686 protein-coding genes, 14 tRNA genes, 2 other RNA genes, 1 pseudogene, 2 riboswitches and 1 other annotated feature (1 of these 706 cut by a window edge) are annotated in these 745,037 nt (G+C 53.8%); of the genes and pseudogenes, 540 read left to right on the top strand and 163 right to left on the bottom strand.

All coding sequences use genetic code 11. From position 1 onward, the window contains the following. Window positions 1-221, bottom strand: a 221-nt coding sequence (locus tag H8693_RS05210) for a helix-turn-helix domain-containing protein (RefSeq protein WP_249280081.1), incomplete at its 3' end; no start/stop codon positions are given. 338 nt (window positions 222-559) lie between these two features. Between H8693_RS05210 and tcmP the strand changes: the two genes are divergently transcribed. The 3 genes from tcmP (at window position 560) to H8693_RS05195 (ending at window position 3,935) form a co-directional block, all read left to right on the top strand. Continuing rightward, window positions 560-1,762 (top strand): three-Cys-motif partner protein TcmP, encoded by a 1,203-nt coding sequence (tcmP, locus tag H8693_RS05205; protein ID WP_249280080.1) that lies wholly within the window; start codon window positions 560-562, stop codon window positions 1,760-1,762. Then, window positions 1,759-2,532, top strand: a complete 774-nt coding sequence (locus H8693_RS05200) for a radical SAM protein (protein WP_249280079.1) — start codon at window positions 1,759-1,761, stop codon at window positions 2,530-2,532. Before tcmP ends, H8693_RS05200 begins: the two co-directional genes overlap by 4 nt. Before the next feature lie 737 nt (window positions 2,533-3,269). After that, a complete protein-coding gene (locus tag H8693_RS05195; protein ID WP_249280078.1) occupies window positions 3,270-3,935 on the top strand; it encodes a hypothetical protein in 666 nt (221 codons plus the stop codon). A gap of 270 nt (window positions 3,936-4,205) precedes the next feature. On the opposite strand, the gene H8693_RS05190 is transcribed toward H8693_RS05195, so the two are convergent. After that, entirely contained in the window at window positions 4,206-4,643 is a 438-nt protein-coding gene (locus H8693_RS05190; protein ID WP_249280077.1) for a PaaI family thioesterase, read from the bottom strand. A 557-nt stretch (window positions 4,644-5,200) separates the two neighbouring features. Between H8693_RS05190 and H8693_RS05185 the strand changes: the two genes are divergently transcribed. The 6 genes from H8693_RS05185 to tagD all read left to right on the top strand — a co-directional run bounded on the left by H8693_RS05185 (window position 5,201) and on the right by tagD (window position 11,670). Next, window positions 5,201-6,703, top strand: a complete 1,503-nt coding sequence (locus tag H8693_RS05185) for a serine hydrolase domain-containing protein (protein ID WP_249280076.1) — start codon at window positions 5,201-5,203, stop codon at window positions 6,701-6,703. A 42-nt stretch (window positions 6,704-6,745) separates the two neighbouring features. Further along, window positions 6,746-7,651 carry a PfkB family carbohydrate kinase gene (locus H8693_RS05180; protein ID WP_178619160.1) on the top strand — a complete coding sequence of 302 codons (906 nt, stop codon included), beginning with the start codon at window positions 6,746-6,748 and terminating at the stop codon, window positions 7,649-7,651. 167 nt (window positions 7,652-7,818) lie between these two features. Next, window positions 7,819-8,958 carry a CDP-glycerol glycerophosphotransferase family protein gene (locus H8693_RS05175; protein ID WP_330605704.1) on the top strand — a complete coding sequence of 380 codons (1,140 nt, stop codon included), beginning with the start codon at window positions 7,819-7,821 and terminating at the stop codon, window positions 8,956-8,958. A gap of 2 nt (window positions 8,959-8,960) precedes the next feature. Continuing rightward, window positions 8,961-10,205: a CDP-glycerol glycerophosphotransferase family protein gene (locus H8693_RS05170; RefSeq protein ID WP_249280074.1), complete on the top strand. Its 1,245-nt coding sequence runs from the start codon at window positions 8,961-8,963 to the stop codon at window positions 10,203-10,205. Between the two features lie 112 nt (window positions 10,206-10,317). After that, complete coding sequence (locus H8693_RS05165; RefSeq protein WP_249280073.1) at window positions 10,318-11,145, top strand: DUF6612 family protein; 828 nt, start codon at window positions 10,318-10,320, stop codon at window positions 11,143-11,145. Between the two features lie 117 nt (window positions 11,146-11,262). After that, a complete protein-coding gene (tagD, locus tag H8693_RS05160; protein WP_178619148.1) occupies window positions 11,263-11,670 on the top strand; it encodes a glycerol-3-phosphate cytidylyltransferase in 408 nt (135 codons plus the stop codon). 54 nt (window positions 11,671-11,724) lie between these two features. On the opposite strand, the gene H8693_RS05155 is transcribed toward tagD, so the two are convergent. The 8 genes from H8693_RS05155 to H8693_RS05120 form a co-directional block, all read right to left on the bottom strand. Continuing rightward, a complete protein-coding gene (locus H8693_RS05155; RefSeq protein WP_178619145.1) occupies window positions 11,725-12,231 on the bottom strand; it encodes a flavodoxin domain-containing protein in 507 nt (168 codons plus the stop codon). Window positions 12,232-12,964: 733 nt separating this feature from the next. Continuing rightward, entirely contained in the window at window positions 12,965-14,275 is a 1,311-nt protein-coding gene (locus tag H8693_RS05150; RefSeq protein ID WP_249280072.1) for a peptidase C69 family protein, read from the bottom strand. A gap of 58 nt (window positions 14,276-14,333) precedes the next feature. After that, window positions 14,334-15,251 (bottom strand): transketolase family protein, encoded by a 918-nt coding sequence (locus H8693_RS05145; RefSeq protein WP_249280071.1) that lies wholly within the window; start codon window positions 15,249-15,251, stop codon window positions 14,334-14,336. Continuing rightward, a complete protein-coding gene (locus H8693_RS05140; protein ID WP_407926336.1) occupies window positions 15,248-16,084 on the bottom strand; it encodes a transketolase in 837 nt (278 codons plus the stop codon). Before H8693_RS05140 ends, H8693_RS05145 begins: the two co-directional genes overlap by 4 nt. Before the next feature lie 59 nt (window positions 16,085-16,143). Beyond that, window positions 16,144-16,947 carry a BtpA/SgcQ family protein gene (locus tag H8693_RS05135; protein ID WP_249280069.1) on the bottom strand — a complete coding sequence of 268 codons (804 nt, stop codon included), beginning with the start codon at window positions 16,945-16,947 and terminating at the stop codon, window positions 16,144-16,146. 39 nt (window positions 16,948-16,986) lie between these two features. Beyond that, complete coding sequence (locus tag H8693_RS05130; RefSeq protein WP_249280068.1) at window positions 16,987-18,090, bottom strand: M42 family metallopeptidase; 1,104 nt, start codon at window positions 18,088-18,090, stop codon at window positions 16,987-16,989. A 32-nt stretch (window positions 18,091-18,122) separates the two neighbouring features. After that, complete coding sequence (locus H8693_RS05125) at window positions 18,123-18,764, bottom strand: ribulose-phosphate 3-epimerase (RefSeq protein WP_249280067.1); 642 nt, start codon at window positions 18,762-18,764, stop codon at window positions 18,123-18,125. Between the two features lie 14 nt (window positions 18,765-18,778). After that, window positions 18,779-19,543: a DeoR/GlpR family DNA-binding transcription regulator gene (locus H8693_RS05120; protein ID WP_178619130.1), complete on the bottom strand. Its 765-nt coding sequence runs from the start codon at window positions 19,541-19,543 to the stop codon at window positions 18,779-18,781. Window positions 19,544-19,796: 253 nt separating this feature from the next. On the opposite strand from H8693_RS05120, the gene H8693_RS05115 reads away from it, so the two are divergent. Continuing rightward, the gene (locus tag H8693_RS05115) at window positions 19,797-21,206 is read left to right on the top strand and encodes an aldehyde dehydrogenase (protein ID WP_283243742.1); all 1,410 of its coding nucleotides are present in this window, start codon (window positions 19,797-19,799) and stop codon (window positions 21,204-21,206) included. 114 nt (window positions 21,207-21,320) lie between these two features. Here the strand turns inward: H8693_RS05115 and rbsK are convergent, their stop codons facing one another. Further along, window positions 21,321-22,238, bottom strand: a complete 918-nt coding sequence (gene rbsK, locus H8693_RS05110; protein ID WP_249280065.1) for a ribokinase — start codon at window positions 22,236-22,238, stop codon at window positions 21,321-21,323. 712 nt (window positions 22,239-22,950) lie between these two features. Here rbsK and H8693_RS05105 point away from each other — a divergent pair. From H8693_RS05105 to H8693_RS04920, 38 genes are all read left to right on the top strand, one after another. Beyond that, the gene (locus H8693_RS05105; protein WP_249280064.1) at window positions 22,951-24,063 is read left to right on the top strand and encodes a substrate-binding domain-containing protein; all 1,113 of its coding nucleotides are present in this window, start codon (window positions 22,951-22,953) and stop codon (window positions 24,061-24,063) included. Window positions 24,064-24,434: 371 nt separating this feature from the next. Continuing rightward, window positions 24,435-25,955, top strand: coding sequence for a sugar ABC transporter ATP-binding protein (locus H8693_RS05100; RefSeq protein WP_283243741.1), 1,521 nt, complete (start codon window positions 24,435-24,437; stop codon window positions 25,953-25,955). Between the two features lie 100 nt (window positions 25,956-26,055). Continuing rightward, window positions 26,056-27,045, top strand: a complete 990-nt coding sequence (locus tag H8693_RS05095; RefSeq protein ID WP_249280062.1) for an ABC transporter permease — start codon at window positions 26,056-26,058, stop codon at window positions 27,043-27,045. A gap of 82 nt (window positions 27,046-27,127) precedes the next feature. Further along, window positions 27,128-27,547, top strand: a complete 420-nt coding sequence (rbsD, locus tag H8693_RS05090; protein ID WP_249280061.1) for a D-ribose pyranase — start codon at window positions 27,128-27,130, stop codon at window positions 27,545-27,547. Window positions 27,548-27,636: 89 nt separating this feature from the next. Continuing rightward, entirely contained in the window at window positions 27,637-28,638 is a 1,002-nt protein-coding gene (locus H8693_RS05085) for an ABC transporter permease (RefSeq protein ID WP_249280060.1), read from the top strand. 1,063 nt (window positions 28,639-29,701) lie between these two features. Then, complete coding sequence (locus tag H8693_RS05080; RefSeq protein WP_249280059.1) at window positions 29,702-30,784, top strand: 6-phosphofructokinase; 1,083 nt, start codon at window positions 29,702-29,704, stop codon at window positions 30,782-30,784. A gap of 23 nt (window positions 30,785-30,807) precedes the next feature. Beyond that, window positions 30,808-31,680: a DUF2156 domain-containing protein gene (locus H8693_RS05075; protein WP_249280058.1), complete on the top strand. Its 873-nt coding sequence runs from the start codon at window positions 30,808-30,810 to the stop codon at window positions 31,678-31,680. 398 nt (window positions 31,681-32,078) lie between these two features. Further along, complete coding sequence (gene spoIIR / locus H8693_RS05070) at window positions 32,079-32,606, top strand: stage II sporulation protein R (RefSeq protein ID WP_249280057.1); 528 nt, start codon at window positions 32,079-32,081, stop codon at window positions 32,604-32,606. After that, window positions 32,548-33,288: a spore cortex-lytic enzyme gene (gene sleB, locus H8693_RS05065; RefSeq protein WP_249280056.1), complete on the top strand. Its 741-nt coding sequence runs from the start codon at window positions 32,548-32,550 to the stop codon at window positions 33,286-33,288. The genes spoIIR and sleB overlap by 59 nt, the downstream gene beginning before the upstream one ends. Window positions 33,289-33,299: 11 nt before the next feature. Next, on the top strand, window positions 33,300-34,625 hold the full coding sequence (locus tag H8693_RS05060; protein WP_249280055.1) for a PepSY1/2 domain-containing protein: 1,326 nt from the start codon (window positions 33,300-33,302) through the stop codon (window positions 34,623-34,625). Window positions 34,626-34,836: 211 nt separating this feature from the next. After that, window positions 34,837-35,244, top strand: coding sequence for a DUF1934 domain-containing protein (locus H8693_RS05055; protein WP_249280054.1), 408 nt, complete (start codon window positions 34,837-34,839; stop codon window positions 35,242-35,244). Between the two features lie 43 nt (window positions 35,245-35,287). Continuing rightward, window positions 35,288-35,947 (top strand): MBL fold metallo-hydrolase, encoded by a 660-nt coding sequence (locus H8693_RS05050; protein ID WP_249280053.1) that lies wholly within the window; start codon window positions 35,288-35,290, stop codon window positions 35,945-35,947. A gap of 55 nt (window positions 35,948-36,002) precedes the next feature. After that, the gene (locus H8693_RS05045) at window positions 36,003-37,616 is read left to right on the top strand and encodes a CTP synthase (RefSeq protein ID WP_249280052.1); all 1,614 of its coding nucleotides are present in this window, start codon (window positions 36,003-36,005) and stop codon (window positions 37,614-37,616) included. A 431-nt stretch (window positions 37,617-38,047) separates the two neighbouring features. Beyond that, window positions 38,048-39,625, top strand: a complete 1,578-nt coding sequence (gene rho / locus H8693_RS05040) for a transcription termination factor Rho (RefSeq protein WP_249280051.1) — start codon at window positions 38,048-38,050, stop codon at window positions 39,623-39,625. Window positions 39,626-39,709: 84 nt separating this feature from the next. Continuing rightward, window positions 39,710-39,910, top strand: a complete 201-nt coding sequence (gene rpmE, locus H8693_RS05035; RefSeq protein ID WP_249280050.1) for a 50S ribosomal protein L31 — start codon at window positions 39,710-39,712, stop codon at window positions 39,908-39,910. Window positions 39,911-39,976: 66 nt separating this feature from the next. After that, window positions 39,977-41,002, top strand: coding sequence for a DUF1385 domain-containing protein (locus tag H8693_RS05030; RefSeq protein WP_249280049.1), 1,026 nt, complete (start codon window positions 39,977-39,979; stop codon window positions 41,000-41,002). After that, complete coding sequence (gene prmC / locus H8693_RS05025) at window positions 40,999-41,838, top strand: peptide chain release factor N(5)-glutamine methyltransferase (protein WP_249280048.1); 840 nt, start codon at window positions 40,999-41,001, stop codon at window positions 41,836-41,838. Before H8693_RS05030 ends, prmC begins: the two co-directional genes overlap by 4 nt. A gap of 19 nt (window positions 41,839-41,857) precedes the next feature. Continuing rightward, window positions 41,858-42,928, top strand: a complete 1,071-nt coding sequence (gene prfA, locus H8693_RS05020) for a peptide chain release factor 1 (protein WP_249280047.1) — start codon at window positions 41,858-41,860, stop codon at window positions 42,926-42,928. Between the two features lie 14 nt (window positions 42,929-42,942). Further along, the gene (locus H8693_RS05015; protein ID WP_249280046.1) at window positions 42,943-43,998 is read left to right on the top strand and encodes an L-threonylcarbamoyladenylate synthase; all 1,056 of its coding nucleotides are present in this window, start codon (window positions 42,943-42,945) and stop codon (window positions 43,996-43,998) included. Between the two features lies 1 nt (window position 43,999). Continuing rightward, window positions 44,000-44,491, top strand: a complete 492-nt coding sequence (locus H8693_RS05010) for a low molecular weight protein arginine phosphatase (RefSeq protein WP_249280045.1) — start codon at window positions 44,000-44,002, stop codon at window positions 44,489-44,491. Between the two features lie 64 nt (window positions 44,492-44,555). Further along, a complete protein-coding gene (gene rpiB, locus H8693_RS05005) occupies window positions 44,556-45,008 on the top strand; it encodes a ribose 5-phosphate isomerase B (RefSeq protein ID WP_249280044.1) in 453 nt (150 codons plus the stop codon). A 15-nt stretch (window positions 45,009-45,023) separates the two neighbouring features. Further along, window positions 45,024-45,653: a uracil phosphoribosyltransferase gene (gene upp / locus H8693_RS05000; RefSeq protein ID WP_249280043.1), complete on the top strand. Its 630-nt coding sequence runs from the start codon at window positions 45,024-45,026 to the stop codon at window positions 45,651-45,653. 12 nt (window positions 45,654-45,665) lie between these two features. Next, window positions 45,666-45,977, top strand: coding sequence for a hypothetical protein (locus H8693_RS04995; RefSeq protein WP_249280042.1), 312 nt, complete (start codon window positions 45,666-45,668; stop codon window positions 45,975-45,977). A 52-nt stretch (window positions 45,978-46,029) separates the two neighbouring features. Then, window positions 46,030-47,967: a V-type ATP synthase subunit I gene (locus tag H8693_RS04990; protein WP_249280041.1), complete on the top strand. Its 1,938-nt coding sequence runs from the start codon at window positions 46,030-46,032 to the stop codon at window positions 47,965-47,967. A gap of 39 nt (window positions 47,968-48,006) precedes the next feature. Next, the gene (locus tag H8693_RS04985) at window positions 48,007-48,489 is read left to right on the top strand and encodes a V-type ATP synthase subunit K (RefSeq protein WP_249280040.1); all 483 of its coding nucleotides are present in this window, start codon (window positions 48,007-48,009) and stop codon (window positions 48,487-48,489) included. A gap of 16 nt (window positions 48,490-48,505) precedes the next feature. Beyond that, on the top strand, window positions 48,506-49,105 hold the full coding sequence (locus H8693_RS04980; protein ID WP_249280039.1) for a V-type ATP synthase subunit E: 600 nt from the start codon (window positions 48,506-48,508) through the stop codon (window positions 49,103-49,105). A 55-nt stretch (window positions 49,106-49,160) separates the two neighbouring features. Beyond that, on the top strand, window positions 49,161-50,159 hold the full coding sequence (locus tag H8693_RS04975) for a V-type ATPase subunit (RefSeq protein ID WP_249280038.1): 999 nt from the start codon (window positions 49,161-49,163) through the stop codon (window positions 50,157-50,159). Window positions 50,160-50,181: 22 nt separating this feature from the next. Next, the gene (locus tag H8693_RS04970; protein WP_249280037.1) at window positions 50,182-50,496 is read left to right on the top strand and encodes a V-type ATP synthase subunit F; all 315 of its coding nucleotides are present in this window, start codon (window positions 50,182-50,184) and stop codon (window positions 50,494-50,496) included. 44 nt (window positions 50,497-50,540) lie between these two features. Then, entirely contained in the window at window positions 50,541-52,295 is a 1,755-nt protein-coding gene (locus H8693_RS04965; RefSeq protein ID WP_249280036.1) for a V-type ATP synthase subunit A, read from the top strand. Window positions 52,296-52,307: 12 nt separating this feature from the next. Continuing rightward, window positions 52,308-53,699 (top strand): V-type ATP synthase subunit B, encoded by a 1,392-nt coding sequence (locus H8693_RS04960; RefSeq protein ID WP_249280035.1) that lies wholly within the window; start codon window positions 52,308-52,310, stop codon window positions 53,697-53,699. Window positions 53,700-53,702: 3 nt separating this feature from the next. Continuing rightward, window positions 53,703-54,341: a V-type ATP synthase subunit D gene (locus tag H8693_RS04955; RefSeq protein WP_249280034.1), complete on the top strand. Its 639-nt coding sequence runs from the start codon at window positions 53,703-53,705 to the stop codon at window positions 54,339-54,341. A 315-nt stretch (window positions 54,342-54,656) separates the two neighbouring features. Next, entirely contained in the window at window positions 54,657-55,784 is a 1,128-nt protein-coding gene (locus H8693_RS04950) for a YDG domain-containing protein (RefSeq protein ID WP_249280033.1), read from the top strand. Window positions 55,785-56,133: 349 nt separating this feature from the next. Then, window positions 56,134-57,417 (top strand): adenylosuccinate synthase, encoded by a 1,284-nt coding sequence (locus H8693_RS04945; protein WP_249280032.1) that lies wholly within the window; start codon window positions 56,134-56,136, stop codon window positions 57,415-57,417. 176 nt (window positions 57,418-57,593) lie between these two features. After that, an RNA gene (gene ffs / locus H8693_RS04940) (signal recognition particle sRNA large type) lies at window positions 57,594-57,859 on the top strand. Between the two features lie 50 nt (window positions 57,860-57,909). Then, complete coding sequence (locus H8693_RS04935; RefSeq protein ID WP_249280031.1) at window positions 57,910-58,995, top strand: lysylphosphatidylglycerol synthase transmembrane domain-containing protein; 1,086 nt, start codon at window positions 57,910-57,912, stop codon at window positions 58,993-58,995. A 334-nt stretch (window positions 58,996-59,329) separates the two neighbouring features. After that, window positions 59,330-60,247: a PepSY domain-containing protein gene (locus H8693_RS04930; RefSeq protein ID WP_249280030.1), complete on the top strand. Its 918-nt coding sequence runs from the start codon at window positions 59,330-59,332 to the stop codon at window positions 60,245-60,247. 121 nt (window positions 60,248-60,368) lie between these two features. After that, window positions 60,369-61,046, top strand: a complete 678-nt coding sequence (locus H8693_RS04925) for a response regulator transcription factor (protein WP_249280029.1) — start codon at window positions 60,369-60,371, stop codon at window positions 61,044-61,046. Next, window positions 61,043-62,395 carry a sensor histidine kinase gene (locus tag H8693_RS04920; RefSeq protein WP_249280028.1) on the top strand — a complete coding sequence of 451 codons (1,353 nt, stop codon included), beginning with the start codon at window positions 61,043-61,045 and terminating at the stop codon, window positions 62,393-62,395. Before H8693_RS04925 ends, H8693_RS04920 begins: the two co-directional genes overlap by 4 nt. Window positions 62,396-63,312: 917 nt before the next feature. Here the strand turns inward: H8693_RS04920 and H8693_RS04915 are convergent. Together H8693_RS04915 and H8693_RS04910 are read right to left on the bottom strand one after the other, a co-directional pair. Then, the gene (locus H8693_RS04915) at window positions 63,313-64,311 is read right to left on the bottom strand and encodes a GGGtGRT protein (protein ID WP_178618951.1); all 999 of its coding nucleotides are present in this window, start codon (window positions 64,309-64,311) and stop codon (window positions 63,313-63,315) included. Between the two features lie 14 nt (window positions 64,312-64,325). Further along, a complete protein-coding gene (locus tag H8693_RS04910; RefSeq protein ID WP_178618953.1) occupies window positions 64,326-65,018 on the bottom strand; it encodes an iron-sulfur cluster assembly scaffold protein in 693 nt (230 codons plus the stop codon). Window positions 65,019-65,361: 343 nt separating this feature from the next. Between H8693_RS04910 and H8693_RS04905 the strand changes: the two genes are divergently transcribed. From H8693_RS04905 to H8693_RS04875, 8 genes are all read left to right on the top strand, one after another. Next, entirely contained in the window at window positions 65,362-66,531 is a 1,170-nt protein-coding gene (locus H8693_RS04905) for an aminotransferase-like domain-containing protein (protein WP_249280027.1), read from the top strand. Window positions 66,532-66,578: 47 nt separating this feature from the next. Beyond that, window positions 66,579-67,802: a tyrosine--tRNA ligase gene (tyrS, locus tag H8693_RS04900; protein ID WP_249280026.1), complete on the top strand. Its 1,224-nt coding sequence runs from the start codon at window positions 66,579-66,581 to the stop codon at window positions 67,800-67,802. Between the two features lie 44 nt (window positions 67,803-67,846). Beyond that, on the top strand, window positions 67,847-68,434 hold the full coding sequence (locus H8693_RS04895; protein ID WP_249280025.1) for a YigZ family protein: 588 nt from the start codon (window positions 67,847-67,849) through the stop codon (window positions 68,432-68,434). 15 nt (window positions 68,435-68,449) lie between these two features. Further along, window positions 68,450-69,517, top strand: a complete 1,068-nt coding sequence (locus H8693_RS04890) for a branched-chain amino acid aminotransferase (protein ID WP_249280024.1) — start codon at window positions 68,450-68,452, stop codon at window positions 69,515-69,517. A gap of 180 nt (window positions 69,518-69,697) precedes the next feature. Next, window positions 69,698-71,458, top strand: a complete 1,761-nt coding sequence (locus H8693_RS04885) for a COG1361 S-layer family protein (RefSeq protein ID WP_249280023.1) — start codon at window positions 69,698-69,700, stop codon at window positions 71,456-71,458. 364 nt (window positions 71,459-71,822) lie between these two features. Beyond that, window positions 71,823-72,659 carry an amino acid kinase family protein gene (locus H8693_RS04880; protein ID WP_249280022.1) on the top strand — a complete coding sequence of 279 codons (837 nt, stop codon included), beginning with the start codon at window positions 71,823-71,825 and terminating at the stop codon, window positions 72,657-72,659. A 109-nt stretch (window positions 72,660-72,768) separates the two neighbouring features. Beyond that, complete coding sequence (locus H8693_RS10790) at window positions 72,769-72,987, top strand: PF20097 family protein (RefSeq protein ID WP_407926335.1); 219 nt, start codon at window positions 72,769-72,771, stop codon at window positions 72,985-72,987. A gap of 54 nt (window positions 72,988-73,041) precedes the next feature. Continuing rightward, entirely contained in the window at window positions 73,042-73,494 is a 453-nt protein-coding gene (locus H8693_RS04875) for an RbsD/FucU family protein (protein WP_249280021.1), read from the top strand. Window positions 73,495-73,533: 39 nt separating this feature from the next. Here the strand turns inward: H8693_RS04875 and H8693_RS04870 are convergent, their stop codons facing one another. The 3 genes from H8693_RS04870 to nifJ form a co-directional block, all read right to left on the bottom strand. Further along, window positions 73,534-74,046: a flavin reductase gene (locus H8693_RS04870; protein ID WP_249280020.1), complete on the bottom strand. Its 513-nt coding sequence runs from the start codon at window positions 74,044-74,046 to the stop codon at window positions 73,534-73,536. A gap of 29 nt (window positions 74,047-74,075) precedes the next feature. Beyond that, a complete protein-coding gene (locus H8693_RS04865) occupies window positions 74,076-74,915 on the bottom strand; it encodes a carbon-nitrogen hydrolase family protein (protein ID WP_249280019.1) in 840 nt (279 codons plus the stop codon). Between the two features lie 479 nt (window positions 74,916-75,394). After that, window positions 75,395-78,916: a pyruvate:ferredoxin (flavodoxin) oxidoreductase gene (gene nifJ / locus H8693_RS04860; protein WP_249280018.1), complete on the bottom strand. Its 3,522-nt coding sequence runs from the start codon at window positions 78,914-78,916 to the stop codon at window positions 75,395-75,397. Window positions 78,917-79,318: 402 nt separating this feature from the next. On the opposite strand from nifJ, the gene H8693_RS04855 reads away from it, so the two are divergent. From H8693_RS04855 to H8693_RS04815, 9 genes are all read left to right on the top strand, one after another. Then, complete coding sequence (locus tag H8693_RS04855; protein ID WP_249280017.1) at window positions 79,319-80,374, top strand: pyridoxal phosphate-dependent aminotransferase; 1,056 nt, start codon at window positions 79,319-79,321, stop codon at window positions 80,372-80,374. Between the two features lie 128 nt (window positions 80,375-80,502). Continuing rightward, a complete protein-coding gene (locus H8693_RS04850; protein WP_249280016.1) occupies window positions 80,503-81,120 on the top strand; it encodes a TetR/AcrR family transcriptional regulator in 618 nt (205 codons plus the stop codon). Window positions 81,121-81,236: 116 nt separating this feature from the next. Beyond that, window positions 81,237-83,006, top strand: coding sequence for an ABC transporter ATP-binding protein (locus H8693_RS04845; protein ID WP_249280015.1), 1,770 nt, complete (start codon window positions 81,237-81,239; stop codon window positions 83,004-83,006). A 2-nt stretch (window positions 83,007-83,008) separates the two neighbouring features. After that, a complete protein-coding gene (locus H8693_RS04840; RefSeq protein WP_249280014.1) occupies window positions 83,009-84,742 on the top strand; it encodes an ABC transporter ATP-binding protein in 1,734 nt (577 codons plus the stop codon). A gap of 302 nt (window positions 84,743-85,044) precedes the next feature. Continuing rightward, window positions 85,045-85,911 carry an amino acid ABC transporter substrate-binding protein gene (locus H8693_RS04835; RefSeq protein ID WP_249280013.1) on the top strand — a complete coding sequence of 289 codons (867 nt, stop codon included), beginning with the start codon at window positions 85,045-85,047 and terminating at the stop codon, window positions 85,909-85,911. A gap of 106 nt (window positions 85,912-86,017) precedes the next feature. After that, complete coding sequence (locus H8693_RS04830; RefSeq protein ID WP_178618186.1) at window positions 86,018-86,665, top strand: amino acid ABC transporter permease; 648 nt, start codon at window positions 86,018-86,020, stop codon at window positions 86,663-86,665. A gap of 9 nt (window positions 86,666-86,674) precedes the next feature. After that, window positions 86,675-87,436 carry an amino acid ABC transporter ATP-binding protein gene (locus H8693_RS04825; RefSeq protein WP_283243739.1) on the top strand — a complete coding sequence of 254 codons (762 nt, stop codon included), beginning with the start codon at window positions 86,675-86,677 and terminating at the stop codon, window positions 87,434-87,436. 71 nt (window positions 87,437-87,507) lie between these two features. Next, entirely contained in the window at window positions 87,508-88,428 is a 921-nt protein-coding gene (locus H8693_RS04820; protein WP_178618183.1) for an AEC family transporter, read from the top strand. Window positions 88,429-88,577: 149 nt separating this feature from the next. Beyond that, window positions 88,578-89,183: a cytidylate kinase-like family protein gene (locus H8693_RS04815; protein ID WP_178618180.1), complete on the top strand. Its 606-nt coding sequence runs from the start codon at window positions 88,578-88,580 to the stop codon at window positions 89,181-89,183. Between the two features lie 237 nt (window positions 89,184-89,420). Here the strand turns inward: H8693_RS04815 and H8693_RS04810 are convergent, their stop codons facing one another. The 3 genes from H8693_RS04810 to H8693_RS04800 are packed head-to-tail and all read right to left on the bottom strand — an operon-like array spanning window position 89,421 to window position 92,249. Then, the gene (locus tag H8693_RS04810; RefSeq protein WP_249280012.1) at window positions 89,421-90,179 is read right to left on the bottom strand and encodes a hypothetical protein; all 759 of its coding nucleotides are present in this window, start codon (window positions 90,177-90,179) and stop codon (window positions 89,421-89,423) included. Continuing rightward, window positions 90,166-91,593: a sensor histidine kinase gene (locus tag H8693_RS04805; protein WP_249280011.1), complete on the bottom strand. Its 1,428-nt coding sequence runs from the start codon at window positions 91,591-91,593 to the stop codon at window positions 90,166-90,168. Before H8693_RS04805 ends, H8693_RS04810 begins: the two co-directional genes overlap by 14 nt. Next, window positions 91,590-92,249 (bottom strand): response regulator transcription factor, encoded by a 660-nt coding sequence (locus tag H8693_RS04800; RefSeq protein ID WP_249280010.1) that lies wholly within the window; start codon window positions 92,247-92,249, stop codon window positions 91,590-91,592. Before H8693_RS04800 ends, H8693_RS04805 begins: the two co-directional genes overlap by 4 nt. 833 nt (window positions 92,250-93,082) lie before the next feature. Here H8693_RS04800 and thyA point away from each other — a divergent pair. Together thyA and H8693_RS04790 are read left to right on the top strand one after the other, a co-directional pair. Further along, window positions 93,083-93,913, top strand: coding sequence for a thymidylate synthase (thyA, locus tag H8693_RS04795; protein ID WP_249280009.1), 831 nt, complete (start codon window positions 93,083-93,085; stop codon window positions 93,911-93,913). 10 nt (window positions 93,914-93,923) lie between these two features. Beyond that, complete coding sequence (locus H8693_RS04790) at window positions 93,924-94,424, top strand: dihydrofolate reductase (RefSeq protein ID WP_249280008.1); 501 nt, start codon at window positions 93,924-93,926, stop codon at window positions 94,422-94,424. A 350-nt stretch (window positions 94,425-94,774) separates the two neighbouring features. Here H8693_RS04790 and H8693_RS04785 read toward each other — a convergent pair whose 3' ends face one another. The 3 genes from H8693_RS04785 to H8693_RS04775 form a co-directional block, all read right to left on the bottom strand. Further along, complete coding sequence (locus H8693_RS04785) at window positions 94,775-96,010, bottom strand: C40 family peptidase (RefSeq protein ID WP_249280007.1); 1,236 nt, start codon at window positions 96,008-96,010, stop codon at window positions 94,775-94,777. Window positions 96,011-96,744: 734 nt separating this feature from the next. Beyond that, the gene (locus H8693_RS04780) at window positions 96,745-97,239 is read right to left on the bottom strand and encodes a prolyl-tRNA synthetase associated domain-containing protein (protein WP_249280006.1); all 495 of its coding nucleotides are present in this window, start codon (window positions 97,237-97,239) and stop codon (window positions 96,745-96,747) included. A 15-nt stretch (window positions 97,240-97,254) separates the two neighbouring features. Then, complete coding sequence (locus H8693_RS04775; protein WP_178618649.1) at window positions 97,255-97,797, bottom strand: manganese efflux pump MntP; 543 nt, start codon at window positions 97,795-97,797, stop codon at window positions 97,255-97,257. A gap of 362 nt (window positions 97,798-98,159) precedes the next feature. On the opposite strand from H8693_RS04775, the gene H8693_RS04770 reads away from it, so the two are divergent. Continuing rightward, a complete protein-coding gene (locus tag H8693_RS04770; protein WP_249280005.1) occupies window positions 98,160-99,170 on the top strand; it encodes an oxidoreductase in 1,011 nt (336 codons plus the stop codon). Window positions 99,171-99,224: 54 nt separating this feature from the next. Here H8693_RS04770 and H8693_RS04765 read toward each other — a convergent pair whose 3' ends face one another. From H8693_RS04765 to H8693_RS04750, 4 genes are all read right to left on the bottom strand, one after another. After that, window positions 99,225-99,638, bottom strand: coding sequence for an SRPBCC family protein (locus tag H8693_RS04765; protein WP_249280004.1), 414 nt, complete (start codon window positions 99,636-99,638; stop codon window positions 99,225-99,227). A 57-nt stretch (window positions 99,639-99,695) separates the two neighbouring features. Further along, entirely contained in the window at window positions 99,696-100,211 is a 516-nt protein-coding gene (locus H8693_RS04760) for an ECF transporter S component (protein ID WP_178620102.1), read from the bottom strand. A gap of 22 nt (window positions 100,212-100,233) precedes the next feature. Beyond that, entirely contained in the window at window positions 100,234-101,289 is a 1,056-nt protein-coding gene (locus H8693_RS04755) for a uridine kinase family protein (protein ID WP_249280003.1), read from the bottom strand. A gap of 179 nt (window positions 101,290-101,468) precedes the next feature. Continuing rightward, entirely contained in the window at window positions 101,469-101,885 is a 417-nt protein-coding gene (locus H8693_RS04750) for a DUF3842 family protein (protein WP_249280002.1), read from the bottom strand. 170 nt (window positions 101,886-102,055) lie between these two features. On the opposite strand from H8693_RS04750, the gene H8693_RS04745 reads away from it, so the two are divergent. Continuing rightward, on the top strand, window positions 102,056-103,084 hold the full coding sequence (locus H8693_RS04745; protein WP_249280001.1) for a zinc-dependent alcohol dehydrogenase: 1,029 nt from the start codon (window positions 102,056-102,058) through the stop codon (window positions 103,082-103,084). A gap of 652 nt (window positions 103,085-103,736) precedes the next feature. Here the strand turns inward: H8693_RS04745 and H8693_RS04740 are convergent. Beyond that, the gene (locus H8693_RS04740; protein WP_178621398.1) at window positions 103,737-104,384 is read right to left on the bottom strand and encodes an HAD hydrolase-like protein; all 648 of its coding nucleotides are present in this window, start codon (window positions 104,382-104,384) and stop codon (window positions 103,737-103,739) included. After that, window positions 104,381-104,965: an NUDIX hydrolase gene (locus H8693_RS04735; protein WP_249280000.1), complete on the bottom strand. Its 585-nt coding sequence runs from the start codon at window positions 104,963-104,965 to the stop codon at window positions 104,381-104,383. The genes H8693_RS04740 and H8693_RS04735 overlap by 4 nt, the downstream gene beginning before the upstream one ends. A gap of 137 nt (window positions 104,966-105,102) precedes the next feature. On the opposite strand from H8693_RS04735, the gene H8693_RS04730 reads away from it, so the two are divergent. The 9 genes from H8693_RS04730 (at window position 105,103) to H8693_RS04690 (ending at window position 113,405) form a co-directional block, all read left to right on the top strand. Then, complete coding sequence (locus H8693_RS04730; RefSeq protein ID WP_178621402.1) at window positions 105,103-106,347, top strand: hypothetical protein; 1,245 nt, start codon at window positions 105,103-105,105, stop codon at window positions 106,345-106,347. Between the two features lie 374 nt (window positions 106,348-106,721). Continuing rightward, entirely contained in the window at window positions 106,722-107,696 is a 975-nt protein-coding gene (locus H8693_RS04725) for a biotin--[acetyl-CoA-carboxylase] ligase (protein ID WP_249279999.1), read from the top strand. Continuing rightward, window positions 107,683-108,270: a biotin transporter BioY gene (locus H8693_RS04720; RefSeq protein ID WP_249279998.1), complete on the top strand. Its 588-nt coding sequence runs from the start codon at window positions 107,683-107,685 to the stop codon at window positions 108,268-108,270. The genes H8693_RS04725 and H8693_RS04720 overlap by 14 nt, the downstream gene beginning before the upstream one ends. Then, window positions 108,267-109,229, top strand: coding sequence for a biotin synthase BioB (gene bioB, locus H8693_RS04715; RefSeq protein WP_249279997.1), 963 nt, complete (start codon window positions 108,267-108,269; stop codon window positions 109,227-109,229). Before H8693_RS04720 ends, bioB begins: the two co-directional genes overlap by 4 nt. Next, window positions 109,226-109,924, top strand: a complete 699-nt coding sequence (bioD, locus tag H8693_RS04710) for a dethiobiotin synthase (protein WP_249279996.1) — start codon at window positions 109,226-109,228, stop codon at window positions 109,922-109,924. The genes bioB and bioD overlap by 4 nt, the downstream gene beginning before the upstream one ends. Further along, on the top strand, window positions 109,917-111,278 hold the full coding sequence (bioA, locus tag H8693_RS04705) for an adenosylmethionine--8-amino-7-oxononanoate transaminase (protein WP_249279995.1): 1,362 nt from the start codon (window positions 109,917-109,919) through the stop codon (window positions 111,276-111,278). Before bioD ends, bioA begins: the two co-directional genes overlap by 8 nt. A gap of 428 nt (window positions 111,279-111,706) precedes the next feature. Then, window positions 111,707-111,934 carry an AbrB/MazE/SpoVT family DNA-binding domain-containing protein gene (locus H8693_RS04700; RefSeq protein WP_249279994.1) on the top strand — a complete coding sequence of 76 codons (228 nt, stop codon included), beginning with the start codon at window positions 111,707-111,709 and terminating at the stop codon, window positions 111,932-111,934. Further along, window positions 111,931-112,659, top strand: coding sequence for an ABC transporter ATP-binding protein (locus tag H8693_RS04695; protein WP_249279993.1), 729 nt, complete (start codon window positions 111,931-111,933; stop codon window positions 112,657-112,659). Before H8693_RS04700 ends, H8693_RS04695 begins: the two co-directional genes overlap by 4 nt. Continuing rightward, complete coding sequence (locus H8693_RS04690; protein WP_249279992.1) at window positions 112,659-113,405, top strand: ABC transporter permease; 747 nt, start codon at window positions 112,659-112,661, stop codon at window positions 113,403-113,405. Before H8693_RS04695 ends, H8693_RS04690 begins: the two co-directional genes overlap by 1 nt. A gap of 260 nt (window positions 113,406-113,665) precedes the next feature. Here the strand turns inward: H8693_RS04690 and H8693_RS04685 are convergent, their stop codons facing one another. From H8693_RS04685 to H8693_RS04675, 3 genes are read right to left on the bottom strand one after another with little or no spacing between them, the layout of a single operon-like run. After that, window positions 113,666-115,525, bottom strand: a complete 1,860-nt coding sequence (locus H8693_RS04685) for an ABC transporter ATP-binding protein (RefSeq protein ID WP_249279991.1) — start codon at window positions 115,523-115,525, stop codon at window positions 113,666-113,668. After that, a complete protein-coding gene (locus H8693_RS04680) occupies window positions 115,525-117,252 on the bottom strand; it encodes an ABC transporter ATP-binding protein (protein ID WP_249279990.1) in 1,728 nt (575 codons plus the stop codon). Before H8693_RS04680 ends, H8693_RS04685 begins: the two co-directional genes overlap by 1 nt. Before the next feature lie 23 nt (window positions 117,253-117,275). Then, window positions 117,276-117,704 (bottom strand): MarR family winged helix-turn-helix transcriptional regulator, encoded by a 429-nt coding sequence (locus tag H8693_RS04675; protein ID WP_249279989.1) that lies wholly within the window; start codon window positions 117,702-117,704, stop codon window positions 117,276-117,278. 253 nt (window positions 117,705-117,957) lie between these two features. On the opposite strand from H8693_RS04675, the gene H8693_RS04670 reads away from it, so the two are divergent. Together H8693_RS04670 and H8693_RS04665 are read left to right on the top strand one after the other, a co-directional pair. Continuing rightward, window positions 117,958-119,325, top strand: coding sequence for an MATE family efflux transporter (locus tag H8693_RS04670; RefSeq protein ID WP_249279988.1), 1,368 nt, complete (start codon window positions 117,958-117,960; stop codon window positions 119,323-119,325). Beyond that, window positions 119,318-119,539, top strand: coding sequence for a hypothetical protein (locus tag H8693_RS04665; protein WP_249279987.1), 222 nt, complete (start codon window positions 119,318-119,320; stop codon window positions 119,537-119,539). The genes H8693_RS04670 and H8693_RS04665 overlap by 8 nt, the downstream gene beginning before the upstream one ends. A 187-nt stretch (window positions 119,540-119,726) precedes the next feature. Here the strand turns inward: H8693_RS04665 and H8693_RS04660 are convergent, their stop codons facing one another. The 4 genes from H8693_RS04660 to H8693_RS04645 form a co-directional block, all read right to left on the bottom strand. Then, window positions 119,727-120,416, bottom strand: a complete 690-nt coding sequence (locus tag H8693_RS04660) for an anaerobic ribonucleoside-triphosphate reductase activating protein (RefSeq protein WP_249279986.1) — start codon at window positions 120,414-120,416, stop codon at window positions 119,727-119,729. Then, window positions 120,413-122,518: a ribonucleoside triphosphate reductase gene (locus H8693_RS04655; RefSeq protein WP_249279985.1), complete on the bottom strand. Its 2,106-nt coding sequence runs from the start codon at window positions 122,516-122,518 to the stop codon at window positions 120,413-120,415. Before H8693_RS04655 ends, H8693_RS04660 begins: the two co-directional genes overlap by 4 nt. Before the next feature lie 227 nt (window positions 122,519-122,745). After that, entirely contained in the window at window positions 122,746-124,638 is a 1,893-nt protein-coding gene (locus H8693_RS04650) for a proline-rich domain-containing protein (protein ID WP_249279984.1), read from the bottom strand. Window positions 124,639-124,808: 170 nt separating this feature from the next. Then, window positions 124,809-126,563, bottom strand: a complete 1,755-nt coding sequence (locus H8693_RS04645; RefSeq protein WP_249279983.1) for a PrpR N-terminal domain-containing protein — start codon at window positions 126,561-126,563, stop codon at window positions 124,809-124,811. Window positions 126,564-126,761: 198 nt separating this feature from the next. On the opposite strand from H8693_RS04645, the gene pdxA reads away from it, so the two are divergent. The 8 genes from pdxA to H8693_RS04605 are packed head-to-tail and all read left to right on the top strand — an operon-like array spanning window position 126,762 to window position 134,442. After that, a complete protein-coding gene (gene pdxA / locus H8693_RS04640; protein WP_249279982.1) occupies window positions 126,762-127,811 on the top strand; it encodes a 4-hydroxythreonine-4-phosphate dehydrogenase PdxA in 1,050 nt (349 codons plus the stop codon). Then, the gene (locus H8693_RS04635; RefSeq protein WP_249279981.1) at window positions 127,805-129,031 is read left to right on the top strand and encodes a four-carbon acid sugar kinase family protein; all 1,227 of its coding nucleotides are present in this window, start codon (window positions 127,805-127,807) and stop codon (window positions 129,029-129,031) included. The genes pdxA and H8693_RS04635 overlap by 7 nt, the downstream gene beginning before the upstream one ends. Beyond that, entirely contained in the window at window positions 129,028-130,071 is a 1,044-nt protein-coding gene (locus H8693_RS04630) for a zinc-binding dehydrogenase (RefSeq protein WP_249279980.1), read from the top strand. Before H8693_RS04635 ends, H8693_RS04630 begins: the two co-directional genes overlap by 4 nt. 10 nt (window positions 130,072-130,081) lie before the next feature. Beyond that, window positions 130,082-130,435, top strand: coding sequence for a cupin domain-containing protein (locus H8693_RS04625; protein ID WP_249279979.1), 354 nt, complete (start codon window positions 130,082-130,084; stop codon window positions 130,433-130,435). Between the two features lie 9 nt (window positions 130,436-130,444). Further along, complete coding sequence (locus H8693_RS04620; protein WP_249279978.1) at window positions 130,445-131,200, top strand: HpcH/HpaI aldolase family protein; 756 nt, start codon at window positions 130,445-130,447, stop codon at window positions 131,198-131,200. Window positions 131,201-131,235: 35 nt separating this feature from the next. Continuing rightward, complete coding sequence (locus tag H8693_RS04615) at window positions 131,236-132,228, top strand: aldo/keto reductase (protein WP_249279977.1); 993 nt, start codon at window positions 131,236-131,238, stop codon at window positions 132,226-132,228. A gap of 14 nt (window positions 132,229-132,242) precedes the next feature. After that, window positions 132,243-133,232: an NAD(P)-dependent oxidoreductase gene (locus tag H8693_RS04610; RefSeq protein WP_178622180.1), complete on the top strand. Its 990-nt coding sequence runs from the start codon at window positions 132,243-132,245 to the stop codon at window positions 133,230-133,232. Window positions 133,233-133,239: 7 nt separating this feature from the next. Continuing rightward, window positions 133,240-134,442 carry an amidohydrolase family protein gene (locus tag H8693_RS04605; protein ID WP_249279976.1) on the top strand — a complete coding sequence of 401 codons (1,203 nt, stop codon included), beginning with the start codon at window positions 133,240-133,242 and terminating at the stop codon, window positions 134,440-134,442. A gap of 160 nt (window positions 134,443-134,602) precedes the next feature. On the opposite strand, the gene H8693_RS04600 is transcribed toward H8693_RS04605, so the two are convergent. The 3 genes from H8693_RS04600 to H8693_RS04590 form a co-directional block, all read right to left on the bottom strand. Then, complete coding sequence (locus H8693_RS04600; protein WP_249279975.1) at window positions 134,603-135,346, bottom strand: DUF5714 domain-containing protein; 744 nt, start codon at window positions 135,344-135,346, stop codon at window positions 134,603-134,605. A 136-nt stretch (window positions 135,347-135,482) separates the two neighbouring features. Next, on the bottom strand, window positions 135,483-135,728 hold the full coding sequence (locus H8693_RS04595) for a hypothetical protein (protein ID WP_178622186.1): 246 nt from the start codon (window positions 135,726-135,728) through the stop codon (window positions 135,483-135,485). 14 nt (window positions 135,729-135,742) lie between these two features. Beyond that, window positions 135,743-136,972, bottom strand: coding sequence for a Y-family DNA polymerase (locus H8693_RS04590; RefSeq protein ID WP_249279974.1), 1,230 nt, complete (start codon window positions 136,970-136,972; stop codon window positions 135,743-135,745). A gap of 270 nt (window positions 136,973-137,242) precedes the next feature. Here H8693_RS04590 and H8693_RS04585 point away from each other — a divergent pair, with 270 nt between their 5' ends. The 3 genes from H8693_RS04585 to H8693_RS04575 all read left to right on the top strand — a co-directional run bounded on the left by H8693_RS04585 (window position 137,243) and on the right by H8693_RS04575 (window position 142,236). Further along, a complete protein-coding gene (locus H8693_RS04585) occupies window positions 137,243-138,088 on the top strand; it encodes a tyrosine-type recombinase/integrase (RefSeq protein WP_249279973.1) in 846 nt (281 codons plus the stop codon). 550 nt (window positions 138,089-138,638) lie between these two features. Continuing rightward, window positions 138,639-141,818 (top strand): PKD domain-containing protein, encoded by a 3,180-nt coding sequence (locus H8693_RS04580; RefSeq protein ID WP_249279972.1) that lies wholly within the window; start codon window positions 138,639-138,641, stop codon window positions 141,816-141,818. Between the two features lie 341 nt (window positions 141,819-142,159). After that, window positions 142,160-142,236: transfer RNA gene (locus H8693_RS04575), tRNA-Arg, on the top strand. Between the two features lie 835 nt (window positions 142,237-143,071). On the opposite strand, the gene H8693_RS04570 is transcribed toward H8693_RS04575, so the two are convergent. Together H8693_RS04570 and H8693_RS04565 are read right to left on the bottom strand one after the other, a co-directional pair. After that, a tRNA-Pro gene (locus tag H8693_RS04570) sits at window positions 143,072-143,148 on the bottom strand. An 87-nt stretch (window positions 143,149-143,235) separates the two neighbouring features. Beyond that, entirely contained in the window at window positions 143,236-144,234 is a 999-nt protein-coding gene (locus H8693_RS04565; RefSeq protein ID WP_249279971.1) for a helix-turn-helix transcriptional regulator, read from the bottom strand. A 166-nt stretch (window positions 144,235-144,400) separates the two neighbouring features. Here H8693_RS04565 and yfcE point away from each other — a divergent pair, with 166 nt between their 5' ends. From yfcE to H8693_RS04530, 7 genes are all read left to right on the top strand, one after another. Beyond that, window positions 144,401-144,946 (top strand): phosphodiesterase, encoded by a 546-nt coding sequence (yfcE, locus tag H8693_RS04560; protein WP_249279970.1) that lies wholly within the window; start codon window positions 144,401-144,403, stop codon window positions 144,944-144,946. A 401-nt stretch (window positions 144,947-145,347) separates the two neighbouring features. After that, window positions 145,348-145,692: an ArsR/SmtB family transcription factor gene (locus H8693_RS04555; RefSeq protein WP_330605707.1), complete on the top strand. Its 345-nt coding sequence runs from the start codon at window positions 145,348-145,350 to the stop codon at window positions 145,690-145,692. A 22-nt stretch (window positions 145,693-145,714) separates the two neighbouring features. After that, entirely contained in the window at window positions 145,715-145,933 is a 219-nt protein-coding gene (locus tag H8693_RS04550) for a cation transporter (protein ID WP_178621270.1), read from the top strand. Window positions 145,934-145,943: 10 nt separating this feature from the next. Continuing rightward, window positions 145,944-147,797, top strand: a complete 1,854-nt coding sequence (locus tag H8693_RS04545; RefSeq protein ID WP_249279968.1) for a heavy metal translocating P-type ATPase — start codon at window positions 145,944-145,946, stop codon at window positions 147,795-147,797. 80 nt (window positions 147,798-147,877) lie between these two features. Further along, a complete protein-coding gene (locus tag H8693_RS04540) occupies window positions 147,878-148,069 on the top strand; it encodes a hypothetical protein (RefSeq protein WP_249279967.1) in 192 nt (63 codons plus the stop codon). 96 nt (window positions 148,070-148,165) lie between these two features. Beyond that, the gene (locus H8693_RS04535) at window positions 148,166-148,717 is read left to right on the top strand and encodes a DUF3793 family protein (RefSeq protein ID WP_249279966.1); all 552 of its coding nucleotides are present in this window, start codon (window positions 148,166-148,168) and stop codon (window positions 148,715-148,717) included. 28 nt (window positions 148,718-148,745) lie between these two features. Then, entirely contained in the window at window positions 148,746-149,168 is a 423-nt protein-coding gene (locus tag H8693_RS04530) for a flavodoxin (RefSeq protein ID WP_178621264.1), read from the top strand. A 94-nt stretch (window positions 149,169-149,262) separates the two neighbouring features. Here the strand turns inward: H8693_RS04530 and H8693_RS04525 are convergent, their stop codons facing one another. After that, on the bottom strand, window positions 149,263-149,526 hold the full coding sequence (locus tag H8693_RS04525; RefSeq protein WP_249279965.1) for a metal-sensing transcriptional repressor: 264 nt from the start codon (window positions 149,524-149,526) through the stop codon (window positions 149,263-149,265). Between the two features lie 10 nt (window positions 149,527-149,536). Beyond that, window positions 149,537-152,143 carry a heavy metal translocating P-type ATPase gene (locus H8693_RS04520; protein WP_249279964.1) on the bottom strand — a complete coding sequence of 869 codons (2,607 nt, stop codon included), beginning with the start codon at window positions 152,141-152,143 and terminating at the stop codon, window positions 149,537-149,539. Between the two features lie 225 nt (window positions 152,144-152,368). On the opposite strand from H8693_RS04520, the gene H8693_RS04515 reads away from it, so the two are divergent. Both H8693_RS04515 and H8693_RS04510 read left to right on the top strand, forming a co-directional pair. Then, window positions 152,369-152,821: a MarR family winged helix-turn-helix transcriptional regulator gene (locus tag H8693_RS04515; protein WP_178621132.1), complete on the top strand. Its 453-nt coding sequence runs from the start codon at window positions 152,369-152,371 to the stop codon at window positions 152,819-152,821. Between the two features lie 55 nt (window positions 152,822-152,876). Further along, window positions 152,877-156,578, top strand: a complete 3,702-nt coding sequence (locus H8693_RS04510) for an efflux RND transporter permease subunit (protein WP_249279963.1) — start codon at window positions 152,877-152,879, stop codon at window positions 156,576-156,578. A gap of 295 nt (window positions 156,579-156,873) precedes the next feature. On the opposite strand, the gene H8693_RS04505 is transcribed toward H8693_RS04510, so the two are convergent. The 4 genes from H8693_RS04505 to H8693_RS04490 are packed head-to-tail and all read right to left on the bottom strand — an operon-like array spanning window position 156,874 to window position 159,778. Then, window positions 156,874-157,692, bottom strand: coding sequence for a metal ABC transporter permease (locus H8693_RS04505; RefSeq protein ID WP_249279962.1), 819 nt, complete (start codon window positions 157,690-157,692; stop codon window positions 156,874-156,876). Then, window positions 157,685-158,395 carry a metal ABC transporter ATP-binding protein gene (locus H8693_RS04500; RefSeq protein WP_249279961.1) on the bottom strand — a complete coding sequence of 237 codons (711 nt, stop codon included), beginning with the start codon at window positions 158,393-158,395 and terminating at the stop codon, window positions 157,685-157,687. The genes H8693_RS04505 and H8693_RS04500 overlap by 8 nt, the downstream gene beginning before the upstream one ends. 1 nt (window position 158,396) lies before the next feature. Continuing rightward, entirely contained in the window at window positions 158,397-159,362 is a 966-nt protein-coding gene (locus H8693_RS04495; RefSeq protein ID WP_249279960.1) for a metal ABC transporter solute-binding protein, Zn/Mn family, read from the bottom strand. Next, window positions 159,359-159,778, bottom strand: a complete 420-nt coding sequence (locus H8693_RS04490) for a Fur family transcriptional regulator (RefSeq protein WP_249279959.1) — start codon at window positions 159,776-159,778, stop codon at window positions 159,359-159,361. Before H8693_RS04490 ends, H8693_RS04495 begins: the two co-directional genes overlap by 4 nt. A 231-nt stretch (window positions 159,779-160,009) precedes the next feature. Here H8693_RS04490 and H8693_RS04485 point away from each other — a divergent pair, with 231 nt between their 5' ends. Both H8693_RS04485 and H8693_RS04480 read left to right on the top strand, forming a co-directional pair. Further along, window positions 160,010-160,969: a glycosyltransferase family 2 protein gene (locus H8693_RS04485; RefSeq protein ID WP_249279958.1), complete on the top strand. Its 960-nt coding sequence runs from the start codon at window positions 160,010-160,012 to the stop codon at window positions 160,967-160,969. Beyond that, window positions 160,962-162,185, top strand: a complete 1,224-nt coding sequence (locus H8693_RS04480; protein WP_249279957.1) for a diaminopropionate ammonia-lyase — start codon at window positions 160,962-160,964, stop codon at window positions 162,183-162,185. The genes H8693_RS04485 and H8693_RS04480 overlap by 8 nt, the downstream gene beginning before the upstream one ends. 100 nt (window positions 162,186-162,285) lie before the next feature. Here H8693_RS04480 and H8693_RS04475 read toward each other — a convergent pair whose 3' ends face one another. The 5 genes from H8693_RS04475 to ttdA form a co-directional block, all read right to left on the bottom strand. After that, the gene (locus H8693_RS04475; RefSeq protein ID WP_249279956.1) at window positions 162,286-162,933 is read right to left on the bottom strand and encodes an HAD family hydrolase; all 648 of its coding nucleotides are present in this window, start codon (window positions 162,931-162,933) and stop codon (window positions 162,286-162,288) included. Window positions 162,934-163,009: 76 nt separating this feature from the next. Continuing rightward, window positions 163,010-164,512, bottom strand: a complete 1,503-nt coding sequence (locus H8693_RS04470) for an IMP dehydrogenase (protein ID WP_249279955.1) — start codon at window positions 164,510-164,512, stop codon at window positions 163,010-163,012. 88 nt (window positions 164,513-164,600) lie between these two features. Beyond that, the gene (locus H8693_RS04465) at window positions 164,601-165,785 is read right to left on the bottom strand and encodes a CynX/NimT family MFS transporter (RefSeq protein ID WP_249279954.1); all 1,185 of its coding nucleotides are present in this window, start codon (window positions 165,783-165,785) and stop codon (window positions 164,601-164,603) included. A gap of 397 nt (window positions 165,786-166,182) precedes the next feature. Next, window positions 166,183-166,800, bottom strand: coding sequence for a L(+)-tartrate dehydratase subunit beta (gene ttdB, locus H8693_RS04460; RefSeq protein WP_249279953.1), 618 nt, complete (start codon window positions 166,798-166,800; stop codon window positions 166,183-166,185). Next, entirely contained in the window at window positions 166,800-167,699 is a 900-nt protein-coding gene (gene ttdA, locus H8693_RS04455; RefSeq protein WP_249279952.1) for a L(+)-tartrate dehydratase subunit alpha, read from the bottom strand. The genes ttdB and ttdA overlap by 1 nt, the downstream gene beginning before the upstream one ends. Before the next feature lie 171 nt (window positions 167,700-167,870). Between ttdA and H8693_RS04450 the strand changes: the two genes are divergently transcribed. Next, entirely contained in the window at window positions 167,871-168,578 is a 708-nt protein-coding gene (locus H8693_RS04450) for a LytR/AlgR family response regulator transcription factor (protein ID WP_249279951.1), read from the top strand. 22 nt (window positions 168,579-168,600) lie between these two features. On the opposite strand, the gene H8693_RS04445 is transcribed toward H8693_RS04450, so the two are convergent. The 5 genes from H8693_RS04445 to H8693_RS04425 form a co-directional block, all read right to left on the bottom strand. After that, window positions 168,601-170,418 (bottom strand): sensor histidine kinase, encoded by a 1,818-nt coding sequence (locus H8693_RS04445; protein ID WP_249279950.1) that lies wholly within the window; start codon window positions 170,416-170,418, stop codon window positions 168,601-168,603. Between the two features lie 282 nt (window positions 170,419-170,700). After that, a complete protein-coding gene (locus H8693_RS04440; protein WP_249279949.1) occupies window positions 170,701-171,510 on the bottom strand; it encodes a Cof-type HAD-IIB family hydrolase in 810 nt (269 codons plus the stop codon). A gap of 350 nt (window positions 171,511-171,860) precedes the next feature. Next, window positions 171,861-172,910: a type IV pilus twitching motility protein PilT gene (locus H8693_RS04435; RefSeq protein ID WP_249279948.1), complete on the bottom strand. Its 1,050-nt coding sequence runs from the start codon at window positions 172,908-172,910 to the stop codon at window positions 171,861-171,863. A gap of 286 nt (window positions 172,911-173,196) precedes the next feature. Then, the gene (locus H8693_RS04430; protein ID WP_249279947.1) at window positions 173,197-174,411 is read right to left on the bottom strand and encodes a [Fe-Fe] hydrogenase large subunit C-terminal domain-containing protein; all 1,215 of its coding nucleotides are present in this window, start codon (window positions 174,409-174,411) and stop codon (window positions 173,197-173,199) included. Between the two features lie 366 nt (window positions 174,412-174,777). Continuing rightward, complete coding sequence (locus tag H8693_RS04425) at window positions 174,778-175,947, bottom strand: iron-containing alcohol dehydrogenase (protein ID WP_249279946.1); 1,170 nt, start codon at window positions 175,945-175,947, stop codon at window positions 174,778-174,780. A gap of 320 nt (window positions 175,948-176,267) precedes the next feature. Here H8693_RS04425 and H8693_RS04420 point away from each other — a divergent pair, with 320 nt between their 5' ends. The 6 genes from H8693_RS04420 to H8693_RS04395 all read left to right on the top strand — a co-directional run bounded on the left by H8693_RS04420 (window position 176,268) and on the right by H8693_RS04395 (window position 182,249). After that, window positions 176,268-176,531 (top strand): (2Fe-2S) ferredoxin domain-containing protein, encoded by a 264-nt coding sequence (locus H8693_RS04420; RefSeq protein ID WP_178618021.1) that lies wholly within the window; start codon window positions 176,268-176,270, stop codon window positions 176,529-176,531. 91 nt (window positions 176,532-176,622) lie between these two features. Next, window positions 176,623-176,868, top strand: coding sequence for a (2Fe-2S) ferredoxin domain-containing protein (locus tag H8693_RS04415; RefSeq protein ID WP_178618018.1), 246 nt, complete (start codon window positions 176,623-176,625; stop codon window positions 176,866-176,868). A 13-nt stretch (window positions 176,869-176,881) separates the two neighbouring features. Then, window positions 176,882-178,573, top strand: a complete 1,692-nt coding sequence (locus tag H8693_RS04410; RefSeq protein WP_249279945.1) for a [Fe-Fe] hydrogenase large subunit C-terminal domain-containing protein — start codon at window positions 176,882-176,884, stop codon at window positions 178,571-178,573. Next, entirely contained in the window at window positions 178,570-179,739 is a 1,170-nt protein-coding gene (locus H8693_RS04405; RefSeq protein WP_249279944.1) for a SpoIIE family protein phosphatase, read from the top strand. The genes H8693_RS04410 and H8693_RS04405 overlap by 4 nt, the downstream gene beginning before the upstream one ends. Before the next feature lie 15 nt (window positions 179,740-179,754). Next, window positions 179,755-181,230, top strand: a complete 1,476-nt coding sequence (locus tag H8693_RS04400) for a transposase (protein ID WP_249279943.1) — start codon at window positions 179,755-179,757, stop codon at window positions 181,228-181,230. A gap of 632 nt (window positions 181,231-181,862) precedes the next feature. Then, on the top strand, window positions 181,863-182,249 hold the full coding sequence (locus tag H8693_RS04395) for an Hsp20/alpha crystallin family protein (protein WP_249279942.1): 387 nt from the start codon (window positions 181,863-181,865) through the stop codon (window positions 182,247-182,249). 78 nt (window positions 182,250-182,327) lie between these two features. Here H8693_RS04395 and H8693_RS04390 read toward each other — a convergent pair whose 3' ends face one another. From H8693_RS04390 to H8693_RS04360, 7 genes are all read right to left on the bottom strand, one after another. Further along, on the bottom strand, window positions 182,328-184,001 hold the full coding sequence (locus H8693_RS04390) for a sensor histidine kinase (protein ID WP_249279941.1): 1,674 nt from the start codon (window positions 183,999-184,001) through the stop codon (window positions 182,328-182,330). Beyond that, entirely contained in the window at window positions 183,998-184,678 is a 681-nt protein-coding gene (locus H8693_RS04385; protein ID WP_249279940.1) for a response regulator transcription factor, read from the bottom strand. The genes H8693_RS04390 and H8693_RS04385 overlap by 4 nt, the downstream gene beginning before the upstream one ends. A gap of 27 nt (window positions 184,679-184,705) precedes the next feature. Further along, entirely contained in the window at window positions 184,706-185,371 is a 666-nt protein-coding gene (gene phoU / locus H8693_RS04380) for a phosphate signaling complex protein PhoU (RefSeq protein ID WP_249279939.1), read from the bottom strand. After that, on the bottom strand, window positions 185,371-186,123 hold the full coding sequence (pstB, locus tag H8693_RS04375) for a phosphate ABC transporter ATP-binding protein PstB (RefSeq protein WP_178619503.1): 753 nt from the start codon (window positions 186,121-186,123) through the stop codon (window positions 185,371-185,373). Before pstB ends, phoU begins: the two co-directional genes overlap by 1 nt. After that, on the bottom strand, window positions 186,120-187,019 hold the full coding sequence (pstA, locus tag H8693_RS04370; protein ID WP_249279938.1) for a phosphate ABC transporter permease PstA: 900 nt from the start codon (window positions 187,017-187,019) through the stop codon (window positions 186,120-186,122). Before pstA ends, pstB begins: the two co-directional genes overlap by 4 nt. Beyond that, window positions 187,019-187,873, bottom strand: a complete 855-nt coding sequence (pstC, locus tag H8693_RS04365; protein WP_178619508.1) for a phosphate ABC transporter permease subunit PstC — start codon at window positions 187,871-187,873, stop codon at window positions 187,019-187,021. Before pstC ends, pstA begins: the two co-directional genes overlap by 1 nt. A 76-nt stretch (window positions 187,874-187,949) precedes the next feature. Beyond that, window positions 187,950-188,891, bottom strand: a complete 942-nt coding sequence (locus tag H8693_RS04360; RefSeq protein ID WP_249279937.1) for a substrate-binding domain-containing protein — start codon at window positions 188,889-188,891, stop codon at window positions 187,950-187,952. 232 nt (window positions 188,892-189,123) lie between these two features. On the opposite strand from H8693_RS04360, the gene H8693_RS04355 reads away from it, so the two are divergent. Genes H8693_RS04355 through H8693_RS04345 form a run of 3 tightly spaced genes read left to right on the top strand, consistent with a single transcriptional unit; the run spans window position 189,124 to window position 192,577 of the window. Beyond that, window positions 189,124-190,731: an efflux RND transporter periplasmic adaptor subunit gene (locus H8693_RS04355; protein ID WP_249279936.1), complete on the top strand. Its 1,608-nt coding sequence runs from the start codon at window positions 189,124-189,126 to the stop codon at window positions 190,729-190,731. Beyond that, window positions 190,732-191,454 (top strand): ABC transporter ATP-binding protein, encoded by a 723-nt coding sequence (locus H8693_RS04350; RefSeq protein ID WP_249279935.1) that lies wholly within the window; start codon window positions 190,732-190,734, stop codon window positions 191,452-191,454. Continuing rightward, window positions 191,405-192,577, top strand: a complete 1,173-nt coding sequence (locus tag H8693_RS04345) for an ABC transporter permease (RefSeq protein WP_249279934.1) — start codon at window positions 191,405-191,407, stop codon at window positions 192,575-192,577. The genes H8693_RS04350 and H8693_RS04345 overlap by 50 nt, the downstream gene beginning before the upstream one ends. Before the next feature lie 351 nt (window positions 192,578-192,928). Here the strand turns inward: H8693_RS04345 and H8693_RS04340 are convergent, their stop codons facing one another. Genes H8693_RS04340 through H8693_RS04330 form a run of 3 tightly spaced genes read right to left on the bottom strand, consistent with a single transcriptional unit; the run spans window position 192,929 to window position 197,511 of the window. Continuing rightward, window positions 192,929-194,797, bottom strand: coding sequence for an ABC transporter ATP-binding protein (locus tag H8693_RS04340; RefSeq protein ID WP_330605700.1), 1,869 nt, complete (start codon window positions 194,795-194,797; stop codon window positions 192,929-192,931). After that, window positions 194,794-197,007, bottom strand: a complete 2,214-nt coding sequence (locus H8693_RS04335) for an ABC transporter ATP-binding protein (RefSeq protein WP_249279933.1) — start codon at window positions 197,005-197,007, stop codon at window positions 194,794-194,796. Before H8693_RS04335 ends, H8693_RS04340 begins: the two co-directional genes overlap by 4 nt. A 15-nt stretch (window positions 197,008-197,022) precedes the next feature. Continuing rightward, window positions 197,023-197,511, bottom strand: coding sequence for a MarR family winged helix-turn-helix transcriptional regulator (locus H8693_RS04330; protein ID WP_249279932.1), 489 nt, complete (start codon window positions 197,509-197,511; stop codon window positions 197,023-197,025). Between the two features lie 600 nt (window positions 197,512-198,111). On the opposite strand from H8693_RS04330, the gene H8693_RS04325 reads away from it, so the two are divergent. Together H8693_RS04325 and H8693_RS04320 are read left to right on the top strand one after the other, a co-directional pair. Further along, entirely contained in the window at window positions 198,112-198,765 is a 654-nt protein-coding gene (locus tag H8693_RS04325) for an HAD family hydrolase (RefSeq protein WP_249279931.1), read from the top strand. Between the two features lie 311 nt (window positions 198,766-199,076). Next, the gene (locus H8693_RS04320; RefSeq protein ID WP_249279930.1) at window positions 199,077-199,919 is read left to right on the top strand and encodes a L,D-transpeptidase; all 843 of its coding nucleotides are present in this window, start codon (window positions 199,077-199,079) and stop codon (window positions 199,917-199,919) included. Between the two features lie 47 nt (window positions 199,920-199,966). Here H8693_RS04320 and H8693_RS04315 read toward each other — a convergent pair whose 3' ends face one another. Then, the gene (locus H8693_RS04315) at window positions 199,967-202,039 is read right to left on the bottom strand and encodes an N-acetylmuramoyl-L-alanine amidase (RefSeq protein ID WP_249279929.1); all 2,073 of its coding nucleotides are present in this window, start codon (window positions 202,037-202,039) and stop codon (window positions 199,967-199,969) included. Window positions 202,040-202,324: 285 nt separating this feature from the next. Between H8693_RS04315 and H8693_RS04310 the strand changes: the two genes are divergently transcribed. Both H8693_RS04310 and H8693_RS04305 read left to right on the top strand, forming a co-directional pair. Further along, a complete protein-coding gene (locus H8693_RS04310; protein WP_249279928.1) occupies window positions 202,325-202,567 on the top strand; it encodes a helix-turn-helix domain-containing protein in 243 nt (80 codons plus the stop codon). A 475-nt stretch (window positions 202,568-203,042) separates the two neighbouring features. Next, window positions 203,043-203,420 (top strand): lipocalin-like domain-containing protein, encoded by a 378-nt coding sequence (locus H8693_RS04305; protein WP_178619086.1) that lies wholly within the window; start codon window positions 203,043-203,045, stop codon window positions 203,418-203,420. Window positions 203,421-203,467: 47 nt separating this feature from the next. Here H8693_RS04305 and H8693_RS04300 read toward each other — a convergent pair whose 3' ends face one another. Beyond that, window positions 203,468-204,349: a cation diffusion facilitator family transporter gene (locus H8693_RS04300; RefSeq protein ID WP_249279927.1), complete on the bottom strand. Its 882-nt coding sequence runs from the start codon at window positions 204,347-204,349 to the stop codon at window positions 203,468-203,470. Between the two features lie 785 nt (window positions 204,350-205,134). Here H8693_RS04300 and H8693_RS04295 point away from each other — a divergent pair. The 8 genes from H8693_RS04295 to H8693_RS04260 all read left to right on the top strand — a co-directional run bounded on the left by H8693_RS04295 (window position 205,135) and on the right by H8693_RS04260 (window position 210,479). Beyond that, window positions 205,135-205,392 carry a TIGR03905 family TSCPD domain-containing protein gene (locus H8693_RS04295; protein WP_249279926.1) on the top strand — a complete coding sequence of 86 codons (258 nt, stop codon included), beginning with the start codon at window positions 205,135-205,137 and terminating at the stop codon, window positions 205,390-205,392. A 56-nt stretch (window positions 205,393-205,448) separates the two neighbouring features. Then, the gene (locus H8693_RS04290) at window positions 205,449-206,399 is read left to right on the top strand and encodes a D-2-hydroxyacid dehydrogenase (protein WP_249279925.1); all 951 of its coding nucleotides are present in this window, start codon (window positions 205,449-205,451) and stop codon (window positions 206,397-206,399) included. Window positions 206,400-206,628: 229 nt separating this feature from the next. After that, window positions 206,629-208,272 (top strand): VanW family protein, encoded by a 1,644-nt coding sequence (locus H8693_RS04285; RefSeq protein ID WP_249279924.1) that lies wholly within the window; start codon window positions 206,629-206,631, stop codon window positions 208,270-208,272. A gap of 361 nt (window positions 208,273-208,633) precedes the next feature. Next, complete coding sequence (locus tag H8693_RS04280) at window positions 208,634-209,830, top strand: S1C family serine protease (RefSeq protein ID WP_249279923.1); 1,197 nt, start codon at window positions 208,634-208,636, stop codon at window positions 209,828-209,830. Window positions 209,831-210,103: 273 nt separating this feature from the next. Continuing rightward, a tRNA-Leu gene (locus tag H8693_RS04275) sits at window positions 210,104-210,187 on the top strand. Between the two features lie 16 nt (window positions 210,188-210,203). Continuing rightward, window positions 210,204-210,278: transfer RNA gene (locus tag H8693_RS04270), tRNA-Gly, on the top strand. A 32-nt stretch (window positions 210,279-210,310) separates the two neighbouring features. Beyond that, window positions 210,311-210,384, top strand: a tRNA-Gly gene (locus H8693_RS04265). A 19-nt stretch (window positions 210,385-210,403) separates the two neighbouring features. Beyond that, window positions 210,404-210,479 (top strand) — tRNA-Lys (locus H8693_RS04260). 944 nt (window positions 210,480-211,423) lie between these two features. Here H8693_RS04260 and H8693_RS04255 read toward each other — a convergent pair. Continuing rightward, window positions 211,424-211,774 carry a helix-turn-helix transcriptional regulator gene (locus tag H8693_RS04255; protein WP_249279922.1) on the bottom strand — a complete coding sequence of 117 codons (351 nt, stop codon included), beginning with the start codon at window positions 211,772-211,774 and terminating at the stop codon, window positions 211,424-211,426. A gap of 127 nt (window positions 211,775-211,901) precedes the next feature. On the opposite strand from H8693_RS04255, the gene H8693_RS04250 reads away from it, so the two are divergent. Together H8693_RS04250 and H8693_RS04245 are read left to right on the top strand one after the other, a co-directional pair. After that, complete coding sequence (locus H8693_RS04250; protein WP_249279921.1) at window positions 211,902-212,153, top strand: helix-turn-helix domain-containing protein; 252 nt, start codon at window positions 211,902-211,904, stop codon at window positions 212,151-212,153. Between the two features lie 370 nt (window positions 212,154-212,523). Continuing rightward, on the top strand, window positions 212,524-212,664 hold the full coding sequence (locus H8693_RS04245; RefSeq protein ID WP_249279920.1) for an XkdX family protein: 141 nt from the start codon (window positions 212,524-212,526) through the stop codon (window positions 212,662-212,664). A 287-nt stretch (window positions 212,665-212,951) separates the two neighbouring features. Here the strand turns inward: H8693_RS04245 and H8693_RS04240 are convergent, their stop codons facing one another. Continuing rightward, window positions 212,952-213,365 carry a hypothetical protein gene (locus tag H8693_RS04240; RefSeq protein ID WP_249279919.1) on the bottom strand — a complete coding sequence of 138 codons (414 nt, stop codon included), beginning with the start codon at window positions 213,363-213,365 and terminating at the stop codon, window positions 212,952-212,954. A gap of 182 nt (window positions 213,366-213,547) precedes the next feature. Here H8693_RS04240 and H8693_RS04235 point away from each other — a divergent pair, with 182 nt between their 5' ends. Further along, window positions 213,548-213,898, top strand: a complete 351-nt coding sequence (locus tag H8693_RS04235; protein WP_249279918.1) for a hypothetical protein — start codon at window positions 213,548-213,550, stop codon at window positions 213,896-213,898. Between the two features lie 214 nt (window positions 213,899-214,112). Here H8693_RS04235 and H8693_RS04230 read toward each other — a convergent pair whose 3' ends face one another. The 3 genes from H8693_RS04230 to H8693_RS04220 form a co-directional block, all read right to left on the bottom strand. Continuing rightward, window positions 214,113-214,295, bottom strand: a complete 183-nt coding sequence (locus H8693_RS04230; protein WP_249279917.1) for a hypothetical protein — start codon at window positions 214,293-214,295, stop codon at window positions 214,113-214,115. 190 nt (window positions 214,296-214,485) lie between these two features. Then, window positions 214,486-214,728 carry a hypothetical protein gene (locus tag H8693_RS04225; RefSeq protein WP_249279916.1) on the bottom strand — a complete coding sequence of 81 codons (243 nt, stop codon included), beginning with the start codon at window positions 214,726-214,728 and terminating at the stop codon, window positions 214,486-214,488. A 69-nt stretch (window positions 214,729-214,797) separates the two neighbouring features. Then, complete coding sequence (locus tag H8693_RS04220) at window positions 214,798-215,223, bottom strand: hypothetical protein (RefSeq protein WP_249279915.1); 426 nt, start codon at window positions 215,221-215,223, stop codon at window positions 214,798-214,800. A gap of 172 nt (window positions 215,224-215,395) precedes the next feature. Here H8693_RS04220 and H8693_RS04215 point away from each other — a divergent pair, with 172 nt between their 5' ends. From H8693_RS04215 to H8693_RS04115, 21 genes are all read left to right on the top strand, one after another. Continuing rightward, window positions 215,396-215,551 (top strand): hypothetical protein, encoded by a 156-nt coding sequence (locus H8693_RS04215; protein ID WP_249279914.1) that lies wholly within the window; start codon window positions 215,396-215,398, stop codon window positions 215,549-215,551. After that, a complete protein-coding gene (locus H8693_RS04210) occupies window positions 215,535-215,765 on the top strand; it encodes a hypothetical protein (RefSeq protein ID WP_249279913.1) in 231 nt (76 codons plus the stop codon). The genes H8693_RS04215 and H8693_RS04210 overlap by 17 nt, the downstream gene beginning before the upstream one ends. A gap of 19 nt (window positions 215,766-215,784) precedes the next feature. After that, complete coding sequence (locus H8693_RS04205) at window positions 215,785-215,982, top strand: hypothetical protein (protein WP_178622004.1); 198 nt, start codon at window positions 215,785-215,787, stop codon at window positions 215,980-215,982. Next, the gene (locus H8693_RS04200) at window positions 215,979-216,350 is read left to right on the top strand and encodes a hypothetical protein (protein ID WP_249279912.1); all 372 of its coding nucleotides are present in this window, start codon (window positions 215,979-215,981) and stop codon (window positions 216,348-216,350) included. Before H8693_RS04205 ends, H8693_RS04200 begins: the two co-directional genes overlap by 4 nt. A gap of 596 nt (window positions 216,351-216,946) precedes the next feature. Next, the gene (locus tag H8693_RS04195; RefSeq protein WP_249279911.1) at window positions 216,947-217,336 is read left to right on the top strand and encodes a terminase small subunit; all 390 of its coding nucleotides are present in this window, start codon (window positions 216,947-216,949) and stop codon (window positions 217,334-217,336) included. Then, a complete protein-coding gene (locus H8693_RS04190) occupies window positions 217,320-218,762 on the top strand; it encodes a hypothetical protein (protein WP_249279910.1) in 1,443 nt (480 codons plus the stop codon). The genes H8693_RS04195 and H8693_RS04190 overlap by 17 nt, the downstream gene beginning before the upstream one ends. A 17-nt stretch (window positions 218,763-218,779) precedes the next feature. Then, entirely contained in the window at window positions 218,780-219,034 is a 255-nt protein-coding gene (locus tag H8693_RS04185) for a hypothetical protein (RefSeq protein WP_249279909.1), read from the top strand. After that, window positions 219,031-220,644 carry a portal protein gene (locus tag H8693_RS04180; RefSeq protein ID WP_249279908.1) on the top strand — a complete coding sequence of 538 codons (1,614 nt, stop codon included), beginning with the start codon at window positions 219,031-219,033 and terminating at the stop codon, window positions 220,642-220,644. Before H8693_RS04185 ends, H8693_RS04180 begins: the two co-directional genes overlap by 4 nt. Window positions 220,645-220,741: 97 nt before the next feature. Continuing rightward, window positions 220,742-221,494, top strand: a complete 753-nt coding sequence (locus H8693_RS04175) for a hypothetical protein (protein WP_249279907.1) — start codon at window positions 220,742-220,744, stop codon at window positions 221,492-221,494. A gap of 269 nt (window positions 221,495-221,763) precedes the next feature. Next, window positions 221,764-222,840, top strand: a complete 1,077-nt coding sequence (locus tag H8693_RS04170) for a hypothetical protein (RefSeq protein ID WP_249279906.1) — start codon at window positions 221,764-221,766, stop codon at window positions 222,838-222,840. Window positions 222,841-222,898: 58 nt separating this feature from the next. Further along, the gene (locus H8693_RS04165) at window positions 222,899-223,267 is read left to right on the top strand and encodes a hypothetical protein (protein ID WP_249279905.1); all 369 of its coding nucleotides are present in this window, start codon (window positions 222,899-222,901) and stop codon (window positions 223,265-223,267) included. Further along, window positions 223,260-225,056, top strand: a complete 1,797-nt coding sequence (locus tag H8693_RS04160; RefSeq protein ID WP_249279904.1) for a DUF2460 domain-containing protein — start codon at window positions 223,260-223,262, stop codon at window positions 225,054-225,056. Before H8693_RS04165 ends, H8693_RS04160 begins: the two co-directional genes overlap by 8 nt. Next, window positions 225,049-226,233, top strand: coding sequence for a hypothetical protein (locus tag H8693_RS04155; protein WP_249279903.1), 1,185 nt, complete (start codon window positions 225,049-225,051; stop codon window positions 226,231-226,233). The genes H8693_RS04160 and H8693_RS04155 overlap by 8 nt, the downstream gene beginning before the upstream one ends. A 1-nt stretch (window position 226,234) precedes the next feature. Then, window positions 226,235-226,561 carry a hypothetical protein gene (locus H8693_RS04150; protein ID WP_249279902.1) on the top strand — a complete coding sequence of 109 codons (327 nt, stop codon included), beginning with the start codon at window positions 226,235-226,237 and terminating at the stop codon, window positions 226,559-226,561. 5 nt (window positions 226,562-226,566) lie between these two features. Next, entirely contained in the window at window positions 226,567-226,710 is a 144-nt protein-coding gene (locus tag H8693_RS04145) for an XkdX family protein (protein WP_249279901.1), read from the top strand. A gap of 1 nt (window position 226,711) precedes the next feature. Beyond that, window positions 226,712-227,947 (top strand): peptidoglycan-binding protein, encoded by a 1,236-nt coding sequence (locus H8693_RS04140; protein ID WP_249279900.1) that lies wholly within the window; start codon window positions 226,712-226,714, stop codon window positions 227,945-227,947. Between the two features lie 15 nt (window positions 227,948-227,962). After that, entirely contained in the window at window positions 227,963-228,229 is a 267-nt protein-coding gene (locus tag H8693_RS04135; protein WP_249279899.1) for a phage holin family protein, read from the top strand. A 4-nt stretch (window positions 228,230-228,233) separates the two neighbouring features. After that, window positions 228,234-228,479 (top strand): hypothetical protein, encoded by a 246-nt coding sequence (locus H8693_RS04130; RefSeq protein ID WP_178619445.1) that lies wholly within the window; start codon window positions 228,234-228,236, stop codon window positions 228,477-228,479. Further along, window positions 228,448-229,131, top strand: a complete 684-nt coding sequence (locus H8693_RS04125) for a hypothetical protein (protein WP_178619449.1) — start codon at window positions 228,448-228,450, stop codon at window positions 229,129-229,131. The genes H8693_RS04130 and H8693_RS04125 overlap by 32 nt, the downstream gene beginning before the upstream one ends. Before the next feature lie 87 nt (window positions 229,132-229,218). Then, on the top strand, window positions 229,219-229,953 hold the full coding sequence (locus H8693_RS04120; protein WP_249279898.1) for a 5'-methylthioadenosine/S-adenosylhomocysteine nucleosidase: 735 nt from the start codon (window positions 229,219-229,221) through the stop codon (window positions 229,951-229,953). Continuing rightward, entirely contained in the window at window positions 229,950-230,267 is a 318-nt protein-coding gene (locus tag H8693_RS04115) for a hypothetical protein (RefSeq protein WP_249279897.1), read from the top strand. The genes H8693_RS04120 and H8693_RS04115 overlap by 4 nt, the downstream gene beginning before the upstream one ends. A gap of 113 nt (window positions 230,268-230,380) precedes the next feature. On the opposite strand, the gene H8693_RS04110 is transcribed toward H8693_RS04115, so the two are convergent. Beyond that, window positions 230,381-231,007, bottom strand: a complete 627-nt coding sequence (locus tag H8693_RS04110; protein WP_249279896.1) for a LexA family protein — start codon at window positions 231,005-231,007, stop codon at window positions 230,381-230,383. Window positions 231,008-231,289: 282 nt separating this feature from the next. On the opposite strand from H8693_RS04110, the gene H8693_RS04105 reads away from it, so the two are divergent. Beyond that, window positions 231,290-232,186 carry an NAD(P)-dependent oxidoreductase gene (locus H8693_RS04105; RefSeq protein ID WP_407926344.1) on the top strand — a complete coding sequence of 299 codons (897 nt, stop codon included), beginning with the start codon at window positions 231,290-231,292 and terminating at the stop codon, window positions 232,184-232,186. A 43-nt stretch (window positions 232,187-232,229) separates the two neighbouring features. On the opposite strand, the gene H8693_RS04100 is transcribed toward H8693_RS04105, so the two are convergent. Further along, complete coding sequence (locus H8693_RS04100) at window positions 232,230-232,700, bottom strand: pyridoxamine 5'-phosphate oxidase family protein (RefSeq protein ID WP_249279894.1); 471 nt, start codon at window positions 232,698-232,700, stop codon at window positions 232,230-232,232. Between the two features lie 812 nt (window positions 232,701-233,512). Here H8693_RS04100 and H8693_RS04095 point away from each other — a divergent pair. After that, a complete protein-coding gene (locus tag H8693_RS04095) occupies window positions 233,513-234,184 on the top strand; it encodes a trimeric intracellular cation channel family protein (RefSeq protein ID WP_249279893.1) in 672 nt (223 codons plus the stop codon). 324 nt (window positions 234,185-234,508) lie between these two features. Here H8693_RS04095 and thrB read toward each other — a convergent pair whose 3' ends face one another. Genes thrB through H8693_RS04080 form a run of 3 tightly spaced genes read right to left on the bottom strand, consistent with a single transcriptional unit; the run spans window position 234,509 to window position 236,732 of the window. After that, on the bottom strand, window positions 234,509-235,405 hold the full coding sequence (thrB, locus tag H8693_RS04090; protein WP_178618794.1) for a homoserine kinase: 897 nt from the start codon (window positions 235,403-235,405) through the stop codon (window positions 234,509-234,511). Between the two features lie 28 nt (window positions 235,406-235,433). Beyond that, the gene (locus H8693_RS04085) at window positions 235,434-236,351 is read right to left on the bottom strand and encodes a 1-phosphofructokinase family hexose kinase (RefSeq protein WP_249279892.1); all 918 of its coding nucleotides are present in this window, start codon (window positions 236,349-236,351) and stop codon (window positions 235,434-235,436) included. 51 nt (window positions 236,352-236,402) lie between these two features. Then, window positions 236,403-236,732: a hypothetical protein gene (locus H8693_RS04080; protein ID WP_249279891.1), complete on the bottom strand. Its 330-nt coding sequence runs from the start codon at window positions 236,730-236,732 to the stop codon at window positions 236,403-236,405. A gap of 358 nt (window positions 236,733-237,090) precedes the next feature. Here H8693_RS04080 and fusA point away from each other — a divergent pair, with 358 nt between their 5' ends. Together fusA and H8693_RS04070 are read left to right on the top strand one after the other, a co-directional pair. Next, complete coding sequence (fusA, locus tag H8693_RS04075; protein WP_249279890.1) at window positions 237,091-239,175, top strand: elongation factor G; 2,085 nt, start codon at window positions 237,091-237,093, stop codon at window positions 239,173-239,175. Window positions 239,176-239,335: 160 nt separating this feature from the next. Next, window positions 239,336-239,833, top strand: a complete 498-nt coding sequence (locus H8693_RS04070; RefSeq protein WP_249279889.1) for a GNAT family N-acetyltransferase — start codon at window positions 239,336-239,338, stop codon at window positions 239,831-239,833. A gap of 318 nt (window positions 239,834-240,151) precedes the next feature. Here H8693_RS04070 and H8693_RS04065 read toward each other — a convergent pair whose 3' ends face one another. The 3 genes from H8693_RS04065 to H8693_RS04055 are packed head-to-tail and all read right to left on the bottom strand — an operon-like array spanning window position 240,152 to window position 243,252. Beyond that, a complete protein-coding gene (locus tag H8693_RS04065; RefSeq protein ID WP_249279888.1) occupies window positions 240,152-241,468 on the bottom strand; it encodes an SPFH domain-containing protein in 1,317 nt (438 codons plus the stop codon). A 29-nt stretch (window positions 241,469-241,497) separates the two neighbouring features. Beyond that, window positions 241,498-242,214: a zinc ribbon domain-containing protein gene (locus H8693_RS04060; RefSeq protein WP_249279887.1), complete on the bottom strand. Its 717-nt coding sequence runs from the start codon at window positions 242,212-242,214 to the stop codon at window positions 241,498-241,500. A 15-nt stretch (window positions 242,215-242,229) separates the two neighbouring features. Continuing rightward, on the bottom strand, window positions 242,230-243,252 hold the full coding sequence (locus H8693_RS04055) for a Tim44 domain-containing protein (protein ID WP_249279886.1): 1,023 nt from the start codon (window positions 243,250-243,252) through the stop codon (window positions 242,230-242,232). Between the two features lie 250 nt (window positions 243,253-243,502). On the opposite strand from H8693_RS04055, the gene H8693_RS04050 reads away from it, so the two are divergent. The 5 genes from H8693_RS04050 to H8693_RS04030 are packed head-to-tail and all read left to right on the top strand — an operon-like array spanning window position 243,503 to window position 247,605. Beyond that, the gene (locus H8693_RS04050) at window positions 243,503-244,156 is read left to right on the top strand and encodes a GntR family transcriptional regulator (protein ID WP_249279885.1); all 654 of its coding nucleotides are present in this window, start codon (window positions 243,503-243,505) and stop codon (window positions 244,154-244,156) included. A gap of 12 nt (window positions 244,157-244,168) precedes the next feature. Then, the gene (locus H8693_RS04045) at window positions 244,169-245,155 is read left to right on the top strand and encodes a 2-dehydro-3-deoxygalactonokinase (protein ID WP_249279884.1); all 987 of its coding nucleotides are present in this window, start codon (window positions 244,169-244,171) and stop codon (window positions 245,153-245,155) included. A gap of 25 nt (window positions 245,156-245,180) precedes the next feature. After that, window positions 245,181-245,945, top strand: a complete 765-nt coding sequence (locus tag H8693_RS04040; protein ID WP_249279883.1) for an SDR family oxidoreductase — start codon at window positions 245,181-245,183, stop codon at window positions 245,943-245,945. Window positions 245,946-246,003: 58 nt separating this feature from the next. Further along, window positions 246,004-246,639, top strand: coding sequence for a bifunctional 4-hydroxy-2-oxoglutarate aldolase/2-dehydro-3-deoxy-phosphogluconate aldolase (locus tag H8693_RS04035; RefSeq protein ID WP_178618213.1), 636 nt, complete (start codon window positions 246,004-246,006; stop codon window positions 246,637-246,639). A gap of 15 nt (window positions 246,640-246,654) precedes the next feature. After that, complete coding sequence (locus H8693_RS04030; RefSeq protein WP_249279882.1) at window positions 246,655-247,605, top strand: phosphoglycerate dehydrogenase; 951 nt, start codon at window positions 246,655-246,657, stop codon at window positions 247,603-247,605. Between the two features lie 130 nt (window positions 247,606-247,735). Here the strand turns inward: H8693_RS04030 and H8693_RS04025 are convergent, their stop codons facing one another. Then, window positions 247,736-248,680 (bottom strand): hypothetical protein, encoded by a 945-nt coding sequence (locus tag H8693_RS04025; RefSeq protein ID WP_249279881.1) that lies wholly within the window; start codon window positions 248,678-248,680, stop codon window positions 247,736-247,738. Window positions 248,681-248,839: 159 nt separating this feature from the next. Beyond that, window positions 248,840-250,297 carry an NAD(P)H-hydrate dehydratase gene (locus tag H8693_RS04020; RefSeq protein ID WP_249279880.1) on the bottom strand — a complete coding sequence of 486 codons (1,458 nt, stop codon included), beginning with the start codon at window positions 250,295-250,297 and terminating at the stop codon, window positions 248,840-248,842. A gap of 367 nt (window positions 250,298-250,664) precedes the next feature. Between H8693_RS04020 and H8693_RS04015 the strand changes: the two genes are divergently transcribed. Then, window positions 250,665-251,282 carry a LexA family protein gene (locus H8693_RS04015; RefSeq protein ID WP_249279879.1) on the top strand — a complete coding sequence of 206 codons (618 nt, stop codon included), beginning with the start codon at window positions 250,665-250,667 and terminating at the stop codon, window positions 251,280-251,282. 234 nt (window positions 251,283-251,516) lie between these two features. Beyond that, window positions 251,517-252,851: an NADP-specific glutamate dehydrogenase gene (gene gdhA, locus H8693_RS04010; RefSeq protein WP_178621480.1), complete on the top strand. Its 1,335-nt coding sequence runs from the start codon at window positions 251,517-251,519 to the stop codon at window positions 252,849-252,851. Window positions 252,852-252,914: 63 nt separating this feature from the next. Here gdhA and H8693_RS04005 read toward each other — a convergent pair whose 3' ends face one another. Further along, on the bottom strand, window positions 252,915-254,249 hold the full coding sequence (locus tag H8693_RS04005; RefSeq protein WP_178621482.1) for an APC family permease: 1,335 nt from the start codon (window positions 254,247-254,249) through the stop codon (window positions 252,915-252,917). Window positions 254,250-254,886: 637 nt separating this feature from the next. Between H8693_RS04005 and deoC the strand changes: the two genes are divergently transcribed. Continuing rightward, entirely contained in the window at window positions 254,887-255,564 is a 678-nt protein-coding gene (gene deoC / locus H8693_RS04000; RefSeq protein ID WP_178621486.1) for a deoxyribose-phosphate aldolase, read from the top strand. Between the two features lie 473 nt (window positions 255,565-256,037). Here deoC and H8693_RS03995 read toward each other — a convergent pair whose 3' ends face one another. Together H8693_RS03995 and H8693_RS03990 are read right to left on the bottom strand one after the other, a co-directional pair. Then, complete coding sequence (locus H8693_RS03995) at window positions 256,038-256,364, bottom strand: hypothetical protein (RefSeq protein WP_249279878.1); 327 nt, start codon at window positions 256,362-256,364, stop codon at window positions 256,038-256,040. A gap of 12 nt (window positions 256,365-256,376) precedes the next feature. After that, window positions 256,377-256,901, bottom strand: coding sequence for a cob(I)yrinic acid a,c-diamide adenosyltransferase (locus H8693_RS03990; protein ID WP_249279877.1), 525 nt, complete (start codon window positions 256,899-256,901; stop codon window positions 256,377-256,379). 114 nt (window positions 256,902-257,015) lie between these two features. Between H8693_RS03990 and H8693_RS03985 the strand changes: the two genes are divergently transcribed. The 4 genes from H8693_RS03985 to H8693_RS03970 are packed head-to-tail and all read left to right on the top strand — an operon-like array spanning window position 257,016 to window position 260,055. Then, window positions 257,016-257,771 (top strand): peptidoglycan-binding domain-containing protein, encoded by a 756-nt coding sequence (locus tag H8693_RS03985; RefSeq protein WP_249279876.1) that lies wholly within the window; start codon window positions 257,016-257,018, stop codon window positions 257,769-257,771. Further along, window positions 257,768-258,388, top strand: a complete 621-nt coding sequence (locus tag H8693_RS03980) for a RecX family transcriptional regulator (RefSeq protein WP_249279875.1) — start codon at window positions 257,768-257,770, stop codon at window positions 258,386-258,388. Before H8693_RS03985 ends, H8693_RS03980 begins: the two co-directional genes overlap by 4 nt. Continuing rightward, entirely contained in the window at window positions 258,385-259,185 is an 801-nt protein-coding gene (locus tag H8693_RS03975) for a biotin--[acetyl-CoA-carboxylase] ligase (RefSeq protein ID WP_249279874.1), read from the top strand. The genes H8693_RS03980 and H8693_RS03975 overlap by 4 nt, the downstream gene beginning before the upstream one ends. A gap of 15 nt (window positions 259,186-259,200) precedes the next feature. Beyond that, on the top strand, window positions 259,201-260,055 hold the full coding sequence (locus H8693_RS03970) for a patatin-like phospholipase family protein (RefSeq protein WP_249279873.1): 855 nt from the start codon (window positions 259,201-259,203) through the stop codon (window positions 260,053-260,055). 445 nt (window positions 260,056-260,500) lie between these two features. On the opposite strand, the gene H8693_RS03965 is transcribed toward H8693_RS03970, so the two are convergent. Then, a complete protein-coding gene (locus H8693_RS03965; protein ID WP_249279872.1) occupies window positions 260,501-261,112 on the bottom strand; it encodes a GNAT family N-acetyltransferase in 612 nt (203 codons plus the stop codon). A 350-nt stretch (window positions 261,113-261,462) separates the two neighbouring features. Then, on the bottom strand, window positions 261,463-262,293 hold the full coding sequence (locus H8693_RS03960) for an SDR family NAD(P)-dependent oxidoreductase (protein WP_249279871.1): 831 nt from the start codon (window positions 262,291-262,293) through the stop codon (window positions 261,463-261,465). Between the two features lie 125 nt (window positions 262,294-262,418). Here H8693_RS03960 and H8693_RS03955 point away from each other — a divergent pair, with 125 nt between their 5' ends. Then, the gene (locus tag H8693_RS03955; RefSeq protein WP_178621502.1) at window positions 262,419-263,021 is read left to right on the top strand and encodes an HAD family hydrolase; all 603 of its coding nucleotides are present in this window, start codon (window positions 262,419-262,421) and stop codon (window positions 263,019-263,021) included. Further along, entirely contained in the window at window positions 263,018-263,644 is a 627-nt protein-coding gene (locus H8693_RS03950; protein ID WP_249279870.1) for an HAD-IA family hydrolase, read from the top strand. The genes H8693_RS03955 and H8693_RS03950 overlap by 4 nt, the downstream gene beginning before the upstream one ends. A gap of 441 nt (window positions 263,645-264,085) precedes the next feature. Here H8693_RS03950 and H8693_RS03945 read toward each other — a convergent pair whose 3' ends face one another. Beyond that, a complete protein-coding gene (locus tag H8693_RS03945) occupies window positions 264,086-264,382 on the bottom strand; it encodes a putative quinol monooxygenase (RefSeq protein WP_249279869.1) in 297 nt (98 codons plus the stop codon). Between the two features lie 412 nt (window positions 264,383-264,794). Here H8693_RS03945 and H8693_RS03940 point away from each other — a divergent pair, with 412 nt between their 5' ends. The 3 genes from H8693_RS03940 to H8693_RS03930 all read left to right on the top strand — a co-directional run bounded on the left by H8693_RS03940 (window position 264,795) and on the right by H8693_RS03930 (window position 269,499). Next, complete coding sequence (locus H8693_RS03940) at window positions 264,795-265,079, top strand: co-chaperone GroES (protein ID WP_249279868.1); 285 nt, start codon at window positions 264,795-264,797, stop codon at window positions 265,077-265,079. A 35-nt stretch (window positions 265,080-265,114) separates the two neighbouring features. Next, entirely contained in the window at window positions 265,115-266,740 is a 1,626-nt protein-coding gene (gene groL, locus H8693_RS03935; protein WP_249279867.1) for a chaperonin GroEL, read from the top strand. Window positions 266,741-267,573: 833 nt separating this feature from the next. Beyond that, window positions 267,574-269,499, top strand: a complete 1,926-nt coding sequence (locus H8693_RS03930) for a C40 family peptidase (RefSeq protein WP_249279866.1) — start codon at window positions 267,574-267,576, stop codon at window positions 269,497-269,499. A 565-nt stretch (window positions 269,500-270,064) separates the two neighbouring features. Here H8693_RS03930 and H8693_RS03925 read toward each other — a convergent pair. Together H8693_RS03925 and H8693_RS03920 are read right to left on the bottom strand one after the other, a co-directional pair. After that, on the bottom strand, window positions 270,065-270,478 hold the full coding sequence (locus H8693_RS03925; protein WP_249279865.1) for a DivIVA domain-containing protein: 414 nt from the start codon (window positions 270,476-270,478) through the stop codon (window positions 270,065-270,067). A 254-nt stretch (window positions 270,479-270,732) separates the two neighbouring features. Beyond that, complete coding sequence (locus H8693_RS03920) at window positions 270,733-271,677, bottom strand: carbohydrate kinase family protein (RefSeq protein ID WP_249279864.1); 945 nt, start codon at window positions 271,675-271,677, stop codon at window positions 270,733-270,735. A gap of 548 nt (window positions 271,678-272,225) precedes the next feature. Here H8693_RS03920 and mraZ point away from each other — a divergent pair. The 8 genes from mraZ (at window position 272,226) to H8693_RS03880 (ending at window position 281,599) form a co-directional block, all read left to right on the top strand. Then, complete coding sequence (mraZ, locus tag H8693_RS03915; protein WP_178619265.1) at window positions 272,226-272,657, top strand: division/cell wall cluster transcriptional repressor MraZ; 432 nt, start codon at window positions 272,226-272,228, stop codon at window positions 272,655-272,657. Further along, window positions 272,654-273,580 carry a 16S rRNA (cytosine(1402)-N(4))-methyltransferase RsmH gene (gene rsmH / locus H8693_RS03910; RefSeq protein ID WP_249279863.1) on the top strand — a complete coding sequence of 309 codons (927 nt, stop codon included), beginning with the start codon at window positions 272,654-272,656 and terminating at the stop codon, window positions 273,578-273,580. The genes mraZ and rsmH overlap by 4 nt, the downstream gene beginning before the upstream one ends. Before the next feature lie 24 nt (window positions 273,581-273,604). After that, window positions 273,605-274,123, top strand: coding sequence for an FtsB/FtsL family cell division protein (locus tag H8693_RS03905; RefSeq protein ID WP_178619271.1), 519 nt, complete (start codon window positions 273,605-273,607; stop codon window positions 274,121-274,123). A 58-nt stretch (window positions 274,124-274,181) separates the two neighbouring features. Beyond that, a complete protein-coding gene (locus H8693_RS03900) occupies window positions 274,182-276,269 on the top strand; it encodes a penicillin-binding transpeptidase domain-containing protein (RefSeq protein WP_249279862.1) in 2,088 nt (695 codons plus the stop codon). A 26-nt stretch (window positions 276,270-276,295) separates the two neighbouring features. Further along, a complete protein-coding gene (locus H8693_RS03895; protein WP_249279861.1) occupies window positions 276,296-277,738 on the top strand; it encodes a UDP-N-acetylmuramoyl-L-alanyl-D-glutamate--2,6-diaminopimelate ligase in 1,443 nt (480 codons plus the stop codon). A gap of 129 nt (window positions 277,739-277,867) precedes the next feature. Further along, window positions 277,868-278,842: a phospho-N-acetylmuramoyl-pentapeptide-transferase gene (gene mraY / locus H8693_RS03890; protein WP_178619278.1), complete on the top strand. Its 975-nt coding sequence runs from the start codon at window positions 277,868-277,870 to the stop codon at window positions 278,840-278,842. Window positions 278,843-278,858: 16 nt separating this feature from the next. Beyond that, a complete protein-coding gene (murD, locus tag H8693_RS03885) occupies window positions 278,859-280,205 on the top strand; it encodes a UDP-N-acetylmuramoyl-L-alanine--D-glutamate ligase (RefSeq protein ID WP_249279860.1) in 1,347 nt (448 codons plus the stop codon). Between the two features lie 11 nt (window positions 280,206-280,216). Beyond that, window positions 280,217-281,599, top strand: coding sequence for an FtsW/RodA/SpoVE family cell cycle protein (locus tag H8693_RS03880; RefSeq protein WP_249279859.1), 1,383 nt, complete (start codon window positions 280,217-280,219; stop codon window positions 281,597-281,599). A 490-nt stretch (window positions 281,600-282,089) separates the two neighbouring features. On the opposite strand, the gene H8693_RS03875 is transcribed toward H8693_RS03880, so the two are convergent. Both H8693_RS03875 and H8693_RS03870 read right to left on the bottom strand, forming a co-directional pair. Next, window positions 282,090-284,498: a DNA gyrase/topoisomerase IV subunit A gene (locus tag H8693_RS03875; protein WP_249279858.1), complete on the bottom strand. Its 2,409-nt coding sequence runs from the start codon at window positions 284,496-284,498 to the stop codon at window positions 282,090-282,092. Further along, a complete protein-coding gene (locus H8693_RS03870; RefSeq protein ID WP_249279857.1) occupies window positions 284,495-286,441 on the bottom strand; it encodes a DNA gyrase/topoisomerase IV subunit B in 1,947 nt (648 codons plus the stop codon). The genes H8693_RS03875 and H8693_RS03870 overlap by 4 nt, the downstream gene beginning before the upstream one ends. A 223-nt stretch (window positions 286,442-286,664) precedes the next feature. On the opposite strand from H8693_RS03870, the gene murA reads away from it, so the two are divergent. The 3 genes from murA to H8693_RS03855 all read left to right on the top strand — a co-directional run bounded on the left by murA (window position 286,665) and on the right by H8693_RS03855 (window position 290,025). Further along, complete coding sequence (gene murA / locus H8693_RS03865; RefSeq protein ID WP_249279856.1) at window positions 286,665-287,915, top strand: UDP-N-acetylglucosamine 1-carboxyvinyltransferase; 1,251 nt, start codon at window positions 286,665-286,667, stop codon at window positions 287,913-287,915. A 127-nt stretch (window positions 287,916-288,042) separates the two neighbouring features. After that, complete coding sequence (locus H8693_RS03860; protein ID WP_249279855.1) at window positions 288,043-288,705, top strand: DUF3592 domain-containing protein; 663 nt, start codon at window positions 288,043-288,045, stop codon at window positions 288,703-288,705. A gap of 39 nt (window positions 288,706-288,744) precedes the next feature. Then, window positions 288,745-290,025, top strand: a complete 1,281-nt coding sequence (locus H8693_RS03855; RefSeq protein ID WP_249279854.1) for a cell division protein FtsQ/DivIB — start codon at window positions 288,745-288,747, stop codon at window positions 290,023-290,025. A gap of 42 nt (window positions 290,026-290,067) precedes the next feature. Here the strand turns inward: H8693_RS03855 and H8693_RS03850 are convergent, their stop codons facing one another. The 5 genes from H8693_RS03850 to H8693_RS03830 form a co-directional block, all read right to left on the bottom strand. Beyond that, window positions 290,068-290,700 (bottom strand): Vat family streptogramin A O-acetyltransferase, encoded by a 633-nt coding sequence (locus H8693_RS03850; protein WP_249279853.1) that lies wholly within the window; start codon window positions 290,698-290,700, stop codon window positions 290,068-290,070. A gap of 93 nt (window positions 290,701-290,793) precedes the next feature. Further along, the gene (locus tag H8693_RS03845; RefSeq protein WP_249279852.1) at window positions 290,794-291,567 is read right to left on the bottom strand and encodes an ABC transporter ATP-binding protein; all 774 of its coding nucleotides are present in this window, start codon (window positions 291,565-291,567) and stop codon (window positions 290,794-290,796) included. Then, window positions 291,560-292,447 (bottom strand): ABC transporter permease, encoded by an 888-nt coding sequence (locus H8693_RS03840; protein WP_249279851.1) that lies wholly within the window; start codon window positions 292,445-292,447, stop codon window positions 291,560-291,562. Before H8693_RS03840 ends, H8693_RS03845 begins: the two co-directional genes overlap by 8 nt. Before the next feature lie 77 nt (window positions 292,448-292,524). Continuing rightward, on the bottom strand, window positions 292,525-293,559 hold the full coding sequence (locus H8693_RS03835; protein ID WP_249279850.1) for an ABC transporter substrate-binding protein: 1,035 nt from the start codon (window positions 293,557-293,559) through the stop codon (window positions 292,525-292,527). A gap of 72 nt (window positions 293,560-293,631) precedes the next feature. Continuing rightward, window positions 293,632-293,872 (bottom strand) — a binding site (T-box leader). A gap of 63 nt (window positions 293,873-293,935) precedes the next feature. Further along, a complete protein-coding gene (locus H8693_RS03830) occupies window positions 293,936-294,928 on the bottom strand; it encodes an alpha/beta hydrolase (RefSeq protein WP_249279849.1) in 993 nt (330 codons plus the stop codon). Window positions 294,929-294,950: 22 nt separating this feature from the next. Here H8693_RS03830 and H8693_RS03825 point away from each other — a divergent pair, with 22 nt between their 5' ends. From H8693_RS03825 to putP, 8 genes and pseudogenes are all read left to right on the top strand, one after another. Continuing rightward, window positions 294,951-295,829, top strand: a complete 879-nt coding sequence (locus tag H8693_RS03825; RefSeq protein WP_249279848.1) for an aldo/keto reductase — start codon at window positions 294,951-294,953, stop codon at window positions 295,827-295,829. Window positions 295,830-296,623: 794 nt separating this feature from the next. Continuing rightward, entirely contained in the window at window positions 296,624-297,547 is a 924-nt protein-coding gene (locus tag H8693_RS03820; protein ID WP_249279847.1) for a DMT family transporter, read from the top strand. After that, the gene (locus tag H8693_RS03815) at window positions 297,544-297,993 is read left to right on the top strand and encodes a GtrA family protein (RefSeq protein ID WP_249279846.1); all 450 of its coding nucleotides are present in this window, start codon (window positions 297,544-297,546) and stop codon (window positions 297,991-297,993) included. Before H8693_RS03820 ends, H8693_RS03815 begins: the two co-directional genes overlap by 4 nt. Window positions 297,994-298,398: 405 nt before the next feature. Continuing rightward, window positions 298,399-300,153, top strand: a pseudogene (gene aspS / locus H8693_RS03810) (aspartate--tRNA ligase); the annotation flags it as partial. Further along, entirely contained in the window at window positions 300,130-300,489 is a 360-nt protein-coding gene (gene gatC / locus H8693_RS10785; RefSeq protein WP_407926343.1) for an Asp-tRNA(Asn)/Glu-tRNA(Gln) amidotransferase subunit GatC, read from the top strand. The pseudogene aspS (H8693_RS03810) and the gene gatC, both read left to right, overlap by 24 nt. 14 nt (window positions 300,490-300,503) lie before the next feature. Continuing rightward, complete coding sequence (gene gatA, locus H8693_RS03805; RefSeq protein ID WP_249279844.1) at window positions 300,504-301,940, top strand: Asp-tRNA(Asn)/Glu-tRNA(Gln) amidotransferase subunit GatA; 1,437 nt, start codon at window positions 300,504-300,506, stop codon at window positions 301,938-301,940. Next, window positions 301,937-303,358, top strand: coding sequence for an Asp-tRNA(Asn)/Glu-tRNA(Gln) amidotransferase subunit GatB (gatB, locus tag H8693_RS03800; protein WP_249279843.1), 1,422 nt, complete (start codon window positions 301,937-301,939; stop codon window positions 303,356-303,358). Before gatA ends, gatB begins: the two co-directional genes overlap by 4 nt. A gap of 475 nt (window positions 303,359-303,833) precedes the next feature. Next, window positions 303,834-305,408, top strand: a complete 1,575-nt coding sequence (putP, locus tag H8693_RS03795) for a sodium/proline symporter PutP (RefSeq protein WP_178621970.1) — start codon at window positions 303,834-303,836, stop codon at window positions 305,406-305,408. A 381-nt stretch (window positions 305,409-305,789) separates the two neighbouring features. Here putP and H8693_RS03790 read toward each other — a convergent pair whose 3' ends face one another. The 3 genes from H8693_RS03790 to H8693_RS03780 all read right to left on the bottom strand — a co-directional run bounded on the left by H8693_RS03790 (window position 305,790) and on the right by H8693_RS03780 (window position 308,000). Continuing rightward, window positions 305,790-305,996, bottom strand: coding sequence for a hypothetical protein (locus H8693_RS03790; protein WP_249279842.1), 207 nt, complete (start codon window positions 305,994-305,996; stop codon window positions 305,790-305,792). Between the two features lie 238 nt (window positions 305,997-306,234). Continuing rightward, window positions 306,235-307,383, bottom strand: coding sequence for an acyltransferase (locus H8693_RS03785; RefSeq protein WP_249279841.1), 1,149 nt, complete (start codon window positions 307,381-307,383; stop codon window positions 306,235-306,237). Between the two features lie 47 nt (window positions 307,384-307,430). Beyond that, complete coding sequence (locus tag H8693_RS03780) at window positions 307,431-308,000, bottom strand: SLOG family protein (protein ID WP_249279840.1); 570 nt, start codon at window positions 307,998-308,000, stop codon at window positions 307,431-307,433. A 265-nt stretch (window positions 308,001-308,265) separates the two neighbouring features. Here H8693_RS03780 and H8693_RS03775 point away from each other — a divergent pair, with 265 nt between their 5' ends. The 21 genes from H8693_RS03775 (at window position 308,266) to H8693_RS03675 (ending at window position 330,386) form a co-directional block, all read left to right on the top strand. Next, complete coding sequence (locus tag H8693_RS03775) at window positions 308,266-309,096, top strand: polysaccharide deacetylase family protein (protein ID WP_249279839.1); 831 nt, start codon at window positions 308,266-308,268, stop codon at window positions 309,094-309,096. Between the two features lie 25 nt (window positions 309,097-309,121). Then, window positions 309,122-309,748, top strand: coding sequence for a single-stranded DNA-binding protein (locus H8693_RS03770; RefSeq protein WP_249279838.1), 627 nt, complete (start codon window positions 309,122-309,124; stop codon window positions 309,746-309,748). A gap of 217 nt (window positions 309,749-309,965) precedes the next feature. Beyond that, a complete protein-coding gene (locus H8693_RS03765; protein WP_178620738.1) occupies window positions 309,966-310,265 on the top strand; it encodes a YerC/YecD family TrpR-related protein in 300 nt (99 codons plus the stop codon). 26 nt (window positions 310,266-310,291) lie between these two features. Then, window positions 310,292-312,460 carry an ATP-dependent helicase gene (locus tag H8693_RS03760; protein WP_249279837.1) on the top strand — a complete coding sequence of 723 codons (2,169 nt, stop codon included), beginning with the start codon at window positions 310,292-310,294 and terminating at the stop codon, window positions 312,458-312,460. Between the two features lie 111 nt (window positions 312,461-312,571). Further along, entirely contained in the window at window positions 312,572-314,515 is a 1,944-nt protein-coding gene (gene ligA / locus H8693_RS03755) for an NAD-dependent DNA ligase LigA (RefSeq protein ID WP_249279836.1), read from the top strand. Window positions 314,516-315,187: 672 nt separating this feature from the next. After that, entirely contained in the window at window positions 315,188-316,054 is an 867-nt protein-coding gene (locus H8693_RS03750; protein ID WP_249280111.1) for a YicC/YloC family endoribonuclease, read from the top strand. A 14-nt stretch (window positions 316,055-316,068) separates the two neighbouring features. Further along, window positions 316,069-316,329 (top strand): extracellular matrix/biofilm regulator RemA, encoded by a 261-nt coding sequence (gene remA, locus H8693_RS03745; protein WP_178620746.1) that lies wholly within the window; start codon window positions 316,069-316,071, stop codon window positions 316,327-316,329. A gap of 21 nt (window positions 316,330-316,350) precedes the next feature. After that, entirely contained in the window at window positions 316,351-316,938 is a 588-nt protein-coding gene (gene gmk / locus H8693_RS03740) for a guanylate kinase (RefSeq protein WP_178620748.1), read from the top strand. Window positions 316,939-316,941: 3 nt separating this feature from the next. Next, window positions 316,942-317,154 carry a DNA-directed RNA polymerase subunit omega gene (gene rpoZ, locus H8693_RS03735; protein ID WP_249279835.1) on the top strand — a complete coding sequence of 71 codons (213 nt, stop codon included), beginning with the start codon at window positions 316,942-316,944 and terminating at the stop codon, window positions 317,152-317,154. After that, entirely contained in the window at window positions 317,147-318,355 is a 1,209-nt protein-coding gene (gene coaBC / locus H8693_RS03730) for a bifunctional phosphopantothenoylcysteine decarboxylase/phosphopantothenate--cysteine ligase CoaBC (protein ID WP_249279834.1), read from the top strand. The genes rpoZ and coaBC overlap by 8 nt, the downstream gene beginning before the upstream one ends. Before the next feature lie 434 nt (window positions 318,356-318,789). Continuing rightward, the gene (gene priA / locus H8693_RS03725) at window positions 318,790-321,021 is read left to right on the top strand and encodes a replication restart helicase PriA (protein ID WP_249279833.1); all 2,232 of its coding nucleotides are present in this window, start codon (window positions 318,790-318,792) and stop codon (window positions 321,019-321,021) included. 15 nt (window positions 321,022-321,036) lie between these two features. Continuing rightward, window positions 321,037-321,540 (top strand): peptide deformylase, encoded by a 504-nt coding sequence (def, locus tag H8693_RS03720; RefSeq protein ID WP_178620754.1) that lies wholly within the window; start codon window positions 321,037-321,039, stop codon window positions 321,538-321,540. Then, entirely contained in the window at window positions 321,527-322,486 is a 960-nt protein-coding gene (gene fmt / locus H8693_RS03715; RefSeq protein ID WP_249279832.1) for a methionyl-tRNA formyltransferase, read from the top strand. Before def ends, fmt begins: the two co-directional genes overlap by 14 nt. A gap of 133 nt (window positions 322,487-322,619) precedes the next feature. Continuing rightward, window positions 322,620-323,951, top strand: coding sequence for a 16S rRNA (cytosine(967)-C(5))-methyltransferase RsmB (gene rsmB, locus H8693_RS03710; protein WP_249279831.1), 1,332 nt, complete (start codon window positions 322,620-322,622; stop codon window positions 323,949-323,951). After that, on the top strand, window positions 323,948-324,976 hold the full coding sequence (gene rlmN, locus H8693_RS03705) for a 23S rRNA (adenine(2503)-C(2))-methyltransferase RlmN (protein WP_178620758.1): 1,029 nt from the start codon (window positions 323,948-323,950) through the stop codon (window positions 324,974-324,976). The genes rsmB and rlmN overlap by 4 nt, the downstream gene beginning before the upstream one ends. A 2-nt stretch (window positions 324,977-324,978) precedes the next feature. Then, window positions 324,979-325,710 carry a Stp1/IreP family PP2C-type Ser/Thr phosphatase gene (locus tag H8693_RS03700; RefSeq protein WP_178620760.1) on the top strand — a complete coding sequence of 244 codons (732 nt, stop codon included), beginning with the start codon at window positions 324,979-324,981 and terminating at the stop codon, window positions 325,708-325,710. Further along, a complete protein-coding gene (locus H8693_RS03695) occupies window positions 325,707-327,581 on the top strand; it encodes a protein kinase domain-containing protein (protein ID WP_249279830.1) in 1,875 nt (624 codons plus the stop codon). The genes H8693_RS03700 and H8693_RS03695 overlap by 4 nt, the downstream gene beginning before the upstream one ends. Window positions 327,582-327,588: 7 nt before the next feature. After that, window positions 327,589-328,488: a ribosome small subunit-dependent GTPase A gene (gene rsgA / locus H8693_RS03690; protein ID WP_249279829.1), complete on the top strand. Its 900-nt coding sequence runs from the start codon at window positions 327,589-327,591 to the stop codon at window positions 328,486-328,488. Beyond that, complete coding sequence (gene rpe / locus H8693_RS03685; protein WP_249279828.1) at window positions 328,481-329,125, top strand: ribulose-phosphate 3-epimerase; 645 nt, start codon at window positions 328,481-328,483, stop codon at window positions 329,123-329,125. The genes rsgA and rpe overlap by 8 nt, the downstream gene beginning before the upstream one ends. Beyond that, complete coding sequence (locus H8693_RS03680) at window positions 329,113-329,751, top strand: thiamine diphosphokinase (protein ID WP_249279827.1); 639 nt, start codon at window positions 329,113-329,115, stop codon at window positions 329,749-329,751. Before rpe ends, H8693_RS03680 begins: the two co-directional genes overlap by 13 nt. A 26-nt stretch (window positions 329,752-329,777) precedes the next feature. Next, on the top strand, window positions 329,778-330,386 hold the full coding sequence (locus H8693_RS03675) for a hypothetical protein (protein ID WP_249279826.1): 609 nt from the start codon (window positions 329,778-329,780) through the stop codon (window positions 330,384-330,386). Between the two features lie 80 nt (window positions 330,387-330,466). Here the strand turns inward: H8693_RS03675 and H8693_RS03670 are convergent, their stop codons facing one another. Both H8693_RS03670 and H8693_RS03665 read right to left on the bottom strand, forming a co-directional pair. Further along, window positions 330,467-330,847 carry a DUF4363 family protein gene (locus H8693_RS03670; RefSeq protein ID WP_249279825.1) on the bottom strand — a complete coding sequence of 127 codons (381 nt, stop codon included), beginning with the start codon at window positions 330,845-330,847 and terminating at the stop codon, window positions 330,467-330,469. Next, entirely contained in the window at window positions 330,848-331,558 is a 711-nt protein-coding gene (locus tag H8693_RS03665; RefSeq protein WP_178620773.1) for a DUF421 domain-containing protein, read from the bottom strand. Window positions 331,559-332,022: 464 nt separating this feature from the next. Between H8693_RS03665 and H8693_RS03660 the strand changes: the two genes are divergently transcribed. From H8693_RS03660 to H8693_RS03640, 5 genes are all read left to right on the top strand, one after another. After that, window positions 332,023-332,709: a response regulator transcription factor gene (locus tag H8693_RS03660; RefSeq protein ID WP_249279824.1), complete on the top strand. Its 687-nt coding sequence runs from the start codon at window positions 332,023-332,025 to the stop codon at window positions 332,707-332,709. After that, window positions 332,706-334,166 (top strand): sensor histidine kinase, encoded by a 1,461-nt coding sequence (locus H8693_RS03655; RefSeq protein WP_249279823.1) that lies wholly within the window; start codon window positions 332,706-332,708, stop codon window positions 334,164-334,166. The genes H8693_RS03660 and H8693_RS03655 overlap by 4 nt, the downstream gene beginning before the upstream one ends. Window position 334,167: 1 nt before the next feature. Next, on the top strand, window positions 334,168-335,253 hold the full coding sequence (locus tag H8693_RS03650) for a hypothetical protein (RefSeq protein WP_249279822.1): 1,086 nt from the start codon (window positions 334,168-334,170) through the stop codon (window positions 335,251-335,253). Between the two features lie 62 nt (window positions 335,254-335,315). Further along, window positions 335,316-336,275, top strand: coding sequence for a hypothetical protein (locus H8693_RS03645; protein ID WP_249279821.1), 960 nt, complete (start codon window positions 335,316-335,318; stop codon window positions 336,273-336,275). Window positions 336,276-336,283: 8 nt separating this feature from the next. Continuing rightward, entirely contained in the window at window positions 336,284-336,658 is a 375-nt protein-coding gene (locus H8693_RS03640) for a hypothetical protein (protein ID WP_249279820.1), read from the top strand. Here the strand turns inward: H8693_RS03640 and H8693_RS03635 are convergent. Then, window positions 336,644-336,853: a hypothetical protein gene (locus tag H8693_RS03635; RefSeq protein WP_249279819.1), complete on the bottom strand. Its 210-nt coding sequence runs from the start codon at window positions 336,851-336,853 to the stop codon at window positions 336,644-336,646. The genes H8693_RS03640 and H8693_RS03635 overlap by 15 nt on opposite strands. 518 nt (window positions 336,854-337,371) lie before the next feature. Between H8693_RS03635 and H8693_RS03630 the strand changes: the two genes are divergently transcribed. From H8693_RS03630 to H8693_RS03580, 11 genes are all read left to right on the top strand, one after another. After that, window positions 337,372-338,454: a SpoIIE family protein phosphatase gene (locus H8693_RS03630; RefSeq protein WP_249279818.1), complete on the top strand. Its 1,083-nt coding sequence runs from the start codon at window positions 337,372-337,374 to the stop codon at window positions 338,452-338,454. Between the two features lie 193 nt (window positions 338,455-338,647). Beyond that, the gene (cdaA, locus tag H8693_RS03625) at window positions 338,648-339,493 is read left to right on the top strand and encodes a diadenylate cyclase CdaA (RefSeq protein ID WP_249279817.1); all 846 of its coding nucleotides are present in this window, start codon (window positions 338,648-338,650) and stop codon (window positions 339,491-339,493) included. After that, the gene (locus H8693_RS03620; RefSeq protein ID WP_178618227.1) at window positions 339,490-340,746 is read left to right on the top strand and encodes a CdaR family protein; all 1,257 of its coding nucleotides are present in this window, start codon (window positions 339,490-339,492) and stop codon (window positions 340,744-340,746) included. Before cdaA ends, H8693_RS03620 begins: the two co-directional genes overlap by 4 nt. Window positions 340,747-340,833: 87 nt before the next feature. Next, window positions 340,834-342,429 carry an NAD(P)/FAD-dependent oxidoreductase gene (locus H8693_RS03615; RefSeq protein WP_249279816.1) on the top strand — a complete coding sequence of 532 codons (1,596 nt, stop codon included), beginning with the start codon at window positions 340,834-340,836 and terminating at the stop codon, window positions 342,427-342,429. Then, window positions 342,426-342,701 carry a 4Fe-4S binding protein gene (locus H8693_RS03610; RefSeq protein ID WP_249279815.1) on the top strand — a complete coding sequence of 92 codons (276 nt, stop codon included), beginning with the start codon at window positions 342,426-342,428 and terminating at the stop codon, window positions 342,699-342,701. The genes H8693_RS03615 and H8693_RS03610 overlap by 4 nt, the downstream gene beginning before the upstream one ends. Then, the gene (locus H8693_RS03605; RefSeq protein ID WP_178618232.1) at window positions 342,691-343,380 is read left to right on the top strand and encodes a nucleotide-binding protein; all 690 of its coding nucleotides are present in this window, start codon (window positions 342,691-342,693) and stop codon (window positions 343,378-343,380) included. The genes H8693_RS03610 and H8693_RS03605 overlap by 11 nt, the downstream gene beginning before the upstream one ends. A gap of 303 nt (window positions 343,381-343,683) precedes the next feature. After that, on the top strand, window positions 343,684-343,890 hold the full coding sequence (locus tag H8693_RS03600; protein ID WP_249279814.1) for a 4Fe-4S binding protein: 207 nt from the start codon (window positions 343,684-343,686) through the stop codon (window positions 343,888-343,890). 48 nt (window positions 343,891-343,938) lie between these two features. Then, window positions 343,939-344,997: a 3-methyl-2-oxobutanoate dehydrogenase subunit VorB gene (locus tag H8693_RS03595; protein WP_249279813.1), complete on the top strand. Its 1,059-nt coding sequence runs from the start codon at window positions 343,939-343,941 to the stop codon at window positions 344,995-344,997. 3 nt (window positions 344,998-345,000) lie between these two features. Next, window positions 345,001-345,738: a thiamine pyrophosphate-dependent enzyme gene (locus H8693_RS03590; RefSeq protein ID WP_249279812.1), complete on the top strand. Its 738-nt coding sequence runs from the start codon at window positions 345,001-345,003 to the stop codon at window positions 345,736-345,738. A 2-nt stretch (window positions 345,739-345,740) separates the two neighbouring features. Continuing rightward, window positions 345,741-346,277, top strand: a complete 537-nt coding sequence (locus tag H8693_RS03585; protein ID WP_249279811.1) for a 2-oxoacid:acceptor oxidoreductase family protein — start codon at window positions 345,741-345,743, stop codon at window positions 346,275-346,277. Window positions 346,278-346,456: 179 nt separating this feature from the next. Beyond that, complete coding sequence (locus tag H8693_RS03580) at window positions 346,457-346,609, top strand: hypothetical protein (RefSeq protein WP_178620247.1); 153 nt, start codon at window positions 346,457-346,459, stop codon at window positions 346,607-346,609. 162 nt (window positions 346,610-346,771) lie between these two features. Here the strand turns inward: H8693_RS03580 and rpmB are convergent, their stop codons facing one another. Beyond that, entirely contained in the window at window positions 346,772-346,963 is a 192-nt protein-coding gene (gene rpmB / locus H8693_RS03575) for a 50S ribosomal protein L28 (RefSeq protein ID WP_178620249.1), read from the bottom strand. Between the two features lie 201 nt (window positions 346,964-347,164). Between rpmB and H8693_RS03570 the strand changes: the two genes are divergently transcribed. Continuing rightward, window positions 347,165-347,842: a YjjG family noncanonical pyrimidine nucleotidase gene (locus H8693_RS03570; RefSeq protein WP_249279810.1), complete on the top strand. Its 678-nt coding sequence runs from the start codon at window positions 347,165-347,167 to the stop codon at window positions 347,840-347,842. A 423-nt stretch (window positions 347,843-348,265) separates the two neighbouring features. On the opposite strand, the gene H8693_RS03565 is transcribed toward H8693_RS03570, so the two are convergent. Further along, window positions 348,266-348,775: a helix-turn-helix domain-containing protein gene (locus tag H8693_RS03565; RefSeq protein WP_249279809.1), complete on the bottom strand. Its 510-nt coding sequence runs from the start codon at window positions 348,773-348,775 to the stop codon at window positions 348,266-348,268. 355 nt (window positions 348,776-349,130) lie between these two features. Between H8693_RS03565 and H8693_RS03560 the strand changes: the two genes are divergently transcribed. The 3 genes from H8693_RS03560 (at window position 349,131) to H8693_RS03550 (ending at window position 353,221) form a co-directional block, all read left to right on the top strand. Next, window positions 349,131-349,490 (top strand): Asp23/Gls24 family envelope stress response protein, encoded by a 360-nt coding sequence (locus H8693_RS03560; RefSeq protein WP_249279808.1) that lies wholly within the window; start codon window positions 349,131-349,133, stop codon window positions 349,488-349,490. A gap of 22 nt (window positions 349,491-349,512) precedes the next feature. Then, window positions 349,513-351,153 (top strand): DAK2 domain-containing protein, encoded by a 1,641-nt coding sequence (locus H8693_RS03555; protein ID WP_249279807.1) that lies wholly within the window; start codon window positions 349,513-349,515, stop codon window positions 351,151-351,153. Window positions 351,154-351,217: 64 nt separating this feature from the next. Further along, complete coding sequence (locus H8693_RS03550) at window positions 351,218-353,221, top strand: ATP-dependent DNA helicase RecG (RefSeq protein WP_249279806.1); 2,004 nt, start codon at window positions 351,218-351,220, stop codon at window positions 353,219-353,221. Window positions 353,222-353,795: 574 nt separating this feature from the next. Here the strand turns inward: H8693_RS03550 and H8693_RS03545 are convergent. Then, window positions 353,796-354,002 (bottom strand): (2Fe-2S)-binding protein, encoded by a 207-nt coding sequence (locus tag H8693_RS03545; RefSeq protein WP_249279805.1) that lies wholly within the window; start codon window positions 354,000-354,002, stop codon window positions 353,796-353,798. 163 nt (window positions 354,003-354,165) lie between these two features. Here H8693_RS03545 and H8693_RS03540 point away from each other — a divergent pair, with 163 nt between their 5' ends. The 4 genes from H8693_RS03540 to H8693_RS03525 all read left to right on the top strand — a co-directional run bounded on the left by H8693_RS03540 (window position 354,166) and on the right by H8693_RS03525 (window position 358,041). Next, window positions 354,166-355,005 (top strand): hypothetical protein, encoded by an 840-nt coding sequence (locus H8693_RS03540; protein WP_249279804.1) that lies wholly within the window; start codon window positions 354,166-354,168, stop codon window positions 355,003-355,005. A 13-nt stretch (window positions 355,006-355,018) separates the two neighbouring features. Next, window positions 355,019-356,392, top strand: a complete 1,374-nt coding sequence (locus tag H8693_RS03535; protein WP_249279803.1) for a peptidoglycan-binding protein — start codon at window positions 355,019-355,021, stop codon at window positions 356,390-356,392. Between the two features lie 155 nt (window positions 356,393-356,547). Further along, window positions 356,548-357,117 carry an HAD-IB family phosphatase gene (locus tag H8693_RS03530; RefSeq protein WP_249279802.1) on the top strand — a complete coding sequence of 190 codons (570 nt, stop codon included), beginning with the start codon at window positions 356,548-356,550 and terminating at the stop codon, window positions 357,115-357,117. A 606-nt stretch (window positions 357,118-357,723) separates the two neighbouring features. Continuing rightward, on the top strand, window positions 357,724-358,041 hold the full coding sequence (locus H8693_RS03525; RefSeq protein WP_249279801.1) for a hypothetical protein: 318 nt from the start codon (window positions 357,724-357,726) through the stop codon (window positions 358,039-358,041). Here H8693_RS03525 and H8693_RS03520 read toward each other — a convergent pair. The 8 genes from H8693_RS03520 to H8693_RS03485 form a co-directional block, all read right to left on the bottom strand. After that, window positions 358,020-358,106 (bottom strand) — tRNA-Leu (locus H8693_RS03520). The two genes, H8693_RS03525 and H8693_RS03520, sit on opposite strands and share 22 nt — an antisense overlap. A gap of 5 nt (window positions 358,107-358,111) precedes the next feature. Then, window positions 358,112-358,196, bottom strand: a tRNA-Tyr gene (locus H8693_RS03515). Between the two features lie 21 nt (window positions 358,197-358,217). Continuing rightward, window positions 358,218-358,293, bottom strand: a tRNA-Thr gene (locus tag H8693_RS03510). Window positions 358,294-358,296: 3 nt separating this feature from the next. Further along, window positions 358,297-358,372: transfer RNA gene (locus tag H8693_RS03505), tRNA-Phe, on the bottom strand. Between the two features lie 7 nt (window positions 358,373-358,379). Next, window positions 358,380-358,456, bottom strand: a tRNA-Asp gene (locus H8693_RS03500). A 17-nt stretch (window positions 358,457-358,473) separates the two neighbouring features. Next, a tRNA-Ile gene (locus tag H8693_RS03495) sits at window positions 358,474-358,550 on the bottom strand. Between the two features lie 29 nt (window positions 358,551-358,579). Beyond that, window positions 358,580-358,654, bottom strand: a tRNA-Glu gene (locus H8693_RS03490). A 23-nt stretch (window positions 358,655-358,677) separates the two neighbouring features. Beyond that, window positions 358,678-358,755 (bottom strand) — tRNA-Pro (locus H8693_RS03485). Between the two features lie 323 nt (window positions 358,756-359,078). Here H8693_RS03485 and miaB point away from each other — a divergent pair. The 13 genes from miaB to H8693_RS03420 all read left to right on the top strand — a co-directional run bounded on the left by miaB (window position 359,079) and on the right by H8693_RS03420 (window position 371,370). After that, complete coding sequence (gene miaB / locus H8693_RS03480) at window positions 359,079-360,452, top strand: tRNA (N6-isopentenyl adenosine(37)-C2)-methylthiotransferase MiaB (RefSeq protein ID WP_283243735.1); 1,374 nt, start codon at window positions 359,079-359,081, stop codon at window positions 360,450-360,452. Then, window positions 360,433-361,521, top strand: coding sequence for a GNAT family N-acetyltransferase (locus H8693_RS03475; RefSeq protein ID WP_249279800.1), 1,089 nt, complete (start codon window positions 360,433-360,435; stop codon window positions 361,519-361,521). The genes miaB and H8693_RS03475 overlap by 20 nt, the downstream gene beginning before the upstream one ends. A gap of 15 nt (window positions 361,522-361,536) precedes the next feature. Then, a complete protein-coding gene (locus tag H8693_RS03470; protein WP_249279799.1) occupies window positions 361,537-361,890 on the top strand; it encodes a hypothetical protein in 354 nt (117 codons plus the stop codon). An 855-nt stretch (window positions 361,891-362,745) separates the two neighbouring features. Next, window positions 362,746-363,318, top strand: coding sequence for a histidine phosphatase family protein (locus H8693_RS03465; protein WP_249279798.1), 573 nt, complete (start codon window positions 362,746-362,748; stop codon window positions 363,316-363,318). Between the two features lie 606 nt (window positions 363,319-363,924). Next, window positions 363,925-365,232, top strand: coding sequence for a phenylacetate--CoA ligase family protein (locus H8693_RS03460; protein WP_178619190.1), 1,308 nt, complete (start codon window positions 363,925-363,927; stop codon window positions 365,230-365,232). A 32-nt stretch (window positions 365,233-365,264) separates the two neighbouring features. Next, window positions 365,265-366,998: an indolepyruvate ferredoxin oxidoreductase subunit alpha gene (gene iorA, locus H8693_RS03455; RefSeq protein WP_249279797.1), complete on the top strand. Its 1,734-nt coding sequence runs from the start codon at window positions 365,265-365,267 to the stop codon at window positions 366,996-366,998. Next, window positions 366,999-367,577, top strand: a complete 579-nt coding sequence (locus H8693_RS03450) for an indolepyruvate oxidoreductase subunit beta (protein WP_249279796.1) — start codon at window positions 366,999-367,001, stop codon at window positions 367,575-367,577. Between the two features lie 36 nt (window positions 367,578-367,613). Next, window positions 367,614-368,045, top strand: a complete 432-nt coding sequence (locus tag H8693_RS03445) for an ACT domain-containing protein (protein ID WP_178619181.1) — start codon at window positions 367,614-367,616, stop codon at window positions 368,043-368,045. A gap of 19 nt (window positions 368,046-368,064) precedes the next feature. Beyond that, the gene (gene alr / locus H8693_RS03440) at window positions 368,065-369,183 is read left to right on the top strand and encodes an alanine racemase (protein WP_249279795.1); all 1,119 of its coding nucleotides are present in this window, start codon (window positions 368,065-368,067) and stop codon (window positions 369,181-369,183) included. Continuing rightward, complete coding sequence (locus tag H8693_RS03435; RefSeq protein ID WP_249279794.1) at window positions 369,173-369,727, top strand: 5-formyltetrahydrofolate cyclo-ligase; 555 nt, start codon at window positions 369,173-369,175, stop codon at window positions 369,725-369,727. Before alr ends, H8693_RS03435 begins: the two co-directional genes overlap by 11 nt. A gap of 89 nt (window positions 369,728-369,816) precedes the next feature. Then, complete coding sequence (gene rsmD / locus H8693_RS03430) at window positions 369,817-370,350, top strand: 16S rRNA (guanine(966)-N(2))-methyltransferase RsmD (RefSeq protein WP_249279793.1); 534 nt, start codon at window positions 369,817-369,819, stop codon at window positions 370,348-370,350. Window positions 370,351-370,356: 6 nt separating this feature from the next. Next, a complete protein-coding gene (coaD, locus tag H8693_RS03425) occupies window positions 370,357-370,839 on the top strand; it encodes a pantetheine-phosphate adenylyltransferase (protein WP_249279792.1) in 483 nt (160 codons plus the stop codon). 54 nt (window positions 370,840-370,893) lie between these two features. After that, complete coding sequence (locus tag H8693_RS03420) at window positions 370,894-371,370, top strand: hypothetical protein (RefSeq protein ID WP_178618880.1); 477 nt, start codon at window positions 370,894-370,896, stop codon at window positions 371,368-371,370. Between the two features lies 1 nt (window position 371,371). On the opposite strand, the gene H8693_RS03415 is transcribed toward H8693_RS03420, so the two are convergent. Further along, window positions 371,372-372,484 carry a nucleoside recognition domain-containing protein gene (locus H8693_RS03415; RefSeq protein WP_249279791.1) on the bottom strand — a complete coding sequence of 371 codons (1,113 nt, stop codon included), beginning with the start codon at window positions 372,482-372,484 and terminating at the stop codon, window positions 371,372-371,374. Between the two features lie 56 nt (window positions 372,485-372,540). Between H8693_RS03415 and H8693_RS03410 the strand changes: the two genes are divergently transcribed. The 6 genes from H8693_RS03410 to H8693_RS03385 all read left to right on the top strand — a co-directional run bounded on the left by H8693_RS03410 (window position 372,541) and on the right by H8693_RS03385 (window position 380,623). Continuing rightward, window positions 372,541-373,317 (top strand): patatin-like phospholipase family protein, encoded by a 777-nt coding sequence (locus H8693_RS03410; RefSeq protein WP_178619007.1) that lies wholly within the window; start codon window positions 372,541-372,543, stop codon window positions 373,315-373,317. Between the two features lie 33 nt (window positions 373,318-373,350). Beyond that, window positions 373,351-373,911, top strand: coding sequence for a TetR/AcrR family transcriptional regulator C-terminal domain-containing protein (locus H8693_RS03405; protein WP_249279790.1), 561 nt, complete (start codon window positions 373,351-373,353; stop codon window positions 373,909-373,911). 163 nt (window positions 373,912-374,074) lie between these two features. Next, a complete protein-coding gene (locus tag H8693_RS03400; RefSeq protein ID WP_249279789.1) occupies window positions 374,075-375,460 on the top strand; it encodes a radical SAM protein in 1,386 nt (461 codons plus the stop codon). Continuing rightward, a complete protein-coding gene (metK, locus tag H8693_RS03395) occupies window positions 375,457-376,608 on the top strand; it encodes a methionine adenosyltransferase (RefSeq protein WP_178618998.1) in 1,152 nt (383 codons plus the stop codon). The genes H8693_RS03400 and metK overlap by 4 nt, the downstream gene beginning before the upstream one ends. Window positions 376,609-376,653: 45 nt before the next feature. Then, complete coding sequence (locus H8693_RS03390; protein ID WP_249279788.1) at window positions 376,654-378,729, top strand: efflux RND transporter permease subunit; 2,076 nt, start codon at window positions 376,654-376,656, stop codon at window positions 378,727-378,729. 22 nt (window positions 378,730-378,751) lie between these two features. Continuing rightward, window positions 378,752-380,623, top strand: coding sequence for a YhgE/Pip domain-containing protein (locus H8693_RS03385; protein WP_249279787.1), 1,872 nt, complete (start codon window positions 378,752-378,754; stop codon window positions 380,621-380,623). Window positions 380,624-381,190: 567 nt separating this feature from the next. Here the strand turns inward: H8693_RS03385 and H8693_RS03380 are convergent. Beyond that, window positions 381,191-382,372 (bottom strand): tRNA(Met) cytidine acetate ligase, encoded by a 1,182-nt coding sequence (locus tag H8693_RS03380; RefSeq protein ID WP_249279786.1) that lies wholly within the window; start codon window positions 382,370-382,372, stop codon window positions 381,191-381,193. Between the two features lie 129 nt (window positions 382,373-382,501). On the opposite strand from H8693_RS03380, the gene pta reads away from it, so the two are divergent. From pta to lysS, 13 genes are all read left to right on the top strand, one after another. Continuing rightward, window positions 382,502-383,497 carry a phosphate acetyltransferase gene (gene pta / locus H8693_RS03375; protein ID WP_178621792.1) on the top strand — a complete coding sequence of 332 codons (996 nt, stop codon included), beginning with the start codon at window positions 382,502-382,504 and terminating at the stop codon, window positions 383,495-383,497. Between the two features lie 31 nt (window positions 383,498-383,528). Further along, entirely contained in the window at window positions 383,529-384,728 is a 1,200-nt protein-coding gene (locus tag H8693_RS03370; RefSeq protein ID WP_249279785.1) for an acetate/propionate family kinase, read from the top strand. Between the two features lie 84 nt (window positions 384,729-384,812). Beyond that, window positions 384,813-385,310 (top strand): YceD family protein, encoded by a 498-nt coding sequence (locus tag H8693_RS03365; protein WP_249279784.1) that lies wholly within the window; start codon window positions 384,813-384,815, stop codon window positions 385,308-385,310. 20 nt (window positions 385,311-385,330) lie between these two features. Next, on the top strand, window positions 385,331-385,516 hold the full coding sequence (rpmF, locus tag H8693_RS03360) for a 50S ribosomal protein L32 (protein WP_249279783.1): 186 nt from the start codon (window positions 385,331-385,333) through the stop codon (window positions 385,514-385,516). A 602-nt stretch (window positions 385,517-386,118) separates the two neighbouring features. Next, a complete protein-coding gene (locus tag H8693_RS03355; protein ID WP_178621784.1) occupies window positions 386,119-386,652 on the top strand; it encodes a cyclase family protein in 534 nt (177 codons plus the stop codon). A 4-nt stretch (window positions 386,653-386,656) separates the two neighbouring features. Further along, the gene (locus H8693_RS03350; RefSeq protein WP_249279782.1) at window positions 386,657-387,361 is read left to right on the top strand and encodes a TIGR01906 family membrane protein; all 705 of its coding nucleotides are present in this window, start codon (window positions 386,657-386,659) and stop codon (window positions 387,359-387,361) included. After that, window positions 387,351-388,400 (top strand): tRNA (adenosine(37)-N6)-threonylcarbamoyltransferase complex transferase subunit TsaD, encoded by a 1,050-nt coding sequence (tsaD, locus tag H8693_RS03345; RefSeq protein ID WP_249279781.1) that lies wholly within the window; start codon window positions 387,351-387,353, stop codon window positions 388,398-388,400. Before H8693_RS03350 ends, tsaD begins: the two co-directional genes overlap by 11 nt. Window positions 388,401-388,475: 75 nt before the next feature. Then, the gene (locus tag H8693_RS03340) at window positions 388,476-389,204 is read left to right on the top strand and encodes an N-acetylmuramoyl-L-alanine amidase (RefSeq protein ID WP_249279780.1); all 729 of its coding nucleotides are present in this window, start codon (window positions 388,476-388,478) and stop codon (window positions 389,202-389,204) included. Continuing rightward, window positions 389,201-389,638 carry a Mini-ribonuclease 3 gene (locus H8693_RS03335; protein ID WP_178621776.1) on the top strand — a complete coding sequence of 146 codons (438 nt, stop codon included), beginning with the start codon at window positions 389,201-389,203 and terminating at the stop codon, window positions 389,636-389,638. The genes H8693_RS03340 and H8693_RS03335 overlap by 4 nt, the downstream gene beginning before the upstream one ends. Before the next feature lie 3 nt (window positions 389,639-389,641). Next, window positions 389,642-390,409, top strand: coding sequence for a 23S rRNA (guanosine(2251)-2'-O)-methyltransferase RlmB (rlmB, locus tag H8693_RS03330; protein WP_178621774.1), 768 nt, complete (start codon window positions 389,642-389,644; stop codon window positions 390,407-390,409). Between the two features lie 51 nt (window positions 390,410-390,460). Next, on the top strand, window positions 390,461-391,144 hold the full coding sequence (gene sigH / locus H8693_RS03325; protein ID WP_249280109.1) for an RNA polymerase sporulation sigma factor SigH: 684 nt from the start codon (window positions 390,461-390,463) through the stop codon (window positions 391,142-391,144). 95 nt (window positions 391,145-391,239) lie between these two features. Then, window positions 391,240-391,728: a transcription elongation factor GreA gene (gene greA, locus H8693_RS03320; protein ID WP_178621772.1), complete on the top strand. Its 489-nt coding sequence runs from the start codon at window positions 391,240-391,242 to the stop codon at window positions 391,726-391,728. Between the two features lie 26 nt (window positions 391,729-391,754). Then, a complete protein-coding gene (gene lysS, locus H8693_RS03315) occupies window positions 391,755-393,254 on the top strand; it encodes a lysine--tRNA ligase (protein WP_249279779.1) in 1,500 nt (499 codons plus the stop codon). Window positions 393,255-393,700: 446 nt separating this feature from the next. Here lysS and H8693_RS03310 read toward each other — a convergent pair whose 3' ends face one another. Further along, complete coding sequence (locus H8693_RS03310) at window positions 393,701-395,005, bottom strand: FAD-dependent oxidoreductase (RefSeq protein WP_249279778.1); 1,305 nt, start codon at window positions 395,003-395,005, stop codon at window positions 393,701-393,703. Between the two features lie 344 nt (window positions 395,006-395,349). Between H8693_RS03310 and H8693_RS03305 the strand changes: the two genes are divergently transcribed. Beyond that, window positions 395,350-395,997, top strand: a complete 648-nt coding sequence (locus H8693_RS03305; protein WP_249279777.1) for a hypothetical protein — start codon at window positions 395,350-395,352, stop codon at window positions 395,995-395,997. A 58-nt stretch (window positions 395,998-396,055) separates the two neighbouring features. Beyond that, on the top strand, window positions 396,056-397,027 hold the full coding sequence (dusB, locus tag H8693_RS03300; RefSeq protein WP_249279776.1) for a tRNA dihydrouridine synthase DusB: 972 nt from the start codon (window positions 396,056-396,058) through the stop codon (window positions 397,025-397,027). A 250-nt stretch (window positions 397,028-397,277) separates the two neighbouring features. Here the strand turns inward: dusB and H8693_RS03295 are convergent, their stop codons facing one another. Together H8693_RS03295 and H8693_RS03290 are read right to left on the bottom strand one after the other, a co-directional pair. Then, window positions 397,278-397,523: a hypothetical protein gene (locus H8693_RS03295; protein WP_249279775.1), complete on the bottom strand. Its 246-nt coding sequence runs from the start codon at window positions 397,521-397,523 to the stop codon at window positions 397,278-397,280. A gap of 83 nt (window positions 397,524-397,606) precedes the next feature. Then, complete coding sequence (locus H8693_RS03290; RefSeq protein ID WP_249279774.1) at window positions 397,607-398,848, bottom strand: sn-glycerol-1-phosphate dehydrogenase; 1,242 nt, start codon at window positions 398,846-398,848, stop codon at window positions 397,607-397,609. 207 nt (window positions 398,849-399,055) lie between these two features. Here H8693_RS03290 and H8693_RS03285 point away from each other — a divergent pair, with 207 nt between their 5' ends. Continuing rightward, window positions 399,056-399,571 (top strand): YcxB family protein, encoded by a 516-nt coding sequence (locus H8693_RS03285; RefSeq protein ID WP_249279773.1) that lies wholly within the window; start codon window positions 399,056-399,058, stop codon window positions 399,569-399,571. Window positions 399,572-400,134: 563 nt separating this feature from the next. Beyond that, window positions 400,135-401,013 carry a DUF368 domain-containing protein gene (locus tag H8693_RS03280; protein ID WP_249279772.1) on the top strand — a complete coding sequence of 293 codons (879 nt, stop codon included), beginning with the start codon at window positions 400,135-400,137 and terminating at the stop codon, window positions 401,011-401,013. Between the two features lie 407 nt (window positions 401,014-401,420). Here H8693_RS03280 and H8693_RS03275 read toward each other — a convergent pair whose 3' ends face one another. From H8693_RS03275 to H8693_RS03265, 3 genes are read right to left on the bottom strand one after another with little or no spacing between them, the layout of a single operon-like run. Further along, on the bottom strand, window positions 401,421-401,804 hold the full coding sequence (locus tag H8693_RS03275) for a nuclear transport factor 2 family protein (RefSeq protein ID WP_249279771.1): 384 nt from the start codon (window positions 401,802-401,804) through the stop codon (window positions 401,421-401,423). Window positions 401,805-401,819: 15 nt separating this feature from the next. Next, window positions 401,820-402,866, bottom strand: a complete 1,047-nt coding sequence (locus H8693_RS03270; RefSeq protein WP_283243734.1) for a bifunctional glycosyltransferase family 2/GtrA family protein — start codon at window positions 402,864-402,866, stop codon at window positions 401,820-401,822. A 28-nt stretch (window positions 402,867-402,894) separates the two neighbouring features. Continuing rightward, complete coding sequence (locus H8693_RS03265; protein ID WP_249279769.1) at window positions 402,895-403,947, bottom strand: phosphodiester glycosidase family protein; 1,053 nt, start codon at window positions 403,945-403,947, stop codon at window positions 402,895-402,897. Window positions 403,948-404,109: 162 nt separating this feature from the next. Here H8693_RS03265 and prmA point away from each other — a divergent pair, with 162 nt between their 5' ends. From prmA to H8693_RS03135, 26 genes are all read left to right on the top strand, one after another. Beyond that, entirely contained in the window at window positions 404,110-405,051 is a 942-nt protein-coding gene (prmA, locus tag H8693_RS03260; RefSeq protein ID WP_249279768.1) for a 50S ribosomal protein L11 methyltransferase, read from the top strand. Beyond that, on the top strand, window positions 405,052-405,765 hold the full coding sequence (locus H8693_RS03255; RefSeq protein WP_178618590.1) for an RsmE family RNA methyltransferase: 714 nt from the start codon (window positions 405,052-405,054) through the stop codon (window positions 405,763-405,765). It begins immediately after the preceding gene. Next, the gene (mtaB, locus tag H8693_RS03250) at window positions 405,766-407,058 is read left to right on the top strand and encodes a tRNA (N(6)-L-threonylcarbamoyladenosine(37)-C(2))-methylthiotransferase MtaB (RefSeq protein WP_249279767.1); all 1,293 of its coding nucleotides are present in this window, start codon (window positions 405,766-405,768) and stop codon (window positions 407,056-407,058) included. It begins immediately after the preceding gene. Between the two features lie 414 nt (window positions 407,059-407,472). Next, on the top strand, window positions 407,473-407,817 hold the full coding sequence (locus tag H8693_RS03245) for a histidine triad nucleotide-binding protein (protein WP_178618585.1): 345 nt from the start codon (window positions 407,473-407,475) through the stop codon (window positions 407,815-407,817). A 27-nt stretch (window positions 407,818-407,844) separates the two neighbouring features. Continuing rightward, entirely contained in the window at window positions 407,845-409,050 is a 1,206-nt protein-coding gene (locus H8693_RS03240; protein ID WP_249279766.1) for a metal-dependent hydrolase family protein, read from the top strand. Between the two features lie 132 nt (window positions 409,051-409,182). Beyond that, complete coding sequence (gene rpsU / locus H8693_RS03235) at window positions 409,183-409,356, top strand: 30S ribosomal protein S21 (protein WP_046444557.1); 174 nt, start codon at window positions 409,183-409,185, stop codon at window positions 409,354-409,356. Window positions 409,357-409,587: 231 nt separating this feature from the next. After that, the gene (locus H8693_RS03230; protein ID WP_178618579.1) at window positions 409,588-409,878 is read left to right on the top strand and encodes a YabP/YqfC family sporulation protein; all 291 of its coding nucleotides are present in this window, start codon (window positions 409,588-409,590) and stop codon (window positions 409,876-409,878) included. Between the two features lie 29 nt (window positions 409,879-409,907). Further along, a complete protein-coding gene (locus tag H8693_RS03225) occupies window positions 409,908-411,107 on the top strand; it encodes a sporulation protein YqfD (RefSeq protein ID WP_249279765.1) in 1,200 nt (399 codons plus the stop codon). A 679-nt stretch (window positions 411,108-411,786) separates the two neighbouring features. Further along, entirely contained in the window at window positions 411,787-412,788 is a 1,002-nt protein-coding gene (locus H8693_RS03220; protein ID WP_178618573.1) for a PhoH family protein, read from the top strand. A 256-nt stretch (window positions 412,789-413,044) separates the two neighbouring features. Then, on the top strand, window positions 413,045-415,192 hold the full coding sequence (locus H8693_RS03215; RefSeq protein ID WP_249279764.1) for an HD family phosphohydrolase: 2,148 nt from the start codon (window positions 413,045-413,047) through the stop codon (window positions 415,190-415,192). Window positions 415,193-415,209: 17 nt separating this feature from the next. Next, complete coding sequence (ybeY, locus tag H8693_RS03210) at window positions 415,210-415,707, top strand: rRNA maturation RNase YbeY (protein WP_249279763.1); 498 nt, start codon at window positions 415,210-415,212, stop codon at window positions 415,705-415,707. Further along, the gene (locus H8693_RS03205; RefSeq protein ID WP_249279762.1) at window positions 415,704-416,411 is read left to right on the top strand and encodes a diacylglycerol kinase; all 708 of its coding nucleotides are present in this window, start codon (window positions 415,704-415,706) and stop codon (window positions 416,409-416,411) included. Before ybeY ends, H8693_RS03205 begins: the two co-directional genes overlap by 4 nt. A gap of 564 nt (window positions 416,412-416,975) precedes the next feature. Next, on the top strand, window positions 416,976-417,866 hold the full coding sequence (era, locus tag H8693_RS03200) for a GTPase Era (protein WP_283243733.1): 891 nt from the start codon (window positions 416,976-416,978) through the stop codon (window positions 417,864-417,866). 91 nt (window positions 417,867-417,957) lie between these two features. Then, on the top strand, window positions 417,958-418,050 hold the full coding sequence (locus H8693_RS03195; RefSeq protein ID WP_178621168.1) for a YqzL family protein: 93 nt from the start codon (window positions 417,958-417,960) through the stop codon (window positions 418,048-418,050). Window positions 418,051-418,067: 17 nt separating this feature from the next. Continuing rightward, complete coding sequence (gene recO / locus H8693_RS03190) at window positions 418,068-418,784, top strand: DNA repair protein RecO (protein WP_249279761.1); 717 nt, start codon at window positions 418,068-418,070, stop codon at window positions 418,782-418,784. Between the two features lie 135 nt (window positions 418,785-418,919). After that, on the top strand, window positions 418,920-421,553 hold the full coding sequence (ppdK, locus tag H8693_RS03185) for a pyruvate, phosphate dikinase (protein WP_249279760.1): 2,634 nt from the start codon (window positions 418,920-418,922) through the stop codon (window positions 421,551-421,553). 579 nt (window positions 421,554-422,132) lie between these two features. Next, the gene (locus tag H8693_RS03180; protein ID WP_249279759.1) at window positions 422,133-422,891 is read left to right on the top strand and encodes a 4Fe-4S binding protein; all 759 of its coding nucleotides are present in this window, start codon (window positions 422,133-422,135) and stop codon (window positions 422,889-422,891) included. Window positions 422,892-422,933: 42 nt separating this feature from the next. Further along, window positions 422,934-423,941 carry a LacI family DNA-binding transcriptional regulator gene (locus H8693_RS03175; protein WP_249279758.1) on the top strand — a complete coding sequence of 336 codons (1,008 nt, stop codon included), beginning with the start codon at window positions 422,934-422,936 and terminating at the stop codon, window positions 423,939-423,941. Between the two features lie 428 nt (window positions 423,942-424,369). Beyond that, window positions 424,370-425,194 carry a tyrosine-type recombinase/integrase gene (locus H8693_RS03170; protein ID WP_249279757.1) on the top strand — a complete coding sequence of 275 codons (825 nt, stop codon included), beginning with the start codon at window positions 424,370-424,372 and terminating at the stop codon, window positions 425,192-425,194. 520 nt (window positions 425,195-425,714) lie between these two features. Continuing rightward, entirely contained in the window at window positions 425,715-426,239 is a 525-nt protein-coding gene (locus H8693_RS03165; protein WP_249279756.1) for a hypothetical protein, read from the top strand. A 13-nt stretch (window positions 426,240-426,252) separates the two neighbouring features. After that, entirely contained in the window at window positions 426,253-426,837 is a 585-nt protein-coding gene (gene lepB / locus H8693_RS03160) for a signal peptidase I (protein WP_249279755.1), read from the top strand. Between the two features lie 22 nt (window positions 426,838-426,859). Continuing rightward, the gene (locus H8693_RS03155; RefSeq protein ID WP_249279754.1) at window positions 426,860-431,518 is read left to right on the top strand and encodes a Cna B-type domain-containing protein; all 4,659 of its coding nucleotides are present in this window, start codon (window positions 426,860-426,862) and stop codon (window positions 431,516-431,518) included. 48 nt (window positions 431,519-431,566) lie between these two features. Continuing rightward, window positions 431,567-433,108 carry an isopeptide-forming domain-containing fimbrial protein gene (locus tag H8693_RS03150; RefSeq protein ID WP_249279753.1) on the top strand — a complete coding sequence of 514 codons (1,542 nt, stop codon included), beginning with the start codon at window positions 431,567-431,569 and terminating at the stop codon, window positions 433,106-433,108. Between the two features lie 64 nt (window positions 433,109-433,172). Further along, window positions 433,173-434,012 carry a class C sortase gene (locus H8693_RS03145; protein WP_249279752.1) on the top strand — a complete coding sequence of 280 codons (840 nt, stop codon included), beginning with the start codon at window positions 433,173-433,175 and terminating at the stop codon, window positions 434,010-434,012. A 22-nt stretch (window positions 434,013-434,034) separates the two neighbouring features. Next, window positions 434,035-434,967 carry a Cna B-type domain-containing protein gene (locus H8693_RS03140; RefSeq protein WP_249279751.1) on the top strand — a complete coding sequence of 311 codons (933 nt, stop codon included), beginning with the start codon at window positions 434,035-434,037 and terminating at the stop codon, window positions 434,965-434,967. Window positions 434,968-434,992: 25 nt separating this feature from the next. Next, window positions 434,993-435,580: a sortase gene (locus H8693_RS03135; protein ID WP_249279750.1), complete on the top strand. Its 588-nt coding sequence runs from the start codon at window positions 434,993-434,995 to the stop codon at window positions 435,578-435,580. A 106-nt stretch (window positions 435,581-435,686) separates the two neighbouring features. Here the strand turns inward: H8693_RS03135 and H8693_RS03130 are convergent, their stop codons facing one another. From H8693_RS03130 to H8693_RS03120, 3 genes are all read right to left on the bottom strand, one after another. Beyond that, window positions 435,687-438,005: a pyruvate formate lyase family protein gene (locus H8693_RS03130; protein ID WP_249279749.1), complete on the bottom strand. Its 2,319-nt coding sequence runs from the start codon at window positions 438,003-438,005 to the stop codon at window positions 435,687-435,689. 14 nt (window positions 438,006-438,019) lie between these two features. Continuing rightward, window positions 438,020-438,892, bottom strand: coding sequence for a glycyl-radical enzyme activating protein (locus tag H8693_RS03125; protein ID WP_249279748.1), 873 nt, complete (start codon window positions 438,890-438,892; stop codon window positions 438,020-438,022). Between the two features lie 316 nt (window positions 438,893-439,208). After that, window positions 439,209-441,887, bottom strand: coding sequence for a calcium-translocating P-type ATPase, PMCA-type (locus tag H8693_RS03120; RefSeq protein WP_249279747.1), 2,679 nt, complete (start codon window positions 441,885-441,887; stop codon window positions 439,209-439,211). A gap of 193 nt (window positions 441,888-442,080) precedes the next feature. On the opposite strand from H8693_RS03120, the gene H8693_RS03115 reads away from it, so the two are divergent. The 6 genes from H8693_RS03115 (at window position 442,081) to H8693_RS03090 (ending at window position 447,447) form a co-directional block, all read left to right on the top strand. Next, a complete protein-coding gene (locus tag H8693_RS03115; RefSeq protein ID WP_249279746.1) occupies window positions 442,081-442,926 on the top strand; it encodes a mechanosensitive ion channel family protein in 846 nt (281 codons plus the stop codon). Window positions 442,927-443,156: 230 nt separating this feature from the next. Beyond that, on the top strand, window positions 443,157-443,993 hold the full coding sequence (locus tag H8693_RS03110; RefSeq protein ID WP_249279745.1) for a sugar phosphate isomerase/epimerase family protein: 837 nt from the start codon (window positions 443,157-443,159) through the stop codon (window positions 443,991-443,993). Then, a complete protein-coding gene (locus tag H8693_RS03105) occupies window positions 443,977-444,984 on the top strand; it encodes a LacI family DNA-binding transcriptional regulator (protein WP_249279744.1) in 1,008 nt (335 codons plus the stop codon). The genes H8693_RS03110 and H8693_RS03105 overlap by 17 nt, the downstream gene beginning before the upstream one ends. Window positions 444,985-445,059: 75 nt before the next feature. Continuing rightward, on the top strand, window positions 445,060-445,773 hold the full coding sequence (locus H8693_RS03100) for a haloacid dehalogenase type II (RefSeq protein WP_178618037.1): 714 nt from the start codon (window positions 445,060-445,062) through the stop codon (window positions 445,771-445,773). A 12-nt stretch (window positions 445,774-445,785) separates the two neighbouring features. Further along, on the top strand, window positions 445,786-446,670 hold the full coding sequence (locus H8693_RS03095) for a sugar phosphate isomerase/epimerase family protein (RefSeq protein WP_178618034.1): 885 nt from the start codon (window positions 445,786-445,788) through the stop codon (window positions 446,668-446,670). 15 nt (window positions 446,671-446,685) lie between these two features. Then, window positions 446,686-447,447 (top strand): metal-dependent hydrolase, encoded by a 762-nt coding sequence (locus tag H8693_RS03090; protein ID WP_249279743.1) that lies wholly within the window; start codon window positions 446,686-446,688, stop codon window positions 447,445-447,447. 313 nt (window positions 447,448-447,760) lie between these two features. On the opposite strand, the gene H8693_RS03085 is transcribed toward H8693_RS03090, so the two are convergent. Continuing rightward, a complete protein-coding gene (locus tag H8693_RS03085; RefSeq protein ID WP_249279742.1) occupies window positions 447,761-449,050 on the bottom strand; it encodes a LysM peptidoglycan-binding domain-containing protein in 1,290 nt (429 codons plus the stop codon). 163 nt (window positions 449,051-449,213) lie between these two features. Between H8693_RS03085 and H8693_RS03080 the strand changes: the two genes are divergently transcribed. The 7 genes from H8693_RS03080 to H8693_RS03050 all read left to right on the top strand — a co-directional run bounded on the left by H8693_RS03080 (window position 449,214) and on the right by H8693_RS03050 (window position 457,451). Further along, complete coding sequence (locus H8693_RS03080; RefSeq protein ID WP_178618027.1) at window positions 449,214-450,245, top strand: NAD(P)H-dependent amine dehydrogenase family protein; 1,032 nt, start codon at window positions 449,214-449,216, stop codon at window positions 450,243-450,245. Between the two features lie 200 nt (window positions 450,246-450,445). Beyond that, a complete protein-coding gene (locus H8693_RS03075; protein ID WP_249279741.1) occupies window positions 450,446-451,564 on the top strand; it encodes a hypothetical protein in 1,119 nt (372 codons plus the stop codon). After that, entirely contained in the window at window positions 451,551-452,360 is an 810-nt protein-coding gene (locus H8693_RS03070) for an aldo/keto reductase (RefSeq protein ID WP_249279740.1), read from the top strand. Before H8693_RS03075 ends, H8693_RS03070 begins: the two co-directional genes overlap by 14 nt. A 183-nt stretch (window positions 452,361-452,543) precedes the next feature. After that, entirely contained in the window at window positions 452,544-453,230 is a 687-nt protein-coding gene (locus tag H8693_RS03065; RefSeq protein ID WP_249279739.1) for a response regulator transcription factor, read from the top strand. A 502-nt stretch (window positions 453,231-453,732) separates the two neighbouring features. Continuing rightward, window positions 453,733-455,082 (top strand): sensor histidine kinase, encoded by a 1,350-nt coding sequence (locus H8693_RS03060; protein ID WP_249279738.1) that lies wholly within the window; start codon window positions 453,733-453,735, stop codon window positions 455,080-455,082. Then, window positions 455,079-456,038 carry a GerMN domain-containing protein gene (locus tag H8693_RS03055; RefSeq protein WP_249279737.1) on the top strand — a complete coding sequence of 320 codons (960 nt, stop codon included), beginning with the start codon at window positions 455,079-455,081 and terminating at the stop codon, window positions 456,036-456,038. Before H8693_RS03060 ends, H8693_RS03055 begins: the two co-directional genes overlap by 4 nt. Window positions 456,039-456,041: 3 nt before the next feature. Continuing rightward, the gene (locus H8693_RS03050; protein WP_249279736.1) at window positions 456,042-457,451 is read left to right on the top strand and encodes a GerMN domain-containing protein; all 1,410 of its coding nucleotides are present in this window, start codon (window positions 456,042-456,044) and stop codon (window positions 457,449-457,451) included. A gap of 48 nt (window positions 457,452-457,499) precedes the next feature. Here the strand turns inward: H8693_RS03050 and H8693_RS03045 are convergent, their stop codons facing one another. Next, window positions 457,500-459,314 (bottom strand): asparagine synthetase B family protein, encoded by a 1,815-nt coding sequence (locus tag H8693_RS03045; RefSeq protein ID WP_249279735.1) that lies wholly within the window; start codon window positions 459,312-459,314, stop codon window positions 457,500-457,502. Window positions 459,315-459,495: 181 nt separating this feature from the next. On the opposite strand from H8693_RS03045, the gene H8693_RS03040 reads away from it, so the two are divergent. From H8693_RS03040 to rnpB, 29 genes are all read left to right on the top strand, one after another. Beyond that, window positions 459,496-460,149 carry a site-2 protease family protein gene (locus H8693_RS03040; protein ID WP_249279734.1) on the top strand — a complete coding sequence of 218 codons (654 nt, stop codon included), beginning with the start codon at window positions 459,496-459,498 and terminating at the stop codon, window positions 460,147-460,149. An 11-nt stretch (window positions 460,150-460,160) separates the two neighbouring features. Beyond that, a complete protein-coding gene (locus H8693_RS03035) occupies window positions 460,161-460,895 on the top strand; it encodes a segregation and condensation protein A (RefSeq protein ID WP_249279733.1) in 735 nt (244 codons plus the stop codon). Next, window positions 460,892-461,407 (top strand): SMC-Scp complex subunit ScpB, encoded by a 516-nt coding sequence (gene scpB, locus H8693_RS03030; protein ID WP_178622077.1) that lies wholly within the window; start codon window positions 460,892-460,894, stop codon window positions 461,405-461,407. The genes H8693_RS03035 and scpB overlap by 4 nt, the downstream gene beginning before the upstream one ends. A gap of 65 nt (window positions 461,408-461,472) precedes the next feature. Next, window positions 461,473-462,081, top strand: a complete 609-nt coding sequence (locus H8693_RS03025; RefSeq protein ID WP_249279732.1) for a hypothetical protein — start codon at window positions 461,473-461,475, stop codon at window positions 462,079-462,081. Next, window positions 462,035-462,487 carry a GerW family sporulation protein gene (gene ytfJ, locus H8693_RS03020; RefSeq protein ID WP_178622083.1) on the top strand — a complete coding sequence of 151 codons (453 nt, stop codon included), beginning with the start codon at window positions 462,035-462,037 and terminating at the stop codon, window positions 462,485-462,487. Before H8693_RS03025 ends, ytfJ begins: the two co-directional genes overlap by 47 nt. Further along, a complete protein-coding gene (locus H8693_RS03015; RefSeq protein WP_249279731.1) occupies window positions 462,435-463,661 on the top strand; it encodes a D-alanyl-D-alanine carboxypeptidase family protein in 1,227 nt (408 codons plus the stop codon). Before ytfJ ends, H8693_RS03015 begins: the two co-directional genes overlap by 53 nt. Beyond that, entirely contained in the window at window positions 463,612-464,319 is a 708-nt protein-coding gene (locus tag H8693_RS03010) for a pseudouridine synthase (protein ID WP_330605693.1), read from the top strand. Before H8693_RS03015 ends, H8693_RS03010 begins: the two co-directional genes overlap by 50 nt. Beyond that, entirely contained in the window at window positions 464,319-464,876 is a 558-nt protein-coding gene (locus H8693_RS03005) for a class I SAM-dependent methyltransferase (RefSeq protein WP_249279730.1), read from the top strand. Before H8693_RS03010 ends, H8693_RS03005 begins: the two co-directional genes overlap by 1 nt. Window positions 464,877-465,050: 174 nt before the next feature. Beyond that, window positions 465,051-466,475 (top strand): acyl-CoA carboxylase subunit beta, encoded by a 1,425-nt coding sequence (locus H8693_RS03000; protein ID WP_249279729.1) that lies wholly within the window; start codon window positions 465,051-465,053, stop codon window positions 466,473-466,475. Window positions 466,476-466,490: 15 nt separating this feature from the next. Continuing rightward, a complete protein-coding gene (locus H8693_RS02995; RefSeq protein ID WP_249279728.1) occupies window positions 466,491-466,916 on the top strand; it encodes an OadG family transporter subunit in 426 nt (141 codons plus the stop codon). A 40-nt stretch (window positions 466,917-466,956) separates the two neighbouring features. Further along, window positions 466,957-467,352 carry a biotin/lipoyl-containing protein gene (locus H8693_RS02990; protein WP_249279727.1) on the top strand — a complete coding sequence of 132 codons (396 nt, stop codon included), beginning with the start codon at window positions 466,957-466,959 and terminating at the stop codon, window positions 467,350-467,352. Window positions 467,353-467,401: 49 nt separating this feature from the next. Further along, complete coding sequence (locus H8693_RS02985) at window positions 467,402-468,565, top strand: sodium ion-translocating decarboxylase subunit beta (protein ID WP_249279726.1); 1,164 nt, start codon at window positions 467,402-467,404, stop codon at window positions 468,563-468,565. 40 nt (window positions 468,566-468,605) lie between these two features. Further along, entirely contained in the window at window positions 468,606-470,003 is a 1,398-nt protein-coding gene (locus H8693_RS02980) for an oxaloacetate decarboxylase subunit alpha (protein WP_249279725.1), read from the top strand. Between the two features lie 65 nt (window positions 470,004-470,068). Then, window positions 470,069-470,839 carry a 5'/3'-nucleotidase SurE gene (gene surE / locus H8693_RS02975; RefSeq protein ID WP_249279724.1) on the top strand — a complete coding sequence of 257 codons (771 nt, stop codon included), beginning with the start codon at window positions 470,069-470,071 and terminating at the stop codon, window positions 470,837-470,839. 125 nt (window positions 470,840-470,964) lie between these two features. Then, on the top strand, window positions 470,965-471,858 hold the full coding sequence (locus H8693_RS02970) for a MurR/RpiR family transcriptional regulator (protein ID WP_178621373.1): 894 nt from the start codon (window positions 470,965-470,967) through the stop codon (window positions 471,856-471,858). A gap of 3 nt (window positions 471,859-471,861) precedes the next feature. After that, entirely contained in the window at window positions 471,862-473,103 is a 1,242-nt protein-coding gene (locus H8693_RS02965; protein WP_330605692.1) for a BaiN/RdsA family NAD(P)/FAD-dependent oxidoreductase, read from the top strand. A 300-nt stretch (window positions 473,104-473,403) separates the two neighbouring features. Next, complete coding sequence (gene rny, locus H8693_RS02960) at window positions 473,404-474,945, top strand: ribonuclease Y (protein WP_249279723.1); 1,542 nt, start codon at window positions 473,404-473,406, stop codon at window positions 474,943-474,945. Window positions 474,946-475,195: 250 nt separating this feature from the next. Beyond that, complete coding sequence (locus H8693_RS02955) at window positions 475,196-476,215, top strand: deoxyguanosinetriphosphate triphosphohydrolase (protein WP_330605691.1); 1,020 nt, start codon at window positions 475,196-475,198, stop codon at window positions 476,213-476,215. 10 nt (window positions 476,216-476,225) lie between these two features. Further along, window positions 476,226-476,684 (top strand): hypothetical protein, encoded by a 459-nt coding sequence (locus tag H8693_RS02950; protein ID WP_249279721.1) that lies wholly within the window; start codon window positions 476,226-476,228, stop codon window positions 476,682-476,684. Between the two features lie 36 nt (window positions 476,685-476,720). Next, entirely contained in the window at window positions 476,721-478,478 is a 1,758-nt protein-coding gene (gene dnaG / locus H8693_RS02945; RefSeq protein ID WP_249279720.1) for a DNA primase, read from the top strand. Window positions 478,479-478,484: 6 nt separating this feature from the next. Then, the gene (gene rpoD / locus H8693_RS02940; protein ID WP_283243732.1) at window positions 478,485-479,615 is read left to right on the top strand and encodes an RNA polymerase sigma factor RpoD; all 1,131 of its coding nucleotides are present in this window, start codon (window positions 478,485-478,487) and stop codon (window positions 479,613-479,615) included. A gap of 328 nt (window positions 479,616-479,943) precedes the next feature. After that, complete coding sequence (locus H8693_RS02935) at window positions 479,944-480,390, top strand: MarR family winged helix-turn-helix transcriptional regulator (protein ID WP_249279719.1); 447 nt, start codon at window positions 479,944-479,946, stop codon at window positions 480,388-480,390. Window positions 480,391-480,404: 14 nt separating this feature from the next. Beyond that, a complete protein-coding gene (locus H8693_RS02930) occupies window positions 480,405-482,138 on the top strand; it encodes an ABC transporter ATP-binding protein (RefSeq protein ID WP_249279718.1) in 1,734 nt (577 codons plus the stop codon). Beyond that, a complete protein-coding gene (locus H8693_RS02925; RefSeq protein WP_249279717.1) occupies window positions 482,131-484,017 on the top strand; it encodes an ABC transporter ATP-binding protein in 1,887 nt (628 codons plus the stop codon). Before H8693_RS02930 ends, H8693_RS02925 begins: the two co-directional genes overlap by 8 nt. Before the next feature lie 241 nt (window positions 484,018-484,258). After that, window positions 484,259-485,503, top strand: coding sequence for a mannosyltransferase family protein (locus H8693_RS02920; RefSeq protein ID WP_249279716.1), 1,245 nt, complete (start codon window positions 484,259-484,261; stop codon window positions 485,501-485,503). Window positions 485,504-485,607: 104 nt separating this feature from the next. Beyond that, window positions 485,608-486,297, top strand: coding sequence for a tRNA (adenine(22)-N(1))-methyltransferase (locus tag H8693_RS02915; RefSeq protein ID WP_249279715.1), 690 nt, complete (start codon window positions 485,608-485,610; stop codon window positions 486,295-486,297). Next, window positions 486,294-487,400, top strand: a complete 1,107-nt coding sequence (locus tag H8693_RS02910; protein WP_249279714.1) for a Nif3-like dinuclear metal center hexameric protein — start codon at window positions 486,294-486,296, stop codon at window positions 487,398-487,400. Before H8693_RS02915 ends, H8693_RS02910 begins: the two co-directional genes overlap by 4 nt. A gap of 67 nt (window positions 487,401-487,467) precedes the next feature. Continuing rightward, window positions 487,468-488,190, top strand: a complete 723-nt coding sequence (locus H8693_RS02905) for a zinc ribbon domain-containing protein (protein ID WP_178620476.1) — start codon at window positions 487,468-487,470, stop codon at window positions 488,188-488,190. Window positions 488,191-488,203: 13 nt separating this feature from the next. Further along, an RNA gene (rnpB, locus tag H8693_RS02900) (RNase P RNA component class A) lies at window positions 488,204-488,548 on the top strand. A gap of 149 nt (window positions 488,549-488,697) precedes the next feature. Here the strand turns inward: rnpB and H8693_RS02895 are convergent. Continuing rightward, window positions 488,698-489,435 carry a GntR family transcriptional regulator gene (locus tag H8693_RS02895; RefSeq protein WP_249279713.1) on the bottom strand — a complete coding sequence of 246 codons (738 nt, stop codon included), beginning with the start codon at window positions 489,433-489,435 and terminating at the stop codon, window positions 488,698-488,700. A 2,165-nt stretch (window positions 489,436-491,600) separates the two neighbouring features. Here H8693_RS02895 and H8693_RS02890 point away from each other — a divergent pair. The 10 genes from H8693_RS02890 to H8693_RS02845 all read left to right on the top strand — a co-directional run bounded on the left by H8693_RS02890 (window position 491,601) and on the right by H8693_RS02845 (window position 510,639). After that, window positions 491,601-497,801, top strand: coding sequence for a GH36-type glycosyl hydrolase domain-containing protein (locus H8693_RS02890; RefSeq protein ID WP_407926342.1), 6,201 nt, complete (start codon window positions 491,601-491,603; stop codon window positions 497,799-497,801). Window positions 497,802-497,863: 62 nt separating this feature from the next. After that, a complete protein-coding gene (locus tag H8693_RS02885) occupies window positions 497,864-499,627 on the top strand; it encodes a YgiQ family radical SAM protein (RefSeq protein ID WP_249279711.1) in 1,764 nt (587 codons plus the stop codon). A gap of 305 nt (window positions 499,628-499,932) precedes the next feature. After that, window positions 499,933-501,291 (top strand): trigger factor, encoded by a 1,359-nt coding sequence (gene tig, locus H8693_RS02880; RefSeq protein ID WP_249279710.1) that lies wholly within the window; start codon window positions 499,933-499,935, stop codon window positions 501,289-501,291. A gap of 39 nt (window positions 501,292-501,330) precedes the next feature. Then, entirely contained in the window at window positions 501,331-501,915 is a 585-nt protein-coding gene (gene clpP, locus H8693_RS02875; RefSeq protein WP_249279709.1) for an ATP-dependent Clp endopeptidase proteolytic subunit ClpP, read from the top strand. 16 nt (window positions 501,916-501,931) lie between these two features. Continuing rightward, on the top strand, window positions 501,932-503,197 hold the full coding sequence (clpX, locus tag H8693_RS02870) for an ATP-dependent Clp protease ATP-binding subunit ClpX (protein ID WP_249279708.1): 1,266 nt from the start codon (window positions 501,932-501,934) through the stop codon (window positions 503,195-503,197). Between the two features lie 312 nt (window positions 503,198-503,509). Next, window positions 503,510-505,126, top strand: a complete 1,617-nt coding sequence (lonB, locus tag H8693_RS02865) for an ATP-dependent protease LonB (RefSeq protein WP_283243731.1) — start codon at window positions 503,510-503,512, stop codon at window positions 505,124-505,126. A gap of 567 nt (window positions 505,127-505,693) precedes the next feature. Further along, window positions 505,694-508,006: an endopeptidase La gene (gene lon, locus H8693_RS02860; RefSeq protein ID WP_249279707.1), complete on the top strand. Its 2,313-nt coding sequence runs from the start codon at window positions 505,694-505,696 to the stop codon at window positions 508,004-508,006. Window positions 508,007-508,026: 20 nt separating this feature from the next. Then, window positions 508,027-508,623, top strand: coding sequence for a ribosome biogenesis GTP-binding protein YihA/YsxC (gene yihA, locus H8693_RS02855; RefSeq protein WP_249279706.1), 597 nt, complete (start codon window positions 508,027-508,029; stop codon window positions 508,621-508,623). After that, the gene (locus H8693_RS02850; RefSeq protein ID WP_249279705.1) at window positions 508,620-509,312 is read left to right on the top strand and encodes a metallophosphoesterase; all 693 of its coding nucleotides are present in this window, start codon (window positions 508,620-508,622) and stop codon (window positions 509,310-509,312) included. The genes yihA and H8693_RS02850 overlap by 4 nt, the downstream gene beginning before the upstream one ends. 76 nt (window positions 509,313-509,388) lie before the next feature. Further along, the gene (locus H8693_RS02845) at window positions 509,389-510,639 is read left to right on the top strand and encodes a zinc-binding dehydrogenase (RefSeq protein ID WP_249279704.1); all 1,251 of its coding nucleotides are present in this window, start codon (window positions 509,389-509,391) and stop codon (window positions 510,637-510,639) included. Between the two features lie 96 nt (window positions 510,640-510,735). Here H8693_RS02845 and H8693_RS02840 read toward each other — a convergent pair whose 3' ends face one another. Together H8693_RS02840 and H8693_RS02835 are read right to left on the bottom strand one after the other, a co-directional pair. Further along, window positions 510,736-511,410, bottom strand: coding sequence for an MT-A70 family methyltransferase (locus H8693_RS02840; RefSeq protein WP_249280103.1), 675 nt, complete (start codon window positions 511,408-511,410; stop codon window positions 510,736-510,738). Next, window positions 511,410-512,054, bottom strand: a complete 645-nt coding sequence (locus H8693_RS02835) for a BglII/BstYI family type II restriction endonuclease (protein ID WP_249279703.1) — start codon at window positions 512,052-512,054, stop codon at window positions 511,410-511,412. Before H8693_RS02835 ends, H8693_RS02840 begins: the two co-directional genes overlap by 1 nt. 299 nt (window positions 512,055-512,353) lie before the next feature. Here H8693_RS02835 and cysS point away from each other — a divergent pair, with 299 nt between their 5' ends. From cysS to H8693_RS10660, 6 genes are all read left to right on the top strand, one after another. Further along, window positions 512,354-513,736, top strand: a complete 1,383-nt coding sequence (gene cysS / locus H8693_RS02830; RefSeq protein ID WP_249279702.1) for a cysteine--tRNA ligase — start codon at window positions 512,354-512,356, stop codon at window positions 513,734-513,736. A gap of 19 nt (window positions 513,737-513,755) precedes the next feature. Further along, window positions 513,756-514,082 (top strand): hypothetical protein, encoded by a 327-nt coding sequence (locus H8693_RS02825; protein ID WP_249279701.1) that lies wholly within the window; start codon window positions 513,756-513,758, stop codon window positions 514,080-514,082. A 112-nt stretch (window positions 514,083-514,194) separates the two neighbouring features. Next, window positions 514,195-515,238, top strand: a complete 1,044-nt coding sequence (gene plsX, locus H8693_RS02820; protein ID WP_249280102.1) for a phosphate acyltransferase PlsX — start codon at window positions 514,195-514,197, stop codon at window positions 515,236-515,238. 39 nt (window positions 515,239-515,277) lie between these two features. Continuing rightward, window positions 515,278-517,464, top strand: coding sequence for a ComEC/Rec2 family competence protein (locus H8693_RS02815; protein ID WP_249279700.1), 2,187 nt, complete (start codon window positions 515,278-515,280; stop codon window positions 517,462-517,464). Then, on the top strand, window positions 517,451-518,443 hold the full coding sequence (gene holA / locus H8693_RS02810) for a DNA polymerase III subunit delta (RefSeq protein ID WP_249279699.1): 993 nt from the start codon (window positions 517,451-517,453) through the stop codon (window positions 518,441-518,443). The genes H8693_RS02815 and holA overlap by 14 nt, the downstream gene beginning before the upstream one ends. 179 nt (window positions 518,444-518,622) lie before the next feature. Then, the gene (locus tag H8693_RS10660) at window positions 518,623-518,754 is read left to right on the top strand and encodes a hypothetical protein (RefSeq protein ID WP_283243729.1); all 132 of its coding nucleotides are present in this window, start codon (window positions 518,623-518,625) and stop codon (window positions 518,752-518,754) included. 251 nt (window positions 518,755-519,005) lie between these two features. Here the strand turns inward: H8693_RS10660 and rpsT are convergent, their stop codons facing one another. After that, window positions 519,006-519,263 (bottom strand): 30S ribosomal protein S20, encoded by a 258-nt coding sequence (gene rpsT, locus H8693_RS02805; protein WP_249279698.1) that lies wholly within the window; start codon window positions 519,261-519,263, stop codon window positions 519,006-519,008. A 134-nt stretch (window positions 519,264-519,397) separates the two neighbouring features. On the opposite strand from rpsT, the gene gpr reads away from it, so the two are divergent. From gpr to H8693_RS02780, 5 genes are all read left to right on the top strand, one after another. Continuing rightward, a complete protein-coding gene (gene gpr / locus H8693_RS02800) occupies window positions 519,398-520,318 on the top strand; it encodes a GPR endopeptidase (RefSeq protein ID WP_178621098.1) in 921 nt (306 codons plus the stop codon). 47 nt (window positions 520,319-520,365) lie between these two features. Next, a complete protein-coding gene (gene spoIIP / locus H8693_RS02795; protein WP_249279697.1) occupies window positions 520,366-521,415 on the top strand; it encodes a stage II sporulation protein P in 1,050 nt (349 codons plus the stop codon). A gap of 121 nt (window positions 521,416-521,536) precedes the next feature. Beyond that, entirely contained in the window at window positions 521,537-522,334 is a 798-nt protein-coding gene (gene murI, locus H8693_RS02790; protein WP_249279696.1) for a glutamate racemase, read from the top strand. Between the two features lie 306 nt (window positions 522,335-522,640). After that, window positions 522,641-522,922 (top strand): zf-HC2 domain-containing protein, encoded by a 282-nt coding sequence (locus H8693_RS02785; RefSeq protein WP_249279695.1) that lies wholly within the window; start codon window positions 522,641-522,643, stop codon window positions 522,920-522,922. Between the two features lie 86 nt (window positions 522,923-523,008). Then, a complete protein-coding gene (locus H8693_RS02780; RefSeq protein WP_249280101.1) occupies window positions 523,009-523,656 on the top strand; it encodes a beta/alpha barrel domain-containing protein in 648 nt (215 codons plus the stop codon). Between the two features lie 117 nt (window positions 523,657-523,773). Here H8693_RS02780 and H8693_RS02775 read toward each other — a convergent pair whose 3' ends face one another. Beyond that, entirely contained in the window at window positions 523,774-525,135 is a 1,362-nt protein-coding gene (locus tag H8693_RS02775; protein ID WP_283243753.1) for an alanine/glycine:cation symporter family protein, read from the bottom strand. Between the two features lie 315 nt (window positions 525,136-525,450). On the opposite strand from H8693_RS02775, the gene H8693_RS02770 reads away from it, so the two are divergent. From H8693_RS02770 to H8693_RS02640, 27 genes are all read left to right on the top strand, one after another. Beyond that, complete coding sequence (locus H8693_RS02770; RefSeq protein ID WP_249279693.1) at window positions 525,451-525,822, top strand: type II toxin-antitoxin system PemK/MazF family toxin; 372 nt, start codon at window positions 525,451-525,453, stop codon at window positions 525,820-525,822. A gap of 307 nt (window positions 525,823-526,129) precedes the next feature. Next, a complete protein-coding gene (locus H8693_RS02765) occupies window positions 526,130-526,516 on the top strand; it encodes a hypothetical protein (protein ID WP_249279692.1) in 387 nt (128 codons plus the stop codon). Window positions 526,517-526,643: 127 nt separating this feature from the next. Then, window positions 526,644-527,537 (top strand): YitT family protein, encoded by an 894-nt coding sequence (locus tag H8693_RS02760; protein WP_249279691.1) that lies wholly within the window; start codon window positions 526,644-526,646, stop codon window positions 527,535-527,537. A 20-nt stretch (window positions 527,538-527,557) separates the two neighbouring features. Beyond that, on the top strand, window positions 527,558-528,697 hold the full coding sequence (locus H8693_RS02755) for an amidohydrolase (protein ID WP_249279690.1): 1,140 nt from the start codon (window positions 527,558-527,560) through the stop codon (window positions 528,695-528,697). A gap of 69 nt (window positions 528,698-528,766) precedes the next feature. Next, window positions 528,767-528,886, top strand: a riboswitch (FMN riboswitch). A 120-nt stretch (window positions 528,887-529,006) separates the two neighbouring features. Then, window positions 529,007-529,600 carry an ECF transporter S component gene (locus H8693_RS02750; RefSeq protein WP_178620865.1) on the top strand — a complete coding sequence of 198 codons (594 nt, stop codon included), beginning with the start codon at window positions 529,007-529,009 and terminating at the stop codon, window positions 529,598-529,600. A gap of 52 nt (window positions 529,601-529,652) precedes the next feature. Then, the gene (tsaE, locus tag H8693_RS02745; protein ID WP_249279689.1) at window positions 529,653-530,081 is read left to right on the top strand and encodes a tRNA (adenosine(37)-N6)-threonylcarbamoyltransferase complex ATPase subunit type 1 TsaE; all 429 of its coding nucleotides are present in this window, start codon (window positions 529,653-529,655) and stop codon (window positions 530,079-530,081) included. 3 nt (window positions 530,082-530,084) lie between these two features. Then, entirely contained in the window at window positions 530,085-530,762 is a 678-nt protein-coding gene (gene tsaB / locus H8693_RS02740) for a tRNA (adenosine(37)-N6)-threonylcarbamoyltransferase complex dimerization subunit type 1 TsaB (protein ID WP_249279688.1), read from the top strand. An 11-nt stretch (window positions 530,763-530,773) separates the two neighbouring features. Beyond that, window positions 530,774-531,247 carry a ribosomal protein S18-alanine N-acetyltransferase gene (gene rimI / locus H8693_RS02735; RefSeq protein ID WP_249280100.1) on the top strand — a complete coding sequence of 158 codons (474 nt, stop codon included), beginning with the start codon at window positions 530,774-530,776 and terminating at the stop codon, window positions 531,245-531,247. 5 nt (window positions 531,248-531,252) lie between these two features. Continuing rightward, complete coding sequence (locus H8693_RS02730) at window positions 531,253-532,035, top strand: alpha/beta fold hydrolase (RefSeq protein ID WP_249279687.1); 783 nt, start codon at window positions 531,253-531,255, stop codon at window positions 532,033-532,035. After that, on the top strand, window positions 532,029-533,618 hold the full coding sequence (locus H8693_RS02725; protein WP_249279686.1) for a UDP-N-acetylmuramoyl-tripeptide--D-alanyl-D-alanine ligase: 1,590 nt from the start codon (window positions 532,029-532,031) through the stop codon (window positions 533,616-533,618). Before H8693_RS02730 ends, H8693_RS02725 begins: the two co-directional genes overlap by 7 nt. 17 nt (window positions 533,619-533,635) lie before the next feature. Continuing rightward, window positions 533,636-534,802: a D-alanine--D-alanine ligase family protein gene (locus H8693_RS02720; protein ID WP_249279685.1), complete on the top strand. Its 1,167-nt coding sequence runs from the start codon at window positions 533,636-533,638 to the stop codon at window positions 534,800-534,802. 141 nt (window positions 534,803-534,943) lie between these two features. Beyond that, window positions 534,944-535,276 carry a hypothetical protein gene (locus H8693_RS02715; protein WP_249279684.1) on the top strand — a complete coding sequence of 111 codons (333 nt, stop codon included), beginning with the start codon at window positions 534,944-534,946 and terminating at the stop codon, window positions 535,274-535,276. Between the two features lie 68 nt (window positions 535,277-535,344). After that, complete coding sequence (locus H8693_RS02710; protein ID WP_249279683.1) at window positions 535,345-535,788, top strand: hypothetical protein; 444 nt, start codon at window positions 535,345-535,347, stop codon at window positions 535,786-535,788. A gap of 215 nt (window positions 535,789-536,003) precedes the next feature. Beyond that, the gene (locus H8693_RS02705; protein ID WP_249279682.1) at window positions 536,004-537,401 is read left to right on the top strand and encodes a glucose-6-phosphate isomerase; all 1,398 of its coding nucleotides are present in this window, start codon (window positions 536,004-536,006) and stop codon (window positions 537,399-537,401) included. A 41-nt stretch (window positions 537,402-537,442) separates the two neighbouring features. Next, window positions 537,443-539,389, top strand: coding sequence for a 1,4-alpha-glucan branching protein GlgB (glgB, locus tag H8693_RS02700; RefSeq protein WP_249279681.1), 1,947 nt, complete (start codon window positions 537,443-537,445; stop codon window positions 539,387-539,389). A gap of 30 nt (window positions 539,390-539,419) precedes the next feature. Then, on the top strand, window positions 539,420-540,601 hold the full coding sequence (locus H8693_RS02695) for a glucose-1-phosphate adenylyltransferase (RefSeq protein ID WP_407926341.1): 1,182 nt from the start codon (window positions 539,420-539,422) through the stop codon (window positions 540,599-540,601). A gap of 15 nt (window positions 540,602-540,616) precedes the next feature. Continuing rightward, on the top strand, window positions 540,617-541,747 hold the full coding sequence (gene glgD / locus H8693_RS02690; protein ID WP_178621448.1) for a glucose-1-phosphate adenylyltransferase subunit GlgD: 1,131 nt from the start codon (window positions 540,617-540,619) through the stop codon (window positions 541,745-541,747). Continuing rightward, entirely contained in the window at window positions 541,747-543,192 is a 1,446-nt protein-coding gene (glgA, locus tag H8693_RS02685) for a glycogen synthase GlgA (protein WP_178621447.1), read from the top strand. The genes glgD and glgA overlap by 1 nt, the downstream gene beginning before the upstream one ends. An 83-nt stretch (window positions 543,193-543,275) precedes the next feature. Further along, entirely contained in the window at window positions 543,276-545,723 is a 2,448-nt protein-coding gene (locus H8693_RS02680) for a glycogen/starch/alpha-glucan phosphorylase (RefSeq protein WP_249279680.1), read from the top strand. 37 nt (window positions 545,724-545,760) lie between these two features. Beyond that, window positions 545,761-547,761, top strand: a complete 2,001-nt coding sequence (locus H8693_RS02675) for a glycoside hydrolase family 13 protein (RefSeq protein ID WP_249279679.1) — start codon at window positions 545,761-545,763, stop codon at window positions 547,759-547,761. A 777-nt stretch (window positions 547,762-548,538) separates the two neighbouring features. After that, complete coding sequence (gene xylB, locus H8693_RS02670; RefSeq protein ID WP_330605687.1) at window positions 548,539-550,056, top strand: xylulokinase; 1,518 nt, start codon at window positions 548,539-548,541, stop codon at window positions 550,054-550,056. Window positions 550,057-550,516: 460 nt separating this feature from the next. Beyond that, window positions 550,517-550,747: a hypothetical protein gene (locus H8693_RS02665; RefSeq protein ID WP_249279677.1), complete on the top strand. Its 231-nt coding sequence runs from the start codon at window positions 550,517-550,519 to the stop codon at window positions 550,745-550,747. A 164-nt stretch (window positions 550,748-550,911) separates the two neighbouring features. Then, window positions 550,912-551,757: an aldo/keto reductase gene (locus H8693_RS02660; RefSeq protein ID WP_249279676.1), complete on the top strand. Its 846-nt coding sequence runs from the start codon at window positions 550,912-550,914 to the stop codon at window positions 551,755-551,757. Window positions 551,758-551,861: 104 nt separating this feature from the next. Continuing rightward, the gene (locus H8693_RS02655; RefSeq protein WP_249279675.1) at window positions 551,862-552,470 is read left to right on the top strand and encodes an N-acetylmuramoyl-L-alanine amidase family protein; all 609 of its coding nucleotides are present in this window, start codon (window positions 551,862-551,864) and stop codon (window positions 552,468-552,470) included. Between the two features lie 147 nt (window positions 552,471-552,617). Beyond that, the gene (locus H8693_RS02650; RefSeq protein WP_249279674.1) at window positions 552,618-553,100 is read left to right on the top strand and encodes an RNA polymerase sigma factor; all 483 of its coding nucleotides are present in this window, start codon (window positions 552,618-552,620) and stop codon (window positions 553,098-553,100) included. Then, a complete protein-coding gene (locus tag H8693_RS02645) occupies window positions 553,090-553,737 on the top strand; it encodes a hypothetical protein (RefSeq protein ID WP_249279673.1) in 648 nt (215 codons plus the stop codon). Before H8693_RS02650 ends, H8693_RS02645 begins: the two co-directional genes overlap by 11 nt. A 77-nt stretch (window positions 553,738-553,814) precedes the next feature. Then, window positions 553,815-554,456 carry a 4'-phosphopantetheinyl transferase family protein gene (locus tag H8693_RS02640; protein ID WP_249279672.1) on the top strand — a complete coding sequence of 214 codons (642 nt, stop codon included), beginning with the start codon at window positions 553,815-553,817 and terminating at the stop codon, window positions 554,454-554,456. Here the strand turns inward: H8693_RS02640 and H8693_RS02635 are convergent. From H8693_RS02635 to H8693_RS10780, 3 genes are read right to left on the bottom strand one after another with little or no spacing between them, the layout of a single operon-like run. Next, a complete protein-coding gene (locus H8693_RS02635) occupies window positions 554,442-554,645 on the bottom strand; it encodes a DUF3006 domain-containing protein (RefSeq protein ID WP_178618448.1) in 204 nt (67 codons plus the stop codon). The two genes, H8693_RS02640 and H8693_RS02635, sit on opposite strands and share 15 nt — an antisense overlap. Before the next feature lie 11 nt (window positions 554,646-554,656). Further along, window positions 554,657-555,739 (bottom strand): ComEC/Rec2 family competence protein, encoded by a 1,083-nt coding sequence (locus H8693_RS02630; protein ID WP_249279671.1) that lies wholly within the window; start codon window positions 555,737-555,739, stop codon window positions 554,657-554,659. A gap of 12 nt (window positions 555,740-555,751) precedes the next feature. Then, window positions 555,752-556,039, bottom strand: coding sequence for a DUF1294 domain-containing protein (locus H8693_RS10780; RefSeq protein WP_249279670.1), 288 nt, complete (start codon window positions 556,037-556,039; stop codon window positions 555,752-555,754). A 299-nt stretch (window positions 556,040-556,338) separates the two neighbouring features. Here H8693_RS10780 and H8693_RS02620 point away from each other — a divergent pair, with 299 nt between their 5' ends. From H8693_RS02620 to ftsZ, 4 genes are all read left to right on the top strand, one after another. Further along, complete coding sequence (locus H8693_RS02620) at window positions 556,339-556,896, top strand: helix-turn-helix domain-containing protein (RefSeq protein ID WP_178618455.1); 558 nt, start codon at window positions 556,339-556,341, stop codon at window positions 556,894-556,896. An 18-nt stretch (window positions 556,897-556,914) separates the two neighbouring features. Then, window positions 556,915-558,576, top strand: a complete 1,662-nt coding sequence (locus H8693_RS02615; protein ID WP_249279669.1) for an AMP-binding protein — start codon at window positions 556,915-556,917, stop codon at window positions 558,574-558,576. A gap of 154 nt (window positions 558,577-558,730) precedes the next feature. Next, a complete protein-coding gene (locus tag H8693_RS02610; RefSeq protein ID WP_249279668.1) occupies window positions 558,731-559,906 on the top strand; it encodes a cell division protein FtsA in 1,176 nt (391 codons plus the stop codon). Between the two features lie 54 nt (window positions 559,907-559,960). Then, window positions 559,961-561,097 (top strand): cell division protein FtsZ, encoded by a 1,137-nt coding sequence (gene ftsZ, locus H8693_RS02605; protein WP_178622024.1) that lies wholly within the window; start codon window positions 559,961-559,963, stop codon window positions 561,095-561,097. Window positions 561,098-561,486: 389 nt separating this feature from the next. On the opposite strand, the gene H8693_RS02600 is transcribed toward ftsZ, so the two are convergent. From H8693_RS02600 to H8693_RS02580, 5 genes are all read right to left on the bottom strand, one after another. Then, window positions 561,487-562,395, bottom strand: a complete 909-nt coding sequence (locus H8693_RS02600) for a magnesium transporter CorA family protein (RefSeq protein ID WP_249279667.1) — start codon at window positions 562,393-562,395, stop codon at window positions 561,487-561,489. Between the two features lie 85 nt (window positions 562,396-562,480). Next, a complete protein-coding gene (locus tag H8693_RS02595) occupies window positions 562,481-563,596 on the bottom strand; it encodes a 4-hydroxybutyrate dehydrogenase (RefSeq protein WP_249279666.1) in 1,116 nt (371 codons plus the stop codon). A gap of 175 nt (window positions 563,597-563,771) precedes the next feature. Next, on the bottom strand, window positions 563,772-565,325 hold the full coding sequence (locus H8693_RS02590) for an acyl CoA:acetate/3-ketoacid CoA transferase (RefSeq protein WP_178618050.1): 1,554 nt from the start codon (window positions 565,323-565,325) through the stop codon (window positions 563,772-563,774). A gap of 140 nt (window positions 565,326-565,465) precedes the next feature. After that, window positions 565,466-566,659: an AI-2E family transporter gene (locus H8693_RS02585; protein WP_249279665.1), complete on the bottom strand. Its 1,194-nt coding sequence runs from the start codon at window positions 566,657-566,659 to the stop codon at window positions 565,466-565,468. Window positions 566,660-566,761: 102 nt separating this feature from the next. Next, window positions 566,762-567,298 (bottom strand): folate family ECF transporter S component, encoded by a 537-nt coding sequence (locus H8693_RS02580; protein ID WP_249279664.1) that lies wholly within the window; start codon window positions 567,296-567,298, stop codon window positions 566,762-566,764. 97 nt (window positions 567,299-567,395) lie between these two features. After that, window positions 567,396-567,494: riboswitch (THF riboswitch) on the bottom strand. 99 nt (window positions 567,495-567,593) lie between these two features. On the opposite strand from H8693_RS02580, the gene H8693_RS02575 reads away from it, so the two are divergent. Both H8693_RS02575 and H8693_RS02570 read left to right on the top strand, forming a co-directional pair. Further along, window positions 567,594-568,106 carry a LysM peptidoglycan-binding domain-containing protein gene (locus tag H8693_RS02575; RefSeq protein WP_249279663.1) on the top strand — a complete coding sequence of 171 codons (513 nt, stop codon included), beginning with the start codon at window positions 567,594-567,596 and terminating at the stop codon, window positions 568,104-568,106. 6 nt (window positions 568,107-568,112) lie between these two features. Next, a complete protein-coding gene (locus H8693_RS02570; protein ID WP_249279662.1) occupies window positions 568,113-569,813 on the top strand; it encodes a B12-binding domain-containing radical SAM protein in 1,701 nt (566 codons plus the stop codon). A gap of 348 nt (window positions 569,814-570,161) precedes the next feature. Here H8693_RS02570 and H8693_RS02565 read toward each other — a convergent pair whose 3' ends face one another. Beyond that, window positions 570,162-570,809 carry a TMEM198/TM7SF3 family protein gene (locus H8693_RS02565; protein ID WP_249279661.1) on the bottom strand — a complete coding sequence of 216 codons (648 nt, stop codon included), beginning with the start codon at window positions 570,807-570,809 and terminating at the stop codon, window positions 570,162-570,164. A gap of 140 nt (window positions 570,810-570,949) precedes the next feature. On the opposite strand from H8693_RS02565, the gene H8693_RS02560 reads away from it, so the two are divergent. From H8693_RS02560 to H8693_RS02385, 36 genes are all read left to right on the top strand, one after another. Beyond that, on the top strand, window positions 570,950-571,318 hold the full coding sequence (locus H8693_RS02560; RefSeq protein WP_249279660.1) for a sulfite exporter TauE/SafE family protein: 369 nt from the start codon (window positions 570,950-570,952) through the stop codon (window positions 571,316-571,318). A 1-nt stretch (window position 571,319) separates the two neighbouring features. After that, a complete protein-coding gene (locus H8693_RS02555) occupies window positions 571,320-571,706 on the top strand; it encodes a sulfite exporter TauE/SafE family protein (RefSeq protein ID WP_249279659.1) in 387 nt (128 codons plus the stop codon). Between the two features lie 74 nt (window positions 571,707-571,780). Continuing rightward, window positions 571,781-571,948, top strand: coding sequence for a hypothetical protein (locus tag H8693_RS02550; protein ID WP_249279658.1), 168 nt, complete (start codon window positions 571,781-571,783; stop codon window positions 571,946-571,948). A 107-nt stretch (window positions 571,949-572,055) separates the two neighbouring features. Next, the gene (gene rsxC / locus H8693_RS02545) at window positions 572,056-573,390 is read left to right on the top strand and encodes an electron transport complex subunit RsxC (protein ID WP_249279657.1); all 1,335 of its coding nucleotides are present in this window, start codon (window positions 572,056-572,058) and stop codon (window positions 573,388-573,390) included. A gap of 11 nt (window positions 573,391-573,401) precedes the next feature. Continuing rightward, window positions 573,402-574,340, top strand: coding sequence for an RnfABCDGE type electron transport complex subunit D (locus tag H8693_RS02540; RefSeq protein WP_249279656.1), 939 nt, complete (start codon window positions 573,402-573,404; stop codon window positions 574,338-574,340). Next, window positions 574,337-574,915 carry an RnfABCDGE type electron transport complex subunit G gene (locus H8693_RS02535; RefSeq protein ID WP_249279655.1) on the top strand — a complete coding sequence of 193 codons (579 nt, stop codon included), beginning with the start codon at window positions 574,337-574,339 and terminating at the stop codon, window positions 574,913-574,915. The genes H8693_RS02540 and H8693_RS02535 overlap by 4 nt, the downstream gene beginning before the upstream one ends. Before the next feature lie 15 nt (window positions 574,916-574,930). Next, entirely contained in the window at window positions 574,931-575,554 is a 624-nt protein-coding gene (locus tag H8693_RS02530; RefSeq protein ID WP_330605685.1) for an electron transport complex subunit E, read from the top strand. Window positions 575,555-575,566: 12 nt separating this feature from the next. After that, window positions 575,567-576,148, top strand: coding sequence for an electron transport complex subunit RsxA (rsxA, locus tag H8693_RS02525; protein WP_178618116.1), 582 nt, complete (start codon window positions 575,567-575,569; stop codon window positions 576,146-576,148). Between the two features lie 15 nt (window positions 576,149-576,163). Next, on the top strand, window positions 576,164-576,985 hold the full coding sequence (locus tag H8693_RS02520; protein WP_249279654.1) for an RnfABCDGE type electron transport complex subunit B: 822 nt from the start codon (window positions 576,164-576,166) through the stop codon (window positions 576,983-576,985). Continuing rightward, a complete protein-coding gene (locus H8693_RS02515; protein ID WP_249279653.1) occupies window positions 576,982-577,551 on the top strand; it encodes a Maf family protein in 570 nt (189 codons plus the stop codon). The genes H8693_RS02520 and H8693_RS02515 overlap by 4 nt, the downstream gene beginning before the upstream one ends. A gap of 217 nt (window positions 577,552-577,768) precedes the next feature. Next, complete coding sequence (gene mreB, locus H8693_RS02510) at window positions 577,769-578,794, top strand: rod shape-determining protein (RefSeq protein ID WP_178618816.1); 1,026 nt, start codon at window positions 577,769-577,771, stop codon at window positions 578,792-578,794. Between the two features lie 129 nt (window positions 578,795-578,923). Further along, a complete protein-coding gene (gene mreC / locus H8693_RS02505; protein ID WP_249279652.1) occupies window positions 578,924-579,763 on the top strand; it encodes a rod shape-determining protein MreC in 840 nt (279 codons plus the stop codon). Next, window positions 579,763-580,293, top strand: coding sequence for a hypothetical protein (locus H8693_RS02500; protein ID WP_178618821.1), 531 nt, complete (start codon window positions 579,763-579,765; stop codon window positions 580,291-580,293). Before mreC ends, H8693_RS02500 begins: the two co-directional genes overlap by 1 nt. A gap of 22 nt (window positions 580,294-580,315) precedes the next feature. Beyond that, complete coding sequence (locus H8693_RS02495) at window positions 580,316-582,841, top strand: penicillin-binding transpeptidase domain-containing protein (protein WP_178618824.1); 2,526 nt, start codon at window positions 580,316-580,318, stop codon at window positions 582,839-582,841. A 188-nt stretch (window positions 582,842-583,029) separates the two neighbouring features. Continuing rightward, window positions 583,030-583,680 carry a septum site-determining protein MinC gene (minC, locus tag H8693_RS02490; RefSeq protein ID WP_249279651.1) on the top strand — a complete coding sequence of 217 codons (651 nt, stop codon included), beginning with the start codon at window positions 583,030-583,032 and terminating at the stop codon, window positions 583,678-583,680. A gap of 30 nt (window positions 583,681-583,710) precedes the next feature. Next, window positions 583,711-584,505 carry a septum site-determining protein MinD gene (gene minD / locus H8693_RS02485; RefSeq protein ID WP_178618772.1) on the top strand — a complete coding sequence of 265 codons (795 nt, stop codon included), beginning with the start codon at window positions 583,711-583,713 and terminating at the stop codon, window positions 584,503-584,505. A gap of 37 nt (window positions 584,506-584,542) precedes the next feature. Further along, window positions 584,543-584,833, top strand: a complete 291-nt coding sequence (gene minE / locus H8693_RS02480; protein ID WP_283243724.1) for a cell division topological specificity factor MinE — start codon at window positions 584,543-584,545, stop codon at window positions 584,831-584,833. A 319-nt stretch (window positions 584,834-585,152) separates the two neighbouring features. Continuing rightward, window positions 585,153-586,322, top strand: a complete 1,170-nt coding sequence (gene rodA, locus H8693_RS02475; protein WP_249279650.1) for a rod shape-determining protein RodA — start codon at window positions 585,153-585,155, stop codon at window positions 586,320-586,322. 138 nt (window positions 586,323-586,460) lie between these two features. Continuing rightward, entirely contained in the window at window positions 586,461-587,195 is a 735-nt protein-coding gene (locus H8693_RS02470; RefSeq protein ID WP_249279649.1) for a M23 family metallopeptidase, read from the top strand. Continuing rightward, window positions 587,192-588,064 (top strand): M50 family metallopeptidase, encoded by an 873-nt coding sequence (locus H8693_RS02465; protein ID WP_249279648.1) that lies wholly within the window; start codon window positions 587,192-587,194, stop codon window positions 588,062-588,064. The genes H8693_RS02470 and H8693_RS02465 overlap by 4 nt, the downstream gene beginning before the upstream one ends. A gap of 113 nt (window positions 588,065-588,177) precedes the next feature. After that, on the top strand, window positions 588,178-588,564 hold the full coding sequence (locus H8693_RS02460) for a VOC family protein (protein WP_249279647.1): 387 nt from the start codon (window positions 588,178-588,180) through the stop codon (window positions 588,562-588,564). A 159-nt stretch (window positions 588,565-588,723) separates the two neighbouring features. Further along, window positions 588,724-590,538 (top strand): TIGR03960 family B12-binding radical SAM protein, encoded by a 1,815-nt coding sequence (locus H8693_RS02455; RefSeq protein ID WP_249280099.1) that lies wholly within the window; start codon window positions 588,724-588,726, stop codon window positions 590,536-590,538. Continuing rightward, window positions 590,535-591,203 (top strand): TIGR03936 family radical SAM-associated protein, encoded by a 669-nt coding sequence (locus H8693_RS02450; RefSeq protein ID WP_249279646.1) that lies wholly within the window; start codon window positions 590,535-590,537, stop codon window positions 591,201-591,203. The genes H8693_RS02455 and H8693_RS02450 overlap by 4 nt, the downstream gene beginning before the upstream one ends. Window positions 591,204-591,240: 37 nt before the next feature. Beyond that, window positions 591,241-592,782 (top strand): Rne/Rng family ribonuclease, encoded by a 1,542-nt coding sequence (locus H8693_RS02445; RefSeq protein WP_178618758.1) that lies wholly within the window; start codon window positions 591,241-591,243, stop codon window positions 592,780-592,782. A gap of 160 nt (window positions 592,783-592,942) precedes the next feature. Further along, entirely contained in the window at window positions 592,943-593,407 is a 465-nt protein-coding gene (locus tag H8693_RS02440; RefSeq protein WP_178618756.1) for a ribosome maturation factor RimP, read from the top strand. Window positions 593,408-593,421: 14 nt separating this feature from the next. Beyond that, window positions 593,422-594,543 (top strand): transcription termination factor NusA, encoded by a 1,122-nt coding sequence (gene nusA / locus H8693_RS02435; protein ID WP_249279645.1) that lies wholly within the window; start codon window positions 593,422-593,424, stop codon window positions 594,541-594,543. Between the two features lie 27 nt (window positions 594,544-594,570). Then, window positions 594,571-594,849 (top strand): RNase P modulator RnpM, encoded by a 279-nt coding sequence (rnpM, locus tag H8693_RS02430; RefSeq protein WP_330605684.1) that lies wholly within the window; start codon window positions 594,571-594,573, stop codon window positions 594,847-594,849. 10 nt (window positions 594,850-594,859) lie between these two features. Continuing rightward, the gene (locus H8693_RS02425) at window positions 594,860-595,162 is read left to right on the top strand and encodes a L7Ae/L30e/S12e/Gadd45 family ribosomal protein (protein ID WP_249279644.1); all 303 of its coding nucleotides are present in this window, start codon (window positions 594,860-594,862) and stop codon (window positions 595,160-595,162) included. Between the two features lie 3 nt (window positions 595,163-595,165). Next, window positions 595,166-597,778 (top strand): translation initiation factor IF-2, encoded by a 2,613-nt coding sequence (infB, locus tag H8693_RS02420; RefSeq protein WP_283243722.1) that lies wholly within the window; start codon window positions 595,166-595,168, stop codon window positions 597,776-597,778. A 29-nt stretch (window positions 597,779-597,807) separates the two neighbouring features. Next, window positions 597,808-598,179 (top strand): 30S ribosome-binding factor RbfA, encoded by a 372-nt coding sequence (gene rbfA, locus H8693_RS02415; protein WP_249279643.1) that lies wholly within the window; start codon window positions 597,808-597,810, stop codon window positions 598,177-598,179. Then, complete coding sequence (locus H8693_RS02410) at window positions 598,163-599,113, top strand: DHH family phosphoesterase (RefSeq protein WP_249279642.1); 951 nt, start codon at window positions 598,163-598,165, stop codon at window positions 599,111-599,113. Before rbfA ends, H8693_RS02410 begins: the two co-directional genes overlap by 17 nt. A 12-nt stretch (window positions 599,114-599,125) precedes the next feature. Then, window positions 599,126-599,992, top strand: coding sequence for a tRNA pseudouridine(55) synthase TruB (gene truB, locus H8693_RS02405; protein WP_249279641.1), 867 nt, complete (start codon window positions 599,126-599,128; stop codon window positions 599,990-599,992). 11 nt (window positions 599,993-600,003) lie between these two features. Further along, window positions 600,004-600,933 carry a bifunctional riboflavin kinase/FAD synthetase gene (locus tag H8693_RS02400; protein ID WP_178618737.1) on the top strand — a complete coding sequence of 310 codons (930 nt, stop codon included), beginning with the start codon at window positions 600,004-600,006 and terminating at the stop codon, window positions 600,931-600,933. Between the two features lie 121 nt (window positions 600,934-601,054). After that, the gene (gene rpsO, locus H8693_RS02395) at window positions 601,055-601,318 is read left to right on the top strand and encodes a 30S ribosomal protein S15 (RefSeq protein ID WP_249279640.1); all 264 of its coding nucleotides are present in this window, start codon (window positions 601,055-601,057) and stop codon (window positions 601,316-601,318) included. A gap of 171 nt (window positions 601,319-601,489) precedes the next feature. Beyond that, window positions 601,490-603,601: a polyribonucleotide nucleotidyltransferase gene (locus H8693_RS02390; RefSeq protein ID WP_178617997.1), complete on the top strand. Its 2,112-nt coding sequence runs from the start codon at window positions 601,490-601,492 to the stop codon at window positions 603,599-603,601. 118 nt (window positions 603,602-603,719) lie between these two features. Then, window positions 603,720-604,982 (top strand): M16 family metallopeptidase, encoded by a 1,263-nt coding sequence (locus H8693_RS02385; protein WP_249279639.1) that lies wholly within the window; start codon window positions 603,720-603,722, stop codon window positions 604,980-604,982. A 90-nt stretch (window positions 604,983-605,072) separates the two neighbouring features. Here the strand turns inward: H8693_RS02385 and H8693_RS02380 are convergent, their stop codons facing one another. The 6 genes from H8693_RS02380 to H8693_RS02355 all read right to left on the bottom strand — a co-directional run bounded on the left by H8693_RS02380 (window position 605,073) and on the right by H8693_RS02355 (window position 609,714). Beyond that, window positions 605,073-605,810 carry a hypothetical protein gene (locus H8693_RS02380; RefSeq protein WP_249279638.1) on the bottom strand — a complete coding sequence of 246 codons (738 nt, stop codon included), beginning with the start codon at window positions 605,808-605,810 and terminating at the stop codon, window positions 605,073-605,075. A 16-nt stretch (window positions 605,811-605,826) separates the two neighbouring features. Beyond that, window positions 605,827-607,524: a DUF4153 domain-containing protein gene (locus H8693_RS02375; protein ID WP_249279637.1), complete on the bottom strand. Its 1,698-nt coding sequence runs from the start codon at window positions 607,522-607,524 to the stop codon at window positions 605,827-605,829. Continuing rightward, entirely contained in the window at window positions 607,521-607,730 is a 210-nt protein-coding gene (locus H8693_RS02370) for a helix-turn-helix domain-containing protein (protein WP_178617989.1), read from the bottom strand. The genes H8693_RS02375 and H8693_RS02370 overlap by 4 nt, the downstream gene beginning before the upstream one ends. A gap of 12 nt (window positions 607,731-607,742) precedes the next feature. Next, the gene (locus H8693_RS02365; protein ID WP_249279636.1) at window positions 607,743-608,195 is read right to left on the bottom strand and encodes a DUF2975 domain-containing protein; all 453 of its coding nucleotides are present in this window, start codon (window positions 608,193-608,195) and stop codon (window positions 607,743-607,745) included. A gap of 365 nt (window positions 608,196-608,560) precedes the next feature. Then, the gene (locus tag H8693_RS02360; RefSeq protein ID WP_178619639.1) at window positions 608,561-609,055 is read right to left on the bottom strand and encodes a GNAT family N-acetyltransferase; all 495 of its coding nucleotides are present in this window, start codon (window positions 609,053-609,055) and stop codon (window positions 608,561-608,563) included. A gap of 179 nt (window positions 609,056-609,234) precedes the next feature. Continuing rightward, window positions 609,235-609,714, bottom strand: coding sequence for a GNAT family N-acetyltransferase (locus H8693_RS02355; protein ID WP_178619642.1), 480 nt, complete (start codon window positions 609,712-609,714; stop codon window positions 609,235-609,237). Between the two features lie 128 nt (window positions 609,715-609,842). Between H8693_RS02355 and H8693_RS02350 the strand changes: the two genes are divergently transcribed. Further along, the gene (locus H8693_RS02350; protein WP_330605683.1) at window positions 609,843-610,565 is read left to right on the top strand and encodes a ClpP family protease; all 723 of its coding nucleotides are present in this window, start codon (window positions 609,843-609,845) and stop codon (window positions 610,563-610,565) included. Between the two features lie 301 nt (window positions 610,566-610,866). Here H8693_RS02350 and H8693_RS02345 read toward each other — a convergent pair whose 3' ends face one another. Together H8693_RS02345 and H8693_RS02340 are read right to left on the bottom strand one after the other, a co-directional pair. Continuing rightward, entirely contained in the window at window positions 610,867-612,582 is a 1,716-nt protein-coding gene (locus tag H8693_RS02345; RefSeq protein WP_249279635.1) for an ammonium transporter, read from the bottom strand. A 160-nt stretch (window positions 612,583-612,742) separates the two neighbouring features. Beyond that, a complete protein-coding gene (locus H8693_RS02340; RefSeq protein ID WP_249280096.1) occupies window positions 612,743-614,833 on the bottom strand; it encodes a glutamine synthetase III family protein in 2,091 nt (696 codons plus the stop codon). 356 nt (window positions 614,834-615,189) lie between these two features. On the opposite strand from H8693_RS02340, the gene H8693_RS02335 reads away from it, so the two are divergent. The 20 genes from H8693_RS02335 to H8693_RS02240 all read left to right on the top strand — a co-directional run bounded on the left by H8693_RS02335 (window position 615,190) and on the right by H8693_RS02240 (window position 640,417). Continuing rightward, window positions 615,190-616,281, top strand: coding sequence for a class II glutamine amidotransferase (locus H8693_RS02335; protein WP_249279634.1), 1,092 nt, complete (start codon window positions 615,190-615,192; stop codon window positions 616,279-616,281). Continuing rightward, window positions 616,281-617,786 (top strand): glutamate synthase-related protein, encoded by a 1,506-nt coding sequence (locus H8693_RS02330; RefSeq protein WP_249279633.1) that lies wholly within the window; start codon window positions 616,281-616,283, stop codon window positions 617,784-617,786. The genes H8693_RS02335 and H8693_RS02330 overlap by 1 nt, the downstream gene beginning before the upstream one ends. 5 nt (window positions 617,787-617,791) lie before the next feature. Continuing rightward, window positions 617,792-618,226: a 4Fe-4S dicluster domain-containing protein gene (locus tag H8693_RS02325; RefSeq protein ID WP_249279632.1), complete on the top strand. Its 435-nt coding sequence runs from the start codon at window positions 617,792-617,794 to the stop codon at window positions 618,224-618,226. Further along, the gene (locus H8693_RS02320; RefSeq protein ID WP_249279631.1) at window positions 618,223-619,458 is read left to right on the top strand and encodes an NAD(P)/FAD-dependent oxidoreductase; all 1,236 of its coding nucleotides are present in this window, start codon (window positions 618,223-618,225) and stop codon (window positions 619,456-619,458) included. The genes H8693_RS02325 and H8693_RS02320 overlap by 4 nt, the downstream gene beginning before the upstream one ends. Beyond that, window positions 619,455-620,180 carry a GltB/FmdC/FwdC-like GXGXG domain-containing protein gene (locus H8693_RS02315; protein WP_249279630.1) on the top strand — a complete coding sequence of 242 codons (726 nt, stop codon included), beginning with the start codon at window positions 619,455-619,457 and terminating at the stop codon, window positions 620,178-620,180. The genes H8693_RS02320 and H8693_RS02315 overlap by 4 nt, the downstream gene beginning before the upstream one ends. A gap of 197 nt (window positions 620,181-620,377) precedes the next feature. Continuing rightward, complete coding sequence (locus tag H8693_RS02310) at window positions 620,378-621,604, top strand: Nramp family divalent metal transporter (protein WP_249279629.1); 1,227 nt, start codon at window positions 620,378-620,380, stop codon at window positions 621,602-621,604. Between the two features lie 369 nt (window positions 621,605-621,973). After that, on the top strand, window positions 621,974-622,987 hold the full coding sequence (locus tag H8693_RS02305) for a DUF5050 domain-containing protein (protein WP_249279628.1): 1,014 nt from the start codon (window positions 621,974-621,976) through the stop codon (window positions 622,985-622,987). Between the two features lie 175 nt (window positions 622,988-623,162). Then, window positions 623,163-623,387 carry a hypothetical protein gene (locus tag H8693_RS02300; protein WP_249279627.1) on the top strand — a complete coding sequence of 75 codons (225 nt, stop codon included), beginning with the start codon at window positions 623,163-623,165 and terminating at the stop codon, window positions 623,385-623,387. A 277-nt stretch (window positions 623,388-623,664) separates the two neighbouring features. Continuing rightward, the gene (kdpA, locus tag H8693_RS02295) at window positions 623,665-625,479 is read left to right on the top strand and encodes a potassium-transporting ATPase subunit KdpA (protein ID WP_249279626.1); all 1,815 of its coding nucleotides are present in this window, start codon (window positions 623,665-623,667) and stop codon (window positions 625,477-625,479) included. 17 nt (window positions 625,480-625,496) lie between these two features. Further along, window positions 625,497-627,563 carry a potassium-transporting ATPase subunit KdpB gene (gene kdpB / locus H8693_RS02290; RefSeq protein ID WP_249279625.1) on the top strand — a complete coding sequence of 689 codons (2,067 nt, stop codon included), beginning with the start codon at window positions 625,497-625,499 and terminating at the stop codon, window positions 627,561-627,563. A 45-nt stretch (window positions 627,564-627,608) separates the two neighbouring features. Continuing rightward, on the top strand, window positions 627,609-628,214 hold the full coding sequence (gene kdpC / locus H8693_RS02285; RefSeq protein ID WP_249279624.1) for a potassium-transporting ATPase subunit KdpC: 606 nt from the start codon (window positions 627,609-627,611) through the stop codon (window positions 628,212-628,214). Between the two features lie 95 nt (window positions 628,215-628,309). Beyond that, window positions 628,310-631,000, top strand: a complete 2,691-nt coding sequence (locus tag H8693_RS02280) for a sensor histidine kinase (RefSeq protein WP_249279623.1) — start codon at window positions 628,310-628,312, stop codon at window positions 630,998-631,000. After that, window positions 630,993-631,688: a response regulator gene (locus H8693_RS02275; protein WP_249279622.1), complete on the top strand. Its 696-nt coding sequence runs from the start codon at window positions 630,993-630,995 to the stop codon at window positions 631,686-631,688. Before H8693_RS02280 ends, H8693_RS02275 begins: the two co-directional genes overlap by 8 nt. Window positions 631,689-631,911: 223 nt before the next feature. Continuing rightward, window positions 631,912-633,051, top strand: a complete 1,140-nt coding sequence (locus H8693_RS02270) for a metallophosphoesterase family protein (protein WP_330605681.1) — start codon at window positions 631,912-631,914, stop codon at window positions 633,049-633,051. A 10-nt stretch (window positions 633,052-633,061) separates the two neighbouring features. Then, on the top strand, window positions 633,062-636,091 hold the full coding sequence (locus H8693_RS02265) for an AAA family ATPase (protein WP_249279620.1): 3,030 nt from the start codon (window positions 633,062-633,064) through the stop codon (window positions 636,089-636,091). A gap of 122 nt (window positions 636,092-636,213) precedes the next feature. Beyond that, window positions 636,214-636,504, top strand: coding sequence for a hypothetical protein (locus H8693_RS02260; RefSeq protein WP_249279619.1), 291 nt, complete (start codon window positions 636,214-636,216; stop codon window positions 636,502-636,504). A gap of 139 nt (window positions 636,505-636,643) precedes the next feature. Then, window positions 636,644-637,891, top strand: coding sequence for a C40 family peptidase (locus H8693_RS02255; RefSeq protein WP_249279618.1), 1,248 nt, complete (start codon window positions 636,644-636,646; stop codon window positions 637,889-637,891). Window positions 637,892-638,086: 195 nt separating this feature from the next. Continuing rightward, window positions 638,087-638,863: an RNA polymerase sporulation sigma factor SigG gene (gene sigG / locus H8693_RS02250; RefSeq protein ID WP_249279617.1), complete on the top strand. Its 777-nt coding sequence runs from the start codon at window positions 638,087-638,089 to the stop codon at window positions 638,861-638,863. A 103-nt stretch (window positions 638,864-638,966) separates the two neighbouring features. Then, entirely contained in the window at window positions 638,967-639,410 is a 444-nt protein-coding gene (dut, locus tag H8693_RS02245; RefSeq protein WP_178621744.1) for a dUTP diphosphatase, read from the top strand. A 263-nt stretch (window positions 639,411-639,673) separates the two neighbouring features. Continuing rightward, window positions 639,674-640,417 carry a MerR family transcriptional regulator gene (locus H8693_RS02240; protein WP_249279616.1) on the top strand — a complete coding sequence of 248 codons (744 nt, stop codon included), beginning with the start codon at window positions 639,674-639,676 and terminating at the stop codon, window positions 640,415-640,417. Between the two features lie 94 nt (window positions 640,418-640,511). Here H8693_RS02240 and H8693_RS02235 read toward each other — a convergent pair whose 3' ends face one another. The 7 genes from H8693_RS02235 to H8693_RS02205 all read right to left on the bottom strand — a co-directional run bounded on the left by H8693_RS02235 (window position 640,512) and on the right by H8693_RS02205 (window position 646,182). Then, entirely contained in the window at window positions 640,512-640,913 is a 402-nt protein-coding gene (locus H8693_RS02235) for a DUF3221 domain-containing protein (protein ID WP_249279615.1), read from the bottom strand. 128 nt (window positions 640,914-641,041) lie between these two features. After that, on the bottom strand, window positions 641,042-641,728 hold the full coding sequence (gene sigE / locus H8693_RS02230) for an RNA polymerase sporulation sigma factor SigE (RefSeq protein ID WP_178621750.1): 687 nt from the start codon (window positions 641,726-641,728) through the stop codon (window positions 641,042-641,044). A gap of 33 nt (window positions 641,729-641,761) precedes the next feature. Continuing rightward, window positions 641,762-642,601: a sigma-E processing peptidase SpoIIGA gene (locus H8693_RS02225; RefSeq protein ID WP_249279614.1), complete on the bottom strand. Its 840-nt coding sequence runs from the start codon at window positions 642,599-642,601 to the stop codon at window positions 641,762-641,764. Between the two features lie 243 nt (window positions 642,602-642,844). Beyond that, window positions 642,845-643,873, bottom strand: a complete 1,029-nt coding sequence (locus H8693_RS02220; protein WP_249279613.1) for a 5-oxoprolinase subunit C family protein — start codon at window positions 643,871-643,873, stop codon at window positions 642,845-642,847. 12 nt (window positions 643,874-643,885) lie between these two features. Beyond that, window positions 643,886-644,605 (bottom strand): 5-oxoprolinase subunit PxpB, encoded by a 720-nt coding sequence (gene pxpB, locus H8693_RS02215; protein ID WP_249279612.1) that lies wholly within the window; start codon window positions 644,603-644,605, stop codon window positions 643,886-643,888. Between the two features lie 7 nt (window positions 644,606-644,612). Further along, window positions 644,613-645,380: a LamB/YcsF family protein gene (locus tag H8693_RS02210; RefSeq protein ID WP_178619748.1), complete on the bottom strand. Its 768-nt coding sequence runs from the start codon at window positions 645,378-645,380 to the stop codon at window positions 644,613-644,615. 13 nt (window positions 645,381-645,393) lie between these two features. Continuing rightward, window positions 645,394-646,182: a putative hydro-lyase gene (locus tag H8693_RS02205; RefSeq protein ID WP_249279611.1), complete on the bottom strand. Its 789-nt coding sequence runs from the start codon at window positions 646,180-646,182 to the stop codon at window positions 645,394-645,396. Window positions 646,183-646,373: 191 nt separating this feature from the next. Between H8693_RS02205 and pyk the strand changes: the two genes are divergently transcribed. The 20 genes from pyk (at window position 646,374) to H8693_RS02105 (ending at window position 659,915) form a co-directional block, all read left to right on the top strand. After that, window positions 646,374-648,128: a pyruvate kinase gene (gene pyk / locus H8693_RS02200; protein WP_249279610.1), complete on the top strand. Its 1,755-nt coding sequence runs from the start codon at window positions 646,374-646,376 to the stop codon at window positions 648,126-648,128. Window positions 648,129-648,199: 71 nt separating this feature from the next. Beyond that, complete coding sequence (locus H8693_RS02195; RefSeq protein WP_249279609.1) at window positions 648,200-648,448, top strand: YlmC/YmxH family sporulation protein; 249 nt, start codon at window positions 648,200-648,202, stop codon at window positions 648,446-648,448. 77 nt (window positions 648,449-648,525) lie between these two features. Next, window positions 648,526-648,984, top strand: a complete 459-nt coding sequence (gene nrdR, locus H8693_RS02190) for a transcriptional regulator NrdR (RefSeq protein ID WP_249279608.1) — start codon at window positions 648,526-648,528, stop codon at window positions 648,982-648,984. After that, complete coding sequence (gene pgeF, locus H8693_RS02185) at window positions 648,985-649,824, top strand: peptidoglycan editing factor PgeF (RefSeq protein WP_249279607.1); 840 nt, start codon at window positions 648,985-648,987, stop codon at window positions 649,822-649,824. It abuts the gene before it with no gap. A 142-nt stretch (window positions 649,825-649,966) separates the two neighbouring features. Next, complete coding sequence (gene nifS / locus H8693_RS02180) at window positions 649,967-651,103, top strand: cysteine desulfurase NifS (RefSeq protein WP_249279606.1); 1,137 nt, start codon at window positions 649,967-649,969, stop codon at window positions 651,101-651,103. 127 nt (window positions 651,104-651,230) lie between these two features. Then, the gene (locus H8693_RS02175) at window positions 651,231-651,386 is read left to right on the top strand and encodes a hypothetical protein (RefSeq protein ID WP_249279605.1); all 156 of its coding nucleotides are present in this window, start codon (window positions 651,231-651,233) and stop codon (window positions 651,384-651,386) included. Between the two features lie 217 nt (window positions 651,387-651,603). After that, entirely contained in the window at window positions 651,604-651,861 is a 258-nt protein-coding gene (locus H8693_RS02170; RefSeq protein ID WP_249279604.1) for an IreB family regulatory phosphoprotein, read from the top strand. Window positions 651,862-651,874: 13 nt separating this feature from the next. Continuing rightward, entirely contained in the window at window positions 651,875-652,294 is a 420-nt protein-coding gene (ruvX, locus tag H8693_RS02165) for a Holliday junction resolvase RuvX (protein WP_249280095.1), read from the top strand. 24 nt (window positions 652,295-652,318) lie between these two features. Beyond that, window positions 652,319-652,621, top strand: coding sequence for a DUF1292 domain-containing protein (locus H8693_RS02160; RefSeq protein WP_249279603.1), 303 nt, complete (start codon window positions 652,319-652,321; stop codon window positions 652,619-652,621). 209 nt (window positions 652,622-652,830) lie between these two features. Further along, window positions 652,831-653,196: a hypothetical protein gene (locus tag H8693_RS02155; RefSeq protein WP_283243720.1), complete on the top strand. Its 366-nt coding sequence runs from the start codon at window positions 652,831-652,833 to the stop codon at window positions 653,194-653,196. Window positions 653,197-653,311: 115 nt separating this feature from the next. Beyond that, window positions 653,312-653,533, top strand: coding sequence for a helix-turn-helix transcriptional regulator (locus H8693_RS02150; protein WP_087248191.1), 222 nt, complete (start codon window positions 653,312-653,314; stop codon window positions 653,531-653,533). Between the two features lie 3 nt (window positions 653,534-653,536). Beyond that, window positions 653,537-653,887 carry a hypothetical protein gene (locus H8693_RS02145; protein ID WP_249279602.1) on the top strand — a complete coding sequence of 117 codons (351 nt, stop codon included), beginning with the start codon at window positions 653,537-653,539 and terminating at the stop codon, window positions 653,885-653,887. Window positions 653,888-654,026: 139 nt separating this feature from the next. Then, window positions 654,027-654,632 carry a DUF3267 domain-containing protein gene (locus H8693_RS02140; protein ID WP_249279601.1) on the top strand — a complete coding sequence of 202 codons (606 nt, stop codon included), beginning with the start codon at window positions 654,027-654,029 and terminating at the stop codon, window positions 654,630-654,632. A 159-nt stretch (window positions 654,633-654,791) separates the two neighbouring features. After that, on the top strand, window positions 654,792-655,214 hold the full coding sequence (locus H8693_RS02135; protein WP_249279600.1) for a sigma-70 RNA polymerase sigma factor region 4 domain-containing protein: 423 nt from the start codon (window positions 654,792-654,794) through the stop codon (window positions 655,212-655,214). Next, entirely contained in the window at window positions 655,207-655,404 is a 198-nt protein-coding gene (locus tag H8693_RS02130; protein ID WP_249279599.1) for a helix-turn-helix domain-containing protein, read from the top strand. Before H8693_RS02135 ends, H8693_RS02130 begins: the two co-directional genes overlap by 8 nt. An 827-nt stretch (window positions 655,405-656,231) precedes the next feature. Next, window positions 656,232-656,630, top strand: coding sequence for a plasmid mobilization protein (locus H8693_RS02125; RefSeq protein WP_249279598.1), 399 nt, complete (start codon window positions 656,232-656,234; stop codon window positions 656,628-656,630). Continuing rightward, entirely contained in the window at window positions 656,602-657,996 is a 1,395-nt protein-coding gene (locus tag H8693_RS02120; protein ID WP_407926334.1) for a cysteine-rich VLP protein, read from the top strand. The genes H8693_RS02125 and H8693_RS02120 overlap by 29 nt, the downstream gene beginning before the upstream one ends. A gap of 112 nt (window positions 657,997-658,108) precedes the next feature. Beyond that, window positions 658,109-658,867 carry a phage replisome organizer N-terminal domain-containing protein gene (locus tag H8693_RS02115; protein ID WP_249279597.1) on the top strand — a complete coding sequence of 253 codons (759 nt, stop codon included), beginning with the start codon at window positions 658,109-658,111 and terminating at the stop codon, window positions 658,865-658,867. Next, window positions 658,864-659,706 (top strand): ATP-binding protein, encoded by an 843-nt coding sequence (locus tag H8693_RS02110; RefSeq protein ID WP_249279596.1) that lies wholly within the window; start codon window positions 658,864-658,866, stop codon window positions 659,704-659,706. The genes H8693_RS02115 and H8693_RS02110 overlap by 4 nt, the downstream gene beginning before the upstream one ends. Window positions 659,707-659,720: 14 nt before the next feature. Beyond that, window positions 659,721-659,915 carry a transposon-encoded TnpW family protein gene (locus tag H8693_RS02105; protein ID WP_079697851.1) on the top strand — a complete coding sequence of 65 codons (195 nt, stop codon included), beginning with the start codon at window positions 659,721-659,723 and terminating at the stop codon, window positions 659,913-659,915. A 525-nt stretch (window positions 659,916-660,440) separates the two neighbouring features. On the opposite strand, the gene H8693_RS02100 is transcribed toward H8693_RS02105, so the two are convergent. Next, window positions 660,441-660,857, bottom strand: a complete 417-nt coding sequence (locus H8693_RS02100) for a regulatory YrvL family protein (RefSeq protein ID WP_089701074.1) — start codon at window positions 660,855-660,857, stop codon at window positions 660,441-660,443. A gap of 225 nt (window positions 660,858-661,082) precedes the next feature. On the opposite strand from H8693_RS02100, the gene H8693_RS02095 reads away from it, so the two are divergent. Continuing rightward, on the top strand, window positions 661,083-662,699 hold the full coding sequence (locus H8693_RS02095; protein ID WP_249279595.1) for a recombinase family protein: 1,617 nt from the start codon (window positions 661,083-661,085) through the stop codon (window positions 662,697-662,699). A gap of 102 nt (window positions 662,700-662,801) precedes the next feature. Next, window positions 662,802-663,593, top strand: a complete 792-nt coding sequence (locus H8693_RS02090) for a universal stress protein (protein WP_249279594.1) — start codon at window positions 662,802-662,804, stop codon at window positions 663,591-663,593. 68 nt (window positions 663,594-663,661) lie between these two features. Here H8693_RS02090 and H8693_RS02085 read toward each other — a convergent pair whose 3' ends face one another. Both H8693_RS02085 and H8693_RS02080 read right to left on the bottom strand, forming a co-directional pair. Then, a complete protein-coding gene (locus tag H8693_RS02085; protein WP_249279593.1) occupies window positions 663,662-664,063 on the bottom strand; it encodes a hypothetical protein in 402 nt (133 codons plus the stop codon). Continuing rightward, window positions 664,060-664,629 (bottom strand): helix-turn-helix domain-containing protein, encoded by a 570-nt coding sequence (locus H8693_RS02080; RefSeq protein ID WP_249279592.1) that lies wholly within the window; start codon window positions 664,627-664,629, stop codon window positions 664,060-664,062. The genes H8693_RS02085 and H8693_RS02080 overlap by 4 nt, the downstream gene beginning before the upstream one ends. A 246-nt stretch (window positions 664,630-664,875) precedes the next feature. Between H8693_RS02080 and rpsB the strand changes: the two genes are divergently transcribed. The 55 genes from rpsB (at window position 664,876) to H8693_RS01805 (ending at window position 725,955) form a co-directional block, all read left to right on the top strand. Beyond that, window positions 664,876-665,676, top strand: coding sequence for a 30S ribosomal protein S2 (gene rpsB / locus H8693_RS02075; protein WP_249279591.1), 801 nt, complete (start codon window positions 664,876-664,878; stop codon window positions 665,674-665,676). Between the two features lie 61 nt (window positions 665,677-665,737). Next, the gene (gene tsf, locus H8693_RS02070; protein WP_249279590.1) at window positions 665,738-666,388 is read left to right on the top strand and encodes a translation elongation factor Ts; all 651 of its coding nucleotides are present in this window, start codon (window positions 665,738-665,740) and stop codon (window positions 666,386-666,388) included. Window positions 666,389-666,450: 62 nt separating this feature from the next. After that, a complete protein-coding gene (gene pyrH / locus H8693_RS02065) occupies window positions 666,451-667,152 on the top strand; it encodes a UMP kinase (RefSeq protein WP_249279589.1) in 702 nt (233 codons plus the stop codon). Window positions 667,153-667,292: 140 nt separating this feature from the next. Continuing rightward, window positions 667,293-667,856 carry a ribosome recycling factor gene (gene frr / locus H8693_RS02060; RefSeq protein ID WP_249279588.1) on the top strand — a complete coding sequence of 188 codons (564 nt, stop codon included), beginning with the start codon at window positions 667,293-667,295 and terminating at the stop codon, window positions 667,854-667,856. Window positions 667,857-667,860: 4 nt separating this feature from the next. Next, window positions 667,861-668,055, top strand: coding sequence for a hypothetical protein (locus H8693_RS02055; RefSeq protein WP_249279587.1), 195 nt, complete (start codon window positions 667,861-667,863; stop codon window positions 668,053-668,055). Between the two features lie 24 nt (window positions 668,056-668,079). Beyond that, entirely contained in the window at window positions 668,080-668,814 is a 735-nt protein-coding gene (locus H8693_RS02050; protein WP_249279586.1) for an isoprenyl transferase, read from the top strand. Window positions 668,815-668,847: 33 nt separating this feature from the next. Continuing rightward, window positions 668,848-669,651, top strand: a complete 804-nt coding sequence (locus H8693_RS02045; RefSeq protein WP_249279585.1) for a phosphatidate cytidylyltransferase — start codon at window positions 668,848-668,850, stop codon at window positions 669,649-669,651. A gap of 11 nt (window positions 669,652-669,662) precedes the next feature. Further along, complete coding sequence (gene dxr / locus H8693_RS02040) at window positions 669,663-670,817, top strand: 1-deoxy-D-xylulose-5-phosphate reductoisomerase (protein ID WP_249279584.1); 1,155 nt, start codon at window positions 669,663-669,665, stop codon at window positions 670,815-670,817. A 117-nt stretch (window positions 670,818-670,934) separates the two neighbouring features. After that, window positions 670,935-672,011, top strand: coding sequence for a M50 family metallopeptidase (locus tag H8693_RS02035; protein WP_178619700.1), 1,077 nt, complete (start codon window positions 670,935-670,937; stop codon window positions 672,009-672,011). A gap of 4 nt (window positions 672,012-672,015) precedes the next feature. After that, on the top strand, window positions 672,016-673,059 hold the full coding sequence (gene ispG / locus H8693_RS02030; RefSeq protein ID WP_249279583.1) for a flavodoxin-dependent (E)-4-hydroxy-3-methylbut-2-enyl-diphosphate synthase: 1,044 nt from the start codon (window positions 672,016-672,018) through the stop codon (window positions 673,057-673,059). A gap of 20 nt (window positions 673,060-673,079) precedes the next feature. Further along, window positions 673,080-677,456 (top strand): PolC-type DNA polymerase III, encoded by a 4,377-nt coding sequence (locus tag H8693_RS02025; RefSeq protein WP_249279582.1) that lies wholly within the window; start codon window positions 673,080-673,082, stop codon window positions 677,454-677,456. 196 nt (window positions 677,457-677,652) lie between these two features. Continuing rightward, entirely contained in the window at window positions 677,653-678,942 is a 1,290-nt protein-coding gene (gene secD / locus H8693_RS02020; RefSeq protein WP_249279581.1) for a protein translocase subunit SecD, read from the top strand. Further along, window positions 678,939-679,859, top strand: coding sequence for a protein translocase subunit SecF (secF, locus tag H8693_RS02015; protein WP_249279580.1), 921 nt, complete (start codon window positions 678,939-678,941; stop codon window positions 679,857-679,859). The genes secD and secF overlap by 4 nt, the downstream gene beginning before the upstream one ends. A gap of 72 nt (window positions 679,860-679,931) precedes the next feature. Continuing rightward, entirely contained in the window at window positions 679,932-682,364 is a 2,433-nt protein-coding gene (gene recJ, locus H8693_RS02010; RefSeq protein WP_249279579.1) for a single-stranded-DNA-specific exonuclease RecJ, read from the top strand. Beyond that, window positions 682,348-684,498, top strand: a complete 2,151-nt coding sequence (locus H8693_RS02005) for a RelA/SpoT family protein (RefSeq protein ID WP_249279578.1) — start codon at window positions 682,348-682,350, stop codon at window positions 684,496-684,498. The genes recJ and H8693_RS02005 overlap by 17 nt, the downstream gene beginning before the upstream one ends. 8 nt (window positions 684,499-684,506) lie before the next feature. After that, window positions 684,507-684,956, top strand: a complete 450-nt coding sequence (gene dtd / locus H8693_RS02000; RefSeq protein ID WP_249279577.1) for a D-aminoacyl-tRNA deacylase — start codon at window positions 684,507-684,509, stop codon at window positions 684,954-684,956. A gap of 9 nt (window positions 684,957-684,965) precedes the next feature. Next, entirely contained in the window at window positions 684,966-685,613 is a 648-nt protein-coding gene (locus tag H8693_RS01995; RefSeq protein ID WP_178621643.1) for an MBL fold metallo-hydrolase, read from the top strand. After that, on the top strand, window positions 685,601-687,058 hold the full coding sequence (gene hemZ, locus H8693_RS01990) for a coproporphyrinogen dehydrogenase HemZ (RefSeq protein WP_249279576.1): 1,458 nt from the start codon (window positions 685,601-685,603) through the stop codon (window positions 687,056-687,058). The genes H8693_RS01995 and hemZ overlap by 13 nt, the downstream gene beginning before the upstream one ends. A 124-nt stretch (window positions 687,059-687,182) precedes the next feature. Next, window positions 687,183-688,460: a histidine--tRNA ligase gene (gene hisS / locus H8693_RS01985; RefSeq protein WP_407926333.1), complete on the top strand. Its 1,278-nt coding sequence runs from the start codon at window positions 687,183-687,185 to the stop codon at window positions 688,458-688,460. Window positions 688,461-688,491: 31 nt separating this feature from the next. Then, on the top strand, window positions 688,492-690,273 hold the full coding sequence (gene aspS / locus H8693_RS01980; RefSeq protein WP_249279574.1) for an aspartate--tRNA ligase: 1,782 nt from the start codon (window positions 688,492-688,494) through the stop codon (window positions 690,271-690,273). Further along, entirely contained in the window at window positions 690,270-690,737 is a 468-nt protein-coding gene (locus tag H8693_RS01975; RefSeq protein WP_249279573.1) for a SoxR reducing system RseC family protein, read from the top strand. Before aspS (H8693_RS01980) ends, H8693_RS01975 begins: the two co-directional genes overlap by 4 nt. Further along, window positions 690,712-691,032, top strand: a complete 321-nt coding sequence (gene trxA, locus H8693_RS01970; protein WP_178621653.1) for a thioredoxin — start codon at window positions 690,712-690,714, stop codon at window positions 691,030-691,032. Before H8693_RS01975 ends, trxA begins: the two co-directional genes overlap by 26 nt. Before the next feature lie 136 nt (window positions 691,033-691,168). After that, a complete protein-coding gene (gene smc, locus H8693_RS01965; RefSeq protein ID WP_249279572.1) occupies window positions 691,169-694,717 on the top strand; it encodes a chromosome segregation protein SMC in 3,549 nt (1,182 codons plus the stop codon). A gap of 23 nt (window positions 694,718-694,740) precedes the next feature. Then, on the top strand, window positions 694,741-695,640 hold the full coding sequence (gene ftsY / locus H8693_RS01960; RefSeq protein ID WP_249279571.1) for a signal recognition particle-docking protein FtsY: 900 nt from the start codon (window positions 694,741-694,743) through the stop codon (window positions 695,638-695,640). Window positions 695,641-695,741: 101 nt separating this feature from the next. Then, window positions 695,742-696,080 (top strand): hypothetical protein, encoded by a 339-nt coding sequence (locus H8693_RS01955; RefSeq protein WP_249279570.1) that lies wholly within the window; start codon window positions 695,742-695,744, stop codon window positions 696,078-696,080. A 6-nt stretch (window positions 696,081-696,086) separates the two neighbouring features. Continuing rightward, the gene (gene ffh, locus H8693_RS01950; RefSeq protein ID WP_249279569.1) at window positions 696,087-697,406 is read left to right on the top strand and encodes a signal recognition particle protein; all 1,320 of its coding nucleotides are present in this window, start codon (window positions 696,087-696,089) and stop codon (window positions 697,404-697,406) included. A 61-nt stretch (window positions 697,407-697,467) separates the two neighbouring features. Continuing rightward, window positions 697,468-697,707: a 30S ribosomal protein S16 gene (gene rpsP, locus H8693_RS01945; RefSeq protein ID WP_178620387.1), complete on the top strand. Its 240-nt coding sequence runs from the start codon at window positions 697,468-697,470 to the stop codon at window positions 697,705-697,707. Window positions 697,708-697,782: 75 nt separating this feature from the next. Then, window positions 697,783-698,010 carry a KH domain-containing protein gene (locus H8693_RS01940; RefSeq protein WP_178620391.1) on the top strand — a complete coding sequence of 76 codons (228 nt, stop codon included), beginning with the start codon at window positions 697,783-697,785 and terminating at the stop codon, window positions 698,008-698,010. 2 nt (window positions 698,011-698,012) lie between these two features. After that, the gene (gene rimM / locus H8693_RS01935; RefSeq protein WP_249279568.1) at window positions 698,013-698,528 is read left to right on the top strand and encodes a ribosome maturation factor RimM; all 516 of its coding nucleotides are present in this window, start codon (window positions 698,013-698,015) and stop codon (window positions 698,526-698,528) included. Next, window positions 698,521-699,249 (top strand): tRNA (guanosine(37)-N1)-methyltransferase TrmD, encoded by a 729-nt coding sequence (gene trmD / locus H8693_RS01930; RefSeq protein WP_178620396.1) that lies wholly within the window; start codon window positions 698,521-698,523, stop codon window positions 699,247-699,249. Before rimM ends, trmD begins: the two co-directional genes overlap by 8 nt. Window positions 699,250-699,365: 116 nt before the next feature. After that, the gene (gene rplS, locus H8693_RS01925; RefSeq protein WP_249279567.1) at window positions 699,366-699,707 is read left to right on the top strand and encodes a 50S ribosomal protein L19; all 342 of its coding nucleotides are present in this window, start codon (window positions 699,366-699,368) and stop codon (window positions 699,705-699,707) included. Between the two features lie 83 nt (window positions 699,708-699,790). Beyond that, on the top strand, window positions 699,791-700,660 hold the full coding sequence (ylqF, locus tag H8693_RS01920; protein ID WP_249279566.1) for a ribosome biogenesis GTPase YlqF: 870 nt from the start codon (window positions 699,791-699,793) through the stop codon (window positions 700,658-700,660). Beyond that, window positions 700,657-701,259 carry a ribonuclease HII gene (locus tag H8693_RS01915; RefSeq protein ID WP_249279565.1) on the top strand — a complete coding sequence of 201 codons (603 nt, stop codon included), beginning with the start codon at window positions 700,657-700,659 and terminating at the stop codon, window positions 701,257-701,259. The genes ylqF and H8693_RS01915 overlap by 4 nt, the downstream gene beginning before the upstream one ends. Further along, window positions 701,256-701,624 (top strand): YraN family protein, encoded by a 369-nt coding sequence (locus H8693_RS01910; RefSeq protein ID WP_249279564.1) that lies wholly within the window; start codon window positions 701,256-701,258, stop codon window positions 701,622-701,624. The genes H8693_RS01915 and H8693_RS01910 overlap by 4 nt, the downstream gene beginning before the upstream one ends. 29 nt (window positions 701,625-701,653) lie before the next feature. Beyond that, window positions 701,654-705,487 (top strand): phospholipid carrier-dependent glycosyltransferase, encoded by a 3,834-nt coding sequence (locus H8693_RS01905; RefSeq protein WP_249279563.1) that lies wholly within the window; start codon window positions 701,654-701,656, stop codon window positions 705,485-705,487. 2 nt (window positions 705,488-705,489) lie between these two features. Further along, window positions 705,490-705,888 carry a GtrA family protein gene (locus H8693_RS01900; protein ID WP_249279562.1) on the top strand — a complete coding sequence of 133 codons (399 nt, stop codon included), beginning with the start codon at window positions 705,490-705,492 and terminating at the stop codon, window positions 705,886-705,888. 20 nt (window positions 705,889-705,908) lie between these two features. Next, a complete protein-coding gene (locus H8693_RS01895) occupies window positions 705,909-707,444 on the top strand; it encodes a YifB family Mg chelatase-like AAA ATPase (protein ID WP_249279561.1) in 1,536 nt (511 codons plus the stop codon). Then, window positions 707,441-708,526, top strand: a complete 1,086-nt coding sequence (gene dprA, locus H8693_RS01890) for a DNA-processing protein DprA (RefSeq protein ID WP_249279560.1) — start codon at window positions 707,441-707,443, stop codon at window positions 708,524-708,526. The genes H8693_RS01895 and dprA overlap by 4 nt, the downstream gene beginning before the upstream one ends. Before the next feature lie 60 nt (window positions 708,527-708,586). Further along, the gene (gene topA / locus H8693_RS01885) at window positions 708,587-710,719 is read left to right on the top strand and encodes a type I DNA topoisomerase (protein ID WP_249279559.1); all 2,133 of its coding nucleotides are present in this window, start codon (window positions 708,587-708,589) and stop codon (window positions 710,717-710,719) included. Further along, on the top strand, window positions 710,706-712,034 hold the full coding sequence (gene trmFO / locus H8693_RS01880; protein WP_249279558.1) for a methylenetetrahydrofolate--tRNA-(uracil(54)-C(5))-methyltransferase (FADH(2)-oxidizing) TrmFO: 1,329 nt from the start codon (window positions 710,706-710,708) through the stop codon (window positions 712,032-712,034). The genes topA and trmFO overlap by 14 nt, the downstream gene beginning before the upstream one ends. A gap of 20 nt (window positions 712,035-712,054) precedes the next feature. Then, a complete protein-coding gene (gene hslV, locus H8693_RS01875; RefSeq protein WP_178619837.1) occupies window positions 712,055-712,585 on the top strand; it encodes an ATP-dependent protease subunit HslV in 531 nt (176 codons plus the stop codon). Between the two features lie 3 nt (window positions 712,586-712,588). Further along, entirely contained in the window at window positions 712,589-713,977 is a 1,389-nt protein-coding gene (hslU, locus tag H8693_RS01870) for an ATP-dependent protease ATPase subunit HslU (RefSeq protein ID WP_249279557.1), read from the top strand. Between the two features lie 8 nt (window positions 713,978-713,985). Next, window positions 713,986-715,296, top strand: coding sequence for a DUF512 domain-containing protein (locus H8693_RS01865; RefSeq protein WP_249279556.1), 1,311 nt, complete (start codon window positions 713,986-713,988; stop codon window positions 715,294-715,296). Between the two features lie 15 nt (window positions 715,297-715,311). Then, window positions 715,312-716,640: a ribosome biogenesis GTPase Der gene (der, locus tag H8693_RS01860; RefSeq protein WP_249279555.1), complete on the top strand. Its 1,329-nt coding sequence runs from the start codon at window positions 715,312-715,314 to the stop codon at window positions 716,638-716,640. Between the two features lie 83 nt (window positions 716,641-716,723). After that, a complete protein-coding gene (gene plsY, locus H8693_RS01855) occupies window positions 716,724-717,323 on the top strand; it encodes a glycerol-3-phosphate 1-O-acyltransferase PlsY (RefSeq protein ID WP_249279554.1) in 600 nt (199 codons plus the stop codon). A 258-nt stretch (window positions 717,324-717,581) separates the two neighbouring features. Then, complete coding sequence (gene spoIVA, locus H8693_RS01850; protein ID WP_249279553.1) at window positions 717,582-719,060, top strand: stage IV sporulation protein A; 1,479 nt, start codon at window positions 717,582-717,584, stop codon at window positions 719,058-719,060. A 231-nt stretch (window positions 719,061-719,291) separates the two neighbouring features. Continuing rightward, window positions 719,292-720,137 (top strand): sugar phosphate isomerase/epimerase family protein, encoded by an 846-nt coding sequence (locus H8693_RS01845; RefSeq protein ID WP_249279552.1) that lies wholly within the window; start codon window positions 719,292-719,294, stop codon window positions 720,135-720,137. Between the two features lie 20 nt (window positions 720,138-720,157). Beyond that, on the top strand, window positions 720,158-721,006 hold the full coding sequence (locus tag H8693_RS01840) for a sugar phosphate isomerase/epimerase family protein (RefSeq protein ID WP_249279551.1): 849 nt from the start codon (window positions 720,158-720,160) through the stop codon (window positions 721,004-721,006). 38 nt (window positions 721,007-721,044) lie between these two features. Then, window positions 721,045-721,893, top strand: a complete 849-nt coding sequence (locus tag H8693_RS01835) for a sugar phosphate isomerase/epimerase family protein (protein ID WP_249279550.1) — start codon at window positions 721,045-721,047, stop codon at window positions 721,891-721,893. Window positions 721,894-722,079: 186 nt separating this feature from the next. Beyond that, a complete protein-coding gene (rplU, locus tag H8693_RS01830) occupies window positions 722,080-722,385 on the top strand; it encodes a 50S ribosomal protein L21 (RefSeq protein ID WP_249279549.1) in 306 nt (101 codons plus the stop codon). A 50-nt stretch (window positions 722,386-722,435) separates the two neighbouring features. Further along, window positions 722,436-722,690 (top strand): 50S ribosomal protein L27, encoded by a 255-nt coding sequence (rpmA, locus tag H8693_RS01825; RefSeq protein WP_178620329.1) that lies wholly within the window; start codon window positions 722,436-722,438, stop codon window positions 722,688-722,690. A gap of 146 nt (window positions 722,691-722,836) precedes the next feature. Then, complete coding sequence (locus H8693_RS01820; RefSeq protein WP_249279548.1) at window positions 722,837-723,706, top strand: DNA-3-methyladenine glycosylase family protein; 870 nt, start codon at window positions 722,837-722,839, stop codon at window positions 723,704-723,706. 127 nt (window positions 723,707-723,833) lie between these two features. After that, on the top strand, window positions 723,834-724,559 hold the full coding sequence (locus H8693_RS01815) for a phosphatase (protein ID WP_249279547.1): 726 nt from the start codon (window positions 723,834-723,836) through the stop codon (window positions 724,557-724,559). Window positions 724,560-724,606: 47 nt separating this feature from the next. After that, a complete protein-coding gene (locus tag H8693_RS01810) occupies window positions 724,607-725,488 on the top strand; it encodes a DegV family protein (RefSeq protein ID WP_249279546.1) in 882 nt (293 codons plus the stop codon). Between the two features lie 86 nt (window positions 725,489-725,574). Continuing rightward, the gene (locus tag H8693_RS01805) at window positions 725,575-725,955 is read left to right on the top strand and encodes a DUF2127 domain-containing protein (RefSeq protein WP_249279545.1); all 381 of its coding nucleotides are present in this window, start codon (window positions 725,575-725,577) and stop codon (window positions 725,953-725,955) included. Window positions 725,956-725,992: 37 nt separating this feature from the next. Here H8693_RS01805 and H8693_RS01800 read toward each other — a convergent pair whose 3' ends face one another. Continuing rightward, entirely contained in the window at window positions 725,993-726,826 is an 834-nt protein-coding gene (locus tag H8693_RS01800; protein WP_178620315.1) for a helix-turn-helix transcriptional regulator, read from the bottom strand. 197 nt (window positions 726,827-727,023) lie between these two features. Here H8693_RS01800 and H8693_RS01795 point away from each other — a divergent pair, with 197 nt between their 5' ends. The 10 genes from H8693_RS01795 (at window position 727,024) to H8693_RS01750 (ending at window position 736,153) form a co-directional block, all read left to right on the top strand. After that, window positions 727,024-728,775 carry an L-fucose isomerase gene (locus H8693_RS01795; RefSeq protein ID WP_178620313.1) on the top strand — a complete coding sequence of 584 codons (1,752 nt, stop codon included), beginning with the start codon at window positions 727,024-727,026 and terminating at the stop codon, window positions 728,773-728,775. Between the two features lie 20 nt (window positions 728,776-728,795). Continuing rightward, a complete protein-coding gene (locus H8693_RS01790) occupies window positions 728,796-730,454 on the top strand; it encodes a ribulokinase (protein WP_249279544.1) in 1,659 nt (552 codons plus the stop codon). A 119-nt stretch (window positions 730,455-730,573) separates the two neighbouring features. Next, window positions 730,574-732,106: a DNA polymerase III subunit gamma/tau gene (gene dnaX, locus H8693_RS01785; RefSeq protein WP_249279543.1), complete on the top strand. Its 1,533-nt coding sequence runs from the start codon at window positions 730,574-730,576 to the stop codon at window positions 732,104-732,106. A 23-nt stretch (window positions 732,107-732,129) separates the two neighbouring features. Continuing rightward, window positions 732,130-732,477, top strand: coding sequence for a YbaB/EbfC family nucleoid-associated protein (locus tag H8693_RS01780; RefSeq protein WP_178620215.1), 348 nt, complete (start codon window positions 732,130-732,132; stop codon window positions 732,475-732,477). A 3-nt stretch (window positions 732,478-732,480) separates the two neighbouring features. Beyond that, window positions 732,481-733,077 carry a recombination mediator RecR gene (gene recR, locus H8693_RS01775; protein ID WP_178620219.1) on the top strand — a complete coding sequence of 199 codons (597 nt, stop codon included), beginning with the start codon at window positions 732,481-732,483 and terminating at the stop codon, window positions 733,075-733,077. Window positions 733,078-733,153: 76 nt separating this feature from the next. Next, window positions 733,154-733,360, top strand: coding sequence for a DUF2508 family protein (locus tag H8693_RS01770; protein WP_178620222.1), 207 nt, complete (start codon window positions 733,154-733,156; stop codon window positions 733,358-733,360). Window positions 733,361-733,426: 66 nt separating this feature from the next. Next, the gene (locus H8693_RS01765) at window positions 733,427-733,702 is read left to right on the top strand and encodes a pro-sigmaK processing inhibitor BofA family protein (RefSeq protein WP_249279542.1); all 276 of its coding nucleotides are present in this window, start codon (window positions 733,427-733,429) and stop codon (window positions 733,700-733,702) included. Window positions 733,703-733,747: 45 nt separating this feature from the next. After that, complete coding sequence (locus tag H8693_RS01760; RefSeq protein WP_178620226.1) at window positions 733,748-734,365, top strand: uracil-DNA glycosylase; 618 nt, start codon at window positions 733,748-733,750, stop codon at window positions 734,363-734,365. Continuing rightward, a complete protein-coding gene (locus H8693_RS01755; RefSeq protein ID WP_249279541.1) occupies window positions 734,304-734,879 on the top strand; it encodes a uracil-DNA glycosylase in 576 nt (191 codons plus the stop codon). The genes H8693_RS01760 and H8693_RS01755 overlap by 62 nt, the downstream gene beginning before the upstream one ends. A 62-nt stretch (window positions 734,880-734,941) precedes the next feature. After that, complete coding sequence (locus H8693_RS01750; protein ID WP_249279540.1) at window positions 734,942-736,153, top strand: S41 family peptidase; 1,212 nt, start codon at window positions 734,942-734,944, stop codon at window positions 736,151-736,153. A gap of 246 nt (window positions 736,154-736,399) precedes the next feature. Here H8693_RS01750 and H8693_RS01745 read toward each other — a convergent pair whose 3' ends face one another. After that, window positions 736,400-739,387: a transglycosylase domain-containing protein gene (locus H8693_RS01745; RefSeq protein ID WP_249279539.1), complete on the bottom strand. Its 2,988-nt coding sequence runs from the start codon at window positions 739,385-739,387 to the stop codon at window positions 736,400-736,402. A gap of 150 nt (window positions 739,388-739,537) precedes the next feature. Here H8693_RS01745 and yunB point away from each other — a divergent pair, with 150 nt between their 5' ends. From yunB to H8693_RS01720, 5 genes are all read left to right on the top strand, one after another. Then, window positions 739,538-740,185 (top strand): sporulation protein YunB, encoded by a 648-nt coding sequence (gene yunB / locus H8693_RS01740; RefSeq protein ID WP_249279538.1) that lies wholly within the window; start codon window positions 739,538-739,540, stop codon window positions 740,183-740,185. Between the two features lie 56 nt (window positions 740,186-740,241). Continuing rightward, on the top strand, window positions 740,242-740,979 hold the full coding sequence (locus H8693_RS01735) for a YebC/PmpR family DNA-binding transcriptional regulator (RefSeq protein WP_249279537.1): 738 nt from the start codon (window positions 740,242-740,244) through the stop codon (window positions 740,977-740,979). Window positions 740,980-741,098: 119 nt separating this feature from the next. After that, entirely contained in the window at window positions 741,099-741,380 is a 282-nt protein-coding gene (locus tag H8693_RS01730) for a glutaredoxin family protein (protein WP_249279536.1), read from the top strand. Between the two features lie 50 nt (window positions 741,381-741,430). Continuing rightward, the gene (locus H8693_RS01725; RefSeq protein ID WP_249279535.1) at window positions 741,431-742,000 is read left to right on the top strand and encodes a hypothetical protein; all 570 of its coding nucleotides are present in this window, start codon (window positions 741,431-741,433) and stop codon (window positions 741,998-742,000) included. A 48-nt stretch (window positions 742,001-742,048) separates the two neighbouring features. Then, window positions 742,049-743,290, top strand: coding sequence for a glutamate-5-semialdehyde dehydrogenase (locus H8693_RS01720; protein ID WP_249279534.1), 1,242 nt, complete (start codon window positions 742,049-742,051; stop codon window positions 743,288-743,290). A 56-nt stretch (window positions 743,291-743,346) separates the two neighbouring features. Here H8693_RS01720 and ppk1 read toward each other — a convergent pair whose 3' ends face one another. Continuing rightward, window positions 743,347-745,037, bottom strand: partial view of a polyphosphate kinase 1 gene (ppk1, locus tag H8693_RS01715; RefSeq protein WP_249279533.1) — the 3' portion only. Its footprint extends 364 nt past the window's final position; 1,691 of the gene's 2,055 nt are visible here — the last part of the coding sequence; its start codon lies beyond the right edge, outside the window; its stop codon occupies window positions 743,347-743,349.

Raw genomic sequence — 745,037 nt, 5'->3', positions numbered from 1 at the left:
CCTTCTAAACGAGCAACCTTATTTTCAAGCAGATGAAAGTTGCGAATGTTAACAGGTTTTCGTTTGTTGTTTTCTTGCTCTTCTCGATATGTTTTTAGCCAACTATAAAAAGTACTTTTCGGGACGCCGGTACTAGCAATGATACTGGCCGCTGTATCGCCATCTGATATGTACCGCTCGATAATCTTTTGTCTTTCTTCGATGCTATATTTATAATTCATGCTATCAACTCCTTTGGCAATAAGGATAACATATGACTTGTATCTGTATGAAAATAGCCTTAAAGATATCATAATTCGGTGAGAAGCAAAAGAAGTCCTCATATCTCCTGCAAGGAGAAAACCCAATGGAATCGGGAAACTACTGGGTGGATATAGATTTTATACAATGGCAAATATATGGGTTTTATTTTACAGCAAAAAGGCATGAAATCAAACAATCGGACAGAAACAAGGAAAATGAAAAGGTCAGTATAGAGGGAAAGACAAAGCGTTGCGGAAGGAAGACGGTAGTGATAAAATATAGTAAACACTCTTTGATATAGGAAGAGGTGATAGGGGTGGCAAAGAAAAACGATGATTTCTTTTTAGAGAAAAAAGCTTGGTCAGTTGTAAAGGATGAACTTCTTGGTTGCTATTTCAAACCTTATGTCTCTAAGATTCTTCATACAAACAGGCCTTTGGTTTATGTTGACTGTTTTGCGGGAAAAGGCAAGTTTGAGGATGGCAACAATGGTTCCCCACTGATTGCATTGGAGATTATTGACCGGTGTTGTTCTAGCACAACCATGCAACGGACTCAGGTTGAAGCTACTTTTATTGACCTTAATTATGCAGACGATCTTCAGAAGAATCTTGCGGCATATCCGTGGGTCAAGATTGTATCTGGAAAATACGAAGATAATATAAAATCTATTTTACAGGATAAAGGGAATTGCAATGTATTCCTCTACATAGACCCTTACGGGATTAAAGCTCTACAGTGTTCTCTTTTTGATGATTTTGCTAAAGGCAAATTCAATTCTATTGAATTGCTTATCAACATGAACTCATTTGGTTTTATTCGAGAAGCTTGTCATGCTCTGGGAGCAGTCTTCGATGATAAAGCTCTATTTGCTGATCTAGTGGAGTATGATCCTACTAAGATGGATGCCTCGAAAAAATCTATGAATGAGCTTAACGAGATCGCTGGCGGAGACTATTGGAAACCGATTATAGAGGCATATAAAAAGAATGAGATCAATGGCTATGACGCTGAGGCTTTGTTTGCTGAAAAATATTGCGCACGGCTTAGAAGGAGTTACACTTATGTCTTAAATATGCCTTTACGGATCAAAAGAGGCCAACGGCCTAAATATAGACTGATTCATGCGACAAACCATCGCGATGGTTGCCTGCTCATGGTAGACAATATCTGCAACAGATGGGAGGCACTACAAGAAATCCAGTCAGGTGGGCAAATGCTTCTGTGGGAAGAAAATGTCGACAATCAGGCTGTGGCTGAGGATGCCATTGAAGAAAAAACAATTAAACATTTTTCTCAGTACAACAAATTAACATCGCTGCATGATGCCTTAGCCATGTTCTTTATGGAGTATGGGCCAATCTGCTCTACTGGAACCGTTAGGAAAATTCTCAAGAAACTAGAGGAAAATGGCCGGTTGTCAGTAGAGCGGAAACCGACACTGACAGGGCGCGGTAAAAAGGCCACCTTCATGATAGAAGGAAAAGGGAAAATGGTTTCTGTGCGGTGGTTAAAATGAGGAAGATTAAGAAATTTATTCGACGGAAGACTTTAATTTATAAAACCGAGGTTGAATACGGTGACTATACGATGAACCATGTTCTTGGCTGTTCCCACGGATGTTTATATCCCTGCTATGCATATTTACAAAAGAAACGCTTTGGGGACATAAAATCGTATGAAGACTGGTGTGAACCGGCGCTTGTAGAAAACACCCTGGATCTGTTGGACGCAGAACTTCCAAGATATAAAGACAAGATACAAATGCTACATCTCTGTTTCACGACCGATCCATTTATGTACCAATATGGCGAAATACACGATATGAGTCTCGCAGCCATCAAGAAGATAAACGCTGCTGGAGTTAAATGCTCTGTGTTAACGAAAGGGGTGCTCCCTATTGAATTAGCGCAGATGCCAAAGGACAATGAGTACGGCATCACTTTGATATCTCTAAACGAAGCATTTAGAAAACGAATGGAGCCAGGTTCCGCGCCGTGGAAAAAACGACTGGCTGCATTAAAAGCGCTCCATGATGCAGGGTGTAAAACATGGGTCAGTATTGAGCCTTATCCAACTCCCAATATAGTGAAACAGGACTTGACGCAATTGCTTGAGGAAGTCTGCTTTACAGATCGGATTATATTTGGGCGGATGAATTATAGCAAGGATGTCACTACCTATCCTAACAATAAAAGTTTTTTTAATGAATGCGCTGGACAAGTGATAAAATACTGTGAAACGCATGGAATTAGTTACCATATAAAGAATGGTACAATCACAAGATAGCGAATTGTTAAAAAACGAGTAAAGAGCAATTCTTGCTTTTAAGTGATGGTAGCATCATTTTTGTCAACGCTTCCTAGCAGACAGTGTCAATATCCTTATATTGCAATTCACTTCGGTGGGCTGCGATTTTTTGCCTGAAGGGAAATATCCATTCCGGTAACATCTGCCACGTCGCCGCAAGCGATATACAGCTTGCGGCGTTTTTTTATTAAAAAATCGCTGGCGCACTCATGCCACTGCGCCTCCTTTCCTGAAAAAAGTCATGCTGTGCCTGCGCTGCCTTGGCTTGCCGATCGAAAGGGTATATCCATTTCGGAAGCCTTCGCCAGCGGCAAGTTGTCGCATCCGATATCGCAATTCACTTTGGTGGGCTGCAGTATATTTGTACCCGCCAGTAAATACCCATATCGCATGACTCTGTCAACATCGCAACGGACTTCGCGGCAGTCATCGCTTCTTTTCCCCACAAAGGCACGTTCCCTTCGGTCACTAACGCCTTTGCGGAGCCCTATTTTCCAAGCCTCAAGATTTGTATCTAAAAGGTCAATGTTAGGCAAACATTTAGGTTGAGTTCGAATTTTGTATTTTTATCTCTGCCATAAATTACTGACAGACCTGATTGGGGAATGTCGATATTTATTGTATAATGCGTATAAAAAGCAGTTCAAAAATATGGTATCAAACGGATGCTCTATAGAAAGCGAAAAATTTATAATAAGTGAAGATGAGGGATAGTCATGAATAATAAAAAACCAACATCATTGGAAATTCATAAATTTGAAGAAGAACGTGCCAGAAGAATCTTAGCTTATTGCTTTCCTTCAAAATATAGGGAAGCAGAACTGTCTGAATCTCCGGATATTATCGTACCGAAGCTCTCCATAGGAGTCGAAGTAACAAAAAGTATGTTACCACATGTTATGCAAAATTTAGAAAGGGCAAGTTCTATAACAGGAAAGCGTAAGGAAGATTTATCAGAAGTCAATAAGAAGAATATTCAAAAAGGTTTAGTACAGGCACGCGAAATTCAAGACGGAAGATATCTGGCATCTTTTACAGAATGGGGGGCTACTCACTCCATAGAAAATATTTATAGTAGAAAAACTGAAAAACTAAACGCCCCACACTTTCAAAAGTTTGATACAAACAATTTATTTATTTGTGCTTGGTTAATTGATCAAGATGAATTGGAAGGAGGAATCGAATATATTTTGAGTAATCCATATCAGTATACAGGATTATTATGCAATGACATTGTCTATATTATTACTGAACAAAAGCTGTTTTATATACAGGATGATTCAATTCATTCCATTGATATTTCCAGTGAAACGTTAAATAAAATCGGACATGAGTCTTTTTTTGAGATAATGGGCATGACGCGAGAAGAATATTACTACTAGTATATAACCTTTGCAAGTAATGAATATTGGATTGGCATTTGGTTCTACATTATAGATTACAAGATAAACAATCACATATATCCATTCCGGCAGCTTTTGCCGCGTCACGCCGTTGATGAAGAATAAATATCCCCCGGCCAAACCGGAGGATATTTATTGACATTACTGCTGATTCTATTCCCCAGCTGCCAGCCGGCGGCACGGGCATAAGGGCGCAAAAGAGGGCGCAGATTCCCAAAAGGAAAGCAAAAAAAACCAAAAAAGTCCGCTTTATGTCGTGCTTTTCAGATATCCCTCCAGGGAGCCCGTGATATACATGGTAAACGTACCAGTGCAGAGAAGGGAACCGCTCTCGTCTTCCACGCTGACTTCCATAACGCCGATGCGGCTGCCGCTGTGCAGCTCCCGGGCAACGGCGCGAACCCTGCCGGAAAGGGCGGGTTTAATAAAGCTCAGCGTCGAATTCAGCGTCACGCAGGTGTGGCCATGGGCGATCATGGCCGTTCCGGCTGCCACGTCCGCCAGAGTAAACAGAGCGCCGCCATGGGCCGACCCCATAAAATTCGTGTGTTTATTCCTGACCTCCATTTCCACCACGGCATGGCCGGCTTCCAGATGCGTCAGCTGCATCCCGTTATTTTTGGAAAACTCGTCATGTTCGTTTAAAAAATCCATGAGCTTTTGCAGATTTACTTTTTGAACTTCCATAATTTGATCCTCACAGCTTTCTTTGATTCTTTTTCTTTTATTATAAATGACCCGAAACAAAAAGTACATGCAGCCTTGGCAAAATTTTAGAGAGCGGCTAGGCAGGAAAGGGCGGGCGTGATATAATAAATATTAATACAGAACAAAAGAAATTTTGCTCCCCGCCAGGCGGCGGGGTTATCCCATACGGCGCTCGAAGAGGGAAAAAGCGCGGGATCCGGAGAAAGGAACGCCGGATAGGGGCGACCCGCCGGACGACGAAGAAAAGGAAAGTCAATATGCCGCGGAAGAAATGTGAATTCCCAGCGCCTTTCTTGAAAACATTTTTTCAGGAAAACGAGCTTTGGCGAGCAGGATTGCGGACGAAGCAGACAGACATGCGGCGCCTTTGCCGGGTCTGGATGGAATTTGATGAACCTGGCTTGGAAAATCCCGATGGCCGGATAGCGAAAATATTCAGGGAATGCCCTTCAAAGGCCGCGAGATTTGCGGGCCCATGCAAGATCGGCCTGATTTGAAATCGATATAGAAAAAAAGAAGAAGCGAGGGGAAAGAGAATGAAGGATTCGTTTCCGAGAGTCCGCCCGTATGAGGTGGGGATAGACGCCGGGGCGCTTTGCCGCGCTCTGGAAAAAATCGATGTTCCCGAAAACGGGACGCATGCTTTTATGGTGCTGCGCCATGGAAAGGTTGCGGCGGAGGCGTATTGGGCGCCGTATGCGGCGGAGAAAAAGCACTGCCTGTTTTCCGTGAGCAAGAGCTTTACCTGCATGGCCGTGGGGTTTGCGGTGCAGGAGGGGCTGCTCAGCGTGGATGACAAGGTGATTTCCTTTTTCCCGGAACACTTTGTCGCGCTGCCCTGCGAAAACATGCAGAAGATCACCGTGAAGCACTGCCTCACCATGACGCCCGGATTTTCCGGGGATCCGCATAATTTCCCCTATCTGCGCAGGGACGATGTCATTAACGACTTCCCCTATTCCTACCATGGATTTACATACCGGGAGGAGCGGTTGGACTGGATCGATAACTTTCTGCATACCTATGTGCCCTATGAGCCGGGCAGCGAGTTCATCTACTGCACCCAGGGAACCTATCTTCTCGCGGCTATCGTCCAGAAGGTGACAGGGCAGACTGTGTTCGATTATCTGAAGCCCCGGCTGTTTGAGCCCCTGGGCATAGAAAATGCCACCTGGCAGACCGGGCCGCAAGGTGTGACCGTCGCCGGATGGGGGCTGGATATCTGCCTGGAAGATTTGGCAAAGTTTGCGCAGTTCCTGCTGCAAAAGGGGAAATGGAAGGGAAAGCAGCTATTGGATGCGGCCTGGATCGAGGATGCGACATCCTGCCAGATTCATATCAACAATCCGGATGCCTCATGGAACGAGGAGTTTGGCTATCAAATCTGGCTTTGTGAGCATCCGGGAGCTTATCGGGGCGACGGCGCCTTTGGGCAGAAGTATGTGGTGATCCCGGATAAGGATGCGGTCGTCGTGTTCTTCTCGGGAAGCCGGAATACCGACGCCGTGATGGACGCCATCTGGGAAGAGATTGTTCCGGCTATGGGAGAGGAGGCCGCTGCGGACCCGGAGGCAGAGGCCGCCCTGGAAAAGAAAATCGCGGGACTGCGGATCCAGCCGCCGGCGGGGGCCGAAAGCTCGCCTGTCGCGGCAAGGGTTTCCGGCCGGCGCTATGAGCTTTCCCCCAATTATACGGGTTTCACCAGCCTGCGGATGGATTTTGAAAACAGCCGGGTTACGCTGGGCTTTGGGGGAGAGGAATTCACCCTGGGCATTGGATATGACGGATGGGTGCAGGGAAAGACCTGTGTGAAAACCGAGGACACCGATACGGACGTGACCATCGTCTACGAATCCGTATCCTGCGCGGGCGCCTGGGTGGCGGAGGATACCTATCGCCTGGTGCTGTGCTTTGACGAAACATCCTATATCAACACAATGGATATCACTTTCCGGGAGCATGGCGTGGAGATTCATCACACAAGAAACGTATCCTTTATGCAGAGCACGACGCTGCGCATATTGGGATTTGAATTTTAATCGCAGACGTGCAGGCGGCTGCGGGCAAAGGAGTTTAGCATCATGATCAGAGTCATTGGAATCGGCGACAACGTTGTGGACAAATATGTACACCAGAGCACCTACTATCCCGGAGGCTGTTCGGTCAATTTTTCGGTATTTGCCCGCAAGCTGGGGTATGAATCGGCCTTTCTCGGCCTGTTGGGGCGGGATGAACAGGCCGCCGTCATCAAAGCGGGACTGAAAAAATACGGCGTGGATTACAGCCAGTGCGTCTATACCGATGGGGAAACCGGCATTTGCAGCACCCAGTTTATCGATAACGACCGGGTCATCATTGACGACAACGACTTGGGCGCCGTCAAGGCCACGCCGTTGCAGTTGACCGAGCAGCATCTGGAATACATCAAGACCTTTGATGTGGCGCATTCCAGCTGCTTTGGGTTTATGGAGGACCAGTTTTATAAGATCAAGGCCCTGGGCGTGCCGCTGGTATATGATTTTTCGGATTTCTGGACTATCGAGCAGCTGGATGCGATCTGCCCGAATATCTCGGTCGCCTTCCTCTCCGGCGGAGACCGCAGCGAAGAGGAGCTCAGGGAGGTTCTGCGCCATGCCTATTCCCATGGGTTGGAGCTGGCCATTACGACCATCGGCATGCGGGGAGCCATCGTCTATGACGGAGAAAATTTTTATACCAAAAAGCCCTTCCAGATCAACACGAAGGCTCTGGATACGATGGGCGCCGGGGATTCCTTCATGACCGGGTTCATCACCACCTATTTCAACGGCAAAAAGAACTATGACGCGCTGACCGCCGCCGATCCGGCGAAATTTGCCGACGGAACCGGACGGGAGGAATATATGCACGATCTCATCAATTGCGCCATGAGCACGGGCAATCTGGTGGCCATCACCACCTGCTTTACCCATGGTGCCTTTGGCAATGGGGTGAAATACGAGAAATAGGCGTCAAAAGGTACGGGCCGGCATTAAAACGGGAAGAAATTTCCATAAAACTCGATATATCAAAAAGCCCATATAACATATGGGCTTTTTCAGGTTAAATTCTTGTATAATCTAAGGAAATATGGTATGATGCAGAAAGGTGCGGGATTTCCCAATGCTATGCGCCCTTGGAGCGGGATTTGAAGGTATTTTGTGCGGCAATTGTCAAAGGAATATTGCGGGGCATTTATTTTTTTCTTAAGCTCTTTCCGACGCATCCAGGCAAGGTTACGTTTTTGAGCCGGCAATCGGATGAGCCCTCCCTGGATTTTCTTCTGCTGGAGGAGGAGATCCGGCGGCAGTGCCCCGACTGTGAAACCGTATTTTTATGCCGGCGGATGGGAGACGGAGCCCTGGCGCTGGTGCGGGATTTTTTTGTTATTGTGAAACAGATGAAGCATCTGGCCGAATCCCGGGTGTGTATTTTGGATTCCTATTCCATTCCTGTGAGCATATTGAAGCATAAAAAGGAATTATTTGTTTTGCAGATCTGGCACGCCATGGGGGCGATCAAAAAGTTTGGCTATCAGTCTCTGGGGCGGGAAGGAGGCCGGGATGCCCGGCTGGCCCGGGCCATGGAGATGCACAAGGGCTATGACGCCATCGTTTCGGGGTCGCAGGCCATGGTGCCCTTCTTTGCCGAGGCATTCGGCGCTCCGCGCAAGAAGTTTTTGCCCGTGGGGATGCCGCGGATCGACTATCTTTTGGAAAATGAGGAAAAGCTGCGCCATGTGGTGCGCTCCCAGCATCCCGAGTGGAAGGGGAAAACTGTGGTGCTCTATGCGCCCACCTTCCGGCGCAACCGGGAATATCAGACAGATGACCTTTTGCGGGCAATGGATTGGGACAAGTATGTTTTGATTGTGAAGGGGCATCCCCTAAAGGAGCTGGAAGTTTCGGACAGCCAGGCGGAAACCTGCGATTCCTATTCCGCCATGGAGCTGCTTCCGGCGGCGGATATCGTGATTACCGACTATTCCGCCATCTCCATCGAGGCGGCTGCGCTCTTGAAGCCCGTGTATTTTTATGTCTATGATTTGGAGGAATACGCCCGGGATACCGGGTTGAATATCGATCTCGAGGCCGAGATGCCGGGCTGTGTCTATCGGGATGCAGCGGCGCTGGCGGCGGGGATGGAAAGAGAATATCCCCGGGACAGTATCCGGCGGTTTCGGGATACCTATGTGGCCCAGGCGGCGCAGAAGCGCCTGGCGACCAAGGCCATTGCGGCCTGTGTCTTGCAGCGGATTAAGGAGGCCGGGCGGTAAATATGAGCCTGAAAGCAAAAGTAATTGCGGTTGCAAAAAAGAATCCATGGTTCCGGGAATTCTGCCGGGGAGCGGTTCATATCGCGGGTACGGCAGGATATTTCTTTTTGAAGATTTTTCATCCCGTGGATAAAAAGCTGGTGGTTTTTGCCTCCTTTCAGGGGCGCAGCTATGCCTGCAGCCCCCGGCGCATCTATGAGGTGCTCCGGGACGGCGAACAATATCGGGATTACCGCTTTATCTGGGCTTTTGATAAGCCGGAAAGGCATGCAGAGCTGGCCCGGGAGCCCCGGACGCAGGTGGTGCGCTATGGCTCTCTTAGCTATTACCGGGCCTATGCCCGGGCGGGTTACTGGGTATCCAATTCCCGACTGCCCGAACACATCTTTCCCAAAAAGAGCCAGGTCTATCTGCAAACCTGGCATGGAACCCCCTTGAAGCGCCTGGGATACGATATTGAGGCGGCGGGGGGCAACGCCATGAACAGCATTGCGGAGATCCGAAAAAAATATGACCAGGATTCCTGGCGCTATACCTATCTCCTTTCACCCTCCCGGTTCTGCTCAGAAAAGCTGACTTCGGCCTTTCATCTGAAAAAATTCGGCAAGGAAAACTGCATCGTGGAGAAGGGCTATCCCCGCAACGACTTCCTGTTCCGGTTCACGCCGGAGGATGTTGCCCGGATCCGGCGGGAGCTGGGACTGCCCGAGGGGAAAAAGGTAGTGCTCTATGCGCCCACCTTCCGGGATAACCGCCATACGGCGGGGCTGGGATATACCTATGACCTGGGGCTGGATTTTGACCGCCTGCGGGAGGAGCTGGGGGAAGAATGCGTGATTCTGTTCCGCGCACACTATCTGGTGGCCAATTCCTTTGATTTTTCCCGGTATGAAGGATTTGTTTTCGATGTTTCGGGCTATGACAATATCAACGACCTCTATGTGGTGAGCGATCTTCTGATGACGGATTATTCCAGCGTATTTTTCGACTATGCCAATCTGAAGCGCCCCATGGTTTTCTATATGTATGATCTGGCAGAATACCAGCATGAGATCCGGGATTTCTATCTGAATCTGGAGGAACTGCCCGGGGAAATCGTCACGGAGGAGAAAAGATTGGCGGGGGCCATCCGAGAGGCGCTTTCCGGTTCCTGCTATAATGAAAAATATCAGGCTTTTCACGACAAATTCAACTATCTGGATGGGCCGGACTGCGGAGAACGGGTGGCGGAATACTGCTTTAAATAAACAAAAAGAGCGCAAGGCTCTTTTTTTGTAGAAAAAAGTAGTAAAATCTCCGGGGATACGGTACAATGGAGATACATAGGGTATAAGTATTTTTCCAAAGGAGGACAATTTCATGAAGTGCTGGAAGAAAGTGACAGCGGCCCTTATGGCGGCGCTGGCGCTCGTGGGGATGACGGGCTGCGCCAAGCCGTCGCCCGGGCAGCTCATTACGGGCGCGCAGCAGCGTATGGCAAAGGTAAACAGCATGCGGATGTCCATGGATATCAAACTGGAGCTGGCGGAGGAACTGAGCGCCGTGGGCCTCAGCATGACCATGGATGCGGATATCATTCAAAAGCCTGAGGCAAAAACCAAAGCCAGCCTGCAGATAAATAGTTTCATGGACGCCACCGTCCTTGAGATGTATTCCTGGACGCAGGACGGAACGCAGTATGTTGGCATTTCCGCGGATGGGACCAACTGGCAAAAGACAAAAGCAGTGGGAAATCCTGGTGCATCTTCTGCCCAGGCGTTGGATCCCTCCCAAATGGGAGAGATGCTCAACGGATATCTGGATAGTCTAAAGAATTTTGTCATAGAAGGAGAAGAACAGATCGAAGGCAAAGACGCCTATAAGATTACGGGAAAAATTTCGGCAGAGGAGATAAAGAATATGATGTCTTCTGTCTCTCAGGGCATGGACATTCCTCTTTCGGGAGAAATTCCCCTCTCTATCTGGATCGGTAAAAAGGACGGCCTGCCCCTGCAATATTACATCGATCTGGCCAGCCTCATCAATCCCACGGCGCAGGAGGCCACGGGGGAGAGCGCCGAATTGGTGAAGGAATTTTCCATGACAATCACAATTCCCGAATATGGAATTGCAGATTTTGAGATTCCCGCCCAAGTGCAGAATGCAACCGAAACGGGAAGCGATGGAACGCAGCAGACGACACTATAAGAAAAGACGACCTGTAAAAACGCCCTGCGGGGCGTTTTTTTATGGAGAGGGATTCCCTTGTTTTTTATGGGAGATCATGCTACACTGAACAAAAGAAAACAGACCAAAGGAGAAAAAATGATTCGAGTTTTGACCTACGGAACGTTTGACATGCTGCATGAAGGGCATATTAACCTTCTGCGGCGGGCGAAGGCGCTGGGCGACTATTTAGTCGTTGCGGTATCCACGGATGAATTTAACGCCATTAAAGCGAAAAAGGCATATTTCCCCTATGAAGCGCGAAAGAAAATCGTGGAAGCCGTCCGGTATGTGGATCTGGTGATTCCTGAGGAGACCTGGGAACAAAAGATAGATGACATCAAAGAATATCATATTGATATTGTGGTCATGGGCGGCGATTGGGAAGGCAGCGATAAGTTTGAATACCTGCGGGAATATGCCCAGGTGGTCTATCTCCCGCGCACGGAAGGAATCTCCACTACCCAGATCAAGACAGATTTAAAAGACCCGGAAGAGAGGAAATAGCGGAAAAATAACTCCCCCGGCAAGTTAATGCCGGGGGATTGTTTTATAGAGAAATCAATGGGCGGGGGAGGATTCTGCTGCATCGGGATCATGGAGAACAGCCTGGGCCAGCCGGGCAATATTCTCCTCGAAAATATGGGGCGCAGGCCGGTCGCCCATGGCGCGGCGGCCCATTTTGGCGATCCATTTATCCATGCCCCGGAGCTGCTCCATATGGAGCTCTCCGCCAAAGGCCTCATGGGCGATGGAGAATTTCAGAAGATAGGAGGGAATATTGTTTTTGAACATTTCTTCCGCGTTGTCCGTAAAGCCGCTGCAAAGGAAAAAAGCCAGCCGCTTTTCCGAAAGGATGGCCGCGTTGGCCTCCATGAATTTGCGTACGGTTTTATGGAGCTGCCCCATGCGGATGCATCCCCCGATGATGATAGTGTCCGAATCCGTCAGATCTGGGGCGTCCTCTATGAGATCCACAACACGGCTGCCGGGAAGCTGCTCCTGCAGCAGGGCGGCGCATTTTTTCGTGGTTCCATTTTTTCCTGCAAAGACGATGAGTATCGACATGGAAAACCTCCTTACGCTTATTTTTCAGTATAGCAGAGAACGACGGCGGATTCAACTGCGAAGGTCGGAGGCAAGGTAAAGCTTTTGTAAAAAATGCGGCGCCGCCGGGAGAGACAAGACCGGGGGCCTTATCACACCAGAGAAATGTAGATTCCTCTCCCATGTCACTCCTACCATATAGATCGTTTATGATGCCGACGAGTAGGGCTCCCAATAGCGATACCGATGAGACTCAGCCACCAGCTTTGTTCGGCGATATCTGCCGATACCCCTATTTTTGAAGCCTACAGTCTTCAGAGTAGTTATTCTCCGATATCATCCGGTATGACTTATGCCATCCGATGTATAAAGAACTACCGTGCCGGGGATCAACATGCCGGCAAGGAACGTCAGCTTCATTCTTTTAGGTGAATAGGAGGTAGGGTAGTACCATTATTGGCATTATGGAACCAGGATGACGCTGCGATTGGGCAGACAGTGAAAATTACATGCCAGAACTGGGGAAAAGACTAGCGTATATTCGTATTATCCCGATATGGCAGGAAAGAACACGACTTACATTTTCGGATACAATAATAGCCATATCCATATATAAGAAATGTTAAAAAAGCGATTTATAATCAAATCTATATGCATAAAAATCAAACATGGTACTGTAATTTAGAAAGAAAAAACACCATAACCTTTATATGGGCTACGGTGTTTTCTAGTTAATAAAGCTCCATTACCGGTTTTAGTAGGCAATCGTACGGTTAGCCCCTAATGTATTATTAAGGCTATTCCATACTTTTTGGAGAGACTCGCCCCCCATAGGTTTCTCAGGCCTGGTTTCAGCCTTCTTAAGCCACCGGTCGAGAAACGCTGACGTCTGCCTTGCGATGGCATCACACACGGCCTGCCGTTGGTGGCGACTTGCTTGTTCCACCTCAGACGCCTGCTGGACAAACTGCTTCTCCAATACTTCTAATTCTGCACGATAGGAAAGAAGATCGATTTTTCCCTGTAGCGCAGCCCGATTTATTCTTTCGCGGCGCAACCAAGCATCCATAGCCGTCTCCTGTTGGTCATATGCGAACACCAATTCTTCCGCATAAGCGTCAAACCAGAAAGGCTGAAAAGGCGCTATGCATGGGGTAGACATACCTGTAGCCCAATACATGGTGTGAGAACCATTAAGAAAGGCGATGAGACTTGCCGTTGTCTGGCTATCCCCTATAAAAGAGGCATGCATACAGGGAGAACTGAAGTTTGCGCTGGTAAACGGAGAATGGCCATTGTGGGATCGCAAAGAGCGTTTTACGGTATTCAACCCGATGGCAGACGCAGAACGCAGTATCCGTTCTGTACAGCGCGCCCGGAGAGTTCCCCCCATATTTGCTGTATGCCTATGATCCATAAAGATATCGGCAAAATCGAAGGGATCCTCGCGGGAATACCATCCCTGTTCTATAGCATATTCCATGGCACCGGGATGTAGACATGTGGGTTTATGTACACTCATGACGTTAGAGATGGTTCGGATATCGGAGATCTTTTCCGCTGCCCAGAATTTTCCGGCGGTTTCCAACACCCACCCCTCAATCTGATCAGCGATTAGAAAAACGTTATGATAGAACATCTCTCCTGTAAAAGCACAATTTCCGCCTTGCCCATAGGTTTCCAAAAGATTGACGATCTGATCCATCGCCTCTGCCGCAGTCTTACCACGTTCCAGCCCCAGACGGAGCAGATCCATACCCAATAAGGCCGGTTCACCATAATCTAGGCGAGTCCAGACCGCCTCATTGCCGATGGTTACGCCAAACTCGTTGGTTCCGATTTCTCCACCCCAGATCCAGGAAGGTTTGCTCAGAATGACACTATATGTATGCGGAACCTGCTTCACATCGATATATGTACAGTGAACCCGGCTTTCTGCGGGATGATCCGTAGCGGGAATATGTAAGAGATATTGAGGCTCGTTCGGATCCCGGTCGCTGTTCTTCGCAAGAATATTCCTAGAAGAAGCCGTTTTATGCCAGGGAACAAATAAAGTATCACACATAGATGATCTCCTTGTATTGTACCAATCAATACGCTGGTTATTTTGATGTCAGACCGTATTATAACTGTTCCGCCGTCTTTACAATGTGATCCACAGTAAGTCCATAGAGCTCAAACAGATCCGAGGATTTGCCCGTCCGGCCATATTTATCCTCAATGCCTACCCGGAGGACTTTTGTGGGAGCCGCTTCTGCGCAGACCTCGCAGACTGCGCCGCCCAAGCCGCCATAGATGTTGTGATCTTCCACTGTGACAATGCCTTTGGTTTCCTTAGCTGCGCGGATGATGGCGTCCTTATCGATGGGCTTTATGCTATACATATCGATGACACGGGCGCTCACACCTTTGCCCTTCAGGATCTCCGCCGCCTGCATGGCGCGTTCCACCATGCGGCCGCAGGCGATGATGGCGATATCGTTGCCGCTCACGACCTCTTTGCTGCCGCCCAGGACAAATTTTTCGTCGTTGCTATAGAACTCCGGAACCGCATCCCGGCCGACGCGGATATATACCGGACCTTCGGTTTCCACGGCGATATCCGTCAGGGCCTTGGCCATGTTGGGGGTAGAGGGAACGACCAGATGCATATTGGGCAGAGCCCGCATGATGGCAATATCCTCAATGGCCTGGTGCGTGCCGCCGTCCTGGCCGGGCTCCAGGCCCGCGTGAGAACCGATGATCTTCACGTTAAAATTGTTATAGCAGATGGCGTTGCGCACCTGGTCGAGGGCGCGCATGCTGGCGAACACGGCGAAGCTGGCAATGAAGGGAATCATGCCGCAGGAGGCCATGCCGGCCGCGACACCCGTCATATCCTGTTCGGCGATGCCGCAGTCGAAATACCGCTCTGGGAACGCGTCCATAAAGGGCTGGAAATTGACGGAAACGGCGATATCCGAGCCGACGATAGCGATGCGCTTATCTTTTTTTGCGAGTTCAACAATCTCGTTTCCTACTGCCACTCTGTTCGCAATCATTCCTTTTCTCCTCCTAATTCTTTCATAGCCTGGGCATACTGCTCGTCGCTGGGAGCCTTGCCATGCCATGCGGCCGTCCCTTCCATGAAGGAAACGCCCTTGCCCTTGATGGTTTCCGCAACGATCATCGTGGGAGCGCCGACGGGATTATCGTCCACACTGTCCAGCGCGTCTACGATCTGCTGCATGTCGTGGCCGTCGATATGGATGACCCTCCATCCGAAGGACTCGTATTTTTTGCAGATGTCGCCAAGAGGCATGATCTCCTCATTGGTGCCGCACATCTGGATTTTGTTGTTGTCGAGAATGCAGATCAGGTTGCCCAACTGGTATTTGGCGCCTGTCATCAGGGCTTCCCAAACCTGGCCCTCCTGGGTCTCGCCGTCGCCCATGACGCAATAGGTCTTGTAGCTCTTGCCCTGCACCCGCGCTGCCAGCGCCATGCCGACCGCCACAGACAGGCCCTGCCCCAGAGGGCCGGAGGACATATCCACGCCCGGCATGCAGGTGGAAGGCGTGCTGGGATACTGGCTCTTCACGCTGCGGAAGTTTTTCAGGCAGTCGTCATCCACAAAGCCGCGCATGACAAGCGCCGGGAACAGCGCCGGGCAGGCATGGCCCTTGGAGAGGACAAAGCGGTCCCGGTCTTCCCACTTGGGGTTTTTGGGGTCCACGTTGAGCTTATAGAAGTAAAGCGCCGCCATGATATCCGCGCAGGAAAGGCTGCCGCCCGGATGGCCGGACTGGGCCTTATAGACCATGGTCACGATGTCCTTGCGGATATCGTTGGCGATTCCTTTCAGTTCTTCAATGCTTTTTTTCAAAATTGTCACCTCATTTTATGAAGAGGGGCGCCAAACGGCGCCCCTGGAGAGAGCGCAAGGCTCTTTTGTTATCTCATTTTGCGGACTTCATCCATGAATTCCTTCACGCGCTTTTCATCCACCAGGTTTTCAAATTTGCCGTCTACCTTGAAGGTCGTGGCGACAACTGCGCCGTCGGCTACGGAGAGCTGGCGCTGGATGTTGTCTTTGCGGGTTCCGGTGTTGCAGAACACAACCGTATCCGGAACCGTGTTCTTCACCTGGGTGAGAACCTGGGTGTCGGTCTCGGCGCCGGCGGTCAGGCCGGAAACGCAGAGGGCGTCGGGCTTGTTGTTGAATACCGTCGTCTTGGCGATCTGGCAGATATCCCGGTCGGCCAGATATTTGGCGGCTTCGGGAACGATGTTATAGAGCATTTTCACGTTCTGGGCGCCGATGGCAGCGCGATGGCGGGCTGTTTCGCCGGGGTTGGTGTTCCAGAGGCCAAAGTCGGAGGCATAGACGCCGGAGATGATCTCACGGATGAATTTGCCGTCCACGGCAACCGCCAGATCCAGGGAGGCAATCGGATCCCACAGGCAGTTTACGCCATAGGGAATGGTGATTTCGCTCTTTAATTCGCCGATGACGCGGGCCATGGCCGCGACTGTCTCCGGGCGAACCTTGGTGAGATAGGGAAGGCTGAACTCATTGGAGAACATCACGCCGTCTACGCCGCCGTTCTGCAGTGCCAGCAGGTCGTGCCGCGCGCACTCCACAACCTTCTCCATGCCGCCCTCCTGATCATAGTACGGGTCTCCCGGCATGGGCTGCAGGTGGCACATAGCGATGATAGGTTTCTTTACTCCAAACAATTCTTCCGTCCAAAACATGATTTTTTCTCCTCTCAATTTTAAAAAAGTATATGTTGATTAGTTATAGCGGTTTAAATTGAAATCCGCCTTGATGTTCAAAACCGTTGCGGCCACCAGCTTGCCCAGGCCTTCCACATCCTTGACGCAGCAGACCTCCACGGGCGTGTGGGTATAGCGGCAGGGGAAGCCCATATCCAGGCTGGCAATGCCCTGGTTTTCCATCTGCACATAGGCCAGGTCGGTCAGCATTCCCAGAGATGCGAACCGCTGGAAAGCCATCCCTTCATCCTTGGCGGTCTGAATCGCCAGTTTGGAAAGACCTTCATGGGCGATGGTGCCGTTCAGCGTGCCGCGGCCATGGAAGTTATAGAAGTTGACCGTCGGGCCCTCGCCCAGGCGCGTCTCATATTTCCCCGCCAGATCCGCCGTGTCGCCGGACATGACGACGTCCAGGCAAAGGGCGATGTCCGCCTTGACCTTGCGGGCCGCAAAGACGGCGCCGCGGATGTTGAATTCCTCCCAGACCGTGCCCACGAAATAGGTGGTGCAGACGGGCTTTTTGCCGCTTTCCTTGATGGCTGCCGCCGCCGTAACCAAAGCGGCTACGCCGCCGCGGTTATCCATGGCGGTTCCGCAGACCATGCCGTTTTTCTCGCTCAAAACCGTAAAGGAAGGCTCATAGATGACCGGGCAGCCGATCTCGATGCCCATTTCGTGAACTTCTTCTGCCGAGGAAGCGCCCACATCGATGAACAGGGAGGTGACCACGTCTACCTTATATTTCTCATCTGCCGAAGCCGTGTGATGGGACTTGTTTCCGAAAACACCCGAGACAAACCTGCCCTCGGTGGTGCGGATTTTCAGCTTCAGGCCGGGAAGAACCTTTTCCGGGATACCGCCCAGGCGGTCCACCTGGATGAAGCCGGTGGGTTCGATGCGGCGGACGATGAAGCCCAGGGTATCCAGATGGGCGAATACCATGACCTTGGGAGCCTCCGGATCCGTTCCCTCCACCTTGGCGATCACATTACCCATGCGGTCGTATTCGATGGAATCGACATAGGGCTTGATTTCATTTTCATACACATGCGCGCATTCCTTTTCATAGCCGGAAGGCGCCGGAGCCAAACAAAGCTTTTCCAGAGTTTTTGCAACATCCATTTTTGTTTACCCGCTTTCCTATAATATAATAGTTATTGTTGGATCAGGGCCTGAAGCTCTGATAACGTCTCAAAGGGTTGGTTTGCGCCGAAGGCCAGCCGCCCGAGGACTGCCGCCGCCGCGCCCGCCCGGGCCAGCCTCTGCAATGCGGCCTCGTTTAAGCCGCCGTCGGCAAAGATCTCGATTTCCCTTCCGCGCTCCTCTGCCAGGCGGACCGCCCGGTCAAGGGCCGGGGGATAGAGCTGGTCGCCCTGGCTGTCCGGCTCGGCCGTCATGAGAAGGGCGAAATCCATAGCCGGATAGAAGGGATCGAGATGGGAAACCGGCGTCGCCATATTGAGGGCCAATCCCGCCTTCATGCCCAGCTGCCGCGCCCGGTTCAAAAACTGCATGGGATAGGGCAGGGCTTCGATATGGGCGCAGATTTTTTGCACTCCCAGATCCGCCATGGGCTCCAGATAATCCATGGGGTTGGTCACCAGCAGATGCACATCCAGGATCTTTCCCTCAGCTGCCGATGCAATGGCCTTCACGGTTTTCATGCCGAAGGTGATGTTGGGCAGGAAGTTGCCGTCCTCGATATCGATATGGAGAAAAGGCCAGCTTTTCAGCCGCCGGATTTCCTCGCCCAATTCGATTTGGCTGGCAGATGCGATGGAAGGAAGCAGATCCATAGAAAACCTCCGTGTCATACCCGCAGCAGGTTGATGTCGGCCGCCAGGTATTCGTCATATAGGGAATCGGCAAGCTCCTTGCCGGTGATGATCTGGTCAATGTCCTCCGCCCGGCAGAAGCTCATGAAAGCGGTAGTGTTGAATTTGGTGTGGTCGGCCAGCAAAAGGCATTCTGCCGAAGCCGCCATAACCTGCTGCTTGAGGGCGATTTCATCCGAATTCAACAGCATGCACCCGCCCTTGATGCTCAGGGCATCGGAGCCGAAGAAAGCTGTATCAATCTGAACGCCTTTTAAATTAGAGAGGGCGAACAGGCCGACGAGGGTGAAATATCCCTTGCGGATCATGCCGCCGATGACATGGGCCTCCACGCCCGGCAGAACCGCCAGCTCCGCGCCGATCATGAGGTCGTTGGTGAGAACCTTGAGGTTCATGTCCGGCCGCAGGTATTTGGCCATTTCATAGACCGTCGTGCTGGAATCCATCCAGATTGTGGAATTGGGATGGATATTTTCCGCGGCTTCCCGGGCAATGCGCTTTTTTTCCTCCACATTGGAGCTGCGCTTCACATGATAAGGCAATTCAACACGCCGGTCATAGGGGGCTTTGGAGATTCCTCCCCGGACGAATTGCAGCTTGCCTTCCTTCTGCAGTGTTTTAATATCCCGGTATACCGTCGCCTTGGAGGCGTCCAGCAGCTTTTCCAGTTCGGGAATGCTGACGACTTCGCGTTCCTCTAAAATTACCTGAATTTTCTGAAGGCGTTCAATTGGCAGCATTTTCTTCCCTCCCTTGTTGAGAATATTATAGCATATTGAATCAAAATTTGCAACACTTTCTCAAAAATTTTTATATTTTTCTTGAATTTGAGAAAATATGATGCAAAAATAATGAATTTCACATTCCGCATTCCGCCGAAAATCCCATGAATACTGGGAAAAACTGAATTTTGAGAAAGTATGAAGAAAATTGAAATGAAAAAATAGAACAGAATTGGGGCAAAGGCAGAGGGAGGGGAGGAAATGACCCGGGATGAGAGAATATATAAAGGAAAGAAAACGGCAAGGCGGGAGAGAGAATATGAAAGAAACGATAGAGAAGCAGCGGGAGTTTTTTGCCTCCGGGAAAACGCTGGACCTGAAATTCCGGCTGGAGCAGCTGGAGAACTTTCGGCAAGGCGTCCTGCGATGGGAGGGGGAGATTCTGCGCGCTCTGGAAACAGATCTGGGCAAGCCCGCCTTTGAGGCATATGAAACTGAGGTGGGACTGGTACTCGAGGAAATTTCCTTTGCCAAGAAGCATCTGCGGGGATGGGCGCGGCCGAACCGGGTGCGGACGCCGCTCCTGCATTTCCCATCAAAAAGCAAAATCGTCAAGGAGCCGCTGGGTGTGGTTCTCATTATGTCGCCCTGGAACTATCCCTTCCAGCTCACTATGGCGCCGCTGGCGGCGGTTCTGGCGGCGGGCAACTGCGCGGTTCTCAAGCCCTCCCGCTATGCGGCGGCTACGGCGGAAGTGATGGAAAAACTCGTCCGGGATTGTTTTTCGCCCGAATATGTCTGCCTGTTTCAAGGCGGGCGGGATGTCAATGCGGCTTTGCTCCGGGAGCGGTTTGACCATATCTTTTTCACGGGCAGTGTGGGTGTGGGAAAAAGTGTCATGCGGGCGGCCGCCGAGCATTTGACCCCCGTCACGCTGGAGCTGGGCGGCAAGAGCCCGGTGCTCGTGGATCAAACCGCCGATATAGACCTGGCGGCCCGGCGCATCGTCTGGGGCAAGTGTCTGAACGCCGGGCAGACCTGCGTGGCGCCGGATTATGTGCTGGTGCAGGAGGAGGCCCGGGAGGAGCTGCTGCGGGCCATGGAAAAATATATCCGGATGTTTTATGGAGCAGAGCCCCTGAAAAACCCCGAATATCCCAAAATTATCAATACAAAGCATTTCGCCCGCCTGTCCTCTCTGCTCCCGGAAGGAAAAATCCGTTGCGGCGGCGGAACCGATCCGGAAAACCGGAAGATCGAACCCACCCTTTTGGAGGGTGTTTCGGCGGAAGACCCGGTGATGCAGGAGGAAATCTTCGGCCCGATCCTCCCGGTACTGTCCTTTCGGGAATGGGATGAGGCACTGGCGTTTGTGAAAAGCCGGGAAAAACCCTTGGCCCTGTATCTGTTTACGACAGACCGGGCGGCAAAGCGGCGGGTTCTTGGGGAGGTTTCCTTCGGCGGCGGCTGTATCAACGACACGGTGGTTCACCTGACGAACCCCCATATGCACTTTGGCGGCGTGGGGCAAAGCGGGATGGGGGCCTATCATGGCAAAAAGGGATTTTATACCTTTTCCCATGAAAAGTGTATTTTGGAAAAGTCCAACGCTCTGGATATCCGTTTTCGGTATCCGCCCTATGGCGGCAGGCTTTCCCTGCTGAAAAAGCTGATGAAATAAGGGGCGGTGCAGGAAAAGAATGCCATAGATGCGCTTATAATATATAATGTAGGAAATATAAAAAACGGATGCCGGAGCATCCGTTTTTTTGTCTGTTTTTTTGAGAAAGAAGGTTTAATGCGCGGCCAGGAAGGCTTCCACGTCCTCGATCCGGGGCATGGCGGGAGCCGTTCCGATCTTGGTGACCGAAAGCCCGGCGACGGCGCTGGCAAAGCGGGCGGCTTCTTTCAGGGACATTCCCGTGGCGATGGCATGGGCAAAACCGCCGTTGAAGGCGTCGCCGGCGCCCGTGGTATCCACGACGTTATCCAGCTTGAAGGAGGGGACAAATTCATATTTTTCCGGCCCCTCAAACAGCAGGCAGCCCCGCTTGCCCATGGTGATGATTACGGTCTTGACACCCATGGCCTGGATGGCGGCGGCGGCCTTCAGGGCCGAATCGTCGTCTACAACCGGAATCCCGGAGAGGTAACCCGCTTCGGTTTCGTTGGGGGTTACATAGGCGATGTCCTTCAGGATCTCCTTGGGGAATTCCTGATAGGGGGCGGTGTTCAGGATGACAGGAACGCCATGTTTCTTGGCGATCTCTACCGTGGTGACAACGGCTTCCACGCTGGTTTCCAGCTGGGTCAGGACGATATCCGATTTGCTGATGGCGTCTTCGGCTTTATAGATGTCCTCCCGGGAGAGCTTCCCGCAGGCGCCCAGGGCCACGACGATCATATTCTCACTGGACTGCTCCACGATGATGAGAGCAGCCCCCGTGGCTTCTTCGGGATCAATGGGCGTATAATCAATGTTGATGTTTTCTGCAAGGAAAGTGCGTTTGGCCATCTCGCCAAAATCATCCTTCCCCAGCTTGGTTACCATATTCACCGGGGATCCGCAGCGGGCAGCAGCCACGGCCTGGTTTCCGCCCTTGCCGCCCGGGCCCATGCGGAACGGACCACCCAGAACGGTTTCGCCGGCCACCGGCATATGCGGCGTGCGGCTCATCAGGTCAACGACAAAACTTCCGACAACTGTAATCATTCATTTCACATCCTATTCTTTAAGATTCATAGTGCCTGTATGCAAAAACAGGAAAATCTCCTGTTTGCGCCGGAATGAAAAAAAGAGAGCCTCATAGAGCTTGAAAAAAGGAAAGATAGTATTTATACTATAGTAGTATTTTAGCAGAGATTTGGCATATAGTAAACCAAAATCCGATACAATTTCTATAAAGAGATAATTTTTTATCCGCGGGCTGTTTTTCGGGAAAAATTGCATGGCAAAGGGGAAAATATACAGTTCGATGTGTAATTGTAAATTTTGTTGCACCAAATTATAAATAAAAAAAGAACACAAGGGGTTGACATTTAAAAGATTCGTGGTATTATAATATTATTCTAAAACGAATTCTTAACACCTGGTGAATGGTGTTACATATACAAGTTTATTTCAATCATATTCTTCGCCAAACATAACCCATGACCACAACGCTGAAAAAGAAAGGCGCGTTGCGTATGCTCCTTTGAGCCTGGTCTGGCGGCGAAATCAGGAATCAGACAACTGCATATCGAAATTGTTGCTAGTAAGCGGTTTTAGCACGGCCGCTTATGAGCGGTGAAGAAGTTGTTTCGATGTCTCCTTTTTCGTGCAAAAGTAAGATGCGTACAAGTATTGGCCTTTTGCAGGGAAGAGAGGGCGGAGAGGCGGCGGATTCCCGTGATAAAATAGTCAAAATAAAAATGGAGGTATTTTTATGAAAAAGACATTAGCACTTGTGCTGGCGCTGCTGCTGGTTGTAGTAGCGATCGTTGGTTGCACTGGCGCACCGGCGGAAGAATCTGCTTCTGCGTCCGCTTCGGCGAGTGAACCCGCTGGTTCCGACAACCAGGGTGGTTCTGACGCTGAACTGCCCCTCGATGTAGTGGTGCAGGTTAAGGCTACCGAGTCTGACTTCTGGCAGTACATGATCGTTGGTGCTGAGCAGTATGCGAAAGACTATCCGGACAGAGTAAAGGTCACCATCCAGGGCCCCACAAAGGAACTGGACTATGACAAGGCCGTTTCTCTGCTGGAACAGGTTGTTGCCAACAAGCCCGATGCCATCGTTCTGGCTTCTTCCAGCTCCGACGCTACGGTTCCCGCCGTTGAAGACGCTATGGATCAGGGTATCCCGGTAGTTCTGGCTGACAACATGCTGAACACTGAAAAGTACACTGCTTTCCTGGCTACCGACAACATCGCTGGCGGCGCTCTGGCTGCTGACGCTCTGGTTGAAGGTATGGAAGCGAAGGGCAAGACCTCTGGTAAGGTTCTGGTTGTTTCCTCTTCTGCTGGTTCTCTCGTAATGGAAGCCAGAATCAAGGGCTTCACCGAGCAGATGAAGAACAAGTATACGCAGTATGAAATGTATCCGGAAATCCTGTATTGTGAAAACGACGTAGCGAAGGCTCTGGACGTTTGCGCTCAGACTTTCTCCGCTAACAAAGACATCGTTGGCGTATTCGGCGGCAACAACATGTCCGGTAACGGCGCTTCCAGATACATCGCTCAGGAAAAGCTGGCTGACGAAGTAACCTGCGTTTGCTACGACTCTGACCCGGAAGAAATCAAGAACCTGCGCAATGGCGACCTGTATGCTATGATCATTCAGGACCCCGCTGGCTTCGGCTACAAGGGCGTTGACATGGCTTACAAAGTAGTTGCTGAGGGCTATGATGTAGAAGCGAACTTCCCCGACAAGTACATTGATACTGGCTGCACGAAGATCACTGCTGAGAACATCGATGCTCCTGAACTCCAGGCTCTGATCGATCCCACCCTGCTGAAAGACGGCAAAGCTACAAGAGAATGGCCTACCTACTTCTAAGCTTTAGATAGTAAATAGGATCAAATCTCCTGATACAAGCAGGAAAAAGTACCGGGAGCGCAAGCTCCCGGTATATTTTTAAAAAAAGGCAATTCTGAAAACATAGTTTTATTGCAATTGATGACAGAAAGCCAATCCAGGATTGGCAATGATTTTGTTCATGGGGGAGGGTTCTCCTCCAAAGTGGATTTTAAACTATCTGTTTATTAAGCAAAAAGTTGTATGCACAACGTTTTCGTTGTGATTTCGGTGGATTACGAATTTTATATTCTATGATTTACTGATAAATGGCTCTTTAGCGCGGCTAAAGAATATGCGGTATTGCTTTTCAATACGGCATAAAAATTGGTGTAGCGAAAGGAATTTATATAATGGGAATCGAATCTAATCCAATTATTAGACTGAATAACATCGTTAAAGAATTCCCTGGTGTCAGAGCGTTAAAAGGCGTTACGTTTGACGTACGGCCTGGAGAGATCCACGCTCTGGTGGGTGAAAACGGCGCTGGTAAATCTACACTGATCAAGTGCATGATGGGCGTTCATGAACCGACATCGGGCGAGATTTATTTAAACGGCGTTCAGCAGCGGGTAAAAGATCCGCAACAGGCGAGAGAATTGGGCCTTGGCGCTGTATATCAGGACGTTAACCTGGCGCAGTCTCTGACGGTTGGTGAAAACTTCTTCATCGGGAATCTGCCCAAGACCAAATGGGGAACTGTAAACTGGAAATATATTTACAAAGAAGCCCAGAAAACGCTGGATGAACTGAAAATCAATGTTGATGCAAAAGATACGGTAAGACATCTGACCATTGGCCAGCAGGAAATGGTTTGTATCGCAAGAACCGTACATGAAAAAGCGAAGGTTATCATCTTTGACGAACCTACGGCTCTTCTGGCCAACGAAGAAGTTGGCATCCTGTTTGATCTGATTCATCGGATCAAGGATATGGGCGTTGGTATCATTTATATTTCTCACCGCCTGGAAGAAATCTTCCAGATCTGCGACCGTGTTACGGTTCTGAAGGACGGTGCTTATGTAGAAACGCTGAATGTCAAAGATACGAACCAAGATGACCTGGTGAAGCTCATGGTTGGCCGTGACCTGACCAACATGTATGATATTGAGCATTTCCCCAAGGGCGAATGCGCGCTGAAGGTTGAAAATCTCACGAGCAAGGGTGTTTTTGAAAACATCAGCTTTGAGGCATATAAGGGCCAGATCCTCGGCATGTTCGGTCTGGTCGGCGCGGGCCGCACGGAAATCTGCAAGGCCATCTTTGGCGCAGATAAGTTTGATTCCGGTAAAGTATTCATCAACGGCAAAGAGGAACACATCAAGAATCCTCGTTCCGCTATGAAGAAGGGCGTTGCGCTTCTGCCGGAAGACAGAAAGAAAGAGGGTCTTTGCCTGGGATTGTCTGTTGACTTCAACACCAACATGGCTTCTTATGACCTGATTTCCAAGTGCTGCTGGATCAACCTGAAAAAAGAGCACGAGAGAACCCGTCACTATATCAAAGAGATGGAAACCAAAACTCCTTCTATCAAACAGCTTTGCAAAAACCTGTCCGGTGGTAACCAGCAGAAGGTCGTTATTGGTAAGTGGCTGTGCCGTGATGCGGACGTCATGATCTTTGACGAACCGACCGTCGGTGTTGACGTTGGTGCAAAAGCGGAAATTTATAAGCTGATTGAGCAGCTGACGCGGCAGGGCAAGTGCATTATCCTGATCTCGTCGTACCTGCCGGAAATCATGGGTTTGGCGGACGAAATGATGGTTATTTCCGAAGGCAAGCTGATGGGAACGCTGGATCGCAGCGAATTCATGAAGGATGGCAAGCTGGATGAGGAACGTGCTCTCCGGTTGGCATCCGGTATTTCCGAATAAGGCTCAACCATCGGTTATATGGCGAGCAGCCGTATAATTTGCAACTTTTAATTACTTGCCGAATGGAAGTTTTTTCGGCAAATACAGGAGGATATATTTCATGAGTGAAGAGAAATCCAAAACGACTGGCAAGTCGTTGACATCGAAACTCTTTTCCGGGGTCGGCCCCATTCTGTTGATTTTGATAGCACTGTTCGTAGTGTTCTCTGTGATCCGGGGCGATGTATTCCTGTCCGGTGATAATATTCAGGATTTGCTGCTGTCGACGGCAGTAAACGGCATCACCGCTCTGGGCATGACCTGCTGCATCATCTGCGGCGGCGTTGACCTGGCTGCCGGTTCCACCATTGGTATGGCGGCTATGGTAGTCTCCTATTTCACTTCCGGCCAGATCGCCGAGGGTGGATTGGTTCCCGTTTTCGTCGCTATGCTCATCGCGGTAGTTGTTGGCGCTTTGATCGGTTTCATCAACGGAATCTTGATCAATGACGGCGGACTTCCCCCGTTCATCGCGACCATCGGTATGCAGATCATCATTCGTCAGTCCATCAACCTGATCTTTGAGGCAAGAATTATTGCTCAGCTCCCCACGGAGTTCACGGATATTGCTCTGAATACTGTTTTCGGTATTCCGGTAATGGCTTTTGTATGGTTTGTCCTGGCTATTATCACATGGCTGATGATTAAATTCACTCCCTTCGGCAGAAACATTTTCGCCGTAGGCAGCAACGCAGAAACGGCCCGCCTGAGCGGTATCAGCCTGCGTGCGACAAGATGCGGCGCCTGGATGTATTCCGGCGTTATGTCCGCGATTGCTGGTATTCTTCTCTGCGCAAGACTTGGTAATGGTATTCCCTCCACTGGTTCTGAAAACTATGAGTTCATGGCAATCGCCTCCTCGGTTGTTGGCGGCGCCAGCATGAGCGGTGGTGAAGGATCGGTTATCGGAACATTTATCGGTGCCATCATTCTGCAGACGATCCGGAACGGCGGTATCATCATCGGAATGAACGCACATCTTCTGGAAATGATCGTTGGTGCCATCATTATCATTGCTGTTTTGTTTGATAAGAACAGCGGTAGCAACTAAGGCTGCTGCTTGCCATGAAGTGACACTATCTACAAGGATGGGAGGATTGCATGGGGTGAAAGTCCCCGTGTGAAAGCATATTATGTTAAAAGGCGGAATTTTGAACGGCCAGCTGCTGAGAGTACTCGGTGAAACCGGCCACAAGGATTTGCTTTTGGTCAGCGATGCGGGCATGCCGTTGCCCAAGGATGTGGAGCGTGTGGATCTTTCCCTGGTTCCGGGCATCCCGGCGTATACGGATGTTTTACAGGCCGTTGTCGATGATATCATGGTGGAAAAAGCATTTTTGGCGGAAGAAGTGAAAACTATCAGCCCCAAAATGCATGCAAAAATCCTGGAGATTTTGAAGCCTACGGGATGCGAGATCGAATATGTTCCCCATGTGGAGCTGAAGCAGATCATGCAGACGACAAGAGCTTGTATTCGTTCCGGCGAGTTTACAGGATATGCAAATGTAATTCTTCAGGCGGGCGTTTCTTACGGCGGAGATGCGGAGCGGTAATCCTCTCGCATGAGCGGCCGCAAAGAGCCATCTGTAGAATTACCCCAAGTAGATGGTCATTTTTGGATAACTATTAGGAGGAAAAATTCATGAGTGAAAATAAATCTCAGACCGGATTCGCGGTCAAAGCGAAGAGATTTTTCTCGGGTATCGGCCTTATTTTGCTGATACTGATCGCTTTATTCGTAATATTCTCTGTTACATCTGACAGCTTCATGACGTCTAGCGGCATGTATAACCTGGCCAGAGCGACAGCAATCAACGGTATCTGCGCTTTGGGTATGACCTGCGCTATCATCGTTGGCGGTATTGACCTTTCCATCGGCTCTGTAGCCGGTCTGAGCTCGGTTATCATTGCTTACATGACCAGCACCCAGTTCTGGGAAACCCCCATTCTCGCCAGCGAGATGTGGTGGATTGCAGCGTTGATCGCTATCGTGATGGGCGCGGCCAATGGTTTGCTGATTGGCTGGCTGGTGAACGACGGAAACCTTCCGCCCTTCATCGCATCGGTTGGTATGCAGATCGTTCTGCGTTCTGCTACGCAGCTGCTCTGCCGTGCTTCCAACCTGAGCCATATTTCCCAGGCTTATAAAGATTTCTTCTCCAAGGATAGCGATATCTTTGGGATCCCGCTGATGGCGATTGTCTGGGTTGTGATTATCGTTATCACCTATATCATTCTACGCCATACCCGCTTTGGCCGTAACATTTACGCCGTGGGCAGCAACGCTGAAACCGCTCGTCTGAATGGTATCAGCCTGCGCAGAACAAGATGCGGAACCTGGATGTATTCCGGTATCCTGGCTGCAATCGCCGGTATCCTGCTGGGCGCCAGAATTGGCAGCGGCAGCCCGACGGCTGGTAAAGGTTTTGAAACAGACGCTATTGCTGCTTCCGTTATCGGCGGCGCCAGCATGAGCGGTGGTGAAGGTAGTGTTCTCGGTACGGTAATCGGTTCGATTATCATCCAGACCATTCGGAATGGTGGTAACGCACTGGCCTGGAACAGCTTCCTTCTGGAAATCATCGTTGGTGTTCTGATTATTGCCTGCGTATTGTTGGATACGATCAATAAGAAGAATAGCTAAGAGATTGACCTAAGTATTAAAATAAAAAAGCCGTTTCCTATGGGAAAACGGCTTTTTTATTTGCTGAAATTTTCCTTGGACTAAGGACGTGTGCAGCGCAGAAAAATACAGGGACGCTATGAACGAAGGATAACGAGAAACATGGAGAAAGAAGAGCAGGTGAATAGTTAGAATTCAAGGCCGTTATGTGTATGTGGGAGAAAGCCTCTTGCTATATAATGGAGAAGCTGATGGAAGAAATAGCAAGGATATGCGATAAAACAGAAAAGGTATTTGCCATAATACAAAAAGAACATGTCCGTTAAAATTTGATTATAAAGTAAGCCGGAGAAAGAGGAAACGTCCCATTGGTATTTTTAAATGGATCATTGCGGGAAAGGCAGACTGTTTTTTTATGAAAAAGACGGATACCATCCGCAATGCCGCAGAAAGGCCGGGCAGATACTAAAGGAACAACATGGAATGGAAGCCTGTGAATAAGATTTCATGTGAGGAAAATTAAAAAGGAGGCAAATATTTTTGCCTCCTTTCGCTGCTTATTTTGTTTTTTTCTTGCTGCAACACAATTCTTTTATTCTATATTTTGCATTGCAACAATCGTCTATATAATTCTGCCGGGCATAAACCATTGGGGCAATCCCCCTATAATTCACTTTTATCCGGCCGAAGTAAACATCCATTCCCACCGCTGGACATTTTTTAAGGAAATCCTGCACTCTCCCGTGCCTTTCCGGATCTTCCTTATGGAAGGGGAATCCAAACTCGACTTTGCTCTGTTCATTGATTCGACTTCCGCGCCCCTGTTTACGGTAAATATCTATTTAATCTTCTTTTTTATCTCCCAAGAGCAAATACCGGATAGAAAAGCATTTCTGGATCTCTGGCTTACGCCCGTGAAAAAATGAGATTATACTGTCCACTGGTATCACTCCTTTTGGTTATTGTCTTATTATATATATTCGACGTGCGCAGGGAAAATCCTTTCTTGAAAGAAAAAAACTGCAAAAAACTTGGAAATAGTGGTATATTATATAATAGGAAGATATAGGGAGGAAAGGCATTTATGGCAAAAAAACGGATTGGAATTTTGACCAGCGGCGGGGATTGTCCCGGATTGAACGCGGCGATCCGCGGCGTGGCAAAAGCGGCATATGAGAAGATCCCGGATGTGGAAATCATCGGCATCGTAGATGGCTATTCCGGGCTGATCCACGGGGAATCCCGGGTGATGAAGCAGTCGGATTTTTCGGGCATTCTGACCTTGGGAGGGACGATTCTGGGGACCTCTCGGCAGCCCTTCAAGACCATCCGCGTCATCGGGGAGGATTCACTGGATAAAGTGGCCAACATGAAGGCAAATTATAAAAAAATGGGGCTGGACTGTCTGCTCACGCTGGGCGGCAACGGAACGCACAAGACGGCCAACCTGCTCTCGGAAGAGGGGTTGAATGTCATTGGTTTGCCCAAAACCATTGACAATGATCTATGGGGAACCGAGGTGACGTTTGGGTTCCATACGGCCGTGGAGATTGCCACGGATGTGATTGACCGCATCCACACGACGGCCGCCAGCCATGGACGGGTTATGGTAGTAGAGCTGATGGGGCACAAGGCAGGATGGCTGACGCTGTATGCGGGCATCGCCGGCGGCGCGGACATCATCATTTTGCCGGAGATCCCCTTTGATATGGAGGCAGTGGTCAATGCCGTCGCCAGACGGGCGAAAAATGGAAAGCTATTTTCCATTGTGGCCGTCGCGGAAGGAGCTTTGGATACTGAAGAGGCCAAGCTGAAGAAAAAGCAGCGGGCCGCCCAGCGCGCGGAGCGGGGCGAAAAAACGGCTTCTGAGCGCATTGCCCGGGCCATTGAGGCGGCAACGGGGATGGAAACCCGGACGGTTATTCCGGGACATGTGCAGCGGGGCGGGAGCCCGTGCGCCTATGACCGGGTGCTTTCCACCCAGTTTGGCGTATATGCCGCCAACCTGATTGCCAACGATGTCTATGGCGTTTCGGTGGCGATGGCAAACCATGAAGTGACCCATAACCCCTTGAGCGAAATCGCCGGAAAGACCAAATTCGTGACGCCGGACTGTCAGATGGTTCGTGTGGCGCAGAACATGGGCATCAGCTTTGGCAGCAAATAACAAAGGAGAAGAGAGCCGATATTATGCTAGCAATCAAAGAAATCACGCTGGATTTGCGGCCGCGTTATAGGGAGCTTACTCAGGGAAACGAGGTTTCCTATTATAGTTTCACAAATCTTTTCATGTCCCGGGAATGCACCTATTACCGCTATGTGGAGATAGAAGGTGGGATTTGTGTTCTCTGTCTGCCGCCGCATAAGGGGCCGATGTGTATGTTTCCCCTGGGGGTGGACAACCTGGGGAAAGCCTTTGAAGCTCTCCGGGCGGAGTTTCCCGGGCTGGAATGCATCCCCATGACCTGGGCGATGACCGAACGAGTGGAAAAAGAATGTCCCGGGTTGATGGAATTCAGCGAGGTGCGGGACAGCTTCGACTATGTCTATGAGACGGAGAAAATGATTCGTCTGCAAGGCAAGCCCTATCATTCCAAGCGCAATTTTATCAGCCGCTTTGTCTCCCGCTATGACTACGAGTATATCCCGTTGGATCAAAGCAACGTGGAGATCTGTCTGCCCATGATGGAGCAGTGGTTCGCCGAGCACCCGGGGTATATTTCCCCCATGTTCAACGAGCGGCAGGCCATGATGGAGCTGATCCATAATTTTGACCGGCTGGAGCTGAAGGGGGCGGCTATTCGGGTAGAAGGTGCCGTGCGGGCCTTTTCCTTTGGAGAGTATTTGCAGCCCAAGATGGCGCATATCCTTATCGAAAAGGCGGACACCACGTATCCAGGGCTATATCCCATGATCAACCGGGAGTTTTTGGAGCATGCCTGGGCGGATACAGAGTTTGTCAACCGGGAGGAGGATATGGGCCTGGAGGGCCTTCGAAAGGCAAAGCTTTCGTACCACCCGGATCATATGAACGAAATTTTTGTTGGGAAATTTATGAATTAGACAAGGGGCTGCCCTGTTTCTAAGAAGGGGGCGTTCTCCTGTATGCAGTGATGGATATGATTCACTGTTGCATGCAAACCGGCTTTTGCAGCGTGGAATGACGAGATTTTTATGAAAAGTAACACAGAAAAGGCACCCGAAGGGTGTCTTTTTTGTGGGAGCCTGCGGGCTCCGGGAAGAAGGCCAAAGTGCCATATCAATCGAAAGCGGAGGTTTCCGAATGGGCGAATGGCGGATGGAAAAGCAGAGACAGATTTGGGGGACGCCGGGGAGCGGCGTTTTTTTGATGGATAAAAGAGGGGATATGAAAACAAAATTTCCAGAAACAGGGGATAGAGGGATTAAAACCCCAAAAATATGAGCATACTAGTTGCAACAGAAAAAGGGCAGGTGAAACCATGAAAAAAGTTGCATTGACGATACTCATATTTCTTCTTTGCCTGGGGCAGTGCGGATGCGCCCCCTCGCCCTTCCGGCTGCATATTCTGGCCAACAGTGATTCGGCGGAGGATCAGGCCGTGAAGCTCAAGGTACGGGATGCAATTCTGGAGCTTACGGAGGAGGGCGTCCTTCAATGCCATAATAAGGAGGATGCAAAAGATTATATGCAGGCACATCTGGAGGAAATTGTTGCCCGGGCAGACGAGGTTTTGCAGGAGGAAAATTTCCCCTACCGGGCCACGGCGGAGATTGGACGCTTTGATTTTCCGGACAAGACCTATGGCGATGTGACCTATCCCGCGGGAGAATACGACGCTTTGCGCATCAAGCTGGGAGCGGCGGAAGGACAGAACTGGTGGTGTGTAATGTTTCCGCCCCTGTGCCTGGTGAATATGGAGGACACGGCAGATAGCCAGGAAGTGGAATATGATTCCGTCATTCTGGAATGGCTGCGCGGCCTGTTCGGCGGCGGAAACCAAGGATAAAAGCCTTTGGAAAGGAGTCACGATGGAACAAAGGAAAAAACGGACAAAATATTTGGTCATGGCGGCGATTCTGCTGCTGTGCAGCATTGCGGCCTCTGTCGCATTTGCCAAATATGGCCTCTCCACGGAGGAGATCAAGACCATTCAGCGCAAGCTGAAAAACTGGGGCTATTACTCGGGCGAGGTGGACGGTATTTATGGCTCGGCCACGACCAACGCAGTCAAATACTTCCAGCGCACCAACGGGCTGGATGTGGACGGCATTGTGGGCAGCAAAACGGCAGAAAAGCTGGGGATGCAGCTGGGCAAGGATAAAGACTCAGCCACATCCCAACCGGACGTATATCTGCTGGCGCGGGTTGTCTATGGCGAGGCGCGGGGAGAACCGTATCGCGGAAAGGTGGCCGTGGCGGCGGTGGTACTCAACCGGATGAAGAGCCCGGATTTCCCCAACACGATGGCGGGCGTGGTCTATCAGAAGGACGCGTTTTCGATTGTGGACGATGGGCAGATCAATCTGACCCCGGATGAAGAGGCGCTGCGGGCTGCTCGGGATGCGCTGAACGGCGTAGACCCCACGGGTGGCTGCACATTCTACTATAATCCGGACAAAACCAACAATAAATATATGCTTTCCAAACCCGTGGTTACGGTGATCGGCAACCACAGGTTCTGCAAGTGAGGCGATAGACAATGGAAAACCGATATCGAAAAATATGGATGATCGTGACTCTCTGTATCCTGAGCGTGGCGGTGGTCGGACTGATCCTCTATGCGGTCTTTGCAGATCGGCAGATCAACGACTATAAAAACGAAATTTTGGCAAAAGCCAACGGCGCTTTTGAAGAGATAGTGGATGAAGTGAGCGGACTAGGGACCAAGCTCCTAAAGGTTTCGGTGAGCAACGATGCCGAGAATACCCAGAAGCTGCTCATGGATCTTTGGCGGGAGGCTGGGACGGCCGAGGCCAGCCTCGCAGGACTTCCCCTCTCCGAGGAGACGCGGGCCAAGCTGACTGCTTATTTCAACACCACGGGGGATTATGCAAAACAGCTTTCAGAATCCCTTTTGGCGGGGAATCCCCTGGAGGAAAAGGACAAGGAACAGCTGGCAGCCATCAAGGAAACTTGCAGACAGATTGAAGAACAGCTGATGGACGCCTGGAACAAGGGCTATATGGCGGAGGTGAATCTGGATGCATTCATCCCCGAAGGAGCGGAGGCCCAGCTGGTGGATTTTGTGAGCCAGGAATATCCCCGCCTGATTTACGACGGCCCTTTCTCGGAGAGCACCATGAACAAAGAGCCGGTGGGCGTGCCGATTCATAAGATCACAGAGCAGGAAGGGCTCAAAGCCGCCCAGGCGTTTTCCGGCATGGAGGCTCTGGAGCCGGGCAGTCATTCGGATGGGCAGCTGCCTTTCTACCAATATGTTGGAAAAATAGAGGACCGAGATGTGGAAGTTTCGGTGACCAAGCAGGGCGGCCGGATTCTCTATTACTTTGTTTCCACCAATGCAGACGGCCTGACCATTCTCCCCACCCAAGCGCGGGAAAAGGAAGTGCGCGCCGCGGCGCAGGCGTTTTTGCAGGCCAAAGGGTATCCTGCCTGCCAGGAGAGCTATATTCAATATTATAACGGATGCGCTCTTATCAACATGGTTCCCCTTCAGGGAGAAACAAAACTCTATCCCGATCTCATCAAAGTCTGGGTGGACATGGAGACGACACAGGTGGTAGGTCTGGATACAAGGGGTTATCTCATGAACCATCAGGAGCGGGAGCTGGCGGAACCCAAGCTGACGTTAGAGGAAGCAAAAGCGAAAATCAACGCTGGCTTGACGGTTACCGGAACGGCCCAGGCCGTCATCCCCACCGAAACAGGCGGGGAGAAGTTCTGTTATGAATTTACCTGCAAGGCCGGCGGGGAGGACTGCATTGTCTATATCGACTGCGAGACAGGCAAAGAAGCGGATATTCTCTCTATTATTCACACGAACAACGGAACCCTGACGGAATAAAAAAACCAGGAAAAGAGCGGGAGAGGCCCGCTCTTTTTTTATGGAAAAATCCGGTTCGCGCAAGAAAGCGGTTGCCCGGACGCCGGGCCTGTGATAGAATAAAAAACATAGGGAAAAAGCGAGAAAGTTGCGGCCGAAAATGAGGAAAATGATTGGATTCGGTATTTTTTTGTGTTATAATAAACCAAGTATGGTTTGAAGGGCGGGAGCAATGAGCGAAGTGTTGTTGCATATTAAAGGAAGCCAGCTGCAGGGCGAGGACAGCGACTCTATCGAGCTGACCACCCAGGGCGAGCTGCAATATGGTGACAATGGCTGCACCCTCGCTTACGAGGAAACCGAAGGCGAGGGGGAGAGCATCCGGACAGAGATTTGCGTGGCGGATCGGGTGGTTACCATGCAAAAGAAGGGCGCAGTGGACGCCCAGTTTATCTTTGAGCTGGGAAAGACTTTCATCACCTCCTATAAGACACCCTTTGGCGATTTGGATGTTTCTCTGCTGCCCACACTGGTAGACGCCAAGGTGGAGCGGGATCAGGGGAAGATCGAGCTGGAATACGTTTTAAACATCGCCGGGGCCGAGATTGTCAACCGTCTGCATCTGAGCTATACATCCTGAGAGGATGTTTCAAATTTAAAAGAATAGAGAAAGGAAAAGGATTATGAAGATTCAATGGATTGCACATTCGTGCTTTAAAGTATATCTGGAGAGCGGAAAGACGCTTTTGTTCGACCCGTTTGACGACAGCATTGGCTATACCCGCGAGGATACGCAGGCAGATGTGGTGCTGGTGAGCCATGGGCACTATGACCACAGCTCTCTGGCCCATATCAAAGAGGGATATCAGCTCATCAACACGCCGGGAACCTTTGAAGTGGATTCCATTAAGATTGAGGGCCTGCCCTGCTATCATGACAAGGAAGAGGGCAAAAAGCGGGGAGAAAACATCATCTTCAAGGTGCAGGCCGAGGGCCTGACGCTGGTGCATCTGGGCGATCTGGGGCATATCCCCAGCGAAGAGCTCTATGAAAAAATTGGGCAGGTGGATATTCTGTTTATCCCCGTGGGCGGTTTTTATACCATTGACGCCCAGGAGGCGCTCACCATCTGCAAGCGCCTGGAGCCCAATATTATTATCCCCATGCACTATAAGACGCTGTTCCTGAACCTGGATATCGCGCCGGTGTATAACTTTACAGACGCGGCGGGGAGCTATTTCGACCGTTCGCGCCTGGGCAGCAATTCCTTTGAGATCACGGCGGCTAACAAAAAGAAACGCTCCCGTATCGTCGTGATGGAAAACAGCTTGGATAACGAGTAGCTGTTCGGTGTTGAATTTTTAAGATGTGCAAATAAATTTTGGAGGAAAATATCGTATGGCTACAAAGTTTATCTTTATCACGGGAGGCGTTGTCTCCTCACTGGGCAAGGGGATCACGGCCGGCTCCCTGGGGCGGCTTTTGAAAAACCGCGGCTATAAAGTCGCGCTGCAGAAATGCGATCCCTATATCAACGTGGACCCCGGGACCATGAGCCCGTTCCAGCATGGCGAGGTGTTCGTCACCGAGGACGGCGCGGAGACTGACCTGGATATCGGGCATTATGAGCGGTTTACAGATGAAAATTCCTCCCGGGACAGCAACGTGACCTCGGGAAAAATTTATAACAGCGTCATCAACAAGGAGCGCCGCGGCGATTATCTGGGCGGGACGGTGCAGGTGATTCCCCATATCACCAACGAGATTAAGGATAAAATTTTCAGCGTTGGAAAGAGCACCAACGCGGATGTAGTCATTACGGAAATCGGCGGCACTGTGGGCGATATTGAGTCCCAGCCGTTTTTGGAAGCCATCCGCCAGATGAAATGGCAGGTGGGGGAAAACAACTGTCTCTATATTCATGTCACCTTTGTGCCTTATCTGCGCAAGGTTGGCGAAATTAAGACAAAGCCCACCCAGCATAGCGTCAAGGAGCTGCGCTCCCTGGGAATTCAGCCGGATATCCTGGTATGCCGCTGCGAAAAATATCTGAGCAAAGATATCAAAGAAAAGCTGGCGCTGTTCTGCAATGTGAAGCAGGATTGCGTCATCAACAACCCGGACTGCAACAGCATTTATGAGGTGCCGTTGGTGCTTCATGACGAACGCTTTGATGAGATGGTCTGCAAAAAGCTGGGTCTTGAGGAGCGGGAATGCGACCTCTCTGCATGGCGCAGCCTGGTGGAACGGCAGATCGCCCTGAAGGACAAGCCCAAGGTCAAGATCGCCATTGTGGGAAAATATGTGGAGCTGCATGATGCCTATCTGAGCATTGTGGAGGCCCTGAACCATGCGGGGATTTATAACGGCCTGAATGTGGATATCAAATGGATCAGCGCAGTGGATCTGGAGGAAAAGGGCAAGGCAGAGGAGCTGTTGGCGGATGTGCAGGGGATCATCGTTCCCGGCGGCTTTGGCGAACGGGGCATTGAAGGAAAGATTATTGCTGCTCAATATGCCCGGGAGCATCGGATTCCGTATCTGGGCATCTGCCTGGGAATGCAGATTGCGGTGGTGGAGTTTGCCCGCAATGTGCTGGGCCTGAAGGACGCCAATTCCACCGAGCATGTTCCCAACACCAAAAATCCGGTGATCGATTTCATGCCGGATCAGAAGAACATTGAACGCATGGGCGGAACCATGCGCCTTGGGAAATACGACTGCGAGCTGAAGGAAGGGACAAAGGCTGCCGACGCCTATGGCCAGCTGCTGATTTCTGAACGGCACCGTCACCGCTATGAATTCAACAACGAATACATGGAGCGCCTGGAAGAGGCGGGCATGCGGATTGCCGGTGTGAACCCGGCCAGCGGTCTGGTGGAGATTGTGGAGCTGGCGGATCATCCCTGGTATGTGGGATGTCAGTTCCATCCGGAATTTAAGTCCCGGCCGGATCGGCCTCAGCCTCTATTCCGCGAATTTGTAGCGGCGGCTGGAAAGACCGAAGAATAAAAAAGAAAGATAAAGCGCGGGCGAAACAAGCCCGCGTTTTTTATTTGTGAAATATGAAGAAAATGCAAATATTTGCCCGGAAATGCGCTGGATTTCTGGTTTTTTCTTGACAAAAATTTTTTTCTGATAGATAATCATATTATATAGATAGTATATGTTTTCCTATCGCAAAAAAATAGTAAAAAATAGGATTCAATCTATAAATTTTCGTTTATAATACATATATCATCTGACAGGGCCTATTACGTTGCACTGAACGATATCTTTCTTTTTCGTGTAATTCTTATTTTGAAAGCTCTTTTGATTTATATACGGTTGTTTTGCACCGGCGCTCCGAGAGGGAATGCCGTTTCGTTGCGTATTTGCTCACTAAGAAGGAAAAAGAAGGGTTCTCATATTTTTTATGCTACATTCTGGAAGGGAGAAGCAGTATGGACATCGAATTGCTGAAAACCAAAAGCCTCAGCGACCTGCGGGAAATTGCGAAGCTGGCAGGGGTGAAATCGGTCACGACCTATAAAAAATCCGATTTGCTCCAAAAGCTCATCGACATGGCCAATGAGGCAGAGCGGCAGCAGGAGGAGCAGCAGACGGAGAAAGAGACTGCCGCAAAAGAACCGCAAAGCTCCCTGTCATTTCCCAAAGAGGAACCGGAGGAAGAGGAATTCGTCCCGGGCGAATTGTTTGAGGATCATGCCAGCAAGCCGGAAATATACTTCCCGGACGAGGCGATGCGGGATGAGGAGAATTTTGAAGAAGAGGAAAGCGAAGGCCGTTTAACCGGCCGCCGCCGGATCATCGAATATGTTCCCAACAACGACGCTGTCAACGAAATTTTAAATACCGGAGACTGTAAGGATGTGGAGGGCATTCTGGAGGTTCACCAGGATGGCTATGGCTTTTTGCGCCGGGAAAACTATCTGCCGGGGAATAAGGATGTCTATATCTCCATGGCGCAGATTCGCAAATTCAATTTAAAGACCGGCGACAAGGTCAAGGGCAAGACGCGCCCCGCCAAGGAAGGGGAGCGGCTGCTGGCCATGCTCTATATCGAGAGCGTCAACGACGGCCCGGTGGAAGAATGTATCAAGCGGCGCCCCTTTGAGGAACTGACGCCCATCTATCCCGACAAGCGGTTTAAACTGGAGAATATCCGGGCATCCCGGGATTTGTCCATTCGTCTGATCGATCTGATCTCTCCCATCGGCATGGGGCAGCGCGGGCTGATCGTCGCCCCGCCCAAGGCCGGGAAAACCATTATGCTGAAAAAGATCGCCAACAGCATCACCACCAACTATCCGGATGTGGAGCTGCTGGTGCTGCTCATCGATGAACGCCCGGAGGAAGTGACGGATATGCAGCGCTCCATCAAGGGCGAGGTCGTCTATTCCACCTTTGACGAAAAGCCGGATAACCACACCCGCGTGGCCGAAATGGTCATTGAGCGGGCCAAGCGGCTGGTGGAACACGGGCGGGATGTGGTGGTTCTGCTGGACAGCATCACCCGCCTGGCACGGGCCTATAACCTGACGGTTCCCCCCTCGGGGCGGACGCTTTCCGGCGGCCTGGACCCCAGTTCGCTCTATAAGCCCAAGCGGTTTTTCGGTGCGGCGCGGAACATTGAAAACGGCGGCAGCCTGACCATCATCGCTACGGCGCTGGTGGAGACGGGAAGTCGGATGGACGAGATCATCTATGAGGAATTCAAGGGCACGGGTAACATGGAACTGCATCTTGACCGCCGCCTCAGTGAAAAGCGGATTTTCCCGGCCATCGACCTGCCCAAATCCGGCACACGGCGGGAGGAGCTTCTGCTCTCCAATACCGAGCGGGAAGGCATCTGGTCTATCCGCAAGGTGCTTTCTTCGGGAAATACGGCGGAAGTCACCGAACAGCTCATCAGCATGCTGGTGCGCACCCAGAGCAACGAAGAATTCCTGATGCGGCTGAAAGAATGGCTGAATATCTGGGAAAAGGAAGGGTATAAGCTGACGCAAAACCGCTATTAGAAAAAAACACGCAAAAAAGCCTTGCAATTTGCGCGAATTATGATATACTATGAAATGCGACTTTATGGAGAAGGGGTGAATGGTATGAAACCTGATATACATCCAAAATACGGAAAGTGCATCGTGAAGTGTGCCTGCGGCGCAACCTTCGAAACGGGTTCGGTCAAGCCCGAGCTGCGAGTGGATATCTGCTCCAAATGCCATCCGTTTTTTACAGGGAAACAGAAGCTGGTTGATACTGGCGGACGTGTAGACCGTTTCAAGAAGAGATACGGTATTGATTGATTGCAAAAAATCAGACCACTATTGGTCTGTTTTTTTGCATATGGAGAATTATTTAGGAGATCTGATTTGAAAAAGAGTTCCATTGGAGGACAGGGCGTCTTAGACGGCGTGATGATGCGTTCCCCAAAGACGAGCGCCCTGGCCGTCCGGAAGGAATCCGGCGAAATCGTCACAAAAAAATGGGAAAATAAGGTTCGGGAGAAGGGCTTTCTCACCTGGCCGGTGGTTCGCGGCGTAGTCAATTTTGTGGAAATGATGGTAAACGGCATGTCGGTCATCATGGACGCGGCCAAGATGGCGGAAAACGGCGAGGAGGAATACGAGCCCAACAAATTTGAAAAGTATGTCGCCAAAAAAACCGGAAAAAGCGCCATGGATGTGATGATGGGGTTTGCGGTTGTGCTGGCCATTGTGCTGGCAGTGGGCCTGTTCTTTATTCTGCCCACGGTAATCACGAATTGGATCAAGGGCGGCGTGCAGAGTTCCATCCTCATCAACCTCATCGACGGCGGCGTGCGTCTTGCCATTTTTCTCACCTATATGATCCTGGTTTCCCGGATGAAGGATATCAAAACCGTGTTCCGCTATCACGGCGCTGAACATAAAACGGTATCCTGCTATGAACATGACGAAGAACTGACTGTGGAAAATGTCCGCAAATATAAGACGCTGCACCCCCGGTGCGGAACCAGCTACCTTCTGCTGGTGATGATCGTGACGATTCTGGTCTATTCCCTTTTGGGATGGAATGAAAATATCTGGCTGCGTTTCGGGACGCGGATCCTGCTGCTCCCGGTGATTGCCGGGCTGGCCTATGAGCTTTTGAAGTTTGCGGCCAAAGGGGATTCCCTGTTCTTCCGCATCATCCGCTGGCCGGGCATGCAGTTACAGCGCCTGACGACGGCCCAGCCCACAGATGAGCAGATGGAAGTGGCGATTCTGGCCTTTGAAATGGCTTTGGGCGAGAAAAGCGAGCAGGAGATTGAGGAAATGCGGGAACGCTTTGACCACTCGGCAAAAAAGGCTGCGGAGGAATCCGAGCTGCCCGAAGAGACGGCAGAGGAGTTTCCGGCGGCGACTGCGGCCAAATGACGCGGCTGGAATGGATGCGCCGGGCAGGCCGGGCGCTTTGTGATATGGGAATTGAGGATGGCATGCAGGAAGCGTTGCATGCCCTTTCCTGTTTTTTATCCTGCGGAATTTCCGCGCTGTATCTCCGGGGAGACAGCGAAGTTCCGGAGGAAATTGCCGGGCGGATGGAAGACATGATCCGCCGGCGCGGAACCGGAGAACCTCTGGCGTATATCCTGGGAGAACGGTATTTCATGGGCCTGCGTTTTTCCGTCGGCCCGGACGTGCTGATTCCCCGGCAGGAGACGGAGCTGCTGGCGGAAAAGGCCATTGCCTGGTGTAAAGCGCAGGGGCGGCCGGTCCGGGTTCTGGATATGTGCACGGGATCGGGCTGTCTGGCTGTGAGCATTGCGAAGCTGGCGGGGGCGCAGGTGACGGCCTGCGACATATCCCGGAGAGCTTTGGTGGCGGCGGAAAAAAATGCGGAGGAAAACGGCGCGGAGGTGGAGTTTATCGCCTCGGATCTGTTTGCAAAAGTAGAAGGGACGTTTGATCTCATCGTCAGCAACCCGCCCTATGTGAGCCGGGAGGAATACGCGGGACTCATGCGGGAGGTGCGGGAGCACGAGCCGGAAACGGCGCTGCTGGCAGAGGAAAACGGCCTGGCCTTTTACCGCCGTATTGCCCGGGAAGCGGGGGAGTATCTTCGCCGGGGCGGCGGATTGTTTTTGGAAATCGGCGCGCAGCAGGGCGCGGCTGTAAAGGAAATTTTGCGGGGGAACGGCTTTGGGGATATTGCCATTCTTCCGGATTACGCCGGGCGGGACCGGATGGCCCTTTGCCGGCGGGAAATATAAGACGGGTTAAGGTGGAAATATGTTCGATAAGTTAGATGCGATGAAACAGCGGTTTAACGAGCTGACGGAGGAGATTGGAAAGAGCGAGGTGATCGCCAACCAGGAGCTCTGGCAGAAGCTGGTGAAGGAGCATGCGGAATTGCAGGAGATCGTGGAAAAATACGACGCCTATCTGGAAAATGAGAAGCAGGTAGGGGAGCTGCATGAGATGCTTCACGATCCGGAAAACGCGGATATGGCGGAGATGATCGAGGAGGAGCTGGCGGAGCTGCAAAAAAAGCAGCCAAAGCTGGAAGAAGAGCTCAAGCTGCTTCTCATCCCCAAGGACCCCAACGACGATAAAAACGTCATGCTGGAGATCCGGGCCGGGACGGGCGGAGAGGAGGCATCCCTCTTCGGCATGGATCTTTTGCGGATGTATACCCGCTATGCCGAGCGTTCCCGGTATAAGACGGAAATACTGTCCTCCAATTATACCGAGCTGGGGGGCGTGAAGGAGGTCATTATCTCCATTGCGGGCAAGGGGGCCTATTCCAACCTGAAATATGAGAGCGGCGTACACCGGGTGCAGCGGGTTCCGGAGACCGAGTCCGGCGGGCGTATCCATACGTCGGCAGCGACGGTGGCTGTGCTCCCCGAGGCAGAGGATGTGGATATCCAGGTGAACCCGGCGGATCTGCGCATCGACGTATACCGGGCCAGCGGCAATGGCGGCCAGTGTGTCAACACCACGGATTCCGCCGTGCGTATTACCCATATCCCAACGGGCCTGGTGGTCACCTGCCAGGATGAAAAATCCCAGCTCAAGAACAAAGAAAAGTGCATGAAGGTCTTGAAGGCGCGGCTCTATGACATGAAGAAATCCGAGCAGGATAAGGAATATGCCGAGCGGCGCAAGAGCCAGGTAGGCAGCGGGGATCGCAGCGAGCGCATCCGGACATATAATTTCCCGCAGGGGCGGGTAACCGACCACCGGATCGGCCTGACCCTCTATAAGCTGGAGAGCTTTCTGGATGGGGATATGCAGGAGATGATCGACGCCCTGATCTTTGCGGAAAAGGAAAAGAGCCTGCTGGCAGTGGACGAATAAACGTTATATGCAAGATGGAAACCAAAATTTTTGATTTAGCAACGGAATATGAAGCAGGAATGCAGGAGGCTGCCCGGGAAATTTCCAGCGGCGGCCTTGTCGTGTTTCCAACGGAAACCGTCTATGGCATCGGAGCGGACGCCATGAACCCGGCGGCGGTGGCGGAGATTTTCGCCGTCAAGGGCAGGCCGTCGGATAATCCGCTCATCGTGCATATCTGTGAGCCTGGGCAGGCCGGAGAGCTGGCTCGGGAAATTTCCCCCATGGCCCGGCGGGTGATGGAGGCCTTCATGCCGGGGCCGTTTACGGCGGTTTTGAAATGCCGGGACTGCGTTCCGGCTTGTGTGACGGCGGGGTTGGATTCCGTGGGGATCCGCATGCCGGGAGCCGCCCATGCCCGGGAGCTGATCCGCCGCAGCGGAAAGTTTATCGCGGCGCCCAGCGCCAATCTTTCGGGAAAACCCAGCCCGACGCGTGTGCAGCACGTTATCGATGATTTTGCGGGCAAGGTTCCCGTCATATTAAACGGCGGCGAGGCGGCGGTGGGGCTGGAATCCACGGTCTGCGACCTGACGGGGGATATCCCTCTGGTGCTCCGGCCGGGCGGCGTGACGCCGGAGATGATCCGGGACGCGGCCGGGGACGTCCGGGTGGCCCGGGCGGTTTTGGAGGGCCTGCCCGAAGGGGCGAAGGCGGCCTCTCCCGGCATGAAATACAAGCACTATGCGCCCCGGGCCCGTGTGGTGGTCGTGGACGGCGAAAGTGCAAAAGCTATTGCAATTTGCGTAAATTCCATGTATGATAGAGAAGTGAACAAAGGAAAAAATTCCTTGATTTTTTGCACAGACGAGCATCGCCCCCTATATGGCGGGCGGCGGACATATTCCCTGGGCCGGGATCTGGGCGAGGAAGCACACCGGCTGTTTGACGCACTGCGCCAGGCGGATAAGGACCGGACAGACACCATTTTTTTTGAGGCTGTGGAGCCCCGGGGGATGGGGCTGGCAGTGATGAATCGTATTATTCGGGCGGCGGGATTCCAAATCGTGCACGCCGCCGAGGAGGGATAAATTGAAAAATATTTTGCTTGTTTGCACGGGAAACACATGCCGAAGCGCCATGGCGGAGGCGATTTTTGACGATGAGGTAGGGCGAAGTAGCGTCCTCCATGGATTCATCGAGGTGGATTCTGCGGGGACGTTTGCATGCGAGGATGCGGAGCCGACGCCCAACGCCGTGGAGGCGGTGGAGGAAATGGGCCTTTCCATTGAAAAGCACAAGGCGAAGCAGATCGATAAAGAGCTGGCGGACTGGGCAGACCTGATTCTGACCATGGAAGCCGCGCAGGTGGAGCAGATTGAGGCCATGTTCCCGGAGGCCGAGCCCAAGACGCACACACTCAAGGGCTATGCGGCGGGGGAACTGGGTTATCCGGGCCCGGGATACGACGTGAGCGATCCCTATGGCGAGGATTTGGATGTATACCGGGAATGCGCCCGGCAGATTCAACATTACATTCAGCAGATCATTGCAAAATTAGAAAAAGAATTCTCATTCCAATAAAAAAGAATCATTTTATTCCGCTGGCGGGAGCTTTCCCGCAGCGGAGAATCATAGAGGTGACAACATGAAAATTGCAATTGGCGCCGATCATGGCGGCGTGGAACTCAAGGCGGAAGTGGAAAAGTATCTGGAGAGCCAGGGACACGAATACCGCGATTTTGGCGCATTCAGCACCGCGGCGGTGGACTATCCGGATATCGCCGTCCAGGTGGCGGAAGCCGTGAAAAACGGCGAAGCGGACCGGGGGATTTTGATTTGCGGGACGGGTATCGGCATGTCTATCACGGCGAATAAGGTTCCGGGAATCCGCTGCGCGCTCCTGAGCGACGTTTACAGCGCCAAATGCACCCGGGACCACAATGACGCCAATGTGATGGCCATGGGCGCACGGGTGATTGGGCCGGGACTGGCTCTGGAGATAGTGGACGCGTATCTAAACAAGGATTTTTCCAACGGGGAGCGCCACGTCAATCGGCTGAAAAAAATCGCAGAAATTGAGAAAAAATATAATAAATAAGGCGGGGTACAAAAGATGAGCAAAGTCAAAGTAATCGATCACCCAATGGTGCAGCACAAACTTTCCCTGATGCGGGAAAAATCCACGGGGACCAAGGATTTCCGGGAGCTTCTGGATGAAATCGCCATGCTGATGGCTTATGAGGTCACTCGGGATCTGCCTTTAAAAGAAGTCGAGATTGAAACTCCGATCTGCAAGACAATGACCAAGGTCATCACGGGCAAGACGCTGGCGGTGGTTCCGATTCTCCGGGCAGGGCTGGGAATGGTAAACGGCATGCTTCGGCTGATCCCGGCGGCGAAAACCGGGCATATCGGCCTCTATCGGGATCCCGAGACGCTGCAGCCTGTGGAATATTACTGCAAGCTGCCGGCGGATGTGGAGCTTCGCGAGCTGATCGTTGTGGACCCCATGCTGGCGACCGGCGGAAGTGCGTCGGATGCGATCACTCTCATCAAGAAGCATGGCGGCCGCCATATCAAGCTCATGTGTTTAATCGCGGCGCCCGAGGGCATCGAGGCTGTGCAGAAGGCGCATCCGGATGTGGATATTTATGTGGCGGCAATCGATGAAAAGCTCAACGAGCATGGATATATCGTGCCCGGGCTCGGCGACGCCGGGGACCGGATTTTCGGCACGAAATAGGCAGGAGGATATATGGCCGCAGAATTTGTTGAAGAGATCAAAAAGGCCGAAGCCGAGGCGGATGCCATAATCAAAGAGAGCCAGGCCCAGGCCGGCGAAACCGTGAAAGCGGCGGAGGCGGAAAGGGAAACGCGCCTGGCCCAGGCGGTTTTGCAGGCCTGCAGGGCGGCAGAGGATCTGCTGGCTGCGGCAGCGGCAAAGGCGGATGCGGACGCAGCGGCACGGCTCGCTGAAAATGGAAAGGCATGCGCCGCAATGCAGGAAAAAGCTCTGGAGAAAAAATCCAGAGCTATTGCCTATATATGCGAAAATATCGTGAAATAACGGGAAATATGCCAAAATAAAGCCGCTTTTGGCGGCGAAACAGGATAAAGATATGGCAATAGTAGACGTAAAAAAAATAACGGCAATCGTCCTGAAGCGGGATACCCGGAAGGTGCTGCGCAAGATGCAGGGCATGGGAGTTTTGGAGATCAAAACGGCCCAGCCGGAGGAAGAGGGAGATTTTCGCCGCCAGGAGAACCAGACGGCCATCCTTCGCATCCAGAACGCCCTTAATGAAGTGCGGACGGCGCTCAGCGTGATCACGCGGTATGACCATTCCAAAAAATCCTTCCTGACGCCCAAGCCGGCAGTGACTGTGCGGGAGCTGAACGCCATGGGCGAAAAGCAGGAGGAGATCCAGGCTGCCATTGATGCGGCGACGGCCATCAGCGCGAAGATGAACGAAATTCGCCAGAGGTCTTCCCGGATCCATAATATTATGGCGCAGTTGGAGCCGTTTTCCAGCCTGGATATTCCCGTGGAGGAGATCCGGCCGACGGCTCATGCGCGGTTTTTCTGCGGATATATCCCCCAAGAATCCCTGGATGAGGCGCAGAAGCTCGCAGAGGCATATGAAGGCCTGTTCGTCATGCAGGAAATGGAGGGAGGAAGCGATTTTGTGCCCCTGTTTGCTGCGGCGCATGCGAGCGTGGCCGAGGATGTGCGCAGCCAGCTCAAGGAGCTTTCTTTCTCGGATATGAAGTTTGACGGGTTCCGGGGAACGGTGGCTGAACGCATCGGGACGCTCCGGAAGGAGCTGGAGGGCCTCCAAAGGGAGCGGCTGGAACAGGAAAAACTGGCCGAAAAGGCGGCAGGAAGCCGCGACCTGCTCCTGGCCTATGAGGATTATCTCAATAACCAGTTGGAAAGCGAGGAAGCTTATGCCCGGCTGGGGGCTACCGAGCGGGTCAACATCATCGAAGGGTATATCCGGCATTATGACGAGGAGGCTTTGAAAAAGGGTCTTTCCCAAGTGACCGAGGACTTTTATCTGAGGGTGGAAACGCCGGCGGAGGACGACGCAGATGCGCCGACGGTGATTGAGAATAAAAAGCTGCTGCGGCCCTTTGAGGCGGTTACCGACATGTATTCCACGCCGGCCCGGACGGGAATCGATCCGGTCTATGTGCTGGCGCCCTTCTATTTCATTTTCTTTGGCATGATGCTCTCGGATGCCGCTTATGGCATTCTGCTCTCTATTGGGGCGCTCATTGTGCTCAAGGTCAAAAAGCCCACGGGTATGTTCCGGCAGGTAACCGGCGTGCTCGCGATCTGCGGCGTATCGACCCTCATTTGGGGAGCGTTGTTTGGAAGCTGGTTTGGCCTGGAGGGGATTCAGCCCATTCTGTTCAGCCCATTAAGTGCGCCGCTGCCCATGCTGATTCTCTGCATTTCCATCGGATATCTGCATATTCTGACGGCGCTGGGAACGGGTTTTTATATGCTGGCCCGGGACGGCAAGATATGGGATGCGATCTTTGACAAAGGCTTTTGGATCATCACGTTGCTGGCAGTTCCGGCGCTTCTGCTCGACGGCACGGCGGGGCTTATATGCGCCTGCGTAGGGCTGGGAGGATTGATCCTCACCCAGGGCCGGGCGAAAAAGGGCATCGTCAAAAAGCTGATCGGCGGGCTGGCCAGTGTATATGATATCACCGGCTACCTCTCGGATCTGCTGTCCTACAGCCGTATTTTCGGCATGGCGCTGGCGACGGCTGTCATCGCCATGGTATTCAACCGCATCTGCGGCATGCTGGCGGGCAATGTGATCGGCTTTATCTTCGCCGCCGCCATTTTCGCCGTGGGGCATGTGTTCAATATCGGCATCAACTCTCTGGGGGCCTATGTGCATTCCAGCCGCCTGCAATATATTGAATCTTTCAACAAGTTCTTTGAAGGCGGCGGCCGGGCGTTTCGTCCCCTGGCATACCGGACAAAAAATTTCCGATTTGAAGAAAATGACAAAGCGATGTCATTGCAAGATAAATAAAAAAGCATTTCAGGCAAAAGTTTTAGGAGGACAATGGATATGGAATTCGGTTTAGGACATGTGTTGGCTCTGGCTGGCGCTGCATTGGCGGCCCTGTTGGCGGGTATTGGCTCGGCGAGAGGCGTGGGAATGGCCGGCGAGGCATCCGCGGGACTGGTGGCAGAGGATCCCAACAAATTCGGTTCGGCTCTGGTGCTTCAGCTGCTCCCCGGCACGCAGGGAATCTATGGCCTGCTGGTTGGGTTTGTTATCTTGCTGCAGATCGGCCTTTTGAGCGGCGGCGTCAAAGATGTCAGCGTATATCAGGGCCTTATGCTGCTGCTGGGCGCTCTGCCCACGGCGTTTGTCGGCTATTTCTCGGCAATCATGCAGGCGAAAACAGCCGTTGCGGGCATCGGCCTTCTGGCAAAGCGGCCGGAGGAAGCCGGTAAAGCAATCACGATGGCGATCATGGTGGAGACCTATGCCGTATTCGCGCTGCTGATCTCCATGCTGGTCATCCTGCTGCTCCCCATCGGCTGATAAAGGAGAAAAAACTGTGTCTGGAATTGAAAAGATAACAGAGAGAATCCTCGCGGACGCCCGGGAACAGGCGGAAGCCAACCGGGCGGAAGCCGCCGGGAAGGCGAAGGAGATCCTGGCCGCCGGAGACGCGCTGGCGGAGAAAAAGCGCCAGGCAATTTTGGACCAGGCTAAGGCAGAGGAAATCGAGCTTCATAAACGCCGGCAGGCGGTCTGCGATTTGGAGATGCGCAAGGATACGCTCCAGGCAAAGCGCGAGGTGATGGATGCGGTGTTCCGGGAGGCAGGGGAGGCCCTGGCGGAAATTTCCGGCCCGGAATATGAGACGCTGCTGGAAAAGCTGCTCATCGAATGCGCGGCTGTGGGCAGCGGGAAGGTTGCCATTGCCAAGAAGGACCAGACCTTTTTTAAACCCGCGTTTGTGAAAAAGGCGGAAAAGGCCCTGGAAGAACGCGGCATCAAGCGCAGGATCGAGATCGACCGGGCGGATGAGGCCATTGAAAACGGGTTTATCTACTATGCGGACGGCATGGAAATCAACTGTACCTTTGCCGCCGTTTTGGCCCAGGAGCGGGAACGCCTGGAAACGGGCGTATATTCCATCCTTTTTGCCTGAAACAAAGCGGAGGCGCCCCAAAAGCGGGCTTTAGAAGGACGGTAAGGGAGAAGTTATGCCACAGCCAAGTTATCCTTTTGCGAACATACGAATCAAGGTGCGGGAAAAATCCCTTTTATCAAGAGAAAAGATACTGCGCCTGGCGGGCGCGGCCACTGCGCAGGAGGCCATGGGCCTGCTGGCAGATTATGGCTATCCGGGAGCCGAGGACACCAAGCCCAGCTCCTTTGAAAAGTGCATTTCCGCCGAGCTGCGCAATGTCTATAGCTTTATCTGGGAGATCACCCCGGAGCCCGAGGTGACCAATCTGTTTTTTCTGCAGCTGGATTACCATAATCTGAAGGCTATTTTGAAGAGCGACGCGCTGGGCGTGGGCGCGGCGCAGAATATGCTTGTGAACAACGGCACCATCGACCCCACGGCCATGTTTGAGGCGGTCAAGGAAAAGCGGTATGACTTTTTCCCGCCCGAGATGGAGGCGGCGCTTACGGAGATCGACCGGCGCTTTGCCGTGAAAGTGGATGTTTCCCTCATCGGGCTTTTGCTGGACGGCGCCTATGCCCGGCAGATCGAGCGGGAGCTGAAGGATGTGAAGGAAGAATTCGTGCACCGCTATTTCCGCGCGCTGTTTGACTTTATCAATGTCAGCGCTCTGATCCGCTTAAAACGGCTGGATGCGGGAAGGGAGCTTATGGAGCGGACGCTTCTTCCCGGGGGGGATTTATCCTTTGATTATCTCAGGGAGGCTTATGAGCTTTCCATGGAGGAGATGCTCAACCTCCTGGAAAAAAGCGCCTATCAGAAGGAGATGACGCCGGGGCTGGAGCATTTCCGCCAAACGGGCAGCTTTGCGGTTCTGATTAAGGCGCGCAACGATTATCTGATCCGGCTCTGCCTCACATACCGCAAGGATATGTTCTCCATCGCCCCTGTGTTATGCTATCTGGTGGGCAAGATGCGGGAGACGCAGGCCGTGCGCATGGCCATGCTCGCCAAACTCAACAACATAAGCGGCCGGGAGATCGCGGAAATTCTTCCGGAGACCATCGAATAGGCCGGGCGAAAGGAAGAGCGATATGAAGATAGGTGTAATTGGAGACCGGCAGAGCGTGCAGGGGTTTGCGGCCCTGTCTATCGACGTGTATCCCGCGACATCCGAGCGGAATATCAAGCGGCTGATCAACACGCTGGCAAAAGACCGGTATGCCATTATTTTTATCACGGAGCAGGCGGCAAGCCTGGTTCCCGAGACCATTGAGAAATACAATACATCGCCGTTTCCAGCCATCATTCCCATTCCCGGCAACCAGGGGAGCATGGGCGTCGGGCAGGAAACCATCCGCAGGAATGTGGAAAAGGCGATTGGAACCAATATATTCTTTGACGAATGATGCGGTTTTACGAAATAGTTTAGTTGATGAAGGCAGGTATACACATGGAGGGAAAAATTGTTAAAGTTTCCGGTCCTTTGATCGTTGCGGAGGGCATGGGAGACGCAGAGATGTTCGACGTGGTCCGCGTTTCCGAACATAAACTCATCGGGGAAATCATCGAGCTTCGGGGGGATAAGGCGTCCATCCAGGTTTATGAAGAAACCTCGGGCATCGGCCCGGGCGGCCCGGTATATTCCACGGGCAGCCCGCTTTCCGTGGAGCTGGGGCCGGGGCTGATTGAGGCCATCTTTGATGGGATTCAGCGGCCGCTGGACAAGATCTATGCCCTGGGCACGTCCCGGATTGAGCGGGGTGTGGAGGTGGCGGCTCTCGACCGGGAGAAGGTCTGGGAATTTCTTCCCATCGCCAAGGCGGGCGACAAGGTGGCGGCCGGGGATTTCCTCGGATATGTCCAGGAGACTGCGCTGGTCAAACACTATATCATGGTTCCAAACAAGCTGGAAGGAACGGTGGAATGGGTATATGAAGGCCCTGCCAGGGTGACGGACGTGGTTGCCAAGGTGCGGGATGCGGCGGGCGAGATCCACGAGATCACCATGCTGCAAAAATGGCCGGTGCGCCGGGGACGCCCCTATAAGCAGAAGCTGGCGCCCACCGAACCCATGATTACCGGCCAGCGGATCATCGATACCTTCTTCCCCGTGGCCAAAGGCGGCGTGGCCGCCATTCCCGGGCCCTTTGGAAGCGGGAAAACCGTGGTGCAGCACCAGCTGGCAAAATGGGCGGACGCGGAAATTATCGTATATATCGGCTGCGGCGAGCGCGGCAACGAGATGACGGACGTTCTGATGGAATTCCCGGAGCTGAAGGACCCCCGTTCGGGTGAACCGCTGATGAAGCGGACGGTCCTCATCGCCAACACCTCGGATATGCCGGTGGCGGCGCGGGAAGCATCCATTTATACAGGCATTACCATTGCGGAGTATTTCCGCGATATGGGATACAGAGTCGCCATCATGGCGGATTCCACCTCCCGCTGGGCGGAGGCGCTGCGGGAAATGTCCGGGCGGCTGGAAGAGATGCCCGGCGAAGAAGGCTATCCGGCCTATCTGTCCTCCCGGCTGGCCGAGTTCTATGAACGGGCGGGCCTGGTGGTCTGCCATGGCGGCGAGGGACGGACGGGCTGCGTCACGGCCATCGGCGCGGTTTCTCCTCCGGGCGGCGATATCTCCGAGCCGGTTTCCCAGGCGACGCTGCGCATCGTCAAGGTGTTCTGGGGCCTCTCGGCGCCGCTGGCCTACCGCCGGCACTTCCCGGCCATCGATTGGCTGACCTCCTATTCCCTCTATGTGGATCAGCTGACCGACTGGTATAATAAGAATGTGGATCCCGATTGGAAGAATCTCCGGCAGGCGGCTATGCAGCTTTTGCAGGAGGAATCCGAGCTGGAAGAGGTCGTCCGGCTGGTGGGCATTGATGCCCTTTCCCTGAAAGACCGCCTGAAGATGGAGGCGGCCCGCTCCCTGCGGGAGGACTATTTGCAGCAAAACGCCTTCCATGAGACCGATACCTATGCTTCGGGCAAGAAGCAGGTGGGCATGCTCAAGCTGGTGCTGGAGTTCTATCGCAAGGCTTCGGCGGCGCTGGAGCAGGGCGCAGATTTTTCGGATATCGCCAAGCTGCCCGTTCGGGAGGCCATTGGCCGCGCGAAATACGTCGAGGAAAAGGATGTGGAGGCGCGGTATCAGGAAATTTCCCGGCAGCTGGATGCAGAGCTGGAAAAGCTGCTGGCGTAAGGAGGGGCGATCATGCTGAAAGAATACCGTACAATAAAAGAGGTTGTCGGCCCGCTGATGCTGGTGGAAGGCGTGAGCGGCGTAACATATAACGAGCTGGTGGAAATCGAGCAGGAGAACGGCGAGACACGCCGGGGCAAGGTGCTGGAGATCAACGGCGACAAGGCGCTGGTGCAGCTGTTTGAAGGCTCCCAGGGGCTCAAAATCAGCACCAGCAAGGCAAAATTCCTGGGCCATGGCATTGAGCTGGCGGTTTCCTATGACATGCTGGGCCGCGTGTTTGACGGCATGGGCAATCCCATCGACGATGGCCCGGCCATCATCCCGGAAAAACGGGTAGACATCAACGGTTCGCCGCTGAACCCGGCAGCCCGGGACTATCCGTCGGAATTCATTCAGACGGGCATTTCCGCCATTGATGGCCTGAACACGCTGGTTCGGGGGCAGAAGCTCCCGGTGTTCTCGGGCTCCGGCCTGCCCCACGCCCAGCTGGCGGCGCAGATCGCCCGCCAGGCCAAGGTGCTGGGGACGGATTCCAAATTCGCCGTGGTGTTTGCCGCCGTGGGCATCACCTTTGAAGAGGCGGACTACTTTATTTCGGATTTTAAGCGCACGGGCGCTATCGACCGCACCGTGCTGTTTATCAACCTGGCCAACGACCCGGCGGTTGAGCGTATTGCAACGCCCCGCATGGCGTTGTCGGCGGCGGAATATCTGGCCTATGAGAAGGGGCTGCATGTCCTTGTCATCATCACCGACCTGACCAACTATGCCGAGGCGCTGCGGGAGGTTTCCGCGGCCCGCAAGGAGGTTCCGGGCCGCCGGGGCTATCCGGGTTATCTGTATACCGACTTGGCTTCCATGTATGAAAGAGCCGGGCGGATTAAGGGAGCCGAAGGCTCCATCACCCAGATCCCGATTTTGACCATGCCCGAGGACGACAAGACGCATCCCATCCCGGACCTGACGGGATATATCACCGAGGGGCAGATCATCCTCTCCCGCGACCTGTATCGCAAGGGCGTGACGCCGCCCATCGATGTATTGCCCTCCCTGTCCCGTCTGAAAGATAAGGGCATCGGCAAGGGCAAGACCCGCGAGGATCACGCGGACACCATGAACCAGCTGTTTGCGGCCTATGCCCGGGGCAAGGAAGCAAAAGAACTTTCGCAGATTTTGGGCGACGCGGCGCTGTCGGATACGGATAAGCTCTATGCCAAATTTGCCGACGAGTTTGAGGATCGCTATGTGTCCCAGGGTTATACCACCAACCGCTCCATCGAGGAGACGCTCAACATCGGCTGGGAGCTGCTTTCCATTCTGCCCAAATCTGAACTGAAGCGCATCCGCGACGAATATCTGGAAAAATATCTGCCGGAAAAGCAGGAAGAAGCTGAGGAGTAAGCCATGGCTGTTTTACGGGTTAACCCGACCCGCATGGAGCTGACCCGCTTAAAAAAGCGGCTGGCGGTTGCGGTTCGGGGACACAAATTGTTGAAGGATAAGCGCGACGAGATGGTGCGGCGCTTTATGGAGCTGATTAAGGGGAACAAGCGGCTTCGGGAGAGCGTGGAAGCCGAACTGGGCGTGGCTCTGCGGAGTTTCCTGGGCGCCAGCCTTACCATGTCGCCGGAAGATATGGAGGTGGCGCTGCTCTATCCGTCCAAAAGGTTCAAGGTGCATGTGGCCAAGAACAACATCATGAGCGTGGATGTGCCGAAGATTGAATATGAGGAGCTGGAGAGCAACCACAGCACCTATCCCTATGGCATGATTAACACGACAGGGGAGATGGATGTGGCAGTAGACCGCCTGGCGGAGGCGTTGCCGGGGCTGATTCGTCTGGCAGAGCTGGAAAAGACCTGCAATATGCTGGCGGATGAAATTGAAAAGACGCGCCGGCGGGTGAATGCGCTGGAATATGTAATGATTCCGCAGCTGGAGGAAACCATCCGATATATTACCATGAAGCTGGATGAGAATGAGCGCGGAAACCTGACGCGGCTCATGAAGATGAAAGAGCTTATGAAGCAGGCGGAAGGCTGAATGGAAGCAATGCCCGGAGGAGCCGGGCATATGGAGTGAATGGATAGATGGCCGCCTATGGAGCGAAAAAGAACTTGACAAGCGAGCAGAAGCGGGCGACAATTAGGCAAGCAGGTAACCTCTGTCCATTTTTATGAAAAATCAATAGGCACGATAGCCTACGGTCCATGGGAAAATTCTGTCCCTTGGGCTGTAGGCTTTTTTTGATATCTTAGGATATCTTTAAAGAAACGACCAGAAAGGAGAAAGAAAATGAAAAAGGAAAAGTGGCTATGAGGCCTTTGCGCCTGTGTTATGGCGTGTGTGGCGCTCCCCATGGCGGCGTCAGCAGCGGATGAAATCGGCTATAATGAGGCGACCGCATCCGGAAGAACCTATAATGGAACGAATGTCGTCGCTATAACGGATTTCGTGTTTGCCGGGGTTTTTGTGGGAGACGAAGTATCCGCGGATGGAGATGGAATTCTTTCCTCCCCCAATGCAGGAACGTATACCCAGGTAGATGCGACGCATCTTATTTTGAAGGGAAAAGACAAAGACTGGTATTCGGCGGACTATGATATGGTAATAAAGAATGTGCCGCTGGCACAGCCGGTTGTCATCAGCGAAGCTGAACCGGCAATCGAGATAAAAGCCGATGACGTGGTCTATCGCGGCAGTGAATTTACGGTCACAGCTGAGATTACCAATAATTTTGATTATAACGATGGTCTGCCGCTGGCCGAAGAAATTTCCATGACAGTGGAAAATGCCCGGCTGAAAGAAGGGAGCTCTGTAATCAAAGAAGGCAATCAATACAGCGCCGTTTTTGTTGCCGCTGACGATATGACGGCAGAGACCATGACAGTTTCAGTGAATGTATTGGATGCGGCAGCAAATTACAGCCCGCTGGCGGCGCCTGTGCAGAAGACCATCGGTCTGAAAAGCGACGCCAACTATGCGATAGTGGATGCTGCGATTCAGAAGGCGAACGGACTCAACCGGGAAAATTACAAGGATTTTTCCAAGGTGGATGCGGCTATTGCCGCCGTTGTGCGTGACAAAGATTTTCCCCAGAAAAAGGTAGACGCAATGGCGCAGGCAATCGAGGACGCCATCGCCGCACTGGAATATAAGGATGCGGATTATACGGCAGTAGATGCCGCGATCCAGAAAGCGGAGGGATTGAAGAAGGAGGATTATAAGGACTTTTCCGGGGTAGACGCTGCGGTGAATGCGGTGGTGCGCGGAAAGAACATAACGCAGCAGACAGAAGTTGACGCGATGGCGCAGGCTATCGAGGATGCGATTGCTGCGCTGGAAACAAAGCCCGCGGATACGGAAACGGATGTACCAAAGACGGGAGAGGAAACGGGCATGCTGCCCTATATTCTTCTGGCAGGCATATCCGGAGCGGCTGTTGCCGTCCTGGCGCGTGGGAGAAAAAGCAAACCTTCTGTCTGAGAAAAAAGCAGAATGGAAAAATCCCCTGGGGATATTTTTCCCGGGGGATTTATTTGAAAAATGCCAGAACTATCGGGAATTCTGCCGTTGAAAAAATAGAGCGGGACGCCGCCGGATCCCGGAGCCATATTCGGTAGGAAAGGACGCCTGACAAAGCCGCGGGGAGCCCTGAGAAAAATGAGGCTGCAAAAAGGCTATACCTCATGCTTGTATCTCCAAAAACCGTTCTATTTGCAGGTTTCCGGCACGCATTTTGCAAAACGGATTGACGAATGGAGAGAAACTTGCTATGATAGGAAAGGTGTGTGGAAAATTCCGCAGCACGAAAAAATTGTAGGAGTGAAAGAGAATGCCAGGGTTAGTTGTTTTCGGTTCGCAATGGGGCGACGAAGGAAAAGGCAGATTTGTGGATTATCTTGCCGGCCAAGCGGATATGGTCATCCGGTATCAGGGGGGCAATAACGCAGGGCACACGGTATATGCAAATGGCCAGGAATTCAAGCTGCGCACGATTCCATCGGGAATTATTTCCGAGGGAAAGCCCTGCGTCATTGGAAATGGCGTGGTCATCGACCCGGCATCCCTTTTGAAGGAAATAGAATATGTGGAAGCCAAAGGCGTTTCGGCGGCGAACCTGCATATCAGCGACCGGGCGCATGTGATCATGCCCTATCACAAGGTGTTGGATGCGCTTTCTGAGGCGCGCCTGGGCGACGCGAAGATCGGAACCACGGGCAACGGCATCGGGCCATGTTATGCGGACAAAACCTCCCGCTGCGGTTTCCGGATGTGCGACCTGCTGGAAGAGGACCGCTTTTCCAAAAAGCTGAAGGTGGTTCTGGAAGGAAAGAATGAGCTGATTACCAAAATCTATGGCGGGAAGCCTCTTTCCTATGATGAAATTTTAAACGACTATTTGGAATATGGCCGGAAACTGAAGGATCGGATTGAGGATACCTCTCTGCTCATCTATGACTATGTGAAGCAGAACAAGAAAATTCTTTTTGAAGGAGCGCAGGGTATGCTCCTGGATCTGGACTATGGAACGTATCCGTTTGTCACATCTTCGCACCCGACGGCGGGCGGTGTCGCCTGCGGCGTGGGCGTGGGGCCACAGGTGGTCACGGATGTGCTGGGCGTCGTCAAGTCCTATACGACCCGTGTGGGAGAAGGCCCTTTTGTTACCGAGCTGTTTGATGAAACCGGCGATGCGATCCGCAACAAGGGCCATGAATTTGGAACGGTAACCGGGCGCCCGCGGCGGTGCGGCTGGCTGGATCTGGTAATCCTGCGGTTTGCCGTCCGGGTTTCGGGGATCACGGCCTTTGCCCTTTCCCGGATGGACACGCTGGGCGGATTTGACACGGTCAAGGTCTGCGTGGGATATGAATACGAAGGAAAAATGGTGGATAACTATCCGGCGTCTCTGGAAATGCTTTCCAAGATGAAGCCGGTCTATAAGGAAATGCAGGGATGGCGGGACGATATCTCTGAAATCCGCAACTTTGAGGATCTTCCCCAGGGGGCGCAGGAATACGTCAAGCTCATTGAGGAAGAGACGGGCGTTCCGGTGGCCATGATCGGCGTTGGACCGGGACGGGAACAGTGTGTGATGCGCAAAACTATGTTTTGAGCCAATAGAATTGCTGAAAAGGGCGGGGTTTCCCGCTCTTTTCCCTTCCATGAGGGAATGTATATAAAAAAATGATTTGCTTTCCGGAGGAAAAAATTAAGAGTTGCTAAAAAGGTGAAAATAGGATATAATAACCACGACTGAACGGAAGGATATTTGTATGGATTATAAGTTTGTCGTACTAGGCGGGGAGTTAGCGGTGCCCTGTACTCGCAATCCGCTATAGCGAGGCTGAATTCCCGCACGAGGTTTTGCATATATTTGTGTACGGTGTTTATATGCGGCGTTGAGGAATGGATCCTGTGCAATATAAAGCTATGAACCCTGTCAGGTCCTGACGGAAGCAGCAGTAAGTAGTCATTTATGTGTGCCGCAGGAAGGTCTGTTTTGAGCTGTAGATAGAAGTGCCTGTAAATATGGCGAATCGAATGCGGGTGTACGGCATTTTTTATTGGACCGCCAAGGGGCGGGGAAAGGTCTTATGGAGTCGGTATGAAAAAGACAAGGAAAAAAAGTCTGAAGCTGCTCTGGCAGCTGGTTTACATTGTTGGAACTTTTTTAATCATTTATTTCCTGGGTTTTTCCGATCCCAATTTTGTGAGCATTGGGCAGCATCTGAATGAATTTAATACGAACTGGTTGTTGCTTTGCGGCCTTTGCGTGCTGGGGTTCTGGCTGGTGCAGGGTGTGGTTCTGCAATATCTGACCCATACGATGCACTGCAAAGTGTCTTTCTGGAAGAATTTGAAGGTCACGCTGATCGGCGAATATTATAGTGCGATCACGCCGTTTTCTACAGGCGGACAGCCCATGCAGATGGGATATTATAAGCGCTATGGCGTGAATTTTGCGAAGTCTACCTGTATTCTGGCCGTCCGGTTTATCGGCTATGTGCTCTCCATGTGCATTTTCTATGTCGTAACCATGATCGTCCGGGGGCAGATGATCTATGAGAGCTATAACGCGCTGTTCTGGCTGACGACGCTGGGGTTTGTCATCAATTTTGCCACGGTGCTGTTCCTGCTTTTCATCTTGATCAACCGAAAGCTGGTGCTGCGGATTGGGATGTTTGTCATCCGTGTGCTTACGAAAATCTCCTTCTTTAAGAAAAAGAAGGATCGGATGACCGAGAAGTTCACAAAAGGGGTCGATGAATTCGCTACTGCCGGAGAATTTATCCGGAAGCAGCCCAGCCGATCGGTCATTGTATTGCTGCTTTCGGTGCTTTCGATTCTGAGCCTGTATTCCATCACCTATTGCATTTACCGGGGTGTGGGGCTGCAGGGCGCCGGCTATATCGATTTATTCACCATGCAGATTTTCCTCTATCTGGCGGTCGCATTTTTCCCGACGCCGGGGGCGATCGGCGCCAGCGAGGGCGGATTTTATCTGTTCTTTGCGCTGTATTTCCCCGAGAACCTGCTCTATTTTGCCATGATGATCTGGCGGCTGTTCACCTATTATTCCAATCTGATCGTGGGTGCGATTCTGATTATCTGGGACGAAGTGTATTATATGATCCGCGGCAAAAAAAGGGGAAAGGAAACACTACCCCCGGAGGCAGAGGGCCAGGGATAAGAAACAATTGCTTTAAAGGCGGTGCTTTTCGGCATCGTCTTTTTTATTTAAAACCGGCGGGGATATAAAAAGCCATATTGCGGATGGGAAAGATGGCTGCGGATTTCTGCGGCGCGGAATTAATCTCGAAAAGAAAAAGAGAGCGGATAAAAAACAGACGCCTGGAAATACACGAAAAATATGCAAATGCGGGGCCGGGCGCCATAGGGGATATTCTTATTTTAAAAATCAAAAAATAAATTTTATTTTAATCTTTCTTTAATTTGGGGTGGGTATACTTCAGATATAGCCGGAAACAAAAAGTATGATGGGCTATAGAAAGAAGGGAGCAGATATGAAACTTGATTTTCTGAAAAAATTAAATACCAAAGCAGTTGTGCTGATTGTAGTGGCCGCGGTTTTGGTGATCGGCGGTGGGACAGCGCTGGCACTTTCCTCCGGGCAAAAAAGCGGGGAAATCAGCGAACAGGAGGCGAAAACAGCCGCCTTCGCCCATGCAGGGGTTTCGGAAAGCGACATAGTTGCGCTGAAGGTGAGCAAAGGTACCGAGGACGGCTCTCCGGTTTATGAGATCGCGTTTAAGACGGCGGATAAGAGTTATGACTATGATGTGGCAAGAAACTCGGGAGAGATCCTGAATTCCTCCTTTGATGCAGTGACTTCGGGAATCGCTGGAACGGATCCGGCGAACACGAGCGACGATTTGGCGGAAAACACTCCCGCCCCGTCTCCCGAGACAACCCAGACGCCGGCAACGTCGCCGCAGGCCAGTCAATCCGCCAGCACTTCGGCCATTACCAAAGATAAGGCAAAAAGCATCGCATTGGAGGATGCCGGTGTGAAGGAAGCTGATACGGAATTCCTCTGGGTGAAAGAAGACTATGACGACGGACGCGCTATCTATGAAGTGGAATTTTATGCCAAGGGAAAAGAATACGACTATGATATTGAAAAATCCACGGGGAAAATTCTCAGTTCGGATTTTGACATCGAAAACTATACGCCCGGGAATGGAAACAGCGGGAATGCCAATGGCACAAGCGGGGAGATTCTTTCCCTGGATAAGGCGCGCAGCCTGGCGCTGGCAAGAGTGCCCGGAGCGACGGAACAGGATATCCGCATTCAGCTCGACCGCGACGACGGCCGCCAGGTTTATGAGGGAGAAATTTACTATAATCGGATGGAATATGAATTTGAAATGGATGCGGCCACCGGGAATTTTATCGAATGGAGCGCAGAGAACTGGGATTGATATAAATTCAAAGACTGCATAAAAGAAAATCCGCAGCGCAATCTGCTGCGGATTTTCCATATACAGAATGTGGAAACAGCTGCCTGGGATATGATATACTGATAAAAAGGCGGGAAAGCAAATGAGGATACTAATTGCAGAAGATGAAAGGGATCTAAACCGACTGATTAAAAAGCGGTTGAAAGAGAATGGATACAGCGTGGACGCCTGTTTTGACGGCGAAGAGGTGCTGGATTATTTGCAGTGTGCGGAATACGACGCGCTCATTTTAGACATTATGATGCCAAAAAAGGACGGCATTGCAGTCTTGCGGGAGCTTAGGGAGCGGGAAAATGCGATTCCGGTGCTTTTGCTGACAGCAAAGGACAGTATCGAGGACCGAGTGACCGGACTGGACGCCGGAGCAGACGATTATTTGGTCAAGCCCTTTGCCTTTGAAGAACTGCTGGCACGGCTCCGCGTCCTGCTCAGAAAGCCGGTTACGCAGAAGAGCAGCGTGTTGCGCGTGGCGGATCTGTCGCTCCATATGGATACGCGCCAGGTTTTCCGCGGCGACAAAGAAATCCGGCTTTCCTCCAAGGAATATGCCCTCCTGCACTATATGATGCAGAATGCCGGCGTTGTTTTAAGCCGGGATAAGCTGGAGCAGCACGTTTGGGACTATGATTTTTCCGGCGGCTCTAATGTGATCGATGTATATATCCGCTATCTGCGAAAAAAAGTGGACGAGGGATATGAGAACAAGCTCATCCACACCGTCCGGGGGCATGGCTATATATTGAGGGAAGATGCCAAATGAAAAAGCTATCGCTCAAGGCCCGGCTGGTTCTGCTGCATACGGGAGTGATGATTCTGGTCGTGTGCGTCGTGCTGGCGTTGCTGTTTTCCATCAGCTCCCATGAGATCCTGTCCAATGTAGAGAGCGCTTTGGAGGAGCGGACGGCGGACGCTTTTCATGATATTGACTATGAGGACGGGCGCCTGAAGTTTGATTCAGATCTGATGGATCTGGAGGACGGGGTCTATCTTTCCGTCTATGATAAGGACAGCCAGGAGCTGCTCTATGGGCGAATTCCCTATGGATTTGTCTATGACCTTCCCTTTAAGGAGGGAGATGTGCGGACGATTGCGGCCGGGGAAAAGGAATACTACGTCCTGGACATGGAGATTTTGATGCAAAACGATCAAACCGTCGTAGTCCGGGGGATTGTTTCTATCAGCGACGCCGAGCAGGATTTCCGGTTTACGCTGCATATCGCCCTGATTCTGTTTCCGCTGTTGATTTTTCTCACTGCGGTCTGCGGATATTTGATGAGCCGCCGGGCCCTTTATCCTGTGTCTAAAATCACAAAAACCGTGCAGAGGATTCAAAAGGAGAAGGATCTATCCAAACGGATTCAACTGGGCGAAGGGAGCGATGAGATCTATACGCTTGCCCAGACCTTTGATGATCTGTTAGAGGCTGTCGACACGGGAATGAAACGCGAGAAGCAGTTTACCAGCGACGTTGCGCATGAGCTGCGAACGCCCACCAGCGTGGTGCTCATGCAATGCGAGGAGCTGTTGCAGGGGAACCACCTGGATGAGGAGGGCCGCCGGGAAGTAGAAGTGATCCATCGAAAGATTTCCTCCATGTCGGATATGATTTCCCAGCTGCTGCTGCTCTCCCGGGCGGATCAGGGCCGGGAAAAGCTGGATCTGGAACGCCTGAATTTCAGTGAGCTCGGCGAAATGGCCGTGGAGGAATTTTCCGGCATCGCCGGGGAAAAGGATATCGCCGTGGAGGCGAAAATTCAGCCGGGCATATATGGGAAGGCGGATCAGACGCTGATGATACGGCTCTGGAGCAACCTGCTGCAAAACGCGATCCGTTATGGAAAGCCGGGCGGCCACATCTGGGTTTCGGTGGAAAAAGAGGAAAACCAGATCCGGATGAGCGTAAAGGACGACGGGATTGGGATCGCCCCCAAGGATCTGCCGCATATCTGGGATCGGTTTTATCAGGTAGATCCCTCGAGAAATTCCGAAAGCAGCGGGCTGGGACTATCGATGGCGAAATGGATTGTAGAGGCACACCATGGGCAGATATCCGCCATCAGCGAGCCCGGAAAGGGAACGACATTCACCTGTATCTTTCCTGCTGACTGATTCATGAGATTCCGGAGGAATGTTGTTGTAAAGCGCAGAAGAGAAGAAAGCGCCGCTTCCCGCTTTAGCGAGAGGGAATATATAGAAAGGGCGGACGGGATTCTATATTCCGGCCGCCCTTTTGCCTGCTAAAAACGCCAGTCTTACGGCATAGCAGGGCCATGGTCATACAGCGGATATAAATCTTGCTGTTGGGAATTGCTCCCATATTTTGCGGCTGAATCTTCGCATGCAGGCAAATATACTCCGGCTGCTCTGCCGTTTTCATTTGGCGCAGCAAAGCCTGCGATCTTTGTCTTTTGGATGAACTATATAACAACAACCGGGGTTGAGATCCATGAGTATACCCGGGGAGTGGATTATTTTAAGGAGAACGGGGAGAGAAAATTTATCCCCCTATTGTATATAAGTGTTTCAAAAGGCACGCCTCATCATTTTTTAGCTGTTTCTTTTCTGCAAAAGTCTCCATTGGCCTTTTTTTACCACTTTGCTGATTTTCATTTTGAAATGGGGAAATATATTTCTTTCTCATGAGAAGATGAAACGATATAATTGAATTCCAAGGAGAGTGTGAATACGCCTATCGTTTTCCGGCATTTTGGTGAGATGGGTTGCATAATCGATTAGGTCTTTTGTGTAAATTTATTGAGCGGCAGTTCTGGGGGGGGAAGGAATGACCTTGCAAAACTGCGTTGTATAGAATTGCTTATAATGTCCTATCGTCCCCTCTCTCAATGCAATCGTCATTACTTTCTTTCAGCATTTGGATTTCTTTATTTTAGATTACTCCCATCCTTCAGATGTGCCTAAGCAAAAAAATTAGACACATCATCGGCATTTTCCGCACGATGATGTGTCTAAGTCAATTTTTAAATGATGTTTCGTACGCGTTTGCGAAAAACCGCATTATGATGCGATTATTTGCTCGCCTGCTCTACCGCAACGGCAACCGCAACAGATGCGCCGACCATGGGGTTGTTGCCCATTCCGATGAGGCCCATCATCTCCACATGAGCCGGAACAGAGGAAGAGCCTGCGAACTGCGCGTCGCCGTGCATCCGGCCCATGGTATCCGTCATGCCATAGGAAGCGGGGCCTGCCGCCATGTTGTCGGGATGCAGCGTGCGGCCTGTGCCGCCGCCGGAAGCAACGGAGAAGTATTTCTTGCCGTTTTCGATGGCCCATTTCTTATAGGTGCCGGCAACCGGATGCTGGAAGCGGGTGGGGTTGGTGGAGTTTCCGGTAATGGAAACGTCAACGCCTTCCTTGCGCATGATGGCGACGCCTTCGGAAACGTCGTCCGCGCCATAGCATTTCACGCTGGCACGCTCGCCCTTGGAATAGGGTTTTTCCCAAACAACCTTGAGGTCGCCGGTCGCATAGTCATATTGGGTTTCCACATGGGTGAACCCGTTGATGCGGGAGATGATGGCCGCAGCATCCTTTCCCAGACCATTCAGGATGACGCGCAGGGGCTTTTTGCGGACCTTGTTGGCTGTTTTTGCGATGCCGATAGCGCCTTCCGCCGCCGCGAAGGATTCGTGGCCCGCCAGGAAGCAGAAGCAGTCGGTCTCCTCGCGGAGCAGCATAGCGGCCAGATTGCCATGGCCCAGGCCTACGCTTCTCTGATCGGCAACCGAACCGGGGATGCAGAATGCCTGCAGGCCGATGCCGATGGCTTCCGCTGCGTCAGCAGCCTTTTTGCAGCCCTTCTTGAGGGCGATAGCCGCGCCGAGGGTATAGGCCCAAACGGCGTTTTCAAACGCGATGGGCTGCACGTTGCGGACGATGGTGTCCACGGAAATGCCGAAGCTCTCGGTATATTCCTTCACTTCTTCCAAAGAGGAGAAGCCGTATTCCTTCATGCAAGCTTCGATCTTTGCGATTCTTCTTTCATAACCTTCAAATTGTACCATTTGCTTGCACCTCCTTATTTCTTTCTGGGGTCGATGTACTTGACAGCCTCATCATAGCGGCCATAGGTACCGATATTCTTCTGATAGGCTTCCCGGGGATCCATGCCGTTCCGAATGGCTTCCATCATTTTGCCCAGGTGCACGAATTTATAGCCGATGACCTGGTCTTCTTCGTCCAGAGCCATCTCCAGGCAGTAACCTTCTGCCATTTCCAGATAGCGGACGCCCTTTTCATTGGTGCCATACATGGTACCTACCTGGGAGCGCAGACCCTTGCCCAGGTCCTCCAGGCCAGCGCCGATGGGCAGGCCGTTTTCCGAGAAAGCCGTCTGGGTGCGGCCATAGGCGATCTGCAGGAACAGCTCGCGCATTGCCGTGTTGATGGCGTCGCAGACCAGGTCGGTGTTCAGAGCTTCCAGAAGGGTCTTGCCCGTGAGGATTTCCGCAGCCATGGCGGCGGAGTGGGTCATGCCCGAGCAGCCCAGCGTCTCGATAAGGGCTTCCTGGATGATGCCGTCCTTGACGTTCAGGGTCAGCTTGCAGGCGCCCTGCTGAGGAGCGCACCAGCCAACACCATGGGTCAGGCCGGAAATGTCTTTGATTTCCTTGGATTGCACCCATTTGCCTTCTTCAGGAATGGGGGCCGGGCCGTGATGCGGGCCCTTTTTTACACATACCATTTCTTCCACTTCTCTGGAAAATTGCATGAAGTTTTTCCTCCTTCAATTTAGTTTCGCTCGTTTCGCCAGGCCGGGAGGCCTGTGCCGAAAAATTATGAACCTACGCATAGATTCCATATATACATTATATCAGCAAGAATGGATATAGAAAAGGGAAATTTTTATTTTTTGCAGGGAATTTCGGGAAAACCGCCGGCGGCGGGCTTGGGGAAGGCAGGGGAAAAACGAGCTTTTGTCGGCTTTCCCCTTGCGATAGGCGGGCGAAGGGATTATAATAATAAAATATAGAAAGCAAGCGGCGCGTCCGCTCACAAAAGATGAAAAACAGATTTTTGTTTTCCTATAGTTTGATAAAATAAGGAGAAAAGCTATGAAGGTATCATTTGCAGAACGGTATGAAGGCGTGACGGGAAGCGCAATCCGCCAGATTTTTGCGCTGCTGGCGGATCCGGAGATCATCTCTTTTGCCGGAGGAAACCCGGCCCCGGTCACTTTTCCTTCCGAGGCGCTGTCTGAAATCGCGGCCAGGCTGATCCGTGAGGAAGGGGCCAGCATTCTGCAGTATGGCGGGACGGCCGGGGTGCCCGGATACCTTGCGCAGGTCAAGGGCCTTTTTGAGGCGGAGGGCCTGCATCCGGCGGATAATGAACTGATTTCCCTTACCGGCTCCTCCCAGGGCATCGATCTCATGACAAAGGCGGTTGTCAATCCGGGGGATGTGGTGCTGGTGGAATCGCCCACGTTCCTGGGCGCGCTGCAGACCTTTAAGCTCTATCAGGCAGAGCTACAGGGTGTGCAGATGGATGAACAGGGAATGGTAATGGAAGACCTGGAGGAAAAGCTCAAAACCTATCATCCCAAATTTGTCTATACAATCCCCACTTTCCAGAACCCCACCGGCCGGACACTCCCGGCGGACCGGAGACGGAAAATGGTGGAGCTGTGCAGCAAATATGGCTGCCTGATCCTGGAGGATGATCCCTATGCCTCCCTGCGCTACGCCGGGCAGGCCCAGCCTTCGATCAAATCCTTTGATACCGAGGGGATCGTCGTCAAGCTCCTGAGCTTCTCCAAGACCATATCCCCCGGCCTGCGGGTAGGCGCGGCCTATGCGACGCCCGAGATCATCCATAAATTCAACCTGGGCAAGCAGGGGCAGGATGTCCATACGGCGAACCTGAACCAGGCCATGGTGGCGGAATATATAAAGAGCGGGGCCTATCCCGAGGGAATTGCCCGAAACATTGCATATTATCGGGGAAAAATGGAAACCATGGTGGAAATGGCAAAGACCGTATTCCCGGCGGGAACGCAGGTGGTTGCGCCGGAGGGCGGCATGTTTCTCTGGGTGGAGCTGCCGGAGGGATGCGACGCCACGGCGGCCTTCGGGAAGGCCGTGGAAAACAAGGTGGCCTATGTCCCGGGAACGCATTTCTATTATGACGGCGGCCACAACAACACCATGCGGCTGAACTTCACCATGGTGGACGAGGAACGCATCAGGGCGGGAATGAAACGGCTGGGCAAGCTCTTTGGATGAGATGGCCGGGCCTTACGAAAGATAACATAGAGGCGGAGGAAGTACGGATGAAGAATGTATATGAAGTCCTCAAGGAGCGGGGCTTTATCAAGCAGGTGACCCACGAGGGCCTGGAGGAACTGCTGGGCAGGGAGAAGATCACCTTCTATATCGGGTTTGACCCCACGGCGGACAGCCTGCATGTGGGGCATTATGTGGCTCTCATGGCCATGGCGCATATGCAGCGGGCCGGACACCGCCCCATCGTCCTTTTGGGCGGCGGCACGGGTATGATCGGCGACCCCAGCGGCAAGACGGATATGCGCAAGATGATGACAACCGAAACTATCGACCATAACGTGGCCCAGTTCCGCAAGCAGATCGGCAAATTCCTGGATTTTTCCGAGGGAAAGGCCATCATGGTGGATAACGGCGACTGGCTGCGCAATTTGAATTATATCGAGTTTCTGCGGGAGGTGGGCGCCCACTTCTCGGTCAACCGCATGCTCACGGCGGAATGCTATAAGCGGCGGATGGAAAAGGGCCTGACGTTTTTGGAATTCAACTATATGCTGATGCAGGCCTATGACTTTTTGGAGCTCAACCGGCGCTATGGATGCAAGCTGGAAATGGGCGGCGACGACCAGTGGAGCAATATTCTGGCAGGCGCGGATCTCATCCGGCGCAAGGAGCAGAAGGAGGCCTATGGCCTCACCTGCACGCTTCTCTTAAAAAGCGACGGCAAGAAGATGGGCAAGACGGAAAACGGCGCCCTCTGGCTGGACCCGGAAAAGACATCGCCTTATGAATTTTATCAGTATTGGAGAAATGTGGCGGATGCGGACGTGGAGCGATGTCTGTCGCTGCTGACCTTCCTGCCCATGGAAGAGGTACACCGGCTGGGAAGCCTGAAGGATCAGGAGATCAACGAGGCCAAATGCGTGCTCGCCTATGAATTGACCAAGCAGATTCACGGCGAGGAGGCGGCCCGTGCGGCGGAAGCGGCCTCCCGGCAGCTCTTTGAAGGCGCGGGCGAGGGCGGCAATGTGCCCACGACGCAGGTTACAAAAGAACAGTTTGGCGAAAATGCCAAACTCATCGATATGATGATGCTCTGCGGATTGACCAAATCCCGGGGCGAAGGGCGGCGGCTGATTGCCGGCGGCGGTGTGCTGGTAAACGGGGAAAAGATTGCCGACGAGTTCTATACGCTTTCGGATGCGGATATCCAGGATGGGGCGGTTCTCATCAAAAAGGGCAAAAAGGTGTTCCACCGCGTCCAGATCGGATGATGCGGGAATATATTACAATCCGCGAGCCGGCGGAAACCGAAATTGTGATTAAAAAATCCCGGTTTATCGGACGGCTGCTCCGGGCAGAGACGCCGGAGGAGGGCATCGCGGCCCTGGAAGCCGTAAAAAAGCGGCATTGGGATGCGACGCACAACTGCAGCGCCATGATCATCGGGGAAAACAGGGAATTTATGCGGTGCAGCGACGACGGCGAGCCCCAGGGGACGGCGGGGGTGCCCATGCTGGAAGCTCTCAAAATGAGCGGGCTGACCAACGTTCTTGCCGTGGTGACACGGTATTTTGGCGGCACGCTGCTGGGTGCCGGAGGTCTTGTCCGGGCCTATAGTGCAAGCGTGGCCGAAACCTTGAAAACAGCTGAGAAGATCCGCCGCGCCCCTTATGCGGTCTATGCCATGGAGGTTCCCTTTAAGCTCTGGGGAAAGATAGAATCCCAGGTTTTGGGCGCGGGATGTCTGCCCAAAGGGATGGAATATTTAAGCTGCGTGGCCGCAGAGTTCTATGTGGGGATGGAAAAGGAAGAACGGTTTTGCGATTTGATCCGGGAGCTTTCCAGCGGGACGGTGGTCCCCCGGAAAACCGGCGAAGAATATGTTGAAAGTCCAACGGAATAAAGGAGAAACGGAAAAATGGAACTGAAATTTGTGAAACGCGATGTGTTGAAGGAAAAGCCGACCGACGAGACCAAGCTGGGCTTTGGCCGGATTTTCACGGATTATATGCTGATGATGAAGCGCGATGGGGAGCGGGGCTGGTATTCCGCCCAGATCGAGCCGTATGGCGATCTGCAGCTTTCCCCGGCGGCCCTGGTTCTTCACTATGCCCAGGAGGTTTTTGAGGGCATGAAGGCCTATAAGACGGATGACGGGCGCGTTCTGATGTTCCGTCCCTGGGATAATATCAAGCGGCTGGCGACCTCTGCCGAGCGCATCTGCATGGCGCCCTTTGACCAGGAATTCGTGCTGAATTCTTTATATGAGCTTATCAAGATGGAAAAAGACTGGATCCCGACTTCCCCGGGAACTTCTCTCTATATCCGCCCCACCTACATCGGCGTGGACCCGTTTGTGGGCGTACAGCCGGCAAAGGAATACCTGCTCTATGTCATTCTTTCTCCGGTGGGCGCCTATTATGCTTCCGGGCTGTCTCCCGTGCAGATCTATGTGGAGAGCAAATATGTCCGCGCGGTCAAAGGCGGCACGGGCCATCACAAGACCGGCGGCAACTATGCGGCCAGCCTGCTGGCGGGGGAAAAGGCCCATGAAAAGGGATATGACCAGGTTCTCTGGCTGGACGGCAAGGAAAACAAATATGTGGAAGAGGTTGGCTCCATGAACATCTTCTTCAAAATCAAGGGTGAGCTTGTGACCCCCATGCTGGCGGGCAGCATCCTGCCGGGCATTACGCGGGCATCCATCATCGAGTTGGCCAAGGATATGGGTATCCCGGTAACCGAGCGGCGCATTTCCATGGAGGAAATCTATGAGGCGTCTCTGGACGGTTCCCTGGAGGAAGTGTTCGGCTCGGGCACGGCCGCTGTGGTAAGCCCGGTGGGCGAGCTGATCTGGGAGGATAAGCATATCATCGTCAACGGCGGGAAAATGGGCGAGACGACCCAGAAGCTCTATGATACTCTGACCGGCATCCAATATGGCCGCATTCCGGACAAATTCGGCTGGACGGTGGAAGTAAAATAACTGTAAACTTGCCGGGATTTGTTTGACAAGAGGAAAAACATCGTTTAGAATGATACCGTATTATGTGGAGGACTCTGCTTCTTCGCAGAATACGGTATCCTGTATTTTCGGGACACAGGAAATATTGCCCGGAAAAATAGGCGCCCGGAGGGATTCCGGGACGATTTGGAGGTATAGAAAGTGAAAAAAATACTGTCTATGGCATTGGCTGTGCTGATGGTTTTCGGCCTGTTCGGGGCATTTCCCCTCACGGCTTCGGCAGCGGCTGATGTAGACATGAACGTGACCTTTTCGCCCACATCCTTAAGCACTGGCGGGAATATCGATTTGAATGTTGACGTGCGCAACAATGGCGATGCCATTCAAAACGCCGTGTTATCCGTTGACGGAAGAAACCTGAAGGAATTTGGCGATATTGGTTCCGGCGACGTCAAGACCTATGGCGGGGAATATGAGGTTGCAACATCCAAAATCGGGCAGGACATCAAAGTTGTTCTGACCTATGAATTTGAAGGCGCGGAAAAACAGGTTTCCCAGACCATCCGTGTGGCAAAGAAAGAAGCCAACGTCAAGGTGAGCGCCCAGGTGAAGGCCAGCAAGGAATCCGTGCCCCGGGGAACGAAAGTTACCTTCACATTTGCCATTGAAAACGAAGGCGACACGAAAATTGAGAATGCGACCATCAGCGCCTCTGCTCTGAACGGCGGGAAGGCAGTCTGCGACGCGTTTTCTCTGGCGGCCGGGAAATCCAAGGTTGTCACCTATGTGGGCGAGATCCAGAAATCCATTACAGTCAGCCCGAAATTAAAATATACGGCGGCGGGAAAGACATATACCGAAGATATGTCGCCCATTGACGTGAAGATGACGGAGGCGGAACTGGAAGTGACGGCAGTGGCTGAGTCTACCTCTGTGGAGGCGGGCGCGCAGGTTCCCATTGACGTCACCATCAAAAACACCGGGAGCATGGATCTCAAGAATCTCAAGCTCACGGGACCGGATGGAGAATCCATCTCGCTGAAGAACAAAAGCCTGGCGGCAGGCGAGAGCACGAGCGGGCAGTATACAGCGACGGTAACGGAGAGCACGAGCCTGGAATTCAAGGTGACGGCAGAGGATTCGGAGGGAGAAGAATATAGCTTTTCCGCCGATCCGGTAGAGCTGGAAGTAGCGGCGGCGCCCTCGCCTTCGGATTACAGTCAGGTGCTCACTCTCGAAGTAACCAAAGATGAATCCCAGCTTAAGGATACCGGAAAAGTGACCTTTAAGCTGACCCTGACAAACAATGGGACGGAGGTATTCACCAATGTGGTGATTTCCGAACCGACGCTGGGCAATATTGACAGCCTGGCCACCATGGCGGGCGGAACCCGGGAGATTGCCATTGAGCAGGAAGTGAAAGAGGATACGCAGTTCGCCTTCAAGGTGACGGCGACGGATCCGGCAGGCAATCCTCTCACCATTGAAGCGACACCCATTGATGTGGTAGTGAGCGGAGAGGCGGGAAGCGGCCTGGGAACGCTTATGTGGATCGTTATTGTGGTGATCGTGCTGATTATTGCCACCGGCGTCACGCTGTTGATTCTGGTTCGCAAGGATAAGAAGCAGAAGGAACTGGAGGCGGCGCGGGCCAGCAAAAAACGCCCGGGAATGCCGGGAAACGGCCGGACGGTTTCGAGAAACCCGGCGGCGCGCCAGGGGCAGAACGGCCAAGGGACAAAACGTCCGGCGGCACGGCCCGCTTCGGAAGAAGACGATATTCTGGATCTGGACGATGAGGACGAGGAAGAATACCGGCGCCCGGATCGGCGTCTGCGCTATGACCAAGAGGAAGAGTCTGCGCCGGAGCCGCAGCGGGAACGCCCGACAGTTCGGCGGCGGCCGCCTGCATCCGGAGCGCGGTCCAGAAAGAATGATTTTGATGACCGCAACAGCTTCTAAAAGATAAAAATAAAGCCTCTGAGATTTTCAGGGGCTTTTTCATTTGCGTAAAATATAGAAAAAGGCCCATCCTTCGATGGGCCCCATAAAAATGGAGGAAAATTAGAAAAACTGTAAAATACCTTATTTGCTTATATTATACACGGAAATTGATAAAATCAAACATAGATTTTATGAACAATTTGTAAAGAACACATTTTTTTCTTACATTCCGACAAAGTTTTCGTCATAAATGCCCGTGCTTCAAGACGGCAAGGAGGAGAATTGAATTTTTCTTGGAAGTGTATTATAATAGCGAGTGTTGGCAATGGAAGAAAAGTAGCTGCCGAAATTTTTTAGAAGCAAACAAGAGGTAAAAGAACAGATGTCACATTTTGACTTTGACGCGGTGATCAAAATCGGCTCGATGGCTTTGATTCGCCGAGGCGACAACGATTTGGATTATAATATTTTTTCCCGGCTGGCGCACGACCTGCGTCCGGGATATATTCTGGTCAGCTCAGGGGCCACGGAAATTGGTCGGATCGATTATATGAAGCGCAACGGCGGCAGCGAGCTGCGGGGTGATATTGAAGAAATCAAGACGGATTATTCCGCCCAGGGACAGGCGGTTCTGATGGAGCTATACCGGCAGTTTGTGGATCCCCGATACTCCATTCGGCAGGTTTTGGTGGAACACAGCCATTTTAACGACAAGGTGAAGGCTGAGCATATCCGGCGCATGTTTTACCGTGCAGCCAACCAAAACGCCATTCCTATTGTGAACTATAACGACCCGGTCTCCAACGAGGAAAACCGGAAAATGGAGATTGCCGCCCTGCGCCGGCAGGAGGCGGATGAGGTCGTGGAATGTATCGATAACGATGAAACGGCAGCCGTCGTCACGCAGCTGGTGGGGGCGGAAAAGCTGGTGATTCTGACCACGACGGAGGGCATTTATCGGGATGTCAACGACCCGTCTACCTTGATTGAAGAGGTGCGGGGCAGCAGTGTGGAAGAGATCAACGCAAAGATTGATGAAATGATGCAGTACTGCAACGGCGCTTCCCGGGTGGGTGCCGCCGGGGCAAAGGCCAAGCTGACGTTTGCCCGCAAACCGCTGGAATGCGGGTCTACGGTGATGATTGCTCACGCCAAACACCGGATCAGCGATATTCTGGCGGGAAAGGTGCGCTGCACCGTGCTGCGTCTGGAGAAATAGGAGGGCAAAGCCTCCTGTTACTTCGCGCTTGGGCGGGGAACCCGGCGGGCTTTTTCGGCAGGGTTATTTTCAGGCGGCGGGCTGAAAGAAAAATGGAGAGGCAGAGCAAATGAAGTGCCCAATTTGCGGAAATGAAACCAGACAGGGAATTGTGAAGGCAACGGGCAGCCATCCTTTTGCTGTACGCGTAGAGTTCTATCCAGAAGAGGAGCAAAAGAAAATATTCGGGAGACAGCTGCGAATTTTGAAAAGCAGGGCAGAGGGTTATTACTGCGAAAATTGCCGCAGTGTATTTGCCTGTTTTGAGGAAAAATCATTGGATTTTTAATCTCTGCTGCCAATATGCAGAGGGATACAGATAGAAAATAAGGAGGAAGATGGAATGCTGAAAAAAATCCCCACGGCGATATCGCCGGAGCTCATGAAGGTTTTGATGGAAATGGGGCACGGCGGGGAAATCATGATTTCTGATGGGAACTGCGGAGCTGAAAAATTCGGGACGGCGCGGCCCATCGTTGTCCGTATGGATGGGATGCGGGTTCCGGAAATTTTGGAGGCGGTTTTGCAGTTTATGCCTCTGGATGACTATGTATCCAAGCCGGTGACCTTGTGCCGGAACGACCCCTGGGTGGAGGAACCGAAGATTTGGAAGGAATATGAGCGGATCATCCGGGAAAGCGAAGAAGCCGATAAATTCAAGGAGGGTTTTGATATCCTCCCCAAATGGGAATTCTATGAGCGGATGAAGGGTCTGTTCTGCATCGTGCAGACCAGCGAGCCCTCGGTATACGCCAATATCATTCTGAAAAAGGGCGTTGTCCGGGATAAGCAGTAATATAAAAAACAGCCGGAAAACCGGCTGTTTTTTATTACTTTATTTATCCGCCTGAAGAATTTTGGTGATCTCTACGATATACATGGTGTGATAATCCTTTTCGGGATACCACCGCGCATCGATGCCATCCTCGATAAAGCAGGCAGGGTCATATTTTTGCGCATAGAGCTTTTTGCAGAGAAGGACGGTGTCGGCTTCCTCGAAATACGGGGTTTCGCCATCGTGGGTCAATGTCAGGCCCGCCTTTGCAATTTTATCCTCATCCCGGCCGGAGACTGCGCCCAGATAACTCAGCTGTTTGCGGAAGGATTCATCATAAAAGGAAAGGGAGAGCGTATCCGAACCATCGATAAATTCCTTTGTATAGCGCTGGGGACGAATCACGATAAAGGCGACATTTTTGCCCCACATAACTCCCAGGCCGCCCCAGGAAGCGGTCATTGTGTTGGCCTTTCCGTCTTTTTGGGCCGTCACCAGCATCCAATCCATTCCAATCATCTGAAAAGGGCTTTTTTCAAGCGCCTCAGGGGCGATTTCTTTCCATTGTTTCATAAAATAAAACCTCCTTGTTTTATATCGTATTATATCCCATGATATCCGCGTTTTTGCAGCTCTGCCGCCGTCAGATCGCCATTGGCGATGGAATCCATCAGGGGAATTTCAGCTACAAAGACAGTTTCCGCATCTTCGCCAAAGGGAAGAATTACAATCGGCCTGCCATCCGGGCCATAGGCCATGGAATTGCCGATAGAGCTCCATCCGGCGCGGCTTCCCATGGTGATGGGCCCGACATTGCTCACTCCCACAATCGCCATTTGATAGAGACGGGAGAGCTTTCCATAGGGCACGGTCCAATCGCTCCCATAGGGAGTCTTTTTATTATCATGATCCGGAGATACGGCCCAGGAAGTGGGAGATAGGATCATGCGGGCGCCCATCCGGGCCAGGGTATGGGCAATGGCGGTGTTGTTATCGAAATTGTCTGCGCAGATATCGACGCCGATCCGGCCGAAGGGTGTCTCCACGACTCCCAGGCGGTCGCCGATGGAATAGACATTTGTCACATCATAGCAGACGTTGATTTTTCGGTGCTTCCAGAGGATTTCTCCCTGGGGAGAGATGAAAAGCGCCGAGTTATAGACCCTGTCTCCGTCTTTTTCTGTAAGACCCGAGACGAGATAAATCCCATATTTTTTTGCAAAGGCGCAGAGAGTCTCGGAAATCCGGCCGGGAACCGGCGCAGCAAGCGCAGCAGCCTGCGGGTTGCCCCAACCAATATCAAAGCATTCGGGCAGAACGGCAAAATCCACCGGCTGTTGGCAAGCCTGAGCCAAAAGCTCGTCTGCATGGGCCAGATTTGTTTCCCAGTCGCTTTCCGCAACGCGCATCTGAAGCATGGCAACATGTGCAATATTTTTCATACAAGAATCCTCCTAGTCGTGAATTCATTAAACAATCTTATAATAGCACCCCGAAGCAGAATTGGCAAGTTAACCAAAGATGGGAGTTGCTGCAACATTAAAAAAATGATGGGGGGAGGACAGATACAGATGGGCGGGTAGATTTCGTAACAGAAAAACTGGACAGGGGATAGGGAATATACGGTTTCCTGTATCATATCTCCCAAAGCTGCCCATAGACTTGGGCCGCACAAAAGAAACGCGTGGATGGAACTGCGAGTCATTCCATAGAATAATACTATCTCATGAAATTATCCTTTCCCATCAGTTAGAAAGTTACGACTCTAGTTTTATCACGCCTTGCAAGCCCGGAATTTTGTTTCTCCGCATGAAACAATAGGGCGCGTGTTTTGGCAGGATCCGTGCAGCTGTTTTTTGCAATAAAAAAGCCCGGAGAATTTTCTCCGGGCTTTTTGTCTTACATTACAGGAAGAACTGGCTTATTTGCCGGCTCTTGCCTTATAGCCTTCCAGACGCTCCTTGGCTTCTTCTTCCGCCTGCTGGAACAGACGATCCGCATCCGCCGGGAACATCTTCTTCAGGGTCTTATACCGTGTCTCGCCCATGATGAAGTCCTGATAGCTGGCTGTCGGATCCTTGGAATCCAGCGTGAAGGGATTCTTGCCTTCGGCTGCCAGAGTCGGGTTATAGCGGTAAAGCTGCCAATAACCGGCTTCCACGGCCTTCTTCTCTTCTGCCTGCGACTTGCCCATGTTGATACCATGGTTGATGCAGGGAGCATAGCAGATGATGAGGGACGGGCCATGATAAGCTTCGGCTTCGTTCATGGCTTTGATGAGCTGTGCCTGGTTGGCGCCCATCGCGCACTGCGCGACATAGACATAACCATAGGTCATGGCGATTGCGCCCAGGTCCTTCTTTTTCACGCGCTTGCCGGAAGCAGCGAACTTGGCAACCGCACCTGTCGGGGAAGCCTTGGAGGCCTGGCCGCCGGTGTTGGAATATACTTCCGTGTCAACCACCAGGACATTGACGTCTTCGCCCATGGCGAGAACGTGATCCAGACCGCCGTAACCGATATCATAGGCCCAGCCGTCGCCGCCGATGATCCAGATGGATTTCTTGATGAACAGGTCGGCGTCTGCCTGGATCTCTTCCAGAAGAGCCTTGGCATCGCCGGAAGCCGCTGCGATGGCCGCGGGCAGCTCTGCCTTGATGACCTTGGCGCAAGCCTTGGTGATATCCGCTTCCTGCATGTTCTCCGTCCACTCAACCATGGAATCCTTGAGAGCGCCGGAAACGATGCCGTCGGCAACAGCCTTTTCTACCTTCTCCTTCAGGCCGTTTCTGCGCTGGGTCATGGAGAGGTTCATGCCATAGCCGAACTCCGCATTGTCTTCAAACAGGGAGTTTGCCCATGCGGGGCCATGGCCTTCTTCGTTCTTCGTATAGGGGCAGGTCGGAGCCGAACCACCATAGATGGAGGAGCATCCGGTTGCGTTGGCGATGATCATGCGGTCGCCGAAGAGCTGGGTTGCCAGCTTGATATACGGAGTCTCGCCGCAGCCTGCGCAGGCGCCGGAGAATTCAAACAGCGGCTGGAGATACTGGCTGCCGATAACCGTGTTCTTGTTGACGTTGATGTCCGGACGAGGAAGCTCGATGGCGAAATCCCAGTTGGCTTCTTCGGTCTTGGCGACTTCCGCCAAAGGCTGCATGACAAGAGCCTTCTCCTTGGCGGGGCAGACGTCGGCGCAGTTGCCGCAGCCCGTGCAATCCAAGGGGGAGAGCTGCATGCGGAACTTGTATCCGGCGACATCCTTGCCGCGGGCGTCCTTGGTCACATAAGCTTCCGGAGCGCCGGCCAGGTTCTCTTCCTTGGCCAGGAAAGGACGGATGCAGGCATGCGGACAAACAAGCGAGCACTGGTTGCACATGATGCAGTTTTCCGGGATCCACTTGGGAACGTTGACGGCGATACCGCGTTTTTCAAACTTGGTGGTGCCGGTGGGAACGAAGCCGCGGGGATCGAATTTGGAAACCGGAAGAGCGTCGCCCTTCAGGATGGAAACCGGATGGATGATTTCCTGGAAGTACTCATCCGAGGAAACCTTCGCCGGAGCCGCACCCTCGGTGGTGGTAGCCCAGGACTCGGGATATTTGATTTCTTCGACAGCGCCGATGGAAACATCGATGGCCTTCCAGTTCATGTTGACGATATCGTCGCCCTTCTTGCCATAGGTCTTTTTCACGGCGGCCTTCATATATTCGACAGCTTCCTTTTCAGGGAGCACGCCGGAGATCTTGAAGAACGCAGCCTGGAGGCACATGTTGATGCGGCCGCCCAGACCAACCTCACGGGCGATCTTCACGCCGTCGATGTTATAGAATTTCAGATGCTTCTGCGCAATCTCGTTTTTCATGGAAGCGGGGAGCTGCTCTTCCATCTCTTCGGCCGACCAGGGGCTGTTGAGCAGGAAGGTGCCGCCGTCCTTGATGCCTTCCAGAACGTCATAGCGGATGACATAGCTGGGGTTATGGCAGGCGACAAAATCGGCAACGTCGATCAGGTATTCAGACTGGATGGGCGTCTTGCCGAAACGCAGGTGAGAAACCGTGATGCCGCCGGACTTCTTGGAGTCATAGTGGAAGTAGCCCTGGGCATACATATCGGTGTGGTCGCCGATGATCTTGATGGAGTTCTTGTTGGCGCCGACCGTACCATCCGAACCCAGACCGAAGAACTTGCAGCGGAAGCAGCCTTCCGGAGAAGCGTCGATCTTTTCGGAGATATCGATGGAATTGAAGGTGACGTCGTCTTCGATACCAACGGCAAAGTGGTTTTTGGGCTCTGCGGCGTCCATATTCTTGAATACGCCGTTGATCATGGTGGGCGTGAATTCCTTGGAGCCTAAGCCATAGCGGCCGCCATAGACCTTGATGTCACGGCCGGACTCGAACAGCGCCGTAACGACATCCTCATAGAGAGGCTCGCCCAGGCAGCCGGGTTCCTTTGTGCGGTCGAGAACGGTGAGCTTTTTGCAGGAAGCGGGAATCGCATCCACAAAAGCCTTGGCGGAGAAGGGACGATAGAGGCGAACCTTCACGCAGCCCAGCTTCTGGCCCTTGGCGTTCAGATAGTTGATGGTCTCTTCCACGGCCTCTGCGCCGGAGCCCATGAGGACGATGACCTTATCCGCATCCGGAGCGCCGACATAATCGAACAGATGATAGGTACGGCCGAACTTCTTGGCGAATTCGTCCATGACGTTCTGGACGATTTCAGGCGTCGCCAGATAGTATTTGTTGGCGGCTTCACGATTCTGGAAGTAGATATCGCCGTTCTGCGCCGTGCCCTGCTGATGGGGATGTTCGGGGTTCATGGCCCGTTCCCGGAAAGCACGGATGTCATTCCAGTCTACCATAGCAGCAAGATCGTCGTAATCCAGAACTTCGATCTTGGAAACCTCATGAGAGGTGCGGAAACCATCGAAGAAGTTCACAAAGGGAACCTTGGCCTTCAGCGTGGAGAGGTGGGCAATCGCCGCCATATCCATAACTTCCTGCACGGAGTTGCCGCAGATCATGGCAAAGCCGGTCTGCCGCGCCGCCATAACGTCGGCATGGTCGCCGAAGATGTTCAGGGCATGCGCCGCCAGAGCACGGGCAGATACATGGAACACGCAGGGCAGCAACTCGCCGGAAATCTTATACATGTTGGGGATCATCAGGAGCAAGCCCTGAGAAGCCGTGAAAGTGCTGGTGAAAGCGCCGGCCGCCAGAGAGCCGTGAACCGCGCCTGCCGCGCCGCCTTCCGCCTGCATTTCGGAAATCTTCATGACCTGCCCGAAAATGTTCTTTCTTCCCTGGGAAGCCCATTCGTCACAAGCTTCCGCCATGGGAGAGGATGGCGTGATGGGATAGATAGCGCCGACGTCACTGAATGCATAGGCAACGTGTGCCGCGGCGGTATTTCCATCAATTGTTAATTTCTTTGCCATTGATAAAAAACCTCCTGTTTTTATTGATGAGTGAATGAGTGGGAGGAAAGGGGAAACGCAAAAAAGACGCGCAGAACCCTTCCTGCCGCAAATAGTTTCCATGGCTTTGCCGGCCATGGACCGGCTCCCAAACAACGGCCCGCACATACACCCGGGGAAATTCCCGCGGACTTTTTGATACAGGCGCAGCCAACGATTGGGGTCTGTGATAAACACCCTTATTATATAATAAAGGGGGATGAACCGTCAAGGAAAAACCCCTGGTTATTATAACAAATTCGCAAAATTCCAGAGATTTCTAGGGAAGCGGCGCGGGAAAAAGCAAAAAGGGGATGCGGCCCGGAAAAAAATGTGATAGGATAGAACGAGAAAGAAATACTTTAATTTGTGGGAGAACAAACCATGAAAACCTATTGGAGCGAGCGGGCTCGGAGGATCACTCCCTATACGGCGGGAGAGCAGCCGCGCGACGCCGACATGATCAAGCTGAATACCAACGAAAACCCCTATCCGCCCTCGCCGCTGGCCATCGCGGCCATCGAGGACTTTCATATGGATAAGCTGCGGCTCTATCCCAACGCCTCTTCCGAGGTTCTGCGCAGGGCGGCGGCCTATGTCCACGGCCTGTCTCCGGAGCAGGTGTTCTGCGGCAACGGATCGGATGAGGTGCTGGCCATCGCATTCCAGGCATTTTTTGACGACGCTCTTTCTTTCTGCGATATCTCCTATAGCTTTTATCCGGTCTGGGCGGAGATGTATGGCATTTCCTATGAGACGGTCCCCCTCCGGGAAGATTTCACGGTTCCGGCGGAGGCGTTCTATGGGAAAAAGAATATTGTGCTGGCCAATCCCAACGCCCCCACCTCCCTGGCCCAGAGCCGGGACGAAATCGAGGAGATCGTGCGGCGGGCTTCCGGAGTTGTGATTGTCGACGAAGCCTATGTGGCGTTTGGCGCGCAGACGGCGCTTCCTCTCATAAAAAAATACGACAACCTGCTGGTGGTGCGGACTTTTTCCAAATCCCACGGTTTGGCCGGCCTGCGGGTGGGCTATGCCATGGGCCATCCCGATCTTATTGCGGCAATGAACTGCATTAAGGACAGTTTTAATTCCTATCCTGTGGATGCGCTGGCCCAGCGGGCGGCGGCCGCGGCCCTCATGGACACATCCTATGCCGAGAATATCGCCAAGCTGATCATTCATGCCCGGGAATATACCGAAGGGGCGCTGAAGGCCCTGGGCTTCCAGGTACTTCCGGCCATGGCCAATTTTGTTTTTGCCAAGCCGCCGGCGGGCATTTCGGCGCAGGAGATGATGCAGAAGCTGAAAAAGCGGCATATCTATGTCCGGTGGTTTTCCGGAGCGCGGGTCCGCGAATATCTGCGGATCTCCATCGGAACCATGCGGCAGATGGAACAAATGGCGGCTGTCGTACGGGAAATTCTGGAGACAGTGTAGAAGAAAAATAAAAAACTCTATGCGGAGGTAACGGCATAGAGTTTTTTTATTTTCCCTATTGACAGGAAAAGAGGGCGGGGACTATAATATAACAGTGATATATAACGATGTTATATGGGGGCCCGCGCATGGAAAATCAATCGAATACGACACTGGAAAAGATCCACCGGGCCGCCAAAGCGGAGTTTTTGGAAAAGGGCTTCAAGACCGCTTCGCTGCGGAATATTGTGAAAACGGCGGGCATGACCACCGGCGCTTTCTATGGCTATTATAAAAGCAAGGAAGAGCTGTTTGAGGCATTGGTAGGCGAGCATTACCGCTATATCATGGATCGTTTTCGGGCAGCCCAGCAGGAATTTGCCCAGCTTCCTCCCCAGGAGCAGCCGGAAAATCTGAGCAATATTTCCGGCGTGAGCATGTTCGACATGCTCCGCTATGCCTATGATCATCTGGAAGAGTTCAAGCTGCTTCTCTGCTGCGCAGAGGGGACGCGTTTTGAGGGGATGATTGACGAAATGGTGGAGATTGAGACAAAAGGGACCCATGACTACCTGGCGGTGTTGAAAAAGCTGGGCCGGCCCGCGCCGCACATCGATGCCCGGCTGGAACATATCCTCATTACCGGGATGTTCAACGCTTTCTTTGAACTGATTATCCATGAAATGCCGCTCAGCGATGCGGAAACCTATTTGCAGGAGATGCGCGCGTTCTATACCGCGGGCTGGATGAAAATTATGGGGCAATAAGGCTCTATAATTTTTATCCATTAGTTAGTCTATTCTAACTATCGGATGCTGGATATCCAGGGGCGGGAAACGCTCCTCCATATCATATATTCCATGTTATAAAAGGAGGAATTCTTTTGAAAAAGCAATCCAATGTATCGCGCTTGCTTTCGTATGCGGGAGGGCATAAGTATTTGACCTATGCTTCCTGGGTGTTGTCTGCACTCAGCGCCCTTTTGGCGCTCATCCCTTATTACTACATATGGCTGGTCATGCGGGAAGTTTTGGAAGCGGCCCCTGATTTTGCAGCTGCGCAGAATCTGACGCATAACGGCTGGATGGCGGTTCTGTTTGCCGTAGTGGCCGTGCTCGTCTATATTGCAGGGCTGATGTGCTCGCATCTGGGAGCGTTCCGTGTCGCAACCAATATGCGCATACAGACCATGCGCCATATTGTCCGGCTGCCGCTGGGATTCGCAGAGAGCTTTGGCAGCGGGCGGCTTAGAAAAATCGTCAATGAATCCAGTGCGGCCACGGAAACCTATCTGGCCCACCAGCTCCCGGATAAGGCAGGGGCTATAGCCACGCCTGTCGGCCTGCTGGTCCTGCTGTTCGTCTTTGACTGGCGGCTGGGGCTGTTGAGCCTTGTCCCGGTAGTTCTTGGTTTTCTCATCATGATGAGCATGACCGGGGCGAAGATGGAACAAAAGATGAGGGAATATCAAAACGCATTGGAGGATATGTCGGGGGAGGCTGTGGAATATGTCCGGGGGATTCCCGTCGTCAAAACCTTTGGACAGACGATTTTTTCCTTTAAAAAATTCAAGGATTCCATTGACCGCTATAAGGTCTGGGTCATCGCCTATACCAAACAGCTGCGCGGCCCCATGATGTTCTACACGGCGGCGATCAACGGCGTGTTTGTGTTTTTGATTGCGGGCGGCCTGCTCTTTACGCAAAACGGCGTGACGACGGAATTTTTGCTCAACCTGATCTTTTATATCATCATCACGCCCATTATTTCGGTGACGCTGACAAAAATCATGTTCCAGAGCGAAAATGCCATGATCGTGGACGATGCTCTGCACCGCATCGACAGTGTTTTGGAAATGGCGCCTCTCGGGGAGGCAAAGCGTCCCCAATCCCCCCAGGATGGTTCAGTGGAGGTGGAGCATGTCCGCTTCAGCTATGATGGACAGAAGGACGCCCTGAAGGATATTTCCCTCTCCATCCCCTCCGGCCGGACGGTGGCCTTTGTCGGCCCGTCCGGCGGCGGCAAGACGACGCTGGCCAATGTGATCGCCCGGTTCTTTGATCCTCAGGAAGGCACTGTAAAAATCGGCGGCGCAGACGTGCGGGAAATTCCAAAAAAGGAGCTGATGAATACAGTTTCCTTTGTTTTCCAGAACAGCCGGCTGATTAAGGCTTCGATCCTGGAAAATGTGCGGATGGGAAAGCCCGGCGCTTCCCGGGAAGAGGTGATCAAGGCCCTGGAAAATGCCCAGTGCGGGGATATCATCGCCAAGCTGCCCAGGGGAGTGGATACAGTGATCGGGACGAAGGGCGTGTATCTCTCGGGCGGCGAACAGCAGCGCATCGCTATTGCGCGGGTGATGCTGAAAAATGCTCCGGTCCTCATTCTGGACGAAGCCACGGCCTTTGCCGACCCGGATAACGAGAGCCGGGTGCAGGCGGCCTTCAGCCGGCTGTCCCAGGGCAAGACGGTTATTATGATCGCACACCGGCTTTCCACCATCGCCCATGTGGACCAAATCTATGTCCTTAAAGACGGAGAAATTGTGGAGAGCGGCACCAGCGGCGAGCTGCTGGCCCGGGAAGGCGAGTTCCGGAAAATGTGGAAGAATTATCAGACTTCCGTGCAATGGAAAGTGGAAAAGGAGGCTTAAAGATGATAAAAAGGCTTCAAAAGAAATATGCCCTGTCCGAGCAGGGCGCCAGGGATCTGATTAAAGGCTGCCTTGCCTGCGTACTGCAGAACATATCCTTTATGTTTCCCGTGGGCCTGCTGTATGCGCTGGTCAGCGATCTTATGGGCGGCGGTGTGCCCCAGGCAAAGACGGCATTCTATATTGCAGGCTGCGTCCTGTGTGGGGGGCTGATCCTGCTCACTACCTGGTTCCAGTATAACGCGACCTATTTTGCCACCTATACGGAGAGCGGCGTGCGCCGCATTACCCTGGCGGAAAGGCTCAGAAAGCTCCCGTTATCCTTCTTTGGGAAAAAGGACCTGGCCGATCTGACCAGCACCATCATGGCAGACTGCACTTTCCTGGAGCAGAGCTTTTCGCATTTTATTCCCGAGCTGTTCGGCGCTATTATCTCCACGCTGCTCATCTCCATCAGCCTGTTTTTCTTTGATTGGCGGATGGCGCTGGCGGCCCTTTGGGTCATGCCGGTATCCTTTGCTATCGTGGGCTTTTCTGCAAAAGTGCAGGAGAGGATGAACCAGAAGGCGATGGACGCCAAGATGGCCTGCGCCGACGGAATCCAGGAGTGCATTGAAGCTGTGCAGGATCTGAAGGCCAATAACGCCGAAGACGGTTATCTGGCCGGCTTGGAAAAGAAGATCCGGGCTGTGGAAAAACGCTCGATCATCAATGAATTTGGGCTGGCGGCTTTTGTGGTGACGGCGTCGCTGATTTTGAAGCTGGGCATCGCCACCGTGGCGCTGGTGGGCTCTATCCTGCTCGGGCAGGGGACACTTTCTGTGCTCACCTTCTTTATGTTCCTGCTGGTGGTGGCCCGGCTATATGACCCGCTCCAGGGCGCTCTGCAAAACCTGGCCGCGGTCATCAGCACCCGCACCAATATCGGCCGCATGAATGAAATTCTCGATCATCCCATCCAGAGCGGTGAAAACAGGCTGACCAACAACGGATATGACATCACATTTTCCCATGTGGGATTTGCCTATAACACTGGGGAAACCGTGCTGAGAGACGTTTCCTTCACGGCGAAGCAGGGAGAGGTTACAGCGCTGATCGGCCCGTCCGGCGGCGGCAAGACGACGGTTTCCCGTTTGGCTTCCCGATTTTGGGACAGCAATACGGGAAAGATCACCGTGGGCGGTATGGATATATCCCAAATCGACCCGGAGACACTGCTTTCTCTCTATTCCATCGTGTTTCAGGATGTCACTTTGTTCGACAATACGATTCTCGAAAATATTCGGATCGGGAACAAAGACGCCACGGATGAAGAAGTGCTGGCCGCAGCGCGGCTGGCCAACTGCGATGAATTTGCGGAAAAGCTGCCGGATAAGTGGAACAGCTATATCGGCGAGAATGGTTGCGAGCTTTCCGGCGGCGAGCGGCAGCGCATTTCCATCGCCCGGGCATTTTTGAAGAATGCGCCCATCATTCTGCTGGACGAAGCGACGGCCTCCCTGGATGTGGAGAATGAGACGCTGATCCAAACCGCGCTCTCCCGGCTGATCCGGGATAAAACCGTGATGGTGATAGCCCATCGCATGCGGACAGTAGCAGGAGCGGATAAGATCGTCGTTCTGGAAAACGGAACTGTGGCGGAAGAGGGAACGCCGCAGGAGCTGATGGAAAAGAAAGGCGTTTATGCCCGCATGGTCAAGCTGCAAAACGAGAGCCAGAATTGGACCATAGGCTGACGGCATATAAGAAACAAGAAAAAGCCCGTACGGAGGTCATTGCTGCACGGGCTTTGATTTATGGCAGGGGTGAGAAAAGGCGGAATGGGGGGGAGCCAACGAGAGTGAAACACCGCCCGGAGCTCCCCGGGAATGCGGCGCCAGTCCCCCCCCATGGGTTCCCTGCCATTTGGCCCGGCGGCGGATAGGGAAGGGCTGAAAAAAATTAAAATTTTTGTAAAATAATGCTTTACTATTTTAGCACGATAAAGTATAATACCTCCTGTAGAAAAGTTTAGAAACCAATGTTTGGAGGAAGACACATGAAAAAGATTGTAGCAATGGCACTTTGCGCATTGTTGGTATTCGGTCTTGTAGCCTGCGGCGCTCCTGCGGAGCAGCCGGAGAATTCGGCGTCGGCCGGCGCTTCGGCATCCGCCCCTGCTGCGACGGATTCGGCTGCGGCAGACGATTCTCTGCAGAAGGTCAAGGACAAGGGCGTTTTTGTGCTGGGACTGGACGATTCCTTCCCGCCCTATGGCTATAAGGATACCGACGGCGTAGTAAAGGGCTTCGATATTGATCTGGCCACCGAGGTGTGCAAGCGTCTGGGCGTGGAGCTCAAGGTGCAGGCGATCAACTGGGATACCAAGGTCATGGAGCTGAACAACGGCAATATCGACTGCATCTGGAACGGCTTCACCATGTCGGAAGAGATGAAGACCCAGGTTCTGTTCACGGATCCCTATGTGAAAAACCGGCAGATCATCGTCGTCGGAGCGGATTCGGATATCAACACCAAGGCTGACCTGAAAGATAAGGTTGTGGGCGTACAGGCGGGTTCCTCGGCCAACGAGGCCATCGACAACGAGGCGGATGTGAAGGCTACCTTCAAGGAGCTGCTTCCCATCAAGGATAACGTTCTGGCGCTGACTGAGCTGAAGAACAAATCGGTGGATGCCGTTGTGCTGGACGAAGCCGTGGGCATGAGCTATGTCAACCAGGAGCCGGATGTATATAAGGTTCTCGAAGAGGACTTCGGCGGCGAGGAATATGGCATTGGCTTCCGCCTGGGCGATCAGGCGCTGATGGAGGCCGTGAATGACACGCTTCAGGAGATGCGCGAGGACGGCACTTTCGCGGAAATCGTCGCGAAGTGGCCGGATGTAGTGGGCGCGATCACGGAATAACAGGCGCGCACAAAAGGAAAATAGGCAGGATATGCAGAGGGCAGGGATGTCCTCTGCATTCGTGCGTTTATGACGGGGAAAAATCAAGGGAAATGGGAGAAACGGTATGGATCAATTTTTAGAAGTACTTCCGCCGCTTTGGAACGGACTGGGTGTGACGGCGCAGGTTTTTTGCTGGGCGCTGGTGTTTTCCATCCCTCTGGGGCTGATCATCTGCTCCATGCGCATGTCGAAAATTGCGCCGGTGCGCTGGTTTGCCCAGGGATATATCGTGCTGTTCCGAGGCACGCCGCTGATGCTGCAGCTCATTTTCTTTTTCTATGGCATGCCCATCATCACGGGGGTCAGCCTGGACAGGAATTTTGCGGCAATTTTGGCGTTCATTCTGAATTATGCGGCCTATTTCGGCGAAATTTTCCGGGGCGGCGTGCAGTCGATTCCCCGGGGACAATATGAGGCGGCGCAGGTGCTGGGCTTATCCCGGAGCCAATGCTTCTTTAAAATTGTCCTGCCCCAGGTGGTCAAGCGAGTGATCCCGCCGGTGGGCAATGAAGTGGTGACGCTGGTCAAGGATACCGCGCTGGTCTATGCCATCGCCCTTTCCGACCTGCTGCGGGAGGCGCAGATCATTATGATGAAGCAGAACAACTTAAACGCCTTTATTGCGGCGGGGCTGTTCTATCTGATTATGACTTCGCTTCTCACCTTTATCTTCCATAAGATTGAGAAGAAGCTCGACTATTATAAGATTTAGGAGGCGGCCATGGCGATTTTAGAGGCGAAAAATGTAAAGAAATCCTTTGATGGCTTCCGGGCCCTCAAGGGCATCGACTTTTCAGTGGAAAAGGGAGACCGGGTGGCCGTGATCGGGCCGTCGGGCAGCGGAAAGAGCACATTCCTGCGCTGCCTGAATTATCTGGAAAAGGTGGACGGCGGCGAAATCATCATTGATGGGACAAGGATTGTCTCCGAAGAAAAAGGAAAAGCCGTATATATCAAGGAAGAAGAGGTGCGCAGGGCGACCGCCAAGCTGGGCATGGTATTCCAGAATTTTAACCTGTTCCCGCACCTTTCGGTTCTGGAAAATATCACAATTGCGCCGCGGTGTGTCCTCAAGCGGGAAAAAGCCGAATGCGAGGAACAGGCGCGGGAACTGTTAAACAAGGTGGGGCTTTTAAGCAAGGCGGAAAGCTATCCCGGCGAGCTCTCGGGCGGCCAGCAGCAGCGTGTGGCCATTGCCCGGTCCCTTGCGATGAATCCGCAGATCCTCTGCTTTGATGAGCCTACTTCGGCACTGGATCCGGAGCTGACAGGGGAGGTTTTGAAGGTTATCAAATCCCTGGCGGAGGAGGACATGACCATGGTTATCGTCACTCATGAAATGGGCTTTGCCCGGGAAGTGGCGGGCAAGGTGGTCTTTATGGATGACGGAGAAGTGGTCGCTACGGGGACGCCGGAGGAGATCCTGCTGCATCCAAAAGAGGAGCGGATTCAGGCGTTCCTGAACAAGATGCTGAACATTTAACCAAAAGTGGGATAGAACAGCCGGGCCTGGCGGCTGTTCTATCTTTTTGAGGATGGAAATCAGAGGGAAATATGGGAGAGGTTTTAATCAAAGCGGGGGCATTGGTCCTCATCATCGTCCTGGGCTATGGGCTGAAGCGAGCCGGATTTTTCAAGGTTACGGACTTTACCTTCCTGTCTAAGGTGGTCATCAATCTGACGCTGCCGGGAGCCATTGTTACCAATTTCAGCAAGATCAGCTTTGAGGCCCAGCTTCTCTGGCTGGTGGTCATCGGCATTGCCTGCAATCTGGTTATGATTGGCGTGGGATATCTGACCGCTCTGCACGATACAAAGACAGAAAAGGCCTTTTGGCTCATCAACTATTCGGGATATAATATTGGCAGTTTCGCCATGCCCTATATTCAGGGCTTTTTGGGGCCTATGGGAGTGGTTTCCGCCTGCATGTTTGATGCGGGCAATGCCATACTCTGCACGGGAGGAACCTATTCCATCGCCGCCTCTGTGGCGGCCACGGGAGAGAAAGGCGGACTGGGCCCCTTTTTGAAAAAAATGTTTTCCTCTATTCCCCTGGATGTTTATATCGTCATGCTGGTGCTGGCGGGGCTTCAGATCCGCCTGCCCTCCCTGGTGCTCCGCTTTGCGGAGACGGTGGGCGGCGCCAACAGCTTTCTTGCCATGCTCATGCTGGGCATTGGCTTTGAGCTGCATATGGAGAAAGGCAAGCTGGGGAAGGTGATTCGGGCGCTGCTGCTGCGCTATGGAATCGCGGCGGGATTTGCCGCGGCGCTGTATTATCTCACTCCCTTTGCCCTGGAAACCCGGCAAGTGCTGGCAATCATCTGCTTTTCGCCCATTTCCTCCATCTGTCCCATCTTCACAAAGCGTTGCGGCGGGGATGTGGCGCTCTCCAGCACTGTGAGCTCAATTTCGATTATTGTGAGTATTGTAATTATGACAACGCTGATGATTGTGATGGGGATCGGCGGCTAAGTATGGGCTCTCTTCTTGGAATTTACAAAAGAACCGATTTTGAAAAGAGGATTTTTTCCTGGTTTTGGAGAATATATAATAACATATAATATTATTCCAAACCATACGCCATTGGAAAAAAGAAAAGATGCAATAGAGGAGGGCAGAACATGAGCGAACGGATTATCATTACATTGGGACGGCAATTTGGCAGCGGCGGCCGGGAAATTGGAAAACGGGTTGCCAAAGAGCTGGGAATTGCCTTTTATGACAAAGAATTGCTGACACGCGCCGCCAAAGAGAGCGGAATCAGCGAGGAGCTGTTTCAGAGCAACGATGAAAAGCCCACCAACAGCCTGCTCTATTCCCTGGCGATGAGCAATTTCAGCGGTGAAATGCCCCTGAATCACCGGATTTTCCTGGCACAGTTCGATGTCATCAAGAAGATCGCCAAGGAGGAATCCTGCGTGATCGTAGGGCGATGCGCGGATTATGCCCTTCGGGACTATCGAAACGTGGCCAATGTGTTCGTCCATGCGGATATGGAATACCGCCTGGATCGGGCTATCAATCTCTATGGTCTTCCGGAAAAGAGCGCCCGGGGAATCATTCTGCGGACGGATAAGCAGCGCGCGAATTACTATAACTTCTACACGAACAAAAAATGGGGCAGTGTAGACAGCTATGATTTCGCCATCGACAGCGGTTCGGTAGGTGTGGACAATACCGTGGCCCTGATCAAGGATTTTGCCCTCATTCGGGCGGGAAGAAAATAGCGGGAAAAGTGAGCAGAAACCAAAAACAGCAGGCATCCAGCCTGCTGTTTTTTTGTTTTGTTCGGTTTCTGTATCCGGAGAACCCGGCGTGGGTATCGAACGGCGCATGGAGCGGAAGATCAGGAATCTGCTCCCGGGCAAGGGAGGCCATGTCATACATAGACGGCGGCAATAGCCCATCCGTTCCCTGTGCGTGTTCGAAGCCACTCGGGCGGGAAAGATGCCTTCCCGGTATTTTCAGGCCAGGAGACGAATAGATAAACTGGTGATATCCCCATCCGAATATTTGGAGGCGGATACATGCAGGGAAACCGCTTTGCTGTCAAAGTAAATATATCCTTCCACATTCTCGCTAAATGCATCGGAAGAATAGGATGGCGTATAGGTGAAGGCATCCACGAGGTTCAGATCGTTCAGAAAACGCCTGGCATAGATGTCTATTTCCGAATAAGGGCTGTCCTGGGAAAAGATGATGACATCTAAAGCGATGACAGCACCTGTAGCGGCGTCGATGGTGAGCTGGTAGTAATTAAGGCCGCGCTCCCCAAAATATGGAGACGAATATTCGATCTGCCAAAGAGAGGCCGGGGTTTCAGCCGAAATGCTGTAGCAGGCCTGGAAAGCCGCGTTGATCTGCCATTCCCGCAGGGGGATGGTGGGCTGGGGAAGATATTTGTCGTCGATCCAGGATTGCAGATAATCCAGTCCGTCCAGCACGGCATTTTCCATGGAAAGCTCATTGGGCAGCGGGTCTCGGGTAGAGGACACGGTCGTGCCCTGGCAAGCCTCCAGGAGATTGCGAAAATAGGAAGCATCCCGGGAAGCCTCGGAAGGAAGAATATCCATGGCCTGCTGCTTTTGGGCATAGACATTTCCCAGCAGCAGTTTTTTCTGCGTGTCGAGGATAAAGGTGGGAAGGAAGATTCCCAAAAGCAGGATGGCCGCCGCCAATAGGATGGTAATCAAAGATGCAGATATATGGCTATACTTCTTCATTTTTCTCCTCCTTTGCGACAGGAACAAGGGACAGGAATACGCGCGTTCCTTCTCCCGGCGCGCTTTCAAAGCGAAGGACGGTTTGGTGCAGCTGGGCAATGCGCTCGCAGATGGCCAGCCCCAGCCCAGCGCCATGCTGCTTGCGGGAACGGGACTTGTCCACCATATAGAAGGCTTCGGTGATCCGCTGCAAATCCTCTTTGGGAATGCCGATGCCATGATCCTGAACGCAGATTTCATATTGCCCTTCCTTTTCCCCGCCAAAAATTTCAATCCGGCTTCCAGGCGGGGAGGCTTTGCGGGCATTGTCGATCAGGTTGATCATCAGCGTCTTGAAAAGATCCTTTTCCACAAGAATCAGCTGCGGCGCGATATGCAGCTCCAGCATGATTTTTGCTTGCGCAAGAGCGGGATAGACAGCCCCGGCGATCTCTTCAAAGAGAGGAATCGTGTAGGCCGGACTCATGGAAAAGGATTGGTTGTTCATCACGATCAAATCCAGCAGTTTGAGGGAGAGGGATTCCAGGCGTTTTCCCTCGCTGAAGATATAGGAGAGGGCCTGGAACCGGGTATCCTCGTCGCAGTCCCGGGAGCGGAGCAGATCGGCATAGCCGATAATGGAAGTGAGCGGGGTTTTCAGCTCATGGGCAAAGTTGGCGACAAAATCCTCTTTCTGCTGGGCGGCCAGCTCCAATGCCTGGATTTTCTCCTGCACGGCGTCGGCCATGCTGTTGAAATTCTCTGCCAGCTCGCCGATTTCATCCCGGGATTTGACGATGACACGGTCGCTGTAAGCGCCGTCCGCAATCTGCCGGCTGGCGATGGCCAGCTGGTGAATGGGACGGGTGAGCAGACGGGAAAGGATAAGGAGCAGTCCCGCGCAGCACAAAATCGCAAAGCATTCCGCAAAGGTGTAGGTGCGGATCTGCCGGTCTAAATCATCGAAGATTTCTGTGGAATTCTGCAGGCTTAGAAAATAATAGGTTTGGTCTTCCAATGCAAAGGCGCTGGAAATCCAGCAGTATTTTTCTTCTCCCTCCTGCAGAAAGGCGTGCTTGCGCTCGGTTGTGGAGCGGACAAATAGGGATGGAGGGATGGAGTGGGAGGAGGGGATATTGGAAAAAATAGGCACGGATTCGTCCTGCATGACGCTAAACAGGCGGCCGGAACTTTGCGAAACCTTTTCGCAGCCGGAGGTGAGGACCTCGGACGTAAGATTTTTGCCTTCCAGCTTTGAGGTGATGAGCTGGGACTGCAAAAGAAATTTGAGGGATTGATGTTCTGCGATCTCTCGATCCAGCTCCCGCTCCACGGTGGACTGAAAATGCTGCGAAATCAGAAGGGTTCCGCAGATGGAAAATGCCAGTGTGAAAAGAAACATCGAGGAGAGGAAGAGCTTTGCACTGAATCTCATTCTTTCACTTCCAGACGATAGCCAACTTTATAGACCGTTTTGATTTTCTCCTGCCAGCCCAGCTTCTTGCGGAGCCGCTGAATATGCAGATCCAGCGTCCGTGTTTCGCCGATATAGTCGGTTTTCCAAATGCGCGAAAAAATGGTTTCCCGGAAAAGAGCGGTATTTTTATTTTGGACAAGAAGAACCAGAAGTTCAAATTCCTTGAGGGTCAGATCCACGGGAACCCCTCCTTTGGTAACCGAATAAGATTCGGTATTGATCTCCACATCCTCCACCCGCAGGATGGCGTCGTTTTTATGATACCGCCGAAGCACCGCTTCCACCCGGGCAATCAGCTCGACGATTTCAAAGGGCTTAATAATATAGTCGTCGCCCCCCAGATGCAGCCCCTTGACCCGGTCGTTTACGGAATTTTTGGCCGTCAGAAAAATCACGGGGATCTTATAGGGGCGGATATATTCCATCAGCTCAAAACCATCGATTTCCGGCAGCATGATATCCAGCAGGATGAGATCATAGGATGTGCTTTCCAAATATTGCACGGCCGCCTTCCCATCAAATGCACAGTCGCAGGCATAACCCACGTTGCGCAGGCTGATCTGAATAAGACGGGAGATAGCCTGTTCGTCTTCAACAATGAGAATTCGTATCATGATAGGACCTTCTATGACTGTAGTGTAATTTTATTGTAACATAATTTTGGATACGCGGAAACCGGCGGATTCTGGAAAAATGTAAGAAATATATGAATAAATTCGGTGAATATGCGGCTGCGGGAACCGAGGGGGACTTTAGAATCCAGGCGGGTTATGGTATAATGAACGCACGGCATCACCGGAAGTGCAAGCCCTCCCGAAGCCTGGGCGTTCATTGACGGCTGCCATTGCCACACGATGCGCGGCAAAGACATGGTATAATGAACGCAGCCCTCGCCGGGCAGGCGTGATCATGGCAGTATGTGCAGGAAGGCAATCCTGCCGGCACAAGGAAACATGGATGGACAGGGAACTATCCCCCTCGCCGGATGTGCAAGACTGGTTTGGCGGGGACTGCGAATGCTGGCGTGTAAACGAGAGAAGGACGTATCCCCGAAACGAGAGCCGTTCCGATTGCCCTCGCCGGGCAGGCATGACCATGGCAATATGTGCGGAAAGGAAACTCTGCCGGCACAAGAAAACATGGACGGTTCGGGAACCATTCCCCCGCGCCGGGCAGGAACCATGGGGAAAGAACGACAGTTCCCGATGAAACGACAGGGGACAAGGCTTGCGGCTGGGTATGGCTATGGCATAGCGAAAACCAAAGCTTGCATTTCACGTGGCCTGCCGGAGAGAAGCGGCTGCAGCTGGCAGACGGCGAAGAGAAACAGGCACTGGCCGGCGGCAGGAGATATGAAACACAGGCAGGCTCTTATCGGGCAGGCACGGATAAAAAGAGACGGCCGCGGAAACACCGGATGTATTTCCCGGCGGAAGGAGAAGAAAAATTGAGCAAGGCGGATCAGATTTTTTTGCAGAACTGCAGGGATATACTGGAAAAGGGCGTTTGGGATACCGACCGGGAGGTGCGCCCGCGTTGGGAGGACGGGACGCCGGCCCATACGGTCAAGCTGTTCGGCGTAGTCAACCGCTATGACCTTCGGGAGGAATTCCCCATTCAGACCATCCGGAAGATCAATTACCGGGCGGCTTTTGACGAGCTTCTCTGGATCTGGCAAAAAAAATCCAACAATATCCATGACCTGGCCAGCCATATCTGGGATTCCTGGGCAGATGAGAATGGCTCCATTGGAAAGGCCTATGGCTATCAGCTGGGGGTTAAGCATGTATATCCCGAAGGGGAATTCGACCAGGTAGACCGGGTGCTCTATGATCTGCGCCATAACCCTGGCAGCCGGCGGATTCTCACGAATATCTATGTGCATCAGGATCTGCATGCCATGAATCTCTATCCCTGCGCCTATTCCATGACTTTCAACGTCAGCGGAAACACGCTGAACGCCATTTTGAACCAGCGTTCCCAGGATATGCTGACAGCCAACAGCTGGAATGTAGTGCAGTATGCGGCGCTGGTGCATCTGTTTGCCCGCTGCAGCGGGTTGGAGGCCGGCGAGCTTGTGCATGTCATCGCGGATGCCCATATCTATGACCGCCATGTGCCGCTGGTGGAGCAGCTGATGGAGCGGGAGAGCTATCCTGCGCCGGTCTTCCGGCTGGACCCTGCAGTTCGGGATTTCTATGACGTGACGGTGGACGGCATGGCTTTGGAGAATTACCAGTGTGCCCCGGGTATTGGAAAAATCCCGGTTGCCATTTGAGGAGAGCGATATGAAGGCGATTGTGGCTGTAGACCAGAACTGGGGAATCGGGAAAGAGGGAAAGCTCCTGGCCCATATTCCCGAAGACCTGAAATATTTTAAGGAAAAGACCTTGGGCCATGTGGTGGTCATGGGGCGCAGGACGCTCTGTTCCCTGCCCGGGGGAAAGCCCCTGCCTGGAAGGGACACTGTCGTTCTCTCCCGGGACGAAGGGTTTGCGCCGCAGGGCGTGACGGTCGTGCATAGCGCCCGGGAGCTTCGGGAGCTGCTGCGGGAGAAACATCCGGGCCGCGAGGTTTTTCTCTGCGGCGGCGGAGAAGTATACCGGGAGTTCCTGCCCGAATGCCGGGAGGTTTTGGTTACGAAAATCGGCAGGGAATTTGCGGCGGATACCTTTTTCCCCGATCTGGATGCTCAATCGGGTTGGGAGAGGGAAGAGGGAGAGTTGCGGTTTCACGGAGAAATCCCCTTTCGCTTCTGTGCATATCGGCGGACAGGGGACACGGAATAGAAGAATGACTTTGCGATGATGCTGTGCCGCAGCCTGCCCGGGGTTCATCGAAAGGGGTACGGAACGCCGGAATGAGAGAAGCGGCGGGCCGGTCGATTTTCTCCCCATAAAGCCTTTTGAAAATGGACCGGATGGCGGCGCTGGAATCGGGTGTATGCCGAGTTTTTTTCCAACTTGTCAGACGATAGAGCTGCCGGAAAGAAACGCTGCGCAGTGTGCTTACGGAACCATGGAAAACGGCCCTAGCTCACGCAAAGCTGCCACGAGAGCAAATGGCATAGAAAAAGAAAGAAGAGCGGGAAGCATCCCGCTCTCTTTCGATGGAAGATATTTTTCTTGCAGCCCCCGGATTAGAATACCCGGCGGCCAAAGACGAAGTTTTCGTTGAAATAGGAGCCCACGGAGCTGATGACTACCTTGCCCGCACTGGTGGAGGCATGGATATACTGGTTATTCCCCAGCCAGATGCCCGTATGCCCGATGCGGGAGGAACCCGGCGCCGTGAAGAAGACGAGGTCACCCGGCTGTAAATCGCCCTTGCTCTCAATCTTTTCCCAGGAGGAAACCTGGCTGAAGCCTGCCGCGCTGTAACGCCCCGTGCTTACGCCGCTGTTCTTCAGAACATAGTATACAAAGCCGGAGCAGTCAAAAGAGTTCGGGCCTTCCGCACTCCAAACATACTTTTTGCCTAGCTGCTCTTTGGCAAAGCGGATCATCTGGGAAACATCCGAACTGCTGGAGGCAGAGGAGGTTTCCTGCTCTTTAGAAGAGCCGGAAGAAGCAGAAGACTCCTTTTTTGCGGAAGAACCGCTGGAGGACTTGGCGGCCGGCGCCGCTTTGGCAGAAGGAGAATAGAGAAGCTCCTGGGTATTCTGGCCAAAAATGCCGTCTGCCGACAGGCCGTTTTGCTTCTGGAAAGAGACGACAGCCTTTTGGGTTGCGGTGCCATAGATGCCGTCTGCCGAACCCGAAAGATAGCCCAGCTCTTTCAGACGGTTCTGGATCTTGCGGACGTCCTCTCCCTCATCCTCCAAGCGGACGGTATAGGGAAGCGCATCTTCGCTGGCCAGAAGCGTCAGGGTTTCAGCGCCGGCAATCCCATCCTGTTTCAGCCCGTTGGTGCGCTGAAATAGGCGGATGGCCTCCTGGGTTACCGGGCCATAGTTTCCGGTGAACCCATCGTAGTCATAATATCCCAGCTCCATGAGACGCCGCTGCAGCGCCCCCACTTCCAGAGAGGAATCCCCCTCCTGAAAAAACGAGCCGGTGGCGATATAGCTGGCGGCCTGCAAGGCGCTTCCCAGAAGGGACTGCATAGTGGCGGGCCCGGCAATTCCGTCTACGGCCAGTTGGTTTTCTTTTTGATATGCCTCTACAGCGGCCTGCGTATCTGTCCCATAATAGCCTGTTGGGGAGACGGTTAAAAATCCGCTTTCATAGAGCTTTTGCTGCACGGAATAGACCACGCTGTCCTTATCCCCGTTTTTTAAGAGATCTTCCCGCGGCGATGGGGCGGCGAGGGCGCTCAGGGGAAGAGTGAGGCAGATAGCTGCTGCCGCTGCGGCAGCAATCGGTTTCTTTTTCATGCATTTCTCCTTTCGTACGGTCTGCAATAATTTGTAATAAACGTAATATTTATATAACAAATTATTGCTTACAACCCAAGTATAGGAGAAATATAAAATAATAGCAAAACGAAATAACCGCCAAAAATTCGGATTTTTACCGGTTATTTTAAATTATGACACAAATACGGCAATCTTTAAAATATTACGATAATGTAATATTTATATGATGCGAAATGAGGGCGATGCGATTGCCGGGCCTCGGCAGTTGGGCGGCCCAGCGCCTTTGCTGGATACTCAAGGCATAAAGCCCCAAAAACTGCCTCTTCCGAGGACATTCCCAAAGAACGAAACATTCCCGCATGACGGGAGGGAGCCCCCCAGCCCAAGAGAAACGGCTGTCAGCCATTGCATTTGGATAATCCAAGCCGGTTTGCTCCGAGGATGAGAGCGGGCGCGCCAAAGATAAAGCCATAATTTCCCTTTTTAGAATGGGAAACAGACGCCTCCTGCGGGAAGGGATGGGTTTTTCCGATCTCCAAACAGGCAAATTTTTTCTGAAAAACGGTTTAAATCCCGGCGAGGAGGGATTCTGAATCGCGGTAAAAAATGACCTGGCGATGATTTTCCCCGCCGGGGCGATATCTCTGCTTCTCTAAACGGGTGTGGTTTTTCAAAGCGGAACTGCTCAAATCCGGGGATCAACAGCGCCCGAGGCTGCTCTTCGGTTTTTTTCACGCCGGGCTGGATGCACTCTATCCTTCCAGAGCGATGAGGCAGGTGGGGTTGCCAACAGCCTCCACAAAAGCGCGCAGATCCGCAAAAGAGAGGAAAACCGTCGCCCGGTTATCGCAGGGATGGACGCCAATAGCATCTTCGCCAAGAAAATTCTGGTCAAAGGCAACGGTAACGTCGTGGTCGCTGTTGAATAAAACCCCAAGGGGCGTCACTGCGCCCTTTTCCAGATGCAGATGCTTTTCCAGCCGTTCCGGCGAGGCAAAGCTCAGGGGCGTCGTCCCCAGCTGCTGCCGCAGGGCCTTTAAATTGGCATGCTTGTCCTTTTTCATCACAATGAGAAAATGCTGCTTACCATTGGCGTTGCGCAGAAACAGATTTTTAGCGACGTTGTCTTTGCCCTCAAGATCCAGCGCATCCATTTCCTCGATGGTGAAAACAGCGGGATGGGTATAGAGTTGATAGGAAACGCCGTGTGCATCCAGGGCGCGCAGGGTTTGCTCCATTTGAGTCATAAAAAAACCTCCTTTTTAAAAGAGTGATTTGATGCCAATGAGGATCAGGATGACGCCGCCCAAAATCTGCGCCTTATCTCCCAGCCAGTTGCCAAACCGTTTGCCCACAAACACCGCGGTTAGTGAACATACGAAGGTGATTGCGCCGATGAGAAGAACGGTGGGGAGAATCTGGACGCGCATGGCGCTGAAGCCCACCCCAACGGCAAAGGCGTCGATGCTGGTGGCAACGGCCTGAAGGAAAATCGTGAGCCCGGTGAGCCGGCGACATACGCGTTCCTCCTCTTTGCGAAGGCCGTCATAGATCATTTTGCCGCCGATAACGCCTAAGATCAGCAATACCACGATTCCGGCATAGGCATCCAGAAATTCCGAAAAGAGGCTGCCGGCATAATAGCCAAGCAGCGGCATGAGGGCCTGGAAGATGCCGAAAGAAGCCGGGATCAGAAAGGTTTTGCCGCGGCTGAGCTCCCGGCCGCACATGCCGTCCGTCATGGAAACGGCCGCGGCGTCCATGCTCAGGCCCAATCCGATCAGAAGAATTTCGATGATTCCCATACTACCTCCTAAATGGGGCAAAAATGGCCGGGGAAGCCATATTTCCCCTTGTCATGTATATGCTTGCCCACATCCTCTCAAAAACCTTTTCCTAAAAAAACAGAGGAGTGGGCAAAAAAAAACTCAAATATAGCGACCAAGGCTATATATGAGTCTCATTCATTAAGGCAAACCAGGCAAAAACGCCAGTATGTTGACTTGCCACGCGAACGAACCGCGCAAATTACTCCCTCACAGGACCCTTTTTCTTATATACTTTGGGATTATAATATAGCGGCGGCCAAAAGTCAATATTTTCATGGCTTTTCCCAGAGAAGAGGAGTATAATGAAACAAATCCATTGAAAAAAGGAAGGGATTATTATGGCAGAATGGAATCAGCCGCTTCAGGTGAAGCAGGTGACCTTTGAAAACCGGATTGTGATGGCGCCGATGCTGCCCTTTGGGTGGCCGGAAAAGGACGGCGGCATGTCGGAAAAGACGCTGGCCCATTATTTGAAAAGAGCCGGAAAGGGCATGGGCTTGCTCATTTGCCAGGCGCTTCTCGTCTCCCCGGAAAACGATCTGTTGGACCGGGCCGGCGCGTATAAGCGGGAGCATCTCTGCTTTATCAAAAAAATTGCCGATGCCTGCCACGCGGGAGGAACCCGCTTCTTTGCCCAGCTTGCCTATGCTGGGTTTGACGCTTCTGGCGGCGGCGGGCGCAAGGTGACCGAGCTTTCCACAGAAAAAATGGCGGAAATCGGGCGGGATTTTGTGCATTCCGTGCGCCTCTTGAAGGAGGCGGGCTGCGACGGGGCCGAGCTGCACTGCGCCCATGGCTCGTTTCTGAACGCGGTGCATTCGCCCATCGAGAATACCCGGCAGGATCGCTACGGCGGGGATTTGGAGGGACGGCTGACGCTGCTGAAGGAAATCATAGAGGGATGCCGGGAATGTATAGACGATTCCTTTATTTTGTCCTGCCGCATGGGATGGACAGAAACGCTGGAAGGAGATATTGCGTTGGCGCAGGCTATGGAGAAGCTGGGCGTTGAGATGTTGCATGTTTCCGGCGGCATCCCGGCAGACCGTTCCCTGGATATCCCGGAAGATTTTCCCTATAATGCCTTTGTGTATACAGGGACGCGTGTCAAACAGCATGTGAATATCCCGGTCACGGTGGTCAATGATTTGCAGACACTGCGCCGGGGAAACGAACTGCTGCGGGAAGACGCCTGCGATCTGATTGCCTATGGCCGGCCGTTCCTGGCAGACCCGGATTTTGCGCTTCACGCGGCGGAGGATCCGGATTATATTGGCTGCCGGAAATGCAAGGCATGCCAGTTCCGCACAGACGGAGACCGCTGTCCCGGTCCGCCGGCGAGAAAATAGGGCGGATAGATTTATCAATATAAAAACCACGGCATGCCGTGGTTTTTTGCCTTGTTATATAATTGTTTCCAATTTCCTTTCCAGGTCGCGGATATATGCCTTCTGCTTTTTCTTCAGGGGAAGAAGAAAATAGGAGAGAATCTGCCAACAGATATTCCGCATTTGCAGGATTTCTGTGAAGATAATATGGGTTCCCCCCGTGGGGGTTCTGGAAAAGAGGCCCTCCCATTCGCCGGAAAAAATGTTGCTGCGCATGGAAAATGCATAGCGCTCATAAGGCGTCTTTTCCAAGATAGAGAAGCTGGTGGAATGGCCGTTTGTGGAAAATTCCGTAAAATGCCTGCCATCCAGAGATACTTCCACCCGGGAAAGATCGCTACGCCATTCGATATCCTGATGATTGGTCACCACGTCCCAAACGGTTTCGGGCGGGGCAGATAGTGTTGCAATGATTGTCGATTTCCGCATAGTAGCCTCCCTGCAACATATATATATTTTTAAGTATAACAGGGCAGCGGCGGAAAATCAATCGGCCAGCTTCGCCTTTTTGAGAGCGAAGAGGATGACGGGGATGAGGACAAGCTGGATGACAATGCCCGGAAGCGCCGTGACAAAGGCACTGGTGAGGAAGGTGGTGAAGCCATAGGCGGTTCCCGAAAGGCCGAAGATCACGGTATTGGCAATACCCAGAACGATGCGGCCGCCCAGCATGGCCAAAATCAGAGTGAGAAACACCTTCTTTTTCGTGACCTTATAGAACACTCCGGCCAGGGCGCCATAGGCGCACAGTTCCAACATCATGGAGATATTCATGGGGGCGGGAGGCATGCCCGTGATCAACGAGGACAGCAGAGGTACCAGAATACCCACGGCGCCGCCCCAGATCCATCCGCAGAGAAAGCCGCAGAGCAGAACCGGCAGGTGCATGGGACAGAATACAGACCCGGCGTTGGCCACCGAGAACATATGAAAGACCTGGGGGAGTAAAAGCCCGATGGCCAGACAGATGGCCGAATAGATGAGTTTTCGTGTGTTCGTCATAAAAAGATCTCCTTTTGTAGTTTCAAAATGTCAATGTAAAGCTGGACAGCTCGGCCAGCTTATATTTGGAAAAATATTCTTCCTCCAGGGGGATCCACCGGCCGGCAAAGGCGGAGAAGCCCTCCTTTCCCTCGCGGAGCAGAAGCCGCCGCCGCTGTTCATCGGAGGTAATCTGCAGCACCAGCGTATGGGTATAATAGGGCAGCAGAGAGGGATGCATGGAATAGGACCCTTCCACGATCACCAGCGGCTTGGGCTGGCAGCAGACTGGCGGCTGAAGCGCGCCGGTCCGGCAGGAAAAGGGCTGGTATACCACCTGCCGTCCCTGGGACAGGGGGAGCAGCACTTCGGATAAAAAACGCTCGTGATGGACGTTTTCCCCCGGCTGGGCGAGACGCTGGGGCGTGCGGAGCTGGGGAGGAAGGAAAAAGTCGTCCATATGAAAGACCGTGCAGGGCAGGCACGCAGAGGCCAGGCTGGCCAGCGTGGTTTTGCCGCTGCCGCAGCGCCCGTCAATGGCCACGACGGCGCGTTTCCCGCCCACAGAAAGCGCATGAAGAAAACGAAGGGCGGGCAGATATTCCGCCAGCTGGCGGCGGATGACCCGGTAATGGGGATGATAGGCGGCCCGATAGGCCTCGCTGTGGTGCAGGCTGGGGCAGCCCTGCGCCCGGTATTGCTTCAAAAAGGCAAGGGCCTCCCCGGAAGGCCCCCAAAGGCCGCCGGCCGCCTGGCTCTCCAAAAGGGAGAGGGCCGCCGGAAAGGCCAGGGACTGGGAAGGGGCTTCCGCCGCCGTCCGCACAAACAGGCCGGCCGCCAGGGCAGGATCCATCGGGCGGAAGTCCGGGGAATCCAGATACATCCGGCAGAGGCCGCCGCCGATATCCTCCAGCAGGGCGGAGGACGCAGGAGCAAGGCTTTGGCATTCCGCTTCTATGGCCTGCCGGGCCTTTGGCATTTCTGCCATGTGCCCCGGGCCAAAACACTGCTGATAAAACAGCTTGACGGCATCCTGCAGCGCCATTTTTGGATATCTTGCCCGGTGCCGGGCGAGGATATTTTCCATGTCTTTTTTCATTGCTTTCCCCCTGAAAACATAAAAAAGCCATGAAGCCATGGGTTTATGCAAAACCCGCTACATCTTCATGACCTAGCATTTTTAAAAACAAATTTCTTTTATTTTGCCATGCGGCTGCATCTTCCTGCCAGCGGTATATACACCCTATTTCAATAGGAGGCGGTTCCTTCCTGGAACGCCTAATTTTCGCCGTTTTGCAGCCGGAGGATTTGGGAAACCGCCTCTTCGATATGGGCGGAAAGGGATTGCTCGGCGATTCCCGTGATGTGGATATGGCAGCGGGACACCGGAATGGCGAATTTCTCCGCCCGGCATGCCGCCAATGCCTCCGCCATCCGGGGCGTCACTTCCCCCAGCATGGAATTGGCAAAATAGATACCCACCGGCCCGATGACCACATCGGCCTGGGAACAGTTAAAAACGACCGCGTTTTCTCCTGTTGCACCCCGGACGCCGCCGCCCCGCACCATCTGGGCGGTTGCCGTGGCATTGGTTCCAACGGCGATGATTTCCGCGCCGGGGAGGCGCTCCTTCAGGCGCTCCACGATGCTGCGGCCCATGCCGCCGCCCTGACCATCGATGACAACAATGCGCAAAGGCAGGCCCTCCTTTCCAAATCTTCTCGTCTATTATACGGGACGAGGGAGGAAAAGTAAAGAAAACCGGGAATTTTGCTTATAGGAATTTATGATATATGTTATACTGTTTTCATAACGAAAGGAACGGCAGACTCTTATGGAGAGCCGGAGCGAGAAGGGAGAACCGCATGCGGACAGCGATATATCGCGGAAAAAGGGATATTCTTTTGACAGAGCGTCCTCTGCCGGAGGCAGGGGAAGAGGATATCGTCGTAAAAAACCTATACGCCAGCATTTGCGGGACAGATGTGGCGGTTTATTTCCATGGGCCGGGAACGGGGCATAAAATCACGGTAGGCGAAGAATTCGGGCATGAGATGGTTTCGCAGGTCGTGCAGGTGGGGAGAGAGGTGAAGGGCATCCGCGTGGGGGACCGGGTCTATCCCTATCCGTTGCTGGCCAAGGGGGATCCCGGGCGCGCCGGGACGCTGGGCGGATTCTCGGAATACATGGTTCTTCCCCATGCCAGGCTATATGAAGGCGTTTATCCCGTGGGGGAGAAAATAAAAACGCGGACGGCCTGCCTCATCGAGCCATTTACAGTGGGGATGCGGGCGGCCCGCCGGGCGCTGCCCAAACCGGGGGAAAAGGCCATCGTATTTGGCGCCGGAACCATCGGTATCGCCGCCGCCCTGGCCCTGCGGTATTTTGGATGCGAAAAGGTGATGGTGTGCGACCTGTCGGACTTCCGGCTGGAAAAGGCACGGAATCTGGGGCTTCTGACCTGCAACAGCGCAAGAGAGGATCTGCGGGAAAAGGCAATGGAATGCCTGGGAACCGCGCGCTCGCTTTCCGGGCCGACGGCGGACGCGGATATCTTTATCGATGCGGCCGGGGCGCCTTCGATTTTGGAGACATTCCAGAGCATGGGGAAAATCGAATGCCGCATGGTCGTGGTGGCGGTGCAGGCGGGCAAGAGGCCGGTGGACGTCCTCTCCATGACCTTTTCCCAGCATGCCCTTATCGGCAGCGGGGGCTACCAGAGCGAGGATGTGCGGGATGTGATGGCGCTGATGGAGAGCGGACGGTGGGATATTGATTCCCTCATCACTCATGTGTTCGCCTGGGAACAGCTTCCCCAGGCCATTGAGACGGCGGCAGATGTGGATCATGCGCTGAATGTGGTCATCGATTATGCCAAGCAGCCGGAGAAATAGAAAGAATAAAGAAACAGCCGCAGAGTCTGTAAAAAAACTTCTGCGGCATTTTTATGCAGAAAAACCAGAAAGGGTAAAAGGAGACAACGCATGTTCCCTTTGAATGTTTCTTCGGGGATCGGGATTCCACGGATGAGCGAGAACAGAGTTCAGCGATTCCGCAAAAAATATTTGTTCTTTTTTTGTATAAAAGACGGACTTCCAGGAATTTATGAAAACAAAATTTCATAATAGCCGGTGGCTGACGGGCACGTTCTCCCGCTGCTTCCTTTCCCGCAAAACGATCCCGGAAAAAATGCCGTTTTTAAAAAACACCGGATCCAGAGCTGTGTGGCCCGTAGTTCTCTTTAAAAAACACGGGATATGTCGGCGATTCTTGGGTTATGCTGACAAAAAAATGCGCGGGAATAGAGCTTCCCGCGGCAAAATTTTAGTCGTTCTCTTTTTTAGCCAATGGATTGTGAGATTAACGGATAAAGATGGGAACCATTTGCAAATGTGTGCGGAGGGCATTCTGCGGCAAATTCCTGTCTGCTCTCCTATTTAAAGAAGCAGGCTTGCCATGCGGCTTTCTATTTTAAAATATAAAATATATAAATTAAGCATGGGGCCGCAAAATTTCCCTCTCTGGGTTTTCGTGGAAGCGGGCCGCTCAAGGAAGGAGGGCGAGGAGCGCCGCGAAATCTTCGGCAAACACATGGGCGCCGGCTTCCTCCAGTTCCCCGGGAGCGGCATAGCCATAGCGGACGGCGATGCAGTCCAGGCCGGTCTGGCGGGCACCGATCACATCCTGGCGGCGGTCGCCGATCATGACGCATTCGCCGCGGCGGTCCTGCAGGCCGCAGGTTTCCAAAACGTATTCGATCACCTCATTTTTGTGGGAACGGGTGTTGTCCATATTGCTGCCGCCTATCAGGGCGAAATAGCGGTCCAGGCCATAGTGCGCAAGGATCTGCCGGGCGAAAACCGTGGGCTTGGAGGTGGCCAGCAGCAGCGTCTTTCCCCGCGCCTGAAGCTGCGCCAGAAAATCCTCCACGCCGGGAAACAGGGAATTTTCCATGACGCCTTTGGAGGCAAACCGCTCCCGGTACAGGCGGACAAATTCCAACGCTTCGTCATGGGAACCATGGAACATCTTGATATAGGTATCATAGAGGGGCGGCCCGACAAAAGCATCCAGCTGATCCGGCGTAGCCTGAATGCCAAAGTGAGAGAGGGCATATTCCAGACAGCGCAGAATGCCGATTTTGGAATCGATGAGGGTGCCGTCCAGGTCAAAAAGTATATACTGCTTGTTCATGGTGTCTCCTTTGCTGCGCGCAGCTCTAAAAGCGTGCGGCAGATAATTTTATCATAGATCGGGAGCATCTCTGCTTCTGTCACCCGGGAATGCAGCTCCTTTAAAGGAACCCAGCCGACGCTGCTGTTTTCTTCCGGCCTTTCCCTAAGCGGCTGGTCCTGCGGAGCGCAGAAGGAATAGCAGAAGGAAAGATGCAGATGCGGGGGAACATAGCGCCCGCGTTTTTCATGGGCGGCAACCGGGAGGATATCCAGAGAAACCGGCAGGGGGGAGAGGGGATGCAGAATGCGGATCCCGGTTTCCTCCCGGGCCTCCCGCATGGCTGTCTGGAGGGGCCAGGTCTCTCCGTCGCAATGGCCGCCCGTCCAGGCCCAGGACTGATAGATATTGTGATAGGCCATGAGGACATGGGAGAAGGACTCGTCAAACACCATCGCCGAGGAGGTGAAATGAAACAGCGCGCATTCCCGGGTCAGGGAAACATCGCCCCATTGCCGGATAACATCTAAAAAAATCTGTCGTACCGCGGCATCCTCCCGTGTTTGGGGGACAAACTGCCGGGCCGCTTCCCGATAATCCATGGCCATTTCTCCTTTTTCTATGGGAAGTATAGCATATTTTCGGGAAAAGGGGGAGAGCGCCGGGCCGGAAAGTTTATAAAATGTTAATTTGCCTTCTTTTTGAAACCATGGTATGGTGATAAAAAGGAGGGAGTATCATGACACATGAAGGAGAAATTTCCGTCGGGATTGGATTTGCCACGGGCCGGCGGAGTTTTCAGAGCGTTCTGGGAACGTTTATTTATCACTTAGAGGAATCCGGCCTTCTCAACAACCGGAATATCCATCTGAATTTGCTGGTGGCCTATGATCTCACCTATTCCAATACCTGCCGGACGGACTATACCCGCATCGGAAAATCGGTGGCGGAGAAGCTGGATCACTGCTATTTCATCGGCGAGGAGGACATTCGGGCCGCGGAGGATGAGCTGGCGAAAAAAGGGGTAATCCCCGAGGATAAAAAGAACATCTGCTTTGGAACGGGCTATGCCCGGCAGCGCAACAGTGTGGTGTATACGGCGCTCAAAAACGGCATCGATTATCTTATTTTCCTGGATGACGACGAATACCCCATGGCCGTGACCGAATCCAAGGATTTCCTGCTCTGGAGCGGGCAGCATGTCCTGGAATCCCATGTGAAGAGCCTGCGGACGGCGGATATCACCAACGGATATCACTGCGGGTATATCACGCCCATTCCCTATATCGAATTTGACCATATCCTCTCCGAAGAGGATTTCAAAACCTTTATTGAGGCCATGAGCAACGACGTCCTCAACTGGGAAACCGCCAAGGAGACGATGCGCAGCGGCGGCATCACCTATGCGGACAAAACCATTCTGATTGAGCAGAAAACCAGCCTGGCGGAAGAGGTCAACGGCGCGAAGTTCATCACGGGCGGAAACCTGGGCATCAACCTGACTTCCCCCGAGCGGCTTTTCCCGTTCTATAACCCGCCCGGCGCCCGAGGAGAGGACACGTTTTTGAGCACCTGCCTCAAGGATGTCAACGTCAAGCATATCCCCAGCTATACCTTCCACGATGGCTTTGCCTATTACCGCCATCTGCTGAAGGGCGTTCTGCCCAATGTGCTCAAGCCCATCGATTTTGGCTCGGAGGAAGTTATCAACCGCTTCTATGGGGCCTGCCTGGGATGGACGCGGTATAAGCCGCTTTATATGTATATCACCCGCCGGAGCGAGTTTGATGCGATTCTGGATGAAATGCAGGAGAAGATGGAGCAGGTGCTGCCCAAGCTCTGCAGCTATTTTAACCGTCCGGAGTTTTTGGGCATTGCAGAGGAACTTCGCAAATACCGCGCCAACGCGCCGCGGCATTTTGAGGAATTTGAGGAGACAAAGCGCCTGTTTGAAAGGGTAAAGGAATATGCCCTTGGCGAATAGGAAAGGATATGCGGAGAAAGGCGGCGCGGCAGCGCCGCCTTTTTGCATCCGAAATTTTTGAGAAAAAAGCCGGCGATCGAGAGGAATCTGCATGCAGTCCGGCTGCTCATGCCGCAAGGAAAACAAAGACGGGAACCCAAAGGCGAACCGTTCCATAAAAAGACAGGATGAGAAAGGGATTCCCTTTCTTTTTTTATGGATACAGGACACATCTGGAGAATTTTTTTGTGGGCAAGTCAAATGGCAAGGGGGTCTCCCACTGAAGGAAAGGAAAAAATTTGCCGGATTGTAAACCCAAAATGCTATATTTGGTTGACAATCGTTTTTTCGCATTGCTATACTTCGCCTATAGAAGCGGGATGGAGGGAAATCGTGTGACCATAAAGGAAAAGGTGGCGGAGCTGCTGCTGCGGCACCGGGGCGAATATATTTCCGGCGAGGAGATGGCGCGGCATCTGGGCGTCAGCCGGGCGGCGGTATGGAAGGCCGTAAAGCAGCTGGAGAGCGAGGGCATGTGCATCCAGGCGGCGACCAACCGGGGCTATGCCCTTTCGGATGCGGCGGATATTCTGTCGCCCGCCTGTATCAGCGGATATCTGCGCCATCCAGAGGTATTTGCCATCCAGGTGGAAAAGACACTGGATTCCACCAACCGGCTGGCTCGGGATCTGGCCCAGCGAGGCGGCAGGGAAGGCACTGTGGTAGTTGCCGGGGAACAGACAGCCGGGCGCGGGCGGCTGGGGCGCAGCTTTTTTTCGCCCGGGGGAACTGGAGTATATTTCAGCCTGGTTCTGCGTCCGTCTCCGGAAACAGAAGCTTCCCTGCTGACGACGGCGGCCGCCGTCGCCGTAGCCCAGGCGGCGGAGGAGCTTGCCAAGCGGCCGGCAGAGATCAAATGGGTCAACGATATCTATATGGATGGAAAGAAAATCTGCGGAATCCTGACAGAAGGGACTTACAGCATCGAGGAAGGCCGCATGGAATCCGCCGTTTTGGGCATTGGCGTGAATGTTTCTCCGCCGGCAGAGGGCTTCCCGGAGGAATTGCGAAAAAAGACCGGGACCATTTTGGAAAAACCCGGGAATAACGCCCGGAGCCGTCTGATTGCCCGGATTCTGGAGATTTTTTGGGAATATTATGAAAATCTGGATGCCGGGACCTTTTATTCAGAATACCGCCGCCGCTCCCTGCTTCTGGGAAAGCGCGTGGAGATACTGGGAAAAGGACGGCGGGAACCGGCGGAAGTTTTGGATATCGGCCGGGACTTTTCCCTGATCCTGCAAAAGAAAAACGGAGAAATCGAGCGCCTGCGGGCCGGAGAGGTGGAGATCTGTTATGGAAAAAAATAGGGAGAAAATCCGGAAGCTTATCCTATGCGCCTTTTTTGCCGCCCTGACGGCGGTGGGTGCCTTCATCAAAATCCCTGTGCCCGTCGTGCCATTTACTTTACAATTTTTATGCACGACTCTGGCGGGCTGGCTGCTGGGCGGAAAATGGGGCGCCCTCAGCGTGGCACTCTATATCGCTCTGGGGCTTTTGGGAATCCCCATATTTGCCGAGGGCGGAGGCATTGGCTATGTCTTAAGGCCCAGCTTCGGCTATCTTCTGGGATTCTGTCTGGGAAGTTATCTGACCGGGATACTTGCCCGCCGGGGAGAGGCGACCTATGGGCGGCTGCTGGTTTCCGGATTTGTGGGGCTGGGGGCGGTATATCTGTTGGGGATGGCGTACTATTATCTCATCTGCAACTATGTCATTGCCACACCCATCGCCTTTGGCCCGCTCTTCTATTATTGCTTTTTGATGGCAGTTCCGGGCGATATCCTGCTCTGTTTTCTGGGAGCCGGGCTGGCCCGGCGGCTGCTGCCGGTTCTGGGGCGGAAAGAAATGCAAAAGAAGCGAATACAGGAGGAAACGACATGAAGCTGGAAGCGTATCAGCAAAAAATTTTGGAAGGCGGAGAGCTTTGCCGGGAGGAGGCGTTGGCACTGTGGGACGCTCCCGCAGAGGAGCTATGCTCCGGAGCCGATGCGATCCGGCGGCATTTCTGCCAAAACCGTTTTGATCTCTGTGCCATTATCAATGCCAAAAGCGGACGGTGCCCGGAAAACTGCAAATTCTGCGCCCAGTCCGCATTTTATGAGACGGGGGCGGGGGAATACCCCCTGCTTTCCGAGAAGGAAATTCTCCGGGAGGCCGAGGACCATGAGGAACAGGGCGTGCTGCGGTTTTCGCTGGTGACATCGGGAAAACGGCTGACCGCGCCGGAGGTGGAGGCCATTGCGCAGGTGGTGCGGAAGATGCGCCGGGAAACGGGGATTTCCCCCTGCGCTTCCCTGGGGCTGCTGAGCCGGGAGGAATTTACGCTGTTGAAGGAGGCTGGGCTGGAAAGGGTACACAATAACCTGGAAACCTCCCGCCGCTATTTCCCGGAGGTATGTTCCACGCATACCTATGACGACAAGCTCCAGGTCATACGGAATGCGCAGGCCGCCGGGCTGGAGGTATGCAGCGGCGGCATTTTGGGCATGGGAGAGACAGTGGAGGACCGGGTGGATATGGCGCTGGAGCTTCGGCGGCTGGGCATCCGCTCGGTTCCCCTCAACCTGCTGAACCCCATCCCGGGGACTCCCTTTGCCGGGCGGCGTCCTCTGCCGGCAGAGGAGATGCGGAAAAGTGTGGCCCTGTTCCGATGGATTTTGCCCCGAGCGGAAATCCGCCTGGCGGGAGGCCGGGGATTGCTGCCGGACAAGGGACGGGCCTGCTTTGCCTCTGGGGCCAACGCCGCCATAACCGGCGATATGCTCACCACGGCGGGCATTACGGTTGAGACGGATCGGAAGATGCTAAGAAAAATGGGATTCGAGGTGAAACGAGCATGAGCCGGGGACTTTTTATTACGGCGACGGGAACGGACGCAGGAAAGACCTATGTGACGGCCCGGATCGTCCGGCAGCTGTGCGCGGCGGGCTATGACGCGGGATATTATAAGGCGGCATTGAGCGGCGCGGACGAGACGGCGGGCCTGCCGGGAGATGCGGACTATGTGAAGCGGTTTGCCGGCCTCACGGATTCCTATTCCGAGATGGTGCCCTATATCTATTCGGCGGCGGTTTCGCCGCATCTGGCGGCACGCTGGGAGGGACGGCCGGTGGATCTGGAACATGTGAAGCGGGGCTATGACGCCATTTCAGGAAAACATGCGTATATCACCATGGAAGGAAGCGGCGGCATTCTCTGCCCCATCCGTTATGATGATTCCTGCCATCTGTTTTTGGAGGATATTATTCGGGCGCTGGAACTGCCCTCGCTGGTCGTGGCGGATGCCGGGCTGGGAACCATCAATGCCACGCTGCTCACCCTGGAATATATGCGGCGCAGAGAACTGCCCGTGCGGGGGATCATCCTTAACCGCTGGACAGGAAGCCCCATGGAGGAAGACAACCGGCGCATGATCGAGGAACTGGGCGGCGTTCCGGTGATCGCCTGCCTGGAGGCGGGCGCGGAGGAGCTTCCGGTTTCTGCGGAGACGCTTGCGGCGCTGTATGGCGCCGGGAACGGGGGAAACGATGTATAAGACAAAAATGCAGCAATGGCAGGAAAGGGATCTAAAGCATATCTGGCACCCCTGCTCCCAAATGAAGGACTATGAGGAGCTGCCGCCCATCGTCATTGACCATGGGCGGGGCGTGTACCTATACGATATGGAGGGGAAGGAGTATATTGATATTGTCAGCTCCTGGTGGTGCAACCTTCTGGGACACTGCAATCCCAAAATCAACGAGGCCATGAAACAGCAGATGGAGCTTTTGGAGCATGTGATCTTTGCCAATTTCACGCATCAGCCGGCGATCCGCCTCTGCGAAGAGCTGATCCGAATTCTGCCATCGGGGCTGACGCGGTTTAATTTTTCAGATAACGGCTCGGCGGCTGTGGAATGTGCCTTGAAAATGGCATTTCAATACCAATACCAAACGGGGCATCCCGAGCGCACCCGGTTTATGTGCCTCACGGAGGGATATCACGGCGAAACCATTGGGGCGCTTTCGGTGGGCAGCATGGATCTCTATGCGAAGATCTACCGGCCCATGCTCATGGATACTCTGCATATTCCCGCGCCGGATTGCTACCGCTGTCCCTATGGGAAATGCCGGGATAGCTGTCACTGTGAATGCTTTGCCGGGGCGGAGGAAATGTTTGCGGCCCATGGCGGGGAAACCTGCGCCGTCATTGTGGAGCCGCTTTTGCAGGGAAGCGCGGGCATGCGGATCTATCCGCCTCTCTATCTGAAAAAGCTGCGCCAGCTTTGCGATAGCTATGGAATCCTTCTCATTGCCGATGAAATCGCCACCGGCTTCGGGCGGACGGGAAAAATGTTCGCCTTTGACCATGCCGGCGTAAGCCCGGATATCATGTGTATTTCCAAGGGGCTGACGGGCGGCTATATCCCCATGGCCATTACCGTCACAACCGAAAATATCTATCAAGCCTTTTATGCGGATTATAACGAAGGAAAGGCGTTTATGCACAGCCATACCTACAGCGGAAATCCCCTGGGCTGTGCGGCGGCGCTGGCCGTGCAGAAGATCCTGCGGGAGGATCGGATTTTGGAAAAAGCGGAAGCGCGGGCGCCCTATCTCCACGGCAGGCTTATGGAGGCGCTGGGCAGTCACCCGCATGTGGGGGAGATTCGGCATTTGGGCCTGATCAACGCCATAGAGCTGGTAGAGGACAGGGAATCCAAACAGGGCTTTGCCGGAGAAAGGCGCATGGGATATCAGATCTATCAGAGAGCGCTGAAACGCGGCCTACTGCTGCGGCCGCTGGGAAATGTGCTGTATTTCAACCCGCCACTGGTTATCGAAGAAAATGAAATGGATGCGGCGGTGGAACGGTGTGCGGCGGCGGTAGGGGAGATTCTTCCGGAATAAGAGAAGAAGGAAAAGTTAAAAACGGCCTTGAAAAAGGCCGTTTTTTTTGCTGGTTTTTATGGCGGGGACTTCCCGCAAGGCCGAGGAAGGGGCCTGAGCACGGGAGCCGGGCGGGAAGCAGTGCGCAGGAACAAACGCTCTGCCGGTGTATGCAAGAAGGAACAGAGAGGGTATCCATAAAAAAGCAAAGTCGCCCGGATAGCAGGGGAAAAGCAATCCGGGATTGCAGGAAGAGAAGAGTATTTATAGCAGAGAAAAAGGGACGGAAACCCCGCCTGCAAAGGAGGATCGTAAATAGATAGGGAAAGGAATTACAGCTTTTTTGAGGAAACCGTTGCATAAAATGACGGCGAAGGTTGTTGACAAACGCAGGAACAAATGTATAATAAATTATATAAATCATACTTTTCATACTTTGGAGGAAAGCTATGGAGACAAATCCCGTTGGAAAATATGCGTGGACGGCAAAGGTGGGGGAAAAGGGACAGATTGTGATCCCCAAGGAGGCCCGGGAGGTGTTTGCAATCAAACCGGGGGATACCGTGCTCCTGCTGGGGGACACCGAAAGAGGCATCGCCATCGTGAAAAACGACGCGTTTATGAAATTTGCCGAAGCTATTTTGCAGGCACAGAAGCCGGAGGAAAAGAGAAAATGAATGCAATCGAGACCCGGGGGCTGACCCGGCGTTTTGGGGCGCGGACAGCGGTGGATCATTTGGATCTATCCATTGGGAAAGGCGAGTTTTTCGCCCTTCTCGGGGGAAATGGCGCGGGGAAATCCACAACAGTGCGCATGCTTTGCGGCCTTTTGCCCCCTTCGGAGGGCGACGCCTTTTTGCTGGGGGAAAGCATCGCGCAGAACAGCGGGAAGGTGAAAGCCAAGCTCAACAGCTCTCCCCAGGAGACGGCGGTGGCGCCCAAGCTGTCCGTGAGAGAAAATTTGGAGATGATGGCGCGGATCTATGGGGCCTCCCGGGAAGAGGCAAAGGAGAAGGCCCGGAACATGATGGCGGATTTTGGCCTGACAGAACGGGAAAAAGACCGGGCGGGAAAGCTCTCCGGCGGATTGCAGCGGCGGCTGAGCATCGCCATGGCGCTCATTTCCAAGCCCGAGATCCTCTTTCTCGATGAGCCCGGCCTGGGTGTGGATGTGCGCGCCCGGCGGGAGCTTTGGCGCATTCTGGAAAATCTCAAGGGGAAAATGGCCATTCTGCTGACGACGCACTATATGGATGAGGCCGAGGCGCTGGCCGACCGCGTCGGCATCCTGCACGAGGGGCGGCTCCGGGCCCTGGGAACGGCAGAGGAGCTCAAGCGGGAAACCGGGACGGCGACGCTGGAGGACGCATTTCTGGCACTGACAGACGGGGAGGTAGAGTAATGCGCACGAGAGTATTTGCCTGGCGCAATCTGCGGGAGATTCTGCGGGATCCCCTGAGCCTGGGCTTCAGCCTGGGATTTCCGGTGGTTTTGCTGCTCATGATGTCTCTGATGCGGCAAAGCATCCCGGACATGCCGGCAGACGTATTTGGGCTGGAAAGTTTTACGCCGGGGATGGCGGTTTTTGGTCTCTCCTTTCTGGGGATGTTTTTGGGAATGCTGATGACCGGCGACCGCAAGACGGCCTTTTTGCAGCGGCTGTTTATTTCCCCCATGCGGGGCGGGGAATTCATCCTGGGCTATGCGCTGCCGTTTCTGCCTCTGGCAGTTTTGGAAAGCGCGGTGACATTCCTGCTGGCAGGAATCCTGGGATTGCCCCTGGGCATGGGAATCCTTTGGGCCATACTGGTGATGCTTCCCGTTTCCCTTCTGTTCATCGCCCTGGGGCTGCTCATGGGGAGCTGCCTGGGCAACAGCCAGCAGGTCGGCGGGATCGGTTCTATCCTGATCAACGTGGCGGCGCTGCTCAGCGGGACATGGTTCAGCCTGGAGCTCATCGGCGGAACTTTTCAATCCGTCTGCAACCTGCTGCCCTTTGCCCATGCTGTGGATGCAGTAAAGGCGGCCCTCGCGGGGGATTTAGCGGCGGTTCTTCCGCATCTGCTCTGGGTATTGGGATATGCCCTTGTGTTGACGGCCCTTGCCGTTTGGATCTTCCATCGGAGGATGACCGGAAAAAAGGGATAAAGAGAATAAGAAAAGCACCTCCGTTTGCGAAGGTGCTTTTTGTATGGGAACAATGAATATTTGCCTGCTGGAATCTATTCTGCGGTCCCGGACAGATGAAAGAACTATGGCGGTTTTCCATATTTTCCGGAGGCAGCCGCACTTTTCAGGCTTTCATCCGCCATTCAGAGATATTTGCGCAATAACGAGAATACTTTCAGGCAGAATCGGCTGCGGCAGTACAGGGAAAACAGCGCCCGCCGGGAATTCGTCAAAAGAGGCTAATCGAGCTCGGTCTGCCCGGTATAAAGCTGGTAATACCGGCCTTTTTGAGCGATGAGCTCGTCGTGGCTCCCCCGCTCAATGATGTTGCCGTGCTCCAGCACCATAATGGCCTTGGCGTTGCGGACCGTAGAGAGGCGATGGGCGATGACAAACACTGTGCGGTCCTGCATCAGCCGATCCATCCCCAGCTCGATGAGCTTTTCCGTCCGGGTGTCCACCGAGCTGGTGGCTTCATCCAGCACCAGCACAGGAGGCGCGGAAATGGCAGCCCGGGCGATGTTCAGCAGCTGGCGCTGGCCTTGGCTCAAGTTCCCTCCGTCCGCTGTCAGAACGGTGTCATAGCCATCGGGGAGACGGCGGATGAAGGAATCCGCGTTGGCCAGTTTGGCGGCGTCGATTACTTCATCCATGGTGGCATCCAGGCGGCCATAGCGGATGTTGTCGGCAATCGTCCCCGTGAACAGGTGGGTATCCTGCAAGACGAAGGAGAGGGAATGGCGCAGATCCTCCTTGCGGATATCGCGGATATCGATGCCGTCATAGGTGATGGTACCGGAATCGATCTCATAGAAGCGGTTAATCAGGTTGGTGATGGTGGTCTTTCCGGCGCCTGTGGAACCCACAAAGGCGATCTTCTGCCCGGGCTTGGCATAGAGGTTGATTTTATCCAGGATGGGATGGCCGGGAACATAGCTGAATACGACGTCATGGAACCGGACGTCCCCCTTCAGGGGAATGAGCTGGAACCCTCCCTCGGGAAGCGGCTGCTTCCAGGCCCATTGCCCGGTGCGCTGGGCGCATTCTTCCCATGCACCGCTTTCCGTTTGACGGACGCGCACAAGGGTCACATGCCCGTTATCGACTTCGGGTTGCTCCTCCATAACCTGGAAGATGTGTTCCGCGCCGGCCAGACCGGCCATGATGCTGTTCATCTGCTGGGAAAACTGGTTCACGGGCATGGCCGCCTGGCGGACATATACCAGATAGGAAGCCAGTGTTCCCAAATCGACGAGCCCGCCGATGGCAAAGAAGGCGCCGATGCAGGCGGATAGGGCATAGTTGAAATACGTCAGGCTGACCACGACGGGAATGAGCAGGCCGGAATAGGTGAGGGCCTGGGTTCCGGCAACCCGGAGTTTTTCGTTGCGCCGGATGAACTCTTCCTGGTTTTTCTTTTCGTGATTGAATATTTTCACTACCTTCAGGCCCTCGGCCATTTCCTCAATGAACCCGTTGACCTCCGCCATGTGCTGTTGCTGCTGGGAAAAATAGGCGTGGCTCTTTTTGGTGCTGAACCGCAGAAACAGAAACATTCCCGCGAAACAGGCCAGCACGATGAGGGAGAGGGCCGGGCTCAGGATGATGAGCACGGTGAAGGTGCCCAAGATGACAATGGAATTTTGAATGACAGCCGTAAAGCCGTTGTTAAGCGCCTCGGCCAGCATATCGATGTCATTGGTGAAGCGGCTCATCACTTCGCCGTGGGTCCGGGCGTCAAAGAAGGAAAGGGGAAGGGACTGTACCTTGCTGAAAAGGTCGCTGCGGATCTCCCGGATGATCTGCTGGGCTACCTTCACCATGATCTGGGTGTAGCCATAGGTAGCCGCCGCGCCCAGAAGATACATGCCGCCCATAAACAGCAGGATGCGGATGAGCCCGGGGATGTCGCCGGGAAGGATATAGTCGTTGACCACGGGTTTTAAGAGATATGTTCCAAGAACGCTGGCCAGGGCACTCACGGCGATGAGCAGGACGATCAGCAGCAGAAGGGGCAGATGCTTTTTAAAATAGAAAGCCAGCCGCCCAAGGGTATATTTGAGATTTTTTGGTTTTTTGCCCGGCATATTCTTTGCCATCAGAGTTCCGCTCCTTTCTTCTGCGAGAGGACCATATCCTGATAAATACCGTTGCTCTCGAAAAGTTCTTCGTGGGTCCCCACGGCGTCCACCCGGCCGTTCTCCATGACGACAATTTCATCGGCATGCTCGATGGAGGAGACGCGCTGGGCAATGATGATTTTCGTGGCATCCGGGAGGCTTTCCTTCAAGCCCTCAAAAATCCGGGCCGCCGTCGCCGTGTCGACAGCACTGGTGGAATCGTCAAAGATGAGTACTTTTGGGCGTTTCAGCAGCGCACGGGCAATGCAGAGGCGCTGCTTCTGTCCGCCGGAGACGTTGACGCCGCCCTGGCCCAAATCCGTATCCAGGCCCCGGGGCAGGCGATTGATAAATTCGTCCGCGCAGGATATATGGCAGGCCCATGCCAGCTCCTCTTCGCTGGCATGCTCGTTGCCCCAGAGAAGGTTTTCCCGGACAGTTCCGGAAAACAGCGTGTTGTTTTGCAAAACCATGCCCACGGCGTCCCGCAGATGCGCCACCGGATATTCATTCACCGGATGCCCGTCAATGGTGAGGCTCCCCTCTGAGATATCATAGAGCCGGGGAATGAGCTGCACCAGCGAGCTTTTGGCCGCGCCGGTTCCACCCACAATCCCGATGACCTTTCCCGCGGGGAAGTGCAGCGAGATATCGGAAAGGACATACTCCTTTGCCGAAGGGGCATACTTGAAATAAACATGGGAAAAGACGATATCTCCCTTCTGCACCTCCAGCGTGCTGCCGGGAATATCGCAGATGTCCGGCGATTCGTCCATCACCTCCAAAATCCGCCCAGCGGAGGTCATGGAGCGGGTGAGCAGCATGAACACATTGGAGATCATCATGAGAGAATTGAGGATCTGCAGAACGTAGCTCAAAAAGCCGGTCAGCTTGCCCACCTGCATGCCGCCGATCATCACCATGTTGCCGCCGAACCAGAGAAGGGCGATAATCGTGGCATACATGACGAGCTGGAAACAGGGCATGTTGAGAACAGCCAGATGGAAGGCATGGCCGGAGGTCTTTTGGAATTCCTGATTGACCTTGGCAAACTTCTCTTTTTCATAGCCCTCCCGGACATAGGACTTGACCACGCGGATGGCGGTCAGGTTTTCCTGCACGACAGAATTGACGTGATCCAGCGCCCGCTGCATTTTGCCATAAGAGGGGCGCAGCCTGCGCAGGATGAGGAACAGGCAGATCCCCAGGGCGGGCAGGGCCACGAGAAACACAATGGCCAGAGAGGGATTCAAAATGACCGCCATGATAAGAGCGGTAACCATCATCACCGGGCCGCGGATCATGGGGCGGATGCCGTTGCCCAGGGCATTCTGCAAAACCGTGATATCGCTGGTCAGGCGTGTGACCAGGGAAGATGTGCTGAAATGATCCATGTTGGAAAAGGAAAAGCTCTGGAGCTTCTCAAATTCCGCTTTGCGCAGTTCAGCCCCGAAGCCCTGCCCGGCGAGGGCATTGCAGCGGGCATGGATAGCCCCCATAGCGAGGGCGATGAGAGCGCAGGCGATCATCTCCACACCTTTTACGATGATATAATGGCTGTCCCGCGTGGCCACGCCCACATCGATGATATCCGCCATCAAAAGCGGGATGATAAGCTCAAACATGCATTCCAGAACGACGCAGAGACAGCTGATGATGAGATATTTCTTATATTTTGAAAAATATGGCCAGAACCGTTTCAACATGGGATTTCCTCCTTTTGGTTCCTCTAATCGATGGTGTTGCCCGTCAGGTTATGATACATCCGGCAGAGATAGGAGGAAAAGGCCTCCTGCTCCTGCGGGGAAAAGCCGGCGAGAGCATCTTTTTCCACGGCATGGCAGAGCGTCTGCCATTGGGCATGGGCCTCGCGGCCCCGGGGCGTGATAGAGATGCTGATGGCCCGGCGGTGGCCCGGCGACGCCTGACGGTAGATCAGGCCCTTTTCCTCCATGTTGGAGAGAATATGGGAGATCGTGGCCGGGCGGATATCAAAAGCCTCCGCCAGCTCTTTTTGCAGACAGGATTCATGGCGCATCAGATAGGAGAGAACTTTGGGCTGGCCGGTGGAAAGCCCAAGGGTTCCCATTCCCGGGCGAATCCGGTTTTTCTGCGCATGAAAGGTTTTATATACCAACAGGTAAAACGGTGTTTTCAAAAGGAACCCCCTTTCGGTCTTAAAATTAGCATGCTAATATTAAGATAAAATATGAAAAAAGTCAAGGGAATGTGCGAAAAAAACAGCTTTTTTTGCAGGCTTGACACACCATCCGGGGCATAGTATAATAAGAAAAAATTGCTGCCACCGGGTAGTCGTGCGTAAGAGCACTTGCTCGCATCGTTAGGTCTTAGAAGATGCGCGCAGGCGCTCATTTTTTTTGCGAAAAGGAGGATTTCCGGCAGGCGGCAGAATGGGGGAGAATATGTTTTTGGAGAAAGACGGCATCTTGAAACGATTTGCCAAATATGCCTCGCTGAATGTGCTGGGAATGCTGGGGTTATCCTGTTATATCCTGGCAGACACGTTTTTTGTCTCCATGGGGCTTGGGGCAAATGGGCTGGCGGCGCTGAATCTCGCCATTCCCGTCTATAGCTTTCTGCACGGCAGCGGGCTTATGCTGGGGATGGGCGGCGGAACGCAGTTTGCGATCCAAAAAAGCCAGAATAAAAGAGAAGCGGCCAACCGCATCTTTACGCACACGATCCGCCTGGCGGCAATTTTTGCTGCGGTTTTTGTCCTGCTGGGATTATTTTTAACCGAAACGCTTGTTCATCTGCTGGGTGCGGATGAAGCGGTTTTTGCCATGACAAAGACGTATATGCAGGTGATTTTGCTGTTTGCTCCCGCCTTCCTGCTGAATAATGTACTTTTGTGCTTTGTCCGCAACGATGGGGCGCCGCAGCTGGCCATGGCGGCAATGATCGGGGGAAGCCTTTCCAATGTGATTTTGGATTATGTATTCATTTTTCCCCTGGGCATGGGGATATTCGGCGCAGTTTTGGCGACTGGCCTTGCTCCGATTTTCAGCATGCTCATCCTCTCTCCCCATTTTTTAAAGAAGAAAAATACCTTTCACCTGGTCAAATGCCGGATGGAAGGGAGGGAAAGCCTCGGGATTATTTCCAGCGGGATTCCCTCGCTGATTACCGAGGTTTCCTCGGGGATTGTGATGATCGTGTTCAACTCGATTCTTCTGCGGCTGCAGGGAAATATCGGAGTAGCGGCATACGGCGTGATCGCCAATCTGTCCCTGGTAGTTCTCGCCCTGTTTACCGGCATCGCCCAGGGGATCCAGCCCATTCTCAGCAGCAGCTTTGGAGCGGGAAGGGAACGGGAGATGCAGTCGATTCTGCGCTATGCCCTGCTGTCCATGCTGGTTTTATCCGGGCTGCTCTATATGGGGGTGTTCTTTGGCGCTTCCCAGATTGCCGCCATATTCAACAGTGCGGGTGACAAGATGCTGCAGCACCTGGCGGTGGAAGGCCTGCGGATTTACTTTCTCGCCTGCCCCTTCGCGGGATATAATATTATTTTATCCGTCTATTTTACCTCCACGGGAATTCCGCGCCCCGCCCATATCATTTCCATTCTGCGTGGCTTTGCCGTGATTCTCCCCATGGCCCTGCTTCTCTCCTCTCTGGCGGGCATCGCCGGGGTGTGGAGCGCCTTCCCTGTCACCGAGCTTCTGGTGGCGGGGATGGGAGTCGTGTTCTATGGAGTGTATAGGAAAAAGAAGGGGAAAGGCGGCGGGACCGAACAGAAGCAGGGGAATGAATGAAGAAAGGCCCGGCTTGATTTTCAAGTGTTGGGAGGGGTTGCTGATCCCCTATCGGCTGCTGAAGAAAGGTATGAAAAACGATGGAAGAGATACGCGGGCGATGGCAGTTTTTTTCGTATTCGGCAGCGCCCGGGAAAAGTTCCAGCAAAATATGAGCGGAGATGCGGGAACGGGAAAAGAACGGACTGTTGTTGGGTCGCATCATTCTATGTAAAATCCCAGGCAAACGGAAAAGAGATAAAAAAGCATAGGAGGAATGCGCCGTACGGTATGATATATGACGCCGGAGGAGATCCTGCATTTGACCTGTTTTTTTATTCCCGATGGGAAGAAAACGGAGAATTCTCTCGGGGAAACGAAAAAAGGAACCAGTCATCTGGTTCCTTTTTTGCACGCTTCCTTTACTGCCAGACAAGCCGGGGCTGCCATTGGGTAAGGCGCGGCAGGTTCTCCTGAACGGCAATGGAGGAAAGAGCCTTCAGCCGCAAACGGAGCTTATCCTGGGGCTGAAAGACCTCGGGCATATGATAATAATTCAGCCGCCAGAGGGGCATGGGGGGGAGGGCCTGCAAAAGCTGTTCCAGTTCCTCCATGGTCATGCCGGGATAGAGGGTTGTCCGCACCTCAAATTTGGCTTCCAGGGCGGAGAGCCGGGCGATCGTGTCTTTCACCTTTGCGAACCCATCTGCGCCGCAGACCGAAACATAGTCTCGGGGCAAGGCCTTGACGTCCATAGCCACATAATCGAGAAGGCCCTCCCGCCAGAGGGATTCCGTCAGCTCGGGCCGCTGGCCGTTGGTGTCCAGCTTAATGCGATAGGACATGGCGCGGAGCTTTTGAAGAAACCTGGCCAGATCCGGCTGGAGAGTCGGCTCGCCACCGCTCACGACCACGCCGTCCAAAAGGCCCCGGCGCTTTTCCAAAAAGGCGAGAATCTCCGTTTCCGAAAGGAATTCGCCGGCAGAGCCGGCGATGATTTCCCGATTATGGCAATAGAAGCAGTTCATATCGCATCCCCGGACGAAAACCACACAGGACAACACGCCCGGGAAGTCGATGGTGCTGGTTTTTTGAATGCCGCCGAAGATCACGCCTGCCCAGCCTCCAGCTCATTTTCCTTGATCTTATACTTTACGCGCTGGCGGTATTCCTCCCGCTTGCCCTTGTGATAGTTCTGCACAGGCCGCAGATAGCCGACGACGCGGCTCCAAACTTCCGTCTCCTTGCCGCATTCCGGGCAGGTGAACACCTCGCCCGTGATATAGCCATGCTCGGGGCAAACCGAGAAGGTGGGGGTGAGGGAGAGATAGGGCAGTTTATAGTTGGTGAAGGCCTTGCGGATCAGCTGCTTGGCAATCTCCACATCCTTGATCTGTTCGCCCAGATAGAGATGAAGCACTGTGCCGCCGGTGTATTTGCACTGCAACTCATCCTGCAGATCCAGCGTTTCAAAGATATCGTCGGTATAGCCCACAGGGAGCTGGGTGGAGTTGGTATAATACGGCGCTTCCTCCCCGGCCGTGATGATATCGGGATATTTCTTTTTGTCCAGCTGGGCCAGGCTGTAGCTGGTTCCCTCGGCGGGCGTCGCTTCCAGGTTATAGACATGGCCGGTCTCTTCCTGGAACCGGGTGATGGTATCCCGCATGAAATCCAGAATGCCGTTGGCAAACTTCTGGCCCTCGGGAGTGGTGAGATCCTTGCCCAAGAAGTTCAGGCAGGCTTCGTTCATGCCGATCAGGCCGATGGTATTGAAATGGTTGAACCAATAGCTGCCCGTGCGCTGTTTGACATTTTCCAGATAGTGGGCGGAATAGGGATACATGCCCCGGGCCGTCTGTTCCTCAATGGTTTTGCGCTTGATCTCCAGGCTCTCTTTGGCCGTCTCCATCAGATCGGCCAGCCGCAGGCGGAATTCCTCTTCGGTTTTGGAGAGATATCCCAGCCGGGGCAGGTTGATGGTGACAACGCCGATGGAGCCGGTCAGGGGATTGGAGCCAAAGAGGCCGCCGCCCCGCTTGCGCAGCTCGCCTGTGTTCAGCCGCAGGCGGCAGCACATGGAAAGGGCATCCTCCGGCGACAGATCCGAATTGATATAGTTGGAGAAATAGGGAATGCCATATTTGCAGGTGATCTCCATGAATTTGTTGATGACCGGGCTATCCCATTCAAAATCCGCCGTCACATTGATGGTGGGGATGGGGAACGTGAACACGCGGCCCTTTTTGTCGCCCTCCATCATGACCTCGCAGAAGGCCGTGTTGATCATGTCCATTTCCTTCTGGAATTCGCCATAAGTAGCGTCCTGCGGCACGCCGCCGATGATGACGGCCTGGTCCCGGAGGGTCCGGGGCGGCTTGATATCGAAAGTCAGGTTGGAGAAGGGGCACTGGAAGCCGACGCGGGTGGGGACGTTCAGGTTGAAAATGAACTCCTGCATGGCCTGCTTGACGGTTTTATAGTCCAGGTTGTCATAGCGGACAAAAGGCGCGCAATAGGTGTCAAAGCTGCTCCATGCCTGAGCGCCCGCCGTCTCGCCCTGGGTGGTAAACGTGGAATTGACGATCTGCCCTAAAAAGCTGCGCAGATGCTTGGCAGGGCTGGATTCCACCTTGCCGGGCACGCCGCCGAACCCTTCGGTGAGAAGCTGGCGCAGATCCCAGCCGGCGCAGTAAGGACCGAAAAAGCCCAGGTCATGAAGGTGCAGGTCGCCAGACTGATGGGCCTTGCGGATCTTTTCGGGATAGATCTCATGGAGCCAATACTGCTTCGTAAAGGTTTCGCGGATATAGTTGTTCATGCCGTTGATGGATTTCTGGGCATTGGCGTTTTCCTTTACACGCCAGTCGTTGTCCCCCATATAGTTGGAAAACATCTCAATGGTGGCGCCGATGAGGGCGTTGGCCTCCCGGGCGCTGCGGCGCTTTTCGCGATAGAGGATATAGGCCTTGGCGGTTTTGGCATGGCCGTTTTCGATCAAAACCTTTTCCACCAGATCCTGAATGGATTCCACATCCACTGTCCCATCGGGATACTGCTCTGTCGCCAGGGCGATAACCTGACTGGTGAGATCCTCTGCCATAGCCCAATCTTTGCCGCCGACCGCATTGGCGGCCTTGAAGATGGCACGGGTGATTTTTTCAGGCTGGAAGGCGACCACGTCGCCGTTGCGCTTGCGAATGGTAGAAAACATAAGAATATACCTCTTTATCCAAAATATTGTAGTCCGTATAATCAATTATATACTATATATAGATAGTGTCAAGAGAAATATAGGTAAAATCATAAAAAAATATACTATATATAGAAATATGGATAAAAATGGAACACAAAATGTTGCGGTATAGCTATCGGGCTCCGCAAAAAGAGGGCGCCCGCTGCCGGACGCCCTATAAGGGAGGTATTTTTTATACCATGGCACTAAGCGTTCATGGGAGCCAGACTTCCGCCGCCGGGAAGGGACAGGGTTGCTCCGTTCAGCCAAGCGTTGGCGCTGCTGCCGGCATCATAATACACGGTGTATCCGTTGGACTGGATGTTGGAGCAGTCTGCATCGGCATTGGTGAGCGCCGTGAGATAAGAGACCCCCGTTACATTCCAGGTACTCCCGGCATCCAAAGTGAGGGAAATGTTCTTGGCGCTGTTGCCGCCGTTGACAGCGGAGGAAAGCGTGCTGTTTGACAGTGTGAGGGAAACCGTGCTGATGGAATCGGCGGTAATATCGCCTTCTAAGGTCTGATCCTCCGCCGTCATGGTTACATTTCCGCCGTTGGAGCCTGTCGTACCCCATTCGCCGTCATTTCCGGCAGCATTCAGGAGAATGCCGCTGCCGAAGGACAATTTTGTGGATGTCAGATGGATTTCCGCGTCGGTATTTGTGACAAAGAACATGGGTGCAGAGGCATATTTATCCGAGGCGGGATCGATGGAAAGAGTACTGTTGGCGGCGGTGAAGGTTCCCGTGCCTTCCCCCGCATCGCCGGACATGCTCTGATAGATCATGACGCCGGCGTCGTCGATGCCGCCGCCCGCCCGGCCGATGCCATAACCGGTCAGATCACTATCTGTTACCGTGATGGAATTCTTTCCCTCCACAACGGCGATAGAGGAGCCGGTGGCCAGGCCGGTAGAGGAGCTTAGAGTGATGGCGCCGGTGGAATAGATGCAGGGAGAGCCTTCCCCGGCGGTTTGCAGGCTGCTGCCGGAAACTGTTACCGTCCCTTCCCCGCGGTCCGTGGCGAGTGCGGCGGAATGGGAACCCTGGGTCTGAATCGTGACCTGCTCCGCCGTGATGCTGCCGCCATAGGTTGCATCCAATCCGCGGGAGGAATTGGCGCTGGTGGAGATGGTAGAATTGCGGATCTGGATATCCGCGTTTTCCCCTGTGGCAAAGACGGCATTGGCACCTTCCGCATCCGTCGTAATGGTCAGGCCGTCGAGAATGGCGCTGCTGGCCTCTTTGACGAGAACGGCGGCGTTCAGGCCATAAAATTCGCTGTTTTCCGTGTTGGATGTATCTCCGCTCTTGGAAACGGCGGCGTCGGATAAGGCCAGGCTGCCCCCCTGGGAAACCTGGATGGAGCTGACATCGCTTTGGGTGCTGTCGTAAGTGCCGCCCGACTCGGCCTGCGTATCCGTAACCTCATAAACGCCGGTGGTTTGCACGGAGGAGGCCGAACTGCCGCCGCCGGGACCACCTCCTATACCGCCAGATTGGATGGAAAGGACAGTATTGCCGGAAAGCGTCACGGCGATCCAGTCATCGACTGCCAGATCCGAAAGAGAGCCGGCTTGGCCGCTGATAGTATAGCTGGTCTCTTCGTTTACGGTAATGGTCTGGGATTCGCCGGTAAGCTGCGAATCGCTGCCACCGGCGCCGTCCTCCGGCATTTCCGGAGGCTGCCCGCCGGAAGGAGCCTTCGCCTGACTATCGGAGGCTCCGTTTTGCGCATCATCCGCGGGAATCTCCGCCTGCGCAGACGAGGCAGGGGCCTGCGGCTGTTCACCGCCATCCGCCGGAGCCTCGGAAGGCATGTCGGGAGGCGCTGTCTCCCCATCGCCTGCGGGGGCGCCGGAAGGCGGCGAGCCCATGGCGTCTCCGGGTGTACCGCCGCCCTCTGGGCCGCCTTCCACCTGCTGGGCCAGGGCCAGAGTGATGGAATTTCCGTCTATGGCGGTAATTTTTCCAAAAAGAGTGGTTTGCCCCTGTTCGTCCGGCGCGGTATCGGTACTGCTGCAGGCTGTGCAGCTCAGAACAAACAGGAAAGCGAGAAAAAGAGAGAAAAATTTCGTGATTTTTATGTTATGCTTCATGATTCCAAACCTCCTGTCTCTTGGTTTCTGGAATTAGGATACCCGTTGTTTATGTCGGGAACGTGAAAAGGAGGGGGAAGGTTTATGAAATGGATGTGAGAGACGAAAAACAGTTTAAAAAAAGAAAAACCGGCGGGGGAAATGCCGGTTTTGTTAAGGACGATCTGTTTTCATGGCGAGAGCTTCCGCCAAAGGGTGCTCCGGCTGATCCCCAGCCGTTTGGCCGCCCGGCTCTGGTTCATATCCTCCTGGCGGAGCACAAGGGAGAGAATCTCCTTTTCCATCTCTTCCAGCGTTTTGCTGAGATCGATGCCGCCATCCGGACTGAAACGGGGCTGCTCCTGGAGAACGGAACGAACGGCCCCGGCGGAAATATAGCTGCCCTGCGCCGAGAGAACCAGGGAATGGACGGTCCGGCGAAGCTGCCGCAGATTGCCGGGCCAGGGGAAGGCTTCCAGAAGACGGAAGGCTTCGGGTTGAAAGCCGGTGACCTGCCGCCCCAACTCCCGGTTACATTCGTTGAGCAGAAGGCTGCAAATACTGCGGATGTCCTCCCGGCGCTCAGCAAGGGAGGGCAGGCAGAGGTCGAAACCACAGAACATTTCATATAGCTGGGGGGAAAAGGCGCCCTGGGCGAGCAGGCGCGGCAAATCTCCCCAGGAGGAGGACAGGACGCGGTGCCTGCGGCAGAGAAGTGTCTGCCGGGCATATTCTTCCAGCCGCTGCTGTGCGGGGAAGGAGAGGAGATGAAGGCCGCGGAAATAGAGCGTACAGCCGGCGGCATGCAGCGGGCTGTTGATATCGTCGATCAGGCCGGCCAGGCTCTTTTCCGTGAGCGAAGCGCAGTCCACCTGGAGAAAGGAGCTGGATGCTTGGGGGCCATGGGCATGGATATACTGGGCAAAATCGTCCTTTCCCGTGCCCATGGCGCCGGAAAGAAGAAGCGGAGCATGGGACGGAATCTGATCGGCCTGGGCAAGGAGAGGGCGGATTTTGGAACTGCCGGGCAGAAGGCCGGGCGGGGAAAAATCCGGGGGAACCTGGAGAACGCGCAGGGCTGCCGGGGCCTCCTTTTTGGGGAGGGGAGAGAGGCGGATATGCAGGGAATAGAAAGGGACGCCGGACTGAAAATGCCGGGCGGCGCACACGTCATACTGCATGAAATCCCGGCGCCGGATGAGGCGGAGGGAGGGGCCGGAGATCTCGGGAAGCATTTTTTCCGCCAGCGCCATGAGGCTTTTCTGCTGCTGCGGGGGAAGCTCCCGGTTTTGATAGAGACGGGTTCCGTCCTCCCGGAGCAGCAGGACGATATCCGGGTCATTTTCCAAAGCGGATTTATAGAGACTGGCGCTTCCCTGAAGCAGGGTAAAGTTGGAGAAAAGCGAAGCGCAGTCCCCAAGAGCTTTTTCCACACTTTCGGTTCCCGAGGTGATGAGAATGCTGGAAATGCCGAGAGATTTGGCAGTATTGCTGGTGATTACGTCTCCCACCACCAGTGTGCCGCTGGCCGGAAGGGATCTCAGCACGGTTTCCGCCTCGGCCTCGCTTTGGATCTGGTAAATGGGGATGGAATAGGCGAGAATATCGCAGACGGTTTTTGCCACCCGGGTGACGTTTTCAAAGCCGATGATGGCAAAAGGGCCGCCGTATTGCTCGGCCAGCTTGATGACCCGGAGCATGTCATAGACGGAAACTTCCACCTCAACGACGGGCAGGGAAGCCGTTTTTTTAAGAAGGGAGGCCGTACCGCCCCGGGAGATGATGGCGTCATAGGCAGAAAGGCCGGCCGCGGCGATATAATCGCCGGCCTCCTGCAGATTTAACACGCGAACATCCAGGGAAAAGCTCCCGGCATAGGATTCGGCGGCGCGGGAAAACTGCTCTCCCAGGCTTTCATAGGGCGCTAAAGCCAAAACTTTTCGCATAGATTCCTCCCGAACTGTTTTAATATAAAACGATTATAGCACGATACGAAAAGAATTTCCAATAGAATTGAGAATATCAACTTAAAATGTTTTATATTGAAACAAAATGGGCGGTTTTTTTGGTTGAGGATCCGGGACTTGGCCGGTATTCTTAACTTTAAAGAAGAATCCGATGCAAAAACAGGAGAACAAACAATAATGAAGCCAATTCTTGGGATTACAATGGGAGATATCTGCGGCATCGGGCCGGAAATCACGGTCAAGGCGCTGCTTCATAAAGAAACATATGCCATGTGCCGTCCAGTTGTGATCGGATCGGCAAAGGCCGTATGCCGGGCGCTTCAGGCCATTGGACGGGATGCGGATATCCATATGGTTGAGGATATTCAGGAAGCCGTGTTTGCCTGCGGTACCATTGACGTTTGGGATATCCCCGCGGGCGACCCGCTGCCGCCCTATGGGCAGGAAACGGCCCAGGGAGGAAAGGCCGCCTATGAGGCGATCGAGGCGGCCATTCGCCTGGCCATGGCGGGAAAAATCGACGCGGTGATTACCGGGCCGCTCAACAAGGCGGCGCTGCATCTGGCGGGATATCCTTATAGCGGGCATACGGAAATTTTTGCAGAGCAAACCGGAACAAAAAAATACGCCATGATGCTGGCGGATGGGAACCTGCGGGTGGTGCATGTTTCGACCCATGTTTCCCTGCGGGAGGCCTGCGACCGGGTGAAGAAAGACCGGGTGCTGGAAACCATCACATTGGCGCAAAACGCTTGCCGGAACCTGGGAATCGAGAGGCCGCGCATCGCCGTGGCCGGGCTCAACCCGCATTGCGGCGAGGGCGGGCTGTTTGGGCGGGAAGAGATTGAAGAAATCTCCCCGGCCATCGCAGCGGCCCGGGAAAAGGGTTGGGATGTGACCGGCCCGGTGCCGCCGGACACCGTGTTCAGCAAGGCCCGGGGCGGCATGTTCGATATCGTTGTAGCCATGTATCACGACCAGGGGCATATCCCCTTGAAATTGGCGGGATTCTCCTATAATGAAGAGAAAAAGAGCTTTACCAGCGTGAGCGGCGTGAATATTACCCTGGGGCTGCCCATCATTCGGGCGTCTGTGGATCACGGAACCGGATTTGATCTGGCGGGCAGGGGAACGGCTTCGGAAGAAAGCCTGCAAAATGCCATGGAATACGGTGTGCGGCTGGCGAATACCCGAAAACGCGCGGCGCAGGAGGACGGAGCATGCTGAAATTTGTGATTTTGGCCGACGACTGCACCGGCGCATTGGACGCAGCCGTGCCCTTTGTGAAGCAGAGCATTCCCGTGCAGGTATTTCTGACAGGCTTCCCGGAGGCCGAGGCGCTGGGGGAAAAATATGAAGTGGCATCCGTGGCGCTGGAAACCCGCCATCTGCCCCCGGAGGAGGCATATGGGATCGTCCGCCGTGCGGCGGAACAGGCCTGGGCGGCGGGTGCGCAGTATATCTATAAAAAGACGGATTCTGCCCTGCGGGGCAACATCGGCGCGGAGCTTAGGGCCGTGATGGACGGCACGGGGGAGGAGACGCTGGCGTTTATCCCGGCCTTTCCCCAGATGGGCCGGACGACCCGGGAAGGGATACAGTATATCGGGGAAACAAGGCTGGAGGATTCTGCCTATGGCCAGGACCCCTTTGAACCGGCGAGGGAATCCGATGTTTCCCGGATCCTCCGACGGCAGACGGACACGCCGGCCCAAAAGGCAGTCCCCGGCGAACCCTTCCCAGAAGGAAAGGGCATTCTCATCTGGGATGCCCGGACGACAGAGGATATGAAAAAAATTGCCGGGCAGATGAGAGAGACAGTCTGCCGGCTGTTTGCCGGCTGCGGAGGCTTTGCGGAATTTCTGCCGCAGGTTGAACCCTGCCGGAAGAAGGCCCTCCCTCTTCCGCCGCCGGCGAACCGGCTGCTCATCGTGGCGGGAAGCATTCATCCGGCGACCCGGCGGCAGCTGGCGGCGCTGGATCAGACGCGCTATGTATTCTTCACCCTATCCCAGGCCCAGATGCTTCAGGAGGATTTTGCGGATTCCCCGGAATACCGCGAACAGATCCGTTCCATCAAACGGGCGCTGCATCGTCGGGGCCGGGTAGTGCTCCGGTCAGCCGGCGGATTTGCAGGAGAAGAACTGCATAGCCGGCGGGATTTTGTCTGCGGGAGGATCGGAAAGGCCGTGGAGGATACGCTCCGGGGAGAATCCGGATGCGCCTTGGCGGTTTTCGGCGGGGATACCCTGCTGGAGAGCGCCGTCCGCCTGGTGGATGGAGCGGTCTATCCCGTGGGGGAAGTGGTGCCGGGCGTTGTCGCTGCCCGAGCGCGGAATAAAGCGGGCGAGGAAATCTGCATTGTCTCCAAATCCGGCGGGTTTGGGGAAGAAGACGTGGTAGAGAGGATTACAGACTATATATTCGGAGAGGAAAAGGCAATATGAACGGAACGATGAAGGGACTGGTAAAGGAAACGCCCGAAGCGGGAGCCGCCGTCCGCTATGACCTGGAAATCCCCCGGGTAAAGGACGACGAAGTTCTGGTGAAGGTGCGCTATGCGGCCATCTGCGGCACGGATCAGCATATCTATGACTGGACACCCTGGGCCCAGGAGCGGCTGCACCTTCCCATGGTGTTCGGACATGAATTCAGCGGCGATATTGTGGAAGTGGGAAGCGCCGTGCGGCGGTTCTCCATCGGCGACCGGGTGGCGGGGGAAACGCATATTCCCTGCAACAGCTGCGCGGAATGCCTGACGGGAAACGCCCATAACTGCGAGAAGATGAAGATTATCGGCGTGCATGTCCCCGGGGCTTTCTGCGATTATATCAGCGTCCCGCAGGACTGCGTATGGAAGCTGGAAGGGAATATGGACTATAAGACCGGCGCGCTTCTGGAGCCTATGGGAGTGGCGGTGCACGGCGTGTTTTCGGGAGAAATTTCCCGCAGGAATGTGGCGATCCTGGGCTGCGGCCCCATCGGCCTTATGGCCGTGGCGGCAGCGGCGGCGGGCGGCGCAGCTAAGGTGATGGCGGCGGATATCTTTCCCGCCAAGCTGGCGCTGGCGGCAGAAATGGGCGCGGCGCGGACTGTCCATACCCGGGAGGAGGATCTCGTTCAGGCGATTCTTCAGGAGACGGGCGGCCGGGGCGCGGACGTTATTATCGATTATACGGGCAACGCCCGGCTGATCTCCAGCGCCTTTGCCGCACTGAAAAAAGGCGGGCGGTTTACGCTGGTGGGTCTGCCCAATGAAAAGCTGACGCTGGATGCGACCAACGCTATTATCTATAAGGAAGCGGTGGTCAACGGAGTGACCGGGCGGCGGATGTATGCGACATGGATGCAGTGCAGCGAGCTGCTCACAAGCGGCGCGGTGTGCCTGGATAAGCTGATGGGCGGGGAATACGCTCTGGAGGATTTTGCGGCGGCATTTGCGGCGCTCAAAGACGGCGCGCCGGGAAAAATGCTGTTCCGGCTATAGGAGGAGAGAGATGATTCGAAAAGCAGGGGATTTTTCCAGCCAGCGCATGGAGAAATTCAAGGGCGGCGAAGGGTATTTCGCCATTGAAAATATCCTCGAGGGGGATGAGTTCTATGGCAAGGGAAGATTGTTTGCCAAAGGAAAGCTGGAGCCCGGCCATTCGGTGGGCTGGCATGTGCATGAGGGGGATATGGAGGCCTGCTATTTCCTCTCGGGCCATGGCGTAGTCTATGAGGAGGGCGGCCGCTGTCAGGAGGTGCAGGCGGGAGACGCCAACATCGTTCTGGATGGCCACGGCCATAAAATCGTCAACACGGCGGAGGAACCGCTTGTCTATATCGCTTTGGTGCTCTACACCAGATAGGAGGAAACAATGACCGAGACGTTTAAAGACCGCATCAACAGCGGCGAGGCGCTCTATGGAACCATGCTTTCCATGTTCGATACGCCCGAGATGGCGCGGATTCTGAAGGAGGCGGGGTTTGACTGGTTCTTTTTCGATACCGAGCACGGCTATCCCAATACCGACCGGCTCCAGGCCCTGTTCGCCTATGCGAAAATGAGCGGCATCACCGGCCTGATCCGCATTCCGGAGATCAACAAAACGGAGGTGTTCCGTGCGCTGGATATGGGGGCGGCGGGCATCGTCTGCCCCAATGTGGAAACCGAGGAACAGGCGCGGGAGCTGGTGCGGCTGGCCAAATACGCGCCCCTGGGGGAGCGGGGGGTGTCCATGACCCGGCCCCACACGGGATTTCGCAGGCTGGACGCCGCGGCCTATATGGAGGAGGCCAACCGGGAGACGGTGATCGTCTGCCAGATGGAATCGCCCCTGGGCGTGAAAAACCTGGATGCGATCCTATCCATAAAGGGCGTGGACGGCGTTTTGATCGGGCCCAACGATATGACCCAGTCCATGGGCATTTTAAACCAGCTGGATCATCCGGAATATCTGGCGCTGGTGGAGCAGGTGATGGAAACCTGCAGCCGCCACAACAAATTCTCGGGAATCAGCGGGAAAAACCTGCCCGCGCTGCGGGAATATGCAAAAAAGGGCATGCGCCTTCTGCAATGGGGAACGGATATCTCCCTGCTGATGGATGCCATCCGCAGCGGGCTTCAGAAATAAACGAAAAAACTTGAATCAAAGAAAGGAAAAATACCATGGAACAACGAATTTTGCCGGGAACTGGAATCACCGTATCGCGCGCCTGCGTGGGAACCATGATGTTTGGCGCACGCATGGACGAAAAGGACAGCATCGATACCGTCCAATATGCCTATGACGCGGGCATCAACTTTTTTGACACGGCCAACGTCTATGCCCAGGGCCGCAGCGAGGAAATCGTGGGCAAAGCCATCAAGCCCATCCGGGACAAGGTCATTCTTGCCACAAAGGTGGGATATGAGATCTTTCCCAATTCCCATCCCAACGAGAGCGGGCTTTCCCGCCGGCACATAATGAAGGCCGTGGAGGACAGCCTGCGCCGCCTGGACACGGATTATATCGACATCTATTATATGCACCGCCCGATTTTTGACACCCCCATTGAGGAGACGCTGGATACCTTCTCGACGCTGGTGCGCTCCGGAAAGGTGCGCTATATCGGCGTGAGCAACATGGCGGCCTGGCAGGTCTGCGAGAGCATCTGGTGCAGCCGCAAGCTGGGCGGCATCGCCCCGGTGGTTTCCCAAAACCTCTATAACATGCTGACCCGCAACCTGGAACCCGAGCTGAAGCCCTTCCTGGAGGAATATAAGGTCGGCCTGGTGATCTATAATCCCATCGGCGGCGGTTTGCTCTCCGGAAAGCACACCTTCGATAAGGCGCAGAAAAACACCCGGTTCGACGGCAACAAGCAGTATACCGACCGCTATTGGTATAAGGAAAACTTCGATGCCATCGAAAAATTCAAGAAGATTGCCGAAGAGAACGGCATGTCTCTGGTGGAGCTGGCGCTGCGGTGGTGCGCGTCCCAGAACCATGTGGATTCCGTGCTGCTGGGCATGAGCAGCTGCGAGCAGTTCAAGGGCAATCTGGCCATGTTCGAGAAGGGCGCGCTGGCTCCGGAAATCCTGGACGCCTGCAACGACGTTTGGATCTCCCTGGCAGGCAACCCGCTCATGGGCCGCTATAACCGGGCCAAAGAGGACTAAAGGAGAAAAAGCATATGTTTAAGCTGTTATTGCCCTATGAAGTGCCGGCGAGTGTTCTTGATAAATATAAGGATACTTTCGAGTTTGTCGGTGCAGTGGATGGAAAAGAGGAGATCTCCATGGACGAGGCCAAGGAGCTGATCCGGGACTGCGACGCCATTTTCAGCATGCGGGTGTTCCCCATTCCCGAGGAGCTGTTGGCCTGCGGGGAAAAGCTCAGAGTCGTGACCAACCATGGCGTGGGCTATGACCATATCGACGTGGCGGCCTGCTCCCGCCGGGGGATTCTCGCCATCAACACGCCCCAGGCCGTCTGCGAGCCGACGGCGGAGTTCACTATGGCCCTGCTTTTGGGGATCACCAAAGGCATCACCATGTTTGACCGGAACCTGCGCCGGGACCGGGTCTGCAATATCGGGGTATTTTTTGATCGGGATATCCTCCTTTATGGAAAGACCGTGGGAATCGTCGGCTTTGGCCGCATCGGCCAGGCGGTGGCCCGGCGGCTCCAGGGCTTCGGCGTAAAGATCGTGTATTATGACCCCATCCGCCAGCCTGCGGAGCGGGAGGCCGAACTGGGCGTGGAATACCGCTCCTTTGACGAGCTTATCGCCCAGGCGGATGTGATCACCTGCCATCTGCCCCTCACGGAACAGACCCGCCATCTCATCAGCTTCCCCGAATTTGCCAAAATGAAGCCGGAGGCCTATCTCATCAACGCAGCCCGGGGCCCCATTGTGGAAGAAGCGGCGCTGATGGACGCCCTCAAGACCAAAAAGATCCGCGGCGCGGCCACGGATGTGTTTGAATTTGAACCCAATATCTCCGAGGAGATGGCGGGAATCGAGAATCTCATTATCACGCCCCATGTGGGCGCCAGCGTGCTGGAAGCCAAGCTGAACATGGTGGATGAAGCCCTCACGGGAGCCTATGAGGCCCTCTCGGGAACGCGGCCGCATAACCTCATCAACGGCGAGATATGGGATTCCCGGAAAGGCAAGTAAAGAAGCTATGTGGATCATAAAAAATGCAAACGTTTTTGACGGCGTCGACGGGCAGCTGATGAAAAATGCAGCCATTGTGATGGAAGGAGAAAAGATTCTGGATATTCTCCCCGAATGCAAGGCTATGTTTGAAGACTGCGAAGTGCTGGACGCCCAGGGGCAATATGTGACGCCGGGCTTTATCGACTGCCATCTGCATATGCTGAGCGACGAGATCCCGGATAAGGAGCGGCAGCTCAACGACCATTCGGCGGGCGGCGTGATCTTCGATAATATCGATGCTTTCATTGCCTATCGCGGGGCGGATAAGGCGCGGCAGGTGCTCCATGCCGGGTTTACCACGGCGGTGGACGGCGGCGGCACGGACTTTATCGATGTGGCCCTGAAGGATGCCATCAAGATGGGATATATTGAAGGGCCGGATTACTATATCTGCGGCAAGCAGATTACGGCATGGCCCTCGCATTTTCGCGGCATGAGCGTGGAAGCCCATGGTCCTTGGGGCATGCGGCAGGCCGTGCGCCAGATGGTGTTCTGGGGTGTAGATCAGGTGAAAATCGAGATGTGCGCCCCCCTGCGCACTCTGGGCCGCAGCATGGGCAAAAGCGCCTTTACCCTGGAGGAAGTGCGGGCGGCGGTGGACGAGGCCCATTCGGCGCATCTGCTGGTGAGCGTGCATGCCAGAAGCCCCCAGTCTATCAAGGATTCCCTTTTGGGCGGGGTGGATCTCATCACCCACGGAACGGGAATGGACGACGAGTGCATCGATCTGATGCTGAAGACCGAGGCTTATCTCCTGCCCACGCTGGCCTCGCCGCCCCGAGAGCCCAGCCAGCTGTTGAAGGATAACAAGAGCCGGCGGGTTGTGGAACTGCTGGCAGAGCAGGGAAAGGTGCATTGGGAGGGCATCCGCCGGGCCTATCAGGCGGGCGTGAAAATGGTGCTTTCCACGGACGCCGGCGGCGTGGGCGTGCTTCACGGGGAGATTCCCCAGGAGTTCCTGCGCATGAAGGAAATCGGCATGAGCAATCTGGAATGCCTGCGGGCAGGGACCTCCGAGGCGGCCCGGGCTATGCGGCTGGAGGGCATTGGCCGGATCGCCAAGGGATACCGGGCCGACCTGTGTATCCTGGAGGAAAACCCTCTGGAAAAACTGGAAACCGTGCTGGATGTGAAGCATGTGGTCAAGGCGGGAAAACTGGTAAAATAAGAAGAAATATAAAAAGACAGGCGGCTGCGCCTGTCTTTTTATATGGGAATATGGATGAAAACCGCTGAAAAACGGCCGGGCGGAGTCGGCTCCCGATTTTTCATACAAGGGCAATGTTTGAACCGAGCGGCAGGAGATATTGCCATTCATATAGCGGATATTATTTTTGCTTGGGCTGCATGCAGGGAACAAGCGGCCGATCACTATCTATATAATACGGACATCCTTTTTTCAGGCACTGTCTGTTTTCCGATGAAAAACAGCATTGAATTCTTTTGGGCATTTCCATGTGAACCCCAAGATTCTTTTCGACGAATTCTGCTGCCGCCTGAATCGCAAGAAAAGAGTTCCTTTTGCAGCATCTGGGGCCGCCAACCTTGCCAATCTGCTCCAAAGCCTGCGCGGTCATCCGATTTGCCAAGCCCCATGATTTCCCGGAAAGAGGCGTAGCGCCGGTGACAATACTCAAAAACATTCCAGTGCTTACTGCGGCTCCGCAGCAGCCCCAAAAGCCGCAGGAGCCTCCCGGATATTTACTCCCCCGCACTTTCATTTCCTGAAGGGCCGTCCTCCTGTCTATTTTGCCGCCGGCATTATGGTATGCGGCAATTAAAGCGGCCCCCACCATGATATGATGCTCATTGCCGTGCATATGGATAAAGGGATGCTCCATCATTTCCTGCACCATTTTTATGAGGTCTTTTCCACTGCTTGTTTGGCAGTACTCCAAAATTATTTCCGCACCGCGCTCTGCATGGCAGACGTCGCAGATATAGTGGCTCTCTTCACAGCTGACATTGCTGCGAAAGGCTTTTCCGCAGCGGACGCAGGTCATCTCCCTTTCGGTTTCATAATACTGCAGGGGCTTCCCGCATATAAGACACCCGCTTTTTCTATCAGACATTATAGACTCCCTCCCCGAAACCACCGGATATGGCTTTTCTTAATTTTATCATATTTATTTATGGAAGAGGAGAATCTTCCTTGGATTTCCAGCGGAAATACATGGCTTTTTAGGGCGGGATGTGTAAAGAAAAACCTCATTCCAACCCTTTTCTGGGGACAAACCAGCGGGGATTTTCATAATACAGGTGTCGGCGCCGGCCCTGGATCAGACATACATAGCGGATGCCGTTTCCGCCGGCCTTGAGGCTGGCGGCCGGCCGCACATCCAGGATTTTATCGATTTCATAGACCCGGCCATCCTCCCATTCGATGCTGGATGGTATCATGCGGCCCTGAGCTGTGAAGTGCACGGTCACGGAAACGTAGGTCTTGTATTCCATTTTTTATACCTCCTTCAGCGGAAATAGGATACGGGATGGATGATATGCTCTGCCTGAATATCTGTTTTTGCCAGCGAATCATTGAGCAGGACGACGCCGCGCCTGACAGCCGGATTCCCAAAACGGCGGCGGATATCATCCAGCGAATTTTCCAGCCGCTCGGCTTTATGAGCGGAAGGATCGTCAAAAAACGTCAGCTGTTCGACTGCCGGGCAGGAGAGGTTTGCCGCCGCAATTCCCATGCTGCGGACGGGGGAATGCCAGTCATAATGCTTTTCAAACAGAGCCAGAGCAGCGGCTGCAAGATCCCGGGCAAGGCAGGAGGACTGGCGGAGCGTCGTCTGCCGGGAAAAGGAACAAAGCTCGTTGTCCCGGATCCAAAGGCGCACTGTGCGGCTTTTCATGCCGTATTCCCGCAGACGGGCGGCCACGCTTTCGGTCAGCAGATAGGTGAGGATGCGGATATCCTGCATGGTTTCCAGATCGTGGGGCGAGGTCAGACTGTTGCCCACGGATTTGACGGGAACGGTTTCCACACTTCGGCGAACCGGGGCCGCATCCCGCCCCGCAGCGAAATTTTGCAGTGTCCGACCAATTTTTCCAAGAAAGGACTGCAAAAAATTGGGGTCTGCCTGGGCCAGATCGCCGATGGTTCGGATACTGCGCAGAAGGAGCTTGCGGGAGGTGGCGCGCCCGACATAGAGCAGCGCCTCCGCTGGCAGCGGCCAGACAGTTTCCCGGAAGGTATCCCTGGAAATCACGGTGACGGCATCCGGCTTTCGCAGGTCGCTGCCCAGCTTTGCAAAAATTTTGTTGAAGGATACGCCGATGGAAACCGTGATGCCCACTTCGCTTTTCATCCGCCGGCGGATCTCCTGGGCCGTCCGGATGCCGTCTGCTCCCGGGCCGGAGAGATCCAGCCAGCACTCGTCCAGGCCGAAGGGCTCAACGCGGTCAGTGTAGTCCTCATAGATGGCCCGTGCCATCCGGGAGAACCGCAGATAACGGTCAAAATGGGCCGGGACGCAAACAAGCCCCGGGCATTTTTTCTGCGCCTGCCAGACGGCGTCGCCCGTAGCGACCTTATGGCGTTTTGCCAGCTCATTTTTTGCCAGGATGATCCCATGACGGTTTTCCACATCACCGCACACGGCAACAGGGAAGCAGCGGATGGCGGGATTCAAAAAGCATTCCACCGAGGCATAGAAGCTGTTGCAGTCAACATGCAGTATTGTCCGTTCCATAAGCCGTCCTCCAAAACACCTCCTGTGAAGTATAGTATAGCCCCAAAAGTTGCGTTTTCGCAACAGGTATTTTATGGCAAAATTATTCGGAAAAAGGCGGATTTTGCTGCCGATATGGCGCGAAAAAGGAGACGGCATAGAAACGGATTGGCAAGCTGGGATAGATTTCTAAACTACAGAGAAAAAACAGTCCGGCTGCCTGATTCCATTCCCTCATAAAGTGCGCCTGTCAAGGTAAAATAAGAATATTACTTTTGAGGAGGCTTAAAAATGGAAAAAAGTAAAGAACCAGCGGAACAGCTTCGGATATTTGCACAATATCTGCGCCGGGAAGAGCGAAGCAGAGGAACCGTGGAAAAATATTTACGGGATGCGTCCGCCTTTGTCCGATGGCTGAACGGCCGCCCTGTCACAAAAGAGGCCGTACTGCTTTGGAGAGATGATCTTTTGGCCCGGGGATATGCCCCGGTGACAGTGAATTCCATGCTGGCAGCGCTCCATGCCCTGTTTTGTTTTGCCGGATGGGAGGAATGCCGGGTGAAATATTTGAAGATCCAGCGGCGCCTGTTTCGAGACGAGGCCCGGAATTTGTCCCGCGGTGAATATGCCCGCCTGATTGCCACGGCCCAAAAACTGGGAAAGGAGCGCCTGGCTCTGCTTTTGGAGACCATGGGGGCTACCGGCATCCGGGTTTCGGAGGTGAAATATATCACTGTGGAAGCCGCCGCCGCTGGGCAGGCAGAAATTGCCCTCAAGGGAAAGCTGCGGACTATCCTCATCCCAGCAAAGCTGTGCAGAAAGCTGCAGCGGTATGCACGGAAACAAAAAAACGCTTCCGGCGAGATATTTCTCACCAGAAGCGGAAAAAGCCTTTCCCGAAAGCAGATTTGGTCGGAAATGAAGGGGTTATGCAAATATGCGGATGTAAACCCCTCTAAGGTGTTTCCCCATAACCTGCGCCATCTGTTTGCCACCGTGTTTTATCAGATCCATCGGGATATTGCCGGCCTGGCCGATGTGCTGGGGCATTCCAGCATTGAGACGACCCGCCTTTATCTTGCTGTTTCCAGCACGGAACAGGCCCGCCGTATTTCCCAACTCCGGCTGATAAGCTGAAAACAAAATCAATATTTTGTCTCAATATCAGAAAAAGGGAGTGTATAACGAAATCAATATTTTGTTTATCTCCTAAAGGTGGGCCGCAAGTTTTTCTGGGGAAAAATGGAACTTGAAATGGATATAACTTACAAATTAGTATAAAAATAGTAATATAAAAGAAAGCCGCAAAAAAAACATACTACGGCTTGGATTTTTGCGCCCAAAATATGGGAGCTATATTGTCTTTCATCGTCATTTATGTTAGTATAAATTTATATATCAAAATAAAGTCGGCTTGTTTTTCAGGTGCCTAGAGACAAAATATTGATTTTGTTGAAAGAGGGGAAGTGAGGGTGAAAGAACAGGCATTTCCGGCGAATAGGTTCATAACCGGCTGCTTTCTTATGGAGATATTTTCCATTAGCTGAGAAAACTATCGCATACTCGCTCTCCTCAAAAGGTTCCTGCTGGAACGACGGCGGACGGAAAGGGGTGAGACTGGCGCAGAAGAGAGGCCAGGTTGTACTAAAACAGAGAAATCCCTTTTTGGGAGGAAAGGAAAGACGGAATGAAAAATAAGGGAATAAAAAAGATCTTTGCCGCCCTGCTGGCTGCTGCTGTGGCGCTTTCGCTGAGCGTGCCGGCCTTTGCGCTGCCAAAAGAGAATGGAGCGCAGGTATACCTCAACGGTGTGAGCGGTCAGGACAGCAATGATGGAACGACAGCGCAGCAAGCGGTTCGGACGCTGCAAAAGGCGCTGGAACTGGCTGGCGACGGCGGAACAATTCTCGTGACCGGCTATGTGATGCTGGAGGACGCAGGGGAAATTACGCTGAACAACGTGACGATAAAAAGAGACGTTTCCTATGGCCAGTCGGGCAGCGGCTTATCGAGAATTCAAATGCTCTGGCTGCGGGGAGATACTACACTGACGCTGGGCGAAGGGGCCATCCTGGATGGCGGAAACACCGGAGAGGGAAGCCCGATCATCCAGATAGAGGCCAGCGGTTCGGGGAACACCATCTTGAACATTGGGCCGGGAGCCGTTTTGCAGAACAATAAGTATACGGCGGTTTCCGTGCGCGGGACATCCGATGCGGCAAAGGGAATTGTCAACATGACGGGCGGTGCCATCCAAAATAACGAAGGTGACGCAAGCGGCGATGCCGCGGCGGCTGTGAACATTGGAAATTATGGCGTTTTCTATCTGCGCGGCGGGGAAATCAAGGATAACTATACAGAGGGCTGGGGCCCGGGCGGCATGGAAATTGGCTCGGGCGGTTCGCTGTATATGTCCGGCGGAAGCATTAAAAACAATGAGACGCTGGAAGGCGGAGGCGGCCTGCTCAATTACTATGGATATGCGGAGCTGACCGGCGGCCGGATTGAAGGGAACACGGCCTATTATGGCGGCGGCATCGCCATGCTGGGGCCGGCAACGACTGTATTGGACGGTACTGTAATCGCCGGAAACCGCACCGACGGAAACGGGGCAGCGGTCTATCTGGAGGGCCTGAGCAGCGGAGAATGCCGGTTTATTATGAAGAGCGGCTCCATTACCGGCAACACGACGACGGATGGCGACGGCGCGGGCATCTATGGATGGGCCAACAGCCGCCCGACAGTAATTGAAATTCAGGGAGGAACCATTTCCGGAAATACGACGCAATGGAGCGGAGAAGCCGTCTATCTGGGCGGAAGAGAGGGATATACGGCGGCAGCGACGCTGGAATTGAGCGGTTCTCCGCAAATTGCGGGAGATGTGTTCTTAAACGACGATTTGTTTCCGGATGCAAAGGTGGATATCATAGGCGAATTTACCCCTGTCCAGCCCGTGGAGATTGACGACACTTCCTGGACAGATTACCGGACGGTCGCCGTTTATGCGGCGGGGCTTACGCCGAATATGCAGCACTTTACCACAGATCCGCAGCGAATAAATAATGGGCTGATATTGGATGGACAGGAAATAAAAAGTATTAACCTGAAAACGGTTATAATCCGGGAAAAGGATGGATCGGTGAATTATGGAAACCTGCAGGTTCTGCCGGATACGCGCATTGACCCGGCGAAACTGCCCAGCATCGCCAGGAAGGGCTATACGCTGAAGGGATTCCAGAAGAGCACCGGAGAGGAATGGAATCTGGAGACAGATATCGTCAGCGAATCCATGATTTTGTATCCCCTATGGAAGCTGGACCCGGCCACCTTCACCCTCACTGCTGATAAGGAGAGCGTGCACGTCACGCCGGTGGAAGGCGGAGAGGTGACGCTGACGGCCGCTGTTTCTCCCCATGCGGCCAGCAATATCACCTATACCTGGCAGTGGTATCGGGGAAGCGAGCTGATTGCGGAAGGCAAGAACAACGAGACGCTGACAGTTACCCAGGCAGGAACCTATAAAGTTGTGGTGACCGCAGACGACGGGCGGCAGTTCTCGGATCCTAAAGAGCTTTCCATTGTCATTTCTGAAGAAGGACATATATATCCGGATGAATGGGAATCCGACGAAACCCACCATTGGAAGGAATGCACAGTCTGCGGCCATGAAGACGCAAAAACCGTGCATGCCGGTGGCACGGCAACCTGCAAAGACCAGGCAGTCTGCACAGACTGCGGACGGGCATATGGCGCACTGGACAGCGCAAACCATGTGGGCGGAACGCAGGTGCGCAATGCTTCGGCGGCAAGCTGCACAGTGGACGGCTACACCGGCGACATCTATTGCCTGGGCTGCGGGGAGAAGATTGCCAGCGGGACGGCGATTCCGGCCCTGGATCACGACATGGGAGAATGGGAAACCGTCACTTCTCCGGACTGCACGAACAAGGGAAGCGAACAGCGCAAGTGCAGCCGCTGTGACTATATCGAAACGCGGGACGTGGACCCCATGGGGCACACCTGGGAAGCTGATTTCACAATAGACAAGGAGCCTACCTGCACGGAGGACGGAAGTAAGTCCATTCACTGCGAGAAGTGCGACGCCGTCAAGGACAGCACGGTGATCCCGGCCACCGGGCACAGCTTCACCAACTATGTCTCCAACGACGACGCCACCTGTACCCAGGACGGCACGGAGACGGCAAACTGCGATAATGGCTGCGGCGCAGCAGACACACGGACGCGGACGGATTCGGCCCTGGGCCACGATATGGGAGAATGGGAAACCGTCACTTCTCCGGACTGCACGAACAAGGGAAGCGAACAGCGCAAGTGCAGCCGTTGTGATTATACCGAAACACGGGATCTGGACCCCATAGGGCACACCTGGGAAGCTGATTTCACAGTAGATAAGGAACCGACCTGCACGGAGGACGGAAGCCAGTCCATTCACTGCGAGAAGTGTGACGCCGTCAAGGACAACACGGTGATCCCGGCCACTGGGCACAGCTTTGGAACTGCCTGGCAGATGGATGGGGAGAACCATTGGAATACCTGCACCATCTGCGGAGCGACGGGAAACCAGGCGGGGCACATCTTTACATGGGTGACGGACAAGGAAGCCACTGCGGAGGAAAATGGCTCGAAACATGAAGAGTGTACGGTCTGCGGCTATCAAAAGGCGGCGGTGGAAATCCCGGCTGCCGGCGGCGGAACGACCACCCCTGACGATCCGGATTCGGCCACAGAGAATCCCAAAACCGGAGAGGGTCGCCATTTTGTGCTCTGGGGCGCCCTTTTGCTGATCAGCGGGACGTTGGCAGGCATTCTGGCAATCGCTGTAAAGAGGAAACAGAAGCACAATTAAAATAGAAAATAACGGAAAGAACCGCTATCCAACAGGACAGCGGTTCTTTTTATATGGTCATGGGGCGCATAGATAGACTATCCATCCCTTGGAAAGAGTTCCGTCGGAGAAGGAAGCGTCGGCCGGAAACGGCTGCATAGCCTTTGGAGGGAAGGGTAGTGCCCGGGATTTATTTGTTTCTATCCCGGGCGTTTGCAGATTCCTGCCGGCACAAGGCCGGGATGGAGATTTCCGATATTTTTCCCCTGCCGCGCCTTGCATAAAGGGCGGGAGAATGATACAATAAATGCGGTTTATAAGATGCTTGCGATCAATAGGAAACAGGCAAAAACATATAGCAGGCACCTGTAGCTCAGCAGGATAGAGCGTCCGCCTCCTAAGCGGAAGGCCTTGGGTTCGAATCCCGACAGGTGCGCCACGGGCAACGGCCCGAGCGAATATCGCAATTCACTTTAGTGGGTTGCGATATTTTTGTTGACCGAAAGAAAATATCCATTTCGGCAATATCTGCCACGTCGCGGTGGATTCCGCGATTTATAACCCGCTCGGAAAACCGCGCGGGTTTTTAAATCGCTCCATCACCGCTCCTCTTCCAAAAAAAGTCACGGATGCGCTTCCAGAGAAAAAACATTCGCTCGTTCCTCCTTCGTTTTTTTCTCCTTAGCATACCTGCAAACTTTTTGCGGGTATGCGCTTTCGGCGCGTTTTGTTAAAAGCAAGCAGTTCAAATTTGGCAGGTTACTCCACGTCGCGATGGACTACGCGGCAGTTATCCCGCCCGATTCTCCGGGAGGGGATTTTTTCCTCGTTCATTTCTCCCCCTTGTTTCACAAAAGAGATTGCTCCCGTCGGCTAAGGGCCTGTAAACATACCCGATTAACGCCGATCCGGTTTTTATGGTACGCGCCTTTGGCGCGATTCATTGCAGGTGGAGAATCCAAATTCGGCAGGGTATTTTACGCCGCGAAAGTTCGTTTGCTCCGCCTATGCCTTTGCAAACGAGGGCATTTGGGTTCCGTCGCACAACCTTTTTTTGCGGGAACGATTTCCTTTACTGTTTGTTTCTATCTGCTTCGCTTGTTTTCTCTCCTGCCCGCTGCCTTTTAGCTAACTAGATATTTCAAAATCATTTTTAAGGTTCCGGCATTTTTCTTGTATTTACTTTCATGGTGGATTTCAATGAAAAGGAAATAAATGGATAACGCAGTATTTTGGAATAATAAAAAACACAGCCGCATATGACTGTGTTTTTATGGTCTGGGTGAGAGGATTTGAACCTCCGACCCCCTGAACCCCATTCAGGTACGCTACCAAACTGCGCTACACCCAGACAATAGGTTTTCAAGTATTGCAGAAAGCATCCCTGAAAACCTTTATCATAATAGCATTTTCCTGAGGGGATGTCAAGGGGCAACCATCAGTTTTCCCTATACTTTTCCATGATGGACTCCAGGTCCTCCCGGATGGTATTCCGAAGGGAGGCGGGCTCGAGAACTTCGCAGTGCCAGCCGAACTGCCATATGAAATAGCGAATCCCTTCGGGGGCGACGTTTAGAATCACCTTCATGTGTGTCTCATCCAAAGGCTGCATCTGCGCATTGGCACCGAAAACATCCACCACATCTCCCGCGCAGGAGATATCCATTTTCAGAACGACGCGCTCGGGCGCACCTCCATACATGAGAAAATGCTCCTGGGCATATTTGCCGATGTCGATAGCGTCCGGGCAATGGGGAAGCTCCCGGATCGGGCGGTTTTCCTCGGGAAGAATGGTGATTTCCGTGATCTGATCGACGCGGTAATGGGAAAGATTATCGTATTTGGCATAGTTTGCCACCAGATAATACTGGGTGTTGGCGGCGATCAGGGCATAGGGACTGACGATAAAATTGCGGCGGACGGGATGGAGCCTGCCATCCGTTCCATATTGGTTATAGGTGAAGGAGATTTTCTGGCCGAGGTCAATGGCCTCGTTGATGAGATCCAGGTTGAAAAAGAAGGCCTTGTTATGCTGATGGGGCCAGGAAGGCAGGGAATGGACATGGCGCACCTGATGGCGGAAATAGATGCTCCCCAGGGATTCGAGCTTATGGATGAGGCGTTTGGCATCGCTCTCAGGGATATATCGGGAGGTCATGACACTGTCGATCAGAATGCGCAGCTCAAGATTATCAAATTCCCGTTCCCGGAGAAAATAGCCCCTGTGATTTTCCTCATAGGTGCTGATATCCATGCCCATTTCCAAAAGCAGGGAGATATTGCGGGATACGGATTTTCTTTCGGCAGATATCCCATAGTTTTGATGGAGATAGTGGATGAGCTGATGCATGGAAAGCGGATGATCAATATCCGAATACCGGCGCAGAATTTCCAGGAGACATAGGATGGCGGCTTTTTTTCCTCCGATGGTTGGCATTTGCGTATCCTCCTTTATTAGGTTCTACTCCTATTGTACCGGCTTGGTTGTGACTTTTTTGGTACAACCAAGTATACATGATTTTTTCCGGCGTGTATAGGAGAATCTTGACGGGCCAGAGCGATTCCCTTACAATAAACGTAGAACGAAAGGGAGGAACAGGCCTATGAAACTCATGATTGCGTCCGATATTCACGGATCGAAATACTACTGTGGAAAGCTGATGGAACGCTGGAGTGCGGAGGCGGCTGGCCGTCTGATTCTGCTGGGGGATATCCTGTATCACGGCCCGCGCAACGACCTGCCCCGGGAATATGACCCCAAAAGTGTGCTGGCTGCTCTGAACGGAATCCGGGAGAGCATCTGCTGTGTCCGAGGAAACTGCGACAGCGAGGTGGACCAGATGGTTTTGGAATTTCCCATCATGGCAGACAGCCTGCTGCTGTTTTTGGAGGGGCGGACAGTGTTTGCCACCCATGGGCATATATATAACAACGAAACGCCGCCCAAAATCGGAAGGCAGGATATTTTGCTCCATGGGCATACGCATGTGCAGGCCATGGAGGATACGGGAAAATACATCTATATCAATCCCGGTTCGGTTTCCCTGCCCAAAGAGGGGAACGAGAACAGCTACATGGTCTATGAAGACGGGGTATTCACCATTAAAAATATGGAGGGAGAGGCAATCCGAGAGCTCTCCATCCGGTAATGCAAAAATGCTGAAGAAGGGGGCCTGCGGGTAGGCGCCGGATCGGCCGGGGCCGAATTTGCGGTTTCGGAGGCATGGAGATATAAGAAAAAAGAGACGCGGAAGCCTCTCTTTTTTATTGCTAAAAAGACCGGGGAGAAATGCGATGAAAAAAGATTGGGTTTCTAAATGGGGGGGGCAGGGAGAGATCCTGCCCGAGCCATATTTTTTGGTGGAAACAGTTTATGCTTTTATATAAATATAGGAAGAAAACAGCCTATCTGGAATGCGATGGAAACAGCACAAATATTTTTTAAAAAATTAGCAAAAAGGGTTTGACATTCCGCAAAAAGGAGATATAATAAACATATGAACAATAGTTCATATGAAAGGAGATGCGAAACTTGCGGCAGACAGAAGAAATTGAAAAATGCGAAATTGTGGAAACGCATCCGGAGATTGTGGAAGCGGTGAACGCACAGATGCCCCAGGAGGAAATTCTCTACGACTTGGCGGAGCTGTTCAAGGTGTTTGGAGATTCCACGCGGATTAAAATTCTCTATGTGCTGTTTGAAAGCGAAATGTGTGTTTGTGATATCGCGCAGATCCTTCAGATGTCGCAAAGCGCCATATCCCATCAGCTGCGGGTGCTTAAGCAAAACCATTTGGTAAAATTCCGCAGGGAAGGGAAGAGCGTATTATATTCCCTCTCGGACGACCATGTCCGACGGATCATCAATCAGGGTTTGGAACATGTTGAGGAATAAGGGAGAACAAGGAGGCAGAAACATGAAAAAGGTATATCAGCTGGAAGGATTGGACTGCGCCAACTGTGCGGCAAAGCTGGAACGGGCGATTGGAGAAATTGAGGGCGTATCGGCGGCCTCCATCAGCTTCATGACCCAGCGCATGACCATTGAAACCCAGGAGGATCAGCTGGCGGGCGTAATGAAGATGGTCAAAAAGACCATCCGCAAGGTGGAACCGGACTGCACGCTGGTAGAATAAGGAGGAAACCATGACCCGGAAACAGAAGCGAATGCTGGTGCGCATCGGCGCTGGTGCCGTAATTTTTGCGGCGGCCATGCTGCTCCCCTTAGAGGGGCTTTGGCGGCTGGGCATCTTCCTCGCGGCCTATGGCGTGACGGGCTGGGACGTTCTCTGGCGGGCTGTCCGCAACATTGCCCGGGGGAAAATCTTTGATGAAAACTTTCTCATGAGCATTGCCACCGTGGGGGCGTTTGTTCTGGGAGAGTACCCCGAAGGCGTGGCGGTGATGCTGTTCTACCAGGTGGGCGAGTGGTTCCAGGGATATGCCGTCCATCGTTCCCGCCGCTCGATTGCCGAGCTGATGGATATTCGGCCGGATTATGCCAACGTGGAGCGGGATGGGCAGACCCTGCGGGTCGACCCGGAAGAGGTGGCGATTGGCGAGACAATCCTCGTGAAGCCGGGCGAGAAGATCCCGCTGGACGGCGAGGTTATCCAGGGATCTTCGACGCTGGATACGGCGGCGCTCACCGGGGAGTCCCTGCCCCGGGAGGCCGAACCGGGAGCGGAGGTCCTGAGCGGCTGCATCAATGGCGGCGGCCTTCTGCGAATCCGGGTTACCAAGCATTTTGGTGAGTCCACGGTTTCCAAGATTCTCGAAATGGTGGAAAATGCCAGCAGCAAAAAGGCGCGGTCGGAGAATTTTATTACCCGGTTCGCCAAATACTACACGCCGGTTGTGGTAATCGCGGCGGCTCTGCTGGCGGTGGTTCCGCCTCTCGTTGTTCCCGGAGCGCAGTTTTCGGAGTGGGTGCACCGGGCGCTCATCTTCCTGGTTATTTCCTGCCCCTGCGCATTGGTGATTTCGGTTCCCATGAGCTTTTTTGGCGGCATCGGGGGCGCGTCGCGACAGGGGATTCTGGTGAAGGGGAGCAATTATCTGGAAATGCTGGCCCAGAGTGAGATCGTCGTGCTTGACAAGACGGGGACGCTCACCAAAGGAAATTTCCAGGTGACGGAGGTTCGCCCGGAAGACGGGACGGATAAGGAAGCGCTCCTGGAATGGGCGGCGTATGCGGAATGCTATTCCAGCCATCCCATCGCTCTTTCTCTCCGGCGAGCATATGGCCGGGAGCTGGAGCCCGGCCGGGTGGACGCGCCGGAGGAGGCGGCTGGCAGGGGCCTGACGGCGAAGGTGGATGGGCACCTGGTCGCCGCGGGAAACCGCAAAATGATGGAGGAAATGGGGCTTTCTCCGAAGGGGACGGATCCGGTGGGCACGGTGGTGCATGTCGCCGTGGATGGTACATACCGGGGCCGGATCGTCATTTCGGATGAGATCAAGGAGGACGCCCGGCAGGCCATGGAGGAGCTGAAGCGGGTAGGCGTACAGCGCACTGTGATGCTCACGGGCGACGCGCCGGCTGTGGCGGAGGATGTGGCCAAAAAACTCGCTATAGATGAGGTATATGCCGGCCTTTTGCCCCTGGGAAAAGTGGAAAAGGTGGAGGAGCTTTGGAGGCAGAAATCCAAAAACGGCAGGCTGGCCTTTGTGGGGGATGGAATCAACGATGCCCCCGTGCTTTCCCGGGCGGATATTGGGATCGCCATGGGCGGCCTGGGTTCAGATGCGGCCATCGAAGCGGCGGATATCGTGATTATGGACGATAAGCCCAGCCGTTTGGCGACGGCCATAAAGATCAGCAAAAAGACTGTTCGCATCGTCCGCGAGAATATCGTGTTTGCTCTGGGAGTAAAAGCGGTCATTCTGGCGCTGGGGGCGCTGGGAATCGCGGGCATGTGGCTTGCCGTGTTTGCAGACGTGGGTGTGGCGTTCCTGGCCATTCTGAACGCCATGCGGGCGCTGCGTCCGGTGAAATAACGAAGCAGGATACCAAAACGGCGGAGAGAATTCTCTCCGCCGTTTGTTTTTAGAATGCCGGCATAAAAAGGCTTCTGCTGATGGTTATTCACGATGAAGAACGGGCCGGCCATTTATGGATCGATAAAGCAAAACAGGTTTCAGAATATCTGGGGAATTTGCTGGCAAACGCTCCTTTGAAGACCGGATGCAATGGTTATAATTTTTTTAAAAAAGGCGAAGGGAACCCCTTGACAAACGAAAAGAGGGAAGTTACAATAGGCATGAGTTAGTTAGATATAACTAATGAAAAATATTTCATTGCTTCTCCGGGTATATGAACAGCACCAGCCGCGGAAAGGAAGAGAGAAAGGACGACGGGAACAGCTATGCTGGAGGAACGCTTTATATCCCATTCTGCCCCCACTCTGGCGGGACTGAAAACAGCAAATCTTTTCACCCTGCCCTTTTCATCCCGGCGGGAGGCCGTCCGCCAGCTGGAAGCCTGGAACCGGGAACTTTCCCGCAAGGATGTCTATGTCACGGCGCTGCGTATGAAGGAGAGGGAAGCCCTGGTATATGTATACCGAAAAGGAAAACTGGAGGAAACCCTGAAAAAAGAAGGGGTGATGGAATTTCTCCAAACCTATGGATATGAGGAAGCCGGGGCGGCGGGCGTTGTGGACTGTCTGAAGGCGAAATTTGCCCGGAGCGATGAATTTCCTCATGAAGTCGGTGTGTTTTTGGGATATCCCCTGGAGGATGTGAAGGGATTTATCGCAAACGGGGGGAAGAATTGCAAGTGTGTCGGCTGCTGGAAGGTATATTGCGACGAATGCGAAGCCAAAAAAAGGTTTGCCGCCTTTCAGAAATGCCGAAGAGTCTATGCGGCTCTGTTTCAACAGGGAAAGACCGTGAATCAGCTGACCGTGGCTGTGTAGCGGATGGATAGAAACAAGGAGGAACAAAATGAGCAAGGTTGCGGTTGTATATTGGAGCGGAACAGGGAACACGGAGATGATGGCGGCGCAAGTGGCGGAAGGCGCCAAGGCCGCGGGCGCGGAAACCGAGATGTTTACGGCCTCGGAATTCTCCGCGGAGCAGATGGATACATTTGACGCCATCGCCTTTGGCTGCCCTTCCATGGGAGCGGAACAGCTGGAGGAAAGCGAATTTGAACCCATGTTCACCGAATGCGAAGCCAAACTGCAGGGCAAAAAAATTGCGCTGTTCGGCTCCTATGGCTGGGGCGACGGCGAATGGATGCGCACTTGGGAGGATACCTGCCAGGAGGATGGAGCGATCCTCGCCTGCGAAAGCGTGATTTGCAATGAAGCCCCGGATGAAGAGGCAGACGCAAGCTGCCAGGCGCTGGGAAAAGCATTAGCATAAATACAAGTCAAATGCAGATAGCATAAAGTCCATACCCTCTAAATAGCAATCCCCCGCGGAATTTTCCGCGGGGGATTGTTTTCTTTTCCATGGTTCAGCGGGTGAGCTTATCCAGAACCGACATGACCTCATCGATTTTCTGATCGATATTGCCGTCCTGACATGCTTCTTTGACGCAGCTGTGCATATGCGCGCCGAGAACCTCCCGGTTGGCCCGGCGCAGAATCGCCTGCGTAGCCAGCAGCTGGTTGGAGATATCCATGCAGTAGCGATCCTCCTCCACCATTTTCAAAAGCCCATCCAGCTGGCCGCGCGCCGTCTTTAAAAGGCGCGTGACCGTTTCCTTATCCGCTTTCATAGGCCGTCCCTCAACCCAGAAGGCCTTTCTTTTCCTCAACCGAGATGGCTTGGAAGCCGGCTTCGTTGACCGCATCCAGCAGGGCACTGTCTGCCACATCCCTTTCAAGGGCGACTGTAGCGGTCTTTTTCTTGAGATCTACCTTGGCGGAAGCAACGCCTTCGACAGCCGAGAGAGCTTTTTCCACCGAGGCTTTGCAATGGTCGCAGTGCATTCCTTCTACATGTACGATTTTTTTCATGGTTTCATCTTCTCCTTCTTCGGAATTTTCTATGGATTCATTCTGCAAAACGGGGCAGGCCGCGGGGCAAGCCGCAGAGACTTGCGGGGCCGGAGCCGCGTTTTTTTGGAAACTGGGTTTAAAGAATTTGAGCCGCAGCGCGTTGCTCACCACGCAGACCGAGCTTAAGCTCATGGCCGCGGCGCCGAACATGGGGTTGAGCTTCCATCCCAGGAAGGGATAGAACACGCCCGCCGCCAGGGGGATGCCGATGCTGTTATAGAAGAACGCCCAGAACAGGTTTTCCTTGATGTTGCGGATGACGGCCTTGCTCAGCTCAATGGCTGTGACCACATCCAGCAGATCGCTCTTCATGAGGACGATATCCGCCGACTCGATGGCGATATCCGTGCCCGCGCCGATGGCGATGCCCACGTCCGCCCGGGCGAGAGCGGGCGCATCATTGATGCCGTCGCCCACCATGGCGACCTTTTTGCCGGATTCCTGCAGGAGCCGGACTTCCCGTTCCTTATCCTGGGGCAGAACCTCGGCGATGACCCGGTCAATTCCCAGCTGCCGCCGGATGGCTTCGGCTGTCTTTTTATTATCGCCCGTCAGCATGACGACGTCAATGCCCATCTCCTTGAGGCGGGCAATCGCCTGGGCGCTGGAGGGCTTCACCACATCTGCCACGGCCACAATGCCCAGCACTTTTCCGGATTCCGCCAGATAGAGGGGTGTCTTTCCGGCTTCTGCCAGCGCGTCACCCTGCTGTAGCCAGTCCCCGGCGGGAATGTTCTGTTCCTGGAGCCAGGCGGCGTTCCCGGCATAATAGACCGTGCCGTCCATGCTGCCCTGAATACCCCGGCCGGAGACGGCGGCAAAGTCTGCAACCTCCCGGAGGGCAAAGCCCTTTTCCTCGGCATACTGCAGGATCGCGCCCGCCAGCGGATGCTCGGAAGGCTTTTCCAGAGAGGCCATCCGGGTCAAAAGCTCATCCTCTGAAAGCCCCTCTGCCGGGAGGATATCCGTCACACGAGGCCGGCCCTCGGTGACCGTGCCGGTTTTGTCAAGAACGACGGTTTTGATGGTGTGCGCCGTTTCCAGAGCTTCGGCGGATTTGATCAAAATGCCGTATTCTGCACCTTTGCCCGTACCCACCATGATGGCGACGGGAGTCGCCAGCCCAAGGGCGCAGGGGCAGGAGATGACCAGAACGGCGATGCCGATGGACAGGGCAAATTCAAAGGGCTTGCCCACCAGCAGCCAGACGATGGCGGAGACCAGGGCGATGGTGATGACGACGGGGACGAAAATGCCGCTGATTTTATCCGCCAGCTTAGCGATCGGCGCCTTGGAATTGGCGGCATCTTCCACCAACTGGATGATCTGGGCCAGAGTCGTGTCGTCGCCCACCTTCTCCGCCCGGATTTTGATGAAGCCGGACTGGTTGATGGAGGCGGCGATGACATGGTCGCCCGCATTTTTCTCCACGGGAATGCTTTCGCCAGTGAGGGCGGATTGGTCCAGCGAAGTGCTGCCCTCCACAATGACGCCGTCTACCGGAACACTGGCGCCCGGACGGACATACACGATATCGCCCACAACGACATCCTCCACGGGAATTTCCACTTCACGCCCCTCCCGCTCTACCATGGCGGTTTTGGGCGCCAGATTCATGAGCTTTGTGATGGCCTCGCTGGTTTTCCCCTTGGAGCGCGTCTCCAGATATTTCCCCAGTGTGATGAGGGTGAGGATGGTGGCGGCGGACTCAAAATAAAGATCCATATGATATCGTTCCACCAGCTCCATATCCCCCACGCCCAGTCCATACCCCATGCGGTAGATGGCAAAAATGCCGTAGACCAGGGCGGCCGTGGAGCCAATGGCGATGAGGGAATCCATATTCGGGGAACCCTTGAAGAGGGTTTTAAAGCCCACATAATAGAATTTCCGGTTGACATAGATGACCGGAACCGCCAGCAGCAGCTGCGTCATGGCAAAAGCGATGGCGTTTTCCGTTCCGGTTAAAAAGCCGGGAAGGGGAAGCCCGATCATATGCCCCATGGATACATACATGAGGGGGATAAAGAATATAAACGAGATAATCAGCCGGTTGCGCATGGAGTGGATTTCATCTTCCACTGTGGGCGCAGCGGCGGCCGCCTTTTTATTCTTTGCGGTTGCCGTGGGCAGGGATGCGCCGTATCCTGCGGCAACAACGGCGTCGATGATGGCCTGATCGCCGGTTATGGATTCGTCATAATCCACGTTCATGTTTCCGCTCAGAAGATTGACCGCCACATTTTTGACGCCCTCCACTTTGGAAACTGCTTTTTCCACATGCGCGGAGCAGGCCGAACAGGTCATGCCCGTTACATTAAACTTTTTGCGCATATTGCACCTCCTTATACACCACCCAGGGGGGGTGTATGTTTATAATAGCTAACTTTTACTGCCCTGTCAAGAGGGATTTTTTATTTCCTGGTTAGTATATGGAATTTCTTTGAAACCTTTCTGAAAAATGAATATTTTGTAAAGCCCGGCGAGCCGGATTGACATGGAGGAAAAGAAGAGTTAATATACTTAATTGTTGATGGATTTACAGATGAGGAAAATGGAATGAAAGAGATCAGCAGGCAAAATGAAATGGTGTTTGAAGCGGTATCCGGGTTCCGCCGGGCTCTCATGGAGGGAAAGCGGTTTGCCGGGCTCTCCCTGGCGGGGCTGATGGCCCTTTGGACGCTGAAAAATGCTGGACCGGGGATGCGGCGGGAAGGGCCGGGAATCCCCATGAGCGATCTGGCGCGGGAGATGGATATGACAAAGCCCGCCACAACCCAAATGGTCAACGGATTGGAGAAAAAAGGGCTGGTGAGCCGCGCGGCGGATGCGAGAAACCGGCGTTTCGTTCTGGTTTCGCTGACGGACCGGGGCGAGGCGCTTTTGGAAGAGGCCATGGCGTATTACTGCCGCCTTTCCGAGCGGGTGCTGGCCCAGGCCGGCGAGCAGGACGTTGCGACGATGGTGCGCGTCATCCGGATGATGACGCAGGTATTGCGGGAAGAACAGTAAAAGGCCGGGGAGACAGACTTCCTTTCCTTTTTTGCAGCAAACTTGGAGGGACAAAATGTTATCAAAATGGAGCGTAAAGAAGCCGTATACTGTGGTAGTCGCGGTGGTGCTGGTGATTTTGCTGGGAGTCATTTCCTTTCTGAATATGACGACAGACCTGCTGCCCAGCATGAACCTGCCCTATGCAGTGGTCTATACCACCTTCCCCGGCGCGAGCCCGGAGAAAGTGGAAACCATGGTGACAAAGCCTGTGGAGCAGGCAATGGCCACCATGAGCAGCATCAAGGAGATTAACTCGATTTCCAGCGAGAACCTCTCCATGGTGATTTTGGAGTTCAGCAACAATGCAAATATGGATTCCGTCACCGTGGATATGCGGGAGAGCCTCGACCAGGTGGAGGCAGCATGGAAGGACAGCGGCGTCGGCAGCCCCATGATTATGAAGCTGAACCCCAATATGATGCCGGTTCTTCTGGCCGCGGTAGACGTGGAGGGAATGGATGTCCAGGAGGTTTCCCGGCTGGTCAATGAACAGATTCTGACAGAACTGGAGGGCACGGAGGGCGTCGCTTCGGTCACCCCCTCCGGCCTGATCGAGAGCCAGATGGAGGTGACCATCAGCCAGGAAAAGATCGACGCGCTGAATGAAAAAATCCTGGCCAGCATAGACAGCGATCTTTCAAAAGTGGAAGGGCAGCTCAAGGACGCCAAGGCTCAGCTTGCCAGCGGGAAAAAACAGCTTTCCGAGACGGAGAAGCAAAAGACGGCGGAGCTGGAGAGTGCGTATCAGAAATTGGAGTCCGGCAGGGAGCAGCTGGAAGCCGGGGAAAAAGAGCTGGAAAGCGGCATCGGCCAGCTGGAAGACGGGCGGACCGCCGCTCAGGAAGGGATTTCCAAGCTGGAGGAAAGCCTGGCCGCCCTGCAAAAGCAGCGCGGCGAAATGGCCGCCGCCGGAGCGACGGAGGAACAGCTGGCTCAGATGGACGCGAATATCGGCGCTCTGGAGGCCCAGAAAACAACCGCGCAGGCGCAGCTTTCCGAGCTGGAAAAACAGCTTGGCGAAGCCCAGGCGAAAAAAGGCGAGCTGGATACGCAAAAGGCACAGCTGGAGGAACAGATTGGCCAGCTGGACACCGCCAGGCAGACCATGAACAGCGAATTTTCCAAGGCCAAGCAGCAGATTTCCAGCGGGGAGAAGGAGCTGGCGGCGAAAACCGGGGAATTTGAGGCCGCCCGGGAAGAGGCGTTTAAGCAGGCGTCTCTGGACGGCGTTATCACGGCGGATATGGTTTCCGGCCTTCTGACGGCGCAGAACTTTTCCATGCCGGCGGGCTATGTGGCGGCGGATGGCGTGGATTATCTGGTGAAGGTGGGCGACCAGTTTGCCACGCCCGAGGAGATGCAGGGGCTGCTGCTGTTTACGCTGGATATAGAAGGCATGGAAAAGGTTACGCTGAACGATGTGGCGGATGTGGAGCTGGCGGACAACGCCGATGAGTTGTATGCCAAGGTGAACGGAAACGACGGCGTGATCCTCTCCTTCCAGAAGCAGGCGACCTATTCCACTGCGGATGTGACGGATGCCATTGAAAAAACGATGGATGAGCTTCAGGCCAAAAATCCGGATCTGCACTTTACTACCCTGATGAACCAGGGGGTATATATCCATATCATCATCGGAACTGTCATTGAAAATCTGCTCTATGGCGCGGTATTGGCGATTCTCGTGCTGCTGCTCTTCCTGCGGGATGCGCGGCCGACCATTATCATTGCCCTGTCGATCCCCATCAGCGTGATTTTTGCCGTGGCCATGATGTATTTCACAGGCGTTACGCTGAATATCATTTCCCTTTCGGGCCTGGCTCTGGGGGTGGGCATGCTGGTGGATAATTCCATTGTGGTAATCGAAAATATCTATCGCATGCGGAGCCTGGGCGTTCCCATCCGGGAAGCAGCCGTCAAAGGAGCAAAACAGGTGGCGGGAGCGATCGCCGCTTCGACGCTCACCACCATCTGCGTATTCCTGCCGCTGGTATTTACCGACGGCATCTCTAAAGAGCTGTTTACGGATATGGGCCTGACCATCGCCTATTCCCTCATCGCCAGCCTGATTGTGGCGCTGACACTGGTTCCGACGATGGCGTCCGGCATGCTGGTAAAAACCCGGGAGAAAAAGCATAAATGGTTTGACGGGTTCGCCAACGGCTATGTCAAAGCCCTTGGGTGGACGCTTTCCCATAAGGCGCCGGTTTTGTGCCTGGTGACGGCACTTCTGGTATTTTGCGGCGTAATGGTGGGGAGCATGGGGATGTCCTTTATCCCCGAGGCAGACAGCAGCCAGATGTCTGTCACCATGACCATGCCGGAGGACAGCACTTTTGCTGATACGAAAGAGATGGCGGGGCAGGTGATGGAGAAGATCCTGGAGATCCCGGATGTGGAGACTGTGGGGGCCATGATCGGGGGCCAGAGCATGCTGGGGAACAGCTCTAAGACCGAGGCGTCCTTCTATCTCCTTCTGGATGAAAATAAGGCCCAGACCAATGCCCAGCTGGAAACGGCAATTTTAGAAAAGACCCAGGGGATGAACTGCGAGCTTTCGGTTTCCACTTCCAATATGGATATGTCGGCCCTGGGCGGGACCGGGATCCAGGTGAATATCGAGGGCCGGGATCTGGATACGCTCCGCCGGATGGCCGGAGAAGTTGCCGCACTAATGGAGGAAACTGAGGGAACAACAGAGGTTTCCGACGGCATGGAAGAGAGCACGCCGGAAATCCGCATCACCGTGGATAAGGATAAAGCCATGGAACATGGGCTGACAGTGGCGCAGGTCTATGCTGAGATCAGCGGGGTGCTGGCTGAGGGAAAAACGGCGACGAATATTACCATTGAAAACCAGGATGTCCCTGTGGTGGTCATTGACGGGAAGAACCTCGATAAGACGCCGCAGGATATCCGGGAGATGGAGCTTACGCTGGAAGAAGAGGACGAAAACGGCGAGAAAAAGACAGTGAAGCTTCAGGATATCGCCTCTATCAGCAACGCCGAGGGTCTGTCGACCATTCAGCGGGTTAACCAGCAGCGCGTTGTGACCGCCGGCTGTGATGTGGACAGCGCGCACAACGTGAGCTTGGTGAGCCGGGAGCTGCAGAAAAAGCTCGATGCCTATGAAGTGCCAGAGGGCTATTCCATCGAGATTCAGGGCGAGAGCGAGATGATATCCTCCGCCATGCGGGATATGGTATTCCTGGTGCTGGTCGCGGTGGTGTTCATCTATCTCATCATGGTGGCCCAGTTCCAGTCGCTGCTGTCGCCCTTCATCGTGCTGTTTACCATCCCTCTGGCCTTTACAGGCGGCCTGCTGGCCCTGCTGCTGACGGGCATGGAGCTTTCGGTCATTGCGGCGCTGGGCTTCCTGATCCTGGCGGGAATTATCGTCAACAACGGCATCGTGCTGGTGGACTATGTCAACCAGCTGCGGGAAGAGGGCATGGAAAAGCGGGAAGCCATCTTGGATGCGGCCCGGACGCGTCTGCGCCCCATCCTCATGACGGCCATCACCACCATCCTTGGCCTGTTCACCATGGCGCTGGGCGTGGGAACGGGCGCGGGCATGATCCAGCCCATGGCAGTTGTGACCATCGGCGGGCTGGTTTATGGAACACTGCTCACGCTGTTTGTGGTTCCGGCCCTCTATGATATCTTTAATCGGGGAAAATACAAGAAAAAAGAACTGAAAGAGCCGGAAGAATAAGCGATGGGAAACGGGAGGCAGTATGCCTCCCGTTTTTGCTGGGAGAACTGCGGCACGCCAGGGGAAAAAGGAGCCATTCAGGAGAGGGCGACGGTCAGACGGGAGGGGAGTGAAGGATAGAATAAGGAGATAAGAGCCTGCTTTCTGCCAAATACCAGCTGACGGGAAAATTCCGGAATGTCCCTTCCGCGGGAATTATATTCCAGATAAAATTATTTTCCCGCGCAAAGATATCCTTGGCGCGGGAAACGTCCATATGGTTATGAGGCTGGAAAACCAAACGATCCGTGTTTTGTCAGGCCCGCCGGCATTTGCCGACAAGGGAGAACAGCAGGAAGGCGGCCAGATTGACGACGACCACGCTGGCGCCGGCCGGCGTAGAGAACACATAGGAGGCAAACATCCCCAGAAAGAAGCACAGGACGGAGATGACTGCCGAGCAGAGGATAACCCCGCGGAAGCTCCGGCAGACCCGCATGGAGGTGAGGGCGGGGAAAATCACCAGGCTGGAGATCAGCATGGCTCCCATGATCCGCATGCCCACGACAATGGTAATGGCCGTCAGAAGGGCCAGAAGCATGTTATAGACGCTGCAGCGTGTGCCGGTGGCCCGGGCGAAGGATTCGTCAAAGGTGACAGCGAACAGGCGGTGGTAGAACACGATAAACAGCAGCAGAACCAGAACTGAAAGGGAGATGCTCAACACAACATCGCTTTCCGACATGGCCAGGATGCTGCCAAACAGATAGTTATGGACATCGGCATTGAGGCCGGTGGTGAGGGATGTGACGATAACACCAATAGCCAGAGCGCTGCTGGAAATCAGAGCGATGGCAGCGTCGCCCTTGATGCGGCTGTCGCTGTTGATGCGGAGCAGCAAAAAGGCCGCGATGACCACCACGGGAATGGAAACCTGCAAAGGGGCGACATTCATGGCAACGGCCACCGAGAGCGCGCCAAACCCCACATGGGAAAGGCCGTCCCCGATCATGGAATATCGCTTGAGAACCAGGCTCACACCCAAAAGAGCCGAGCAGAGAGCCACCAACACGCCGACAATCATGGCCCGGCTCATGAAGGAATAGGAAAACAAATCGGCAAACAATTCAAGCATGGCTTTCTCCTCCCAAAAAACGGCGGCCGAGCTCGCTCCTGCGGTATTCCTCCGGCGTGCCGAAAAACAGCGGTTTTTCCTCCAGATGCAGCAGTTTCGTGGCGCTGGAAACGGCATAAGCGATATCGTGCGTCACCATAATGATGGAAAGCCCCTTTTCCTTCTTGAGAGAATCAATGAGTTGATAGAGCTCTGCCGTCACCAGAGGATCCAGCCCAGTGGCGGGTTCATCCAGCAGCAATAACTTTTCCGTGGCGCAAAGCGCCCGGGCCAGGAGAACCCGCTGCTGCTGTCCCCCGGACAAATCGCGATAGGAGCGTTTGGCCAGCGCATCAATACCAAGGCGCACCATATTTTTCTGGGCGGCCCGGCGGTCCTCCCGGGAAAAGAAGGGGCGGCGGCCCAGATGGTTGAGCCGCCCGGAGAGCACGACCTCCTGAACAGAGGCGGGGAAATCCTTTTGGATCTGCGTCTGCTGCGCCAGATAGCCGATCTGCCGGGGAGAGATGCCCTCCCCCCAGGAGATGCTGCCGGACTGCAGAGGGAGCAGGCCCAAAATGGCTTTGGCCAGCGTACTTTTGCCCGAGCCGTTGGGGCCGACAATGGCGAGGGTATCCCCCTCCTGCAGCGCAAAGGTCACGCCGGAGAGGACAGTATGGTGATCATAGGCGGCGCTCACGCCGCGCAGTGTGAGAATGGGCATATCAGGATAGTCCCTCCTTCAGATTTTCTGCGTTTTGCCGCATCAGGGATAGATAGGTGGCGCCGGCCTCCCATTCGTCTTTGGAGACGTTATGGCAGGAATGAAAGAGCAGCATTTTGGCGCCGGTTTCTTCCGCAATGGCCTGGGCCACCTTGGGATCGGAAAGTTCTTCATAATAGATGACGGGGATATCCTCTTCCCGAATCTCATCGATGATATGTTTGACGGCCCGGACGCTGGGTTCGGTTTCCGAGGCGCAGGAATCGTAGGCCGCCTCATAGGACAGGCCATATTCCCGAACGAAATAATAGAGGGCAAAATGGCCGCCGAACAGGATCTCCCTGCGCTTCCCCTGGGCGACGATCTGCCGAAATTCCTGATCCAGGGTGTCCAGCTCCCGGAGATAGGCCTGGGCGTTGGCATGATAATAGGAAGCACCCTCCGGGTCTTTTTCGCAAAAGGCTTTTTCTATATTCTCGACCATGGTTTTCGCCATAACCGGGCTGGTCCAGATATGGGGATCATATTCATGATGGTGTCCGAAGAGGGATTCCTCCTCGTGATCGTGGCCGTGTTCCTCCTCCTCGCTTATGAGCGTCAGCCCCTGGGAGACATCCACTACCTGCACTGTATCGCTTTCCAAGCCCGCGATCAGGTCGCCCGCCCAGCTCTCCATATACTCTCCGGTATAGAAAAAGAGATCGCTGCGGTTGATGGAGATCAGGTCGGCGGGAGAAGGTTCATAGGAATGGCTGTCCAGGCCCGGCGGGATCAGCAGGACGACATCGGCCCGGTCCCCGGCGATGGCCCTGGCAAAGTCATATTGGGGAAAGAGAGTGGCGGTGACCCGCAGCTTTCCGTCCTCCGGGGTATCCTTGGAAAAGGGAAGGGAACAGCCGCCAAGAAGAATCGCCATCCAGAGAAGAAACAGAAAAAGACAGAGGCAGCGCCTGCATCGCCGACTCATGGATGTGCCTCGTCTTTCCCGGCGCACTCCGGGCACTGTCCATAAAGAACGGTGCGGGTGGGATCGATTTTTAAATGGTGTTCCCGCAGAAGATGGGCCTCCATGTCCTGCAAAACTGCGCAGTCGATATGAAAAAGACGCCCGCAGCCAGTGCATTTGAAATGATGGTGCTGGGCACAGGCCGACGCCGCATCGATATATTGATAGCAGGCGCTGGCCCCTTCCATCACATATTTGCGCACCATTCCCTGTTCCACCAGGGCCTCCAGATAGCGGTATATGGTGGCTTTCCCAACAGGCGTCCCCTGCTCCTGCAAAAGGGCGGCCAGCCCATCGGCGGTGATATGGGAGCCATTGGTTTCCCGCAGGACACGAAGGATGTTTTCCCGCTGTTTTGTATTATAGGCGTGTTTCATCACAATCTGTCTCCTAAATATGAAACTGATTTTCAATTTCATATTATATTCCGTTCTGCAACATTGTCAAGGGCAGAATGTTGTCTGTTTTTGCAAAGATTCGCCGATATGTTCGGCGCGTTGAAATTGGCATGGATTTGTGATATAATCGAACCATTCAAAGCAACAGCCCATTTTTTTGATTCCGCAAAACGCCGGAATCCACGCAAAAAAGAGAAACCGAGAAGAAAAATGAAAGAAAAACTGTTTATTGTTGTTCCCTGTTATAATGAAGAGGAAGTCCTCCCCGAAACCACCCGGCGGCTGAAAGAAAAAATTCTTTCGCTCAAGGGGCAGGGAAAAATCGGAGAGGGGAGCCGGATCGTTTTGGTGGACGATGGCTCCAAGGACAAAACCTGGGCTATGATCCGTGAGCTTCATGAAAAAGACCCGCTGTTTTCCGGAGTCAAGCTCTCCCGCAACCGGGGGCACCAGAATGCTCTGCTGGCGGGATTGATGACCGTCAAGGGAGAAGCGGACGTGACGATTTCCATGGATGCGGATTTGCAGGACGATATCGATGCGGTGGACGAGATGCTGGACAAGTATCACGAGGGCTGCGAGATCGTCTATGGGGTTCGCAGCGCCCGCAAGACGGACACCTTTTTCAAAAAATCCACGGCGCAGGGCTTCTATAAGATTATGAGCCGGCTGGGAGTAGACGTAGTTTATAACCATGCAGATTACCGTCTCATGAGCCGGCGGGCGCTGGAAGAGCTGGAGGGATTCCGGGAAGTGAACCTGTTTCTCCGGGGCATTGTTCCCCTCATTGGATTCCAAACAGGGGTTGTCACCTATGAGCGCCATGAACGCTTTGCCGGGGAATCCAAATACCCGCTGAAAAAGATGCTGGCTTTTGCCACCGAGGGAATCACCTCCATGTCTATCCGGCCCATTCGGCTGATTTTTTCCGTGGGATGCCTCCTGTTCTTTCTGAGCCTGATCGCGCTTCTGGTGTTTGGCATCCGCTGCATCTGCGGCTATCCCGACGGACTTTTGACGATTGCCGCTTCCCTGTGGACCTTTGGCTCGCTGCAGCTCATCGCCATTGGCGTAGTGGGGGAATATGTGGGCAAGAACTATATGGAAACCAAGGCGCGGCCTAAATTTATCGTGGAAACCTATCTGCATGCGGAGGAAGACAATGACTGAGCTGAAAAGTTCCCTTGGGATCTCACTTTTGACGGGCAGGAAGCCAGGCGGCCCTCTGCCGGCCTATCTTTGCGAGGCGGAGGCGCAAAATGCTCTCCGGTTTCACCAGTCGGTTCCTGGCTATCGGGAGACGCCCCTGCGCCGCCTCAGGCACCTGGCGGAAAAGCTGGGAGTCCGGGAAATATTTGTGAAGGATGAGTCCTTCCGGTTCGGGCTCAATGCCTTCAAAAGCCTGGGATCTCTCTATGCCATGAGCCGTCTGGCCTGCCGGGAATTTGGATGGAATGGCGAAGCTGTCGTCTATGCCGATCTTCAAACGCCGCAGGCGCATAGAAAGCTCAGGGAAATGGTCTTTGCGACGGCCACCGACGGAAACCATGGCCGGGGCGTGGCCTGGTCGGCCAGCCGGCTGGGGTGCCGCTCCTTTGTATTTATGCCCAAGGGCACCGTGGAGAGCCGCGCCCATGCCATTGGGGCGATTCCCGGCGCAACGGTCACCGTCACCGACCTGACCTATGACGAGACAGTTGCCCTGGCGGCGCAGAAGGCAAAGGAGAACGGATGGATTCTCATGCAGGATACGGCCTGGGATGGCTATGAGGCGATTCCCGCCGATATCACGGCGGGCTATCAGACCCTTCCCCTGGAAATTCTCTCCCAGATGCGGGCTTATGGCGAAAAACTGCCCACCCATATCTTTCTTCAGGCAGGCGTCGGCTCTATGGCGGCGGGGGTGTTGGGATATTTTGCGGCTTGTTTTGGTGAAAATGCGCCGGCGGCAACAATTCTGGAGCCGGAAACTGTGGCCTGTATCTATGCTTCGGCGAAGGCCGCGGATGGCATGCCGCACAGCATCGCCGGGGAGACGCAGACCATCATGGCAGGGCTGAACTGCGGCACGCCCAGCAAAATTGCCTGGCCGGTGCTGCGGGATCACGCGGACTTTTATGCCAAATGCCCGGATTTTGTTTCGGCCCGGGGCATGCGCCTGGCGGCGGCGCCCCAGGGAGAGGATCCCCATTTCTTGTCGGGCGAATCGGCAGGGATCGGCTTGGGATTTGCATCCCTGGTGCTCTCCCGGAAGGAATGCGCTGCCCAGAGAGAGACATTGGGGTTCACGAAGGATTCCGTTCTGCTCATGATCAGCACAGAAGGAAACACTGATCCCGAGGGATATGAAAAGACGGTCTATGACGGGGCCTATCCGGTTCCGTGATGCAGAAACAAAAATAAAAGCAAGCATCCGGAGAGGACAAAAGCCCGGATGCTTTTTCACATAAAAACCCACTCGTTTGACGAGTGGGTTTTTAAATTCTTTAGCTTTGGGTGATTTGTCGGAGACAGGCGGGGAGATCGCCAAAGGCATCCACATAATAGGTATATTCTTCGGGCGTTAAATCGCCATAGCCATAGCGGGCATAGAGAAAGGGAATCCCGGCCTCCTCCGAGGCCCGCAGGTCGCCGCGGATGTCCCCCACATAAATGGGATGCGAAAGGTGGTTCCGGTCCGCCAGCAGGCGGATGTTTTTTCCTTTGGAAAGCCCGGTATTGCCCGAGCATTCCCGGTCGCGGAAATAGCCGCCCAGTCCATGGGAATGATAGAAAGCCTCGATATAGTTTTTTTGGCAGTTGCTCACCACGAACAGGGGATATTCCCGGGCGAGCTCCCGGAGGGTTTCTTCCAGCTTTGGATAGAGGATGGCGCCGTGGTCATACAGATATTCGGTTTCCGCCACATAACAGCGCTCCACAAGGGCCAGGCGTTCTTCCCGTTCCAGGCCAGGGAAAAGTTTGGCAGCCAGATCCTCGATGCCCAGCCCCATGACGCCCTGCATCTGTTTCTCGCTGATCCGCATGGAGAGGCCCTCCTTTTGGATGAGATCGTTCCAGGCGTCCAGAACGCCTGCGCTGGCGTCCCAAAGAGTTCCGTCCAGGTCAAAAATGATACTGTCAATTTTTGGCATAGATATTCTCCTAAAAATAGGGGCTATACATGCAGGATGCATAGCCCGGTGTCATAAAATTTCGTGGAAAAGCCGCTCAGCTCTGGGGTGTCTTATCCTTCAGCAGGACATCATGGGAACCACCCTCGACAATGCTGGTGGAGGAAACCAGGGTGATTTTCGCGTTCTTCTGCAGATCGGGAATGTTTAGAACGCCCACATTGCACATCGTGTGCCGCACTTTGCTTAAGGACATGGTGACGTTGTCTTTCAAGCTCCCGGCATAGGGGACATAGGAATCCACGCCTTCTTCAAAGGACAGCTTCTTATCCCCGCCCATATCATACCGCTGCCAGTTGCGGGCCCGGTTGGAGCCTTCGCCCCAATATTCCTTCATATAGCTGCCGTTGATGTTGACCTTGTTGGTGGGGGATTCGTCGAAACGGGAGAAATACCGCCCCAACATGAGGAAATCCGCCCCCATGGCCAGCGCCAGAGTCATATGATAGTCGTGGACAATGCCGCCGTCTGAACAGAGGGGAATATATACACCGGTCTTTTCAAAATATTCATCCCGGGCTTTGGCAACCTCAATGACCGCCGTGGCCTGGCCGCGGCCGATGCCCTTCTGTTCCCGGGTGATGCAGATGGAGCCGCCGCCGATGCCGATTTTCACGAAATCCGCTCCCGCTTCGGCCAGGAAGAGGAAGCCATCCTTATCCACCACGTTGCCCGCGCCCACTTTGACGGAATCGCCGTATTTTTTGCGGATAAACTCGATGGTCAGCTTCTGCCATTCCGAGAAGCCCTCGGAGGAATCGATGCAGAGGACGTCCGCTCCCGCTTCCACCAGCGCGGGAACGCGCTCTTCATAATCCCGGGTGTTGATGCCCGCGCCCACCATATAGCGTTTGTGGTCATCCAGCAGCTCCAGGGCGTTTTCTTTATGGGAGTCATAGTCCTTGCGGAACACCATATATTTGAGGCGCTGGTTTTCATCCACGAGAGGAAGAGCATTCAGCTTGTGATCCCAGATGATGTCGTTGGCTTCCTTCAGGGAGGTTTTGTCGCTGGCGCAGATCAGATCCTCAAACTTGGTCATAAATTCTTTAACCTTGCAGTCCAGCGACATGCGGCTTAGGCGGTAATCCCGGCTGGTCACCAGCCCTACCAGCCTGCCGTTTGCCGTTCCGTCGTCGGTAACGGCGACGGTGGAATGGCCGGTGCGCTCCTTCAAAGCGACGATATCCCGGAGCGTGCTCTCCGGCGTGATATTGGAATCGCTGGTGACAAAGCCGGCCTTATAGCTCTTCACACGAGCCACCATTTTGGCCTCATCCTCGATTGACTGCGAACCATATATAAAAGAAAGACCCCCTTCTTTTGCAAGCGCAATCGCCATTTTATCGTCGGAGACCGACTGCATGATGGCGGAAGTCAGGGGGATGTTTAAGTTGATGCTGGAAGTTTCGCCTTTTTTGAATTTGACCAGGGGCGTTTTCAGGGATACGTTTCCGGGAATGCATTCCGTGGAAGAATAACCGGGAACGAGCAGATATTCACCAAAGGTATGGGACGGTTCTTCAAAAAAATATGCCATATTTCGCTTCTCCTCCGTATATGATTACTAATCAGAATAGCACTCCGAGGGGGAAAAGTCAACGGGAAAACGCCCCGGAAAACGCTCTTTATTCGGGAAGTTTGATGTCCCTTCCGGCAAAGTGGCCGGACACCGCCATTGCCGCCGCCGCGGCTGCCAAAAGAAGCAGAGGGATTGTCCAGCTATGGGTGAGATCGAATAAAAATCCAAGGAGAATGGGGCCAATGGTGGCCAGAGAATAGCCAATAGCCTGAGACATGCCGGAAAGCTGGGCCGCCTGCGCAACACTGTTGCTCCGCAGGGCGATGAAGCTGACAGCCAGGGGAACCCCGGTTCCGCAGCCTAACCCCAGAATGGCGATGAAGAAATACAGCCAAAAGCCCCCGGGAATGAACAAAAGCCCCAGGAGTCCCACAAAATAACAGCTGTAGCAGAGGGCGCTGATGAGCCGCTGGCTATGCATTCGGGTGGCGATAATGGGCACGAGGAGAGAGGAAGGGAGACAGAGAAGCTGGAGAAAAGAGCCAATAAAGCCAGCACTTTCTGCATTCATTCCCTTGATGAGAAGCAGGGAGGGGAGCCATGCCGACAGGCTATACCAGATAAAGGAATGGAGGCCCATACAGAAGGCCACCTGCCATGCCAGAGGGGAGCGGAAGAGCACTTTCCATGGGGTCTGCCCTGGGGTATGAGCCTGTGTCAGGGCAGGCCGGGGCTCCCGGCGCAGAGCAAAAGCCCAGATGACAAGGGATACCGCCGCCGGAAGCAGCCAGATGAGCAGGGAAAACTGCCAGCTGGTGGCCTGGCTGATGGGCACGGAGGCCCCGGAGCTGATACCCGAAAAAATTGTCAGACAGCAGTTATACAGCCCGGTCATGAGGCCGATCTGCAAGGGGAAATTTTCCTTGATCAGGCTGGGGATCAAGACGTTAAATACCGTGATGCCGAGGCCGGTCAAAAACATGCCCAAAAAGAGTCCGATAGTGCCCAAAAGCGAGCGCATGAGCAGCCCGGCGATGAGGATCAGAAGCCCTAACACTACGCTGCGGGTATTTCCAATACGGTCAGAGAGAGAGGGGACAAGAAGGGAAAAGACCGCGAAGGAAAAGAGGGGAATGCTGGTGAGCAGCCCGGCAAGACTGCTGGAAATGGACAAGTCCTGCTGGATCTCTCCCACCAGAACGCCAATGGCAGTGATGGGTCCCCGCATGTTGCATGACAGGAGAAGAATTCCGGCGGCAAGAAACCATGAGCTGGATTTTTTCTGTTCCATTGTGTACCTCGAAAGGAAAAAATAAATATACCAAACGCCCTACATTGTAGCACGAAAAATCCAATTAGGATATATTGTTTCAGAAAATTTTCAGAAAAAAGGCATCGGGGAAAAGACGGGATGCGCGGAAGGGAACCAAAAGAAGAAAGCCGGATTTTTCTGAAGTCTGCTCGATTTCCAGTGCTTTGAAAATCCCCCTGCTGGCGTTTAACGGTTCGATATAGTATCAAGCAATTTTTTGCGGAAGATGGATTGCGGCGGAAGCAGACTTCTGCGAAATGTGGCTGGCCCACTTTTTTACAGGCCGTATCCAAATCCCCTCTCCCCCGCGGGCCCATTCAGGTTTATCCAATAAAAAACGCCCACTCCCAAAAAGGAAGAGGGCGCTTCGGTTGGTCTATTTGATGAAGCCCACATGCTTGCAGATTTCCGCCGTGGCTGCATCCTTTCTCTCATTGAAAATCACTTTGTTTTGCTCAAACAGGTTATTCCCATGGGTATCGATGGAGACGATCAGCGGGCCGAACTCCCGGATCCGGCAGTTCCATAGGGTTTCCGGCATGCCCAGATCACGCCAATGAGAGCTTTCAATAGCCTCCACACGCGTAGCCGCGACAACGGCGCAGCCTGCGGGGAAAACGCAGTGGATGGCCTTATATTCCCGGCAGCCTTCCATGGTTCCCTGGCCCATGCCGCCTTTGCCCACGATAACCCGCACCCCGGTTTCCCGGATGAAGTCCTTTTCAAACTTTTCCATCCGCATACTGGTGGTGGGGCCGACGGAAACCATTTCAAAGGCGTCCTGTTCTCCCTCGATGGGGCGGACAATTGGCCCGGCATGGAAGATGGCGCCGCCGCGGACATCGATGGGCAGCGCACGTCCCTCCTCAATGAGCCGCCGGTGCGCCACATCCCGGCAGGTGACGATATGGCCGGTGAGATAGATAATGTCGCCCACCCGGATGTCTTCCAGATCGGCTGCCGAAAGCGGCGTTGTCAATATCTTTTTTGCCATTATAACGTGACCTCCTTATGGGATGTGATGGTATAGTTGAGATCCTTGTCAAAGATGATATGGCCCCGGCGGTGCGACCAGCATCCAATGCTCACTGCAACACCGATGGCAGAGGGGTGGCGGGCGGTGTTTTCGATATGAACGCCCATGACCGACGCCTTGCCCGTCATGCCCTGCGGGCCAAGACCGATGCTGTTGATGCCGTCCTCCAGCAGCTTTTCCATGGAGGCTGCCCGGGGATTGGGATTATGCTGCCCCAGCGGGCGCATGAGGGCCTTTTTGGAGAGAAGAGCCGCCGTTTCCACCGATGTGGCTACGCCCACGCCCACCAGCAGCGGCGGACATGCGTTCAGGCCATAGCTGGTCATGATATCCATGACGAACTGCGTGACCCCCTCATAGCCTGCACCCGGCATCAGAACCATGGCCTTCCCCGGAAGGGTGCAGCCGCCGCCGGCCATATAGGTGTCGATTTCGCAGGAATCGCCGCCAGGGACGATTTCCCAGAATACAGTGGGAGTACCTTTGCCAACATTCTTGCCCGTGTTGTATTCGTCAAAGGTTTCCACACTGTTGTGACGCAGCGGCGCGCTGACGGTGGCTTCGATCACCGCCTGGCGCAGAAGCGCCTCCAGCTCCCCGATGAGAGGGAAATGGGTTCCGCATTTCACAAAAAACTGCAATACGCCGGTATCCTGACAGCAGGGCCGGTCCAGCTTTTTGGCGAGGGCCTGATTTTCAAACATGGTGTCATAGATGGCGGTGGCCAGCTCGCCGGTCTCCTCCCGGCGCAGCTCCTGCAATTTTTTGTATACGTCATCTGGGAGGACTTTTCCGGAATAGGCGATGAATTTCGCCATGATGTCGGTCATATGGCGAACCGCCTGTGCATTTTGCATGGTTTGTTTCCTCCAATCTTAGAGTTTCTATTTGTATTATAGCACATCCTGCCGCGGCGGCAAGGGATTTGCGGCAGAGGAATTGAACTTTTTGGGGCGGCTGTGGTATACTAATAAAAATCCGATTTTTTGTGATAAATATTTTGCCTTTGGGCGGAAATGGAGCGGCATATGAAAATCTGGATCTGCGATGACGCGCCAGGATTTCTGGAGGAATATAAAAAATTGGTTTTGCAACAGGCGGAAGAGCTGTGCCTGCATGCGGAGGTGCGGACGTTTGCTTCCGGAGAAGAGATCCTCTCCTATGCGCGGGCCGGGCACCAAGCGGATGTGATTTTTCTCGATATTCTCATGGGGGAGCTTAACGGCATCGACACAGCTATGGCCCTGCGGGAGATGGGGGTGGAAAACCATATTGTATTTATCACTTCCACGCCGGATTATGCCATCGAAGGATATAAGGCAAAAGCGTTCCGCTATATTTTAAAGCCCATCCGCATCGATACGGTCCGCACGCTTCTGGAGGAAATTTTGGAAGAGGGCCGGGAGGACAGCCTGGTGGTGCCCCATGGAAAATCCAGCCTGTCTGTTCAAAAGGAGGATATCGTATATATCGAGCGGATCAACCGCAAGACGATTATCCATACCCAGAACGACGAGGTGGAATCTGCAATCCGCCTGGACGAGCTGGAAAAGCAGCTGGATTCCCGGTTCATCCGCTGTCACAAGAGCTTCATCGTGAATTTCAAATACTGCGTCAAGCTGAAAGCCAGCGAAATGCTTTTGAAAAACGGCGTGAGCGTGAGCATCAGCCGGCCCAATGCCCAAAAGACAAAGGCCGCGTTTTTTGCCTATCATAAAAAGTCCATTGTCCATTAAAAAAGAGCCGCACGGCTCTTTTTTAATGTCTCTTATGGGAGAAGGGAACGGGCAGGGGAGAATCCAGGGGAAGGGAGATATAGATTTCAAAGGAAGTGTCGTCATATTCGATATGCATGGTTCCTTCATGCTTTTCTACCGTCGACTGGATGATGCTGATGCCATAGCCATGGATCATTTTGGAGGATTTGGTCGTCAGGAACCGGCCGTCCCGCTCGATGGTTTCTCCAACCTTGCTGTTTTTGCACATTATGAACAGCTGCTGGTCCTCATAGAAAATCGAAAGCTCCAGCGTGCCGTGCTCCTGAAGGGCCAGGGCGTCCAGGGCATTGTCCAGGACATTTACCAGAATGCTGCACAGATCCCGGTCTGAGAAGGGCAGGGACGGAGGCAGCTTCACCATCTGCTGGATGTCGGCATGGAGCGCCTGGGCGGCGGAGAGTTTATCGTTAATGATGGAATCCACCACGACGTTGCCGGTGTTGCAGAAGGGGAGCGTGCGAACATAATCGTTGCACAGGTTCTGGAGATAGGAGAGGGCTTCCTCCTGGCGGCCGCCGGCATAGAGATGATAGAGCATGCTGTAGTGGTTTTTCAGGTCATGGGAAATTTTGTGCATCTCGTTGATGCGCTGTTCCAGCATTTCATAGTTTTTGGATACGGCATCGGCCACATAGGTATTCAGCTCTTCTTTGAACAACCCCTTATATTTTTCCCGAGTGATGCGGGCAGTGGAACGGAAAATGATATAAGAACAGCAGACAGGAAGAAAGGCCTTTACAAGGCGAAAATCCTCTATGGGCTTGATCCAGATATAGGCATAGACATCAAAACAGGTCACCAAAAAGAGCAGGCAAAGGGCAGCCAGCGGGAGAAGAGGTTCGCGTCCGGCCCGCTTGAGAGAAATGACATGCCAGAAGGCGAACCCAAAATGGACGGCCAATACGACGAAAAAGAAATTCATCACTACCGCGATGGGGAAGATGTCTAAAAGCTCAACCAACAGAGAAAACACCAGGAGCAGGATCTCCAGGGCCAAAGGGATCACCATCCATCGGCGTAGCTTGGCGCTGGCGGCAATGTTCAGATAGATGAGCAGAGGCAGCGGAGCTAGAAAGAGAACAAAGGACTGAACCAGGGAGACATAGGCCGGAGCGACGATCTGGGGAATGGTGGGCGCATAGACGGCGGAAATCCCGGCGGAAAACAGGAAAAAGAGGCCCAGGAAAAAATAGCGGTTATATTCGGAAGGCCGCCGCAGAATGCGGATGGCATAGACGATAAAAAACAAAAAAGCCGTGATAAACGCGCCCAAAAATAGGTAGCGGAAGCCGGAATTGTTGTTGGAGATCTCATGAAGTTGGTTATAGTTTCCAAAGTAGACAGGGGAGACGATATCGTAATAATGCGGGGAATCCGAATGGATGGAGAGGGTCAGGATTTTTTCCTGATAGTTCACGGGAAGATAGACATAGTTATTTCGGATCTCCGCCGGATTGCTTTCGGAGACGACCTGGGTATAGATGACGCTGCCGTCCACCGAAACCACAACGTCCTGATGGTTGCTCTGAAAGAACAGGGCGGCCGAGGAATAATCCCTCCCCGAGGGGAGGCGGCGCTCCAAAGTATAAAATTCATCAAAGTCCGCGCCCTCTACACGGCCTCCGATAGAAACCTGCTGCGTCCCCTGGGAAGAGGTCAGGCTCCAACCTTGATCCATGACAATGACGTCTTTTGGGATATAGAGCTTGGTTAAAAACAGCATATAATAGAGAAGAACTGTGACGATGACCGAAACCAGAAGGAAAACGGCAGGCCAGGTATTTTTTGATCGGTTCATGGGTTTCCCCCAAATATATGGATTCTTTAGGATTAGTATATCATGTTTTTTTCACGAAAAATATAAATATGCAAAAAAGGCAGAAAAAATGGTTAGTTTGTAATTTCCCTTGAAAATTAAGGAAAAAGAAGGTATCCTAAAACCATTCCGAAAAGGGTTCTTTGGTATTTCTTACAACTTGCGTCAAAGGATCGATTCACCGATTGTTTATAAACAGGTAGGGATTTGGAACCGGGAGCACAAAAGAACGTGCTTCCGGTTCCTCGCTTTTTACCGTTATTTTCAGGCCAGGCAATAGGTTTCAATGGCTTTGGCAACGCCGTCCGCATCGTTTGCGGCGGTGACGGCGTCTGCCTGCTGCTGCACGGGAAGAGGCGCGTTGCCCATGGCGACGCCCAGTCCCGCAAAGGAGAGCATGGAGACATCGTTATAGTTATCGCCAATGGCCATCACTTCTTCCCGGGAAAAGCCATAAGCGTCCATCAAAAAGGATATGGCGCCGGTTTTGGAAACCCCTCCGGGCATAATTTCCAAATAAGTAGGCTTGGAAGGATAGATATTGGCCTGCGTTCCCCAGGCTTCCTGAAGCTCTTTTTGAAGCGCGTCGACCTTTTCCGGTTCGGCCAGGACCATCAGCTTGTTGGCGGATTGGCCGTTTTTTCCCCAGGCTTCAAAAAGAGAGGGCAATTCTGCCTGGCGGAAGGATGTGTGGGTGATCTCGGCTTCCTGCCGGGCCCAGGCATCCGCCCGGTTCACATACCAGTGGTTTTCCTGATAGATGCTGAGATGGACGTCATGGGCGCCGGCCTGTGCGCATAACCGGCGGACCAGAGAGAGGGGAAGGGCTGTGCTTTTCAACACATGATCCCTATGAGAGATCATGCCGCCGCTGAAGCTGATGATGGGGCCGGGCAGGCCCAGATCATCGGCCAGCGGCTGGATGCCTTTGGGCATCCGCGCAGAGACGAGAACCGGGAGAATCCCTGCCTTCTGCGCTCTTTGCAGAGCGGCGCGGGTAGCGGGGGTCACTTCATTTTTGGAATTGAGCAGCGTTCCATCGATATCCAGGCAAAGCAGTCGAATGTGTGCCATAGAAACCTCCTCCTGTTTTTTCGGGATTATACTACTCCACGGAGGGAAGAAAAGTCAAGGGCAAAGAAAACATTGGCAGAATATTGTCCAAACGGCGGTGTCGCTGTATGTAAAAAAATCCCGGCGGGATGGTTCAGGGAGCGGAATACGGGAAGCATCCAGGACAGAACCAACGCAAAAAGACATATGAATATGCTTGGGACGGTGCTGCCAGGGCGGCGCCGTTTTTGTTATGGATAAAAGTCCGGGGCCGGAATGCCCGGCGGAGAAAAGAAGGATAGAAAGACATTTTTTGTAAGAGAAAATGCAAGAAAAAAGCGGCGGAAAAGCCGCCGCCGGGTGACCGGGCATTATTTCAAATATTCCGCCAGCTCCTGGGGCTGAAGGGAAAAATATTGGGCCCATTCCTTTGTAACTGTCTGGCTGTTCACCAGCTCCGCCAGAGACTGTTCCATGGTGGACATCCCAAAGGAAGAATCCTCCCGCATGAGAGGGCGGATTTCATCCAGCCGGTCCAGAGCGATTCGGGAAGCTACTTCATCATTGACCCGCAAAATTTCAAAAGCGGGAACCAGGCTGTCGCCGCCGGCAACGGGCAGAAGGCATTGGGTCGTGACAGCCCGCAGGCAACGGGATAGCTGCCGCAGAACGACCGGACGATCCTGGGCGGGATATGCGCGAAGGATCCGGGAAAAAGCGGCCTGGGTACTGTCGGCCCGGAGCGAGGCAAAAACCAGGCATCCGGCCTGCGCCGCAGCGAGGGCGGCGTCGATGGAAGCGGCGTCCGTCAGTTCCCCCAGCGAAAGGATGTCCACATCCTCCTTCAGGGCGGCTTCCACCCCCTGGGTCAGGGATTCCACATCTGTCCCCACCGAACGGTGGCTGATGAGGGAACGCTTCCCTTCATGAATATATTCCACCGGGCTTTCCAAAATCAGGATATGGGAACCCTTTTTCTCGTTGATGAGATTCAAAAGCGCGGTGACCGTTGTGGTCCGGCCGCTGCCGGCTTCTCCGTTGATGAGAACCAGCCCGCTTCTGTATTTGGCCACCGACCGCAGAACCGCGGGGAGGTGAAAGGCCTCCATTGTGGGAACGGTGGGCTGGAGAAGCCGGACGGCAATGCTGCACCGCCCCTGGGAATGATAGATATTCACCCGCTGGCGGTTGCCCATGGGCGTAATATAGCAAAACTGGGAATCCCGGTCGGGATCCGGATCGCTCACGGAAACCCGCATCATATCCGAGGCGATGCAGCGGATTTCCTCGGGCGTATAGGGGTTCAGATCGCCGATGCGCGTAAGCTCGCCGCGGAGCCGGACGATGGGAGGCTCCCCACTCATAATATGGATATCGGAACAACCAAGATTGCGCGCATGTTCTAGTAGTCTGTTGATCATTTGTTGGTTCTCCTTTCTGATATTGTTGGCGTTTACGCGGCATTTTTTATGAAGCAAACCCGTTTCAAAAAAATGCGGGCAGTGACAACTTTGTTTTTTTCTCCACCAGAGAAAATATGATAGATTATAATAACACGCAACATCCGAAAGTGCAACAAAAAAAGAGAGAAAAACCAGAAAATTAACAGAAGCATAACAAATGTTAATAAAACGTGATATAAAAAGGAAAAACCGCAAAAAATGATTGCGGTTTTGTTGGGTTGGAACGATAAGTTAACAAACAATTTTATAGTTTTCTTGTGAATATTTCACTATTTTTGAGAAGTTCTTCCGGAGAATGAATGCCCAAATGTTCCAAAAGCTCAATGACATAGGGGTTATCGATGGGCGTCCGGCTGGAAGCGCCGGCGGCATAGGCCTCCACATTCCGCTTCCCTTCCTCCCGGGGAATGGTGATCTTGGGGCCGCCTACACAGCCGCCCTTGCAGCCCATCCCCTCGATAAAGTTGCCGGGGATTTCTCCCGCAAGGAGCCGCTCCAAAAGGGCGCGGCAGTCTTTGACGCCATCGGCATGGACCGTCTTGATGGGGATATCCCGGCGGGGATGAATGCGCTCCAGGCAGTTCTCCACCGCCTCGCTGACGCCGCCTGTCCGGGCATAGAGACGGCCGGCCGAAGAGGAGTGATCCCGGCTGTCCTCCGGGAATTGCTCGGGGTGAATATCCGCCTGGGAAAAGAACTCCTGGATTTCCTGAAAGGTAAGGACAAAGTCCACCGCATCTCCCACATCGGATTCCCGGGCTTCTGCCTTTTTGGCGAGACATGGCCCGATGAACACGGTTTTTGCCTCGGGATGCAGGCGTTTGATGACCCGGCCACAGGCGACCATGGGCGAAACCGAACCGGGGATATGCGGCTTGAGCTGGTGATAGATTTTGCGGATCATGGAGATCCAAACCGGGCAGCAGCAGCTGGTGAGCAAAAAGTCCTCGTGGCTGTGAACGGCGTTTTCAAATTCAAAGGCTTCTTTGAGGGTCAGGATATCGGCAAACAGCGCGACTTCCACCATCCCTGCAAAGCCCAGGGATTTGAAGGCGGCCCGCAGCTTGCCCGGAGTCACATTTTCACTGAACTGGCCGATAAAGGCTGGGGCGATCATCACATAGACGGGCTGGGGTTCCTTCAGGGCATAGAGCAGGGCGAGCGTATCGCGGCTTGGCTCCAGCTTATCGCAGACGTCAAGACAGGCGGCGCAGCCGCAGCATTTGTCTTTGTCGATGTGTATTTTTCCTGTTTCGTCTTTGGTCAGAGCTGAAAAAAGACAGCTTTTTATGCAGGGCGCGTCCTTGCCGCAGGTGCATGGCTCTCCGCCGGGAAGGACGGCGGCATATTTCTCCGGATGCAGCAGACAATCCAGCTGCCCCTCGTCGCTGGGAAGCGGGGCATCGCCATGAATTGCCGAGGCGAGCAGACGTGTATGAAGTTCCTTTAATGTTTCCATAAAAACCTCCTGTTTTTCCATAGGATTAGAATGCCGAACCCCGCGGGGATTTATTCCCGGTCGGGCATCTTGCCCGAGAAAGGAGCCTGTCCTTCATAGACTGTCTCGGGCTTCTTTCGACGAAGTAACTGCTACTTTCTGGCCCCTGATTCGCAAATACAACCGGCCGGGAAGAGGAATTTTTCTGTATCCTGCCTTTATGAGATCGGCCGTCTGTAATACATTTCCCGCTGGTTTTGGATGGCGGCATCTACGGCGCATTCGTTTACAGAGATAAAGCCCCATAAGGAGCAATGGCCCCGGAAAACCGGGGCCATTGCCGAAAAGTGACTATGCATCCCCCAGACTGGGGAAATCGAAAGCAATTTAGAATGTGACGTCCTCGCCATAGTATGCGCAGGTCAAAACTTTCTTCATGTTGGCAGCGTCGGTTTCCCGCGGATTGGCGCCTGTGCAGGGATCTTCCACGGCATGCTCGCTGATGAAGTCGGCGGTGGAGTTAAACAGTTCTTCAGAAACGCCGGCTTCCTTGAAGGAAGCGGGAATTTCCAGCCGCTTGTTCAGACGGCGGATTTCTTCCACCAGGGCATTGGTGAGCTGCTTGTCCGTAGCGCCCGGCAGACCCATGCAACGGGCGATATCAGCAAAACGTTCCATGCAGACCTTGGAATTATACTGGATGACATAGGGCAGCATGATGGCGTTGCAGCAGCCATGAGGCAGATCATACTGTGCGCCGGTCTTATGCGCCAGGGAGTGAACGATGCCCAGGAGCGCATTGGAGAAGGCCATACCGGCCAGGCACTGGGCAATATGCACCTTGCCGCGGGCAACCTTGTCGCCGTTATAGGAATCGATCAGATATTCGTCCAGCATGCTGATCGCCTTGAGCGCCAGCGGATCCGAGAAATCGCTGCGCAAGGCGGCGACATAGGCCTCGATGGCGTGGGTCATGGCGTCCATGCCCGTGTGAGCCGTCAGCTTTTTGGGCATGGTTTCTGCAATCGCGGGGTCCAGCACGGCGATATCCGGCGTAATCTCAAAATCCGCCAGAGGATATTTGATCTTGGTGGAATAGTCCGTGATGACGGAGAAGGCGGTTACTTCGCTGGCCGTTCCGGACGTGGAGGGGATGGCGACAAAGATGGCCTTGTTCCGCAGCTTGGGAATCGTGAAGGGGTCTTTAATGTCATCGAATTTGGTTTCCGGATGCTCATAGAACACCCACATGGCCTTTGCCGCGTCCATGGGGGAACCGCCGCCGATGGAAACGATGACATCCGGCTGGAAAGCCTCCATGGCTTTGGCGCCGCGCATAACGGTTTCCACGGAAGGATCGGGTTCCACACCCTCAAACAGCTGGGTTTCCAGGCCCGCTTCCTTCAGGATGCTTTCCAATTTATCCAGGAAGCCGCCCCGCTTCATGGAGCCGCCGCCGATTACAATAAATGCCCGCTTGTGGCCCTTGAGGGCTTTTAACTCTTCCATTGCGTTTTCGCCGAAATACAGATCCCGGGGTAATGTAAATCTTGCCATTGTTTTCTTCCTTTCACTTATAAAAATATTCAATGATTGATAATTTTTTATCAATCGCTGTTGCCATGTATTGTAAATTTATAATACCACTGGGTCAAGCAATTTAAACACAGGTTTTTTTCGAGGGATGGAGAATGGAATTTTTAATACGGAATCTATGGCATTCCCGTATTAAAAATGATAAAATAGAAGAAACAGCGGGGTTTTGACAATTTTTTATCATTGTCTGGCAGGGGAAAACATATTACAATAGAAGCATGTTAAAAAAATAACAATCTTCTAGAAACAGGCTGCCCTATGGCGGGAAAGGATGAAAAACAATGTTGAAATTGAATGTATGTATTGGAAGCGCATGTCATATCAAGGGATCCCAGCAGGTGATCCAGAGTTTTCAGCGCATGATCGAGGAAAAGGGATTGCAGGATGCCATCGAGCTCTGCGCCGCTTTCTGCAAGGGGCACTGTGTGGATGCGGTTTCCGTGACGCTGGGCGAGGACGAAGAAAAGGTCTACAGCGTCAGTGGGGACACGGCGGCTGAATTTTTTGAAACCCAGGTCATGCCGCGGCTGGAAGACCGCGCATAAAAGCGAAAAACCGTATTTCCTTCTCTGATGGGATGCGGTATAATACAGACAAGAGTATTTTCTTAATACGGGATAATTGGAGGAAAAGGGTATGGTAGAAGTAAGTGTTTGCATTGGAAGCGCATGTCATCTGAAGGGTTCGCATCCCATTGTGGAAAAGCTGAGCCGGAAAATCGCCGACGCCGGGCTTCAGGATCAGGTAGAGCTCAAGGGCAGCTTCTGCATGGGAGACTGCGTAAACGGCGTCTGCATGACGGTCAATGGCAAAAAGATCCGCAATATGACTGCCAAGGATGTGGATTCCTTCTTCGAGAGCGAGATCCTGCCTTTATTATAATGGGGGAAACCGCATGAGTATTATACAATTTAAAGAAGCGAACTGCAAAAGCTGCTATCAATGCATCCGCCACTGCGCCGTGAAGGCGATTTCGTTCCATGACGAGCAGGCCCGGATCATGGAGGATGCCTGTGTGCTCTGCGGAAAATGCACGCTGGTATGTCACCAGAATGCCAAGCAGATCGACAGCGACGTTCCCAAGATCAAGGAGTTCCTGCAAAGCGGAGCCAAGGTGTTCGTCAGCGTGGCCCCCTCCTATGTTTCCGCATATCCGGGAGCCAGCTTTTCTCAGCTTTCCGCCGCTCTCAAAAAGCTGGGCTTCGCCCATGTGGAAGAGACGGCCATTGGGGCGACTCGGGTTTCCGAGGAGTTTACCCGGCTGATCGAAGAACACAAAATGAAGAATATCATCACCACCTGCTGCCCGACCATCGTCATGCTGGTGGAGAAATACTATCCCGAGCTGATTCCCTGCCTGGCGCCGGTGGTTTCGCCGGCGGTGGCCCACGCCAAGATGATGCGCAAGCTCTATGGCAGCCGCATCAAGGTGGTGTTCCTGGGCCCCTGCATTTCCAAAAAGCAGGAGGCGGCGCAGTCCGGCAGCATCCAGGCGGTTCTCATGTTTGAAGAGCTCAAGCACTGGATGGAAGAAGAGGGAATTGCCTTTGACGAGGAAGACCCCGAACCCGAGGAAATGCATAAGACGCTGGCCCGGCTCTATCCGGTGCCCGGCGGCATCCTGAAGACCATTCCCAAGGAGGCCCGGCGGAATTACAAGACGATTTCGCTGGACGGCCTGACCCGCTGCATGGAAATTCTGGATTCCATCCGGGACAACAACATCGAGGGATATCTTCTGGAGATGAGTTCCTGCGAGGGCTCCTGCGTTGAGGGGCCGGGAATGCAGCATATCAAAACGCCGTTCCTGGTGGCCAAAGACAAGATCCTGGCCAATACCCGCAAAAAGACGATGACCAAGCCGGTCATGAGCGAGGACGTGACGGACGACCTGCGCGCCGTCTATAACCACACAAAGGTGCATGACAAGATCCCTGACGAGGCGACAATCAAGGAAATCCTGGCCAAGATCGGCAAGACGACGCCGGAATCCATGCTGAACTGCGGGACCTGCGGATATCCCACCTGCCGGGACAAGGCCATCGCCGTATACCAGGGCAAGGCGGATCTGAAGATGTGCCTGCCGTATCTGCGTGAAAAGGCGGAGAGCATGTCCAACGTGATTCTGGAAACCACGCCCAATGGGCTGATTATGCTGGATCAGGATTTCCTGATTTTGCAGTATAACCGGGCGGCCGGAGAAATTCTGGGGCTCACGCCCGAATGCGTCGGCATGCCCATCGAGATGTATCTGGATGGCGCTGATTTTGAAAAAGTGCGCCAGGGAAGCGGGGATATCATGGGTTCCCGTTCGGTTTCTGCCAACGGAAAAACCGTGGAAAATTCCATTGTGGCCGTTTCCAACGGGGACTATCTGGTGGTTTCCAAGGACATCACGGCGGAGGAGGAAAACCGCCGGGAGATGGAGGAATTCCGTCGGGAGACCATTGAGACGACCCAGCAGGTGATCGATAAGCAGATGCGGGTAGCCCAGGAGATCGCCAGCCTGCTCGGCGAGACGACCGGCGAGACCAAGGCGGCGCTTTTGAAGCTCAAGAAGTCCATCGCAGAGGATAAAAAGCTATGAGCCTGTATTTTGAATTGAGTTATGGAAGCCTGAATAAAAAGGGCGAAGAGCTTTGCGGGGACAAGGTGGAGATTGCCAAGCACGGCGACGACACTACCATGGTGCTGGCAGACGGCCTGGGCAGCGGCGTAAAGGCGAATATCCTGGCCTCTCTCACGAGCAAAATCGTCTCCTCCATGCTCAAGGAAGGGGCCGAGGTCAGCGATATTATCGATACCATGGCATCCACTCTGCCGGTCTGCAAGGTGCGGAAAGTGGCCTATTCCACTTTCACGTTTTTACAGACCGACCCGGCGGGCCATGCCTATATTGTGGAATCCGAAAACCCCGAGATCGTGTTTCTGCGGGGCGGCAAGAGCACGGATCTGCCTGTATATGAACATACCATCTCCGGAAAGGTGATCCGCGAGATCCGCACCCAGCTTCGGGAAAACGACTATATCGTCATGTTCAGCGACGGCGTGATCCATGCCGGTGTAGGACAGCTCATGAACCTGGGCTGGCAGTGGGAAAACGTGGTGGAATACCTGGAAGGCGCCTATGAAAAGAACATGACTGCCTATGAGCTGCAGCAAAAGCTGCTCTCTGCCTGCAACAGCCTCTATATGGAGCAGCCGGGCGACGATACCACCGTGGCGGTATGCCGGGTACGCAAGCCCAATGTGGCCTATGTCATGGTGGGGCCGCCGGTAGACCCGGGAGAGGATGAAAAGACTGTCCGGGAGCTTTTGAATTTCGACGGGACCAAGATCGTCTGCGGCGGAACGACCTCTCAGATCGTCTCCAAATACTCCGGCAAAGAGCTGACAACCTGCCTCAACTATTTGTCGCCGGACGTGCCGCCCATCGGAAAGATGGAGGGCATCGATCTGGTGACCGAAGGCGTGATTACTCTAGGCAAGACGCTGGATGTGATAAAACGCTATGAAAACGGCAGCGAGGGACGCAAAAACGCCCTCAATTATAAAAAGGACGGCGCCCATCTGTTGGCCCAGACGTTAATCACCCAATGCACGGGGGCAAAATTTGTGGTCGGCCGGGCCATGAACCCGGCGCACCAGAACCCGGACCTGCCGCTGAACCTGAGCCTCAAGCTCCGGCTTGTGCAGGATATTGCCGATGCTCTGCGGCGGCTGGGCAAAGAGGTGGAAGTGATCTATCATTAAAAGGAGCGGCGGTTTATGCCCTATAAGACCCTTTCTTTCCAATTTGAAACGCTGACGCGGGCCAAGCGGGAGATGCTGCATCAGGCCATGGAAGCCTATTCCGACGGGCTGGAAAGCGTGCTCCGGGGGCTTTTGGAAAGGGTGGAGGCAGAACCCGCCAAAACTAAAAACGGATACCTGAAAATGATGGACCGGAAGATTTTGGCTCCGCTCAACGAAAAGGGTCTGGAGCCCTTCAAAGACGCCATCAAGCTGGACGCCGCCATGATCCTCACCACCTATGCCGGCAGACGCAGACGGGGAAAGACTGTGCGCTATCCGTCGGTGCGGGTGTATGACGAGGAGCTGGATGCGCTGGTCCGACGGGAATCTTTTTCCAAAAAAGAATACGGCGCGGCTCTTGCAAAGCTGCGCCGTTTGCATCCGCTGTTTTTCTGCCGCTATGACCGGGGGAGGGATTATTCCCTTTTGCGGGATACGAAAAGCGGACGGATCTATGCAAAGCTCTATCTCTATAACCGCCAAAATGCCATCTTGGTGCATCCAGAGAGGGGCCGGGAGCTTTGCTATCTGCCTCAGGAAACCGAAACCCTCCAAAGCGGGAAAAAACAGCGCTATTTGTTGCTTCCTCTGCGGATCGGTCCCTGGCAGGAGCGGCATTTGGAGGATATCCGGCAGGGCAGGGCAATTCCAAAAAGTGCTGAACTCAGCGAGGAAAATGGGAGGTTCGCCCTGCATATCCGCTTATGGTATGAACCGGCGGTTCCGCTCGCCTGTCCCAATACCCTGGGCGTTTCCCGGGGGATTCGGGATATGCTGGCCTATGCGGTTTTGGATGCCCGGGGACAGACGATAGAGGAGGGCACTCTGCGGCGGGAGGACCCGCAGCGGCGTTCCCGTCTGCATGCCCTTTCTGGGGAGGTTCTTCGGCTGGCGGAGCGGTATAGGTGCCGCATTCTCATGGCCAACCTGGTCACCCGAAGCGATGCCCTTTCGGCGCTGGCGGCGCCGGGGATGCGGGTGGGGGAATATAACGCCCTCATCCAGATGATCGCGCAGAAGGCGCCGGCCTATGGCCTGGAAGCGCCGGTGATTGTCAGCGGCAACGGTATTTTCAGCCGCTGCCCGGCATGCCAGGAGATGCGCCGGGCCAGCGTATTCCAGGGAAACTTTATCTGCGTCAAATGCGGTTATTCCCATGCGCTGGAGACGCTGGGGGCGGTGAATCTGGCGGGCGCTCTAAAACGGTATGGAAAGAAAAAGATTCCCGTGACTGTGCGCCAGGAGCAGGGACGCATTGTGTTCTGCAACCCCCGATGGGGTATTGATTTTACCTGTGAAGAGACGGCAGAGGCGCTGGATCACTTTCTGCGCTATGCCGCGGAATATGTGAAGGCAATGGCGGGCGGCAGAAACGCCCGAGAAAAGAGTTTTATTAAACAGCTGGAGGGCCGGGAGCTTTCCCAGTGTTTTCAGTATATCGAAGTTTAGTCGGCGCAGCTGCCGCGCTGGCCCCTCGCCTCCGTGGATTTTGCCCCTTGGCGGGCGGCAGATTTGCAGTGCAAAGCGGCCCTCGGGCCGGAATAGGCAGCTATTAAATAGAAGGCATCCTTTGGGGTGCCTTTGTTTTTATGCTTTGGGCGGAAGCCTCTGCGCATGATTTTCCTGGGCCGGCGATAGCCGGCCCGGGGTTGGATATCGTGCTTGACGCGGCCTCTGCCTCTGTTCGCTTTGTGCCGCCAGTTGCCATCAATTCCGTTTAATAATCAATAAAGCCGGCCACGGCTCAATAAAACAGAAGGTCGCCTTTTGGCGCTCTGTTAGCCGCCTGAACGGATGATGAAACCAGAAGAGGGCGGGATAAAATTTGAACTTTAGCACTCGAGATATAAGAGTGCTAAAGTTCATAATTCGTTCATGTTTCATGCAATGATTTGTCAAAAATGCCGGGTATACATAAAACAGAAGCAAAAGGGAAGAAGAAAGAAGGCGAAGGAAATGCCGAAGATGATAAAAACGCAATAGCGAAACATAAAATGAAAAGGAATGCAGAAGATAAGAGTATAAAAGGAGGCAATATTATGTTAGATTTAACACCTTGGGGACGGAGCGAAAGAAGACTCATGAATAGTTTTCGGAACATGGAACGGGATTTCTTCCGGGACATGGATATGGATTCGATAGAGGGACGGACAGATATTCAGGATAAAGGCGACCATTATCTGCTGGAAACCGACCTGCCGGGCTTTGATAAGGAGGATATTCAGATCGATGCCCATGACGGCTATTTGACCATCACGGCAGAGCATAAGGAAGCCCGAGATGAAAAGGACAAGAAAGGCAATTATATCCGTCGGGAACGCGCTTATGGCAGCTATAGCCGCAGCTTTGATATCTCCGGCATCCGCGAAGATGGAATTAAGGCGGAATACAAGCGAGGCGTTTTGAAGTTGACTCTTCCCAAAGCGGAGCAGAAAACCCTTCCGGGGCGCCGTATCAGCATCGAATAAATGAATAGGAAATAAAGTGAAAGAAAAAGGGCGGCATCCACATTTGGATGCTGCCCTTTTTATGTTTAAAATGGAGGTTTAACAGGTCGAATCCCAGACGAGGGTAAATGTGCTGCCCTCGCCGGGCGTGCTTTCCACGAGAATCTGCGCCCCCAGATAGGCCGCGCCGTGCTTCACGATGGAAAGGCCAAGGCCTGTGCCGCCGATCTCTTTGGAATGGCTTTTATCCACGCGATAGAAGCGCTCAAAGATCCGCTGCTGCTGGGCGGGAGGGATTCCGATTCCTGTGTCCTGCACACGGATGCGGGTTTGCCTGCCGTCCTTTTCGACAGACACGGCAACCTTGCCGCCTTTTTTGTTATATTTGATAGCGTTGTCTACCAGATTATAGAGGATCTCCTCCAGAATGGGAGCCACCGTCTCCAGAGAAGCATTGCCTTCTCTGAGGGAAAGGGATATATCTGCCCGCTCTGCTGCCGGACGAAGCCGGTCCAGAACGCCGGAAATGAGCGACCGGAGATCCACATTTTCCGCCGTATAGGGGAGATGCCCCTCGTCGATCTGGGAAATTTTGATGATATCGCTCACCAGCGTGATCAACCGCTGAGCCTCATCAAAAATGCGCCCCGCAAATTTCTTGGTATCCTCGGGCTTAGCGATGCCATTCTGCAAAAGCTCGGCAAATCCGGAGATAGAAGTGAGGGGGGTCTTGAGTTCATGGGAGACATTGGCCGTGAATTCCCGGCGGATGGCTTCACGCTGCGTTTTTTCCGTCACATCCACCAGCAGGAGAACCGCCCCAGCCACCGTGCCGTCCGTCAAAACCGGATTGGCAATGATCTGGCAGGACAGATCGTTTAAGCTCAGGAGCGTTTCGCTATGGTGCCCCGCCAGGGAACTTTCTATGACTTCCCGGAAGGCCTCATTGCGGTTGAGCACCAGGATGTTTTTCCCCACATAAGAAGACTTTTCCTCCGAAACGCCCAGCAGCCGCAGAGCGCTCTCATTATAGGAGAGAAGATCCATGCGGGAATCCAGGACGAGGAGGCCCTCGCTCATATGCGAGGTAATGAGGGAGAATTCCTCCTGCCGATGTTTAGCCTCTGCCAGCTGTTGGCGAATGGTCTTTTGCTGCCGGTCGATTTTGGTTAGAAGCGGCGCGACCTCATCATAGATATCGTTCTTTTCCGGATTTTCCAGATCCAGGGAATTGAGCGGCGCAACAATCTTTTTGGATGCCCGGGAGGCAAATACTGCGGCCAGAATGATGAGCAGAAGAGCGACCCACAAAAGCGGCTGCAATACGCCCAACACCAGGGAAACCACGGAACGCTGAGCGCTGGAGATGCGCAGCACGTTTCCGTTGGATAGGCGCAGGGCATAATAAATATTCTGCTCATCCAGCGTATCCGACTGCCGCCAGGCCTTGCCGGAGCCATTTTCCATGGCGTCCCGGATTTCCTCACGATCCGCATGGTTTTCCATCTGGGCAGCGTCAGCCTGTGAATCATAAAGGACGGCGCCGTCGGAGGCGATCAGGGTAATGCGGGTAGAGGAGGAATGGGGAAGCTGTTCCAGCGCCGCGACGCCGTCCTTTTCCACAGAGAGGGAAAGATAGGAAGCTTCGTTTTCTAACTCCTTTTCCAGCTGACCGCCGAAATATGGGTACAAGATCCCGATGATAACGGCAATTCCCACCAAAAGCACGACAAAGGATGTGGCGAGAATCGTGCGAAAGATGCGTTTTGTCATTGTTCGCCGCCTCCCATTTTATAGCCGATTCCCCGGACTGTCTCGATATATTCGGCGGCGCTGCCCAATTTCTGCCGCAGAGTGCGGATATGGACGTCTACCGTCCGGCTTTCGCCATCGAATTCATAACCCCAGATCTTGTTCAAAAGCTGTGTCCGATTGAATACGGTTTCCGGATGGGAGATCAGCAGGCAGAGCAGTTCAAATTCCTTGAGAGTCAAAGAAATGTCCCGGCCGTTTACCCGTACAATGTGTTTAGAGGGGCAGACATAGAGATTTTGAAACCGATATTCCTGCACTTCGGACTCCTCTTGGGAAGTGCGCCGCAGAAGGGCGCGGATGCGGGAGAGCAGCTCCATCATCCGAAAAGGCTTTGGAATATAGTCGTCGGCGCCGCTGTCCAGCCCCAGGACCGTATCATATTCGCTGCCCTTTGCTGTCAGCATAATAATGGGGATGCGGGATGTGGCGGGCATGGAACGGAGCCGCTTCAGGATATGGACGCCGTCCTCCTCCGGAAGCATAATATCCAGAAGGATGAGGGAGGGAAGGGCAGTTTCCATGGCAGCCCAGAAATCGCGGGGATGGGAAAAGCCCTCGGCTTCCATCCCCTGGCTGCCCAGAGTATAGGTTATCAGCTCGCGGATACTGTCGTCGTCTTCCAGCAAATAGATCAAATGTTCCACCTCATTTCTCTCTTCATTCTAACATAAAGCCGGGTGATGTTCACTGCTTTTATGCACGCCGGTGAGAGAATATTCCACCCATTCCGCCACATTGACCGCATGGTCGCCGATGCGTTCAAAATATTTTGCCGCCATCAGAAGATCCAGGGCGGCCTGCGCATCCGTACCTTTCTCCTGCACAAGCTCGATCAGCTCGGTTTTGACCTGGTTGAACAGGGCGTCCACCGTGTCGTCCTGGTCGATAACCTTCTGTACCAGGTCTAAATCTTCTTTGACATAGGCATCGACACTGCCTGTGACCATAGAAACGGCCTCTTTTGCCATATCCTTGATATGCAGCTTATTTTGCAGCGCGCAGTCGGCGATATACGGAGTCAGCTCCGCAATATCCGCGGCCTGGTCGCCGATGCGTTCCATATCCGAGATGATTTTGAGCGCGGCGGAAACGCTGCGCAGGTCACGGGCCATGGGCTGCTGGCGGAGAAGAAGGCGCATGCAGTGCGATTCGATTTCCCATTCCAGCTGGTCGATTTCTGTCTCCAGAGAAAATACCTTTTGCGGGTCCGCGCCGGGTTCGCGCAGGAGCGCCTGCGCAGCCAGCGTAATGGCCTCTTCACATAGGCTTCCCATTTTTATGAGATCCACATGAAGTTGATTCAGTTGTTCATCAAATTTTGTTCGCATCAGCCGAACCTCCCTGTAATATAGTCTTCCGTGCGCTTATCCGTGGGCATGGAGAACATTTTTTCCGTATCGGTATATTCCACGGCTTCTCCCAAAAGGAAAAAGGCCGTTCTGTCTGAAATACGCGCCGCCTGCTGCATGTTGTGAGTGACGATAACGATGGTATACTCCTTTTTGAGCTGGGTGCAGAGCTCCTCAATTTTAGAGGTGGAGATAGGGTCAAGGGCGCTTGTCGGCTCATCCATCAAAAGCACCTCGGGATGCACAGCCAGGGCACGGGCAATGCAGAGACGCTGCTGCTGCCCGCCGGAGAGCCCCAGGGCGCTCTTGTTCAGACGATCTTTGACTTCATCCCAAATCGCCGCGTCGCGCAGGGATTTTTCCACGATTTCATCCAACATCACCCGGGAGCGGATGCCATGGGTCCGGGGGCCGAAGGCGATGTTGTCATAAACGCTCATGGGGAAGGGATTGGGCTTCTGGAACACCATGCCCACCTGCTTGCGCAGCAGGTTGACATCCATCTGGTTGATGCTTTTGTCGTCCAGAAGGATCTCTCCCGTGATTTTGCAGCCTTCCACCAGGTCGTTCATGCGGTTTAAGCATTTCAAAAGAGTGGATTTTCCGCAGCCCGAGGGACCGATGAAAGCGGTCACCTGGTTCTCCGGGATATCCATATTGATGGATTTCAAAGCCTGGAAGGTGCCATAAAATAAATCTACATTCTGAATGCTGATTTTATTTGAATTCATACTTGTTTTCCTTTCGATAGTTTTCTCGAAACCAGGGAGGACAGCCCGTTGATGAGAACCACCAGGATGAGCAGGACGACGGCCGTAGCATAGGCCTGGTTGGTGTTGAGACCCTCACTGGACAGGAGATACATATGGACGGCCAGCGTCCGCCCGGAGGAGAGCAACGTCGGAGGAACCTGGGCCACTGTGCCGGCAGTATAGATCAGGGCTGCTGTTTCCCCGACGATTCGGCCGATGGCCAGGATCACGCCGGCAAGGATACCGGGAATGGCGCTGGGAAGAACGACCCGGAACACCGTCCGCAGCCGACCGGCCCCTAGGCCGAAGGATGCCTCCCGATAGCTGGCCGGAACGGCGAGAAGCGCCTCCTCCGTCGTCCGCATAATGAGCGGAAGAATCATGATGGAGAGGGTCAGGCCGCCGGCTAACAGAGAATACTTCCATTTCAGATAGGTGACGAAAAACAGCATGCCGAACAGGCCATAGATAATGGAAGGGATGCCGGAAAGCGTCTCCGTGGTCAGCCGGATGAGTTTTACCAGCCGGTTGCCGCTTTTTGCATACTCCACCAGGTAGATGGCGGTGAAAATGCCCAGAGGCACGGCAATGACGAGAGAAAGAACCGTCATCTCAATGGTGGTGATGAGGGCGGGCATCAGGGAAACGTTCTCGGAATTATATTCCCAGGAGAACAGGGAAGGGGTGATATAGGGAATCCCTTTAGCCAGAATATAGCCCAAAATATAGAGAATGATGAAAAGCGTAAAGGCTGTTGCCAGCATCACCAGGATGGCCATGATAAGTGACCCCGGCTTTTTCTTATAGGAAATCAGCTTTTCCAAAAAAGACTGTTTTCCATAAATGGGTGTGGCGAGTTGTTTCTGTTTGCGCATCACTTTTGCCTCCTTTTAATAAGAGAGAAGGAGATGTTGATGATCAGGATAAAGACGAACAGCACCACGCCGGTGGCGATCAGCACTTCCCGGTGCAGATCGGCGGCATAGCCCATCTCCGTGACGATGTTGGTGGTCAGGGTGCGGATTCCTTTCAGCAGCCCGGCGGGCATGCGGGCCTGGTTGCCGGCCACCATGATGACCGCCATAGCTTCGCCGATGGCCCGGCCTACACCCAATACCACGGAGGCAAACACGCCGGATTTGGCCGCGGGGAGGACCACGCGGAATACTGCCCGCTCATGGGTTGCCCCCAGGGCCACGGCGTTTTCATAGTATTCCTGGGGAACTGCCCGGATGGCGCTTTCGCTGACGCTGACGATGGTGGGCAGGATCATAATGCCAAGAAGGATGGAAGCCGTCAGGATGCTGCTGCCGTCTCCGCCAAAGTTATCCCGGACAAAGGGCACCAGCACCACCAGGCCGAAGAAGCCATATACGACGGAGGGGATGCCCGCCAAAAGGTCGACGGCAGGCTTCAAAATCCGGTGCGCCCGCTGGGGGCAGTATTTGGCAAGAAAGACAGCCGTCAAAATCCCGATGGGGACGCCGATGATGAGAGCGCCGGCGGTGATGTAAACACTGCCCAAAATCATGGGCAAAATGCCAAAGGAGGGGGGGACGTCCTGCGGCGCCCAGTTTTCCCCTAAAATGAAGTCGAAAAAGCCTACTTTGGACATGGCCGGGATGCCGTTGGCAAACAGGAAGACGCAGATGAGGAGCACCGCGAGGATGGAGGTCAGTGCCGCGATAAAAAACACGAGCCTCATGGCCGATTCTCTGAATTGTTTCATTCTACTTTACTCCTATACATAAGCAAGGGATGTGCGGTTATGCGGCACATCCCACGCTTTTGTTGTTTTCCAGTTCTTATTTGATGATCTGATCCCAGGTGGTGGCTTCGCCTGTGTAGATGGATTTTACTGCCGCGTTATCCAATTCCTCCAGGGGATTGGCGTTGTTGACGATCACGGCGATTCCATCGATGGCGATCTGGGTGGGGGTCAGCTCTGCCAGCTCGCTGTCTTTCAGCTCGCGGCTCGCCATGCCGATATCGCAGGTGCCGTCCATGGCGGCGGTCATGCCGGCTGTGGAGTCGTTGGTCTGGATCTCGATCTCCGCGCCCGTGTTGATGGCCTTATAGGCTTCCACCAGTTTTTCCATGACCGGGCTTACCGAAGAAGAACCGGCGATGACGATTTTGCCCGTGGAGTTGTCGCTCTTGAAGGCTTCCGCGTTATCGTTGACGGCGATATAGTCGCCCGAGACGACCTCCTGGCCTTCCTTGCTCAGGATGAAGTTGATGAAATCCTTGGCAAGGCCGGTGGGCTCACCCTTGGTGGCGATATTGAAGGGGCGGGATACCTTATAGGTTCCGTTCTTCACGTTTTCTGCCGTGGCTTCAGCGCCGTCGATCTTCAGGGCTTTAACGGTTTCGTTGAGGGAACCCAGGGAGACATAGCCAATGGCATACTCATTGCCCGCAATGTTGGTGAGCATGACATCCGTCCGGTTGGCGATGGCTGCTTCCTTGGTGGTTTTATCCGTCTTGGTGCCGTCTTCGCCCTTTTCTTCGATGCCGAACAGCTCGATGAAAGCGCCCCGGGTTCCGGAGCCGTCTTCCCGGGAAACTACGCTGATTTCTCTTGTGGAATCGAAATCAGAGGCAGGAGCAGAGGCCGAGGCGCTGGGAGAAGAGGAACTTCCCGCCGAAGCGCTGGGGGAGGAAGAATCCTCCGCTGCGGGAGCACCGCAGGCGGCCAATGCAAAGACCATAACAACTGCTAATACACATGCTAAAATTCGCTTCATTTGTTTGCACTCCTTATAAACTTTGTATGTGTTTATCATAAATTTTAAATGTTAAATCCAAAATCACGGTTTTGTTAAATCCAGGTTAAATCGCTTTTTGTAAAATAACGCCGAAAAACGCCTTGACTTCGCATTTTTTCAGAAAGGGAACACAAAACCAACACAAAAAGCACATTTCTTCCGCACAAAGTTTTTTTATACTGCAAGGGAGAAATACGACGAGGAGGTTGCTATGAAAAAAGGTTGGAAGATTGGGATTGCCCTGGGAGTAGTCACAGTTTTGGGTGTGGGGGGGTTTTTTGTGCTGCGCAGCCAGGGGCAGGCCGGAAGCAAAACCACTTATACCACCGTGCAGGTGACTACCGGGGATCTGGAAAAGAGTGTCACGGGAACGGGAACCGTCGCCATGGCGGATTCTTTGGAGATTAAGGAGAATTTTGATATCACAATTACGGCATGGAAAACCAGCACGGGGCAGAGTGTAAATGAGGGAGACCTTTTGGCTTCTGTGGATATAAAAAGCCTCTCGAATACGATCACCTCTTTGGAAAGCCAGCTCTCTTCTCTGGATAGCCAGCTCACCAGCGCCGCAGACAGCTATAGCACCACAAAGACTGTGACCTCGACTGTGGAAGGACGAGTCAAGCAGATTTTTGCGGAAACCGGGGATCATGTGAGTGATGTGGAGGAAGAAAACGGAGCCCTTATCACTATCTCGCTGGATGGAAAGATGAAGGTAGAAATTGATGCGGGAGACCTGGCTGTGGGAGACAGCGTAAAGGTCGCAGATGGGGACGACACATATACGGGAACCGTGGCTTCGGTGGCTGACGGAAAAGCCGTCATCACATTCAGCGACGCTGCGACGGCAGTAGATGCGGAAGTCAGCGTGACGCAGGATGGGGAGACGCTGGGCAGCGGCAAGGCGGCTATTCACCAGCCGGTCTCCATCACGGCCCAGAGCGGGACGGTATCCAAGGTATATGTATCCCTCAACAAAAAGGTATATAAAGGAACATCCCTTCTCTATTTAAAAAATGTGAGCGAATCGGCAGAATACACGGCGCTGCTGGAAGAACGGGAGGAGACCTATGAAGCCCTGCAGGCGGCGAAAAAAATTCTCCAGAACGGCGGAATCACGGCGCCTCAGGCAGGCATTGTGAGCGAGATGAATGCGGCGGCAGGCCAGAGCGCTGCTGCAGGGACGGCCTTAGCCAGCCTGTATACGGGCAGCGAATTGGAGATGGTGGTACAGATCGATGAGCTGGATATCTCCAGCGTGGAGGTGGGGCAGGAGGCATCCATTGCTATGGATGCGCTGGAGGACAAAGCCTACACAGGAGAAGTGACACAGATTTCGCAGATTGGGAGCACCAACAGCGGCGTAACTACCTATAGCGTAACTCTCCGCCTGACGGCAGACGAGGAACTGAAGATCGGCATGAACGGTACAGCAACCATCGTTGTGGAAAAGGTGGAGGACGCGGTTTTGGTTCCACTGCAGGCCCTGCAGACCTCTAAGGGAGAACAGTATGTCTGGAAAAAGGACGACACGACGGACGAGGATGCGGGAAATCCGGGGACGAAAACTGTCGTTACCACCGGCCTTTCGGATGAGACATATGCCCAGGTGCTGAGCGGCCTTGCCGAGGGGGATGAGATCGTGATTGTCCGCACCGCCACCGAGAACACCGGCGAAAGTTTCCCTGGCGGTATGATAGATATGAGCGGCATGATGGACATGGGTGGACAGATGCCGGATATATCCCAATTTAGCGGAATGGGCGGAGAACGCCCGGATGGAGGTGGCAGCGTCCCCGGAAGACAAGGGGGAAACTAAATGATCCGGATGGAAAATGTGATTAAAAAATACACGATGGGGGAAGAGGAAGTTTATGCTCTGGCGGGCGTCTCCATGACCGTGAAGGAGGGAGAGTTTGTCGCCATTATCGGTCCTTCGGGCAGCGGGAAATCCACCCTCATGAACATCATCGGCTGTCTGGACGCGGCGGACAGCGGAATCTACAGCCTCAACGGCACGCCCATTGAGCACTACAGCGAACGGGAGCTGGCCCGGCTCCGCAGCCGGCAGATTGGCTTCATCTTTCAAGGCTTCAACCTGCTCCCCCGGCTGACGGCGTTGGAAAATGTGGAACTGCCCATGGTCTATCAGAATATCCGAACCGCCGAGCGGGAAAAGCGCGCAAAAGAGGCCCTCGAAAGAGTGGGGCTGGGCGGACGGATGAACCATAAGCCGGGCGAGCTGTCTGGCGGGCAGCAGCAGCGCGCAGCGATCGCCCGGGCGCTTGCCACCAAACCATCTCTGATCTTGGCGGATGAGCCCACGGGCAATCTGGACAGCCGCACCGGCCGGGAGATTCTCTCCCTCTTTGAAGAGATCCATGAGGCGGGCAACACCATCGTACTCATAACCCACGATGCTGGTGTAGCGGCGCGTGCCCAACGGCAGGTGAAAATTCAGGACGGAAGGATCGTCGGAGAGGAGGAGAGCCATGGGAATACAATCCTGGAAGATGGCATGGAAATCCATTGCGGGAAATAAGATGCGCTCGTTTCTCACTATTCTGGGCGTGGTGATCGGCGTGGTGGCCATCGTGGTGCTGGTGGCCATCGCTCAGGGCGCCAATGTCCAGGTGACAAGCAGCATTGAGAACCTGGGGACCAATCTCCTGACTGTGAATATTAATTCTCGACGCACTAACCCCCTTACCTCTGCCGGACTGGATGAACTGTCTCAAAACGATTCGATTGCTGCGGTAGCCCCCATCCTGACAACCTCGGGAACGGCAAAGGCGGGGATTGTGACATACGATGAGGGGAGCATTCAGGGGACCGTGCCCGGCTATGAGGAAATCCGCGGACTGAGCCTGGCAAGCGGGCGGTTTCTGACCCAGCCGGATATAGATAACCGGAGCATGGTGGCAGTTTTGGGCAGCGAAGCCGCCGAAGAGATGTTTGGAACGACGGACGCTGTGGGCGAGACTTTTACCATGAACGGCTATACCTTCAGCGTAGTCGGGGTATTGGAGGAGAAGGGGAGCACATCCTCCGGCTCCAGCGACAATCAAATCATCATTCCCTTCAGTCTGGCAGAACGGCTGTTCAATCAAAAGGGGATTTCCACTTTTTATGTCTCTGCATCCTCTGCCGATCAGGTTACGGCGGCAGAATATGCCGTGACCGACTATCTGGACGGTTTATTTGACGGAGACAGCGACCAATATTCGGTTTATAATCAGACGGATATGATCTCCACACTATCCGAGACAACAGAGACCCTAACCTTGATGCTGGGCGGGATTGCCGCCATCTCCCTGCTGGTGGGCGGCATCGGAATCATGAACATCATGCTGGTGTCCGTCAGCGAGCGGACGCGGGAAATTGGCATCCGCAAGGCCATCGGCGCCTCCCGGGGAAACATCCTCTCCCAATTCCTGATCGAGTCCCTGGCTGTGAGCTTTCTGGGCGGCCTGCTGGGCCTGGGCATTGCCCTGATCGCTGTTGCAGTTCTGGGGCCGGCGTTGGAGATGGAAATGGTGGTTTCCATTCCCGTGGCACTTTTAGCCATTGGATTCTCCGTGCTGATCGGCGTGATCTTTGGGCTTTATCCGGCAAATAAAGCCTCGAAGCTGCGGCCCATCGATGCACTCCGGTATGAGGGATAGAAGGATAATACGATTTGATAAAAAACGGTGCGGTATTTTGCCGCACCATTTTTGTAAATAGGGAGGGGGAGTGCTTATTTATCCGCGGCGTCCTGCATTGCGGTCCGGAGGAATGCCGCCGGGCTGGGCAGTTATAGAAATACGGTTGTCTTTTTCCGGAGAATTATAAAAAGTTCACAGACGGCAGATGAAAGGGCCGGCCGCAATCTGCGGTTCAGAATGGTTGCAGATGATGTGGGCAGAATGACAGATATTTTGCCCGGGCAGACTCTCGGGAATGGAACAGTATGGAATAACAAATAAAAAGCAGAACGCGGAATTCCGCACCCTGCTTTTTTTATGCCCTGGAATTTATCCGGCCTGCTCAAACTGGGAATTATAGAGGCTGGCATAGAAACCATTTTTGGCAAGAAGATCTTTGTGGCTGCCCTGTTCCACAATGTCGCCGTCCTTCATGACGAGAATCAGGTCGGCGTCGCGGATGGTAGAAAGGCGGTGGGCAATGATGAAACTGGTGCGCCCTTCCATGAGCGCGTCCATGGCCTTTTGAATCAAAACCTCCGTTCGGGTATCCACCGAGCTTGTGGCTTCGTCCAAAATGAGAATTTTGGGGTCGGCCAGAATCGCCCGGGCGATGGTAAGAAGCTGTTTCTGCCCCTGGGAGACGTTGTTGGCCTCCTCGTTTAACTCCATGGAATAGCCGCCGGGCTGGGTTTTGATGAAATGATGGATATGGGCGGCCTTGGCTGCGGCAATGACTTCCTCATCCGTGGCGTTCAAATTGCCATAGCGGATGTTTTCCATCAGAGAACCATGGAACAGCCAGGTATCCTGAAGCACCATGCCGAACATACTGCGCAGATCCTCCCGGTTGAAATCCCGGATATCGTGCCCATCCACACGGATGGCCCCACTGTTGACGTCATAGAACCGCATGAGCAGCTTGACCATGGTAGTCTTGCCGGCGCCCGTCGGGCCGACGATGGCAATTTTCTGCCCGGGCCGCACCTTGGCGCTGAAATCCTTGATAATGATTTTATCCGGATTATAGCCAAAACGGACGTGATCGAATTCCACGCTGCCATTCAGGCCTTCGGGAGAAACCGGGTTTGCCACGGTCTGTTCCTCTTCCTCTTCGTTGAGAAATTCGAATACCCGTTCCGCTGCCGCCGCTGTGGACTGGAGCATGTTGGCGATCTGCGCCACCTGCTGCACCGGCTGGGTAAAATTGCGGACATATTGGATAAAGGACTGGATATTGCCCACCGTGATGGTCCCGTTGATGGCCAGAGCACCGCCTAGAATGGCCACGGCGACATATCCCAGATTGCCCACAAAGGTCATGAGCGGCATCATCAGGCCGGAGAGGAATTGGGATTTCCATGCGGACTTATAGAGGATATTGTTATAGGTATCGAAGTTTTCGATGACGTTTTCCTCGTTGTTGAACGCTTTGACGATGTTCTGCCCGGCATAGACCTCTTCGACCTGCCCGTTGACATGGCCCAGATATTCCTGCTGCGCCTGGAAGTATTTCTGGGAATGCTTGACAATGATGGAAACCAGAAATGCCGAGATAGGCAGCATCACAATAGCGATGAGGGTCATGAGCGGGCTGATGGACAGCATCATGATGAGAACGCCGATGATGGTGGTGATGGAAGTAATCATCTGCGTCATCGACTGGTTCATGCTCTGGCCCAGCGTATCGATATCGTTGGTGGTCCGGGAGAGGATTTCTCCGTTGGTCCGGGTATCGAAATACTTCATGGGCAGGCGGTTGAGCTTTTCCGAGATATTCTTCCGGAGCTTGAAGCAGAGGCGCTGGGTCACGCCGCTCATGATATAGCCCTGGAGGAAGGAGAGCAGGGAGCTCAAAACATAAAGCCCGATGAGGGTTAGGAGAATGGTCCCGATTTTTGCAAAATCGATGCCCGCGCCGCCCGAAAGTTTGCCCATAAGGCCATTGAAAATCTCCGTAGTGGCATTGCCCAGCACTTTGGGGCCGATGATGGAGAAGGCGGCGCTGCCGATGGCAAAGAGGATCACGAGAAAGACCGCGATCTTATAGGCCCCCAGCTGGGAGAGCAGGGCTTTCATGGTTCCCTTGAAATTCTTTGCCTTTTCTCCCGTTCCCATGGGGGCGCCGGGACCATGGCCGCCAGGGCCGCGGCGGGGACGGAAGCTGCGGTTGGATGATGTATTTTTCTGTGTGCTCATGCTCCGAGTTCCTCCTCTGACATCTGCGAAAGGCCGATCTGCCGATAGACTTCGCAGGTTTTTAGAAGCTCCTGATGGGTGCCGATGCCGGCTACCTTGCCCTCGTCCAGGACGATGATCTGGTCGGCATGGGAAATGGTGCTGATCCGCTGGGCGACGATGATCACCGTGCTGCCGCCCGTCTTTTCCTTGAGGGCCGCTCGGAGAGCCCGGTCGGTCTGATAGTCGAGAGCGGAGAAGCTGTCGTCAAAAATATAGATTTCCGGGTTTCCCGCAATGGCCCGGGCGATGGAGAGCCGCTGGCGCTGGCCGCCGGAAACGTTGGTGCCGCCCTGGGAAATTTCGGATTGATAGCCGTCCTCTTTTTCGCTGATAAAGCCGGCTGCCTGGGCAATATCCGCGGCTCGCTCCATATCGGCGTCACTGATGTCCTTATCGCCGTATTTCAGGTTGGTTTCAATGGTGCCCGAGAAGAGGACGCCCTTTTGGGGAACATAGCCGATGCGGTCACGCAGTTCCCGCTGGGAAACGCTGCGGATATCCCGGCCGTCCACCAGGATCTCGCCCTCTGTCACATCAAAAAAGCGGGGGATCAGATTTACCAGCGTAGATTTGCCCGAGCCCGTGCTGCCGATGATGGCGGTGGTCTGGCCGGGAAGGGCTGTGAAATCGATGTCCGTCAGAATATTTTCCTCGCCGTCGGGATAGCGGAAGGAGACATGCCGGAATTCCACAACGCCCTTCTTGGACTCGTCAAAGGCTGCCGGCTGCTGGGGATCATGGATGGAAGGCTGCGTCTCCAAAACCTCGTGAATCCGGTGGGCTGAAACCGAGGCACGGGGCAGCATGATGGAAAACATGGTAATCATCAGGAAGGCCATGATGATCTGCATGGTGTACTGGATAAATGCCATCATGTCGCCCACCTGCATAGTGCCGGCATCGATCCCGTGCGCGCCGTTCCAGACGATGAGCACCGAGATCAGGTTCATCACCAGCATCATCACCGGCATCATGAGGGCCATGGTGCGGTTGACGAACAGGTTGGTCTTGGTGAGGGCGGTGTTGGCGTCGTCAAAACGCTCCTCCTCATGCTTATGCGTGCCAAAAGCGCGGATGACCGGCAGGCCGGTGAGGATCTCCCGGGTAACCAGGTTCAGCTTATCGATGAGCTTCTGCATCTTCTTAAACCGCGGCATCGCCACGCCAAAGAGGACGAGGACGATGGTAAGGATTGCGGCGAAGGCCACCGCAATGATCCAGGCCATGGAGGAATTGGTGCGGAATACCTTGAAGATGCCGCCGATGCCGATGATGGGGGCATAGAGCAGGATGCGCAGCAGCATAACCATCAGCAGCTGGATCTGCTGGATATCGTTGGTGGAACGGGTGATGAGCGAGGCCGTGGAGAAACGGTCCATCTCCGTGTTGGAGAAGGAGAGAACCTTGCGGAACACCCGGCCCCGCAGGTCCCGGCCGAAGGAAGCCGCCACCCGCGCCGCCAGGAGACAGGTCACGATGGTGGATGCCATGCTCAGAAGCGTCACCCCCAGCATTTTCGCGCCGGAGAGCAGGATATACTGGGTCTGCATGGCGTTGGTATCGATGCCGAGGGAGGCATATTCGTTTTTCACATATACCACCGCACTCTGGGTGATGAGGCTTTCCGGCGCGGCATCCAGGTTTTCATAGATGGTTTCCAACATGGCCTGCCGGGCGGAATCGTCCATCATAGCGAGAGCCTGGGATGGATTCATGCCCTCGGGAAGCTGCAAAGCCCCGGTCATCTGTTCCTGCAGGGCGGCGGTTTCCGCCGAACCCTCGCCAAACAGGGAGGAGAGCAGCATGGCCTTTCCCAGGATGGGTTCCACAGCTTCCCGATCAAAGTTTTGGGCGGGAATATAGACGGGAATCTGGAAAGCAGCCCCATGGATCTCTCCCAGCTCCTGGGGATTTTCATGGAGGACATAGTTCTGCTGCACGGTTTTGGCATCCTCCTCCCGCATAAACAGGAAGAGGGAATCCATGCTTGCCTTGCTGATAACGTCCGGCGCGGCATCCTGCACGCCTCCCTGCTGAATTCCCACATTGACGATATCCGATGTGTAGGAAGGCAGAGAGAGATCGCAGAAGGCCTGAACGACCAGCAAAACAAAGATGGCCAAAATCGCGCCAAGGGATTTTTTTAGATATTTTGCCAGTTTTAACATGATGCGTCCCTTTCTCTAAAATAGAATTTTTTCATCCGGCGCCTTTTCCTGCGATAGGCTCCGGTTTTTATCGTCGCTTTCCAGGAGGTTTTCCCGGACTTGCAGAAGGAAGCGTTTGAAGAGTATCTGCTCCTCCGGCGAAAAGTTTTTTGTGAACACGCCGCGCATCTGGTCCGTGATCTGGCTCAGCTGCCGGGCGGTCCGGCGGCCGCTTTCCGTCAGGTAAATTCGGAACTTGCGGTGATCCTCCGGGTCCTTGCGCCGGTCCACGAGGCCGGCACTCTCCAGCCGCCGCAGCGTGACGGCAACCGTTGGCGCGGAGACATAGAGATGATCCGAAAGCTCTTTCTGGGTTACACCTTCCCGCTCATCCAACAGGGTCAGCAGATGGATCTGCCCGGGATGGAGATTGATGGAGCGGCAGAGGGCAAAATTCCGGGTGAAGCAGAGCCGGATGATCTGAAAAAAGAGCCGGACAGAGGAATTCTCGTCATGGGTATCCACAAAGCGACCTCCTGCATAAAGATTAGCTATCTAAGCAATTACATGCAGCTTATAGTAGTACTTTTCCCAGCTCTTGTCAATTCTATTGGGAAAAAATCATAAAATATTCACAATTTCCCCAAAAAATAATTAAATAGCTAAATAATTTTAAAACCCGGCCCAGCGGTCTGTACAAGGGATTTTTCGCCTGCAAATGTTGAAAAAGTATTGGGAGAACAAGGAAATGCGAAGCGGAAAAAACCAGAACCTGTTCGGTTTCCCAGGATGCTGAATGGAGATAAAAATGGAGCGGCCCCGAAGGATACGAAAGGCCGGGTATCCATAATATGGAGAAAAAACAGACTATATTAGGACAGAAGGTGGGAGCGGGCTAGCAAAGCCCCGAAGAAAAGGGAGGAAAAGGCGCATGGATCAACGGGAGACAGAGGGGATGCGAAGGGAATATTTATGGATGCTGCATGCCGATAGATGAAAAATTGCTTGGAAATGGATATTTACACGGAAGATTTTCTTTGGGATTTTCCGAATAGACTTCATTTTTGCGCCGCAGGCGAAGATATGATACAATGAAGCCGAAAACAAGAAAGCGGCGGATGAACCATGAGAAAACAGGGATACACATATATATTATTGGATCTTGACGGGACGATCACGGATTCCAAGGAGGGGCTGCTGGAATCCTACCGCGCCGGATTGGCGGCGGTGCATTTTTCGGATTACACGGAAGAACAGCTCCTATCCTTTTTGGGGCCGCCGCTGCGGCAGTCTCTGAAATATTCCTTTGGCTTTGACGAGACGACGCTGGATGCAGCCATGCAGGGCTTCCGGGAGAGGCTGGCTGTGGCGGGCATTGAGAAGAATACACTGTATCCCGGCGTCCGGGAATTTTTGCAGTGGGCGCATGGGCAAGGGAAAAAGCTGATTGTGGCCACTTCCAAAACCTCCCGGATCGCCCGGGGCGCTCTCGAACGCTGCGGCATTCTGGGGGATTTTGATATGGTGGCCGGCAAGGACGAAGCCGGCGGGGCCGGAGAGAAGGCCGCCGTTATTGCCTATGTATTGGAGCATTTTCCCGGCATTCAAAAGGAAGAATGCGTCATGATCGGCGACCGGAAATACGATATCCTGGGCGCCCGGGAGATGGGCATGGACGCCATCGCCGTGCTTTATGGCTATGGTTCCCGGGAGGAACTGGAGAGCTGTTGCCCGGATGCCCTCTGCGAAAGCCTCCAGGATGTGAAGAAGCTCCTATAGATATGCAAAGGACAACAGGATTTGATGCAACGCGAAAGAAAAGCCAAGCTGCTTTTCTTTTTTTTAAATTTTGGCAGAAGAAAACGTTTATGACATAAATCGGAGCCAGATTCTTAATTTTTTGATGCGGCGGCATGGAGAGAAAAAGAATGAACTGCGGCAAAAGAGGCAAAATAACAAGGAGATGTTTCAAAAACGCGGCAAAAATTCTGATAATACTGCCGGAAAGAATCTGCTGCACTGTTTTTATGAAAGATTTTGCCTGTTTGGGGAAATACTAATATAAAAGATGAAATGTAAGGTGAAAAACCATGAAAGTAAATCGATATGCCGCAGGATTGCTCGCCGCCGGAATCTTGTTGACAGGGGTTGGCGGATGCGCGGGAGACGCGCCGGAGAATTCGCCCGCACCCCCGTCCGCATCGATATCCGGCGAGCCTGCACAAACGCCGGAGGAACCGACGGCCCCGCCGGAAAAAACGGAAGCTCCGGCCCCGTCTACGCAAGAAAAGACCTTTGCTGAGCTGGCTCCAACCACAACCATGGAGTTCGCTGAGCTGGTGGGAGACAATGGAATTTATGAGATTCCGGAGAAATTTCCGGAGAAGGGGACTTATAAAGTGGTGGTGGATATCTATCATCAGGTGGTTTTGGTATATTCCCGGGATGAAAGCGGGGAATACACCGTGCCTGAACGGTATATGATCTGCACAACGGGGTCGGAGGAAACGCCCACGCCTTTGGGTACCTTTTCCGCGGAGGATCACCGGGTCCGCTTCAAAAAGTTTGATATAGACGATGTCTATGCCCAGTATTGGACGCAGATCACCGGAGAAATTTATTTCCACTCCCTGCTGTATACGCAAAAGGACGCCTCAGCGTATACAGTTAAGTCCTATAAAAAGCTGGGAGAGAGGGACAGCCATGGCTGCATCCGCCTTTTGGTGCCGGATGCGCGCTGGCTCTTCTATCATATCGCCCCGGGGACGGATATTGAAATCCGCGAGGGGAGCGAGGAGGATCGGGAGACGGCGAAGATCAAAGAGCAGCTGACCCGGCCATCGCTGCCGGAAACACGGCCCACGCTGGAGCCGGGAAAAATTCCCGACACGGATACCTGGACAATTCAGGAATTAAAGGAAACATTGGGATGAAAAAAGGCCCCGCAGCACGCGGGGCCTTTTTTATAGCTTCCTATAAATTATACGCCGAAATAGTTATATATGGCGGCAAGCATGCCGTTGGCGACCCGCTTCTGATAATGGGCGTCGGTCAGCTTTGCCCGGTCGGAAGCGTTAGTGTGGAAGCCAATCTCCACCAGAGCGGAGGGCAGGTTGGTTTCCCGGTTCATGAAGAAGTCGTTGGCAATATTGCCGCGCTTATTGAATTTTCCGGCCGCAGAGACCTGATCCAGAAGGAGCTGGGCCAGGCGTTTATTGGCGGCTTCATCATAACCGCGGTAATAGGCGGTATTGGCTGTGCTGCTCATATAATAGGTGACTGTGCCGTTGGCTCCCGTTTCCCCGTCCCCTGTGGCGTTGGTATGGATAGAAATATAAATGATGTGATCCAGGGCCGGGTCCTTTTGATATTCAAAGATTTTTTTCAGGTCCGGATGGATGACGCGCCCATTATTGGAGGCATAAGGGGTATCATAATATGTTTCCGCCAGAGCATTGTTGGAAATGACGCTGGCCATGACCTTTTGGAGCCGCTGCAGCTCGGCAATGGTTTCTGAAAGTTCCCGGATTTCCTCCGCCAGAGACTGGGATTGCTTTTCCAGTTCGCGCAGCGTCTCCGCGGCGGATTCCTTTTGCCTGCGCGCCTCCTCCTGTTTTTGCGGGAGAGAGGCAATATCTTCTTCCAGAAGGGCCTTCTGCTCCAGAAGATCGGATTCCTCCTCTTTCAAAGCCTCCCAATCGCCGCTCAACTGGTTCAGCTCGTCCTGCAGAGCTTCCAGAAGATCGGTATCCGCCGGATCGGCAGCTTCCATTTCTTCCCGCTTCGCCAGCATAGCCTTGTGTTTTTCCTCAGCCTCCCGGGTTTTCGCCGCGATAGAGTCGTTGAGGGCGGAGAGCTCCTGGGAAGAATTCCCGGCCAGTGTTTCCAGGCGGGCAAGCTCCTGCTCGGAGGCCAAAAGGGCGTTCTGCTGGGCTGCAAGCGCCTGAGACAGGGAGGTTTCCTGCGTTTTAAGAGCCGCCAGATCGCGCTGACGCACGGATTCCAGGACTTCCATGGAATACTTGTTGGCCAGCGAAACACGGTTATAGTTGAATACATTGGCGCTGGAGGTGCGCGTCATGATAACAGTCGCGCCACTTCTCTCCAAATTCTGCTTAAGATAGTTAGCAAAGGACAGGACGTGCTCATGCTCCTTATAGGAACCATAACTGCCTCCGGCCCCCACGCCATGCCCGGGATCCAAAATGACGGCTTTTCCTTTCAGACGGGAATTTGCTGCGACGGGGAAGGCGTCATAGGAATCCCCGGGAACGGGAGAAGGATCGGGATCCGGCTTGGGGGTGCTGTTCAGGGTCACCTTGAGGTAATCGCCGTGAACCCAAACCAGTTTGTTCTGATAGGAGATCTGGTACCACTTTCCAGACTGCTGATAGACAGGCACATTCGCCTTTGCCGGAAGGGTTCCCGCTTTCTTGAACTGAGTTCCAGCGCCCGTGCGGATGTTGCACCAGCTTTTGGCGGTGCAGACACCAGAACCAATGGCTTGAGCCGGGGTTTCCGGCTGCGGATCCGGCTTGGGGGTGCTGTTCAGAGTTACCTTGAGGTAGTCGCCGTGAACCCAAACCAGTTTGTTCTGATAGGAGATCTGATACCACTTTCCAGACTGCTGATAGACGGGTACGTTTGCCTTTGCCGGAAGGGTTCCCGCTTTCTTGAACTGGGTTCCGGCGCCTGTGCGGATATTGCACCAGCTCTTGGCAGTGCAGATCCCCGTGCCTATGGCTGCTGATGGGGCTGGGACGGAAGAGCTTCCATTGGAAGTGAAACGCAGATAATCGCCATGAACCCAAACGAGCTTGTTCTGATAGGAAATCTGGTACCACTTTCCAGATTGCTGATAGACAGGCACATTCGCCTTTGCCGGAAGGGTTCCCGCTTTCTTGAACTGGATTCCAGCTCCCAGACGGATGCTGCACCGGCTTTTGGCGGTACAGATCCCCGTGCCAATGGCCGGCGCGGCGGAGGCATACACCGATACAACAAAAACCGACATGATGACCAATGCACATACTGCCAAAAATTTCTTTTTCATATTGTCACCTTTTCCTGGAATGGGGATTCCTTTTTCTCATTGAAACATGATGTGAAGAAAAAAGCAATAAAAAGCTGAAATTGTTGCAAAAAGCTTACAATTCAGCCGATATCCCAGCGAATCACAAAAAAATATCATGGATGAGGACAGCCGCTGCTGTGCTTCGTGATACCACAATATATAGTAAAAAGTCTATATATAGACCACATTTGTTCCCGTGTTTTTCTAAAATTTAGGATATGCAAATATCCAAAAATAAAAAACAGAGAAGGGAGCTATAAAATTATGGCAACGGTAGACTTGGTGATTCGGAGGATGGATGAGCTGCGCAGGGATCGGAACATGACGTGGAACGCATTGGCGACTTCGGCTGGAATTGCGCCGTCAACACTCAAGAACATTTACAACGGAAAAAGCAGGAATCCGGGAATCGTCACGATCAAAACGATTTGTGACGGCATGGGAGTGAGCCTATTTGAATTCTTCAGCGCCCCGGAATTCGACAATCTGGAACAGGAAATCAAATAACAGCAAAAAGAGAATCAGGCAGTTTAAAAAACTGCCTGATCCCATTCCATATATATACTAACAGACCTTAGAAAAATGCATAATTTTATTCTACAGACAAAAAATAACACTTAAAATATTGATTATCATTATAATACAAAAAAACTTAGAGTTCGTCAATATGATTTAAAAAAATATCCAAATTTATCATTATTTATCATTGGTTACATTTCATGACAAACACCGGCTTTCTGCAAACCCATATCCAGAGGGCAAAACTGCTTTTTTTGACGGCATATAAAGGTTCGAACGGGAATTCCATCTGACGGAGGAAAACCGGGAGGGCTTGCAGGATAAAAAAGAAATTCTAATCTGAGGCAGCAGAACATAGAATGAAAGGGAAAACGGAGGGGAGAATCCTGTTGCCTCCGGGAAAAAATGACGGTATAATAATAGTATTAAATTTGGGGCGCAAAAAGCGCCAGAAGGAGGACATATGAAAAAGGGGATCGCGCTGAGCCTTGTATTGCTCATGGTGGTGTTTGCCGTTGTGGGCTGCGGCGGCGCCGGAAACAACGAGGTAGTCGGCACATGGAAGATGAGTGAGGTAGAGGCCGCTGGACAAACGATTACAGTAGATCAGATGATCGAGCTGATGCCCAGCATGGAAAGCCTGCTGAACATGACGATTACCTTCGAGCAGGGCGACAAGGTAAAAGTGGAAGCGGCCGGCATTTCGGGCGAGGGGACGTATAAGGTTGACGGAAGCAAGGTTACCATTTCCGCCGAAGGCCAGTCCATGGATTTTACGCTGGAAAACGGCAAAATGGTGATTGAACAGGACGGCACAAAGTGCTATCTGAAAAAGCAGTAAATAACCCATAAAAAAACGGCTGTTTGGCCGTTTTTTTATTGCCATTTTTAATCGGGATTGACATGGACAATGCAGCTCTTGATATTATGGTATTTTTCATAGATGGCATTTTCCACATTATGGCTGATGGCGTGCCCTTCTTCCACAGTCATCTGCCCGGGAACCGAGATACGGATATCCAGGCAGAGCTGGTTGACATATACCCGGGTACGCAGGCTATCGACATGGGCAACTCCATCCACACTTTCCACGATCCGGCAGATCTCATCATGGGTCTGGGGATCGGCAGCCCGGTCGGTCAGCTGGCCTGTGGCCTCTCGGGAGATGGAGTAAGCGACCTTCAAAATAAACAGAGCGATGACGATGGAGGCGATGGGATCGAGAATGGGGAATCCCAGCATGGCGCCGCCGACGCCGATTAAGCTCCCGATGGAGGAAAAGGCATCCGAACGGTGGTGCCAGGCGTCTGCCATAAGGGCTGTGCTTTCCACGGCCTTTGCCGTCCGGCGGGTATAGTGATACATCCATTCCTTCACCACAATGGAGAGGACAGCCGCAGCCAAGGCCAGCGCACCGGGAATGGGAATGCTCTCTCCGGCGGCGACACGGCCGATGCTCTCAAAGCCGCTGATGCCAATGAGAACAGCGGTGGCGGCGAGAATGGCGGCCAGCAGGAGGGAGGCGATACTCTCCATCTTTTCATGGCCGAAATTATGGTCGGAATCCGCCTTCTTTTTCGATAGCTTGATGCCAATCATGACGATGAACGTGCTGAAAACATCCGAAAGGGAGTGTACGGCATCTGAAATCATGGCGGCACTGCTGGCGAAGATCCCGGCCAGAAGCTTGATGAGAGACAAGACGGCGTTGACAATGATGGTGACGATGGAAACTCGATTGATTTTTTTGCTGCGTTCTTCCGCATCCATGGACATGTTCTCCATTTTCTTTAAAATGATATCCTTATATATAATAGCATGAAACGACAAATATGCGACAGATTCTATGTTTTGCATTCCCAATAAGATAAAGGGATGTTTCCATTCCGGTGGAAAGCCAAGAAAAAAACATCACCTAAGACCCTGCGCGGGCAGGGACGAAAGAACCGCAGGAATTGGCAATAAAAGAAAAAGGCTTTCTTTCCGCCAATGCGGAGGAATATAGCGGCGCACATCCGCAAGAGATATCCACCCCGGCAGGAGAAAACGCAGAAGGGGCGGCTTCTGGGATAAGAAATTGCCAATATGCCGCTCCAACAGAAGGGAAAGAAATCAGACCCAGCGGAACTCTGAGGACACGTCATCCGCCAAAACGGCAATTGCGGTTCCGACAATTCCCCAGGGCGAAAATATAGAGAACCGATATCCGGAACCGAACCCTGCGAATCCACCTGCCTGGCGGGAAAACCAACAGCGGTTTTTGGGAAAAGCGCGGGCGGGAGCATAGAGGAGCGATGCCTGGAACAAGACCTTGCGAATCTGCCTCCCCGGCGAGTAAACCAACAGCGGTTTTGGGGAAAAGCGCGGGCGGGAGCATAGAGGAGCGATGCCCAGAACAGAACCTTGCGAATCTGCCTCCCCGGCGAGGGGTTCATTCGATTTTACACTGTTTGCCGGGGGATGTCAAGAAAATGAGGAAGGCGGAAGCGGCGGCAGAAATTGACGAAAAAAATGGGATTTGCTAGAATAATAAAAAATACATGCAGGAGGGAAATATGAAATATACATACCGGACAAAGGGGACATGTTCCACCCAGATCGATCTGGAGCTGGAGGGAAACGTTGTCCGCAATGTGCATTATACAGGCGGATGCGACGGAAACCTGAAATCTGTGGCAAAGCTGGTGGAAGGCATGAAAGCAGAGGATGTAATTGAGAAGCTGGAGGGGATCACCTGCGGATGGAAAGGAACGTCCTGCGGCGACCAGCTGGCAAGAGCGCTGCGGCAGGCGCTTTCAGAAGAAAAGAAATAAAAGGCCCGAACCGGAAACGGCGGAGGCACGACGGCAAGGCAGAAAGGAAGGGCAATATGAAAAAAATTGTTGTTTTGGATGGATATGCAGCCAATCCGGGGGATATATCCTGGGAGCCGCTGAAGGGACTGGGGGAAGTCGTCTATTATGACCGGACGCCCAGCGAACAAATTCCTTCGCGCATTGGGGATGCGGAGATTGTGCTTACCAATAAATGCGTCATTGGCCGGGACGTGATGGGAAAATGCCCCCAAATGAAATATATTGGCGTATTGGCGACGGGATATAATAACATCGATACGCAGGAGGCCGCGGCACGGGGAATCTGCGTGACGAATATTCCGGCGTATTCCACGGACTCTGTGGCCCAGATCGTGTTTGCACTGCTGCTGGAGGCATGCCATCATGTGGGCGCCCATTCCGAGAAAGTACACCGGGGCGGCTGGGCGGCCTGCGCAGATTTCTGCTTTTGGGACAGTCCGCTGATCGAGCTGAAGGGAAAGACCTTCGGCATCGTCGGGCTGGGAAGAATCGGCCGGAAGGTTGCCGAAGTGGCGCAAGTGTTTGGCATGCGGGTGCTGGCCGCCACACGGACGCCAAAAAATATCGAGGGGATTGCAGAGGTATCCATGGAACGGCTGTTTGAGGAAAGCGATGTCATCTCCTTCCATTGCCCTCTGACGCAGGAAACCGAGGGGATTCTCTGCCGGGAGAACCTGGCGAAGATGAAAGACGGCGTGATCCTCATCAATACCGGCCGCGGGGGGCTGGCCCAGGAGGAGGATGTGGCGGAAGCGTTGGACAGCGGCAAAGCGGCATGGTATCTGGCGGATGTTATGACCCAGGAGCCGCCCCAGGCCGGCAGCCGGCTGGCAGAGCATCCCCGCTCTATCATCACCCCTCATATTGGATGGGCGACCAGGGAGGCGCGGCTCCGTTTGCAGGAGATCATGACGGAAAACGTCCGGGGCTATCTGACGGGGAATATCAGGAACCAAGTGAATTGACGGACAAAAACGCCGTTTCCGTTGAAGGGAGCGGCGTTTTTTTGTCACAATTTTGATGCAGCAGGATACAAAAGTTTTACACTTCCGGACGGGGGAATATGATATGATAAGAAAAAGGAAATCTTGCGCCTGAAAACCGCCTTAATTCCTTGCAGAACCGGGGAAAACTGCGTATAATAAGGAAGGATTTGCGTAGTTAAGCAAAGAAACCGAAGGAGTCTAAATAGGGATGGAAGAAAACACCAACAAAGAGAACAAACTGCTCGCCTTATTAAAGAGCAAAAAAGGACTTATTCTTGCAGTTATCAGTGCTGTGGTGGTTGTAGCTGCTGCGGTGGCGGCGTATTTTATCATTGCCAACAATAAGGCAATGGCGGCCCAGCAGGCCAAAGAAGAGGAAGAACGCCTGGCAATCGTCAATTCGGGAGTATTCCACGAGGGAATCACGATTGGGGGAGTGGACGTAGGCGGGCTTACGAAAGAGGAAGCGCGTGTCAAGCTGGAGGAGAGTGAAAAAGAGATCACGCAGGGAATCCAGTTCCAGCTGAATTGCAATGGGCAGACTTCGCAGATCAGTTCTCTTGGCATGGGAATTGTGTTTGACTACGATGCGGCCTTGGATGCGGCTTTTCAGGAGGCGCGGGAGGGAGACTTGGAGACCCTGCGCGCGGCGGTTGCCAAACTGAAGGAGGAGGGAAAGGACTTCCCCCTGGATTTTCAGGTGGATGAGGCGGCGACCAGGGCCTTGATCGCCCAATATGCGGCGACCATTGACCAGGAGGCTGTGGATGCGACCGTGCAGCTGTCCGATGGGAAAATGCAGTATGTGGAAGACAAGCAGGGAATCAAGGTGGACCAGGAGGCCCTCTATAACCTGCTTCTGGAGCGCATCGGGCAAAAGGATTTCAGCACCATTGAGGTTCCGGCCGAAATCACGGAACCGGCCGTAACGCTGGAGCAGATCCAGGGCAAGATGGTAAAGCGTTCGGATGCCATGACGAAGCTGACCGGCAATTATGCCCGGGATACGCGGGTATACAATGTGAAAAAGGCGACCAACCTGGTGAATGGAACCGTGCTGCATCCGGGAGAGACCTTCTCCATGAACGATACACTGGGGCCGCGGACCTATGCCCGTGGATGGAAGCCGGCGCCGGCAATCATTGACGGCGGCGCCCGCAGCGAGGATCAGGCGGGCGGCGGTGTATGCCAGGTGTCCTCCACATTATATAACGCAGTTTTGAAGGCGGATTTGCAGATCGTATACCGCCGGGCCCACTCCAACAAGCTGGGCTATGTGGCAGGCGGCCTGGATGCGACCATTAATACGGGAACCATCGATTTTAAGTTTAAAAATAATACCAAAACGGACATTCTGATTGTTGGATATGTGAAGAACAATGAAGTGCATTTTGAGATTCATGGAGAGCCTTTCTCGGGCGATTTTGACGAGATCCGGCTATCCTCCAAATATATCGGCGCAGTAAAGCCCGAAGGAGAAATGAAAGTCATCGTGGATGAAACTAAAGCACCGGGGTATAAGAAGATTGATGTGGCCCGGAGAAACGGCGCCAAATGGCAGGCATATAAGCATTACTATAAAAACGGAAAGCTGCTGCGCACCGTGACCATCGACACGACGACATACCGCGCGCAGCGCGGCGAGATGATTGTGGGGCCGGATACGGCGGCGGATGCGACTCCCACACCCGTGGCAACGCCTAAACCCACGGCGACGCCAAAACCGACCGCGACCGCGACGCCTAAGCCGACGCCTACTCCCACGCCGAAACCGACGCCCACGCCTGCGCCGACTCCCAAGCCGACGGAGACTCCTGCCCCCACGGCGGCTCCCGGCGGAGAAGAAGCCTGACGAACCAATAGAAGAATGCAAAATCCCTCCGCCGGAGGGGTTTTCTTTTGTCCAAAAACTGCACGGGGAATAGCCTGTAAAGCAGACGGAAGAACGCCCGACAGAAAGGGACGGAAAAAGGCGCGGGCCAAGGAGGATATATACAAACAGGAATTGGCGGGAAGAGAAGAAGATGCGGAAAATGGAACGGCAAAAAACAGAACCGGAGGATATTTTGGAGCTTTCCTACCTTTGAAACCGATTTGAATGCCCTGGTAACAGTTTGTTCAAAAAATAGTCGCGGAACCTTCTTTTTTTTATCACGGATTGATCATAATTGGAGGATAGAATAAATACAACAAAAGGAAAGGAGGAAATACAGATGGATGACAAATATTATATGATGGAGCCCAGGCGCCCCTCCTATCCGGAGCGGCCGAACAGCCGCAAGCCCAAAAGAAACTGGAGAAAAGGGATTTGCATTTGCCTTTTTCTCGTAATGCTGGGATTCTCCGCATTTGGCATATATTCCGCGCTGGGCCTGGGCGCGGCTCAGACGACGGCGCAGCCGGCAGCTGACCAGCAGGCCGCGGGGGAAGAGCCGGCGCAGACGGCATCGGACACGGAGATTCAGAACGGTTCGATTTTACAGCTGGCGGATTCCTCGGGAGATAACCTGACGCCCGAACAGGTGGCGGAAAAGGTAATCCCGTCGGTGGTCTGCATTCAGAACCTGGGAGAGAACGCCCAGCTTTCAGCGGAGGGCTCAGGCATTATCATTTCGGAAGACGGCTATATTGCCACCAATGCCCACGTTATCGAAGGGGCAAAATATTTGAAGGTGATTCTCTCTAACGACGAGACGCTGGATGCCAAAGTGATTGGGAGCGACGAAGCGACGGACTTGGCTGTCATCAAAATTGAAAAGACCGGCCTGACACCGGCGGAATTTACGGATTCGGATACAATGGCAGTTGGGCAGTATGTGATGGCTATCGGCAATCCGGGAGGTTCGCAGTTTAAAAGCTCGGCCACTTTGGGAATTGTATCCGCCAACAACCGGCCCATTACGCTGACGGAGGGATATACCATGCAGTCCATTCAGACGGACGCAGCTATCAACCCGGGAAATTCCGGCGGCCCACTGGTGAACATGAAAGGGCAGGTCGTGGGGATCAATTCAGCGAAGTATGCCGTGAGCGGCTATGAGGGAATGGGATTTGCGATCACTTCCAATGATGCAACCCCCATTTTGAATGATCTGATCGAATACGGATATGTGAAGAGCCGGGCGATGCTGGGGATTACCAGCCTATATGTGGATGAAATACAGGCGCAATATTACGGCATGCCGGGCGGCATGTATGTGGATGAAGTAAACAATGAAAATGCGGGCGGCCTGCAGTCCGGCGACATGATTACAGCGATTGATGGGACGGAGATTACTTCCGACAGCATTGTAAGGAGTATCCTCAACAGTAAAAAGCCGGGAGAGACCGTAGAAATCGAGTATTACCGCAAGACAACCGGACAGAGCTATCAAGGCACGCTGACTCTTGTGGAATATCAGGGTGAATAACCGGGCAGAAACTGCCCAAATAACACTGCGTTCGAGAGAACGAAAAAGTCCTCTACTTATACCATGCTGGCATGCCGGCGCCAGAACCAAGCCGGCAAAACGCCTGGCTCATCCCCTTGCCAGGCGGGAGGCGGGTTTCCCGCCTCTTTTTTTGCACGCAGGGGGGGAAGAGGGGAAATTTTTTTAAAAACCACTTGACAAACGTCCTGTTCTAATATAATATAATAGCGTTGCTTGGCCGCTTGCTCTTCGGGGCAGCTTGGGCGAAAAGCTGCGGGCGTGGCGGAATTGGCAGACGCGCTAGACTTAGGATCTAGTGCCATAGGCGTGAAGGTTCAAGTCCTTTCGCCCGCACCAATTATAATATACGCATGCGGGAGTGGCTCAGTGGTAGAGCGTCGCCTTGCCAAGGCGAATGTCGCGAGTTCGAATCTCGTCTTCCGCTCCAATTTTTTCTTGGTGCGGCTGGCCGCACAAGATGCGGGTGTAGCTCAGTGGTAGAGCTCCAGCCTTCCAAGCTGGCTATGTGGGTTCGATTCCCATCACCCGCTCCAGCTTTTACAAATGAAGAATGCGCCTCTAGCTCAGCTGGTAGAGCACCTGACTCTTAATCAGGGTGTCCAGGGTTCGAGTCCCTGGAGGCGCACCAAAAGAACTGCTTGACAAAGGAATTTGTCAAGCAGTTCTTTTTTATGTTTGCCCGAAAAATCAATTTTGACTGATTTTGAAAAGCATGATCGAGCCGGGAGGCCAGTATTTTGCTGTCGGTTGTGATGTGGGTATATACCCATGGTCATGGCTATGGTGCTGGGACCCAACCGTTTTAGGCCGTCTTTAAATCCATCCGGGCTTTTGAAATGCTGGGGGCATAGGTGTGCCGCAAAAAAGGGAGTGAACGTCACAAGACTATATCCTACCTAACAATTTTTACTAAAAAGCATTTCGGACAGATCGGTACATAATCTCCCTGTCTTTTTTCGTAACTCACTGAGAGCTTGGGGGCAGACAGGTCATTGGGTAGGAGACACCGGAAAGGGAATAAAGGATCCGGCAGCTGTGCACGGATGAATCCGCACTGTATGGCCCCAATAAGGAGGCCGGCAGGATGGGTGGGCTATTTGGGCAGTCGTTGGAAAGATACGAAAAAGCCCTGAAGATCTTGTGATGCTGCTGGCAGGGCAGTGAAATACGAAATACCGCGAGGCGTAAGGTGGGATAAGAGGAAATATATGAGATACGCTTACTTAAAAAGGAATACGGGGAAACCGGGCTTTTAATGCGGCATATTGACGGCAGCAACGGATGGGCAAGAGAAAAAAGATATATTTTTCTCCATAGAAACACAAAATGTGATAAAATAATACAGGAAATGAGAAAAGAAAAATCTAAAATGGATTTGACATTGTCAAATATATAACGTATTTGCGCAAAATTATATAAATGGAAATAATATAAATTTAAATACAGAATTTTTTGGTGTAACAGGAGGAATATGGTAAGTAAATGTCGAATGGGTATAAAGCAAATATCTCTGGAAAACTAAACGGAGAGTGATATCATGAAGAAATAAGGGGATGAGATCTCTTGCAGGATTCACGGATGCGATGTGTTTGCCACGGATTTATTATGCAGCAGAAACTCAATAAATTTCAAAACTGTTTCCCGGTCAGAAGCGGAAAGCTGTTCAAATAAATACAAATATTTTGCGGTTTGCGGATTTTTTCCATGGCGGGATGTATTAGCATAACCAAAGGCTTCGTCTAAAGAACGGCCATAGACATCAAAGAGCAAAAAAAGTGTATTGGCATCGGGCTGTGATTGCGCAGTCTCCCAGGAAGCCAGAGTCTGCTGCTTTTTTCCCACGGCTTCCGCTGCCTGTTTTTGCGTCAGACCGGCTTGCAGACGGGAAATTTTTAGAATATTGGCAATTTCTTCTCTTGTCATAACGGTACTCTCCTTTTTATCTAGTATACCATATTTGCAAGAAGAAAGAAATGAAAATACTTGACAACTGAAAAATTCAGTAGTAGTATAAATATACCGAAAATATCAGTAAAAGGAGGTGAAGCTTGTGAGCGATATTCGTGATAATCTGCGGCAAATTTTTGAGGACAGGGGATTGGTGCAGGCAAAATTTGCCAAACGTGTGGAGATGACGCCTGTGCAGATTTCGGGAATTCTCAACAAAAAGAGGAGGCTGGAAGCCAACGAGCTGTTCTGTTTTTGCGACGCTTTGAACATGTCGCCCAAAGAAATTCAGGAATACCCGGGAGGAGCGAAAGGGCCGGCGATGGAGAACAGAAAAGAAACAGAGGACGAATGAATAAAGAGGACATGGAATCCCCGGAGAAATGCCTTGGTTTGCAATACGGCAGAAAGGCGCGGGGAGGGTGTTTCTTTTTCACATAAACAGGCCGCCGAAGCGGTGTAAGAAGGGCTGGAAAGCAGACGATGTATTTGCTTCTTTAAAGATTTCATTTCACTTCCATTCAGATAAACAAAGACAATATAAGCGTTCATTGGAATAAGGCCGGAAGATCATGGATGCGGACGATTCTTCCCCGGGGTGTTCTTTGTGTGCCTGATTTAGAAAAAAGACCTGAAAAAGCCGCGGTGTCGTGGTTCAGGAAGAATGCCCGGCGGAGGTATAAAAAAGAGGGGAGGAGGGAACAAAGACAGGGGAGGTGACCCATATGTTTGAGACACTGGCGCGGCTATATGACGGCGGAGCGATCCAAAACTGCCATTTGGAAAACGCTGTGGACAGGGGATGGATTACGCAAAGCGAAAAAGAGGAAATCATAACCGCAGCAGAAAAAAACACGCCCCGTTGACAGGGCGTGTTTTTTTCCAGGAAAAGCGGGCGCTGGCTGCACCCATTCAAATCGATCCCTTCATTCAGGAAGAACGGCCGGCAGAATTCATATTTTGGACAAATTTTTCCATTTCCTGCCTGTTTTGGAAAGACGCATCACTCTGCATGATGGTTTCCTGAAGAAAAGCGGGCAGGGTATTGAAATACTGCTGTGTTTCTGCATCAAATTTTTGCGTCATGGCAATCACCTCGCTGTTTTTTATTTAGTATGGCAGATTGCCGGGAAAACATACGGAGAGAATGCAGCTAAAAGCAGCGTTTGCAGCCCCGGGATTTTCCGGCAGCTTTTGCCTCCTCCACCGAACCGCTTTTGATGGTTTTGGAACGGGAGAGGGAATCGCAGGATTTTGTGGAATGATAAACCTTTCCATTGGGAACCCAAAAGACCGGATCCGAGGCCGCGACAGATTCCGACGGCATCGGCACCTGGGAGAGCGACGGCTGCGCGGAAAGAGAAGGAGAGGGAGACGGAGCCGGTTCCCCGAAAGCCGAAGGAGAAGGAAGGGAAGCGGAAGCCGCGGGAAGAGATTCCTCCGGCTCAAAGACATCCTCATAGAGACTGGAAGGCGAAACGGGGGAAGAGGAGACAGCGGCAGGGGAACAGGCGGAAAGAAGCAGGAACAAAAGGAATACACCGCAGAAAACAAAGTGTTTTTTCAAGGGAACCATCCTTTCTGGCAATGAAAAAATATTTTCGTTTTTATTCTACTAAAACCGACGGAATTTTACAAAAAAGATATCGATGAAAAAAAGATTGACAAACCAGGACAAACAGGATACCCTTGTAAGGAGACGCTATGGATACAGCCATAAATCTATAAAAAACGAGGAACACAAGCGCGATGAAAATAATTTGTCCGAAATGTAAAAACAGCATGCCGTTTCATGTGAGCACCACTTTCACCGACCGGCAGACCTGCGAAAAATGCGGATATGAAATCGATCTGCGGGACTGCAAGCTTTATTACTGGATGCGGCTTTTCCTGGCATTGCTGGGCGGCGTGGCGGTTGTCATTTACGGGAACGACATTTTGGCGCCGTATATCGCGGACTGGACGCTGCGGGTGTTTGTCCTGCTGCTGATCACGCTGGTGCTCCTGCTGATTGTCATGTATCTGGTGGCACCGGTATTTTACAACCGCACCTATGTGCGCAAACCCAGCATCGGGAAGAAGAAAAAGCTGGGCAGATAGGATTATTTCTCTATCTTTTCTGCTGCGCAAGCCGGCAGTAAAAAGACGGGCGCGGGCCCGTCTATACAAGGGACGCGGAGCATGCCCGGCGGGCGATGTTTTGAAGATTTGCCGCGACCTTGTCGATAGTAGGGTATGTGGAAAAAACGAATTTATGCGGTATAAAAATTCCCAGCGATTTTCGCTGGGAATTTTTTTGCAATGAGACGCATTGCTAGGAAACCGGCGGGGTCTCCACCGGGAGATTTCTTGCCAGAAGCTCTTGCTTCACGGAATCCAGATAGGCCTGGGTGAATATACCGGGATAATTTTCCATCAGAGAACCGGCATCGCCCACATAAAACAACAGACGGCTTGTGGATTCCATAACAGGATCATGAAAAGGATGGTTTGCCATGTTTCCACACCTCGCTTATTCCCATGTATTCTATCCCTATAATATATATATTCGCCGAAAATAAAAAAATTCCTGTTTTCTGCTGCGGACGGGAAATGGGAAATACTTGTCGAAAACAGCCGGAAATAAAAAGGGTTTTCCTGGGAAATAATGAAATATTTCCCGGGAAAATGACGAGGATTGGCGGAAATTATTTCCGTCCGCCGCGCCGGGGGAGTTTTTCCGCCTGCCGGGCAAAGGCATCCAGGTCCTTTTGCAGACGGGAAATATTTTCCTGAAGCCGTGATTCCACATAGGGGGCTTTGGAATCATGAAAGGCGATATGGAGATAGAGCTTTTTTGCCGACGCCAGCACCTTTGCAGCCGCCTCCAAAATTTCGGGGGGCTGGGCAAGAGCATGGTTATCCTGTCTCTTTGGGGATGTATCCTTCATAAGTTTCACCTCATATGCCCTTATTATACAAAGCGGCGGGAGGCGTGTCAAAAAAGCAAGGGGAGGAGTTTAATCGTCTTCTTCCAAGAAACCGGGAGCGATGCCCCTTGTGAGATCGATTGTAAGGAAGATTTGGGAGATGAGGAGCAGGGCGGAGGAAGCCACGCAGAAAAAGGCGAGGAGGGTGCGCAGAATAAAGCCGATGGAGGCAAGAAAGAGATAGAGGAAGGAAAAGACAAGAGTTCCCCACAGCCCCAAAACGAGGCAATGCTTCTGGCGCCGCAGAGCGGCCACCAGCCCGAGAGAGCGGCCGGAGGATGCGTAGATATGGAGAAATACGAAGACGGCAAGGGATAAAAGGGAATAGCCCCAAAGCAGGAAAAAGCCGAGAGGGGAAGGCAGCCAGGCCGTTCCCACCGACCAAAATGTATAAAAACAGGCGATTGCCAGAGAGAGGAACATGGCCAGCCAGAAATAAAGGCGATGGTGTTTCATGGGATTTCTCGCTTTCCGGGGATAAGATTTTATGGAAATATCCCCTATAAAATATAGTATGAGGGAAAAAGAAAAATGTGTGGCGGGAAATACAACAAGAAGTGATAAATTGTTGACATTGGCCACGAATTGTGATAATATAAAATCACAATATGTGATATAGGAGGACGATATGGACGAGAAACGGGAATTGGAACAAACGATCTGTAAGATCGCGGCTAAAAATTTGGAATTGGAGGAGAGGCTCAAAGAAGCGGAAGAGAGAACGGCTCTGTGGCGGCGGTTATGGCGGGCAGAGCGCATGGACAGGAATGCGGGACGCACCTGAGATTGAGCGCCGGGAACGATGGGGAACGGCGCGGCCCACGGAGATTTGGCAGAGCTGCGCGGGATGCGGCGAGGGGATTGCAGAAGGCGAAAGCTATTACACCATAAGCAGGCGGGAATACTGCTATGGGTGCGTAAGCGCCATGAATGGGCGGGAGGTTCTATCGCTTCTGCACATCCGGGAGCAGACCGCGGGACAGGAAGAGCAGAGATGAGACGAGAGCAGAGGGAAATATGGGAAAGAGAAGAGAGACGTTATGCTGGCAGTGTGAAAATGCCGTTCCCAACCACAAGGGGAGGGGATGCGAATGGAGCCGGAATTTTCAACCAGTGCCCGGGTGGACGGTGAAGGAACCGCAGGCGGAGGACGAGTGCGAGGGATATTTTGTGACGGCGTGCCCAAAATTCCGAAGGGAGGTGCGGCGGAAATGAGGAAACGGCCATTGCGGCTGGAGGAATACGGTATCAGCAAATATCGTTTTCGGGAGCTGGAGAGCTTTGTTCGCCAGCACGGGGAAAAGATAGCCGGACTGCAGAAAATACAGGAGAAATGGGCCTGGAGGAAGAACATGCGGCCAGAGAGGCGGGAGCTGTTGCGGGCGGCGCAGTACCGGCGGGATATTCGGATGGTGGAAGAAGCCGCCCGGCAGGCAGGCGGCGTGATGGCGGGAGAGCTTTTGCGCAACGTGATGGAAGAGGTGCCCTGGGAACGGCTGGATGTTCCCTGCGGACGGGAAACCTTCTATCGCATACGGCGGCAGTTTTACCGGATATTGGATGAGAAAAAGCGGGGAGCTTAGGGCCGGGAAAGAGAGAGCAGACGCACGGGAGGATGTGCGTCTGTTTTTTATGTTAAAAATGGCGGACGGATAGAGAATCCCAAGGGGCGGGAGGCTGGCAGGAGAAGAATCGGGAAGCGCATTTCTTTTCCAGGGAGATTGGAATAAGGAGAGCGGCCAGGAGAAAGCCCGCGGGGACAGGACGTTTTTGACAGCGGCCTGCAAGGCTCCGTAAAGCTGTTTCATGCTTCCATATTTTTATGGGAGGACAGAGAAAGGCGGCGGCTTTTCTTTTTTCAGGGACCTGAACGAAAATGATGCGAGAGAATAGTTAGGGCCGGAAACAAATGGGTGGGATAGCCACCTGTATCAAAGCCGGGGACAGCAAATGGACAGGATATAGATAGGATGTAATTTTTTACCGCGCAGGCAGCAAAGCCAAATATATTTTCGAGGGGCGGCGCTTTTTTGGCAAATAAAAAGAGGCAGGCCGGAAAGAGAGTTTTTATAGAGGGCAATGCTTTGGGAAGAAAATCAGCACCGGGGGGACATGGAAATTTTTTACAATATGAATGCGGACGGGAGATAAGACAGCCGCGGGAGGGCGGCGGGAACGGATGAAAAGACAAGGAGGAGATATGGAGGAGGCAAAACAGAACCGGGAAAAAGGCGAACCGAAGATCCGGCGCCGGATTTTTCGGGAATTGGAGGCCATTGCCTTTCAGGATCCCAAGGAATATGTGAAAACAGAGGAGATCGATGGAGAGCTGCGGCAGGTTCCCCGGGCGGTCAGCGAGATGAAGCCCCGGGCCCGGCGGGTGATCGAGACGGTGAATATCCAGAAGGACGGCGGGGTGAGCTATAAAATGTATTCCAAATTGAAGGCTTTGGAAATTTTAGGGAGGATGGAAGGACAGCCAATCCCCGGGGAAGAGGGCATTGGATTGAGCGAGGGGGACAGACGGCTGTTAGAAAAGGCGGCGGAACGGCATGCGGGAAATCCTTGAAAGACAGCGGGAGGAGGAATTGGAGTATATCCGGGAGCATCCGGATTATTTTGCCGAAAGATACTGCTGGATTGAGGACAAGGATACCGGGAGGGCGATTCCTTTCCGGCTATGGGAAAAGCAGCGGCAGGCGCTCCGGGAGATTCACGAACACAAGTTTAACGTCATTTTAAAGGCGCGGCAGATGGGGATCACATGGATGGTGCTGGCGTATGCGTTGTATACCATGATGACCGGGGAAGGGAGGACGGTGGCCGCCCTATCCCGCACGGAGGTAGAAGCAAAGGAGCTGGCACGGCGCATGGGAGTGCTCATCCGCCATATGCCGGAGTATTTTGGCCAGAGTGCCCAGGGAGAGCCTTTTTTTGAGAGCCGGCTTTGGACGATGGGGGCAAAAATCGGGAGGAAGGGGAGAGAGCCCAGCCGATTTCAGACGTTTACATCGGCGCCCGGATCTTCCCGCTCCTTTACGGCAAATCTCCTGATTTTTGACGAATGGGCCTATCAGCAGCATGCGGAGGAAATCTGGGTTTCGGGGCTGCCGGTGATCAACCGCCCGACGGGCGGGAAGGTGATCGGGCTTTCCACCATGGCGCCGGGGAGCTTCTTTGAAAAAATATGGAAAAGCAACCGGGAATTTCACCACATCTTTCTTCCCTGGGACAGCGATCCCCGGCGGGACGGGGCCTGGTATGAACGGACAAAGTGGCTGCTGGGGGAGCGGGTATATGGGGAATATCCGGCCTCGCCGGAGGAGGCTATGCAGGCGGCCCGGGGCGCATTTTTTGGGGAGTTTCGCCGGCACATCCATGTGATGAAGCCCTTTGTGATTCCCAAGGATTGGAGGCGGTATCACACCATCGACTATGGCCTGGACATGCTGGCCAGTTATTGGGTGGCCTTTGACAATGAGGACAACGCGTATGTATACCGTGAGGTTTATGAGGCGAACCTCACGATTCCCGAGGCGGCGGAGCGGATGAAAGAAGCGGAAGCGGGAGAAGAGATTTATACCCGCTATGCGCCGCCGGACATTTTCGGGCGGAGCCAGGAAAGCGGACGGGCACGGAGCGACATTTTTGCAGATTATGGCATGAGTTTTGAAAAATCCGACAACAACCGGACGGCAGGATGGGCGAATTTGCAGGACTGGCTGCGTATCCAGGAGGATGGGGAGGGAAGGAAAACCGCAAAGCTGCGGATTTTCTCCTGCTGCGAAAACCTGATCCGCACCCTGGCGGCGATTCCGCGGGATCCCAAAATTCCCGGGGACTGTGCCCGGGAGCCACATGAGCTGACGCATGCGCCGGACGCCCTGCGATACCTGTTTGTTCTCCGGCCCTGCGGGGGCGGAGGGATGCCCGATCCGGAGACAGAGGGATATTACGACCAGGTGGAGGATATGTTGGAATATGGATGCCGATAGGAAGGAGAGAAGAGAATATGGAAGGGATTTTATTAGCGATGGGGGCGGTGCTGCTGCTTTGTGCCGGAGTTTTGGGGGCGATGGCCTATCAGGCGGGCCGGACGGCCCGAGAGACGGAGGAGGTTCGCCGGGAGATTCGGGCGGCCCTGGAACAGACCCGGGAGGACAACGAGGCCTGGGAGGCTTTTATGCGGGAGGAACAGCGGCAGTTTCAGGAAATCGCCAATTATGGAAACACGGTGGCCAATAGCGATGAGGAGCAGGACGGATGAAAAAGACGGCGCAGGAGATTTGGCAGGAATATGAATATGCCCTGCAATACAATGACACCATCGGGCTGGAAAGCCGGGTGGAGAAAAACGAGAATTTCTTTTTGGGAAAGCAATGGGAGGGCGTGAATGCGCCGGACCTGGACAAGCCGGTTTTCAACATCCTGAAACGGGTAGTGAATTATTTTATCGCCATGCTGGTTTCCGACAATATAGGAGTAGGGCTTTCGCTTTTTAACCGGAAGAGCGACGGCGTGAACCGGGTGATACTGACGGCTGTGGAAGAGCAGGTGCGGCAGGTGATGGAATACAGCGGCTTTCATTCGGCCATGCGGGGCATTCTGCGGGATGCGGCGGTGGACGGAGACGGGGTTTTACATGTGTTTTTTAACGCCGATGCCAAAACTGGGAGAGCCGGGGAAAAGGGACTGATCGAAATTGAGAGTATAGACAACACGGATATTTTCTTTGGAAACCCGCAGTTGGCAGGCGTGCAGCGGCAGCCCTATATCCTCATCGAGAGCCGGCGGAGCGTCGAGGACGTGAAAGAGGAGATGCGGCGGAACAGGGCGCCGAAGGCGGAGATCGAGAAGATCCAGAGCGACTGCCCCAGAAACGACGCGCTTGCCAGCGAATACACCTATGGCGACAAGGTGAGCGTGCTGACAAAATACTGGCGGGAGGGGGACCACATCCGGTTCTGCAAAGTGACCCGCAACGCGGTTGTGCAGAAAGAGACGGACAGCGGGCTGGAGCGGTATCCCATCTGCTATATGAGCTGGGAAAGGGTGAAGAACTGCTACCACGGCATGGGCGTGATCGATGGGCTGATCCCCAACCAGATGGCCATCAACAAAATGGCGGCGCTGGCCCAGCGGTTTATCCGGCAGCAGGCGTTCCCACGGATTTTCTTCAACAAAAACAAACTGGACAAATGGGTGGAGGGAGTAAAGCCCCTGGCTGTGCAGGGGAATCCCAGCGACATTATCTATGCGGATACCCATGCTGTGAACATGAGCGGGCAGGTTGGGGAATACATCGACCGCTTTATCGGGAACACGAAGGAGCTCATGGGAGCATCCGACGCGGCGCTGGGGAATGTGAATCCGGAGAATACCTCGGCCATTATCGCCGTGCAGAAAGCGACGGCGATGCCCCTGGAGCTGGTGAAACAGGCGTATTACCAGTTTGTGGAAGATTTTGTGCGCATCTGTATTGACCAGATGCGGGCGTATTACGGGAAACGCACAGTGCTGACCACCAGCGAGGCGGGAGAGCAGGAGGAGATTCCCCTGGATTTCAGCATGCTGGGGGATATGGTGCTTTCCCTGAACGTGGACATCGGGGCTTCGGCCTATTGGAGCGAGATGTCCAACATTCAGACGCTGGACAACCTTTATGAGAAGGGATTGCTGGAGCCGGTGACATATCTGGAGAGCATTCCGGCGCACCTGGTTCCCAACAAGGCAAAAATTGAATCCGACGCACGGAGGCGCATGGAGATGCAGGAAGCCGCCGGAGGGGAGGAGGTGAAGGAAGATGCTATGCCCCAAATGCAGACAATGCGAAATGCGGGTGATGGGACGAAGGGTGCAGCGGACGGTGGACGGTAAGCTGCGGGAAAAGGCAATGCTTTTATGCCCCAAAAAGGAATGCAGCCACCGGGAGGAACGATGGATTTCCAAATCGGAACAGGAAGGATGAGGGAAAATGACGGACAAGAGACAGATGACGCAGGATATAGAGGCTATGAGGATAGGAAAGCCGGAAGAACAGGGGACTTTGACGATCAAATATAACGGCGAGCTTTTGGAGATTCCCATGGAAGAGGCGGTGATTTTGGCGCAGAAGGGCATGAATTATGACCGGATGCTGGAAAGGCTGGAGAGATTGGAAAAAGCGCCGGAGATGGAGCTGCTGAATACCTTTGCAAAAAAGATGGGGATGGAGCGGGAAGCGCTGGTACGCGCACTGATCCAGGAAAGCGCCATGGGGGGAGAACAGAAGGCAGAAAATGAAGAAATCCCAGCGCCAGACCCGGCGGAGGGTTTCATAGAAGAGCGGACGGAGGCGGGCCTGGAAAACCAGCAGGAGCCGCCGGCCCGGGAGATGCCGGAGGAACAGCCGGAACAGACGGAAAAAAGCGAGCTTGAGGACTTGCAGGAGCGGCTGGCAGCCTATTTGGAAAAAGAAAAGCGGCTGAAGCTCTGGGCCGAGTTTTTCCGGAAGCATCCGGAGATCAGCGGATTTGACGCCTTAGACCAAGAGGTGAAAGAAGCGGTGGCCGCAGGAGAGGCGCCGGAAGCGGCCTATGTGCTTTTTGAAAACCGCATGCTGAAAGAACAGCTTCGGGAGCTTTCCGGCAAAGGCGGGGCCAGAAATCCGGGACGTATGCAGAGTGATGCGAAAGGGGACGGCCTGGATACCTTCCAGAGAGCCATGATGGAGGCGCTCAGAGGATAGAGAAATCAGGCAGAAGCACACCCTGCGGCCCAAAAACCGAAAGGCGGCAGATACGGAATACTGCCTTTTGGGGAATGTAAGTCCCCCTGAAAGGGGGCAATGGACCGCAGAGAAATCCCCCTCGTGCGAATGCCCCATTACGGGGTACAGGCAGCACGAGCGGGGAAAGCGAAAAAAAGTGATGGAGCCAAGGCATTTTCCGGCCGGAGGAACGGGACGGAAAAGCGGATGCACACTCCATCCCAACGACAGAGAGGAGAAAAACAAAGATGGCAGTTAATTTAGCGACAAAATATGAAAAGCAATTTGCGGCGGCATTCAAGCCCACATCCTTTTTTGAAGGAAAGGTCAACGATAAATTTGACTTTTCCGGGGCGAAGTCTATCCGGATTTACAGCCCAGTGACGACACCGCTCACGGACTATACCCGCGCGGGCGCAAACCGATATGGAACGCCGGCGGAGATGAACAGCGTTGTGCAGGAACTGACGCTGACCCAGGACAAGGCGTTTACCCAGACCATCGACCGGGGAAATTTTGACGACACCATGATGAGCATTTCGGCGGCGAGCTGGATGAGCGAGGAGATCAAGGGGATTGTTATCCCCACACTGGAAAAATATGCCGCAGACAAATGGATCCGCGAGGCGGGGCGAGTGGAAGGAATTTCGGCAAAGCCCACAAAAACCACGGTGGTGGAGGCGTTTTTAAACGGCATGCAGGCCATGACGGACAAATACGTTCCCAATGAGGAGCGATATCTCTATATCACGGCAGAGATGCTCAAGGCGGTTATGCTGGCGGACGAATTCGTGAAAGCGGACAAACTGGCGGAAAAAGCCATGGGCAAGGGCGTGATCGGCGAACTGGCCGGGGCCAAGGTTGTGGTTCTGCCCACGGGCTATCTGCCGGCGGACGCCTATGGCTTCCTGGCCAGAAAGGACAGCGTCCTGCTGCCAAAAAAAATCAGCACCTTCAAAACCCACACCAACCCGCCGGGCATCGACGGATGGCTGGTGGAAGGCCGGGTATATTATGACGCGTTTGTGCTGGGCGCCAAGGCGGACGGAGTTTGGGCGCTGGTGCTGGGAAGCAAAAAGCAGGCGGCTCCCGAGATTTCCTTTGCAGAAGGGAGCCTGACCATCACTTCGGCAGGCGCGGAGCGCATTATCTACACCACTAACGGCGCAGATCCGCGATATGACGACAAGGCAAAGGCATATACCGGCGCTGTTTCCACGACGGAATGGGAAGCCGGGAAATACACCGTGAGAGCTGTGGCCTATGGCGGCACTGACACCCCCTTTACCTCGGATGTTGCAGAAAAGGAAATCACCGTAGCGTAAAAAAAGGGAGGGGCGGCCGCGAAAAAACGGCTGCCCTTTTTCAGAAAGGGGGAGACAAATGACGGCGGAACAGATTTTTTCACAGGTATTGGGCCTGATGTTTTCCGGAAAGACCGAGATGGAGGAGTTTTCCAACGGGTTTCTCTGCCAGCTCAATTTAAAGCTGGCGGATACTTTTCAGCAAAACAATGCCATCCGGGCGAAGCACGGACAGGGGGCGCTGGAGGAAATTCCCGTGATCTCACGGATGACGGAGGATGTGCCCTATGAAAAAGAGCTGACAGGGAGTCTGCTGGCCTATGGAATCGCAGGAGATTTATTTGTGGAGGACGACGAGACGGGAATTTCCAATGTGTACCGGGAGCGGTATCTTATGGGATTGGAGGAACTCGCCATGACGGAATGGGATGAGGTGCAGGATGGCTAAGACAGCGCCGGTTCGGCAAAAACGGATTACCATCGACCGGTTTCTGGGAGTGGATTTTGCCAACGCGGAAACCGAAGTAGATACCCGCCGGAGCCCATGGGCCCCAAATATGGTGGCGGACAAGGCGGGATATCCCGAAAAACGGCCGGGATATACCTGCCTGCAAAGTTATCCCGGGCCAGTGCACGGCATGGGCTTTTTTCAAGGAAACATGTTGGTGCATGCGGGAACAAAGCTCTATGGCCCGGAAAAAACGATTCTGTATTCGGATATGGCAGAGCGGCGGTCCGCCTTTTTTCACTGGGAGGACAAGCTCTATATTCTGGACGGGAGCCATTATCTGGTATACGACGGAGTTCAGGCAAAGGAAGTGGACGGATTTATCCCGACAACGGTAATCGGCCGGGAACCCTCGGGCGGAGGGACGCTCTTTGAGGCAGTGAACCTGCTCCAGCCGAAGCGGATCAACAGCTTTGTTTCCGATGGGACGGCTACGGAATTTCTGCTGGACAGCATGGGGATTGATACGGCGGAGGTGACCGTTTGGGTAGACGGAGAGGAAAAAAGCGAAGGAGAGGACTATACGGTGGACCGGGAAGCCGGGAAAGTGATTTTTACCCAGGCGCCGGCAGACAGCGAAGGGCTGGACAGCGTTACCATCCGCTTTTCCAAGACAGTGACGGGATATCGGGAGCGGATCTGTAAATGCACAATTGCCGGGAGCTTCGGCCTGGGCAGCGACAGCCGGGTATTCCTCACGGGGAATCCGGAATATCCCAACACGGACTGGCAGAGCGGGTTATATGACCCGACATACTTCCCGGACACGGGATATACGCGGCTGGGGAGTGAAAACACGGCTATCATGGGGTATTTAAAGCAGTATGACAGCATGATTGTGGTCAAGGAGCAGGCGGACGATGAAACAGGGCTGTTTATCCGAAACGCGGAGCTAACGGAAAACAGTGAGGCGATTTTCCCGGTAAAGGAAGGGATAGCCGGGATGGGAGCGGTTTCTCCCTATGCTTTTGGGACGCTGGCGGGAGATCCGGTTTTCCTGTCACCGGGCGGCGTCTATGGATTGGATACCAATGCCGTGACCCAGCAGAGAAGCGTGCAGCTGCGCAGCTTTTTTATCAACCCGCGGCTTACCCGGGAGAGTTCCCTGGGCGAAGCGGTGGGAGCGGTTTGGGGGCAGTTTTATGTGGCATGCGTCAACGGGCATGCGTATGTGGCCAACGGCAGCCAGACCAATGAAAACCCCATGGGCGGCAGGGGATATGAGTGGTATTACTGGACCGACATCCCGGCGCGGGTATTGCGCGAACACGATGGCAAGCTGTATTTTGGGACAGACGACGGGAAAGTGATGGTGTTTTCCGGAGAATATGCGGACGATGGACGAGCCATTGACGCCATTTGGACGACACCGCTTTTAGACGGCGGCAACTTTATGCAGGAGAAGAACATATCCCGGCGGGGAACGGGAATTTTGACCAAGCCTTATGCCCGAAGCTCGGGAGAAATTTTCTTTTCCACGGAAAAATCGCTGATGCAGGTGACCCGGAAGTATACCATGGATCTGATGGATTTTGACGATGTCGACTTCAATCGTTTCAGCTTTACCATGCAGGATAATCCCCGGGTGCAGATTTCACCTAAGAAATTCCGGAAGGTTTTGCAGTTCCAGATGGGTGTGCGCAACTGTGTGGCGGGAGAAGGCTTTGGCGTTTTGGCAATGATGGTGACTTTTTCCATGGGGAATATGACGAGGAGGAAAGATGGGTAGTTTATTGGAGCAAAAGATAGCGGCAGAGGATTTTGCCGATAAAGATGTTTCCAGCATCGAAGAAAATATGGTCGTTGGCCGAGCGGAATGGCTGAAGGCGCGATTTGACAGTGCGGCCAAAGAGGTGATCACGCCCAAGATGAACGGGCTGATCGACGCACTGCTGAGCGAGGAAGCGGCGGGACAGATCGGGGCCGCGCCGCTCATGGAGGGAAGCGAGGCGACGGTGGCCGGGCAGATGGCGTTTTTGAAGGAAGAGCTGAACGGCGTGAGCCTGGGGCAGATTCCCTCGGGATCGCTCACGGATGACAAGCTGTCGGACGCCCCCGGACAGCTGAAGGATACCGTGGCGGGCAAGCTGGATAAGACCCAGCTGGCGACGGCGGAGGGAAACGGCGTCATGAGCAGCGCTGACAAGAGAAAGCTGGATGCACTGGATGGAGCCAACCTCCTAATCAACGGGGGGTTCACGGTATGGCAGAGAGGGGAGAGCTTCACGGTGGGAACGAGCCGGATATATACGGCGGATCGATGGTACTGCGTGAAACTGGCAGGAGAAGCAGAAAGCGCGACGGTATCACGGACAGAGGACGGGATGCTGGTTTCGGGAGCCACCGTGTCGGCAGCATATATGCTGGAACCCCAGGACGCTGCTTTGCTGCAGGGGAAACAGCTGACGCTGTCAATAGGGGTTAAGAACAGTGACGGGAGTATGAAATATATCACACGTCCGGTGGAAGTGACGGGCGCCATGGTGAGCCTGGGAGGATTTACGGCCGGGCAGACGGTATGCTGGGCAAAACTGGAGATAGGGGAAGAGGCGACGCCGTTCGTGCCGCGCAGTTATGGAGAAGAATTGCTGGCGTGCATGCGGTATTACCAGAAAACGGGGACAGTGTTCTGCCCAGGATATATTACGGTGGGCGGAGCGAGCTTCACCTACATGCCGCCGGTACCCATGCGGATCGTGCCGACCATCGGCGGGAATGTGAACGACATAACGGTGCGGCCGGTGGACAGCGATGTGATCTATGAGCAGACGCTGGGGATATCGGCGTCGCAGTCGTCGGGCGATGCGCTGTATTTGACGACGACGGCGCCGGGGGTGACGGCCAACCGGCCGTGCGTGGTGCAAATTCCGGCAGGGATCACACTGGATGCGGAGGTGTATTTGTGATATGGAAGAGAAGAAAAGGAAAGTATATATCGAAGCAAACCCGGCGGGAGAGGTGACACGGATCTTTTCGGACGCCTTTGAGCAGCCGGGAGCGGGAGCCGTGCTGATCGACGAGGGAAACGGGGACAGATATGCCCATGCCCAAAGCCACTATCTGGCAAAGGATATCCGGGACGAATACGGGCGGGCGAACTACCGCTGGACGGGGGAGGCCCTGGAGGAGATTCCGGAGGCGGAGAAACCGGCGGCCCCGGCCCCGGGCAGGAGCGAGCTGGAGATATTGCGGGAGACGGTGGACATGCTGGTCATTTCCGCACTGGGAGGGTGAGAAAGATGTTTGAGACGCTGAACCGATTGTATCATGCGGGGTCTATCGAAGAAGCACAACTGGAAAATGCCGTAACTAAAGGATGGATCACATGGGAGGAAAAGACATATATTGAAAGTATACAGAAATGTATGCAGGAGGTATATTGAAATGACAAAACTAAATGAGTTTATCGAATATTTGAATAAGGAAACAGAAAACAAATCGTTATACGCATGGGGCGGCCAGGGAGAAGCGGCGACTCCGGAAGCTATTAAACGGCGGGAAAGCGAAAAAAACAACCGGGAACGGGTGATGCGGCTCTATGAGCAGCGGATATCCCAGGGATATGGGGAAATGAAACTGTTCGACTGTTCGGGGCTGGGGACGTATTTCCTCTACAACCAAAAGAAATGGATTCCGGGGGACACGACGGCCAACGGCTTGAAGAGCAAGTGCCAGGTATTGTCCCGGAGTGAACTAACAAAAGGCGACTGGGTGTTCCGGGTATACCAGACGGGCAAGGATAAGGGAAAAGCCTATCACATCGGATATATCGTGGATAATAGTCTGAACGTCATCGAAGCCAAGGGGCGGGATGACGGTGTGGTGAAGCGGAGCCTGAATGCCAGCGGGAGCGGCTATTGGAACGCCTATGGGCGGCCGGAGCTTTTCCGGGAGGAGATTGAAGGAGCTTCCCCGGAGGATGGCATGGTGGAGGTCCTGGGGGGTTCGGTGAACGTGCGGGCCGGGGACAACACGGCAGCGGCGATATTGGGCGTGGCCCACAAAGGGGACAGCTTTCTTTTGGAGGGCGTGAGCGCATCGGGCTGGTACAAGATCGACTATGACGGGAAGGACGGATATATCAGCAGCCGGAGCGACCTGACGAAGGTAACCGGCGGCATTTCTACCTCCTTCACCGTAGGGCGTTTGCTGAAAAAGACCAGTCCCCTCATGACGGGAGAGGACGTGAAAGATGTGCAGGCTGCGCTGATTGCGAAAGGTTATTCCTGCGGGAGTACCGGGGCAGACGGCGAGTTCGGAAGCAATACCCAAAAGGCCGTGGAGGCATTCCAGAAGGCCGCGGGACTGACGGCGGACGGGATTGTGGGGGAAAAGACAACCCAGGCCCTGGGTGGCGAATGGAAAGCCGCCGAGACAACATGGACAGTAAGCCGGATTCTCAAGAAAACCAGCCCTTTAATGAAGGGGGCGGATGTGAAAAACGTGCAGACTGCGCTGATCGCTAAGGGGTATTCCTGCGGCGGCACGGGAGCGGACGGCGAGTTTGGGAAGAACACCGAGAGCGCGGTTAAGAGCTTCCAGAAGGCGGCAGGGCTGGCCGTGGACGGCAAGGCCGGGAAGAATACCGTCACAAAACTGGGCGGCAAGTGGGAAGGGTAAAAGGAGGAAAGAGGAATGAATTTAAAAGTGCGAATGAAGAACTGGAGCTTTTGGGTATCCGTGCTTATCAGCATTGGGGCGCCCATTCTGGCATATTTTGGCTTAACAGCGGCGGATATCACGACCTGGGCTGCATTGGGGCGGGTATTGCTGGAGGCAGTATCCAATCCCTATGTGGTGGGATTGGTGCTGGTGAGCCTGTATAACGCGCTGATTGACCCGACTACGAAAGGAATCAAGGACAGTGCCCAGGCATTGACCTATGAAAAGCCGAAGGAGTAAGGGGATGAGCAACGAAGTATTCGCGGCGCTGCTGGCGCTGGTAGGGTCTATGATGGGATCGCTGGGCGGGATCCTGGCGTCCGCCCGATTGACCAATTTCCGCTTGCAGCAGCTGGAAAAAAAGGTGGAGAAGCACAACAACCTTGTGGAGCGGATGCAGGCGGTGGAGGATCGGGCCAAGAGCAATACCCACCGCATTGATACCTGGGAGGGAAACTATGGCGCAGATTCCAAAATATCAAGCATATGACAGCAGCAAGCTGTATAATGAAGCGATTCAAAATTATACAGCTGCGGAGGGAAAGATATATGAACAGGCCGTAAAGGCGGCGGAAGCAGAAAAGAAGAGGATCAAGCAGGATTACGATACTCTCCGGGCCAAGACAAACGCTTCTGCCCGCATAAGAGCGTTGGGAAAAAACGAAGAACTGGCGGCAAAGGGATTGGCAGGAAACGCCTATGACGATGCCCGAAGCGGCGTAAGCGAGACGGCAAGAATCCGGGGGGATATCGCGCTCCAGAATGATATCAACGCGGCATATCGAGACCAGGCCGCAGCGGAACAGGAGCAGGATGCCGGCGTTATGCAGGCAGATTTGCAGCGGCAGCAAAATATTGCCAACTATACGGCACAGGCTAAAGTGGAACAGGCCAAGGCGGAGGCTGAAGCGAAAAAAGACCAGGCGAATTATGAGCTGAATGCCTGGAAAGCCCAGCAGGCGGCGGAAGAGTTTGCCCAGAAGATGAACCAGACCCGGCAGCAGGATGCGTATAACAACGCTCTCAATGAATTGAAGCTGTTTGGCAAAGTGATGACACGGGCGGCAGCGCAGGCATTGGGTGTGAGCATAGGAACCACCAGCTTTGAATATAACAAGGCAAAAAAACAAAGGAAAGTATAAAAAAGGGAGGCTTGTGCCTCCTTTTTTTATGGGGACAGTTGCAAGCGGGGGCCGGACACGGTATGATGAAGGCGGAGGGTATTTGCAATGCGTGAAAAAACAGTTTTGTTGCAGGGCGCGATGGAAGAAGAATGCGCCTGCTTTCTGAAGCATATGAAAGAGCCGGAAGAAACCGTGATTGACGGCTGGCATTTCTGGTCGGGAGAGCTGTGCGGAAGGCCGGTAGTGGTGGCGAGGACGTTTATCGGGATGGTAAATGCTGCGGTGAGCACGGTTCTGGGCATCCGGCATTTTTCTCCCGGGGCAATCATCAATCAGGGAATTGCGGGAGCCCATGGCCTGGATCTGGAGATCGGCGATATTGTTTTGGGGACGCGGGTCATGAACGGGGCGTCCTTTCAATCCGAGAAGCTGGACCGGGGACAGGGGAGCCGATGGGAGGGCTGGAAGCCGCTTCCGCTGGAGATTCGGGGCGAGATGACCCGGGACAATACGTTTTTATCCGATCCGGGGTTGATTGCCGCGGCGCGAAAGGCGGCGGCAAGCGGAAGTTTCCGGGTGGTTGAGGGCTGCATCAGCAGCGCGGATATGTGGAACCGGGAATATGACCGAATTGCCTTTTCCCATGCGGCCTATGGCACGATGGCGGAGGAAATGGAAGGGGCGGCGGTCTGCCAGGTGGCGGCTGGGTATAAAATTCCCGTGCTGTCAGTGCGGGCAATATCCAACAACGAGCGCAAAGACGGCGCCTATGCACCGGAGACCGCCGATATATGTGCACGGTTTGTGATGGCGGTTCTTGCGGAGTATGGAAGAATATGAGATGGCTTTCCCTGGCCCTGTTTATGCTGATAGGGGCTGTTTTGGAATGGACGGGATGGCTGGTTTGGAAAAAACAAAAAATATCGGTCCTGCATGATTACCACCGCCGCCATGTATCTCCGGAGGATGTGCCGGCCTACAGCGCGGCTATAGGGAAAGCCTTGTGCCTTTTGGGAGGCGGGCTTCAGGCCGCGGGGCTGGCAAACTTCTTTACCCGGAGCGGATGGGGATGGATCTGCGGCGCGGGCTGTTTTATATGGAGCATAGGCTGGATGCGGAAAACGCAGAAAAAATACAACGGAAGCGTGCTCTGAAACCGGCAGTTTTTCAATTCCATATGGATATAAAGATGGGGCGGGAGAGAATCAACAAAAAAGCGGAAGGATGATTTCCTTCCGCCGTTTATTTTTTGGCAATGCAGACTGGCTTAAAAAGAACGTGTAATCCCCGCGATCTTTCCGTAAATCAAAAGGGTATCCAGCTGTTCCTTGGCAATGATGCGCGGCGGATAGGCGGGATTAAAGGAATTGAGCGAGATGCAGCCATTGGAAGGGTCCTTGATGACCTGCTTTAACATGGCTTCTTCTCCCGCAAGGATGACGATGGCCAGTTCGCCGCTTTCCACATCCGGCTGCAAATGAACAAGCGCCAGGTCTCCTTCGAGAATTTTGGGAGACATGGAATCCCCTTCCACCCGGACATAGCGGTATTCCTCCGGAACCTTCAGGCCAAAGGCCGGCTCCTTGCCCGAGAATTCTTCCTGCACGACGCCGCCAAAGCCCGCCCGAACCCGCGAGACAACGGGAATGCTGGAAACCGAAGGGGCCGGGGAAAAATGAATGTTGGAGGCGGCAGAAGCATCCGAATGACCATAGAGATAATCTGTAGACACCTGGAAAAAACGCGCGATACGCAGGAGCGTATCATGCTCTGGCAGGCGCTTGCCCGTCTCCCACATGCCGACGGCAGACTGGGAAACCGAGAGCTTTTTGGCAAACTCGGCCTGGGAAAGCCCGGCCTTTTCCCGCAATTCTTTTAAACGCAAATGAATCATAAAAAATGCTCTCCCCGATACTTGATTTGGAAAAGGAACCAAAGGAGTGCCGAACCGCTTGAACCGAATGGAAAGATGAGAAAAATGTATGAAGGCGACGTTTTCGATTCGACAAGTTTCTCCTTTCCTTATTTTACACGAAATTACCAATTTTGAAAAGTGGAAAATCATGGAAATTGAAAAATCGCCCACTTGACAAAAGGGACAGCGAGAACTATACTGAAAAAAGAAATGATTTGAAAGTGACCCGTGAGAAAAAAGAATAGCAGGGCTGTTTTTTTTATTTTTTCGGGTCGGAAAAGGAGAACGGTACAAATGAAAAAGATTGGATTTATTGGCGTGGGCGTCATGGGGCGTTCCATGGTACGCAACCTGATGAAAAATGGCTATCTGGTTTCCATCTACACGCGCAGAAAGGCAAAGGTGGAGGATATCATCGCCGAAGGAGCGGTTTGGTGCGATACGATTGGAAAATGCGCCAAGGATGCGGATGTGGTCATCACGATGGTGGGATATCCCAAGGATGTGGAAGAAGTATATTTCGGCGAGGGAGCGATTTTAGACAGCGTCAAGAGCGGCGCCTATGTCATTGATATGACGACCACCAGCCCCAAGCTTTCCAAGCGTATCTATGAAAAGGCAAAGGAAAAGGGCGTTTATGCCATTGATGCGCCGGTTTCCGGCGGAGATGTGGGCGCGCAGAAGGGCACGCTTTCCATTATGGTGGGCGGAGATAAAGAGGCTGTGGATGCCTGCATGGATGTTTTAAAGTGCATGGGAACCTCTATCGTTTATGAAGGCGGCGCGGGCGCCGGGCAGCATACCAAGATGGCCAACCAGATTGCCCTGGGCGGCGCGATTGCGGGCGTCTGCGAGGCGATTGCCTATGGAAAGGCCGTGGGGCTGGACGTGCAGACCATGCTGGACGCCATCGATAAAGGCGCGGCAGGAAGCTGGCAGATGTCCAATATGGCGCCCCGGATGCTCAAAGGCGACATGGATCCCGGGTTCTTTGTCAAGCATTATGTGAAGGATATGAAGATTGCCGATGAAGAGGCGCGGGACGCGGGTGTGAATATGGATGTGCAGAAAGTCGTGTTGGGTATGTATCAGGAATTGGAAAACGAGGGCATGGGAGATCTGGGAACCCAGGCGCTCATCAAGCACTATATAAAATAAGCAAGCAACAAAAAACCTCCCGCCGGGAGGTTTTTTTGTTTGCCTAGGGATGGACTTTGCAGCTCCAGTCCGTCACAGTGACACGAATGCAGGCCATATGGGAAAAGAGGGAATCCCGCCATTCCATAACGGGCGGCGCGGGAAAGCTTTTCATAAACAATTCCATAATTTCCCGGATCTGGCCGGCTTCCCGGAGAATTTCGGCCTCTCCTTCGCCCATCAGGCAGGAAAACCGCATGGAAGTATCGCAGGGGCGCTCTCCCTGGATGAGCTCATGCCCCATGGATATGGAAAAAAATACCCGGGGATTTTCTTCAAGGATATCCAGTTTTTTTCCGGCTTTGGCGGAATGAAACAGCAGGATAAGACGGCCGTCCTCCCAGATATAGCCGTAATTCAGGGGGACGACATAGGGGATATTGTTCCTGGCCATGGCCAGATGGCAGACGCTGCTCTCTTGCAATATTTTTTCCACGATGGCGGGATCCGTAACCTCCCGGTCTTTTCTGCGCATAAAAAACCTCCTGGGGATATTTTGGCTATAGCATAGCACAGCGGAGGAAAATGCGCCAGTTTTTTATTCCCGGGAATAAAAACGGCTGGCGCAGGATAGCAGGAGGGGCGGCCGCTGGCGGCACTTCGGACGGGCAGGCTTTTGCTGGGGGCAGTTTTTGAAGCTGGGGACAAGTATCGGGGTATTCCGGAGCTTGGCGCTGCCATTCTCAGCGAGCCGGGGAGTAAAGTCGTGGTCATAGCCCGGCAGGGGAGAAGGAGGGAAGCGGATACGGATGGATGCTTGATCGTATGCGGGGTGAATTTGTATTCAACGGAAAGCCTGAAGAGATCGCTAAGCGAATCGGAACCGGAGAGATTTGACGCGCCGGTTTCCACGGAAATCTCTTTATTTCCTTTGGGGATGCTGTCTAAGGCCGGCCAGCTCTTTTTGAAGGCCCTCCATTTTGTGTTTCAACAGATCGATGCGCCTTCGGTTTGGCTGATAAGCCGGATATCCCGCGCATGGAAAGGCGAAAAAGGGGGGAGGACAAAAGCGTAGGGAAATGGCAGACTAAAAGAAAACACACAAATCCGCCGCGCAGAATCCAGGTGAAAATCGCCGGAAAGAAAAAGAATTTGTGCAGGCCGGTTTTGCAGGAATTCATAGACTGCTTCCCGGATATGGGGATGAGGCAGAACCGCTATAGTATAAGCTGCCGGAGAAATAGGTTTTTCTCATTTTACCATAGAATGCCGGGAACCGGCCTTGGGGAATTGCAGGCCGCGGGGAAATGTGATACACTTTTTCCTAGCAAACCGAGGAGGCGGGAAATGGACACAACCCAGACGATTCTTTTTATTGCGGAGCTCATTGGAACGGTGGCGTTTGCCATTTCCGGCGTGCTGGTGGCGGCGGAAAAGCGCGTGGATATATTTGGCGCGCTGGTGCTTGGAACCATCACGGCGGTGGGCGGCGGAGCCATCCGGGATCTGCTCCTGGGGATTACCCCTCCCACGCTTTTTCAAAAGCCGGTGTACACCATTGTGGCGGTGGCGACGGCTGCCATCGTTTTCTTTATCGAATATGGCATGGGAGATAAAATTGAGAGATTCAGCGTCGGGTATATGAAGGTTATCAATGGATTTGATGCCGTCGGGCTGGCGGTGTTTGTGGTGGTGGGTGTGAATACGGCCATTGCCAGCGGGCAGGGCGATAACGGATTCCTCTCGATTTTCGTCGGGACGATCACGGGCATCGGCGGCGGCATGATGCGGGATATCCTGGCAGGGCAGATTCCCGTGGTGCTCCGAAAGCGGGTGTATGCCGTGGCGGCGATTCTGGGAGCGACGGTTTATTATTTCATGACCCGGGGCGGCTGCCCAGACTGGCTTTCTATCGGCACGGGAGCGGCTTGCGTTATGCTTCTGCGGTTTTTGGCGACTCACTATTGCTGGAATCTGCCCCGGATTCCCCGGACCCCTCGGGAGGATACGAGAGAATAGGAATATAAAAAGCAGCGGAATTGCCGCTGCTTTTTATGTGGCTTGCGGAGCCGATCCGGAAAAGGGAATTGAAAAAATCCTGCGGACCGATCCGCAAATAAACCGGGGCTGTCCGCTGAAAAGGAAGCCTCCGGTGCCTTTTTGGTATAGTTTATTACAGAAAAAATAGAGCCCGTTTCCCGTGATTTTGTCCCGCTCACTGCAAAACATATGTGCAGTGGGAAGAAAGCAGATGCCAGAAGCGGCTTGCCTCTGCTCGGATTCAGGCACAGGCCGAATGATAAAAAAATCCCCCGGCTTTGCCAGGGGAATCCTGTTTCCTTATTATAATGTTTCCACAAACGCGCCCCGACGGTCAAAATCCGTCAGAACCGCTTTCCATCCCCCGGGAATGGAGCGGAGCTTTTCCTGGAGCTGCCGCTCAAAATCCTGCTTTCCGGCAGGAAGGAAGATAAGAATGGTCGGGCCGGCGCCCGATAGGCAGGCGCCATAAGCGCCCAGGTCATAGGCTGCCTGAATGACGTCGTCAAATCCCTGGATGAGGGTTTTGCGGTATGGTTCATGAAGACGGTCGTGAAGGGCTGCTCCGAGGTGGGTATAATCCCGTTCATACAGGGAGGCTATCAGCAGCCCCATATTGGCGATGTTGGAAACCGCGTCCTTCATGGGCACACTCGCGGGGAGCACTTCCCGGGCCTTCCGCGTGGAAAGAGTGAAGCCGGGAATGGCGACGCAGACCGCCAGATCCTCTCCCACGGGAACCGGACGGACCAGATAGCCGTCCTCCGCCTTGGCGGAGATGCAGACGCCGCCGTAGATGGCCGGGGCCACATTATCTGGATGCCCCTCCATTTCTGAAGCCAGGGAAAGCACCTGTTCCCGGCTCCATCCGGCGCCCAGAAGCGTATCCGCCAGAAGGATTCCCCCCACGATGCAGGCGGCGGAGCTGCCCAGGCCGCGGGTATGGGGGATGCGGTTATACTGCTTGAGATAGAGGCCGGGAAGGCGCTTGCCCATGCGGTCTGCCGCCCGCCTGGCCGCCCGGACGATGAGATTGCGCCCGTCTGTGGGAATAAAAGGGGCGGGGGTGTCCATCTCGATCACCAGGCCGCTTTTCCGGGCCTCGAAATCGATGGAGTTATAAATTTGCAGCGCCAGGCCCGTGGAATCAAAGCCGACGCACATATTGCCGCTGCTGGCGGGAATATGAACTCGATACATGTTGGTTTCTCGTCTTTCTTTATCTTTTCTATTGAATCTGCTGGATCTGAATTTCCGGCAGGAGCCGGGCAATGCATTCCATATCGCCTGCGCCGGTTCCCGGCTGCAAAAGGCTGGCCGCCGCCGCGGCTGATCCCAGGCGAAGAGCTTCTCCCAGGTCCTTTCCTTCCAAAAGCCCCGCGCACAAACCCGCCATCATGGAATCGCCGGCCCCTACCGTCGAATCCGCCTCCAGCGTCAGCGGCAGAGCGCGATAGGCATGGGAGGCATCCAGGATGAGAGCGCCGCGGCTCCCCAGGGAAATGGCGCAGACCGAGACACCCCGTGCCAGAAGATCCCGCCCGGCGGACAAGAGCTCAGCCTCGGTTTCCAGGGGAAGTCCGGTGAGCATGGAAAGCTCATCCCGGTTGGGTTTGATGAGAAAGGGAGCTTTCTCCACCGCCTGGGCCAGCGTTTCGCCATCTGCGTCCACGGCTACCCGGCAGGGCAGCTTTTCGATCAGATGCGCATAATAATCCGCCGGACAGCCCGGCGGGAGCGAACCCGTCAAGACCACCATATCGTCCTTTTGAATCTGGGGAAGGAAGGTGGCTTCAAACTGCTTTAAAATATCTGCGGAAAGGGCAGGGCCGCTTTCGTTGATCTCGGTGACAACGCCGCTTTGCTGGTCGAAAATCTTGGTATTCACCCGGGCCTCTCCCGGAAATTCCCAAAGGGAAGTGGAAATACCGATGAGGGATTGGCGGATCAGGCGGGAATTTCCCTTGTAGAGAAACCCGCATACCGTGACAGGGACATCCATTTGATGGAGGGTTACGGCCAGATTGACGGCTTTGCCGCCCCCCTGGGACAAAACCTTCCCCACCCGGTTGGTCCCGCCGACCCGCAGGGAATCGATATACACCGTTTTATCAATGGTTGGATTCAAATACACCGCATAAACCATCTGGCAACCCCCTATCTTTTATTTTCTGGTATTGTGCTGCATTGCGCCTGTTTACGCTACCGTTTTGAAAAGGTCGCCTGTGATAGCGCCGTAAGCCGTCCATAAAACAAGCCCAACCCCCACGCCGATGGCCATGCCGACGTTAAAAGGACGCATGTTCCATCCGGTTTCCCGATGGAGCCGGCCGCGGGCCAAAAAGGCAAGGGCGAACACCAACAGGGCTAAAATGCCCAAAAAACCACCCTGCACACGATTCAAAATGATAAATGCAATCCATGCAATGAGGCCAAACAGGAAACCGGCGATCTGCATGAAACGCGTCGCTTTTTTCTCGTCATATCCTCTGAGCTTTTCAAAAACCGTATCCATCCAACTCTGCATAAAAATACTCCTAACATGAGACATAGTAAATTTATAACTCATTATCTCACACTTCTTTTGTAAAATCCATGACTTTTTTTTAAAAATGGGTTTATTTTTCCAAAGGCATCTGGTATGATAAATAAGTACATCAATTTACAAACCTATTAGCCGCCGTTGGCAGGAAGCCAAAAACCGGGCGATTCTCCTTCAAAAAAGCGGTTAATATCCATTTTTTGCTGATTTTTGCTTTTGAATTTTCTGCGCAGCTGCGCGTTAAAACCATTTTCCCTGCGGCAGGGTATTTTGCCGCGATATATCAAAATTGTGTGTTTCCGAGCGATCGGAATGGGATACATGCAAGTATAGGAGGAAAAAAATGAAGGTTTACGATGCTGCTCACATCAAAAACATCGCTGTTGTCGGACACGGAAGCGATGGGAAAACAACGCTTGTAGAAGCGATCCTTTCCAACGCCGGGGCTATCGAGCGCCGCGGCAAGGTGGAGGATGGAAATACAACCACGGACTATGATCCGGAGGAAATCCGCCGGCATATCTCCATCACGACGGCGGTGGCTCCCGTGGAGTGGAGCGACTGCAAATTAAATCTGATCGACGCTCCCGGATTCTTTGATTTCGTCGGAGAGACGACCCAGGCATATTATATGGCGGACTGCGCGCTTATCCTGGCCAACGGTTTTTCGGGCGTTGGCGTTGGAGCGGAAAAGGCGTTCAAATTCTGCAAAAAAGCCGGAAAGCCCATGGCCATCACTGTCAACCAGATGGATAAGGAGCATGCCGACTTCCTGAAAACTGTGGATCAGCTGAAGGAGCGCTTCGGCGCCAGCATCACGCCGCTGCAGCTGCCCATCATGGAAGGCATGGCCTTCAAGGGCTATGTGGATATCCTGGAAAACACGGCGTATACCTTTGACGCCAAGGGAAACAAAAAGACGGATATCCCCGCAGCGCTGGCGGGGGATGTGGAAACTCTGCGGGAGGCGCTGGTGGAAAATGCCGCTTCCAACGACGAAGAACTGATGGAAAAATTCTTTGAAGGAGAGGAGCTTTCCAAAGAAGATATTTTGAAGGGACTTCTTCTGGGCATTGAATCTTTGGATGTCGTTCCCGTGTTTGCCACTTCGGCTACGCAGAACCTGGGTGTAAAAGAGCTGGCGGATGCTCTGGCGGCCTATATGCCCGCAGCGGATAAGGCGAAGCCGGTCCATGCTGTGAACGAAAAGGGCGAGGATGTGGAAATCAAGTGCAGCGCTGAAGGCCATTTCGCGGCCCAGGTGCTGAAAACCATTGCCGACCCGTTTGTGGGCCGGATCAACCTGATCAAGGTATTCCGCGGCATTTTGAAGCCGGATACGGCGATTATCAATGTGCGCGCAGGCAAGGGAGAAAAATTCGGCAATATTTCCATCATGCGCGGCAAAAAGCTGGTCAACGTGGATGCGCTCCAGGCGGGGGATATCGGCGCCCTGGCAAAGCTGCAGTTTACGACGACGGGCGACAGCCTCTGCTCGGCCTCGGATAAGCTGACCTTTGATGCTCTGGAATTTGGCGAACCCTGCATCAGCCTGGCTGTCACGGCCAAGAAGCAGGGCGAAGAGGAAAAGGTTTTTGCGGGCCTGCACCGTTTGGAAGAAGAGGATCCCACCTTCCGCATCGAGAAGAATGCCGAAACCGGCGACACGCTCCTATGCGGCATGGGTGAAATGCATATCGAAGTCATCTGCCAGAAGCTGAAGAACAAGTTCGGCGTGGAGGCTGCGCTTTCCGATCCGAAGGTGGCCTATCGGGAAACCATCCGCAAGTCTGCCGAGGCCGAAGGCAAGCACAAAAAGCAGTCCGGCGGCGCGGGGCAGTTCGGCGTGGTGCAGATCCGGTTCGAGCCGATTATGGACGGTTCTTCCGATTTTGAATTTGTCAATGCCATCGTGGGCGGCGTGGTTCCCAAGGAATATATCCCGGCTGTGGAAAAGGGCCTGCGGGAGAGCATTAAGCATGGCGTTCTGGCGGGATACCCCATGGTGGGCATCAAGGCGACGCTGTTTGACGGAAAATACCATCCTGTCGATTCCAAGGAAGTTGCCTTCAAGTCGGCGGCCCGCCTGGCCTATAAGGCGGCCTGTGCGGCGGCCAATCCGGTTCTTCTGGAGCCCATTGGCAAGGCCGAGGTTTACATTCCGGATGAATACATGGGCGATATCATCGGCGACATGAACCGCCGGCGGGGCCGGATTCTGGGCATGAATCCCCAGGAAGACGGCATCCAGCAGGTTGTGGCCGAAGTTCCCATGAGCGAAATGGTTAAATATGCCACCGACCTGCGCTCCATGACCCAGGGCCGCGGCACCTTCCATATCGAGTTTGAGCGGTATGAAGAGGTTCCCGCCCAGATGGCTGCCAAGATCATTGAGCAGGCCAAGAAGGACATGGAAGAGGAGAAATAACAGACAAAAGCCGGGAGCGGAGCAAAAGCCCGCTCCCTTTTTGTTGCCCGCGAAAGGCGCCGCATAGTTTGGGAGCATTGGAACAAAAGGCTCCGGGTACGGGGAATATGGAAAAAAGCCGGGAACGGCTAAGCGGTTTGAAAAAGGAGGCAAAAAAAAGATGGACTATGCGATACGAGAGATGCGCGAGGAGGAATATCCGCTGCTGAAGGATTTTTTATATGAGGCGATCTTTGTTCCCCCGGGAACAGAGCCTCCGCCGCGTTCTATTTTGGAGAGAAGCGAATTGCAGGTGTACATTGCGGGTTTTGGCAGAGGAATCTGCGACCGAGCCTGGGCTGCGGAGGCAGACGGACGGGTGATAGGCGCGGTCTGGACGCGCATCATGGAAGACTATGGGCATATAGATGAACAGACACCCTCCCTTGCCATCGCTGTCTTTGCGCCATGGCGCGGCCGGGGCGTGGGCATGGCATTGATGCAGCGGATGTTTTCCGCGCTGGAAAAAAGCGGGTATGGGCGGGTGTCGCTGTCCGTGCAGAAGGCCAACGCGGCGCTTCATTTATATCGGAGATTAGGCTTTTTGGTGATCCGGGAAAGCGGAGAAGAGTATATCATGGAAAAGCGATTGGAAACCGAGACACATACGGTTCTGTAATTTGGCAAGGGCTGTCGGAGAATGAGATTTTAGGCGGGAATATGGTTCGTCGCGGATTGCCTATGGGCCGTTTGGACATGAACTTGCTGCGTTCATGGAGATTTGTTCTCCCAAACCATAATTCTCCGCGCATGTCTGGCGGGATCATAACTCTCATGGAGGCGGGAATGGCCGAAAGGCAAGCCGGCGGTTTTTCAGAATCATCATCGGTGAATCCGCAGCACCGGGTGGATACTTGAGAAAGCCCCATGTCCCAAAGACGGAGGAAAATAAAAAGGCCGGGTTATAAAAAACCGGCCTTTTGACTATGCAGATAGATTATTTGGAAGTGGCGTCATCCGCATTGAAGGGATCGCCGCATTCCGGGCAGAATTTCGGCGGATGCGCCGGGTCTTCCGGCTCCCAGCCGCATTTATCGCACTTATAGAGCAGCTCGCCCGTCGGCTTTTTCGCGCCGCATTCCGAGCAGAATTTGCCCTTGTTTACCGCGCCGCACTTTTCGCATTTCCAGCCCGCCTGCTCTGCCGGGCGGGGTGCGCCGCATTCCGAACAGAACTTGCCCGTGTTGGCGGCACCGCAGGCACATTTCCAGGTGTTCGCTGCCGGAGCGGCTCCGCCGCCGGAAGGAGCGCCGCCCGGGCCGCCCTGCTGCCCCATTTTATAAAGCTCGCCGGCATTCATGCCGCCTGCCTGCTGGGCAAAGCCCATGCCAAGGAAGCCAGTCATGGCGCCTGCGGAATTTTTGGAGGCATTTTCCATGGCTGTCGCCTGCGCGGTTCCCAGACGGGCGCCCATCATCTGGGCATTGGTATACACCCGGGATTCCTGGAATTCCGAGATCTTCTTGGCGCTCTCGGCATCCGGCGTAATGGAAGCCAGGGCGACGGAAACGACAGAGATTCCCCGAAGCTCCACCCATTCCTGCGTCAGCTCCTTATTCAGCTCGTCGGCGATTTCGTTGGTATAGAGGGGAAGCTGGTCGTAAGCGATGCCTTTGAGGGCGATCTTTCCCAGAGCCGGCTGCAGATTGTGCTGCACCTCGGTTTTCAGCTGCTCGTCAATCCGGTCACGGGTATAGGTATCGGTGACATTGCCGCAGACGTTGGTATAGAACATGATGGGGTCGGTGATGCGATAGGAATAGGTGCCATAGCCCTTGAGCATGATGGTGAAGCCGAATTCGCTGTCCCGGAAAGGCACGTCGCCCACACCCACCTTATTGTTGGGGATTTCCTTCAGATTTACATAATAGACCCGCTGATCGTTCTCGATCTGGCCGCCGAAGGTGAACCGCTTGCCGACCTTTTTAAAGCTCTCTTTGAGGCCCTTCCAGCCGCTGTCGAACAGGGAAGGCTCGGTGCCCGTCCGATAGATAAAGGCGCCCGGCTCGGCGGAAAAGTCCACGATTTTGCCGTTTTCCACGATGAGCATACACTGCCCTTCGTTGACGGCGATTTTTGAACCGTCGGTGATGATGTTGTCGTTGCGCTTGGTGTTGGAGCTGCCGGCAACGATGCGGACAGCGCCTTTTTCCACGAGGACGTTGGCGTCCATGGAATCACAGTAGATGTACTCTTTCCATTGATCGGCCAGTTCGCCGCGAATCGCGGAGAGGCCAGCTTTGATTAAACCCATGAGATTCTTCCTTTCTTTTTTCTATTCAGCTATTTGCAAGGCTGTATATTTGTGATCCGCCAGGTCTGGGAGAGGGGAGAAACAACCCCGTTCCCGCAATAGGGGCAGATCTTTTCGCCGATCTTGCTCACCGGAGCGCCGCAATGCGGGCAGCGCAGAGAAACCTGCGCCGCGGCGCCGCCGTCCTCCCTGAGCGTGTAGGTATAGTCCAGCTGGTATTTTTCCTGCTGTTTCCGGGCCGGGCCGCCGTTTTCGCTCCGGAAAACCTCAAAGGCGGACTGAAAGCGAATGGTGCGGTCGTATCCCATTGGCAGATACCGGCTGATGGCGGTGCGATGGAAGCAAAGGCCGCTAAAATGCACCTCGTTTCCCTCTGCCGCCAGGTCATCGATACGGTCCCGGACAAAGGAAAGAACCGCCGGGCCGTATAGAGGCTTTTCCGCCGCCTGCCCGGTCTCGATCCCTGAAAAGACGTCCCGCAGGCAGGTTTCTATCTGGGAAACCGCCAGTTCCCGGTTGAACTCCGGAAAATCCCGGAGAATCTGGGGGAGATAGAGAGCGTCGCCTCCGGAAACCGAGCGGGGGGTATCATTTGCCTCGCGCTCAGCCTGGGAGAGCCCTTCCTGAATATCCCGGGTTCCAAAGGCGCGCAGGGAAATCTGCTGCACCTTGGCCCGCAGGATGATATACAAGACGAACAGGAGAACCGCCCCGGCGAAAAGGAGGATGATGAGAACCGGACTCATGCGCACCGCCCCGCCTTAGGCATTGGGAGCGGAGTCATCGCCGCCCGGCTGCCCATCCTGAATGGTTACGCCGGAATTATCGATGGGAACCCCGGGCTTTACGGCCTGCATGTTGCAAAGCACCCAGTCAAATTCGCCAGTGGTGATGATATGGCCGCAGTATTCACATTTTCCAGCGCTGGTGATCTCCGTGGGCGCGCCGCAGTGCGGGCAGGCCACCGTGGATTTATTGCTGGTGGCGGGATCTGTTTTGACGCCGGTACCCCGCATGAAGGTCAGAAGATAGGCCATATGGCAATCCCGGTTGGGGTCGCCTTTTAAGACTTTTTTGGTCTTTTCATCGATGATATAATCCACCATCCGCGTCTTCATATAGACGGTCATATATTCATATTCCGGGAACCGTTCATATTTATGAAGATAGGCTTCATTGATGTTGATGCGCTCCATCACATTGATGCGGCCGGCCTTGATATATTCCTGAAGCTGCATCTCATGCTGGCGGAAAAGCTCTTCCTTTTCAAAGGGCCGGATTTTCGACCAGTCCCGGGCTGTCCAGGCATTTTGCAGCGTGATAAAGACTTCCTTGGCCCAGGCCAGGAATTTGTCCTTGCTGAACAGGGGATCGACGGGAAGGATAGCGTCCAGGATCCGCTGGGTGTTGTCTGCCACCATGGGAACGCCCCCCATATTGGCAGAGGGCCTGCCGCCGCCTTTTTTCTTGCCGAACACTGCGATTAAGATGATGGCGACGACAACCACGCCCAGGGGAAGAAAAAATCCGCCCCAGCCCGAGCTGTCATCCGTCCAGTCCCAATCGCTGCCGCTGCTGCTGCCCCAGTCGCTGCTGCTCCAATCGCTGCCGCCCCCCCAGTCGCTGCTGCCGCCGCTGTCGTAATCGTTGAAATTGCCGACGTCTACCGGGCGGACGCCTTCTCCGCTGCGGCCCGCAGCCGCAGCCGGGGTCAGCCCCAGGCCGAGAAGGAGGGTGAAAAGCAGGGCGAAAGCAATGTACCTAAGATGATTTCGTTTTTTCATGCACACTTTCTCCTATGCCATAATTTGTTCGGATTATATATATGCCGATGGGCATACCGGGAAAAACCTTAGTGGGGAAAAAGGTTTTTACATATTTTCATTATAATCGCTATTTTTCGCCGCGTCCACAGGGAAAATTGAGAAGAAGAGAGAAAAGAAAAAAAGCATTGACAGGCGGAGCCCATATGCTATAATGAATATACAATATATCGTATACGATATACCGAATAGCGAAAAGCGAGGTTTTCCCATGCGCGAGATGGTGCTCAAAACAGATATGCTCAATATGCAGGTATACAATCTTTTGAAAAAAGAGATTCTGCAGCACCGCATCCCTCAGGGGGAGCGTCTGGTGGACAGCCAGCTGGCAGATAGATTTGGCATTAGCCGCACGCCTGTGCGGGATGCTATTTTTATGCTTGTCCGCGAAGGGCTTGTGGAAAACAAAGGAAAACGGGGCTTTTATGTTTTGGAAGTGGGGGCCCGGGATATCGACGAGCTTTATGATATCCGCGTCATTCTGGAGACCCAGGGGGTTCGCCAGGTGGTGGAAAAATGCATGAAGGCCGATCCCGATGGCTGCCGGGAAAAGATCCTGGAGATTCGGAAAAACACCAACGAATATGTGGGGGAGGACTGCATCAAGGCCGACGAATATTTTCACGACAGCCTGATCCGCCTGCTGGGGAACCGGCGCATCGACCGGATTTTTGCGGATATCCGCAACCAGATGCGGGTGTTTTTGCAGATGACCAGCCAGATTGATGAGCGGGTGCAGAACGGCGTATGGTATCACAATCAGATTCTGGACGCGGTTTTGGCCATGGATGCGGACCGGGCCGAACAGCTCATGCGGGATCATATCGAAAAAGGGCGCCGGGAGGCGCATGAAGACGCTTTATAAGAGGAAAGAAAAATGGTGTATGTGTATATGGACTCGGGAACTTCCAACACCCGGGCCTATCTTCTCAGGGACGGCGCTCTGCTGGCGGAGGCCAAGGCGCCGGTAGGGACCAAGGATTCCGCCATCGCCGGAGACAATGCCGTGCTGGTGAGTAGGATGAAAAAGCTCTATGACGGTCTGCTGGAGGCCCAGGGCCTGACCGACGGCGACGTGGGGGAAATCTGGATGTCCGGCATGGTGACCAATGGGTTCGGCGTCCATGAAGCGCCCCATATGTCTCTGCCGGTGGACGCCAGGGCGTTGGCAGAGCAGGCGTGTGTCTATAAGGAAGAAAAATTCTTTGGCCGGGAGCTGCATCTTGTCCGCGGGGCAAAGACGACGGCGCCGGATGCGGCCATCGATTTTTCCAATCTTCCCGGCGTGGGCAATGTCCGGGGAGAGGAAATTGAGATCATCGGGCTGATGGGGAGCGGCGGCGCGCCGCAGACCGGGGCCTTTGCCGTGGTCGCGCCTGGGTCTCACACCCATGTATGCTATGTGCGGAATGGGAAATTCTGCGATATTCTCTCCTGTTTTACGGGTGAGCTGAATTTTGCCATCGGCAAGGATACCATTCTTTCCGGGGAGCTCTTTCACGGCGATGTTGCCATGGAGGAAGAAAACGTCCTGCGGGGCTATGGCTATTTGAAGGAATACGGCATGGTCCGGGCGCTGTATATCCTCCATGCCTCCAAGGTGTTTGAGGTGTGCCCGGATGCGGTTCGCAGCCAGATGCTGGCGGGAGTGATTTCCGGCGGCGTGGCGGAATTGGTGGGAAAGAAGCAGAAAGGGGAATGGAGCGATCTCGAGCGGGTTTATATTCTCGGGGATAAGCCGTATATCGCCTCCTATAAAATCCTCATGGAACGGGAGCTGGGCGTCCCGGCGGAGCTGAAAAAAAACGCAGGGGGCAGAAGCTTTGCCCTGGCTGGGTTTTTGGAATTGATAAGAAAACGTTAGAAAGGGAAAGGAAGGAAAAGGAAACATGTATAAGGACATATTTGATCTGACAGGCAAAAAGGCCATGGTGACCGGCGGCGCCGGCGACCTGGGGCAGGGCATGGTAGACGGGCTGGTGCAGTCCGGCGCGGAGGTAGTTATTCTTGACCTCTCGGACAAGGCGGAGGAGATTGCCGCCAATTACCGCGCCCAGGGTTTCCCAGTGTCGTCGGTCAAGGTGAACGTAGCTGACCGGGAGGACGTGAAGCGCGCCTTTGCCGAAGCCCTCCAAAAGCTGGGCGGCAAAATCGATATCATGGTCAACGCGGCGGGGATCCAGCGGCGGCATCCCTGCGAGGAATTCCCCATCGAGGACTGGGACGCTGTCATTGAAATCAACCTGACGGCCGTCTTCGAGTTCACTCAGCTGGCCGGCCGGGAAATGCTCAAAGTGGGATATGGCAAGATCATCAACATCGCGTCCATGCTGACCTTCTTCGGCGGCTATACGGTTCCGGCCTATGCGGCCTCCAAGGGCGGCGTGGCGCAGGTATCCAAGGCATTCTCCAACGAATGGGCGGGCAAGGGCATCAACGTCAACTGCATCGCTCCCGGATATATGGATACCCAGATGAACGTCAACCTGGTTAACGATCCGGTCCGCAACAATGAGATTCTGGCCCGCATTCCGGCCCACCGCTGGGGCACAGGCGATGACGTGAAGGGCGCGATTGTGTTCCTGGCCAGCCCGGCAAGCGATTATATCGACGGCGTTGTCATCCCGGTAGACGGCGGCTATCTGGCCCGGTAAATGAGAAAAACAGGGCGATATGCCCAGAAGTAAAAAATTTTAAAGGAGTAAACAAAGTATGAGCAGCATTCTCGAAACCATCAAGGAGAGCAAGATTATCGCCATCATCCGCGGCATCTCTTCCAAGGACATCATCAACACCGTGCAGGCGCTGAAGGACGGCGGCATCAAGTGCATGGAAGTCACTTTCAACCAGAAGGACGCTGAGGCGTCCAAGGATACGCTGAAGTGCATCCGCATGATTAAGGAGCATTTTGGCGATGAAGTAGCCGTGGGCGCGGGCACGGTGATGACCGTGCAGAACGTCATCGACGCGGCGGAGGCCGGCGCAGCCTATATGATTTCCCCCAACACCAATGTGGACGTCATCAAGAAGACCAAGGAGCTGGGACTGGTTTCCATCCCCGGCGCGGCGACTCCCTCCGAGGCGGTTACGGCCTATGAGGCGGGTGCGGATATCGTCAAGCTTTTCCCGGCGGGCGCTTTGGGAACCGGCTATGTCAAGGCACTGACCGCTCCCTTGAACCACATCCCCTTCACGGCGGTTGGCGGCGTCAACGAGAAGAACGTGGGCGATTTCCTTAAAGCGGGCGCTATCGGCGTTGGCGTCGGTGGCAACCTGGTGAACAAGAAGCTGATCGAAGAGGGCAATTTCGCAGAGATTACCCGCCTGGCCAGCGAATATAAGATCTGAGCGGAGGCAGGACACATGAAGAAAGTTCTTGTAACCTCCCGTTCCTTTGGAAAGGTCAGCGACGAACCCCTGAATATTCTGAAAGAAGCGGGGCTGGAAGTGACCCTCATGGGTGCGGATTTTGATGAGGAAAAATTTAAAGCGGCTGTTGTGGAATATGACGCCCTCATCATCGGCGCTCACAAGTTCTATCCCGAGGATATGGCGAAATGCGAAAAGCTCCAGATCATCTGCAAGCATGGCGCAGGGCTGGATAATATCTATCTGGATGAAGCCAAGGCCCAAGGCGTAAGAGTGACCAATGTTCCGGCCATGAACGCCAACGCCGTGGCGGATCTGGCCGTGGCCCACATGCTCAATGTCTGCCGCGGGGTATCCCTTTGCAGCGCCAATGTGAAATCCGGCCAATGGAAAACCTATATCGGCAAGGATATGTATCATAAGACGCTGGGCCTCATCGGGTTCGGTAACATTGCCAAAAATGTGGCCCGCCGGGCCCATGGGTTCTCTATGGACGTCATCGCTTATGATCCCTATGTCAAGGAGATTCCCGAGGAATTTAAGGAATATGTCCGCCTGGGAACGCTTGATGAAGTCATTGAAAACGGCGACTTTGTCTCCATCCATGTGCCGCTTACCGAGGAAACCCGGGATATGTTCAATAAAGAGAGCATGGGGCGCATGAAGGAAGGAGCCTATCTCATCAACACCGGCCGGGGCGGCATCGTCAACGAAGCCGATCTCTATGAAGCCGTCAAGAGCGGCCATCTGGGCGGCGCGGCGTTGGACGTGACGGCGAGCGAGCCCATCGAGGCGGATAACCCTCTGCTCACGCTGGATAACGTGGTCATCACGCCCCATATTGGAATGTATTCCTTTGAGGCGATTAACGCCGTAAGCGTGGTGTGTGCCAAGAATGTTGTAAAACAGCTGGCAGGAGAGACGCCGGATTTTATCGTAGTATAGGAATCCAACAGAACAGAGAAAAACTTTCCTGTGCTCTGCATAAGAAAGAGTATGTATGGAAATTTGACGAAAATAAAAAAACGCAGCAAACGCTGCGTTTTTTTAGAATAGACAGATATGCGTCTATGCGTCACGAAATCTCCATATAGCCGGCATAGGCATAAGGGACGGGAGAATAATCCATGGAATCCTCCGCCACACCATGGGACGGGGCCATATAGGATTCGATCATTTGACTGTAATGCAGGCCGTGTTCATCCTCCGCTTCAAAATAGAATTCCAGAAGAGCACCGGGGTTGACCTCCCATTCCTGATCCTTGAATGATATGCCTAAACAGGCATCCGAATGATCCCTGTCCTTTTGCACGGCCATGGGAAACCGATCTATTTCCTTTCCGTTGAGCCGGACAACCACATCGCTGCTTTTAAAGGAGGAGGGATATAGGAAATAATCCCTGCGGAAGTCCTGGAGAGTAATATCCCCGGTAAATCGGAAACAGCCATTTCCAATAGATACCGAGCGGAAATTCGCATAGGCCGCAAGGGAACCCGCCAGCTCCGAGAGAAGCGTACTGCTGGAAAATGGAATCATTTCGTTTGTCACCTGTCCATCCTGCTCCAAAGAGAGATAAAGGGAGATGGGCGAAGAAACCGGGAGATTTGCCTGGCAGGAATAGGTAATGCCGTCCTGGGTGGAAGCTTCGAGCTTTTGCGGCCTCATAGGTGTGCTGCCTGACCAGGTGAAATATAGATGGTCGTCCTGGCGGATGGATTTGGGCCGGATCTGCAAAAGGACGTTAGCATGGCCGTCTTTGGGCGGAGAAAGAATGGAGAGAAAGAAATCGGAATAGATCTGGGATTCCTCCTGGAAGCCTGATGGAGACAGAGAACTGCTGTAGGGATCCCGGAGGGAGGAAACGTTGGCATTCAGCGCGGATAACCCCTCCCGAAGCTGAAGAAATTCCTGGGAAATCTGGTCTCTGAGAGATGTATAGAAAAAAACAGACAGGCCAATAAAGAGGAGCAGAAAAACAGAAAGAAAAACGAGCGCGGCCTTATATAAGCTTTTGTGCATGAATAACCTCCTTTTGGATATATGAGCTTCCCCAGATCGTTTTTGTTATTTTCATTATACGAACCCTCGTGAGGAACACAAGGAAGTTTACAAGAATGTTATTTTTCCCAAAAAAAGAGGGTTGTCCCGTTTTTAGGACTACCCTCATGATAAAATAAATTATCGACCCAGAAAATAGACCGTATCCTCTGCGGTGGGGGCATAATCGCCCTTGCGGGCGGCGGCGGTTTCCCCGGCCTTTCCGCAGAGATAGGCGCCCCCATAGGCCGCCATAAAGGGAGAAAGGCCCTGGGCCAGAAGAGCTCCGATCACCCCGGTGAGCACATCGCCGCTGCCGCCCTTGGCCATGGAGGGGGCACCCGCCGTGACCAGGCAGGCCTTCGCTCCGTCCGAAACGATGGTGGTCGCCCCTTTTAAAAGAAGGACAACACCATGCTGTTTCGCAAAAGCGCCGGCCGTGTCCAGGGGAGAGGAAAGGATATCCTCCATGGAACATCCGCTGAGGCGCGAAAACTCTTTGGGATGCGGGGTCAGGACGGTATTTGCTCCAAAGGACAGAGAGCCGTCGGCAGCCAAAAGATTCAGGCCGTCGGCGTCCAGAACCTTGGGAAGGGAACTTTGGGCGATGCTGCGGAGAAGCGGCAGCGTTTCGGCATGCTGCCCAAGGCCGGGCCCTGCGGCATAAGCACGGGCCTGGCAATTTTCCAGAACCGATCCCTCCGCGGCGATATAAGCAGGATTGCCCCCAATGGCCTGGGCTGTCACGCTGGAAAGGGTATGCTGGAGCACATCCTGGACATATTCGCAGGTATAGACGGTGGTGAGGCCGGCGCCGGCGGCCAAGGCACCCCTGGCCGCCAGGGCGGCTGCACCCGCCATTCCCCGGGAACCGGCGAAAATGGCCAGGCGCCCATATGTTCCCTTGTTGGTGTCGGCGGCGCGAGGCGGCAGGGAGAAGGTATCCGCCCACTGCAGATGCAGCGGAGGACGCCCGGCCTCCGGGCCGATTTTGGCAACCACCAGCCGCCCGGTATGTGACCGGCCGGGGAACAGGAGATGCCCGGGCTTGGCATATTGAAAGGTGACGGTGATATCCGCCGTTACTGCCGTTTGGCCGGCTCCTGTTTCGCCGGAAATGCCCGAGGGGATGTCCACGGAAACCACTTTGGCCGGGTGCGCATTGATGCGGCGGATAATCTCTCCATAGAGGCCGCTGGCCGGGCGGGAAAGGCCAGTTCCCAAAAGGCCGTCCACAATGACGGCGGCATCTCTGGAAAAGAAGCTGTCCAATGTATCCGGAGTGAGCAGGGTAATGCGGCTGGTATGGGAAAAATAGCGCATGTTGGCGTCGGCATCCGGCGGGAGGGTCAGGCTGGCCGCCCCGATGGCGACATCGTATCCGTGAGTCAGGAGAATGCGGGCCGCGGCCCAGGCATCTCCGCCATTGTTGCCGCTGCCAGCGACCAGAAGCACACGGCAGGGCGGAAAGAGCGCGGCGATCTCATGAAAGATGGCCGTAGCCGCCTGTTCCATGAGCAGAAGGCCCGGAATCTCCAGCGTTTCTATCATATAGCGGTCAATCTGCGCGGCCTGCGCCGGCGTGGCAAGAAATTGCATAACAAGCCTCCTTTTGGAGTATAAATTTGATATTTTTATCATAACACGGTTTTCCCCAATGTTCCAGCAGGCGGGCAGGAATTTTCCGGGGCGTATACAAACGGATATTTTTTCCAGCCGCGGGATTTGTTGGTTTTCAACTATAAATTATAGTTTTATCGTATAAAATTAACAAAAAACGACAAAAACATTTCAAATATACACAAAGAGAGTTGTATAAATTGAAAATAAGGCTTTACAAAATCTTGCGGTTATGGTAAATTTATGGTAAGTATTTTCTGGTGAGAAAAAATGAATACAAAACAGACAAACCGGCAAAAGCGTAATGGCGCATGTGTTTATCGTTTATAGAGAAAGGAAGAGGCTAATGCTCAATTCGGATTTATTCAGCCGCAATTTATACATGTACCGCACCAAAGCGGGAATGACGCAGAAAGAAGTGGCGGAGAAAATCGGCATCCGGCAGCAGACTGTGGCGGCATGGGAAGCCAACCGCTCCACTCCCTGCCCGGATATCATCGGAATGCTGGCGAAAATGTTTGGGATCACCACCGACCAGCTGCTTCTGGAGCAGGATGGGCGGGGAAATGCCCTCATGGGAAAAATCAAAAAGGTCCCCATTGTGAGTCATGTGAAGGCGGGGTTCCAGGGGTATACCGAGGATGAACTTCTGGGATATGAATATATCGACGGCGACTATGATGCGGAATATGTTTTTGTGCATGTGGAGGGAGACAGCATGGCTCCGCAGATCATGGAAGGGGATCTGGCGCTTATCCATCTGCAGGAGGATGTGGAAAACGGGGAAGTGGCCGTGGTTATGATCGAAAACCAGCTGAGCTCCTTAAAGCGTGTACTCAAGCAGGCCGGCGGCATTTTGCTTCAGCCTTTCAACACCAGCTATCCCGCCCAGTTTTTCCCGACAGAAGCGCTCTATAAGATCCGGATCCTGGGCAAGCTTGTGAAAACCATGAGAAGGTGGTAAATTCGCGGCGATTTTGAAAGTTTGATAAATCAAAATATCATATTTGCAAAAATAATCTATATTTTTTGATGAAAAAAGCAAGAAATATAGATTTTTTTATAAAAACCTGCATTTTCCCTATTGCTAAACTTCATATTACTGCTATAATAAAAGTGTTGCAAAATTATGGCACTGCGCGTACATAACCGGGGCCATAGGGATATATGTATCCATATTAAAGGAGGAAAGCATTTCATGACGTATGTGGAAAGAGTATTTGAAACGGTAAAAAAGAGAAATCCCAACGAGCCGGAATTTCTGCAGGCCGTTAAAGAGGTTCTGGATTCCCTGGCTCCTGTGTTTGAAAAGAAGCCGGAATATGAAGAAGCCGCAATTCTCGAGCGCCTTGTGGAGCCGGAGCGGCAGATCATTTTCCGCGTTCCGTGGGTAGACGACAACGGCAAGGTGCAGGTCAACCGCGGCATGCGCGTGCAGTTCAACAGCGCCATCGGCCCCTATAAGGGCGGCCTTCGCCTGCATCCCTCGGTCAACCTGGGCATCATCAAATTCCTGGGCTTTGAACAGATCTTTAAAAACTCCCTGACCGGCCTGCCCATCGGCGGCGGCAAGGGCGGTTCGGACTTTGACCCCAAGGGCAAGAGCGATATGGAAGTAATGCGGTTCTGCCAGAGCTTTATGACCGAGCTGTTCCGCCATATCGATGCGGATACCGACGTTCCCGCCGGAGATATCGGCGTAGGCGCCCGGGAAATCGGCTATCTCTTTGGCCAGTATAAGCGCCTGAAAAACCAGTTCCATGGCATTCTCACCGGCAAGGGCCTCACCTATGGCGGTTCCCTGGCCCGCACGGAAGCCACGGGCTATGGCCTGATCTATTTCGTGAAAGAGATGATCGGGGCCAAGGGCAAATCCTTTGAAAACGCCACGGTTGTGGTTTCCGGCTCCGGAAACGTCGCCATCTATGCTGTCCAGAAGGCGCAGCAGAACGGCGCCAAGGTCGTTGCCATGTCGGACTCCAACGGTTATATCTATGATAAGAACGGCATTGATCTGGACACCGTCCGGGAAATCAAGGAAGGCCGCCGCGGCCGTATCAAGGAATATGTGGATGTCCATAAGGACGCCGTATATACCGAGGGCTGCAAGGGCATCTGGACGATTCCCTGCGATATCGCCCTTCCCTGCGCGACGCAGAACGAGCTGGATGAAGAGAGCGCCAAGATCCTGGTGAAAAACGGCGTATATGCGGTTGGTGAAGGCGCCAACATGCCCACCACCATGGAAGGAACCAAGGTGTTCCAGGAAAACGGCGTTCTGTTTGCCCCCGGAAAAGCGGCCAACGCTGGCGGCGTTGCCACCTCTGCCCTGGAAATGTCGCAGAACAGCATGCGCCTCTCCTGGACCTTCGAGGAAGTGGACGCCAAGCTGCATGACATTATGGTAAACATTTATAAGCAGTGCTCCGCGGCCTGCGAAGAATATGGCTACAAGGACAACTTCGTTGTGGGAGCCAACATCGCCGGGTTTGAAAAGGTTGCCAAGACCATGCTGGCCCAAGGTGTGGTGTAAGTTTCCCCTTTGGAATATGAAGAGAAAAGACGGCTGTACAAGCCGTCTTTTTTGTGGGAAATTTTATTCCCGGTGCCGTTTTTGATAGTAGAGAAAGGCCGCGAGAATCACCAGCAGGCAGAACCCCGCATAGAGGGGGAACAGGGCGTTTTGCAGGCTGCCCAAAAGGACGATGAGAGAGCCGAGAAAGGCGAAAAGGGGAACGATAATCCCTCTCCACCGGCTTTTGATAAGGCCCCGGCGGTACAGACGGAACACCTGGGCATAGAGGACAGTATATAGAAGATAGTTGAGGGCAATGGAGATCTCTGAGACATCTGAATTGGGCAAAAGATCAAAAGAGTGGGTGAAATAATGAGCCGCACTCCAAAACAGGCAGAGGCTGAAAGCCAGCAGGGAAGAGGCCAGCGGCATGTTCCATTTGGGATGGATGCGGGCCAGCCTTTTGGAACCGGGAAAGAGCTTCCCGTCCAGCGCCAGGGAATAGGGCTGGCGGATAAAGCCCAGAACAAGGCCGTTGACCGTGCCCACAACAGAAATGATGATAAAGATGAGAATGACGCGCGCCCCCATATCCCCCAGAAGATTCCGGGCGATGGCGGCCACATGGTCGTCTCCCAAAACGATGATCTCGTTGGCGGGAAGCAGACTGGCAACGCCAGTGAAATACAGAATATAGACCAGCATGACAAGAAGCGGCGCCAGAACCAGCGCCTTTGGCAGATTGCGCTTGGCGTCCCGGATTTCATGGGAAATGGATGTGGAGACAATCCATCCGTCATAGGAAAAGGCCACGGGGCCGATGGCGGAAAGCCAGCCGGCCGTTTGCAGCTGGGCAGGCGCAGTCTGGGAGATTCCCCGGAGGGGATCGCCAAAGGCCAGACCGAGCACGGCAATGACGACCAGGGGAACCAGTTTGAGAAGTGTGGTGATATTCTGCATGGCGCCGCCCGCTTTTGGCGCGAAAGTATTTAATAGGTAACTTGCCGCATAGAACCCGACCCCGATGGCAAGCTGCACGGGAAAGGAAGCCGGGATGGCAAAAAGGATGCAGAAATAGACCCCGATAACCCAGGAGACCACGGCGATGAGGGCGGGATAGTAGACGAGAGTCTGGAACCAGCCGATGCAGCAGGCGAACCGCCGGGAGACGAATTCCTCGCTATAGGCAATGATCCCGCCGGGCTTGTCCGTGCGGGAGGCAAGCTCGCTGACGGCCAGCCCGCCAAAGACAATGGAGATGGCGGCAATGGCAAACACCAATATGCCCAGCGGGACGCTTCCGCCGGTGGCGGCGAGGACATTGTCGCTCTTGAAAAAAATGCCGGAGCCGATGCAGATGCCGATGATCATGGTGATGGAAGTGATGAGGCCGTATTTTTCTCTTTTTGCTTGCATAAAATATCCTTTCAGCCGGGGAGCCCTCAGGTCAGCTTCCCGGAGTTTGTTATCAGTATACCCCATCCCCTGGAAAATTAGAAGATGCGGCTTGCATGAAAGAGCTGTTGGGAGATGAAAGGCGGATAGAGCGGAATACATCTGCCCCATTTGCTATACGCTGGATTTTGCGGCGGAAGGCCCCGGGATTACCCCGAAAGCGATGCTTTTTATATGGGGATAGACCGGAAGGGGAGAACAGCGCAGCCGCATAAGCATCGCTTATAGATTGAAATGCTGAACAAACCCGGACATCTATAGGTCTAGTCATGCAGATGTCAGACATGAAAAAAGGAGATGCAAAAAAACTCCGGGCTTGCTAAAATAGCATATAGAGGGAGGCGGCATGCCGGGAATACGGGACAACATGAAAGCGCCAAAAGCAAGTGGCGGTTTGATCCTGGCCGGTATCGGATATTCCATGATCCGCCGCTGCTATAAAAAGAAAATGAAGTGCTGCGAGAAAACGGCTGAAGACGGCTTGACAAAATGTTAATTTAGGACTATATTAAACACGAATAAGGATGAAAGCGGCGAAAATATAACAAAAGCCGTTTCCAACCATAGAAATTATGGAAATTAGAAGGAGAAATCAGCGATGAGTAAGAGAACGCCCAAAGAAATTGCGGATCATTTAGAGGTGGTTGCCATCAACCATCAGGCCAGCTTTGCCGACATGCCCAAAATGGTGGATGCTTGCAAAAAGTATGACTTCAAAATCTGCTATGGCCTGAAATGCTTCTATCCCTATCTGATCGAGCAGCTGAAGGGATATAAGACTATGGTAGGCGGCAGCATGGTTCTGTTTGGAACCGGCGTGGATCCGACGGAAGTAAAGATCTTTTCTGGAAAATACAACATGAACCTGGGTGTAGATGAAATCGACATGAACATGAACCTGGGATGGCTGCGCTCGGGAATGGACGATCTGGTTTTAAAAGAGCTGGAAGAGATCCGCAAGGTCATCACCGTGCCCCTGAAGGTCATCATCGAGTCCCCCACGCTGACCGAAGATGAACTCAAGCGTGCCTGCCAGCTGGTGGCGGCGGCCAAGATGGATTATGTCAAGACGGGCACCGGATTCTTTGGCCCGGCGACTATTCCCATGGTGGAGAACATGCTCAAATATGTGGAGGGCACCAACTGTAAGGTGAAGTGCTCGGGCGGCGTCAAGGGCGCGGCTATGGTGGAAGAACTCTTGGATATGGGCGTGGAGCGCATTGGCATGGGATACCAGAAGGCAATCGATGTCATGCACGAGCTGGGCTGCGACTAAGAACCGAAAACGACATCAGACAAAAAATGCCGCGGAATTTCCGTGGCGTTTTTTTCGTATTTAGAAAATCGCGCATTGGTTGATTCAGAAAAAGAGGGCGGAATGGTGGAAAAAATCATGCCAAACCAAACGAGAGAGGAGAGAGCAGATGGGATGGATTACGAAAGAAAATAAAAAAGACAATCCAAAGCAGAACACGGGACGGACTTTCATTAAAAAATGAGGGAATCTGCACGAATGAGAATTTTTCTGTACTTAGCCGAAAACAGAATACATGACGTATCCTGATATCATAAATTTTTTGAAAAGCAGCATCCGGGCGGGCAGGAAAGGAATATAGAGAAAACGCACAGGAGAGAAAAATATGACGGCTCTCATGTATTATTCCGGCGCGGCAACCTCCCTGGCGGCCGGCCTATGCTGTCTTTAAAATGGGAAATAGGAGACGGGCATATTTAAGCAGCAGACTCCTATCACCGCCGAAACAGCGGCCCCGTGCAGCTTCCCAGAAGGGCGAGGCCGAAATAGAGCAGGGCATAGAGCAACGCGGTTTCGTTATAGAACAGAAAGACGCTGGGGAGAAAGGACAGGCCCAGGAGCAGGGGAAGATAGAGAGAAAAACCGGCGGTCAAGGAGAAGATGATGCCGCTGGCCAGACAAAACAGCGGATTGATGAGCAGCAGCGTGACCAGCATAAAGGAGAGGCTGGCGCCGGCCGACGTGCCGATCCAGGGCAGAAGATAGAACAGGCAGAGGGCAATGCAGAAATAAATGAGCAGGTGCTTCCATAGTTTTTTCATATATAAGATTCCTCAATATTCGATGCCCCGCCGGGCGGAGAGGTGCTCATCCGCAAAGGGATGTTTTTCGCATTCCATCCGGGTGGCATAGTGGCTTTGGCGAAAAAGGGCGGGCGTGGGCCTGCGCCCTGTCAGAAGGATTTCGCAGCCGCCCCGTTCTTTCAGCAGAGCAAGCAGCGCTTCCTCAGAAAAAATGCCTTCCTGCAGGGCGTCCAGGCCCTCATCCAGAACGGCCATTCCATATTCCCCGGAAAGGATCCATTCCCGGGCACGGGAAAAGCAGTCTGCCTGGCGGCGGAAAAAATCCTGTTTTTCCCCGGGAGTCATGTTCCAGAGAAACTTGCCTGTGGGAGAAGAATGAAGCACGGGGATTCCAAGAGAGGCCAGCACGGAGATTTCCGAAGAATCGCCGGCCTTGAAAAACTGGCAGAGAAACACCTTCTTTCCGGCGCCGTGGGCCCGGAGCAGCGCCCCAAGGGCGGCTGTTGTCTTTCCTTTTCCATCGCCATAATACAGATGAATACAGCTTTTTTCCATTTCCGGTTCCTTTCTTTTGTCTTCTATTATAGCGGCCGGGACGCAGAGCCGTCAACTTGAACTCGGAACGGGGATGTGATACAATCGAAAAAAATGGCGGAAAGGAGACGGACAATGGAGAGAAAGAAACGGTGGGCCTGTCTGGCGGCATTGGCGGTTCTGGTACCCGGCATCGCATTAGCGGCCATGGCGGACAATTTCCCCATCACGAAGGGAGACGCGGGCGACGCTGTCTATATCATCCAGCAGCGGATGGTAGACCTGGGATATCTTCATTTCCGGCCCACCGCCAGCTATGGCGACATGACCTATCAGGGAATCCTGCGGTTCCAGGAGCGCAACAACATCGCAAAGGACGGCATGGTGGGGGAGGATACCTACTCCCATCTCTATGACGCGGGCATTGTGCGGGCGCCGCTGAATGAAACCATCCCCCGGACGGTGGGCGCGGGGTTGCTGGCCACCCCCAGCGAATATGGCGAGCTTTCCAGCTGGGCCGAGATTGATGTGATTTTCCCCGTGGGAGAAACGGTGACGGTCACGGATTTCAACACGCTGCGCACCTTCCGGGTAACCCGGACGGGCGGGACGAATCACGCCGATGTACAGACGGCGGACAAGGAATCCCAGGTGAACTTTATGAAGAGTTTTGGCGGCGGGTATTCCTGGGAAAAACGGCCGATGCTGGTTTCCATCAATGGAAAGAAATATGCCGCTTCCATGTTTGGCATGCCCAACGCCAATGATACGCTGAAAAACGGACAGATGTCCGGCTCGGTCTGCCTCTATTTTTCCGGGAGTACGTCGGATATCGGGAATATCGCGGATGTGGAGCATGCGGCCAATATTGCAAAGGCGGCGGGGCAATGAGCTGGGAAGTGACCGAGCTTCAGCCCCAGAAGCGGAAAAAGAATCGGTTCAATATCATCACCGACGAGGGCTATCTCCTTTCCCTTTCGGCGGAAACCATCGTGAAGCACCATATCCGGGCGGGGATGATTTTGGAGGAGGGGCTGCTGGAAAAGCTGCGGCAGGAGGATACCCGCAAATATGCCAAGGAGCTGGCGGCGGATTATCTGGGTTATGCGCCCCGGACGCGCTCGCAGGTGCGCAGCCATCTTCTGCGCAAGGGAATCGACGCAGAGAGCGCGGAGGCGGCTCTTGCCACCATGGAGGAATACGGCTATATCGACGACGCGGCCTATGCCCGGGAGTTCGCCCGGTGCTACAGCGCCAAGTTGGGAGCGGCGGCGATCCGGAGCAAGCTGATGGAAAAGGGGATTTCCCGGGAGGTTATCGACGCCTCCGTGGAGTTTTCCCGGGAGGCAGAGAGAGAAGCGGCGGCTGGCCTGGTGGCCAAGTTGCGGGAAAAATACGACAGCCTTCCCAAAGAAAAGCGGCGGCAGCGCATCTATCAGGCGCTTTTGCGCAAGGGTTTTTCCTATGGGGACGCTGCCGAGCTGCTGCGCAATGGAGAGGATGAATGATAATGGAACAGGCGGGATATTTTGCATCCCTGAAGGAGAAGATGCGGCGGGAGAGGGACACCGCCCTTTTTTGTCTGGAAGAAGTGGATTCCACCAACCGTTTTGCCAAGGAGAAAGCGCCGGAATGCGGAAAGCTCATGGCCTGCGCTCTCCGGCAGACAGCGGGGAGAGGACGCCTGGGGCGCCATTGGGTATCCCCTGAGGGGAACCTCTATGTCTCCTTTGCCTATGAAAATACCATGCCGCCCGAGCGGCTGGCCCCAGTGACGCTGGCAGTGGCTCTGGCAGTTTGCGACACTTTGGCGGACTTCGATGTTCCGGCCTCCATCAAGTGGCCCAACGATATCTATATAAAAGGGAAAAAAGTCTGCGGGATTTTGGTGGAAACCGTCTGCCGGGGAGAGAGGATTCCCTATATTGTGGCGGGCATCGGCATCAACGTCAACCAGAGAGAATTTCCGGCGGAGGTAGAGAACCGGGCGGTTTCCCTTTGGAACGTTACCGGGAAGGAAAGCGACCGGGCGGAGATCGCCTGGCGGCTGAAAAAGCAGATGGACCGGCGCATGGCGCAGTTTATGGAAAAAGGATTTGCCGCCATGCGGGAGGAATATATGCAGCATTCCCTGCTCACTGGGCGGGAGGTCACGGCATCCGTTCCGCATACGGTATGCGGGATATGCATCGGGGTTTCGGAAACCGGGGATCTGCTGCTGGAAGCGGGAGGAAAGCGCATCCCCGTGACCTTTGGCGAGGTGACGGGGCGGCTGCAGTTTGAGGGAATGCCTGGGGAAGAATAGAAAGAAGGATTGGATATGAAAACTGGATTGGTGTTGGAGGGCGGCGGCTTTCGCGGCCTCTATACCGTGGGGGTACTGGACGCGCTGGAAGAGGAAAATATTCGGTTCCCCTATGTGATCGGGGTTTCTGCGGGCGCCTGCAACGGCCTGTCCTATGTCTCCGGCCAGACCGGGCGGGGATACCGCATAAACACGGCCTATACCAGAGATAAGCGGTATTGCGGGCTGTATCCGCTTTTAAAAGAAAAATCCATGTTTGGGATGAATTATATTTTTGACACCATCCCCCATGAGCTCGACCCCTTTGATTACGATGCCTTTCAGGCGGCTGCGGCGGAATATGTGGTGGGGGTGACGGACGTAGAAACCGGGAAACCCGCCTATTTCGGCAAAGAGCACCTGGATCACGACTGCACGGTAGTGCGGGCGTCGTCCGCCATCCCCTGTTTCTCCCCTATGGTGGAATACTGCGGCCGGAAATATCTGGACGGAGGAACGTCGGACCCCATTCCCCTGCAAAAGGCTGCAGAGGACGGCTGCCAGCGGGCGGTCGTAGTGCTGACACGGCCCCGGGATTATGTGAAGCCGCCTGAGAAGCTGCGGTGGTATTATAAGCGGGCATTTCGCAGATATCCGGCCATGATCCGGCTTTTGGACCGCCGCCATGAGATCTATGCAGAGGAACAGGCGCTGGCGGCCCGATGGGAGAAAGAAGGGCGCGCGGTGGTCATTGCGCCCAAAACGGCCCTGGAGGTGCGCCGGTTTGAAAGGGATATGGGTAAGCTGGAAGCTGCCTATCGCCGGGGAAAGTGCGAGGCCCGGGAAAAAATCCCGGAGATCCGGCGGCTGCTGGGCGGAGACGGAGCATAAAGGCCAGCGCACCTGCTTTATAAAAATATGGCGGGTTATATGCGAAAAACAGGGAAAGCGAAAAGGCTTTCCCTGTTTTAGGCTTATGGGAAAAACGACGATGAGACAAACCCCATCCGGGAACCTGGTTCCACAAAAAGGCTCCTGGACGGAGTGACAATAGAAACTGGTGCGCAGCGTCTGCCAGCGAGACGGATGAAATGGAAAGGAGAATGCCGAAAGATCCGAGAAAGAGCAGGGAAGGGAAACAGCTTTTTTGCCTGCCGCGCATGGGAGGAAAACCGAACCTTACCGGCGGCAAAAACCTTTTTTTCTATGGGAAAGGAAGGGATGGGCGGTTTTGCTTCCGGCAGAGAGATGAGACACAAAAAAGCCCCGAAACCTTTTCGGGGCGGGAGGCTTTTCTGAACCGGGGATAGAACTTCTAAATTGCCGGGGACGGCGGCTATAGAACTTTGTCATAGAGGAAGCATCGCAGAGGGACGGTTTTTCTGCCCATATTCAGGACGATTTTGGTTTCCGCTGCCCGCCGGAATTCCCGGCGGTCATAGAAGGAATAGGTGCAGGCGTCGTCGGTAAACAAAAAGATCCTTTTGCCCTGTTCTCTCCGCGCAAGCTCCTTGAGCAGTGCGCTTCCAATCCCTTTGCCCTGGCTGCCCGGATCGGCGGCTAAAAAAATAATTTCTCCATCTGGAACCCATGTTTCTTTGTATTTGCAAAGCATGGAACGATTGGTTTGCTCATATAGGCCGGCGCCCTCCTTGGAAAAGAGCCGCAGCAGGGTATCAAACATTTTCACATACAACGACTTGCCAAAGGATGGATATGCCTTTTTCTCCCCGTATATTTCTGCCAGCAGCACGCCCACCAGCGTATCGCCCTCATAAGCGGCGAGAATCTGCGTGGCGCGGGTAATTTCCATATTCCAAAAATATTTTCCATATAGCTGCAGCAGCGGACGGCTGTCTACATACCAGTGAAAGTGCATCCCGGTGATGGCAAAGGCTGCGGCTTTTTTGTGATCCGCCTTCTTTAATTCTTTTATCTCTATTCGCAAAAGGCCCTCCTGCTGGACGGATAATCCAAACTTTTTTCTTATTATATAGAAATTATATAGAATTTTTGCGGGAAGTCTATCCATTCTGCCGGAAAAAATGGAAACATTTCATGAACAGGGTGCTTCAGGGGGGACGGAACCCTGTTTTGGCATATGACAAATGAAACAGCCGAAAAACCGAACGGCCCGCTTCATGCAAAATACCATGCCGGGGTTTATGGATAGAGATAAGGACTCTTGCATATTTTGAAAAGCTGCACCGCAAAAATCAGCCGCATGGTTCCTGAAAAAAGGCTGGCGGCAAAAAACAGGGAAGTTTTCTTCCCTGTTTTTTCTTTAAAGCGAAACGATTATTTCTTCGCATAGCGGTATCCGGCATCTTTTTTACTTTTTAAATAGAGCAGGCCCAGAACCCATTCCACAACGCGCACCGGGAGGAGGCGGGCGGCAAGGCAGAGCAGCTTATAGTCCATGCAGACGACACGACGGGCGGGCATCCGGCGTTTTCCGGCGAGACGGACGACGGCCCGGGCAACGGTTTCCGGCGATTTTCCGTGAATTTCATCGTGCATCATGGCGTTTAAGGCGTGTTCGCAGGGCGCCTGATAGCAGGAATGTTGTCCGGTTCCCGCAGCAAACTCCCGGGCAGCGGTGAAGCCGGTGGCTGTATCCCCCGGTTCCACGACGCAGAGAGAAACCCCCGTTCCTTTAAGTTCCAGACGTAGCGCCCCGGTCATGGAGGCCAGCGCCGCTTTGGAGGCGCTGTACATGCTTTGGAAGGGAATAGGGATGCGGGCGGCAACCGAACCAATGCTGATGATCTTTCCGGCATTCTGGGCGCGCATATATGGCAATACGGCGCAGATCATCCGGGCGGTACCAATAAAATTCAGCTGGCATTCCCTTTGCAGCTGGGCATCCGAATAATCTTCCAGCGGGCCGCCGATGCCCATGCCCGCGCTGTTGACGAGAATATCGATCCGGCCGTATTCCCGGGCGACCCAGCCGACGCATTCCCGGATGGATTCCTCGCTGGAAAGATCCAGAGCATGGGTGGGGAAGGGGACCTCTGCCGGGCGCCGGGACGCGCCGATCACGATGTCTCCCTTTGCGAGAAATGCCTGAGCGACGGCCAGGCCGATTCCCTTGGTTCCCCCGGTAATTAAAACAATGCGGTTCATGGGCTAACCCCTCCTCTTGCAGTCTATGCCGTGCTTATTCCCAATTATAGCACAAAATCTTTGACTTTTCGCCTTTCCTATGACACAATAGATCTGGTATATGTGAAATATAGAAAGGATATCATATGAAAGCGATTATTTTTGACATTGGTTCGGTTTTGGTTTCTTTCAACTATCCGGACTTTCTCAAACATTTGGGATACAGCGAGGCCGTGCAGAAGGAACTGGATGTAATCAAAGAAGGCGGCCCCTTCTGGCAGAAGATGGACCGGGGCCTTATGACCGAGGAAGAGGGGCTCAAGATCTATCTTGATATGATCCCCACCTATAAAAAAGAGGCGGAATATGCTTTCACCCATATGGCCTATTATATGGAGGAGATCACGCCCACATCCCGCTTTCTCCGGGCGGCAAAGGCAAAGGGATACCAGGTCTATTATCTCTCTAACTACTCCCACCGCAACTGGGAAATCATTTTTGAACGCTTTGACTTTTTCCGGCTGTTTGACGGCGGCGTGGTGTCCTATCAGGTGCATCAGGTCAAGCCGGATGCGGAGATTTATCAGACGCTGCTTGGGAAATATGGCCTGGCGCCGGAGAACACGCTGTTTATCGATGACCGGGAAAACAACATCCGCGCGGCGGAGAAACTGGGCATCCATACTCTCTGGCTGAAGCCGGATACCGATTTGTTTGCCGAGACGGCGGAGCTGGGCTTTGGCGTATGAAGACCGACACACTGATTTTTGACATTGGCTCTGTGCTGGTCTATCTGGATTTTCCCGAAGCGCTAAAACAGATGGGGCTGAGCGGCCGGGCGCGGAAAAAGATTTTGGAAGTGCCGCCCATTCCCGGCTTCTGGGAGGCTCTGGACCGGGGCGATATCAGCCGCGATGAGGGCGCCCGTTGGTTTGCATCCTATGTTCCGGGCGACGAGGAGGCCGCGGAATATGCCATCCGCCATATGACGGAATATGTAAATCCCATCGCCCGGAATGTGAGATTCCTGCGGCGGGCAAAGGCGGCGGGCTGCCGGGTGTTCTATCTCTCGAATTTTCAAAAGGAGAATTGGGAGATTCTCTGGGGGCAGCGGGCAGACTTTTTTTCGGAGTTTGACGGCGGCGTCGTATCCTGGGAGGCGCGGTGCATCAAGCCGGACCCGGCGATTTACCGGATGCTGATGGAACGGTATTCGATTGTGCCGCAGCACGCCCTGTTTTTCGACGACCGGGAGGCCAACACCCAGGCGGCCCGGGAGCTGGGTTTTCAGACGATCACTCTGCCGCCGGGGACGGATATTTTCGAGAAAGCGGCGGCGTTGGGACTGCGGCTGACGGATGCGGAGAAATAAAACGCTGCGAAATGCGGCAAACCAGCTCTTTACCATGAAAACTAAAACAAGGAAAAAAGCCATCGGTTGGATGGCTTTTTGTATAGAGCTGCGTTGTATAGGCTTCGTCCTAGCGGAGAGCCGGAATGTGTTTTGTGCCGCGGATAGGACAGGAGCGGCGGTCCCGCTGTTTTTCAGGAGACCTGCCCGGGATTTTGCCTTGGCAGGAGCGAGCCGGCATAACAATGCAAAGGGTATGGCTCCGGAGAAAGGGAGCCGCTTCCCGGAAGAGATCATCCACAGCCGCAGCTAAAAAGCGGCCGGCTGCACCAGATCGTGCGCAGAAATTTTCACGCATAGCGTTCCTATTTCGGATAGAGGGATGGGCCGCAATGCAAATAGGCCGCAGTATATTTTTGCGCGTTGCCTCGGCCCGCCCAGAGTTTCCCGAGGTTTATCTTCCTATTTGGGAGCATCGGTATACCGCTCCACCCGCAGGCGGAGCTTATATTTTTCCCGTAGAGCGGCGATCTGCCTCATCATTTCGGACTGATGATGAAGGTCAAGGGCATGGGAATCGCGCCAGCGGTCGATCAAGAGGACGGTTTCCGGATCCTCCATTGGAAAAAAATATTCATATCTTTCGTTTCCCGGTTCTGCACGGACAGCCTGGACAACTCCACTGGACATCATTTCTTCCGCAAAAAGCCGGGCGCTGCCGGCCTGTCCCGTATAATATAAATGAATGGTTATGCTCATAGGTACCCCCTTATTTTATTTTTGCGTGTGTTAAAAAGAATTATAGCATAACAAGAGTGGGAACGGTAGAGGGATGCAACAGGCTCCGGAGACGGGAAAAAGCATTTTTGAAGAATTCACGATTTCGTAACAAATGCGGGAAGCGGCAGCGGCCATTTTTTCCCATAAAACAGCCATTTTAAGAAAATGGTATATAAAAACACAAGCAAAATGAAGAAAACATTAGATATAAAAATATAATTTTAAATAAATGGAAAAAACGAAGAATTTTAGCTGTTGTATTATTCTCCGACTTTACTATAATAGAATTTGTTATTAGCACTCACTATTTGCGAGTGCTAATAAATCCAGAAAGAGGAAAACCGTGGAAGCACGGGATACGAAGGATTTTATTTTAAGGAGGGTTTTCATTATGAAGGTAAAACCGTTGGCAGACAGAGTCGTAATCAAATCTCTGGAAGTGGAGGAAACCACAAAGAGCGGCATCGTTCTTCCGGGAAGCGCAAAGGAAAAGCCGCAGATGGCGGAAGTTCTGGCAGTTGGCCCGGGCGGAAATGTAGACGGCAAGGACGTTGAAATGCATGTGAAGGTGGGAGATCATGTCATCTATTCCAAATATGCGGGTACAGAAGTCAAAATCGACGGCGAGGATCTGATCATCGTCAAACAGGCGGATATTCTGGCGGTTGTGGAATAAACCCTTAAAGCAAAGAAAGAGGAGGAAGATACATCATGGCAAAACAGTTAAAATTTGGTGAGGAAGCTCGCCGCGCCCTGGAAAGAGGCGTAAACCAGCTGGCAGATACAGTCAAAGTAACCCTGGGGCCCAAAGGGCGCAATGTGGTTCTGGATAAGAAATTTGGTTCTCCCCTGATCACCAACGACGGTGTTACCATCGCCAAGGAGATCGAGCTGGAAGATCCCTTTGAAAACATGGGTGCGCAGCTGGTGAAGGAAGTTGCCACCAAGACCAACGATGTGGCCGGCGACGGCACCACAACGGCAACCCTGATGGCGCAGGCCATCATCCGCGAGGGTCTCAAGAACGTGGCTGCGGGCGCAAACCCGATGGGCATCAAGAAGGGCATCATGAAGGCCTGCGATGCGGCTGTGGAAGGACTTTCCGAGATGGCGAAGCCCATCGAAGGCTCCTCCGCGATTGCCCAGGTCGCTTCGATTTCCGCCGGCGACGAGAGCATTGGTTCCCTGATCGCACAGGCGATGGAAAAAGTCGGCAACGAAGGCGTTATTACCGTGGAAGAATCCAAGACCATGAAGACCGACCTGAAGGTTGTGGAAGGCATGCAGTTCGACCGCGGCTATGCTTCGGCTTATATGGCGACGGACACGGATAAGATGGAAGCGGTTCTGGATGATCCGCTTATCCTGATTACGGATAAGAAGATTTCCAACATCCAGGAGATCCTGCCGGTTTTGGAGCAGGTTGTGCAGATGGGCAAAAAGCTGCTGATCATTGCGGAGGATGTGGAAGGCGAAGCTCTGGCGACTCTGGTTGTCAACAAGCTGCGGGGAACCTTCACCTGCGTTGCCGTCAAGGCGCCTGGATTCGGTGACCGCCGCAAGGCAATGCTCCAGGATATCGCGGTTCTGACCGGCGGCACGGTAATTTCCGAGGAAGTTGGTCTGGAGCTGAAGGAAACCAAGATCGAGCAGCTGGGCAGCGCCCGCCAGGTCAAGGTGGACAAGGAAAATACCATCATCGTGGAAGGCAAGGGCGATCCGAAGGAAATTCAGGCCCGGATCAACGGCATCAAGCAGCAGATCATCGACTGCACTTCGGATTATGATAAGGAAAAGCAGCAGGAGCGTCTGGCGAAGCTGTCCGGCGGTGTAGCGGTAATCCGCGTCGGCGCGGCAACCGAAACCGAGATGAAGGAAATGAAGCTGCGCATCGAGGATGCTCTGGCGGCGACACGTGCGGCTGTTGAGGAAGGCATCGTTCCCGGCGGCGGCACGGCAATGTTGAAGGCTGAAAAGCATGTGAAAGAGCTGCTGGCAACCGAAACCGGCGACATCCGGACGGGTATTGCCATCGTGCTGCGGGCTTTGGAAGAGCCGATCCGTCAGATCGCGGCCAACGCCGGCATCGAGGGCAGCATCATCGTGGAAAAGATCCGCGCCAACGATTCGGTTTCCTTCGGCTATGATGCGGCCAAGGGCGAATATGTGGATATGATCGAAGCGGGTATTCTGGATCCGAAGAAGGTCACCCGTTCTGCTCTGCAGAATGCGGCATCTGTTTCCGCCATGCTCCTGACAACCGAAAGCCTGGTGACGGATATCCCTGCTCCCGAGCCGCCGGCTCCCAACCCGGCTGGAATGCAGGGCATGTATTGATAAAGGGTTTTCCGCGAAAGGAAAAAACGATAAACCGGAAGAGTGCAAAAGCGCTCTTCCGGTTTTTTTGAAATTCGGGTTGTTTTTAAGGAATTACATGGCTATTGCCATAAGATTAAAAAAAGGAGGACGGCGGATATTCTGCGGGAAAACAGTATAAGCGGCCAGGGTTCAGGAAGGCGCCGCTATCCCGCAGTTTGAGAAATGTACGGCGCCTTATCCATATCTGAAAGGCCCGGGTTTCGCACATCCCGGTTTTGCCTGTAATACTTTATGGAGAAAATCGGGGAAAGGATTGCTTTTTTGTAATTCATTTGATATAATAAATTTGAATTGTTGTAAACGTCAAAGAATATTTTTTCCACTCCATGTTTTGCATTGCTGCAGGAAAAAGGATTCCCGAAAATTTTCCAGATAAGTGAGGGTATGTCCGGAGAAAATTCGTAAAAAATGAATTGTTTACGCTTTGTTCACAATTCGGAAACGCCTTTGCAATGGGAAAAAACAGGGGTTCCATCCAAGAAATTACGCGATTATTAAAAAAATGTAATAAAATACTGTGCAAAACGGAAAAATTATAGTATAATGGCAGTAACAAATAAAACAAACCAGAGAAATCTGGGGGAAGGAATGAGAAGGTGAAAAAGAGTACCAGCGGTTTTTTTGATCGTCTTTCTGACAAAACCGCAGACGCGATTGTTTCCATTCGGAAAACCTTTTCGAACAACGTAAGGAAAAAGAGACGCGACCGCGCCCTGAAAGGCAGCCATGTGACACGGCGGCAAAGCAGTGGGGCAAGAGAAGTGCCTGTATATACGATGGAGAAAAAATCCATGAAGGGCATTCGGTTTGCGGCCGCAAAAAAGGCGCCTAAGACGCTTCCCGTGGCCCAAGCCTCAGTGGAGGTTCGGGAAAAGCGGGTGAAGGCGAAAGCCGGACGGAATGTCTTTGCCCAGATGGGCAAAGGGATTGCCGCAGGATGGGCGGCCTGCAAGGACGGCTGCACCAGTATGGCAGCTTCCATGAAGCGCAAAATGGAAAACCGCAAGGTTGCGAAGCAAAATGCGCCCGCAGCGGTGGCCAGTACCCCGGCTGTTAAGGTAAAGAAGCGTAATAACATTGCCGCATGGTGGAAGAACTTCCGCGGCAAGAATGACCATGTATTCTCCTGGTTCACGAAAAAACGGACGGCGGCCATTGCGGCTGCTCTGGTAGTGTGCATTATGGCTCCTATCGTAGTCTCTTCTGCTGGCCAGCCGGCGGGGGGGGATAACGGTGAAGCGGAACCGGCGGCCGTGCTGGCAGTGGAAAAATCTGAGAAGGTTGCGGACAACGACGAGCCGACCCAGACCCCGGAAGAGACAGCGGTTTCCTCTGCTCCGACGGAGACATTGACTCCTGAGCCATCGCCTACCAGCGCCTATATTCTTCAAAAGGGCGATGAAAATGAGCAGGTGACGCAGCTGCAGACGCGGCTGATGGAGCTTGGTTATATGGATAATGACGAGCCGACCCAGCTCTTTGGGCCGACGACCAAGGCTTCCCTCCAGCTCTTTGAGCGCAAGCATAATTTGGAGATCGACGGCAACCTGACCCAGGAAGAATGGAATCTCCTGTTCTCGGATCAGGCTCAGAAATACAGTGTATCCGAAGGGATTTCTGGCCAGGATGTGCAGGAACTGCAGATCCGCCTGCGGGAGCTGGGATATCTGGATAAGGTGACCAGCTACTACGGCACCGATACGACCGCGGCGGTGAAGAAATTCCAAGAAGCCAACGGCCTCTCGGCAGACGGCACCATTGGAACCGAGACGCGTGAGATGCTCTATTCGGAAGAGGCGAAGGCCAATTCCATCAAATACGGCGAAAAGAGCGATAAGGTAACCCAGGTGCAGGAACGCCTGCGGAAGCTGGGATATCTCTCCTCGGAGGCGACCGGCTATTATGGCTCGGAAACTGTGCAGGCAGTGCGCCGCTTCCAGGAACGTAACGGTTTGATCGCCGACGGTGCCCTGGGCCCGCTCACGGAAGATGCGCTCTTCTCGAGTGAGGCGCAGATTAACGCTCTGCTCATTGGAACCAGTGGTTCGGATGTGGAAAAGGTGCAGCAGCGCTTGGTGGAACTGAATTATTTAAAGAATTCGACCGGCTATTATGGCTCGGATACCGAAAAGGCAGTACGCAAGTTCCAGCAGCGCAACGGCTTGACTGTAGACGGTAAAGTGGGACCGCAGACCAACCAGGTTCTCTTCTCGGATAACGCGAAGAAGGCGGCCAGTGGATCTTCCTCCTCTTCTTCTTCCGGCTCCAGTTCTACGAAGAAGCCGAGCAAACCTTCTTCGAGTTCGGGCTCTTCCAAGCCGTCAACAAGTGTGCCGTCTGCGGATGCGCAGGATGTGGAATCCCTGATCAAGGTGGCGAAATCCCGCCTGGGCTGCAAATATGTCCTGGGCGCGAAGGGCCCCGATAGGTTCGACTGCTCTGGTTTTGTATATTGGTGCCTGAAGCAGATTGGCGTGAAGCAGGGATATATGACATCGGCCGGCTGGGCCTCTACCACCAAATATCCGGTAGTTACCAGCATGAGCAAGCTCCAGAGAGGCGATATTGTCAGCTTCAAAGGGCATGTGGGAATCTATTTGGGCGGCGGACAGATGATCGATGCTTCCTCCAGCGATGGAAAGATTCGTATCTGCTCCAATATCCAGTCCAATAGCTATTGGAAGTCCCACTTCATTAAGGGTTTAAGAGTATTGTAATAAAATTATGGGAAGGGCCGTCCGCCAGGGCGGCTCTTTTCATTCTCTGCGAAATACCGGACACACGGGAAGGCGCCTGGTTATGGAGCGCATAAAGCACTTTGAGATAGAGGATGGACACATCCCCAAAAGGCAGCGAGGGGGGATTAAGCCCGTCATTTTCAATGCGACGCAGATGGAAGGATGGAGCCAGGCAGTCTTAGCATGTGGGGACTGACTGGATAGCAATGGCGAGAATCGGAAATTTGCGAATACATCTGTCGATCGAAAATGGAAGTGTCCGCCTGCAAGCAGCAGGGGGAAAGTAGGGAGTGGAATACGTTTCGGGATGCGGCGTCAAAAACAGCTTCTCCAAGGCGCTTTCCGGGCGTGGGTAGGATGGACATAAAATGATTCTGAAAAGCGCCTGCTGTGGCCTGGCTAGGCGGGAACAGGATCTTTGTCCCTGCCGGAGAGCGGGGCTTTAAACGGATGGGACAGGAAAAGAGGGATTTCCAGCGGAAACCCCTCTTTTCTTTGGCCAGGCAATTCTTATAGAAAATTGATGATACGATATTGCAAAAAATTATTTGGAGGAAACAAGCCCCAGGGAAAAGGAACGGGGCGCGGGCTGTAATTCCGCCTCGATACCTTTTAAGATGGTTTCGCAGCGATTGGAAAGATCCTGCAAGAGCAGCGTATTTTGCTGAACGCGTTCCTCGGACTTTCTTTTTTGCTCATTGGCCTCCCGGGTTACCCGCTCCGCCTGCTCCTTGGCGCGCTCGATAATGGCACGGCCGGCACGTTCCGCATCCAAAAGCGCCTGAGCAATGGCATGGCGGCTTTCCTCATAGCTTTGCAGACGTTTTTGCAGCTCCTGATTTTCTTCCCGGAGAGCCATGATGCGCTCCTTCTGTTCTTTTGTCACTTTCTCATAATCTATGGTCAGCTGACGAATTTTTTCACTGTCGTCCGGCTGTGTCTTACGCTTGATTCCCATGGTTTTCACCTCCGCAAGTTTTACCGCTGCTGCGGTATACCCCTATTATCCATAAGGCAGAGAGGAAAAGATGTCGGATGGCGGAAAAAAGCCGGCGGTTCCGGGGCTGTTTTGCGGTGTTTTTGTCATATGACGGGATTTGCGGCAAAGCGCCTTTTTTCGCAGGAATATTTATGATATATCCGCATAAAATATTCGGCTCAAAAAAACGGGCCCGGTGGATTCCGGACCCAGTTTTTGCTGTGGGGGCGTTTTTATTTTCGCGAAGCGAGAAAATCCTCCACCTGCTGCATGGTGGGCAGGGCAGGAATCGCGCCCACGGCGGATGCGCAAAGCGCGCCGACCGCAGAAGCATAGCGCACCATTTCCGAAACCTTCATTTCCGGATGGTGGCAGAAGAAATAGTGAATGGTGCCCATGAAGGCATCGCCGCAGCCGGTGGTATCAACAGCGTCTACCCGGAAACCCGGGAAGAAACCGTGCTCGTCCTGGGTGAGATAATAGGAGCCTTTGCCGCCCATGGTCACAAATACCGCTGTCTTTCCGGAATCAAGGATCTGCCGGGCGCCTGTTTCGTAGTCGTCGATGGAACATCCGGTGAGCATGGCCAGCTCTTCCTCAGAAACCTTGACGATATCGGCATATTGCAGGGCTTCCTTCATCATGCGAATGGCCTTGGGCTCGTCATTCCAGATCAGCTCCCGGTAGTTGGGGTCATAGGAGATGAGCTTGCCTGCCTTTTTGGCATAGTCCATGGCGTAGAGCTGGGAGCTGCGGCCAGGATCATCCGAAAGGGTGATGGAGCCGCAGTGCAGGATCTTGGAATCGTCAATGATGGAAAGATCGATATCTTCCTTTTCAATCATGAAATCGGCGCCCGGCTTGCGGACAAAGGCGAAATCCCGGTCTCCGGTATCGTCAATGGTGACAAAAGCCAGGGTAGTCGCCGCCTTTTTTGTTTTCACAACGCCCTTGGTGCAGATTCCCGTGTCATCCAGCACCTTGATTAAAAAGTTGCCAAACAGGTCGTCCCCCACCATGCCGATAAAGGCAGTGGAGCCGCCCAATTTGGTGTTGGCGGCAAGACAGTTTGCCGGCGCGCCGCCCGGATTCATTTCAAAGCTGGGATTTCCCATCTTTCCCTTGCCATTGGGGGAAAAATCGATCAACACCTCGCCGATAGAGACTACATCAAACATAGGAATTCTCCTTTCAAAAATATGCGTACTGCTTTTTGCCTGGGAAGCATCCAAAAGATGGATGCACTTTATTAGATTCATTATAACAAGGATTATGGGGAAAGGGAACAGGGTTCCGCCGGATAGAGGCAAGAAAAATAACGCATGGCAAAGGAAACCGAAAGAATCCCGCCCTATTTTGCTTTCCGCAGCCGAGAAAGAGATGCGGGACAGGGAACCCGGGAACAATCCGGCGGCAAAAATGAGAGGCTGTGAAAAACACATGTCCTGGAATGCTGCATGGGAATATGGGATATATCCGAAAAAACATTGGATCGGGGCGATTGAACGGCAGAGAAAAAGGGGAACAGCGCCAGATCTGTTCCCTGGACACTGAAAGCAGGGAAAAAAGGCCATGGACAATGGAAAAAGAAGGAAAGAAAAAAAGATATAAATTTTCCATGAGAAGGCAGGAATTCAAAAAAATATAGCGAATATATATCCAGAGTGGTGAGAAGTGTTTAAAAGTGGTGGAAAACTCACCAAAATTGTTGCTGGGGGACGCAAAGTTGCTGATAGGCGAGTATTCCCATAGCCTCGACCCCAAGGGACGGGTGTTCATGCCCGCCAAATTCCGGGAAGAGCTGGGAGAAAAGTTTATTGTGAGCAGAGGCATTGGAAAATGCCTATTTGTGTTTGAGCAAAATGTTTGGATGGAATTTGCTCAGAAACTCAAGACCATTCCCATCACGGATCAGAAGGCCCAGGTTTTTCTCCGCATGCTGTTTGCATCGGCCTGCGAATGTGAACCGGACAAGCAGGGCCGTATTCTTTTGCCGGCACGCCTTCGGGATTATGCGGGCTTCACAAAGGAAGTTGTCGCCATCGGCGTCATGAGCCGGGTGGAGCTTTGGGCAGCCGAGAGCTGGAAGGAATATAACGAACAGTCCAGCGAGGACTATGAAGCGACGCTGGAAAAGCTGGCGGAGCTTGGCATATGAGCGGGCACTACAGCGTTCTCTACCGCGAGTGTATGGAGGCGCTTCCGCTGGCAGACGGCCGCATTTTTGTGGACGGGACGCTGGGCGGCGGCGGTCATTCCGAGGGGATTCTTAAAAATTCCAAAGGACAGCTCATCGCCATTGACAAAGATCAGGCGGCCATCGAGCGGTGCCGGAAGCGGCTGGAACCCTATAGAGGGCGTTTTACTCTGGTGCATGACGACTTTCAAAACATCAAGGACATCCTGGCCCGCTTGGATGTGGGGGCCGTGGATGGGGCGCTGCTGGATCTGGGCGTCAGCTCTTTTCAGCTGGACGAAGGGGAGCGAGGGTTTTCCTATCAAAAGGAAGCGCCGCTGGATATGCGCATGGACAGGGACAACCCCTTGACGGCCCAAACCATCGTCAATACCTATGAAAAACGCGAGCTGATCCGCATCATCTCCACCTATGGCGAGGAAAAATTCGCGGCAAGGATTGCCGACCGAATTTTGAAAAACCGCCCGATAATGACGACGACCCAGCTGGCCGAGATTGTGCGGGAGGCGATTCCCGCAGCGGCACGCCGGACGGGCGGCCACCCGGCGAAGCGGACGTTTCAGGCGATCCGGATTGCGGTGAATGGGGAACTCGACCATTTATCCGGGACGACGCGGGATTTCATTGATATTCTGGCGCCGGGCGGCATTTTGGCCGTCATCACCTTTCATTCCCTGGAGGACAGGGCAGTGAAGCAGGCCATGCGGCAGGCGGAAAATCCCTGTACATGCCCGCCGGATTTTCCCCAGTGCATCTGCGGGAAAAAGCCCTTGGGAAAGATGATAACGCGAAAGCCCATTCTTCCTTCGCAGGAGGAGCTGGAGGAGAATAACCGGTCTCACAGCGCCAAACTGCGGATATTTCAAAAAGACACAGAAGCGTAAAAACCCTTGGAGGATAACAGATAGATGGCAGCCTTGAAGAAAGCAGCGAATGGATATGACTATATGGAGCCCATGCTGGAAAGCGAATGGGACGTTCTTCCCGAACCCAAACAGCGCCGCCGGCGCGCCGTAAAAGAGCGGGTAGAGATCGTTTATGAAGTGCATCCCGAACAGGTGGCAAAACGCCGCCGGGCGGTTTCCAACTGCCTGATGATTTTGATCTGTTTCGTCATGCTTTCCCTGGTCATTGCGGGAAATGCGGCGATTTCCAAAATAAACTTGGAAAATATTGAGATTCAGTCGAATATAGATAAGTTAGAGTCGCAGGCAGAACAGCTCTCTGTGGAGCTGGCGGTCAAGCGGGACATCACCAATGTGGCGCAGGCGGCGGAAAGCAGCCTGGATATGAGCTTCCCCAGCGCCTCCCAGATCCGCTATGTGGAATTTGTCCAACCGGAAAAGACGGAGACGCAGGAACCCAAGGCCGAGGAGAAGGGATTCTTTGAACGGGTCTGGGAAACGGTGAAGGGGCTTTTTTCATAGACAGATGCGCTGGGTGACCCGGAAATGAGCGGCAGAATAAAGAGGGAGTGGGCACTATTTGGCGAATCCTAATATTTCTAACAAAAAACGGCTGACAATTTTATTTTATGTGGCTTTGCTGCTGATGCTCGTGATTGCGGGCCGGCTGGCGCAGCTCATGTTTTTCAACGCGGAAGACCTTCAGGATAAGGCGGAGAACCAGTGGACAAGAGAGCTGGCTGTAGCGCCCAAACGAGGGTCCATTTTAGATAGGAACGGAGAAATTCTCGCCACAAGCGCGACGGCGGAGAGCGTTCTCCTCCATCCCAAGGATATTAAGGATGCGGGGGAAGTCGCCAGCCTGCTGGCTCCTATTTTGGAAATGGAGGAGCAGAAGATCTTCGACCTGGCCAACGACAAGACAAAGGTGGAAGTCTGGCTCAAGCGGCAGATCACCAGCGAGCAGGCGGAACAGATCCGGCAGCTGAATCTTTCGGGCGTGGATTTCTTCACGGATACAAAACGGTATTATCCTTCCGGGGAATTTATGTCCCAGGTGCTGGGCTATACCAGTTCGGACGGCGACGGACAGGAAGGCCTGGAAAAATACTATAACAAATATCTGGCTGGCTATGCCGGCTCGATTCTGGCCCAGGTGGACGCCAACGGGCGGACGATTGCCGGGAGCGAGCAGACCTATATCGATCCCCAGCCGGGGCTGAACCTGGTGCTCACGACAGACGCGTTTATCCAGAGCTTTCTGGAATCTGCTGCCCGGGAGGCCCTGGAAGTCAACCAGGCAAAGAGCGTCTGCGCCATTGTCATGAACCCGAAAAACGGCGATATTCTGGGCATGGTCAACTATCCCGAAGCAGACCTCAACAATCTGGACCGAAGCGATTTGCAGGCGCTTGCCGATCTTTCCCGCAACACCGCGATTGTGGACGCATATGAACCCGGTTCGACCTTCAAGATCATCACAACGGCAGCCGCGTTAGACAGCGGCGCGGCCACAACCGAGGATCATTTCAACTGCCCGGGATATAAGATTGTGGATGGAGAGAAGATCAAGTGCTGGCGATCCTATAATCCTCATGGCGACCAGACGCTGGCCCAGGCGGTGGAAAATTCCTGCAATCCGGCGTTTATGGAAATGGCGCTTCGGATGGGGACGGATAAGTTCTATGAATATATCTATAACTTCGGCTTTGGTTCCAACACGGGCGTGGATTACTCCGCCGACGGCGCGGGCATCATCCGGGCCGCAAAATATGTGAAAAACGTCGACCTGGCCCGCATCGGATTTGGCCAGAGCATCGCCGTGACCCCCCTGCAGCTGTCTGCTGCCATCTGTGCCACCATCAACGGCGGTTATCTCTATACGCCGCGGCTGGCGTCGCACCTGCAGGACGACGAGGGGAACATTGTAAAGACTTTTGAATCTCAGATGGTGCGCCAGGTAATCTCGGAAGAAACCTCCGCCAAAATGCGGACGATTCTGGAAGGCGTCGTCGCCAACGGCGGCGGTAAAAACGGCCAGATCGAAGGATACCGCGTGGGCGGCAAGACCGGGACGGCGCAGATGTATGAAAACGGCGTTATCGTCCAGGGAAAGAATATTTCCTCCTTTGTGGGCTTTGCTCCGGCGGACGATCCTCAATATATGGTGTTGTTTATCGTCCGGGAGCCGGGCGTTCCGGTGACCTTCGGCAGCGTCGTGGCGGCGCCTTTTGCCAAGGAAGTTTTGGAAAAATGCCTGAAATATGGCGGTGTGGAGCCTACCGAGCCGGTGGAAGATCTCGTAGAGACGCCGGATTTTGTCGGCAAGACGACGGAGGAAGCCGCGGCGGCCGCGCAGGAAGCTGGGCTCAGCCTGCAGACGAACGGAACCGGGAAAATCGCGGCCCAGTCACCTGCGGCCGGAACCAAGGTGAAAAAGGGCAGTGAGATCGACGTATATGGCGAAACCCAAAGTGATCCGGCATCGGATGAAAAGATGCCCAATCTGGTGGGGAAAACGCTGGCCCAGGCCTATGATATGCTGGAGGAAATCGGGCTGGAAATGGAAGTGGATGGCGATACTGGCAGCGGCGTCATCGCAAGCCAATCCCAGAAGGAAGGGACTTCCGTGATTTATGGGGAAAAAGTCGTAGTAACCTGTAAGTGACGGGGAAAGATAAAGAGGATGAAAATATGAAATTGCGCGAACTGGTGCGGGATATCCCGTGCCGAGTGACAGGAAATACGGACATCGAAATTCGGGGCATGCAGTATGACTCGAGAAAGGTGCAGCCGGGCGACCTGTTCTTCTGCATCAAGGGTTTTGCCACGGACGGCCATCAATATGCCAAAAAGGCTGTGGAGCAGGGCGCGGTATGTCTCATGGTGAGTGAGCCGCAGGAGATCGAGGGAGTAAGCCAGATCATTGTAGAGGACGGCCGGGAAGGTATGGCGCTGCTGTCTGCCGCCTTTTATGGCCATCCGGCGCGGCAGCTGCGCATGGTGGGCGTCACGGGCACCAACGGAAAGACCTCCACAACCTATATGCTCAAGAGCATTTTTGAGCAGGAGGGGAGCAAAGTCGGCCTGCTGGGAACCATCCAGAATATGATCGGGGACCGGGTTCTGCATACCGAGCGGACGACGCCGGAATCCATGGATCTGCATAAACTCCTCCGGGAGATGGCAGACGATGGAGTGGATACGGTAGTGATGGAGGTTTCCTCCCATTCTCTGGTTTTGAAACGGGTGTTCGGCATTGCGTTTGCCGGAGCGGTGTTTACCAATCTCACCCAGGATCATCTGGACTTCCACGGCAATTTTGAAAATTATCAGGCAGCCAAGGCTCTGCTGTTTGCCGCCAGCCAAAATTCCGCCATCAATATCGACGATCCTCATGGGGATTTTATGAGAAAGGCGGCGGCCGGGAAAGTCAATACCTATAGCGCCAAAGGCGAAGCGGATGTCATGGCCCGGGATATCCAGCTGGGAACTGACGGCTGTCGGTTTATCATGAAAACCAGCGGGGCGACCCTGCCCATTCTCATGAATATCCCCGGAATGTTCAGCGTCTATAACGCTCTTTCGGCAATCACCATCAGCTTTATGCTGGGGGTGGACATGATGCACATTAAGCTGGGGCTTCTGGCCGTGAAAAATGTTCCCGGCCGGTTTCAGCAGCTGGATACCCACGGGGGGGACTACAGCGTGATTCTGGATTACTGCCATACACCGGACAGCCTGGAAAGCACACTGAAAACCGTCCGCGGATTTGCCAGGGGGCGGATTGTATGTGTGTTCGGCTGCGGCGGCAACCGGGATAACCTGAAGCGGCCGATTATGGGCGAGATTGCCGAGCGATTGGCGGACCTTGCTATCGTCACGTCGGATAACCCGCGGTTTGAAGAACCCATGGAGATCATCGGCCAGATTCTCGCGGGCATGAAAAAGGATAACCATGTTGTGATCGAAAACCGCAGAGACGCCATCCGCTATGCACTGGAGCATGCCCAGAAGGATGATGTGATCGTTCTGGCGGGCAAGGGCCACGAGGATTATCAGGAGATCCGCGGGGTCAAGCATCCCTTTGACGAAAAGGTCATTGTCGAGGAGCTGCTTGCCGAGCTGGGGCGCTGAAGGATAAAAACGCCGGGGAAACGGCCGTGAAGGAGGGCAAAAGCAGTTTCTCCGGTTGATTAACAGCCTGTGTCATTGTATAATAAACCCTGGGTATAATATTTGACATAGGAAAAAGGAAGTTTTTGTATGCAGACACTCATTTTGGTCATATTGATCTCATTTGTCACCGCTCTGGGGGCCGGCCACTTTTTGATCCCCGTTCTTCGGAGGCTCAAGGCGGGCCAGCAGATCCGCGAGGATGGGCCGAAATCGCACCTTTCCAAAGCGGGAACCCCCACCATGGGCGGTATTTTTATTACGCTGGGAGTCCTGGCGGTGGCCATTATCTTCCTCCGGGAGGAAAGCCGCTATCTCTGGTTTGCCATGATCGGCGCCCTGGCTTATGGCCTGATCGGCCTGATTGACGACCTGATCATCGTCTTGAAGCACCGTTCCCTGGGCCTGCGGCCCTGGCAGAAGCTGGCGATGCAGTTCCTGTTCGCGGTTCTGATCGCGATTTTTGCGTATAAAGACCCGGCCATTGGCTCCAAGCTCTTTGTTCCCATCGCAAACGTGGAGTGGGATCTGGGCATCTGGTATATCCCCTTTACCGTGTTTGTCATCATGGCCCTCACCAACAGCGTCAACTTGACGGACGGGCTGGATGGTCTGGCCGGCGGGGTGACTCTCATCAATACGGCTACCTATTGCCTGATTTTCCTGGGGCTTTTGGCGGCGAATGTGTGGGCAAAGGATATGATGATCTTTGCCGGGGCTGTGACCGGCGGCATTTTGGGTTTTCTGCGCTATAACACCTATCCGGCCAAGGTCTTTATGGGGGATACCGGCGCTTTCTTCCTGGGCGGCGCGGTTGTGATGATGGCGATTATCTCCCGGCTGCAGATCCTCATTCCGGTGATGGGGCTGATGTACGTGGCCTCCAGTGTATCCTGCATTCTGCAGGTGGGGAGTTATAAGCTGCGCAACAAGAAGCGCATCTTCCTGATGGCGCCGCTGCACCATCACTTTGAGATGAAGGGCGTTCACGAGACGAAGATTGTCTCTGTCTATATGATTATCACGGCAGTCACCTGCTTGCTGACGCTGTGGATGCTGGTATAACAGCGAGGAAGAATCAATGGAATTTCAAGGGAAAAAAGTGTTGGTAGTGGGCATGGCGAAAAGCGGGATCTCCGCCGCCCATCTTCTGTTAAAACTGGGAGCGGAAGTGCTTCTCTATGACCGCAAGACGGCGGAGCATTTTCAGTTGGACAGCCTTTTTGACAAGGGGGCGCGGGATTTTCTCGGCAAAGACCCCATGGAGGCCGTGAAGGAGGCGGAAATTCTCATCATGAGCCCGGGGGTGCCCATAAAGCAGGAATTTATCGAAAAGGCGAAAGAGGCGGGAAAGCCGGTTCTCTCGGAAATCGAGCTGGGATATCTGACGGCAAAGGCCGAATTCGTCTGCATCAGCGGAACCAACGGAAAGACCACCACCACCGCCCTGACAGGCGAAATTTTCAAGAATGGCGGGCGGAATACCTATGTGCTGGGAAATATCGGCGTGCCCATCTGCGACGCGTCTATGGAGACAAAACCCGGCGATATCATCGTTGCCGAGGTGGCGGCCCTCCAGCTGGAAACCATTCGTGATTTCCGGCCCCGGGCGGCGGCGCTTCTGAACGTGACCGAGGACCACATGGACCGTTTTGGAACCATGGAGTATTATACAGCCTGCAAGATGCGGGAATTTGAAAACCAGACGGAGGGAGACTTCGCGGTTTTGAATTGGGATAATGAGATCACCCGGGCCCAGGCGGCGAATATCCATTCCCGTCTGCTCTGGTTCAGCCGGACGGCAGAGCCGGGGGAGGGTGCTTTTTTGCGGGATGGCCGCATAGTATTTACCATGGATGGAAAGAGCGAGGAGATCTGCCCGGCGGCGGATGTGAAAATTCCGGGCGCCCATAACCTGGAAAACGCTCTGGCGGCGGTGTGCCTGGCAAAAGCCATGGGGATCTCCGGCGAGGCCATCGCAAAAACGCTGCGAACCTTCCCGGGGGTGGAGCATCGCATTGAATTTGTCCGGGAAGTGAACGGCGTGCGCTATATCAATGATTCCAAAGGGACGAATCCGGATGCGACCATCAAGGCCATTGAGGCCATGACGGCGCCCACCGTGCTCATCTTGGGCGGATATGACAAGCACAGCGAATTTGACGAGATGTTTGCGGCCTTTACGCCGCAGATCACCGACGTTGTCCTCCTGGGAGCGACGCGGGATAAGCTGGAGGCAGCGGCGAAAAAGGCGGGATTTAGGCAAGTGATTCTGGCAGAGGACTTTGCGGATGCCGTGAAAAAGGCCAGTGCTGCGGCAAAATGCGGGGGAAACGTCCTGCTGTCGCCGGCATGCGCCAGCTGGGATATGTTTGATAATTTTGAGCAGCGGGGCGATGTGTTCAAGGAACTGGTCGCCGAGCTTTGAGGTGAGGAAATTTGAATAAGGTCGTATCGCTTCACGAAAGACGGAAAAATTCGTCCCGGCGGCAGCCCGTCCGGGTGCGCAAACAGGTACAATATAAAAACACCTTTGATTACGCCATGATCGTGACGTTGGTACTTCTTGTCTGTTTTGGCCTGGTGATGGTGTTTTCCGCCAGCTATTATATGGCGGAAACCAAAGAGCAGGGTGCGGAATACTATTTTGTCAAGCAGCTGATCTGCGTTGGAATCGGCGCAGTTTTGACGCTGTTTTTCATGTTTTTTGACTATAAAAACTATCTGCGCTTCCCCGTGGAGAAGCATCCCTGGATGAAGCCGCTGGAGAAAATACGGCCCTATTGGATCATTCTGGTCCTGGGGCTCATTTCCCTGGCCCTGGTGTATTCGCCCATTGGCGTGAACATCAACGGTTCGCGGCGGTGGATCAACGTGGGCATCAGTATTCAGCCTTCGGAAATCATGAAAATGGCCCTCATCATCTTTCTGGCCTGCTCCATCGGAAAGGATCCCCGGCGGGTCAAGCAGTTTAAAGGGCTGTTTCCCTATCTGATGCTGCTTTTGATGGTCTGCGCCATCATCTATTTCCAGCCGAATTTCAGCGCCATTATCTGCATTGTGGCTCTGGTTTTGAGCCTGCTGATGGTGGGGGGCGCCCGGCTGCCCCATTTGGGGATTATTGTTGCCGTGGGATTGGCGGCGGTGCTGCTGTTGGTGGCCAAAGAGTCCTATCGGGCCGACCGTCTGGAGGCCCTTGCCGATCCTTCCAGCAACTGGCAGCTCAAGCAGTCTCTCTATTCCATCGGTTCCGGGGGATTTTTTGGCCGCGGCCTGGGCAACAGCATGCAGAAGCTGCTGTATCTGCCCTATCGGGAATCGGATTTTATTTTCGCCATCATTGCAGAGGAGCTGGGCTTTGTCGGCTGCCTGGCGGTGCTGGCTCTGTTTGGCATCCTGATCTGGCGGGGCGTAGTCGTGGCGATGCGGGCGCCGGATCTGACGGGCATGCTGCTTGCCACGGGCGCGGTTGCCATGATCGCCATTCAGGTGATCGTGAATATCGGCGTAAATGTGGGCCTGATCCCGCCAACGGGCGTGGTCTTGCCCTTTATCAGCTATGGCGGTTCGGGTGTCATCATTTTTATGTCTATGGTGGGTATTATGCTGAACGTATCCCGGCACTGTGCGCCCGTTGTGCCCGTGAAGGAGACGGGCGAGGTGCGTGTGCGGCGCAGGGATGAATCCGCCGGGGAAGAACCCGAGGCGCCCCGCAGGAGAAAAAACAGAGAGGCGGGAACGGAAAAAGCCCCTATTGCCTTTGCGGAGGAAGCTGAACGCCGGCGCAAAGAGCGTCAGGAGCGGGAGCAAAGACGAACTTAGACGCGGGAGTATTTTGGAAATAAAGAGAATTGGCGGGGATGCCAATTCTCTTTTTGTATGGATAATAAAAAATACAGCCGATTGCGGAGGCAGTCGTTTTCCTCTGCAAAAACGAGGAGTTCTGATAAAACCCACAAGAACCGAAAAAACTGCAAAGTGCAAGAGAATCGCAGTTTTTTTGCTGTTGGAGAGGGGACTGGGCCGTTGCCGGGAAAGTATGGACAGCAAAGCCGGCTATCGCTGTGCTGGGCGGATTTTGGAATAGGAAAATGATACAAAATGTTAATTTCATTGTCAATTGGCGTGTACTCTCAACGATTGGGAAAAATGGAGAAGAAAGAACTCTGATAAACTTTTTTTGCCTTCTCTTTCTTATAGAAAAAATTCGGCAGAGATGGAAATTCTCTGCCGCAAAGGGTATTGATTAAAAACAGGGAAAAGGATAACCGCCTGTAAATGTTCTGCCTGCTTTCTTTTTAAAGAAAGCAGGTTAGAGGCATTCCACGGCTTCTACTGTATCTCCCAGCATAGCGGGAACCAGCTGCGATCCCTTGCCATAGCGGGCGTCTGCCGGAATATCCGCGGAAACCACGTCGTAAGTCTGGCCGGTTCTGGTGCGCAGACGGAAAGCCGCCGGAGGGTTGACATAGAATGCTGAGATCAGACGAGTCCCGTTGGCACCGCTCTTGGCCCAGAAGAAGGTCTTAAGCCCCTTGCCGTTGCGGCCCTGGATTTCGTATTCTCCAATATCCGTTTCCTTGCCAAAGCCCTGTTCGGTGAATACATACACCCGGCCTTCATCGCTCACCTGGCTGGCCAGAACGAGTTGATCCCCAGCGGCCAGCTTGATGCCGCCCACACCCTTGGCGTTTTTGCCCTGCAGGCTGATCTCCTCTTTGGAGAACCGAATGGACATGCCCTTTTCCGTGACGAGAAGCAGGCTGGGACGGTCCATATCCTCCGGCTCAATAAGGAGAAGCTCGTCGCCCTCTTTCAAACCACAGGCGAGAATTTTGCTCTTGCGGGTGTTGAATTCTTCCCGGTCGGTGAGCTTCACCAGGCCCGAACGGGTGACCGTGAGCAGTCGGCCCGGGCCGGGGGAGAGAACGGTCAGCACGGTTTCTCCCTTTTCCATACCTGCCAGCAGGGAATTGATGGTGTTGCCTGCATCCTTCCATTTGGCCTCTTTGATAGCGGCCACATCGATGGTATAGAGGTTGCCCCGGTTGGTGAAGAGCTGGAGCTTGGCGTCCGTGTTCGTTTCAATCACCTGCCGCGGCTGGTTTTTATATTCGATCTCCCCGGCGTCGGCCCCCTTGCCCAGGGATTTTTTGCTCATGCGCTTCAAATTCCCGCCCTTGGTATAGATGACCGAGCATTCTTCCACGACCTTGAAATGATCCTCGTCAATGACGATATCGGCGCTGTCTGCCGAGAGGGGCGTGCGGCGCTTGATGTTGAACTTGGAGCGGATCTCCTGCATTTCCCCGATGATTACACCGTCCAGCTTGCCGGGCGAGGCGAGAATTTCATTGAGCTCGGCCAGCAGGGCCACCACTTGGGCATATTCCTTTTGCAGGGTATCCACTTCCAGCTGGGTCAGCCGGGCCAGGCGCAGATCCAAAATCGCCTGGGCCTGAACGCCGGTGATGGACAGTTCCTCCATAAGCCGAGATTTGGCCTCTTTGGTGTTGGCCGATGAACGGATGATCTGGATGACCAGGTCGATGTTGGTGACGGCGATAATCAGGCCGGCCAGCTTGTGTTCCTTTTCCTGGGCCTGTTCAATATCGAAGTTGACCCGGTTGGTGACGACGCGGCGCTGATGGGCGATATAGTAATCCAGCAGGCTGAGCAGACCCAGGAGCTTGGGCTGCCCGTCGGCAATCGCCATCATATTGATGCCATAAGTGATCTGCATATCCGAATATTTGAAGAGGCAGTCCAGCACCTTTTCCGCGTCTACGCCGCTTTTCAGCTCGATAACCGCCCGGATTCCCGTCCGGTCGGTTTCGCTGCGGACATCGGTAATGCCGCCAAACATCTCCTTTTTGGTCATCCGCAGCACCTGAATCTTTTTCAGCATGGCGGATTCCCGGATCTCATAGGGAAGCTCGGTGATGACGATGCGGGTCTTTCCGTTCTTGAGATGTTCCAGCTCAGTTTTTGCCCGCAGGGTGATTTTGCCTTTGCCGGTCAAATACGCCTCTTTTAACCCATCCTTGCCGAGAATTACGCCGCCCGTGGGGAAATCCGGCCCTTTAATGTATTTCATGACCTCTTCCAGGGTGCAGTCCGGATGCTGCATCCGGTAGACCGTCCCTTCGATGCATTCGCCCAGGTTATGAGGCGGAATATTGGTGGCGATGCCCACGGCGATGCCCGTGGAGCCGTTGACCAGCAGATTGGGGAAGCGGGCGGGAAGGAGGACGGGTTCCTTTTGGGAATCATCAAAATTCAGCTGGAAGGGAACGGTATCCTTATCCAGATCCCGCAGCATTTCAAGGGCAATGGGGGCCAGCCGGGCTTCGGTATACCGCATGGCGGCCGGGCCGTCGCCGTCGATAGAGCCAAAATTGCCCTGCCCGTCGATGAGAGGCACATTCATGGAAAAGTCCTGCGCCATGCGGGCCAGCGCATCATAAATGCTGGTGTCGCCATGAGGGTGGTATTTTCCCATGGTGTCGCCCACAATGCGGGCGCATTTCTTATGGCTGCCCGTGGGGAGCACCTGCATCTCGTGCATGGAATAGAGAATATGCCGCTGCACTGGCTTCAGGCCATCCTCCACCCGGGGAATGGCCCGCTCCATGATGACATATTCCGCATAGGGCATGAAGCAGTCGTGCATCACATCCTCCAGCGGCGTGCGAATGATATTTTTCAGTTCCTCTCTCATTGAACGGCTCCCTTGAAGTTATCTTTTTTGTTGAAGTTGGCGTATTGGCCGATATACTGCTTGCGGGGCTCCACGGCGTCGCCCATGAGGGTGGAAACGATGCTTTCTTCTGCCGCGGCGTCCTCCAGCGTCACCTGCACCAATACCCGTGCAGCCGGGTCCAGCGTGGTTTCCCAAAGCTGTTCCTTGCTCATTTCCCCAAGGCCCTTATAGCGCTTGACCTCCGCGCCCCGGCCCAGCTCCTTTTTGGCCTGCTCCAGCTGCTTGTCCGTATGGGCCCAAAGGGTTTTCCTGCCCTTTTTGATGCTGTAGAGCGGCGGCTGGGCGATAAACACATGCCCGTTTTTCAAAAGATCCTTGAAATACCGGAAAAAGAAAGTCAGGAGGATGGTGCGGATATGGGCACCGTCCTGGTCCGCGTCAGACAGGATGATGACCTTGTGGTATTTCAGATTCTTCACGTCAAAGGATTTGTCGAACCCGGCGCCCAGAGCCGTGATAATGGAGCGGAACTCGTCGTTCTGCAATACCTGCTCGATGCGCTTTTTCTCCACATTCAGCGGCTTGCCCCGGAGGGGAAGGATCGCCTGGAACCGCCGGTCGCGCCCCATTTTGGCGTTGCCGCCGGCGCTGTCGCCCTCCACGATGAACAGCTCGTTGTCCTCTGCCTTGCGGCCCGTGCAGCTGGAGAGCTTGCCCACGAGAGGCGCGCTGTCAGCCTTGCTCTTTTCCCGCTCAATCTTCTTGGCCTTTTTGGCAGCGATGCGGGCCTTGGCCGCGGTCAGCGCCTTTTCCGCAATCCTCGTGCAGAGAGCGGCATTGTTGAGATCGGCGAAATATTGGGAAAGCTCCTCATAGACAACGCCGTCCACGGCTGTGCGCGCCTCGGTATTGCCCAGGCGGGTTTTGGTCTGCCCTTCAAACTGGACATTGGCCATCTTGAGGGAGAGGATGGCCGTCAGCCCTTCGCGGTAATCCTCTCCCTCAAAGGAGATCTTTTCCTTGGCCGCAAAGGCGGTGTTTTTGATATAGTCATTCATCACCCGGGTCAGGGCGGTTTTGAATCCGGTTTCGTGGGTGCCGCCCTCGGGCGTGGGGATGTTGTTGACATAGGAATAGATGTTTTCGCTCTCCCCTTCGACATACTGCATGGCGATCATAACCTGCACGCCGTTTTTCGAGCCCTCCAGGAGAATGGGCAGGGGATGCAGCGGCGTCTTTTCCTTGTTCATATCCACAAGAAAATCCGAAAGCCCGCCGGAATAGCTGAAGGTCACCTTTTTATCCTTGTCGCCCCGCTTGTCCGTCAGGTGAATGGTGAGCCCCTTGATTAAAAAGGCCAATTCCTTGAGACGCCGGGCCACCTTGTCGAAATGTACATCCAGCCCGTCGAACACATCCTCGTCGGGCAGATAGGTGACTTTGGTGCCCCGTTTCTGGGTTGTCCCGATCACGGCGAGGGGAGCCACCGGCTTGCCGGCATGCAGCTTGCCGTTTTCCTCTATGGAACGGTATTCCTGGAAATAGATCTGGCCATCCCGGTATACTTCCACCTTGAGCCATTTGGAAAGCGCGTTGACGACGCTGGCCCCCACGCCGTGCAGACCGCCGGAATAGGCATAGCTGGCATTGTTGAATTTGCCGCCGGCATGGAGCTGGGTATAGACCACCTCTACCCCCGAAACCTTCAGCTCGGGATGGATGCCCACGGGGATGCCGCGGCCGTTATCCTCCACCGAAACGCTCCCGTCGGGATACAATATGATATCAATGGTATCGGCAAAGCCGTTGGCGGCCTCGTCGATGGAATTGTCGATGATTTCCCAGAGCATGTGATGCAGGCCCCGGTAGCCCGTGGAGCCGATATACATTCCCGGGCGCTTGCGGACGGCGTCCAGACCTTCCAGAACCTGAATATCCTTGACAGTATAGCTTTCCGTCATCGGGTTGTTCCCTCCTGTCGCTTCTTAACCAAACTGCAACTATTATACTACGTTTTTTTGCCATTATACAAGGGAAAAGTTCATCCGGAAGGGGCAGAGGGGGACGGGCGGCGTAATTCGACGCAAATAACCAAAAAAGAGCACTTGCCGCCGGCCTGCCGCATAGAATAAAATATCCGTTCCCCTGGAAACGGGTGATTTTTGATATCGAGGTGTCGGCGCTATGGGTAGATTCATCATCAATGGCGGCATTCCGCTGCGCGGAGAAGTCGCGGTCAGCGGCGCAAAAAACTCGGCCCTCCCGCTTTTGGCAGCCTGCCTTTTGACGGAGGAAGAGGTTGTATTACATAATTGCCCCCGCATCGGGGATGTTTTCAGCATGCAGGGAATTCTGGAAAAGCTGGGGGCCCATGTCCGGTTTTCCGGAAATACCATCTGCGTGGCAGCCAAGGAGATTGAAACGGTGGCCATGCCGGAAAAACTCTCCAAAAAAATCCGCTCATCCATCTTCCTTTTGGGTTCCATGCTGGGCCGGATGCGCCGGGCGGTGTTCCAATATCCCGGCGGATGCGAGATCGGTGCGCGGCCCATCGACCAGCATTTGGACGCCCTGCGGAAGCTGGGCGTGGAGATCGAGGAGGAGATGGACACCATTCATTGCCGGACGGAGGTGCTGCGGGGCGCGCATATCCGCCTTTCCTATCCCAGCGTGGGGGCGACGGAAAACGCTATCCTGGCGGCCATGCTGGCAGAGGGGACGACGACGATTGAAAACGCCGCCCGGGAGCCCGAGATTGTCGACCTGCAAAACCTGCTTCTGGCCATGGGCGGAAAGATCCGGGGCGCGGGAAACAGCCGTATCGTCATCGAGGGCGTCTCTCGCCTTCATGGGGCCGAGCACACCTGCATTCCCGACCGGATCGAAGCGGGAACCTTTCTTGCGGCCGCTGCTGTGACCCGGGGAGAGCTGCGCCTTCTTTCGGTCAATCCCGGAGATGTCCGGGGAACCATCGACATCCTCCGGGGTGCGGGAGCGCGCATCCGCGAGGAGGAGGATAGCCTCTGGATCCGCGTAGGCGGGCGGCTGGAGCCCTTTCATCTCACGACGAATCCCTATCCGGATTTTCCGACGGATATGCAGGCCCAGATGTGTGTGGTGGCGGCGCTCTGCAATGGAGTCAGCCGGATCACGGAAACCGTGTTTGAGAACCGGATGCGCCATATAGACGAATTAAAAAAAGCAGGGGCGGAAGCGGAAGTCAAAGGCCACAGCGCCTATATCAGCGGCGTATATTCCCTGCATCCTGCGGATTTCACGGCAACCGATCTCCGGGGCGGGGCGGCGCTTGTGTTGGCGGCCTTGGCCGCCCAGGGGCAAAGTACGGTTTCCCGCATTGAATATATCGACCGGGGCTATGAGGCATTGGAATATAAGCTGAGCAGCCTGGGGGCGGATATCCGCCGGGAATGCTAACATGCTTCCGGAATATGGAAAAGGGAAGGCCCGAGGGGGACTTTCCCTTTTTTTTGTTATAGTGTATAATATAGAATTAAACCCGGAAGGGACGGAATAAGAGGGACATCCCCGGTGAGCGGCGCCTATGAAAACGAAAATTAGCATACTGCTGCTGTCTGTCAGCATTGTCTGCGGAATCATCCTGTTGTTTTTCGGAATACGGGATACCTCCCGCCAAAATGAGCTTCATCGGGATTTTGAAGAGACGCTGGGATTTCTTTCCGGCAGCCGCGTCTATTCCAGCGATGCAGAGAAAACTACCTATACTCTCATATATTCCTATCAAGTGGATGGCAGGGAATATACGGTTTCCACCGAATATGGAACGGGAACGGTACCAAAGCAGGGGAGCCAGAGAACGGTTTGGTATAATCCCTCCCGCCCGGAAGAAGCGGTGCTTGCCGGGGGAGGCACGGGAGAGCTTTTTCTCTTTATGGGCGGCCTGTTCCTGGGAGTTCCGTTGGTAATCCTGTTGGGGATACTCGTTGCATCCGGCCGCTTTGCGGAAAACGGCTTTCTGCACTGTGCCTTGGATATCGGAGTGGGCGTTGTGCTCATGGGCGCAGGAGCCGGAGCGCTGTATATCATCGGCGGGACGCTAGATCTGGGCAAAATATGGGAGACATTTGCGCCGCCGCGCGTGTTCCTGCTGCTGATCCCCGCTCTGATGATTCTGGCGGGAGCATTTCAGATGGTCAAAAGCATTTTTCTATGGGCGAAAAGAGTTCCGGGAAAACGGAATACATAAGCGGATGAACTGTATCGCGGGGGATTATAAGAGGAAGCTATGGCAAAAAAGAAAGGCACGAACAACTTTTTAGACGCGGAGCCGGTTCCCGCAAAAAAAGGAAAGAACGGTACCCGGCTGCCGGAAAAAGCGCGGCAGGGTGAGGTTCGTGCGCCTCGGAAGAAGGAAAAAACGGTTTCCGGGAAACCGGCGGAGCGGCCAAAGGCGGCTGCACGGCAGACGGCGGAACAAAACCTTTCCCAAAGCCGCCGCCCGCAGGAGCCGGGGCGTTCTCAGGCCTGGCCAAAAGCGGAGGGAGCAAGGAGACGCGCCGAAGCTCCCCGGGCCCGGGGCAGCCAGGTTTCCGCCGGAACAGGCCGGAGCCGTTTGGCGCAGGAGGATTCCTGGGCCAGCCGCCGGGTGGAGAGCAGCCCGGCCCGCCCCGCAAGGGAAAAACCGCTGCGCCGGATGGAAGAGGAGCCGGATCTGCCCATAAAAAAACGGCGGCGGATGAGCGGCCGCGGCGTGGTGATTCTGCTGCTGACCATCGTTCTTCTGGGCGGATTGGGATTTCTCGGCTACAAATATATCCGGGCGGAGCAGATCATCGTCCGGGGCAATCAGAAGCTGAGCAGCGAATATATCATCGGCCTTTCGGGAATCAAAACCGGGACGCATGTGTTCAACGTCAACAAGGATCTGGCAAAGGCCGGCGTTGAGGCGGACCCGTATCTCACTCTGGAAGGCATTGAATATACCTTTCCCAACACCATCACGCTGGTGGTCAGCGAGCGGCAGGGAACGGCCTGCTTCGAGTTCCGCGGCGCCTATGTGGTGACGGATTCCACGGGCTTTATTCTCGAAAGCTGCATGGAGAAGGATCGGCCGGATCTGCCCATCATTGAGGGCATTAACGTGACGGAATTTGCCCTGGGGGCCAAGATCCGCACGGACGATACCTATAAACAGGACATCATGACGACGCTTCTGGAAACCTTTGCCCAGTATAATATGACAGACAAAATCGCACGCATGGATCTGGAGGATGTCAACAGCATTACACTGGTGCTGAAAAACGGAATGAATGCCAATTTTGGGCAGGCGGATAAAATAGAAGAGAAGCTGGCCTGGCTCGCCAATATCCTTCCCGTGCTGGAAAGCGAGGGAAAAACGGGCGGCACCATCGATATTTCTTCGGTGGATATGCCCATCTATGTGCCGCCGGAGGGAACCGCCGAGCCGGCCGCGACCACAAATCCGACAGAACCCGCCGCAAGCCCGGCAGTCAGTCCCGTGCCCGACGATCCGGCCCCATCGGATTCTCCCCAGCCGGAAGAATAGAAAAAAAGAAAAAGCCCCTGGCATTGCCGGGGGTTTCTCATGTCAGTCTGCTATTTTTCGGATTTTCTGCAAATCTTTGCTGCAAAGCGCGTCCATATTTCGAAAAATCTTCTCCGCGTCCCAATCCCACCATTTCAGTTCGAGCAGATAGGAAATCAGTTCCTCGTCAAACCGCCTGCGAATTTCCCTGCATGGGTTTCCGCCGGCGACAGCATAGGGAGGAATATCCCTTGTGACGACGGAATTTGCCGCGATAACAGCGCCGTCCCCAATATGAACCCCGGGCATGACTGTCACGTTTTGCCCGATCCAGACATCGTTGCCGACGACTGTATCGCCCTTAAAGGGCAGATCCTCTATGCCGGGCGTGAATTTCTCCCATCCGCCGCCCATGAGGTTGAAGGGATAGGTCGTTACGCTGTTCATCCGGTGGTTCGCACCATTCATCACGAATTCAATGCCCTTTGCAATGGCGCAGAATTTCCCGATGATTAGTTTGTCGCCCAAAAATTCATAGTGATGCGTAACGTGCTCTTCAAACCGTTCGGCGCCGTTGCTATCGTCATAGTATGTATAGTCTCCCACAAGGATATTCGGCCGGGTGATGACATTTTTGATGTATACTACCTGCCGGACGTCTGCGTTTGGATATATGCTGTTGGGGTCTGGTCCCATCCTATTTATTCTCCTTTGCATCTATGGTTCGCTTCCGCTCGTGTTGGCGCTTATGGATCAAAAAACAATAGGATGCAGCGCCCTCGCCTGGCTTTAATTCCCGCATTCGATGCTGATCTCGTTGAAGAGGGAAAGCAGGGAATTCACGGTAAGGGCCTGTTTTTCCTCTCCGCTTTTATCCAGAATTACCTGTCCCTGGTGCATCATGAGCATACGGTTGCCGTATTCCACGGCATAGCGCAGGTTATGGGTCACCATGATGGTGGTCAGTCGTTTTTCTGCGACGATCTGCCCTGTCAGCTCCATGATCCGCTCGGCGGTCTTGGGGTCCAGGGCGGCGGTATGCTCATCGAGAATGAGGAATTCGATGGGAGTCATGGTAGCCATCAAAAGGGAGAGGGCCTGCCGCTGCCCGCCCGAAAGATTCCCCACGGGGACATTCAACTTATCTTCCAGTCCCAAGTTCAGGGAATGGAGCATTTCCTGATAGGCCTCTTTGCGCTTTTTGTTGATGCCGAAGCCCAGGTTATAGGGCTTTCCCTTGTTATCCGCCAGCGAGAGATTTTCCAGGATGGTCATGGAAGGGCAGGTTCCAAGAGAGGGGTCCTGAAAGACCCGGCCGATCCTGCGGTGCCGCTTATGGCTGGGAAGGCGGGTGATATCCGTGCCGCCGATGCGGATGGAGCCCTGTTCCACGCCGATGCTGCCGCAGATGATGTTCAGAAGCGAGGTTTTGCCCGAGCCGTTGCTCCCCACCACCGAGACAAAATCGCCGTCTGCGATGGTCAGGTTAAAATGACGGAAGAGACAAAGCTCGTTGACCGTGCCGGGGTGATAATATTTGGAAATATTGCTGAGTTCAATCATGGAGTTTCACCTTCTTTTTGCCGCCCAGACGTCCCAACACCAGAATGGCCAGGAAGAGGATCGCCGAGACCAGATTCATATCCGTCGGGTCCAGCCCGCAGGATATGGCGATGGCCACACAGGCCTTATAGAGGATCGAGCCGATGAGGACGGTGGTCGTCGCCTTCAGGAAAGACACGTTTTTGAAGAGGTTGGTGCCGATGATGACCGAGGCCAGCCCGATGACGATGGTTCCCGTGCCCATGGAAACCTGGAAAAAGTGCTGGTATTGGCACATGACGCCGCCGGCCAGGGCAACCAGGCCGTTGGCCAGCGCTAGGCCCAGAATTTTCACGCTGCCGCTGTCCTTGGCAAGGGTGGTCACCAGCATGTTGTTATCGCCCACGGCCCGGAGAAGAAACCCGGATTTGGTCTTCAGATAGAGATCCATCAGGATTTTGCAGAGGAGCACCAGAAGGAAGAGCAGGATGATAGGGACATAGGCGCTCATTTCCGCCGGGAAGATGGAATTCACAAGCGGGTTGGAGAAAACCGTGTTCATGTTGAAGATGGGGACATTGCTGGAGCCTGCGATATGCAGGTTCACGGAATACAAGGCCGTCATGGTGATAATGCCCGAAAGCAGATCGCGGACATGGCATTTCACATGGATCAGCCCGGTGATTGCCCCGGCCAGCAGGCCCGCCAGAAAGGAGAGAAGGAGGCAGAGAAAGGGATCCCAGCCGTTGGTAATCAAAAGGGCGGTGAGAGCCGCGCCCAGGGGAAAGCTGCCGTCTACGGTCAGATCCGGAAAGTCCAGAATCTTATAGGTGATATAGACGCCCAGCGCCATGATGGCATAGATCAATCCCTGCTCAAAAATTCCAAGGACAATGGTCATGATAACAACTCCTTATGGAAAAATACCACAAGGCGGGCGTTTCTGCCCGCCTCATGGGTGATTTTTGTGTGTCGTATTCAGGCGGCGGCTTCCTGCACCCTGTCTTTCAGGGACTCGGGAAGGGTCAGACCCAGCTTTGCCATCGCCTCGCTGTTGACATAAAGGCTGCTGCCCTCGATGACCTCATAAGCCATCTGGTCGGCGGTCGTTTCCCCTTTGAGGACCTTGGCCGCCATGGCGCCGGTCTGCTGGCCCAACTTGAAGTAATCCAGGCCCTCTGCGGCCACGCAGCCCAGCTTCACCTGCTCGATCTCACTGCCGAATACCGGGATGTTCTGGGCATTGGCCTTGTCGAGAATGAGGGCCAGCGAGCTTACTACCGTGTTGTCCGTCAGGTTGGAGAGGCAGTCTACTTTGGGCAACAGGGCGTCCACCGCCATGGGGATTTCCGTCGTGCTGTTGACGCCGCTGGTGACGATTTCAAAGCCATATTCCGGGGCCAGCGCCTGGTATTCCGCGATGCAGGATTCCGAGTTGACCTCGCTTGTGGTATAGAGAATGCCAATGGTCTTTGCTTCGGGAAGGATCGCGCGGATGGTCTTGAGCTGTTCCTCCACCGGGAGCTTATCGCTGGTGCCGGTGACGTTGCCCGTGGGCATTTTGTCCTCTCCTGCCAGCATGGCGGCAACCGGGTCGTTGACTGCCGTATAGATGACCGGAATGTTGGCCTTGCCCGCCGCATTATAGCAGGCCTGGGCCATGGGGGTGGCGATGGCGCAGATCAGATCCGGATTTGTCCCGGCCAGGGCCGATGCGATCTGATTATTGAGCCCGCCGTCTGCCTGGGCGTTTTTGTATTCAATGGTCAGATTTTTCCCTTCTTCAAAGCCCGCCTGTTTGAGCCCGTCGATGAAGCCTTCCCGGCAGTTATCCAGCGAACCGTGCTGGGCATACTGGGCGATGGCGACGGTATAGGAATCCTTGGCGGCGCTTTGGGATTCCTGCGCAGCCGAAGAGGAGGGGGAGGCGCTGTTCTCGGCGGGAGCGCCGCATCCGGCAAACAGGGCCAGGGCCATAAGGAGAACAAGGGTCAGTGCTGTTGCTTTTTTCATGATGTTTTCTTCCTTTCTCATCTAAACTCATCTCATCTTTTTATAAAAAAAACGTCTCATACCGATTCTTCGGTATGAGACGGATGAAACAGATTCATTCGCGGTGCCACTCAAATTGACTGAAAAGTCCGCTTTTCGCATACTATCATATGCGTTTTCCTGATAACGGGGTGGAACCCGTCGATCCCTACTCTTTTGTTCAGGACCGCCCTTGGAAGGCCATTCACCCAATTTCCCGCCGCCGCGTTTCCACCATCCGCCGCTCTCTCTGGGAAGGAATCAAAGGGCTACTTTTCTTCCGCATCGGTTTTTCTATGCTCCTACTATATGCGCCTTTTTAAAAAATGTCAACCATTTTTTTGCGGAATCCGAAAAATTACAGGCCAAGACTATCGAGAAACCGGGAAAGAGCATCGCGGCAGAGAGCTGGTGCATGGCTCCGGGCCGCGGCATGGCGGGCGCCGGGAACTAGGAGCAGCTCCTTTTTCCCGCTCGCGCAGGCGTGGAAGAGCTCCTCCGCCATAGCTGTGGGGACGAAATGGTCCTCCTGCCCATGGAGAAAGAAGATGGGAACCTCCGCCCGGGCCACGGCATCCAGAGGGGAAGCGTCCGTGAGGCTGTATCCCGCCAGCAGGCGGCAATAGAGATTCACGAGAGGCAAAAGCAAGCCTTTGGCCCAGGAATGGGAATACTCCTGCCCGGCGAGATAGGCGCACTGGGCATAGGCATTGGTATAGGCGCAGTCGCTGACAACAGCCCGGAGATTTTCCGGCGGATGCGCTCCCGCGGCCAGAAGCACTGTGGCTCCGCCCATGGAAACGCCGTCCAGCAGGATACGGCAGTCTTTCCCGGATCTTTCCCGGATCCAGCGCATCCATTCCAAAAGATCGTCCTTTTCCAGCGCACCCATGCCAATCCGGTGGCCACCGCTCTCTCCATGGGCGCGCTGGTCGATGAGCAGAAGATTGTAACCCCGGGCATAGTAGAAGGGGGCGTCGGAGAGGCGGGATTTCCATATGGAGTTATAGCCATGCGCCAGGAGTACCGTAGTTGGAGAATCCTGGGAGAAGAAATGGCCCCGGAGGGTGGTGCCCCCGCAGGAAAGACAGACATCCTCGCCCGGATGCGCTTTCAGCCAGAGAAGCCCCTGCTCATGGGCCTGGGCACGGACCGGGTCGTTTCCATGGCAGTCATAGGGTTTATTGCTCCGACGGCGGATAAAAAGCCGGCGGTAGACGGCGTAGCCTGCCGACAGATAGAGCGCCGCCGAGAAGATATAGAAAAACTTCCAAAGGGTTGCCCAGCTCCTTTTCGTGTTTTTTTCATTATAGCAGATATGCCTTTGCGGGGAAATATGGTATACTGGCAAAAAGGACAGGAGGGATGCGGATATGGAAAACAGCAAAGAAGCGTGTGCCGGGCTGGTTGTCCGGCTTCCGGATGGGGCGTTCATGCCCCGGCTGGGCCAGGGAACGTGGAAAATGGGGGAAAGGGCCGGGCTTTGGGAAACCGAAAAGCAGTCTATCCGCCGAGGGATTCAGGACGGCATGACGCTCATCGATACGGCGGAGATGTATGGTTCCGGGCGCTCGGAACAGCTCATCGGCGAGGCCATCCGCGGCATGGATCGGAACGGCCTGTTTCTCGTCTCCAAGGTATACCCCCACAATGCCGGGCGGCGGCATATGAGGGAAAGCTGTGAAGCATCCCTAAAGCGGCTGGGCACGGAATATCTTGATCTGTATCTGCTCCATTGGAGGGGCGGTATTCCTCTCCGGGAGACTGTGGAATGCATGGAGGAACTTCAGGCGGAGGGAAAAATCCGGCGCTGGGGCGTCTCCAACTTTGACCGGGAGGATATGGAGGAACTTTGGCGCGTCAGAGGCGGAGAAAAATGCGCGGTAAACCAGGTGCTCTATCATCTGGGTTCCCGGGGAATTGAATATGACCTGCTCCCCTGGATGCGGGAACGGGGCGTGATTCCCATGGCCTACTGCCCGGTGGCACAGGGCGGCAGCCTGCGGCGGGGGATGCTGCAAAATGCGGCCGTGCAGGAAATTGCCCGGGCACACCAGGCCGCGCCCATGCAGGTGCTTTTGGCGTTTTTGCTGAAACAGCCGGATATCGTGGCCATTCCCAAGGCCAGCCTTCCCGAACACACCGAGGAAAATGCCGCGGCGGCGCTTATAAGGCTTTCGGATGACGAATGGAAGGCCCTTTCCGATGCCTTTCCCGCGCCGGATCACAAGACAGCGCTGGACATGCTCTGAAAGTGGCTTCCGCCTTGTCTGGCGAAGATTCTGTGGTATAATGAACGCACGGCATAAACGGAAGGGCAAAGCCCTCCCGAAGCCTGGGCGTTCATTGACGGCTACCATAGCCGCACGATGCGCGGCAAAGACCTGGTATAATGAACGCAGCCCTCGCCGGGCGGGCGTGACTTGTTTGGCGGGGACTGCGAATGCTGGCGTGTAAAGGAAAGAAGGGTGTATTCCCGAAACGGGGAAGCCCTAGCCGGGCAGGCACGACCATGGCAGTATGTGCAGGAAGGAAGTCCCTCCGGCACAAAAAAGTCTGGAGGGTCACGGAACAATCCCCCCTTGCCGGGTGGGCATGACCATGACGGTATGTGCGGGCGGGCAATCCTGTCGGCACAAGATAATATAGACGGCCCGGGAACAATCTTCCTCATTGGGAGGAAAGAATTCTGGCAAAATAAGAGGAAGAATTCCCGGTGCAAGGGAAAGGGATTGGTTGCGTGAAAAAATTTCCCTATTAGAAAGGCAAGGCCCCAACAAAACAGCTTCCGCCGCAAAGGAAAGACAGCGAGCGGTGCAGAACGAGACTTTTGCTGGAGGGATGTGGCTTTGGGATAATGGAACTCCCGGCGTTTTGAGAAAAGACGATGCATGGGCAAATGGAAGGAATGCAGGGCCGAACAGCGGCAAAAAAATAAAAAATGCCTGCGTCCCCGAAAGAGAATGCGGAACTGTTTCCAAGCGAACAGAAAATAAAACCGAAACGGACGGGCAGGGAAACGACAGAATGAAAGAAGAGACAGAAGATGGAACAACAGGCAAAGCGGCGGGGATGGGCAACGGCGGCGCTCTTTTTGACGGCGGTCATTTGGGGCGGCGGCTTTTTGGTGGTGAAAACCTCCACGGATGTGTTCCCGCCGGCCTATCTTTTGGCCATTCGCTTCAGCCTGGGCTGCCTGGCTCTGGCGGCGGTATTTGCAAAGCGCCTGCGGAAAATCGATAAAGCACTGCTCTGGCGGGGCGCCCTTTTGGGAACTTTCCTGTTCCTGGGGTATTATATCCAGACCGTGGGCATCATGGATACCACGCCCGGAAAGAGTGCTTTTCTGACAGCGATCTACTGCATTCTTGTGCCCTTTCTCTATGGAATCGTGGATCAATCCCGCCCGGAGGGCAAGGCGGTGGCGGCGGCTGTGCTGGGCGTGGCGGGCATTGGGGTGATCTCGCTGGACAGCGGGCTTGCCATTGGCCGGGGCGACGCGCTTACACTGGTGAGCGGTGTATTTTTTGCAGTGCATGTGGTGAGTGTGGCCCGGCTGAGCCGGGGACAGGACGTGATTGTGCTGACCATTCTGCAATTTGCGGCAGCGGCAGCTCTTTCCTGGGTCACTGGGCTTTTGACAGAGAGATTCCCGGTGCAGATTCCGCCGTCCGCCTTAGGCGGTATGGCGTTTCTGGGGTTTGTGGCTACGGCATTGGGGCTGCTTTTGCAGAATGTTGGGCAGAAATACACCCATCCGGCGGCGGCTTCTCTGATTTTGAGCCTGGAAAGCGTGTTCGGCGCTCTGTTCTCGGTGGTGTTTTATGGAGAACAGGCGACACCGCAGCTTTTGCTGGGTTTTGGGCTGGTGTTTGCCGCCATACTTCTATCCCAGCTCCCCTTTCCCGGGCTGCATAGGCGGGGAACGGCGCTGGAAACCGGCAGAATGGCAGGGAGGAATGAGAGATGAGAGAACTTTTCCGGAAATACAGGGAAATTATATTATATGTGTTTTTCGGCGGATGCACCACATTGGTGAACATCGTCGTCTATTATGCCATGACGCGGTTTCTGGGTGTGGGGGAATATGCCAGCAATGTGACGGCCTGGATTCTCTCCGTGCTGTTTGCCTATGTCACCAACAAAATCTGGGTATTTGAATGCAGATCTCGGGAAGCGAAGGTGCTGCTGCGGGAGATGGGCTCCTTTTTCGGATGCCGCCTGCTGTCCCTGGGGCTGGATATGGGGGTGCTGTGGCTGGGCATTGAAATCCTCCGTATGAACGACATGCTGGTGAAGATCCTGTCTAACATTCTGGTTATCATTGTGAATTATATCGCGAGCAAATTTTTCATTTTCAAGAAGAGCCGGCAGAAACCGAAAATGGAGAAGAAATCCGGATATGATGCAGAATAAAATTGATAATACGCGATATACTAAAAGCGGAATAAAGAAAAATAAATAAATTTTTGCAGGAAATATATTGACAATCCTGCAAAATTGCATATAATAGTAAAAAAGCAAACAAAGGCGGGGAAGGGAAGAGTAGCCCAAAGAGCAAGCCCAAGAGAGCCGGCGGATGGTGAAAAGCCGGCGCGGATCTTTGGAGGAAGAACATCCCGGAGCTGCCGCGCCCAAAGGCAAAGCGAGTAGGCGCGGACGCAGGCGGAGCGTGAAAGCCGCGTCCCATGGGAAGCCGTGGGAAAAGAGAGGGCCGTTTTTCGGCCGGATGTGGGTGGCACCGCGGAGAGCGCAGCTTTTCGTCCCAGCGAGGGACGAAGGGCTTTTTTATTTCTATTTTTAAGAAAAGGAGGAAGGGCCATGCAGCGGACAAAATATTGCGGGCTGTTCGGTGAAGAGGATGTTGGCAAACAGGTCACGGCCATGGGCTGGGTACAGACCCGGCGGGACATGGGCGGCGTGATTTTCCTGGATCTCCGGGACAGGGAGGGGATTTTGCAGGTGGTCTGCAATGCGGCGGTCCTGCCGGAGGAGATGTTCGCCCAGGCGGAGCATCTGCGCAGCGAGAGCGTCGTTTCGGTCAGCGGAAAAATGTACATCCGGGAGGAAGAGACATATAACCCCAAGCTGCCCACGGGAACCGTAGAGCTGCGGGCGGAAAGGCTTGTGGTGCTGTCCGAAGCCGAAGCCCTGCCGTTTCCCGTGGAAAATGAACTGCCGGTCCGGGAGGAACTGCGGCTGAAATACCGTTTCCTGGATCTGCGCCGCCCAGTTATGCTGGAGAATCTGCGGTTCCGGCATAAAGTCCAGCGGGTGGTGGAGGAATATCTGGATGGGGAGGGGTTTATTTCGGTGGAGACCCCGATGCTCACCAAGAGCACGCCCGAAGGGGCCCGGGACTATCTCGTTCCCAGCCGGGTGCATCCCGGGAAGTTTTTCGCCCTGCCCCAGTCGCCCCAGATTTTCAAGCAGCTTCTGATGGTGGGCGGCGTCGATAAATACTACCAGGTGGCCCGGTGCTTCCGGGATGAGGATCTGCGGGCCGACCGCCAGCCGGAGTTTACCCAGGTGGATATGGAGCTTTCCTTTGTGGAGCAGGAGGATATCCTCGTCCATCTGGAAAAGCTGTTCCGCCATGTGTTCCGGGAGGTTCTGGGCCGGGAGTTTTCCGAACCCTTCCCGCGCCTCACCTGGCAGGAAGCCATGGATACCTATGGCTCGGATAAGCCGGACCTGCGCTTTGGGCTTCCCATCGTGGATGTGACAGAAATTGCGAAGGAGTGCGGCTTTTCCGTGTTCTCCAAGGTGGCGGAGGCCGGCGGCGCCGTGCGGGCCATCTGCGTGCCGGGCAAGGCGGATTTTACCCGGACGCAGATCGAAGAATTGACGAAAAAAGCCTTTTCCTATGGCGCCAAGGGCATGGCCTGGATCGCCATCCGCCCGGACGGGGAGCTGTATTCGGTTTTAACCAAATATTTTTCAAAAGAGGATATGGACGCTCTTTTGAAAAAGGCCGGGGCGGGGCCGGGGGACTTTCTTCTGTTCTGCGCGGATAAGCTCGCCGCTGTCCGGCGAACGCTGGGGGGCCTGCGGCTGGATCTGGCGGAAATGCTGAATCTGCGAAAGGAGGGCGATTATCGCTTCCTGTTCGTCACGGATTTCCCCCAATTTGAATATTCCGAAGAGGAGGGCCGCTATATCGCGACACACCATCCCTTCACCATGCCCTATCCCGAGGATCTCCCCTATCTGCAAAGCGATCCCGGCCGGGTGCGGGCCCAGGCATATGACGTGGTTTTAAACGGTATTGAGCTGGGCAGCGGCAGCATGCGGATCTATCAGAAGGATGTGCAGAAAAGGATGTTTGAAGCGCTGGGCATGAGCGAGGAGCGTATTCGGGAACGGTTTGGCTTCATGGTGGACGCTTTCTCCTTTGGAACGCCGCCTCACGGCGGGTTTGCCTTTGGCCTGGACCGCCTGGTAATGCAGATGGTGGGAGCGGCTTCTCTGCGGGATGTGACGGCTTTCCCCAAACTCAAGGACGCCTCCTGCCCCTTAACCGGCGCGCCGGACAGCGTCGATGCAGAGCAGCTGGAGCTTCTGCATATCTCGCTGGATGACGCGGCCGCTGCGGCCGGCGGAGCAACGCCCAAAGCGCAGAAAAAAACGGCGCAGATCGATGTAGAGCATGTGGCAAAGCTCTCCCGGCTGACGTTGGCTCCCGAGGAAAAGGAGCGGATGCGGGGCGAGCTGGAGGCAGTGATTGGCTTTTTTGATGAATTGGGCGGAGTGAACACCGAGGGCGTCCCGGAAACCGCCCATGTCGTCCCCCTGAAAAACGTGTTCCGGGAGGATGTGGTTCACCCATGCGCATACAGCCGGGAAGAGCTGCTGGAGAATGCGCCGGAGGCGCGGGAAGGATATATCTATGTCCCCCGGGTCGTGGAATAAAGGAGGAAAGCAGAATGAAAGAGATTTGCAAAATGACGGCGACCGCATTGAAAGCCGCCATGGAAGCGGGGGAGCTTTCCTCCCGGGAGGCCACGGAGGCCTATCTGACGGCGATTGAGGAAAGGGAAAAGGATATCCGAGCCTATCTCACAATAACCCCAAAAACGGCTCTGGCCCAGGCGGATGCGGCGGATAAACGCCGCGGAAGGGGAGAAGCCCTTTCCCCGCTGGATGGCATTCCCGGCGCCATCAAGGACAATATCTGTACTAAGAATGTGCGCACCACCTGCGCTTCCCGCATGCTGGAAAACTTCGTTCCGCCCTATGACGCCACGGTTATGGGGAAACTTTCGGGTATTGCCATGCTGGGAAAGCTGAATATGGACGAATTTGCCATGGGTTCCTCCACGGAGAATTCCTTTTATCAGATTACTCATAACCCCCGGGATCTTTCCCGGGTGCCCGGCGGAAGCTCGGGCGGCAGCGCGGCGGCGGTGGCGGCGGGGGAAGCCGCCTTTGCCCTGGGCTCGGATACCGGAGGCTCCATCCGCCAGCCGGCGGCTTTCTGCGGCGTGGTGGGTTTGAAACCCACCTATGGCGTGGTTTCCCGGTTCGGGCTGATCGCCTTTGCCTCTTCCCTTGACCAGATCGGGACGCTCACCCGGGACGTCCGGGATGGGGCGCTCCTATTAAATGCCATTGCCGGACACGATCCCAAAGACGCCACTTCGGTCAAACGGGAATACAGCGATTTTGGCGCGCAGATTGGGCGGGAGATCCGGGGCATGCGCGTCGCCCTTCCCAAAGAATATTTTGGCGAGGGGCTGCATCCGGAGGTGAAGGAAGCCGTGCTGGCGGCGGCGAAAAAGCTGGAGGGACAGGGGGCGGAGATCGTTGAAACCTCGATGCCCAGCCTGGAGCACGCCCTTGCCGCCTATTATGTCATCTCCTGCGCGGAGGCTTCCTCCAACCTGGCCCGGTTTGACGGTGTCAAATATGGCTTCCGGGCGGAGGGCTATGAAAATATAAACGAGCTGTATGATAAGAGCCGCAGCGAGGGCTTTGGAAGAGAAGTCAAGCGGCGCATTCTTCTGGGGTCCTTCGTATTGAGCGCGGGTTACTACGATGCCTATTATAAAAAGGCCATGCAGGTGCGGACACTGGTGAAGCGGGATTTTGACCGGATTCTTTCGGAAAACGACCTGATCCTGTCGCCCGTCGCCCCCACAGCGGCCTATAAAATCGGGGAGAAGATCGACGATCCGCTGACCATGTATATGGGCGACGCCTATACCGTTCCCGTCAACATTGCCGGGCTTCCGGCCGTCTCCCTGCCCTGCGGAACCGACGGGGCCGGGCTGCCCGTGGGTGCGCAGCTCATCGGAAAACCCTTCAGCGAGGCGGAAATTCTCCGCGCTGCATACGTTTTGGAAAAGGAGGCCGCAATATGAAACCGAATTATGAGATGGTGATTGGGCTGGAAGTCCATGCCGAGCTGAAAACAGAGACGAAAATATTCTGCAGCTGCTCCACGGCTTTCGGCGCCGCGCCCAACACCCAATGCTGCCCGGTCTGCATGGGCATGCCGGGGACGCTGCCCGTCCTGAACGAAAAAGTGGTGGAATATGCCGTGAAGGCCGGCCTGGCCACCCATTGCCGGATCGCCCCTTTTTCCAAGGAGGATCGGAAGAATTATTTTTATCCCGATCTGCCCAAGGCCTATCAGATTTCCCAATACGACCTGCCCCTTTGCTCGCAGGGCTATTTGGAAATCGAGTGCGGCGGGAAAAAGCGCATCGGCATCACCCGCATCCATATCGAGGAGGATGCGGGAAAGCTGGTGCATCAGCCGGATGGCGGAACGCTCTGCGACTATAACCGCTGCGGTGTGCCCCTGATCGAGATCGTCTCCGAGCCGGATCTCCGGAGCGCAGACGAGGTGGACGCCTATCTGAAAAAGCTCCGCTCGATTCTCGTGTATACCGGCGTTTCCGACGGCAAAATGCAGGAGGGGTCGCTGCGGTGCGACGTGAATCTGTCCGTGCGCAAAAAAGGCGCGGCGGAGTTCGGCACCCGGACGGAGATGAAGAACCTGAATTCCTTCCAGTTCATCGGCAAGGCCATTGCCTATGAATTCCGCCGCCAGGTGGAGGCGCTGGAGGCTGGGGAAAGCATCGTGCAGGAGACACGCCGGTTTGACGAAAAGACTGGGAAAACCTATTCCATGCGCTCCAAGGAGGACGCGGACGATTACCGCTATTTCCCCGATCCGGACCTGGTTCCCATCGAGCTTTCGGAAGAATATGTGGAACAGGTGAAAAAGACCATTCCCCGCCTGCCGGATGAGCGGAAAGCAGCGTATATGGAGCAATACGGGCTGAAAGCCGCGGATGCGGAAAACCTGGTGAGCGAGCGGGAAATTGCAGATGCCTTTGAGGCGGCGGCGAAACAGACGAAGGACGCCCGAACCCTGGCGCATCTCATCCTTTCGGAAGGCTTCCGTCTGCTGGGGGCGGGGGAAACGCAAATCCCCATCGCGCCGGAACACCTGGCAAAGCTGGCGGATCTTTTGGCGGAAGGGCGCATCAACAACGCCACCGGCAAGAAGCTGTTCGCCCAGCTCTGGGAGCGGGACGGCGATCCAGCGGCACTGGCAGAGGAACAAAACCTCTGGCAGATCAGTGACGAGAGTGTGCTCCGGCCGCTGGCGGAGAGCGTCCTGGCGAGAAACCCCAAAACCGTGGAGAGCTATCGCTCCGGAAAGGTGCAGGCGATGCAGGCCCTCATCGGACAGACCATGGGCGCGGCGGGCGGCCAGGGCAACCCGGCGGTTATCCGCAGAATCGTGGAAGAGCTTTTGAAGCAATAGGCGAAAGCCGCTGATAGAAAAACAGGCGTATGGAAAACCGGCGCCTGTTTTTCTATGCCGGGAATATTCTGCCGGACCCAAACGGAATATAGAAGATTGTCGCCCTGGGCTGTTGTTTCGCATTTCGCCAATGGCTTCGGCGGATATTCTGCCCGGCAGCAGATGAAAACAAACGGAAAATGATTTGGCAGCTCCCCATGGCATACGGGAAAGAATGATTGATAATGATATATGCCCGGCCTGCCGGAAATGGAAAGCGAAGCGGGAAAGGGGAGAACAGCAAAAACACGAAAATATGGTTTCGGGGAAGATTTACGGCAAAAATAGCTGTTTTTTCTCGAAATACCGGGGAAAAGTGTATTTTTTCCTTGCGCTGGCCGCCATATTTTACTATAATAAAAAAGATCATTCGAAATTATAAAAATGCAGATGGGCGGGGAAGGGATTCCTTTTGCTTTTTTCTGCGGGAGGAAACATGGACGGAAAAACGCTGCAAATCTTTATCGCCATGGTCGTCTATATTCTGGCGGTCATCGGCATCGGCCTGTATTATATGAAACGGGCTAACAAAAATTCCGAAAACTTCTTTATTGGCGGGCGCGGCCTGGGTCCCTGGGTGGCGGCCATGAGCGCCGAGGCATCGGATATGAGCGGCTGGCTTCTGATGGGCCTGCCGGGCGTGGCCTATTGGTGCGGCCTGGCGGATGCTCTCTGGACGGCGGCCGGTCTGGCGATTGGAACGTATATCAACTGGCTGATCGTGGCGCGGCGGCTGCGGCAGTATTCTGTGATAGCCGGGGATGCCATCACGATTCCGGATTTCTTCTCTAACCGCTTCCGGGAGAAGAAAAAGGTCATCATGATGATTGCGGCCATTTTCATTCTGGTATTCTTCACGGTCTATGCCGGGAGCTGTTTTGTCACCTGCGGCAAGCTCTTCAGCACCCTGTTTGGAATGCCCTATCAGGCCATGATGATTGCGGGCGCTCTCTTTGTTATCATTTATACCTTCCTCGGCGGGTTTCTGGCGGAGAGTGCTTCGGATTTCATGCAGGCCATTGTCATGATTCTTGCCCTGAGCGGAGTGCTCATTGTGGCGGTTTCTGCGGCGGGCGGCCTGGATGCGGTGATGAACAACATCAAAAGCATTCCCGGGTTCTTTGAATTCTTCGGCATCGCCAATCCGCAGACGACGGCGGAGGGCGTGCAGATCGTTCAGGCCGGGGCTCCGGTATTCGGTGCGGCGGGAGAATATGGCTTTTTGAAGGTGGTATCCACCCTCTCCTGGGGCCTTGGCTATTTCGGCGTTCCCCAGGTTCTGCTCCGGTTTATGGCTATCCGCAAATCCAGCGAATTGAAAAAGTCCCGCCGGATTGCGACGGTATGGTGTGTGATTTCCCTCGGAGTGGCGGTATTCCTGGGCCTGGTCGGCCGGGTGATCTATCCCACCGAGCTTCTGACCTCCAGCACGGCGGAAAATATTTTCATCGTAATTTCCACCAACCTTCTGCCGCCCCTCATCGCAGGCATCGCTATGGCGGGCATATTGGCGGCGACCATCAGCTCTTCGGATTCGTATTTGCTGATCGCGGCATCTGCCGTTTCCAAAAATATCTTCCAGGGGATCTTCAAGAAGGATGCCACGGATAAACAGGTCATGATCATTTCGCGCATCACGCTTCTGGTGGTTGCGGCCATCGGGATCATCATTGCGCTGGATGAAAACAGCGTGATCTTCACCATTGTATCCTTTGCCTGGGCCGGCTTCGGCGCGACCTTTGGGCCGTTGCTACTGTTCTCGCTCTTCTGGAAGCGGACGACGCGGGCGGGCGCCATCGCCGGAATGCTCTCGGGCGCGGCTACGGTGTTTATCTGGAACCTGCTGGTCCGGCCTCTGGGCGGCGCGTTTGATATCTATGAACTGTTGCCGGCATTCCTGGTTTCCTGCATCGTGATTGTGGTGGTTTCCCTGCTCACCAAGGAGCCGGAGGAAGAGATCCTCTCGGATTTCGCCAAGGTGAAGGAAGCTTTGAAGGCAAAGGCGGATTGACGGTTCCTTTGGGCGGACAAAAAGAAAAAACAGTAAAACAGTGCGGTTTTCGGCCGCGCTGTTTTTGATTTTATAGGAAAGGGAAGGGGCTCCAGGGTATGGGAGCGGCAGTGCGCCGATAGCAAGAAGCCGGCGAAGGGCAGGGGGAATGGCCGGCTTTCCGCAGAAGAAAACCAGGATGCCTTGCAGCGCAGCAGGAAAAGGCAACTTTACCCGCACTCCCAGCAGAACAAAAGGATGATAAAATAAAAATACTCATAGGTTGGACGGAAGAACAAAAACTAAAAGGGGATCTGCTCATCGGGTCCCCTTCGCCGCGCGTTTATTTATGGATATAAGGGCTATTGTCGGATATCCTGATGGTGAGTGCAAAAAAATTTTCTATCCGGGGTTTTTGGCGTTTTGGGAAGACGCAGCGATATCAGCCGGCTGGATCGGGCCGTTTTTATATTCGAAGCTGTCGATAACGCTGCGCATCATGACTTCAATTTCCTTGTTTTTTGACCGGCCGTGATATTGGGCGATATACCCGAATTTCTGCATGACCATGGAATCAATGCGAATCAAAAGGGCGTGCTTTTTGCTCATGGAACCCACATCCTTATACAAAATTTTATCTGTATTCTATCTATAAAATTACGAAAAAATACTTATAAGATATTGTAAAGATAACTATTTAATATCATAATTGGATGAATTTCCCAGATATAAGTGTTTGGAACCTGTAAAAGCGTCGCCAAGGCAGAAACATATTTTCTAAAAAAGAGGTTTCAGATAAAAAGGGGAAACAAAAACAGCCGGGATTCCAGCTGTTTTTTAGATGAGTTTATAGAGCGGATTCGCCCTTGATCTGCAGATGGGCTGTGACTTTTTTCCAGGGAATTCTGCGGAAGGGCCAGGCAATGGCTTTTTGTATCCAAAGGAGAAGCTGGGAAAACAGCGCGGAGCAGATAAATACCAGCGGGACGATCACCGGATAGTAATTCAGGCGCAGCGGCACGCTGGAAACTGCGGCAGCGAGGCGGGGATAGAAAATGTTGTCAAAGATAATGGAGACAAGATAGATCCCCAGGGACAGCTCGGATATTTTGGTGAATAAGAGCTGGAAAAAACGGGGGATGCGCGTGGTTTTTATCTGAAGAAGGAGATGGAACAGCAAAACGCTTTCGATCAGAATCGGAAAACCGCCCCAATCGGTTGCCAGCGTAACCTGGAATGGGCCGGGGGTGCTGCGATAGAATTGGAAAGCCCCAAAGGCGGCAATGCAGGCGGCAAGGGCCAAAGCCGTCTGCCAGGCGCGGAGCTTCAGCCCATATTCCTGAAGATAGGCGCCGATGAAATAATAGGTGAGCGGATAGAGAAGAAGCCACCAGGCGGGCACAATGCGCTGAAAGGAGGAAGCGCTGCTGGGAAGCTGCCAGAATCCGGGAGTATGCCAGTCATAGATATTGAAAAGGCTGGGCAGCGTAGTCAGGGCCAGGAGAGTGACTATCAAAAGCATTTTCTGCTTCTGCCCCTTAAGCCCCCGCCACATGGCGTTGAGAAAGGGGATCAGAAGAAATAACCCGATATACATTTCAATATACCAGCCATATCCGCCGAATCCCAAAATCTGAAGGAGATATTTTCGCAGGGAGACCGGTGCGCCGGAGAAAAGGGAGAGGGAAACCTGATAGGCCAGCGCGGCCAGGATATAGATTCCCAGGGTTTTCAAAATTCCCTTATAATATCCCTTTTTAAGCTGCTTCTGGTGCATGAGATAGCCGGTCAGCATCAGAAAGAGAGGTACGCAGACCATAAAAGCCGTGCGCATCAGCGTCATGAGGAACATCCGCCCGCCCTCCATGCTGGCTTCATAGTATTGGATGTGGGAGAGGAAATGAACGGAAATCACACTGAATGCGGCGATGCACCGGATGATATCCAGCCGGAGATCCCGTTTGCGCGTCATGGGTTTTTCTTTTTCTGGTTTCAAAATAATCATCCCCTTGTCATGTTTCAAAATGCGGATATGCGGACTTCCTATAAAGGAAATATATTAAGAATGGATGCGATGGACTCCTTGTGGGGCCAGGAATACAGCCGCCGGGTTTTCGGATCATATACCAGCCGCTTCCTCTGTTTCTGCACGGCATACGCATAGGTTTTCTGCGTTCCGCCCGGGCTTCCGTCGAAAATAGAAAGAAAATGGCCGCAGGCGTCCACCATTGCCCTGTTTCGCATATGGTAACTGGAGAGGGAGTATCCGGCAGAAAAATACCGCGGCGGTTCGGACTGCCGCAGAATGGCGTGATAGCGGGAATAATAGGCGGTTCCCGGTTTCCCCTCCTGCCCGGGGAAAGGCACCATGGGATAGAGGCGGATGCCCAGGGACGGCTGTTCCATGGCCAGCGCGAGAACTGTCTCGGCGAACCAGATATCCGCGCCCCGGGCCATGCCGCAGTAAAAATGCGTGCAGCCTTCCCGGAGCTTTGAGCACACCATTTCCCGGAGCAGGGCACGGAGCTGCTGCCCCTCCGGACTTTGCTCCGGGGGAAGCTTATCCGGCCGGTGGCCCGAAAAGCAGCAGGAATTCGATAGCTGTGGCTGCATGGCCTTCTCCCTTCTCGGATTTTTAACCGCGGCGAAACATAAACTGTGTAAAATATACCGCAGTGTTTCTTTTATGCCGGCGGCGCAGAAAACTTTATATCCGGGTATTGTTCATACGCAGTCTATTATATGCTCTTCATGGTATGGACACAAGAGAAAATTGCTTATTTGGCAACAGATATTTTTTTCGCCGGGCCTACGGACATAAACCGGGGATTTTTATCGTACATATAGCATAGATTCTTTGTATTGAGGCGGTGCGGCGATGCGTGTTTTTGTTTTGAAAAAGAAAGTGCTCGTTCGGGTGCTGGTGTTTGTGTTGTTGCTTACAGGCGCGGCGGTATATACCAAAGTGGCAATCGGCGGGGACACGCAAACCTTCAGTTCATCGGGAGAAGGAACGGCGGTCTGCAGTGTGGACACGGATAAAAAGGAAATCTGCCTGACCTTTGACACGGCCTTTGGCGAGGATCAGACCGAGGCAATTCTCCAGGTGCTCAAAGATAAAGGCGTGCGCGCCACCTTTGCCGTCATGGGCGCTTGGGGGCAGGAAAATGACGAGCTGCTCCGGGCCATCCGGGAGGAAGGGCATGATATCATCAGCCATTCCATGACCCATGAGAGATATAACGAGATGGAAGCAGACGCGATTGCCAGGGACGCTCAGGCTGCCCGGTCCTTCCTGAAGCTGGAAGCCGGGACGGACACTCCCTTTATCCGCCCACCCTATGGCGCATGCAGCGAGGAGGTCTATGCCGCCCTGCGCAAAGAGGGGCTGATTCCCGTCCGCTGGAGCATTGACTCCAAGGACTGGAAAGGAGAGGGGGCGGAGGCCATCACAAAACAGGTGGTTTCCAACTGCAAGCCCGGCGCCATCGTGCTGTTCCAGAATAATGTGAAAGATACGCCCGAGGCTCTGGCGGCAGTCATCGACCAGCTAAAAGAGCTGGGATACAGCTTTACGCCCCTCAGCGAGATGGCGATGCAGGAAAATTATATTGTGGATATCAACGGGATACAACGGGCCAGGGAGACGGAGGATTCCCTGCGCTCCCCGGATGCCAAAGACGCGCAGACCACAAAAGAAGGCGAATAGAAATTCCTGAGCTACGGAGGCCAATATGATAACAAATGAAACCAATCAGGCAGAATTATCCGGGAAGGTCCTGGAAGAGCCAAAACCAAGCCACAGCATCTATGGGGAATCCTTTTTTATCTTTCCCCTGGAGGTCCCGCGGCTGAGCGGGCATGTGGATGTGCTTCCCGTTATCCTTCCGGAAAGGCTGCTGGCGCAGGCCGGGCTGAGTAAAGGTGCGCGGATCGGGCTGCGGGGGCAGCTTCGCTCCTATAACCGGATCATTGAAGGAAGCAGCCGCCTGGAGCTCAAGATATTTGCCAAGGAAATCTATGGTTTTCCGGAGGGAGATTGCCTGAACCGGATGGAGATGACGGGATTTTTATGCAAGCCGCCCATTTACCGGACGACGCCCTTTGGCCGGGAAATCACGGATATGCTGGTGGCCGTGAACCGCTCCTATAACAAATCCGACTATATCCCCACCATTGCCTGGGGGCGCAACGCCCGGATGGCGAAAAATCTTCCGGTGGGGCAGAAGATCCGGGTGGAAGGGCGCATCCAGAGCCGGGAATATGAAAAGCTCCTGGAAAGCGGGGAGAGGATCCGCCGGGTTGCCTATGAGGTTTCGGCCTCTGCCCTGTCCCTGCAGGAACCGCCGGCAGGGGAATGATGATTTCTAAACGGAATGGATTTGGCGACAAATCCATTTTTTTTTGAGGGTATTCGCATTTTAACAGGATAAATTCTTTTGCCGGGAAGAATTGCGAAAGGCGTTTTCCTATGATAAAATGGAAATAGATTTTTTGTGTTTCCAAAAGAAAAGCGGCAAGGGGGTTTCCGTTTGCGCGGGAAGCGATCCTGCACTGTTTTAAAGAGGAGCGACATATATGGAAAAGGGAAATAAAAAGGACTATCAAAAGCTCTATCGCGCCATTCTTTCCTTGAAAAATGAAGAGGAATGCCAGGCGTTCTTTGAAGATCTATATACCATTTCCGAGCTGGATGCGGCGGCCCAGCGGCTGAAAGTCGCCGGTATGCTCCATAAAAAATATACCTGCGGCCATATTTCCGAGGTAACCGGGGCCTCCACGGCGACGGTCAGCCGGGTCAACAAATGCTTGAATTATGGCAGCGGCGGTTATAGAATGGTACTTGCGCGCTTGGAAGATGGGGAAGACAATAAGTAAACGCGTGAAGGAGTTAAAAAAGCAGCATGATGAATCTGGATTTTCTGAGTGATGTGCAAAGAAAAGCCGTAACCACGACAAAAGGGCCGGTGTTGGTGCTGGCGGGCGCCGGATCGGGGAAAACCAGCGTCCTCACCAACCGGGTGGCCTATCTCATAAAGGAAAAAGGAGTTTCCCCGGCCTCAATTCTGGCTATTACGTTTACCAACAAAGCCGCGCGGGAGATGCGAGAGCGGATTGAAAAGCTCACCGGCGCGGCCGCCGGAGACATCATGATCTCCACGTTCCATTCCATGTGCGCCCGGTTTCTGCGTTATGACGCGGATAAAATCGGCTATGACCGGAATTTCACCATCTATGACAGCGCCGACTGCAAAACAGTTTTAAAGCGGATTTTATCGGATAAACAGCTGGAAAGCAATATCCTCACGCCGGGGCGCTGCATGAGCGTCATCAGCGCGGCAAAGAACGCCTGCGCCAAGGAGGCACCGGAGAACTATATTGAGGATGTCTGCGAGGGATACAGCGAGGATATGAAGGCCGTATACCACGCCTATACCGAGCGGCTGCGGGCCGAAAATGCCATGGATTTTGACGATCTTCTCCTGAATATGCTCCGCGTTCTGGAAGAGGACCCCAAAACCCGCAGCTATTATACGAATAAATACGAATATGTTCTGGTGGACGAATACCAGGATACCAACAGTGTGCAGTATGCCCTGGTGAAAATTTTGAGCGAAAAGCACGGCAATATCTTTGTCGTGGGCGACGACGACCAGAGCATCTATGCCTGGCGGGGGGCGGATATCCGCAATATCCTGGACTTTGAAAAGGATTATCAGGATACAACCGTCATCAAGCTGGAGCAGAACTACCGCTCCCATGAACGGATTCTGGATGCGGCCAATGCCGTGATTTCCAAGGCGCGGGAGAGAAAGGGAAAGACGCTCTGGTCTGCCCGGAAGGAAGGGCCCAAGCCCCGGGTATATACCGCTCCCAACGAGTATGCCGAGGCGGAATTCGTTGCCAAGGAGATCGACAGGCTGGTTCGGGAAGGCAAGTCCTATGCGGATATTTCCGTGCTTTACCGGATGCATACCCAGTCCCGTGTGCTGGAAGAAAAGCTGCGCACCTATGGCATTCCCTATCAGGTCTATGGCGGGCAGAGTTTCTATGAGCGCAAGGAAATCAAGGATATGGTGGCCTATCTGACTGTTTTGGAAAACGAGCAGGCGGATACGGCCTTTCTGCGCATTGTCAACACCCCCAAACGGGGCATCGGGGAAATCTCCATCGAAAAGCTGCGCAATTATGCCCAGGAGCGGGGCATGTCTCTCATCGACGCCATGGAATATGCCGAGGAATTTATCGGCAGCGGCGCCTCCGGAAAATTCTCCGGGTGCATCCAGGTCTTTCGGGATATTCGGGAGATGTCGGAAGGAAAGAGCCTGGGCGAACAGATGGAGGTGGTGTTCAACGCTTCGGGATACCGGGAGATGCTGCTTTTGCAGGACAGCACCGAGGCAGAGACAAAGATTGAGAATATTGAAGAGCTGATCAATTCGGCCTATACCTTTGAAAAGCAAAATCCTGAGGCGACGCTGGCGGATTTTCTGGCCTCTATCTCCCTCATTTCGGATATGGACACTACGGCAGAGGAAGGCAGCGTCACGCTGATGACGCTGCACAGCGCCAAGGGACTGGAATTCGATACGGTATTCCTGGTGGGCATGGAGGAAAATGTGTTCCCCTCCCGCCGGTCCATTGCCGAGGATAAGGTGGATGAAGAGAGGCGGCTCTGCTATGTGGGCATCACCCGGGCAAAGCAGCTTCTCTATCTCACCAACTGCGCCAGCCGCAATCTGTATTCCGGCTCCAACGAGAACCATCCGTCCCGGTTTCTGGATGATATTCCCGAGGGGATGCTGGATATTCTGGCGGCGCCCGCGCCGGTGCGCCGGGCGAAGGAACCCAAGCAAACCGTGGTTTTCAAGCCGCAGATCGAGTTCAAGCCCCAGGTCAAGGCAGATTCGGCGTCCTTTGCCGTGGGTATGGAGGTGGAGCACACCAAGTTTGGCCGGGGGGCGATTCTTTCGATCTCTGGCGAGGGAACGCAGAGGGTGGCCTCTATCAAGTTCCCGGATGGGGAACGCAAGATGTTCCTCTCCTTTGCTCCGCTGAAAATTGTGGAGTGAGCAACGCAAATCCCCAGGAACACGCAAAACCGCGGCGCAGACCGCGGTTTGCCGCATAACTGGATAAAAAATGCAGAAACTAACGCAAAAAGCGAAAGGAAAGGTTTTCCCATGGAAGAGATGCGCGCGCTGGTGAACCAGCTCAACGAATATGCCTATCAATACTATGTGCTGGATAATCCCACAGTCAGCGACAAAGAATACGACGTTTTATACGACAGGCTGCTGGTGATGGAAAAGGAAACCGGCGTGGTTTTGGAAAATTCCCCCACCCAGCGGGTGGGCGGCGCGGTGCTGGAGGGCTTCACCAAGCATACGCATCTGGCCCCTCTCTACAGCTTGGATAAGGCTAAAACCAAAGAGGAGCTGCTGGAATGGGAAACGCGGCTGAAAAAGCTGGTGCGTCCCGGCCAGCTTTATACGCTGGAATACAAGTTCGACGGTCTGACCCTCAACCTGACCTATGAGGGCGGGCGGCTTGTGGGCGCCGCCACCCGGGGCGACGGAACTACGGGGGAGGAGATCCTGGAGCAGGTCAAGACCATCCGCTCTGTGCCTCTGACCATCCCCTTTTCGGGGCGCATGGAGGTGCAGGGAGAGGGGATTATGCATCTCTCCACGCTGGCAGAATACAACAAAACTGCCAAGGAACCGCTGAAAAATGCCCGCAACGCGGCTGCCGGTGCGCTGCGCAACCTGGATACAAAGGTGACGGAACAGCGCCACCTGGACGCCTATTTCTATAACGTGGGTTATATCGAGGGGCGGGATTTTGCGAATCACCGGGAGATGATCGCGTTTTTAAAGGAAAATAAGTTCAAGGTCAGCCCCTTTGAGCGGGTCTATCCCTCTATGGAGGCCCTGTTTGCCGATCTGGATCAGGTAGAGCGGGACCGGGACAAGCTGGATTTCCTGATCGACGGCATGGTCATCAAGATCGACGATTTTGCTTCCCGGGAAGAGGCGGGATATACGCAGAAGTTTCCCCGCTGGGCCGTGGCCTATAAGTTTGAGGCCGAAGAGGTGACGACGGTGGTGGAGGATGTGCTCTGGGATGTGGGCCGCACCGGCAAGCTGACGCCCACGGCGGTTCTCGAAGGCGTGGAGATCGGCGGCGCGACTGTGCGCCGGGCCACCCTCAACAACTATGAGGATATCCTGCGCAAAAAGGTGCGCCTGGGCTGCCGGGTGTTTGTGCGGCGCAGCAACGACGTGATCCCCGAGATCCTCGGCGCTGCGGAGGAGAGGGAGGATCTGCCCATGGTGCCCAAGCCGGAGGTATGTCCGGCCTGCGGCGCCCGATTGGAACCCATCGGGCCGAACCTGTTCTGCCCCAACACCCTTTCCTGCAAGCCCCAGCTGGTGGCGCGGCTGGTGCATTTTGTCTCCCGGGACGCCATGAATCTGGAATTTCTCTCGGAAAAGACGGCGGAGCTGCTGTTTCGGGAGCTTCACATTGCGGATGTGGGCGGGCTGTATGACCTGACGAAGGAGATGCTGCTCTCCCTGCCGGGATTCAAGGAGAAGAAGGCGGCGAATGTGCTGGCCGCCATTGAAAAAAGCAAGACCCCCCAGCTGGCCAACTTTATTTTTGCCCTGGGCATCAACAATGTGGGAAAAAAGACGGCCCATGACCTGGCGGAGACTTTTGGAACGTTTGAGGCGCTGAAAAAGGCGGATTTTGAGAGCCTGGTGGCCATCCGGGATGTGGGGGACGTGGTGGCTCAGTGCATTCTGGATTTCTTTGCCAGTCCGCAGGTGGAAGCCACGCTGGAAAAGCTCTCGGCGAGAGGCGTGAAGCCCCAGCCCTTCCATAAGCGGGAGGGTGTGTTCTCCGGGAAAAATGTGGTGATTACCGGGACGCTTGCGGGCATGGGGCGCAGCGAAGCCGCCGAGCTGGTGCGCCGCCATGGCGGCAATATCCAGTCGGGCGTGGGAAAAAGCACAGATATTCTCATCGCCGGGGAAAAGGCAGGTTCCAAGCTGGAAAAGGCCCGCGCTTTGGGAACGACAGTACTTTCCCAGGAGGAATTTCTGGCTATGCTGGAGGAATGAAGCCGCCGGAAAAGAGGAAGCCGCCCGGAGCAGGCCAAAAAGTTACAAAATTGGCTTTGCCATCGGGGTACTTTATGCTATAATAAAAAGAAGCCCTCGCCGGGCGGGCATGACTGTCTAGATGAAAATTGCCAAAACAGATGCACAGACGGCGGGGAAAAGTGTACAAGGGGAAAATGCGAATCTCCGATGGCCCTCGCCGGGCGGGCATAACTGGCTAGACGATAATTGTCAAAACAGATGCCCAGGCGGCGAGGAAAAGTGTACAAGGGGAGAATGAGAATCTCCAATGGCCCTCGCCGGGCGGGCATGACTGGTTAGGCAGAAACCGTCAAAACAGGTACACTGACGGCGAGGAAAAGTGTACAAGGGGAAAATGCGAATCTCCGATGGCCCTCGCCGGGCGGGCGCGACTGGCTATACGAAAATTGCCAAAACGGGTGCCAAGGCAGCGGGAAAAGTGCACAAACGGGAAATGGAAATTCCTTAAATTTTCGCCGGGCAGACAGTGCAAAATCGCCGGAACGTAGCACACGGGTTGAAAAAACAGATGCGAGTAGGGCGGAAAAGGATAATCGCAGAGGACCGCGCTTTATGGAGCGCGGAGAGGAAATATAAGCAGCCGGGTTCTGCCCGGATGCAGGAGGAAACGAGGAAGCTGTTTTGAAGAGTATGACAGGCTTCGGCCGCGCGGAGGCGGAGGAGCAAGGCTACAAGATCACCGTGGAGATGAAAAGCGTCAACCACCGCTTTTTGGATATGAACATCCGCATGCCGCGGTTTATGCTGTTTTTGGAGGATGACGCACGGGAGCGCATCAAAAAGAACCTGGCCCGGGGCCGGGTGGAAGTGTTTGTCAATTTCGCTTCCACAAAGGACAGCGACCGGAAGATCCGGGTGGATCTGGGGATGGTGCGGGGCTATCTGGAGGCGGCACGGACCATCCGCGAAAATGTGAAGGTAAAGGATGATCTCACCCTTTCCCGGCTGATGACGCTTTCGGATGTGCTCACCTTTGAGGAGCAGGCAAAGGACGAAGAACTGCTGAAATCCCTGCTGGGCAAAGCCATGCAGGAGGCGCTGGACCGCCTGAATGCGGCCCGGGAGGCCGAGGGAAAGCGCATCGGCGGCGATATTCTGGAGCGCGCCGAATTGCTCACGCAGATTGTGGATGAGATCGAGGCGCGGGAGCCTGTCGTGGCAGAGGAATATAAGGAAAAGCTCCGGGCGAAGCTGGAGGAATATCTGCAAAACACGGAGATCGATGAAAATCGGTTCCAGGCGGAGATCCTCTATTTTACCGACCGGGCCAGCATCACCGAGGAGATTGTCCGCCTGCGCAGTCATTTTGTGCAGCTGCGCCAGACACTGGCTTCCGACGAGGCCAGCGGACGCAGCCTGGATTTTCTTGTGCAGGAGCTGAACCGGGAATGCAATACCATCGGCTCCAAATCGTCGGATGTGACCATAACAAAAGCGGTTTTGCGGGCAAAGAGCGAGGTCGAGAAGATCCGCGAGCAGGTGCAGAACATCGAATAATTTGAGGTGACCAAATGAAAATGATCAACATTGGGTTTGGCAACATCGTTTCGGCCAGCCGGCTGATCGCCATTGTCAGCCCGGAATCCGCCCCCATCAAGCGGATTATCCAAGATGCGCGGACCAATGGGACGCTCATCGACGCAACCTATGGAAGAAGGACGCGGGCTGTTCTTGTAATGGACAGCGACCATGTGATTCTCTCGGCGGTGCAGCCGGAAACCGTGGCGCACCGGCTGGTAGGCAAGGAAAACGACGACGCCTCTTTGGAATAGGGCGGGAAACGGAGGAACGGCATGTTGGAACAGGGACTTTTAGTAGTTATTTCCGGACCATCCGGCGCAGGAAAGGGAACCGTCATCAAGGAAATTTTGGATCATAACGATGATATCTGTCTGAGCGTATCCTGCACGACGCGGCCGCCCCGGCCGGGAGAGACAGACGGTGTCCATTATTATTTCAAAACGCGGCAGGAATTCAAGTCCATGCTGCGCAACGGCGAATTTTTGGAATTTGCCACGGTATTTGACAATTACTATGGCACGCCGATTTTCGCCGTGGATGAAAAGCGCCGCCAGGGCAAAGATGTGGTGCTGGAGATCGATGTGCAGGGGGCGCTGGAGGTGCGCCGCAAGGTAGCGGACGCCCTTCTCATCTTTATCATGCCGCCCAGCATGGAGGAGCTGGAGCGCCGGCTCACCGGGCGCCAGACCGAGACCGAGGAGCAGATCAAAAAGCGGTTTACCACGGCCTATTACGAAATGAAGTTTAAAAATCAATACGACTATGTCGTCGTCAACGATACCGTAGAGCGGGCGGCGGCGGAGATCGTGGATATCATCAATAAGGAACACGAAATGCGCAGAAACAAGGAGGAACAGTAAGCCATGACAATGCTGGAACCGGAGCTGGATAAAATTCTGGAAAAGGTGGACTGCCGCTATACCCTGGTGGTGGAAGTGGCTAAGCGGGCGCGGCAGCTGGTAGACGGCGCTCAGGCGCTGGCGGAGGAACCCGACCCCAACCCCGTGACCGAGGCGGTCAAAGAGGTCTATGAGGAAAAGGTAACCTATATCCGCCCCACCGAGACCAATGATTAAGGATAAACATATTGCCGTCTGCGTGAGCGGCGGCATCGCGGCCTATAAGGCGGCGGGTCTGGTGAGCCTTCTGAAAAAGGCGGGAGCCGAGGTGCGCGTATGTATGACGGAAAACGCCTGCCGTTTTATTGCGCCGCTGACCTTTGAGACACTGTCAAAAAATCCGGTAATAACCGACACATTTTCCCGAGAGACTCCCTATGAAGTCTCTCATGTTGCATTGGGAAAATGGGCGGATCTGGCGGTGGTTGCCCCGGCGACGGCCAATATCCTCGCCAAGGCGGCGTGCGGCCTGGCCGACGACTATCTCTCCACATTTCTCCTGGCGGCAAAATGCCCGGTGCTTTTCGCGCCGGCGATGAATTCCGCCATGCTGCATCATCCGGCAACCCAGGCCAACCTGAAAACGCTGGAGGAGCGGGGGAACATCATGATCTTCGGCGGCGCGGGATTGCTGGCCTGCGGCGATGTCGGGGACGGGCGCATGGCGGAGCCGGAGGAGATTTTTGCGGCCATTGAGGCATATTTTTCAGAAAAGCGGGATTTCTCCGGCAAAAAGGTGCTGGTGACGGCGGGGGCGACCCGGGAGCGGATCGACGACGTCCGCTATCTCACCAACCGTTCCACGGGAAAAATGGGCTACGCCGTTGCGGCGGCCGCGGCCCGGCGGGGCGCGGAGGTGACGCTGGTGAGCGGTATCACAGGTCTCCCGGCGCCAAAAGGAGTGAACCGCATCACGGCGGAGAGCGCGGAGGACATGTTCCAGGAGGTGACCCGGCGCTTTGACGAAATGGATCTGGTAGTAAAGGCGGCGGCTGTTGCGGATTATACGCCCGCTTCCCCCATGGTGGGAAAGATGAAAAAGGGCGGGGACTTTGCCCTGGAGCTGGTTCGCACAAAGGATATCCTGGCCGAGCTGGGAGCGCGCAAGGAGCGCCAGGTGCTGGTGGGCTTTGCGGCGGAATCCGCGGAGCTGGAGCGGTATGCCCGGGATAAGCTGCGGCGGAAAAACCTCGATCTGATTGCCGCCAACGATATTTCCCGGCAGGATATCGGCTTTGCCAGCGACGAAAACTGCCTGCATCTATATTTTGCCGATGGGCGGAGCGTGCAGATTGAAAAGTGCGAGAAGGAGCAGGCGGCGGAACGCCTGCTGGATTATGCGGCGGAGCTGCTGGAACAAAAAGGCCGGCAAAGTTGATTTTTTTTCAGAAATAAAGGGCTCTCATAAACGATAGAGCGGCATTGAATTTTGTGCCCGGCCGGGAGGCTTGGGCGGAAGAATAGGACGGCAAAGAAAGACGGCTATTTTTTGGAGGATCAAAAGTTATATAGAAATGATGGAAACTATGCCGAAGGAGGGCTTGTCAGCCGGCATGGCAGGCGGGAGATTTCTTCTGCGGGTGCGGGGTGCCGCATTCCAGACAGACCGCGCCGGACGAAACGCCCATGAAGCTGCTGTCCATCGTCATCAGGCCTTTTCCCTTGGAATGGGCCGGCGGAGAAAGCGGAGGCGGGGGAGCCGCAGATATGGAATTCCGGGAGAGTGGGCGAACCAGCCCGCTCTTTTTGTATACGTCGGCAAAATCCATGTCTGCTCTTTTACAGAGGTGCGGCCTATGGTATACTAAACATATGAGAGAGCCAAAATACGCGGAAATCATCGTGGACATTGCCCACAGCAACGTGGATAAAATATTTGACTATGCCCTGCCCGAGGGGATGAAGGTTCTGCCAGGCTGCCGGGTGGAGGTTCCCTTTGGCAGCATGCGGGTGGAGGGTTTTGTGTTGTCTCTGAAAGAGGATACCGGATGGGACAGGGAAAAAATCCGCCCGGTTCTCCGCGTCGTCGACGGGGAACCCATTTTCACGGAGGAACAGCGGAAACTGGCCGCCTACATGGTGGCCCAATACCACACGACCCTGGCCTTTGCCCTGCGCCTGATGTTCCCGGCCAAAATGCGGGGAGAACGCATCCGGGAAAAGACCGTTCGGGTGATCTTTTTAAAAGATGTGGCCCGGGCGGAGAAGGAGATTGCCGCGTGCTATACAAAAGAAGGAAAAGTGCGGGCGAAAAACCGCCTGCATACGCTCCAGGAGCTGAAAAAAGGGGAGTGCCCCGCGGCCGTGCTGGATGGGCCGAGCGTCCGCTATCTTTTGAAGGAGGGCGTTGCCGGGGAAAAGCAGGCGGAGGCGCTGCGGCGGCCCTATGAGGATGTGAGGCCTGCGCCGCGGGAGGAGATTCAGCTTTCCGGCCAGCAGAGGGCGGCGGTGGAGTCCATCGTAGCCCGGGTGCGGGAAAAGAAGCGAAAAACCGTGCTGCTCCATGGGGTCACGGGGAGCGGCAAGACCGAGGTATATATCGAATGCGTCCGCCAGACGCTGGCCCTTTCGCGGACGGCGCTGATCCTGGTGCCGGAGATTTCCCTGGCGCCCCAGCTGTTTAGCGAATTCACCCGGCATTTCGGGGATCAGATCGCCGTGTTCCACAGCGGCCTTTCGGACGGCGAGAAATACGACGAGTGGCGGCGGGTGAAAAGCGGCCAGGCCAGGATCGTCATGGGGGCGCGCTCGGCAGTGTTCCTGCCCCTTGAAAACCTGGGGCTGATTATCATTGATGAGGAACACGAGACCAGCTATAAGGCGGAGAACCATCCCCCCTATCATGCGGCGGAGATCGCCCGGATGCGCAGCCATCTTTCCGGCGCGACTCTGGTGCTGGCCAGCGCCACCCCTCTTGTGGAAGACTATATGAAGGCCAAGCTGGGGATTTATGACCTGGTGCGCATGCCCGAGCGGGTGCGGGGCCTGCTCCTTCCCAGCATGCAGATTGTCGACATGAAAAAGGAGTTTCTCCGGGGCAACCGGAGCCTCCTGAGCGGCCCGCTCTATCGGGCTATGGAGGAGACGCTGGCGCGGGGAGAGCAGGCGCTGGTGTTTCTGAACCGCCGGGGCTATGCCTCCAGCGTCGTCTGCCCCACCTGCGGGCATGTGCGGATGTGCGCCCACTGCGACGTCCCCCTCAAATATCACAAGGCGGAAAACCGGCTGGTCTGCCACTACTGCGGCCGGAGCCTGCCCTTTTCCAAGACATGCCCGGAATGCGGCGAGCCTTTTTCCAAGCTGGCGGGAACGGGAACCGAACAGGCCGAGGAACAGATCCGCAAATTCTTTCCAGGGGCGCGGACACTGCGGATGGATTTTGACACGACGCGGAAAAAGGACGCCCATCAGCAGATCTATCATGCTTTTAAAAACCATGAGGCGGATATTTTGATCGGCACCCAGATGATCGCCCGGGGGTTGGATTTTGACGACGTTACCCTGGCGGCGGTCATCGCGGCAGACGGCCTTCTCACATCCGGCGACTACCGCGCAGAGGAGCGGACCTTTTCCATGATCGAGCAGGTGGGCGGCCGCGCCGGGCGAAAAAAGCCGGGGCGGGTCATCGTCCAGACCTATAACCCCGAGCACTATGCCATCCAATTCGCCGCCCGGCACGATTACGAGGGCTTCTATAACCAGGAAATCGTCTTTCGCAAGGCGGCCATGAAGCCGCCTTTCAGCAGAGTTTTCCGGCTGGTATTTACCGGAAAAAACGAGGAAAAGGTGGAAAAAGTCTGCCGGGAGACGGAAAATTGTTTGAAAGACATGCTAAATCCCTATAAATCTGCTATAATTTTATTTATAGCCAAAGAGGCCCCGGTGGCAAAGCTGGATGGGAATTTCCGCTGGCATATCCTTTTGAAGGTGAGCCACACCAAACAGACGGCGGAAATCCAGCAGGCGGTCTTTGCCGCATGGGAACGCATGCGAAATAAAGGGGTGACCATCGGCTTTGATGTGGACCCCTATGACGTGAATTAAAAAGGAGAGAGGATTATGGCACTTCGGAATATCATTCAGGAACCCAGCGAACAGCTGCGCAAAATTTCCCGGCCTGTGAAGGAGATCACGCCGCGGATTGAAATACTGTTGGACGATTTGGCGGAAACCATGAAGGCGGCGGATGGCGTGGGCCTGGCCGCGCCCCAGGTGGGCGTGCTGCGCCGGGCGGTGGTGATCGACATCGGCGACGAACATGGGCTGATTGAGCTCATCAACCCGGTGATCACCTTCCGGGAGGGAGAGCAGAAGGGCGAAGAGGGCTGCCTTTCCTGCGGAAGCCGGCGGGGCGTTGTAACCCGGCCCATGAAGGTCACGGTGGTAGCCAAAAACCGCAAGGGCATGGAAGTGACCTATGACGCGGAGGGCCTTCTGGCCCGGGCCATGTGCCATGAGATCGATCATCTGGACGGGCATCTGTTCATCGACGTTATGGAAGAAGAGCTTTTTGACGATGATGAAGAAGTGCTGGATGGAGAGATTGCGGATGACGAAGAATAAGGAAGAACTGCGGATCGTCTTTTTGGGGACGCCGGAATTTGCCCTGCCCAGCCTTTCCATGCTGCTGGACGAGGGATATCACATCGCGGCTGTCTGCACCCAGCCCGACCGTCCCAGGGGGCGGGGGCATAAGCTGGCTCCGCCGCCCGTGAAGGTGCTGGCAGAGGAGAAGGGAATTCCCGTCTATCAGTTTGAAAAGATCAGCCGGGAGGGCTTGGAGACGCTTGGAGAGCTGCGCCCCGACCTGTTGATTACCGTGGCCTTCGGGCAGATTCTCTCCCGGGATGTGCTGGCCCTGCCGCCCATGGGGTGCATCAATGTCCACGGCTCCCTGCTGCCCAAATACCGCGGCGCAGCGCCCATTGAATGGGCCATCGTCAACGGGGAAAAGCAAACCGGGGTAACCACGATGTATACCGCTTATGAACTGGACGCCGGGGATATGCTGGAAAAGGACAGCGTGGAGATCGGCGAAAACGAGACGGGCGGCGAGCTTCGGGAGCGGCTTTCCGTTTTGGGCGCCAAGACGCTGAAGCGCACTTTGGAAAAGCTGCTGGCGGGCACTCTTGTCCGCACGCCTCAAAAAGAGGAGGAGGCCTCCTATTATCCCATGTTTCAGCGGGATTTTGGCGCGGTAGATTTTTCGGATTTGGCGGAAAACCTGGCGAACAAAATCCGGGGCCTCAACCCTGCGCCCATGGCCTATCTCATGGCAGGCGGACAGAAGGTCAAACTGCTCATGGCCCGGGCACGGGAATCCATGGGGGCGCATGCGCCGGGAGAAATTCTGGCGGCAGACCCAAAGGCCGGGCTGGTGATCCAGGCTGGGGATCTTCCTCTGGAAATTATCACTCTGCAATATCCGGGTAAAAAACCCATGGCTGCCAGAGATTTTCTCCGGGGAAACAGCGGGGTATTCAAAGCGGGAGAAACAGTACTGCAATAAAAGGCAAGGCCCGCCCCCGGGAAGCGGCGGGGTCTGCTTATTTTTTAGAGCGGCGGTGGAGTCCGCCGCGGAACCAGGGAAAGACGGCGCCCGGCGCCGCAATATAGCGTGCGAGACGCGCAAAGGAGATTCTGTGCCGGTCAACACGAGACGCGCCGCCCTCCGCATTATAAGCGAGGTGGAGGAAGGCGGCTATTTCAACCTGATATTGAAGCGGGAGCTCAAGGGGATGGAGGAACAGGAAAAGCGGTTCACCTCCGCCCTTTGTTTCACAACCCTGGAAAACCTGCGGCGGATCGACTATGTGATCGACGCCTTTACAAAGGGCAAGCGGGTGCATGCCTTTGTGCGCAATGTGCTGCGCCTGGGCGTTTGCCAGCTGCTGTTTTTTGAAAGCGTCCCGGAAAGCGCGGCGGTGAACGAATCCGTAAAATTGATGGAAAAATCCCCCAAACGGCAGCTCAAGGGCTTTGTCAATGCCGTATTGCGTCAAATCGCCCTGCGGGCCGGGGATTTGCCCTATCCCTCCCGGGAGGAGGAGCCGGCCCTGTTTTTATCCGTGATGTACAGCTATCCTCTCTGGCTGGCGGAAAAATATATCCGGGAGTATGGCATGGATTTTGCCGAAGAAATGCTCTCCTATAAAAAAGAGGGGGCGGATACCTGCGTGCGGCGCAATGCCCGGAAGGTGACGGCGGAGCAATGGGAAAACAAGCTGACGGGCGCGGGGTTTGCCTTTTTCAAGGGGGAGTACAGCCCGGCGGCCTGGTATATCCGCAACATATCGGCGGTAGATCAGCTGGGGCTCTATAAAAAAGGAGTTCTCACCGTCCAAGGAGAGGCGTCCATGCTGGCGGTGGAGGCGGCGCATATCCGGGGGGGAGAGGCTGTTCTGGACGTCTGCGCAGCGCCCGGGGGCAAGGCGGCCTATGCCGCCGAATTTGGCCCGTCCCGGCTGGTGGCCCAGGATCTCCACCCGCATCGGGTGAAGCTCATGGAGGAGACATTTGCCCGCCTGGGAGTGCAGGCGGAAACCCGCGTGGCGGACGCCGCCGTGCCCATTCCGAAATACTATGGCGCCTTTGACTGCGTCCTGGTGGATGCGCCCTGTTCGGCGCTGGGGCTGTTATACCGGAAGCCGGATATCAAAGGGAACAAAAAGGAAGAAGAACTGGCGGCGCTTTCGGCTGTGCAGCGGGAAATTCTGGAGACTTGTTCGCGCTATGTAAAGCCGGGCGGGCGGCTGCTATATTCCACCTGCACGATCTCCCGGCAGGAAAACGGGGAGAATGTCGACTGGTTTCTGGAACGCCATCCGGAATTTGCCGAGGGACGGCTCGTGGACCATATCAGTGAAAAGCTCATAAACCGGGCAAAGGGAGGGCGTATCCAGCTCTTTCCCCATATCGACCATATCGACGGATTTTTTATCGCCCTTCTGGAAAGGGAGGGGGAGAAGCAGTGAAACCAAGCCTGTTGGATTTATCCTTTGACGAACTGAAAGAAGTTTTTGAGCAAATGGGGGAGAAACCCTTCCGGGCCGGGCAGGTTGCCCGGTGGCTCACGGCGCATGTGCCCTTTTCCGGGATGACCAACCTTTCCAAAGAGCTTCGGGAAAAACTGGCGGCCGCCTTCCGGGAGGGATATGCCCGGGTGGCGGAAAAACAGGTTTCAGCGGACGGCACCGAGAAATACCTTCTGGAGCTGGAGGACGGCAACCTGATCGAATCTGTGGTCATGACATATGAACACGGCAAAACTGCCTGCATATCCACCCAGGCCGGGTGCGCCATGGGATGCGCCTTCTGCGCCTCCACCAAGGGCGGGCTCATCCGCAACCTTTCGGCGGGGGAAATTTTGTCCGAGGTGCTGCTGCTGAATGCGCAGCTGGGCGAAGGGCGGCAGCTCACCAATCTGGTGCTCATGGGGACGGGCGAACCGTTGGAGAATACCGAAAATGTCCTCAAATTCCTGCGGCTGGTCAACAGTGAGCAGAGCCTTCACATCAGCTTTCGCAATATTTCCCTTTCCACCTGCGGCGTGGTTCCGGGAATCCGGCGGCTGACGGAGGAGAACATCCCGGTCACCCTCTGCCTGTCTCTTCACAGCGCCATTGAGGAAAAGCGGCGGGAGATCATGCCCATTGCCCGGCGGTATTCCCTTTCGGAAACTTTGGACGCTCTCCAGGCATATCATAAAAAGACAGGCCGGAGGCTGATTTTTGAATATATCCTGATCCGGGGCTGGAACGACGGGCCGGAGGATCTGGCGGCGCTGGAAGAGCGCCTGAAGCCCCTTTCCTGTCATATCAACCTGATCCCCTATAACGATGCGGGGCGGGGGAGCTTTCAAAGTCCCTCCAAAAAAGAGGTATACGGGTTTCTGGCGGCCCTGGAACGGCGGGGGCTGTCGGCGACGGTCCGGCGGACGCTGGGGCAGGATATCGACGGGGCCTGCGGCCAGCTGCGCGCCCGGCATATGGAGACATAACCATGGAAATTTATGCGGTCACACATAAGGGGAAAGTGCGAAAACAGAACGAGGATTCCATCTATATCGAGCGGGAGAAGATTCCCTATATCCTGATGGTGGCGGACGGCATGGGCGGCCATGAGGCGGGCCAGGTGGCCAGCGCTCAGGCGGTTGCCATGCTGCGCGCCCGGCTGGAACAGGCAGACCGTGCCGCCCTCACGCCCCGGATGCTTCAGGAAATGGTGGAGGAGACGAGCCATGCCCTTTGGAAGATGGCCGAGGCAGACCCGGCGCTTCACGATATGGGGACGACGCTCACCGTCGCCCTTTTGCATCCCCGACGGGTAGTCGCCGCCCATGTGGGGGATTCCCGGGCCTATTTGTTCCGGGATGGGAAGCTGACCCAGATGACCCGGGATCACAGCTATGTCCAGTTCCTGGTGGATAAGGGAATCCTTTCCCCGGAGGAAGCCGAGAGCCACCCTTATCGGAACATCATTACCCGGGCCGTCGGCATGGAAAGCGTGGAAGCGGACGCCTATTCCTCCACCATTGCGCCGGGGGACAGTCTGCTGCTCTGCTCAGACGGACTGACTACACATGTGAAGGACGAGGAAATTGCCGCCTGCCTGCAGGGATCCAAGAGCGCGGAAAAAAAGGGAAAGGAGCTGCTGAACCTGGCCCTGGAACGGGGCGGAAGGGACAACATCTCTATCATTCTCGCCTATCATGGGGGAGGTGACGGGGAATGAGCGTTGTTCTTGGAAACCGCTTTGAGCTGATGGAGGCCATCGATGAGGGCGGCATGAGCCGGGTTTATACGGCATGGTGCCGCAAGACCAAAAAGGTCGTGGCCATCAAGGTTCTCCGGAAAGAATTATCGGACAACCCCGTTTATATCAAGGCGTTCCGCAAGGAGGCCTATACCGTTATGCGGTTGCACCACCGCAACATCGTCCGAATTTTGGATATCGGCAATTCCCAGGGCTATAAATATATCGCCATGGAGTATATCGACGGGCCGACGCTGAAAAGGAAAATCGAGGAGGAAGGCCCGCTTCCCCTGGAGCTCTGCGTGGAGCTGGCGGAAAAACTCTGCGGTGCACTGGATTACGCCCATCATCGGGGCATCATCCATAAAGACCTGAAACCCGCCAATATCCTCCTCCGGGAGGACGGCGAACCGATTCTGACGGATTTCGGCATTGCAGAGGAGATGGATGAGGAGAAAAAGCGGGAAGAGGTCTTTGGCTCCGTGCGCTATTTCTCCCCGGAGCAGGCGAAGGGAGAGCCGGTGGATCACCGGACGGATATCTATTCCCTGGGCATCATTCTCTATGAGATGACCACGGGCCGGCTGCCCTTTGAAGGGGAGGATAACCTTTCCATTGCCCTGAAGCACCTGCACATGCAGCCCAGAGAGCCCAGGGAGCTGAATCCGGAGATTCCCGAAAGCCTGAACCGGATCATTCTGAAGGCCATGGCCAAAGACCGGGAAAACCGCTATAGCTCCATTGCGGCTATGCAGCGGGATCTGGCAATCTGCCTGGAAGAACCGGATGGGGAATATGTATCCCTGCCGGGAGAATATGAAAAGACGCCCGCCACCGAACGGCGGAGCCGCCGGATGCGCCGCCTGGGAATCGGGCTGGCTCTGGGAGGGCTTGTCGCCCTGGTAGCGGTGGTCTGCATTTCGCTGTTCGGCTCCATGGGCCAGCTCAACAGTGATAATAAGGAGATCTATATGCCTACTCTCACCGAGCATACCATGGAAGAGGCCAAGGGCATTATGGACAAGCTGGGCATCGCCCTGGAAATCACCTATGAGCCCAATGCCCAGATTTTGAGGGGCTATGTCGTCTCCCAAAAGCCTGAACCGGGGACTGTTCTCGAAAAGGGCGACCGTGTCAGCATCGTGGTGAGCAGTGGCATTGAAGTGACAAGCGGCATGCCGGGCATCCTGGGAATGAGCGAGGAAGAGGCCCGCGCGGCCATTGATAAAATAAAGGTGGAAGGGATCCGGGTAGTTGTGCTATATGAAGTGAGCGCTCAGGATAAGCCCGGAGCCGTAATCCAGCAGCAGCCCGCCGAGGGGGAGCCTCTGGAGCCGGGAAGCGTCGTCACCTTTGTGGTGAACAGCGAGGCGGATGCCGCGGCGGGGATCAGCGTGCCCAATCTGACGGGAGAGACGATGGAAGCCGCTGTGACCAGCGCCAAGCAGGCGGGGTTTACGAGCGTCTGGATCTATCCCGTGGCAGGGCAGTTCCAGGAATACCAGGTTCTTGAGCAGACGCCGGGCTATGACCATACCGGCGCTGTCGGCCAGCGCATGGAGCTTACCGTTCAGGAGGCCGCGTCGGGAAAGAACTTGACGGGGGCGCTGGAACTTCCGGCGGAAGCTGCCGAGGAATGCCAGATCACCCTTACGGTTTCTTATGCCGTGGGCGGCGTGGAATGTGAATTCGTCGCCTTCCAGGAGGCGTTCCCCTCCCGGGAAGCTCTGGAGGAAAAATATGGAGAGGAACTGCCCTATAGCGTCAAGGTGCGTCCGGCGGAAGAGAACGCGCCCAAAAAGCTGAATATCTATATCGACGGCGTTCTGCTCCGCCAGCAGGATCTCTGAGGAAAGGATGGATAAGGGATTGCATTCCATGGAGGGAAAAATTCTCAAGGGGATCGGCGGGTTTTACTATGTGCAGGATAGAGCGGGCGCTGTCTATGAATGCAAGGCCAAAGGGCGGTTCCGCCTGGAGGGCATTAAGCCCATGCCGGGGGATAACGTGCGCTTTTCTCCGCCTTCGGATACGGAGGGTGGCTCGATATTGGAGATTGCCCCGCGGAAAAATGCGCTGGTCCGGCCGATGGTGGCCAACATTGACCTGCTTTTGATCATTGTTTCCGCGGGAAAGCCAAAGCCGGATCTGGGGCTGGTGGATAAACTGCTGCTCTATGCCGCGCAGGGCGGAATTCCGGCGGCGATTGGGGTCAGCAAGCTGGATACCGACCGGGGAATGGCCGAGGAGATTCAGAGGGAATACCGGGGGAGCGGCGCTCCCGTCCATTGCTTTTCCGCCCGGGACGGGCGGGGGATTGCGGATGTGGCAGAGCTGCTGCGGGGCCGGTGCGTCTGCCTGGCGGGGCAGTCGGCCGTGGGAAAATCCTCCCTGCTGAATGCCCTGTCGCCGGGGCTTTGCCTGGAAACCGGCGGCCTCAGCAAAAAAACCGCCCGGGGACGGCACACGACGCGCTTCAGCGAACTGCTGCCCCTGCCTGGCCTTGGAGCTACTGTGATCGACACGCCGGGGTTCAGCATTCTGGAATGCCTGGAAACCCAGCCCGAGGAACTGAAGGAATACTATCCGGAGTTCGCCGGGAGCGTCTGCCGGTTTGACGGTTGCCTGCATTGGAAGGAGCCGGGATGCGGCGTCAAAGGCAGGATAGCGGCGGGAGAGATTGACGAAAACCGCTATACACGGTACACTATGTTGTTAGAGGAACTTTTGGAGAGGAGAAAACACCAGTATGATTAAGATTGCACCGTCGATTCTTTCGGCGGACTTTGCCAATATGGGAAGAGCGGTGGAACAGGTGGAAGAATGGGGCGCAGACTATATCCACTGCGATGTAATGGACGGCCGCTTTGTCCCCAACATCACCTTTGGGCCGCAGATGATCCGCGAGCTGCGCAAACACACCCGTCTGCCGCTGGACGTGCATCTGATGATTGTGGAGCCCGAGCGGTATATCGAGGAATTTGCCGGGGCCGGGGCGGATATCATCACCATCCATCAGGAAGCTGCCGTCCATCTGCATCGGACGCTCATGCAGATCCGCGATGCAGGCTGTAAATGCGGCGTGGTTTTGAACCCGGCGACGCCGGTCTGCATGATTGAGGACGTGCTGGACGATGTGGATATGGTGCTGCTTATGTCGGTAAATCCGGGCTTTGGCGGGCAGAAGTTTATCCCGCGGACGCTGGAAAAAGCCCGCAGCCTGCGGCAGATGCTGGCGGGGCGGCCGGTGGATATTGAAATTGACGGCGGCGTGGGTGAAGCAAACGCCAAAGCCGTGATCGATGCGGGCGTCAACGTCCTAGTGGCGGGAAGCGCCGTGTTTGGCAGTCCGGACCCCCGGGCGTGTATCGAGGCCCTTCGATGCTCGCGGTAATTGCCGCCGGCGGGGAGCCGCCGGAGCGGGAAGAATTCTTGTGGTTTGCAGAGAAGGCGGGGTTGGTCATTGCGGCAGACAGCGGCCTGGAATGGCTGCGGGCCTTTGGTTATACGCCGGAAGTGATGGTGGGCGATTTTGATTCCACGGGAAAGAGAACGGTGGATCTCTTTTTGGGAAAGCATGTAAAAACCGTGACCGTGCCGGTGGAAAAGGACGATACCGACACGATGCTGGCGGCGGAATATGCGGCGCAGCATGGGGCCAGTGAAGTCGTTCTGTTCGGCGGAACCGGCGGGGAGCGGCTGGATCACACACTGGCCAACTTCCATGTCCTGGCCTATCTGCAAAACCGGGGCATTCCTGCCCGCATGCTGGATGCGCATACGGAGATCTATCTGGCGCAGGGGGATGCGGAGATCTGCGGCAGTGTGGGGGAAACGGTCTCCATCATGCCTTTTATGGGGAACGCCGTTGTGACACTGAAGGACGGCGGCATGAAATATCCCCTGAACCATCTGGCTCTAACCGACACGTTCACGGGCGTGAGCAACCGCCTGGAGCGGGAAAGGGTCGGAATGTTTGTGGAGGGGCGCGTTTTGGTCCTTCGGAGCCGCAAGGCATAGCAAAGGAAGAAACGAGGGAAAATGGGATGAAACGAGGGATATGCCTGCTTTTGGCGGCGGTTCTGCTGGGAGGGCTGCTTTTCGGGTGTTCGGATACAAAATCCATTGCAGCGCCGGGAGAAAAGAGAGACCCGACATATACGCTTTCGGGCGACACCATTCGGATGGACTGCGGGAGCTTTACCCTGGAGTATCCGTCAACCCTTAGCGAGAATGTCAAAGAAGGGACCATCGTTTCCGACCAGGTATTTTTGGATATTGCCGTTCCGGTGAACGACAGCCTGGTCAGCTCCAGCCTGAGCGTTCTCCGCAGCGACGAAATGAAGGGAAGCCGCGTCTCGGATATCACAGAAGAGCAGGCCCAGGCATATGCCCAGGCGGCAGCGGAGAGTTTTGGGCAGCAGGAGGCCAAAAATGTTGCGCTGGAGCGGCAGAACATCGGCAGCCGGGAAATGGCAGTGGTGACCTATCAGGTGGATTTCACTAACGACGCCCAGGAGATCTATGCCATCTATTGCAGGCAGTTTATCCTCCCCATGGATGACTGCGGCTATGTGTTCCTGCTGGCCTATATTGACGAGACGGAAAATGAAATTCTGGACGGCGTCATGGACAGCCTGACTCTGTCGAAATGACCGTTTGTCCCCTCCCCGGCCCACCGGCCGGTTTTTTTATGCCGGCAAAGGGGCTCAGGGCTTGGGGGATGGGCGGCATGCTATAGAATATTTTCCAGACAGACCCGGTCGGTGTTGGGAATGTGCTCCAGATAGTATTGGAGCCGGGCGGACGTGACAAAAAAGTCGTCCCGGTCGTCTGTATCCACAAGGGCCGCCAGCCCCAGCATCTCCGCTTTGATGTTATCGATCTCTTCGTGCTGCAGAAGTGAAGAGAGGGCGGCCTGGGCCTGGTCCCAGCTGGCTGTCAGCTCCTCCATCCGTGAGCGGGCCGCGGAATGGTCGCCTGCCGTAAAAGCCTCTTCCACGGCGGCCACCTGGGAAGAGAGGGAGGCGAAAGTCTCCTCTAAATAGGCATTTTGGAGAAGAGCGCCGAGAATGAGCAGGATGAACATGGCAAAAATCATGATTTTTTTCAGCATTTAGATTCCTCCTGTGGGCAGCTTGAGGGATTTCACATTTTCGTCCCGATCCTGGATAAATACATCGCCGGTATCCGAGAGGGTGAAGATAAACACCCTGCGGTAATCATTAAACCCCATGGTATGCAAAAACTTGACGACCTTTTTTTCGTCGGCATGCAGCCGCTGCATGCCCTGCTCATGGAACTTTCCATCCAGGATCAGGGCCGAGCACATGGTTTCTTCGTGGATATCAAGGGCCATGTCGTTGGGAGTGACGGGACAGAAGGCGGCATAGGGCAGAACGCTCAGCTGCCCGTTGGTCTCCAGAATGGCATAATGGATGTTGGCGATATTCGTATTCCCCGAGATACGCAGCTGTTCGGTCAGATCGTTTAAGCTGTATCCGATTTTCCGGATCTCACGCACCAGCAGCTTGCCGTTATGAATCAGGATGTTGGGTTTGCCGCAGAGCAGCAGGCGGACATGTTTGCTTTTCAGGCAGAGAAAGGAAAAAAAATAATAGATCAGGAGCAGGGTGATGGCAGGGACCAGGCCATATAAAAGAGGCGTTCCCGGGCTGTCCATGGGCGTGGAGGCCACTTCGGCAATGATGAGCGTGATAACCAGTTCATAGGGCTGAAGCTGCCCCGCCTGCTTTTTGCCCATCAGCCGCATGGAAAAAACGATGAGAACATAGACGATAACTGTTTTAATAATGATGTTAAACAAACCCTTTTGCTCCTCACTTCCCGGATTTTGGATGCGATTCCACATTCCTATTCTGGCAGAAGCAGAAAAAAATATGCGGAAAATCAAAATCGATATATATTGATAGAAAAAATGATAAAAACAAAGAAATAGAGATTTAATTTAAAATAAAACAGAATTTAATAGAATAATGAATAATAATGACGGATTTTGCAAGAATCAATGGATTGCATTGCTCTATGGATTCGAGTACAATATCACCGTAGGTTGCGATAAGTAACCTGCAAAGTCAATCCCCACCCTTTTATTTTTTTGGCAGCCGCTTGAGCGATCAGGCGGCTGTTCCTTTTAAAAAAACAAGAACCGACGGATATAGCAACATATTTGTTACAACGCTCCCCGAGGAAATATGCTATAATTTCAAAAGAAAGGGCGCGTTTTCCCAAAGGGAAAAAAACGGCGGCCCGGTATGACGGAGAGGACTTATGGCTAATATACTGCTGATTGAAGATGAGCGCGCTATCGCGGAGCTCTTGAAATATGGATTGGAAAAAGAGGGTTTCACGGCGCAGATGGCGCTGACAGGCAAAGAAGGGCTTTCAAAGATCGAGGCGGCCCCGCCGGATGTGATCCTGCTGGACCTTATGCTTCCGGATATGGATGGGCTGGATATCTGCCGGTTTGTGACGGGCGAGAAGAATATTCCCATCATTATCCTTTCCGCCAGAAACGACCAGGTGGATAAGCTGATCGGCCTGGAATACGGCGCTGACGACTATGTCACCAAGCCCTTTGACATCCGGGAGGTCATCCTGCGGGTCAAATCCATCCTGCGGCGCATCGAGCGGACCCGGGGCGGGGAGAACGAGGGAGGAACGCTGCGGGTGGCGGATACCGTCATGGATCTGGGGAGGCATGAGGTCTATAAAGGAGAACGGAGGGTCGAACTGACGCCCAAGGAGTTTGCCCTGCTGGAAATTCTGATGCGCAGTCCCGGCCGCGTGTTCACAAGAAGCGAGCTTTTGGAAAAGGTCTGGGAATTTGAATATATGGGAGATACGCGGACGGTCGATATCCATATCCAGCGCCTCCGGAAAAAATTGCAGGACGACCGCTTTATCCGCACGGTTTTCGGCGTGGGATATAAAGTGGCAGAGGAAGAAGCCCAGTGAGAATTGGCCTTGTCAAAAAAATGCTGCTGTGGTATGCGGCAATCATCCTTCCGGCCTTCCTGCTGCTGCAATTCGTCGTGTCGGGGGTTATCGGTTCCAACAACGAAAAGAGCATTCGGCAGAACCTTCTGGAATACCGCAACAGCTGCGAAACCTATGTGGCACGGGCCCTTCTCAGTCAGAGTCGGTCGGCAAATGAGGAGAATTTCCGGATTTTTGCCCGGCAGAGTGCCGGGGATCTGCGGACGATTTTTGGCCGGGATCTGGAAATGTATTCGCCTGGCGGTGAGTTGATCTATAGCTCGGTTCACGGAAATGTGGATGCGTCTGCCCAGGATCTGCAATATGCTCTGGAAGGGAAAAACGCATTTTCGATTGTGAATGGCGAAAAGAAAATGGTGTATCTCTCTTTTCCCATTGAAATTTCTGAGAAGACCATCGGCATCATGCGCATTGTGGGCGACTATACCCCGCTCTTTGAAAACGGGGAATACATCAGCCGGATTGTGGCAGGAAGCTCGGCGGGCATTTTTCTGGTGGTACTCATTCTCTTTTTGGTGATCAATGCCAACATTATCGCTCCGATCCGCGGCCTTCGCCGCTCGATTGTCACCATGCAGGAGAACCCGGAAAGGCTGTCCCTGCTGCCTGTGACGCGCAAGGATGAAATCGGGGAATTGACGGAATCCTATAACGCCATGGCGGCCACCATCCGCGACCAGTTCGCCATTATCCAGCGGGAAAAGGCAAATCTGCGCCGGATGCTGGAATACAGAAAGGATTTTTATGACCGGGTCACCCATGAGCTGAAGACCCCGCTGACCATCATCCTGGGATATGCGGAGATGATGGAGCAGACTGGAATGGAGGACACGGAGTTTAACGCACGCGGACTGAAGGAGATCATTGGAGAGACGCGGCGGCTTAAGGATATGGTGGAAACATTGCTGGAAATCTCCCGGGAGACGGGAAAACCAGAGCAGCCGCTGGCGCCTGTGGACGTGAGCGGTCTGCTGATGCGCATTGCCCAGTCCATGAAGATCCGCGCCCGCCGCTATGGAGCGGAGATTCTTCTGGATCTGCCAAGGGAAGCTATGGTAATGGGAGAGGAAGAAAAACTCCGGCAGCTTTTTGTGAATTTGCTGGATAATGCCATGAAATACGGCGTGCCTCATGAACCTATTCATGTCCGGGTTCGTCTGGAGAAAAAGGCTGTAGTGGTGCGGATATGCAACGCCGTAGACGATTCGGTGAATATGGCGGAGATTCAAAAGTTCTTTCTGCCCTTTTACCGGCAGAAGGAGGCCCAGCGAGAGCGGGGCTCTGTGGGCCTGGGGCTGACCATCTGCCGCAACATCATGGACCTGCACCAGGGAGAGATGGAGGCTTTTTTGGAGGAAGGCCGCTTGTGCTTTCAAATGACCTTTTTGAATCATTCGAATGAGGAGGGCCAATAATATGAAAACCATAAAGGCTGCCCGGGTTTTCGCTGCCGGGCTGATGCTTCTAGCATTAACCGCCTGCAATTCGCCGCAGGTGCGGACGGTGGTTGTGGAAGAAACGATGGATGCTGGGCGGATGGAAGTAGAAAACGTTTACGATAATGAGGAAAAGGCGGATAAGGGATATCGGCGGTATCTGGGATTCAGCAACACCAATGCGCTGGTCGTGTTGGAAAAGAAGGAACAGAAAACCAGTCTCCAGCTCATGGATTACAAAACCGGAAAGATGCAGAGCGTTATGCCGGCGGGAGCTTTTGGGGAAATATCCGGGGCTTCTCTCCTCAATGCCGGGCGGGATGTACTGATCGAGGCCGTGCGCGGGGATTCCACGGATATTGGCGTCATGAATCTGGCAAGCCGCCGGGTGCGTTGGGTGGCGTCTTATAAAACCCAGGATATTTTAACCTATGGGAGTGCGGCTAAGGGGCAGGGAAAGCCTGCCTATGTCGTGCGGGAAGGGGATTCCCTGCTTCTTTGCGTTCTGGAACCGGAGGACTTGACTTTTGAGACGTTGGATCTACGCAGCGCGATTCCCGCCTATGTCCAGCCGTATCTGGAAAATGCCAGTGTCGAATCGGCCTTTCTCATGGGCGAGAGGCAACTGGTGGCGCTGGTGAGCGATGGAACTAGAGCCTATGTGTTGCTGAAAAACCTGGAGGAAGAGGTGGAGCCTGTGATTTTGGGAATTTCCGCCCGAAAGGTATCGGCCGGCAGCGAAAAGATATACTATATCAATGAAGAAGGCAGTCTGTGCTCCTTTGACCTGGCGACTAACACACAGAGCACAATTGCGGCGCATGTGGAGGATTTTTGCCTGAGCCAGAGCAGCGGAAGGCTGGCATATTCGGTTCGGGAGGGTACGGCCGTGCGGATTTTCATGCGGGATGTGTTCAAGGGAAGAGGCATCCTTGTGGATATCCGGGCGGATGTCCGCGGCTTTCTTCTGAATACCGAGGGAAATAAAATATGGATTCAGCATGCGGAGACGTCGAAAACCGGGAAACGGACGCAGATGACGACGGTGCTGGAATTCGCAGAATAGGAGTCGGATCTTTGAAGTACTGGAACGAACATGGACAAAAATGCAGGGGCATGAGGGGACGAATGCGGTCCCTCATGCTTTTTATCCTTTTTCTGCCGGCCCTGCTGGCGGGATGCGCCCGGGAAGAGACGGATCTCTATGCCGTCTCCGAAGAATTTATCGGCCTGCTCTGGAACGTGGACTACCGGGAATTCCGTGCAGACGAAACAACAGAATTTGCTAAAAAATACTATGAAAGCGCATATCTCGAGGATTATTTACAGGATGCGGAGGAAAACGCGGGCGTAAACGCGGCGAAAAGTGACGAACTTATTTCCCGGGCATTATGGTGTGAGGACGCGGGGACTCGGGAAGAATCCATCGATGGGCAGGCGTATACCATTCAGCAGGTACGGGCAAGGATCCAGATTCAGCATTTCCAGCCCGAGGACCCTTCGATGAGCTTCTTTGAAGAGGGCATGGAGACGACGCTTCTCTATAACGTTTATTTTATGGAGGATGAGGGCGTTCTGCGCATTGCGGGATATGACTTCTCGCCGGAGGGGGAGGAATTCCTCCCGGCAGGCGAAAAAGAGGAGCTTTCCCAGGAAGGGCGGACGGCAATTTCCAATATTGCCCGGCAATATTTGCTGATCCGGTATAATATCCCGGTCGATGCGTCATTTGTTGACACGCAGTGGGCTTTTTATAGCCAATATACGGCGCCGGATTTTCTCGAAAGAGACGGAATCAGCCGGGAATCTCTGGAAACCCTGCTGGAGGAGTGGCAGGACCATGGCGTTCGCGTTTCTTTGGAGGAGAGCACGATTGAGGTCGGCCGGCAGAAAAAATATGCGAGCGTCGGGGAAGAGCGGGGCTTCTATTATTGGGCAGAGCTCGACTATACCTATCGAATCGAGGCGGACGAAGCCTATTTTGCCGCCATGGATATCGGTGAACGGAATACAGTGAAGGAGATCTTATATTTTGAGGAGACAGAGTCCGGCGGATACCGGATTGTGGGCGCTGACTACTCAGACTAGGCTGCGATATGAAAACGATACGGAATATTGTAATCATTGTGGTTGTTTTGCTGATTTTTGTGTTTTTCTTTGCGGGAAAGGGAATTTTTGACGATATTCTTCCCATTTTGCAGATGAAAGGCGCCGTCCTTCTGGCGGTGGGAAACACGGAACAGGTAGACAACGGCGAATACGGTTTTATGGTAAAAAAAGGCGAAGAAAACCGCTTTATCGAGGCGATGCAGGCCAGAGGATACCAGCTGATGGATGAAAAGCTCGGCATCTATACCTTTCAAAAGGATGGCGGGAAAGCCGTCTATAAAGCGGAGGACTTTTTGGGCTGTTTAAATTTCAAGGAGATGCGGGAAGATGCACCGGATGCGCAGGCATCAGCCGCGCAGTAGGCCGATGAGATAATAGAGGCCTGCGACGAGGGCCATGAAGGCGATGGTGGAGAGAATAGCGGTTACAAGACCCTTGCGGTTGACGGGGGCCGCGTCTTCCGGATTCTCCTTTACTTCCTGGAGCACTGTTTTGCATTTGGCGCAGAATTCCGCTTCATCGGAATATTTTACCTTGCAGATGGGGCAAATCTTCATAAAATCGAAACCTTCTTTCCCTAAATCGATGGTTGTTATGGGCAAATAGTATCATATTTTACTGTGAAAAGCAAAAAAAAGTGAACATTTTCGCTTGGCTCTATATGAAAATACACAAATGATGATATAATACTATTAATAAAAAGATGGAATTTCGTAAAAATATAATATCTTTACAATTATATTGTATTTTATTGGTGAAATGCTGCGTTATTCCATATACCCTATCAATGTTGGCAGCAACGGAAAGGAGCATCTGTTTGATGGAAGGTATGAAAAAATATGAAGACCTGCACTCAACAATTATACAAGTAAGAAATGAACTGGAGATAGAGAGGGCTAAGCTGGAAAATTATGTGGAAGAGTGTATGAAAAGCAACAGGCATCTGGCCGACGATCCAAAGGTGCTCCAGCAGAATGAAGTGGTTGACCGGCTGGTGGTGCAGGAACACAAGCTGCGTGAAATGCTGGAAAACGAAAAATAGGCAGGATTCGACAAATTATGAGGACGACGCATCATGGAAACGACAGTTGAAAACAAAGAATATTTTTCCACGATTATAGACGCTATGACGGACCTGATCCGCGTCGTCGATGAAGAGGGAAGAATCCTCATGATTAACGCTGCCATGCAGGAGGTCGCGGGGAGCTGCCTGGGAAAGCAGTGCTTTGAGTGCCTGGGGGAATCCTCCCCCTGCCCGGACTGCGTCCGTGAAGGCGTGCTCCAAAGCGGCCGGATCGCCCGCGCAGAGAGAACCATCCGCGGGCGATGCTATTCCCTGACAGCGGCGCCCGTGAAAGACGGCGGCGGGAATACCCGCGCCGTAGTGGAGGTGTTCCGGGATATCTCAGATATGGCAAACCTGCGCAACCGCCTGGTCACGGCCAATGCGAAGATGGTGCAGGATCTTTCCATGGCCCGGACGCTGCAAAAATCCATGATGCGGCGCCGGCTGCCCGACCTTCCGGGATATCGTTTTTACCGCGGTTTCTATCCCTGTGAGGCCGTGGGGGGCGATGCTATCGACTGTTTGCGCATGCCGGACGGGCGCGTGCTGTTTTATGTTGCGGACGTCAGCGGCCATGGCGTGCATGCGGCGATGCTGACGGTGTTTGTCCAGCAGGAGGTTTCCTTTTTGAGCCGGGAACCGGGCATCACGCTGCCGGTTCTGGCGGAAAAGCTGACCCAATCCTTTTTAGAGCTGAATACCGATGAGAGCGCCTATATCACGGCGTTTTTTGTGATTTTAGACGGCGAAAAGGAAACCATTACCTATATGAATGCGGGGCACAGCGCGGTTCCCTATCTGTATCAAAAAGGCGAGATGACCGAGCTGTTCCTTCCGGGGACGCCCATCTGCCGCTGGGATGACAAACCGGGCGGGGAGCTTTCTCAGGCATCCTTTACGTCAGGGGACCGCCTGATTCTGTATTCCGACGGCATGATAGGGGTTCACCAGGCGGAGCAGCCGCTGCAGCGGCTGAAAACCGAGTTTTCCCGGGAGCCTTTCGATGGCAGGGAGGTCATTGCCGCCGCCAAACGGGACCGGGGCAGGAACCTTTCGGACGACCTCGCTATTTTTATCTGTGAACACCTGTAAACCGGCAATTTGCCGGTTTTTTTGATGTAAAAAAATGCGGCGGAGAAAAAACCCTGTTTGGTTTTTTAAAAAAGTGTAGTATAATATAACTAAGAGCAGGGGATTTGCCGCCCCGAAGGGCGGAGAAAGCCCGCTTTGGTCTTGAAAATGCGGGAACCGGCATGACGGCGCCTGTCTGGCGAGGAGTACGAACTTGCAGGAATTTTTTGAAGTCATTAAAAACAGCATACTCCAATTTACCTGGCTGGATATCCTGGATGTCCTGCTGGTGGCGACGCTGATCTATGGCCTTTTAAAAATCACCAGCCATACCCGCGCCATGCAGGTTTTGAAGGGGCTTGGCATTATCATCGTTCTGGCCCAGTTCTGTGAGCTGATCGGCCTGTCTGCCGTCACCTGGCTTTTGAATTATGTCATCAACGCCGGGGCCGTTTTCCTGGTGATTCTCTTTCAGCCTGAGCTGCGCCGGGGCCTGGAAAAGATCGGCCGGGGCAAAATATTTGATATCGCCCAGCTGGGCGGCAGCGAAAACGGCGACGAAGTCAAGCTCATTGAGGAAATTGAGCGGGCGGTTTTGAATATGTCCATCCGCAAAATCGGCGCGCTGATGGTATTTGAGAGAAAGACCGGGCTTCGGGATGTGATTGAAAGCGGGACCACGCTGGACGCGAAAATTTCCAGCGAACTGATTGAAAACGTCTTTTTTCCCAACTCCCCCATGCACGACGGCGCCATGATTCTGAAAAACGATAAGGTAGTTGCGGCGGGATGCTTTTTGCCGCTGAGCGACAATAAACAGATTTCTTCCGAGCTGGGAACCCGGCACCGTGCCGCCCTGGGTATTTCCGAGATATCCGACAGCATCGTCCTCATCGTTTCCGAGGAAACCGGGGTGATCTCCAAAGCCCATGAGGGCACGATCACCCGCTATATCGACCGGAAGGCCCTTCGGGAGATTTTGACGGATATCTTCCTGGGGAGCAAGGAGAAGTCCGTGTCCATCGGGACGCGCATCAAGAGGAAGGTGACGCGCAAATGAGACGATTCTTTTCTGCTATTGGAAATTCCTTCCGAAACAATTTGCTTTTGAAGATCATGTCCGTCATCTTTGCCTTCATTATCTGGAGCTATGTGATGGCGGCGGAAAACCCTGTGCGGGAGATCACCGTAAAAGATGTGAAGGTGACCTATATCGGCACGGAAGAACTGGTGGCGAAGGATCTCACTATCAGCAAGGACGATTTGATCGAATCGGTGGATGTGAGCATTATGGCGGGGCAGAACTCCCATAAAAACATCACCAACCAGACCGTTCGGGCGACGGTGGATTTTTCCGAAATCAGCGCCCGGGGGGAAGCAAAGCTAAAGGTAAACGTAACCGTTGGGATTGCGGATGCCACGGTGCGCTCGGTTTCCCAGGAGGAGGTCAGCGTCTATGTGGATGACCTGGTGCAACGGGAGGTGCCGGTGCGGTGTGTGCTGCAGGGAGAAGCTAAGGAGGGCTATTATGTGGCCGAGCCTGTGCTCTCGGCGGACAGCGTGATGATTACCGGCCCGCGGGAAAAGGTGGAAAGCGTGGCGGAGGCCGTCTGCTATATTCCCATCAGTGATTTGGAAGAAAGCGTGAAGTCAAGCTATATACTGACGCTCTTTGATGAGGCCGGGGCGCAGGTGAGCATCAACGAGCTGAATGCGTCGGTGCCTTCGGTGATTGCGGAAGTGGAAGTGCTCCATAAAAAGACCGTGCCCGTGGATACGGCCGGTGCCATTGCCTCCATCACCAACGTGAAGGAGGGCTATGTAGTCACGGATGTGGCCATTACGCCCAGCACTGTGGATATCGTAGGGAGCGAAGAAGCCTTAAGTCAGGTTTCCTCGGTTTCCATCAAGCCGCTGGACGCGCAGGGACTGGACCGCAGTTCCTTCCTGGAGGGAGAGCTGCAGGAGATCAAGGATGTGCAGATTCTTTCGGGCACAACCGTCTCGGTATACCCCCAGATCGAGGAAAAACAGGCCTCCAAGAGCTTTTCCAACGTTTCCATCAATCTGGATAACCTGGCAAGCGGCTATACTGCAACCCTTTCGGACAGCCGGACAGATGTGACGATCTCTGGGGGAGAATCCATTGTGAGCGGTATTACGAAACGGAATATCCGGGCTTATGTCGAGCTGGCGGATGCGGAGCCGGGGACGTATGTCCTGCCGGTGAAGCTGGATCCCATCACTAATATCAACACAAGCGATGTGGTGCTTTCCGTCCCGACGGTAACCGTGACTGTCCGGGAAAAATAACAGTAAAAAACAGGGGGCGCGGGGAGAAAAGGCCGTCATGCGGCAATTCTTTCCATACGCCCTCTTTTGGTTTTACAGGGGAATTATATGTTGACATTTATCTTGCGTGAACTCTCTTTGGCGCTGGATGAGCCGATGGAGCGCCTCCGAGAAAAAGCGGCGAAAAAACTGGGAATTTCCGCCGGGGAGCTGAGAGGCATGAAAATTCTGCGGGAATCCCTGGATGCCCGCCGGGGGCGGGAACCGCGGTTTCGTTATGCGGTGGAGGCGAGCGTGGGAGATATCCTGGGGGCGGCTTTGCTGCGCCGGGGCTGGGAGCCTGCGCCCCGGTCTGTGCGGGAACCGCTGAAACCAGGCAGCCGCCCGGTGCGGGGGCGTGTCGTCGTCATAGGGTTCGGGCCCTGCGGCATTTTTGCGGCTCTCACGCTGGCAAAGCAGGGATACCGGCCGCTGGTATTGGAGCGCGGCCCCTCCATGGCGGCGCGGGAGCGGGATTTTGCCCGCCTGCAGGAGGAAGGGATTCTGAATCCCGAGGGGAACGTCTGTTTTGGAGAGGGAGGCGCCGGCGCGTTTTCCGACGGCAAGCTCACCGCCCGCAGTAAGGACCCCCGGGTGTCGGATGTGATGGAAACCCTTGTCGCCCACGGAGCCGATCCTTTCATTCCCTATGCGGCGCGGCCGCATCTGGGGACGGAAAATGTCCGGAAAATCGTTTGCAGCATTCGGGAAGAGATAATCCGCCTGGGCGGAGAGATCCAATTTGACGCGAAATGCCGGGAAATTGCATTGGAAAACGGCGAGATCGCATCGGTAATATATGAGCAGAGGGGGACGCGCTGCCGCGTGGAGACCAACTGTGTCATTCTGGCGATCGGGCACAGCGCCCGGGATACCTATTCCATGCTGCTGGATCGGGGAATTGCCATGGAGCAGAAGCCCTTTGCCATGGGCGTGCGGGTGGAGCACCCCCGGGAGTTTATTGACGAGAGGCAGTTTGGCCGGTGGGCCGGGCATCCCCGGCTGGGAGCCGCCAGCTATCAGCTTGCCGCCGCATCCGGCGGGCGCGGAGTATATAGCTTTTGCATGTGTCCCGGGGGCGAGGTGGTCTGTTCGGCCACCGAGCCGGGACGGACGGCGGTCAACGGCATGAGCTATCATGCCCGGGATGCGAAGAATTCCAACAGCGCCATTGTGGCGGCCGTGGGGACCGGGGATATGGAAAGCGGCCCTCTGGGGGGCATTGCCCTGCAGCGGCGGCTGGAGGAAGCGGCCTATCAAATGGCAGGCGGATATGGCGCCCCGGTGCAGCGGTTTTCGGATTTTGCCGCCGGACGGGTCAGCCGGGGCCTGAAGGGAAGCGAAAGCAGCTACCGCCCCTATGTTGTGCCCGGCGATTTAAACGCCTGCCTGCCCGACACGCTTGCTCAGGCAATCCGGGAGGGATTCGGGGATTTTGACCGGAAAATTCCCGGTTTTGCAGAAAAAGGGCTGTTGGTGGGCGTGGAGACGCGGACGTCGTCGCCTGTGCGCATTCTCCGGGAGGCCGATGGGAGCGCCCCAGGGACGCAGGGCCTGTATCCGGCCGGGGAAGGCGCCGGCTATGCCGGGGGAATTGTGTCGGCGGCAGTGGATGGCATCCGGGCGGCGGAAGCGGTGATCCGGCGGTTTGGGAGGAAACCATGAAAACAAGACGGGTGCTCTTTTGGGATGCGGCAGTCTGCGAAAGGTGCGGCCGCTGCGCCAGGGTTTGTCCCTTTGGAGCATTGAAAATAGAGAAGGGGACGCTATATTGGAAAGGGACAGCCTGCCACACGGCCTGCAGCGCCTGCACGCTGGCCTGTCCCAAAGAGGCCCTCAATCTGGAAGAGGCGGCCTGCGGCGGATGCCGGGGCTGCAGCGGAAACTGCGGCGGATGCACGCAGCGGGAACATTGCGGAGGACAGCATGAAACTTAAAAAATTTATCATTATTGCGGGAAACTATGGCAGCGGAAAGACGGAAATATCCCTGAATCTGGCGCTGGCGGCGGCCCGGGAGGGCAAGCGGACGATGCTGCTCGATATGGATATCGTCAACCCCTATTTCCGTTCGTCGGTAAAAGAGGAGGAGCTGGAGGCCGAGGGTATCCGGGTGGTTAAGCCCTGTTTCGCCAACACGACGGTGGATGTGCCGTCTCTCCCGGCGGAGATTTATTCTCCCTTTGACCTGCCTCTGGACCGGGCGATTTTCGATGCCGGAGGCGATCCGGTGGGGGCGTCCGCCCTGGGGCAGCTGCATGAAAAATTTGCCGCTCACGAGAGCGAGACCGAGTTTCTCTATATTATCAATGCCATGCGGCCGATGCAGGGAAACAGCGACGAAATCATCGGGATGCTCCGGGAGATTGAAGAGGCCAGCAAGGTCCGGGTTACGGGGCTTGTCAACAACACGAATCTGGCGGCCCAGACGGCGGTGGAAACGGTGATAGAGGGGCAGAGAATATTGGAAGAGGTGTCGGCCAAAACCGGGATTCCCCAAAAGGGAGTGGCGGTGCGTGAGGATCTCGCGGTTCAGGCGGCTGGGCTGCTGCCGGGAAAAGAGATTTTTCCGGTGCGGATATTCCTGCGGCCGGATTGGCTGGATGAAACGGAATAACAGGGAAACAGTGGCACTGCATGAAAAAACTGTGAATAAACATAAAGAAAAGGTAAATATTTATACCATAAAAAATTTGACGCAACGTGGGGAACTGTGCTATTCTATAGGATAAAGGAAGTCGGGGAAAACAGGGCGTCAAATTTTTGTACGCCGCGTTTTGCCGGATTTCTTATATACCTGGGCAAAAAGTCGCCGGCCTGCATGGGGCGGGGCGGTTTTTGGGGAAGACAGTGCGAAAAAGAAATATATCCCTTTTCCAAGGGGAGGAATATATCAAATTTATCTAGAGGGGGAAACGGTATGGCAAAGCTGACCATCAACGAAGACGCCTGCAAGGGCTGCGGTCTTTGCGTCGGTGCATGTCCCAAGAAGATTCTGGAACTGCACAAGGAAAAGATTAACGTAAAAGGGTATCACCCCATCACAATTCTTGATGAAGCGGCGTGCATTGGCTGCGCGTCCTGCGCACGGATGTGCCCGGATCTGGTGTTCACAGTTGAAAAATAATGGCGGCCGGGCGGAGAGCGTTCCGGCGTGCAGAAGGGAATCAAGCATATGGCGAAAAAATTAATGAAAGGCAGCGAAGCGATTGCAGAGGCGGCCATCCAGGCCGGCTGCAGATATTTCTTTGGGTATCCCATCACACCGCAAAATGAGGTGCCTGAATACATGAGCAGACGCATGCCGCAGGTAGACGGTTGTTTTTTACAGGCAGAGAGTGAAGTGGCGGCCATCAATATGGTCTATGGCGCGGCGGGCGCCGGCGCCCGCGTGATGACGTCCTCTTCCAGCCCGGGCATCAGCCTGAAGCAGGAGGGAATCAGCTATATCGCGTGCGCGGAGCTTCCCTGCGTTGTTGTAAATATCGTCCGCACGGGCCCCGGGCTCGGCGGCATCCAGCCCTCCCAGGGCGACTATTTCCAGGCCACCAAGGGCGGCGGCCACGGGGATTACCATCTGGTAGTCCTGGCGCCTTCCTCCATTCAGGAGGCGGCGGATATGGTCATGGAGGCTTTTGACATTGCAGATATGTACCGGAACCCGGTGATGATTCTGGGCGACGGCATGATCGGCCAGATGATGGAGCCGGTGGAGTTCCATCAGCCCCCCAAGCGGGAGATCCCGGAAAAGACATGGGCGGCAACCGGCTGGGATGGAACGCGGGAGCGCGCCATCATCAACTCCCTCTATATCGAACCGGAGGTGATGCAGGTGGTGTCCGACCGGCTGCAAAAGCGCTATGAACTCATCAAGCAAAACGAGACGAGAGTGGAAGAATATAAGATGGAAGATGCGGAATACTGCATCGCGGCCTATGGCACGACGGCGCGGGTCGCCAAAAGTGCGGTGAATAAAGCCCGGGAAATGGGCATCAAGGCCGGCATCATCCGTCCCAAAACGGTTTGGCCGTTCCCGAGCGAGGCCTTTTGTAAGGCGGCGGATCAGGTGAAGGGTTTCCTGACCGTGGAGATGAGCGCAGGCCAGATGGTGGAAGATGTCCGTCTGGCAGTAAACGGCAAAAAGCCGGTGGAATTCTATGGCGTGATGGGCGGTTTCCTGCCCACGCCCAATGCGATTCTCGAAAAGCTCATCCAGCTGAAGGAGGGGAAATAAGCGATGGCAGTGGTATTTGAAAAGACAAAAATGCTGACGGACGTTCCGTTCCACTATTGCCCGGGCTGCACCCATGGCATCGCCCATCGGCTGGTGGCGGAATGTATTGAAGAGATGGGCCTGCAGGACAAGGCCATCGGCGTGGCGCCGGTGGGCTGCGCCGTGTTTGCCTATAACTATTTTAACTGCGACATGATGGAAGCGGCCCATGGCCGTGCGCCGGCTGTGGCGACGGGGGCTAAGCGCGTCCATAAGGATAAGCTGGTCTTTACCTATCAGGGCGACGGCGACCTGGCGTCCATCGGTGCGGCTGAGATCGTCCATGCGGCGGGCCGCGGCGAGAAGATCTCCACGATCTTCATCAACAACGCAATTTATGGCATGACCGGCGGCCAGATGGCCCCCACGACGCTGGTGGGACAGGTGACGACGACCTCGCCCTATGGCCGGCAGAAGGAGCACTGCGGCTCCCCCCTGCGGATGTCGGAGATGCTGGCGACCATTGACGGCGCCTATTACATTGAGCGGGTTTCGCTCCATGACGTTCCGCATATCATCCAGGCGAAAAAGGCCATCAAAAAGGCATTTACCTATCAGATGGAGGGAAAGGGTTTCTCCATGGTGGAAATTCTCTCCACCTGTCCCACCAACTGGGGCATGACGCCCACGGGCGCTATCGAATGGCTGAAGGAAAATATGATTCCCTATTATCCTCTGGGCGTGAAAAAGGAGGGTGAATAATTATGCTGCATCAAATGATTAGCGCCGGTTTCGGCGGACAAGGCGTATTGCTGCTGGGGCAGCTTCTGGCCTATTCCGGCATGAATGAGGGCAAAAACGTATCCTGGCTGCCTTCCTATGGCCCGGAGATGCGCGGTGGTACGGCTAACTGCACGGTGATCATTTCGGATGAAGAGATTGGGTCGCCGGTGGTTGTGGATGCGGACTGCGTCGTGGCCATGAACCGTCCCTCTTTGGACAAATACGAAAACAACGTCGCTCCCGGCGGAAAGCTGTTCATCAACAGTTCTCTCATCGACCAGAAGGCGAAGCGGACGGATATCGAGGTATACTATATCCCCTGCAATGAGATTGCGGATCAGCTGGGCAATTCCCGGGTGGCCAACATCGTCATGCTGGGCGCCTATTTGAAAAAGACGGGTGTGGTTAAGCCCGAGACGCTCATTAAATGCCTGGAAGAGAAGCTGGGCAAGAAAAAGGCGCATCTGATTCCTATGAACGAGGAGGCCCTCAAAAAGGGCGCGGAATGCGTAGACTAAAAGGCAAATTAAAAAACGGCGGAAACCCGCCGTTTTTTTAATTGAGCACATATAAAACAGCAGAGTATGAAAAGCGAAATCCCCGCCGGCGGGCGAGGACTTTTATTGTGTCAAAACGCATATATTTGGAGTACTATAGAATAAGATGAAACAGCCGGGGAAAGGAGGGAGGAGATTTTATGGGCAGATTTCAAATGCGGCGGTGTATGGGAGCCATTCTGGCGGGACTGGGCGTTCTGCTGGTTCTGTTGTTTTTGCCGTTTTGGGTTTGGTCTGTGCTCATAGGAGCCGCTCTTCTCATCGTTGGCCTTCTGCTGCTTAGAAATTGCTGAAAAAGAAAACGAGGTGAGTTGATTTGAAGGTATATTGCGTGAAACCACCAAAGCTGATTCGGGGAATTCTCAAGATGTTTTTTAAATGCTAGGCCGGCGGGGCAGAAAAACGCAAAAAAATATCCGGCGCGGAAAGCAGCCGGATTTTTTATCGGTTCTGTGTTAGATAGAGCGTTCAACCATGCCGGAACGCAGGCAGCGAGTGCAGACATATTTTCTCATAGGAGTGCCATTTTCAACAACTCTTACTCTTTGCACATTCGGAGCCCATTTCCGCTTGGATTTTCTATGGGAGTGCGAAACGTTATTCCCGGAAACAACACCCTTTTTGCAAATCTCACAATATTTAGCCATATTTACACCTCCTTATGAGTGATTCGTTATCGTTACAACGAGATATATTTTAGCATCCCGGAGGAATATTTGCAAGTAGTATTCGCAAAAAATCCGAAAAAATCGGTGACAACCCCCTGTTTTTACGAAAAAAGAGACGCTGATATTGGAAAAATGCCGCCTGTCGTGTAAAATAAGGAAAACAGCGGAGGAAGGACGGCTATGCCAGTTTATGACGCGATATTCTTTGATGTGGACGATACGCTGCTGAGCTTTTCAAAGAGCAGCCGCCAGGCCTTTGCGGAGACCTTTGCCGCATTGGAGATTCCTTTGGAAGAAAGCGCCTACGCCTGCTTTCTGGAGATTGACCGCCGCCTTTGGACGCGGCAGAAGCGGGGCGAAATCACGGTCCGGCAGGTATTGGACCGGCGCTTTGGGCAATTGGCGGAGAGATTGGGAATAGAGCTGGCAGGCGACATGCAGGCTATATTTCAGGAAAAGCTGGCGCAGACGCATCAAACCGAGCCGGGCGTCCGGGAGATTTTGGCATATGCCGGGAAAATTTACCCTTTATATGCCGCATCTAACGGCATTTATGACATGCAGGTGCAACGGCTGAAGCTGGCGGGGCTGGAACCGTATTTTCAGGATATTTTTGTTTCAGATGCCCTGGGGGCGGAAAAGCCGCAGAGGGAATTTTTTGAGCAATGCCTGAGAGAAAGCGGCAAAAGGCGGAAGAGTACTTTGTGGATCGGAGACAGCCTGGAGGCGGATATAGCTGGGGCGGCGGCCGTTGGCCTGGATACCTGCTGGTATAACCCCCAGGGGCTTCCCGCGCCGGATGCGCCCTTTCCCAAATATATTGTCCGGAAGCTGGACGAATGCCGAAAATTGATTTAGAAAACCATAGATCCATTCGGAAAACCAGGCGCTGTGGAAGCGCCAGAGAAGAAATGTGACGAGCCGGCTTTCTTTTTAAAGGCTTCCCGCTGCCGGACAAATCATTCCTCATGAACTGCATCTATACACACGGTTCTGGCGTGATAGAGGTGCGACTATCCGATCTGCTCCGCAGTTTCGTGCGGTATTGCATGCAGCGCCGGCTCGCTGCGCTACGGATCGTCCCTTCGAGGCAGCCCTCCAGAATCCCAGGCCTTTCATCCCAACCTAATTTTTGCTTTTATGGCATAATAAGGCTCCCTCCATGTTGGACAGGGTATTCCCTGTCTCTCATAGAGGGAGCATACAAGCCTTGCTGCCGCCCCTTGATTGGCTTTGCAGGCGGGATATTAAAATCGATCTTGCCTCAAAAGCCGGCGGGGGTTACTTTTTCTTCCGTGTTAAGAAAATTCCAATGATGGCGCCGATTAGGATGATCGGCGCTGCTCTGACAAACAGCCATTCAAATGAGTGAAATGCCGTTCCAAGAACAGCGGTTTCGGGATCACTGTAATTCCATCCGAGGTAAGGACTATTCAATGCCAATACGGCTGCAAAAATTATTGCTATGACTGCACATAATGAAATTAGCAGCCAATGAATCATTTTTCTTTGCGTGGCTTTTCTTTGCGCCAGCTGCAAGTTTATCACCTCCAATTTTTCGGAAATGGCTTTTACGCCATCCACCTGCGTTTCCACAATCGTTTCCCCCAACAGCGTGCTTACAGGTGTTTCAAGCGCTTCTGAAATGGCGAGCAGCATATCAGAATCGGGAACGGACAGCCCCTGTTCCCATTTCGAGACTGTCTGCCGCACGACGTTCAGCTTGACAGCAAGCTCCTGCTGCGAGAGCCCTTTTGATTTTCGGATTGCTTTTATATTCTCGTTGAGCATTGGGGAAAGCCTCCTTTTTTCTATCGATACCATTATTGTAGGCGGAATTGTCCATTGCCACAAGCAACGCATTTTAACATTTTTAGAAAAGAGCAGAGTTTCCCCATTATTTCCCTGTCAAATTTTTCTTTATAACGCGGAATAATGAGCTGGGCGGGGCATATAGGGAGAAAAACCGCGGCGCATGGGCCAACTGTCGCGAAAAAAACAGATTGCAGAGTTTTTTTATTTCCTGCGGCACAAAAAGCTGTAAAAACGGATATTTTTTAATTTATTGTGAAAACAGGTTTAACGCACCTTGAAAAGTTCATAAAATACTATATAATGAAATTAACATAAAAAGGAGGCCAATAGGATGAGTGCGATTTTACAAACCAAACGTGGGAATATCACATACTCAGACGATTATATTGGAGCAATTGCGGGAATGGCCACCACCGAATGCTATGGGGTTGTGGGAATGTCGTCCAAAAAGATGACGGATGGATTCGTTGAGCTTTTGGGACGGGAGAACCTGCGCCGCGGTGTCCGGATTTTCACCGATCAGTCCAATACGCTTCGCATCGATCTCTATATCGTGGTGCAATATGGAATTTCCATTGCCGCCACATCCAACAGCATCATCGAGACAGTGCGGTATCATGTGGAAAAAGCTACGGGCCTGAACGTGCGGGAAGTTAACATAATTGTCAGCGGAATCCGCGTCCACAAGTAGGTAGCTAAGGAGGAGTCAGATTTTGACAGAGTATAAGATAGGGGCGCAGCTGTTCCGCGATATGGTCGTTGCCGCTGCGAACTATTTGGAGCATAACAAAAAGATGCTCAACGATTTAAACGTTTTTCCGGTTCCCGACGGCGATACCGGGACAAACATGCTTTTGACCCTGGTTTCTGCGGCGCGGGAGGTGAACGCCTGCCCGCTCACGGGCGTGGGCAAAGTGGCGGCGGCCCTGGGGGATGGGGCTTTGAAGGGCGCCCGGGGGAATTCCGGCGTCATCCTTTCCCAGATTTTCCGCGGCTTTTCCCAGAGCATTTCCAAGGATAAGGAATATATCTTTGCGGAGGATTTTGCGGCGGCCATGGAAAAGGGCGTGGAGGCGGCCTATAAAGCCGTGATGAAGCCCAAAGAGGGCACGATCCTGACGGTTGCCAAGGGCATGGCCAAGGAAGCGCGCAAACAGGTAGACAGCGGGGCAAACCTGCTGGCCCTCATCGATGCGGTGATCGAGGCGGGCACCAAAACGCTTAAAAAGACGCCGGAGCTTCTGCCCGTCTTGAAAGAAGCGGGTGTGGTCGACGCCGGCGGCGCAGGGCTGATCGTGATCTATAAGGGCTTTAAAATGGCCATCGATGGAGAGGAGATCCCCGCCGAACTGGATCTGAGCGTCCCCAATCAGGAGATCACCGCGGCTTCGGCCAAGGATGATATCAGCACGGCCAATATTGAATTTGGCTACTGCACGGAATTCTTCATCAAGCATATGAACAAAAACGTCACCGAAGAGACCATCGACAAGCTGCGGGAAAAGCTCTTGAGCATTGGCGACAGTCTGGTTGTAGTGGGCGATCCGGAGCTTGTGAAGGTGCATGTGCACACCAACGTCCCCGGCAAGGCGTTGCAATATGCCCTGCGCCTGGGGCAGCTTTCCAACATCAAAATCGATAATATGCGCGAACAGCACCGCTCTCTTTCGGGCATCGCGCCTGAGGAAAAGCCCAAAAAGCCGGTCGCCATTGTGGCGGTTTCGGCGGGAGAGGGCCTGGGTGCCATTTTCAAGGATTTCAAGGTGGATGAGCTGGTAAATGGGGGACAATCCATGAATCCCAGCGCCGAGGATATCAAGGAAGCCGTGGAAGCGGCACCTTCGGATCATGTGATCGTTTTGCCCAACAACAAGAACATCATTCTGGCGGCGGAACAGGCGGCTAAGCTGACTAAAAAAGAAGTGATCGTCATCCCCACCAAGACCTTCCCCCAGGGGCTGAGCGCGGTTCTGGCGTTTCGCGAGGAAGCCGAGCTTTCGGATATTGAAAAGGAGATGCGCGAAGCCATTCACAGCGTGAAATCCGCGCAGATCACCCATGCCGTCCGGGATACTAAGCTGGCAGGCGAGGAGATCAAAAAGGACGAAATTCTGGGGATCTTCGAGGGGGACATCGTCGCGCACGGAACGGATATGCATGAGACTGTGCAGGCGCTTTTGGAAAAAATGGTGGATGATGAGGATGCCGTCATTTCCTTCTATTTTGGCGAGGATGTCAAAGAGGCAGACGCCAAAGCCTTGAGCGAAGAGATGGAAGATCTGTTCGACGAATACGATGTTGAGGTATATAACGGCGGCCAGCCGGTATACGACTATATTATTTCTGTGGAATAATGCGAATATTTGCAAATGGGGCGGGCAGCGTTGCCCGTCCCATTTTTTTGAAAAAGAGGAACGCATGGATTGGAACGCGCCTTTGACCGCTCTTCCCAAGATTGGAGAAAAGACGGCCAAGCTTTTTAAAAAACTGGATATTGTCTGCGCGGGAGATCTGCTCTGGCATCTGCCTGCCTATTACCGCGATCTGCGCACCCCGGTACCCCTGCGGGAGATCCGGGAGGGAGAGGAAGTGCTCGTCCGCGGAAGGCTGACCACGCCGCCGCGATGGGGCCGCCGCCAGGGAAAATTCAGCGTATTTTCCTTTGAAGTGGCGGATGGGACAGGCGTGCTGCTGATTCATATTTTTAATTTGCCCTTTTTGTTTTCCCGCTATAAAACGGGGCAGGAATACTTTTTTTATGGAAAGCCCAAGGTGTTCCGCGACCGGATGCAGATGGACAATCCCCTGGCCTATCCGCCGGGGGAGACGCCGGGAATCCTGCCGTTTTATCCGCTGACGGCCGGCATTAGCCAGATTATGATGCGCCGGACGGTTGCGGCGGCGCTGCGGGAAGTACGCCCGCCCGAGACGTTCTCTGGGGGGCTGTGTGCGGCGGCAGACATTTCCGGCGATGGAGAGAGCTTTCGCCTCGTGCATGCGCCTCAAACTCCGGAGGAATATGAGCGGGGGCGGCGGAGCATGGTATACCGGGAGCTTCTCGTTTTTTCCCGGATGCTTGCCCTCATGGATAAGGGGGAGATTTCCCGGGAAGCCCTCCGTTTCCCGGAGAATATTGTGGAGGAATATGAAGCGCTCCTCCCCTTTGCCTGCACGGGAGCGCAGCGGCGGGTGATGGAGGAGATTGCCGGGGATTTGCGGGGGAAAACGCCCATGAACCGGCTGGTGGAAGGTGATGTGGGATCGGGCAAGACGGCAGTGGCGCTGTTTGCGGCCTATGCGGCGATGCAGGCGGGAAGGCAGACGGTTTTGATGGCTCCCACCGAACTGCTGGCCGGGCAGCATTTTGCCTTTGCCGAAAAAATCTTTGGCCGTCGGGCGGCTCTTCTGCGGGGGAGCTGCACAAAAGCTGAGCGGGAGGAGATCTTTGCACGGATCGCCGGGGGAGAAGTGCAGGTCCTGGTGGGGACGCATGCCGTCCTCTATCACGAACTGCCCTTCCCGGCGCTGGATCTGGTGATTACGGATGAACAGCATCGCTTTGGCGTGGGCCAGCGCGCGGCCCTCTTGCGGGGAAATCCGGCGGCCCATACGCTGATTCTCACGGCTACGCCCATCCCCAGAACTCTGAGCCTGGTGCTCTATGGAAAGGCAAAAATATCCCTTCTGGATGAGCTGCCTCCCGGGCGCAAGCCAGTGGCAACGCATATTGTTGGGCAGCAGAAGCGCCGGGATATGTATACATGGCTCAGAGGAAAGCTGAAGGAGGGGGAACAGGCCTATGTGGTCTGCCCGCTGGTGGAGCCCAGCGAGGGATTTTCGGCTCTTTCGGTGGAAGAAGTGCAAAGAGACCTCTCCCGGTTCTTCAGGGGTTTCGGCGTGGAGATGCTCCACGGGCGCATGAGCGGCGAGGAAAAACGGGAGATCATGGAGAGATTCCGCAGCGGCGCGACGCAGGTTCTGGTTTCCACGACGGTCATCGAGGTGGGAGTGGATGTGCCAAACGCCTCGATTATGATTGTGGAAAATGCCGACCGCTTTGGCCTGGCCCAGCTGCACCAGCTCCGCGGCCGCGTGGGGCGGGGAGATAAGGAATCCTTCTGCTATCTGGTTTCGGATGGGAGCGGCCTGGAACGGCTGCGCATTCTCAAGAGCACCAACGACGGTTTTGCCATTGCGGAGAAGGATTTGGAGCTTCGCGGCGGCGGGGAGCTGACGGGCCAGCGGCAGCATGGAAAAGGTTCGCTTCAGGTTTCAAATCTGGTGCGGGATGTGGATGTTCTTTTGGAGACGCGGGAGATGCTGGAGCGGATGCCGGAAGAATTCCCGGAGGATTATGCAAAGGCAACGCAGCTTGCCCTGGAAAAGATCCGGGAGGGCGATGCGCAGGTAGTGCTCAACTGAACAAACCCTGATCGAGGGAAAGAAACGGAAACAGGGCGGACGAAAACCGGGAGCGGAAAAAGACGCATGGCTGATGCGAAGATGCGTCTTTTTGTTTTCTTTTCTGAAAGAACGGCGCGGCGGAACAAGCTCCCCGATGAACCATAGGAAAATTTAGGGAAGAAATAATGAGCCATCCATAGAAGCCGGAAATGCGTCCAAAAAGAGAGCCGGAAAAACATATTCCCACGGGCATGGAAAAGAGAGGGCCCATCCGCAGGTTTTGGATTTTCGGCCGGTGCAAAGCGATTTTCCGTGCTCAAAACAGGTTACCAGGCCAGCGGTTCGCAGCCAGACACATTTTTTGCGGCGGATAGCGAGGGATATTCCAAACTTGCAGCCCATACTGTCAAAATCGAGTTTTCCGCGCTGAGGGCGGGATAGGCAGGCGAGAGCTTGTCTCCCGCCGCCTGCCGCAGCCCATCTTCTGTCCAAAGAGTTCCCTGCGGAGCTGAGATCTTCCCCATAAGGACAACAAAAAACGGCACCGCCGTTTTTGGCAATGCCGCTTTTTTACCTTTTGTTTGGGCAGGAATTAAACCATGCCATACATGAACTGCGAGATAATGTCAAAAATTTTATCGTGACATTTGCCGCAGCCTGTGGAGCAGCCGGTTTGACGCTGGACATCGGCAAAAGCATCCTCTACATCCTCAATACGCTTCGCGTGATGCAGAACCTGCTCAATATCCGCCAGCGAGACTTGTTTACAGTTACAGATGATCTGGTTTTCTCTGGACATTTTTAACCCTCCTTATAAACAGGCGAAATTTTCGCTCAAATCAGCCTCTATTTTGTCTTCAATATAGCATAGAAATAGAGGAGAGTCAAGGGAGCCCCTCCCCGGGGAACCTTTTGGTTTCTTTTAAAATATACTGATAAAAAGTGTTTTTTGGAGGCGGAATATGCAAAAAAGTACATTTGAAGCGCGCATTGTCCCGATGGAGAGAAAGAAAAACCGGAGGACGAGCGCCCATCCAGAGACACAAAAGAGAGAAGCCGCTCCCTTTGTCTGGGAGATCCGCGGCGCAGCTCCGGTTCTGGGAAGCGCGCCGGAAAAGCCGGCTGCGCAGGAACCGGGGGAGATGGCGGAAGAAACGATTCTGACGACGGCGCAGAGAAAAGCACCGGAAGAAGCTCCCGCTGTTTTACAGGAGCAGGCAGGTGCGGCTGAAGCGGATGCAGAGAAAGAAGAACCAAAGGTTCCGGTTTTTTCCATAGAAAAAGAGGCGGAACCGGCATTAGAGACGGCGGCCCCTCTCGATATAGCGGGAGCGGCACCCTCTGCAGAAGACAATCCCGATGCGGCGGAAGACCCGGCTGCCTATGAAAACAATGGGGTAGAGCGGGTGGAAACGGATAACGAGGAATTTGACCGGACGATATCCATGACATATGAGGAATTTTTGGCGGCCAACCCCAAAAGCGGCATGCTGCGGGTGCAGGCATTCGCCGGGAACCGCTCCGTCCCGGTTGAAAACGTCCGGGTAGCGGTCTCCAAGCAGTTTACCGACGGCCTGCACGAGTTCTATGTGGTCTATACCAACCAAAGCGGCATTGCCGACGATATGATCCTGCCGGCGCCCGACCGGCAGCTTTCCCAGCAGCCGGGAGACTGCTGCCCCTATGCGGATTATCAGGTCACTACCAGCAAAAATGGATTCCAGACCATGGTCTATATGGATGTTCCGGTCTATGACGGGATCAAGTCCATCCAGCCCGCACGGATGATTCCAGAGATGTGAGGGGGGAAGGCATATGGCAGAACAACAGCAGATCATTCCTTTTGTCGTTCCGGAGTATATCACTGTACATTTGGGAGCGCCGCAGGAAAATGCGCGCAATGTGACCGTGCGTTTTGCGGATTACATTAAAAATGTGGCATCCAGCGAAATCTACCCCACATGGCCGGAAAGCGCCATCCGCGCCAATATCCTGGCGCAGATCAGCTATGCGCTCAACCGGATCTACACCGAATGGTATCCCAGCCAGGGTTATGATTTTGATATTACAAGTACCACACAATACGACCAGAAATTCATCGAGAACCGGGATATTTTTGAAAATATCGCCCAAATTGTCGATGATATCTTCAACAATTATGTAGTGCGCCAGGGAAGCGTCAACCCCTATTTCACCCAATACTGCAACGGGACGACATCCACCTGCGACGGCCTTTCCCAATGGGGAACCGTCACGCTTGCCGAACAGGGAATGGTGCCTTATGAGATTTTGCAGTATTATTATGGCGACGATATTAACATTGTGTTTGACGCGCCTGTGGGGCCGGGGGTGCCCTCCTATCCGGGAATTCCGCTGCGCCGGGGTGATTCGGGAGAGGATGTGCGCACCATACAGCGGCAGCTCAACCGTATCGGCCGCAACTATCCGGCAATCCCCCAAATTCCAGTGACAAATGGGATTTTTGATTTCAGCACTGAGGCTGCAGTCCGGGCCTTTCAGCAGATTTTTAACCTGGCAGTGGACGGCATCGTGGGGAAGGCAACCTGGTATAAAATCAAATATACATATAATGCGATAAAGGGACTTGGTGAGCTATACGGGGAAGGTGTCAGCCTGTCGGAAGTAGACCGGATTTTTGCCACCGAGCTGGATGAGGGAGACAGCGGCAACCAGGTACGGGTCGTGCAATATTATCTGGCGGTGGTTTCCTTCTTTGATCCGGAGATTCCCCAGGTATATATCGATGGTGAATTCGACCAGAATACCGTTCAGGGCGTCAAGGCGTTTCAGAGCAAATACGGCCTGGAACCCACGGGCGTTGTCGACCGGGAGACATGGAACCGGCTGACCCAGGTATACCAGGATACCATCAATTCACTGCCCGAGGAATTTGCCCCCAGGAGAAATGAGATCTATCCGGGCCGGATTTTGACCCGGGGAGAACGGGGGGATGATGTTTTGAACCTGCAGCGGTTCATTAACCGGGCCGCGGGCTTTGATCCCGCCATTCCCCGGCTGGAGGAGGACGGCATTTTCGGCCCGGCGACGGAGGCGGCTGTTCGGCTGATTCAGGAAATGGAGGGCATCGAAGTCAACGGTGCGGTGGGGCCGGTGACATGGTCGCGGATTATCGCCCTGTCCCGGGGCGACGACAGCAATATGGCATGACAAAAGGGCGGCTGGCTGACAGCCGCTTTTTTTGGCTGTAAAGGCGGAAAAATTGTAAAGGCGGCGGCCATGTGATAGAATAATAGCACCATTGGCAGATTTGCCGGGGAAAGGCTGGCAAACAGAAGGGCTGGGCGCAGGAGGATGACGGCGCAATGAATGTATACGATTTTGATAAGACCATTTATAAAAAGGACAGCTCCTGGGCTTTTTATTTCTATTGCCTGCGGCGGCAGCCTTTGCTTTTTCGCTATTGGCCCCGGCAGGGCTGGGCAGCCTTGCGCTATGCCCTGGGGCGCATCGACAAAACACGGATGAAACAGGAATTTTACCGCTATTTTAGAGGCGTTGCGGATATAGAAAAGAAGGCGGAGACCTTTTGGGAAACGAAAAGAGATGGGATTTTTCCCTGGTATCTGGCTCAAAAGGAGGAAGGAGATGTCGTAGTTTCCGCATCGCCGGAATTTCTTTTGCGGCCGATTTGCCGGGAGCTGGGCATTGGCTGCCTCATCGCCTCCCGGGTGGATGTAAAAACGGGAAAATATACGGGGAAAAACTGCCATGGCGCGGAAAAAGTGCGCCGGTTTCGGGAAAAGTTTCCCTGCGCTGAAATCGACCAGTTCTATTCGGATTCCCTTTCAGATGCGCCGCTGGCGGAGATGGCAAAGGAAAGCTTTCTGGTGCGGAAGGGGAGAGTGGAGCCTTGGAAAAGCGAAAAGATATAAAAAGCGAACATTCATCAGGATGCTCGTCTTTTATGGAAGAAATGGAAAAAGAAGCTGCTTCCCGCCGGAAAACAGAAAAATAGCGCCGGATCGGGAAAAATCGGATTCGGCGCCAGGTTGTCTTGATGATTCAAAAGGAGGGAACAAACCCTCCGTTTTTTTCTATGCCCGGAAATTGTATCCGCAATCATGGCAAAAATATATCTTCCTTCGATTGGAAAACCATCGCTTGGATTGCCAAACATGTCCTTTGCCTGCCGCTTTATGCACGATTGCCATCCACCAATCATAAAATATAAATACCATCATGCCAATCATCCATCGATACATAAGCCATATAAAATACCAAATCCCGAAAAGAAGCATGTAGAAGCATCCGTGCTTGCTTGATTCGTTTGATAACTGCACCTTTGTGCTGCCGCATTTTGGACACTTAACGTTGATTCCCATAATTGCAGGCCTCCCCCTATATTTGATAAAATCCAACAATACTATATAACATCTGTATTATAAAAATGTCAATATTTATATGGCAAATGCGGCAAAAAAACACGAGACGGTGATTTTGCCGTTTAAAATCTAAGGGGTATCAGAGAGAATAGGGATATGAAGACGATAAAATTGACTGCCGATCTAAAGGTTTCACAAAATATCAATTTGCAATCCGAAACAGGGGATATTGCCATGAAGAAAAAATTCAATAAAATGGGCGGAGATTGTCTGTTCGATAGAACGAATCATATAGATATGCAAAATGAAGCCGCATTATTGGGGGGGAGAGAGGCGCGGCGATTTTTTATTGCCGGCGCGCAAAAATCAACAATCGAAAGATGCTCGCTTGGTATACTCGAAGAAATGTTCCGCGTTATAGAAAAAGCCCCTGTTCTTTCGAACAAGGGCTTTGGTGCGGATAAGAGGACTTGAACCTCCATGAAGTTGCCTTCATACGGACCTGAACCGTACGCGTCTGCCAATTCCGCCATATCCGCATTATTGGTGGAAGGGGATGGATTCGAACCATCGAAGTCGTCGACGGCAGATTTACAGTCTGCTCCCTTTAGCCACTCGGGAACCCTTCCATATTGGGTGAAGCTCGCTTCTGGAGCTGGTGGGCGGACTTGAACCGTCAACCTGCTGATTACAAATCAGCTGCTCTGCCAATTGAGCTACACCAGCATGTGGTGCCTCAGAGTGGAATCGAACCACCGACACAGGGATTTTCAGTCCCTTGCTCTACCGACTGAGCTACCGAGGCAAAATGATGGCGACCTGGATGGGGCTCGAACCCACGACCTCTAGCGTGACAGGCTAGCGTTCTAACCAACTGAACTACCAGGCCATTTCTTATAGAATAGATGGTGGGCCCTCAGGGACTCGAACCCCGGACCAATCGGTTATGAGCCGACCGCTCTGACCAACTGAGCTAAGGGCCCATGACAACCATCCAGACGTTTTTCAAAAATGGTGACCCCTAGGAGATTCGAACTCCTGTAACCGCCGTGAGAGGGCGGTGTCTTAACCGCTTGACCAAGGGGCCACATTGCTGGCATAAAAGTAAATTGGTCGGGGTGAGAGGATTCGAACCTCCGACCCCATGCTCCCAAAGCACGTACGCTAGCCAGACTGCGCTACACCCCGAGATTCCTTCGCCATTTCTCATGGGTATGGCGATGGATACTAATATACATCAACCCGGGATAATTGTCAAGACAGAATCCAAAAAAAAGTAAATTTTTTTGACGGCAGGAGGCGGATGGGGAAAATCAGCGCTGTCTGCGCGCCGGGAGGGGACGGAACTGCGCAGGAGAATCGGGTTTCCCGGCAAAAAGGATTGAAGCGCCGGCATTTTTCAAGTATAATAGGGTTGTTGCCAGGCCGGGTTAATGGAGAATAGAAACCCGGGGAGGCAGATAAAATGACGTAAAATTACCATAGTATATGGATAGAGGCTGGAGAGAAATTTGGAAAAACGAAAGAGTCTCGCCGCATATGCGGCGGAAAATGGCTGCACATATTGGATCGAAACATATGGCTGCCAGATGAACGCCCATGATTCCGAACGGCTGGCAGGAATTCTGGCTTCTGTGGGATTTGCCCCGGCGGAGGAAATGGGACAGGCGGATCTGATCCTGTTCAACACCTGCTGTGTGCGGGATAACGCGGAAAAAAAGCTTTTTGGAAATGTGGGAAAGCTCAAGCAGAAAAAGCGGCAGAACAAAAAGCTGCTGGTGGGCGTCTGCGGCTGCATGATGCAGCAGGCGGACGTGGCGGAAAAGCTGGCGGATACCTTTCCCTTTGTCAATATAATTTTTGGGACACACAATATGGCGGCCTTGCCGGAAATGCTCTATGCGGCGATTTTCCTCGGGGAACGAACGCTGGCGGTGAGCGACCAGGAGGATCTGCCGGATGAGACTCCGGCGCTGCGGGCCAAGCCGCCCCTTTCGGCAGTGAATATCATGCAGGGCTGCGATAATTTCTGTTCCTATTGTATCGTGCCCTATGTCCGGGGCCGGGAACGCAGCCGGAGCAGCGAAGAAATCCTCCGGGAAGTGCGCGGATTGGCAAAAGCAGGCTATCAGGAGGTGATGCTCCTGGGGCAGAACGTCAATTCCTATGGCAAGGGATTGGCGGAGAACATCGATTTTGCCGGGCTTTTGGAGCGCGTGGCGGAGGAAACAGGGATGAAGCGCATCCGCTTCATGACCTCGCATCCCAAAGACGCATCCCAGCGCATGCTGGATGTGATGGCCAGGCATGAGAATATATGCCGGCAGCTGCATCTTCCCGTCCAGTCGGGCTCCAGTCGGATTCTGCGGCTGATGAACCGGCGCTATACCCGGGAGGACTATCTGGAATTGATCCGCCGGGTGCGGGAGACGCTGCCGGGCATGACGCTGTCCACGGATATCATCGTGGGTTTTCCGGGAGAAACGGAGGAGGATTACCAGGATACGCTTTCGCTGGTGCGGGAGGTGCGGTTTGACGCGGCCTATACCTTTGTCTATTCCATCCGCCGGGGCACCCGGGCGGCGGCGATGGAAGGGCAGATCGATGAAAAGGAGAAGCAGCGGCGGATTGTCGGGCTGGTGGACCTGCAGGGACAGATCACCTATGAAAGCAACCTGGCGCATGTAGGCCGGCGGGAGCTGGTGCTTGTGGAGGATGAGAGCCGGCGGGACGCCGGGCATGTCTGCGGCCGGACAGACGGCGGAAAAATGGTCAATTTCCCCGGAGAGCCCTCTCTCATTGGGCAGTTCATGCCCGTGGAGATTACGCAGGCCAAAAAGACCACATTATATGGGAGAAGAATCGATGGAGATACGCAGGCTTGAAGAGCAGGACCGGACCAAAGCCAAGGAGCTCTGGGAAGAAGTATTTGCGGAGGATAAAGGAAAATTTACAGATTGGTTTTTCGACGTTCGGTTCCGGCCGGAGCGCTGTTTTGGCGTATTTGCCGAGGATGGGCTGCTTTTGAGCATGGCGCATCTGGCCCAGGTTCCCATCTGCATCCGGGGGCGGCAGATGCCGTCCAACTTTTTCCAGGGCGTAGCCACGCGAAAATCCGAAGAAGGAAAGGGATATGCCTCGGCCCTGCAAAAGTTTATGCTGCAGACCCTCTATGAAGAGGGGGCAGAGGTGGCGGCGCTCAATACCTTTATCCATCCGTTTTATGAGCGGATGGGTTTTGCCACCTATGCTTTCAAAAGCGAGGAGCGCGTTTTGGCGTCTCATGTGGGGGATGTGGAGCAATATGAATATTCGGCGCTGGTTCCTCTGGAGACACTGGAGGCCATGACGGCGCTGTATCAGGAAAAGATGCGGGAATATAATGGGTGGATTGTCCGGGACGCGGCGTATTTCCGGACGTATCTCACGGACTGCCTTGATATTTCCGGCTGCACGCTGCTGATCAGCACGCTGGACGGAGAATTTTGCGGATATGCCATTGTGAAGGAAGAAGATGCCGTCCTGCGGGCGGTGGAGGCGGTATACCGCGCTCCCGAGGCGCTGGAGGACTTTGCCAGCGCGGCGGGGGACCGCGGCCTGGAGGCATTTTGCTATCCGTCTTTTGACACATCCCGGGGTACGCCGGGGGCGATGCTGCGGGTAGTGAACGTGAAAAAACTGGCGGATCAGCTTCCTCTGGAGGAGGGAGAGTGCGCTTTTGGCATTCAGGATCCGGTGATTAAGCAGAACAACGCCACCTGGCATTTCTTTTCGCAGAACGGGAAAGTGAAAGCGACGCCCACCCGGACGGACGCCAGCATTCAGCTGACCATTGGGGAGTTTGCCAAGCTGGCCATGGGGATGGATTTTGTCATGTCGGGGATCGACGCCTCCATCCATAAGGTAAAGCGCATGTTTTCCCGGTGTAAGCGGGGAATTTTTGAACAATATTGAAAGCGAGGATAAAAAATGAAGGAAGTTAAGGCGCTGGTTATTGATGATTTTGAATATTATATCTTCCCGGAGGAATACGACAGCATTGAGGAATTCACGGATGCCGTCAGTGCGGGGAATGCGGGATTTCTGCGGCTGGTGCGTCTGCCCGCCGAGGAGTGCGAGCCGCCCTATTTTATCGAAGAGGACTGCCGGGAGGTCTTTTTGAATTCCCGGGCCATCCGCAGCATTGCGGAAGAGATGGTCTATCTCCTGCCGGAGGAAGAGTTTGAACGCATGGCGGCGGAATGCGATTGCGGCTGCGGAGAAGAGGATTGCGGCTGCGGAGAAGAGGATTGCGGCTGCTGCGACCATTGCGGCGAAGAATAAAAAAGGGAAAGCAGCGGAGCTTTGAAAAAGGCTCCGCCTATTTTTTCCGGCTGCTGCTCCAGTTCCCATCGCTCTTTAGGCATGGTATAATGAATATACGGACGGCTCGGGAACAAGTTTCCGCGTTCTGGGCATTCATTGACGGCGGTCATCGGCGCCCAATGCCTGGCAGAGTCAGCCCTCGCCGGGCGGGCATGACTGGTTCGGAGAGGTCCCGCGGGATTTATGACCGGAAGGGAATGGCTGGCTCACGCGGAAAGACTGCTGAAATGATTTGCCCTCGCCGGGCGGGCGTGACTGGTTCGGAGAGGTTCCGCGGGATTTATGACCGGAAGGGAATGGCTGGCTCACGCGGAAAGACTGCTGAAATGATTTGCCCTCGCCGGGCGGGCATGACGGGTTTGGAAGGAACCCCGGGATTTGCACCCGGAAGAGAACAACCCAACCAAGCGGAAAAAGATCGGAGCGGCATTGTCCTCGCCGGATGAAATAAATATTGGGAATCTGTCTATGGGCTTGCGGATGGAGATGGCTTCCATCATAAGAAAATGAAGAAACCGTTGCTTTAGCTGGGCGAGCCTGACCTCGATAGAGATATAGAGGATATGATAAAAAACAGGCATTGCGGAAGCACAGGCAAGAGGCAGGACATGGAACTTAAAAAAGAGCAAGAGAACCTGGCCAAAGAATGTGGTGGATGGAAATAGAAAGAATGGGCAGAGAACTGGATTCTTCCGGGGAATCTGCAATGGGATAGAGCGGGAAAGCTGCTGAAAGGGAAAATTGAGACTGTTTCTGCAACAGGCCGGGCCGGGAAGTGCGCGGGTTCTTTTGCGGGGAGAAAGGAAAACAGATATGGGAAACGTGTATATGGTGCGGCATGGGCAGACGGATCTGACCCTGCAGCATGTGTTTTGCGGGTCGCTGAACCCGCCTCTCAACGAATTGGGGATGGATACGGCAAAAAAAGCGGCCGTGCGTCTGGCGGGTGTCGTTTTTGACCGGGCATTTTGCAGCCCGCTGCTGCGGTGCCAGATGACAATCCAGCAGTTTGGCGTGGAATATGAAATTGATGAGGCCCTCCGGGAGCTGAATTTCGGCACATATGAGGGCAAACCCTATGCGGGGCTATATGCGAAAACGCCCGGCGAGAATGACGAATACCGAAAATACTGGCCGAATTATACATTCCCGGGAGGCGACAATGTCCCGGCCTATTTCCGGGCGGCGGGAGAGACGCTTCGCAGGTATCTGCGGGACTATCCCCAGGGCAACACGCTGCTGGTGGCTCATGCGGGGTTTATGGGAGCGGCGCTGGGTGCGGCGACCCATGGCGATCCGGCGCGGCTGTTTGAATTGCGGATTTCCCCCTGCGACGGCATGCGGGTATGGCTGGAAGGGGAAACTGTCAGGTTTGAGCGGGTCTAGGGGATCGGCGGGGAAAAATGCCGGATTCTCTCCTTTATTTCTGTGAAAGAAGAGAGTATAATGGTGAATATCCGGATTTTCCGCGGTGGTGCGCGGGAAAAGTGCCTTAAATTTTGACACGTATTTGATCCGCTGTCCTGCTATAGGGACAGAGAGGCTCCCCATACACCATGCCGGAGGGGAGCCATCGTAATCAAACAAAGGGAAAGAAGGTTTTCCCAAAAAAGCAAAAAGGCAGAAACCAACAAAGAAAATGTCCCTGCCGGGAAAAGGGTTGCTGCAAAAGGAGCGGAAGAACGGGAACCCGGCCGGGAAAGAAAGCAGATATGCAGTGCTGTGCGCAAATAAAACCCGCCTTCGCCGGGCAGGCGCAGCAGACAAAATAGAAAACCGCCGGTTCGGACAGACAGAAATGGCCGGGCGGCGGGAGAAACTCTTGCCCTCAGGAGACAAGGGCGGCTGATGGGAAAAAAGCTGCGGACGCGTTGCCATGGAACAATATGCGGTCATTGCTCCGCTGCCCCATGCGGGGCGCAGGCGATACGGCATAAGGCGCGCCGCGGATAGAGTATGATAATGCAGTACGGAAGGAATCGGGAGGAAGGAATGGAACACAACATTTGGAACCCAAAGATGGAATGCGCGGATCGGGAAACCATCCGTCAAATGCAGCTGGAAGGCCTGAAAAAGACGGTAAAAACCTGCTATGAACGGGTGCCGCTCTATAAAAAGAAGTTTGACGCCATCGGGCTCCGGCCCGAACATATCAAGACCCTGAAGGATATCCGCCATATCCCTTTCACCACCAGCGACGACCTGAAAGAGAATTATCCCTTCGGCATGTTTGCGGTGGAAAAGGAAAAGGTGATCCGCCTGCATGGCTCATCGGGGACTACCGGCAAGCCCAAAATTGTGGGATATACCCGCAACGATATCGAAAACTGGTCGGAGATTGTGGCGCGGGTAATCTGCGCGGCGGGAGGAACAGCGGGGGATATTACCCAGATTTCCTTTGGCTATGGCCTGTTTACCGGCGGTTTTGGCCTGCATTACGGCATGGAAAAGGTGGGCGCAATGGTGGTTCCGGTTTCCAGCGGGAACACGGAACGCCAGCTGATGCTCATGCAGGATCTGGGGTCTACCATTCTCGTGAGCACGCCGGCCTACGCCCTCTATATGGCGGATGTGGCCGAGAAAATCGGCGTAGATATGGATAAAATCAAGCTGCGGCTGGCCATGTTCGGCGGCGAGGGGCACACGGAGGAGATGCGGCGGCAGATCGAAAAACGCTGGCACCTTCTGGCCACGGAAAACTATGGCTTAAGCGAGATCGGCGGGCCGGGCTATTCCGGCGAATGTTATAAGCAGGACGGCATGCACATTGCCGACGACATGTTTATCACCGAGATCGTCGATCCGGATACGCTGGAGCCGCTGCCTATGGGGGAAAAGGGAGAGCTTGTGATCACCCCCCTTGTCCGGGAGGCCATGCCGGTCCTGCGCTACCGCACCAAGGATATCTCCTGGCTCAACGACGAACCCTGTGCCTGCGGGCGAAAGTCCCTGCGCATGGCAAAGATTCAGGGCCGCACGGACGATATGCTCATCATCCGGGGCGTCAATGTGTTCCCCAGTCAGATCGAATCGGTTCTGATGGCCATGAGCGAAGTGGAACCCCATTACGAGATCGTGGTAACCCGGGAGAATTATATGGACCGCATCGAGGTCAAGGTGGAGGTTTCCAACCCGGCCCTTTTGGACAAATTCACCGAGCTGGAGCAGCTCCGGGGCAAGATCCGGCATAATCTGTATAAGACGCTGAATATTGACGCAAAGGTGACGCTGGTTTCCGGCGGAACGCTCAAGCGGTTTGAAGGGAAAGCCAAACGGGTCACCGACCTGCGCAATCTGTAAACAGAACAAATTCATAGAAATAGAGGTAGAAAATGGAAAAGACGATATTGCTAGGAAACGAGGCCCTGGCCAGGGGCGCTTATGAAGCCGGCGTGCATGTGGTAGCATCCTATCCGGGAACTCCCAGCACGGAGATCACCGAGACGGCGGCAAAATTTGAGGAAATGCATGTGGAATGGGCTCCCAACGAGAAGGTAGCTCTGGAGGTCGCCATTGGTGCGGGCGTGGCGGGGGCCCGGTCGCTCTCCTGCATGAAGCATGTGGGGCTGAATGTGGCGGCGGACCCGCTGTTTACGGCGGCCTATAACGGCGTCAACGGCGGTGTGGTCGTGGTGGTGGCCGATGATTTTGGCTGCCATTCCAGCCAAAACGAACAGGATTCCCGCTTCTATGCCAGAAGTGCCGGCGTTCCCATGCTGGAACCCTCCACCTCGCAGGAATGCAAGGATTTCATGAAGCTGGCCTATGAGCTGAGCGAAGCATATGACGAGCTGGTGATTGTGCGTACCAACACGCGGATCTCCCATTCCCGCGGTATTGTGGAACTGGAGGCCCGCAGCGAGGTGCTTCTTCGGGAATATAAAAAGGACATTCAAAAATACGTCTCAATGCCCGCGATGGCCAAAAAGCTGCATGTCGTTCAGGAAGGACGGCTCAAGCGGCTGGCAGAGGACGCCAACACCCTGCCCATCAACCGAGTGGAGATGAACTCCAAAAAGATGGGCGTGATTACCAGCGGCATCGGCTATCAATATGTCAAAGAGGCGTTGCCGGATGCCAGCGTTCTGAAGCTGGGGATGGCCTATCCGTTGCCGAAAAAGCTGATTGCGGAATTTGCGGAGCAGGTAGAGGAACTGTATGTCATTGAAGAGGGCGAGCCTTTCTTTGAGGATCAGATCAAAGCCATGGGCCTTGCGGTGAAAGGCAAGGAGCTGTTCACCATCCAGGGCGAATACTCCGCCAATATGATCAAAAAGGCGATTTTAGGGGTGGATACCCCGCATCTGGACGCTCCGGCGGCGCCCGGCCGGCCGCCGCTTCTCTGCGCGGGATGTCCCCACCGGGCGGTGTTCTATGTGCTTCACAAGCTGAAAAAGACGGTGAGCGGCGATATCGGCTGCTATACCCTGGGGGCGCTGGCGCCGCTTTCCGCCATGGATACGACGCTCTGTATGGGCGGTTCCATCACCATGGCCCACGGCATGGAAATGGCCCGGGGCAAGGATTTTGCGAAAAATGTGGTGGCGGTCATCGGGGATTCCACCTTCTTCCATTCGGGAATCACCGGCCTCATCAACATGAAATATAACGGCGCGACGGGAACGGTCATCATTCTGGATAACCGGATTACCGCCATGACCGGGCACCAGGATAACCCCTCCACCGGACGGAACGCCAAGGGAGAAACGGCGCCGGCCATCAATATCGAGGCTCTGGTCCGGGCCTGCGGCGTGGAGCATATCGACGTCTGCGATCCCTTTGACCTGAAGGAATTCACCCGCATTGTGAAAGAGGCCACCGAGAGAGAGGAACTTTCCGTCATCATCTCCCGCCGGCCCTGCGCGCTGATCGTCAAGCAGCCGGAGATCCCCTATGAAATCGGCGCAGACTGCAAAAACTGCGGCGCGTGCCTGCAGATCGGCTGCCCGGCCATCGAGCGGAGCGGCGGAAAAATGATCATCGCCCCGGAACGCTGCAACGGCTGTGGGTTGTGCACAAAAGTATGTGCCTTTGGAGCGATTCATGCCAGCAAGGAGGACAAATAAATGAAAGATACGAATATACTCATCGTCGGCGTCGGCGGGCAGGGAACGCTGCTGGCCAGCGTGCTTCTGGGGAAGCTGGCCATGGAGCAGGGTTATGATGTGAAGCTCTCGGAGGTGCACGGCATGGCACAGCGGGGCGGAAGCGTGGTGACCCATGTCCGCATGAGCGAGGGTACCGTAACCGCGCCGGTCATCAGCGAAGGGGACGCGGATATTATCGTCGCCTTTGAAATGCTGGAAGCCTATCGCTGGGTATCCTATCTGAAGCCGGAGGGGAAGATGTATGTCAACACCCAGCAGATCAATCCCATGCCCGTTATCATGGGCGCGGCGGAATATCCGGCGGATATCCGGGAATACCTGGAGAAAAACGTCGGAGAGGTGACCTTTATGGATGCCCTTGCCATCGCCGAAGAGCTGGGGAACGTCAAAGCGGTGAATACTGTGCTTCTGGGGGCGCTGGCAAAGGAACTGCCCTTCACAAAGGAAATGTGGCTGGACGCCATCGCTTCCACTGTGAAACCCCGGTTTGTCGAGCTGAATAAAGCGGCGTTTGAGAGGGGCTATACCTATCGGTAACAGCCGAAAAATAAAAATGGGGAGGATGGAACAAACATGCTGGTGAAACAGATTTCGGTTTTTGTGGAGAATACGCCGGGGCGGCTGGCAACGCTGACCCGGACGCTGGCGGATCACGGGATCAACATTGCGGCGAGCAGCATTGCCGACACCATGGATTTTGGAATTCTCCGCTGTATTGTGGATGATCCGGAAAAGGCGGCAGCCGTGCTCAAGGAGCATGGCTTTACGGCCAGCACCACCCGGGTTCTGGCTGTGGAGCTTAACGACGCCCCCGGCGGACTGGCGGACATCCTGGAATATCTGAGCGAGGGCGAGCTGGATGTGGAATATGTCTATTCCTCCGTCCGCTCCCGCCCCGGAAAGGCCCTGATCCTGGTAAAGGTGGACGATCCGGAGAAGGCCGTCGATATTTTGCAGAAAAAAGGGGCCAGCGTCCTTTGCTGGAACGACATCAAAAAGCTGTGAGCAGCTTTGGGAGAGACTTGTGCTGAGAAGAACCTATGCCCTTGTGGATTTGGAAAAAATTGCGGATAATATCCGTGAGCTGAAACGCTGCGCGGGAACCGGGGTCATGGCGGTGGTCAAAGCGGATGCCTATGGCCATGGCATGGTTCCGGTGGCGAAAAAGGCGCTGCAATGCGGCGTGACTTCCTTTGCCGTGGCGACGCCGGATGAGGCGGTCGGCTTGCGGAAAGCCGTCCCGGAAGGGATGATCCTGGTGTTGTCGCCGGTGGAGCGGGAAGCTTATCCGGTTTTGATTGAGAAGAACATTTCCCTTTGCGCCTTTGAGGCCTGGCATTTAGGGGAAATTGCGGAATCGGCGAAAGCGGTCGGGAAAAAAGCGCGGGTGCATATCAAGCTGGACACGGGCATGGGCCGTGTGGGGCTGCGCACGGATGGGGAAATGGCAGAGGTGCTGAAGGTTCTGCGGGAAAATCCGGAAACGCTGGAATTTGAGGGGCTTTTCACCCATTTTGCCACGGCGGATGCGGCGGATCTTTCTTTCGCGCGCATTCAGCTTTCCCGGTTCTGCCATTGGAGAGAAATGGTGCTGGCGGCGGGATTTTCGCCGGTTTGCCATGCTTCCAACAGTGCGGCAACCATGGCGCTGGGCGCGGCGCACTTTGACCTCTGCCGCATGGGAATTTCCATGTATGGCTATATGCCGTCGGGAGAGATGGAGCCGGGGCTGGCGAAGCTCTCTCCGGCGCTCTCGCTTTGGAGCTATGTCTCCCATGTAAAAACGATTGCGCCGGGAGAAACCGTCAGCTATGGACGGACGTTCATGGCCGGGCGGGAGACCCGGATTGCCACTGTGCCCATCGGCTATGCCGACGGTTACCGCCGGGCCCTTTCGGGCCGGGGAGAGGCGGTTCTTGCGGGGAAAAAAGTCCGGGTTGCCGGGCGGGTCTGCATGGATCAGATCATGCTGGACGTAACCGGGCTGGAGGTGAAGCCGGGGGACCCGGTTCTTCTGCTGGGGGAACAGAATGGCCTTTCGGTTACGGCGGACGACTGGGCGGAGAAATGCGGCACCATCAGCTATGAGATTTTGACGGGGCTGACGGCGCGGATTCCGCGGGTATATGTGCATGAGGAATAAAGAAGAACTGCGGCGGGAATTTTTGCGTCGCCGCGGCGAGATGACAAAAGAGCAGGTGGAAGCCGGCTCTTTTTGCATAGAACAGCGGGTTTTGGCGATGGAGGAGATCCGGAGGGCAGAGGATATTTTCTGCTATATTTCCTTTGGAAAGGAAGCTATGACAAAGGGGCTTCTGGAAAAGCTGCACGAAGGAGGCAAGCGGGTCTATGTCCCCTCTGTTTCAGGCAGGGAAATGCGGGCGGTTTTCTGGCATCCGGGAATGGCCATGAAGCGCGGCGCTTTTGGCATCTGGGAGCCGGCCGCGGCGGAACAGGCGGCCGAAAAAATCGATGTGGCGCTGGTGCCGGGGGCGGTGTTTGACAGGCAGGGGCGGCGGATCGGCTATGGCGGCGGCTATTATGACCGCTGGCTGGCGGAGCATCCCTGTTTTTCGGTGGCTCTGGCCTATGATTTCCAGGTTCTGGAGGAGATCCCGGCAGAGCCGCACGACCGGAGGATGGATGCCATTGCCTGCCCTGGAAAACAGTGGAACATACACACATAAATTGTGACAATTTTGGCATTTCGCTTTACTTTTGGACATTTTTCGATTAGTATTATAGATGGAGTACATATAGGTTTGGGGGAAATGGTTTGAGAGTCATTGCCGGCAGCGCGCGGGGCATTCCCTTGAAGGCGCCTGCGGGGATGGATACCCGTCCCACGGTGGACAAGGTGAAAGAGGCGGTTTTCGGGTCCCTTCAGTTTTTTCTTCCGGGAAGCCGGGTGCTGGATCTGTTTGCCGGGTCCGGGGCGCTGGGGATCGAGGCTCTGAGCCGCGGCGCGGCGGCGGCCGTGCTGGTGGAAAAGCAGGCGGCGGCCATGGCTGTCATCCGGCAGAATCTGCGGGCAGCCCGGTGCGAAGCGGGGGCGACCCTGCTGCAAATGGACTACCTTGCGGCGCTCTCCCGCCTGCGGGAGCCCTTTTCCTTCATCTTTCTCGACCCGCCCTATGCCGCGGGATTTTATTATCCGGCGATGCGGGCCATCCGGGAGCGGGAACTTCTGGCGCCCGGGGGCAGGATTGTTGCCGAGCATGACGGAAGCCTGGAGATTCCGGAAGGGTTTTCCGAGGCCCGGCGCAAAAAATATGGCAAAACCTATATTTCCTATCTGACAGAGGAGTAAGTGTCCATGGATATGGTTTTTCCGGGCAGCTTTGACCCGATCACCCTGGGGCATCTGGATATCATCGAACGCAGCGCGGCTTTGGCGGACACGCTCTATGTCGCCGTGCTCAACAATCCGGCGAAAAATTACTGTTTTTCGCTCAAAGACCGCATGTATATGATCTCGCTTGCGACCAGGCATGTAAAAAATGTGCGCATCGAGTATTTTGATGGGCTGCTGGCGGATTACTGCCATAAAAAGGGCGTCCGGGTGGTGGCCCGGGGCATCCGGAACAATCTGGATTATGAATATGAGCGGGATATGGCCCACGCCAACAAACAGCTGGGAGGGCTGGAAACCCTCTTTATGGTGACAAAAGTGGGGGCCAGCTATATCAGCTCGACAACTGTCCGCGAGCTGATCCATTTCGGCGGGGATACGACCGGGTTTCTGCCCGAGAGCGTCCGCGAATACATAGAGAAAACAAAGCCCGAAGCAAAAAAATGAGCGGGGTTTTGCAAATAGAAGAAAATGTCATTTTCATTGGGGGTATAGAGGTAAATGGAAAAAGTAGATATTTTTGCTTTGATTGACGAGCTGCAGGAAGAAATCGAGCTGAGCCCGACGCGGGGCCTCTCTAAAAATAAATCCGTGGACGCCAAGATCGTCATGGAGATCATCGAGGATATCAAGCAGGCTCTCCACGAGGAGCTGGATTTTTCCCGCCGCGTAGTGGGGGAAAAGGATCAGATTTTAAATGCTGCCCAGACGCAGGCGGATGAGATCATCAAGCGCGCCAAGCTGGAGGCGGAAGAGCTGGTGAAAGAGGATGCGGTATCCCGGTCAGCCTATGACAAAGCCTCCAAGCTTCTGGAGAACAGCAAGCAGAAGGCGGCGGAGATCCGGCAGAGCGCCAACACCTATGCCGAAGAGGTATTCGACGAGCTGGAGGACTATTATAAGGAATGTATCGGCCTGATTAAGGAGAACAAGGCCCGGCTATATGGCAAGGCCGGCGCACGGACCGAAGAAGAATAAGCTATTTCTGGGTTCTGCGGTGGGTATAGAATGCTTTTAAAGCGAGCACGGCAAAGAAGCCAAAGAGCAGAAAGGCGGCGCCGATATAGGCAGAGGTCACCCGGGAAGGCATCGTAGAAACCGAAATGTCCGGCTGGAAAGCCGAGAGCATGGCAAAGGTCAAAAGACTGGCCAGGGCTCCCTGGGCGCACTTATATGGAAAAAAGTGCCGCAGATGCAGGCCGTTTCCGGCGGCAATGGCATGGGTCTGGCTATGAATGGAAAGCCCGCCAAAGCCGATGATCCCGCTCAGCACAACGAGGCGAAGCGAGAGAGAAAGAGGCGTTGTGGAGAGGCAGCCCGTCGTCATTTCCAGCACGCCGGAAAAGAGCGAAGTCAAAAGCGGCGGATTGGGAGCATTTTCCCAGAGTGAAAAGAGGCCCGAGGAACGAAGAGAATTGATGAGAACACCATAGAGCAGCATAAATCCCCCCACGGTGAGCATGGAAGAGATGGCGCTGGTGACACTGTCCAGCAGCACGTTTCCAATATGCTTCTTTGCCAGGGAGTTTTTATGTAGAAAGGTTCCGAGAGCCTGGGAGGGCGTTTCTGCCGGGGAGAGATCCTTTTTCCGGCGGAAGGGCAAGCCTGCGGCAAAGGCGAGAAGCAGGGCCGAAAGATAATGGGGGATGAGAAGATAGGGCGCCAGCTCTGCCCGGCCGATCATCCCGATGCAGACGGCGCCGGAGAGAAAGAGCGGCCCGGACATGCTGGAGCAGTTGACGAGGGCCTGGGCTTCTTTTTCCCCGATTTTTCCCTGGGCATAGAGCCCGGAGGCGAGCTTTGCGCCCATGGGATAGCCGGAAATGGCCGAGGTCAGGAATACATAGGAAAAATATCCGGAAAATCCAAACAGGCGGCGGGTAACCGGCCCGGAGAGGCCGGCCAGCAGGCCCACAACGCCGCTTTCCACCAAAAGGGAAGCGGCAATGAAAAAGGGCATGAGCGAGGGCAGAACCACGGTTGCCCAGGAGGAGAGGGCCTTGGAAGCGCCCTCCATGCTGGCGGAAGGAAAGAATAAAATCAGAAAAAAGAAAACGGCGCAGCATATAATAAAGAGAAACTTGGTTTTCATGGGAATACCTCGGAGCCTATGGAGTTATCACAGTATATGAGAGGAGAAATGGAGTTATGAGCGGGAGGAAAAAGCTGGGGCTGGCCCTGGGCGCGGGTGCTTCCCGGGGATTTGCCCATATCGGCATCCTGCAGGTGCTGGAGGAAAATGGAATTCCGGTGGACGTAGTTACGGGATGCAGCATGGGCGCGCTCATCGGCGGCCTCTATGTTTCGGGAACGAATCTGCATATTCTGGAAAAATATGCGGCGAAATTTGATATGAAGAAATACTTTGATATTTCCATCAAAAACGGCGGTTTTTTAAAGGGCCGGAAAATTGAGGAGCTGCTGCGCCTGCTGACCAAAAACATCGGCATGGGGCAGACCCGGATCCCCTATGCCTGCGTTGCTGTGGATATCTGCACGGGCGAGGTTAAGACGTTCACCGAAGGGGTCTTATATAAGGCCATCCGCGCCAGCATTTCCATGCCCGGCATTTTCACGCCCTATGAGATCGACGGGCATATTTATATCGACGGCGGGGTTCTCGAGCGGATGCCCATGCAGGCGGCCCGGGAGCTGGGCGCGGATGTGGTGGTGGCGGTGGATGTATCCTATCGCGGGCAGCGGCAGACGCCCCCGCGCAATCTCATTGAGACTCTGCGCTGGACACTGAGCATTTCCGATTGGTATATCGCCCGGCACAAAGAGCATCAGGCGGATGTTCTGGTGACGCCGGATGTATATGAAATCGATCCGTTTTCCAGCAAGCAGGCGGCGCTCTGCATCCAGCGGGGCCGGGAGGCCATCCGGGAAAAGATTCCTGAGATTCAGCGGCTGCTGGCGGAATAGAGGAAAACCCCAAACGGGAGAATAGGAAAAGGAATGGCGCAATTTACGAAACAGGCAATCATCAACTCGTTTTTGAAACTTTTGGAGGAAACGCCGCTGGATAAGATCACGGTCAAGGACATCGTGGAGGACTGCGGCATAAACCGGAATACTTTCTATTACTATTACCATGACATCTATGCGCTTTTGGAAGAGCTTTTCAGCGATGAGATCCGGCGGGCGATGGAGGAGGAACACGAGGACTATGAAACCTGGCAGCAGGGCTTTCTGGAATCCCTCCGGTTTGTCAGGGAGAATAAAAAGATCATCGAGCATATCTACCATTCCATCAGCCGGGAACAGCTGGAACAGTACTTGTATGACGTGACGGACGATATCCTGGTCCAGTTTGTCAGAACCCAGACGGGAGAACTGGCAGTCAGGGAGGAAACCATTCGCTTTGTCGCGTCGATCTATAAGTTTGCCCTGGTGGGCATGATCCTGGAATGGATTCGGGACGGAATGAAATCCGAGCTTTTGGAGATCATAGACCGGGTGGGATATCTGTTTGAGGGCGTCACGCGGCAGATTCTGGAGAAGAGTTTGGACAAATGAGCGCGAGTGCCCAAAATTTGGGCACGGACAACAAAATATATCGATTTCAGGCAATTTTTTCGCGGTGTATCAATTTTGAACACCGCGATTTTTTTGCCCATAGCCGCACCGGATGCAGCGCGGTAGGATAGAGGCATAAAAAAAGAAAGGGGCTTTAACCAACATGAACGGGACGGAAAAACTCAAGCAAATGGGATTCAAAACAGTCTATAACTATCTGGACAGAGATCCGGAAAACAACATTCCAAAGATTCTGGATTGGCTCATCAGGCATGACGACGGCGGCACCATGACCAACCAGGTTCTGCTGGTCAAAGAGGCGCTTGCCGATCCGGACAATAACTGGTCGCGGCTGGCGAAAAGCCTCTGGACAGATCTGGACGACGGCGTGCGCAAAAAACTGTTTGAGACCGTGGTCATCAACGACAGCCTCATCGGAACGCCGCGGCAGATGAAAAACCAGGAGAAATACGGCTGCAACATCCCCTGGGCAATTCTGATGGACCCCACCTCTGCCTGCAATCTGCACTGCACAGGCTGCTGGGCCGCCGAATACGGCAATAAGCTGAACTTGACTCTGGAGGAGCTGGACAGCATTATCACCCAGGGCAAAAAGCTGGGGACTTACCTTTATATCTATTCCGGCGGCGAGCCGCTGGTCCGCAAAAAGGATATCATCCGCCTCTGCGAAATGCATCCGGACTGCGCGTTTATGGCGTTTACCAATGCTACGCTCATCGACGAGGAATTTGCCGATGAAATGCTCAGGGTGAAAAACTTTGTTCCCGCCATCAGCATCGAGGGCTTTGAGGAGGAGACGGATTTCCGGCGCGGAGATGGCACCTATCGGGCGGTAGTCCGGGCTATGGAAATATTGAAGCGCAAAAAGCTGCTGTTTGGCATCTCCTGCTGCTATACGGGCAAAAACGTGGAAGTGATCGGCAGCGAAGAATACTTTGACAGCATGATCGATCTGGGCGCGAAGTTTGCCTGGTTCTTCACCTATATGCCCATCGGCCAGGATGCCGTTCCCGAGCTGATGGCGTCGGCGGAGCAGCGGAAATTTATGTATGAGCAGATCCGCAAATTCCGCAGGACCAAGCCGCTGTTCACCATGGATTTCTGGAATGACGGGGAATATGTGGGCGGCTGCATCGCCGGGGGGCGCGCCTATCTGCATATCAATGCCAACGGCGATATCGAGCCTTGCGCCTTCATCCACTATTCGGATTCCAACATCCGGGAAAAGACGCTGCTGGAGGCATATCAATCGCCGCTCTTTATGGCCTATCGGAATAACCAGCCCTTCAACGAGAATCACCTGCGGCCCTGCCCGGTGCTGGATAATCCGGGGCGGCTGACGGATATGGTATGCGAATCCGGAGCGCATTCCACCGACCTCATGAAGCCGGAACGGGCCGAGGATTACTGCGCGAAATGCAGGGCGACGGCAGAAAAATGGGCGCCGGTGGCCGACGAGCTTTGGGAGAAGGAGCACTATGAATGCCACGGTGTCAAGACGGCCAGCAAGAAGGGGGAGGCAAAATGAAAAGGCAGTTTTCTTCGGAAGCCGTGACCTGCGGGCATCCGGATAAAGTCTGCGATCAGGTGGCGGATGCCATTCTGGATGCGATTCTGGCAAAAGACCCCGAGGCGCATGTCGCCTGCGAGGTGACGGCCAAGACGGACAGCCTCTGCATCTTTGGAGAGATCTCGACGACGGCGCAGGTGGATATGGAAAGAATCGCCCGGCAGGTGATCCGGGAGATCGGCTATACAGAGCCGGGCCATGGTTTTGACGCGGATACCTGCCGGATTCAGGTGGAAGTACACGAGCAGTCGCCGGATATCGCCCAGGGAATCCGGCATGCCGATGCGATGGATAACGGGGCGGGGGATCAGGGCATGATGTTTGGCTTTGCCTGCACGGAGACGCCCGACCGGATGCCGCTTCCCATCGAGCTGGCCAACCGGATGGCGCGGCGGCTGGAGGACGTCCGCCGCACCGGGCTTCTGCCCTATCTCCTGCCGGATGGGAAGACGCAGATCACCGTGGAATATGAGGACGGCGTTCCCCGGCGCATTGTGACGGCGGTGCTTTCTGCGCAGCACACCGAGGAAGTCCCCCTGGAACAGCTGCGGGAGGACATTCTCCATAAGGTGATGATTCCCTCGCTGCCCGCGGAGCTTCTGGATGAAAACACGGTGTTCTTTGCCAACCCGGCGGGACGGTTTGTGGTGGGCGGCCCGGCGGGGGATTCCGGCCTCACGGGGCGCAAGATCATTGCCGATACCTATGGCGGCTATGCCCGCCATGGAGGCGGCGCTTTTTCCGGCAAAGACCCATCCAAGGTGGACCGCAGCGGGGCGTATCTGGCGCGGTATATCGCGAAAAATGTGGTGGCGGCCGGCTGGGCGGAAAAATGCGAGGTGCAGCTGGGCTATGCCATCGGCCTGGCGGAGCCGGTGAACGTGTTTGTGGAAACCTTTGGGACCCAGCATATTGCGCCGGAACGGATTTGGGAGCGGATCCTGCGGGATATCGATATGCGCCCGGCGGCCATCGCCAAACGCCTGGGCCTGCAGGCGCCGATTTACCGCCGGACGGCCTGCTATGGGCACTTTGGGGAAAACACCCGGGATCTCCCGTGGGAAAAGACGGATCTGGCCCGGCAATGGGCGCAGGAAGAAGGATAAGCCGGATGGCTTTTGCGATATACGACAAATAAGGGGGCTTCCTATATGAAATTTGGAAAGGCAGTCGTGAAATACCGGGTGCCCATCCTGATCGTAAGCATTTTATTGCTGATTCCCGCCGTTTTGGGCGCGCTCGGCACAAGAATCAACTATGACGTTTTAAGCTATCTGCCCAAGGATATCGAAACCATGAAAGGACAGGATATCCTGCTGGATGAGTTCGGCAAGGGAGGATTCTCCATGGTCATGCTGGAGGGCATGGAGGAGAAGGACGTCGCGGCATTAAAGAAACAGATCGAGGGCGTAGACCACGTGGACAGCGTCATCTGGTATGATTCCCTCATGGATATTTCAGTTCCCATGGAGCTTCTGCCGGACGATCTCTATGAGGCGTTCAATAACGGCGATTCCACGATGATGGTGGTGTTCTTCGATGCGGCGACTTCCTCGGACGAGACAATGGAGGCCGTGGAGCAGATCCGTTCCTTGGCCGGAAAACAGTGCTTTGTCTCCGGGCTTTCCGCCGTCGTGACCGACCTCAAGACTCTCTGCCAGCAGGAGGAAGTGGCCTATGTCATCATTGCGGCCGTTTTGACGGGAATTGTGCTGGCGGTATTCATGGATTCCTATTTGCTGCCCGTCCTGTTTCTGGCGAGTATTGGCATGGCGATCCTCTATAATCTGGGAACCAACTACTTCCTGGGCGAGGTTTCCTATATCACAAAGGCGCTGGCTGTCGTATTGCAGCTGGGCGTGACTATGGATTATTCCATCTTTCTCTGGCACAGCTATCAGGAGCAGAAGCAGCTCTGCCATGACAGCCAGGAGGCTATGGCCCGGGCCATCCCCGGAACCCTGACTTCCATCGTTGGCAGTTCGATCACGACAGTCGCGGGGTTTTTGGCCCTCTGCTTCATGACCTTTGCCCTGGGCCGGGATTTGGGCATCGTCATGGCAAAGGGCGTGGTTTTCGGCGTGCTGGGCTGCGTGACGGTGCTTCCGGCGCTGATCCTGATTTTTGACAAAGGCATTGAGAAAACGAGGCACCGCCCGCTTCTGCCGAAGTTTGACCGCCTTTCGGATTTCATTGTCAAGCATAATAAGGTGTTTTTGATTGCGTTCGTGGTCCTGTTGATTCCGGCTCTCATCGGCTATGCCCAGACGCCGGTATACTATGACCTGTCTGGTGAATTGCCAAAAGACCTGGAATGCGTCATCGCCAACACAAAGCTCAAGGACGATTTTGATATCAGCTCGACGCATATGGTTCTGGCGGATGCGGGCATGTCCTCCAAAGACACGAAAGCCATGCTCAAAGAGATGGATGAGGTGGATGGCGTAAAATTTGCCCTGGGGCTGGATTCTCTGCTGGGCTCCTCGGTTCCGCAAGAGGTGCTGCCCGAATCCATCGAAAGCATATTAAAGGGAGATACCTATCAGCTCCTATTGGTGAATTCGGAGTATTCGGCCTCGTCGGATGAGGTGAACGCGCAGATTGGAGAGCTGAATCAGATTCTTAAGAAATATGACGCAAGCGGCATGCTCATCGGAGAAGCGGCCTGCATGAAGGATCTCATCGACATCACGGCCCATGACTTCAAGGTGGTGGACGTTATATCCATCGTTTCCATCTTCCTCATCATCCTGCTGGTGCTGAAATCCGTGTCTCTGCCAGTGGTGCTGGTGGCGGTCATTGAACTGGCTATCTTCATCAACCTGGGCATCCCCTATTACACGGGCATGCAGCTGCCGTTTATCGCGCCCATCTGCATCACAACCATACAGCTGGGGGCGACCGTGGACTATGCCATTCTGATGACCACCCGCTATATTCGGGAGCGGCAGAACGGGCACGATAAAAAAGAGGCTGTGGGCATTGCCCTGCGGGCGTCCATTCCCTCCATCACGGTCAGCGGCCTGGGATTTTTTGCCGCGACGTATGGCGTGGCGCTGTATTCCCGGGTGGACATGATCGGTTCGATGTGCCGCCTGATGGCGCGGGGCGCGCTGGTGAGCGTTTTGTGCGTCGTGTTCATCCTGCCATCGATGTTCCTGCTGCTGGATAAGCTGATCTGCCGGAGCACCTGGGGAATGCGGCGTCTGGGAAGGAAACAAGGATAGTGGGAAGGAGAGCTGAAATAAAATGAAACACAAAAAATATCGGTGGACGGCCCTGCTTTTGGCGGCGGCTATGACTTTGGGCTGCGTGGGAGTCGCCTATGCCGGGGCGGAAAATGGAACCGCAGCGGCTCAGGCGAATGTTTCCGGCATGGAAAAGGAGGAGACGGTCTATGTGCTCTCCAAAGCGGACGGCTCGGTGAACCAGATCATCGTCAGCGACCATCTGAAAAATCCGGAGGGCGCGGCTTCGATTCCGGATTCCAGCAGTCTTTCGGATATCGAAAATGTGAAGGGGGAAGAAACCTTTACAACCCAGGGCGGGGAGATGGTCTGGGCAGCCAATGGCGGCGACATCTACTATCAGGGAACCTCGGATAAAGAGCTGCCTTTGGATATGCATGTGAAATATACGCTGGACGGCCGGGAGATCGCGCCGGAGGAGCTGGCGGGAAAGAGCGGCAAGGTCACCATGCGCTTTGACTATGTCAACAAGCAGAAAGTGACGGTGGCAGTGGATGGGAAGCAGATGGAGGTTTCCGTGCCCTTTGTCGTGATGACCGGGCTGGTTCTGGAAGGCGATCATTTTAAGAATGTCACCGTGGAAAACGGCAAGGTTTTGGACGACGGCGACCGCTATATTGTCACGGGCATGGCATTGCCGGGATGGAAGGAGAGCCTGGAACTGACCGGGGAGGAGATAGAGATTCCCGAATATGTGGAGATCACGGCAGATGTTACCGATTTTTCCCTGACGGCCAGCGTGAGCGTGGCGCTCTCGAATATTCTGGATGAACTGGATCTGGCGGATATCGACGATATCGGGGACCTGACGGACTCTCTGAACGATCTTTCCCAGGCATCCACGGCGCTTGTGGAGGGAACCGAACAGCTCTATGACGGCGTGAGTGAGCTGGCGGAGAAATCCGGAACCCTGACCAGCGGCATTGACAAGCTGAATCAGGGTTCCCGGGAGCTGAAAGATGGTTCTAGGAGCCTGGCGGCGGGAACCGGCGAACTGGCCAGCGGCATGAAGGATCTTTCCTCGAATATGTCCGGCCTGACGGACGGGCTCAAGGATGCGGCGGCTGGCGGCAATGCGCTGCAGCAGGGATGCAGCCAGCTGACAGAGGGGGCCCGGGAGCTTTCCAATGGTGTTGCGGCGGCTCAGGCCGGGCTGCAGAGCCTCTCGGAAGGCATGGACACCGCCTATGGCAGCCTGACCCAGACGATTGCAGCTAACGAGAAGGTATTGGAAGGGCTGAAGGCTGTCTATGCCCAGATGCCCTCGGAGGATATTCAAACCATGATCGGCACTCTGGAGCAGACGATTGCCGGGCAGAAGCAGATCGCTGCATCCCTAAAACCCGGGAATCAGGGATTGAAGGACGGCGTACTGGCGCTGCAAAGCGGCGGCAGGGAGCTGGCGGATGGGGCCGCGGCCCTGCAGGAGGGCATCGGCCGGGTTTCGGTCGGCGTCGGTGATTTGCAGAACGGACTGAACCAGGCCTATGCGGGAAGCCAGGCGCTGAATGATGGGGCGCAGAAGCTTTATCAGGGCTCGGCGGAGGCCAGTCAGGGGGCGGCAGCCCTGCAGCAGGGGAGCAGCCAGCTGAACGCGGGCATTGGTGCGCTGAAAGACGGAAGCGGAGCCTTAATTGAAGGAATCGGCCAGCTCAAGGAAGGTGCATTGACCTTGCGGGACGGTATGGCTCAATTTGACGAGGAAGGTATCCGCAAGCTGGTGGACGCTTTTGATGGCGATTTGCAGGGCCTGGTGGAGCATTTCAAGGCCATGCAGAAAGCGGCGGAGGCGTATAACAACTATTCCGGCCTGCGGGACGGCATGGCGGGAAGCGTAAAATTCATCTATAAGACGGATGAAATCGGCGAATAAGAAAAACACAATAGAAACAGGCGGAAGGATTTCTTTCCGCCTGTTTTTTGGAAAAATGGAAATGTGCGGGCGGAAATGGACGGTGAGGTATGGGGCTTATGGCGTGCAGATGGAAAATGTTTGGAAGACAGGCCGCTGAAACAGGGCGAAATATGTATTTTCGCGGGACAGCAAGAATATCGCAACAATATAAATCCGGCAAGCCGTTTTTTCCGGGAAAGGAGCGGTGCAGAATTTGCCCCTGGTTCTTTCCGGTCATTTCCGGCAAAACGCATAGACTCTCCGGAAAGGCATGGAGAGGAGGAAAAGCGTGGGCAAAGGAAAACTTTTTGCGCAGGGAAATTACAGAGGAAACGAAAGGGGAATATCAAACGCATCTGGCAAAACCGGCAGTGGAGTATTATTCTTCAATACTTTGACAGGAAGGATTCAACATCTTTATTCGGCAGGATAAAGCGTCGTGCAAAAGAAAAGAAAAAGACCTTTTCCATTTGCATAGGAAATACAAAAGATAAGCCCAAAGAAGATATGGAGGGCAGGCCGCATTCCTGCCGCCCCGGGGCGTATTTAACGCGGCGGCTCGATGAGCAGGCCCTGGGTATAGTCCCGTCCGGCGGGCTGGATAGGACGGCAGAGCAGGCCATAGAGATCCGAAGCACGGATATCCAGGGCCAGGCCGGGGGAGAGCCGGTCCTCCCGAGGCTGGGTGATGACGGGAATGCGGGAATGCTGCGCCAGATGCGAGAGCAGGTCCCGGCGCTCCTGCCGGATGCCGAGAACCCGGGCATAGGGCGGTTGGGCGTCAATGGACTGTATTTGTCCTGTGGTAATCCCGAAAAAGCAGGCGAGAAGCAGGCGGGAAAGCCGCGTATAGGGATGGCGGCGGGATTTCATGGCGGTCAGCAGTTCTTCCCGGTTTCTGGCGGTTTTGCTCGCCGCGGCCAGCTTGTTTTCCAATCCCTCCGCCATGCCATAGATTTGGGAAAGCTCACCGGGCGCGGCAGAGCGCAGGGCATAGAGCAGGGGGAGGGAAAGGCTGTCCGGGAATACGGGCGGCGGATAAAACTCCGGCGGCTCGGTCAGGGCAGCTTCGGCCTCCCGGCCTTCCCGCAGGGCACGGCGAATGGCCAGGGCGCTGGAAAATTCACCGTCCAGCCCCTCCGCGAGATACTGCGAACCCCGCCGGGGAATGACGACGGGCCGGATGGCACTCCCGGTTTTTTTCAGGGCCTTCAAATATTCCAAGGCTAAAATGGCGTTGGGAGAGGCGAGAATATCCCGAACCTCCGGATGAGGGAATACGGCCTGCACGGCCCGGCTGCGGGCAGCCGGGAAGGACAGGCCCTGGGAGAGGGCGTCTGCAAGAGCCGCCTGATAGACCGGCGGCTCCTCTGCCAGCATGCCTGCCAGCTCCTGCAAAAGGGAGAGATCTGCCGCCTCGCTGCCAAAGCTCAATGCATCGATGCAGTGTAAACCATTGAGAATACGCACCGCTCCCATGGCGAACCGTTCGGCACTGGCGCAGGCATAGGAAACCGGCAGCTCGATGACCATATCCGCCCCGGTGCGGAGGGCCAGCCGGGCACGCATCCATTTATCGAATACGGCGGGTTCGCCCCGCTGGACGAAATTTCCGCTCATGAGAACGATGAGGGCGTCGCAGCCGGTTTGCCGCCGCGTCTTAGCCATATGATAGGCGTGGCCGCGGTGCAGCGGGTTGTATTCTGCGATGACGGCGGATATTTTCATAAAAAACTCCTTTTCAAATGGAAAAGTTTCCGTTATAATATCAATTATAAGTTATTATAACAGATTTTTTTAACCCCCAGACGAAATTTTTATCAAACGGGTAATCAATAGAAAAGAGGTAAATTTGTTATGGCATTGATGGATGCAATCAAGGCGAAGGCAAAGGCAGATGTGAAACACATCGTTTTGGCGGAGGGAACCGAGCCGCGTACAGTCGAGGCGGCGGGGATCATCGCGAAAGAGGGCCTTGCCAAGGTGACGCTGCTGGGCGATGTGGATGAGATCAAAAAGGTGGCCGCAGGGAAATCCCTCGAGGGCGTGAATCTCATTGATCCCGAGAAGCAGGCGAACTTTGACGAATATGTCAACGACTTCTATGAAATGCGCAAAAAGAAGGGCATGACCCCGGAAAAGGCCCGGGAGACCATGAAGAACACCCTGTATTATGCCACCATGATGATCAAAAAGGGCGCGGCAGACGGCATGGTTGCCGGAGCCATCAACTCCACGGGCAACACCATCCGCCCAGCTCTCCAGATCATCAAGACGGCGCCCGGAATCTCCATCGTCTCCAGCTGCTTCCTCATGGAAGTGCCGGATAAGTCCTATGGAGACAACGGCGTTCTGGTGTTCGGCGACTGCGCCATCTGCATCAACCCCAGTGCGGAAGAGCTGGCGGCCATCGCGGCAGCTTCGGCGGCAACGGGCAAAGCTCTTGCCGGCATCGATCCCCGGATCGCCATGCTGTCCTTCTCCACCAAGGGAAGCGCCAAGCATGAGTTGGTGGATAAGGTTGTGGAGGCGACGAATATCCTAAAGGAAGCGCATCCCGAGCTGAACGTAGATGGAGAACTGCAGGCGGATGCGGCGCTGGTGGAAAGCGTTGGGCAGTTAAAGAGCCCGGGCAGCAGCGTGGCAGGAAAGGCCAACGTTCTCATTTTTCCGGATATCCAGGCGGGAAATATCGGATATAAGCTGGTGCAGCGGCTGGCGGGCGCCGAGGCGATCGGGCCGATCTGCCAGGGACTGGCCAAGCCGGTCAACGACCTGTCCCGCGGATGCAGCGTCAGCGATATCGTGAGCGTTGTGGCCATGACGGCCGTGCAGGCGCAGCAGGCGGAATAACAGCAAAAACAGCGATTGGATGGAGGAAAACATGAAATATATCTTAGTAATCAACGCAGGCAGCTCTTCTTTGAAATACCAGCTCATCGACATGACGGATGAGAGCGTCAAGGCCAAGGGCATTGTGGAGCGTATCGGCGCCAAGGGCTCGGTTTTGAAGCACACCACCACCGGCAAGGACAAGGTGACCATTGAAAAGGAAATGAACGACCACGAAGCAGCGATGAACGAAGTTATCGCGGCCATGACCAACCCGGAATACGGTGCAGTGAAAACTATGGATGAGATCGATGCCATCGGGCACCGGGTGCTTCACGGCGGAGAGACCTTCAGCGCGCCTTCGCTCGTCAACGACGAGGTTTTGGACTGCGTCCGGGAATATATCGAGCTGGGGCCGCTGCACAACCCGGCCAATATCAAAGGCATCGAAACCTGCATGAAGGCTATGCCCGGCAAGCCCAATGTGGCTGTGTTTGATACGGCGTTCCATCAGACCATGCCGGATTATGCCTATCTTTATGCGCTGCCCTATGACGCCTATGAGAAGCACAAGATCCGCAAATACGGCTTCCACGGAACCTCTCATCGCTATATCGCGCAGCGGGTTCCCGAGGTTCTGGGCAAGGCTCCCAAGGATCTGAAGATTATCACCTGCCACCTGGGCAACGGCTCCAGCATCGCGGCAGTAGACGGCGGCAAATGCGTGGACACCTCCATGGGCCTCACGCCTCTCGAAGGCCTGGCCATGGGTACCCGCTCGGGCGATATCGATCCAGCGGCCATTCCCTATCTCATGAAGAAATACAACATGACGGCGGAGGAAACCGTAACCTTCCTGAACAAAAAGTGCGGCATGCTGGGCGTTTCCGGGGTGTCGAGCGATTTCCGCGACCTGCATGAAGCCCGTCTGGCGGGGAACAAGAAGGCGGATACTGCCCTCAAGATGTTCTGCTACCGGGTAAAGAAATATATCGGCTCTTATGCGGCGGCCATGGGCGGTGTGGACGTGATCGCCTTTGCCGGCGGCGTGGGCGAAAACGACTGGGACGTTCGGGAATGGTGCCTGGAAGGGCTGGAATTCATGGGCGTCAAGCTGGATAAGGAAAAGAACAACGGCCGCGGCGAGGAAAAGATCATCACCACGCCGGATTCCAAGGTTACGGCCATGGTGGTGCTCACCAACGAAGAGCTGATGATCGCCCGCGAAACGGCGCAGATCTGCGGCAAATAAGGCTCCGGGGCGGCAAAAAACTATTGACATTCGCCGGGATTCTTATTATAATTTCACTTGTTGGCTGTTGAGGCGAGGTGGAGCATGAAGCAATCCGTGGAACAAGCATTGGAGAATATGGGCCGGGTCTATACCCTGGAGGCCGCCGAAATGCCCGTGGATTGGGAAGATCCGCTGGATGTATCCTTTGCATCGCCCATCGCCGTCAAGGCGGAATATGTCTTTGACGGAAAAGCCGTCATCTTTCGGGGCACGATCCATGCGGACATCGAGGCCCAGTGCGGAAGCTGCCTCAAGGAATTCCTCTATTCCATGGATATCCCCTTTGCAGACGCGTTTTCAAGGGAGCCGGACGAAGAAGAGGGCGAATATGGATTTGACGGGGAGGAAGTCCTTCTCGACAAAATGATCCTCGACGAAATATCCCTTCATCTGCCCGTGCGGTTTTTATGCCGGGAGGACTGCAAGGGACTCTGCCCGATTTGCGGCAAGGACCGGAATGCAGGCCCCTGCGGATGCAAGCCAAACGGCGAGGTGAAAAAAGACAATCCGTTTGAAAAATTAAAAGGATTATTTGACTAGGACGAGGGAGGTGTAGATACATGGCAGTACCCAAGAGAAGAACATCCAAAGCGGTGACGCGCAGCAGAAAAGCAAACTGGAAGCTTTCCATGCCGGGCATGGCGGAATGCCCCCAGTGTCATGAAATGAAGCTTTCCCACAGAGTTTGCAAGAACTGTGGGTATTACAACGGCAAGGCTGTTGTAAACGTGGATGCGGCAAAATAAGGACAGAAGAAAAAACGCTGAAGAAATTCAGCGTTTTTTTATTGGCCTGCGGCATGGCGTTGGAAGGGAAGGAAAAGCCGGAAAGGGCAGAGATACGAGAAAAGAGAAATACTGCCTTTGTGGACCGCCGAAATTCGCGCCAAACGGAGAAGGGAGCCGCCGGAGAGTAGAAGCTGCGCATGAGGGCCGGTATGGAAGACAGCCCGCCAAGCCGGGAACAGGCAGCCTATGAAACCATAATGAATGTGCTTCCAGCCGTCGGAGCACAGGAGCAGAACGGAAATATAGAGGGATTTCCGAGATCATCCCAATTCCGGGCTTCGCTGGTGGAATAGGGACGGAGCCGCCCAGAATGGACGCATCCGCCTGGCCGGGGAGAAAAGCTGCGCCCTATTCTGCAATTTGGATGGGCCGAAGGCCGGGAAAGAGAGGGAGCAATGGCCGGAGCCAGATTTTTTGGAATATGCCGCCGGTTCGAAACGGAAAGAGCTTGCAGAATCTGGTTGTCGAATTTGCGGGTTTTAACGCCGCGGCGCACTTGAAAAAAGCAGGAGAAGCATTTATAATGGAAACCGTATGTTAGGAAGAAAGTAGGGGAAAGTATGCGAGTCATTGACATAACCCATAAATTGGACGAGAATGTGGCCATCTATGAAGGGGATCCGCGGTTTTCCATGGAAACATGGAGCACCGTGCAGGATAACGGCTATATGCTCTCCAAACTCCGGATGGGAACCCACACGGGGACCCATATGGATGCGCCCTGCCACTTTATCGAAGGGGGCAAGACGGCGGCAGAGCTGCCCATTAAACAGTTTGTCGGGAAATGCCTGGTGACGGATAACATAAAGATGGTGGAGCCGGGCTGCCACAGGGTCATTTTGAAAGGCAAGGGACGGCTGAACCTGGACGAAGCCCAGTGGCTCATCGATCATCGGGTGCATCTGGTGGGAACGGCGGCGCTCTCCATTGGAAACGACCAGGTACACAAGTTGCTTTTGGGCAATGAATGCGCCGTTTTGGAACTGCTGGATCTCAAAGATGTGGAGAAAGGCCGCTATATTCTCTGCGCGGCGCCCTTGAAGATCGATGCGGATGGAAGCCCGGTTCGGGCTTGCCTCATCGAGCCGGACTAAGGCGATGAAGAAGGCAGCTTTCATAAAGGGCGGCGCTGTCGCTGCCGGGCTTTTGGTGATTTTGGGAATTGTGATCCAGTGGATTGGGATTCTTTGCTTTGACAAGGGCTTTTATGCCCGGGAATATGCCAAGCTGGGCACGGCGGCTTCCATCGGCATGAGCCAGGAGGATCTGGATGCGGCAACGCAGGCGCTTTTGGATTATACCCGGGGCGCCCGGGAGGATCTGTCCGTCACGGCAGAGATCCGGGGCGAGCGCCGGGAAGTGTTCAACGAGCGGGAGACGCTGCACATGGCAGACGTGCGAAACCTGTATCTGGGGGCGATGACCTTTGGGTGGATTGCTCTTGCGGCCGGGCTTGTCTATTTTGTTTGGGCGATCTTCTTCTCCCGGGAGCGGCAGGCGGCCCTTATGGGGTATATCCACGCAAACTGGGCGTTCCTCTTGCTGTTTGGCCTGCTGGCTTTGTTTGCGGCGCTGGATTTTAATACCTTCTGGACGAATTTTCACCGTGTGTTTTTCACCAACGACCTATGGCTGCTGGATCCGCGCACGGATATTTTAATTCAAATGGTGCCCGGCCAGTTTTTCTTTGACCTGGTCATGCGCATCGCTTTTGCCTGCGTGGGGACGCTGGCGCTCCTGCTTTTGGGGGCATGGTTGGCCCGCCGGCACGAAAGACGAAAAGGAAAAGGAAATGCGGTATAAGGAACGCGCGGATCGGCAGATCCGGGAGCTGCGAAAAAAGGAAAATGTGCGCATTTTGGCCATCGAAACCTCCTGCGACGAGACGGCGGCGGCGGTGGTGGAAAACGGCCGGAGAGTGCTTTCCAACACGCTTTTTACCCAAATCGCCATCCATGCGGAATACGGCGGCGTGGTGCCCGAGATAGCTTCCCGCAACCACCTGGAAAAGCTGCCCTATATTGTGGATCAGGCTCTGCGCGAGGCGGGCTGCACTTTTGGAGAAATCGACGCGCTGGCCGTCACCCAGGGACCGGGGCTGGTGGGGGCGCTCCTGAATGGAGTTTCCTATGCCAAGGCGCTGGCTTTTTCGCTGGATAAGCCGCTGATCGCGGTCAATCATATGGAGGGGCATATTTCAGCCAACTATATCACCTATCCGGAGCTGGAGCCGCCCTTCCTCTGCCTGGTGGTGTCCGGCGGGCACACGAATATCGTGAAGGTAGAGGATTATGGCCGCTATGTTCCCCTGGGCGCGACCCGGGACGACGCGGCAGGCGAGGCGTTTGACAAGGTGGCGCGGATTTTGGGCCTGCCCTATCCCGGCGGGCCGCATCTGCAAAAGCTGGCGGAGCAGGGAGATCCGGATGCCTATCATTTCCCCAAGAGCTTCCGGGGGGAACATCATCTGGATTTTTCCTTCAGCGGCCTGAAAACCGCGGTAATCAACCTGGTTCACCGCATGGAGCAGCGCGGGGAAAGCTTTAACCCGGCGGATGTGGCGGCCAGCTTTCAGAAAACCGTGGTGAGAACTCTGATGGAAAATACCTTTGAAGCGGCCCGACGGGAGCATATCAAAAGAATCGCCCTGGCGGGGGGCGTCAGCGCCAATGCCGCCCTGCGAGAAGAGGCGGCCCGGGGCGGGTTTGCCCTCTATCTTCCAAAGCTCTGCTATTGCACGGATAACGCGGCGATGATCGGCTCCGCGGCCTATTACCGGATGCTGCAAAGCCCGGCGGCGCAGCTGTCCCTGAATGCGGATCCTTCGCTTCCCCTGCTTTAATATTGCGGGGAACCGGCGCATAGAATGAACCGCAGGACTTTTCCGGCGGAAAAGGGCAAAGAGGGAGGAGAGAATATGGGAAAACAGCGGACGAAAAAGCAAATGGATAAAAAAAGAGTGAAGCTGTTTGTCACCTTTGGGGTTTTATTGGCGGTTTTGGCCGGGTTGGTGCTCTATCTCACCTCTCTGGGAGAGACGGCGACCGTGGGTGCAACGGCTGAATTTATAGGGAAAAAATTTGTCATTGATCCGGGACACGGCGGTTTCGACGTGGGGACCTCGGGAACCAACACCAAGGTAGAAGAGGATCATCTCAATCTTGAAATTGCCAAAAAGCTCCGGGATGGCCTTATAAAGTCGGGAGCGGAAGTGGTGATGACCCGAAGCGACGGAGAAGCGATTGCGCCGACAAAAAAAGAGGATATGGCCAAGCGCCGGGAGATCATCGAGACGAGCGGGCAGGATCTGACCATCAGTATCCATCAGAATTTCTATGAAGACCCGGATGTGTGCGGGCCGCAGGTGTTTTATGCGCCGGGCTCCGTGGAAGGGGAGAAGCTGGCACGGTGCATCCAGGAACGGCTGAACAAAGATTTGGAAGTGAAGAAGCCCCTTTCTCATAAAGAAGGAAACTATTATATCGTCAAGTCAGGAGCGGCCCCGGCGGTCATTGTGGAATGCGGGTTTCTTTCCAATCCCGAGGAGGAAATCCTCCTGGGCAAAAAATTCTATCAGATCAAGATCGTCAAGGCGATTATGGAGGGCATGGAGGATTATCTGGCGGAGGCCAAAACAAACGCATGAGGGAAGCAATCGAGGAAAAGCAGATAACGGAGGGCCTTTTGAGTCCTATTTCCAAGCAGGAGGCCCGGATGAAAAATCCGCTGGTGCTGGCATATATCGGCGATACGGTATACGATCTGTTTGTGCGCACCAGCCGGGTCAAGGCCAGCGGCGAGCATGTGAACCTTTTAAACCGATGGGTCTGCGGCGTGGTGAATGCCCGTGCCCAGGCGGAAGCGGCGGACAAGCTCCTGCCCATGCTTTTGGAGGATGAGGCGGATATCTACCGCCGCGGGCGCAACGCCAAATCGGCGACCACGCCCAAAAATATGGATATCGGCGATTATCATAAGGCCACGGGCCTGGAAGCCGTGGTGGGGTATTTATTCCTCGTGGGGGAATATGGCCGGTTACACGAGATTTTTGAGGCGATTCTGCCGGAAAGTGAAGCGTAAGGTTTGGAAAAGGAAAACATACTCATTGGCCGGAACACAGTCCGGGAGGCCATCAAAAGCGGCCGCAGCATCGACGCGGTTTTTGTTGCGAAGGACAGCAGGGACGGCAGCCTGCGGGAAATTCTGGCATTGGCAAAAAAACAGGGGATTGTCGTAAAGGAAACTGTGAAAAGCAAGCTGGACGAGCTGTCCATGCCCTTTGGCTATCAGGGCCGCCCGGGGAATCACCAGGGAATTGTCGCCCAGGTTTCCTCTATTGTCTATGCAGAACTGGAGGATATTTTCAAGCGGGCTGAGGAAAAGGGAGAGCCGCCCTTTCTTGTCGCCCTCGATGGGATTACGGACCCCCAGAACCTGGGGGCGATTGTCCGCAGCGCAGAGGTGCTGGGCGCCCATGGCGTCGTGATTCTGAAGCGGCGCAGCGCATCCATGACGGCGGCTGCCTGCAAGACGGCCTGCGGCGCGGAGGAATACATCCCCATTGCCCGGGTAAACAACCTGGCGGCGGCTATCGACGAGGTGAAGGAACGGGGCGTTTGGGTAGCCGCGGCGGATATGGACGGGCAGGACGCTTTTGGCGCCGATCTGACCGGCGCGCTCATGCTGGTCATCGGGGCAGAGGGCGAGGGCGTTTCCCGTCTGGTGAAGGAACGCTGTGATTTCACGGTTCGTATTCCCGTCCGGGGCCATGTGGAATCGCTGAATGCCTCGGCTGCGGCAGCCGTACTGCTCTATGAAAAGGTGCGGCAGGACGCGGGAAAGAAAAAATAGAAAGGGAGTAGCTTTTTGGATTATCGGATCGACGAAGAACTGGAAGAGGAAATGCAGGCGCAGCTGGAGGAGGAAGAAATTCCCGAGGAGGAGCTGGAATTTGACGAGAAATATGCCCAGCTTTCGGATAATGAGCTGGCAGCCCTGGCCAACAGCGACGACAGCCATGCGCAGGACTATCTCTTGAATAAATATAAAAACTTTGTCCGGGCCAAGGCGCGTTCCTATTTCCTCATCGGCGCCGACCGGGAGGATCTGGTGCAGGAAGGGATGATCGGTCTCTATAAGGCCATCCGGGACTACAACAGCGAAAAGCAGTCCTCCTTTCGCGCCTTTGCCGAGCTTTGCATCACGCGGCAGATCATCACGGCCATCAAGACCGCGACCCGGCAGAAGCATAAGCCGCTCAATTCCTATGTGTCGCTGAACAAGCCCATCTATGACGAGGAATCCGACCGGACACTCATTGACGTTATCATCGGCAATAAGGTTTTGAATCCCGAAGAAATCATCATCGACCGGGAGGATCTGGCGCATATCGAGGCGAAGATTGGAGAGATGCTCTCGGATCTGGAATGGAAGGTGCTGAGTCTCTATTTGAAGGGCAAGTCCTATCAGGAGATCGCCCAGCAGCTGGGCCGGCGGGTAAAGTCCATCGATAATGCCCTGCAGCGGGTGAAAAGCAAGCTGGAAACATATTTGCAGGAAAACCGGAAGGAACGGGCCGGCGATTGACATTCGCGGGGCCATAAAATATAATAAATCTATTAGCCACATGCAGCCGGAAAGGCTGTTTTCGATAGGATGAGAATGGCGGAGGTAAGAGAAGAATGGCAAATGAATTTGTATTGACCAAAAAGGGCAAGGCGGCTCTGGAGGAGGAGCTGGAATATTTAAAAACCGTCAAGCGGGCGGAGATTTCCGAGCAGATTAAGGTGGCGCGTTCCTTTGGCGACCTGAGTGAAAACGCGGAATATACCGAGGCCCGCAATGAGCAGTCCCGCATCGAGGGAAAAATTCAGGGACTGGAAAAGACGCTGCGGACGGCGACGATTGTGGATGACGACGAGATCAACCTGGAAAAGGTAGGCATCGGCACAAAAGTCCGGATTCTGGATACCGAGACAAACGAAGAGGAGACATATCAGATTTTCGGCTCCATGGAAAGCGATGTGGCGAATAATATCATTTCCAACGAATCCCCGGTAGGGCAGGCGCTCCTGGGCAAGTCCGTGGGAGAAGAAGTCATTGTGGAAGCTCCCGGCGGAGAGATCAAGCTTGTCGTTTTGGAGATATCCAAGGCGGATGGGAACGACTGAGACCAGGGAAAGGAACAGGAAAGAGCATGGGACAGGAGATAAAGAATAACGGAGCGGCGCAGGAGGATGTTTCTCAGGTCGTTCGCGTCCGGCAGGAAAAGCTCAGGGCGTTGAAGGAGCAGGGGAAGAACCCCTTCGAGATCGTAAAGTTCGACCGCACGGCGGATTCCAAAGAAATTCTCGATCATTTTGAGGAGCTGGAGGGCAGCGAGGCGGCGATTGCCGGGCGGATCATTTCCAAGCGTGTTATGGGAAAGGCCAGCTTTTTCCATATTATGGACGGAGCGGGGAAAATTCAGTGCTATGCCCGCAGGGATGTGATGGGCGATGAGCCCTATGCCCAGTATAAAACCTATGATATCGGTGACATCGTGGGAGTCAAGGGGGAGGTTTTCCGGACCAACGCAGGGGAAATTTCGGTGAAATGCCATGAGGTTACGCTCCTTGCCAAATCCCTTCAGCCGCTGCCGGAGAAGTTCCATGGCCTCAAGGATACGGATCTGCGCTATCGCCAGCGGTATGTCGATCTGATCGTGAATCCGGAGGTCAAGGAGGCATTTGTCATCCGTTCCAAGGTCATCAAATATATCCGGGAATATCTGGATGAAAAGGGATTTATCGAGGTGGAAACGCCGATTCTTCATGCTACGGCCGGCGGCGCGGCAGCCCGCCCCTTTATCACCCATCACAATACCCTGGATATCGATATGTATTTGCGCATCGCCACCGAGCTGCATTTGAAGCGGCTGATTGTTGGCGGTTTTGAGCGGGTGTTTGAAATCGGGCGAATTTTCCGCAACGAGGGAATGGATACCAAGCATAATCCCGAGTTTACGACGATGGAGCTGTATCAGGCCTATACGGATTATCACGGCATGATGGAGCTTTGTGAAAATCTGTTTGCCTATTGCGCCAACAAGCTCTATGGCACCACCAAAATCACCTATCAGGGCGAGGAGATCGATCTGACGCCGCCCTGGAACCGCATGACCATGGCCCAGGCCGTCGAGCAGTATACCGGCGTCAACTTTGCGGCGGCGCAGTCGGACGAAGAGGCCCGGGAGCTGGCCAAGTCTCTGCATATGGAAGTGAGCGGCGATGAGACGCGGGGCACGCTTCTGAACGCGGCCTTTGAGGAATTTGTGGAAGAAAAGCTCACACAGCCCACTTTTATCATGGATTATCCCGTGGAAGTGTCGCCGCTTGCCAAACGCAAGGCAGACGAGCCTTGGCTGACCGAGCGGTTTGAGCTGTTTATCACACGCCGGGAGATCGCCAATGCCTTCAGCGAGCTGAACGACCCGGTGGATCAGAAAGAGCGTTTCCTTGCGCAGCTGAAAGAGCGGGAAAAGGGCGACGAAGAGGCGCATATGATGGATGAGGATTTTGTTAACGCTCTGGAATACGGCATGCCGCCCACGGGAGGGATCGGCATCGGCATCGACCGGATGGTCATGCTTTTGGCGGACGCTTATTCCATCCGCGATGTTCTCCTCTTTCCGACAATGAAACCGATTGGGAAATAAGGCGAGCAAAAACCCAGTAACCATGCGGGTTTGCGGGCATATAAAGGTTTGTGAAAAAAGGAAATTTACCCCTTTACCCCAAAGGACGCCTGTATTTTTGCAGGAATTGCCCGCCGCGCTGAGACAAGGTATGGCGGAATGCCAGGAACGGAAATATAGAGATGAACCAGGATGCTGTAAAAACCGAGAAGACAGCATCCTGGTTTTGTTTTGGGAATATATGGAATACACTTGGTTCGGCTGCGTCTTAATATTAGCTATATTTGCCGCTCCTGCCCATCTATACGCCAAATCTCCATAACCCCAAAAAAGCGGCGTCATAGGGTGCGCTTCTGAAAATGGGTCTGTTTTAGGAAAATTCGAGTGGTAAAACAAGCGTAAGCGCAGCTCTCAATCAATTTGCAGCAAAGCCGCCTTTGATGGAAAAAAGGACTGCGGGCTGCATTTTATTTTGTCTGCAAGCCATCCGTTGCCGGGTTGTCGATGAGCCGCCCTTGGGCATCAAAACGGGAGCCATGGCAGGGGCAGTCCCAGGTCTGCTCTGCACTGTTCCATTGCAGGGCACATCCCATATGCGGGCAGCGGGGCCGCTTTAGCCTGAGAAGGCTGGAAAGGGCTTCCCATGTGTTGACGAAAAGCTGGGGATGGAGAATGCTGCGGGAAGGAGAGAACACCGGAGCATAAGGATTTTCTTTTCCCTGCACCAGATCCACTAGGAGCAATGCCGCCGCCATGGAGGAGGTCATGCCCCATTTGTTAAAGCCGGTGGCTACAAAGAAATCCGGCGTATGCCTGGAATACGGCCCGATATAGGGCGCGCCATCCAGACTCATGCAGTCTTGCGCGGCCCAGCGGGCCTGGACCGCGGCTCCGGGAAATTCCTTTCTCGCAAAGGCCTCCAAGTCCCGCCAGCCGTCGCCAGACTTGCCGGTTCGATGCCCGCCGCCTCCCAGGAGCAGGAGGTTTCCGATATTGCGAAAGGAATATCCCTGCGGCGATTCATCGATATACATTCCCTCCATATCCGGGGCATTCTCCAGGGCAAGGACATAGGACCGATCCTGGTATAGTTTGAGAAAATAGCCCCCATGCTTGTTGTTCATGGGAAAATGCGTGGCGACAACGACTTTTTTTGCGGATATTCTTCCGCGGTTTGTTTGAATCAGATGTCCATCATTCAAAAATTCCAATGCCTTTGTATGGGTATAGATATGCAGCCCGGGAGCAATCCCGGCGGCGAATTTGAGGGGATGAAACTGCGCCTGTTTGGGAAAACACAGGGCATTTTGGATGGGCAGGGGGAGGGGCAGTTCGTGGACAATTTTGGCGGGAAAGCCCAGTTTTCGGAGGTTTTCTGCCTCCTGCCGTATTTTTTCCGGGGAGGAGAGGGTATAGACAAATGCGTCTTTTTCCTGAAAATCACAGGGAACCCGGCGGGCGATATTCCGAAATTCCTCCAAAGCCTCCTGGTTGGCCCGAAGATACAGGCCGGCGCCGTCTCCCAGCCGTTTTGCCAGCTTTGTATAGCAAAGCCCGTGCTGTGAGGTGATCTTAGCCGTGGTGTTTTTGGTGATGCCGCTGCAAATTTCCGATGCCTCCACAAGCATATATTCCACACCCGCCTTTTGCAGCTCATATGCCAGGAGAAGCCCAGCAATACCGCCGCCAATAATTAAAACATCTGTTTTCCTGTCTCCCGGCGGGACGGGAAATTCCGGCAGAGACGCCGTTTTAGACCAAAGTGATTCCATGGATATACTGTTGTTTCCTTTCAGTTTTTGTTTAGTATGGCCGTTTCTCCACTTTGCATGCAAAGACGGAGCGGGATGCTTGCCAAAACAAAAAAGGAAAAAATTTATGTAGAATCTGCGGCCGGGCAGACGCCCTTCCGGGATTTCCGGGAATGCCACTTGAAGGAAATGCCGCACTCTGGTACAATAAATAACAGAATGCCTCCCATGATGACAGGGCGGCGGATTCCGGCATATGTCGTTTGTGCCATGGGAAAAATACCTGCGCCGTGCTCCCGGCAAAGACGGGAGGATGTTTTGCAGGATTCCCAAGAGCAGAAAGAGACAGTTGAGGTGACACGATTTTGAAGAAAAAAATTGCTGTGGATTCCAAAAAATTCTTTTCCTATATTCTAGGAAAGCTACTGGTGGTTGCGGTTTCCATCGGCCTTGTGATATTTGCCATGTTCACGGCGCTCAACAGCATGGATGTGTTTGTTATGACCAAAGACGCGTTTGCAAAGCGCACGTCGGTGATATTGGAGCCGATGGACAACGACGATACGGAAATGCTGGACAAGCTCTTTACCGAAGATTTTTTGAAGGAAACGGGGCTGGATACGCAAAAGACCAATGCCAGCTATACCATTATGAACTATGACGAGCGTACGGATATCTCCTTTGCCGTGATCTTTCCCTGGCAGACTTCTGCGGAAATCCAGGTGACAAACATTGTGCAGGATATCAAATCCAAAGTGGATACTTCCAGCGTGCTTACCTTCAACCCGGTGACGGAATTTATCGAAAGCGGGGTCTATAAAGTGCAGGTAGTCAAAGGAGAGGATGGCTCCTGGAAGGTGAATTCCATGGAGCTGATCGAGAAGATCACGCCTGAGAGCGTGCTTCCCATCCCGACACCGCCGCCAAGCTCGGATGTATACGACGACGAAGAAATTCCGGAAACCACGGTTTCGCCGGAACCGGAGGACACCTCCGGCGGTGAGGAAGAATAGACGGTCTGCGGATGGCGCGAAACCATCCGCTTTTTTTGCCCAAAGGGAGGAAAAACCAATGGATCCATATCGATTTGCGACGAACCGCGTTCTGCTGGCACCCCTGGCCGGAGTTACGGATATGGCGTTTCGCGAGCTGGCCCGGGAACAGGGAGCGGGGATGACATTCACGGAAATGGTGAGCGCTAAAGGAATCCAGTATAAAAATGAAAAGACCTTTTCCCTTTTGCAGATCGGGGAAAAAGAGGGGAAGGCGGGCGTGCAGCTATTCGGGCGGGAACCGGAGATCCTGGCCCAAACGGCCGCTCGGCTGGAAGAAACGGCGGGAAAACAGATCGCCCTGTTTGACATCAACATGGGCTGCCCAGCGCCAAAAATTGTGAATAATGGGGAGGGTTCGGCCCTCATGCGGGAGCCGGAGCTGGCGGGACGCATCATCCGCGCTGTCAAGGCGGCTGTCGATCTCCCGGTGACGGTGAAGTTCCGGAAAGGATTTGATAAGGAGGAGGATACCTGCGTCGCCTTTGCCCAGATGGCGGAGCAGGCCGGGGCGGATGGAATCACTGTTCATGGCCGTACTCGAGCGCAGTTCTATGAAGGAAAGGCAGACTGGAAGGCCATTGCCCGGGTAAAAAAAGCGGTAAGCATTCCGGTGAACGCCAACGGGGATATTTTCAGCCCAGAGGACGCCAAGGAGATCTGGGAAGAAACCGGGGCGGACGGCATTATGGTGGCCCGGGGCGCCTTGGGGAACCCCTTCCTCTTTCGGCAGATCCATGAATTTCTCAAAACCGGGGCCTATACCCCCGTAACACTTCCCGAGCGGATGGAGTTGGCGGTGCGGCAGGCACAGGCTGCTTGCCGCTATAAAGGTGAACGGGTGGCTATGCGGGAGATGCGCAAGCATGGCGCCTGGTATTTGAAAGGCATCCGGGGAGCGGCCCGCTGGCGGGACAGAGTGGTGCGGGTCAACACACTGGAGGAGTTTTGCCAGCTGATGCGGGAGGTTGCCGGAGCGGAAAGGGAATAGAAAGACGATATGGGCGCGGCCGCATGCAAGCGGGCCGTGCCCTTGCTATATCAGAGGATTTCGAATCTGAGATGGACGGCGAAGGACAAAGACGGACGATGACCGTGTGACAATCACTGGGGTTCACTGTCTATGTATTTACGGGAAATACTTCGCAAACAGATAATATCCCGGGACGAAGAACGAGAGAAACAGCGGCAGTACCAGCTGGTTCGTCTGGCTGGACAGGACTTTGATTTTTTCAACGTTTTTAAAATTTCAGGCGGGCTGGGAAAACAACGGATTCAAAAAAGGGACAAAAAGGAAACATACATATTGGACATACGGGACTGCCGGCAAGCATGGAGAATGACGCCAGCCTTTTTCTGCTGACAGCGGCAGAGAAAAGGGGACGGCGGGGTTTGCCGGGAACAGAGCCCCTGCCTGCAACAAAATCAAGAAACAGCACTAAATAAAGAAGATTTTGGATTTTTTGTCGTTGACTTTTCGGTTTCAAAAGCGGCTCCTGTTGTTTTTGAAACCTCGTTCTGCTCCTATAAAAATATCCCTCGGTTTTCCGGGGGATATTTTTTTGCTGTTTTATCTTCTTCCCGCAATGCGCAGCAGGGTAATCTTATTGCGGACGTAGGGGGACCAGCGCAGCGTATGCTCATATTCGCTGCTGGGAAGCCCGATTTCCTCCATAGAGGAACGCATACCCATAGCCTGGTAAAAACTCTCCAGCGCATGGATCTCCGGGAGCTGCCCCAGAATTTCGGCGATTTGCGGCCATTTCTCCAAAAGGATTTCCCGGGTGAGGGAAGCAGTAGTATCCTGGGCGTTTTCCATCCGGATTTTGCCATAGAGCTTGCCGAAAATTTCCTGCTGCTCCTCTTCGCTGAGGAGGTTCCCGCGGTATTGGGAAAAATAGGAGGGCCCGGCTTCCAGGATTTCCCGGTATACCCGCAGGGCCATCAGCGTGCCGATGCCCACGCGTTCCCCATGGAGCCCGGTTGTGGGGATGCCCAGCACTTCCATTTCCCAGAAATGCGAGATATAGTGTTCTGCCCCGGCGGCTGGGCGGGAGCTTCCCGCCATCTGCATCGCCATGCCGGAAAGCAGAAGGCCATAGATGAGTTTTGCATAGGCATCGGCATCCTTTTCGGGAAGCTTGTCCGCCGTCTGCATCACATCCGAAACCGCCTGCTTCTGCATGCGGCCGATGGAGGGGCAATAGGCCTCGGCGCCATCGCCCAGAAGGCTGGCCAGCTGCCAGTCGCAAAGAGCGGTATACTTGCCGACCATATCCCCCAGGCCGGAGAGCGAGAGGCGCAGAGGCGCTTTTCGCAGAATATCCACATCTGCGCAGATCGCCATAGGCATGCGGGTAAACACCGTGGTTTTCAGCCCGTTGAGGGTCATGGAGCAACTATGGGAGGCAAAACCATCCACACTGCAAGCCGTTGGGACAGACAAAAATGGGATACCCATTTTAAAAGCCGTATACCGGGTCAGGTCATGGACGGTTCCCGCGCCGACCGCCACCATGAAGCTGCAGGAAGAGGTTTTCTCCCGCAAATGGGCGATTCCCTGCTCGTTGGCATGAAGGTTTTTGGCGTTCAGGATTACTTCTTTTTTCATTTGGGGATGCGTTTCACACGCATCAAATGTGTTGGTATCATAGACGGCGATGCCCTCGCTGGGCGTGAGCCCAAGGCTGACAGCCAGATCCTCTATTCCTGCGGTAGCCCCCGGCGCGATGACGACTTTTTTGACGTCTACCCGGTGTTCTGTTCCGCAGGAGCGGCAATCGAAGTTGAACGATGCACTGTCTAAATCCATTGGAATCCTCCTCAAAAGAATTGCTTTTCCCATTATAGAGCGGCTGGGGGAAAAAGAAAAGGGCAGGGTATAAATTTTTTGTAAAAATGCCGGAAAACAGGATAAAAAAGCCATAAAAAAACGAAAAACACCGGGAAAAAACAAGGCTGTTCAAAATGTGGGACGAATGCTATAATAAAAAGGAAAATACGGACGAGGTAAAAAAACATGGTATTGATTGAATCCAATTTCGATGCGCCTACCTATCGGGCGTTTTACCGTTATGATGCGTTTTTTAAGAGCAGCAAGGCGCTGGTCCTGGCGATTGGGGAGATTTTGCTGGCTGCTCTCCTTATCTACTGCATCACGGCAGGATACAGCCAGCTGGTTCTGGTGGCGGTAATTTTTATTGTCGCCCTGCCGGTGGTATACGTCGTGCAGGTGGAGAGCACCATGCGCAAATATATCGCGCTGGCCAAGCTGAAAACCGATCCCATTCCCGTCCGGTTCGAGATCAGCGATAAAAAAATCATTACGCTCAACAAGAGGACGGCCCAGCACAAGACCTATAAATGGAGCGAGATCGCCGCAGTGCGGGAAACCGGGAAATTCCTGTTTCTCTATGTAAATAAGACGCAGGCGGTGGTTTTGAATAAAGAGCATGTGAAGGAAGGGAAGCTGGAGGATTTGCAGAGGTGGTCCAAAACCCTGGTGCAAAAACACAGCGGGAAGAAACCAAGGTAAAATAGAAAGACAGGGGAGCTCTCTGAAATTTTCAGAGGGCTTTTTCTTTTGGCGGGAATGAAAATTTAATTTTGAGGGGATACACAATGAAAACAAACTATAAATTTTTTATGATGAGCATGAGCCTGCCGCCTGCGAAAAGCCAGAAAATAACAGGGGTTGCATCTGGCATACCCCTCTGAAACGTCTCTGCGCGGATGGCAGGAGAACCCCAAGCATTGCCAGGAGAAGGCCGATGGAAAGGGGCAGGGCTGCTTTTTGTCAAAACGCCCTGGCGGATGAGAAGCCGCGGAGGGCGGCATGGGGCGGGGGTCTGCGGCGTATATTGAAAATATGGATAAGTATGATATAATCATTATCGGGCATCCATACTGGTGGGGCCCGGCTTTTATGCCGGCTGTCCCTTTCCCCGGAGGATGCGTTTTTTCGGCCAGGGCGGTTGCTTTTATCTGTACACATAGATGCCTTGCCATTTTCAGTAAAGTACGCTTTGGGGCGCGGCGTTTGCAGTAAACGCTGCGGCAGGGCATGGGAATAGGAACAGACTATCAGGAGGTTTTATAATGGATGATCATTTACGAAATAAAGAGCCCGGGAATACAAAGGAAACCAAGAATTCCGGAAAGATGGTCGGGCTGCGGTTTTTGCAGGGGGCACTGATCGGCCTCGGGGCTGTCCTTCCGGGGATATCGGGCGGGGTCCTTTGCGTTGTTTTTGGCGTCTACAGGACCATTATGGAGCTGCTGTCTCATCCGATTACAACTCTAAAGAAACAATACCGCATGCTGATTCCCCTTGTGGTGGGCCTTTGTTTCGGATTTGTCATTATCGCAAAAATCCTGGGATTTTTGCTGGAAAAATACCCAAACCCTTCGGTATGCCTGTTTATAGGGCTGATCGGCGGGATGATCCCATCGCTCTTCCGGGAAGCCGGGGAGAAGGGGAGAAGCAAGGGTTCCTTCATCTCCCTCGCCATTTGTTTCTCGGTTACACTGGCGCTGCTGCTGGGGATCAACCTGATTCATGTCACCATTACTCCGAATTTTGGATGGTATCTGTTCTGCGGCTTCTGCATTGCTCTGAGCATGATCGCGCCGGGAATGAGCTTTTCCACGCTGCTGATGCCGCTGGGGCTGTATACGCCGCTTGTCACGGGAATTGGGGATTTTGATTTCGGGATCCTGGTTCCTGCGGGGATTGGCGCGATATTGACGGTGATCCTGCTGGCGAAGGCCGTAGACAGTCTGATGAAAAACCACTATAATCTCGCCTTCCATGGAATTATCGGCATTGTAGTGGCGGCCACTCTCGTGATTATTCCCTTTTCCAGCTTCGTCGAAAGCGTCACTTCCGGCGTTGTAAATGTGGTTTGCCTGGTGGTTGGGGTGGTTGCTGCGCTTCTTCTCGATAAGTTTAACAGAAAGGTTGAAGTGCCGGAATAAGAGGTTCAAACGGGCGGCCGCTGGCCCGCATATCGCGGTATTGCCGGCATCGGAAAAGCTGCCGCTTTGGACGCTGATCTTTTCGATACACCGGGCGGAGAACCGGCTGACTGGGAAGGGAGGAAATTCTGCGGGATGGGTTGGCCCCGGAGGCAGAGGGGTTCTCACGGCGATGGGCAAGCCGATTCATGAAATTCCCAGACGGGGCCAGAAACCGGATATTTCGGCGGGAAATAAGAGAGCGGCCTGGCAACAGGGCGGCGGAAGCTGCGCCGCAGAATTGATTCGAGCGGGCCTTGCTTTATGGGCCGGAAAAGTATAAGAAAGCAAAAAACGGCGGGTTAGACGCCGTTTTTTTGATGGGGTTATATATACTTGTATATCTCTTCTGCTCTGCGAGAGAAGTATTATTTATGTCCACGATAGGGATCGTAATGGGGAAGACGGCAGCCGTATTCCTTCAAAAAACAGATGGTGTTTTCATCTGTCCAACGGATGAGGGAAACGCCGTCGAAATTTTCGGAGGCGCCGTCTGCCATCTGATCCTCAAAATGCCAGGTGACGGCGGTCTGGCTGCCGCAGTGAAGAAAATCCTGAATATCCCAGCGGATCACTCTGCCCCGGGTATTCCATTCCTGGAACCAATGGGCAATTTCCCGGGAACCCACATACCGCGGCCCCCAGCTTTCGATATATTCGCAGTCCTCCGTGAAAAGCCCGCAGATTCCCGTGTCGGTTTGATGAAGCCACATGGAAAACCAGCGGCGGACCGCTTCCTCCCGTTCCCGCATTCTGCTGTATTCCTCCTATGCCGCTGCCCGTTTGTTTTTGAAGACAAAGGTGCGCTGGACGAGATAGTTGACCACGAAAAGCACCACCTCCACGAGAATCTTGGCCAGAGGAGCTGCCATTCCCAAAACATTGCACAAAAGCAGCATAAGGCCATAGTTGGCCGCCAGGATGACAACCACCAGCGTATAGTATTTCACCAACGTGGATGCCATGCCGTCCCGGCTCTTGAATACCACTTTCTTGTTGACCATATAGTTGACAAACGAGCTGACGGCTCGGGCTCCCACCGTGCTCACCAGCATTTGCAGAGCGGCATTGGACATGCCGCCCAGCAGGGCATAGAGCAGGTTGAAAAGCACATAGTCCACCAGGAACCCGATGAGGGATGACATGATAAACTTAAAAATTACGGCATAAATTTTGAGGGAATCCCGGATGACATGAAAATGCGAGGAACTGTTATCGTCGATATAGACGGTTTCAATGAAAACCTCGTGCATGGGAATACCCAGCTCGGCTGCCTGGAGCAGCATATTCATCTCGTATTCATAACGTTCCCCCTTCAGGTCGATAAACTCCCGCAGATATTGAATGGGAATAGCCCGCAGGCCGGTCTGGGTATCCATCAGTTTGACGCCGCTGGCCAGGGCGAAAACATGGCGGGTAAGGGAATTTCCAAAACGGCTGCGCAGGGGAACTTCCCCCGTGAACTTCCGGGAACCGATGATGATGCTGTCTGGATGCTCCAAAAAGCCCTGATAGACCCGGTTGATATCCTTTAGGAGATGCTGGCCGTCAGCGTCAACGATGATGACGCCCTGGCTGTCCGGCAGATTTTCCAGGATATACGAGAAGCCGGTTTTCATGGCGCGTCCCTTGCCCTGGTTGACCGCATGGGAAAGAAGCGTGACATAAGAGGGAAGGGCGGTAAAGACGGCATCGAATTCGCTGCCGCTGCCATCGTTGACGACAATCAAATTATATTCGGTTTCATCATGCAGACGATGCACCAGCTCCAGCAGGCGCTCATCCGGCTTATAGGCAGGAATCAGAATATTCAAACGCACAAGCCTCCTTTTATTCTATTGTTTACTGGGCGCTTTCCGCGAAATACAGGATATCCGAAAGGCTGCGGGGCGTATCCCGGCCGGCAATATCATTCTGGATCTTCCCATCATAAATCATGATGGAGGATTGGCCGCCGTCGAAGTTATAGGCCTCTGTGCAGCCCAGATCCTTGAAGATCTGCTCCAGCTGAATGAGGCGTACGCCGCGGTTTTCATCCGTCCGGCCATCCACGATCACCAGCTTAAAGTGCCCGGGCTCCACCATCCCAATGGCGGAACGGGGGTTGAAGGTCTGCACCTGGCTGTCCGAATAATCGCCCTTGGCAACGCCGTCGGTGATGAGGGCAGGGCCGAAGGAGAAAGTGTGGAGCAGGCCGTCGTTGGCGATCAGGGAGGCAATCTCATCCTTGCTCTTGATGGTATTTTCCTTGACGCACTTCATGGTTCCATCGCTGAAGATCATGCAGAGGTCACGGTCGGAGGGCTTGAAGCGATAGAGCGTTCCATTCCGCACGATGATGCCGTCGGTCAGATAGCCGGCGTTGTCGCAGTTGATGGAGAGCAGCGCGTTATACCGCTCAGAAATCGTCACCGGATCTTCATAGGAATTGCGGGGAATGCTGTCCCCGTCGCCGGAAAAAGCCGTTTTGAAAAGGCTCATATCCTTGCATACGATATCTGCCACATAATAATCCGTCTTTTTATCGCCATCCACATTTTCCAGCACCTTTTTCTCAATGGTGATCTGCAGATTTTCGCTTTGATAGCTGCTGTCGGTTTTTGTAATGGGCACCGGCGTTGCCGATGCGGAAGCCGACGCAGAGGGCGAAGGCGACGCGCTGGAATCCGGCGCGGCCGAAGGCACGGGAGAAACTGCGGGCAGGTCAATGGCGCCTTCCGAGGAGGGCAGGGCCCAGCGAACCACGGCAAAAATAGCCAACGCCACAAAAAACACGATGACGATCCACATAATAAAACGGTTGCGCGCCTTCATCACGCGGTGCTGCCGCGCCCGTTCCCGGCTTTCCGCTGAACGCTTCCGGTACGCATCCCGGTCAAATCGATTGCTTTGCAAAATTCATACCTCGCTTACTAAAAGTTAACAATTTTATTATAGACATTTTCCGAAAAAAAACAACAGGAAGCGTGCAAAGTTTATGTATATTTTAAATTTGCTTAGTTTTCCTTTTTGAGATAAAATAAAAATACACACATATTTAAGGAGGAAACGCGTCTGATGGAATGGGTCAGCATGAAAATATACCTTCCCTCCGAGGAGATCGATGCCTTGGTGGAAGAGCTTATGGGAGTGGGAATCCGGGGTTTTGCTATCGAGGATCCCTATGAATTTGAGGAATTTCTGGAAACCTCAGTCTATTATGACTATATTGAAGACGACGTGATGCGGCTGAAGGAGAGCCCGGCCAACGTGACCATCTATCTTCCGGCCAACGCCCAGGGGGCGGACATGCTGGAACAGGCAAAGGGCATTGCCCTGGCCCGGGATGCGGAATATGCGCTGGAAAACCTGCGGGAGGAGGACTGGGCGAACAACTGGAAACAGTATTTCAAGCCGGTGGCCATCGGGGAGAAAATCCTGGTGAAGCCCTCCTGGGAAGCGGTTCCCGAGGGAATGGACGCGGGCCGGCGCATCCTGGAAATTGATCCTTCCTCCAGCTTTGGAACCGGGACCCACGAGACTACCCGGCTCTGTATGGAGGAGCTGGAAAAAGCCGTGGAGCCCGGGGCGAAAGTCCTGGACATGGGCTGCGGAAGCGGGATTCTGGGCGTGAGCGCCATGCTTCTTGGGGCAGGAAGCGTCGTGGGTGTGGATATTGAGGAGGATTCCATCCGTGTCTCCCGGGAAAACGCCGAGCGCAACGGGATTCCTGCGGAACGGTTTACGCTCCGTCGCGGCAATGTGCTTCAGGATGCAGCCCTCCGGGAAACCATCCGGGACGGCTATGACGTCGTTGTGGCGAATATCGTGGCGGACGTGGTTATCGCCATGTGCCCGCTGTTTAGGGAATATTTGAAGGAGAGTGGAACGCTCATCACTTCGGGCATTATCACGGAACGATTGGAAGACGTAAAGGCGGCTGTTTTGGCGGCTGGCTTTGTCATCAAAAAAATCAGCGAAAAAGGAGAATGGGCGGCGATTACCGCGGCCTGGAAATAGATGCGGCGCTTTTTTGCAGAGAAAATAGAAAATAATACGGCAGTTTTGACAGGGAGCGAGGCCGAGCACCTTTCCCGGGTACTGCGGCTCAAGGCGGGAGATCCGATCCTGGTGGCCGGGGAAGGCGAGGAATATGTCTGCCGGCTTGTGCAGGTGGAAAAACAGCGGGCGGAGGCCGAGATTTTGCAGACCCGGCCCTGTCTGGCCGATCCCCGCAGGCGGATCACGCTGTATCTTGCCTATATGAAATCGGATAAGATGGAGATCGTGGCGCAGAAGGCCGTGGAACTGGGGGTGAGCGCCCTGCGGCCCTTTATCAGCAGCCGGTGCGTCAAGGTGCCGGAGGAAAAGGCGGCGGCGAAGGCCAGAGAGCGGATGAGCCGCATCGCCTTTGAGGCGTTGAAGCAGTGCGGGCGGACCCGGGCCATGGAGGTGGGAATGCCTCTTTCGTTTTCCGAATTCTTACAGGAGATTTCCGGGCATGCGCTCACGCTGTTTGCCTATGAGCAGTCCCAAAAACCGCTGAAGGAGGCCTTGTGCGGCGCGGAGGATATTGCCCTGGTGGTCGGCCCGGAAGGGGGCTTCAGCCCGGAGGAGGCGGCGGAAATTGAGGCGGCCGGCGCCCGGCAGGTGAGCCTGGGGCGGCGGATTCTCCGGGGAGAGACGGCGGCGATTGCCCTGGCGGCCATCGTGGCCTATGAGACGGAGTGTTAGATGAAAGCAGCGATTTACACCTTGGGATGCAAGGTGAACCAATACGACAGCGACGCCATGGCGGAGATCCTGGAAAAAGAAGGGTATACCCTGGTGGATTTTCACGAGAAGGCGGATGTATATATCATAAATACCTGCACGGTGACGGCGGTGGCGGACAAGAAATCCCGCCAGATGATTCACCGCGCCCATGAGAGGAATCCGCAGGCCATCCTCTGCGTCTGCGGCTGCCTTGCCCAGCGGGATGCCCAAACCATTCTGGAAATGGAGGGCGTCCGGGCGGCCATTGGAACAAAGAACCGGGCCCGCATCGGGGAAATCCTCCGCAGATTGCAGGAGGAGCCGGGGAAGATTGACGCCGTGGAGGAAATCCGGGCGGAACGTGCCTTTGAGCGGATGCACATTTCCCGAAGCGCGGAACGCACCCGGGCCAACATGAAAATCTGCGAGGGATGCAACAATTTTTGCAGCTACTGCATCATTCCCTATGCCCGCGGGCCGGTGCGGTCCCGCCCTCTGGAGGATATTCTGGAAGAGGCACGGGCCCTGGCGGAAAGCGGAGTAAAGGAAGTGGTGCTGACCGGGATCCATCTGGGTTCCTATGGCCGGGATTTGAAGGGAATCTCTCTCATCGACGTGATCGAAGCGGTTGGGCAGGTGGAGGGGATTTTCCGCATCCGGCTGGGTTCTTTGGAGCCGTCGCTTTTGACCGAGGAATTCTGCCGCCGGGCCAGCGGCGTAAAAAGCCTCTGCCCGCATTTCCATGTATCCTTGCAGAGCGGGTCGGCAGGGGTGCTCAGGCGAATGAACCGCCATTATACGCCGGAGGAATACGCCGGATATATCGCCAATCTGCGCCGGTATTTTGAAAACCCCGCCATCACCACCGATGTGATCGCCGGGTTTGCCGGGGAGACGGAGGAGGAGCATCAGGAGACGCTGCAATTTGTCCGCTCCATCGGCTTTGCCAAAATCCATGTGTTTCCCTATTCCGAGCGGGAGGGGACGGCGGCGGTGAAACTGCCGAATCCCGTGCCCAAAGCCCTGCGCCGCAGCCGGGGAGCGGAAATTTCCGCGGCATCCGAGGAAATGAGCCGGGCATATCTTCAAAGTTTTCTTGGAAAGACGGAAGAAGTGCTGGTCGAAGAAATTGACGGTGAGAACATCAGCGTCGGACATAACGAGCGGTATTGCCGCGTTTGCATGAAGGGTGCATGTCCCAACGAGATCGTGCGGGCAGAGATTGAAAAAGTGGAGGGGGACAGCCTTTTTGGGCATCTTATACCCGGCTGATTTACGGCTTTTCATCGGGGTTTGCCTACCATATTCAGGGACCTAAAGCACTGCGGGACTCGTGGCCGGGAAGATGAGAAACGCAGAAAATCTGAATGCGGCAGGGAGTGCGCGGACAGGGCAGGGAATCCTTCCTTGCGAAGGGCATTTCAAACGATGCTTTTCCCGCGGCGGCTATTCCTGCGCGCCGCAGCAGGAAGTAAAAGGGAATGTTTTTGTGTGAGCCAAGTGAGCTTCGTGAAAAGAATACGAATAAAAAGGCGAATGCTTTTTATCATCAACAACGCAGGTTAAACCAAAGGGGGCATTGTACCCAAGCATAAGAGCCGGGAAGAATCTGCGGAGTATGTTTGCGCAGCAGCGCAAGGAGCTATAGAATGGATGATTTCCATAACAGGAAAGGAGGATATAGAAATGCAGGATTGTATTTTCTGCAAGATCATTGCGGGAGAAATTCCCTCCCAGAAGGTATATGAGGATGAACAGGTGCTGGCCTTTCTGGATATCGACGCCAAAGCGCCTGTGCATGTGCTCATCATCCCCAAAAAGCATGTGGGCTCGGTTCTGGAGCTTGGAGAGGAGGACGGCGCGCTGACTGCACATATTTTTGCTGTGGTCAAAAAGCTGGCCGAAGAGCTGGGCGTTGCGAAGGACGGGTTCCGTCTGGTGACCAATACCGGGCTGGCGGCGGGGCAGACCGTGCCGCATCTGCATTTTCATCTGCTGGGCGGACGGGAACTGGGCTGGCCTCCCGGCTGAGGACGCAAAAGGGAAGGGGTGGACGAAATGAAAGAGAAATGCTTTGCAAACGGGCGGATCATCGACGTGGAAAAGGGATGCCTGCGCCCGGAAACGGAAATATGGGTGGAGGATGGCCGGATCACGCGGCTGAGCCGCGGCCAGGCACCGCAGGATGCTGTGGACCTGCGGGGAAGCGTCGTCCTGCCCGGATTGTTCAATGTCCATACGCACATCCAGTTTGACAGTACGCCGGCGGGCGCGGTAATCTATGCCAGCCAGCCCCGGTTTACACTGTCTGCCGTCAAAAACCTGCGGAAATATCTGGATTCCGGCGTCACCTATATCCGGGATATGGGCGGGGCGGACTATGTCGATCTGGAGCTTCGGAATATGGTGCGCGAAGGGCTGGTGCCCGGCCCGGAGATGGCGGCCAGCGGAAAAAACCTTTCGGCCACCGGCGGCCAGAGCTGGCAGAACGGCGTGGAGGTGGATGGAAAAGCCGCCTGCATCCGCGCAGTGCGGGAACAGTGCAAAAAAGACGCGGACTGGATCAAGCTCATGGCCTCCGGCGGCTCCAAAACGCCCCGCACGAGCCGTTATGCTCCCCAGTTTTCCCTGGAGGAGATGCAGACGGTGGTAGAAGAGGCAAACCGCCTGGAGCGGGGCGTGGCGGCCCACGCCATGGGCGGGGAGTCGGCCCGATTTGCCGCCATGGCCGGCGTGACCTCCATCGAACACGGCTATTTTCTGGAGGAGGAGACGTTGGACCTCATGGCGGAAAAGGGGATTTATTATGTCCCCACTCTGGCGATCAGCTATTTTCTCCGGAACAACCGGGGCAAGCCGGGCGTGACGGAAGAGATGGCGGACAAGGCGGAGCGGGATCTTGAGGTGCAGCGCCGGAGCCTGCTGGCGGCCCGGGAAAGAGGGGTTGTGCTCTGCGTCGGAACAGACGCCTGTTCGCCCTATAACGACCACGACGGAACCGGGCATGAGCTGGCTGCCATGTGTGAATGCGGCCTGACGGCGGCAGAGGCGCTGCGGGCAGCGACGGTGAACAGCGCGAAGCTCTGCGGCGTCTTTGCGGAGCGGGGCAGCATTGCGCCGGGCAAGCGGGCGGATTTTGCCCTGTTTGCCGAAAACCCATTGGAGGATATCGCAGCCATAACCCGCTGCGCGGCAGTGATCCAGAACGGGAAGTTTGCAAAAAACTTTGTCTCTGCGGGAGAGAACCCCCAGAAAAATGATTGACTTTGCCCCGGGGATGCTTTATAATAATAGGCGTTGGCGGAGCGGAGCTTCGCCGGCGCTTGGCAAAATACTCCCGATTTTTTAAACAGCGTGGTAATTTTGCGTAGTTAAATATGGGAGGGAGGGAAAAAGATGTCTGAAATCCGTGTTGGTGAAAACGAAACTCTGGAAAGCGCTCTGCGCCGTTTTAAGAGAAAATGCGCGCGTGCCGGCGTTTTGGCTGAGATTCGCAAACGCGAGCATTATGAAAAGCCCAGTGTAAAGAGAAAGAAAAAGGCTGAGGCTGCCAGAAAGCGCAAGCACTAAGCGAAACGAGAAAACAACGGTTCCTTCGGGAACCGTTATTTTTTTGCATTCCTTCCTGCCCGGCGGCCCCCTCGCCGAGGCGAAAAGAGGGTCGCGGGAACGCGGACCCGAAACGCCCCATGGCGACGCATTTGAAAATCCGGATGTTTCACCCGCCGGCAGCGCCATTCATTTCCCACCCGCAGGACGCATAAGAATAAGTATTGATTTGCGGGGCGGGATGGTGAAAGCATGAAAAAGGACGCAAAGAGCAAAAAGAAAAGAATCCAGGCGGCGGAGTTTTTTGAATTTCCACCGGATGTTGTGCTGCACGGGGTGAACCTGCATATATTTGAAAACGCCGGGTGTGTCATCGAGAGCTATACGGATATCCTCTCCTACACCCAGGAACGCATCCGTGTCCAGACCAAAATCGGCGGCATCTGTCTGGAAGGAGAGGGGTTTTCCCTGGAGGTTTTGACGGCGGATTCCATTTCGGTCACCGGACGGATCTCCAAGATTATTTACGAGGATTTCGCCTGAGGGCGGAAAAAAAGGCAGGAGGGGTTGGCATGTACGGCTTTTGGAATTTGCTGGCAGGCTATGTGATTGTCGAGGCCCGGGGGCTGGGGATGGAACGGCTGCTGAACCGGGCGACGGCTGCGGGCATCCGGATGGAGCAGGTGGAGCGCCGTTCCTATACTGTGCTGCGCATGCGCGTAAGCCTGCCCGGCTATCTGCGCCTGAAAAAGCTGGCGGAGGGGCTGTGCCCCCTGCAGGTATTGCGGGCCGGCGGCATGACCCGGGCCTTTCTCTTTATCCGGAAGCGATGGTGGCTGGCGGCGGGCTGTGCAGCCGTCATTCTGGCCATGGGAATATTGTCCTCCTTTTGCTGGAACATCCGCATTGAGGGGCTGGAAACCATCAACGAATACGACGTTTATCAGACAATTCTGGAAAACGGCGGCGGGGAATTTACCCCCAAAAGCACAATAGATCTGGAAAAGATCTCCCTGGCGCTGCGCATGAAATATCCAAAGCTATCCTATGCCCATGCCTCTTTTGACGGTGTGGAGCTGGTGGTGCGGGTGGCGGAAGGATCGCTCCCACCCCAGATCCGCTCCACCGAGCCGGCGACGGTCTATGCAAAAAAGGCGGGAGTGATTGAGAAAATCACCGTGCTGGAAGGGCAGGCGGCGGTGGAGGTGGGAGACAGGGTGAGCGAGGGAGACATTCTGATTCACGGCAGTTTTTATATGAACGAGGTCCCCTTCCTGGTGACGGCCCGGGGAATGGTGACCGCCCGGGTAGACTATCTGGCCACAAGCCGGGTAACCTATGAGGATGAAACGCTCCGGCCCACCGGGCGTACTGCAACAGAACGATGGATGCGGCTGGGCGGACGTCTGACCAAGATTGATGGGGAAAATCCCTTTTCCGTATATATAAAGGAAGAGCGGGTAGCGGAAAATTTGGGGGAAAATATGCCCGCCCACGCCGAGATTATTGAAATCACATATTATGAGGCGGAAAAGACGGCCTCTGAGGAAAACAAGGAAAAGGCCATAATTGAGGCCAAGGAAAACGCCTATAACCTGGCCCTCCGGGAAATCCCCGAAAATCTGCCGGTGGAAGGATTCCGCTTCCATGTGCTGGAGGAGGACGGCGCCGTGACGGTGACCGCGACGCTCACTGTTTTGGAAGAGATCGGGCAGACAGGGGAAATCGCCATACAGCAGGCGCCGGAGCCGGAAGCCGGGGCGCAGGAGTAAGACAGCGGAGGCGTTTGTCTCTCCCGCAATAACGACACCTGGCATACGGACAGAAAAGCCAAGATATATTTGTCATATGCGAGGACGGGGATGGGCGGCTTATCTGCTGCGCTTTTGAGCGAAGCCGGCAGTGGACAGACAGAAAGAAGCGCGAAAGGACGGGCATGGAGTGCCCCGATATTCGCTACCCATGGAAAAAGGCGGTTTTCCCATTCTGCGGAAAAAGGAGGACAGGCTCCGGCTGTCTTTGCCGAAAAAGGACGGCGGCTGGGAGAAAAATTTTTTGCGGGTCTCTCGGCAAAGAGAAAGCGGCGCGGGGTGCGCTTTTTTGAGGAATGGGCTCCGGAAGAGGCGTATGTGCCCGGTCTTTGGTGAAAATATGGATTGCAAAAAATATTCGTCAACGGTCAGGCAGACTTCTGCCTGTTCGCGGGCGCGCCGTTTGGGAGGCGCCGGGAACCGGAGCTATAAATTCTGCGGGTATGCGGACTGCCTGGCTCCATAATTTTGGAACAGCAGCAATGGGCGGTTTCTTCCTTCCCGATTTTGCGCCCCGAAGCATTGGCAAAACGCCGGAACCCTTCGGCGCCTCTTGAAAAAGGGAGGGGGAGTATATTATAATGAAAGCCGGCACGGGCTGCAAAAAGCAGATCCGGGAAAGAAAGAGAGGAAGGTTGCCATGAAAGTAGAGCAGCTTGAAGATATTACCATTGACCAGCAGCAGGCGGTTTTCGGGGCCTATGACACGCTCATTGCCATTGTGGAACGGGCGCTCATGGTCACTATCGGCCTGCACAATTCGGTGGTGGAGATCAAGGGGGAGTCCGATAAAAATGTGGAAATGGCGGCGGATGTCCTCCGCTCCATGCTCCGCCTCTATGAGACGGGGGACACCGTGGATGAAGAGGTGGTTCACCGCCTGATCGATGAGGCCTCCGAAGGGGGCCTGGAGGAGATCTTTAAGGCCATGGGGGATGTGATTACCCTGACCCACCGCAGCATCCCCATCAAATGCAAGACGCTGGGACAGAAGAACTATATAAAATCCCTGCGGGACAACGCCGTGACCATCTGCATTGGCCCCGCCGGAACGGGAAAGACCTATCTTGCCGTGGCCCAGGCGGCCCAGGAGCTGAAGCAGGGCGTGGTGGAGCGGATCATTATGAGCCGCCCGGCCATTGAAGCGGGGGAAGAACGGCTGGGCTTTCTGCCCGGAGATCTGGCGCAGAAGGTGGACCCATATCTGCGGCCGCTTTATGACGCGCTGTTTGAGATCTTTGGAGCGGAAAAGGCGGAGAAAATGCGGGAGCGGGGTGAGATCGAGATTGCGCCCCTGGCCTATATGCGCGGACGGACGCTGAGCCGGGCAAGAATCATCATTGACGAGAGCCAGAACGCCTCTCTGGCGACATTGAAGATGGCGCTGACACGCCTGGGCGAAGGCTCGAAAATGGTGCTTACAGGAGACGTCACCCAGATTGACCTGCCCAAAGTCACGGAATCCGGCCTGGAAAAATGCGCGTCCATTTTGAGTTCCATCGAAGGCATCGGGATCATGCGGCTGAACAACCGGGATGTGGTGCGAAACAAGCTGGTAAAGGATATCGTGAAGGCATTTGAGAAGGCGGAGGCGGATAAGGGCCCGGCGCCGGGGAAACAGCAGCGGCCCAGGAAAAAATAGCAAAGACATGGAGCGCCGGGGAAAGGCGCTCTTTTCTATTTCCCCGGAATCGAAGGCAGAGAAAACGGCAAAAGTTGATAAAAGAGAGAATTTATGAGAAAATAGAAAAAACAGCAAAAGTGTTTCCGGTTTTGCAGCGGGAACTTATGCTCGGGAATTTTTAGACAGACCCGCAAATAGCCATGGCCTCCGATGGGGAAATGATGTATAATGCGCATATCGGAGAAACTGCCGGGAGGCCGCAGGGGAGAACCAGATGGGAAAAACCAAGAGACGGCGCGCAACGCCGGAAAAGAAAAAATGGAATGGACGGACAGTGCCGATCCTGCTGTATATTGCACTGTTTATTTTCTGCACGCTGGCCGCGATGGTGAATTCCGTCCCGGAGCGGCATGAATTCGCCGCGGGAAAGCTCTGCGAAGAAACTGTGACGGCACCGCGCGACATTGTGGATGAGGCGGCGACCCAGCGGCTGCAGCAGGAGGCCATGCAGAAGGTGCAGCCGGTTTATGCCCGCAATGAGGATATCTGGGGCGAGGTGGAAACCGGGCTGGAGACGGCGTTTTCTCAGCTGGAAGCCGTCCGGACGGCAGCGAAAAACACCTATATACAGTATGCCTCCCTGGCTGGCGATGCGGATATCAATGCACAGAAGGTGAACTGGCAGACAGTTCTTACCGGCGTCAACATGACAAAACTTTTGGAGCTGGCGCCGTCGTATATCACCGAAGAAGAGATCTATACCATCGCCGCCCTGTCTCAGGACAAGATGATTTCCCTCCGGGAAGCGCTCATTGAGCGGGTGCGGACCCAGATGGAGCGGGGAATTACGGACGACGATGTGGAAGAGCTGGCGGAAACCGTCCGCTCGGGCCTCGTCAGCGGCGGGCTTTTCACGGCGGCGCAGGCGCAGCTGGCAGAGACGCTGGTGGTGAATATCGTCAAGGGAAACCTGGTGTATGATATCGAGGCGACGGAGGCTGCCAAACAGGCGGCGGCCGAAAATATCGTCCCGGTGGAATATAAAAAGGGACAAAATATCGTCCGGCAGGGGGAAATCATCTCGGAAGAGCAATATGCCCTCATCAAACAGCTGGGCTTAACCAGCGACCAGACCTCCATGCTGCCCCGGTGGACTGTGGGGATCCTGCTGATGGGGCTAACGTTTGGGGCGGCCTTCCTCTATGCAGGCGTGGCGGACCGCAGCCTCCTGGATTCGGCGAAAACCGCAACCAGCGTCTGCCTGCTGACGGCGGCGGGCGTGGTGTTGGCGCTGATCTGCAAGCGGATCGATATCCGCTTTAACCTGGTGTTCCTTCCGGCCATTCTGGGCGCAGTGTTCCTGCGGCGGCGCACGGCCCTGGCATTTGGAGTATTTAACTCGATTATCATTTCCTTTATCATGGCGCCGGTTTCGGAATTTGTCTTTGACGGGCAGGTTCTGCGGATGCTGCTTTCCAGCATCCTGGGAACGGCGGCGGGAATTCTCGTCCTGCGCAAGAAGCAGCACCGGGGCGAATATGTCCTGGCAGGCACCGTGGCAGGCTTTGCGAGCGCTGTGGTATATCTGTGCTATGCCATCATGGAGGCGGCCTCCGTTCAGAAATGCCTGATGGCCATGGGCTTTGGCATGGCGGGCGGCCTGGTTTCCGGGCTGTTATCCGTGGGCGTGCTCCCCATTCTGGAATCCGTATTTTCCCTGGCTACGCCATCCAAGCTATTGGAGCTTTCCAGCCCGGGCAATCCGCTTTTAAAGCGGCTGATGATCGAGGCGCCGGGAACCTATCACCACAGCATCATGACGGCCAACCTGGCGGAAGCGGCGGCGGACGCCGTGGGCGGCGATGCGCTTCTGGCACGGGTGGCGTCGTATTATCACGATATCGGCAAGCTGGCGAGCCCCGTGATGTTCAAGGAAAACCAAATGCATATCGGCAACCCCCATGATGAGCTGGATCCCAAGGAGAGCGCGGGAATCATCATCAGCCATGTGAAAAACGGCGTGGCCTTGGCGGACCGATATAAGCTGCCCCAGCGGATGCGGGACATCATCGCCCAGCACCATGGCGACAGCCTGGCGGGGTATTTCTATTATAAGGCTAAGCAGAACGGCGAAGCGGAGGAAGCGGATTTCCGCTATCCCGGCCCCAAGCCCCAGACCAAGGAGGCAGGGATCGTGATGCTGGCAGACGTGGTGGAAGCGGCGATCCGGGCCAATGGGACAAAGGGCCTGGAAAATGTCCGCGAACAGATCGACAAGCTGATTAAGGCGAAATTTGAAGACGGACAGCTGGACGACTGCCCGCTGAACCGGCGGGATCTGAAGCGGATTGCCGCGGCATTCCTCTATATTTTTGAGGGGGCCAACCATGAGCGCATTATCTATCCCGAGGATGAGGAATAAAAGGAGGGACTGCTGGTATGCAGGAGAAGTTGGGATTTTGTGTTGTGGAAAAGGCGCGGGACGATATTGCAGTGGACGAGGCCCTCTTTGCCCCGGTGCAGGCGGCGGCGGAAAATGCGGCCCGGCTGGAGGGAATTGAGGCTTATGAGGCGTATATTGTCCTGGCGGACGACGATTTTCTCCATGAGCTGAACCGGCAGTATCGGGATGTAGACCGCTCGACGGATGTGCTGTCCTTCCCGGAAAATGAGCTGGACGAGCCGCTCAAAAAGGCGCTGGATGAGGGGTATTGCCCGGAAATGGATGTGGAGGGCAAGCGCATTGCCCTGGGGGATATCTATATCTCCGTGGAGCAGGCCGCCCGGCAGGGCGCGGAATATGGAAACACGCTGGAGGAGGAATTATGCTTCCTGGCTGTGCATGGCATGCTGCACCTCATGGGATATGACCATATGCAGGAGGACGAAGAAGCCGTCATGCGGCGCAAACAAAGAGAGGCGCTGGGCAGAAAATGAGATTTATCAACAGCGTGAACCATGCCTTTGCGGGGATCGTGCATGCCTTTAAAAACGAAGGAAACATGAAAATCCATGTGGTGGTGGCGCTCCTGACCGTGCTGGCGGCGGTTCTCACCTACAGCACGCGCTATGAGATGATCGCCCTTTCCATCACCATAACCTTTGTGTTTTTGGCGGAGATGCTCAACACGGCGGTGGAGGCAGTGGTGGATCTGGTCACCGAGAAATACCACGAGCTGGCCAAGGTCGCCAAGAATGTGGCGGCGGGCGCCGTTCTCATTGCGGCCCTAAACGCCCTGGTGGTGGGCTATCTTGTGTTTTACCGCAAGATCAACAGCTTTTCCTTTGTTTCCTTGAGCTATATGGTGCACTTGCCGGCGCATCTGACCTTTGCCAGTCTGGTAGTGGTGGGGCTGATCGTAATAATCATCAAGGCTCGGAGCATCAAAAAGAGGGGGAGCTATATCCACGGCGGCATGCCCAGCGGGCATACGGCCCTGGCATTTTCCTTGTTTGCCGCCATGTCGCTGGTGGGGAAGGACCCGGTGGTGACATCCTTCAGCGCCATTATGGCGGTGATCGTGGCAGAGAGCCGGCTGGAAACCAATGTACACACCTTCACGGAGGTGGCCGTAGGGGCGCTGATCGGCGTACTGGTAACTGTAATTATTTTCCAAATTTCCAACATGCTCATCTTCTAGCACCTCGGCGGTGTGCCGTGACTCGGAGTGAACCCGGCGGAGGAAGCGGATACGGCACGCGAGTTGAAGAATTAGGGGAGAGCAGTATACTGCACCTCGGCGGTGTCCCATGACTCGGCGAGAATCCGGGGGAGGAAGCGGATACGGCACGCGAGTTGAAAAATTAGCGGAGAGCAGTATACTGCACCTCGGCGGTGTCCCATGACTCGGTGGAGAACTAGTGAAGGAAGCAACTGCTGGAGCAGCGGGAAAAGAAGTGTCTTTCGGGTGTAATTCAGGCTGTTCGTTTGAATTTGAATGCCATAGAACCGCGTAAAGCTGCGAGGACAGGACGTGCGGTGCAGATCGGGAAAAAATGCGCCGGGAAATAAAGCGGCAGGGAATCCATTTCAGCGGCTGGCGGGCAAAAACATGGGTATAAACCGACGGAAAGAAATAGAATAAAAATGGAATAAGACAGGAAAATAGGTCTGGCGGGGCGAAACTGTTCTGCCACCGGCCAGGCGAAGGGACAGCGGAAAGCAAATATGGGAATATCTGCCGCCGCGCAGAGGAGGAAAACGGTTGGAAAAGGAATATCGTTCGGGCTTTGTCGCCATCATGGGCAGCCCAAATGTGGGAAAATCGACGCTGATGAATGCCCTGATTGGGACAAAGGTGGCGATTGTTACAGAAAAGGCGCAGACAACGCGCAATAAAGTGGTGGGGATACTCACGACAGAGGAATATCAGATCGTCTTTCTGGATACGCCCGGCCTCCATACGCCAAAAACCAAGCTGGGAGAATTCATGGTAAAAACTGCCTATGACGCCCAGCGGGACGTGGATCTCACCATGATGGTGCTGGATGCGAAAATGGGAATTCGGGAGCGGGATGAGGAAATCATCCGGCGGCTGAACGGCCCGGAATTTCTGGCTGTCATCAACAAGGCGGATATCGCGCGCGGGGAGCGGATTCAGGAGCTGCAAGAAAGGCTCACAGCACTGGGCGTGCCGCAGAGCGCGGTTTATGTGATTTCGGCAAAGGAGAAAACCGGGCTAAGGGAGCTGCAGGAAGCCATTCTCCCCTTTTTGTTGCCGGGGCCGCAGTTTTATCCCGAGGATATGGTGACCGACCGCCCAGAGCGGTTTATTGCCGCCGAGCTGATCCGGGAGAAGGCGCTTCTCAATCTCCGCGATGAAATTCCCCATGGCGTGGGCGTTGAGATCGAGAGGGTGGAGGAGCTGGAAAATATCACAAACGTCGCCGCCGTGATATACTGCGAAAGGGATTCCCATAAGGGCATCATCATTGGCAAGCGGGGCGCGATGCTGAAAAAAATCGGTTCGGAGGCCCGGGCCGATCTGGAAATGCTGTTTGGAACCAAAGTGTTTTTGGAGCTTTGGGTGAAAGTCAAGGAGGATTGGCGCAATTCCCAGTTTATGCTGAAAGAACTGGGCTACCGCGAGGAATAGAACAGCGATTCCCAAAAACGGAACATTTTACAAGGCATGCCCCGCCCGACAGCGGTGCAGAATAACAGCAAAGAAAACGGGAGGGATGCCAATGGACGCGAAAGAAACAGTATATAAGCTCTTTGAAAAGACGGGAAATATCAACTATTTTCTGCTTTACCGGGAGCTTGAAAAAGATGATTAAACGTATAGCGGGGAAAAATGGACGAAAATTCACTTTGCATGGTGCTGCGGGCGACAAATTATCGGGAAAGCGACCGCATGCTCACGTTATTTTCCAGGGAACACGGCCGCATTGACGCGCTGGCCCGGGGCTGCCGCAAGCAGGGAAGCCCGCTGCTGGCGTCCTGCGATGTATTCTGCTGCGCGGATTTTGCCTTTCATGTGCATAAAGGGCGCTATTTTGTGACCCAGGCAGCCATCCGGGAAAATTTTTTTGCACTGCGGCAGAATATGCAGGCGCTCATGACGGCGGCGGTATTAAGCGAGGTTTGCGAGCGGGTGGTGATGCCCGCCGAGGGCAATCCCCGCTTGTTTGCGTTGCTGGCCGGGGCAAACTATGCCCTGAACGGCGGCAAGGATCCCCGGAGCGTCTTTTTCTTTTTTGTCGTCAAGCTGCTGGATATCCTGGGACTGCGCCCGGTGACGCGGCGCTGCGCGCTCTGCGGGGCGCCGGCGGCTTCCCGCCTGAATCTGGCGGCGGGCGGCGCGGTCTGCGCGAGCTGCCCGGGCGAGGATGTGCCGCCTGACACCATCCCGCTCATGGAGAAAATCCTGACGACGCCATCCAAGGCCATTGGGCAGACGGAAATCCCCATGGATGCAAATCGGGCCAGCCTGGCCATGCGCTGGCTTTCGGATGCATTGGAAAGCGAACCAAAAAGCCTGGCTCTTTTGAAAACTGTTATGAAAACGTGAAATTCTGCAAAAATATCCATTTTTGCCCTTGAGAATGTGGCAGGGATACGGTATAATTAAATATCGAGCCAAAAGGAATTATTTTTTTGGTGGTTTCAGTATGTCGATTATTAAAAAAATATAGGAGGATTTGCAATGAGCAAAAAATACGTGTACATGTTCAGCGAAGGCAACGCGAGCATGAGAAACCTGCTTGGCGGAAAAGGCGCCAATCTGGCGGAAATGACTAACATTGGCCTGCCGGTTCCCCAGGGCTTTACCATCACCACCGAAGCCTGCACGAAATACTATGAAGACGGAAAGACCATTTCCGATGACATCGTGGCGGAGATCTATGAGGCGATTGCCAAGACCGAAAAGATTGCCGGAAAGAAATTCGGCGATCCGGAAAATCCCTTCCTGGTATCCGTTCGTTCGGGTGCGCGGGCTTCCATGCCGGGCATGATGGACACCATCCTGAACCTGGGCATCAACGATGTCGCTGTGGAAGCGGTTGCGAAGCGGACCAACAACCCCCGCTTTGCCTATGACAGCTACCGCCGGTTCATCCAGATGTTCTCGGACGTTGTTATGTGCATTGAAAAATCCAAGTTCGAAGCGATCCTCGACGCCGCTAAGGAAGCCAAGGGCGTGCAGATGGACACCGAGCTGGACGCCGATGACCTGAAAAACGTCGTCGTCAAATATAAAGAGCTTTACAAGAAGGAAATGGGCGTAGACTTCCCGCAGGATGCCAAGGTGCAGCTGATGGAAGCCGTAAAGGCCGTGTTCCGTTCCTGGGACAACCCCCGCGCTATCGTATACCGCCGCTTGAACGACATCCCCAGCAGCTGGGGTACGGCTGTTAACGTGCAGTCCATGGTATTCGGAAACATGGGCGACGACTGCGGCACAGGCGTTGCGTTCACGAGAGACCCCGCAACCGGCGAAAAGCGCCTGTTCGGCGAATATCTGATGAATGCCCAGGGCGAGGACGTTGTTGCCGGTATCCGCACACCCCAGCCCATCTCTTCTCTGGAAAACACCATGCCGGAAGTTTATAAGCAGTTTGTCAACATCGCCAAGACGCTGGAAGACCATTATGCGGACATGCAGGATATGGAATTCACCATCGAAGGCGGCAAGCTCTATATGCTCCAGACCCGTAACGGCAAGCGGACGGCTCCGGCTGCCCTGCGCATCGCTGTGGATCTGGTAAAGGAAGGCAAGCTCACCAAAGAGCAGGCTATCATGAAGGTAGAACCCGGCCAGCTGGATTCTCTGCTGCATCCCCAGTTTGATGCGGCTTCCCTGAAGGCGGCCAAGCCGGTTGCCAAGGGCCTGCCTGCGTCTCCCGGAGCTGCGGCTGGTAAGCTGTATTTCACGGCGGAAGATGCCATCGCTGCCAGCGGCAGAGGCGAAAAGGTCATTCTGGCCCGCCAGGAAACGTCTCCGGAGGATATCGAAGGCATGCACGTTTCCGAAGGTATCCTGACCGCCCGCGGCGGCATGACCTCTCATGCGGCTGTTGTGGCCCGCGGAATGGGAACCTGCTGCGTAGCCGGCTGCGGTGAAGTCGTTATCGACGAAGAGAAAAAGACCATGACGCTTTCGGACGGCCGCGTTCTGACCGAGGGCCAGGAAATTTCCCTGGACGGCAGCACGGGCAATGTCTATGCGGAATATGTTAAGACTGTGGAAGCCCAGGTGACCGGCGATTTCGGCACGGTGATGGGCTGGGCGGATGAGATCCGCAAGCTGAAGGTATATACCAACGCCGATACTCCCAAGGATGCGGAGCAGGCGGTGAAATTCGGTGCCGAGGGCGTTGGCCTCTGCCGGACCGAGCATATGTTCTTCGCGGAAGACCGGATCGCGGCTATGCGTGAGATGATCGTTTCCAAGACGGTTGAGCAGAGAGAAAAGGCTCTGGCCAAGCTGCTGCCCATGCAGAGAGAAGACTTCAAGGGCATCTATAAGGCGATGGAAGGCAAGTCCGTAACCATCCGGTTCCTGGATCCGCCGCTCCATGAATTCCTGCCCACCGATCCCGAGGATATCAAGGCTCTGGCGAATGAAATGGTAATGCCTTATGAAGAACTGGTTGCCACCATTGAAGGTCTGCACGAATTCAACCCCATGATGGGCCATCGCGGCTGCCGTCTGGCGGTTACCTATCCGGAGATTGCTGCGATGCAGACCCGCGCGGTTATCGAAGCGGCTATCGAAGTGAAGCAGGAATGCGGTTATGACATCGTTCCCGAGATCATGATTCCTCTCGTTGGCGAAGTGAAAGAGCTGAAATATGTGAAGGATATCGTCGTTAAGACGGCGGAAGAGGTTATGAAGGAAAAGGGTGTCACCCTGAAATACATGGTGGGCACCATGATCGAAATCCCGCGCGCTGCCATCACCGCGGACGAAATCGCGCAGGAAGCCGAGTTCTTCTCCTTCGGCACCAACGACCTCACCCAGATGACCTTCGGTTTCTCCAGAGACGATGCTGGCAAATTCCTTGAGGATTACTACAGCAAGAAGATCTATGAGTCCGATCCCTTCCAGAGACTCGACCAGAAGGGTGTTGGCCAGCTGGTGAAGATGGCGGTCAAGCTGGGCAAACAGACTCGCCCCGATATCAAGCTGGGCATCTGCGGCGAGCACGGCGGCGATCCGTCTTCCGTGATCTTCTGCCACAATGCGGGACTCAACTATGTTTCCTGCTCGCCCTTCCGTGTACCGATTGCCCGTCTGGCTGCGGCTCATGCGGTAGTTCTGGAAAAGCAGCAGTAAGCTCTAACTTGTTTCGATGCACTGGCGAATATCCTGTTTGAGGGAAAATCCGCTATTCATCAGAAAGATAAAAAATCAGACCTCAGAGGTTTATCCTCTGGGGTCTATTTTTGCCTATAAAATTGCGATTTTATGAGAATAGCTTATCTGAGGAGAGCCTGTTTCAATAGAGAATAACAGACGAAAGCGAAGTCTGATAAAAGGGATCAAGTGTTAAACGGCAAACCCCAAGAGCTAAAAAAGTTTTCTCAAATAAAACCAAAGACCTTGTATTATGGGAAACCGAAGTATAAGGTCTTTTTTATTACCTGCGCAAAAATTCGCGGATATTGATAAATGGGAGAACGGAAAGGCACAATTATTAGGGGTAAGAATTTTAGCATAAATGAGTTTGCCCTGTGATATCAAGCAGCATGCACAATGGCGCCGCAGCTGCGTTGCCATAATGCCAAACAAAAAGGAACGATAGTACTTGTTCCTTTTTTGCTGCCGGGGAAGCTGGGGAAAGGCCGGCGATCTTGGAAAAAATGCTGGGATATGGTAGTATATTGCTATATAAAAGCGGATGGAGAAAAATAAATGAACCAGCTATACATGATTAGTTTTAGTCCAACAGGGACGAACAGGAGAGTTGCTGAGGGGATTGCCGAAGCATTCAGCAACGAAAAAACGGTTGTTGACTTGTGTGAAGAAACGGTGGGAGAAATGCAGATTGGGAAAGAGGATATCTGCATATTTTCTGCTCCCTGCTATGGAGGAAGAATTCCGCAGACAGCGGCCGAAAGGCTTTCTCATATTCATGGGGAGCAAACGCCGGCCATTGTCTTAATAACCTTTGGAAACCGGGCTTTTGAAGATGCCCTGCTGGAGCTGGCGGACAGCGTGGAAAAGAATGGATTCCGGGTAATTGCGGGATGCGCCGTGTCGGCGGAGCATAATATTATGCATATTTTCGGGCAGGGGCGGCCGGACAGCCTGGATTGGAAAGAGATCCGGCGCTTTTCCAACGCTGCTGCCGAAAAGATAAACGCGGGGGAGACAGAAAGACCGCTGCTTCCGGGCAGCCGTCCATATAAAGAACGGCATGGGGGAAAGCCCCCCATTTTGGTAAACGAAAAGACATGCGTGAAATGCGGGCTGTGCGCGCAGAAATGTCCCGTGAAGGCGATTTCTCCAGATGGGCGGCATCTGAAAGATGAGCTGTGTATTGCCTGCATGCGATGCAATCAGCTATGTCCCCAAAACAGCAGAAGCATACCAAAGACGTATGTGGAAGGGCTGATTCAAAGACTGGGCGACGCCTGCCGGGAGAGAAAGAGAAACGAATTTTATCTATAGGCAAGGGAACCTTGGAAAGCCAGAGAATGAGGAGATTTTTTTATGAATAAAAAACCTACCATCCGGGATATTGCGGAGATCTGCGGCTGTTCTGCCAACACGGTTTCCCGGGTTCTGCGGGGGAGCACCCGGATCTCCCTGGCCCTTCGGGAAAAGATTGCCCGGGTCGCAAAGGAGATTGGATATATTCCCAACAGTCTGGCGGAAAGCATGCGGACGGGCTCAACAAAAACCATTGCCGTGATTTTTCAGGATTTCCGCAATCCCTTTTTTGCAGTTCTTGCCCGGTTTATCGAGGAATATGCTCGGTCACTGGGATATTTTGTGCTGTTTGCCACTACCAGCGAATCGGCGGAACAGGAGGTGGCGGCCTGCCGGACGGTATTGGGAAGGAATGTGGACGGCATTCTCTTTTCCCCCATCCAGCGGGATACCAAGGCGGTCAAACTGCTTATGGGGCAAAAGACGCCTTTTGTCCTTTTGGGGCGGAGATTCCAGGGTGTGGATGCCTATAGCGTCATTGCCGACGACGAACAGGGCGCCTATTTGACGACCCGGCATCTTTTGGAGCGGGGCGCAAGGGAAATTCTGTTTTTGAACTCCTTTTCCTTTATCTGTACATCGCAATTCCGTGAACAGGGCTATCTGCGGGCGCTGAAGGAATATGGCGGCCAGCCGCATATTCTGGAGGTTTCCATGGAATATGGAAAGACCCGGGAAGCCTTAAAGCGATTGTATCAAAAGCCGCAGCCCTATGATGCCATTCTGACGTTCTGTGATATGATGGGGTTTGAGGCATATTATACGCTTCGCGAGATTGGCCGGCGGGTGCCGGGAGATATCCTGCTGGCAGGAATGGACGGCATGCAGCGGGATTTCATCTATCCCATATCTCTCACCAGCGCTGTGATCGACCGCAAGGTATTGGCAGAAAAGGCGATGGATATGCTGCTTATGCTCATTGAACATCAAAGGGACAGTGGAAAACCGCTGCCGGACAAAAAAGAAATCGTGATTCCGCAGACACTCTTCTTAGGCCAGACAACATAGCGGGTTGTTTTCAGAAAACTGCCTTTAGGCAGTTTTTTTCTTCGGCTGCCAAAGGGGATCTTTATGAAGGGGATACTAAAAATATTTGTAAAATGTATGCCGGTCATATTTCTTGCATCATAAGAACACAGCCCCTTATGAAATTTTCAACTTTAAAAAGACCGCCGCTCAATCATATAGTTTTCCTCTGAAAAAAAGAATATGCTGCCGAGTTAAAAAACGTTCGGTTGTTGATGATGCAAGGAAAACACTGCATCGGATGATCGACGGGCCATTTTTAAAAAAAGTCGCTTTATGTCGCGAATGCGATGTGGCGGGGAGGAAAAGAAAAATATTCCGGATTTGCCCGGGCAGCGAACCGGCCGCAGAGAATAATCGCATGGGAAAATACAAAAACTGTTCAATATATCAATTTAGGAGGATGGATTATGAGAGAGAAAATGAGAGAATATATACGATTTCTGGAATATGAAGAAAAGAGCCGGGCGACCAGGGAACAGTACAGGCGGGATATAGAAAAATTTCTATCCTTTCTTGGGGACAGGAGGTTGACGAAGGAGGTCGTCATTCAGTATAAGGAATTGCTGCAAAACAGATATCAGCCGGGCAGTGTGAATACAAAACTCGCTGCTATCAACGGCTTTTTTTCATTTTTAGGGAATTCCCAGCTGCGCGTAAAACTATTGAAAATTCAGAAAAAACCCTTCTGTTCTAATGAAAAAAGGCTGAGCAGGGCGGAATACCTGCGGTTGGTGGAAACCGCGAAACAAAAGGGAAATGAAAAGCTGGCACTGATTATTCAGACGATCTGCGGCACAGGCATCCGGGTATCCGAGCTGCAATTTATCACGACAGAGGCAGTTGCTTCCGGGGAGGCGGCTATTTGCCTCAAAGGAAAGAACCGGACGGTTCTGATTGCGGGGAGGCTGCGCAAAGCACTGAAAACCTATATATGCCGGGAAGGAATTGTCTCTGGACCTGTTTTTACTACCAGATCGGGCCGCCCTATGGACAGGTTCTGCATTTGGAAAATGATGAAAAGTCTATGCGAAAATGCGGGAGTACGGGCGGAGAAGGTATTTCCCCATAACCTGCGGCATTTATTTGCCAGATGCTTTTATTCCTTGGATAAGGATATTGTCCGGCTGGCGGATATACTGGGCCATTCAAGCATCAATACAACGCGCATTTATATTGCCGCCTTTGGGTATGAACACCGCAGGAGAATCGATGCCCTGGGATTGGTGATATAAAAATGAAAACCACATAATTTGTATTATGTGGCATACACAAAACAACAGAACTACTATTTCTTCCACAGTTTACATTAACCATATCAGAATTATCTAAACTTGTCAATGCGGACAGCCCGCACCTTTTCAGTTTTGGACATATGGAATAAACCTTCTCCAAAAAATCTGCGAGAAGGCCCAATTTTATATGTCCGATTTTCATATGTTGCTGAATTATGCCTGCTGCGGCCCTATTTCATGCTAAATTTATATTTTATCCGCCACATAATACAAATTATGTGGTAATGGCAGAAAAAAGCCTGAAATTACTCATGAACTATCCGCTTATTCTGCGTTGGAAAGCGGCAAATGGAAAAGATCGCTGAATAGTGATGAAATATATTCCCCGGAGCATAAACGCAATTAGCCCGGAATATCCATATGTGACAGGAACATAGAAGTTATTTAAAGGAATACTTCTACAGAATGGAGATCTCTGCCGGTGTATTGCCGGAAATACCAAAGGAGGCGCGGCAAAGAAATGACAGAACAGGAATTGCAGCGTTTAAACAGAAAAGACCTTTTGGAAATCATGGTAGAACAGGGCAGAGAACTGGAGGCCCTGAAAAAAGAGCTGAACGAGGCGAAGGAGGCTTTACAAAGCCGTGAGATCGCCCTTGATGAGGCGGGGTCCATCGCGGTAGCTGCTCTGCAAATCAACGGAATTTTTGAGGTTGCTCAGGCAGCCAGCCAGCAATATATTGAGAACATCAAGAAGTTAAACGAGAGACAGACGGCTATCTGTGCTCAAAGAGAGGCGGAAAGCAGGGAGAAAGCCGGCCGCATGCTGAAAGACGTTGCAGAAAAATGCCGGGAGATGGAAGCCGGAGTTCAACGAAGATGTGAACTGCAGGAGATGGAATGCCACAAGAAATGTGAACGGATGGAAGCGGAGGCAAAACAAAGTGCGGAGGCATATTGGCAAGAAGTATCCAAACGGTTGCAGTCATTTTATGAAACTCATCAGGAACTGAAGAAGCTGCTGCACTTCTCTGCGCAGATCTGATACGGAGTGCTGCATGAAACGAGAAACCAAGTTATCCCTGCCGACAGTGGAGCAGCTGGAAGCGGAATATAAACGGGAATCTTACCGGAGACAGTATAGAAAAATGCTGCGCAGCACGGTTGCGGCTCTGATTGTTGTAGCGGCGGTTGCAGTTCTCGTATCCAATCTATTTTTGCCGGTTTTGAAAATCTATGGTTCCTCTATGACACCGACGCTGAAAGACGGCAATATCGTAATCGCGCAAAAAAGCGGCTCTTTTGCACGCGGCGATATCATCGCATTTTATTATAACAACAAAATTTTAGTGAAACGGGTGATTGGGCTGCCGGGGGAGTGGATCGAAATTGGAGACGACGGCAGCGTGCATATCGACGGGCTACCTTTGGAGGAACCATATCTGGAGGAAAAAGCCCTGGGGGAATGCAGCATAGCCTTTCCCTATCAGGTGCCTGAGGGGCGGTATTTTGTCATGGGAGACCATCGCAGCGTTTCCAGCGATTCGAGAAATGTGGCTGTGGGGTGTGTTGCGGAAGAGCAGATTGTCGGGAAACTGGCTTTTCGGATCTGGCCTTTTGGAGAAATCGGAGCAATAGAGTGATTATCGGGAAAGGGGACCTTTCATGAGCTCAAAAAATGAGAAACCCCAGGGGTTAAAACATATACAGGAGCGTAAAATCCAGCGGCGGTGGCGGAAGCTGGCGCTCATACTGGGAGCGGCAGTGGCAGTGATTACAACCGCCCTGCTGGTTTTGCCTGCCTTGACTATGGAAAACGGGACGCCCATGCTGCAATGCCAATTAGAGCTCCATGAGCACACCGATGCCTGCTATGACAATCAAGGCAATATCATCTGCGGATATGCGGATTTTGTGGTGCATACACATGACGATTCCTGTTATAGCGAGGACGGCACTCTGATTTGTCCGTTGAAGGAAATCAAGACCCATTCTCATGACGCTTCCTGCTATCGCGAGATTCCGGTTCTTGTCTGCGGCCAGGAAGAGACCCAAGGGCATACGCATACAGATGCGTGTTATGAGCAGAAGAACAGCGGAAAGCTCATCTGTGGCCAGGAAGAAGCAGAGGGGCATAGCCATGGAGAAGCCTGTTACCGGGAGGTACCTACTTTGGCTTGCGGTCAGGAGGAAGCGGAGGACCATATACACACCGATGCCTGCTATAAAAACCAAAAGGAACTCATCTGCGGCCAGGAAGAACAGGAAGGACATACCCACGACGAATCATGTTATGAAAAGGAACCGGAGTTAACCTGCGGAAAGGAAGAGTCTCAAGGCCATGTGCATGGAGAGGCCTGTTATGAGCTTCGCAGGGAACTGGCCTGCGGGCAGGAGGAAATTCTTCTTCATACCCACGATTCCGGCTGTTTTGATGCTGACGGCAATATAATATGTGGAAAAACCGAGATCAGGGAACATGTGCATGACGATAGCTGTATTCCTCCCGAAAAGACGGAAGAGGAAGCATCCGGCGCATCAGCGCGGGAGGATGAGAGCTGGGCAACAGTCAGCAAACCCGGTTTTGTCATGCAAAAAGGGCGGTTTGCCGCTGCCCGGGCCAATGCAGGACGCAGCACGGATTTTGGCCAGTATATTACCCAAGTTTCCATAAAGAAAGAGGTTGACGGTTCCTGGGTAGAGGCCGGTCAGCTCACCAGCGGTGATTCCGTGCGGGTGACTATTTCCTATACGATTCCTGCGGGAATTGTAGGTGAGGATTCCCGGACAATACACTATCAGCTTCCCCAGGGGATTGGACTCCGTGAACGGGAAGAAGGGACTGTTATGAACGGATCGGACGCAGTCGGCACCTACAGTATTGATACAAATGGGATGATTACCATGACATTCGATCATGTTTTTGCCGATGACCAGCCGTTCACGGGAGATCTGACCTTCGGGGGGACGGTGACAGCCACTGGGGGAGAGGAGGATGATGAAATCATCTTTGGCGGCTCGGGCGGCAGTATCACTGTGACTCCAAAGGAGGAAGAAAGCGATATAAGCATTGCAAAGGCAGGATGGTATGAGGCGAGTGCTCAGGCGATTGGCTATACCATTAAAGTGTCTTCGGAAAAAGGGACGGACGGCCCGGTGAGCCTTACAGACGCCTTCCTGACAGGAAATATCTCCTATGACATGGACTTTTCCGGGTATTCTTTTAAAATTACCGGAGCAGACGGACAGGAGATCACCGGCTATCAGCTTTCTGTCAGCGATAGTTCGCCTGCATCTTTTACTCTTACGGGTCTGCCGGCACTGAAGGCGGGAGATTCCTATACGATTACTTATGCGGCTGTGCCGGATTTTGAGAGCATAGAGCCGGGCGACGGGTATTTGCAGTTTACGAACCGGGCCATGGCACGGGACAATAAAAACGAGGCCGAAGCGCAGATAAACACTGTGGTTTCCAAGGCAATGGCCTATAAAGAGGGAACTTATGACGCGGTGGCCCGAAAGGTAAGCTGGACGATTGCGCTGAATCAGAATATGCAGGATATCCGGGGGTATGTGCTGAAGGATACACTGGTTTGCCGGGATGCGTCAGGCAAGACCTATACTGTTGCATTGCCGGAGGAAGTGAGCATCACGCCTTATTTGGGCTCCAATCCCATTGGGGAAAGCTCTGTAATTCCTCTGCCCTATACTTTCCCGGAAAATCTTTCGGATGAATATGCCACATGCAGCTATCTTATCACCTATGAAACGGATCTTCCGGAGGGCGTGCCGGAAGGAACGGCGCTGACCTTTCAGAATAAAGTGATATTCGGACAGTATGAGGCGGAAGCGGAAGTGGCGGTTCCGATGCCCGGCGAACTGGAATACGACGTGCAGAAAGCATTCTGGGGAACGGCGGACAGCAGCAAAACGATGAATTGGGCTTCACTGATCACCTATCCGCAGGACAGTGCCGTAATTCCCGACAGCCTGACGTATGTGGACTGGATTCTGGACGTAATGAAGGAGGACGAAAGCTTTCTAAGCGGCACCCATTATACGACGGCAAATTTGCTGTCCGGCGCGTATCTTACGAGCGCAGATGAAAAAATATTGCTGACATACGGCGAGGATTATACTGTGCAGGTAGTCCCTCAGAGCGCCATGCCGGATGTGAGCGGGATAAAGGACGTCTATGCTTATCTGTACATGGACTATGCGGCCATCGACCGTATGGTTACCTGGTATGGGCTGGATGAAGTATATGCCTCGGGAAAACCGGATGAACCTTTGTCTATGCTGAAAATTACTTTTACCCGGGGCGCGCTGGAGAAATTGAACGGGCAGTCTATTTTAATCCACTATCAGACGACATTGGCAGAAGAAAAACTGCCGGAAGATATACAACTGACCGTGGGGAATTTGGCCAGAATTCCGGCTGACTTTTTCTATGCCTCTACATCCCATATGTTTCACGAGAGGCTAAACAAGCAGGTCAGCCCCACGGGAGTGGTGGAGGGAAGCACCGATACCGGCTCCTATACCGACAACCCGCTGACGCTGAATTCCGGGGATACTGGAGGGGTGCTTCATTATCGGATTTTGCTTTCGGGATATGACAACGGAAAGGAAATTGTCGTCAAAGATACCCTTCCCGCGGGGACAGAACTGGTGCAGGATTCCGTTGTGCTGCGCAATCATGCGGGCGGAGACGGCAGCTTTACGGACTCCACAAGCGATGCATGGTATCTTTCTGTTGAAACACAGAAAGAAGATGACGGGACGACAGAGGTAACATTTACCATCCGTCACCAGAGTGATTTTCAAAATGCTATGTTCGGCATCTATTATGACGTTTCCTTTGCGGATGACTCGGCATGGAAGAATGGAGAGGCTCGGATATATGAAAACAATGCGGTTTGGGATGGCGAAACGGACAGCACAACGACAACGGTCCGCAAAACCCTTCCGATATTGGAAAAAACCGGGGAACAAATATTTAACGAGAACGGAGAACCAACAGACGGAGTGCGCTACTATGTTGCGGTAAATCCGGATGGACGAGATCTGCATCCCGACAGCGCGGCCATTACTCTGACGGATCAGATGAAAGTCCCGGCGGGCAGCGCAGCCACACTGCGCCTGGAAACTGTAGCGGTCTACCGCTATGATCCCGATGCAGAGGAGGATCACTATTGCGGCAATCCCATAGACCCGGCGCAATACCGCGTCGAATTCGACAGCCAAAACGACAAAATCGTTTTTACTCTGCCAGACAGCACGCCCTGCATTGTGGTTTATGAATATACGATTGAGAGGGGCAGTGCGGCCGCCGTGGATATTGAGGTTTTCAATACGGCGACATTGAGCGGGCAGGCGGAAACGTCCTCCGGCTCCGGCATCATTATAGAGGAACAGACATCAGGAGCATCTGTCAATAAGGCCACACTGACGATTTATAAATATGATTCGGAAAACGCCGCTGACCTTTTGTCTGGCGCCCGCTTTAAACTGGAACGATATGAACATAAAGCGGATGGAAGCCATGACTGGGCTTTAACAGCCCTGACGGCGCAGGGCCCGGATGGAACCTTTGTTGTGAATGAGAATGGATATATCGTTTTGAGCTTTGTAGACTATGTAGAGGACGGCTCACTGTATAACACTCTTTACAGACTGACAGAGGTGGAAGCGCCGCCGGGCTATGAGACGGGCGGTGAGCCTTATTACTTTGTTTGGATGGAGAAAGGGGCGACACGAGAGGAGACGATTGCTCAGATGCAGGATACCTGGGCAGGGACCGGCATCCCCTCTGCTGGAGTCAAATTCATCGAGTATTCCACAAATGACAGCTTAAATATTCCAAATGACCCGGTTTCCCTTACTGTGGAAAAGGTATGGCAGGATGAAGACGGGGCTTTATTGGAAACGCCGGAGGTGGAAAAGGTCACCGCGACGCTCTATCAATGGAATGGTGAAGAGAAAAACAAATATGAAACGGTGGAACTGAACGGGGAGAACGGATGGTCGCACACATGGACAGAGCTTCCCAAAACCGCTGAAAACGGCGGCGAATACCGCTATACGGTGGAAGAAGAACATATCTCCGGTTATGAAACGACATATTCCCCCAATAATGCCGAGGGGGTTCAGACCGGGACGCTCACTATTATAAACAAAAAGGGAACAGAATATGTTCTTCCGGAAACCGGCGGATCCGGGCCGGCCCTTTACACGGCGGCAGGATTGATTCTGATCGGAGCATCATTTGCGGGCGGCCAATATCTGCGCCGCAAGCGCGGGAAAAAAGGAGAAACCTCCTGAAATAGAAAAAACAAAAGACACGGAGAAAGATGAGAGGAGAAATATTCGATGAAACGGACCCGAAAACCAGCTTTTATTCTTCTGGCGCTGTTGATGACCCTGCTGTTGGCAGTTCCCGTATTTGCGGCGGGAAATGAATATGCCATTGTCATTGACAACGGATCGGAAGGCCATATCTATGAGGCCTATCAAATCTTTGCCGGAGATCTTTCCGGCGAGGGCATTTTATCCAACGTCGTGTGGGGAGACAGTGTAAACGGCGGGGGTCTGCTGGCCGCGCTCCAGTCGGCAGACAACGAAAAATACGGCAGCTGCACAACCGCCGCTCAAGTGGCGGAAGCGCTGAGCGGCGGGGAGGGAATAGAAGCCACCGCTGCGGATGCCGAAGTCTTTGCCCAGGCGGCGGAGGGATTTCTCACATCCCCCAAGGGAAGCGCCGATGCACCATCCGGCGGGAAATATACGATTTCCGGACTGCCCGCGGGATATTATCTGGTGAAAGATAAGGACAGCAGCCTGGAAGGGAAACCGGAAACCTATACGAATTACATCATTAAGGTGATCAAAAATGTAGAAATGGCGCCGAAATCGGGCACAACTACATCGCAAAAAAAGGTAAAAGATATCAATGATTCCCAGAGCTCTGTCTATACGGATTGGCAGGATTCCGCAGATTATGATATCGGCGACCGCATTCCATTTCAGCTGAAGGCGACTCTGCCGGCGAATTATAATACCTATGGAGAATATGCACTGACGTTTCACGACACGGAAACCCGGGGGCTGTCTTTTCAGAGAGACTCTGTAAAAGCCTATATCGACGGCAAGCTGGTCGATGCGGGAGATTACAGCGTCGTCACCGAAGGACTGAGCGATGGATATACGTTTGAAGTCCGCTTTGATAATCTAAAGGGGATTACGGCTGCTGAAGGCGTGCAGGCTGGAAATAACAGCACCATAACTGTTGAATATGAGTCGGTGCTCAATGAAAACGCAGTCATTGGCGCAGCAGGAAATCCTAACACGATGCATATTACCTTTTCCAATAACCCCAACGGAGAGGGAAAGGGAAAAACTCCGGATGATACGGTAATTGTTTTCACATATAAAGTCATTGTCGATAAGGTAAATAACCGGCAGGAAGCCCTGCCCGGCGCGGAATTTACGCTGGAGAAGAAAATTAAAGGGGAACCGGAGGATACATGGCAGACAGTTGCAGTATTGGGAACCGGCGGGGATCTCACGACTTTTGCATTTGCCGGCCTGGATGACGGGGATTACCGGCTGACGGAATCCAAGACACCGCAGGGATACAACACCATTGCGCCTATAGAATTTACTGTGACAGCGGAACACGATGCAGCCCTTACGTCTCTGTCCGGCAATGTAGCGACGGGAGAGCTTACCTTTACAGCGCAACCTGCCGGGGGTTCGCTGGAAACAGTGGTGGTTAACAACCAGGGCGTGGAGCTGCCGGAAACCGGCGGCATTGGAACCACGATCTTCTATGCGCTGGGCGGAGTCATGGTGACGGGCGCAGGAATTTTGCTGGTTGTAAAAAGACGAATGAAATCCGGACATAAGGAATAAACAGGGTTTATATGCCGCTGAATAAATCCGGGGCTCTTCTTCCCCGCGATACGGAGAGCACCGCATGAAGAAGGAGAGCGCCAAGAAGAGCAGAAAAACAACCATATTCCTGGCAGCTATATTTCTCCTCGGAGTTTCTCTGCTGCTGTATCCGATTCTCAGCGAGTATTGGAATTCCCTTCATCAATCGCAGGCGATTGCTGCATATATGGATGCGGTGGAGGAAATGGATAGCAGTTCTTATGAGGCGATGCGCAATGCGGCGAAGGCATATAATGCCGCATTGCCCGAGGATGAGGCGCGGTTTCATCCCGGAAAGGATGGGGAAAAGGAATATGAGGACCTGCTTGATATAACGGGAACGGGAATAATGGGCTATGTGGAAATCCCCGGCATCAGCGTTTCCCTGCCCATCTATCACGGGACCGACGACGATATCCTGCAGATCGCTATTGGGCATATCGAGGGTTCCTCCCTCCCCGTGGGCGGGCCGGGCACCCACTGTGTTATTTCAGGGCACCGGGGCCTTCCCTCATCAAAGCTGTTTACAGATTTGGACCAGATGACAGAGGGAGATATATTTATGCTCCGGGTGTTGGACGAAACGCTCACCTATGAGGTGGATCAGATCCGCATTGTCGAGCCGGATGATCTCTCCTTGCTGGCCCTGGAAGAGGGGAAAGATTACTGTACCCTTGTTACCTGCACTCCCTATGGCGTCAATTCCCACCGCCTTTTGGTGCGGGGACACCGCATCGAGAACCAGACGGATGGTTCCCTTGCCCGGATTACGGCGGATGCGGTTCAAATGGATCCCAGACTGGTGGCGATGGCTTTGGCGGTGCCGATTCTGCTGCTCCTTCTGCTGGGATCGGCATTTCATTCATCCGGCAAAGGAAAATAGAGCGACGAAGAGGTGATGAATCATGAGAGCAAAAAAAAGCTGGCGTAGCATAACAGCGATTCTGTTTTTTCTGCTGGCATGCGTATCCTGCCTGACGGCTGCTTTTGCCTATGAAAATATCGATCCTGAAAAAAACGCATCCCTGCGCATCTATTTTGGAAAAGAGGGAAAGGGCTATGAAAATTCTATGTTTTGCATATACCGCGTTGCCGATGTGACGGAAACAGGCGGCTATCGTCTGACCGGGGATTTTAAAGAGTATCCTGTGGTCTTGGAAGGGCTGACCAGCTCGGAATGGCGGGCGCTGGCCCAGACACTGGATTCCTATGCCGCACGGGACGGTCTGACGCCTCTGCAAAACGTGAAAACCGACGAGGAAGGCTGGACGGAATTTTCCGGACTTATCCCCGGGTTATATCTGGTAAAAGGCGAACCACATGAGGAGGGAGGATATATCCATACGCCGGAACCGCTGCTCGCATGCCTTCCCGGCCTGACAGAAGATGCATGGGATTATGATGTGGAAGTTTCCTGTAAATTTGACAGCATCTCTCCGGGAACTGTCTCACGCCGTGTGCTGAAAATATGGAAAGACGACGGAAACGAGGCAAAGCGCCCGGAGGAAATCTCCGTGCAGCTTTTGGAGAACGGCAAGGTTGTGGATACCGTGGTCCTAAATAAGGAGAATCATTGGGAGCATACCTGGGAAAATCTGGACGGCAGCTCCCAATGGCAGGTTGCGGAATATAAAACGCCGGAGGGATATACCGTTTCCGTGGCCCGGGAGGGAACCACTTTTCTGATGACCAATACCTATCCGCCGGATACGCCGCCCAAAATTCCGCAGACGGGAATGCTGTGGTGGCCAGTGCCGCTGCTGGTCTGCGGCGGGTTATTGTTTGTGGTGCTGGGCTGCCGGATGCGGCGCAGAAACAGGGAAGAGAATGACAAATAGAAGAAAAAAAGGCGGGGCTTTTTTTATGGCAGGAGGGTTGCTGCTGCTCGCAGCGGCCCTCGTTTTGACCGGCATGAATCTTTTGGAGGATCAGCAGGCAGGCGCAAAGTCGGAGCGTGTTCGGAAGGAACTGGAGCGGCAGGTGCCCGAAACTCTGCTGCAAACTGCCGGGCCGGAAGTCCCCGACTATATGCTGTATCCGGAGCAGGAGATGCCCGTTTCTGAAATCGGGGGCCAGGATTATATCGGCATTTTGGAGATACCGTCCCTGCAAATCTCTCTGCCGGTCATGAGCCAATGGAGCTATAAAAATCTGAAAACTGCCCCTTGCCGTTATTATGGTTCGGCCTATAAGGAAAATATGGTGATTGCGGGGCACAATTACCGCGCCCATTTCGGAGGGCTGCGCAGTTTATCCCCGGGTGCACAGGTAAAATTTACGAATATGGAGGGGAATGGATTTGTTTATGAGGTGGCGGGAATAGAGATTCTTGAGCCAGTCGCCGTGGAGGCGCTGGTGGATGAGGCGTGGGACTTGACGCTTTTTACCTGCACTTATGGAGGGGAGAACCGCGTGGCAGTGCGATGCGTTGCGGCAGGCGAAGGGAAATAAACCAAGCGGTTTATCGTTTAAAAAGACCGGCACAAGTCATACTGTGCCGGTCTTTTTAAAAGGTCTTTCTTTTGGCGCGGTTCAGATGAAAAGCACGGGTTCCGCACTAAAAGGCGCCGTGTTCGGTGCGGCGGATCATCTCATCCTGCGCCTCCCTGCCCATATGGGTGAAATAGGCGTTATAGCCCGTGACGCGTACTGTGAGATTCTTGTATTTCTCGGGCTCGCGCTGCGCCTGGCGAAGGGTTTCGGAATCCACAACGGAAATTTGCAGCTGCATGCCACCATTTTCAAAATATGTACGAAACAGGGCCGAAAGCTTTTGAATCCCATCCGGGCCGTTGATGACGCTGGGATGGATACGCAGATTCAGCGGGCCGCCGGTGATATGATAGAAGGGGATAGAGGAAACCGAATTCAGCATGGCTGTAAGGCCCTCCATATCTGCGCCGGTGCAGGGAGATTGATTCTCGCTCAGAGGCTCCCCTGCTTTGCGCCCATTGGGTGTGGCACCCACATACCAGCCCTCGGTGGAAAAATCCCGCAGGGTGGAAATCTCGCCCATCAGGGTATAGAGATATTCCGGCCGGTTCTGCTCCTGGATTGCCTGGGTGAACAGATCCACGACAACTTTGGCATAGCGGTCGACCTCCGGGATATCGTTGCCGAATTTATTCATCTTATTTTGCAGGCGCCGCAGCAGCAGCTCCTGCCCGGAAAAGTCATTGCGCAGAATTTCTGCCAGCTGGGGGAGGGTCAGCTGCTTCTGAACAAAAACCAGCTGCTCGATGGCATAGAGAGAGTCCACCACCGTGGCCAGGCCGCCGCCGTTGACCATGAATTGGTGATATTTGGTGCCGCCGGTGACCCAATCGCAGGCATTTTCCACGGTTCCCTCCAGGAAGCAGTCCTCAATGCGCATGCGGCCCCGGTTGGCTTCGCGCTCAACAGCGCCGTCGGCCTGGAGCCCCTGCCGCAGCTGCGCCAAGAGGTAACGCAGCTGGGCGCTATAGGCCGCGAGGAAATCCTCCATGGAGCGCATATCCTCCAGGGCTCCGGTATCCACACCATAATAACCGCTCTCCATCATACCCATGAGCCGGTCGCCCAGGGCAAATTCACATGTCTTTTCCGGCCGCGGTTTCCCGGTTTCGGCAAAGGGAACGCCCCGGTTCAGGGCCAGTTCCAGCGGGATGGCAAGGTTGAACCAGATCTGCCGCAGAGAACCCATTTTTGTGGGAATGGTCGGGTTGTTGCAGGAAAACATGCAGTATTGCTCTGCGTCCTCGGGCGCGATGCCATAATAGATGAAGGCGGGAATCTGCGTCTCGTCGTTATAGACATAGAGGGAGGCGTTATCCGCCATGGCCTTGCAGACCTTTTGGAAAAAATCCTCCTCAATGCCGTTGAAAGTGCGGACGATAATAACCGGGGCCTTCAGCATATGAAGCTCGTCGATGGCCTCCACAAACAGATGGGACAGGGGATTGACGCAGGAAACGCCGTCCAGCGTGCGCCCGCCCACGATGAAATACGGAACATCCTCGCCGGAGACGTCCAGCCGAACCTCGGTTTCCAGGGAATCCGGAGACATATGGTCATAGAGAGCGGCGCCTTCCATATCCTTAAACAGAAATTCTTCAATCATGGAGAGGGCCTGCTCCCGGGTCAGGCGGCCGGCGGCGATATCCCGCTCATAGAAAGGGAGAAGGTATTGGTCGATGCGGCCCATGCAGGGAGCGTCATAGCTGATGGTGCGCTTGATGGAGAGCATGACCAGGAGGATGAGCTGGAGAGCCTCAAAGAGGGTTTCCGGGGGCTGGCAGGAAAGGCGCTGCAAAAGCTCCTGCCGGGCCGGATCGCCGTGTTCGCCGGCCACCTGGGCATAGCGCAGGATATAATTTTGTATCGCCTGTATGGAGAGGCAGATGCCTTCCAAATATTGCCGGGCCTCCGGGTCGTTTTCCCGGGCAAGGCGATCCTGCGCCCGTTTTTCAAAATAGGAGAGTCCGTTTTCCGCCAGCTCCTTCCATTGGAAGGAGAGGTGCCCCTGGGTGATGAGCCAGGGCGGGCGGGAGGCCAGCCATTCCCGGGAATTCTTTTTGAAGGAATAGCAGAAATATGCTGTCTTTTGGAATTCTTCCAGCGGCATATCCCACCAGCGGCTGTAAAGCGCGGAAGCAGCGCGGCGTTCCTCGTCTGTTGGGATAATTTGTTTGACCTTGCCCACAAACATTCCCTGGGTTTCATATTCTACTGTAATGTTTTCCAGAAGATAGGCAAAGGTTTTTGCATAGGCCAGGGCCGGGGGCAGATGGCGGAACATGGCCTCGGCCTCCCGGCAGAGGGTGATCCGCTCATAAAAGACGAGACGATAATCCTGATCCAGCCAGGCGTCGATCCGCTGTTTTAAACTGTTTTCCATAGGATACCTCCATTCTATATTTCCACGGGACATGCGAACAGCTTTGCAAGCTCCTGCAAATGCTCTTTTTCCGGGGTCTGGAATTTTCTTGTGTTGTTTTGCCCGACGATGAGATGTTTTTCCAATCCCAGCGTGTGATAGGGGAGCAGTTTCACTTTTTTCGGGGCATTGCCGAGCAATACCGCCGTTTTTTTCATATCCTCCGGGCTGTCGTTCACCCCGGCGAGAACCGGGATCCGGATTTCCACCGCCGCCCCCCGATCCAACAGCTGTTTCAAATTCTGCTGAATGCGCGCATTGCCGACTCCCGTATATTCCCGATGTTTTGCATCGTCATATATTTTCATATCGAAGAGAAACAGATCCGTGAGGGGAAGAAGGGCTTCATAGTGGGCGAATGGGACGTTTCCCGCCGTGTCCAGGGCGGTGGAGATGCCGTTCTGCCGGCAGGCCGCAAATAATTCCCGGATAAATTCCCATTGCAGCATAGGCTCGCCGCCCGAGGCCGTCACGCCGCCCCCGGAATTGTCAAAATACCGGCGGTCCCGCAAAAGGAGGGCCATCAGCTCGCCGACCGTCTTTTTTTCTCCAAAAAGCGAAAGGGCGTTTTCCGGGCAGGTTTGAACGCATATCCCGCAGCAGCGGCATTTCTCCGGCGAGAAAGACTGACGGTGGGGGCCGATGGCATTTTCCGGGCAAGCCTGGGAACAGAGGCCACAGCCCACACAGCGGTCTGGAAAAAAGCCCAAAGAGGGCTTGGGATCAATGGTTTCGGGATTATGGCACCAGGCGCAGCGCAGGTTGCAGCCTTTAAAGAAGATTGTGGTTCGGATGCCCGGCCCATCCTGGGTGCTGAATCGCTGGATTTGCACGATGTTGCCTGTCATGGCGTTCTCCTTATGGAATCTGTTTTTTTATATGTCACAAAGAAGCATTGAAGATAGCAGTATTTAGATTTTTGTCAGCGCAGTGCGGCTATTTTTAAATAGGATTAACGTTAATCCTATTATAAGAGAGGCAAGAGAATCTGTCAATATTTTTTAAAAATATTTTTGCGTTCATGGTGTTTCAAAAGGGAGAATGTACGAATAAAAGCGATATGAACTCCATAATTCCGGCGCATACCGCCGCGCCCGGCAATCCGGAAAACAGGCAAAACCCGGCTTCCTAAAAGGAGCCGGGTATGCGTGCGTTGAATTGCTTTCAGAAGCTGCGGGGCAGGTTGCGGGATTTCAGATAGGATTTCCGCAGAAAATCGACGGGGATTACGCTGAAGGCCAGCGCAAGAACCAGCAGCAGTTCCCGAAAAGGCAGGCCCGCCGTGCGGAACAGGCTGCCGCCAAAATAGACGATGCCCAGCTGCACGGTTGTGACCATGAGCATGATCCCGATAAAGGAGGGGTTTCCCCGCAGATGGGAAAACAGGTTCAGCCGGTTGGTGCGGGTGGAGAAGCTGTTGAAGATTCCGCAGAAGATGAACAGGGCGAAAAAGGCCGTGAGGAAGTAGATGGGATCGGCGGCAAAGCCGAACAGGTTCCGCGTCCAATCCAGCTTGAGGAACAGGGTACACAGCACGACGGTATAGGTTCCCATGACGGCCACCTGATTGATCATATAGCGGTTTAAGATGGGTTCATCCCGGCGCTTGGGCGGTTCGTTCATATATTCGGCAAGCGGCGCTTCGCCCGCAAAGGCCAGGCCGGCAAAGGTATCCATAATCATATTGAGCCAGAGCATCTGAATGACGGTGACGGGCGTATCGATGCCGATAAAGGGACCGATGATGGAAACGCCCACGGCGCAGAGGTTCATGGTCAGCTGATAGACGATGAATTTGCGGATGCTTTTGAAGATGGTTCGCCCATAGAGGATCGCCTTGCCGATGGAAGAGATGTTGTTGTTTAAAATGACGATGTCTCCGGCCTCTTTGGCAACCTCTGTGCCTGTGCCCATGGCAAAGCCCACATCCGCCTTTTTGAGGGCGGGAGCGTCGTTGATGCCGTCCCCCGTCATGCCCACCACAAGACCGGCATCCTGGGCGACACGGACCAGCCGGCTTTTATCCGAAGGCAGCGCCCGGGCCACCACATGGATGCCCGGCAGCTTTTCCCGAAGGGTCATATCCGTCATTTTTGCCATTTCCTGGCTGGTGATGACGCCTAGGGAATCTCCCTCCCGCAGCAGCCCGACTCTCCGGGCAATGGCGGCGGCGGTTTCCTTGTTGTCGCCCGTAACCATTACCACATGGACACCGGCCTGCCGGATCTGCCGGATGGCGTCCCGGGCATCCGGGCGGATCTCATCGCGGATACACACTAGCCCCACCAGACAGAGCGAGGGGAAGGGGCCGTCCTTGGAAATGGGCGAGGAGGCGGTAGCCAGGGCGATGACGCGCTCGGTATTCTGCGTCCGCTCCTTCCATAGCTCCTCCAGACGGCCGTGGCTGGCAAAGGACTGAACTTTTCCCTTCTCGTCATAATACGAGCGGCAATGGGGGAGGATGCGCTCGGGAGCGCCTTTCAGCAGGAAGATATCCGTTTCCCCGGCGATATGGCTGGCGGAGAACTTCCGGGAGCTGTCAAAGGGGATGGTTTCCCTTTTCTGATAGTTTCCCGGAAGCGAACCCGAAAGGGGAAGGATAAAATTCAAAAGCGCCCGGTCGGTAGCGTTGCCGCCGATGGCATGGCCGCCGGAGATGTTGCTGGCGCAGTTATAATAGCAGGATAGCTCCACCAGACGGTAAAGCCCGGGGAAATTGCTGATATTTTCGCCGGACAATGTGTTTCCGCCGCCGGTAATAAAATGGCTGACCTGGAGCTTCCCCTTGGTGAGGGTGCCGGTTTTGTCGGTAAAAAGGACGTTGATATTTCCGGAGGTTTCGATGCCCACCAGCTTGCGCACCAGGACATGGTCCTTGAGCATCCGCCGCATGTTGGAGGAAAGGACGACGGTAATCATCATGGGAAGCCCCTCCGGAACCGCCATGACGACGACGGTAATTCCCAGGGTGAGGGCATGGATCAGGTGCCCGAACAGTACGGGAAAATTGCTGACCATGGCCTGAATGGCGGGGAGCTGGAAGCCGTTGCTGATGACGATGGAGTTGAACAGATCGGCAACGATGACCAGCACCGCCGCGAAATATCCCAGACGGCTGATGGTGCGGGCCAGCCCCGCCAGCCGGAGCTTCAGGGGGCTTTCGCGGGTTTCCTCCTGCATCTGACGGGCCATATCGCCATAGAGCGTGGCGTCGCCCACGTTTACCACCCGCATGATCCCATCACCGGAGGCTACGGTGCAGCCATGAAACAGCTGGTTTTGGTGGGACAGATCCCATGTGGAGGGAGGATTAGCGGCAGGGTTTTTTGCGGCCTCCTTGCTTTCGCCGTTGAGGGGAGACTGGTCTACGCTCAGCTTGCCGGAGATGAGGATGCCGTCGGCCGGGATGCGCTCGCCAGCCTGCAAAAGCACCAGATCGCCCCGGACAAGCTCTCCCACGGGCAATTCAAAAATTCCTTTGGAACGTTTGACCCGGCAGAGAATGCTCTCCGCATCTTCCTGCAGCTTGAGAAAAGCGGATTCGCTCCCATATTCCGAGAGGGTTGAAATAAAGGTGGCCAGAAAGACGGCCATGGCGATGCCGGCCGTTTCAAACCAGTTAAAATTCCGGAACATGAAAACAATGTTGATGGCCAGCACGATGAGCAGGATCTTTATGACGGGATCGCCGAAGCTGGCGGCAAACTGGCGGAGAAACCCCTTGCGTTTCTGGCGGGTGATGCGGTTTTCTCCATATTCCTTGCGGGAACGGGCAACCTCATCCGGCGTAAGCCCCCGGGCTGTCATATCGATTTTGGGAATCGTTGGCGTTTGCATATCCATGGTAGGCTCCTTTGCAGAAGATTTCTGATACTATACTATGATATCCACATGCCCCGCATGCCGCTTTTTGGGAAAGCATATACTGGAACGAGTTATATGGAATCCAACAGGAATTTTTTAGGAGGCGGCCGTGTATCTTTTGACGATTTATGGTATACTATCCCTATATTATTTTTGGGGAAAGGGGCAGAAAATGCAGGCATTTTGGCAGGAAAACTGGGGAAAAATCGTGAATTACCTGCCCACCTTGGGGGTCGCCCTGGTGGTGCTGGTAGGGGGGCATTTTCTCATCAAGCTGATTAACCGCCTGGTAGGGAAGGCGCTGAGGAAAACGCGGATGGACGCTTCCATTCACCGTTTTATTCTCGTTGCCCTCCGGATTGCCCTGCGGGTTCTTCTCTTCATCGTGGTGCTGGACATTTTGAAGATCCCCACCGGCCCCTTTATCACGGCGCTGGGGGCGGCGGGCCTGGCGGTGTCCCTGGCCGTGAAGGACAACATATCGGCGCTGGCCGGCGGGGTGATTATCCTGTTTTCCAAGCCCTTTGCAGCGGGGGATTATATTGAAGTGGAAGACGAGGCCGGCGGTGTGGTGGATTATATCGATCTGCTCTATACCCGGCTGCATACCTATGACAATAAAATTATCCAAATTCCCAACAACACAATGTCGAATGCCCGGATCACGAATTTTTCCGCCATGGAGAAGCGGCGGCTGGACATTACCTTTTCCATTGGCTATGGAGAGGATTTCCGCCGGGCCGAGGCGCTGATTCTGGATGTGGTCAGGGGGCATAAAAAGGTGCTGCCGGACCCTGCGCCGGTGGTGCGGCTCAACGAACATGGCCCCAGCGCCCTTGGAATCATTACGCGGGTCTGGGTAAAAACCGAGGACTATTGGGATGTCCGCTTTGACCTTTTGGAGGGCGTGAAGGACGCCTTTGATGCGGCCCATATGGAAATTCCCTTTAACCAGCTGGACGTGCATATCCGAAAAGAGGAAAAGGAGATTCTGCCGGAAACGGATATTGAGAAATAAAAGTGGAAAAACAGGCATCTGCCTGTTTTTTTCATATGCACGAAATAAAAGCGGCAGGTTTTTGCATCCGGCCAAAGGAGCCAAAAGAGAAGATACGGCGGGGGATTTGTGCTTCTCCTGCAAAATTTCGGTATATGAAAAAAATACCGGATTCATATTGACACGAAAATCGCGGCATGCTATGATAAATTTATCAAATGTGTAAACGTCTGCATAAAAGGAGGAAATCCATGCGCATCGGTTGCTGCGGCAGCATGATCTGCCCGGAAAAAGACCCTGTTGGCATTGAAATCCTGGAGCCGCTCGCGGAACTGGGATATGATTATATCGAGCTGTCCCTTCGGGATCTGGCGGCGCTCCCGCCGGCAGATTTTGAAAACCTGCGGCGCCGGGTGGAGAGGGCGCCCATCGCCTGCGAATCCTGCAATAACCTGATTCCCCCGCCTCTGCGGGTGACGGGGCGGGACACGGATGTTCCCCGGGTGATGGAATATATCGAAGAGGCGTTTTCCCGGGCAGAGGCCCTGGGGGCGGAATCCATCGTGTTTGGCAGCCCGCTCTCCAAAAATGTGGAAAACGGATTCCCATGGGAGACAGCCTATCAGCAGCTGCTGGATTTTGTGCAGGTGCTGGGAGATGCAGCCGCGCGGCATGGTCTGTTCATTGCCATGGAACCCATCAACGCGGGGGAAAGCAATCTTCTGGTCTCCGCAAAGGAAACATGTGAATTTGTCAGGAAGGCCGATCATCCTCATATCCGCCTGCTAGTGGACTACTACCATCTGGGGTTGGATGGGGAAAACCCGGACGTTCTGCTGGAAGCCGGCCCATGGCTGCAGCATATTCACTTTTCGGGAATTACCCCCCGGGCATTCCCGAAGAGCGAGGAAGAGGATGCGGGCTATGCGCATTTTCTGGGGAATCTGATCCGGGCGGGCTATGAAAGCCGGATCAGCGTGGAGGCATATACCCGGGATTTTGGGGAGGACGCCAAAGAGGGGCTGGCATTTCTGCGCGGTCTCATCGGAAAGCTGGAAAGGGAGTACCGCAATGGCGACCATCAATGACATTGCGGAAAAGCTCCATATATCCAATGCCACGGTTTCCCGTGCGCTGCGCAGCTCTGGCTATGTGAAGGCCGAGCTCAAGGAGAAGATATTTAGGACAGCCGAAGAGCTGGGCTATGCGCCCAATCCCCTGGCAGTCGGGCTGCGTACCCGGCGGTCCCACGGGATCTCCATTGTGCTGCCCTCCATGAACAATCCGGTTTCAGTGGAGCTTTTGGAGAATCTGGAAAAGCTGGCGGACCGGAACGGATATCATGTGATGATCAGCACGACGGATGGGAATATAGAAACCGAGCGGAAATATGTCCAGCTGCTGGATGCCGGCCTGGTGGATGGAACGGTTCTGGTGCCCGGCCCCCGTCGGTCGCCGGAGGAGGAATACCTGCAGCATATCCGAAAGCGGAACATCGCCCTGTTTAACCGGGATCTGGCCGGACTTTCGCTGGATGTGGTAAAATCAGACGCCGTGCAGGCCGGGCGGCTGGCGATGGAGCATCTCGCGTGCCGGGGATATCGGCGCATCGGCATGATTTTGCCGCCGCTGGAAACGTCTCTGGCCCAGGAGAGGCTGGAGGGCTGCCAGGAGGGCGCGGATGCGGCGGGAATCCGTCTGGAGGAAAAATGGATGCTGCGGGCGCGGGGAACGACACCTGCCGCAGGAAAAGCTGCCGCAGATGAGCTTTTGTCCCGGCAGTCCCGGCCGGATGGCCTGCTGGTGCTGGACAACATTCTGACAGTGGGGGTATTGCAGGCGCTCCGGGAAAAGAATCTGTCGCTGCCGGAAGATCTGGGCCTTGTTTCCTTTGACGATATCGTCAACGGAGAGCTGGTGGGGGCGGGAATCACCTATGTGGGCCAGCCCATGCCGCAGATTGCGGAGGCGCTCTTCTCCCTGCTTTTGCTGCGCATGGAGGGGCAGCCGGGGATGGCGCGGCAGAGCATCTGTCTGCCCGTGCGGCTGATAGAGCGCGGCTCCACGAGACGGCTTTAAAATAAAAAGAACAAAAATGCAATAATATGCCGTTTATGAAAACGTCTGCATATTGAAATAGGGAGGAAAAAACAAGTGGATGTATCAAATGTTCGTATCGTCATCTTCGATACCTTTGGAACGGTGGTCAACTGGCATGAAAGCGTTGTGCAGGAAGGAGAGGCGCTGGGCCGGGCCAAGGGCGTTTCCATCGACTGGCACGAATTTGCCAATGTCTGGCGGGAAGAAGGCTATATCAAGGTGATGTATGAAGTGGCCCAGGGGCTGCGGCCCTGGGAGCCGGTGGACGTATTGCACCGGCGCAAGCTGGATGAGCTTCTGGATGTCTATGGCCTCAAGCTCACGGAGGAAGAAACCGATCATTTCAACCGCCTCTGGCACCGTCTTCTGCCCTGGCCGGACGTGCAGGAAGGCCTTCGCCGCCTCAAGACAAAATACAGCATCGGGCCTTTCTCCAATGGGGATTTCCGCCTGCTTCTCAACATGGCAAAGGGCTCGGGGCTGCCCTGGGACTTTATCCTGGCGGGGCAGCAGTTCCAGAAGTTCAAGCCGGACCCGACGATTTATGAGGATGCCGTGGAGCTTCTGGGCGGCCGCCCGGAAGAAGTTCTGATGGTGGCGGCGCATCCCTCGGATCTGGACGGCGCCCATGCCATCGGATGCCCGACTCTCTATGTGCCCCGTCCGCTGGAATATGGCGCGGTGAACAACCATGTGGAGCCGGAAGCGAAATACGACCACGAAACAGTGGCGGATTTCCGGGAGCTGGCGGCGCGCCTGGGCGTATAAGGAGGGAAAAGCATGGTAAAGATCAGCGCCTTTCCCAAGTGCTGGCTGGAGGATATCTGCGAAGGGCGCATGAGCCTTTGGGATTGGATGGAAACGGCAACGCAGCTTCACTGTGACGGGCTGGAGATGTACAGCGGCTTTTTGGAATCCCACGACCCCGCCTATCTGGATCGGGTGAGGGACTGGGCGCATGCGCGGGGAATGGAACTTCCCATGATGTGCTGTTCCCCGGATTTCACAGTTCCGGACGATGCCCTCCGGGCACGGGAGGTGGAAAAACAGAAAGAGATGATCCGCGTCACGGCCCGGCTGGGCGGGAAATTCTGCCGGGTACTTTCCGGCCAGCGGCGGCCGGAGGTAAGCCGGGAAGCGGGGGTCCGGATGGTAGTAGAGAGCATTCAGGCATGCCTGGGCGAAGCAGAGGCCCAGGGTGTGAGCCTGGTGATGGAAAACCATTATAAGGACGGATATTGGAAATTCCCGGAATTTGCCCAGAAAAGCGATGTGTTTTTGGAGATCATCGGCCAGATCGATTCGCCGTATTTCGGCGTGCAGTTTGACCCCTCCAATGCGCTGGTGGCGGGAGAGGACCCGCTGGAGCTGTTGAAAAAGGTCAAACACCGGGTCAAAACCATGCACGCCAGCGACCGCTATATCGCCGGGGATGTCTCGTGGGAAGAAGTCGTCGGCTATCAGGGCGAGCTGGGATACCATCCGGCCCTGCAGCATGGCGAGGTGGGAAAAGGACTCAACGACTATCCCGAGATCTGCCGCCAGTTGGCAGACGCGGGATTTGACGGCTGGATCTCCATTGAAGACGGCATGAACGGGCTGGATGAAATGGATCGCTCCATCCAGTTTTTGAAGAAAATGCGGGAACAGTATTTTGCAAAATAAGAGAGGAGAAGAAAGATGAAGAATAAATTTCAGTTTTTGACGTATTCCGGATTTCATATCACGACTTCCAAAGGAAAACATATCCTGATCGATCCGTTTTTGGACGATAACCCCCATGCGCCGTTCAAGTCGGATTCCCTGGAACAGGTGGATATGATCCTGGTTTCCCACGGGCCTTTTGACCATGTGGGGGATACGGCGAAAATTGCCATCCGCCATGGGAGCAAGGTCATCTGCCCCTATGACGTGAAGATGCTGATGCTGGACCGGGGGGTTCCCGCGGAGCAGATTGTGGAAATGATCTGGGGTGTAGTACACCAGGCGGGGGATATCCGCATCAAGTGCATTGAAAACCACCACCGCTCCAATGTGACCCTGAGCGACGGGCGGATTATTTCCTCCAACCCGGTCTGCTATATTATCACGCTGGAGGACGGCACCCGGGTATATAACAGCGGCGATACGGCAATTTTCAGCGATATGAAATTGCAGGGTGAGCTATATCGGCCCCATATCGGCCTGATGAACGTCACCGGCGACTTTGAGATGGACCCGCAGTATTGCGTGGCGGAGATGAGCCCGTATGAGGCCAGCCTGGCCTCCCGCTGGCTGGGGCTGAAGGTGGCGGTCGCCTGCCACTATACCCATCTGCCCAACGCCCAGGTAGACGAATTCCGCGGTTATCTGGCGCAGGTAAACCAGGATACCGGGGCGGCCGTGCAGACGGTGGCGCTGGAACCGGGCGGCGTTTTTGAATATTCGGCAGAACAGGAATAAAGAGAAAAAAGAGGAGGGCTGCCTCCTCTTTTTTGATTCCCAAAATACGAAAAAACACGCCGGGTTATCAAAGAATCGGGGACGATGGCGACAGGCGCAGACAGCCCCCTGTCTCTTGCCCCAGCGGCCCCGGGTTTCTCCAAAATTTCGGTTTTCCCCGGTGCGCCCAAAATCCATGGGCAGGATTATGAAAAATGCCTGTAAAAAGGCATCGGGAGTTGAAAAGGAGGATTCTCCAAGAGACGCTGCCGTGGATGCGGGCAAAGTGAATGCAAGCTTTGCCGGGAAAGTGTCTGCCGATATGGGGATTCTGTTATCCCAGTGTCTGCTGAATCTGATAGGTGGCGTCCAAGACCTGCCAATTCTGGGGGAAAGGACGGTCCAGATTCCAATAGCCAACGCCCACAAGGTCATATTCACGGACGAGCTTGAGCTTTGCCAAAATGCTCCGGGCGTCCTCGAACCAGACCTCATGATAGACCCCCTCGCTGTCCGTATAGGTGAAATAGGGCGTTTGGGCGGTTTCATCAAACAGAATGGGGACCTGTTCGCGCACGGCCAGCTCCATGGCGGCTTCGTTGGAAAGGGAGGGAGCCCGAGATTCCCCCTGGATAAAGGGCAGGGACCAGTTATAGCCATAGTTGGGAATGCCCATGAGGATTTTTGCCGGAGGGATCTGGGTGACAGCGAAATCCAAAACCTCCCGCACCCGGTTGATGGGAGCGACGGCCATGGGCAGGCTGGCGGTATAGCCCCATTCATAGGTCATGAGAAAAACCTGGTTGGCTGCCGCGCCCAACAGAGCATAGTTATGCCCTTCATAGGGCTTTCCCCGCTGGTCCGGGGAGGTTTTGGGAGCCAGGGCCACGATGACTTCATAGCCCTGCGGATTCAACAGAGCGGCGGCCTGGGTAATGAACTGGGCGTAGGGAACGGCGTCCTCGGGAGGCAGATATTCAAAATCGATATCCAGGCCGGTGTAGCCCTTTATGCGCATGTTCTCAAGGATATTTGCGAGAAGGCGTTTTTGCGCATCCGGGCTGTTCAGCAGGGCATGGCCCAGCTCACTGTTAAAACTGCCGTCCGCCGTCAGGGTGGAAAGATGTATGAGAGAAGCTACATCATAGGAAAAGGCGGTTTGAATGAGATCAGCATCCTGGGGCGGAATCAGATCCCCTTCCGGCGTGAAGCCATAGGTGAAGGGCGTGAGATGGGTGAGAAAAGGAAGCGTCTGCCGGAGCAGGGGGCGGCTGATGGTGGGGTAGGCATAGCCGTTTACCGTAATGGCCTGCTGGGGCATTTCCTCCGCATAGCGGATGACCAGACTCTGCCCGCTGTAGATCAGATTCTGCCCGCGCAGGGCAGGATTATTGCGAAAAAGCTGGTTGACGGGGATATCATAGGCCCGGGCGATGGAATAAACGGTTTCGCCATAGGCAACGGTATGTGTCTGGGCCGGAATGCGGATCACCAGCGTCTGGCCAACAGTCAGCCGTCCGGGAATGCGCAGGGAATTGATGGCGGCAATCCGCTGCGACGTCAGGCCGTATTCCGCTGCAATGGTGGAGAGGGTTTCTCCGGGCTGAACAACGTGGATGGTCATAGAATCTCCTTTCGGTTGGGGTTTTTCTTTGCTTTTTTTAATATATGGAAAAATATGGCGGATGATTCGCGGGGAAAAAGAATCCTTTCCAGGATTTGCGGGCTGTATAAAACGGGGGAAGATGCGGATACTATAGAAAAAAAGAAACGAGGTAAGATTTGGAATGCTGAAAGAAAAGATTCGCGTTGTGCAGTATGGCTGCGGAAAGATGAGCAAATATATTTTGCGCTATCTCTATGAAAAGGGTGCCGAGATCGTGGGCGCAATCGACGTAAATCCCGAGGTCGTGGGCATGGATGTGGGGGAATATGCCGGACTGGGCCGGACGCTGGGCGTGAAAATCCAAAGCGACGCCGACGAGGTTCTTGATTCCTGCGATGCGGACATTGCCGTGGTGACGCTGTTCAGCTTTGTCAAGGATATCTATCCCCATGTGGAGAAGCTGGTGCGGCGGGGAATCAACGTCATCACCACGTCGGAAGAGGCCATTTATCCCTGGACGACAGCTCCGGATCTGACCAACCGGCTGGATGCCCTGGCCAAGGAATATGGCTGCACGGTGGCGGGCACCGGGATGCAGGATATCTTCTGGATCAATCTGATCGCCTGCGTGGCGGGCGGCCATGCGGATATCCAGCGTATCGAAGGCGCCGTGAGCTATAATGTGGAGGATTATGGCCTGGCCCTGGCCAAAGCCCATGGCGCGGGCCTGACGCCCCAGCAGTTTGAGGAACAGATTGCCCATCCCGAGACGCTGGAGCCGGCCTATGTATGGAATTCCAATGAGGCCATCTGCTCCAAAATGGGATGGACGATCAAGAGCCAAAGCCAGAAATGCGTGCCCTATTTTTATGATAAAGATCTGTATTCCAACACGCTGGGCGAGACCATCCCGGAGGGCAACTGCATTGGAATGAGCGCCGTGGTGACCACCGAAACTTTCCAGGGGCCGGTGATTGAAACCCAGTGCATCGGAAAGGTCTATGGCCCGGATGACGGAGATATGTGCGATTGGAAGATCGTCGGCGAGCCGACAAGCGAATTTCATGTGGTCAAGCCCGCGACTGTCGAACACACCTGCGCGACGCTGGTCAACCGCATTCTGTCGGTTTTGATGGCACCGGCCGGCTACTATACCGTGGAAAAGCTGCCGGAAGCAGAGTATATGACCTATCCGATGCAGATGTATCTATGATGCAAAATTTTTCCAACGCTTCCCCTGAATCGGAAATTATGCCCGGTTTCAGGGGATTTTTCTGTTTCTCCGGGAAAAATGGAATGGTATAAGAACCACTGGATTTTGTGGGGAAAATATACTATAATAAAACCATATAGATTATAAATCGGATTGCGGGGGATTATTTCCCTGCGGACGGCATAAAGGATGATATGCAAATGGAAATCAATCTGAACGAAGAGCGGGCGGCGGATCTGGCGCCCAAAAGAAAGAGCAGCGCCCCCTATGTAGTGGGAAGTATATTTCTGATACTCCTTCTTCTGGTCTGCGGGGTGATGACCTGGGTGAGCGTTACGGGACGGGGAACCGGCGATATGCCGAATGTGTTTGGCTGGTCGGTCTATGCCTCCCGGGGAGAGCTCGCCTCCATTCCCGAGGATGCCGCGATTATCACGCGCCGGGGCGTCAGTGAATTTTCCGAAGGAGAGCCCATCGTCTATTATGATCCGGGCATTGAGGGGAAAAACAAAATTGCCGTGCGGTTTGCGGGTGCGAAAACCGAGGAAGGCGCCTATGAAGGATATGACGAAAACGGTGAACAGGGCGTTCTGATTCCCGCGCAGAATATCCGCGGCCGCGGGGAAACCTATGTGGGATTTTTGGGGAAGGTTCTGACCTTTGCCCATGGAAGCTACGGCATGTATGCCTTTGGCGGCGCATCTGTCGTGTTGCTGGTGCTGCTGATCCTGTTGCTGGTGAAGTGCAAAAACCGCAACCGCGGCGCATGGCAGACATATATGGAAGAGGCGGACAGCCTGCCTGCGGATTACCGAACAGAATCCAGGGAGCCGTTTATAGAAGATTATGCGGACGAGCCCGAAATGGAGGAGGAAGAAGTTCGGGAATTTGGGGAAGAGGCTGGGGAAGCCTATGCCGGGGAAGAGGCGGCGGAGCCGGTGGATTCGTTTGCGCCGGAAGCCGCGCCTAAAGCGCCCCCTGCGCCCGAGGAGGCTCCCTTTGGGCTGGCTATCGACGAGCGGTATAGCGAGCCGGAACCGGAGAAGCCCTCCCAGCTGCGTGCAGATCTGGCAGGAAAGACGACCCAGCTCACCATTACCGGCACGGACAGCGAGATTGAGCTGCTGGCCAAGCTGGTGGATACGGCAGTGAAAAAACGCGGGAGCGAAAAGGTGATTATGGATATCGCCTATGGCGAAAAGACCACGCTGACCCTGACATGCAGCTGGCAGGATGTGGGTATTGTTTCGGCTATCGTTGTGGAGCTGCAAAAGCGGATTGCAAAAAAGGAAAAGGAGAAGGCGGATGGATACAATTAAGCTGTTGAACGGAATGGAGGTTCCCAAAATCTTTTTTGGAACCTATCATGTGAAAGATCACGACGATATGGGCGAGGTTCTGCAATATGCCTATGACGCGGGATACCGCGCCCTGGATACCGCCTCGTTTTATGCCAATGAAGACATGATCGGCGCGGCGCTTGACAGGATGGGCGTAAAAGAGGAAATGATTGTCACCACCAAGGTGTGGAACGATGTGGAGGGCTATGACGCCACCATCCGCTCCTTTGAGGAGAGTGAAAAGAAACTGGGGAAGGTGGACATTCTGCTCATCCATTGGCCTGCCCGGGAATTTATTTCCCGCTGGAAGGCGTTTGAAACCCTCTATGAGGAAGGCCGGGTGAAGGCCATCGGCGTTTCCAATTTTTTGAAGCACCATATCGAGACGCTGATGGAACATGCGAAGATTCTGCCCATGCTGAACCAGATCGAAATGAACGCCTATTATATGGATTGGGAAACCATCAATTTCTGCCAGGATCTGGGCATCGTCATGGAGGCCTGGAAACCGCTGATGCGCGCGGGAAATATGCTGGAGGACAAAAGGCTGGCGGAAATCGCCGCAAAATATCATAAAACGCCGGCGCAGGTTGCCCTGCGTTTCCTGCTTCAAAATGATGTCGTCGTCCTTCCCAAATCCGTCCGCCCAGGCCGAATCCGGGAAAATATCGATATCTTTGATTTTGAGATTGACAGCGGGGACATGGCGGAGCTGGTTGCCATGAATACGGGAAAACGCCAGGGCGACGACCCGGATACCTTTATCCTTCCGTAACAGAAAAGGGACGATTGCTCCGCTTTTCGGGAGGAATATTACAAGACGGCAGTCTTTGCTTACATTTTTGTTTCTATTTTGGAAAAAATATGCTATACTTAGATAAGTAGAGCAAAAGGGGAGAGGGGCTCATTTTTTGGAACCCCCTTTCTTTTCAAGGCATTCTGGAGGTACATGGGGAGCATGGCAAAAACAATACTGATTGTGGATGACGAGCCCAGCGTTGTGAAAGGACTGCGCTTTAATCTGGAACAGCAGGAGGGATATAAGATCGACGTCGCATATGACGGCGAGGCGGCGCTCTCCATTTTTGATTCGGAGAAGCATGACCTGGTGCTGCTGGATCTGATGCTGCCCAAAATTGACGGGTTGGAAGTATGCCAGCGGATCCGCGCCATTTCCGATGTTCCCATTATCATGCTCACGGCCAAAGGGGACGATATCGACAAGATCATGGGCTTGGAGACCGGAGCGGACGACTATATGACAAAGCCTTTCAATATGCTGGAGCTGAAGGCGCGGATCAAGACCATCTTCCGCCGGACGGATTCCACACGCAGCAAGCAGAATGTCAGTGTGGTAAAGGTCAAGAATATGACGGTGGATTTTATCAGCCGCAGCGTTACCATTGGCGACCGGGAGGTATATCTGACGGCCAAGGAATTTGACCTTTTGCAGCTGTTCATCACCAACCGGGGCACGGTTTTTGGCCGGGAGAGCCTTTTGGATATCATTTGGAAGCAGAAGGGGGACCTGCGGACGGTTGACGTTCATATCCGCCGCCTGCGGGAAAAAATTGAGGAAAATCCTGCCCATCCCGAATTTATTTTGACCAAATGGGGCGTGGGGTATTTCTTCTCCAATAAGTAGCTTTAACAAGTAGCTTTGAAAAGGAAAAGGAAGCGATCCTGGAAAGGACGGGCTTCCTTTTTTTGATGCATAAGCCGGTGTTTTGCAAAGACTTTTACAGGAACAAGCGCCGCGGCCCCGGAAGGGAAGCGATGCTTTTTTCTATATTTTTGGGAATTTGAATCCGCCCCAGGGCAACGGGAAGGAATGCCCATAACCAGTATAGGGTCTATCCGCGCAGGAGATGCCCGGCAAGATACGGACGATTGAGTTTGGGGGCGGATTGTAGTATACTAAAATCAAATATGCTCTTTTCCGCCGCACTCCGGCGGGGAGAAGAGACAAAAAGGCCCGGCGGAATCTGCGGTTTTGCCGGAGCGCAGGGGAGTGGAACGCTATTATTCGAATCAGCAGGCTTCGGACCTCCATCCGGTGGCGGTTCATCATCATCTATATAGCCATCAGCCTTGTTGCCTTTTCTTTGGTGACCCTGTTTACCTCGCGTATTGTGGAGGACAGCCTTTTGAATCAGAGGGTCAACCAGCGCATGCAGGAGGTCAACGATTTTTCCGTGAACGTTTCGGGTCCGCTTTCCCGCACGGACGCAGAATCTCTCTATGAATCCGCCATTGCACAGGGACGGGATATTTCCGGCCGCGTTTTGATTGTCAATGAGAGCGGGATTGTGCAGATCGACAGTTTCTCGGTTTTAAACGGCGCGCAGATTACCAGCCGGGAGGTTGTAGAAGTGCTGAGCGGCGAAAAGGATGCTTCTTTTGGATACCACCGGATTCAAAGCGAAAGCGGAGAGGATTTCTGGGCGGCATATTACGCTTCGGCGGTCATTTTGGATTCCCAGACCATCGGTGCAGCTGTGTTTTCAGAAAATGTGCAGGATCTGGTGGATAAGGCGGGCCTGATCCGGAACCAGTTTCTGATGATTTTTGTCGGGGCGACGGTGGTAATTTTCGGGTTATCCTATATCTCGACCAACCATATTTCCCGCCCGCTGGCCCAGCTCCGGGAGAGCGCCATGGAGATCACCAAGGGGAATTTCGCAACGCGGGTGCATATCAAAGGGAAAAACGAGATCGCTGAGCTGGGGAAGGTATTCAATTCCATGTCGGCAAAGCTGGAGAACCTGGACCAGCAGCGCAGCGAATTCGTGTCCAATGCGTCCCATGAGCTGAAAACCCCGCTGGCGTCTATCAAAATCCTGACGGAGTCGCTGCTCTATCAGGACAATATCCCGGAAAACGTATATAAGGAATTTCTGGGGGATATCAACCAGGAGATCGACCGCCTGACCAACCTCATCAACGATCTTCTGCTCATGACAAAAATCGAAAACGACAAGGAAAAGATGGACCGCCAGCAGGTTTCCATTGATCTGTTGCTGAAAAAAGCGGTCGTCGCCCTCAAGCCTCTGGCGGATCAGAAGGATATTGAATTATCTTTCACCTGGAATCAGAATACTGTCATCACCTGCGATCCCATGCGGATCCGGCAGGCTGTCAATAACCTGATCGATAACGCCGTGAAATATACTCCTGCCGGCGGCCGGGTGGATGTCGGCCTGGAGGTACACGGAGAGGAAGTGGCCATCGTGGTGAAGGATACCGGCGAGGGCATCAGCAAGGAGGACCAGGCGCATATCTTCGACCGGTTTTACCGAGTAGACAAAGCGCGCTCCCGGGAAACTGGGGGCACGGGCCTGGGGCTCTATATTGTGCAGTGCATCGCTCTTCTCCATGAAGGGAGAGTGGAAGTCGAGAGTGAAAAGGGCCAGGGGAGCACCTTCCGGCTCTTCCTGCCCATTGCCGGGCCTTCGGCGGGGCAGGATATGGGGGCAAAGGAGGAGAAAAAAGCATGAAACGTTTGACTTGCGCCCTGTTGGCGGTTTGCATTTTGCTTCTGGGCGCGGCCGGATGCTCCGGCCGTGAATCCGGGGAACAGGAGGGAATTACCCAGATCAATCCCCAGGAAGGGGCGCTCAGCAAGAAGGACAAGCTGGCCGTCAATCTCTATTTCGCAGATCCCAGCTTTACAAAGCTGGTGAGCGAGAGCCGAGAGCTGGACATTCCGGTGAACGAAAATGAGGAATATGCCGTTTTGCAGGCCCTTTGCGAAGGGCCTGCCAGCCAGGGGGATGTGGCCGGAAACCGGCTGATCAACGAGAATACGGCCATTGTGAGCATTGCCAGCAGTGGGGACGTTTTGTTCATCACTTTAAGCCGGGATTTTTTGGACTGGAGTTTTTTCTCGGGCAATAATTTGGAAAATTCGTTGAACCAGCGCAAACAGCTGGCGGTATATTCCATTGTCAACACCATGGTCGAGGTGTCGGGATATTCCCGTGTGCAGCTTTTGGTGGAGTCCGAAGATGGCGGCACGGGACAGCGCATCCGTTTGGAGGACGTGGGTTTCCCGGGAAGCGGCGTGCTGGAGCCGCTGGCGCGGAACGGGGAAGTGGTTTTGAATCCCAAGAATACGCTGCGGCTGCTGTTTGAGGCCGTAGCGAACCAGAACTATGAGAATGTTTTTACCTATATTTCCTATGAAGGGGAAACAGGCGACGCCAAACCGGATGAAGAAGAGTTCCTGGCCATTGCCCGGGAGCGGAATCCAGTGATGGAGCAATATGTTATCGGGGATGTGATCATCGGAGCGGGCCGGGATACGGCAGTGATTATGGTGGATATTACATATAAGCTCAAAGGCGAGGAGCAGACGGAAAAGACGAATATTCCCGTGCGGCTCATCAAGGAAAGCGGAATGTGGAAAATGCAGTATGAGGAATTTGTCAAGCTGTTTTTTCAGGGGGAATGACGCATGAAGAAATTAGCGGCTGCGCTGCTGGCGCTGCTGTTTCTGTTTGCAGGATGCACATCGCTGCATGAAAATAATAATATAGCGGATCTGCCGTCTCTGGCTCCGCATGAGACGCAGCCCAGTGAGGAAAAGCGGACGGTTAACGCCGCTCTGTACTTTCCGGATGCCAAAACCAAAAAGCTGGTGGCGGAAATGCGGGAGCTGGAAATCGGCGCGGAGGAGGACGTAGGCGGTCAGCTCTTGCAGGCGCTGTTCCGCGGCCCGCGGGATTCCAGCCTGACGGTGCTGGGCTCCGGACTGGAGCTCGCTGATATTGAAATCACGGAAGAAATCGCCAATGTCTATGTGACCTCCCCCCAGCCGCAAACACTGGAACAGCAATTCATTCTCGTCCGGGCTGTGGCGGATACGGTGATCGATTATTTTGGCGTCAAATATGTCTGCGTCTATATAAACGGCCAGATTTTCACCATGGACGGCGTGCCCTGCGGCCCCATGACCAAATCCGACGGGGATGTTCCGTCGCTCTATCGGCAGTATGTTTCCAAATATTCGGATTCCTATGCCAAAGAAGAGGGAGGCGCCCGGGAAACCAACATCGTTTTGTATTTTATGGACCCAAGCGGCCGCTATATCCTTCCGGAGGTGCGCCGGGTGAGCTTTTCGGGGGAGAACTATGTGCAGGAAATTCTGGAGCAGCTGGCGATAGGGCCGACCTATAAGACATATCTGACGGGGTTTATGCAGGGTGAATTTATCCCATCTCAGCAGATGCGGGAAATCCCTTCGCAGACGGTGAACCGGCGTTATCTGTCCTTTGACGAAATGCCGTTTGCTTCGGGGAGCGGGGACAATATGGCGGCTCTTTCCTGCCTGTATTATACTCTGGCCGGGTTTTTATCCAATACCGAGCAGCTGACCTGCGAGATTGAGGGTTCTCCCAAGGTGATGACGCGGGACATTGCAAAGGAATATCTGGGAGAAACGGTCACCATCTACTATCCCAATGTGAATCTGACTTCGCTCAAGGCGGTTTCCCGGACAGTTCGGGAGAGCGCATCCGAATCCGTCAGGACCTATTTGGAGGAGCTGGTGCGGGGGCCGATAGAGGTGGATGCAGAGGATGTCTGGCCCGCATTTCCCGAGGGAATCACCATGGAAGATATTCTGGGGGCGGAAATCCATGGCTCCACGCTGACCATCAATTTTTCCGGGAATTTCCGGACGCAGATGGAAAAAATGTCGGATAAAAAGCTGCGGCTGCTGGTGTATTCCATCGTGAATACCGTTTCCCGGATGGACACCATTCGGGATGTCCAGTTTTTATTCGAGGGAGAGCGGGTCGAGAAGGTTGGCGGATATCTGAACCTGTATTCGCCGCTCATGCCCAATCCCGGGCTGCAGCAATAAAAATAAAAGCGGAACGCAAACGGAGTGCGTTCCGCTTTTTTGCGGGTATTAAAGGGGATTGCTGCCGGGGCGCAGGGAAACATGGTATTTTTCCAGCCAGATATTGACCTGCAATAGAAAGGCGAAAAACTGCGGGCCGCGCATGAGCTGGCCAAACCAGGGGGTATCCATGGCGGCGCCGGAATCCATCCATGCCAGAAGGGCGTCCCGGTCGACCAGCGGCCGAAGAGGAGCATTGGGGTCTAAAAGGACATCCCGCAGGCGTTCCCGGACGCATCCCGCATAGGCCGGATCAAAGGTTTTGGGATAGGGGTTCTTTTTCCGGAGGAAAATTTCCCGGGGCAGCAGATCGGAAAAGGCATAGCGGAGGATGCCTTTTTCCCGGCTGCCGGTTTCCAGAATTTCCGGCGGGATGGAATAGACATACTGGGCCAGAAAGGGGCTGGCAAAGGGGAGCTTTGCGGTGAGTCCGGCATAGGAGGTCATGGCGTCCTTACGCCGCAGGAGGCAGCCGCCGAACCACTGGAGATTGGTTTCATAAAGTCCGGGATGCTCCCGGCCCGCCACTCCGACAGGGGGCATATGGCGGGAAAGAGAGCCCTGATAAGCCGCCCGGGCCGTTTCTTCGATGGGAAGGACAGCCAGATCCGGGCTCAGGACCATGCGCCGCAGACGAAGAGAACCTGACCACGGGAATACGTCCCCGGCCAGGAGGTCCTCCCGGTGAAACCAGGGATAGCCGCAGAAAACCTCATCGGCGCATTCGCCGGAAAGCACCCAGTCCGCGGAAGCACCGACTTCCCGCGCGGCCAGGAGCAGAGAGGAATCGATATCCGCCATGCCCGGAAGATCCCGGGCAACGACGGCGTCTTCCAGAGCGTCGGCCAGCTCCCGGGGCTCCAGAAGGATGGTATGATGCTCTGCGTCCAGCTGCTTCAAAAGCAGGGCGATATAGCTGTCGTCCATATCCGGCTGATAGCTGTTTTGGGAAAAATATTTTTCATTATCCTTATAGGCGATGGAGAAGGTCTGGAGAGTTTTGCTGCGGTTGGAAACATATACCGAGGCCAGGCAGCAGAGGATGCTGGAATCCAATCCGCCGGAGAGAAAGGCGGCGGGCCGGCCCTCGCAGTCCACATAGTTATGCACAGACCGTTCTACCAGATGGCGCACTTTTTCGCCGGTTTCATAGAGACTGTCCCGATGCTCCTGATAGGACAGGGAAAAATAGGGCTCGATGTGGACGCTTTCATGCCGGGCCCGGAGGAAACAGCCTTCGGGGAGCGTTTGAATGCCGGAGAAAAGAGTATGATCGGGGGATGCGGCGGGAGAAAGGCTGAAAAGCTCAGTGATTCCCCGGGCATCCAGAACGGCAGGAACGGCCTGCAAAAGAGCCTTGATTTCCGAACTGAAATAAAAAACACCGTCCCGCTGGGCATAGAAAAGGGGACGGACGCCCATGGCATCCCGGGCAAGGAACAGCTCATCCGCCGTGTGGTTATAGATGGCCAGGGCAAAGCTGCCGTCTACCAGCTTTAAAAATCCGCTACCCAGGCGGTGATACGCCAGTAGGCATTCTTCGGGCGAAAGGGCATGGGAGGAGCAATCCAATGTTTCAGCCAGGCGAAAGGTGGGAAAGATTTCCCCGTCCAGCAGGAGGGAATAGGTGACGCCCTCAAAGGAAAAGGTGGTGGCAAGAAACTCTTTTTGCGCCGAACAGATGCCCATGGCCATGTGCCCGGCAGTAAACCGCTTTTGATGGGCTGCCCCGCGGTGGGAGAGAGTCAGAAGCATGTGGGAAACCTTGTCGTAATAGGCGGAGGGCTCTTTTTCATATTGATAAATTCCAGTGATTCCACTCATATGATCTTTCCTTTCTAAGAGGTATTTCCGGAAGGGGCGTTGCCTTTCGGCAGAATTTTCCATAAAGAAACACAATGACGTTTTTTCTAACTATATGTGCGAAGACGAAAAATTAGTATAGTTGAATGTTTGGAAAAATTCATGTATAATCGTGATATTACCTAGAGGGGAGACTATTGCTATGCGTCTGATCCAAATGTTTCAGGAAAGCCCTACCCAGGCACTGATTTATATACTTTCCATTTTTCTGGCCATGTGCATCGGTCTTTCCTTTCATGAATGCGCGCATGCCTGGACGGCCTATAAGCTGGGCGACCCGACAGCAAAAAATATGGGGCGGATGACGCTGGACCCGCTAAAACACATTGATCTCCTGGGCATGCTCTGTTTTGTGCTGTTTGGCATCGGCTGGGCGAAGCCCGTTATGATTGGGTCTCGCAATCTGAAGAATTTCCGCCGGGACGATGTTTTGATCTCGCTGGCCGGGCCAGTGACCAATCTGCTGCTGTCCTTTGTGTTTTACGGTATCTATTTCTTCTTGCAGCCGGCGCTCATGTTCCGTGCGCCTGTGGTGTTGTATATTCTGGCAACAATTTATTCTGTAAATATCAGTTTGGCTATATTCAATGTCCTGCCCATCCCGCCGCTGGACGGTTTCCATGTGGTCACGAGCCTGTTTGTGCGGAAAAGCTATAAAGTGGTAGAGTTTTTGCAGAGATATGGATATTGGATTCTGCTGATTCTGTTATTCACCGGAGTGCTGGGATATATTCTTACACCCGTGGTCAATTGGTTTACATCGTTGTATTATAGCTTTTTCTCTCTGTTTGTATAGGATGGGCGCGTATGGCATATGCATATAAGCTGGCCAATTTTGAAGGCCCGCTGGATCTGTTGCTGCATCTCATCAGCAAGGCAAAAATTGAGATTCAGGATATCTTTGTCTCCCAGATCACCGAGCAGTATCTTCAATATATGGAAGGCTGCGAGTTTTTGGATCTGGAGAGCGCCAGCGATTTTCTGCAAATGGCGGCGACCCTTGTCTATATCAAGTCCCGTGCCCTGCTCCCGGAAAAACGGCGGGGCGAAGAGGTGGACGAAAACGGCCTGACGCCCGAGGAGCAGCTGGTGGCCCGGCTCAACGAATATAAGCGGTTCAAAATGGTATCCGAAGAATTAAAGGAGCTGGAATCCCGTGCCAGAGGAAGCCGCTATAAGCTCCCCGAAGAGATTCTCGCCGGGGCCGAGCAGGAGACGGTTTTTACCAACAGCAGTGTAGACGCCCTGATGGCGGCCTATCTGAAGGTGTTGGCAAAGGTAAAGCGGCTGGAACAAAAGCCGGAAAGTGTCGTCATTTATCGGGACCATTTCAGCGTGAAAAAGCAAATGCGTGTGATATTGGCGCGGCTCACCATCAAAAGCCGGGTCTGCTTTGAGGAGCTGTTGTCGGAAGCACCTTCCCGGGAGGAGCTGGCAGTAACATTTTTGTCCCTTTTGGAGCTTCTGCATGCCGAAAAAGTGTCCATTGCGCAGAAGGCGGCCTTTGGGGAAATTCTAATTGAAAAGCGGGGAAGCAAATGAGAGACGCCGAACTGATGGGAAAAATTGAAAATATCCTGTTTGCGGCCGGGGATTCCATGGGGATCGGGGAACTGGCCGCCTTTTTGGGAAAGGACGAAGCCGAGCTCACCGCGCTTTTGGAGGAAGAAATCGTCCGCCGGGAGCGGGAGGACAGCGGCCTTGTCATCAAGCGGTTTGAAGACCGGGTGCAGCTGGCGACCCGGGAGGAATATGCGGAGATGCTCTTTTCGCTGTTTGGCGAGTCGTCGGAAGAAGAACTGACGCGGGCCATGCTGGAAACCCTCTCCATCATCGCCTATAAGCAGCCGGTGACCCGCGGGGAAATCGAAGAGCTGCGGGGAGTAAACACCAGCTATGTGCTGGGGGTGCTGCTGGAAAAGAACCTGATTCACGAGGCCGGCCGCAAGGAAGCCTTGGGCCGCCCCATTCTCTATGCCACAAGCGAAGGCTTTCTGCGGCATTTTGGCCTGTCCTCTTTGGAGGAACTGCCTCCGCTGCCCCAAGAGGCATAACAGCGGATAAAAAATACGGAATTGGATAAAATACCCATAGAAGCATGAAACCGGAGGAGACGGATATGTGGTGGGTATTTTTTTTGTTGCTGTTTTTGGCATTGGCAGCATTTCTGATTTTCGCCAGAATCCACCTGCATATAAAAAGCGTGGAAGGGCGGCGGAACTTTTTTATGCTGGAGCTGCGGATTTGGAGGATTCCATTATATAAAGCCTGCCTGTATCTGCGGCTGAAGCATTATGTGAATCCGGTAATCATACAGGCAAAAAAGGGGCGGAAGTTTAAAATTCTGTTCCGCTATGCGAAAAAGAAGAAGGAGAAGAAAAAGAAACCAAATCTCTGGATAAAGTCCCTGGGAAAAGCATGCAGGGTGAGCCGGCTGCATTTTTCTGCCGTGCTCAATGCCCAGGACGCGGCGGCGACGGCGCTGCTCTGCGGCGTTCTCAACAATTTTTTCCAGCTGCTCTGCCTGTTTTTCAAAAAAAAGATAGAAGAATCCCGCATTTTCATCCGCCCAGATTTTGGAAATGGGGAAAATTTCTTTTCTTTCTCTCTGGATGGTATAATTACCGTCCGGTTTGCAGACATTATCAGCGTATATTATAAAGAAAGAGACGGTGAAAAATATGCACCCAATAGAAACCATTTTGAACACGACCATGTCCGAGCTTAAAGAGATGGTGGACGTCAACACCATCGTCGGCGATCCCTTTGTCACGCCGGGCGGCTGCACTGTCATCCCGATTTCCAAAGTCAGCTTTGGCTTTGTTTCGGGCGGCGGCGAATATGGAGAGAGCATCAACGCAAAAGGCCAGGCATCTAATGCCCAGGGCAATGGCTTCCCCTTTGCGGGCGGAACGGCATCGGGCATTTCCATCACGCCGGTGGCTTTCATGACGGCGGACCAAAACTGCGTCAAACTTCTGACAACCTGCCAGCGCAGCGTGGTGGATAAGGTTTTGGAAACCGTGCCCCAAATGATGCAGGAAGTGAAGGACATGCTATGCAGTCAGGAGGGAAAGAAGAATGCAAAACAGCAGCAGGCCAAGGAAGCCTTCCAGATGCCGCAGAATAACTAAGCGCATCTGCTCGCTGGCCCTGGCGGCAGGGTGCCTTTTTGGGGGAGGGGCGCAGGCCGCCGCTCCCTCGACCTCTGCCAAGGCCCATGTTTTGATGGAGGCTTCCACCGGGCGGGTGCTGGCCTCGAAAAATGCGGAGGAAAAGCTGCCCATGGCCAGCACGACCAAGGTGATGACCGGGCTTCTGGCTGTGGAAAAGGGAAACCTTGATGAGATCATCACCGTGCAGAAAGAGGCTGTGGGGCAGGAAGGCTCGTCTATGTATCTGCGGGAGGGGGAGAGGCTTACCCTCCGGGAGCTGGTCTATGGCCTGATGCTGGCTTCGGGCAACGATGCGGCTGTGCAGATTGCCCTGCATATTGGCGGAAGTGTGGAAAATTTCGCCAAGATGATGAATGAACGGGCCAGGGAGATCGGGGCGATGAACACGAATTTTGTCACGCCCAACGGCCTGCCCAACGACGACCATTATACGACGGCCTATGACCTTGCTCTCATTTCTTCGGCGGCCATGCAGAACGCGACCTTCCGGGAAATCGTGGGCACGAAGTCCATGAACCTGGAAGCGGACGATGATTCCCCGGCCCGGTATCTGCGCAGCAAGAACAAGATCCTCTATCAATTTGAGGGCGGCAACGGCGTGAAAACCGGGTATACCAAGGCGGCGGGCAAATGCCTTTCCGCCGGCGCGGAACGCGGCGGCATGCAGCTCATTGCCGTGGTGCTGAACGACTATGGCATGTTCGACGACTGCCAGACCCTGCTTTCCTATGGCTTTGATCATTATAAAATGACGCAGATTGCGGCAAAAGGCGATGATTATGGCGAAATTCCCGTGAAAAACGGGATTTTGGAGAGTGTGGGGACAGAGCTGGGCACAAGTATTTCCTTGCCTTTGACGGAAGAAGAGGGTAAAATGATAGAAAAGAAAGTAAATTGCAAGGAAGAGCTTGTGGCTCCGGTGAAGGCGGGAACAGAGATCGGCACGGTGGAATTCTGGCTGGATGGGGAACTTTATGCAAAAGCGCCGATTCTGACGGCAGCAGACGTTCCGGAAAACTCCTACCTATATAACCTTTGGAGGGTATTGAACCGGTGGATGGGCGTTCCGGGATGGAGGACAAGTGCGGATAGCGAAGTTCATGGCGACGGCGGGAGTGGCGTCGCGGCGTAAGTCGGAAGAGCTGATTTTGCAGGGAAAGGTGAAGGTCAACGGAAAGACCGTGAGTGAGCTGGGGCTTCAGGTTGACCCGGAGCAGGACCAGGTGACTTATTTGGGCCGGGTTCTTCAGATTTCCCAGGAGAGAATCTATATTATGTTAAACAAGCCCGTCGGGTGCGTATCCACCTGCTCGGACGACAAGGGAAGGGCAACCGTCCTGGATTATATCCGGGATATTGACTGCCGCATCTATCCCGTCGGCCGGCTGGATTTCACAACCGAGGGGCTTTTGCTGTTGACAAACGACGGCGAGCTGGCCAACAAGCTCACGCATCCCAGCCATGAAGTCGGCAAGCGATATTATGTTGTCGTGGACAGCTATGTTTCCCCGGATGAGATCGATAAACTGCAAAAGGGCGTGTTTCTCGAGGAGGGCAAGACGGCTCCCGCCCGGATCAAAGTCATGAAAGCGGAGCCCAGCCGGACAGAGCTCACCATGGTCATTCACGAGGGGCGCAACCGGCAGGTGCGGCGAATGTTTGAAACCCTGGGGAAGAACGTGGTATTCCTGAAGCGCATCAGTGTGGGCGAGTTGAATCTGGGCAGTTTGAAACGGGGGGAATATCGGTTTCTCACCCCGGAAGAAGTGGATTATCTGCGGAGGATATGATGTTTCGCAACGCTGTGGAATTATCGCATTTTTATGCCGCCCAGGCGGCGGGAACGGGCAGCGTCTGCATCGACGCGACGGCGGGAAACGGCAATGACACGGCTTTTTTGGCCGGGCTTGTAGGCCCGGAGGGGAAGGTATATGCCTTTGATGTGCAGCAAAAGGCCATTGCCAGCACGAAAAAAAGGCTGGAGGATCGGGGCCTGCGGGAGCGGGTACGCCTGATTCATGATTCCCACGCCCGCATGGGGCTGTATGTCCGTGAGCCGGTGGACGCCATTTTGTTCAATCTGGGGCGGCTGCCGGGCAGCGACCGCACGGTATATACCAAAAGCTGTGCCACCATTGCCGCCATTGAGGCGGGGCTTGGGCTGCTCCGCCGGGATGGTCTTTTGTGTATTGCGGCCTATTGGGGAGATCCCATCTGCAATGAGGAATACCGGGAGGTCTATGACTATCTCAAAGGGATACCGCCCAGGCAGGCGGAGGTTCTGTTTCATGAATATATCAACGAACCCCATTGCCCGCCCACCTTTTTTGCCGTGCATAAAGTATAGGCGGAAAAAGCGGGGGCGTGTTAATTTTTAGTAAGAGAAATGGGAAAAAAGTCAAAAAATAATATGTGAAAAAGAAGGAAATAGGTACCAAACGTAGAATTACGAATATAGGGTAGAATTGTTTTATTCAAATATTTTCAAATACTCAATTCATAAATTATGGAGGACTAGCTTATGAGCGAATTCAGCAAGAAGCAGGCAGAAGAGCAGCACAAGCTCGGCAAGCTGACGGCGGAAGAACGAATCGGGAAAATTGTCGACACGGGCAGTTTTGTTGAGATCGACAAGTATCTTGAGCGTTCCAATGCAGTGTTGGGCTATCCGGATGTATGTGCGCCGGGAGAGGGCGTTGTCGCCGGATGGGCGACCATTGAAGGCCGCCCGGTGTATCTTTTTGCCCAGGATTACACCGTATTAAAAGGATCTCTTGGCGCGGCGCACGCGGCAAAGATCACAAAGGTTATGGACATGGCGGCCAAAGCCGGCCTGCCGGTCATCTGCGTCTGGGATTCGGACGGAGCCCGGGTGCAGGAAGGAGCTGCGGCTCTTGGCGCTTATGCCTCCATCATGAAGAAGCTGACGGATATCTCCGGCGTTGTCCCCACGATTTCTATTGCGGCGGGCGGCATGCTGGGATGTGCGGCGATTTTTGCAGCGCTCACGGATTTCACCATCGCGGTGGAGAAAATTTCTGCGGTGAGCCTGGTAAGCCCCATGGTTCTGGCTTCCACGGCGGGCATCGACGTGAACGAGGATGCCATCTGCGGAGCGAAGATACAGTCTGAAGAGACGGGCATTGCCCAGTTTGCCTGCGCCAGCGAGGAACAGGCGGTGGATACGCTCAAAGACCTGCTGCGGTATCTGCCCTCCAACAACCTGGAAGAGTCTCCCTATGAGATCGTGGAAGACGACGCTGCCCGGGCCACCGTGGCAGACGGCAGCGACGCCCGCGCCCTCATCCGGGATATTGCGGATAACAACGAATTCCTGGAAGTGGCAGCGGACTATAGCGACGATATGATCACCGGATTTATTACTTTGAATGGATATACGGCGGGTGTGATCGCCAATGCACCGGGAAAAACCATTTCTTTCCGGGCCTGCCGCAAAGCCTCCCGCTTCATCAGCCTGCTGGATGCCTATGACATCCCCATGGTTACGCTGGTGAATAATGAGGGAGTGGAAGTCAGCCTGGAGGGCGCGCAGCACTGCCAGATTCGGACGTTTGCCAAGCTGGTCAGCGCTTATGCTGAATCCGGCGCTCCCATGGTCAGCGTGATCACGGGCAAGGCTGTGGGCGAAGGGTATATCGCCATGGGCAACAAGAACTGCGGCGCAGATATCGTCTATGCCTATCCTACGGCGGAAATTTCCTGCCTGGAAGCGGAAGCCGGCAGCATCATCCTGTTTGACACCAAGGCGAAGGCGGCGGAATACAAAGAAAAATTTGCAAGCCCCTTGGCGGCGGCGCAGCAGGGTCTTGTGGACGACATCATCGAGCCTGCGGATACGCGCCTGATGCTGATTAAAGCGATTGAAATGGCTTCCAATAAGAGAGAACAGAAGTTGCCGAAAAAACACAGCATACTGCCGCTGTAGGTTTGGAGGTAGAACATGAATGTTTTAGATAAGATATTGTTTGGCTTGGAGGTTACCCTCATAGGCCTGGTGGTTGTATTCCTGGTTTTGATAATTCTAATCTATATTATCAAGCTGCTGGGAGTCATTGCCGGAAAGATCGAGAAGGCCGGTGAGGCCAGGGAAGTGCGAAAAGCAGCCAGACTGGCGGAGAAGAAAGAAGCCGAAGCAAAGGCACCCGCGCCCCGGAAGGAAGCGCCGAAACCGGCCGCTCCGGTGCAGCAGGCGCAGCCTGCGGCCCCCGCGGATGACGCAGAACTTATCGCAGTTTTGAGCGCGGCGTGTGCCGCTATGATGGGAACCAGCGCCTCCAGGGTGCGGATCTCTTCCTATAAGAAGACCAATACCCGCTCTATCTGGGCAACAGCCGGGCGGCGGGAACAGATTGCCAGCCGTTTTTAACCGGCAGAAACAGTAAAAAATTTTTTGGAGGATAGAAACAATGCGTAAATTCATGATAAATGTCAATGGGAATTCTTATGAAGTAGAAGTGGAAGAAATCGGCGGGGCTGTTTCTGCCGCTCCGGCCGCTCCCGTTGCTGCTGCTCCGGCTCCCGCTGCTCCTGCTGCTCCTGCGGCGAAGCCCGCCGCTCCGGCTCCGGCCGCTCCCGCGGCGCCTGCGGCTGGCGAAAAGGTGAACTGCCCCATGCCCGGAAATATCCTGGATGTCCGCGTAAATGTCGGCGATGAGGTAAAAGAGGGCGATATCCTGATGATCCTGGAAGCAATGAAGATGGAAAACGAAATTTTGGCTCCCTGCGCGGGCAAGGTGGCTACGGTTGCCGTGGCCAAAGGCGCGACTGTAAATTCCGGTGACCTTCTTGTGGTGATTGGCTAAATCATGATGTGCCGGCTTTCTGCCGGCAAAATGAAAAAGGAGGTACAAAATGGATATAGGTCAAACTTTTGTGAAATTCCTGCAGGATACCGGGTTTGCCACCATTTCCTGGCAGCAGGCAGTCATGCTGGTAATTTCCTGCATTCTCTTGTATTTGGCCATCGTGAAGCAATATGAGCCGCTTCTGCTGCTCCCCATTGCTTTCGGCATGCTGCTGGCAAACCTGCCGGGAGCGAATCTGGCCGTGCAATACAGCAATATGGAACAATTTGGAGAGCTGGTGCAAAGTGGCCAGGCGAACATGATTGATATACTCTATCTGGGCGTAAAGCTGGGGGTTTATCCGCCGCTGATCTTTATGGGCGTGGGAGCTATGACCGACTTTGGCCCCTTGATCGCCAATCCCAAGAGCCTGATTCTGGGCGCGGCAGCGCAGCTGGGCATTTTCATGGCCTTTATTTTGGCGTTGCTTCTGGGCTTCACCAACCAGCAGGCGGCTTCCATCGGTATCATCGGCGGCGCCGACGGCCCGACGGCTATCTTCCTGACCAGTAAGCTGGCTCCCGAGCTTTTGGGGCCGATTGCCGTGGCGGCGTATTCCTACATGGCGCTGGTTCCCATTATCCAGCCGCCGATTATGAAGCTATGCACCAGCAAGAAGGATCGAATGATCGTGATGGGGCAGCTGCGGCCCGTGGGCCGCAAAGAGAAGATCATCTTCCCCATTGCGGTTACCATTTTCGTTTCCCTGATGCTGCCTTCTGCGGGCGTGCTTGTGGGTATGCTCATGCTGGGCAACCTGATGCGGGAGAGCGGCGTTGTAGAGCGAATCAACAAGACGGCCCAAAACGAGCTTTTGAACATTATAACGATCTTCCTGGGCATCAGCGTCGGCGCGACGGCCAACGGGGCGACTTTCTTAAATCCCCAGACGCTGTATATCATTGTTCTGGGCCTCATCGCATTCTCCTTCGGAACCTTCGGCGGCGTCATCCTTGGAAACATCATGTGCAAGCTCTCCAAGGGCAAAATCAATCCGCTCATCGGTTCGGCCGGCGTTTCCGCTGTTCCTATGGCGGCGCGTGTTTCCCAGAAGGTTGGCCAGGCGGATAATCCGCGCAACTTCCTGCTCATGCATGCCATGGGCCCCAACGTTGCCGGCGTTATCGGTTCGGCTGTGGCGGCAGGCATCCTGCTTTCCATGTTTGGCTGAGTTTAGCCAGAAAATTATTTAAAATAAGGAGGCTCATTTTATGGGTAAGGTATATATTACGGATACGATCCTTCGGGATGCGCATCAATCCCAGGCCGCCACGCGGATGCGGACGGATGAAATGCTGGAAGCGGCAAAGATCCTGGATGGTGCGGGATATTGGTCTCTGGAATGCTGGGGCGGCGCCACCTTTGACGCCTGCATGCGTTTCCTGAACGAGGATCCGTGGGAACGGCTGCGCAAGCTGAAAAAAGCGGCTCCCAACACCAAGCTGCAGATGCTGCTCCGCGGCCAGAACCTTTTGGGATATAAGCACTATGCTGACGACGTAGTGGATCTGTTCGTGAAAAAGGCGATTGAAAACGGCATCGACGTGATCCGCATTTTTGACGCCCTCAACGATACGCGCAACATGAAGGCGGCCATTGACGCCACCAACAAATACGGCGGCTGGTGCGAAGCGGCGCTTTCCTATACGACAAGCCCGGTGCACAGCTTGGAATACTTCGCCAACCTGGGCAAAGAGCTGGAGGATATGGGCGCCAAATCCATTTGCATCAAGGATATGGCCAACCTGCTGCTGCCCTATGACGCTTATAAGCTCGTCAAGAGCATGAAGGAAAAGATCAGCGTTCCGATTCATATCCATACGCATAATACCAGCGGCACGGGAGATATGACCTATTTGAAGGCCATTGAAGCCGGGGCGGATATCGTGGACTGCGCGCTGTCTCCTCTGGCTAACGGCACGTCCCAGCCCTGCACGGAATCTCTGGTGGCGACGCTGCAAGGCACGGAATATGACACGGGCATTGATCTTGGCAAGCTGACCGAAGCGGCTAAAATCATGCGGCCGGTGGCCGACCGCTTGAAAAAGGACGGCTTTCTGGATGCCAAGGTTCTGGGCGTGGACATTAACACGCTGCTCTATCAGGTTCCGGGTGGCATGCTCTCCAACCTGATCAGCCAGCTGAAGAATGCCAACGCTTCGGAAAAGCTCACGGAAGTGCTGGAAGAGGTTCCGCGTGTCCGCAAGGAATTCGGCTATCCGCCGCTGGTTACCCCCACAAGCCAGATCGTCGGCACTCAGGCCGTTCTGAATGTCCTGTCCGGCGAGCGGTATAAAATGGTAACCAAGGAATCCAAAGCCCTGCTGCGCGGCGAATATGGCCGCCTGCCCGGCGAAGTGGATCCGGATATCCGCAAGAAGTGCATTGGCGACGATCCCGTGATCGATCATCGTCCGGCGGACGATATTCCCCCGGAACTGCCCAAATACCGCGAAGAGCTGAAAGACGTGATGGAGCAGGAAGAGGACATTCTCTCCTATGCCATGTTCCCGCAGGTGGCTCCCAAGTTCTTTGAATACAGAAGAGCCCAGAAATACAAGGTGGACGCGGGCAAGCTGGACAGTGAAAACCGGATCCATCCCGTTTGATGACAATGGAAAAAGGGAAACCCACGCGGGCTTCCCTTTTTTATAGGAGAAACTGAAAAAAAGCTATGAATATTTTACTGGTAAACGATGACGGAATCGCCTGTGAAGGGATTTTGAGCCTGGTACGGGCCCTTTCGCCGCAGCATAATCTCACGGTGGTGTCGCCGGAAAGCGAGCGGAGCGGATTTTCCCATTCTCTCACTATCCATACGCCGGTTACCGTGGAAAAACGCAGGCTGGCGGAATTCCCTCAGGTTGCAGCCTATGCCGTTTCCGGGACGCCGGCAGACTGCGTTAAGCTGGGTGTGCGTGTGCTCTGCGGACAAAAGCCGGATCTTCTGATTTCGGGCATCAACAACGGGGAAAATATCGGGACGGATATCGCCTATTCCGGGACATGCAATGCGGCTCTGGAGGGAGCCATGCTGGGCGTCCGATCCATTGCCATAAGTCTGGAATACGCGGGGCACGCCATGCACTATGGCCCCTGCGCGGAATTTATGGCGGGGTTTTTGGAGGGGATTGGAGACGCGGCCTGGCCGGTTCGGGGAATCCTGAACATCAATTACCCGGATGCGGATACCAAGAAGGTTCGCGGTGTGCGTCTGGCGACGATTTCCGATCTGGATTACGACGAGGGATATACGCTGCAAAGCGAGGCGGACGGAAAAGCCGTCTATCAGCTCTATGGCCGCCTGCGCGCAACGCAGGACGCCGGGAGCGACGAATACCTGCTCCGGGAGGGCTATATAACGATTACGCCCATTGGATATGACTGCCTGCTGGCCAGGCATATGGACCGGCTGCGGGAGATGTTTCAAGCAGATTTTGCATGATGGAAAAATAGAAATTGCATTTTGCAGGAAATATGCTATAATAAAAAGCGCGAAGGGCAACAATGCCGCCGCGCTTTTTCTTTTGGCGGGAAGGCGGGCCCAGCCCTTTGAAAGGAGAGAACCGCATGGAAAATATGGATTTAATTGAACATATTCAGCAGAAATTTCCCAGGATGAGCAAGGGGCAAAAGGCCATTGCGACGTTTATCATGGAGAATTACGATAAGGCCGCCTTTATGACGGCCGGAGCCCTGGGCCGGACGGTGGGGGTCAGTGAATCGACGGTGGTTCGCTTTGCCTGCGTTTTGGGCTATGAGGGCTATCCCAAGCTGCAAAAGCATTTGCAGGAGATCATCAAGAATAAGCTGACAACCGTGCAGCGGCTCAACCTGATGGAAGGCCTGGAAGCGGATAAGATTATTGATACCGTTTTAAAAATGGAGATCAACAACCTGAAGACGACACGGCAGGATCTGGACATCAACATGTTCAAAAATGTGGTGGACGATCTGGTGAAAGCGCGGCGGATCTTTGTCATCGGCTTCCGCAGCAGTGCCCCGCTGGCGCAGTTTCTGGTGTATTATCTGAGCTATATTTTTGAAAGCCCCCAGCTCATCACGCTGGGAACCTCGGATATTTATGCTCAGCTGGTGCACGTCTGCCATGAAGATGTGGTCATCGGCATGGGATTTCCCCGGTATTCCAACCAGACGGTGGAGGGTCTCCGGTTCGCCAAGCGGCGGGGTGCCAAGATTGTCACCATTACGGACAATAAAATTTCGCCTCTCTATGAGCTGGCGGACAACTGCATTCTGACCAAAAGCGATATGAATTCCTTTGTGGATTCCCTTGTGGCGCCCCTGAGCATCATCAACGCTCTCATCATCATGGCGGGGCTGGCACGCAAGGACTATCTGGTGGAGAATTTCAGCGTGATGGAGCAGGTTTGGCGGGAGAAAAACGTCTATGCCAAGCATGACTTTGATTTCATGCATAAGGACCAGCAGGGAGGAGAATAAGCCGTGCGGGCAGCAGTGATTGGCGGCGGGGCCGCCGGGATGCTGGCGGCTTATGCCGCGGCAAGACAGGGCGCGCGGGTCACGGTTTTTGAAAAGAACGAGAAGCTGGGCAAAAAGCTGTTTATCACGGGAAAAGGCCGGTGCAACCTGACCAACGACTGCGAAACGGAGGATTTTTTTGCCAATATACCCGGAAACGGGAAATTTCTCTATAGCGCCCTGTATTCCTTTACTAACCGGCAGATGGTGGCCTTATTGGAGGAAAACGGCTGTCCCACCAAGGTGGAACGGGGCGGGCGGGTGTTTCCCGCCAGCGATAAATCCAGCGATGTTATCCGCACTTTAGAGCGTATTTTGGCGCGGCACCATGTGCGGATCTGCCTTCACACGCCGGTGGAGGCGGTTTGGGCGGAAGACGGCGCGGTTTTGGGCGTTGTGGCTGGGGGAAAGCGGCAGCCCTTTGACGCCGTGATCCTAACAGCCGGAGGGGCCTCCTATCCCCGCACGGGAAGCACCGGGGATGGATACCGCATGGCGCAGGAGCTGGGGCACATGGTCACGCCGCTGCATCCCTCCCTTGTGCCCATGACCATCCGGGAACAGGAGGTCTGCCGCCGTCTCACGGGGCTTTCCCTGAAAAATGTCCGGGTCACCTTTCTGGAAAAGGGAAAGGAAAAATTCAGTGAGCTGGGAGAAATGCTGTTCACCCATTTCGGCGTTTCCGGGCCGCTCATTCTTTCGGCCAGCGCCCATGTGAAGGATTATGGTTTTGCAGACGCGAAAATCTGCATTGATCTGAAGCCCGGCCTTTCGCCGCAGCAGTTGGATGCGCGCATCCTCCGGGATTTTTCCGCGGCGCAGAATAAGCAGCTGCATAACGCCCTCATGGGCCTGTTTCCCCATAAGCTGGTGGATGAAGTCATCGCCATGGCAGGGCTTGCGCCCGGGCAGGCAGTTCATGACATTACCCGGGAGGAACGGGCGCGGCTGGCGGAAACCACCAAAGCGTTTCCCCTGACAGTTCAGGGCCTGCGGGGGATGGAAGAGGCGATTATCACCCGGGGCGGCGTCAGCGTCCGGGAGGTGAATCCTTCCACCATGGAGAGCCGCAGAATTGCAGGACTGTTTTTTGCCGGCGAAGTTTTGGATCTGGATGCGTATACCGGCGGATTTAATTTGCAGATTGCTTTTTCCACGGGTTATCTGGCGGGGGAGAGCTGCGTTCTGGGAAGACAAAAAGCATGAAGGAGCGGCAAGTCTCCCGGGATGATTTCCTGGGCCCTTGCGGGACGCAGGGCGCTCCGGGAGAAGCGGAATGGGCGGGGAGATTTTTCGGATAGGACAACAGGCGGGAGGGCCGGCGGAAAAAGACGCGGGATGCCGCTTTTCTCTCCCGGCTGGATTGACAAATGCCGGAAAAACCTTTACAATAAGTTTGATATATCCTATACAAAACCAGTATACATATATCCTGATTTGGAAATGAGAAATAACAAAGGCAGGCCGAAGAGGGTTCTGCCGGCAGAAGGAGGTGCAACAAGGAGAGTGGACGTAATATGGGCTATCATCGCGGGTGTCGTGTGTCTGGCTCTGGGCTTGGGCCTGGGATACCTGTACCGCAGAAACGTTGCGGAAAAGAAGATAGGCCGTGCGGAAGATACCGTTGGAAAGCTGATTGAGGATGCGCAGAAGCGCGCCGAGGCAATCCGCAAGGAAACGGTTCTGGAAGCAAAGGAAGAGGTCCATAAACTAAGAAACGATTTTGACAAGGAATCTAAAGAGAGACGTAATGAACAAATGCGGCTGGAGAGACGGCTTCTGGCAAGAGAGGAAGCCCTCGATAAAAAGGCCGACGCTATGGAGCAGAAGGAAGACTCGCTCAATAAGCGGTTAAAAGAGGTTTCCAAAACCAAAGAAGATATTCAGGAATTATATAAAAAAGAGGTTGAACAACTCGAAAAAATTGCTGATATGTCTACCGACCAGGCGAAAGGCCTGTTGCTGGAACGGGTGGAGCAGGAGGCACGCCATGACATGGCGATCATGCTGCGCGATGTGGAGGCAAAGGCAAAGGATGAGGCCGAAAAGAAGGCCCGCAACATCCTTTCCCTGGCGATTCAGAGATGTGCTGCGGATCATGTGGCAGAGACGACCATTTCCGTTGTCCCGCTGCCCAATGACGAAATGAAGGGGAGAATCATCGGCAGAGAGGGCCGCAATATCCGGGCTCTTGAAACCGCTACGGGTATAGATCTCATCATTGACGATACGCCGGAGGCAGTGATCCTTTCCGGCTTTGATCCCGTCCGCAGGGAAGTGGCAAGGATTGCCCTGGAAAAACTGATTATCGACGGGAGAATCCATCCTGCCCGCATTGAAGAAATGGTGAGCAAGGCGCAGAAGGAAGTGGATAACCAGATCCGCGAGGCCGGTGAAGCGGCTGTGTTCGATGTGGGCATTCATTCCCTGCATCCCGAGCTGGTGAAGCTCCTGGGAAGACTGCGCTACCGCACCAGTTATGGGCAGAATGTGCTGAAGCATTCTCTGGAAGTCGCCCATCTGGCCTATATCATGGCTGTGGAAATCGGCGCCGATGCGAAGATTGCCAAGCGCGCCGGATTGCTCCATGATATCGGCAAGGCGGTGGACCATGAAGTGGAAGGCCCGCATATCCAAATCGGTGCGGATCTGGCCACAAAATATAAGGAAAAACCGGAAATCGTCCATGCGATTGCAGCACACCATGGCGATATCGAAGCAAAAACCGTGGAGGCTGTCCTTGTTCAGGCAGCGGACGCCGTTTCTGCCGCACGTCCGGGTGCGAGAAAAGAATCTCTTGATAACTATGTAAAACGTCTGGAAGCTTTAGAGGAAATTGCAAATTCGTTCAAAGGTGTCGAAAAGTCTTATGCGATTCAGGCCGGCAGAGAGGTGCGCATCATCGTAAAACCCGAAGATGTGGACGATGTCGGGACGGCGCTCATGGCCAGAGACATTGTGAAGAAAATCGAAAAGGATCTCGACTACCCGGGACAGATCAAGGTCAACGTTATCCGGGAGACACGGTCGGTCGATTACGCGAAGTAATCAAAAGGAGGAAAAGCCCCTCCTATGGAAGAATTCCCATGCGCAACAGCGCATGGGAATTTTATTTTCCTGGAAATTTTCGGAGCAGAAGAAATGCAGCGAAGGCAAAAAAGACGGAATTGCCTTGGGAGCCGGGAAAAACATCCTGCTGGAGAATGCAAGGAGCGGGAGAAAAACTTTTGTCGGAAAGAAGGATTTTCTTGCAATGTGTCAAAATATATAAGTATCTAACAAAAGCGGAGGGATGGCGATGATCCGGGAACGGCTGTATCAGCAGGAAGAAGAAACCCTTTCCCCCTTTGCCATGCTCTGCAAAAATACCCGGGGCCGGGAAATTCCCATTGAGGAGAGCGAGATCCGCACCGAATATATGCGGGACCGGGATCGGATTGTGCACTGCAAATCCTTTCGGCGGCTCAAGGATAAGACCCAGGTATTCATCAATCCTGCGGGCAGCCATTACCGGACACGCCTGACCCATACGCTGGAGGTTTCCCAGATCTCGCGCACCATTGCCCGGGCATTGATGCTCAATGAGGATCTGACAGAGGCCATCGCTCTTGGGCATGATCTGGGCCATACGCCCTTTGGGCATGCGGGCGAGCGGGCAATCGCGCATTTTTTGAAAAACTGCTCGGAGGCGCAGGGCATGACGTTTTCCCATAATGTCCAGAGCCTGCGGATTGTGGAAAAGCTGGAAAATGGAAAGGGGCTCAACCTGACCTTTGAGGTGCGGGATGGGATCCTGAACCATAAAAAGAATATGAAGCCGTGTACCCTAGAGGGGATGGCGGTGAATTTTGCGGATCGGATCGCCTATCTGAACCACGATATCGACGACGCACTGCGGGCGCATATCATCCGGCAGGAGGATCTGCCCCGGGAATGTATCAAAATCCTGGGAGATACCCACAGCCGGAGGATCAACACCATGATTCTGGATATTGTGGAACAGAGCATGGACAGGGATCATCTGGCCATGAGCCGGGAAGTGGGCGAGGCGACGGATCTGCTGCGCAATTTTATGTTTGAAGAAGTCTATGTGGAAAGCGCAGCAAAGCTGGAAGAAAAAAAGGTGCAGGATGTGATTGACCTGCTCTTTTCCTATTATATGAAGCATCCCGACGAAATCCCGGCGGCAGACCGCCGGCGGATGGAAGAGGATGGGCGGATTGTCTGCATTATGGACTATATCGCTGGAATGACGGATAAATTCGCTGTAATGAAGTTTCAGGAGCTGTTCGTTCCCCATAGCTGGACTATGCTGTAAGGGAGAAGCTATGACATATTTTGCCCGGACGCTTTGGCAGGCGTTGGCCGGGGCGCGGCTATTTCTGCCTTTGGGGCTTGTGGCAGCGGCGGTTTTTGTTGCCTATGCGTCGGCCGTCTGTTTTTGGGGCTATGAACGGTGTGTGTTGGAATTCCATAATCCGCGGGGCATCCGCTATGGGAAGATATGGGGGCTGAGTATGTGCGCCTCCATCATAGGGTTGGTTTGGGCTTTGGCGGGAACCGGGCTTACGGCAGTTTTGAGCAAAGCGGCTCTGGAGGTTCCCATGGCGCAGGTGTTTTTGCGCCTGGAAGCCGTTTTGCTGGGGATCTGTGTGACCGGGCTGAGCCTCTATGTCCTTCTCCAAAACGAGTTGCCCTCCAAAGCACGGGGAAATTTCAGCCTTTTTTATTCGGCATGGACGGGCGGCGTTTTTCTGGCTCTTTGGCATTTGATATGTGTGATTTGACAGAGCCTCTGGCTCATATGATAGCAGGAGTGTAATTTGGCAAGATTCAGCGAGGAATGGCTCTCAGAGCTGTTGAGCAAAAACGATATTGTGCAGGTGATCGGGGAATATGTGACCCTTACCCGCAAGGGAAGCCGGTTTTGGGCAAGCTGCCCCTGGCACGCGGAACGAAATCCCTCTTTCTGCGTCAGCCCGGATAAGCAGATGTTTTATTGCTTTTCCTGCAAAAAAGGCGGCGGCGTCATCAACTTCATCATGGAGAATGAAAAGCTCTCTTATGTGGAGGCGGTGAGCCTGCTGGCCGAGCGGGTAGGGATGACTCTGCCCGAGGAAACGGGAGACGAGGATTATCAGAAAAAAAAGGCGTACCGCAAGCGGCTGCATGGTTTAATGCGGGAACTGGCGGTGTATTATAATCATACCCTTAAGGGCGAAGAGGGGCGGGAGGCGCTTGCCTATATGAAGCGGCGCGGCGCGGCGGCGCAGATCATGCCTTTTGGGCTGGGATACGCCAAAAACAGCTTTGACGATGCCCTGCGCTTTCTTAAGGCCCGGGGGTATACGGTCAAGGAGATGCTGGATGCGGGCGTGGTCAAACAGAAGGATGGCCGGGTATACGATGTGTTCCGCAACCGCGTGATGTTCCCCATCCAAAACGTCTTTGGGGACGTGATCGGCTTTGGGGGGCGGGTGATGGACGACGGCATCCCTAAATACCTGAACTCGGGAGAAACCGTGATTTTTAACAAGCGGTATAATCTCTATGCGCTGAACACGGTAAAAAAGCGGCGCAACCTGAAGAGTATTCTGCTGGTGGAGGGATATATGGACGTGGTAGCTCTGGCGGCCGCCGGAATCGCAACGGCCGTGGCGTCTTTGGGAACCTCTCTCACCAAGGAGCAGGCGCGGCTGCTCAAGCGGTATACGGAAAAGGTCTATTTATGCTATGACGGCGATGACGCTGGCCTGAATGCGGCGTTGCGGGGCGTGGATATCCTGGAAAAGGAAGGGCTGCAGGTTTTCGTCATTGTCCTGCCGGACAAGATGGACCCGGACGAGTTTGTGAAAAAATACAGCGCGGACGCCTTTTATGCTTTGGCGAAAAAAGCGCCTGCGGCGACAAATTTTCGGCTGTTCATGCTCAAACGGGGCTTTGACATGGAAAACCCCGATGAAGTGGTGCAGTATGGAACCAAGGCCGTAGAGCTGATCCGGGGGCTGAAAAACGAGCTGGAAAAGGAACGGTATATCAAATTTCTTTCCAAAGAAACGGGAATATCCGTGGAAAGCCTTTTTTCCCAAATGGGAAAGGGAAAGGAAGAAAAAGGGTATATTCTGCCGGTAAAAGAGTCAAACTTGATAAAAAAGGAGGCGGGAGAGGAAGCGCGGCTGCTGTCGTTTCTGATGGACAATCCGCAGCTTCTGGAAAAAATCCGGGGCCTTACGCCCGAGCTTTTCCAAAATCCGGTCTATAAAAAAATTTTTTTCTCCATGGAAGAGCAAATAAAAAGAGGAATTTTGCCTTCTTGTGCCGAATTAGTATCCGACTTTTCCTGCGAAGGCGGGGCAGATCTCAGCGAACTGATGGCCTGCAAGCCGCCGGACGGAATGATGGGGCAGGAGGAATATGCGGAAATGCTGATCCGCAAGCTGCGCGAGGCCCGAATGTTGGACAAGCGGCAGGAGCTGATTGCAAAGACGGCCGTAAGCACGGGAGAAGAGCGGGCCCGGCTGCTGCGGGAAATTTCCGCGCTGAATAGAGAAATTAGCAAGGCAGAAAATTTTAGAGGGTGATAGAATTTGAGCGAAAAAGTGCAAGAATCCGGACAGAATGTAAATAAGGCGGCAAAGCCCAAAAACAAAAAGGAAGAGAATGTCCTAAAGATTATCGAGCTGGGAAAGTCCAAGGGCGTCATTACCTATAAGGAAATTACGGATATTCTGGACGATACTGAGCTGAAGCCCGAGCAGCTGGAAAAGCTCTATGACGTTCTGGAGGATATGAACATCGATATCATCGACGAGGATATCGAAAAGGAGCTTCCTAAGCTGGAAAGCGAGGCAGTGGAAGAGGATCTGGAGTCCGTGCTTCCGGAGAGCGCCAATATTGACGATCCGGTTCGGATGTATTTGAAAGAGATCGGAAAGGTTCCTCTTTTGACGGCGGAGGAAGAACGGGAAATTGCCATCCGGATGGCGGAAGGCGACGAGGAGGCAAAGCGCAAGCTGGCAGAGGCCAACCTGCGTCTGGTAGTGAGCATTGCCAAGCGGTATGTGGGCCGGGGCATGCTGTTCCTGGATCTCATCCAGGAGGGAAACCTGGGCCTCATAAAAGCCGTGGAGAAATTCGACTATACCAAGGGCTATAAGTTTTCAACCTATGCCACCTGGTGGATTCGCCAGGCCATTACCCGGGCGATTGCCGACCAGGCGCGGACCATCCGCATTCCGGTGCATATGGTGGAAACCATCAACAAGCTGATCCGGGTTTCCCGGCAGCTGCTTCAGCAGTATGGACGTGATCCGCTGCCCGAAGAACTGGCGAAAGAAATGGATATTCCGGAGGAAAAGGTGCGGGAGATTTTGAAAATTGCCCAGGAGCCGGTTTCCCTGGAAACCCCTATTGGCGAGGAGGAGGACAGCCATTTGGGCGATTTCATCCCCGATGAGGAAGCCCCTGCGCCGGCAGAGGCCGCTGCTTTCACGCTGCTGAAGGAACAGCTGATGGATGTTCTCGATACCCTGACGCCTCGGGAAGAAAAGGTTCTGAAGCTGCGGTTCGGCCTGGATGATGGACGGGCCCGCACGCTGGAAGAAGTAGGCAAGGAATTCAAGGTGACGCGGGAGCGCATCCGGCAGATCGAAGCCAAGGCGCTTCGCAAGCTGCGGCATCCCAGCCGGAGCAAAAAACTGCGGGATTTCCTGGAATAGAAAATAATATTTTGTGAGGTAAAAGCAAACTGGCAAGCAATGGATTCATTATGAATCCATTGCTTTTTTCTTTCACAATATTCGCCTGCCGAGCCTTCATCAGAATAAAGGAAATCAATGGGGCTATATGAATAGAAGGACAAGGCGTGGATACTCTCTGAAATTGGCAGACTTCTATACAAAATCGAGAGGAAAGAGGGGATATTGGCATAATTTTATCTGGGAAAATTTTTTAAAAAAACGGGGTTGACAATAATAATTTTCTTTTTATAATATGTATTGTGCTACACAAAAAATGTAGCATCCTACAAAAAGTGGATGGTTTGTCATGGATAGGCACAGCATTGGCGGAATGATAAAAATTATAAGCGAAGCCATTGAACGGCAGATGAACGCAACCTGCAGGGAATTCAATCTGACCATGCAGCAGATGAAGATTCTCCGTTTTCTCAAACTGCGGGAGGGAAAACAGGTGACCAGCCAGAAGGATATCCAGGATTATATGCGCACCTCGCATCCCACAACCGTCAATACGATGCGTCTGCTGAAGGAAAAGGGATTTGTCAATATCTCCACCAGCGAGAAGGATAAGCGAATGCGGATCGTGACCCTGACAGGACAGGAGGAGGGATTTTTTAAGCAGATCATGGTCAGCCGGGAAGCAATGGAGAAAAAACTTTTAGATGGGTTTTCCGGAGAGATGGAGGGGGATTTGCGGCGGTATTTAAAGCGGCTGTACGCGAACCTTTCCAAACCGGATAAACCAAGAGATTAGAGGAGGGACAAGGCATGAATAAACTACTCTTTAAGTCCATACGGGAATATAAAAAGCAGTCGATTCTGGCCCCAATATTTGTTATTTTGGAAGTATTTATGGAAGTATTGATTCCATACCAGATGGCAAATATTATCGACGTTGGCATTCAGGGGCAGAACATCAGTTATGTGATCCAGATCGGTCTGGAGCTGGTGGCTATGGCGATGCTGGCGCTCTTGTTCGGCGCACTGGCTGGAAAATTTGCGGCCGAGGCCGGTGCGGGATATGCGAAGAATCTGCGGCATGATATTTTTTATAAAATACAGTCCTTTTCTTTCAAAAATATCGATCATTTTTCCGCGCCCAGTCTGGTGACCCGGATGACGACAGATATCACCAATGTGCAGATGGCCTATATGTTCAGCGTGCGGATGCTGGCCCGGGCGCCGATCATGATTGTGCTTTCGATGATTATGACCTTTACCATCAATGCTGATATTGCGGTTCTTTTTCTGATTGCCATTCCGGTGCTGGGATTTGCGCTGATTTTCATTGCTAAAAAGGCGCATAAATACTTCATTAAAGTATTCGACGAATATGATGTGCTGAATAACGACGTGCAGGAAAATGTAAACGCGGCGCGTGTCGTCAAGGCATATGTTCGGGGCGATTACGAAAATCAGAAGTTCCAGAAGATTTCCAAAAAGGTTTTCGATCTGTTCACCAAGGCGGAAAAGATCGTGGCCTTTAACAATCCGGTTATGATGTTCGTTATGTATTCTGTGATCCTCACCATCGTGCTGATCGGCGGGCAGGCGATTGTTCTGGGCGGCATGGATGCGGGCCAAATGACGAGCGTGCTGGTCTATGCCATGCAGATTTTAATGTCGCTCATGATAGTGTCCTTCGTGTTTGTCATGATCATGATTGCAGAGGCTTCTACCGATCGTATCAAAGAGGTTCTGCAGGAAGTGCCTGAAATGCAGAATAAGGAAAATGCGGTCACAGAAGTGAAAAACGGGGATATCGATTTTGAAAACGTCAGCTTCAGCTACGCTGGAAAAGATGGGAAGTTGTCCCTGAAAAATGTGAACCTGCATATCAAATCCGGCCAGATGATTGGAATTTTTGGCGGGACGGGGAGCTCCAAGACAACGCTTGTGCAGCTGATCCCGCGGCTCTATGATGTGACGGAAGGCAGCGTCAAAGTGGGAGATACCGATGTGCGCGAATATGACCTGGAGGCTCTGCGCGACCAGGTGGCAATGGTGCTCCAGAAAAATGTGCTGTTTACTGGTTCTATTTACGACAATATCCGCTGGGGTGATGAAAACGCCAGTGATGAAGAAGTACAGCGGGTATGCCGGCTGGCGCAGGCCGACGGCTTTATCCAAGATTTCCCCTATGGCTACGATACCACGATTGTGGAAGGCGGCAACAACGTTTCCGGCGGACAGAAGCAGCGGCTCTGCATTGCACGAGCCCTTCTGAAAAAACCGAAAATTCTGATCCTGGATGACTCCACCAGTGCGGTGGATACCAAGACGGATGCACTGATCCGGCAGGCGTTCCGGGAGGAAATCCCGGATACGACAAAGATCATTATTTCCCAGCGCGTCTCTTCCATTGAAGATGCAGACCAGATCATCATTCTGGATAATGGAGAGATCAACGGAATTGGCACATCCGAAGAGCTGCTGAAAACCAACCAGATTTACCGGGAGGTATATGAATCGCAGGTAAAAGGGAGGTCTGAAGATGAATAACAAGCAGGGAAAACCCAAGAAGAATACAATGAAAACAGCTGGTCGCCTGTTGAAATATGTGACCAGCACCTATAAAAAAGAGTTTATTTTTGTCATTGTCTGCATCCTGCTGGCATCCTTTGCCTCGATTGCGGTGTCCTTTTCCATGCAGAGCCTGCTGGATAACTATATCCTGCCGCTGGTGGGGCAGACAAATCCCGATTTCAGCGGACTATACCAGGCGCTGACGGTTCTGGCAAGCATCTTTATCATCGGCGTGATCGGCTCGTTTACCTACAGCCGGCTGATGGTAAAAATCGGGCAGGGCGTTTTGAAGCGGGTCCGGGATGAAATGTTTGAGCATATGCAGACGCTTCCCATCCGGTATTTTGACGAACATACCAACGGCTCGGTCATGAGCCTGTATACCAACGATACGGATACGCTGCGGCAGATGATTAACCAGTCGATTCCACAGGTCTTGATGGCGTCCTTCACCGTGGTTGTGACGTTTATCGCTATGCTGGTTTTAAGCCCGCTTTTGACGGTTCTGGCCGTTGTAATGATCTTTGTCATGTTCCTGGTGGCCAGGAAGCTGGGCGGCAACAGCGGAAAGTATTTCGTCCGCCAGCAGATTGACCTGGCAGATGTGACGGGATATGTGGAAGAACAGATGAATGGGCAGCGGGTCATCAAGGTTTTCAACCATGAGGCAAGATCCGAAGAGGAATTTGACAGCCTGAACGAAAAGCTCTATCATAGCTCCTCGCGGGCGCATACCTTTGCCAGCATCATGGGGCCGGTTATGGGCAACATCGGCAATATTCTGTTTGTACTCACGGCAATCCTGGGAGGCGTGCTGCTGTTAAATGGGGTCGGCGGAATGACCATCGGAACCATCGTGGCATATCTCCAGTTTACCAAAAGCTTTACGCAGCCGTTTATGCAGATTGCCCAGCAGTTCAACACCATTATCATGGCGCTGGCCGGTGCGGAACGTATCTTCAATATGATGGATGAAGAGCCGGAGGTGGATGACGGCTATGTGACGCTGGTGAACGCGAAAAAGGATGCGAACGGGAACATCGTGGAATCCGAAACCAGAACCGGCATGTGGGCATGGAAGCATCCCCATCAGGCGGATGGAAGTGTTTCGTATACCGAATTGAAGGGCGACGTTCGGTTCTATGACATGTCCTTTGGATATACGCCGGAGAAGATGGTGCTGCATGACCTGACGCTGTATGCCAAGCCGGGGCAGAAGCTGGCGTTTGTCGGTTCGACAGGCGCCGGAAAGACGACCATCACCAATCTGATCAACCGCTTCTATGATGTGCAGGACGGAAAGATCCGCTATGATGATATCAATATCAACAAGATCAAAAAGGCAGATCTGCGCCATTCCCTGGGCATCGTGCTGCAGGATACCCATCTGTTTACCGGGACCATCAAAGAAAATATCCGCTATGGAAAGCTGGATGCGACGGATGAAGAAGTCTATAAGGCGGCAAAGCTGGCTCACGCCGACCAGTTTATCACGAGATTGCCCAAGGGATATGACACGCTGCTGACTGGGGATGGCGAGGAGCTTTCTCAGGGCCAGCGGCAGCTTCTGGCCATTGCCCGGGCAGCAATCGCAGACCCGCCGGTGCTGATTCTGGATGAAGCGACCTCCAGCATCGATACCCGCACGGAGGCAATCGTGCAGCAGGGTATGGATAACCTGATGAAGGGGCGGACGGTTTTCGTCATTGCCCACCGTCTGTCTACCATCCGCAACAGCGATGCGATCATCGTGCTGGAGCATGGGCGGATCATTGAGCGCGGCACCCATGAAGATCTTTTGAAGCTGAAGGGCACCTATTACCAGCTCTATACCGGAAAGCTCGAGCTTTCCTGAGAATTTTCAGAGCAGCAAAGCTCCCCGCCGGGAAAAGGCGGGGAGCTTTTGTGATATAACCGCAGCTTGGGCTGGAATGGCGAAAAACAGATAGACGCGGATACCGCTATGAGATAAAGGAGGAGCAACGCAAAAGAAAGAATACCCGCGCAGAACCGGGACTCCCTTAACAAAAAGGGATTTTTATGGTATCATATATTATACGCATAGATGCGCAGTATTTTGACGGAAAGAAGCGGTTATGCCAGCCTATATCACGATTTTTCAATATGCCGTTGCGGCCGCCGGGACAGTGCTTTTTGCGCTCTGTCTGGTGTTTTCGGTAAAAAGCGGAATAAAATATTTCAAAGAGCCGGAGGAAGCCCTGGTCTGCCGGGAAAGCAACCTGCGCATTTTTGCGCGTTCGCTTCTCTATGTCCTGCTGCTGAAATTGGCGCTGGCAATACTCGGCGCTGTTGTGACGGGGAAGGGCTTCGGAATGGAAGCAGCCTATGCCTGGAACCGATGGGACGCGCCTCACTATATCGATATTGCCAAAGACGGCTATGTGGCGACGGGAGAAAACAGCGTGTTCATTGCCTTTTTTCCCTTATTTCCGCTTCTCATGAAAGCCATGTCCTTCCTCACGGGGGAATATTTTATTGCGGGGAGCATTGTCTCCATGCTCTGCTTCGCCGGAGCATTGTTTTATGTTTATAAGCTGGTTTTCCGAGACTATGGAGCCAAGACGGCGCGGCGGTCGCAGATATTGATGGTGCTGTTTCCAACGGCATTTTTTGCCACCATTGCCTATACGGAGGGCCTGTTTTTGCTGCTGACAGCGGCGTTTATGTACTATCTGCGCCAACGGCGGCTTTGGGCTGCGGCGGTTCTGGGGTTTTTTGCGGCACTCACCCGGAGCGTGGGCGTGATGCTGGTCTTTCCCTTTGGCGTGCAGGTTTTGCTGGATGCGCTGCACGAGGGCGGCGGCGCCCGGAAAATTATCTGGCGGATTGTGCGGCGGGGATGGAAGGTCATCCTCATCCCGCTGGGAACGGTGGTATATCTTCTCATCAACTATGCCGTGTTTGGCGACGCCCTGCATTTTCTCGTGGCCCAGAGGGAACATTGGTCCCAGGGAATGTGCTTTATCGGCTATACCCTGCGCGTGCTCACAAACTGCGTGTTCACCCGGGATATTCGCCTGGTTCTGGAACTGTTCCTGCCCGAGCTGATTGCCATTTTTGTGGTGCTCTGGCTGCTGCTGGGAGCGGCGCGCCGGAAAAACAGCGTAATGATGGCGCAGGCCCTGCCCCTCTATTATATGAGCGTTTCCGTGACTTGGCTTTTGAGTGCTCCAAGGTATATGCTGCCGGTGCTGGTGATCTATCCGGAAATGGCCCTCAGGGCAAAAAGCAGATGGGCGTTTGCCGTTGTCTGTGTGCTCATGGCGGCGGCAGGGATTGTGCTTGCCGGTGTGTTTGTCGGCGGGGGCAACGTTTATTAAAGGGTATGCCACGATAACAGAGGATGCGGCAGGGCCGCAGCGTATGCAGATGGAGTATCTGCTGCCGTAGGGACAGCAGATTCTTTTTTTCCAAGGGGGAAACTATGAAACTGACAAATCGGATGGAGGCGATCCTTTCCCTCTGCAGTCCGGCGGAGACGGCGGCGGATATCGGATGCGATCACGGGCAGGTGGCTGTGGAGCTGGTTCTGCGGGGGCTGGCAAAAACCTGCATCGCCGCCGATATCAGCGCCCCTTCTCTGGAAAAGGCGCGCCGGCGGGCAGAGGAATGGGGCCTTTCAGGAAAGGTGGAATGCCGCCTGGGAGACGGACTTTCGGTGCTGCGCCCGGGGGAGGCTCAGACCATTGTTTTGGCGGGCATGGGAGCGCCGCTGATGGCGGAAATCCTCCAAAAGCAGATGGATGTGGCCCGGGCGGCAGAGCGCCTGGTTCTTTCCCCCAACATCTATCCCGAGCGCCTGCGGAAATATCTGCTGAAGAACGGCTGGCGGATTCCCCGGGAAAAAATGATTCCCGAGGAGGGAAAGTATTATCCCGTGTTCCTGGCTGAAACGGGAACATGCCCGTCCTATCGCCCGGAGGAGCTGCTCTTTGGAAGATGGGAGCAGCCGGATGCGGGATTGCTGCAATTTTTGGATTATAAAATCGCCCAGGCGGAGCGGATTATGGAGGAAATGCGCCGGGGCGGGGCGGATACCGCCGGAATCGGGGAAAGAAGGGCGTTGTATCTGCAATATCGGGAAGAGATGCTGAGGAAAGGGGCGAGAAAATGAAGTTTCAGGAGCTGCAAAGTTGGATGGAGGAGCTGGCGCCGCTGCGCTATGCGTATGATTGGGACAACAGCGGCGTGAATCTGTATCTCCACGACGATGTGGAGCGCATTTTGGTCTGCCTGGAGGTGACGCCGACGGTGGTGGAGGAAGCGGCGGCGCTGGGATGCGATACTATCGTCTGCCATCATCCGATGGTATTTCGGCCCATCAAGGGCCTTCGGAAAGCGGACCCGGTGGAAAATCTGGTGCTGGCGGCCGTGCAGGCCCGCTGCAACGTCTATGCGGCCCACACCTCCTTTGACTGCGCCCCCAAGGGGATGAACGCCGTTTTGGCGGATAAGCTGGGGCTGACCCGTCAGAGACTGCTGGCGCAGGAGCGGACTGACGGCTTCTGCAAAATCGTGGTATTTGTCCCGCAGGAGGCGGCGGAGAAAGTGAAGGAAGCCCTGTTTTCCGCAGGAGCCGGAGGCGCCGGCGCCTATTCCCGGGTGAGCTTTTCGACGCCGGGAACCGGCGAATTTTTTCCGGGAGCAGGGTCGCATCCGGCGCGGGGCCGCGCGGGCAGCCTGGAGCAGGTCCCGGAGCTGCGCATCGAATGTATGTGCCCCGAAGGATTGGCAGAAAAAGCGGCTGCGGCGGCGCGGGAGGCTCATCCCTATGAGGAGCCGGCTATTGACATCATCCCTCTGGTATATCCCAAAACACCCGTCGGCATCGGCGTTGTAGGCGAGCTTTTGGAAGAGATGCCTCTTGCGGATTTTCTGGCGATGGCAAAGGAAAAGCTGGAAGCGCCTTTGATCCGTTTCAGCGGGACGGCTGAAACTGTGCGGCGCGTTGCCTGCGTCGGCGGCGCGGGGGGAGAATTCTTCCCGGAAGCCCGGCGGGCCGGGGCAGAAGTGCTTTTGACGGGGGAGGCAAAATACAATCATTTCGCGGATGCAGCGGCCATGGGTATCGTTTTGGCAGAAGCAGGGCACTATGATACCGAGAAGGGTTTTGTAGACGCCGTAAGCCATTATTTACAAAAACGCATAAATAGGGTACAATATATAGTACATGTACATTCTTCCCGGAAGGGCGAGCGCCCATATCGGGTTTTATAGCGGAATACAAGCGCAGGCAGAGCGCTTGCGGGCGGAACATGCAACAAACGGAAAAGGAGGATTTGGCTTGGATAATTTACAGATACTGTGGGAATATCAGCAGGCGGACATGGAAGTGGAACGATGCGAAAAAGAGCTGAAAAATACGCCGACGCGGAAAAAGCTGGTGAAATTACAGCGGTTCCTGCAAGCCAGTCAGAATAAAATTGCGGAGCTGGAAAAGATGGCGGTGGTGAAGCAAAACACGCTGTCTGACCTAGAAACGCAGAACAAGGCGCTTTTGGAGGATTTGGAGGATCTGAACAAGGATATCGGATATTATTCAGAGTGCGGCGACGACGAGCTGGATCAAAAGGAAATCGAACAGCTGGTTAAAAATACGGAAAAGACATACGACGCGATTGTGGGCCTGAAAAAACAGGTTTCCAAAATTAAGCAGGAAGTGGAAGGATCGGATAAGGCCGTGCGGGAGCTGCTGCAAAAAATGGTAGCGGCGAAAAACGAATACGACGGCCTGCGGGTGGAATATAACAAGGAGATGGAGGGGAGTTCCGGCGCGCTCAAAGAGCTGAAGGAAAAGCTGGCGGCTATGGAAAAGCAGGTTCCGGAAATCCTCATCAGCGAATATAAGCGGATCAAGGGCTTTCGGCCCAATCCCGTGGCAATTTTGTCGGAAAACCGCTGCGGCGGCTGCAATATGCAGCTTCCCTCGGGCGTGGCGGCGGCTGTCATGAGTTCGGATAAGCCCGTGGAATGTGAAAACTGCGGGAGAATTCTGATATTGAAATAGGAATAAAAATATTTGAGCTGGCTAGATGACCGCGCTTTTAAAAAGTGAGGAAAGTCCGAGCACCACAGGGCAAGGACGCCGGATAACGTCCGGTGGAGGCGACTCCAAGGAAAGTGCAACAGAGATATACCGCAACTTCGGCTTTGCCGAAATGTAAGGGTGGAAAGGCGAGGTAAGAGCTCACCGGTTTCCCAGGTAACTGGGAAATCCTGTAAACCCCGTCCGGTGCAAGATTGGTAGGGGAGCATTCAATAGCGGCCCGCTAAGCTTCATGTAATCGCATGAGCCGTCTGGCGACAGGCGGCCTAGATAGATGGTCATCCTTTGACAGAACTCGGCTTACGGCCTGTCTCAAATATTTTTATAAATAAAAAAGGCGCATCCGCGTCTTTTTTTGTAATAAATGGAATGAGTTTCAAAAAAACGGCGATTGCATTTTGTTTTCTGATACCTGCGCTTTTTGGCAATAAAAACGGCATGGATTTTTCCATGCCGTTTTTATTTGATTTATTTATGCTTGCGCCCATGCAGCTCCATCCGATAGGCATACATATCCGCCCGGGAAACGATTCGGGATATTTCAATCGCCTCGCCCGCAGTATTATAGGTGACGCGGTTTACCTGTAAAAGCGGTTCACCCTCCCGGATACCCAGCAGAGCTGCGGCCCGTTTATCTGCCGCCATGGCTTCCACCACCTCTACTGCCCGGTCCATCTCCACATGATAAATATTCTCCATCACATCATAGACAGAATCGCCCAGATTTTCCTGTTCCAAAATTCCAGGGAACAGGCTTTTCTTTACCCAGATCCGCCCCCATCCCACTGGCTCATGGTCAACGGACTTGATACGCTCGACATAATAGAGCGGTGTGCCCATAGCGACGCCGAGCTTCTCTGCCGCGTCCTCATCCGCCTTGACCTCTTTTTTTGCAAGGATTTCGGATTGCGTGTTCAGCCCCTGAGAGAGCAGGCTCTCCGACCAGCTGGTAATCATGGAAAGTTCCTGCACGATTTTCCGCTTTTTTACAAACGTACCCTTGCCCTGCACCTTGGTGACATAGCCCTGGCGTTCCAGACCGTCGATTGCCAGGCGGACCGTCATGCGGGATACGCCATAAATACGCATAAGCTCCGCCTCGGAAGGCATCACCTGGTTTGGCTCATATTTCTTATCTTTAATTTGTTGTTTAAGCTCCTGCATAATTTGATGATAGAGGGGCAGTGAGCTGTTTTTATCAATCATGAGATTTCCTCCGGAAAAATGGAAAAACACCATATATCGTTATAATGACTATAGAAACAGTATAGCGGTTTTGCGGGGAAAATGCAAGAACCTACCCGGATTCCGGGATAGAAAATATTTTTCAAGCTGTGGCAGGCTTTTATAAAACCGGATCCCTCGAACGCCCGAAAAACCAAAATATTTTTTGCTATGAAATGAAGCGAATACAGCAGGAACCGTTTTATCAAACAAACAAACCCTGTGTACGTCTAATTTTTGGGAACCTGTTTTTTCGGTTCCCGCAATGCAGAGGGAATTCAGGATGGTGTTTTTATTTGCAATCTAACAATTTATCCCATATCAATGCGCATGTTTCCGCCAAAAATGCAGATACTGATGGGAGTATTTGAAAAATGGGGGAGTGTGCAATGCAGCATCATACCTATCATAAAATGGGATTGTTTTTTGAAGGCGCGGATTTGGAGGGGCTGGCTGAACGCGGCCGCGCTCTGGCGCTGATTCCCAATATTCAGGCGCGCAAACGCCGAATCGGAGATCTGGCGCAGGAGGAAGCGATTTTTCTCAGGGCAAAAAAGGAGATCACCCGGGAGATGGAGGCTGATTTCCCGGCAGCCGCCTGGTTCCGGGATAACTATTATATTTTGGAGAAAACCCTGCGGGAGCTGGATATTGCCTACTATGATATCGTATTGGCCCCGGCGCCGGTGATGGAGCGGGGGGAATACGCCGGGCGGACGCGGATCTCCGCCTTGGCCGAATCGCTGGCGGAGCTTTCCCAGGGCAACGTTTCCCATGAAAAGATTACGGTTTTTCTGGAAGCCTATCAGGAGCTGAAGCCGCTTTCTGTCCGGGAGCTGCTGGCCTTTGTGGAATATGTCAAGGCCGCAATCCTGCGGCTGCTGGCGACGGCGGTGGAATATATGCAGGATATGATCCAAACCCGCCGGGAGGCCGCGGAAGCTGCAAAGAAAATCAGCGGAGGAAGCCCGCTTTCCGAAACATTGGACCGGGAACAGAAGGAAAACAGCGCGCTTTTGGAAATGCTTTGGGAACGGCTGGGCAGGGAACGGGAAAAAGAAGGAGTCCGGGAGGAAATTCTCAGCCTTCTGGCGATGCACGATACCACAGTGGAGGAAGCGGTCCGGGCGGAACATATCAAGCGGATGCAGCTGAAAAACATCATGCGGGACAGTGTGAATTCTTTGAAAAACCTTGCGACCCTGGACCGGCGGCAGCTGGTAACCGGACTCTCCCGCACCTTTGCCATTCTGATGGAAGACGATGTATTTGCTCATATGGACGATCCCTCCCGGGATTACTACATAATGCAAGTGGAGCGGCTGGCAAAGAAATGGAAGCTCAAAGAAAACGTAGTGGCGCGCCGGGCGGTCCGGCTGGCCGGGGAATCGGGAAAAGACCTTTCCTGGTATATTCTGGGCGACGGCGCTAGTGAGCTGGCGGCCAGCTTTCATCTTCCCGATAAGCGGAAAAAACCCGAAGACCTGCTGCTGCTCACGCACTATATCCTCCCGGCCCTGGCTGCCGTTCTCACGGGATGGCTTTGTGACCGGACGGTGGCTCTGGGAATCGGAATGGCCCTTTTGTCGTTTATCCCCTATAAATATATTCTGGGGAGCTATTTTTCCCGGCTGCTTTTAAAGCATAATCCTCCCCGGATGATCCCCAGGATCCGGGTGGATGAGATCCCGGATGATGCCCGGACGCTGGTGGTGGTTCCCACTTTGCTGACGGATCAAAAGGGCACCCTGGCGCAGCTGGCCCGGCTGGAGGAATACAGCCTGGCCAACCGGGGAGACAATTTGCTGTTTGCCCTGTTTGGAGATATGCCGGACGGAGAGAATCCCGAGCCGCCCGGGGGAGAGGAGATCCGCCGGGCCACTCTTTTGGAGGTGGAACGGCTCAACGGCATTTACGGGAAAAAATTTTTCTTTTTTGAACGGAAGCCCATAAAAAACCGGGCGGGGCGCTATGCGGGAAGGGAACGCAAACGCGGGGCGCTTTTGGCGCTCTGCTCACTGCTGCTGGGAGAAGCAGAGGAAGAATATGCTGCCATTTCCGGGGTTCCCCAGGGCATACGCTATGTCATCACGCTGGATGCAGACACCCAGCTGAATCCCGGGGCCGCGAAAAAGCTCATCGGCGGCATGCTGCATCCGGCCAACCGGCCGCAGGTGGACGAAGAACGGGGGATCGTGACCCGGGGTCATGCCCTGCTGCTGCCTATGGTGGACGTGGATGTCGTGGCGGCCAGGCAGACGCCGTATACGGAAATTTTCGCCGGGCGGGCGGGAATGGACAGCTATTCCGCGCCGGTTTCCGAGCTGTATCAGGATCTGTTTGACGAAGCTACCTATACCGGCAAGGGGATCTTTGACCTGGAGATATATAACCGCCTGCTGAAGGGGCGGTTCCCCGCGGAAACTGTCCTCAGCCATGACCTTTTGGAAGGGGGATATCTCCGGGCGGGCCTCATGTCGGATGTGCGGGTGGAGGACGGCCTGCCCAAAACCGTCCTGTCTGCCGGAAAACGGGACCACCGCTGGACCCGCGGCGACTGGCAGACGGCGCCATGGCTGCGGCGGCGGGTGAAAAACGAGGCAGGGGAGAGCGTTTCCAATCCCCTGGGCTTTCTGACGAAATTTAAAATATGGGAAAACCTCTTTCGGAGTCTGGTTCCCATTCTGAGCCTGCTGCTCATTCCCTTTGGCTTTTGGGCGGGGGGATATATCTGCCTGATCGCGGAGATTCTGGCGCTGCTGCCCTGGTTTTTTGAACCCATCAGCAATTTCAACCGGGGGATCAACGAGCTGCTGAAAAATGTGGGCAAAGGGGCGACGCTCCGGGACGCCTGGCTGGAAGGGAAAACCACGCTTCTCCAAGGGGTCATCAATTTCTGTCTGTTGCCCTATTCCTGCGCCCTGCGGGCCGACGCCATCTGCCGCGCCCTCTGGCGGATGCATGTTTCCCATAAAAACATGCTGGAATGGACGACGGCCGACCAGGCGGAGCGCCGGGACGCCGGGCGGCTTTCGGCGTATTACCGTGCCATGTGGTTTGCCCCGGTATTCGGCGTTTTCCAGGTGATGTTCGACGCCTTCTGCGGATTTAACTTTTTCTTTTATTCGCTGGCCATCGGGATCCTGTTTTTGGCGGCGCCTTTTCTGGCCTATTTTTTGAGCCTGCCGCTGGAGGAGAGGCAGCCCAGGCTGCGCCGGGAGGAAGAGGAATTTTTGGGCGATGCGGCCTGCCGGATCTGGCGATTTTTTGACGAGACGGCTGACCGAAGGACGATGATCAGCCCGGATAACGTCCAGTTTGCGCCGCCGCGGCCGCCGGCCCAGCGGACGTCGCCCACCAATGTCGCCTATTCCCTCATTGCGGGCATATGCGCCTATGACTGCGGATATATCGGAAAAAAGACGCTGCTGGAGCGGACGGAAAAGATCACCGCTGCGCTGGAGCGGATGGAAAAATGGCATGGGCATATGCTCAACTGGGTCAAGCTGCCCAGTCTGGAACCGCTGGAACCCAAATACGTCTCTTCCGTGGACAGCGGCAACCTGGCCTGCTATCTGCTGGCGGCCCAGGGCGGCCTGCGGCGGATTGCGGGAGAGACGCCGGATTATCGCCGCCGGATGCAGGCTTTCCGGGAGACTATCGGCATGTGCATGGAAAAGGCGAAGCAGAAGGACGACGGCGGGGTCTGCCGTCTGGCGGAAACGTATTTGGGCCGGGATAGGATAGACGCCGGGGATTTTACGGAATTTCTGGAGCAGCTCCGGGCGAAATCCATGCCGCGGCTCATGGACAAATGCTTTCAGCCCTTTTGGCGGATGCTGGAGAGGATGGAAGCGGAGGATGACGGGGACAGCGGCCCGGCAGAAGCGGCCGAAGAACTGTGCCGGCGTTTGCAGGCGCTGTTTGACGCCATGGATTTTGCGCCGCTCTATAACCCCGCCAGCAAGCTGTTTCATATCGGCATAAGTCTGCCGGAAGAGCAGCTTTCGGAAAATTATTATGATCTTTTTGCCTCGGAGATCCGGCAGGCCAGCTTTATTGCCATCGCCAAGGGAGATGTTCCTGCCGAGCATTGGTTTGCCATGGCGCGGCCGCTGATCAATCTGGGTACACTCCGGGCGCTCATCAGCTGGAGCGGAACGATGTTTGAATACTTCATGCCCGCCCTGTTGATGCCGGCCTATCCGGGGACGCTTCTTGGGGAAACGGCCCAGGGCGTAGTGGCGGCCCAGAAAAGCTTTGCCAAAAAACTACCGTTTGGCATTTCGGAATCTGGCTACTATGCCTTTGACCGGGATCTCTATTATCAATATAAGGCCTTTGGCGTGCCCAAGCTGGGCCTGAGCAGCAGCCTGGGGCAGAAGGTGATAGCGCCGTATGCCACGTTCCTTATGATGCGTACGGCGCCAGAGGACGCCATCCGCAATCTGGAACGCCTGCGCGGGGAAGGGGCTTATGGAAAATACGGTTTTTATGAGGCCGTCGACTATACCGACCGGGGCGGGCCAGGCGGAAAGGTGGTGCGCAGCTTTATGGCGCATCACCAGGGGATGTCGCTGGTGGCTCTGGCCAATTTTCGGATGCAGGACCGCATCCGCCGGGATTTTTATGCCAGCAGCGCCGTCCGCGCCTTTGATATTCTCCTAAAGGAAAAGATTCCGCCGCGCAACATTGTCATCCGCAATGTAAGCCCCGAGGAGAAAACTTCCCGGAAAAAGCCCCGGCGGCAGGAGGAATACCGGGAGACATTCAACCCACTGACGGATCCATGGAACAGCCGGCTGCTCTCCAACGGACAATATCTCCTGCGGGCGGACGCCATGGGACGCTGCCTGGGGAGCATCGGCGAAACCTGCATGACCCGAGAGGGAATTTCTTTCAAAATCCGGGAGGGAGACCGGGTGATCGACGCCTGCTGCGACGGCGAGGGGGACTTTCTGACTACGTTCCAGGTGGGAAAGGTGCAGTACGAAAAGCGAATGGAGGGATTCTGCCTGACCCGGGAAGTGTGCGTTCATCCTTCTCTGCCCATGGAGATACACAGTCTGTGCATTCAGAACACAAGCGAAGAAGAAAAGCGAATCACCATCGCGGCGTCGGCCGTGCCCCTTCTCTGCCCGGAAAGAGACTATATTTCCCATCCTGCATTCTCCGAACTGTTTATTGATACAAAACTGGAAGAGGGAATGGCGGTTGCCCGGCGCCGGGGCCGCTATGACGAAATTTCGGAAAAATATCTGGCCATATATCCGGTCTGCGGCGACGAACCCTTGGAATTTGAGACGGATCGGGCGGAGTTTATGCGTCATCCCTTTGTGATGAACGGAGGTGATGGCGGAGTGATCCATCCCATCCTGGCCTGTCAGACAAGCATCGTCCTGGCTCCCGGGGAAAAGCGGGAATTCCACCTGCATCTGGGCTATGGAGAGGATCGGGATGTTCTGGCGGCAGAGATGCGGCGGCTTGCCGGCGAGGATGCCCGCCGACTGGCCTTTGAAATGGCGGAGACGCTGGATCAGGCGCATTTGCAGTATGTGGGGTTCTCTTTCCGCACGGCGCTTCTCTATGAAAAACTGGCCGCCCGTGTTCTGCATAGCGGGAACTGGAAAGAAAACCAGGCAGAGGCAATCCGGCGGGCGGGAAACCGCCAGGAGCTTTATGCCCTGGGAATTTCCGGTGAGAAGCCGCTGCTGGTTCTGGAGCTGCCGGGCCGGGAAGAGGAAATTGCTCTGAAGGAATATAAGCGGGTGGCGGAATATTGGCGGGTCCGCGGCCTGGATGCGGATATTGTGGCCCTGCTGGGGAAAAATCTCGGCTATTTACAGGAAAATATCGAGGGGATCCGCGTTCTGGTGAAAAATACCTGCGCCCCAGTCCTGGTGAATACGCTGTTGGCGGCGGCCGGAATGGTAGTTTTTGCGGGAAAAAGTCTGAAAAGGCAGTTGCAGGCGGCCCCCGGGATTTATCCGGCCCGGCGGGTGCAGCCCAGCCCTATGGGCAATCAGGCGCCTGCCGCCGGCGAGCTGCAGTTCTTTAACGGATTCGGCGGATTTTCGCCGGATGGCACAAGCTATATCATGACAATAGATGCGGACAACCCGCTTCCGCGGCCCTGGAGCAATATTCTGACCAACGGGCGCTTTGGCAGTGTGGTGACGGCGGGCGGCTGGTCCTATACCTGGATGAAGAACAGCCGGATGTTCCGCCTGACGCCCTTTGCCCCGGATCCCACCTGGGAAAAGGCCAGCGAATGGGTCTGCCTGGCCGATCCGGTCACCGGGGAATACTGCTTCCCCCTGCCCAGCGAATGGAGCCGGGATTCTTATAGCGTCCGCTTCTCTTTTGGAAAGGCGGAGTTTGATACGGCCGGCGAGATTTCCACCCACGCGGAGGTCTATGTTCCAAAAAAGGAGGATGCCAAGGTTACCCGCTTGACCATCCGGAATACCGGCGGCGGACGGAGGCTCAAGATATACTATGGCATCCGGCCGATGCTCAGCGAACAGAACGAAGCCGAGCGGCGGGGTATTGTCACCGAATGGCGGGACGGCGCCCTCTGCGCCCATTCCCCCTTAAATCCCTGGATCCCGGGATGCGCCTATGCAGCCATTCCCGGATACCGGACCCACGGAACGGGGGATGCCGGGGAGGCTCTGGGAATCTTCGGGCAGGAGCTTCCGGCGGGCATCTGGGCCGCGGAGCTTTCGGGAAAAACCGGGGCGGGGATGGACCCCTATCTGCTGCTCTCCACGGAATTTTATATTCCCGCGGGCCGAAGCCTGGAAATTCCTCTGGTATTTGGTTGGAGCGAAAGCGGAGCGGCGGGGGAGGATGCCCGCCGGGCCGCTCTCGCCCTGCCGCCGGATACCTATCAAAGACTGACGGAAAAAATCCGGGTGCATACGCCCTCTCCCTCCTTTGACACTCTGGTCAACGGCTGGCTGCTCTATCAGACCGCCGCTTCCCGGGTAGACGCCAAAACCGGCTATTTTCAATCCGGCGGAGCTACGGGATTCCGGGATCAGCTCCAGGATATGCTGGCGTTTCTGCTCATAGAGCCGGAGCGCGTGCGGGAACATATTCTTCTTTGTGCGTCCCGGCAGTTTGCCGAGGGAGACGTTCTGCACTGGTGGCACCCCGAGGCCATCGGCGTGCGCACGCATATGTCGGACGACCTTCTGTTCCTGGCCTTTCTGACACTGCAGTATATCCGCGTCACCGGGGACGACACGATTCTCTTTGAAAAGGCGCATTATCTGGCGTCTGCGGAGATCCCCGAGGGACAGCATGACCTCTATCAGAGCTTTTCTGCAAGCCCGCTTTGTGAGCCGTTGTTGGAGCATATCCTGCGGGCGGTGGACCATGCGGCTGCTTTCGGCGGCCACGGACTGCCGCTGATGAAGGGCGGCGACTGGAACGACGGCATGGACCGCGTGGGCGCAGAGGGAAAGGGAGAGAGCGTCTGGTTGGGATTTTTCCTGTATTATATTCTCGACCAGCTGATCCCTCTGCTCCAAAAGGAAAAGCGGGAGCGGAAGGCCGCGGAATACAAAGAGATCAAGGAGGCTCTCCAGGAGGCGCTTGAGGAAAATGCCTGGGATGGGGAATGGTATCTCCGGGCCTTTTTTGACGATGGTACGCCTCTTGGCAGCGCATCGGGCGAGGAATGCAAGATCGACCTGATCTCTCAGGCATGGGCTGTGATTTCCGGAGCAGCCAGCCCGGAGCGCGCCCGGCAGGCCATGGAAAACGCCCTGCTGCGGCTGAAAAAGGAAAAGGAAGGAGTGCTGCTCCTCCTGCATCCCGCCTTTGATAAGACAGAAAAAGACCCGGGGTATATCAAGGGATATACGCCGGGAGTCCGGGAAAACGGCGGGCAATATACCCATGGCGCCGCCTGGGGCGTTATCGCCGCCTGCCTGCTCAATAAAAAGAGCGAGGCATTTGAGCTGTTTGAGATGCTCAACCCCATCAACCATACCCGGTCCAAGGCCCAGGCGCTCACCTATAAGGGGGAACCCTATGCCGTCGCCGCGGATGTTTATTACACCGAACGCGACCCCGGGCGGGCCGGATGGACCTGGTATACGGGAAGCAGCGCCTATCTGCTGCATGCCGCCCTCACCTATATCCTGGGGATGAAAAAATGGGGAAGATACCTCTCCTTTGCCCCCTGCGTTCCCGAGGAATGGGAGGGGTTTTCCCTGACCTATACCTTCGGCGCCAGCCGCTATCACATCACACTTCAGCGGGGAGGACAGGCATCGCCGCCCATTGAGCTGCGGGACGACGGCGCCGACCACGAAATCTGCTATACCTTTGCCTGAGCCCGGCTTGCACTTTCCCGCGCTCCTGCTATAATGAAGGCATGAACAGTGATTTTTTGCCTATGACAAAGAAAGACTTGCAGGAGCGGGGGATTGCGCAGCCGGATTTTATTTTGGTATCCGCGGACGCCTATGTGGATCATCCCTCCTTTGCCAATGCGCTCATCGGGCGCTATCTGGAGGCGCTGGGCTATAGCGTGGCGCTTCTCTGCCAGCCCAATTTCGGCGATCTTCGGGCCTATCAGGTCCTGGGAAGGCCGCGGCTGGCCTTTTTGGTGTCCGGCGGGAACATGGATTCCATGGTCAACCGCTATACCGCCAACAAGGCGCCCCGGAAAAAGGATCTGTATTCTCCCGGCGGAGCCCAGAGACGGCCCAAACGGGCGACGATTGTCTATACCCAGATGCTGCGCCGGGCCTATCCCGACGTCCCCATCGCCATCGGCGGCGTGGAGGCCAGCCTGCGGCGGTTCGCTCATTACGACTATTGGGATAACGCCGTACGTCCCTCGATTCTCGAGGATGCGCCGGCGGATCTTTTGATGTATGGCATGGGAGAACATCCCCTGAAGGAACTGGCGGAGGCGCTGGACAGCGGGCTCGCCATCGGCGACATTACCTATATCCGGGGAACCGCCTATCGGGCCAAAGACGACAGCCGGGTTTATGAAGAAAAAATCATGACGCCTTCCTTTGAAGAGGTGAAGAAGGATAAGAGAAAATATGCCGAGGCCTTCCGCATGCAGTATCTGGAGCAGGATTACCGGCAGGGCCGAGTGGTGGTGCAGCCCCATGGGGATCATGTGGTGATTCAGAATCCGCCGGCCGAGCCTCTTTCCACCGAGGAGATGGATTTTGTCTATTCCCTGCCCTTCACGAAAGAGGCGCACCCTTCCTATAAAGAGCCGATACCGGCGCTTCAAGAGGTCAAGTTTTCCCTGGTGTCCTCCCGGGGATGCTATGGGGGATGTTCTTTCTGCTCAATATTTTTCCACCAGGGAAAATATATTCAGAGCCGCAGCCAGGAATCCCTGGTAGCCGAGGCGGAAGAGCTGACGAGAAAAAAGGATTTTAAGGGCTATATCCATGATGTGGGCGGGCCGACGGCCAATTTCCTCTCCCTGCCCTGTGAAAAGGCGAAAACGGCGGGGATGTGCCGAAATCGGCGCTGCCTGGCTCCAACGCCCTGCAAAAACCTGAAGGCGGACCATTCGCGGTATATCGCCACGCTGCGGGCCCTGCGGGCGGTCCCGGGGGTGAAAAAGGTCTTTATCCGTTCGGGCATCCGCTATGACTATGTGATGGCAGACAAGAGCGGCGAATTCATTCGGGAGCTGGCCCGGCACCATGTGAGCGGAGAGCTGAAGGTGGCTCCCGAGCACTGCGCGCCGGAGGTTCTGCGCCTCATGGGAAAGCCGAATCTTGACGTATATGAGCGGTTTGTGCAAAAATTTGAGGCCGCCAGCCGCAAGGCGGGAAAAAAGCAGTATGTGCTTCCCTACTTTATCGCTTCACACCCCGGCTCGACTATTGCCTGCGCAATAGAGCTTGCGGTATATTTAAAAAGGAGCGGGTTTGTTCCCGACCAGGCCCAGGATTTTTATCCCACGCCGGGGTCCCTCTCCACCTGCATGTATTATACCGGCCTTGACCCTTTGACGATGGAGCCGGTCTATGTTCCCAAATCCCGGGAGGAACGCGCCATGCAGCGGGCACTTTTGCAATTCAATAAGCCGGAAAACTATCCTCTTGTGAAAAAGGCGCTGCTGCGTGCAGGCCGCCGTGACCTGATTGGAAAGGGCCGGGACTGCCTGATCCGCGGATAGAGGGCGCACAGGGCCTGCGCCTTTTTTACGCTCTGGATTTCCTGTGGAAAACTGTATTTTTGACAAAGCCGGCACTTTTCAGGGGAAAAGCGCCGTTCTTTTGCAAAGAAGCGGGGAAATGGGCGGGGAAAAAGGAAGAAAACAGCCAGTTTTAGTCAAATATACCTTGCGTGAGAGGGGGCTTTGTGCTAAACTTAAATGTACTTGTATATTGGCAGGATTCCAGGGTTTTGTGATAAAATCTGCTGATATGTAGATTCGATTTTATAAAATTGGTTGAAAGATAAGTAGGAGGAAGTTAGTTTATGGCCAGCGTAAAAGAGATTGAAAAGAACAAGGTTAAGATTGAATTTGAGATTTCGCAGGATGCTTTGAAGAGCGCATCGCTTCAGGCATACAATAAGAACAAGGGAAAATTCAGCGTTCCCGGCTTCCGCAAGGGCCATGCCCCCAAAGCCGTGATCGAGAAGTTCTATGGCGAGGGCGTGTTCTTTGAGGATGCCTTTGAGATCGCTTTCCCGGATGCTTATGGAAAGGCGCTGGACGAAGAAAATGTGTTTGCGGTTTCCCGCCCGGAAAATGTGGATATCGTCTCCATGGAGGCAGACAAGCCCATGGTCGTGAGTGCAGAAGTCTATGTGAAGCCGGAGGTGGAGCTGGGCAATTATAAGGGCGTCACCGTTACCTTTGAAAAGAAGGCGGTGGAGGAAAAGGATGTGCAGGCCGAGATCGACCGTGCGCTGGAGCAGAACGCCCGCTTTGAGGAAGTGGATCGGGCCGTTCAGAACGGCGACAAGGTGGTTCTGGATTATTCCGGCAGCGTGGACGGCAAAAAATTTGACGGCGGCACTGCTGAGGCGCAGACGCTGGATATCGGTTCGGGCACGTTTATTCCCGGCTTTGAGGAACAGATCATCGGCATGAAGGCCGGCGAGGAAAAGGATATCGAAGTCAAATTCCCCGAGGATTACCGGGCCGCCGAGCTGGCGGGCAAGCCGGCTGTTTTCTCCATCAAGCTTTCCTCCGTAAAGGAAAAGCAGCTTCCCGAGGCAGACGATGAATTTGCCCAGGATGTTTCGGAATTCGACACCTATGAGGAATACAAGGCGGACGTCCAGAAGAAGCTGGAGGAGCGCAGGGAAAAGCAGAACCAGTATGCGCTGGAGGATGCCGTGGTCAACAAGATCGTGGATAACGCGAAGGTGGATATCCCGGACTGCATGATTGAAAACCAGATTAACTACCAGATCCAGGAAATGGAATACAGCCTGATGTATCAGGGGTTGAATTTGGAGCAGTATATGCAGTATACCGGCATGACCATGGATAAGCTGCGGGAGCAGTATCGCGAGCCTTCGGAAAAGAAGGTCAAGACCCAGCTGGTTCTGGAAGCTGTGAAAGAGGCGGAGAAGATCGAGGTTTCCGACGAAGAGCTGGATGCGCAGATCGCGGAATTTGCCAAGATGCAGAACAAGGATGTAGACGAGTTCAAAAAGGGAATGAAAGATAACGAACTTGAATACATTAAGGACAGAGCCGTTTACGACAAGCTGATCAAGATGCTTGTGGACGCGGCAAAGGTGCGCAAGCCTGCCAAGCGCAAGCCGGCGGCAAAGAAGGAAGAAGCAGAAGCTCCGGCGAAAGAGGAAAAAACAGAGGAATAAGCGGGAAAACAGGCGCGCTGAGAAAAGGAGTGACACTTTATGAGTTATGTTCCCATAGTAATAGAACAGACCAACCGGGGGGAACGTTCCTATGACATCTATTCCCGGCTTTTGAAAGACCGGATCGTCTTTCTCTCGGGGGAAATTGATGACCTGACGGCCAACCTTATCGTGGCACAGCTCATTTTCCTGGAGGCTGAGGACCCGGATAAGGATATTTCCATGTATATCAACAGCCCCGGCGGTTCGGTCACGGCGGGCATGGCGATCTATGACACCATGCAGTATATCAAATGCGATGTGACCACCATCTGCGTGGGCATGGCGGCTTCCATGGGGGCTTTCTTGCTGACGGCGGGGGCCAAGGGAAAGCGCAAAGCGCTGCCCAACAGCGAAATCATGATTCATCAGCCTCTGGGCGGAGCCAAGGGCCAGGCCACGGATATTGAGATCCAGGCCCGGCATATCCTGAAGATTAAGGAAAAAATGAACAGCATTATTGCTGAGCGCACAGGACAGGATTTGGAAAAGGTGAAACAGGACACCGAGCGCGATTTCTATATGTCCGCCGAAGAGGCGAAGGAATATGGAATCATCGATCAGATCATTCCTGCCCGGCGCTGAAAAACGAGGTGAATGAATGAGTAATAATCGAAGCGATGAACCAAACAAGCCGGTCAAGTGCTCGTTCTGCGGAAAATATCAGGAACAGGTGCGGCGGATCATCGCCGGCCCCGGCGTGTTCATCTGCGATGAGTGCGTGGAGCTCTGCCGGGAGATCATCGACGAGGACTTTGTGGAGGATACGGCAGCAGACCTGAACGATATTCCCAAGCCGGCGGAGATCGTTGCGACGCTGGACGACTATGTCATCGGTCAGGAAAAGGCAAAGAAATATCTGGCGGTGGCCGTATACAACCACTATAAGCGGATTGCGGCAAAACAGCCGAAAAGCGAGGATGTGGAGCTGCAAAAGAGCAATATCCTCATGCTGGGGCCGACGGGCTGCGGAAAAACGCTGCTGGCGCAGACGCTGGCAAAGATTCTCCAGGTGCCCTTTGCCATCGCGGACGCCACTTCGCTGACGGAAGCGGGGTATGTGGGCGAGGATGTGGAAAACATTCTCCTGAAGCTCATCCAGGCGGCGGATTACAACATCGAAAAGGCCCAGAAGGGCATTATCTATATCGATGAAATCGATAAAATTGCCCGCAAGAGCGATAATCCCTCCATCACCCGGGATGTTTCGGGCGAGGGCGTGCAGCAGGCGCTGCTGAAAATTCTCGAGGGTACGGTGGCCAGCGTTCCGCCTCAGGGCGGCCGCAAACACCCCCATCAGGAGTTTTTGCAGATTGATACCACCAATATCCTCTTTATCTGTGGCGGTGCATTCGGCGGGTTGGAAAATATCATCGAAAACCGCATCGGCAAAAAGACCATGGGATTTGGTGCGGAGGTGCAGTCCAAGAAAGAGCGGGATCTGGGCGCGCTGTTTGAACAGGCGCTGCCGGAAGATCTTTTGAAATTTGGATTGATCCCGGAATTTGTCGGCCGTGTCCCGGTGATTGTGACGCTCAAGGCTCTGGATGAACAGGCGCTGATCAATATTCTGACCCAGCCCAAGAACGCGCTGACAAAGCAGTTCAAGCGCCTCTTTGAAATGGACGGCGTGGAGTTGGATTTCGAGCCGGATGCGCTGAAGGAAATCGCCAAGCTGGCGCTGGAACGCAACACGGGCGCCCGGGGGCTGCGGGCGATCGTGGAATCCCTGCTGATGGATTCCATGTATGAGGTGCCTTCCAGCCAGAACGTGACAAAATGCGTGGTGACCAAAGAAACCGTGCGCGGAGCGAAAAAGCCCGAGCTTATCGAAACGAAGGAAGCCCTTCCGGCCGCCAACGAATAAAACGAAAGAACCAAAAAGGATATCTCCTGGCAGATATCCTTTTTTTGTTGCTCAAAAAAGCTGGGAAAAGACAAGAGGGAGGACGTGCAAGGAGCGGATCCGGCGGAATGCTCTGGCGGGAACATGGAACGGATGTATATGCACTTTTTGCTGCTCCAAAGGTGCGGCTGGGAATAAAATTTTCCGACTTTGAACAAATATGCGATGCATAAGGCGCTGTGATTTGGAAGAATCCGACAGGGTTTTTCCGGGAGAAGCACACATAAAGCCGCCGGGTTTTCGCAAACTAAAGGCAGAAATGAGGTGAAAAAATTGACGGAATTACTGCTCATAACCCAGGTGTTTTTTGTTTGCGCTATGACTGTCTTTGTGCTTTCCAACATGAAATCCCGGGGTGAAAAGAAAAACGTTTTGAAACAGCATGCGGAAGAAAAGCTGGAAGAACTGCGCGCCCTTCGCCATGTGCATCTGGCTATGCCTCTTTCGGAAAAGACCCGCCCCTCCGCCATGGGGGAGATCGTGGGACAGGAGGAGGGGATCCGGGCGCTGACAGCGGCGCTCTGCGGAAAGAACCCCCAGCATATTCTCATCTATGGCCCGCCGGGCGTGGGAAAGACCTGCGCGGCGCGGCTGGCGCTGGAAATGGCGAAACAAAGCCCGGGGACACCCTTTGCGCCGGATGCGAAATTCATTGAGATGGATGCGACCTGTATCCGCTTTGATGAAAGGTCCATTGCCGATCCCTTGATCGGGAGCGTCCATGATCCTATCTATCAGGGAGCAGGAGCCTATGGGCAGGCAGGACTGCCTCAGCCCAAGCCTGGTGCTGTGACCAAGGCCAACGGCGGCGTATTGTTTCTGGATGAGATCGGGGAGCTGCATCCTGTGCAGCTCAACAAGCTTTTGAAGGTGATGGAGGACCGAAAGGTATTTTTCGAGAGTGCCTACTATAGCAAGGCAGATAAAAACATCCCCGAATATATTCATCAGATTTTTCAGCGGGGCATGCCTGCGGATTTCCGGCTGATCGGCGCGACTACCCGGCAACCATCGGAAATCCCTCCGGCCCTGCGCTCCCGGGTTGTGGAGGTGTTTTTCCGGCCCTTGGACCCGGAGGAACTCACCTATATTGCGGCCAATGGTGCGAAAAAGGGCGGACTGCCCATCGATAAGGAAGCGCTTCAACTCATTGCGGAGTATTCTGAAAATGGACGGGACGCTGTCAATATGGTGCAGATGGCGGTGGGGCTGGCGGAAGCCGGGGACAAGCGTTTCATTGAGAAGGGCGACGTCCGGTTCATTATTGAGAATGGACGGTATTCCAGGCGCTATCTGCCCAAAGCAAAGCCGGACAGCCGGGTGGGGTGCGTATACGGCCTGGCGGTTGCCGGGCCCAGCCAGGGCATTTTATTGGAAATCGAAGCAGTGGCAAAAAAGGCCGCTTCGGGAGAGGGGAGCTGGAGAGTGACGGGATTTGCTGAGCGGGAGGAAATGGAGGGCGGCGGAAAACGGCTGGGCCGGCAGAGCGCCGCCATGGCGTCTATGGAAAGCGTCGCCACCATGCTGGAAGCCTGCGCGGGCATCCGGATCCGGGAGTATGACCTGCATATCCATGTGTCCGGCGGAATGATGGTTGATGGGCCGTCCGCCGGCGTTGCCATTGCCGTCTGCCTCTATTCCGCGATCTGCGGGATTCCGGTGCCCGGCGAGACGGCGTTTACGGGAGAGATGGGCCTGCGGGGAGAGATCCGCCCGGTGGGAGGTGTGCGGGAAAAGCTGGAAGCGGCAAAAAAGGCCGGGGTCCGAACCGCGTATATCCCCGCAGACAATGCCGGAGAATATACCGGGGAATTGCGGACAGTTCCGGTATCGCACTTTTCCCAAGTGCTGAAAGAGGTTTTTGGAGAAACCATCCGGCAGGGTGCATAATGGGGAAATCGGCAGAGCCAGAGCCTTGAAAGCATGAAAATATACGGTGCAGCTCTAGCCCGCGAGCCTCGAAAACCATCACCATTCTGCGACTGTTTAAACAAAGCGAAAATACCCTTCCATTCGACAGACGGGACAAGGCGGATTTTGTGTGCTTTGCCGTTGGTACCGGCAGGCATGCGGGACACAAAGCGCCCGGAAAAACGAAAAGGAATGCGTTTCTCAGGAAAAAGTTTTCCCATGCACCGGACACATTCCGCAAAACCCGATGGCAGAAAACAAGGCTTGCCCGAAATTGCAGGGAAGCCAATTCTGCCGCCGTCTGTCGAGAAAGGGAGGAAAGGGGGAAAAGCGGAACTGCACGGGGGAATACCACCTCGTGTCGAAGAGATATAAATAGGCGCCTTCCTGTCACGGGACAAGGCAAAATGGAGTTTCTTCTGCGTATTTGTCTTTGCCATGTGCCCGGAGTTACAAGGGTGCGGCGGCTTGTGTGAAAAGGGGAAATCATGTATAATTAATTTATTATAAAGAGGAAACAGGAGAAAGAAGGAGGGACTTTTGAATATGCAGGGAGAAATTGCAACCCTTCCCATGGTTCCCTTGCGGGGCCTGGTGGTATTTCCCTATACAGTGATAAATTTTGAAGTGGCCCGGGATGCCTCGCTGGAGGCGCTCAAGCGGGCGATGGAGACCGACCAGCGGATTTTTCTTGTGGCGCAGAAGGATCTGCGCATAGAAAATCCCGGCCTGGAAGATATCTATGCAGTGGGCTGCGTGGCCAAGGTGCGCCATATCCTAAAGCTGGGCGGCGGCGCCATCCGCGTTCTGGTGGAGGGGCAGTACCGCGCCCGGGTGTTGAGCTGCCAGCTGGACGGCTGTTTTATGGCGACGGTTTCGGGCTGTGAGCAGACCATCGACCGGGATGAGGTAGCCGAGGCGCATATGCGGGCACTGGTGGAAAAATACGAGGAATATGGCACCAGCAGCGGAAAAGTGTCGCCGGAGACGGTTTTGGCCCTCTCGGATATGGCTTCACCAGAAAAGCTGGTGGATACCGTGGCCATGAACCTGCTCAAGAAAACCGAGGACAAGCAGGAGATTTTGGAAACGCTGGATGTGATTGAGCGGTATCAGAAGGTGCTCCGGCTGACAACCCAGGAGATCCAGATCTCCGAAATTGAGCGGGAGATTGCCGCCCAGACAAAGCTTCAGATCGACAAGCTGCAAAAAGAGCACTACCTGCGCGAGCAGCTCCGGGCCATCCAGAATTCCCTGGGGGACGGCGAAGCGGAGGCGGAGGAGATCGGCGCCTTTAAGACGGCCATTGAGGCTATGCCGGTTCCCGAGGCCACGCAGAAAAAGCTGCTGAAGGAGGTTTCGCGGCTGGAACGCATGAACAGCCAGTCGCCGGACTATAACGTTCTGCGGACATATCTGGAATGGGTGACATCCCTTCCCTTTGGAAAATATACCGAGGATAACCTGGATCTGGCCCATGCCCGGGAGGTTTTGGACCGGGATCACTATGGCATGGAAAAGGTCAAAGAGCGGATTTTGGAATTTTTGGCGGTTATGCAGCTGAAAAACAACCTGAAAGGCTCGATTATCTGCTTTGCCGGCCCTCCCGGCGTGGGGAAAACGTCCATCGCCCGCTCAATCGCGGAGGCTATGGGCCGGAAATTTGTGCGCATGTCCCTGGGCGGCGTGCGGGACGAGGCGGAGATCCGGGGGCACCGGCGCACCTACATCGGCGCGATTCCCGGGCGGATCGCCTCCAATATCAAGCTGGCGGGCACCATGAACCCGGTGTTTTTGCTGGACGAGATTGACAAAATGGGCAACGATTTCCGGGGCGACCCGGCTTCGGCCATGCTGGAGGTGCTGGACCCGGAGATCAACTCCACCTTTGAAGATCATTATCTGGATATGGAGTTGGATCTCTCCAACGTGCTGTTCATCACCACGGCCAATGACATTGGGAATATCCCCCGGCCGCTCTATGACCGGATGGAGATCATCGAGCTGTCCAGCTACACGGCGCAGGAGAAGGAGCAGATCGCCATCCGGCACCTGATCCCCAGGCAGATTTCCCAGCATGGGCTGACGCCGGAGATCCTGAAATTCCAGGCAGGCGCCGTGCAGGCGATGATTAGCGAATATACCTGCGAAAGCGGCGTGCGCTCGCTGGAACGGCTGATTGCCGAGGTGTGCCGCAAGGCGGCCAAGAATTATATCGACGGCAAAAAGAAAATCGTCATTTCCCGGCGCAATCTCCATAACTATATCGGCGCGGGGAAATATAAGGATGCGGTTCTGCCCAAGGAGGACCCGATAGGCTCGGCCATCGGCCTGGCCTGGACGGCGGCCGGCGGCACGACGCTTCCCATCGAGGTGGCCGTTATGGAAGGCTCGGGGAGCGTGGAACTCACCGGGCAGCTGGGAGACGTGATGAAAGAGAGCGCAAGGACCGGCATTTCCCTGGTGCGCTCCATGGCGAAGGAGCTCGGCATCCCCGAAGATTTTCACAAGACAAAGGATATCCATATCCATGTCCCCGAAGGCGCGGTTTCCAAGGATGGCCCATCGGCGGGCATCACCATGGCCCTGGCAGTCGTTTCCGCCCTCACTGGGCGCAGGGTGCGCTGTGATGTGGCCATGACGGGAGAAATCACGCTGACCGGGCGCGTGCTGGCGATCGGCGGGCTGAAGGAAAAGGCCCTGGCGGCCCTGGCGGCGGGAATCCGGACGATCATCATCCCCGAGGATAACCGGGGGGATATTGAGGAAATCTCCAGGGATCTCGCTCATAAAATTACTTTTAAGCCGGTAAGGGAATTCCGGGAGGTTTTGCAGATCGCTCTCCGGGATGCCGAATAAGAGAAACACGGGAGACGGGAATGGAAATCAAAAAAGCGGAATTTGTGCGCAGCATCAGCCGGGGCGGGGAGTATTTCAATCCCGGCCTGCCGGAGATCGCCGTGGTGGGGAAATCCAATGTGGGGAAGTCCTCGCTCATCAACATGCTCACCAACAACCGGAAGCTGGCCCGGGTGTCCAAACAGCCCGGAAAGACCCGCCTTGTCAACTATTTTCTTTTGAACAACGCGTTTTATCTGGTGGACCTGCCGGGATATGGCTTTGCCCGGGTTTCCAAGGAGGAAAAAAAGAGCTGGGATGAAATGATGCGCTCCTATTTTGAAGCGGCCCGGCATCTGAAGGCTGTGCTGATTCTCATGGACATCCGTCATAAGCCCACGGCGGAGGATTTGATGATGGTGCAGTTTGTGGAATATTTTGCTATTCCCTATGTCGTCGGGGCGACCAAGGCGGATAAAATTGCCAAATCCAAGAGGTTTAACGAGTGCGCCCGGCTGCGCCGGCAGATCCCTTCATCCTTTGCCTATGAGATCGTTCCGCTATCATCCGAGGACGGCTATGGCAAGGAAAAACTGCTGGGGATTTTGGAGCCTTATTTACAAAGCGAGGAAGAATGAAGATTTTTGCAATATCCGACCTGCATCTGTCGCTGGGCGGAGAGAAATCCATGGATATATTCGGCCCGCACTGGGAAAACCACTGGCAGCGCATCGCCGAGGACTGGCGCAGCAAGGTGCAGCCGGAGGATGTGGTTCTGATTGCGGGAGACATCAGCTGGGCCATGCAGTATGAGGAGGCGCTGCCGGATTTGCAGGCCATCTGCGCCATGCCGGGGACCAAGGTGATGATTAAGGGAAATCACGATTTTTGGCATGCATCCCTGCAAAAGACGCGGCAGCTTCTGGAGAACCATACCTATTTTATTCAAAACGATGCCATAGAGCTGGGGGATTTTGTGTTTGCCGGAACCCGGGGCTGGAAGCAATGGCAGGAAGAAGGCTTTACGCCGCAGGATGAGAAAATATACCGGCGGGAGGCCGGACGGCTTCGGCTATCGCTGGAGCAGGCAAAAAAGACGGGGCGAAAGATCATTGGGATGTCGCATTATCCGCCGTTTTTGGCGAACCGCGGCCCATCGGTATTTACCCAGTGCTATGGGGAATTTGGGGTGGAAACGGTCATTTATGGCCACGTCCATGGCGATTTTACAAAATTTCACATGGAACCGCGGATACGGATTGAGAATACGGACTATTTTTTGACATCTTGTGATTTTTTGAATTTTCAATTAAAACAAATTTTGTGAGTTTTGTGCATTGATTTAACATTGCGATGGGAATAGGATAGAGGCAAAAGGGCGCGGGAAAACAGAGGAGGATTTTATGAAAACCAAAGCGGTTCGAATGGCTGGAAAAAACCAACTCCTGTTTGGGGAAGTGGAGCTTCCCAAGATCCGGGAGGATGAGATCCTGGTGCGCGTCGTTTCCGACAGTCTCTGCATGTCTACCTATAAGGCGGTTCAACAGGGGAGCGAACACAGCAAAGTGCCCAATAACGTCGCCCAGATGCCCGTCATGCTGGGGCATGAGTTCTGCGGAGAGATTCTCGAAGTGGGGGCGAAATGGAAGGGCCGCTATCAGGCGGGGCAGAAATTCGCCATGCAGCCCAATATTGACAGTCTGGCTGCGCCGGGATATTCCTATCCCTATTGCGGCGGCAACAGCCAATATGCCATTCTCCCGCCCGAGGCGATGGAGAACAACTGCCTTTTGCACTATGAGCAGGACGCCTACTTTTATGGATCGCTGGCCGAACCCATGAGCTGCATCATCGGCGCCTATCACACGAATTTTCACACGGTGAAAGGAGAATATAAGCATATTCTGGGCACAAAAAAGGGCGGAAACCTGGCGCTCCTGGCGTCCGTCGGGCCCATGGGGCTGGGAGCCATCGATTATGCCCTGCATTGCGAGAATGCACCGAAGCTGTTGGTGGTAACAGATATCAACGAGGAGCGGCTGGCCCGGGCGGCCTCCATTTACACTGTGGAAGCGGCGCAGAAGCTGGGCATTGCGCTTCATTATGTGAATACGGCCAAACCCGGCATGACGGAATATATGATGCAGCTTTCCGGCGGAAAGGGCTATGACGATATCCTGATTTTTGCGCCGGTGGAAGACGTGATCCAGCAGGCCAGCGATATCATAGGTGTGGATGGCTGCATGAATTTCTTTGCGGGCCCCATCGACCATGCCTTCTCCGCCAAAATCAATTTTTATAAGGTTCACTATAACCGCATTCATATCTGCGGAAACTCCGGAGGCAATGCGGATGATATGCAGGAAGCCCTGGATATGGCGGCAGCCAGGCGCATCAATCCGGCGTCTATGGTTACCCATGTGGGCGGGCTGGATTCGGTGGTGGATACCATCCTGCACCTGCCGGAAATTCCCGGGGGCAAGAAGCTGGAATACAACACGATCTCCATGCCCATGACAGCCATTGCGGATTTTGGAAAGCTGGGGGAAACCGATCCCATGTTCCGGCGGCTGGCAGAGATCTGCGAGGCGCATAACGGTCTTTGGAGCAGGGAGGCGGAAGAGTATCTCCTCTCCCATGCAAAGCCTATATAAGAGAAAAATAAAAAGGCGGAATTTATTATGGAAGACCGCCTTTTTGTTTTACCCTTTTTTTGGTGTTACATGAATATCCCATAGTAGAATCCGTGATTAAGTTGATTTTGCGATTTTAGCTGGAATTGACGGCTTTGCAATAGTATGGTTTGCATAAGTCGACCACGTTGGCTCATAACCGTCTATCGCTTGATTTCCCCACATGTCCCAATTTTCTCTGTTGCCCCGTGCAAATAACTCTAGGTATGGCCCGGGAGAACAACTTTCAATGAGTTGAATAAATTCATTAGGCTTTCGGCTATGCTCGCGCTTCATTGAACGTATTAAATTAACCTGTGATCTACCGGCTGATAGTGTCCGATTGTTTGTACCTTTGATGCCGAATAATAATATTTCAGTGACATTTCTGAAATAAAAACCAACCCCTCTGCCGTCTGGGAAACCGTCTTTTCGGACTTTTTCCCAAATGAGATTGGTTTTATATTCAAATCCCCACGCTTTCATCACCTCTAATCCCTCTGGTAATAGCGCATTGGGAACCCATAAATATAAATGACTTTTCTCGTCTGCAATATCAGAAACAGGTAATGCTTTGATATCTTCTAACCTCATTGTCGGATATCGATTTAACCGCTTGTGCTCGGGGGCTACTTTGCCGGTTCTGTTTGCAAACTGCCATGGTGGATCGGCATATATAGTTTTATACTTTTTTCCCTCTGTAAATGAATAAAAGTTTTCGATTGTTTCTTTAATTGTGTAGCAATTCTCCATCAATTATACCCCTCGACACACGGCTTTTTAATTCCAATAGCTAATATTGGGCAGCCGCCATTTCTCCTTGATTTCAATCTGTAATTCAACTTTCCTATCCATGTTGTACTGGCACCATATTTTGCCCGGATCCCTAATTCGGAAAAAATATCATTTAATTCTTCCGATCTGGTTATAATTATTCCTACTTCAATTAAGCCGCAATCAAAATATGTTCGCATTGCTAAAAGATCCCGATCAAATGTTTGATCTTTACTATTCCATTCCAGATCAAAAGCTACTTTCCCTTTAATGAAATCTATGTTGTGCCCATCTATATATCCCTCAACTATTTTTTCATCAAAAGGTTTATTTAAAAAACGTCCCCGTGATTTCCCGCGTGGAAACATTTTAACCAGGAGATCTCCTGTTATTCTGATTTCACTCCACCCAAGCGGATATAAAACATTGTCGAACTTCTTGGGAATAGCAGTTTCATTTCCGCCAGCCGCAATAAGATCGTCTGTCGTTATTGATAAATTCTCAAGGCAATCTTGAATATTATCCCATTCGACTGGAAACGCTTCCGACAAAATCTCTAATGCATGACCGTAATTATAAAACTCAAATTTTTTAAGCAAATCATTTCTAATGTATTTGTTCATATTAAAATCCTCTTTTTTGATAGAGATCATTTTAATCATAACAAAATAGCACTTTTATTTCAAGGAGCTAAAAAAGAATTGGATATGAATAAATGGATTGATTATGCGATGTAATAGATTTTCATAAAAATGTTTGGAATGATAATGCGTGAATAGATAAAGCAGTGGTGAGATTATATTTTTAGGTCGGTTTTTGTTAAATGATATAAACTGCGTTCCAGCCCCCTGGTTCCGCATGAATTGACTTTTGGACGTGTAAACTATATAATAAAACAGAATCACATATGGAGGAAATTCACTTGAAAATTTTTAATTCCATGACCAGAAAAAAGGAAGAGTTCGTTCCCGTGCATCCCGGGGAAGCGAGGATCTATGCCTGCGGCCCCACGGTATACAATTATTTTCATATCGGAAACGCCCGTCCTTTTATTGTTTTTGACACATTGCGCCGGTATCTGGAATACCGGGGCTATAAGGTTACCTTTGTCCAGAATTTTACGGATATTGACGACAAGATGATCAAGGCCGCCAATGAGCAGGGGATTACCGTCAAGCAGCTGGGCGAACATTTTATCGAGGAATATTTTAAAGACGCCAAGGGCCTGAATATCCGCCCGGCGACTGTGCACCCCAAGGCGACTGAGCATATCGAGGATATTATCCGCCTGATTTCCCGGCTTATCGAGGAAGGGCACGCCTATGTGGCGGAAAACGGCGACGTATATTACGATACCGAGAGCTTCAAGGACTATGGAAAACTCTCTGGGCAGGATCTGGACGATCTGGAAATGGGGGCGCGCATCGAGGTCAACGATGTGAAAAAGAATCCCATGGATTTCGCGCTTTGGAAGGCGAAGAAACCCGGGGAACCGGCATGGGAAAGCCCGTTTTCCGAGGGGCGGCCGGGCTGGCACATCGAATGCAGCGCCATGAGCCAGAAATATCTGGGGGATACCTTTGATATTCATGGCGGCGGGCAGGATCTGAAATTTCCCCATCACGAAAACGAGATAGCCCAGAGCGAGGGCGCCACGGGAAAGACTTTTGCCAACTACTGGATGCATAATGGTTATATCAATATCGACAACCGCAAGATGAGCAAATCCCTGGGGAATTTCTTCACCGTGCGGGATATTTCCAAGGAGTTTGACCTTTTGGCGGTGCGGCTGTTCATGCTCTCATCTCATTACCGCAATCCCATCAATTTCTCCCGGGATCTGATTGTGCAGGCAGAGGCCGCCCTTTCGCGGATTGCCAACTGCCGGGAAAACCTCCGGTTTGTGGCGGAGGCCGGGAAGAGTGAGGCCAAGAAGGAGCTGGATCTTGAATCCTTCCGGCAGCGGTTTATCGACGCTATGGACGACGACCTGAACACGGCGGATGCCATCGGCGTGATTTTCGATTTGGTGAAGGAACTGAATACGGCCTTCAGCCAGGGAGGAGACGCAGCCCAGGCCAAAGAGGGGCTCGGCATGCTGGATGAGCTGCTGGGCGTTCTGGGGTTTATCAAAGAGGAGAGGGAAGAGGAAATCCCTTCTGAGATTCAGGCGCTGGCAGAGGAGCGCGCAGAGGCGCGCAAGGCCAAGGACTGGACCCGGGCGGACGCCATCCGCGACCAGTTAAAAGAGGCGGGCTATGAATTGAAAGACACGCCGGAGGGCGTAAAAATAACGAGAGTCTAAGGAGAAAACAGGAGGAAAAATGGACGTATTCAGCGGGGAATCCATCGTACAGCTATTCAGCGTGATCATCGGCGTTTATGCGCTCTATTCCGGAATCAAGGGGGATGGGGGCGCCTATAAAAACAGCTATCCCAAGGAATTGCAGGAGCCGATCCGCAAGATCCTGCGGGTCACCTATCTGATTTTTGGCGTGATTATGACGGTTGGCGGCGTGCTGGACTATTTAAAGGTGTTCGGCGAAGCGGCAAATGAGTGGGTCGTTTGGTGCTATACCGGCCTTGGCCTGATCGTGTTTGTGGTGTATTGGATTATCATCAAGGTCAAATTCGGCAAACAGATGAAGTAATGGCAAAAAACGGCGGTCCCCATTTATGCGATGCTTAGATGGGGATTGTCTTTTCCGGCGGGGGCACTGCTTCGCTAGGGGAAAAACCGAGAAAAGAGAGGGAACGGATATGATTCGGATTGTTTTGGACGCAATGGGCGGAGACAACGCACCGCGGGCGATTATTGAGGGAGCGCTTCTGGCCCTCGGGGAATATGAGGATATTTCCATCTGTCTGGTGGGAAAGAAGGAAGTCATTGCGGAGCATCTGAGAGGCCGGGAATACGACCCCGAGCGGATCGATGTGGTCGATGCCCGGGAGGAAATTGAGATGGCGGAACCGCCGGTGAACGCCATTCGCACGAAGAAGGATTCCTCCATGGTGGTGGGGATGAACCTGGTGGCCGAAGGAAAGGGAGACGTTTTTCTGACGGCCGGCAGCACCGGAGCCACCGTAGCCGGGGCGACGCTCATCATCCGCCGGGCCAAAGGCGTGGAACGTCCGGCGCTGGCGCCGGTGCTGCCCACGGCGGAGGGCAGCATGCTGCTTGTCGACTGCGGGGCGAATGTGGACTGCAAGCCCAGCCAGCTCCGGCAGTTTGGCATTATGGGAAGCATCTATATGCGGACGGTGATGGGTGTGGAAAATCCTCGTGTCGGCCTGATTAACAACGGCGCCGAGGAGGAAAAGGGCAATGCGCAGACCAAGAAGGCCTTTGGCCTTTTGAAGGATACGGATATCAACTTTGTGGGCAACGTGGAGGGGCGCGACCTCATGCTGGGAGCTTGTGATGTTGCCGTGAGCGATGGTTTTGTCGGCAATGTGGTGATGAAATTTCTGGAGGGCTGCGCCAAGGCTCTCATGAGCATGCTCAAAGACGAACTGATGTCCTCGACCCGCTCCAAGCTGGGGGCGGCCCTTGCTAAGCCGGCCTTCTCCAATTTCAAAAAGAAAATGGACTATACGGAATATGGCGGCGCCCTGATGCTGGGCGTCAACGGCGGCGTCATTAAGGCACACGGCAGCTCCAACGCCAACGCCATCAAAAACGCCATCCGCCAGGCGCGCACCTTTACGCAGGGCGGCGTGGTGGAAAAGATCAAGGCGGAATTGGCGGCGGTAGCGGAAAAAGAGGCTGCGGACCGGGCGGAAAAAGAGGAGAAGTCCCAAGAATAGGCGCGGACGGGGCTGCCGTCCGCCGGCGGAGAGGCAGAAATGGAAGGAAGAACCATGCTGGCAAAGCGCCCTGTTTTCTTTGCGGCGGCGTTTTATACGATGGGGATTCTGGCGGGAGCAAATTTGCGGCTTCCCGCCTTTTTGCATTTCCTGCTGGGCGGCGTCTTTTTGCTGGGGGCGCTTTTTCTTCGGAAAAAAAGCTATGGAGGGTGGCTGGCACTGATCGCCGTTTTTTTCATCGGCATGGGCGGCATTTCCGTGGAACTGCGCCCTGCGCTTCCGGTTGTTTCTATTTCGGACTATCAAGAGGTAACCGGGCGTGTCGCGGAAATCTCCCCCAAGGCGGATGGCACGCTCTATCGGCTCACGGAGGCCCGCGTCGGGGAGCAGGAGCTTTCGGGAGACGTTTTTCTGAAATCTGCAAACGGGGAGTATCAGCTGGACGATCTCCTTCGGGCAGATGCCTGGCTGCGCCTTCCCGAAGCCGCGGAATATCCCGGCGGCTTTGACGACGCCAGATACTGCGCGGCAAAGAATGTGCTTTTCCGGGCCTATTCCCGCAGCGACGAAAAAACAGGCCGCGTCGGCGATTTTCTGGCGGGGATAAACAGCCTGCGCACCTGGATCTCCGGGCGGATGGATGAGCTTTTCGGGGCCCAGGCGGGCACGGCAAAGGCCTTCCTCATCGGCGTCGTTTCCGAGCTGGACGAGGAACTCAAGCTGGATTTCAATGCCACGGGGATTTCCCATATTCTTTCAGTTTCCGGCCTGCATGTGGGCCTGATTGTCAGCGCAGCGTATTTTCTGCTCCGGCAGTTGCGGGCGGGACGGCATGCGACGTATTTCACGACCATGGCGCTTCTGGCCTTTTATGTACTGCTGACCGGAGGGCGGACGCCTGTGCTGCGGGCGGCCCTTATGTGCTTTCTCTGGCAGACGGGAAAATTTCTGGGGAAACGGGGCGACGGGCTGACCAATCTTTCCGTTGCCTATATTGCGGCGGTGGGACTGCATCCCGCCGCGGTTTTTGACGCGGGGCTTCAGCTATCTTTTGGGGCGGTTTTCGCCATTCTCTGCCTGGCCCCCATCTTTTCCCGGCTGTTTCGGGGCTTGGGAAGAGGCCTTTCCGGGATTTTGGGAACGACGCTGGCGGCAAATGTCGGGACGCTCCCCATTATCATCAATATGAACAACGCCTTTTGGCCGCTGACGATTCTGGTGAATGTGGCGGCGGTTTCCTATGCTGCCTTCCTCATTCCGGCGGTCGCCGTCATTACCCTGCTCTATTGTCTGCTGGGCACTGCGGTGGCCTGGCTGGGGCCGATAGGGGCATTTTTGGTGCAGGTTCTGGAATGGATGGCGGGAGCGGCAGATGCGCTGCCCGGCCTGGGCTTCGCGGTTCCCAGCCTGCCGGGATGGGTCGTTTTTGCCGTATTTATGCTGGTGTTTCTCTGTTCCTGGTATTTTCATATATCCGCCAAATGCAAGGGAATTGCCGTTCTGTCGCTGGGGCTTGCGGCAGCGGGAGCCTATTTGGCGCCTGTGCTGGAAAGCCGGGAGGTGTCGCTGGAGTTTTTGGACTGTGCTGGTTCCAGCGCGGTGGTCATCTATGGCGGCGACGGGAGCGAAACCCTTCTGGGAACGGGGAATGGAAGCCGCGTGGCGGGGTATCTGGCCAAAAGAGGAATATGGCCGGAGCAGACCTTTCTTCTGGGAGACAGCGAGGCCGATATTGGCGGGCTCATAGACCTGCGGGAGGGAAACCGCCTGGGAGAGGTCTACAGCGCGGCGGAGCGGGCCCCGGAGTTTTCTCAGAAATACGGGATCCCGGTTCAGGGATTATCTACCGGGGACGGCATGGATATCAGCCCGCGCTGCCGGCTGGAGGTGGTTTATGCCAGCGATTTGCAGCTGGATTACGAGGATTCGGTTCTGCTTTTGCTGCTGCGGGTGGACGGCGAGGCCGTCTGTCTGTTTGCAGGAGGCGCGGACGAACTTTATATACAGGAAATAGAGGGGCAGGTGGGAGAGATTCCCATTTTGCAGTGGACGGAGTTTTCCGGCAACGCCGGTAATCTCCATCCGGAAACCGTAATTTGCACATCGACAAAGGAATATGACGCGGCCGGCCAGGTATTTTCCCTATACAATACCCAAGTACATGGGAAAATCCGGATCTGGCTGGACCGACAGGGAAAGGTGGAGACGCTGTATGGAAGTCGCTGAATTTTTAAAGACCATGGGAGAATATAAGGAAAGACAGCTGTTTTTCCTCTATGGAACCGAGGATTATCTGCGGGAGACGGCCCTGGAGCGGTTGATGGAGCAGTTCCCCTATGCGAACCGGGAAATGAATGTAGACAGCCGGGAGGGAAAGGCAACGGCTGCGGAGATCCGGGCGGTCTGCGAGCAACTCCCCTGTTTTGCGGAATGCCGGGTGGTGCTGCTCCATAACCTGGAGCTGTTTGAAAAGGGCGAGGCCAAGCCACTCACCGAATATCTGGGGCAGGCTCCTGCCACCACAAAGATTGTGTTCCTGCTGGACCATATGCCGGATGCCCGGCGCGCCCTCTATAAATACTTGGAAAAAAACGCAGTCTGCGTCCAGGCAAAGCCGCTGAAGGAGGGGGAGCTGGTTCGATGGGTGGTTACTTCCGCCCGCCGCAGGAAGCTGAAACTCTCCCGGGAGGATGCGGGTTTTCTGGTGGAGCGGTCGGGAACGGATATGCGGACGCTGCTCCATGAGCTGGATAAATTCGCCACCCTGGAAAGAACGGAAGTGAGCCGGGAGGATATCGAGGCTCTGGCCAGCCGGACGACGGAATATGATACTTTCAGCTTTCACCGGCTGATGCTGGAGGGAAAATATGAGAAAGCCTTCGGGATTCTTCGGGAGATCGCCCGGAGCCGGCCGGAATATATGAAATTCCTGGGCCTGATCGCCTCCAAATTTACCCCCATGGTATTGGCGAAAACATGTTTGAACGCGGGTTACAGCGAATCGGCCGCGGCAGCCGAGCTGGTGAAGCGGGCGAAACTCAAGCGGTACCCTGCGGAGCTGGCTGTCCGGGAATGCAAGCATTTTACCGTGCAGCAGCTGCGGCGCTCCATCGCGCTTCTGGATGAATATGACCTGGCGCTGAAATCCGGCGGTGTGGACGAGGGATGCCAGCCCATGATGCTCAAAATTTATGGCGTAATATGAAAAAGTGTATGGGAAAGAGGCGGATGTGGGGCATTCTGGAGGGTCAAGTTCTATATTTTATGCAGTCTGCGCACGGCCTGGCGGCTATCTAAGAATTTGAGCTGTCCGGCGGGAAACGGGGGACAAGAGAATATCCGCCGCCAAAGAAAGCCGCTGGCTTCTCTCCCATGGGCAGGAAAATGAATGGGAAGTTATTTACACTGGCGACAGAGATGATGGCGAAGAAGGGATGGTTCGTTTCTCTTGGCTCCTGCCATGACAGCCGGGTAATGCAAATTATTTGGAAGGTAATGGCACACCGTGTTCCTTAAAAGATACCATCTTCTGTCTGGCATCCTTTTGCCAAGTGCCCCTTGTAAATTTGCCATCTGCGCCATCCGTTGAAACGCCGCAGTTTTTGGCTCTCTGCACCTTTTCTGAGGGAGGGGAGCAAGCCGCAGCATATTTTTAAAAGATTGTTTTGCTTGTTGGGAAAATAAAAAAACCGTTTGGAGGGTGCCAAACGGTTTTTTGCTTTGGTTTAAATCTATAAAACGTTGGGGGTGTGTTTTATAGCGAACCCTTATTTGCCGGAAGCTTCGAGCTTCTTTGCCAGCTGCGCTTTTGCACGATTCGCCTTATTCTTGTGGATCAGGCCCTTGGAAACAGCGCTGTCAACTGTGCTGACGGTTGCGGCAAACACTTCCTTTGCATTGCCGGCTTCCGCCGCTACGTCAAACTTTTTGAGCTGCGTCTTCAGAGCAGAGCGATTGGCGCGATTTTGCGCCGTTTTCTTATCGATTACTTTGACGCGCTTTTTTGCTGATTTGATGTTCGGCATGGTTTCACCCCTTACTAATACTTTTTTTCAACGTGTTCTATACTATCATATTTAAAAAGGGATTGCAAGGGAATTTTTCAAGTTTTTGGGCGCATACTACAGGATAAGAACCGTGAAAAGAGAGGAGCAGCGATATGCGTGATATACGGACGGATATGGCGGTGGAAATCCGCGAAAACCTGCCGGAACGGCAGGAGGGTGTGCAGTGCGAGGAACGGGAGACCGAGGCCGGGCTCAAGCTGACCTGGGTGAAGATTCAAAGCCAGGAAGGCGCCCGGGCCATGGGAAAGCCCATGGGCAATTATCTGACGCTGGAGACACGGCAGCTGGAAGAGGTTACGCCGCGGCAGCGGGCAGAATTTGCCCGGGAGATAGGCTCGGAGCTGAAAAAAATGATGACAGAGGATGGAAATACGCGCCCGGTACTCATCATTGGTCTGGGCAACCGGGATGTGACGCCGGACGCCCTGGGCCCCAAGGTCTGTGAACAGGTGTTTGTTTCGCGGCACATCAAAGAACATCTGCCCGAGGCCATCGACAGCCGGGCTGGGTCGGTATGCGCCATTGCCCCCGGGGTTTTGGGCGTGACGGGACTAGAAACCTTTGAGGTTGTCAAGGGGATCGTGGAGGAGGTGCATCCCGGTCTGGTCATTGCCATCGATGCACTGGCGGCCCGCAAGACCAGCCGAATCGGTACAAGCGTGCAGATTGCAGACACCGGCATTGCGCCCGGCGCGGGCATCGGCAACCATCGAAGGGCCCTTTCCCGGGAGACGCTGGGGGTGAAAGTCATCGGCATCGGCGTTCCCATGGTGGCCTATGCGGGAACCATCGCGGGAGATATTCTGGAAAACGCCCTGGGGGCGTCGGCGGATGCGGCGGATATGGAGCAGCTTCTCGGGGCTGTATATGCGGCAAAGGGCGGGGAACTCATCGTTACCCCGAAAAATATCGATTTTTTGGTGGATAAAACGGCAGAGCTGCTGGCAAAGGCGCTGAATACCGCCCTGCATCCCACCATCAGCGAGGAAGAGATCCGCGCCTTTATGGAGTGATATTTGCCTGCCCTCCCACATACAGATAGGTACGGGAGGTTAGACAAATGAAAAATGCAGGCAACGGAAAATGTTTTCAAATTTGTGTGATTCTCATGGTGACGGTCTTGGCTTGTATCGGTCAGAGCATGATCGACCATTTTCAAGGGAAGGGACAAGTGCAGGCCTATAATGAGACGATTCTCAAGCTCTATCCGCAGGAGGATGAAGAAGAGGAGCCTTCCGGCGGGCAGGAGGCCATGCTTTCCCTTCTGGTTCCCAAAAGCGGAGAAACTGCGGGCTCCCAGGACGCCCAGCCTGTGACGGCGGATGGAGATATCACGGATTTTCTCCTGCCCGGCGTTTCGGAAAAGGACGCGAAGGAGGATTCGGATACGAAGGACAACAGCAGCACTAAAAGCCCGACGGCGGAATATTTGAAGCAGATTGCCACCCGGACCTATGAGATTTCCGGAGAGACAAATATCCTGATCTACCACACCCACGCCACGGAGGCATACCGGCCGGACGGGGAGGATACCTATAAGGCGACGGGCACTTCCCGGACGGATAATACCGACCAGAACATCATCCGCGTGGGCGAGGAGCTGAAAACCCAGCTGGAGAAATATGGTTTCACGGTGATTCACGACACCACCAACCATGAGCCGCCAAAGCTCTCCACTGCCTACAGCCGATCGGTAAAAACCATGGAGGCCTATAAGGAAAAATATCCGGATATCGATATTTTCATCGACGTTCACCGGGACGCCGCCAATGTGGAGACCCAGCAGGACGACGTCGTGACCATTGACGGCAAACGCTGCGCGCGGCTCATGTTTGTTGTGGGCACGGGGGAGGGAACCAACGGCGGCTATAATCCGCGCCCCAACTGGGAGGCAAACTATACGCTGGCAAAGTCCATCACCGAGCAGCTGGACAGCATCAATGAAAAATTCACCCGGGATATCCGTGTAAAGCCGGGAAGATATAACCAGCACATCACGGATATGTGCCTGCTGGTGGAGGTAGGGCATAACGCCAATACGCTCCAGGAGGCGCTCAATTCCATGCCCCATTTGGCAAAATCCATCAGTCAGGTCGTAAAAAAAGTTTAGAAGGCGGCCGGGATTGAAAAAAGGATGCGAAGCGTGTATACTATTTTGTAGAATATAGAAAATTTCTTGCCCCTTGACGCTGTCCTGGGGCAAAGATATGCGCCGAGGAACGGGGAGAAAAGTGGAAAAACGCGAACGGCCGGTTGGCTTTTTTGATTCGGGTGTGGGCGGGCTCAGCGTGCTGTGCCATGCCGTTCAGGAAATGCCCGGGGAAAATTTTGTATATTATGGCGACAGCGCCCATGCGCCCTATGGAACCAAGAGTGAAGAGGAGATCAAGGAGCTTTCTTTGCAGTGCGGGGAGTTTCTCTTTCAAAAAGGGGTCAAGGCGATTGTCATGGCCTGCAACACGGCCACCAGCGCCGCAGTAATCCGCATGCGGGAAAAATACAGGATTCCGGTCATCAGCATCGAACCGGCGGTAAAGCCGGCCAGCCTTTGCGGAAATTCGGGAAAAATCATCGTCATGGCGACGCCGGCCACCATTGCGGGGCCGCGCTATCAGGGCCTGGTGGACCGGGTGGGCTGCCGGGAACGCCTCATTGACCTGCCCTGCGGCGGGTTGGTGGAGCTTTTGGAGGGCGGCGACTTTGAGAATCCTGCCATTGCGAAATATCTGCGGGAGAAATTTGCCGGGATTGCCGGGCAGGAAATCGGCGCTATTGTCATGGGCTGCACGCACTATTCCTTTGTTTCCGGGACGATTTACCGCATCGCCCGGGAGATGTTTTCCGGGGAATGCCGGATTTTTGACGGAATGTATGGCATGGTGCGCCAGCTGAAGAAAATCCTTCGGGAGGAGGGGCTGGATAACCCTGGCCCGGGCGGGAAAGTGCGGGTGTATTCTTCGTCGGACGGCGAGGTATACCGGCGGATCCTTCAGGCCCATGGGATTGAAGCCGAGCTGGGGGAAGCCTGACGTTGGCAGGAAAACCGGAGTTTCGGCCAACTTCTACAGGTTTTGCGGTGGAGTGGGATAGGTTCCGGAGCGGAAAGAATTCGTTCTTCCCAAAAGAAGGCATCCTGTTTTTATCGAAAAAGTGACTTTTTTGTAAAAGCCGCTTTTTTATATAGCTTTTTTTCCCATTTGGGCGTAAAATATTTATACTATCTTTATGTGCTGTGCGGAATAAGACTGGATTGCATGCGAAAAAGCAGTAAAGAGGGCGGCGCACCGCCGGAAAGTTACTGCTGACAAAACGCGGCAGGGAAGGGAAATGCAGGCATGGTTTGCAAAGAGGCGCAGGAATGTTTTTTTGCATATTTTGAAAAGGAGCTTCCGGCAAAGCAGGAAGCGGAATTTTTGGAGCATCTCCATAGCTGCACAACCTGTCAGATTCTTTTTGAGGAATACCGGCGCTGTCTGGGAAACAAGGCCCGGCCGCTGGAAGAAATGCCGCGGTGCGGAGAAAAGGGCGAAAAGCAGCGCGCCAGACTTCTGGCCTATGGCGCAACGCTGGCGGCGGTATTGCTGTTTGGGCTGATTATGCTTCTGCGGAATGGCTGAGGAGATAGGCGAGGAAAGAGAAAAGGGAGGAAAACGGTTTGCAGAAAAATTACTCCAAGGAATTTGCGGGGCAGTTCCGCAGCCATATGATCCGGGTGCCAGAAATCATCCGGGCAGTTCCGGGAATCCGCGTATTTGGAAAGCGGATCAAATCGCTGGTTTTTTCCACGGATGTGGCGATTATCCGCAATATCGATGCAGATGCCGTTTTGGCGGTTTATCCCTTTACGCCCCAGCCTGTCATTACGCAGGCCATTCTGGGCGCGGCGGATGTGCCGGTGTTCTGCGGAATCGGCGGGGGAATCACCCGGGGAAAGCGGGTTGTGAACCTGGCCATGGATGCGGAATTCAAGGGGGCCATGGGGGTCGTCGTCAATACTCCGACCGAAAATGAGACGATTGCCCGGGTGGCGGAGACGGTGGATATCCCCATCATCGTTACGGTGGTTTCGGAATATGAGGATTTCCAGTCCCGTCTGGATGCCGGAGCCTCCTTCTTCAACGTTTCCGGCGCCGCGAAAACGCCGCAGATCGTGCGGCGGATCAAGGAGCAATTCCCGGACGTCCCCGTTATGGCGACCGGCGGCCCCAACGACGAAAGTATCCGCAACACCATTGAAGCCGGGGCGGACGCGATCTGCTATACGCCGGCGACCAACGGCGAGATCTTTAAGCAGCTGATGGATAAATACCGCGCCAACATCGCCCATCAGGCGGAGGAAGAGGAGCCGTGATTCCGGTTCCGGCTTTTTGCAGAAGAAACTGTATGTAATTATAAAGCCAAAAACGGCGGGAAGCAGTAAGCTCTCCGCCGTTTTTTTGATGCATCCGCCGGACCTTCCGGCGGCAGATTATTTTGTGCTGTGCAGCCGGGGTTTGCGGTAATTCTTCCGATAGTCCTTGGTGATCTTAAACACGATTCCACTCAGGCCGATGACGGCGATCAGGTTGGGAAGGGCCATCATGGCGTTGAAGGTATCCGAAATATCCCAGACCAGCTTGAGGTTCATCGTGGCCCCAAGGACAATGGCTCCCAGAAAGACGATTTTATAGATAATCGAGGATTTTCCGGATTTACCATCCCGGCAGAGATATTCCAGGCTTTTTTCGCCGTAATACGACCAGCCCAGAAGGGTGGATACCGCAAAGAAGAAAATGGAGATTGAAACAAAATACTGCCCAAAGCCCGGGAAACCGGATTCAAAGGCCGCCGAGGAAAGGGCGGCGCCATCCAGCACTTTTCCATCCAGGCCGACGGTTCCCAGCTTGCCGGAAACCAGAATCACAAGGGCCGTGATGGTGCAGACGAGAATCGTGTCCGCAAATACCTCAAAGATGCCCCACATGCCCTGCTTGGCGGGATGGTCATTGTCCGCTGCGGCATGGACGATGGGCGCGCTGCCGAGCCCAGCCTCATTGGAGAAAACACCCCGGGCCACGCCAAAGCGCATGGCGCTGAACATGGCATAGCCCAAAACACCGCCGCCCACGGCCTTCATGCTGAAAGCACCTTCAAAGATTGAGGCAAAGGCTGGGCCGATATGCTGCCAGTTGGTGAAGATGATGATGAGCCCGCCCAGGAGATAGAAAAAACCCATAAAGGGAACGACAAAGCTGGTAACTTTGGAGATGCGGTTGAGGCCGCCCAGAATGACCGCCGCCACGATGAGAGCGACGCCCACGCCGCTGACCCAGGGCGGCAGGCCAAAGGAGCTTTGCAGAGCCCCGGCAATGGTGTTGGACTGGGACATATTTCCAATGCCGAAGGAGGCGATGAGGGCAAAGACAGCGAACAGCACCGCCAGCCATTTGCAGTGCAGTCCCTTTTCAATATAATACATCGGCCCGCCGACCCATTCGCCCTTTTTATTCCGCTTGCGGAAATGCATGGCCAGGACGATTTCCGAATACTTAGTCATCATGCCGAAGAGAGCAGAAACCCACATCCAGAAGATGGCTCCCGGCCCACCGGAGACTATGGCAGTGGCGACACCCGCAATATTGCCGACGCCGATGGTGCTGGCCAAGGCAGTGGAAAGCGCGGCAAAGGGGGAAACCGCCCCCTTATCTTTGGTTTTGTTTTTCTTTTTTCCAAGAGAGCCCAGCGTCTCCCGGAACCAGGTCCCAATGCGCGTCACCTGGAAAAATCCAGTGCGTGCGCTCAGATAGATACCGGTGCCCACCATGAGGACCAGCATGATTGGCCCCCACATGAAGTTGTTTACGGCTGAATTGACATTTTCAATACCCTCTAAAAAACCCACGAAAAATACCTCCAGATAAAAACAATAAAAGAACAAGAATATATGTATTATACTGTATAATTTTTAGCGATGGCAATAGAAACCCGGCAAATTGCAGAGAGAATTTCCGTTTATGCCGGCCCAAAACAGGTTCTTAGGGTATTTTATGCGTGCCAGTATACAGTTCATGTCTGTATACAGCCAAATTTTGAATTTCCTGCGCGCAATCCCTGCCCGGCGTGCATATGATGAAGGGGGAAGATACAAAAGGAGAGGAGGGATGAGATGATCAATCGAGGCGATATCTATTTCTGCAATCTGGACTGTACCCAGGGCTCGGAGCAGGGCGGTGTCCGTCCGGTTCTCGTGATTCAAAATGATATGGGGAATAAATTCAGCCCCACTGTGATCGTGGCGGCGATTACTTCCAGCATTAAAAAGACACATCTGCCCACACATATCGTTCTGGAGGATGTCGACGGTCTGCCCAAAAAGAGCGTGGTTTTACTGGAACAGATCCGGACGCTGGATAAAACACGCCTGAAAAAAAAGATTGGAACCCTCAGCGAAAAGACTCTGAAAAAAGTGGACCGCGCCCTTTTGGTTAGCGTCGGCTTTCCGCCAGGATGCACCACGAGCAGCCCCAGGACGCCATGATTCCAATGCGCAGAGAAGCAGCCAGGGGTTTCCGATAATGTAGCAGAAAAACTCATAAAACAGGCGCAGAGAGGGAAAACTCTCTGCGTTTTTTTGGAGAAAATGCGAAAACGACTGTCTTTTTAAAGGATTCATGATCTCAAACGACGAATTACAACAAAAATAGATATAAAATAAGATGGAAAGCCCGGCGCTGGAATATGGGGAAGCGGGCGGTATCCGTTCTTTAGAAAAAGGCGGGCAGGGCCGGCAGCAGAGAAAAGATGGATAAATTCCGCATTCTTCCGGCAATGTGAGGGGGGATAGTATGGCCATTATACAGATGCTTTTTCCGGCGGTTTTCTATGTTGCCGCCAGCTTTCTTGCGGATTGGGGAAAATCCCTGCTGATGCGGTCTTTTCAAATGGCGGGGTTTGTATTTTATCATATAATTTGTGCTCTTGCGGTTCTCGCCTTCTGTTTTATGTATTTCCGAATGGGGATGTCGGAAAAATACAGGAATACATATAACGTCATCGGCCTGTTTGCGGGCGGATTCCTGCCCATCGCGGTTCTCGGCCTGGCCGGGTATGCTGCGGACGGATCAATAGCCGTTCATTTCTGGAACCAGCTCTTTTTATGCTGCATTGTTTCTCTGGCCAGCCTGTCTGCCGCCGTTTGGCAGCTGAGGGCGATAAAAAGAAGCAAAAAATAGTATTTTTTCTAAAATGTGATATACTGAATAGTGCGGGGCTTTGCTCCGCGCTGTTTTCATTTTGCCCGCCGATGGGCGGCAAAATGAAAATGGAGGAAAAGGGCGGGGAGAAAGGAAGGAACACAAAATGAAACGTTGGAGGGAAAACGCCCCCCTCTGTTATGCGGCGATTACGGTAGGTGTCACGGTCTGTATCCTGGGGCTGAATTTTTTTCTGCTGCCGGGAAAAATTGCGGCAGGAGGATTCACGGGGATTGCGACGCTCCTCTATTATCTTTTTGATCTTCCCATCGGGGCGGTGGTGCTGGCGCTGAATATCCCGTTTTTTCTGCTGGCTTTCCGGCAGCTGGGGCGGAGTTTTGCCCTGCGCACGCTTTATGCCCTTGTTCTCTATTCCGTGCTGGCGGATGTGATCCCTGTGATCCCGCTGGCAGAGGATTTCATGCTGGCTTCGATCTATGGCGGGCTGTTGATGGGCGCGGGCCTGGGAATCACCATCTATTTCGGCGGAAGCACGGGCGGCAGCGATATTGTGGCCAAGCTGGTTCACGACAAGCTGCGCTTTGTGAGCGTCAGCCTCTGCATCTTCCTCATCGATTTTGCCGTGATCCTGGCTTCCGGCTTTGTATTTGATATGCGCTCGGCGCTGTTTGCCATCGTCTCGGTGTTTTTGCAGGCCAAAGTGATCGAATTGTTTACCGAGGGCCTGAACCAGGCCAAAGCCTTTTTTATCATATCGGCAAAGTCGGACGAGATAAAAAAAGAGATTATTGAAAAGCTCTCCCGCAGCGTGACTGAGTTTCCCGCCCGGGGCGGATATTCCGGCCGGGAGGAAAATGTGCTGCTCTGTATGGTGGAGCGGGGCACAGAAGTGGTAAAATTAAAGAGAATTGTCGAGAAAGAGGACCCGGGGGCCTTTGTGATTTCTCTGGATGCCAGGGAAGTGATGGGAGAAGGATTCTCCTATTTTTCCCTGCCGGAGAACCATAAAAAACGATTTATCCTGAAAAATAAGCTATAAAAAAGAAATAGGAGGCGGCTATGATACTAATAAAAAATGCAAAAATACTGACCATGGCGGAACGGGATCTGGAAAAGGGAGATATCCTGATGGGCGATGGGAAGATTCAGAGAATTGGGGAAAATATTGCAGCCCCCGCGGGGGCAGAGATCATCGATGCTTCGGGCCTCACGGCTATGCCCGGCATTGTGGATGCCCATTGTCATATCGGCATGTGGGAGGACAGCATTGACGAAGAGGGTGCGGACGGCAACGAATGCACCGACCCCGTGACGCCGGAGCTGCGGGCTATCGACGCCATCAACCCAGTCGACCGCTGCTTTCAGGAGGCCCGGGAAGGCGGAGTGACCACTGTGGTCACCGGCCCCGGCAGCGCCAACGTCATTGGCGGCCAGTTTGCTGCCCTCAAGACCTATGGCGCCTGCGTCGATGAAATGGTCATCAAGGCGCCGGCGGCTTTAAAAATGGCGCTGGGAGAAAACCCCAAGGGAGTCTATGGCGGAGAGCAGAAAAAAGCGCCTATGACACGCATGGCCTCGGCGGCTCTCATCCGGGAGGCTCTGGTGGAGGCCCAGGAATATGCAAAAGAAATGGAAAGCGACGACCCGCCGAAACGGGATTTAAAAAATGAGATTCTCTGCCAGGCTCTGCGGGGCGAACTGCTGGTGAAAATCCACGCCCACCGGGCGGACGATATTTTCACGGCCATCCGCCTGGCCAAGGAATTCAACCTGCGGCTCTCGCTGGAGCATTGCACGGATGGATATCTCATCGCCCCTTATGTAAAGGAGAGCGGGGCAAAGGTCATTATCGGGCCGCTGCTCTGCGACCGCTGTAAGCCCGAGCTGAAAAACCTCTCCTGGAACGCCCCCCGGGTGCTCTATGAAAACGGCGTGGAATTCGCCATGATGTCGGATCATCCCGTGCAGCCCACACAGCTTTTGCAGGTGACGGCGGCCATGGCGGTGAAATACGGCCTGCCCGGACGGGAAGCGCTCAAGGCCATCACCATCAATGCGGCTAAGGCCGTTTGCCTGGAGGACCGGATCGGGAGCCTGGAGGAAGGCAAGGACGCGGATATTGTGCTATATTCCGGCGATCCCCTGGATGTCCGCTCAAACATCGCCCATGTCTTTATCGACGGAAAACAGGTGAGATAGCGAAAAAGGCGTTGACCCCGCCCCGAAAAATGTGTTATACTACTGCCGTATCCAAAGAATGGATACGGCAAGTTTCTTCGGGGCAGGGTGTAATTCCCGACCGGCGGTGACAGTCCGCGAACCCGTTTGGCGGGTGGAAACGGTGAAATTCCGTTGCCGACAGTATAGTCTGGATGAGAGAAGAAAGGCATTTTTGGCAGCCATGCCAAAAAGGAATCTTTTTTATGGAAATGCAGCCCTGGGAATCCGTGCCTGGGGCCTTTTTGTGCCCCGGCGATGTATATTTTTTTAGAAACGGGGAGAAAAAAGATGCTGAGAAAAGAAAACAACAGACTCCACTGGATGGTAAAAACCGGGCTTTTGGCGGCCGTCGCCTTTGTGCTCATGTATATCGAGTTCCCGCTGCCCATTGCGCCGCCCTGGCTGAAATTGGATATCAGCGATTTTCCGGCGCTGCTGGCGGGCTTTGCCCTGGGGCCGGTTTCGGGATGTGTTGTGGAGGCCATCAAGGTTGTTCTGTTCTTTTTCCTGAAAAATTCTGGCACCGGCGGCGTGGGAGAGCTGGCCAATCTTTTGATGGGCCTGGCCTTTGTTCTTCCTTCCGCCTGGATCTATCTGAAACATAAAAATTTCAAGGGCGCCATCATCGGGACGCTGGCAGGCGTCGCGACCATGGCGGTGGCGGGCGGCGCCCTCAACTATTGGCTGCTCATCCCGGCTTATAGCAAATTTATGCCCATCGAGGCGATCATCGCCGCCTGCCAGGCCATCAACCCGGCGGTAGACTCGGTGCTGGGATATGTGCTGGTCATGGCGGTGCCCTTCACGCTTTTGAAAGGGCTGCTGGACGGAGTGCTGGTATTTCTGGTATACAAGAAAATATCTCCCTTATTGCATAAATGATGCAAATGCGGTATGATAAATAACAAATGTGCGAAAAGGACGGGCTTTTTTCATGTGGTCAAATTCTCCGATGGAAACATATGCTTTTGCCAAACGGATGGGGGAGAACCTTTCCGGCGGCGAGGTGCTGGCGCTGGACGGGGATTTGGGCGCGGGGAAAACCGTGTTCGTGCAGGGACTGGCGGCCGGGCTGGGCATCAGTGAGGCGGTAACCAGCCCGACGTTTACTCTTGTGCAGGAATACCGCGGGGGGAGGCTGCCGCTGTTTCATTTTGACGTATACCGCATCGGCGACCCAGAGGAGATGTTTGAAATCGGTTTTTCTGAATATCTCTCGGGCGGAGGTGTGACCGTGGTGGAATGGGCGTCTCTCATCCGTGACTGGATGCCGGAGCATACCACTTGGATCGAGATATCCTATGCCGGCGAGAACGCACGGGATATTACCATAAAAAATGCAGAAAATAGCAGGGAGAAGTGAGCGTTGAAAATATTGGCCCTGGATACCTCCGGCCGCGCCTGCTCGGCGGCGGTGGCGGAGGATGAAACGCTGCTTTGCGAAGTGTATATAGACCGGGGGCTCACCCATTCGGTGACGCTGCTTCCGGCGGTTGAGGACTGTCTGCTCCGGGCGGGGATTGCCATGGGGGAGATGGATGCCTTTGCCGCAGCCGTTGGCCCCGGGTCGTTTACCGGGCTGCGCATCGGCGTGAATACGGTAAAGGCCATGGCCCAGGCGCAGGGAAAGCCGGTGCTTGCCGTGAGCACGATGGACGCCTTGGCCGCCAATGCGGCGGGAACGGCTGGTCTTGTCTGCCCGATTTTGGATGCGAGAAACCGGCAGGTCTATACGGCGCTGTACCGGGATGGGCGGAAGATTCTGGCGGACTGCGCTCTGCCCATTGGGGAGCTTCTGGAGAAAATCGGCGGGGCAGATGCGCTTTTTCTGGGCGACGGCGTGCCGGTATTCCGGGAGGAGATCCGGGCCGCCCTGCCGGGCGCCCGGTTTGCGCCGGGGAATCTGCTTTTGCAGCGGGCCGGCGGCGTCTGCCGGGAGGCTTTTGCGGCCTGGCAGCGGGGCGAGGCGATGGACGCCTACAGTATAAAACCCAACTACCTGCGGGAATCGCAGGCGGAGCGCATGAAAAAAGCGAGGCAATAGGATTGGAACAGGTGGAAGTAATCCGCGCAGATGTTTCCTATATATCCGAAATCTATCAGCTGGAGCAGGACTGCTTCAAAACGCCCTGGCCGCTGGAGGTGCTCTATGAGGATATCTGCGTAAACCACAACATATATTTTGTTATCAAGGAAAACGGCCGGGTAGTAGGCTATGCGGGCATGTGGATGATTCTGGATGAGGCGCATATCAACAACATCTGCATTCGCCGGGAATTCCGCAAAAAGGGCTATGCCCATCGGCTCATGGAACGGCTGATCGAGGAGGCATATGCGCTGGGGGCGGACAGCATGACGCTGGAAGTGCGGGTATCCAATTTCCGGGCCATCAACCTGTATAAGGATTTTGATTTTGAGATCGAGGGCGTCCGCAAGGGCTACTATGCCGACAACAAAGAGGACGCGTTTATCATGTGGAAGCAGGGCATCAAGCGGGAAATGGAGATGCTCAAGATGGAGTATAAATAGGGCGCATGGAAATCACCGTCAATGATTTGAAGATCAACTATATCGTCCGGGGGGAGGGAAAGCCCCTCCTTTTGCTGCATGGCTGGGGCGCCTGCATCGACAGCTTTGCCCCGGTGACAAACGAGCTTTCCAAAAGCCGGAAGGTCTATGTCATCGATTTTCCCGGCTTTGGCGGGAGCGATACGCCAAAAAAGCCCATGACGGTTTCGGATTATACCGAGATCGTGGCCCGGCTGATCCGGGCCTGGGATATTGCCGGAACGGACGTCATCTGCCATTCCTTCGGCGGGCGCGTCACGATTGTTTTGGCGGCGAAATATCCTGAGCTGGTGGGGAAGCTGGTGTTTGTGGACGCGGCAGGACTTAAGAAAAAACGCTCTTTTGCCTGGTATTGTCGGGTATATACCTATAAGCTCATGAAAAAAGCGGCAAAGAATGGGTTTCTCTACCGCTGCTTCAAGCTGTTTGGCGTCGACGCCCGGGAGCGGACGAAAAATGCAGGCTCCGCAGATTACCGGGCGCTCACTTCGGATGCCATGCGGGGGACATTTGTGAATGTTGTCAATCAGGATTTAAAGGAATATTTGAAGGATATCCGGTCCTCATCCCTGATGATCTATGGGGAAAACGATACGGATACGCCGGTGTATTTCGGGCAGACCATGGAAAAGCTCATTCCTGACGGGGGGCTGGTGGTGCTGAAAAATGCCGGACATTTTTCCTATCTGGATCAATTCGGGCAGTTTATCAAAATTGTGAAAGTATTTTTGGAGGTTCCGGCATGTTGATGGCGATTCTGTTTCTGGCACTGGCGGCGGCGTTCTGCTTTCTTGCGACGCTCCGGCTCTGCCATATGTTCCAACTGGAGGGATATAAGGCCCCGGGCTATATGCGCTGGCTTGGCGAACATGGCCTGAAGGGCTATGGATGGGTTCTGGCCTGCGCCGCGCTGTTTATCGCCGCATTTATGGGGGCGTGCAGTGTGCAGGGATGGCTCCAGTATGTCATATTTGCCGCGGGATTTCTGGGCTTCGGCTTCTGCGGGGGAAAATATGTCCGCAGCATCACCGTAAAGGATGCGAAAAAGCCCCTGGCGTATACGGCCCGGGTAAAACGCCTCCTGGCAACAGAAGCGGTTCTGCTGGCGCTCTTTGCCGCCGGCTCCTATTTCTCCGGGAGGACGATCGGGGCGATTTTCGTGTTGCTGGCGCCCTTCCATATCCTGCTGGCCAACTGGATCAACACCCCCATGGAAAACGCCGTCAAGAAGCACTATTTCAACGACGCCAAACGCAAACTGGCGGAGCGGGACGACCTCATCAAGGTGGGGATCACCGGCAGCTTTGGAAAGACCAGCACCAAATTCATTTTGGGAACGCTGCTCAGTGAAAAATACCATACGCTGGTGCCGCCCTCCAGCTATAATACCCCCATGGGGCTGACTCGGGTGATCCGGGAGCAGCTGAAACCGGAACATCAGGTGTTTCTGGCCGAGATGGGGGCTAAGCATGTGGGGGATATTGCCGAGTTGGTGGAGCTTGTGAAGCCCAAATACGGCATTGTGACCTCTGTTGGTCCGCAGCATATGGAAACCTTCAAAACTCTGGAAAACATCATATCCACGAAATATGAGCTGATTGCGGGCCTTCCGGCAGACGGGGTGGCCTTCTTCCCCAACGACGGCGGCATCACAAAGGGAATGTATGACCGGACGGAAAAGAAAAAATGGCTCTATGCCCTGGCGGACGAGCAGGACGAATGGGATATTGCCGCCAAGGATATTCTGCCCGGGGAGGACGGAAGTGAGTTCACCATAGTCTATGACCATGGACAGAGGGAATTCCGGGCAAAGACGAAATTATTGGGAAAACACAACATTCAAAATATTCTGGGCTGCGTGGCCGTGGCCCTGGAGCTGGGCCTTTCGGAAGAAGAGCTGATCCGGGGGATCGCCAAGGTGGAGCCGGTGGAGCATCGGCTGCAGCTTTTGCCCACAGGCAACGGCGTCACCGTCATCGACGATGCGTTCAACGCCAATCCGGCGGGAACCCGGGTGGCCATGGAGGTTCTCCGGGGTTTCTCGGGGCGCAAGATCGTTGTGACGCCGGGCATGGTGGAGCTGGGCGAAATCGAGGAGCAGGAAAACCGGGCCTTTGGGCGGGATATGGCGCACACCGCCGATCTCGTCTATCTGGTCGGCCCCAGGCATACCCGCCCCATCTATGAAGGGTTGCTGGAGGAGGGCTTCCCCGAGGAGCAGATTGAGGTGTGCGCCTCTCTTGGCGAGGCATCGGAAAAAATGGGAAGGATTTTGCGCGCCGGCGATATCGTTTTGTTTGAAAATGATTTGCCGGATAATTATAACGAATAAAGAGCAGAGGTGGAAAAATGAAAAATCTGGCGGTATTCTTTGGGGGACGCTCTGTGGAGCACGATGTTTCCATCATCACGGGCACACAGCTGATTGAAAATGCGGATGCGTCCAAATATAATATTATGCCCGTCTATATTTCCCGCAGCGGACAGTGGTATGCCGGGGAAAAGCTCCGGGACTCGAAGTTTTTTGTCCATCCGGATTTGGAACAGAAGGGCATCGATAAGGTTTTCCTGCCGCCGACGGCGGGCAGCCGCTCGCTTCTGCGGGAGACGCGGTTTGGCCTGAAAAGTGTGTTTGATATCGACGTCGCTATTCTTGCCATGCACGGCATGCACGGCGAGGACGGGACATTGCAGGGGCTGATGGAGCTGGCGGATATCCCGTATTCCAGCGCGGGCGTCACGGGGAGCGCGGCTGGAATGGATAAGATCGTCATGAAGGCGGCCTTCCAGGGGCTGGGATTTCCGGTGCTGGACAGCGTGTATTTTGAGCGGGGCGAATATACCCGGGATCCGGAAGAGATCTGCGGGCGTGTGGAGCAAAAACTGGGCTATCCGGTCATTGTCAAGCCGGCGAACCTGGGCTCCAGCATCGGCATCAGCCGGGCGGATTCCCGGGAGCAGCTAAAAGACGCGCTGGATCTGGCCGTGAGCTATGACCGCCGGATTCTCGTGGAAAAGGCGGTAACCGATCTCATGGAGATCAACTGCGCCGTGCTGGGCATGGGGGCGGACGCGAAGGCCAGCCTCTGCGAACAGCCGGTGACGGCCAAGGACGTGCTGGATTTCAGCGAAAAATACCTTCGCGGCCCGGGAAGCAAGGGGATGAAATCCCTGGCGCGCAAGATCCCGGCGGAGATTTCCCCGGAAATGACAAAGCGCATTCAGGATCTGTCGCTGGAGGCTTTCAAGGCCCTGGATATGAAGGGCGTCGTCCGCATCGACTATATCATCGATAAGGCCACGGATACGCTCTATATCAACGAGGCAAACACCATTCCGGGTTCTTTTGCCTTCTATCTCTTTGAGCCTATGGGAATTCCTTATAAAGAACTGATCGATACGCTGGTAGAGTGTGCGCTGCAGAGAAAAGCTGAAAAAGAGAAGAGCAACTATGCCTTTGATTCGGAGATCCTGAAAAAAGTGAGCTCCTCGGGAGGAACCAAAATGGCAAAATGATGAAAAGCCGCCGCAAGGCGGTTTTTTTGATGGGAAAGTTAAAACTTTGTTAAATGAAAAATAAGTTTCCGGCACTTGTCTTTGCGGGAAAAGGAGATGGCAGAAAAGGCGGCGAAATAGTAATAAAAAAGGAGAAGGGCAATGGGAGAAGAATATCGGTTTTGCGAAGAATTTGGTTTGCGGGAAGTTGGGGTCGAGGCAGAGGAACAATATGGAAAAATCCGAGGGATTCTCCGCAAATCTGCCATTCGCAAAGAATATGAGGATTTTTTACGGCATAAGGATGAGTTTGTCTGCCGCAAATATTCCAATATTCCCAAAAACGGGCATGCCCATCCATGGGGGATCTATTGTCCCAGCCTGATTACTGGGAAATATATTACCAATGTCTATCCCGTTCACGAAATTCATCCGAGAAAGACCAGCCGGGAGCTTACTGTCTATCTTTTCGCCGGTGAAAAATGCGGGAGATAGGCCGCCCAGCGTATATTTACCGGGTGGAACGGAAGAGGCCGGAGGAGCCCTGGAACATTTTTAATATTATGAAAATGGTTTATATTCCATGGGGCAAGGACTTCTATAGCATCGGGGTGATGCTTTCAGAAGGCGAATATCCCGCCATTGATGTTGCAGAATACGATGACCATGGTCGGTTGCGACTCTTTATGAGCCTGTCGGGCAACCAGTTTATGAGTGAACGATATTTGTATGACCGAAAGAGCATGCCCCAAAATGTGGTTATTTCTGAAATTTCCGATTCGGAGATGCTCCGGTCATCACTTTCAGATTTTGACGAGTTTTATTCTATAAGCGTAAACATATGGGATCTCACGGATGAAATGGATATAGAGAACTCCTGTCTGTTGTATAGAAAAATTGAAACCAACAGCGGCCTTTGGCGGCAGCTTATGGAACCGGAGGAAAACCAAATGCCTGATTTTCCAAAAAAAGGAGAAGATGCGGCGCCGGTTGGGGATAAAGAGTGATAAATATAAAGGAATGGAAATAGGATAATTCCAAGAGGGGTTTGCCTGAGGGGCGAAAGATGCCCGGGAAAAGTTTGGGAAAATCCGGGAATTGAAAGGTTGAAAAAAAGGTTTTAACAAGTTAAAGTAGAATATTATAGATATACATTTTTAATCCAACCTTTTTTCCATAAAAATGCATATTTATTTAAAATAAAAGAATAGAGGAGATCATCATGAACAAAGCGTTGCAAATTGATTTTAACAACATGTTGCAAGAGAATGTCCCATGCGGTATTACGCGCGAGGAAATAGCCGCGGCGAAGGCCCGGATCCCCGAAATCCACCGCGGCGTTGAGGCCAAGCGCCGGGAGAATACATGGCGCGATCTTCCCTTTAATCAGGACAAGATCGTTGCAGACATCCAAAAAGAGGCCAAGCGCATCAACGATAATTATGAAAATTTCGTCGTTTTCGGCATCGGCGGCTCGGCGCTGGGCTCCAAGGCGCTGTTTACGGCCTTAAAGCATATCCGCTATAACGAGCTCCCCCGGGAAAAGCGGGGCGGCGCGCGGTTCTATGTTCTGGACAACATCGATCCCGACAGCATCAACGGCCTTCTCGACATCATTGATCCGGCAAAGACCGTGTTCCATGTCATTACAAAATCCGGCAATACTGTGGAAACCGTAACCCAGTTCATGGTGGCTCTGGATCTCATCAAAAACCGGATTGGCGAGCACTATACGGACAACATCATCCTCACTACCGACAAGGAAAACGGAAACATCAAGCGCATCGCCGATGAACACGGCTTCAAGGCTTTTGTGGTTCCCGACGGCGTGGGCGGCCGTTTCTCGGTTCTCTGCCCGGTGGGCCTGGTTTCGGCGGCCGTTCTGAATATTGATATCGCGGCGCTTTTAAAGGGCGCGGGGGATATGGACAAAATCTGCTCCAATCCGAATCTGGAAGAAAACCCGGCCTATATGTATGCCATGCTCTATTATCTGGCCATGAAAAAGGGAATCAACATCAGCGTGATGATGCCCTATGCGGATGCGCTTCTCAACACGGCGGAATGGTATGCCCAGCTTTGGGCGGAATCCCTCGGGAAAAAATTCGGCCTGGACGGCAGCATTGTCCATGCGGGACAGACGCCGGTCCGCGCCGTGGGTGTGACAGACCAGCACTCCCAGGTGCAGCTCTATACCGAAGGCCCGGCGGATAAGATCATCTGCTTTATCGAAGTGGCGAACTTCCGCACGCAGCTCACGATCCCGCATGCGCCCATCGATATGCATGAAGCCAGCTACCTTTATGGCCAGACCTTTAACAAGCTGATCGCCTCCGAGCTTCGGGGCACGGAATACGCCGTAACCCAGGGAGGAAAGATGAATATGCGCATTACGCTCAACGAGCTTGACGCCTATGCCTATGGCGCGCTGCTCTTCTTCCTGGAAATGGCCACGGCGGCCTGCGGCGAATTTTTACAGATCGACGCTTTTGACCAGCCGGGCGTGGAAGCGGGAAAAATCGCCACCTATGCCCTCATGGGCCGGGAAGGCTATGAGGAAAAAGCGGCGGAGCTGAGCGCGCAGGCGGAAAAGGACGCGGCCTTTGTTTATTCCTTTTAACAGAGGAAGCAGGGGAGGGAAACAAAAAAGGAGTGACGGAATTGACAAAAGCGAAAGGGTTGCCCTATAAGGACGACATCTATTTATTCAATATCGGCGAGGCGCAGCGGGCCTATCTGACCTTTGGGTGCCACTATATGGAAGAGATCGGCATGCACCGCTTCTGCGTTTGGGCGCCCAATGCACGGAACGTCAGCATCGTCGGCGACTTCAACGGCTGGGACAGCCAGGCAAATCCCATGGAGGAAAACAACGGGGTCTGGACGGGCTTTGTCGGGGGCCTGCGAGACGGAGACAACTACAAATACTGCATTTTCGGATATGATGGAAACACGGTTTTGAAGAGCGACCCCTTCGCGTTTCACGCGGAGGTTCGCCCGAATACCGCTTCCAAGGTCTGGAATATCGAAGGATATGAATGGAAAGACGCGGCCTATATGCGCCGCCGGGCAAAAAAGGACGTGTTCACGGCGCCCATGTCCATCTATGAGCTGCATCTGGGCTCCTGGCGCAAGCCGGAGGGCTATCAGTTTGCCAGTCTCCGGGAGATGACGGACGAGGTCGTGGAATATGTCAAGGACATGGGCTATACCCATGTGGAACTTCTGCCGGTCTATGAACATCCCCTGGACGGCTCCTGGGGCTATCAGGTGACGGGATATTATGCTTTTACCTCCCGCTATGGAACGCCGCAGGATTTCATGCACTTTGTGGACCGCATGCATGAGGAGGGAATCGGCGTCATTCTGGATTGGGTTCCGGCCCATTTCCCAAAGGACGCCCATGGCCTGGCCCGGTTTGACGGAACCTGCCTCTATGAGCACGAAAACCCGCTTCTCGGAGAACATCCCCAGTGGGGCACGCTGATTTTCAACTATGGCCGCCCGGAGGTGCAGAGCTTTCTCGTCTCCAATGCCGTCTACTGGATGGATAAATACCATGTGGACGGTTTCCGGATGGACGCCGTAAGCTCCATGCTCTATCTGGATTTTGGCCGGGAAAACGGAAATTATGTCCGCAACGCCTTTGGCGGAAACTATAACCTGGAGGCCATCGACTTCCTGCGCAAGGTCAATTCCACGGTCTTGACCCTGTTCCCGGGAACCGTTATGGTGGCGGAGGAATCCTCGGCGTTCCCCATGGTGACAAAGCCGCCCTATGACGACGGCCTGGGCTTCACCTTCAAGTGGAATATGGGATTTATGAACGATACGCTCCGGTATTTCGAGATGGATCCCATTTACCGCAAAGACCATCACAACCTGATTACCTTTGCGATGATGTATGCCTTCTCGGAGAATTTTATCCTGCCCTATTCCCATGACGAGGTTGTTCACGGCAAGAAATCCATGCTGGATAAGATGCCAGGGGACTATTGGCAGAAGTTTGCCACACTGCGGGCCTTATATGGTTTTCAGTTTGCCCATCCGGGAAAGAAGCTCATGTTTATGGGCGATGAATTCGGCCAGTTTATCGAATGGAACGAAAATCAGCCGCTGGACTGGTTCCTTCTGGAATATGAGTCCCATGCCCAGATGAAGGAATATGTCCGCAAGCTGAACCGATATTATAAGCGCAATCGGGCCCTCTATGAAATTGAGGACAGCTGGGAAGGCTTCACCTGGCTGGATGTGCAGAATAATCTGGAGAGCACGGTTTCCTTCATGCGATCTTCCAGGCGGCGGGACGGCAAGGTGCGCCGGATCGTCTGCGTCTGCAACTTCACTCCGGTGGTGCGCTATGATTATCCCATTGGAATGCCGCTTTTGGGAACGCTCAAGGAGGTTCTCAACAGCGATGACACGGCCTTTGGGGGGAGCGGCGTTTTGAACGCGCCCAAAATCCAGGTGGAGGATTGCCCGGGGCCGGAAAGCCTGCCATATAGCGCACGGGTGACGCTGCCGCCGCTGGCAACCGTGTATTTTGAATTTATGGAGGCGAAGCCGCCGGCGGGGAAAGAAAAAAAGAAGAAAACAAAGAAAAAATAAAGGGATCTTTGGAGGAAGAGAATAGAAATGATAAGCAAGAAAAATTGTGTCGCGATGCTCCTTGCGGGAGGGCAGGGAAGCCGCCTTGGGGTTTTGACCAAAGAGCGGGCCAAGCCGGCCGTCCCCTATGGCGGAAAATACAAGATCATCGATTTTCCCCTTTCCAACTGCATCCATTCGGGGATTGACACAGTCGGTGTGCTGACGCAGTATCAGCCGTTGGAGCTGAATGCGTATATTGGGACGGGGGCTCCTTGGGACCTGGACTGCATGTCCGGCGGCGCTTTTGTGCTGCCGCCCTATGTGAAGGGAAAGACCGGCGAATGGTATTCCGGAACAGCCAACGCGATCTATCAGAATATGTATTTCATTGAACGGTATAATCCCAAATATGTGCTGGTTCTTTCGGGCGACCATATCTATAAAATGGACTATAGCAAGATGATCCGCTTCCATGAAAAGAACGAGGCAGACGCCACCATCGCTGTCATCAAGGTGCCCATGGAGGAGGCCTCCCGGTTTGGGATCATGAATACGGCCGAGAACCTGCGCATCGAAGAATTTGAGGAGAAGCCCGAGCACCCGAAGAATAACATGGCGTCCATGGGAGTGTATGTGTTCTCCTGGGAGGTGCTGAAGCGGTATCTCATCGCGGACGCGGAAAATCCGGATTCCGCCAATGATTTTGGAAAAAATGTGATTCCCGCCATGCTGCATGGGGGAGAACGGCTGTTTGCCTATCCCTTTGACGGATATTGGAAGGATGTGGGGACAGTGGAAAGCCTTTGGGAGGCGAATATGGAGCTGCTGACGGCGGCTCCCGAGCTGGATCTGCACGACGCTTCCTGGCGGATCTATAGCCGGAACCCCAACGAGCCGCCCCATTATGCCGGCAAGGATTCCGAGATCAGCAACAGCCTGATTTCCGAAGGCGCCTATATCTATGGGAAGGTGGAAAACAGCGTGATTTTCCCGGGCGTGGTCGTGGAAGAAGGGGCCTATGTCAAGGACAGTATCGTCATGCAGGAGACACACATTGGCCGGGGGACGCGGATCCTCCGCGCAATCGTCGATGAAGAAGTGCGCGTGGGCGAGAACTGTGTGATCGGGGGCGAAGGCGCGATTGCGGTCATCGGATGCCGTGTACAGGTGGGCAATGATGTGGTCGTGGATGCGGGCCGGGCAGTGTCTCCCGGGGAAACACTGGCATAGGAGGAGGGAAAACAGATGCTCAACAACAACGTATTCGGCCTGATCTATGCCGGAGAACAAAATATGAATCTTATCGAACTGGCCTCGAAGCGGGCTATCGGGGCGCTGCCGGTGGGCGGAAGATACCGCGCCATTGATTTTATCATGTCCAACATGGTGAATTCGGGGGTTCGCAACGTAGGCGTCATCGCGCAGAAAAACTATCATTCCCTGATGGACCATCTGGGGTCCGGCAAGGACTGGGATCTGAACCGCAAAAACGATGGTTTGTTCATCCTTCCGCCCTTTGATACCAATGAAAACCAGGGCTCCTATCGGGGACTTTGCGATGCAGTGAAAAATTCCATGGGATATATTCACCGCACCAGCCAGCAGTACTGCATTCTGACAGGCTCCTATACTGTCTATAATACGACGTATAACGACCTTCTCCAGTTTCATATGGATAACAATGCGGATATCACGCTGCTTTACAACACCGAGTCCATGGTGCATGAGAATGAGAGCCGCTTTAAGGATCTCCGCCTGTATATGAACGAGGAAGGACGGGTGGTAGATATGGAATTCAACTCCATGATGCCCACTTCCACAGCCGTCGGCATGGATATCTATATCGTCCGCAAGGATCTTCTGGAATACCTGGTGGAGGATGCGATCTCCCGGGGAAAATATGATTTTGTGGCGGATGTGCTGGTTCCCAACCTGAAGCGGCTGAAAATTTTCGGCTATGAGCATAAGGGCTATGTGGCCCGGCTGCATTCCGTGGCCTCTTATTTCCGGATGAACATGGATATGCTCCAGCCCGAAGCGCAAAAAGACCTGTTTCATACCGGGCATCCGGTGTATACAAAGATCAAGGACGAAGTGCCCGTGAAATATGGAGCCAATGCCAATGTGAAAAACAGCATCATTGCCAATGGCTGCATCATCGAGGGAACCGTGGAAAACAGCGTTCTGTTCCGTTCGGTATATGTGGGGAAAGGGACGACCATCAAGGACAGCATTATTATGCAGGACAGCGAGATTTATCAGAACTGCTGGATTGAGGACGCCATCCTGGATAAACAGGTGCAGGTCCGCTCGGGCCGGCGGCTGATCGGCAGTGCCAGCTATCCTGTGATCATTAAAAAAGGAGCGATTGTGTAATGAAAATCACCAGCTGCGACGCGAAAATATTGATTGTGGGGGCGGAATGCGCGCCCTTTGCAAAGACCGGAGGCTTGGCGGACGTGATCGGGACGTTGCCCGGGGAGCTGAGCAAGCTGGGGCTGGATGTGCGGGTCATGCTGCCGCTCCACAGCCAGATCAAACGCAAATATGTGGGGGAGCTGCGGCATATCTGCAACTTCTATGTGCATCTGGGATGGCGGACCCAATATGTGGGCGTGGAGTCCATCAAAATCGGCGATATCGTCTATTATTTCATCGACAACGAATATTACTTCGGCGGGCCGATCTATAAGGGCGGCAACGCCGAGGGCGAACAATATGCCTATTTTTGCCGGGCGGCCCTGGAGGCCCTGCCCCTGATCGGTTTTATTCCGGATATTATCCACTGCAACGACTGGCACACGGCGGCGATCCCTGTTCTCCTGCGCACCCAGTATCAGGGAGCGCCCCAGGGAAGCTGCAAAACGCTGTTTACTATCCATAACCTCATGTATCAGGGAAAGTTTTCCCGGCAGTTTATCCAGGACCTTCTGGGAATCGGCGACGAATATTTTGCCTATGAGATTATGGGGGACGACGCAGGATGCAACCTTTTGAAGGGAGCGCTGAAATTTGCGGATAAGATCAGCACGGTAAGCCCCACCTATGCAGAGGAGATCAAATATCCCTACTATGCCGAAGGGCTGGAGGGCGCGCTCAATTACCGGGCGGCGGATACCGTCGGCATCATCAACGGTATTGATACCAATGCTTTCAATCCGCAGGCTGATGAATGGATCGAAGCTCCCTATTCCTGCAAGGATTTTTCGGGGAAGCAGAAGGACAAAGAGGCGCTGTTTGCCGAACTGGGCATCAATATGCCCGCGAAAACGCCGGTGATCGGCATGGTTTCCCGCCTGACGCCGCAGAAGGGCCTGGATCTGGTGCGGGCTGTGCTGGGCGATATCATGGGGGAGAATGTAGCCTTCGTCGTCCTGGGCAGCGGGGAGAGGGAATATGAAGACTTTTTCCGGGAAGCGGCTTACCGCTATTGCGGGCGGATGGCCGTGCGCACCGAATATAACAACGCTTTGGCCCACCGCATCTATGCCGGCTCTGACTTTTTCCTCATGCCCTCGCAGTTTGAGCCCTGCGGCATCTCGCAGATGATCGCTCTTCGGTATGGAACACTGCCCATCGTTCGGGAGACCGGCGGGCTTGTGGATACGGTTACGCCCTATAACGAGTTTACAAAGGAGGGCAACGGCTTCACGTTTACAAATTATAACGCCCATGATATGCTATATGTAATCCGTATGGCGCTGCGGGTATATGAGGAGGCAGATACGTTGCGGCTGCTTCGGCAGAACGCCATGGCGGAAGACAACAGCTTTGCTGCCTCGGCAAAAGAATACAAGCGGCTCTATCTGAGCATGCTGTAAACGGGGAGCAAAGAGCGGGAAATTCTTTCAGGCTGCGTCTTGCAGCCTGAAATTTGGTTTAAGACTTACAAGAGAAAACGGAGGTGGCAGCATTGCCGAAAAAACGGCCGCAAGAAGTAACGCTGATTTTGGGAAAGCTGAAACGGCATTTTGGAAAGACGTTGGAAAATGCCAGTATGGAGCATATTTATCAGGCCTGCGCGCTCTGTGTGCGGGATGAGATCATGGATCGCTGGATCAATGCCCGCAACAAGGTGGATAAAGAGGGCAAGAAAATGGTGCTCTATATGTCGGCGGAATTCCTTATTGGCCGGGCCTTGGTCAACAACATGATCAACCTGGAGATATTTGATAAGTATAAAGCGGCGCTTGACTATATGGGTGTGGATATCCATCAGGTGGAGCAGGAGGAAAACGATGCGGCTCTCGGCAACGGCGGTCTGGGCCGGCTGGCCGCGTGTTTCCTGGATTCCCTTTCCACGCTGAACCTGCCCGCCATGGGCTGCGGCATCCGCTATGAACACGGCCTGTTCCGCCAGCGGATTCTGGACGGCAGCCAGGTGGAGATGGAGGACAACTGGATTGAAACCGGAGATGTCTGGGAAGTGGAGAATCCTGAAGAAGAGGTGGAAATCCATTTCGGCGGTGAAATTCACGAAGTATGGACGGAAAAGGGATTGAAGATCGAGCACTATAACTACAGCTCAGTGCTGGCGGTGCCCTATGATATGCCCATTGTGGGCTATAATACCAAAATGCCCGCCGCTCTGCGGCTTTGGAGCGCCCGGGCCAAGAACAACCTGGATATGACGTTCTTCAACCGGGGCGATTATACCCGCGCTATGGAGGAGCGGGAGCTGGCGGAAGTGATCTCGAAAGTTCTGTATCCCGAGGATAACCATGAGGCCGGGCGGCAGCTCCGGCTCAAGCAGTTTTATTTCTTCACGTCGGCGACCATGCAAAGCATGGTCCGGCGGCATAAGAATCTCTATGGCGATCTGCATACGCTGCCTGAATATGTGGAGGTGCAGATCAACGACACCCATCCCACGCTGGCTATCCCCGAACTGATGCGCATTCTGATGGACGAAGAGGGCTTTGGATGGGAGGAAGCCTATGACGTGGTGCGGCGGATGTTTAACTATACCAACCACACCATCATGTCTGAGGCGTTGGAATGCTGGCCCAAGGATATGTTCCGGCTGCTTCTGCCGCGGATCTATACGATCATTGACACGCTCAATGAGAAATACTGCGCACGGCTCTGGCAGGCGTTTCCCGGCGATTTTGAGAAAATTAGTTCGCTTTCCATCATAGCGTATAACGAGATCCGCATGGCCAATTTATGCGTGGCGGTCTGCAAGAAGGTAAACGGCGTTTCCCAGATCCATGGGGATATTCTAAAAACCTCCCTGTTCCGGGATAATTATGTTATGGACCCGGAAAAGTTTATCGCCATCACCAACGGCATTACCCACCGCCGCTGGCTGGCCAAGGCGAATCCGCCGCTCACAAAGCTCATTGAGAAGCATATTGGCAAGGGCTTTCTGACGGATTATAAGCAGTTTGACAAGCTGGAGGCCCTTCTGGACAATCCGGAGTTTATGGAGGGATTTATCGCGGCCAAAGAGGAAAACAAGCGGCGGCTGGCAGGCTATGTCATGGAAAAGCAGGGAATCGAAATCAATCCCCATGCAATTTTCGACGTGCAGGCTAAACGGCTGCATGAATATAAGCGGCAGCTTTTAAAGGTGCTGCATATCCTCTATCTCTATAACAAAATAACCGCTGATCCCGCGAGCTTCACCCAGCCGGTGGTGTTCTTCTTTGCGGCCAAGGCGTCGCCGGGCTATGTCCGGGCGAAAAATATCATCCGGCTGATCAATGCCGTGGCGGATCTGGTCAACAACGATCCAAAGACCAAGGATATTTTAAAGGTCGTGTTCATTGAAAACTACAACGTATCGGCGGCGGAGATCCTGATTCCGGCCACCGACTTCAGCGAACAGCTCTCCACGGCGGGGAAGGAAGCGTCGGGCACGGGCAACATGAAGTTCATGATGAACGGCGCAGTCACCATTGGAACTATGGATGGGGCCAATGTGGAAATCTGCGAGCGTGTCGGCCGGGAGAACATGTTTATCTTCGGCGCAACCGTGGAAGAAATCAATCAAATGCAGCGGTTCAATTCCTATCGCCCCGGCGAATATTATGAAAAGGATGCAGAGCTTAGGGATGTGCTCAACAAACTGATCGACGGTTCGCTTCCGGGCGTAAATGAACGGCAGTTCGCGGATCTCTATCATTCCCTGATCTTTGGAGACTATGAAAAGGCAGACCAATACTATCTGCTCCATGATTTCCGCTCCTATATCAACGCTTTCAACCGGGCGGTCAAGGCATACCAACATCCGGAGGAATGGTATCGGATGGCGGCCTATAACACGGCCCGTTCGGGAATTTTCAGCTCGGACCGCACAATCCGGGAATATAACGACCGGATCTGGCATCTGGAGCCGTTGAAAGGCTGAGTGCCTTTGGTATGTATAGAAAGAAGAGGAGGTACCCATGCATACACTGGAAAACCAGCTGTTTCACGATTCACGCAAGGCAAAATACCGGGAACCTCTTGGCGCTGTCCCCGCGGGCAGCACGGTAAAACTGCGCCTTTATGCGGGAGCGGCAGAGGGGATTCAGGGCGTAAATCTGGCGCTGTATGGCGATGGCTATACGGCGGAATTCCCCATGGAATGCCGGGATGGATGGTGGCAGACGGAAATACAGCTGCCCGAAAGAGCAGGGGCGTATTGGTATAACTTCGTCGTATTCTGGAGGGAAGAACGGCTGTATTATGGGTGCAAAAGCGGCCTGTCCAGCGGGCTGGGCCTTTTATACAGTTCCAAGCCGTTAAGCTATCAGCTCACATGCTATGACCCGTCCTTTGAAACGCCGGCGTTTTTCAAAAAGGGAATTCTCTATCAAATTTTTCCTGACCGGTATTGCAAGGGGAACCCCGAAAACCTGAAACAGGGCATCCGCTATCATGAATCCATGGGCCGAAAGGCTTATGCCCACGGGAGCTTTGAGGAATCGCCCATGTATCTGCCGCTGCCCGGGGAGGAATATTATTCGCCCTGTGATTATTTTGGCGGCGATCTGCTGGGAATTGAGCAGTCCCTGGGAGAGCTGGCAGAGCTGGGGGTCAGCGTCCTCTATTTGAACCCGATTTTTGAGGCGGATTCCAACCACCGCTATAACACATCGGATTACCGCAAAATCGATCCCATGCTGGGGACCGAGGCGGATTTTAGCCGCCTTTGCCGGGCGGCAAAGCGCTATGGGATCCGGATCATCCTGGACGGCGTTTTTTCCCATACCGGCTCGGACAGCGTATATTTCAATAAACGGGGGAATTATCCCGGACCGGGAGCGTATCAGAGCCAGGATTCGCCCTATTACGGCTGGTACCGTTTTTCAAACTATCCCGAGGAATACGATTGCTGGTGGGGATTCAAAACCCTTCCGGAAGTGAACGAGATGGACCCGGGCTGGCAGGAATTTGTCATCCGCGGGGAAAATAGCGTGATGCGCCACTGGCTGAGGGCCGGAGCGGAGGGATACCGCCTGGACGTGGCGGATGAGCTGCCCGATGAAGTGATCGAACAAATGCGCGAGGCGATCAAGAAGGAAAAGCCGGATGCTTTGCTGCTGGGCGAGGTCTGGGAGGATGCGACCACAAAGGAAAGCTATGGAAAGCGGCGTTCCTATGCCTATGGCAAGGGGCTGGACAGCGTCATGAATTATCCTTTCAAAAATGCCGTTGTCTCTTTCCTTTTGCAGCATAGTTCGGCGCGGGACTGCGCGCACTTCCTGGAAAATCAGGCGCAGAATTATCCAAAACCCATGCTCTATTGCCTGATGAACCTGCTTTCCTCCCATGATATTGAACGGATACGGACGGTTTTGGGGGTAAATGCCAATCTGGATGTCCTTTCCCGGGAACAGCAGGCCTCCTTTAAAATTCTTCCTGAACAGGATAAGCGCGGCGGGATTTTGACCCGGTTGGCGGCGGCGATTCAGTTTGCCATTCCCGGTATGCCCTCTATTTATTATGGCGATGAGGTGGGCATGAACGGGCTGAAAGATCCCTTCAACCGCGCGCCCTATGCCGTTCACGACCAAACACTGATCTATTTTTATAAAACGCTGGCAAAAATCCGCAACGGAGCGGACGCTATGCAGACCGGCCATGTGGGTTATTTCACCGTTGGCAACGATGTTCTGGGTGTATTCCGTTTTATTCTCGATGGAAAGGATGCTTTCGGAAACCCGGCGGAAAATGGGGCTTATGTGATTCTCATCAACCGCGCCAGGGAAAACCAGAGGTTCATCCTGGATCTATATCGCGTAGCCAACTGCGTGGAGAGCCGCCAGCTTGAAAATATCCGGCAGGCCGGATTTAAAGAGGGAATCTGCCTTCTGACAGGTTCCCGCAGCAGTGTGCAGGATGGCCTGATGGACGTGGATATTTTTGGCGAAAGCGCTATGGTATTCCGTCTGCTGTTTTAAGGTTGTTATAATATGTTGTTGTCATTTTTCGGCAAATATGGTATAATAAATGCACGGACGGTTCGGAAACAAATTTCCGCGTCCTGAGCGTTCATTGACGGCTGCCATCGCCGCACGATGCGCGGTAAAGACCTGGTACAATGAACGCAACCCTCGCCGGGCGGGCATGACCATGACAATATGTACGGGAAGGGAATTCTGCCGGCACAAGAAAATATGGACGGCCCGGGAACAATCACCTCGCCGGGCGAGCGCGACTGGTTTGGCTGAGACCGCGAATGCTGGCGTGTATAAGGAAAGAAAGACGTATTCCCGAAACAGGCAGGGCTCCGATTGCCTTCGTCTGGCAGGCGTGACCATGACAATATGTGCGGGAAGGCAACCCTGCCGGTACAAGAAAACCTGGACGAATAGGCAAGAATCTTCCTCTCCGGGCAGACATAACTGGGTAGGGAGGAACCGAGGATGCTGTTGCGCAAGCGAACGGGCAAACAGCTCTGGAAATGGGAATGATTCGCGTTTTCCCCGTCAGGATACGTTTGGTTGGGAAAAATTATACGGTTTGCGCCTGATCAAAAGAATTCCATAGAAAAACTGTGGTAAGAGAGGGGCCCTGTCCTTGGGTGGATAGGGCGAACCAGGTCCAAGTGGGTGCCGCAGGAATCGGCAAAATCCATGTTTTCTGTGGCCAAAGTATTTGCAAATGGATGCTGCCACCCCATACTATTGCATATAAAATTCCAGATTTATTCTATCAAATACATATGGAGGTTCATGATGAAATACTTACTCGCGCACGATTTGGGAACATCCGGGAACAAGGCGACTTTGTTCTCCACGGATGGACAGCTTGTTAAAAGCTATGTGGAAAGCTATGGATGCCATTATTTTAACAACAACTGGGCGGAACAAAACCCGGAAGAATGGTGGCAGGCCGTCTGCGTAACGTCGAAAAAGATCTTGGAAGGAATCGATCCTTCGGATATCGCGGCTGTTTCCTTCAGCGGGCAGATGATGGGATGTGTCTGCGTGGATAAAAACGGCAATGTGCTGCGTCCCTCCATCATCTGGGCAGACCAGCGCGCTGTGAAAGAGGCGGATCAGATCGCACAGAAAATTTCTCCCCGCCGGTTCTTTGAAACGACAGGGCATCGCAACAGCGCTTCCTATTCTATTCAGAAATTCCTATGGATCAAAAATAATGAACCTGAGGTGTATGAGAACACATATAAAGTCTTATTCTGCAAGGACTATATTGTCTATCGCCTGACGGGCAAATTTGCCACCGAACCGACGGATGCGGCCGGTTCTACGGCGCTCAACATCAACAAAATCGCCTGGTCGGAAGAAATTCTGGATGCAGCCGGCATCGATGGAGATAAGCTCCCTGAAATCATGCCTTCCACCACGGTCATCGGCGGCGTGACCGCAGAGGCTTCTGCGCTGACGGGCCTGAAAGAGGGAACTCCCGTGGTATTGGGCGGCGGCGACGGCTGCTGCGCCAACGTGGGCGCTTCGGTTATCGAGGAAGGCCAGGCATACTGCGCCCTGGGTTCTTCTTCCTGGATTTCTTACACTGGCTATAAGCCGCTGTTTGATGACGATATGAAAATCTTCAACTGGCCCAGCCTGGTTCCCGGAATGATCAATCCCTGCGGCACCATGCAGGCGGCCGGCGTATCCTATTCCTGGCTGAAAAACGTCATCTGCACCGGGGAGCAGATGCAGGCCGCGGCCGAGGGAAAATCGCCCTATGATCTGATGAATGCACAGATTGCCGAGTCGACGCCCGGATCCAACGGCATTCTCTATCTGCCCTATCTGATGGGCGAGCGCAGCCCGCGCTGGAATCCCAATGCCAAGGGCGCTTTCATCGGCCTCAAGGCAGAGCATGAGCGCAAGGATGTTCTCCGTTCTGTTCTGGAGGGAATCACCATGAACCTGAACGTCATCCTGAGCATCTTCCGCAAAGAGCGGGATTTCAAGGATCTGATCGTCATTGGCGGCGGAGCGAAAGGGGATATCTGGCTGCAGATTCTGGCGGATATCTTCAACTTAGATATCGTCAAGCCTAACTATCTGGAGGAGGCGACCTCCATGGGTGCGGCTATTACCGGCGGCGTCGGCGTCGGTGAATTCAAGGATTTCAGCGCGATTCATAAATTCCTGAAGCCGGAATCCAAGGTTTCCCCGATTCCTGAGCATGTGGAAGAATATAAGAAAATGATTCCGATTTTCGACCATGCCTATGATGCGCTGGTGGGCGTTTTCGACGAACTTTCGGCGGCGTTCTAAAACGAAAAGCAGGAAGAAACGGCGGGGAGCGGCATGCTTCCCGCTTTTTTATGGAGCAGTATAAAAAAACAAAAGCGGGATTTGGGGCGGAATTCTGCAACCGGATCATCACGGCAAAGAGTTGCAGCCTGTTTTTATCGCTCCCGGAGATGTGCAAAGGAAAGAGCCCCTGGGCAGGGATGCTTTTGCGGAAATATGAGCTGTTTCACTCAGCTCTGCAAGAATTGCACAGACTTTTTGTTAAAAAGACAAAAATGAGAACCTTCCGGAAACAGAGAAGCCGGGAATATAAGACTTTTCTTCTCTTGCCCGGGAGATGCCGAGGGCTTTTCAAGCTATGAGGAAAGAGGTATAATAAAAATACTCCCATTTTTTGTGCCGCAGGGCACAAAGGATGTGTTTTAATTGGTTTTCTGAAATTCGTTTGCTTGTTATAAAAAGAAAAGGAGATATAGGGAGCATGAGGAAACTTTGCGCGGGGCTGCTGGCCCTGCTGGCGGGCATATGGGGATGGATTCCGGGTGTATGGGCGGCCTCTGCGGTGCCGGCGGCCAGTCCTTCGGGGGCGGTGGTTCCTGCGGCAGCGGGAGACAGCATCGAATCCTGGCTCTGGATTACGGCAATCACCGTAGCCCTGGCCGCGGGGTATGCGGCTTGGAGGCGTTATGAGAAAAACAAACGGCAAAAATAGACGCCGAAAAAACAGCTGGCTTTGCCGGCTGTTTTTCTTTTTCCCGGGATTGCATTTTGCCGCAATATTTGGTACGATATAGGGGAAGATTTGAATTTTCCAGGAAGAAAAAAGATTTGAAAAACGGACGGAAATGCTCCAAAGGATGAAAGAGAGGAAACGAAATGAGTGGATCGATCAAAGATTGTGTAACTCTGTCTAACGGTGTGCAGATGCCGATTCTGGGCTTTGGGACTGTGTTTATCAAGGACCCGCGGAAGATGATTTATGCCATTGAGCACGGTTACCGCAATTTGGATACGGCGACGGACTACGGCAACGAGAACGTAGTAGGCGAGGCAGTGAAAAACTGCGGTTTGGATCGCAAGGAGCTATTCATTACCACCAAGGTTTGGAACAGCATGCACGGTTATGACAAAACCATGAAGGCATTTGATTTTTCCGTCAAACAGCTGCAGACGGATTATATTGACCTGTATCTGATTCATTGGCCCTGCCCCAACCATAATCTGTATGTGGATACCTGGAAAGCCATGGAACAGCTCTATAAGGAAGGGCGGATCCGCGCCATCGGCGTATCCAATTTCTATGAAGAATGGCTGGAACGCATCAAAGAGGAATGCGAGATCGTCCCCATGGTCAATCAGGTGGAATATAATCCGTATAATCAGCATGTGGAACTACGCAAATACTGCGAAGCCAATAATATTCAAATTGAGGCGTATACTCCCATCTGCCGCGGCGCAGTCAATGAGGACGCCACGATCCAGAAAATTGCGGCAAAATACGCAAAGAGCTGCGTGCAGGTGACCATTCGTTTCCTGTTCCAGGAAAGGATTCCTCTTGTTCCCCGGACCAGCAAGGAGGAACGCATTGTCAGCAATGCGGATATCTTCGATTTTGAGCTGACGGAAGAGGAGATGCAGATTATGCGGGATTTGAACGAGGACCGCATTGTCTGCGGGGAAGATCCCTATCTGTTCCATGTGACAGACAAGGAGCCATATTAAATCAGGGAGCCCCAAAAGGCGCGCTTTGCGCGCCTTTTTTGTTTGCACATATTTAGAAGCCTCGGACTATACTGGTAATGAAGCTGAAAACGGAGGTATTCAAAATGGCGGAAATGGTAGATGTGTATTTATCGCCTTCCCTGCAGGAATGGAATGTGGGGGTCGGCAATTATGGCACGGAAGAACAGCGCATGAATCTGCTGGCAGATGTTGTGCAATATGAGCTGGAGCGGCATGGGCTGGACGTTGCCCGGAACCGCCCGGAGATGTCGCTGGCGGAGGTCGTCCGGGAATCCAACGCCATCGGGCCGACGGTTCACGTCGCCCTGCATTCCAATGCGGCAAACGGGCAGGCCCGGGGTGCGGAGATCTATACGCACCGCTTTGGCGGCGCGGGCGAAGCCCTGGCCCGGGATATCTTTGAATTCCTGGAACCTCTGACCCCGACTTCGGATCTGGGCGTGAAAGAGGGATATAGTACCTTCAACGGGCAGGGAATGTATGAGCTGCGCCGGACGGTGGCCCCGGCCGTTCTGGCGGAGGTTGGATTCCACGATAACCCGGATGACGCCCAATTCATTATCGACAATATCTATGAGATTGGGCAGGCAATCTCCCAGGGCATCCTGCAGAATTTCGGCATCAACTATGTGCCGGATACGCCGGAAAACGTTGCCCTGCTGCAAAACCGTTATAACGGCGTCCTTTTCTGAGGCAGCCGAGAAAAATGGCGCGGTGGCCGCGCCATTTTTTTGTGGGAATAGATTAGGAAGTGGAAAAAATTAAAACTATATTGATGAGAAAAAAGGTCGTTCAATTTTGTTATAGTATTAGATAGGAGGTGGGGATGATTGAATAGTATGGAACGGATGACAGAAACCGTGGTTGAGACATATGGACTGCCGTTATTTCGTTTTGCATATTCTTATTTGAAAAATTCCAAGGATGCAGAAGATATTGTCCAGGATACTCTGCTGGCTATGTTGGAGAGGCAACCGGTTTTTATTTCAGAATCCGGTAGAAAAGCATGGCTGTTTAAGGTGGCCAGCAACAAATGCAAGAATATTTTGGCGCATCGGGCAAGAAAAAAGATGGTAATGATAACCCCTGCTATGGAAAAGGAACTGATTTATCTGCCGAGAAAGGATTATGAACTTTTGCAGTTTGTGCTGTCGCTTGAAGAAAAGTATCGGGTGACGATTCATTTATTTTATTACGAAGGGTACTCGATTAAGCAAATAGCAAAGATTCTGAAACAAAAACCATCCACAATCGGGACATGGCTGGATCGTGGAAGAAAAATACTGAAAAATATTTTGGGAGAGCAATGGTATGGAGAATAATTATAAAAGCGCAATGGACAAAATTTGTCTGCGAAAAGAATTTCCGGAGGAAATGAAAAAATGTTTGGAGCAAAAAGCAAAAGTACGGGGGAAAAAGACACAAAAAATTACTTTTGTTTTTGCGGTTACTGCCATCTTGTGCTGCTTGACAATATCGATAATGCAACACATCCCTGCATTTCCGATGGAAGATAGACCTCTTTCCGAAACGGTTCATGGGATGGAAGAAAACAAAACCGGAAAGAAAATTGTGATCTCTTCTGACTATTCCGCTGCCCCTCCAAGTTACATGTTTTTAGTGGGAAAATGTTTTGTGGCAGAAGAAGTAAAAAAAGCCATGGAAAACAATGAAGATGCTCTGTTTTTTGTTCAAATTTTTATCTCATCGGATAAAGGCCCTGTTGCAATGGAGGAACAAATAGAGGAATTGAAAAGAATGAAAGATTTGGGCTATGATGTATTTTTCTATTCAATATATGAAAAGGATTCCTCAAAAGACAAGGAGAAGATGAAAGAAGATGTACTCGCTGGCCTTTTGACCAAAGAACAAATAGAAAATTTCTCTGTCAATCCGAATTTCGCATATGGAATTGAATGGGTAAGAAATACAGATGGAATTTTAGATTGGAGCGAATGAAAACTATTTATGGATAGATTCAAAATTTTTTTCACCGACGCTTTATTTTTGTTATAATAAACGCAGGAGGGCAGGGCATGGTCTATTTTTTAAGCGGCGTTTCTCAAATGGAATATGATTGGGCGGAATGTCTGCGCGGCCTGCTGGATCCATGCTCCCGTGAGCGTCTGGATTCCCTGAAACATCCGGCGGCGCGCCGAAAATTCCTTTTGGGGCGGGGACTTTTGCTCTATGGCCTGCGCCGGGAAAAGGGAATTGGCCGCTTGCCGCCCATGAAGATCACTGGGCAGGGTCAGCCGGTTTTTGCAGAGTTTCCGCTGCGTTTTTCCATCAGCCATTCCGGCGATGCAGTGATGGCGGGACTCCACGAAAGTGCAATTGGAGTGGATGTGGAATTCGTTCGCCCGGCATATGACGCCCGGGCGGCTCGGCGTGTTCTGCTCCGGGAGGAGATAGAAGCGCTGGAAAAGCCGGAGGATTTTTATGCCTGCTGGACGATATTGGAGAGCTATGAAAAGGCCCGGGGCACGGGAATCCGGCTGAATGAGGAGAGAAAGGCCGCTTTCCCCATAAAAAAAATCCCCCATTTTGATTATGAGGGATATTCTTTTGCCTGCGGAAACATTGGGGATATGGCATACTCGATCTGTGCGGAAGGAGAGATCCCGCCGCTTTGCATCGTGAAGCCGGAGGAGCTTGGCGCCTTAATCCTCGAATAAATCGTCCATCAGCTTCTGCACCCGGGCGCGCCGCGCCTGGGTTTCTTTTTTGCTGACCTGAATTTCCAAAACGTCGCCCTCCTTCACGCCGAGCCCCCGAAAGAGCGCGAGGGGGACGCAGACCATATCGGTAGTTTCCAGCTCGATTACAGCATTTTCGCCTTCCAGGCGGTCAATCGTCACAAACATAAAATTCCTCCTCAGGATGTAAAGCATTTTTTGCAAGGCGTGAGACCGGCCTCACGCGCCTGCTCAATAGTGAGAGGCGTGCCGCCTCCGGAAAGGGAAGAACAGCCCTCCCGATGATAGGTTTTCCCGGTCCGGGTCTTATATACGGTCTGGCCGCCATAGATATCCTCCAGAATTTCGCCGGTTTTGTTGAAGGTGATGGTTTCTCCATCCGATGCGGCGACAATCGTACCCAGTTTATCCGTGCGGAAGGTTTCGATCCGGTATTTTGCCAAAAGGTCCAGAGTTTCCCGATGGGGATGGCCATAGGAATTGTCGGCGCCGCAGGAGATTACGCCATACCGAGGCTGCACGGCTTCCAGAAGCTCGGCGGAGATACCATTGGAGCTGCCGTGATGCGCCAGTTTCAGCACATCGGCGCGGAAAGATTCCGGGGCTGCGGCCATGGCCTCCTCCTGGGCCTCATGTTCGGCGTCGCCCAGGAATAAGAAGCGCGTGTCTCCATAGGTGACGCGGCAGATGACGGAATAGTTATTGGTATTGGAGTATTCCTCGGAAACCGGGCCGAGAATCTCCACTTGCAGGGCATCGTCTATAGCGATGGACTTCCCGGCGCGGGCGGCTTTGATTTTCATGCCTTTATCCGAAATGGCCTGAAGAAGATTCTGATAGGTCTTTGTGGTATGGTTGACCTTGGGCATATAGATCTCGCCGATCTCATAATTCTCCACCACCATCTGCATGCTGCCGATGTGGTCGGAATCGGGATGCGTAGCAATGAGGACGTCGATGCGCTCTATACCGCTGGAATCGAGTGCCTCCTTCACGGCCTGTCTGGCCGTGGATTCCCCGGCATCGATGAGCATGACCTTGTCGCCCGGCGTTTTCAGCAGTATGCTGTCGCCCTGGCCCACGTCCAGAAAGGCCACCTCTAATTTCCCGTTTCCAAAAGTGATCCCCGCCGCCTGGGAAACTGGCGCCTGGGAAGCCGGGTGGCTCTCCCGGGCCGTTTGAGAGATGAATTCACAGCCCCAAAAAGAGATGGCCGCCAAGATAGCCAGCAGGAGAAGCAGAACTCTTTTGCAGTATTTCATAGAAACCTCGTTTTATAAAAAGAAATGGAGATGCAGCCAGAGAAGCAGGAAGATTTGCAGAAGAAAAAACAGGGGAACCAGAAGCGTGAACTTCAAGTGCCGTGTTTTATGATGGAACAGCAGCATCCCCAAAGCCATCCCCAGCGCTCCGCCAAAAAAGCCCAAGCCGAGCAGAACGGCCTCGGGAATCCGGCATGCATGGCGGCGCGCCCGGCTCTTATCGATGCCGCAAAGGGCAAAGGCGGCAATATTGATTCCGGCAAAAACGGCGATGCCAGCCAGCAAATTCCTGACCTCCACAAAAAAATATTCTGCCTCTATTATAGTGGGGCAGAATAAAAAAAACAATCCGAAACTACACAAAGGACCGGCGGCGTGCTATAATAAAAATAATAGTGCATTTTTTGCACCCCAGCGCACAAGGAGCATTCGGGCTGATTTTGTAAAACCCGTGTTCCATTCTGGTGAAGAAAATATGCGGATTGTGTTTTTTGCGGGAACGGAAGCAGGGTTTGAGGCCCTTGCCGATGCGGCCGGAAGCGCAATGGCTTGCATAAATAATAATTCCGGCCCGCGCCGGATATGTGAGGAGGGATAACATGGACAGACAGGTTGCACAGGTGGCGCAGGTTGCCGAGCGAATTAAAGAGCTGCGGGAAATCATGGAGGTGTCTCCGGCGGAACTGGCGGGAGAAATCGGCCTTTCCGAAGAGGAATATACTAAATATGAGAATGCCCAGCTGGATATTCCCATCAGCGTCATTTATGGTGTGGCGGCTGTTCTGGGCGTCGATCCCACGGTGTTATTATCCGGAGAGTCTCCCAGAATGAGCACCTATACGATTACCCGCAAGGGCAAAGGAATGTCCATCGAGCGCTATAAGGAATATAGCTTTTCGGCTCTGGCCTATAACTTTATCAACCGGGATATGGATCCCATGATCGTGGATCTCCTGCCCAAGGATGCGCCGCCCGAGCTGGTGACCCATAAAGGGCAGGAATTCAACTATGTCCTGGAAGGAAAGGTAACCGTACTTTTTGGTGATCACAAGTTTGTTTTAAACGAGGGAGACAGCATTTATTTCGATCCCAAGGTTCCCCATGGACAAATGGCGGAATATGGGTTCGCGCGGTTTTTGACGATTATCAACGAGTGACAGTAAAGAGGTAACGGAATGATTGAACGTTTTTTACCTCGCACGGAGTTTTCTTCCTACGAGGATTTCAAACAGAACTACCGGGTGAATGTGCCTGAGAACTTTAACTTCGCCTATGACGTGATGGATGAATGGGCGAAGGAATGCCCGGACGACCCGGCTTTATATTACTGCAACGAAGGCGGGAACGACCGGATTTTATCTTTTTTGGATATTAAAAAGCAGAGCAACCAGATTGCCAACTTCCTGAAGGGGAAGGGGATCAAAAAGGGAGATCCGGTGATGCTCATTCTGATGCAGCGGGTGGAGGTATGGACGACCATGCTGGCGCTGCAGAAGATTGGGGCTATCATCATCCCCGTAAGCTATCTCATGACCCCAAAGGATATCATCTATCGCTGCAATGCGGCGGAAATCAAGATGATCGTGGCGGTGGATCTTCCGGTGATCCGCGAGCACATCGACGCGGCAATCGGCGAATGCCGGAGCGTGGAAAACGTCTGCATTGTGGGGGAGAATGTGGGGCCATATATCGATTTCCGAAAGGAAGCGGCGGCCTGTTCCGAGAGCTTCGCACGCCCGACGGGGGATCAGGCGACCACGGCCAAAGACCCCATGCTCATCTATTTTTCTTCGGGCACGACGGGCATGCCCAAAATGGTGCTGCATACCTTTGCTCATCCCCTGGGGCACATCGTTACGGCGAAATACTGGCAGCATTCCGAAAAGGGAAAGCGGCATATGGTTTCGGCGGATTCCGGCTGGGCCAAATTTGGCTGGGGGAAAATTTATGGGCAGTGGATCTGCGGGGCTGTGATCGTCGCCTATGATGTTTTGAAATTCGACGCCCATCATATGCTGGAAACCATCGAAAGGGTGAAGCCTGCAAATTTCTGCGCACCGCCTACGGTGTTCCGCTTCCTGATCCGCGAGGATATTTCAAAATATGATCTTTCCTCCATCGAGCATTGCACGATTGCCGGAGAGCCACTGAATCCGGAGGTTTTCTATCAGTTTAAGCGCCTGACCGGTCTGGAACTCACCGAGGGCTTCGGGCAGACGGAATCCTCCGTGCTCATGGCAAATTTTGAGTGGTTCCCCATCAAGCCGGGTTCCATGGGCAAGCCGTCGCCTCTCTATGATATTGATATCGTGGATGAGAATGGCGAACCCTGCGAGGACGGCATTGTGGGCCATGTGGTGGTGAAAAACGCTGTGAAAGACCGCCCGGTGGGCCTGTTCTGGGAATATTATAAAGACGAGGCCGCCAATAAACGGGCCTGGTATGACGGCATGTATGACACGGGTGACACGGCCTGGCGGGATGCAGACGGATATTACTGGTTTGTCGGCCGCAGCGACGATGTCATTAAGTGTTCGGGATACCGCATTGGGCCTTTTGAAGTGGAAAATGCTCTGATGACGCATCCATCGGTTCTGGAATGCGCAGTTACGGCGGCGCCCGACCCGGTGCGTGGCCAGGTGGTAAAGGCGACAATCGTGCTTAACCGGAACTTTACCGCCAGCGAGGAGCTGAAAAAGGAAATTCAGAACCATGTCAAAAAGGTGACGGCGCCTTATAAATATCCGCGCATCGTGGAATTTGTGGACGAGCTTCCCAAAACCACCAGCGGAAAGATCCGCCGGGTGGAGATCCGCCAGCAGGATGAAAAGAAATAAGAAGAGAAAACAGATAAAAAAAGAGGACAGATGTCCTCTTTTTTTTCCATTTTTTACTTCATGCGAGAGGCCGTCTGTGCCGGTTTACGTCGAAAAATTTCTGTGCTATAATTATCTTAACTATATTCTAATGATCGTTTCAGCGGAGCGGGAAATGGCAAGGGTAAAGTCGGTTGTCGAATTCGGCACATCCAAAATTATATGTATGATTGAGAACCGAAGAGGGCCGGAAGCGGGTCTTCCCGGCTCTTCCTGTGTGCGCTATGACGGCATACGCAAGGGGCGATTCGCGCGCATGGGGAATATGGCTGAGCTGGTTGACCAGGTGGTGAGCGGCGCGGAAGAAAAAATGCGCGCCCAGATCTGCGGCGCCTATGTGGGCGTTCCCGGCTGCTTTACCAGGGTTCTCGTCAAGGAAGGAAGCAAGCATATGGCGGGCGGCCGGGTGACAGAAGAAGAGATTCAGGCGATGGCCCGCAAGCTCATGCCCCGGCTGGATAAAGCCTGGGAGCCGCTGGCGACGCTGCCGCTGTTTTTCCTGGACGGCAGGGAAGAACTGTATACCGGCCCGCCCATTGGCCTGCGCACGGCGCGGCTTACGGCCTGTTTCAGTTTTCTTTTTGCCCGCAAGCGTTTCCTGGACGATATCCGCAAAATTTTTGGGGACCTGCACATCGGGATCGATGGTTTTGTGAGTGAGATTCAGGCGCAGGCGCTGCATTATATCCCGGGAAAAGTCCGGGATGCCTCTGTTTTGCTCCTGGATATCGGATATCATCATACGGACGTTTCCGTGATTTTTGGGGACGGCATCATGGCGCACCGGACGATTTTCGGGGGCGGCTATGATATTGTGGATGAACTGAAAAACGTTCTGCGCATCGATGAGGCCCTGGCCGAGAGCCTGAAGCGCATGCACATTTTCGGCATTGGAAATGAATATGACGACCGTGTTTACGGAAAGGGAAGCGACGGCAAAATGGTCAGCTTTGAAGCGCGCCTGGTGAGCCGGAGCGTGGAAGAGAGCGCAGGACGCCTCTGCGCCCAGATCCGGGAGGTGCTCAAGGAATTTTCCGGGTATGTTTCCAAGAATACCCCGATCTATCTCACGGGAGGCGGCATTGCCATGCACGGGGCGGAAACCTATCTTTCCGCGCAGTTGGGCCGGGAGGTCCGGATGGTGCGGGACGGGAGGCAGAAAACGTTACCTCCCGTATACAATTCCGCCGCTGCCCTGCTTGACAACCGGGTTTTGACAGGGTATCATGTAGACAGAGAAAATGTGTCAAATTCGCTGATCCACAGGGTGCGGAATATATTTTCTTCTTAAGAAGGCTTATAATAACTAGAATATCTGAATGCTGCTGTTTTGGGGGGTAAATGTATGTCTTTTGAATTGGACAATGGAAATGGAAATTTTGCCAAGATTAAGGTCATTGGCGTTGGCGGCGGCGGTGGAAACGCCGTGAATAGAATGGTCTCTTATGGACTGGAAGGGGCCGAATTTATTGCGGTAAATACGGACAAGCAGGCGCTCTATCTCAACAATGCGCCGCAGAAAATCCAAATCGGCGAAAAGCTCACCAAGGGCCTTGGTTCGGGCGCCAATCCGGATACCGGGAAAAAGGCGGCCGAGGAAAGCCGCGAGGAAATTGCCCAGGCGCTGAAGGGCGCCGACCTGGTGTTCATTGCGGCAGGTTTGGGCGGCGGCACGGGAACGGGCGCGGCTCCTGTCGTGGCAGAGATTGCACGGGAATGCGGCGCGCTGACCGTTGCCTTTGTAACCATGCCCTTCTGGTTTGAGGGAAAACCCCGGGCGCGGAGCGCGGAAGAGGGCTTCAACCGGATTATGAGCGTTGTGGATAGTGTGGTAAAGATTCCCAACGACAAACTTTTGGAAATCATGGGCAAGAATACGCCCCTTCTGGAATCCTTTAAAATGGCCGATGATGCGCTGCGTCAGGGCATCCAGGGCCTGACCGACCTGATTGCAAAGCCGGCCCTCATCAATCTGGATTTTGCGGATGTGAAATCTGTCATGATGGAACGCGGCATCGCCCATATGGGAATCGGCACGGGCAGCGGCGAGAACAAGGTTGTAGACGCGGCGAAACAGGCGATTATGAGCCCGCTTCTCGATACGACCATTCAGGGGGCCAAGGGAATCATCTTCAATGTGACCGGCGATCCCAGCTGCGGCCTTGCGGAAATTGAAGAGGCCGTCAAGCTGATTCAGGGAGCGGCAGATCCCCAGGCCAATATCTTTATCGGCGCGGATATCGACCAGAATCTGGAAGATGAAGTCCGCATTACCGTGATTGCGACAGGCTTTGGAACGGCGCGCAAGCCGCAGAAGGAGATTATTGAAACGATCAAAGGAAAGGTGGATAAGATTGCCGAGGAGGACACCAACAGCGGCAATATCATCGAAAAGCCCAGCTTTGAATATTTCGAGGATGAAGAACCGGAGCTTCCGATCTTCCTGAAAAAATCTCCCAAACGCCTGAATCTGGACGACTAAACAATAACGGAAATAAAAGCAGCAGCTATAAAAGGCTGCTGCTTTTTTATTAGCCAGAGACCGATATGGAAAAACCGATATGCCGGATATGGGAAAAAGATGTTTTCCAGTGGAATGGTCATGAAAATTGGCCTCAAGAAACTGTTAGCAGACAAAAATAGGATTGCAAACGGGCGGACAGAAGAGCAATGAAGAAAAGAGAATTGTTCCCCGAATTGAAGAACGGAGGAGCAGAATTTTCGACATATCGGAAAATTTGCCCATAAAAGAAATGGGAAATGTCACCTACTTTTTGTAAAAAGACTACTCTCACATAGCAGAGAGACGATAGTCACGGCTCATAAATAAAAAGAGCGAACATGATTTTTTTGTATCCGTTCTTTTTGCTTTTAAAACCATTTGCGCCTTTTGAAAAAGAGGAAGGAAAGGATCAGAACCAGGAGGCTGACCCCGATCACAATGGGATAGCCAAAAGGATGGCTGTATTCAGGCATGGCAAAATTCATGCCATACCATCCTGCAATAAGCGTGAGAGGCATAAAAATTGTGGTGACGATCGTCAAAATTTTCATGATCTGGTTCATGTTCAGGTCTACTTCCGCCTGATATGCCTCGCGGACTTCAGTGGCGTAATCCCGGAGGTTGCTTGTTTTGTTCAGAAGCCGAGAGACCTTTTCGCGCGCCATGCGGATTTTTTTGCGGGCGGAAAGAGAGAGAAGAGCGTTCTCATTGTCCTCGAGGGATGAGAGAATATCCAGAAGGAGTTCATAATAGTGCTTGATAGCGAGCAAGCGCTTGCGGATGGCAATGATTTTTTTTGTATAGTTCTTTTGCAGTTTGGAGGAGAGAATTTCGTCCTCCAACTGAGCGATTCCACTCTCTAGACCGAAAAGAAAATCCAAATGGCCATGGGTTAAAAATGAAAAAAGCGAGAATAATAATTCCCCAAGAGCGGCAGGATACGAAGGCGCATCCAGAGCGAGCAGCTCCTCTTCCAACGGGAAGGAGGTATCCGCATAGAAAAACAGCGCTTCTGGTGTCAAAAAGATATAGACTCGTTCCTTTTTCAGTAAGGAGTCACGGATATCCAACATCTGCAGGCAAAGCATATCCAGATTTTCCCGGCTTTCAAAGCGCAGCGCTGGATTTTTAAGCACTATCTGAAAATCCGGAAAGCTGAGATACTTTTCAAGCTCCGGAGCGAGAGGAGCGGATACAGAGGAAAGACTGACGTAGGGGCTGCCTTGTGGTTCTGTACCACAAGGCACAAACTTATTGTTTAGCAGCGTATAATACATGAGAACCCTCCATTACTTTGATAAAGTGAGAAAAAGGCAAGCCGTCAATTTTGACAGCTTGCCCGGAATTTTACTTTCCATAACTTTACAACAGTTTTTTATAAATCTCCGCCATATCCGGAACATTCATGGGGACATAGCTGTTGGCCAGCAGACGCTGCTGGGTCTTTTCCACCGATTCGGCGAATTCCGCGGCCTTTTCCTCGGTCATTCCAAAGGAGGCCAAGGGCCGGCGCTGAATGAGGGAATCGAGCAGCTTTTCCAGGGCTTCAATGGCGTCCTTCTGTTCGCATCCCAGAATCGAGGCGATGAGAGCCATGAGATCCGCCAAATCGCCGGAGGGATTCTTGGCATAATAGTATTTGAAAACCTCGATCAGGCATTCATGGTTAGCCTCCCCATGGGGCAGATGATACTCGCCGCTCAGGGGATAGGACATAGCGTGAACGGTTCCGCATCCCGCGTTGGAGAATGCAATGCCGGCATAGCAGCTGGCGATCAGAAATTCCTTCAGCAAGGCCGTCTTTTCGCCTTCGCCTTTCTCTGCGAGGCGCATATATCCCTTCAGAATCGTCCGGATGGCATCCACCGAGAAGAACCGGGTGAAGGTGTTGGCTTTGGGGGAGAGATAGGACTCCATGCCATGAATCATGGCGTCGATGGAGCTTAAAAGGAACACGCGATAGGGAAGCCCCTGCAAAAGCTCAGGAACAAGCACGGCATGATCTGCATAGAGGGCGTTTTGCGCCAATCCCAGCTTGATATTCAGGTCGTTGAAAGCGACGATAGAAATGTTGGTGATCTCGCTGCCCGTGCCGCAGGTGGTGGGGAGGATCAGCAGCTCATGCTGCTTGCGGACGGGGATTTTACCCTGGAACATATCCAGCATACGGGTCAAATCGCCCAGGCAAAGGAGCTTTGCAATATCGATAACCGTGCCGCCGCCGATGCCGACAACACGTTTGAAGCTGGTCTTTTTCGCGGTTTCATAGATGGCCTTGACTTTATCGCTGTTGGGTTCGCCGGGACCGAAATCATCCTGGATAATCACCGTGCATTCCAGATTTTTGTCCGCCAGATAGGGGTCATACAGGCAGCGGTCGGTGAGCAGAATATCCCCCTTTCCAACGGAAAAAGTATCTAAGAATTCACGAAGGGTATCCATCACATGTATTTCAGGTACGATTTTAAAACTTGACATGGTTTGCCTCCAAAGATTAGTTTGAGTGAAATGTGAATTTCATCATATCTATAACATAATATAAACCCCCGGATAAGTCAAGGAAAACGTAAGCGGTTTCATTTGCCGGTTTCATAACGACAGATGCTCTGGCAAAGAAAAAAGACCCGCCCAGCAGGTCTTTTTTCTTGCCGATTTATTTTCCCAGACCCATTTTCTCTTCCCGGAAGATGCGCGCATCCATGCGTTTCAAATTTCCGGATACCAGAGGGCGGCATTTCATGTGCGCCAGGATATCCCGCTCCAAATCCACGCCCGGGGCAATTTCCGTGAGCAGCAGGCCCTCATGGGTGAGCTGCAAAACCGCCCGTTCCGTGATAAACAATACCGGAAGATCGTGCTTCAGGGCGTATTCCGAACTGAAGCTGATCTGCTCAATGGTGTTGCGGAATTTGCAGAACCGCCCATCCTTGCGGATATGCAGTTCTCCGCCGGAGACTTCGGCTTCCAGCCCGCCGGCCGTGAAGGTGCCCAAAAAGAAGAGCTGCCGGGCGTTTTGCGTCAGATCAATGAACCCGCCGCATCCGGGAACCTTGGGGCCGAATTTGGAAACATTCACGTTCCCATGGGCGTCGACCTGGGCCAGCCCGCTGAACGCCTGGTCCAGCCCGCGGCCATGATAAAAGTCAAAGAGGGAAGAATGGGGCATGATGCATTCCGGGTTCAGACTCAGGCCGAAATCCGCATCGCTCTGCGGGCTTCCTCCCACGATGCCGTCGTCTACCGTCAGAATAAAATGGTCCCGGATTCCCTCTTCCATGGCGATGGAGGAAACAAATTCCGGCGTTCCGATGCCTAGGTTGATGATGCTGTTTTCCTTAAGCTCGAAGGCGGCCCGCCGGGCGATGATTTTTTTAACGCCCATCTCCATAGGCACGAAGCTGTCATCGCTGATGGTGCATTCGCCGGAAAAACCGGGGTTATATTGGGTTGCAAAGGACATCATATGATTCTTCATATCCTCCACAAGCACAACGGCATCCACCAGCATGCCGGGAATTTCCACTTTTTTTGGGTCCAGCGTGCCCGCCTTGACCAGCCGTTCCACCTGAACGATCACCTTGCCGCCGCAGTTTTTGCAGGCTTCGGCAATCACCAGCATGTCCATCTTTGTGCCGCGGTGCTCGATGGATATATTGCCCCGCTCATCGGCAAAGGTGCCTTTTAATATGGCAAAATCAATGGGAATGCGCTGATAGAAGAGATACTCCCTGCCGTCAATCTCCATCAGACGGACCAGATCCTCTTTGGTGACATCGTTGATCTTTCCGCCTTGAAGCCGGGGGTCCACATAGGTATTCAGTCCCACATGGGTGATGGTGCCGGGCTTTCCGGCGGCGCAGTCACGGAAAATATGGGAGAGGACACCCTGGGGGAAGTTATAGGCGAGGATTTTGTTTTCCACGGCCAGCGTCCCCAGATTGGGCGCCAGGCCCCAATATCCGCCGATGGCCCGTCGGATCATGGTTTCATGGGCGAAATGGTTCAGCCCACGCTTTTTATAGTCGCCCTCGCCGGCGCAAAACAGCAGCGTGAGATCCCGGGGATGCCCGGTTTCCAAAAAACGGCGTTCAATCTCCTGGGCGATTTCCTCAGCAAACCCTGCCCCCACGTAGCCATCCGTAGCGAAATTACAACCGTCGGGAACCAGCTTAGCTGCCTCTTTTGCGGTCAAAACCTGCACTGCCATATACAACGCCTCCCGAATCGTCTGATTTGCGGAAAATAAAAAAACCGCCCTATTATTATAATAAAAATTGCATTTTTATACAATAGAACGGTGAAAAAACTGCGAATGAAAAAGGGCATCAGCGGGCGAGGGATCGTTTTCTACTTCCGGTTTTTTGTGGAGCGATAATCCGAAGCCCGAGTGGAAAGCCCCTTCTTTTCCAGACGGGAATTGGTAAATTCCCGAACCAGGGAATAGAATACAGCAAACAGCGGGATCCCCAGGATCATGCCCAGGACGCCGAACAGGCCGCCGCCCAGAACAATCGCGAAAATGACCCAAAAGGCCGTGAGGCCGGTGGAATCGCCGAGGATTTTTGGCCCAATGAGCTGGCCGTCCAGCTGCTGGAGCACCAGCGTTAGAATGATGAACCAAAGGGCATCGGCCGGATTCAGAATCAGCAGGAGCAGGGCGCTGGGAATAGCGCCGATAAAGGGGCCGAAGAAGGGAACCAGATTGAATATACCCATGATGATGCTGATGAGGAGGGCATAGTCGATGCCGATGATGGTCATGCAGACAAAGGTGAGGACGCCGACAATGGCAGATTCCAAAAGTTTTCCCGAGATGAAATTGCTGAAAATTGTGTGGCTTTCCCGGGTGACCAGGATCATCCGCTCGGTAAATTTTTGAGGGAATACGCCAAAGAGGAATTTTTTGGTCTGCATGATAAATTTCTCTTTGGAGAGCATGAGATAGATGCTGGCGATGAGGGCGATAAAGAAATTCCCAATGAGGCCAACGACACTGATAGTCAGATTGATGCCCGTGCTGGCCAGATCCGGGAACAGATCCCGGACATAGCTGATGACAGATTTTAAAAAGCCCTCCCAGGTGATGGCCAGCTGACTGATTTTGGAGGTATCCAGATGCATGGATTCCAAAACCCCCTTGAGCCAGGCAATAAATTCCTGAAAATAGCTGGGAAGCTGGTCAAACAGGCGGGCGATGCTGTCCACCAGCTGGGGAAGAATGATCCAGATCAGCCCGGCGAGGATGAGGATGAACAGAAGGATGACCGTAGTGACCGAAAGGCCGCGGACGAGCTTGGGCCGGGGCTTTTTCCGGTTCAGGCCAGCATAGACCGTCTCTTCAAAAAAATGCAGGGGCCGATTTAATATATATGCGATGGCAAAGCCCCAGATAAAGGGGCTGATGATGGCAAAAAAGGTGGAGAGAACCGAAGAGATGGAAGCCAGATTCAAGAGCAGGAATAAAAACAGAATGGCGGCCGCCAAAACCAGAAATGTATAGACGGCGATGGTCGTATATTTTTCATTCCAACGGACTTTCATGGAGAATTCCTCTCTTTCGTAAGCTGGGAGTAAAGTTCAGGCCGCCCGGAGGACGGCCTGGCTTATTACTAAAATATGCCGGAAAGCAGAAATTATACGGATTTATTCATTCTGCACGGCCAGCGGCGTGCCGCGGAACAGCCGCAGGGAATATATGGTGAGGACAAAGATCAGGGCCGCATAGACCGGGACGAAAATATAGGTGGTTGTCGCCCGGAGCCAGGCCACCTGCGGCGGCATTCCCAGATAAATCAGAGTCAGTGTGTTTAAAACGAAGGAACAGACCGTCTGAGTCAACAGAGTGACCAGCAGGATTTTCACAAATTTGAAGTTCCGGTGCCCCCTTTGGAAAAATAATCCGGGAAGAATTCCCATCAGAGCGTTGGTGATGGTGAAAAGCGGGAAATATCCGCCAAGAGGCCGAATCAAAAAGACCAAAAGGTCGGTGGCGCCGCCGATCAGGCCGCCATAGACCGGGCCCAGGACCATGCCGCTGTACAGGATGATCACGGGAGACAGATTGATATCCTTCGCCAGACCGCCGAACAGACTGACAGGGATGCCGAAAATTTTCAGCACGACGGCAAGGGTCAGCAGGAGAGCTGCAAAGACGATGGTTTGCGTTGTTTTGTTTTTCATAAAAATACCTCCTTTTTCTTAGAATAGCAACGAGCGTGCCAACGAAAAAAAGAGGCAGCCTGCGGGCAGGCAAACAAAAACCCTCTTTAGTTGTATTCGCAGCGGACGCGGGACCGCACCGCAGGCCGGAAAAGACCTTTCGTTCCTGGGCGACATCCCATCCCAGGACACTATACGCGCGTGACCCTACTCTGCATATTCTAGGGCGAGTATACCACACATTGCCCGGGGTGGCAAGCGGTATATAAAGAAAAAAGGGGTCATAGATATATACAGCCGGAAAAGGAGGGATAGGATGAAAACGCATGTTCTTGCACGCACAGAGACTTTGGAGATGCTGAGCGCCCGCTATGGCGTTCCGGTCTGCATGATCATCCGGGCGAACCATCTGGGTGCCGAAGACCGCCTGTTTGCCGGGCGGAAGCTGCAGATTCCCCCCGTGGACTATTGCTGGAAAGCAGAGGAAACAAGCGGGGAGGGAGAAGCAAGATCCGGAAAACAGACCTATCAGGTCCGCCCGGGGGATACGGTCTATTCCATTGCCCAGAGGTTTCACACGACGATGAACGCCATTCTTTTGGAAAACGGACTGACGCGGCCGGAAGAGCTCCGGGCAGGGATGCGGCTTTTCGTTCCTTGCTTCCCGGAAGATTTTGCGGTATACTCACTAACATCGATGGACACCCTGGAGGGCGTGGCGGAAAAATTCGGCGTGACCGTGGCGGCGCTGCGCGGCGCAAACGATTTGCCGGAGACGCTCTACCCCGGCCTGCAGCTGGTGATCCCGGGAAAGCGGGAAGGAATATAGATTTTTATGCAGAGCATCTGGCTTGTGGGGATCAACGCGAAATTTGCCCATACGAACCCGGCCATCCGGTATTTGAAGAATTATGCGGACAACCCGGCCGTGGGCATCGCGGAATATACCATCAATATGCCCCTGGAATCCATTTTAAGCGATCTCTTGAATAAAGGAGGGAGGGCCTATGGCTTTTCCGTCTATATTTGGAATGTGGATTTTTGCCGCCGCCTGGGCGCAGCTCTGAAAAGGGAGGGGGCGGCCGTGCTGTTTGGCGGGCCGGAGGCGACGTATTCGCCGGAATCCTTTTTGGAATATGGCGATGTGATTCTGGGCGAAGGGGAAAAGCCCTTCCGGGCCTGGACCGAGGCATTTCTTGCAGGCCGGGAGCCGCGCAGGGAAACGCCTTCTCTCTGTTTTTTGGAAGGCGGAAAAAAGCGGACGAATCCGGCGGCCTCTCCTGTGGAACTGCAGGAGCTGGAACAGCCGTATTTTGATTTGAAGGAATTGAAAAACCGCGTCGTCTATTACGAGTCCTCCCGGGGATGCCCGTTTGCCTGTTCTTATTGCCTGTCCTCCATCGAAAAGGGTGTTCGGTTTGCTCCGGCGGAAAAGGTGAAACAGGATCTGGAGCTTTTCCGGAGAGCCGGCGTGATGCGGGTGAAATTTGTGGACCGTACCTTTAACGCGGACAAGGCCCGGGCCAAGGAAATTTTCCGGGACATCGCGGAAAAAGGCGGGAATACCGGATTCCACTTTGAAATTGCGGCCGACCTTCTGGACGACGAGACGGCGGAAATCCTGTCCCGGGCGAAAAAGGGACTGATCCAGCTGGAAATCGGCGTGCAGTCCACCCATCCGCCCACGCTGCGGGCAATTCGGCGGGAACAGGATTTTTCCCACACCCGGCGGATGGTGCGGCGCATTGCCGAGGGCGGAAACGTACACCAGCACCTGGATCTCATTGCCGGGCTGCCTTTGGAGGGACTCGGGGAATTTGCTAAGTCCATTGACGATGTGATGGATGTGGGAGCGGAAAAGGTGCAGCTGGGTTTTTTGAAGGTGCTCCATGGCTCGGCAATGGAGGCGGAAGCGGCCCGGTATGGCATTGAATATCAAAAAAGCGCGCCTTATGAGGTGACCCGGACGGACGCCATCGCTCCGGCAGAGCTGGCCCTGCTCCATGAAATCGAATATCTGCTGGACCGGGCCTATAATTCCGGCCTGTTTCCTCAAACTGTGCGGTGGTTTTCCAGACAGTGCGGCGGGTATTTTGCGTTTTTCCGGGAATGGAACGACCTGGCAAAGGAGGGAAAGCCGCCCCGGAATTGGACGGAAGGGGACCTGGCGGCATCGCTTCTCGCCTTCGGAGAGAGGCGAAATATTCCATATGGGCGGGATTTTCTTCGCTGGGACGCTCTTTGTCGAAACTTCCGCCCCCGCCTGCCCGAATTTTTGGAACAGCCCGGGAGGGAAGCCGAGCGGCGCGCATTCTATCGGGACTTCCCGGAGGAATGGGTGCCGGAAAACCGAAAGGGGAAGCGCCCCTGGCATTATACCCGTCTGGAATGGTTTTCGGCGGACATTCCCGGATATCTGCGGGAAGGAAAGCTGCGGGAGAAAGAGACAATCGTTCTCTTTGACTATGCGGCAGGCGTCCGGCGGGTTTTGGGACAAGAGCCGTTCCAAGAAAAAAGTGAAACCGGGAAGCAATAAGCCCGGGCCAGATGGAGGATGGCATTGCGCCAAAAGGCGCGGCGGCGGGGAATCAATTTCATGTATCTGCCGCCGATTCGGCATTACGGGGATTTTAAAAACTTGATCGAGATACCGCCGCCGGCCCTGCCGATGGCTTTATACGGTAAATAAAAACTGCCCGGGCACAATGCCCGGGCAGCCTTTATAGAGGAAAAATGAAACGGGAAACTTAATACAAATTACAATGTTTTTTGCTGAAAAGTCCGGCCACAGAACCTTGCTGCGGAGGGCCTTTTCTCATTCTTGTAACTGTATCGTTATGTATTGTATCCCGGATTTTGACAAAGTATACATGCGGCGAAAAAATTATTTTGATTTTTTTCGGGGCGCTGTTTTTGTGAACTGAATGAGAATTCCAAGAATGGCGAGCACCAGAGTTGCCAGAAGAAGCCAGTGGGCGTGGGTCTGCTGAAAAGCGGTAACCGCGCGGCTCAGGGATCGGAGAGTCTGGCTGGCGGTTCCGGCCTGGGCGGAAAAAATAGAAGAGAGGTGGAGAAAGAAATATCCGCCATACAGAGCCAGAGACGAAGCGCCGTTAAAGGACGTGGAAAAAATGAGAAAGGCGCGCCGGTAAACGATGGTCAGGCTGCCCAGGGCAACGGCGAAAACACAGATGAAGATGATGCCGAAGGTAGTGGTCACGCTCCCGCCGAACAGGACGAGAATGGCCCATCCGATGAGGGCGCCAAAGGAAGCTCCCATAAGAAAAATTCCGACATGATAGAGGAAATAGACGAGAAGGCAGACCCCCACACCGATGAGAATAGAAAATACCAGAGCCAGAACCGTGCTGAGGCCGGCAACGGGAGCCAAAAGCAAAAAGGCCGCCAGGAATCCAAAAAGGAAGCCATAGGCCATAATCAGCTTTCTGACATAGCGGTAGCCGAAGAAACAGAGAATGAACGCTAAAAATAAATTGACAATAAAAAATGCAATACCCGAAAATGTAGCCATACCATACTCCTATCCGCAGCATTCGTGAAAAATCGCGCCATTTCGTAACATTTATTATAGTCAAAAAGAAAAAAACTGTAAAGGGAAAAACGCGTTTTGTTTTGTAATGTTTTCCCGCCCGCTGGGTATACTACATTTCTATGAAGGCGTTAAAAAAATTTGACAAGACAATCAAAATAGTATTGGGGCTGGTGATCGGCGCCGTAAACGGGTTTTTCGGTTCAGGCGGCGGCATTATCGCCGTCCAGGCCATGGAAAAGCTGGGAGTGGAGCAGAAGAAGGCCCATGCCACATCCCTTCTGGTCATTCTGCCCCTGTCGATTGCCAGCGCGGTGATTTATTTCCTGTCGGGCAGCGTCAGCTTTGAGGGCAGCACTTGGTTCCTGCTGGGCGGAGCATGCGCCGGCGGCCTGGTCGGGGCGCTGCTGTTGGATAAATTAAAGGGGGAATGGGTGAACGCCATTTTTACGCTGCTCATCATCGCCTCTGGAATACGGATGGTGTTTTGATATGATTTGGTTTGCAGTTGCGGGATTTGTTTTTGGCATTATCGGCGGCATGGGCATGGGCGGCGGAATCATCCTGATTCCCGTTCTGACGCTGTTTTTGGGCGTGAACCAACATGCGGCACAAGGACTGAACCTTTTGGCGTTTCTGCCCATGGCCGGGTTTGCCCTGGCAGCACATATCAAAAAGAAGCGGGTGGATTTCAAGCTGGCCATCTTCCTCTGCATTTCCGGCCTGGCAGGCGCCCTGCTTGGCGCTTGGGTTGTGGGGAGCATGGAAAACGATCTGCTCCGGAAACTGTTTGGCGGATTTCTCATTCTGCTGGGCGGGATGCGGGCGGTGGCTCTCATAAAAAATTTTATCCAGAAGAAAAAGCAAAAAGCGAAATAAGATGACAAACGAGACTGCCGCGGAAGTAAAGGCTTCCGCGGCTTTTTATATGCCAAAAAGCGGCTTCCGGACGCATGGCGGAACTGGCGGAAAAGAGAGAAAAAGCTTGTAACGAATTTATATTTTGGAAGGGAATGAGTGCGGATGGACAGGGCGGCCATGCAAAAGGAGCGGCGGACAAACCCATATCCGGGTATGATGCAGCATATATATTTATTATAGAGAAACATTTCTCAAAATAAATATTTGTCAAAGAATGGCGATCCATGTATAATAAGAAGTAATTCAAAACCTACGATTCCATGTGGAACGCGTGACAACTGAGAGGAAAATGGGAGGTAATTGATTCATGGGAAGGAATCTGACGTTTAAGGGCGGAATCCATCCTTTGCCAAAGCTTCACCATGGGAAATTGCAGACCGAGCGTCTGGCCATTGAGGTCATGCCGGCGCCGGAGACGGTCAGCATTCCCTGCGCCCAGCATATCGGCGCGCCGGCCGTGCCGATTGTCGAGGTGGGAGACAGAGTGAAGCTGGGCCAGAAAATCGCCGAGGCAAGCGGTTTTGTGAGTGTGCCCGTGCATGCCAGTGTTTCGGGAACGGTAAAGGAAATTGCCCCAAAGCCGAACAAGGCGGGCCGGGATGTGGTCAATATCGTCATTGCCAACGATTTTGAGGACGAGGTTGACCCCAAAATCGCGCCCCAGGGCCCGCTGGATACGCTGACGCCGGACGAGATCCGGGCGCTCATCAAAGAAGCGGGCAATATCGGCCTGGGCGGCGCGGGGTTCCCCACCCACGCAAAGCTCTCGCCGCCGGCGGATAAGCCTATCAACACGGTGATTGTCAATGGGGCGGAATGCGAGCCCTTTTTGACGGCTGACCACCGGGTTATGCTGGAAAACCCGGGCGGTGTGATTTTGGGACTCAAAGCCGTGATGAAGGCGCTGGATGTGAAGCTGGGGTTTATCGCCGTGGAGGACAATAAAATGGATGCGGCGGCGGCTCTCCAGAAGGCGCTGGATACCAACACCATCCGCGTCAAGATCCTGGAAACAAAATATCCCCAGGGCTCGGAAAAACAGCTGATCGATTCGATTTTGGGACGGCAGGTTCCCTCGGGCGGCCTGCCCATGGATGTGGGCGTGGTGGTCATCAATGCGGCTTCCGCGGCGGCCATTGCCGAAGCCATCGACACGGGAATGCCTATTGTGAACCGCGTGGTGACGGTGACCGGCCATGTGGAAAATCCAAAAAACCTTCTGGTCCGCATCGGGACGCCCATCAAAGAGGTGCTGGACTATTGCGGCGGCATGAAACCCGGGGTGAAACGGTTGATCGACGGAGGGCCCATGATGGGAACGCCGCTGGACCGGGTGGACGGCGTGGTGACGAAAACGACTTCCGGCCTGCTGGCCCTGGGAGAAGACCATATTCAGAACACAAAAAAATCCAACTGCATTCACTGCGGGCGGTGCGCATCGGTATGTCCCATGCACCTGATGCCCATGATGATCAGCGCAGCTTCGGATCACTATGATTGGGGGCGGGCGGAAAAGTATCATGCCATGGACTGCATGGGGTGCGGCTGCTGTTCGTTTATCTGCCCGGCAAACCGGCACCTATGTCAATCCATCCGGGTGGCCAAGGATGCCATTGCCGCCAAACGCAGGAAAAAACAATAGGAGGCGGAATTATGGACAACGAACAATATGTATTGGCGTTTTCGCCCCATATCACAGATTCTTCCACCGTTTCGCGCATTATGCTGGATGTGATCATTGCGCTCCTTCCGGCCTGCGGGGCGGCGATCTATTTCTTTGGCGTTCAGGCGGCCATTCTGCTGGCGGTGAGCGTAGCCTCGGCGATGGCAACGGAGGCCCTGATCCAGGTGCTCTGCAAGCGCCGGGTGACGGTTTTGGACGGCTCTGCCGCGGTTACGGGCGTTTTGCTGGCCCTCAACCTGCCGGCGGGGGTGCCCCTCTATATCCCCATTGTAGGTGCGGCGTTTGCCATTGCCATCTGCAAGCAGTGCTTTGGAGGACTGGGGCATAACTTCATCAATCCGGCTCTCGCGGCCCGGGCGATGCTGCTGGTGGCCTGGCCGGTGGCCATGACGACCTTCCTGCTTCCCGGCGTGGATACCGTGGCTTCGGCGACCCCTCTTGCCATGATGAAGGCGGGGGAGACGGCGGGGCTTCCCAGCCTGTTGCAGATGCTTTTGGGGCAGACGGCGGGCAGCATGGGAGAAACCAGCGCCCTCGCCCTGTTGCTGGGCGGCGTGTACCTTATAGCGCGCAGGGTCATCTCCTGCCGCATTCCTCTGACGTATATCGGGACAGTGGCAGTGTTCGTGCTGCTGTTTAAAGGCCCGGATATGGTTCTGCCGCATATTCTTTCCGGCGGGCTGTTCCTGGGGGCCTTCTTTATGGCAACAGACTATGTCAGCTCGCCTTCCACGCCTTTGGCCCAGTTTATATATGCCCTGGGCTGCGGCATTTTGACGGGCGTGATCCGGCTGTTTGGCGGCTATGCCGAAGGCGTATGTTTCTCAATTCTCCTGATGAACCTGGTGACGCCGCTTCTGGAACGGGCATTCCCGCCGCGGATCTATGGGGAGGTGAAGGCGAAATGAAGGAAATTTTAAAAATGACCCTCAAGCTCTTTGTCATCACCTTTATCGCCGGCGCACTGCTGGGAGGAACTTATTTTATCACCAAAGATCCCATCGCGGAGCAGGAGACCAGGCAGGCCACCGAAGCCCGGCAGCAGGTTTTGCCGGAGGCGGCAAGCTTTGAGGCTGTAGACATGGCGGCGATCAGCGCGGACGAGGCATACAGCAGCATCACCGAAGTGTATACCGGCAAGGACGCTGCAGGCAGCGTGGTCGGCGCGACCGTGCGGATGACCGCCAAAGGGTTTAAACCGGGCATTGTGCTGACCGTGGGCATCAAGAACGACGGGACGGTGAGCGGCGTCAGCATTGGCAGCCATGAGGAGACGGCGGGCCTGGGGGCGAAAGCTGCCGAGCCGGAATTTTATGAGCAGTTTGCCGGGAAACCGGCGGACGGTTCGCTGAGCGTCATCAAAAACGGGACGGCAGGGGAGAGTGAAATTCTTGCCATTTCCGGCGCTACCATTACATCAAAAGGGATTACCGACGCCGTGAATACCGCAGTGGGCTGCTATGACAAATATGTGAAAGGCTGAGAGGAGGGCGCGAAGGTGAAAGAAAAAGAAACGGCAAAACCGACTTCCATCGCCGGAAAGATCATAAAAAATGGAATCATCGACGAAAACCCCACGTTCCGGCTGGTGCTGGGCATGTGCCCGACCCTGGCTGTGACGACGGCGGTTTCCAACGCTCTGGGCATGGGGGCGGCGGCCACGTTTGTCCTCATCTGCTCGAATATGGTGATCGCGCTGCTGCGCAACTTCATCCCGGCAAAGGTTCGGATTCCGGCCTATGTCGTGATTATCGCAGCGTTTGTGACCATCGTCCAGCTGCTGATGAAGGCGTTCCTGCCCGCATTGGACAGCGCTCTTGGAATCTTCATCCCGCTCATTGTGGTCAACTGCATCATATTGGGCCGGGCAGAGGCCTTTGCCTCCAAAAACCAGGTCGTCCCCTCCATTCTCGATGGGCTGGGCATGGGGATTGGCTTTACGCTGGCCCTTACCCTGATCGCAACGATCCGGGAAATCCTGGGCAACGGAACCTTCCTGGGGATCTCCCTTTTCGGGCCGGGGTATCCGCCGGCGCTCATCATGATCCTGGCGCCGGGAGGCTTCATCACTTTGGGGCTGCTCCTGGGACTCATCAACAAGATCATGAAGAAAAAGGCATAGGAGGGCGGCAGCATGGATTTTACAAATATTTTCGTCATCCTTTTGAGCTCTATTCTGGTAAACAACTTCGTCATGTCGCGGTTCTTGGGCTGCTGTCCCTTCCTGGGGGTTTCCAAGAAGATCAACACGGCCCTGGGCATGGGGGCGGCGGTTACCTTTGTCATGTCCCTGGCCAGCGTCATTACCTATCTGGTGCAGTATTTTGTGCTGGAGCCGCTGGGCGTGGCCTATTTGCAGACCATCGCATTTATCCTTGTGATTGCGGCGCTGGTGCAGCTGGTGGAAATGGTGATCCAGAAGATGAGCCCTTCGCTCTATAAGGCGCTGGGCGTATATCTGCCGCTGATTACGACAAACTGCGCCGTGCTGGGCGTGGCGATTCTCAATATCAACGAGCACTATAACCTGCTGGAATCCCTGGTGAATGGGTTTGGCGGCGCGGTCGGTTTCACATTGGCCATCGTTCTGTTTGCAGGCATCCGGGAAAAGCTGGAATATTCGGATATTCCCCAGCCTTTGCAGGGCTTTCCCATTGCGCTTATAACAGCGGGACTCATGAGCATTGCCTTCCTGGGATTCCAGGGAATGATTTAGGGGGAGGAAACGCATTTGGAAGCGATCATTTGGTCATTGGCGGTTCTTGGCGGCCTGGGCATCGTTCTGGGTTTGGGGCTGGGAATTGCGTCAAAAAAACTGGCAGTCAAGACAGATCCCCGGGTAGAGCAGGTGCGGGAATATCTTCCCGGCGCCAACTGCGGCGGATGCGGTTTTCCGGGATGCGACGGCCTGGCGGCGGCTCTGGTGGAGGGAACCGCAGCTCCTGGAGCCTGCTCGGCCTGCTCCAAAGAGAATTTGGATAAGATCGGGGAGATCCTCGGCGTGGCAGTGCAGGCGGGCGAAAAAAAGGTGGCCCGGGTGCTCTGCCGGGGCGATCATGGGGCCTGTAAAGATAAGGCGGCCTATGACGGCGTCATGGACTGCAAGGCGGCGGCTCTGGTGGCCGGCGGCTTTAAGATGTGCCGGGTGGGCTGCCTGGGGCTGGGTACCTGTGCAAGAGTATGTCCTTTCGGAGCTATAGAAATCGGAGAGAACGGCATTGCCGAGATTGACGAAGAGCTCTGCACGGGCTGCGGAAAATGCGCAGAGGAATGTCCGCAGCATGGCATTGTCATCATGGAACAGAGCCGCCCGGTATATGCGGCCTGCCGTAACCGGGATTTTGGAAAAGCAGTTTTGAACGTCTGCACGGCGGGATGCATTGGATGCAAGCTCTGCGCGAAAACCTGCCCGGAAGGGGCGATTGTGATGGAGAACAACCTGCCGGTATTTGACTATGAAAAATGTATTGGCTGCGGGGCATGCGCGGAAAAGTGCAAGCCCGGCTGCATTACTTTCCTGGGCAGCGCGGCGGAAGAGGCGGGGGAAGCATGAGAAAATTCCTTCTTGCCTCTGCCTCTCCCCGGCGGCGGGAGCTGCTGGGGCTGGTTCTGCCGGAATTTACAGTCCAGGTGAGCGCGGCAGACGAAAACCTGAAGGAGCGGGATCCCGGGAAGCTGGTGGAAGAGCTGGCCCATCGAAAGGCGGAAGCCGTGGCCCGAAAGGCAGAAAAGGGCACGGTGGTCATCGGTGCGGACACGGTTGTATATGCCGGGGGAGAGATTCTCGGCAAGCCCCGGGACCGGGCGGACGCGCGGCGGATGCTGCAAATCCTTTCGGGGAACACGCATGCGGTGTATACGGGGATTTGCGTAATCGATACAGAAACCGGACAGGTCCGCCGGGATGCGGCAAAGACGGAAGTGGTCATGGCGGAGATATCCAAAGCAGAGCTGGAGGATTATCTGGATACGGAAGAATATGCCGATAAGGCGGGGGCCTATGGCATTCAGGGAAAAATGGCCCGGTGGATCAGCGGAATTCACGGCTGCTATTATAACGTCATGGGGCTTCCGGTTCAAAAGCTCTATGCCCTGCTTCGGGATATGCAGCTGATCTAAAGAAAAATGGGAAAATAGCCACGATGGAAACGCGTGGTTATTTTTTTGTATAAAAAGTGGATAACAGCGCCTGTCAGGGGCGTAAGCCCGGCAAAAGGATCATATATATAAAAAAAGATACATTTTCATCCAAACAAAAGATGCCCGACCCATAGGTATAACTTGGGAGAAATATGGAAAGAGTATATGCAGATTTTGGAAAAGGAGAAATGAATCTATGATGAAATATTTGTCACAAGGCCTGGGGATCGATCTGGGAACCGCGAATACCCTGATTTACGAGCGGGGAAACGGCATTGTCTTAAATGAGCCGTCGGTTGTGGCGGTTCGCCCGGGGGACCGGAAGATTCTTGCCGTGGGAAGCGAGGCCAAGCAGATGCTGGGAAAGACCCCGGGGCAGATAATGGCGGTCCGTCCCATGCGGGAAGGCGTGATCGCGGACTTTGACATGACCAAAATCATGCTGAAATACTTTATCCAGAAGGTGATGGCCCGGCGGCTTTTTAAAAATCCCAACGTCGTCGTGTGCGTTCCCTGCGGGATTACCGATGTGGAAAAGCGGGCGGTGGAGGAGGCGGCGCGTTCCGCAGGCGCACGGGATACGTTTCTCATGGATGAGCCGGTGGCTTCCGCCATTGGCGCGGGGCTGGATATCTCTCTTCCCCGGGGAAGGATGATTCTGGATATCGGCGGGGGAACCAGCGAGGTCGCGGTAATCTCCCTGAATGGCATTGTAGTACACCGTTCCCTGCGCGTGGGCGGAAACTATATGGACGAGGCGATTTCGGATTATGTCCGGAAAAAATATAATGTATATATCGGCGAGTCCACGGCAGAGCTGGTGAAAATTGAGATCGGCGATGTGCGGGAAGAAACGGGAGAGGAGACTTTAGAAATCAAAGGACGCAGCCTGATTTCCGGGCTGCCGGCCAGCGTCACGATATCTTCCAAAGAAGTGAAAGAGGCGCTGACTGACAGTGTCACAAAGATTCTCCTGGCGGTTCGCCAGACCCTGGAAAACACACCGCCCGAGCTGACGGCGGATATCTATGAAGATGGCATCGTCATGGCCGGCGGGACATCCATGCTTCGGGGTCTGGATGAACAGATTTACCGCGAAACCGGGGTTCGGGCCTTTTTGGCGGAGGAACCACTGGATTCGGTGGTGCGCGGCGCAGGCGCGGCAATTGAGCAACTGATGCACCGGGGCGGCCCGCACTATGCCATGCGCGCCGAGGCATAACCGAACGTTCACAAATTATTTATGGAAATGAATGGGCGAGATATGGTATAATCACTATAAAACCGTATTCCGCCCTTTTTATTTTTGGATAAATGGGCAATAGAATTATGGAAAAGAGGAAGATAGAGGATGTCTTTTTGGAAGAATCGTCCCTTGCTTATAGCCGTTATTTTAATCATCATTCTGTTTGTGCTGCTGTTCGCAACGGCGGGCACCTCCGGCGAAGGAGGAACCCAGAGCGTCATTGGGGGGATTTTTGCGCCCATGCAGGAGGGGCTCTATAACTTCACGGCGAGTATCGGCGATTTCTTTTCCAATCTGTTTTCCACGACAGATTTGGACAAGGAGAATTTGGAGCTCAAGCAGAAGGTGGCGGAGCTGGAAAGCAAGCTCCAGGATTATGAAAATATCGCCAGCGAAAATGAACGGCTGAAGGAGCTTTTAAACGTCGTGGATTCTGTGGGCGATTATGAGATCGTGACGGCGCGGGTCATTGGCAAAAATCCGGGCGTATGGTTCCGGGAATTTACCATCAACGCCGGCAGGAACCAGGGCGTGAAAAAGGATATGATCGTCCTGACAAAGGACGGCCTGATGGGGCGCGTCATATCCTCGGCGGATTCCTATGCCAAGGTGATGACGCTGATCGATCTGGAAAGCGGGGTTCCGGCCCTGGTGGAGAGAACGCGGCAGAATGGTGTTGTCAAGCTGAAGGGCGGGACCGAGGATTCCGGCGATGCGCTGGAAATGTATTATCTTCCCATCGATGCGGATGTGGTGCCGGGCGATAAAATTCTGACATCGGGCATTGGCGGAGTATATCCCAAAGGCCTGGTCATCGGAACGGTGACCGAAGTGAGCGCGGAATCCGGGACCGAAAAGCGCGTGACTGTAAAAAGTGCTGTGGACTTTGAGCGTATGGAAGAAGTCATGGTCATCAAGCATGTTTTTGAAGAGGTGGAAGAATAATGCGCTATGTGGTGTTGCTGCTCACCTCTCTGATCTGTTTCTTTTTCAACAGCGCCGTGCTGCCGCAGGCGGCGATTTTCGGCATCCAGATGGATATCATGCTGGCCGCCATGGTCTGCATGGTGATGCTGGAACGCACCATGACTCCGGTTTTCTATATGACTGGGTGCGCGGTCATCATGGACTGCCTTTTTGCGACGGCCATCGGCTATTATTCGCTCCCGTATCTTCTCATTGGCCTGCTTCTCTATCTGGTCATGTGGAAATGGGGAAGCGGAAATGTGAAGTGGTATGCCGTGCCCATCCTGGGGGGCGGTGCATGGCTGATAAAAGAAATTCTTTCTGCGCTATTCTCAGTTCTTCTGGGAGTTTCTGTGGATTTGGGGCGGACGTTTCTCACCCATTCCCTCCCGGGCATTTTACTGGCGGCTCTCCTGACGTCGCTTTTGTATCTGCTGTTTGCCCGGTTATATCGGTATAATTTCCTGCGGCCGCTTTCCGCGCGCCAGGAGGATGAATACCGGCTCTAAGTTTTATTGAGGAGTGAAGAGCATGTTTTCCAAGCTGAAAACTCGATATATTGCCTATATTGTCGTTGTATTTGTGCTGTTGACCACGCTGATAGTGCAGCTCTACAGCTTAAATATCCGCCACGCGGAGGAATACACCAGCCAGGTGAGCACGAATAACGAAAAGACAGTGAGCGTGAAAGGCGCGCGCGGTTCGATTATGGACAAGAACGGCGTTCTGCTGGCCTATGACGTCAGCAGCTATGACGTGCAGTTTTATAAGGACCCGGCGGAAAACGCTTCCAGCGACCGCGCTTTCTATACGGATGTGATTCAGAAAACCATCGAACTCATCGAGTCCAAGGGCGGGGAAATTATCGATACCTTTATGATCCGCAGAGGAGAAGATGGAACCTTTTCCTATGATATCGACGACAGCATCACCGGCGAGGCGCGGGAAAACCGCATCAACAACTGGTGCGAAAATATGCAGATTTCCAAGGTAAAGGATGCGGAGGGCAACTCGGTCTATCCGGATCCGGAGAATATCTACTATGACCTGCGCACCCGGTACCGCATTCCCGAATCCATGGCATATGAGGATGCAGTCAAGCTGCTTTCCATCTGGCAGGAAGTGCAGCTTATGACATATCGCTCCTATATTCCCGTTACTATCGCATATAACGTCAACTTTGAAACGGTTTCAGAGATCGAGACCCGGGCCAATGAGCTCAAGGGAATGCAGATCGAAGAGAGCAGCACCCGCGTCTATCCCAAAAAGACGGTGGCGGCACATATCGTTGGATATATGGGCCGGATGGTGAGCGAAGAGGAAATCGAGGAAAAGGAGGCCCAGGGCTATTCCCAGGACGACCTTGTGGGGAAAGTCGGCATTGAGGCCACAATGGAGGAGTACCTGACGGGCAACAGCAAGGAGCATCAGGGGAAAAAGGTTTTGGAGGTAGACAGCGCGGGAACGGTGGTCCGGCAGGTTTCCTATACGCCGCCGACGCCGGGCAATAAGGTGGTTCTCACCATCGATTACCAGCTGCAGGAGCTTTTGGAAAGGACGCTGGCGGAGAACATTCAAACGGTGTATGCCGAGCAGCAGGATATGTATAACAATGCGGATCCGGAGCAGCGCAAGGAATATGACGAGATATTGGCAAAGCGTTCCACGAAAACGATTAACTATGTCCAGTCCGGCGCCTGCATCGTTATGGAGGTCAAGACAGGCAAAGTGCTGGCCCTGGTTTCTTCGCCGTCGTATGACCCGAATTTGTTTACCGGCGGAATTTCCGAAGAGGATTTCAAAATGCTGAACGAGGACCCGGCAAAGCCGCTCTTTAACAACGCCATTTCTTCGGTCTCCACGCCAGGTTCAATCTTTAAGCTCTGCACAGCGCTGGCCGGACTCATGGAAGAGGAAATCACCCTCACGGGCCCCAAAGGCATCATCAACGACGAAGGCCCCTATACCAAGCATTTGCAGGAGGGAGCGACAATCGTGGGTCATATTCCCAGCTGCTGGACCAAATATCCCCAGAACCACGCGCATAATCAGGACGTCGTAGCGGCGCTGAAAAACAGCTGCAACTATTATTTCTATGAAGTGGCATACCGGCTGGGGAACGACCGCCTGAACGAATGGGCGGATAAGCTGGGGCTGACCAGCAAAACCGGCATTGAGCTGACCGGCGAAGTGGCCGGGCGGGTCGGCAACAAGAATGTGCTCTATGACCCCTCCAAGGATATCGACGACCAGGTGACGTATAAGCCGCTGCTGGTGTATAACAAGCTGGTGGGCCAGCTAAGGGACTATGGAACAGAACGCGGCGTGACATATACAGACGACCAAGTGAAGGCGGCCGCGACCCGCATCATGCAGACGGCCGGGGAAAAGGGCCTGGTGATCGGTAAAGAGATCCGGCAGATCCTGAGCGAAGAACTGGATATTCCGGAAAACGTCTCCTCAAGCCGTGGCTGGTCCAACGAGATTGTGAACACAGTGCGCGAAGTGGTGTGGACGGACAACGACACCATTGTGCAGGGAATTGGCTCGGAGCCGACGCAGCTTTCTCCCATCGCCGTCGCCCGGTATCTCTGCGCCATCGTCAACGGAGGAAAGGTTTTCCAGCCCCATATCGTGGAAAAAATTGTGGATAACGAGGGGAATGTAGTCAAGACCTTTGAGCCCACAGTGGTAACGGATCTGCAGATCCCCGAGGAATACACGAACGCGATTATGGAAGGAATGGATCAGGTGGTTTCGGCAGAGGACGGCACGGCAAGCCAGGCCTTTGGAAACTTTAAATATCGGGATATTCTGGCAGGCAAGACGGGAACCGGCGTGGTTTCGGATATCGATATTGAAGATAACGTCTGGCTCTGCCTGGTGGCGCCCAAGGACGATCCGGAGATCGCTGTGGTTTGCTTCCTGCCCCATGGATTCTCGGATTCCAAGGCTTATCCCACGGCAAAGGCCGCCATTCAGTACTATTTCGACCAGAAAAATGCGCCGGCAGAAACGGAGCCGCAGGCTTCTCCCGAGGGCGGATTGCTCGAATAAGCGGAAAAAAACACGAAACAGACTGCAAAACCGATTGCAGTCTGTTTGTTTATAAGGTATAATTGGACGGGAGGGAAAATCCCTTTTTTAGAGAGATTCTTTTTATGGGAAATTATGGATTGCAGCAGTGCATATCACGGGCATGCGCCATGATTTTCAATTTTTGCGGAGTATGATGGAGGAAACGAGTGATTACTGTCAAAAGTACGCAGGAAGGGCTGGAATTTTGGATTGAAAGCTCCATGGCGTATCCGGATATCAAGGAGGAGCTGTTCCGCAAGCTGGGAGAAAACAAAGCGTTTTACCGGGGCATGAAGCTCCCGGCTATCTTTTTTGGAAAGCATTTCACAGACCTTCAAAAAAAGGAAATTTCCGGTTATTTTTATCGTGAATTACAAATTCAGAATACGGTTTTTGCGGAGGATGAGGAAAAGAGCGAACCCGAAAGGCCCATGCCGCCGCAGCCGCAGGACTCCCCAAAAGACGAGGTGGAGCGAATGGAAATTATTGGGCAGGAGGGCGAAAGCCTGTTTGTCCGGTCCACTGTCCGGGGCGGGCAGCGCATGGAATCCAAGGGGGATATTGTGGTGCTGGGAGATGTGAACCCCGGCGCGGAGCTGATTGCCGGCGGCAATATCGCCGTTTTTGGAAAATTGCGGGGGCTGGCTCATGCCGGCGCCTCTGGCCGGAGGGATGTCTGCATTGCCGCAAACTATCTTTTGCCGCAGCAGGTGCGGATCTGCGGAAAGATTGCCATTATCCCCAAAGACCGGGAGATCGAGGGGCCGGAGGTTGTCTACCTGCAGGATGGCAAGGTGGTTGTGGATCAAGTTGGATGAGTTGTTGAAAAACATAATGGAGGGGCATAGATGAATAACGTAATTGTAGTGACTTCGGGAAAAGGCGGCGTTGGAAAAACGACGACAACGGCGAACCTGGGCGTTGGACTTGCCCGGGCTGGAAAGTCTGTCGTCTTGATGGATACGGATATTGGGCTTCGCAATCTGGATGTGGTTTTGGGATTGGAAAACCGGATCGTATATGACCTGGTGGATGTGGTGGAAGGAACCTGCCGCCTGAAGCAGGCGCTCATTAAGGACAAGCGGTATGACGGGCTCTATCTTCTGCCCGCGGCGCAGACCCGCAACAAAATGGCGGTGTCGCCTGAGCAGGCAAAGGCGCTTGTGGAGGAGTTAGAAAAGGAATTTGACTATGTCCTGATCGACTGCCCGGCAGGCATCGAGCAGGGCTTTCAGAATGCCATTGCGGGCGCGAAAAGCGCCATCGTGGTGACGGTGCCGGAGGTTTCCTCCGTCCGCGACGCAGACCGGATCATCGGCTTGCTTTCCGCCAGTGAGATTACGGATGTGAAGCTGCTGATCAACCGTATCCGGCCGGATCTTGTGAAAAAGGGCGATATGCTGGCCATTGAGGATACATTGGAAATTCTGGGCGTCGATCTTATCGGCGTAGTCCCGGAAGATGAAATGATCTTCCGTTCCAGCAACCTGGGCGAACCGGCGGTGACCGACGATAAATCCCGGGCGGGAAGCGCCTATCGCAATATTACCCAGCGGATTTTGGGCAAGGAGATTCCCATTATGGATATGGAAGAAAAGAGCGGATTCTTCGGCAAGATGAAAAAGCTCTTTGGGAAAAACTGACATGGGCTGCCCTTGGGCGAGGTAAGGAGGAATCGGTATGGGTTTGTTTGGAAAGAGATCGAGAAAGAGCAGCTCTGTCGCGAAAGACAGGTTGAAGCTGGTTTTGATATATGACCGGGCAGGGACGTCTTCCAATAATGAGATGATTGAGATGATGAAACGGGATATCATGCGGGTCATTTCCCAGTATATCGAAATTGAGGAAGAAGAGATTGATCTGGATATCAAAACCTCGAACAACACAGGTGAGGGAGTGACCAGCGAGCTGGTGGCGAATATCCCCATCCGCAAGGTGAAAAAATTGGGGAAAAACAGATATCAGAAATAACAGGAAAAACCGGCAGAGGCTGCCGGTTTTTTTGTGAAATCAATAAACGGAAGAGAAGAGTTGCCCCGGATAAAAAGGCTCTGAAGGGGCTGCCGTTTGCCGGCGCGCAATAAAAGGAAACGGAAATGCGGCAGGCAAAAATAGCCGGAAGGAGTTTTCCCGCATACGGTATGCAGAGCAGAGGGGGAGAATGCCGTTTTGCATGCGAATATGTTGTCAAAGGTTTATGAACTTTTTATGACGGATTTGCCAGGCCGGGCGCAAATAGTGTATACTAAATAAACAGATACGAAAGAACCGGAAGGACGTTGTTCAACGAATGAAAAAAAACAATCTCTTCAGCAAGAGCATGTTAAAAAATATAGATTGGTTCCTGCTTATAATCGTGGTCGCTATTGTTATCTATGGAGCCATTGCGGTTACAAGCGCAACTTCTCCAGGGTTTTCCGGCGAGGATATGACGTTTGAAGAATATTTGGGACAGCTGGATTGGAGCTATGCTGGGCTGCAACTGATCTTTTTTGGGATTGGGATTGCGGCTATAATCGTTCTGTTATTTTTGGATTATAATAATCTGCGGGATTTTTCCAATATTATGTATTGGATCATGGTGGCGCTGCTGGTGGCTGTCTGGTTATTTGGGCAAACCATCAATGGAACAACAGGCTGGTTTAAGATCGGAAACCGGGGCATTCAGCCCGCTGAGTTCTGCAAGATCCTGATGATCGTGGTGCTGGCCAAGGAATTTGCCCAGCGCACGGAAGGAAAAACCGAAGGAATTACCCGTTTCCGCGATATCTGGCCCATGCTTTGGCGTTTTCTCATTCCCTTCGGACTGATCCTTTTGCAGCCGGACTGGGGCTCTGCCATGGTATATGCCGTGGTGTTTATTGGGCTGCTCTTCATGTCCAAAACCAGCTTTAAGATTATTGGGTCGCTGCTGGGCGGCGCCCTGGCCATGCTGCCGGTGGCGTGGCTCTTTATGGCGGATTACCAAAAAGAGCGGATCTATACGTTTTTCGATCCTTCCCGGGATACCGAGGGATCGGGATTTCATATGCTCCGGGCGAAAATCGTCGGGAGCTCGGGCGGACTCAACGGCAAGGGGCTGTTTTCCGATGACCTGCTGACCCAGCAGGGGAATTATCTGCCGGAAAAGCAGACCGACTTTATTTTTGCCGCTACCAGCGAGGCCGTGGGCTTTGTGGGAGGAATGATTCTGATTATTCTCTATGGGCTGCTGATCTATCGTCTGATTCGGCTTTCCATGCGGGCCAAGGACGATTTTGGAACGTATCTCATTTTGGGAGTATCCTTCATGCTGCTGTTCCATGTGTTTGAAAATATCGGCATGAACATCGGGCTGATGCCGGTGACGGGTATTCCGCTTCCCCTGTTCAGCTATGGCGGTTCCAATATGCTGACAATGATGCTGGCACTGGGGCTGGTGCTCAATGTGAATATGCGGCGAACGCGATATAATATATAGCGGTTTTGGAAAAAAGGGGACGAGAAATTCGTCCTCTTTTCTTTTGCGGGGATATATTTTGGGAAGCCTTCCCATATACATAGAAAAGAGAAGGAATTGATACCGGCAATTTCCGGATAGAAAGGAATGAAAACGCATATGGAGGAAAAAAGAAACCGGCAGACCACCAGCAACACAGAGTTTGTCTCGCGGACAGCGAGCCAAAGCCGCGACCGAATTTTTGATGAGGAGCGCATGCGTCAATTGCCCGGGAAAGAAGAGAAGCGGACGAAGTTCGGCGCATGGGGAGAATGGAAGAAAAAAGGGGAAGCGATGCCCCATACCTATAAAAAACTGCTCCGGAACACGGCGATCTGCGCTCTTCTGGCTTTTGGAATCTGGGGAATCAAATCCATGGATACGACCATAGCCAACAACGTTTCCCAAGGCATTGAGGAGGCGACATCCAGCGAAATGCAGATGGATGAAGATTTGGGCCGCCTGAAATTTGTGAATGGAGAGGAACAGTCAGACGCCACTGCGGTCAGCGCATCGGCATACAGCCTGCCTCTGGAGGGAGAAGTGGTGGAGACATTTTCGGAAACCGAAAAGGGCGTGAAGATCAAAAGCGAAGCCAACACGGACGTCAGCTCGATTCTCTCAGGCACTGTCATAAAGACCACCCAGGATACAGTAATCGTTGAGAACAACAACAGCACGCAGACCACCTATCAGGGACTCATCCCCACGGTGACGGCCGGGGACCAGGTGACAACGGCGCAGACCATCGGCAAGCTCTCGGGCGAAGTCCTTTGCCTGGAAACGGTGAGCAATATCGGTTATGTGGATTCTCTGAGCGCCAAAGACGTGAACGAAACGGTTGTTGGAAAATGAGCATCAAGCTGTTGGATGGGCGGCTGGTCATCAATTTGATCTTTATCCCCGTCGCCATCGTCATGGCATGTATCAATGGGGCCGCCTCTGTTGCGGCCTTTTTTGCCGCGCTTTTTCTCCATGAATGCGCCCATTCCATTATGGCCTCGGCCCTGGGTGTGCGGGTTTCCAGCCTGGAGCTGATGCCCTTTGGGTGCACGGCTCATGTGGAGAGCTTTGCCGTAATCAATGGAAGCAAGGAGATCGCCATGGCGGCGGCCGGCCCGGCCGTCAACATTCTCACGGCAGCGGCCTGTTATGTTGCCCTGCGGTTTGCGGAGCCTTCGGCCTTTTTGGAGGCCTTTTTCCGATCCAACGTCATGCTGGCGGCCATGAATCTCCTGCCGGCCCTGCCGCTGGACGGCGGGCGGATTCTGGCTTCGGTTTTGAGCATCAGCATGCCGCCGCTTCGGGCGACGCGGCTCACCAGCATTCTGGGAATCTGCGTGGGGAGCTTGCTTTTGGGTATAGGGATTTATATGGCGGCGACAGGAAATTTCAATCCCACGATCCTGCTCATGAGCAGCTTCATGCTCTATGCTTCCATCCGCCATTTTAAAAATGCCGCCTATATGTTTTTGAAAAACACCACTGGAAAGCGGGACGCCATTCGACGGCGGACGACGGTGGACATAAAAAATCTGGCCGTACACAAAAGCCGGACGATGGGGGAAGTGCTTCCCGACCTGGATACCCGCAAATATAATATGGTCTATGTTTTGGATGATGACCTTCGGGTGATCGGACGGCTGAGCGAATCCGAGCTGCTGCGGGGCGTGGTAAAAGAGGGAACGGCCGCTCCCATGCAGACGCTGACCCAGGAAAAATAAAAGGTATTTTGCGGGTTGATGTTTGACCTCTCTTGGGATTGATGGTATAATAGCAAAGGTTTGAATTGCGCAAAAGCAGGAATGCGTGTATTTTGTTTTGCAGGAGTGTGGCAGTGAAGCTAAAAGGGATGGATCATATTGTTCTTGTAGTTTCAGATTTGCAGGCTGCAATTGAGTTTTATAGGGATATTTTGGACATGCGCGCTGAGCAGCGGGGAGTGAATACGGCATTGCTGTTTGGAGACTGCAAAATCCATCTGCATGAGATGCAAACAGGGGCCAGACCTGTTGCGGCCGTTCCGGCCTATGGCAGCCAAGATTTCTGCGTCCGGGCGGAAGGCAGCATTCAGGAAATATATAAGGAACTGCAGAAGAAGAAAGCGCCGCTGGAGCCGGAAATGGGGATTGTTAAGCGGATTGGGGCTTTGGGAGAAATGCAGAGCGTATATTTACGCGATCCAGACGGGAATTTAGTGGAAATTTGTGTGTATAGCGCATAGGCGCCGGCGGGATATTTCTCGTCTAAAGCCTATATAGATATTATTGGAAACAGCAGAAGTCGTGCCGTCTGACGGGCAGCAAAAGAAGAGACATGCAAAGAGGCCGCGGTTCATGCGGCCATACTTTTTATTTGGATATTTGTGGAGGAAGACCTTTTGATAGATCGGAAAGTTTTGGAGAGCATATTGCCCAAGGTGGAGAAACCGGCGCGGTATATCGGCGGAGAGCCGAATATGGTCCGCAAGCCAGTGGATGTTCCCATTCGCTTTTTGTTCGCTTTTCCGGACGTTTATGAAGTGGGCATGTCCCATCTGGGGACAACCATTCTCTACCATCTGACCAACGAGCGGGAGGATACCTATGCCGAGCGCACCTATGCGCCCTTTAAGGACATGCAGGACTGCATGAAGGAGGCGGGGATTCCTCTCTATTCTCTGGAAACCTATACGCCCGCGGCAGAATTTGATATCATTGGGTTCAATCTCTCCTATGAGATGTGTTATACGACGGTTCTCGCCATGCTGGAGCTGGCGGGGCTTCCCAAGCTGGCTTCCCAGCGGGACGGGCTTCCCCTGGTCATTGCGGGCGGCGCCTGCACCTATAATGCCGAGCCTCTGGCGGATTTTATCGATCTGTTCATCATCGGGGAGGGAGAAGAGGTCAACATGGAACTGCTCGACCTCTATAAGGCCCACAAGGAAAAGGGATTTGAGAAGAAGGCCTTTCTGGAAGAGGCGGCGCAGATCCCGGGAGTGTATGTCCCCTCGCTCTATACCATAACATATTGCGCGGACGGAAGGGTGGCATCCATAGATGGGCCGCAGATGCCCATCCGCAAGCGGTATGTGAAGGATTTGGATGCGTCGTATTATCCGGAAAAATTTATGGTGCCGTTCCTGCGCCCTGTCCACGACCGGGCAGTTCTGGAGATTTTCCGCGGCTGCACCCGGGGATGCCGGTTCTGCCAGGCGGGATTTATCTATCGGCCTGTGCGGGAGCGGAAGCAGGAGACGCTGTTCCGCCAGGCGGACTGTATCCTGAAGGACACGGGATATGAGGAGATTTCCCTTTTATCGCTGAGTTCGGGGGACTACAGCACCATTGAGGAGCTGTCTATCGGCCTCATCGAGAAATATGAGAAGGATCATGTCAGTGTTTCGCTGCCGTCTCTGCGCATCGACTCTTTTGACAAGGAATATGCCAAGCGCATGCAGGGAGCGCGCAAGAGCAGCTATACCTTTGCCCCTGAGGCGGGGACCCAGCGCCTGCGGGACGTCATCAACAAGAATATTACCGAAGAGGACATCATGCGGGGCGTTCGCTATGCCTTTGAAAGCGGCGCCAGCAGCATAAAGCTATATTTTATGATCGGCTTGCCCACGGAGACTTATGCCGATTTGGACGGCATTGTGGATCTGGTGAAAAAGATTCGCGGGGTGTTTTTCTCGTTGCCCAAAGAACAGCGGTCGGGCGCGCTCAGCATTCATGTGAGCACATCTTCCTTTGTCCCCAAGCCGTTTACTCCCTTCCAATGGGAAAAACAGGATACGATGGACGAGCTGCATGCCAAACAGGAATACCTGCGGGAGCAGCTGAAAATGCGCGGCGTGCGCTATAATTGGCATGAGGCGCAGCTAAGCTATCTGGAAGCCGTTTTCGCCCGGGGCGACCGGCGGCTGGGAAAGGTTCTGCTATATGCCCAGGAAAACGGAGCCATGTTTGACAGCTGGCAGGATTATTTTCAAAATGAATTCTGGACGGACGCCTTTTTGCGGGCGGGCATTGATCCGGAATTCTATATCTACCGGGAGCGGGATGTAGACGAAATTCTGCCCTGGGATCATATCGACTGCTATGTAAAAAAATCCTATCTGGTGCGGGAGCTGAAGCGGGCCCGGGAAGCGGTCTGCACGCCCGACTGCCGGGAGGGCTGCACGGGCTGCGGCCTTGGCGGGAGGTGCTTTGAAAAATGAGAATCGGCGTAAAGTTTTCCCGCCTCGGGATGACAAAGTTTATCTCGCATCTGGACGTGCAGAGCATGTTTTCCAGAACCCTGCGCCGCACAGGCCTGCCTGTACGGTATTCCCAGGGATTTAACCCCCATATCGTGACCTCTTTTGCCTCGGCCATGGCCGTAGGCCTGGAATCCACGGGGGAATATATGGAGTTTTTCACCACGGCGCCAGTGGAGCCGGAGCAGGTGAAAGAACTATTATGCCGGGCGCTTCCCGGCGGCTTTTGCGTGGAAGCCGTGGGAGAGCTGGAAGAGCCGGGGAAAAAGCTCATGGCTCTGGTGGAAGCGGCGGCCTATGAGGTCTATCCCGAAGAAAATGCCCGGGAGCTGGGAGAGGCGCTCCGTGCCCTTCTGGCGCAGGAACATTGTGTGATTACCAAAATGCGCAAGGGGAAAACCCGGGAAATGGATATCCGCCCGCTGATTCTTCATGCGGAAATGGCGGGAGATACAATCCTGCTGTGGCTGGCTCTGTCCGGTTCTCAGTCCCTGAGCCCTTTTACACTCCTGGATACGCTGGCCCGGCAGACCGGCAGGGCTTTTTCCGGCAGGGTAGTGCGAAAAGAGCTGTATACGCTGCAAGACGGCAATTTAAAGGCTTTGGATACGCTTTTTCAGCGGTGACCGGGGCCTATGAGATAAGTTTTTTGGAGGTTCGTTCATGAAAAAAGAAATTATCGCAGACGTTAATCCTCATGAGGCGCGGGTGGCGCTTTTGGAGGATGGCGAGCTGGCGGAGATCCATGTGGAGATGCGCGGCTGCGAAAGACTGGTGGGGAATATCTATAAAGGGCGTGTCTGCAATATCCTTCCGGGAATGCAGGCGGCGTTTGTGGACGTGGGCCTGGACAAAAACGCATTTCTCTATGCGGGCGATATTCTGGTGGATAAATCGGATTTTGAATTTGAAGGGGAAAAGCCGGAGGACATCGATAAGCAGCTAAAGCAGATGAATATCCGCGATATGCTCAAGCAGGGCCAGGAGATCATGGTGCAGGTTTTGAAGCAGCAGGGAGGAACCAAAGGCGCCAGGGTCACCACGCATATCACACTTCCGGGACGGATGATGGTTTTGATGCCCACGGTGGATCATGTGGGCGTATCCCGCAAGATTGTGAACGAGGCCGAGCGCGAGCGGCTCAAGGACCTGTTTTCCCAGATCAAGCCCGAAGGGATGGGCGTGATCGTGCGGACGGCGGCAGAGGGCGGCACCCGGGAGGAATTTGAGAGCGAAATGCAGTTCCTTGCCCGGCTTTGGGGAAAGATCCAGTCCAAGGCGGATTTCTTTTCGGCGCCCCGGCTGATCCATTCCGAGGAGACGCTTTTGTTCCGGACAGTGCGGGATTTGTTCAACAACGATATCGATCAGTTTGTCATCAAGGATAAGGATTATTATGAAAAGGTGCTGGCGGTTGTGGAGATCACGACGCCGGCTCTGCTGGACAAGGTGAAATACTTTGATTCGGAGGAGAATATATTCGACGTCTATGGCATCGAAAACAAAATCGAAAAGGCCATGCAGCGCAAGGTTTGGATGAACAACGGCTCCTATCTTGTGATTGACGAGACCGAGGCGCTGACGGTAATTGACGTCAACACCGGCAAATATATCGGCGAAAACGATTTTCAGGAAACGATCCTCACGGCCAACATCGAGGCGGCCAAAGAGATCGCCCGGCAGCTCCGCCTGCGGGATATCGGCGGGATCGTGGTTATCGACTTCATCGACATGGAGAGCGAAGAAAACAAGCAGAAAGTGGTGGAGGCGCTGGAAGAGGCCCTGAAGCAGGACCGGACCAAAACCAACGTTTTGGGGATCACCGAGCTGGGCCTTGTGGAGATGACGCGCAAAAAGGTGCGGCGCAAGCTGTCCGCCCTTTTGCAGACGACCTGCCCCCACTGCACGGGCAAGGGAAAAGTCTATTCAGATGCCGCCATGGCCATGCGGGTGCGGCGGGAGGTCAACCGGGTCGTGCTGCATAACGATGCGGCGAGCTATCTGGTGGAGGTGGCTCCCAGCGTCGCCAAATATATCATTGAGAAAAACAACCAGAATCTGGCGATTCTCGCGGATTATGAGGGCCTGTCCTTCTATATTTCGGAAAACAAGTTTTTCCATACCCATGAAATCAAGGTGACGCCGCTTGGCGGACAGGGAAAGGCAAAGGAAAAGGCGATCAAGGAGGCCATGGTCTTCTGTTGATGGAGAAAATCCCTGAAAAAGAGATTTTTTCCTTGTAAACCCCGCGCAACTATGCTAAAATGGGAGCTGAAATAGAGCTCTTGAATGGAAGAGTGGGGGAAACACCCACTCTTTGACTTTATATCGGCAAATTAAGAGCACGTTAACAGGAGGCGGGAATTTGTCAAAAAAAGTGGAAGAAGCCGTGGAAGCGGTGGTGGCGCCGATTCTTTCCCAAATGGGCTTTGCACTGGTGGATATCGAATATACATTTAAAAAGGGCGGCGAGAGCGAGCTTGTCATTTATATCGATAAGCCGGGCGGCGTGGATCTGGACGACTGCGAGGCGGTCAGCCGCGCCATCGACGAACCCATGGATATTGCCGATCCGATTTCGGAATCCTATGTTTTATGCGTATCTTCGCCGGGAATCGACCGGCCATTGAAGCGGGAGAAGGATTTCCAGGATTCGATTGGAAAAAAGGTGGATGTGAAGCTGTATCAGAAGCAAGACGGCAAAAAGGAGTTTTGCGGAACGCTTATGCGTTTTGACGAGCAGACCCTTGTCCTTGCAGATGAACGGCAAAAGGAGATGCAGTTTTCCCGGGAACAGATTGCCCAGGTGCGGCTGCATATAGATTTTTAATTGGGGGGAACAAGATGAACGCAGAATTTATGAACGCTTTGGAAGATTTAGAGCGGGAGAAGGGAATCAGCAAAGAGATCTTGATTGATGCCATCGAAACGGCCCTGATCTCTGCCTATAAACGCAATTTTGGCATTACGCAGAACGCGCGGGTGACCATCGACCAGGAGACGGGCGAAATCAAGGTATTTGCCGAGAAAAACGTCGTGGACGATGTGTTTGACGAAACCTTTGAAATGAGCCTGGACGACGCCCGGGCCATCAATCCCGCCTATGAGGTGGGGGACACCATCGAAGTGGAAGTTACGCCTTCTTCCTTTGGACGGATTGCGGCGCAGACCGCCAAGCAGGTGGTGGTGCAGCGCATCCGGGAGGCCGAGCGCGGCATTATCTTTGACCAGTATATTGAAAAGGAAAATGAGATTATGACCGGCACCGTGCTGCGGCAGGAACGGGGCTGCTATTATCTGGAACTGGGCCGCGCCGAGGGCATTCTGCCCATGAACGAGACGATTCCCGGCGAACGGTATGATATCAACAAGCGGATGAAGGTCTATGTCATTGAGGTCCGCAAGACGGCGAAGGGGCCGCAGATCGTCACATCCCGGTCGCATCCGGGGCTGATTAAGCGCCTGTTTGAGCTGGAGGTGCCGGAGATTTCCCAGAATGTCGTCACGATCAAGAGCATTGCCCGGGAGGCTGGCCAGCGCAGCAAAATTGCCGTCTATACGGACGACGAAAATGTGGATCCTGTGGGCGCTTGCGTGGGGCCGAAGGGCAGCCGCATCGAGCAGGTTGTAGAAGAACTGAACGGGGAACGCATCGATGTGATTCCCTGGAGCAAGGACCCGGCGGAGTTTATCGCCAATGCCCTGCGGCCGGCCAAGGTCATCATGGTGCAGGTAAACGAAGAGGAAAAAGCGGCCAAGGTCATCGTCCCGGATTATCAGCTTTCCCTGGCCATCGGCAAGGAAGGGCAGAACGCGCGTTTAGCGGCGAAGCTGACGGGGTATAAAATTGATATCAAGTGCCAGTCCCAGATTGTCGACAATCTGTTTGGCCCGGAAAATCCCGAGGAGGGCGGAGACTTTGACGAAGCCTCTTTGGATTTTGAAGGACCGGATTTTAACGAATAAGAGAGAAAAACCAGCAGGAGAGATTGTGTGAAACAACGGAAAATACCCGTGCGGATGTGCGTTGCATGCCGCGAGGGAAAGCCAAAGAAAGAATTGATCCGCATCGTTCGCAGCCAGGAAGGGGCTGTGAGCGTGGATGTGACGGGCAAAGCCCCCGGGCGCGGAGCCTATATCTGCCCGGATGTGGCGTGCCTGGAACGGGCGTATAAGACGCGGGCCCTCAACCGGGCGCTGGGCGCTGAGCTGACAGAGGAAACCTTCCAGGAACTGAAACGGGTGATTTTGCGGCGTGAGATTGGGAAATGATTTTTTTGCCATGTTGGGATTCGCGGCGAAAGCCAGGGCGCTGGCCTTTGGGGCGGGCGCGGTGGAAAGCGGCGTGAAGAGCGGCAGGGCAAAGCTGGTCATCATAGACGAGGCTCTTTCAGCGGCATCCAAAAAAAGCATGCGGGATATGTGTGCGTACTATCGGGTGCAGCTGGCGGAAGCCGGGCCTGCGGGGAAGCTGGGAGCGTCCTGCGGGAAGGGCGAAAAGAAAATTGTGGGCGTGATGCAAAAGGGATTTGCGGATCGGCTCATTGAGATTTTGAAACACAGCGAAAGCTGTTCGGAGGTGTAACGCTTGGGCAAGTTGAAGATTTTAGAAATGAACAAAACACTCAATACCTATGCAAACGACGTGCTGGATCAGGTGATCCAAACGCAGAGCGAATCGCAGACGCAGATGCAGAACGCCAAAAAGCTGGAATCTGAGCTTTTGACGCGCATCCGTGAGCGGGATGAACGGCGGGAACAGGCGCGTGCGGAGCAGGAAGCTCAAGCAAATGCAGCAGCGGAAGCCCCCGAGGCAAAGGCGGCGGAGACGGTGAGCGAGAGCAAGGCCCCGGAAGCCGCGCCGCAGGCAGAAGCAGAAGTGCAGCCAAAACCTCAGGCAGAGCGCGAAACAGCAGCCCCCGTCACGGAGCAGCCGGAAAAACCTGCGGAGGAGAGAAAGCCGGCTGCCGAAGCGCCAAGACCGGCTCAGGCACGCCCGCGGGAGGAACAGCGCCCGCAGACGCAGAATCCGGCTGGACGCACGGCCCAGCCGCGGCAGAATAACAATGGGCAGAACCGGCAGGGTAGCTATTCGCAGCGTCCGCAGGGGGAACGCCCCTATAACAACCAGAATAACCGCAATGGATATAATGCGGGCGGGCGTCCGCCTTTTAACCGCGATAAAGATAACGAAGGGAACGATGTGCGCCATCGCTCCAAAACGGACGCGAAGCCCCGGGCCGCGTTTGCGCCTCCGGCAGGCGGACAGAAGCCCAATACCCACGATGCACGGAAGAAAAAGGCAGAGGACGATTTGGCTGCCCGCAAGCGCCGGTCTATGATTAAAGAAAAGGGCGTTTTTGCGGAGGATGAATTCCCCCGCGGTTCCAAAAAAGTGCGTAAGAAGGACCGCCCCAAGCAGGCGGCTCCCATTGAACCCATCCGGATCGACAAGGCCGTCATCACTGGTGACACGGTGTCAGTCAAGCTGTTTGCGGAAAAGACGGGAAAGCCCGTGGCAGAGATTCTGAAAAAGTTGCTGCTTCTGGGCATGATGTGCACCATCAATTCGGAAATCGATTACGACACGGCTTCGCTTGTCGCCGACGATTTCGGGATTACGCTGGAACAACGGTTTGAGCAGACGGCAGAGGATGTGCTGATCGCGGAGGACAAGGAGGACGCAGAAGAGGATCTGCAGCCCCGGCCGCCGGTTGTGACCATCATGGGTCATGTGGATCATGGAAAAACTTCTCTGCTGGATGCCATCCGCAAGACAAAAGTGACGGCGGGCGAAGCAGGCGGAATAACCCAGCACATTGGTGCTTATACTATTAAAATCAAGGGGCAGTCCATCACCTTCCTGGATACGCCGGGGCACGAAGCCTTTACGGCTATGCGGGCCCGGGGCGCGCAGGCGACGGATATTGCGGTTCTGGTGGTTGCTGCGGATGACGGCGTAATGCCCCAGACCATTGAGGCCATCAACCATGCAAAATCGGCAAAAGTGCCCATCATTGTCGCCATCAACAAGATCGACAAGGAAGGCGCCAACGTCGAGCGCATCAAGCAAAACCTGACGGAATACGAGCTGGTTGCAGAGGAATGGGGCGGCGACACCATCATGGTTCCGGTTTCCGCTCTCACGGGGGAGGGGATTTCCTCTCTCTTGGAAATGATTCTTCTGGTTGCGGATGTACAGGAGCTGAAAGCCAACCCCAACCGTCTGGCCAAGGGGACGATCATCGAGGCACGCCTGGATAAGGGCCGCGGTCCGGTGGCGACTGTGCTGGTGCAGAATGGAACGCTGCGGGTGCAGGATACGATTGTTGCAGGAACGGCATATGGCCGGGTTCGCGCCATGCTCAACGACGAGGGCAAGGCCGTCAAGGCGGCGGGCCCCTCGCAGCCGGTGGAGGTCATCGGATTTTCGGAAGTGCCGGAAGCGGGCGACATCATCTATGCTGTAGAGCAGGATAAACTTTCCCGCCAGGTGGCCGAGGAGCGCCGGGATAAGATCAAGGCGGCGAAGCTCAAGAGCATGTCCAAGGTATCCCTGGATGATTTGTTCAGCCAGATTGCTGAGGGACAGATCAAGGATCTGAACCTGGTGGTCAAGGCAGATGTACAGGGATCGGTGGAGGCTGTACGTCAGTCCCTGGAGAAGCTCTCCAACGACGAAGTCCGCGTCCGCGTTATTCATGGCGCGGTGGGCGCCATCAGCGAATCGGATATTCTTCTGGCCTCGGCTTCCAACGCCATTATCATCGGCTTCAACGTGCGGCCGGATGCGGCGGTCAGTGCGGCGGCCGAGCGGGAGAATGTGGATATCCGGCTGTACCGCGTCATTTATAACGCCATTGAGGACATCACAAAGGCGATGCAGGGCATGCTGGCTCCGGAATATGAGGAAAAGGTTATCGGGCATGTGGAGGTCCGGCAGACCTTCAAGGTTTCCAGCGTCGGAACCGTGGCGGGCTGCTATGTGCAGGACGGCAAGGTTGTGCGCAACGCCAGCGTCCGCCTGCTCCGGGATTCCATCGTGATCCACGAAGGAAAGCTGAGCTCGCTGAAACGGTTTAAAGACGACGCGAAGGAAGTTGCCGCTGGATATGAGTGCGGCATTACGCTGGATAACTTCAACGACATTAAAGAAGGAGATATTCTGGAAGTCTTTGAGGTCGTGGAAGTCGAAAGATAAAGCCAAAGAGATTTGGCGGGAAGGATTCTATGGCAAAAAATCGGGAGGTTCGCCTGGAAGGGGAATTCCGGCGGGCTTTGAGCGAAATATTTCTAACGGATTTGAAGGACCCGCGCGTCAGCGCCATGCTGAGCGTTATGCGGGTGGAAATCACGCCGGATCTCAAATATGCAAAGGTGTATGTGAGCATTTATGACACGCCCGAAAGGGTGGATTCCACAATGGAAGCCCTGGAACGGGCAGAGGGGTTTATCCGCGCCAAGCTCAACGACAAAATCAAGGTGCGGCGTATCCCCAATTTGGCCTTTGTGCATGATACGTCTGTGGAATATAGCATTCATATTTCCAAGCTGATTGATGAAGTGACGGCAAAGGACAGGGAACATGAAGAGGATTCTTGAGCAGCTATACGCCCATACCCGCTTTTTGGTGCTGAGCCATGTAAGCCCGGACGGGGATACGATTGGGAGCGCCGTGGCCCTTTGCCTGGCGCTGGAAAAGCTGGGCAAGGATGTCGTCTGCGCGGTGGACGGCGATATTCCCGAAAAATTGGGTTTTTTGACCGGATACTTTCCAGTGCATTCCTTTGCGGATACCCCCAAAGAGGGCTATGACTGCATCATTGCCGTAGATGCGGGAGATTTGGGGCGGCTGGGCAAGTTCGGCGCCTTGTTTGAAGCCGTGGGGGAAACCATCGTTATCGACCATCATGGGACCAACATCGGCTATGGGAAATATAATCTCATCCGGCCCTATGGGGCGACGGGGCAGATCATTTTGGAGCTTTTGGAAGCGATGGGGGCCAGGGTCGACGAAAATATGGCCAACGCGCTGTATGCCGCCATCAGCACGGATACGGGGAACTTTTCGTATTCCAATGTGGATGCGGCCCTGCTGCACGCGGCGGCCCGTCTGCGGGAGCAGGGAGCGGATATCCCCATGCTCACGGAACGGATTTATCATGTGCGTTCTCTGGGCGCGACAAAACTGTTGGGACAGGCCCTGGAGCGGCTGCAGCTCCACTGCGGCGGAAGGATTGCGAGCCTATACGTCCTGCAGGCAGATTATGCTGCCTGCGGCGCCGTAAAAGAGGACTGTGACGAACTCATTAACTATGCCCGGGAAGTGGAGGGCGTGGAGATCGCTATTTTCCTGCGGGAAACCGGGGAGAAAACCTTTAAGGTGAGCCTGCGCAGCAAGGAATATGCGGATGTTGCAAAGCTGGCGATGCAGTTTCAGGGCGGCGGCCATGTGCATGCCGCGGGCTGCACGGCGCAGGGCAGCCTGGAGGAAGTTTTGGGAACGCTCCTGCGGGCGGCGGAAGCCCTGTTATAGGAACGAAAGTTTATGAATGGAATGATTAACGTATTGAAGCCGCCGGGGATGTCCTCCAGCGGCGTCGTCGTGTTTTTGCGGCGGATTCTGGGAATCCGGCGGATCGGCCATGCGGGCACGCTGGATCCGGGCGCGGCAGGCGTGCTGGTGGTGTTGGCCGGCCGTTCCACCCGGCTTTCCGACCGGGTGATGGACCATAAAAAAACATATCTGGCGGAGATCACCTTCGGCGTGGCCACGGATACGCTGGACAGCTATGGAGAAGTGACCGAGAGGAGGGACTGCTCGGTGCACCGGCAGGAGCTGGAGGCCGTGCTTTCCGAATTTTTGGGAAAGATCCAGCAGGTTCCGCCGCTGTATTCCGCCGTAAAAATCGAGGGACGGAAATCCTATGAGCTGGCCCGAAAGGGGCTGGCCGTCCGGAAACCGCCCCGGGAAGTGATGATTTACGGCCTGACAGTCCGCGAACAAAGGGGGGAAAACTGCTTTCTTTTGGAGGTGGTTTGCTCCAAAGGCACTTATATCCGGACGCTGGCGGCGGATCTCGGGAAACGGCTGGGGGTTCCGGCCTGCCTGACCTTCCTGCTGCGGTCGGCTTCCGGCGGCAGTGATGTGACCCATGCGTATACGGTGGATGAAATCCGCGCCATGGCAGAGCGGGGCGATCATTCCTTTTTGCAGCCGCCCGAAGCGGCACTGGGAGAATTGCCCGCCCTTGTGCTGGGAGGGGAATGGGAATTCGCATTGCAAAACGGGCAGACCATTGTTCCGGGAAAACCTGTGGAAACAGGGGAATACCGTCTGTATTGCCGGGAGATATTTTATGGGATCGGGCGGGCAGAGGAAGGAACTGTCCGGCTGGAAACGGCATTGTATTGAGGGAGGCAAGGATGCTCCGAATCGATCAAAACAAAGAGCGGCCCGGCGAGGATACGGCGGTTGCCATCGGCACCTTTGACGGCATGCACCGGGGCCACCAGCAGATTCTCTGGCGGCTGAAGCAGGCGGCGTCCCGGCAGGGGTTGGCGACGGCGGTTTATACTTTTTCCGGCATTCCCGGCGCCGTATTGGGCAAAAAGACAGGCGCTCTTTTCACAAAGAGCGAAAAACAGGCGGCCTTTGCGGCCCAGGGGATCGACTATCTTTGGATGCAGAAATTTACCCGGGAGCTGGCGGATATGCCGGCGGAGGCATTTGTCGATTTTCTTTTGTCTGCGCTGCGCGCACGGGTCATCGTTGTGGGATATAACAACACCTTTGGAAAGGACGCTCGGGGGACGCCGCGGTTTTTGCAGGAATATGCCGGGGCGCGGGGCGCAAAGGTATATATCGAAAAGCCGGTGGAATGGGAGGGCGAGCCGGTGAGCAGCACGCGCATCCGTGAGCTGCTTCTGCATGGCGAGCCGGCCCGGGCAGCCCAGCTTTTGGGAGAGCCATATGCCTTTCATGCCCGGGTGGAGCATGGGAAACGGCTGGGGCGCACCATCGGTTTCCCCACAGTAAATTTCTATGTCCCGGAGGGCAAGCTCTGCCCCAAGCGCGGCGTATATATCTCCAGCGTGGAATACCGGGGAAGGAAATACGCCGGGATCACCAACATCGGAATGCGGCCCACGGTGGACGACGGAGACACGGTCAATATCGAAAGCCATATGATCGGCTTTGCCGGGGATATCTATGGCGAAGAGGTCTGCGTTCGCCTGTTTCAATATCTGCGGGGCGAGGTAAAGTTCCAGAATGTGGAGGGGTTGCGCCATCAGCTTTCAGAGGATAGGGAAGGGGCGCTCTCCTTCTTTCAAAAGGGGAAATCCATGAGATAAAATGCTTTACAAAGGCATTTGTCTGTGATAAAATAAAATTTGTATGGAACCATATTCTTTGTTTTGCGAATGCCTAACGCATTACAATGTTTATGGCGATATTAAAACGGAGGTAAGAAACATGAGCCAGATCGACAAAGCGGCAATCATTGCCGAATATGCAACCCATGAGGGCGACACCGGTTCCCCGGAAGTGCAGGTCGCGCTGCTGACGGCGCGGATCAACCATCTGAACGAACACTTCAAGACCCATCACAAGGATTTCCATTCCCGTCGCGGTCTTTTGAAGATGGTCGGTGCGAGAAAGGGTCTTTTGAACTATCTGAAGGAAAAGGATATTGAAAGATACAGAACCTTGATCGCAAAACTGGGACTCAGAAAATAATCTTTGGCATGGGGCTTCCCATGCGGTATGTAGAGCGGTTTTGTGCCGCTCTACATTTATAATGGAACTTTTCCTGGAAAACCTTCGTTTTGAAACTACAACGTATCACATGAAAATTGAGATAAATGAAAAGGCGGGCTCGGTGTCCGCGAGGAGGTAAAAAGAGACAGTATGGAAAATCATGTTTACAAGATGGAACTGGGTGGGCAGGAGCTGGTTATCGAAACCGGCAAATACTGCGGACAAGCCGATGGCTCCTGCATCGTGCGTTGCGGCGATACCGCCGTTTTGGTCAACGCGACCTGCGCTAAGCAGCCCCGGGATGGGATCGATTTCTTCCCGCTGAGCATTGAGTTTGAGGAAAAAATGTATTCCGTTGGGAAAATTCCCGGCGGATTTATCAAGAGAGAGGGGCGTCCCTCGGAAAAAGCGGTTCTGGCCTGCCGGCTGATCGACCGCCCGCTGCGGCCCCTGTTCCCCAAGGGCTTTTATAACGATGTGCAGGTAATTGCGACGGTTCTTTCCGTAGAGCCGGACAACCCGCCGGAGGTTTATGCCATGATTGGTTCCTCCGTGGCCCTTTCGATTTCGGGCATTCCCTTTGCCGGGCCGACGGGTTCCGTCGTTGTGGGCATGGTGGATGGAGAATATATCATCAACCCCAATTCCGAGCAGCGGGAAAAGAGCCGCCTGAACCTGACAGTTTCGGGAACGAAAGACGCGGTCATGATGGTGGAGGCCGGCGCGCAGGAAATCACCGAGTCTGAAATGCTGGATGCCATTCTGCTGGCCCATGAAGAGATCAAGCGCATCTGCGCTTTCATCCAGGGCATCAAGGATGAGATCGGCAAGCCGGAAAAGGAAGTAGAGATTTATCATGTTCCCGAAGAGCTGGATGCGGATGTCCGCCGGGAATTCTATGACAAGATGGTTTGGGCGATGGATACCTTTGACCGGACCGAGCGGGAGACCCGCGAAGCCCAGGTGAAAAAGGACGCCGTTGCTTTCTTTGAGGAAAAATATCCCGAGGGAAAGACGGACATCGAGAATTCCCTCTATCAGATCATGAAGGAAGTCGTCCGCGACAAGATCGTCAATCAGGGCATCCGCCCGGATGGCCGCGGCTATGAGGATGTCCGCCCCATCTGGTGTGAAACCGGGCTGTTTGCCCGGACGCATGGCAGCGCCGTGTTCACCCGCGGACAGACGCAGGTCATGAACCTGGTGACGCTTGGGGCAATCGGCGACGGGCAGACGCTGGACGGCATCTCGGAGGAGACTTTCAAGCGCTATATGCACCAATACAACATGCCGCCCTATTCCACGGGCGAAGCGAAACCCATCCGCAGCACTAACCGCCGGGAAATCGGCCATGGCGCGCTGGCGGAGCGGGCGATTCTGCCGCTGCTCCCCTCGGAAGAGGAATTCCCCTATGCCATCCGCGCGGTATCTGAGGTTTTGAGCTCCAACGGGTCCACTTCCCAGGCCAGCATCTGCGCCAGCTCCCTGGCCCTTATGGATGCGGGCGTTCCCATGAAAGCGCCGGTGGCCGGAACCGCCATGGGACTCATCAAGCATGACGACAAAATCGTCGTCCTGACGGATATCCAGGGTCTGGAGGACTTCCTTGGCGATATGGACTTCAAGGTTGCTGGAACCGACAAGGGCATTACGGCAATCCAGATGGATATAAAAATCAAGGGAATCGACAAGGAAATCCTTGAGCGTGCGCTGGCGCAGGCGCTTCGCGGCCGCCTGCATATCCTGGGCAAGATGAATGAAGTCCTGTCCGCGCCGCGGGCAGAGCTTTCGCCCTATGCGCCCAAGATCATCCAGTTCACCATCGATCCCGAAAAGATCCGCGAAGTCATCGGACCCGGCGGAAAGATGATCAACAAGATCATTGCGGATACCGGCGTCAAGATCGATATCGAGGACGACGGCCGCGTGTTTATCTCCACGCCGGACAGCGAGGCGGCGGCCCGTGCCAAGGCCACCATCATGGGCATTGCCCGGGATATCAAGGTGGGCGATGTCTATATGGGCAAAGTCGTGCGCATCATGAACTTTGGCGCTTTTGTCGAGCTGGTGGGCGGAAAGGACGGCCTGGTTCATATCTCCAAGCTGGATAACAAGCGTGTGGAGAAGGTAGAAGACGTCGTGAATATTGGCGACGAAATCCTGGTGAAGGTCATCGAGATCGACAGCCAGAACCGGATCAACTTGACGCACAAGGGCGTCACCATGGAGGATCTGGAAAAATTCAACAGCACGTTAGATTAAAAGATGCAAAAGGCGGGCCGCGGGGGAAGAGTTCCTTGCGGCCCTTTTGCTTTTTCCTGCATGAAACGGGGAAGAGCAAGGGATACTATGAGAATAAACTAGAAAAGGAGAGAGGAATATGGTGAGAGAAAACCGCCTTTCCAACGGCGTGCGCGTCTATGGGGAATATCTGCCGGATATGCGTTCTGTGACCATCGGCATCTGGGCCAAAGCCGGTTCGGTGATGGAAACCCAGGAGCAGAACGGAATTTCCCATTATATTGAACACATGCTGTTTAAGGGAACCGAGCGGCGGGGCTATCAGCAGATTGCCGCAGAGATTGATAATATCGGCGGGCAGGCCAACGCCTTCACGGCCAAGGAAATGACCTGCTATTATGTGAAGGTAATGGATGAGCGCCTTTCCGTGGCGACGGATGTGCTCTGCGATATGTTTTGCCATTCAGTCTTTGATGCCAAAGAGATGGAGAAGGAAAAGGGCGTAATTCTGGAGGAAATCGCCATGTCTAACGATAATCCCGAGGATCTGGCCCATGAAAAAATGGCGGAAACCTTCTTTGCGGGAAACGCCATCGGCAAGACGATTCTCGGCCCGGCAGAAAACGTCCGCCGGTTTACCCGGGAGGATATCCGGGAATATATGGACGAATGCTATTATGCGGAGAACGTCATTGTCGCCGTGGTTGGGAACTATGATGAGGCCTGGCTTCTCGACGAGCTGGAGAAAAAGCTGGGCGGCATCCAGAGCAAGGGAGCACCGCTCTCTTTCCCCAAGGATGAGCTATGGAAGCCGGAAAGACATTATCTTTCCATCAAGAGAGATGTGGAGCAGGCCCATGTGGGGATCGTGTTCCCGGCCTATTCCTTTTTGGATCCCCGGAAATATGCGCTGTCCGCCGTGGCCAACCTGCTGGGAGGCAGCATGAGCTCCCGGCTTTTCCAGAAGATTCGTGAGGAAATGGGCATGGCCTATTCCATCTATTGCTATCCCGCCATCTACAGCAGCCATGGCATGCTGGCAATTTATGCGGGAACTTCCAGCGAAAATGCTCCCAAGGCTGTTCGGGCGGTGCTGGAGGAAGTGAAACGGCTGAAGAAGGAGCTGATTACTCCCGAGGAGCTTCATAATACGAAGGAGCAGCTGCGGGGGAACTTTATCCTGGGGCAGGAAAGCAGCGCAGCCAAGATGAATTCCATCGGCAAAAACGTCCTTTTGGGCGGCAGCCCGCTTTCGGAAGAGGATGTGTTGGAAAGCCTGAACCTGGTAGATATGGATGCGGTCCGCGAGGCAGTGGACATGGTCTTTGACGAAGAAAAGATGACCGGCGTATTCGTGGGCGCAGTGGATCACTGCGGCGAGGTCGAGGATCTGTTTTCTTAAAGACTGACACCCAGCGAAATGAATTTCCATTTGATGGCCATAGAAAAGGCCGGAGGATACCTCCCGGCCTTTTTTTGTTATATGGAAAAACTAGATATCTTTGTGAAGAATGCAATGCCGCCGGCCATTGATGAGCAGACAGCCATCATTTTCCCAGGAGATCGTCATATGCTGATAATCGTCCCATTCGCCCTGGTATATATGTGTGGATTTTTTTGCCAGACGGAAGAAATAACCGTCTATTTCTCCTGATTCGCAAATATCCACAAAGGTATATCCGCCAAGCGCGCCTTGGTCGTTGCTGATGAGCCGGGCGACATGGCTTCCGTCGGGAGAGATGGCGCTATAGACAATCGTATTTTTTGCAATACCACTAAAAAGGGCGGCGAAGGAAAAGGCGGATACAAAGAGCAATATTATCAAACCAGTACCGATGCTGGCACCTATTCTGTTGATAACTGTCCAAAGATAGGCTTTGAACACATAGATAAACAGGAAGTAAACGGAACCTAATAGGCAAATCATCATATATATAAAATTTTCCAGCCAGGCGTCGGCATGCAGATAGAACAGCCAGTTCACAAAAAGGAGCGGGAGAAGCACGGCGGCAAAAAAAGGATTAACGTCGCTGCCAGATGCATACCGCGGGCGGATCAACACGGGAATGCTCAGGGCCAGTGTGCCCGCGGCAAGGAGAATGGCAGAAACGCGGCAATTTTGCAGGGTGAAATTGCTGTATCCCCAAAAACCGCCGACGATCCCGCAGAGTGGAAGAAGGGAATACAGGATAAACAGCAATTTAGGCGCTGCGATAACCAGCCTTTTCATATTTTGATCCTCCCGGCTATCCGTCTATGTCTTGCGCCTGAAAGCTCTGCAGCTTTTCTAAAAACTCCGGATGCGATGTGAAAAATTCAAGAGCCGCTGCCCGGCCGGTATTATAGGAGCGAAGATCGCCGCTGTTGTTTTTGCATTCTTTATATAGGGAGAAGATATTCCTGGCGCGCCATTGATAATAACGGGCAGTATTCTGATATCGGGCAAGGGTTGCATAGAACTCATCCTCATCTTTCGCCAATTCATTGGGAAAGAGGCCATCGGAAAAATCATTTTTGTGAAAATCCGCAAAATTGGCGTACTTCTGATATTGCCGAAAAGCCGTGTCGTCCAGAAAATCCCCGTCCAGCAAAAGATGGGCATAGCCGGGCAGGGCGTCTGCGGAAAGCGAATAGAGATATCCCATGGGGTCTTCCGGCATACCGTCCGAATCCTCCTTTAAAGCAGCCGGCATATTCCGGCTGTTTTCCCGGGCGATGAAGCCGTCGACATTGAAATAGGAGAGCGCCGACAGGGAGATGAGGATGGCGAAGCAGACGCATTTTGCCAATGGAAATTTCTGCCGCCAGATTTTCAGAATGGTCAACACCAGGATGGCTCCCAGCAGAAGGATGAAAAACTGGACATACAGCCGCAACCGGGTATATTGATAGGCCTGCTCATAGAGCACCATACGGCAAAAGGAGGAGACCAGAAGGAGAATGTTGGAGGCATTAAGCCAGGTGTAGAGAATCCGCAGGAACCGGGCCTGCTTTGCCTGGGCCTGTTTGGTGAAGGCCATACAGACGGCGGTCAGGCAGAAGACCAGCACGGAGGCCGCGCAGAGCTGGAAAAATCCTGTCCGGGCATAGGTGCTGTAGCTTACCCCTTCGGGCAGAGCCGCACCGCCAAAGAGAAACAGGCATTGGATGACGCCAAAGATGAAAAGTAACAGGCTGACGGAAATCAGCACGATATAGACGGAGATCAGGGAGAATTCCGGCCGATTCCCCTGCGCCGGAGGAACAACGGCCCGCTTTTTTGCGGCAAGAGAATAGATAAAGCTGGCAGAGAGCGTACAGACAACGGCGGCCAGCACCAGATACCCCAGCCCATCCAGAATGGTTTTGGTGGAGAGGCGGGACAGCATATCCGAAAAGACCATATCCGCCGAGGAGAGAAGTGCGGTTAAGGCGGCGACTACGGGAAGAGCGATCAAAATTCCGATCCAGATATACTTTGTATTCTTCCCGGAGACCTCTTTGCCGGAAAAACCACGGAAAAGGGCCGGGAAACTTTGGCCGATTCGGTGAAAAGGACGGACAAAAAGGCAAAAAAAGACATCACAAAAAGACCCAAAGGTATAGGCGGGATAGGAAGCGGTATCCGTCATCAGCGAAATTTGCAGCGGAATGAGCAGAGCCACTGCTATTCCATTCAGTATCAGCAGCAGTAAGTTGTTATATAGAAAAAAGGTGGCGCAAAGAGCGGCGATAAAAGGTAGCAGCAGCCAGTTTTGCTGGCGCCGCAGATTCAGGTTCCCCTTTTGGCTTCCCAGGATTACGCCGTAGCAGCAAAGGACAGCGATGAGAACGTTGATTCCCAGAGGATGGCCGTAAAACACTACCCCATGGAAGAGATAGGCGCCGGCAACTCCCAAAAACAGCAAAAGCCAAACATTTTTTCGGGGCATGCGCTGAATTTCAACAGCTTGGTTTTCATTCATTGTTCTTCCTCCTTATATTCCAAAAGATCGCTGGGCTGGCAATCCAAAACCCGGCAGAGTTCGTTGAGAGTGGAAAACCGAATGGCTTTGCACTTGTTGTTTTTTAAGATCGAGAGATTCGCCAGACTGATGCCCACGCGGCTGGAAAGCTCGTTTAAGCTGATCTTCCGTTTGGCCATCATTACATCCAAATTTACCAGAATCATATGCCGCCTCCTTTAAACCGTCAGGTCGTTTTCCTCTTTATAGAGGACAGCCTGATGGAACACGCAGGATAAAACGATGGCGCAGAGCATGCCGAAAATCAGGATAAGACCGCAGATGAGAAGGGGGATGGAGGCGGGTTTGCAGAACAGATAATATCCAAGAAAATCCACGCTGCAGATGCCGCAGCATATGGCAATATGCGAAAGGCTTTTGACGTTGCGCTGAATAAAAGGCGTTCCCTTATGCACGCTGTCCATGATGAACAAGAATTCGACGATCAGCCAGATGACCAGCGCGCCTCCGGCATAGAGGAACAGAAACGAAGCAACCTGCTGGGAAAAATATTCTGCGAAGGCAACCTGAACCAGCCAGGGAATGACCAGAAATCCAAGGATTGCCGCCGCCAGGGTAATATATAGGATAACCGTGAGAATCAGTCCCATCCGCCGTGATAATACGTTCATTTGAAAACCTCCCATGACCATTCTATGCGTTCAGCATAACACATAAATTTTCGTTTGTAAATATATTTTTATCGAAAAACAATAAAAATATTCTGAAATGCATAAAATGACGAAAGAAATATGCCAATGGAACGGAAAAGGCGAGGGCGGAGAAAAGGACTGCTCTGGACGTTTGGCTGCCTATGGCCCGCATAATAGGATTTTCCTCTGCGGCGGAAGGGTTGAAAATCTGAAAAGCCAGCTTTATAAAGTTTGGCCGAGAGTTCCATAATAAAACGATTATTTTCCGTCCTGCCTGGAAAATAATCGTTTCGAAAAATCACAGCAAAAAAGCGGCGCTTATAGCGCCGCCGAAAATCGCGTGTTTATCTTTCCCGAAGCTCCTTGATGAGCTCCCGGTTATCATAGAAGGACTGATAGGCTTCCTCATAGGAAGAGAGGCGCTCCATCATTTCCTCGGGATGAGCCACGGGCTTGAAGCCGAATTTGGCATAAAGGCCATGGGCATCCGGGGTCTGCAGATTGATCCGGCGCATCTTGGCAAAAACAGGAACCTCAAAGATGCACTGGAACACGAACTTGGAAAGACCCTTGCCCCGGTGATCCTTTTTGATGATCATGTCTGCCGCATAGGCGACGGTGGTAAAATCGGTCACCAACCGGACACAGCCGACGGGTTCTTCCCCATGGAGACAAATGAAGGTGACAGAATTCTCAAACGCGCTGATTGTCACGTCCACCGGGCGGTCGTGAATACTCCAGCCGTCCTCCAGCATCAGAAGCGCAGCCTTTTCAAGATCTACCTTTGACAAATCCGTCGTCACGGTATACTCGCCCTTGGTCCATGTGTAAGTTTTCATATATACCTCCAAAACTGAATTGGCCACCGGGCCTGTCATTGCGATACAATGTCTTTGCCACGCATCGTGCGGCAATGGCAACCGTCAATGAACGCCCGGGCTTCGGGAGGGACCTGCCCTTCCGGGTTATGCCGTGCGTTCATTATACCATATTTCAGGGGCGGGGGACAAGACATTTGCTATGCGTTTTTGTTTTTTTCAAAATGCGCATAGGCTTCGTCATAGGGGATGAGGCGTTCCATAAATTCCTCAGGATGGGCCACGGGCTTGAAGTCGTATTTGGCATAGAGGCCATGGGCGTCCGGCGTGCAGAGGAGCATGCGGCGCAGCTTGCAGAAAACCGGATGTTCCATAATGCAGGAAAAGATAAATTTGGAAAGGCCGCGCCCCTTGTATTCCGGAGCAATATTCACATCCGTCACATAGGCGGCGGTAGCATAGTCGGTAATGAGGCGGACAAAGCCAACGACCTCCCGGTTTTCGCCGGCCAGGCAGAAGAAGGTTTCGGAATTTTGAATGGCCTTGACGGTGAGATCCAGAGGCCTGTCCTTGCAGCACCAGTCCTGCCGGGCAATGAGGGCCGCCGCCTTTTTGAGATCGATGCCGCTGGGATCGGTGGTGACGGTAAAATCGCCGCGTTTCCATGTGTATGTCTGCATATAAAGAACCTCCCAACATGTTTTTTCATTCTAGCATTACTATATCATAAAAAAGTATATTTTACGCGGAAAAACAGAAAAATATAGATGGACCCAGATCTGGGCAAAAAAGAAAAGGAGAACCAATCATGCAGCTGGAACGAGCAACCCAATCCATGGAAGAAGAAAATACGCCGTCGGGCTCTGAAGAAGAAAACGCCCCTGTTTCCTCTGAAAAAATCGAACAGGTGAAGGAACTGGGGACGACTAAGGCGAAAAAATCCATACAGATTCTCAATATTATCGGGCAGATTGAGGGACACACCATTGTGCCGCCCCAATCCAAGGCAACCAAATATGAACATGTGATTCCCGTATTGACGGATGTAGAACAGAACGACGATATCCAGGGATTGCTGGTGATTATGAATACAGTGGGCGGGGACGTGGAGGCCGGGCTGGCCATTGCGGAGCTGATCCGCGGCATGAGCAAGCCCTCGGTTTCCCTTGTGCTGGGCGGCGGCCACAGCATTGGGGTGCCGCTGGCGGTGAGCACCGATTTTGCCTTTATTGCGCCCACTGCCAGCATGACGATTCACCCCCTGCGCACCACCGGGCTGTTTATCACCGTGCCGCAGAATTTTGAATATTACCGGAAGATGCAGGAACGAATCCTCAAATTTATCTGCGCCAATTCCCGCATCCGGGAGGAGCGGCTGGAGGCCCTGATGTTCAGCAAAAACCAACTGGCCGACGATATGGGAACGGTACTCATCGGAAAACAGGCGGTGGAAGAACAGCTGATCGATGCCGTGGGCGGACTTCACGAGGCCCTTGACAAACTGCGGGAGCTAATCAAGAAAAAGGAATAGGGAAAGGCGGACGAAAGAGAACTTGAGGTGTATAAAGGAACGGAATATACACCGGATAATGCTCTGCCGCCGGGAAGAAATGGGCGAATTGCATAAAAAAATGAGAAAAGCAGCTGCCGCCCTGCATTATGGCTTTTTTACACCCGCGAAAACACGAGCCTGCACACTGCTTCTCCATAAGCATAAGGCAGAGAATCCCGAGATGCTGGTTTGACAAATAAAAGAGGCAGCCCTTCCTTGGAAGGACTGCCCTTTTGTGTTGTTATGAAAACGCATCCGACAGACACGTTTCCCGGCGAATTCAATCGTCCTGCAAGGCGTCATAGCCCTCTTCGCCTGTGCGCACTTTCACCACATTTTCCACATGGTAGACGAAGATCTTGCCATCGCCGATATGGCCGGTATACAGAGCCTGCTTGGCCGTAGCAATCACCATTTCCACTGGCACCTTGGTCACGACGATATCCACCTGGATTTTGGGAAGAAGCGTCATTTCCACCTTTACGCCGCGATAGTATTCCGGGGCGCCCTTCTGCATGCCGCAGCCCAGTACATTGGTTACGGTCATGCCGTTGACGCCGATCTCCTCCATGGCCGCCTTGAGAGCTTCAAACTGGCTCTGCCGTGTGATGATGGTGACCTTGGTAATGCGGCTGGCGCCCGGTGTTCCGGCAGGCTCGGTGGGGATCACCTTAACGGGAACGGCCTCATCCATCGAGGGCGTGGCAGCGGGCTTCTGCGCGCTGGCCTCGGAAGAGCCAGTGATGCCGGTGGCGGGAAGCATGGGCATGAAGTCGGCATAGGCGCTGGGGAGGTTATGCTCCGTGGAATCCAGGCCGGCGATTTCCACTTCCCGGGAAACCCGCAGGCCGATGGTCTTTTTCAGGATAAAGAATACGATGGTCATGACGACGGTTACCCAGAGGGCGACGGAAGCGACGCCCAGAACCTGTACTCCCAGGAAGGAAGCGTCTCCCGTATAGAACAGACCACTTTCCGTGGCAAACAGGCCGGTCAGGATAGTCCCGGTTGCACCGCAGAGGCAATGCACGCCGATGGCACCTACCGGATCGTCAATATGAAGTTTCTTGTCGATGAATTCGATGCCGAACACGACCACAAAGCCGGCAATCAAGCCGATGAGGGCGGCGCCGAAGGGATCCACCATATCGCAGCCTGCCGTAATGGCGACCAGGCCGGCCAGAGAACCGTTGAGCGTCATGGAGACATCCGGCTTTTTATAGCGGATCCAGGTGATGCACATGACGGCAACCGTAGCGACGGCAGCGGCCAAATTGGTGTTTACGAATACATTTCCGGCCTTCAGGATTTGCGCATCGCCGGTCACGCCCAGCGTGGAACAGCCGTTGAATCCGAACCAGCAGAACCAGAGGATAAAGACGCCCAGAGCGCCCAGCGTGATGCTGTGGCCCAAAATGGCCTTGGGCTTGCCGTTCTTGTCATATTTTCCAATGCGGGGTCCCAGCATCTTTGCGCCGATCAGGGCCGACAAGCCACCCACCATATGCACGGCAGTGGAACCGGCAAAGTCATGGAATCCCAGCTGGGCCAGCCAGCCGCCGCCCCAAATCCAATGGCCGGAGATGGGATAGACGATGGCGCTGATAATCAGGCTATAGAGGCAGTAGGTAGAGAATTTTGTGCGCTCGGCCATGGCGCCGGAAACGATGGTGGCGGCAGTTGCGCAGAAAACCGTCTGGAAGATCAAAAAGGCGGGAGTCCCGACGGTCAGGCCCAGGGCAGAGGTATAGTCGCCCTGAACGAAGAAATCCGGGGTTCCGATAATCCCGCCGATGCTGGTTCCAAACATGAGCCCAAAGCCCAGGATCCAGAAAACGGGGGTTCCAATGGCAAAGTCCATCAGGTTCTTCATGATGATGTTGCCGGCGTTCTTCGCGCGGGTAAACCCGGTTTCCACCATGGCAAATCCAGCCTGCATGAAAAACACGAGCGCGGCTCCCACGAGAACCCAAATGGTGTCGACAGATGATAACATGCAAAAGTCCTCCTTATAAAATGATATAAATGGAATAAAAGAGGGACACGCATCGGGAGAAAAGCGGTTTTCAGGATGGGATAGTGGTCCTGTTTGCTTGTTTTGAAGTGTGATGCGTGCCCCAAACTTTTATTGCAAACCGTCTATGCGGCAGCGAACGTTATACGCTGAACAGCATGTCGCTATAGGAGGGATATGGCCAATATTTTTTGGCGGTCATCGACTCCATTTCGTCGCCCGTCCTTCTGAGCTCTTCCATGGCGGCGAGAACGCCGTCATGGTAGCTCTCTGCGCTCTCCCGAGGATCCGCTTTTTCTTCGGCCTGAATGAGGGCGGCCTCCAAAGCCTCGATTTCCTGATAGAACCGGGCGAGGGACGCGGAAAGCCTTGCGATCAAAGCCTTTTCCGCGCTGCAATCCATGGTATCCGAAACAGACGCTTTGCGGACAGCGCATTGGGACAGCTCGTTTATATAGGAGGCGACTGCCGGGAGGATATCCTTTTTCGCCATATCCAGCATTGTCGCTGCCTCGATATGAAGGGTCTTGCCATAGTTTTCCAGCAAAATCTCATAACGGGCGTGCATTTCCGTTTCCGTAAAGATATGATGCTTGGTAAACAGCGCGATATTTTTCTCGCTGATAAACAGCGGCAAGGCATCGACCGTGGATTTCAGATTCAAAAGCCCGCGCTTTTCCGCCTCGGCGACCCATTCTTCCGAATAGTTGTTGCCGTTGAAGATGATGCGCTTATGCTCCCGGATAACCCGCTGAATGAGGGCTTTCAGAGAAGCCTGAAAATCCGGGGCTCCTTCCAGCTCATCGGCAAACTGTGCCAGAGATTCCGCAACAATGGTATTGAGAACCAGGTTGGGGCCGGAGATGGAGAAGGTAGAACCCAGCATGCGGAACTCGAATTTATTGCCGGTAAAGGCGAAGGGCGAGGTCCGGTTCCGATCGGTGGTGTCCTTGCGGAAATGGGGCAGGACATGGACACCGATTTCCATTTCTCCCGCCGATTTTCCCTTATAGGGTTTCCCGGTTTCAATGGATTCCAGAATGCCCTCCAGTTCATCGCCCACGAACATGGAAACGATGGCCGGCGGCGCTTCGTTGGCACCCAGGCGGTGGTCGTTGCCTGCGCTGGCGACAGAGATGCGCAGCAGATCCTGATAGTCGTCCACGGCCTTGATAACCGCGCAGAGGAACAGCAGGAACTGGGCGTTGTCATAGGGGGATTTGCCGGGCTCCAGCAGATTCACGCCATCGCTGGTGGAAATCGACCAGTTGTTGTGCTTGCCCGAACCATTGACGCCGTCAAAGGGCTTTTCATGGAGCAGACAGGCCATATCGTGGCGGTCGGCCACCTTGCGCATCAGCTCCATGGTCAGCTGGTTATGGTCTGTGGCAATGTTGGTGGAGGAAAATATGGGAGCCAGCTCATGCTGAGAGGGGGCCACCTCGTTATGCTTTGTCTTTGCGAGAATGCCCAGCTTCCAAAGCTCCTCATCCAGTTCTTTCATATAGGCGACGACCCGGGGCTTGATGGCGCCGAAATAATGGTCATCCAGCTCCTGCCCCTTGGGCGGCTTTGCGCCGAACAGAGTGCGGCCGCAGAGGCGCAGATCCTCGCGCTTCAGATAATCGGATTTGTTGATGAGAAAATACTCCTGCTCCGGGCCGACAGTAGTCACAACCCGCTTGACATCCGTCTTTCCGAACAGCTTCAAAATGCGCAGCGCCTGCACGTTGATGGCTTCCATAGAGCGAAGCAGCGGCGTCTTTTTGTCCAGAGCCTCGCCGCCATAGGAGCAGAAGGCCGTGGGGATGCAGAGGATGCCGTCCTTGATAAAGGCATAAGAGGTGGGGTCCCATGCAGTGTAGCCCCGGGCCTCAAACGTAGCCCGCAGGCCGCCGGAGGGGAAGCTGGAGGCATCCGGCTCGCCCTTGATGAGCTCTTTGCCGGAAAATTCCATGATGACGTTGCCGTCCTGGGTGGCGGAAATAAAGCTGTCGTGCTTTTCGGCCGTTACCCCGGTCATGGGCTGGAACCAATGGGTGAAGTGTGTGACGCCTTTGCTGATGGCCCAATCCTTCATGGCATTGGCAACGACATTCGCCACCGAAAGATCCAGGGATTTTCCCTCTTCAATCGTCTTTTTCATGGCTTTGTAGGTATCTTTGGGGAGGCGTTCCTTCATCGTCTCGTCGTTAAATACCAGGCTTCCAAATAATTCCGGGATTCGATCCATTTTTGTTACCGTCCTTTCCTGTTTTTCCGAAAACTGAGCGCTTTCATGTTTCATAACAACACATCCTTAAAAAAGATAAAGAGCCCCATGAAAGGCCGAAGCCTTATCACAGCGCCCTTGCTGATTTATGAATGATTATAGAACATAAACTTGCAAATGTCAATAGAAAATTTGCAAGTTTTTTAAAAAAATAATTTAAAAATTGAAGGAGAAATAGCGTATATAATGTATAGAAAAGCAAAAACAGATATCTAAAATGAAATTATAAAAATAAATAATTGCATTTTGATATTGACAAAATGAAAGTTATTCCATATAATAATTGCAGAATTTGACCTGAATGAGGAGGGAGAACGATGCTTTTAGAGGGAGAGGCGAGGATTCCATCCGGATGCGCGATCTCGGGAATTTTTTCAAAAACAGGAGAAGCCATCCCGGGCGATGTGATCGTCCGATCAATTGCCACGATGCATGACCGCTCCAACGGCCTGGGCGGCGGTTTTGCCGGATATGGCATTTATCCGCAGTATAAGGATTTCTATGCCCTGCACGTCTTTTATGACGACAAAACGGCAAAGGGAACCTGCGAAGCCTTTATTGAAGAACATTTCGATATTATCAATCTATCCAAGATCCCCACAAGGAAGGTGGCCTCCATCGTCAATGAGCCGTTGATCTGGCGCTACTTTGTGCGCCCGCTGCACACCAAGCTGGAGGAGACCCAGCTGGAGGAATCTGAATTTACATCCCGGTGCGTGACGCGCATCAATTCGGATATCACGGGGGCCTATGTTTTTTCCAGCGGAAAGAATATGGGCGTGTTCAAGGCCGTGGGCTATCCAGAGGATGTGGGCCGGTTTTATCGGCTGGAAGAATATGCCGGATATTGCTGGACGGCGCACGGACGGTATCCTACCAACACCCCTGGCTGGTGGGGCGGAGCGCATCCTTTTGCGACGCTGGACGTTTCGGTGGTGCATAACGGGGAAATTTCCTCCTATGATGCCAACCGCCGGTTTATCGAGATGTATGGCTATAAATGTAATCTTCTGACGGATACCGAGGTCATCACCTATATCATTGATTTTCTCGTCCGCAAACAGGGCCTCAGCCTCACGGAGACGGCGGATGTCATTGCGGCCCCCTTCTGGAGCGATATTGAGGCGATGGAACCGGAGGAACGGGAGCGGATGACCTATCTTCGCAATATGTTCTCCAGTCTGCTCATCACCGGGCCTTTTTCCATTCTCATCGGATTTGACGGCGGCATGATGGCGCTAAACGACCGCCTCAAGCTGCGCAGTATGGTAGTGGGAGAAAAGGGAGACCGGGTCTATATGGCCAGCGAGGAATGCGCGATCCGCATCGTGGAGCCGGAGCTGGACGCGGTCTGGTCCCCCAAAGGCGGAGAAGCTGTGATTGTGACATTGGATGGAGGTGCAGCATAATGCCCATCGATTTCTTATATCCGGAATATGAAGTGGTCCGTAATGCGGATCGGTGCATCGCCTGCCGCGTATGTGAACGGCAGTGCGCCAATGAAGTGCATTTCTATGACCCTGAAAATAAGCGCATGATGAGCGACGAGAGCAAATGCGTCAACTGCCATCGGTGCGTATCGCTATGTCCCACACGGGCCCTGAAGATCGTAAAAACCGACCATACATTTAAGGAGAACGCCAGCTGGAGCGGGACAAATATCGCGGAAATATACCGCCAGGCCGGAAGCGGCGGCGTACTGCTCTCCTCCATGGGGAATCCCAAGCAGTATCCCATCTATTGGGATCATATCCTCATCAATGCTTCCCAGGTCACCAATCCTTCCATCGATCCCCTGCGGGAGCCGATGGAAACCAAGGTATTTTTGGGGGCGAAGCCTTCCAAAATTCAAAGGGATGATGCGGGCAGACTCGTGAACAACCTGCCTCCGGGGCTGGAACTGCAGGTTCCGGTGATGTTCTCGGCCATGTCCTATGGCTCCATCAGCTATAATGCCCATGAGAGCCTGGCCCGGGCGGCGACGGCGCTGGGAACCTTCTATAACACGGGGGAAGGCGGGCTCCATGAGGATTTCTACCAGTACGGCCCGCATACCATCGTGCAGGTGGCGTCCGGACGCTTTGGCGTGCATAAGGCCTATCTGGAGGCAGGTGCGGCTATCGAAATAAAGATGGGGCAGGGAGCCAAGCCCGGAATCGGCGGGCACCTGCCGGGGGCGAAAATTGTGGGAGATATCTCCAAAACGCGCATGATCCCCGAAGGGTCGGATGCCATATCCCCGGCGCCTCATCACGATATCTATTCCATTGAGGACCTGCGGCAGCTGGTATTTTCCCTCAAAGAGGCGACGGAATACAAAAAGCCAGTCATTGTGAAAATTGCGGCTGTGCATAACGTGGCGGCCATTGCCAGCGGCATTGCACGAAGCGGCGCGGATATCATTGCTATCGACGGCTTCCGAGGCGGCACAGGCGCCGCGCCTACACGCATCCGCGACAACGTGGGCATTCCCATCGAGCTGGCGCTGGCCAGCGTGGATGAACGGCTGCGGCAGGAAGGGATCCGCAATCATGTTTCGCTGGTCATCGGCGGTTCCATTCGGAACAGTGCGGATATCGTCAAGGCCATTGCTTTGGGGGCGGACGCGGTGTATATTGCCACAAGCGCCCTGCTGGCCCTGGGCTGCCATCTCTGCCGCAACTGCCACAGCGGAAAATGCAACTGGGGAATAGCAACCCAGCGGCCGGAGCTGGTGCGGCGGCTGAATCCAGACGTGGGATGCCAGCGCCTCATCAACCTGGTGACTGCCTGGAACCACGAGATTAAGGAAATGATGGGCGGCATGGGAATCAACTCCATTGAAGCCCTGCGGGGCAACCGCCTGATGCTGCGGGGTGTGGGCCTCAACGAAAAAGAGCTGGAGATCCTTGGGATCAAGCATGCGGGGGAATAAGGCAGATGAAGAAAATCTATGTCAATGAAAAATGGTGCCTGGGTTGCCATCTTTGCGAATACTATTGTGCTTTTGCCAATTCCGGGGAAAGCGACATGGTCAAGGCCCTCAAGGGAATCGAGATCCATCCCCGTATCCGCATCGAGGAGCGGGGCAACGTGAGCTTTGCCGTGTCCTGCCGCCATTGTGACGAACCACTATGCGTCAAAAGCTGTATCAGCGGCGCTTTGACAGAGGAAAACGGCGTCATCTCCATCGATCCGGAAAAGTGCGTAGGCTGCTATACCTGTATCATGGCCTGCCCCTATGGTGCGGTCATGCCTTCGGAAAATGGAGCGATCCAAAAGTGTGAGCTATGTACGAAAAATGCCGGAGGCCTGCCGGCCTGCGTGAAGGGATGCCCCAACAAGGCCATTGTTTTCGAGGAGAGAGCAGTATGAGATATGTGATTATCGGAAATTCGGCGGCGGCCGTGGGGACCATCGAGGGGATTCGCCAGGTGGACGGCGCCGGCTCTATTACAGTGATCAGCGACGAGGCGTATCATACCTATTCCCGGCCGCTTATTTCCTATCTGCTTTGCGGAAAGACGACAGAGGAAAGGATGAAGTACCGCCCGGATGATTTTTATGAAAAAAACGGAGTAACGCTGCTCCTGGGCAGACACGTTTGCGCCATTCGGCCGGAGGAAAAAACAGTTTTGCTGGAGGATGGAGAGAAGATCGCCTATGACAAGCTTATGGTGGCAACCGGCTCCCGCCCCTTTATTCCGCCGATGGAGGGGTTGGAAATGGTGAAAAAGCGTTTTACCTTTATGACACTGAAGGATGCCAAAACGTTGGAAGCAGCGCTCACCCCCAAAAGCCGGGTACTGATTGTGGGAGCCGGACTGATTGGGCTGAAATGCGCGGAGGGAATCCATGGGCGGGTTGGCTCTATCGCTGTCGTCGACCTGGCGGATCGCATTCTGCCGAGTATTTTGGACGCGGAAGGCTCATCTATTGTGCAGAGACTTCTGGAAGCAAAAGGAATTGTTTTCTATTTATCCGACAGCGTCCGGCAATTCCTGCCGGAGCGGGCGCTGCTGCAAAGCGGAAAAGAGATTGGATTTGATGTGGTTGTCATTGCCGTGGGCGTGCGTCCCAATACGGAGCTGGTCGCCCAGGCGGGGGGGAAGGTCTCCCGCGGCATCGCTGCCAGCGACTGCGGGGAAACCTCTCTGCCGGATATCTATGCGGCGGGAGACTGTTGCGAAAGTTATGATATTACGACAGGACAGAACCGGATCCTGGCTCTGCTGCCCAATGCCTATATGCAGGGGGAAGCTGCGGGAATCGCCATGGCCGGGGGAGAGGCCCATTTCAAAAAAGCCGTTCCCATGAATGCCATCGGCTTTTTCGGGCTGCATATGATTACGGCCGGAAGCTATGACGGCGATGCGGAGGTGCTGCAGGATTCGGAAGGGAATTACAAAAAGCTGGTGACGAAAGACGGTCTGCTCAAAGGATATATTCTGATTGGGAATGTCGAGCGGGCGGGCATCTACACCTCCCTGATCCGGGAACAGACGCCCCTTGCCGCCATCGATTACCAGCTTATCAAGGAAAAGCCGCAGCTGATGGCATTTTCCAGAAAGCAGAGAGCAGAGAAACTGGGAGGAATGCGGATATGATGATCGATGCATCGGGAATGCACTTTAAAGATTTAAACGAGCAGATCCGGGAGGCTGCCGGAACAGAGGTGACGGTGGAAAACTGCTGCGGCCAGCGGTATATTGGAAGCGGCCTCAACGGCAAGCATATCAACATCGCCGGGACCCCGGGCAATGCCCTGGGGGCGTATCTGAACGGCGCGGTCATCGAGGTGCGAGGAAATGGACAGGATGCCGTAGGTGATACTATGAATGAAGGGACCATCATAATCCATGGTTCCTCCGGAGACGCAACGGGCTATGCCATGCGCGGCGGGAGCATCTTTGTGGAAAAGGACGCGGGATACCGCGCGGGAATCCATATGAAGGCATTTAAGGATAAACAGCCGGCAATCGTCATTGGCGGCCGGGCGGGCTGCTTCCTTGGAGAATATCAGGCCGGGGGCACAATTGTCGTCCTAGGCCTGGATTGCGAGGAAGGGGAATACCCCGTGGGCAGCTTCTGCGGGACGGGAATGCACGGCGGAAAAATGGCGATCCGGGCGGAGTCTCTCCCAGAAAAACTTCCGGCGCAGGTTCATGCCTGCTTTGCGGAGGAAGAGGATAAAGCGGAGCTCCAGCCACTGATTCAGGAATACTGCCGCCTTTTTGGCAGAGATTCCAAAGAGATTTTGGAGGATTCCTTTGTGATTCTCACTCCGGATACCAAAAATCCCTATAAACAGCTATATACATATAATTAAGGCCAAAATAACTCCTCTTCGGGCGGAAAAACGGATCATTTTCGGTTTTCCGCCCAATCTTTTCTTGCCAGATAAAAAATTTTACAGTATACTGATTATCATATACTATCAATATCATCTTTTCATATAGTATGGATTTTCGGCGTTTTTTAGAATATCCGTATTTCAATTAAAAAGGAATAGTGAGGAAAAGGAACATGAGCAAGTTTTGGCAGAAGCTGAAAAATATTGGTCCCGGCGCCCTTGTTGCGGCTGCGTTTATCGGCCCCGGGACGGTAACGACCTGCACGCTTTCTGGTGCGAGCTACGGATACACCCTGCTTTGGGCCATGCTGTTTTCCACTATCGCCACCATCGTCTTTCAGGAGATGGCGAGCCGGGTGGGGATCGTCACCCAAATGGGCTTAGGGGAAGCGCTGCGGGAGCGGTATCAGCATAAAAAAGGAATTTTAATTTTTGTGATTATCCTGGTGATTGCTGCCATTTTCATTGGCAACATCGCATATGAAACCGGAAATATCACAGGCGGCGCCATGGGGACAAACCTAATCTTTTCGGAAATCAGCATTCCCTGGTGGGGCGTGATTGTAGGCGCTGTCGCACTAGCCCTGCTGGCCTCGGGAAGCTATAAGGTTGTGGAGAAGATTTTGATGGCGCTGGTCATCATCATGAGCGTTGTGTTTATCAGTACGGCAATTGTCTCTCAGCCGGATTGGGGTGGTGTGCTGAAGGGCCTGTTCGTGCCTGCAGTTCCCAATGAGGAAAACGCTTGGCTCACCGTGGCCGGCCTCATCGGAACGACGGTAGTTCCCTATAATATCTTTTTGCACTGCTCAGCCTCGGCTCAGAAATGGAAAGACCGCGCCCAGATCAAGACGGCGCGGTGGGACGCCATCATTTCCATCGGCCTTGGCGGAATTATCTCCATGATGATCATTATTGCCGCAGCCAATCCTTCTCTGGCGGGGCAGGAGATCACAAGCGCGGGGGATATGGCCAAAGCGATGCAGCCGCTTTTGGGCGACTGGGCGAAATATTTCTTTGGCATTGGGATTTTTTCTGCAGGACTCACTTCAGCGATCACCGCGCCTTTGTCCGCAGCATTTGCAACCTCGGGCATTCTCGGCTGGGGCAGCGATATGAAGAAGTTGCGTTTCAAGGCAATCTGGATGGTGGTGCTGGCTGTGGGCGTTGTGCTGGCGGCTGTCGGTCTAACATCCAGCCCCACGGAAATGATTATCATTGCCCAGGCAGCGAATGCCGTCATCCTGCCCATCATTGCGATTCTCCTGACGATTGTCGTCAATGATAAGAAGCTGATGGGGGAGAATAGAAATGGCGTGGTGGCCAACATTCTGGCGATCATCGTTATCGGGGTAACGCTGTTTATCAGTGCGCGTAACCTCTATAAGCTGTTTTTCTAAAAACGAAAAGAAACGATAACGGAAAAAACCGGCCTTTTTATGATGGGCCGGTTTTCTTTTTGCAGAAAGAGGATAGAAAAAAGCCCGGTTATAAACCGGGCTTCCTCTAGATTTGAAATTAGAAAGGATTAAAGATGGTATACTCAATGCATCAATACTAAATGTTAAGTATTGATTATATAATACCAGATAAAAAGAAAAAGTCAATAGCAAAAGAGAAAAAAATTTAAAAAAAATCAAAAAAAATATTAAACGCTAACGATATTTGCATTTATACAAGTAACAAAGAAAATGGATTGAAGAAAATAAGGGAACGTGATATAATACATCGTATAATTTTCTCAAAAGCAAAAGATAGGAGAAAGAAACGTGGCGAAACAAAAGCAAATGAACAAAAAGACGTTGGCGGTGTTTATAAGCGCCGGGGTTCTGGTCATTGCCTTGATTGTCATTGCGGTGCTCACCTTTGTGCAGCAGTCCGCAGCGGATCAGACAGACCGGGGCAATACTTCGGGGAACATTGGCAACAATGCAATGGTTGTGCAGAGCGGTGATACGACATATTTTAACTATAAGGGAATCTTTTCTCTGGATGCGGACGGCAAGCAGGAGCGGTTGACGGATCAGACTTCCAGCAACATGGCCATGCAGGGAGACTGGATCTATTACAGCAACCATTCGGACGCGGCAAATCTCTATAAATATAATGTTGTGACCAAGGAAAATATTCGGCTGACAGACTGCGCCGTGAAATATATCAACGTAGTGGATGATACCGTTTATTTCTTTATGGACAAGGAAATCGACGTGGTAAAAAAGGGAATCTACCGCGTAGGGACAGACGGCAGCGATTTGCGGCAGCTGACGTCCTATGACGGAGAAGGCCTCAATGTATATGGCGACCGACTGATCTTTATCAACACTTCCGACCGGCGCAAAATTTATTCCCTGAGCCTAGAAGGGAAAGATCCCAAAGTGGTGGGGACGGATAACGCCTCGATGATGAGCATTGAAAACGGCTGGATCTATTATGGAAACACCAACGGCATCTTCCGGGTCCGCGTAGATGGCTCGGCCCGCAAGCAGCTATCTGAGATGCCTGTCAGCGAGATGAATGTGGTGGATCATTATCTGTATTTCTGCTATCTGGACGTGATGAACCAGGTCAAGGATCAGAGTTTCTATCGTCTGGATCTGAATAACCCCTCTAAGGAGCCGGAGCTGGTGACCGAGGATTCGGCGGTTGGCATCTGTTCGGCTGACGGCTGGATTTATTTCCAGAATGTCTACAACAATTATGACCTCTATCGGATTCCCATTGCCGGTGGCGAGCCGGAGCTGGTTCGCGGCCTGGTTTCGGAAACCTCGGCAGCGGAGGAATAAGAAAGAATACCTGGATGTAGGTGGAAATATCATAAAAAAAGAACCCGGTAGGGTTCTTTTTTTATAGGATAATATACGCATCATTTTTAATGCTTTCTTAATTGAAAACCTCTTTTTGTTGTCACCGTTTTAGTGAGCCTGAGGATACAATAATAAACGTAAGGAGGAAGGAGCTATGGCATATATCCTTGAGCTGTTTCAGTTTAGAGTGGCACGAAATAATGCAGCAGCCTCACATAAAGGTACCATTAAAGAAAAGATCGAAAGGTTCGCCAGCCGGCATGCCTTGGCGAAATATGTATTTGCCTTTGTGGGAATCCCGGTGTTGATACTGGCGGCACTTTTCATCTGCCTGGCGGTTATCACACTGCCTATGGCGCTGTTGCTAGGGTGGGTATAAAGAAATTCTGAAACGGGAAAAATTACGCGTCCCCAATTTTTCATGTGAATCTTGCCTTTTAAAGTGAACATGAAAAAACGCGGGGGCGCGTTTCTTTATATAATCTTAATACCGCGGTGCGTTTTGTTAACGCCACTTTTGAATCCGATATATTACACTGTATGGCAGAGCGAAAGGAGGAGGACTTTATGCAGATCGTTGTTGCCATCATCGGCATTGTTGCCGCGGCACTGCTGCTCTACTATGTTTACATTTTAATGAAAGGGGATGAGCAGAAGTGAGCGCGGTTCTACAATATGTTTTGTATCTTGCGATCCTGGTCATCTTGGCAATCCCGCTGGGGGCCTATATCAAAAAGGCTATGTGCGGAGAGAAAACATTTCTTTCCAAAATATTGACCCCTTGTGAAAACGCGGTTTACAAGATCATGCGGATCAACAAGGACGAACAGATGAACTGGAAAAAATATGCGCTGTGCGTCGTATTTTTTTCACTGTTTGGCTTTATCTTTCTGTTTTTGCTGCAGCTGTTGCAGGGTGTGCTGCCCGGCAACCCGCAGAACCTGCCGGGAGTTTCCTGGCATTTATCCTTTAATACGACGGCCAGCTTTGTGACGAATACAAACTGGCAGGCGTATACCGGCGAATCCACGCTGAGCTATCTTTCCCAGGCATTGGGTCTGACCGTGCAGAACTTTGTTTCCGCCGGAACCGGCATCGCCGTGTTGTTCGCCCTGATCCGCGGGTTTACGAAAGTTAAAACCGATGGGTTGGGAAGTTTCTGGGTGGATTTGACAAGAAGCATTGTGCATGTGCTGCTTCCGCTGAACCTGGTCATCTCTCTGATGCTGGTGGGCGGCGGCGTGATCCAGAATCTGAGCCCGGCGCAGACGGTATCCCTTGTGGAACCCATTGCCGTGAGCGCAGAGGGAGAGATCCTGGAAGGAGCGCAAATCGACCTGGAAAACAATACGGTTACACTCGACGGACAGGTAGTTGCAGACGCAGAAATCGTGACGGAACAGTTCGTTCCCATGGGACCGGCGGCCAGCCAGGTTGCTATCAAACAGTCGGGCACCAACGGCGGCGGCTATATGGGCGTGAACTCGGCGCATCCGCTGGAAAACCCCAATGCCTTTACGAATATGGTGGAGATGCTGTCCATTCTGCTGATCCCGGTGGCGTTGTGCTTCACCTTTGGGAAAGCAATTAAGAACAAGAAGCAGGGAAGGGCTATCTTCATCGCCATGTTCCTATGCCTGGTATTGGCCCTTGGCATTATTGCCGTCAACGAGCAGGCGGCGACACCGCAGCTGGCGCAGGACGGCGCCGTCAACATTACGCAGGTCGACCAGGCCGGCGGCAATATGGAAGGAAAGGAGACGCGGTTTGGCATCGCGACATCCTCTACCTGGGCGGCGTACACTACAGCGGCTTCCAACGGTTCGGTCAACTCGATGCACGACAGCTATACGCCGATTGGCGGCATGATAACGATGCTGCTCATGCAGCTGGGCGAAGTCATCTTCGGCGGCGTCGGATGCGGATTATATGGCATGCTGGCATTCGCGATACTAACGGTGTTTATCGCCGGGCTCATGGTGGGCCGGACGCCGGAATTCCTGGGCAAAAAGATCGAGCCCTATGAAATGAAATGGTCGGTGCTGGTCTGCCTGGCAACTCCGATTGCTATTCTTGTGGGCAGCGGGATTGCGGCGGTCTGGCCGACAATTACGGAAAGCCTGAACAATGGAGGCGCTCATGGATTCTCGGAAATGCTCTATGCATTCTCGTCCTGCGCAGGAAACAATGGTTCGGCCTTTGCCGGATTCAATGCCAATACAGTATTTCTGAATGTGTCGCTGGGGCTTGTGATGCTGTTCGTCCGGTTTATTCCTATCATTGGAACCCTTGCCATCGCAGGGAGCCTTGCAAGGAAGAAGAGAATCGCAACGACGGCTGGAACTCTTTCCACTACCAATGGAATGTTCGTGTTCCTGTTGATCTTCATCGTTTTGCTGGTTGGAGCACTGAGCTTCTTCCCGGCACTGGCGTTGGGGCCGCTTGCGGAATTCTTCGGCATGGCAGTCTAAGATAAGGAGGCATGGTTATGAAAGCCAAGACGAAAAGTGCTTTTACCGACAAGAAGATGGTCGGTAGAGCCATAAAAGACTCATTTACAAAGCTGAATCCGAGAATACAGGTGAAGAACCCTGTAATGCTCCTGGTATATATCTCGGCCATTCTGACCACTGGCCTGTGGATTCTCTCCCTGTTCGGCCTAAAGGATGCGGCGCCGGGATATATCCTGGCCATTGCGGTTATCCTCTGGTTTACCGTGCTCTTTGCAAATTTCGCAGAAGCGATTGCAGAGGGCCGCGGCAAGGCGCAGGCGGATTCTCTGCGGGCGGCGAAAAAGGATGTGGAGGCGAATCGGATTCCCTCTGCCGACGCCAAAGAGCAAATTACGGTTGTATCCTCGGCAAACCTGAAAAAGGGTGATCTGGTGCTTGTCCGGGCAGGAGAGCAGATCCCGGGAGACGGTGAAGTTATTGAAGGTGCCGCTTCTGTGGATGAAAGCGCCATCACGGGTGAATCCGCTCCGGTCATCCGGGAAGCGGGCGGAGACCGCAGCGCCGTCACCGGCGGTACTACGGTACTGTCAGACTGGATTGTTGTGCAGATTACCAGCGAAGCCGGCGAGAGCTTCCTGGATAAGATGATTGCCATGGTTGAGGGCGCTGCGCGGAAGAAAACGCCCAACGAGATCGCGCTGCAGATTTTTCTGGTAGCCCTGTCCATCATCTTCATTCTCGTGACGATGTCGCTGTATACCTATTCGATCTTCTCGGCAGATCAGGCGGGGATTGCCAATCCCACTTCGATCACCACACTGGTGGCGCTGCTGGTCTGCCTGGCGCCGACGACCATTGGTGCCCTGCTTTCCGCCATTGGCATCGCGGGTATGAGCCGCCTAAACCAGGCAAATGTTCTGGCGATGAGCGGCCGGGCGATTGAGGCGGCCGGCGATGTAGATATTCTGATGCTGGATAAAACCGGGACGATTACCCTGGGAAACCGGCAGGCAGATAGTTTCATCCCGGTAGACGGCGTCAGTGCAGAGGAGCTGGCGGATGCGGCCCAGCTTTCCTCTTTGGCAGACGAAACTCCGGAAGGGCGCAGCGTCGTGGTTCTGGCTAAGGAAAAGTTTGGGATCCGCGGCAGAAGCCTCTCGGATAAGAATATGACGTTTATTCCGTTCACAGCGAAAACCCGCATGAGCGGCGTGGATTTTGACGGCAACGAGATCCGCAAAGGCGCTGCCGAAGCCATGCAGGAATATGTGACGTCGGCAGGCGGCACATATTCGGAAGAGTGCGACCGCATCGTGAAGGAAATTTCCAACCAGGGCGGAACCCCGCTGGTTGTTGCGAAAAACCACAAGATCCTCGGCGTAATCCATCTGGAGGATATCATCAAGCAGGGCGTTAAGGAAAAATTTGCCGACTTGCGGAAAATGGGTATCAAGACCATCATGATCACGGGCGACAACCCGCTGACGGCGGCGGCCATTGCGGCGGAAGCCGGCGTGGACGATTTCCTCGCCGAAGCGACGCCGGAGGGCAAGCTGCATATGATCCGCGATTTCCAAAAGAAGGGCCATCTGGTTGCCATGACGGGCGACGGAACCAACGATGCTCCCGCGCTGGCGCAGGCAGACGTGGCCGTGGCAATGAACAGCGGCACACAGGCCGCGAAGGAGGCGGGCAATATGGTGGATCTGGATTCTTCGCCCACCAAGCTGATCGATATTGTCCGCATCGGAAAACAGCTGCTGATGACGCGGGGAAGTCTGACGACCTTCTCCATTGCCAACGACGTTGCAAAATACTTCGCCATCATTCCGGCGCTGTTTGTGGGGTTGTATCCGGGGCTGTCGGCTCTCAACATCATGAATCTGCACTCTCCCCAGAGCGCGATCCTGTCAGCGATTATCTACAACGCATTGATCATTGTGGCGCTGATTCCGCTGGCTCTGCGGGGCGTGAAATACAGGGAAGTATCGTCGGGCAAGCTGCTTTCCCGCAACTTGCTGGTATATGGCCTGGGCGGCATTATTGCACCGTTTGTGTGCATCAAGCTGCTGGATATGCTGCTGGCTGTATTTGGACTATAACAAAGGGGCTTTTAAAGCCCCTCCTGGATGTTTGGAGGAACTGCTATGAAAACAATGAAAAACGTTTTGCCTAGAGCACTCGTAATTTTCCTGATCTTCACGTTGGTGTGCGGCCTCATCTATACGGCGGTTGTCACGGGCCTAGCCCAGTTGATTTTCCCCTATCAGGCCAATGGAAGCATCATTGAAATCGATGGAAAAAAATATGGAAGCGAGCTTCTGGGGCAGCAATATACGGATGACGCCCATATGTGGGGGCGGATCATGAATGTGGACGTTTCCACCTACACAGATGAAAACGGAAAGATGCTGATGTATGCCACTCCGTCAAACCTGAGCCCCGCCAGTGAGGAATTTGAAGAACTGGTGGCGGAGCGGGTGGAAAAGCTCCGGGCAGCCAATCCGAAAATGGATGAGACGGCAATCCCCGTCGATCTGGTGACCTGCTCGGGCAGCGGCCTTGATCCGCATATCTCGCCTGCGGCGGCGGAATACCAGGTGGCCCGCATTGCCGATGCCAGCGGCAGATCGGAAGAAGAAGTCCGGTCGATCATTGACAAATGCACGGAAGGGAAATTCCTTGGGATCTTTGGAGAAGAAACCGTCAATGTGCTGAAAGTCAACCTGATGCTGGACGGGATTTTGAAATAAAAAATCACCATCGTAATTTGACTGGAGTTTGTGTATAATAAAGATAAAAAGCTGCATTCCGAAGAATGCAGACGAGATTTGGAGGAGACAGGCGGATGGAAATGCGGATGGACCCCGACCGACTGCTGAAGGCCATCACGGAAGAAGAAAATAAGGAGAACCGCGGGCATCTGCATATCTTCTTTGGCTATGCGGCGGGCGTTGGCAAGACATATGCCATGCTCAAAGCCGCTCATGCCGCCAAGCGGCACAATATCGACGTAGTTGCGGGATATGTGGAGCCGCATATGCGCCCCGCAACCACGGCGTTGTTAAATGGGTTGGAGCTGCTTCCCTGCCGTGAAATCGAGTATAATGGAATTCGGCTCAGGGAATTTGATTTGGACGCGGCCCTGCGGCGTAAGCCACAGTTGATTTTGGTGGATGAACTGGCGCATACCAATGCCAAGGAATGCCGCCATGCAAAACGATATCAGGACGTAGAAGAGCTTTTGAATGCGGGCATTGACGTATATACGACCGTCAATGTCCAGCATATCGAAAGCCTTTGTGATATGGTGGCGTCGATCACGAACGTAGTAGTGCATGAACGCATTCCCGATCGGATTTTTGACAATGCCTATCAGGTAAAGCTGGTGGATATTGAGCCGGAAGAGCTGATCGCGCGTCTGAACGAAGGAAAGGTCTATCAGGAGAATCAGGCGCAAAAGGCGGTGCAGAATTTCTTCACTATCGAGAATCTGACGGCTCTGCGGGAGATTGCCCTGCGGCGCTGCGCCGACCGGGTCAATAAGCTTTCGGAAAATGCGCGGATCAAAAGCAAAAGCGATTACTATACGGATGAGCATATCCTGGTCTGCCTGTCGTCTTCCCCAACAAACGCAAAGATCATTCGCACGGCGGCCCGGATGGCTCGGGCTTTTAACGGAAATTTTACGGCCCTGTTCGTGGAAACCCCGTCCTTTTCGACTATGAGCGAGGAAAACCGCAAGCGCCTGCGCAACAATATGCATTTGGCGGAACAGCTGGGGGCGACGGTGGAAACGACCTATGGGGAGGATATCGCCTTGCAGATCTCGGAATATGCCCGGGTGGCGGGTATCTCAAAAATCGTATTGGGGCGGAGCAGCGCCAGGAAAAAAGCATTTTTGGGGAAGCAGGCATTGACGGAAAAGCTCATCGCCTATGCCCCCAACCTGGATGTATATATCATTCCCGATTCCGCCACAGTCGCTTATGAGGAGCGAAAGGCCCGGAAAAAGAAGGCAGAATTTCAGGCAGGGGATGTGGCAAAGAGCGCGGGGGTTCTGCTGGCGGCGACGCTCATTGGCTTTGCCTTCAGCGCGCTGGGATTCAGCGAGGCCAATATCATCACGGTTTATATTTTGGGTGTGTTGATAACGGCGGTCATCACCAGCCAGCGGATCTACAGTCTTGTGTCCTCTGTGCTCAGCGTTCTGGTTTTCAATTTCTTCTTCACGGAGCCGATTTTCACCCTGAATGCCTATAATTCCGGCTATCCGGCGACATTTTTGATTACGTTTATCGCGGCGTTTATCACCAGCAGCCTGGCCGTGCGGATCAAGCAGAATGCCCGGCAGGCCGCGCGTATGGCATACCGGACTAAAGTCCTTCTGGATACCAACCAGATGCTTCAGCAGGCAAAGGATAAATATGAGATTGTCTCCATCACGGCCAACCAGCTCATTAAGCTCCTGCGCCGGGATGTCATTTTCTATTTCGCGGAAGATGGGCTTTTGGGGGATCCCATCACCTATCCCTGCGGAGAGAGGGAATTTGATGAGGAGTGCGTTTCTGAAAACGAGAGGGCCGTTGCGTCCTGGGTACTCAAAAATAATAAGCATGCCGGGGTCACAACGGCGACGCTCGCCAATGCCAAATGCCTCTATCTGGCGGTTCGCGTAGGCAGCCGGGTCTATGGCGTGGCGGGAATCGTCATGGGGGAGACGGAGCTGGATTCCTTTGAAAACAGCATTATGCTTTCGATTTTGGGCGAATGCGCCCTGGGATTGGAAAATGAGCAGACGGCTTTTGAAAAAGAGCAGGCAGCGATTCTCGCCAAGAATGAACAGCTCCGGGCCAATCTGCTCCGGTCAATTTCCCATGATTTGCGCACTCCGCTCACCTCGATTTCCGGAAATGCCGGAATTTTGCTCTCGGATGAAGAGGGCATCCCGCCGGCGAAACGCCGGGAGCTTTATGGCAATATTTATGACGATTCCCTCTGGCTGATCAATTTGGTGGAAAACCTGCTGTCGGTCACCCGGATTGAGGATGGGACCATGAAGCTGCGAATGACTACCGAGCTTCTGGATGAGATCATTGGTGAAGCTATGCAGCACATAGACCGCCGCAGCAGCGAACACAATGTTCAGGTGAAGTCTGCCGATTCCTTTGTCCTTGTCAAGGTGGATGCGCGGCTGATTATGCAGGTGATTATCAATCTGGTGGATAATGCTGTCAAATATACGCCGGCGGGCTCGGATATTACGATTGAGACAGAAACATCGGGCTCCTGGGCTACGGTCACCGTCGCGGACAATGGCGGGGGTATATCCGATGATGCCAAAACGCATATTTTTGATATGTTCTATACGGGAGATACCAAGGTGGCAGACAGCCGCCGCAGCCTGGGGCTGGGGCTGGCGCTCTGCAAATCCATCGTTGCGGCCCACGGCGGAAAGATTACCGTATCCGACAACAAACCCCATGGCGCCGTCTTTGCTTTCACTTTACCCATAGAGGAGGTTACGCTTCATGAATAAACCGCTGATTTTGGTGGTAGAGGACGACTCTGCCGTCCGGAATTTGATTACTACGACGCTGGAAACCCATAATTATCGGTATCAGGCGGCGCCAACCGGAGAGGCCGCCATTTTGGAGGCAGTTTCCTATAATCCCGAGGTCATCCTGCTGGATCTGGGCCTGCCGGATATGGATGGAATCGATATCATCCGGAAAATCCGGACCTGGTCTAAAGTGCCGATTATTGTAATCAGCGCGAGAAGCGAAGATACGGACAAAATCGACGCATTGGATGCCGGGGCGGACGATTATCTGACCAAGCCCTTTTCCGTGGAGGAGCTTCTGGCGCGGCTGCGGGTGACCTTCCGGCGGCTGAACGACACGGGGAGAAGCGGCCCCCAGGATTCTGTGTTCACCAATGGGGATTTGAAAATTGATTACGCGGCGGGATGTGTTTATATGAAGGATAAGGAGCTGCATCTGACGCCCATCGAATATAAGCTGCTCTGCCTGCTGGCGAGAAATGTGGGGAAGGTGCTGACGCATACCTATATCACAAAAGAGGTGTGGGGCAGCGCCTGGGATAACGATGTGGCGTCCCTTCGCGTATTTATGGCCACGCTGCGTAAAAAGATCGAGGCGGACCCTTCCAATCCCCGCTATATCCAGACCCATGTGGGTGTGGGCTACCGCATGCTGAAAAACTAGAAAACAGGCGTTTTTGATAGCGAACAAGGGGAAAACAGAAGTTTCCTCTTTGCGGCGGTGAGAGATATCGCCGAAATGACAGCAGACGAACACAGAGCTTCGTGCGCCGGGAAATCCAGGCATGCACAAGGAAAAGAGAGGCCGGGACGTTCATTGCACGATACGCGGCAAAGATATGATATAATAAAGACAGCATGGGCTGTCTTTATTTTTTGTAAATCACTTGGCGGATAGACGGAGGGGAAAATTGAAACTGCTTCATATATCAGATTTGCATTTGGGAATATCTTTTTTGGGAGAGCCTCTTTTGGAATATCAGCGGGCATTCTGCGACTTTCTGGCGGAAACAGCGGTCAAGAGAAAAGTACGGGCGGTTCTCGTGAGCGGCGATGTATTTGACCGGGCGGTTTCCAGCGCGGAGGCCATCGCTCTCTATGACGATTGGATCACAAAGCTGTGCCTGAAACATGGCATTGCTGTCTGCATGATTGCCGGGAACCACGATGGCGCCGAGCGGCTGGCATCCTGCAGCGCCCTTCTGCGTCATGCCGGGTTCTATGTCGCCGGGCGGCTGCAAAGCCCTCTGGTCCCGATCTGTCTGGAAGAAGAGGGAGAAGCGGTGGAAATCTATCTGCTGCCCTATTTTCAGCCGGAAGAGGCCCGGGCAGTTTTGGAAAACAGCGAGATCCGGACCATGGAGCAGGCAATGGCGGAGCTCTTTGCAGGAATACAGAAAGAAGGGAGTATCCGACGTATCCTGCTGGCCCATTGCTTTGCTGCCGGTGGGGAAACCTCGGACAGCGACCGAGCCGCGCTTGTGGGCGGCGCGTCCCGGGTGGGCGCGGAGGTTTTTTCGGCCTTTGATTATGTCGCCCTGGGGCATCTCCACCGTCCCCAGAATATCGGCCAAAATATGCGCTATGCGGGTTCGCCGCTGAAATACTCCTTTTCTGAGGAAAACCAGCAAAAATCCATGACGCTTCTGGATACCCGGACTATGGAGCGGGAAGAGATCCCCGTGCCGCCTTTTTATGGATGCAAAACCATCCGGGGGGCCAGGGAAGAAGTCTGGCGGGAAGAGCCGGATGCCCAAAATTTCATCCGGATCGAAGTGACGGATGAACCCATGACATCCATCCTTCACGAGACACTGAAAGAAAAATTTCCGCATCTTCTGGTGGCGCTGGGCCGCAGGCCCGAGACTATGCGCCATGGGCATACCGTGGAGGAAATGCACCAGCTGACGCCGGAGAGCCTGCTGGATGCCTTCCTGATGGAAACGGCGGGGCAGCCGCCGTCGGCCGCAGAAAGAGAATGGTTCAAAAAGGCGCTGGACGCCGTCCAGCAAGCAGACATGCAGTGAGGTGAGAGCAATGATTCCCATAACTTTGCGGATGGGGGCCTTTGGGCCTTATGCAAAAGAAGAGACGATTGATTTTTCCTACTTTCAGGACAGCGGGCTGTTTTTGATCTATGGCCCGACCGGCGCGGGGAAATCTGCCATTTTGGACGGCATGACCTACGCTCTTTATGGAAAGAGCAGCGGGGGCGTGCGGGGGGATTTTTCCTCCATGCGCTGCCAATATGCGGCAGAGGGCCAGCCCACATTTTTGGAGCTGACATTTTCCCACCGCGGCGAAACCTATCGCTTTTCCCGTTCCCTCCGGGAAGTCCGGAGGAAGGGCCAGCGGGACTATGAGGAACAGATTTCCGCCGGGCCGCTGCGGGAAGGGGTGCTTTATCCCTTTGCGGCCAACATAAAGAAACGGAACGCCGAGGAATATGCGGTATCGCTCCTGGGGCTGACCTATGAGCAGTTCCGGCAGGTGGTCATGCTTCCTCAGGGACAGTTTGAGCGGTTTTTGCTGGCAGACCCGTTGGAAAAAGAGGAAATACTGACGACGCTTTTCGGCACCGGAATATGGAACCAGGCGGCAGCCTGGCTGGGGGAGCAGGCAAAAGAGAAAAAACGGGCGCTGGATGCAGTCCAGCAGCGCCTGGAGATCCTCTGCGCGCAGGCTGGCGAAGAAACGCCGCAGGCGGCTTATCAGAAGCAGGAGGAGCAAAAAGAGCGGCTGGATATTTTGCAAAAAGAAGCAGGAAAAATGCAAAGAGAGCTGCGGAGGCTGGAGACAGAATTGGCCAGTGCCCGGGAGATTTCCTTGTGTTTTCAGAAGCGGCGGGAAGCGCGGCAAAAACAGGAGGAGCTGCGGGCGCGGCTGGGAGAGATGGAAAAAATGCGGGCGCAGTTGGCTTTGGCCCAGGCGGCCCAGCAGGTTCAGCCCTATATGGAAGAAGCCCGGCGCGCCCGGGAGCAGGAAAAGCGCCGCGGGGAAATATGGAGGGAAAAGGCAGATGCCCTGGAAGAACTGAAGGAAAAATATAATAATATAAAAAAGAAAAGGGAAGCCCTTCCCCTTCGGGAACAACAGGCGGAGGAGCGTTCTCTGGCGATTCAGGTTTGGGAAAAGCGCCTGCAAAGCTGGCAGACCGTCAAGAAAAACCGGGCGGAATATGCGGCGTTGATCGAAAAAGAAAAAGAGGCTGCCGGCGCGCTGGAAACCTGGGAAAAGAGACACGGCGAGAATGCGGCGCTTCTTCGGGAAACGGCGGAACAACTGGCGCAGACAAAAGAAAAAATACAGGGAGAAAAAGAAATCTGGATAGAGAAATGCCAGGTTCTGCGGGAATGCCGGGAATTGGCAAAGAAGGCAAAAACGGCAGAAAACGCTCTTATGGAGCTGGAGAAAGACCGGTCGGCGGCCCAAAAAGAACTAGCAGAGTTTGCGAAAAAAAACAGAGAGCGGCAGGAAACCTATGATGCTCTGCATGCGGAATATTTTCAGGATGCAGCCACGGCGTTGGCGGAGACGCTCCATCCGGGAGACAGATGCCCGGTCTGCGGAAATATATGCCGGGAGCTGGTTTGCAGCCATTCGGCGGCAGGAGTGGTTTGGGAACAGGTGGAGCAGGCAAAACAAGAATGGGAGAGCGGAAGACAGGCGGAAAATGACGCGAAAACCGCATTGGCCGTTTTGGGGAACCGCCGGGAGATTCTTTTGGAGCAAAAGGACTCGGTGAACCGCCAGATTTTGGAGCGAAATGCGGGCCTTCCCTTCCGGGAGGAGGATTTGCAGGAGGCTGAAAGACATGTTGCCGGGATCTCTGCGGGAGAACGGCAGGCCGCGGAACTGGAAAAAGAGCTGGAAAAAAGGAATCAGAAAGGCCGGGAACTGGAAACCGGGATCTCCGAAAGGAGAGAGGCATACCATAAGCTCCAGATGGAGCGGGCCGAGACAGAGGGACGCTGCCGCATTCCCGAATCCGATGAAATTGCGGACGAGAAGGAATTTACCTCAAAGCTGGAAAGACGAAAAAAAGAACTTTTGGAGGAAAAACAGCGCCTGGAAGAATTTCGCCAAAAGGCTACGCAGGCGGAAATTTCCTTGAGCAATGCAGAAATTGAGGAAAGGAACAGCAGGAAAGAATGGGAAGCGGCAAAAGCGGAATGCCGCCGACGGCAGCAAAAGGCGAAAGAAATGCTGGATGCCTCGGGCTTTGCGCAGGCAGAGGATGCCCAGGCGGTATGGATGGAGCCTGGAAAAACGCAGGAGATGCAGGAGGAAATCCGGGAGTATGATGCGCAGGTTCTTGCGGCGGCGCAGGAGGCTGCTGCGTTGGAAAAACAGCTGGCAGGGCAGGAAGAACCTGACCTGGCGGCGCTGGCAATGCAGGCCAGGCGGGTGCAGGCAGAATGGGAGGAGACGCAGAAACAGGCAAACTATCTGGAAAAGGAATGCGAAGTGGGGGAGAAACAGTGCGGGCAAATGCGGGAAGAAGAGGAAAAATTGGAGAAGCAGCGGCCGGAAGCTGAGATGCTTCTATCCTTTGCCGCCCGTCTCCGCGGAGATCAGGGGATCAGCATGGCCCGATTTGTGCTGGGCGTGATGCTGGACGCCGTCACAGAAGAGGCCAACCGGCTGTTGGAAAACGTCCACGGGGGGCGGTATAAGTTGTTCCGCATCACGGGAAATGTGGGGCGGCAGAGGAAGGCGGGGCTGAATCTGCAGGTGTTTGACGCCTATTCCAGCCAAAACCGCAGCGTGGGGAGCTTGTCCGGCGGCGAAAAATTTCTGCTGGCGTTGGCTCTTTCCCTGGGGCTGTCTTCCTGCATCCAAAAGCAGGCGGGAGGAATGCAGATCGAGGCCATGTTCATCGACGAAGGGTTCGGGTCTTTGGATGAGGGCTCGATTTCCGACGCCATGCTCATGCTCTCTTCGGTAAAATATCTGCGCCAGCTCATCGGCATCATCTCGCATGTCCGATCCATGCAGGAGAATATTCCCCAGGCCATCGAGGTCTGTAAGGAAAGCGAGGGAAGCCACATCCGCCTGCATATCTGAAATTCATAGATCGTTCACGAATCCGCAACGAATCCAACAAATGTGCCGCATATACTAAATACATAAGCAACAGAAACAACGTTGGCAGTTTTTGGAACGGCTCTGGAAAGGGAGGCGGAAGAATGAAGGATCTAGAAAAATATCGAGATGGAAAATATATTACAATAGAAATATGGGATTTTTGGAAGGCGTCGGGTGAACTGCCCATGCTGCTGCAGACGGCGCAGCTTTTGGATATGCGCATACAGGTCGTATATCACGCGGAAAATGCCCAAAGTGAATTCGCAAAAATCGCCGCACTGGAAAACGCTCTGCGGCAGACCGAGAGACCTTTTGAAATGACAGTTCTGTTCAAAAACCAGGAGGAAAATATCAACCGCCGGCTTTTGCGGGATGGGTATACATGTTATTGAGTGTATAGATTCATATGTTCACAATTTATTCATAAATTATTCATCATTTGTCCATATCTAAACTTTAAACTAAATGTAATAAAATCGTAATAAATTATAAGGGATTTTATCACATTTTGTTTGGGCTTATGAGGAGGACATGATGTTAAAAAAGGGCATTGGCGCGATTTGTGCCGGATTACTTGTTTTTACACTGTTCATAGGAGGTGCCTTCGCGGCAACGACGCGTTCGCAGGTCTTGATGCGCGGCGATAGGGACGAATGGGTTACCGAGCTTCAGGAAGCCCTGCATGAAAAGGGATATTTAAAGGTAAACCCCACCGGCTATTTCGGAACGGATACCCAGGCGGCGGTCATGGCCTTTCAAAAGGATGGAAATATCACGGTAGACGGCAAAGCCGGCCCGGTGACCCGCAAGCTTCTTCTGGGCGATAATTTCCACGAGATTGACGAGAACCGGCTCAATGGGAGCAACAATGAGGACAACCTGGATTTCTCCACGCTGCGCCAGGGTGACCGGGGCGACGATGTAACCAAAGTACAGGAGCGCCTGAAGGAGCTGGAGTATTATGACTATTCCAAGATCACGGGCTATTTCGGCACGATCACCCGGGATTCGGTTATCAAATTCCAGCGGACACATAATCTGACGGCAGATGGGACTGTGGACGAGGCTACGAAAAACCTCATGTTCTCCAGCTCCGCCAAATATTATATGATGCGCAGGGGCGACAGCGGCGAAGATATTCGTGATCTGCAAAACCGCCTGAAGGAATTGGGCTATTTTAATTCCACAGCGACGGGTTATTATGGTTCGATCACCAAGCAGGCGGCGATTGATTTCCAGAAGAATCATGGCCTGACGGCTGATGGCATCGTGGGAAAGAATACAAGGGCGATCCTGTTCTCGGATGATGCAAAGCCGGCTGACAGCAAGCCTTCCAATGGAAATGCGGCGCAGAAGCCGGAGGATGATGCTGATTCCGAAGAGCCGGCAGAACAGACTGGCGTTGAGAAGTTTATCAGCGTAGCGGAAGGGCGTTTGGGAAAAGCCTACGTTTATGGCGCGGAAGGCCCCAATACCTTTGACTGCTCGGGACTTGTCTATTATTCCTTTAGAAACGCCGGCGTGAAGATTTCCCGGCTGAGCTCCCGCGGTTATGCGGCGGTTTCTTCCTGGGATGATGTGGATTCCATGGACGACCTGAAGCGTGGTGACCTCATTTTCTTCAAGTCGGATACCAGCTCCACCATCAGCCATGTGGCGATTTACTTGGGCAATAATCAGATGATTCATGCTGTGCCCAGCAGCGGAGCAGTTGTGAAAGCCTCTCTTTCCACATCGTATTGGACGAGAAACTTTGTTTCTGGAAAACGGGTTTTCTAAAATATAAAGAATTATAAAGATACCGGAAAATCCGGTATCTTTTTTTGTGCAGAAAAAACATATTTTATTAAACAAAACATCCAAAAATTGTAAAAACAAAGCAGGTATAGATCTCATTTCCGATGGAAAACCTAAAAGGCAGATAGGGTTTCCTGCGTGCGCGCCGCAGGAAAAATTTGCTGAATTGGGGGACCATTGGTGATTAACAAAGTTGAAATTTGCGGGGTAGATACATCGAAATTGCCAATTATACCCGAGCAGGAGCTGAAAGAATACTTTCGGCGCATCTATGCCGGGGATACGCAGGCGCGCGAGGAATTTATACAGGGGAACCTGCGGCTGGTGCTGAGCATCGTACAGCGGTTTGCCATGCGCGGTGAAAATATGGACGATCTTTTTCAGGTGGGATGTGTGGGACTTATTAAGGCTATCGATAACTTCAAAACCGAATTGGATGTAAAATTCTCCACTTATGCCTGCCCGATGATTATTGGGGAGATCCGAAGGTATCTGCGGGACAATAACGCCATCCGGGTGAGCCGTTCCCTTAGGGATACGGCTTATAAAGCCTTTCAAGTGCGCAATGCACTGGCGGGAAAGAACAGCGAGGAGCCCAGCATCGATGAGATTGCAAAAGAAATGCAGCTTCCCACCGAAGAGGTGGTATTCGCGCTGGATGCGATCCAGGACCCCATTTCGCTTTCCCAGCCGGTCTATCAGGACGGCGGGGACGCTCTCTATGTCATGGACGGCATCGCAGATGAGCGGAATTCGGATGAAATCTGGCTGACCTCCATCGCCTTGAAGGATGCGGTTGCCAAGCTCAACGAGCGGGAAAAGAACATCATCTATATGCGGTATTTTGACGGCAAGACGCAGATGGAGGTTTCCGAGGAAATCGGGATCAGCCAGGCGCAGGTATCGCGGCTGGAAAAATCGGCAATCCTGCACATGCGTAAAAGCTATACATAAGGGAGAACTGCAAAGGCTGCCAGAGGACAGCCTTTTTTTTGCCTTTTCGCATGGTTTTATGATATGATAGGGACAGCAAATGAGGAAAAGGAGCGGCAAACGCATGAAAAAAGCGCAAATCCGGATAAAAAAACTCAGGGAGGATGCTGTAGTCCCCACCTATGGCTCTCCTTATGCGGCAGGAGCGGATCTATATGCCTGTCTGGAAGAAGAACAGGTGGTTTCTCCTGGACAGACCGTCATGTTCCATACGGGAATCGCCATGGAAATCCCCGAGGGCTATGCGGGGCTGATCTTTGCCAGAAGCGGCCTTGCCTCCAAAAGAGGGCTGGCCCCGGCCAACAAGGTGGGGGTAGTGGACAGCGACTATCGCGGAGAATTTATGATCGCGCTGCACAACCATTCGGATGTGCCCCAGACGGTTCTCCCGGGAGAGCGGATCGCCCAGATGGTGATTACCCCGGTTCTGGCGGCGGAATTTTTGCAGGTGGAGGAGCTGGAAGAAACCCAGCGAGGCTCCGGAGGATTCGGCTCCACAGGCCGCTGAATGCAAAAATAGGAAAGAGGCTTGGCAGACAGAAATATCGCGGCAGAGGGAGCTCCCTCTGCCGTGGTTCTTTTGGAAACAAAAAGTAAAGGACGGAGACATTTTTTTATGTAAAATCCTCCAACTATAGAATCTTTCCAGTGGAGGAGAAAAGAGGCGTTTCCCCCGCGGATGGAGCGCCGCAGGGAAAATATAGAAAATGTGAAAAAAGGGATTGACTCTGACGCGGCGTCATGGCCTATGCTTATTTTGGAGGTGAGAGAATGCTCCTTTCTATCGGAGAAGTGGCAAAACTCATGGGGATCAGTGTGCGCACCCTGCGATATTATGACGCCATTGGCCTGCTCAGGCCCTCTGCGGTAACTCCGGCCGGATATCGCAGTTATGATGAAAAGGCCATGGAAACATTGCAGCAGATTCTGTTTTTCCGGGAATTGGGGTTTCCCCTGGGCGAGATTGGAGAGATTCTCCGGCATCCGGAATATGACAAACGGCAGGCGCTCAAACGGCGCCGGGAGCTTTTGCTCCTGGAACGGGCACGGTTGGATGCGCTTCTGCAGATTGTGGAGAACACATTGGAGGGAAGAGCAATGAAAAAGGCTGGAGTGACAGCGCAACAGATTCAAAGCCGAAAAAGGGCATATGCGGCAGAGGCCCGGGAACGGTGGGGGAAAACAGAGGCATACCGGGAATGGGAGGAAAAAAGCCGCAGGCAAAGCCCGGAAAAGAAAGCGGAGGCCCAGAGGGCGGCGGAAGGGATTTTCGCTGGTTTCGCGGCGATCCGGGACCAAAATCCCGGCGGGCCGGAAGCGCAGGCAATGGTGAAAAAATGGCAGGATACAGTCACAAAATACTACTATACCTGCACAAAAGAAATATTAGCCGGCTTGGGGCAGATGTATGTCGGCGATCCGCGGTTTTATGAAACCTTAGACGCTTATGGCGCGGGAACCGCCGCGTTTATGAGCAGGGCCATTCGCATATACTGCGAAAACGGCAGGAAATAAGCCTGCTGAAACGAAAAAAGCAGAAAAAAGAACGCTTCTCATGCGGACGGGCATCCGCGGGGAAGCGTTTATTCAATGCGGGAAGGGGAATCCCCTATAATTCATCATCCAACAGTTGGATGCTCTCCACCTGGGTAATGTTTGCCGGATATGTGGTAAGGATATCCCCGGTAAAAGTGATGGAGACACGATCACCGACATCCAGATCCTCCAGCGAAATATCGGTATACCGCCATGTGATGCTGGTTTCTTCCGCCACAGAGAAGAAAAAATCGCCCCGGAAATTGATATCGTTGACCTCCAAACCCGCAACGTGCAGCGTGCTGCCCTGTATATCGGAAATCATGGCGTAAAAGGTCTGGGAAGCGGTTGGGGTCGCATTTTCCAGCCGGTCATAGGCGGTTTTATAGCCGATGAAATAAAACACTCCGGCAATGAGAGCGCTGAACAGCAAAAGGGCAATGGCAAATAAGATAGTTCTTTTTCGCTTTGTCATAGCGCCGCCCTCCTGGAATTGTGGTTGTTTACAGAGAGTATAGCACACAAAAAGCACGGCGGCAATGACATCCGCAAAACATCCGTTTGCGGCAGGGAAAAAAGGCGGGTCTGCCGGTGGGATGGTTTTCAGAGCATTTTCTGCACATCCCGCTGCAGACGCTTGATGATGCGCTTTTCCAGGCGGGAGATATAGCTCTGGGAAATGCCCAGGGCATCCGCTACCTGCTTTTGTGTCTGCTCCTTATAGCCGGAAAGACCGAACCGCATGCTGATGATGCGTTTATCCCGGGAGGGCAGATGGGATACAGCCTCCTCGATGAGGGAATGCTCTACGTCGTTTTCGATCTGCCGGAAGACAATATCGCTCTCGGTTCCAAGAATATCGGATAACAGAAGTTCGTTGCCGTCCCAATCCACGTTTAACGGCTCATCCAGGGATACCTCGGTTTTGATGCGGACACTACGCCGCAGATACATGAGGATCTCATTTTCGATACAGCGGCTGGCGTAGGTGGCCAGTTTGATATTCTTGCTGGTATCAAAGGTGTTGACGGCTTTGATGAGGCCGATGGTGCCGATGGAGATCAGATCCTCCAGCCCAATGCCCGTGTTGTCAAACTTGCGGGCAATATAGACGACCAGCCGGATATTCCGCTCGATAAGCGCCTTGCGGACGCCGGTTTCCCCGTGAGCCAGACGGTCGATCAATCCGGCTTCCTCGGATTTGGAAAGCGGCGGGGGAAGGGCTTCGCTTCCGTTGATGTAATATACCTGCCGCCCCAGCAGCAACAGACGGATGATTTTTTGATACATACGGTTGACGATATTTTGCAAGATGATACCCCCTTAGGATGGAATGAGAAGCAGACGCGGGCCGAGCAGCGCCGTATAGTTTTCGTTCAGCGGCTGGTCGCAGAGGGCGATATATGCCTTGGCGGCATAGGTTTTGCCCTCCGCAGTCAGAAGGAGAGAATCGGGAAAAAAGGAAACCAGCATTCCTTTTCCCGAAACGGTTTCCAAGGGAAAGAGCATGAGGCGCAGCCCCGCGGCGCGGGAGGATTCCCATTCTTCCAGGCAGAGCTTACTTTTGAGAGCCGGCGTGATCTGCGAAAACACCGCGTCCTGGCTGGCAATGATGACGCTTCTGCCGGAAAGATCCCGCAGGTGGTTGCCCGTATCCAAAAAGGCATCCAAATGGATGGTTTCCCCGGCGAGAGTGGCGGACAGATGATAGGCTGTCTGCTGCCGGGGATAGTGGCGGCGGGACAGGTATTCGATGAGAAGGACCGCCGCTGTTCCGCCAAGCAGCAGATACCGCAGGACGGGAAGATTGATGAATGCGCCGGAATAGGTTTCCCGGGAGAAGAAATACATGGCGGCAAAGCAGGCTCCGCCAAATAAAAAAGTGGCCGCATAGAACAGGGCAGCCGTCCGCAGGAAGTTTTTCCATGGCTTCCATGTTCTCGCGCATAGGAGCATGAGGAGGGAAACCAGGAGCTTGCAGGGAAAAGACTGCAAAAACGGCAGAGCCACGGCCGCCGCAGCATAGACTGCTCCCAGGGCGGCGCCTCCGCAAACTCTTCCCAGCCGCGCTTTTTTTTCGGAAAAACGCAGCGCCAGATAGAGCAGCAGAAAGTCCATCAGGAAATTATCCAGCAAAACGAACTCTACATAGACCTTCTGCATATCCATTCACCTCACCACACAGTGGTTACAGTATATAGTACGCCGGGAAAAAAAGATGTAGAACTACGCGCGGCAAAATTTCCAAATGTAACAAAAGCCGGCAGCAACAAAAAGAGGAACGGCGGGATCTGCCCGAAAACCGCAGAAACCGGCAGCTTTCCCCGGAACCGCGCATCCTGTCCCGGCGAAAAAGGGCAAAAGAAAACCGCCGGTTTTGAAAAAACACGGCGGAGAAACGGCCTGTTATTTGTATTCGTGAAGTGTCACATGAAAAATCTTTTCCGGCATGCCGACGCGGTATATATGGGCGCTCAGCAAATCCCTCTCGTTGAACTGCCGGTATAAATCCTTATAAAACCGTGCGCGTTTTCGATAACATTCCTGGGCCGTTCGGATATCCGTCATTTGAAATTCCACGGTATCCCCGGTTTTCAGCTGGGCGAGGCGGGGCAGATCCACGCTGATGACGCTGGCAATCTTGGTGTATCCCCCGGTGGTCTGGCGGTCGGCCATGAGAACGATGGGCTGATCCTGGGGCACCTGGATCGCACCCATGGGAATGCCGTCGGAAATGATGTTGCCGTCGCGTCCCTCTTTATGGGCGATGGCGGGGCCGGAAAAACGGTATCCCATCCGGTCGTTCTCCCCGGTCACCGTATAGACAGAGGATAGGAAGGTTTGAATGCCATCCTCCGAAAAAGCGTCAAACTGCGGCCCCGGGATGACCCGGAGAACTTGATGCGGGGTTTTGGGAAAGCCAAAATTCTGCCCCAAAAAGCGCCAGGGCATATTGGGCAGAGAGGAGACAGGGGCGGCAAAGGGAATGCTGTCGCCCGCCCGCAGGGCGCGTCCGTCCAGACCGCCGATTTTGCCCTTGAGATAGGTGGAACGGCTTCCCATGACCGGCTGAATTTCCAATCCGCCGGCAAAGGCGATATAGGCACGGCAGCCTTCCCGGACTGTCCCCAGCTTTAAAACACTGCCCGCCGCCGCCAAATAGGCCCGGTTATTTTCGATGGGCTCCCCATTGAGGGTGGGGGAAAAATCCGCGCCGGCAATGGCAAACACATTGGCGGCTGAAAACCGCAGGGAAGGGCCGGAAATGGTGACCTCCATTGCCGCCTCCTCCGGCCGGTTGCCGGCAAGAAGATTGGCGATGGCCAGAGAATCGGCATCCATCGCCCCGGAAACCGGAACGCCAAACCGCTGATAGGCCGGGCGTCCCGCATCCTGAATTGTGCTCAAAAATCCGCTTGCTAAAACTTCGATCAACGTGTCTGCTCCTTATGGTTTGGATTCGAAATCCGTGGGAGGTTCGCCCTTGATCCGGCAATATTCCTCCCGGGAGATGGGGACGAACTGAATGCGCTGTCCTGCCTCAAAAAGAATGGGGGTCTCCCGGTGCGCGTCATAGAGGACCAGAGGCGTCTGGCCAATGATCTGCCATCCGCCGGGGGATTCCAGGGGATAGATGCCCGTCTGGCTTCCCGCAATGCCAACGGACCCCGCCGGCAGCTTCACCCGGGGCACCGAGAGCCGCGGTGTGGCGATGCGCGCATCCATGCCGCCCATATAGGCAAAGCCGGGCGTGAAGCCCAGCATATAGATAAGATAGCGGGGCGCTGCATGCAGACGGATGACCTCGCTTTCGCTCAGGCCGTTATGCGCGGCTACTGTTGCAAGATCCGGGCCGCTGGCGCCGCCATAATAGACAGGAACCTCCACGATTTCTCCCGCCGGCAGCCGGATGTCCCGGGTTTGCTGCACCAGCTCTTCCAGAGCCGCGATCAGGGCGTCATAGAAAATGACATCCGGTTCATAGTGCACCATCACGGAACAGTAGGTGGGGACGATTTCCGTGATGCCGGGAATCCGGCGTTCCTTCAAAAGATGGCAGAAGGCGCGGATCTGGTTATGAATTGTCTCGCTGATCTCGTTGCCGAATTCCACGCTCAAAGCCCGGTCTGAGCTATGGAGATAGCGTATCTGACAGTTTTCCAACATTTTTTCCTCACACGATTTCTTCCAGCGGAGCCACGGCAATGCCCTCTTCGGTCAGCTTCTGCCGGATGAGGTTCACAAAGGCCACGGCGTTTTTGTTATCCCCATGGACGCAGATGGACTGGCACTTAAGGGGGATATCCTTCCCGGTGATGGTGGTCACCATGCCGGTTTTTATCATCTTGACGATGCGGGCCAGGGCGATAGACTGGTCGTGGATCACGCTGCCATCCATGCGCCGGGGCGCCAGGGTGCCGTCGTCCATATAGGCGCGGTCGGCAAAAAATTCGCTGGCCGCCCGCATGCCGGCTTCCTGGGCGGCCTGAATCATCTGGCTTCCAGCCAGGCCCAGCAGGATGATCTGGGGATCAAATTCGTGAACCGCCCGGCAGACTTCCCGGGAAAGGGCGATATCCACGGCACACATATTATAAAAAGCGCCATGCGGCTTGATATGCTGAATTGACAAGCCGTGGGCTTTGGCAAAGCCATAAAAGGCTCCCAGCTGGTATTTCGTATATGTATAGGCCTCATAGGGGGTGATGGCCATATTGCGCCGCCCAAAGCCCAAAAGATCGGGAAAACCCGTGTGCGCGCCGATGGCAACGCCATGTTCTTTGGCCAGGGCGATGGTCTTGTCCATCACCAGCGGGTCACCCGCATGCCAGCCGCAGGCAATATTGGCGGAAGAGACATATTCGAGCACTTCGCCGTCAAGCCCCAGGGTATAATTTCCAAAGCTTTCGCCCAAATCCGAATTTAAATCGACTTTTAACATATATCATTCTCCTCTAATCCGAGAGTTCGGAGTTTTTCACATCGGTAATAAACATATAGCCGGGGGCATGCGTGATGACGATGGGCGGCTTCACGTTCATGACTACCGCCTGCGGCGTCACGCCGCAGGCCCAGAACACCGGGATTTCACCCTCCCGGATCTCCACTGGATCGCCGAAATCCGGATGATCCAGGTCGCGGATGCCGATCATTTCGGGGCTGCCGATGTGGAGCGGCGCACCGTGTACCTTGGGATAGCGGCCGGTAACCGTAACGGCCTTGACCACCCGCTCATGCGGAATGGGGCGCATGCTGACCACCGTGGGGCCCGAGAAAGCTCCTGCCGCCCGGCAGGGGATGTTTGTGATATACATGGGGACGTTGCATCCCATTTCCATATGCCGGATGCCGATGCCCTCATCCAAAAGAGCGGATTCAAAGGTAAAGCTGCATCCGATGAGAAAGCTCACAAAATCGTCCCGCCAAAAGGGGGAAACGTCGGTATATTCTCCCGTGCAGACGCCATTTTCATAAACGCGATATAGGGGAATATCCCGGGCAATGTCACTGCCCGGTGCTGTTTGGACAAATTCCCGGGAACCCGCGTCGCTTACCTCCAGAATCGGGCAGGGTTTGGGGTTGCGCTGGGTAAAAAGCAAAAAGTCAAAGGCAAGCTCCCGCGGCAAAACCACCAGGTTTCCCTGGGCATAGCCGCCGCACATGCCGGATGTGGGGCGGACGAGCTGCCCGGATCGGAACTGGGAGCGGAGAACGGATGGCGCTGAATGATAGTATTTCTGCATATTTTTCACACCTCGAAGGAGAGTATAGCATAAAACGGGGATTTTTTCCAGACGCAAAAGACGAGAAAATGCAGCATGAAGAAACAATCTTTGCAGAAAAAAAACTTTCCGTTTCCGCGATTTTGATATATAATACATAAGTATAATGGGGATAGATTTTGGATACTTTTCACTAAAGAGAGGAAACACATATGAGAAAGACGAAAATTGTTGCAACACTGGGGCCGGCCAGTAACAATGAAGATATTATCCGCGATATGATTCTGGCGGGGATGAACGTCGCCCGGTTCAATTTTTCCCATGGAGACTATGAAGAACATCTGGGGCGGCTGAACATGCTGAAAAAAGTCCGCGAAGAGCTGGGAATTCCGGTGGCGGCGCTTCTGGATACCAAAGGGCCGGAAGTGCGGCTTAAGAAATTTGAGGGCGGGAAAGCCATCCTGCAGGAAGGCGATACTTTCACGCTCACGACCGAGGACGTGATGGGAAACAGCCAGCGGGCGTCGATCACCTATATGGGTCTTCCGGCCGATGTGAAAGAGGGGGATAAAATTCTTTTAGACGACGGCCTGATTGAGCTGAAGGTTCTCTCCACCACGGCCGAAGATATTCTGACCCGCGTCATCAACGGCGGCGTGATTTCCGACCGCAAGGGCGTAAATATCCCCGGTGTGTTCCTTTCCATGCCTTATTTAAGCAAGAAAGATGAAGAAGATATTGTGTTTGGCATCGAAAACGGATTTGATATCATTGCCGCATCTTTTGTCCGGTGTGCGGACGATGTGATGCAGATCCGAAAGGTTCTGGATAAACACGATAACACATCCATCCGCGTCGTGGCGAAAATTGAAAGCGCAGACGGCGTGAAGAACAGCGCCGAGATCATCCGCAGCTGCGGCGGCATTATGGTGGCCCGGGGCGATATGGGTGTGGAAATCCCGCTGGAGGATGTTCCGGTGCTGCAGAAAAAACTCATTCATCAAGGCTATGTGGCGGGCCGGCAGGTCATTACGGCGACGCAGATGCTGGAAAGCATGATTACGAATCCCCGGCCCACACGGGCAGAGAGCACGGATGTGGCCAACGCCATCTATGACGGAACCAGCGCCATCATGCTGTCGGGCGAGACAGCCAACGGCAAATATCCCGTGGAGGCGGTGCGCACAATGGCGCGGATCGCCGAGCGCACAGAACGGGATATCAACTATAAAAAGCGGTTTTTCATGGCAAACGAGCGGGAAAATGACGATGTTACCGGCGCAATTTCCCATGCAACCTGCACAACGGCCTATGACCTGAACGCGGCAGCCATCATTACCATCACAAAATCCGGACAGACGGCAAAAATGGTGTCCAAATTCCGTCCCAGCATTCCCATCATCGGATGTGCCATGGATGATACCGTTCTGCGGCAGCTGAATCTCTCCTGGGGTGTGACGCCGGTGAAGCTCAAGGAACAGACCAGCACCGACGCGTTGTTTGCCCATGCCATTGAAGAGGTGAGCAAGGCCGGATTGGTGAAAAATGGGGATCTGGTGGTCATGACGGCGGGAATTCCCCTCGGCATGTCGGGAACCACCAACATGATCAAGGTGCATATTGTGGGCGATGTGCTCGTGCGGGGAAAAGGAGTCAACGGGCTTTCCACCTGCGGCAACCTCTGTGTCGCCAAGACGGAAAACGACGCCCGGAGGAATTTTAAGGATGGAGACATCCTCTGCATTCCCTATACGACCAACAGCATGATCGATATCATTCGCCGGGCTTCCGGTATTATTGCGGAAGAAAAGGGTGACGAATCCCATGCGGCGATCCTGGGGATGGCCCTGGATGTGCCGGTGATTATCGGGGCGACCTGCGCGGCCAGCGTTTTAAAGAGCGGAACGGTTGTCCGGATCGACGCTGCTCAGGGAACGGTCAGCAGCGCCGGGGAACAAGAGGCCTGACCGGCAAGAAAAAATGGAAATTCGGCCCTCCTTCGCATATATATGAACATATGGGCGAAGGAGGGTTTTTTATGCGATTTTGCAAGCTGCGTCAAAAAGAAGTTGTCAATGTCATCGAGGGATGCTCTTTGGGTTACATATCCGACCTTGTGATCGACGAATGCACGGGGAAGATATGCGCGCTGGTGGTTCCCGACCGCTGCGGGCTGATGGGGTTCTTCAAAAACCGGGATATCATCATCCCCTGGAAAAACATCTGCAAAATCGGGGAGGACATTATTCTGGTGGAAGTCGATCCCGTCGCCTGCGTGCGGGAATAAGGGGCAAAAAAACCGTGCAATCCGGAACAGAATGTGATATAATCGGCATATACTCGAATGAAGGGGAGACCTGTGTTATGAAATGTATTTACTGCGGCTATCCGGAAAGCAAGGTTGTCGATTCCCGTCCCCTGGACGAGGGGGTTTCCACGCGCCGGCGGCGGGAATGCCTGAAGTGCGGCCGACGGTTTACCACCTATGAAAAGGCCGAGCAGATGCCCATGATGGTGATTAAAAAGGATGGCAGCCGGGAAAATTTCGATATCAACAAGATCAAGCGGGGAATTATGAAAGCCTGCGAAAAGCGCAATGTCTCCACAGATAAGATTGAGGATATGGCGCTGGAGATCGAGCGGCAGGTATATAACAGCGTGGAAGCGGAAATTCCCGCGGAAAAAATCGGGGACATGGTGATGGATTCCCTGAAGGATGTCGACCAGGTGGCCTATGTCCGCTTCGCCTCGGTATACCGGGAATTCAAGGATGTGAGCACCTTTATGGAAGAGCTGAAAAAGCTGGTGGCGGAGAAGAAATAGATGGATTTGCAGGCCTATCGGGCGAAGATCCGGCGGGGATTTCGCCAAAACACAAAGGACGGCGTCGTTTATTTCACCATTCCATCTTTTGAAGAACTGGGATTTCTGCGCCATGGGTTTATGTCCCGCATCGGCGGAGTCAGCCGAGGATGTTTTTCCAGCCTGAATCTCAGCTTTAAACGGGAGCAGGACGAAAAAAATATTTTTGAAAACTTTAAAATCGCCGCGAAAACTCTGGAAATAGATCCGGAAAGCCTTGTGCTCTGCCACTATGAACATGGGACAAACATCGCCTTTGCCGGGCAGGAGCATTTTGGAATGGGCATTTGGCGGGAAAACACGCTGCCCTTCTGCGATGGTGTGGCGGTGAGCGAACCGGGGGTTACGGCAGTCACCATTCATGCCGACTGCAATCCCATCTTCTTTGCAGATAAAAAGGGGCGCGCAGCAGGCGTCTGCCATGCCGGATGGCGGGGGACATACGGCGATGTGATCGCCACCATTGTGCGGAAATTCCGGGAGGAAAAAGGAATCCGGCCGGAGGAGATTCTCTTCGGAATCGGCCCGTCTATCGGCCCCTGCTGCTTTGAAGTGCAGGAAGATGTGGGTGGGAAATTCCGGGAAAAATTCGGCGGGCTGGTGCTGGAACATCGGGAAGGCAGGATGTATGTCGATTTATGGAGCGTTCTGCTTTTGCAGATGGAGGCCCATGGAGTGCCGCCGGAAAACGTCACCTTAAGCGGGCTGTGCACATATTGTAATACAGACTTGTTTTATTCCTACCGCCGGGATCACGGACAAACGGGCGCCATGGGCTCGTTCATTCAGATCCAGCGGTAGCGGACAATGCAATAGGAAAAACAGGTTGCCTGGCGCAGCCTTTTTTTATCAGATTTTATGGTGAAAAAGCGGCGCATAGGCAAAAAAATACAAGTTTGCGGCCGCGGCAGTTGGCAGCGGCAAGAAGGGAAAGGAGGAAACGATGATTTATCTGGATCATGCGGCGACGACAAAAATCCGGGATGAGGTTTTTGACGCCATGCTTCCCTATCTGAAAGAGGAATATGGAAATCCCTCCAGCGTCTATGCCCTGGGGAGAAGCGCCCATAAGGCGCTGGATCGGGCGCGGGAGCAGGTGCGCGCGGCGCTGGGGGCCCGGGCGGCCCGGGAGATTTTCTTTACAGGGTGCGGGACCGAGAGCGATAATTGGGCCATTCGGGGCGCAGCTTTGGAAAATGTAAAGAAGGGCAGACATATTATTACGACAAAGGTGGAGCATCACGCCGTTTTGGATTCGTGTAAATATCTGGAAAAGCTGGGATGGGAGGTCACATATCTGGATGTGGATTCCTCCGGGCAGGTCAGCGCCGGAGATGTGGCGGGTGCGATCCGTCCGGACACCGTTCTCATCAGCGTGATGTTCGCCAACAATGAAGTGGGAACCATCAATCCCATTCGGGAAATCGGGGAGCTGGCCCGGGAAAAGGGCATACTGTTTCATGTGGACGCCGTACAGGCGGTGGGACATGTGCCCATCGACGTGGAGAATATGGGAATCGATATGCTCTCGCTTTCCGGCCATAAATTCTATGCTCCCAAAGGAGTGGGGGCGCTGTATATCCGAAATGGGGTCACAATAGAGAAATTTTTGCAGGGCGGCGCCCAGGAGCGCCGGCGCCGAGCCGGGACGGAAAATGTAGCTTCGATTGTTGGGATGGGGGAGGCGATTACACTGGCCATGCAGGAAATGCCGGAGGAAACGCGCCGCCTCGGGAAGCTCAGCGCCCATATGCTTTCCCGCCTGCAAAAAGAGATTCCTGGGACACGGCTCAACGGGCATGCGGAAGACCGATTGCCGGGAAATGTGAATATTTCGCTGCCCTCTGTCCGCTCGGAGGCTGCGCTCTTTCATCTGGATCTGGAGGGAATCGCCTGCTCCAGCGGATCGGCCTGTACGTCCGGCTCGGTGGAAGCGTCGCATGTGCTTCTGGCCATGGGGCTTTCCGAGCGGGAGGCGCGAAGTGCCCTCCGGTTTACCATGGGCCGGGAGACAACCCGGGAGGAGCTTGACCGGACAGTGGATGTGTTAAAAAAAATCGCGGAGCAAAAGGAAAAATAGTCATTTAATAAAAAAGCGCAAAACCGCCCTGAAAGGGGCGGTTTTTTTTGAAAAATTTGCATAGTGTATTTTTCCAAAAACTGTGCAGGATAAAACTGAAAATAAAAAAAGAGAGGAGTGTTGCACCATGCGAGGGAATCTTATCTTTGGGCTGGTTGCAGGCAGCATGGTCGGCGCCGCCGCGGCCGTCATCGCCATGCCGTATGTGAAGCCGCAGGTGAGAAGGGCAATCCGAAAGGGCAGAAGAACCATGAACTGCGCCCTTCACAAAATTTGCCATTGACATGCGAAAAGCCGCTTTCTGCCGGACCGGGGAGGGCGGTTTTTTATGGCTAAAAGGGCAGAATATAACCGCGTGGCAGAAAAGTTGTAACCACTTTGTAAAACCTGGGAAAAACGTCGGTTTATTTTGAGATTTGCCGAAAATAACTGGATCGGTTTTATTGAAATACCGCCGGATATAGTATATAATGGAAGTGGCATAAGGAAGGAGAACTGGAATGAAGAAGCTAGATCAGACGACGACCTTTGTTTTATCCAAAGAAATGGAAAATCCCGCGCGCGGCATCATCAAGCTGGTTTGCGACGCCATGCGGGAAAAGGGATATGATCCCCAAAACCAGTTGGTTGGGTATATCCTTTCCGGCGATCCGACATATATCACAAGCCATAACGGCGCCCGCAAGCTACTGACCCGGCTGGATCGGGACGAGCTTTTGGAAGAAATTGTATCCAGCTATATTGAAACGCTGAATTAGAGGTTTCCCATTGATTTATACAAAAAAAATTATGGGGCTGGATGTGGGCGATAAGCGGATCGGCATTGCCTTTTCGGATGCCCTGCGTATTACGGCCCAGGGATATGAGACATATACCCGCCAAAGCGAGAGCGAGGACGTTGCCCATATCAAAGAGCTATTTTTGCAGCAAAATGCAGAGAGTATCGTCTGCGGGCTTCCCAAAAACATGAACGGAACGATTGGGCCGCAGGCAGAAAAGGTGAGGGCATTTGCCGCCCTGGTGGAAGAGGCGACAGGAACGGAAATTATTTTTTCCGACGAGCGCCTGACAACGGTTTTTGCGGAACGGGCGCTGTTGGAGGCGGATGTCAGCCGGAAAAAGCGCCGGAAGGTGATCGACAAGCTGGCGGCTGTGACCATTTTGCAGGGCTATCTTGATTCATTAAAGTAAAAAGAAAAAGAGAGGAAATATCCCATGAGTGAGAAGGAAAATCAGGTTTTGAATGAAAATATCCTGGAATTGACGGATGATGAGGGCAACAAGGTGCAGTTTGAACATCTTTTGACCTTTGAATACGGCGAAAATTTCTATGTTTCGCTGTTGCCCGTTACACCTCTGGAGGACTTTGAGGACGGCGAAGTGTTGATTATGCGTTTGGAGGAGGATGGAGACGACGATATTTTCCTTCCGGTGGAAACCGAAGAGGAGCTGGAAGGCGCCTGGAACGCATTCCTTGAGCTGTATAACGATGAGGACGAGGAAGAGGACGGCGAATAAAGAGGAAGAGGAATTCCAACACACCTTTCCGAAAGGATGGGTGTGTTTTTATTTGCGGATTTTGGGGAAAGTTTGATTTGCTCACGAAAGCCTTAACCGTTTTTTTGAACTTCAAAAGAAAAGCATATACAATCTTAATGAATCATCTCATAAGATAGGTTTATAAAAACAATATGGCATGAAAAGATCTGTATCAAGGGGAGTGCGAGATGAGAGAGGAACGGCTGACGCCGCAGGAAGCCCTGCGAAAATATCGGGAAGAAGAAAAGATCCAGGACCGGGGGCGCCTGAAAGTATTTCTGGGATATGCGCCGGGCGTCGGGAAAACATACACCATGCTTGCTTCCGCCAACCGCATGCTGAAGCGGGGGCGCGATGTGGTGATCGGGTATTTTGAGCCGCATAGCCGAAAGGACACAATCGAGCAGCTGGGAGACCTGCCGCAGATCCCCACGATTGAAATTACCCACTGCGGAATCCGGCTGCATGAGATGGATACCCAGGCCATTATTCAGAGGCATCCGGATACCGTGTTAGTAGATGAGCTGGCCCACACCAATGCTCATGTGCCATAAAGTAACACAAAGAATTTGATAGACAGCAGCCCTATTCCGTCAAAAAAATTTCTTAGACATAAAGTAAGAAATATGTTATACTGAAAAATAAATCTTAGAGGAAGGCGGTGAACAGATGGCGGGAAAAAGTAAGTACACTTTTGAAAGTAAAATCCATGTGTACAGGGCAACCAAGCGAATGACGCAGCAGGAACTTGCCGATTTAGTCGGTGTGTCCCGCCAGACCATCATGCAGCTTGAACGAAACCGTTACAACCCATCTATGCTCTTGGCATATAGTATTGCGAGGGTGTTTGATGTTACGATTGAAGATTTATTTGATTTTAAGGGGGCATAGAAAATGGAGGATTTCTTCTATTCCTTGCTGTCTAATCGACAGGCAACTTTTGTTAATATGGTTATTGGTGTTCTGCTGTTTATAGCTCTTTTGTTTCTGTTCTTCTGTAAGAGCAGCCGAGATGAACGCGGCAGGAAAATTATTGGAAAAGCGAGTATCGTGGCATTGATCTGTTTTGGTATTTGTGCTACGCTATTCAGCCAGTATATGCAGTATATTGCTGTTCAGCAATCATCTGGTGGGGAGGTTCTTGTGCTGGACGCATTTTTAGCTGTAAACTCTATTCAGCTCATTTTCAACATAACAGTAATTTTTGAGATAGTAGGAATACTTATTTTAAGGCACAGAGAGTAATCCGTCACATTGTCAAATACAAGTAGCCGTCTTTGACGGCTATTTATTTCCACTTTGATGTATGAAATACTTGACATATAGAACGAAATAATATATACTGTATGCGTGGAAGTGAACGCTTTAAGCAGGAGGTGTCATTATGAAATCAAAAAAAGAAAACAAGGATTTTAACAGGGTGCAAGCTGACCTAAAAGCAAATGGGTTCAGAGAAAAAGATGTCATAATTCCGTCTGGAAAGGCAATGGTTTTAGGAATTGTTTACGCACTCCCGTTCGTAATAACTTTGGGCTTATTGTATCGCTTTCTCTTAATTGAAAGAGCGCATTTGTCAGAAGTCGGCGGACTTTCTTTTTACATTATGTTTATAGCCATTATTGCTATCTCAGTTGTAATACATGAGTTGTTGCATGGTATCGGTTGGGCAATTTCAAGCGGTAAAGGCTGGAAGGTGGTTCGGTTTAATATCAACGCAATGATGCCAAGTTGTGCTTGTAAGGTGGCGTTGAAAAAGAAATCGTACTTAACTGGAGTTTTGGCACCTTTTGTAATATTGGGATTAGGCAGCATACTGTTTGTTTTCGTATATCCTGGCACAGTGTCTTTGCTTACTCTAATGGTTAATTTTATTGCCGCAGGAGCTGATTTGCTTATTGCCGTTAATGTATTAAGAGAAGGCAACTGCTTAATTGCCGACCACCCAACAGAAGCCGGTTATATCGCGTTTTACAAGTCAAGTAATGTATGATGTTAAATAGCAAAGCCAGCCGAGCCAGTCAACGGTCAAGATGAACGGCGCGTACCGCGCCGCCGTTGACAGCCCCGCCCGCCTTTGCAGATAGGCAATCAAGGGGCGACAGCAAGGAGTGCTGCCGCCCCGCACTATTATCAGAGAGGGGGAATTTCCATGACCGAAGATGAAGCCTACAAGGTGCATATCCAGTACACCTTTAACGCCTTTTGCAAGGTTGTCATTCGTCACGCCGCCATAGATATAATTTTGAAGCTGCGCCGGAGGTGGGAACGGGAAGTTTCCCTTGACTATCTGATGAATGAGAAGTTTGTCCAGCTTGCCGAGCCGGAGCAGTTTGAAGAATATTTTTTTACTGCCTGCGGGCAGACCGCCGTTCTATACCATGCGGAACTTGCCGCCGCCCTTGCCCTTTTGCCGGAGCAGACACAGGAAGAAATCTTCCGTTACTATTTCCTGCGCCAGCCGCAGCGAGTGATCGGCGTACATATCGGCCGGACACGCAGCACAGCGGGGCGGCATATCCAGCTTGCCTTGCAGCGGCTACGGCGGCTTATGGAGGGAAAAGACTATGAGTAAACTTCTCTCCTATGAAACAATCGTCAAAGCCCATGAGGGCGACCCGGACGCAATCGACACCGTTCTTTCCCACTATGCCGGATATATCCGCTACTTTTCCAAAGTACACGGGCAGGTCAACGCCGAGGTTGAGGAATATGTGAAGCAGAAGCTAATTGCCGCGCTATTCAAATTTCGTTTTGACCGATAAACTTTACAACTGAATACCCGCCGCCCACCGGCGCGGCCAGTGAAAGCAGTAAGTCTGAAAAAGATTTGCTGCTTTTTTTGTTGTCCGGCTGCATTCCCGGCCATTTTGCCCTGTTCGGATTGTAGTAGTAAGTGAAGGGGAAATTTTTCTGCCCCGGCGTTTGGCATTTTTGATTTTTGTCCGTAGTAAGAAGCAAAGAGAAAATAAGCCGTTTTGTTTGGCAAATTTCAAAACGCGGTGGTGTAGGGAGTGAAAGGGAAAATTCTCTGCCCCGCCAGTTGCCAAAACCCTGTTGCCCGGATTACAGAAGCAAAAGAAATTTTGAAAAATCCACGACCAGCGGGTAGCTGGCGGCCTTTGAAATGTATCTTTAGCGGAAAGGAAAAAAGACCGCCCACAGCGGGCCGCAAGCCCTGTTCTGTCCGTTCTATGTACGGAAAAACCCGACAGGGGCAGTCTGCGGCAGTCTTAGAGCAAGTTTCTACCACGGTGCCAAAATCCGCAATTCTGCGGTTTTGCCCCTCGCGGGAAACTTGTTGGGGAGTGCCTTCCCCAAACCCTGCTTTGCGCCCTTGCGGGCGAAAAAACTAAAAACAGTTTTTGTTATTTTCCAAAAAGTTGCCCAATGGGAGAAGTAGAGAGTTTTTTACCCCAAACGCAAAAAAATTTTTGTTATTTCCCGAAAAGTTCAGCAATGAAAGGGGTAGAGAGATTTCTCCGCCCAAAGTAGAAAAAAGTTGCCCAATAGGAGGAGTGAGGGGAAAAATTCTCCGCCCAAAATCCGAAAAAATTCAGCAATAGGAATAGTGAGAGGAGGTTTTCAGCCTATGCCGAAGCGATACAACACACCCCACCGCAGCCGCGTTGTGAAAACCCGGCTGTCCGAAGATGAATACGCCGACTTCACAGCGCGGCTTGCGCCCTATGGTATCAGCCAGTCCGAATTTCTCCGGCAGGCGATACGGCGCACCGCCATACGCCCCATTATCCATGTGTCGGCGGTCAATGACGAACTGCTTTCCGCTGTCGGGAAACTCACAGCCGAGTACGGCAGGATCGGCGGCAACCTCAACCAGATTGCCCGGTATCTGAACGAGTACGGCGTACCCTATAACGCGCTGTCCGGCGAGGTACGCGCCGCCATAGCCGACCTTGCCACCCTCAAGTATGAAGTCCTCAAGAAAGTAGGTGACGCGGTTGGCAACACTCAAGCATATCAACTCTAAAAACGCCGACTACGGAGCTGCCGAACAATACCTGCTTTTTGAGCATGACGAGTTTACCATGAAGCCCGTCCTTGATGAAACCGGCAGGCTTATCCCCCGCGAGGACTACCGGCTGTCCACGCTGAACTGCGGCGGCGAGGATTTTGCCGTTGCCTGTATGCGGGCAAATCTCCGCTATGAGAAAAACCAGCGGCGGGAAGATGTGAAAAGCCACCACTATATCATCAGCTTTGACCCACGGGACGGCCCGGACAACGGCTTGACCGTAGACCGGGCGCAGGCATTGGGCGAGAAGTTTTGCGCTGAGCATTTCCCCGGCCACCAAGCCCTTGTATGCACCCACCCGGACGGCCATAACCACAGCGGCAATATCCATGTGCATATCGTTATCAATTCGCTGCGGATAGAGGAAGTCCCGTTCCTGCCCTACATGGACAGGCCAGCCGACACGAAAGCCGGTTGCAAGCACCGCTGTACTGACGCGGCCTTGCGCTACTTCAAATCCGAAGTCATGGAGATGTGCCACCGGGAGGGGCTTTACCAAATCGACCTCTTGAACGGCAGCAAGAACCGCGTCACAGACCGGGAGTATTGGGCGCAGAAAAAGGGACAGGCCGCGCTGGACAAGCAGAACGCCCCCATGATTGCAGGCGGTATCACGCCCCGGCAGACCAAGTTTGAAACGAACAAGGAGAAGCTGCGGCAGACCATACGCGCCGCGCTGTCTGCGGCGACCTCATTCGAGGACTTTTCCTCTCTGCTGCTGCGGGAGGGCGTGGCCGTCAAGGAGAGCCGGGGGCGGCTATCCTATCTCACGCCGGACAGGACAAAGCCCATTACTGCCCGCAAGCTGGGTGACGATTTTGACCGCGCCGCTGTCCTTGCCGTTTTGGAGCAGAACGCCCAGAGGGGCGTAACAGTTCATTCCGTCCCCCAGCCGCAGACCCATGCCGCCGGAGCCGCAGAAAGGAGCAGAGCCATGAGCGATAACCTGCCCCGCATGGACTACCGCCAGCACCGGCGGGCGCGGCGGCTGGTGCATGAGTGCTGTAACTACGACGGGGGGAACTGCCTGCTGTTAGATGACGGGGAGCCTTGCGTGTGCGTCCAGAGCATTTCCCTTTCTCTCATGTGCCGGTGGTTCCGTGTGGCTGTCCTGCCCCTTGACGGGGAACTGGCCGCAGCCCTTTTGTACCGGGGGAGCCGGAAACGATGTGCGGTCTGCGGCGCGGCATTTGTCCCCAAATCCAACCGGGGGAAATACTGCCCCGACTGCGCCGGACGCATGAAGAAAATCAAAGCCGCCGAGCGAAAGCGGAAACAAAGGCATAAATGTCACGCTTTAGAGCCTTTCAAACCCGCATAAATCAAGGCTTTTTTCGTGGGTGTCAAAGGGTGTGCGATACATTTATCCTTTTCCCCCGGAAACAGCGTTCTAAATGCGTACAAACGCCCCAAATCCACCCCAAGGAGGAACCATGTCAGACAACCGAAAATACTACTACCTCAAGCTGAAAGAGAATTACTTTGACGAGGACGCTATCGTGCTGCTGGAAAGTATGCAGGACGGTATCCTCTATTCCAACATTCTCTTGAAACTGTACTTGAAATCGCTGAAAAACGGCGGAAAGTTGCAGCTTGATGAAAATATCCCCTACACCGCGCAGATGATTGCCACCATTACCCGCCAGCAAGTCGGCACCGTAGAGCGAGCCTTGCAGATTTTTATGAAGCTGGGGCTTGTGGAGCCGCTGCCAAGCGGCGCGCTGTATATGAGCAACATTGAACTGCTTATCGGCCAATCCTCTACCGAGGGGGAGCGGAAACGGCGGGCAAGGCTGGCTTTGCAGGAGCAGAAAGCCTTGCCAAAGGCCGGGGCGGACAAATGTCCACCATATCAAGCGGACATTTGTCCACCAGAGATAGAGATAGAGAAAGAGATAGAGATAGAAAAAGAGAGAGAGCGAGAGTTAGATACGGGACAGCCCGCCCGCGCCGCCTATGGCCGGTATGAAAATGTCTTTCTTTCGCAATCAGAACTGGACGGGCTGAAAGCAGACCTGCCCGACAAATGGAACTACTACATTGACCGGCTATCCTGCCATATCGCGTCCAGCGGCAAGCGATACAAGAGCCATGCCGCCACAATCTACAAATGGGCGCAGGAGGACGCAGCCAAGAAAGCCCCGAAAAAGGGCATACCAGACTACTCATGCAAGGAGGGCGAGAGTTTATGAAGAACGAAATCAACGCTGTTTTGGAGAATATGACGACTGCCACCCCGGAGCCGGAGGACTACACCGGCGAGGACGGTTTACTGTACTGCGGCAAGTGCCACAAGCCGAAAGAAGCCTATTTTGCGCCGGATAAGGCCGCTATCTTCGGGCGCGACCGTCACCCGGCAGAATGTGACTGCCAGAGAGCCGCCCGCGAGGAACGGGAGGCCGCCGAGAAGCGGCGCAGGCACCTTGACACCGTGGAAGAACTGAAACGCCGGGGCTTTACCGACCTCACCATGCGGGACTGGACTTTTGAGAACGACAACGGCAGGAACCCGCAGGCCGGGATTGCCCGCCGGTATGTGGCGCATTGGGAGGATATGCGAGCCGACAATATCGGCTGCCTGTTCTGGGGCGGCGTGGGAACCGGGAAAAGCTACCTTGCGGGCTGTATCGCAAACGCCCTCATGGAGAAAGAAATCCCTGTCCACATGACAAACTTTGCCCTTATCCTCAATGACCTTGCCGCCAGCTTTGAGGGCAGGAACGAGTACATTTCCCGTCTTTGCCGCTATCCGATGCTTATCCTTGACGACTTCGGCATGGAGCGCGGCACCGAGTACGGTTTGGAGCAGGTTTTCAATGTGATTGACAGCCGTTACCGCAGCGGCAAGCCGCTGATCGTCACGACCAACCTCACACTGGACGACCTGCGGAACCCGGAGGACACCGCCCATTCCCGGATTTATGACCGGCTGCTTTCCATGTGCGTCCCGGTACGCTTTACCGGCGACAACTTCCGGCAGGAAACCGCACAGCGGAAAATGGAGAGCATGAAGAAACTGATTACCGACTGAAAGGAGTATTGCCTATGGCAGATAACAAGCAGCACGACACCCGCACCGCCCGCCGCCCCGACTGCGTGACGGAAATCCGCATGGGCAATTCCGTCCTTGTCGTGTCCGGCTATTTCAAGAAAGACACCACGACCACCGCCGCCGACAAAATGGCGCGGGTACTGGAAGCGGAAGCCGCTGCTACACAGGAACCGACCTATCCGGCGTGAGCCAGAATATGGGAAAGCGGTCACGCCGGGGAGCGTAGCCGCTTTTTCCACTGTCACAAAAACCATGTCACTCTCATGGTAATATTCCCCGCATTAAGATTAGAACCAGTTAAGGGGATTTAGGATTTCTAAAAAGAATGTCCAAAATGTATCTTTGAAATTTTCTTTTCGGCGGTGCTTTTTAGAAAACAATGCTCGGATAAAAGCAATCAACAAACATACAGGAAAGTACAAAATGAATACCAACAAGACGATTAGAACAGCGTCAGGCATTATACCACCCTCTTTCACTATGAATACTTTAGGCCATAAACCCAGTATAACACAGAGGTATGAACTTTTCTACTGAAACCGTCGCAACAAGACGCTACACAAAAACCGGCGATTTGACAAGCTGTAAAAATGGCGCGGGTACTGGAAGCGGAAGCCGCTGCTACACAGGAGCCGACCTATCCGGCGTGAACCGGGGAATGGAAAAAGCGGCCATGCCGGGGAGCGTGGCCGCTGGAACTGGAAAAGCTGAAATCAGGACTCTTTTTTCTTTACATCACTAATCCCAAAGAGTGCAAACACCAGAGCCAAAACAATCAGCGAAATCGTATTTGCAGATACAGAGGGCATGAAATAATCGACGATATAAAAGCCGAAAAATGTAGTGATAGTATCTAACAGCACATACATACAGACGGCCATTTCCCTTGTTATTCTGTCAAGGTTAAGCAATGCTTTTGGAAATGCGCCTGCGACTAAATTCATGGGATATGAAACAATCGACGCGATTATGAAATACAGGATAAAGCCGCCGACACTCTCATACTCAAAGCCGAGCAGACGCATGATTGCACTGCTGAATATGGCGATTATGGACAAGACGGCGATGATTAGAACAGCCCCCAAAATGAATATGATTATTTTTTCCCGCTTATTGTTGTTGTTATCCAAGAGTACCTCTCCCTTATGTTTGGATTTTGAAGCTGATATGAGTATATCACAGGAAGATGAACTTTTCTACTGAAACCGGCACAACAAGACGCTACACAAAAATCGTCATTTTGACAAATCATAAAGAAGCAGATTTGACACTTTTGCCGCTATACAACCAGCCCTATTCCGTGGTACAATGGAACCACGGAATAGTGGGGCTGGCTGTCGGAAACGGAGGATTTTATGTTAAGACAAGCCACCCAAAACCTCATTACCGCCCTTTATCCGAGATTGTCCCATGAGGACGAATTGCAAGGCGAGAGTAATTCCATATCGAACCAAAAACGGATACTCGAAACCTTTGCAAAACAGAATGGCTTTACCAACCTGCGCTGGTACACCGACGACGGCTATTCCGGCGCGAACTTCCAAAGACCCGGTTTTCAAGCCATGCTTGCAGACATCGAAGCCGGGAAAGTGGGTACGGTCATCGTCAAGGACATGAGCCGGTTAGGGCGAAACTACTTGCAGGTGGGATTTTACACGGAAATGCTGTTCCCTCAAAAGGGCGTGCGGTTTATCGCTGTCAATGACAATGTGGACAGCGCAAACGGCGGCATGGACAACGATTTTACCCCTCTGCGAAATCTGTTCAACGAATGGCTGGTGAGAGATACGAGCAAGAAAATCAAGGCAGTAAAACGAGCAAAAGGCATGAGCGGCAAGCCCGTTACCAGCAAGCCGGTGTACGGCTACCTCATGGACGAGGACGAGAACTATATCGTTGACGAGGAAACCGCGCCGGTAGTCCGGCAGATATACCAGCTTTGCCTTGCCGGGAACGGCCCGACCAAGATTGCCCGTATGCTGTCGGAGCAGCAAATCCCCACGCCGGGGACGCTGGAATACCGCAGGACGGGCAGCACCCGCCGCTACCACCCCGGCTATGAGTGCAAGTGGGCGACAAATACCGTTGTCCACCTGTTGGAAAACCGGGAGTACACCGGCTGTCTGGTAAACTTCAAGACGGAGAAGCCCTCTTACAAAACCAAGCACAGCGTAGAGAACCCCATCGAGAAGCAGGCCATTTTCCCGAACCACCATGAGCCGATTATCGACACGGAAACATGGGAGCGCGTGCAGGAGTTACGCAAGCAGCGCAAACGCCCGAACCGCTATGACGAGGTGGGGCTGTTCTCCGGTATGCTGTTCTGCGCCGACTGCGGCCATGTGATGTACCAGCAGCGGTATCAGAACAAGAACCGCAAGCAGGACTGTTACATCTGCGGCAGCTACAAGAAGCGCACCCGCGACTGTACGGCACACTTTATCCGCACCGACCTGTTGACCGCCGGTGTCCTCTCCAATCTCCGGCAAGTGACCGAATACGCCGCCAAGCATGAGAGCCGCTTTGTGAAGCTGCTTATCCAGCAGAACGAGATCGGCGGCAAGAGAAAGACCGCCGCAGCCACCAGGCAGCTTGAACAGGTACAGGAGCGTATTGCCGAAGTGAGCCGCATTATCAAGCGGCTGTATGAGGACAATGTGAACGGCAAAATCAGCGACGAGCGTTTCATGGAACTGTCGGCAGACTATGAGCAGGAACAGCGGGAACTGAAAGACCGCGCCGCCGCTTTGCAGGAGGAACTGGACAAGTCGCAGGCCGCCACCGTCAACGCGGAAAAGTTTATGGGTATCGTCCGAAAGCACCTTGCCTTTGAGGAATTGACCCCCACCCTCTTGCGGGAGATGATTGAGAAAATCGTCGTGCATGAGTGCAGCTATGACGAGAACGGCACCCGCAGACAGGACATTGAGATTTATTACAGCTTTGTCGGCAAGATTGACTTGCCAGAATAACCGCCCGACCTATCCGACACAATGCGCAAGTGCCGGATAGGAACGGCAAAATTTTTTACACTTCTATTACTTCTTTATCGCACATCAGTAAATGCGCCGGGAATGAAACATAAGAAACGCTATGAGGATGTCATGGAGCTGCTAGAACATGGCATCAACGTTTATGCGACGGTAAATCTCCAGCATCTGGAGAGCATGAGCGATATTGTGGAGAGCATCACGGGGATTCATGTGCGTGAAACACTTCCCGACTGGGTATTGGACGAGGCGGATGAGGTGGTCGTCGTGGATATCCAGCCTTCTTCCCTGATCAACCGGCTGAAGCGCGGTGCCGTCTATAAACCGGAAAAAGTTCCGGACGCTCTCTCCAATTTTTTTCGCCTAGGGAATCTGAACGCACTGCGTGAGCTGGCGCTGCGTAAGGCGGCAGACCATGTAGATGTGGATCTCAATGAATATAAGCAGCTGCGGCATATCACCGGCAACTGGCACACGACGGAGCGGATCCTGGTCGCCATCACGTCGGAGGAGAGCAGCCAATACCTGATTCGCGTGGCTGCGCGTCTGGACCAGCGGCTAAAAGGGGAGTTTTATGCAGTACATGTCAACTGTACGCATTGGCTGGCTGATAAAGAAACGCCGGATTCCCTTGCCATGCTGGAGAAAAATTTTTCTCTGGCCAAGGAATTTGGCGCGGAATGCGTTACATTGGAGGGCAGGTCGGTATCGGATACGCTTCTGGCCTTTGCCAGGGAAAAACAGATTACAAAGTTTATCATTGGGCATACCCGCCGCAGCCGTTTTGTGCGCCTTTTCCGGGGGTCAACCATCAATAAATTCATCGACCGCTCGGAAAACATTCAGGTCATTGTCACACCCATGAGCGCCTATTAAGCCTGATTTCCGGCAAAGAAAAAATCCTTAAGAATTCGTCTTAAGGATTTTTTAGCCATGTATATTTTTTACCGGATGAAAGATAAAATGAACGTATCCGAAGTGATGAGCAGCGTCTCGGACTGCGTCCCGTCAGCGTAGGTTCGGATGCCATAGGTGCCAACAGCGGTGGAAGCATCAGAAAAAAGGAACTCCAGACGGACCGCCTGGATCATGGGCTGCCGGGTATATGTGCCCTTTGCTGCGGTGCCTTGTGGAGAGAGGATGGCAAAAGTTCCGTTGCCTTCCAGCCGGCATCCCGTGGGGAGGTTTTCGCCCTCTGCCATATGGATCTGGCCATTTTCAATGATGGAGGCCGATTCCAATTCCCAGCCGCCGGTTTCGGGGAGGGCCGCTGGGGCGCATCCCTGCAGAAAGAGGAAAAGGAGGGCCGGAAGTGCCAGGAAAAATATCCGCATTCGTTTTGTCATTTTTTGTTCCTCCGAGAAACTTGTTTTCTGCGGAAAAACCATAGCGCAATGCCGGCAAAAAGACAGAGCAAACTGATGGAAAACAGCAGGATCCATTGCCAGGGCAATCCAGGGGAGGAATCCACGATGAGAATATCCGTTGAGGCGTCGCTTCCGCCAATGATCCCCAGGGAATTCCATTGCATATAACGGATCAGGCAATAGATTCCTGCGGCAAGCCCAATGCTCCCGACGATCAAAAAAAGCCATTGAAGGAATTGGGAGCTGCGGGCCCGGATCGCAGGGGAAGAAGCAGTTTTTGTCCCTATGGTTTCCCGGGAAAGAACAGAGGCGGACGGAGCCGGTTCTTGGGCCTGCAAAAGCTCCGCCAAAGAGATCCCCAGTTCCGCCGCCAGAACAGGGAGGACCTTAATATCGGGAAATCCCCGGCCGGTTTCCCATTTGGAAACCGCCTTGTCCGTCACATGCAGACGTTCTGCCAATTCTTTTTGCGTGAGCCCTTTGGCTTTTCGAGCCCTTGCGATATAGATGCCCAGTGTTTCGTTATCCATAATTCTGCCTTTCACATTTCTCATCCTAATTATGAATCCAAAAGGAAAAAGTTGCAACCTACGGAAGGTAGAGCCGTAAATATCCGCATGACAATAGCATTTTTTAAAAAAAGAGGGAAAAATGGTTGCAGGGGCAAAAGGGATATGCTACAATATCCAAGATAACGCACTTTTGCGGATGTGTTTGGCGTGTGCGGAAACGTGGCCTGAAACGCAATCGAAGCAAAAGGTGGAAAAACAAATAAGAGGAGGACATGTATCATGTCAGTAATTTCGATGAAACAGCTGCTGGAAGCCGGCGTGCACTTCGGGCATCAGACCCGCCGCTGGAACCCCAAAATGAAACGCTTTATCTTCACAGAGCGCAATGGTATTTATATCATTGACCTGCAGAAGACCGTGAAGAAAGTGGAAGAAGCCTATTTCTTCATGCGCGATGTCGCTATGGACGGCAAGCCGATCCTGTTTGTGGGAACCAAAAAGCAGGCCCAGGAATCCATTGAAACCGAAGCGAAGCGCTGCGGGCAGTTTTATGTATCCAACCGTTGGCTGGGCGGCATGCTCACCAACTTCAAGACCATCCGTTCCCGGATCAGCCGCCTCAACTATATTGAAAAGATGGAAGAGACCGGCGACATCAACCTGCTTCCCAAGAAGGAAGTCATCAAGCTGATGCACGAGAAGGAAAAGCTGGAAAAGAACCTGGGCGGTATCCGCAACATGCAGGATACTCCGGGAGCTATGTTCGTTGTCGATCCGAGAAAAGAGCACATTGCCGTTGCTGAAGCACATGCGCTGGGCATTCCGGTTGTGGCAATCGTTGATACCAACTGCGATCCTGACGAGATCGATTATCCCATTCCCGGAAACGACGATGCAATCCGTGCGGTCAAGCTGATTGTCGCCAAGATGGCGGACGCTATTCTGGAAGGCAAACAGGGCGAGCAGATGGAAGACGAAGCGGAGGCAGAGGCGGTTTCGGAAGAAGCGGCGGAAGCGGAAGCTATTGCAGAAATCGCGGATGAAGTGACGGCGGAAATCGCTGCAACCGAGGAAGCGTAAGAGAGAATCAGCGGCGGCAGGCGACGACGCGCCGCCGGAAAAATACAGGAGGAGAATTACGATGGCTATTTCGGCTAGTTTGGTAAAAGAGCTGCGGGAGAGAAGCGGCTGCGGCATGATGGACTGCAAGAAGGTTTTGGTAGAAACTGACGGCGATATTGAAAAGGCGGTAGAGCTGCTGCGGGAAAAGGGCCTGGCAAAAGCTGTTAAGAAATCCGGAAGAATCGCGGCAGAGGGCATTGTTGATTCCTATATTCACCTGGGCGGCCGGATCGGCGTTCTGGTGGAAGTGAACTGTGAGACCGACTTTGTTGCCAAGACGGATGAATTCAAGGCGCTGGTTCGGGATATCGCGATGCAGATTGCCGCTGCGAACCCCAAATATGTTCGGGAAGAGGAAGTTGATCCGGAAGAAATCGCTAAGGAAAGAGAGATCATGCGGGTGAAAGCTATCAATGATGGCAAGCCTGAAAAGATCGTTGACAAGATTGTTGACGGCCAGATCCAGAAATACCTGAAGGAAATCTGCCTGATGGATCAGCCCTTTGTCAAGGATACGGATAAGACAATCTCGGATCTCGTTACTGAAAAGATCGCGACTATTGGAGAGAATATCTCCATCCGCCGCTTTGTCCGCTATGAAATGGGCGAGGGCCTGGAAAAGCGTCAGGATGACTTTGTTGCCGAGGTTATGGCGCAGCAGGGCAAATAAATTTTCAAATAAAGAGAACACGATTCGTGTTCTCTTTTCCTATCACGAAGAGGAGACGTTTCATGGAAGCAAAATATAAACGGGTGATTTTGAAAATCAGCGGCGAGGCTCTGTCCAGCGATAAGGAAAACATCGATTTTGATATCGTCAACACTGTGGCCAAGCAGGTGGTAGAGATCACGGAGCTGGGCGCCTCCGTCGGCATTATCGTAGGCGGCGGAAATATCTGGCGCGGCCGCCGGGGCAAGGGGATGGATCGCATTACGGCCGACCACATGGGAATGCTGGCGACGGTGATCAATTCACTGGCACTGCAGGACGCCCTGGAAAACCTGGGGGCACAGGCGCGGCTGCAGACCGCCATTGAAATGCGGCAGATTGCCGAGCCATATATCCGCCGGCGGGCCATGCGGCATTTGGAAAAAGGGCGGATCGTCATTTTTGCCTGCGGCACGGGGAATCCCTTCTTCACGACGGATACGGCGACGGCGCTTCGGGCGGCGGAAATGGAAGCGGATTTGATTCTGCTGGCCAAGAATGTAGACGGCGTTTATGACAGCGACCCCAAGCTCAATCCTACAGCTATCAAATTCGAGGAGATCGCCTATCTGGATGTGATTTCCAAGGGATTGCAGGCCATGGATACCACATCGGTCACCCTCTGCATGGAAAACAATATCCCCATTCTGGCCTTTGGCCTTTCGGAGAAGGACAGCATCAAACGCGCGGTTTGCGGGGAAAAAATCGGAACAATTATCCATTAAATCGAAAGACGCTTCGCCAGCTGGTGGGGCGTTCTTTTTTTGCCGCAAGAAATAGGTTGTAAAAATGCCGGTTTTCAAGTACAATAAGATACATAAATAGTAAATACCCAGCAAAAAAGGAAACAATAGGAGGGAAGAACATGAGTTTACAGCATGAAGCGATTGACAAGGCGAAGGGAAAGATGGAAAAAACGATTTCGGCCCTGGTTAGCGAGCTTTCCAGCATCCGCGCAGGACGCGCCAACCCCCAGCTCCTGAACCGGGTAATGGTGGATTACTATGGAACGATGACGCCGATCCCGCAGGTGGGCAATGTGGCCTCGCCCGAGCCGCGGCTTCTGACCATTTCCCTTTGGGACCAGAGCATGATGAAGCCGGTGGAAAAAGCGATTCTGGCTTCGGATTTGGGGCTTACACCCACAAACGACGGAAAGGTGATCCGCCTGCTCTTCCCGGAACCCACCGAGGAACGCCGCAAGGAGCTGGTGAAAATGGCGCGGAAAAAGGCGGAAGATTCCAAAGTGGCGATTCGTTCGTTGCGGCGGGACGCCAACGAGGCCCTGAAAAAGGATAAAAAAGCCAGCAACATCACCGAAGATGATTTAAAAGAGCTGGAAAAGGATTGCCAGGATATGACGGATTCCTATATCAAAAAGATCGAGGATCTTTTAAAGGAGAAGGAAAACGAGATCATGGAGGTCTGACGCATTGCGGGATCTTCTGGGTCTGCCGCTTGACGAAGCCCTGCGGGAGCTTGAGGCCGAAGGGATAGCGGCAAAGGTTGTGGAGTATAAAGCAAAACGCGAGCTGGAAGGCGCTGACGACTGGCGCGTGCTCCGGGCAAAAAAGACGCCGGAGGGCATGGAACTGGTCGTCAGTGCGTTTTGTACTGTAATTTTATGATACAAAGGGAAAAGGTACGAGAATTTGGCAAAGGCAAATGTGGATTTTTCAGCGATAGACCGGGAAAAGCTGCCCAAACACGTTGCTATCATTATGGACGGCAACGGGCGCTGGGCGAAAAAGCGGATGATGCCCCGTTCCTTCGGGCACCGGGCTGGAATGGAGCGGGTGAAGGATATCGTCCGCATGAGCTCGGATATCGGCATTTCCGCCCTGACCCTCTATGCGTTTTCCACGGAGAATTGGAAGCGTCCCAAGGAAGAAGTGGGCGTGTTGATGTCGCTTCTCATCGAGTATCTGCGGCGCGAGTTGGGCGAGCTTCTCAAGGAGGGTGTCCGGTTCCGGTTTGTGGGTATGCGGGATCGTCTGCCGGCAGAGGTGCAGAGCATTCTGGATGAGGCGATGGAAAGCACCAAGGACAACACCGGGATGGATCTCTGCGTGCTGGTGAATTATGGCTCCCGGGCAGAGATCGTGGAAGCGGCCCGTTTGGCGGCGGAGGAATATGCGGCGGGAAAAATTTCCGAGGTCAACGCGGAGGAATTTGAAAAGCATCTGATGACGGCGGGCCTCCCGGACCCGGATTTTGTTATCCGAACCAGCGGAGAACAGCGGATCAGCAACCTGCTTCTCTATCAGATCGCCTATGCGGAGCTGTATTTTACGGATGTAGCCTGGCCGGATTTTGATGAGAAGGAATATTTAGCGGCTTTGCAGCAATTTGCCGGAAGAAACCGGCGGTTTGGCGATATAAAATAGACAGGGTGGAGTAGAAAACAGGAGGAAACCGTTTTGGGGAAGCGGATTGTCGTCGGCGTGGGGCTGGCGGCGGCTTTATTGGCTTTGGTTTACCTGCATGGTGTTTATATACAGGTGGCCGTTGTGCTTGTGGCGCTGGCAGTGCAGTATGAGATGATCAAAACCATTAAGACCAGCGGCGTCAAGCCGGTGGAAATTGTTTTATATGCCTTCACGGCGCTGGCCTTGCCGGTATATCAGCATATGGGCGGCTTGGCAGGCGTCTTTGTTTTGCAGATGTTCTCGGTCATTTTGATTTTCGTCACGGGAATTGTGTTCGATGCTTTTGATTTTGAGAGCATTTTTTCCAGCATTTTCACCCTCTATTATCCGCAGCTGTTTTTTGTGTTCTTTTATATGATTATCACGCTGCCGGATAAACAGCTGAGCCAGCTGATCATTCTGGTAGCCTTTGCGGCGGCGGCTATGACGGACGTATTTGCCTATTTCATAGGGAAGTTTTATGGGCAGAAAAAGCTCTGCCCCAACATCAGCCCCAATAAGACCGTGGAGGGGGCCCTGGGAGGATTGCTGGGAGGAATTCTCGGCGTTTTGATTATTGCCCTTCTCATGGATAACGGGCGCGTGCATCTGGTGGAATATGCGGTCTTTGCCGTATTGCTCTCTATTTTGGCGCAGATCGGCGATCTGGCGGCTTCAGTGGTCAAACGCCGCTATAACGTCAAGGATTTTGGAAGCATTCTTCCGGGGCACGGCGGTTTTCTGGATCGCCTGGACAGCACGCTGTTCATTCTGCCCATCGTTTATATGTTCTATAAGCTGTATCTCAATTTATAAGAGGAAAAAGTTTGAAAAGAAAGAAAATTGCGATTTTGGGATCCACGGGTTCCATCGGTGTTAATACGCTGCATGTGCTGCGGGATATGAAAGAGGAATATGAGGTGACCGCGCTGACGGCGCATTCCAACGCGGCGCTCCTTTTGGAGCAGGCACAGGAGTTTCGGCCTGCTTTTCTGGGCCTTTCCGGAGAAAACGCCGACCGGGAAACCCTTCGGGAAAATGCGCCTCGGGGAACCCGGCTTGCCTTTGGAAGAGAGGCGCTTTTGGAGGCCTGTTCCCAGGCGGACATGATTGTTTTGGCGGTGGTGGGCATTGCAGGCCTGCCGGCCTTTGAATATTGCCTGCGCAACCGGATTGCCGTGGCTTTCGCCACCAAGGAGGCATTGGTCTGCGGCGGGCGGCTGGCCCGGGATTTGATGGATGTGACGGGAACGCCGGTATATCCCATCGACAGTGAGCTTTCCGCCATCTTCCAATGCCTGCGTGGCAATGAGATGCGGGAGGTGCGGCAGATTCTGCTGACAGCTTCCGGCGGCCCTTTCCGCAGGGCGTCGCTGGAGGAAATACAGAGCGCTACCGTGGAACAGGCGCTCAAGCATCCCAACTGGAGCATGGGCGCCAAAATCACCATCGACTGCGCCACGATGATTAACAAAGGGCTGGAAGTGATGGAAACCCGCTGGCTGTTCGATATTCCCGCGGAGAAGATTACGGTAGTGGTACATCCGGAGAGCATTGTGCATTCCATGGTGGAATTTTCGGATCATGCCATTATGGCGCAGCTGGGATCGCCGGATATGAAAATCCCCATCGCCTATGCCCTGTCGTATCCCCGGCGGCTGGAAAACGATGTGCAGCCCCTGGATATTTTTGCGGCCGGGAGCCTGCATTTTGAACGGCCGAACTTTGAAAAATTCCCCTGCCTGGGGCTGGCCTATGAAGCCATTAAAAGCGACAATTACCTGCAGATGGTGCTGAATTCGGCCAATGAAGTGGCGGTGGAGGCATTTTTACATAAACAGATCGGTTTCATGGATATCGCCCGGCTGATCGAACAGGCGATGCACCATTTTGGGAGCCTTCCTATCGCCAGTTTTTCGGATATCTATGCGGCGGATGGAGAAATCCGCGCCTATTGCTGCGGGCTGCTGCCAAAGGCGTGATTGTGAAACTTCTGTAACGAAACAACATATGGGGCAGGGAAAAGGAGTATACTATAGCTATAGGAAAAGAACTGCCTCGAGTTTTGCTTTGTAACGAGGCCTCCAAGGAGGAATGGTTTGGATATTGTTATAACAATCATCGCGGGACTTCTCATTTTGACGGTGCTGGTGGTGGCCCATGAGTTCGGGCATTTTTCCGTCGGCAAAGCCTGCGGCATCCGCATCGAAGAATTTTCTGTCGGCTTTGGGCCGAAGCTGCTTTCAAAAATCCGAAAAAAGGACCAGATCCGATATTCCATCCGCGCATTGCCCCTTGGGGGTTATGTGCAATTTTATGGCGAAGATGAGGAGGTCGAGGGGGAACCCCGGGCCTTCAATAACCGCCCGCCCTGGCAGCGGTTTCTGACGCTGCTGGCCGGGCCGATGATGAATGTGGTTGTCGCCATTGTGGTCACGGCGGTGCTTCTCATGAGCTTTGGCGACTATGTCTATGTGGTAAACAGCACCAACAGCCAGGCGATGGAGGAGCTGGGCTTTGATATCCAGCCGGGCGACCGGGTGGTGGAGGTGAATGGAAAGCGGATCGATTTTGCCATGGAGGTTTCCATGGCCAGCCTGCAGGCAGGCGAAGAAAACGGCACCTATTCCATGGGACTGGAGCGGGACGGCGTCGTCCGGTATTTCTCCTTTAACGGCGTCAGCCAGGAGGAGATGGAGAATGCGGAAAATTCTAAGAGCCAATCGGAGGGCGAGCCGCTTTTGAAGTGGGAGACCGTTCGGCGGCATTTTGGATTTTTTGAGGCGCTGGGGCTGAGCTTCAAGTGGCTTTTCCTGATCGTCGGCCAGATGCTGGATTTTCTCGCGGGGCTGATTTTCCATGGAAAGGGAACCGGCGATGTGGCCGGGTTTGTGGGGACGATTGCCATTATTGGCGAAGCCGTGCGCTCGGGCATGGAGACGGTGCTGCGCATTACCGCCCTTTTGAGCATCAACCTGGCGGTGATGAATCTGCTGCCCCTTCCTGCGCTGGATGGCGGACGGATTCTGTTCCTGGGGATTGAAAAGCTGCGGGGAAAGCCGATTTCCCGCAAGGTGGAAGGATATATCAACATGATCGGGCTTCTGGCCCTGTTTGGCCTGATGATTTTGCTGACCTATCAGGATATTGCCCGGCTGATAACAGGAGGCGCATAGGACAATGACGCGGAAAGTAAATATTGGTGGTGTGATTATCGGCGGCGGACGGCCGGTTGCCATCCAATCCATGACCAATACGGATACGGCGGATGTGGAGGCGAGCGTGGCGCAGATTGCCGCACTGCAGGAGGCGGGCTGTGAAATCGTCCGCCTTTCGGCCTATGATATAAAAAGCGCCCGGGCCTTTCGGGCAATCAAGGATCAGACAAGCATCCCGCTGGTGGCGGACGTGCATTTTGATTATAAAATCGCCATCGCCGCTATGGAGGCCGGGGCGGATAAGGTGCGCATCAATCCGGGCAATATCGGAAGCGAGGATAAGGTGCGCCAAGTCGTTGCGGCGGCCAAGATGCACCATGTTCCGCTGCGGGTAGGCGCCAATTCCGGCTCGATTGGCAAGGCATATTGGGACAGGCCCAAGCATGAGGCTCTGGTAGAGAGCGCGCTAGAAAATGTGCGGATGCTGGAAAAGGAGCATTTCCAGGATATCGTAATTTCGCTGAAATCCTCCAGCGTTCCCGAAACCATCCGGGCTTGCCGGAGGCTTCATGAAATCTGTGAATATCCCCAGCATTTGGGGGTGACGGAAGCGGGTATCCGGGAAACATCGGTCATCAAATCATCCATGGGAATCGGGGCCCTGCTGGTGGACGGCATTGGGGATACCATCCGCGTCTCCATTACGGGCGATCCGGTGGAAGAAGTTCGGGTGGCGAAGGATATTCTTCGCTACAGCGGCGTGCGTCCCTTTGGCCCGGAGGTGGTGTCCTGCCCGACCTGCGCCCGGACCCGCATCGATATCGAGGCCATGGCCCGGCGGGTCGGCGAGATGGTCAAGACCATTGATGTCCCCCTGAAAATCGCCGTGATGGGATGCGCTGTCAATGGCCCGGGAGAGGCCAGGGATGCGGATATCGGCATTGCCGGAGGAAATGGAGAGGGGTTGCTTTTCATTAAGGGCGCTCCCTATAAAAAGGTGAAGGAAAGCGAGCTGTTTTCCGCTTTTCAGGAGCTTTTGGAGAAGATTCTGGCCGAGTGGGCTTAAGGGAAAGAACGAGAGGAAACATGGCACAGACAGGAGAAGCGGCCGCACGCCCGGAAGCACTGGCACCGGCTGCTGCGGGAAAGAACGAGCAGCGCAGACAGATAATTGAAAATGCCCTGAAAAAGCGGCAAAGATTTTCTGGGGTGGAATATGAGAAGATGGCATATAGCCGTTCGCTGGCGAAATATGTCCTCTTTTTGCGCTCAGAAACCGTATTTTCCATGATGGATTTCTTATCACTGGAGGCATTTTTGAAAAAGGAGCTGACGGCGCTGCCGGAGAACCTGCGGATAGTGCTGCATCAGCCGGGAGAGCCGCTGCTGGGGGATGGCGCCTTGCTGGAAAAGCAGGTGCAGGAGTTTATGATTGCCTGCGAACCGGCGCTTTTGCCTTTTGTCAACGAATCCCGGGTGGAGAGGGAAGGTGCGTTTCTGAATATCTCCTTTGGCCGGGAGCTGGGGCCGGATCTGGTCCGGCGCCTGGGTGTGGCTGAAAAGCTGGAGGCATATCTGGCGGACTTTTTTGGCCTGGAGCTGAAAATTAAGGAGCTGGCCTGCGCCGCCGTGGAGAAGGCGGATGTGCAGCATAACGAGGAATTATTCAATACGCATTTGAAAAAGCAGGCGCCAGCCGAACCTGCGCCTGTGCCCTTTGCCGCGCCGGCTCCGAAGCCGGCGGCGAAACCTTCGGAGCGCCCGTCTGCGCCTTCGCGCGGTTCCGGCCGAAAGGGAAATTCCCTTATCGTGTCCAAAATCAACCAGCAGCCAGTGCCGATGAAAGAGTTGGTGGAGGATGAGGACGCTGTGGTGGAAGGCGAGGTGCTTTCCACAGAGGTTAAACTGCTCAAAGAGAACAAATACACGATTCTGTTGTTCAACCTGACGGATCTGACTTCCTCCATCCAATGCAAGAAGTTTTTCCGGGGCGACCAGTCGCAGACGGCTGGGGAGATCAAAAAAGGGCAGAACTACCGCGTGCGGGGCAATTATGCCTTTGATACCTATGCCAAGAGCTTTATTTTCAACGTAACGGATATGGCGCCGGTGGAGAAGAAAAAGGTCATGGACACCAGCGAGCGAAAGCGTGTGGAATTGCATCTCCATACCAATATGAGCGCCCAGGACGGCATTACGCCGGCGGCGGATTATGTGCGCCGGGCGGCGGAATGGGGGCATAAGGCCATCGCCATCACGGATCACGGCGTGGTGCAGGCGTTTCCGGAGGCCGCGAACGCGGCAAAAAAATGTGGGATCAAGGTCGTCTATGGCATGGAGGCCTATATGGTGGACGACAGCAAAAAGGTCTATGAGGGGAAGCGGGATTATTCCTTTGATGATGAATTTGTCGTCTTTGATATTGAAACCACCGGTCTGCGCCCTTCGACCTGCGAGATCATCGAGATCGGAGCGGTGCGCGTCTGCAAGAATAAGGTTCTTGAGAGCTTCCATTCCTTTGTGGATCCGGGGCAGCGGCTTCCCTATAATATCATCAGCCTCACCGGAATCACCGACGACATGCTTCAGGGTGCGCCGGGAAAACGCGAGGTTCTGGAAAAATTTCATGCCTTTGTGGGCGACTCCTGCCTGGTGGCTCATAATTCGGATTTTGACACCAGCTTTGTTTTTGGAAAGGGAGAAGAACTGGGAATCCATTTTACAAACGACGTGCTGGACAGCCTGCGGGTGGCCCGGGCGCATCTTTCCCAGCTCAAAACCCATAAGCTCAACCGTCTGGCCAACCACTATGGCATCACGTTCAATCACCACCGGGCGACGGATGACGCGGAGGCCACGGCAAAAATTCTCTATAAAATGTTTGAGGAGATCCGGGCGCAGAACGGGACTGAGACGCTGCGGGGCATGAACCTCATGGCCAGCACGGAGACGCTGAGCAAATCCGCGCGGCCCTATCACACGATCCTGCTCTGCAAAAACAAAACCGGGCTTATCAATCTCTATAAGCTGATTTCCTTTGCCCATATTCAGTTTTTCCATAACCGGCCCCGCATTCCCAAAAGCTACATTAACCAATATAGGGAGGGGCTGATCGTGGGATCGGCCTGCGAACAGGGCGAGGTATATAAGGCGGTTCTGGACGGGCTGAACGACGATAAACTGGCCAGAGTAATGGATTTTTATGATTACCTGGAGATTCAGCCCCACGGCAACAACGAATTCATGATCCGGGAGGGGACTGTGGCCGACCGGGAGGAGCTGAACCGCATCAATCGCCGGATTTATGACATGGGCAAAAAGCTGGGGAAGATGACGGTGGCCACGACGGACTGTCATTTTCTGGACCCTCAGGACGCCCAGTTCCGGGCCATCATCATGGATTCCCTGGGCTTCAAGGATGCGGATACGCAGGCGCCCCTCTATTTCAAGACGACAGATGAAATGCTGGAGGAATTCGCCTATCTGGGCGAGGAAGAGGCCATGGAGGTGGTAGTGGATAATCCCAACGCCATCGCTGAAATGACGGAGGAAATCGAACTTTTCCCCGGGGAGACCTGCATGCCCTCCATCGACCACGCGGAAGAAGATATTCAGGAGGCGGCCTATAAGCGCATTCACGAGCTCTATGGCGACCCGCTGCCCCAGATGATTGCAGACCGTTTGGAGCGGGAACTGGGTTCTATTATCAAGCATGGCTTTTCCATTCTCTATTGGATCGCCATGAAGCTGGTGGCGAAGTCCATGAGCGACGGATATCTCGTCGGCTCCCGGGGTTCTGTCGGCTCCTCTTTGGCGGCTTTTGCCACGGGAATCACGGAGGTAAACCCGCTGCCGCCGCATTACCGCTGCCCCAAGTGCAAGCATTCGGATTTCAACGTCGACCGGGAAAAATACGGCTGCGGCGTGGATATGCCCGAGGCTGTCTGCCCCAAGTGCGGGGCAACCTATGTCCGGGACGGCTATGATATCCCCTTCGAGGTGTTCCTGGGCCTGCATGCGGAGAAGGTTCCGGATATCGACCTGAACTTTTCGGGGGAATACCAGGGCAAGGCCCATAAATATATTGAAGAGCTGTTTGGCGAGACGCATGTGTTCCGGGCGGGAACCATCAGCGCAATCCAGATGAACACGGCCATCGGGATCGTGAAGAAATATCTGGAAAAGCGGGAAATGACCGTGAGCAATGCGGAGATCGAGCGGCTGGCCACGGGAATCTGCGGCATCAAAAAGACCACCGGCCAGCATCCCGGCGGCCTGGTGATCGTGCCGCGGGACCGGGAGGTTTATGAGTTCACGGCAGTGCAGAAGCCGGCGGATAAGCTGGATCGGGACACCGTCACGACGCACTTTGACTTCAACTCCATGCACGATATTCTGGTCAAGCTGGATATTCTCGGCCATGATAACCCGACGACCATCCGTATGTTACAGGATCTGATCGGCTTTGACCCGCTGAAAATTCCGCTGAACGACCCGGAAACCATGTCTCTGTTCCGCTCCACTGAGGCGCTGGGGATCACCCCGGAGCAAATCCGCGGGGTAGACGTGGGGACGCTGGGGATTCCCGAATTCGGCACGAAATTTACCCGGCAGATGCTGGACGATACCCGGCCGACCACGCTGGCCGAGCTGGTGCGCATTTCCGGGCTTTCCCATGGAACCGACGTTTGGAAGGGAAACGCCGAAGATCTGATCCTTTCCGGGACGACGACGCTTTCGGGATGTATCTGCACCCGGGACGACATTATGAACTATTTGGCGGCTCATGGAGTGGATAAGCAGCTGGCCTTTTTCACCATGGAGAGCGTCCGGAAGGGAAAGGGCCTCACCGAAGAGATGGAAAAGGCCATGATCGACAACAACATCCCGGATTGGTTTATCGATTCCTGCAAGAAGATCAAATACATGTTCCCCAAGGCCCATGCCGTGGCCTATGTGGTGATGGCGCTGCGCATCGCATACTGCAAGGTGCATTATCCAAAGGAATATTACGCGACCTATTTCACCACGAAGTACAGCGATTTTGACGCTTCTTATGTGCTGAGCGGTCCGCAGCGGGTCCAGGAGGGGATCGATGAGATCGAGGCTTTGGGCTTTAAGGCGTCCAACACGGAAAAGAGCTTACAGGTGATTCTTGAGCTGGTCAACGAGATGTTTGCCCGGGGGATCGGATTCCTTTCCGTCGATCTCAAAAAGAGCAAGGCAAAGAAGTTTACCGTGGAGGGAGACAACATCCGCCTGCCCTTTGTCGCCATCCCCAAGCTGGGGGAAAAGGCGGCGGAGGCCCTGGAATATGAGGCGGCGCAGGAGGACTTCATGTCTATCGAGGAACTCAAGCGGCGCTGCAAAATATCCCAGTCGGTCATAGACGTCATGAAGGAGATGGGCTGCCTGGCCGGCCTGCCGGAGAAGGCCCAGTTATCCATGTTCGATATGATGTAATTTCCCCGACCGATTTATTGACGAATCCACGGGAACGTTATATAATATATAAGTCCGTTTATCCATAGCTTACTTTGCATAACAGGCGGCGGGGAGCAGGATTTCCTTTGCGTGACTCATGCTAGCTTTTGGATAAAAGGCAACTGCCAGGCAGCGGGAAAGTGCCTGCAATTATCAATAGAGAGGAGAAAAGTATATGAAAGTACGCAAACTGCTGCTATTGCTTTTAGTAGTGATATTGATTTTTGCAAGTACTTACTTGGTTGTATTTGGCGTATCTTTCGGAGTTAAGGAATTCACGCCCCTGCGGGCGATCAAGCAGGGCCTGGATCTGACGGGCGGCGTGTCCATCGTGTATGAGGCGGCGGATCCGTCGGTGGAGGATCTGGATACAAAGATCGAGGGTGCCATGGAAATCTTCCGCACCCGTTTGGATGACAAGGGGTTCACGGAAGCGACAGTTACCCGCCAGGGAACCAGCCGCATCCGTGTGGAGGTCCCCATCAACGAGACAAGCGAAATTCAGGATCCCAGCGAGATTGTTGACTTCATCGGAAAGCCTGCCAAGCTGCAATTTTTGAAGCCGGATGGCACGGTGATTTTGGAGGGCTCGGATCTGGTGTCAGCGACTCCGATGGTCAGCAATGAAACCGGAAGATACGTGGTTTCCTTTGAGATGACCCAGGAGGGCGGCGAGGCGTTTGCCGAGGCAACCCGAGAGCTGGCCCAGGCATCCAGCAACCGCTATATCACCATCACGTTGGATGGCGAGACGATCTCCCAGGCGACAGTTTCCCAAGAAATCTCCGGAGGCTCGGGAATTATCGAAAGCTCAGATTTCACGCAGGCTACCGCCACAGAGCTGGCCATGCAGATCGAGAGCGGCGCGCTTCCGCTGGATCTGAAAGTTCTGGAACAGCGTTCCATCAGCGCAACGCTGGGCGACGAAGCTCTGCAGAACAGCATTTTGGGCGGCCTGGTCGGTTTGGCAGTGCTGATGCTGTTCATGATTGTTGTATACCGCATGCCCGGCCTCATGGCGGATATCGCTCTGGTATGCTATATCACGCTGGTGCTGTTTGTGCTGGCCCTCTTTGAAATCCAGCTAACGCTGCCCGGTATTGCCGGTATCATTCTGGGCGTCGGCATGGCGGTTGACGCCAATGTCGTCATTTTCGCCCGGGTGAAAGAGGAATTCTATACGGGAAAGACGCTCCGGAGCTCCCTCAAGGCCGGCTTCCATAAGGCGGCGACCGCTATTGTCGACTCCAACGTGACGACGCTGATTGCGGCTTTCGTCCTTGGAATCTATGGAACCGGCTCCATCAAGGGTTTCGCCTACACATTGGGGATCAGCATTGTGGTTTCCCTGTTCACGGCGTTGGTCGTGACCCAGGGCCTCTTATATCTGCTGGCAGCCATTGCCCCCAACGGGAAAAGAATGTATTTTCCCAAGAAGAAAGTTAAAGGAGGCGAAGCAGAATGATTTTAAAGAATTTTAAATGGTTTACCTTATTGATCATTTTGTTCGTTGTCGCCGCGCTTATTGTGGGCTTTTCCTGCGGCGGGCTCAATCTGGGAATTGACTTCACGGGCGGATCGCTGGTTACCGTGAAAATAAATGAGGATTATGATTCCGAGGCTGTCCGCCAGGCAGCTCTGGAAGTGGATGGGATTTCCGGGGATGTTTCAGTCGTCAAAGCCGGGGAGAATATGACCGAGGCGGTTATCCGGATTCAAAACAGCGGCAGTGAGGCCACGGAGGAGAGCCTGGCCCTGCAGATGGTGGAAAATATCCAGAAGATCTATCCCAATGCCAGCTATGAGGGCATTGAATCCGTGGGTGGAACGGCCAGCGGCGATCTCATTACCAGCGCGGTGATGGCAGTGGTGATTACATCCGTTCTCATGCTCATCTATATCTGGATTCGGTTTGACCTGTTCTCGGGTATCGGTGCTGTATTGGCACTTGTTCACGACGTTATCATTATGATCTGCGTCATGTGCATTTTCCGTATTCAGGTGGACAGCACCTTTATCGCCGCCTGCCTGACCATCGTGGGCTATTCCATTAACGCGACGGTGATTATCTTTGACCGTGTCCGGGAAAACATGCGGACGCTGAACCCCAAGGAATACACCAAGGCGAAGCTGCTTGACCGCAGCGTGAAGGAATCTCTGGAACGCACCATCAATACATCGCTGACGACTTTAATTATGATCGTTGCCCTGTATATTTTCGGCGTTGAGTCCATCAAGGTTTTTGCCCTTCCCATCATCGTGGGCATTATCGTCGGAACCTACAGCTCCAATTTGCTGGCGGGATCCATCTGGATGCTGCTTCTGGAGAAGTTCGGCAAACAGGGCGTCGGCGGACGCAAACGCGTCAAAGCCATTCGGTAAGAAAAATAACAAGTATACGAAAAGAGGCGGTTTCAGACCGCCTCTTTGTGAATTTGAAAAAGGTGGAACCGATTGAAAGTATCTCTTCTGGAAATGCAGACCCCAAAGGAAAATCAAATCGCGGAATATCAGGAGCAGCTGCATATTTCGCCCGCTGTTGCGCGCCTTTTCATCAGCCGCGGCTTTTCTCTTTCAGAAGCCTGGGAATTCTTGCATCCAGGACCCGAGGGCCTCTGCGATCCTTTTCTTTTTCAGAATATGGGGCGGGTTACAAAACGCATCCGTCTTGCTCTGGAACGAGGAGAGAAGATAACGGTCTATGCCGACTATGACTGCGATGGGACGTGCGGGGCGGCCATTTTATATCTTTTTTTGAAGGAAATGGGGGCGCAGGTGCGGGTATATCAGCCCGACCGTTTTCTGGAGGGATATGGAACCAATGGCGCGGCGGTACAGCGCCTGATTGACGAAGGAACCCAGCTGCTCATTACTGTGGACTGCGGCATACGCAGCGTGGAGGACGTGGCGCTGGCGAAAATGCTCGGGGTAGATACCATTATTCTGGATCATCACGAGTGCGGCGAGCTGCCGGATACACCCTATATATTGAACCCAAAGCTGCCGGGGGAGGAATATCCCAATCGGGAGCTTTGCGGGGCTGGCGTCGCCTTTCAGCTGGCTTTTGCCATGCTGGGGAAAAAAGCCTATGCGCTTATAGACCTAGCGGGTGTCGCCACCATCGGTGATATTGTAAGCCTGCGGGGAGAGAACCGGGCGCTGGCTGCTCTGGGGATTCGCAAGCTGCGCAAACAGCCGGCGGCCGGTTTTCAGGCTTTGGCCCAGGCGGCGTCGCTTGATCTGAAAAAAATTGCCTCCTATGGAGTGAGCTTTATCCTGGTGCCCCGCATCAATGCGGCGGGGCGCATGGAGCATGCCCGGGCGGCGCTTTCGTTGCTCACCGCAAAGACAATGGAGGAGGCGCGGGAATCTGCCCTGCATCTGGATGCGCTGAACCGGACGCGGCAGGAACGGCAGAAAAAAATTATCGGGGAAGCGGTAGAGATGGTGCGCCGGGATGTGAATCTGTCTCAGCGGCGCACGATCATGCTGGCCGGGGAAGGCTGGGACAAGGGTGTGGTCGGTTTGGCGGCTTCGGCGATTGCCGAGCGGTTTTGCCGCCCCACGGTTATTTTTTCCCGGGACGGAGATATGCTGACAGGCTCGGCCCGAAGCATTCCCCCGGTGAATCTCTATGAAATCCTGGCCTCCCAGGAGAGGGAATATATCAAATTTGGCGGGCATTCTCAGGCTGCGGGATTATCCATACAGGCGGAAAAGCTGCCAAAGGTGTGGGAGGCGGTAGACGCATTTTGCCGCGAAAAATATGCCGAGAGCGATTTTATCCCCCAGGCAGTCTGCGATCTGGAACTGCGTCCGGAGGAGATTGACCTGGATTTTGCCGCCCAGCTGGAGCTTTTGGAGCCATTCGGCATGGGAAACGAGAGCCCCATTTTCTATCTTCCGGAGGTGCAGATCGGAAGTGTTTCTTCTTTGGGAAAGACGGGAGAGCATCAGAAATTTTCCGTTGACGGGAGCGGGGCGGAATTTCTTCGGTTCCGTTCTACAGAGCATTTGCAGCCGGGTTTGGCATATGACCTTTTGGGGAGCGTTTCAGTCAACGAGTTTCGGGGCCGAAAAAAAGCCCAGATGATCGTCCGCCGGATGGAAGAGCGGGAGGATCATTGGGGCAAGGAGGTAGTTGCGGAAAACCAGCGGCTATATATGCGGGATTTTTTGCGGGAAATCTCCGGTTTGCGTTTATTTTTGCAAAATCCCGGCGATTATAGAGTTATCAAAGACCAGGAATCTCTGGCGGCGGAGTTGAGGGAGAGAGGAAAGCAAAGTCTGTTTGGAACCGCCGTGCTGGCGGATACGGCCTGGGCAGCGCAGGAGATCCTGGAGATAGCGCCGGAGCTTGCGGAGCTCTTTCAGGTAAAGCGCCGGGATGCCTTGGCGGATTCGGCCATCAATTTTATAAGCCTTTGCCCAAATGGTGCGGATCTGCATAATTATAACCATGTGTACCTTGCGGGCTGTTTCTCCTATTTGGAGAAAATCCCCCGCGAGGCATGTACAGTCTATTTCCCCGAAGGAATGCTGGCGGCCTATCAACGGGAAATTCACGAATATTTCGCCGGTGAAGAGGAGATGGAGGCATACCGCGAGGCGGTGGAACGTGCCTGCCGGAAGCTGGGCCGGCGCGGTGTCGATAAAATGAGCGATTTTCTCCGTTTGGCCTGCGGAGAAATGCCGGATGCCAGCGAGAAGAAAATGTGGTTTTGTCTGCATGTTTTTTCGCAACAAGCGTTGCTAGAATTGAAAAAAAGTGATAAAATACACATTAACTATCAGAAAGGGGCGATTCGGGCAGAAAACAGCCGAATTTTTGCCGCAGCCCGTGAAATCATGGAGAAAGGGGGAGGAAGCCATGACGGAATACTATAAAAAATTCATCGAGAGTTATCCGACATATGGAAACGATCCGCTCATTGAAAAGGCGTTTGATGTGGCGGAAAAGGCCCATGCGGGGCAGTTGCGTGCCTCGGGCGAGCCATATATCATCCACCCCTATGAAGTTGTCCGGATTCTGGCGGAGTTGGGCTTGGATTCCATCAGCATCTGCGCAGGCATGCTGCACGACGTTCCAGAGGATACGGAATATACGCTGGAGCAAATCGAAAAGGAATTTAACCCGGAAATTGCGCGGATCGTGGACGGCGTCACAAAACTGACCCGGTTCGGCTTTCAATCCAAGGAAGAGGCCCAGGCCGAAAGCCTTCGGAAAATGTTTCTGGCCATGGCCTCGGATATCCGCGTCATTATCATTAAGCTGGCAGACCGCCTGCACAACATGCGGACGCTGGATTATAAAAATGAGGAAAAACGCCGGGAAAAATCAAAGGAAACGCTGGAAATTTATGCGCCGCTGGCCCATAGGCTGGGGATCAACACCTTCAAATGGGAATTTGAGGATCTGTCCCTGAAATATTTGGAACCGCAGGCGTATTTTGATATTGCGGCGAAGCTGAATTCCACCCGGGCGGAGCGGGAGAATTATATTGCCGGAATCATTGCAACCCTGAAGGAAAAGCTGGCGCCTCTGGGCATAAAAACTGAAATTGAGGGCCGGCCCAAGCATATTTATAGCATCTATAAAAAGATGAAAACAAAGGCAAAGACCTTTGAAGAGTTATACGATCTGGTGGCCGTCCGGATTATTGTGGAAACCGTGAAGGACTGCTATGGCGTTCTGGGCGCTGTGCATACCATCTGGCGGCCGCTTCCCATGCGGTTTAAGGACTATATCGCTGTTCCCAAGCAGAATATGTATCAGTCGCTGCACACCACCCTGCTCGGCACGGACGGCAAGCCCTTTGAGGTGCAGATCCGTACCTTTGAAATGCACAAGACGGCGGAATACGGCATTGCCGCCCATTGGAAATATAAGGACGGCACGACGGGACAGACCGACCTGGATAAGAAGCTGGCGTGGCTCCGGGAGCTTATGGAGTGGCAGAATGACATGAAGGATTCCCGGGAATTCATGGAGGCCCTGAAGATCAACTTCTTTTCGGATAACGTCTTTGTGTTCACGCCCAAGGGCGACGTAAAGGATTTGGTGAAGGGGAGCACTCCTCTCGATTTTGCCTATAGCATTCACTCGCAAATCGGGCACAAATGTGTGGGGGCGAAGGTGAATGGACGCATTGTTCCGCTGAACTATGAGCTGAAAACTGGGGATATCGTCGAGGTAATGACAAATCCCAACAGCAAAGGCCCCAGCCGGGACTGGCTATCCATGGTGAAAACTGCGGCGGCGCGCTCCAAGATCCGGGCCTGGTTTAAAAAGGAACTCAAGGAAGAGAATATCCATAAAGGCCGGGAGGCTTTGGAGCAGGGCGCCAAGCGCCTGGGATATGAGCTGCATACGCTCCTGAAGCCGGAATGGCTGAAGGGAATCTATAAAAAATATACCCTCAACAATATCGACGATATGTATGCGGCGGTGGGATACGGCGGCCTTGCGGCCAGCCAGATCCTTTCCCGCCTCATTGAGCTATACCGCAAGGAAAACCATATTTCGGACGCTGTCGTGGTAAAACAGCCCCCCAAGGGGAACAAGTCCATCGGGCATGATGCAGTCATCGTCCGCGGGCAGCCGGATATGGTGGTGCGGCTGGCCAAATGTTGTAACCCCCTTCCCGGGGATGAGATCATTGGCTATGTGACCCGGGGCCGGGGAGTTTCCGTGCATCGGGCGGACTGCTCGAATATCAATGACGTGGATTTTGAGCCGGCGCGCCGGATTGAGGTTGCCTGGGGCAGCGAAGAGACGGCGAAATATATGGTGGAGATCCAGATCAACGGTCATGATACTCCTGGGCTCTTGGCGGAGATTTCCCAGCTGATGTTTTCCCTTGGATATTCTATCGCCGCGATCAATGCCCGGAGCATGAAGAACAAAGACTATTGCATCAACTTGAAATTTGAAGTGGCCGCTATCCGGGATTTGCAGGCTCTGATGGAAAAAATCCGCCGGATTCCTTCGGTGACTGAGGTTTTCCGGGTGAACAATTAGGGAAAGCTATGCGTGCAGTTGTGACAAGGGTTTCCCGCGCCGGCGTCGCTATCGGCGGGGAAGAGGTGTCCCGCATCGGACGGGGCCTTCTGGTGCTTCTGGCGGCGGAAACCGGGGACGGGAAAAAGGATATCGATTATATTGTGGACAAGGTTTTGCATCTGCGAATTTTTGGAGACGACCAGGGAAAGATGAATCGCTCGGTTTTGGATGCCGGGGGAGAGCTTCTTCTGGTTTCCCAGTTTACGCTGATGGGAGACGCGCGAAAGGGGCGGCGGCCTAGCTATATCCGGGCTGGTGCGCCGGAGGCCGCGAGGGAGCTTTATGATGCGGCGGTTGCCGTTTTTTTGGAAACAGGGATTCCCTGTAAGACCGGCGTGTTTCAGGCGGATATGCAGGTGGAATCCATCAATGACGGGCCCGTGACGATTCTATTGGACAGCAGAAAACTTTTTTAGGGGGCAACTATGGGGCAGAGCCAGGTAATCAAAATTGTCAGTCAGCCGCTTTCCGTAAATACGTATATCCTCTTTCTGGAGGATACGGGAGAGGCCGTGGTCATCGATCCTTCCTTTTATTCTGAGAGAATTCTCAAGGTGCTGCGGGAGGAAAAGCTGGATTGCAGGGCAATTCTGCTCACCCATGGGCACTTTGACCATATCGCGGGCGTGAGCGCCGTCCGGGAACACTATCATGCTCCAGTGTATATCCATGCGGCGGATGCTCCCATGCTTTCGGATCCGGAAAAAAACATGAGCGCTATGATGGGCGGTCTTCGGGTGCAGACGGCGCCGGCGGAGCAGCAGATGAAAAACGTGGAAAAGCTGCATCTGGCCGGCATGGAAATCGTCGTGCTTTCCACGCCTGGACATTCGCCGGGAAGCGTTTGCTATCTTTCGGGGGATTATCTATTTTCCGGCGACACGCTCTTTAACCTGAGCGCCGGTCGGACGGATTTTCCCGGCGGCAGTATGGAGAATCTGAACGCATCCATGGAGCTGCTGAAAAAAATCGAGAAGGATTATATTGTCCATCCCGGGCACGAGGGCTCCACTTCGCTCCAATTTGAAAAGGACAACAATCCGTTTATGGGGAATGCAGAATGGTCGTTTTAAATACCAACACGCCGGAGTTTTCCAACGATCTTTGCGACGAGATCCGGCTGTTTTTTGACGTGCGGAAAATTGCATATGAAGACACGATCCTCGCCGGGGGATACACGATTTGGCATCGGCAGGATGCGGAGAATCCGTTTTTCCACACCTGCCGGGTTTATCGCGATGGATCGCCGGCGGGCGAAGCCGCTTATGAGGCGGAGGCAGCCGAGCCTTCGTCTGTTTTGCAATATAAAAAAATGCGGAAGCGGGCCGCAAAGATATGCATATACCGCGCACTTGTCAAGGCTGCGGGAGAGGAAAAGCCCTGGGGGTCTTTAACGGGCATCCGGCCCACCAAGCTCATGCGGGAAACCTGGGAAAAGGAGGGGCAGGCGGAAGCGGAACGGCTGTTCCGGGAAGAATTTGACGTATCCCAGCCAAAAATCCGCCTGTTGGAGAGTATTTGCGGCGTCCAGCGCCCAGTGATCGACTCGGTGACGCCCACTGAGCTGGATATCTATATCGGCATTCCCTTCTGCACCTCCCGGTGTGCTTACTGTTCCTTTTCCTCGGCGCTTACCAGCAAAAAGGGCGACCGAGAGCGGGAATATGTGGATGCGCTCCTGCGGGAGATCGGTCTGCTGCGGGAAATTATCGGTGGCTATCATGTGCGGAGCGTATATATCGGCGGCGGGACGCCTACCGCTCTTGTCCCCGAGCAACTGGAACGCGTGGTGCGGGCAGGGGCGGAATTTGCCGCGCCGGAGTTTACCGTGGAGGCCGGACGGCCGGACACCATCACGGCGCAGAAACTGGATATTTTGAAATCCATGGGGGTAAACCGCATCAGCATCAATCCCCAAACCACATGCGACGCTACGCTGGAGCGGATTGGCCGCAGCCATTCGGCCCGGGAGTTTTTTGCGGCGGCGGAACTGGCCCGGCGCTATGATTTTCAGGCGGTCAATATGGATCTGATTCTGGGGCTTCCGGGAGAGACGCCGGAGATGTTCCTCAGCTCTGTCAAGGATGTCATGACGCAGAATCCGGAGAATATTACTGTGCATACCCTGGCGATCAAGCGGGCCTCGGCCTTTGGCATGGCCAACGCCCATCGCTTTGCCTCGGGAGCGCAGGCGGAACAGATGCTCAGCGAGAGCATGGCGCGGCTGGCGGAAGGCGGCTATGCGCCCTATTATATGTACCGGCAAAAGTATATGACGGGCAATTTGGAGAATATCGGCTATGCACGGCCGGGCACCGAATGTATTTACAATATCGATATTATGGAGGAAACGTGCAGCATTCTGGCCTTTGGGGCGGGCGCGATTTCCAAGCGGGTGTTTCCCAGCGCTCAAACGCGCATTGAGCGGGCTCCCTGCGTCAAGGATATTCCCGGCTATATCGCACGGGTGGAGGAAATGGCGGAGCGGAAGAAAAAGCTGTTTTGCGAGCCAGTTTGAAAGGCTGGGGGTTTATTGACTTTTCAGCGGGGAAACCGTATAATAAAAAGCGCATATAAAGGGATTTTTTGACTTTCATGAGAGCTTGCCGTCCGTTTGAAGAAAACGGACTTTTTGCTGGTGGATGCGCAAAAGGAGGAAAACAGAGTTGGATATTAAGGCACCGAAGGGGACGCGGGATCTGCTGCCCCAGGAGAGCTATAAATGGCAGTATTTGGAAAACGAAATCCGGGAGATCACCAAACGCTTTAACTATAAGGAGATTCGGACGCCCATGTTCGAGCATACCGAGCTGTTTCAGCGGGGCGTGGGGGATACGACGGATGTCGTGCAGAAGGAGATGTATACCTTTTTAGATAAAGGGGAGCGCTCCATTACTCTGCGGCCGGAAGGGACGGCGGGGGCGGCCCGCAGCTTTATTGAGCATGGGTTGGCCGGCGGCCCGCAGCCCACGAAGATGTATTATCTGGCTCTCTCGGTATTCCGCTATGAAAATCCCCAGGCCGGGCGGCTCCGGGAACATCATCAGTTTGGCGTGGAGGTCTTTGGCGCCAAGGATGCGACGACGGACGCGGAGGTCATCAACCTGGCCTGGACGGTGCTCAACCACTTTGGCGTGCATAATCTGGAGCTGAACATCAACTCCATCGGCTGCCCCAACTGCCGGCCTCAATATAACGCGGCGCTGGTGGAATATTTCCGGGCGCGGGAGGACGAGCTTTGCGAAACCTGCCGGGAACGGCTGGAGAAAAACCCTCTGCGCATTTTGGACTGCAAGGAGGAAAAATGCAAAAAGGTGGCTGCGGGTGCGCCGCGCATCATTGATTCCCTCTGCGAGGATTGCCAGGAGCATTTTGCGCATCTGCAAAGCTATTTGAGCGAGATCGGGATTCCCTTCAAAATCAATCCCTATATTGTCCGGGGGTTGGATTATTACACAAAAACGGTATTTGAGATCATTTCCCATGAGATCGGCGCCCAGGGAACAGTCTGCGGCGGCGGCCGTTATGACGGTCTTTTGCACCAGATCGGCGGTCCCGAGATGCCGGGCGTAGGTTTCGGCATGGGTATGGAACGGCTTTTGATGGTCATGGAGGGTGCCGGAATTGAGATCCCCCGGCCTGAGGAACTTAAAGTGTTTCTCTGCACCATGGGAGAACAGGCCAGGACCTATGGCTTTGGCCTTTTGAAGCGGCTGCGGGATGCGGGGATTTCCGCGGATATGGATCACAGCGCCCGGAGCCTCAAGGCGCAGATGAAATATGCCAATAAGCTGCAGGCGCAGTATGCCGCGGTTTTGGGCGAAGATGAGCTGAACCGGGGCGTAATCAAGCTGCGGAATATGGCGGCCAGCGAGGAGCGGGAGATTTCTCTCGAAACCCTGGCGGAAGAATTGAATTAAAATCATATATCAACATAAAGGAAAAAGACAAATGAGCGAACAATTAGGCGGTTGGAAACGGACGGGCATGTGCGAGGATTTTTCCTCCCGGGATATTGGAAAAAAAGTGACCCTTATGGGCTGGGTAGACAGCCGGCGCAATCTGGGCGGTTTGATTTTTGTCTGGCTGCGGGACCGCAGCGGCATTATACAGCTGGTGTTTGATGAAAACGACCAGACGGGGGATTTTTCCGGGGCGGAGAGCCTGCGGGCGGAGTTTGTCATCGCCGTAAAGGGCGAGGTCGTCGCCCGGACGCCGGAAAATGTCAATCCCGATCTGCATACCGGGGAAATCGAAGTAAAGGTGGAGGAGCTTAAAATTCTGAGCAAAGCCGAGACGCCGCCCTTTGAAATCGAGGAGAATTCCAACGTCCGGGAAGAACTGCGGCTGAAATACCGCTATCTTGACCTGCGCCGGCCGGATATGCAGAAAAACTTTATCCTGCGCAACAGAATCGCCATGACTGTGCGTAAATATTTGGATGAAAATGGTTTTATGGAAATCGAGACGCCCATGCTGCAAAAGAGCACGCCGGAGGGCGCCCGGGACTATCTGGTTCCCTCCCGCATCCATAAGGGCGCGTTTTATGCGCTGCCCCAGTCTCCGCAGATTTTTAAGCAGCTTTTGATGGTTTCGGGATTTGACCGGTATTACCAGCTGGCCAAATGCTTCCGGGATGAGGATCTCCGGGCCGACCGCCAGCCGGAATTCACCCAGATCGATATGGAGCTTTCCTTTGTGGAGGTGGAAGATATCATCGCCATCAATGAAGGGCTGATTCAGCGGGTATTTCATGACGTGATGGGCATAGATATCAAAACGCCCCTGCGGCGGATTCCCTGGCAGGAGGCCATGGAACGCTATGGCAGCGACAAGCCGGATACCCGGTTCGGCATGGAACTCATGGATATCAGCGATATCGCCAAAGGCTGCTCCTTTAAGGTGTTCAGCGGTGCCGTGGAAAACGGCGGGAGCGTACGGTGCATCAACGCGAAAAAAGCCGGGCTTTCCCGCAAGGAAATCGACGCTCTTGGTGAGTTTGTCAAGACATATGGTGCCAAGGGGCTTGCCTGGATGAATTTCAAGGAAGAGGGAATGGCTTCACCCATTGCGAAATTCCTGACAGAAGAGGAAATTGCGGCGATTACCGAACGGACCGGCGCCCAGACGGGAGACTTGCTCCTTTTTGTCGCCGACCGCAATAAAGTGGTGTTTGATTCGCTGGGGGCGCTGCGGCTGCATCTGGCGCATAAGCTGGGACTCATTGACGAGAACCGCTTTGACCTTCTCTGGGTTACGGAATTTCCCCAGTTTGAATATAGCGAGGAAGAAGGGCGCTATGTCGCCATGCACCATCCCTTCACCGCACCCATGGACGAGGATATCGAATATTTGGAAACGCAGCCCGAGAAAGTGCGTGCAAAGGCCTATGATATCGTTTTAAACGGCAATGAGATCGGCGGTGGCAGCATCCGAATTCATAATGCAGAACTGCAGGAGCGCATGTTCCGGGCCCTGGGATTCTCTAAAGAAGAGGCATGGAACCGTTTTGGTTTTATGATGGAAGCTTTCAAATATGGAACGCCGCCCCACGGCGGCCTGGCCTATGGCCTGGACCGGCTGGTCATGCTCCTCGGAAAATGCCAGAGCATCCGGGACGTTATCGCTTTCCCGAAGGTGCAGAATGCTTCGGATCTGATGTCGGAAGCGCCCTCGCAGGTGGATGAAAAGCAGCTGGAAGAGCTGGGCATTGGCCTGCTCCCGCAGCAATGATCGAGCGGGGTGTGGTGTCCCGGGTGGAGGGAGAGACGGCCTATGTGGTTTTTAAACGGTCCTCTGCCTGCGGAAAGTGCCAGGCATGCGGAATGCTCAAGGATATGAGTGAAATTACCGTAGACGTAAAAAATACGCTGCGGGCGGCTCCGGGAGACAGGGTGGAGATAGAATTTTCTTCGGGCAATTCTCTGCGGTCTTCTCTCATTGCCTATGGAATTCCGCTCTTGTTTTTGGTTATTGGCGTATTTTTGGGGTATTATATAAGTAATACGATGCAGATTTCCATGCCAGGGGATATTTTGGCGGCGCTTCTGGGCCTGGGGCTCACAGCGGCGGCTTTTGGAATTCTACATATCCTGGAGCCACGGTTCCGCCGCCGGCTGAAAAACACCTTTCGCATGGTTGCAGTTGAAAAATCCGGGGAGGTAATGCAAAATGGATATGAAAACACTGACGGCTGAAAATTTTGAGCAGGAGATTCTGCAGGCGGACAAGCCCGCTATCGTCGACTTCTGGGCGACCTGGTGCGGCCCCTGCAAGATGTTTGCCCCTATTTTCCATGAGGTTGCAGAAGAGATGGGGGATAAGGTTATCTTTGGAAAAGTGGATGTGGACGAGGCCAGCGATCTGGCTTCGCAATTCAAGGTTATGAGCATCCCCACCATTATTCTTTTTAAAGATGGCAAGGCCATCAAAAAGAATATGGGTGTGATCAATAAGCAGGCACTTAAGGATTTTATCAGCCAGGCGCTATAAAAAGCAGAAAAACGCGAAAAAAGGCGGGAAGAATGGCTTTCCGGCCTTTTTTTATTGCAAAAAATATGATATGATAAAAAACTGTGAATATGAAAATTCTATGTCATTTATTATAAAGTATTTCGGGAGAAATAGTATGTTTTTACGAAAAATAGAGATCAACGGCTTCAAATCCTTCGCCAACCGGACGGAAATCCTCATAAACAGCGGGGTGACTGGGGTTGTGGGTCCTAATGGGAGTGGAAAGAGCAACATTGCCGACGCCATCCGTTGGGTGCTGGGCGAACAGAGCAGCAAAAACCTGCGGGGCATCAAGATGGAGGACGTGATCTTTAACGGGACGCAGAATAAGGCCAAAAAGGCCTTTTGCGAGGTGGCGTTATATTTTGATAATGAGGATCGCCGCATCCCCTATGATTATAGCGAGATTGTCATTGCCCGGAAGATGTACCGTTCCGGAGAAAGCGAATATTTCCTGAACGGCGCATCAGTGCGCCTGAAGGATATTCTGGATATCATTCGGGATACCGGCATCGGCAAGGAGGGCTATTCCATTGTGGGGCAGGGGCGGATCGATGAGATTCTTGCCAGCAAGCCCACTGCCCGGCGCAAAGTGTTTGAGGAAGCGGCGGGAATTATGAAGTTCCGCACCCGCAAGGAAGAGGCCGAGCATAAGCTGGAAAAGACGGATGAAAACCTGGTGCGGGTGGAGGATATTCTGGAGGAGCTTCAATCCCAGCTGGAGCCTTTGGAGATCCAGGCCGGCCAGACCCGGCGCTATCTGGAATTGTTTGCCCGGCAGAAAGAGCTGGACGCCAGCCTGTTTGTCGCCAATTATGAACGGGCGGAGAGACGCATTGCCAAGCTGGAGGAAGAACAGCGCCAGCTGGAGCAGGAAATTGGAGCAGGGCAGGCGCAGTTTGGAGAGGACAGCGGCGAGGTGGAGCGGCTGACAAAACAGATAGACGAGCTTTCGGCCCAGGGCAGCGCACTGCTGGAACAGCAAAGTGCCCTGCAGGCTGAAATGGAACGTCTGGGCGGGGAACACAATCTGTTTTTGGAAAAACAGGCCAACTGCGGGCGGGAAGCCCAGCGGCTCCGGCAGGAATGCCAGGAGGAGGAACAGGCGTCCCGTGCCCTTTTGGAGCAGAAGGACGCTATTGAGGAAAAGCAGGCCGAGCTGGGCCGGGAAATGGAAAAGACGGCGGCAGAGCTCACGGCTTTGGAAGAAAAGCGGAGCCAGGCAGTGAAGCAGCAAGAGGAAGAGCGGAAAAACCGCGACGCCTATAGTGAGCGGCGGAATTCTCTGCATAGTGAAATCACGGCGAAAAAGGGAGAAATCTCTGTCTGGCAGGCAAAGCTGGAGGGACTGAGCGAACAAAAGGCGGCGCTGGAAGACCGGATCGCCTTGGCAAAAGACGAACTAGCTCGCTGTCAGGCTGCCATTCAGGCTCAACAGGGGCAGATGGTGGAGGTATTCCAGGAAAAGGGCGCCATTGTTGCCGCCATGAATGAGAATAATTCCAAGCTGATCAAGGCCCAGGCATCGGAGACGGCGGCAGAACAGAAAATGGTCTCTGCCCAGAAAAGGCTGGACGAGGACATTTCCAAAAAGAAGCTGCTGGAGGATTTGAAGGCTGAATATGAGGGGTATTCGGACAGCATCCGAAACCTAATGCGGGCGGCCAGAAAACAGCCGCAGATCCGCGAAAAAATTCGGGGCACACTGGCGGAGATTCTCCGCGTGCCTGCGGAATATGAGGTGGCCATTGAAACGCTGCTGGGCGGCGCTCTGCAAAACGTCATTGTGCAGGATGAATACGACGCCAAGGACGTCATCGAATTTCTGCGCCGGGAAAATCTGGGCCGGGTGACGTTTATGCCTCTGGACGCCCTGCGGGTCAGCTATCTGACGGAGCAGGAAAAAGAATGCGCCTCCATGCCGGGATTTTTGGCGGTTGCCAGCGAAGCGGTGGAGTTTGATGCAAAAATGGCGCCGGCAGTGGAATTCCTGCTGGCCCGGACGGTGATCGTGGATACGCTGCAAAACGCCATCTCCATCATGCAGAAGTCCTCCTATAGCTTTCGTGCTGTCACACTGAAAGGGGATATCATCCGCCCGGGAGGCACGATGTCGGGCGGAAGCCAGACGAAAAAACAGTTTGGGCTGCTCTCCCGGGAGCGGAATATCGAGCTTTTGCAGAAAAAAATCCAGGAAAACCGCGTTTGTGTGGAAGCAGCCCGGGCAGAGCTGGCGCAGGCGCAGGACGTGACCCGGCAGATGCGGGAACAGAGCGGGGAACTGCTGCAAAAATTGCGGGATCTGGAAATTTCCTCTGCGGAGCAGAGGGAGAAAATTGCTGCAGAAGAGCGAAATAAGGCGGAAAAAGAGAAGCAGCTTGCCCAGCTGGAGGAATCCTATCAGGAATTTGACCAGGGCGCGGAAAAAATGCGGAAGAATGCGGCAGAGGAGGAAGAACAGCTCCAGGCATTGACAGCACGTTGGGAGGAGCTTCAGGATGCTGCCGCGTCCTTTGACGATGCGGTAGCCCGGGCAGAAGCGGCGGTTTCCTCTATTGCCGGGGAAATTGGGAAAGTGCAGATCCGGCAGGCCGAGATTTCCAAGGAAGCCGAGGCGGCGGGAGAAAACGAATCGCGGATTCTGGAAGAGATCCGGCGCTCAGAGAGCGGAATGGCTGGACGCATGGAGCAAATTGCTGTTCTGGAGCGCCAGAGGGAGGATCTCTCCCGGGCTATTTCCCACAATGAGGAGGAAACGGCGGCAAAAGGCGAAGAGGCGCAGATCCTGCGGGAAAAGCTGCTGGAAAATGAGGAAGAGACGCGCCGGCTAAAGGAAGCCCTGTCCGGCCGGCAAAAGCAGAGTATGGAATACCAGATGCGGCAGTCCGGCCTGCTGGAGCGGAAATATAAGGTGGAATCCCAGCTGGAAAAAGTCCGCCTGGCGATGGAAACGGCGGGGAATAAATTATGGGAAGAATATGAAATGACCTATGGCGACGCATTGGAGGCGCGCATAGAGATCGGATTCCAGGAGGCCAGCCGGGAAGTGCAGGATATCCGCGCCCAGGTGCGGGAGCTGGGGGTTATCAACCCCAATGCCATCGAGGACTATAACCGCCTTCAAGAGCGGGTGACGGGACTGACGCTGCAAAGAGAAGACCTGTTGAAGGCAAAAGCGGACCTGACACGGGTGATCGGCGAGCTAATGAACGTGATGCGCGAAACCTTTCAGGAACGGTTTGACAGGATCAATGAGAATTTCCAGGAAATTTTTCAGGAGCTGTTTGGCGGCGGCCGGGCGGCCCTGTCCTTTGGGGAAGGAGATATCATGGAGTGCGGCATTGAAATCGCCGCCGAGCCTCCGGGAAAGAAGCTGCAGCATATTTCCCTGCTCTCCGGCGGGGAGCGGGCGCTTACGGCCATCGCCCTTCTGTTCGCCATGATTCGGATCAACCCATCGCCCATCTGTCTGCTGGATGAGATCGACGCTCCGCTGGACGAGGCCAACGTTATCCGCTTCAGCACCTATCTGACGCGGATCGACACGACCCAGTTTATCGTCATTACCCACCGCAAGCCCACGATGACCATCTGCAATGCCCTCTATGGCGTGGCGATGGAGGAAAAGGGCGTATCCAAGCTGGTATCGGTGAAATTAAATTGAATTTATAGCAAAGGAGACTCGACATGGGATTTTTTGAAAAGCTGAAAAGCGGCATGAGCAAGACGCGGGAAAACATTTCCGGGAAATTGAACAGCGTATTCGCGGCATTTACCCGAGTAGATGAGGATCTGCTGGAGGAATTGGAGGAAACGCTCATTCTTTGCGATATGGGGGTTCCCACGACCGAAAAGGTCATCGCGCAGCTCCGGGACCGCATCAAGGAAGAACGCATCAGGGAGCCGGAGGAAGTGCGCCGGGCGCTGGCGGAAATCATCCGGCAGTTAGTGGAATATGATGCGCCGGAAGAAAAATATCCCAAAATCATTCTGATCGTCGGGGTAAACGGCGTGGGCAAGACGACCTCTATCGGCAAAATTGCCCATGTATATAAAGAAGAAGGAAAAAGCGTGCTGCTGGCGGCGGCAGATACCTTCCGGGCGGCCGCGGCGGAGCAGCTCACCGTCTGGTCGAAGCGGGCGGATGTGCCCATTGTTAAATACGGCGAGGGCCATGACCCCGCGGCCGTGGTCTATGACGCCATCGATTCCGCCAAGCACCGCGGTACAGATGTGGTCATCTGTGACACGGCCGGCCGGCTTCACAATAAAAAGAATCTGATGAATGAGCTGGATAAGATCAGCCGGGTGATCGACCGGGAATATCCGGAGGCCGAGCGGGAAACCTATCTCGTTTTGGATGCAACCACCGGGCAGAACGCCATTTCCCAGGCAAAGGAGTTCGCCGGCGTTTCCCGGATCACGGGCATTATCCTGACAAAGCTGGACGGGACGGCCAAAGGCGGCATTGTCTGCGCCATCAAAGAGGAGCTGGGAATTCCCGTGAAATATATCGGGGTGGGCGAGGGGATCGACGATCTGCAGCGCTTCCAGCCGGAGGAATTTGCAAAGGCCCTGCTGGATTGAACAGGGTGTAAAGAAAAAATACTTGACACCCTGATAAAAAGGCACTATACTTAGTTGGTAAGGCTTGGGCCTTGTCACCAAGGAAGGGGATGGAGAGCGCCGTGCGGGAGGAACAAGAGGAGCTTAGGGACAGTCTGCTCCTGGATATCTATGGCGGCCTGCTGACGCAGAAGCAGCGCGAGGCGCTGCATATGCAGCTGGATCTGGATTATTCCCTTTCGGAAATTGCGGAGAACCAGGGGGTTACCCGGCAGGCGGCGTTGGATGCCGTCAAACGGGGGATTGCCCGGCTCCGGGAGCTGGAAAAGAGCCTGCGGATCTATGAGCGGTTTGCCCGTTCCATGGGAGTCCTGGCCCGGATGGAGGCCCTGGCAGAGCGGCAGGGAAATCAGGAGATGCTGGAGGCGCTCCGCGAAGCCCGCAGCATTTGGGAGGATTAAAGCCATATGGCATTTGAAGGTTTAGCCGATAAACTGCAAAACGTCTTTCGCAAGCTGACCGGAAAGGGAAAGCTTTCGGAAGCAGATATAAAAGTCGCCATGCGGGAAGTGAAGCTGGCTCTTCTGGAGGCGGACGTCAACTTCCTGGTGGTAAAGAAATTCATTAAATCTGTCTCGGAAAAGGCTGTTGGGCAGACGGTGCTGGAGAGCCTGACGCCGGGACAGGAAGTGATCCGCATTGTCCGGGATGAAATGACCCAGCTTCTGGGCGGGTCGCTTTCGGATATCAAAATCGCTTCGAATCCGCCGACGGTTATCCTGATGGCCGGCCTGCAGGGCGCCGGAAAGACGACCATGTGCGGCAAGTTGGGAAAATACTTCCTGAAAAAGGGAAAGACTCCCATGCTGGTGGCCTGCGATATCTATCGGCCTGCCGCCATTCAGCAGCTCAAGGTTGTGGGAGAGCAGGCGGGGGTTCCCGTGTTTGAGATGGGGCAGGAAAAGCCCTATAAGATCTATCAGGCGGCGTTGAAAGAAGCGCGGAAAAACGGAAACGATATGCTCATTCTGGATACGGCCGGCCGCCTGCATATCGATGAAGAGATGATGGCCGAGCTGAAGCGCCTGCGGGATGAAGCTCAGCCCACCGAGACGCTCCTGGTGATTGATGCAATGACCGGCCAGGATGCGGTAAACGCGGCCAAGGCCTTTAACGAAGAAGTGGAGCTTACGGGCGTGATCCTCACCAAGGTGGACGGCGATACCCGGGGCGGCGCGGCGCTTTCGGTCCGGGAAGTGACGGGAAAGCCCATCAAGTTTGTGGGCGTGGGGGAAAAGCTGACGGATATCGAGCTGTTCCATCCCGACCGCATGACCTCCCGAATTCTGGGCATGGGCGATATGCTCTCCCTCATCGAGAAGGCGGAAAAGAATTTCGACGAGAAGAAAGCCCTGGAGATGCAGCAGAAGATGCGCTCGGACCAGCTGAATCTCAACGATTTTCTCGAGCAGATGCAGCAGATGAAGAGCATGGGCTCCATGCAGGATATTCTGGCGATGCTCCCCGGCGGAAACAAGCTGGCGGGCATGAGCGTGGATGAGAAGCAGATGGCGCGCACCGAGGCCATTATCCAGTCCATGACCATGAAGGAGCGGGAAAACCCGGGCATCATCAACGGAAGCCGCCGCAAGCGGATTGCCAAAGGGAGCGGCGTCAGCGTGCAGGATGTCAACCGTCTTTTGAACCAGTTTGAGCAGATGAAGAAGATGCTCAAACAGTTCACGGGAAAACGGGGGAAACGGCGTATGATGGGACTGCCTTTCTAAAGGCGGCATTCATATAAAAATTCAATTAAAACGATGCGGGATACGCATACAGGAGGAAATTATGGCAGTTAAGATCAGATTCAAGAGAATGGGTTCCAAGAAAAATCCTTTTTACAGAGTTGTTGTGGCAGACAGCCGCAGCCCCCGGGACGGCCGGTTTATTGAAGAACTGGGATATTACAATCCCCTGACGAAAGAAACCAAGATCGATAACGAAAAGGCCGCCGATTGGGTAGCCAAGGGCGCGCAGCCCACGGATACCGTCCGCGCTCTTTTGAAGAAGAACGGCGCGATTCAATAAGCTCCAAGGAAAATGAGAATACCGGGCCGCAGATGATGCGGCTCGGCATTTATAGTTTTCAGAAAGGATGAAACTATGCTGGAATTAGTGGAGTATTTGGCTAAGTCTCTGGTGGACGATCCCTCCAAGGTTCGTGTGAAGGAAACCGAATCCGGCGATGTGACGGTCATCGAGCTGAACGTGGCGGAGGAGGATATGGGCAAGGTCATCGGCAAGCAAGGCCGGATTGCCAAGGCGATCCGCACGGTCGTCAAAGCGGCGTCTTCCAAGGAAAACAAGAAATATACGGTGGAAATCGTCTGATTATGGTGGAATATTTTCGGCTGGCGAAAATTCTGAAGCCCCAGGGTATCAAAGGCGAGGTTAAGCTCAAGCCCTATGCGGATGATCTTTCCCGTTTTCTGGAGCTTCCCCATGTGTATCTGAAGCGGCAGGGGGCCTATGAAAAGCGGGAGGTCACTGCGTCGCGGATCTATAAGCAGTTTGCGTATATCAAAATGCAGGGCTGCGACGACCGCAACACAGCGGAAACCCTGCGGGGGCAGTACCTGTATATCGACAGGGAGCATGCGGCGAAGCTGCCCGAAGGCGCCAGCTATATTGCCGATTTGATCGGCCTGCGGATCGTGGACCGGCAGGGAGCCGAGCTGGGAACGCTGGCCGAGGTGATCCAGTCGGCGCGGGTGGATATCTATTCCGTGGAAGGGAAGAAGAACTTTCTTTTTCCTCTGGCCCCCGGGGTGGTTATCAAAAAAGATTTGGAGGCCGGGGAGATCGTTGTGGACGAGGAGCGGCTGGCGGAGGTGTCCGTAGATGCTTAACTTCAATGTACTCACGATTTTTCCCGAGATGTTTTCTTCGTTTACCCAAACAAGCATCTGCAAACGGGCGATTGACGCGGGGATGATCGGCGTGAGCCTCTATAATTTCCGCGACTACACGCTGGATAAGCACCGCCGGGTGGATGATGCGCCGTTTGGCGGCGGCGCGGGCATGCTGATCGCGCCCCAGAGCGTGTTTGATTGTTTTGCCGCGGTTCACGAAAAACAGGCAGGCAAGCGGGTACGGAATATCTATATGTCCCCGGCGGGAAAATGCCTCACGGGGGAAATGTCGGTTTCGCTGGCGGAATATGACGAGCTGAATATTCTTTGCGGCCATTATGAGGGCGTGGACCAGCGGATTCTGGACGAATTGATTGACGAGGAAATTTCCATTGGGGATTATGTGCTGACGGGCGGAGAGCTTCCGGCGATGGTGCTGATGGACAGCGTGATGCGCCATGTGGAAGGCGTTCTCGGCAACGATGAAAGCACCAGCGAGGAATCCTTTTCCATGGCGGGGCTTTTGGAATATCCCCAATACACGCGCCCGGCGGATTTCCGGGGGAGAAAGGTTCCGGAAATTCTGCTTTCCGGCCATCATGCCAACATCAAAGCGTGGCAGCGCAGGCAGGCGATTTTGAAAACTGCGGCGCAGCGCCCCGAGCTTTTGGAAACGGCGGAGCTGACGCCGGAGGAACGGGCAGAATTTTTAAAATAGGGCTTGCATGCCCATGGGCAATTATGGTATAATACCACTTGTTTATGAGAACGGGCGGTCCGCTGCTTGGGAATTCCAGGTATGAACGTTCTGAAAAGGAAGGAGGAAGCATACTAATGCAGGATTTAGTAAAGTTTGTTGAGCAATCTCAGCTTCGCTCTGATCTGCCGGAACTGGAAATCGGTGACCTGATCCGGGTATACCTGAAAGTAAAAGAAGGCACAAGAGAAAGACTTCAGTTGTTTGAAGGATATCTGATCGCCAGACAGGGCGGCGGAATCAAAGAGACCATCACGGTTCGCCGCGTTTCTTATGGCATTGGCGTAGAGAGAACACTGCCGCTGCATTCGCCCAAAATCGATCACATCGAAAAGGTTCGGAGCGGTAAAGTCAGAAGAGCTAAACTCTATTATCTGCGCGACAGAGTCGGCAAAGCGGCCCGTATTCGTGAGAAATAGAAAAGACAATATGGCTGTCCATTTTGGACAGCCATATTTTTTTAACAAATACTTTAAACCCATATGTATGGAAGGTGCAAGAAATGAATATCAACTGGTATCCGGGACATATGACCAAAACCCGGCGGGCTTTGGAGGATAAGCTCAAGCTCATCGATCTCGTCATCGAAATTCTCGATGCGCGGGTGCCGCTGAGTTCGCAAAATCCGGATTTTGACGACCTTTTTGCCGGAAAGAAGCGGATGCTGGTGCTAAACAAGATGGATATGGCGGACGAGCGCATCACCAAGCGGTGGCTGGAATATTTTCGTAGGCAGGGGGAGTATGCTGTCGCATATTCGGCTGTCCGGGGAAATCCGCGGCAGCTGCAAAGGGAAATCGAGAATTGTGCCCGGCCCATCTATGAGAAGTATGCCGCAAAGGGACGGAAGAAAACCGTGCGGGCGCTGGTGTGCGGCATCCCCAATGTGGGCAAATCGGCAATTTTAAACCGCCTCTCGGGAACAAAAAAGATGCAGGTGGGAAATAAGCCGGGCGTGACCCGAGGGCTGGCCTGGGCGAAACTGACGCCCTATTTGGAACTGCTGGATTCGCCGGGGCTTTTATGGCCAAAAATTGAAAACGAGGAAACCGGCGCGGCTATCGCCCTCATCGGGAGCATCCGGCTGGAGGTGCTGAATGAAGAGGAGCTGGCCTATTACCTTTTGCGCAAGATGTGCGCTGCCGATCCGGAGCTGCTGATGGAGCGGTATAAATTGGCGGAGATCCGCGAAGACCCATGGGAAGTCATGGCGGATATCTGCAAAAAAAGAGGATTTCTCCTGCGGGGGGGCGAAATAGATACAGAACGCGGAGCACATATGCTTTTGGAGGAATTCCGCAACGCAAAAATCGGGCGGCTGTCTTTAGAATTGCCGCCGGATGCTGAAACGGCAGGAAACGAGGAATTATGACGGAATATTTTTATGACAGGGAACGGCAGGCTGCCGCAGAGGGAAAATACCTGGCGGGAGCAGACGAAGCCGGCCGGGGGCCGTTGGCCGGGCCGGTTGTAGCCGCCGCTGTGATTCTCCCCGCCGATTCTTTTATCGAGGGGATCGACGATTCTAAAAAAATTTCTGAAAAAAAACGCGAGCGGCTCTATGAGGAAATTACCAAAACGGCCGTCGACTGGGCTGTGGGGATCGTGGATGCGGATGTGATCGAAAAGATCAACATTTTGAATGCGGCCCGTCTGGCCTTTCAAAAGGCGGTTATGGCGCTGAAGGTCAAGGACTTTGTGCTGGTGACGGATTATATCAGCGGGCTGGAACTGCCCATGGAATATACCCCCATTGTGAAAGGGGATGCCAAGGTTTATTCCATTGCGGCGGCTTCTATTGTCGCCAAAGTGACCCGGGACCGCATTATGCGGGAATACGACAGGAAATATCCCGAATATGGCTTTGCCAGGCACAAGGGATATGGCACAAAGGCTCACCGGGAAGCCATTTTGCAGTATGGAATACTGGATATTCACCGGCCGAGCTTTTTGGGAAAGATAGGGAAATGACGCGGGAGCGGAAAAATACCGGAGATCTGGGCGAGGCGCTGGCCGCCCGCTATCTGGAAAGCCGGGGAATGCGGATTCTGGAAAGGAAATATACGATTCGGGGCGGCGAAATTGATTTGATCGCAAAAGACGGCGCGTATACCGTCTTTGTGGAGGTCAAGACCCGGCGCAGCGCTGCCTATGGGACAGGCGCAGAGTCCATCACGCCGCGGAAAATGGCGGCCCTTTGGCGGACGGCCGAGCAGTATGCCCAGAAACATCAGCTGCTGGATGCTCCCATGCGTTTTGACGTTGTAGATATATTTTTGCAAAGAAATGGAAATCCTGAGATTACATATATAAAAAATGCGGATATACACGCATGAGGCTTATCATCAAAGAGGTTTTTTTACATATGCTTACAAACGGAAAGAAAATTTTCGCATTTGTCTTAATATTCTGTCTGGCGTTTTGCTTTCTGACTCCTGCCTCCGCGGCGGGGGAGATTTTTGTAGACAACGCGTCTCTGGATGTCTGGGAAAACGGATGGCCGGAATATTGGAATTTTGATTCCGATGGGGCCATGATCGAGCAGATGCAGGGGGAGGACGGCTCGTCCTGCGCCAAAATCACGCTGACAGACCCGGGATATGCCTTTTTGAGCCAGGAGATCCAGCTGGAATCTGAAAAGGTATATATGATTTCCTGCAGGATAAAGACGGAAAATGTCTCTGCCGCCTATCCCGCCGCGAATATCAACATCTGGGGCCAGCCCCAGGCGGAGGACGGCTTTTTGGCAGACACCCAGGGGGACTGGCAGGAAATGCGCCTCTGCGTTAAAACCAATGTGGATGACTTCCAGACCTATACGATACGTTTTGGCCTGGGAAATGAGGACAGCGATGCAACTGGAACCGTATATATCGACTCCATCCGTGTGGAAGAGATGGATGAGGACCCGGCAGACCTGCCGATTCATACGCTGGTGGGCAGTCTGGCACAGGCCGGCGGCTTGGACGACGGTTCGGATGGAGAGGGCTCGGGAGACGAAGAAACATCCCGATACCATCACTCGCGGGAGGATATCACCTATAACGACGTTGGGGAAATGCTGTTTGCCATAACAGCGTTTATCGCCGTATATCTGCTGATTACCAGCGTCTGGAAAGAGAAGATGGCCCATTTCCTGCAAAATAAATGGGCGGTGCTGTTGATTTTTGCGGCGGCTGTCGGGCTGCGCCTGGTCATCGCCTATCGGGAACCCGGCCATATTACGGATATGAACTGCTTTGCCTCATGGGCAAAGCAGCTGACCAAAACCGGCTTGGGCGGCTTCTATTCGTCCGGTATATTTGCCGATTATCCGCCGGGGTATATGTATATCCTCTATCCCATCGGCCTTTTGGGCAATGCCTTGGGATGGCAGCTGGGAACCGCGGAATACAGCCTGCTGGTCCGCATTCCGGCGATACTCTGTGATGCAGTTCTGGCCTATGTGGTCTATCGCATCGGGAAAAAGAGGATGGCCCCGGGTTCGTCCATGCTCATCTCGCTTCTGGTGCTGTTTTCTCCCGCTCTTATTGCAACGAGCAGCTCCTGGGGGCAGATTGACTCGGTGTTCATTCTGGCGGCGGTAGGTTCGCTCTATCTTCTGCAAAAGGACAAAAAGGTCTATGCGGCCATGCTTTTGATGGTCACGTTTATGATCAAGCCCCAGGCGCTCATCATTGCGCCGGTTTTTGCTATCGTATACCTGGCAGATATCTTCACAAAGGGCCGGACCAAGCGCGCCTTGTGGGATACGCTGCTTTCTTTTGTGGGAATGGCGGGCGTATACCTTCTGTTGGCCGTGCCCATGATGCCCGAAGGTTCATCCTTCCTCTATGTGTTTGAGCGGATGGCCGAAACTATGGGGCAGTATGCCTATGGCAGCGTCAACGCCTTCAACCTGATGGCTCTTTTCGGCGGGAACTTTGCCAACATGGAAAACGGCTTCCTGTTTGGAACCTATGGCAGCTTTGGCGCGGCTTTCATTGCTCTCGCCATCCTGGCGGCAGCTGTCCTCTATTTTAAAAAGCGGGACAAGGGGAATATTTTCCTGCTTTCTGCCTTTGTGGTCATCAGCGTGTTTGTGCTGGGCCATGAAATGCACGAGCGCTATATTCTCCCCGGCATCGTGTTCCTGTTGATTGCGGCCATGCAAAAGGATTCCCGGAAGCTGACCTTCCTGGGAATGCTGCTGAGCATTCTGGCCTTCCTGAACATTCAAATTGTCCTGCTCTATGGCGCGGACGCCATTGATACGCTGGTTGTCATCATCCTTTCCGCCATGACCGTGGTGGCCTATGGATTCTTTGTCTGGCTCTGCGTGCGCCATATGGCCTTTGCGCCGGAAGAATTTCTGCGGATTTCGGCAGTTCCGGAACCGATGCCCGGCCTGAAAGAGCGCAAGCGGCGCTCGGCGAAGGAGCGGCTGGAAAGCTTTCCGCTGGAAGAAAAAGGGCGGCGGATGAACAAGCGAGACGCTTGGGTCCTTTCCCTGATAACCGGAATTTATGCCGTCTTTGCCTTTACCAACCTGGGGAGCCTGGTGATCCCGGCTCGGACCCAGCCAGTGACAGCGCAGGGGGATTCGGCCTATATTTTTGAGCTTTCCGAAAGCCAGGATATTTATCAATGGAAATACTATGCCGGATACTGCGAAGGCAACATGCAGATCTTTATTTCCGAAGATGGGGAGGAATATACGCCGCTTTTGGACGGAAACGTTAAGCATGAATACGGCGATATGTTCAAATGGCATTTCAACGATTTTGGCGGCCGTGCCAAATTCATCAGAATTGAAGTAACCCAGGGGGATATCGAGCTTCGGGAAGTGGCTTTTACGGACAGCGAAAACAATCTCCTGCCCATAGCCGGCGCCTGGGCGGTGCGGGATGGAGTGCAGGAAGAGGCCCCCTATCTCTATGACGAACAGGATCAGGTGCCCACGATCACCAGCGCGCTGACGGATATGTATTTTGATGAGGTATATCATGCCCGGACGGCCTATGAATATATGGAGGGGCTCTATCCCTATGAGATTACCCATCCGCCTCTTGGGAAAAGCATCATTACCATCGGCATCCAGATTTTCGGCTTCAATCCCTTTGGATGGCGGTTCATGGGAGCCTTGTTTGGAGTGCTGCAGCTGCCGGTATTCTATATTTTTGCTAAACGGCTCTTTAAAAAGACCAAGTGGGCGGCGATAGGGACGGTTCTGTTTGCGGCGGATTTCATGCACTTTGACCTGACGCGGATCGCCACCATAGACAGCTACAGCATTTTCTTTATCCTGCTGATGTATCTGTTTATGTATGAGTATTCCCAGCACAATTTCAACCGGGAAAAGCTATGGAAAACCTTTATTCCTCTGGGGCTCTGCGGAATATCCTTTGCCTTGGGGGCGGCAACCAAGTGGCTCTGCATCTATGCCGGCCTGGGCCTGTGCGTCCTGTTCTTCTATACGGTCTATCAGAGATACCAGGAATATAAATATGCCAGAGAAAATGGAATGGAGGAGATCGCAGCCAATTATAAAAAGAAGCTGACTCTTACCATCCTGTTCTGTGTCCTTGTGTTTATCATTATCCCGGTGATCGTCTATGTTGCCTCCTATGCGCCGTATTTCAACAATACGGAGCGGGAATTCGGGCTGCTGGACGTTTGGAAGAACCAGGAATATATGCTGAATTACCACGGCAACCTGAAAACGGATACGCCGCATCCCTATTCTTCCCGGGTGTTTACCTGGCCGCTGAACGTCCATCCTGTTTTCTTCTTCATGGCAGAGGGCGAGATGAACGGCCTTTCCGGGCTGATCTGGTGCATCGGGAATCCCCTGGTGTGGTGGGGCGGCCTGCTGGGCGTGCTCTATCTCATCGGGATGCGCAAAAACAGGGGGCAAAAGCTGAAGGGCCTGCCCTTCATCGCCATTGCGGCCCTCTCTCAATATCTGCCCTGGACGCTGATTTCCCGGGAGGTATTCATCTATCACTATTTTGCGACACTGCCGTTTTTGATTCTGGCGCTTGTCTATGCCCTACGGAGGATCAGCGGAACCTATAAGCATGGAAAGCAATGCGTATATGCCTATGTGGCGCTCTGTGTCGCGGCCTTTTTCCTGTTCTATCCCATTATGACGGGCGTGCTGGTGAGCCGGAGCTATAACCTGTTCCTGCAATGGCTGCCCAACTGGCCGGTGGTATAGCCATGAAGAAAAAGGAGCTTTGGCGGCTGATAAAATTCAGCCTCTGCAACCAGACAGCCTGGCTGGCAGACCTGGGAATATTTACGCTCACCTATCAGGTTCTCGGCTGGTATTATATCGGGGCAAAGGCTCTATCCTATACGATTGGGGCTTTTGTCAGCTATACGATGAACCGGCGGATCACTTTCAGGAGTGGGCGGCGCTATGTTTCCGGGACGCTGGCGAAGTTTATCGCCGTAAACTGCGTCTCCATTGCGCTTTCCCTGGGGTCGATGTATGTGATTAACGACTGCCTGGGCTGGCCGGTCTGGGCGGGATATTTTCTTTCGATTTTATTTTCCTTCTCCTGCAATTTCCTGGGAAACCGATTTTGGGTGTTCCGGGAAGAGGCGGAGAAATGAGAGAAGGGGAGGATTAGCCGATGCTGGCGAAGGTGGGAAGCTGCGGGCTGATGGGGCTTGGCGGGTTTCATGTGGATGTGGAGGTGGACGTATCCTCCGGCATGCCCTGCATGGAAATCGTGGGTCTGGCGGATACGGCGGTGAAGGAGAGCCGGGAGCGGGTGCGCTCTGCCCTGAAAAACGCGGGCTTTGCCTATCCTGCCAGCCGGATTATCATTAACCTTGCGCCGGCCGACCTGCGCAAGGAAGGTCCCATCTATGACCTCCCCATCGCCGTCGGCATTTTGGCGGCCAGCGGGCAGGTTCCCTTTTCCGGGCGGCGGGATACGGTTTTTCTGGGGGAGCTTTCGCTGGATGGGGAGATCCGGGGCGTTCATGGAGTTCTGCCCATGCTCATCGATGCCCGAAGCCGGGGCATGCGCCGGGCCGTGGTACCGGAGGAAAATGCCGGGGAAGCCGCTTATATCGAGGGACTTCAGATTCTGCCGGTGCGGAATCTGTCCGAGTTGGCTTCCTATATGCGCGGGGAAAAGGAGATGGTATACTGCCAGCCCGGAAAATTTGCCGCCCGGAGGGAAAGTTCCGGAGATATCGATTTCAAATATATCAAGGGACAGGATGCGGCAAAGCGTGCCATGGAAATCGCTGTGGCGGGCAGCCATAATATTTTTCTCATCGGCCCTCCGGGCTCGGGAAAAACCATGCTGGCCCGGGCTGTCCCCACGATCATGCCGCTTCTCACCTTTGCGGAGGCGCTGGAGGTGACAAAAGTGCACTCCGTGAGTGGGGAGCTGCGGGGAGGGATTGTCACGGAACGGCCGTTCCGCAGCCCGCATCACACGGCGTCCACGGCCTCCCTCATCGGCGGGGGCGCAAAGGCGCGGCCGGGGGAGGTCAGCCTGGCCCATCAGGGCGTGTTATTTTTGGATGAGCTGCCGGAATTCCGGCGGGAGGCGCTGGAAGCCCTGCGCCAGCCGCTGGAGGATGGATTCGTCACGGTATCCCGGGTAAACGCCCGGGTGGAATATCCGGCCCGGTTTATGCTTGTGGCCTCCATGAACCCGTGCCCCTGTGGGTATTATGGCGATCCATCGGGAAAATGCCGCTGTACGCCGGGGCAGATTCGCCGCTATCTCTCCCAAAGGATCAGCGGGCCGCTGCTAAACCGCGTGGATCTGCATGTGGAGGTGGCGCGGCCGCTCTATGAGGATCTGATTTCTGCCCGGGAGGGGGAGCCGTCATCAGCGGTTCGGAATCGGGTGGAACAGGCGAGGGAGATACAGCGGGAGCGGTATCAAAAGGCGGGAATTCTCGTCAACAGCCAGCTCCGGGGCGGCATGTTCGATGAATTTTGTAAGTTGGATGCAGCCTGCGAACTGTTGCTGTCCTCTGCCTTTCAGTCTCTCAATCTCAGCGCCCGGGCTTATCGGCGCATCCTCATGGTGGCGCGTACCATCGCCGATCTGGCGGGCAGCGGGGAGATCCGCGAGGAGCATGTTGCCGAAGCGGTGCAATACCGCAGCCTGGATCGGAAATATTGGGGTGGAGAGGTATGAGCGGGCTTACGCACGAGGAGAAAATCTGGTATTGGCTGGCTTCCACGCCGCGTCTGGGATTTAAGCATATGGTATCCATTCTGGAGATGCAGATTTCCCTGGAAGAGATTTTTGCAGATCCCGGGAGTCTGTCCATGCTCCCGGAGGAGATGCGGGAAACGCTGAAAAGCCGGGCGGATATGGGGCGCATCGAGGAGGAACTGTTTTCTTTGGAGAAGCAGGGAATCCATGCGGTTCCCATGCCCAGCGGGGAATATCCGCCGCTTCTTCGGGAGATTTACCGTCCGCCGCTGATTTTATATGTAAAGGGCAGTCTGCTGCGGGTGGGTGAGCTTCCCCTCGGTATGGTGGGCACCCGTCTTGCTTCCCGGGAGGGGATGGCGCGCATGAAGCAAATCGCCCGGGAGCTGGCAGACGCAGGAGTTACGGTCGTTTCGGGGATGGCCCGGGGGATTGACACGGCCTGCCATAAAGGGGCGCTGGAGGCCGGCGGCGTGACGGTGGCGGTTCTGGGCTGCGGCGTAGAGCGGGCCTATCCCAGCGAAAACAAACGGCTATATCACGCGATTGCCGAAACGGGCGCCGTAATCAGCGAATTTCCGCCGGGCACGCCGCCATTCGCGGGAAATTTTCCCGTCCGCAACCGGATCATCAGCGGCATGTCCCGGGGGATCCTGGTGGGCGAGGCCAATGAGGCCAGCGGCGCTCATAACACCGCTCGACATGCCTATGAGGAAAACCGGGATGTGTTCGCGGTTCCGGCGGAAAAACCAGAACAGACGGCGGAACTTCCCGCTTTGCTGATGGAAAACGGCTCCCTGTCCGCGCGCAGCGCAAGGGAGGTTCTTTCCTATTATGGATGGGCGGCAGAGGAGCCTTTGCAGGAGGAAAGCCCAGAACCCGGGCTTGATTTTTTTGAAAGGGAACTGTATAATCTGCTTTTAAAGGGTGACATGACAATGCAGCAGTTGGCCGACCGTTCGGGAAGCGCCGCCGCAAAGGTAAGCCTGACCCTCACAAAACTTGAGGTGAAAGGTCTGGTAGAGCGGCTTCCGGGGAACCGCTTCGGTAAAAAAATCTGATTTGGCTTTTATATGGATCCCCTTTGGATACATTTGAGTATAGAAACTGGAGGATAGGAAATGGCTAGGGCAAAGAAAGCGCAGGGGCCGGAATACAATCTTGTGATTGTGGAGTCTCCCGCGAAGGCAAAGACCATTGAAAAATTTTTGGGAGAGGGATACCGTGTTTCGGCGAGCAACGGACATCTGATCGATCTGCCGAAGAGTAAAATCGGTGTGGATATAGAGAACAACTTTGAGCCCCAATATATTGTGATCCGCGGGCGGACAGAACTTCTCAATAATTTGAAAAAACAGGCAAAGGCGGCCAAATCCGTCCTGCTGGCCACGGACCCGGATCGGGAAGGAGAGGCGATCTCCTGGCATATCGCCAACGCCCTGCAAATTGACGAGCAGGATCCCTGCCGTATTGAATTTAATGAAATTACAAAATCGGCGGTGACAAACGCCATCAAAAACCCGCGGACCATCGATCTCAACCGGGTTAACGCCCAGCAGGCGCGGCGGGTTCTCGACCGCCTTGTGGGCTATAAACTGAGCCCTCTGCTCTGGAGCAAGGTGCGCCGCGGCCTTTCGGCGGGGCGCGTGCAGTCGGTGGCGGTTCGCCTGATTGTCGACCGGGAGCGGGAGATCCGGGATTTCAAGCCCCGGGAATATTGGACGATCAGTGCGGTTTTGACGGATATGCAGGGGAAGAATGCCTTTTTGGCGAACTTTTACGGCAAGGACGGAAAAAAGCTGGAACCCGCCACCAAGGAGGAAACGGACGCGATCCTTGGTGAGCTGAAAAACGCGGATTATATCATATCCAATATCAAAAAGAGCACGAAGCAGCGCAAGGCATTTGCGCCGTTTACCACCAGCACACTGCAGCAGGATGCGGCGCGCAAGCTGGGCTTTACCACCAAGCGCACGATGGTGATCGCCCAGGGGCTTTATGAAGGGGTCAAAATCAACGAGAATGAGACTGTCGGCCTGATTTCCTATATGCGTACCGACTCCACCCGGATTTCGGCGGAAGCCCAGCAGATGGCCCGGGAGCATATTTTGGAGAAATATGGGCAGGAATATGTGCCCGCGAAGCCAAATATATATGCAGGAAGGAAAAACGCTCAGGACGCCCATGAGGCGATCCGGCCGACTTATGTGAAATATACGCCCGCCAGCCTGAAAGACCGGCTGACGCCGGAGCAGTATAAGCTCTATAACCTGATCTATACCCGTTTTCTGGCCAGCCAGATGACCCCGGCGAAATACGATACCATGACCTATGAGATCGCGGCCAATGGATATGATTTCCGCGCCTCCTTCTCGAAGATGGTGTTCAACGGATACCGGGCGGTGTATGAGGAAGCGGCGGAGGAGCCGGAAGAGGTCAACGCAATTCTTCCGCCCATGAAAAAGGGAGACGCCTGCAAGGCGAAAAGTATCACACCCAAACAGAACTTCACGACGCCCCCGCCGCGCTATACGGAAGCGTCGCTGGTGAAAACGCTGGAGGAAAAGGGGATCGGGCGGCCTTCTACCTATGCTCCCATCATTTCCACCATCTTGGAGCGGCAGTATGTGACCAAAGAAAAACGCTCCATCCTTCCCACCGAGCTGGGAGAGATTGTCACCAAGCTCATGGAGGAAAACTTCCCGGATATCGTCAACGTTCAGTTTACGGCGGATATGGAGGAAAAGCTGGATGATGTGGAATCCGAAGGAAAGGACTGGCACGCCCTTCTGGCCGAGTTTTACGGCCCCTTTGAAGAAGAGCTGAAAAAGGCGGAAACCGAAGTAAAGCGGGTGGAAATTCCCGACCGGCCGGCGGGGATCATCTGCGAAAAATGCGGCGCGGAAATGGTTTATAAGAGCGGGCGGTTCGGGGAGTTTATCGCCTGCCCGAATTATCCCGCCTGCAAGAACACCAAGCCGGTGAAAAACACCATCAAAACGCCCTGCCCGCTCTGCGGCGGCGCCGTGGTGCAGAAGCGGTCTAAAAAGGGAAAGACGTTCTATGGCTGCGAAAACTACCCTAACTGCAATTTTGTGTCCTGGGATATGCCCATTGAGGAAAAATGCCCCAAATGCGGCGCCTATATGGTTTTGAAGCGGGGGAAGGGAACTTCTGTCTATAAGAAGTGTTCCAATGCGGAATGCGAGACAAATCAGCGAAAGAAAAAGGATGCGGCCGATGGGGAAGAGTGATGCGGTTCATGTGATCGGCGCCGGGCTTGCCGGCTGTGAAGCGGCGTTTCAGATCGCTTCCCGCGGCGTTCCCGTCCGGTTATATGAAATGAAGCCAAAAAAATATTCTCCCGCCCATTCCTATCCGGGATTTGCGGAACTGGTCTGCTCCAACTCTCTGCGGGCGGCGCGGATCTCCAACGCTGTGGGCCTGCTCAAGGAAGAGATGCGGCGGCTGAACTCTCTGATTATGCGGGAGGCAGATGCAGCCGAGGTCCCGGCGGGCGGGGCACTGGCTGTCGACCGCTATGCCTTTTCCGATGGAATTACGGCGGCTTTGCGTAACCATCCGCTGGTTGAGATAGCGGAAGAGGAGATTACGAATATCCAGCCGTTTTTGGAGAAATATACGATTGTTGCTACGGGCCCTCTCACCAGCGATGCCCTTTCGGAGAGCCTCCGAAAGCTGCTGGGCCAGGAATACCTGCATTTTTTCGATGCGGCGGCGCCCATCGTGACCCGGGAAAGCCTGGATTTTTCCCGGATTTTTGCCGGTTCCCGTTATGGAAAGGGCGGAGACGACTATTTGAACTGCCCCATGAGCCGGGCGGAATATGAGGCGTTTTATGAGGCGCTCATTCATGCGGAATGCGTGGAACAGAAGGAATTTGAGCAGGACGGCGTTTTTGAGGGCTGCATGCCTGTGGAGGTCATGGCAAAGCGGGGCTTTCAGACGCTGGCCTATGGTCCGCTCAAGCCCGTGGGGCTTACGGATCCGCGGACGGGGCAGCGGCCCTTTGCCGTGGTGCAGCTCCGCAAAGAGGATGCGGCGGGAAGCATGCTGAATCTGGTGGGCTTTCAGACGCATCTGAAATTCGGCGAGCAAAAGCGGGTGTTTGGGATGATTCCCGGCCTGGAGCAGGCAGAATTTGCCCGCTATGGCGTTATGCACCGCAATACCTACATAAATTCTCCCAGACTGCTGGATGAATATTACCGCCTGCGGGAACGGGAGAACGTCTGGTTTGCCGGACAGATGACCGGCGTGGAGGGCTATGTGGAATCGGCGGCCAGCGGGCTGCTGGCGGGAATTGCCGCGGCGCAGACCATTAAGGGCGGGCCGCTGCCGGAGGTTTCAGATGAAACTGCGATTGGCGCTCTGGCGCGCTATGTGAGCAGCAGCGCGTCGGCGGATTTCCAGCCCATGAACATAAATTTTGGGATTATGCGGCCGCTGGATACGCGCATACGAAGAAAGGAAGAACGCAACGAGGCCATAGCGGAGCGCGCTTTGGCCCGGGTTGAGAGAATAGGAAAGAACGAATCTACGGTATAAGGAGAAGTTGCAGCATGAGCATGATGGAAGGGACGACGATTGTAGCCGTACGGCGGGATGGGAAATGCGCCATGGCGGGCGACGGCCAGGTGACGTTTGGAGAAAAGACGATTATGAAACACGGCGCGGTGAAGGTTCGCCGCCTGTATAAAGGGCAGGTCGTCGTGGGCTTTGCCGGATCGGTGGCGGATGCGTTCACCCTTTCCGAACGGTTTGAGGCGAAGCTGGAGCAGTATGGCGGGAGCCTTTCCCGGGCGGCGGTGGAGCTGGCGCAGGAATGGCGCAGCGATAAGATGATGCGCAAGCTGGAGGCCATGCTCATCGCGGCGGACAAGGATGAAATGCTGGTGGTTTCCGGAACCGGCGAGGTGATCGATCCGGATGGGGGCGTCGTGGCCATCGGTTCGGGCGGCTCCTATGCCCAGGCCGCGGCCCAGGCGCTTTTGGAAAACACGGATCTCCCGGCGGGAGAGATTGCGAAAAAGGCCATCAAGATTGCCTCGGATATCTGCATATTCACCAATGGAAACATCACGCTGGAGGAGGTTTGACGCATGGCAACGCAGCTGACGCCCAAACAAATTGTTGAAGAACTGGATAAATATATTATTGGCCAGGATGAGGCCAAAAAGGCGGTGGCCATCGCCCTGCGAAACCGCTATCGGAGAAGCCGGCTTTCCCCTGAGCTTCGGGAGGAGATCACGCCAAAAAATATCATCATGTCCGGCCCGACCGGTGTGGGAAAAACGGAAATTGCCCGGCGGCTTTCCAAGCTCATGCGGGCGCCCTTTGTAAAAGTGGAGGCGACCAAGTTCACGGAAGTGGGCTATGTGGGCCGGGATGTGGAATCCATCATCCGCGATCTGGTCGAAGCGGCGGTCCGCATCGTCAAAAAAGAGCGGTATGAGGCAGTGGAGGAGCAGGCGAAGCGCATGGCGGAGGCTCGGCTGGTGGATATTTTGTGCGACGAGAAAAAGCCTTCGTCTGCGCAGAATCCTTTTTCCATGATTTTCGGCGCGCCCCAGCTCAAGGCCGGGCAGACGCAGGAAACCGAGGAGCAAAAGCAGGAACGCATGACCAAGCGGCAGGAAATGGAATATAAACTCCGCTCGGGCGTGCTGGACGATATGATCGTGGAGATCGAAGTTGAGGATAATTCGGGCATCGGCATCGAGATCGCCGGTATGGGTTCGGAAATCAACATGGGAGAGGCTTTTGCGGGCATTCTTCCCAAGCGGACGAAACAGAGAAAGGTGCCCGTCCGGGAAGCGCGCAAGCTGCTGGAAGCAGAGGAGGCCGATAAGCTCATCGATATGGATGAGGTTTCCGCCACTGCCATTGAGCGGGCGGAGCAGGACGGCATTGTATTCCTGGATGAGATTGACAAGATCGCCGGGAAAACCATGGGCAGCGGCCCGGATATCTCCCGGGAAGGCGTGCAGAGGGATATTTTGCCCATCGTCGAAGGGAGCACGGTGGTCACCAAATACGGCCCGGTAAAGACTGATTTTATCCTGTTTATCGCGGCGGGGGCTTTTCATGTTTCCAAAATTTCGGATCTCATTCCGGAATTGCAGGGCCGGTTCCCCATCCATGTGGAGCTGAACTCTCTCACAAAGCAGGATTTTGTCAAGATCCTTTCCCAGACGGAAAACGCCATTACCAAGCAGTATACTGCGCTTTTGAGTACGGACGGCATTAACCTGGAATTCACGCAGGACGCGCTGGAAGCCATCGCCGGATATGCCCAGACGGCCAACGAGACGATGGAAAATATCGGCGCGCGGCGGCTGCATACCATCGTGGAGAATCTGCTGGAAGATATCTCCTTTAACGCGGGAGACGTGTTCCCGCCGGTGGACGTGAAGGTGGACGCCAACTATGTGAACGCGCATATTAAGGATAACTTAAAAGACAGGAACCTGTCGAAATTCATTTTATAGGAGGACGCATGGGGTTTCTGGTTACCGGGGTGGAGCCGGGCAGCATTGCGGAAGAAATCGGCATCCAGCCGGGAGATACCATCACGGCCATGGGCGGCGAGCCGCTTCTGGATTATATTGACTATCTCTTTTTCAGCGCAAAGGAGGAACTGACCCTCACGGTGGAAACGGCGGGCGGAGAGACCTTCGAGGCGGAAATTGAAAAGGACGCCGAGGAAATGCTGGGGATTTCCTTTGCTGGGGATGGTTTTGGCAAAAAGCGGAGCTGCCATAATAAATGTATTTTCTGCTTTGTCGATCAGCTTCCCAGGGGAATGCGGAAAACCCTGTATTTCAAGGACGACGATTGGCGCATGTCCTTCGTCATGGGAAACTATATCACGCTCACCAATGTAAACGAAGCGGAATTTGAGCGGATTCTGCGGCGGAAAACATCGCCGCTCTATATTTCCGTTCATGCGACAGATGACGATGTCCGCGCCTATATGCTGAGCCAGCCCAAGGGGCGCGGCATCATGGAACGGCTGCGCCGGCTGAGGGATGCAGGCATTCATTTTGAATGCCAGGCGGTTCTGGTGGGCGGCGTCAACGATGGGCCGGTGCTGGAAAAAACCATCCGGGATCTGGAGACTCTCTATCCCTATGCGGAATCCCTGGCGCTTGTCCCCCTGGGGTTAACCGGGCACCGCGAGGGGTTAAAGCAGCTTGCACCTATAGATAAAAAGTGCGCAGAGGGAATTCTGGATATTGCCGAGAAATGGCAGGGACATTTTCTAAAGAAGTACGGAACCCGTTTTGTGTTCGGGGCGGATGAACTCTATATCAAGGCAGGCCGGCCCATTCCGGCCTATGAAACCTATGAGGATTTTAAGCAGATGGAGGACGGCGTCGGACTGCTGCGTTATCTGACAGACAAAACCCGCCGGGCTCTTGCCGCGTTTGAAGGGGTATCCCGGCATCGGGAGATTTCCATTGCCACCGGCGTGGATGCCGCGCCCTATATCGCGGCGCTGGCCGGGGAATGCGGAAAAAAGCTGGACGTGCGCGTGCATGTCTATCCTATCCGCAATGAGTTTTTTGGTGAGACCATCACGGTCACCGGCCTCTTGACAGGCGGTGACATCATTTCCCAGCTCCGGGGAAAGGCGCTGGGTGAAAAGCTGTATGTATCCAGCTGTATGCTGCGGGACCGGGAGAACGTATTTTTAGACGATCTTACCAAGGAAGAGGTGAGCCGCGCATTGGGCGTTCCTCTGGGCACTATTGATAACGAGGGAGAGGACTTTGTGCGCGCCCTGGCAGGATGCGGGGAAGATTAAAAGGGAGGGGAAAGCATGGCAAAGCCATTGGTCGCCATTGTGGGGCGGCCCAACGTGGGAAAATCGACGTTTTTTAACCGGATGTGCGGAAAGCGCACGGCGATTGTGGAGGATACGCCCGGAGTAACCCGGGATCGGATTTTTGAAGATGCCGAATGGCTGAATTACCAATTTACTTTGGTGGATACCGGCGGCATCGAGCCGGCGAGTGAGGATATTATTCTCCAGCAGATGAAGCGGCAGGCCGAGCTGGCCATTGAGGCGTGCGACGTCATCCTGTTCTTTGTGGATGCAAAGGACGGCCTGGTGGCGGCGGACCATGAAGTGGCGGAAATGCTCCGCAAGGCGGATAAGCCGGTGATCGTCGTAGTAAACAAAACCGAGACCCAGCGGGACCAGGAGATGCTTTATGATTTTTATGCGCTGGGGATTGGGGAGGTATATGCCATTTCCTCTGCCCAGGGGCTGGGGATCGGCGACCTGCTGGATGAAGTGGTCAAACATTTTGACCCTGTGGAGGAAGAAGGGGAAACCGAGCGCCCCAAATATGTGGCGCTGGTGGGCAAGCCCAACGTGGGAAAATCCTCGCTGACCAACCGGATCCTGGGGCATCAGCGCTCCATTGTCAGCGATATCCCGGGAACCACCCGGGACGCCATCGACACGCCCTTTTCCCGGGAAGGAAAGCCTTATGTGATCATCGACACGGCCGGCATGCGGAAAAAATCCCGCATCGAGGATAAAACCGTGGAACGCTATAGCGTCATCCGCTCCTTGGCTGCGGTGCGGCGGGCGGATATCGTGGTGGTTCTGATCGATGCCCAGGAGGGTATCAGCGAACAGGATGTGAAGATTGCCGGCTATGTCCATGAAGAGGGAAAGCCGGTTGTCATCGCCATCAACAAGTGGGACGCTGTGGAAAAGGATACTTTTACCATAGAAGAATACAATAAAAAAATCCGCTCTGAGCTGTCCTTCATGGCCTATGCGCCGCGGCTCTATATCTCCGCCAAAACCGGCCAGCGAATCGATAAACTGTTTCTGCTCATCGATCAGGCCTATGAAAACGCAAACCAGCGCATCGGGACGGGAATCCTCAACGACTGTATCCGCGAGGCGGTCACTGCTGTGGAGCCGCCGTCGGATCATGGAAGAAGGCTGAAGCTTTATTATGCAACGCAGGTTTCGGCCGCGCCGCCCACCTTCGTCCTGTTTGTCAACGAGGCGGGACTGATGCATTTTTCCTATCAGCGGTATCTGGAAAACTTCCTTCGGAAATCCTTTGACTTTTCTGGCACGCCCATCCGCATTCTGATCCGGGAGCGAAAGGAAAGGGAGCAGTAAAATAGGTCTTTTCGACAGGAGAAAATTGTGCTATAGTAGGTAAAGCGATTTTTTGAGAAGACAGGAAACGGGGGAAAAGGGAAATGGACGCATGGGTTTATGTTGCAATCGGCATAGGAGCATATTTATGGGGGAGCCTGTCCCCGGCCCTGATTATCTCAGACCGGATCGGAAAGAAGGATGTCCGCAAATACGGCAGTGGAAATGCCGGAACGACCAACATGATGCGCACCTTCGGCTGGAAATTTGGTCTGATGACCTTTGTTTTGGATGTAATAAAGGGCGTCGCGGCAGCTCTCGTCGGGCGGTGGCTCGGCGGCCAGATTGGCATGTCTGTAGCAGCCGTTTTTGTGATTGTAGGGCATAACTGGCCGGTATATTATGGCTTCAAAGGCGGCAAGGGCATTGCTTCGACGCTGGGCGTCATGTTTGTCCTGATGCCGGTGCAGACGGCGGTCCTGCTCCCGGTTGTCATCCTCATCATGGCCCTCACCCGCTATGTCTCCGTAGGCTCCATGCTGGGCGTCATTCTTGAGAGCATCTGCGTATTTATCTTTTATCCGGGAGAGACGCTTTTGCAGGTGACGGTGGTCGTTCTAACGGTTCTGGCTCTCTTTGGGCACCGCGGGAATATCAAGCGCCTCTGCAATGGAACTGAAAATAAGCTGAGCTTTCACAAATAAAACCGTTTTGCCGGCCGGAGGATTCCGGCCTTTTTTTATGCGTGAAAATGATGAGGAGCAGCAGGGGGAATACATGTGTTTTTTATTTCCATACACCGGCGGTATATGCCGGTTTTTCTTTTGTTCTTTTTTATGCAAAAACCCGAATGTTTCGCGCGTTTTCCTCATAGGAATGAAGTGTTTAAAGTATTGAAGTGCACGTTTCCAATGAAATGAGCCGTGCCGGATGCGATAATACAAAGTGGGAGGAATGGAGATATGGAAGCATACGACGTGTATAAAGATATATCGGAAAGGACGAATGGCTCCATTTTCGTCGCCGTAGTGGGGCCGGTGCGGACGGGCAAATCCACGTTGATTTCCAAAATGATGGATTCTCTCGTGCTGCCCAACATTGAGGACCCGCATGAAAAGCAGAGAGTTATCGACGAAATGCCCCAAAGCGGCGCGGGAAAAACCATCATGACGACGCAGCCCAAATTTGTTCCCAACGAGGCAGTGGAGATCAATATTGACGACAAGGCAAAAATGAAGATCCGCATGGTGGACTGCGTGGGCTATCTGGTGGAAGGGGCGATTGGGCAGAACGAGAACGAAGCGCCCCGGATGGTGCGCACTCCATGGTTTGACTATGACATCCCCTTCGAACAGGCGGCGGAGATCGGAACCCGCAAGGTGATCGATGAACATGCCACCGTGGGAATTGTCATGATGGCAGATGAGAGCGTGGCCGGTATTCCCAGGAGCAACTATGCAAAGGCGGAGGAGCGGGTTGTTGAGGAATTGAAGGCAAATGGGAAACCCTTTGTTATCGTTCTGAATTCAGCGCACCCTGAATCCCAGGAGGCGCAGAACCTGCGGGATTCCCTGCAGGAAAAATACCAGGCGCCGGTTCTCCTTCTCAACGCTATGGAGTTTACCAAGGAGAACATGAACGCACTGCTTTCGGATCTGCTCTATGAATTCCCCATCAAGCAGGTGGACCTGAACATATCCAGCTGGCTCTGCGCCCTGGATAAGGATCACTGGCTGCTGTCGGATGTGCTGGAAAAAGTAAATACCGGAACGGAGGACGTCCGAGTTATGCGGGACTTTGCAAAAATCACGGATACCTTTGACGACCTGGATTATGTCAAGCGCGTTTCTATCGATGAAATTAACATGGGCGAGGGAACCATCCGCGTGGGGATCGACCTGCAGGATGCCCTGTTCTATAAGGTTCTGGGCGAGGAATGCGGATGTGAGATCCGCGACGACAGCCATCTGGTCTCCATCATGAAGGATCTGGTGGTGGCTAAACGGGAATACGACCGCCTGGAAAGCGCCATGCAGTCCGTGAAATCCACTGGCTATGGCATTGTTTCGCCCATGATGGATGAGCTGTCCCTGGAGGAGCCCGAGCTGGTGCAGCAGGGCAACAAATTCGGCGTCCGGCTGAAAGGGAGCGCCCCCAGCCTGCATATCATCCGGGTGGATGTGGAAACCGAGGTCAGCCCCATCGTGGGAACCGAGATGCAGAGCAAGGAGCTCATCGATTATTTGATGGCGGAGTTCAAGACAGACCCGACGCAGATCTGGTCCACAGACATTTTTGGTAAATCCCTGAGCGACATCGTGAAGGAAGGTCTGTCGGGAAAAATCACCAACATTCCGGAGGATGCCCGGGAGAAAATCCAGGAGACGCTGCAACGCATGGTTAACGAGGGCGACGGGGGAATGCTCTGCATCCTTCTCTGATATGCAGCGAAGGAAAAGAAGAATCGTGATTGACTTGCGCGGGGGAATCTGCTATGATAAAACCATCCAAAACATGACAAATGGGCATAGCGGAGGAAGGGTTTCGAGAGAGAAACAGGCTGCTTTCCTCAGAATGCGGCCTGTTTTCAAATGAATTTCGAAACATCACGTTTCCGGCTGAAAAATGCCATTGTTAAAATTTCCATCGGATGCAGACAAAGGAGAAGAAAAATGAAAATTGGAATTCACGGCGCGGCGTGGAGCAACCATTTTGGCAGTGACACGCTCTATATCATCGATTCCTGCAAGCGGATTGGGCTGGATTATCTGGAAATTCCCTTTGGGACGGATCTTTCGGAGATTCCGGTGCAGGAGGTTGTGGATCGGTGCGACGGCGCGCTGGAGATTAAAACGGGAACGGCCATCCGTCTCCCGGAGCATGACGTATCCTCGGACGATCCGGACTGCCGCAAATCGGCTGTTCAGTATTTAAAGGACTGCGTACGTCTGACTCATGAGATGGGCGGAAAAATGCTTTCCGGACTCATCTATACCCAGACCCGCAAGCATAAGACAGGCTATGCCTCGGAAGCGGAATGGGAACACAGCACCCAGGGCATCAAGGAGGTTGCCAAATATGCCCAGGATCTGGGGGTATCGGTGGGCGTCGAGCAGACCATACGCTATTCCAACCACCTTCTCAATACGGCGGAACAGGCGATGCGTTTTGTGGATATGGTGGACGAGCCCAACGTATTCATCCATATGGACAGCTTCCATATGTGTATGGAAGAGAAGGATTTCTATGAACCCATTGTCCGGGTGGGGAAACGGATGCAGTTTTTCCATCTGAGCGGCAATGACCGCGGGGTGCCCGGCCCGGGCGTTGTGGACTGGGATGCCATCTTCATGGCTTTCCGCCAGATCGGCTTTGACGGCTATGCAGGCTTTGAAACCTTCTGCTACGGCAATTCCACGGTATTTAGGGATATCATTCCCGATGGAGATACTTTCGCGGAGGAAAGCCTGAAATTCACCCGCAAAATGATGGCAAAATACGGATATACCCAGGGCTGAGAGAAAGGAAGCGGCGTAATATGAAAATTGGAATTCACACCTATGCATGGGGCAGTCATTTTGGAAACGATACCCTGTATATCATCGACAAATGCAAGGAGCTGGGCTTTGATTTTATCGAGCTGCCGCTCATGGAAATTGACGCCTTTGATCCCGCTGCCGTGAAGGATCGGCTGGACGGGGCCATTGAGCCCACTTGCTCCACCATTATTCCCAACCCGGATTGGGATATCGGCTCGGACGACCCGGAAAAGCGCAAGCGGGGCATTGCCTTTTTAAAACGGTGCATTGACGCAACTGCCGCCGTGGGGGCGACGATGTTTTCCGGAAACAGTTATGTGATGGCCAAAAAGGAGCTGCCCAACGGCCCGATCCCCCAAAAGGAATGGGATTACTGCGCGGCGGCTGTGCGGGAAGCGGCGCGCTATGCGCAGGATTTCGGCATTACCATCGGCATTGAAGCGGCCAACCGTTTCGCCAACCATCTGGTAAACACAGCGGAACAGGCGCTGCATTTCATCGACCTGGTGGGGGAACCCAATCTGATCGTCCATCTGGACACTTTTCATATGTGCTATGAAGAGCGCAGCTTCTATGATGCGATCATAAAGGCCGGAAGCAAGCTGAAATATTTCCATATGTGCGGCAACGACCGCGGAAAGCCCGGCGAAGACGATATCATTGACTGGGACGCCGTATTCCGGGCGCTGAAGCGCGTGGGTTTTGACGACTACCTGGGCTTTGAAGGCTTTGATATGACATGCCGCGCCACCCGCCGGGATCTCATCGGAAAGCCGGAGGATTTCGCACGGGACAGCATGGCCTTTGCCATGCAAATGATGGAGAAATACGGTATGAAACGGGGATAAGGGCAGGAATGCCTGGAATAAAAGGAGGGAATTGACGCATGAAAATTGGAATCCACACCTATGCATGGGGAAGTCATTTTGGGAATGACACACTCTATATCATCGATCGGTGTAAGGAGATCGGCCTGGATTTTATCGAATTTCCGTTGATGGAAATTGATAAATTTGATCCGGCCGCCGTAAAGGACCGGCTGGATGGGGCCATTGAGCCGACCTGCTCTACCATCATCCCCAATCCGCAATGGGATATCGGCTCCAGCGATCCGGAAAAACGGAAACTCGGCCTGGATTTCTTAAAGGAATGTATTGATAAAACGGCGGCTGTCGGCGCCACGATGTTTTCCGGCATGGGCTATGTCCTGCCCAATAAGCCGGTTCCGCCGGGCCCGGCCTCTGAAATGGAATGGGAATACTGCACGGCGGCTATGAAGCAGGTGGCAAAATATGCCCAGGATTTTGGCATTACGGTGGGGATCGAGCCGGCCAGCCGGTTTGCCAACCATCTGGTAAATACGGCGGATCAGGCGCTGAAATTTGTCCGCATGGTGGATGAACCCAATGTGATCATTCATTTCGACAGCTTCCATATGTGCTATGAAGAACGCAATTTTGGCGATGCGATTCGGAAAGTGGGGGATAAGCTGGGATACTTCCATCTCTGCGGCAACGACCGGGGCCGCCCGGGCTATGACGATATCATCAACTGGGATGAGGTGTTTGAGGCCTTCAAGGAAGTGGGCTTTGACGGCTATGCAGGCTTTGAAGGCTTTGATATGACCTGCGACAGCATCTACCGCGACATCATCGGCGACCCGGTGCAGTTCGCCAAGGACAGCTTGGAGTTTACGCTGGAAATGATGGATAAATACGGTTTCCGCCGCGGATGAACAAAAGGGAAAGAAACAGGGGCAGATGCCCCTGTTTTGCCGTTTTTCCGCTGAAACTTTTCTTTTTTCGTTGACAAGCCCGCCCGGGAATGATAAAATATCCAAGTGAGCCGCACGAGAAGGGTTTTGAAATCCGGGATTTTCCGGTACCTCATTGGCGAGACTGGATAGAGGAGGATAAGTCTTATGTATGCAATCATCAAAACAGGCGGAAAGCAATATAAAGCGGAGCCCGGAAGATTCATCGATGTTGAGAAGCTGGACGCGGAAGTTGGCGCGGAAGTTTCCTTTGAAGCATTGATGGTCGTAGACGGCGACGATGTGAAAGTTGGCTCTCCCGTTGTTGACGGCGTAAAGGTCGTTGGTAAGGTTTTGGCGCAGGACAAGGCGAAAAAGATCATTGTCTATAAGTATAAAGCCAAAAAAGATTACCACCGCACGCAGGGCCATCGTCAGCCGTATACAAGAGTGGAAATCACATCCATTGGCTAATGCCGGTTTTTTGGAAAACGTGTTCAAGCAAGAAGTGAGGTGAACAAGTTATGGCACATAAAAAAGGAATGGGAAGCACCAAGAACGGCCGCGACAGCGAATCCAAGCGTTTGGGCGTGAAGCGTGCTGACGGACAGTATGTTCTGGCCGGAAACATTCTGGTTCGGCAGAGAGGAACGAAGATTCATCCGGGAACCAATGTTGGCAAAGGCGGCGACGATACCTTATTCGCTCTGGAAAGCGGTGTGGTACGGTTCGAGCGTTTGGGCCGGGATAAGAAGCAGGTAAGCATCTACCCGCAATAAGGAAAGAGAGAAAGCCGCATATCCGTTATGCGGCTTTTTTTGTTAACGGCGGAACCGCCGGGCCTTGTTCGGCGAGATATAAAAGTGATGTGTTTTTTCTATAAGCAACCGTTGCAAACAGATGCTTGCCGGGGCGGGAGATTTTGATGATCGGAAATCAGCAGATGAGGGAAGAATTCGCGGAAAACAGAGTATATATAAAAGGAGTGGAGCTTCGGCCGGAGATCGTGTTTGAATGCGGGCAGGCCTTCCGTTTTCTCCCTAAAGACGGAGGCTATCAGGGCGTGGCCCGGGGACGGGCGCTGTTTATTGGGAACACAACAGAGGGATTTTTTCTCGAGCCCTGCTCTCGAGAGGAATATGAGGCAATCTGGAAGGATTATTTTGATTTAAACTTATCCTATGAAAAAATTCTGAAAGAGCTTTCCCGGGACCCCATTGTAAAAAAAGCCGCGGCATATTCCAGGGGCATGCGCCTGCTCAACCAGGAGCCTTTTGAAACTCTGATAACCTTCATTGTTTCCGCGAATAACAACGTGGGCCGCATACGCAAAATTGTGCAGGCCATCGCCCGGGAAGCGGGCAAGCCCATCCGCTTCCGCGGGGAAACGCTCTATACGTTTCCATCCCCTGAAGAACTGGCGGATGTATCTCCGGAGCGCCTGCGGGAGCTGGGGGCCGGATACCGGGCGGAATATATCGCTAAAACGGCAGGCATGGCAGCGGCCGGGGAGGATCTGGAGGCCATTGCCCGGCTGCCCTATGGGGAGGCAAAGGCTGCGCTGCAAAAATTCCCCGGTGTCGGGCCTAAGGTGGCCGACTGCATTCTTTTGTTTTCCATGCATAAAAAGAATGCCTTTCCGGCAGACGTCTGGATCCGGCGGGTGCTTCGGGAGATGTATGGTGTGGAGCTGAAAAGCGACCGGGCCCTCAGTGTTTTTGTGCAGAACACCTTTGGGGAATATGGAGGTATTGCCCAGCAGATGCTGTTTCACTATGCTCGTACCCGTCCATAAATCTTTTACATTTCTCTTGATTGAAAAATAGGGAAAAAGCATGTATACTAGTATCGAACCGATGAGAACAAAGGAGAGAGCCGCCTGCATGAGACGCAGGCAGCCTGAATAGCAGACGGAGGAAACTATGAGACTTCTGGTAGATACACACACCCACACCGTCGTCAGCGGACACGCGTTTTCCACTTTGCTGGAAAACTTGGATTTTGCTGCAAAGCGCGGCCTGGAGGGGATTGTTACTTCCGAGCACAGCGAGAAGGTGCCTGGGGTGCAGCCTAATTTTACGATACGCATTCAAAACTGCTTTCCGAAGAAATATAACGGCGTCCGGATTATCAAAGGCGCAGAGGTCAATATCATGGATTATTCCGGACAGGTGGACATGAAGCGGGAACACCTGATGGTTCCGGATTTTGTCATTGCCTCTCTTCATGATGTGACTATATCTTCCGGGACGAAGATGGAAAATACCCAGGCGATGATCGGAGCCTTGCAAAATCCCTATATCGACATCATCGGCCATCCCGGAAATCCCCAATTTGAAATCGACCGGGAGGCAGTGGTGCAGGAGGCCAAGCGCCAGAATAAGCTCCTGGAAATTAACAACCATTCCTTTGCCTTCCGCAAGGGCAGCCCCAGCATATGCCGGGAAATCATCCGGCTCTGCAAAAAGCACAGCGTGCGTATTTCCGTGGGCAGCGACGCCCATGTGTGTTTCCGCGTGGGTTATTTTGATGAAGCCGTCGAGGCGCTCACGGACGAAGGATTCCCGGAGGAGCTCATTGTGAGCCGCAGCATGCAAACCTTTGACGAATATCTGGCGGAACGAAAACGGCGAACCGGCAGCGCCTGAGCGCCTGCCTTTGCATTGCATATAGAATAAGAACAAGGAGGTACAGTATGCGAGAATTTGTGATTATGACAGATTCAGACACGGAGATTCCCTATACCTTTGCCGATGAGCACCAAATCCCGGTGTTTCTGATGCCTTACACGGTGGACGGCAAGGAGGAACTCTATGACCTGGGACGCAACACGGATTTTAAGGGCTTTTATACAAAGCTCCGGCAAGGGGCAGAGGCCTCGACATCCACGCGCTCCCCGCTCGACATTCAGGAATTTTTTGAAGGCATTATTAAGGATCATAAGGACGTCATTTATATTTGTTTTTCTTCCCAGTTGAGCGCACACTATGAACTGGCCCTGGGCGCCAGAGAAAAGGCTTTGGAAAACTATCCGGAGGCTAAAATTACCATCATCGATTCCAAGGGAATCGCGATGGGTGCGGGCCTTTTGGTCTATCATGCCGTGAAGCTCAAGGAAGAAGGAAAGAGCTTTGACGAGATTGTGGAATGGGTGGAGAAGAATAAAATGCGGACACTACATTTCTTTTCCGTAGACAGCCTCAACTATCTCAAGCGGACGGGGCGGCTTTCGGCGGTGACGGCGACCATCGGCTCGATTCTAGATCTCAAGCCCATCCTGACCCTCACCCGTGAGGGAAAGATTGTCGCCTTTGATAAGGTAAAGGGCCGGAAAAAGGTAGTGAAATATCTGGCGGACAAAGTTTCGGAAAACGCCGTAGACGATGATATTTTCCGGGAACTCTGCGTGGTCTATAATGCGGATAATGTGGAGCAGGCGACAGCGCTGAAAGAAGAGCTGGAACGCCGTTTCCAATTCAAAAATCTCTGGTTTATGGATGTTGGCCCGGTCATCGGCTGCCATTGCGGCCCCGGGACCATGGCAGTTCTCATCATGGGAAAAGAGCGGACAGTATAAGCAAAACAGCCGGAAAGACGGGTTCTTCCGGCTGTTTTTAATTTGAGGAAGGTTATATAAAAAGATATAAAGCGGCATCCATACTGATGCTGATTCATGGCGGATTTATGGAGATTGGGGGCTGCCTTTGCCTGATTCCTATTCTCCTTTCGGGCAGCGACGCCTTTGGCGTTGGCCGGTATTTCTCTTTTATTGTCCCTTATTTGCAGGAAAACATGTCTCTCATGCTTGCCATAGGTCTGCTGTATGGCGTTGTGCGGGTGATGGGGGCGATTGGGTTGTGGAAAAATAAAATGTGGGGACTCGTCCTTTCCATCATCAATTGCGTGATAACCATGGCGCTGATGATCTTTATGCTTCCGGCGGGAATTATGGATGGAATTTTCGCATGCAGCGCACTGCTTTTGATCCTGACACAATATTACGGGGATAAAAAGATCATCGAACAGCGGCCGGAGATGGATTAAAAAACAGGCCGTGTGGTTTTTCCCGGCCGCCGCTGGACTATTTGGAATTCCGATAGGACAGGGGGGAGCTTCCAACGGTTTTTTTAAAGATCTGGCTGAAATAGGCGGGGTCGTCGTATCCCACCTTTTCCGCGATGGCGCGGATGGGCAGATCCGTTTCCCGCAAAAGATGCTGCGCCTCCTCCATGCGCCGGGTAATCAGATATTTGATGGGGGAAACGCCGGTCTGGCTCTTGAACAGATGGGCCAGATGATATTTGCTGATATAGACGCTCTGGGAAAGTGATTCCAATGTGAGGGGCTTCGTATAGTTTTCGTTGATATATGCCTTGACCCGCTCGCACTCGCCGTCAGGCGCATGAGACTGGGGGTCGGCCATGCGGATGCGCAGGAGAAAGAGCAGAAGGGCGGCGAGAAGCGCCTGGGAAACCTCTTCATAATATTCCACCTGGCTGGAGGTTTCCCGCAAAAGGTCGCTGAAATACCGTTCGACGGCGCCGCGGTGTATGCCGCTGGAAAAAACCGGCGGTTCTCCGGGCTGGAGCAGGCAGTTGGGCGGACAGCCGCCCAGGCAGAACCCTTCGGTTCCCAGAAATATCAGATTGAGCGGTGCATCTTCGGCAGAACGTTCTTCGTGGAGGACGCCCGGGTTTATGAGGACAAGGTCGCCGGAATGCAGCTCAAAAGGGGTGTGGTCGAGAACCGCCGTCCCGGTTCCTTTGACGACATAGAGAACCTCAAAAAAATCATGGGTATGCTCTATATTAAACCAATGGGGATCGTCGGCCACTGTTCCCGTATAGAGAAGCCGGGGACGGAACTGCGCTTTTGGGGATGTTTTGGAATCGAGATAATAGTGTATATACGCCATAGACTGCCTCCCAACTGCCGGAATTCCTCGCGTTTCTTTTGACTCTATGATATAATAAATCCATCCAAAAAGCAAAATAACAAAAGTGAGCGGCAAAATATCACATTTCCAATATGTCCGGCGGATTGTATACTCAAGATAAGAAAAAATAAAAATAACGCCGGGAAGGCGGAAAAATCATAGGGAGGGAAAGAGAAATGAGCAAACCGAAAATTGGAATTCGTCCGATCATCGATGGAAGAAGAATGGAAGGCCTGGAGGAAAAGGCTTTCATCATGGCAAAGCGCGCCAAGGAACTCATCGAAGCAAATGTGAAATACGCCGATGGAACGGCGGCAGAGTGCGTGATATCGCCCTGCGCCATCAGCGGATCGCGGGAAGCCTATATCTGCAAAGAGGCCTTTGACAAGGAAAATGTTGTGGCCACGCTTTCCGTGACGCCCTGCTGGTGCTTTGGAAGCGAAACGATGGATATGGATCCCCTGACTATCAAGGCGGTTTGGGGCGCCAATGGAACCGAACGGCCGGGCGCGGTCTATCTGGCGTCCGTGCTGGCTGCCCATGAGCAGAAGGGGCTTCCCGCTTTCTCGATCTATGGCCGGGACGTGCAGGACACGGAGGATCAGCCGATTCCTGCAGACGTGGCGGAAAAAATTCTGCGGTTTGCCCGCTGCGCGGTAGCGGTTGGACAGATGCGGGATAAATCCTATGTGAATATCGGCGCGGTCTCCATGGGAATCGCCGGATCCCAATGCGATGCGGATTTCTTTCAGCGGTATCTGGGAATCCGTGCGGAATGGGTGGATATGACGGAAATCCTGCGCCGCCGCAAATATAAGATCTATGACGAGGAAGAGGTCGAGCGGGCCTTTGCCTGGACAAAGAAATACTGCAAAGAGGGTTTTGACAAAAATCCAGAGCCGCATACGGCCGCCCAGAAAGCAGAGGAATGGCGGGATGTCGTCATCAACACGATTATCTGCCGCGATATCATCCTGGGCAATGAAAAACTGGCAGCAAAAGGCTATATCGAGGAGGGCAACGGCCGCAACGGCATCCTGGGGGGCTTCCAGGGGCAGCGGATGTGGTCGGACTGGCAGCCCAATGCGGACTTTGCCGAAGCAATTCTGAACACCTCTTTTGACTGGAACGGCAAGCGTCAGCCCACGATCTTTGCCACGGAAAACGACGGCCTGAATGGTGTCGCCATGCTCTTTGGGCACCTGCTTACCGGGACATCCAGTGTATTTGCCGATGTGCGCACCTATTGGTCGCCCGAAGCGGTGGAACGGGTATCCGGGAAAAAGCTGACCGGCCGGGCGGCGCAGGGATTTATCCATCTCATCAACTCCGGCGCGGCCGCCCTGGACGCCTGCGGCCAGGTGAAGAATGAAAAGGGCGAAAGCGTCATGAAGCCCTGGTGGGAAATGGAGCAGAAGGACATGGATGCCTGCATGAAGGCGACGGACTGGTGCCCGGCGGCGCTGGATTATTTCCCGGGCGGCGGCTTCTCCTCGCATTTCAACACCAAGGCGGAAATGCCCGTCACTATGGTGCGCGTCAATCTGGTGGCCGGCCTTGGCCCGGTTCTGCAGATCGCGGAAGGGTACACCGTGGAGCTGCCGGAGGATGTGCATGCCCTCATTGAAAAGCGTACAGACCCCACCTGGCCGACGACATGGTTTGTTCCCAACCTGACGGGCAAGGGCGCCTTCAAGGATGTGTACTCTGTCATGGCTAACTGGGGCGCCAATCACGGCAGCTTCACCTATGGGCATATCGGCAGGGATCTGATTACCCTGGCATCTATGCTGCGGATTCCGGTTTCCCTGCATAATGTGCCCGAGGAGGATCTCTACCGGCCCCATGCCTGGGCTGCGTTTGGAACCAGCGAGCCGGAAAGCGCAGACTACCGTGCCTGCGCCGTATATGGCCCCTTATATAAATAAAAGAGCCGGGGGAGGGACAAATGGCAAAATATTCGATTGGAATTGACTATGGAACGCTTTCTGCGCGGGCCTTGCTGCTGAATATACAGACTGGGGAAGAAGTCTGCGTCAGCGAAATGGCCTATCCCCATGGGGTAATGGATGAATGCCTGCCCTCCGGGAAACGGCTGGGGGACAGCTGGGCGCTGCAGGACCCGCAGGATTATCTGGATGCCCTGCAGGTGACTATAGGCGAGCTTCTGCAAAAATCCGGGGTATCGCCGGAGGATATTGTAGGGATCGGCGTGGATTTTACCTCCTGCACGATTCTCCCCACGCTGGCAGACGGCACGCCGCTCTGCAAGACCGAGGGGTTTGAGGATACTCCCCATGCCTATGTGAAGCTTTGGAAGCATCATGCGGCCCAATACTGCGCCGATGAATTGAACGCTAAGGCGGAAGCCATGGGAGAAAAGTGGCTGGCCCTCTATGGCGGAAAAATCTCCAGCGAATGGATGATTCCAAAGATCATGCAGATTCTCAAAGAGGAACCCCGGGTCTACAATGCCTGCGACCAGATTCTCGAGGCAGGAGACTGGGTGGTATGGCAGCTCGTCGGCCACCAGGCGCGGAGCGCCTGCAACGCCGGCTTTAAAGGGATTTACCGCCATGATACCGGCTATCCTTCCAAGGCATTTTTCCGGGCGCTGGATCCGCGGCTGGAAAATGTGGTGGAAGACAAGCTCTCCACGGATATCCGGCCCATCGATTCCTGCGCGGGATATCTGACAAAGGCGATGGCGGACTGGACCGGACTGAAGGAGGGAACTCCGGTGGCGGTGGAGATCATGGATTCCATCGCGTCGGTTCCTGCCTGCCAGATCGACGGCCCGGGGAAAATGCTCATGATTATGGGCACGTCCACCTGTCATGAGGTGCTTTCGGCAGAGGAACGCGGCGTTCCGGGGACCTGCGGAATTGTGAAGGACGGCGCGCTGCCGGGTTCTTTCTGCTATGAGGCTGGCCAGAGCTGTGTGGGCGATCATTTCTCCTGGTTTGTGAACCGTTGCCTGCCCAGCGATTATAAAGAGGAGGCAGAACAGCGGGGAATCAGCCCCCATGTGCTGCTGACGGAGAAAGCGTCCCGGCTGAAACCCGGAGAAAGCGGCCTTTTGGCGCTGGACTGGTGGAACGGCGTCCGCTCTGTGCTCATGGATTTTGACCTTTCGGGGCTGATTTTGGGCATGACGCTCCGCACTAAACCCGAGGAAATCTACCGTGCTTTGATCGAGGCGACAGCTTTTGGAACCCGGCAGATTATTGACGCCTTTGAAACGGCGGGAGCCCCCATCCATGAACTGTATGCCGCCGGGGGAATTGCCAGCAAGAATGCCATGGCCATGCAGATTTATGCCGATATCTGCAACAAGCCCATAAAAATTTCCGGAAGCGACCAGTCCGGGGCTTTGGGAAGCGCGATTCTCGGCATAGCGGCAGCTGATCCTGCGCTGACGGGCTATAAAAATGTCAATGAGGCGGCGCGGAAGCTGGGGAAAATCAAGGATACGGTATATCATCCCATGGCGGGAAATGTGGCGATCTATGCGCAGCTGTTTGCGGAATATAAAAAGCTGCACGACTATTTCGGACGCGGGGAAAACAATGTGATGAAAAAGCTGCGGGCTTTGCGCCGGCAGTAGCGAAAAAAGGCCGCGAGGCAGGAAAAGAGGAGCGATCGCTCCTCTTTTTTGTTGAGAAACATTTATAAAAATGATATACTAAATTTATATACTTTATAGATGGACGGCAAAGGAGAATTATGGCATATAAGGCATTATATCGGGAATTTCGCCCCCGCCGGTTTGCAGACCTGAAGGGACAGGACGCCATTGCGTCTGTGCTGCAAAGCCAGGTGAAAAGCGGGGAAGTTTCCCACGCATACTTGTTTTCCGGCCCCCGGGGGACGGGGAAGACCAGCACGGCGAAAATTTTGGCCTGCGCGCTCAACTGTTTGAATCCTCAGGACGGAGAACCCTGCCTGGAATGCGAGAACTGCAAGCAGGCATTGCAGGACAGCATGATCGATATTGTGGAAATGGATGCAGCTTCCAACAACAGCGTGGATAACGCCCGGGATATCCGGGATAAGGTCAAACTGCTGCCAGCCAAGGGGAAATATAAGGTCTATATTATCGATGAGGTCCATATGCTGAGCGACAGCGCTTTCAATGCTCTTTTAAAGACGTTGGAGGAGCCGCCGGGGCATGTGGTATTTATTTTAGCGACAACCGAGCTTAACGCTCTGCCCAAAACCGTATTGTCCCGCTGCCAGCGGTTTGATTTCCGCCATATCGACGAGCGGGCGATGGTCAAACGGATGCGGGAGGTTCTGGACGCCATCTCCAAAACTGCCGACGAAGAGGCGCTTTTGGAAATTGCCGGGGCGGCGGAGGGCGGCCTGCGGGATGCGCTCACAATTTTGGATAAGTGCTGTTCCCTGGCGGAACACATTACCCTGGATACGGTCAGCGAGGTGCTGAATTTTGCGGATCAGAGCCTGGTAACAGGCTTTTTGCAGGCGCTGGGCGACTATGATGAAAAAACGGCGCTGGTGTCCCTCTCCCAAATGCTGGATAGCGGAACCGAGCCGGATGTGCTGGTTTCCCAGATCCTCGATACGATCCGGCAAATGCTCTATATTGCAGTCACGGGAGACAGCCGCAGTGAAACGCTGCAGCAGCTTGCCGGGCATTGGGGAAAAAAGAATATTGTGCGCGCCCTGGATATTTTGGCGGCGGCACAGAATAAGATGAAATACGCCGCGCGGCCGCAGATTCTTTTGGAAACCGCGGTTATGCGCCTTCTTCTGCCGGAAAGCGAGACGGATGTGGGGGCGCTGGAGCTGCGCATTGAAAAGCTGGAAAAAAAGCTGGCGCTGGCAGCCTTGCAGGGGCCGGGCTCTGCTCCGGCCGCCGCGCCGGCTCCCATAGAAAATCCGGCCGGGAAGCCGAAAAAGCGCCCCGCGGAGGTGAAAGAGGCGGCTCCCGGGGCAGATTCGGCGGATCTGGAGGCGCTTTGGGATAAGATCAAAAAGGCCGGCAGCGCAGAGCCCGCGGTCAAGCCCTTCCTCCATGAGCTTGTACTGGCAAAGCAGGAGGGAATGCGGCTGTTTCTCACCTCACAAAACGCCTCCAAGCTGCGTATGCTGAAGCAGAGCTCATTCAAAGGAGAGCTGGAGCGGATCGCGGGAGAGATTCTGGGCGGCAGCGTTGTTTTCGAGTTTGTTTTTCCCGAGGAAGAACAGCAAAGAATGCAGTTGTATGATCGGGAAAACATTGATATAATAGACTAGAAACTATTTGGAGGTTAACAGATATGGCAAAACGCGGCGGCTTCCCTGGAATGGGGGGCGGAATGAATATGCAGAATATGATGCGGCAGGCCCAGCAGATGCAGCAGAATATCGCAAAGATGCAGGCAGAGCTGGAAGAGCGCGAAGTGGAAACATCGGCGGGCGGCGGCGTTGTGAAGGTGGTTGTCACGGGCAAGAAAGTGCTGAAGAGCATTGAAATTGCGCCCGAGGCCGTGGATCCGGATGATGTGGAAATGCTGCAGGATCTCGTTCTGGCGGCAGTAAACGAGGCGCTGGAAAAGGCGGAAGAGATGGTCCAGACCGAGATGGCCAAGGTGACCGGCGGCATGAACCTGGGAGGCCTATTCTAAAACATGTTTAGCATTGAATCCCTGAACAAGCTGCAGGAATGGTTCGCCAAGCTCCCCGGGATTGGCCCGAAAAGCGCCGCAAGGCTGGCCTATCACGTCATTGAGATGGATCCGGAGGAGGTCAAGCAGTTTGCCCAGGATATGTATAAGGCCCGTCTGGCGGTAAAATACTGCCGGATCTGCGGCAATTTGACAGATCACGAAACATGTTCCATCTGTGAAGACGCGACGCGTGACCAGAGCACGGTCTGTGTCGTGAAGGATGCGCGGGATGTGATGGCTTTGGAGCGGGTGCGGGAATTTCACGGCGTATATCATGTCCTCGGGGGGACAATATCCCCGCTGGATGGCGTCGGGCCGGATGATATCCGCGTAAAAGAGCTTCTTGGACGCGTAAAGGAAGGGAATATCAAGGAACTCATTTTGGCGACCAATCCGGATGTTCAAGGCGAGGCGACGGCCGTATATATTGCAAAGCTTATGGAGCCCTTTGACGTGAAGGTGACGCGCATTGCCCATGGCGTTCCAGTGGGCGGCGAGCTGGAATATACCGACGAGGTCACGTTGATGAAATCTCTCGAGGGTCGGCGGCAGTTTTAGCGGCTGCATGTATAAGAAAACAGGTTTATGGAAAAAATCACTTACAATCTTAGAGAATTGCAGGTGATTTTTTACTATGATGCGAACCATGTTGACGGCGGATGAACGGCTGGAAATCGAAATTCAGCAGGCTCTGGAAGATTGGAAGGCGGCGGAGAACTATCTGGAATGTGCCGACGACCCGGATCTTGTGGAATATGCGGTCTTTGACCTGGAAACGGCAAAGCGCCGCTATACCTACATGCTGAAAAAGCTGCGGCAGAGACGGGAAAACGGCGAATAAGCAAAAAAACATAAAACACCTCCTGGAGCGCATACAAATAAGTATAGCTTCCGGGAGGTGTTTTTATTGGGCTTGCAGTTGGATCCGATGATGGTTTTATATTTTGCGTTGGGATTGGTGCTGCTCTATATCATCGGCTGGCTTTTGCTTGCCCCCCTGAAATTTCTTTTGAAGCTCTCCCTGAGCTCTGTTTTGGGAGCCATTCTCCTTGTTGTTTTAAACCTCATTGGCGGAATTTTCCGCGTCACGATCCCGCTGAACCCATTGAATGCGGTCATCGCAGGAGTTTTGGGGCTGCCGGGCGTATTGCTGCTTTTGTTAATTAAACTGATTTTCCATTGAACCCGGCGCCAGGATGCGATATAATAAAACAATAGGTGAGGAAATATGGCAGATAATCTGACGCAGTTACAGGAAAATATCAGGGCATGCGATAAGTGCCGCCTGTGCGAAACCCGGACCCATGTGGTGTTTGGCGAAGGGAATCCCCGGGCGACGCTGCTTTTCGTGGGCGAAGGCCCCGGCGAATGGGAGGACAAGCAGGGCCGTCCTTTTGTTGGAAAGGCGGGGCAGCTTTTGGATAACATGATGGCGGCCATCGGCCTAAAGCGGGAGGAAGTGTACATCGCCAATGTCGTGAAATGCCGCCCACCGGGAAACCGGGACCCGGAGCCGGACGAAGTGGCCGCGTGCATCGGATATCTCCGCGAACAGGTGCGCCGCATCCATCCCAAAATCATCGTATGTTTGGGGCGGATTGCCATGAGGGAGATTCTCCATGAAACAGCGGGTATTATGCGCATGCACGGCAAGGTTTTTTACCGGACAGGCTTTTATATCATCCCTACATATCATCCCTCTGCCCTGCTGCGGAATCCGGATTTGAAGCGGGAGGCGTGGAGTGATCTGAAAACAGTGCGGCGGATATTGGATGAGGTGAACAATGAAGAAAATACCTGGGATTTACCGGCAGTGGACGGAAAGCCTCCAAAAGCATGGCTATGAGCCGGAGGAGCTTGTCTTTGGCGCGGGGAATCCCGAGGCGGAGGTTCTTCTCATCGGCGAGGCGCCAGGAGCAGAAGAAGTGGCCGCCGGGGAGCCTTTTGTGGGAAAAGCCGGAAGGAATTTGAACGAGTTTCTCTCCGCAACGGGAATTGCCCGGGAGATGCTCTATATAACGAATGTGGTCAAATTCCGGCCTTACCGCGTTAGCGCATCGGGACGAAAATCCAACCGGCCGCCGTCTAAAAAGGAAATTGCCCTCTGCGCGAGATGCCTGGAAGAGGAAATCTCCGCTGTCGCGCCCAAAGTCATTGTGACGCTGGGCAATACCGCTTTGCAGGCGGTGTTGGGGGAAGAGATGCGCATTGGCAGCTGTCATGGGATAGTCCAGGCGGCGCAGACGCCGGTATTTCCGCTGTATCATCCGGCGAGCATCATATACCGCCCGTCTCTGCGGGAAGAATATGCCCGGGATATGGACCGCCTGCGTCTCTATTTAAAACGGAATCTTTCATAAGCAAGTAGTTTTATGGTTCCTTTGTTGTATGGCGGAACAGGAACAAGGAGAGAGGAAACGGAATGATTAGCAAAAAAAAGATGTATTATATTCTTCTGGTCGTTCTCGTGGCGGCGATTGTAGTTGCCAGCTTGGTGACCTTTTATTTCACCAAAAAGAGTATCGAGAGCGGGGAGATTTACCTCAAAGGAGAAGAATACAATGCTCTAATGAAATATTTCGAGCTGGAGGATATCCGAAATATTATAAGCGAGAACTATATTCGCGAAGTAGATGAAGATACGCTGGTGCAGGGATCGCTGCGGGGCGTGGTAGACAGCCTGGATGACGGATATTCGGCCTTCTATTCGGAAGAGGATTACCAGAACTTTGATGAAAATAGCGAAGGTTCTTTTATCGCTCTGGGTATGATGCTCGAGCGGGATGCAGCAACGGATTATATGCGGGTTACCCGCGTATTTGCCGATACGCCCGCCTATGACGCCAATATTGTTGCTGGGGATCTGATTCTTTCCATTGATGGCAGTGATACTCAGTATATGGAGGTACAGACGGCGCTGGGCCGCCTTCGGGGGATTGACGGTACGAAAGTAACGATTCGCACCCGTTCTGGCGAAAAAGAGATGGATTTGGAGTTGGTTCGCAAGTCCGTGGATATGCAAGTAGTATTTACCAATATGGTGAATGAAGAAATCGGCTATATCAACGTTGCGGAGTTTAGTAATTCAAGCATTGATGAATTTCAAAAGGCTTTGGAAACCATGGAAGATGAAAAGGCCAAGGGGATCATTATCGACCTGCGCGGGACGCCGGGCGGAAATATCAGCCAGGCATGCAAGGTAGCGGATTCTTTCTTGGAGGCAGGGGAAATCTGCAGCTCTATGGGACGAGACAAAGAGGCAACGAATTGGAATTCCACAGATTCCGTAAGCTGGGACAAGCCTGTCGTCATCATTGTGGATCGGGAAACAGCCGGTGTTGCCGAAGTATTTGCGGCAGCGTTGCAGGATCGCGGAAGAGCGACCATTTTGGGAGAACAGACGTTTGGGAAGGCCGCCGTGACGTCATATTATCAGGTTCCTTCCACGGGGGATATGGTAAAGCTGGTTACCGCCGAATACTATCTGCCATCAGGAGCTAAGCTGACGGGGGTTGGAATCACGCCGGACGAAGCGATCAGCGAGGCAGACCTGGAAGAAGGTACAGCAGAAAACAACGATATTGCTCTTCTGCGGGCAGCAAAGATATTAAACGATCAAATATCTCAGGGATAAAACAAACGGGCGAGGAGGCAATATGCCTCCTTTTTTTGCCCTGTTTGCTGCGGCGGAGGGAACAGGATGCATACGGGACTGTATGATTGGGAAATCTTCTGAAAGCGGAAAATGCTTTTCACATCTCTTTGTTCTCAAGATCATAGCGAGAAAGGTATATTTTATATTTCACATCCCCGCCTGCAATGGATCCGGTTTTTCCTTGACACAAAAAAACGGTGCAGATTCTGCACCGTTTTTTTGTGCTTATTCATTCCCCGGTCCATTCCCATCGTCTGATGTGGACGGTGAAGGAGAGGGTGTTGCCGAAGGACTCGGCGAAGGAACCGGAGTCGTGGATGGCGAGGGAGAAGGGACATCCGGCAGGGCCGCCTCCATGGAATTCTTTGTGGAATTCAGTGCGCTGGTTGCCGATGAAATCGCAGTGGCATCCGGCGTCTCACTATTGATGAGAGCATTCAAATTGGCAATCAGCTGATTGAGTGTCGCAATCTGTGTACTCGTCAGCCGGGAAGCATTATTCTGCATAAAGGACTGCGCACTGCTGATGGCGCTCTGCGCGGATGCAACAGCAGCCGTTATATTTTGCTGATTTGCCGCCCATTCTGCCGTATGGATATGGCATGTCTCCTGGCTGCCTGTATACAGATTGGGGAAGATGGTCCGGAGCATGCTGGCAGACAGCTTGAGATAAGGGGAATCCTCCGGGAAGGATACGGCCGCCCCCGAATGCACCAGCTCTGCCGGACAATATTCCGAGGCCAGCTCATTGCTTTCCGTGCAGATATTGGCAGTGACATGGACGTCGCAGCTTTCCGTCGGCATCGTACCAACGGCAAAATAATCGCTGGTTGTCGGGCAGCCAGAAACCGCTTTTTTGCCAGAAACCGAACACACGGAATATTTAGTTACGCCATAATCCGCCGCTGTGCCCGGCAGAATATCCTTATCCGGCAGTCCCTCAACTACCTTGGTCATGTATGCCTTCCAGAGGGGCGCCGCCCATCTTCCGGCATCGCCGCTGGCCAGCTTCTTATAGTCGTCGTGGCCGACCCATACTGCGCTTGTATAGTATGGTGTAATTCCCGCGAAAGTCATGCCCTTGCGCTGTGTAACCGTTCCGGTTTTTCCGGCGGTCGTCATCCCGTTGAGCCGGGCTCGCGTACCCGTGCCCGAAGCTGTTGCGGTAGTCATGGCATCCACCAGCATATACGCTGTGGAGGGCTTGAACACCTGCCGCCGCTCCTGGCAATTCTCCGCCTCCAGCAGAATATTTCCTTCGCTGTCCTCCACCTTTGTGAAGGAAATGGGCTCGATATATTCGCCGCCATTGGCTATGCACGCATAGGCTGCCGTCAGCTCCAGAGGGGTAACCCCACTGGAACCCATGGCGAGGCCGACCAGGTCTTTGTTGATCTGGGAGGGATCCACACCCAGATTCACGAGATATTCATAGGAATCCTCCAAGCCGACTAAATCTGCCAGGGTACGCGCCGCCACAATATTTAAGGACGATTTTATACCTGTCCGGATAGTGACCGGGCCATAGCTGTTGCCATGACTGGTTTCGGGATACCCTGGATCCGAAGTCCATCCCGTAATCGGGGCGGGAATATTGGCGATTATCGTCCCGAGCCCCGCGCCCTTATCCAGCGCAGGGCCGTAAACGGCCAGCGGCTTAATAGTGGAACCAATGGAAACGCGATTTTGATAGGCCCGGTTGCGCAGTTTTTTGGCAGTGGGCTCCGTGCGGCTTCCAACCATAGATTTGATCTGTCCGGTGGACTGATCTATGACGACAGCCCCCACCTGAGGATATATCGTAACCATGGGCGTCCCATCTGCATTTGTGCCGGTTGTTTTGGACGAATCGGAAGAATACCGCATCTTAGGATAGTTGTCGTATGTGGCAAAGGTATCCTGCATCTCCGTCTGCATTTCCCGGTCAACTGTCGTATAAATCTTATAGCCTTTGGTGCGCAGCTCGTTTTCGATGGCGGCCCGGTTGACGCTTTTATCCTCCAGGTTGCGGGCCTCCAGGAGGTTTGTCACTACATCATAGACGGCATATTCCACAAAATGCGGCAAATCATACATATCCTGGGTTGTGGACTTCTCCCGCACGACCAGGGTGTCGTTGGCGGCGGCCTCCTTTTCCTCCAGTGTGATATAACCCGCCGTATACATACGCTCCAACACCGTATTGATGCGCTTATCCAGTGTAGTCGTATCTTTTAAGACATAATATGCCCTCCGGGGATTATAGGCGTAGGGATATTGGGTAACCCCGGCCAGACAGGCGCATTCCCGAAGGGTGAGCTCATCCAGCTCCTTGCCAAAATAATCCATGGCGGCCGCTTTAACGCCGATGTTGGTTCCCCCCAGGGGAATGGTATTTAAATAGGCCTCCAAGATCTGTTCTTTGCTATATTTGGTTTCCAGCTCCAGGGCAAGGCTGGCTTCCTGGATTTTCCGTTTATAGGAACGCTCAGGAGAGAGCAGCTGGTTTTTGATAAGCTGCTGGGTGATGGTACTTCCGCCGCTGACGCTGCTGTTAGACATATTGCTGACAAAAGCGCCCAAAAGACGCTTCAGATCAACGCCGCTGTGGTGATAGAACCGGACGTCTTCTACGGCGATTACCGCCTGCTGCAGCAATTCAGGGATTTCATCCAAAGAGGCATATTCCTGGTTTTCCACGCCGGCATATGTCGTAATGAGCTGGCCCTCGTCGTCGTAAATATAGGATGTCCGAACCTGGTCGCTGATTTGGGCGATATCCAGCTCAGGTGTCGTCCCGAGATAGGCATTGGCAACGCCGAAAACCGCCCCGATGGCAACGGCAACCAGGATGATGAGCGCCAGAAAGGCAACCTTTACTGTAGTTAGGATAGCGCCCAGCCAGAAAGGCGCCGGACGTTCACGTTTTTTGAAAAGAGAGGGGTTTTCCTCCGGAGTATCCGCAGCGGAGCGAAAGGCTTTGGTTGCCCCCGTCACATCTGCGTCCGTTTTCTTTAGCTGGTTGGCATCGAATACGATTGTTGAATCCCCGCCTGCAGGGGAAGCCATGCCGCCGGAAAAATCAGGCTTCTCCGGTTTGTTATGCGTAAAGATGGCAGGAATCCATTGAATGCCATAAAGAATCCAGGCCCAGAGCTTCTGAAAAAAGTTTTTTATGCTCCTGCCGCAGTTTTGAAAAAAAAGAATAATTTTGTTCGTAAATTTGTCCTTCATCTTTTCCTCCCGTGCGGGTCATTTCTTCACCTATATTATGCTATTATAACACAAGCTTGAAACATCTGCACATATTTTAGGTGAAAGTTCTGTTACAAAATTGTTTCGGGCCGCATATGATACAAAAGGGAAGGCTGGGATGCGAGGAAAATGAAAAAGAGAACAAAGCGAATTTTAATCATTGCAGCTGCCGCGGCCCTTGCCATGGGAATTGGCTATGGTCTGCTTGAAATCGGCCTGCGCCCCAATATTCTGGCCCAGGGAGAGGTTTTGCTGAAGAACAAAGCCATTGAAATTATGAACAAGGCCGTGAGCAAGACGATGGAGGGCATGACGGATGCCGGCGATCTGATTCAAATTGAAAAGGACGCGGATGGAAAGATCAGCATGATCAGCGCAGACAGCATCCGCATGAACCGGATAGCCACGGAAAGCGCCTTGAGCGCCCAGGAGCTGATCGAAAAGCTGGGAGAAGAGGAATTGAGCATCCCGCTGGGAAACGCCATGAATTCACAGCTTTTTAACGGAATGGGGCCGCTGATTCTGATTCGCGTGACCCCTGTCGGCGCAGTCGGCTCGGATTTTCGCACGGAGATTGAGGCTGCGGGAATCAATCAGGTGCGGTATAAGGCATATATCGTTTTGAATGCCCAAATGGATATTATGGTGGGAACCTCGCGGCAGAATGTTCAGGTTTCCAACGAAGTGCTGGTTTCGGATGTGATCCTTGTGGGGGCGGTTCCGGAAATGTATGCAGACTTGGGAAACGCAAAAAGTTTTCTCAACTTACTCCCTTGAATTGCGATAGGAGATGTGATAGAATCGTAGAGTAAATTTGCTTAAGAGGTGTAAGTATGTCTGGACATTCCAAATGGTCTACCATAAAAAGAAAGAAAGAAAAGACGGATGCCAAAAAGGGGAAGATTTTCACCAAGATCGGCCGCGAAATTGCGGTTGCCGTGAAACAGGGCGGCCCGGACCCGGATACCAACTCCCGGCTGCGGGACTGCATCGCCAAGGCAAAGGCCAACAATATGCCTAACGACAATATCGCCCGCTCCATCAAAAAGGCGTCGGGAGAACTTGGGAACATCAACTATGAGGAAATTACCTATGAAGGCTATGGCGCCAATGGTGTTGCAGTGATCGTTGAGGTTCTGACAGACAACCGGAACCGGACGGCGGCGGATGTCCGCCATGCACTGACAAAGGGCGGCGGTTCTTTGGGCGCCAACGGGTGCGTAAGCTGGATGTTTGATAAAAAGGGCGTTATCGAAATTGAGGACGATGGCTCCATTGATGAGGACGAGCTTATGATGACGGCGATTGACGCCGGTGCAGACGATTTTTCCTCGGAAGATGGGGTATTTACGGTTTTGACGGATCCTGCTGGATTCTCCGGCGTGCGGGAAGCGCTGGAAAAGGCCGGATATGAATTCCTCTCTGCGGATATCGATATGGTTCCCCAGAACATGGTGGAAGTCAACGCTGAGCAGGCGGATTCCATCTATAAGCTGTTGGATCTTTTGGAAGATAACGACGATGTGCAGAATGTGTATCACAACGCAAATCTGCCGGAAGAGGAAGAATAAAAGGGTTTGCAGCCGCATGGTATTCAAAAGCCATGCGGTTTTTTTATGTGAATTTACAGAGGCGGATAGAACGAAAGTGCGCTTTTTCTCATATGATAAGGGGGAAAGGATGAATGCATATGAAAAAAATGACGATTGTTCATTCAAAAACGTGTCCATACTGCGAACAGGCAATTGCTTTTTTGGATGCCCTGCGGGAAAAAAAGGAATATTATAATGAAATTCCTTTAGAGCTTATCGACGAGGCCGAGCATCCGGAAGTGATGGAGGAATACGATTATTTTTATCTTCCTGCAATTTTTTGGGGAAAAGAAAAGTTGCATGAAGGGGCCTGCACGCAGGAAGATATCGAAAATGCCCTGATCCGGGCAGAACGGGACCTGCAAAAAGCGATAAAATAGAAAAAATGCCGCATACTAATCCCAAAGGTGAAAACCGGAGGGATTTTTTTATGAGCAAGACAAAGAAAAGATGGATTTGGTGGTCAGTTTCGATTGGCTGCATTCTGCTTGCCGGCGTGATGGGCTATATCGCGGCGCAGAACGCCCCCAGCGCCTTGCAGCAACAGGAAGAAAAAGCAGAGAGTGCCGCCGGGGCCGGGGAACGGACGGTTTTGGGATGCCAGGTGGAAAAAATCTATAAATATACCCTTTGTGAACATGAGCAGAGCCAAGAGGAGCCCATAGAAGCGGATTGGGTAGGCCTTTCCGAGGAGGAAATAGAGCAAAAGCTGGAGGAGGGATTCTCAATAAAAGAGTTTTCGGCAGAGTCTATCCGTTTGGAAAAACAGATTGCCCAATACTGCCCGGATCACCTTCTTTTGCAGTATAGCGATGGTAAGCTGCTGCTTACGCAGACCCAGGCATTCACGGACCAGATTAAAACGGTTGCCGCCTATGACATAGAGGCAGATACGCTGGATCTGCAGACCTATGACATACTGCGGGCAGGCAAAGTGTTTTCCAGCCAGGAAGAGGCCGTGGAATATATCCGAAAAATATTATTGCGTAACGGGGAATGAAAGGATATAATCAAAAGTAACATCGTGAGGAAAGCGGGGAGACAATAGATGAGCGAATTGCGGGAACAGGCTGGAAAGGTGAAGGAAGCGGCGCGGGCTTTGGCTATATTGCCCACACTGCGAAAAAATGCCATACTGCTGGCCATGGCGGAAGCTCTGGAAAAGCGGCAGGGGGAGATTCTGGAAGCCAATGCGGTGGATATTGCGGCCGCAGAAAGCAAGGGCACCAGTCCGGCTATGCTAGACCGCCTGGCCCTCAATGAAGGCCGGATTTACTCCATGGCGGAGGGGCTTCGGAAGGTTGCGGGCCTGCCGGATCCCGTTGGGGAAGTCATTGGCGGCGGCACGGCTGCCAGCGGCCTGCGGATCACCAAACGCCGGGTTCCCCTGGGGGTTGTGGGAATCATTTATGAAGCCCGGCCTAACGTCACATCGGACGCTATGGGATTATGCCTGAAAACCGGCAACGGCGTCATTTTAAAGGGAGGAAGTGAAGCGGTCGCCTCCAACGCGGCTATTGCCCGCATTATGACCGAGGCCGGAATTTCCCGGGGGCTGCCGGAGGATGTTGTTTGCTTTGTTTCGGATACCTCGCGGGAATGTGTCAACGAAATGATGAAGATGAATGGGCTGATTGACGTGCTCATTCCCCGGGGAGGAAGCGGCCTGATTCAAGCGGTGGTCCGGGGCGCCACCGTTCCGGTAATTGAAACCGGCGTCGGCAACTGCCATATTTTTGTGGATATGTCGGCGGATCTGCAGATGGCGCGGAAAATCGTGGTGAACGCAAAGACCTCCCGTCCTTCGGTATGCAATGCGGCGGAATCCCTTCTGGTTCATCGGGAAATCGCTCCGGCCTTTCTTCCGGATGTGTTTGCGGCACTGAAGGAAAAAGGGGTGCGCCTGTATGGATGCCCGGAATCCAGAAAATATGGGGAAATATCTGCGGCGACGGAAGAGGACTATGCAAAAGAATATCTGGATCTGGCCATGTCGGTTAAGGTGGTGGCAGATGTCCGGGAAGCGGTCCGGCATATCAACCGCTATGGCACCCAGCATTCTGAAGCCATTGTCACAAGAAATATCGAAAACGCCCGGTATTTTCAGGAGATGGTGGATGCCGCCGCGGTATACGTCAATGCCTCGACCCGGTTTACGGATGGAGAAGAGTTTGGCTTGGGGGCGGAAATCGGAATCAGCACCCAGAAGCTCCATGCCCGCGGCCCCATGGGGCTGACAGAGCTGACTACTTATAAATATTTTGTGGAAGGCGACGGGCAGATTCGCTGATGTTTCGCCAATAAAAAAGGAAGCGGTTTTAGTCGCCGCTTCCTTTTTTTGATTCTTTATTTTTGATACCGCGCCGCAGTAAAGAAATATTCCTGGCTGTCCAGCGGTGGCTCGTCGTTTTTCTTGCGCTTATAGGAGCCGTCTTTATGCTGAACCCGCGCGTTCATGTTGTCGTGAAGCATGATATCGAGCGCATGATTGATCTCTTCTTTGATCTGCGGGTCATAGATGGGGGCGGCAATCTCCACGCGGGATTTTGTGCTCCGCGTCATCCAGTCGCCCGAGGATATATAGAGCTTCTGCTGCTCTCCCACGCCGAAGCTATAGATGCGGGAATGTTCCAGATAGCGGCCCACGATACTGATGACTTCGATGGTGTCGGTCAAATCCTTGAGGCCGGAACGCAGGCAGCAGATACCGCGGACAATCAGATGAATGGGCACACCTGCCTTGGAGGCTTCGATCAGCCGGTCGATCAGGGGCTTATCCGTGAGCGAATTGATTTTGATGATAATAGAGGACTCTTTACCCTGCTTGGCCAGAGCGGTCTGTTCATCGATCATTGCCAGCAAAGGTTTGCGGAAATGCTTGGGAGCGATGAGCAAATGCTTGGGCGAAGGAGTGGTGTCGCCCATGGAAATATTAAGGAAAAATTCTGCCGCATCGTTGCCGATCTCCTGATTTGCGGTGATCAGGCACATGTCCGTATACTGCGCCGCCGTCTTTTCGTTGTAATTTCCCGTCCCCACCTGGGTGATATACTGCACGCCTGCATCTGTTTTTCGGGTAATCAGGCATAGCTTACTGTGGGTTTTATAGCGATCCAGGCCATAGGAAAGGGTAACGCCGGCTTCTTCCAGATGCGAGGCCCAATCGATGTTGTTCTGCTCGTCAAAACGGGCGCGCAGTTCCACGACGGCAAACACCTCCTTGCCGAATTCGTGGGCCTTGATGAGCGCATCGATAATCTTGCTGTTTTTCGCCATGCGGTATAGCGTGATTTTGATGGAAACCACCGTTGGGTCGACAGCCGCTTCATTTAAGAGGCGGATAAAGTGGCTCATACTCTCAAAGGGATAAGACAGGAACAGATCCTTTTTCTCCGCCTGGGGAAGAATGGGCTGGTTTTCATCGAAAAATACAGGGGAATGGGGATGGAGCGGCGCATAGAAAAGCGAGGCCGGCAGGGCCTTTTTCAGCGCATCCTCCATGCCGAAAACAAACTTCATCTCCAGGGGTGATTTGCTGATGAAAACCTGGTTATGCGCAATATCCAGCTTTTTGCAGAGGTATTTTTCCAAATCCAGGGAAATATGGTCAAGAACTTCCAACCGCACCGGACAGAGTTTTTTGCGGGTCTTTAAAAGCTCCCGCATCGCCTCCTTATAGCTCATGTCCTCGTCAAAAATCCCTTCCTGCATGGTGATATCCGCATTTCGGGTGATCCGGAAAACCGTGCAGTCCCGCACTGTATAATTGGAAAAAACCAGACCGGCAAAATGGCTGATGACATCTTCAATCAGGCAATAGCGGTATGGCTTTCCCGGCAGGCGCACAATCCGGGGAAACATGCTGTTCACCGGAATGACGCCAAACTGGAAGCGTTTGGATTCCAGCTCTACTGCCACATAGTGCTCCAAATTGTTGAGGAATGGGAAGGGATGCCGCTTATCGATAATCTGCGGGGAAAGCATGGGCAGGATCTCGTTCTGAAAATATGCCGAAACAAACTGCTCATCCTTGGGTT

Origin of the sequence: Guopingia tenuis (assembly GCF_014384805.1) — a bacterium.
GTDB lineage: Bacteria > Bacillota > Clostridia > Christensenellales > Christensenellaceae > Guopingia > Guopingia tenuis.
The sequence above is the reverse complement of the archived record's forward strand: the minus strand, read 5'-3'. Positions and strand labels throughout refer to the sequence as shown.

Coding starts and splice junctions, on each gene's coding strand:
- H8693_RS02115 (WP_249279597.1), top strand. CDS start 658,109: ATGTCAGACAACCGAAAATACTACTACCTCAAGCTGAAAGAGAATTAC.
- trmD (WP_178620396.1), top strand. CDS start 698,521: ATGCTTAACTTCAATGTACTCACGATTTTTCCCGAGATGTTTTCTTCG.
- spoIIP (WP_249279697.1), top strand. CDS start 520,366: ATGAAAAATGCAGGCAACGGAAAATGTTTTCAAATTTGTGTGATTCTC.
- holA (WP_249279699.1), top strand. CDS start 517,451: ATGGAAGTCGCTGAATTTTTAAAGACCATGGGAGAATATAAGGAAAGA.
- H8693_RS03275 (WP_249279771.1), bottom strand. CDS start 401,804: ATGCGGGAACGGGAGGAAGCGGTCCGCCGCTGGTTTTCCATGTGGCTT.
- H8693_RS04060 (WP_249279887.1), bottom strand. CDS start 242,214: ATGAGTCCGGTTCTCATCATCCTCCTTTTCGCCGGGGCGGTTCTCCTG.
- sleB (WP_249280056.1), top strand. CDS start 32,548: ATGATTCCGTCATTCTGGAATGGCTGCGCGGCCTGTTCGGCGGCGGAA.
- H8693_RS02445 (WP_178618758.1), top strand. CDS start 591,241: ATGAAAAAAGAAATTATCGCAGACGTTAATCCTCATGAGGCGCGGGTG.
- minE (WP_283243724.1), top strand. CDS start 584,543: ATGGGTTTGTTTGGAAAGAGATCGAGAAAGAGCAGCTCTGTCGCGAAA.
- H8693_RS03140 (WP_249279751.1), top strand. CDS start 434,035: ATGAGAGCAAAAAAAAGCTGGCGTAGCATAACAGCGATTCTGTTTTTT.
- H8693_RS04925 (WP_249280029.1), top strand. CDS start 60,369: ATGAGGATACTAATTGCAGAAGATGAAAGGGATCTAAACCGACTGATT.
- dut (WP_178621744.1), top strand. CDS start 638,967: ATGAAAAAAGCGCAAATCCGGATAAAAAAACTCAGGGAGGATGCTGTA.
- ispG (WP_249279583.1), top strand. CDS start 672,016: ATGACGCGGAAAGTAAATATTGGTGGTGTGATTATCGGCGGCGGACGG.
- rsxC (WP_249279657.1), top strand. CDS start 572,056: ATGGGAAGGAATCTGACGTTTAAGGGCGGAATCCATCCTTTGCCAAAG.
- tig (WP_249279710.1), top strand. CDS start 499,933: ATGGCCAGCGTAAAAGAGATTGAAAAGAACAAGGTTAAGATTGAATTT.
- H8693_RS02365 (WP_249279636.1), bottom strand. CDS start 608,195: ATGAACGTATTATCACGGCGGATGGGACTGATTCTCACGGTTATCCTA.
- prmC (WP_249280048.1), top strand. CDS start 40,999: ATGACGCGGCTGGAATGGATGCGCCGGGCAGGCCGGGCGCTTTGTGAT.
- H8693_RS04025 (WP_249279881.1), bottom strand. CDS start 248,680: ATGCACAAAAGCTTATATAAGGCCGCGCTCGTTTTTCTTTCTGTTTTT.
- H8693_RS04865 (WP_249280019.1), bottom strand. CDS start 74,915: ATGAAAAATATTGCACATGTTGCCATGCTTCAGATGCGCGTTGCGGAA.
- H8693_RS02310 (WP_249279629.1), top strand. CDS start 620,378: ATGAGCAAGTTTTGGCAGAAGCTGAAAAATATTGGTCCCGGCGCCCTT.
- H8693_RS05080 (WP_249280059.1), top strand. CDS start 29,702: ATGGCAAAAAAACGGATTGGAATTTTGACCAGCGGCGGGGATTGTCCC.
- rplU (WP_249279549.1), top strand. CDS start 722,080: ATGTATGCAATCATCAAAACAGGCGGAAAGCAATATAAAGCGGAGCCC.
- H8693_RS03770 (WP_249279838.1), top strand. CDS start 309,122: ATGATAACAAATGAAACCAATCAGGCAGAATTATCCGGGAAGGTCCTG.
- H8693_RS04970 (WP_249280037.1), top strand. CDS start 50,182: ATGAAGATAGGTGTAATTGGAGACCGGCAGAGCGTGCAGGGGTTTGCG.
- H8693_RS02450 (WP_249279646.1), top strand. CDS start 590,535: ATGAGAATCGGCGTAAAGTTTTCCCGCCTCGGGATGACAAAGTTTATC.
- yfcE (WP_249279970.1), top strand. CDS start 144,401: ATGAAACTCATGATTGCGTCCGATATTCACGGATCGAAATACTACTGT.
- H8693_RS05130 (WP_249280068.1), bottom strand. CDS start 18,090: ATGGATGTTGCAAAAACTCTGGAAAAGCTTTGTTTGGCTCCGGCGCCT.
- gmk (WP_178620748.1), top strand. CDS start 316,351: ATGTTGGAACAGGGACTTTTAGTAGTTATTTCCGGACCATCCGGCGCA.
- H8693_RS04180 (WP_249279908.1), top strand. CDS start 219,031: ATGAAAAAGACGGCGCAGGAGATTTGGCAGGAATATGAATATGCCCTG.
- H8693_RS03630 (WP_249279818.1), top strand. CDS start 337,372: ATGGAAACGACAGTTGAAAACAAAGAATATTTTTCCACGATTATAGAC.
- H8693_RS03095 (WP_178618034.1), top strand. CDS start 445,786: ATGGTAAAGATCAGCGCCTTTCCCAAGTGCTGGCTGGAGGATATCTGC.
- H8693_RS03535 (WP_249279803.1), top strand. CDS start 355,019: ATGGCAGAACAACAGCAGATCATTCCTTTTGTCGTTCCGGAGTATATC.
- H8693_RS03350 (WP_249279782.1), top strand. CDS start 386,657: ATGAAGAAGGCAGCTTTCATAAAGGGCGGCGCTGTCGCTGCCGGGCTT.
- H8693_RS03985 (WP_249279876.1), top strand. CDS start 257,016: ATGGAGAGAAAGAAACGGTGGGCCTGTCTGGCGGCATTGGCGGTTCTG.
- H8693_RS02730 (WP_249279687.1), top strand. CDS start 531,253: ATGGAAATCACCGTCAATGATTTGAAGATCAACTATATCGTCCGGGGG.
- mreB (WP_178618816.1), top strand. CDS start 577,769: ATGATGAAATATTTGTCACAAGGCCTGGGGATCGATCTGGGAACCGCG.
- pdxA (WP_249279982.1), top strand. CDS start 126,762: ATGAAGCCAATTCTTGGGATTACAATGGGAGATATCTGCGGCATCGGG.
- H8693_RS02930 (WP_249279718.1), top strand. CDS start 480,405: ATGAATAAACTACTCTTTAAGTCCATACGGGAATATAAAAAGCAGTCG.
- ffh (WP_249279569.1), top strand. CDS start 696,087: ATGGCATTTGAAGGTTTAGCCGATAAACTGCAAAACGTCTTTCGCAAG.
- minD (WP_178618772.1), top strand. CDS start 583,711: ATGAATAACGTAATTGTAGTGACTTCGGGAAAAGGCGGCGTTGGAAAA.
- H8693_RS02225 (WP_249279614.1), bottom strand. CDS start 642,601: ATGCAGAAGGTCTATGTAGAGTTCGTTTTGCTGGATAATTTCCTGATG.
- H8693_RS03180 (WP_249279759.1), top strand. CDS start 422,133: ATGAACCAGCTATACATGATTAGTTTTAGTCCAACAGGGACGAACAGG.
- H8693_RS04875 (WP_249280021.1), top strand. CDS start 73,042: ATGCTGAAAAAAATCCCCACGGCGATATCGCCGGAGCTCATGAAGGTT.
- H8693_RS04140 (WP_249279900.1), top strand. CDS start 226,712: ATGACAAAACTAAATGAGTTTATCGAATATTTGAATAAGGAAACAGAA.
- H8693_RS02275 (WP_249279622.1), top strand. CDS start 630,993: ATGAATAAACCGCTGATTTTGGTGGTAGAGGACGACTCTGCCGTCCGG.
- H8693_RS03150 (WP_249279753.1), top strand. CDS start 431,567: ATGAAACGGACCCGAAAACCAGCTTTTATTCTTCTGGCGCTGTTGATG.
- H8693_RS04755 (WP_249280003.1), bottom strand. CDS start 101,289: ATGAAAAAAGACATGGAAAATATCCTCGCCCGGCACCGGGCAAGATAT.
- ppdK (WP_249279760.1), top strand. CDS start 418,920: ATGAGCAAAAAATACGTGTACATGTTCAGCGAAGGCAACGCGAGCATG.
- H8693_RS03960 (WP_249279871.1), bottom strand. CDS start 262,293: ATGAACCGCATTGTTTTAATTACCGGGGGAACCAAGGGAATCGGCCTG.
- H8693_RS02085 (WP_249279593.1), bottom strand. CDS start 664,063: ATGACAAAACGAATGCGGATATTTTTCCTGGCACTTCCGGCCCTCCTT.
- H8693_RS03165 (WP_249279756.1), top strand. CDS start 425,715: ATGACAGAACAGGAATTGCAGCGTTTAAACAGAAAAGACCTTTTGGAA.
- H8693_RS01790 (WP_249279544.1), top strand. CDS start 728,796: ATGGCAAAATATTCGATTGGAATTGACTATGGAACGCTTTCTGCGCGG.
- thrB (WP_178618794.1), bottom strand. CDS start 235,405: ATGTATCGAGTTCATATTCCCGCCAGCAGCGGCAATATGTGCGTCGGC.
- glgA (WP_178621447.1), top strand. CDS start 541,747: ATGAAAATCACCAGCTGCGACGCGAAAATATTGATTGTGGGGGCGGAA.
- H8693_RS04005 (WP_178621482.1), bottom strand. CDS start 254,249: ATGCAAGCAAAAAGAGAAAAATACGGCCTCATCACTTCCATCACCATG.
- pstC (WP_178619508.1), bottom strand. CDS start 187,873: ATGAAACAATTCAGAGAATCGGCCATGAGGCTCGTGTTTTTTATCGCG.
- H8693_RS05095 (WP_249280062.1), top strand. CDS start 26,056: ATGAGTGAAGAGAAATCCAAAACGACTGGCAAGTCGTTGACATCGAAA.
- H8693_RS04165 (WP_249279905.1), top strand. CDS start 222,899: ATGACGGCGGAACAGATTTTTTCACAGGTATTGGGCCTGATGTTTTCC.
- H8693_RS04830 (WP_178618186.1), top strand. CDS start 86,018: ATGGATCAATTTTTAGAAGTACTTCCGCCGCTTTGGAACGGACTGGGT.
- H8693_RS03835 (WP_249279850.1), bottom strand. CDS start 293,559: ATGAAAAAAGCAACAGCACTGACCCTTGTTCTCCTTATGGCCCTGGCC.
- metK (WP_178618998.1), top strand. CDS start 375,457: ATGAAAAGGCAGTTTTCTTCGGAAGCCGTGACCTGCGGGCATCCGGAT.
- H8693_RS02090 (WP_249279594.1), top strand. CDS start 662,802: ATGAAACATAAGAAACGCTATGAGGATGTCATGGAGCTGCTAGAACAT.
- H8693_RS02785 (WP_249279695.1), top strand. CDS start 522,641: ATGGTTTGCAAAGAGGCGCAGGAATGTTTTTTTGCATATTTTGAAAAG.
- deoC (WP_178621486.1), top strand. CDS start 254,887: ATGAGTAAGAGAACGCCCAAAGAAATTGCGGATCATTTAGAGGTGGTT.
- rpoZ (WP_249279835.1), top strand. CDS start 316,942: ATGACAATGCTGGAACCGGAGCTGGATAAAATTCTGGAAAAGGTGGAC.
- H8693_RS04945 (WP_249280032.1), top strand. CDS start 56,134: ATGCCAGGGTTAGTTGTTTTCGGTTCGCAATGGGGCGACGAAGGAAAA.
- H8693_RS03130 (WP_249279749.1), bottom strand. CDS start 438,005: ATGGAAAACAGTTTAAAACAGCGGATCGACGCCTGGCTGGATCAGGAT.
- H8693_RS04990 (WP_249280041.1), top strand. CDS start 46,030: ATGGCAATAGTAGACGTAAAAAAAATAACGGCAATCGTCCTGAAGCGG.
- H8693_RS04975 (WP_249280038.1), top strand. CDS start 49,161: ATGCCACAGCCAAGTTATCCTTTTGCGAACATACGAATCAAGGTGCGG.
- H8693_RS02110 (WP_249279596.1), top strand. CDS start 658,864: ATGAAGAACGAAATCAACGCTGTTTTGGAGAATATGACGACTGCCACC.
- H8693_RS02890 (WP_407926342.1), top strand. CDS start 491,601: ATGCTGCATCCGGCCAACCGGCCGCAGGTGGACGAAGAACGGGGGATC.
- lepB (WP_249279755.1), top strand. CDS start 426,253: ATGAAACGAGAAACCAAGTTATCCCTGCCGACAGTGGAGCAGCTGGAA.
- H8693_RS04500 (WP_249279961.1), bottom strand. CDS start 158,395: ATGCCCATTCTCACACTGCGCGGCGTGAGCGCCGCCTATGATCACCAT.
- H8693_RS03415 (WP_249279791.1), bottom strand. CDS start 372,484: ATGAAAACCAAGTTTCTCTTTATTATATGCTGCGCCGTTTTCTTTTTT.
- H8693_RS04285 (WP_249279924.1), top strand. CDS start 206,629: ATGGAAGAAAACACCAACAAAGAGAACAAACTGCTCGCCTTATTAAAG.
- H8693_RS02770 (WP_249279693.1), top strand. CDS start 525,451: ATGATCAATCGAGGCGATATCTATTTCTGCAATCTGGACTGTACCCAG.
- lon (WP_249279707.1), top strand. CDS start 505,694: ATGCAGGGAGAAATTGCAACCCTTCCCATGGTTCCCTTGCGGGGCCTG.
- H8693_RS04955 (WP_249280034.1), top strand. CDS start 53,703: ATGGCTGTTTTACGGGTTAACCCGACCCGCATGGAGCTGACCCGCTTA.
- H8693_RS03355 (WP_178621784.1), top strand. CDS start 386,119: ATGCGAGTCATTGACATAACCCATAAATTGGACGAGAATGTGGCCATC.
- murD (WP_249279860.1), top strand. CDS start 278,859: ATGGAATTTCAAGGGAAAAAAGTGTTGGTAGTGGGCATGGCGAAAAGC.
- rpiB (WP_249280044.1), top strand. CDS start 44,556: ATGAAAATTGCAATTGGCGCCGATCATGGCGGCGTGGAACTCAAGGCG.
- spoIVA (WP_249279553.1), top strand. CDS start 717,582: ATGGAAGCATACGACGTGTATAAAGATATATCGGAAAGGACGAATGGC.
- H8693_RS03920 (WP_249279864.1), bottom strand. CDS start 271,677: ATGTTTGATGTAGTCTCTATCGGCGAGGTGTTGATCGATTTTTCCCCC.
- H8693_RS02260 (WP_249279619.1), top strand. CDS start 636,214: ATGAAGGATCTAGAAAAATATCGAGATGGAAAATATATTACAATAGAA.
- H8693_RS04345 (WP_249279934.1), top strand. CDS start 191,405: ATGGGAATACAATCCTGGAAGATGGCATGGAAATCCATTGCGGGAAAT.
- H8693_RS03420 (WP_178618880.1), top strand. CDS start 370,894: ATGGAAAAAGTAGATATTTTTGCTTTGATTGACGAGCTGCAGGAAGAA.
- upp (WP_249280043.1), top strand. CDS start 45,024: ATGAGCAAAGTCAAAGTAATCGATCACCCAATGGTGCAGCACAAACTT.
- H8693_RS04490 (WP_249279959.1), bottom strand. CDS start 159,778: ATGAAACACGCCTATAATACAAAACAGCGGGAAAACATCCTTCGTGTC.
- H8693_RS02990 (WP_249279727.1), top strand. CDS start 466,957: ATGCGTAAATTCATGATAAATGTCAATGGGAATTCTTATGAAGTAGAA.
- H8693_RS02320 (WP_249279631.1), top strand. CDS start 618,223: ATGAGATATGTGATTATCGGAAATTCGGCGGCGGCCGTGGGGACCATC.
- H8693_RS04730 (WP_178621402.1), top strand. CDS start 105,103: ATGACACATGAAGGAGAAATTTCCGTCGGGATTGGATTTGCCACGGGC.
- H8693_RS04425 (WP_249279946.1), bottom strand. CDS start 175,947: ATGGCAAGATTTACATTACCCCGGGATCTGTATTTCGGCGAAAACGCA.
- H8693_RS04445 (WP_249279950.1), bottom strand. CDS start 170,418: ATGAACCGATCAAAAAATACCTGGCCTGCCGTTTTCCTTCTGGTTTCG.
- H8693_RS03465 (WP_249279798.1), top strand. CDS start 362,746: ATGGGAAACGTGTATATGGTGCGGCATGGGCAGACGGATCTGACCCTG.
- H8693_RS04815 (WP_178618180.1), top strand. CDS start 88,578: ATGAGCGAACGGATTATCATTACATTGGGACGGCAATTTGGCAGCGGC.
- spoIIR (WP_249280057.1), top strand. CDS start 32,079: ATGAAAAAAGTTGCATTGACGATACTCATATTTCTTCTTTGCCTGGGG.
- tyrS (WP_249280026.1), top strand. CDS start 66,579: ATGAAGAATGTATATGAAGTCCTCAAGGAGCGGGGCTTTATCAAGCAG.
- trmFO (WP_249279558.1), top strand. CDS start 710,706: ATGGGGAAGAGTGATGCGGTTCATGTGATCGGCGCCGGGCTTGCCGGC.
- H8693_RS04055 (WP_249279886.1), bottom strand. CDS start 243,252: ATGAAAAAACGAAATCATCTTAGGTACATTGCTTTCGCCCTGCTTTTC.
- H8693_RS02205 (WP_249279611.1), bottom strand. CDS start 646,182: ATGCAGAAATACTATCATTCAGCGCCATCCGTTCTCCGCTCCCAGTTC.
- H8693_RS02535 (WP_249279655.1), top strand. CDS start 574,337: ATGAAGGAAATTTTAAAAATGACCCTCAAGCTCTTTGTCATCACCTTT.
- H8693_RS05050 (WP_249280053.1), top strand. CDS start 35,288: ATGAAGATTCAATGGATTGCACATTCGTGCTTTAAAGTATATCTGGAG.
- hisS (WP_407926333.1), top strand. CDS start 687,183: ATGCGCAAAAGGAGGAAAACAGAGTTGGATATTAAGGCACCGAAGGGG.
- mreC (WP_249279652.1), top strand. CDS start 578,924: ATGTCTTTTTGGAAGAATCGTCCCTTGCTTATAGCCGTTATTTTAATC.
- H8693_RS04680 (WP_249279990.1), bottom strand. CDS start 117,252: ATGTTGAAACGGTTCTGGCCATATTTTTCAAAATATAAGAAATATCTC.
- H8693_RS02590 (WP_178618050.1), bottom strand. CDS start 565,325: ATGGCAGTGCAGGTTTTGACCGCAAAAGAGGCAGCTAAGCTGGTTCCC.
- H8693_RS04220 (WP_249279915.1), bottom strand. CDS start 215,223: ATGAAACACCATCGCCTTTATTTCTGGCTGGCCATGTTCCTCTCTCTG.
- H8693_RS02135 (WP_249279600.1), top strand. CDS start 654,792: ATGACCGAAGATGAAGCCTACAAGGTGCATATCCAGTACACCTTTAAC.
- H8693_RS01750 (WP_249279540.1), top strand. CDS start 734,942: ATGATTAGCAAAAAAAAGATGTATTATATTCTTCTGGTCGTTCTCGTG.
- H8693_RS02265 (WP_249279620.1), top strand. CDS start 633,062: ATGATTCCCATAACTTTGCGGATGGGGGCCTTTGGGCCTTATGCAAAA.
- H8693_RS10790 (WP_407926335.1), top strand. CDS start 72,769: ATGAAGTGCCCAATTTGCGGAAATGAAACCAGACAGGGAATTGTGAAG.
- H8693_RS03050 (WP_249279736.1), top strand. CDS start 456,042: ATGAAGAAATTAGCGGCTGCGCTGCTGGCGCTGCTGTTTCTGTTTGCA.
- H8693_RS03860 (WP_249279855.1), top strand. CDS start 288,043: ATGAAAACGAAAATTAGCATACTGCTGCTGTCTGTCAGCATTGTCTGC.
- H8693_RS01755 (WP_249279541.1), top strand. CDS start 734,304: ATGAAGAAAATACCTGGGATTTACCGGCAGTGGACGGAAAGCCTCCAA.
- H8693_RS03080 (WP_178618027.1), top strand. CDS start 449,214: ATGCTGAAAGAAAAGATTCGCGTTGTGCAGTATGGCTGCGGAAAGATG.
- H8693_RS03155 (WP_249279754.1), top strand. CDS start 426,860: ATGAGCTCAAAAAATGAGAAACCCCAGGGGTTAAAACATATACAGGAG.
- H8693_RS03445 (WP_178619181.1), top strand. CDS start 367,614: ATGCTGGTGAAACAGATTTCGGTTTTTGTGGAGAATACGCCGGGGCGG.
- H8693_RS03780 (WP_249279840.1), bottom strand. CDS start 308,000: ATGCAGCCACAGCTATCGAATTCCTGCTGCTTTTCGGGCCACCGGCCG.
- nifS (WP_249279606.1), top strand. CDS start 649,967: ATGATTTATCTGGATCATGCGGCGACGACAAAAATCCGGGATGAGGTT.
- H8693_RS02150 (WP_087248191.1), top strand. CDS start 653,312: ATGGCGGGAAAAAGTAAGTACACTTTTGAAAGTAAAATCCATGTGTAC.
- H8693_RS03240 (WP_249279766.1), top strand. CDS start 407,845: ATGAAAGAGAAATGCTTTGCAAACGGGCGGATCATCGACGTGGAAAAG.
- dusB (WP_249279776.1), top strand. CDS start 396,056: ATGGATCCATATCGATTTGCGACGAACCGCGTTCTGCTGGCACCCCTG.
- rpmF (WP_249279783.1), top strand. CDS start 385,331: ATGGCAGTACCCAAGAGAAGAACATCCAAAGCGGTGACGCGCAGCAGA.
- fusA (WP_249279890.1), top strand. CDS start 237,091: ATGAAGGTTTACGATGCTGCTCACATCAAAAACATCGCTGTTGTCGGA.
- H8693_RS02515 (WP_249279653.1), top strand. CDS start 576,982: ATGAGAAAATTCCTTCTTGCCTCTGCCTCTCCCCGGCGGCGGGAGCTG.
- H8693_RS04545 (WP_249279968.1), top strand. CDS start 145,944: ATGACCCGGAAACAGAAGCGAATGCTGGTGCGCATCGGCGCTGGTGCC.
- H8693_RS04235 (WP_249279918.1), top strand. CDS start 213,548: ATGAAAATAATTTGTCCGAAATGTAAAAACAGCATGCCGTTTCATGTG.
- H8693_RS03460 (WP_178619190.1), top strand. CDS start 363,925: ATGGAACACAACATTTGGAACCCAAAGATGGAATGCGCGGATCGGGAA.
- H8693_RS05185 (WP_249280076.1), top strand. CDS start 5,201: ATGAAGGATTCGTTTCCGAGAGTCCGCCCGTATGAGGTGGGGATAGAC.
- H8693_RS02155 (WP_283243720.1), top strand. CDS start 652,831: ATGAGAGAGGAACGGCTGACGCCGCAGGAAGCCCTGCGAAAATATCGG.
- H8693_RS04170 (WP_249279906.1), top strand. CDS start 221,764: ATGGCAGTTAATTTAGCGACAAAATATGAAAAGCAATTTGCGGCGGCA.
- H8693_RS04145 (WP_249279901.1), top strand. CDS start 226,567: ATGTTTGAGACGCTGAACCGATTGTATCATGCGGGGTCTATCGAAGAA.
- H8693_RS03980 (WP_249279875.1), top strand. CDS start 257,768: ATGAGCTGGGAAGTGACCGAGCTTCAGCCCCAGAAGCGGAAAAAGAAT.
- surE (WP_249279724.1), top strand. CDS start 470,069: ATGAATATTTTACTGGTAAACGATGACGGAATCGCCTGTGAAGGGATT.
- H8693_RS04255 (WP_249279922.1), bottom strand. CDS start 211,774: ATGACAAGAGAAGAAATTGCCAATATTCTAAAAATTTCCCGTCTGCAA.
- H8693_RS04095 (WP_249279893.1), top strand. CDS start 233,513: ATGGACACAACCCAGACGATTCTTTTTATTGCGGAGCTCATTGGAACG.
- H8693_RS03580 (WP_178620247.1), top strand. CDS start 346,457: ATGGGCAGATTTCAAATGCGGCGGTGTATGGGAGCCATTCTGGCGGGA.
- H8693_RS04670 (WP_249279988.1), top strand. CDS start 117,958: ATGGGGGAGAATATGTTTTTGGAGAAAGACGGCATCTTGAAACGATTT.
- H8693_RS05125 (WP_249280067.1), bottom strand. CDS start 18,764: ATGGATCTGCTTCCTTCCATCGCATCTGCCAGCCAAATCGAATTGGGC.
- H8693_RS04475 (WP_249279956.1), bottom strand. CDS start 162,933: ATGCCAAAAATTGACAGTATCATTTTTGACCTGGACGGAACTCTTTGG.
- H8693_RS03170 (WP_249279757.1), top strand. CDS start 424,370: ATGAGAGAGAAAATGAGAGAATATATACGATTTCTGGAATATGAAGAA.
- H8693_RS04230 (WP_249279917.1), bottom strand. CDS start 214,295: ATGGCAAACCATCCTTTTCATGATCCTGTTATGGAATCCACAAGCCGT.
- H8693_RS03015 (WP_249279731.1), top strand. CDS start 462,435: ATGCAAAACAGCAGCAGGCCAAGGAAGCCTTCCAGATGCCGCAGAATA.
- H8693_RS02400 (WP_178618737.1), top strand. CDS start 600,004: ATGCTCCGAATCGATCAAAACAAAGAGCGGCCCGGCGAGGATACGGCG.
- nrdR (WP_249279608.1), top strand. CDS start 648,526: ATGAAATGTATTTACTGCGGCTATCCGGAAAGCAAGGTTGTCGATTCC.
- H8693_RS02130 (WP_249279599.1), top strand. CDS start 655,207: ATGAGTAAACTTCTCTCCTATGAAACAATCGTCAAAGCCCATGAGGGC.
- H8693_RS04310 (WP_249279928.1), top strand. CDS start 202,325: ATGGCAACGGTAGACTTGGTGATTCGGAGGATGGATGAGCTGCGCAGG.
- H8693_RS04590 (WP_249279974.1), bottom strand. CDS start 136,972: ATGGAACGGACAATACTGCATGTTGACTGCAACAGCTTCTATGCCTCG.
- H8693_RS02920 (WP_249279716.1), top strand. CDS start 484,259: ATGCCAGCCTATATCACGATTTTTCAATATGCCGTTGCGGCCGCCGGG.
- H8693_RS03435 (WP_249279794.1), top strand. CDS start 369,173: ATGAGGAATAAAGAAGAACTGCGGCGGGAATTTTTGCGTCGCCGCGGC.
- H8693_RS03675 (WP_249279826.1), top strand. CDS start 329,778: ATGAAACGAGGGATATGCCTGCTTTTGGCGGCGGTTCTGCTGGGAGGG.
- H8693_RS03370 (WP_249279785.1), top strand. CDS start 383,529: ATGAAATATATCTTAGTAATCAACGCAGGCAGCTCTTCTTTGAAATAC.
- H8693_RS02125 (WP_249279598.1), top strand. CDS start 656,232: ATGCCGAAGCGATACAACACACCCCACCGCAGCCGCGTTGTGAAAACC.
- ftsY (WP_249279571.1), top strand. CDS start 694,741: ATGGGATTTTTTGAAAAGCTGAAAAGCGGCATGAGCAAGACGCGGGAA.
- H8693_RS02375 (WP_249279637.1), bottom strand. CDS start 607,524: ATGAATGAAAACCAAGCTGTTGAAATTCAGCGCATGCCCCGAAAAAAT.
- H8693_RS04325 (WP_249279931.1), top strand. CDS start 198,112: ATGAGAAAACAGGGATACACATATATATTATTGGATCTTGACGGGACG.
- H8693_RS04805 (WP_249280011.1), bottom strand. CDS start 91,593: ATGAGATTCAGTGCAAAGCTCTTCCTCTCCTCGATGTTTCTTTTCACA.
- H8693_RS04065 (WP_249279888.1), bottom strand. CDS start 241,468: ATGGGTTTAATCAAAGCTGGCCTCTCCGCGATTCGCGGCGAACTGGCC.
- H8693_RS01820 (WP_249279548.1), top strand. CDS start 722,837: ATGATCGGAAATCAGCAGATGAGGGAAGAATTCGCGGAAAACAGAGTA.
- H8693_RS03645 (WP_249279821.1), top strand. CDS start 335,316: ATGCGGTCCCTCATGCTTTTTATCCTTTTTCTGCCGGCCCTGCTGGCG.
- H8693_RS02495 (WP_178618824.1), top strand. CDS start 580,316: ATGTTTTCCAAGCTGAAAACTCGATATATTGCCTATATTGTCGTTGTA.
- rsxA (WP_178618116.1), top strand. CDS start 575,567: ATGGATTTTACAAATATTTTCGTCATCCTTTTGAGCTCTATTCTGGTA.
- H8693_RS03005 (WP_249279730.1), top strand. CDS start 464,319: ATGTTTCGCAACGCTGTGGAATTATCGCATTTTTATGCCGCCCAGGCG.
- trxA (WP_178621653.1), top strand. CDS start 690,712: ATGGATATGAAAACACTGACGGCTGAAAATTTTGAGCAGGAGATTCTG.
- H8693_RS03550 (WP_249279806.1), top strand. CDS start 351,218: ATGGATTGGAACGCGCCTTTGACCGCTCTTCCCAAGATTGGAGAAAAG.
- H8693_RS05145 (WP_249280071.1), bottom strand. CDS start 15,251: ATGATTGCGAACAGAGTGGCAGTAGGAAACGAGATTGTTGAACTCGCA.
- H8693_RS02005 (WP_249279578.1), top strand. CDS start 682,348: ATGACGGAATACTATAAAAAATTCATCGAGAGTTATCCGACATATGGA.
- H8693_RS02565 (WP_249279661.1), bottom strand. CDS start 570,809: ATGGCTACATTTTCGGGTATTGCATTTTTTATTGTCAATTTATTTTTA.
- H8693_RS03940 (WP_249279868.1), top strand. CDS start 264,795: ATGAAGGTAAAACCGTTGGCAGACAGAGTCGTAATCAAATCTCTGGAA.
- rpmB (WP_178620249.1), bottom strand. CDS start 346,963: ATGGCTAAATATTGTGAGATTTGCAAAAAGGGTGTTGTTTCCGGGAAT.
- H8693_RS04160 (WP_249279904.1), top strand. CDS start 223,260: ATGGCTAAGACAGCGCCGGTTCGGCAAAAACGGATTACCATCGACCGG.
- H8693_RS02095 (WP_249279595.1), top strand. CDS start 661,083: ATGTTAAGACAAGCCACCCAAAACCTCATTACCGCCCTTTATCCGAGA.
- H8693_RS02915 (WP_249279715.1), top strand. CDS start 485,608: ATGAAACTGACAAATCGGATGGAGGCGATCCTTTCCCTCTGCAGTCCG.
- iorA (WP_249279797.1), top strand. CDS start 365,265: ATGGAAAAGACGATATTGCTAGGAAACGAGGCCCTGGCCAGGGGCGCT.
- H8693_RS02255 (WP_249279618.1), top strand. CDS start 636,644: ATGATGTTAAAAAAGGGCATTGGCGCGATTTGTGCCGGATTACTTGTT.
- H8693_RS01760 (WP_178620226.1), top strand. CDS start 733,748: ATGGCAGATAATCTGACGCAGTTACAGGAAAATATCAGGGCATGCGAT.
- H8693_RS03775 (WP_249279839.1), top strand. CDS start 308,266: ATGCGTGTTTTTGTTTTGAAAAAGAAAGTGCTCGTTCGGGTGCTGGTG.
- H8693_RS05015 (WP_249280046.1), top strand. CDS start 42,943: ATGGAAACCAAAATTTTTGATTTAGCAACGGAATATGAAGCAGGAATG.
- H8693_RS04800 (WP_249280010.1), bottom strand. CDS start 92,249: ATGATACGAATTCTCATTGTTGAAGACGAACAGGCTATCTCCCGTCTT.
- H8693_RS02615 (WP_249279669.1), top strand. CDS start 556,915: ATGATTGAACGTTTTTTACCTCGCACGGAGTTTTCTTCCTACGAGGAT.
- H8693_RS03205 (WP_249279762.1), top strand. CDS start 415,704: ATGAGATTTATCAACAGCGTGAACCATGCCTTTGCGGGGATCGTGCAT.
- groL (WP_249279867.1), top strand. CDS start 265,115: ATGGCAAAACAGTTAAAATTTGGTGAGGAAGCTCGCCGCGCCCTGGAA.
- H8693_RS04505 (WP_249279962.1), bottom strand. CDS start 157,692: ATGCTTGAATTGTTTGCCGATTTGTTTTCCTATTCCTTCATGAGCCGG.
- H8693_RS01975 (WP_249279573.1), top strand. CDS start 690,270: ATGATCGAGCGGGGTGTGGTGTCCCGGGTGGAGGGAGAGACGGCCTAT.
- tsf (WP_249279590.1), top strand. CDS start 665,738: ATGGCTATTTCGGCTAGTTTGGTAAAAGAGCTGCGGGAGAGAAGCGGC.
- H8693_RS04960 (WP_249280035.1), top strand. CDS start 52,308: ATGCTGAAAGAATACCGTACAATAAAAGAGGTTGTCGGCCCGCTGATG.
- ligA (WP_249279836.1), top strand. CDS start 312,572: ATGGAAGAGATGCGCGCGCTGGTGAACCAGCTCAACGAATATGCCTAT.
- H8693_RS02560 (WP_249279660.1), top strand. CDS start 570,950: ATGAAGGCGTTAAAAAAATTTGACAAGACAATCAAAATAGTATTGGGG.
- H8693_RS04645 (WP_249279983.1), bottom strand. CDS start 126,563: ATGCGAAAAGTTTTGGCTTTAGCGCCCTATGAAAGCCTGGGAGAGCAG.
- H8693_RS02750 (WP_178620865.1), top strand. CDS start 529,007: ATGCTGAGAAAAGAAAACAACAGACTCCACTGGATGGTAAAAACCGGG.
- H8693_RS01995 (WP_178621643.1), top strand. CDS start 684,966: ATGGGGCAGAGCCAGGTAATCAAAATTGTCAGTCAGCCGCTTTCCGTA.
- H8693_RS04810 (WP_249280012.1), bottom strand. CDS start 90,179: ATGAAGAAGTATAGCCATATATCTGCATCTTTGATTACCATCCTATTG.
- pgeF (WP_249279607.1), top strand. CDS start 648,985: ATGGATTTGCAGGCCTATCGGGCGAAGATCCGGCGGGGATTTCGCCAA.
- H8693_RS02665 (WP_249279677.1), top strand. CDS start 550,517: ATGAGGAAACTTTGCGCGGGGCTGCTGGCCCTGCTGGCGGGCATATGG.
- ttdB (WP_249279953.1), bottom strand. CDS start 166,800: ATGGCAAAAAAGATATTGACAACGCCGCTTTCGGCAGCCGATCTGGAA.
- H8693_RS03855 (WP_249279854.1), top strand. CDS start 288,745: ATGGCAAAAAAGAAAGGCACGAACAACTTTTTAGACGCGGAGCCGGTT.
- H8693_RS05165 (WP_249280073.1), top strand. CDS start 10,318: ATGAAGTGCTGGAAGAAAGTGACAGCGGCCCTTATGGCGGCGCTGGCG.
- H8693_RS05190 (WP_249280077.1), bottom strand. CDS start 4,643: ATGGAAGTTCAAAAAGTAAATCTGCAAAAGCTCATGGATTTTTTAAAC.
- H8693_RS04785 (WP_249280007.1), bottom strand. CDS start 96,010: ATGAAAAAGAAACCGATTGCTGCCGCAGCGGCAGCAGCTATCTGCCTC.
- ytfJ (WP_178622083.1), top strand. CDS start 462,035: ATGCACCCAATAGAAACCATTTTGAACACGACCATGTCCGAGCTTAAA.
- H8693_RS02725 (WP_249279686.1), top strand. CDS start 532,029: ATGTTGATGGCGATTCTGTTTCTGGCACTGGCGGCGGCGTTCTGCTTT.
- H8693_RS02325 (WP_249279632.1), top strand. CDS start 617,792: ATGAAGAAAATCTATGTCAATGAAAAATGGTGCCTGGGTTGCCATCTT.
- H8693_RS04320 (WP_249279930.1), top strand. CDS start 199,077: ATGAAAGTAAATCGATATGCCGCAGGATTGCTCGCCGCCGGAATCTTG.
- H8693_RS05200 (WP_249280079.1), top strand. CDS start 1,759: ATGAGGAAGATTAAGAAATTTATTCGACGGAAGACTTTAATTTATAAA.
- H8693_RS04665 (WP_249279987.1), top strand. CDS start 119,318: ATGAATGAAGAAAGGCCCGGCTTGATTTTCAAGTGTTGGGAGGGGTTG.
- recO (WP_249279761.1), top strand. CDS start 418,068: ATGGACGAAAATTCACTTTGCATGGTGCTGCGGGCGACAAATTATCGG.
- yihA (WP_249279706.1), top strand. CDS start 508,027: ATGGAAATCAAAAAAGCGGAATTTGTGCGCAGCATCAGCCGGGGCGGG.
- H8693_RS04920 (WP_249280028.1), top strand. CDS start 61,043: ATGAAAAAGCTATCGCTCAAGGCCCGGCTGGTTCTGCTGCATACGGGA.
- H8693_RS03875 (WP_249279858.1), bottom strand. CDS start 284,498: ATGAGAGAGGAACTGAAAAATATCATTCGCACGCCGCTGGAGGATGTG.
- H8693_RS04515 (WP_178621132.1), top strand. CDS start 152,369: ATGAAAGAGATCAGCAGGCAAAATGAAATGGTGTTTGAAGCGGTATCC.
- H8693_RS02175 (WP_249279605.1), top strand. CDS start 651,231: ATGCGAGGGAATCTTATCTTTGGGCTGGTTGCAGGCAGCATGGTCGGC.
- H8693_RS04470 (WP_249279955.1), bottom strand. CDS start 164,512: ATGGCATATTTTTTTGAAGAACCGTCCCATACCTTTGGTGAATATCTG.
- H8693_RS03390 (WP_249279788.1), top strand. CDS start 376,654: ATGAAATTTGGAAAGGCAGTCGTGAAATACCGGGTGCCCATCCTGATC.
- H8693_RS03560 (WP_249279808.1), top strand. CDS start 349,131: ATGAGTGCGATTTTACAAACCAAACGTGGGAATATCACATACTCAGAC.
- H8693_RS04410 (WP_249279945.1), top strand. CDS start 176,882: ATGAGTATTATACAATTTAAAGAAGCGAACTGCAAAAGCTGCTATCAA.
- H8693_RS02910 (WP_249279714.1), top strand. CDS start 486,294: ATGAAGTTTCAGGAGCTGCAAAGTTGGATGGAGGAGCTGGCGCCGCTG.
- H8693_RS02355 (WP_178619642.1), bottom strand. CDS start 609,714: ATGCAGACATACACATGGAAACGCGGCGATTTTACCGTCACCACCGAT.
- H8693_RS04740 (WP_178621398.1), bottom strand. CDS start 104,384: ATGAACAAGCAGTATATACTTTTTGACCTGGACGGCACCCTCATCGAT.
- H8693_RS02925 (WP_249279717.1), top strand. CDS start 482,131: ATGAATAACAAGCAGGGAAAACCCAAGAAGAATACAATGAAAACAGCT.
- H8693_RS04215 (WP_249279914.1), top strand. CDS start 215,396: ATGGACGAGAAACGGGAATTGGAACAAACGATCTGTAAGATCGCGGCT.
- H8693_RS03075 (WP_249279741.1), top strand. CDS start 450,446: ATGGAAATCAATCTGAACGAAGAGCGGGCGGCGGATCTGGCGCCCAAA.
- H8693_RS04035 (WP_178618213.1), top strand. CDS start 246,004: ATGAGCAGCATTCTCGAAACCATCAAGGAGAGCAAGATTATCGCCATC.
- H8693_RS02850 (WP_249279705.1), top strand. CDS start 508,620: ATGAAGATTTTTGCAATATCCGACCTGCATCTGTCGCTGGGCGGAGAG.
- H8693_RS04015 (WP_249279879.1), top strand. CDS start 250,665: ATGCTCAATTCGGATTTATTCAGCCGCAATTTATACATGTACCGCACC.
- H8693_RS02580 (WP_249279664.1), bottom strand. CDS start 567,298: ATGAAAAACAAAACAACGCAAACCATCGTCTTTGCAGCTCTCCTGCTG.
- pta (WP_178621792.1), top strand. CDS start 382,502: ATGGCATTGATGGATGCAATCAAGGCGAAGGCAAAGGCAGATGTGAAA.
- H8693_RS03945 (WP_249279869.1), bottom strand. CDS start 264,382: ATGAGCATAACCATTCATTTATATTATACGGGACAGGCCGGCAGCGCC.
- H8693_RS03525 (WP_249279801.1), top strand. CDS start 357,724: ATGAAGACGATAAAATTGACTGCCGATCTAAAGGTTTCACAAAATATC.
- rpmE (WP_249280050.1), top strand. CDS start 39,710: ATGAAACCTGATATACATCCAAAATACGGAAAGTGCATCGTGAAGTGT.
- rbsK (WP_249280065.1), bottom strand. CDS start 22,238: ATGATTACAGTTGTCGGAAGTTTTGTCGTTGACCTGATGAGCCGCACG.
- H8693_RS05100 (WP_283243741.1), top strand. CDS start 24,435: ATGGGAATCGAATCTAATCCAATTATTAGACTGAATAACATCGTTAAA.
- H8693_RS04690 (WP_249279992.1), top strand. CDS start 112,659: ATGCGCACGAGAGTATTTGCCTGGCGCAATCTGCGGGAGATTCTGCGG.
- pyrH (WP_249279589.1), top strand. CDS start 666,451: ATGGAAGCAAAATATAAACGGGTGATTTTGAAAATCAGCGGCGAGGCT.
- H8693_RS03125 (WP_249279748.1), bottom strand. CDS start 438,892: ATGACAGGCAACATCGTGCAAATCCAGCGATTCAGCACCCAGGATGGG.
- H8693_RS02660 (WP_249279676.1), top strand. CDS start 550,912: ATGAGTGGATCGATCAAAGATTGTGTAACTCTGTCTAACGGTGTGCAG.
- H8693_RS03700 (WP_178620760.1), top strand. CDS start 324,979: ATGGAAATTTATGCGGTCACACATAAGGGGAAAGTGCGAAAACAGAAC.
- H8693_RS02240 (WP_249279616.1), top strand. CDS start 639,674: ATGCTCCTTTCTATCGGAGAAGTGGCAAAACTCATGGGGATCAGTGTG.
- H8693_RS01835 (WP_249279550.1), top strand. CDS start 721,045: ATGAAAATTGGAATCCACACCTATGCATGGGGAAGTCATTTTGGGAAT.
- H8693_RS02895 (WP_249279713.1), bottom strand. CDS start 489,435: ATGATTGATAAAAACAGCTCACTGCCCCTCTATCATCAAATTATGCAG.
- gdhA (WP_178621480.1), top strand. CDS start 251,517: ATGACGTATGTGGAAAGAGTATTTGAAACGGTAAAAAAGAGAAATCCC.
- remA (WP_178620746.1), top strand. CDS start 316,069: ATGAAAATGATCAACATTGGGTTTGGCAACATCGTTTCGGCCAGCCGG.
- H8693_RS02655 (WP_249279675.1), top strand. CDS start 551,862: ATGGCGGAAATGGTAGATGTGTATTTATCGCCTTCCCTGCAGGAATGG.
- H8693_RS04650 (WP_249279984.1), bottom strand. CDS start 124,638: ATGAAGCATAACATAAAAATCACGAAATTTTTCTCTCTTTTTCTCGCT.
- rho (WP_249280051.1), top strand. CDS start 38,048: ATGGACATCGAATTGCTGAAAACCAAAAGCCTCAGCGACCTGCGGGAA.
- H8693_RS04210 (WP_249279913.1), top strand. CDS start 215,535: ATGCGGGACGCACCTGAGATTGAGCGCCGGGAACGATGGGGAACGGCG.
- dnaX (WP_249279543.1), top strand. CDS start 730,574: ATGGCATATAAGGCATTATATCGGGAATTTCGCCCCCGCCGGTTTGCA.
- H8693_RS03840 (WP_249279851.1), bottom strand. CDS start 292,447: ATGACCATTGTCCTTGGAATTTTTGAGCAGGGATTGATCTATGCCATC.
- H8693_RS02720 (WP_249279685.1), top strand. CDS start 533,636: ATGAAAAATCTGGCGGTATTCTTTGGGGGACGCTCTGTGGAGCACGAT.
- H8693_RS04745 (WP_249280001.1), top strand. CDS start 102,056: ATGCGGACAGCGATATATCGCGGAAAAAGGGATATTCTTTTGACAGAG.
- H8693_RS03120 (WP_249279747.1), bottom strand. CDS start 441,887: ATGGATATGCAAACGCCAACGATTCCCAAAATCGATATGACAGCCCGG.
- H8693_RS01900 (WP_249279562.1), top strand. CDS start 705,490: ATGAAGAAAAAGGAGCTTTGGCGGCTGATAAAATTCAGCCTCTGCAAC.
- H8693_RS02675 (WP_249279679.1), top strand. CDS start 545,761: ATGCATACACTGGAAAACCAGCTGTTTCACGATTCACGCAAGGCAAAA.
- H8693_RS02170 (WP_249279604.1), top strand. CDS start 651,604: ATGAAGAAGCTAGATCAGACGACGACCTTTGTTTTATCCAAAGAAATG.
- H8693_RS05045 (WP_249280052.1), top strand. CDS start 36,003: ATGGCTACAAAGTTTATCTTTATCACGGGAGGCGTTGTCTCCTCACTG.
- H8693_RS03290 (WP_249279774.1), bottom strand. CDS start 398,848: ATGGATTTAGACAGTGCATCGTTCAACTTCGATTGCCGCTCCTGCGGA.
- H8693_RS05195 (WP_249280078.1), top strand. CDS start 3,270: ATGAATAATAAAAAACCAACATCATTGGAAATTCATAAATTTGAAGAA.
- H8693_RS04040 (WP_249279883.1), top strand. CDS start 245,181: ATGTATAAGGACATATTTGATCTGACAGGCAAAAAGGCCATGGTGACC.
- H8693_RS04780 (WP_249280006.1), bottom strand. CDS start 97,239: ATGACTCAAATGGAGCAAACCCTGCGCGCCCTGGATGCACACGGCGTT.
- H8693_RS02025 (WP_249279582.1), top strand. CDS start 673,080: ATGGCACAGACAGGAGAAGCGGCCGCACGCCCGGAAGCACTGGCACCG.
- H8693_RS02620 (WP_178618455.1), top strand. CDS start 556,339: ATGGACAGACAGGTTGCACAGGTGGCGCAGGTTGCCGAGCGAATTAAA.
- H8693_RS03540 (WP_249279804.1), top strand. CDS start 354,166: ATGCAAAAAAGTACATTTGAAGCGCGCATTGTCCCGATGGAGAGAAAG.
- H8693_RS02825 (WP_249279701.1), top strand. CDS start 513,756: ATGGACGTATTCAGCGGGGAATCCATCGTACAGCTATTCAGCGTGATC.
- H8693_RS02595 (WP_249279666.1), bottom strand. CDS start 563,596: ATGTCAAGTTTTAAAATCGTACCTGAAATACATGTGATGGATACCCTT.
- H8693_RS03410 (WP_178619007.1), top strand. CDS start 372,541: ATGAGCGGGAGGAAAAAGCTGGGGCTGGCCCTGGGCGCGGGTGCTTCC.
- coaBC (WP_249279834.1), top strand. CDS start 317,147: ATGATTAAGGATAAACATATTGCCGTCTGCGTGAGCGGCGGCATCGCG.
- H8693_RS04100 (WP_249279894.1), bottom strand. CDS start 232,700: ATGCGCAGAAAAGACCGGGAGGTTACGGATCCCGCCATCGTGGAAAAA.
- H8693_RS05170 (WP_249280074.1), top strand. CDS start 8,961: ATGAGCCTGAAAGCAAAAGTAATTGCGGTTGCAAAAAAGAATCCATGG.
- H8693_RS03760 (WP_249279837.1), top strand. CDS start 310,292: ATGATGAATCTGGATTTTCTGAGTGATGTGCAAAGAAAAGCCGTAACC.
- H8693_RS03660 (WP_249279824.1), top strand. CDS start 332,023: ATGGCTAATATACTGCTGATTGAAGATGAGCGCGCTATCGCGGAGCTC.
- aspS (WP_249279574.1), top strand. CDS start 688,492: ATGAGCGAACAATTAGGCGGTTGGAAACGGACGGGCATGTGCGAGGAT.
- H8693_RS04615 (WP_249279977.1), top strand. CDS start 131,236: ATGGAACAACGAATTTTGCCGGGAACTGGAATCACCGTATCGCGCGCC.
- H8693_RS04655 (WP_249279985.1), bottom strand. CDS start 122,518: ATGTTTTCTACCATTCGCAAGCGCAACGGCGACGTGGTCGCCTTCCAG.
- H8693_RS03175 (WP_249279758.1), top strand. CDS start 422,934: ATGAATAAAAAACCTACCATCCGGGATATTGCGGAGATCTGCGGCTGT.
- pstB (WP_178619503.1), bottom strand. CDS start 186,123: ATGAATTCAAATAAAATCAGCATTCAGAATGTAGATTTATTTTATGGC.
- tagD (WP_178619148.1), top strand. CDS start 11,263: ATGATTCGAGTTTTGACCTACGGAACGTTTGACATGCTGCATGAAGGG.
- H8693_RS04415 (WP_178618018.1), top strand. CDS start 176,623: ATGGTAGAAGTAAGTGTTTGCATTGGAAGCGCATGTCATCTGAAGGGT.
- H8693_RS10660 (WP_283243729.1), top strand. CDS start 518,623: ATGAATGGGAAGTTATTTACACTGGCGACAGAGATGATGGCGAAGAAG.
- H8693_RS04465 (WP_249279954.1), bottom strand. CDS start 165,785: ATGGAACAGAAAAAATCCAGCTCATGGTTTCTTGCCGCCGGAATTCTT.
- H8693_RS04450 (WP_249279951.1), top strand. CDS start 167,871: ATGAAAATCTGGATCTGCGATGACGCGCCAGGATTTCTGGAGGAATAT.
- H8693_RS03310 (WP_249279778.1), bottom strand. CDS start 395,005: ATGGAATCACTTTGGTCTAAAACGGCGTCTCTGCCGGAATTTCCCGTC.
- H8693_RS04485 (WP_249279958.1), top strand. CDS start 160,010: ATGAAAGAAAAACTGTTTATTGTTGTTCCCTGTTATAATGAAGAGGAA.
- H8693_RS02950 (WP_249279721.1), top strand. CDS start 476,226: ATGACATATTTTGCCCGGACGCTTTGGCAGGCGTTGGCCGGGGCGCGG.
- H8693_RS03220 (WP_178618573.1), top strand. CDS start 411,787: ATGAAAGTAGAGCAGCTTGAAGATATTACCATTGACCAGCAGCAGGCG.
- secF (WP_249279580.1), top strand. CDS start 678,939: ATGATTTTAAAGAATTTTAAATGGTTTACCTTATTGATCATTTTGTTC.
- H8693_RS03285 (WP_249279773.1), top strand. CDS start 399,056: ATGGTATTGATTGAATCCAATTTCGATGCGCCTACCTATCGGGCGTTT.
- H8693_RS04580 (WP_249279972.1), top strand. CDS start 138,639: ATGAAAAATAAGGGAATAAAAAAGATCTTTGCCGCCCTGCTGGCTGCT.
- H8693_RS03215 (WP_249279764.1), top strand. CDS start 413,045: ATGGGAAAAACCAAGAGACGGCGCGCAACGCCGGAAAAGAAAAAATGG.
- H8693_RS04685 (WP_249279991.1), bottom strand. CDS start 115,525: ATGGCAAAGAATATGCCGGGCAAAAAACCAAAAAATCTCAAATATACC.
- H8693_RS05150 (WP_249280072.1), bottom strand. CDS start 14,275: ATGTGTGATACTTTATTTGTTCCCTGGCATAAAACGGCTTCTTCTAGG.
- H8693_RS04985 (WP_249280040.1), top strand. CDS start 48,007: ATGGAATTCGGTTTAGGACATGTGTTGGCTCTGGCTGGCGCTGCATTG.
- H8693_RS03000 (WP_249279729.1), top strand. CDS start 465,051: ATGAGCGAATTCAGCAAGAAGCAGGCAGAAGAGCAGCACAAGCTCGGC.
- H8693_RS04295 (WP_249279926.1), top strand. CDS start 205,135: ATGAAATATACATACCGGACAAAGGGGACATGTTCCACCCAGATCGAT.
- pyk (WP_249279610.1), top strand. CDS start 646,374: ATGAGAAAGACGAAAATTGTTGCAACACTGGGGCCGGCCAGTAACAAT.
- H8693_RS03145 (WP_249279752.1), top strand. CDS start 433,173: ATGAAGAAGGAGAGCGCCAAGAAGAGCAGAAAAACAACCATATTCCTG.
- H8693_RS04125 (WP_178619449.1), top strand. CDS start 228,448: ATGGCGCAGATTCCAAAATATCAAGCATATGACAGCAGCAAGCTGTAT.
- H8693_RS04540 (WP_249279967.1), top strand. CDS start 147,878: ATGGTTATTCACGATGAAGAACGGGCCGGCCATTTATGGATCGATAAA.
- H8693_RS03615 (WP_249279816.1), top strand. CDS start 340,834: ATGTTGACATTTATCTTGCGTGAACTCTCTTTGGCGCTGGATGAGCCG.
- H8693_RS04300 (WP_249279927.1), bottom strand. CDS start 204,349: ATGGATGCGGAAGAACGCAGCAAAAAAATCAATCGAGTTTCCATCGTC.
- H8693_RS04775 (WP_178618649.1), bottom strand. CDS start 97,797: ATGGGAATCATCGAAATTCTTCTGATCGGATTGGGCCTGAGCATGGAC.
- H8693_RS02465 (WP_249279648.1), top strand. CDS start 587,192: ATGAGCATCAAGCTGTTGGATGGGCGGCTGGTCATCAATTTGATCTTT.
- H8693_RS02300 (WP_249279627.1), top strand. CDS start 623,163: ATGGCATATATCCTTGAGCTGTTTCAGTTTAGAGTGGCACGAAATAAT.
- H8693_RS01745 (WP_249279539.1), bottom strand. CDS start 739,387: ATGAAGGACAAATTTACGAACAAAATTATTCTTTTTTTTCAAAACTGC.
- H8693_RS01780 (WP_178620215.1), top strand. CDS start 732,130: ATGGCAAAACGCGGCGGCTTCCCTGGAATGGGGGGCGGAATGAATATG.
- recR (WP_178620219.1), top strand. CDS start 732,481: ATGTTTAGCATTGAATCCCTGAACAAGCTGCAGGAATGGTTCGCCAAG.
- H8693_RS02705 (WP_249279682.1), top strand. CDS start 536,004: ATGAACAAAGCGTTGCAAATTGATTTTAACAACATGTTGCAAGAGAAT.
- H8693_RS03230 (WP_178618579.1), top strand. CDS start 409,588: ATGAAAAAGGACGCAAAGAGCAAAAAGAAAAGAATCCAGGCGGCGGAG.
- H8693_RS04850 (WP_249280016.1), top strand. CDS start 80,503: ATGGAAAATCAATCGAATACGACACTGGAAAAGATCCACCGGGCCGCC.
- H8693_RS02980 (WP_249279725.1), top strand. CDS start 468,606: ATGGGTAAGGTATATATTACGGATACGATCCTTCGGGATGCGCATCAA.
- H8693_RS04225 (WP_249279916.1), bottom strand. CDS start 214,728: ATGAAGGATACATCCCCAAAGAGACAGGATAACCATGCTCTTGCCCAG.
- H8693_RS04855 (WP_249280017.1), top strand. CDS start 79,319: ATGAAAACCTATTGGAGCGAGCGGGCTCGGAGGATCACTCCCTATACG.
- tsaE (WP_249279689.1), top strand. CDS start 529,653: ATGTGGTCAAATTCTCCGATGGAAACATATGCTTTTGCCAAACGGATG.
- H8693_RS04870 (WP_249280020.1), bottom strand. CDS start 74,046: ATGAAACAATGGAAAGAAATCGCCCCTGAGGCGCTTGAAAAAAGCCCT.
- rpsT (WP_249279698.1), bottom strand. CDS start 519,263: ATGCCGAACATCAAATCAGCAAAAAAGCGCGTCAAAGTAATCGATAAG.
- H8693_RS03335 (WP_178621776.1), top strand. CDS start 389,201: ATGAGGGAAGCAATCGAGGAAAAGCAGATAACGGAGGGCCTTTTGAGT.
- def (WP_178620754.1), top strand. CDS start 321,037: ATGGCACTTCGGAATATCATTCAGGAACCCAGCGAACAGCTGCGCAAA.
- smc (WP_249279572.1), top strand. CDS start 691,169: ATGTTTTTACGAAAAATAGAGATCAACGGCTTCAAATCCTTCGCCAAC.
- H8693_RS03595 (WP_249279813.1), top strand. CDS start 343,939: ATGGCGAAAAAATTAATGAAAGGCAGCGAAGCGATTGCAGAGGCGGCC.
- H8693_RS04840 (WP_249280014.1), top strand. CDS start 83,009: ATGATAAAAAGGCTTCAAAAGAAATATGCCCTGTCCGAGCAGGGCGCC.
- putP (WP_178621970.1), top strand. CDS start 303,834: ATGGACGGAAAAACGCTGCAAATCTTTATCGCCATGGTCGTCTATATT.
- H8693_RS04760 (WP_178620102.1), bottom strand. CDS start 100,211: ATGACGAACACACGAAAACTCATCTATTCGGCCATCTGTCTGGCCATC.
- H8693_RS02385 (WP_249279639.1), top strand. CDS start 603,720: ATGGTGAGAGAAAACCGCCTTTCCAACGGCGTGCGCGTCTATGGGGAA.
- H8693_RS01795 (WP_178620313.1), top strand. CDS start 727,024: ATGAGCAAACCGAAAATTGGAATTCGTCCGATCATCGATGGAAGAAGA.
- H8693_RS03905 (WP_178619271.1), top strand. CDS start 273,605: ATGGCAGCCTTGAAGAAAGCAGCGAATGGATATGACTATATGGAGCCC.
- rsmH (WP_249279863.1), top strand. CDS start 272,654: ATGAGCGGGCACTACAGCGTTCTCTACCGCGAGTGTATGGAGGCGCTT.
- H8693_RS04200 (WP_249279912.1), top strand. CDS start 215,979: ATGAGGAAACGGCCATTGCGGCTGGAGGAATACGGTATCAGCAAATAT.
- coaD (WP_249279792.1), top strand. CDS start 370,357: ATGGATATGGTTTTTCCGGGCAGCTTTGACCCGATCACCCTGGGGCAT.
- H8693_RS01725 (WP_249279535.1), top strand. CDS start 741,431: ATGAGCAAGACAAAGAAAAGATGGATTTGGTGGTCAGTTTCGATTGGC.
- H8693_RS02280 (WP_249279623.1), top strand. CDS start 628,310: ATGGAAATGCGGATGGACCCCGACCGACTGCTGAAGGCCATCACGGAA.
- hslU (WP_249279557.1), top strand. CDS start 712,589: ATGGCAACGCAGCTGACGCCCAAACAAATTGTTGAAGAACTGGATAAA.
- H8693_RS04765 (WP_249280004.1), bottom strand. CDS start 99,638: ATGCGGAAATCGACAATCATTGCAACACTATCTGCCCCGCCCGAAACC.
- H8693_RS01905 (WP_249279563.1), top strand. CDS start 701,654: ATGCTTACAAACGGAAAGAAAATTTTCGCATTTGTCTTAATATTCTGT.
- H8693_RS04150 (WP_249279902.1), top strand. CDS start 226,235: ATGGAAGAGAAGAAAAGGAAAGTATATATCGAAGCAAACCCGGCGGGA.
- gatB (WP_249279843.1), top strand. CDS start 301,937: ATGAAACCGAATTATGAGATGGTGATTGGGCTGGAAGTCCATGCCGAG.
- H8693_RS04880 (WP_249280022.1), top strand. CDS start 71,823: ATGTCACATTTTGACTTTGACGCGGTGATCAAAATCGGCTCGATGGCT.
- H8693_RS02710 (WP_249279683.1), top strand. CDS start 535,345: ATGAAAATGGTTTATATTCCATGGGGCAAGGACTTCTATAGCATCGGG.
- H8693_RS02235 (WP_249279615.1), bottom strand. CDS start 640,913: ATGACAAAGCGAAAAAGAACTATCTTATTTGCCATTGCCCTTTTGCTG.
- pstA (WP_249279938.1), bottom strand. CDS start 187,019: ATGCGCAAACAGAAACAACTCGCCACACCCATTTATGGAAAACAGTCT.
- H8693_RS03195 (WP_178621168.1), top strand. CDS start 417,958: ATGGACGCGAAAGAAACAGTATATAAGCTCTTTGAAAAGACGGGAAAT.
- rpsP (WP_178620387.1), top strand. CDS start 697,468: ATGGCAGTTAAGATCAGATTCAAGAGAATGGGTTCCAAGAAAAATCCT.
- rpsU (WP_046444557.1), top strand. CDS start 409,183: ATGTCTGAAATCCGTGTTGGTGAAAACGAAACTCTGGAAAGCGCTCTG.
- H8693_RS04535 (WP_249279966.1), top strand. CDS start 148,166: ATGCTGGAGGAACGCTTTATATCCCATTCTGCCCCCACTCTGGCGGGA.
- scpB (WP_178622077.1), top strand. CDS start 460,892: ATGAGAGACGCCGAACTGATGGGAAAAATTGAAAATATCCTGTTTGCG.
- H8693_RS02955 (WP_330605691.1), top strand. CDS start 475,196: ATGATCCGGGAACGGCTGTATCAGCAGGAAGAAGAAACCCTTTCCCCC.
- H8693_RS02755 (WP_249279690.1), top strand. CDS start 527,558: ATGATACTAATAAAAAATGCAAAAATACTGACCATGGCGGAACGGGAT.
- H8693_RS03570 (WP_249279810.1), top strand. CDS start 347,165: ATGCCAGTTTATGACGCGATATTCTTTGATGTGGACGATACGCTGCTG.
- H8693_RS04480 (WP_249279957.1), top strand. CDS start 160,962: ATGACTGAGCTGAAAAGTTCCCTTGGGATCTCACTTTTGACGGGCAGG.
- H8693_RS04315 (WP_249279929.1), bottom strand. CDS start 202,039: ATGAAAAAGAAATTTTTGGCAGTATGTGCATTGGTCATCATGTCGGTT.
- H8693_RS03750 (WP_249280111.1), top strand. CDS start 315,188: ATGACAGGCTTCGGCCGCGCGGAGGCGGAGGAGCAAGGCTACAAGATC.
- H8693_RS03115 (WP_249279746.1), top strand. CDS start 442,081: ATGCAGGCATTTTGGCAGGAAAACTGGGGAAAAATCGTGAATTACCTG.
- H8693_RS05155 (WP_178619145.1), bottom strand. CDS start 12,231: ATGTCGATACTCATCGTCTTTGCAGGAAAAAATGGAACCACGAAAAAA.
- H8693_RS05180 (WP_178619160.1), top strand. CDS start 6,746: ATGATCAGAGTCATTGGAATCGGCGACAACGTTGTGGACAAATATGTA.
- H8693_RS04695 (WP_249279993.1), top strand. CDS start 111,931: ATGAATGCAATCGAGACCCGGGGGCTGACCCGGCGTTTTGGGGCGCGG.
- H8693_RS04950 (WP_249280033.1), top strand. CDS start 54,657: ATGGCGGCGTCAGCAGCGGATGAAATCGGCTATAATGAGGCGACCGCA.
- H8693_RS03565 (WP_249279809.1), bottom strand. CDS start 348,775: ATGCTCAACGAGAATATAAAAGCAATCCGAAAATCAAAAGGGCTCTCG.
- H8693_RS02195 (WP_249279609.1), top strand. CDS start 648,200: ATGCGATTTTGCAAGCTGCGTCAAAAAGAAGTTGTCAATGTCATCGAG.
- H8693_RS01845 (WP_249279552.1), top strand. CDS start 719,292: ATGAAAATTGGAATTCACGGCGCGGCGTGGAGCAACCATTTTGGCAGT.
- mtaB (WP_249279767.1), top strand. CDS start 405,766: ATGAAAGCAGCGATTTACACCTTGGGATGCAAGGTGAACCAATACGAC.
- H8693_RS03765 (WP_178620738.1), top strand. CDS start 309,966: ATGGAAAAGGGAAATAAAAAGGACTATCAAAAGCTCTATCGCGCCATT.
- H8693_RS04030 (WP_249279882.1), top strand. CDS start 246,655: ATGAAGAAAGTTCTTGTAACCTCCCGTTCCTTTGGAAAGGTCAGCGAC.
- H8693_RS02360 (WP_178619639.1), bottom strand. CDS start 609,055: ATGAAAACTTACACATGGACCAAGGGCGAGTATACCGTGACGACGGAT.
- H8693_RS04770 (WP_249280005.1), top strand. CDS start 98,160: ATGGCAGAATGGAATCAGCCGCTTCAGGTGAAGCAGGTGACCTTTGAA.
- H8693_RS02500 (WP_178618821.1), top strand. CDS start 579,763: ATGCGCTATGTGGTGTTGCTGCTCACCTCTCTGATCTGTTTCTTTTTC.
- murA (WP_249279856.1), top strand. CDS start 286,665: ATGGGTAGATTCATCATCAATGGCGGCATTCCGCTGCGCGGAGAAGTC.
- topA (WP_249279559.1), top strand. CDS start 708,587: ATGGCTAGGGCAAAGAAAGCGCAGGGGCCGGAATACAATCTTGTGATT.
- H8693_RS02390 (WP_178617997.1), top strand. CDS start 601,490: ATGGAAAATCATGTTTACAAGATGGAACTGGGTGGGCAGGAGCTGGTT.
- H8693_RS03600 (WP_249279814.1), top strand. CDS start 343,684: ATGGCAAAGCTGACCATCAACGAAGACGCCTGCAAGGGCTGCGGTCTT.
- H8693_RS02840 (WP_249280103.1), bottom strand. CDS start 511,410: ATGGAGAATTGCTACACAATTAAAGAAACAATCGAAAACTTTTATTCA.
- H8693_RS04085 (WP_249279892.1), bottom strand. CDS start 236,351: ATGGTTTATGCGGTGTATTTGAATCCAACCATTGATAAAACGGTGTAT.
- H8693_RS02210 (WP_178619748.1), bottom strand. CDS start 645,380: ATGTTAAAAGTCGATTTAAATTCGGATTTGGGCGAAAGCTTTGGAAAT.
- H8693_RS03405 (WP_249279790.1), top strand. CDS start 373,351: ATGGCGCAATTTACGAAACAGGCAATCATCAACTCGTTTTTGAAACTT.
- H8693_RS05115 (WP_283243742.1), top strand. CDS start 19,797: ATGAGAGAATATATAAAGGAAAGAAAACGGCAAGGCGGGAGAGAGAAT.
- H8693_RS05135 (WP_249280069.1), bottom strand. CDS start 16,947: ATGTTTTGGACGGAAGAATTGTTTGGAGTAAAGAAACCTATCATCGCT.
- H8693_RS04550 (WP_178621270.1), top strand. CDS start 145,715: ATGAAAAAGGTATATCAGCTGGAAGGATTGGACTGCGCCAACTGTGCG.
- phoU (WP_249279939.1), bottom strand. CDS start 185,371: ATGCGAACAAAATTTGATGAACAACTGAATCAACTTCATGTGGATCTC.
- H8693_RS02160 (WP_249279603.1), top strand. CDS start 652,319: ATGAGTGAGAAGGAAAATCAGGTTTTGAATGAAAATATCCTGGAATTG.
- dprA (WP_249279560.1), top strand. CDS start 707,441: ATGAGCGGGCTTACGCACGAGGAGAAAATCTGGTATTGGCTGGCTTCC.
- H8693_RS02935 (WP_249279719.1), top strand. CDS start 479,944: ATGGATAGGCACAGCATTGGCGGAATGATAAAAATTATAAGCGAAGCC.
- H8693_RS04290 (WP_249279925.1), top strand. CDS start 205,449: ATGAAAAAAATTGTTGTTTTGGATGGATATGCAGCCAATCCGGGGGAT.
- H8693_RS04070 (WP_249279889.1), top strand. CDS start 239,336: ATGGACTATGCGATACGAGAGATGCGCGAGGAGGAATATCCGCTGCTG.
- H8693_RS03070 (WP_249279740.1), top strand. CDS start 451,551: ATGGATACAATTAAGCTGTTGAACGGAATGGAGGTTCCCAAAATCTTT.
- gpr (WP_178621098.1), top strand. CDS start 519,398: ATGCGTGATATACGGACGGATATGGCGGTGGAAATCCGCGAAAACCTG.
- H8693_RS04510 (WP_249279963.1), top strand. CDS start 152,877: ATGTTATCAAAATGGAGCGTAAAGAAGCCGTATACTGTGGTAGTCGCG.
- gatA (WP_249279844.1), top strand. CDS start 300,504: ATGAAAGAGATTTGCAAAATGACGGCGACCGCATTGAAAGCCGCCATG.
- clpX (WP_249279708.1), top strand. CDS start 501,932: ATGAGTAATAATCGAAGCGATGAACCAAACAAGCCGGTCAAGTGCTCG.
- H8693_RS04390 (WP_249279941.1), bottom strand. CDS start 184,001: ATGACAAAACGCATCTTTCGCACGATTCTCGCCACATCCTTTGTCGTG.
- H8693_RS02885 (WP_249279711.1), top strand. CDS start 497,864: ATGACAAAGAAAGACTTGCAGGAGCGGGGGATTGCGCAGCCGGATTTT.
- H8693_RS03365 (WP_249279784.1), top strand. CDS start 384,813: ATGAAGCAATCCGTGGAACAAGCATTGGAGAATATGGGCCGGGTCTAT.
- H8693_RS04835 (WP_249280013.1), top strand. CDS start 85,045: ATGAAAAAGATTGTAGCAATGGCACTTTGCGCATTGTTGGTATTCGGT.
- H8693_RS04360 (WP_249279937.1), bottom strand. CDS start 188,891: ATGAAGCGAATTTTAGCATGTGTATTAGCAGTTGTTATGGTCTTTGCA.
- H8693_RS04175 (WP_249279907.1), top strand. CDS start 220,742: ATGACGGACAAGAGACAGATGACGCAGGATATAGAGGCTATGAGGATA.
- H8693_RS02540 (WP_249279656.1), top strand. CDS start 573,402: ATGGACAACGAACAATATGTATTGGCGTTTTCGCCCCATATCACAGAT.
- H8693_RS02835 (WP_249279703.1), bottom strand. CDS start 512,054: ATGAACAAATACATTAGAAATGATTTGCTTAAAAAATTTGAGTTTTAT.
- H8693_RS04965 (WP_249280036.1), top strand. CDS start 50,541: ATGGAGGGAAAAATTGTTAAAGTTTCCGGTCCTTTGATCGTTGCGGAG.
- H8693_RS02845 (WP_249279704.1), top strand. CDS start 509,389: ATGAAAACCAAAGCGGTTCGAATGGCTGGAAAAAACCAACTCCTGTTT.
- H8693_RS04930 (WP_249280030.1), top strand. CDS start 59,330: ATGAAACTTGATTTTCTGAAAAAATTAAATACCAAAGCAGTTGTGCTG.
- H8693_RS01840 (WP_249279551.1), top strand. CDS start 720,158: ATGAAAATTGGAATTCACACCTATGCATGGGGCAGTCATTTTGGAAAC.
- H8693_RS03975 (WP_249279874.1), top strand. CDS start 258,385: ATGATAATGGAACAGGCGGGATATTTTGCATCCCTGAAGGAGAAGATG.
- dtd (WP_249279577.1), top strand. CDS start 684,507: ATGCGTGCAGTTGTGACAAGGGTTTCCCGCGCCGGCGTCGCTATCGGC.
- H8693_RS01735 (WP_249279537.1), top strand. CDS start 740,242: ATGTCTGGACATTCCAAATGGTCTACCATAAAAAGAAAGAAAGAAAAG.
- H8693_RS03380 (WP_249279786.1), bottom strand. CDS start 382,372: ATGAAAATATCCGCCGTCATCGCAGAATACAACCCGCTGCACCGCGGC.
- H8693_RS03850 (WP_249279853.1), bottom strand. CDS start 290,700: ATGGGACCAGACCCCAACAGCATATATCCAAACGCAGACGTCCGGCAG.
- H8693_RS02370 (WP_178617989.1), bottom strand. CDS start 607,730: ATGATTCTGGTAAATTTGGATGTAATGATGGCCAAACGGAAGATCAGC.
- rodA (WP_249279650.1), top strand. CDS start 585,153: ATGAAAAAAAACAATCTCTTCAGCAAGAGCATGTTAAAAAATATAGAT.
- H8693_RS03620 (WP_178618227.1), top strand. CDS start 339,490: ATGAGACGATTCTTTTCTGCTATTGGAAATTCCTTCCGAAACAATTTG.
- H8693_RS02585 (WP_249279665.1), bottom strand. CDS start 566,659: ATGAAAGTCCGTTGGAATGAAAAATATACGACCATCGCCGTCTATACA.
- H8693_RS04735 (WP_249280000.1), bottom strand. CDS start 104,965: ATGGATTATCGGGAAGCGGCCCGGCAGTTTGTCCCCCAAACACGGGAG.
- ftsZ (WP_178622024.1), top strand. CDS start 559,961: ATGTCTTTTGAATTGGACAATGGAAATGGAAATTTTGCCAAGATTAAG.
- H8693_RS02315 (WP_249279630.1), top strand. CDS start 619,455: ATGATGATCGATGCATCGGGAATGCACTTTAAAGATTTAAACGAGCAG.
- sigH (WP_249280109.1), top strand. CDS start 390,461: ATGCAGGCGCAGCTGGAGGAGGAAGAAATTCCCGAGGAGGAGCTGGAA.
- rpmA (WP_178620329.1), top strand. CDS start 722,436: ATGGCACATAAAAAAGGAATGGGAAGCACCAAGAACGGCCGCGACAGC.
- H8693_RS03470 (WP_249279799.1), top strand. CDS start 361,537: ATGAAGGAAGTTAAGGCGCTGGTTATTGATGATTTTGAATATTATATC.
- prmA (WP_249279768.1), top strand. CDS start 404,110: ATGGAATGGGTCAGCATGAAAATATACCTTCCCTCCGAGGAGATCGAT.
- H8693_RS04820 (WP_178618183.1), top strand. CDS start 87,508: ATGGGAGAGGTTTTAATCAAAGCGGGGGCATTGGTCCTCATCATCGTC.
- H8693_RS04495 (WP_249279960.1), bottom strand. CDS start 159,362: ATGAGTCGGCGATGCAGGCGCTGCCTCTGTCTTTTTCTGTTTCTTCTC.
- H8693_RS03225 (WP_249279765.1), top strand. CDS start 409,908: ATGTACGGCTTTTGGAATTTGCTGGCAGGCTATGTGATTGTCGAGGCC.
- H8693_RS04130 (WP_178619445.1), top strand. CDS start 228,234: ATGAGCAACGAAGTATTCGCGGCGCTGCTGGCGCTGGTAGGGTCTATG.
- H8693_RS04910 (WP_178618953.1), bottom strand. CDS start 65,018: ATGCAATTTTCCAGAGAAGTGGAAGAAATGGTATGTGTAAAAAAGGGC.
- H8693_RS04435 (WP_249279948.1), bottom strand. CDS start 172,910: ATGATCAACAGACTACTAGAACATGCGCGCAATCTTGGTTGTTCCGAT.
- H8693_RS02145 (WP_249279602.1), top strand. CDS start 653,537: ATGGAGGATTTCTTCTATTCCTTGCTGTCTAATCGACAGGCAACTTTT.
- H8693_RS03820 (WP_249279847.1), top strand. CDS start 296,624: ATGGAACAACAGGCAAAGCGGCGGGGATGGGCAACGGCGGCGCTCTTT.
- H8693_RS01915 (WP_249279565.1), top strand. CDS start 700,657: ATGACGGAATATTTTTATGACAGGGAACGGCAGGCTGCCGCAGAGGGA.
- H8693_RS03280 (WP_249279772.1), top strand. CDS start 400,135: ATGGATGATCATTTACGAAATAAAGAGCCCGGGAATACAAAGGAAACC.
- bioA (WP_249279995.1), top strand. CDS start 109,917: ATGTATAAGACAAAAATGCAGCAATGGCAGGAAAGGGATCTAAAGCAT.
- H8693_RS02985 (WP_249279726.1), top strand. CDS start 467,402: ATGGATATAGGTCAAACTTTTGTGAAATTCCTGCAGGATACCGGGTTT.
- H8693_RS01720 (WP_249279534.1), top strand. CDS start 742,049: ATGAGCGAATTGCGGGAACAGGCTGGAAAGGTGAAGGAAGCGGCGCGG.
- H8693_RS02760 (WP_249279691.1), top strand. CDS start 526,644: ATGAAACGTTGGAGGGAAAACGCCCCCCTCTGTTATGCGGCGATTACG.
- H8693_RS02345 (WP_249279635.1), bottom strand. CDS start 612,582: ATGTTATCATCTGTCGACACCATTTGGGTTCTCGTGGGAGCCGCGCTC.
- H8693_RS02380 (WP_249279638.1), bottom strand. CDS start 605,810: ATGAAAAGGCTGGTTATCGCAGCGCCTAAATTGCTGTTTATCCTGTAT.
- H8693_RS03040 (WP_249279734.1), top strand. CDS start 459,496: ATGCGTCTGATCCAAATGTTTCAGGAAAGCCCTACCCAGGCACTGATT.
- H8693_RS01815 (WP_249279547.1), top strand. CDS start 723,834: ATGAGACTTCTGGTAGATACACACACCCACACCGTCGTCAGCGGACAC.
- H8693_RS03035 (WP_249279733.1), top strand. CDS start 460,161: ATGGCATATGCATATAAGCTGGCCAATTTTGAAGGCCCGCTGGATCTG.
- H8693_RS04135 (WP_249279899.1), top strand. CDS start 227,963: ATGAATTTAAAAGTGCGAATGAAGAACTGGAGCTTTTGGGTATCCGTG.
- H8693_RS03950 (WP_249279870.1), top strand. CDS start 263,018: ATGAAGACCGACACACTGATTTTTGACATTGGCTCTGTGCTGGTCTAT.
- H8693_RS02815 (WP_249279700.1), top strand. CDS start 515,278: ATGGAAGGAAGAACCATGCTGGCAAAGCGCCCTGTTTTCTTTGCGGCG.
- rpe (WP_249279828.1), top strand. CDS start 328,481: ATGATTAAGATTGCACCGTCGATTCTTTCGGCGGACTTTGCCAATATG.
- clpP (WP_249279709.1), top strand. CDS start 501,331: ATGAGTTATGTTCCCATAGTAATAGAACAGACCAACCGGGGGGAACGT.
- kdpC (WP_249279624.1), top strand. CDS start 627,609: ATGAAAACAATGAAAAACGTTTTGCCTAGAGCACTCGTAATTTTCCTG.
- H8693_RS04525 (WP_249279965.1), bottom strand. CDS start 149,526: ATGAAAGCGGATAAGGAAACGGTCACGCGCCTTTTAAAGACGGCGCGC.
- hslV (WP_178619837.1), top strand. CDS start 712,055: ATGATGGAAGGGACGACGATTGTAGCCGTACGGCGGGATGGGAAATGC.
- H8693_RS03400 (WP_249279789.1), top strand. CDS start 374,075: ATGAACGGGACGGAAAAACTCAAGCAAATGGGATTCAAAACAGTCTAT.
- H8693_RS04080 (WP_249279891.1), bottom strand. CDS start 236,732: ATGCAGAGTTGGATGGATACGGTTTTTGAAAAGCTCAGAGGATATGAC.
- rbfA (WP_249279643.1), top strand. CDS start 597,808: ATGGCAAAAAATCGGGAGGTTCGCCTGGAAGGGGAATTCCGGCGGGCT.
- H8693_RS04405 (WP_249279944.1), top strand. CDS start 178,570: ATGAGCCTGTATTTTGAATTGAGTTATGGAAGCCTGAATAAAAAGGGC.
- H8693_RS03895 (WP_249279861.1), top strand. CDS start 276,296: ATGAAATTGCGCGAACTGGTGCGGGATATCCCGTGCCGAGTGACAGGA.
- ylqF (WP_249279566.1), top strand. CDS start 699,791: ATGAATATCAACTGGTATCCGGGACATATGACCAAAACCCGGCGGGCT.
- H8693_RS03670 (WP_249279825.1), bottom strand. CDS start 330,847: ATGCTGAAAAAAATCATGATTTTTGCCATGTTCATCCTGCTCATTCTC.
- H8693_RS04120 (WP_249279898.1), top strand. CDS start 229,219: ATGCGTGAAAAAACAGTTTTGTTGCAGGGCGCGATGGAAGAAGAATGC.
- H8693_RS04595 (WP_178622186.1), bottom strand. CDS start 135,728: ATGGAATACAAGACCTACGTTTCCGTGACCGTGCACTTCACAGCTCAG.
- H8693_RS03970 (WP_249279873.1), top strand. CDS start 259,201: ATGAAAACTGGATTGGTGTTGGAGGGCGGCGGCTTTCGCGGCCTCTAT.
- H8693_RS02555 (WP_249279659.1), top strand. CDS start 571,320: ATGATTTGGTTTGCAGTTGCGGGATTTGTTTTTGGCATTATCGGCGGC.
- H8693_RS02575 (WP_249279663.1), top strand. CDS start 567,594: ATGAAAACGCATGTTCTTGCACGCACAGAGACTTTGGAGATGCTGAGC.
- H8693_RS04045 (WP_249279884.1), top strand. CDS start 244,169: ATGGTGTATGTGTATATGGACTCGGGAACTTCCAACACCCGGGCCTAT.
- kdpB (WP_249279625.1), top strand. CDS start 625,497: ATGAAAGCCAAGACGAAAAGTGCTTTTACCGACAAGAAGATGGTCGGT.
- yunB (WP_249279538.1), top strand. CDS start 739,538: ATGAAAAAGAGAACAAAGCGAATTTTAATCATTGCAGCTGCCGCGGCC.
- H8693_RS02570 (WP_249279662.1), top strand. CDS start 568,113: ATGCAGAGCATCTGGCTTGTGGGGATCAACGCGAAATTTGCCCATACG.
- H8693_RS04790 (WP_249280008.1), top strand. CDS start 93,924: ATGAAGGCGATTGTGGCTGTAGACCAGAACTGGGGAATCGGGAAAGAG.
- H8693_RS03530 (WP_249279802.1), top strand. CDS start 356,548: ATGAATGTATACGATTTTGATAAGACCATTTATAAAAAGGACAGCTCC.
- H8693_RS01940 (WP_178620391.1), top strand. CDS start 697,783: ATGCTGGAATTAGTGGAGTATTTGGCTAAGTCTCTGGTGGACGATCCC.
- H8693_RS04890 (WP_249280024.1), top strand. CDS start 68,450: ATGGAACTGAAATTTGTGAAACGCGATGTGTTGAAGGAAAAGCCGACC.
- pxpB (WP_249279612.1), bottom strand. CDS start 644,605: ATGTTGGAAAACTGTCAGATACGCTATCTCCATAGCTCAGACCGGGCT.
- H8693_RS03995 (WP_249279878.1), bottom strand. CDS start 256,364: ATGAAAAAACTATGGAAGCACCTGCTCATTTATTTCTGCATTGCCCTC.
- H8693_RS05055 (WP_249280054.1), top strand. CDS start 34,837: ATGAGCGAAGTGTTGTTGCATATTAAAGGAAGCCAGCTGCAGGGCGAG.
- rsgA (WP_249279829.1), top strand. CDS start 327,589: ATGGATAAGGGATTGCATTCCATGGAGGGAAAAATTCTCAAGGGGATC.
- rbsD (WP_249280061.1), top strand. CDS start 27,128: ATGTTAAAAGGCGGAATTTTGAACGGCCAGCTGCTGAGAGTACTCGGT.
- rpsB (WP_249279591.1), top strand. CDS start 664,876: ATGTCAGTAATTTCGATGAAACAGCTGCTGGAAGCCGGCGTGCACTTC.
- ttdA (WP_249279952.1), bottom strand. CDS start 167,699: ATGCAAAATGCACAGGCGGTTCGCCATATGACCGACATCATGGCGAAA.
- H8693_RS04610 (WP_178622180.1), top strand. CDS start 132,243: ATGTTTAAGCTGTTATTGCCCTATGAAGTGCCGGCGAGTGTTCTTGAT.
- H8693_RS04520 (WP_249279964.1), bottom strand. CDS start 152,143: ATGCGCAAAAAGTTTAATGTAACGGGCATGACCTGTTCGGCCTGCTCC.
- H8693_RS01805 (WP_249279545.1), top strand. CDS start 725,575: ATGCTGATTCATGGCGGATTTATGGAGATTGGGGGCTGCCTTTGCCTG.
- H8693_RS03650 (WP_249279822.1), top strand. CDS start 334,168: ATGAAAACCATAAAGGCTGCCCGGGTTTTCGCTGCCGGGCTGATGCTT.
- bioB (WP_249279997.1), top strand. CDS start 108,267: ATGAAGCTGGAAGCGTATCAGCAAAAAATTTTGGAAGGCGGAGAGCTT.
- H8693_RS04155 (WP_249279903.1), top strand. CDS start 225,049: ATGGGTAGTTTATTGGAGCAAAAGATAGCGGCAGAGGATTTTGCCGAT.
- H8693_RS04395 (WP_249279942.1), top strand. CDS start 181,863: ATGAATAGTTTTCGGAACATGGAACGGGATTTCTTCCGGGACATGGAT.
- H8693_RS03245 (WP_178618585.1), top strand. CDS start 407,473: ATGCAGGATTGTATTTTCTGCAAGATCATTGCGGGAGAAATTCCCTCC.
- H8693_RS04280 (WP_249279923.1), top strand. CDS start 208,634: ATGGATGACAAATATTATATGATGGAGCCCAGGCGCCCCTCCTATCCG.
- H8693_RS02410 (WP_249279642.1), top strand. CDS start 598,163: ATGAAGAGGATTCTTGAGCAGCTATACGCCCATACCCGCTTTTTGGTG.
- H8693_RS04195 (WP_249279911.1), top strand. CDS start 216,947: ATGAAAAGACAAGGAGGAGATATGGAGGAGGCAAAACAGAACCGGGAA.
- H8693_RS03340 (WP_249279780.1), top strand. CDS start 388,476: ATGGGAAAACAGCGGACGAAAAAGCAAATGGATAAAAAAAGAGTGAAG.
- frr (WP_249279588.1), top strand. CDS start 667,293: ATGAGTTTACAGCATGAAGCGATTGACAAGGCGAAGGGAAAGATGGAA.
- H8693_RS03815 (WP_249279846.1), top strand. CDS start 297,544: ATGAGAGAACTTTTCCGGAAATACAGGGAAATTATATTATATGTGTTT.
- H8693_RS02780 (WP_249280101.1), top strand. CDS start 523,009: ATGATCCGGGTGCCAGAAATCATCCGGGCAGTTCCGGGAATCCGCGTA.
- H8693_RS03085 (WP_249279742.1), bottom strand. CDS start 449,050: ATGACCATCCACGTTGTTCAGCCCGGAGAAACCCTCTCCACCATTGCA.
- H8693_RS04020 (WP_249279880.1), bottom strand. CDS start 250,297: ATGCAATTTCTTGCCACGCCGGCGCAGGCCGCGCAGATTGACCGCTAT.
- secD (WP_249279581.1), top strand. CDS start 677,653: ATGAAAGTACGCAAACTGCTGCTATTGCTTTTAGTAGTGATATTGATT.
- H8693_RS03105 (WP_249279744.1), top strand. CDS start 443,977: ATGGCGACCATCAATGACATTGCGGAAAAGCTCCATATATCCAATGCC.
- bioD (WP_249279996.1), top strand. CDS start 109,226: ATGAGCCGGGGACTTTTTATTACGGCGACGGGAACGGACGCAGGAAAG.
- H8693_RS02330 (WP_249279633.1), top strand. CDS start 616,281: ATGCCCATCGATTTCTTATATCCGGAATATGAAGTGGTCCGTAATGCG.
- H8693_RS01800 (WP_178620315.1), bottom strand. CDS start 726,826: ATGGCGTATATACACTATTATCTCGATTCCAAAACATCCCCAAAAGCG.
- H8693_RS03450 (WP_249279796.1), top strand. CDS start 366,999: ATGAAAGATACGAATATACTCATCGTCGGCGTCGGCGGGCAGGGAACG.
- H8693_RS03925 (WP_249279865.1), bottom strand. CDS start 270,478: ATGGGAATCAAGCGTAAGACACAGCCGGACGACAGTGAAAAAATTCGT.
- H8693_RS03045 (WP_249279735.1), bottom strand. CDS start 459,314: ATGAGTGGAATCACTGGAATTTATCAATATGAAAAAGAGCCCTCCGCC.
- H8693_RS03870 (WP_249279857.1), bottom strand. CDS start 286,441: ATGACGGAAAGCTATACTGTCAAGGATATTCAGGTTCTGGAAGGTCTG.
- sigE (WP_178621750.1), bottom strand. CDS start 641,728: ATGTATCAAAAAATCATCCGTCTGTTGCTGCTGGGGCGGCAGGTATAT.
- H8693_RS04400 (WP_249279943.1), top strand. CDS start 179,755: ATGCCCTATAAGACCCTTTCTTTCCAATTTGAAACGCTGACGCGGGCC.
- H8693_RS02600 (WP_249279667.1), bottom strand. CDS start 562,395: ATGTATTATACGCTGCTAAACAATAAGTTTGTGCCTTGTGGTACAGAA.
- H8693_RS02970 (WP_178621373.1), top strand. CDS start 470,965: ATGGAAAATATGGATTTAATTGAACATATTCAGCAGAAATTTCCCAGG.
- H8693_RS03585 (WP_249279811.1), top strand. CDS start 345,741: ATGCTGCATCAAATGATTAGCGCCGGTTTCGGCGGACAAGGCGTATTG.
- H8693_RS03135 (WP_249279750.1), top strand. CDS start 434,993: ATGGCAGGAGGGTTGCTGCTGCTCGCAGCGGCCCTCGTTTTGACCGGC.
- H8693_RS04630 (WP_249279980.1), top strand. CDS start 129,028: ATGAACGGAACGATGAAGGGACTGGTAAAGGAAACGCCCGAAGCGGGA.
- H8693_RS04825 (WP_283243739.1), top strand. CDS start 86,675: ATGGCGATTTTAGAGGCGAAAAATGTAAAGAAATCCTTTGATGGCTTC.
- H8693_RS04605 (WP_249279976.1), top strand. CDS start 133,240: ATGTGGATCATAAAAAATGCAAACGTTTTTGACGGCGTCGACGGGCAG.
- nifJ (WP_249280018.1), bottom strand. CDS start 78,916: ATGGCAAAGAAATTAACAATTGATGGAAATACCGCCGCGGCACACGTT.
- H8693_RS02105 (WP_079697851.1), top strand. CDS start 659,721: ATGGCAGATAACAAGCAGCACGACACCCGCACCGCCCGCCGCCCCGAC.
- H8693_RS04420 (WP_178618021.1), top strand. CDS start 176,268: ATGTTGAAATTGAATGTATGTATTGGAAGCGCATGTCATATCAAGGGA.
- H8693_RS04350 (WP_249279935.1), top strand. CDS start 190,732: ATGATCCGGATGGAAAATGTGATTAAAAAATACACGATGGGGGAAGAG.
- H8693_RS02550 (WP_249279658.1), top strand. CDS start 571,781: ATGGCGGAACTGGCGGAAAAGAGAGAAAAAGCTTGTAACGAATTTATA.
- H8693_RS02645 (WP_249279673.1), top strand. CDS start 553,090: ATGGAGAATAATTATAAAAGCGCAATGGACAAAATTTGTCTGCGAAAA.
- H8693_RS03825 (WP_249279848.1), top strand. CDS start 294,951: ATGGAAAACAGCAAAGAAGCGTGTGCCGGGCTGGTTGTCCGGCTTCCG.
- H8693_RS04115 (WP_249279897.1), top strand. CDS start 229,950: ATGAGATGGCTTTCCCTGGCCCTGTTTATGCTGATAGGGGCTGTTTTG.
- H8693_RS03590 (WP_249279812.1), top strand. CDS start 345,001: ATGGCAGTGGTATTTGAAAAGACAAAAATGCTGACGGACGTTCCGTTC.
- H8693_RS04720 (WP_249279998.1), top strand. CDS start 107,683: ATGGAAAAAAATAGGGAGAAAATCCGGAAGCTTATCCTATGCGCCTTT.
- rplS (WP_249279567.1), top strand. CDS start 699,366: ATGCAGGATTTAGTAAAGTTTGTTGAGCAATCTCAGCTTCGCTCTGAT.
- H8693_RS04915 (WP_178618951.1), bottom strand. CDS start 64,311: ATGGTACAATTTGAAGGTTATGAAAGAAGAATCGCAAAGATCGAAGCT.
- H8693_RS03790 (WP_249279842.1), bottom strand. CDS start 305,996: ATGAGCAAAAAGCACGCCCTTTTGATTCGCATTGATTCCATGGTCATG.
- H8693_RS04440 (WP_249279949.1), bottom strand. CDS start 171,510: ATGGCACACATTCGACTGCTTTGCCTGGATATCGATGGAACGCTGCTC.
- greA (WP_178621772.1), top strand. CDS start 391,240: ATGGCAAATGAATTTGTATTGACCAAAAAGGGCAAGGCGGCTCTGGAG.
- H8693_RS04585 (WP_249279973.1), top strand. CDS start 137,243: ATGGAAAAAAGTAAAGAACCAGCGGAACAGCTTCGGATATTTGCACAA.
- H8693_RS04905 (WP_249280027.1), top strand. CDS start 65,362: ATGAAGGTATCATTTGCAGAACGGTATGAAGGCGTGACGGGAAGCGCA.
- hemZ (WP_249279576.1), top strand. CDS start 685,601: ATGGTCGTTTTAAATACCAACACGCCGGAGTTTTCCAACGATCTTTGC.
- H8693_RS01810 (WP_249279546.1), top strand. CDS start 724,607: ATGCGAGAATTTGTGATTATGACAGATTCAGACACGGAGATTCCCTAT.
- H8693_RS03635 (WP_249279819.1), bottom strand. CDS start 336,853: ATGAAGATTTGCCCCATCTGCAAGGTAAAATATTCCGATGAAGCGGAA.
- H8693_RS02650 (WP_249279674.1), top strand. CDS start 552,618: ATGGAACGGATGACAGAAACCGTGGTTGAGACATATGGACTGCCGTTA.
- H8693_RS03385 (WP_249279787.1), top strand. CDS start 378,752: ATGAAACACAAAAAATATCGGTGGACGGCCCTGCTTTTGGCGGCGGCT.
- H8693_RS03475 (WP_249279800.1), top strand. CDS start 360,433: ATGGAGATACGCAGGCTTGAAGAGCAGGACCGGACCAAAGCCAAGGAG.
- H8693_RS04355 (WP_249279936.1), top strand. CDS start 189,124: ATGAAAAAAGGTTGGAAGATTGGGATTGCCCTGGGAGTAGTCACAGTT.
- H8693_RS04565 (WP_249279971.1), bottom strand. CDS start 144,234: ATGCCAACCATCGGAGGAAAAAAAGCCGCCATCCTATGTCTCCTGGAA.
- glgD (WP_178621448.1), top strand. CDS start 540,617: ATGCTCAACAACAACGTATTCGGCCTGATCTATGCCGGAGAACAAAAT.
- H8693_RS02350 (WP_330605683.1), top strand. CDS start 609,843: ATGCAGCTGGAACGAGCAACCCAATCCATGGAAGAAGAAAATACGCCG.
- fmt (WP_249279832.1), top strand. CDS start 321,527: ATGACGAAGAATAAGGAAGAACTGCGGATCGTCTTTTTGGGGACGCCG.
- H8693_RS04110 (WP_249279896.1), bottom strand. CDS start 231,007: ATGATTCATTTGCGTTTAAAAGAATTGCGGGAAAAGGCCGGGCTTTCC.
- H8693_RS01910 (WP_249279564.1), top strand. CDS start 701,256: ATGACGCGGGAGCGGAAAAATACCGGAGATCTGGGCGAGGCGCTGGCC.
- H8693_RS04050 (WP_249279885.1), top strand. CDS start 243,503: ATGCGCGAGATGGTGCTCAAAACAGATATGCTCAATATGCAGGTATAC.
- H8693_RS04190 (WP_249279910.1), top strand. CDS start 217,320: ATGCGGGAAATCCTTGAAAGACAGCGGGAGGAGGAATTGGAGTATATC.
- H8693_RS04185 (WP_249279909.1), top strand. CDS start 218,780: ATGGAAGGGATTTTATTAGCGATGGGGGCGGTGCTGCTGCTTTGTGCC.
- H8693_RS04995 (WP_249280042.1), top strand. CDS start 45,666: ATGGCCGCAGAATTTGTTGAAGAGATCAAAAAGGCCGAAGCCGAGGCG.
- plsY (WP_249279554.1), top strand. CDS start 716,724: ATGGACGCATGGGTTTATGTTGCAATCGGCATAGGAGCATATTTATGG.
- H8693_RS03955 (WP_178621502.1), top strand. CDS start 262,419: ATGAAAGCGATTATTTTTGACATTGGTTCGGTTTTGGTTTCTTTCAAC.
- truB (WP_249279641.1), top strand. CDS start 599,126: ATGAATGGAATGATTAACGTATTGAAGCCGCCGGGGATGTCCTCCAGC.
- H8693_RS03055 (WP_249279737.1), top strand. CDS start 455,079: ATGAAACGTTTGACTTGCGCCCTGTTGGCGGTTTGCATTTTGCTTCTG.
- H8693_RS03605 (WP_178618232.1), top strand. CDS start 342,691: ATGAAACTTAAAAAATTTATCATTATTGCGGGAAACTATGGCAGCGGA.
- xylB (WP_330605687.1), top strand. CDS start 548,539: ATGAAATACTTACTCGCGCACGATTTGGGAACATCCGGGAACAAGGCG.
- H8693_RS02715 (WP_249279684.1), top strand. CDS start 534,944: ATGGGAGAAGAATATCGGTTTTGCGAAGAATTTGGTTTGCGGGAAGTT.
- H8693_RS04935 (WP_249280031.1), top strand. CDS start 57,910: ATGAAAAAGACAAGGAAAAAAAGTCTGAAGCTGCTCTGGCAGCTGGTT.
- H8693_RS02995 (WP_249279728.1), top strand. CDS start 466,491: ATGAATGTTTTAGATAAGATATTGTTTGGCTTGGAGGTTACCCTCATA.
- H8693_RS05075 (WP_249280058.1), top strand. CDS start 30,808: ATGCTAGCAATCAAAGAAATCACGCTGGATTTGCGGCCGCGTTATAGG.
- H8693_RS03680 (WP_249279827.1), top strand. CDS start 329,113: ATGCTCGCGGTAATTGCCGCCGGCGGGGAGCCGCCGGAGCGGGAAGAA.
- H8693_RS02140 (WP_249279601.1), top strand. CDS start 654,027: ATGAAATCAAAAAAAGAAAACAAGGATTTTAACAGGGTGCAAGCTGAC.
- mraY (WP_178619278.1), top strand. CDS start 277,868: ATGCAGACACTCATTTTGGTCATATTGATCTCATTTGTCACCGCTCTG.
- H8693_RS03065 (WP_249279739.1), top strand. CDS start 452,544: ATGGCAAAAACAATACTGATTGTGGATGACGAGCCCAGCGTTGTGAAA.
- rimM (WP_249279568.1), top strand. CDS start 698,013: ATGGTGGAATATTTTCGGCTGGCGAAAATTCTGAAGCCCCAGGGTATC.
- H8693_RS03110 (WP_249279745.1), top strand. CDS start 443,157: ATGCGCATCGGTTGCTGCGGCAGCATGATCTGCCCGGAAAAAGACCCT.
- H8693_RS02775 (WP_283243753.1), bottom strand. CDS start 525,135: ATGTGGGGGCCAATCATGCTGGTCCTCATGGTGGGCACCGGTATCTAT.
- H8693_RS05085 (WP_249280060.1), top strand. CDS start 27,637: ATGAGTGAAAATAAATCTCAGACCGGATTCGCGGTCAAAGCGAAGAGA.
- H8693_RS05105 (WP_249280064.1), top strand. CDS start 22,951: ATGAAAAAGACATTAGCACTTGTGCTGGCGCTGCTGCTGGTTGTAGTA.
- H8693_RS04530 (WP_178621264.1), top strand. CDS start 148,746: ATGAGCAAGGTTGCGGTTGTATATTGGAGCGGAACAGGGAACACGGAG.
- H8693_RS02335 (WP_249279634.1), top strand. CDS start 615,190: ATGCTTTTAGAGGGAGAGGCGAGGATTCCATCCGGATGCGCGATCTCG.
- H8693_RS01770 (WP_178620222.1), top strand. CDS start 733,154: ATGATGCGAACCATGTTGACGGCGGATGAACGGCTGGAAATCGAAATT.
- H8693_RS04620 (WP_249279978.1), top strand. CDS start 130,445: ATGACCGAGACGTTTAAAGACCGCATCAACAGCGGCGAGGCGCTCTAT.
- H8693_RS04335 (WP_249279933.1), bottom strand. CDS start 197,007: ATGTTAAAACTGGCAAAATATCTAAAAAAATCCCTTGGCGCGATTTTG.
- H8693_RS02640 (WP_249279672.1), top strand. CDS start 553,815: ATGGTCTATTTTTTAAGCGGCGTTTCTCAAATGGAATATGATTGGGCG.
- H8693_RS04305 (WP_178619086.1), top strand. CDS start 203,043: ATGAAAAAGGGGATCGCGCTGAGCCTTGTATTGCTCATGGTGGTGTTT.
- H8693_RS03255 (WP_178618590.1), top strand. CDS start 405,052: ATGCGGCGCTTTTTTGCAGAGAAAATAGAAAATAATACGGCAGTTTTG.
- rpsO (WP_249279640.1), top strand. CDS start 601,055: ATGAGCCAGATCGACAAAGCGGCAATCATTGCCGAATATGCAACCCAT.
- H8693_RS02340 (WP_249280096.1), bottom strand. CDS start 614,833: ATGGATCGAATCCCGGAATTATTTGGAAGCCTGGTATTTAACGACGAG.
- H8693_RS04205 (WP_178622004.1), top strand. CDS start 215,785: ATGGGAAAGAGAAGAGAGACGTTATGCTGGCAGTGTGAAAATGCCGTT.
- H8693_RS02635 (WP_178618448.1), bottom strand. CDS start 554,645: ATGTTTGTGACGATTGACCGCCTGGAAGGCGAAAATGCTGTAATCGAG.
- nusA (WP_249279645.1), top strand. CDS start 593,422: ATGAACGCAGAATTTATGAACGCTTTGGAAGATTTAGAGCGGGAGAAG.
- H8693_RS04600 (WP_249279975.1), bottom strand. CDS start 135,346: ATGTCTGATAGAAAAAGCGGGTGTCTTATATGCGGGAAGCCCCTGCAG.
- H8693_RS02425 (WP_249279644.1), top strand. CDS start 594,860: ATGTTGGGATTCGCGGCGAAAGCCAGGGCGCTGGCCTTTGGGGCGGGC.
- H8693_RS03845 (WP_249279852.1), bottom strand. CDS start 291,567: ATGATTGAACTCAGCAATATTTCCAAATATTATCACCCCGGCACGGTC.
- H8693_RS03545 (WP_249279805.1), bottom strand. CDS start 354,002: ATGTCCAGAGAAAACCAGATCATCTGTAACTGTAAACAAGTCTCGCTG.
- H8693_RS03990 (WP_249279877.1), bottom strand. CDS start 256,901: ATGGAAAAAAGCTGTATTCATCTGTATTATGGCGATGGAAAAGGAAAG.
- H8693_RS03640 (WP_249279820.1), top strand. CDS start 336,284: ATGAAAACGATACGGAATATTGTAATCATTGTGGTTGTTTTGCTGATT.
- lysS (WP_249279779.1), top strand. CDS start 391,755: ATGGGACAGGAGATAAAGAATAACGGAGCGGCGCAGGAGGATGTTTCT.
- H8693_RS04430 (WP_249279947.1), bottom strand. CDS start 174,411: ATGGAAACATTAAAGGAACTTCATACACGTCTGCTCGCCTCGGCAATT.
- H8693_RS01865 (WP_249279556.1), top strand. CDS start 713,986: ATGGGGTTTCTGGTTACCGGGGTGGAGCCGGGCAGCATTGCGGAAGAA.
- H8693_RS04245 (WP_249279920.1), top strand. CDS start 212,524: ATGTTTGAGACACTGGCGCGGCTATATGACGGCGGAGCGATCCAAAAC.
- H8693_RS05120 (WP_178619130.1), bottom strand. CDS start 19,543: ATGCTGCCAATTGAACGCCTTCAGAAAATTCAGGTAATTTTAGAGGAA.
- H8693_RS02765 (WP_249279692.1), top strand. CDS start 526,130: ATGGCCATTATACAGATGCTTTTTCCGGCGGTTTTCTATGTTGCCGCC.
- H8693_RS04635 (WP_249279981.1), top strand. CDS start 127,805: ATGCTGAAATTTGTGATTTTGGCCGACGACTGCACCGGCGCATTGGAC.
- der (WP_249279555.1), top strand. CDS start 715,312: ATGGCAAAGCCATTGGTCGCCATTGTGGGGCGGCCCAACGTGGGAAAA.
- H8693_RS04340 (WP_330605700.1), bottom strand. CDS start 194,797: ATGAGCACACAGAAAAATACATCATCCAACCGCAGCTTCCGTCCCCGC.
- H8693_RS04700 (WP_249279994.1), top strand. CDS start 111,707: ATGGAGACAAATCCCGTTGGAAAATATGCGTGGACGGCAAAGGTGGGG.
- H8693_RS02610 (WP_249279668.1), top strand. CDS start 558,731: ATGGCAAGGGTAAAGTCGGTTGTCGAATTCGGCACATCCAAAATTATA.
- H8693_RS03610 (WP_249279815.1), top strand. CDS start 342,426: ATGAAAACAAGACGGGTGCTCTTTTGGGATGCGGCAGTCTGCGAAAGG.
- priA (WP_249279833.1), top strand. CDS start 318,790: ATGAGAGAGCCAAAATACGCGGAAATCATCGTGGACATTGCCCACAGC.
- H8693_RS03090 (WP_249279743.1), top strand. CDS start 446,686: ATGAAGAATAAATTTCAGTTTTTGACGTATTCCGGATTTCATATCACG.
- tsaD (WP_249279781.1), top strand. CDS start 387,351: ATGCGGTATAAGGAACGCGCGGATCGGCAGATCCGGGAGCTGCGAAAA.
- H8693_RS03930 (WP_249279866.1), top strand. CDS start 267,574: ATGAAGGGCATTCGGTTTGCGGCCGCAAAAAAGGCGCCTAAGACGCTT.
- H8693_RS04625 (WP_249279979.1), top strand. CDS start 130,082: ATGATTCGAAAAGCAGGGGATTTTTCCAGCCAGCGCATGGAGAAATTC.
- H8693_RS02630 (WP_249279671.1), bottom strand. CDS start 555,739: ATGAAATACTGCAAAAGAGTTCTGCTTCTCCTGCTGGCTATCTTGGCG.
- H8693_RS05060 (WP_249280055.1), top strand. CDS start 33,300: ATGGAAAACCGATATCGAAAAATATGGATGATCGTGACTCTCTGTATC.
- H8693_RS03025 (WP_249279732.1), top strand. CDS start 461,473: ATGTGGTGGGTATTTTTTTTGTTGCTGTTTTTGGCATTGGCAGCATTT.
- H8693_RS03695 (WP_249279830.1), top strand. CDS start 325,707: ATGAGCGTTGTTCTTGGAAACCGCTTTGAGCTGATGGAGGCCATCGAT.
- H8693_RS01895 (WP_249279561.1), top strand. CDS start 705,909: ATGCTGGCGAAGGTGGGAAGCTGCGGGCTGATGGGGCTTGGCGGGTTT.
- ybeY (WP_249279763.1), top strand. CDS start 415,210: ATGCAGGAGAAGTTGGGATTTTGTGTTGTGGAAAAGGCGCGGGACGAT.
- H8693_RS01730 (WP_249279536.1), top strand. CDS start 741,099: ATGAAAAAAATGACGATTGTTCATTCAAAAACGTGTCCATACTGCGAA.
- prfA (WP_249280047.1), top strand. CDS start 41,858: ATGTTCGATAAGTTAGATGCGATGAAACAGCGGTTTAACGAGCTGACG.
- H8693_RS02470 (WP_249279649.1), top strand. CDS start 586,461: ATGGAGGAAAAAAGAAACCGGCAGACCACCAGCAACACAGAGTTTGTC.